Annotated in this window: 825 protein-coding genes, 11 tRNA genes, 2 pseudogenes, 2 CRISPR repeat arrays and 3 riboswitches (2 of these 843 running past the window's edge); of the genes and pseudogenes, 417 read left to right on the top strand and 421 right to left on the bottom strand. The window is 65.1% G+C overall.

Annotated features, from left to right (window positions below):
* The 3 genes from RRU_RS10240 to RRU_RS10230 form a co-directional block, all read left to right on the top strand.
* Positions 1-1,147 carry the 3' portion of a phenylacetate--CoA ligase gene (locus RRU_RS10240; protein ID WP_011389729.1) on the top strand. 167 nt of this gene lie to the left of the window's left edge, so 1,147 of the gene's 1,314 nt are visible here — the last part of the coding sequence; its start codon lies beyond the left edge, outside the window; its stop codon occupies positions 1,145-1,147.
* 194 nt (positions 1,148-1,341) lie between these two features.
* Positions 1,342-1,719 (top strand): helix-turn-helix domain-containing protein, encoded by a 378-nt coding sequence (locus tag RRU_RS10235; protein ID WP_011389728.1) that lies wholly within the window; start codon positions 1,342-1,344, stop codon positions 1,717-1,719.
* Positions 1,719-2,951, top strand: a complete 1,233-nt coding sequence (locus RRU_RS10230) for a type II toxin-antitoxin system HipA family toxin (protein WP_011389727.1) — start codon at positions 1,719-1,721, stop codon at positions 2,949-2,951. The genes RRU_RS10235 and RRU_RS10230 overlap by 1 nt, the downstream gene beginning before the upstream one ends.
* Before the next feature lie 224 nt (positions 2,952-3,175).
* On the opposite strand, the gene RRU_RS10225 is transcribed toward RRU_RS10230, so the two are convergent.
* A complete protein-coding gene (locus RRU_RS10225) occupies positions 3,176-4,201 on the bottom strand; it encodes a LacI family DNA-binding transcriptional regulator (protein ID WP_011389726.1) in 1,026 nt (341 codons plus the stop codon).
* Between the two features lie 228 nt (positions 4,202-4,429).
* Here RRU_RS10225 and ptsP point away from each other — a divergent pair, with 228 nt between their 5' ends.
* Genes ptsP through RRU_RS10210 form a run of 3 tightly spaced genes read left to right on the top strand, consistent with a single transcriptional unit; the run spans position 4,430 to position 9,691 of the window.
* Positions 4,430-6,937 (top strand): phosphoenolpyruvate--protein phosphotransferase, encoded by a 2,508-nt coding sequence (gene ptsP, locus RRU_RS10220; RefSeq protein WP_011389725.1) that lies wholly within the window; start codon positions 4,430-4,432, stop codon positions 6,935-6,937.
* Positions 6,937-7,920, top strand: a complete 984-nt coding sequence (gene pfkB, locus RRU_RS10215) for a 1-phosphofructokinase (RefSeq protein ID WP_011389724.1) — start codon at positions 6,937-6,939, stop codon at positions 7,918-7,920. Before ptsP ends, pfkB begins: the two co-directional genes overlap by 1 nt.
* Before the next feature lie 43 nt (positions 7,921-7,963).
* A complete protein-coding gene (locus RRU_RS10210; RefSeq protein ID WP_011389723.1) occupies positions 7,964-9,691 on the top strand; it encodes a PTS fructose transporter subunit IIBC in 1,728 nt (575 codons plus the stop codon).
* Here the strand turns inward: RRU_RS10210 and RRU_RS10205 are convergent.
* The 5 genes from RRU_RS10205 to RRU_RS10185 form a co-directional block, all read right to left on the bottom strand.
* Positions 9,688-10,809, bottom strand: coding sequence for an extracellular catalytic domain type 1 short-chain-length polyhydroxyalkanoate depolymerase (locus RRU_RS10205; RefSeq protein WP_011389722.1), 1,122 nt, complete (start codon positions 10,807-10,809; stop codon positions 9,688-9,690). The genes RRU_RS10210 and RRU_RS10205 overlap by 4 nt on opposite strands.
* An 87-nt stretch (positions 10,810-10,896) precedes the next feature.
* A complete protein-coding gene (locus RRU_RS10200) occupies positions 10,897-11,325 on the bottom strand; it encodes a transcriptional regulator (protein ID WP_011389721.1) in 429 nt (142 codons plus the stop codon).
* Positions 11,326-11,384: 59 nt separating this feature from the next.
* Entirely contained in the window at positions 11,385-12,776 is a 1,392-nt protein-coding gene (locus RRU_RS10195; protein ID WP_011389720.1) for a S8 family serine peptidase, read from the bottom strand.
* A 41-nt stretch (positions 12,777-12,817) separates the two neighbouring features.
* Complete coding sequence (locus RRU_RS10190) at positions 12,818-14,281, bottom strand: coenzyme F390 synthetase (protein WP_011389719.1); 1,464 nt, start codon at positions 14,279-14,281, stop codon at positions 12,818-12,820.
* Between the two features lie 90 nt (positions 14,282-14,371).
* Positions 14,372-14,611 (bottom strand): hypothetical protein, encoded by a 240-nt coding sequence (locus tag RRU_RS10185; protein ID WP_011389718.1) that lies wholly within the window; start codon positions 14,609-14,611, stop codon positions 14,372-14,374.
* A gap of 170 nt (positions 14,612-14,781) precedes the next feature.
* On the opposite strand from RRU_RS10185, the gene RRU_RS10180 reads away from it, so the two are divergent.
* On the top strand, positions 14,782-15,795 hold the full coding sequence (locus RRU_RS10180) for an adenylosuccinate synthetase (protein ID WP_011389717.1): 1,014 nt from the start codon (positions 14,782-14,784) through the stop codon (positions 15,793-15,795).
* A complete protein-coding gene (gene purB, locus RRU_RS10175; protein ID WP_011389716.1) occupies positions 15,792-17,093 on the top strand; it encodes an adenylosuccinate lyase in 1,302 nt (433 codons plus the stop codon). The genes RRU_RS10180 and purB overlap by 4 nt, the downstream gene beginning before the upstream one ends.
* 12 nt (positions 17,094-17,105) lie before the next feature.
* Here purB and RRU_RS10170 read toward each other — a convergent pair whose 3' ends face one another.
* Positions 17,106-17,462, bottom strand: coding sequence for a transposase (locus RRU_RS10170; RefSeq protein ID WP_081467696.1), 357 nt, complete (start codon positions 17,460-17,462; stop codon positions 17,106-17,108).
* Positions 17,462-18,196, bottom strand: coding sequence for a TetR family transcriptional regulator (locus RRU_RS10165; RefSeq protein ID WP_414153044.1), 735 nt, complete (start codon positions 18,194-18,196; stop codon positions 17,462-17,464). Before RRU_RS10165 ends, RRU_RS10170 begins: the two co-directional genes overlap by 1 nt.
* Here RRU_RS10165 and RRU_RS10160 point away from each other — a divergent pair.
* Complete coding sequence (locus tag RRU_RS10160; RefSeq protein WP_011389713.1) at positions 18,195-18,863, top strand: O-methyltransferase; 669 nt, start codon at positions 18,195-18,197, stop codon at positions 18,861-18,863. The genes RRU_RS10165 and RRU_RS10160 overlap by 2 nt on opposite strands.
* 71 nt (positions 18,864-18,934) lie before the next feature.
* Here RRU_RS10160 and RRU_RS10155 read toward each other — a convergent pair whose 3' ends face one another.
* The 8 genes from RRU_RS10155 to RRU_RS10120 form a co-directional block, all read right to left on the bottom strand.
* On the bottom strand, positions 18,935-19,642 hold the full coding sequence (locus RRU_RS10155) for a 7-carboxy-7-deazaguanine synthase QueE (RefSeq protein WP_011389712.1): 708 nt from the start codon (positions 19,640-19,642) through the stop codon (positions 18,935-18,937).
* 2 nt (positions 19,643-19,644) lie between these two features.
* Positions 19,645-20,802, bottom strand: coding sequence for an IMP dehydrogenase (locus tag RRU_RS10150; protein WP_011389711.1), 1,158 nt, complete (start codon positions 20,800-20,802; stop codon positions 19,645-19,647).
* A 5-nt stretch (positions 20,803-20,807) separates the two neighbouring features.
* The gene (gene queC, locus RRU_RS10145; protein ID WP_011389710.1) at positions 20,808-21,533 is read right to left on the bottom strand and encodes a 7-cyano-7-deazaguanine synthase QueC; all 726 of its coding nucleotides are present in this window, start codon (positions 21,531-21,533) and stop codon (positions 20,808-20,810) included.
* 34 nt (positions 21,534-21,567) lie between these two features.
* The gene (locus RRU_RS10140) at positions 21,568-22,254 is read right to left on the bottom strand and encodes an HAD family hydrolase (protein ID WP_011389709.1); all 687 of its coding nucleotides are present in this window, start codon (positions 22,252-22,254) and stop codon (positions 21,568-21,570) included.
* The gene (locus tag RRU_RS10135) at positions 22,251-22,805 is read right to left on the bottom strand and encodes a phosphoribosyltransferase domain-containing protein (protein ID WP_011389708.1); all 555 of its coding nucleotides are present in this window, start codon (positions 22,803-22,805) and stop codon (positions 22,251-22,253) included. Before RRU_RS10135 ends, RRU_RS10140 begins: the two co-directional genes overlap by 4 nt.
* Positions 22,806-22,996: 191 nt before the next feature.
* A complete protein-coding gene (locus RRU_RS10130; protein WP_011389707.1) occupies positions 22,997-23,899 on the bottom strand; it encodes an efflux RND transporter periplasmic adaptor subunit in 903 nt (300 codons plus the stop codon).
* Positions 23,896-24,105, bottom strand: coding sequence for a DUF1656 domain-containing protein (locus RRU_RS10125; protein WP_011389706.1), 210 nt, complete (start codon positions 24,103-24,105; stop codon positions 23,896-23,898). Before RRU_RS10125 ends, RRU_RS10130 begins: the two co-directional genes overlap by 4 nt.
* Positions 24,102-26,216 carry an FUSC family protein gene (locus tag RRU_RS10120; RefSeq protein ID WP_011389705.1) on the bottom strand — a complete coding sequence of 705 codons (2,115 nt, stop codon included), beginning with the start codon at positions 26,214-26,216 and terminating at the stop codon, positions 24,102-24,104. Before RRU_RS10120 ends, RRU_RS10125 begins: the two co-directional genes overlap by 4 nt.
* 75 nt (positions 26,217-26,291) lie before the next feature.
* Here RRU_RS10120 and RRU_RS10115 point away from each other — a divergent pair, with 75 nt between their 5' ends.
* Positions 26,292-27,116 (top strand): AraC family transcriptional regulator, encoded by an 825-nt coding sequence (locus RRU_RS10115; protein ID WP_011389704.1) that lies wholly within the window; start codon positions 26,292-26,294, stop codon positions 27,114-27,116.
* Between the two features lie 131 nt (positions 27,117-27,247).
* Here RRU_RS10115 and RRU_RS10110 read toward each other — a convergent pair whose 3' ends face one another.
* Positions 27,248-27,661, bottom strand: coding sequence for a winged helix-turn-helix domain-containing protein (locus tag RRU_RS10110; protein WP_011389703.1), 414 nt, complete (start codon positions 27,659-27,661; stop codon positions 27,248-27,250).
* The gene (locus RRU_RS10105) at positions 27,658-29,043 is read right to left on the bottom strand and encodes a hypothetical protein (protein WP_011389702.1); all 1,386 of its coding nucleotides are present in this window, start codon (positions 29,041-29,043) and stop codon (positions 27,658-27,660) included. Before RRU_RS10105 ends, RRU_RS10110 begins: the two co-directional genes overlap by 4 nt.
* 323 nt (positions 29,044-29,366) lie before the next feature.
* Here RRU_RS10105 and RRU_RS10100 point away from each other — a divergent pair, with 323 nt between their 5' ends.
* From RRU_RS10100 to RRU_RS10060, 9 genes are all read left to right on the top strand, one after another.
* Positions 29,367-30,530, top strand: a complete 1,164-nt coding sequence (locus RRU_RS10100; protein ID WP_011389701.1) for an isovaleryl-CoA dehydrogenase — start codon at positions 29,367-29,369, stop codon at positions 30,528-30,530.
* A 40-nt stretch (positions 30,531-30,570) separates the two neighbouring features.
* Positions 30,571-31,407: a nucleotidyltransferase domain-containing protein gene (locus tag RRU_RS10095; protein WP_011389700.1), complete on the top strand. Its 837-nt coding sequence runs from the start codon at positions 30,571-30,573 to the stop codon at positions 31,405-31,407.
* Between the two features lie 29 nt (positions 31,408-31,436).
* Positions 31,437-32,657: an acetyl-CoA C-acyltransferase gene (locus tag RRU_RS10090; protein WP_011389699.1), complete on the top strand. Its 1,221-nt coding sequence runs from the start codon at positions 31,437-31,439 to the stop codon at positions 32,655-32,657.
* A gap of 88 nt (positions 32,658-32,745) precedes the next feature.
* Positions 32,746-33,429: an SDR family oxidoreductase gene (locus RRU_RS10085; protein WP_011389698.1), complete on the top strand. Its 684-nt coding sequence runs from the start codon at positions 32,746-32,748 to the stop codon at positions 33,427-33,429.
* 156 nt (positions 33,430-33,585) lie between these two features.
* The gene (locus tag RRU_RS10080; protein WP_011389697.1) at positions 33,586-34,188 is read left to right on the top strand and encodes a 2-hydroxychromene-2-carboxylate isomerase; all 603 of its coding nucleotides are present in this window, start codon (positions 33,586-33,588) and stop codon (positions 34,186-34,188) included.
* 111 nt (positions 34,189-34,299) lie between these two features.
* Positions 34,300-35,907: a propionyl-CoA carboxylase gene (locus RRU_RS10075; protein ID WP_011389696.1), complete on the top strand. Its 1,608-nt coding sequence runs from the start codon at positions 34,300-34,302 to the stop codon at positions 35,905-35,907.
* A gap of 13 nt (positions 35,908-35,920) precedes the next feature.
* Positions 35,921-36,748 carry an enoyl-CoA hydratase/isomerase family protein gene (locus RRU_RS10070; protein ID WP_011389695.1) on the top strand — a complete coding sequence of 276 codons (828 nt, stop codon included), beginning with the start codon at positions 35,921-35,923 and terminating at the stop codon, positions 36,746-36,748.
* Positions 36,730-38,790 carry an acetyl/propionyl/methylcrotonyl-CoA carboxylase subunit alpha gene (locus tag RRU_RS10065; RefSeq protein ID WP_011389694.1) on the top strand — a complete coding sequence of 687 codons (2,061 nt, stop codon included), beginning with the start codon at positions 36,730-36,732 and terminating at the stop codon, positions 38,788-38,790. Before RRU_RS10070 ends, RRU_RS10065 begins: the two co-directional genes overlap by 19 nt.
* Entirely contained in the window at positions 38,787-39,701 is a 915-nt protein-coding gene (locus tag RRU_RS10060) for a hydroxymethylglutaryl-CoA lyase (RefSeq protein WP_011389693.1), read from the top strand. The genes RRU_RS10065 and RRU_RS10060 overlap by 4 nt, the downstream gene beginning before the upstream one ends.
* Here RRU_RS10060 and RRU_RS10055 read toward each other — a convergent pair.
* Together RRU_RS10055 and RRU_RS10050 are read right to left on the bottom strand one after the other, a co-directional pair.
* Positions 39,698-40,297 (bottom strand): rRNA large subunit pseudouridine synthase E, encoded by a 600-nt coding sequence (locus RRU_RS10055; protein WP_011389692.1) that lies wholly within the window; start codon positions 40,295-40,297, stop codon positions 39,698-39,700. The genes RRU_RS10060 and RRU_RS10055 overlap by 4 nt on opposite strands.
* Complete coding sequence (locus RRU_RS10050; RefSeq protein ID WP_014626278.1) at positions 40,285-41,076, bottom strand: 23S rRNA (adenine(2030)-N(6))-methyltransferase RlmJ; 792 nt, start codon at positions 41,074-41,076, stop codon at positions 40,285-40,287. Before RRU_RS10050 ends, RRU_RS10055 begins: the two co-directional genes overlap by 13 nt.
* 202 nt (positions 41,077-41,278) lie before the next feature.
* On the opposite strand from RRU_RS10050, the gene RRU_RS10045 reads away from it, so the two are divergent.
* From RRU_RS10045 to RRU_RS10035, 3 genes are all read left to right on the top strand, one after another.
* Positions 41,279-42,409, top strand: coding sequence for a sulfotransferase (locus tag RRU_RS10045; RefSeq protein WP_162470611.1), 1,131 nt, complete (start codon positions 41,279-41,281; stop codon positions 42,407-42,409).
* A 377-nt stretch (positions 42,410-42,786) separates the two neighbouring features.
* Positions 42,787-44,508 (top strand): L,D-transpeptidase family protein, encoded by a 1,722-nt coding sequence (locus RRU_RS10040; protein WP_237703750.1) that lies wholly within the window; start codon positions 42,787-42,789, stop codon positions 44,506-44,508.
* A gap of 163 nt (positions 44,509-44,671) precedes the next feature.
* Positions 44,672-45,526: a helix-turn-helix transcriptional regulator gene (locus RRU_RS10035; RefSeq protein WP_269147102.1), complete on the top strand. Its 855-nt coding sequence runs from the start codon at positions 44,672-44,674 to the stop codon at positions 45,524-45,526.
* 87 nt (positions 45,527-45,613) lie between these two features.
* Here the strand turns inward: RRU_RS10035 and RRU_RS10030 are convergent, their stop codons facing one another.
* The gene (locus RRU_RS10030) at positions 45,614-46,222 is read right to left on the bottom strand and encodes a TetR/AcrR family transcriptional regulator (protein WP_011389687.1); all 609 of its coding nucleotides are present in this window, start codon (positions 46,220-46,222) and stop codon (positions 45,614-45,616) included.
* Between the two features lie 625 nt (positions 46,223-46,847).
* Here RRU_RS10030 and cysG point away from each other — a divergent pair.
* From cysG to RRU_RS10005, 5 genes are read left to right on the top strand one after another with little or no spacing between them, the layout of a single operon-like run.
* Complete coding sequence (gene cysG / locus RRU_RS10025) at positions 46,848-48,347, top strand: siroheme synthase CysG (protein WP_011389686.1); 1,500 nt, start codon at positions 46,848-46,850, stop codon at positions 48,345-48,347.
* Positions 48,348-48,379: 32 nt separating this feature from the next.
* Positions 48,380-48,712 carry a DUF2849 domain-containing protein gene (locus tag RRU_RS10020; RefSeq protein WP_011389685.1) on the top strand — a complete coding sequence of 111 codons (333 nt, stop codon included), beginning with the start codon at positions 48,380-48,382 and terminating at the stop codon, positions 48,710-48,712.
* 2 nt (positions 48,713-48,714) lie between these two features.
* The gene (locus RRU_RS10015) at positions 48,715-50,385 is read left to right on the top strand and encodes a nitrite/sulfite reductase (RefSeq protein ID WP_011389684.1); all 1,671 of its coding nucleotides are present in this window, start codon (positions 48,715-48,717) and stop codon (positions 50,383-50,385) included.
* A complete protein-coding gene (locus tag RRU_RS10010) occupies positions 50,366-50,902 on the top strand; it encodes a DUF934 domain-containing protein (protein ID WP_011389683.1) in 537 nt (178 codons plus the stop codon). Before RRU_RS10015 ends, RRU_RS10010 begins: the two co-directional genes overlap by 20 nt.
* Positions 50,899-51,627 carry a phosphoadenylyl-sulfate reductase gene (locus RRU_RS10005; RefSeq protein WP_011389682.1) on the top strand — a complete coding sequence of 243 codons (729 nt, stop codon included), beginning with the start codon at positions 50,899-50,901 and terminating at the stop codon, positions 51,625-51,627. Before RRU_RS10010 ends, RRU_RS10005 begins: the two co-directional genes overlap by 4 nt.
* A 123-nt stretch (positions 51,628-51,750) precedes the next feature.
* Here the strand turns inward: RRU_RS10005 and leuA (RRU_RS10000) are convergent, their stop codons facing one another.
* A complete protein-coding gene (gene leuA / locus RRU_RS10000; RefSeq protein ID WP_011389681.1) occupies positions 51,751-53,427 on the bottom strand; it encodes a 2-isopropylmalate synthase in 1,677 nt (558 codons plus the stop codon).
* Positions 53,428-54,063: 636 nt separating this feature from the next.
* On the opposite strand from leuA (RRU_RS10000), the gene RRU_RS09995 reads away from it, so the two are divergent.
* The gene (locus RRU_RS09995; protein WP_011389680.1) at positions 54,064-55,569 is read left to right on the top strand and encodes an acetyl-CoA hydrolase/transferase family protein; all 1,506 of its coding nucleotides are present in this window, start codon (positions 54,064-54,066) and stop codon (positions 55,567-55,569) included.
* Positions 55,570-55,620: 51 nt separating this feature from the next.
* Here RRU_RS09995 and RRU_RS09990 read toward each other — a convergent pair whose 3' ends face one another.
* Positions 55,621-56,280 (bottom strand): pyridoxamine 5'-phosphate oxidase family protein, encoded by a 660-nt coding sequence (locus tag RRU_RS09990; RefSeq protein ID WP_011389679.1) that lies wholly within the window; start codon positions 56,278-56,280, stop codon positions 55,621-55,623.
* A gap of 127 nt (positions 56,281-56,407) precedes the next feature.
* Here RRU_RS09990 and RRU_RS09985 point away from each other — a divergent pair, with 127 nt between their 5' ends.
* Positions 56,408-57,874 carry a PLP-dependent aminotransferase family protein gene (locus tag RRU_RS09985; RefSeq protein ID WP_011389678.1) on the top strand — a complete coding sequence of 489 codons (1,467 nt, stop codon included), beginning with the start codon at positions 56,408-56,410 and terminating at the stop codon, positions 57,872-57,874.
* Here RRU_RS09985 and RRU_RS09980 read toward each other — a convergent pair.
* Both RRU_RS09980 and RRU_RS09975 read right to left on the bottom strand, forming a co-directional pair.
* Positions 57,871-59,457 carry a glycosyltransferase family 39 protein gene (locus tag RRU_RS09980; RefSeq protein WP_011389677.1) on the bottom strand — a complete coding sequence of 529 codons (1,587 nt, stop codon included), beginning with the start codon at positions 59,455-59,457 and terminating at the stop codon, positions 57,871-57,873. The two genes, RRU_RS09985 and RRU_RS09980, sit on opposite strands and share 4 nt — an antisense overlap.
* Before the next feature lie 5 nt (positions 59,458-59,462).
* Complete coding sequence (locus RRU_RS09975) at positions 59,463-59,771, bottom strand: lipid-A-disaccharide synthase N-terminal domain-containing protein (protein ID WP_011389676.1); 309 nt, start codon at positions 59,769-59,771, stop codon at positions 59,463-59,465.
* A 198-nt stretch (positions 59,772-59,969) separates the two neighbouring features.
* On the opposite strand from RRU_RS09975, the gene RRU_RS09970 reads away from it, so the two are divergent.
* A complete protein-coding gene (locus tag RRU_RS09970; RefSeq protein WP_011389675.1) occupies positions 59,970-60,626 on the top strand; it encodes a DsbA family oxidoreductase in 657 nt (218 codons plus the stop codon).
* A 65-nt stretch (positions 60,627-60,691) separates the two neighbouring features.
* Here the strand turns inward: RRU_RS09970 and RRU_RS09965 are convergent, their stop codons facing one another.
* The 9 genes from RRU_RS09965 to RRU_RS09925 form a co-directional block, all read right to left on the bottom strand.
* Positions 60,692-61,480 (bottom strand): ABC transporter ATP-binding protein, encoded by a 789-nt coding sequence (locus RRU_RS09965; RefSeq protein WP_011389674.1) that lies wholly within the window; start codon positions 61,478-61,480, stop codon positions 60,692-60,694.
* A complete protein-coding gene (locus RRU_RS09960; RefSeq protein ID WP_011389673.1) occupies positions 61,480-62,310 on the bottom strand; it encodes an ABC transporter ATP-binding protein in 831 nt (276 codons plus the stop codon). The genes RRU_RS09965 and RRU_RS09960 overlap by 1 nt, the downstream gene beginning before the upstream one ends.
* Positions 62,311-62,313: 3 nt before the next feature.
* Positions 62,314-63,246, bottom strand: a complete 933-nt coding sequence (locus tag RRU_RS09955) for an ABC transporter permease (RefSeq protein ID WP_011389672.1) — start codon at positions 63,244-63,246, stop codon at positions 62,314-62,316.
* Positions 63,246-64,247, bottom strand: coding sequence for an ABC transporter permease (locus RRU_RS09950; protein ID WP_011389671.1), 1,002 nt, complete (start codon positions 64,245-64,247; stop codon positions 63,246-63,248). Before RRU_RS09950 ends, RRU_RS09955 begins: the two co-directional genes overlap by 1 nt.
* A 102-nt stretch (positions 64,248-64,349) precedes the next feature.
* Positions 64,350-65,906, bottom strand: a complete 1,557-nt coding sequence (locus tag RRU_RS09945) for an ABC transporter substrate-binding protein (protein WP_011389670.1) — start codon at positions 65,904-65,906, stop codon at positions 64,350-64,352.
* 257 nt (positions 65,907-66,163) lie between these two features.
* Positions 66,164-66,547 (bottom strand): 2Fe-2S iron-sulfur cluster-binding protein, encoded by a 384-nt coding sequence (locus RRU_RS09940; protein WP_011389669.1) that lies wholly within the window; start codon positions 66,545-66,547, stop codon positions 66,164-66,166.
* Between the two features lie 230 nt (positions 66,548-66,777).
* Positions 66,778-67,959 (bottom strand): DEAD/DEAH box helicase, encoded by a 1,182-nt coding sequence (locus RRU_RS09935; protein ID WP_011389668.1) that lies wholly within the window; start codon positions 67,957-67,959, stop codon positions 66,778-66,780.
* 128 nt (positions 67,960-68,087) lie between these two features.
* Entirely contained in the window at positions 68,088-68,294 is a 207-nt protein-coding gene (locus RRU_RS09930) for a cold-shock protein (protein WP_011389667.1), read from the bottom strand.
* 194 nt (positions 68,295-68,488) lie between these two features.
* Entirely contained in the window at positions 68,489-68,677 is a 189-nt protein-coding gene (locus RRU_RS09925; protein ID WP_014626275.1) for a hypothetical protein, read from the bottom strand.
* Between the two features lie 192 nt (positions 68,678-68,869).
* Here RRU_RS09925 and RRU_RS09920 point away from each other — a divergent pair, with 192 nt between their 5' ends.
* Positions 68,870-69,607 (top strand): hypothetical protein, encoded by a 738-nt coding sequence (locus tag RRU_RS09920; RefSeq protein ID WP_014626274.1) that lies wholly within the window; start codon positions 68,870-68,872, stop codon positions 69,605-69,607.
* Between the two features lie 21 nt (positions 69,608-69,628).
* Here the strand turns inward: RRU_RS09920 and RRU_RS09915 are convergent, their stop codons facing one another.
* Positions 69,629-70,375, bottom strand: coding sequence for an SDR family oxidoreductase (locus RRU_RS09915; protein WP_011389665.1), 747 nt, complete (start codon positions 70,373-70,375; stop codon positions 69,629-69,631).
* Between the two features lie 183 nt (positions 70,376-70,558).
* Between RRU_RS09915 and RRU_RS09910 the strand changes: the two genes are divergently transcribed.
* Positions 70,559-71,092, top strand: a complete 534-nt coding sequence (locus tag RRU_RS09910) for a Fur family transcriptional regulator (protein ID WP_011389664.1) — start codon at positions 70,559-70,561, stop codon at positions 71,090-71,092.
* Positions 71,093-71,126: 34 nt separating this feature from the next.
* Here the strand turns inward: RRU_RS09910 and RRU_RS09905 are convergent, their stop codons facing one another.
* Both RRU_RS09905 and RRU_RS09900 read right to left on the bottom strand, forming a co-directional pair.
* A complete protein-coding gene (locus RRU_RS09905) occupies positions 71,127-72,389 on the bottom strand; it encodes an SAM-dependent methyltransferase (protein WP_011389663.1) in 1,263 nt (420 codons plus the stop codon).
* Between the two features lie 221 nt (positions 72,390-72,610).
* On the bottom strand, positions 72,611-73,543 hold the full coding sequence (locus RRU_RS09900; protein WP_011389662.1) for a hypothetical protein: 933 nt from the start codon (positions 73,541-73,543) through the stop codon (positions 72,611-72,613).
* A 251-nt stretch (positions 73,544-73,794) separates the two neighbouring features.
* On the opposite strand from RRU_RS09900, the gene RRU_RS09895 reads away from it, so the two are divergent.
* Positions 73,795-75,246 (top strand): GGDEF domain-containing response regulator, encoded by a 1,452-nt coding sequence (locus RRU_RS09895; protein WP_014626273.1) that lies wholly within the window; start codon positions 73,795-73,797, stop codon positions 75,244-75,246.
* A 43-nt stretch (positions 75,247-75,289) separates the two neighbouring features.
* On the opposite strand, the gene msrB is transcribed toward RRU_RS09895, so the two are convergent.
* Both msrB and RRU_RS09885 read right to left on the bottom strand, forming a co-directional pair.
* Positions 75,290-75,763, bottom strand: coding sequence for a peptide-methionine (R)-S-oxide reductase MsrB (msrB, locus tag RRU_RS09890; RefSeq protein ID WP_011389660.1), 474 nt, complete (start codon positions 75,761-75,763; stop codon positions 75,290-75,292).
* Between the two features lie 3 nt (positions 75,764-75,766).
* Positions 75,767-77,455, bottom strand: coding sequence for a SulP family inorganic anion transporter (locus RRU_RS09885; RefSeq protein ID WP_011389659.1), 1,689 nt, complete (start codon positions 77,453-77,455; stop codon positions 75,767-75,769).
* A 385-nt stretch (positions 77,456-77,840) separates the two neighbouring features.
* Between RRU_RS09885 and RRU_RS09880 the strand changes: the two genes are divergently transcribed.
* The 5 genes from RRU_RS09880 (at position 77,841) to RRU_RS09860 (ending at position 84,940) form a co-directional block, all read left to right on the top strand.
* On the top strand, positions 77,841-79,433 hold the full coding sequence (locus tag RRU_RS09880; protein WP_011389658.1) for an ABC transporter ATP-binding protein: 1,593 nt from the start codon (positions 77,841-77,843) through the stop codon (positions 79,431-79,433).
* Positions 79,430-80,524, top strand: a complete 1,095-nt coding sequence (locus RRU_RS09875; RefSeq protein WP_011389657.1) for an ABC transporter permease — start codon at positions 79,430-79,432, stop codon at positions 80,522-80,524. Before RRU_RS09880 ends, RRU_RS09875 begins: the two co-directional genes overlap by 4 nt.
* 1 nt (position 80,525) lies before the next feature.
* Positions 80,526-81,452 carry an ABC transporter permease gene (locus RRU_RS09870; protein ID WP_011389656.1) on the top strand — a complete coding sequence of 309 codons (927 nt, stop codon included), beginning with the start codon at positions 80,526-80,528 and terminating at the stop codon, positions 81,450-81,452.
* A 52-nt stretch (positions 81,453-81,504) separates the two neighbouring features.
* Positions 81,505-82,584 (top strand): BMP family ABC transporter substrate-binding protein, encoded by a 1,080-nt coding sequence (locus RRU_RS09865; RefSeq protein WP_011389655.1) that lies wholly within the window; start codon positions 81,505-81,507, stop codon positions 82,582-82,584.
* Between the two features lie 367 nt (positions 82,585-82,951).
* A complete protein-coding gene (locus tag RRU_RS09860) occupies positions 82,952-84,940 on the top strand; it encodes a methyl-accepting chemotaxis protein (RefSeq protein ID WP_014626271.1) in 1,989 nt (662 codons plus the stop codon).
* A gap of 53 nt (positions 84,941-84,993) precedes the next feature.
* On the opposite strand, the gene RRU_RS09855 is transcribed toward RRU_RS09860, so the two are convergent.
* The gene (locus RRU_RS09855) at positions 84,994-85,464 is read right to left on the bottom strand and encodes an Lrp/AsnC family transcriptional regulator (protein ID WP_011389653.1); all 471 of its coding nucleotides are present in this window, start codon (positions 85,462-85,464) and stop codon (positions 84,994-84,996) included.
* A 137-nt stretch (positions 85,465-85,601) separates the two neighbouring features.
* On the opposite strand from RRU_RS09855, the gene RRU_RS09850 reads away from it, so the two are divergent.
* The gene (locus RRU_RS09850; protein WP_011389652.1) at positions 85,602-86,570 is read left to right on the top strand and encodes a nucleoside recognition protein; all 969 of its coding nucleotides are present in this window, start codon (positions 85,602-85,604) and stop codon (positions 86,568-86,570) included.
* 61 nt (positions 86,571-86,631) lie between these two features.
* On the opposite strand, the gene lexA is transcribed toward RRU_RS09850, so the two are convergent.
* From lexA to RRU_RS09830, 4 genes are all read right to left on the bottom strand, one after another.
* Complete coding sequence (gene lexA / locus RRU_RS09845; protein WP_011389651.1) at positions 86,632-87,387, bottom strand: transcriptional repressor LexA; 756 nt, start codon at positions 87,385-87,387, stop codon at positions 86,632-86,634.
* Positions 87,388-87,619: 232 nt separating this feature from the next.
* A complete protein-coding gene (gene trpC, locus RRU_RS09840; RefSeq protein ID WP_011389650.1) occupies positions 87,620-88,411 on the bottom strand; it encodes an indole-3-glycerol phosphate synthase TrpC in 792 nt (263 codons plus the stop codon).
* Positions 88,408-89,451: an anthranilate phosphoribosyltransferase gene (trpD, locus tag RRU_RS09835; protein WP_011389649.1), complete on the bottom strand. Its 1,044-nt coding sequence runs from the start codon at positions 89,449-89,451 to the stop codon at positions 88,408-88,410. Before trpD ends, trpC begins: the two co-directional genes overlap by 4 nt.
* The gene (locus tag RRU_RS09830; RefSeq protein WP_011389648.1) at positions 89,451-90,041 is read right to left on the bottom strand and encodes an anthranilate synthase component II; all 591 of its coding nucleotides are present in this window, start codon (positions 90,039-90,041) and stop codon (positions 89,451-89,453) included. Before RRU_RS09830 ends, trpD begins: the two co-directional genes overlap by 1 nt.
* Positions 90,042-90,456: 415 nt before the next feature.
* On the opposite strand from RRU_RS09830, the gene RRU_RS09825 reads away from it, so the two are divergent.
* From RRU_RS09825 to RRU_RS09815, 3 genes are read left to right on the top strand one after another with little or no spacing between them, the layout of a single operon-like run.
* On the top strand, positions 90,457-92,721 hold the full coding sequence (locus RRU_RS09825) for a heavy metal translocating P-type ATPase (RefSeq protein WP_011389647.1): 2,265 nt from the start codon (positions 90,457-90,459) through the stop codon (positions 92,719-92,721).
* Positions 92,714-94,012 carry a divergent polysaccharide deacetylase family protein gene (locus RRU_RS09820; protein WP_011389646.1) on the top strand — a complete coding sequence of 433 codons (1,299 nt, stop codon included), beginning with the start codon at positions 92,714-92,716 and terminating at the stop codon, positions 94,010-94,012. The genes RRU_RS09825 and RRU_RS09820 overlap by 8 nt, the downstream gene beginning before the upstream one ends.
* Positions 94,013-94,029: 17 nt before the next feature.
* Positions 94,030-94,245, top strand: a complete 216-nt coding sequence (locus tag RRU_RS09815) for a heavy-metal-associated domain-containing protein (protein WP_011389645.1) — start codon at positions 94,030-94,032, stop codon at positions 94,243-94,245.
* A 47-nt stretch (positions 94,246-94,292) separates the two neighbouring features.
* On the opposite strand, the gene trpE is transcribed toward RRU_RS09815, so the two are convergent.
* Both trpE and RRU_RS09805 read right to left on the bottom strand, forming a co-directional pair.
* On the bottom strand, positions 94,293-95,807 hold the full coding sequence (gene trpE / locus RRU_RS09810; protein WP_011389644.1) for an anthranilate synthase component I: 1,515 nt from the start codon (positions 95,805-95,807) through the stop codon (positions 94,293-94,295).
* A gap of 111 nt (positions 95,808-95,918) precedes the next feature.
* Entirely contained in the window at positions 95,919-97,817 is a 1,899-nt protein-coding gene (locus tag RRU_RS09805) for a peptidyl-prolyl cis-trans isomerase (RefSeq protein WP_011389643.1), read from the bottom strand.
* Between the two features lie 347 nt (positions 97,818-98,164).
* On the opposite strand from RRU_RS09805, the gene tpiA reads away from it, so the two are divergent.
* From tpiA to eno, 5 genes are all read left to right on the top strand, one after another.
* Complete coding sequence (gene tpiA / locus RRU_RS09800) at positions 98,165-98,923, top strand: triose-phosphate isomerase (protein WP_011389642.1); 759 nt, start codon at positions 98,165-98,167, stop codon at positions 98,921-98,923.
* Between the two features lie 236 nt (positions 98,924-99,159).
* Positions 99,160-99,600, top strand: coding sequence for a preprotein translocase subunit SecG (secG, locus tag RRU_RS09795; protein WP_011389641.1), 441 nt, complete (start codon positions 99,160-99,162; stop codon positions 99,598-99,600).
* A gap of 134 nt (positions 99,601-99,734) precedes the next feature.
* The gene (locus tag RRU_RS09790; protein ID WP_011389640.1) at positions 99,735-101,363 is read left to right on the top strand and encodes a CTP synthase; all 1,629 of its coding nucleotides are present in this window, start codon (positions 99,735-99,737) and stop codon (positions 101,361-101,363) included.
* A gap of 65 nt (positions 101,364-101,428) precedes the next feature.
* On the top strand, positions 101,429-102,271 hold the full coding sequence (gene kdsA, locus RRU_RS09785) for a 3-deoxy-8-phosphooctulonate synthase (RefSeq protein WP_011389639.1): 843 nt from the start codon (positions 101,429-101,431) through the stop codon (positions 102,269-102,271).
* 17 nt (positions 102,272-102,288) lie between these two features.
* Complete coding sequence (gene eno, locus RRU_RS09780; protein WP_011389638.1) at positions 102,289-103,566, top strand: phosphopyruvate hydratase; 1,278 nt, start codon at positions 102,289-102,291, stop codon at positions 103,564-103,566.
* Between the two features lie 71 nt (positions 103,567-103,637).
* Here the strand turns inward: eno and RRU_RS09775 are convergent, their stop codons facing one another.
* Together RRU_RS09775 and corA are read right to left on the bottom strand one after the other, a co-directional pair.
* A complete protein-coding gene (locus tag RRU_RS09775) occupies positions 103,638-104,660 on the bottom strand; it encodes a sensor histidine kinase (RefSeq protein WP_162470610.1) in 1,023 nt (340 codons plus the stop codon).
* A 162-nt stretch (positions 104,661-104,822) separates the two neighbouring features.
* Entirely contained in the window at positions 104,823-105,800 is a 978-nt protein-coding gene (gene corA / locus RRU_RS09770; RefSeq protein ID WP_014626268.1) for a magnesium/cobalt transporter CorA, read from the bottom strand.
* Positions 105,801-105,928: 128 nt separating this feature from the next.
* Between corA and RRU_RS09765 the strand changes: the two genes are divergently transcribed.
* From RRU_RS09765 to RRU_RS09730, 8 genes are all read left to right on the top strand, one after another.
* On the top strand, positions 105,929-106,075 hold the full coding sequence (locus RRU_RS09765) for a hypothetical protein (protein ID WP_014626267.1): 147 nt from the start codon (positions 105,929-105,931) through the stop codon (positions 106,073-106,075).
* A gap of 76 nt (positions 106,076-106,151) precedes the next feature.
* Positions 106,152-106,481, top strand: coding sequence for an FtsB family cell division protein (locus tag RRU_RS09760; RefSeq protein WP_014626266.1), 330 nt, complete (start codon positions 106,152-106,154; stop codon positions 106,479-106,481).
* 367 nt (positions 106,482-106,848) lie between these two features.
* A complete protein-coding gene (gene pdhA, locus RRU_RS09755) occupies positions 106,849-107,859 on the top strand; it encodes a pyruvate dehydrogenase (acetyl-transferring) E1 component subunit alpha (protein ID WP_011389634.1) in 1,011 nt (336 codons plus the stop codon).
* Between the two features lie 22 nt (positions 107,860-107,881).
* Complete coding sequence (locus RRU_RS09750) at positions 107,882-109,288, top strand: pyruvate dehydrogenase complex E1 component subunit beta (RefSeq protein WP_011389633.1); 1,407 nt, start codon at positions 107,882-107,884, stop codon at positions 109,286-109,288.
* A gap of 22 nt (positions 109,289-109,310) precedes the next feature.
* Entirely contained in the window at positions 109,311-110,633 is a 1,323-nt protein-coding gene (locus tag RRU_RS09745; RefSeq protein WP_011389632.1) for a pyruvate dehydrogenase complex dihydrolipoamide acetyltransferase, read from the top strand.
* A gap of 48 nt (positions 110,634-110,681) precedes the next feature.
* Positions 110,682-112,082, top strand: a complete 1,401-nt coding sequence (gene lpdA, locus RRU_RS09740) for a dihydrolipoyl dehydrogenase (RefSeq protein ID WP_011389631.1) — start codon at positions 110,682-110,684, stop codon at positions 112,080-112,082.
* A 7-nt stretch (positions 112,083-112,089) separates the two neighbouring features.
* Positions 112,090-113,034 carry a lipoyl synthase gene (gene lipA, locus RRU_RS09735; protein WP_011389630.1) on the top strand — a complete coding sequence of 315 codons (945 nt, stop codon included), beginning with the start codon at positions 112,090-112,092 and terminating at the stop codon, positions 113,032-113,034.
* Between the two features lie 11 nt (positions 113,035-113,045).
* On the top strand, positions 113,046-113,489 hold the full coding sequence (locus tag RRU_RS09730) for a type II toxin-antitoxin system RatA family toxin (RefSeq protein WP_011389629.1): 444 nt from the start codon (positions 113,046-113,048) through the stop codon (positions 113,487-113,489).
* On the opposite strand, the gene RRU_RS09725 is transcribed toward RRU_RS09730, so the two are convergent.
* Complete coding sequence (locus tag RRU_RS09725) at positions 113,468-114,973, bottom strand: sensor histidine kinase (protein ID WP_011389628.1); 1,506 nt, start codon at positions 114,971-114,973, stop codon at positions 113,468-113,470. The two genes, RRU_RS09730 and RRU_RS09725, sit on opposite strands and share 22 nt — an antisense overlap.
* Positions 114,974-115,056: 83 nt before the next feature.
* Between RRU_RS09725 and RRU_RS20015 the strand changes: the two genes are divergently transcribed.
* Both RRU_RS20015 and RRU_RS09715 read left to right on the top strand, forming a co-directional pair.
* A complete protein-coding gene (locus RRU_RS20015) occupies positions 115,057-115,473 on the top strand; it encodes a hypothetical protein (protein WP_237703860.1) in 417 nt (138 codons plus the stop codon).
* Between the two features lie 4 nt (positions 115,474-115,477).
* On the top strand, positions 115,478-116,401 hold the full coding sequence (locus RRU_RS09715) for a DMT family transporter (RefSeq protein WP_011389626.1): 924 nt from the start codon (positions 115,478-115,480) through the stop codon (positions 116,399-116,401).
* Positions 116,402-116,432: 31 nt separating this feature from the next.
* Here RRU_RS09715 and RRU_RS09710 read toward each other — a convergent pair whose 3' ends face one another.
* The 4 genes from RRU_RS09710 to RRU_RS09695 all read right to left on the bottom strand — a co-directional run bounded on the left by RRU_RS09710 (position 116,433) and on the right by RRU_RS09695 (position 120,138).
* Complete coding sequence (locus RRU_RS09710; RefSeq protein WP_011389625.1) at positions 116,433-117,017, bottom strand: TetR/AcrR family transcriptional regulator; 585 nt, start codon at positions 117,015-117,017, stop codon at positions 116,433-116,435.
* A 93-nt stretch (positions 117,018-117,110) separates the two neighbouring features.
* The gene (locus tag RRU_RS09705; RefSeq protein WP_011389624.1) at positions 117,111-118,757 is read right to left on the bottom strand and encodes a Na/Pi cotransporter family protein; all 1,647 of its coding nucleotides are present in this window, start codon (positions 118,755-118,757) and stop codon (positions 117,111-117,113) included.
* 192 nt (positions 118,758-118,949) lie between these two features.
* Positions 118,950-119,561, bottom strand: coding sequence for a CinA family protein (locus RRU_RS09700; protein ID WP_011389623.1), 612 nt, complete (start codon positions 119,559-119,561; stop codon positions 118,950-118,952).
* Between the two features lie 16 nt (positions 119,562-119,577).
* Entirely contained in the window at positions 119,578-120,138 is a 561-nt protein-coding gene (locus RRU_RS09695) for a phosphatidylglycerophosphatase A family protein (protein ID WP_011389622.1), read from the bottom strand.
* Between the two features lie 308 nt (positions 120,139-120,446).
* On the opposite strand from RRU_RS09695, the gene RRU_RS09690 reads away from it, so the two are divergent.
* Together RRU_RS09690 and RRU_RS09685 are read left to right on the top strand one after the other, a co-directional pair.
* Complete coding sequence (locus RRU_RS09690) at positions 120,447-121,829, top strand: peptidoglycan DD-metalloendopeptidase family protein (RefSeq protein ID WP_011389621.1); 1,383 nt, start codon at positions 120,447-120,449, stop codon at positions 121,827-121,829.
* Positions 121,813-122,292, top strand: coding sequence for a bactofilin family protein (locus RRU_RS09685; protein ID WP_011389620.1), 480 nt, complete (start codon positions 121,813-121,815; stop codon positions 122,290-122,292). Before RRU_RS09690 ends, RRU_RS09685 begins: the two co-directional genes overlap by 17 nt.
* Before the next feature lie 128 nt (positions 122,293-122,420).
* Here the strand turns inward: RRU_RS09685 and RRU_RS09680 are convergent, their stop codons facing one another.
* Positions 122,421-124,415: a lytic transglycosylase domain-containing protein gene (locus tag RRU_RS09680; RefSeq protein ID WP_011389619.1), complete on the bottom strand. Its 1,995-nt coding sequence runs from the start codon at positions 124,413-124,415 to the stop codon at positions 122,421-122,423.
* 298 nt (positions 124,416-124,713) lie between these two features.
* Between RRU_RS09680 and dapA the strand changes: the two genes are divergently transcribed.
* From dapA to RRU_RS09665, 3 genes are all read left to right on the top strand, one after another.
* Positions 124,714-125,595, top strand: coding sequence for a 4-hydroxy-tetrahydrodipicolinate synthase (dapA, locus tag RRU_RS09675; RefSeq protein ID WP_011389618.1), 882 nt, complete (start codon positions 124,714-124,716; stop codon positions 125,593-125,595).
* Between the two features lie 43 nt (positions 125,596-125,638).
* Entirely contained in the window at positions 125,639-126,121 is a 483-nt protein-coding gene (smpB, locus tag RRU_RS09670) for an SsrA-binding protein SmpB (protein ID WP_011389617.1), read from the top strand.
* A gap of 64 nt (positions 126,122-126,185) precedes the next feature.
* The gene (locus RRU_RS09665; RefSeq protein ID WP_011389616.1) at positions 126,186-126,773 is read left to right on the top strand and encodes a glutathione peroxidase; all 588 of its coding nucleotides are present in this window, start codon (positions 126,186-126,188) and stop codon (positions 126,771-126,773) included.
* A 76-nt stretch (positions 126,774-126,849) separates the two neighbouring features.
* Here the strand turns inward: RRU_RS09665 and RRU_RS09660 are convergent, their stop codons facing one another.
* The 4 genes from RRU_RS09660 to RRU_RS09645 all read right to left on the bottom strand — a co-directional run bounded on the left by RRU_RS09660 (position 126,850) and on the right by RRU_RS09645 (position 129,738).
* Positions 126,850-127,104 (bottom strand): hypothetical protein, encoded by a 255-nt coding sequence (locus tag RRU_RS09660; RefSeq protein WP_237703859.1) that lies wholly within the window; start codon positions 127,102-127,104, stop codon positions 126,850-126,852.
* A 168-nt stretch (positions 127,105-127,272) separates the two neighbouring features.
* Positions 127,273-128,184: a hypothetical protein gene (locus RRU_RS09655; protein WP_011389614.1), complete on the bottom strand. Its 912-nt coding sequence runs from the start codon at positions 128,182-128,184 to the stop codon at positions 127,273-127,275.
* Positions 128,185-128,421: 237 nt separating this feature from the next.
* Complete coding sequence (locus tag RRU_RS09650) at positions 128,422-129,066, bottom strand: uracil-DNA glycosylase (RefSeq protein ID WP_011389613.1); 645 nt, start codon at positions 129,064-129,066, stop codon at positions 128,422-128,424.
* A 27-nt stretch (positions 129,067-129,093) separates the two neighbouring features.
* Positions 129,094-129,738, bottom strand: a complete 645-nt coding sequence (locus RRU_RS09645) for an NYN domain-containing protein (protein WP_011389612.1) — start codon at positions 129,736-129,738, stop codon at positions 129,094-129,096.
* A 144-nt stretch (positions 129,739-129,882) separates the two neighbouring features.
* Here RRU_RS09645 and folK point away from each other — a divergent pair, with 144 nt between their 5' ends.
* The 11 genes from folK to parC all read left to right on the top strand — a co-directional run bounded on the left by folK (position 129,883) and on the right by parC (position 140,618).
* Positions 129,883-130,368: a 2-amino-4-hydroxy-6-hydroxymethyldihydropteridine diphosphokinase gene (folK, locus tag RRU_RS09640; protein ID WP_011389611.1), complete on the top strand. Its 486-nt coding sequence runs from the start codon at positions 129,883-129,885 to the stop codon at positions 130,366-130,368.
* A 112-nt stretch (positions 130,369-130,480) separates the two neighbouring features.
* Positions 130,481-130,897: a DNA-directed RNA polymerase subunit omega gene (gene rpoZ, locus RRU_RS09635; protein ID WP_011389610.1), complete on the top strand. Its 417-nt coding sequence runs from the start codon at positions 130,481-130,483 to the stop codon at positions 130,895-130,897.
* Between the two features lie 161 nt (positions 130,898-131,058).
* Positions 131,059-133,200, top strand: coding sequence for a RelA/SpoT family protein (locus RRU_RS09630; protein ID WP_193385014.1), 2,142 nt, complete (start codon positions 131,059-131,061; stop codon positions 133,198-133,200).
* A 4-nt stretch (positions 133,201-133,204) separates the two neighbouring features.
* A complete protein-coding gene (locus tag RRU_RS09625; RefSeq protein WP_011389608.1) occupies positions 133,205-133,837 on the top strand; it encodes a DUF2062 domain-containing protein in 633 nt (210 codons plus the stop codon).
* Positions 133,838-133,866: 29 nt separating this feature from the next.
* Positions 133,867-134,616 carry a pyridoxine 5'-phosphate synthase gene (locus RRU_RS09620; protein WP_011389607.1) on the top strand — a complete coding sequence of 250 codons (750 nt, stop codon included), beginning with the start codon at positions 133,867-133,869 and terminating at the stop codon, positions 134,614-134,616.
* 133 nt (positions 134,617-134,749) lie between these two features.
* Positions 134,750-135,487 (top strand): signal peptidase I, encoded by a 738-nt coding sequence (gene lepB, locus RRU_RS09615; RefSeq protein WP_011389606.1) that lies wholly within the window; start codon positions 134,750-134,752, stop codon positions 135,485-135,487.
* Between the two features lie 93 nt (positions 135,488-135,580).
* Positions 135,581-136,246 (top strand): ribonuclease III, encoded by a 666-nt coding sequence (rnc, locus tag RRU_RS09610; RefSeq protein ID WP_011389605.1) that lies wholly within the window; start codon positions 135,581-135,583, stop codon positions 136,244-136,246.
* 212 nt (positions 136,247-136,458) lie between these two features.
* A complete protein-coding gene (era, locus tag RRU_RS09605; RefSeq protein WP_011389604.1) occupies positions 136,459-137,388 on the top strand; it encodes a GTPase Era in 930 nt (309 codons plus the stop codon).
* A gap of 12 nt (positions 137,389-137,400) precedes the next feature.
* On the top strand, positions 137,401-137,571 hold the full coding sequence (locus RRU_RS19865) for a hypothetical protein (protein WP_011389603.1): 171 nt from the start codon (positions 137,401-137,403) through the stop codon (positions 137,569-137,571).
* A gap of 20 nt (positions 137,572-137,591) precedes the next feature.
* A complete protein-coding gene (gene recO / locus RRU_RS09600) occupies positions 137,592-138,350 on the top strand; it encodes a DNA repair protein RecO (RefSeq protein WP_011389602.1) in 759 nt (252 codons plus the stop codon).
* Positions 138,351-138,386: 36 nt separating this feature from the next.
* Positions 138,387-140,618, top strand: a complete 2,232-nt coding sequence (gene parC / locus RRU_RS09595; RefSeq protein WP_011389601.1) for a DNA topoisomerase IV subunit A — start codon at positions 138,387-138,389, stop codon at positions 140,616-140,618.
* A 5-nt stretch (positions 140,619-140,623) separates the two neighbouring features.
* Here parC and RRU_RS09590 read toward each other — a convergent pair whose 3' ends face one another.
* From RRU_RS09590 to motA, 6 genes are all read right to left on the bottom strand, one after another.
* On the bottom strand, positions 140,624-141,526 hold the full coding sequence (locus RRU_RS09590) for a transglutaminase family protein (RefSeq protein ID WP_011389600.1): 903 nt from the start codon (positions 141,524-141,526) through the stop codon (positions 140,624-140,626).
* A gap of 98 nt (positions 141,527-141,624) precedes the next feature.
* Positions 141,625-142,719 carry a TRAP transporter substrate-binding protein gene (locus tag RRU_RS09585; protein WP_011389599.1) on the bottom strand — a complete coding sequence of 365 codons (1,095 nt, stop codon included), beginning with the start codon at positions 142,717-142,719 and terminating at the stop codon, positions 141,625-141,627.
* A gap of 75 nt (positions 142,720-142,794) precedes the next feature.
* Entirely contained in the window at positions 142,795-143,535 is a 741-nt protein-coding gene (locus tag RRU_RS09580; protein WP_011389598.1) for an arginyltransferase, read from the bottom strand.
* 54 nt (positions 143,536-143,589) lie between these two features.
* Positions 143,590-144,111, bottom strand: coding sequence for an RDD family protein (locus tag RRU_RS09575; RefSeq protein ID WP_011389597.1), 522 nt, complete (start codon positions 144,109-144,111; stop codon positions 143,590-143,592).
* Positions 144,108-145,190, bottom strand: a complete 1,083-nt coding sequence (locus RRU_RS09570; RefSeq protein ID WP_011389596.1) for a flagellar motor protein MotB — start codon at positions 145,188-145,190, stop codon at positions 144,108-144,110. Before RRU_RS09570 ends, RRU_RS09575 begins: the two co-directional genes overlap by 4 nt.
* Positions 145,191-145,241: 51 nt before the next feature.
* Complete coding sequence (gene motA / locus RRU_RS09565; RefSeq protein WP_011389595.1) at positions 145,242-146,099, bottom strand: flagellar motor stator protein MotA; 858 nt, start codon at positions 146,097-146,099, stop codon at positions 145,242-145,244.
* A 236-nt stretch (positions 146,100-146,335) separates the two neighbouring features.
* On the opposite strand from motA, the gene RRU_RS09560 reads away from it, so the two are divergent.
* Positions 146,336-146,821: a flavin reductase family protein gene (locus RRU_RS09560; protein WP_011389594.1), complete on the top strand. Its 486-nt coding sequence runs from the start codon at positions 146,336-146,338 to the stop codon at positions 146,819-146,821.
* A gap of 24 nt (positions 146,822-146,845) precedes the next feature.
* Here the strand turns inward: RRU_RS09560 and RRU_RS09555 are convergent, their stop codons facing one another.
* Positions 146,846-149,311 carry a penicillin acylase family protein gene (locus RRU_RS09555; protein WP_011389593.1) on the bottom strand — a complete coding sequence of 822 codons (2,466 nt, stop codon included), beginning with the start codon at positions 149,309-149,311 and terminating at the stop codon, positions 146,846-146,848.
* A 157-nt stretch (positions 149,312-149,468) separates the two neighbouring features.
* Here RRU_RS09555 and RRU_RS09550 point away from each other — a divergent pair, with 157 nt between their 5' ends.
* Positions 149,469-150,530 carry a C4-dicarboxylate ABC transporter substrate-binding protein gene (locus RRU_RS09550; RefSeq protein ID WP_011389592.1) on the top strand — a complete coding sequence of 354 codons (1,062 nt, stop codon included), beginning with the start codon at positions 149,469-149,471 and terminating at the stop codon, positions 150,528-150,530.
* Between the two features lie 11 nt (positions 150,531-150,541).
* Positions 150,542-151,402, top strand: a complete 861-nt coding sequence (locus RRU_RS09545) for an alpha/beta fold hydrolase (RefSeq protein WP_011389591.1) — start codon at positions 150,542-150,544, stop codon at positions 151,400-151,402.
* Positions 151,403-151,498: 96 nt separating this feature from the next.
* Here the strand turns inward: RRU_RS09545 and hemB are convergent, their stop codons facing one another.
* Positions 151,499-152,509: a porphobilinogen synthase gene (gene hemB, locus RRU_RS09540; RefSeq protein WP_011389590.1), complete on the bottom strand. Its 1,011-nt coding sequence runs from the start codon at positions 152,507-152,509 to the stop codon at positions 151,499-151,501.
* Positions 152,506-153,798 carry an O-acetylhomoserine aminocarboxypropyltransferase/cysteine synthase family protein gene (locus RRU_RS09535; RefSeq protein WP_011389589.1) on the bottom strand — a complete coding sequence of 431 codons (1,293 nt, stop codon included), beginning with the start codon at positions 153,796-153,798 and terminating at the stop codon, positions 152,506-152,508. The genes hemB and RRU_RS09535 overlap by 4 nt, the downstream gene beginning before the upstream one ends.
* Positions 153,799-154,099: 301 nt before the next feature.
* On the opposite strand from RRU_RS09535, the gene RRU_RS09530 reads away from it, so the two are divergent.
* The 6 genes from RRU_RS09530 (at position 154,100) to RRU_RS09505 (ending at position 159,044) form a co-directional block, all read left to right on the top strand.
* A complete protein-coding gene (locus RRU_RS09530; protein ID WP_011389588.1) occupies positions 154,100-155,239 on the top strand; it encodes an acyl-CoA dehydrogenase family protein in 1,140 nt (379 codons plus the stop codon).
* A 35-nt stretch (positions 155,240-155,274) separates the two neighbouring features.
* Positions 155,275-156,351 (top strand): enoyl-CoA hydratase/isomerase family protein, encoded by a 1,077-nt coding sequence (locus RRU_RS09525; RefSeq protein ID WP_011389587.1) that lies wholly within the window; start codon positions 155,275-155,277, stop codon positions 156,349-156,351.
* A gap of 25 nt (positions 156,352-156,376) precedes the next feature.
* On the top strand, positions 156,377-157,267 hold the full coding sequence (gene mmsB, locus RRU_RS09520) for a 3-hydroxyisobutyrate dehydrogenase (RefSeq protein ID WP_011389586.1): 891 nt from the start codon (positions 156,377-156,379) through the stop codon (positions 157,265-157,267).
* Between the two features lie 245 nt (positions 157,268-157,512).
* The gene (folE, locus tag RRU_RS09515) at positions 157,513-158,145 is read left to right on the top strand and encodes a GTP cyclohydrolase I FolE (protein ID WP_011389585.1); all 633 of its coding nucleotides are present in this window, start codon (positions 157,513-157,515) and stop codon (positions 158,143-158,145) included.
* A gap of 52 nt (positions 158,146-158,197) precedes the next feature.
* Positions 158,198-158,773 (top strand): 6-carboxytetrahydropterin synthase, encoded by a 576-nt coding sequence (locus RRU_RS09510; RefSeq protein WP_011389584.1) that lies wholly within the window; start codon positions 158,198-158,200, stop codon positions 158,771-158,773.
* 58 nt (positions 158,774-158,831) lie between these two features.
* A complete protein-coding gene (locus RRU_RS09505; RefSeq protein WP_011389583.1) occupies positions 158,832-159,044 on the top strand; it encodes a DUF6898 family protein in 213 nt (70 codons plus the stop codon).
* Between the two features lie 189 nt (positions 159,045-159,233).
* Here RRU_RS09505 and RRU_RS09500 read toward each other — a convergent pair whose 3' ends face one another.
* Entirely contained in the window at positions 159,234-159,653 is a 420-nt protein-coding gene (locus RRU_RS09500; RefSeq protein ID WP_011389582.1) for a MucR family transcriptional regulator, read from the bottom strand.
* Between the two features lie 475 nt (positions 159,654-160,128).
* On the opposite strand from RRU_RS09500, the gene rpiB (RRU_RS09495) reads away from it, so the two are divergent.
* The 12 genes from rpiB (RRU_RS09495) to RRU_RS09440 all read left to right on the top strand — a co-directional run bounded on the left by rpiB (RRU_RS09495) (position 160,129) and on the right by RRU_RS09440 (position 173,333).
* Positions 160,129-160,617, top strand: coding sequence for a ribose 5-phosphate isomerase B (gene rpiB / locus RRU_RS09495; RefSeq protein WP_011389581.1), 489 nt, complete (start codon positions 160,129-160,131; stop codon positions 160,615-160,617).
* 58 nt (positions 160,618-160,675) lie between these two features.
* Positions 160,676-161,968: a serine hydroxymethyltransferase gene (gene glyA, locus RRU_RS09490; protein WP_011389580.1), complete on the top strand. Its 1,293-nt coding sequence runs from the start codon at positions 160,676-160,678 to the stop codon at positions 161,966-161,968.
* Between the two features lie 43 nt (positions 161,969-162,011).
* Positions 162,012-162,470, top strand: a complete 459-nt coding sequence (gene nrdR / locus RRU_RS09485; RefSeq protein ID WP_011389579.1) for a transcriptional regulator NrdR — start codon at positions 162,012-162,014, stop codon at positions 162,468-162,470.
* Between the two features lie 16 nt (positions 162,471-162,486).
* On the top strand, positions 162,487-163,617 hold the full coding sequence (gene ribD / locus RRU_RS09480; protein ID WP_014626256.1) for a bifunctional diaminohydroxyphosphoribosylaminopyrimidine deaminase/5-amino-6-(5-phosphoribosylamino)uracil reductase RibD: 1,131 nt from the start codon (positions 162,487-162,489) through the stop codon (positions 163,615-163,617).
* A gap of 22 nt (positions 163,618-163,639) precedes the next feature.
* Complete coding sequence (locus tag RRU_RS09475; protein ID WP_011389577.1) at positions 163,640-164,230, top strand: riboflavin synthase; 591 nt, start codon at positions 163,640-163,642, stop codon at positions 164,228-164,230.
* Positions 164,223-165,356, top strand: a complete 1,134-nt coding sequence (gene ribB, locus RRU_RS09470) for a 3,4-dihydroxy-2-butanone-4-phosphate synthase (RefSeq protein WP_011389576.1) — start codon at positions 164,223-164,225, stop codon at positions 165,354-165,356. The genes RRU_RS09475 and ribB overlap by 8 nt, the downstream gene beginning before the upstream one ends.
* Before the next feature lie 7 nt (positions 165,357-165,363).
* The gene (locus RRU_RS09465; RefSeq protein ID WP_011389575.1) at positions 165,364-165,825 is read left to right on the top strand and encodes a 6,7-dimethyl-8-ribityllumazine synthase; all 462 of its coding nucleotides are present in this window, start codon (positions 165,364-165,366) and stop codon (positions 165,823-165,825) included.
* Between the two features lie 52 nt (positions 165,826-165,877).
* Positions 165,878-166,435 (top strand): transcription antitermination factor NusB, encoded by a 558-nt coding sequence (nusB, locus tag RRU_RS09460; RefSeq protein WP_011389574.1) that lies wholly within the window; start codon positions 165,878-165,880, stop codon positions 166,433-166,435.
* A gap of 7 nt (positions 166,436-166,442) precedes the next feature.
* On the top strand, positions 166,443-167,426 hold the full coding sequence (thiL, locus tag RRU_RS09455; protein ID WP_011389573.1) for a thiamine-phosphate kinase: 984 nt from the start codon (positions 166,443-166,445) through the stop codon (positions 167,424-167,426).
* Between the two features lie 6 nt (positions 167,427-167,432).
* Positions 167,433-167,918 carry a hypothetical protein gene (locus tag RRU_RS09450; RefSeq protein ID WP_011389572.1) on the top strand — a complete coding sequence of 162 codons (486 nt, stop codon included), beginning with the start codon at positions 167,433-167,435 and terminating at the stop codon, positions 167,916-167,918.
* 225 nt (positions 167,919-168,143) lie between these two features.
* Positions 168,144-170,252 carry a sodium-translocating pyrophosphatase gene (locus RRU_RS09445; RefSeq protein WP_011389571.1) on the top strand — a complete coding sequence of 703 codons (2,109 nt, stop codon included), beginning with the start codon at positions 168,144-168,146 and terminating at the stop codon, positions 170,250-170,252.
* Between the two features lie 243 nt (positions 170,253-170,495).
* Complete coding sequence (locus RRU_RS09440) at positions 170,496-173,333, top strand: tetratricopeptide repeat protein (RefSeq protein ID WP_011389570.1); 2,838 nt, start codon at positions 170,496-170,498, stop codon at positions 173,331-173,333.
* Between the two features lie 83 nt (positions 173,334-173,416).
* On the opposite strand, the gene RRU_RS09435 is transcribed toward RRU_RS09440, so the two are convergent.
* Positions 173,417-175,219 carry a PHA/PHB synthase family protein gene (locus RRU_RS09435; protein WP_011389569.1) on the bottom strand — a complete coding sequence of 601 codons (1,803 nt, stop codon included), beginning with the start codon at positions 175,217-175,219 and terminating at the stop codon, positions 173,417-173,419.
* Positions 175,220-175,262: 43 nt separating this feature from the next.
* Positions 175,263-176,234: a 2-hydroxyacid dehydrogenase gene (locus RRU_RS09430; RefSeq protein WP_011389568.1), complete on the bottom strand. Its 972-nt coding sequence runs from the start codon at positions 176,232-176,234 to the stop codon at positions 175,263-175,265.
* 127 nt (positions 176,235-176,361) lie between these two features.
* Here RRU_RS09430 and RRU_RS09425 point away from each other — a divergent pair, with 127 nt between their 5' ends.
* Positions 176,362-177,048 carry a CoxG family protein gene (locus RRU_RS09425; protein ID WP_014626253.1) on the top strand — a complete coding sequence of 229 codons (687 nt, stop codon included), beginning with the start codon at positions 176,362-176,364 and terminating at the stop codon, positions 177,046-177,048.
* A 30-nt stretch (positions 177,049-177,078) separates the two neighbouring features.
* Here the strand turns inward: RRU_RS09425 and RRU_RS09420 are convergent, their stop codons facing one another.
* A complete protein-coding gene (locus RRU_RS09420) occupies positions 177,079-178,245 on the bottom strand; it encodes a M20 aminoacylase family protein (protein ID WP_011389566.1) in 1,167 nt (388 codons plus the stop codon).
* A gap of 167 nt (positions 178,246-178,412) precedes the next feature.
* Here RRU_RS09420 and RRU_RS09415 point away from each other — a divergent pair, with 167 nt between their 5' ends.
* The 5 genes from RRU_RS09415 to RRU_RS09395 all read left to right on the top strand — a co-directional run bounded on the left by RRU_RS09415 (position 178,413) and on the right by RRU_RS09395 (position 181,600).
* Positions 178,413-179,171 carry an SAM hydrolase/SAM-dependent halogenase family protein gene (locus RRU_RS09415; protein WP_011389565.1) on the top strand — a complete coding sequence of 253 codons (759 nt, stop codon included), beginning with the start codon at positions 178,413-178,415 and terminating at the stop codon, positions 179,169-179,171.
* Positions 179,168-180,016 carry an MBL fold metallo-hydrolase gene (locus tag RRU_RS09410; RefSeq protein ID WP_011389564.1) on the top strand — a complete coding sequence of 283 codons (849 nt, stop codon included), beginning with the start codon at positions 179,168-179,170 and terminating at the stop codon, positions 180,014-180,016. Before RRU_RS09415 ends, RRU_RS09410 begins: the two co-directional genes overlap by 4 nt.
* A gap of 207 nt (positions 180,017-180,223) precedes the next feature.
* The gene (locus RRU_RS09405) at positions 180,224-180,646 is read left to right on the top strand and encodes a hypothetical protein (RefSeq protein WP_237703858.1); all 423 of its coding nucleotides are present in this window, start codon (positions 180,224-180,226) and stop codon (positions 180,644-180,646) included.
* 4 nt (positions 180,647-180,650) lie between these two features.
* Complete coding sequence (locus RRU_RS09400) at positions 180,651-181,196, top strand: RNA polymerase sigma factor (protein ID WP_011389562.1); 546 nt, start codon at positions 180,651-180,653, stop codon at positions 181,194-181,196.
* Between the two features lie 50 nt (positions 181,197-181,246).
* Positions 181,247-181,600, top strand: coding sequence for a hypothetical protein (locus RRU_RS09395; protein ID WP_011389561.1), 354 nt, complete (start codon positions 181,247-181,249; stop codon positions 181,598-181,600).
* Between the two features lie 24 nt (positions 181,601-181,624).
* Here RRU_RS09395 and RRU_RS09390 read toward each other — a convergent pair whose 3' ends face one another.
* Both RRU_RS09390 and RRU_RS09385 read right to left on the bottom strand, forming a co-directional pair.
* Positions 181,625-182,314 (bottom strand): OmpA/MotB family protein, encoded by a 690-nt coding sequence (locus tag RRU_RS09390; RefSeq protein WP_011389560.1) that lies wholly within the window; start codon positions 182,312-182,314, stop codon positions 181,625-181,627.
* 6 nt (positions 182,315-182,320) lie between these two features.
* Positions 182,321-183,121: a motility protein A gene (locus tag RRU_RS09385; RefSeq protein ID WP_011389559.1), complete on the bottom strand. Its 801-nt coding sequence runs from the start codon at positions 183,119-183,121 to the stop codon at positions 182,321-182,323.
* A gap of 402 nt (positions 183,122-183,523) precedes the next feature.
* Between RRU_RS09385 and RRU_RS09380 the strand changes: the two genes are divergently transcribed.
* On the top strand, positions 183,524-186,184 hold the full coding sequence (locus RRU_RS09380; RefSeq protein ID WP_011389558.1) for a sensor domain-containing protein: 2,661 nt from the start codon (positions 183,524-183,526) through the stop codon (positions 186,182-186,184).
* Here RRU_RS09380 and RRU_RS09375 read toward each other — a convergent pair.
* Positions 186,165-188,867, bottom strand: coding sequence for a bifunctional acetate--CoA ligase family protein/GNAT family N-acetyltransferase (locus RRU_RS09375; protein ID WP_014626250.1), 2,703 nt, complete (start codon positions 188,865-188,867; stop codon positions 186,165-186,167). The genes RRU_RS09380 and RRU_RS09375 overlap by 20 nt on opposite strands.
* A 308-nt stretch (positions 188,868-189,175) precedes the next feature.
* On the opposite strand from RRU_RS09375, the gene RRU_RS09370 reads away from it, so the two are divergent.
* Positions 189,176-190,000 (top strand): undecaprenyl-diphosphate phosphatase, encoded by an 825-nt coding sequence (locus RRU_RS09370; protein ID WP_011389556.1) that lies wholly within the window; start codon positions 189,176-189,178, stop codon positions 189,998-190,000.
* A gap of 448 nt (positions 190,001-190,448) precedes the next feature.
* Positions 190,449-191,765 (top strand): methyl-accepting chemotaxis protein, encoded by a 1,317-nt coding sequence (locus RRU_RS09365; RefSeq protein ID WP_011389555.1) that lies wholly within the window; start codon positions 190,449-190,451, stop codon positions 191,763-191,765.
* A gap of 60 nt (positions 191,766-191,825) precedes the next feature.
* Here the strand turns inward: RRU_RS09365 and RRU_RS09360 are convergent, their stop codons facing one another.
* The 4 genes from RRU_RS09360 to RRU_RS09345 all read right to left on the bottom strand — a co-directional run bounded on the left by RRU_RS09360 (position 191,826) and on the right by RRU_RS09345 (position 192,905).
* Positions 191,826-192,257 (bottom strand): hypothetical protein, encoded by a 432-nt coding sequence (locus RRU_RS09360; protein WP_011389554.1) that lies wholly within the window; start codon positions 192,255-192,257, stop codon positions 191,826-191,828.
* Positions 192,258-192,261: 4 nt separating this feature from the next.
* A complete protein-coding gene (locus RRU_RS09355) occupies positions 192,262-192,513 on the bottom strand; it encodes a type II toxin-antitoxin system prevent-host-death family antitoxin (RefSeq protein ID WP_193385001.1) in 252 nt (83 codons plus the stop codon).
* 162 nt (positions 192,514-192,675) lie between these two features.
* A tRNA-Asn gene (locus RRU_RS09350) sits at positions 192,676-192,750 on the bottom strand.
* A gap of 81 nt (positions 192,751-192,831) precedes the next feature.
* A tRNA-Cys gene (locus RRU_RS09345) sits at positions 192,832-192,905 on the bottom strand.
* A gap of 295 nt (positions 192,906-193,200) precedes the next feature.
* Here RRU_RS09345 and RRU_RS09340 point away from each other — a divergent pair.
* From RRU_RS09340 to RRU_RS09295, 10 genes are all read left to right on the top strand, one after another.
* Positions 193,201-193,851 (top strand): protein-L-isoaspartate O-methyltransferase family protein, encoded by a 651-nt coding sequence (locus tag RRU_RS09340; protein ID WP_011389552.1) that lies wholly within the window; start codon positions 193,201-193,203, stop codon positions 193,849-193,851.
* 230 nt (positions 193,852-194,081) lie between these two features.
* Entirely contained in the window at positions 194,082-195,542 is a 1,461-nt protein-coding gene (locus RRU_RS09335) for a TolC family outer membrane protein (protein ID WP_014626249.1), read from the top strand.
* A gap of 196 nt (positions 195,543-195,738) precedes the next feature.
* The gene (locus tag RRU_RS09330; protein ID WP_011389550.1) at positions 195,739-196,365 is read left to right on the top strand and encodes a DUF2497 domain-containing protein; all 627 of its coding nucleotides are present in this window, start codon (positions 195,739-195,741) and stop codon (positions 196,363-196,365) included.
* A gap of 112 nt (positions 196,366-196,477) precedes the next feature.
* Positions 196,478-199,117 carry a valine--tRNA ligase gene (locus RRU_RS09325; protein WP_011389549.1) on the top strand — a complete coding sequence of 880 codons (2,640 nt, stop codon included), beginning with the start codon at positions 196,478-196,480 and terminating at the stop codon, positions 199,115-199,117.
* A gap of 12 nt (positions 199,118-199,129) precedes the next feature.
* Positions 199,130-200,044, top strand: a complete 915-nt coding sequence (locus RRU_RS09320; RefSeq protein WP_011389548.1) for an HAD family hydrolase — start codon at positions 199,130-199,132, stop codon at positions 200,042-200,044.
* A 114-nt stretch (positions 200,045-200,158) separates the two neighbouring features.
* On the top strand, positions 200,159-200,848 hold the full coding sequence (locus tag RRU_RS09315; protein WP_011389547.1) for a DUF1956 domain-containing protein: 690 nt from the start codon (positions 200,159-200,161) through the stop codon (positions 200,846-200,848).
* On the top strand, positions 200,845-201,888 hold the full coding sequence (gene hlyD, locus RRU_RS09310) for a secretion protein HlyD (RefSeq protein ID WP_011389546.1): 1,044 nt from the start codon (positions 200,845-200,847) through the stop codon (positions 201,886-201,888). The genes RRU_RS09315 and hlyD overlap by 4 nt, the downstream gene beginning before the upstream one ends.
* 40 nt (positions 201,889-201,928) lie before the next feature.
* The gene (locus RRU_RS09305) at positions 201,929-203,671 is read left to right on the top strand and encodes an ATP-binding cassette domain-containing protein (protein WP_011389545.1); all 1,743 of its coding nucleotides are present in this window, start codon (positions 201,929-201,931) and stop codon (positions 203,669-203,671) included.
* Positions 203,668-204,798, top strand: coding sequence for an ABC transporter permease (locus RRU_RS09300; RefSeq protein ID WP_011389544.1), 1,131 nt, complete (start codon positions 203,668-203,670; stop codon positions 204,796-204,798). Before RRU_RS09305 ends, RRU_RS09300 begins: the two co-directional genes overlap by 4 nt.
* Position 204,799: 1 nt before the next feature.
* Positions 204,800-205,915 (top strand): ABC transporter permease, encoded by a 1,116-nt coding sequence (locus RRU_RS09295; protein ID WP_011389543.1) that lies wholly within the window; start codon positions 204,800-204,802, stop codon positions 205,913-205,915.
* 63 nt (positions 205,916-205,978) lie between these two features.
* Here the strand turns inward: RRU_RS09295 and RRU_RS09290 are convergent, their stop codons facing one another.
* Both RRU_RS09290 and RRU_RS09285 read right to left on the bottom strand, forming a co-directional pair.
* Entirely contained in the window at positions 205,979-207,025 is a 1,047-nt protein-coding gene (locus RRU_RS09290; RefSeq protein WP_011389542.1) for a cytochrome-c peroxidase, read from the bottom strand.
* A 143-nt stretch (positions 207,026-207,168) separates the two neighbouring features.
* Positions 207,169-207,606, bottom strand: coding sequence for a response regulator (locus RRU_RS09285; protein ID WP_011389541.1), 438 nt, complete (start codon positions 207,604-207,606; stop codon positions 207,169-207,171).
* 275 nt (positions 207,607-207,881) lie between these two features.
* Between RRU_RS09285 and RRU_RS09280 the strand changes: the two genes are divergently transcribed.
* Positions 207,882-208,541, top strand: coding sequence for a Crp/Fnr family transcriptional regulator (locus tag RRU_RS09280; protein WP_014626248.1), 660 nt, complete (start codon positions 207,882-207,884; stop codon positions 208,539-208,541).
* Positions 208,542-208,648: 107 nt separating this feature from the next.
* Positions 208,649-210,502 carry a dihydroxy-acid dehydratase gene (gene ilvD, locus RRU_RS09275; RefSeq protein ID WP_014626247.1) on the top strand — a complete coding sequence of 618 codons (1,854 nt, stop codon included), beginning with the start codon at positions 208,649-208,651 and terminating at the stop codon, positions 210,500-210,502.
* Between the two features lie 183 nt (positions 210,503-210,685).
* Here the strand turns inward: ilvD and RRU_RS09270 are convergent, their stop codons facing one another.
* Positions 210,686-211,072 carry a DUF4870 family protein gene (locus RRU_RS09270; protein ID WP_011389538.1) on the bottom strand — a complete coding sequence of 129 codons (387 nt, stop codon included), beginning with the start codon at positions 211,070-211,072 and terminating at the stop codon, positions 210,686-210,688.
* 41 nt (positions 211,073-211,113) lie between these two features.
* Positions 211,114-211,914 (bottom strand): exodeoxyribonuclease III, encoded by an 801-nt coding sequence (locus RRU_RS09265; protein WP_011389537.1) that lies wholly within the window; start codon positions 211,912-211,914, stop codon positions 211,114-211,116.
* A gap of 46 nt (positions 211,915-211,960) precedes the next feature.
* Here RRU_RS09265 and RRU_RS09260 point away from each other — a divergent pair, with 46 nt between their 5' ends.
* Together RRU_RS09260 and RRU_RS09255 are read left to right on the top strand one after the other, a co-directional pair.
* Entirely contained in the window at positions 211,961-212,662 is a 702-nt protein-coding gene (locus RRU_RS09260; RefSeq protein ID WP_011389536.1) for a hypothetical protein, read from the top strand.
* Positions 212,663-212,749: 87 nt separating this feature from the next.
* On the top strand, positions 212,750-213,472 hold the full coding sequence (locus RRU_RS09255; protein ID WP_237703857.1) for a superoxide dismutase family protein: 723 nt from the start codon (positions 212,750-212,752) through the stop codon (positions 213,470-213,472).
* 118 nt (positions 213,473-213,590) lie between these two features.
* Here RRU_RS09255 and erpA read toward each other — a convergent pair whose 3' ends face one another.
* A complete protein-coding gene (gene erpA, locus RRU_RS09245; protein WP_011389534.1) occupies positions 213,591-213,965 on the bottom strand; it encodes an iron-sulfur cluster insertion protein ErpA in 375 nt (124 codons plus the stop codon).
* A 161-nt stretch (positions 213,966-214,126) separates the two neighbouring features.
* Between erpA and RRU_RS09240 the strand changes: the two genes are divergently transcribed.
* From RRU_RS09240 to RRU_RS09175, 14 genes are all read left to right on the top strand, one after another.
* Positions 214,127-215,323 (top strand): deoxyguanosinetriphosphate triphosphohydrolase, encoded by a 1,197-nt coding sequence (locus RRU_RS09240; protein WP_011389533.1) that lies wholly within the window; start codon positions 214,127-214,129, stop codon positions 215,321-215,323.
* Positions 215,320-217,098, top strand: coding sequence for an arginine--tRNA ligase (gene argS, locus RRU_RS09235; protein WP_011389532.1), 1,779 nt, complete (start codon positions 215,320-215,322; stop codon positions 217,096-217,098). The genes RRU_RS09240 and argS overlap by 4 nt, the downstream gene beginning before the upstream one ends.
* Positions 217,098-218,168, top strand: coding sequence for an SPOR domain-containing protein (locus RRU_RS20010; RefSeq protein WP_011389531.1), 1,071 nt, complete (start codon positions 217,098-217,100; stop codon positions 218,166-218,168). Before argS ends, RRU_RS20010 begins: the two co-directional genes overlap by 1 nt.
* Positions 218,158-219,177: a beta-N-acetylhexosaminidase gene (nagZ, locus tag RRU_RS09225; RefSeq protein ID WP_011389530.1), complete on the top strand. Its 1,020-nt coding sequence runs from the start codon at positions 218,158-218,160 to the stop codon at positions 219,175-219,177. Before RRU_RS20010 ends, nagZ begins: the two co-directional genes overlap by 11 nt.
* A gap of 8 nt (positions 219,178-219,185) precedes the next feature.
* Entirely contained in the window at positions 219,186-219,872 is a 687-nt protein-coding gene (locus RRU_RS09220; protein ID WP_011389529.1) for a site-2 protease family protein, read from the top strand.
* A gap of 20 nt (positions 219,873-219,892) precedes the next feature.
* Positions 219,893-220,705 carry a segregation and condensation protein A gene (locus tag RRU_RS09215; RefSeq protein ID WP_011389528.1) on the top strand — a complete coding sequence of 271 codons (813 nt, stop codon included), beginning with the start codon at positions 219,893-219,895 and terminating at the stop codon, positions 220,703-220,705.
* Positions 220,702-221,421, top strand: coding sequence for an SMC-Scp complex subunit ScpB (gene scpB / locus RRU_RS09210; protein ID WP_011389527.1), 720 nt, complete (start codon positions 220,702-220,704; stop codon positions 221,419-221,421). The genes RRU_RS09215 and scpB overlap by 4 nt, the downstream gene beginning before the upstream one ends.
* Before the next feature lie 273 nt (positions 221,422-221,694).
* Positions 221,695-221,985 carry a twin-arginine translocase TatA/TatE family subunit gene (locus RRU_RS09205; protein ID WP_011389526.1) on the top strand — a complete coding sequence of 97 codons (291 nt, stop codon included), beginning with the start codon at positions 221,695-221,697 and terminating at the stop codon, positions 221,983-221,985.
* Between the two features lie 76 nt (positions 221,986-222,061).
* Entirely contained in the window at positions 222,062-222,514 is a 453-nt protein-coding gene (gene tatB / locus RRU_RS09200) for a Sec-independent protein translocase protein TatB (protein ID WP_011389525.1), read from the top strand.
* A gap of 45 nt (positions 222,515-222,559) precedes the next feature.
* On the top strand, positions 222,560-223,531 hold the full coding sequence (gene tatC, locus RRU_RS09195; protein WP_011389524.1) for a twin-arginine translocase subunit TatC: 972 nt from the start codon (positions 222,560-222,562) through the stop codon (positions 223,529-223,531).
* An 89-nt stretch (positions 223,532-223,620) separates the two neighbouring features.
* A complete protein-coding gene (serS, locus tag RRU_RS09190; protein ID WP_011389523.1) occupies positions 223,621-224,892 on the top strand; it encodes a serine--tRNA ligase in 1,272 nt (423 codons plus the stop codon).
* The gene (surE, locus tag RRU_RS09185) at positions 224,892-225,677 is read left to right on the top strand and encodes a 5'/3'-nucleotidase SurE (RefSeq protein ID WP_011389522.1); all 786 of its coding nucleotides are present in this window, start codon (positions 224,892-224,894) and stop codon (positions 225,675-225,677) included. The genes serS and surE overlap by 1 nt, the downstream gene beginning before the upstream one ends.
* A 25-nt stretch (positions 225,678-225,702) precedes the next feature.
* Entirely contained in the window at positions 225,703-226,362 is a 660-nt protein-coding gene (locus tag RRU_RS09180) for a protein-L-isoaspartate(D-aspartate) O-methyltransferase (protein WP_011389521.1), read from the top strand.
* 155 nt (positions 226,363-226,517) lie between these two features.
* Positions 226,518-227,756, top strand: a complete 1,239-nt coding sequence (locus RRU_RS09175) for a M23 family metallopeptidase (protein ID WP_014626243.1) — start codon at positions 226,518-226,520, stop codon at positions 227,754-227,756.
* Positions 227,757-227,773: 17 nt separating this feature from the next.
* On the opposite strand, the gene RRU_RS09170 is transcribed toward RRU_RS09175, so the two are convergent.
* Positions 227,774-228,664, bottom strand: a complete 891-nt coding sequence (locus RRU_RS09170; protein ID WP_011389519.1) for an ATP-binding protein — start codon at positions 228,662-228,664, stop codon at positions 227,774-227,776.
* Between the two features lie 189 nt (positions 228,665-228,853).
* On the opposite strand from RRU_RS09170, the gene yajC reads away from it, so the two are divergent.
* The 4 genes from yajC (at position 228,854) to RRU_RS09150 (ending at position 232,419) form a co-directional block, all read left to right on the top strand.
* Positions 228,854-229,264, top strand: coding sequence for a preprotein translocase subunit YajC (yajC, locus tag RRU_RS09165; RefSeq protein WP_014626242.1), 411 nt, complete (start codon positions 228,854-228,856; stop codon positions 229,262-229,264).
* 207 nt (positions 229,265-229,471) lie between these two features.
* Complete coding sequence (gene secD / locus RRU_RS09160) at positions 229,472-230,938, top strand: protein translocase subunit SecD (protein ID WP_011389517.1); 1,467 nt, start codon at positions 229,472-229,474, stop codon at positions 230,936-230,938.
* Positions 230,939-230,953: 15 nt separating this feature from the next.
* Positions 230,954-232,009, top strand: coding sequence for a protein translocase subunit SecF (gene secF / locus RRU_RS09155; protein WP_011389516.1), 1,056 nt, complete (start codon positions 230,954-230,956; stop codon positions 232,007-232,009).
* 35 nt (positions 232,010-232,044) lie between these two features.
* Entirely contained in the window at positions 232,045-232,419 is a 375-nt protein-coding gene (locus RRU_RS09150) for an Mth938-like domain-containing protein (RefSeq protein WP_011389515.1), read from the top strand.
* 54 nt (positions 232,420-232,473) lie between these two features.
* Here the strand turns inward: RRU_RS09150 and RRU_RS09145 are convergent, their stop codons facing one another.
* Together RRU_RS09145 and RRU_RS09140 are read right to left on the bottom strand one after the other, a co-directional pair.
* The gene (locus tag RRU_RS09145) at positions 232,474-233,058 is read right to left on the bottom strand and encodes a GNAT family N-acetyltransferase (RefSeq protein WP_011389514.1); all 585 of its coding nucleotides are present in this window, start codon (positions 233,056-233,058) and stop codon (positions 232,474-232,476) included.
* A 150-nt stretch (positions 233,059-233,208) separates the two neighbouring features.
* The gene (locus tag RRU_RS09140; RefSeq protein WP_042440414.1) at positions 233,209-233,808 is read right to left on the bottom strand and encodes a superoxide dismutase; all 600 of its coding nucleotides are present in this window, start codon (positions 233,806-233,808) and stop codon (positions 233,209-233,211) included.
* A gap of 180 nt (positions 233,809-233,988) precedes the next feature.
* Between RRU_RS09140 and RRU_RS09135 the strand changes: the two genes are divergently transcribed.
* Positions 233,989-234,837, top strand: a complete 849-nt coding sequence (locus RRU_RS09135; protein WP_011389512.1) for a phytoene/squalene synthase family protein — start codon at positions 233,989-233,991, stop codon at positions 234,835-234,837.
* 210 nt (positions 234,838-235,047) lie between these two features.
* Entirely contained in the window at positions 235,048-235,266 is a 219-nt protein-coding gene (locus RRU_RS09130) for a hypothetical protein (RefSeq protein ID WP_011389511.1), read from the top strand.
* Between the two features lie 328 nt (positions 235,267-235,594).
* Here RRU_RS09130 and trmFO read toward each other — a convergent pair whose 3' ends face one another.
* Complete coding sequence (trmFO, locus tag RRU_RS09125; RefSeq protein WP_011389510.1) at positions 235,595-237,043, bottom strand: methylenetetrahydrofolate--tRNA-(uracil(54)-C(5))-methyltransferase (FADH(2)-oxidizing) TrmFO; 1,449 nt, start codon at positions 237,041-237,043, stop codon at positions 235,595-235,597.
* 189 nt (positions 237,044-237,232) lie between these two features.
* Here trmFO and RRU_RS09120 point away from each other — a divergent pair, with 189 nt between their 5' ends.
* On the top strand, positions 237,233-237,652 hold the full coding sequence (locus RRU_RS09120) for a DUF4170 domain-containing protein (RefSeq protein WP_011389509.1): 420 nt from the start codon (positions 237,233-237,235) through the stop codon (positions 237,650-237,652).
* Positions 237,653-237,669: 17 nt separating this feature from the next.
* Here the strand turns inward: RRU_RS09120 and RRU_RS09115 are convergent, their stop codons facing one another.
* Complete coding sequence (locus RRU_RS09115) at positions 237,670-238,104, bottom strand: hypothetical protein (RefSeq protein ID WP_011389508.1); 435 nt, start codon at positions 238,102-238,104, stop codon at positions 237,670-237,672.
* A 225-nt stretch (positions 238,105-238,329) separates the two neighbouring features.
* Here RRU_RS09115 and RRU_RS09110 point away from each other — a divergent pair, with 225 nt between their 5' ends.
* Positions 238,330-238,980: a DUF1007 family protein gene (locus RRU_RS09110; RefSeq protein WP_011389507.1), complete on the top strand. Its 651-nt coding sequence runs from the start codon at positions 238,330-238,332 to the stop codon at positions 238,978-238,980.
* The gene (locus RRU_RS09105; RefSeq protein WP_011389506.1) at positions 238,977-239,966 is read left to right on the top strand and encodes a nickel transporter; all 990 of its coding nucleotides are present in this window, start codon (positions 238,977-238,979) and stop codon (positions 239,964-239,966) included. Before RRU_RS09110 ends, RRU_RS09105 begins: the two co-directional genes overlap by 4 nt.
* A 28-nt stretch (positions 239,967-239,994) precedes the next feature.
* Here RRU_RS09105 and uvrA read toward each other — a convergent pair whose 3' ends face one another.
* Positions 239,995-242,847, bottom strand: a complete 2,853-nt coding sequence (gene uvrA / locus RRU_RS09100) for an excinuclease ABC subunit UvrA (protein ID WP_011389505.1) — start codon at positions 242,845-242,847, stop codon at positions 239,995-239,997.
* Between the two features lie 408 nt (positions 242,848-243,255).
* Here uvrA and RRU_RS09095 point away from each other — a divergent pair, with 408 nt between their 5' ends.
* From RRU_RS09095 to RRU_RS09045, 11 genes are all read left to right on the top strand, one after another.
* Positions 243,256-244,170 (top strand): ABC transporter permease subunit, encoded by a 915-nt coding sequence (locus RRU_RS09095; RefSeq protein WP_011389504.1) that lies wholly within the window; start codon positions 243,256-243,258, stop codon positions 244,168-244,170.
* On the top strand, positions 244,170-245,528 hold the full coding sequence (gene livM / locus RRU_RS09090) for a high-affinity branched-chain amino acid ABC transporter permease LivM (protein WP_011389503.1): 1,359 nt from the start codon (positions 244,170-244,172) through the stop codon (positions 245,526-245,528). Before RRU_RS09095 ends, livM begins: the two co-directional genes overlap by 1 nt.
* Positions 245,525-246,469, top strand: a complete 945-nt coding sequence (locus RRU_RS09085; RefSeq protein WP_011389502.1) for an ABC transporter ATP-binding protein — start codon at positions 245,525-245,527, stop codon at positions 246,467-246,469. The genes livM and RRU_RS09085 overlap by 4 nt, the downstream gene beginning before the upstream one ends.
* Positions 246,470-246,473: 4 nt before the next feature.
* Positions 246,474-247,184: an ABC transporter ATP-binding protein gene (locus RRU_RS09080; RefSeq protein WP_201216185.1), complete on the top strand. Its 711-nt coding sequence runs from the start codon at positions 246,474-246,476 to the stop codon at positions 247,182-247,184.
* Positions 247,184-247,525 (top strand): DUF6867 family protein, encoded by a 342-nt coding sequence (locus RRU_RS09075; RefSeq protein WP_011389500.1) that lies wholly within the window; start codon positions 247,184-247,186, stop codon positions 247,523-247,525. The genes RRU_RS09080 and RRU_RS09075 overlap by 1 nt, the downstream gene beginning before the upstream one ends.
* Before the next feature lie 323 nt (positions 247,526-247,848).
* Complete coding sequence (locus RRU_RS09070; RefSeq protein WP_011389499.1) at positions 247,849-248,955, top strand: branched-chain amino acid ABC transporter substrate-binding protein; 1,107 nt, start codon at positions 247,849-247,851, stop codon at positions 248,953-248,955.
* 171 nt (positions 248,956-249,126) lie between these two features.
* Complete coding sequence (ssb, locus tag RRU_RS09065; protein ID WP_011389498.1) at positions 249,127-249,684, top strand: single-stranded DNA-binding protein; 558 nt, start codon at positions 249,127-249,129, stop codon at positions 249,682-249,684.
* A gap of 305 nt (positions 249,685-249,989) precedes the next feature.
* Entirely contained in the window at positions 249,990-252,821 is a 2,832-nt protein-coding gene (gyrA, locus tag RRU_RS09060; RefSeq protein ID WP_011389497.1) for a DNA gyrase subunit A, read from the top strand.
* Positions 252,808-253,326 carry a pantetheine-phosphate adenylyltransferase gene (coaD, locus tag RRU_RS09055; RefSeq protein WP_011389496.1) on the top strand — a complete coding sequence of 173 codons (519 nt, stop codon included), beginning with the start codon at positions 252,808-252,810 and terminating at the stop codon, positions 253,324-253,326. Before gyrA ends, coaD begins: the two co-directional genes overlap by 14 nt.
* A 96-nt stretch (positions 253,327-253,422) precedes the next feature.
* Positions 253,423-253,929, top strand: a complete 507-nt coding sequence (locus tag RRU_RS09050) for a peptidylprolyl isomerase (protein WP_011389495.1) — start codon at positions 253,423-253,425, stop codon at positions 253,927-253,929.
* Positions 253,930-254,115: 186 nt separating this feature from the next.
* Positions 254,116-254,191, top strand: a tRNA-Lys gene (locus RRU_RS09045).
* A gap of 123 nt (positions 254,192-254,314) precedes the next feature.
* Here the strand turns inward: RRU_RS09045 and RRU_RS09040 are convergent.
* The 3 genes from RRU_RS09040 to RRU_RS09030 form a co-directional block, all read right to left on the bottom strand.
* On the bottom strand, positions 254,315-255,181 hold the full coding sequence (locus RRU_RS09040) for a tyrosine-type recombinase/integrase (protein ID WP_014626239.1): 867 nt from the start codon (positions 255,179-255,181) through the stop codon (positions 254,315-254,317).
* Positions 255,178-255,513, bottom strand: coding sequence for a hypothetical protein (locus RRU_RS09035; RefSeq protein WP_011389493.1), 336 nt, complete (start codon positions 255,511-255,513; stop codon positions 255,178-255,180). The genes RRU_RS09040 and RRU_RS09035 overlap by 4 nt, the downstream gene beginning before the upstream one ends.
* A gap of 162 nt (positions 255,514-255,675) precedes the next feature.
* Positions 255,676-255,849 (bottom strand): hypothetical protein, encoded by a 174-nt coding sequence (locus RRU_RS09030; protein WP_158308122.1) that lies wholly within the window; start codon positions 255,847-255,849, stop codon positions 255,676-255,678.
* A 128-nt stretch (positions 255,850-255,977) separates the two neighbouring features.
* Between RRU_RS09030 and RRU_RS09025 the strand changes: the two genes are divergently transcribed.
* Positions 255,978-256,172, top strand: coding sequence for a type II toxin-antitoxin system HicA family toxin (locus tag RRU_RS09025; protein WP_011389492.1), 195 nt, complete (start codon positions 255,978-255,980; stop codon positions 256,170-256,172).
* 72 nt (positions 256,173-256,244) lie between these two features.
* Entirely contained in the window at positions 256,245-256,631 is a 387-nt protein-coding gene (locus RRU_RS09020; protein ID WP_011389491.1) for a type II toxin-antitoxin system HicB family antitoxin, read from the top strand.
* A 39-nt stretch (positions 256,632-256,670) separates the two neighbouring features.
* Here the strand turns inward: RRU_RS09020 and RRU_RS09015 are convergent, their stop codons facing one another.
* A complete protein-coding gene (locus tag RRU_RS09015) occupies positions 256,671-256,949 on the bottom strand; it encodes a hypothetical protein (RefSeq protein WP_011389490.1) in 279 nt (92 codons plus the stop codon).
* 5 nt (positions 256,950-256,954) lie between these two features.
* Positions 256,955-257,218: a hypothetical protein gene (locus RRU_RS09010; protein ID WP_011389489.1), complete on the bottom strand. Its 264-nt coding sequence runs from the start codon at positions 257,216-257,218 to the stop codon at positions 256,955-256,957.
* A 363-nt stretch (positions 257,219-257,581) separates the two neighbouring features.
* Between RRU_RS09010 and RRU_RS09005 the strand changes: the two genes are divergently transcribed.
* From RRU_RS09005 to RRU_RS08985, 5 genes are all read left to right on the top strand, one after another.
* The gene (locus tag RRU_RS09005; protein ID WP_011389488.1) at positions 257,582-258,346 is read left to right on the top strand and encodes a protein phosphatase CheZ; all 765 of its coding nucleotides are present in this window, start codon (positions 257,582-257,584) and stop codon (positions 258,344-258,346) included.
* A 162-nt stretch (positions 258,347-258,508) separates the two neighbouring features.
* The gene (locus RRU_RS09000) at positions 258,509-258,784 is read left to right on the top strand and encodes a hypothetical protein (RefSeq protein ID WP_014626238.1); all 276 of its coding nucleotides are present in this window, start codon (positions 258,509-258,511) and stop codon (positions 258,782-258,784) included.
* Between the two features lie 32 nt (positions 258,785-258,816).
* The gene (locus RRU_RS08995; protein WP_011389486.1) at positions 258,817-259,953 is read left to right on the top strand and encodes an SPOR domain-containing protein; all 1,137 of its coding nucleotides are present in this window, start codon (positions 258,817-258,819) and stop codon (positions 259,951-259,953) included.
* Between the two features lie 25 nt (positions 259,954-259,978).
* Complete coding sequence (locus tag RRU_RS08990; RefSeq protein ID WP_011389485.1) at positions 259,979-260,440, top strand: LysM peptidoglycan-binding domain-containing protein; 462 nt, start codon at positions 259,979-259,981, stop codon at positions 260,438-260,440.
* Between the two features lie 90 nt (positions 260,441-260,530).
* Entirely contained in the window at positions 260,531-260,863 is a 333-nt protein-coding gene (locus RRU_RS08985; RefSeq protein ID WP_011389484.1) for a hypothetical protein, read from the top strand.
* A gap of 20 nt (positions 260,864-260,883) precedes the next feature.
* Here RRU_RS08985 and RRU_RS08980 read toward each other — a convergent pair whose 3' ends face one another.
* Positions 260,884-261,411 carry a thermonuclease family protein gene (locus tag RRU_RS08980; RefSeq protein ID WP_011389483.1) on the bottom strand — a complete coding sequence of 176 codons (528 nt, stop codon included), beginning with the start codon at positions 261,409-261,411 and terminating at the stop codon, positions 260,884-260,886.
* Between the two features lie 129 nt (positions 261,412-261,540).
* Here RRU_RS08980 and RRU_RS08975 point away from each other — a divergent pair, with 129 nt between their 5' ends.
* On the top strand, positions 261,541-262,317 hold the full coding sequence (locus tag RRU_RS08975; RefSeq protein ID WP_011389482.1) for a DUF502 domain-containing protein: 777 nt from the start codon (positions 261,541-261,543) through the stop codon (positions 262,315-262,317).
* On the opposite strand, the gene recG is transcribed toward RRU_RS08975, so the two are convergent.
* Positions 262,314-264,425 (bottom strand): ATP-dependent DNA helicase RecG, encoded by a 2,112-nt coding sequence (gene recG / locus RRU_RS08970; RefSeq protein WP_011389481.1) that lies wholly within the window; start codon positions 264,423-264,425, stop codon positions 262,314-262,316. The genes RRU_RS08975 and recG overlap by 4 nt on opposite strands.
* Positions 264,426-264,589: 164 nt before the next feature.
* On the opposite strand from recG, the gene RRU_RS08965 reads away from it, so the two are divergent.
* The 3 genes from RRU_RS08965 (at position 264,590) to RRU_RS08955 (ending at position 269,291) form a co-directional block, all read left to right on the top strand.
* A complete protein-coding gene (locus RRU_RS08965; RefSeq protein ID WP_011389480.1) occupies positions 264,590-264,856 on the top strand; it encodes a succinate dehydrogenase assembly factor 2 in 267 nt (88 codons plus the stop codon).
* Between the two features lie 4 nt (positions 264,857-264,860).
* Positions 264,861-268,394 carry a transcription-repair coupling factor gene (mfd, locus tag RRU_RS08960; protein WP_011389416.1) on the top strand — a complete coding sequence of 1,178 codons (3,534 nt, stop codon included), beginning with the start codon at positions 264,861-264,863 and terminating at the stop codon, positions 268,392-268,394.
* A gap of 117 nt (positions 268,395-268,511) precedes the next feature.
* Complete coding sequence (locus tag RRU_RS08955; protein ID WP_011389415.1) at positions 268,512-269,291, top strand: carbonic anhydrase; 780 nt, start codon at positions 268,512-268,514, stop codon at positions 269,289-269,291.
* 38 nt (positions 269,292-269,329) lie between these two features.
* Here RRU_RS08955 and RRU_RS08950 read toward each other — a convergent pair whose 3' ends face one another.
* Complete coding sequence (locus tag RRU_RS08950) at positions 269,330-270,007, bottom strand: type 1 glutamine amidotransferase domain-containing protein (protein WP_011389414.1); 678 nt, start codon at positions 270,005-270,007, stop codon at positions 269,330-269,332.
* A 185-nt stretch (positions 270,008-270,192) separates the two neighbouring features.
* Here RRU_RS08950 and RRU_RS08945 point away from each other — a divergent pair, with 185 nt between their 5' ends.
* Positions 270,193-271,587 (top strand): esterase-like activity of phytase family protein, encoded by a 1,395-nt coding sequence (locus RRU_RS08945; protein ID WP_011389413.1) that lies wholly within the window; start codon positions 270,193-270,195, stop codon positions 271,585-271,587.
* 18 nt (positions 271,588-271,605) lie between these two features.
* Here RRU_RS08945 and RRU_RS08940 read toward each other — a convergent pair whose 3' ends face one another.
* From RRU_RS08940 to metE, 6 genes are all read right to left on the bottom strand, one after another.
* The gene (locus RRU_RS08940; RefSeq protein WP_011389412.1) at positions 271,606-272,238 is read right to left on the bottom strand and encodes a DUF1345 domain-containing protein; all 633 of its coding nucleotides are present in this window, start codon (positions 272,236-272,238) and stop codon (positions 271,606-271,608) included.
* A gap of 85 nt (positions 272,239-272,323) precedes the next feature.
* Entirely contained in the window at positions 272,324-272,881 is a 558-nt protein-coding gene (locus RRU_RS08935) for a cysteine hydrolase family protein (RefSeq protein ID WP_011389411.1), read from the bottom strand.
* Positions 272,878-273,192: a carboxymuconolactone decarboxylase family protein gene (locus RRU_RS08930; RefSeq protein ID WP_011389410.1), complete on the bottom strand. Its 315-nt coding sequence runs from the start codon at positions 273,190-273,192 to the stop codon at positions 272,878-272,880. The genes RRU_RS08935 and RRU_RS08930 overlap by 4 nt, the downstream gene beginning before the upstream one ends.
* A gap of 183 nt (positions 273,193-273,375) precedes the next feature.
* Positions 273,376-274,116, bottom strand: coding sequence for a sel1 repeat family protein (locus tag RRU_RS08925; RefSeq protein WP_148265476.1), 741 nt, complete (start codon positions 274,114-274,116; stop codon positions 273,376-273,378).
* A 479-nt stretch (positions 274,117-274,595) separates the two neighbouring features.
* Positions 274,596-275,387, bottom strand: a complete 792-nt coding sequence (locus tag RRU_RS08920) for an acyl-CoA thioesterase (RefSeq protein ID WP_011389409.1) — start codon at positions 275,385-275,387, stop codon at positions 274,596-274,598.
* A complete protein-coding gene (gene metE / locus RRU_RS08915; protein ID WP_011389408.1) occupies positions 275,384-277,729 on the bottom strand; it encodes a 5-methyltetrahydropteroyltriglutamate--homocysteine S-methyltransferase in 2,346 nt (781 codons plus the stop codon). Before metE ends, RRU_RS08920 begins: the two co-directional genes overlap by 4 nt.
* Before the next feature lie 108 nt (positions 277,730-277,837).
* Positions 277,838-278,059: riboswitch (cobalamin riboswitch) on the bottom strand.
* A 206-nt stretch (positions 278,060-278,265) separates the two neighbouring features.
* On the opposite strand from metE, the gene bigR reads away from it, so the two are divergent.
* The 3 genes from bigR to RRU_RS08900 are packed head-to-tail and all read left to right on the top strand — an operon-like array spanning position 278,266 to position 279,472.
* Complete coding sequence (gene bigR, locus RRU_RS08910) at positions 278,266-278,634, top strand: sulfite-sensing transcriptional repressor BigR (RefSeq protein ID WP_011389407.1); 369 nt, start codon at positions 278,266-278,268, stop codon at positions 278,632-278,634.
* Complete coding sequence (locus RRU_RS08905; RefSeq protein ID WP_011389406.1) at positions 278,631-279,038, top strand: YeeE/YedE family protein; 408 nt, start codon at positions 278,631-278,633, stop codon at positions 279,036-279,038. The genes bigR and RRU_RS08905 overlap by 4 nt, the downstream gene beginning before the upstream one ends.
* A complete protein-coding gene (locus tag RRU_RS08900) occupies positions 279,035-279,472 on the top strand; it encodes a YeeE/YedE family protein (RefSeq protein WP_011389405.1) in 438 nt (145 codons plus the stop codon). The genes RRU_RS08905 and RRU_RS08900 overlap by 4 nt, the downstream gene beginning before the upstream one ends.
* A gap of 8 nt (positions 279,473-279,480) precedes the next feature.
* Here the strand turns inward: RRU_RS08900 and RRU_RS08895 are convergent, their stop codons facing one another.
* Entirely contained in the window at positions 279,481-280,401 is a 921-nt protein-coding gene (locus tag RRU_RS08895; protein WP_011389404.1) for a LysR family transcriptional regulator, read from the bottom strand.
* Positions 280,402-280,499: 98 nt separating this feature from the next.
* Between RRU_RS08895 and RRU_RS08890 the strand changes: the two genes are divergently transcribed.
* Both RRU_RS08890 and RRU_RS08885 read left to right on the top strand, forming a co-directional pair.
* Positions 280,500-281,306 (top strand): NAD(P)H-dependent oxidoreductase, encoded by an 807-nt coding sequence (locus tag RRU_RS08890; protein ID WP_011389403.1) that lies wholly within the window; start codon positions 280,500-280,502, stop codon positions 281,304-281,306.
* Between the two features lie 99 nt (positions 281,307-281,405).
* Entirely contained in the window at positions 281,406-282,941 is a 1,536-nt protein-coding gene (locus RRU_RS08885) for a methyl-accepting chemotaxis protein (RefSeq protein WP_376783080.1), read from the top strand.
* Between the two features lie 6 nt (positions 282,942-282,947).
* On the opposite strand, the gene RRU_RS08880 is transcribed toward RRU_RS08885, so the two are convergent.
* Positions 282,948-283,355 carry a RidA family protein gene (locus tag RRU_RS08880; RefSeq protein WP_011389401.1) on the bottom strand — a complete coding sequence of 136 codons (408 nt, stop codon included), beginning with the start codon at positions 283,353-283,355 and terminating at the stop codon, positions 282,948-282,950.
* 291 nt (positions 283,356-283,646) lie between these two features.
* Between RRU_RS08880 and RRU_RS08875 the strand changes: the two genes are divergently transcribed.
* Positions 283,647-283,895 carry a type II toxin-antitoxin system Phd/YefM family antitoxin gene (locus RRU_RS08875; protein WP_014626232.1) on the top strand — a complete coding sequence of 83 codons (249 nt, stop codon included), beginning with the start codon at positions 283,647-283,649 and terminating at the stop codon, positions 283,893-283,895.
* A gap of 19 nt (positions 283,896-283,914) precedes the next feature.
* The gene (locus RRU_RS08870; protein ID WP_014626231.1) at positions 283,915-284,376 is read left to right on the top strand and encodes a type II toxin-antitoxin system VapC family toxin; all 462 of its coding nucleotides are present in this window, start codon (positions 283,915-283,917) and stop codon (positions 284,374-284,376) included.
* A gap of 337 nt (positions 284,377-284,713) precedes the next feature.
* On the opposite strand, the gene RRU_RS08860 is transcribed toward RRU_RS08870, so the two are convergent.
* Both RRU_RS08860 and RRU_RS08855 read right to left on the bottom strand, forming a co-directional pair.
* Positions 284,714-288,583, bottom strand: a complete 3,870-nt coding sequence (locus RRU_RS08860) for a hypothetical protein (RefSeq protein WP_207301217.1) — start codon at positions 288,581-288,583, stop codon at positions 284,714-284,716.
* Between the two features lie 261 nt (positions 288,584-288,844).
* Positions 288,845-288,934: transfer RNA gene (locus RRU_RS08855), tRNA-Ser, on the bottom strand.
* Positions 288,935-289,098: 164 nt separating this feature from the next.
* On the opposite strand from RRU_RS08855, the gene RRU_RS08850 reads away from it, so the two are divergent.
* The 8 genes from RRU_RS08850 (at position 289,099) to RRU_RS08815 (ending at position 297,993) form a co-directional block, all read left to right on the top strand.
* Entirely contained in the window at positions 289,099-290,418 is a 1,320-nt protein-coding gene (locus tag RRU_RS08850; protein ID WP_014626230.1) for a lytic murein transglycosylase, read from the top strand.
* Entirely contained in the window at positions 290,415-291,518 is a 1,104-nt protein-coding gene (locus RRU_RS08845) for a septal ring lytic transglycosylase RlpA family protein (RefSeq protein WP_011389395.1), read from the top strand. Before RRU_RS08850 ends, RRU_RS08845 begins: the two co-directional genes overlap by 4 nt.
* Before the next feature lie 177 nt (positions 291,519-291,695).
* Positions 291,696-292,862 (top strand): D-alanyl-D-alanine carboxypeptidase family protein, encoded by a 1,167-nt coding sequence (locus RRU_RS08840; protein WP_011389394.1) that lies wholly within the window; start codon positions 291,696-291,698, stop codon positions 292,860-292,862.
* A gap of 4 nt (positions 292,863-292,866) precedes the next feature.
* A complete protein-coding gene (tmk, locus tag RRU_RS08835; RefSeq protein ID WP_014626229.1) occupies positions 292,867-293,529 on the top strand; it encodes a dTMP kinase in 663 nt (220 codons plus the stop codon).
* Positions 293,529-294,653 (top strand): DNA polymerase III subunit delta', encoded by a 1,125-nt coding sequence (locus tag RRU_RS08830; RefSeq protein ID WP_011389392.1) that lies wholly within the window; start codon positions 293,529-293,531, stop codon positions 294,651-294,653. The genes tmk and RRU_RS08830 overlap by 1 nt, the downstream gene beginning before the upstream one ends.
* A 96-nt stretch (positions 294,654-294,749) precedes the next feature.
* Positions 294,750-296,309, top strand: coding sequence for a methionine--tRNA ligase (gene metG / locus RRU_RS08825; protein ID WP_011389391.1), 1,560 nt, complete (start codon positions 294,750-294,752; stop codon positions 296,307-296,309).
* A gap of 67 nt (positions 296,310-296,376) precedes the next feature.
* Positions 296,377-297,189: a TatD family hydrolase gene (locus RRU_RS08820; RefSeq protein WP_011389390.1), complete on the top strand. Its 813-nt coding sequence runs from the start codon at positions 296,377-296,379 to the stop codon at positions 297,187-297,189.
* On the top strand, positions 297,190-297,993 hold the full coding sequence (locus RRU_RS08815; RefSeq protein WP_011389389.1) for an MBL fold metallo-hydrolase: 804 nt from the start codon (positions 297,190-297,192) through the stop codon (positions 297,991-297,993).
* Positions 297,994-298,010: 17 nt separating this feature from the next.
* On the opposite strand, the gene dmeF is transcribed toward RRU_RS08815, so the two are convergent.
* Positions 298,011-299,024 (bottom strand): CDF family Co(II)/Ni(II) efflux transporter DmeF, encoded by a 1,014-nt coding sequence (gene dmeF, locus RRU_RS08810; protein WP_011389388.1) that lies wholly within the window; start codon positions 299,022-299,024, stop codon positions 298,011-298,013.
* 111 nt (positions 299,025-299,135) lie between these two features.
* On the opposite strand from dmeF, the gene RRU_RS08805 reads away from it, so the two are divergent.
* From RRU_RS08805 to RRU_RS08795, 3 genes are all read left to right on the top strand, one after another.
* The gene (locus RRU_RS08805) at positions 299,136-299,495 is read left to right on the top strand and encodes a hypothetical protein (RefSeq protein WP_011389387.1); all 360 of its coding nucleotides are present in this window, start codon (positions 299,136-299,138) and stop codon (positions 299,493-299,495) included.
* 86 nt (positions 299,496-299,581) lie between these two features.
* Positions 299,582-300,124: a DUF6803 family protein gene (locus RRU_RS08800; protein ID WP_011389386.1), complete on the top strand. Its 543-nt coding sequence runs from the start codon at positions 299,582-299,584 to the stop codon at positions 300,122-300,124.
* 19 nt (positions 300,125-300,143) lie between these two features.
* The gene (locus RRU_RS08795) at positions 300,144-300,584 is read left to right on the top strand and encodes a DUF411 domain-containing protein (RefSeq protein ID WP_011389385.1); all 441 of its coding nucleotides are present in this window, start codon (positions 300,144-300,146) and stop codon (positions 300,582-300,584) included.
* 317 nt (positions 300,585-300,901) lie between these two features.
* Here the strand turns inward: RRU_RS08795 and RRU_RS08790 are convergent, their stop codons facing one another.
* From RRU_RS08790 to speD, 3 genes are all read right to left on the bottom strand, one after another.
* Positions 300,902-301,735: an EcsC family protein gene (locus RRU_RS08790; protein ID WP_014626228.1), complete on the bottom strand. Its 834-nt coding sequence runs from the start codon at positions 301,733-301,735 to the stop codon at positions 300,902-300,904.
* A 140-nt stretch (positions 301,736-301,875) separates the two neighbouring features.
* On the bottom strand, positions 301,876-303,006 hold the full coding sequence (locus tag RRU_RS08785; protein WP_042440409.1) for a type III PLP-dependent enzyme: 1,131 nt from the start codon (positions 303,004-303,006) through the stop codon (positions 301,876-301,878).
* Between the two features lie 278 nt (positions 303,007-303,284).
* Positions 303,285-303,797 (bottom strand): adenosylmethionine decarboxylase, encoded by a 513-nt coding sequence (gene speD / locus RRU_RS08780; protein WP_011389382.1) that lies wholly within the window; start codon positions 303,795-303,797, stop codon positions 303,285-303,287.
* 273 nt (positions 303,798-304,070) lie between these two features.
* Here speD and speE point away from each other — a divergent pair, with 273 nt between their 5' ends.
* From speE to RRU_RS08765, 3 genes are read left to right on the top strand one after another with little or no spacing between them, the layout of a single operon-like run.
* Positions 304,071-304,922 (top strand): polyamine aminopropyltransferase, encoded by an 852-nt coding sequence (gene speE, locus RRU_RS08775; RefSeq protein ID WP_011389381.1) that lies wholly within the window; start codon positions 304,071-304,073, stop codon positions 304,920-304,922.
* A 48-nt stretch (positions 304,923-304,970) separates the two neighbouring features.
* Entirely contained in the window at positions 304,971-305,810 is an 840-nt protein-coding gene (gene mazG, locus RRU_RS08770) for a nucleoside triphosphate pyrophosphohydrolase (RefSeq protein WP_011389380.1), read from the top strand.
* Positions 305,768-306,514, top strand: coding sequence for a hypothetical protein (locus RRU_RS08765; protein WP_014626226.1), 747 nt, complete (start codon positions 305,768-305,770; stop codon positions 306,512-306,514). Before mazG ends, RRU_RS08765 begins: the two co-directional genes overlap by 43 nt.
* A gap of 206 nt (positions 306,515-306,720) precedes the next feature.
* Here the strand turns inward: RRU_RS08765 and RRU_RS08760 are convergent, their stop codons facing one another.
* The 14 genes from RRU_RS08760 to RRU_RS08695 all read right to left on the bottom strand — a co-directional run bounded on the left by RRU_RS08760 (position 306,721) and on the right by RRU_RS08695 (position 322,659).
* Positions 306,721-307,347, bottom strand: coding sequence for a DUF2239 family protein (locus tag RRU_RS08760; protein ID WP_011389378.1), 627 nt, complete (start codon positions 307,345-307,347; stop codon positions 306,721-306,723).
* A 75-nt stretch (positions 307,348-307,422) separates the two neighbouring features.
* Positions 307,423-308,241 carry an inositol monophosphatase family protein gene (locus RRU_RS08755; RefSeq protein ID WP_011389377.1) on the bottom strand — a complete coding sequence of 273 codons (819 nt, stop codon included), beginning with the start codon at positions 308,239-308,241 and terminating at the stop codon, positions 307,423-307,425.
* A 50-nt stretch (positions 308,242-308,291) separates the two neighbouring features.
* Entirely contained in the window at positions 308,292-308,561 is a 270-nt protein-coding gene (locus RRU_RS08750) for a hypothetical protein (RefSeq protein WP_011389376.1), read from the bottom strand.
* 662 nt (positions 308,562-309,223) lie between these two features.
* Positions 309,224-310,480 (bottom strand): GTPase HflX, encoded by a 1,257-nt coding sequence (hflX, locus tag RRU_RS08745; RefSeq protein WP_011389375.1) that lies wholly within the window; start codon positions 310,478-310,480, stop codon positions 309,224-309,226.
* 59 nt (positions 310,481-310,539) lie between these two features.
* A complete protein-coding gene (hfq, locus tag RRU_RS08740; protein WP_011389374.1) occupies positions 310,540-310,791 on the bottom strand; it encodes an RNA chaperone Hfq in 252 nt (83 codons plus the stop codon).
* A 262-nt stretch (positions 310,792-311,053) separates the two neighbouring features.
* On the bottom strand, positions 311,054-311,749 hold the full coding sequence (locus RRU_RS08735; RefSeq protein ID WP_011389373.1) for an HAD family hydrolase: 696 nt from the start codon (positions 311,747-311,749) through the stop codon (positions 311,054-311,056).
* The gene (locus RRU_RS08730) at positions 311,739-312,614 is read right to left on the bottom strand and encodes a D-amino-acid transaminase (RefSeq protein ID WP_011389372.1); all 876 of its coding nucleotides are present in this window, start codon (positions 312,612-312,614) and stop codon (positions 311,739-311,741) included. The genes RRU_RS08735 and RRU_RS08730 overlap by 11 nt, the downstream gene beginning before the upstream one ends.
* Positions 312,615-312,809: 195 nt before the next feature.
* Positions 312,810-314,186: a Trk system potassium transporter TrkA gene (gene trkA / locus RRU_RS08725; protein ID WP_011389371.1), complete on the bottom strand. Its 1,377-nt coding sequence runs from the start codon at positions 314,184-314,186 to the stop codon at positions 312,810-312,812.
* A gap of 31 nt (positions 314,187-314,217) precedes the next feature.
* On the bottom strand, positions 314,218-315,618 hold the full coding sequence (locus RRU_RS08720; RefSeq protein ID WP_011389370.1) for a sigma-54-dependent transcriptional regulator: 1,401 nt from the start codon (positions 315,616-315,618) through the stop codon (positions 314,218-314,220).
* Positions 315,608-317,890 carry a sensor histidine kinase NtrY-like gene (locus RRU_RS08715; RefSeq protein ID WP_011389369.1) on the bottom strand — a complete coding sequence of 761 codons (2,283 nt, stop codon included), beginning with the start codon at positions 317,888-317,890 and terminating at the stop codon, positions 315,608-315,610. The genes RRU_RS08720 and RRU_RS08715 overlap by 11 nt, the downstream gene beginning before the upstream one ends.
* Before the next feature lie 6 nt (positions 317,891-317,896).
* A complete protein-coding gene (gene ntrC, locus RRU_RS08710) occupies positions 317,897-319,342 on the bottom strand; it encodes a nitrogen regulation protein NR(I) (RefSeq protein ID WP_011389368.1) in 1,446 nt (481 codons plus the stop codon).
* A gap of 98 nt (positions 319,343-319,440) precedes the next feature.
* Positions 319,441-320,541: a two-component system sensor histidine kinase NtrB gene (locus RRU_RS08705; protein WP_011389367.1), complete on the bottom strand. Its 1,101-nt coding sequence runs from the start codon at positions 320,539-320,541 to the stop codon at positions 319,441-319,443.
* A gap of 2 nt (positions 320,542-320,543) precedes the next feature.
* Positions 320,544-321,632 (bottom strand): tRNA dihydrouridine synthase DusB, encoded by a 1,089-nt coding sequence (gene dusB, locus RRU_RS08700; protein WP_011389366.1) that lies wholly within the window; start codon positions 321,630-321,632, stop codon positions 320,544-320,546.
* Positions 321,633-321,855: 223 nt separating this feature from the next.
* On the bottom strand, positions 321,856-322,659 hold the full coding sequence (locus tag RRU_RS08695; protein ID WP_014626222.1) for a cytochrome C assembly family protein: 804 nt from the start codon (positions 322,657-322,659) through the stop codon (positions 321,856-321,858).
* A 119-nt stretch (positions 322,660-322,778) separates the two neighbouring features.
* Here RRU_RS08695 and RRU_RS08690 point away from each other — a divergent pair, with 119 nt between their 5' ends.
* Complete coding sequence (locus RRU_RS08690) at positions 322,779-323,933, top strand: bifunctional 2-C-methyl-D-erythritol 4-phosphate cytidylyltransferase/2-C-methyl-D-erythritol 2,4-cyclodiphosphate synthase (protein ID WP_011389364.1); 1,155 nt, start codon at positions 322,779-322,781, stop codon at positions 323,931-323,933.
* 24 nt (positions 323,934-323,957) lie between these two features.
* Here RRU_RS08690 and cutA read toward each other — a convergent pair whose 3' ends face one another.
* Positions 323,958-324,278 carry a divalent-cation tolerance protein CutA gene (gene cutA, locus RRU_RS08685; RefSeq protein WP_376783081.1) on the bottom strand — a complete coding sequence of 107 codons (321 nt, stop codon included), beginning with the start codon at positions 324,276-324,278 and terminating at the stop codon, positions 323,958-323,960.
* An 89-nt stretch (positions 324,279-324,367) separates the two neighbouring features.
* On the opposite strand from cutA, the gene RRU_RS08680 reads away from it, so the two are divergent.
* A complete protein-coding gene (locus RRU_RS08680) occupies positions 324,368-324,688 on the top strand; it encodes a hypothetical protein (RefSeq protein WP_011389362.1) in 321 nt (106 codons plus the stop codon).
* Here RRU_RS08680 and RRU_RS08675 read toward each other — a convergent pair.
* The 11 genes from RRU_RS08675 to RRU_RS08625 form a co-directional block, all read right to left on the bottom strand.
* Positions 324,669-325,814, bottom strand: coding sequence for a hypothetical protein (locus RRU_RS08675; protein WP_011389361.1), 1,146 nt, complete (start codon positions 325,812-325,814; stop codon positions 324,669-324,671). The genes RRU_RS08680 and RRU_RS08675 overlap by 20 nt on opposite strands.
* Positions 325,811-325,990 carry a hypothetical protein gene (locus RRU_RS08670; protein ID WP_237703856.1) on the bottom strand — a complete coding sequence of 60 codons (180 nt, stop codon included), beginning with the start codon at positions 325,988-325,990 and terminating at the stop codon, positions 325,811-325,813. The genes RRU_RS08675 and RRU_RS08670 overlap by 4 nt, the downstream gene beginning before the upstream one ends.
* Positions 325,991-326,283: 293 nt before the next feature.
* Entirely contained in the window at positions 326,284-326,712 is a 429-nt protein-coding gene (locus RRU_RS08665; RefSeq protein WP_014626220.1) for a type II toxin-antitoxin system PemK/MazF family toxin, read from the bottom strand.
* A gap of 355 nt (positions 326,713-327,067) precedes the next feature.
* Positions 327,068-327,144, bottom strand: a tRNA-Pro gene (locus tag RRU_RS08660).
* A 175-nt stretch (positions 327,145-327,319) separates the two neighbouring features.
* Positions 327,320-328,045, bottom strand: a complete 726-nt coding sequence (locus tag RRU_RS08655; protein ID WP_011389359.1) for a MerR family transcriptional regulator — start codon at positions 328,043-328,045, stop codon at positions 327,320-327,322.
* Between the two features lie 6 nt (positions 328,046-328,051).
* Positions 328,052-328,369 (bottom strand): integration host factor subunit alpha, encoded by a 318-nt coding sequence (locus RRU_RS08650; RefSeq protein WP_011389358.1) that lies wholly within the window; start codon positions 328,367-328,369, stop codon positions 328,052-328,054.
* 205 nt (positions 328,370-328,574) lie between these two features.
* Positions 328,575-329,549 (bottom strand): beta-ketoacyl-ACP synthase III, encoded by a 975-nt coding sequence (locus RRU_RS08645; RefSeq protein ID WP_011389357.1) that lies wholly within the window; start codon positions 329,547-329,549, stop codon positions 328,575-328,577.
* Between the two features lie 91 nt (positions 329,550-329,640).
* The gene (gene plsX, locus RRU_RS08640; RefSeq protein ID WP_011389356.1) at positions 329,641-330,690 is read right to left on the bottom strand and encodes a phosphate acyltransferase PlsX; all 1,050 of its coding nucleotides are present in this window, start codon (positions 330,688-330,690) and stop codon (positions 329,641-329,643) included.
* 43 nt (positions 330,691-330,733) lie between these two features.
* Positions 330,734-330,919 (bottom strand): 50S ribosomal protein L32, encoded by a 186-nt coding sequence (gene rpmF / locus RRU_RS08635; RefSeq protein WP_011389355.1) that lies wholly within the window; start codon positions 330,917-330,919, stop codon positions 330,734-330,736.
* A 109-nt stretch (positions 330,920-331,028) separates the two neighbouring features.
* The gene (locus tag RRU_RS08630) at positions 331,029-331,610 is read right to left on the bottom strand and encodes a DUF177 domain-containing protein (RefSeq protein WP_011389354.1); all 582 of its coding nucleotides are present in this window, start codon (positions 331,608-331,610) and stop codon (positions 331,029-331,031) included.
* 1 nt (position 331,611) lies between these two features.
* Positions 331,612-332,220 (bottom strand): ubiquinol-cytochrome C chaperone family protein, encoded by a 609-nt coding sequence (locus tag RRU_RS08625; protein WP_011389353.1) that lies wholly within the window; start codon positions 332,218-332,220, stop codon positions 331,612-331,614.
* A 250-nt stretch (positions 332,221-332,470) separates the two neighbouring features.
* Between RRU_RS08625 and RRU_RS08620 the strand changes: the two genes are divergently transcribed.
* Positions 332,471-332,938 carry an outer membrane protein assembly factor BamE gene (locus tag RRU_RS08620; RefSeq protein ID WP_011389352.1) on the top strand — a complete coding sequence of 156 codons (468 nt, stop codon included), beginning with the start codon at positions 332,471-332,473 and terminating at the stop codon, positions 332,936-332,938.
* Between the two features lie 39 nt (positions 332,939-332,977).
* Positions 332,978-333,673: an extensin-like domain-containing protein gene (locus RRU_RS08615; RefSeq protein WP_011389351.1), complete on the top strand. Its 696-nt coding sequence runs from the start codon at positions 332,978-332,980 to the stop codon at positions 333,671-333,673.
* A 69-nt stretch (positions 333,674-333,742) separates the two neighbouring features.
* Here the strand turns inward: RRU_RS08615 and RRU_RS08610 are convergent, their stop codons facing one another.
* The 3 genes from RRU_RS08610 to RRU_RS08600 all read right to left on the bottom strand — a co-directional run bounded on the left by RRU_RS08610 (position 333,743) and on the right by RRU_RS08600 (position 338,205).
* Positions 333,743-334,789 carry a M23 family metallopeptidase gene (locus tag RRU_RS08610; protein WP_011389350.1) on the bottom strand — a complete coding sequence of 349 codons (1,047 nt, stop codon included), beginning with the start codon at positions 334,787-334,789 and terminating at the stop codon, positions 333,743-333,745.
* A 10-nt stretch (positions 334,790-334,799) separates the two neighbouring features.
* Positions 334,800-336,422, bottom strand: coding sequence for an EAL domain-containing protein (locus RRU_RS08605; protein WP_011389349.1), 1,623 nt, complete (start codon positions 336,420-336,422; stop codon positions 334,800-334,802).
* 154 nt (positions 336,423-336,576) lie between these two features.
* Positions 336,577-338,205, bottom strand: a complete 1,629-nt coding sequence (locus RRU_RS08600) for an acyl-CoA synthetase (RefSeq protein WP_011389348.1) — start codon at positions 338,203-338,205, stop codon at positions 336,577-336,579.
* A 197-nt stretch (positions 338,206-338,402) separates the two neighbouring features.
* Between RRU_RS08600 and RRU_RS08595 the strand changes: the two genes are divergently transcribed.
* Positions 338,403-339,590: an MFS transporter gene (locus tag RRU_RS08595; RefSeq protein ID WP_011389347.1), complete on the top strand. Its 1,188-nt coding sequence runs from the start codon at positions 338,403-338,405 to the stop codon at positions 339,588-339,590.
* Between the two features lie 47 nt (positions 339,591-339,637).
* Here RRU_RS08595 and RRU_RS08590 read toward each other — a convergent pair whose 3' ends face one another.
* A complete protein-coding gene (locus RRU_RS08590) occupies positions 339,638-340,006 on the bottom strand; it encodes a GcrA family cell cycle regulator (RefSeq protein WP_011389346.1) in 369 nt (122 codons plus the stop codon).
* Positions 340,007-340,536: 530 nt separating this feature from the next.
* Between RRU_RS08590 and RRU_RS08585 the strand changes: the two genes are divergently transcribed.
* Positions 340,537-340,983 carry a bacteriohemerythrin gene (locus tag RRU_RS08585; RefSeq protein WP_011389345.1) on the top strand — a complete coding sequence of 149 codons (447 nt, stop codon included), beginning with the start codon at positions 340,537-340,539 and terminating at the stop codon, positions 340,981-340,983.
* A gap of 22 nt (positions 340,984-341,005) precedes the next feature.
* Here RRU_RS08585 and RRU_RS08580 read toward each other — a convergent pair whose 3' ends face one another.
* Positions 341,006-341,425 carry a response regulator gene (locus RRU_RS08580; RefSeq protein WP_011389344.1) on the bottom strand — a complete coding sequence of 140 codons (420 nt, stop codon included), beginning with the start codon at positions 341,423-341,425 and terminating at the stop codon, positions 341,006-341,008.
* 98 nt (positions 341,426-341,523) lie between these two features.
* Complete coding sequence (locus RRU_RS08575; protein ID WP_011389343.1) at positions 341,524-342,825, bottom strand: diguanylate cyclase domain-containing protein; 1,302 nt, start codon at positions 342,823-342,825, stop codon at positions 341,524-341,526.
* A 455-nt stretch (positions 342,826-343,280) separates the two neighbouring features.
* On the opposite strand from RRU_RS08575, the gene RRU_RS08570 reads away from it, so the two are divergent.
* The 3 genes from RRU_RS08570 (at position 343,281) to RRU_RS08560 (ending at position 346,526) form a co-directional block, all read left to right on the top strand.
* Positions 343,281-344,180 (top strand): LysR family transcriptional regulator, encoded by a 900-nt coding sequence (locus RRU_RS08570; RefSeq protein ID WP_011389342.1) that lies wholly within the window; start codon positions 343,281-343,283, stop codon positions 344,178-344,180.
* On the top strand, positions 344,167-345,333 hold the full coding sequence (locus tag RRU_RS08565; protein WP_011389341.1) for a YbfB/YjiJ family MFS transporter: 1,167 nt from the start codon (positions 344,167-344,169) through the stop codon (positions 345,331-345,333). Before RRU_RS08570 ends, RRU_RS08565 begins: the two co-directional genes overlap by 14 nt.
* 80 nt (positions 345,334-345,413) lie before the next feature.
* On the top strand, positions 345,414-346,526 hold the full coding sequence (locus tag RRU_RS08560) for a tetratricopeptide repeat protein (RefSeq protein WP_014626215.1): 1,113 nt from the start codon (positions 345,414-345,416) through the stop codon (positions 346,524-346,526).
* On the opposite strand, the gene RRU_RS08555 is transcribed toward RRU_RS08560, so the two are convergent.
* The gene (locus RRU_RS08555; RefSeq protein ID WP_313388136.1) at positions 346,498-346,824 is read right to left on the bottom strand and encodes a hypothetical protein; all 327 of its coding nucleotides are present in this window, start codon (positions 346,822-346,824) and stop codon (positions 346,498-346,500) included. The genes RRU_RS08560 and RRU_RS08555 overlap by 29 nt on opposite strands.
* On the bottom strand, positions 346,784-347,089 hold the full coding sequence (locus tag RRU_RS08550) for a DUF1778 domain-containing protein (protein WP_237703869.1): 306 nt from the start codon (positions 347,087-347,089) through the stop codon (positions 346,784-346,786). Before RRU_RS08550 ends, RRU_RS08555 begins: the two co-directional genes overlap by 41 nt.
* 464 nt (positions 347,090-347,553) lie before the next feature.
* Between RRU_RS08550 and RRU_RS08545 the strand changes: the two genes are divergently transcribed.
* Entirely contained in the window at positions 347,554-352,029 is a 4,476-nt protein-coding gene (locus tag RRU_RS08545) for an ATPase AAA (protein ID WP_011389337.1), read from the top strand.
* A 396-nt stretch (positions 352,030-352,425) separates the two neighbouring features.
* Here RRU_RS08545 and RRU_RS08540 read toward each other — a convergent pair.
* The 4 genes from RRU_RS08540 to RRU_RS08525 form a co-directional block, all read right to left on the bottom strand.
* A tRNA-Arg gene (locus RRU_RS08540) sits at positions 352,426-352,502 on the bottom strand.
* Positions 352,503-352,514: 12 nt separating this feature from the next.
* Positions 352,515-352,814 (bottom strand): ETC complex I subunit, encoded by a 300-nt coding sequence (locus RRU_RS08535; protein ID WP_011389336.1) that lies wholly within the window; start codon positions 352,812-352,814, stop codon positions 352,515-352,517.
* 63 nt (positions 352,815-352,877) lie between these two features.
* Positions 352,878-352,954: transfer RNA gene (locus RRU_RS08530), tRNA-Pro, on the bottom strand.
* 85 nt (positions 352,955-353,039) lie between these two features.
* Positions 353,040-353,633, bottom strand: a complete 594-nt coding sequence (locus RRU_RS08525; protein ID WP_237703855.1) for a DUF192 domain-containing protein — start codon at positions 353,631-353,633, stop codon at positions 353,040-353,042.
* A 230-nt stretch (positions 353,634-353,863) separates the two neighbouring features.
* Here RRU_RS08525 and RRU_RS08520 point away from each other — a divergent pair, with 230 nt between their 5' ends.
* The 13 genes from RRU_RS08520 (at position 353,864) to RRU_RS08460 (ending at position 364,084) form a co-directional block, all read left to right on the top strand.
* Complete coding sequence (locus RRU_RS08520; protein WP_011389334.1) at positions 353,864-354,649, top strand: ABC transporter ATP-binding protein; 786 nt, start codon at positions 353,864-353,866, stop codon at positions 354,647-354,649.
* Complete coding sequence (locus RRU_RS08515; protein ID WP_011389333.1) at positions 354,646-355,431, top strand: ABC transporter permease; 786 nt, start codon at positions 354,646-354,648, stop codon at positions 355,429-355,431. The genes RRU_RS08520 and RRU_RS08515 overlap by 4 nt, the downstream gene beginning before the upstream one ends.
* A gap of 99 nt (positions 355,432-355,530) precedes the next feature.
* Complete coding sequence (locus RRU_RS08510; protein WP_011389332.1) at positions 355,531-356,538, top strand: ABC transporter substrate-binding protein; 1,008 nt, start codon at positions 355,531-355,533, stop codon at positions 356,536-356,538.
* A 146-nt stretch (positions 356,539-356,684) separates the two neighbouring features.
* Complete coding sequence (locus RRU_RS08505) at positions 356,685-357,170, top strand: Na+/H+ antiporter subunit E (protein WP_011389331.1); 486 nt, start codon at positions 356,685-356,687, stop codon at positions 357,168-357,170.
* Positions 357,170-357,463, top strand: a complete 294-nt coding sequence (locus RRU_RS08500) for a monovalent cation/H+ antiporter complex subunit F (protein ID WP_011389330.1) — start codon at positions 357,170-357,172, stop codon at positions 357,461-357,463. Before RRU_RS08505 ends, RRU_RS08500 begins: the two co-directional genes overlap by 1 nt.
* Complete coding sequence (mnhG, locus tag RRU_RS08495) at positions 357,460-357,810, top strand: monovalent cation/H(+) antiporter subunit G (RefSeq protein ID WP_011389329.1); 351 nt, start codon at positions 357,460-357,462, stop codon at positions 357,808-357,810. The genes RRU_RS08500 and mnhG overlap by 4 nt, the downstream gene beginning before the upstream one ends.
* Positions 357,807-358,406: a DUF4040 domain-containing protein gene (locus RRU_RS08490; RefSeq protein WP_011389328.1), complete on the top strand. Its 600-nt coding sequence runs from the start codon at positions 357,807-357,809 to the stop codon at positions 358,404-358,406. Before mnhG ends, RRU_RS08490 begins: the two co-directional genes overlap by 4 nt.
* Complete coding sequence (locus RRU_RS08485; RefSeq protein WP_237703854.1) at positions 358,403-358,822, top strand: Na(+)/H(+) antiporter subunit B; 420 nt, start codon at positions 358,403-358,405, stop codon at positions 358,820-358,822. The genes RRU_RS08490 and RRU_RS08485 overlap by 4 nt, the downstream gene beginning before the upstream one ends.
* Complete coding sequence (locus tag RRU_RS08480) at positions 358,822-359,187, top strand: cation:proton antiporter subunit C (RefSeq protein ID WP_011389326.1); 366 nt, start codon at positions 358,822-358,824, stop codon at positions 359,185-359,187. The genes RRU_RS08485 and RRU_RS08480 overlap by 1 nt, the downstream gene beginning before the upstream one ends.
* Positions 359,184-360,692: a monovalent cation/H+ antiporter subunit D family protein gene (locus RRU_RS08475; RefSeq protein ID WP_011389325.1), complete on the top strand. Its 1,509-nt coding sequence runs from the start codon at positions 359,184-359,186 to the stop codon at positions 360,690-360,692. Before RRU_RS08480 ends, RRU_RS08475 begins: the two co-directional genes overlap by 4 nt.
* Positions 360,689-362,161 (top strand): proton-conducting transporter membrane subunit, encoded by a 1,473-nt coding sequence (locus RRU_RS08470; protein WP_011389324.1) that lies wholly within the window; start codon positions 360,689-360,691, stop codon positions 362,159-362,161. Before RRU_RS08475 ends, RRU_RS08470 begins: the two co-directional genes overlap by 4 nt.
* Positions 362,158-362,397, top strand: coding sequence for a hypothetical protein (locus tag RRU_RS08465; protein ID WP_011389323.1), 240 nt, complete (start codon positions 362,158-362,160; stop codon positions 362,395-362,397). Before RRU_RS08470 ends, RRU_RS08465 begins: the two co-directional genes overlap by 4 nt.
* Positions 362,387-364,084 carry a Na(+)/H(+) antiporter subunit D gene (locus tag RRU_RS08460; protein ID WP_011389322.1) on the top strand — a complete coding sequence of 566 codons (1,698 nt, stop codon included), beginning with the start codon at positions 362,387-362,389 and terminating at the stop codon, positions 364,082-364,084. The genes RRU_RS08465 and RRU_RS08460 overlap by 11 nt, the downstream gene beginning before the upstream one ends.
* 12 nt (positions 364,085-364,096) lie before the next feature.
* On the opposite strand, the gene RRU_RS08455 is transcribed toward RRU_RS08460, so the two are convergent.
* Positions 364,097-364,519 (bottom strand): hypothetical protein, encoded by a 423-nt coding sequence (locus tag RRU_RS08455; protein ID WP_011389321.1) that lies wholly within the window; start codon positions 364,517-364,519, stop codon positions 364,097-364,099.
* Positions 364,520-364,630: 111 nt separating this feature from the next.
* Positions 364,631-365,239 carry a Panacea domain-containing protein gene (locus RRU_RS08450; protein WP_011389320.1) on the bottom strand — a complete coding sequence of 203 codons (609 nt, stop codon included), beginning with the start codon at positions 365,237-365,239 and terminating at the stop codon, positions 364,631-364,633.
* Positions 365,240-365,338: 99 nt separating this feature from the next.
* Here RRU_RS08450 and RRU_RS08445 point away from each other — a divergent pair, with 99 nt between their 5' ends.
* The 3 genes from RRU_RS08445 (at position 365,339) to RRU_RS08435 (ending at position 367,895) form a co-directional block, all read left to right on the top strand.
* The gene (locus RRU_RS08445; protein ID WP_011389319.1) at positions 365,339-367,240 is read left to right on the top strand and encodes a YdbH domain-containing protein; all 1,902 of its coding nucleotides are present in this window, start codon (positions 365,339-365,341) and stop codon (positions 367,238-367,240) included.
* A gap of 89 nt (positions 367,241-367,329) precedes the next feature.
* Positions 367,330-367,560 carry a YnbE family lipoprotein gene (locus tag RRU_RS08440; RefSeq protein WP_011389318.1) on the top strand — a complete coding sequence of 77 codons (231 nt, stop codon included), beginning with the start codon at positions 367,330-367,332 and terminating at the stop codon, positions 367,558-367,560.
* A complete protein-coding gene (locus tag RRU_RS08435) occupies positions 367,560-367,895 on the top strand; it encodes a DUF1318 domain-containing protein (RefSeq protein WP_011389317.1) in 336 nt (111 codons plus the stop codon). The genes RRU_RS08440 and RRU_RS08435 overlap by 1 nt, the downstream gene beginning before the upstream one ends.
* Positions 367,896-368,005: 110 nt before the next feature.
* Here the strand turns inward: RRU_RS08435 and RRU_RS08430 are convergent, their stop codons facing one another.
* The 3 genes from RRU_RS08430 to RRU_RS08420 all read right to left on the bottom strand — a co-directional run bounded on the left by RRU_RS08430 (position 368,006) and on the right by RRU_RS08420 (position 370,039).
* Positions 368,006-368,614, bottom strand: coding sequence for a class I SAM-dependent methyltransferase (locus RRU_RS08430; RefSeq protein ID WP_011389316.1), 609 nt, complete (start codon positions 368,612-368,614; stop codon positions 368,006-368,008).
* An 18-nt stretch (positions 368,615-368,632) separates the two neighbouring features.
* A complete protein-coding gene (locus RRU_RS08425) occupies positions 368,633-369,400 on the bottom strand; it encodes a Stf0 sulfotransferase family protein (protein WP_011389315.1) in 768 nt (255 codons plus the stop codon).
* A 195-nt stretch (positions 369,401-369,595) separates the two neighbouring features.
* Positions 369,596-370,039, bottom strand: coding sequence for a hypothetical protein (locus RRU_RS08420; RefSeq protein ID WP_011389314.1), 444 nt, complete (start codon positions 370,037-370,039; stop codon positions 369,596-369,598).
* Positions 370,040-370,383: 344 nt separating this feature from the next.
* On the opposite strand from RRU_RS08420, the gene RRU_RS08415 reads away from it, so the two are divergent.
* Complete coding sequence (locus RRU_RS08415; protein ID WP_011389313.1) at positions 370,384-370,908, top strand: glycine cleavage system protein R; 525 nt, start codon at positions 370,384-370,386, stop codon at positions 370,906-370,908.
* A gap of 496 nt (positions 370,909-371,404) precedes the next feature.
* On the opposite strand, the gene RRU_RS08410 is transcribed toward RRU_RS08415, so the two are convergent.
* Positions 371,405-372,175, bottom strand: a complete 771-nt coding sequence (locus tag RRU_RS08410; protein ID WP_014626211.1) for a Crp/Fnr family transcriptional regulator — start codon at positions 372,173-372,175, stop codon at positions 371,405-371,407.
* A gap of 628 nt (positions 372,176-372,803) precedes the next feature.
* On the opposite strand from RRU_RS08410, the gene dusA reads away from it, so the two are divergent.
* Positions 372,804-373,850 (top strand): tRNA dihydrouridine(20/20a) synthase DusA, encoded by a 1,047-nt coding sequence (gene dusA, locus RRU_RS08405; protein ID WP_014626209.1) that lies wholly within the window; start codon positions 372,804-372,806, stop codon positions 373,848-373,850.
* A gap of 24 nt (positions 373,851-373,874) precedes the next feature.
* On the opposite strand, the gene RRU_RS08400 is transcribed toward dusA, so the two are convergent.
* Together RRU_RS08400 and RRU_RS08395 are read right to left on the bottom strand one after the other, a co-directional pair.
* Entirely contained in the window at positions 373,875-374,390 is a 516-nt protein-coding gene (locus tag RRU_RS08400; protein WP_011389310.1) for a DUF2141 domain-containing protein, read from the bottom strand.
* 209 nt (positions 374,391-374,599) lie between these two features.
* Complete coding sequence (locus RRU_RS08395) at positions 374,600-374,845, bottom strand: hypothetical protein (RefSeq protein WP_014626208.1); 246 nt, start codon at positions 374,843-374,845, stop codon at positions 374,600-374,602.
* Positions 374,846-375,212: 367 nt separating this feature from the next.
* Here RRU_RS08395 and RRU_RS08390 point away from each other — a divergent pair, with 367 nt between their 5' ends.
* Complete coding sequence (locus RRU_RS08390) at positions 375,213-375,467, top strand: hypothetical protein (RefSeq protein WP_011389308.1); 255 nt, start codon at positions 375,213-375,215, stop codon at positions 375,465-375,467.
* A gap of 65 nt (positions 375,468-375,532) precedes the next feature.
* Here RRU_RS08390 and RRU_RS08385 read toward each other — a convergent pair whose 3' ends face one another.
* Positions 375,533-376,432, bottom strand: coding sequence for a DUF1289 domain-containing protein (locus RRU_RS08385; protein WP_269147146.1), 900 nt, complete (start codon positions 376,430-376,432; stop codon positions 375,533-375,535).
* A gap of 347 nt (positions 376,433-376,779) precedes the next feature.
* On the opposite strand from RRU_RS08385, the gene RRU_RS08380 reads away from it, so the two are divergent.
* Positions 376,780-377,763 carry a cysteine synthase A gene (locus RRU_RS08380; protein ID WP_011389306.1) on the top strand — a complete coding sequence of 328 codons (984 nt, stop codon included), beginning with the start codon at positions 376,780-376,782 and terminating at the stop codon, positions 377,761-377,763.
* A 61-nt stretch (positions 377,764-377,824) separates the two neighbouring features.
* Complete coding sequence (sseA, locus tag RRU_RS08375) at positions 377,825-378,682, top strand: 3-mercaptopyruvate sulfurtransferase (protein WP_011389305.1); 858 nt, start codon at positions 377,825-377,827, stop codon at positions 378,680-378,682.
* Between the two features lie 27 nt (positions 378,683-378,709).
* On the opposite strand, the gene RRU_RS08370 is transcribed toward sseA, so the two are convergent.
* Positions 378,710-379,009 carry a hypothetical protein gene (locus tag RRU_RS08370; protein WP_011389304.1) on the bottom strand — a complete coding sequence of 100 codons (300 nt, stop codon included), beginning with the start codon at positions 379,007-379,009 and terminating at the stop codon, positions 378,710-378,712.
* A gap of 421 nt (positions 379,010-379,430) precedes the next feature.
* Here RRU_RS08370 and metC point away from each other — a divergent pair, with 421 nt between their 5' ends.
* The 3 genes from metC to RRU_RS08355 are packed head-to-tail and all read left to right on the top strand — an operon-like array spanning position 379,431 to position 382,134.
* Positions 379,431-380,609, top strand: a complete 1,179-nt coding sequence (gene metC, locus RRU_RS08365) for a cystathionine beta-lyase (RefSeq protein WP_011389303.1) — start codon at positions 379,431-379,433, stop codon at positions 380,607-380,609.
* Entirely contained in the window at positions 380,606-381,037 is a 432-nt protein-coding gene (hisI, locus tag RRU_RS08360) for a phosphoribosyl-AMP cyclohydrolase (protein WP_011389302.1), read from the top strand. The genes metC and hisI overlap by 4 nt, the downstream gene beginning before the upstream one ends.
* A complete protein-coding gene (locus tag RRU_RS08355) occupies positions 381,034-382,134 on the top strand; it encodes a CobW family GTP-binding protein (RefSeq protein WP_011389301.1) in 1,101 nt (366 codons plus the stop codon). Before hisI ends, RRU_RS08355 begins: the two co-directional genes overlap by 4 nt.
* Positions 382,135-382,223: 89 nt before the next feature.
* Here RRU_RS08355 and RRU_RS08350 read toward each other — a convergent pair whose 3' ends face one another.
* The 7 genes from RRU_RS08350 to RRU_RS08320 form a co-directional block, all read right to left on the bottom strand.
* Entirely contained in the window at positions 382,224-383,006 is a 783-nt protein-coding gene (locus RRU_RS08350; protein ID WP_011389300.1) for a DNA alkylation repair protein, read from the bottom strand.
* Between the two features lie 86 nt (positions 383,007-383,092).
* Positions 383,093-383,395 (bottom strand): hypothetical protein, encoded by a 303-nt coding sequence (locus RRU_RS08345; RefSeq protein WP_011389299.1) that lies wholly within the window; start codon positions 383,393-383,395, stop codon positions 383,093-383,095.
* An 86-nt stretch (positions 383,396-383,481) separates the two neighbouring features.
* On the bottom strand, positions 383,482-386,088 hold the full coding sequence (locus tag RRU_RS08340; protein ID WP_011389298.1) for a mechanosensitive ion channel family protein: 2,607 nt from the start codon (positions 386,086-386,088) through the stop codon (positions 383,482-383,484).
* 8 nt (positions 386,089-386,096) lie between these two features.
* A complete protein-coding gene (gene malQ, locus RRU_RS08335; protein WP_014626205.1) occupies positions 386,097-388,196 on the bottom strand; it encodes a 4-alpha-glucanotransferase in 2,100 nt (699 codons plus the stop codon).
* Between the two features lie 118 nt (positions 388,197-388,314).
* The gene (gene glgX / locus RRU_RS08330) at positions 388,315-390,504 is read right to left on the bottom strand and encodes a glycogen debranching protein GlgX (RefSeq protein ID WP_011389296.1); all 2,190 of its coding nucleotides are present in this window, start codon (positions 390,502-390,504) and stop codon (positions 388,315-388,317) included.
* A 115-nt stretch (positions 390,505-390,619) separates the two neighbouring features.
* A complete protein-coding gene (treS, locus tag RRU_RS08325) occupies positions 390,620-393,922 on the bottom strand; it encodes a maltose alpha-D-glucosyltransferase (RefSeq protein ID WP_011389295.1) in 3,303 nt (1,100 codons plus the stop codon).
* A 30-nt stretch (positions 393,923-393,952) separates the two neighbouring features.
* Positions 393,953-396,019 (bottom strand): alpha-1,4-glucan--maltose-1-phosphate maltosyltransferase, encoded by a 2,067-nt coding sequence (locus tag RRU_RS08320; protein WP_011389479.1) that lies wholly within the window; start codon positions 396,017-396,019, stop codon positions 393,953-393,955.
* Positions 396,020-396,556: 537 nt separating this feature from the next.
* Here RRU_RS08320 and RRU_RS08315 point away from each other — a divergent pair.
* The gene (locus tag RRU_RS08315; protein WP_011389478.1) at positions 396,557-397,264 is read left to right on the top strand and encodes a PhoH family protein; all 708 of its coding nucleotides are present in this window, start codon (positions 396,557-396,559) and stop codon (positions 397,262-397,264) included.
* 10 nt (positions 397,265-397,274) lie between these two features.
* Here the strand turns inward: RRU_RS08315 and RRU_RS08310 are convergent, their stop codons facing one another.
* Positions 397,275-399,494 carry a ComEC/Rec2 family competence protein gene (locus RRU_RS08310; RefSeq protein ID WP_011389477.1) on the bottom strand — a complete coding sequence of 740 codons (2,220 nt, stop codon included), beginning with the start codon at positions 399,492-399,494 and terminating at the stop codon, positions 397,275-397,277.
* Between the two features lie 178 nt (positions 399,495-399,672).
* Between RRU_RS08310 and gltX the strand changes: the two genes are divergently transcribed.
* Together gltX and gltA are read left to right on the top strand one after the other, a co-directional pair.
* Positions 399,673-401,079 carry a glutamate--tRNA ligase gene (gene gltX, locus RRU_RS08305; RefSeq protein WP_011389476.1) on the top strand — a complete coding sequence of 469 codons (1,407 nt, stop codon included), beginning with the start codon at positions 399,673-399,675 and terminating at the stop codon, positions 401,077-401,079.
* Positions 401,080-401,206: 127 nt separating this feature from the next.
* Positions 401,207-402,508, top strand: coding sequence for a citrate synthase (gltA, locus tag RRU_RS08300; protein WP_011389475.1), 1,302 nt, complete (start codon positions 401,207-401,209; stop codon positions 402,506-402,508).
* Between the two features lie 156 nt (positions 402,509-402,664).
* Here the strand turns inward: gltA and lpxB are convergent, their stop codons facing one another.
* From lpxB to RRU_RS08175, 25 genes are all read right to left on the bottom strand, one after another.
* Entirely contained in the window at positions 402,665-403,888 is a 1,224-nt protein-coding gene (gene lpxB, locus RRU_RS08295) for a lipid-A-disaccharide synthase (RefSeq protein ID WP_011389474.1), read from the bottom strand.
* Entirely contained in the window at positions 403,885-404,745 is an 861-nt protein-coding gene (locus RRU_RS08290; RefSeq protein WP_011389473.1) for an LpxI family protein, read from the bottom strand. The genes lpxB and RRU_RS08290 overlap by 4 nt, the downstream gene beginning before the upstream one ends.
* Before the next feature lie 11 nt (positions 404,746-404,756).
* Complete coding sequence (gene lpxA, locus RRU_RS08285; protein ID WP_011389472.1) at positions 404,757-405,554, bottom strand: acyl-ACP--UDP-N-acetylglucosamine O-acyltransferase; 798 nt, start codon at positions 405,552-405,554, stop codon at positions 404,757-404,759.
* A 30-nt stretch (positions 405,555-405,584) separates the two neighbouring features.
* Positions 405,585-406,079 (bottom strand): 3-hydroxyacyl-ACP dehydratase FabZ, encoded by a 495-nt coding sequence (gene fabZ / locus RRU_RS08280; RefSeq protein ID WP_011389471.1) that lies wholly within the window; start codon positions 406,077-406,079, stop codon positions 405,585-405,587.
* 169 nt (positions 406,080-406,248) lie between these two features.
* On the bottom strand, positions 406,249-406,845 hold the full coding sequence (locus RRU_RS08275; RefSeq protein ID WP_011389470.1) for an OmpH family outer membrane protein: 597 nt from the start codon (positions 406,843-406,845) through the stop codon (positions 406,249-406,251).
* Between the two features lie 4 nt (positions 406,846-406,849).
* Positions 406,850-409,186: an outer membrane protein assembly factor BamA gene (bamA, locus tag RRU_RS08270; protein WP_042440405.1), complete on the bottom strand. Its 2,337-nt coding sequence runs from the start codon at positions 409,184-409,186 to the stop codon at positions 406,850-406,852.
* Positions 409,187-409,289: 103 nt separating this feature from the next.
* A complete protein-coding gene (gene rseP, locus RRU_RS08265; protein WP_011389468.1) occupies positions 409,290-410,393 on the bottom strand; it encodes an RIP metalloprotease RseP in 1,104 nt (367 codons plus the stop codon).
* 183 nt (positions 410,394-410,576) lie between these two features.
* Positions 410,577-411,779 (bottom strand): 1-deoxy-D-xylulose-5-phosphate reductoisomerase, encoded by a 1,203-nt coding sequence (locus RRU_RS08260; RefSeq protein ID WP_011389467.1) that lies wholly within the window; start codon positions 411,777-411,779, stop codon positions 410,577-410,579.
* Positions 411,776-412,582, bottom strand: a complete 807-nt coding sequence (locus RRU_RS08255) for a phosphatidate cytidylyltransferase (RefSeq protein ID WP_011389466.1) — start codon at positions 412,580-412,582, stop codon at positions 411,776-411,778. The genes RRU_RS08260 and RRU_RS08255 overlap by 4 nt, the downstream gene beginning before the upstream one ends.
* A 48-nt stretch (positions 412,583-412,630) precedes the next feature.
* Positions 412,631-413,365, bottom strand: a complete 735-nt coding sequence (locus RRU_RS08250; protein WP_011389465.1) for an isoprenyl transferase — start codon at positions 413,363-413,365, stop codon at positions 412,631-412,633.
* Positions 413,365-413,886 carry a ribosome recycling factor gene (gene frr, locus RRU_RS08245; protein ID WP_042440402.1) on the bottom strand — a complete coding sequence of 174 codons (522 nt, stop codon included), beginning with the start codon at positions 413,884-413,886 and terminating at the stop codon, positions 413,365-413,367. The genes RRU_RS08250 and frr overlap by 1 nt, the downstream gene beginning before the upstream one ends.
* A 59-nt stretch (positions 413,887-413,945) precedes the next feature.
* Complete coding sequence (pyrH, locus tag RRU_RS08240) at positions 413,946-414,698, bottom strand: UMP kinase (RefSeq protein WP_011389463.1); 753 nt, start codon at positions 414,696-414,698, stop codon at positions 413,946-413,948.
* A gap of 182 nt (positions 414,699-414,880) precedes the next feature.
* Complete coding sequence (tsf, locus tag RRU_RS08235; protein ID WP_011389462.1) at positions 414,881-415,810, bottom strand: translation elongation factor Ts; 930 nt, start codon at positions 415,808-415,810, stop codon at positions 414,881-414,883.
* 215 nt (positions 415,811-416,025) lie between these two features.
* Positions 416,026-416,814 carry a 30S ribosomal protein S2 gene (gene rpsB, locus RRU_RS08230; protein WP_011389461.1) on the bottom strand — a complete coding sequence of 263 codons (789 nt, stop codon included), beginning with the start codon at positions 416,812-416,814 and terminating at the stop codon, positions 416,026-416,028.
* Positions 416,815-417,003: 189 nt separating this feature from the next.
* Positions 417,004-418,092, bottom strand: a complete 1,089-nt coding sequence (locus tag RRU_RS08225; protein WP_011389460.1) for a periplasmatic short-chain-length polyhydroxyalkanoate depolymerase PhaZ1 — start codon at positions 418,090-418,092, stop codon at positions 417,004-417,006.
* A gap of 89 nt (positions 418,093-418,181) precedes the next feature.
* On the bottom strand, positions 418,182-419,852 hold the full coding sequence (locus tag RRU_RS08220) for a methyl-accepting chemotaxis protein (protein WP_011389459.1): 1,671 nt from the start codon (positions 419,850-419,852) through the stop codon (positions 418,182-418,184).
* A gap of 165 nt (positions 419,853-420,017) precedes the next feature.
* Complete coding sequence (locus tag RRU_RS08215) at positions 420,018-421,688, bottom strand: methyl-accepting chemotaxis protein (protein WP_014626203.1); 1,671 nt, start codon at positions 421,686-421,688, stop codon at positions 420,018-420,020.
* Positions 421,689-421,823: 135 nt separating this feature from the next.
* Complete coding sequence (gene dnaE / locus RRU_RS08210; RefSeq protein ID WP_011389457.1) at positions 421,824-425,336, bottom strand: DNA polymerase III subunit alpha; 3,513 nt, start codon at positions 425,334-425,336, stop codon at positions 421,824-421,826.
* Between the two features lie 76 nt (positions 425,337-425,412).
* Entirely contained in the window at positions 425,413-425,865 is a 453-nt protein-coding gene (locus RRU_RS08205) for a GNAT family N-acetyltransferase (RefSeq protein WP_011389456.1), read from the bottom strand.
* Positions 425,866-425,911: 46 nt separating this feature from the next.
* Positions 425,912-426,349, bottom strand: coding sequence for a GNAT family N-acetyltransferase (locus RRU_RS08200; protein WP_011389455.1), 438 nt, complete (start codon positions 426,347-426,349; stop codon positions 425,912-425,914).
* Positions 426,350-426,370: 21 nt separating this feature from the next.
* Positions 426,371-427,129 (bottom strand): ABC transporter ATP-binding protein, encoded by a 759-nt coding sequence (locus RRU_RS08195; RefSeq protein WP_011389454.1) that lies wholly within the window; start codon positions 427,127-427,129, stop codon positions 426,371-426,373.
* Entirely contained in the window at positions 427,122-428,375 is a 1,254-nt protein-coding gene (locus RRU_RS08190) for a lipoprotein-releasing ABC transporter permease subunit (protein ID WP_011389453.1), read from the bottom strand. Before RRU_RS08190 ends, RRU_RS08195 begins: the two co-directional genes overlap by 8 nt.
* On the bottom strand, positions 428,372-429,001 hold the full coding sequence (locus RRU_RS08185; protein WP_011389452.1) for a DJ-1/PfpI family protein: 630 nt from the start codon (positions 428,999-429,001) through the stop codon (positions 428,372-428,374). Before RRU_RS08185 ends, RRU_RS08190 begins: the two co-directional genes overlap by 4 nt.
* A 101-nt stretch (positions 429,002-429,102) precedes the next feature.
* Complete coding sequence (gene proS / locus RRU_RS08180) at positions 429,103-430,410, bottom strand: proline--tRNA ligase (protein WP_011389451.1); 1,308 nt, start codon at positions 430,408-430,410, stop codon at positions 429,103-429,105.
* Positions 430,411-430,509: 99 nt separating this feature from the next.
* Positions 430,510-431,061, bottom strand: a complete 552-nt coding sequence (locus tag RRU_RS08175) for a hypothetical protein (protein WP_011389450.1) — start codon at positions 431,059-431,061, stop codon at positions 430,510-430,512.
* Between the two features lie 592 nt (positions 431,062-431,653).
* On the opposite strand from RRU_RS08175, the gene RRU_RS08170 reads away from it, so the two are divergent.
* Positions 431,654-432,052, top strand: coding sequence for a VOC family protein (locus RRU_RS08170; RefSeq protein ID WP_207187449.1), 399 nt, complete (start codon positions 431,654-431,656; stop codon positions 432,050-432,052).
* 74 nt (positions 432,053-432,126) lie between these two features.
* On the opposite strand, the gene RRU_RS08165 is transcribed toward RRU_RS08170, so the two are convergent.
* The 19 genes from RRU_RS08165 to RRU_RS08075 all read right to left on the bottom strand — a co-directional run bounded on the left by RRU_RS08165 (position 432,127) and on the right by RRU_RS08075 (position 450,978).
* On the bottom strand, positions 432,127-432,660 hold the full coding sequence (locus RRU_RS08165) for a DNA-3-methyladenine glycosylase I (protein ID WP_011389448.1): 534 nt from the start codon (positions 432,658-432,660) through the stop codon (positions 432,127-432,129).
* 57 nt (positions 432,661-432,717) lie between these two features.
* Complete coding sequence (mce, locus tag RRU_RS08160; protein WP_011389447.1) at positions 432,718-433,122, bottom strand: methylmalonyl-CoA epimerase; 405 nt, start codon at positions 433,120-433,122, stop codon at positions 432,718-432,720.
* Positions 433,123-433,201: 79 nt separating this feature from the next.
* Positions 433,202-434,884 carry a ribonuclease J gene (locus RRU_RS08155; RefSeq protein ID WP_011389446.1) on the bottom strand — a complete coding sequence of 561 codons (1,683 nt, stop codon included), beginning with the start codon at positions 434,882-434,884 and terminating at the stop codon, positions 433,202-433,204.
* A 60-nt stretch (positions 434,885-434,944) separates the two neighbouring features.
* Positions 434,945-435,718 (bottom strand): type III pantothenate kinase, encoded by a 774-nt coding sequence (locus RRU_RS08150; protein ID WP_011389445.1) that lies wholly within the window; start codon positions 435,716-435,718, stop codon positions 434,945-434,947.
* Positions 435,719-435,837: 119 nt separating this feature from the next.
* A complete protein-coding gene (locus RRU_RS08145) occupies positions 435,838-436,617 on the bottom strand; it encodes a biotin--[acetyl-CoA-carboxylase] ligase (RefSeq protein WP_011389444.1) in 780 nt (259 codons plus the stop codon).
* A 52-nt stretch (positions 436,618-436,669) separates the two neighbouring features.
* Entirely contained in the window at positions 436,670-438,133 is a 1,464-nt protein-coding gene (gene nuoN, locus RRU_RS08140; RefSeq protein WP_011389443.1) for an NADH-quinone oxidoreductase subunit NuoN, read from the bottom strand.
* Positions 438,134-438,153: 20 nt separating this feature from the next.
* A complete protein-coding gene (locus RRU_RS08135) occupies positions 438,154-439,686 on the bottom strand; it encodes an NADH-quinone oxidoreductase subunit M (RefSeq protein ID WP_011389442.1) in 1,533 nt (510 codons plus the stop codon).
* A gap of 11 nt (positions 439,687-439,697) precedes the next feature.
* Entirely contained in the window at positions 439,698-441,629 is a 1,932-nt protein-coding gene (gene nuoL, locus RRU_RS08130; protein WP_011389441.1) for an NADH-quinone oxidoreductase subunit L, read from the bottom strand.
* A gap of 7 nt (positions 441,630-441,636) precedes the next feature.
* Positions 441,637-441,945: an NADH-quinone oxidoreductase subunit NuoK gene (nuoK, locus tag RRU_RS08125; protein WP_011389440.1), complete on the bottom strand. Its 309-nt coding sequence runs from the start codon at positions 441,943-441,945 to the stop codon at positions 441,637-441,639.
* Positions 441,945-442,562 (bottom strand): NADH-quinone oxidoreductase subunit J, encoded by a 618-nt coding sequence (locus RRU_RS08120; RefSeq protein WP_011389439.1) that lies wholly within the window; start codon positions 442,560-442,562, stop codon positions 441,945-441,947. Before RRU_RS08120 ends, nuoK begins: the two co-directional genes overlap by 1 nt.
* A gap of 125 nt (positions 442,563-442,687) precedes the next feature.
* Entirely contained in the window at positions 442,688-443,176 is a 489-nt protein-coding gene (gene nuoI, locus RRU_RS08115) for an NADH-quinone oxidoreductase subunit NuoI (RefSeq protein ID WP_011389438.1), read from the bottom strand.
* Between the two features lie 19 nt (positions 443,177-443,195).
* On the bottom strand, positions 443,196-444,209 hold the full coding sequence (gene nuoH / locus RRU_RS08110; RefSeq protein WP_011389437.1) for an NADH-quinone oxidoreductase subunit NuoH: 1,014 nt from the start codon (positions 444,207-444,209) through the stop codon (positions 443,196-443,198).
* On the bottom strand, positions 444,202-446,271 hold the full coding sequence (nuoG, locus tag RRU_RS08105; protein ID WP_011389436.1) for an NADH-quinone oxidoreductase subunit NuoG: 2,070 nt from the start codon (positions 446,269-446,271) through the stop codon (positions 444,202-444,204). The genes nuoH and nuoG overlap by 8 nt, the downstream gene beginning before the upstream one ends.
* A gap of 24 nt (positions 446,272-446,295) precedes the next feature.
* A complete protein-coding gene (gene nuoF / locus RRU_RS08100; protein WP_011389435.1) occupies positions 446,296-447,585 on the bottom strand; it encodes an NADH-quinone oxidoreductase subunit NuoF in 1,290 nt (429 codons plus the stop codon).
* Positions 447,585-448,211: a complex I 24 kDa subunit family protein gene (locus tag RRU_RS08095; RefSeq protein WP_011389434.1), complete on the bottom strand. Its 627-nt coding sequence runs from the start codon at positions 448,209-448,211 to the stop codon at positions 447,585-447,587. Before RRU_RS08095 ends, nuoF begins: the two co-directional genes overlap by 1 nt.
* Positions 448,208-449,386 carry an NADH-quinone oxidoreductase subunit D gene (locus RRU_RS08090; protein ID WP_011389433.1) on the bottom strand — a complete coding sequence of 393 codons (1,179 nt, stop codon included), beginning with the start codon at positions 449,384-449,386 and terminating at the stop codon, positions 448,208-448,210. Before RRU_RS08090 ends, RRU_RS08095 begins: the two co-directional genes overlap by 4 nt.
* Positions 449,386-450,027 carry an NADH-quinone oxidoreductase subunit C gene (locus RRU_RS08085; RefSeq protein ID WP_011389432.1) on the bottom strand — a complete coding sequence of 214 codons (642 nt, stop codon included), beginning with the start codon at positions 450,025-450,027 and terminating at the stop codon, positions 449,386-449,388. Before RRU_RS08085 ends, RRU_RS08090 begins: the two co-directional genes overlap by 1 nt.
* 37 nt (positions 450,028-450,064) lie before the next feature.
* On the bottom strand, positions 450,065-450,622 hold the full coding sequence (locus RRU_RS08080) for a NuoB/complex I 20 kDa subunit family protein (protein ID WP_011389431.1): 558 nt from the start codon (positions 450,620-450,622) through the stop codon (positions 450,065-450,067).
* Positions 450,613-450,978, bottom strand: a complete 366-nt coding sequence (locus RRU_RS08075; RefSeq protein ID WP_011389430.1) for an NADH-quinone oxidoreductase subunit A — start codon at positions 450,976-450,978, stop codon at positions 450,613-450,615. The genes RRU_RS08080 and RRU_RS08075 overlap by 10 nt, the downstream gene beginning before the upstream one ends.
* 873 nt (positions 450,979-451,851) lie before the next feature.
* Between RRU_RS08075 and RRU_RS08070 the strand changes: the two genes are divergently transcribed.
* Complete coding sequence (locus RRU_RS08070; RefSeq protein ID WP_011389429.1) at positions 451,852-453,339, top strand: methyl-accepting chemotaxis protein; 1,488 nt, start codon at positions 451,852-451,854, stop codon at positions 453,337-453,339.
* Positions 453,340-453,409: 70 nt separating this feature from the next.
* On the opposite strand, the gene RRU_RS08065 is transcribed toward RRU_RS08070, so the two are convergent.
* The 9 genes from RRU_RS08065 to RRU_RS08025 all read right to left on the bottom strand — a co-directional run bounded on the left by RRU_RS08065 (position 453,410) and on the right by RRU_RS08025 (position 464,470).
* A tRNA-Val gene (locus tag RRU_RS08065) sits at positions 453,410-453,485 on the bottom strand.
* A 284-nt stretch (positions 453,486-453,769) separates the two neighbouring features.
* Positions 453,770-454,045, bottom strand: a complete 276-nt coding sequence (locus tag RRU_RS08060) for an HU family DNA-binding protein (RefSeq protein WP_011389428.1) — start codon at positions 454,043-454,045, stop codon at positions 453,770-453,772.
* Between the two features lie 370 nt (positions 454,046-454,415).
* Complete coding sequence (gene lon / locus RRU_RS08055) at positions 454,416-456,836, bottom strand: endopeptidase La (RefSeq protein WP_011389427.1); 2,421 nt, start codon at positions 456,834-456,836, stop codon at positions 454,416-454,418.
* A 405-nt stretch (positions 456,837-457,241) separates the two neighbouring features.
* A complete protein-coding gene (clpX, locus tag RRU_RS08050; protein WP_011389426.1) occupies positions 457,242-458,510 on the bottom strand; it encodes an ATP-dependent Clp protease ATP-binding subunit ClpX in 1,269 nt (422 codons plus the stop codon).
* A gap of 369 nt (positions 458,511-458,879) precedes the next feature.
* Positions 458,880-459,530, bottom strand: coding sequence for an ATP-dependent Clp endopeptidase proteolytic subunit ClpP (gene clpP, locus RRU_RS08045; RefSeq protein WP_011389425.1), 651 nt, complete (start codon positions 459,528-459,530; stop codon positions 458,880-458,882).
* A 232-nt stretch (positions 459,531-459,762) separates the two neighbouring features.
* Positions 459,763-461,106 carry a trigger factor gene (gene tig / locus RRU_RS08040; protein WP_164922580.1) on the bottom strand — a complete coding sequence of 448 codons (1,344 nt, stop codon included), beginning with the start codon at positions 461,104-461,106 and terminating at the stop codon, positions 459,763-459,765.
* A 150-nt stretch (positions 461,107-461,256) separates the two neighbouring features.
* A tRNA-Leu gene (locus RRU_RS08035) sits at positions 461,257-461,341 on the bottom strand.
* Positions 461,342-461,439: 98 nt separating this feature from the next.
* Positions 461,440-462,876: a malonyl-CoA decarboxylase gene (locus tag RRU_RS08030; RefSeq protein WP_011389423.1), complete on the bottom strand. Its 1,437-nt coding sequence runs from the start codon at positions 462,874-462,876 to the stop codon at positions 461,440-461,442.
* Positions 462,877-462,889: 13 nt separating this feature from the next.
* A complete protein-coding gene (locus tag RRU_RS08025) occupies positions 462,890-464,470 on the bottom strand; it encodes a bifunctional ADP-dependent NAD(P)H-hydrate dehydratase/NAD(P)H-hydrate epimerase (RefSeq protein WP_011389422.1) in 1,581 nt (526 codons plus the stop codon).
* Positions 464,471-464,584: 114 nt separating this feature from the next.
* On the opposite strand from RRU_RS08025, the gene RRU_RS08020 reads away from it, so the two are divergent.
* Positions 464,585-465,844, top strand: coding sequence for a D-amino acid dehydrogenase (locus RRU_RS08020; RefSeq protein ID WP_011389421.1), 1,260 nt, complete (start codon positions 464,585-464,587; stop codon positions 465,842-465,844).
* Positions 465,845-465,947: 103 nt separating this feature from the next.
* Entirely contained in the window at positions 465,948-466,586 is a 639-nt protein-coding gene (locus tag RRU_RS08015; protein WP_011389420.1) for a GGDEF domain-containing protein, read from the top strand.
* A gap of 36 nt (positions 466,587-466,622) precedes the next feature.
* Here RRU_RS08015 and RRU_RS08010 read toward each other — a convergent pair whose 3' ends face one another.
* On the bottom strand, positions 466,623-468,917 hold the full coding sequence (locus RRU_RS08010; RefSeq protein ID WP_011389419.1) for a sensor domain-containing protein: 2,295 nt from the start codon (positions 468,915-468,917) through the stop codon (positions 466,623-466,625).
* A 258-nt stretch (positions 468,918-469,175) separates the two neighbouring features.
* Between RRU_RS08010 and modD the strand changes: the two genes are divergently transcribed.
* A complete protein-coding gene (gene modD, locus RRU_RS08005) occupies positions 469,176-470,036 on the top strand; it encodes a ModD protein (RefSeq protein ID WP_011389418.1) in 861 nt (286 codons plus the stop codon).
* A gap of 8 nt (positions 470,037-470,044) precedes the next feature.
* On the opposite strand, the gene RRU_RS08000 is transcribed toward modD, so the two are convergent.
* Both RRU_RS08000 and RRU_RS07995 read right to left on the bottom strand, forming a co-directional pair.
* Positions 470,045-471,544, bottom strand: a complete 1,500-nt coding sequence (locus tag RRU_RS08000) for a CoA-acylating methylmalonate-semialdehyde dehydrogenase (RefSeq protein ID WP_011389417.1) — start codon at positions 471,542-471,544, stop codon at positions 470,045-470,047.
* 18 nt (positions 471,545-471,562) lie between these two features.
* Positions 471,563-472,906, bottom strand: coding sequence for an aspartate aminotransferase family protein (locus RRU_RS07995; RefSeq protein WP_011389294.1), 1,344 nt, complete (start codon positions 472,904-472,906; stop codon positions 471,563-471,565).
* A gap of 142 nt (positions 472,907-473,048) precedes the next feature.
* Here RRU_RS07995 and RRU_RS07990 point away from each other — a divergent pair, with 142 nt between their 5' ends.
* The 4 genes from RRU_RS07990 (at position 473,049) to RRU_RS07975 (ending at position 475,609) form a co-directional block, all read left to right on the top strand.
* Positions 473,049-473,975, top strand: coding sequence for a LysR family transcriptional regulator (locus RRU_RS07990; RefSeq protein WP_014626196.1), 927 nt, complete (start codon positions 473,049-473,051; stop codon positions 473,973-473,975).
* A 166-nt stretch (positions 473,976-474,141) separates the two neighbouring features.
* Entirely contained in the window at positions 474,142-474,345 is a 204-nt protein-coding gene (locus RRU_RS07985; RefSeq protein ID WP_011389292.1) for a TOBE domain-containing protein, read from the top strand.
* A gap of 111 nt (positions 474,346-474,456) precedes the next feature.
* Positions 474,457-474,942 (top strand): hypothetical protein, encoded by a 486-nt coding sequence (locus tag RRU_RS07980; protein ID WP_011389291.1) that lies wholly within the window; start codon positions 474,457-474,459, stop codon positions 474,940-474,942.
* 253 nt (positions 474,943-475,195) lie between these two features.
* The gene (locus RRU_RS07975) at positions 475,196-475,609 is read left to right on the top strand and encodes a hypothetical protein (protein WP_237703850.1); all 414 of its coding nucleotides are present in this window, start codon (positions 475,196-475,198) and stop codon (positions 475,607-475,609) included.
* Between the two features lie 183 nt (positions 475,610-475,792).
* Here the strand turns inward: RRU_RS07975 and RRU_RS07970 are convergent, their stop codons facing one another.
* A complete protein-coding gene (locus tag RRU_RS07970; RefSeq protein ID WP_011389289.1) occupies positions 475,793-478,099 on the bottom strand; it encodes an ATP-dependent helicase in 2,307 nt (768 codons plus the stop codon).
* A gap of 177 nt (positions 478,100-478,276) precedes the next feature.
* Here RRU_RS07970 and RRU_RS07965 point away from each other — a divergent pair, with 177 nt between their 5' ends.
* Positions 478,277-478,648: a HigA family addiction module antitoxin gene (locus RRU_RS07965; protein ID WP_011389288.1), complete on the top strand. Its 372-nt coding sequence runs from the start codon at positions 478,277-478,279 to the stop codon at positions 478,646-478,648.
* Between the two features lie 65 nt (positions 478,649-478,713).
* Here RRU_RS07965 and RRU_RS07960 read toward each other — a convergent pair whose 3' ends face one another.
* The gene (locus RRU_RS07960; protein ID WP_011389287.1) at positions 478,714-480,297 is read right to left on the bottom strand and encodes a chloride channel protein; all 1,584 of its coding nucleotides are present in this window, start codon (positions 480,295-480,297) and stop codon (positions 478,714-478,716) included.
* Positions 480,288-480,833: a pentapeptide repeat-containing protein gene (locus RRU_RS07955; RefSeq protein WP_011389286.1), complete on the bottom strand. Its 546-nt coding sequence runs from the start codon at positions 480,831-480,833 to the stop codon at positions 480,288-480,290. The genes RRU_RS07960 and RRU_RS07955 overlap by 10 nt, the downstream gene beginning before the upstream one ends.
* Positions 480,834-481,027: 194 nt before the next feature.
* On the opposite strand from RRU_RS07955, the gene RRU_RS07950 reads away from it, so the two are divergent.
* Entirely contained in the window at positions 481,028-481,939 is a 912-nt protein-coding gene (locus tag RRU_RS07950) for a tetratricopeptide repeat protein (protein ID WP_011389285.1), read from the top strand.
* A gap of 52 nt (positions 481,940-481,991) precedes the next feature.
* On the opposite strand, the gene metH is transcribed toward RRU_RS07950, so the two are convergent.
* The 3 genes from metH to RRU_RS07935 are packed head-to-tail and all read right to left on the bottom strand — an operon-like array spanning position 481,992 to position 487,458.
* Positions 481,992-485,540, bottom strand: coding sequence for a methionine synthase (metH, locus tag RRU_RS07945; protein WP_011389284.1), 3,549 nt, complete (start codon positions 485,538-485,540; stop codon positions 481,992-481,994).
* Positions 485,537-486,496, bottom strand: a complete 960-nt coding sequence (metF, locus tag RRU_RS07940) for a methylenetetrahydrofolate reductase [NAD(P)H] (protein ID WP_011389283.1) — start codon at positions 486,494-486,496, stop codon at positions 485,537-485,539. Before metF ends, metH begins: the two co-directional genes overlap by 4 nt.
* The gene (locus tag RRU_RS07935) at positions 486,493-487,458 is read right to left on the bottom strand and encodes an ArsR/SmtB family transcription factor (protein ID WP_014626194.1); all 966 of its coding nucleotides are present in this window, start codon (positions 487,456-487,458) and stop codon (positions 486,493-486,495) included. The genes metF and RRU_RS07935 overlap by 4 nt, the downstream gene beginning before the upstream one ends.
* Before the next feature lie 343 nt (positions 487,459-487,801).
* Here RRU_RS07935 and RRU_RS07930 point away from each other — a divergent pair, with 343 nt between their 5' ends.
* The gene (locus tag RRU_RS07930) at positions 487,802-488,443 is read left to right on the top strand and encodes an MlaC/ttg2D family ABC transporter substrate-binding protein (protein WP_011389281.1); all 642 of its coding nucleotides are present in this window, start codon (positions 487,802-487,804) and stop codon (positions 488,441-488,443) included.
* 74 nt (positions 488,444-488,517) lie between these two features.
* On the opposite strand, the gene ettA is transcribed toward RRU_RS07930, so the two are convergent.
* The gene (gene ettA / locus RRU_RS07925; RefSeq protein ID WP_011389280.1) at positions 488,518-490,197 is read right to left on the bottom strand and encodes an energy-dependent translational throttle protein EttA; all 1,680 of its coding nucleotides are present in this window, start codon (positions 490,195-490,197) and stop codon (positions 488,518-488,520) included.
* A 330-nt stretch (positions 490,198-490,527) separates the two neighbouring features.
* Here ettA and parA point away from each other — a divergent pair, with 330 nt between their 5' ends.
* Positions 490,528-491,166: a ParA family partition ATPase gene (gene parA / locus RRU_RS07920; protein ID WP_011389279.1), complete on the top strand. Its 639-nt coding sequence runs from the start codon at positions 490,528-490,530 to the stop codon at positions 491,164-491,166.
* Positions 491,167-491,213: 47 nt separating this feature from the next.
* Positions 491,214-491,846: an NUDIX domain-containing protein gene (locus tag RRU_RS07915; protein WP_011389278.1), complete on the top strand. Its 633-nt coding sequence runs from the start codon at positions 491,214-491,216 to the stop codon at positions 491,844-491,846.
* Positions 491,847-491,861: 15 nt separating this feature from the next.
* Here the strand turns inward: RRU_RS07915 and RRU_RS07910 are convergent, their stop codons facing one another.
* The gene (locus RRU_RS07910; RefSeq protein ID WP_011389277.1) at positions 491,862-492,392 is read right to left on the bottom strand and encodes a nucleoside 2-deoxyribosyltransferase; all 531 of its coding nucleotides are present in this window, start codon (positions 492,390-492,392) and stop codon (positions 491,862-491,864) included.
* 289 nt (positions 492,393-492,681) lie between these two features.
* Between RRU_RS07910 and RRU_RS07905 the strand changes: the two genes are divergently transcribed.
* The 4 genes from RRU_RS07905 to RRU_RS07890 all read left to right on the top strand — a co-directional run bounded on the left by RRU_RS07905 (position 492,682) and on the right by RRU_RS07890 (position 494,902).
* Positions 492,682-493,470 carry a bacteriohemerythrin gene (locus RRU_RS07905; protein ID WP_011389276.1) on the top strand — a complete coding sequence of 263 codons (789 nt, stop codon included), beginning with the start codon at positions 492,682-492,684 and terminating at the stop codon, positions 493,468-493,470.
* 98 nt (positions 493,471-493,568) lie between these two features.
* Positions 493,569-494,213 (top strand): MBL fold metallo-hydrolase, encoded by a 645-nt coding sequence (locus RRU_RS07900; protein WP_011389275.1) that lies wholly within the window; start codon positions 493,569-493,571, stop codon positions 494,211-494,213.
* A gap of 275 nt (positions 494,214-494,488) precedes the next feature.
* Entirely contained in the window at positions 494,489-494,695 is a 207-nt protein-coding gene (locus RRU_RS07895) for a cold-shock protein (protein WP_011389274.1), read from the top strand.
* A 131-nt stretch (positions 494,696-494,826) separates the two neighbouring features.
* Positions 494,827-494,902 (top strand) — tRNA-Glu (locus RRU_RS07890).
* Between the two features lie 116 nt (positions 494,903-495,018).
* On the opposite strand, the gene RRU_RS07885 is transcribed toward RRU_RS07890, so the two are convergent.
* A complete protein-coding gene (locus RRU_RS07885) occupies positions 495,019-495,225 on the bottom strand; it encodes a hypothetical protein (protein ID WP_011389273.1) in 207 nt (68 codons plus the stop codon).
* Positions 495,226-495,448: 223 nt separating this feature from the next.
* Positions 495,449-496,800 (bottom strand): annotated as a pseudogene (gene tnpC, locus RRU_RS07880) (IS66 family transposase).
* A gap of 261 nt (positions 496,801-497,061) precedes the next feature.
* Between tnpC and RRU_RS07875 the strand changes: the two are divergent.
* From RRU_RS07875 to RRU_RS07865, 3 genes are all read left to right on the top strand, one after another.
* Positions 497,062-497,903, top strand: a protein-coding gene (locus tag RRU_RS07875; RefSeq protein ID WP_085977020.1) for an IS5-like element ISRhru6 family transposase whose coding sequence is annotated in 2 segments (ribosomal slippage) — positions 497,062-497,434 and positions 497,434-497,903 — 843 coding nt in all. Because the reading frame shifts where the segments join, the coding sequence is not laid out codon by codon here.
* A gap of 368 nt (positions 497,904-498,271) precedes the next feature.
* Positions 498,272-498,646, top strand: coding sequence for a hypothetical protein (locus RRU_RS07870; protein ID WP_148265474.1), 375 nt, complete (start codon positions 498,272-498,274; stop codon positions 498,644-498,646).
* A complete protein-coding gene (locus RRU_RS07865) occupies positions 498,639-499,046 on the top strand; it encodes a hypothetical protein (protein WP_148265473.1) in 408 nt (135 codons plus the stop codon). Before RRU_RS07870 ends, RRU_RS07865 begins: the two co-directional genes overlap by 8 nt.
* Positions 499,047-499,682: 636 nt before the next feature.
* Here RRU_RS07865 and RRU_RS07860 read toward each other — a convergent pair.
* From RRU_RS07860 to RRU_RS07840, 5 genes are all read right to left on the bottom strand, one after another.
* Positions 499,683-500,435 (bottom strand): HNH endonuclease, encoded by a 753-nt coding sequence (locus RRU_RS07860; RefSeq protein WP_148265472.1) that lies wholly within the window; start codon positions 500,433-500,435, stop codon positions 499,683-499,685.
* Positions 500,436-500,458: 23 nt separating this feature from the next.
* The gene (locus RRU_RS07855) at positions 500,459-500,809 is read right to left on the bottom strand and encodes a hypothetical protein (RefSeq protein WP_014626190.1); all 351 of its coding nucleotides are present in this window, start codon (positions 500,807-500,809) and stop codon (positions 500,459-500,461) included.
* 53 nt (positions 500,810-500,862) lie between these two features.
* Positions 500,863-501,153, bottom strand: coding sequence for a nucleotidyltransferase family protein (locus tag RRU_RS07850; protein ID WP_011389266.1), 291 nt, complete (start codon positions 501,151-501,153; stop codon positions 500,863-500,865).
* A gap of 264 nt (positions 501,154-501,417) precedes the next feature.
* Positions 501,418-502,518 (bottom strand): tetratricopeptide repeat-containing glycosyltransferase family 2 protein, encoded by a 1,101-nt coding sequence (locus RRU_RS07845; protein ID WP_014626189.1) that lies wholly within the window; start codon positions 502,516-502,518, stop codon positions 501,418-501,420.
* The gene (locus tag RRU_RS07840; protein ID WP_011389264.1) at positions 502,505-503,158 is read right to left on the bottom strand and encodes a PRC-barrel domain-containing protein; all 654 of its coding nucleotides are present in this window, start codon (positions 503,156-503,158) and stop codon (positions 502,505-502,507) included. The genes RRU_RS07845 and RRU_RS07840 overlap by 14 nt, the downstream gene beginning before the upstream one ends.
* A 176-nt stretch (positions 503,159-503,334) precedes the next feature.
* On the opposite strand from RRU_RS07840, the gene RRU_RS07835 reads away from it, so the two are divergent.
* Complete coding sequence (locus RRU_RS07835) at positions 503,335-503,793, top strand: hypothetical protein (RefSeq protein ID WP_011389263.1); 459 nt, start codon at positions 503,335-503,337, stop codon at positions 503,791-503,793.
* Between the two features lie 15 nt (positions 503,794-503,808).
* Here the strand turns inward: RRU_RS07835 and RRU_RS07830 are convergent, their stop codons facing one another.
* Entirely contained in the window at positions 503,809-505,455 is a 1,647-nt protein-coding gene (locus RRU_RS07830; protein ID WP_011389262.1) for an FAD-dependent oxidoreductase, read from the bottom strand.
* 152 nt (positions 505,456-505,607) lie between these two features.
* Between RRU_RS07830 and RRU_RS07825 the strand changes: the two genes are divergently transcribed.
* From RRU_RS07825 to RRU_RS07805, 5 genes are all read left to right on the top strand, one after another.
* Positions 505,608-506,375, top strand: coding sequence for an SDR family NAD(P)-dependent oxidoreductase (locus RRU_RS07825; RefSeq protein WP_011389261.1), 768 nt, complete (start codon positions 505,608-505,610; stop codon positions 506,373-506,375).
* An 85-nt stretch (positions 506,376-506,460) separates the two neighbouring features.
* Positions 506,461-507,192, top strand: coding sequence for a 5-oxoprolinase subunit PxpB (gene pxpB / locus RRU_RS07820; protein WP_011389260.1), 732 nt, complete (start codon positions 506,461-506,463; stop codon positions 507,190-507,192).
* The gene (locus tag RRU_RS07815; RefSeq protein ID WP_011389259.1) at positions 507,189-508,250 is read left to right on the top strand and encodes a biotin-dependent carboxyltransferase family protein; all 1,062 of its coding nucleotides are present in this window, start codon (positions 507,189-507,191) and stop codon (positions 508,248-508,250) included. The genes pxpB and RRU_RS07815 overlap by 4 nt, the downstream gene beginning before the upstream one ends.
* A gap of 31 nt (positions 508,251-508,281) precedes the next feature.
* Positions 508,282-509,070 (top strand): LamB/YcsF family protein, encoded by a 789-nt coding sequence (locus tag RRU_RS07810; protein WP_011389258.1) that lies wholly within the window; start codon positions 508,282-508,284, stop codon positions 509,068-509,070.
* 239 nt (positions 509,071-509,309) lie between these two features.
* Positions 509,310-510,368: an NAD(P)-dependent alcohol dehydrogenase gene (locus tag RRU_RS07805; RefSeq protein WP_014626188.1), complete on the top strand. Its 1,059-nt coding sequence runs from the start codon at positions 509,310-509,312 to the stop codon at positions 510,366-510,368.
* A 155-nt stretch (positions 510,369-510,523) separates the two neighbouring features.
* Here RRU_RS07805 and RRU_RS07800 read toward each other — a convergent pair whose 3' ends face one another.
* From RRU_RS07800 to RRU_RS07785, 4 genes are all read right to left on the bottom strand, one after another.
* Positions 510,524-510,766, bottom strand: a complete 243-nt coding sequence (locus RRU_RS07800; protein ID WP_011389256.1) for a hypothetical protein — start codon at positions 510,764-510,766, stop codon at positions 510,524-510,526.
* Between the two features lie 74 nt (positions 510,767-510,840).
* Positions 510,841-511,155 (bottom strand): BON domain-containing protein, encoded by a 315-nt coding sequence (locus RRU_RS07795; protein WP_011389255.1) that lies wholly within the window; start codon positions 511,153-511,155, stop codon positions 510,841-510,843.
* 54 nt (positions 511,156-511,209) lie between these two features.
* A complete protein-coding gene (locus RRU_RS07790; protein WP_081467715.1) occupies positions 511,210-511,368 on the bottom strand; it encodes a DUF3309 family protein in 159 nt (52 codons plus the stop codon).
* A 319-nt stretch (positions 511,369-511,687) separates the two neighbouring features.
* Positions 511,688-516,139, bottom strand: a complete 4,452-nt coding sequence (locus RRU_RS07785; protein ID WP_011389254.1) for a chemotaxis protein CheB — start codon at positions 516,137-516,139, stop codon at positions 511,688-511,690.
* A gap of 430 nt (positions 516,140-516,569) precedes the next feature.
* Between RRU_RS07785 and RRU_RS07780 the strand changes: the two genes are divergently transcribed.
* Positions 516,570-517,133 (top strand): Dps family protein, encoded by a 564-nt coding sequence (locus RRU_RS07780; RefSeq protein ID WP_011389253.1) that lies wholly within the window; start codon positions 516,570-516,572, stop codon positions 517,131-517,133.
* Positions 517,130-517,393: a hypothetical protein gene (locus RRU_RS07775; RefSeq protein ID WP_011389252.1), complete on the top strand. Its 264-nt coding sequence runs from the start codon at positions 517,130-517,132 to the stop codon at positions 517,391-517,393. Before RRU_RS07780 ends, RRU_RS07775 begins: the two co-directional genes overlap by 4 nt.
* An 8-nt stretch (positions 517,394-517,401) precedes the next feature.
* Here RRU_RS07775 and RRU_RS07770 read toward each other — a convergent pair whose 3' ends face one another.
* From RRU_RS07770 to RRU_RS07755, 4 genes are read right to left on the bottom strand one after another with little or no spacing between them, the layout of a single operon-like run.
* Positions 517,402-519,075 (bottom strand): cyclic peptide export ABC transporter, encoded by a 1,674-nt coding sequence (locus RRU_RS07770; protein WP_011389251.1) that lies wholly within the window; start codon positions 519,073-519,075, stop codon positions 517,402-517,404.
* Positions 519,072-520,091: a glycosyltransferase family 4 protein gene (locus tag RRU_RS07765; protein WP_011389250.1), complete on the bottom strand. Its 1,020-nt coding sequence runs from the start codon at positions 520,089-520,091 to the stop codon at positions 519,072-519,074. Before RRU_RS07765 ends, RRU_RS07770 begins: the two co-directional genes overlap by 4 nt.
* Positions 520,088-521,413: a hypothetical protein gene (locus RRU_RS07760; RefSeq protein WP_011389249.1), complete on the bottom strand. Its 1,326-nt coding sequence runs from the start codon at positions 521,411-521,413 to the stop codon at positions 520,088-520,090. The genes RRU_RS07765 and RRU_RS07760 overlap by 4 nt, the downstream gene beginning before the upstream one ends.
* Entirely contained in the window at positions 521,410-522,714 is a 1,305-nt protein-coding gene (locus tag RRU_RS07755; protein ID WP_162470608.1) for a hypothetical protein, read from the bottom strand. The genes RRU_RS07760 and RRU_RS07755 overlap by 4 nt, the downstream gene beginning before the upstream one ends.
* Before the next feature lie 137 nt (positions 522,715-522,851).
* Between RRU_RS07755 and wecB the strand changes: the two genes are divergently transcribed.
* Both wecB and RRU_RS07745 read left to right on the top strand, forming a co-directional pair.
* Positions 522,852-524,006 carry a non-hydrolyzing UDP-N-acetylglucosamine 2-epimerase gene (gene wecB / locus RRU_RS07750; RefSeq protein WP_011389247.1) on the top strand — a complete coding sequence of 385 codons (1,155 nt, stop codon included), beginning with the start codon at positions 522,852-522,854 and terminating at the stop codon, positions 524,004-524,006.
* The gene (locus RRU_RS07745; protein WP_011389246.1) at positions 524,003-525,409 is read left to right on the top strand and encodes an O-antigen ligase family protein; all 1,407 of its coding nucleotides are present in this window, start codon (positions 524,003-524,005) and stop codon (positions 525,407-525,409) included. Before wecB ends, RRU_RS07745 begins: the two co-directional genes overlap by 4 nt.
* Here RRU_RS07745 and RRU_RS07740 read toward each other — a convergent pair.
* From RRU_RS07740 to RRU_RS07725, 4 genes are all read right to left on the bottom strand, one after another.
* Positions 525,394-526,101 (bottom strand): hypothetical protein, encoded by a 708-nt coding sequence (locus tag RRU_RS07740; protein ID WP_011389245.1) that lies wholly within the window; start codon positions 526,099-526,101, stop codon positions 525,394-525,396. The two genes, RRU_RS07745 and RRU_RS07740, sit on opposite strands and share 16 nt — an antisense overlap.
* On the bottom strand, positions 526,091-528,295 hold the full coding sequence (locus tag RRU_RS07735) for a GumC family protein (protein WP_011389244.1): 2,205 nt from the start codon (positions 528,293-528,295) through the stop codon (positions 526,091-526,093). The genes RRU_RS07740 and RRU_RS07735 overlap by 11 nt, the downstream gene beginning before the upstream one ends.
* Positions 528,295-529,650: an outer membrane beta-barrel protein gene (locus RRU_RS07730; protein WP_011389243.1), complete on the bottom strand. Its 1,356-nt coding sequence runs from the start codon at positions 529,648-529,650 to the stop codon at positions 528,295-528,297. Before RRU_RS07730 ends, RRU_RS07735 begins: the two co-directional genes overlap by 1 nt.
* An 81-nt stretch (positions 529,651-529,731) precedes the next feature.
* A complete protein-coding gene (locus tag RRU_RS07725; RefSeq protein WP_011389242.1) occupies positions 529,732-530,532 on the bottom strand; it encodes a metallophosphoesterase family protein in 801 nt (266 codons plus the stop codon).
* Between the two features lie 170 nt (positions 530,533-530,702).
* On the opposite strand from RRU_RS07725, the gene RRU_RS07720 reads away from it, so the two are divergent.
* The 5 genes from RRU_RS07720 to asnB are packed head-to-tail and all read left to right on the top strand — an operon-like array spanning position 530,703 to position 537,317.
* Positions 530,703-531,284 carry a polysaccharide biosynthesis/export family protein gene (locus RRU_RS07720; RefSeq protein WP_011389241.1) on the top strand — a complete coding sequence of 194 codons (582 nt, stop codon included), beginning with the start codon at positions 530,703-530,705 and terminating at the stop codon, positions 531,282-531,284.
* 13 nt (positions 531,285-531,297) lie between these two features.
* Positions 531,298-532,287 (top strand): NAD-dependent epimerase/dehydratase family protein, encoded by a 990-nt coding sequence (locus RRU_RS07715; protein ID WP_014626183.1) that lies wholly within the window; start codon positions 531,298-531,300, stop codon positions 532,285-532,287.
* Positions 532,284-533,741 (top strand): glycosyl hydrolase family 28-related protein, encoded by a 1,458-nt coding sequence (locus RRU_RS07710; RefSeq protein WP_011389239.1) that lies wholly within the window; start codon positions 532,284-532,286, stop codon positions 533,739-533,741. The genes RRU_RS07715 and RRU_RS07710 overlap by 4 nt, the downstream gene beginning before the upstream one ends.
* The gene (locus RRU_RS07705) at positions 533,738-535,462 is read left to right on the top strand and encodes a WecB/TagA/CpsF family glycosyltransferase (RefSeq protein ID WP_011389238.1); all 1,725 of its coding nucleotides are present in this window, start codon (positions 533,738-533,740) and stop codon (positions 535,460-535,462) included. Before RRU_RS07710 ends, RRU_RS07705 begins: the two co-directional genes overlap by 4 nt.
* 4 nt (positions 535,463-535,466) lie before the next feature.
* Complete coding sequence (gene asnB, locus RRU_RS07700) at positions 535,467-537,317, top strand: asparagine synthase (glutamine-hydrolyzing) (protein WP_011389237.1); 1,851 nt, start codon at positions 535,467-535,469, stop codon at positions 537,315-537,317.
* A gap of 19 nt (positions 537,318-537,336) precedes the next feature.
* Here the strand turns inward: asnB and RRU_RS07695 are convergent, their stop codons facing one another.
* From RRU_RS07695 to RRU_RS07665, 7 genes are all read right to left on the bottom strand, one after another.
* On the bottom strand, positions 537,337-538,695 hold the full coding sequence (locus RRU_RS07695; protein ID WP_011389236.1) for a sugar transferase: 1,359 nt from the start codon (positions 538,693-538,695) through the stop codon (positions 537,337-537,339).
* Positions 538,692-540,074: a hypothetical protein gene (locus tag RRU_RS07690; protein WP_011389235.1), complete on the bottom strand. Its 1,383-nt coding sequence runs from the start codon at positions 540,072-540,074 to the stop codon at positions 538,692-538,694. Before RRU_RS07690 ends, RRU_RS07695 begins: the two co-directional genes overlap by 4 nt.
* Positions 540,071-541,216 (bottom strand): nucleotidyltransferase family protein, encoded by a 1,146-nt coding sequence (locus tag RRU_RS07685; RefSeq protein WP_237703848.1) that lies wholly within the window; start codon positions 541,214-541,216, stop codon positions 540,071-540,073. The genes RRU_RS07690 and RRU_RS07685 overlap by 4 nt, the downstream gene beginning before the upstream one ends.
* Before the next feature lie 41 nt (positions 541,217-541,257).
* Positions 541,258-542,259: a hypothetical protein gene (locus RRU_RS07680; RefSeq protein WP_014626182.1), complete on the bottom strand. Its 1,002-nt coding sequence runs from the start codon at positions 542,257-542,259 to the stop codon at positions 541,258-541,260.
* Between the two features lie 216 nt (positions 542,260-542,475).
* Entirely contained in the window at positions 542,476-543,444 is a 969-nt protein-coding gene (locus RRU_RS07675; protein WP_237703847.1) for an HPr kinase/phosphorylase, read from the bottom strand.
* A 20-nt stretch (positions 543,445-543,464) separates the two neighbouring features.
* Positions 543,465-544,205, bottom strand: a complete 741-nt coding sequence (locus RRU_RS07670; protein WP_011389231.1) for a TylF/MycF/NovP-related O-methyltransferase — start codon at positions 544,203-544,205, stop codon at positions 543,465-543,467.
* A gap of 233 nt (positions 544,206-544,438) precedes the next feature.
* Complete coding sequence (locus tag RRU_RS07665) at positions 544,439-544,789, bottom strand: zinc ribbon domain-containing protein YjdM (RefSeq protein ID WP_011389230.1); 351 nt, start codon at positions 544,787-544,789, stop codon at positions 544,439-544,441.
* A 370-nt stretch (positions 544,790-545,159) separates the two neighbouring features.
* On the opposite strand from RRU_RS07665, the gene RRU_RS07660 reads away from it, so the two are divergent.
* The 9 genes from RRU_RS07660 (at position 545,160) to RRU_RS07620 (ending at position 553,897) form a co-directional block, all read left to right on the top strand.
* Positions 545,160-546,461, top strand: a complete 1,302-nt coding sequence (locus RRU_RS07660) for a CitMHS family transporter (RefSeq protein WP_011389229.1) — start codon at positions 545,160-545,162, stop codon at positions 546,459-546,461.
* Positions 546,462-546,519: 58 nt separating this feature from the next.
* Entirely contained in the window at positions 546,520-547,857 is a 1,338-nt protein-coding gene (locus RRU_RS07655) for an acyclic terpene utilization AtuA family protein (protein ID WP_011389228.1), read from the top strand.
* A 3-nt stretch (positions 547,858-547,860) separates the two neighbouring features.
* Entirely contained in the window at positions 547,861-548,175 is a 315-nt protein-coding gene (locus tag RRU_RS07650; RefSeq protein ID WP_011389227.1) for an AtuA-related protein, read from the top strand.
* Between the two features lie 104 nt (positions 548,176-548,279).
* Positions 548,280-548,942 (top strand): CoA transferase subunit A, encoded by a 663-nt coding sequence (locus RRU_RS07645; protein ID WP_011389226.1) that lies wholly within the window; start codon positions 548,280-548,282, stop codon positions 548,940-548,942.
* Complete coding sequence (locus RRU_RS07640) at positions 548,935-549,594, top strand: 3-oxoacid CoA-transferase subunit B (protein ID WP_011389225.1); 660 nt, start codon at positions 548,935-548,937, stop codon at positions 549,592-549,594. The genes RRU_RS07645 and RRU_RS07640 overlap by 8 nt, the downstream gene beginning before the upstream one ends.
* Before the next feature lie 73 nt (positions 549,595-549,667).
* Positions 549,668-549,949, top strand: a complete 282-nt coding sequence (locus RRU_RS07635) for a hypothetical protein (RefSeq protein WP_011389224.1) — start codon at positions 549,668-549,670, stop codon at positions 549,947-549,949.
* A 3-nt stretch (positions 549,950-549,952) separates the two neighbouring features.
* Positions 549,953-551,128, top strand: a complete 1,176-nt coding sequence (locus tag RRU_RS07630; RefSeq protein WP_011389223.1) for an acetyl-CoA C-acetyltransferase — start codon at positions 549,953-549,955, stop codon at positions 551,126-551,128.
* Between the two features lie 111 nt (positions 551,129-551,239).
* Positions 551,240-552,676 (top strand): bifunctional enoyl-CoA hydratase/phosphate acetyltransferase, encoded by a 1,437-nt coding sequence (locus RRU_RS07625; protein WP_011389222.1) that lies wholly within the window; start codon positions 551,240-551,242, stop codon positions 552,674-552,676.
* 12 nt (positions 552,677-552,688) lie between these two features.
* Entirely contained in the window at positions 552,689-553,897 is a 1,209-nt protein-coding gene (locus tag RRU_RS07620; protein WP_011389221.1) for an acetate/propionate family kinase, read from the top strand.
* Positions 553,898-554,047: 150 nt separating this feature from the next.
* Here RRU_RS07620 and RRU_RS07615 read toward each other — a convergent pair whose 3' ends face one another.
* The gene (locus tag RRU_RS07615) at positions 554,048-554,992 is read right to left on the bottom strand and encodes a LysR family transcriptional regulator (RefSeq protein ID WP_011389220.1); all 945 of its coding nucleotides are present in this window, start codon (positions 554,990-554,992) and stop codon (positions 554,048-554,050) included.
* 185 nt (positions 554,993-555,177) lie between these two features.
* Here RRU_RS07615 and RRU_RS07610 point away from each other — a divergent pair, with 185 nt between their 5' ends.
* From RRU_RS07610 to RRU_RS07600, 3 genes are read left to right on the top strand one after another with little or no spacing between them, the layout of a single operon-like run.
* Positions 555,178-555,456 carry a PqqD family protein gene (locus RRU_RS07610; protein WP_014626180.1) on the top strand — a complete coding sequence of 93 codons (279 nt, stop codon included), beginning with the start codon at positions 555,178-555,180 and terminating at the stop codon, positions 555,454-555,456.
* A gap of 25 nt (positions 555,457-555,481) precedes the next feature.
* Positions 555,482-556,384, top strand: coding sequence for an HPr kinase (locus RRU_RS07605; protein ID WP_011389218.1), 903 nt, complete (start codon positions 555,482-555,484; stop codon positions 556,382-556,384).
* A complete protein-coding gene (locus tag RRU_RS07600) occupies positions 556,381-557,223 on the top strand; it encodes a sulfotransferase domain-containing protein (RefSeq protein WP_011389217.1) in 843 nt (280 codons plus the stop codon). The genes RRU_RS07605 and RRU_RS07600 overlap by 4 nt, the downstream gene beginning before the upstream one ends.
* Before the next feature lies 1 nt (position 557,224).
* On the opposite strand, the gene RRU_RS07595 is transcribed toward RRU_RS07600, so the two are convergent.
* Positions 557,225-557,968, bottom strand: coding sequence for an AraC family transcriptional regulator (locus RRU_RS07595; protein ID WP_011389216.1), 744 nt, complete (start codon positions 557,966-557,968; stop codon positions 557,225-557,227).
* 317 nt (positions 557,969-558,285) lie between these two features.
* On the opposite strand from RRU_RS07595, the gene leuA (RRU_RS07590) reads away from it, so the two are divergent.
* Positions 558,286-559,956, top strand: coding sequence for a 2-isopropylmalate synthase (leuA, locus tag RRU_RS07590; protein WP_011389215.1), 1,671 nt, complete (start codon positions 558,286-558,288; stop codon positions 559,954-559,956).
* Positions 559,957-560,070: 114 nt separating this feature from the next.
* Here the strand turns inward: leuA (RRU_RS07590) and RRU_RS07585 are convergent, their stop codons facing one another.
* Positions 560,071-561,975: an asparagine synthase family protein gene (locus RRU_RS07585; RefSeq protein ID WP_011389214.1), complete on the bottom strand. Its 1,905-nt coding sequence runs from the start codon at positions 561,973-561,975 to the stop codon at positions 560,071-560,073.
* 424 nt (positions 561,976-562,399) lie between these two features.
* On the opposite strand from RRU_RS07585, the gene RRU_RS07580 reads away from it, so the two are divergent.
* Genes RRU_RS07580 through RRU_RS07570 form a run of 3 tightly spaced genes read left to right on the top strand, consistent with a single transcriptional unit; the run spans position 562,400 to position 566,798 of the window.
* Positions 562,400-563,689: an MFS transporter gene (locus tag RRU_RS07580; RefSeq protein WP_011389213.1), complete on the top strand. Its 1,290-nt coding sequence runs from the start codon at positions 562,400-562,402 to the stop codon at positions 563,687-563,689.
* Positions 563,686-565,770 (top strand): TonB-dependent receptor, encoded by a 2,085-nt coding sequence (locus RRU_RS07575; protein ID WP_011389212.1) that lies wholly within the window; start codon positions 563,686-563,688, stop codon positions 565,768-565,770. Before RRU_RS07580 ends, RRU_RS07575 begins: the two co-directional genes overlap by 4 nt.
* Positions 565,771-565,784: 14 nt before the next feature.
* The gene (locus tag RRU_RS07570; protein WP_011389211.1) at positions 565,785-566,798 is read left to right on the top strand and encodes a class I SAM-dependent methyltransferase; all 1,014 of its coding nucleotides are present in this window, start codon (positions 565,785-565,787) and stop codon (positions 566,796-566,798) included.
* A 67-nt stretch (positions 566,799-566,865) separates the two neighbouring features.
* On the opposite strand, the gene RRU_RS07565 is transcribed toward RRU_RS07570, so the two are convergent.
* Complete coding sequence (locus tag RRU_RS07565; RefSeq protein ID WP_011389210.1) at positions 566,866-567,828, bottom strand: helix-turn-helix transcriptional regulator; 963 nt, start codon at positions 567,826-567,828, stop codon at positions 566,866-566,868.
* 284 nt (positions 567,829-568,112) lie between these two features.
* On the opposite strand from RRU_RS07565, the gene RRU_RS07560 reads away from it, so the two are divergent.
* The 4 genes from RRU_RS07560 to RRU_RS07545 are packed head-to-tail and all read left to right on the top strand — an operon-like array spanning position 568,113 to position 570,449.
* Entirely contained in the window at positions 568,113-568,655 is a 543-nt protein-coding gene (locus RRU_RS07560) for a phage tail protein (RefSeq protein WP_237703846.1), read from the top strand.
* 29 nt (positions 568,656-568,684) lie between these two features.
* Complete coding sequence (locus RRU_RS07555) at positions 568,685-569,221, top strand: phage tail protein (RefSeq protein WP_011389208.1); 537 nt, start codon at positions 568,685-568,687, stop codon at positions 569,219-569,221.
* Positions 569,222-569,243: 22 nt separating this feature from the next.
* On the top strand, positions 569,244-569,807 hold the full coding sequence (locus RRU_RS07550; RefSeq protein ID WP_011389207.1) for a phage tail protein: 564 nt from the start codon (positions 569,244-569,246) through the stop codon (positions 569,805-569,807).
* Between the two features lie 9 nt (positions 569,808-569,816).
* Complete coding sequence (locus tag RRU_RS07545) at positions 569,817-570,449, top strand: GNAT family N-acetyltransferase (protein WP_011389206.1); 633 nt, start codon at positions 569,817-569,819, stop codon at positions 570,447-570,449.
* Between the two features lie 82 nt (positions 570,450-570,531).
* Here RRU_RS07545 and RRU_RS07540 read toward each other — a convergent pair whose 3' ends face one another.
* Positions 570,532-570,861, bottom strand: coding sequence for a DUF6916 family protein (locus tag RRU_RS07540; RefSeq protein ID WP_011389205.1), 330 nt, complete (start codon positions 570,859-570,861; stop codon positions 570,532-570,534).
* Between the two features lie 295 nt (positions 570,862-571,156).
* On the opposite strand from RRU_RS07540, the pseudogene RRU_RS20135 reads away from it, so the two are divergent.
* The 5 genes and pseudogenes from RRU_RS20135 to arsA form a co-directional block, all read left to right on the top strand.
* A pseudogene (locus RRU_RS20135) lies at positions 571,157-571,375 on the top strand (ArsR/SmtB family transcription factor); the annotation flags it as partial.
* A 198-nt stretch (positions 571,376-571,573) separates the two neighbouring features.
* Positions 571,574-572,110 (top strand): arsenate reductase ArsC, encoded by a 537-nt coding sequence (locus tag RRU_RS20000; protein WP_207187434.1) that lies wholly within the window; start codon positions 571,574-571,576, stop codon positions 572,108-572,110.
* A gap of 111 nt (positions 572,111-572,221) precedes the next feature.
* Positions 572,222-573,295 (top strand): ACR3 family arsenite efflux transporter, encoded by a 1,074-nt coding sequence (gene arsB, locus RRU_RS07530; protein WP_014626176.1) that lies wholly within the window; start codon positions 572,222-572,224, stop codon positions 573,293-573,295.
* Positions 573,292-573,834 carry an arsenite efflux transporter metallochaperone ArsD gene (arsD, locus tag RRU_RS07525; RefSeq protein ID WP_011389202.1) on the top strand — a complete coding sequence of 181 codons (543 nt, stop codon included), beginning with the start codon at positions 573,292-573,294 and terminating at the stop codon, positions 573,832-573,834. Before arsB ends, arsD begins: the two co-directional genes overlap by 4 nt.
* Before the next feature lie 10 nt (positions 573,835-573,844).
* Positions 573,845-575,560 (top strand): arsenical pump-driving ATPase, encoded by a 1,716-nt coding sequence (arsA, locus tag RRU_RS07520; protein ID WP_011389201.1) that lies wholly within the window; start codon positions 573,845-573,847, stop codon positions 575,558-575,560.
* Positions 575,561-575,697: 137 nt separating this feature from the next.
* Here the strand turns inward: arsA and RRU_RS07515 are convergent, their stop codons facing one another.
* From RRU_RS07515 to RRU_RS07505, 3 genes are all read right to left on the bottom strand, one after another.
* Complete coding sequence (locus RRU_RS07515; RefSeq protein ID WP_011389200.1) at positions 575,698-576,195, bottom strand: ferritin-like domain-containing protein; 498 nt, start codon at positions 576,193-576,195, stop codon at positions 575,698-575,700.
* A 129-nt stretch (positions 576,196-576,324) separates the two neighbouring features.
* Positions 576,325-577,401, bottom strand: coding sequence for a ribonucleotide-diphosphate reductase subunit beta (locus tag RRU_RS07510; RefSeq protein WP_011389199.1), 1,077 nt, complete (start codon positions 577,399-577,401; stop codon positions 576,325-576,327).
* Between the two features lie 11 nt (positions 577,402-577,412).
* On the bottom strand, positions 577,413-579,302 hold the full coding sequence (locus RRU_RS07505; protein WP_011389198.1) for a ribonucleoside-diphosphate reductase subunit alpha: 1,890 nt from the start codon (positions 579,300-579,302) through the stop codon (positions 577,413-577,415).
* A gap of 93 nt (positions 579,303-579,395) precedes the next feature.
* A riboswitch (cobalamin riboswitch) is annotated at positions 579,396-579,592 on the bottom strand.
* A gap of 230 nt (positions 579,593-579,822) precedes the next feature.
* Here RRU_RS07505 and RRU_RS07500 point away from each other — a divergent pair.
* Positions 579,823-580,779: a class I SAM-dependent methyltransferase gene (locus RRU_RS07500; protein ID WP_011389197.1), complete on the top strand. Its 957-nt coding sequence runs from the start codon at positions 579,823-579,825 to the stop codon at positions 580,777-580,779.
* Here the strand turns inward: RRU_RS07500 and RRU_RS07495 are convergent.
* Positions 580,774-581,253 carry a lipoprotein gene (locus RRU_RS07495; protein WP_011389196.1) on the bottom strand — a complete coding sequence of 160 codons (480 nt, stop codon included), beginning with the start codon at positions 581,251-581,253 and terminating at the stop codon, positions 580,774-580,776. The genes RRU_RS07500 and RRU_RS07495 overlap by 6 nt on opposite strands.
* Positions 581,254-581,324: 71 nt before the next feature.
* Between RRU_RS07495 and RRU_RS07490 the strand changes: the two genes are divergently transcribed.
* Complete coding sequence (locus tag RRU_RS07490) at positions 581,325-581,768, top strand: MarR family winged helix-turn-helix transcriptional regulator (RefSeq protein WP_011389195.1); 444 nt, start codon at positions 581,325-581,327, stop codon at positions 581,766-581,768.
* A gap of 96 nt (positions 581,769-581,864) precedes the next feature.
* On the opposite strand, the gene RRU_RS07485 is transcribed toward RRU_RS07490, so the two are convergent.
* The 4 genes from RRU_RS07485 to RRU_RS07470 form a co-directional block, all read right to left on the bottom strand.
* On the bottom strand, positions 581,865-584,351 hold the full coding sequence (locus RRU_RS07485; RefSeq protein ID WP_014626173.1) for a TonB-dependent siderophore receptor: 2,487 nt from the start codon (positions 584,349-584,351) through the stop codon (positions 581,865-581,867).
* 135 nt (positions 584,352-584,486) lie between these two features.
* Positions 584,487-585,422 (bottom strand): FecR family protein, encoded by a 936-nt coding sequence (locus tag RRU_RS07480; protein WP_237703845.1) that lies wholly within the window; start codon positions 585,420-585,422, stop codon positions 584,487-584,489.
* Positions 585,423-585,545: 123 nt separating this feature from the next.
* On the bottom strand, positions 585,546-586,067 hold the full coding sequence (locus RRU_RS07475; protein ID WP_011389192.1) for an RNA polymerase sigma factor: 522 nt from the start codon (positions 586,065-586,067) through the stop codon (positions 585,546-585,548).
* Between the two features lie 140 nt (positions 586,068-586,207).
* Positions 586,208-587,551 (bottom strand): dicarboxylate/amino acid:cation symporter, encoded by a 1,344-nt coding sequence (locus tag RRU_RS07470; RefSeq protein WP_011389191.1) that lies wholly within the window; start codon positions 587,549-587,551, stop codon positions 586,208-586,210.
* Between the two features lie 278 nt (positions 587,552-587,829).
* On the opposite strand from RRU_RS07470, the gene RRU_RS07465 reads away from it, so the two are divergent.
* From RRU_RS07465 to nadC, 5 genes are all read left to right on the top strand, one after another.
* The gene (locus RRU_RS07465; RefSeq protein ID WP_011389190.1) at positions 587,830-589,683 is read left to right on the top strand and encodes a sensor histidine kinase; all 1,854 of its coding nucleotides are present in this window, start codon (positions 587,830-587,832) and stop codon (positions 589,681-589,683) included.
* On the top strand, positions 589,680-591,017 hold the full coding sequence (locus tag RRU_RS07460; protein WP_011389189.1) for a sigma-54-dependent transcriptional regulator: 1,338 nt from the start codon (positions 589,680-589,682) through the stop codon (positions 591,015-591,017). Before RRU_RS07465 ends, RRU_RS07460 begins: the two co-directional genes overlap by 4 nt.
* A gap of 193 nt (positions 591,018-591,210) precedes the next feature.
* Positions 591,211-593,125: a CRISPR direct-repeat array (repeat unit 31 nt; unit sequence GTCGCTCCCTCACGGGGGCGTGGATTGAAAC).
* Between the two features lie 177 nt (positions 593,126-593,302).
* Positions 593,303-594,334, top strand: coding sequence for a quinolinate synthase NadA (gene nadA / locus RRU_RS07455; protein WP_011389188.1), 1,032 nt, complete (start codon positions 593,303-593,305; stop codon positions 594,332-594,334).
* A 4-nt stretch (positions 594,335-594,338) separates the two neighbouring features.
* Positions 594,339-595,937 carry an L-aspartate oxidase gene (locus RRU_RS07450; RefSeq protein WP_011389187.1) on the top strand — a complete coding sequence of 533 codons (1,599 nt, stop codon included), beginning with the start codon at positions 594,339-594,341 and terminating at the stop codon, positions 595,935-595,937.
* Positions 595,934-596,824, top strand: coding sequence for a carboxylating nicotinate-nucleotide diphosphorylase (nadC, locus tag RRU_RS07445; RefSeq protein WP_011389186.1), 891 nt, complete (start codon positions 595,934-595,936; stop codon positions 596,822-596,824). The genes RRU_RS07450 and nadC overlap by 4 nt, the downstream gene beginning before the upstream one ends.
* On the opposite strand, the gene RRU_RS07440 is transcribed toward nadC, so the two are convergent.
* The 12 genes from RRU_RS07440 to RRU_RS07385 form a co-directional block, all read right to left on the bottom strand.
* Positions 596,821-597,489 carry a Crp/Fnr family transcriptional regulator gene (locus RRU_RS07440; RefSeq protein ID WP_011389185.1) on the bottom strand — a complete coding sequence of 223 codons (669 nt, stop codon included), beginning with the start codon at positions 597,487-597,489 and terminating at the stop codon, positions 596,821-596,823. The two genes, nadC and RRU_RS07440, sit on opposite strands and share 4 nt — an antisense overlap.
* Positions 597,490-597,626: 137 nt before the next feature.
* Entirely contained in the window at positions 597,627-597,974 is a 348-nt protein-coding gene (locus RRU_RS07435; RefSeq protein WP_011389184.1) for a hypothetical protein, read from the bottom strand.
* Positions 597,971-598,171 (bottom strand): CO dehydrogenase nickel-binding accessory protein CooT, encoded by a 201-nt coding sequence (gene cooT, locus RRU_RS07430; protein WP_011389183.1) that lies wholly within the window; start codon positions 598,169-598,171, stop codon positions 597,971-597,973. Before cooT ends, RRU_RS07435 begins: the two co-directional genes overlap by 4 nt.
* Positions 598,171-598,962, bottom strand: a complete 792-nt coding sequence (locus tag RRU_RS07425) for a carbon monoxide dehydrogenase accessory protein CooC (protein ID WP_011389182.1) — start codon at positions 598,960-598,962, stop codon at positions 598,171-598,173. The genes cooT and RRU_RS07425 overlap by 1 nt, the downstream gene beginning before the upstream one ends.
* Positions 598,963-599,029: 67 nt before the next feature.
* Positions 599,030-600,949: an anaerobic carbon-monoxide dehydrogenase catalytic subunit gene (gene cooS / locus RRU_RS07420; RefSeq protein WP_011389181.1), complete on the bottom strand. Its 1,920-nt coding sequence runs from the start codon at positions 600,947-600,949 to the stop codon at positions 599,030-599,032.
* 19 nt (positions 600,950-600,968) lie between these two features.
* Positions 600,969-601,541, bottom strand: coding sequence for a 4Fe-4S dicluster domain-containing protein (locus RRU_RS07415; RefSeq protein ID WP_011389180.1), 573 nt, complete (start codon positions 601,539-601,541; stop codon positions 600,969-600,971).
* A gap of 450 nt (positions 601,542-601,991) precedes the next feature.
* Positions 601,992-603,077: a nickel-dependent hydrogenase large subunit gene (locus RRU_RS07410; RefSeq protein ID WP_011389179.1), complete on the bottom strand. Its 1,086-nt coding sequence runs from the start codon at positions 603,075-603,077 to the stop codon at positions 601,992-601,994.
* A complete protein-coding gene (locus tag RRU_RS07405; protein WP_011389178.1) occupies positions 603,074-603,592 on the bottom strand; it encodes an NADH-quinone oxidoreductase subunit C in 519 nt (172 codons plus the stop codon). Before RRU_RS07405 ends, RRU_RS07410 begins: the two co-directional genes overlap by 4 nt.
* Positions 603,589-604,089: a 4Fe-4S dicluster domain-containing protein gene (locus RRU_RS07400; RefSeq protein ID WP_011389177.1), complete on the bottom strand. Its 501-nt coding sequence runs from the start codon at positions 604,087-604,089 to the stop codon at positions 603,589-603,591. Before RRU_RS07400 ends, RRU_RS07405 begins: the two co-directional genes overlap by 4 nt.
* A 9-nt stretch (positions 604,090-604,098) precedes the next feature.
* Positions 604,099-604,527 (bottom strand): NADH-quinone oxidoreductase subunit B family protein, encoded by a 429-nt coding sequence (locus RRU_RS07395; RefSeq protein ID WP_011389176.1) that lies wholly within the window; start codon positions 604,525-604,527, stop codon positions 604,099-604,101.
* Between the two features lie 12 nt (positions 604,528-604,539).
* The gene (locus tag RRU_RS07390) at positions 604,540-605,511 is read right to left on the bottom strand and encodes a respiratory chain complex I subunit 1 family protein (protein ID WP_011389175.1); all 972 of its coding nucleotides are present in this window, start codon (positions 605,509-605,511) and stop codon (positions 604,540-604,542) included.
* A complete protein-coding gene (locus tag RRU_RS07385) occupies positions 605,504-609,301 on the bottom strand; it encodes a proton-conducting transporter membrane subunit (RefSeq protein ID WP_011389174.1) in 3,798 nt (1,265 codons plus the stop codon). The genes RRU_RS07390 and RRU_RS07385 overlap by 8 nt, the downstream gene beginning before the upstream one ends.
* 236 nt (positions 609,302-609,537) lie before the next feature.
* Between RRU_RS07385 and RRU_RS07380 the strand changes: the two genes are divergently transcribed.
* The 3 genes from RRU_RS07380 (at position 609,538) to ahpF (ending at position 613,440) form a co-directional block, all read left to right on the top strand.
* Positions 609,538-610,929 carry a UbiD family decarboxylase gene (locus tag RRU_RS07380; protein ID WP_011389173.1) on the top strand — a complete coding sequence of 464 codons (1,392 nt, stop codon included), beginning with the start codon at positions 609,538-609,540 and terminating at the stop codon, positions 610,927-610,929.
* Between the two features lie 227 nt (positions 610,930-611,156).
* Positions 611,157-611,720, top strand: a complete 564-nt coding sequence (gene ahpC, locus RRU_RS07375; protein WP_011389172.1) for an alkyl hydroperoxide reductase subunit C — start codon at positions 611,157-611,159, stop codon at positions 611,718-611,720.
* 139 nt (positions 611,721-611,859) lie between these two features.
* Positions 611,860-613,440 (top strand): alkyl hydroperoxide reductase subunit F, encoded by a 1,581-nt coding sequence (gene ahpF, locus RRU_RS07370; protein ID WP_011389171.1) that lies wholly within the window; start codon positions 611,860-611,862, stop codon positions 613,438-613,440.
* A gap of 123 nt (positions 613,441-613,563) precedes the next feature.
* Here the strand turns inward: ahpF and RRU_RS07365 are convergent, their stop codons facing one another.
* From RRU_RS07365 to RRU_RS07355, 3 genes are all read right to left on the bottom strand, one after another.
* Positions 613,564-613,815, bottom strand: coding sequence for a toxin-antitoxin system HicB family antitoxin (locus tag RRU_RS07365; protein WP_011389170.1), 252 nt, complete (start codon positions 613,813-613,815; stop codon positions 613,564-613,566).
* On the bottom strand, positions 613,812-614,240 hold the full coding sequence (locus RRU_RS07360; RefSeq protein WP_014626168.1) for a putative toxin-antitoxin system toxin component, PIN family: 429 nt from the start codon (positions 614,238-614,240) through the stop codon (positions 613,812-613,814). Before RRU_RS07360 ends, RRU_RS07365 begins: the two co-directional genes overlap by 4 nt.
* A 135-nt stretch (positions 614,241-614,375) precedes the next feature.
* Entirely contained in the window at positions 614,376-615,152 is a 777-nt protein-coding gene (locus RRU_RS07355) for an FCD domain-containing protein (protein ID WP_011389168.1), read from the bottom strand.
* A 384-nt stretch (positions 615,153-615,536) separates the two neighbouring features.
* Between RRU_RS07355 and RRU_RS07350 the strand changes: the two genes are divergently transcribed.
* The 6 genes from RRU_RS07350 to RRU_RS07325 all read left to right on the top strand — a co-directional run bounded on the left by RRU_RS07350 (position 615,537) and on the right by RRU_RS07325 (position 624,886).
* On the top strand, positions 615,537-616,286 hold the full coding sequence (locus tag RRU_RS07350) for a (Fe-S)-binding protein (protein WP_011389167.1): 750 nt from the start codon (positions 615,537-615,539) through the stop codon (positions 616,284-616,286).
* Complete coding sequence (locus RRU_RS07345) at positions 616,283-617,737, top strand: lactate utilization protein B (protein WP_011389166.1); 1,455 nt, start codon at positions 616,283-616,285, stop codon at positions 617,735-617,737. The genes RRU_RS07350 and RRU_RS07345 overlap by 4 nt, the downstream gene beginning before the upstream one ends.
* On the top strand, positions 617,730-618,401 hold the full coding sequence (locus tag RRU_RS07340; protein WP_011389165.1) for a LutC/YkgG family protein: 672 nt from the start codon (positions 617,730-617,732) through the stop codon (positions 618,399-618,401). The genes RRU_RS07345 and RRU_RS07340 overlap by 8 nt, the downstream gene beginning before the upstream one ends.
* The gene (locus tag RRU_RS07335; RefSeq protein WP_011389164.1) at positions 618,398-621,280 is read left to right on the top strand and encodes an FAD-binding and (Fe-S)-binding domain-containing protein; all 2,883 of its coding nucleotides are present in this window, start codon (positions 618,398-618,400) and stop codon (positions 621,278-621,280) included. Before RRU_RS07340 ends, RRU_RS07335 begins: the two co-directional genes overlap by 4 nt.
* Positions 621,281-621,323: 43 nt before the next feature.
* Positions 621,324-622,967, top strand: a complete 1,644-nt coding sequence (locus RRU_RS07330) for a lactate permease LctP family transporter (RefSeq protein ID WP_011389163.1) — start codon at positions 621,324-621,326, stop codon at positions 622,965-622,967.
* A 212-nt stretch (positions 622,968-623,179) separates the two neighbouring features.
* Positions 623,180-624,886 carry a methyl-accepting chemotaxis protein gene (locus RRU_RS07325; protein WP_011389162.1) on the top strand — a complete coding sequence of 569 codons (1,707 nt, stop codon included), beginning with the start codon at positions 623,180-623,182 and terminating at the stop codon, positions 624,884-624,886.
* A 115-nt stretch (positions 624,887-625,001) separates the two neighbouring features.
* Here the strand turns inward: RRU_RS07325 and RRU_RS07320 are convergent, their stop codons facing one another.
* From RRU_RS07320 to RRU_RS07270, 11 genes are all read right to left on the bottom strand, one after another.
* Entirely contained in the window at positions 625,002-625,571 is a 570-nt protein-coding gene (locus RRU_RS07320; protein WP_014626167.1) for a chemotaxis protein CheD, read from the bottom strand.
* The gene (locus RRU_RS07315; RefSeq protein WP_011389160.1) at positions 625,568-626,659 is read right to left on the bottom strand and encodes a protein-glutamate methylesterase/protein-glutamine glutaminase; all 1,092 of its coding nucleotides are present in this window, start codon (positions 626,657-626,659) and stop codon (positions 625,568-625,570) included. The genes RRU_RS07320 and RRU_RS07315 overlap by 4 nt, the downstream gene beginning before the upstream one ends.
* Before the next feature lie 3 nt (positions 626,660-626,662).
* The gene (locus RRU_RS07310; protein WP_011389159.1) at positions 626,663-627,517 is read right to left on the bottom strand and encodes a CheR family methyltransferase; all 855 of its coding nucleotides are present in this window, start codon (positions 627,515-627,517) and stop codon (positions 626,663-626,665) included.
* 11 nt (positions 627,518-627,528) lie between these two features.
* Entirely contained in the window at positions 627,529-629,364 is a 1,836-nt protein-coding gene (locus tag RRU_RS07305) for a methyl-accepting chemotaxis protein (protein WP_011389158.1), read from the bottom strand.
* Between the two features lie 76 nt (positions 629,365-629,440).
* The gene (locus tag RRU_RS07300) at positions 629,441-631,351 is read right to left on the bottom strand and encodes a HAMP domain-containing methyl-accepting chemotaxis protein (RefSeq protein ID WP_014626164.1); all 1,911 of its coding nucleotides are present in this window, start codon (positions 631,349-631,351) and stop codon (positions 629,441-629,443) included.
* A gap of 27 nt (positions 631,352-631,378) precedes the next feature.
* Positions 631,379-631,918 (bottom strand): chemotaxis protein CheW, encoded by a 540-nt coding sequence (locus tag RRU_RS07295; RefSeq protein ID WP_011389156.1) that lies wholly within the window; start codon positions 631,916-631,918, stop codon positions 631,379-631,381.
* 8 nt (positions 631,919-631,926) lie between these two features.
* Entirely contained in the window at positions 631,927-633,636 is a 1,710-nt protein-coding gene (locus tag RRU_RS07290; protein ID WP_011389155.1) for a methyl-accepting chemotaxis protein, read from the bottom strand.
* A 14-nt stretch (positions 633,637-633,650) separates the two neighbouring features.
* Complete coding sequence (locus tag RRU_RS07285) at positions 633,651-634,163, bottom strand: chemotaxis protein CheW (protein ID WP_011389154.1); 513 nt, start codon at positions 634,161-634,163, stop codon at positions 633,651-633,653.
* A 64-nt stretch (positions 634,164-634,227) separates the two neighbouring features.
* A complete protein-coding gene (locus tag RRU_RS07280; RefSeq protein WP_011389153.1) occupies positions 634,228-636,309 on the bottom strand; it encodes a chemotaxis protein CheA in 2,082 nt (693 codons plus the stop codon).
* The gene (locus tag RRU_RS07275; protein WP_014626162.1) at positions 636,306-636,674 is read right to left on the bottom strand and encodes a response regulator; all 369 of its coding nucleotides are present in this window, start codon (positions 636,672-636,674) and stop codon (positions 636,306-636,308) included. The genes RRU_RS07280 and RRU_RS07275 overlap by 4 nt, the downstream gene beginning before the upstream one ends.
* Positions 636,674-637,009, bottom strand: coding sequence for an STAS domain-containing protein (locus RRU_RS07270; protein ID WP_011389151.1), 336 nt, complete (start codon positions 637,007-637,009; stop codon positions 636,674-636,676). Before RRU_RS07270 ends, RRU_RS07275 begins: the two co-directional genes overlap by 1 nt.
* Positions 637,010-637,601: 592 nt before the next feature.
* On the opposite strand from RRU_RS07270, the gene RRU_RS07265 reads away from it, so the two are divergent.
* The 7 genes from RRU_RS07265 to RRU_RS07235 all read left to right on the top strand — a co-directional run bounded on the left by RRU_RS07265 (position 637,602) and on the right by RRU_RS07235 (position 645,256).
* Entirely contained in the window at positions 637,602-639,353 is a 1,752-nt protein-coding gene (locus RRU_RS07265; protein ID WP_011389150.1) for a chemotaxis protein, read from the top strand.
* A 337-nt stretch (positions 639,354-639,690) separates the two neighbouring features.
* Positions 639,691-640,518, top strand: a complete 828-nt coding sequence (gene nifH, locus RRU_RS07260; protein ID WP_011389149.1) for a nitrogenase iron protein — start codon at positions 639,691-639,693, stop codon at positions 640,516-640,518.
* Between the two features lie 48 nt (positions 640,519-640,566).
* Entirely contained in the window at positions 640,567-642,126 is a 1,560-nt protein-coding gene (gene anfD / locus RRU_RS07255) for a nitrogenase iron-iron protein, alpha chain (protein ID WP_011389148.1), read from the top strand.
* Between the two features lie 14 nt (positions 642,127-642,140).
* On the top strand, positions 642,141-642,491 hold the full coding sequence (gene anfG, locus RRU_RS07250; RefSeq protein ID WP_011389147.1) for a Fe-only nitrogenase subunit delta: 351 nt from the start codon (positions 642,141-642,143) through the stop codon (positions 642,489-642,491).
* Positions 642,492-642,502: 11 nt separating this feature from the next.
* A complete protein-coding gene (anfK, locus tag RRU_RS07245; RefSeq protein WP_011389146.1) occupies positions 642,503-643,891 on the top strand; it encodes a Fe-only nitrogenase subunit beta in 1,389 nt (462 codons plus the stop codon).
* An 88-nt stretch (positions 643,892-643,979) separates the two neighbouring features.
* Positions 643,980-644,702: a Fe-only nitrogenase accessory protein AnfO gene (anfO, locus tag RRU_RS07240; protein ID WP_011389145.1), complete on the top strand. Its 723-nt coding sequence runs from the start codon at positions 643,980-643,982 to the stop codon at positions 644,700-644,702.
* Entirely contained in the window at positions 644,699-645,256 is a 558-nt protein-coding gene (locus RRU_RS07235; protein ID WP_011389144.1) for a gamma-glutamylcyclotransferase family protein, read from the top strand. The genes anfO and RRU_RS07235 overlap by 4 nt, the downstream gene beginning before the upstream one ends.
* On the opposite strand, the gene RRU_RS07230 is transcribed toward RRU_RS07235, so the two are convergent.
* Both RRU_RS07230 and RRU_RS07225 read right to left on the bottom strand, forming a co-directional pair.
* Positions 645,253-646,110 (bottom strand): NAD(+)--dinitrogen-reductase ADP-D-ribosyltransferase, encoded by an 858-nt coding sequence (locus RRU_RS07230; RefSeq protein WP_014626161.1) that lies wholly within the window; start codon positions 646,108-646,110, stop codon positions 645,253-645,255. The two genes, RRU_RS07235 and RRU_RS07230, sit on opposite strands and share 4 nt — an antisense overlap.
* Positions 646,111-646,205: 95 nt before the next feature.
* Entirely contained in the window at positions 646,206-647,807 is a 1,602-nt protein-coding gene (locus RRU_RS07225) for a sigma-54-dependent Fis family transcriptional regulator (protein WP_011389142.1), read from the bottom strand.
* A gap of 498 nt (positions 647,808-648,305) precedes the next feature.
* On the opposite strand from RRU_RS07225, the gene RRU_RS07220 reads away from it, so the two are divergent.
* Positions 648,306-648,965, top strand: a complete 660-nt coding sequence (locus RRU_RS07220; RefSeq protein ID WP_011389141.1) for a pyridoxamine 5'-phosphate oxidase family protein — start codon at positions 648,306-648,308, stop codon at positions 648,963-648,965.
* A 12-nt stretch (positions 648,966-648,977) separates the two neighbouring features.
* Here the strand turns inward: RRU_RS07220 and RRU_RS07215 are convergent, their stop codons facing one another.
* The 3 genes from RRU_RS07215 to atoS form a co-directional block, all read right to left on the bottom strand.
* Positions 648,978-651,011, bottom strand: coding sequence for a DEAD/DEAH box helicase (locus RRU_RS07215; RefSeq protein ID WP_011389140.1), 2,034 nt, complete (start codon positions 651,009-651,011; stop codon positions 648,978-648,980).
* Positions 651,012-651,295: 284 nt separating this feature from the next.
* Positions 651,296-652,678: an acetoacetate metabolism transcriptional regulator AtoC gene (atoC, locus tag RRU_RS07210; protein ID WP_011389139.1), complete on the bottom strand. Its 1,383-nt coding sequence runs from the start codon at positions 652,676-652,678 to the stop codon at positions 651,296-651,298.
* Positions 652,672-654,525 carry a two-component system sensor histidine kinase AtoS gene (atoS, locus tag RRU_RS07205; protein ID WP_011389138.1) on the bottom strand — a complete coding sequence of 618 codons (1,854 nt, stop codon included), beginning with the start codon at positions 654,523-654,525 and terminating at the stop codon, positions 652,672-652,674. Before atoS ends, atoC begins: the two co-directional genes overlap by 7 nt.
* A gap of 445 nt (positions 654,526-654,970) precedes the next feature.
* Here atoS and RRU_RS07200 point away from each other — a divergent pair, with 445 nt between their 5' ends.
* From RRU_RS07200 to RRU_RS07060, 29 genes are all read left to right on the top strand, one after another.
* Positions 654,971-655,624: a CoA transferase subunit A gene (locus RRU_RS07200; RefSeq protein WP_011389137.1), complete on the top strand. Its 654-nt coding sequence runs from the start codon at positions 654,971-654,973 to the stop codon at positions 655,622-655,624.
* A gap of 4 nt (positions 655,625-655,628) precedes the next feature.
* Positions 655,629-656,285 (top strand): 3-oxoacid CoA-transferase subunit B, encoded by a 657-nt coding sequence (locus RRU_RS07195; protein ID WP_011389136.1) that lies wholly within the window; start codon positions 655,629-655,631, stop codon positions 656,283-656,285.
* Positions 656,286-656,326: 41 nt separating this feature from the next.
* On the top strand, positions 656,327-657,775 hold the full coding sequence (locus tag RRU_RS07190) for a short-chain fatty acid transporter (RefSeq protein WP_011389135.1): 1,449 nt from the start codon (positions 656,327-656,329) through the stop codon (positions 657,773-657,775).
* Between the two features lie 102 nt (positions 657,776-657,877).
* Positions 657,878-659,053 carry an acetyl-CoA C-acetyltransferase gene (locus RRU_RS07185; RefSeq protein ID WP_011389134.1) on the top strand — a complete coding sequence of 392 codons (1,176 nt, stop codon included), beginning with the start codon at positions 657,878-657,880 and terminating at the stop codon, positions 659,051-659,053.
* Between the two features lie 96 nt (positions 659,054-659,149).
* Positions 659,150-660,376: an acetate/propionate family kinase gene (locus tag RRU_RS07180; protein WP_011389133.1), complete on the top strand. Its 1,227-nt coding sequence runs from the start codon at positions 659,150-659,152 to the stop codon at positions 660,374-660,376.
* Complete coding sequence (gene pta / locus RRU_RS07175) at positions 660,376-662,142, top strand: phosphate acetyltransferase (protein ID WP_011389132.1); 1,767 nt, start codon at positions 660,376-660,378, stop codon at positions 662,140-662,142. Before RRU_RS07180 ends, pta begins: the two co-directional genes overlap by 1 nt.
* A gap of 491 nt (positions 662,143-662,633) precedes the next feature.
* On the top strand, positions 662,634-664,814 hold the full coding sequence (locus RRU_RS07170; RefSeq protein WP_011389131.1) for a hypothetical protein: 2,181 nt from the start codon (positions 662,634-662,636) through the stop codon (positions 664,812-664,814).
* Positions 664,815-664,819: 5 nt separating this feature from the next.
* A complete protein-coding gene (locus RRU_RS07165) occupies positions 664,820-667,090 on the top strand; it encodes a hypothetical protein (RefSeq protein ID WP_011389130.1) in 2,271 nt (756 codons plus the stop codon).
* 28 nt (positions 667,091-667,118) lie between these two features.
* Entirely contained in the window at positions 667,119-669,326 is a 2,208-nt protein-coding gene (locus RRU_RS07160; RefSeq protein WP_011389129.1) for a hypothetical protein, read from the top strand.
* 11 nt (positions 669,327-669,337) lie between these two features.
* Positions 669,338-670,243, top strand: coding sequence for a caspase family protein (locus RRU_RS07155; RefSeq protein WP_011389128.1), 906 nt, complete (start codon positions 669,338-669,340; stop codon positions 670,241-670,243).
* Between the two features lie 29 nt (positions 670,244-670,272).
* Positions 670,273-671,190, top strand: coding sequence for a caspase family protein (locus RRU_RS07150; RefSeq protein ID WP_011389127.1), 918 nt, complete (start codon positions 670,273-670,275; stop codon positions 671,188-671,190).
* Positions 671,191-671,196: 6 nt separating this feature from the next.
* Positions 671,197-672,051 (top strand): hypothetical protein, encoded by an 855-nt coding sequence (locus RRU_RS07145; RefSeq protein ID WP_011389126.1) that lies wholly within the window; start codon positions 671,197-671,199, stop codon positions 672,049-672,051.
* Entirely contained in the window at positions 672,048-672,320 is a 273-nt protein-coding gene (locus RRU_RS07140; protein ID WP_011389125.1) for a hypothetical protein, read from the top strand. The genes RRU_RS07145 and RRU_RS07140 overlap by 4 nt, the downstream gene beginning before the upstream one ends.
* A gap of 93 nt (positions 672,321-672,413) precedes the next feature.
* Complete coding sequence (locus RRU_RS07135; protein ID WP_014626157.1) at positions 672,414-673,007, top strand: hypothetical protein; 594 nt, start codon at positions 672,414-672,416, stop codon at positions 673,005-673,007.
* A gap of 67 nt (positions 673,008-673,074) precedes the next feature.
* A complete protein-coding gene (locus RRU_RS07130; protein WP_011389123.1) occupies positions 673,075-675,453 on the top strand; it encodes a hypothetical protein in 2,379 nt (792 codons plus the stop codon).
* 41 nt (positions 675,454-675,494) lie between these two features.
* On the top strand, positions 675,495-677,738 hold the full coding sequence (locus tag RRU_RS07125) for a hypothetical protein (protein WP_011389122.1): 2,244 nt from the start codon (positions 675,495-675,497) through the stop codon (positions 677,736-677,738).
* 154 nt (positions 677,739-677,892) lie between these two features.
* The gene (locus RRU_RS07120; protein WP_011389121.1) at positions 677,893-678,450 is read left to right on the top strand and encodes an SIS domain-containing protein; all 558 of its coding nucleotides are present in this window, start codon (positions 677,893-677,895) and stop codon (positions 678,448-678,450) included.
* Between the two features lie 65 nt (positions 678,451-678,515).
* The gene (locus RRU_RS07115) at positions 678,516-679,484 is read left to right on the top strand and encodes a sugar-binding transcriptional regulator (RefSeq protein WP_011389120.1); all 969 of its coding nucleotides are present in this window, start codon (positions 678,516-678,518) and stop codon (positions 679,482-679,484) included.
* A gap of 257 nt (positions 679,485-679,741) precedes the next feature.
* On the top strand, positions 679,742-680,680 hold the full coding sequence (locus RRU_RS07110; protein WP_011389119.1) for a substrate-binding domain-containing protein: 939 nt from the start codon (positions 679,742-679,744) through the stop codon (positions 680,678-680,680).
* A 172-nt stretch (positions 680,681-680,852) separates the two neighbouring features.
* Positions 680,853-682,409: a sugar ABC transporter ATP-binding protein gene (locus RRU_RS07105; protein ID WP_011389118.1), complete on the top strand. Its 1,557-nt coding sequence runs from the start codon at positions 680,853-680,855 to the stop codon at positions 682,407-682,409.
* Positions 682,399-683,397 (top strand): ABC transporter permease, encoded by a 999-nt coding sequence (locus RRU_RS07100; RefSeq protein WP_011389117.1) that lies wholly within the window; start codon positions 682,399-682,401, stop codon positions 683,395-683,397. The genes RRU_RS07105 and RRU_RS07100 overlap by 11 nt, the downstream gene beginning before the upstream one ends.
* A gap of 68 nt (positions 683,398-683,465) precedes the next feature.
* The gene (locus RRU_RS07095; protein ID WP_011389116.1) at positions 683,466-684,359 is read left to right on the top strand and encodes a sugar phosphate isomerase/epimerase family protein; all 894 of its coding nucleotides are present in this window, start codon (positions 683,466-683,468) and stop codon (positions 684,357-684,359) included.
* A gap of 37 nt (positions 684,360-684,396) precedes the next feature.
* Complete coding sequence (locus RRU_RS07090) at positions 684,397-685,398, top strand: dihydroxyacetone kinase subunit DhaK (RefSeq protein ID WP_011389115.1); 1,002 nt, start codon at positions 684,397-684,399, stop codon at positions 685,396-685,398.
* Positions 685,399-685,409: 11 nt separating this feature from the next.
* Positions 685,410-686,057: a dihydroxyacetone kinase subunit DhaL gene (dhaL, locus tag RRU_RS07085; protein ID WP_011389114.1), complete on the top strand. Its 648-nt coding sequence runs from the start codon at positions 685,410-685,412 to the stop codon at positions 686,055-686,057.
* Between the two features lie 23 nt (positions 686,058-686,080).
* Positions 686,081-686,557, top strand: coding sequence for an RpiB/LacA/LacB family sugar-phosphate isomerase (locus RRU_RS07080; RefSeq protein WP_011389113.1), 477 nt, complete (start codon positions 686,081-686,083; stop codon positions 686,555-686,557).
* Positions 686,558-686,632: 75 nt separating this feature from the next.
* The gene (locus RRU_RS07075; protein ID WP_011389112.1) at positions 686,633-687,409 is read left to right on the top strand and encodes a triose-phosphate isomerase; all 777 of its coding nucleotides are present in this window, start codon (positions 686,633-686,635) and stop codon (positions 687,407-687,409) included.
* Positions 687,410-687,574: 165 nt separating this feature from the next.
* Entirely contained in the window at positions 687,575-688,558 is a 984-nt protein-coding gene (gene tal, locus RRU_RS07070) for a transaldolase (RefSeq protein WP_011389111.1), read from the top strand.
* A 302-nt stretch (positions 688,559-688,860) separates the two neighbouring features.
* Positions 688,861-690,975, top strand: coding sequence for a catalase (locus RRU_RS07065; RefSeq protein WP_011389110.1), 2,115 nt, complete (start codon positions 688,861-688,863; stop codon positions 690,973-690,975).
* A 173-nt stretch (positions 690,976-691,148) separates the two neighbouring features.
* Complete coding sequence (locus tag RRU_RS07060; protein ID WP_011389109.1) at positions 691,149-691,643, top strand: ferritin-like domain-containing protein; 495 nt, start codon at positions 691,149-691,151, stop codon at positions 691,641-691,643.
* Positions 691,644-691,753: 110 nt separating this feature from the next.
* On the opposite strand, the gene RRU_RS07055 is transcribed toward RRU_RS07060, so the two are convergent.
* From RRU_RS07055 to RRU_RS07025, 7 genes are all read right to left on the bottom strand, one after another.
* Positions 691,754-692,104: a DUF2934 domain-containing protein gene (locus RRU_RS07055; RefSeq protein ID WP_011389108.1), complete on the bottom strand. Its 351-nt coding sequence runs from the start codon at positions 692,102-692,104 to the stop codon at positions 691,754-691,756.
* A gap of 163 nt (positions 692,105-692,267) precedes the next feature.
* The gene (locus RRU_RS07050; protein ID WP_011389107.1) at positions 692,268-692,777 is read right to left on the bottom strand and encodes a DUF4142 domain-containing protein; all 510 of its coding nucleotides are present in this window, start codon (positions 692,775-692,777) and stop codon (positions 692,268-692,270) included.
* 116 nt (positions 692,778-692,893) lie between these two features.
* Entirely contained in the window at positions 692,894-693,085 is a 192-nt protein-coding gene (locus RRU_RS07045; protein ID WP_011389106.1) for a DUF3008 family protein, read from the bottom strand.
* 137 nt (positions 693,086-693,222) lie between these two features.
* Positions 693,223-694,575 carry a DUF3100 domain-containing protein gene (locus RRU_RS07040; protein WP_014626156.1) on the bottom strand — a complete coding sequence of 451 codons (1,353 nt, stop codon included), beginning with the start codon at positions 694,573-694,575 and terminating at the stop codon, positions 693,223-693,225.
* Positions 694,576-695,019: 444 nt separating this feature from the next.
* Positions 695,020-696,285: a cation:proton antiporter gene (locus RRU_RS07035; protein ID WP_011389104.1), complete on the bottom strand. Its 1,266-nt coding sequence runs from the start codon at positions 696,283-696,285 to the stop codon at positions 695,020-695,022.
* Between the two features lie 87 nt (positions 696,286-696,372).
* On the bottom strand, positions 696,373-697,959 hold the full coding sequence (locus RRU_RS07030) for a gamma-glutamyltransferase family protein (protein ID WP_011389103.1): 1,587 nt from the start codon (positions 697,957-697,959) through the stop codon (positions 696,373-696,375).
* Between the two features lie 50 nt (positions 697,960-698,009).
* Complete coding sequence (locus tag RRU_RS07025; RefSeq protein ID WP_011389102.1) at positions 698,010-698,840, bottom strand: sulfite exporter TauE/SafE family protein; 831 nt, start codon at positions 698,838-698,840, stop codon at positions 698,010-698,012.
* A gap of 94 nt (positions 698,841-698,934) precedes the next feature.
* Between RRU_RS07025 and RRU_RS07020 the strand changes: the two genes are divergently transcribed.
* Together RRU_RS07020 and RRU_RS07015 are read left to right on the top strand one after the other, a co-directional pair.
* Entirely contained in the window at positions 698,935-699,639 is a 705-nt protein-coding gene (locus RRU_RS07020; RefSeq protein ID WP_011389101.1) for a GntR family transcriptional regulator, read from the top strand.
* Between the two features lie 253 nt (positions 699,640-699,892).
* The gene (locus tag RRU_RS07015) at positions 699,893-701,473 is read left to right on the top strand and encodes an FGGY-family carbohydrate kinase (protein ID WP_011389100.1); all 1,581 of its coding nucleotides are present in this window, start codon (positions 699,893-699,895) and stop codon (positions 701,471-701,473) included.
* Between the two features lie 23 nt (positions 701,474-701,496).
* Here RRU_RS07015 and RRU_RS07010 read toward each other — a convergent pair whose 3' ends face one another.
* A complete protein-coding gene (locus RRU_RS07010; RefSeq protein ID WP_011389099.1) occupies positions 701,497-702,351 on the bottom strand; it encodes a fructose-bisphosphate aldolase in 855 nt (284 codons plus the stop codon).
* 140 nt (positions 702,352-702,491) lie between these two features.
* Positions 702,492-703,280, bottom strand: coding sequence for an IclR family transcriptional regulator (locus RRU_RS07005; RefSeq protein ID WP_011389098.1), 789 nt, complete (start codon positions 703,278-703,280; stop codon positions 702,492-702,494).
* 140 nt (positions 703,281-703,420) lie between these two features.
* On the opposite strand from RRU_RS07005, the gene RRU_RS07000 reads away from it, so the two are divergent.
* Entirely contained in the window at positions 703,421-704,932 is a 1,512-nt protein-coding gene (locus RRU_RS07000; RefSeq protein ID WP_011389097.1) for a M81 family metallopeptidase, read from the top strand.
* A gap of 284 nt (positions 704,933-705,216) precedes the next feature.
* Positions 705,217-706,587: direct repeats of the CRISPR family, unit length 29 nt; unit sequence CTGTTCCCCGCACACGCGGGGATGAACCG.
* A 1,039-nt stretch (positions 706,588-707,626) separates the two neighbouring features.
* Here the strand turns inward: RRU_RS07000 and dhaL (RRU_RS06995) are convergent.
* Together dhaL (RRU_RS06995) and RRU_RS06990 are read right to left on the bottom strand one after the other, a co-directional pair.
* Positions 707,627-708,268, bottom strand: a complete 642-nt coding sequence (gene dhaL / locus RRU_RS06995; protein ID WP_011389096.1) for a dihydroxyacetone kinase subunit DhaL — start codon at positions 708,266-708,268, stop codon at positions 707,627-707,629.
* Positions 708,265-709,269: a dihydroxyacetone kinase subunit DhaK gene (locus RRU_RS06990; protein WP_011389095.1), complete on the bottom strand. Its 1,005-nt coding sequence runs from the start codon at positions 709,267-709,269 to the stop codon at positions 708,265-708,267. Before RRU_RS06990 ends, dhaL (RRU_RS06995) begins: the two co-directional genes overlap by 4 nt.
* Positions 709,270-709,910: 641 nt before the next feature.
* Here RRU_RS06990 and RRU_RS06985 point away from each other — a divergent pair.
* The gene (locus RRU_RS06985) at positions 709,911-710,903 is read left to right on the top strand and encodes a sugar-binding transcriptional regulator (RefSeq protein WP_193385000.1); all 993 of its coding nucleotides are present in this window, start codon (positions 709,911-709,913) and stop codon (positions 710,901-710,903) included.
* 17 nt (positions 710,904-710,920) lie between these two features.
* Here RRU_RS06985 and RRU_RS06980 read toward each other — a convergent pair whose 3' ends face one another.
* From RRU_RS06980 to RRU_RS06965, 4 genes are all read right to left on the bottom strand, one after another.
* Positions 710,921-711,952, bottom strand: coding sequence for an ABC transporter permease (locus tag RRU_RS06980; RefSeq protein WP_011389093.1), 1,032 nt, complete (start codon positions 711,950-711,952; stop codon positions 710,921-710,923).
* Positions 711,949-713,532 carry a sugar ABC transporter ATP-binding protein gene (locus tag RRU_RS06975; protein WP_011389092.1) on the bottom strand — a complete coding sequence of 528 codons (1,584 nt, stop codon included), beginning with the start codon at positions 713,530-713,532 and terminating at the stop codon, positions 711,949-711,951. The genes RRU_RS06980 and RRU_RS06975 overlap by 4 nt, the downstream gene beginning before the upstream one ends.
* Positions 713,533-713,700: 168 nt before the next feature.
* Positions 713,701-714,702, bottom strand: coding sequence for an autoinducer 2 ABC transporter substrate-binding protein (locus RRU_RS06970; protein WP_011389091.1), 1,002 nt, complete (start codon positions 714,700-714,702; stop codon positions 713,701-713,703).
* Between the two features lie 62 nt (positions 714,703-714,764).
* Positions 714,765-715,826, bottom strand: a complete 1,062-nt coding sequence (locus tag RRU_RS06965) for an ABC transporter permease (protein WP_011389090.1) — start codon at positions 715,824-715,826, stop codon at positions 714,765-714,767.
* A 550-nt stretch (positions 715,827-716,376) separates the two neighbouring features.
* Here RRU_RS06965 and rpiB (RRU_RS06960) point away from each other — a divergent pair.
* A complete protein-coding gene (gene rpiB / locus RRU_RS06960; protein ID WP_011389089.1) occupies positions 716,377-716,823 on the top strand; it encodes a ribose 5-phosphate isomerase B in 447 nt (148 codons plus the stop codon).
* Between the two features lie 222 nt (positions 716,824-717,045).
* Here rpiB (RRU_RS06960) and RRU_RS06955 read toward each other — a convergent pair whose 3' ends face one another.
* The 18 genes from RRU_RS06955 to RRU_RS06870 all read right to left on the bottom strand — a co-directional run bounded on the left by RRU_RS06955 (position 717,046) and on the right by RRU_RS06870 (position 734,578).
* Positions 717,046-717,609 carry a biotin transporter BioY gene (locus tag RRU_RS06955; protein ID WP_014626155.1) on the bottom strand — a complete coding sequence of 188 codons (564 nt, stop codon included), beginning with the start codon at positions 717,607-717,609 and terminating at the stop codon, positions 717,046-717,048.
* A complete protein-coding gene (locus RRU_RS06950; RefSeq protein ID WP_011389087.1) occupies positions 717,549-718,274 on the bottom strand; it encodes an energy-coupling factor transporter transmembrane component T family protein in 726 nt (241 codons plus the stop codon). Before RRU_RS06950 ends, RRU_RS06955 begins: the two co-directional genes overlap by 61 nt.
* Positions 718,271-718,951, bottom strand: a complete 681-nt coding sequence (locus tag RRU_RS06945) for an energy-coupling factor ABC transporter ATP-binding protein (protein ID WP_011389086.1) — start codon at positions 718,949-718,951, stop codon at positions 718,271-718,273. Before RRU_RS06945 ends, RRU_RS06950 begins: the two co-directional genes overlap by 4 nt.
* Positions 718,952-719,205: 254 nt before the next feature.
* Positions 719,206-719,979 carry a malonate transporter subunit MadM gene (madM, locus tag RRU_RS06940; RefSeq protein ID WP_011389085.1) on the bottom strand — a complete coding sequence of 258 codons (774 nt, stop codon included), beginning with the start codon at positions 719,977-719,979 and terminating at the stop codon, positions 719,206-719,208.
* A gap of 2 nt (positions 719,980-719,981) precedes the next feature.
* Positions 719,982-720,371, bottom strand: coding sequence for a malonate transporter subunit MadL (gene madL, locus RRU_RS06935; protein WP_011389084.1), 390 nt, complete (start codon positions 720,369-720,371; stop codon positions 719,982-719,984).
* 67 nt (positions 720,372-720,438) lie between these two features.
* Positions 720,439-720,648 carry a biotin/lipoyl-containing protein gene (locus tag RRU_RS06930; protein WP_011389083.1) on the bottom strand — a complete coding sequence of 70 codons (210 nt, stop codon included), beginning with the start codon at positions 720,646-720,648 and terminating at the stop codon, positions 720,439-720,441.
* A gap of 45 nt (positions 720,649-720,693) precedes the next feature.
* Positions 720,694-721,446 carry a malonate decarboxylase holo-[acyl-carrier-protein] synthase gene (gene mdcG / locus RRU_RS06925; RefSeq protein ID WP_011389082.1) on the bottom strand — a complete coding sequence of 251 codons (753 nt, stop codon included), beginning with the start codon at positions 721,444-721,446 and terminating at the stop codon, positions 720,694-720,696.
* A 2-nt stretch (positions 721,447-721,448) separates the two neighbouring features.
* Positions 721,449-722,549, bottom strand: a complete 1,101-nt coding sequence (locus RRU_RS06920) for an acyl carrier protein (RefSeq protein WP_011389081.1) — start codon at positions 722,547-722,549, stop codon at positions 721,449-721,451.
* Between the two features lie 33 nt (positions 722,550-722,582).
* Positions 722,583-723,476 (bottom strand): biotin-independent malonate decarboxylase subunit gamma, encoded by an 894-nt coding sequence (gene mdcE / locus RRU_RS06915; RefSeq protein WP_011389080.1) that lies wholly within the window; start codon positions 723,474-723,476, stop codon positions 722,583-722,585.
* Between the two features lie 41 nt (positions 723,477-723,517).
* Positions 723,518-724,474: a biotin-independent malonate decarboxylase subunit beta gene (locus RRU_RS06910; protein WP_011389079.1), complete on the bottom strand. Its 957-nt coding sequence runs from the start codon at positions 724,472-724,474 to the stop codon at positions 723,518-723,520.
* Between the two features lie 13 nt (positions 724,475-724,487).
* Positions 724,488-724,805 carry a malonate decarboxylase acyl carrier protein gene (gene mdcC / locus RRU_RS06905; protein WP_011389078.1) on the bottom strand — a complete coding sequence of 106 codons (318 nt, stop codon included), beginning with the start codon at positions 724,803-724,805 and terminating at the stop codon, positions 724,488-724,490.
* Between the two features lie 17 nt (positions 724,806-724,822).
* On the bottom strand, positions 724,823-726,496 hold the full coding sequence (gene mdcA, locus RRU_RS06900) for a malonate decarboxylase subunit alpha (RefSeq protein ID WP_011389077.1): 1,674 nt from the start codon (positions 726,494-726,496) through the stop codon (positions 724,823-724,825).
* Positions 726,497-726,528: 32 nt separating this feature from the next.
* Complete coding sequence (locus tag RRU_RS06895; RefSeq protein WP_011389076.1) at positions 726,529-727,362, bottom strand: biotin--[acetyl-CoA-carboxylase] ligase; 834 nt, start codon at positions 727,360-727,362, stop codon at positions 726,529-726,531.
* Positions 727,363-727,463: 101 nt separating this feature from the next.
* A complete protein-coding gene (madB, locus tag RRU_RS06890) occupies positions 727,464-728,675 on the bottom strand; it encodes a Na+-transporting malonate decarboxylase, carboxybiotin decarboxylase subunit (protein ID WP_011389075.1) in 1,212 nt (403 codons plus the stop codon).
* Positions 728,676-728,866: 191 nt separating this feature from the next.
* Positions 728,867-729,790, bottom strand: a complete 924-nt coding sequence (mdcB, locus tag RRU_RS06885) for a triphosphoribosyl-dephospho-CoA synthase MdcB (RefSeq protein WP_011389074.1) — start codon at positions 729,788-729,790, stop codon at positions 728,867-728,869.
* 515 nt (positions 729,791-730,305) lie between these two features.
* Entirely contained in the window at positions 730,306-730,722 is a 417-nt protein-coding gene (locus RRU_RS06880; RefSeq protein WP_011389073.1) for a HutP family protein, read from the bottom strand.
* A gap of 485 nt (positions 730,723-731,207) precedes the next feature.
* Positions 731,208-732,833 carry an electron transfer flavoprotein-ubiquinone oxidoreductase gene (locus tag RRU_RS06875; RefSeq protein ID WP_011389072.1) on the bottom strand — a complete coding sequence of 542 codons (1,626 nt, stop codon included), beginning with the start codon at positions 732,831-732,833 and terminating at the stop codon, positions 731,208-731,210.
* Between the two features lie 104 nt (positions 732,834-732,937).
* On the bottom strand, positions 732,938-734,578 hold the full coding sequence (locus RRU_RS06870; protein WP_011389071.1) for a long-chain fatty acid--CoA ligase: 1,641 nt from the start codon (positions 734,576-734,578) through the stop codon (positions 732,938-732,940).
* 316 nt (positions 734,579-734,894) lie between these two features.
* Between RRU_RS06870 and RRU_RS06865 the strand changes: the two genes are divergently transcribed.
* The 11 genes from RRU_RS06865 to RRU_RS06815 all read left to right on the top strand — a co-directional run bounded on the left by RRU_RS06865 (position 734,895) and on the right by RRU_RS06815 (position 746,717).
* A complete protein-coding gene (locus RRU_RS06865; RefSeq protein ID WP_011389070.1) occupies positions 734,895-735,194 on the top strand; it encodes an SCP2 sterol-binding domain-containing protein in 300 nt (99 codons plus the stop codon).
* An 11-nt stretch (positions 735,195-735,205) separates the two neighbouring features.
* Positions 735,206-735,865, top strand: coding sequence for a DUF6134 family protein (locus tag RRU_RS06860; protein WP_011389069.1), 660 nt, complete (start codon positions 735,206-735,208; stop codon positions 735,863-735,865).
* A gap of 127 nt (positions 735,866-735,992) precedes the next feature.
* The gene (locus RRU_RS06855; RefSeq protein ID WP_011389068.1) at positions 735,993-737,282 is read left to right on the top strand and encodes an OmpP1/FadL family transporter; all 1,290 of its coding nucleotides are present in this window, start codon (positions 735,993-735,995) and stop codon (positions 737,280-737,282) included.
* 88 nt (positions 737,283-737,370) lie between these two features.
* A complete protein-coding gene (locus RRU_RS06850; protein WP_011389067.1) occupies positions 737,371-739,065 on the top strand; it encodes a long-chain-fatty-acid--CoA ligase in 1,695 nt (564 codons plus the stop codon).
* A 130-nt stretch (positions 739,066-739,195) separates the two neighbouring features.
* Positions 739,196-739,594 carry a MerR family transcriptional regulator gene (locus tag RRU_RS06845; protein WP_011389066.1) on the top strand — a complete coding sequence of 133 codons (399 nt, stop codon included), beginning with the start codon at positions 739,196-739,198 and terminating at the stop codon, positions 739,592-739,594.
* Positions 739,595-739,646: 52 nt separating this feature from the next.
* Entirely contained in the window at positions 739,647-740,789 is a 1,143-nt protein-coding gene (locus tag RRU_RS06840; RefSeq protein WP_011389065.1) for a thiolase family protein, read from the top strand.
* A 13-nt stretch (positions 740,790-740,802) separates the two neighbouring features.
* Complete coding sequence (locus tag RRU_RS06835) at positions 740,803-743,127, top strand: 3-hydroxyacyl-CoA dehydrogenase/enoyl-CoA hydratase family protein (protein WP_011389064.1); 2,325 nt, start codon at positions 740,803-740,805, stop codon at positions 743,125-743,127.
* Positions 743,128-743,159: 32 nt separating this feature from the next.
* Positions 743,160-744,950 (top strand): acyl-CoA dehydrogenase C-terminal domain-containing protein, encoded by a 1,791-nt coding sequence (locus RRU_RS06830; protein ID WP_011389063.1) that lies wholly within the window; start codon positions 743,160-743,162, stop codon positions 744,948-744,950.
* A gap of 72 nt (positions 744,951-745,022) precedes the next feature.
* Positions 745,023-745,571: a thioesterase family protein gene (locus RRU_RS06825; RefSeq protein WP_014626149.1), complete on the top strand. Its 549-nt coding sequence runs from the start codon at positions 745,023-745,025 to the stop codon at positions 745,569-745,571.
* Positions 745,568-746,401: an SDR family oxidoreductase gene (locus RRU_RS06820; RefSeq protein WP_011389061.1), complete on the top strand. Its 834-nt coding sequence runs from the start codon at positions 745,568-745,570 to the stop codon at positions 746,399-746,401. Before RRU_RS06825 ends, RRU_RS06820 begins: the two co-directional genes overlap by 4 nt.
* Positions 746,402-746,420: 19 nt before the next feature.
* The gene (locus tag RRU_RS06815; protein ID WP_011389060.1) at positions 746,421-746,717 is read left to right on the top strand and encodes an addiction module antidote protein; all 297 of its coding nucleotides are present in this window, start codon (positions 746,421-746,423) and stop codon (positions 746,715-746,717) included.
* A 9-nt stretch (positions 746,718-746,726) separates the two neighbouring features.
* Here RRU_RS06815 and hutU read toward each other — a convergent pair whose 3' ends face one another.
* Both hutU and hutI read right to left on the bottom strand, forming a co-directional pair.
* On the bottom strand, positions 746,727-748,397 hold the full coding sequence (hutU, locus tag RRU_RS06810; protein ID WP_011389059.1) for a urocanate hydratase: 1,671 nt from the start codon (positions 748,395-748,397) through the stop codon (positions 746,727-746,729).
* Positions 748,398-748,426: 29 nt separating this feature from the next.
* Complete coding sequence (gene hutI / locus RRU_RS06805; protein WP_011389058.1) at positions 748,427-749,671, bottom strand: imidazolonepropionase; 1,245 nt, start codon at positions 749,669-749,671, stop codon at positions 748,427-748,429.
* A gap of 103 nt (positions 749,672-749,774) precedes the next feature.
* Between hutI and RRU_RS06800 the strand changes: the two genes are divergently transcribed.
* The 3 genes from RRU_RS06800 to hutG are packed head-to-tail and all read left to right on the top strand — an operon-like array spanning position 749,775 to position 753,494.
* Positions 749,775-751,142 (top strand): formimidoylglutamate deiminase, encoded by a 1,368-nt coding sequence (locus RRU_RS06800; protein WP_011389057.1) that lies wholly within the window; start codon positions 749,775-749,777, stop codon positions 751,140-751,142.
* Positions 751,139-752,683, top strand: a complete 1,545-nt coding sequence (hutH, locus tag RRU_RS06795; protein WP_011389056.1) for a histidine ammonia-lyase — start codon at positions 751,139-751,141, stop codon at positions 752,681-752,683. The genes RRU_RS06800 and hutH overlap by 4 nt, the downstream gene beginning before the upstream one ends.
* A 16-nt stretch (positions 752,684-752,699) precedes the next feature.
* Positions 752,700-753,494: an N-formylglutamate deformylase gene (gene hutG / locus RRU_RS06790; protein ID WP_011389055.1), complete on the top strand. Its 795-nt coding sequence runs from the start codon at positions 752,700-752,702 to the stop codon at positions 753,492-753,494.
* A gap of 5 nt (positions 753,495-753,499) precedes the next feature.
* Here hutG and RRU_RS06785 read toward each other — a convergent pair whose 3' ends face one another.
* The 6 genes from RRU_RS06785 to hutC all read right to left on the bottom strand — a co-directional run bounded on the left by RRU_RS06785 (position 753,500) and on the right by hutC (position 758,885).
* The gene (locus RRU_RS06785; protein WP_011389054.1) at positions 753,500-754,870 is read right to left on the bottom strand and encodes an FAD-binding oxidoreductase; all 1,371 of its coding nucleotides are present in this window, start codon (positions 754,868-754,870) and stop codon (positions 753,500-753,502) included.
* A 20-nt stretch (positions 754,871-754,890) separates the two neighbouring features.
* A complete protein-coding gene (locus RRU_RS06780) occupies positions 754,891-755,682 on the bottom strand; it encodes an amino acid ABC transporter ATP-binding protein (protein ID WP_011389053.1) in 792 nt (263 codons plus the stop codon).
* Positions 755,682-756,365: an amino acid ABC transporter permease gene (locus RRU_RS06775; protein WP_011389052.1), complete on the bottom strand. Its 684-nt coding sequence runs from the start codon at positions 756,363-756,365 to the stop codon at positions 755,682-755,684. The genes RRU_RS06780 and RRU_RS06775 overlap by 1 nt, the downstream gene beginning before the upstream one ends.
* Positions 756,362-757,018 (bottom strand): amino acid ABC transporter permease, encoded by a 657-nt coding sequence (locus RRU_RS06770; RefSeq protein WP_011389051.1) that lies wholly within the window; start codon positions 757,016-757,018, stop codon positions 756,362-756,364. The genes RRU_RS06775 and RRU_RS06770 overlap by 4 nt, the downstream gene beginning before the upstream one ends.
* A 71-nt stretch (positions 757,019-757,089) precedes the next feature.
* A complete protein-coding gene (locus tag RRU_RS06765) occupies positions 757,090-757,935 on the bottom strand; it encodes a transporter substrate-binding domain-containing protein (RefSeq protein WP_014626147.1) in 846 nt (281 codons plus the stop codon).
* A gap of 233 nt (positions 757,936-758,168) precedes the next feature.
* Positions 758,169-758,885 carry a histidine utilization repressor gene (gene hutC / locus RRU_RS06760; protein ID WP_237703844.1) on the bottom strand — a complete coding sequence of 239 codons (717 nt, stop codon included), beginning with the start codon at positions 758,883-758,885 and terminating at the stop codon, positions 758,169-758,171.
* 208 nt (positions 758,886-759,093) lie between these two features.
* Here hutC and RRU_RS06755 point away from each other — a divergent pair, with 208 nt between their 5' ends.
* Positions 759,094-760,782 (top strand): methyl-accepting chemotaxis protein, encoded by a 1,689-nt coding sequence (locus RRU_RS06755; RefSeq protein WP_011389048.1) that lies wholly within the window; start codon positions 759,094-759,096, stop codon positions 760,780-760,782.
* Positions 760,783-760,850: 68 nt separating this feature from the next.
* On the opposite strand, the gene RRU_RS06750 is transcribed toward RRU_RS06755, so the two are convergent.
* From RRU_RS06750 to torC, 10 genes are all read right to left on the bottom strand, one after another.
* Positions 760,851-762,113, bottom strand: coding sequence for an FtsX-like permease family protein (locus RRU_RS06750; protein ID WP_011389047.1), 1,263 nt, complete (start codon positions 762,111-762,113; stop codon positions 760,851-760,853).
* A 1-nt stretch (position 762,114) separates the two neighbouring features.
* Complete coding sequence (locus RRU_RS06745; protein ID WP_011389046.1) at positions 762,115-762,780, bottom strand: ABC transporter ATP-binding protein; 666 nt, start codon at positions 762,778-762,780, stop codon at positions 762,115-762,117.
* 2 nt (positions 762,781-762,782) lie between these two features.
* The gene (locus tag RRU_RS06740) at positions 762,783-763,247 is read right to left on the bottom strand and encodes a hypothetical protein (RefSeq protein ID WP_011389045.1); all 465 of its coding nucleotides are present in this window, start codon (positions 763,245-763,247) and stop codon (positions 762,783-762,785) included.
* An 81-nt stretch (positions 763,248-763,328) separates the two neighbouring features.
* Positions 763,329-765,071: an alkaline phosphatase gene (locus RRU_RS06735; protein ID WP_011389044.1), complete on the bottom strand. Its 1,743-nt coding sequence runs from the start codon at positions 765,069-765,071 to the stop codon at positions 763,329-763,331.
* 341 nt (positions 765,072-765,412) lie between these two features.
* Entirely contained in the window at positions 765,413-766,405 is a 993-nt protein-coding gene (gene moaA / locus RRU_RS06730) for a GTP 3',8-cyclase MoaA (protein WP_011389043.1), read from the bottom strand.
* Between the two features lie 93 nt (positions 766,406-766,498).
* Positions 766,499-768,970: a trimethylamine-N-oxide reductase TorA gene (torA, locus tag RRU_RS06725; protein WP_011389042.1), complete on the bottom strand. Its 2,472-nt coding sequence runs from the start codon at positions 768,968-768,970 to the stop codon at positions 766,499-766,501.
* A gap of 414 nt (positions 768,971-769,384) precedes the next feature.
* A complete protein-coding gene (locus RRU_RS06720) occupies positions 769,385-769,717 on the bottom strand; it encodes a CU044_2847 family protein (protein WP_011389041.1) in 333 nt (110 codons plus the stop codon).
* Between the two features lie 40 nt (positions 769,718-769,757).
* Positions 769,758-774,230 (bottom strand): trypsin-like peptidase domain-containing protein, encoded by a 4,473-nt coding sequence (locus RRU_RS06715; RefSeq protein WP_237703868.1) that lies wholly within the window; start codon positions 774,228-774,230, stop codon positions 769,758-769,760.
* Positions 774,231-774,685: 455 nt separating this feature from the next.
* Positions 774,686-775,315, bottom strand: coding sequence for a TorD/DmsD family molecular chaperone (locus RRU_RS06710; RefSeq protein WP_014626145.1), 630 nt, complete (start codon positions 775,313-775,315; stop codon positions 774,686-774,688).
* Positions 775,308-776,486 (bottom strand): pentaheme c-type cytochrome TorC, encoded by a 1,179-nt coding sequence (torC, locus tag RRU_RS06705; protein ID WP_011389038.1) that lies wholly within the window; start codon positions 776,484-776,486, stop codon positions 775,308-775,310. Before torC ends, RRU_RS06710 begins: the two co-directional genes overlap by 8 nt.
* A 229-nt stretch (positions 776,487-776,715) precedes the next feature.
* Between torC and RRU_RS06700 the strand changes: the two genes are divergently transcribed.
* A complete protein-coding gene (locus RRU_RS06700; protein WP_014626143.1) occupies positions 776,716-777,468 on the top strand; it encodes a response regulator in 753 nt (250 codons plus the stop codon).
* Between the two features lie 79 nt (positions 777,469-777,547).
* Here RRU_RS06700 and RRU_RS06695 read toward each other — a convergent pair whose 3' ends face one another.
* Complete coding sequence (locus RRU_RS06695) at positions 777,548-777,811, bottom strand: PqqD family protein (protein ID WP_269147143.1); 264 nt, start codon at positions 777,809-777,811, stop codon at positions 777,548-777,550.
* A 95-nt stretch (positions 777,812-777,906) separates the two neighbouring features.
* Between RRU_RS06695 and RRU_RS06690 the strand changes: the two genes are divergently transcribed.
* The 3 genes from RRU_RS06690 to RRU_RS06680 all read left to right on the top strand — a co-directional run bounded on the left by RRU_RS06690 (position 777,907) and on the right by RRU_RS06680 (position 781,575).
* The gene (locus RRU_RS06690; RefSeq protein ID WP_011389035.1) at positions 777,907-778,878 is read left to right on the top strand and encodes an HPr kinase; all 972 of its coding nucleotides are present in this window, start codon (positions 777,907-777,909) and stop codon (positions 778,876-778,878) included.
* Position 778,879: 1 nt separating this feature from the next.
* On the top strand, positions 778,880-779,356 hold the full coding sequence (locus tag RRU_RS06685; RefSeq protein WP_014626141.1) for a lasso peptide biosynthesis B2 protein: 477 nt from the start codon (positions 778,880-778,882) through the stop codon (positions 779,354-779,356).
* A 500-nt stretch (positions 779,357-779,856) separates the two neighbouring features.
* A complete protein-coding gene (locus RRU_RS06680) occupies positions 779,857-781,575 on the top strand; it encodes an asparagine synthetase B family protein (protein ID WP_014626139.1) in 1,719 nt (572 codons plus the stop codon).
* Positions 781,576-781,586: 11 nt separating this feature from the next.
* Here RRU_RS06680 and RRU_RS06675 read toward each other — a convergent pair whose 3' ends face one another.
* Positions 781,587-782,420, bottom strand: a complete 834-nt coding sequence (locus tag RRU_RS06675) for a sulfotransferase domain-containing protein (RefSeq protein ID WP_011389033.1) — start codon at positions 782,418-782,420, stop codon at positions 781,587-781,589.
* A gap of 321 nt (positions 782,421-782,741) precedes the next feature.
* On the bottom strand, positions 782,742-785,177 hold the full coding sequence (locus tag RRU_RS06670) for a hybrid sensor histidine kinase/response regulator (RefSeq protein WP_011389032.1): 2,436 nt from the start codon (positions 785,175-785,177) through the stop codon (positions 782,742-782,744).
* Positions 785,178-785,277: 100 nt separating this feature from the next.
* A riboswitch (cobalamin riboswitch) is annotated at positions 785,278-785,503 on the top strand.
* A gap of 136 nt (positions 785,504-785,639) precedes the next feature.
* Between RRU_RS06670 and RRU_RS06665 the strand changes: the two genes are divergently transcribed.
* The 4 genes from RRU_RS06665 to RRU_RS06650 all read left to right on the top strand — a co-directional run bounded on the left by RRU_RS06665 (position 785,640) and on the right by RRU_RS06650 (position 789,516).
* Positions 785,640-787,661, top strand: a complete 2,022-nt coding sequence (locus tag RRU_RS06665) for a ribonucleoside triphosphate reductase (RefSeq protein WP_011389031.1) — start codon at positions 785,640-785,642, stop codon at positions 787,659-787,661.
* 32 nt (positions 787,662-787,693) lie between these two features.
* A complete protein-coding gene (gene nrdD, locus RRU_RS06660; protein ID WP_011389030.1) occupies positions 787,694-787,870 on the top strand; it encodes an anaerobic ribonucleoside-triphosphate reductase in 177 nt (58 codons plus the stop codon).
* A 25-nt stretch (positions 787,871-787,895) separates the two neighbouring features.
* Positions 787,896-788,594, top strand: coding sequence for an anaerobic ribonucleoside-triphosphate reductase activating protein (locus tag RRU_RS06655; RefSeq protein WP_011389029.1), 699 nt, complete (start codon positions 787,896-787,898; stop codon positions 788,592-788,594).
* A 145-nt stretch (positions 788,595-788,739) separates the two neighbouring features.
* Positions 788,740-789,516: an alpha/beta fold hydrolase gene (locus RRU_RS06650; protein WP_011389028.1), complete on the top strand. Its 777-nt coding sequence runs from the start codon at positions 788,740-788,742 to the stop codon at positions 789,514-789,516.
* 27 nt (positions 789,517-789,543) lie between these two features.
* On the opposite strand, the gene RRU_RS06645 is transcribed toward RRU_RS06650, so the two are convergent.
* The gene (locus RRU_RS06645) at positions 789,544-791,442 is read right to left on the bottom strand and encodes a diguanylate cyclase (protein ID WP_011389027.1); all 1,899 of its coding nucleotides are present in this window, start codon (positions 791,440-791,442) and stop codon (positions 789,544-789,546) included.
* Positions 791,443-791,756: 314 nt separating this feature from the next.
* Between RRU_RS06645 and RRU_RS06640 the strand changes: the two genes are divergently transcribed.
* Complete coding sequence (locus RRU_RS06640) at positions 791,757-792,992, top strand: metallophosphoesterase family protein (protein ID WP_011389026.1); 1,236 nt, start codon at positions 791,757-791,759, stop codon at positions 792,990-792,992.
* Between the two features lie 11 nt (positions 792,993-793,003).
* Positions 793,004-796,549, top strand: coding sequence for a YhaN family protein (locus RRU_RS06635; RefSeq protein ID WP_011389025.1), 3,546 nt, complete (start codon positions 793,004-793,006; stop codon positions 796,547-796,549).
* Positions 796,550-796,658: 109 nt separating this feature from the next.
* On the opposite strand, the gene RRU_RS06630 is transcribed toward RRU_RS06635, so the two are convergent.
* The 5 genes from RRU_RS06630 to RRU_RS06610 form a co-directional block, all read right to left on the bottom strand.
* Positions 796,659-796,910, bottom strand: a complete 252-nt coding sequence (locus RRU_RS06630; protein ID WP_242601297.1) for a type II toxin-antitoxin system VapB family antitoxin — start codon at positions 796,908-796,910, stop codon at positions 796,659-796,661.
* Between the two features lie 80 nt (positions 796,911-796,990).
* Positions 796,991-797,638 (bottom strand): HAD family hydrolase, encoded by a 648-nt coding sequence (locus RRU_RS06625; protein ID WP_011389023.1) that lies wholly within the window; start codon positions 797,636-797,638, stop codon positions 796,991-796,993.
* Positions 797,635-799,140 carry an FGGY-family carbohydrate kinase gene (locus tag RRU_RS06620; protein ID WP_011389022.1) on the bottom strand — a complete coding sequence of 502 codons (1,506 nt, stop codon included), beginning with the start codon at positions 799,138-799,140 and terminating at the stop codon, positions 797,635-797,637. The genes RRU_RS06625 and RRU_RS06620 overlap by 4 nt, the downstream gene beginning before the upstream one ends.
* A 58-nt stretch (positions 799,141-799,198) precedes the next feature.
* The gene (locus tag RRU_RS06615) at positions 799,199-800,002 is read right to left on the bottom strand and encodes a BtpA/SgcQ family protein (RefSeq protein ID WP_011389021.1); all 804 of its coding nucleotides are present in this window, start codon (positions 800,000-800,002) and stop codon (positions 799,199-799,201) included.
* Positions 800,003-800,053: 51 nt separating this feature from the next.
* Positions 800,054-800,911, bottom strand: coding sequence for a DeoR/GlpR family DNA-binding transcription regulator (locus RRU_RS06610; RefSeq protein WP_011389020.1), 858 nt, complete (start codon positions 800,909-800,911; stop codon positions 800,054-800,056).
* 193 nt (positions 800,912-801,104) lie between these two features.
* On the opposite strand from RRU_RS06610, the gene RRU_RS06605 reads away from it, so the two are divergent.
* The 7 genes from RRU_RS06605 to RRU_RS06575 all read left to right on the top strand — a co-directional run bounded on the left by RRU_RS06605 (position 801,105) and on the right by RRU_RS06575 (position 807,307).
* Positions 801,105-801,887: an SDR family NAD(P)-dependent oxidoreductase gene (locus RRU_RS06605; RefSeq protein ID WP_011389019.1), complete on the top strand. Its 783-nt coding sequence runs from the start codon at positions 801,105-801,107 to the stop codon at positions 801,885-801,887.
* A gap of 104 nt (positions 801,888-801,991) precedes the next feature.
* The gene (locus RRU_RS06600; RefSeq protein ID WP_011389018.1) at positions 801,992-802,801 is read left to right on the top strand and encodes a carbohydrate ABC transporter permease; all 810 of its coding nucleotides are present in this window, start codon (positions 801,992-801,994) and stop codon (positions 802,799-802,801) included.
* 120 nt (positions 802,802-802,921) lie between these two features.
* Positions 802,922-804,118, top strand: coding sequence for an extracellular solute-binding protein (locus RRU_RS06595; RefSeq protein ID WP_014626135.1), 1,197 nt, complete (start codon positions 802,922-802,924; stop codon positions 804,116-804,118).
* A 20-nt stretch (positions 804,119-804,138) separates the two neighbouring features.
* On the top strand, positions 804,139-805,011 hold the full coding sequence (locus RRU_RS06590) for a carbohydrate ABC transporter permease (RefSeq protein ID WP_207187421.1): 873 nt from the start codon (positions 804,139-804,141) through the stop codon (positions 805,009-805,011).
* Positions 805,012-805,096: 85 nt separating this feature from the next.
* Entirely contained in the window at positions 805,097-806,215 is a 1,119-nt protein-coding gene (locus RRU_RS06585; protein ID WP_011389015.1) for an ABC transporter ATP-binding protein, read from the top strand.
* A gap of 97 nt (positions 806,216-806,312) precedes the next feature.
* A complete protein-coding gene (locus RRU_RS06580) occupies positions 806,313-806,612 on the top strand; it encodes a DUF3572 domain-containing protein (protein ID WP_011389014.1) in 300 nt (99 codons plus the stop codon).
* Complete coding sequence (locus tag RRU_RS06575) at positions 806,609-807,307, top strand: DUF7168 domain-containing protein (protein WP_011389013.1); 699 nt, start codon at positions 806,609-806,611, stop codon at positions 807,305-807,307. Before RRU_RS06580 ends, RRU_RS06575 begins: the two co-directional genes overlap by 4 nt.
* 365 nt (positions 807,308-807,672) lie before the next feature.
* On the opposite strand, the gene RRU_RS06570 is transcribed toward RRU_RS06575, so the two are convergent.
* Entirely contained in the window at positions 807,673-808,746 is a 1,074-nt protein-coding gene (locus RRU_RS06570) for a hypothetical protein (protein ID WP_014626133.1), read from the bottom strand.
* Positions 808,747-809,068: 322 nt separating this feature from the next.
* A complete protein-coding gene (locus RRU_RS06565; RefSeq protein ID WP_011389011.1) occupies positions 809,069-809,593 on the bottom strand; it encodes a hypothetical protein in 525 nt (174 codons plus the stop codon).
* Between the two features lie 163 nt (positions 809,594-809,756).
* On the opposite strand from RRU_RS06565, the gene RRU_RS06560 reads away from it, so the two are divergent.
* From RRU_RS06560 to RRU_RS06545, 4 genes are all read left to right on the top strand, one after another.
* Positions 809,757-810,491: a GntR family transcriptional regulator gene (locus tag RRU_RS06560; RefSeq protein ID WP_011389010.1), complete on the top strand. Its 735-nt coding sequence runs from the start codon at positions 809,757-809,759 to the stop codon at positions 810,489-810,491.
* Between the two features lie 107 nt (positions 810,492-810,598).
* Complete coding sequence (locus RRU_RS06555; RefSeq protein WP_011389009.1) at positions 810,599-811,993, top strand: aspartate aminotransferase family protein; 1,395 nt, start codon at positions 810,599-810,601, stop codon at positions 811,991-811,993.
* Complete coding sequence (locus RRU_RS06550; protein WP_011389008.1) at positions 811,990-813,354, top strand: glutamine synthetase family protein; 1,365 nt, start codon at positions 811,990-811,992, stop codon at positions 813,352-813,354. The genes RRU_RS06555 and RRU_RS06550 overlap by 4 nt, the downstream gene beginning before the upstream one ends.
* Before the next feature lie 110 nt (positions 813,355-813,464).
* Positions 813,465-814,817, top strand: coding sequence for a glutamine synthetase family protein (locus RRU_RS06545; RefSeq protein WP_011389007.1), 1,353 nt, complete (start codon positions 813,465-813,467; stop codon positions 814,815-814,817).
* Between the two features lie 11 nt (positions 814,818-814,828).
* On the opposite strand, the gene RRU_RS06540 is transcribed toward RRU_RS06545, so the two are convergent.
* Together RRU_RS06540 and RRU_RS06535 are read right to left on the bottom strand one after the other, a co-directional pair.
* The gene (locus RRU_RS06540; protein ID WP_011389006.1) at positions 814,829-815,305 is read right to left on the bottom strand and encodes a hypothetical protein; all 477 of its coding nucleotides are present in this window, start codon (positions 815,303-815,305) and stop codon (positions 814,829-814,831) included.
* A gap of 90 nt (positions 815,306-815,395) precedes the next feature.
* Entirely contained in the window at positions 815,396-816,412 is a 1,017-nt protein-coding gene (locus tag RRU_RS06535) for a serine hydrolase domain-containing protein (protein WP_011389005.1), read from the bottom strand.
* 192 nt (positions 816,413-816,604) lie between these two features.
* On the opposite strand from RRU_RS06535, the gene RRU_RS06530 reads away from it, so the two are divergent.
* From RRU_RS06530 to RRU_RS06500, 7 genes are all read left to right on the top strand, one after another.
* Complete coding sequence (locus RRU_RS06530) at positions 816,605-817,192, top strand: AAA family ATPase (protein WP_011389004.1); 588 nt, start codon at positions 816,605-816,607, stop codon at positions 817,190-817,192.
* Positions 817,193-817,323: 131 nt separating this feature from the next.
* Positions 817,324-817,614 (top strand): hypothetical protein, encoded by a 291-nt coding sequence (locus RRU_RS06525; RefSeq protein WP_011389003.1) that lies wholly within the window; start codon positions 817,324-817,326, stop codon positions 817,612-817,614.
* 251 nt (positions 817,615-817,865) lie between these two features.
* Entirely contained in the window at positions 817,866-818,201 is a 336-nt protein-coding gene (locus tag RRU_RS06520; RefSeq protein ID WP_011389002.1) for a helix-turn-helix transcriptional regulator, read from the top strand.
* Entirely contained in the window at positions 818,191-819,480 is a 1,290-nt protein-coding gene (locus tag RRU_RS06515) for a type II toxin-antitoxin system HipA family toxin (protein WP_081467692.1), read from the top strand. Before RRU_RS06520 ends, RRU_RS06515 begins: the two co-directional genes overlap by 11 nt.
* 172 nt (positions 819,481-819,652) lie before the next feature.
* Positions 819,653-820,303 carry a Crp/Fnr family transcriptional regulator gene (locus RRU_RS06510; RefSeq protein WP_011389000.1) on the top strand — a complete coding sequence of 217 codons (651 nt, stop codon included), beginning with the start codon at positions 819,653-819,655 and terminating at the stop codon, positions 820,301-820,303.
* Positions 820,304-820,379: 76 nt separating this feature from the next.
* Positions 820,380-820,571 carry a YgaP family membrane protein gene (locus tag RRU_RS06505; RefSeq protein ID WP_011388999.1) on the top strand — a complete coding sequence of 64 codons (192 nt, stop codon included), beginning with the start codon at positions 820,380-820,382 and terminating at the stop codon, positions 820,569-820,571.
* 303 nt (positions 820,572-820,874) lie between these two features.
* The gene (locus tag RRU_RS06500; RefSeq protein ID WP_011388998.1) at positions 820,875-821,543 is read left to right on the top strand and encodes a cytochrome b/b6 domain-containing protein; all 669 of its coding nucleotides are present in this window, start codon (positions 820,875-820,877) and stop codon (positions 821,541-821,543) included.
* Positions 821,544-821,682: 139 nt separating this feature from the next.
* Here RRU_RS06500 and RRU_RS06495 read toward each other — a convergent pair.
* Positions 821,683-821,772, bottom strand: a tRNA-Ser gene (locus tag RRU_RS06495).
* A gap of 283 nt (positions 821,773-822,055) precedes the next feature.
* Between RRU_RS06495 and rplU the strand changes: the two genes are divergently transcribed.
* From rplU to RRU_RS06425, 14 genes are all read left to right on the top strand, one after another.
* Positions 822,056-822,358, top strand: a complete 303-nt coding sequence (gene rplU, locus RRU_RS06490; RefSeq protein WP_011388997.1) for a 50S ribosomal protein L21 — start codon at positions 822,056-822,058, stop codon at positions 822,356-822,358.
* A 54-nt stretch (positions 822,359-822,412) separates the two neighbouring features.
* The gene (gene rpmA, locus RRU_RS06485; protein ID WP_011388996.1) at positions 822,413-822,670 is read left to right on the top strand and encodes a 50S ribosomal protein L27; all 258 of its coding nucleotides are present in this window, start codon (positions 822,413-822,415) and stop codon (positions 822,668-822,670) included.
* 200 nt (positions 822,671-822,870) lie between these two features.
* Positions 822,871-824,046: a GTPase ObgE gene (gene obgE / locus RRU_RS06480; protein WP_011388995.1), complete on the top strand. Its 1,176-nt coding sequence runs from the start codon at positions 822,871-822,873 to the stop codon at positions 824,044-824,046.
* Positions 824,043-825,227 (top strand): glutamate 5-kinase, encoded by a 1,185-nt coding sequence (gene proB, locus RRU_RS06475; protein WP_042440370.1) that lies wholly within the window; start codon positions 824,043-824,045, stop codon positions 825,225-825,227. Before obgE ends, proB begins: the two co-directional genes overlap by 4 nt.
* Positions 825,224-826,507 carry a glutamate-5-semialdehyde dehydrogenase gene (locus tag RRU_RS06470; RefSeq protein ID WP_011388993.1) on the top strand — a complete coding sequence of 428 codons (1,284 nt, stop codon included), beginning with the start codon at positions 825,224-825,226 and terminating at the stop codon, positions 826,505-826,507. The genes proB and RRU_RS06470 overlap by 4 nt, the downstream gene beginning before the upstream one ends.
* Before the next feature lie 24 nt (positions 826,508-826,531).
* Complete coding sequence (locus RRU_RS06465) at positions 826,532-827,212, top strand: nicotinate-nucleotide adenylyltransferase (RefSeq protein ID WP_011388992.1); 681 nt, start codon at positions 826,532-826,534, stop codon at positions 827,210-827,212.
* 31 nt (positions 827,213-827,243) lie between these two features.
* Positions 827,244-827,660, top strand: coding sequence for a ribosome silencing factor (gene rsfS / locus RRU_RS06460; protein WP_011388991.1), 417 nt, complete (start codon positions 827,244-827,246; stop codon positions 827,658-827,660).
* Positions 827,661-827,700: 40 nt separating this feature from the next.
* On the top strand, positions 827,701-828,159 hold the full coding sequence (rlmH, locus tag RRU_RS06455; protein WP_011388990.1) for a 23S rRNA (pseudouridine(1915)-N(3))-methyltransferase RlmH: 459 nt from the start codon (positions 827,701-827,703) through the stop codon (positions 828,157-828,159).
* A 153-nt stretch (positions 828,160-828,312) separates the two neighbouring features.
* Positions 828,313-829,884, top strand: coding sequence for a 2,3-bisphosphoglycerate-independent phosphoglycerate mutase (gene gpmI, locus RRU_RS06450; RefSeq protein ID WP_011388989.1), 1,572 nt, complete (start codon positions 828,313-828,315; stop codon positions 829,882-829,884).
* Entirely contained in the window at positions 829,871-831,412 is a 1,542-nt protein-coding gene (locus RRU_RS06445) for a murein hydrolase activator EnvC family protein (RefSeq protein WP_014626130.1), read from the top strand. The genes gpmI and RRU_RS06445 overlap by 14 nt, the downstream gene beginning before the upstream one ends.
* Positions 831,409-832,731, top strand: a complete 1,323-nt coding sequence (locus RRU_RS06440; RefSeq protein WP_011388987.1) for a S41 family peptidase — start codon at positions 831,409-831,411, stop codon at positions 832,729-832,731. Before RRU_RS06445 ends, RRU_RS06440 begins: the two co-directional genes overlap by 4 nt.
* A gap of 37 nt (positions 832,732-832,768) precedes the next feature.
* Positions 832,769-834,514 (top strand): divergent polysaccharide deacetylase family protein, encoded by a 1,746-nt coding sequence (locus tag RRU_RS06435; protein WP_014626129.1) that lies wholly within the window; start codon positions 832,769-832,771, stop codon positions 834,512-834,514.
* The gene (locus RRU_RS06430) at positions 834,511-835,008 is read left to right on the top strand and encodes an RNA pyrophosphohydrolase (protein ID WP_011388985.1); all 498 of its coding nucleotides are present in this window, start codon (positions 834,511-834,513) and stop codon (positions 835,006-835,008) included. Before RRU_RS06435 ends, RRU_RS06430 begins: the two co-directional genes overlap by 4 nt.
* A gap of 100 nt (positions 835,009-835,108) precedes the next feature.
* Entirely contained in the window at positions 835,109-836,425 is a 1,317-nt protein-coding gene (locus RRU_RS06425; RefSeq protein WP_011388984.1) for an esterase-like activity of phytase family protein, read from the top strand.
* 106 nt (positions 836,426-836,531) lie between these two features.
* On the opposite strand, the gene RRU_RS06420 is transcribed toward RRU_RS06425, so the two are convergent.
* The 7 genes from RRU_RS06420 to RRU_RS06390 form a co-directional block, all read right to left on the bottom strand.
* Complete coding sequence (locus tag RRU_RS06420) at positions 836,532-837,341, bottom strand: ferritin-like domain-containing protein (protein ID WP_011388983.1); 810 nt, start codon at positions 837,339-837,341, stop codon at positions 836,532-836,534.
* Between the two features lie 155 nt (positions 837,342-837,496).
* Positions 837,497-837,901, bottom strand: a complete 405-nt coding sequence (locus tag RRU_RS06415; protein WP_011388982.1) for a F0F1 ATP synthase subunit epsilon — start codon at positions 837,899-837,901, stop codon at positions 837,497-837,499.
* A 140-nt stretch (positions 837,902-838,041) separates the two neighbouring features.
* On the bottom strand, positions 838,042-839,466 hold the full coding sequence (atpD, locus tag RRU_RS06410; protein ID WP_011388981.1) for a F0F1 ATP synthase subunit beta: 1,425 nt from the start codon (positions 839,464-839,466) through the stop codon (positions 838,042-838,044).
* 28 nt (positions 839,467-839,494) lie between these two features.
* Positions 839,495-840,394 carry a F0F1 ATP synthase subunit gamma gene (locus tag RRU_RS06405; protein WP_011388980.1) on the bottom strand — a complete coding sequence of 300 codons (900 nt, stop codon included), beginning with the start codon at positions 840,392-840,394 and terminating at the stop codon, positions 839,495-839,497.
* A gap of 50 nt (positions 840,395-840,444) precedes the next feature.
* A complete protein-coding gene (gene atpA, locus RRU_RS06400; protein ID WP_011388979.1) occupies positions 840,445-841,977 on the bottom strand; it encodes a F0F1 ATP synthase subunit alpha in 1,533 nt (510 codons plus the stop codon).
* Complete coding sequence (locus tag RRU_RS06395) at positions 841,977-842,537, bottom strand: F0F1 ATP synthase subunit delta (RefSeq protein WP_011388978.1); 561 nt, start codon at positions 842,535-842,537, stop codon at positions 841,977-841,979. The genes atpA and RRU_RS06395 overlap by 1 nt, the downstream gene beginning before the upstream one ends.
* A 244-nt stretch (positions 842,538-842,781) precedes the next feature.
* Positions 842,782-845,217 carry a primosomal protein N' gene (locus RRU_RS06390; RefSeq protein ID WP_011388977.1) on the bottom strand — a complete coding sequence of 812 codons (2,436 nt, stop codon included), beginning with the start codon at positions 845,215-845,217 and terminating at the stop codon, positions 842,782-842,784.
* A gap of 375 nt (positions 845,218-845,592) precedes the next feature.
* On the opposite strand from RRU_RS06390, the gene RRU_RS06385 reads away from it, so the two are divergent.
* Positions 845,593-846,240, top strand: coding sequence for a DUF484 family protein (locus RRU_RS06385; protein ID WP_237703842.1), 648 nt, complete (start codon positions 845,593-845,595; stop codon positions 846,238-846,240).
* A gap of 2 nt (positions 846,241-846,242) precedes the next feature.
* Complete coding sequence (locus RRU_RS06380; protein ID WP_011388975.1) at positions 846,243-847,235, top strand: tyrosine recombinase XerC; 993 nt, start codon at positions 846,243-846,245, stop codon at positions 847,233-847,235.
* Between the two features lie 34 nt (positions 847,236-847,269).
* Here RRU_RS06380 and pspF read toward each other — a convergent pair whose 3' ends face one another.
* On the bottom strand, positions 847,270-848,280 hold the full coding sequence (pspF, locus tag RRU_RS06375; protein WP_011388974.1) for a phage shock protein operon transcriptional activator: 1,011 nt from the start codon (positions 848,278-848,280) through the stop codon (positions 847,270-847,272).
* A 189-nt stretch (positions 848,281-848,469) separates the two neighbouring features.
* Here pspF and pspA point away from each other — a divergent pair, with 189 nt between their 5' ends.
* From pspA to RRU_RS06360, 3 genes are all read left to right on the top strand, one after another.
* A complete protein-coding gene (gene pspA / locus RRU_RS06370; protein WP_011388973.1) occupies positions 848,470-849,150 on the top strand; it encodes a phage shock protein PspA in 681 nt (226 codons plus the stop codon).
* Between the two features lie 103 nt (positions 849,151-849,253).
* Entirely contained in the window at positions 849,254-849,502 is a 249-nt protein-coding gene (gene pspB / locus RRU_RS06365; protein ID WP_011388972.1) for an envelope stress response membrane protein PspB, read from the top strand.
* Positions 849,499-849,984: a hypothetical protein gene (locus RRU_RS06360; RefSeq protein WP_011388971.1), complete on the top strand. Its 486-nt coding sequence runs from the start codon at positions 849,499-849,501 to the stop codon at positions 849,982-849,984. The genes pspB and RRU_RS06360 overlap by 4 nt, the downstream gene beginning before the upstream one ends.
* A 94-nt stretch (positions 849,985-850,078) precedes the next feature.
* Here RRU_RS06360 and lpdA (RRU_RS06355) read toward each other — a convergent pair whose 3' ends face one another.
* The 6 genes from lpdA (RRU_RS06355) to mdh all read right to left on the bottom strand — a co-directional run bounded on the left by lpdA (RRU_RS06355) (position 850,079) and on the right by mdh (position 859,222).
* Positions 850,079-851,479, bottom strand: coding sequence for a dihydrolipoyl dehydrogenase (gene lpdA / locus RRU_RS06355; protein WP_011388970.1), 1,401 nt, complete (start codon positions 851,477-851,479; stop codon positions 850,079-850,081).
* 115 nt (positions 851,480-851,594) lie between these two features.
* Positions 851,595-852,890, bottom strand: a complete 1,296-nt coding sequence (gene odhB, locus RRU_RS06350; RefSeq protein ID WP_011388969.1) for a 2-oxoglutarate dehydrogenase complex dihydrolipoyllysine-residue succinyltransferase — start codon at positions 852,888-852,890, stop codon at positions 851,595-851,597.
* A gap of 54 nt (positions 852,891-852,944) precedes the next feature.
* Positions 852,945-855,908 (bottom strand): 2-oxoglutarate dehydrogenase E1 component, encoded by a 2,964-nt coding sequence (locus RRU_RS06345; protein WP_011388968.1) that lies wholly within the window; start codon positions 855,906-855,908, stop codon positions 852,945-852,947.
* Positions 855,909-856,140: 232 nt separating this feature from the next.
* A complete protein-coding gene (sucD, locus tag RRU_RS06340; RefSeq protein ID WP_011388967.1) occupies positions 856,141-857,019 on the bottom strand; it encodes a succinate--CoA ligase subunit alpha in 879 nt (292 codons plus the stop codon).
* A complete protein-coding gene (gene sucC, locus RRU_RS06335) occupies positions 857,019-858,218 on the bottom strand; it encodes an ADP-forming succinate--CoA ligase subunit beta (RefSeq protein WP_011388966.1) in 1,200 nt (399 codons plus the stop codon). Before sucC ends, sucD begins: the two co-directional genes overlap by 1 nt.
* 47 nt (positions 858,219-858,265) lie before the next feature.
* Positions 858,266-859,222: a malate dehydrogenase gene (mdh, locus tag RRU_RS06330; RefSeq protein ID WP_011388965.1), complete on the bottom strand. Its 957-nt coding sequence runs from the start codon at positions 859,220-859,222 to the stop codon at positions 858,266-858,268.
* Between the two features lie 282 nt (positions 859,223-859,504).
* On the opposite strand from mdh, the gene chrA reads away from it, so the two are divergent.
* Entirely contained in the window at positions 859,505-860,755 is a 1,251-nt protein-coding gene (chrA, locus tag RRU_RS06325; protein WP_011388964.1) for a chromate efflux transporter, read from the top strand.
* Between the two features lie 10 nt (positions 860,756-860,765).
* On the opposite strand, the gene zapE is transcribed toward chrA, so the two are convergent.
* Both zapE and RRU_RS19990 read right to left on the bottom strand, forming a co-directional pair.
* Complete coding sequence (gene zapE, locus RRU_RS06320) at positions 860,766-861,914, bottom strand: cell division protein ZapE (protein ID WP_011388963.1); 1,149 nt, start codon at positions 861,912-861,914, stop codon at positions 860,766-860,768.
* A gap of 1 nt (position 861,915) precedes the next feature.
* Positions 861,916-862,845 (bottom strand): exopolyphosphatase, encoded by a 930-nt coding sequence (locus RRU_RS19990; protein WP_011388962.1) that lies wholly within the window; start codon positions 862,843-862,845, stop codon positions 861,916-861,918.
* Positions 862,846-863,040: 195 nt separating this feature from the next.
* Between RRU_RS19990 and RRU_RS06310 the strand changes: the two genes are divergently transcribed.
* The gene (locus RRU_RS06310; RefSeq protein ID WP_014626124.1) at positions 863,041-863,664 is read left to right on the top strand and encodes a hypothetical protein; all 624 of its coding nucleotides are present in this window, start codon (positions 863,041-863,043) and stop codon (positions 863,662-863,664) included.
* A 123-nt stretch (positions 863,665-863,787) separates the two neighbouring features.
* On the opposite strand, the gene RRU_RS06305 is transcribed toward RRU_RS06310, so the two are convergent.
* The 6 genes from RRU_RS06305 to RRU_RS06280 all read right to left on the bottom strand — a co-directional run bounded on the left by RRU_RS06305 (position 863,788) and on the right by RRU_RS06280 (position 869,359).
* The gene (locus RRU_RS06305) at positions 863,788-864,570 is read right to left on the bottom strand and encodes a succinate dehydrogenase iron-sulfur subunit (protein ID WP_011388960.1); all 783 of its coding nucleotides are present in this window, start codon (positions 864,568-864,570) and stop codon (positions 863,788-863,790) included.
* A gap of 28 nt (positions 864,571-864,598) precedes the next feature.
* On the bottom strand, positions 864,599-866,383 hold the full coding sequence (gene sdhA, locus RRU_RS06300) for a succinate dehydrogenase flavoprotein subunit (RefSeq protein WP_011388959.1): 1,785 nt from the start codon (positions 866,381-866,383) through the stop codon (positions 864,599-864,601).
* A gap of 5 nt (positions 866,384-866,388) precedes the next feature.
* Complete coding sequence (sdhD, locus tag RRU_RS06295; RefSeq protein ID WP_011388958.1) at positions 866,389-866,775, bottom strand: succinate dehydrogenase, hydrophobic membrane anchor protein; 387 nt, start codon at positions 866,773-866,775, stop codon at positions 866,389-866,391.
* A gap of 13 nt (positions 866,776-866,788) precedes the next feature.
* On the bottom strand, positions 866,789-867,187 hold the full coding sequence (gene sdhC / locus RRU_RS06290) for a succinate dehydrogenase, cytochrome b556 subunit (protein WP_011388957.1): 399 nt from the start codon (positions 867,185-867,187) through the stop codon (positions 866,789-866,791).
* A gap of 199 nt (positions 867,188-867,386) precedes the next feature.
* On the bottom strand, positions 867,387-868,448 hold the full coding sequence (locus RRU_RS06285) for a MaoC family dehydratase (RefSeq protein WP_011388956.1): 1,062 nt from the start codon (positions 868,446-868,448) through the stop codon (positions 867,387-867,389).
* A complete protein-coding gene (locus tag RRU_RS06280; RefSeq protein WP_011388955.1) occupies positions 868,448-869,359 on the bottom strand; it encodes an HpcH/HpaI aldolase/citrate lyase family protein in 912 nt (303 codons plus the stop codon). The genes RRU_RS06285 and RRU_RS06280 overlap by 1 nt, the downstream gene beginning before the upstream one ends.
* 244 nt (positions 869,360-869,603) lie before the next feature.
* Between RRU_RS06280 and pdxY the strand changes: the two genes are divergently transcribed.
* The 3 genes from pdxY to RRU_RS06265 all read left to right on the top strand — a co-directional run bounded on the left by pdxY (position 869,604) and on the right by RRU_RS06265 (position 873,448).
* On the top strand, positions 869,604-870,479 hold the full coding sequence (pdxY, locus tag RRU_RS06275; protein ID WP_011388954.1) for a pyridoxal kinase: 876 nt from the start codon (positions 869,604-869,606) through the stop codon (positions 870,477-870,479).
* Between the two features lie 136 nt (positions 870,480-870,615).
* Positions 870,616-871,209, top strand: a complete 594-nt coding sequence (locus tag RRU_RS06270; protein ID WP_237703841.1) for a LysE family translocator — start codon at positions 870,616-870,618, stop codon at positions 871,207-871,209.
* Between the two features lie 172 nt (positions 871,210-871,381).
* A complete protein-coding gene (locus tag RRU_RS06265; protein ID WP_011388952.1) occupies positions 871,382-873,448 on the top strand; it encodes a methyl-accepting chemotaxis protein in 2,067 nt (688 codons plus the stop codon).
* Between the two features lie 69 nt (positions 873,449-873,517).
* On the opposite strand, the gene RRU_RS06260 is transcribed toward RRU_RS06265, so the two are convergent.
* Both RRU_RS06260 and RRU_RS06255 read right to left on the bottom strand, forming a co-directional pair.
* A complete protein-coding gene (locus RRU_RS06260; RefSeq protein WP_011388951.1) occupies positions 873,518-874,555 on the bottom strand; it encodes an aspartate-semialdehyde dehydrogenase in 1,038 nt (345 codons plus the stop codon).
* Between the two features lie 87 nt (positions 874,556-874,642).
* On the bottom strand, positions 874,643-875,284 hold the full coding sequence (locus RRU_RS06255) for a cell wall hydrolase (protein WP_014626122.1): 642 nt from the start codon (positions 875,282-875,284) through the stop codon (positions 874,643-874,645).
* Positions 875,285-876,039: 755 nt separating this feature from the next.
* On the opposite strand from RRU_RS06255, the gene RRU_RS06250 reads away from it, so the two are divergent.
* From RRU_RS06250 to petA, 3 genes are all read left to right on the top strand, one after another.
* Positions 876,040-876,471, top strand: coding sequence for a DUF134 domain-containing protein (locus RRU_RS06250; protein WP_011388949.1), 432 nt, complete (start codon positions 876,040-876,042; stop codon positions 876,469-876,471).
* 1 nt (position 876,472) lies between these two features.
* Positions 876,473-876,895 carry a NifB/NifX family molybdenum-iron cluster-binding protein gene (locus RRU_RS06245; RefSeq protein WP_011388948.1) on the top strand — a complete coding sequence of 141 codons (423 nt, stop codon included), beginning with the start codon at positions 876,473-876,475 and terminating at the stop codon, positions 876,893-876,895.
* A gap of 76 nt (positions 876,896-876,971) precedes the next feature.
* A complete protein-coding gene (gene petA / locus RRU_RS06240) occupies positions 876,972-877,538 on the top strand; it encodes a ubiquinol-cytochrome c reductase iron-sulfur subunit (protein WP_011388947.1) in 567 nt (188 codons plus the stop codon).
* 132 nt (positions 877,539-877,670) lie between these two features.
* Here petA and leuB read toward each other — a convergent pair whose 3' ends face one another.
* The 8 genes from leuB to ffh all read right to left on the bottom strand — a co-directional run bounded on the left by leuB (position 877,671) and on the right by ffh (position 885,019).
* Positions 877,671-878,783 (bottom strand): 3-isopropylmalate dehydrogenase, encoded by a 1,113-nt coding sequence (gene leuB, locus RRU_RS06235; protein ID WP_011388946.1) that lies wholly within the window; start codon positions 878,781-878,783, stop codon positions 877,671-877,673.
* Positions 878,784-878,869: 86 nt separating this feature from the next.
* Complete coding sequence (gene leuD / locus RRU_RS06230) at positions 878,870-879,493, bottom strand: 3-isopropylmalate dehydratase small subunit (protein WP_011388945.1); 624 nt, start codon at positions 879,491-879,493, stop codon at positions 878,870-878,872.
* A 74-nt stretch (positions 879,494-879,567) separates the two neighbouring features.
* On the bottom strand, positions 879,568-880,986 hold the full coding sequence (leuC, locus tag RRU_RS06225; RefSeq protein WP_011388944.1) for a 3-isopropylmalate dehydratase large subunit: 1,419 nt from the start codon (positions 880,984-880,986) through the stop codon (positions 879,568-879,570).
* Between the two features lie 134 nt (positions 880,987-881,120).
* Positions 881,121-881,612, bottom strand: coding sequence for a 50S ribosomal protein L19 (gene rplS / locus RRU_RS06220; protein WP_011388943.1), 492 nt, complete (start codon positions 881,610-881,612; stop codon positions 881,121-881,123).
* Complete coding sequence (gene trmD, locus RRU_RS06215) at positions 881,609-882,328, bottom strand: tRNA (guanosine(37)-N1)-methyltransferase TrmD (RefSeq protein ID WP_011388942.1); 720 nt, start codon at positions 882,326-882,328, stop codon at positions 881,609-881,611. The genes rplS and trmD overlap by 4 nt, the downstream gene beginning before the upstream one ends.
* A complete protein-coding gene (gene rimM, locus RRU_RS06210; RefSeq protein WP_011388941.1) occupies positions 882,325-882,930 on the bottom strand; it encodes a ribosome maturation factor RimM in 606 nt (201 codons plus the stop codon). Before rimM ends, trmD begins: the two co-directional genes overlap by 4 nt.
* A gap of 121 nt (positions 882,931-883,051) precedes the next feature.
* Complete coding sequence (gene rpsP / locus RRU_RS06205) at positions 883,052-883,426, bottom strand: 30S ribosomal protein S16 (protein ID WP_011388940.1); 375 nt, start codon at positions 883,424-883,426, stop codon at positions 883,052-883,054.
* Positions 883,427-883,504: 78 nt separating this feature from the next.
* Positions 883,505-885,019, bottom strand: a complete 1,515-nt coding sequence (ffh, locus tag RRU_RS06200) for a signal recognition particle protein (RefSeq protein WP_011388939.1) — start codon at positions 885,017-885,019, stop codon at positions 883,505-883,507.
* Between the two features lie 443 nt (positions 885,020-885,462).
* On the opposite strand from ffh, the gene dapF reads away from it, so the two are divergent.
* Genes dapF through ftsY form a run of 3 tightly spaced genes read left to right on the top strand, consistent with a single transcriptional unit; the run spans position 885,463 to position 889,144 of the window.
* On the top strand, positions 885,463-886,305 hold the full coding sequence (dapF, locus tag RRU_RS06195; RefSeq protein WP_011388938.1) for a diaminopimelate epimerase: 843 nt from the start codon (positions 885,463-885,465) through the stop codon (positions 886,303-886,305).
* The gene (gene mtaB / locus RRU_RS06190) at positions 886,302-887,627 is read left to right on the top strand and encodes a tRNA (N(6)-L-threonylcarbamoyladenosine(37)-C(2))-methylthiotransferase MtaB (protein ID WP_011388937.1); all 1,326 of its coding nucleotides are present in this window, start codon (positions 886,302-886,304) and stop codon (positions 887,625-887,627) included. The genes dapF and mtaB overlap by 4 nt, the downstream gene beginning before the upstream one ends.
* Complete coding sequence (ftsY, locus tag RRU_RS06185) at positions 887,624-889,144, top strand: signal recognition particle-docking protein FtsY (protein ID WP_011388936.1); 1,521 nt, start codon at positions 887,624-887,626, stop codon at positions 889,142-889,144. The genes mtaB and ftsY overlap by 4 nt, the downstream gene beginning before the upstream one ends.
* A 99-nt stretch (positions 889,145-889,243) precedes the next feature.
* Here ftsY and RRU_RS06180 read toward each other — a convergent pair whose 3' ends face one another.
* From RRU_RS06180 to RRU_RS06160, 5 genes are all read right to left on the bottom strand, one after another.
* On the bottom strand, positions 889,244-890,425 hold the full coding sequence (locus tag RRU_RS06180; RefSeq protein WP_011388935.1) for an MFS transporter: 1,182 nt from the start codon (positions 890,423-890,425) through the stop codon (positions 889,244-889,246).
* Positions 890,422-891,186 carry a DeoR/GlpR family DNA-binding transcription regulator gene (locus RRU_RS06175; protein ID WP_011388934.1) on the bottom strand — a complete coding sequence of 255 codons (765 nt, stop codon included), beginning with the start codon at positions 891,184-891,186 and terminating at the stop codon, positions 890,422-890,424. Before RRU_RS06175 ends, RRU_RS06180 begins: the two co-directional genes overlap by 4 nt.
* A 107-nt stretch (positions 891,187-891,293) precedes the next feature.
* Entirely contained in the window at positions 891,294-891,569 is a 276-nt protein-coding gene (locus tag RRU_RS20205; protein ID WP_376783121.1) for a His/Gly/Thr/Pro-type tRNA ligase C-terminal domain-containing protein, read from the bottom strand.
* Positions 891,570-892,772: 1,203 nt separating this feature from the next.
* Positions 892,773-894,182, bottom strand: coding sequence for a globin-coupled sensor protein (locus RRU_RS06165; RefSeq protein WP_011388932.1), 1,410 nt, complete (start codon positions 894,180-894,182; stop codon positions 892,773-892,775).
* A gap of 233 nt (positions 894,183-894,415) precedes the next feature.
* Positions 894,416-895,444 (bottom strand): histone deacetylase family protein, encoded by a 1,029-nt coding sequence (locus tag RRU_RS06160; RefSeq protein WP_011388931.1) that lies wholly within the window; start codon positions 895,442-895,444, stop codon positions 894,416-894,418.
* A 262-nt stretch (positions 895,445-895,706) separates the two neighbouring features.
* Here RRU_RS06160 and RRU_RS06155 point away from each other — a divergent pair, with 262 nt between their 5' ends.
* Positions 895,707-895,904, top strand: coding sequence for a CsbD family protein (locus RRU_RS06155; RefSeq protein WP_011388930.1), 198 nt, complete (start codon positions 895,707-895,709; stop codon positions 895,902-895,904).
* Positions 895,905-896,135: 231 nt separating this feature from the next.
* Here RRU_RS06155 and RRU_RS06150 read toward each other — a convergent pair whose 3' ends face one another.
* Positions 896,136-896,480 carry a RidA family protein gene (locus RRU_RS06150; protein ID WP_011388929.1) on the bottom strand — a complete coding sequence of 115 codons (345 nt, stop codon included), beginning with the start codon at positions 896,478-896,480 and terminating at the stop codon, positions 896,136-896,138.
* Between the two features lie 145 nt (positions 896,481-896,625).
* On the opposite strand from RRU_RS06150, the gene RRU_RS06145 reads away from it, so the two are divergent.
* Together RRU_RS06145 and RRU_RS06140 are read left to right on the top strand one after the other, a co-directional pair.
* Complete coding sequence (locus RRU_RS06145; protein ID WP_162470605.1) at positions 896,626-897,948, top strand: tetratricopeptide repeat protein; 1,323 nt, start codon at positions 896,626-896,628, stop codon at positions 897,946-897,948.
* Positions 897,945-898,403, top strand: a complete 459-nt coding sequence (locus tag RRU_RS06140; protein ID WP_011388927.1) for an Lrp/AsnC family transcriptional regulator — start codon at positions 897,945-897,947, stop codon at positions 898,401-898,403. The genes RRU_RS06145 and RRU_RS06140 overlap by 4 nt, the downstream gene beginning before the upstream one ends.
* A gap of 2 nt (positions 898,404-898,405) precedes the next feature.
* Here the strand turns inward: RRU_RS06140 and RRU_RS06135 are convergent, their stop codons facing one another.
* The 12 genes from RRU_RS06135 to RRU_RS06080 all read right to left on the bottom strand — a co-directional run bounded on the left by RRU_RS06135 (position 898,406) and on the right by RRU_RS06080 (position 908,737).
* Positions 898,406-898,852, bottom strand: a complete 447-nt coding sequence (locus tag RRU_RS06135) for an RrF2 family transcriptional regulator (protein ID WP_011388926.1) — start codon at positions 898,850-898,852, stop codon at positions 898,406-898,408.
* A 208-nt stretch (positions 898,853-899,060) separates the two neighbouring features.
* Complete coding sequence (locus RRU_RS06130; RefSeq protein ID WP_014626116.1) at positions 899,061-899,279, bottom strand: hypothetical protein; 219 nt, start codon at positions 899,277-899,279, stop codon at positions 899,061-899,063.
* A gap of 194 nt (positions 899,280-899,473) precedes the next feature.
* Positions 899,474-900,919 carry a sigma-54 dependent transcriptional regulator gene (locus RRU_RS06125; protein WP_011388925.1) on the bottom strand — a complete coding sequence of 482 codons (1,446 nt, stop codon included), beginning with the start codon at positions 900,917-900,919 and terminating at the stop codon, positions 899,474-899,476.
* Positions 900,920-900,962: 43 nt separating this feature from the next.
* Entirely contained in the window at positions 900,963-901,769 is an 807-nt protein-coding gene (hypB, locus tag RRU_RS06120) for a hydrogenase nickel incorporation protein HypB (RefSeq protein ID WP_011388924.1), read from the bottom strand.
* Entirely contained in the window at positions 901,769-902,110 is a 342-nt protein-coding gene (hypA, locus tag RRU_RS06115) for a hydrogenase maturation nickel metallochaperone HypA (protein WP_011388923.1), read from the bottom strand. The genes hypB and hypA overlap by 1 nt, the downstream gene beginning before the upstream one ends.
* Positions 902,103-903,323, bottom strand: coding sequence for a nickel-dependent hydrogenase large subunit (locus RRU_RS06110; protein WP_011388922.1), 1,221 nt, complete (start codon positions 903,321-903,323; stop codon positions 902,103-902,105). Before RRU_RS06110 ends, hypA begins: the two co-directional genes overlap by 8 nt.
* A complete protein-coding gene (locus tag RRU_RS06105; protein WP_011388921.1) occupies positions 903,320-904,096 on the bottom strand; it encodes a hydrogenase expression/formation protein in 777 nt (258 codons plus the stop codon). Before RRU_RS06105 ends, RRU_RS06110 begins: the two co-directional genes overlap by 4 nt.
* Positions 904,097-904,112: 16 nt before the next feature.
* A complete protein-coding gene (locus RRU_RS06100; RefSeq protein WP_011388920.1) occupies positions 904,113-904,484 on the bottom strand; it encodes a HypC/HybG/HupF family hydrogenase formation chaperone in 372 nt (123 codons plus the stop codon).
* A 17-nt stretch (positions 904,485-904,501) separates the two neighbouring features.
* Positions 904,502-905,098 carry a HyaD/HybD family hydrogenase maturation endopeptidase gene (locus RRU_RS06095; RefSeq protein ID WP_011388919.1) on the bottom strand — a complete coding sequence of 199 codons (597 nt, stop codon included), beginning with the start codon at positions 905,096-905,098 and terminating at the stop codon, positions 904,502-904,504.
* Positions 905,095-905,814: a Ni/Fe-hydrogenase, b-type cytochrome subunit gene (gene cybH, locus RRU_RS06090; RefSeq protein ID WP_011388918.1), complete on the bottom strand. Its 720-nt coding sequence runs from the start codon at positions 905,812-905,814 to the stop codon at positions 905,095-905,097. Before cybH ends, RRU_RS06095 begins: the two co-directional genes overlap by 4 nt.
* 32 nt (positions 905,815-905,846) lie before the next feature.
* A complete protein-coding gene (locus RRU_RS06085) occupies positions 905,847-907,637 on the bottom strand; it encodes a nickel-dependent hydrogenase large subunit (RefSeq protein ID WP_011388917.1) in 1,791 nt (596 codons plus the stop codon).
* A 14-nt stretch (positions 907,638-907,651) separates the two neighbouring features.
* On the bottom strand, positions 907,652-908,737 hold the full coding sequence (locus RRU_RS06080; RefSeq protein ID WP_011388916.1) for a hydrogenase small subunit: 1,086 nt from the start codon (positions 908,735-908,737) through the stop codon (positions 907,652-907,654).
* A gap of 485 nt (positions 908,738-909,222) precedes the next feature.
* On the opposite strand from RRU_RS06080, the gene RRU_RS06075 reads away from it, so the two are divergent.
* Complete coding sequence (locus tag RRU_RS06075) at positions 909,223-910,869, top strand: methyl-accepting chemotaxis protein (protein ID WP_237703840.1); 1,647 nt, start codon at positions 909,223-909,225, stop codon at positions 910,867-910,869.
* 38 nt (positions 910,870-910,907) lie between these two features.
* On the opposite strand, the gene RRU_RS06070 is transcribed toward RRU_RS06075, so the two are convergent.
* The 4 genes from RRU_RS06070 to kdpB form a co-directional block, all read right to left on the bottom strand.
* Positions 910,908-911,600, bottom strand: coding sequence for a response regulator (locus tag RRU_RS06070; protein WP_011388914.1), 693 nt, complete (start codon positions 911,598-911,600; stop codon positions 910,908-910,910).
* Positions 911,600-914,293 carry a sensor histidine kinase gene (locus tag RRU_RS06065; protein ID WP_011388913.1) on the bottom strand — a complete coding sequence of 898 codons (2,694 nt, stop codon included), beginning with the start codon at positions 914,291-914,293 and terminating at the stop codon, positions 911,600-911,602. The genes RRU_RS06070 and RRU_RS06065 overlap by 1 nt, the downstream gene beginning before the upstream one ends.
* An 81-nt stretch (positions 914,294-914,374) precedes the next feature.
* The gene (kdpC, locus tag RRU_RS06060) at positions 914,375-914,956 is read right to left on the bottom strand and encodes a potassium-transporting ATPase subunit KdpC (protein ID WP_011388912.1); all 582 of its coding nucleotides are present in this window, start codon (positions 914,954-914,956) and stop codon (positions 914,375-914,377) included.
* Between the two features lie 10 nt (positions 914,957-914,966).
* Positions 914,967-916,084, bottom strand: the 3' portion of a protein-coding gene (kdpB, locus tag RRU_RS06055) for a potassium-transporting ATPase subunit KdpB (protein ID WP_011388911.1). It continues 931 nt past the right edge of the window; 1,118 of the gene's 2,049 nt are visible here — the last part of the coding sequence; the start codon falls outside the window, past its right edge — the gene reads right to left on this strand; it ends in the stop codon at positions 914,967-914,969.

Genomic DNA, 916,084 nt, shown 5'->3' with positions numbered 1-916,084 from the left:
GGATCTGAACACGCTTGAGGATCTGGCGCGGTTCCCCTTCACGGTGAAGGACGACCTGCGCGAGGCCTATCCCTTCAAGCTGTTCGCCGTGCCGCGCGATCAGGTGGTGCGGCTCCACGCCTCGTCGGGCACCACCGGCTTGCCCACGGTGGTCGGCTATACCCGCGCCGATATCGACACCTGGGCCGGGCTGATGGCGCGCTGCATCGCCTGCGCCGGTGGCCGGCCGGGCGATATCTTGCATAACGCCTATGGCTACGGCCTGTTCACCGGCGGTCTGGGCGCCCATTACGGCGCCGAGGCCCTGGGTTGTTCCGTGGTGCCGATGTCGGGGGGCAATACGGAAAAGCAGATCCTGCTGCTCAAGGATTTCGGCGCCAATGTCGTGTGCTGCACGCCATCCTACGCGATCAATCTCGCCGAGGAGGCCGAGCGGCGGGGCGTTGATCTCAAGGGCGGACCCTTGCGGGTGGGGCTGTTTGGCGCCGAGCCCTGGTGCCAGGGCATGCGCCTGGAACTCGAGGAGCGCCTTGGTATCCGCGCCATGGACGTGTACGGCCTAAGCGAGATCATGGGGCCGGGCGTCGCGGTCGAATGCGCCGAGCAGGCCGGTCTGCATGGCTGGGAGGATCATTTCCTGTTCGAGGTCATCGACCCGGAAACCCTGCGGCCGCTGCCCGTGGGCGAGCAGGGGGAGTTGGTCATCACCACCCTGACCAAGCAGGCCCTGCCGATGATCCGCTACCGCACCCGCGATATCACCCGGCTGTCGGACGAGCCTTGCCCCTGCGGCCGCACCCACCGGCGCATCCTGCGGGTGACCGGGCGCAACGACGACATGATGATCATCCGCGGGGTCAATGTGTATCCCTCGCAGCTGGAAGCGGTGATGGTCGGCCGCCCGGGCCTCGCCCCCCATTACCAGCTGATCTTGCAACGCGACGGCTCGCTGGACACCCTGACCGTCGAGGTCGAGGCCCGCGAGGGGCTGCCCTGCGACGACTACGACGCCATCGGCCGCGACCTGGGCCGCCATATCAAATCCCTGGTCGGCGTCACCGCCCGCATCATCGTGGTGCCCCCGGGCCAGATCGCCCGCTCGCAAGGCAAGGCCGCCCGGGTGCGCGATCTGCGCAAACAGTATTAGGGGGGGGCGCAGAAGGGGGCGGCCGAGGCTGTGGCTCAGCCACAGGGGGGCTTTGCCCTCCTTCTGCCCCAGATATCGAAACAAGACGCTCACGCTGCTAGGAGGACGCGGGCTGGAAGTCTTGATTGTGACTATAACTAGTCATATATGATTAGTTATGAGCTATATTGCGTCAGATATGATGAGTGACTGAGATGGGGTCTCCCAAGGCGAAACCAGCACTGGAACGGCTGGGCCAGGATATCCGCAACGCGCGTCTCCGGCGCGGCATCGCCGTGGCGGATCTTGCCGTGCGCGCGGGAACCTCGCCAAGTTCCATCGCCCGCCTTGAACGGGGTGATCCCGGCGTTGCCATTGGAACGCTTGCCGACGTTCTGCTTGTTCTAGGCCTTCTGGAGCGGCTCGCCGACCTAGTCGATATCCGCAAGGATGATCTGGGGCTGGCGCTGACAGCAGAGCACGGACCGCGCCGGGGCCGCTCCTTCGCGGCAAGGCTGAGAAAGCAGAAGGCTCAGGCGGAGGAAAAGCAGGATCGGCGGGACGTTGTGGACCCTGACGGGGCTTCCTTCTGATGGTCGATTTCGTCGCCCACGTCGCGCTTGGCGAAAGCCGAACATCGGTGGGCCAAGTGCGTTTCACCCATACCGGGCCGCGGCAATTCTCGACCTTCACCTATGGCGCTGAGTGGATCGAAAACCCGCGCGCCTTCGCCATACAGCCCGATTTCCCTCTTGAGGCCGGTCCATTCCACACTTCGGGACAGCCTGGCACCATGCGCGACGCATTGGCGGGCGTTTTCGCCGATGCGGCTCCGGACAGTTGGGGACGCAGGCTGCTCGAACGCGCCTATGGCAATGGCCTCAACGAATTCGAGTATCTGACGCTTTCCGACGATGCCTGCCGGCAAGGTGCGTTGCGCTTTCTGGATGACAAGGGCGAGGTCATTCGCGGTAAGGCAGCGGACGCCGTTCCGCGTCTGGTCGCTCTCGAAACCATCACGGCGATCGCGCGAGCCTATGAGCAAGGCAAGGAAATCTCGCCCGAGGAGATGCAGACGCTGGCGGGCGCCGGCGGCTCCGGCGGCGCCCGCCCCAAGGCCAATGTCAGGGACGGCGATGCGCTGTGGCTGGCAAAGTTCACCTCGGTCCACGATCAACAGCCGATCGAGCGCGTTGAGGTCGCGACGCTGCGCTTGGCGGCGGCCTGCGGCATCCGCACGCCCGAGGCACGGCTGGAACTGGCGGACACACCGTTCCCCGTTGCGCTGATCCAGCGGTTCGACCGACGCGGAGCCGCACGGATACCCTATATCTCAGCGCGCACCGCACTCGGCAAGACGGGGGCGGAACTGGGATCCTATACCGAGATCGTCGATTTCATGCGGTCTTATTCACCTAATCCCTCTGACGATTTCCGCGAACTCTATCGGCGTCTGATCTTCACCATCCTCGTGTCCAACAAGGACGATCACCTGAAGAATCACGGCTTCCTTTATGTGGGGGCGGGGCAGTGGCGCTTGTCGCCGGTGTTCGACGTGAACCCGGCGCCGGATCGCACCCCGCATCTTGAGACGGCGATCCTTGAGGGCGGGGCCCATGATCGGTCGATCAACCTTGCACTGGAAGCCTGCGCGTTTTTCGAGATTCCCGAGGCCGAGGCACGGGATATCATCCGGACAACGGCGCAGCGTGTTTCGGGCGGATGGCGGGAAGCCTTCAGACGGGTTGGCGTTTCTGGCACGCTGGCGCGCGATTATGAGCCGGCCTTTGTCCATGATCAGATAGAGGAGGCACTCAAAATATAGTCATATATGACAAGTTATGATCCTTTATCTGTCAGATATGGCGATAACCAGACAGATAAGGAGGGATGGAAAATGGTATCGAAGACACTACGGAGTGGCGGGGCGCCAGGGGAGGTTGGTATGGTTGCTGGGGTGGACTTGAACCGGGGGTGATGCGGGGACCGCCATTTTATGGATTCGAGAACAGTGCGGAGTGAGTCATAAAGCGGGCCCCAATTTTTTAACTAAAAACTCCGCTCGTCCAAGGCGGGGGCGCTTGAGCCGCGGATGATCGCCCGGCCCTTGAGCACGATCTGCCGGGGGGGCAGGGTGGGATCGGCCATGCGGTCGCGCAGCAGGGACATGGCGGCGCGGCCGATGGCTTCGATCGGCTGTTCGATCACCGTCATTCCCGGTTCGACCAGTTCGGTCCACAGCTCGTTATCGAAGCCGGCGAGGGCGATGTCGTCGGGCAGGCGCAGCCAGGCGCGGCGGACGGCGCGCAGGGCGCCGATCAGCAGCAGGCTGTTGCTGGCGACGATCGCCTCGGGCGGCTCGGGCTCGCTCAGCCAGCGGCTGACGGCGACCTCGGCGGCTTCGGCATGGGGGGCGATGGCGCAGGCTTTGGGCTCCAGGCCGTAAGCCCGCATGGTGTCGTCATAGCCCCGGCGGCGTTCGACGCCGGTGGCGCTGGTCTTGCCAAACAGCCCATTGATGCGCCGATAGCCGCGAGCGTGGAAATGATCGACCAGGGTGGCGCAGGCGGCCTCGTTGTCGAGCACGACGCTGTCATAAAGGCCCTGGGGCCCGGCGCGGTCGACAAGAACGACGGGAAAATCCAGGGGGGACTGCGGCGGGTGGTCGAGATAGGCCAGGGTCGGGGCGAAGATCACCCCGCTCACCCGCTCTTCCTGCATCAGCCGCAGATACATCGCCTCGCGCTCGGCGTCTTCGCCGGTATTGCACAAGATCACCCGCAGCCCCGCCTGATAGGCGGCGTCTTCCACCGCCCGCGTCAGGGCGGTGAAAAAGGGGTTACCGATATCGGCCAGGATCAGGCCGACGGTTCCGCTCTCGCGTGAGCGCAAGCGCCGCGCCGAAAGATTGGGCCGATACCCGGTTTCACGGACGGCGGCCTCGACTTGCTGGCGCAAAGGCTCGCTGATCGGCCCGCGACCCAGGGCGCGCGACACCGTCGAGGGCGAGACCCCGGCATGGCGGGCGACATCCTTGATGCTGACGGTCATCGGTTTCGCATCATTGTCATCCATGGTCCCCCCTTCTTTTTAACCTAGCCCCTTGAGATGGGAAGGATAAGGAAGATTTATATCTTCTCCGAATTGGTTTTTGACAAAATTTGTGAAATCGTTTTCACTCCATTCGGTGAAAATCAGGCCAGGGAATGAAACCGGCTTTCGCCGGTTTTGCGGAAGCCAAGGGCCGCATCCCAGGTCTGGCAACGGGACCGGCGGCAAGCCGGACCAGGGAGGAGTGCGCTTATGGGGTCCGTCGATACGGTAGGGGCCTTGCCCCGCGATCTCGTGCGTTTGGCGGTCAGCCCGCGCGACAAGGCCGATGCCATCGCCCAGGCGGCGCAGATGCTGGTGGCGGCGGGCTGCGTTGAAGCGGGCTATGCCCAAAGCATGATCCGCCGCGAGGGGGTGGCCAACACCTTCCTGGGTCACGGCGTCGCCATTCCCCACGGCATGGCCGAAGACCGCGCCCTGGTGCGCGCCAATGGCATCGCCGTGCTTCAGGTCCCCGATGGCGTGGAATGGAACCCCGGCCAGTCGGCCCGGCTGGTCGTCGCCATCGCCGCCCAATCCGATACCCATATCGCCATCTTGCGCCGCCTGACCCGCCTGCTTCAGGACGAGGACCGCCTGGGCGGCCTGTTCGTGACCAGCGATCCCGGCGACGTGATCACCGCCCTGACCACCGACCCCGAGGTTAACGCCCCGGCTGTTCCGGTTAGCGATCTGGCGAAGCGCTTCGAATGGGTGCTCGATTATCCCAACGGCCTGCATGCCCGGCCGGCGGCGCGCTGGGTCGATACGGCCAAGGGCTATGCGGCGCGCTGTCAGATCCGCCACGGCGACGAGGTGGCCGATGTCAAGAATCTGGTGGCCCTGCTGCGCCTTGGCCTGACCCAGGGCGAGCGGATTTCGGTTTCGGCCGAGGGGCCCGATGCCGATCAGGCGCTGTCCCGGCTCAAGGCGACCATGCTCGATCTTTCCGTTCAGGAACGCGCCGATGCCGCCCTGGCGGCGCGCCGCGCCAAGCAGCCGGTGATCGGCTGGCACCCGCCGGGCGCGCCGATGGCCTTGGCCGGGATCGCCGCCGCGCCCGGGCTGGCGATCGGCCGCCTTCACGTGCTGGCCGCCGCCGACCGCAGCGTTCCCGACCACCCGGTGCCGTTGAGCGAGGGCGGCAATATCCTGCACGAGGCGCTGAGCGCCACCCGCCTGCAGCTCAAGGCCCTGGCCGATGACACGGCGCGTCGGCTTGGTCCCTCGGAAGCCGGCATCTTCAAGGCCCAGGGCGAATTGCTCAATGATACGGATCTGATCACCCTGACCTGCCAGTTGATGGTGGAAGGCCATGGCGTGGCTTGGTCGTGGGATCAGGCGATCGAACGCATGGCCGGCAAGCTGGCGGCTTTGGGCAATGCCCTGCTGGTCGCCCGCGCCGCCGATCTGCGCGATGTCGGCCGGCGGGTTCTGGGCCAGCTTGATCCCGGCCTAGGCGGCGCGTCGTTGCACGACTTGCCCGACGAGCCCTGCATTCTGATCGCGGGCGATCTAGCGCCTTCGGAAACCGCCGGCCTTGATCCGTCCCGCGTCGTCGGGCTGGCCACCGCCCAGGGCGGGCCGACCGCCCATACCGCCATTCTCGCCCGGACCATGGGGCTGCCGGCGATGGTCGCCGCCGGTCCCGGACTGCTGGCCCTGGAAAGCGGCACTTTGGCCATCCTTGATGGCTATGGCGGGCGGCTTTACCCCGATCCCTCGCCCGAGGCGCTGTCTTCGGCCCGCGCCTTCATCGCCGAACAGGGCCTGCGCCGGGCGCGTGAGGAGGAGCGGCGCAGCCTGCCCGCCAGCACCCGCGACGGCCACCGGGTCGAGATCGCCGCCAATGTCAATTTCGCCGATCAGGCCGCCTTCGCCCTGTCGCAAGGCGCCGAGGGCGTCGGGCTGATGCGCACGGAATTCCTGTTCCTGGAACGCGGCGATACCCCCGACGAAGAGGCGCAACTGGCGGCCTATACGGCCATGCAAGACGCGCTGAACGGCCGGCCGCTGATCGTGCGGGCGCTCGATATCGGCGGTGACAAGCAGGTGGCCCACCTGGATCTGCCGCGCGAGGACAATCCCTTCCTGGGCGTGCGCGGCGCCCGCCTGTTGCTGCGCCGCCCCGATCTGCTCGATCCGCAACTGCGCGCCCTCTATCGGGCGGCCAAGAGCGGCAAGCCCTTGTCGATCATGTTCCCGATGATCACCTCGGTTCCCGAGATCATCGCCCTGCGCGGCATCTGCGAGCGCATCCGCGCCGAGGTCGAGGGACCGGAGGTGGCTTTGGGCATCATGGTCGAGGTTCCCGCCGCCGCCCTGGCCGCCGATGTGCTGGCCCGCCACGCCGATTTCTTCTCGATCGGCACCAATGACTTGACCCAATACACCCTGGCCATCGACCGCCAGAACCCCGAACTGGCGGCCGAGGCCGATAGCCTGCATCCGGCCGTGCTGCGCTTGATCCGCATGACCGTTGATGGCGCGGCCGCCCATGGGCGGTGGGTCGGCATCTGCGGCGGCATCGCTGGCGATCCCTTTGGCGCCGCCCTGCTGACCGGGCTGGGGGTGCAGGAATTGTCGATGACGCCGCGCGATATCCCGGCGGTCAAGGAACGCCTGCGCGATTGCGACGCCACGGCCTTGCGCGCCCTGGCCGAACGCGCCCTGACCTGCGAGACCGCGACCGATGTGCGCGCCCTGGAGGCCGACTTGTGATGAGCAGCGATCCCTCCGCCTTGCCCTCCGCCTTGATTGTCCGCACCCTGACCCTTAACCCCGCCATCGATCAGACCATCACCCTTGAGGCCCTGACCCCGGGAACCGTCCACCGCGCTCGCGCCACCCGCTCGGACGCCGGCGGCAAGGGGATCAACGTCGCCGCCTGTCTGGCCGATTGGGGCGAGAGCGTCGCCGTCTATGGCGTTCTGGGGCGGGATAATTCCGGCCCCTTCGACGCCCTGTTCGCCGCCAAGGGCATGATCGACCGCTTCGTGCGCATCCCCGGCGAGACCCGCACCAACATCAAGCTGGTCAGCAGCGGCGGCGGGCCGACCACCGATATCAATCTGCCGGGGTTGGAAATCGATCGCCCCTGCCTTGAGCGGGTGGCGACGGCCTTATTGGCCGATCTGGCGCCGGGCACGCCGGTGGTGCTGTCGGGTAGCCTGCCGCGCGGGCTTGATGACAAGACCTATGTCGGACTGGTCGGGGCTTTGCGCGAACGCGGCGCGAAAGTGGTGCTTGATGTCAGCGGCTGGCCCCTGACCCGCGCCCTGGAAGCTCCGGCCGATCACCTGCCCCATTGCGTCAAGCCCAACCGCCACGAGCTGGAATCCTGGGCCGGCCGCGCCTTGCCGACGCTGGCCGATGTTCAAGAGGCCGCCCATGGCTTGCGCGGGAAGGGGGTTGCCCGGGTGGTGGTGTCGCTGGGCTCGGATGGGGCGTTGTTTGTCTCCGACGAGGGGGCCCTGCACGCCAAATTGCCGGCGATGACGGCGCTGAGCACGGTCGGGGCCGGCGACGCCATGGTCGCCGGTCTGGTCGCGGCGCTGCGCCAGGACCTGGGTCTTGAAGACACCGCCCGGCTGGCGACGGCCTTCGCCGCGGCCAAGCTTCGCCATGTCGGCGCCCAATTACCCGGACGCGACGTCGTTCTCGCCCTGGCCGGGCAAACCCATATCGCGCGTCTTCAAGCCTAACGCGTTGCCAACGCGGGCGCAGACCCGCCGGGGAGGAGATATCATGAGCCAGTTTATCGCGGTCGTCGGCGGGGGCGAGCGGAGCACCCAGGCGCTGCTGGTCGCCGAGGCCCTGCGCCGGGCCGCCAGCGGGGCGGGGCACCGCATCGATATCGAGGTGCGCAGCGATCAGGGCGTGGTCAACGCCTTGAGCGACGACGCCATCGTGCGCGCCAGGGCGGTGATCCTGATCGGCACCGGCGATCTGGATGTCGGGCGCTTTCCCGGGTTGCCCAAGCTTGAAACCACCATCGAGGCGGTGCTGGCCGATGTGGGGGCGGTTCTCGGGCGGGCCGAGGGGGCCGAATTGGCCGGAAGCGTCGCCGCCACTGACGACGGGGTGCGGCGCATCGTCGCCATCACCTCCTGCCCGACCGGCATCGCCCATACCTTCATGGCCGCCGAGGGCATCACCCAGGCGGCCAAGGCTTTGGGCTATCAGGCCAGGGTCGAGACCCAGGGCTCGGTGGGATCGCGCGACACCTTAAGCGACGACGAGATCGCCCAGGCCGATATCGTGCTGATCGCCGCCGATACCCAGATCGATCTGGCGCGCTTCGACGGCAAGCGGGTGTTCCTGTCGGGCACCAAGCCGGCGATCGCCGATGGCAAGGCGCTGATCGCCCGCGCCCTGGCCGAGGCGACGCTGCAAGGCGGCAAGAAATCCCTGGTCGATACGGTGGAGGCGGGCAAGGCCCAGCGCTCGGCCCAGCGCACGGGGGCCTATAAGCACCTGATGACCGGCGTGTCCTTCATGCTGCCCTTCGTCGTCGCCGGCGGGTTGCTGATCGCCCTGGCCTTCGCCTTGGGCGGCATCAACGCCTTTGACGAGGCCAATAAGGGAACGCTGGCCTATGACCTGTTCCAGATCGGCGCCAAAAGCGCCTTCGTGCTGATGGTTCCGGCCCTGGCCGGCTATATCGCCTTTTCCATCGCCGACCGGCCGGGCATCGCCCCGGGCATGATCGGCGGTCTGGTCGCGGCCAATCTGGGGGCGGGTTTCCTGGGCGGCATCATCGCCGGCTTCATCGCCGGCTATGTCACGGCTTGGTTCAATCGCACCATCCGGCTGCACCGCAATCTTGAAGGGTTGAAGCCGGTCCTGATCCTGCCCGTGCTGGGCACCGTCGTGACCGGCTTGCTGATGATCTATGTCGTCGGCACGCCGGTGGCCGGGCTGTTGTCGTGGTTGACCGAGGCCTTGCGCGGCATGCAGGGCAGCAGCGCCATCGTGCTCGGGCTGTTGATCGGGGCGATGATGGCCTTCGATATGGGCGGCCCGGTCAATAAGGCGGCCTATGCCTTTTCCACCGGCCTGCTGGCCAGCGAGGTCTATACGCCGATGGCGGCGGCCATGGTGGCGGGGATGACCCCGGCCCTGGGCGTGGCCCTGGCCAGCCGGCTGTTTCGCAGCCGCTTCACCGCCAGCGAACGCGAGGCCGGCGGGGCGGCGGCGGTGCTGGGGCTGGCCTTCATCACCGAAGGCGCCATTCCCTTCGCTGCCTCCGATCCCTTCCGCGTCATTCCGGCGCTGATGGCCGGATCGGCGGCGGCCGGGGCGATCTCGATGACGGTGGGAGCGGAGCTGAAAGTCCCCCACGGCGGCATTTTCGTGCTGCCGATCCCCAATGCCGTCACCCATTTGCTGGGCTATATCGTCGCCCTGGTCGTTGGCACCCTGATCACCGCCCTGGTGCTGCGGATCACCAAACGCCCGGTGGCTGTTCTTTAGCAGGGGGCTTTGGCGCCCAGTCCAGGATGGCACTGCGCCAGGAAGAAGCGGAGCATTTCAGCGCTGGCGTCGGGCCCCCGGGGGTCGGTGAACGATCCCGCCGGCTGACCGCCCGACCAGGCGTGGCCACCGCCCTGGATCGTCCATTGCTCGCACAGCACCGTGCCGTCGGCGGCGCTGTGAAGGGTGCGGCGATAGCCATGGCCGCCCGGCGCCCGACCCGTCTGGCTGGTTTCGCGCAGGCCGCTGCGGTCGGCGGTGAATTGCGACACCAGGGAATCGCCGTTGCCCGGATGAACGGTGGTATCGCGATCGCCGTGGAAAACGATCGCCGGGATCGCCGAGGGGGCGGGGCGGACGGTGGCGCCGCCCTGGCGCATGGCGGCGAAGGCTGAGGCCATGTCGCGCGCCGCGCCGCAGGCCAGACCAGAATGCACGCCGACGGCGGCGAAAAGATCGGGGTAGGTGACGGCCAGGATCGCCGCCGCCGCGCCGCCCGCCGATAAGCCCGCCACATAAACCCGCGCCGGATCGACCCGGCGCTCGCCGATGATCGCCCGGGTCAGCTCGGCCAGCAGGGCGGCCTCGCCCTGGCCGCGATGCTGGTTCTCGTCATTGAACCAGTTCCAGCATTTCGACGGATTGGCCGAGGCCGGCTGACGCGGATAGGCGACCAGACAGCCCGCCTCCTCGGCCAGCTTGTTCATGCCGGTGCCGGCGGCGAAATCATCGGGGTCCTGGGTGCAGCCGTGCAGCATGAGGATCAGCGGCAGGGAGCTGTCCCCGGAGCCGGGCGGCACGAACAGCTTGTAATCACGCGTGCCGGCCGGGCCGCGATGGGTCAGCGCCAGGAAGGCGCCGCGACCGGCCGGCGGCGCCTGGGGACGGGGGGCGCCACCGGGGCGGGGCGTGATCTCGATCGCCTCGCCGTCGATGGTTGGCGGCGTCAGGGGGGACGGCTCGAAGGGTGGCGTGGCCTCGGGCTGACCCCGGCCAAGCAGGCGGCCGATCAGCGCCGTGGCCTCGCCCAGCCGACCGCTGCGGGTCAGGCGGGTCGCTTCGGTCAGATCGGGCAGGGGGATAGGGGGCAGGGAACCGTGGGCGAAGGGGTTTTTCATGGGCGTGAAGTCCTGGGGCGGGGACTTTCCCGAGGATCGGGAAGCCATGGGTCAACGGAGAAAGGCGCGAAGGGGGGCAAAAGGCGATCAGGCGCTACGGTCGGCCAAGGCGGCCTTGACCTCGGGACTTGCCTGCAAGGCGCCAAGAACGGTGAGGCTGGCGATGGTGGCGCGCGCCAAGTCGGGCGTGACATCGCGGGCGATGCTGGCCAGCCCCAGCACCCGGATGTGGATCATCCGCCCCTCGGCCTGGATCGCTTCCAGATCGGCGCGCGAGAAATGGCGCAGGCCCAGATCGACATCGCCGCGCTCGACGGTGCGGCGCACGACATCGGCATGGCGGTCGATCTGGTTACGGATGGCGGTGCGGATCAGATCGGTGCGGTTGGAATAAAACCCTTCACGCACTAGCAAGTCGATCTGTCCGAGATCGACGGGGCCGAGATTGATGGTGATCTTCTCGCTGTCGCTCAGCTTGGGCCGCGCCTCATGAATCGATACGACTTTGTTTTCCATCCCACCACCATCCTTGAACCATCCATTTGGATGGTAGATGAGGAGGTGGCGCCTGGAGATCAAGGGGGGATCGTATCGATGACCGAGGGAAGCGCCTCAAAGGCGGCCTGGGCGTCGACCAGACCATAGCCGGTCGCCACATTGGGTTGGCCCGGTCCGGCGGGGTTGCCCTGGGCCGAGGCGCCGTGGTGAACGGCGCGCGCCGTTTTGGCCAGAAGCGCCCGCGCCCGTTCCTGGGACAAGCCGGGAGCGCGGGCGCGCAGCAGGGCGAGGAGGCCCGAGACCTGGGCCGAAGCCGCCGAGGTGCCGCTGATCACCACCCAACCGTCGGTCGGCGGCGTATCGTCGCCCTCGGGATAGGGCTGTTGGGCGAAGGCGCGGTCGATCTGTCCGCCCGGTTGGGTCGGCATCGCCAGATAGACCCCCATCGGCGCCATGCCGACCAGGGCGCAGAAATCGGGCAGCCGACGGCCGGGGAACAGTTTGCTGAGATAGCCGCTGGCGTAGCTCGCCGCCTGTCGCGCGCCGTCTTCCCCCTGGAAGACGCCGCCGATGGCCAGAACCTCGGGCCGCTGCGACGGATACAGCAGACCGCCGTTGCCACCGGCGAAAACCACCAGGATCCCCCGGGCGATGGCGTCTTCCAAGGTGGCGGCGATCAGGTCTTCGGCCGCTCCCAGCCGTCCCTCGGCCAAGCTGTAGCCCCAGGTATTCTGGACGATGTCGGGCGATAGGCTCAGCGCCAGTTTGAAGGCGACGAAAACCTCGTCGTCGCCGTTCTGTTTGACCAGGGTGACCTGGGCGCCCGGGGCCAGCGACAACAAGGCGGCGCAGACCATGGTGCCATGGCCGATTTCGTCGCAAGCCGGCGCCCGGGCCCCGGGGGCGAGCAACACGCGAACGCCAAGATCGCGACTGCCGAACCAGGGATGGGCGTAAAAGCCGCTATCGACCACCGCCACCCGCACCCCCCGGCCGGTCTCCCCGCGCTGGTGAAGGTCTCGGGCGCCGAGCAGGGCGCTCAGATCCTCGGGTGCCTGTAAATGGAAATAGGGTACGTCCGGGGGCAGCGGCGACAGCGGCGGGCGCGGCGCGTGGATCGGCCGGCCGGGCAGCGGCGGCTGGGCGGCGCAGGGCGGAATGCGCACAAAGCCGCTGACCCCCTCGGCAAGCGCGGGCAAGGCCACGCGCATTAGCGTCGGATCAGGGCCATCCGAGCACAGCCAGGGTTGATCCTGGGCAAGGTCATAGCGCTTGCGCACCACGGCATCGGCCTGGATCAGGCGGTCGGGCCCCAGGCGATCGGCCAAGGCTTTGGAGCAGCGCAGGCTGATCGAGACCGCCCCGGGCAACAAGACTTCGGCGCCAAGGGCGCAGAGCAGGGCGCAGGCGCGGCCGACACCCTGTCCGGGCTGGGCGAGAACGGCTTCAAAAAGCAGGGATGGGGCCATCGCAGCGTCTCCCGAGGGCGGGCGGACGGGCCGCCCGGCGGTCAGATCTTGATGACGATCGGCGAGCGAAGCTGGCCCGGCGCCTTGTAATCGATGCGCAAGCGGACCCGCCCCTCGTCCAGGCGTATTGCCAGGGTGGTATCGGGGGTGGCGCGCAGCCGCTCCACGATCGTCCGCTCGATCTCGGCCAGCCGGGCCCGCCGGGTGGCCGGGGCGTAGCGCAGTTCGATGTCCAAAACGATGGTCAGCCCGCCATCCTCGTCGGTTTGGCTGCTAACAGCGATCAGCGGCAGCGAGCCGACGCTGCGGTCGTGAACCACCCGGACATTGGAGAACCAATCGTAGACGTTGATATCGGGAATATCGCTGAGGATGTCGTTGAGAACGGCCGAAAACACCAGCCACGACGGGGCGGCGGCGAAGGGATCGCGCAGGCAGTTCTTTTGCTTGCCAAGGAAGTCGAACTGCGGCCGGCCGAGGGGCGGGGTGATCCAACGCACCAGATCGCCGGTCAGATAGCGGATCAAGGGCTGCATCTGCACGAAGGGATGGAGGTTGGTGATCGCCAGACGGCCGATCCCGCTAGCGATTGCCGTGTCGTCGTCAGGGGCCAGGGCTTCCATGATCAGGAAGGGATCGACGACGAAGCGGTCGCGATCGTAAAGCCGCGAGGCGCCGCCAACGGTTTCGGTCAGGGTGAAGCGGTTGTTGACCGGGCATTTCCAGCTTTCGCGCAAAAACCCCATCCACTGCGGCGCCATGTATCCCCCGGTCACGCTGACGGCGCCGAAGCCGTAACTGGCGGGATCGACGCCGCATTCCTGAAGCCAACTGGTAAACAGCAACACATGGTGACCAAGCCCCGACAGGAAGCGGATGCGGCTGTCATGGCCGGGCAGGGCATAGGGGGTGTCGATCAGCCGGCGGGCGTCAAGGATCAGCGTGTCATCGGTCACTCCGCCGACGAAGCCCATGCCCAGCCCGGGCATCGGCAGCGGCACGCCGTGGTAATTGTTGGGGAAGGACAGCGAGAGCGGCAGGCTGGGCAGCATGCGGCGTAGCGGCTCGAACATCGCGTTGAAATAATCGGCGATGAACCGGCATTCCTCGAAGGATTTATAGACGTCGAGCGGCGTGCCGGTGGTGCCCGAGGTATGGCAGATCGAGCGCAAGGTGACGTCTGTGGCGAGGATTTCGCCGTGATGGGCCACCACCTGGGCGCGATCAATCGCCGGCAGGCCATCCAAAAACGGCGCGCCCCCGGTCCCCTGCGGGCGCCAGTGGTGATAGGCCGGGTCGCGGCGATAGAACGCCGTGTTGGTTCGCGCATGCTCAAGGGTGCGCGCCAGAAGATGGGCCTGAAGGCCATGGCGCAGGGTGTCGGCCTCTGGCGTCGGCGGTTCGGCCAGCCGGAACAACTCGGCCAGATCGGCGGCGGGGAGGGGGGCGCCGGCCGCCAGGCGGTGAGCAAGCTCGGTGGAAAACGACGGGGCGAGACAGGTCACGGCGCGGCTCCGTCCGGCGGGGGAAAGGGCGCTGGGGGGGCGGGGGCCACGGCCAAGCGCGGCCCCCGGGGAGGACGGTGGGGGCGGGGCTTAGCGGAAACGGGCGCTTTCCCCGGTGGCTTCGCCGGCGCTTTCGCCAACCGCTTCGGACGCGGCTTCCGACGAGGCTTCGGCCGCCGCTTCGGACGTGGCTTCCGAGGCGGCTTCGCCGGCCACTTCAGCGCTGACCTCCGAGGTCAATTGTCCGGCCAATTCGACGGCCTTGGCCTCGTCCAGCCCGTCGATCGCGCCCTGCAGATGGGTCTTCACGAAGCTCACGATATCACTCATCGACTGTCTCCTTGTCCTGATCGGGGGAAGCGGGAAAGAACACGTCTGGGTCGCAAAAAGAGATTTTTTATCGGTTGAATCCACAAGACTGTCAACGTATAAAGTGTGAACAACGATAATTATCGCTATGCGTGTATTATCGATCGGGGCGGGTCATCGGGAGAAATGGGATGGTGGGGTGCTGCACCGTGGTGGCCGGCGGCCAGTGGGGGGACGAGGCCAAGGGCAAGATTTCCGCCTATCTCAGCCTGACCGACGGCATCGACGTGGCGGCGCGCGCCGGTCTGGGGCCCGGGGCCGGCCATACGGTGGTTTCGGCCGGAACCACCTTGAAATTGCGCCAGCTTCCCGCCGCCGTCGTCCGCCCGCAAACCACCTTGCTGTTGGGGGCCGGGGTGATGGTCAATCCGGCGGTTTTCCTGGCCGAGGTCGCCGATCTGGGGGCGGGGCGACGGGTTGGACTCGATCCCCGGGCCAGCATCATCGACGAGGCCCATCGCCGGACCGACCGCGAGGATCCCCATCTGACCACCACCATCGGGTCGACCGGCAGCGGCCATGGCCCCTGTCTGGCCGATCGCGCCCTACGCCGGGGGCGGCTGGCCGGCGAGGTGGCCGCTCTCGCCCCCTATCTGGCCGATGTCGCCGAACTGCTCAATCAGGCCCTTGATGACGGGCGCAAGGTGCTGATCGAAGGCACCAACGGTTTTTTGCTGTCGGTGCTTTACGGCACCTATCCGCATACGGTGGGCAAGGATTCGACGGCGGCGACCATCGCCGCCGATGTCGGCCTGGGGCCAACCCGCATCAATAGGGTGGTTCTGGCCTTCAAGGCCTTTCCCACCCGGGTCGGCGGCGGACCCTTTCCCACCGAATTGCCCCGCGCCGAGATCGAGGCGCGCGGCTTCCTTGAACAGGGCACGGTGACCGGCCGGCCGCGCCGGGTTGGCACCTTCGATTTCGCCGCCGCGGGGCGCGCCGCCCGCATCAACGCCCCGACCGATATCGCCCTGACCTTCCTTGATCGCATCGATCCCGAGTGTCGCGGCCGGCCGTTTGATCGCCTGAGCCGCGCCGCCCGCGCCTTCATCGACCAGGTCGAAGACGCCTGCCGCGCCCCGGTGACGCTGATCGGCACCGGTCCCGATACCTTCGATATCCTGGACCGGCGGGGCGAACGGTGATCGGGCGCTATCGCCGGGCCGAGATGGCCGCTGTTTGGGAGCGCGAAAGCCGCTATTGGCTGTGGCTGGAGATCGAAACCGCCGTGCTGGACGCCCAGGCGGCCCTGGGCGTGGTGCCGGCCGAGGCCGCCCTGGCCGTCCGCCGCGCCCGCATCGACAGCGCGGCGATCGACCGGCTGGAAGCCACCCTGCGCCACGAGGTGATCGCCTTCCTGACCCATATCGCCGACCAGATGGGCGAGGAGGGGCGCTATCTCCATTACGGCCTGACCTCGTCGGATATCCTTGATACGGCGCTAGCCTTGCAACTAACCCGGGCCGGCGCGATCCTTGAGGACGGGTTGGCGCGGATGATCGCCGCCCTGGAGGACCAGGTCCGCCGCCACCGCCGCACGCCCTGCCTGGGGCGGACCCATGGCATGGCCGCCGAGCCCACCACCTTCGGCTTGAAACTGGCTGGCCATCTTGCCGAATTCCAGCGGGCGCGGACGCGGCTGGCCTGGGCCTTGCGGGAAATCGCCGTATGCAAGATCGCCGGCGCCGTCGGCACTTATGCCACCGTCGATCCGAAGGTCGAGGCGCAAGTCGCCGCGCAGTTCGGGCTGGCGGTGGAAACGGCGGCCACCCAGGTGGTGCCGCGCGATCGCCACGCGGTTTTCTTCGCCGTCCTTGCCGTCATCGCCGGCGCCGTCGAGCGGCTGGCCACCGAGATCCGTAATCTGCAGCGCATCGAGATCGGCGAGGTCGAGGAGCCCTTTCCCAGCGGCCAGAAGGGATCCTCGGCCATGCCCCATAAGCGCAATCCGCTGTTTTGCGAAACACTCTGCGGCTTGGCCCGCGTGGTGCGCGCCGGCGTCGTCCCGGCGCTTGAAAACATGGTGCTGTGGCATGAGCGCGATATGAGCCATTCCTCGGTCGAACGGGTGGTGGCGCCCGATACCACCCTTGTCCTTGATTACGCCCTGCACAGTCTGGCCGCGATCGTGGAGGGCCTGACCGTCCATCCCGAGCGCATGGCCGAGAATCTGGCGCGCTATGGCCAAAGCTGCTGGTCGCAAAAGGCCCTGCTCGTTTTGGTGGGCGCCGGCATGAGCCGCGAGGCCGCCTATCGGTTGGTCCAGGGCCACGCCCTGGCGGCGGCGACGGGCGGCGCCTCGTTCCTGGAGCGGCTGCTTGCCGATCCCGAGCTGCCCCAGGCGATAACCCCCGACACCCTGGCCGGGCTTGATGACCCGCTGGCCTTCCTCGATCACGCCGCTATCGCCATCGACCGCGCCCTGGGGGGAGAGGAAGGTTAGGCCGTGGACTCATTACGGCTGACACCAAATCCGCGGGGCGACGAGTTTAATGGCTGCAAGGACATTGAGCGGGTCTTTGTCGTAACGAGTGGCAATACCCCGGAACTGTTTCTCTGCGGCCAGGGCGCGAATGGCGTTGCTGTCATAACCCTTGTCGGCGAGGTAGCAGGTGGTCGGCGGGCCGTAGCGCTCGGGGATCTCCGCCCACGGCGATCCGGTGCGAAAGCGCCACAGAATTCCATTGAGGACCCGCCGGTCATCGATGCGCGGACCCCCGCGCGGCTTGTTCGGCAGCAAAGGCTCGATCACAGACCATTCGTATTCCGTATAGAGGCGCGAAGGGGCCGCTCTGTTCCCTGTGGGACAGATCAGCCTTTGTCGCGACCGTTCAGGAGTCCCAGATAGGCGCAGAACATGTCAGCCAGCGCATCGGCGTAAGCGGAGATTTCGGCGGGGGTGCGGGGCGCGCTCGAAAACTGCTTTCCCACGGAGGCCAGCGTCATGGTGATCAGATCGCCAGCCAAAGCCCGCGTGGACTCGGCGGCCTCCGGCAGCGCCTCGCGGAGAAACGTCTGGACCATGCGCTGTGCCGCCTCACGCGTTTGCCGCGCTTCGGGCGCATCACGATAAAGGGGGGCGGCATCGCTGAGCGCAAGGCGCGTCGCTGCCTCCTCACATTCCGAACGAATGAAAGCGTGAACCAGGGTACGCAGTCGCTCGGGCGGCGGTTTCTCCGCATTCCCCAGAGTGGTGTGCAGCATCTCGGATGTCTGCCGCCATTCGTCGCTCTGAAGGCGGAAGAGGATCGCCGCCTTGTTAGGGAAATACTGATAGAGCGATCCGACGCTGACTCCCGCTTTCTCGGCCACCCGGGCGGTGGTGAAACGATGAGCGCCGTCCCTGGTCAAAACCTGAGCCGCCGCCTCCAGGATGGCGGCAACCAGATCGTTTGAGCGGGCCTGACGGGGCTGTTTTCGCTGAGTAATCAGAGGTTTTCGATGATCGGTCATGGGGGTTGGCCAATGCGAATCGGAAACATGACGATTTAGTCGTATTTTTGATCCGGCGCAAGGATGCGTCGACCCTGGATCGGAGATCGACATGAACAATACCCTGACCACCCTCCCGCTTGCCCCTCTGTTGGAGCGCTTGTTCGAAGATGCGGCAGCGACGTCGCCGCTCGCCGATCCGGCTCTGGCAAACGTTTCCGCCGAAGAACTGGCGCGATTAATGCGAAGCAGGACCGACTATGCCGACTTCTACTCCCGGCTGAAGAATGCCCCCCTCGCCGTGTCGAAAGAGACCGGTCGGTTGCTGTACATCCTGGCGCGAAGCTGCGGGGCACGCAGCATCGTCGAGTTCGGCACCTCATTCGGCCTGTCGACCATGCATCTGGCCGCAGCGTTGCGTGACAATGGCGGCGGTCATCTGATCACCACTGAGTTTGAACCCTCCAAGGCGGCGCGGGCACAGGATAATCTGATCGCGGGCGGAGTGGCCGATCTGGTCGAGATCCGCGAAGGTGATGCGCTACGGACCCTGGCCGAGGGTCTGCCCGAGCGCATCGACCTGTTGTTTCTGGATGGTGCCAAAGCCCTCTATCCCGACATCCTGCGCTTGGTGGGAGGCCGTCTGCGGCCGGGGGCGATTATTGTCGCCGATAACGCCGATCACAGCCCAGACTATCTCTCCCTCGTGCGTGCTCCCGACCAGGGCTATGTGTCCACATCGATCGGAGCAGAAATCGAACTGTCTCAGCGGATCGGTTGAAACTGAATACCGTGCGATGACGGCACTGCGCGATCCCGCGCGATCGTGTCCCCGTCCGCCGGACGGAACACCTAGGCGATCTTCAGGATTTTGTGGACCTGGACGCATAGGCGATAGCCAAAGCGCAGGGCCGAGGCCGCCGCTTCGGCCAAGTTATCGTCTTCGCCCCGGCCGGGCCGCGCGGGTGTTCCATGGTCGTCGCGCGGCATGACGAACACCGGTACCCCGGGGGGCGGGCGGAACAGGCGTTCGGCCCGCCCGGGGTGCTGGGTGGACAGGGCGGGCAAGCCATCGGTGGGATCGGTTTCACCGGCGGCGATCACATATTTGAAGGCGTCGATCCTGGGCACCAACTGGGGATCGAGGGTGCGGGTCTTCGGACTGCAAACGATGCTGAGGCCGGGGCCGAAGGGCAGGTCGCGCCATAGCGTGCCATTGGTCTCGATCTGCACGCGCAGGCCCCGAGCCAGCAGGGCGCGGACCAGCGGGCCGACCTCCTGGCGCAGCGGCTCGCCGCCGGTCAGCACCACCAGATCACAAACCCGGGGACGGCGGCTGTCGATCACGGCCAGAAGCTCGGGCAAGGGTGGTTTCCAGGCCGAGGATTCGAAATCCGTGTCACACCACGCGCAGCGCAGATTGCAGCCGGCGGTGCGGACGAAGACGCTGGGTTGGCCGGAAAACGGCCCTTCGCCCTGCAAGGTGTAGAAAACTTCCTGGATCCACAGGCTTTCACCATCGCCGGGGTCGGGGCCGCGCGCAGGGTTCCGGCCGAACATGCTCAGGCCTCCTCCTCGACGAACAGCCTCGCGTAATCGGGGGGCGGGGCGGGGGCGCGGTCCAGGGCATGGGGGCGGCTTTCCGCCCGCCCGGCTTCGCTGACGCGGATGAAGCGGGCCTTGTCCTGAAGTTCGGCGATGCTCAGGGCGCCGCCATAGCTGACGCCCGAGCGTATCCCCCCGGCAAGCTGACCGATCAGCCGGGCCAGCGGACCCGAGGCCTCGAAGGTCGATTCCACCCCTTCGGCGACATAGGCGTCGAGATCCTCGGCGTTGATCTTCTCGCCGCGCAGGCGTTTGCGGGTCAGTCCGACGCCGAGGGTGACGAAGCCGGTGGTCGCCTTGCAGCGCCGCCCCTGGTGGTCGATGAAGACGGCGGCGCTTTCATCGGTTCCGGCCAGCAGGCTGCCCAGCATCACCGAGGCGGCGCCGACGGCCAGGGCCTTGACGATATCGCCCGAGAAGCGGATGCCGCCATCGGCGATCACCGGCACGTTCCGGGCGCGGGCGACGCCGACGCAATCGGCGATCGCCGTCATCTGCGGCACCCCGGCCCCGGCCACCCGCCGGGTGGTGCAGATGCCGCCCGGACCGATGCCGACCTTGATGGCATCGGCCCCGGCGGCGATCAGATCGGCCGTGCCCTCGGCGGTGGCAACATTGCCGCCGATGACATCAATTTGCGGATGGCGGCTTTTCAGCGCGGCGATGGTATCGAGGGCGTAATCGGCATGGCCATGGGCGATATCGACGACCAGGGCGTCGCAGCCCGCCGCCACCAAGCGGTCGGCGCGCTCCAGATCCTCGGGCTTGGCGCCGACGGCGGCGGCGGCGATTAGGGCGCCCCCGTCATCGACGGTTGCCCGCGCCGCGTCTTCGCCATCGACGGGCGCCGCCTTGACCAGGGCGACCTGACGTTCCTGATCCTCGATGGCGCACATGCGGTGAAGAACGCCCAGCCCGCCCAAGCGGCCCAGGGCGATCGCCATCGGCGCTTGCGTGCACCACGGCACATTGGCCGAGACCAGCGGCAAGGCCAAGGCGATGCGCCGGGAGAAGCGGCTGGCAAGGGTGATATCGGCGCGGCTGCGCGCCCGGGTCCGCCCGGGAACCAGCAGCACGTCGTCGAAGCTGAGGCCGCTGCGCAATCCCTCGATCATCGCGCTCACCCCGCCGCCCGTGACCGCGCCCCGACATAGCGCACCGGATCCTCCAGGCCGTTCTCGGCGAAGCCCTTCAAGCGCAGCAGGCAGGAATCACAGGTGCCGCAGGCCTCACCCTCGGCCGAGGGGTCGTAACAGCTGTGGGTGAGCGCGTAATCGACCCCCAGATCAAGGCCGCGCCGGATGATCTGGCCTTTGGTCAGGGCGATCAACGGCGTGTGGATCGTCAGAACCCCCGTTCCCTCGACGCCGCGTTTGGTCGCCAGATTGGCCATGGTCTGGAAGGCGCTGATATATTCGGGCCGGCAATCGGGATAGCCGCTGTAATCGAGGGCATTGACGCCGATGAACACGTCGTTGGCCTCCAGCACCTCGGCCCAGGCGAGGGCGAAGGACAAGAACACGGTGTTGCGGGCGGGCACATAGGTGACGGGGATGCCCGCGCCCATGGTTTCCAGCGACCGCTGCTTGGGAACGCCGATGCTGTCGGTCAGGGCCGAGCCGCCGAACTGGCGGAGATCGATGGTGGCGATGACATGGCGCTCCACCGCGAAGGCCTGGGTGACCCGGCGGGCGGCCTCGAGTTCCACGGCATGGCGCTGGCCGTAGCTGAAGCTAAGCGCGTTGACCGTGAAGCCCTCGGCCTGGGCGATGGCCAGGGTGGTGGTGGAATCAAGGCCACCGCTGACCAAGACGATGGCGCGGCGCTGCGTTGGGGAGTGGGGCATGGGGGGACTCCTTGGCGACAGAGAACGGAGGGAATTACGGAGCGTGGGAGGCGAGGGGGGAGGGCGGATAAAGCCGGGCGAGCAATTGGGTCAGGCTGTCGGCGACAAGGTCGGGGGCGGGAAGGATGATATCGGCGAAACGGGCGCCGTTGCCGGTGCGCACCATCGCCGTTCGCATTCCCAGGCGGGCGCCGGCCAGGATGTCATCGGGGGAATCGCCGACCATCAGGCAGTGTTCGGGATCGACGCCAAGGTGGGCGACGGCGCGCTCGACGAGCATCTGCTTGACCGGTACCGGCGAGGTGCTGGCGGGCAGATCGCCCAGGTCATCGGCCGTCCAGACGGCGCAAAAGGCGTCAAGCACGCCTTCACGGGCGAGCAAGGCGCGGGTGGCCGCGCTTCCCACCCAGGCGCTGACCAGGATAAGGCGCAGGCCATCGGCCCGGGCCCGGCGCAATCCCTGGGCGACGCCGGGGAAAAGCAGGCCGTGATCCATGTGGCGGCGCGGAATGTCATCGACGATGTCTAGGACCCGCTGGGTGCCGATCCACAGCTCGCCGGCGATGATCCGCTCCCAGGTTTCATAGCGCAGCAGGTCGGCCGCGCTTGGCGCCTCAAGGCCGGCGCGCTGATAAAGGCCGTTCATGAAGGCGAGGTACATGGCGCTGAAGTCGAGCGTCGTCCCGTCGCGATCAAGGATCATCGCCGCCAGCCCGTTCATCGTCCCGCCTCCCCCGAGCCGTCAAGCGTGGCGGCGACCACCGGCAGGCCCCTCTCGGCCGAGGGCGGTTCCCAGGGGAACAGCACCCAGTCATCGACGGTGATCGCCCAATGGTCGGGCGGTTCGGCGCAGGCGCGGTTGCGCGCCAGAACGGCGCTGATGATCCGTCGCGGCCGGACCGGGGCGAGGGCGGCGGCGACGGCGCGCAGGGTGCCGCCATCGCCGGCGATATCGTCGCAGACCACCACCACCTGGTCGGCATACAGCTCAAGGCCGGGGGCGACCCAGGCGATAGCGGGAGCCCCCCGGTGGGCGAACGGTCCGGCGGTCTGGTTGCGGATCACCGAAACGATGCCAAACCGCGGGGCGGCGAAGCGGTTGGCCAGGGCGGTGGCCAGCACCAGCCCGCCGCGCGCGATGCCCAGGATGGCGTCGGGCGTGGTCCCGGTCCGCCGCAGATCGGCTTCGAGACCGTCGATCCCGGCGCCGATTTGATCCCATCCCAAGGCGATCAACCGCCGCCGCGCCCATAACTCGCGATCGCCTGCCATATCGCCTCCCTTGCCGGACGATCTTCGCCCTAAAGAGCAATCTAAGATACGTAAATTTACCTAAGACAACCAATCAGGGAATACAATGGGAGGTGGCTTTTTTTAACAAAAATCGGCATGGGCGTTTTCCCGAGGCTTTGGCGTCGGGTCGGTCGCGAGCGGGGGGACGCAGAGGAAGGGACGCGCGTTTTTCAGCGCCGGTTCCCCACGGCCGGCTCGCCGGCCGCCGGGATGATCTCGATGGTCGCCGTCATGCCTGCCGCCAGTGCGACATCAAGAGGCACCTGATCGACGTGGATGCGGACCGGGATGCGCTGGGCGAGACGCACCCAGGAAAAGGTCGCCGCCACAGTGGGCAGGCCGAGAGGGCCGGGCGCGTCGTTGCCGTTCTCGATACCGTGACCGATGCTTTCGACATGGCCCGACACCGGCCGATCAAAGCCCATCAGCCTGATCCGCGCCGGACTGCCGACGCGGATTTGTCCGATCTTGGTCTCCTCAAAATAGCCGGTGATCCAGAATCGGGCGGCGTCGAGGACGGCGACCGTCGTCACGCCGGCTGTCGTGTAGTCGCCGGGCCGCAGCCGCAGATTGATCACATAGCCATCGACCGGCGAGCGCACGGTCGCGCGGGCGAGGTCGAGTTTGGCCAGATCGAGGGTGGCCAGCGCGGCCTGATAGGCGGCGCTGGCCACCGCCGCCGCTCCGCCCGCTTGCTGGACGGCTTCTTGTGATACAACATCGCGGAGTTGACCGTGCCGCCGCGCCGTCGCTTGACGAACGAGCATATCCTGGCGCTTTGCTTCGAGGTCGGCCTCCGCCACCGCCACCGCGAGCCGCAGCCGCTCGGGGTCGATCCCATAGAGAATGTCCCCGCGATGGACATATTGATTATCCCGAATGGGTACGGCGCTGACGGTGCCGGAGACTTCCGGGGCGATCCGCACGACATCGGCGCTCACCCGCCCGTCGCGTGTCCAGGGAGTCCGCTCGGAGCGGCTCCAGGCTTCCCACGCGATGAGGGTGGCGCCGGCGACGAGGCAAAGCGTCAGGGCATAGCGGCCGAGCAGGGAGAGAACAGGCTTCAAGGTCATAGTCCGATCGATGACAACTGCCGCACGAGCAGAGCGTAAATGAGGGCGAAGGTGGCGATCTCGACGAGCGGCCGCGACACGAAGAGGCGGGTAAGGCCGGCGACGGAGAGGAGGCGGATCACCGCGATGGTGGCGACGAGGGCGATGAGCGCGAGCCCCAGCAGCCCGGGAACAAGGACGCCGCCAAGAGTGAGATCAACGATCATGGGGTGGGAGTCCCGTCCGCCGTGTTGCTAGATCCGAGCGCGAATCGCAGGTCGAGGAGCAGATCGAGCACCCGCAAGCGGGTCTTGATCGCGCTGCCCGCGACCCTCGTCGTCACCGTGTCGATGCGCCGATCAAACTCGAGGGGATCGACCGGTCCCCTCGGGGCTTTGGCGCTGAAGCCTGCGGCGATCGCGCAAAGAAGGTCGTTCACTTCGTTGCCCACTTCGCCCTTGAGCTGCGGGATCGTCTTGCGCAGCTGACCAACGGCGTGCCCGAGGCGCAGATGGCGCAGCGTATCGTCGAGGAGGTCCCAATGGGTGTTCCGGGAGGCGCGCACTCTGGGCAGGAGCAGCGCCGTCCGATCGATCATCAGGCTCGTCCAGTGCGCTTCGTTGGGCGCCCCCCCGAGCGCCCGTCGGCTGACGTCCCTCCGACTTAAGTGAAGCAGCCGGGTGATCGCCGCATCGACTGGTATGGTCTGGAACAGGGACATGCTCACCATGCCGAATCCGATCGCCATAAAGACGGCGATGACGGTGTTGAGGGAGGCGGCGAAGTCGCCGGCATAGGCGGTGCCCAGGCCCGAGAGGATCGGAATGGTGAGGGTGATGCCAAGCGCCAGGAAGGTCGTTGGGGGACGGGCTTGCAGAGAGCCCGCGAACAGGAACGCCGGGGCGAGCACCGCGACAAGAACGGCGAAGTCCGTGACTTGGGGAAGGATGACGAAGTTGTAGGCGAGGCTGATCGCCACCCCATAGATCAAGCCGACCATATACTTGAGGACGTTGGGGACTGGCGCGTCGACATTGCCAAACAGGGTGCAGCATACGCCGAAAATCGAGACGGCCGTTCCGCCCTCCGGCCAGGCCGACCAGATCCAGAAGGCGCAACCGATCAGGATGCCAACGATGGCGCCCAAGGCGGCCCGGCCGGCCATCCAGGGATCACGATGATAGACATAGCCCTTCGCCCGCCGGGGCCCGTGGAGCGAGGCCCTCTCGCGCGGGCGGTCGGCGGTCGCGATGGTCTGCCCAAGCCGATCGCAGTCCCGAAGCAGACCGATCATCTCGGCCAGATGACCGGCGAGATTGGCGGCGAGCCTGTCGCCAGGCATCGCGGCGTCCGCGCCGAGGCGTTTCTGGATCAAGCGGGCGCGGGCGATCAGAGCGATCGCGCCGCCTTCCCGTTCGCCCAGATCGACAGAGGCGATCCAGGTTCCGACGGCGCCGAGCAGGTCGATCAGATCCTCGGGCGCCTGATAGCCCCCGGCGCCGAGACAGTGAATCCGCTCCTCGATCTCGGTTGCGAGCGGAAGGAGCCGGGCAAGCCGGTCATGGATCAGGCGCCGCTTCTCGCGACGCGGCGACGCTGTGGCCGCGTCATAGGGCAGATGCGTCGCAAGACCCTGCAGCGCGAGCAGGTCCACCGCGAGTTGGGTGCGGTCGTGACGGTTTTCCCCGCGCGTTCCGTTCAGCGCGTCCCCCGCCAGCCACCGGGCGTAGCGCAATGTTGCCGACAGCTTGCCGGTGAACTGGCCGGTCATGGGCTTTGGCAGGACGTAACGATGCGCCAGAACGGCGCAAAGAATGCCGATCGAGATCTCCTGGACCCGCGCCGAGGCCGTATCGAAGACCGCGCCTGGATCAAGAACGCTGGGGAACCCGATCAGGCTCGCCGTGTAACCGGCAAGAACGAAGGCATAGGCCCTTGGCGTGCGATCAAGCAGCGAGAAAAACAGGCAAAGACCGATCCAGCAGGCGAGAGCCGCGCTGCAGGCGATCGGATCGTTCACGACATTCGGAACGATTGCCACCGTCGCCACGGCACCGGCAATCGTCCCGGCCAAGCGATAGACCCCGCGGCTGAGCGACGCGCCGGCCGAGGTCTGCGAGACGATATAGACGGTGACGATGGCCCAGAACGGCTTGGGAAGGCCGATACGCAGCGCGATGTAGTAGGCCAGCATCGCCGCGGCGAAACTCTTCACCGAGAAGAGCGCCGCATCCGCGTCCGCCTTGGTGGCGGGGGCTCGTAAGAAATGCCAAACCGCGCCGGCTCTGGCGGTGTCGGTTCGCTCTGGGGATCTGTTGGCAGGAGGTGAGATGCTCATGCGAGCTATTATCACCGTCTTGCAAAAGTAGATAAATTCGGTATTCTGTCAAAAAATATCTAAAAGCTGCCAAACATGGTCCTCTCACGATCCGCCGTCGCTGTTTTCGACCCCGATCTCACGGATCGGCCGGCGGTCGCCCGTCAGCTCGACTTCGCCGACCACCAAGCGGAAGTGCCGATGCATGAGCATCGCAAAGGCCAGTTGATCCTCGCGCTGCATGGGGCGGTCACCTGCACGGCGGACAACGAGATCTGGATCGTGCCGCCCAACTGCGCAGTCTGGATACCGGGCGGGGTACCCCATAGCGCCCGGGCGACGGCGAATGCCCGGCTTACCTATCTCTTTGTGGAGCCGGGGGCGGCGAAGCTACCCGAGGAGTGTTGTACCCTGTCGATCTCGCCCATGATCCGGGAAATGGTCGACCGGTTGGCGCGCGAGCCTGCCGACTATCCTTCGCATGGCCATGCGGCCCGGCTGGCGAGGGTGGCTCTTGATGAACTGGTGGACATGCCGCGCGAGCGCTTCAACTTGCCTATCTCCGGCAATGCGAAGATCCGCGCGATAGCCGACGCTCTGACGGTCGACCCGTCCGACCGCAGCACCTTGGCCGAATGGGCCAAGCGCGTGGCGATGAGCGAGAGGTCGCTGGCCCGTTTGATGATCCGGGAGACGGGCTTGACCTTCGGACGCTGGCGGCAGCAATTGCACCTTGTCGTTGCGCTTCGCCAACTGGCCGGTGGGGCGTCGGTGCACACCGTTGCCGCCGAGCTGGGCTACGAGTCGGTCAACGCCTTCATCACGATGTTCAAGAAGGCGCTGGGGAGTACGCCCGCGCAGTATTTCGTAGAGCGCAGGGCGCTACCGCCTTCGATCCTAAAAGAAGGACGGCATGAGTGATGGTTTTGCGCCTCTCGCTCGATCGTCCCCGAGGGTCCGTTTCGCCGGCCTGATCACCGGGGTTAGCCAAAGCCCGATCCTGGAGGGCGAGACCGATCAGGTCCCGCGTGGCGTAAGCCACGCCCGACCCGTCAGGCGGACTCGTCGCCTGACGGGGGCTCGGCGGCGGGGGGCGGGGCGGGTTCCTCGGCCACCAGCGACTGGATCAGGGCGATTTCATCGGCGCCGGCCTGGGCGGCCAGCTGTTCAAGCCGGCGATAGGCGGCGAGAACCGTCGCCCCAGTCGGGGTCAGCCGGGCGCCGCCGCCGCCGGCGCCGCCAAAGGCGGTGCTGACCAAGGGATCGCGGAAGGCGCGGTTCAACTCGTCGATCAGCATCCAGGCCTTGCGATAGGAAAGCCCGGTGCGCCGGGCGGCGGCCGAGATCGAGCCGGTGTCTTCCAGGGCGTCGAGCAAATCGGCCTTGCCCGGTCCCATGGCGGCGAAGTTGCAAAGCTTCAGGCGCAGGCGCAGGCGCTCGCCGGTCTTGACCGGGGAGAGGGTCACGCGAAAACGCCCCTCAGCGAGCGATCGAGAAGTTCGGTGGTCGACAAGATCTTTTCGACCTCCTCGCCCTTGACCGAGCCGCGTTGTTTCATCACCAGAAAATCCTGAACCAATCCGGCCATCGCCTTGGCCCCCTTGGGGGTCTGGAAGGGGCCCTCGAAGAAGAGCCGGCCGAAGCCCTTCTTGTTCCACAAGCCATCAAGCAGGCGCAAGACCTCGCCGAACGACGGATTGGCATTGGGATCGGCGTCGACATCGCCGCGCACCCGGGGATTGGTGGTGGTCAGCCGCAGGGCCTTGATGGTGTCGGTGGTCAGATAGTCGAGATAGCGCTCGGCGAATTGCCCCAGTTGTTCGACGCGGTCGGCGCGGTCGCCGCCGGCAAGCAGGCGGGTGGCGGCGGCCAGCCGGCCGATGGCGTCGAGCAACTCGGGCGGGCGTTCCAGCAAGCCTTCGAAATGCTTGCCCATGACATGGCGGATCACCGCGATATCGGTTTCATAGCGCCGGCCCTTCAGGCGTTCCTTGCCTTGCTGGATGCGGGCGGCATTCACCCGCTCGGTGATATCGCGGGTGTCCCACTGGCCGATCACCCGGATGCTTTGCGGATTGGTCACCGCAATGACATAGGGGCCGAGGTCGCGGTACTGCTCGACCACCTGGAAGGTTTCCGACAGGGCGCGCACATGGTCGGCTTCCCAGCGGGTGATTTCCAGGAAGTCGCGGCCCATGGCCTGACGCAGGGCATGGAGGGCATGGGGCGACAGGGTGGCGATCGCCGAAAGCTGCTCCAGCTCCAGGCCAAACAGCGTGCTTTCGAAACGGTGACCGAAGGCCTCGCGCAATTCCTCCAGACGCAACGAATCCATTTCCGCCAGAATGCGCAGCTTGGGCAGATCCGCCAGGCCGCGCAGCGCCCCTTCGATCTTCTGAAAGACGCCTTCGTTATCGGCGAAAATGGTGCGCGCCGTCGCCGTCACCAGTTCCTTTTCTACCTGGGCCATGGTCAGGCGACTACAGGCCGTCACCTCGCCGCGACCGCCATGGGGGATGGGCTGGTTCTTGAGATCGAGGACGACGATCAGGCCGGCCTGCCAAGCCGCCTGAAAGATCGCCCAGCCGCGTTCGACCAATTGGGGATCGGCCAAGGCCTCGGCGGCGCTCGCCTCCTGAAGCTTGCGCGCTTCGGCGGGCATGGTGCTGGCTTCAAGCAGGCGCAGCCGGGGTAGCAGGCGGCGCAAGGCGCGGTTCAACCGTCGCCGGCCATCGCCCGGAATCATCCCCGACAGCCGCCGCCCGCCGGGGCGCAGCGGCAAGGGCAGCGAGGCCACGACATCGCCGTCACCCAGAATGGCGCCGATAACTGTGCGGTAAAGGTCCATGGAGTCCTAAGTCTTGGTGTCGTCCTCCCGTCTTATACCCCAATTGGGCCAGATTGGCACGCTCCGCCATCACCGGCCGCCAAGCCTTGGGCAAGCCTTGGGGGGGGAAGGGCGGGGGACGAAAAGGAATTTGACGTTTACGTAAACGGAAGATAGCCTGAGTCCCGTTACAAGGGAGGAGCGGACAAGCGGGCCTTGCGCACAACCCGCGCCAAAGCGGGGGCCATGCCGGCTTGTCCCTTTCCGGGGTCTTCGGGGTGCCAGGGTTTTTGGCCGATCGAGGGGCCGGAAGGTCGTCAACCGTCCGGGGAGGGCGCGAAGCCATGGAGTATCCGTCGCTGAGCTTTGATCTGGGCGAAACCGCCCTGATGCTGCGCGCCTCGGTGCGCGCTTTCGCCCGGGCGGAAATCGCCCCGCGCGCCGCCGAGATCGATCGCGCCAACGCCTTTCCCGCCGACCTCTGGCCCAAGATGGGCGCCTTGGGGGTGCTTGGGCTGACCGTCGAGGAAAGCGACGGCGGGGCGGGGATGGGATACCTTGACCATTGCCTGGCGATGGAGGAGATCAGCCGGGCCTCGGCCAGTGTCGGCCTGAGCTATGGCGCCCATTCCAATCTCTGCGTCAACCAACTGCGCCTGAATGGTAGCGCCGAGCAGAAGCGACGCTATCTGCCCGGATTGATCGCTGGCACCCATGTCGGCGCCCTGGCGATGAGCGAGACGGGGGCGGGATCGGATGTGGTGTCGATGCGCACCCGGGCCGAGCGCCGGGGCGACACCTTCGTGCTCAACGGCTCGAAGATGTGGATCACCAATGGCCCCGACGCCGATGTCCTGGTGGTCTACGCCAAAAGCGACCCGGATCTGAAATCGCGCGGCATCACCGCCTTTATCGTTGAAAAGGGCTGGAAAGGTTTCACCACCGGGCCCAAGCTCGACAAATTGGGCATGCGCGGCTCTAACACCGGCGAATTGGTCTTCGAGGACTGCGAGGTTCCGGCCGAGAACGTGCTGGGCGGTGTCGGCGAGGGCGTAAAGGTGCTGATGAGCGGCCTGGATTACGAGCGGCTGGTGCTGGCCGGCGGGCCGCTTGGCATCATGGAGGCCTGTCTCGACGCCGTGCTGCCCTATGTCCACGAACGCCAGCAATTCGGCCGGGCGATCGGCTCGTTCCAGCTTATGCAGGGCAAGCTCGCCGATATGTATACGACGCTCTGCGCCTGCAAAGCCTATGTCTATGCCGTGGCCCAGGCCTGTGATCGCGGCAAGGCTACCAGCAAGGACGCCGCCGGGGCGATTTTGTTCGCCGCCGAGAAAGCCACCTGGATGGCCCTGGAAGCCATTCAGTGTCTGGGGGGAAATGGGTATATCAACGACTATCCCACCGGACGGCTGTTGCGCGATGCCAAGCTCTATGAGATCGGCGCCGGCACCAGCGAAATCAGGCGGATGCTGATCGGCCGCGCGCTGTTTGGCGAAACCGCCTGAACCCGTCCGACCCGCCCCATTTTCCAGGAGGGTCGTCCGCATGGTCGACGCCGTGACTAGCCCAAGCCCGCTCCCCACCCTGTCCCGACCGGTCGCGGACTCCCTTGGCCCTGCCGCCGCCCGCGCCGTCGCCGCCTTCGCCGAGGCCGAGGGGGTGAGCCTGCCCCATGCGGCGCTGACCGGGCCGCTGGCCTGGGGGCTGCCCGATGACGGAGTGTCGGCGCCCGTGGTCTGCGCCTGCGTTTTCATCCGCCCGGCCCAGGCCTATCTCGGGCTGGTCGAACCGCCCGATATCTTGCACCTCGACGCCACCGACGATATGCCCGCCGTTGTCGGCTGGGATGCTCGGCGTGTGTTGCGCATGGCCCTGCGGTCGAATGCCGTGGTTTGGGAATGGCTGGCCTCGCCGGTGATCGACGGACCGGGCGCGCGGGCGGATTTCCGCGAGGCTTTCCTCGCCCTGGCGACGCGCGGCTATGCCCGCAGCACGTTGCTTGGCCATTACCTGGGGGTCGCCAAGGCGGCGATGAACGCCTATTTCCCCGATGAACCGCGCGAGGCGGCGCGGATCAAATACATGCATACCCTGCGCGCCCTGATGGCCGTCGATTGGATCCTGGGCAAGAACGCCCCGCCGCCCCCCGACTGGGCGCGGTTGCGCGCCGGCGCCTCCCTGCCCGCCGAGGCCGCTCCCTTGCTGGACGCGCTGGAGGTCGGGCCGCCGGCCGAGCGCCGTCACCCGGTGCTGGATGGCTGGATCGACAGCGTTTTCGAGGCCTCGCGGGCGAAGGGGGGGGATCTGTCGGATGACCACCCGCCACTTGCCGAGCTTGACGGGCTTTATCGCAGCCTTTTCGCAGCGCCCGCCCGCCGCTGAGCCGCGTTTTTCTGACGCAAGGAGCCGTCATGTCGTCTGCCGCCCCCAGCGCCTTCCCGTTTTCCGCCGGTGATCCGGTGGTGATTGTCGGCGCCAAACGCACGCCGCTTGGCGCCTTCATGGGATCGCTGGGGTCCTTGCGCGCGCCCGAACTGGGGGCGAGGGCGATCAGCGGCGCGCTGGACGGGCTGGAGGGGGCGGAGCATCGCGTTGACGGGGTGATCATGGGCTGCGTTCTGCCCGCCGGCCAGGGGCAGGCGCCGGCCCGTCAGGCCGCCCATGCGGCGGGGCTGTCGTGGGCGGTGCCCTGCGCCACGGTCAACAAGATGTGCGGGTCGGGGATGGAGGCGGCGATCCTGGCTTGCAATACCCTGGCCGCCGGCGCCGCCGAGGTGATGGTGGCCGGCGGCATGGAAAGCATGACCAACGCCCCCTATCTTCTGGACAAGGCACGCGGCGGCCATCGGTTGGGCCATGGTCAGGTGGTCGATCACATGTTCCTTGATGGACTGGAAGACGCCTATGACCGGGGCCGGCTGATGGGAACCTTCGCCGAGGATACGGCGCAAAGCTATCGGTTCAGTCGCGAGGAGCAGGACGCCTTCGCCCTCGAGTCGCTGTTGCGGGCCAAGCGCGCCATCGCCGACGGCGTGATGGCGCGGGAATGCGTGAGCGTGGTCGTGCGCGAGCGCGGCGAGGATCATCTGGTCGAGACCGACGAGGCGCCGATCAAGGCCAATCCCGACCGCATCCCCCACTTGAAGCCGGCCTTCCGCGAGGGCGGGACGGTGACGGCGGCCAATAGCTCGTCGATCTCGGATGGGGCGGCGGCGCTGGTGCTGACCCGGGCCTCGGTGGCCGACCGGGCGGGATGGAGGCCCTTGGCCGTGGTGCGCGGCCATGCGGCCTATGCGGCCGAACCCGAATTGTTTCCAACCGCGCCGGTCGGGGCGATCGAACGGATGCTGGCGCGGGTGGGCTGGCGGCGCGACGAGGTGGATTTGTGGGAGATCAACGAAGCCTTCGCCGTTGTCGCCCTGGTGGCGCTGCGCGACCTCGGTCTCGACCCCGGGCGTTTGAACGTTCATGGTGGAGCCTGCGCCCTGGGCCATCCGATCGGCGCCTCGGGCGCGCGGATCATCGTCACCTTGCTCAACGCCCTGCGCCAGCGGGGTTTGACGCGGGGGGTGGCCTCGCTGTGCATCGGTGGCGGCGAGGCGACGGCGATGGCCGTGGAACTTGCGTCATAGCGCTTTGGGCGGAAAAAGCGACCGTCGGCGTTCCCCGCCCGCAGCGCGCCGCCGCCTCCCCATCGGTCCGCTTCTCAAGGAGACGCCCATGTCGACCATTCTTATCTCCGGGGCCAATCGTGGCCTGGGCCTGGAATTCGCCCGGCAGTATCGCCAGGAAGGGCATCGGGTGATCGGCACCTGCCGCGATCCCGGCAAGGCTGGCGATCTTCTGGCCCTTGGCGCCGAGGTCCTGCCCCTTGACGTGGCCGATCTGGCCGCCGTCGCCGGCTTCGGCGCGGTGGTGGGGGACCAGCCCGTCGATCTGTTCATCAACAATGCCGGCGTTTATGGCGGACGCCACAGCGAACAGGATCTGGGCGAGGTCGACAGCCGCGTTTGGCTTGAAACCCTGGTGGTCAATACCATCGCTCCGCTCAAGCTGACCGAGGCGATCTTGCCCAATCTCGAGCGGGCCGAGGCGGCGAAGGCCGTCTATCTGTCCTCGAAGATGGGGTCGATGGCGGCCAATAGCGCCGGCGGCGCCTATATCTACCGCTCGTCCAAAGCCGCCCTGAATGCCGTGGTCCGCAGCCTCGCCGCCGATCTGGCCGATCGCGCCATCGTCGTCGCCGCCCTCCATCCGGGCTGGGTGCGCACCGATATGGGCGGTCCCGATGGCGACATCGACGCCGGGGAGTCGATCGCCGGCCTGCGCCGGGTGATCGCCGCCCTGGCCACCACCGATAGCGGCCGCTTCCTGGCCTATGACGGTGGCGAGGTGCCCTGGTAGACCCCAATCGACATAAGAAAAAATCCGCCAATCGTCTACCTTGCCGATTATTGATCGTATCGCATCTATGATAAAGTGTGAAACGCCCGCCGCCTTTCCACCATAAGCCGGTGTTGCGGCCGGATAAGAAAAGCCAACAGGAGGGAGGAGACGCCAATGCCCGAGCCTTTGACCTTCTATTTCGACTTTTCCAGCCCCTATAGCTGGATCGCCGCCGAACGGATCGGCGATCTGGCCGCCCGCTACGGCCGCGATGTCCGCTGGCGGGCGATTCTTCTCGGGCCGCTGTTCAAGGAAAGCGGCAACCGCCCCCTGATCAACCAGCCGATCAAAAGCGACTACTTCCGCCGCGATTTCGTCCGCTGCCTGCGCTTGCATGGCCTGGAAGGCGATCTACCGGCGAAATTCCCGGTGCCGACCGCCGCGGCGGCGCGGGGATTCCTGTGGTTGAGCGAGATCGGCGAGGCGGCGGCGATTGATTACGCCCTGGCGCTGTTTCGCGCCTATTTCCAGGATGAACGCGATATCTCCGACCGTCTGGTCGTCGCCGATATCGCCGCCGAGCGTGGCCATGACCGGGGGGCGCTGTTGTCGGTGGTCGAGGATCCGGCGTGGAAGGGCCGTTTGGTCGAAGAAGTGGAGGAGGCCCGGCGCGACGGGGTTTTCGGCGCCCCGTTCTTCCTGGTCGATGGCGAGCCGTTCTGGGGGGCCGACCGCCTTGACATGGTCGATACCTGGCTGGCTAAGGGGGGCTGGTAAGGGAAACCGCGAACCGGCGCCGGCCTTTTTGGCGCGGCGGACCGATGACAGAGTGCCGCGAATCATCGCCAAGGAGCCCGATTAAAGGGCCGGTCAGGGGAGGGGAGCGTTGTGAGCGTGATCAGAAGCGCGATCGATCCGCATGGGGCCGATTTCCGCGCCAACCATCTGAAGATGACCGCCCTGGTCGACGATCTGAAACGTCAGGTGGCGACGATCAAGGCCGGGGGCGGTGCCGCCGCCCGCGAAAGGCACGAGGGACGCGGCAAGCTGTTGCCGCGCGAACGCGTGCGCGCCTTGCTTGATATCGGCTCGCCCTTCCTGGAGATCGGCCAGTTCGCCGCCCATGGCGTCTATGACGATGCCGTGCCGGCCGCCGGCCTGATCGCCGGGATCGGCCGCATTGAGGGCGTGGACTGCGTGGTCGTCGCCAATGACGCCACGGTCAAGGGCGGCACCTATTATCCGCTGACCGTCAAAAAGCACCTGCGCGCCCAGGAGATCGCCGGCGAGAACAACTTGCCTTGCGTCTATCTGGTCGATTCCGGCGGTGCTTTTCTGCCGCGCCAGGACGAGGTCTTTCCCGATCGCGATCACTTCGGCCGGATTTTCTATAATCAGGCGATGCTGAGCGCGGCGGGCATTCCGCAGATCGCCGTGGTCATGGGCAGTTGCACGGCCGGTGGCGCCTATGTTCCGGCGATGTGCGACGAGGCGATCATCGTGCGCGACCAGGGCACCATCTTTCTCGGCGGTCCGCCGCTGGTCCGCGCCGCCACCGGCGAGGTGGTTTCGGCCGAGGACCTGGGCGGCGCCGATGTCCATTGCAGGATTTCCGGGGTGACCGACCATTACGCCGAGGATGACCGCCACGCCCTGGCCCTGGCGCGCCGCGTCGTCGCCACCCTCAATCGCACCAAACGCGTCGGGCTGGCCCTGCGTCCGCCCGAAGAGCCGCTGTATGATCCGGCCGAGCTTTACGGCATCATCCCCACCGATACCCGCAAGCCCTATGACGTGCGCGAGGTCATCGCCCGCCTAGTCGATGGGTCGCGCCTTGACGCCTTCAAGGCGCTATACGGGCCGACGCTGGTTTGCGGCTTCGCCCATGTCTTTGGCTATCCGGTGGGGGTGGTCGCCAATAACGGCATTCTGTTTGGCGACGCCGCGCGCAAGGGGGCCCATTTCGTCGAACTCTGCGCCAAACGCGCCATCCCTTTGATTTTCCTTCAAAACATCAGCGGCTTCATGGTTGGCCGCAAGGCCGAAAGCGCCGGCATCGCCCGCGATGGCGCCAAGATGGTGACCGCCGTCGCCTGCGCCCGGGTGCCCAAGTTCACCGTGTTGATCGGCGGGTCGTTCGGAGCGGGCAATTACGCCATGTGCGGAAGGGGATATGGTCCGCGCCTGCTGTGGAGCTGGCCCAACAGCCGCATCTCGGTGATGGGCGGCGAACAGGCGGCCACCGTGTTGGCCCAGGTTCGCCGCGACGCCCTGGAAAGCCAGGGAACGCCTTGGTCGGAGGTCGAGGAGGAGGCCTTCAAACAGCCGCTGCGCGCCCAATACGAAACCCAGGGACATCCCTATTACGCCAGTGCCCGGTTGTGGGATGACGGGATCGTCGATCCCGTCGATACCCGGATGGTTCTCGGGCTGTCGATCTCCGCCGCTCTCAACGCCCCCGTTGCCGAAACGACGTTCGGCGTCTTTCGCATGTGAGGAGTTCCGAGTCATGGATCTGCTTGTTGAAACGGTTGAACCCCGGGGGGTGGTCCGCTTGACGCTGAACCGTCCCGAGGTGCGCAACGCCTTTGACGACCGCCTGATCGCCGAGCTGACCGAGGCGGTTCTGCGCCATGGCCGTGATCCGGCGGTGCGGGTGATCGTGCTCGCCGCCCAGGGCCGGGCCTTCAGCGCCGGCGCCGATCTGGGCTGGATGCGGCGGATGGCCGATTTCAGCCGCAGCGAGAACCTGATCGACGCCCTGGAACTCGCCCGCATGCTGCAGGTCATCGATCTTTGTCCCAAGCCGACCGTCGCCCTGGTCCAGGGCGTGGCCTATGGCGGCGGGGTCGGGCTGGTGGCGGCCTGCGATATCGCCCTGGCCGCCGAGCCGGCGCTGTTTTGCCTGTCGGAGGTGCGCCTGGGGCTGATTCCGGCGGTGATCTCGCCCTATGTCATCCGCGCCATCGGTCCGCGCGCCTGCCGCCGCTTGTTCCTGACCGCCGAGACCTTTGGCGCCCAGCGCGCCCTCGGGCTGGGGCTGGTCAGCGACGTCGTCGCCGCCGATGCCCTGGAAGGGGTGGCGGCGGCGGTGATCGCCGCCCTGCTCGCCGGCGCCCCCGAAGCCCAGAGCGAGGTCAAGGATCTGATCCGGCTGGTCGAGAACAGCGTGATGGACGAGGCGCTGTTGCGCGAGAGCGCGGTCCGCATCGCCGACCGCCGCTCCTCGGACGAGGCGCGCGAGGGCATGGCCGCCTTTCTGGAAAAACGCTCGCCGGTCTGGATGACCCCCGACCCCGAGGGCGAGGAGGCGCGCGCGTGTTTTCACGACTGCTGATCGCCAATCGCGGCGAGATCGCCTGTCGCATCGCCCGCACCGCCAAGCGCCTGGGGGTGGCGACGGTGGGGGTGTTTTCCGACGCCGACGCCCAGAGCGCCGCCGTGCGCGCCTGTGACGAGGCCATCCGCATCGGACCGGCCCTGGCGCGCGACAGTTATCTCGACGGCGGGCGCATCCTGGAAGCCGCCCGTTTGAGCGGGGCCACGGCCATCCATCCCGGCTATGGCTTCCTGTCCGAGAACGCCGCCTTCGCCCGCGCCTGCGCCGAAGCCGGCGTGACCTTCATCGGTCCGTCGGTCGAGGCGATCGAGGCGATGGGATCGAAGGCGCGGGCCAAGGCACTGATGGCGGCGGCCGGCGTGCCGCTGGTTCCGGGCTACCATGGCGCCGACCAAAGCGAGGAGACCTTGGCCAAGGCGGCGGCGCGCATCGGCTATCCGGTGCTGATCAAGGCCAGCGCCGGCGGGGGCGGCAAGGGCATGCGGGTGGTTGGCGAGGCCGGGGCTTTCGCCGCCGCCCTAGCCTCGGCCCGGCGCGAGGCGATGGCCGCCTTCGGCGATGACACCATGCTCATCGAAAAATACCTCGACCATCCCCGCCATGTCGAAATCCAGATCTTTGGCGATCACCAGGGGCGGGTGGTTTCCCTGTTCGAACGCGATTGCTCGCTCCAGCGCCGCCATCAAAAAGTGATCGAGGAGGCGCCGGCCCCCGATCTTGATCCCGCCCTGCGCCGGGCGATGGCGGCGGCCGGGGTGGCGGCGGCCCGGGCGCTGACCTATGTCGGTGCCGGAACGGTGGAGTTCCTTTATCAGGATAACGCCTATTATTTCATAGAGATGAACACCCGTCTTCAGGTCGAGCATCCGGTCACCGAGAAGATCACCAGCCTGGATCTGGTGGAATGGCAATTGCGGGTGGCGGCCAAAGAACCGTTGCCGTTGACCCAAGATCAGATCACGGCGCGCGGTCACGCCTTCGAGGCGCGGATCTACGCCGAGGATCCGGCCCGTGGCTTCGCGCCCTCGACCGGCCGCCTTTTGCGCTTCCGGCCGCCCCCCGCCGATGGTCATCTGCGCATCGACACCGGGGTTGGCGAAGGCGATGAGGTCAGCGTCCATTATGATCCGATGATCGCCAAGCTGGTGGTCTGGGACGAGGACCGCGCCCGCGCCCTCGCCCGTTTGTCCCGGGCGCTGCGGGCCTTTCAGATCATCGGTCCTTCGACCAATCTGGCCTTTCTCGCCGCCCTGGCCGACCACGCGGATTTCGCCGCCGGCGCGGTTTCCACCAAGTTCATCGAAGCCGAGATCGACCGGCTGCTTCCCGCCATCCCGGCCGCGCCGCCCGAGGTGCTGGCCGTGGCCGCGGTGTTCGTGGTGTTGAGCGCCCGGCGCGAGGCGGCGGCCCGGGCGCGGGCCTCGGGCGATCCCCATTCGCCGTGGAACGCGGTCAACGGCTGGCGGCTCAATGATGACAACCACCATGGCGTTGAGTTGCGCGATGGCGATCGGGCGCTCCGGGTGCTGGTGCGGTTCCAGGGCGACGGCTTCCTGGTCGATGTGCCCGGAGCCGGGGCGGCTTTGGCCGTTCGCGGCTGTCTGGAGGCCGATGGCGCGATGGAGATCGAGATCGATGGGCGAACCAGCCGCGCCGTCGTCTTGCGTCAACCCACGCTGCTCAAGGTGATCCACGGCGACACCCTGTATAGCCTGGGTCTGGCCGAGGGGATCGACGCCGCCGCCGAGGAGGCGGTGGGCGGGCTGAGCGCGCCGATGCCCGGGCGGATCGTCGCCGTGCTGGTGGCGGTGGGCGATGGGGTCGAGCGCGGCCAGCCGCTGCTGGTGCTTGAAGCCATGAAGATGGAAACTACCATCACCGCCCCGGCCGGCGGGCGGATCGCCGCGATCGGCGTGGCCGCCGGCGATCAGGTCGAGGAGGGGCGGGTCCTGGCGGTGATCGAGCCGGCGGGCGAGGAGGGGGGTAAGCCGGCGGGCGAGGGGGTGATCAAGCCGGTGGGCGCGGAGGCGTCGCCATGAGCCCCGATGCCGTGCGGCTGGTCGAGGTCGGTCCGCGCGACGGCCTGCAGAACGAGGCCGGGGTGGTGCCGCTGGCCGCCAAGGTGGCGCTGATCGACGCCCTGTCGGCGGCCGGGCTGCCGGTGATCGAGGCGGGCGCCTTCGTCGCCCCCGGGCGGGTGCCGCAGATGGCCGATAGCGCCGCCGTTCTGGCGGCCATCCACCGGCGGGCGGGGGTGCGCTATCCGGTTCTGGTGCCCAATCTCAAGGGCCTGAAGGCGGCGACCGAGGCGGTGGGCGTGGACGATATCGCCGTGTTCGCCGCCGCCTCCGAGACCTTTTCAAAAAAGAACATCAACTGCTCGATCGCGGAAAGCCTGGAGCGTCTAGCCGAGGTCGCCGCGCGGGCCAAGGATCGCGGCATCGCCGTGCGCGGCTATGTGTCGTGCGTGCTTGGTTGTCCCTATGAGGGCGCGGTGGCGATCGACCGGGTGGTCGAGGTGGCGGCGGCCCTGGCCGCCATGGGCTGCCACGAGATCAGCCTGGGCGATACCATCGGCGTCGGCACGCCGCGTCGGGCGCGGGAGATGGTCCAGGCGGTGGCCGGAGCGGTGCCGGTCCAGCGGTTGGCCGCCCATTTCCACGACACCTATGGTCAGGCCCTGGCCAATATCCTGGCGGTGCTCGAAATCGGCGTCACCACCTTTGACTGTTCGGTCGCCGGTCTGGGCGGCTGCCCCTATGCCCCGGGGGCCAGCGGCAATGTGGCGACCGAGGATGTGGTCTATATGCTTGACGGCATGGGGATCGCCAGCGGCGTCGATCTAGAGAAGCTGCGCCTCGCCGGTCTGGCGCTTTGCCAGACCCTGGGGCGCCCCCCGGCCTCGCGCGCCGCCCGCGCGCTGGCAGCGAGGAAAGGGCGTGGCGGCTAACGGCGGGGAGGGCGCGGCGGTTTGGCGGCGGGGCGGCGACGCGCCGGCAGGCTCGCGGTCTCCTCGCGCCAGCTTCCCGGCGGCAGGTTCTCCAAGGTCCAATCGCCGATCGACCAGCGGATCAGCCGCAGGGTTGGCAGGCCGACCGCCGCCGTCATCCGCCGGACCATGCGATTGCGGCCCTCGTCGATGGTCAGCTCGATCCAACTCGTCGGGATGTTCGCCCGCCAGCGGATCGGTGGATCGCGCGGCCACAGCCCGGCCGGCTCGTCGATCGCCTCGACCGTCACGGCGCGGGCCGGGCCGTCGCGCAGCGTCACCCCCTGGCGCAAGCGATCAAGCGCGGCCTTGTCGGCGACCCCTTCGACCTGGGCCCGATAGGTCTTGGGCACCTTGGAGCGCGGATGGCTGATGTGGTGCTGCAAGGGGCCGTTGTCGGTCAGCAGCAGCAAGCCTTCGCTATCGCGATCGAGGCGCCCGCAGACATAAACCCCGGGGATCGGCACCAGCGAGGCGAGGGTGGCCCGGCCCTCGGCCCGGTCAGTGAACTGACTGAGCACGTCATAGGGCTTATTGAGAAGGATCAGCCGGGGCATGGTCCCATCCTCTCCTCGATCAACCAGTCAAGACGCCAGTCGCCGCCGCCGGGCTCGGCCAGCACCCCGGCCAGCCAGGGCAGCACCTCGGGCAGGGCGGTGTGCAGCGGATAGGGCGGATTAAGGATCACCAGCCCGGTGCCGTTCAGTTTCAGCGGTGGAAAGCGCGGCCTGACCCATAATTCGGCGATCAGGGTCGGCACATCAAGACGGTCCTTCAAGGTCTGGTGAAAGCGGCGGACGGCGGGCTCGTCCTTGATCGGGTACCAGATTACGCAGGTGCCGGCGCGCCAGCGCCCGACCAGGGCGGTGACGGCGCGCTCCAGGGCGGTGAATTCGTCGGTGCGCTCGAACGGCGGGTCGATCAGCACCAGCCCCCGGCGCTCGGGGGGCGGGACCAGGGCCTTGAGCGCCTCATAGCCGTCGCGGGCCTCGATGCGGGTATCGCGGTCGCCGCGCATCAGCCGGGCTAGGCTTTCGCCGTGGACCGGGTGCAATTCGGCCGCCACCAGCCTGTCGCCGGGCCGCATCAGGGCCCGGGCGAGCAGGGGGCTGCCGGGATAGCGCCGCAGGGTGCCCTCGACCATGCCCAGCCGCCGCACCTGGGCGAGATAGGGGGCAAGGGCTTCGGGCAGGTCGGGGGCTTCGAGCAGGCGGAAGATGCCGCCCCGCGCCTCGCCGGTTTTCTCCGCCTCCGGTCCGGCCAAATCGAATCGCCCCTGACCGGCATGGGTGTCGAGGACGAAAAAGGGCTTGGGCTTGCGGGTAAGGTGGTTCAAACATAGCGCAAGGACTGTATGCTTCAGAACGTCGGCAAAATTCCCGGCGTGGTACGCGTGATCGTAATTCATCGATAGCCCGATTGCGCGAGGGAGGAGCAAAATGGATTTCTCCGGTCGGAAGAAGCGGTTGCGCGTCTTGGCGTCGATGCCGGAGGGCGCTACCATGGCCCGGCCCGATGGCGGACACAAGGGGCCTGCTATGACCAACCCCGATCCAAGCCAGCCAATCCCCGTCCCCGGGGACGGCCGGGATCGCGATATCCGTCAGGCTTCCAAGATCGCGCCGCCCCAGCCGGCTCCCGCCTGCCGTGAGTCGCTGGCGCTCGCCGGGCGAGCTGATCGGGTTATCGCCCATCAGTCGCCGGTGTTCTTCGCCGCCCGTCAGGCCCATGGCGATCCGACCCGGGTGCCGCTTTTCCTGGTGGGGCCGGCGACGCCTTTGGCCAAGCGCGTTCAGGCGATCCTGACCGCCCATTCGCGCATTCACGGCGCCCCCCCCCTTGATCTTATCCCCGGGGTCGTCGAGACCCTGGAAGCCTGGGACCACGATGCCGGGCGGGCGCGGGTCTTTCCCGAAAGCCTCGATGGCCTGTCGGCGACCGATTCGCTCAAGGTCGCGGGCTGGCTGCTGACCCGGATCCTCCAGGAAGATCCGATGGCCGACCATGTGCTGGACGGCCGCGGCCTGAATGCCGCCCTGGTCGGACTGGTCCATCTGCTTTTTCCCAAGGCTCCCCTGATCTTTTGCCGCGACGCCCTGGACGAAGCCGGGGAGGGGGGGACGCTGGGCGCCGAGGCCGGCTTGCTGGCGCAAACCCAGAACCGCTTGATCGACCATTGGGCCACGGCCCTGCCCGGGCGGATCATTGAAATCAGCCGCGAGGCCTTTTTGGCCGATGCCGGGGCGGTGACCCGCCTGCTGCTCGATCGTTTGGAGTTGCCGTTGGAAGACCGGGTGCTTCAGGCGATCACGGCGCCGCCCGGTGAACGGCTGTTCCTGACCCCGGGCGCCGGGGTCAGCGCCGCCGTCGTTCACATTCGCGCCGGTCGATTGGGCCGGGCCGAGGACGTGCTGCGCGGCGTGCTCAAGCGCGTGCCCGAACATCCCGCCGCCGTGCATCTTTTGGGCGTGGTGATGCATCGGCGGGGCGATCGGCTGCTGGCGGCGCGCTTGATGCGCCAGTCGCTGGCCCTGGCCGGAACGCCGATGCGCGATTGGGAACACAATCTGGCCGTCGTCGAACGCGCCCTGGCGGCGACGCCGCCGCCTTCCGCTTCGCCGTTGGACGCGGCCGGAAAAGCCCCGGGGGAAGACGGAGAAGACCTTTAAAAATAAGGGGTAAACCGGTTTTTTCGGAGCTTGGCCGCAGGGTTGTTGCCGCATTGCATCATGGTGCCTAAAAATCACGATTGGCCGGCTCCCGTCCCCTCGCTGCCCTGGACAGCCGGGGGCATGGGGATCCATCTTATATAGACGGAGGGTTAGACCTCCCTTTCAAGACAAAGCCCGCAGCCTCCCCCCGCCTCCGCTTTGTACGGAGGGTGCGGGAACGCCTTGGTCAGCCCGCGCGTTACCCCAAAAATACGCGTGAACCCGTTGACAATGATGGTTTTTCGGAGTTGTGGCCTATGACGATCGGCAGTTTTCCCGGTAAAGGCGTCCTCCGGGGCGCGACCTTCGGAGCGGTCCTTGGGCGTGGTGCTCTGATGGGTGTTTTCGCCGCCGCCCTTTTCGTGCCGGCCGTCCTCGCCTCGACCAGCCTGAACCCGCCAAGCGATCCTCTGGCCATCGGTCCGGGCACCCCGACCTATTCGCCCAGTTCCGCCACCCTGCCGCCTTTGGCCGCGCCGTCGGCGGCCGTTGCCCGCCCGGGGCTGGCCGTGGCCGAGTCCAAAAACGATGCCGCCGCCCGTCTGGCCAAGACCTATCGTGACCACCACGGCGGCAAGCCGCTGTGGATGAGCGGGGCGGCGGCCTCGCCGCGCGGGCTCGCCCTGATCGCCGCCCTGGAGGGCGCGTCCGAAGAGGGGATCGACCGCGAGGCCTATCGCCTGGGCGAGATCAAGCGGCTGCTGGCGCGCACCACCCCCGCCGATGCCCAGACCGCCGATCTGCTGATGGGCCGGGCATTTTTGCTTTTCGCCACCGATCGTCTGCTTGGGCAAAGCCGGCGCGCTCTGCCCTTTAGCGAGCGTCTGGCCCTTCTCGCGCGCGAGGAGGGGGTGATCCCCGAGGATTTGCTGGCCAATGCCGGCGCCGCGCCCGACTTCGGCCTGTTCCTGGCGACCCTGGCGCCGCCGACGCCCCAATACGACCTGTTGCGCCAGGGGCTAGTCCGCTATCAGGCTTTGGCCCGCGACGGTGGTTGGCCGACCGATCTGGCCGATGGCGCCTCGATCAAGCCGGGCGATCGCGATCCGCGCCTGCCCGAGATGCGGCGGCGTCTGGCGGCCGAGGGACTCGTCGTGGGAAGTGATCCGACCTTCATCGGCCCGCCGGACGCCGAGCTGTTGGATGACTTCCTGGTCGAGGCGGTCCGCATCTTCCAGGCCGCTCACGGGCTGAGCGCCGATGGCGTGATCGGTCGCGGTACGCTGGTCGACATGAACACCACCCCGGCCCAGCGCATCACCCAGATCCGCGTCGCCCTGGAACGTTGGCGGCTGTTGCCGCGCGCCCTTGGCCAGACCCATCTGCTGGTCAATGTGCCCCAATATCAGCTTTATCTGAACGAGGGGCGGACGACGGTCTTGTCGATGCGGGTGGCGGTCGGCCGCCAGGATTTCGAAACGCCGCTGTTTAGCGACACCCTGCGCTACATGGAATTCAACCCCTATTGGAACGTGCCGATCTCGATCGCCCAGGCCGAGGTCATTCCCAAGCAGATCGAGAATTCGGCTTATCTGGCCAAAAAGGGCTTCACCGTTCTGCCCCGTGGGGTCGAGGGCTGGGATGACGGCGTCGGTCATGAGTCGGTGGATTGGAAGGCCGACGCGGCGCGCAGCTATCGCCTGCGCCAGGATCCCGGACCGGCCAATCCGCTGGGTACGGTGAAGTTCATGTTCCCCAATGAATATGCGGTCTATCTCCACGACACCAACAGCCGGGGGGTCTTCGATCGCAGCGCCCGGGCGGTCAGCCATGGCTGCGTGCGCGTGCAGGAACCGGCGCTGCTGGCCAATTACATCCTTGAACGCTTTACCGACCGGATCGGCAAGACGGCGGCGGATTTCTCCGGCCCAACCCCCAAGGTCGTCCGTCTCAATCGCCCGCTGCCCATCCATCTGGTCTATATCACCGCCTGGGGCGGCGAGGGCGGCAAGGTGGCCTTCGTGCGCGATATCTATGCCAAGGATCGGGCGATCCGTCAGGCCTTGCACGATACCGCCGCCTCGCCCGACGCCGACGCCACCCTGGCGGCGAAATAGACGGCGACATAGGGGAGGGACCGGCGGCGGGATGGCCCGCCGGCCCCCTGACGGTGATTCCACGGAAGGTTGTTATTCTCGGGCTTTGCCGACTTGTTAGAGAGTCGTATCATATCCCTTGCGCCTCACCTGGGCGGGATTGCGGAAAGCAGGGGGGACAAGTGTGAACAAGGACTGCAGCCTCACCGTTGCCCAATGCGGCTTTCAAACCAGGCTTGCCGCCTGTGACACGCCCCGGTCGTGTTGGAGTCTGATGCGTCGGGAGTTCGAGGCGGCGGGCGTGCCCCATGTGTCCTATGGCGCCTTGTTCTCCCCCCATTATCGCAGCGATCCGGGCCGCGAGACGGTCTATATGTCCCATTTCGATCAAGCCTTCCTGGATCGCTACAGTCAGGCCGGACACCTTAGCCACGATACCGCCGTTCAATGGGTTTTCCGCTTTTCGCAACCGGTTCCCTGGGTTACGCCGCGTCGGCTCGCCGAGCTTTCGGAACGCCAGATCCGGGTTTGGGAGGAGGGGGAGGCCTTTGGCGTGCGCAACGGCCTGAGCGTCCCCGTGCGCTTTGGTCGCGATGGCAGCGCCGGTGGCCTGTTCTTCAGCGCCACCGGGCTTGGCGATGACGACTGGAGGGGCATTCTGACCGACAAGGGCGCCACCCTGGTCGCCCTCGCCTATACCTTTCATGAGGCCATGGAGCGGTTCCCGCTGTTTTCGACCCGGGTCAATCCGCAAGACCACGTCATCCATCTGACCAACCGCGAGCGCGAGAGCCTGATCTGGTCGGCGCGCGGCTGTCAGGTGGGCGAGGTCGCCGATCGGCTGGGCGTGGCCGATCGAACGGCCGAACACCATCTGGGGGCGGCGCGGCGCAAGCTTATGGCGCGCACCACCGCCCAGGCGGTGGCCCGCGCCCTGGCCATGGGCCTGCTGTTTGACGGGGTGGCGCCGCTGCGCCGCGCTCCGGGAGACCTGCCCTTTCCCGATCCCGGGGCCGATCTACAGAGCGTCTCGATCTGATCGACGGGGTGAAGGGTTTTGTCGATCAGATCGACAGGGTTGAAGGGTTTTGTCGATCAGATCGACAGGGTTGAAGGGTTTTGTCGATCAGATCGACAGGCTGGCGTGGATCTGGCGGGCGAAATACTGGGCAAGCTCGGCGGGCGAGTTCGGGCCCGTTGGGCTGTACCAGCGCGGGATGTGATTGAGCGCGCCAAGGATCTGAAAACAGCTGAGCTTGGGATCGACATCGGGCCTGATCCCGCCGTCCTCGCGGCCGGCGCGGATCAGATCGCGCAACGACCCCTCGAAGGCGTCGCGTCGCGCCATCACCTCGGTCCGCGCCGCCGGAGCCAGGCACGACAGATCGCCAATCAGCAGACAGACCCCCAATTCCCCGGTGGCGCGATCGACATAGGCGCGGACGAAGCCGTCGATCGCATCCAGACCGCTGGTGGCCTTGGCCCGGCCATCGGCCAGGGACGCCTCGCAGATCCCCAGCCCGATGGCATGGCAATGGGCCAGAAGCTCCTGTTTGCTGGCGACATAGTAGTAAAGCGCCGCCTTGGTGACGTTGAGCACGCGGGCGATATCGTCAAGCGAGGTGCCGTGGTAGCCAAACCGACTGAAAGCCTGCGCCGCTTCGTGAATCACCGCATCCCGCTTGCGCTGGAAGAGGGCCGCGGAATCAAGATCGGTGGTTTTCCAGCGGGTCATCGATGCATCCTTTTTGGGGTCAGGGCGGTAGAGACCCTGCGTATCTTATGGCGTGAGTAGAATTATCAAATCGTCGTTAAGCAGTTTTTTCAAGTTCGTATAACCCGCAATGTCGGTAAATACTTTTAAAAAATGTTAAATTAAATTTTAACACATATTCTTTGTGTTTTAAAAACCTTGACAATGTGGTTGAAGATGTAAAATTTAGAAGCCCTGGAGTGGCGCGTTGCAGACATTATGGACATTTCGGCCGTCGCGCCCAAGGGGGCAATCCAAATAAATCAATGGATTTCGCAAAGGCTTTTGGACGTGAGCAAGGCGAGGCACAGCGAGGGGCGACGGCGCGCCGGGGGTTTTGACGGCTTTTGTCGGCAAATCTCTTCAAGGTCCCGACGAACAGGCCCCGTGATGTCTTTCAGGGAGGGGCGATGTCGACGATCGGCCGGTGATCAAGGGAGGCTGGCGTCGTTTTCCTCCCCTTGGATCTTCGTTGGCCTTTTCGACGTCCTGTCGTCTCCGCGTGACTGATCGGCCGGCCCCCGGGGACCGGTCGCTCTCATCGGAACCCCGCCTTTCGCGATGCTTCCCGTAAGGGATCCTCGCCAGATTTTTATAGGGCCCGTCCATGGACAGCTTCCCGATTTTTCTGACCCTTACCGGGGTCCGCGTTCTTGTCGTCGGCGGCGGCGCCGCCGCGGCCGCCAAGGCGCGTCTGGCGCTCAAGGCCGGCGCCAGGGTCAGCGTTTTCGCGCCCGCCTTATCGGCCGATTGGCAAGATCTGCGCGGCCATCCCGCCCTTGATCACCGCCAGGGCTTTCCCGGCCAGGGCGGCGAGGAGGAGTGGCGCGACGTGCGGTTGGTCTATGCCGCCGGCGAAAGCCTGGAAGAGGACAGGGCCGTTCATGCCGCCGCCAGCGCCCGGGGGGTGCTGGTCAATGTCGTCGATCGCCCCGAATTATGCGATTTCCTGACGCCGGCCATCGTCGATCGCAGCCCGATCGTCGTGGCCATCGGAACTGGGGGGCGGGCGCCGGTGCTGGCGCGCCGGGTGCGCGCCGCCATCGACCGCTTGCTGCCCGCCCGGCTGGGAGCCCTCGCCCGGCTGGCCGAGGGCTTTCGCGGCACGGTCGCCCAAGCCCTGCCCGATGGCGACCGGCGCCGGCGCTTCTGGGACCGCTTCTTCGACGGCGCCCCGGCCCTGGCCGCCCTGGAAGGCGACGAGCCGCGCGCCCGAACCGCCGCCCTGCGCCTGCTCAATGACGGCGAGGCCCTGGACAACGGCGCGCCGGCCGCCGGGGTCGTTCATCTGGTCGGCGCCGGACCGGGAGACCCCGATCTTCTGACCCTGAAGGCCCAGCGCCTGCTCCAGGAGGCCGATGCCCTGGTTTATGACGATCTGGTGGGCGAGGGGATCTTGGATATGGCCCGGCGCGACGCCGCGCGGATCTACGTCGGCAAGCGCAAGGGCCGGGCGAGCCTGACCCAGGAGCAGATTGGCCGGTTGATGTGCGATCTGGCCGCAGCGGGGCGGGTGGTGGTGCGCCTGAAAGGCGGCGACCCGGCGGTTTTCGCCCGCCTGTCCGAGGAAATCGACGCCCTGGCCGCCGCCGGGGTGGCCTGGACGGTGGTGCCGGGGATCACCGCGGCTTCGGCCGCCGCCGCCGCCATCGGCATCTCGCTGACCGATCGTGACGGGGCGCCCAGCGTCACCTTGCTGTCGGGCCATCGGCGCGCTCCGGCGGCCGGCGAGAGCGAGGCCGCCGTCGATTGGCGGGCGGCGGCGCGGACCGGTGGCACCCTGGCGGTCTATATGGGCCTGTCACGGGCCACGGCGGCGGCCGAGGGGCTGATCGAAGGCGGGCTGTCGGCCGAGACCCCGGTGGCCGTGGTTCATGACGCCAGCCGCCAGGGCCAGCGCGTTTCGCGCGGAACCCTGGGCGAGCTGCCCCGGCTGGTCGCCCAAGGGGCCTTGGCCGCGCCCGATGCCCCGGGGCTGGTGCTGGTCGGCAAGGTCGTCGCCAAGGCCGGCCGCCTGCCGGCGATCGCCCCGGTTTTTTCCACCCCGCGCGCCTTCGCCGGCGATCCGTCCTTCGCCTCCCAAGCCCTGCCGTCCCAGGCGGGCTGAACGCGGTGTCTTCGCTTTTTAGGACCATGACCATGACCTCCTCCGACCCCGTCAAAGCCGGTTCCGTCTTTTCCGCCGAGGTGATCACCGCCAATCGCCTAACCGATGGCAAGGTGGTTTATCGCCGTGGCGATGGCGGTTGGTCGGCGGATTTGGCCGAGGCCCTGACCCTGTCCGGCGAGGCGCTGGCCGCCGAGTTGGACCGCGCCCGCGCCGAACCCGATACCGCCGTCGTCGGCATCTACAGCCACGCCTTGGAAGGTGGCGAACCCGCCCATTTGCGCGAAAGGATCCGCGCCCAGGGCCCCACCGTCCAGGCCGGCGCCGGTCTTCCCCTGTCCAAGATCCAGTCCAAGGCTTCCTGATCATGTATCGTTACGATGAATTCGATGCCGCCATTGTCGCCGACCGGATCAGCGAATTCCGCGATCAGGTGAACCGCCGCCTGTCGGGGGAGCTTGACGAGGAGGCCTTTCGCCCCCTGCGGCTGATGAACGGCGTCTATCTGCAGCTCCATGCCTATATGCTGCGGGTCTGCATCCCCTATGGCGAGATCAACGCCACCCAGTTGCGCCGCCTGGGCGCCATCGCCCAGCGCTATGATCGCGGCTATGGCCATTTCACCACCCGGCAGAACATCCAGTTCAACTGGGTCGCCCTGTCGGATATTCCCGCCGTTCTGGAAGAGTTGGCCGAGGTCGGGATGCATGCCATTCAGACCAGCGGCAACTGCATCCGCAACACCACCACCGATCCCTTGGCCGGCGTCGCCGCCGACGAGGTCGAAGATCCCCGGCCCTGGGCCGAGCTGATCCGCCAGTGGTCGACCTTCCACCCCGAATTCACCTTCTTGCCGCGCAAGTTCAAGGTCGCCATCACCGGCGCCAGCCATGACCGCGCCGCCATCCGCTTCCATGACATCGGCCTGGAACTGGCGCCGATCGGCGGCGGCGAGATCGGCTTCAAGGTCTTCGTCGGCGGCGGCATGGGCCGCACCCCGCGCCTGGGTCGGCTGTTGCGCGACGACCTGCCCAAACAACACCTGCTGAGCTACATCGAGGCCATCTTGCGGGTCTATAACCGCCAGGGCCAGCGCGAGAACAAATACAAGGCGCGGATCAAGATCCTGGTCGACAGCCTGGGGGTCGAGGCCTTCCGCGCCGAGGTCGATGCGGAATGGGAGGCGATGGGCCGGGCCACCATCGATGTGCCCGAGGCCGAGATCGCCCGCATCCAAAGCTATTTCGTGCCCCAAGACAGCGCCCCCGAGGACGGCGGGCTGGCGGCCTCGCGCGCCATCACCAAGCGCCGCGCCAGCGACCCGGCCTTCGCCGGCTGGCTCGATGCCAATGTCCATGCCCATAAGGTGGCCGGCCATGCCGGGGTGACGATTTCGCTGAAACCCGCAGGGGGCATTCCGGGCGACGCCACCACCGCCCAGCTTGAAACCATCGCCGATCTGGCCGAGCGCTATTCCAAGGGGCTGCTGCGGGTCACCCACGAGCAGAACCTGCTGCTGCCCCATGTTCGCCAAGAAGATCTGCCCGCGCTCTGGGCCGCTCTGGTCGCGGCCGGGCTGGAAACCGCCAATGTCGGGCGGATCGGCGATATCATCAGCTGCCCGGGCCTGGATTACTGCTCCTTGGCCACGGCGCGTTCGATCCCCATCGCCCAGGCGCTCAGCGCCCGTTTCGCCGATCCGGCCCGCCTGCGCGACATCGGCCCGATCACCCTGAACATCAGCGGCTGCATCAACGCCTGCGGCCACCACCACGCGGGCAATATCGGCATCCTCGGGCTCGAGAAGACCGGCAACGAGGCTTACCAACTGGTGCTGGGCGGCGCCGCCGATGAAACCGCCGCCATCGCCCGCATCACCGGCCAGGGCTTTTCCGCCGACGCCATCGTCGGCGCGGTGGAAACCGTGGTCGATACCTACATCGGCCTGCGCCAGGACGGCGAGACCTTCATCGAGACCTTCCGCCGGGTTGGCGTGACCCCCTTCAAGGAGGCCCTTTATGGCTCCGTTGCGGCTTGATCGCCCGGTTCGTCCGGCCTCGGACCTTGTCGTGCTCGACGCCCTGGCGGCGCTTCCCGACGATGGCAAGGCGCTGGTTCCCTTGTCGCGCTGGAAAGGCGAGCGCGCGGAGCTGATCGCCAATGGCTTCGCCGGCGGCGTCTGGCTCGAGTCGGGCGAGGGGCCGGAAGACTGGGGGCCGACCCTGGTGGCGGATCTCGCCGTCCTGCCGGTGATCGGCCTGCGCTTTCCCCGTTTCACCGATGGCCGCGGCTATTCGGTGGCCCGCCTGCTGCGCGATCGCTTCGGCTATCGCCACGAGCTGCGCGCCCTGGGCGGGATCGGTCTTGATCAGGTGACCTTGCTGGCCCGCTGCGGGATCGATGCCGTCGAGTCCGAGGTGCCGCTCGCCCCGCTGGCGGTCAGCGCCGTGCTCGATCGCCTTCGTCATGTCTATCAGCACGCTTCCGACGGTCGCTCGGCCCTATGGGCGGCCCGCGCGGCGGCATCGGCGCAAGCCGAGGATGGCTTGGCATGACCGCCGAAGTCGATGTCTCGCCGGCGATCGAGGATCTGCTCGGCCGTCATGGCGACAGCGCCGCCGAGGCGATCTTGGAGGATGTTCTGAAGCGGGCCTTCGTGCGGCGGACCGCCCTGGTTTCGTCCTTTGGCACCGAGGCGGCGGCGCTGTTGCACATGGTCGCCGCCATCGAACCGGCGACCCCGGTGCTGTTCGTCGATACCGGCCGGCTGTTTGGCGAAACCCTGCGCTATCGCGACCGGCTGGTCGAACGTCTGGGGCTCACCGATGTGCGCAGCCTCAAGCCCGAACCGCGGATCGCCGCCGAGGATCAGGATCTGATGCTGTTCAGCCGCGATGCCGACCGCTGCTGCTACCTGCGCAAGGTTCTGCCGCTGCGCAAGGCGCTGGAAGGCTTTGATTGCTGGATCAATGGCCGCAAGGGCCATCATGGCGGCGGGCGGGCGCAGATGCCGGTGGCCGAGGCCGATGGTTTTTTGGTGAAAATCACGCCGCTGGCGCGCTGGGGCGCCGATGACGTCGACGCCTATTATGAAACCCACGACCTGCCGCGCCATCCGCTGTGGGAGGATGGCTTTCCCTCGGTCGGCTGCCTGCCCTGCACGGTGCGCGCTTCGGCCGAGGATGGCTTCCGCGCCGGACGCTGGGCCGGGGCGCAGAAGACCGAATGCGGCATTCATCTGCCGGTGGCCGAGGTTCTTCGCCGCGCCGGCGGCTGCTGACGAACCGGCGGACCCGCTTCCCGTGGAAGGTGGGTCCGCCGCTCTCAGATCTTGATCGTCAGGCAAATCGTCGTCGCCCTCTGGTCCAGGGGGCTCGGGATTTGCTCGGGCCGTCTTCCTGCCTTACTTGTCGCTCAGGTGGTTGGCGGCGCAGAGCACCGCCTTCAGCGAGGCGACGACGAAGTTGGCGTCGATGCCCACGCCGTAATGGGCGCGGCCATCGGGCAGGCTGGCCTTGATGAAGGCGACGGCCTGGGCGTCCGATCCCGGGCGCAGGGTGTGCTCCTCGTAATCCTCGATGGTGATCGCCAGACCGCTGTCCTTGCGCAGGGCGTCGACCAGCGCCTCGATCGGACCGGTGCCGCGGCCATCGATATCGCGCACCTTGCCACCGGCCTTGACCGTGGCGGTCAGGATGCGCTGGTCCTTGCCGGCCGGATCGGGACGGGTGTGGTGTTCCAGGAAGCTATAGGGGCTGCCGGCGCCGAGATAGGTTTCCTCGAAGGTCTTCCACAGCCCGCGCGAGGTGATCTCCTCGCCGGTGGTGTCGGTGATCGCCTGCACCACCTTGGAGAATTCGACCTGCAGGCCGCGCGGCATGCGGATGCCATAATCGCGTTCGAGGATATGGGCGACGCCGCCCTTGCCCGACTGGCTGTTGACGCGGATCACCGCTTCATAGCTGCGGCCGATGTCCTTGGGGTCGATCGGCAGATAGGGCACCTCCCAGACGTCCTGATTGGTCTTCTCCATGGCATGCAGGCCCTTGTTGATGGCGTCCTGATGGCTGCCCGAGAAGGCAGTAAAGACCAGATCGCCGGCATAGGGGTGGCGGGGGTGGACGGGCAGGCGGTTACATTCCTCGGCGATTTCGCGGATGTGATCGATATTGGAGAAATCGATGCCCGGATCGATGCCCTGGGTGAACATGTTCATGCCCAAGGTCACCAGATCGACGTTACCGGTGCGCTCGCCATTGCCAAACAGCGTGCCTTCGATGCGATCGGCCCCGGCCATCAGCGCCAGTTCGGCCGCCGCCACCGCCGTTCCCCGGTCGTTATGGGGATGCAGGCTGATCAGCACTCGGTCGCGATGGGGCAGGGCCCGGCAGAACCATTCGATCTGATCGGCATAGACATTGGGCGTCGCCATCTCGACCGTCGAGGGCAGGTTGAGGATCAAGGGCGCCTCGGCGGTCGGCTCGAAGACTCCCATCACCGCCTCGCAGATCTCCACGGCGTAATCGAGTTCGGTGCCGGTGAAGCTTTCGGGCGAGTATTGGAAGCGCAGTTTGGTTGAAGCCGAGGCCTTGGCCGCGCCCTCGCGCACCATTTCGGCGCCGCGCACCGCCAGATCGGTGATGCCGGCGCGGTCGAGGGCGAATACCACCCGCCGCTGCAGGGTCGAGGTTGAATTATAGAGGTGGACGATGGCCGAAGACGCGCCCTCGAGCGCCTGGAAGGTCCGGCTGATCAGGTCTTCGCGGGCCTGGGTCAGCACCTGGATGGTGACATCGGCCGGGATCATGTCGCGTTCGATCAATTGGCGCAGGAAGTCGAAATCGGTTTGCGAGGCCGAGGGGAAGCCGACTTCGATTTCCTTGTAGCCCAGCTCGCACAGCAACTGGAACATGCGGACCTTGCGATCGGCGCCCATCGGTTCGACCAGCGCCTGATTGCCGTCGCGCAGATCGACGGCGCACCAGATCGGCGCCTTGGTGATGGTGGCGCTGGGCCAAGTGCGGTCGGCCAGGGCGACGGGCGGGAAGGGTCGGTATTTCTTGGAAGGATCGATCATCATCTCGGAAAGCGCTCCTTGGCGCTGGGCTTTTCATGGCGGCGAACGGGGGAGGAGAGAGCGGTGCATGGCCTGGAAACCGGCCGCCGGGAGGCCGTTAAGCCCCGGCGACCGCTCCTTAGTCGTCCCGGAAGCCGGAGTCGCCCAAAGGGTGACATCAGCCAGAGTCGCCCAAAGGGTGACATCAGCCAGAGTCGCCCAAAGAGCGAGATCGGCGAGCTTCGCCCGCAGGGCGATGTCATCGGCAAGCCCTCCGCAGGCGAGGCCGGCGGAAAGAAGAAACGGCGAGACGGGGAAAAGGGGTGTAACATGAGGGCAAACCCGGTACCTGCGAAGCGACAACGACGAAAGGCCCGCTGGAAAGCGAGCTTTAAAGAAGTCGTAGAAGCTTGGGTGCGGTTTGCATCATGGTGAACCAAGCCTGCACCGCGCCAGGGTCTGCCGTCAAGGGCGTTGTGCGCTGGCTCCCTTCGCTTTCGAGCGACGCGTCCTCACCGACGCTGACATGTTTAAAACGCATATCACCCGTGCGAGGATTGTTCTCATCACAAGGCTGGTTGCGATTGCAGCCAAGGGGGCGCATCGTTACCGTTCCCGTCAAGCTCCCCGCAGTGTGGATGCAACAACCAGGGAAATGCCATGTATCGGGACCGTATCCGTCACCCCTCCTTGTTTGGCAAGGTGGTCAGCGCCGAAGAAGCCGCTAGCCTGATCAAAGATGGGATGACCGTTGGCATGAGCGGTTTCACCCGTTCGGGTGAGGCCAAGGCCGTCCCCTTTGCTTTGGCCGAACGGGCCAAGACCGATCCTCTCAAGATTACCCTGTTGACCGGCGCCTCGCTCGGCAACGATCTGGACAAGACCCTGGTCGAGGCCGGTGTTCTGGCCCGCCGCCTGCCGTTTCAGGCCGATCCGGCCCTGCGCAAGGCCATCAACCGGGGCGAGGTGATGTTCATCGATCAGCATCTCTCGGAAACCGTCGAGATGCTGCGTACCCGCCAGCTTGGCCCCATCGATGTCGCGGTGGTGGAAGCGGTGGCGATCACCGAGGACGGCGGCATCATCCCCACGACCTCGGTCGGCAATTCGGCGACCTTCGCCATCCTCGCCGAAAAGGTCATCATCGAGATCAATCTGTCCCAGCCCGTCGAGCTTGAAGGGCTGCACGACATCTATATTCCGACGCGCCGCCCCTTCCGCGAGCCGATTCCCATCGTGGCTTGCGAAAGCCGGGTCGGCCTGCCGTTCATCCCCATCGATCCGAGCAAGATCGCCGCGATCGTCGTCACCGAAAAGAAAGACAGCGCCGCCACCGTGGCGCCGCCCGATGCCGATACCCGCGCCATCGCCGGCCATCTGATCGAGTTCCTGCGCCACGAGGTCAGCCTGGGGCGCCTCAGCAATACCTTGCAGCCGCTGCAGGCGGGCATCGGGTCGATCGCCAACGCCGTGCTGCACGGCCTGATCGAGTCGCCCTTCCACAGCCTGAAGATGTATTCGGAAGTGCTGCAAGACAGCACCTTCGATCTGTTCGATGCCGGCAAGCTGCTGTTCGCCTCGGGCTCGTCGATCACGCTGTCGGAGGAAAAATACCGGGCGGTCCTACCCAATCTCCCCAGCTACAAGAACCGCATCTTGTTGCGGCCCCAGGAGATCAGCAACCACCCCGAGATCATCCGCCGCCTTGGCCTGATCGGCATTAATACCGCTCTGGAATTCGACCTTTACGGCAATGTCAATTCCACCCATGTCGGCGGCACGATGATGATGAACGGCATCGGCGGATCGGGAGACTTCGCGCGCAACTGCTATCTGTCGGTGTTCGTCACCAAGTCGATCGCCAAGAACGGGGCGATTTCCAGCGTGGTGCCGATGGTCAGCCATGTCGATCATACCGAGCATGACGTGGATATCCTGATCACCGAAATCGGTCTGGCCGATCTGCGCGGTCTGGCGCCGCGCGAGCGGGCCAAGGTGGTGATCGATAACTGCGTCCACCCGGCCTATCGCGATCAACTGGCCGATTACTATCGCCGGGCCCTGACCCGGGGCGGCCATACCCCCCATCTGATCGAAGAGGCCTTCTCGTGGCATGTGCGGGCGGCCAAGACCGGTTCGATGCGCGAAGCCGTGGCCGCCGACTGACAAACGCCTTGTCGGCGGGGCCTTCCGGCATGGGGGGCCCCGCCGGAATTATCAGGGGGCGGGATGGCGGGCGCGCAGGCGCTTGACCGAGTCCGGCAAAGCGGCGGTGGCGTTCTCCTCGGCGGCCAGCGGGGCGCCGGCGCTGAGCGCCACAGGAACCACCCCGGTCCAGATCGGCAGCCCGGCATCGGACGCCGGGTCGCTTGGCGGACCCTGGCGTTCCTTCAACGAGGCTTCGGCCAGATCCAGGCGCAGCACCGCCGTCGCCTTCAGTTCCGCCTCGGTCATCGGCCGGCATTCATCCCAGCGACCGGGCGCCACCTGATCGGTGATCGCCGCCAGCCCCCGGGTCTTTTCCTCCGGGTCGCTGACCGCTTGCGCCGTTCCCAAAACCATGACGCTGCGGAAATTCAAGGAATGGTGGAAGGCGCTGCGCGCCATGACCACGCCGTCGATCTGGGTAACGGTTAGACAAACCGCCAGGCCGCCCTGGCGTCCGCCGGCCATCAGCCGCGAGGCCGGGGCGCCGTGGATATACAAAACATCATCGATGCGGCCATAGCAGGTCGGTACGCAGGCCGGGCCGCTCTCGGTGGCGAAGGCCAGATGGCAGACGAAGGCGCCATCAAGCACGGCGAGGATGGCCTCGCGCTGGTGGCTGCCGCGCTCGGGATGGCGACGAAGCTGAACGCGCGGCGAGGGATCGGTCATCGTCAAGGTCCTCCTGGGGGGAAAGCTGCTGTCTGCTCCAGGGATGTGCCCTATCCAGGTGGTCGCGAAAAGATCCAGCCTATGACAAAGTGATGGGTCCACTTTCCGTGCGAAAGGACCCCTGGCGATGACGCTGGACCTGCTGCCCGAAGGCATGCCGCTGCAGGCGGCGCTGATCGCCCTGTTGCGGCGGCGGATCTTCAGCGGCGCGCTTGGCGCCGGGGCGCGCCTGCCTTCGACCCGGGCGCTGGCCGCCGAGTTGGGGGTCTCGCGCAATACCGTGCTGGCGGCTTACGATAGCCTGCGCGCCGAAGGCTATCTGATCGCCCGTCCCGGGTCGGGCCACCGGGTGGCCGGCGACCTGCCCGAACCGGCCGATCTGGGGGCGGGCCTTGGCGGGGCGCCGGCCGGGGTGGGAACGGCGGTGGCGCTGTCCCAATGGGGGCGGCGGGTGACGCCCGAGGATCCGCAGCCCGCCGTCGCCGCGTCGCCCCGCTATGACTTTCTCTACGGAACATCGAATACCACCTTGTTTCCCCACAAGGATTGGCGCCGCGCCATTCTTGGGGTTCTCGACTTGCGACGGCGCGAGCCCGGTCAGTTGTTTTATCAAGACGCCATGGGTAGCCCGGCCTTGCGGCGGGCGGTGGCCGACTGGCTGCGCCTGCATCGCGGCATCGATACCGGGACGCGTGGCGTGGTGATTACCAACGGCAGCCAACAAGGCATTGATCTGGCAACGCGTTTGCTGGTCGATCCCGGCGCCGTCGTCGCCGTCGAGGAGCCGGGCTACCAGGGATTTCGCGAAATCCTGTCAGCGCTTGGCGCCCGGCTTTTGCCGATCCCGGTCGATGACCAGGGCCTGCGGGTCGATCATCTGGAGGCTGTTTCCCGCGACGCGGCGGTGGCCGGGGTTTGCGTGACGCCCTCCCATCAGTTTCCAACCGGGGCCGTTCTGTCACCGGCCCGGCGGATGGCCCTGCTGGCCTGGGCCAAGGCCGAGGGCGCCTGGGTGATCGAGGACGATTATGACAGCGAGTTCCGTTATGGCGCCCGACCGCTTGCCGCCCTGGCCGCCGGCGATGACGACGGGCGGGTGATCCATCTCGCCAGCTTTTCCAAGGCGTTGTTTCCGGCCTTGCGCCTTGGCATGGCCTCGGTTCCCGCCGGGTTGCTCGGGCCGTTCGGCGCGGCGCGGCGGCTCAGCGATCGCCATGGCCCGGCCCTGGAGCAAGACGCCCTGGCGCGCTGGATGGAAGACGGCACTTTCGCCCGCCACCTCCGCCGCGTCCGCACCCGTCAGGCCGAGCGGCGGGCGGTGCTGGTCGACGCCTTAACCCGCCATTTCGTCGGAATGGTGCGGATTGGCGGGGCGAGCGCCGGTTTGCACCTTGTGGCGTGGTTTCCCGGTCTCGACGCGGCGGCGATGGCGGCCTGGGCCGACAGGGCGGCCGTGCTCGGCATCGGCGTCCATCCCATTACTCGCCATTACCAGGGCCCAGCCGCCGCCGCCTTCGTTTTGGGCTATGCCGGCATCTCGGTTGACGACATCCCGGCGGGGATCGGCTTGCTAAAGGCTTGCGCGCCGCTTTAGCGGCATTGGCCAATCCCTTGGGGATAAACGACAAAATAAAGGGTTTCCGTGCGATTTCCCAAAACCGAGCGCAAGCGTCCCTCGGCCTGGAGCAGGGGCGGCGGCGCCGGCGGTGTCGGGGCCTCCAGGTGCTCGGCCAGCCAGCCTTCCAGGCTTTGGCGATCGGCTTCGGGGCGCTTGGGATCAAGCACGATCAGGCAGCCCTCGCCTTGGGTGCTGGCGCCGTCGCCGCGCAAGGGGACGCCGGGGGCGCGCCACACCAAGCGCGAGCCGGGGAAGCGGGTAAACAGGGCGGCGGCGTTATCAAGCGAGCCGCTGACCAGCGTGCCGCCGTCAAAACCGGCCTCGCGCACCGCCTGTTCCCAGCGATCGACGGGCAGATCGGTCAGGCAGCGGTCGCAGGTCAGCGGCCGGATGACCGTCATCGCCAAGGCCAGCCCGGCGGCCAGCAGGGCGGCGGCGGCGCACAGGCCAAACGCCGCCCGCCCTTCCGCCGGCGCGCCACGCCTTAGGGCCGTCGCCCGCAGGGCGGCCCAGATCGGCAGCAGCAGGGCGGCGGGCATCAGATAGTGATCGCGCAACCGGTTGCCGCCGGCGGCCAGGGTCACCAGCGTGACCAGGGCCAAGGTGGTGACGACGGCGACGATCAACAGCCGCCGCCAGGGACGCGAGGGATCGCCCGCGCTCGTCGGCAGGCCGGGTTTCACGAAGCCCGGCAGGCAGAGGGCGAGGAGGGCCAGCGGCACGATCACCCCGGCCAGCGGATCGATCCAGCCGGTGCGCAGGATATCCCAGGCGCGCTGAAGCGGCGGCAGGGGCGCCGCATGGAGAAGCTCGGGCATTTCGGCCAGCACCGTGTGATCGGCGCCCCGCAACCACAGGCCATGGGGGGTAACGATCAGTCCGGCGACGGCCAGGGCGGCCAGGGTCCGCCAATCGATCAGCCGTCGGCGCAAAATCGGGTGGGTCAGGGCGCCGATCAGCAGGCCGAGGGCGACCAGGGCGAAGCTGTATTTGGCCAGGGCGCCCAACCCCAACCCGAGCCCGACCAGCAGATAGGCGCCAAGGCCGGCCTCGGGCCGGGCGACGCGGGTCAGCGTCCAAAAACAGAAGGCGACGGCGCAAAGCAGGGTCAGGGTATGGGTGAGGTTCAGGAAGATCTGCAGGCCGAACATGACGCTGGCCAGAAGACCCAGCACGGCCAGCCCGGCGGCGACGCGGTCGCCCCCGGCGGCGGCGCGGGTGCCCAGCCAGACGAAGAGCAGCATCAGGGCGATGGTGCCCATGCGGATCAGGGCGAAGGCCAGCGGTGTTACGCCGAGACCGGCGGTGGTCAGACCGGCGATCCAATTGTGCAAAGGCGGTTGCTGGATATCATAGCCCAGGGCCCACCCCTGGCCCCAGAAGATCGATTCGATCTCGTCGCGGGGAAAGCCGCTGAAGACGGCGCCCTGGATAGCCAGCTGCAGGCCGAGCAGCAGGGCCACCGCCAAGGCCAGGGCCAGCGGCGAGGCCACCAGCGCCCGGGCGGCGGGCAGGGCGCGATCAAAAGGTCGTCGCAACCAAAAGGCGATCGCCGTCATTATCCTTACTCGGCGGCCATGACGGCGTTTTGCTTCTCCTTACGGATCAGCACCAGATTGCGCACATAGATGATCAAGCCCAAGGCCTGACCGAAAATGAACACCGGATCTTCCTGATGGATGGCATAGGCCAGCAAGGTCGCGCCGCCGAGGATGGAGAAATACCAAAACGCCACCGGCATCACCGATTTCCGCGCCTTTTCCGAAGACAACCACTGTAGGATGAAGCGCATGGAAAAGAAGATCTGGCCAAGAAAGCCGATGGCGGTCCACAGGGTCAGCGTAAAGGCGATAAGGCCGAGGTCGATCAGCATGATCTTGGAGACTTTCTTAGAAGCAAAGGGGTGGCCGATGGCAAAAGGGCGGGGCCCCAGGCCTCCTGCCCGGCCGCACCATACCCTTTGGCGCGACCCGGATCCATGGCGTTGACCCCCGCGCATCCGGGGGTATAGTTCCCTGGGAATGACTAGGGGTTTCGCCCTGGCGCGCGACCCCGCGATACTGGACCAACCATGGACATCGATTTCGTTTTCGATACCGCCTGCCCGTGGTGCCATATCGGCTGGCGCCGACTTCTCCATGCCCTGGCCGAGCGGCCCGAGGTCGTGGTCCGCCCGCGCTGGCGGCCCTTTTTGCTCAACCCGGAGATGCCGGCCGAGGGCATGGATCGCCGGCAGTATGTGGAACGCAAGTTCGGCGGCCCGCGCCGCGCCGCCCGCATGCTGGAAGCCGCCGAAAGCGCCGGCCGGCTGGTCGGGCTGGAGTTCCGCTTCGAGCGCATCAAGCGCACCCCCAACACCATCGATTCCCACCGCCTGCTGCGCCTGGGGCGTTCGACCAGCCAGCGCGAGGCGCTGTTTGACGCGCTGTTTCAGGCCTATTTCGTGGACGGCGAGGATATCGGCGACCGCGATACGCTGATCGCGCTTGGCGTCGCCTGCGGCCTGGACGGGGCGCTTTTGCGCGAGCACCTCGCCGGCGGGGCCGAGATCGCCGAGGTGGTCAGCGAGAACACCCGCGCCCATGCCATCGGCATGAGCGGGGTTCCCGGCTTCATCTTCAACGGCCAGTTCGCCATTTCCGGCGCCCAGGAACCGGCGATCTTCATCCGCATGATTGACCTCGCCCTGGAAACCCAGGCCTTGCTGCCGGTGGCCTGTTCGTCGTAAGGCGGGAAGCCCATCGTCGTCGCCCTCTGGTGCGGAATGGGCGCGATGGGCTCTCCAAGGCGAACTTAATGATCTTCAAAAGCGTCGATGACGGCGCGGTCGTAGCCGCGCGAGGCGAGCAAAAGCTGGCGGGAATAGGGGTGGTCCAGGCGGCCGGCCCGCAGGTCGTCGCGGCTGGCCAGTTCCACCACCTCGCCATTGCGCATCACCGCCAGACGATCGCACATATGGGCGACCACCCCCAGATCGTGGCTGACCAGCAGCAGGGTCATCGCCCGCTCGCGGCCGATATCGGCCAAAAGATTGAGAATTTCGGCCTGGATCGACACGTCGAGCGCCGAGGTCGGTTCATCAAGCAGTAGGATGCGCGGCGACAAGATCAGCGCCCGGGCGATGGCGACGCGCTGGCGCTGGCCGCCCGAAAGCTGATGGGGATAGCGGAAGCGATAAGATGCCCCCAGTTGCACCTGATCAAGCACCTCGCGGATGCGTCGTTCGGGCTGGTCCAGGCGGTGGACGGCCAGCGGCTCGCTGAGGATGCGGTCGATGGTATGCTTGGGGTGGAGCGAGCCATAGGGATCTTGGAAGACCATCTGCACCAGCCGGTAGAAGGCGCCGTCGCGCTTGGCCCCCTGGGCCTGATTATTGACGACGATATCGCCGGTCCAATGGTCGAAAAGCCCGGCGACGGCGCGCAGCACCGTCGATTTGCCCGAGCCCGATTCTCCGACCAGCCCGAAGCTTTCGCCGGCCTCGACTCGGAAGGAGACAGCGCGGACGGCGCGGACCACGCGCTTGCCGTCGCCAAAGGCCACCGCCAGATTGTTAACCTCGATCATCGGGGCGTGTGTCATCACTGTTCCGTCCAGGCGGGGTCGCGCACCAGGGTCGCCAAGCGCTCGCGCGGGTGATCGGGATCGGGAACGCAGGCCAGCAGCCCCCGGGTATAGGGATGGCGGGCCTCTTCCAGGGCCGAGGCCGCCAGGGTTTCGACGATGCGGCCGCCGACCATGATCAGCACCCGGTCGGAAAAGGTCCGCACCAGATTGAGGTCATGGCTGATGAAGATCAGCCCCATGTCGCGCTTGCGCACCAGATCATCCAGGATCGCCAGCACCTGAAGGCGCACGGTGACATCAAGGGCCGAGGTCGGTTCGTCGGCGATCAGCACCTCGGGCTCGGGCAGCAGCATCATGGCGATCATCGCCCGCTGGCCCATGCCGCCCGACAGCTCGTGCGGCCAAGCGCGGAACACCCGCTCGGGATCGCGGATGCGCACGGCTTCGAGCATCTCCATCGACCGCAGGCGGGCGCTCTTGAGGTCGGCCAAGGGACGGGCGGCCTCCATCAGTTGCTCGCCGATGGTCATCACCGGGTTCAGCGAGTATTTGGGATCTTGCATCACCATGCCGATGCGCTTGCCGCGGATCGACCGCCAGCCGCGCGCCGACAGGTCGCGCAGGTCGATATCGTGGAAGCTCATGCGCCGGGCGCTGACCTTGCCCGGGGTCAGGCCAAGGATGGCCCGCCCGGTCTGGGATTTGCCCGAGCCGGATTCACCAACGATCGCCAGCTTTTCGCGGCCCAGGGTGAAGCTGACATCGCGCACGGCATGAACGGTGCCCTTGTCGGAGGAGAAGGAGACGTTCAGGCCATCGACGTCGATCAGGGGAGGTTCGCTCATCGTTTAAGACCGCTTGGGATCAAGGACATCGCGCAGACCGTCGCCAAGCAGATTGAAGCCCAGGCTAACGATGCAGATGGCGATGCCGGGATAGGTGCAGACCCACCATTGGGCCAGGATCTGGCTGCGGCCCTCCGAAACCATCGCCCCCCATTCGGGTTGGGGCGGGGCGACGCCGAGGCCAAGGAAGCCGAGGCCGGCGGCGATCAGGATGACGCCGGCCATATCGAGCGAGACGCGCACGACCAGCGAGGGGATGCACATCGGCATGATCTGGCCGATCAGGATGCGCAGCGGCGACGAGCCGCACATCCGCGCCGCCGCGACGAAATCGGTGCGGCGCACCGCCAGGGTTTCGGCGCGGGCGATGCGGGCATAGGGCGGCCAGGCGGTCAGGGCGATGGCCAGCACGGCGTTTTCCAGGCCGGCCCCCAGGGCGGCGGCGAAGGCCAGGGCCAGGATCAGCTTGGGAAAGGCGAGAAAGGCGTCGGTCAGCCGCATGAGGGCGGCTTCGACGATGCCGCCGACGAAGCCCGCCGTGGTGCCGATCAACAGCCCGACCGGGGCGGCGGTGATGGCGACCAGGAAGATGATCATCAGCGTGGTGCGCGAGCCAAAGACGATGCGGCTCCAGATATCGCGGCCCTGCTGGTCGGTACCCAGCCAATGGCCGGCGCTGGGCGGCAACAGACGCTCTGAGAGCGTGCCAAACAGCGGATCATGGGGGGCGATCCACGGCGCGAAGGTCGCCAGGATCACCAGACATAAAAAGATCGCCAGACCGATGACCGCCAAGGGATTGCGGATGAACACCAGCCAGCCGGAATAGAAGCGGCCGAGGCGGGCCTGAAGCCGCGAGGCGGGGGAGTCGCTGAGCAGCCAGAGGACCCAGGGGGCGCGCGCGGGGCGCGGGGCGCGGGGGGGAGAGGAGGCCATCAGCGGGACCTTGGATCGAGGAAACGATAGGCGACATCGGTCAGCATATTGATGACGATGAAGATGACACCAACCACGATGGTGCCGCCCATCACCGCCGGCATGTCCTGGCCGAAGATGGAATCGGTGATGTAAAGGCCGAGGCCGCGCCACGAAAACACCGTTTCGGTCAGCACCGAGCCTTCGAGCAGCCCGGCATAGGACAGGGCGACGACGGTGATCAGCGGCACCTTGATGTTGCCCAGGGCGTGCTTCCAGACGATCTTGGTCTCGCTCACGCCCTTGACCCGGGCGGTGATGATGTATTCCTGGCGCAATTCGCCCAGCATCAGCGACCGCGTCATGCGGCTGATATAGGCCAGCGAGTAATAGCCCAGCAGCCCGGCGGGCAAGATCAGATGGGCCAGGGCATTGCGGAACAGGTCCATATCGCCGGCCAGCAGGGTATCGATGGTCATCAACCCGGTGATCGGGGTGACGAAATCCTCATAGCCGAAATCAAGGCGTCCCGGGCCGGGCAAGACGCCGAGCGTCGCGTAGAACACCAAAAGCCCCATCAGCCCCAGCCAGAAAATCGGAAACGAATAGCCCATCAGCCCGATGAAGCGCACCAGATGGTCGATCAGCGTATCCTTGCGCAGGGCGGCGAGAATACCCAGCGGCACCCCGGCCAGCACGCCAATCAGCGTGCCGAGCGTGGCCAGTTCCAGCGTGGCGGGAAAGACCCGGGCGAGTTCCGAGGCGATCGGTTCGCCCGTTCGCACCGATTGGCCAAGGTCGCCTTGCAGCACATTGCCGATGTAAAGCCCGAATTGCACCAGCAGCGGTTTGTCGAGGCCAAGCTCGATCCGGGTGCGATCGACCAACGCCTGCGAGGCGTGGTCGCCGACGACGGCCAGAACCGGATCGGCCGGCAGCATGCGGCTGATGAGGAAGGTCACGAACAACAGCCCGAACAGGGTGGTTGCCGTGGCGAGAAGAGTCCGCAAGACCGCTTTCATGCGACCCGGGACCAGGCGATGGGGGGAAGGGGCGATCGTGGCATCGGTCGGTCCTGAACAAAAGAAACTCCGGCCGGGGATGCCGGCCGGAGGCTTCGGGTCTTACTTCGTGACGTGACGATAAAGGTTGAGGTCGAACGTCGGGCCGAGGACGAAGCCCTTGACCTCCTTGCGAACGGCGGCGTTTTCCACCTGCTGGAGGATAATCACATAGGGGCTTTCCTCAAGGGCCATGCTTTGCAGGTCCTTGTACATCTGGGCGCGCTTGACCGGGTCCTTCTCGTCGCGGGCGGCGAAGACCTTGTCGACCAGCCCCGGGACCTCCCACTGATTGCGCTTGGCCAAGGGCGCGTTGAGATAGCCGTCGGTGTTGGAATGGGGATCCCAGTAATCGGAGCCCCACTGGCCGATGTAGATATCATGCTCGCTGGCGCGGTAGCGGGTCAGGGTGGTCTTGTTGTCGGCGACCTTGAGTTCGATCTTGATGCCGGCCTTGCTCATCGACGACTGGATGGCGTCGGCGAGATTGCGGGTCTCGGACTTGTTGGTGGTGTCCATGGTCACCGAGAAGCCATCGGGCAGCCCGGCCTTGGCCAGCAGCTCCTTGGCCTTGGCGAGATCGAAGGAAAACGGCGTCTCATCAAGGGCGCCCAACTGGCGGCTGGGAACGAAGGTCTGGTGGATGGTGCCGGTGCCGGCGAAGATGCTGTCGGCCATCCCCTTGTAATCGACCAGATACTTCATCGCCTGACGCACTTCGGGCTTGGCCAGGATCGGGTTTTTCACGTTGAGGCCCATGTACCACAGCGTCGCCTTGGTCTCGGCGTCGATGGTGATATCGGCGTTCTTGCGCACGGCGGCGAGCTGATCGCCGGTCAGATTGCGCGCCACGTCGACATCGCCCTTTTCGAGCAGAAGCTGCTGGGTGGCGCTTTCCACGACGTTCTTGGCCAGCACGCGCTTGATCGTCGGCGCGCCATCGAAGTACTTGGGATTGGCTTCCAGCACCAGCGATTCATTGGGCTTCCAGGCCTTCAGGAAGAAGGGGCCCGAACCGGCGTAATTGCGCTTGAGCCAGCCATTGCCGAAATCGCCGTTCTCCTCGTGGGAGAGCACTTCCTTCTTGTCGACAACCGCCGTGGTATAGCTGACGCAGTTCAGGAAGAACGACGGCGCATAGGCCTGATCAAGCTCGATTTCCACCGTCATCGGATCGACCAGCCGCACCTTGTCGCGGACGTTCTCCTTGGTCAGGCCGAACTGGTTCATGATGAAGGCCGGGTTCTTATCAAGCAGCACATAGCGCTCGACCGAGAACTCCACGTCCTCGCCCGTCACCGGATTGCCTGAAAAGAAGGTGTTGTTGGGGCGGATCTTGAAGGTGAAGGTCTTGCCGTCTTCGGAGACCGACCAGCTTTCGGCGATGACATTGCGCAGCTTCGACGGGTCTTTTTCGTCGAGGGTGACCAGACGATCGTAGACATTGGCCATGAACTCGGAGCCCGAGACTTCGTAGATCTCGGCGGGGTCGAGGGTGACGATGTCGTCGAAGACCCAGGCCATCACCAGGGTATCCTTCGGCGTGGCCGCGTGAACGGTGGCGAAGGGCGTCAGGGCGATGGACAGGGTGAATACGCTGGCCTTGAGGAACTGCTTCATCGGCGGGTGTCTCCCGTAAGGCGTGGACAAGGGGATCGAGGCGGGGCGGACTCGACGGCGGGCCGTGGCGCCCCCTTCGTCCTTGCCCGACCCTTGGGCACCGGGCCGGGAGCGGCCGCGCCTAGGATGGTCTGACACGGGAGTTTAATACAATATCCAATTATACCGGTGGGAGGTTGTATCGCTTCGGCGATGCCCCGCCAAAGCGTACGGGCGCCCCAAGGCGGGCGCCCGCAGCGGCCTTTCACATCCGATAATCAGCGGCGGAGATCAATCTCCACCCCCGGTTCGCCGGAAAACTCGACCAGAATATCCGAGTCGGGCACCACGAATTGGCAGGCCAGACGGTAAGGCGGCGCCATATTGGCGCCCTCCGCCCGGTCGAGCAGATCGCGGCTGAGCTTGCCGTTGACCGACAGCGTGGTTTTTTCGCGTTCGGTCAGGGCCTGGGCCTTGGGCGCGGTGTCGCCAAGATCGGTGACCTTGATTAGGCACGAGCCGCATTCGCCATCCTGGCACTGGCAGGGCAGCGGAATGGCGTTGCGCCGGGCCAGGGCAAGCAAAGTGCCCATGTCGCCGGCGACGGCGTAGACGGTGACGTCTTTGGCAAGGATCGGCGAGGAGAAGGTGACTGTGGCCATGGTGTCCCCCTGAAATGGCGCATGAGTGATCGGTTGGATCGCCGCCGGGGGGAGGGCCGAGGCGGGGAGGGGGCCAAAAGCTCCCAATCCCATCTCGCGGCGACGCCAAACCATTCCATGGCCGGGTGCGCAGGGTCAATGAAAAGTACGGAATCGTCAAAAAAGCGGGGCGCCCTCCCGTCAAGGAGGGCGCCCCGCTTCGGATGCCTAGTTGGAAAGGCGCCGGCCGCTTAACGGTGGCCGTGGCTGCCGTGGGCGCGGGCCATCGACGGCGTATGGAAGGCGTGGGTGGAATCCACGTCGATCCGGCTTTTGATGACCTTTTCGATCGCCTTCAGATAGGGCATTTCCTGGGGGGCGCAGAGCGAAAGCGCGATGCCCGCGGCGCCGGCCCGCGCCGTGCGGCCGATGCGGTGGACGTAGCTCTCGGGCTCGTTGGGCAGGTCGAAGTTGATGACATGGGTGATGCCGTCGACATCGATGCCGCGCGCGGCGATATCGGTGGCGACCAGGGCGCGGACCTTGCCCGACTTGAAGTCGTTAAGCGCGCGCTGACGGGCGCCTTGCGACTTGTTGCCGTGGATCACGTCGCTTTTGACGCCGTATTCCAGCAAGAAGATGCCCAGCTTGTTGGCGCCGTGCTTGGTGCGGGTGAAGACGATGGCGCGTTCGACCTTGCGGGCGTCGCCGAGCAGATCAAGCAACAGCTTACGCTTGTTGGTCTGTTCGACGAACAGCACGCGCTGGTCGATGCGATTGGCGACGCTGGCCGCCGGAGCGACTTCAACGCGCACCGGATCGTTCATCAGGCTGGCGACCAGCCCGGTCACTTCATTGGGCAGGGTGGCCGAGAACATCACCGTCTGGCGCTTGCGCGGCAGAACGGCGGCGATCTTCTTGACGGCGGGGGCGAAGCCCATGTCGAGCATGCGGTCGGCTTCGTCAAGCACCAGAACTTCGATGGCGCGCAGGTCGACGGCCTTGCGGTTCATCAGATCTTGCAGGCGGCCGGGCGTCGCCACCAGGATTTCCAAGCCGCGCTGAACCATGCGGGTCTGGCGCAGGATATCGACCCCGCCAACCACCACGCCGCAGCGAATGGCCGACAGCGTCCGGCCAAGGTCGCCGATGCTTTCGGTGATCTGCTGGGCCAGTTCGCGGGTCGGCGTCAGGATAAGGGCGCGCGGCCGGCCGGGAACCCGGGGCTGGGGGTCCTTGGTCAGGCGCTGAAGCAGGGGCAGGACGAAGGACGCGGTCTTGCCGGTCCCGGTTTGGGCAATGCCCAGCACGTCGCGTCCCAACAGCTGCGGAGGGATAGCCCCCGCCTGAATGGGAGTCGCAACGGTATAGCCCAGCGCCGTGACGGCGCGGGCAAGCGGCTCGATCAAGTCGAGCGAAGCAAATTCGGTCATAGAAACAGGAAACCTTCCGTTCTCATGGGACAAATCGGTCAATGGACCGATCTGCCAGAGAACGGCGCGGTCCAAGGGAGGGGCGGAGGAGGGCCGGTTAAGGCCCGGTCCTCCGCCTGCCAACCCGATTAGGCGAGGCGAATGTTGATGGCGGCCATCTTGCCGGTCCGACCCATTTCCAGGTCGTAGGTCACGCGCTGACCTTCGTTGAGGCTATGGATGCCGGCGCGCTCCAGGGCGGTGATGTGCACGAAAGCGTCAGCGCCGCCGTTATCGGGAGCGATGAAGCCAAAACCCTTTGTCGTATTAAACCACTTCACGGTGCCAGTGGACATTTTTGTTCCTCCACGACTGGCGTTGTCCGGGCACACTATTGCGCGCGAACATCAAATCATCAGTGGGAAGAAATCCGTTGGCGCCTTTAGGGGTAGCCGAAGCGGGATAGACCCAAATCAGTTCGACGACGCATAGATGATCTACGCCAGAGGACAAGTCAAGGTCAATTTCAGGGTTGAACGCGGCCCATCCTTCACTCGGCTTTGCCGGTTTTTCCCGCCGGGCGGCTGGGGATGGAGACCGGATCGCTGGAGGGAAACGACTCCTCCAAGGCTTCATCGAGCAAGGCGTCTTCATGTTGTTTGCGCTGCTTCTTTTCCTCCTTTTCGTCCTGGCGCGGGGAGGGGGGAGTCTCGGTCACCGTTTCGCGGGTATCGGACATCGGGGGGCTCCGGGTCGGGCTGGGAAGGGGATGTGCGGATCAACAAAAAACAACGGACGAAGTTCCCCGGGATGCTTAATAAACGGGCATGGCTTGAGGTCGCCACGCGATAAGGGCCGATGCCATGGCTGGCGTCCGGATCGGCGAAGGGGCACAATAGCGCCTTTCCGTTTTTCCCAAGGAGGCCCGGTCTTGCCCATTTTGCCCGCGCGGCGGCGCTCCCCGTCCCCCGGTTCCCGCGTCCCCGGGCGTGGCCGGGTCTTGGCGCTTTTCCTGGCCCTTGGCCTGCCCTTGGCCGCCGGTTCCTTGGTCGCCGGGCCGGCCCGGGCCGAGGTGGTGCGGGTTGGCGGGTGGTTCGTCTCCAACGAAAAGACCGCCGATGGGGTGTTCTCCCACTGCCTGATGGTCAATTCCTATCTGTCGGGCGAGCGGCGGATCTTGCTGTCGGTTTCCCTGTCGGGCGATCACAAGGCTTTGATTGGCATCGCCGATTCGGCTTGGCTGGCGACGGCGGACACCCCGGCGCCGCTCCGCCCCCTGGGCCCGGGCAAGGCCGATGTCCGCTTCGATGACGGCCCCACCCGCACGCTGAAAACCGAGGTGACGGCGGTGGCGATTCGCGCCGGGGTGCCGGGATGGCCGCCGCTGCGCGAGGCCCTGCGCAAGGCCAAGCAACTGGCCGTCGATACCGGCCCCAGCGGCGCCTTCCGCTTCCATCTCTATGACATGAGCGAGGCGGTGGCCGCTCTGGAGGTTTGCGCCGATACCGGCATGCCGCCGGCGGTCAAGGTGCAGGCCCGCGACAAGACCGGCAAGGTCGTCGAGGAGCGCGAGTTCAAGCCGGTGCCCGTCCCGCGCTCCCAGGATCTGCCGCTGATCGTCCCCTCCGCGCCCCCCGCGGTCGCGCCAGCCGCGCCGGCGGTGCGCTAAAAAGCTTTTTAGGACAGCGGCTTAATCGCGGTAGATCATCTTGCGCGTCATGCCGCCATCAACGATCAATTCGGCGCCGGTCATGAAGCCGGCGTCGTCGGAGAGCAACCAGGCGGTGGCGGCGGCGATATCGCCGGGCAGGCCGACCCGGCCGGCCGGATGCTGGGCATGATCCTCCGGGCGCAGGTCTTCCACGCCGCTGGTGGCGATCCAGCCGGGCGAGATGGCGTTGACCCGCACCCGATTGGACAGCGAGAGGGCCAGGGCATGGGTCAGGGCCAGCAGTCCCCCCTTCGATGCCGCATAGGCCTCGGTTCCCGGTTCGGACTGATGGGCGCGGGTCGAGGCGATCATGACGATCGCGCCCCGCCCCCGCTCCAGGGCCTTGATGGCGTGCTTGGCGCACAGGAACGGGCCGGTCAGGTTGATATCGATGAACTTTTGCCAGTCGGCCAGGGCGAGATCCTCCGGCGGGCCGCTATGGGCCGTCGTCCGTCCGGCGCAACAGACGAGGCCGTGCAGAGTCTCCTCGGGGCCGGCGGCCTGGGCCAAGGCGGCCGCCAGGGCGGCCTCATCGCGGACGTCGACGGTCGCCAGAAGGGGGGCGGCCAGCCCTTCGGCCTTGGCGGCGGCGGCCATCGCCGCCAGACCGCCGCCATCGCGATCCAGCCCGGCGACGCTCCAGCCCAAGCGCGACAGATGCAGGGCGATGGCCCGGCCGATGCCATTGGCGGCTCCGGTCACACAGGCGCGGCGGGGATGATCCATGGCAACCTCCGAAAGGATGAAAGGGCGCAACGGGGCGGCGGCTTGGCGATCAGCGTTCCCCTATACCCGACAAGGGCGGTCGTTTGATAGGGGGGATCGGCGGGGCGGCGGCGATCGTCGGTTTTCGGCGGTGACCTTGGGCGAAACGGGTATACTGGCGGGGTAAAAACGAGGGACCTGTCCGTGACCGCAGCATCGAACGATCCATCTCCGTCCCCCTTCGCGCCCGCCCGCCCCGCCGAAGACCACGACCACGGCGCCTGCCTGCGCCGGGGCTTAGCCGAGGCCGAGGCCCATTGCCTTGACCTGGGCGCCCGGCTGACCGCCGCCCGGCGGCGGGTTCTGGACGTTTTATTGCGCGAGGGCGGTCATGGCGCCCTGGGGGCCTATGAGATCATCGATCGCATGGCGGCGCGCGGCGATGCCCGCCCGGCGCCGATGTCTGTCTATCGGGCGCTGGAATTCCTGATCGAGGTCGGGTTGGCCCACCGCATCAGCAGCTTGAACGCCTTTGTCGCCTGCGCCCATCCCCGGCGGAACCACGGCGCGCAGTTTCTGGTCTGCCGAAGCTGTCACGCGGTGATCGAGATCGATGACCAGGAGTGTGACGACACGCTGGGCCGCGCCCTTGATGCCGCCGCCCAGGCCGCCGGCTTCCTGGCCGAAGCCCCGGTGGTCGAAGTGCCGGGCCTGTGCCGGCGCTGCCGCGAGGGCTGACGCCCCCTGCCGCCCGAGGGCCGGGGCCTCCCCGTTATTCGGCCGCCGCCGAGGGGGGGTGGGCGGTCGTTCCATAACCGGCGGCGCGGCGATCGGATCGCGGCATGGTTTCGAACAGGTAGTCGCGCGTCAGCGGCACCGCGTCCTGGCGTCGGGCCAGTTGCAGTTGGAAAACCATCTGATTGCCGTGGCGAAAGGCCATTTCGCAACCCAGAAGATAGAACTCCCACATCCGGCAGAAGCGCTCATCGTACAGGGCGCGGGCCGCCTCGCGGTTGGCCTGGAAGCGCCGGGTCCATTCGGCCAGGGTGCGGGCGTAATGCAGGCGCAGGATCTCGGCATCGGTGAGATAAAGCCCAGAGCCCTCGACGGCCGCCAGGGTTTCCGACAAGGCCGGGCTATAGCCGCCGGGGAAAATGTATTTACGAATCCACACATTGGTTGATCCCGGGGGCTCCATGCGGCCGATGGAATGGATCAGGGCCACGCCGTCGTCGCTCAGCAAACCGCCAACATGGCGGAAATAGTCCGCCAATTGCGGGGCTCCGACATGCTCGAGCATGCCGACCGACACCACGCGGTCGAAGCGGCCGTCAAGATCGCGGTAATCCTTGAGCAAAATGGTGACGCGGTCTTGCAGGCCGGCCGCGCGCACCCGCTCGCGGGCGAGGGCGGCTTGTTCCTGCGACAAGGTGATACCGGTGACCCGGACATCGTGGTGACGCGCCAGATGCAGGGCGAGGCCGCCCCAGCCGCAGCCGATATCAAGAACATGTTGACCGGGGCGCAGCATCAGCTTGGCGGCGATCAGGCGCTTCTTGTTGTCCTGGGCCTGCTCCAGGCTGTCGCCATCCCTGGCGAAATAGGCGCAGGAATACTGGCGGTCGCTATCGAGGAACAGATCGTAGAACGCCCCCGACAGATCGTAATGGTGGGCGACGTTGCGCCGCGAGCGCCAAACGGGGTTGCGCTGTTGAAGCCGGCGCATCAGGCCCGAGAGCCGCTGACCCAGGGCCACCCAGGGCGAGCCTTCGATGGCGGCGAGATTGGCGCCGATCAGCTCGAGGAAATCGCGCAAGCCGCCACGTTCGATGATCAGCGTGCCCTCCATATAGGCTTCGCCGATCGCCAGATGGGGGCGCAGGAACAGGCGTCGGTGCAGGGACGGGTCGGTCAGGCGGATGGTGACCCGGGGGCCGGGGCCGTCGCCGCCAAGGACATGGGTTTGGCCCTTGGCGTCGATCATCGTCAACTGGCCCAGACGGAGGCGGTTTTTCAACAAGCTGGCGAACAACATGGAAGCTGGTCTCCCGATGGGTTGCGCCCGAGTGCGGTCGTAACCAAGCCCCCTTACGCTGGTCCCTGCGGAAATCCACAACCAAAGAGCAAGGTAAGGCGGCCGATATTCTCCTAACCTTGGTGTCGGCAGGCCGGCCGTCAACCGTGCTCATAAGCCGCGCCCCCCATCGCGGGACGGGGGGCGCTTTTGAAAAACGACGCTTGATCAAGGAAAGGCGATCAGCGCATCGGCGGGACGTCGATCGAGGTCGGCGGCGGAACAAGGGCCGCCGGCGCGCCTTGCGGCCCCACGGGCGCCGCACCGGATTCACCGGTGGTCCACCCCATCGGCGTCTGCGATGACGGGGCATAGGTTGACGGAACGGCGGGAACCTGATTGGCCGGCGCCGGGGTGAACCCGGGCTGACCCATCGTGCGACCCATCGCCCGGCCCATCGGCAGGGCCGGGGTGTTGATCGGCGGCAAGGCTTTCAACTGGTTAAGAGTGCGAAAGGTGACGACTCGGGTTTCGGTTCTCGAGGCGGGACGACGAAAGCTCAGATCGGAAAACGGCAGGGCGATGGTCCAGCTGGCCAGCGAGCTGTCGGGATCAAGGCTGATTTCCGCGTGGTCGATGTGCCCGCCCTGACCGATCCACAGGGTATCGAGACGACCGGCCGAGGGCGCGTCCGCCGCCGCCACCGGCGCGCCAAGGACCGCCTTAAGCGCGAAATCAGAGGGTGAAATCAATTCGTAGCGGAATTCCTTAATGACTTGGCCATAAGCTTTGGCAATATTGATACGTAAATAAGACGGTGCTCCGTCCGAACCAGGGACCAGGGCGGCCGAAGCATAGGGCAGGGCGACCCGTTTGCCGTCCAGACCCATGCGCAGGAAGGTGCCGTCATCGAGGACAAGCTTGTCGACCGTTCCGTCGGCCTTCATCAACAGGTCATCGACATTGGCGACAGCGGGGGCGTCGCCATAGGTCCGCACCGGCAGGCCGATCATGCGGCCGGCTGACAAGGGGCCGATGAGTGTGGGCAGAGACTCGTCGACGAGCGCATCGCTTGCCGGGGGAACCCCCTGGGCCCGCGCTTGCGGGATCGGACCGGTGGCGGATGCGACGACGCCGCAGAACAAGATGGCAAAGGCAAGACGCGGCGAATCCATGGTAGGTCTCCTTGAGGCGGGGTGCAAAATGGTCTTTGGGCACGGCAGGGTACCCTTTCCCCGATATGGGGCGGCAAAAATGGCCCAAAAAGGGCCAAGCGGCGCAGGGTCTTTAACCCCCTCCCGAGGAACGGGGGTTGGATATGGGGCGGAAACAGCTAAATCATATAAAATGTAGAGAAAATTGTTCGCTTGTCGCCAAGGCCGGATTTCGGCACCGTAGGGTCATAATCCAGGGGATACAGTCAGCTATGGTGCAAGACAGCGACGAGATCTTGTTTGTCGAGGAAGAGGATCCCGTCGCAGGTTCCTTGCCTTCCGATGTGTCGCCCTGGAAGGTTTTGGTCGCCGATGACGATCCCGAAGTCTTCACGGTGACCCGGCTGGTGCTGTCGGGATTTGTTTTCGCCGGGCGTGGCGTATCCTTGCTTTACGCCGGTTCGGCGGCGGAAGCGACTGAAATACTCAGGCAACAGTCCGATATCGCCGTCGCCCTGCTTGATGTGGTGATGGAAACCGAGGACGCCGGCCTAAAGCTGGTCAAGGTTATCCGCGATGACCTGGGCAACAGTCATTTGCGGATTGTCTTGCGAACCGGCCAGCCCGGGCAGGCGCCCGAACACGACGTGGTTATGCGCTATGACATCAACGATTATCGCTCCAAGACCGAACTGACCGATACCAAGCTGATCACCACCCTGGTGTCGTCCCTGCGCTCCTATCAGCAGATCGAAGCCCTTGAACGCAGCCGCGCCGAACTGCGCGAAGCCCGTGATACCCTGGAGATCCGCGTCGCCGAACGCACCCGCGACCTGCGCGAAAGCGAGGCCCGGCTGCGCTCGATCCTCGACGCCTCGGTTTTTCCGATCCTGGTGCTGAGCGAGGAGGGCGACCGGGTACGCTTTCTCAACGATCACGCCGGCGAGGCCCTGGGCTGGGCGCTTCTTGAGAACACCACGTCGACGCTGCCCGACCTGTGGGAAAACCCCGTCGATGGCGCCCGTTTGCTGGCGCGCACGGTCCAGCGCGGTCGGGTGCTCGACTGCGAATTCCGCTTGCGCGGGGCGGGCGGCGAGCCGTTCTGGGCCCTGGTCTCGACCATCGCCATGTCCTATGACGGGCAGCCGGCGGTCTTGCTGTCGTTTAATGACATCACCGTTCACAAGCAGCGCGAGGAAGCCTGGCAGCGCTTGGCCCTGACCGACCCGCTGACCGGCCTGGGCAATCGCCGGCTGCTGTTCGATCGCGGCATCCTCGAGGTCGCCCGGGCGCGTCGCGGTTGTTGGCCGCTTTCGGGGCTGATGATCGATCTTGATCACTTCAAGCGGATCAATGACACCCAGGGCCATGCGGCGGGTGATGCGATCTTGCGCACCCTGGCCGATACCCTGCGCGAAAGCCTGCGCGAGATCGATGTCATCGCCCGCGTCGGCGGCGAGGAATTCGCCATTCTGCTGCCCGACACCTCCTTGACGGCGGCCCATGAGGTCGGCGAAAGGCTGCGGCTGTCGTGTCAGATCCCCCAGCCCGTCGGCGGTCCGGTGACGATCAGCGTCGGCATCTCCACCCTGCATCCCGAGGATCGTGGGCTGGGGGATATGTTGTCGCGCGCCGACGATGCGCTCTATCGGGCCAAGCGCAACGGCCGCGACCGGGTGGAAATCGCCGATGACTCTGAAGACAATCAGGACGTCAGCCCCTGAAAGGGGGACCGACGCCCTGGGAGAGAGCCGCTTTTTTTGCGCCCTAGTCGTCGGTCGGTGTGTGCGAAGCCGTCGCCTGGGGGGCTTCCGGCTTGAAGTCCAAGGCCACGCCGTTGATGCAATAGCGCAAGCCGGTGGGACGCGGGCCATCCTCGAAGACATGGCCCAGATGACCGCCGCAGGCTGAGCAATGGACCTCGGTGCGGGGAACGATCAGCTTGTGGTCGACCGAGGTGTCAACCGCCTGTTTGTCGACCGGCCGGGTAAAGCTCGGCCAGCCCGATCCGCTATCGTATTTATCATCCGACGCGAAAAGCGGCGCCTGACAGGCGGCACAGAGAAAGGCGCCAGAGCGCTTTTCCCCATTCAAGGCGCTGCTCCAGGCCGCTTCCGTGCCTTGATGTCGCATGACCCGATATTGATCCTCGGTCAGGATGGCGCGCCAATCCTTGTCGGACTTGGCCGCGGGCGGTGGAAAGTCGGCGGGGGCTGATCTCTGGTTTGGATTTGAGGACATTTGTTATTTCTCCCTGGTTTTCTGACAATTTGGGTTTTCGCCGTCAGGGTTTCCAGGGGTGTTCTTTTCTTCAACCAAAGACAGCGCGCGTTCCAGGGCCGTTCGTCTTGTCTCAACCAGATCGGCCGGGGTGAAGCGGTCAAGAACGCCGAGCGTCGCCAGGGTTTCGATTCCCGGTCCCCCCATGCCGGCGATCACCACCCGCGCCCCGCTTTCGCCAACCTCGCCGATCATCTGGCCCAGGGCCAGCGCCACCGAGGTATCGATCATCGGCACCTCTGTCAGATCGAAGACCACCACCTGCGTTCCACCCAGCCGCAGCGACCGGCGGATCATGTCGTTGGCCGAGCAGAAGCTGAAGGGGCCCGACAGATGGACCAGGGCGATCGCCGATCCGGCGCGGGCGAGCAGGGCCTGCTCGCTTTGGCCAAGCGCCAGTCCGCCGCCGTCGCCGGAAACCACCCGGATGCGGTCAAGCTGATAAGGCGCCATCGCCCGGGCGGCGAGCAGGCTTTTGACGATGATGCCGACGGCGACGGCGGTGATCAGATCAACGGCCACCGTCAGCACCAGAACCACCACCATGGTCACCACCCCATCGCGCGGCGCCTGGCGCAAGCGCCGCAGATAGGGCCAGTCGATGATGTCCCAGCCCACCTTGAGCAAGATCCCCGCCAGAACGGCATGGGGCACGCCTTCGGCCAAAGGGGCGAGCCCCAGCACCAGGGCGAGCAGCACCAGGGCGTGCAGGGCCCCCGACAGGGGCGTCCGGCCGCCGGCGCGGATGTTGATCACCGTGCGCATCGTCGCCCCCGCCCCGGGAATGCCGCCAAACAGCCCGGCGATCACATTGCCCAGGCCTTGGCCCAGCAATTCGCGGTCGGATTTATGGGGAACGCGGGTCAGGGTGTCGGCGACCAGCGAGGTCAGAAGGCTGTCGATGCAGCCAAGCAATCCCAGCATCAGGGCGCTGGCGATCATGCTGGGCAAGACGCCAAGATCGATGCTGGGCAGATGGGGCTGGGGAAAGCCCGTGGGAATGGCGCCGATCACCGGCACCCCGGGCAGGGCGAAGCGGGCGATCAGGGTGCCGACGACCAGGGCGACCAGGGCGGCGGGCACGATCTTGCCCCAGGCCTTGGGCCACAAAACGACCAGGGCCAGGGTGAGGGCGCCCAGGCCGGCCGCCGCCGGGTTGGTGGCGGCGATAACCCGGGGCAGGGCGGCCAGCGTCGCCAACACGCCCTCCTGGCCGCCGGCGACGCCGAGCAGCGGGGCGATTTCAAGGATGATGATGATGGCGCCGATGCCGCTCATGAATCCCGAAACCACCGGGGTCGGAACATAGGTGACATAGCGGCCGAGGCCGAGGGCGCCAAATATCATTTGCACCAGCCCGCCCATCATCACCACGGTGAAGGCGAGGGCGGGATCATGGGCGAACTGCATGACGACGCCGGTCATCACCACCGTCATTGGGCCGGTGGGGCCGGAAACCTGGGCCGGGGTGCCGCCGAACAGGGCGGCGAAGAAGCCGACGAAAATCGCGCCATAGAGGCCGGCGATCGCCCCGGCTCCCGAGGCGACGCCAAAGGCGAGCGCGAGGGGCAGGGCCACCACGGCGGCGGTGATGCCGCCGAAAAGGTCGCCGCGCAAAGTGTCAAACCGCAAGCCGTTGATAAGAGCTGACATATAATCGGGCCTGTTTCGAGACGGAGGGGGAGGGCCTCGTCCCGATGTAGCACGGGCCCCGCGTCGATCAAAGCCTTCCCCGGCCGCCGTCCAGGCGGGGAGGGCGGTGTCTGTCGGCCCTGGGGCGGGGAAGAACCCTCTCTTCTGTCGGTCCGGGGGCGGGGAAGAACCCTCTCTTCTGTCGACCGGGGGCCGGGAAGGACTCTTTCTTCTGTCGACCGAGGGTCGGAAAGACTCTTTCTTCTGTCGGCCGAGGGCCGACAATGCTGGAAAAGCGCTTCGCCACCCAGTATGAATGCCTCTTTCCGGCCGATCGGACCGGCGCCCAGGGCGCGAGGGGACGGCGGGATATCCCTTTCCTTCCTGGAACATGGCAGCAGACGGCATGGAAGAACGCCAGCCCACCGTCCCCAAGGGATCGGCGCCCGATCGCAATGCGTCCTTGGCGCCGCGTCTGGTGCTCAGGGGCATCGTCAAGCGCTTTCCCGGGCTGATTGCCAATGATCACGTCGATCTTCGGGTGAACGCCGGCGAGATCCACGCCCTGCTTGGCGAGAACGGCGCGGGGAAAAGCACCCTCGTCAAGATCATCTATGGCGTGCTGCAGGCCGATGACGGCGTGATCGAATGGGAAGGCGCCCCGGTTCGCCTATCCAGCCCGGCCCAGGCCCGGCAGCGGGGCATCGGCATGGTCTTCCAGCATTTTTCGCTGTTTGAGTCCTTGAGCGTCGTCGAGAACATCCAACTCGCCATGGACCGCGCCGTCGAGGCCGACAGCCTGGCCAACCGGGTGCGCGAGGTTTCCGCCCGCTATGGTCTGGCCATCGATCCGACGCGGACGGTCAATGATCTTTCGGTCGGCGAGCGCCAGCGGGTGGAAATCGTGCGCTGTCTGCTGCAGACGCCGCGATTGCTGATCATGGACGAGCCGACCAGCGTTCTGACCCCCCAAGAGGCCGATACCCTGTTTGAAACCCTGCGCCGGCTGGCCGGCGAGGGGGTTTCGATCCTTTATATCTCCCATAAGCTCGACGAGATCCGCGCCCTCTGCCAAAGCGCCACCGTGCTGCGCGCCGGCAAGGTGGTTGGCGCCTGCGATCCCCGCGAAAAAACCTCGCGCGAGCTGGCGCAGATGATGATCGGCGACGAATTGGCCGCCGTCGAACGCCGCGTCGCCCATGGCGGCGGGGACTTGCGGCTGGTGGTCGATCGCTTGTCGATGGCCGCCGATACGCCCTTTGGCGTCGATCTGCGCGATGTGTCGCTCAAGGTGCGGGCGGGCGAAATCCTGGGTATCGCCGGCGTCGCCGGCAACGGCCAAGGGGCGCTGGTGGCCGCCCTGTCGGGGGAACGCCACGCCGCGCGCGGCGACGCGGTGCGCATCGAGGGCCAGCCGGTGGGCCATCTGGGGCCGCGCGAGCGCCGGGCCCTGGGGCTGGCCGTGGTGCCCGAGGAACGGCTGGGCCGGGGCACCGTGCCCGAGCTGTCGCTGGCCGAGAACGCCTTGCTGTCGAGCTACCGCCAGGGCGATCTGGTGCGCGGCGGGTTCGTCGACCAGGGGCGCACCCATGGTCTGGCCCGGCGCATCATCGATGTCTTCGGCGTGCGCGCCGGCGGCTCGCGGGCGGCGGCGCGCAGCCTGTCGGGCGGCAATCTGCAGAAATTCATCATCGGTCGCGAGATCATGCAAAAGCCCAAGCTGCTGGTCGCCAGCCAGCCGACCTGGGGAGTCGATGCCGGCGCCGCCGCGGCGATCCACCGGGCCTTGCTTGATCTGCGCGACCAGGGCGCGGGAATTCTTATCATCAGCCAGGATCTCGACGAGCTTTTCGCCATTTCCGATCGTATCGCCGTGATGTGCGGCGGCAAGCTGTCGGAGGCCCGCCCCTCGCATGAGGCGACGCTGGAACAGGTCGGCCTGATGATGGGCGGCTTGTTCGATCTCCAGGGCGACGCGGTGGCGGAGACGGTGCGATGAGCCGGTCTTCCCGTTTCATCACCCTGGAAGCCCGCCCCGAACCCTCGGCGCTGTGGGTTTGGGCGGCGCCCCTGCTGGCCGTCGGCCTGACCCTGATCGCCGGCGGCCTGTTGTTCGCCGCCCTCGGCAAGGATCCCGTCGCCGCCCTGGCCGGGTTTTTCCTCAAGCCCTTGTCCAGCCTCTATGGCCTGGGCGAGCTTGGCGTGAAGGCGGCGCCGCTGGCGCTGATCGCCGCCGGTCTGGCGGTGGGCTTTCGCGGCGGCGTCTGGAACATCGGCGCCGAAGGTCAATTGACCATGGGGGCGGTGGTCGGCGGCGGCGTCGGGCTGGCCTTTCTCGAATCGACCGGGCCGCTGGTCCTGCCGGCGATGATGCTCTGCGGCGCTTTGGGCGGCATGGCCTGGGCGGCGATCCCGGCGCTGCTGCGCACCCGCTTCAACGCCAATGAGATCCTGACCAGCCTGATGCTGACCTATGTCGCCCAGTTGTTGCTGAGCTGGCTGGTCCATGGACCCTGGCGCAGCCCCTCGGGCTTCAATTTTCCCGAAACCGAGATGTTCGGCCCGGCCGCCACCTTGCCGGTGCTGATCGAGGGAACCCGCCTGCATCTCGGCGTCGTGCTGGCCCTGGTCGTCGTCGGCGCCATCTGGGTGCTGCTGGGGCGCAGTTTCATCGGCTTTCAGATCAAGGTCATGGGATTGGCGCCGCGCGCCGGCGCCTATGCCGGCTTCAGCCAGCGCCGGGTGATCTGGATGGCGATGCTGCTTTCGGGCGGCGCCGCCGGTCTGGCCGGATTGTTCGAGGTCGCCGGGCCGATCGGCCAGCTTCAGCCGGCGATTTCGCCCGGGTACGGCTTCACCGCGATCATCGTCGCCTTTTTGGGCCGGCTCCATCCGCTGGGCATCGTTTTCGCCGCCTGCTTCATGGCATTGACCTATCTGGGCGGCGAGACCGTGCAGATGGATATGGGGCTGCCCTTGGCGGTGACCGGGGTTTTCCAGGGCATGATCTTGTTCTTCCTGCTGGCCGCCGATGTGTTGATCCGCTACCGGATCCGCCTCGGTCGGGCTGCTTCCGCAAAGGCTTTGTGAGATGGATGTCGAGACCCTGGGCGCCATTGGCGGCGCCATGAGCCGCGCCGCCACCCCCCTGGCCCTGGCCGCCGTCGGCGAGCTGGTGACCGAGAAGGCCGGCGTGCTCAATCTTGGTGTCGAAGGCATGATGCTGGCCGGCGCCGTCGCCGCTTTCGCCGTGACCGTCGCCACCGGCAATCCACTGCTCGGCATCCTGGCGGCGATGGCGGCGGGGATGCTGCTGGCGCTGCTGTTTGGCGTGCTGACGCTCAGCCTGATGGCCAATCAGGTGGCGACCGGTCTGGCTTTGACCATTTTCGGCATCGGTCTGTCGGCCTTTGTCGGCCGCGACTTCGTCGGCACGCCGCTGACCGCCCTGGCGCCGATCCATCTGCCGGTTTTGTCCGATATCCCGCTGATCGGCCCGCTGATCTTCGGCCAGGACCCGCTGGTCTATGTCACCTTCGTCCTCGTCGGCGGCGTGTCGTGGTTCCTGATGCGCTCGCGCGCCGGTTTGATCGTGCGCGCCGTTGGCGAAAACCACGACGCCGCCCATGCCCTGGGCTATGACGTCATCGCCATCCGTTACCGGGCCGTGCTGTTTGGCGGGGCGATGGGCGGCTTGGCCGGGGCCTATCTGTCGTTGGTCTATACGCCGATGTGGGTCGAGAACATGACCGCCGGTCGCGGCTGGATCGCCCTGGCCCTGGTGGTTTTCGCCACCTGGAAGCCCTGGCGGGTGCTGGTCGGCGCCTATCTGTTTGGCGGCGTCACCATCGTTCAGTTGCATATCCAGGGCATGGGTGGGGCGATCCCCAGCCAGCTGCTGTCGATGCTGCCCTATCTTGCCACCATCGGGGTTCTGGTGCTGATTTCGCGCGACGCCTTGCGCATCCGCTTGAACGCGCCGGCCTGCATCGGCAAGGTATTCCATCCGGAAAGCTGAGCGGCCGGCCCCGCGGGGGCGGCCACCACAGATCGTAAAAGGGGACATCATCGTGAGGACTTCGATCATCCGCATGCTCGTGGGGGCGGCGCTCGCCGCTGGTCTGGCGACCGGCGGCGCCCAGGCCGACGAGCCCACCAAGGTCGGTTTCATCTATGTCGGTCCGGTCGGCGACTTCGGGTGGTCGCACCAGCACGACCAGGGCCGTCAGGCCCTTGAGAAGGCCTTCGGCGACAAGGTGAAGACCTCCTTCGTCGAAAGCGTTCAGGAAGGCGCCGATGCCGAGCGCGTGGTCCGCCAGTTCGCCGCCGGCGGCTATGATCTTGTTTTCACCACGTCGTTCGGCTTCATGAATCCGACGCTGAAGGTCGCCCAGCAGTTTCCCAAGGTGAAGTTCGAGCATGCCACCGGCTACAAGCGCTCGGCCAATGTCGCCACCTATGCCGCCCGCTTCTATGAGGGGCGTTATGTCATCGGCGTCATCGCCGGTCTGACCACCAAATCGAAGGTGGTCGGCTATGTCGCCTCCTTCCCGATTCCCGAGGTGGTTTCGGGCATCAACGCCTTCGCCCGCGGCCTGCACAGCGTCAACCCCGAAGCCCAGGTCAAGGTCATCTGGGTCAACTCGTGGTACGATCCCGGCAAGGAGCGCGAGGCCGCCGAGACCCTGATCGCCCAGGGCGCCGACGTTCTGAGCCAGCATACCGACAGCCCGGCCCCGGTGCAGGTCGCCGAGGAAAAGGGCATCTTCGCCTTCGGTCAGGCCTCGGACATGAGCCGCTTCGGGCCCCATGCCCAATTGACCGCCATCGTCGACAACTGGAACGAATATTACATCGACCGGGTCAAGGCGGTGATGGACGGCACCTGGAAAGCCGAGGACACCTGGGGCGGTCTCGCCGCCGGCATGGTGCATCTCGCCCCCTATAACGCCGCCCTGCCCGCCGATGTGGTCGAAAAGGCCGAAGCCGTTCGCAAGGCGATCGTCGACGGCAGCCTGCATCCCTTCGCCGGCCCTTTGAAAAATCAGGCCGGTCAGGAGATCGTGCCCGCCGGTCAGGTTCTGGCCGACGACAAGATCCTGTCGATGGACTGGTACATCGAGGGCGTGCAGGGCCAGCTGCCGAAATAAGCCAAAGCGCCTGAGTCGGCGCCGAAAAGCCCGGATAAAGAGCGCGGGCTTTCGCAAGGCGGGAAAATTCTTCGAGTGATACGGATCGGCGGTTCCTGACGGGACCGCCGATTGTCTTGAGTCCGTAATGAAATCGCCAGGGCCCGCCCATTTCTTAGGCGTGGGTCTCGCCCCTGCCTTTTTCCAATAGGGTCCAAGCGCGGGAGAATGCTCTAATCGGCAAGACAAGAAAAGGCGAGGGGGGGAGGAACGGCCTTCCAATCGTCTGCAATCGGAATTTGGCGCGAGGGTAATGATGGGTGTGGTTAACAAGGCAAGCAAGGTCCGGCGAAAGCCCTTCGGGCGGCTTGTGACACTTGTACGGGACATGTCGATCAGCCGAAAGATCGGCCTTGGTTTCGGGGTCATCGTTATTCTTTTGATGGTGCTTGGCGCCGGGGGAACCTGGGGGCTTTTTGACGCTAAGACCAAGGTTGTGCAAATCCAGGCGATCAATCAGGCCCAAACGCAGGTGGCCGAGGCCTATACCACCTTGCTCAAGGTCGATGCGGCGCTTGCCGACTTCCTGATCTCCAACGAAGCCACCGCCGCCGATTCCGCCGTTGGCGCCCTGGGCGGCGCCTTGAACGCCCTGAACGAAGCCGGCGCCATTCTGACGGGCGAGGATAAGGAGCGGATCGCCGAGCTGATCGCTCAGATCGATACCCTCTCAACCCGCATCCGCCGCGTTATCGACCTGCAAAGCGCCGCCGAAGTGGCCTTTTCCAGTGTCTCCAATCAGGGACTGTCCCTCGAGCAGCGAATTTCCACCTTGTCGAGCGACGCCTTCGGCACCGGGTCGCTCAACGCCATCTTCAAGGCCGAGGAAGCCCTGGTGAAGCTGGTCGCGGCGCGCACCGCCGCCCAGGCGTTTTTCGTTCGCCCCAAGGCCGTCCCCTTCGATCCCATCATCAAGGACCTTGATGCCGCCGCCGCCCATGTGACCAGCCTCAAGCGCAGCATGGACGATCCGACCGTTCTAGAACGGATCACCGAGGCCGAGGCCCTTTTCGTCACCTTTCGCGCCGACCTGTTGAGCGCCCGCGAAGCCGTCACGGCCCGGGTGAGCGCCATCGAAAAGGACCTGGTCCCGGTTCAACGCAAGGTTGTTCAGGGGATGCGCAAGGTTGAGCGCACCACCGAAAAGCTTCAAGCCGAGATGTCGGCCGATATCGACCAGGGTCTGCAGCGCAACATCGTGTTGTCGGTCGCCGTCTCCGGCGGGGTGATCTTGTTCGCCATCGTCCTGTCGCTGGGCCTGGGGCGCTCGATTGGCCGGCCGATCGGTCGGCTGATCGCCAGTCTCGAGCGCCTGGAGCGCCGCGATCTCGACGCGCCGGTGACCGATACCGACCGCCGCGACGAGGTTGGCCGGCTGGCCGGCGCCCTGGAAAGCTTCCGGGGCAATATGCGCATCGCCGACGCCCTTGAGCGCGACAAGGAAGAACAGGCCCGCCAGCTGGCCATTCATGCCAGCCGCCTGGAGGATCTCAATCGCGGCTTCGAAGGCGACTCGCGGGCCCTGCTCGACGAGACCCTGGCCCAGGTCGCCCGGTTGCGCGCCATCGCCGATGATATGGCGACCCTGTCCCATCAGACCGACGCCGGGGCCGGCGACGCCTCGGAAGCGGCCGAACAGGCCAGCCGCGATACGGATTCGGTGGCGACCGCCGCCGAGGAACTGGCCGCCTCGGTGCTCGAGATCAGCCGTCAGGTCCAGCATTCCTCGGACGTGGCGACCTCGGCCTCGCAGATGGCCCAAGGCGCGGTCAGCACCGTTGACGGTCTGTTGCTCGACGCCAATCGCATCGGCGAGGTGGTCGAACTGATCACCGCCATCGCCAGCCAGACCAATCTTCTGGCGCTCAACGCCACGATCGAAGCCGCAAGGGCTGGCGATGCCGGCAAGGGCTTCGCCGTCGTCGCCGGCGAGGTCAAGACCCTGGCCAATCAGACCAGCAAGGCGACCGAGGAAATCGGCTTGCGGGTCACCGCCGTCCAGGCCAAGACCGGCGAGACGGTGGCCGCCATCGCCGCCATCGCCGACGCCATCGCCGATGTCATGCAGACCGCCGCGGCGATCGCCGCCGCCGTCGAGGAGCAGGGCTCGGCGACCCACGAGATCGCCCGCAATATCCAGGCGGTTTCCGGGGGAGCGCAAACGGCGGCGAGCAGCGCCCAAGCGGTGCGCTCGGTCGCCGCCACCGCCCAGGAAAAGGCCGGCGGCGTGGTCGAAGCCGTCGGCAGGCTCGCCCAGCAATCACAGACCCTGGGCGACACCATCGGCCGCTTTCTTGACGAGGTGCGCACCGCCTGAGCCGGGATGGTTTAGGGGGATTCTGAGCGGTCTTTCACGCGGAAACCGTGATCTTAGGGGTCGGCGGGCTCGTCGACCCCGATCGCCGTTTCCGATTTATAGGTCGCCAGGGCGAACAGCGTCTGGAACTTGGTCACATTCGGGTCGTGCTCGAACAGCAGATCGCAAAGCCGCGCGTACTCGGCCATATCGCGCAGGTGCAAAACCAAGATCACATCGGCTTCCCCGGTGACCGACCAAGCCTGGGTGATCGCCGGTTCGGCGCGGACATGGGCCAGGAACTCCCGGCGGCGATCATGGGCATGGTGGTTCAGGAAAACCTGGACGATCGCCGTCAGGCCACGCCCCAGTTTTTGCGCATCGGCCAACATCACCGTGCGGGTCAGCACGCCCTCGTCACGCAGGCGTTGAACCCGGCGCAGGCAGCTTGAGGGCGAGAGCCCGGCTCGATCGGCCAGGGCGGCATTGGTCAGCGACGCGTCGTGCTGAAGCAGCCGCACCAGACGACGATCAAGGGCATCCATGGGATTTTTCTCCAAAACCATGGTTGGTTTTGACCAAAGCTTGCGATGAAGCGCGGTTTTTGACCACTCCTTTCACCGTTCCGGGGCTATGATCTGGATCAATGCCTAATTTTCGACCATGCCTTGGAGCCTCTGCCATGTCGGTGTTCGTTTTCCTGCGTACCTCGGGTCGTGAAGGGTTAGGGGTGTTCTGGACCCTGGCCAAGGTGATGATCCCGGTGATGATCGGCGTGAAAGCGGTTGTGGAGCTTGGGCTTTTGCCCATTCTCGCCCGGGCTTTCGAACCGGTGATGGCCCTGGTCGGCCTGCCTGCGGCAACCGGCTTGGTCTGGGTGACGGCCTTGCTGGTCAATATGTACGGCGGGGCGGCGGTCTTGCTGGCGCTGATGCCCGACCTTCATCTGAGCGGCGCCCAGGTCACCATTTTGGGCGTGATGATCCTGATCGCCCATGCCATTCCCCTTGAGCAGCGCATCGCCCAACGCGCCGGCACCGGTTTCCTCTTTTCCACCCTGCTGCGCCTGGGCGGCGCCCTGTGCCTGGGGGCGATCCTCAATGGCGTTTATCGGGCCGGCGACTGGCTGCAGGGCCCGGCGCCGGTCTCGATGGTGTCAAGCGGATCGTCCGCCACCGAGCGCGGCAATTGGGCGGGATGGATCACCGATTCGCTCCATACCCTGGGCGTCATCATGATCATCGTCGTGTCGCTGGTCGTGCTGCTGCGCCTTATGGACAAGCTGGGGATCACCGCCCGCTTGACGGCGCTGCTCGCCCCGGTTTTGGGTACCGTCGGCATCGGCGGGCGGGCAATGCCCCTGACCATGGTCGGCGTGCTGCTTGGGCTGTCCTATGGCGGGGCTTTGATCATTCGCGAGGCCAAGGCCGGCACCATTCCCCGGCGCGACCTGTTCTTGTCGATCTGCCTGCTCAGCCTGACCCACAGCCTGATCGAGGATACCTTGTTCATCATGGCGCTGGGCGCCGATCTGACGGGCATCTTGCTGGCCCGCGTCGTCTTCACCCTGATCGTGATCTGGGCGCTTGATAAGGTTTTGCGCGTCGTTCCCGAACGCACGGCCGAACGGTTATTGTTCGCCAAGGCCTGATCGCCAAAAGATCCCCGGCGCCGAGCGGCGGGGATCTTTTTTTTGCGAAGACGGATTTGCCCTAATAGCTGCGGATCAGCCCGACCAGCCGACCCTGGATGCGCACGCGGTCGGGGCCGTAGATCTGGGTTTTGAAGGCGCGGTTGGCCGGTTCCAGGGCGATCGAGGCCCCCTTGCGGCGCAGGCGCTTCAGGGTGGCTTCCTCGTTATCGACCAGGGCGACGATGACCGTGCCGTTTTCGGCTTCGTCGCAGCGCCGCACCACCGCCAGATCACCACTGAGGATGCCCGCTTCGATCATCGAGTCCCCTTCGATGCGCAGGGCGAAATGCTCGCCGCCGCGCACCATGCTGGCCGGCACATCGATGCTCGACGTCGGATCGATCAGGGCGGCGATCGGCGTGCCGGCGGCGATCTTGCCCAAAAGCGGCAGGCTGATCGACTCGGTGAACAGCACCTGCGGTACTTGGGTCGACGGCAGGGTCGGGGTGAAATTGCCGCGGATGACCTGGGGCGAGAATCCGGTTTCCGGCAGAGGGCCGCCGAACAGCGGCGCGGGCTGCCCGTCGTCAAGGGCTTCGCCGTCGCCGTCGAAGGTCAGATTGCAGGGCAGGCGCAGCACTTCCAGGGCGCGGGCCCGATGGGGAAGGCGCTTGAGAAAGCCCCGTTCCTCCAGCCCTTTGATCAGGCGGTGAATGCCCGATTTGGACTTGAGCCCCAGGGCGTCCTTCATCTCGTCGAACGAGGGGGAAACGCCCGAAAGCTTCAAACGCTGGTCGATGAACGACAACAGCAGGTACTGCTTGCGCGTGAGCATGCCAGAGCGACTCCCAGCCTTTTGCCCGGCCCCTCAACCTCTGCGCGCCCACCCTCTGAGCGGGCGACAAGAAGAACCAAACGTGAATACCGCCTGGAAGTTCTACTTTGGTTCCCCGTTCAGGTCAAGGTGAACCCCTGGACGGTTTGTCGGTGGCGCAGGGGGTGTGGCGGCAAAGAGACACGGGGGGAGAGGAGGGGGGCGGCCTTCCCGGGCCGCGCCCTTTCCGGGATCAGCCGATCAGGGCGCGCACGGCGTCGCCGACATCGGGTTGGCGCATGAAATGTTCGCCGATCAGGAAGCGGCGGGCGCCGACGGCGGTCATGCGGTCGAGGTCCTTGCGGGTGCGCAGACCGCTTTCGGCGACCAGCACCCGGTCGGCGGGCACCATCTTGGCCAGACGCTCGGTCACCGCCAGATCGGTGACCAGGGTTTTCAGATTACGGTTGTTGACGCCGAGCAGCGGCGTGGTCAGGCAGGTCAGGGCGCGGGCGCATTCCTCTTCGTTATGGACCTCGGCCAGCACGTCCATGCCCCAGTCATGGGCGCAGGCTTCGATCTCGGCGGCGGCGCCGTCGTCAAGGGCGGCCAGGATGACCAGGATGCAATCGGCCCCCATCGCCCGGGCCTCGACCACCTGCCAGGGATCGACCATGAAATCCTTGCGCAGCACCGGCAGGGGAACGGCGGCGCGGGCGGCGATCAGGAAATCGGCGTGCCCTTGGAAATAGGGTCCATCGGTCAGCACCGACAGGCAGGTCGCCCCGGCGGCGTGATAGGCGCGTGCCAGGACGGCGGGGTTGAAATCGGGGCGGATCAACCCGGCCGAGGGCGAGGCCTTTTTGATTTCGGCGATCAACGCCGGCCGACCGCTGTCGGCGGTGCGGGTCAGGGCGTTGGCGAAGCCGCGCGGCGCGTTGGCGTCTTCCGCCCGCGCCGTCACATCGGCTAAGGGCAGGGCGGCCTTGCGCCGCGCCACCTCGGCGCGGGTGGTGTCGCAGATCTCGCGCAGAATGTCGCTCACGATGCCGGGGCTCCGATGATGGCGATCATGCGCGCCAGGGTGTCCTTCGCCGCGCCGCTGTCGATGGCCTGGGCGGCCCGCGCCGCCCCGGTCGCCAGATCCTCGGCCGCGCCGGCTACCACCAGGGCGGCGGCGGCGTTGAAAACGACGATGTCGCGATAGGGGGTTTTCACGCCCTCGAGAAGGGCGCGCAGGGCCTGGGCATTGGCCTCGGGATCGGCGCCCTGCAGGTCTTCGGCCTTGGCCAGCGGCAGGCCGGCGTCGGCGGGGGTGATGTCGAACGAGCGCACGACGCCGCCGCGGAATTCGGCGACATGGGTGGGGCCGGTGGTGGTGATCTCATCCAGGCCGTCGGAGCCATGGACCACCCAGGCGCGCTCGGCGCCCAGTCGGCCCAGCACCTCGGCCAACGGCTCCACCCATTCCTGGGCGAAAACCCCCATCAATTCGAAGCGGGCGCCGGCCGGATTGGCCAAAGGCCCCAGCAGGTTGAAGATCGTGCGCGTTCCCAGTTCCGAGCGGGCGGGGGCGACATGTTTCATGGCGCTATGGTGGCGCTGGGCGAACATGAAGCCGATGCCGACCTCGGCGATCGAGCGTTCGACCAGGGCAAGATCGGCATCGAGGTTGACGCCCAGCGCGGCCAGCACATCGGCCGATCCGCTTTTCGACGAGGCGGCGCGATTGCCATGTTTGGCCACCGGCACGCCGCAGGCCGCCGTCACCAGGGCGGCGGCGGTCGAGATGTTATAGGTGCCGGCGCAATCGCCGCCGGTGCCGACGATGTCGATGGCGCCGGCGGGGGCCTGGATGCGGGCGGCCTTGTCGCGCATGGTGCGCGCCGCCGCCGTGATCTCGGCCACGGTTTCGCCGCGCACGCGCAGCGCCATCAGAAAGCCGCCGATCTGGGCTGGCGTGGCGTTGCCCGACATGATCGCTTCGAAAGCCCGGGTGGCATCGGCCTCGGAAAGCGGCCGCCCGGTGGCGACCATGGCGATCAGGCCCTTGATATCGTTTGCTGTGGTCGGCTGTGTCGTCATCAGACCGCGTCTCCCCCCTGGCGGGCTAAGGTCAGAAAATTCCGCAGCAGGTGGTGACCGCCTTGGGTTTCAATGCTTTCGGGATGGAACTGCACCCCCTCGATCGGCAGGTCCTTATGGGCAAGGCCCATGATCAGGCCGTCGTCGCTCCAGGCGGTGACCTCCAGGCAGTCGGGCAGATCGTCGCGCCGCACCACCAGCGAGTGATAGCGCGTGGCCGGGAAGGGCATCGGCATGCCGGCGAAGATCCCATGACCCTGGTGGTGGATGGCGTCGACCTTGCCATGCATCGGCTTGGGGGCGCGCACCACGGCGCCGCCGAAAACCTGACCGATGGTTTGATGGCCCAGGCAGACACCCAGCACCGGAACCCGGGCCTTGGCCGCCTTGGCCACCAGATCCAGGCAGATGCCGGCGCGGTCGGGGTCGCAGGGACCGGGCGACAGGATGATGCCCTGGGGGGCGAGCGCCAGCGCCGCCTCGGCGTCCAGCGCGTCATTGCGCCGCACCTCGACCTCGGCGCCCAATTCCCCCAGATAGTGCCAAAGGTTGTAGGTGAAGCTGTCGTAGTTATCGATCAGAAGGAACATACCGGCCCCGGCCTCGTGAATGCGCTCGCTTTTTCCCGGACAGAGGGGTCCGGCCCCGGACGATCGCCCATCGCGCGATCGCCCGATGATCCGCTAGGGATGGGGGCGGCCGCGCGGCGGGCGGTTGCAACACTACCCCATCGCAAGCGGGTTGTCCCGCCCGCAGCGAGGGCGCCGGCCCCGATCGTCGCCGGCCCGGCCGCCCATCGCCGCTGCCGTCCGCCATCGGGCGAGGCCTTCTTGTCCATCCCGATCCGCATGGGTCGGATTTTCCCTTTGGATCAAGACCGTTTACGTCGCCGGGGCCGGGACACTAGATTAAGGTCCCGCCTCGAACCGAGGGCCCCTTTGAGAACCGGGGGGATGGGCCGACACACGGGCCCGCATTCCCCGTGACCGGTCGCGAGAGATAGCCATGTCCGGCAAGGCCGCCGTTCTTTCCCCCCCAGCCCCCCCGACCTCCAATGAGGGCGGCGATGTTGTCGATCTCGCCATCAGCGGCATGACCTGCGCGGCCTGTTCGGCCCGCCTGGAAAAGGTGCTGGGCAAGGTTCCCGGCGTGTCGGCGGTCAGCGTCAATCTGGGCACCGACCGCGCCCGCATCCACATCGAGGGGGGCGATCGGCGGGCGCCCGATCTGGTGGCCGCCGTCAATCGCGCCGGCTTCGGCGCCGAACCGCTCAGCCAAAGCGCCCCGCCGCCCGCCGCCGTTCCCGCCGAGGACCGCGGCGACCGGCTGATCTTTGCGATGGCCGCCCTGCTAACCCTGCCGCTGGTCTGGGACATGATCGCCCATGTCAGCGGTCTGCCCGGCCATGTGCCGCCGCTCTGGCAGTGGATCCTGGCGACGCCCGTGCAATTTATCGCCGGCGCCCGCTTCTATAAGGGAGCCTGGCGGGCGCTGAAGGGCCGGGCGGGCAATATGGACAGCCTTGTCGTTCTCGGCTCCACCGCCGCCTATGGCCTGTCGGCCTGGCGGGTGGCGACCGGGACGACCCACCATGGCCTGTATTTCGAAGGGGCGGCGGTGGTCATCACCCTGGTGATGCTGGGCAAGGCCCTGGAAGGCCGGGCCAAGCGCTCCGCCGCCTCGGCCATCCGCGCCCTGATGACCCTGCGCCCGGCTCTCGCCCACCTCGAGCGCGACGGCGTGGTCAGCGACGTGGCGGTCGAGCGTTTGGTCGTTGGCGATATCGTCGTGGTCCGCCCCGGCGAGGGGGTGCCCGTCGATGGCACGGTGATTGAAGGCGGGGCGGCTATTGATGAAAGCCTGCTGACCGGTGAAAGCCTGCCGGTGACGCGCGGTCCCGGCGACCGGGTGATCGGCGGCTCGATCGATACTGACGGGCTGATCCGCCTGCGCGTCGGGGCGACGGGCAAGGACGCGACGCTGGCGCGCATCATCGCCCTGGTCGAAAACGCCCAGGCCAGCAAGGCCCCCGTCCAGGTGATGGTCGATAAGGTGGCCGCCGTCTTCGTGCCCGCCGTCGTGCTGCTGGCCCTTGGCGCCTTCACCGGCTGGGCCCTGCTCGGCGAGACCATGGAAACCGCCGTGGCCGCGGCGATCTCGGTTCTGGTGGTCGCCTGTCCCTGCGCCCTGGGCTTGGCGACGCCGACGGCGGTGATGGTCGGAACCGGGGTGGCGGCGCGGCGCGGCATTTTGATCCGCGACGCCGGGGCGCTGGAACAGGCCCATCGCGTCAGCGTTCTCGCCTTCGACAAGACCGGAACCCTGACCCAGGGGCGCCCGGCCCTTGACGCGGTGATTATCGCGCCCGGGGCTGACGGGTTGGACGAGAATACCCTGCTCGCCCTTGCCGCCGCCGTGCAGGGCGGCAGCGCCCATCCCTTGGCCCGGGCGATGCGCGAGGCGGCAGGCGATCGCGGGCTGGACCTGTCGGCGATCAGTGATTTCCGCTCGCTGCCCGGTCTCGGGGTTGAAGCCAGGGTGGCCGGGCGGGCGCTGATCCTGGGCAGCCGGCGGTTGCTCGACGCCAAAGGGATCGAGCGGGCATCCCTGGAGAGCCGGGCTGGCGCCCTTGAAGAGGCCGGCGCCTCGGTCGTCTGGGTGGCCGAGGGCGAGGCGACCGGGGGACGGCTGTTGGGCGTCATCGCCCTGGCCGATCCGCCGCGCGAGGGCGCGGCCCTGGCGGTGAGCCGCTTGAAGGCGCTGGGTGTGCGCCCGGTGATGCTGACCGGCGATGCCGGCCGCGTCGCCCATGCCATCGCCGCCCGCCTGGGCATCGACGACGTTCGCGCCGAGGTTCTGCCCGAGGGCAAGGCGGCGGTGGTCGAGGCCCTGCGCCAGGGCGGGGCGGTCGTCGCCATGGTTGGCGATGGCGTCAACGACGCGCCGGCCCTGGCGGCGGCCGATGTCGGCATCGCCATGGGCACGGGCACGGATGTGGCGATGGAAACCGCCGGCATCACCCTGATGCGCGGCGATCCCGGGCTGTTGCCCGAGGCCCTGGCGCTGTCGCGGGCCACCCATCGCAAAATCCGCCAGAATTTATTCTGGGCTTTCCTCTATAACGTCATCGCTTTGCCGCTGGCCGCCAGCGGCCGCCTCGACCCGATGCTCGCCGGTGCCGCCATGGCGCTGTCGAGCGTGTCGGTGGTGGCGAGTTCCCTATGGCTAAGGCGGTGGATGCCGCCGTCCGGAGACCGTTTCCGTGCTTGATCATCCCGAAGACCGGGGAGTCCTCGATCGCTTCGCCTTTTTCGTCGCCCGCATGGCCCCCCTGACCCTGGTTCTGGTCGCCCTCGCCACCTTGGCGGTCGGATTGGGCATTGGTTTCGCCGTTGGCCGACTGGCCCAGGGCGACAAGGCGGCGCCTCCCGCGCCCACCGCCCTGGCGGCGATCGGTCCGCTGCCCGTTGCTCCGGCGGCCGGCGAGGCGGCCCATCAGTATCAACCGCCGCCGCTGCCCCGTCCCGCCGAGACCGCGCCCCCCCTTCCGGCCGACGTCGCCCCCCCGGTGCAAACGGCGCCCGCCCCCTCGGAGACGCCGGCCGGCGAAAAGGGCGCGCTTCCGGCCGAATTTCGCGACCTGCTGGCCAGCGACGGTCCGGGCTTCGTCATGGAGGAACGCCTTCCCGACGATGCCTATGTTCACAAGCCCCAGGTCAAGCCGACCGTCAAGACCGCCGCCCTGGCCCCGGTCCCGCGCTTTCCCGAGGGACCGGCGGAGTCCAGCGGGCTGCCCTGGAAGACCTATGGCGTGGCGGCGGGCAAATGGAGCAAGCCGGCGATCGCCCTGGTGATCGACGATATGGGGCTGGACCGGGTGCGTACGGAAAAGGTCCGCAAGCTGGCCGGACCTTTGACCCTGGCCTATCTCGCCTATGCCGACGGGCTGGCCGGACAGATGCGCGGGGGCCGCAAGGCCGGCCACGAGATCTTGATGCATATGCCGATGGAGCCCCTTGACGCCAAGGTCAATCCCGGACCCGGGGCGTTGAAGGTCGGTTTGTCCGATGACGAGATCCTGACCCGCCTGCGCCGCAATCTTGACGGCGGCGCCGAATTCGTCGGTATCAACAACCACATGGGCAGCCGCTTCACCGCCGACAGCCGGGGCATGACCCTGGTCATGGGCGAATTGAAAAAGCGCGGGCTGCTGTGGCTGGATTCGATGACCTCGGCCAATTCGGTGGGGCTGACCTTGGCCGAAATGGCCGGCGTTCCCCATATCGGTCGCACGGTGTTTTTGGATAACCTCAACGATCAGGCCGCGGTCGCCCGCCAGCTCGCCAAGCTTGAGGCCGCCGCCCGCCAGCACGGCGTGGCGGTGGGCATCGGCCACCCCCGCGACGGCACCATCGGCGCGCTGAGCGTCTGGTTGCCCGCCCTGGCCGCCAAGGGCATCACCCTGGTGCCGATCAGCGCCCTGGTGACGACCAAGGACGCCGAGCTCGCCCATGCGCGGCCCAGCGGCAAGACAGCCTCGACATCCCCGTCAACCGACTGAAAACAGGAGAGTTCCCAATGGCGAAGACTTATCTGGTGGGTGGCATGACCTGCGGCGGCTGCGCCCGTTCGGTCGAACGCGCCATCAAATCGTTGACCGACGACGCCGATCTCAAGGTGGTGGTCGATCTGGACGGCGGCTGCGTCAGCGTCGAGGGTCTGGACGATGACGCGGCGATCGAAGCCGCCGTCGATGGCGCCGGCTTCGATTACCTGGGCCCCAAGGCCGCCTAAGCCTGCCCCCCCGCCCCTTGAAGCCAGGGGGCGGGGAGAGGATTTGTTTAGCCGGCGGCGTAGCGCACGGCTTCCTCGGCGGCGCGGACCAGGGCCTTGGCCTTGTTCAGGCATTCCTCGTATTCGGCCATCGGATCGCTGTCGGCGACGATGCCGGCCCCGGCCTGGACATGCATGACCCCGTCCTTGACCAGACAGGTGCGCAGCGAAATACAGGTGTCCATCGACCCGTTGGCGGCGAAATAGCCGACGGTTCCGGCGTAGAAGCCGCGCCGCACCGGCTCGAGCTCGTCGATGATTTCCATCGCCCGCACCTTGGGCGCGCCCGAGACCGTCCCGGCGGGAAACCCGGCGAACAGGGCGTCAAGGGCATCGTGGCCGGGCGCGATCTCGCCGGTGACGTTCGACACGATATGCATGACGTGGCTGTAGTATTCGACAAACATCTTTTCGTCGGCCCGCACGCCGACCGTGCCGACCTTGGCCACCCGGCCGACATCGTTGCGCCCCAGATCCAGCAGCATCAGATGCTCGGCCAGTTCCTTGGGATCGGCCAGCAAATCGGCGGCCAGGGCCTTGTCCTCGTCGGGGGTGGCGCCGCGCTTGCGGGTGCCGGCGATCGGCCGGATGGTGACCTGACCATCGCGCAGGCGGACCAGAATCTCCGGGCTCGCCCCGACGATATGGAACGCCCCCATATCGAGATAGAACATGAAGGGCGAGGGGTTGGTGCGGCGCAGCGAGCGATAGAGCGAGAACGGCGGCAGGCGGAAGGGCACGGTGAAGCGCTGGGACAGCACCACCTGGAAGATGTCGCCGGCCAGGATGTACTCCTTGGCCTTCTTCACCATCTCGCAATAGGTCGCCGGGGCCATGGTGCCCATCGGCGCCGGCGGCGTCGACAAGGTGTCGAAGGCCTCGCGGCGATAGGGCAGGGTGCGCTGGAAATCGGTGACGGCGTCGGCCAGACGCTCCTGGGCCAGGGTATAAGCCGCCGCCGCGCTCACGCCGTCTTCGCGGCGCACGGGGGTGACCAGGGTCACCATATGCTCGACATTGTCGAAAATCGCCATCAGCGTCGGGCGCAGGAAGATGCCGTCGGGAACGTCGATGGGATCGGGGTTGGTATCGGCGATCTGGGGTTCGACCAGACGCACCACGTCATAGCCAAGATAGCCCGCGACCATCGCCGCCATCGGCGGCAAGCCGGCGGGCAGGTCGATGCGGCTTTCCTCGACTAGGCGGCGCAAGGAATCGAGCGCCGGGCCATCGGCGACGAAGGCCGTGGGATCGTGGCGGACCGACCGGTTGATCTCGGCCTGACCGGACCGCGCCCGCCACAGCACATCGGGCTTGAGGCCGATGATCGAATAGCGTCCGCGCACCGCCCCGCCTTCCACCGAATCGAGCAGGAAGGAATAGGGCCGGCCATCGGCCAGTTTCAGCATCGCCGATACGGGCGTTTCGAGATCGGCGACCAGACGGGTCCAGACGACCTGGGGCGTGCCGGCGTCATAGGCGGTGACGAAAGCGCGATCCAGGACGGGCAGGGTGGTCGGCATCGGAACTCTCCGCAAGGAGGATGGATCGGGACGGCGGTTTTGGGGGTTGCGCGTTAGGCTTGGAAGGCGAAAACCCGCGCCAAAAGGCACCCCCTTTGGCGCGGGCGGTGATCAGTTCGTTTTGACGGCGTCAAGCACCACGCCCTGATCGACGGTGACCCCGACCGTGTCGCCAAGGGCGGCGGAATAGCCGTTGGCCACATCGGCGGAATAGGCCTGACGCAGGCTTTGTTCGACGCTGGCGCGCTCGCGGGCGGCGATTTCGGCGGAGGGCTGGCGGATCTCAAGGACGCGCAGCAGCGAGACGCCATCGGAGCCATCGGCGCGCACCACGTCCCCCTGACGGGCGGCGAACATGGCCTGAACCAGGGCGCCGGGAAGCGGGTCGGCCTCGGCCGCGCCATCGGACCGGCCGTCCCGGGTGACCGGCGGGGTGGTCGACAGGCGGCTTGCCGGCTCGGCGGCGGCCAGATCCTCGAACGAGGCGCCGGCCTTGGCCCGCGACAACAGGCCCTCGGCAAGGCGGCCGGCGGTGGCGGTCTGTTCCTGGTCCTGCCACAGGGCGACAACCTCGGCCCGCACCGCGTCAAGCGGCCGGGGGGCGCGGGGGGTGATGGTTTCCAGGCGCTGGATGAAGAAGCCGCCCTCGTAGTCGATCATCGGGCTGACCTCGCCCTCGCCCAGACCGAACAGGGTCTTGAGGAAGGCGCCGTCGCTGGGCAGGCCCTTGGCCGGGGTGCCGTCTTGGGAATTGCCCTGGCTGTCGACGCTGAAGGCCAACAACGGCAGTCCGACCTGGGTCGCCACCTCGTCGATGCCGGCGCCGCCGGCCAGCAGGTCCTCGACCTGGGTCGACAGGGCATAGAGCGAATCCACCGCCTGATCGCTGGCCAGGGTCTTGCGGATCTGCGGGGCGACCTCGGCCAAAGGCTTGGTGGTTTCCGGGGTGGCGGCGGTCACCAGGAACAGATGCCAGCCAAGGGGGCTTTGCGCCGGTTCGCCAACCACGCCGACGTCCTGGGCGGCGATGGTGGCGGGCAGGGGGGCGGGCAGCGAGCTGTCGGTGACGTTGCCCATGTCGATGGCGCCGCTTCCGGTGATCTTGCGCGACGCCTCGTCAAGGCTGGCCGAGGAACTGCGGATCAGGACGAGGGCGGAGTCGGCCTGCTCGCGGCTGGAAAACAGCGCCTGGGTGACCCGGCGCGAGGCCGGCTGAACGAATTCGTCGCCATGGGCCTCGTAATACTGGGCGATCGCCTCGTCGGCGACGGTGATCGAACCGGCCACGGCGTCGCGGGTCAGCAGCAGGGCCTTGGCCGTCCGATATTCCGGGGCGGTGAAGCGATCAAGGTTCTCCTGGCGGACCTTTTCCAGCGCCTCTTCGGTCGGCTTCGTCGTCGGCGCCGGCAGGGCGGCCTTGGCGACGGTCAGGACCTGGGCGACGCGGCGTTCGGAGGCATGGGCGGCCAGCACATCGACGATCGGCCCGGGAACGCCCACGGCGCTGACCACCGGCTCGACCAGGGCTTCGCGGATCATGTCGCGGCGGCGCAGATCGATATAGCCGGCCTCGGTCAGATTATTGGCCGCGAGGATGCGGCTCAGGCGGTCGCGATCGAAGCGGCCGTCGGCGCCCTTGAACAAAGGATCGTTCTGGATGGCCGAGCGCAAGGCGTCGTCGCTGGCGACAAGGCCAAGCCGGCGGCCGCTTTCGTCAAGCACGGCGCCTTGAACGATGGTCTGGACGGTCTGACCGAGCAGGCCCATGGCGATCGCCTGTTCGGCATCAAGTTCGATGCCCTGGCGGCGCAGGCGGCCCAGATCCTCGGAGAACTGATTGCGCACATAGCCGGCGCCGAAGCTCTGCCCTCCAACCGTGATCGCCGGCTTTGGACCGCCACCGCGAACCATGTAATCGGCGACGCCCCACACGCCGAAGCTGAGGACGAGTAACCCGAGAAGACTTTTGGCGAGCCAGGACTTGGAACCTCTGCGCAGGGCGTCGAGCATGGGGGCGGACCGTTGTGCAGTTTGAAAAAAGGACGGGAGCGGCCTCGGCAAGGCCCGCGCGCCAAGGCTGGCGCCCGAGTGGGCCGCTAGCCGGGGCGAGCGCATCATAGGTAGGGCGCATTCCCCCCGCAACCGGGTTGTGTCGGGCGGGCGCCCTCCGATAAGCTGAGCAGCCTCTGCCCGCCCGGGTGGCATTCGCCCGGGCGCTGTGGTACCCATGGTGTCACCATCGGGGCGGCACCCGTCGATCGGGTCGTCGCCCCCGCCCCCAAGTCCGGGAGATGGCCGGCCCCGGCGCGGGCCCGGCCGCTTTCCGGTCGCCTCTGTCGAAAGGGAAGCGTCCTCCCATGACCGTGCGTCGTCCGCTTATTGCCGGAAACTGGAAGATGAACGGCCTCAAGGCCGAGGGCCAGGGCCTCGCCCGGGATCTTGCCCAGAGGCTTAACAAGGCCGGTGGGGTCGATTTCGACCTTCTTCTTTGTCCGCCTTTTCCGTTGATCAGCACGGTGGTCGGCGCCGTGGCCGGATCGGGCATCGCCGTTGGCGGCCAGGATTGCCATGCCAAGGCCAAGGGCGCCCATACGGGCGATGTCTCGGCCCCGATGCTGGCCGATCTCGGCTGCCAGTTCGTCATCGTCGGCCATTCGGAACGCCGGGCCGATCACGGCGAAACCGATGCCCTGGTCAAGGCCAAGGCCGAGGCCGCCCTGGCCGCCGGTCTGATCGCCGTGATCTGCGTCGGCGAGACCGAGGCCCAGCGCGACGCCGGGGAAACCCTGGCCGTGGTCTCGGGCCAATTGGCCGGATCGTTGCCCACCCACGCGGATTCGGGCAAGGTGGTCATCGCCTATGAACCCGTCTGGGCCATCGGTACCGGTCGCGTGCCGACGACCGAGGATGTCGCCAAGGTCCATGGCGCGCTGCGCAAGGATCTGGTCGGCGCCCTGGGGGCGGACGGCAATGGCGTGCGCCTGCTTTACGGCGGATCGGTCAAGCCCGACAACGCCGCCGAGCTGATGGCCTTGGAAAACGTCGATGGCGCCCTGGTCGGCGGCGCCAGCCTCAAGGCCGAGGATTTCTGGGCGATCGCCCAGTCCTGCGCTTAAGATTTGACGCGTCGGCCCGGACCCCGCCGGCGGTTGGATGCGATCGTCTTCGTCTTGCCTCTGGTAAAGGCGCGACGGGGACGCTAAAAGGGCGCCGGGCGATGGCGGTCCGCTTTCCCGATGAGTCTTTTTGATAAAGGCTCGCCGGCCGGCCGCCCCCGTTCGGGTTCTCTCTGGTGTCATGGACGGGCAACCCCCGCAGGTCGCGGGCGCTGCCCCAGGGACTTTGGAAAAGCATGATTACGGTCATTCTCGTCATCCACCTGTTGATCGCCATCGCGATGGTCACCCTGATTCTTTTGCAGCGGTCCGAAGGCGGCGCCCTTGGCATCGGCGGAGGCGGCGGTTTCATGACCGGACGCCAGGCGGGCAATGTGCTGACCCGGACGACCGGCATCCTTGCCGCCGCTTTCATGACCACCAGCATGCTGCTGGCGCTGCTGGCCAATAAGGGCGAGGACGGCTTTTCCCATATCCTTGATTCCATCGACTTGCCCTCGATCAACAGTCTGATCGGCGGCGAGTCCAAGGATGCTCCGGAAGCCGGCACTCCGGTCGAGGCGCCGGCGGGCGACTCCGGGGCGGCTCCGGTTGGCGATGCGCCGGCGGGCGACTCCGGCCAAGCGCCTGCGGCGCCGGCCGCCGATGCGCCGCCGGCTCCGCCGGTGTCACGCTGACCGTCGCGTCAGGCGCGATTCGGTTTCGGGTTCGCCGGCTTCGTCCGGCGGAATGAAAGGGGTCCAGGTCCGTCGGCCAAGGGTCGACGGACTGGGTCTGATGTTGTTTTTTGGTCAGCGGGCACGACACGCGCATGACTCGTTTCATCTTTATCACCGGCGGTGTGGTTTCTTCCCTGGGCAAGGGCTTGGCTTCGGCGGCGCTTGGCGCCCTGTTGCAGGCGCGCGGCTATAAGGTTCGGCTGCGCAAGCTTGATCCCTACCTCAACGTCGATCCCGGCACGATGAGCCCGACCCAGCATGGCGAGGTCTTCGTTACCGATGACGGGGCGGAAACCGACCTTGATCTGGGCCATTACGAGCGCTTCACCGGCGTTTCGGCCCGGCGCAGCGACAATGTGACGACGGGGCGCATCTATTCCGACGTCATCGCCCGCGAGCGTCGCGGCGATTATCTGGGCAAGACCGTTCAGGTCATTCCCCATGTGACCGACGCCATCAAGGAATTCGCCACCGCCGACCTCACCGACGAGGATTTCGTGCTGTGCGAGATCGGCGGCACGGTCGGCGATATCGAAAGCCTGCCCTTCCTCGAGGCGATCCGCCAGCTCCGCAACGAGATGGGGGCCGAGCGCAGCCTGATCATTCACCTGACGCTGCTGCCCTATATCCCCTCGGCCGGCGAATTGAAGACCAAGCCGACCCAGCATTCGGTCAAGGAGCTGCTGGGTCTGGGCATTCAGCCCGATCTTTTGATGTGCCGCTCCGACCGGCCGATCCCGGAAGCCGAGCGCAACAAGATCTCGCTGTTTTGCAACGTGCGGCGCGAGGCGGTGATCCCGGCCCTTGACGTCGACACCATCTATCAGGTGCCCGTCAGCTACCACGCCCAGGGTCTTGACGTTCAGGTCTGCCGCCATTTCCACCTGCCGATGAACGAGGATCTCGACCTCACGCGCTGGCAGACCATCGTCGATCGCGTTCGCCATCCCGAAGGCGAGGTGACCATCGCCGTCGTCGGCAAGTATACCAGCCTGATCGACAGCTATAAGTCGCTGGCCGAGGCCCTGGTCCATGGCGGCATCGCCAATGCGGTCAAGGTCAAGCTGGTCTGGCTCGACAGCGAGATCTTCGAACGCGAGGACGCCGTTCATTATCTGGAAGGCGTCAACGGCATTCTGGTGCCCGGCGGCTTCGGCGAGCGCGGCTCGGAAGGCAAGATCGAAGCGGCGCGCTTCGCCCGCGAGCGCTCCGTGCCTTATTTCGGCATCTGCTTTGGCATGCAGATGGCGGTGATCGAATTCGCCCGCCATGTCGCCGGTCTCCCGGGGGCCAGTTCCTCGGAATTCGGCGTTCCCGAGGTGCCGTTGGTCGGCTTGATGACCGAATGGGTGCGCGGCAACGAACGCGTGGCGCGCGGCTCGGGCGATGACCTGGGCGGCACCATGCGGCTGGGCGCCTATGAATGCCATCTGCGGGCCCTGAGCAAGGTGCGCGAGATCTATGGCGCCGAGGTGATCCACGAGCGTCACCGCCATCGCTATGAGGTCAATGTCACCTTCAAGGACCAGCTTGAGGAAAAGGGGCTGGCGTTTTCCGGCATGTCGCCCGATGGGGTGTTGCCCGAGATCGTCGAGCTTCCCGATCATCCCTGGTTCATCGGCGTGCAGTTCCACCCCGAACTGAAATCCAAGCCCTTCGATCCCCATCCGCTGTTCACATCCTTTGTCCAGGCGGCGATTACCCAATCCCGCCTGGTCTGATCCGCCCCCGCCGACGCGGGGCCCGGGCGGGCGCCGCGCGGTTGCCACGAGAGGTCTTCCCCCGCATGACTCCCCGCCACGTCGCCGTTGGCCCCGTCACGTTTGGTAATGATCTGCCCATGGTGCTGATCGCCGGTCCCTGTCAGATGGAGAGCCGCGAGCACGCCCTGGAAACCGCCTCGATCCTCGTCGCCCTCTGCGCCGATCTGGGCGTGCCGTTCATCTACAAGACCTCGTTTGACAAGGCCAATCGCACCAGCCTGTCGGGCCAGCGCGGCGTGGGGATGGAGAAGGCCCTGCCGATCTTCGCTGAGATCCGCGAGACCCTGGGCTGCCCGGTGCTGACCGACGTTCACGACGCCGGTCAATGCGCGCCGGTGGCCGAAGCCGTCGATGTCTTGCAGATCCCGGCCTTCCTCTGCCGCCAGACCGATCTGCTGCTGGCGGCGGCGGCGACGGGCCGGGTGATCAATGTCAAGAAGGGCCAGTTCCTCGCCCCCTGGGATATGAAGAACGTCGCCAACAAGGTGATGTCGGCGGGCAACGAGCGCGTGCTGCTCACCGAGCGCGGCGCGTCGTTTGGCTATAATACGCTGGTCACCGATATGCGCTCCTTGCCGATCATGGCGCGCGACACCGGCTGCCCGATCATCATCGATGCCACTCATTCGGTGCAGCAGCCGGGCGGGCAGGGGGGCTCTTCGGGCGGGCAGCGCGAATTCGCCCCCGTCATCGCCCGTGCCGCCCTGGCCGTCGGCGTGGCCGGGGTTTTCCTGGAAACCCATGCCGATCCCGATCACGCGCCATCGGATGGGCCCAATATGATCGCGCTTGATGCCATGCCCGCGCTGATCGCGGTCTTGCGCGATCTTGATGCCTTTGCCAAAAAATACCCTGTAACCCTCTGATATCAGGAGAGACCGTCGTGGCCGAGATTATCGATATCCACGCCCGCGAGATTCTGGACTCCCGCGGCAATCCCACCGTCGAAGTCGATGTGCTGCTCGATAGCGGCGCCTTCGGACGGGCTGCCGTTCCGTCGGGTGCCTCGACCGGCGCGCATGAGGCCGTCGAACTGCGCGATGGCGACAAGACGCGTTACGCGGGCAAGGGGGTTCTCAAGGCCGTCGAGGCCGTCAACGGCGAGTTGTTCAGCGCCCTTTCGGGTCTGGACGCCACCGACCAGTTGCTGATCGATCAGGCGATGATTGATCTCGATGGTACCCCCAACAAGGCCCGCCTGGGCGCCAACGCCATCCTCGGCGTCTCGCTGGCCTGCGCCAAGGCCGCCGCCGAGGAAGCCGAGCTGCCGCTCTATCGCTATATCGGCGGCGCGCGCTCGCACATCCTGCCGGTGCCGATGATGAACATCATCAACGGTGGCCAGCACGCCGATAACCCCATCGACGTCCAGGAATTCATGATCATGCCCGTTTCGGCGCCGACGGTGGCCGACGCGGTGCGCATGGGCGCCGAAGTCTTCCATGCCTTGAAGAAGAAGCTGAAGGACGCCGGCCACAACACCAATGTCGGCGACGAGGGCGGCTTCGCCCCCAATCTCGCCAGCGCCGACGAGGCCCTGGCCTTCATCGTCAAGGCGATCGAGGCCGCCGGCTACAAGGCCGGAGAGGACATCGTTCTCGCCCTCGACGCCGCCTCGAGCGAATTCTACAAGGACGGCAAATACGTGCTGGCCGGCGAAGGCAAGACGCTCGATGCCGAAGGCATGGTCAAGTACTACGCCGAGCTGTGCAAGCGCTACCCGATCCTGTCGATCGAGGACGGCTGCGCCGAGGACGATTGGGCGGGCTGGTCGCTGCTGACCGCCGAGCTTGGCGCCAAGGTTCAGCTGGTCGGCGACGATCTGTTCGTGACCAACCCGCTGCGTCTGGCCGAAGGCATCCGCAAGGGCGTGGCCAATTCCATCCTGGTCAAGGTCAACCAGATCGGCACCCTGTCGGAAACCCTGGAAGCCGTCGAGATGGCCCATAAGGCCGGCTATACCTCGGTGCTGTCGCATCGCTCGGGCGAGACCGAGGATTCCACCATCGCCGATATCGCCGTGGCCACCAACTGCGGCCAGATCAAGACCGGATCGCTGTCGCGCTCCGATCGTCTGGCGAAATACAACCAGTTGATCCGCATCGAAGAAGAACTGGGCCCCGTGGCCGTCTACGCCGGCGCCAGCATCCTGCGCGGTTAATCGGTCTTCGGCCGTTGTTGGCCTGATTGGACAAAAAACGGGCCGCCGTTCCCTTGGGATGGCGGCCTTTTTTATCCGTCGACGGCCGGCGGCAAGGGGATGCGGATGTGATAGCCGTTGCGGCCGCCGCTGACCCGGGCGACGACAAGATCGCCGCCCATGCGTTGGGCGAGCGAGCGGCTGAGCGTCAACCCCAAGCCGATCCCCATGGACTCGTCGCCGCCGCTTTGAAAAGGGGCGAAGGGATCGGCGATGCGGGTGAGCGAGCGGCTGAGGGAATCGCTGGTGACGGTGACGTGGAGAACGCGCGGTTCCCTTTGGCTTTTCGACAGGCCTGGGCTTGGCTGATCGGTGGTCGAGGCGCTGAGGTCGACCACCCCTTCCGGGGTCTGGCGAATGGCGCTGATCAGAACCGCATAAAGGATCTGCTTCAAGCGCGCCTCGTCGATCATCGCCTTGCCACCGATGCCCGCCAGATCAAGGTCGAGGGTGGAATGGCGGCGCGAAAACAGGGTTTGCAGGTCGCGGGCGCAGAGGGCGAAAAAGCCGAGGATGTCGACCGGGCGCAAATCCAGGCTCAGCGTGCCGTCGCCCACCGCCGACAGGTCGAGCAACTCGTCGATCAACTGGCGCAACTCGTCGCTGGCCCGGCGGATTTGGCCGACGCCCTGGGTGACCTGCTCGGGAAGCGGGCGGGTCTCGGCCAATTGGGCGATTTTCTCGGCATACCCCGAGATGGCGTTGAGCGGCGTGCGCAGTTCCTGATTGAGGTGGGATAGGAAGTGGTTTTTGGCGGCATGGGCCGCCTCGGCCTCGTGGCGCGCCGTCTCGGCCTCGCGCTTGGCCTCCTCAAGGGCGGCCAGACTCAGTGTCAACGAGCGGTTGACCCTCCAGACTTCAAAAAAGAAGGCGATGAAACCGCCGAAGATCGCCGCAAACAGCGCCAGGGCGATTTCGTCGGCTTCCCAGCTCTCGTGGGCGCGCGAAAAATCATAAAACAGATCGAACGCATCAACGCTCACCAAGCCGGCGGTCAGAACGACCGATAAGGTGAGGAAGACGACCACGGGAATCCACCGTTGCCGCGGTCTCATGGCCTCTGCGCCCTCCATTCCCCACCTCTGATCCCTGATCTCCCGGCTTCCGTCGCGACGGGGACGCAAGCCCCGCCGGTCTTGATGGAATCGACGTTAGTATCGTGGAAGAAAGGTCTACTGGCTAGGCGAAAGCTAGATCAAAAGGCAGGGTGTCGTTCCTCAGAGCCAACCCCATCGTTTGAACAACCGGTAAGGAATGATGGCCGAGGCGAGCATCAGGGCGATGGCCAGAGGATAGCCGAAAGGCCATTCAAGTTCGGGCATATAGCGGAAATTCATTCCATAAATGCTGGCGACCAGGGTTGGCGGCAGGAAGATGACGGCGACCACCGAGAAGAGTTTGATGATGGCGTTCTGTTCGATATTGATCATGCCCAGCGTCGCATCAAGCAGGAAAGTGATCTTGCTCGACAAGAAGGTGGCGTGATCGGTCAGCGACTGGGCGTCGCGGTGGAGGGTGCGCAAGCGGGTCCGGCTGTCCTTGCCGGTTTTGCGTTCGGTGGCGATCTGGGTGAGATAGACGAAAACCCGTTGCAGGCTGACCATGCTTTCGCGGATGTCGCTGGTCAGATCGCCCTTGCGGCCGATCAGTTTCAGGATCTTCTGGAAGTCCTTGTCGCGCGAATCCCGTGATCCCGACGAGTCGTGGGAAAAGATGCTTTGCGACAGGCGGTCGATTTCCCGGGCGTCGCGTTCAAGGACATCGGCCAGGCGGTCGACGACGGCCTCGAGCAGGGCGAGCAGGGTCTTTTCGCCGCTGAAACAGCCGAGCCCGGCTTTTTCGGCCCGCGTCGGGAAAGCCTGGAAGGCCCGGGGTTCCTCGTAGCGAATGGTGACCAGCCGGGCGCCGGCCAGAATGAAGGTGACGGGCGAGGATTGGGGCTGATCGGTATCGGTGCGCGAGAGCAAGGTGGCGGTCATGAAGATCGCGTCGTCTTCCTGATAAAGCCGGCTTGAAATCTCGATCTCCTCCATCTCCTCGCGCGTCGGGATCTCGATGCCGAGCACCGAGGCGACCTGGGCGGCCTCGCGCGGGGTGGGGCAGAAAAGGTCGTACCAAATAACCCGTTCGGTTTCATCGAGTGGCACTGGCAGGCGCCGTAGCCGGCCGTTTTCCTCGGCGTATCCCAGGATCATCGGAAGCCCCTTGACCATCTTGAAAGGAGGGTGGCGCGCCTGATCCTGCCCGGGGGGCGAAGGGCGGACGCGCCGGGATGGGTTGGTGCGGACGGGCATAAGGACTTCGCCAGACGAAGCCGGCCGGAATGCCCGCCGCCATGCCGACAAAATGCCAGATCTCGGCGGCCGATGCCACCGATCCGTTGCCGGGATCTTTCGCCAAGGCGATCCAGCGGGGCGTTTGGCCAACCGCCCGGCCGAAGCTTTTCGTCATCGACCAAACTTGGCCCTAGATTTATGGAATGACTGGGGGTTTTTCACTCCGCTTTCCCCTTGACCGGCTTGGTCCCGCCATGATTGCCTGCTGGGATGTTTTTGTCTTCGATCCATAAAAGCCGTCTGCGCGGCTTCCTCGGTTCGTTGCTCGCCCTGCTGGTGATCGCTTATTTCGGCTATCACGGCATCCAGGGCGATCGCGGCGTGCTGTCGCTTGCCCGACTGACCAAGGAGATCGAGGAAGCGCGCCATCTGCTTGATCTGCGCCGCGCCGAAGAGGCCGCCCTGCAGGCCAGCGTCACCCGGCTTTCCCCCGAGAGCGTCGATCGCGACCTTCTTGATGAACGGGCGCGCATCATGCTCAACCGCATCCGTCCCGACGAAGTCATCATCCAGATCGACGGCGAACCGGTCAGCCGGTAGGGCGACCGACGCCGCGCCCGGTCGCCGACAGCGCCCGACCACCCCCGTATTGGATCCAGATCGTGCAAAAGTGCTGTGCGCGGTCTTGGAGAAGGGGCGCATTCAGGTCGGTTTGTCTCATCGGTAAATAGGTAAAATCCTAAGCAGTCCAGGTGATTAACCAAATTATGGTTAATCAGTTATTGTGCATTGCAAAACAAACACTTACCAAACTTTCCCTTTTAAATAATAGGGGGGCTTCCTAAGTTCTAGCCAGCTCGGGATCTGAAGGTCCGATCCCGCCGATGGCGCTTTGCCCGCCGCCGGTACGGCAAGGCCGGTTCCCCCCCGGGAACCGCACACAGGAAAAGATCGAGAGGGAGAGACCATGGCAGCGACCCGACGCAAACCCAGGAACGGATCGTCTCCGGCCACGCCCACGCCCGACGACATCAAAGGCTTCTACCGCGACATGCTGTTGATTCGGCGCTTCGAGGAGAAGGCCGGCCAGCTGTATGGCATGGGGCTGATCGGCGGGTTCTGTCATCTCTACATCGGTCAGGAAGCGGTGGTCGTCGGCCTGCAGTGTCAGGCCCATCCCGGTGATTCGATCATCACCAGCTATCGCGATCACGGGCATATGCTGGCCGCCGGCATGGATCCCAAGGGGGTGATGGCCGAGCTGACCGGCCGCCGGGGCGGTTATTCCAAGGGCAAGGGCGGCTCCATGCACATGTTCAGCAAGGAGAACGGCTTTTACGGCGGTCACGGCATCGTCGGCGCCCAGGTGCCCTTGGGCACCGGCTTGGCCTTCGCCCACAAGTATCGCGGCGATGGCGGCGTGTGCTTTTGCTATCTGGGCGACGGCGCGGCCAACCAGGGTCAGGTCTATGAAAGCTTCAACATGGCCGCCCTGTGGAAGTTGCCGGTCATCTATGTGATCGAGAACAACAAATACGGCATGGGCACCTCGGTCGAGCGGGCGAGCGCCACCAAGGATCTGGCCACCCGCGGCGCCGCCTATGGCATCCCGGGGATTTCCGTCAACGGCATGGACGTTCTCGCCGTCAAGGCCGAGAGCGAGGAGGCCGTTGATCGGGTGCGCGCCGGCGAGGGGCCGCTGATCCTGGAAATGAAGACCTATCGCTATCGCGGCCATTCGATGTCCGATCCGGCGAAATACCGGACCAAGGAGGAGGTCAGCAAGATGCGCGCCGAAAGCGATCCCATCGACCACCTGCGCCAGACTATCGTCAGCGACGCCATCCTCGATGAGGAGGCGTTGAAGGAGATCGACAAGGAAATCAAATCCGTCGTCTCCCAAGCCGCCGAATTCGCCCAGAACAGCCCCGAGCCCGACGCGGCCGAGCTGTACACCGACGTTCTCGTCGAAGCCTGATCGTCCTCCGGGAGCGCCAACCATGCCCGTACAGATTCTGATGCCCGCCCTGTCCCCGACGATGACCGAGGGGACCTTGGCCAAATGGCTGAAAAAAGAAGGCGATACCATCGCCGCCGGCGATGTGATCGCCGAGATCGAAACCGATAAGGCGACCATGGAGTTCGAGGCCGTCGACGAGGGCGTCCTCGGCCAGATCCTGATCGAGGCCGGAACCCAGAACGTCCCGGTCAACGCCCCGATCGGCATTCTGCTCGAGGAGGGGGAAACCATCGACGACGTTCACAAGCCCTCGGCCTCGGCCCCGGCCCCGGCCAAGGACGTCTCCTTGGAGACGACGCCCGCTCCGGCCGAGCCCAGGCGCGACCCGGTTCCCGCCGATACGCCGCTGGCGGCGGGCGGGCGGGCCGAGGCCGGACGCCAGGAGGAAAAGCGCTACGATAAATTCGTGACGCTGTCGGTGCGCGAGGCCCTGCGCGATGCCATGGCCGAGGAAATGCGCCGCGACGACAAGGTTTTCCTGCTCGGCGAGGAAGTCGCCCAATACCAGGGCGCCTATAAGATCTCGCAAGGGCTGCTTGACGAATTCGGCGAGAAGCGGGTGATCGACACGCCGATCACCGAGATGGGCTTCGCCGGTCTGGCCACCGGCGCGGCGTTTTCCGGGCTGCGGCCGATCGTCGAATTCATGACCTTCAATTTCTCGATGCAGGCCATCGACCAGATCATCAATTCGGCGGCCAAGACCCTTTACATGTCGGGCGGTCAGATGGGCTGTCCGATCGTCTTCCGCGGCCCCAATGGCGCCGCCGCCCGCGTCGGCGCCCAGCACAGCCAGTGCTACGCCAGCTGGTATGCCCATTGCCCCGGCCTGAAGGTGATCGCGCCGTGGAGCGCGGCCGATGCCAAGGGCCTGCTGAAGGCGGCGATCCGCGATCCCAATCCGGTGGTCTTCCTGGAAAACGAGATCCTTTACGGCCAGACCTTCGAGGTTCCCGACGATGCCGATTTCGTGCTGCCGATCGGCAAGGCCAAGGTGGAACGCGCCGGAGCGGACGTGACCCTGGTCGCCTTCTCGCGCATGGTCGGCGTCGCCCTGGAGGCGGCCAAGGCCCTGGCCGGCGAGGGGATCGAGGCCGAGGTGATCAACCTGCGGACCATCCGTCCGCTTGATGTTGAAACCATCCTCTCCTCGGTGCGCAAGACCAACCGCTGCGTCACCTTGGAGGAGGGCTGGCCCTTCGCCGGCATCGGCGCCGAGATCGGCATGACCATCATGGAAAACGCCTTCGATTATCTCGACGCCCCGGTCATCCGCATCACCGGCGAAGACGTGCCGATGCCCTATGCGGCCAATCTGGAAAAGCTTGCCCTGCCGTCGATCGAGGCGGTCGTCAAGGCGGCGAAGGCCGCCTGCTACAAGTCTTGATCCGGCGAGAAGGAAGCGCACCATGCCTATCGAGATCCTGATGCCCGCGCTCTCTCCAACGATGGAGGAGGGAACCCTGGCCAAGTGGCTGAAGAAGGAGGGCGATCCCATCGCCGCCGGCGATGTCATCGCCGAAATCGAAACCGATAAGGCGACGATGGAATTCGAAGCCACCGACGAGGGCGTTCTTGGCAAGATCCTGGTCGCCGACGGCACCGCCGGCATCAAGGTCAACCAGCCGATCGGCATTTTGCTTGAGGAAGGCGAGGACGCCAGCGCCCTGGTCCAGGCCGCTCCGGCCAAAGCCCCGGATGCCCCGGCCAAGGCCGCGCCCGAGCCGGCCCCTGTCGCCGCGGCGTCCCAAAGCGACGCCGCGCCCGCCCCGGCGGCGGCCGCGCCCAAGCGGGCGGCCGGTGAACGGCTGTTCGCCAGTCCGCTGGCCCGGCGCATCGCCGCCGCCGAAGGCCTTGATCTGGGAGCCCTTCAAGGCAGCGGCCCCCATGGCCGCATCGTGCGCCGCGATGTCGAGGCGGCTTTGGCCGCCGGCACCGGTAAAACGGCCGAAAAGGCGGTTGCCGCGCCGGTCGCTCCCGCCGCTCCGCCGCAAGCGGTCGCCGCCGCCGCGCCCAAGCCCGTGGCCTTGCCCGACGCGCCCCATACCAAGGTGGCCAATACGTCGATGCGCAAGATCATCGCCCGGCGCCTGACCGAGTCCAAGCAGACGGTTCCCCATTTCTACCTGACCGTCGATTGCAAGATCGACGCCCTGCTTGATCTGCGTAAGAGCTTGAACGCCCGGGCCGAAAAGCGCGGCGACGGGGTCAAGCTGTCGGTCAACGACCTGATCATCAAGGCCGTCGCCCTCGCCCTGCGCAAGGTGCCCGCCGCCAACGCCTCGTGGAGCGACGAGGCGATCGTGCTGTGGAGCGATGTCGATATCTCGGTTGCCGTCGCCACCCCGGGCGGGTTGATCACCCCGATCGTCCGCAAGGCCGACCAGAAGGGGCTGGCGACGATCTCGGCCGAGATGAAGGATCTGGCGACGCGGGCCCGCGACGGCAAGCTCAAGCCCGAGGAGTTCCAGGGCGGCGGCTTCAGCATCTCCAACCTTGGCATGTACGGCATCCGCGAGTTCGCCGCGATCATCAATCCGCCCCAGGGCTGCATCCTGGCCGTCGGCGCCGGCGAACAACGCCCGGTGGTCGAGGCCGGAGCCTTGGCGATCGCCACGGTGATGAGTTGCACGCTCTCGGTTGACCATCGGGTGGTCGATGGCGCGGTCGGCGCCGAATTCCTTAGCGCCTTCAAGATCTTGATCGAAGATCCCATGGCGATGATGCTCTAGTCGCATTCGCCCGTTTCTCTTGCCCACCCGATCGGAAGGGTATTTGCCATGACCGAGACTTCCTTCGATGTGGTCGTTCTGGGCGCCGGACCCGGCGGCTATGTCGCCGCCATCCGCGCCGCCCAGCTTGGCCTGAAAACGGCGGTGGTCGAGCGCGAGCACCTGGGCGGCATCTGCCTGAACTGGGGCTGCATTCCGACCAAGGCGCTGTTGCGCAGCGCCGAGGTCTTCCGCCAGATCCGCCATGCCGGCGCCTATGGCTTAAAGGTGACGGGGGCCGAGGTCGATGTGGCCGCCGTGGTCAAGCGCTCGCGCGGGGTGGCCAAACAATTGGCCGGCGGCGTCGGCCATCTTCTCAAGAAGAACAAGGTCACGGTGATCGATGGCCACGGCCGGCTGGCCGGCGCGGGCAAGCTGACCGTCGAAAAGGACGGCAAGACGACGACCCTGGCGGCCAAGGCGATCATTTTGGCCACGGGGGGGCGGGCGCGAACCCTGCCCGGGCTCGAGGCCGACGGCAAGCTGGTCTGGACCTATAAGAACGCCATGATCCCCGAGTCCCTGCCCAAGCGCCTGCTGGTGGTCGGCTCGGGGGCCATCGGCATCGAATTCGCCAGCTTCTACACCGATTGCGGCTCGCAAGTGACGGTGGTCGAGGTGTTGGAGCGGGTGCTGCCGGTCGAAGACGAGGAGATCAGCGCCTTCGCCAAAAAATCCTTTGAAAAGCAGGGGATGACCATCAAGACCGCCACCACGGTCAAAGCCTTGAAAAAATCCGGCGATGAGGTGACGGCGACCCTGGAGAAGGACGGCAAGACCGAGGAGATCACCGTCGATCGGGTGATCATGGCCGTTGGCATCGCCGCCAATATCGAAGATATCGGCCTGGAAACCGTGCCGTCGATCAAGGTCGAGCGCGGCCATGTGGTGACCGACGCCTTCTGTCGCACCGGCGACCCCGGAATCTTCGCCATCGGCGATTTGACCGCTCCGCCCTGGCTCGCCCATAAGGCCAGCCACGAGGGCGTGCTGGTCGCCGAGGTGATCGCCGGCAAGAAGGACCTTCATCCCCTTGATACCATGAAGATTCCCGGCTGCACCTATTGCCATCCCCAGGTGGCGAGCATCGGGCTGAGCGAGGCCAAGGCCAAGGCCAAGGGCTTTACGGTCAAGGTCGGACGCTTCCCCTTCGTCGGCAACGGCAAGGCTATCGCCCTTGGCGAAGCCGAGGGATTGATCAAGACGGTGTTCGATGCGCGGACGGGCGAATTGCTGGGCGCCCATATGATCGGCGCCGAGGTGACCGAGCTGATTCAGGGCTTCGCCATCGCCAAAACCCTGGAGACCACCGAGGAAGATTTGATCCACACCGTCTTCGCCCATCCGACCCTCTCGGAGATGGTGCATGAATCCGTGCTTGACGCTTACGGTCGCGCCATCCATTTCTAGGGACACCATGATGGACACTCCAATCATTCGTCACCCCGAGAAGGTTCGCCGGCCCGACAATCCGTCGCCGCGCAAACCCGAGTGGATTCGCGTGAGGGCCCCGGTTTCCCACGAGGCCGCGGAGGTCCGCCAGCTTATGCGCTCGAAGAACCTTTTCACCGTCTGTGAAGAGGCTGCCTGCCCGAATATCGGCGAGTGCTGGAAGCGCCGTCACGCCACCTTCATGATCCTGGGCGATATCTGCACCCGGGCCTGCGCCTTTTGTAACGTGCGGACCGGCAAGCCCGGCCATGTCGATGACCAGGAGCCGGTCAATCTGGCCGACTCCGTGGTGGCGATGGGCCTGAAGCATGTCGTCATCACCTCGGTCGATCGCGATGATCTGGCCGATGGCGGGGCCGGCCATTTCCATCGCTGCATCACCGAGGTCCGCAGCCGGGCCCCGAGTTGCTCGATCGAGGTACTGACCCCGGATTTCCGTGACAAGCCGCAAGGCGCGCTTGCCCGGGTGGTCGAAGCCGGTCCCGATGTCTTCAATCACAATCTGGAGACCGTGCCCCGGCTATACCCCACCATCCGTCCGGGGGCGCGCTACTTTCATTCCCTGAAGCTTCTCGACCGGGTCAAGACGATCGATCCGGGGGTGTTCACCAAATCGGGCATCATGGTCGGTCTGGGGGAAACCCGCGAGGAGGTTTTGCAGGTCATGGACGACATGCGTTCGGCCGGGGTCGATTTCCTGACCATCGGTCAATACCTTCAGCCGACCTTGAAGCATGTCGCCGTCGACCGCTTCGTGACGCCCGATGAATTCAAGGACTATGCCGATATCGCCCGGGGCAAGGGTTTCCTTATGGTCGCCTCGTCGCCGCTCACCCGCTCCTCCCACCATGCGGACCGCGATTTCGAGGACCTGCGCAAGGCCCGACAGGACGCCGCCGCCACCAAGTGATTCCCTGATCAATGCCCACACACGCCGAGAAACGGTTCTTACCTTACCAGCCCGAACAAATGTACGATCTGGTCGCCGATATCGAAAGTTATCCGCGCTTTCTGCCGTGGTGCTTGGCATCAAGGATCAAGAAGCGGGAGGGCGATGTTGTGTGGGCCGATCTGGTGATCGGCTTCAAGATGGTGCGCGAGCGCTTCACCTCGCGCGTCGAGCTTGATCCCAAGCACAAGATCAGCGTCACCTATGCCGAAGGTCCGTTCAAATACTTGAACAACCATTGGGTTTTCGATCCGGGCGAGAACGGCGGGGTGATGATCGATTTCTATGTGGATTTCGAATTCAAGTCGCCGCTTTTGCAAAAGATCATCGGCGCCTTGTTCAGCGAGGCGGTCCGCCTGATGGTCTCCTCGTTCGAGCGCCGCGCCGAACAGCTTTACGGCGCCAAGCGGCCCTGATCGCGCCCCCTCCCGTCAGCGCCCCGGCCTTGGTCGCGGCGGCGACGGTCTTGGTTGTCGGGGGCGCCGCCCGTCGACCGGGAGGGTCCGGGGGCGCGGGGCAAAGTGAAGCGGAAGAGGGCCCCTTCGCCCGGGGTTCCCTGGGCTTCGATGGTGCCGCCGTGGCGCTCGATGATGCGTTTGCAGATGGACAGGCCGATGCCGGTGCCCTCATAGGCTTTTGGGCCATGCAGGCGTTGGAAGATGATGAAGATCCGTTCGGCGTGCTCGGGACTGAAGCCGATGCCGTTATCGGCCACGCTGACGTTGACCCACCCCTCGTCTTCGCCACAGCGCAGGGTGATTATCGGCGGCCGGTCGGGCGAACGGTATTTCAGGGCATTGCCGATCAGATTCTGAAAGACGCGGACCACCTGTCCGCGATCGGCCAAAACCGTACGATCGCAGCCCAGCAGGTCGATCCGCGCCGCCGTCTCGTCGATGATCATGCGCAGGTTGGACCGCGCTTCGTCGATCACCTCGGCCAGGGCGACCGTTTCCGGGGGCTCCCCCCGGGTGGTGACGCGCGAATACTCCAAAAGGTCGAGGATCAGCCGTGACATGCGCTTGGCGCCGTCTTCGGCATAGGACATGAACTCCAGCGCCTCGGGGGCGAGCTGGTCGCCGTGGCGCCGGCGCAGCAGTCCCAGATAGGACGAGACCATGCGCAGCGGCTCTTGCAGGTCGTGGGAGGCCACATAGGCGAATTGTTCGAGATCGCGGTTGGACTCCTCGAGCCGCCGCGATTTCTCGCGCATCAGCTCTTCGGCTTCGACCTGAGGGGTGGCGTCGCTCAGCGTTCCGGTCATGCGCAAGGGCTTGCCCGAGCGGTCGCGGGTGACGACCCGGCCCTTGGCCTCTACCCAGATCATCACGCCATCGGGCAGCTTCCAGCGATAGCGCGCATGATAGCTCGGGGTTTTGCCGGCGAGATGGTCGTGAAAGGCGGCAAGGGTGGCCGGGCGATCCTCGGGATGGATCATCGTTTCCCAGGTGGCGGTGGGCGAGGGGGTGTCGACGGGAAAGCCCAGGCGGGCGATCAGCGCGCCGTTGAGATGAACGACATCGCCGGGGATCTGCCAATCCCAGATGCCGTCCCCGGTGTTTTCCAGGGCCGTCTGCAACCGGGCCTCGCTGAGCGCCAGCCGGCGCTCGGCGGCGAGATGGCGGCGTTCGCGGAAAAGGAAGGCGATCAGGCAGACCCCGGTCAGGGTGACGATGACCGCGCCGCCGCCGGCCACCGGCGCCAAAAGGGCGTGATCGGGGTAGCGGGCGGCCAGTCCGATCAGCCAAAGCGTGATGGCCACCGTGCTGAACAGGGTGAACAGGCCCCCGAGCAGAACCAGCCGGGCCGAGAGCGGAGCGGGAAAGAGCGTCCGGGGATCGCTGCCTTCCCCGGGAAAATCCTCGGGGTCGTTGGTGCCGCGGGGTGGAGCGAACAACATGGAAGAACCGATACCCTCCTTGCGTTCCCTCCGCTCGGCCCCATTCCGGGGGGAATGGGAAACGGCAGAGGCTGGATCCGCAGATGGTTTATCATAACAGAAAACCACTCGGGGAAACCGCTCCGCGCCTGCCGGGAGTCTTTTACTCGCAATTTGAGACATGTTTTTTCTTGATGCGCCCGTGGGTACCGTTAGCATGGGGCGAGACGGATCCACCGCCGATGCTCCAGGGGGCTTCGCATAAAATGACCGCCAGCCTCGATCACCTGACAAAGGCGGAACACAGGGCTATCGAGGATCTGTTTCTTCAAGAGATTACCGGCCGTCCGGCCGGGATTTCGCGTCGTGTCGGGCGGGCCCTGATCGAAAAGGGGTTGGTCGAGGAAACGGTCTTCATCATCGATTATAAGCCAACCGGCCCGGTTACCCGCGATGCTTTTCGCCTGACGCCCATAGGTCATTTCCGCTATTGCCAATGGTCCGACCGGCGGGCCAGCTAGGTCGATGACCGCGCTCTCCTCCCCAGGCAACAGCCTTCGTCGTCCGTTCGGCCCCTCGGCCAGTTTGCTGATGGTCTGCGGCGCCTTTCTGCTGGTCGGCAGTTCGGTCGTGGCCTCGAAGGTGGTGACCGCGGCCTTTCCCCCCTTCACCGCCACCGCCGTGCGCTTCGCCATCGCCGTTGGCTTGTTGATCCCCTGGATGGTGCTCAGTCAGGGCTGGCCGGCCTGGCCCGGACGTCGGGCGGTCCTGGCGCTCGGCCTGCAGGCGCTGACCGGTTGCGTGTTGTTCTCGGTCTTGCTGCTCGAAGGGCTGCGGCGCAGCGGCGGGGTGGAGGCCGGCTTGACCCTGGGAACCCTGCCCGCCGTCGTCGCCCTGTTGGCGGTGCCCCTGCTCGGCGAGCGCCTTGACCGGCGGATCGGCGTGGCGGTGCTGCTGGCCGCCGGGGCCGGCGCCCTGCTCCATGGCGGAAAGGGGGCTGGCGGAAGCGGTTGGCTTGGGCCGGTTCTTCTTTTTGGCGCCGTGGTTTGCGAGGCGTTGTTTACCCTTCTTGGCAAGCGCGCCGTGGTTCACCTGTCGCCGGTGGTGACGGCAACGGCGGTCAGCTTCGCCTCGCTGGCGCTGTCGCTGGGGCCGGCCCTGACCGAGCAGCCGCTGGCGGCTTTGTCGAGCGCGCCGGCGGCGGCGTGGCTTGGCGCCTTGTGGTTGGGGGCGCCGGTCACCGTGGGCGGCTTCGTGTTGTTCCATGCCGGAGTGGCGGGAACCTCGGGCGGGGCGGCGGGGGTCGCCAGCGCCCTGGTGCCACTGTCGGCGGCGGGCTTATCGGCCCTGTTGCTGGGCGAGGCCTTGCTGCCGACCGATCTGATGGCGGGCGCCCTGGTCTTGGGGGCGATCTTGCTGCTCGCCCTTCCGACAGGCAAGGCGGGCTGAGCGGCGGCGTAAGCCGATCACGTTAGGCCGATCAGGCCGCCCAATCAGCGCCGCCCATCAGCAAATCGACGCAATCGCGCGCCGTGCGATCGACCGGATCATCGGCGGGAACCTTCGAAACCAGGGCCTGACCAAACAGCATGGCATAGAACAGCCGGGCCCGTCGCCGCGCCTCGGGTTCGGTGAAGCCCGCCGCCTCGAAAACCGCCGATACCCGGGCCATGCGATTGGCATCGACCGCTTCGACCGTGAGGGCGGCGGCGCCGTCGGCGCGGGCCCAGTCGCGGATGGCCAGTTCAAGGGCGAGGCTGCGGAGATTGGGCTTTTCCAGGTGGCGGACGAAAAGCCGGATCAGGCAATCGCGCGGGGATTCATCCCCCCGCGGGCCGATCGCCGCGCCCAAGGCGACGATGCGGCCGTCCTTCCAGGACTCCAAAACCCGGGCAAGCAAATCGGCACGGTCGCGAAAATGCCAATAGAAGCCGCCCTTGGTCACCCCCAGGCGCTTGGCCAGGGCCTCGATGCGAACCGCCGTGGCGCCGCCATCGGCCAAAGCTTCAAGCGCCGCCTCGATCCACGGCGAAGCGCCATCCAATCGGGGAAGAAGACTATCCATAGGCCACCGCGTCGTTACCCGGACTTTTCACTCTCTTTCTAACGGGATTTTCCGTGATCGCCTATGGCGGCTTCCTGCTAGCGGGCGATCCGGTCATGACACCAGCCGGCTGACCTGCAGCTCGCCCGTTTCGGTCAGCAAAGGATGGGCGATGGCGGCGATGTGGGAATCGATGCGCTTGAGATCGCGCACGATATCAAGGGTCAAGCCGCTGGCCGCGATATCGGCGCCCAGGCCCTCGCGCAGGTGGGTGCGGTGGCGCAACGTGGCGCGGCGTTCGATCTCGCGGAATTCCTCTTTTTCAATCACCAGCCGTCGGGCGGCGGTGTGATCGGCCTGCATGATGACGGCGATGGCCAGCGATATATGCACGCCCAGGCGATGGTGCAGGGAGTCGATATCGATCATGCCGTCGCCGGGCAGGGTGGCGCGCAGGCGGATGCGCTTGAGGGCGAGGTCCATCAGGGTCTTGTCGATGATGTCGCCGCAATGCTCGATATTGATGGCGAAGCTTAAAAGATTGCTCAGCCGCAACGCCTGATCGGCGCTCAATCCCTCGGGGTCGATCGCCCCGACATAGCGTTGGATCTGACCATGCAGACGATCAAGGATATCGTCTTCGCGGCTGACCGCCCTGGCATCGGCTTCGTCGTCCGACAGGAAGGCCCGGCGTGAGCCTTCGATCATTCCGCCCAGCACATCGGCCATGTGGAGCGCCTCGCGCGCCACGTTGCTAAGGGCCAGACCGGGGTTGTCCAGGGCGCCGGTGTCGAGATAAAGCGCCCGGCCGCGGTCGTTGGCGCGCGGACGGGGGGGCACCATCCGTTCGAGCAGCCGGGCGAGAAGGGGCAGTGGCGCCAAAAACAGCAAGGCGAGACCCACGTTGAACAAGGTATGGAAATTCACCGCCATGCGGTCCATCCCCGGATCGAGGTCGGCCATCGCCCGGCTCAGCGGACCGAGGAAGGGGAAGGCCAGGGCGCATCCGACCAGACGGTTGATCATATTGCCCAAAGGAAGCCGTCGGCTCGCCCGATCACCCCGGGCGCTTTCCAAAAGCGGATTGACGGCGCTGCCCAGATTGGCGCCCAGCACCATCGCCAGGGTGGTTTCGCCGCTAATGGCCCCGGTGTCGCCCAGGGTCATGATGAAGATCATCGCCGCCACGCTGGAATGGGCCGCCCAGGTGAACAGCGCGGCAAGCAGGGCGATAACCAGCGGGTCGGCGGTGATCGCCGCCAGAAGCTCGCCAAGCAAGGGCGCGCTTTCGATCGGCGCCATGGTTTCGATCAGCAGGTGAAGGGCGAGCAACATGAAGCCGAGCCCCAGGATGATCTGGCCGATGGGACCGGCCCGGCCGGGGCCGGCGCGTTTGGCCAGCAGATATCCCACCAGGATCAACACGGGAAAGACCAGGGTGATGTCGAAGGACAGCACCTGAACGATCAGGGTGGTGCCGATATTGGCGCCCAGCATCACCGCCAGGGCGCTCACCAGCGTGACCGTCCCTTCGGCGGCGAAGGCCGTCGCCATCAAGGCGGTGGCGGTGCTGCTTTGCAAAACGGTGGTGACGACGACCCCGGCGATCAGCGCATGAAACCGGGTGCGCAGGCTGGCGGCCAGGGCGGCTTGCAGACGGGTGCCAAAGGCCCGTATCACCCCGCCGTGGACCATGTGGATCCCCCACAGCAGGAAAGCGATCTCGCCGAGCAGGGTGATCAGGGTCTGGGTCGCGGTCATCGCAGCGCCTCCGTCCGGCGGGGGGCCGGGAGCGGACGAGAGGATCAAGGCGACCCTTCGCCGAGCGGAACGGGCGTGTATCCCCTGGAAGGGGTTAGGGGCACGTCGTGCGCTTTATATGGCAAAGGGCAGTCGCCGCATTCAAGGAGCGACTGCAACAAAACTGTAATAAGTCGTCTCGGACGGGGAATTTCAGGGCTTTTCGGGGGCCGGGGACGCGGGCTCGGACGCCTCGTCGTCTTCGATTTTGCGGCTTTTGCCGGGCTCGGGATCATAGGCGGAGCCGGGCGCGGATTGGGCGGCCTCGTCTTCCAGGGTGCGCAAGATCATGTCGAAGGCGCCATTAACCGTGGCGTGGCGGATATCGTTGCGGTTGCCGGCGAAGATGTGGCGGCGCACCACCACCGGCCCGTCGGCCAGGGCGCAGGCCATGAAGACCAGCCCGACCGGCTTGTCGGGCGAGCCGCCCTCGGGTCCGGCGATGCCGGTGACCGAAATGGCGATCGCCGCCTGGGAATTATTCAAAGCCCCTTCGGCCATCGCCTGGGCGACCTCGGCGCTGACGGCGCCATGGGCGGCCAGCATGTCCTCGGGAACGCCCAGCATCTGGGTCTTGGCCTCGTTGGAATAGGTCACGAAGCCGCGATCGACGCCGGCGCTGGAGCCGGCGACGGTGGTCAGGGCCGCGGTGATCAGGCCGCCGGTGCACGATTCCGCGGCCGCCAGCATGAAGCCCTTGGCACGCAGCGCCGCGAGGACCTGTTCGGCATGCAAAACCAGATCCTTGGGGAAGGGGGCGGTCATATCAAATCCTTATCGGTCACATAAAATAATGGACGTAAAGCGCCATCATACAAGTGGAATAGACGGCGGCGAACCCATCATCAAGCATGATGCCAAAGCCGCCGGGAACGCTGCGGTCGGCCCAGCAGGCCGGCCAGGGCTTGGTGATATCGCAAATTCGGAACAGCACCAAGCCAACCCCGTAAGCGAGCGGATCGAGGGGGGCGACGGCCAGGGTCAACCATTGCCCGGCCACCTCGTCGATGACGATGCGCTGGGGATCCTTTTCGCCCGACCGGCGGACATGGGCCTCGGCGGCCAGGGTGCCGATGACGAAGACGAGGGCGGCGGCCGGGGCCAGGGCCCAGGGACCCCAGGTCCAGGCGATCGCCCAGGCGAAGGGCAGGGCGGCGATGCTGCCCATCGTGCCCGGGGCCAGGGGGATCAACCCCGAGCCGAACCAGGTGGTCAGCGCCAAAAGGGGCCAACCGACGGCGGCGGTGGCGGCGGCCGGTGGCGCGTCGCCCTTGGCCTGAAGGATGGAAACGGTGGAGTCCGAGTCGGCGCTCGGCAGAAGGGGGGGGGCGTCAAGGGGCATGAAAAGGCTCGGGTCCGGGCGGCACACAAGGCGGTGTCGAATTTTTTTGTTGTATCACGTCAAGGCGGATTTTAAGAGGGTTGCCTTGATAGGGGGTCGCAGGAGCATTTCTCTGATCCTTCCAGTCCGCCGCGTACCGCCGATGGTGCGCCCGTAGTCGCCTAAGCCATGGTCCTGATCGGGCGGGGTCGCGCCGCGTTCGCACGCCGCCACGGATCCATCGAAGCCGCCGCCTTCGCCCGCAAGGCGGAAAACGGCACGAATGCTCCCTGGGTCGGGATGGGGGCGGATTTGGAACAGGAGACCTCATGTCGGAGTTCGACCCCCAGGATCTGCACCTTTCCCAGGTCCGACGCCTGCTCCGCCGCCATTTCCCCGATCGCCACCTCATGGTCCGCTCCGATGGGGCGATGCGGCAGTTCACCGTCACCGGCCTCCATCAGATCGGCTTGCTCGTCGTGGCCCTGGGTTTCTTCGGCTGGGTCACCTATGCCACCGTCGCCCTGGTGTGGATGGACGATATCCTGTCGGCCAAGAACGAACGCATCGACGATGCCCGCGACGCCTATAAGGCGCTGCTGGCCGAAGTGGGGGTTTATAAGGAAAAGGTCGTCGAGGTCACCCACTCGCTGCAAGGCAATCACGCCGAATTCAATCGCCTGCTCGGCACCGGCGAGACCAGGGAGGTCGCCGCGCCGACGGCGGCGGCGGACGGGGCGGGGAACGGGGCGGGGAACGGGGCGGCCGCGGGGGTCGCCGGCGGCCAGGACGCCGATTTCCTCAAGGAGCAGAAGCGGTACGACCGCGAACGGCAAACGCTCATGGCCCAGCTCGCCACCCTTCAGCAAGGGATGGAGGATCTGTCGAAGGCCAAGGTGCTGCTGACCGATTTCGATGGCATCGAGCTCGAGATGCGCAAGGTGGTGCTCCAGCGCGATCTGGCTTTGGCCGAGAACCAGGATCTGCTCAAAAAGATCCGCTCGATGGAAAGCACGCTTCTCGACATGAAGGACGCCCAGAAGCGTCTGGTCGATCGCTTTGGCAAGATGGCCCAGCAACGCATCGGCGCCCTGGAAGAGGATCTGTCGGCCACCGGCCTCGATGTCGCCTCGCTGCTCCGGCGCAAGGGCAGGCGCTTTCAGCCGGTCGGCGGTCAGGGCGGACCCTTCCTGCCCGTCGAACTGCCCGCTGTCGAGGATGAACCGGCGCGTGACAGCCTTGATCGGCTGAACGAGCGCCTCGACCGCTGGGGCATGCTCAACGCCCTGATCTTCGATCTGCCCCTTGCCGCGCCTTTGGCCACCAGCTATCGGATCAATTCCCCCTTTGGCGTGCGCGAAGATCCGGTCAATGGCCGGCTGTCGCGCCACGAGGGTCTGGATATGGGCGCGCCGATGGATACGCCGGTGTCGGCGACCGGACCGGGGAAGGTGGTTTACGCCGGCTGGCGGGGCCGCTATGGTCGAGTGGTTGAAATAGACCACGGTATGGGGCTATCTACCCGCTATGCCCATCTGCGTACGATCAAAGTGCAGCTTGGGCAATCGGTGGGGCGGGGAGACGTGATTGGCGCCTTGGGCAATAGCGGCCGCAGCACCGGTCCGCATCTGCATTACGAGGTGCGTGTCAACGGCAATCCAAGAAACCCGACGGTTTTCTTGAAAGCGGGGAAAAATGTTTTCGAAGGCTAGCTCCAAACGGTCGACCGCCGAAGTCGGCAAGCCCGAGGGTACCCCTGATCGCGGCGTTCCCTCGATCATCAGCGCCGATCTGACCATCACCGGCGATCTTGTCAGTGGCGGGGAAATCCAGATCGATGGCCGGGTCGAGGGCGATATCCGCTGCACCTCGCTGATCATCGGCATCTCGGGATCGGTGACCGGCGAGATCGTCGCCGAGCGCTTGCGCATGCATGGCTCGGTCAACGGCCAGATCAACGCCAAATCGGTGTTCCTGGCCAGTACGGCGCGGATGACCGGCGATATCAGCCACGAGAGTCTGGCGATCGAGCCCGGCGCCTTCATGGAAGGCCACTGTCGGCGTCTGGCCGCCCCGGCCGAGCTGCAGCAGATCGCCAATCCGCCGGCCGGCGATTCCCAGAAGCGCCTGGAACGTCTGGGCGACGGCACCCTGAACCCGGCGGCGGCCTCCTGATCGCCGCCTGGACTGCCGGGTAGTCTCGACCGGAAAGCGACGACGAATTCGCTCGCCTCTCCCCGTAAAGCGGCGTGCCTGAAGCAAATTTCAGGACCGTCGCGCCAGGGCCCGTCTGCGGCGTGCCCTTACGAGCGCCCGGCGATGCCCAGGGCCTGAGCCGGCGCCTTGGCCGGCAGGGTCTGACCAAGGCGCACCTGATAAACCAGCATGCCTTCGATCACCCGCTGAACGTAATTGCGGGTTTCGCGATAGGGGATCATCTCGATCCAGTCGATGGCGTCGGCCAGATCCATGGCGCGCGGATCGCCATTGCGGGCGATCCATTCGGTCGGCCGCCCCGGGCCGGCGTTATAGGCCGCCGCCGCCAGCACCACCGATCCATCAAAGCGCTTGAGCAGATCGCCGAAATAGCGCGCTCCCAGCCGCACGTTGTAGAGGGGATCGCGGGTCAGCAGCGCCTGATCGAAGGCCAGCCCCTCCTGGCCTGAAACCGTGCGCGCCGTGCCCGGCATAAGCTGCATCAGCCCCAAGGCGCCCACCGCCGAGCGCGCCGCGCGGTCGAAATTGCTTTCCTGGCGGATCAGCCCGAGAAGCGCCGCCGGATCGACGCCCTGGCGGCGGGCGTGCTCGCTGATCGAAGGGGCTAGGGCCTTGGGCAGCGGATAGCCGGCCTCGACCAGATAGGTGCCATCCTGGGCGGCGCGGCGCGACACGAAGACGCCGACGCCGGGATAGCCGGCCTTCAGGGCGATGCCGGCGATCATCGCCCGGGCGCCGTCCCCCTTGTGCTTGGTGTTCAAAGCCAGGGTGAAAGACAGCAATTCATCGATTCGGCCGATTTGGGCCAGTTGGCTGGCGATGACGACCAGCCGATCATTGGCTAGGGCCTTGCGTTCGGCGTCGCTCGCCGCCGCATCGGCCTTGGGCAACAGTTTCGAGAGCGGAGCGCCGGTGCGCTCGGCGGCCAATTGACCATAAAAGGTGGCGGGAAAGGCGCTGGCCTTCTGGTACCACTGGCGCGCCTCGTCGGGCCGCTTCATCGCCTCGGCCGCCCGCCCGGCCCAATAGGCGCCGCGCGACAGGCTGATCGGCGTCGAGACCCCTTCATACAGGGTTTTGAAGTGCTTGAAGGCCTGGGGCGCGTCGTGAAGGAAGCGCAAGGCGATCCAGCCGGCCAACCATTCCCCCTCGGCGAAGGCGGCGCCCCGGTCGTTTTCGTGGGTGGCGGCCAGACGATAGGCCTTGGTGATCAGGCCGCGATCCAAGGCCTCGCGCAGCAGAACGGCGCGTTCCTGCCACCAGCGGTCGGCCCGGCCCTCGGCCGAGGGCCGGTGGAGCATCAACTCGATCGCCGCGTCGTCAAGCCCGGCCAGCCGTCGCCAGCGGGCGCGTTCGAAAACCAGACCCGGATCATTTTGCAGGGCCTTGGGCACGGCGTTGACCGCGGCGTTGGGGTCGATCTTGCCCTCGGCCAGGGTCACCCGGGCGGTGATCACCGCGGCGCGCGCCTTGTCCAGCCGCGGCACCATGCGCCGGGCCGCGTCGATGCGGTTGTCCCACATCACCCTGTCGGCGCGCGCCCAATGGTCGTCGGTGCGCAGCAGGTCGCCATAGGTGCCGAGCAGGTCCTTTTCCTGGCTGGCGGTGAAATCCCCCGCGACCCAGGCCGAGCGGATCAGCCGCGCCGCCTTGTCGCGGGCGCCCGAGGCCAGATAGGCCCGGGCCAGGGCGATCTCGCCGCCGGGGGAGACCGGCTTGCGGCGTTCGAGAAAGCCGATGACCTGCGAGGGCGCGCGCGGCAGCGACAGCATGTCGTCTTCGGCTAGGCGCTGGATGGTTGACAGCAAGGGCCAGTCGGGATGGCCGAGGACGAAAGCCATGCGGTCCTCAAGGCCGGCGTTGTCGCGGCCGGCGGCGCGCAATTGGCGCCAGAGCACGACATCGCGCAGCGTCTGATCCGACGCGCTGCGCGCCAGGGCCATCGCCTGGGGCCATTGCCCGAGATCCGCGGCGCGAAAGGCGCCGGCATAGGTCGCCTCATCGCTGACCGACAGCGGGGCGGCCCGGGCGGCGAGGGGCAGAATGATCAAGCAGACGAGCACGATGGAAAGCAAACGCACGGGAAGGTAACCTCGCGGTGGGGTCAGAGCCTGGAGGGGAAAGGCGGGCGCGGTTTTGGCGCGGCGTCACCGCTCCCCTCTCGTCAATCCGGCCCGGACCGGCCGCTTGATGTTCGCTTGAAACGAAGCGGGGGCGCGGTCCTGGGCCTGTCCGCCTAGACTTTGGTCGTTCGATCGCCTCGCCGCAAGAGCGAATTGCCTGCCTATAGGTTCTTGCCGGGGAACACCACTGTGCTAAAACACAAGCTTTCGCACTCGCGGCGTCCGCCTAAAATGAAGTGATATTATGGAGAACACCATGTTGCAGGGCTCCATCACCGCCCTCGTCACCCCGTTCCGCGACGGAGCGGTCGACCAGCGCGCCTTCCAGGATTTCGTGGCCTGGCAGATCGCCGAAGGCACCCAGGGCCTGGTGCCCGTGGGCACCACCGGAGAATCGCCGACGCTGAGCCATGACGAGCACAAACGGGTGGTGGAACTTTGCGTCGAGGTCGCCAAAGGCAAGGTGCCGGTGATCGCCGGGGCTGGATCGAATTCCACGGCCGAGGCGGTTGATTTCACCCGTCACGCGGTGAAGACCGGGGCCGACGCGGTTCTGGTGGTGACCCCCTATTATAACAAGCCCACCCAGGAAGGGCTCTATCAGCACTTCAAGGCCGTGGCCGGTGCCGCCGGTGATCTGCCGGTGATCATCTATAACATCCCCGGTCGCTCGATCGTCGACATGAGCGTCGAGACCATGGCCCGTCTGGCCCACGACCTGCCCAATATCAAAGGGGTGAAGGACGCGACCGCCGATCTGGCCCGGCCGCTCAAGACCCGGGTGGTTCTGGGGCCCGAGTTCATCCAGCTGTCGGGCGAGGACGCCACGGCGACCGCCTTCCTCGCCCAGGGCGGGGTGGGCTGTATCTCGGTCACCTCGAACGTCGCCCCCCGCCTGTGCGCCGAGATGCAGCGCAGCTGGCGCGAGGGCGATCTGGCGACCTGCTTTGCCATCCGCGACAAGCTGATGCCGCTGCATGACGCCATGTTCTGCGAGACCAGCCCGGGCCCGGTGAAATACGCCGTCAGCCTGCTTGGCAAGGGCTCGGCCGAAACCCGCCTGCCGATGGTGCCGATTTCCGAGGCCTCGCGTAAAAAGGTCGAAGAGGCCCTGCGGGCGACCGGTCTGCTCGCCTGACAGAGCGCCCCCCTTTCTTTTATTCGGAGATCATTGGACCGGCATGGCACGCGCTGGCAATAGCCTGATATCCCACGGACGGGTGGCGGAAAACCGCCGGGCCCGGCATGACTACTCCATCGAGGAGACGATCGAGGCCGGGCTTATCCTGGTGGGAACCGAGGTCAAGTCGCTGCGGACCGGCCGGGCCAATATCGCCGATTCCTACGCCGGGCCGAAAAGCGGCGAGCTGTATCTTTACAACGCCTATATCCCCGATTGGACCCAGGCGGTGAAGGCCTTCGCCCACGAGCCGCGCCAGCCGCGCAAGCTGCTGGTTCATCGGCGCGAGGCCCGGCGCCTGATCAGCGCCATCAACAAGGACGGCATGACCCTGGTGCCGCTCTACCTTTATTTCAACGATCGCGGTTTCGCCAAGGTTCAGCTTGGTTTGGCCAAGGGCCGCAAGGCCCATGACAAACGTCAGGCGATCAAGGAGCGCGAATGGAACCGCGACAAGGCTCGGGTGTTACGCGATAAGGGGTGATCCAAAACCGCCGCTCTCCCCTATCAAAGATCAAGTGGGACACGCGGCGCGAAGGGATCGGGTTATGGAACAGGCGAGCAAGGGATCCGGGGGTGGTGACTGGCTGATACGGGGCGTTTTTTCCCTGGGGCTGGCTCTGGCCAGCTTCGGCGGACCCGCCAGCGCCCAGGCCGCCGGCGCCCACGACTATAGCTTCCCCGCCATTGATGGCGGAACCCTGCCTTTGGCCGCCTGGGCCGGACATCCGGTTCTGGTGGTCAATACCGCCTCGGAATGCGGCTTCACCGCCCAATACGAGGGGCTCGAGGCGCTGTGGAAGGCCTATCGCGCCAAGGGCTTGATCGTGCTTGGCGTGCCCTCCAACGATTTCGGCGGCCAGGAACCGGGCTCGGCGGCCGAGATCAAGGATTTCTGCGAAAGCACCTTCGCCGTCGATTTCCCGCTGACCGACAAGACCGCGGTGAGCGGCGCCCGCGCCCATCCCTTCTATGCCTGGGCCAAGGCCAGCCGCCCCGATCTGTCGGCGCCGCGCTGGAACTTCCACAAATACCTGATCGCCCCCGACGGCTCGCTGGCCGCCTCGTTCTCGGCCCTGACCGACCCCAAAGACCGCGATCTGACCGACGCCATCGATAAGCTGCTGGAGAAATAGACCTTTGGCCTGAGTTCTGCGCGTTTTTCGGCCATGGCCGCGACAAGCCGCATTTTGAGCGCGGTTTGTTCGGTGGTCACTTCGTTAGCGTGACCAGCCCAGCGGACTCGCTTTCTTGTCTTTGCATCAAATAGAGAGCGTACAGGGCCTCGGTAACCTGCTGACGAATTCTGGGTTCGGGATCGGACCTGAAGCGTTGGATAACCGCGTCATAGGCGGCGCGTGCCTCATCGGTTTTCCCCATCCGGTCCAAGACGACCGCCTTTCCCAGCATCGCCTGGGCGAACTGGGCGCGTAACCTCGCCTCGTTATTGGCAATGGTCTCTGTCATTGGCATATCAACGCTCCGCCCTTGGTTTTCCACTTGCCGCTCTATGCTTATTGGCTCTGGATCAACGGGACCATCTTCGTGCACCGGTGAGCCTTGGTGAAGGCTTGGCATTCCCAAGTCCACTGACCACCCCAAAATAGGATCTCTATCGACGCCATCCAACGGCCATCAGCGGTTGGACAGCATGTGGATGATGATTTCGTAGGTTTTTGAGGCTTCCTCCAGGCGGTCGAGTTTTACCAAGCTCGCGGCCATATTAAGATGTGCTTGAATAAGATCTGATTTATTAAGGTTGGTCATTTGCGTGATGCGTTTAAAAAATGAAAACGCCTGACTGTAATTTTCAGAAGAAAAAGCACCGAGTCCAAGTGTCCTAAGTTCATCAAGAGAGTAATTTTCTTCATTTAAAGATTCAATATTGTAATAATCTTCTTTTATTGTAGGGTGCGCGGTCATTTCTGATTGACATATTGTTTCCGCTGAAATCTCGTTTTTGTCTGATAGGGATGGTTTTGGCGATATATCTTGTTCGACTTTATTCTTTATTTTCTCTATTGCATCAGCGTTTTCTTTCGCCCTTTCTCCCTGAGCGATCATATCTCTGATCATGGGTTCGATCGCCGATCTCAGATCGTGTTCCGTTTTCGCCAGAAGGGGGTTCGCGTTGGCCTTCAACCACTCATCGGCTTGCTCTTGGGCGTGGCGACCGGCGTTTTTATATGCGAAAAAGCCCGTAGTGGCCGCTCCCAAACAAAAGAAGGTGAGCAAGAGGCCAAGAAGCGAGAGGATCTGGTCGAGATGGGCGTTGTTGCCCTCGACCAGGGATCGATTGGCGCTGATCTGCTTATCGAAATCGTCGATGCGTTGGCTCAGGCGTTTCAACTCGCCCCGCAGGTCCAACTCCAGGCGGTCGCTGGTCAAGGCAACTTGGTCGCCGGGGCTGTTTGCCTGGGCCGGTTCTTCGGGCCTGAGAGTCGTCTCCGGGGAAGACCGGGGGGTGTCCTGCGCCCAAGTTATGGCGGCGCTCCCGATGATCGCCAGGGTAAACGCCGCCGCCCTTTTCCAGGCTTTCCCGCTCATGTCGTCCCCGATCGTCGTCACGCCTTCGCCTACCGTTTTGCAAGGTATCGCGGGGGTGGCGAGGGGAGGAGAGGGGGATTTCCTCCAGGGGTGCCTTGGCACCTTCGTCGTTCTGGAAAGAGAGATGGCCGATTTGAAGCAAATCTCCGAGCGATCTGAACCAGACCGCGACGACGATTTGCTTCAATATCCGTCTGTTAGAGCGGTGAGCGGGGACCAAGTTTCAGGCCCACCGTCCTAGCTAATCGCCTCGACCAAGCGCGTGACCGCCTCGCGGAACATCGGGTTGGTCAGGCGGCCGGTGTTCTGGTTGTAGCGCGAGCAGTGATAGCTTTCGCCCAGCAGCAGGCCGCCCGGCATCGGGTGCAGGGCGCCATGGGCGAAGGGGTGGGCCTTCAGGGGTTGGCCGAGCGTGCGCAAGATCGCCTCGTGGGCGACGCGGCCCAAAGCCAGGATGCCGCGTAGGGCCGGCATCGCGGCGATTTCCGCCGCCAGGAACGGCCGGCAGGCGACCTGTTCTGGGCCGGTCGGCTTGTTTTCAGGCGGCACGCAGCGCACGGCGTTGGTGATGCGCACGTCGATCGGCGTCAGGCCGTCATCGGCCCGGCGGTCGAAAACCCCGGTCATCAAACCAAGATCGATCAAGGTGGCATAGAGCAGGTCGCCGGCGTAATCGCCGGTGAAGGGCCGGCCGGTGCGATTGGCGCCGCGCACGCCGGGCGCCAAGCCGACCACCAGCAGGCGGGCGCCCAGCGGACCGAAGGAGGGGACCGGGGCATTCGCCCAGTCGGGAAAATCGCGGCGCAGGGCCAGCCGATAGGCGACCAGTCGCGGGCACCGGGGGCAATCGACCCCCGGCGCCTGGGGATTACACGCTGTCATTGTCGTTTAACGTCTCGAAAGCCATCCTTACTTGGGCATATACTGATCGATCTGGTCGTCCTCGTCCTCGTCGTCCTCATCGTCCTCGTCATCATCGTCATGATGGGACGCGGCGAGGGCGGAGGGCGGCGGCTCGCGGTGCAAGGGCGCCCGGGCGATGCTGGGTTCGAGATCAAGGAGTTCGATGAAGGTATCGGCCTGACGGCGCAACTCGTCGGCGACCATCGGCGGCTGCGAGCGCACGGTGCTGACCACGGTCACCCGCAGGCCCTTGCGCTGGACCGCGTCGACCAGCCGGCGGAAATCGCCATCGCCCGAAAAAAGAACGATATGGTCGAGATGGGGCGCCATTTCCATGACATCGATGGCCAATTCGATGTCCATATTGCCTTTGATCTTGCGTCGGCCGGTGGCGTCGGTGAATTCCTTGGTCGGCTTGGTGACCATGGTATAGCCGTTATAGTCCAGCCAGTCGACCAGCGGGCGGATCGGGGAATATTCCTGATCCTCCACCAGGGCGGTATAATAAAACGCCCGGATCAGCCGGCCCTTGGCGGCGAAGAGCTCAAGCAGGCGCTTATAGTCGATATCGAAACCCAGCGCCCTGGCGGCGGCGTAGAGATTCGAACCGTCGATGAACAGGCCGATTCGCTCCTGGGGATAAAAGATCATTAGATAGCCTCACACAAAAAAAGAATTATCATTATCCAGTATTGGAAAGTAGACACACCTTATAAATCAGCGGGTCCTACCGCCCAATTACGTAAGCGTTTTGTGGGCGCGCTGCAAGCACGGCCTTCCAGGAGAAATCGCTCGATGATCTATATCGCTCTCGGCGCCAATCTGGCCGGTCCGGCCGGCTCGCCCAGGGATACACTTGACGCGGCGTTGGTCGCCCTTGAGGACGCCGGAGTGGTGGTCGCCGCCCGCTCCGCCTGGTATCGGACGAGCCCGGTTCCACCGTCCGATCAGCCCGATTACGTGAACGGCGTGGCCCGTCTGGTCACCGACCTCGACCCCGTCGCCCTGCTCGGGCTGCTTCATCGCCTTGAGGATCAATTCGGGCGTCGGCGCGGCGAGATCAATGCCGCCCGCACCCTTGATCTCGATTTGCTTGATTATGACGAGCTGCGCCGGACCGGGGCGCCGCCGCTGCTGCCCCATCCGCGCATGGCCGAGCGCGGTTTCGTTTTATTCCCCTTGCGCGAGATCGCGCCCGACTGGCGCCACCCGGTTCTTGACCAACCGATCGACACCCTGATCGCCGCCCTTGCCGCCGATCAGGCGGCGGAACGTTTGTAATCGGTCGATCTGGTTGCAAACCGCCGGCCTAGTCTCTATATATGCCGGTCCCCCGGGCAGCTTTGCGCCGCCCGGACCGTCCCCCTGACCTTACGCTTTCTGGAGGGTTTGCATGGCCCGCGTTACCGTCGAGGACTGCGTCCTCAAGATCCCCAATCGGTTCGAACTGGTGCTGGTCGCCGGCCAGCGGGCGCGTGACATCTCGGCCGGATCGGCCCTGACCGTGGATCGTGACAACGATAAGAACCCGGTCGTGTCGCTGCGCGAAATCGCCGATGGCACCGTTGATATCCCCAATCTCAAGGAAGCCGTCATCCAGGGGCTGCAAAAGCACGTCGAAATCGACGAGCCCGAGGAAGACGATTTCGACGCCATGGGCCTCGATCGCGATCTGATGCCCGGGGTCGCCCTGGCCGAGGATGACGACACCCTGGAAGCCGACGGCCTGACCATTCACGATGGCGCCGATTCCGATCTCGACCTGTCCGATGACGCCGGCCAGGACACCGATGAGGCGGACGAAGACTAGGGAGGGACGGGGCAGGGACGCGTGCGGAGGAGGCGGATGATGATCGGGCGCCATGACGCCATCGGTTCCGTTTCCCTTCGTCCCCCCTTCGCCCGATCCCTGTTCGTTCTCGCGGGGCCCTGCGCACCCATCGGGCCGGGAGCGGGGCGGAGGACATGGCCATGATGCGCCAGTTCGAACTGGTCGAGCGGGTCAAGGCCTATGACCCCAACGCCAACGAGGATCTGCTCAACCGCGCCTACGTCTACGCGATGAAGATGCATGGCTCGCAATTGCGGGCCTCGGGCGATCCCTATTTTTCCCATCCCATTGATGTCGCCGGGATCCTGACCCGCTATAAGCTCGACTGCGCCTCGATCATCACGGCGCTGTTGCACGACACCATCGAGGACACCGAGGCGACGCTGGAGGATGTCCGCCAGCTTTTCGGCAATGATGTCGCCCGTCTCGTCGATGGGGTGACCAAGCTCACCCGTATCCAGATCTCCTCCGACCACGCCAAGCAGGCCGAGAATTTCCGCAAGCTGCTGCTGGCGATGAGCGAGGACATCCGCGTCCTGATGGTCAAGCTGGCCGACCGCCTGCACAACATGCGGACGCTGCATTTCATCCGCAAGCCGGAGAAGCGCGCCCGCATCGCCCTTGAGACCATGGAGATCTACGCGCCGCTCGCCGAACGCATCGGCATGGCCGAGATCAAGGAGGAACTCGAGGATCTGGCCTTCCGCGAGCTCTATCCCGACGCCAAGGAAGGCATCGAGGCGCGGCTGACCTTTCTGCGCGAGCAGGGCGGCACCCTGGTGCCCAAGGTCATCGATCAGCTCAAGGCCGCTTTGGCCGAGCACGGACTGACCGCCGAGATCACCGGGCGCGAAAAGACGCCCTATTCGATCTGGCAGAAGATGAAGCGCAAGAACATCTCGTTCGAGCAGCTGTCCGACATCATGGCCTTCCGCATCACCGTTGAAAACCTTGAGCAATGCTATCAGGCGCTGGGCATCATCCACGCCTCCTATCCGATGATCCCCGACCGCTTCAAGGACTATATCTCGACGCCCAAGCGCAACGGCTATCAGTCGATCCATACGGCGGTCATCGGGCCCGAACGCCTGCGCATCGAAATCCAGATCCGCACCGCCGAGATGCATTCGGTGGCCGAACTCGGCGTGGCCGCCCATTGGTCCTATAAGCAGGGCTCGCCGGTCATGGATGGCCGGCAATATCGCTGGATCCGCGAGTTGCTCGAAATTCTCGAGCATACCTCCAGTCCCGAGGAATTCCTTGAGCATACCAAGCTCGAGATGTTCAGCGATCAGGTGTTCTGCTTCACCCCCAAGGGTGATCTGATCGGCCTGCCGAGCGGGGCGACGCCGGTCGATTTCGCCTATGCGGTCCATACCCAGGTCGGCGACCGCTGCGTCTCGGCCAAGGTCAATGGCCGGCTGGTGCCCCTGCGCACGCCCCTGCACAACGGCGATCAGGTGGAGATCGCCACCTCGAAGGCGCAGACGCCCTCGCCCGAATGGGAACGCTTCGTCGTTACCGGCAAGGCGCGGGCCCAGATCCGCAAATTCGTGCGCTCGCAGCGCCGCGACCAATATCTGATCCTCGGGCGCCAGTTGCTCGAACGGGCCTTCAAGGCCGAAAACTACGAGATGACGGAAAAGGGCCTCGACGGAGTCCTCAAGAAATTCCGCGCCGATAGCGTCGAAGATCTGATCGTCGATGTCGGCGAGGGCCAGTTGCCGGCCCGCGAGGTCGTGCAGGCGGTCTATCCCGGCCTCAAGATGGTTCCCAAGCTGGCCGCCGTCGTCACCCTGGGGCGGACCAAGAAGCCGCGGGCCAGCGACGACCACAGCTTCAAGATCAAGGGGATGATCCCCGGCATGGCGTTACATTTCGCCAAATGCTGTCACTCGCTGCCCGGGGACCGCATCGTCGGCATCGTCACCACCGGCAAGGGCATCACCATTCACACCATCGATTGCGACCAGCTCGAGCAGTTTTCCGACGAGCCCGAGCGCTGGCTTGATCTGGCCTGGGATGCCGAGGCCGATAGCCAGGTTCACGTCGGCCGGGTCAATGTGGTGGTCGCCAATGAACCGGGCAGTCTTGGCGCCCTGACCACGGTGATTGCCAAGAACCTGGGGAATATCACCAATCTCAAGATCACCAATCGGCAGCAGGATTTCTTCGACATGATCGTCGATGTCGAGGTCAAGGATGTCCGTCACCTGACCAACATCATCGCCGCCCTGCGCGCCACATCCGCCATCAATTACGTCGAGCGCGCGAGGCACTAAGGCCATGCTGTTCAACAGGCGCGTCAAGCCCTCCCTCGGCGCCCGGATCAAGGCGTTCTTCCTGCCCCGCACCGGCTGGAAGCGGTCGGCGCGCTATATCGGCCACCGGGTCGCCCGGCTGCCCGGCACCCCGGCGTCGATCGCCACCGGCTTTGCCTGCGGCGCCGCCTCGGCGATGACGCCCCTGATGGGAATCCATATCGTTTTCGCCGCCCTGATATCGTGGATGCTGGGCGGTAATATGATCGCCTCGGCCATCGGCACGGCGATCGGCAATCCCTGGACCTTCCCGGTGATCTGGGTCGGCACCTATGAATTGGGATCGATGATCCTGGGCAGTCAGGCGCAGGGCGAGGCGGTGAACTTCGCCTTGCTGTTTGGTCACATGGTCCGGGCGCTGGTCCATCTCGATGGCGCCGCCTTCATGGCCGATGTGATGCCGGTGCTGCTGCCGATGCTGGTCGGTTCGCTTCCTTTGGCCATTCTCGCCTGGATCATCACCTATTGGCCGGTCAAGCGCGCGGTGGCGGGATACCAGCATGCCCGCGTTCTGCGCCGCCATCGCAAGGCGCGGATCCGCGAGGAGAAGTTGGCCGCCGCCGAAGGCGGCGTGCCGCTGTCGCGACAGCAACCCTGATCCCCCTTGGGCCCCTTAAGGAGAGAACGATGAGCCGGGTGTTGAGGCTGGGTGTGAACATCGACCATGTGGCGACGATTCGCAACGCCAGGGGCGGGGACCATCCCGACCCGCTGCGCGCGGCCAAGATCGCAGCAGAGGCCGGGGCCGATGGCATCACCGCCCATCTGCGCGAGGATCGCCGCCATATCGGCGATCGCGATATCGCCCGCCTGCGTGACGAGATCGATCTGCCGCTGAACCTGGAAATGGCCGCGACCGCCGAGATGCTGGCCATCGCCCTGCGCCATCGCCCCCATGCCGCCTGCATCGTGCCCGAAAAGCGCGAGGAGCGGACGACCGAGGGCGGGCTGGACGTTGTTGGCGGGGCCGTCCATCTGGCGCCGATCATCACAGCCCTGGGCGAGGCCGGGGTGCGGGTGTCGCTGTTTATCGAACCCGATCTCCGCCAGCTCGACGCCGCCCGCGCCTTGGGCGCTCCGGTGGTGGAACTCCATACCGGCGCCTATTGCGACGCCGCCGCCGGTCCGGCGCGCGAGGCCCAGTTCCTGCGCATCGACAAGGCGGCCCGCCATGCCCAGGCCCTGGGGCTGGAATGCCATGCCGGCCACGGTCTGACCTATGACACGGTCGAGCCGGTGGCGGCGCTGCCCGCCATCGCCGAGCTCAATATCGGCCATTTCCTGATCGGCGAGGCGATCTTCGTCGGCTTGCATCAGGCGATCGCCCGCATGCGCGCCCATATGGACGCGGCGCTGCGCGGCGGGGTGGCGGCGTAAGCGGCGCGCTCCGCTGGCGGGGGGACCCCATGCCAGCCTTGACATTGGCCGGGCGCGGGGGCTTCATCTGGCGGCCGGACTCCGTCGAGGAGGCCGCGTTCAGCTTTATCCAATTGGTCCGAAAGATTTCCTCATGAGCAGAAAAAAGGGCGGGGGCCTGGGCGAGACGATCAAAACGGTCGTCTATGCCTTTCTGATCGCCATCGTCATCAGAACATTCGCCTACGAACCCTTTCGCATTCCCTCGGGGTCGATGATTCCGACCCTGCTGGTGGGCGATTATCTGTTCGTGTCGAAATTCTCCTATGGCTATTCGCGCTTTTCCTTCCCGATGGGGATCATTCCCTTTAGCGGGCGGGTGTTGGGCGATGTGCCCAAGCGCGGCGATGTCGTGGTCTTCAAGGAGCCCAACGATACCTCTGTCGATTTCATCAAGCGGGTGGTCGGACTGCCCGGTGATCGGATCCAGGTGATCGACGGCATCTTGAACGTCAACGGCGAGCCGGTGCGCCGCGAGCGGACCGAGGACTTTGTCCAGCGCGAAGCCGGCGGCAGCGTGCTGCGCCTGACCCAATATCAGGAAACCTTGCCCAACGGCGTGGTCCACCCCATTCTCGAGATCCATGGCGATACCTATTTTCTCGATAACACCCGCGAGTTCCGGGTGCCCGAGGGCCATTATTTCATGATGGGCGACAACCGCGACAGCAGCCAGGACAGCCGGGCGACGGTGGGCTTCGTGCCGGCCGAGAATCTGGTTGGACGGGCCGAGTTCGTGTTCTTCTCGCACGATGGATCGGCGGCGATCTGGCAGGTCTGGAAATGGCCCTTCGCCATTCGCTGGGACCGCTTCTTCCATTCGATCGATTAAGGACGCCTGCGTGGTGGGATGGTTTGTTTTGTTGACGGGACGGCGTAAGGCCTGTCCCGTCTTTTGTCGGTTTTTCCGGGTTTTGGAGGGTCCATGGCCCGCGACCTGAACGCTCTTCAGATCGCCCTGGATCATCGGTTCACCGACCCCGCCTTGTTGGCGCGCGCCCTGACCCACCGTTCGCGCGAGGGCAGGCCGAGCTACGAGCGCCTGGAGTTTCTGGGCGACCGGGTGTTGGGGCTGGTGGTCGCCGAGATGCTGTACGCCCGCTTCCCGACCGAGGACGAGGGCGCCTTGGCGCGCCGTCACGCCAGTCTGGTTCGCCAAGACACGGTGGCCCGTGTCGCCCAGAGCGTTGGCCTGGGCGAGTTGATGGAGCTGTCGCGGGGCGAAGAGGAATTGGGCGGGCAGTTCAATCCCTCGCTGCTCTGCGATGTCTGCGAAGCGGTGCTGGGCGCGCTCCATCTCGATGGCGGCTACGCCAAGGCCCAGCGCTTCGTCGAAGCGCGCTGGGCGCCCTTGATGGCCGAAGACCTGACCCCGCCCAAGGACGCCAAGACGGCCTTGCAGGAATGGGCCCAGGGACGGGGCCTGCCGCTGCCCACCTATGCGGTGGAAGGGCGGGACGGTCCGCCCCACAAGCCGATGTTCACGGTGAGCGTGACGGTCAAGGATAACGGCTCGGAAAGCGCCCTGGGGGCCTCCAAGCGGCTGGCCGAACAGGCCGCCGCCCAAAGGCTTCTTGATCGTCTGGCCTGATCAGGACCGACAGGGGTGTGAAAGCCGCGTTCGATGATCCCCATTGGACGCGGTTTGATTTAGATTGAACGGGAGACCGAGCGGTGATCGGCCCGCGGTCCGGGCGGATCGCCGTCTTCGGGGGCCATCGCGCTATCGCCGGGCCGCTAAAGCCTGAAAGGGATGGGCGAATCGCGCCGAACCCGCGCCAAGCCAAGAGAAAAAAAGACGACATGACCGATTTGGATTGCCCTTCCCCCGCCGACTCTGCTCCGCCGCGCTGCGGCTTCGTCGCCGTCATCGGCGCCCCCAACGCCGGCAAGAGCACTTTGGTGAACCGACTGGTCGGTTCCAAGGTGACCATCGTTTCGCCCAAGGTGCAGACGACGCGCTCGCGGGTGCGCGGCATCGCCATGGTTGGCGAAGCCCAGGTGGTGTTCGTCGATACCCCGGGAATCTTCCAGCCGCGCAAGCGCTTCGATCGCGCCATGGTCGCCGCCGCCTGGGAAGGCGCCCTGGAAGCCGATCTGGTGTTGCTGGTGATCGATGCCCATAAGGGCATCACGGCCGAGGTCGAAGAGATCCTGACCAAGCTGAAAGCCACCGGCCGCCGGGCCCTTCTGGCGCTCAACAAGGTCGATGCCCTGGAACGCTCGCGCCTGCTTGAAATGGCCTCGCGCCTGGATGCGGCTTTGCCCTTTGAAAAAGTCTTCATGATTTCGGCGCTGACCGGCAGCGGCTGCGACGACGTGTTGGCATGGTTGGCCGAGCGGGTGCCCGCCGGCCCGTGGATGTTCCCCGAGGACGAGGTCTCCGATCTGCCCCAGCGTTTGCTGGCCGCCGAGATCACCCGCGAAAAGGTCTTCTTGCAGTTGCACGAGGAACTGCCCTATGCCGCCGCGGTGGTGACCGAATCCTGGCGCGAGCGCGCCGATGGTTCGGTGCGCATCGACCAGACGGTGCTGGTGCAGCGCGAAAGCCAGCGGGCGATTTTCCTCGGCAAGGGCGGCGCGCGGATCAAGGCCCTGGGCAGGGCCGCCCGCGTGGAGCTTTCCGAGATTTTGGAACGCCCGGTGCATCTGTTCCTTCACGTCAAGGTCAACGACCGGCTGTGGGACGATCGCGACCAGTATTCCGAATGGGGACTTGATTTCGATGTCTGAGCGGGGCGCGCGGTGAGCGGCGGCCTTAATCCCCTGGGGCTGGTTTTGCTGACGGCCGGAGTGGCGCAGTTCCTGGTGCTGGGCGGCCGCGCCCAAAGCCGTCTGCCGCGCTGGCTGGTGGCGCTCCTGGTCTTTTGCGGCATCCTCTGCCTGATGGCCGGGGTGGCGGTGCTGCTGGTCTAGCTGGAAAAGGTCGCCGTCGGGTGATCGAATGGAGCGATCGGGGAATCGTGCTGGCCGCCCGGCCCCATGGCGAGGATGGGGTGATCGTCAGCCTGCTGAGCGCCGGCCATGGGCGCCATTCCGGCATCGTCCGCGGCGGACGCGGCAAGCGGCTGCGCGCCGCCCTTCAGCCGGGATCCCTGGTTCAGGCCACGTGGAAGGCCCGCCTGGAAGATCATCTGGGCAGCCTTGTCGTCGAGCTTCTGGCCGGGGTGGCCGGGGGATTGCTGGATGATCGCGACCGGCTGGCCGCCCTGGCGGCGGCCTGTGCCCTGGCCGAAACGGTCTTGCCCGAACGCGCCCCCCAGGCCGATGTCTATGACGCGACCCTGGCGCTGCTCGACGCCCTGGCCGAGGGCGGGGAGGGCACCCCCCTGGTCTGGGCGGGGGCCTTCGTGCGCTGGGAAATCGGGCTGCTCGCCGCTTTGGGCTTCGGGCTTGACCTGTCATGCTGCGCCGTGAGCGGGGAGTGCGGCGATCTCGCCTATGTCTCGCCGCGCAGCGGCCGGGCGGTCGGGCGGGAGGCGGGCGCGCCGTGGCAGGCGCGGCTGCTTGCCCTGCCGGCCTTTCTGCTGTCGCCCGCCGAGGTTCCGGCGAACGCCCAGGCGGTTGGTGACGGCCTGCGCCTTAGCGGCTATTTCCTGGAGGGGCATGTTCTGGCGCCCCAGGGGCGGGGATTGCCCGCCAGCCGGCAGAGGTTTGTCGAACGGTTGCGCCGGTGGTCAGCGGCGGACCGGTGATGTCTATGGTGCGTTGAGAAAGAGGATCCGATCCCGATGAGCAAAGGCCCCGTTCCCGAACCCCTGGAGATCCGCGAAACGCCGCTGAGCGAAGCGCTCTCCGAGCGGTATCTGGCCTATGCGCTGTCGACCATCGTGTCGCGGTCGCTGCCCGATGTCCGCGATGGGTTGAAGCCGGTTCATCGGCGGCTGCTTTATGCCATGCGCATGCTCAAGCTCGATCCCGGCTCGGGGTTCAAGAAATGCGCCCGCGTCGTGGGCGATGTGATCGGCAAGTATCACCCCCACGGCGACGCCGCCGTCTATGAGGCGATGGTTCGCCTTGCCCAGGAATTCGCCGTGCGGTATCCGCTGGTCGAAGGCCAGGGCAATTTCGGCAATATCGACGGCGATAACGCCGCCGCCATGCGCTATACGGAAGCCCGGCTGACCGCCGTCGCCAGCGCCCTGATGGAGGGGCTGGACGACGACGCCGTCGATTTCCGCCCGACCTATGATGGCGAGGATCACGAGCCGGTGGTGATGCCCGCCGCCTTCCCCAATCTTCTGGCCAATGGCTCCTCGGGCATCGCCGTCGGCATGGCGACCAATATCCCCCCCCATAACGTCGGCGAGTTGTGCGAGGCGCTGCTGCATCTGATCAAGGTGCCGGCCTGTCCGCCCGAAGCCCTGCTGAGCTTCGTCAAAGGCCCCGATTTTCCCACCGGCGGCGTGCTGGCCGAGCATCCCCAGGCCATCGCCGAGGCCTATCGCACCGGCCGCGGCGCCATGCGGCTGCGCGCGCGCTGGGAAAAGGAAAATCTGAGCCACGGCCTCTATCAGATTGTTATCACCGAGATTCCCTATCAGATTCAGAAGGCCAAGCTGGTCGAGCGCATCGCCGAGCTGATCAACGGCCGCAAGCTGCCGATCCTTGCCGATGTCCGCGATGAATCCGCCGATGACCTGCGTCTGGTGCTCGAACCGCGCAACCGCACCGTCGATGCCGAGACCCTGATGGAGCAGCTGTTCCGGCTGACCGATCTGGAGATCCGCTTCAATCTGAACATGAACGTGCTTGATGGCGACGGCGTGCCCAAGGTGCTGGGCTTGAAGGAGGCGCTGGTCGCCTTTCTTGATCACCGGCTGGTGGTGCTTGGCCGGCGCTCGCGCCATCGCCTGGGCAAGATCGAACACCGCCTGGAGGTGCTGGCCGGCACCTTGATCGCCTATCTCAACCTTGACGAGGTGATCCGCATCATCCGCGAGGAGGACGAACCCAAGCCGGCGCTGATGGCGGCCTTTGGCCTGAGCGATGTGCAAACCGAGGCCATCCTCAATATGCGGCTGCGCTCCTTGCGCCGGCTTGAGGAGATGGAGATCCGCCGCGAGCATGACGCGCTGTCGGCCGAGAAGGCCGGGCTGGAGGCCCTGCTCGCCGACGAGGGGCTGTGCTGGAAGGTGATCGCCAAGCAGATCCGCGAGACCCGCAAGACCTTTGGCGGCGATACCGCCCTGGGGCGGCGGCGCACCGAACTGGGCAGCGCGCCGACGGCGGTGATCGTGCCGATCGAGGCGCTGGTCGAGCGCGAGCCGATCACCGTCTTGCTGTCGGAGCGCGGCTGGCTGCGCGCCGTCAAGGGCCATCAGGAGCCGGGCGAGGAGAACAAGTTCAAAGAGGGCGACGCCCTGCTGCTGGCGCTCCACGCCCAGACCACCGACAAGCTGCTGATCCTCGACAGTACCGGACGCTTCTTTACCCTGCCCGCCGATAAGCTGGCGCGCGGTCGCGGCTTTGGCGAACCGGTGCGGCTGATGCTCGATCTGCCCAATGACGCCGATATCGTCAGCCTGCTGGTCCACGATCCGGCGCGCCGCCTGATCCTGGCGGCCAGCGGCGGCCGGGGTTTCGTCGTCGAGGAAAAGGACGTCCTGGCCCAGACCCGGGCCGGCAAGCAGGTGATGACCGTCGACGCCGGCGAGCGCGCCCTGCTGTGCCGCGAGGTGCGCGGCGACCATGTGGCGGTGATCGGCCAGAACCGTAAGCTGCTGGTCTTCCCCTTGACCCAGGTGCCGGTGCTGGCGCGCGGCAAGGGCGTCATCTTGCAGCGCTATAAGGATGGCGGCATCGCCGATATCAAGACCTTCGCCATCGCCGATGGCCTGACCTGGAAATCGGGCGAGCGGACGCGCACCGAAAGCGACCTGACCGCCTGGTTGGGCGACCGGGCCGGCCTGGGACGACTGCCGCCCCAGGGCTTCCCGCGCACCAACAGCTTCGGGCCATAAGGTGTTTAGGCGACTTGAATGTTCTGGTCCTGGCGGTGGAGGGTCACTTCGACCTCCATCGACAAGAAGGCGTTGCCCGGACCGGCGAAGCTGCCGGTGATCGGCACGGCTTGCGAGGGATCGCGGGTGACGGCCACCCGGATGAGGTTTTCGCCGCCGACCAGGGCGTTGGTCGGATCGAATTCCACCCAGCCGGCGCCGGGCAGATAGACCTGAAGCCACGCGTGGGTGGCGCCCGCGCCGACGGTGCCGCTGGCGTTCCGGCCGTCAAGGGCCGGATCATACAGATAGCCGCTGACGAAGCGGGCGGCCAACCCCAGCGAGCGCACCGCCTCCATCATCAGCAAGGCGAAGTCGCGACAACTGCCGCTGCCGCGCTCCAGGGTTTCCAGCGGCGTCTGGGTGCCTTCGGTATCGCGGGCGGCATAGCTGAACTCGGCCGAAATCGCCCGGTTCATCGCGCTCAGCATCTCCAGGGTGGCGGTTTCCCCCGGTTCGTCAAGGAAGCGCCGGGCCCAGGCGTCAAGCCGGTGGTCGGGATCGGGATAATGGCGCTCGTTGGTTCGCCCGAGATCGGCGACCAGATCGGCGTCATAGGTGAAGGGGAAGGTCTCGGCGTAAGCGGCGATCGGATAGGTTGGTTCGGACAGGCCGAAGTGGTCGAGCAGGATCTTGCTCTCGAAGCGCAGAAAATCGGTGCTGGCGCCTTGGAAGTCGGCGATGGTGATCGAATTGCCAAACACGTCGTGCATCCAGCGCACCTCGGCGACCGGGCTCAAGACCAGCGTGGCCTCGACGATATGCAGGTCGTGGCTATCGCGCGGGCGGAACATCATCTTGTGTTCGCCAAGCGTGACCGGCGCGCCGTAGCGGTAGGTGGTGACGTGGGTAAGGGCGATGCGCGTCATGATGGGGGCCATCCCTTTGGAAAACCGCTTCGGGACCGATCCAACGTCCGGGCCTGCCAGTCGATCCGCCCAACGCCCGGATGGCGGCGAATTAGCCCTTAATACTCGAACGGCAGTGACCGGGCGTTCCAGAAAGCCTGATCGGAGAGCTGGGCCCAGGTCAGGGCCTTGCGGCGGAAGGCGGTGTAATGGTCGTAGATCCGTCGGGTTTCCGGGGAATCCGCCGCCGCCGCCCGCACGACCCGACCCGCCGTCTTGCCCAGTTCCAGCAGAACCTGGGTGGGGAAGGCGCGCAGTTGCACCCCGTGATTGGTCACCAGGGTATGCAGGGCGTCGCCGTTGCGGGCGTTGTATTCGGCCAAGCTAAAGGCGTGTTCGGCGCCGCAGGCGGCCTCGATGATCGCCCGCTCCTGGTCGGACAAGCCGCGCCAGACCCCGAGATTGATGCCGACGGCCAGCGAGGTTCCGGGTTCGTGGAAGCCCGGATAGTAGTAGTAGCGGGCGACCTTTTGCAGATCGAGCGCCAGATCGCTCCACGGGCCGATCCATTCCGCCGCGTCGATGGCACCATCGCGGAGCGCGTCGTGGATCTGGCTGCCGGGCAGCGCTACGGGCACGGCGCCAACCTCTTTGAGGATGCGCGCGCCCAGGCCGGGAATGCGCATGCGCAGGCCCTTGAAATCCTCGACCCGTTTGATTTCCTTGTTGAACCATCCGCCCATCTGCACCCCGGTCGCCGAGGCGAGCATCGGCTTGATGCCGTAAGGGGCCGACAAGGCGTCCCACAGCGCCTGGGCTCCGCCATGGTGGATCCAGGCGCTGGTTTCGATCGCCGTCAGGCCGAAGGGAACGGCGCAAAAGAAGTTGAAGGCGCTGGAGCGGCTTTCCCAATAGGTTTCGGCGCCGTGGTAGAGATCGGCCGTGCCATTGGCCACGGCCTCGAAGGCCTCGAAGGCGGGAACCAGTTCGCCGGCGGCATAGACGGTGATCGACAAGCGCCCCCCACTCATCGTGCGAACCCGGGCGGCCAGCCGGCTGGCGCTTTCGCCCAGGCCGACATAATCCTTGGGCCAGGTCGTGACCATTGTCAGGGTTTTGGCGCCGTTGGCCAGGGCCGGGCGGGAAAGGCCGTCTAAGGATAGTCCTCCCGTCGCGGCGGCGGCGGAAGCCGAAAGGAACTCTCGTCGATCCATGAAACACTCTTTCGCTGCGCTGCCGGAAAAGGGGTATCGACAATCACCCAAGGATCAGCCGGCGCGCCCGAAGGATCAGCCCGGGCGGCCGCGTTCGTCAAAGGCGATCCAGCCGCGCCGACCGAAGACCTCAAGGGGCTGAAAGCGCTCTTTGTAGGCCATCTTCGAGCTTTCAGCGATCCAGTAGCCGAGATAAACGTGGTCGAGGTCGCGGCGCACGGTTTCGTCCACCATCCACAAGATCATCCAGGTGCCAAGACCCCGGCTTTGGGGCAGGGTGGTATTGAAGAACGAATAGACCGCCGACAGGCCGTCGCTGAGATGGTCGATCAGGCAGGCGGCGACCAATTCGCCCCCGGCCTCGCGGAATTCGGCGATCGAGGTCGAGATCGGGCTGTCTTCGACCATCGAGCGGTAATCGAAAAACCCCATCAGCGCCATATCGCTTTCGCCATGGCGGGCCTGCTGGTACTGCGAGAAAAGATGGAACTGCTCGACCGTGGCCCGGGCCGGCACGTATTCCGCCGTCACCCCGGCATTGGCGCGGACGATGCGGCGGAAGGATTTGTTTTTCACGAAGGCGCGGGCGCGGATGCGGACAGGGACGCAGGCCGTGCAGCCCGGGCAGACCGGGGCATAGGCGATGGTGTGGCTGCGCCGAAACCCGGCGCGCGACAGGCTTTCGTGAAGCCGTTCGGCTTCCGGGCCGGTCAGATCGGTCACCATCTTGCGTTCCAGATGCCCTTCCAAGTACGGGCAAGGCATCGGGGCGGTGGTGAAGAAGAAATGGGGCCGATTGATGGGTCCCTGGTCCATAGGGCACAACTCTTCTACAGCGCGGCGTGTTTCAACAACCGCCAGATCACGAGTCTACGCGTCCTTGTCCCCTGTGAAAAGAATATCCTCCGCCGACGTCCCTCGATCGAAAACCAGAGGGGAGCGGCCGGTGCGGTTGACAACCACGGTTCCGGCCAGAAAATCGTGGAGACAGCGGCGTTGGCGGTTGGTCAGGGCGACCAGGGTGATCACCCAGCCGGTTATGCTGCCCAGGGTATAAAAGGTGATGGCGTTGATCGCCGCCTGCCCCAGGCTGGGGCGACCGCCGCTGATCGAGCGCACCGAGAGATCCATCATGCGCTGGCCGAAGGTGGCCGACCACGGGCCGGCGATCAGCAGGCTGTGATAGGCGACGGGCACCAGGGCCAGGATGATGGCGACCAGCGGCGACAAGATCCCCAACGACAGCAGCGAGGCCAGCGACAAGACCAGCAGCACCGGCAGATAGAGCAGGGCGATGCACAGCACATCGATAAAGAAGGCGATGACGCGTTTGACCATCACGCCATCGGCATCGGCCGCGTCGGCGTCCAAGGGGGCGGGGGGCGGCCTCATCGCGGGGCCGCTCCGGGACCGCCGTCGGCGGGCGCCAGGATGCTGGGCGGCTTGGGGCCGCTCAGCGGGTCGGCGGGCGCCGCCCCGCCATTACCGCCGCCGGCCGCCCCTTCGGCATAGAGCGAGCGATCGCGCAGCAAGGTGATGGCGATCCGGCGGTTGCTGGGGGCCTTGGGGTCGTCGGCGAGCAGGGGTTCGGTTTCGGCCTTGCCGACCACCCGGTCGACGCGGTCCTCTTTCAGGCCATTGGCCAGCAACACGCGGCGGCTGGCCAGGGCGCGGTCGGCCGACAGCTCCCAATTGCCATAGCCCGAGGGGTCGCTATAGGGGGGGGCGTCGGTATGGCCCGAGATCGAGATCTTATTGGGAACGTCGGCCACCGCCTTGGCCACCAAAGCCAGCAGATCGCGGGTATGGGGCAGCAGGGCGCTTGAGCCGGTGGGGAACATCGACAGCCCCTCGCGGTCGATCAACTGGATGCGCAGACCCTCGGGCGTGTTGTCGATCAGCAAGCTGTTCGACAGCGCCTGGAGCGAGGGGACGGCCTGGATGGCCTGACGCAGCTCGGTGGCGGTCTTGTTGAATTCCTCTTGCTGGCGCTTTTCCTCGGCGGCGGCCAACTGCTTGTCGGTCGGTTCGACCCCAAGCTTGCCCAGCCCCTCCAGATCGCCCGCCGAGGCCCCCTTGCCTTCGCCCTTGCCGGCGTCGTCATCGCTGTCGCTGGCATCGACGCCCTCGTTGGCGTCGCTGAAATCCTGACCGCCGGCGCCGATGGTCGGCGGCGGCAGGGTCAACTGCACGGCCGGTGACGAGGAATTGGACTGGCTCGCCCCTTCGCCCAGCACCTGACCGCCAAGAACGCCGCCGGCGCCGCTTGGGCTTTGCGAGACCGCCGTCGGGGCGAAATAATTGGAGATGCCGACCAGTTGCTCCTCGGTGACCGAATTGAGCAACCAGAGCAGCAGGAAGAAGGCCATCATCGCCGTCACGAAGTCGGCATAGGCCAGCTTCCAGGCGCCGCCATGATGGGCGTGACCGCCCTTTTTGATCCGCTTGATGATGATCGGTTGGTCGGCCACCGGCGCCTCGTTTCTTGGGATCGCGGCCCGCTACGGTGTGTGGCGGGGGACTTAATCCGACAGGTTGGTTACGGTGTCTTCGACTTCGGCGAAGCTCGGCCGCACCGAGGGCGGCAGGGTCTTGCGGGCGAATTCGATGGAAACCTGCGGAGCATAGCCCTGCATATGGGCGAGAATGCCCGATTTCATGCAGTGCAGATATTGGGTCTGGTTGTTGAAGACCGCTTCGATCGCCCGGCCGAAGGGCGCGAAGAAGCCGTAGGACAGCAGAACACCCATGAAGGTGCCGACCAGGGCGGCGCCGATCAGATGGCCAAGGACCTCGGGCGGCTCGGTGATCGACCCCATGGTATGGATGACGCCGAGAACGGCGGCGACAATACCAAGGGCTGGCATCCCATCAGCCATATTCACCATAGCCGATGGAATATTGTGGGCTTCGACGTGATGGCTTTCGATCTCGGCCTCGATGATGGTCTCGACCTCATGGGCGTTATTGGTGCCGAGCGTCAAAAGGCGGAGATAGTCACAAAGAAATTCAACGTTATGATGATCTTTGCTAAAAGCCGGAAACTTTTGAAAGATCGGGCTGTCCTCGGGCTTTTCGATATGGCTTTCCAAAGCCAGATCGCCTTTGGTCTTGGCCAGCCGGAATAGGGTGTAAAGCAGCGAGAGCAGCTCGAGATAGCTGGCCTTGTTGTGCTTGGGGCCCTTCATCATCGGCCCCAGGGACTTCAAGGTGCCGGTGAGGACGGTCTTGGGATTGCCGATCAGGAAGGCGCCCAGGGAGGCACCGAGAATGATGATGAATTCAAACGGTTGCCACAGGACCGCCAAATGACCGCCCGGAGCCGCATATCCCCCGATCACGCTGGCAATGACGATGATCGCGCCGATGATAATTAACATTGTCGCTCCGATCTGGAAGCCCGCGGTAAGGGCCCGCCCCCTTTCCATGTAGTCCTTCGTACAGTGGCGCGGTGCCTATCTCCAGTACTAAAAAAGCGTTGATAGTTCGTTGACGATCGCAGTTTGCCATCGCGAGAGGCGGAAATATCCCCAAAAATCGCCCGGGGTTTGCCATTTCCGCCGGTCAGGCCCAAATAATCCCGAACGTCCCTGTTCATTCAGATCCGGAGTCCTCCATGCCCTTCGACGACCGCGCATTCCGCAAAGCCCTTGGTTGTTTCGCCTCCGGGGTGACGGTCATCACCACCCTCGATGCCGCCCAGCGGCCGGTGGGGGTGACCGTCAGCGCCTTTTCCTCTCTCTCGCTCGACCCGCCCATGGTACTGTTTTGCCTTGGAAAATCCACCAGTAACCTTGAGGCGTTCCGTCAGGGGCCGGTCAGCATTTCCATATTGGCCGAGGGGCAACAGGATCTGTCGATTCGTTTCGCCAGCCGGGGGGTCGATAAATTCGCCGGGCTCGAGATGGATACCGCCCCGGGCGGCGTTCCCGCCCCCAAGGATGTCTTGGCGCGGCTCGACTGCGTCATCACCCAGACCATCGAGGGCGGGGATCATCTGATCGTGCTCTGCGCGGTCGAGGATCTTATCACCCGCACCGGTGGCCAACCCTTGGTCTATTTCCGGGGCAGCTATACCCAAGTCGGCGTGCTACCCGTCTGACCACAGGCGGGGCGGCCGCCCTCTTTAGCGGTCGCCCACCGGTTCGAGGATGAGATGGCCGCCCGAGGGGTCGGCGCCATCGACGGTGATCAGCGCGCCGCGCCGCCACAGATCGACCATGTCGCGGTAATGGGGGGACAGCGGGTGCCCGGACTGGCCGGTGGCCAGAATGAAACCCGGGGCGGCGATGGTGGCGAAATCGATCACGGCACGCAGGCCGGCGCCATGGACATGGGCGAAGGGGTCGGTCCGATCGCCGCCCCAACTGCCGCGCGACAGGGTGAAATCATCGCCCCCCGTCGCCGTTTCCAGGGTGGTCAGCTTGGCCAGAGCCGGCAGATAGCGAAACAGCGGGTGACGGAAATGGGCGCGGTGGACCTCGCCCCAGGTCACGGTGAAGGGATCGGCGCCGCCCAGGGACTCGACGAGGCCGCTTAGGGCCTCGTCGAGGGCCCGGGCCTTGAGACGGTCGCAGCCGGTAAGGCCTTCGGCGTCGGCCGCGGGGTCGCACCACGATCCCGCGCCATCAAGCGCCCGGTGCAGCACGGCCGGGTCCAGCCTTTCCCAGGCGGCGAAGGCCGGCCCCATCGCCGGGGCGAACAGCAGGCGATTGACGGCGACCAGCCAGGCGGTGGCGATCAGCGGTTCGGTGCGGTGCGCCCCCATGTCGAAGGACCAGCCGGGGTCGGCCAGCAGGGCATGGGCGCGGGCGACGGCCGAGCCCGCAGGGCGCAGGGCGGCGGGGAAATCAAGCAGGCGGGGCAACAGGGTTTCCAGGGCATGGGAGACCGTATCAAGCTGATAGAGCGCCATGTCTCGCGGGCCATGGTCATCGCGGTAAGCCAGCAGGCGGGCAAGGCGCGCCGCCCGATCCTCGCCCGGCCAGGCATCGATCAGGTAATGGGGATAATCCTCGCCGACGATGGCGCTGTTGGTGTTGTAAACAAAGCCGCTTGCCGGATCGCTTTCGGCGGGAAGATCCTCAAAGGGAATATAGCCGGTCCAGCGGCTGGTCGACGTCCAGCCCGTTTGCGGCAGCAACCCCGGCCCCCCGGCGCGCAGCGGCGTCAGCCCGGGCGAGAGCCGGCCGATGGCGCCCTCGGCGGTGGCGTAGATCAGGTTCTGCTGGGGCGATTGGAAGCCGCGCGCCGCCTTGCGCACCTCGTCGGCCGTGCCCGCCCGGTTGAGGGCGCGCAGCGCCAGCGCCGTTTGGTCATCGGGGCGCAACGCCGTGGCCGCCAGGGTCAGCGCCTCTCCCTCGCCGAGGGCGGCGTGGCCCAGGTCGGCCGAAGCGGCGGGCAGAACGTCCGAGATCACCGGCCCATGGCGCGAGGCGCGAACCTCCAGGGTTTCGCTGGGGGCGCCGCGCACGGCCAGGGTCTCGGTGCGCCGCAGCCAGGGTTCGGGGCCGTTTTCGGTCAGATAATGATCGGCATCGACGACGCGTTCGACGAACAGATCCATGGTGTCGGAATGGGTGGTGGTCAGCCCCCAGGCGACGCGTTCATTGGTGCCGATGACCGTCAGGGGAACCCCGGGAAAAGTCGCCCCGGTCAGGGTTCTTTCGGGGGTTTCAAGGCGCGCCAGATACCATTGAATCGGCGCCTGAAACCCCAAGTGGGGATCGCTGGCGAGCAGCGGCTGGCCGCTGGCGGTCTTGCCGCCGCCGACCGCCCAGGCGTTCGAGGCCAGGGTCGGGGCCAGGGCCTTGGGAAAGGCGGCGAGAAGCGCCAGGGCGGCCTCCCCCGACAGCGGCGCGGCGGCGGGACGGGCGGCGACATCCGATCGGCCAAAGGCCGGCCACAGGCTTTTCAGGCGCTCGGGCGACAGGCTTTTGGCCAAGGCGGCGCGCACCAGTTCCTCTTGCCAATCGGCGGAAAGCCACAGGCCCATCAACCGGCCCCAGACCAGCGAATCGACGGGCCGCCAGGGCTCGGGCCGGGCCAGCAGCATCAGGAATTCCGGGGGCGGGATCGTCCATTTCGCGCCGATGATCTGATTGACGCCGGCGCAATAGGCTTCCATCACCGCGCGCTCGTCGGCGGGCATCCGCCGGTAGGTCTCCGCCGCCAGGGCGTGCAGGCCCAGGGTGCGCATGAAGCGGTCGATGGGCAGGGCGCGGGGGCCGAGCAATTCGGCCATGCGTCCGGCCCCCAGGCGGCGCATGCCTTCCATTTGCCACAACCGGTCCTGGGCATGGACGACGCCCAGGGCGAAGGCGGCATCGCGGTCGTTGGCGGCGCGGATGGTCGGGATGGCGTAGCGGTCGCGGATGATGTCGATGGGGCCGGAAAGCCCGCCCCAGGTTGTGGACGAGCCCGGCCGTTGCGGATCGTCCACCGGCAGGGCGCCGCCGGTCGTCACCTCGATCCGGCCGCTGGTGCGCGGCAGCGATCCGGTCAGCGCCAGCCCAAGGACCAGGGCGGCGACAAGACCCAGGGCCACGGCGCCTAGGCCGAGACGGAGCATCCAGTGTCCAAGGCGCGTCATGGGGCCTCCTGGTGGCCGGGGTGGGAACGGCGGGCGCTTCGCCTTATCTGAGCGGAGCCCCCCACCAGCCACAAGGGACTTTGGCGGCGGAGGTCTGTTATGGTCGGCGATCACACCCCTATCGCTTTCACAGCCCCATTCGTTTCCAGAGAGGGTCATGATTTTTTCCCGCGCGCTTTCCCGCCTCTGCCTTGTCGTTCCGCTGATCGGGCTGTGCCTGACGGCGGTGCCTTCGGCTTACGCCCTGACCTTCAAGGCCGCCCATGGCCATGGCGACGGCATGGACGACGTCCGCCAAAGGGTGATCGAGGTGATGGCCAAGACCCTGGCCCAAAGCCGCAGCGGTCTGGCGATCAAGATCTACCCCCGGGGAAAACTGTTCGAACTGGAGGATCTGTGGACCGGCTTGACCGGCGGCACCCTGGAAATCGCCAATCTGCCTTTGGCGCGGCTGCGGGCGCTGGATCCGGTCTTCGCCGCGCCGACCCTGCCCGGGCTCGCCCAAAGCGTTGACGAGGCCTATGGACTGGCCGCCACGCCGATGATGGCGGCGGTGCGCGGCGCCCTCGCCCAGCGCGGCATGCGGGTTCTGGCCGATATCTGGCTGCCCGGCGCCCTGGTCTTTTCCGGCCGCTCTTGCTTGGCCGATCCACCGGCCCTGGCCGGGCGGACGGTGGCCGCCGGCGGGCGCCTGCTTGGCGATCTCGCCGTGGGGCAGGGGGCGCGGGCCAGCGCCCTGGACGAGGGGCGCGGCCGGGCGCTGCTGCGCGCCTTGCCCGATCTGGTGGCGGTGCTGCCCGAGGTCGATGTGCTGACCACCCTGTCCCCCGCGCCGCCGGCCTGCGTTCTGCTTGCCGAAGGCGCGGGCGCATGGTTCGATTATCAACCGGTGATCGTATCCGAGGCCGCCCTGGCCCGGCTGACCCCGGCCCAGCGCGCCGCCCTTGACGAGGCGGCGGCGGCGGCCGAGCTTTATGGCCGGCGGGCCCAGGACAAGGGGCCGCAGGCGCGCGGGGCGATCTTGGAAAAGCGCGGCCTGACCTGGGCGGTGCCGACGGCCGCCGAAGCCGAGGCCTGGGCCGCCCTGGGCAAGCCGCTGCTCTCTACCCTGGTCGGGCGGGGGACCTCGGCGGCGACAGCGCCGCCGGATCGGCCTTTGCCCGGTACCGTTCCGCCGGCGACCCCCGGGTCGTCCTTTCTCCGTGGCTTGGGACCGTAAGTGAGAGACCGATGACGAAACCCCTGCTTCAGCTTCAAGACAGCGTCGCCGTGCTGCGTCCCGAGGGCTTCCGCCATATGGCCTATGTGGAATGGCGCGGCGATCATGACGCGCCGCCGGCCTTTTGCGTTCATGGCCTGACTCGCAACGGCCGCGATTTCGACGCGTTGGCCCAGGCCCTGGCGGCGAGCCGGCGGGTGTTCTGCCCCGATGTTCTGGGACGCGGGCGCAGCGATTGTCTGACCGATCCGGCGGGCTATGCCAATCTCGCCTATGCCGCCGATATGGTGACGCTGATCGCGCGCGGCGGCGGCGGCGCCATCGATTGGGTGGGAACCTCGATGGGCGGGTTGATCGGCATGATCCTCGCCGCCATGCCGGGCAGCCCGATCCGCAGGCTGGTGCTCAACGATGTCGGGCCCTTCGTTCCGCAGGCGGCGATGGCGCGCATTCGCGACTATGTCGGCTATGACCCGGTTTTTGATACCCTGGCCGAGCTTGAAGCCTATCTGCGCAAGGTTCACGCCCCCTTTGGCCCGCTGAGCGATGGCCAATGGCGGACGATGGCCGAGCATGGGCATTGGCGGATCGAGGGGGGGCGCTACAAGCTGGCGCGCGACCCGGCGATCGCCGTGCCGATCAAGGCCGCTCCGCTGGCCGACGTTTCGCTGTGGCCGCTGTGGGATGCCATCACCTGTCCGGTGCTGGTGATTCGCGGCGCCGAGTCCGACCTGTTGACAGCCGAGACCGTGGCCGAGATGGCCGGTCGCGGGCCGGGCTGCACGGTGGTCGAAGTGGCCGGCGTCGGTCACGCCCCGGCGCTGCTGACGGCCGATCAGATCGCCCCGATCGTCGATTTTCTGGTGAAATGAGGGGCGTTAAAAAACGGCCTTGATCCAGGCCGTTAACCAGAAAAGCCGCGATGGGGGATAAGGCGGTTCCGCCCCGTCCCCCATCGCTCTCGAAAATCAGCGCGCCTTGAGCATCTTGGCCATTTCGACGGCGAAATAGGTCAAGACGGCATCGGCGCCGGCGCGTTTGAAGGCCATCAGGGTTTCTTCGATGGCCAGATCGCCCTTGAGCCAGCCGCGATCGATGGCGCCCTTGAGCATGGCGTATTCCCCGCTCACCTGATAGGCCAGGGTCGGCACGCCGAAGGTGGTTTTCACCCGGTGGATGATGTCGAGATAGGGCAGGCCGGGTTTGACCATGATCATGTCGGCGCCTTCCTCGATGTCGAGCGCCACTTCGCGCAGGGCTTCATCGGAATTGGCCGGGTTCATCTGATAGGTCTTCTTGTCGCCCTTGAGCGCCCCGCCCGAGCCGAGCGCGTCGCGGAACGGCCCGTAATAGGCGCTGGCGTATTTGGCGGCATAGGAACAGATCTGCACGCGGTCGAGGTCGTTGGCGTCCAGGGTATCGCGCAGGGCGGCGACCCGGCCATCCATCATGTCCGAGGGGGCGACGACATCGCAGCCGGCCTGGGCCTGGACCAGGGCCTGACGGCACAGCACCTCGACGCTTTCATCGTTGAGGATCTGACCATCGCGGACCAAACCGTCGTGACCGTCCGAATTGAACGGATCAAGGGCCACGTCGCAAATGACGCCCATGTCGGGCAGGGCCTTTTTAAGGGCCTGGACCGTGCGGCAAACCAGATTATCCGGATTGGCGGCCTCGGCGGCGTCGGGGGTCTTGAGGGCGGGATCGACGCAGGGGAACAGGGCGATCGCCGGAATTCCCAGGTCGAAGGCCTCCTTGGCCGCCTCGACCAGCAGATCGATGCTCAGGCGGTCGACGCCGGGCAGGCTGTCGACGGCCTGACGCGCCGAGCGGCCTTCGATAACGAAGACCGGCCAGATCAGGTCGGCGGCGGTCAAGGTGTTTTCGGCGAGCAGGCGACGGGACCAATCGTCCCGGCGCGGACGCCGCAGGCGGGTACGGGGAAAGCTGCCCAGATTGGGAATGGTGATGCTCACAACGACTCCAAGGCCTGTTTCAGGTCACCAATGATATCGTCGGCATGCTCGATGCCGATGGAAAGACGGACATACCCCTGCGAGACGCCGGTTGCAAGCTGGTCTTCGGCCGACAACTGCGAGTGGGTGGTGCTGGCGGGGTGAATGGCCAGACTGCGGGCATCGCCGATATTGGCGACATGGTAGAGCATCTTCAGGGCGTCGATGAAGGCGCGCCCGGCCTCCAGCCCGCCCTTCAGTTCAAAGCCGACCAGGGCGCCCTGGCCGTGGGCAAGCGCCCCGTCGCGCCGCCGCGCCAACTCGCCGGTCTGGACGCTGGGGTGGATGACGGTGGTGACCTGGGGGTGGGATTTGAGGAAATCGACGACCTTGAGGGCGTTTTCGCAATGGGCGCGCATGCGCAAGGGCAGGGTCTCCAGCCCCTGGATCAACAAAAAGGCGTTGAACGGGCTGAGCGCGGCGCCGATGTCGCGCAGCAAGATCACCCGCATGCGCAAGATATAGGCGATCGGCCCCAGGGGTTTGACCGCTTCGGTCCAGACCGCGCCGTGATAGCTGGGGTCGGGGTTGGTCAGGGTGGGGAAGCGCGCCCCATGGGCCTCCCAGTCGAAATTGCCGCCATCGACGACGATGCCGCCGATGCTGGTGCCATGGCCGCCGATGTATTTGGTCGCCGAATAGACGACGACGGCGGCGCCCAGGGCCAGCGGCCGGCACAGCACGGGGGCGGCGGTGTTGTCGACGATCAGCGGCACGCCCAGGGCCCGCCCGATGGCGGCGACCTCGGCGATCGGGAAGACGTGCAGTTTGGGATTGGGCAGGGTCTCGGCGTAATAGCAGCGGGTTTTTTCGTCGGTCGCCCGGCGGAAGGCCTCGGGATCGCTGGGATCGACGAAGCGCGCCTCGATGCCCATCTGCTTGAAGGTATTGGCAAACAGGTTCCAGGTGCCGCCATAGAGGTCGGTCGAGGTTACGAAATTATCGCCGGCCTGACACAGGTTGAGCACGGCGAAGGTGCTCGCCGTCTGCCCCGAGGAAACGGCGAGGGCGGCGACGCCGCCTTCAAGGGCGGCCACCCGCTGCTCAAGGGCGTCGCAGGTCGGGTTCATGATGCGGGTGTAGATATTGCCCAGTTCCTTCAGCGCGAACAGGTTGGCCGCCTGTTCGGTGTCGCGGAACTGATAGGAGGTGGTTTGGTAGATCGGCACGGCGACCGCGTTGGTGGCCTCGTCGCTGCGGTATCCGGCGTGAAGAACCAGGGTTTCGGGATGGGTGCTGTCGGTCGCCATGGATCGGCCTTTCGCGTAACGGAACGGATCGCCCGCCGCAAGGCGCGGGGGCCCTTCACTCAACCCCTGGCGCCGGCCGAATTCAAGATCAAAGACTGTTTACCGTGTTAAACCGCCCGGTACACCGTCATTCCCCTGTGAAAACCGCGAGGGGAGAGGGGGGGGAATTTTTGACGTTTACGTAAACGGAAGTTCCCGCCTTCCCATTACCCGACCAATCGGTATACTTCCCTTAAAAAAGAGCCAAGACCAAACGGTCCGGGCGCCAAGCGGATCCGGCTTCACAACGGGAGGGGTGTCGATGGATTTTCAACCCACGGCGGACCAAAAGCAGTTCCAGGAGTTGGCGCGCGGCTTTGCCGATGCCGAGATGAAACCCCGGGCCCGCGCCTGGGACGAGGGGGCGATCTTTCCGGTTGAAACCCTGCGGGCCGCCGCCGCCCTGGGCTTCGCCGGCATCTATGTGGGCGAGGAGTTCGGCGGGGCCGGGCTGACCCGCCTGGACGCCGCCCTGATCTTTGAAGAACTGGCGACCGCCTGCCCGTCGACCGCCGCCTTCTTGACCATCCACAATATGGCGAGTTCGATGATCGACCGCTTCGCCGGCCGGGATCTGCGGGCCCGCCTGCTACCCGGGCTGATGACGATGGAGCGCTTCGCCAGCTATTGCCTGACCGAACCGGGGGCGGGGTCCGATGCCGCTGCCTTGCGCACCCGGGCGGTGCGCGATGGCGACGGCTATCGGCTAAGCGGCCAGAAGGCCTTCATCTCGGGCGGCGGCCATAGCGATGTTTATGTGGTGATGGCGCGCACCGGCGAGGCCGGGGCCAAGGGGATCTCGGCCTTCGTCGTCGAGGCCGGCGCGCCGGGGCTGTCCTTTGGCAAGCCCGAGGCCAAGATGGGCTGGAAAAGCCAGCCGACCTGCGCGGTGATGTTCGATGATCTGCGCGTTCCCGCCAGCCATCGCCTGGGCGAGGAGGGCGAGGGCTTTCGCATCGCCATGATGGGGCTGGACGGCGGCCGGCTGAATATCGGCGCCTGTTCGCTGGGCGGAGCCAAGGGGGCTTTCGAAGCGGCGCTGGCCTATGTCAAGGAACGCCGGCAATTCGGCAAGGCCATCGCCGAGTTCCAGGCCACCCAGTTCACCCTGGCCGATATGGCGACCGCCCTGGAAGCGGCCCGGCTGCTGCTCCACAAGGCCGCCTGGCTGCTCGATGCCGGCGATCCAAGCGCCACCAGCTTTTGCGCCATGGCCAAACGACTGGCGACCGACACCGGATTTAGCGTGTGTGATCAAGCGCTTCAGCTTCACGGCGGCTACGGGTACACCAGTGACTATCCGGTCGAACGGCTGTTGCGCGATCTGCGCGTTCACCGGATCTTGGAAGGCACCAACGAGATCATGCGGGTGATCATCGGCCGCCGACTGCTGGCCGATTAGCAGATCCCCCGCTTCCCCTGCGTCAAGGACCCGTGATGAGCGACGACGACATCCTGTTTGAGCAAAAGGGCGCCTTGGGCGCCATCACCCTTAACCGGCCGCGCGCCCTGAACGCCCTGACCCTGCCCAAGGTCGAGCGGATGGACCGCGCCCTGCGCGCCTGGGCCACCGATAAGACGGTGGGCGTGGTCACGGTCGAAGGGTCGGGCGGCCGGGCGTTTTGCGCCGGTGGCGATGTCCGCGCCCTGGCTGAGGTCGGCAAAAATGGCGCGAGCGCCTTTCTGGATGCCTTCTTCGGCCAGGAATATCGCCTCAACCGCCTGATCAAGACCTATCCCAAGCCCTATGTCGCCCTGCTCGGCGGCATCACCATGGGCGGCGGGGTGGGCATTTCGATCCATGGCCGCTTTCCTGTGGCCACCGAAGCCACCCTCATCGCCATGCCCGAAACCGGCATCGGCATGTTCCCCGATGTCGGCGGCACCTATTTTCTGCCGCGCTGCCCGGGGGCGACGGGGGTTTATCTGGCCCTGACCGGAGCGCGGATCGGCGCGGCCGACGCGGTCGCTTTGGGGTTGTGCACCCACCATATCCCCTTAAGCGCCCTGGAGGCGGTCAAGGAGGCCCTGGCGGCTTTGGACGCGGACGCCGGAGCCGACGGGGTGAAGGCGGTGCTTGACGGCTTCCACCGCGATCCGGGCGAGGCGCCGCTGGCACCCAGGCGCGCCGCCATCGCCCGCTGTTTCGGCCAGCCCACCCTCGAGGACATCCTGGCCGCCCTGGCCAGCGAGGCGGCGATCGGCGATCGGGCCTGGGCGGAGGAAACCCGGGCCGGCCTGTTGGCGAAATCGCCCTTCGCCACGCGGGTGACCTTCGAGCAATTGCGCCGGGGCGCCACCCTCGATTTCGACGGCTGCATGGCCTTGGAATACCGCATGGCGCCGCGCATCGCCCGCCATCCCGATTTCATCGAAGGCGTGCGCGCCCTGCTTGTCGATAAGGACAACCAGCCGCGGTGGTCGGCCAAGGCCCTCGCCGAGGTCGAGGACGCCGCCGTCGGAGCGCTGTTCGCGCCGCGTGCCGATGGCGATCTGGAGTTTCGCGACCCTTAAAAAACCTTAAGCATGGGAGGAAGATATGGCCAAGATCGCTTTCATCGGCCTGGGCAATATGGGCGGACCGATGCTGCGCAACCTGCTCAAGGCCGGCCACGAGTGCGTGGCCTTCGATCTGTCGGCCCCCGCCCTGGCGGCGGCCGAACAGGCGGGGGCCCGGCCGGCCGCCAGCCCCGGCGACGCCGCGCGCGGGGTCGATGGGGTGATCACCATGCTGCCCGCCGGAACCATCGTCCGCGCCGTCTATGAGGGCCCGGGCGGGGTGATCGCCAACGCCGCGCCGGGAACCTTGCTGATCGATTGCTCGACCATCGATGTCGCCAGCGCCCGGGCGGTGGCCGAGGCGGCGACGGCGGCCGGGCTGTCGATGGTCGACGCCCCCGTATCGGGTGGGGTGGCCGGAGCGGCGGCGGCGACCTTAACTTTCATGGTTGGCGGTCCGCCGGAAACCTTCGAGGCGGCGCGGCCGATTCTGGCGGCGATGGGCGGGACCATCGTCCATGCCGGGGCGGCGGGAACCGGGCAGGCGGCCAAGATCTGCAACAACATGCTGCTGGGCATTTCGATGATCGGCACCTGCGAGGCCTTCATGTTGGCCAAACGCCTGGGGCTCGACGCGCAAAAGTTGTTCGACATCAGTTCCAAGGCCTCGGGCCAATGCTGGTCGCTGACCTCTTATTGTCCGGTTCCCGGACCGGTGGCCAGCGCGCCGTCCAACCGCGATTATCAACCGGGGTTCGCCGCGGCGATGATGCTCAAGGACTTGAAGCTGGCCCAAGAGGCCGCCGCCGGCGTTGACGCGGCGACGCCCCTGGGGGCCGCCGCCGCCGCCCTTTACAGCCTGTATTGTAACGCCGGCCATGCCGGAACCGACTTCTCGGGCATCATCGCCATGATCGACGGCAGCGACTGAACCCGGATGGGCGTGGAACGCGACAACACCAATAACGCTTTAAAAATACAATACGCACGATAAGGTTGCTTTTTTAACCCCCCTTCCCATATCGTAGTCCAGGAGCCTTGGGCGGACGGTTCGATGGGGAAGGGGGCGGACGGCGCTTGAGCGCGCCTCTCTCGCCCACTCGTTCCGCCCCGTTCCCTTCCCCTCTCGCCAGGATCGATCCACCGCCTGTCCCTTCGTGAACGGAGCCGACGCCCATGGAAAAGACCTTGCTGTCGCGTGCGCAAAGCGGTGTGGAAGCCTTTGATGCGACGCCGTATTACAAGCCCGTCTCGGTCGGAGAGGCCGAGGCGGCCATCGCCGTGCTTCTGCGCTATATCGGCGAGGATCCGACGCGCGAGGGATTGGTTGAAACCCCGGCCCGCTTCATTCGCGCCTGCGGCCATCATTTCGCCGGCTATGCCCAAGATCCCCTGCGCATCCTCGCCACCACCTTTTCCGAAAGCGCCGGCTACGCCGGGATGATCCTGCTGCGCGACATCCGCTTTGAGGCCTTTTGCGAGCACCATTTGGCCCCGATCATCGGCAAGGCCCATGTCGCCTATATGCCGAACGACCGCGTGGTCGGGCTGTCGAAGCTCGCCCGGGTTGTCGATGTCTTCGCCAAGCGCCTGCAACTGCAAGAGCGCATGACCATGCAGATCGCCACGGCGATCGAGGCCGCCCTGGCGCCGCGCGGGGTGGCGGTGCTGATCGAGTCCGAGCATCACTGCATGAGCACGCGCGGCGCCTATAAGCCGGGATCGACCATGGTGACCTCGGTGACGACCGGTTGCTTCGAAGCCGACGGCGCGCCGCGACGGGAGTTTTTCGAGGCCGTTCGCGCCTGACCGACGCGGCGCCTTGCGCCGTTTTCCATCTTTCTGAGGTCGAGGTCAGCCAATGTTTGAAATAACCCGAAAAATCGAAATAGACGCCGGCCATCGCATTCGCGAGCATGGCTCGAAATGCCGCAATCTCCACGGGCATCGCTATCAGATCCACGTCAGCGTGCGCAGCGACCAGCTGGTGGCGGGTGGGTCGGAAAGCGGCATGGTCGCCGACTTTTCGTTTCTCAAGGAGCTGATGATCAGCGAGATCGACGGCCCCTGCGATCACGCCTTCATTCTCGATGCCGAAGACACGCTGTATGTCGAGTTGTTCGGCCTGCGCGAGGTGGCCCAGGCGGTGCGCCGCGACGCCCGGGCGGCGCCGGCGCTTTCAGCCCAGGGATCGAAGATGTACGTCGTGCCCTTCGCCCCAACCGCCGAGAATCTGGCGGCCCATTGGCATGCCCTGCTGGCCCCGCTGGTCAGCGCCCATGGCAAGGGGGGGATCTTTCTCGCGGCGGTGCGGGCCTTTGAAACGCCCAATTGCGAGGCGACCTTTCCCGCTCCCGGCCGCTTCTCCGTGATCGAGGAGGCGCCGCCGCGCCTTGCCGAACCGCTGGCCCTGGCCGCCTATCGAGACCACGCCTGACAACACCGGTCGTTTCATGGCACAAAGGGGGATCCGCCAAGGTAACGCAGGACCGACGATGGCCGAAAAGCCCCCGCTTCCCCCGAAAGACGTGCTGTTTGAGATCCGTCAAAGCGGCGCAATGGTTCGCGTCTCGGCCATCGATGCCGAAAGCGGGATCGAGGCGGTGCTGGTCGGGCCGGCGGCGGCCGGGCTTCATACCCTGAAAACCAACGCCCTGCGCAAGCTGGCCTTTGTCATCGAGCGCGAGCGGCTCAAGCGCGGCCGCTAAGCTGTTTCAGGCAAAAGAAAACCCTCCAGGGCCGATGCCGGGAGGGTAGGGCGCGCGCGCCGGTCTGAAAAAGGCAAAGCCCCGCCCCGGCGCCCGCATCCCATCGCGTTGAAACAAAATCGTCCAGGCGATGGCTGTGATCGAGAAAAGTCTCTCGGGCGGGGTGGCCGGGGGGCGGGGCTCGGCGGTCTACTCGGCGGCCTTGCGGCCCAGGCCGATCTTCTTGGCGAAATCCGAGCGCTGCTGGGCATAGTTGGGCGCGACCATCGGATAATCCGCCGCCAAATTCCACTTCGCCCGGTATTCTTCCGGGGTCATGTTGTAGTTGGTGCGCAGATGGCGCTTGAGCATTTTCAGCTTCTTGCCATCTTCAAGGCAGACCAGATATTCGGCATGGATCGACTTCTTGACCGGCACGGCGGGCTTGGCCGCTTCGACCTTGATCTCGATCGCCTGGGGTTCCAGGGTGCTGAGCGCCTGGAAGGTGGTCTGGATCAAATCGGGGATCTGGGTGGCCGGCATCGGGTTCTTGCTTACGTAGGCAGACACGACGCTTACCGTCATCTTAAGCACGTCGTCCCTGGTAAGGGCTTCCTGTTTATCGTCCATCGTACCATTGTCTCTAGGTTGTTGTGGTAATTACGACCATCCGGGGCGCTTTTTTCGCTGTCATCGAATATCGGAAGCCATGCGAATACGGTGTGGCGCCTGATGAATTGGTTGAAGATCAAATATGTGCACCATGTGCTCTGGTGTGTCAATTGATGGAATTGATTTGTCAAATATATTCTACTGGGGACAATCTCAACCTTTAATAAAACTTTAGGTTAGGTTTGCCGTAAGCGATAACCTGAACAGCGGGGTCAAGGGGTGGCGACTATCGGGGCGTTACCCACTATACCGGCAGTAAAGCGGCGATACATGGAGCGCCTTGAAAGCCGCTTGTTTCCTTGATTTCGATGCCATGGCGTCGACAAAGGCCCGGGGGTTGTGCTATGACCCAAACCCCGGGCGAGCGGGCAGGCCAAGCCCCGCTCTTTGGGCCTCACCCGCCGCGAACCGACCAATCAGCTGGACTGTTGCGATGACCGACCGCGAAGACTCCTCGATCGTCCCCGATCATTCCCGTGCCGAAGCGACCATCGCCCTGGCCTCCGATCATGGCGGCGTCGAGTTGAAGGCTTTGCTTGTCGATCACTTGCGCGCCACCGGTCACGACGTTCTTGATCTGGGCACCCAGGGCCCGGAGTCGGTCGATTACCCCGATATCGCCAATACCCTGGCCCAGGCGCTGCGCGCCGGCCGGGCGGGGCGGGGGGTGTTGATCTGCGGCACCGGCATCGGCATCTCGATCGCCATCAACCGCCATGCCGACATGCGCGGCGCCCTGGTTCACGACGCCTTTGGCGCCCGTCTGGCCCGCCAGCACAACGATGCCAATGTGCTGGTTCTCGGCGGTCGGACCACCGGCCCGGAAATCGCCAAGGATTGCGCCGATATCTTTTTGTCGACCCCTTTCGAAGGGGGACGCCATGCGCGCCGGGTGGCCAAGCTGGGGACCCCCTCGGCCTGATCAAGACCCGGTTTTTTCGCTTTCTTTCTCTTTGACCCGCGAACGGAAGACCAGACCCATGACCGCCTACACCCCTTGGACCGGATTCTTTTCCGCCTCCGTCGCCCAAGCCGATCCCGAGCTTGACCGGGTGCTGCGGGCCGAGTTGTCCCGCCAGCAGGACCAGATCGAGCTGATCGCCTCGGAAAACATCGTGTCCCGCGCCGTCCTCGAGGCCGCGGGCAGCGTTTTGACCAATAAATACGCCGAAGGCTATCCCGGCAAGCGCTACTACGGCGGCTGCGAAGAGGTCGACGTGGCCGAGGAGTTGGCCATCGAGCGGGCCAAGGCGTTGTTCGGCTGCTCCTACGTTAACGTCCAGCCCCATTCCGGCGCCCAGGCCAATGGCGCGGTGATGATGGCCCTGGTCAAGCCCGGCGACACCATCATGGGCATGAGCCTGGCCGCCGGCGGTCACCTGACCCATGGCGCGCCGCCGGCCCAATCGGGCAAGTGGTTCAACGCCGTGCAGTACGGCGTCCGCCTGCAAGACGCCAGCATCGATTTCGACGAGGTGGCGACCCTGGCCGAAACCCACAAGCCCAAGCTGATCATCGCCGGCGGCTCGGCCTATCCCCGCATCATCGATTTCGCCAAGTTCCGCGAGATCGCCGATCGGGTCGGCGCGCTGTTCATGGTCGATATGGCCCATTTCGCCGGTCTGGTGGCCGCCGGGCTCCACCCCAGCCCGCTGCCCTATGCCGATATCGTCACCACCACCACCCATAAAACCCTGCGCGGCCCGCGCGGCGGCATGGTGTTGTCGAACAATCCCGACATCGGCAAGAAGATCAATTCGGCGGTCTTCCCCGGGCTGCAGGGCGGCCCCTTGATGCATATCATCGCCGCCAAGGCCGTGGCCTTCGGCGAGGCGCTGCGCCCCGAGTTCAAGGTCTATGCCCAGGCGGTGATCGATAACGCCAAGGCGCTGACCGACGCCCTCGCCGCCGGCGGGCTGAACATCGTGTCGGGCGGCACCGATACCCACCTCGCCCTGGTCGATCTGCGGCCCAAGGCTTTGACCGGCAATATCGTCGAGAAGAGCCTGGAGCGGGCCAATATCACCACCAACAAGAACGGCATTCCCTTCGACCCGGAAAAGCCGGCCATCACCTCGGGCATCCGCGTCGGCACCCCGGCGGGCACCACCCGGGGCTTTGGCACCGCCGAGTTCACCGAGATCGGCAAGCTGATCGTCGAAGTGCTCGACGGGCTGGCGGCCAATGGCGAGGACAATTCCCAGGCCGAGGCCGCCGTGCGCGAAAAGGTCGCCGTCCTTTGCCGTCGCTTTCCCATATATGGTGGGTTATAAGTCTTCAAGGAACACATCTTGAAGACTGGGGAGGCTCCCCTCGATGCGCTGCCCTTTCTGCGGCAACGGTGATACGCAGGTAAAAGATTCGCGCCCCACGGAGGACAGCGCCGCCATTCGACGGCGGCGCTTCTGCCCGGCTTGCAACTCGCGCTTCACGACCTTCGAGCGGGTTCAGCTTCGCGATTTGGTGATCGTCAAGAAAGACGGTCAGCGTTCGGCCTTCGACCGGGACAAGCTCGCCCGGTCGATCCGCATCGCCTGCCGCAAGCGCCCGGTCGATGAGGACAGCATCGAACGCATCGTCAACGGCATCCAACGCCGCCTGGAAAGCTCGGGCGATACCGAGATCAATTCCAAGGCGGTGGGGGAACTGGTGATGGAAGGCCTGCGCGGCCTTGATCCCGTCGCCTATGTGCGCTTCGCCTCCGTCTACCGCAATTTCCGCGAAGCCAAGGATTTCGAAGACTTCGTCGAGACCCTGGGCGGCTCGGCCGATTAACCCCGGTCGATCGCAGATGGCGTCTTCGGCCGATCTTTCCTTTATGCGCACCGCCCTGGGTCTGGCCGCCCGTGGCCTGGGCCGGGTTTGGCCCAATCCGGCGGTCGGCTGCGTGCTGGTCGATGCGCAAGGCCGCGTGGTCGGTCGGGGCTGGACCCAGCCCGGCGGCCGCCCCCATGCCGAGCGCGAGGCCCTTGACCGTGCCGGCGCGGCCGCTCGCGGCGCCACCGCCTATGTCACCCTTGAACCCTGCAGCCATCACGGCAAGACCCCGCCCTGCGCCGATGCCCTGATCGACGCCGGGGTGGTCCGCGTCGTCGCCGCCCTCGGCGATCCCGATCCCCGGGTGAGCGGACGCGGCTTTGCCCAGCTGCGCGCCGCCGGCGTGGTCGTGGAGACCGGCCTGCTGGTCGACGAGGCGCGGGCGCTGAACCTGGGGTTTCTGCTTCACCGCCTGCGCGGCCGGCCGCTGGTGACGCTGAAGGCGGCGACCACGCTTGATGGGCGCATCGCCACGGCCGGCGGCGACAGCCAATGGATCACCGGCCCGCAGGCCCGCCGCTACGGCCACCTGCTGCGCGCCGATCACGATGCCATCGCCATCGGCCTGGGCACCGCCCTGGCCGATGATCCGCTGCTGAGCTGCCGGCTGGCCGGATTGGAAGACCGCTCGCCCCTCCGCGTCGTTTTCGATAGCGCCCTGGCCCTGCCGCTGGGCGGCGCCCTAGTCCGCAGCGCCGATCGCCTGCCGCTGTGGATCATCACCACGGCCGCCGCCACCGCCGCGCGCCGCCAAGCCCTGGTCGAGCGCGGCGCCGAGATTCTGGAGGTCGAGGCCGACCCCCGGGGCCGGCCAACCATCGCCGGCGCGCTGTCCGCCCTGGCTGGGCAGGGCGTCACCCGCTTGCTGGTGGAAGGCGGCGGCCACTTGGCGGCGGCGTTTCTCGCGGCCGATCTGGTCGATCGTCTGGCTTGGTTCCGTGCGGCGCGGCTGATCGGCGGCGATGGACTGGCCGCCGTGGCGGCATTGGGCATTGACCGCTTGGCGGACTCGGTTCAATTCTCGCTGGAGGCCTGCCAGACCCTGGGGGATGACCGGCTGGAGCTATACGCCAGATCCCGTGACCCCCTTTCCCCCGCCCCCTGAACCCCGGGACTACGGAGCAATCATGTTCACAGGGATCATCAGCGATCTCGGAGCCGTGCGTGAGATCACTCAGGCCGGCGATACCCGCCTGACCTTTTCCACCGCCTATGAGACCGAGGGCGTGGCCATCGGCGCCTCGATCGCCTGCTCGGGCTGCTGCCTGACGGTGATCGACAAGGGGCCGGGGTGGTTCGCGGTTCAGGCTTCGGGCGAGACCTTGTCGAAAACCACCCTGGGCCTGTGGACGGTCGGCAGTCCGGTCAATTTCGAGCGCGCCCTGGCCGTTGGCGACGAGTTGGGCGGCCATATCGTTTCGGGCCATGTGGATGGCGTGGCCGAGGTTCTCGAGGTCGCACCCGAGGGGGAAAGCCACCGCTTCCGCTTCCGCGTTCCCGAAGATCTGAAGAAATTCATCGCCCCCAAGGGCTCGGTCGCCATCGACGGCGTTTCGCTGACGGTGAACGAGGTCGAGGGCGCGGTCTTTGGCGTTAACATCATTCCCCACACCTTCCAGGCCACCACATTCGGGCGACTTGCTCCCGGAAGCCGCGTGAACATGGAAATCGACATGCTGGCGCGCTATGTTGCGCGTCTTCTTCACCCCGATGACTGACGGAACCTCTCCCGTGCCCTATCGCGATTATCTGGCTTCCCCGGAAGACATCATCGAAGATGCCCGTCAGGGCAAAATGTTCATCCTGGTCGATGACGAGAACCGGGAAAACGAAGGCGATCTGGTGATCCCGGCGCAAATGGCGACGGCCGAGGTGGTCAATTTCATGGCCAAGCACGGCCGTGGCTTGATCTGTCTGGCGATGACCCGCGAGCGCTGCGAGCAGCTTGATCTGCCGTTGATGGCCCAGCAGAACAGCTCGCGCCATTCCACCGCCTTCACCATCAGCATCGAAGCCAAGGATGGGGTGACGACGGGGATTTCCGCCGCCGACCGGGCGCTGACCATCCAGGTCGCCATCGATCCGGCCAAGGGGCGGGGCGATATCGCCACCCCCGGCCACGTGTTCCCGCTGGTCGCCCGCGATGGCGGCGTGCTGGTGCGCGCCGGCCATACGGAAGCCGCCGTTGATGTCGCCCGCATGGCCGGGCTGGTGCCCGCCGGCGTCATCTGTGAGGTGATGAACGACGATGGCACCATGGCCCGCATGCCCGATCTGGTGCGCTTCGCCCAGGAACACGGGCTGAAGGTCGGCACCATCGCCGATCTGATCGCCTATCGGCGGACCAAGGAACGGCTGGTGCGCCGCGAGTTGGAGACCGATTTCCGCTCGGTTCACGGCGGCGACTGGCGGATGATGCTGTATGTCTCGACCGTGTCCTATGGCGAACACATCGCCCTGGTCAAGGGCGATCCGCGCGGCAGCGATCCGGTTCTGGTGCGCATGCATGCGCTGAACGTGCTCGACGACGTGCTGGGCGACAGCGACGGCAATGCCCATGGCCAGCTTCACCGGGCGATGGACGTGATCGGCCGGGCGGGGCGCGGCGTGCTGGTGCTGATCCGCGAGGGTCGGCCGACGGCGCTGTCGGAACGCCTGCGCGCGCGCATCGAACAGGGGCCGAGCGCCCAGCGTCTGGTCGATTACGGGGTGGGGGCGCAGATCCTGCTTGATCTTGGCGTGACCGATATGACGCTTCTGACCAATACGCCCAAGCATATCATCGGCCTGGAGGGCTACGGCCTGCGCGTGGCCGGCCATCAGCCCCTTTCGGACAAGGAGTGACGCGGCAATGTCGACGACCGGCGGTCCCCGCATTCTTATCGTTGAAGCCCGCTTCTACGAGGAGATTACCGATAATCTGGTGCGCGGCGCCGTGCAGGCGCTGACCGCCGCCGGAGCGGGGTTCAAGCGCATCATCGTTCCCGGTATCATCGAAACCCCGGCGGTGATCCGCTATGCCGTGCGCTCGATCGAACTGCGCGCGACCGACCATCGCTACGCCGGCTATGTCGTGCTCGGCTGCGCCATCAAGGGCGAGACCGACCATTACGAAAACGCCGCGCGGGTGGCGATGGATGGCATCAAGGACCTGACCTTGCAGTACTCGCTGGCGGTCGGCAATGGCATCTTGACCTGCCGGACCGGCGAACAGGCCCTGGTCCGCTCCGACCCGGCGGGCAGGGATTTCGGTGGTCAGGCGGCCAGGGCCTGTCTGCGCATGCTCGACGTCAAGCGCGAGATGGGGTTATAAGCCTGCCCCCGCCGTCCGGCGGGCGTGGTTTGCCGAGATGGAGGACAAGGGCATGGCCCTGCAGGACGATAAGCCGGGCTCTGCCCCGAAAGAGCGCAGCGGTCGTCAGATCCGCAGCAGCGCCGCCCGACTGGCGGCGGTCCAGGCGCTTTATGTGCTTGATCTGGCCGAGGACGCCCGCGTCGATCAGGTGGTGCTTGATTTCATGAGCGGGTCGATGGGCGGCATGGCCATCGTCGAGGTCGCCGATCCCGAGGGCATCTTCGATCCCACCGAAGAGATCGCCGCCCTGGAACCCCCCGATGGCGAGTTGTTCGCCATGCTGGTGCGCGGCGCCCATGCCGAACTGGCCCGCCTTGACGAGGTGATCGGCGCCAGCCTGTCGGCCGATTGGCCCTGGGACCGCCTAGAGCCGGTGGTCCGCGCCGTGTTGCGCGCGGGGGTTTATGAATTGCTCGAACGCCAGCGCACGCCGCCGCGCGTGGCGATCAAGGAATACGTCGATATCGCCGCCGCTTTTTATTCGGGGGCCGAACCGGGGATGGTGAACGCCGTGCTCGACCGCGTCGCCCGTTCGGCGCGGCCCGAGGCCTTCGGCGGCGGAGTCTGACCCGGCCATGGCGCGGCGGGGCGAATTCGCGCTGATCGGCGAGGTTTTCGCTCCGCTCGCCGCAAGCTGTCCCGCCGCGCTTGGCCTGGGCGACGATGCCGCCGTGCTCGACTGGCGGGGCAGGGGCGATCTGGTGGTCAGCGCCGACGCCCTGGTCTGCGACGTGCATTTCCTCGCCGATGATCCCCCCGACACCATCGCCCGCAAATGCCTGCGCACCAATTTGTCGGATATGGCGGCGATGGGGGCCAAGCCGGTTGGCGTGCTGCTCACCGCCGCCCTGTCCCCCGCGCTCGATGACGCCTGGATGGAGGGCTTCGCCCGCGGTCTGGGCGCCGACCTCGCCGATTTTTCCGTTGGCCTGCTTGGCGGCGATACGGTCTCCACCCCCGGTCCCGCCCAATTCTCGATCACCATCCTTGGATCGATGGACGGCCATGTGCCGCTGACCCGTAGCGCCGCCCAGGTTGGCGATGACCTGTGGGTTTCGGGAACCCTGGGCGACGGCGCCCTTGGCTTGCGGGTTCGCCAGGGCCAGATCCTCGGTCTGGCGGAGGATTTGCGGGCCCATCTGGTCGAGCGCTATCGCCTGCCACGGCCGCGCGTTGGCTTGGGGCTGGCGCTGCGCGGGCTGGCCCATGGCTGCATGGATATTTCCGATGGCCTGTGCGCCGATGCCGGCCATCTGTGCGCGGCGTCGCGGGTGGGGCTGGTCATCGATGCGCCGGCCTTGCCGCTTTCCGAGGCCGCCGCGACGGTGATCGCCGATCATCCCGCCCTGTTCCAGGCGGTGCTGGGCGGCGGGGATGATTACGAACTGCTGTTTACCGCCGCCGTCGCCGATCGCGACGCGGTGGCGGCGACCACGGCGGCGACCGGGGTGGCGGTGACCCGCATCGGCGAAGTGGTGGCCGGAAGTGCTGTGGATGTGCGCGACGCCGATGGCAAGAGCGTGGCCGTAGTGGCCGCGGGGTGGTCCCATGGGGAATGAGGAACGATGAAGAAGATTCTGAAAATCCTCGTCCTTTTGATCATTCTTCTCGCCGTGATCGCCGGCGGGGGCTTGGCCGCCATGAAATTCGGCGTCTTGCCCGACATGCTGGGGCTGTTTCCCGCCCCGCCGACGGCGGAGGCCCCGGCGCGCGAGCCGACGGTGATCGAGCGGCTGGGGCCGCCACCGGTTTTCCTGCCGATGAAGCCGATCGAGATCCCGTTCATCGTCAAGGGCGAGCTGCGCCGGCGGGTCAGCGTCCGCCTGCGCCTTCAAGTCGACCCCGAAAGCATCCCGGTGATTGAAAAGGCCGGCGACCGCCTTCATGCGGAATATTTCAAGGCGCTGATGGACTTCATCCCGACCACTCTGGAGTCTCGCGATACCGTCGATCTGCGGGCGCTGAAAGCGCGGATGCTCGAGGTTTCGAGCCGGGTTTTGGGCCCCCATGTGGTTCTCGACGTGCTGATTCAGGGCTATTACGAACACTGATCGGCGGAGGGCGGCGAAAGCGCGCCAAATTTGGGGTTTTTTCCTTTCATTTTGGACATTTGGCCGCCGTCCGGCCGCTTGTTCGGTTGCTCCCCGCGGGTAGTTCTGGCAGGCTGCCCCTACCCTTGCGGCGAAGACCCGGCGGTCGATGTGGCTATTCGATCGCGGCGGGGTTTTTCCGCATTGCCCGCCGTTAGGCCCATTCAGGGAGGGATCGAACGAATCATGGCTGGCATCTATCTTTTCGTCGTAGCCGCCGCACTCGCGGCCCTTGGTTATGGCGCTCTCACCATCAAAACAATCATGGCGGCTGATGCCGGCACCGCGCGGATGCAGGAGATTTCCGGCGCCGTGCAGGAAGGCGCCAGCGCGTTTCTCAATCGTCAGTACAAGACCATCGCCGTCGTCGGCGCGGTTGTTTTCGTTATTCTGACGGCGCTTCTTGGCATCTCGGTCGGCTTCGGCTTTCTGATCGGCGCCGTGTGCTCGGGCATCGCCGGTTATGTCGGCATGTACATCTCGGTGCGCGCCAATGTGCGCGTCGCCGCCGGGGCCCAGCAGGGACTGGCCCGGGGTCTGGAACTCGCCTTCCAGTCGGGCGCGGTGACCGGCATGCTGGTGGCCGGTCTGGCCCTGCTGTCGGTGGCCTTCTATTACATCCTGCTCGTCGGCATCGGCGCGACCGGCCGCGCGCTGATCGATCCGCTGGTGGCTCTGGGCTTTGGCGCCTCGCTGATCTCGATCTTCGCCCGTCTGGGTGGCGGCATCTTCACCAAGGGCGCCGACGTGGGCGCCGATCTGGTGGGCAAGGTCGAAGCGGGGATCCCCGAGGATGACCCGCGCAATCCCGCCGTCATCGCCGACAACGTGGGCGATAACGTGGGCGATTGCGCCGGCATGGCGGCCGACCTGTTCGAGACCTATGCCGTGACCGTCGTCGCCACCATGGTCCTGGCCTCGATCTTCTTCGCCGGCGTTCCGGCGATGACCTCGATGATGGCCTATCCGCTGGCGATCGGCGGGGTCTGCATCCTGGCCTCGATCCTCGGCACCAAGTTCGTGAAGCTTGGCCCCAAGAACAACATCATGGGGGCGCTCTATCGCGGCTTCCTGGTGTCGGCGGGAGCGTCCTTCGTCGGGATCATCCTGGCCACGGCGATCGTCCCGGGCTTTGGCGACATCCAGGGCGCCAACGGGGTGCTCTATTCGGGCTTCGACCTGTTCTTGTGCGCCGTCATCGGCCTGCTGGTCACCGGTTTGCTGATCTGGGTCACCGAATATTACACCGGCACCAATTTCCGGCCGGTCCGTTCGGTCGCCAAGGCCTCGACCACCGGCCACGGCACCAACGTGATCCAGGGTCTGGCGATTTCGATGGAGGCGACGGCCCTGCCGGCGCTGATCATCTGCGCGGCCATCATCACCACCTATCAGCTGTCGGGTCTGTTTGGCATCGCCATCACCGTGACCAGCATGCTGGCTTTGGCCGGGATGGTCGTGGCGCTCGACGCCTATGGTCCGGTGACCGATAACGCCGGCGGCATCGCCGAAATGGCCAATCTGCCCGAGGACGTGCGCAAGACCACCGATGCGCTCGACGCCGTTGGCAACACCACCAAGGCGGTGACCAAGGGCTATGCTATCGGTTCGGCCGGCCTTGGCGCCCTGGTGCTGTTCGCCGCCTATACCGAGGATCTGGCCTTCTTCAAGGCCAATGTCGACGCCTATCCGGCCTTCGCCGGGGTGGATGTCAACTTCTCGCTGTCGAGCCCCTATGTGGTGGTCGGCCTGTTCATCGGCGGCCTGCTGCCCTATCTGTTCGGCTCGATGGGCATGACCGCCGTCGGCCGCGCCGCTGGCAGCGTCGTCGAGGAGGTTCGCCGTCAGTTCCGCGAAATCCCGGGCATCATGGAAGGCACCGCCAAGCCGGAATACGGCCGCTGCGTCGACATGCTGACCAAGGCGGCGATCAAGGAGATGATCATCCCCTCGCTGCTGCCGGTTCTGGCGCCGATCGTGCTGTACTTCGTTATCCTCGGCATCGCCGATAAATCGGCCGCCTTCTCGGCCCTGGGCGCCATGCTGCTCGGCGTGATCGTCACCGGTCTTTTCGTGGCGATCTCGATGACCGCCGGTGGCGGCGCCTGGGACAACGCCAAGAAGTACATCGAAGACGGCCACTACGGTGGCAAGGGGTCGGAAGCCCATAAGGCCGCCGTCACCGGCGACACCGTTGGCGATCCGTACAAGGACACCGCCGGTCCGGCGGTCAATCCGATGATCAAGATCACCAACATCGTCGCCCTGCTGCTGCTGGCGGTGCTGGCCCACTAACTCCGGCGATCGCTGGAAAACGACGCGGGGGCCCGGAGAGTGATCCGGGCCCCCGTTTTCATATGCCCAAGACTGGATTTCAGAGTAAAAAAAAGAGTGTTTGATTATTATCCATCAAAGGTCGAACGGCATGTTCTGTGTGCTGTCCGCGCGCTTCGATTGGCCTCGTCTGTTACCCGTTTTTTGGGAATATCGGCTGGGGGCCTAGCCGTCCAGAAACCATGAGATTAGGGGATCTCGGGAATGGCGCGTCTTCATCCTATCTATTCCGGTCAGTCCGACAGGCCTGCCATTCTGTTCGTTCACGGACTTGATGGCCATTGGCTTGAAACCTGGCGCCATGACGCCTGCTCCAAGGACGACTGCTGGCCCCATTGGGTAGGGGAAGAGACCGGATGCGACATCTGGAGCTTGGAGTACGATGCCGCGCTTTCTGGCTGGTTGGATCAGGCCATGCCCCTCCCCGACCAAGGTTCACAGGTTATGGACCTTTTGGCGAGTGCTCCGGCCCTGAAAGGCAAACCCCTTGTGTTCGTAACCCACAGTTTGGGGGGGATTTTGGTCAAAACGGCGCTAGTCTATGGGGCCGAAGAAGATAGAAGATTTCAGCATATCGTTGATCACGTCCTCGGCGTTGTTTTTATTGCGACGCCTCATTCCGGGGCCCAGCTCGCCACGCTGGCAAGAGTGATAAAATACCTTCTCAGAATAAATCCGCCAGTTGGCAACCTTGAGCACCACGATCCACACCTGAGGACACTGAACCGACGATATCAGACTCTGGTCAAGGAGCGAGGAATCGAGGGATACGTTTACGCCGAGAAACGGGGTGTGAAGATTGGCCCCCGGGGTTTTGGTGGCTGGCTGCGGCGCATTGAGCCGACGGTGATGGTGGTCGATCCGGGCAGTACAGATCCCAGCCTTCCCGAAATCCAACCCATCAGTCTTGCGGAAGATCATATCAGTATTTGTAAGCCGCCCGACCGGCAACAGCAGATCCATTTGTCTTTGTGCCACGTCTTAAAGGAAAAGATCATCCCCCTCGCCGGCGATCGTGGGATGGGGACGACAGGGGTGGGGTTGAAGCTCCTGGAGTCCGGTACCGCCCAGGAAAACCCAGCGGCTCACATGCCACCAGGGCGGCTTGTTGGTCCAGATGATAACCGGCTATCCCCGCGCGAGGGCAAGGTGTATGGCCGTAAAACCCAAGAAAACGACGTTCTGGCCTTTCTGAAGGGGAGCGAGCCGGTCAAAGTCGTGGGCGGGGTCGCAGGCGTAGGGAAAACCGAGGTTTGTAAGGCCGCCCTCAAAACTTGGCTGCACACCAGTCCCCGTCCCGTGGCCTATTACGTGCGTGTTCCCGATCGCGCCCGCTCGGCGGACTTGGTGCTCCAGGTGGGGAAGGCTGTCGGGATTGAAAATTGTGAAAGTCTCGCGCAACTTCTTGGCGTGATCCCTGTGGGATTGTACTACCTGGATAATCTGGAAAGCGTTGCCGACGACCAAGAAGGCCGGAATGCCCTGCGTGATTTGGCCCAAAAACCGGGTGTTCGGATACTGGCTTCATCACGGACTCGTCTCGATACTATTTTTGGAGCTCCTATCGAGATCAAATGTCTATCGGCTCCCGATGCTTTGGCGCTGTTTCGGGATTTGTGGCCCCCCACCCAGACGCTTCCGAAGGATGACGAGTTGCAAGCCTTCGTGATCGGTAAACTAGGGGGGCATGCCCTCAGCCTTGTTCTGGTGGCTCGTTTGGGGATGTGCCTTTCCTTTGATGCCCTGCGCCGCCGCTGGGACGAAGAAGGGGCCGCGCTGGCCTGCGATGGGGTTGAGGATGATACACGCACCAGCAACTTAACGTTCAACCTACGGCTGACGGCCGAGGTCCTGGCCCCCACACCAGGCGCCTTGTCCGTCTGGGTCCTAATGGCTTTATTCGAAGAAGGGATTCCTGAAGCGGTATTGGAAGAGGTGGAGCGGCGCGGACAATGGCCCACCTTGGCGCGACACCGCCTTGCTGTGCACCACTTGATTTCCAAAAGGGGAGACCGGTGGTTTCTTCCCCCTCCCGTGGCTCGCTATGCTCGATATGCCGCGGTTACCGAACAAGATGGCTTTTGCTGGCGGAAAAGCCGACAGCCGATCCTGGACTTGTTTTTGGTTTTTGCCGAAAAAGCCTCTTCTTTTGACTCAAGTCCAGAAACATTAAAAGCAAAGAAATGGATTCTAGAATTTTTCAATACAATTTCTATTGTAATTGAGTGTGAATTAGAATCCAATGTTCAGAACAAATTTTGGCTTAACCGTATGAGTTATTTTCTTCGCGATATTTACCAGCAGCGGATCGCTGTGAGCCCCGCCTTGCTGAGAAAACTGGCCGATGCAGGAATCCAGCCGGCCAACACGCTCCGGAGTCTCGGCGATCTGGCAAGCCGGTTGGGGCAGGTGGACAAGGCGCGATCTTTGTATGAAAAGGCGCTCGGGCTTTCCCAACAGGAGCAATCAGGTCTTGGTCAGGCCAACGCGCTAAAGGCCCTCGGCGATCTGGCAAGCCGGTTGGGGCAGGTGGACAAGGCGCGATCCTTGTATGAAACGGCGCTCGGGCTTTTCCAACAGGAGCAACATGGTCTTGGTCAGGCCAACACGCTTCACGGCCTCGGTGATCTGGCAAGCCAGTTGGGGCAGGTGGACAAAGCGCGATCCTTGTATGAAAAGGCGCTCGGGCTTTTCCAGCAGGAGCCAAATGGTCTTGGTCAGGCCAACACGCTGAAGAGCCTCGGCGCTCTGGAATATCGGTTGGGGCAGGTGGACAAGGCGCGATCTTTGTATGAAAAGGCGGTCGATCTCTATCGAATTGAACAAGAGCCACTAGGGCTTGCCTATTCTCTTACGAATCTTGCTCTATGCTTTGAGGTTCTGAAAAACCTTTCCAAGCGCAACCAAGTATTAAAAGCTGCCTTTGTAGCTAGTCGTGATGCCAACAATGAGATAGTTCAAATCTATCTGAAGGAGGCCATCCCGGAAATGCCCGGGGCAGATGTTCTATATGATTCGTGGTTAAAGGGGCAGTCTCGGTAATTGCTCAATTGGTTGTGACGCACGAAGTAAAACGCGACAAGTGAGTCGCCCCTATGCCGATCCGCCCCCCTCGAAGCGCCCCCTCAGATCCTAACCTTGACGTAAGATCCCGGCGCGTCTTCCAAAGGCGGGCGGGGGCCTTTGGTCGGGTCGCGGGCGGCGACTTTGGGGCCAGCGTAACCGGCCGCCCAGGCCGCCCAATCGGGCCACCAGGAGCCCCCGTGGGGCGTGGCGCCCTCTAGCCAGGACTCGGCCTCCAGGGAGGTGTCCGCATTGGTCCAATAGCCGTAGCGGGCCTTGGCCGGCGGGTTGATCACCCCGGCGATATGGCCGCTGCCCGCCAGCACGAAGCGCAGCGGTCCGCCATAAAGCCCGGTGGCCTTGAAGGTGCTTGTCCACGGCGCGATGTGATCGTCGCGGGCCGACAGAAGATAAACCGGGGTGCGAATGCGCCGCAGGTCGAGGGCATGGCCAAGCACGGTCAGGCCGCCGGGCTGGACGAGCTTGTTCTTCTGGTACATCTCGCGCAGGTAATAACGCTGCATGGCGGCGGGCATCCGCGTTGAATCGCCGTTCCAATAGAGCAGATCGAAGGCGGCGGGGGTCTTGCCCAGCAGGTAGTTGTTGATGAAGACCGACCAGATCAGGTCGTTGTCGCGCAGCATGTTGAAGGCCATCGACAAGAGGTCGCCGTCAAGCCCGCCGTCGCGGGCCATCTGGTCGTCAAGGGCGTCAAGCAGGGGCGGGTCGATGAAAACGCCCAACTCGCCCGGCTCGGAAAAATCGACCAGGGTAGTAAGCAGGGTGGCCGATTTCACCCGATGGTCCCGTCGCGCCGCCAGTACCGCCAGGGTGCAGGCGGTCAGGGTGCCGCCGATGCAATAGCCGACCAGTCCGAGAGCGCGCTGGCCGGTGATCTCGGCCATCACCTCCATGGCGGCCAGCGGCCCCTGGCTGAGGTAATCCTCGAAGCGTGTTTCCGCCAAGCCGGCATCGGGGTTGACCCAGGAGATGACGAACACGCTGAAGCCCTGATCGACCATGTATTTGATCAGCGAGTTCTTTTCCGTCAGATCCAGGATGTAGAATTTATTGATCCACGGCGGCACCACCAGCAAGGGCCGTTTGTGGACCTTCGGCGTGGTCGGCGCATATAAGATCAACTGCATCAGGGCGTTTTGAAAGACCACCTTGCCCGGCGTCATGGCCAGGGTGCGACCAACCTCGAAGGCGGTTTCATCGCTCATCGTCGGGCGCAGCCGGCCGCCGCCGCGTTCCAGGTCGCGCAACAGATTTTCCAGCCCGTTCAACAGGCTTTTGCCGCCGCTTTCTAGGGCGGTTCGCCGAACCAGCGGATTGGTGGCGGCGAAATTGGTCGGGGCGAGGGCGTCGACCACCTGACGCCCATAAAAGGCGAGGCGCTGGCGGCAGGCCGGGTCGCCGCCGCTGTTTTCCAAGGTGGTGGCGACCAGCCGGGCGGTCAGCAGATAGCCCTGCTTCAGGGTGTCAAACAGCGGATCCTTGGTCCAGGCGTCATCTTTGAAGCGCTTGTCATCGCCCGCCGGTTCGATCACCGGCGCCGCCTCTTCGCCCCGCAGCCGCTTAGCGGCGGCCTGACACAGCGCCGCGATATCGCGGGCCCAGGCCGCCTGGGCGTCCAGAACGGGTTGGGAAGGGCGCAAAACCCCCTCAAGGAAGGCCCGCGCCGCGTCGCCCCCGACGGCCGGGCCGCCCCCAACGGCCGGGTCGGGCCCCGAGGGGGATGGGGAAGAGGGGGGCGCCGCGCCGCCCAGGGCCGTTGCCCACATCGTCCGGCTTTTCTCGCCCCAGGCCGCCCAGGCCCGCCAAACCTCGGTTAAGTCGGCTTCGGCGCGCGTGTCGGTCATGGTCTTTCCCTCCCGTTCGGACGGTCGGCCTGACCAAGGGCGGTCAGGCGATCCGGTGGGGCGGCTCGCGGCCGCCGAAATAGGCGTCAAGATTATCCAGGGCCAAGAAGCCCATGGCGGTTCGGGTTTCGATCGTCGCGCTGCCCAGGTGGGGCAGCAGGAAAACATTGGGCAGGCTGCGGTAGGCCGGATGAAGGTCGGGTTCGTTGTCGTAAACATCGAGCCCGGCGGCGAAAACCTGACCGCTGTTCAGGGCGGCGATCAGGGCCTCGTCATCGATCAGGATACCGCGCGCTGTGTTGACGACGATGGCGCCCGGCGGCAGCAGGGCGAGGCGCTCGGCGTTGAGCAGCTTGCGGGTCAGGGGTGTTGCCGGGCAGTGCAGGCTGAGCACGTCGCTGACCGCCAGCAAATCCTCGACCGTGGCATGGAAGATCGCCCCCTTGGCCGCGTCTTCGGCAATCGGCGTGCGGTTGTGGTAATGGATCTCCAGGCCAAGCGGCCGGGCGCGCTCGGCCAGGGCCTGACCGATCCGCCCCATGCCCAGGATGCCCAGGCGCTGGCCGTGCAGGTGGCGCCCGAGCAATTGCACCGGGGTTAGTCCTTTCCAATAGCCGCTGCGCACCAGCCGCTCGCCTTCCGAGGCGCGCCGCGCCGCGCCCAGCATCAGCAACAAGGCGATATCGGCGGTGGCGTCGCTGAGGACGCCCGGCGTATTGGTCACCAGAATGCCCCGGCGGGCGGCGGCATTGTGGTCGATATGCTCGTAGCCCACCGAGAAGCTGGCGATGATGGCGACGCTGTTAGGCAAGGCCTCGATAACGGCTCGCTCAAGCCTGTCCGTGGGCGTCACCAGCATCGCCTGGGCGCCAAGGCGCCGGGCCAGAGCGGGCAGGTCTTCGGGGGGGATTGGCCGGTCGTCGCGGTTCAGCCAAACATCGTAATCCCCAAGCAGCCGCTCCTCGACGGCCGCGGGGAGGGTGCGGGTGACAAGAACAACAGGTTTTCCAAGCACGCAGGCATTCCTATATCTCGTCCAGGGCGGCCCCGGGAAGATCGGTCGTCGGGGTCAGGTCCAGCGGGGCGCCGCGCGGAGTCGGGTCTTCAAAAGCGCCGCTCTTTCATAAAAAAGGCGACAGGGAATGGATTTCACGGGAACGTATCGTATTCCGGCCCCCCGTAACCAGGTTTGGCGGGGGCTGATGGATCCTGACATCTTAAAGCAGTGTATCGATGGCTGCGAGGACTTGGAAAGAACCTCGGAAACCACCTTTTCCGGCAAGGTGAAGGTCAAGGTCGGGCCGGTTTCGGCGCGTTTCGCCGGAACCGTCGACATGGAGGACAGCGATCCACCGCAGGGTTGCCTGCTGGTTATTCGCGGCCAGGGCGGGGTGGCCGGCTTCGTCAAAGGCAAGGCGCGGGTGGATTTGGCGGTGGACGGCGAGGAGACCGTTCTTGACTACAGCGCCGACGCCGAGGTTGGCGGCAAGTTGGCCAGCGTCGGCGCCCGGCTGGTGCGCGGCGTCGCCGATAAAACGGCCGCCGATTTCTTCGCCCGCTTCAGTGTCCTCGTCGGCGGCGCCCCTTTGCCCGAACAGGCGCGGCTTTCGGGCGAGAGCGAAGGGGCTCCGGCCGCCGAGGATCGGACGATAAGCGCCTTTGCCGAAGAGGCCGTCGCCTTGCCGCCCAATCCGCTGTCGACCGCCCCGGCCGATCTGGTTTCCGAGCCGTCTGCGCCCTCGCGGCTGCCGTCTTGGCGTTTCCTGATTTGGGCGGCGATCGCCGCCGCCGTGCTGCTGGTCGTCGTGGCGCTTCAGGGCCAGGGATGACCTTGGTGATCCCCCTTATCCGTGGCCCCCTTATCCGTGAGGGGGCCGCCGCAGGGCGGTTTCGGCCAGGGCGCAGAAATAGGCGGCGCCAATGGGCAAGATGGCGTCGTTGAACTCATAGCGCGGATTGTGGAGCGAGGGGCTTTGGCCATTGCCGATAAAGCCGAAGGCGCCGGGCTTGACCTGGAGCATCAGCGAGAAATCCTCGGCGATCATCCGCGGCTCCTGGGGCGGGGCCAGATCCTCGCCAAGCAGGGCGCGGGCGACGCCCCGGGCGAAATCGGCCTGGGGGGCGCTGTTGACCGTGGCCGGATAGCCGCGCTGGAGATCAAGGGTGATCGATACGTCATGGGCCAGCGCGATGCCCTCGAGGACCTGGGCGATGCGGTTGCGCACCAAATCGCCGGTTTCCGACGAGAAGTAGCGCACGGTGCCTTTCAGCGTCGCGCCGTCGGGCAGAACATTAAAGGTTTCCCCGGCATTGAAGCAGGTGACGGAAACCACCGCCGTTTCCGCCGGCGAGACATTGCGCGAGACGATCTGCTGCAGGGCCTGAACGGCGGCGGCGCCGGCCAGAACCGGGTCGCGCGCCAGTTCGGGGGCGGCGGCATGGGCGCCCCGGCCGGTGATCTCGATGACCAGCTTGTCGGCGGCGGCCAGTTGCGGGCCGGGGGAGACCGAGATGCTGCCCGCCGGCAAGCCGGGCAGGTTATGAAGGCCATAGACCGCCTCGACCGGCCAACGCTCGAACAGGCCGTCCTCGATCATCGCCCGCGCCCCGGCCAGACCTTCCTCGGCCGGTTGGAAAATGAACACCACCGAGCCCTGGAAACGCCGCGTCGCCGCCAGATGACGGGCCGCGCCCAACAGCATCGCCGTATGACCGTCGTGACCGCAGGCGTGCATGACCCCGGGGTGAACGCTTTGGTGATCGAAATCATTCCTCTCGGGAATCGGCAAGGCGTCCATATCGGCACGCAATCCGATCATCGGCCCGTCGCCCTGGCGCAGCACGCCGACAACGCCGGTGCCGCCGATCTGTTCGACCACCGCGTCACAGCCGAAACCGCGGAGCAGGCCCGCCACCTTGGCCGCCGTCCGGGTTTCCTGATAGCCCAGCTCGGGGTGGCGGTGGATGTCGTGGCGCCAATCGATCATCCCGGCGTGCAGGGGCTTGAAGGCATCGAGAAGGCTCATGGGCAAGGGTCCGTTCTGTAAAAGGAAAGCAAGGGGCTTGGTCGGCCGTGGTATTGATTTGGGGCGCCGTCGTCGCTCTGTCTCGTTATCCTCGCATTTCGCCGGTGCCGCCGTCCGATAATTCCGATCGGCGGGCGGCCGGCGAGGAAACCACCAGGGAAAGCCCCATGCTGATCGCGCTCGCCACCGATTTTGGATCGACCGGCCCCTATATGGGCCAGATGCGCGCCGTGCTGGCGACGGCGGCGCCGGGGGTAGCGGTAATCGATCTGTTTAGCGATCTGCCGGCCTTCGAGCCCAAGCTCGCCGCCTATGCGCTGGCCGCCCACCTTGGCCCCTTGCCGCCCGACAGCGTGGTGATCGGCGTGGTCGATCCCGGGGTTGGCGGCGAGCGCCGCGCCGTGGCGCTGCGGGTCGACGGGCGCTGGCTGGTCGGCCCCGACAACGGCCTATTCGCCCCATTGGTCCGCCGAGGCCTGACCACCGAGGCCTGGACGCTTGCCTGTCCGCCCCAGGCCAGCGCCTCGTTCCATGGCCGCGATGTTTTCGCCCCGGCCGCTGGCGCCCTGGCGCGCGGCGACCGCTCGGGACTGGTCGCCGCCATCGATCCCGCCAGCCTTGATCGCCCCGACTGGCCCGATGATCTGCCCCACATCGTCTATATCGACAGCTATGGCAACGCCATGACCGGCCTGCGGGCGAGCAAATACCCTGGGACCGGGGTGATCAAGGTGGGCGAGCGCCCGATCAAACGGGCGCGGACCTTTGGCGACGTCGCCCCCGGGTCGGCTTTTTTTTATACCAACGCCAATGGCTTGCTGGAAATCGCCGTCAGTCGTGGCCGCGCCGATCAGCGGCTGGGCCTGCAGCTCGGCTCGCCCGTTCTCGTTCAAGCCGCCGCCCTTGAAAACGACCCCGCGCCATGAGCGATACCATCACCTTCTGGGGCGTGCGCGGCTCCATCGCTTGCCCGTTTCCCGGCCATATGGCTTATGGCGGCAATACCAGCTGCGTCGCCCTTGGCCTGGGCGGGCAAACGGTGATCCTTGATGCCGGCACCGGCATCCGCGCCCTCGGCGCCTCGGCGGCCCTGCGCGGCGTTAGCCGCCTTGCCTTGCTGTTTAGCCATGTCCACCGCGACCATATCGAAGGCTTTCCGTTTTTCGCCCCGGCCCATGATCGGGCGGTGCGCCTGGATATCTTCGCCGGCCCGATCGAGGGCGCCAGCATCCGCCAGTTGCTCGATAACTTGATGTCCCGTCCGATGTTTCCGCTTTCCCTGGACCAGTTGCGCGCGCAAAAAGTTTTTCATGACCTGCCGGCGGCGACGGCCTTCACGCTGTTTGAGCGCATCAAGGTGCGCACCGCCGCGCTCAACCATCCCGGCGGCGCCACCGCCTATCGCTTCGAGCATGGCGGCCGGGTCGTATGTTATGTCACCGATACCGAACATCGGCCGGGTCAGCCCGATGCCGGGCTGCTTGAGCTGATCGCCGGGGCCGATTATGTCCTTTACGACTCGACCTATACGGATCGCGAGTTTGCCGCCCACCGGGGCTGGGGACATTCGACCTGGGAGGAGGGGGTACGGCTTTGCCGACAGGCGGGGGCCCGCCATCTGGTGATCTTCCACCACGATCCCGATCACGACGACGCCGCCATGGCCGCCATCGAAACCGCGGCCCGCGCCGCCTGGGGCGGCACGCTGGTCGCCCGCGAGGGGATGACCATCGCCCTCGACAGCGGGGTGGTCACCCAGGCCGGGCGTTAGGGCGGGGGAAATTTATCCGGCTTTTTTGCAATAAACCGTGCTCCCCGCGCGTCATTGCCGATGACCGCACGGCCAGTCCCGGCCGCGCCCTTCGCGGAAAGATCCCTCCATGGAACCCAAGGACACCACCCCATCACGGTGGCGGCCGTCGTCGCCCCGCCGCGTTAGAGTTTCCGGGCGGGGGAGGGTGATGATATGAGGACCGGCTTGTCATGTCCTGCTGGCGCGCCCAAGGACGGCGAAGGCCCCAAGCTCTCGCCTCTGCTGCTGATCCTTGCTCATGCGGGGTTGGGGCTGTTGGTCACTTTTACCCTGGCCGTGGTTTTTGGCGGGGTGGTGATGCTGGCTTGGAATCAGATCTTCCCCGCCGTCTTCAATCTGCCCGCCCTTGATTATGGCCAAGGCGTCGCCCTGTTGGTGTTCGCCCGCCTGCTGACCGGCCGGCTGACCCACGGCTATCGCCACGCCGAGTCCGGCCGCCGCCTTGCCCCTTTCAAACGCACGGCGCCCGCCCCGGAAACGCGGCTGCCGGTGCCCGCCGAGGATGCCTGGGGGGCGTGGTGGCGGGCGGAGGGGGAAGGGGCCTATCACGCCTATCTTGCCCGAACCGATGACGCGGAGCGCGGGTAAGCCGATGAGCGGGCGCGAAAGGCGCGGCTCGCCGGTTCTGGCCGAAGCGCTGGAAAAGGACCGCGCCCGCTTCGTTCGCTACGTGCGCGCCAAACTGGGCGGCGCGGCGGCCGAAGAAGCCGAGGACGTGGTCTCGGATCTGGTGCTGCGGCTGGTCGAACGCGCCGATCTTCCCGAACAGGTTGAAACCATGACGGCTTATCTTTACCGGGCGCTTGGCAATGCCATTATCGATCTGTTCCGTCGGCGACGGTCGCGGCCGGCGGCGGAGCGCGACTTTGAATCCGCAGACGCCGGAGTCCTGGTCGATCCGGCCCCCAACCCCGAGGCCCAGGTCCTTACCCGCGAGGCGCTGGCGCGCATCGGCTGGGCGCTGGAACGCCTCAGTCCGGGCGAGCGGGCGGTGTGGATCGCCGTTGAAGTCGAGGGCTGGACCTTCCGCGCCCTGTCGGAAGCCTGGGGCCAGCCCATCGGCACCTTACTCGCCCGCAAAAGTCGGGCGACCACCGCGCTGCGCCGGCTTTTGAGCGACGAACGATCGCGTGGATAACCGGGCCGGCCGGCCTCACCGCATTCCCCTAACCTTTTAAGGATGTCACGATGAGCGTTGTTTCAGTTGCAAAAAATGTTGTTCGCGGCAGCGGCGTTCTTGCGCTTTGCCTGGGGGCGCTCTTTGTTTTCGCGCCCGGTCTGGTGCCGATCCATGCCCATATGACGCTGGGCGTCCTTCTGATCCTCGCCCTGTGGGTGCTGGCTTTCCTTGGCCGGACGGGGGCGCCGCGGGCCGCCGTGCTGGCGGCGATCGCCGGCCTGCTCCTGCCGGTCCTGGGCATCCTCCAGCTTCAGGTCGACCTGGGGGGCGGCCTGTGGCTGGTTCAAACCGCCCATGTCGTGGTGGCGCTGGGGGCGATGGGCTTGGCCGAGGTGCTGGCCAAGCGCGGCGGGCGGGCCTGATACCCCGGGCCTCGCGGGCCGTCCTTATTTGGGGATGGCCCGCGGGAAGACGCGGACGGCGATGCGGCGGTTGAGTTCCTGATTAAGCGGGATCGCCTGCCCCTCCGGGGTGCGATTGGGCACCTTGGGCGCCACATCGGCATAGGCGATGGCCAGAACCCGTTCCTTGGCCACCCCCTGGTCAAGCATGAAGCGCAGCACGCGGGTCGCCCGCGCCCCCGACAGCTCCCAATTCGATGGATATTGGGCGGTGTTGATCGGGATATCGTCGGTGTGGCCCTGAATCTCGATCTGGAACCCCTGATAGCGCGGCTCGTTCAAGGTGGCGATCACCTGTTCAAGCACCGGGATGGCGGTGGGGCGGATATCGGCCGAGCCCGGTTCGTAAAAGGCGCTGGAGGCGAATTCGATGACCAGCCCCTGCTGGTCCTGGCCAAGCCCGACCACGTCTTCGACCTGCAGGCTTTTGATGACGTCGCCGGTTTGCTGGCGCAACTCCTCGATCGGCTTGGTCACCTCGCGGCTGCCGATGCTTTCCTGGATGCCGGCCTTGACCTTTTCGTATTGAACCAGATCGACGCTGGAAATCGAGGCGAGCATGGCGAAGAAGCCAAGCAGCAGGCACGACATATCGGCGAAGCTGATCAGCCAGGCGTCGGTATCGTCGTGCTCCGGGGCGTCATGGTGGCGACCGCCGCCGCTTTGACCCATCATCTTCGCTTACTCCTTGATGCGGACCCGATCGATGCTGAAGTGGATCGACGGATCAAGGTAGCTGTTCATCCGGTCTTGGATGTAGCGCGGGCTTTTGCGCTCGGCGAGAAGGGCGAGGCCCTCGGCCAGAAGATAATTGCGATAGCGGATCAGCTCTTCGCGCTGCTTGACCTTGGAGGCGGCGGGCAGGAAGAGCAGGCGGGCCGACAACAGGCCATACAGCGTGGCGGTCAGGGCGACGGCGAGGCCGGCGCCCATGCTGCCCGGATTGCTGCCCATGCTGTCGAACATGATGATCAGGCCGACCAGGGTGCCGATCATGCCGAAGGCCGGGGCGGTTCCACCCATGTTGCGCAGGATTTCCGCCGGAACCACCTGCCTTTGGAAGGTGTTCTCAACCGTATTGGCCAGAATTTCGCGCACTTCGGTTCCCGTATAGCCGGTGACCACCAGATCAAGGCCATAGCTGAGGAATCGATCTTGCTTGCGAACTTTCTGGGCATCGGCCTCGAGGCCGGGCAGGCCGTTTTTCTGGATGATATAGCCCCAGCGGATGACGCGGCCCACTTCATGGGTCAGGATCGAGCGCGAGACCTCGTGATTGAAAAGAATGGCCACCATGCTGCGCAGCGCGCTGACCACATAGCGGGGTTCGAAGGAGACGAACGCCGCGGCCAGCGTTCCGCCGACCACCATGATAAAGCTCTCTCCCTTGAGGAATAAGAGATAATTATCGGTGGACAGGATGACGGAGAGGCAGAACAGACCGAAGCCGAAGAGTACGCCGAGAATCGTCGCGAGTGACATGGGCGAAAGCCAATTCGAGATTATCACGCTCTGGAAACATTCTTCCAGGAGACCGGGGCGACTGCTTGCCGCTTGAGGGCAGTTTATACGGAATTCCGTCTAGGGCAAGCGGCTCAAGATACCGTTTCCCGCGATAGTCGCGCTCGTCGATCCAGGGATTGCCATAGCGTGAGGAAAGACGAGAGGGCGCCGCGAGCGCCCCCTTTCTCGTTTTGCGCCGCACTCGTGATTGATCCCGGGAAATAGGCAGGGGATTTGGAAAAAGGAATGCGCCGCCGTTTGCGTCGTGGGGATTGCGTTGGCGCGGTCGCCACGTAATATGGGCGACGTTTTTCCTTCGACCCCGGTTCTCGGTTGGCAGTTCGCGCTATCCTGGCAGTCGGTTCCTGACGAGTTATTGCAATGACCTTCGAGGACCCGTCTTTCTGGGCCGCCCTGTTGACCGCCGCCACGACGGCGGGCGCGATTACCATTCTGGTCGCCCTGGTGCGGCGCAATCAGGCGAAAGGCCCCGACCGACGGGCCAGGGAAGACGCCGAGATTTTCTTGGGCCTCTCCGATGGGTTGATCGTGCTTGACGACGGCGGCCGGGTCAGCGCCCTCAATCGCGCCGCCCAACGGATGACCGGCCAGGAGGGCGAGGCCGCCGTCGGTAAGTCGGCCCGCCGGTTGCTTCCCGGTCTTGAGAGCGTGCTCGAGGGCAAGGACCGTCTGGCCTCCTCGCTGGGCCTATGGTGCCGGCTGCCAGCGACCGGCCGCGAGGAGGCCTTGGCGTCGACCCTTGGCGCCCTACTGAGCGAGACCACCGGGCCGGCGGGGACGCGCACGGTTCTGGTGCTGCGCGACATCAGCGAACAGATCCGCCTCACCGAGGTTGACGACTGGCTGCGGGTCATCGACGGCCACCTTCTGGCCGGAACGTCGCTGGGCGATCTCGCCAATGATCTGTGCGAGCGGGTCGCCCGGGCTTTCGGATTGCCGTTGTTGTGGATCGGCGTGCCCCGCCCCGAAGGCCTTCTTGTCGTTGGCAAAGGCGGCAGCGAGGCGGCGCGTTTGAGCGCCTATCCCGAGGGCAGGGGGGACGAGGGAACCCAGGGGGTGGCCGGCCGCACGCTGCGCTCGGGCCGGGCGCAGAGCGATGATGCCGGCGAAGGCTGGGCGGCCCCGACCTGGGCGCCGGGCGTTCCCTTGGGGCGGGCCTATTGTGTAGGGCTGCGCGCGCGCGGCGAGGTGGTGGCGGTTTTGTGCCTGCGCGGCCATGGCGAGGCGCCCTCTCCCGCCCTGTCGCGCGCCCTGGAGGCCCTGGGCCCCCGTCTGGGCGAGGCCATCGTCTACGAGCGCGGCCAATCCCTGATGCGCCTGCAAAGCGCCGCCATCGCCGCCGCGGCCAACGCCATCGTCATCACCGATGGGGAAGGCCGGGTGGAATGGGTCAACGAGGCCTATCATCTGCTGTCGGGCTACGAGCGCGATCAGATCATCGGCACCCTCCCGGCCGTTCTCGCCGGGCCATCGGCGGCGAACCCGACGGCGATCGAAGCCTGGCCGACGCTGCGCGCCGGTCAGGTGTGGCGCGGGGAAATCCACGAAACCCACCGTGACGGGCGGACCTATATCGTTGACAAGACGATCACGCCGATCGTCGACGCTAGCGGCCGCCTCAGCCATCTGGTCGCCGTCGATGAGGATGTGACGGCGCGCAAGAAGGCCGAGGAACGCATCCGCTATCTATCGAACTACGATACCCTGACGCGGTTGCCCAACCGCGTGCTGTTTCGCGACCGGCTTTATCAGGCCGTCGTCCAGGCCCGGCGCGGCCATGGCGGTCTGGCGGTGATGTTCATCGATCTTGATCAGTTCAGTCTGGTCAACGACACCTTGGGCCATGCCGCCGGCGATCATCTGCTGATGACCATCGCCTCGCGCATCAATGCCGCCGCCGAGGAGGCCGATACGGTGGCCCGGGTCGGCGGTGATGAATTCGCCCTGATCCAGACGGCGCTGACCAGCGCCGATTCCGCCGCCTCGCTGGCCCGCCGGCTGATCGACGTCATCCGCACCCCCGTTGATCTCGGGGGGCGCGAAGTGGTGATCGGCGCCAATGTCGGCATCGCCATCTATCCCCAGGATGGCACCGATCCCGATAATCTGATGAAGAACGCCGATATGGCGATGTATCGGGCGGTCAAGTCGGGCGATGACTCCTGCTGCTTCTTCTCCAATGAAATGAACGCCGAAGCCGCCGTTCGTCTCAGTTTGGAAGAAGATCTGCGCCGGGCGCTCGACTCGGGCGATCAGCTGTTCTTGCACTACCAGCTGCAGTTCTGCATCGAAAGCGGCCGGCCGGTGGGGGCCGAAGCCCTGGCCCGCTGGACCCATCCGACGCTTGGCGCCATTCCGCCCACCCGCTTCATTCCGGTGGCCGAAGACAGCGGGCTGATCCTGGCCTTGGGCGATTGGGTGCTGGGAACCGCGCTCGCCGAATACGCCCGCTGGCGGGCGGCGGGCTGCGGCCGGCTGACCATCGCCGTCAATATGTCGGCCGTGCAGTTCCGCCAGAAGGGGCTGGTCGAGCGGGTGACCGACCTGCTCGCCCAGCATGGCGTGCCGCCCGAGGATCTGGAACTGGAGCTGACGGAAAGCATGCTGATGCAAGACGCCGATCAGGCGGTCGCCCAATTGACGGCGCTGTCGCAGGCCGGCATCCGCCTGTCGATCGACGACTTCGGCACCGGCTATTCCTCGCTGGGCTATCTGAAGCTGTTCCGGGTCGATAAATTAAAGGTCGATCAATCCTTCGTCCGCGACGTGACCGAAGACGGCAACGACGCGGTGATCGCCCGCGCCATCATCAACCTGGGCCACAGCCTGGGTCTCGAGGTCATCGCCGAGGGGGTGGAAACGCCCGAGCAGATGGCCTATCTGCGGCGCGAGGGCTGCGATGTGGTTCAGGGCTACCTGATGGCCTACCCCGAGCCCGGCGAAACGGTGGCCCGGCGCCTTCTCGCCCTCGACGCCTTAAGCGCGGCGCCGGCGGCCGTCGTCATGTCGCGTTCAGATTGACCTTGGCGAGATCGAGCTTCAGTTCGACCACATCGTCATCGACGATGCCGATCCGCTCGAAGCCCAACCCCTCGCAGAATTTGAGCATCCGCCGGTTGTCGCGCAGCACCTGACCGACCATCGCCTTGGTGCGGCGTTCCTGGCAGTAGCGAATGATCTTTTTCATCAGGGCCTTGCCCAGGCCCGATCCCTTGAGATCGGAGCGCACCACCACCGAGAACTCGGTGGTTTCATTGTCGGGATCGGTCACGGCGCGGACCACGCCCAGGGTCTGGCGGGCGCCGCCCTCGTCGAGCTGGGCGACGAAGGCCATCTCGCGGGCGTAATCGATCTGGGTAAGGCGGGCCATCTGGTCGTGGGGCAGTTCCTTGACCAGCCCGAAGAAGCGAAAGCGCACGTCTTCGGCGGTCAGCCGCGAGACGAATTCATGGTGTTTGGGTTCATCTTCCGGACGGATCGGCCGCAAAACAACGGCGCGCCCATCGGTCATGGTGAAGGTTTCCTCCAATTGCTTGGGGTAGGGGCGGATGGCCAGACGGTGGGGGCCCTTGGTCTTGCCCGGTTCCAGCCTCACCCGGGCATCGACGGCCAGCACGCCCCGGGAATCGGCGAACAGCGGATTGATCTCGAGTTCGACGATTTCGGGGATGTCGATCATCATCTGGGCGACCTGGATCAGGGTGACGCAGATCGATTCGATATCGGCGGCGGGCTTGTCGCGATAGCCTTCCAGCAAGCGGAAGACCCGGGTGCGTTCAAGCATGTCATGGGCCAGCGCCATATTGAGCGGCGGCAGGGCGACCGAGCGGTCGCGGATGATCTCCACCGCCGTGCCGCCCTGGCCGAACAAGATGACCGGGCCGAAGATCGGATCGGTGGTGGCGCCGACGATCAATTCATGGGCGCCGGGGCGCCGGGCCATGCGTTGCACGGTGAAGCCTTCCAGGCGGGCGCCGGGGAAGGTGGCGGTGACGCGGCCGATCATGTCCTCGGCGGCCTTGCGCACGGTCTCGGGGTGGTCGAGATCAAGCACCACGCCGCCGACATCGGACTTATGGGTGATATCGCGCGACAGGATCTTGAGGGCGACCGGCCCGTTCATCCGCCGGGCGACATCCTCGGCCTCTTCGGCGGTATGGGCGATATGGGTTTCGACGGTGGGGATGCCATAGGCGGCGAAGACCGCCTTGGCCTCGGGCTCGCTCATGATCAGATGGCCGCGCTCGATGGCGAGATCGACGATGGTGCGGGCCGAATTGGTATTGGCGGTGAACTCGCTGGGCAGGCTGGGGGGCGTTTCCATCAGCATGTCCTGGTTGCGCCGGTAATCGACCATATGCATGAACCCCTGGACCCCTTCGTCGGGGGTCGAGAAGGTCGGGATCTGGGCCTCGGCGAACAGACCGCGCGCCTCGGTCACGCTCGCCTGTCCGACCCAGCAGGTGAAGATGCTGGCGGTGCGCCGGGCGCGGGCCACGTCGATGACCTTGCGGGCGATGTCGCTGGGCGAGGAGAAGGCGCTTGGCGCATGCATCACCAGCACCGCGTCGACATCATGGGAATCGAGCAGGACCTCCAGGGCGGCGGTATAACGCTCGCCCGGGGCGCTGCCGCCGATGTTGAGGGGATTGGCGACCACCGTGCTGGCCGGAACCACCGTATGCAGGCGGGCCAGGGTTTCTGGGGAGAGCTTGGCCAGGGTGCCGCCGCGATCGCTCAATTCGTCGACGGCCATCACGCCGATGCCGCCGCCATTGGTCAGGATGGCCAGGCGTTCGCCGCGCATCGGCCGGCGGGTATGGGCGATGGTTTCCACGGCGCTGAACAGCTCTTCCAGGCTGTAAACCCGCAGCATGCCGGCGCGTTTGAAGGCGATGTCGTGGATGCTGTCGGTGCCGGCCAGATTGCCCGTATGCGAGGCCGCCGCCCGCGCCCCTTCCTCGCCACGCCCCGATTTGATGACGATGACCGGCTTGTTGCGCGCCGCCGAGCGGGCGGCCGACATGAATTTGCGGGCGTCGGTCAGGGTTTCGATATAGAGCAGCACGGCCCGCACGTCGGGCTGGGCGCCCAGGTAGTCCACCGCATCGCCGAAATCGACATCGGCCTTGTCGCCCAACGACACGAAATGGGAAAAGCCGATGCCCCGGCCCTTGGCCCAATCGAGCACGGCGGTGCACAGCGCGCCCGACTGGCTGATGAAGGCCGCCTTGCCGGGCAGGGCGGGCTGGTGGGAAAAGCTGGCGTTGAGGCCGAGCGCCGGCACCAGCAGCCCGACGCTATTGGGGCCGAGCACGCGCACCATATGGCGCCGCGCCGCGTCGAGGGTGGCTTGCTGAAGCGATCGCCCCCCCGCCTCGCGGGCCCGCGACAGGCCCTCGGTCATGACGATGCAAGCCTTAGTGCCGCGATCGCCCAGTTCCGCCACCGCCATCGGCACCGAGTCAGGGGGCGAGCAGACGATGGCCAGATCGGGGGCGACGGGCAGGCTGGCGACATCGGCATAGGCGAGAACGCCGCCAACGGCCTGATACTTGGGATTGACCGGCATGATCGGTCCGCCGAACCCGCCGCTCAGCAGGTTGCGCATCACCAGATGGCCCACCGTATTGGCCTGATTGGACGCGCCGATCACCGCCACCGAACGCGGGGCGAACAATGCGGACAGGTTACGCACACTCATCGGTCGTCTCCCCACTCCGGCCGACGGTTCCGCGCCCATTGGCGGTCCGCCCCGATCGCCGCCTTAACTTTTTTGGTCGTCTTATCGTCGCGCCCGCGGGCTTGGCCGCCCCCGTCCGACCGCCCGGGTGGCCTAAGGTGTCCGCCTGGGCGGCCTAAGGTGACGTGTTTCGCCCCCCCGTGCAACCCCCGGCCGAAACGCCGCCCCGCGCAAGAAGGGGGTGGCAGAGAACGGCGTTTTGGGGGAAGAATGCCGGCCGTCGGCGGCCGCGAGGGCGCCGTTTTTCACAAGCGGAAAGGCGCGATCGAATGGATCTCGTAATGCTGATCAAGGCCGCCATCCTTGGTCTTGTCGAGGGGATAACCGAGTTCCTGCCGATTTCGAGCACCGGCCATCTGATTATCGCCGGCAGCCTGCTCGATTTCCTTGATGAACAAAAACGCGACGTTTTCGTCATCGTCATCCAGCTCGGCGCCATCCTGGCGGTGTGCTGGGAATACCGGCGGCGACTGACCGATGTGGTGGCCGGGCTGGGCAGTGATCCCCAATCGTGGAAATTCGTCACCAATCTGCTGATCGCCTTCCTGCCCGCCGTGGTTTTGGGGCTGACCTTCGGCAAGGCGATCAAGGCCCATTTGTTTTCGCCCGTGCCCGTGGCCACGGCCTTCATCGTCGGTGGTCTGGTCATTCTGTGGGCCGAGCGCCGGCGCCATCCGATCCGGGTGCGCGAGGTCGACGAGATGACCTGGGTCGATGCCCTGAAGATCGGCCTCGCCCAATGCTTCGCCCTGATCCCGGGCACCTCGCGCTCGGGGGCGACGATCATCGGCGGTTTGTTCTTCGGCCTGTCGCGCAAGGCGGCGACCGAGTTCTCGTTCTTCCTGGCGATCCCGACGCTGACGGCGGCCTCGCTCTATGACCTCTATAAGAACCGCGCCCTCTTGGATGGCGATATGAGCGGCCTGATGGCGGTGGGGTTTGTCGTTTCCTTCCTCAGCGCCCTGGTCGCCGTGCGCGGTCTGATCCGCTACATCTCGCGTCACGACTTCACGGTCTTTGCCTGGTATCGCATCGCCTTTGGTCTGGTGGTCTTGGCGACCGCCTGGTCCGGGCTGGTGTCGTGGAGCGCGTGAGGGAAGGGGCGGGGACGAGAAGTCCCCGCCCGCCGACGCCCGGAACGAGGATTTCACGGCCTGCATGGCGGTTTTACCAAGGCGCAATGAACTTCTCTCGGGTGATCCTGGGGATTTCGGAGTCATTTTAAAATTTATTTTTGGTATTTTTCTTTTTTTAAGGTTTTATTCAACGTTAAATTGTCTCTCTATGGTAGAAAGTCTAACTCTTGTTTCTCAGAGAGAGTTTATTTCTTTGGCTTTCCTGAAAAAATAGAATTTTGTTTTCTCTCCGTCTGGAAATAATCAAGTTTTTGTGTTATTTATCGGCCTGAATTTTTGGTGGAGTCCGCATCGGTTCCGGATGGTGGCGCCCGCAGAGGCGCCCTCCGCAGGGCTTGCGAATCCTGTGGAATAGTCATCGCTCCCCTGCCCTCGACCCTGCCGCAACACACAAAGGGACTTGATCATGGGGACGTTTTTCTCAGCGGTTTTCAATGGCGCCTCGGCCCAGCAAAAAGACGATGCGGAGGTTCTGGCTTTGCTCAAGACCCGTGCCGGGGTCGGGCTGTGGGATGTGAAATTGCACGGGTCCGATCCCCTGCATCCGCTCAGCGTCTGGCATTGGTCGAGCGAGCTGCGCCGTCTGCTTGGTTTCACCGACGCCGCCGAGTTTCCCGATGTCGTGAAATCCTGGTCCGAGCGGCTTCACCCCGATGATGTCGCCACGGCCCTGGGCGCCTTCACCAATTGCCTCTCCGGGCGGTCCGCCGTCAAAGACAGTTATGATGTTTCCTATCGTCTCAAAAGGAAGGACGGCGCCTATCACTGGTTCCGGGCGATGGGCGGCGTGAACCGGGATGGCGCGGGCAAGGCGACGCGGATGTGCGGATCGCTGATCGATATCGACGCCGAGCGGGTGTCCGAGGCCAGACGCCGCGAGGATACCCAGCGTTTTGCCGATAGCTTCGAGGCCCAGGTGATGGGGTTGGTTCAATCGGTTTCCGGCGCGTCGGGCGATTTGCAGACGACGGCGCGGTGGTTGTCCTCGGGGGCGGCCGAAGCGGCCGATCAGGCGGTAACCGTCGCCGCCGCCGCCGGACAGGCGACCTCGAACGTGGAGACCGTGGCCTCGGCCGCCGAAGAGCTTTCCGCCTCCGTCTCGGAAATCTCGCGTCAAATGGCGGATTCGGCCCGCATCTCGACGGCGGCCTCGGAAGAGGCGGCGCGCACCAACGCCATGGTCCAGGGCTTGGCCACCGCCGCCAATAAGATCGGCGAGGTGGTCAAGCTGATCAACGATATCGCCAGCCAGACCAATCTTCTGGCGCTCAACGCGACGATCGAGGCGGCGCGGGCCGGCGAAGCGGGCAAGGGCTTCGCCGTGGTGGCCGGAGAGGTCAAGAACCTCGCCAATCAGACCGGCCGCGCCACCGATGAGATCGGCCTGCAGATCGCCGCCGTTCAGGAGGAAACCCGCAAGACCGTCGAGGCGATCAAGGGAATAGCCGCGACGATCGAGCAGGTTCGCGAGAATGCCTCCGGCATCGCCTCGGCGGTCGAGCAACAGGGGGCGGCGACCCGGGAAATCGCCCGCAACGTCGAACAAGCCGCGACCGGCACCCGGCAGGTCTCCCAAAATATCGACTCGATCAGCAACAACGCGACGGAGGCGGTGAAGGGAGCGGGGCAGGTGCTGACCTCGGCCGACGGCCTTGCCACGTCGTCGCAAAACCTGCGCGACGCGGTGACTCGCTTCCTGGCCGAGGTTCGTTCGACGACTTGACGCCTTCGATCGTCCGGGCGCGCTTTGAGGATCGACCCCGGCTCTGCTCACTCGGTCAGACTATTCCCGCGGTGTGAGGAGGAGGCGTCGGTCCCGTTGATGGGCGGCTATTCCTTTCTTCACCGCGGCGAAAATCTCAATCGGCAGGAATCCCCAGGCAAAGATATCGGGCTTGTCACGGGCGATTGGTCGCAGGTCATAGCCGGGCCAGATGAAACGGTTGAGTTCGCTGGTAACGATCCAGGATGGCATATCGTCCAATCCCAGGTGCTTTTTGACGCCAGGGTACAGGTCCACGGCATGGGGATCGTTCGGCCGGGAGTGGGTGATCGGGGCCAGATAAACCCTGGTGTCGCCGTCCCTATCGGCCGTGGCAAGAACAATGGCGCAGGGGCGGGTCTTGCGGCCTTCCTCCGCCCCCCGCCGGTGTTGATCATGCCAGAGATAAGAATAGGAGATGACGAGGCCCGGCACCGGCTCCGGCAGCGTCATTGGCTTACGTGTCGAGGCTGTAGCGGTGCGGCGGCGGAACCTCGGCGGCCTCGATCAACGCCAGTTCGCTCTCGCTCAGGTCTCCTGAGGCGATGGCGTCACGCTGAGCTTGTTTCATCTCATGAAAGGTCTTGGCCGAAACGATATAGACGGTTTCCTGGCCATGTTTGGTAACCCGGACCGGCTCGTTGAGCGCCTTGTCATGGTAGGCGCCGAAGTCCTTCTGCACCTCGGACGAGGAAGCCGTGCTGGACATAAAATTCTCCATTCCGCATCTCCCGTAGGATATGGAAAGGGTCGATCCCTTCACAAGCCCCTCTGCCCATGAGGGCGGCGCGGCATTTTTCCCCAATCAAGTCCGGCATTGGGTTTTTCAACGAAAAAACCCCTGAAACCTTGCGGTTTCAGGGGTTTTTATTGGCTCCGGAGGAGGGATTCGAACCCCCGACCAATCGGTTAACAGCCGATTGCTCTACCGCTGAGCTACTCCGGACCAGACAGCGCCGCTTAAGAAGCGCTTATATACACGATAAAACCAAACATACAACAAACCAAACAAACAAGGCGTCAGGACTGGAGGCCGGAGCCGGAATCGAACCGACGTACGCGGATTTGCAGTCCGCTGCATAACCACTCTGCCATCCGGCCGTGGCCTGACCTTTGGACCGCACGATACGGTGTTCGGATCCGCTGCCCGAGCCTCCCGCCGACCGGGGACCCTGGGGTTCCGTCCGGCGAGGGCGGCTTTATACGCTTGGGGTTTCCGGCGGTCAAGCACTCAAATAACAAAAAAATTCACGCCCCCGTCCGCGCCCCTTACACCCCCGGGGGAGGGCTCCCATTGTCATGGGGGGGCGGCATCGCTATAACCCGAACGACCCGTCGTTCTCGACTTCCACAGGCGGGTTTCGTGAAGGCCTGATTTCCAGAAGGGTGGGTAACCATGGACTACGGCGTCGCACGCACGAACATGATCGAGAACCAGATACGAACCAACCGGGTCACCGATCCGCTGGTCATCGAGGCGATGGCGGCGGTGCCGCGGGAGATCTTCGTTCCCAAGGCCTTTCGCGGCGTCGCCTATGTCGACGAGGATCTGGCGATCGGGGGAGGGCGCTTCCTGCTCGAACCCCTTAATACCGCAAGGCTGCTCCAGGTGGCGGCGATCAAGACATCCGACGTGGTTCTCGATATCGGCTGCGCCAGCGGGTATTCGTCGGCCGTGCTCGCCCGCATGGCCAGCACCGTCGTCGCCCTGGAATGCGACGGCGAATTGGCGGCCAAGGCGATGGCCAATCTCGCCGAGCTGGGGCTCGACAACGCCGTGGTGGTCAGCGGACCGCTGCGGGACGGCTATGCCAAGCAGGCCCCTTACGACGTCATCGTCATCAATGGCGCGATTCCGGCCGTTCCCGCGGCGCTGAAGCATCAGCTTGCCGATGGCGGTCGGCTGGTGGCGGTGGTCCATGAAAAGGGTTCGGGCCGGGTGAGCGTCACCGAGCGTCATGGCGATGTCTTTGGCCATCGCATCGCCTTTGATGGAAACTCGCCTTTGCTCAAGGATTTCGAAGAAACCCCCGCCTTCGTTTTCTGATCCCGTCCATCCCATCCCGTCCGGTGGGCCGCCGATCGGGGGCGGGCGGCCGTCGGTCGGGGGCCTCGGCGTTGGTGTTTTGCGTTGCACCCCTCTGGTGGTCGTGCATTCTTACAAAAGGGGAGGCCACGCCTTTCCTTTGCGACGATCTCCGTCTTGCCGTCCCCTTTGGGGCGCGGGCGGAGCGGGCGCCCGAGCGGACCGTTTTCGAGGCCTTTCGAGAGAAACTCATGATAAAGCCAGTATCCATTGCCGTTGCCTCCCTGCTGGTCGCCGGGCTCGGTCTGTCCTCGCCGGTCATGGCCGAAACCTTCGACGAGGCCTTGGTTTCCGCCTATCAGGCCAATCCCACCTTGCAGGCGCGCCGCGCCCTGCTGCGCGCCGTCGACGAACAGGTGCCCCAGGCGCTGTCGGACTGGCGCCCCCAGGTCTCGGTCCAGGGCTCGACTTTCTATCAGCAAATGGATTACGAGCCCGGCCGCAAGAACCTCGACAACCGGCCCGCGACCCTGGGCGTGGTCCTTCAGCAAAACATCTTCCGCGGCTTGCGGACGGTGGCCCAGACCGATCAGGCCAAGGCCCAGGTCCAGTCCGAGCGGGCGTTGCTGCGTTCGGTCGAGCAGACCGTGCTGCTCAATGCCGCCCAGGCCTATTTCAACGTGATCCGCGATCAGGCGGTTCTCGAATTGAACATCAACAACGAACAGGTTCTGCGCCGCCAGCTCGACGCGGCCAATGACCGGTTCCGGGTCGGCGAGATCACCCGCACCGATGTCGCCCAGGCCGATTCGCGGCTCGCCGGCGCCATCGCCGATCGCATCCAGGCCGAGGGCACGCTGGAAAGCAGCCGGGCCAATTACACCCAGGTGGTCGGCCATCCGCCCGAGAACATCCAGCCGCCGCCGCCCTATGCCCGTCTTCCCCAAACCCTGGAAGATGGCCTCAACACGGCGCTTTCGGCCAATCCCGACGTCATCGCCGCCCTGTACGTCTGGCGTCAGGCCCAGGCCGCCATCCGCGATCAGCGCGGCAAGCTTCTGCCGACGCTGAACGCCGAGGTGTCCTATAGTTTTTCGCATAATCCGTCGGCGACCACCGAATACGACACCAAGACCTTCCAGGCCGGCCTCAATCTGACGGTGCCACTCTACCAGGGTGGGGCGGTCTATTCGCAGATCCGTGACGCCAAGCACCGCGCCGGTCAGCGCCGGCTGCAGGTTGACGAGCAGCGCGAGGCGGTGATCGAATCCTTGACCTCGGCCTGGGAAACCCTGACCTCGGCCCGCGCCCGGGTATCGTCCTATAAAAGCCAGATCGAGGCGGCGGGGATCGCCCTTGATGGGGTGCAGCGCGAGGCCCAGGTCGGGTCGCGCACGGTGCTCGACGTTCTCGACGCCGAGCAGGAGCTGCTGACCTCGCGGGTCAATCTGGTGCGCGCCGAGCGGGATTCGGCGATTTCCACCTATGAGGTGTTGGCCGCCCTTGGCGCGATGACCGCCGAGGATCTGGGGCTGAACACGCCGCTCTATGACGCCACCGCCCATTACAACGACGTGAAGGGGCAGTGGATCGGCGGCAATGATCTGGCCAATCAGGACGAGGATCTGATCGTCAAAACGGCGCCGCCGATCGACGGCGACAGTATGACCCGTCCGGTGCGCGCCCTCGACAGCGCCACCGGAACCCGCTAGGGGGGACGGCCGTTCTGATGATCATCAGACACCGGAAGAGCCGATCGACTCTTCCGGTGTTTTTGTTTCCAAGGAAGTCCTAAGTGTAACGGATTGTTTACGCGCAGGCTTTTAAGCTGCACCCTACGAACGCAAACCGATCGGATCGGGCGAGTCCAGCACCATGAGCCAAGAGAACGCGCAACAGGAACCGTCCATGGAGGACATCCTGGCCTCCATTCGGAAGATCCTCTCCGAAGACGAGGAAAAGGCCGAGGAGCGGGCCCCGGAACCGGAGCCCGAGCCCTTTGTCTTTCCCGAGCCGGAGCCCGAACCGGAGCCCGAACCCGATCTCGGCGCCTGGGGCCTGGAGGAGGACGAGGAGGAACCCCTCGTGCTCGACCAGCCGGCCTTCGAACCCAAAGACGAGGTGCTGGAGTTGACCGAGGATATGTTCGTCGATGACGAACCGATCCCCGAACCCGAACCCGAACCGCCGCCGCCCCCTCCGCCACCCCCCCCTCCGCCGCCGCCACCCCCGCCACCCCCCCCTCCGGAACCGCCGCCCTTTGTCTCCGAGATCGAGGACGATCCGGTGGACGAGCGCCTGATTTCGGCGACGACCGAGGTGGCCGCCGGCGGCCTGCTCGCCGAACTGGCTTCGGCGGTCGCCCGCGAACGGACCATCGGCCTTGGGCATGGCGGCGTCACCCTTGAGGACATGGTGCGCGAGATCCTGCGCCAATTGCTCAAGGACTGGCTCGACGAGAATCTGCCCTATATGACCGAGCGGCTGGTTCAGAAGGAAATCGAGCGACTGGTCGATCGCGCTGAAAAACTTTGATTCCCCCCGATCAACCCCTATGATTGCCGGCCCTTCGGGGCCGGTTGCCGTTTCCGGGGCCGGTCGATCCGAGTCCAATGATATTTTGACGTGAAGAAGGAACGGTCCCGCCATGCTGGACAAGACCTACAGCGCCGCTGACGTCGAAGAGCGCCTGTATACCCGCTGGGAAAACGCCGGCGGGTTCGCCGCTCATCCCGACAGCCCCGCCCAGCCCTATACCATCATGATGCCGCCGCCCAATGTGACGGGCAGCCTGCATATGGGCCACGCGCTGACCTTCACGCTTCAGGACACCCTGATCCGTTATCATCGCATGAGCGGCCGCGACGCCCTGTGGCAGCCGGGGTCCGATCACGCCGGCATCGCCACCCAGATGGTGGTGGAGCGCCAGCTCGCCGGCAAGGGGATCACCCGCCACGACCTGGGCCGCGAGGCCTTCATTTCCAAGGTCTGGGAATGGAAGGCCCATTCCGGCGGCACCATCCAGCGCCAGCTGCGCCGCCTGGGCGCCTCGCCCGACTGGCCGCGCGAACGCTTCACCATGGACGACGGCTTGTCCAAGGCCGTGCGCAAGGTTTTCGTTCGCCTGCATAAGGACGGACTGATCTACCGCGACAAGCGGCTGGTCAATTGGGATCCGGTGCTGCACACGGCGATTTCCGACCTTGAGGTCGAGCAGCGCGAGACCAAGGGCAAGCTGTGGCACCTGCGCTATCCGGTGGACGGGCAGAAGGGCCGCTTCATCGTCGTCGCCACCACCCGCCCCGAGACCATGCTGGGCGATACCGCCGTCGCCGTCCATCCCGAGGACGAGCGTTTCAAGGACCTGATCGGCCAGTTCGTCATGCTGCCGCTGGCCCATCGGCGCATCCCGATCATCGCCGATGATTACGCCGACCCGACCAAGGGATCGGGCGCGGTGAAGATCACCCCGGCCCATGATTTCAACGACTTCGAGGTCGGTCGCCGGCACAATCTGCCGATGATCAATATCCTTGATATGAATGCCAAGCTGAACGGCAATGTTCCCCAGGCCTATCAGGGGCTCGATCGCTTCGTCGCCCGTGACAAGGTGATCGCCGAGTTTGAGGCCCTCGACCTTCTCGAGAAGATCGAAGACAACCCGATGACCCAGCCCTATGGCGATCGCTCGGGCGTGATCATCGAGCCGTGGCTGACCGATCAATGGTTCGTCGATGCCGCCAAGCTGGCCGTCGAGCCGATTCGCGCCGTCGAAGAGGGACGGACCCGCTTCGTTCCCAAGCATTGGGAAAACACCTTTTTCGAATGGATGCGCAACATCCAGCCCTGGTGCATCAGCCGCCAGATCTGGTGGGGGCATCAGGTTCCGGCGTGGTATGGCCCCGATGGCACCATCTTCGTCGAGGAGACCGAGGACGAGGCGCGCACCGCCGCCCACGACCATTACGGCGTCGCCACCGAACTGACCCGCGACACCGACGTGCTCGACACGTGGTTCTCCTCGGCCCTGTGGCCGTTCTCGACCCTGGGCTGGCCCGACCAGACCCCCGAGCTCGCCCGCTATTATCCCGGCGACGTGCTGGTGACCGGCTTTGACATCATCTTCTTCTGGGTCGCCCGGATGATGATGATGGGCCACTACGTCATGGGCGACGTGCCCTTCCGCGACGTTTACATCCATGCCCTGGTCCGCGACGAGAAGGGCCAGAAGATGTCGAAGTCCAAGGGCAATGTCATCGACCCCCTGGATATGACCGATCAATACGGCACCGATGCCCTGCGCTTCACCCTGATCGCCATGGCCGCCCAGGGCCGCGACATCAAGATGAGCGAGCAACGCGTTGCCGGATATCGCAATTTCTGCACCAAGCTGTGGAATGCGGCGCGCTTTTGCCAGATGAACGACTGCCTGCCGCAGCCGGTCTTCGATCCGACCACCGCCCGCCATACCCTGAACCGCTGGATCGGCGCCAAGACCGAGGATTGCGCCGCCAAGGTCGCCGAGGCGATCGAGGCCTATCGCTTCAATGACGCCGCCCAGGTCGCCTATGGCTTCGTCTGGAACACCTTCTGCGATTGGTATCTGGAGATGGCCAAGCCGATCCTCCAGGGCGAGGACGGGGTGACCAAGGCGGAAACCCAGGCGATGGCGGCTTGGGTTCTTGATACCATCTTGCACATTCTTCACCCGATGATGCCCTTCATCACCGAAGAGCTGTGGGAGAAGATCGCCGCGCGCGAGGGTCAGCTTATCACCGCCGCCTGGCCGAAGGGGCAGGGGCTGGCCGCGCCCGAGGCCGAGGCCGAGATGGATTGGGTGGTCGGCGTCGTTTCGGCGGTGCGCAGCGTGCGCGCCGAAATGAACGTGCCGCCCGGCGCGCGCATTCCCCTGGTGATCAAGGGCGCCACGGCCGTCACCCTCGCCCGGATCGAGACCCACCGTCCGCTGCTCGCCAGCCTTGCCCGTCTCGAGTCGATCGAGGTCAGCGATACGGTTCCCAGCCAGGGCGCCGCCCAGGTCGTGGTCGGCGAGGCGACGTTGGTTCTGCCTTTGGCCGGGGTGATCGACCTTGACCGGGAGCGGGCGCGCTTGGGCAAGGAACTGCTCCGCCTGGATGGCGAAGTGGCGCGGATCGACAAGAAGCTGTCCAATCCGGCCTTCATGGCCAAGGCCCCCGACGAGGTGGTCGAAGAGCAGCGCGAGCGGCGGGCCGAGTATGAAAGCCAGCGCGACAAGGTGCGTGACGCCCTGACCCGCATCGCCTGATCGGAGCGCGTGGTGCTGTTTCTTGAGTTCGCGGCGGCCTGGGATGTCTATCTGGCCGCCGCGCCCTTCCTTCCGTCCCGGCCGGCTCCGCCCATTGGCGGCTGTCGTCGCATCGAAGGCGTTGGCGCCGTCGCCGACGCCTTCGATCTGATCGTGCTCGACGCCTATGGCGTTCTGCACGAGGGAGCCGAGCCCTATCCCGCCGCGCTGGAGGCTTTTGCCGCCTTGCGCGCGCGCGGCAAGGCGGTTTGTGTGGTGACCAATGCGGTCACCCATGCCCCGGGCGATGTCGCGGCGCGGCTGACTGCCCTGGGCTTTCCCCTTGATGCCGGCGAAGTGGTTTCGGGGCGGTCCTTGCTGCCCGATCTGCTGGCCGGGGAACAGGATCAGGGGAGCGGGATCATGGTGTTGGGCAGCCACACCGCCCCGGTACAGGAGCGCTTCCCCCAAGCCATCGCCCAGGATTGGACGGCCGAGGCCTTGGATCGGGCGCGCGGCTTCTTGCTGATCGACACCAACGGCTGGATGGACGACGAGCCCGAAAGCCGCTTGGGCGCCAGCCTGCGGGCCAATCCGCGGCCGCTGATCGTCTGCAACCCGGATGTCACCTGTCCCTTCCTCGGCAAGCTGAGCTACGAGCCGGGCTATTTCGCCTTTCGTCTGGCGGCCGAGATCCCCGATCTGCCGCTGCGCTTCCTTGGCAAGCCCTATGGCGCCATCTATGACCGCGTGGCCGCGCGCTTCCCCGGCATCGCCCGTGAGCGCATCCTTGCGGTTGGCGACAGTCCGCATACGGATGTTCTGGGGGCGAGAAGTGCTGGAATGGCGGCGCTTCTGGTCGAGAGCGGCCTGTTTCGCGGCCGCGACACCGGGCGTCTGCTGGCGGAGTGCGCCATCCTTCCCGATTTCATCGCCCCCCATCTCTGAGCCTGTTTGCCGGCGGCTTCGCCTCTGGCTTTGGCGGCGAAAAATTCAGTCGATTGATTCATTCGGTCGAATGAATTACATTGATCCCCAGGACAGCAAGGGAGTGGTTTGACGATGGCCGACCTTCGGAAATCCCGTGGCGACCAAGGCGAGGTGACGCGCGAAAAGCTGTTGACGGCGGCTTTGGACCTGTTTGGCCGCCGGGGGTTCGATGGCACCTCGACGCGGGCTTTGGCCGATGCCGCCGGGGTCAATCTTCAGGCCATTCCCTATTATTTTGGTGGCAAGGAGGGGCTTTACCGCGAAACCGCCGGCGCCATCGCCGACGCCATCGCCGCCCGACTGGCCGACAGACGGGCGCGTATCGCCGCCCGCCTTGATGAGGCGACCGCGATGGGGCGGCCGATCGATCCCGCGGAGGCCCGGGTTCTGCTGACCGACGTGGTTCAGACGATGGCCGGGCTTTTCGTAAGCAAGGAGTCCGAGCCTTGGGCGCGCTTCCTGATCCGCGAGCAGATGGAACCAACCGAAGCCTTTCGCCAGATTTACGGCACGGTGATGAAGCCCGTTCTCGATCTGGCGGGGCGATTGGTCGGCGTTCTGCTGGACGAGGATCCGGTATCGGAGTCGGTCCGTCTGCGCACGGTATCGCTGATGGGCGGCGTTCTCGTGTTCCGCGTCGCCCATGCCGCCGCCCTGACCCACCTTGACTGGCCGACCATCGGCGCCCGCGAGGCCGCCGTGGTCGCCGATCTGGCCGGGGATCTTGTCGCATCGATCGGGCCAAGGGAGAGGCGGGAATGAAAAAGCGACTGCTGGGCGGCGTTCTTGGTCTGGTGATCTTGGGCGGCGGGCTCGCCGTTTGGGGGGACATCCCTAGGCGTCTGGGCTGGGGCGGGGAGGGCGAGGATCGGCTGACCCTGTATGGCAATGTCGATATCCGTCAGGTGCAACTGGGCTTTCGGGTGAGTGGTCGCATCGATCAGGCGATGGTCGATGAAGGCGATTTCGTTACGGAGGGAACGGTTCTCGCCCGCCTTGACGTCGCGCCTTATGACGACGCGGTGCGCGCTGCCGAGGCGGGGGTTGGCGAACGACAGGCCAGCTTGGACAAGCGTGTCGCCGGTCCGCGCCCGGCCGAAATCGCCCAGGCTAAAGCCGTTTATGCGGAACACTTGGCCAATTTGACCTATGCCCGCCAGGATTTCGACAAGGCCGACAAGCTTTTGCCAAGCGGCGCGGTGTCACGCAGCCTGTTTGATCACGCCCAGGCGCAAAGAGGCGTGGCCCTCGCCCGTGTCGATGCCGCCCGGGAGGCCTTGAGGCTGCTTGAGGAAGGAACCCGGGCCGAGGATATCGCCGCCGCCCGCGCCAGCTTGCTGGCGGCCCAAGCCGATTTATCCTCGGCGAGAACCGCCCGCCGTGATACCGAGCTCAAGGCTCCGGCCGATGGGGTCATTCTGTCGCGGGTGCGCGAACCCGGGGCGATCGTCGCCTCGGGTGACATCGTCTATGTGATGTCGCTGAAGGCTCCGGTCTGGGTCAGGGCCTATGTGTCCGAAAGCAATCTTGGCCGCGTCTATCCGGGCTTGCCCGTCGAGGTCTTGACCGACGGTGCTCCCCACAAGCCCTACCGGGGAACCGTCGGCTTCATCTCGCCGGTCGCCGAGTTCACCCCGAAAACCGTTGAAACCCCCGATCTGCGCACGGATCTGGTCTATCGCCTGCGCGTGGTCATCGCCCAGGCCGATGACGGCTTGCGTCAGGGAATGCCCGTCACTCTTCGCCTCGCTCCCCCGGGGAGCCCGCAGGCTTTGCCGAGTTCCTCGCCGTCCCCGCGGTGATCCGCGTTTTTTACCCGATGCCGTTGGCGGAGACTGTGCCATGTCCGAGGACTGCATTCGCCTTTCCGATGTCAGCAAGCGCTTTGGGTCGGCGGCGCCGGCGCTTGATCACCTGTCGGGCCGGGTCGGCGGCGGCGAAATCACCGGTCTGGTCGGTCCCGATGGCGCGGGCAAAACCACCTTACTGCGCCTGATGACCGGCCTTATGGTGCCCGATTCCGGGTCGATCGAAGTTTTAGGCTTCGATACCCGACGCGAGCCGGCCGGACTCCAAGCCCAGATCGGCTATATGCCCCAAAGATTCGGGCTTTACGAGGATTTGTCCGTCCAGGAAAACCTCGATCTTTACGCCGATATGCGCGGCCTTGCCTTGGTCGACCGTCCGGCGGCCTTTGCCGAGCTTCTTCGCTTTACCGATCTCGCGCGCTTTACCGGTCGCTTGGCGGGCAAATTGTCGGGCGGGATGAAGCAAAAACTTGGATTGGCCTGCGCGCTGCTGAAAAAGCCCCGCTTGCTGCTTCTTGATGAGCCGGGCGTCGGCGTCGATCCGATTTCACGGCGCGATCTGTGGGCGATGGTCAGGGATCTCACCAAGGACGGCACCGGCGTGGTCTGGTCGACGGCTTATCTTGAGGAGGCCGAAGCCTGCGACCGGGTTTTGCTGCTCAACGGCGGAAAGCTGTTGTTTGCCGGACCACCCGCGGACATGAGGGAGCGGGTCACGGGACGGGTGTTCAAGATCACCGGGATCAGCGGGCGGCGGCGGCCGATCCTCGCCCGGCTGCTCGAGCGCTCCGAGGTGATGGATGGTGTTATTCAAGGCGAGGCGATGCGCATCGTCGTCGGCCCCGGAGACAGGCCGGCGGCCCTGATCGACAGGGCGATCGCCGGGCTTGACGCCGGGGCCCTCAGCGCCAAGCCGACCAGCCCCCGCTTCGAGGATGCCTTTGTCGACATGCTTGGCGGTGGGCCGGGCGGGCGATCGAAGCTGGCCGAGGTGGCGCGCACCCTTGATACCACCGACCCCAAGCCGGTGATCGAGGCCCATGGCCTGACCAAGCGCTTTGGCGATTTCACGGCGGCCGACGACATCACCTTCGCCATTCCGCGCGGTCAGATTTTCGGACTGCTTGGACCCAATGGCGCGGGAAAATCGACCACGTTCAAGATGCTCTGCGGCCTGTTGAAGCCGACGGCGGGGGAGGGCCGGGTCTCGGGCTATGATTTGCGCCGCGAGAGCGCCCAGGCGCGCAATCAATTGGGCTATATGGCGCAGAAGTTCTCGCTTTATGGCGATCTTAGCGTTGCCCAGAACCTGGAGTTCTTCGCCGGGGTCTATGGTCTGGCCGGCGCCCACAAGACTGAGCGCATCGCCCTTTTGGGCGAGGTCTTCGATTTCGGACCTTATGGCGCGATGTCGGCCAAGGACCTTCCTTTGGGGATCAAGCAACGCTTGGCCCTGGCCTGCGCGGTGATCCACGAACCCGCCGCCCTGTTCCTTGATGAGCCGACCTCGGGGGTCGATCCGATCACCCGGCGGGAATTCTGGACCCATATCAACGCCTTGGTCGAAAAGGGCATCACCGTGCTGGTCACCACCCATTTCATGGACGAGGCCGAGTATTGCGACCGCATCGCCTTGATCTACCATGGCCGCTCCATCGCGCTTGGATCCCCGGGGGCATTGAAGGCGCGGGTCGCCACGCCCGAGGCGCCCGACCCGACGATGGAGGACGCCTTCATCGCCCTGATCGGCGCCTCGGGGGCGGGGGGGCAATCATGAGCCTTCGCGGGTCTCTGGGACGCCGGCGCTTCCTTGCCCTGGTGCGCAAGGAGGTGTTTCAGATCCTGCGCGATCCAAGCAGCATCCTGATCGCCTTCGTCCTGCCTTTCATTCTGATCTTTCTCTTCGGCTTCGCCGTTTCGCTTGATGCCAAGCGGACGAAGATCGGGCTGGTGGTCGAAAGCCCGACCCCTCTGACCCAGGATCTGGCCGCCAGTTTTCAAGGATCGCGCTATTTCGAGGTCACCCGGGGGTATGACCGCCGCCCCTTTGAAGACGATCTGGTCGCCGGTCGGCTGAAGGGCATCGTGGTGATCCCGGCGACCTTCGCGGCCGATCAGGCGACGCAGGCGCGGCCCGCCCTTCAGGTCATCGTCGACGGCTCCGATCCCAATACGGCGAATTTCGTTCAGAACTACGCCAAAGGCGTCGTCGAGACCTGGAGCCGGATAAGCGCCGGCGACGCCAAGGCCGCCGCTCCGGCCATCGCCATCGAACAGCGCTACTGGTTCAATCCCGAACTGGAAAGCCGCAACTTCCTGGTTCCGGGATCAATCGTCATCGTCATGACCCTGGTTGGCACCTTGTTGACCTCCCTGGTCGTCGCCCGCGAGTGGGAACGCGGAACAATGGAGGCGATGATGGCGACGCCGGTCACCGCCTTGGAGTTATTGGTGGGAAAGGTGCTGCCCTATTTTTTCCTGGGGCTGATTTCGATGACGCTTTGCGTCTTGCTGGCCGTTTTCGCCTTCGGTGTGCCGTTCCGCGGCTCGGTGCTGGCGCTTTATATGATCTCGGCGATCTTTCTGCTGCCGGCCCTTGGCCAGGGGTTGGTGATTTCGGCGGTGACGAAGAACCAGTTTCTCGCCTCGCAGTTGGCGCTGATCTCGGCTTTCCTGCCGTCGTTCATGCTTTCGGGATTTCTGTTCGAAATCGACTCCATGCCGCGACTGATCCAGGCGATCACTACGATCGTCGCCGCGCGCTATGTGATTCCCAGCCTGCAGACGGTGTTTCTCGCCGGGGATATCTGGCCGATGTTTCTACAAAATATCGCGATCACCTTGGGGATCGGGGCGGTGTTTTTTGCCCTTGCCCTGGTCAATACCCGCAAGAGGATTGGTTGAGATGGGCGGAGGAACGCGGCTCAAAGCGTTGATCGTCAAGGAATTCCTGGCGATTTTGCGCGATCCGAAAGGTCGGATGATCCTGATCGTCCCGCCGCTGCTCCAGCTTTTCGTCTTTTCCTATGCGACGACTTTGGAGGTCAAGAACGCCGATATCATTCTGCTGAACCGGGATTCTGGCGGCTGGGGATGGGAGCTGGTTCAGCGCCTCGACGGAACGCCGACGATCGGGCGCATTCTCATCACGGGGGATCCGGCGCAGGTGCGCGCCGCGATCGATGGGCAACGGGTTCTGGCGGCCGTTGAAATCGGACCCGCGTTCTCGCGCGATATCGAAGCCGGTCGACCGGCAACGGTGCAGATCCTTCTCGATGGTCGGCGCTCGAACGCCGCGCAGATCGTGGCCGGCTATCTCAATCAGATCGTGGCTGATCTCGCCGCCGAAACCCCGCGCGGCCGACGGACGGAGGCGAAGGCGCCCACCGTTATCGCCCGCAGTTGGTTCAATCCCAACCTGCTTTCCCAATGGGCGATGGTGCCCGGGCTGGTCGCCATTATCGCCCTGCTGACCGGGCTGGTGGTCACGGCGCTCTCGATCGCCCGCGAACGGGAATTCGGCACCTTCGATCAGCTTATGGTCTCGCCCTTGCGGACCCACGAGATTCTGGCGGGGAAGATGATCCCGCCCATCCTCATCGGTTTGGCCCATATCACGGCTTTTCTGGTGGTTTCGATTTTCGTTTTCGAGATTCCGTTTCGCGGTTCACTTTTTGTTCTTTATGGCAGTTCGGTTGTCTATCTGGCGGCGGTCGTCGGGCTTGGTCTGTTCATCTCGGCGCTGTCCATGACCCAGCAGCAAGCGATCCTTGGGGCTTTTATGCTGATGGTGCCGATGGTCTTGTTGTCGGGGTTCGCCTCGCCAATCGACAACATGCCCGAATGGCTCCAGCCGCTGACCCGGCTTGATCCGCTGCGCTATTATCTGGTGATCGTCAAAGGGCTGTTCTTAAAGGATCTGGCTTTGACCGAGGTGATCGCCAATGTCGTTCCTTTGGCGGCCATCGCCGTGGTCACCCTGGGCGCCGCCGCCTGGCTCTTTCGTCGTCGGATGGAATAGGCGAAGGCGGCCCACGGGGGCCGCCTTGCTTTGCTATCCGTCGATTAAGAGCGGGATGGCGTCTTACATGCCTTCGGGCTTGGGCGTTTCGCGGGTGCTGACGGGCAGGATCGGATACTCCACCTTGGGCATGACGCCGGTGAGGGTGGTCAGGAAGGCGGTGATCGCCTTCACGTCGGACTCGCTCAGGGTTTCGCCAAGCTGGGACGATCCCATCACCGCCACCGCCTGCTCGAGATCCCACACCTTGCCCGAATGGAAGTAGGGGGCGGTGAGGGCGATGTTGCGCAAGGGGCCGGCGCGGAAGACATATTCCTCGGTGGCCGTCTTGGTCACGGCGAAGCGGCCCTTGTCGGCGACGGGCAGGATATCGGCGCCCGGCTGTTCGACCACGCCGAACGGATAATAGCCGTTGCCGCCAATGTTGACGCCGTTGTGACAGGCCGCGCAGCCCTTATCGAGGAACAGCGACAGCCCGGCGGTTTCCAGCTTGGTCATGCTGGCGTCGTCGCCGGCGAGCCATTTGTCGAACTTGCTGTCGGGGGTGATCAGCGTGGCTTCGTAGATCTCGATCGCCTTGGCCATGTTGTCGAAGCTGACCGGATCGGGATCGTCGCGGAAGGCCGCTTTGAAGTCGGCGACGTATTCGGGCATCGACTTCAAGGTGGCGACGACGCGTTCGGGCGTGCTGGCCATCTCGACGCCGGCCTGCACGGGGCCCTTGGCCTGGGTGCGCAGGTCTTCGGCGCGGCCGTCCCAGAACTGGGCGATGTTGAACACGGCGTTCAGAACGGTCGGCGCGTTGCGCGGTCCCTTTTGCCAGCCGTGGCCGATCGAGGTTTCAAGATTGTCATCCCCGCCCATGCCCAGGTTGTGGCAGGTGTTGCAGGAGATGAGGCCGCTGCGCGACAGGCGCGGATCGAAGAAAAGCTTGCGGCCAAGCTCGATGCGGGCCGGGGTGATGGCGTTCCCCTTGATTTCGGGAACCGACGTCGGGATGACCTCGAAGACCTCTTTGGCCTTGGCCCGCAGATCATCGGCGGCGAAGGCCGGGCCGGCCACGGCGAGGGTCAGGGCGCAAGCCGCCGTGATCCTTAAAAGACGCTGCATAATGGAAGCTCCTCCTCGAGCGCTTTGGGACCGCCCGAAACAGCATCGTCAGAGCCTTCAGGCGGTCCCGCAACAATATTGGAATTGCTCTAGGAAGCGCTTTGACCTTAATCAAAATAAGGGGATGAGACTCGGTCTTTTCATTATTCCAAGGTGGTGCCGGCGGCCGGAAGCAGGTGGGGACGGCCCCGGAGCAAGAGCAGGAGGGTGGCCTTCAAGGTGGTGGGGACGAAGGGCTTTTCGATCCGCGGCGCCGTCGCATGACGGAAGGGAATGCCTTTACCAAATCCGTCGTAATCCGATACCCCGGTAATAAAAAGATATGGAATTGACCGGACAAGAAGAGTATCGGCAACGGGCAAGCTGGTCGCTCCGCGTTCCAAGACGTAATCAAGCACCGCCAGGGCGATCGGCTGGGTCTCAAGAATGCTCAATGCTTGAGAAGCGCTTGTGGCATTGTGAATGGACACGTAGCCAAGATCGGTGAATGTTTCGCAGAGGTCGAGACCGATGATAGGATCATCTTCGACCACCAGAACGGCGGGCGGTTTGGAAGGGGGACGGGGGATCGAAGGAAACATGGACGTCCTGGAGCCTGGAGACTGGAAAAATCTTTGGAGGCCGACAGGGATCCAAAGAAGAAGTCAGCCATGCTGAGCCCAATTTTCGATGCCGACATTAAACTAAGACATAAAAAATCAAGAATTTCCCAGGAGGACGCCCGGTGTTGACACCCACGGAAGACGGGGAGCTGAAGACCGCCCTAAAAAAGCCGATACGATCTTTCGTATCTACTTCTTGCGAAACGTGCCCCTTGCGAAAGCTATCTTCGGTTCGCGCCTTTTCCGAGGAGGAAATGTCGTTTATCAAGGGCTTCAAGGTTGCCGATCAGGAACTTTCCGCCGGCACCACCCTGTTACACGAGGGCGAGAACAGCGCTTTCGTCTATACGGTGAGAAGCGGCTGGGCGATCCGCTATAAGCTTTTGGAGGATGGTCGCCGGCAAGTCCTCAATTTCGTGCTGCCGGGCGATCTGATCGGCCTGCAGGCCAGCTTGTTTTCCGAGATGGAGCATTCGGTGGAAACGTTGACGCCGGTGGGCGTGTGCTGTTTTCCCCGTGAGCGCTTCCTTGAGCTTGCCCAGGAGGGCGCCGGTCTGGCCTTCGACGTGATCTGGTTGACGGCGCGCGAGGAGCAGGCGATCAGCGAGCACTTGCTTTCGGTCGGCCAGCGCACCGCCCTCGAACGGGTGGCCTATGTGCTGCTTTATCTCCATGACCGTCTGGCCCTTCTGGAAAAGGTGCGGGACGGCGCCTTCGAAGCGCCGTTCAGCCAGCAGCTTTTGGCCGATGTCTTGGGGTTGTCGCTGGTTCATACCAACAAGACCCTGCGCAAGCTGGTGGACCGCGGCTTCGTTCGCTGGACCCAGGGCACCATCCACCTTGTCAATCTCGCCGACCTGCGCGAGTTGGCCTGCTATCCGCGCCGCCGGCCGCAAAGACGGCCGTTCCTGTAAGGCGGCCGGGGCGTCTTCGTACTTTGACCACCCGGGGTCGGCGGAGTAGAGTCGCCCTCCCCGACGGTCGGGGATTTTTTCGGGTGATCAAGACAGGCTCAAGGCAAATGACCCCATACCGTTCCCGCACATCAACCCACGGGCGCACGATGGCCGGTGCCCGTGGCCTTTGGCGCGCCACTGGCATGAAGGACGAGGATTTCGGCAAGCCGATCATCGCCATCGCCAATTCCTTCACCCAATTCGTGCCCGGCCATGTCCACCTGAAGGACATGGGCCAATTGGTGGCCGCCGAGATTGCCGCCGCCGGTGGCGTGGCCAAGGAATTCAACACCATCGCCGTCGATGACGGCATCGCCATGGGCCATGACGGCATGCTCTATAGCCTGCCGTCGCGCGAACTGATCGCCGATGCGGTCGAATACATGGTCAACGCCCATTGCGCCGACGCCCTGGTGTGCATTTCCAATTGCGACAAGATCACCCCGGGCATGCTGATGGCGGCGATGCGCCTGAACATCCCGACCATCTTCGTCTCCGGCGGGCCGATGGAAGCGGGCAAGGTGGTGTTGGGCGGCACGGAACGCAGCGTCGATCTGATCGACGCCATGGTGGTCGCCGGCGATGCCAAGGTTTCGGATGCCGATGTCGAGACCATCGAGCGCTCGGCCTGTCCGACCTGCGGCTCGTGTTCGGGAATGTTCACCGCCAATTCGATGAACTGCCTGACCGAGGCCCTGGGGCTGTCGCTGCCGGGCAATGGCAGCGCCCTGGCCACCCATGTGGCGCGGCGCGGGCTGTTCGAGGAGGCCGGACGGCGCATCGTCGATCTGGCCAAGCGACGCTATGAGCACGACGACGAAAGCACCCTGCCGCGCGCCATCGCCTCGTTCAAGGCCTTTGAAAACGCCATGAGCGTCGATATCGCCATGGGCGGGTCGACCAATACGGTGCTCCACCTGCTCGCCGCCGCCCAGGAGGGCGAGGTGCCCTTCACCATGGCCGATATCGACCGGCTGTCGCGGCGCATTCCCCATCTGTGCAAGGTTTCGCCAAGCACGGCCGACTTCTATATGGAGGATGTTCACCGCGCCGGCGGCGTCATGGGCATCATGGGCGAGTTGTCGCGGGCCGGCCTGCTCCATGAGGACCTGCCGACGGTGCATACGCCGACGCTGAAGGCGGCGCTTGATCACTGGGATATCCGGCGGCCGGTCGACGACGCGGTGCGCGCCTTCTTTCGGGCGGCGCCCGGCGGCGTGCGCACCGTCGTGCCGTTTTCCACCGACCGCCTGTGGGACAGCCTGGACGATGACCGCGAGACCGGCTGCATCCGCGATCTCGACCACGCCTATTCCCGCGATGGCGGGCTGGCCGTGCTCTATGGCAATCTGGCGCCCAACGGCTGCATCGTGAAAACCGCCGGAGTCGACGCCTCGATCCTCACCTTCACAGGCACCGTCCGCCTCTGCGAAAGCCAGGACGAGGCGGTGGCGCGTATTCTCGGCGGCGAAATTCAGGCCGGCGACGTCGTGCTGGTGCGCTATGAGGGTCCCAAGGGCGGCCCGGGCATGCAGGAAATGCTTTATCCCACCAGCTATCTGAAGTCGCGCGGCCTGGGCAAGGTCTGCGCCCTGGTCACCGATGGCCGTTTCTCGGGCGGCAGCTCGGGCCTGTCGATCGGCCATGTCTCGCCGGAAGCCGCCGCTGGCGGGCCGATCGGTCTGGTCGAGGAGGGGGATATCATCGTCATCGATATCCCGGCGCGCAGCATTGTCGTCGACCTGTCCGACGAGGAGCTGGCGGCGCGGCGAAGCGCCATGGAGGCGCGGGGACGCGCGGGATGGAAGCCGGCCAAACCGCGCAAGCGGGCGGTCTCTCCGGCCCTGCGCGCCTATGCGGCCCTGACCACCAGCGCCGATCGCGGCGCCGTCCGCGACGTGTCGCAGGTCGAGCGCTAAATCTTAAAAAAACGTCCCACAAAAAACGCCCTCCGAAGCGATTCGGAGGGCGTTTTGTTATTCTGGTCATCGAAGAAAGAACCCGAAGAGGCGGGTTTGCCTATAGCATCGTGGCCATAAACACCGGGACTATCCGCTTCACCCCCACGAACAGTCCCGGCGGCGCAGAATTCGCGTGATGCCTTAGTACAGCTCGCGCGGCTTATCGATCGCCTTGTCTTCATTGAAGAGCAAGAAGCCCTTCAGCACCCGGTAGATGAAGTAGGCGGCGGCGACGATAATGAAGAACGAACCGACCTTGACGGCGATCATGATGATGCCGAAAGCCAGAGCACCGGCGGTGAACACGAAGGTGCGGAGAAGCCATTCGATGTGGCTCTCATAAACCGTTCCAACAAACTCCTCGCGCCGATGATAGGCGAGAATCGCGCCGATCACCGCGAAGGGGAAGCTGAGGATGAACATCCCGAGGGCGAACAGGATGTAAATGAGGTTTACGACCTTGCGGGTCTGCTCCGAAGCGGGCTTCACGGTGGCGGTCGGGTTTTTAGGAGTGGGAAACTCTGTCATGGTCACGTCCCCATGGTTGCTAATCCACATATCTTAACCGGTTATAGCTCGAGCGTCACCCAAGACGGTGCATGATCGCTCGACTTAGCGTGTCCGCGGGTGGCGCGATCGACGCCAGCGGCGCTCAAACGGTCCGCCGCTGCCGGATTAAGCAGCAGATGATCGATGCGCAGGCCGTGATCCTTTTGCCAAGCGCCGGCTTGATAATCCCAAAAGGTGAAAAGCGGCGCCCCGGGGTTCAGGGCGCGCAGGGCATCGGTATAGCCAAGGAAGACAAGGGCGCGGAAGCGTTGCCGGGTTTCCGGGCGGCACAGGGCGTCATTGGCCCAGCCGGCGGGGTCATAAACGTCGAGATCGTCCGGACAGACGTTGAAATCGCCCCCGAGTATAACGGGTGTATCGGGGAAGTCGCGCATAAGATGTGTCGCGCGGACGATCAGCCGATCCATCCAGGCCAGCTTGTAGCCGAACTTGCGGTCCTCCTCGACCGGATTGCCATTGGGCAGATACAGGCAGCAGACCCGGAAGCGGCCATCGACCACGGCTTCCAGGTAGCGGGCCTGATCATCGTCCTCGGCCGGGGCGCCATCGAGTCCCGGCAGGCGGGCGGTGACCTCGCTCAGCGGCAGGCGCGACAGAATGGCCACGCCATTATAGGCTTTCTGGCCATGGACGGCGAGTCGGTAGCCCAGGGCCTCGATCTCGGCGCGGGGAAAGGCCTCGTCCAGGCATTTGATCTCCTGGAGCAAGGCGACGTCGGGAGAGCGTGTTCCCAGCCAGTCGAGCAGGTTGGGCAGGCGGGCCTTGACGCTGTTGACGTTGAAGGTGGCGATACTCACCATACGGACGGACTCCGAACCATAGTCCATGAACAAAGGAAACCGGCGGATGGCCCTTCTTACCACGGTGGGGCGGCGCGCGCTGCGGATGGTCGTGCCGGTCCTGGCGGTTTTCTGGGCCCTGGCCCCGCCGCAGGCCCTGGCCGCCGGCGACTGCGCGCCGGCCAGTGAGCAGCCCAAGGTGGTTTTAGTGTCGGGGTTTGGTCCCGTTCGCCAGAATTTCACCCGATCGGGCGAGGATCTGGCCGCCTTGCTGCGCCAAAGGGCGGGGGCCGCCGGCCGGCCGGTCGGCCATACGGTGGGGCTGACCGATACGCGACTCGATTACCAATACAGCACCAGGGTGCGCGCCGTGCCGATCGCCGAAGGCGGCGTCTGCGCCTATTTGTTGGAGCTGTCGATTCGCCTGCGTTATCCGCTGATTACCGTCTATGTCGCCCGCGAGTATCGCCGCGACAGCTGCCCCTTTCGCACGGCGCTCGAGCACGAATACGGCCATGTCGCGCGCTATCGCCAAGGCTACGAGGGGTTCTTGCCGGTGATCAAAGCCGCCGCCCTGCAGGCCATCGCCCTTAACAATCCCCTGCGCGTCGCCTCGATGGCCCAGGCGCGCGAGGCCCATGTCGAACGCCTGCGGGCGGTGTTCGACCCCTTGCTTGAAACCTTCAACGCCGAGCAACGCCGGCGCAATCTTGATCTGGACACCCCGGAGAATTACGCCCGGGAACGGGCGCGATGCCCGGATTGGTAAGGGCGACTGAACCCAATGGCGTGTCAGCCGTTGGGGATGTGGTGGCCACAAGGGGCCCCCACACCCCAAGGGAAGGATACGACTCCCATGCCCAACCATCGTTTCCCCAGGCGCGTTCCCTTTGCCACCCTGGCCGTCTGCGGGGCGCTCGCCCTAAGCGCCTGCGCCCAGGGCAAAGGGGCGGGCCATCCCCCGCCACCGCCGGCCGACCCCATGATGGGAGCCGCACCGGGAACGCCGGTGGCTCCGCCCCCTCCCGGGATGGGCGGACCACCCGCTTATTCACCGCTTGGCGGACCGCCGATCACCTCGACGAGGCCGGCACCGCAGGCCGTGGCCATGCTGATCAACACCAAGGGCGAGACGATCGGCCATATTCAGGTGACGGAAATGGCTTCGGGCGGGGTTGGCATCGGCTTGGTGGCGACCGGCCTGACCCCGGGGGTTCATAGCTTCCATATCCATGACAAGGGCGTCTGTGATCGGGCGGTGACATTCGAGACCGCCGGCGGGCATTTCAACCCGACGGGCAAGGCCCATGGCTGGAACAACGCCGCCGGCCCCCATGCCGGGGACCTGCCCAATATCCTGGCCGATGGCCGGGGCAAGGCGACGGCCGGTGTTCTGACCCATGACGTGACCCTGCGTCCGGGGGTCGCCAACAGCCTGTTCGACGCCGACGGGTCGTCCTTCGTCATCCATTCCGGGCCCGATGATTACATCAGCCAGCCCGCCGGCAACGCCGGAAGCCGCGTCGCCTGCGGCGTGCTGGTCCACCACGTCGCCCTCAAGCCCCAGCCCAAACCCTAGTGTTTAGCCTGATCCGGGCCGCCGCTTAAATCGAGAACGAGGTCCCGCAGCCGCAGGTGCTGGTGGCATTGGGATTGCGAACGGTGAAGGCGCCCCCCTCGTTTAAAAGGGCCGCCGCTTAAATCGAGAACGAGGTCCCGCAGCCGCAGGTGCTGGTGGCGTTGGGATTGCGAACGGTGAAGGCGGCGGCCATCAGATCGTCGGTATAGTCGATCTCGGACCCGTGCAGCAGGTCGAGGGAGGCTTCGTCGATCACCACCCTTACGCCATGCTGCTCAAACAGCAGATCATCTTCGGCGGTGGTGCGCTCCAGGTCGAAGCCATAGGAAAATCCCGAGCAGCCGCCGCCCGAGACGGTGACCCGCAGCATCAGGGCGCTGTCGTTCTCGGCCTCCATCAAGGCGTGGATCCGCGCGGCGGCGGCGGCGGAAATGCGGATGTCGGCCGTCTCGGCGCCCGGGGACGGGGCGGCAGGGGGGGGCTGATCGGTCATCGGTCATCCTTTGGTGGCGAAGGCGGGGACTGGTTTGTTTATATGGGTTAGATAGGCGCGCGACGGCGCCGGCCGCAAGTCCGCCCTGTGGTCTGGTGTTTTGCCCAAGGCTGGAAAGCCTGTCGTTGCCTGATGGAGGAGGGAAGGCTACTTTCGCGCCCATGAGCATCTGGACCCCAAAATCCCCGAGTCTCGCGCCCTATGCCAGCGATCCGGCGACCAGCCGGGGCCGGCTTTACCCCGAAGCGTCGTCGCCGACGCGCTCGCCCCATCAGCGCGACCGCGATCGCGTGCTGCATTCGGCGGCCTTCCGCCGCCTGAAATACAAGACCCAGGTCTTCGTCAATTCGGTCGGCGAGAATTACCGCACCCGCCTGACCCATAGCCTGGAAGTCTCGCAGATCGCCCGCTCGGTCAGCCGGGTTCTTGGTCTCAACGAGGATCTGGCCGAGGCCCTGGCCCTGGCCCATGACCTGGGCCACACCTGCTTTGGCCATGCCGGCGAGGATGCGCTGAAGGACTGCATGGCGGCCTATGACGGCTTTGACCATAACGCCCAATCGCTGCGCATCGTCACCAAGCTGGAGCGGCGCTATGCCGAATTCGACGGCCTCAATCTGACCTGGGAAACCCTGGAGGGGCTGGTCAAGCACAACGGGCCGCTGATCCGCCCGGGGGAGGCGACGCTCCAGGACCTGCCCGCGGCCATCCTCGAGTATGTCGACCGCCATGACCTGGAGCTTTCGTCCTTCGCCGGACCCGAGGCCCAGGTGGCGGCATTGTCCGATGATATCGCCTATAACGCCCATGATCTGGACGATGGCCTGCGCGCCGGTCTGTTTCCCTTGGAGGCGGTGATCGAGGTCCCGCTGGTCGGCCCCTTGTTGCGCCACGTGCTTGATCGCTATCCCGGCATCGAACCGTCGCGGGCGATCCATGAAACGGTGCGCCGGGTGATCACCGCCATGGTCGATGACGTCTGCGCCGAAAGCGCCCGGCGGCTGGAGCGGCAAAACCCCGGGTCGGCGGCCGAAGTGCGGGCGCTGGATGCGCCGGTGATTGCCTTCAGCGAAGAAATGGCCCAAAAGGACGCCGGATTGAAAGGTTTCCTTTTCCCCACCCTTTATCGTCACTACCGGGTGAATCGGATGACCAGCAAGGCGCGGCGCGTCGTTCGCGAGATGTTCGGCCTGCTGGTCGAAGAGCCGATGCTGTTGCCCGATGACTGGCGCGCCCGCACCACCCGCCCGCACAGCCACAAAACCGCCCGTGTTGTTTGCGACTACATCGCCGGCATGACCGACCGCTTCGCGCTGGACGAACATGCCAGACTGTTTGATCCTTCGGTGAAACCATGAACGTTTTTCACGACATAAAAGAAACCGTCCTGGCGCAGGTCGCCGCCCTCCAGGCCGAGGGGCGCCTGCCCGAAGGCCTGGAGACCGGACGGGTGGCCGTGGAGCCGCCGCGCGAGGCCGCCCATGGCGACATGGCGACCAATGCCGCGATGGTTCTGGCCAAGCCCGCCGGTCTGGCGCCGCGCGCCGTCGCCGAGATGCTGGTTGAAAAGCTGGTCGGGGTCGATGGCATCGTCGCCGCCGAGACGGCCGGCCCGGGGTTCATCAATCTGCGTCTCGATCCAAAGATTTGGCGCAAGACCCTGAAGACGGTTCTCACCCTGGGCACGGCCTTTGGCGCGTCCACCATGGGGCGGGGCGCGGCGGTCAATGTCGAATTCGTTTCGGCCAATCCGACCGGCCCGATGCATGTCGGCCATGGGCGGGGCGCGGTGTTCGGCGATGCCCTGGCCGCCCTGCTGGTCAAGGCCGGCTGGGCGGTGACCCGGGAATATTATGTCAATGACGCCGGCGCCCAGGTCGATTCCCTGGCACGCGCCCTTTATGCCCGCTACCGGGTGGCGGTCGGCGATCTCGACGAGGCGGCCTTCGCCGCCATGCTGGCCGCCCGCGAGATCGAATACGGCGGCGATTATCTGGTGCCGGTGGCCGCCGATATCGCCCAAGCCGATGGCACGCGCTGGACGACGGTCGCCGAGAGCGACTGGCTGCCGGCCTTCCGCGCCATCGGCATCGAGCGCATGTTGGCGCTGATCAAGGAGGATCTGGCGGCGCTGGGCGTCGTCCATGATGTCTTCACCTCCGAGCAGGCGCTGGTGCGCGCCGGTCGGGTCGACGAGATGATGACCGATCTGGAAAGCCGCGATCTGGTCTATGTCGGCACCCTGGAGCCGCCCAAGGGCAAGACCCCCGATGATTGGGAGCCGCGCCCGCAGACCCTGTTCCGCGCCACCGGCTTTGGCGACGAGGTCGATCGCCCCTTGAAGAAATCCGATGGCAGCTGGACCTATTTCGCCAGCGACATCGCCTATCACCACGACAAGTTCAAACGCGGTTTCCTGGGCATGATCAACGTGCTGGGCGCCGATCATGGCGGTTATGTCAAACGGCTGAAGGCCGCCGTCAAGGCGGTGTCCAACGGCGAGGCCGAGCTCGACGTCAAGCTGGTGCAGTTGGTGAAGCTGCTTGATAACGGCGAGCCGGTGAAGATGTCCAAGCGCGCGGGCACCTTCATCACCCTGCGCGAGGTCGTTGACGAGGTCGGCAAGGATGTCGTCCGCTTCATCATGCTGACCCGCAAGAACGACGCGGCGCTGGATTTCGATTACGCCCGGGTGACCGAGAAGACCCGCGACAATCCGGTGTTCTATGTTCAATACGCCCATGCCCGGGCCTGTTCGGTGGCCCGCCACGCCGCCCAGACCTTTCCGGGGCGCGATCTGTCGGCCGCGGCCCTGGCGGCGACCGCCGATCTCGATCTGCTCGACGCCGACGAGGAAATGGCCATGGTCCGCCTGCTGGCGGGCTGGCCGCGACTGGTTGAAAGCGCCGCCGAGGCCCATGAACCCCATCGCGTGGCGTTCTATCTGGGCGAGGTGGCGGCGGCCTTCCATGGTTTGTGGAACCGTGGCAACGATAACGCCGAACTGAGATTCCTGCTGCCAACGGATGAAGCCCGCAGTTTGGCACGACTCGCGCTTGTCCAGGCGGTGGCGTCGGTGATAGCGTCTGGTCTCGAAATCTTCGGAGTTGAACCGGTAAAGGAGATGCGCTGATGGTGATTAGGCGCCGACGTCCTGACGGTGGGGAAGACGACATCGATCTTGACGAGCAGCTGCTCAATCTTCTCCCTGAGGAACTCCGGGACTCCGACGATTATTACCTTGAGGACGAGGATGAGCCCCCGCGTGGGCGCGGCGGCATGTTCGCCATCATCGGCGGCATTGCTTTTGGCGTGTTGGTCGCCGGTATCGCCGCCTGGTACCTGCTGGGCGGCGGATCGTCCGATACCGCCGGCACCCCCGCCGATCTTCCTTTGGTCAGCGCCGATCCGACGCCCTATAAGGCGCGGCCGGAAGAGCCGGGCGGCATGCAGGTCGAGAACCGCGACAAGCTGGTCTACAACCGGATCAGCGAGGACGAGGATCAGAAGACCGCCGACGCGACCACCGAAAAGCTGCTGCCCGATCCCGAGCAGCCGATGACGCCGCCCGTGGCGGTTCAGCCCGAGCCCGTGCCACAGCCGCAGGCCGTTTCGCCGGTGCCCGTGCAGCCGGTGCCGATGGAGCCCGTGCCATCCCCGGCGCCCGTCCAATCGGTGCAGCCGGTTCCGGTTCAGCCGGTGCCCATCCAGCCGGTCCCGGTTCAACCGGTCCCGGTTCAACCGGTGCCGACCCCGCCGGTTCAGGCCGCGCCGGTGCGCCCGGCTCCGCCGCCCGCCGTCGCCGCCGCGCCAAGCCAGCCGCGCGCCCCGGCGGCTGGTCAGCCGCAACCTTTGACCGCGCCGACGCCGGCGCCGGCCCGCCCGACGGCCAGCGCCCCGGCGGCCGCGGCCAATCAGACCGCCTCGCTGCCCACCATCCGTCCGGCCGCCGGCGGGACGGGGGTTGTCGTCCAGCTTGCCGCCCTGCGCTCGGCCGAAGCCGCCGAGGTCGCCTGGAAGGGGCTGGTCACCAAGCACCGCGACCTGTTGGGCTCGCTGACCCACGATGTGCAGAAGGCCGATCTCAAGGAAAAGGGCCTGTTCTTCCGCCTTCGCGCCGGTCCGGTATCGAGCGCGGCCGAAGCCAAATCCCTGTGTGACGCCCTTAAAAGCCGTAATCAGAGTTGTATCATTGTCCGTTAATCCCCCTCTGGCCGTTATTCTCGGCGTGTCCGGCCCCGCCCTTAGTCCGCGTGAAGTCGCTTTTTTCCGCGAGATCGATCCCTTCGGCTTCATCCTGTTCGGGCGCAATGTCGAAAGCCCCGATCAGGTCCGCGCCCTGACGGAGGCCCTGCGGGCCTGCGTCGGGCGCGATGATGCGCCGATCCTCATCGATCAGGAAGGCGGCCGGGTGCAGCGCCTGGGCCCGCCCCATTGGCGCAAGATCCCGCCGGCCGAAGACTTCGGCGCCCTCTATGGTCGGGACCGCGAAGCCGGGGTCGAGGCCGCGAGGCTGAACGCCCGGCTGATCGCCCACGAATTGCGGGGGCTGGGCATCGATACGGATTGCCTGCCGGTGCTTGATGTCCGCCAATCGGCGGCCGATGACATCGTGGGCGACCGGGCCTATTCCGACGATCCGGGCGTGGTCGCCGCCCTGGGCGCCGCCGTGGCGCAAGGCTTGCTGGCCGGCGGGGTTTTCCCGGTGATCAAGCATATTCCCGGCCATGGCCGCGCCCATGCCGATAGCCATCTGCGGCTGCCGGTGGTTGACAACCCGCTTGCCGAGCTTGACGCCAGCGATTTCCTGCCGTTCAAGGCCCTGGCCGATGCGCCCTTCGCCATGACCGCCCATATCCTTTACACCGCGATCGACGCCGGCGCTCCGGCGACGCTGTCGGCCGAGGTGGTGTCCCAGGTCATTCGCGGGGTCTGTGGCTTCACGGGCCTGCTGATGACCGATGACCTGTCGATGAAGGCCCTGGAGGGGCCGATGGAGGACCGCACCCGGCGTTCGTTCGCCGCCGGCTGCGATCTGGTTCTTCATTGCAACGGCGATCGGGTGGAGATGGACGGCGTGGCCCGCGCCGCCCGGGCCATGGACCTCGCCGGTCTGGCGCGCTGGCAGGGGGCGAAGGAGCGCCTTGGCCATCCCACCGCCGATTACGATGCCGGGGCCGATCTGGCACGCCTTCTCGAACTGATGGGCTGAGCGCGCCGATGGGTGACATGATCTTTGGCATTCTGACCTGGCTTCCCGGGCTGATCCTGGCCATCACCCTGCACGAGGCGGCGCATGGCTATGTCGCCTCGGCTTTGGGCGACCAGACGGCGCGGCTGCTGGGGCGGGTGACGCTCAATCCCATCCGCCATGTCGATCCCTTCGGCACCCTGGTGCTGCCGGGGCTGCTGTTTCTGGTCGGCGCCCCCTTCCTGTTCGGCTGGGCCAAGCCGGTTCCCGTCGATTATCGCAATCTGCGCCACCCTAAGCGCGATATGGCCTGGGTGGCGCTGGCCGGCCCGGGGATGAATATCTTCCTGGCGGTGGTTTCCGCCGCCGCCTTGCATGGGGCGTTGCTGCTGCCCGATCCGGCCGCCGACTGGCTGATCACCACCTTGCAGAAATCGGTGCTGATCAACTGCGTGCTGGCGGTGTTCAACATGATCCCGGTGCCGCCCTTGGATGGCGGCCGGGTGCTGGTCGGCATCTTGCCGATGCGGGCGGCGGTGGTGGTCGCCCGCATGGAACGGGTGGGGATGCTGGCGCTGATCGGGGTGATCTTCCTGCTTCCCCTGGCCTTGAGCCAGTTCGGGGTGGATTTCGATCCGTTCTCGCGGATCATCGGCCCGGTGGTGCGCGCCCTGCTGGGCGCCGTCTACACCACGGCCGGCATCCCGCTGTTCTGAGCGGGCGGGGCAGGGCCGTCATGGCCAGCGACGCCTTCCCAGAGGACCCCGCGCCCCCGGCGGCGGGGCGGAGCGCCGACGATCTGGTCCTCGATCTCGACGGCTTCGAGGGGCCGATCGACGTGCTGTTGACCCTGGCGCGCAGCCAGAAGGTCGATCTGACCAAGCTGTCGATCCTGCGTCTGGCCGAGCAATATCTGGCCTTCGTCGCCCGCGCCCGCCAGATCCACCTGGAACTGGCCGGCGATTATCTGGTGATGGCGGCATGGCTCGCCTATCTCAAGTCGCGGCTGCTGATCCCCGCGCCCAAAAACGAACAGGAGCCGAGCGGCGAGGATATGGCGGCGGCCTTGCAGTTCCACCTGCGCCGCCTGGAGGCCATGCAACGGGCCGGAACCACCCTGATGGCCCGGCCGCGCCTGGGGCGCGATGTCTTCGCCCGCGGCGCGCCCGAAGGGGTGGCAATGGTCACCCGCACGGCCTATCAGGCGGGTTTGTATGACCTGCTCCGCGCCTATGGCAAGGTGCGCCTCAGCCTTGAGCCGCCCCCGGTTCTGGCGATCGAGGCCTTCACCCTGTATAGCGTCGAGAACGCCATTCGCCGTATTGGCGCCCTGCTCGGCGGCTTGGCCGATTGGACGCCGATCCGTAATTTTCTGCCCCCGGGGTTGGAGGATCCGCTGGTCCGCCGCTCGGCGGTGGCGGCGACCTTCGTCGCCACCTTGGAACTGGCCAAGCAAGGCGTTCTCGACCTGCGCCAAGACGGTGGGGTTTATGCGCCGATCACCGTGCGGCCGGTGGCGGCGGGCAACAGGACAGGCGTGGCGCCATGAAACCGGATATCGACACGACGCTCCCCTTTGCCGAGGACGGAGCCGATTTCGCCCTGATCCGCCTGATCGAGGCCCTGTTGTTCGCCGCGCCCACCCCCTTGAGCGTGGCCGATCTGGCTTCGCGCCTGCCGGCGGGGGCCGATGTCGCGGCGCTTCTTGGGGCCTTGGCCGATCATTACCGCCAGCGCGGGGTGGTGCTGGTTGAAAGCGGCGGACGCTGGGCCTTTCGCACGGCGGCCGATCTGGCCGGCCAGCTGCGCCTGGAAACCACCGAACCGCGTCGCCTGTCGCGGGCGGCGATCGAGACCTTGGCGATCATCGCCTATCACCAGCCGGTGACCCGGGCCGATATCGAGGAGATCCGGGGCGTCGCCCTGTCCAAGGGCACGCTTGATCTTTTGCTCGAGGCCGGCTGGATCCACCCCTGTGGCCGCCGCCAGACCGCTGGACGACCGCTGACCTGGGGCACCACGGAGGGCTTCCTCGACCATTTCGGCCTGGGCTCGGTCGATGATCTGCCCGGGGTCGAGGATCTGAAGGCCGCCGGCCTGCTTGATCGCCGCCCGGCGCTGGCCGCCTATGGCACCCATGCCCGCGACGGCGATGATATCCTGGCCGATGTCGAGGACGAGGGCACGCTGACCGGACAGCCCGGACGGCGCGAAACCGACCAGCTCGACCTGCTGCGCCCGCCGCCCCGACGGCCGAGGGGCTAAAAGGCGGCCGATCTGGGAAAGCCCTATCCCAGCGAGCGAAGGGTGCTATCGTCGGCGGTTGGCTTTGGAGTCGAAAAACAACCCCTTGCCGCCGGTCTTGGCGTTGCGGGGCCGGGGGGTTTCTGCGATGATCCGGCGGCTTTTCGGGCCGGAGATGCCGGGCTTGCTTCCCCCAGTGCCGGGAGGAGCGTGGTATCGATTTTCTTAGCGGAGAAATCGCCAAAGCGCGGTTTCCACTGTTCCGCTCGTCGCTCTCGCCTTGGTGGAGGACTTATGGGTTTTTCAAGCATCTGGCATTGGATCATCGTTCTGGTCGTGGTTCTGCTGCTGTTCGGAGCGGGCAAGATTCCGCGGCTGATGGGCGATGTCGCCAAGGGCGTCAAGGCCTTCAAGAAAGGCATGGCGGACGATGAGGACGACGAGGCGGCCTCGGTTAGCGCCGAGCGTCGGGGGATCGAGGATGGCAAGCCCGCCCAGACCATTTATCCGCCCCAGCAGCCCCAACAGCCGCAGCAGCCGCCCCAGCAGCCGCCGGTCCACCGCGACGACGCTCCGCGGGGCTAAAGCCTTTCGCTTCCCAGTCTCTTCCCGCCGCGCCCGCGTGTGGGAGGAGACGGTCGTTTTGCAGTGGCGGTAGACCATGTTCGATCTCAGTTGGTCGGAAATAGCCCTTGTCGGTGTCGTGGCGCTTATCGTCATCGGCCCCAAGGATCTGCCCAATGTGCTGCGCACCGCCGGAAAATGGGTGCGCAAGATCCGTTCGTTGGGATCGGAATTCCAGCGGCAGATGGATGACGTGATGCGCGAGACCGGCGCCGAGGACGTGCGCCGTCAGGTCACGACCTTGGCGCGCACCGATGTCGGCCGCAAGATCGATCAAGCGATCGATCCCGATGGCAAGCTGGCCGCCAGCCTGTCGTCTGTCCCGCCGCCGTCCCCGGCCGGTCCCTTCGGGACGTCCCCGGCGGCCCCGCCGTCGCTTCCCCCGCAGGCGCCCGCGCAGCCGGTTCCGCCGGCCACCGGCGCCGCGCCGCCGTCCCCGTCGGCCGGGCCTGATCGACGGACCGACGGCTCCCTTCCGCCGCAAGACTAAAACCGGCCCCGGTTTCCCCGGGGCGGTCGTTTATCGAGGAAAAATATGGCTCCGGCGGACGCGACGCGCGACGAAGATTCCGACCTTGAAGACAAGAAAATGCCGCTGATCGATCATCTGATCGAACTGCGCAGCCGTCTTTTATGGTCGACGGTGTTCTTCCTTGTCGCCTTTTTCGCCTGTTTCGCCTATGCCCAGGAAATCTATAATATTCTGGTCTTGCCGCTTGCCCGGGTGATGGAGCGGGTGGGCGGGTCGCAGCGCATGATCTATACCGCGCTGACCGAGGCGTTTTTCACCTATGTCAAGGTTGGCGCCTTTGGCGCGATCGTGCTCAGCTTTCCGCTGATCGCCACCCAGATCTGGATGTTCGTGGCTCCCGGATTGTACCGCCACGAGAAGCGCGCCTTTCTGCCGTTCCTCATCGTCAGCCCGATGTTGTTCATCCTTGGGGCGGCGATGGTTTATTATCTTGTTATGCCAATGGCTTGGTCGTTCTTGCTCGGCTTTCAGACGACGCGCGAGCAAACCGTTTTGCCGATCCAGCTGGAAGCCAAGGTCGGCGAATATCTTGGCTTGGTGATGAAGCTGATCCTGGCTTTCGGCTTCAGCTTCCAGATGCCCGTCGCCCTGACGCTGATGGCCCGGGTTGGGCTGGTCACCTCGCGCGGGCTGGCCAAGGCGCGCAAATACGCCATCGTCGCCGTTTTCGCCGGCGCCGCCGTCATCACCCCCCCCGACATCATGAGCCAGGTGATGCTGGCCATTCCGCTGCTGGTCCTCTACGAGCTTTCGATCGTCGCGGCGCGGATGGTGGAAAAGAGCAAGGGGATCGAAGACGACGATCTTGAGAATCTCGACGACGACGAGCCCCCTCCGGCGGCCGCAGCGCCGTCGACCGCCCATAAGCGGGGCGGGACCACGGCCTTGGCCGCTCCGCTTGCCCGCGATGAAGAGGCCGGGGCCGACGGCGATCCGGGGCGCTTCGAAGAGACCGACTGGAATCATGGGCATTAGCCCGCTATAAAGACGACCCTGCGCCTTTTTTCCGCCACACCTCTTGCCGCCTCGCAGACCCCCACACGCCAGCCGACGGACGAACCGAGATGCACGACCTAAAAGCCATTCGCGAAACTCCCGAGGCCTTCGACCTCGCCCTGGCCCGTCGGCGGCTGGAGCCGCGCTCGGCCCTGGTCCTTGATCTCGATAGCCAGCGTCGCGCCGTTCAGACCGAGTTGAACGATCTGCAGGCGCGACGCAACGAGGCGTCCAAGCGCATCGGCCTGGTCAAGAAGGAGGGCGGCGACGCCCAGGCGTTGGTCGATGAGGTCGCCGGCATCAAGGCGACGATGGCCGCGTTGGAGGCGCGTCTGGGGGACCTCGATCGCGACCTCGACGGCCATCTGATGGGCCTGCCCAATATCCTGGACGACGGCGTTCCCGAAGGCCCCGACGAAAGCGCCAATGTCGAGGTGCGCCGCTGGGGAACGCCGCGCGCCTTCGAGTTCACCCCGCGTCAGCATTTCGAGATCGGCGAGAGCCTGGGCGGCATGGATTTCGAGGCCGCCGCCCGGCTGTCGGGGGCGCGCTTCGTCGTGCTCAAGGGGCAGATCGCCCGCTTGGAACGCGCCCTTGGCCAGTTCATGCTGGATCTGCACATCACCGAGCATGGCTATCAGGAGGTGCAGACCCCGGTTCTGGTCCGCGCCCCGGCCCTGCAGGGAACCGGCCAGCTGCCCAAATTCGCCGAGGATCTGTTCCGCGTCGAGGGGGATTTCTTCTTGATCCCGACGGCCGAGGTCACCGTGACCAATCTGGTCGCCGGGCAGGTGCTCGCCGCCACGGCCCTGCCGTTGCGCATGACCGCCTTCACCCAGTGCTTCCGCTCGGAAGCCGGGGCGGCGGGCAAGGATACCCGGGGCATGATCCGCCAGCACCAGTTCGAGAAGGTCGAGATGGTGTCGATCGTCCATCCCGACGACTCGGCGGCCGAACTGGAGCGGATGACCGCTTGCGCCGAGGATGTGCTCAAGCGCCTGGAGCTGCCTTATCGGGTGATGGCGCTCTGCGCGGGCGATGTCGGGTTCAGCGCCCGCCAGACCTATGACCTGGAGGTCTGGCTGCCCGGCCAGGACCGCTACCGGGAAATCTCGTCGTGCTCCAACACGGGCGACTTCCAGGCGCGGCGGATGAATGGCCGCTTCAAGGTCGAGGGCGAGAAGGGCACGCGCTTCGTTCACACGCTCAATGGCTCGGGCGTGGCCGTGGGCCGCTGTCTGGTGGCGGTGCTGGAGAATTATCAGAACGCCGATGGCACGGTGAGCGTCCCCGAGGCCCTGCGCGGCTATATGGGCGGACTTGAGCGGTTGGGGGACTGATGTTTTCGCCGCTGACCGATCTTTCCCGCGCGCGCATCCTGCTGTCCAATGACGACGGCTTCGAAGCCGAAGGTCTGGCCGTGCTCGAACGGGTGGCGCGCACCTTGTCCGACGACGTGTGGATCGTCGCCCCGGAAACCGAACAAAGCGGCGCCGGCCACGCCCTGACCATCCATGATCCCTTGCGCTTCCGGGCGCGCGGCGAGAAGCGCTTTTCGGTGCGCGGCACCCCCACCGACTGCGTGCTGGTGGCGGTCAACCACCTGATGGACCGGCCGCCCGATCTGGTGGTGTCGGGGATCAATCGCGGCGGCAATCTGGGCGAGGATGTCCATTACTCGGGCACCGTCGCCGCGGCGATGGAGGGGACCTTGCTTGGCCTGCGCGCCATCGCCCTGTCGCAGGTGTTTGAAACCAACGGCACGGGCATCGCCGATCCCTTCCAGGTGGCGGCGACCCATGCCAGCGACGTGATCCGCCGGGTCTGCGGGCGGCCGTGGAACCGTCAGGTGCTGATCAACGTCAATTTCCCCGATTGTCCGCTCGACGCGGTGACGGGGATCGAACTGAAGCGCCAGGGGCGGCGCAAGATGGGCGATGATATCGAAGAGCGCCGCGATCCGCGCGATCGCCCCTATCTGTGGATCGGCGCCCAGCGCAAGGAAGACCGCAAGACGGCGGGGACCGATATGGAGGCGATCTCTCGCGGCGCCATCACCGTGACCCCGCTGTGTGTCGATATGACCGATCTGCCGACGATCGAGGCGTTGACGGGGGCCTTTTGACATCCAATCCAGGGAGAGCGGCCCCGTGAGCGTTCCATCGCGCAAGATCCGGCTGATCATGGAGTTGCGCCAGAACGGCGTATCGGCCACTCCCGTTCTCGCCGCCATCGAGCGGGTGCCACGCGACGCCTTCGTTTCGGCGCCCTTCTCCGATCAGGCCTATGAGAACACCGCCCTGCCCATCGGCTGCGGCCAAACGATCAGCCAACCGCTGGTGGTCGGCTTGATGACCCAGGCCCTGGATTTGAACGACCGCCACAAGGTGCTGGAAATCGGCACCGGATCGGGATACCAGACCGCCGTTCTCGCCCGCTTGTGCCGGCGGGTTTATACGATCGAACGCCATGGCGCGCTGCTGCGCGAGGCCGAGGCCCGGCTGACCGCCCTGGGCCTGCATCGCACCGTGGTCACCCGCGAGGGCGATGGCGGACGCGGCTGGCCCGAACAAGCCCCCTTTGAACGCATCCTGGTCACCGCCGCCGCCCTGGATATCCCCAAGGTGCTGGTCGCCCAGTTGGCCATCGGCGGGGTGATGGTTTTGCCCGTGGGCAAGGAGAGCGGCGCCCAGGAGGTGGTTCGCGTGCGCCGCACCGCCGAGGACGCCCTGGTGACCGAACGCCTGTTCCCCGTGCGCTTCGTTCCGCTGGTCGATGGCCTGCCGCCGCGCGACGCGCCCGGGGCATGAGCGCCCCCTTACCACCTCTGATGCCCTGGCGCCCCATTGTGGGGGCGGACCAGCACCCCTATAGTGGGGCCATGACCTCGTCCGCGCAGAATATATCCCGGCCAAGCCCCCGTCTCCCATCCGTTCGGGCGGCGGCGCTTACGGTCGCCCTAGGATTGGCCGTCGCGTCCTGCGGCGGCGGGTCCTCCGATTTCGGCCCCACCCCCGATAGCGAGCGCCAAGCGCGCTCCTATACGGTGGCCCAGGGCGATACGGTGTATGCGGTGTCGCGCCGCTTCGGCATTCCGGTGCCGGCGATCATCAAGGAAAACGCCCTGTCGCCGCCGTTCATCTTGCATATCGGTCAGGTGCTGCGGCTGCCCGGCCAGAAGATCCATACGGTGGCGCGCGGCGATACCCTGTATTCCATCGCCAAGCGCTATTCGATCGACATGAACCGGCTGGCCCGGCTCAACGCCATCGACGATACCAATCTGATCAAGGTCGGTCAGGCGCTGAGCATCCCCGGCGAAGAGGCGCCGCCAAGCGACGGCGACGAGGCCTTGGCCGCCACCTCGATCCCCGTCGCCCGCGAATCCCTGCCGCCGCCCTCGGCTTATCCCGGGGCGGCGGCCTATCCGGGTACGGCCGCCTATCCGGGAAGCCAGACCGCCCAGGCCGCGCCACCGGCCAGTCCCCATGCCGCGCCCACCAGCGTCTGGGTGGCGCCCGGCGGTCCCGCCGCCGCCCCGTCCCCCGCGACCCAGGCTCCGGCGGGCTCACCGTCGCCCGCACAGGGCGCAAACGGGGCCTCGCCCGCCCAGGGCGTAACCGGGTCCTCGCCCGCCCAGGGCGCGACCGCCTCGTCGCCGGCTCAAGGCGCGACCGGAGTCTTGCGGCCGCCGCCATCGGCCGCGCCACCGCTCACCACCCAGCCGGCGCCGCCGATGGCCGCCCCGGCTCCGGTCAGCCCGACTCCGGCCACCGCCCACGGCCCGGTTCCAACGCCGCCCGAACGCTCGGGCGCCTTCGCCTGGCCGGTGCGCGGAACGGTGCTGTCGGGATTTGGCGCGACGCCCAAGGGCCAGCATAACGACGGCATCAATATCGCCGCCCCCCGGGGCACGCCGGTCACCGCCGCCGAAACCGGCGTCGTCGCCTATGCCGGCAATGAAATCAGGGGCTTTGGCAATCTTCTGTTGATCAAGCACGAGGGCGGTTTCATGACCGCCTATGCCCATAACGACGCGCTGCTGGTCAAGCGCGGCGAAACCGTCAGCCGGGGCCAGACCATCGCCCGCGTCGGGTCCTCGGGCGGGGTCGGCGCGCCGCAGATCCATTTCGAGATCCGCCGCAACGGCAAGCCCATCGATCCCACCCCCTATCTTACCGGCCAGAAAGTGGCGAGCCGGTAAGATGGGGGTGGACTGTCCTACTCCAGGGTCTTGCCCAGGCGGCCGGCGAGATCCTGGATGAACTGCCAGGCGGTGCGGCCCGAGCGGCTGCCGCGCGCCATCGACCATTCCCGCGCCTCGCGATGGAGGTCTTCGGTTTCGATGTCCAGGCCATAGGCCCGGGCATAGCCGTCGACGATGTCGAAATAGGTCGGCTGGTCGACATTGTGGAAGCCCAGCCACAGGCCGAAGCGATCGGACAGGCTGACCTTTTCCTCGACCGCCTCGCCGGCGTGAAGGGCGGTGGATTGCTCGTTCTCGACCATCTCGCGGGCCAGAAGGTGGCGGCGGTTCGAGGTCGCATAGAAGATGACCGTATCGGGTCGCCCTTCGATGCCGCCTTCGAGAACGGCCTTCAACGACTTGTAACTGCTGTCGTTTCCATCAAAAGACAGATCATCGCAAAACAACAGGCAGGGCCGGCCCGAGGCCGCCAGGATGCGCAGAAGCCGGGGCAGGGTCGGGATATCCTCGCGGTGGATCTCGACCAGGGCGACCGGGGCGGCGCCCTTGGCGGTCAGGGCCTGATTGACGCTGGCGTGGACGGCCTTGACCAGCGACGACTTGCCCGTTCCGCGCGCCCCCCACAGCAGGGCGTTATTGGCGGGCAGGCCGTGGGCGAAGCGCAGGGTGTTGTCATAAAGGGTCTGGCGCTGGCGCTCGATTCCCTGGAGCAGGGCGATATCGACCCGATTGACCCGGCAAACCGGCTCGAGCCAGCTTTCCGCCGCATGCCAGACGAAGGCGTCGGCGCCGTCGAGGCTGTTGGCCGGGACGGCGGGCGCCCCCTGACGTTCAAGCGCCGTGGCGATGCGTTCGAGCACGGCGAGAAGATCGGCGGGGGAGGCGGATGGCGGGACTTGAGTCATCGGCGAGGTACTCCGGGGAAAAAGCCGCGCGGGCGCGGGTGTTCATAAAAGAAAGCCAGCGGCCTGGATAATCCCCGGCCCTGGGTGTTTGCAAGCGGCGACCGGGCTGGGTATAGTCCGCTCTCCCCCGGCGGGTGGAGCCATGGCGGCTTCCCGCCAAGACCACCCATGAAATGGAACGAGGACCTGATGCTTATCTCCCCGGCTTATGCCCAATCGGCTCCCGGAGGCGCGCTGGGCGGCCTGGAGGCCTTCCTGCCGCTCATTCTGATCTTTGTCATCTTCTACTTCCTGCTCATTCGCCCGCAGCAGCGCCGGATGAAGGAACACAAGGCGATGCTGAGCGCGGTTCGGCGCGGCGACAAGGTCGTTACCAACGGCGGCCTGATCGGCACGGTGGTCAAGGTGATCAACGAACAGGAACTGAGCCTGGAGATCGCCGAGAACGTGAAGGTTCGGGTCATGCGCGATATGATCGGCAATGTGTTGTCCAAGACCGAGCCGGTGCCCGGCGAAGCGTCGAACGATACCGTCGATCCCGCCGCCCCCAAGGATGCCCCGGCCTCGCGCCTGAAGGGCTTCTTCGGCGGCAAGAAGTAAGTATATATCAAGCACACGTCGGTCCGTTGGGGCGATACCGGTTCGATCACCAGGAACCGGAGCCGCCAACGGGGTGACCGGGCGGAGTTCGGCTTCGGCGCGCCCCTCCGCCTTTTCCACTCTAGATCGAAGGATCCGCGCCACCGGCGTTTCGTCGCGCGCGGTTTGATCTAGCGGGTTGGTTTTTCCGTTTGTCGGAGACCTGGGATGCCCGCCTTGTTCAGTCTGTGGAAAGCCATTCCGGTGATCCTGGTCGTTCTGGCCGGGATCACCTTTTCTTTAGCCAATGTGGTTCCCGGGGCGGGCGAGGGTGGCTTGCGCTGGTGGCGACCGCTTTCCCTGGGGCTTGACCTCAAGGGCGGCAGCACCTTCCTGATCGACCTTGACGCGCCGGCCCTGGTCCATGAGACCCAGGTGGCGCTGGCCGCCAGCGCCGGCGCCGCCCTGCGCGGCGAACGCATCGGTGGAGCGGCCAATCTGGGCGAGGACGGGGCGGTGGTCGTCGATATCGCCGATGCGGGCCAGCGCGCCGCGGCGCTGCGGCTGTTGCGCGGGCTTGAAGCCGGAACCGAGGCGGAGATCACCCCCGCCGGGGCCATCCGCCTGACCTTTACCGCCATCGCCCAGGCCGAGCGCACCGACCGCATGGTCGCCCGCGGCCTGGGAGTGCTGCGCCAGCGTCTGCGTGAGGCGGGCCTCAGCGAAATCCGTCTGGAACGGCGCTCCGACCGCCGCATCCTGGTCGCCTTGCCCGGATTGGACGACTCGGAGCGGGTGAGGGACCTGCTATGGCGGCCGGCGCGGTTGTCGATCCGGGCGGCGAATGGCGAGGGGGGAACGATCGACGGCGATCGGCTGACGAGCGCCCAGGCGACGGTTCAGAACGGCAAACCTTTGATCAGCCTGCGCTTTGATGGCGTCGGCGAGCGACGCATCATCCAGATGCGCGGCGGCGAGGGCGGCGAGCGCGGACTTGAGGCGACGATTGACGGCGAGGCGGTGGCCGTCCGCCTTCTGCGCCAGCCCGGATCGGGGGGCATCGGCCTTTTGCTCGATGGCGCCTTTTCCACCCGCGCCGCCCAGGATCTGGCCCTGATGCTGCGCGTTGGCGCCCTGCCCACGCCCTTTCGGATCGTCGAGGAACGCACCGTCGGCCCCAGCCTGGGCGCCGATCGCGTCGCCGCCGGCGCCTTGGCCAGCGCGGCGGGGGCTTTGGCGGTGACCGTCTTCCTGATCGCCGTCTATGGTTTGTTCGGGGTTTTCGCCACCATCGCCCTTGGTCTTAATTTCTGCCTGCTGTTTGGCATGCTATCGGGGCTGGGGGCGACGCTGACCTTGCCCGGCATCGCCGGCATCGCCCTGACCATCGGCATGGCGGTGGACGCCAGCGTGCTGATCTTCGAGCGCATCGGCGAGGAGGCCCGCGCCGGGCTGGCGGTGGACGAGGCGCTGCGGGCGGGCTTCGGCAAGGCCTTTTCGGCCGTGCTGGACGCCAATATCCTGACGCTGGGCGTTGGCGCCTTGCTATTTTGGCTGGGCGGCGGACCGGTGCGGGGATTTGCCGTCACCCTGACGCTGGGGGCCGTGAGCGCCCTGTTCACGGCGATGCTGCTCAACCGACTGATCGTCGCGCTCTGGCTGCGTCTGGCGCGGCCGAAAACCATTCCCCTTTAAAGGGTCCGCCCCATCATGCCGCGTCCCTTCGCCCGACTGACCGCCGACTTCCACTATGATTTCCTTGTCAGCCGCGCGCGGGTGATGGCGGCTTCGGCGGCGCTGCTCCTCGTCTGCCTGCTCGCCCTTGGCCTGCGCGGCCTGGATCTGGGCATCGATTTCACCGGCGGGCTGGTGGTCGAGGCGCGGACGGCGACGGCGATGGACCCGGTCGACCTGCGCCAGAGCTTGCGGGCGAGCGTCGTCGGCGAGGTCGACGTGACCACCTATGGCGAGGATGGCCGTAGCGTCACCGTGCGGGTCGGCCGCCAGACCGGCGGCGATCAGGCCATGCTGCAGGCCCTGGAGGGGGTCAAGACGGCTTTGGGAGAGGGGGCGACCTATCGCAGGACCAATCTGGTCGGCCCGACCGTGGGCGGCGAGGCGACGATCGCCGGGCTGCTGACCGTCGCCCTCGCCCTGGTGCTGATCGCGGCCTATGTGTGGCTGCGCTTCGACTGGCATTACGCCCTGGGCGTCGTCCTTGCCCTGAGCCATGACGTGGTCGCCGTGCTTGGCCTTTACGCCCTGTTTCAGATCCCCTTCGATCTGACCAGCATCGCCGCCTTGCTGACGGTGGCCTGCTATTCGATCAACGACACGGTGGTGATCTTTGATCGGGTGCGCGAGGAACTGGCCCTTACCCCCGACGCCCCGCTGGCCACGGTGGTCAACAAGTCGATCAATCGCACCCTGGCCCGCACCATCGTGCTGTCGGGCAGCACCCTGGTCACCATGGCCTGCCTCGCCCTGCTCGGCGGGCCGCAGTTGCGCGGCTTCGCCCTGGCGCTTATCTGGGGAACGGTGGTCGGCACGCTGTCGTCGATCTATGTCGCCGTTCCGGCGCTGATGGCCTTTCGCGGCCGCTCCAAGACGGCGGACGACGGTCGGGAGGGCGAGGACGACGGGGAGGATACTCCTCCGCCCCGCGCCGCCCCGGGCAAAGCCAAAAACGCCCCCGCCGTCGCCGCCGGGAAACCCGCCCAGGCCAAGCCCGCCGCCGCTCCGCCGTCCCGCAAGGAACGCCGCTAACTCCCTGATCTGGGACAAAAAAGGGACGCAGATCCATGGAATTGAAGATGGAAATTCCCGCCAGCCGGCGGGTGGTCGAAGCCTATGGCGATGGCGGCTTCCGGGTGAGCGGCGAGCGCCATCTGGGCTCGCTTCTTGTCACCCCCGAACGGGTTTTTCCCTGGGTGGCCACCCGCATCGACGAGATGGACCTCGCCAGTCTGGCGCCGCTGCTGGCCATGGCCGAGGATCTCGATATCGTGCTCATCGGCTGTGGGCCGCGCATGACCTTGTTGCCGCGCCCGCTGCGCGAGGCCCTGAGCGCGGCCGGGATCGCCCCCGAGACCATGGACACGGGGGCCGCCTGCCGGACCTACAACGTGCTGATCCAGGAGGATCGCCGGGTGGCGGCGGCGCTGATCGCCCTATAAAAGCGACCGTCGCCCGCCGAAGCGATCCGGCGAGCGGCGGAAAGAGGGGCCTTGTTAGATCTCGCGGGCCATCAACAGCGTGCGGCGGGCGGACAGGCGGGGGGTGAAGGGCAAGGTGATCTCGCCGGTCACCTGGAAGCCGAAATCCTCGTAAAGGGCGATCGCCCGGGTGTTGGTCGACCAGACCTGCAGGCTGACCCGCTTGCGGCCCTCGGCCCCGGCCATGCCCAGGGCCTCGCCGACCAGCTTGCGGCCGATACCGGCGCCGCGCTGGGTCGGGCTGACCGCCATGGCGTTGATCAGCATGCTTCCGGCATCGCGCAGGGCGAACAGAGGCGCCAAATGGTTGGTGCGGTCGGCCGGGATCAGATCCAGGGACAATTCATCGAGGCGCTCGACCGGGAAGGCGTTGACCATGCCGACAACGGTGTCCTCCATCACGGCGACGCGGCATTCGGGCCAGCCGATCGGGCTGTCGCCGGCCTCCACCAGATGGCTGACCATCTGCCAAGATTCCATGTCGGGGATCAGGCCGCCAAGAAGAAATTCGTAAAGGCCTTCCCCGGCCTGAACGAAAAGCCGGGCGATGGACGGGGCGTCGCTTTCCGCCGCATCCCGGACCGTGATGACTTCGTTCATACCCTGACATACCTCCCATCGGTTTCGTCGACTGGGGGGGACGGTGCCATAACCGGGCAGCCGGGGCAACCGTGGCGGGCGGCGACGGCGACGCGCCGGCCCCTTTGCGGGGGCCAAACAGCCGTTTCGCCGCCGCGCGCCCGGCGCCGATCAGGCCTTGGCCAGATTGGCCGCCAGGAAGTCCCAGTTCACGAGGTGATCCAGGAAGGTCTGCAGGAAGTCGGGGCGGCGATTCTGGTAATCCAGATAATAGGCATGCTCCCAGACATCGCAGGTCAGAACGGCGGTCTGGCCCTTGGTCAGGGGCAATTCGGCATTGGGCGTCTTGGCGATCGACAGCTTGCCGCCGTCCACCACCAGCCAAGCCCAGCCACTGCCGAATTGGGTGACGCCGGCCTGCTTGAACTGCTCCTTGAAGGCGTCGAGCGAGCCGAAGGCGCCGTCGATCGCCTCTTTGGCCGCGCCGGTCGGCTGGCCGCCGCCGGTCGGCGACAGGCTGTTCCAGAAAAACGTGTGGTTCCACACCTGGGCGGCATTGTTGAAGACCGGGGTCTTGGCGGCGTCGCCGGCCACGGTGGTAATGATATCCTCAAGCGACTTATCGGCCAGGGGGGTATCTTTGATCAACGAATTGAGGGTGGTGACATAGGCGTTATGATGCTTGCCATGATGAAATTCGAAAGTCTTGGCTGAAATATGCGGCTCCAGGGCCTCCTTGGCGAAGGGCAGGGGCGGCAGTTCGAAAGCCATGTCGATCTCTCCTAGATTGTTTGTGTCGCCGCTCTCCCGATCGTCGGGAAAACCGATGGCGGGTTCGCAGGCGATATACGCCATTTATGGGGGTTCCCGACGAATTTGAAGGGGTATCGGGCAAAATCACCTGGGGCGCCCCCTCTTTACGCCCAACGGACCACGAAGAAGGACGTTCCGATGGCCCAAGCCGAAGACCTCTCGCCGCTGGCCGGCGCGGTGCGCGACTTTGATCCCAACCGCTTTCAGACCGCGCTGTTCGCTCCGGCTGAACAACGGGAAAATCTGATGGCGCTTTATGCCTTTAACGTCGAAATCGCCCGCATCGCCGAAACGGTCAGCGAGGCTTTGATCGGCGAGATGCGTCTGCAATGGTGGCATGACCTGTGCGAGGGGGCCTTCAGCGGCGCGGTGATCGCCCGCGGCCATCCGGTTGGCGAGGCGATGGAGCGGTTGATCGCCGGCGGCCGGCTTGACCGCCCGACGTTGAGCGCCGCCATCGCGGCGCGGCGGCTTGATCTCGCCGCCGAGCCCTTCGCCACCCCGGCCGATCTTCGCGGCTATGCCGAGGACACCGCCGGCGGGCTGTCGAGGATGGCCGCCGCCCTGCTGGGCGCCGATCCGTCGACGATCGCCGCCGCCGGCCATGTGGGAACGGCCTGGGGACTGCTCGGCGTGGTGCGGACGCTGTGCCCGATGGCCGCCCAGGGTCGCCTTTACCTGCCATCGCAGTTAGCCGACGAGCGCGGCGTCACCCGCGAGGATTTATCGGCGCCACCGGTCACGGAGGCGGCAAAGGCCCTATGCTTGGATCTGGTGGGCGAGGTCGAGGACCTGTTGGCCGAGGCCCGGGCCCTGCGCCGGCGCATCGACCGCCGCCATCTCTCGCCGTTTCTGCTCGCCCCGCTGGCCCGCCCCTATCTGGCCCTGTTGCGCCAAAGCGGCGGCGACCCGGCCGATCCCGGCCTGTGGACCATCGTCCGCCGGCCGTTCTCGCTGTTCTGGACCGGGATAAGGGGCCGTATCTGACGGCCGCGAAACCGCCTCCGGTCCGCTCCGACCGAAAAGGGGAGGGGGGCGGCGACTTTCTATCAAGACCCGGAAAAGATTGGGGATTCAAAGACTTGAAGTTTTTTCTTAAAAAGCGTATTCTAAGATCCTGACGTTGAACAGAACCTCGGATGCTTCGGTATCCACCCCTCCCCCGGGTCCGGGGGGTCGAGGAAAAGGAGGCAGGCGATGCCCTTCATTCGCTGCACTCTCGGCCAGCATATGGCCGCCGCTTTTAGTGTCGTCGCTCTCAGCATCGTTTTTGCCGGCGCGATCGATGTCGGCACCACCGCCCTTGGGCTGCTTGCCGGCGTTCAATCCCCGCAGATCGAAGATGTCGGTGGCATCGGTGCCCCGGCCTCCGCCGAATGGGGCCGCACCGTGCTTGCCCTGTCGGGCATGCACTGACCGCCCGCGGGCGTCATCATACACCGTCGCCTGCGGGCGTTCTTATCCACTGCCGCTTTCGGGCGCCCCCGTCGTGGACGCCCGATTTCCCCCCGGAAGGCGCTCGCCTATCGGGGAAGGAAGGGGCGTATGCCGTTCAGCCAAAGAGAGGCGGCGCCGTGCGACCCCAAGCCGCGCCAGCTTGAGGCGGGGTGATTCCGCCTTGCGCCGCGCGCTCAATCGTCCGCCTTGCTGGTCCGTCCTCCCCATCCCTATCCCTCTCAACAGGCCCGTTTCCGGGCCTGTTTTTTTGTGAGGAATGACGCATAACCCCTTGTTGGACTTTGCTTTACTCGCTTGAGCCGCTCGCTGGGCCCAGCGGGGTGGGCTCGGGGATGGGAAGGGCGGCGCGCGGGGAATCCTCGGCCGACCAGGGCGAGGGCTGGCGCAGCCAATCGCCGAGATCGACCAAAGCCCGGCGGGCGGATTCCAGCTTGCGCTCGCGGCCCTTGGGCACCCGGGGCTTGGCGCCGGGGCGCACGGGGCGGGCTTCAAGCGGCGGCAACAGGCCGAAATTGACATTCATCGGCTGGAAGGTTTCGGCATTGGCGCCGCCGGTGATATGGCCAAGCAGCCCGCCCAGGGCGGTTGTCGGCGGCGGCGGCGCAAACGAGGCGGCGTCGAGGATCTCGGCGCTGGCGAAACGACCGGCGAGCAGCCCGATGGCGGCGCTTTCCACATAGCCCTCGCAGCCGGTGATCTGGCCGGCGAAGCGCAGATGGGGGCGGGCCTTGAGGCGCAGCGTCGGATCGAGAAGGCGCGGGCTGTTGAGAAAGGTATTGCGGTGAATGCCGCCGAGTCGGGCGAATTCGGCGTTTTCCAGCCCGGGGATCATGCGGAAGATCCGCGCCTGTTCGCCATGCTTCAGCTTGGTTTGGAAGCCGACCATGTTGTAGAGGGTTCCCAGGGCGTTATCCTGGCGCAGCTGCACCACCGCATGGGGGCGCAGACCGGGATTGCGCGGGTCGGTCAGACCCACCGGCTTCATCGGTCCGAAGGCCAGGGTTTCGCGGCCGCGCTCGGCCATCACCTCGATGGGCAGGCAGCCGTCGAAATAGGGCGTGCCTTCCCATTCCTTGAACATGGTTTTCTCGCCGGCCAGCAGGGCGTCGACGAAGGCGTCGTATTGGTCGCGGGTCAGCGGGCAATTGATGTAGTCGCGGCCGTCGCCCTTGTCGTAGCGCGACTGGAACCAGGCGCGGTCGAAATCGATGCTGTCCTTATGGACGATCGGGGCGATGGCGTCGAAAAAGGCCAGACTGGTCTCGCCGGTCGCCTCGGCGATGGCGGCGGCCAAAGCCGCCGAGGTCAGCGGCCCGCTGGCGATGATCGCCGGTCCGTCCTCGACTGCGGGCAGACGGTCGACCTCGCCGCGGCGGATCTCGATCAGCGGATGCTCGGCCAGGGCGCGGGTGATGGCGTCGGAAAAGCCCTGGCGATCAACAGCCAAGGCGCCGCCGGCGGGAACCCGGTGGGCCTCGGCCATCGCCAGGATCAACGATCCGGCGCGGCGCATCTCCTCGTGGAGGAGGCCGACGGCGTTATAAAGGGGATCATCCGAGCGCAGCGAATTCGAACAGACCAGTTCGGCCAGTCCGTCGCCGAGATGGGCCTCGGTAGTGCGGAGCGGCCGCATCTCGATCAGGATCACGCGCAGCCCGGCACGGGCGGCCTGCCAAGCGGCTTCGCATCCGGCAAGACCGCCGCCGACGATGGTGAGGGGAGGGTGCTGTGTCATGGCTTCTCCCATAATGCGGCGCGAGCCGGCTGTCTAGAAATAGCCGCGCCTGTTCCCTTGGCGGCGGGCCTTGACAGGAAGCCCCGCCTGGGCAACACAACATCCCCGACGGGAACGATCGGATACTCGATCCCGCCCGGCTGCAGGACGCGAACCATAGACGCCAACCGTTCAGGGGACATGTCGATCATGGATAAACGCAGCTATTGGGTTGTCGGCGGCGAATATGCCGATACGTCGTTCAGCGCCCTGGTCGAGGGAACGCCCGAGGAACGCTTCGGCCCCTTCACCGAGAGCGGCGCCCATGAATGCTGGCGGGCGCTGACGGGAAAAACCGTTGATAACGCCATGGTGCGCTATTTCGTGCGCAACGAGGATGACCGCCAGGGCAAGGCGTTTTTCGTCGTTGGCGGCGAATATGCCGGCACCGATTTCAAGACCATGGCCGAGGGCCATTCCGTCGAACGCTATGGCCCCTTCGAGAAGCAGGAGGCGATGATCTTCTGGCGCGGCATCACCAGCCAAACCGTCGATAGCGCCCTGCACCGCTATGACATCGTCAGCGATCGCGAGATCGACGACTTTTTAGGACGCTTTGCGGCCGGCTGACCCGGCCGGAGCCGCCGTCACGGCGGCGTCGTCTCGCCGATGGCGTGGAAGGGTTGGGCCAGGGCGAGGCGGCGGGGCAAGCAGGGGTCTTCGATCAGCACGAAGCGCAGATCGGTCGTGCCCTCCTGGACCACCCCATAGCGGCCGATGTCGCCGGCGCAAAGGCCGGCGGCGGCGCTGAAAGTCGCCGTGTCGCCAGCGACGCCGTATTGCCCGCCCGCCGGCGGGCGGCCCGGTTCCTCGATCTCATAGGAGCCATCGGCATGCAAGCGCATGGCAACGCCCTGGGCTTCGGCCAGCCAGCCGCCGGCGACCACCGATCCCGGAGGCAACGGCCCGGATTGGGCGCCGGCGGACAAGGGGACGCCGACGGCCAGGATGGCGAGCCCCAGGGCCCATCGCGATAAGGGCGGCCATGGGCGCGAGGCGGCGAAGCGGGGCGGGAGGACCATGGGCTACCCTTTCACAAAGGCTTTGGGCCGGATGCTCCCGGCCCGGGCACTCCCGGGCGACCGCCGGGGGCGCCGATCAAACGCCGGCCGGGTGGTCGTGGTTGCGGGGCGGGCCCGACCCGGGGGATGATAAGGCCATAGTTCGGCCACAGGGCGCGGGCTTCCCTTTTGTCGGGAAGAGCGGTCGCGCTTTTTGCGATCCTTGGTGTGCCGCCGGAGATAGCGATGGTTCGTCTTCTATCCGTTGTTCTGTTTTTGATCCTGTGTGGCACGCTTCCGGCCCGCGCCCATCCCCATGTGTCGATCGACGCCCGCGTCGCCCTGGGGGTCGACGGCGAGGGACGGCTGGAAACCGTCGCCCTCACCTGGATCTTTGACGAGATCTATTCCGCCTATAGCGTCGAGGGTTATAAGCGCGACAAGGCCGGCCACCCCGATCCGGCGGCGCTGGAGGCGATGATCGCCCAGGCAATGATTGATCTGCGCGACTGGGACTATTTCACCGAACTGAAAATCGGCGGCCAGCGCCAGACCTGGGGCGAGGTGCGCGCCCATGAGGCGAAGTGGGAGGCGGGGCGCCTGATCTATCGCTTCACCCTGGCCCTGGCGGCGCCAACCTCCTTGCGGGCGGTCGCCCCCACCCTGTCGCTTCGGGTTTATGATCCAAGCTATTACATCGCCATCTTGCTCGAGGACAAACCGGGCGCCGCCCAGATCACCCCGGCCCTGCCGCCCTGCGTCGTGCACATCCGCCCGCCGATGGGCCTGCGCGAGGCGATGATCGATGACGCCGTCGCCCTGGCCGAGACCATCGAACCGGGCCAGGAAGGCCTGGGCGCCCCCTTCGCCGAAACCATCGGCGTCGTCTGCCAATGATCGGGCGCCACCATCCGATCCTGGCCTGGGCCGCCGTGGTGGCCATCGGCGGGGGGGTGATCGTCCTTGGGGGGATCGGCCTGCCCGGCGCGGGCGACTGGCTGAGCGACTGGACCCGGGCAATCACCAGCCGTCAGGCCGGCTTTCACCGCGAACTGGGGCAGGCGGTGCGCGATCTGGCCGGCGAGGGGGGCGGAGCGGCGGGGGTTGGCCTGCTGATCGCCAGCCTGGGCTATGGCGTGTTCCATGCCCTGGGTCCGGGGCATGGCAAGGCGGTGATCGGCGCTTACGCGGCGACCACGGCGACCGGATTTCGCCGGGCCGCCCTGCTCTCGCTCGCCGCCGCGCTGATCCAGGCGACGACGGCGGTGGTTCTGGTCGATGGGGCCTTTCTGGTGATGCGGGGCGGCGCCCATTGGGCCAATCGCACCGCCGAGCGCTGGTTGGAACCGGCCAGCTACGCCGCCATCCTCGGCCTTGGGCTTTATCTGGGCGGGCGGGGGCTGCTGGCGATCGTCCGGGCGGGCCGACCCTCCCCCGGCGGGGACCATCGGCCCACCCACCCCGGACAGGCGCGCGACGAGGAGGCCTGTGCCCACTGCGGTCACGCCCATGGTCCGACCGCCGATCAGGTCGCCAAGGCCACCGAGTGGCGGTCGGCGGCGATGATCGCCCTGGCGGTGGGCATTCGCCCCTGCAGCGGGGCGATCCTGGTGCTGGTGGTGGCCAATGGTCTGGGGCTATGGGCGGCGGGCATCCTCGCCGCCTATGTCATGGCCCTGGGCACGGCGGCGACCGTCGCCCTGCTGGCGGTCGGGGCGCGGGCCTCGCGCCTGCCCATCGCCGGACTGGCCCGCCGCCTGCCGCTGTCACCGGCCTTGCTGGGGGGCTTGGCCGGCACCCTGGCCGGCCTGATCTTGGTGGTTCTGGCCGGCCTGCTGTTGCGCGCCAGCCTGCTCGCCCCGGTCCACCCCCTGCTCGGCTGAAAGCCCGCCCCATCGTCGGCAAGCCGCCTTACGCGCTGCGCCGGGCGAGGGCCGAGAGATAGGGCTTGAGATAGCTGCCGGTATGGCTGGCCGGATTGGCCGCGACCTCCTCGGGAGTGCCTTGGGCCACCACCCGGCCGCCGCCCGATCCGCCTTCTGGCCCCATGTCGATGATATGGTCGGCGGTTTTGATCACTTCCAGGTTATGCTCGATCACCACCACCGTATTGCCCGTATCGACCAGGGCCTGCAGCACCTCCATCAGCTTACGCACATCCTCGAAATGCAGGCCGGTGGTCGGCTCATCCAGGATATAAAGCGTTCGCCCGGTCGCCCGGCGTGACAGTTCCTTGGCCAGCTTGACGCGCTGGGCCTCGCCACCCGACAGGGTCGTCGCCTGTTGGCCGAGGCGGATATAATCAAGCCCGACCTGCTGGAGCATCTCCATCTTGTCGCGCACCGCCGGCACCGCCTTGAAGAAGTCACCGGCCTCTTCGATCGTCATATCCAACACATCGGCGATCGATTTGCCCTTGAAGGTGACATCCAGGGTTTCGCGGTTGTAGCGCTTGCCCTTGCAGACATCGCAGGTGACATAGACATCGGGCAGGAAGTGCATCTCGATCTTGATCAGCCCGTCGCCCTGGCAGGCTTCGCAGCGTCCGCCCTTGACGTTGAACGAGAAGCGGCCGGGCTTATAGCCCCGGGCCTTGGCCTCGGGCAGGCCCGAGAACCAGTCGCGGATGGGGGTGAAGGCGCCCGTATAGGTGGCGGGGTTGGAGCGCGGCGTGCGGCCGATCGGCGATTGGTCGATATCGACGATCTTGTCGATCTGCTCGGCGCCTTCGATGGCGTCATGCTCGCCGGGCAGATCGCGCGCCCCGTGAAGCTGACGGGCCAACGCCTTGTAAAGGGTTTCCAAAACCAGGGTCGATTTGCCGCCGCCCGAGACGCCGGTGATGCAGGTGAAGGTGCCAAGCGGAATGGACACATCGACGTTTTGCAGATTATTGGCCCGCGCCCCGCGCAGGGTCAGGACTTTGCCATTGCCCTGGCGGCGAACCGTGGGCACCGGCACGCTGCGCTTGCCGGTCAGATACTGGCCGGTCAGGCTGGCGGGATTGGCCATCACCTGTTCGGGCGTGCCCTGGGCGACGATGGTGCCGCCGTGGACGCCCGCCCCGGGCCCCATGTCGACCAGATAATCGGCGTTGCGAATGGCGTCCTCGTCGTGCTCGACGACGATCACCGTATTGCCGATGTCGCGCAGGCGCTTGAGCGTGATCAGCAGGCGGTCGTTATCGCGCTGGTGCAGGCCGATCGACGGCTCGTCGAGCACATAAAGAACCCCGGTCAACCCCGAACCGATCTGGCTGGCCAAGCGGATGCGCTGGCTTTCGCCGCCCGAGAGTGTGCCCGAATTGCGCGACAAGCTGAGATAATCAAGGCCGACATTGCCGAGAAAGCCCAGGCGCTCGTTGATCTCGCGCAAGATGCGGTCGGCGATCTCGCGGTGCTTGGGGCTGAGTTTGGCCTCGAGCCCGGCGAACCAGGCCCGGGCCTCGGCGATCGAAACCTCGGAGGCCTCGCCGATATGGCGGCCGTTGATCTTGACCGCCAGGGCCTGGGGCTTCAGGCGATAGCCGCCGCAGGCCGGGCAGGGGGCCGAACCCTGGTAGCGCGATAATTCGTCGCGGATCCAGTTGCTTTCGGTCTCGCGCCAGCGCCGGGCGATATTGGGGATGACGCCTTCGAAGGGCTTCTGGGTGCGATAGCTGCGCGTGCCGTCATCGAAGCTGAGCGGGATGATCTCCTTGCCCGAGCCTTCAAGGATGATCCGGCGCATCTCCTCGGGCAGATCCTTCCACGGCGTGTCCATATCGGCGCCGAAATGGGCGGCGATGCTCGCCAGCGCCTGGGCGTAATAGGGCGAGGGCGGGGTTTGTCCCGACCACGGGGCGACGGCGCCGCGATTGAGGGTGCGGCTGGGATCGGGCACCACCAGCTCGGGGTCGAAATACAGCGTCACCCCCAGGCCGTCACAGGTCGGACAGGCGCCGAAGGGATTGTTGAACGAGAACAGCCGGGGTTCGATCTCGTCGATGGTGAAGCCGCTGACCGGGCAGGCGAAGCGGGCGGAAAAGGTGTGGCGCTCGCCCGAGACCGCGTCTTCGGCGAAGACCAGTCCATCGGAGAGCTCAAGGGCGGTTTCAAAGGAATCGGCCAGCCGGCTGGCGATATCGGCGCGGACCACCAGACGGTCGACCACCACCTCGATATCGTGCTTGATCTTTTTGTTGAGGGCGGGCACCTCGGGGATCTCATAGATCGTGCCATCGACCTTGACCCGGCTGAAGCCCTTTTTCTGCAGCTCGGCCAGTTCCTTCTTGAACTCGCCCTTGCGGCCGCGCGCCACCGGGGCCAGCAGATAAAGCCGGGTGCCTTCGGGCAGGGCCAGGGTGCGATCGACCATCTGGCTGACCGTCTGGCTTTCGATCGGCAGGCCGGTGGCCGGGGAATGGGGAACGCCGATGCGCGCCCACAGCAGGCGCATGTAGTCGTGGATCTCGGTCACGGTGCCGACGGTCGAGCGCGGATTGCGCGAGGTGGTCTTCTGCTCGATGGAAATCGCTGGCGACAGCCCCTCGATCGAATCCACATCGGACTTTTGCATCATCTCCAGGAACTGGCGGGCATAGGCCGACAGGGATTCCACATAGCGCCGCTGGCCTTCGGCATAGATCGTGTCAAAAGCGAGACTCGATTTCCCCGAACCCGACAGCCCGGTGATCACGACCAGTTTGTCGCGGGGCAAGGTCACATCGACATTGCGAAGGTTGTGTTCGCGCGCACCGCGCACGCGGATTTCCTGGGTGCTCATGGCTGCCTTCGAAGAATATGGAATGAATAAACCATCGGCTGATACTTAACGTCTGACTAGGCGGTTTGCACCTCCCGCAAACACCTGTAATTTTGCGCCATTTTCGCCCTATTATTCGAAACGAAATTTCGCCTAAAATGTGTAATAGGTCATTTCTCGATAGGCTGCCCATCAAGAAGGCGGATTGCCTTTTTTATGGTCGCCGGTTGCAAACAAAACTTCGGGAATTCTAAGAATTGCGCAAAGGGATGGACCTATTGTAACAAGCATGATCAGCAGTGCGGGACCGGGACCGGCCGACCTTGGCCGTAGTCGCCTGAGAGAGGCGCCCGTCCCGGAACTATCAACCCACACGAAACCGATGAAAAAGCGCCAGGGAGTTTGGGGGGCGCTAAAAAAGGGGGTAGGGTGGCTTACTTTCTACAGCAATTGATCAACGGGCTTACGCTCGGAGCGATCTACGGCCTGATCGCCATTGGCTATACAATGGTGTACGGCATTATCGGCATGATCAACTTCGCCCATGGCGAAATCTACATGATCGGTGCCTTCCTCACGGTGATCTGCTTTGTGTTGCTGGGGGGGCCGGAGTTCGCCAGCGTTCCCTTGGCCCTGCTGCTGATCCTCGTGGTCTCGATGGTCTTCACCGCCGCCTATGGCTGGACGGTGGAGCGCCTGGCCTACCGGCCCTTGCGCGGATCCTTCCGCCTCGCGCCGCTGATTTCGGCGATCGGCATGTCCATCGCCCTGCAGAATTATGTCCAGATCACCCAGGGCGCCCGCGTCAAGCCGATCCAACCGGTGATCCGCGGCGGGTTCGAGGTGTTCAATCAGGGCGGGTTCGCCGTTCAAATCAGCTACTTGCAGATCTTCATCTGGATTTTGACCATCGGTCTGATGATGGGCTTCACCTATGTGATCACCCAGACCTCGATGGGCCGCCAGCAAAGAGCCTGCGAGCAGGACCGCAAGATGGCCTCGCTGATCGGCGTCAACGTCGACCGCACCATTTCGCTGACCTTCGTCATCGGCGCCCTTTTGGCCGCCGTCGCCGGCTTGATCACCACGCTTTATTACGGCGTGATCGACTTCTATATCGGCTTCCTGGCCGGCATGAAGGCCTTCACCGCGGCGGTGCTGGGGGGGATCGGATCGCTGCCCGGGGCCATGCTGGGCGGCTTGCTGATCGGCCTGATCGAGGCCTTCTGGTCGGCCTATTTCACCATTGAATACAAAGATGTGGCTACCTTTGGCATTCTGGTTCTGGTGCTCATCTTCAAACCCACCGGCTTCCTTGGCAAACCCGAAGTGGAGAAGGTGTGATGGCGCAAGCTCCCCTCAACGCCAAAGCCGGCGCTGGCGCCGGCGGGTTGCAGATCGGCTGGGTGAACGTTCCCAAGCTGATCAAGGAATCCCTGATCACCGCCGCCCTGGCCGCGGTCTTGTTCCTGCCCTTCATCGCCCTTCACGCCACCAGCTCGGGCGCCGGGCTGTTCATCGAGCAGCGCTGGGAGACCTGGGGCTGGTCGGTGCTGACGGTGTTTATCGGCCGCATCGCCCTGGTCATCTGGCGCGACAATCCGTCCAACCGCCTGCACGACGCCCTGCTCAAGAGCGTGGTCATGCCCGTTGGCGGCTTCTTCCGCCGCAACATGGCCTTCATCGGTCTGGCCGCCCTGGTTCTGGCCATCGTTTTTCCGATCACGCCGTTTAGCAATCGCTATTATGTCGATGTCGCCACCACCTGGATGATCTACATCATGCTGGGCTGGGGGCTGAATATCGTTGTCGGTCTGGCCGGGCTTCTCGATCTCGGCTATGTCGCCTTCTATGCGGTCGGCGCCTATTCCTACGCCCTGCTGTCGCAGACCTTCGGCTGGTCGTTCTGGGTCTGCCTGCCGCTGGCCGGCGTTTTCGCCGCCTTCTTCGGCGTCGTCCTCGGCTTCCCGGTCTTGCGGTTGCGCGGCGATTATCTGGCCATCGTCACCTTGGGCTTTGGCGAGATCATCCGCGTCGTCTTGCTGAATTGGTACGCGGTGACCAACGGTCCCGACGGCATCAGCGGCATCGAGCGTCCCAGCTTCTTCGGCCTGGATTTCGCCCGGACCGCGCCCGAGGGCGGCGAGACCTTCCACCAGTTCTTCGGCATCTCCTATTCGCCCGACCACCGGGTGATCTTCCTGTTCTATCTGATCCTGGCCCTGGCGGTTCTGACCAACATCTTCACCGGGCGCATCCGCCGGCTGCCGGTCGGCCGGGCCTGGGAAGCCCTGCGCGAAGACGAGATCGCCTGCCGTTCGCTGGGCATCAACCCGACCAACGTCAAGCTGTCGGCCTTCGCCCTCGGCGCCATGTTCGGCGGTTTCGCCGGATCGTTCTTCGCTACCCGCCAGGGCTTCATCAGCCCGGAAAGCTTCACCTTCATGGAAAGCGCGGTGATCCTGGCGATCGTCGTTCTCGGCGGCATGGGAAGCCAGATCGGCGTGGTCATCGCCGCCTTCTTCCTGGTGGTGTTGCCCGAGGTGTTCCGCGAGTTCGATCAGTTCCGCATGTTCTTCTTCGGCGCGGCGATGGTCGCGGTGATGGTTTGGCGGCCGCGCGGCCTGCTGTCGTACCGCGATCCGACCATCCTCTTTGAGAAGATCAAGCACAGGCTTGCCAAGCAGGGGGGCAAGGCATGAGCATCGCCACCATGATTCCGGGGGTCGAGGGCTCGACCGCCCTGCCGGCGACGACCGATCGCAGTGTTCTGCTTGAAGTCGACCATCTGACCATGCGCTTTGGCGGGCTGGTGGCGATCGACGATCTGTCCTTCGTCGCCCATAACCGGGAAATCACCTCGATCATCGGGCCGAACGGCGCGGGCAAGACCACCGTGTTCAATTGCCTGACCGGTTTTTACAAGCCGACGGTCGGCCGCCTGACCCTGCATCATCCGCAAAAGCAGCGGACGTTCTATCTGGAACGGATGGAGGGCTTCCGCGTCGCCCAACAGGCCCATGTCGGGCGCACCTTCCAGAATATCCGGTTGTTTGGCCAGATGTCGGTTCTGGAAAACCTGATCGTCGCCCAGCATAACGCCCTGATGTCGGCGTCGAAGTTCTCGCTGGCCGGGCTGCTCAATCTGCCGGTCTATCGCCGGGCCGAGCGCATCGCCATCGAGCGGGCGGCCTATTGGCTTGATCGGGTCGGGCTGACGGCGCGGGCCGATTGGGACGCCCAGAACCTGCCCTATGGCGACCAGCGCCGCCTGGAAATCGCCCGGGCGATGTGCACAGAACCGGTGGTTCTCTGCCTTGACGAACCCGCCGCCGGCCTTAATCCCCGTGAATCCCTTGATCTCAACGACCTTCTGCGGGCGATCCGCGACGAACACGGCATCGGGCTTTTGCTGATCGAACACGACATGAGCGTGGTCATGGGCATCTCCGACCACATCGTCGTGCTCGACCACGGCCGCAAGATCGCCGATGGCGATCCGAAGTCGGTGCGCGAGGATCCGGCGGTGATCAAGGCCTATCTGGGCGAGGAGGAGGACGAGGATCTGCCGCCCGAAGTGGCGGCCGATCTGGGCCATATCCTGGGACCGGACAAGGGGAAGGGGAGCCGGACCGATGGCTGAACCGATTCTAAGCATCGAAGGCGTACACACCTATTACGGCAAGATCGAAGCCCTGAAGGGCGTCGATGTCGTCGTCAATCGCGGCGAGATCGTCACCCTGATCGGCTCGAACGGCGCGGGTAAGACCACCTTGCTGATGACCGTCTGCGGCGATCCGCGCGCCCGCCAGGGCCGGGTGATCTTCGAAGGCCGCGACATCACGGCGATGCCCACCGACCAGATCGTGCGCTTGGGCATCGCCCATTCGCCGGAAGGGCGGCGGATCTTCGGGCGGATGTCGGTCTTCGAAAACCTGCAGATGGGCGCCCTGACCGCCGACCCCAAGCATTTCGACGAGGATATCCGCAAGGTCTATGACCTGTTCCCCCGGCTCAAGGAACGGCGCGACCAGCGCGGCGGCACGCTGTCGGGCGGCGAGCAGCAGATGCTGGCCATCGGCCGGGCGCTGATGAGCCGGCCGCGCCTGCTGTTGCTTGACGAACCCTCGCTGGGGCTGGCGCCTTTGGTCGTGCGCCAGATCTTCGCCGCGATCAAGGAGGTCAACGAGCGCGAGGGCATGACCATTTTCCTGGTCGAGCAGAACGCCTTCCATGCGCTGAAGCTTGCCCACCGCGCCTATGTCCTGCTGACCGGTCAGGTGGCGTTGAGCGGCAGCGGGGCGGAACTGCTGGCCAATCCCGAGATCCGCGCCGCCTATCTGGAAGGAGGCCACTGATGGAAACCCTGCTTGGCTCCTCGCTGCAGGTCTTCTTGCTGTTCACGCTGATCATGGTCGGCTGGATCGCCTATATGACCGGACAGGCCCTGGGCGGAACCTGGAAGCCATCCTGGCATCTGTTGCCCTACGGTATTCTGCTCAGCATGGCCAACCGCTTTTTCGTCTTCGCGTTGTTCGACGGCCATCTTCTTTCCTTGACGGGTTTCCTTATTGGGACGACCCTTTTGACTGCGATCAGCTTCCTGGCCTATCGCATGACCCTGGTCCGCAAGATGATCAGCCAGTACCCCTGGCTGTATGAACGGACCGGTTTGTTGAGCTGGCGGGACAAAGCCTAGGCTGACAGCGGTTCTTCTGCGGGCCCGAAGACGCCCGTTTCCTTTCTCGCGACGCGGGGTTCCCGTAATGCGGGCGATGAAGGGGGCGAATTCTCCTACCGGGGATCCCGTTCGGGAGCCCCAGGCCTTAGGGCGCCCTGGGAAAGCGCGCCCTACCGCGGGTGACTCCCGGATCTGCTTTCCCGCGCGTCCTCAAGGGGCGCGGGGGGGATCCGGGGCATAACGGGTATCGCAAGGATACCCGGATTGGGGATCGGGCCGGGTGGGTCCGCTTTTCCCCAAGATCTCGATGCGTCCACTTCTGAGAAGGGAGAGTGGTTCAAATGAATAAGTTCCAGACCGGGCTTTTGGCGGCGACCGCCGCGTTCGCGATGGGCGTGGGAAGCGCCCAGGCGGATATCACCGTGGGTGTCGCCGGGCCGATGACGGGTCAGTACGCCTCCTTCGGCGAGCAGCTTGCCAAGGGCGCCGAACAGGCGGTCAAGGACATCAACGCCAAGGGCGGTGTGCTTGGCGAGAAGCTGGTGCTGAAGAAGGGCGATGACGCCTGCGATCCCAAGCAGGCCGTCGCCGTCGCCAACCAGTTCGTCAACGACAAGGTGGTCTTCGTCGCCGGCCATTTCTGCTCGGGATCGTCGATCCCGGCCTCGGCCGTCTACAACGAAGAAGGCATCGTGCAGATCTCTCCGGCTTCGACCAATCCGAAGCTGACCGAGCAGGGCTTCGAGAACGTCTTCCGCACCTGCGGCCGTGACGACCAGCAGGGTCCGACCGCCGGCGATTTCCTCAAGGCCCATTTCCCCGGCCAGAAGATCGCCATCATCCACGACAAGACCGCCTATGGTAAGGGCCTTGCCGACGAGACCAAATCGGCCCTCAACAAGGCCGGCGTGCAGGAGGCCCTGTACGAGGCGATCACCGCCGGCGAAAAAGACTATTCCGCCCTGGTGACCAAGCTGAAGAACGAAGGCATAAAGATCATCTATCTTGGTGGCTATCACACCGAGGCCGGGCTGATCATCCGCCAGGCCAAGGAGCAGGGTCTTGACGCCCGCATCGTCTCCGGCGACGCCCTGGTCTCTTCGGAATTCGCCTCGATCGCCGGTCCCGCCGGGGACGGCACGCTGTTCACCTTCTCGCCCGATCCGCGCAAGAACCCGGAAGCCGCCGCCGTGGTGAAGTCGTTCACCGACGCCGGTTACAACGCCGAAGGCTATACCCTCTACACCTACGGCGCCGTCCAGGCCTGGGCCCAGGCCGTGGAGAAGGCCAAGTCGACCGATGTCGACAAGGTGGCCAAGGCGCTCAAGTCCGGCCAGTTCTCGACCGTTCTCGGCCCCATCGGCTTTGACGCCCAGGGCGACGTGTCGGCCCCGGGCTACGTCATGTACGAATGGAAGGGCGGCAACTACGACTACTTCAAGAACTAAACCGCTCTCTGGTTTGGTTGCCAAAGACCCGGCGGGGCATCCCCCTCGCCGGGTTTTTGACTTTTTTCTGGTGAAATAAACCGGCGAATGGGGCTAAATGGGCCTTCGATCCGGTGAGCCTTCTGGCGCTCCGGCCTTTTCTTTTGCGTTAATCGGGTGAGGTAAGGTCACATGGCAGGTTCGGTCAACAAGGTCATTCTGATCGGCAATCTGGGCAAGGATCCCGAAACCCGCACCTTCCAAAACGGCGGCAAGGTCACCAACCTACGCATCGCCACCTCGGAAACCTGGAAGGACCGCCAGAGCGGCGAACGCCGCGAACGCACCGAATGGCATCAGGTGGCGGTTTTCGGCCCTTTGGCCGACATCGCCGAACGCTACTTGCGCAAGGGCTCGAAGGTCTATCTCTGCGGCTCGCTGCAGACCCGCAAATGGCAGGACCAGCAGGGCCAGGACCGCTACACCACCGAGATCGTGCTGCAGGGGCCGGGCGCCGAGATGACCATGCTTGATGGCAAGCCCGGCGCCGGCGACGACTACCAGGGCGGGGCTGGCGCGGGCGGCGGCTATGGCCAGGGCGGGGGCGGCTATGGCGCTGGCGCCGGGGCGGCCGCCGGTGGCGGTTATGGCGGCGGCGCGGCCGGTGGCGGCCGTCAGGGCTGGGATACGGCGCCGGCGAGCGGGCCCGCCGGGGGCCCGGTCGATATGGACGACGATATTCCCTTTTAAGGCTCCTCGGCTCCACCCCAGGCCTTCTCCCTTGGCCACGCCCGGTCTTGTTCTCGAAAAAACAAGGTTCTTCAAAGCCTTGCCCTTTATGGGGCCGGGTACTCGACGATTGCCGGGGGCAGGGTGTTCTGGTAGAGTGCCGCAGCGCGAAAAGGTCGCGGCCGGCTGCGTTCGCAGCCGGCTGATCGGCCTGATTATCCGATGCCCGACCGCCCCTGGCTGGCGCTGGCATCCCCCTATTTCCGGCCCCGCCCAGGTCGCCCCAAGGTCGGGGTCAGGGCCGGTCCTCATGGAAGCGTTCAGCGTTGAGCACCAATACGCCTAAACCCATCGACCTGGATATCTCGCCGGTCTCCATCGAAGACGAGATGAAGCGCAGCTATCTTGATTACGCGATGAGCGTGATCGTCAGCCGCGCCCTTCCCGATGTCCGCGACGGCTTGAAGCCCGTTCATCGGCGCATCCTCTATTCGATGAAGGAAAGCGGCTACGAGTTCAACAAGCCCTATCGCAAATCGGCGCGCATCGTCGGTGACGTGATGGGTAAATATCACCCCCACGGCGACCAATCGATCTATGACGCCATGGTCCGCATGGTGCAGAATTTCGCCATGCGCCTGCCGCTGATCGATGGCCAGGGCAACTTCGGATCGATGGACGGCGACCGCGCCGCGGCCATGCGATACACCGAGGCCCGCATGGCCAAGGCCGCCCACAGCCTGCTTGACGATATCGACAAGGAAACCGTCGACTTCCAGCCCAACTACGACGAAACCACCCGCGAGCCGATCGTTCTGCCGGCGCGCTTCCCCAATCTGCTGGTCAACGGCGCGGGCGGCATCGCCGTGGGCATGGCGACCAACATCCCGCCGCATAATCTGGGCGAGGTGATCGACGCCTGTTGCGCCATGATCGACAATCCCGCCGTCACCGCCGAGGAACTGCTTGAACTGGTTCCCGGGCCGGACTTCCCGACGGGGGGCACCATCCTCGGGCGCTCGGGCGTGCGCGCCGCCCATCTGACCGGGCGCGGCTCGGTCATCATGCGCGGCCGCACCCATTTCGAAGATATTTCGGGCGGCCGCCAGGCCATCATCGTCACCGAGGTTCCCTACCAGGTCAACAAGGCCTCGATGGTGGAGAAGATCGCCGAGCTGGTGCGCGAGAAGAAGCTTGAGGGCATCTCCGATATCCGCGACGAGTCCGATCGTCGCGGCGTGCGGGTGGTGATCGAGGTCAAGCGCGACGCCATGGCCGAGGTCGTGCTCAACCAGCTGTTCCGCTACACGCCGCTGCAGACCAGTTTCGGCGTCAATATGCTGGCGCTCAATGGCGGCAAGCCCGAATTGCTGGCCTTGCGGCCGATCATCGAGGCCTTCATCACCTTCCGCGAGGAGGTGATCCGCCGCCGTACGATTTTCGAGCTGGGCAAGGCGCGCGAGCGGGCCCACACCCTGGTCGGTCTGGCCATCGCCGTGGCCAATCTCGATCCGGTGATCAAGCTGATCCGCGAGGCGCCCGATCCCCAGGCCGCCCGCGAAGGGCTGATGGCCCGCGACTGGCCGGCCATGGATGTCGAGCCGCTGATCAAACTGATCGACGAGCCGGGGCGGATGGTGATCGACGGGGTTTATCGCCTGTCGGAGATCCAGGCCCGCGCCATCCTTGATCTGCGTCTGCATCGCCTGACCGGCCTGGAGCGCGACAAGCTCCATGGCGAATTGATCGAGATCGGCCAGCAGATCGAGGAATACCTTCATATCCTGCGCTCGCGCGCCCGGCTGTTCGAGATCATGCGCGCCGAGCTGGTCGAGATGAAGGAGGCCTATGCCACCCCCCGGCGGACGACGCTGGAGGAGAACGAGTTCGAGCATGACATCGAGGACCTGATCCAGCGCGAGGAGATGGTCGTCACCGTCACCAACACCGGCTATATCAAGCGGGTACCGCTGACCACCTATCGCGCCCAGCGCCGCGGCGGCCGGGGGCGGGCGGGCATGTCGATGCGCGACGAGGATTTCGTGACGACGATCTTCGTCGTCAATACCCACGCGCCGCTGCTGTTCTTCTCGTCGGACGGCATGGTTTACAAGATGAAGGTCTATCGCCTGCCGCTGGGCACCCCCCAGGCGCGCGGCAAGGCCATGGTCAACATCATGCCGCTGAACGAGGGCGAGCGGATCACCACGGTGATGCCGCTGCCCGAGGACGAGGGGGCCTGGGACCAGCTCGACGTGATGTTCGCCACCGAAACCGGCAATGTCCGGCGCAACCGCTTGTCGGACTTCACCAATGTGATGTCCAACGGCAAGATCGCCATGAAGCTGGACGAGGGCGACCATCTGATCGGGGTGGCGACCTGCACCGACGAGCAGGACGTGCTGCTGACCACCAATCTCGGCAAGGCCATCCGCTTTGCCGTGGGCGACGTGCGGGTGTTCGCCGGACGGACCTCGACGGGCGTGCGCGGCATCCGTCTGGCCGAGGACGACCGGGTTAACCGCCTGTCGATCCTGGGCCATGTCGAGGCCTCGGCCGAGACCCGCGCCGCCTATCTCAAACAGGCCAGCGCCCTGCGCCGGGCCAGTGGCGAGACCGAGGGCGAGGATGACAGCACCCTGGACGCCGAACCCGGCGTTCTGTCGGCCGAGGAGTTCGAGGATCTGCGCCAGCGCGAGGAATTCCTGCTGACCGTCACCTCGCGCGGCTTTGGCAAACGCACCTCGGCCTATGAGTACCGGGTGACCGGACGCGGCGGCCAGGGTATCGCCAATATCGAGATGAGCGAGCGCAACGGCACCGTGGTCGCCGCCTTCCCGATCGCCAATGAGGATCAGGTGATGATGATCACCGACGGCGGGCAGTTGATCCGCATGCCGGTGAACGACGTGCGCATCGCCGGCCGCAAGACCCAGGGCGTGACCCTGTTCCGCCTGTCCGACGACGGCGAGCACGTGGTCTCGGTCGCCCGGCTTCCCGAAATGAACGGCAATGGCGATGACGGCGAAGGCGACGACGAAACGCCTGACGAGTCCTTGGCCGAGGATGCCAACGGGGGGAGGGACGAGAGCGGGGAAGCGTCCGGCCTCCCGCCCGCGGGCCAATCCCCCGAACGGAACGGGGATGATGCCGACTGAACGCATCGCGGTTTATCCGGGGACCTTCGACCCGGTCACCAACGGTCATCTCGACATCATCAGCCGGGCGGCGCGGCTGGTTGATCGTCTGACCGTTGGCGTCGCCGTCAATGCCGGCAAGGGCCCGCTGTTTTCGCTCGAGGAACGGGTGGAGATGGTGCGGGTGGCGGTTGACAAGCTGCCGACCAACGGGGCGACGATCACCGTCGTCCCGTTTGCCAATCTGCTGATGGATTTCGCCTGTGCCCAGGGAGCCTCGATGATCTTTCGCGGGCTGCGGGCGATTTCCGATTTTGAATACGAATTTCAGATGTGCGGCATGAATTCCCGCCTTAATTCCAAGGTGGAGACGGTTTTTTTGATGGCCTCGGAACGCAGCCAGTTCATCTCGTCGCGCTTCGTCAAGGAAATCGGCCGTCTTGGCGGGGATATCGGCGGCTTCGTCCCCGCCCATGTCCGCGATCGCTTGCTCGACCGCTTCGAGGAAGACGCCGAATCCGCCTGAGCCAAGCCCCCTCCCTCCCTCAAGAGGTCAAGGAAACGCCATATGCGCCGCATCCTGATCAGTTTATTCGCTCTACTCGCCTGCATGGGAACTGTCATGACCGACACCAAGGCCGCCGACCCTGAAAACACCCTCTACATGGACCTCAAAGATGGTCGCGTGGTGATCGAGCTGCGGCCCGATCTTGCGCCCAAGCATGTGGAGCGCATCAAGCTGCTGGTCCGCAAGGGCTTTTACGATGGCACGCCGTTCCATCGGGTGATCGATGGCTTCATGGTCCAGGGCGGCGACCCGACCGGGACCGGCCGTGGCGGCTCCGATCTGCCCGATCTGCCCGCCGAGTTCAGCCCGCCGTCGAAGGCCCGCCATCTGCGCGGCGTGACCTCGATGGCCCGCACCGCCGATCCCGACAGCGCCAACAGCCAGTTCTTCATCATGCTGGCCCCGTCGTCGCATCTGGATGGCCAGTACACCATCTGGGGCCAGGTGACCAAGGGCATGGACTTCGTGGACATGATCAAGAAGGGCGATTCGCGGGCCAATGGCTCGGTGAGCGATCCCGACCGCATCGTCAAGGTTCAGGTCGCCGCCGACGTGAAGTAGGATTTCCCCACGGAGGGCGTCCCGGGCGCGGTCGCGCCATGGGAGGCCCCCTTGGGAAACCAGCCTTTTCGGGTCTTGTCGCTATCAAGGTTGACAAGAGCGCCGAAAACGGAAATACATGCCGCCTGCCCGCGCCGGCACCAGACGGACCGCGGATTAGAGTTGACGTTATATAACAAGACTTTCGAGCCCGTAGCTCAGCTGGTAGAGCAGTTGACTTTTAATCAACGGGTCACGCGTTCGAATCGCGTCGGGCTCACCACTCTAAGCCCCTGATATGAAACCCATATCGGGGGCTTCTTAATTGAACGAACAGAGAACATTTCCGCTCTGTCCAACTTTGAAAAAGTTGGACATCCAACTCATTCGTTCTTAGCGCGTTCTCTTAAAGTCTTTGGAACGTCTCCAAAGTCGCCAAGGCGGCGATGTCGTTGCCCATTGCCAGACGCTTATGGGCGGCTGCGGCGGCCAGATCCGAACTGGCCACCAGATAGCGGTTGATGATCGTGGTCACGCTTTTGGGGGTGTGTCCGGTGATGCCGGCGATCTGCAAGACCGTACAGCCAGCGATGGCCAGTTCGGTCACCGCCGTATGGCGCAAATGCATGAATTGAAGGTCGAGCATGGCGACGCTGGATCCGTCATCGAGGAAGAAGGTGTGCCACAGGTCGGCCGCCTTGCTGCGGATCTCGGCGAAGACGTGGCGGAAGTGATCTTCCCGCCACGGCTGGTTGGTGGAGTCGCACAGCAACAGGGTTGCGGTGGTGGTGCTTCCGATCTTGCGGGCCTTCTGGCGATCGAGTTCGGCGTCGACGCGGCGTTGGACCCAGGGCGAATGCGGCACGGCGACCCGGGCCGACGTTTTGTTTTGGGTGACGTAGAAGACGCCATCGCGATAAGCGCCGCGCTTCATGGCCAGGATGTCGCCCTGGCGCTGGCCTATCCAGTGATTGATGGCGACGGCCGTGCCCACCGAATGCCATCCCATGCGGTCGGCGACTTCAACGAACAGCGATACGGCATCGACCGGCCAGAGCTTGCCGGAGAAGGGGAGGCTGATCAGCCCGGGGTTCTTGGCGACATTCGTCGCAACCATCTGTTCGCGGACCGCATGGGTTAGCAAGATTCGCAACATGGTTATTACGGCGTTGGCCTTAGCGGGGGTTTTGACCCGCATGCCATCGTAAAGCTTCTGAACGCGCTGGGCGCCGATGGCGCCCACCGGCGCGTCACCAGCCCAGGCTTCGATCACCTGATGTGCTTTTCATAGCCGATGCGGGTTTTCGGATGCGTGGGGTAGAAACGCGAGCGGCGATAACGCACGATCAAATCGCCGATCGTGCCCGGCTGGGGACCGTGCGGCGGGCACTTCACTCCCAAGCGGATCGCCGCCGGCGAGGGAGGGGCGCCACTGCGCCATGTATCCAGCTCGGCATTGAGCTGTTCGGCCCGGGTGATCGCGGCCGACAGATCATCTGGCAGGCGTTCCGATCGCCAGCCCAGGGCCCGCACCGTCGCCGACGGCTGCCAGAAATACCGCGCCCCCGGCTTCTCGACGAAATAGCGGACCTTGAGCTTGGCCATGGGGACATCCTTTTTGCGCGTGGGAAGGCGGTGCAATAAGCGGTGCTTGCCGCCGCTGACGGGGTTTGCCGATCGATGATGCTCAAGGGTAGCCGGACGGCGCGAGTGGTGGTGTTGAAGTGTATATACAGCCAGGAGAGTTGCGGGTGCCGGGCAGGGCGATCAGATCGGCGATGGTGGTGCAGGCGGCCTTCGGCATGCAGTGACTCGGCGAAATCGGCGGTCGACGTTGTCATCCCATCGACCTTGGGCGGCGGTGAAGATAAGCAGAGCCGGCGCGCCGATGACACGGATCAAGCTTTCGCCTTCGAACAGAAAGGTAGTGATGGCGTTCATGATTAAACCTCCGGGTGGACGGACGTTGGGGATTTTGGACCCGGCAAATAATGCGCACGATTACACATCTCCGCTTGACTGGGTGTGCTATCGTGCGTATAAAATGAGCGTTCCAAAGGAGAGTTGGTATGGACAGTCGAGAAGTCGTCAAGCGGTTGAAGGCCGATGGATGGAGGGTGGTTGATCAGCCGGGGAGCCACCTGCAACTGAAGCATCCCATCAAACGCGGCCGCGTCACTGTCCCCCACCCCGAAAAGGATCTAAAGCCTGGAACTCTCCGTTCTATCGAGAAGCAAAGCGGGGTCTCTATGAGAAAAACCTAAAATAAAGGTACTGTAAACTCTACCGATTCCCCTGAAAGGTATTCGGTAAAGGTACCATAGAGGATATATATCATGAACTATACTTACGCCGTTGTAATCGAAACCGATGACCTTGGCGGGTTTAGCGCCTTTTTCCCCGATCTTCCCGGCTGCGTCGGAGCGGGGGATAGCGTGGAAGCGTGCTTTCAAGATGCTCTGGACGCACTTGCACTGCATCTTGCAGGTATGATCGAAGATGGTGACAGCCTGCCCGCCCCCACCCCTTTGTCTGATGTCGAAGTCGATCCCGATATTCAGGTGGCGGCTATTCTGTTGGCTTCGGTTCCCGTAACGGGGCGGACGATGCGTGTGAACATCACCATGGATGCAACACTCGTGGCCGCCATTGATGGCGTGACATCCAACCGAAGCGCCTGGCTGGCCGATGCCGCCTTGCGCGCGTTGCGAAGCAATCGGTAGCACCTTTTCCGTCGTCGGCCGCCACCGCTTGGTGTTCACCTATCTGCCCCCTAACGCGACCAGGGCGACGCGGTTGTCAAGCTGGGCGGCCCATTTGTCTTCTCCGGCGGCATCCCGGGACAAGGCGGCGGGGGGCAACATGGCGTCCAGCCAGTGGTCGATCGCCGCCGGGTCCCAGCGTTCGCCGCTCATGCGGCCGAAGGCCGGAGGGGGAAAGCCCTGGGCTTCCAGGTCGCGGCGCTTGCGATAGAAGCATTCGACGGTGATGCCCAAACGGATGGCGACCTGGGCGCGATTCAGCAAGGTACGGTCGGACATGGCGGTTACTCCGCTGCTTTCGGACTGTGGGCCACCCGCTTTTCCAGAAAAGCGATCAGGGATCCGACGGTGTCGAAGCCCAGTTCGGGCAGACCACCGCTATCGGCATGCGGATCGACGATGAAGGGGGGCTGGTCGAGGTCGAATTCATCGGTCAGGAACCGGGCCAGATCGGCGGCCTCGGCGGGCTGGAGGGCCAGATCATTGGCAAAGCGGTCGTTGTCGTCTGGGCCCCTTACATCGCCAGCGCGACAGGATGGTGTGGTCACCGGGGTTGCCTCCTTGATCGGGCAACCGATCGCGCGGGCGCGGGACCTACGCACGGCCTTGACCGCCGGGTAAACGTCAACCTGGGGGCATCGGGAATTCTTCGCCCAGGATTTTTTCGCCGGAGTGGGCAAGAAGGCCGATCATCGGGACTTCTTCCTTCCAGCAACACGCTATGATTGGCGGTTTATCGTTTGTAAACGATAGCGAGGCCATCATCGGGTTCCGGTAGTCCGGTGAGGGCCGCTTGTCCCGGCGACCAAGACTTTCCGATATGTCGTGGCCTTGCGTTCCCTGCGGGCATGGGCAATTGTAGGGGAAGGGGGAGCGTGCCCCCAAACCGCTTCTTTCGAGGATCGACAGGCATGGCCGTACCAGAGCGCCCCCGCAGAACGTTCGCCATCGAGCGCACCATGCAGCGGCAGGCGATGAATCAGGCCCTTGGGTTGCCCATTACCGAGGGGGCGGTCGATGATCCCTCGACGCAAGCCGCTCTCCCGTCGCCGCTGATCGCCGAGCTTCTCAAGGAAGTCAAAGCCCTGCGCCAGGAAATCAAAGGCATGAAGGGGGTGGAGCGCAATCCGGTCGCCGCCTTCGGCGATGCCGATGAGGCCCATCTTCTGCGTATCGAGATCGCCCGGATGATCCGCTCGCTGGCCGCGGCCAAGCGCGAGATCGCCGAGATCAAGCACCCCTTGGCCGATGAGGACCGGGTGCAGCGCGCCACCTCGGAACTCGACGCCATCGTCGGCGCCACCGAACGCGCCACCCATCTGATCCTTGATGCCGCCGAAACCATCAATGAGCATGCCGAACGCATGTTGAAGGTTCTGGGCGAGGAAGACGAACTCGCTCCCCAGTTCCACGCCATCTCCAACGAAGTCTTCGTCATCATCGAAGCCTGTAATTTCCAGGATATCACCGGCCAACGCATCACCCGTGTCGTCAAGACGCTGGAATTCATCGAGGAACGGGTCAAGAAGATCATCGCCGACTGGGGCGCCGAGGCTTTCGCCGATCTGCCGCTGCCCAAGCTCGACACCATCCATTCCAGCGATGATCTGGTCGATGGTCCCCAGTTGGAGAACGAGGCGCTGAGCCAGGACGATATCGACTCGTTGTTCGGCTAGGGCGGCGGGCGGGACCCCCGGTCCCCGCATACCGCTCCAACAGGGGAACAGGCAAGTAAGTCGGTCTGGCGCTTCGCTTGGCAATGCCCGGGATTTGCTCTCGTCTTCCGATCTGGTGAATCTCGGGAAACCGGCGTCGCGGGGATAAGGAAACCAAGAGGGATGGATATGGTGGGGGATATTCGGCGGCGCGTCGGCAAAACCGGGCGCGTGGTCGCCTGGGGGCTGATGCTTGGCCTTGCCCTTGGCGGTTTGGGGGCCTGCTCCTATGTCAGCGTATTCCACGCCGCCAAGGATGCGGCCAAGGACTCGGCCGACGAGAAGGCCCACCGCGCCGATTGCGCGCGGATGCGCGAGGCGATGATCAATGCCATCGATCCCCGCGAGGCGCGGCGGCTGGAAGCCCGGCTGACGGCCCTGGAATGTCCGGCCCGCTAAAGGGAAGGGTGCGGGGAAGGGGAGGGAAGGCCATGGGCAAGGCGCCGACCATCGCAAGCAGAGCGCGGCGGGCGGCGTGGGGGCTGTCCCTGCTGGTGGTGCCGCTGCTGGCGGCTTGCGCCACCCGGCCCGGACAGGGCGCGGCGTTGCCGCCGCCGGCCCTTGATGCCACCTCGCCGGAAATCCTCCCCCCGGCCCCGCTTCCCCACCACGGGGTGGGCGACAGCTTCACCTTCGACAATCCCGAGGAAGTCTGGACGGTCAGCGCCATCGATGAAAAGGGGCGGCTGACATGGCGGAGCAGCCAGGGCGCCGAGCGGCTGTCGTCGGCCAACCCGCTGCTTCCCAGCTTATTCCACCGCTCGGCCGATGGCCGCAGCATCACCCGCTTCATCGACAAAGCCGACGGGCTTTTCCCGCTCAAGCGCGGGGTGAGCAACGGCTTCACCGAAGCCGCCGGGCTTGACGAGCCGCCCTACAGCCGGTCCTTCCTGTGGTCGTGCACCGTCCCGGCCGAGGAGAGGGTCACCGTTCCCGCCGGCACCTTCGATACCTTCCGCGTCGTCTGCGACCGCGACGACCGCCTGCGGGTGGTGTCATCCTATGCGCCGGCCGTTGGCTATGTGGTGCGCCGGGATCTGTTGCTTGAAGGTCAGCCCCCGGAAACCCGCTCGCTGATCGCCTATGTGACCACCCCGTCGCCAGCCCCCCCGCCATCCTCCGCCCCGCGCCCCGCGACCCGGGGCGCGGGGCAAGGCCAGGGGCTGGGCGACATCGAGGCCATGCCGCTCAGCCCGCCGCCCGCCCCGCCGGCGCCCCCCGATATCCCGTCCCACTCCCCGGCGGTGAGCGCGACGGATGAGCCCTATGAGACCCTGGTGATCTCCAGCGCCACCCATCCCGGTCCGCCGCCGACGACTGGCGCCGTCTTGCTGCAGCTGGCGGCTTATCGCAGCGAAGCCTTGGCTCGCCATGGTTGGGACAAGATGCGCGCCGATCATGGCGCGCTGATCGGGGATCTGACCCCGGTGATCCGCCAGATCGAGATTCCGGGAAAGGGAACCTACCATCGGCTGTTCGCCGGCCCGCTCGAGCCCGACCGGGCGCGCAGTCTATGCCGGGCCCTTCCCGAACTGGCCGGACACTGTGCGATCAGCCCGGCGGAATAACCTTTCGGCCCGCGGAGTTGGCGCCATGCGTTCGAGTGTTTTCGTTCTGGTTTTTCTAGTCGTCATCCTGGGGGCGGGACTGGGGGGCGGGGCGCTGTGGGCCCGCCACACCCTGGCTGAAAAAGACCGTCTGGTCGATTATCTGCTGGCCGATGTCGAACGCCTGCGCCAGTCCTCGTCCCGCCTTGCCGAAGAAAACAGCCAGTTGGCCCGTGATCTTGAAACGCTGCGCGCCGATCTCGCCAGCGAAAAACAGGCGCGCGCCGCTCAGCAAACCACCATCGAGGAAAGCATGGTTCCGCGTGAAATCGGCAGTAAAGCCGATTTTCCGGTAGAACGCGGCATGGCCCGCCCAGGCGAAAGCGTTTCCGACTTCGCAAAACGCGAGAAAACATCGGTGAGTGTTTTGAAGGCGCTCAATCCCTGGCTCGACGAGGCGAAACCGCTTCAACACTATCAAACGCTTTGGCTGCCGATCCGGCGCTGATGTTAATACCTCTTTGGTTTCTTCATGCTATCCTTCATCGTCGCGATCTGATCCGGATCGCTCGGGATTTGGTCTAATTGGGAGGCCCTGATGGCGGATTCCACCGATCGCGAACATCTTCTGAACTACCGCCATTTTATCGAGGACGTCGAGCAGGCGATCCGCGCCTCCAATCGGGAAATCATCGGGGCGAAGATTCCTGGGCTTGATCGCAAAAGCTTTTATCGGATGGCGATCACCGTGGCCAAGCTGCGCGCGGCCTATCTGGATGCGGTGCTGCATGTCGATTGGGACGGTTGTTCCGAAGGGCTGGCCAAGGTCAAGGCGCGCCGCGCCCTTTACGAAGAGGCCAAGGCCGGCTTCGAGGCCCTGCAGCACGCCATCGAACGCGGCTATATCAACGTCGTCGAAGCCCAGCCCTGAAGATCAACGCCCGGCCTTGATCACGGCTTGTGACGGGCGCGCCATTCGGCCGGGGGATCGAAGGTGCCCTGCCACAGGCCGACGGCGGCCGAACGGGCCTTGGCCACGGCCGCCGCGAAGCTGGGATCCGTAGTCGCTGGCAAGGCCCAGCCCAATTCGACCAGGGTGCGGTTGATCTGCCGCCCGCCGGCGTAGCACAGGGCCACCAGCCCCCCTTTGTCGTCTTTTTCCGTCCCTTGGCAGATAACCTTCTTGTTCTTGGAAAGCTCGACCAGGACATAGGCCGCCCAACGCCCGCAATCCCAGGGTTTTCCCGCCGGCGTCGTGCAGGTCTGCGCCGAACTGGGCGCGTCGATCGCCGCCAGGGTGATCGCCGTTCCCCCCTGACAGCGGCCATAGGCCCTTTTGCCGCCGATGGTCAGATGCCCGGCATCGATGACGCAGGCCTCGCCGATCACGTCCGCCCGCGCCGTCGCCGGCAGGCTCGCCAATAAAATGACCCCTCCCAGCAGGCCCAGAGTCCGTCCGCCCAGTCGCCATGCCGCCATGCGTTTTCCTTCCGCGAACCGTCCCGGCGCCTTTTCCCTCGGCGGCCGGGAAGAGTAGTTTATCATATCCCGGTGCGAACCGCCCTGGTTCGCGCCCGTCCACCCGCCCCCCGATCCCGAGGAAGACCGATGACCGCCTCTCCCGCGCGCCCCCCCACCGGCAAAACCAGCAAAAAGCGGGCGGAGAAAGCCAGACGCATGACCTTTGGCGCCCGCCTACGCACGTATTTCTTCGCCGGCGTTCTGGTTACGGCGCCGATCGCCATCACCTTCTTCGTCGCCTGGACCTTCATCGAATTCGTCGATCGCAAGGTGGTGGGCAATCTGCCCCAGGCCTATCAGGTCGATCTGCCGGTTCCCGGGATCGGCCTGCTGTTGCTGGTGGTGTTGCTCACCATCATCGGCGCCTTCACCGCCGGATATCTGGGGCGGCTGCTGGTTCGCTTCGGCGAGGGGCTGGTGCAAAGGGTGCCCGTGGTCCGCAGCATCCATGGCGCCCTCAAGCAGATCATCGAGACCATCCTCGCCCAGCAGTCCTCGGCCTTCCGTCAAGTCGTGCTGGTGGAATATCCGCGACGCGGAATGTGGGCGCTTGGTTTCATCACCGGGGTGACGGAAGGCGAGGTGCAGAACCTGACCGAGGACGAGGTGATCAACGTCTTTTTGCCGACCACCCCCAATCCGACCAGCGGCTTTTTGCTGTTCGTCCCACGCCAGGATCTGGTGGTCCTCGACATGTCGGTCGAGGACGGCATCAAGATGATCATCTCGGGCGGCATCTTCACGCCCGCCGACCGCCGGCCCAAGGAGGTGCGCAAGGTTCCCCTGGTCACCGCCTCGCCCGAGGACGATCCAATCCAAGGAAGCCTCTCCGTCAAAAAAAATCCTGTGCCAACAGAGGTTTAACCAGAGCGCAGCGTGCGCACCGCGGCGTCGCGTTCGAACAGATACAGCAGAACGCGCAGCGCCGCGCCATGGGGGCCGGCCAGATCGGGGTCGGTCTCGACGATCACCTCGGCCTGCTTGCGGGCGATGGCGAGCAGGTCTTCGGCGAGCAGCGGATCGATCAGCCGGAAGACCGGCAGGCCGCTTTGGCGGGTGCCCAGAACCTCGCCGGCGCCGCGCAGCCGCAGATCCTCTTCGGCGATCTCGAAGCCGTCGTCGGTGCGGCGCATGGTCTCCAGGCGGGCGCGGGCGGTTTCCCCCAAGGGCGGGGCATAGAGCAACAGGCAGGTCGAACGCCCGCCGCCCCGGCCGATGCGGCCGCGCAACTGGTGTAGCTGGGCAAGGCCGAAGCGCTCGGCGTGTTCGATCACCATCACCGTGGCGCTTGGCACATTGACGCCGACCTCGATCACCGTCGTCGCCACCAACAGATCAAGCCCGTTCCCGGAAAAGGCCTCCATCACCGCGTCTTTTTCGCCGGGCTTCATCCGGCCGTGGACAAGGCCGACCCGGGGGCCGAGGCGTGGCCCCAGCCTGTCGGCAAGCAGGGCTTGGCGATCGACGGCGGCGGCCATGTCGCCGGTTTCCGAGTCCTCGATCAGCGGGCAGACCCAATAGACCTTGGCCCCGCCGTCGATGGCGCGGGCGACGGCGGCGATCACGTCGTCCAGGCGGTCGATCGGCAGCACCCGGGTATCGGCGGGAAGCCGCCCCGGCGGCTTTTCATCAAGCCGCGAGATATCCATGTCGCCGTAATGGGTGAGCGTCAGGGTGCGCGGGATCGGCGTGGCGGTCATCACCAACACGTCGACCGCCCGGCCCTTGTCCGACAGCGCCAGACGCTGGTGAACGCCAAAGCGATGCTGTTCATCGACCACCACCACGGCGAGGGCGGCGAAGACCACGTCGTCTTGGAACAGGGCGTGGGTGCCGACCAGGATATCGATCTCGCCCGCCGCCAGGGCCTCGAGCAGGGCGGCGCGCGCCCGCCCCTTGTCGCGCCCGGTCAGCAAGCCCAGGCGCACCCCGGCGCTGGCGCAGAGCGGCGCCAGGGTTTCGATGTGCTGGCGGGCGAGGATTTCGGTCGGCGCCATCAGGGCGGCCTGGGCGCCAGCCTCCACCGCCGTCAGCATGGTCAGCAGCGCCACCACCGTCTTGCCGCTGCCGACATCGCCCTGCAGCAGGCGCAACATGCGGGCCGGCGAGGCCATGTCGCCGTCGATCTCGGCCAGCGAGCGGCTTTGCGCCCCGGTCAGGGCGAAGGGCAGCGCCGCCAGCACCTTGGCGCGCAGGGCGCCGGTGCCGACGATCGGCCGACCGCGCACCGTGCGCGCCGCCCGCCGCACCAGCAACAGGGCGAGTTGGGTGGCCAGCAATTCGTCATAGGCCAGCCGCCGCCGCGCCGGGTGGTCGGGGCGCAGGTCTTCGGCCTCCTCGGGGGCGTGAACGGCGCGCAGGGCGTCGATCCAGCCCGGCCAGCCTTCGCGGGCTTTCAGGGGGGCGTCGATCCATTCATCGGGCCAGGCGGCGGGATCGGGGATGTCATCAAGGGCCTGGGCGATCAACCGGGCCAGAACCTTGCCGGCCACGCCGCCACTCAAGGGATAGACCGGTTCAACCCGGCACACCGCCTCGGCCTCGGCCAAGGGCACGACATGGGTGGGATGGACAATCTGCGGCGCGCCGCCGAAGCGTTCGACCTTGCCGCTGATCACCCGGGTTTCGCCGACCGGTAGCAAATCGTTCAGATAGCGCGCCCGGCCATGGAAGAATACCAGGGTCACGAAGCCGCTGGCGTCGCGGCAGACCACCCGATAGGGCGAGGGCGAGCGCGGCGGCGGTTCCTGATGGGCCTCGACCACCACCGTCAGGGTAACGACGACGCCATCGGGGGCCTCGGCGATCAACGGCGAGAACCGGCGATCGACCAGACCGCTGGGCAGATGCCACAACAGATCGACCACCTTGTCGCCGCCGATCAGCCGGGCGATCAGCGGCGCCATGGTTTTGCCCGCGCCCTTGAGCGAGGTCAGCGGCCGGAACAAAGGATCAAGAAGGCTGGGACGCATGGCCGGGCGGGGGTCCAGGAAAAGGGGAAGGGGGAAATCCCGGGGGCGGGGGTGGGGTCCGCCATGGTGGCTGACAGTCCGCCCGAGAACGCCTATATATCAGGGCCACGCCCGGCCGGCCACGGTCTGGGCGCCTGTCCCTTTCCCTTGCCACGGTTCCCGCCATGGATCTCGCCGCCCTGCCTCCGCGCCGCAAGCGCACGCTCTACCGGGCCCAGCACCGCGGAATGAAGGAAGCCGATATTTTCATCGGCGCCTTCGCCGTCGACCGGCTCGAGACGATGACCGACGACCAGCATGATCGCTTCGAGGCCCTGCTCGAAGAGCACGACGCCGATATCATGGACTGGATCATGGGCCGCGCCGAGCCCCCCGTGGCCTATCGCACCGATGTCATGGACATGCTCCGAACCTTCAAACTGCACCCCTGATCCCTTGAAAAACCTTCTTGAGTCCCTGGCGGTCGGCCGCCGAATCGAAGCCGCCGGCCTGCCTGAAGGCTTCGATGCCCTGGTCTTGGGCGAGCTTGCCGCCCGCCCCGGGGTTCCGGCCGTTTTGCATGTGGCGCGCGATGACGTGCGGCTGGCCCGGCTGGCCGAAACGATCGCCTTCTTCCATCCCGCCGTCGAGATTCTGGAATTTCCCGCCTGGGATTGCGTGCCCTATGACCGGGTCTCGCCCAATGTGGAAATCGTCGCCCGCCGGCTTGAAACGCTGAGCCGCCTGAGCGAGGAGCCGACGCGCCAGCCCGGCGGCCGGCTGGTGCTGACCACGGCTTCGGCGATCTTGCAGCGCGTTCCGCCGCGCCAGATCCTCGAGCGCGGAGTGTTCAGCGCCCGGGTCGGCGGCCGGCTTGATCTTGGCAAGCTCCTTGATCATCTGGCCCGCCATGGCTATGGCCGCTCCGAGCAGGTGATGGAGCCCGGCGAATACGCCGTGCGCGGCGGCATCGTCGATATCTTCCCCCCCGGCGCCCCCGAACCTTTGCGCCTGGATCTGTTTGGCGACGAGCTTGATTCGCTGCGCAGCTTCGATCCGGTCAGCCAGCGCACCACCGGCCAGCGCGACGCCCTGATCTTGCGGCCGATGAGCGAGGTGGTGCTCGATAAGGAATCGATCAGCCGCTTCCGTTCGGGCTACCGCGAGCTGTTTGGCACGCCCTCGGCCGCCGATGCGCTCTATGAGGCGATCTCGGCCGGTCTGCCCTTCATGGGCATGGAGCATTGGCTGCCGCTGTTCCATGAGGGCATGGATACGCTGTTCGCCTATGTGCCCGACGGACCGGTCACCCTCGACCCCGGCCTTGATGGCGCCTTGCGGTCGCGCCAGGACCAGATTTTCGAGTATTTCGAAGCCCGCCGGCTGATGGAAAGCGTTGGCGATGGCGCCAAGGCCAGCGAAAAGCCCGGCGGCGGCATGATCTATCACGCCCTGCCGCCGCCCCGGATGTTCCTGGAGGAGGACGAATTCCTCCGCCATTGCGCGGGGCGGCCCGGCGCCGCCTTCAGTGCCTATGCCGCCCCCGACGTGGCGACCGAAAAGGGCGTTGTCGGCGATTTCCTTGGCCGCCCGGGCCATGAATTCGCCGATATCCGCGCCCGCGCCGGCGGCAATGTCTTCGACGCCCTGCGCGATCACGCCCAGGCCCTGCGCGCCGCGGGCAAGCGGGTTGTTCTGACGGCGGCGACGATGGGGGCGCGCGAGCGCATGACCGGCGTGCTGCGCGAGCATGGCCTGAGCCCGATCGTCACCGCCGAAACCTGGGCCGAGGCGTTGGAGCGGGCCAAGAAGGCGACGGTCGTTCTGACCTTGATCCTTGACCGGGGCTTTGAAACCCCTGATCTGGCGGTGATTTCCGAAGCCGACGTGCTGGGGGACCGCCTGTCGCGGCCGGTACGCAAGAAGAAGCTGGGCGATAAGTTCATCCCCGATATCTCGGCCCTGTCGGAAGGCGATCTGGTGGTCCATGTCGACCACGGCATCGGCCAATACGAGGGCCTGGAAACCCTGACCGCCGGCGGCGCCCCCCATGACTGCCTGCGCGTGGTCTATGCCGACAACAACCGCCTCTATGTGCCCGTCGAGAATATCGAAGTCCTCAGCCGCTATGGCTCGGAGCAGGCCGGGGTCCAGCTTGACAAGCTGGGCGGCGTCGCCTGGCAGGCGCGCAAGGCCAAGCTCAAGCAGCGCATCCGCGATATGGCCGAACAGCTGATCGGCGTCGCCGCCGCCCGCCAGCTCAAGGTTGGCGAGGTCATCAGCCCGCCCGAGGGCCTGTATGACGAATTCGCCGCCCGCTTCCCCTATGCCGAAACCGACGATCAGCTGCGGGCGATTGCCGATACCCTGGATGATCTGGCCGCCGGCCGGCCGATGGACCGCCTGATTTGCGGCGATGTCGGCTTTGGCAAGACCGAGGTGGCGCTCCGCGCCGCCTTCGCCACGGCGATGAGCGGCCGGCAGGTGGCGGTGGTGGTGCCCACCACCTTGCTCGCCCGCCAGCATCATCTGACCTTCAAGGAACGCTTCGCCGGCCTGCCGGTGCGCATCGGCCAGTTGTCGCGGCTGGTCACGGCCAGGGACACCAAGGCGGTCAAGGAGGAGATGGCGGCCGGCACGCTCGATATCGTCGTCGGCACCCATGCGCTTTTGGCCAAGACGGTGCGCTTCCGCGACCTGGGCCTGCTGATCGTCGACGAGGAGCAGCATTTTGGCGTCGCCCATAAGGAACGCCTGAAGCAGATGCGCGCCGATGTCCATGTGCTGACCCTGACGGCGACGCCGATCCCGCGCACCTTGCAACTGGCCCTGACCGGCGTGCGCGAAATGAGCATCATCGCCACCCCGCCGGTCGACCGGCTGGCGGTGCGGACCTTCGTGCTGCCCTTCGATCCGGTGGTGGTCCGCGAGGCCATCCTGCGCGAACGCTTCCGCGGCGGTCAGTGCTTCTATGTCTGCCCCAGGCTGACCGATATCGACAAGGTGATGGAACGCCTGACCACCCTGGTTCCCGATATTCGGGCGGTGGTCGCCCATGGCCAGATGGCGCCCTCGCGCTTGGAAGAGGTGATGACCGCCTTCGCCGATGGTCAGTACGACGTGCTGGTCGCCACCAATATCGTCGAAAGCGGCCTCGACATCCCCAGGGCCAATACCATCATCATCCACCGCGCCGATATGTTCGGCCTTGCCCAGCTTTATCAGCTGCGCGGCCGGGTTGGCCGGGCGCGGGCGCGTGGCTATGCCTATTTGACCCTGCCGCCCGGCCGCACGGTCTCGAAAACCGCCGCCAAGCGGCTGGATGTAATGCAGACCCTCGACACCCTGGGGGCCGGCTTCACCCTGGCCAGCCATGATCTTGATATTCGCGGCGCCGGTAACCTGCTCGGCGATGAACAATCGGGCCATATCAAGGAAGTCGGCATCGAGCTTTATCAGCAGCTTCTGGAAGAGGCGGTGGCCGCCGCCCGCGAGGGGCCGGGGGTGGAAGAGGCCAGCGGCGCCTGGTCGCCGCAGATCCAGCTCGGCACGCCGATCCTCATCCCCGATTCCTACGTCAAGGACCTCGGGCTGCGCCTTGGCCTCTATCGCCGTATCGCCGGAGTCACCGACGAAGCGGAGATCGACGAGATGGCCGCCGAGATGGTCGATCGCTTCGGCCCGCTGCCCGACGAGGTGGAGAACCTGCTGAAGGTGGTGACCATCAAGGTTCTGTGCCGCCGCGCCAATGCGGAAAAGGTCGATGCCGGCCCCAAGGGGGCGGTGCTGTCCTTCCGCGACAACCTGTTTCCCAATCCGGGCGGTCTGGTGCGCTTCATCGGTCAGAACGTCGCCACCGTCAAGCTGCGTCCCGATCACAAGCTGGTCTATCGCCGTGACTGGGAGGTTGCGCGCGAGCGGATCCAGGGGCTGGGCAAATTGATGCGCACCTTGGCCGATATCGCCGACGAGGAGCGGCCGGGCCGCTGATCGGGCGGCAGGGAAAAGCAAAAGGCGCGGACGCATTGTCCTTTTGGTTGGATCTGATAGGATGTAGTCTTCCGGTTGTGGGCTGATCGCAGCCCTATCCAATCGACGGAGGACTTAATGGTCATGCAGCGCGCTTTTTCCCACGCCGCGATGGCGGTCGCTTTTGGTCTTGTCGGTTTTTCAGGGGCTCCGGCCGTCGCCGCGGAGACCGCCCATCCGCCCCATTGGGCCTATGAAGGCAAGGGCGGCCCGGTTGACTGGGGCGCCCTGAGCGAGGACTACCATGCCTGCGCCGCCGGCAAGGAACAATCTCCGGTCGATATCCGCGATGCCATTCCGGCCAAGCTGCCGGCGATCGCTCCGGCCTATCAGGCGCAGTCGGCCGTTGTCGTCAATAATGGCCATACGCTGCAGGTCAACGTATCCCCCGGGTCGTCCCTGGACTTCCGGGGCCAGCGCTATGAGCTGCTGCAATACCACTTCCATCACCCCAGCGAACATTTGGTGAACGGCAAGGCGGCGCCTTTGGAACTGCATCTGGTTCACAAGGGGCCGACCGCCCTGACGGTGATCGGCGTCATGCTGGTGCCCGGGGCGGCCAATCCGGCGATCGAGGCGATCTGGAAGGTGGCGCCGGCCAAGGAAGGCGGCGAGGCGACGCTGGGGGATCCCGGCCCCGACCTGGGCAAGCTTTTGCCCGAAAGCAAATCCTACACCTTCTATGAAGGCTCGCTGACGACGCCGCCCTGCTCGGAAGTCGTCAATTGGATCAATCTGAAGACGCCGGTCACCGTGTCGGAGGATCAGATCGCCCGCTTTGCCGCCCTGTTCCCGATGAACGCCCGGCCGCCCCAGGCCCTTCATCGCCGGATCATTCTCGAGAGCCAGGACCAATAACCAGAGAGGCGGACGGGCCTCCAGACGAGACGGCGGCCCTAAGCCAGCAGGGACAACAAGGCCCGGGCGGACTCCTCCGACGAGGCGGGGTTCTGCCCGGTGACCAGCAGGCCGTCGGTCAGGACGAAGCTTTGCCAGTCGTCGGCCTTTTCATAATGGCCGCCCAGGCGTTTGAACTCGTCTTCGATCAGGAAGGGCACCACCTTGGCCAGCCCGACCTGATCCTCCTCGCTGTTGGAAAAGCCGGTCACCCGCTTGCCTTCGACCAAAGGCACGGTTCCCCCGACCTTGACGTGGCGCAGGGCGGCCGGACCGTGGCAGACCGCCGCCACCGGCTTGTCGGCGGCGACGAAGGCTTCGATCAGGGCGATCGAGGTCGGATCCTCGGCCAGATCCCATAAGGGGCCGTGCCCGCCGGGATAAAACACGCCGTCGTAGTCCTGCGCCGAGACCTCGGCCAGAAGCTGGGTATGGGCCAGGGCGGCGGTGGCGGCGACATCGGCCTTGAAGCGGGCGGTGCTGGCGGTCTGGGCACCGGCGTCATCGCTGCGCGGATCAAGCGGCGGCTGCCCCCCTTTGGGCGAGGCCAAGGTGACTTCGGCCCCGGCATCAAGGAAGGCGTAATAAGGCGCGGCGACTTCTTCAAGCCAGAAGCCGGTCTTATGCTCGCTGTCGCCCAATTGATCGTGGGACGTCAGTACCATCAGGATCTTCATTGGTCTCTCCCAACCCTTTTTGCGCGCGGTGTCGCGCCTTGATTTGGGGGCTGGGCTGGGAGAAGGGAAGGGGGCGGGATTGCCCCCTGGTCCCCAAGGCCTGTCATCGAAGCTTTGCCATATCGTCACCGACTGTTCACTCGTCGCGCTCCCCCCGGCCTCTTATTCTCCGGCCGAAAGTCGCCATGCTTCGAGGGGGAGAGCGCGAGGTGGTTCACAAGGTTCTTATGCACGCCGGGGCCGCTACCCTGGCCTTGGGGGCGGCCTTGCCGGCCCTGGCCCAGGAAAAATTCCCCGCCGAATTGGCCGGTCAGGCCATGCTGCCGGCGATGACCCTGGTTCAGCCGCCGGCCGACGCCCCGGCCGCCCTTGCGGTCTCGGGCAAATTCACCCTGCCCGGGCAAAGGATCGACGCGGTGGGAACGGTCGCCGGCACCTCGTTCCTGTCGGATAAGACGGCGCCGCGGCCGACCGGCTTGTCGCTGCCCTTCGCCGGGCAGCCGGTTCAGGGGTTCTCCGGCATCGAAACCCTCAAGGATGGCACCTTCCGGGTGATTACCGATAACGGCTTCGGCGCCAAGGCCAATTCCGCCGACGCCATGCTGATGGTCCACACCCTGCGCCCCGATTGGGCGAGCGGCGTTCTCAGCCGGCTTTCGACGACCTTCCTCGCCGATCCCGACCGCAAGCTGCCCTTCGTCATCGTCAATGAAGGGACCGAAACGCGCTATCTGACCGGTGCCGATCTCGATATCGAATCCGTCCAGCAGATCGGCGAGGATTTGTGGTTCGGCGAGGAATTCGGCCCCTATCTGCTGCGCACCGATCGAGCGGGCAAGGTGACGGGCTTCTTCCAGACCGAGGTTGACGGCAAGGTCGTTCATTCGCCCGACCATCTGGCGGTGGCGACCCCGGCGGTTCCGGGCAAGGTGAGCTTCGAGATCCGCCGCTCGCGCGGTTTCGAAGGCATGGCCGCCTCGCCCGATGGCCGCTTCCTTTATCCGCTGCTTGAAGGGCCGTTGTGGATCGACGCCACCCAGACCTGGGAAACCAAGGACGGCAAGGAAGTCCTGCGCATCTTGGAATTCGATGTGCAAAAGCAGGCCTGGAGCGGGCGCAGCTGGAAATACGCCCTGGAGGCCAACGGCAATAACATCGGCGATTTCAATATGATCGACGGCGAAACCGGCCTGATCATCGAACGCGACAACGGCGAGGGCGAGGCCGCCCAGGCCTGTCCGGCCGAGCCTAAGCCCGAGTGCTTCAACATCCCGGCCCGTTTCAAGCGCGTCTATAAGATCGATTTGTCGCAAGCCGATGGCGAAGGCGTCGTCAAGAAGATCGGCTATATCGATCTGCTCGATATCGACGATCCCAAGGGCCTCGCCCACCAGGGCGGCCACGATGGCAAGCTGACCTTCCCCTTCGTCACCATCGAGAACGTCGACATCGTCGATGCCGATCACATCATCGTCGGCAATGACAACAATCTTCCCTATTCGACGGGGCGGGCCATCGGCCGCAACGACGATAACGAGATGATCTTGCTGAAAGTCAGCGACTTCCTCAAAGCCAGATAAGCGAGGGTCGGCAGAGGATTACAGAAATCCGGCTCCGACGTTGATGACCAGGGCGAGAATCGTCGTATTAAACAAAAATGATAAGATCGAATGGGATAGGACAAGGCGGCGCAGAAGGCGGGAATTGACCGTCACATCGGACGTCTGCGCCGCGGTGCCGATGGTAAAAGAAAAATACATGAAGTCCCAGTAATCCGGTCTGGTCTCCCCCGGGAAGACCAGGCCGGATTTTGTTTTATAGAAATCATGGGCGTAATGGATGGCAAAGACCGTGTGCAGGAAGAACCACGAGCCAAGGATGGTCGCGCCGACCAGGGCGAGGCGCAAGCCCGGAGCCCCTTGTCCCTGGGCATGGATGCCGGCGAGTTCCGCCGCGATCGCCCCAAGACTGGCGACGGCGCCGATCACGGTGAGGCCCAAGAACACATAGGCCCCTTCATCCTGGCGGGCCCGCGATTGCATGCTCTCCAGACTCGAGCCGGCCATCATCGCCCAGGCCAGCCCAAGGAAAAGAAAAGCCGCCGTATCCCAGGCGGCAAGCAGCCGCCCGGTCAACGACCAGGATGGCGGCATCAGCGCCAAGGCCAGCCCACCGGCCGCCGCCGAGACCACCAGCCGCACCCGCGCATAGAAAATCCGTGAGATCGCCATTGTCCTCGCATCCTTCCCTCAGGGTGGCCCGGCCGACGTCCCCCGTCCGATCCCGCATGGGGTCCCCGGTCGGCAGGCTGTGCGGTCAGAGGAAAAGGGCCGCCGCCGGCAAAACCCGGGTGGAGCGGGCTCCGGCATCGAAGCCATCAAGGGTCGTGTTATGGTGGGCGATGATCTGGGCAAAGCCGAGATCGCCCTGGTCCGCCGTCGTATGACCATCGGCGATCAAGCTGACATCATAGCCAAGCGATACGGCGCGGCGCACGGTGGTATCGACGCAAAACTGCGTCATGCAGCCGCCGATCACCAGATGGTCGATCCCCAGGGTGGCTAGGCGATCTTGGAGATCGGTCTGGAAAAACGCGTCACAGCTGCGCTTGCGAACCACGATATCGCCGCCCCGCGCCGCGATCTCCGGGCGCAGGGCCCAACCCGGCGATCCGACCGCCAGACGGTGTCCGGCCGCGCCATCGTGCTGAACCAGGACAACGGGCACCCCGCCGGCATGGGCCTTGCGGCCGAGCGCCTGAAGGCGCCAGACGGTGTCGTCCAGGGCCAGGTCGATCACCGGCTGGCGCTCGGGCGGGGCGAGGCCGGCGAGGATCGCACATTGCACGTCGATGATCAGCAGGGCGGTGGTCATTGTCCGCTCTGGTCATAGGCGTCCAAAGCGATCGGCAGGGCTTCGATCACGCCGGCGCCAACGGCGGGCAGGCCGATCAGCACGGCGCCGATGATCTCTTCCCGGGTCGCCCCGGCCGCCTTGGCCGATTGGACATGAAAAGCGATGCCCGAGGGCAGGCGCGCCGCCGCCAGAACGCCAAGATAGGCCAGTTCCTCGGTCTTCTTATCAAGCCCGCTCGCCTGATCAAGCCCCTGAACCGCCGCCATCCAGGCCTTGGCATGGCCGGGCGCCTCGGCGAAAAACCTCTCGAAAGCCTTTGAAACCGCCATGATATTCCCCGCAAGACGGATTGGGTCCGAGCACCGTCGTTTCTCTGGCGCCACGGACGATCGATCCAACGAGCTTAGCGAAAATTGAGGGAAGAGTCAGAGCTTAGGAGATATCAATACGATCATTGAAAAATACGAGATCAATTTTCTAAATTTTTCGCGTAGGTATCAAAAATATCAAATCTATTGCGAATATTTGCCACAGATAAGTGGGTCTGTCGTCGCCCAACGCGAGTTTGAAAATGCTTTATGTAGAAAAAGAAGATGCCCTTCCGCATCAGGATCTCCATTTTTTTTGGCATTTTCTAACCAATACTCTGCTTGATCCGGACAAAAATAATATTTAGTAGCGTGACCTGCTAGAATATAGCCAAGATTGTCTTGGGCCGCAGCGTATCCTTTTCTCGCCCCAATGATATACCAGTCAAGTGCTTTTTCATATTGCGATGCAGCATGATAACTTCTTCCCGCGAGAAAAGCAAATCGCGGCTTTTTTTCATTAAAAAATGCACTTTCACAAAACTTTATAGACTCTTTCCATTTTATCTTTTTAATAGGGACAAAAGGATAGCCCTTTGGTCTATCTTTATCATGATCTGCCCCAGCAAGCAAATCACATTCATTTATACTGTTTTCTTTTTGTGTATCTTCAACTATTTCGATTGTTTCAATTGAATCCTCTCCTTTTTTAGATATTTCATTAAAAAATGGATATATATTATTTTTGCACCATTCGTAATTATGGCATTTATCCGATATCCGATCAGCAAATTCAAACAAAGTCAAAATGGCTGTCATAATAGCAACTAACATTGTAAAGAAACTCATTAAATATTTTAAATAAACTTTCTCTTTAGGAATATCTTTTTTTTTAATCAGAATGATTTTTTTTGAAAAGCTTTCATTTTTTGATTCTACATCCAATTTTGAACCTCCGTTCAGTATTAAATTTTAAAATATTTAATAACTATGGAAACTTATCATACCAAGTGCACAATTTTCTTAAATATCATAGAAAACAAAATTTTGCAACCATAGGATATCTCATGGGAATTTTTCTCTGAAAAAACACAAACCGCGCCAGGAAATACGGAACTTTCTGTATAAAAATACGTCATTTGACGCCAAACAAGGCATCTAAGGATTCATCGAAGCCATTCGCCATGAGGTCGCATCCTTTTTTGATATTGCCTTTACCTTGGTCGAGCTAGGACCGATGCGGACGACTTTCACTGGTTGACTGGTTAGCGCCGATGCGACTGTCCCTATGACAGCACGTTGATTGGCGCCCTGCGCCGAGTTCCAAGAGCAAGAAGGATCTTGCTGCGGAGATTGATATCAATGCGTGATGGTTGACGAACAGTCCCGGGGAGGCGCCTAGGCCTCCCCGAGCGGCGCTTCGATCAGGCGGCGACGGTGGGGCGGTGGAGGGCGTCCACCGCGACCATGATGAAATGGCCCAATCCGCACAGACGGCGGTCGCCCGAGAGCAGGTCTTCGGCCCACAGTTCGACCTCGACGGTCAGCGAGGTCCGCCCGACCCCGGTGACGCGGGGGATCAGTTCGACGATTTCGCCCTTGTGGATCTGGCTTTTGAAATCGACCCGACGCGACGAGGCCATGACGATGGTTTTGCGGCAATGGCGGGTGGCGGCGATGAAGGCCGCCTTGCCCATGGCGGCCAGGGCATTGCCGCCATAAAGACTGCCGTAGTGGCTAGTGTGTTCGGGAAAGACCATCTCGACCATGCGCAGGGCGTCGTCGGTCGGTGGCGGCGGCACGGCGGCTTCGGCCCCGGGGCGCAGCGGTGGCAAGGCGCCACCCCGGGCCTCCAGTCCCTCGCCGAGCGCGACCAGGGTGAAGAGCCCCCGGCCGCAGTGTCGGCGTTCGCCCGAAAGCGGCACCTCGGCGATCAATTCGACCTCGACGCCCAAGGATCGCCGGCCGACGCGGGTGACCGATCCGACCAGTTCGACGATCTCGCCGAGATGGGTGGGGGCGGCGAAATCGACCTGCTCGCACGACGCGGTGACGAATTCGACATGGGCATGGCGCGAGGCGGCGATGAAGGCGACCTTGTCCATATGGGCAAGGCCGATGCCGCCAAACAGCGTGCCATGGTGGTTGGTGTGCTCGGGGAAGACGATATCGACCAGCCGGGTCGCGGCCGCCGTCCCCGCGGATCGGTCGGTCATTGATCCTCTCCCGTCAGCAGCACCGCCCGCAGGGCGCGGGCCGCCGCCACCATATTGACCAGCGCCGGCCGCACCTCGTCCCAGTGGCGGGTCTTCAGCCCGCAATCGGGATTGACCCAGATCTGATCATCGGCGAGGCGCTGGCGGGCGAGCCTGAGCAAATCAACCATTTCCCCAACCTCGGGCACGCGGGGCGAGTGGATGTCGTAAACGCCCGGACCGATCTCATTGGGGTATTTATAGAGGCGAAAGGCGTCGAGCAGCTCCATCTTCGAGCGCGAGGTCTCGATGGAAATGACATCGGCGTCCATCGCGCCGATGGCGGCGATGATGTCGTTGAATTCGGAATAGCACATATGGGTGTGGATCTGGGTCACATCGGCAAGGCCCGAGGCGCAAAGCCGGAAGCAACCGATGGCCCAGTCAAGATACGCCCCCCATTCGGCCTTGCGCAGCGGCAATCCTTCGCGCAGCGCCGCTTCGTCGATCTGGATCATCTGGGCGCCGGCGGCTTCCAGATCGCGTACCTCGTCGCCGATGGCCAGGGCGATCTGGCGGCAGGCCACGGCGCGCGGCACATCATCACGCACGAAGGACCAGGTGAGGATGGTCACCGGGCCGGTCACCATGCCCTTGACCGGCTTGGCGGTGAGCGATTGGGCGTAACGCCACCATGACACCGTCATCGGCTGGGGCCGCGACACATCGCCAAACAAAATCGGCGGGCGCACATAGCGCGAGCCATAGCTTTGCACCCAGCCGTGGCGGGTGAAGGCGAAGCCCGCAAGCCGTTCGCCAAAATACTGCACCATGTCGTTGCGTTCGAATTCGCCGTGGACCAGCACATCGAGCCCGATGTCCTCCTGCCAGCGAATGGCCGCCTCGGTCTCTTGGCGCAGGAAGGCCTCGTAATCGGCGTCGCTGAGCGTGCCCTTGGCATGGGCCGAACGGGCTTGGCGCACCGCGGCGGTTTGGGGAAAGGAGCCGATCGTCGTCGTCGGGAAGGGCGGCAGGCCAAGGGCAGCGCGTTGCGCCGGCGCGCGCTGGGCAAAGGCGTGGGAGCGCTTGGCGCTCTCGGGGGTGATCGCCGCAAGGCGGGCGGCAACCGCCTTGTCATGGACGCTGGTCGATGTGGCGCGGCGCTTGGCGGCAAGATCGGAGGCCGCGAGCTGGTCGCTCACACAGGCCCGGCCCCGCGCCAAGGCCTGGCCGAGCACGGCCAGTTCGGCCATTTTCTGCACCGAAAAGGCCAGCCAGTCCTTCAGGTCGGGGGCGAGATCGGTTTCCAGTTCGAGATCGATCGGCACATGCAGCAAGGAGCACGACGGCGCCAGTTCGATCCGCTCGGCGCCGATGCGGGCCAGCACCGGTTCCAGCCACGTCACGATCCCCGACAAGGGCGCCCGCCAAACGTTACGGCCGTTGATGACGCCAAGGGACAAGACCAGCCGGCGCGGCGCCTTGGCGATCACGGCGTCGAGTTGGTCGGGGGCGCGGACAAGGTCGAGATGAAGGCCGGCGACCGGCAGGGTCAGGGCGGTCTCGAGATTATCGCCCAGCCCGCCGAAATAGGAGGTCAGCATGATCTTCAGGCCCGGCAGGGCATCGGCGAAGCGGCAATAAGTTTGGCGCAGCGCCTCGCGCGTCGGCTCGTCGAGATCAAGGACAAGGCAGGGCTCGTCGATCTGCACCCACTCAGCGCCCGCTTCGTGAAGCTGGCGCAGAATGTCACCATATACGGGAAGCAGGCTGTCCAGCAAGGAAAGCGGATTAAGGGAGAGGTCCTTGCTTTTTCCAAGCTTTAGGAAGGTGACCGGCCCGAGAAGAACCGGACGGGTTTTATAGCCAAGGGCCTTGGCTTCGTTGAATTCTTCGACTGGCTTGCGCGAGGCCAGGGTGAAGGTTTGGTCTTTGGTGAATTCCGGAACCATATAGTGGTAATTCGTGTCAAACCACTTGGTCATTTCAAGGGCCGGAACGCCGTGGGTGTCTTCCGCCGCGCCATGGGCGCAGGCCGCGCCCTGGCTGCCCCGCGCCATGGCGAAATAGGTATCAAGCGGCACGGGTCCGCCCGTCCAGCCATAGGCTCGGGGAATGGCGCCGACCATGACGCTGGTATCAAGCACATGGTCATAAAGCGAGAAATCATTCGAGGGAATGACGCTGACGCCCTGGGCGTGCTGGCGGGCCCAATTGGCCACGCGCAAGGCGGCCGCGGTTTCCAGAAGCGCCTTGGCGTCGGATTGACCCGACCAATAGGCTTCGAGCGCGGTTTTGAGTTCGCGACGCGGACCGATCCGCGGCACCCCTAAAGTGCTGATAGGCAAAGAGAGAAGAGACACCGGCTTACCCCAATCGACGTTGGGGGCAAAGGCCGAGCGGAGGCCGGCGGAATCCGGACGGTGGCAAACCCCGTGGATCGCAGGCGCACCACCGGGACACCCCGCCCAGGGAGGTTATGACATCGCGGCAGGTCTCCTGGCTTACGGGTCGTCGCCGCTGTCTGGCCTTCCCACCCCCCTTGCCGGGGGCAGTGGCACGTCTTGACAGCGGCTCGCCGCTTACAGTTGCGGGGGCAGCTCCGGCATCGCCAAAACGCGGCTCACCGGATTCCCTCTTAGCTCCGGCACCCGACAAAACGGTGCCAAAGAACCACGATCCTCAAAGCTTACGCGTGCCGCCAAAGGTCGTCAACGGAGATATGAAGATATCTTTATATCCTGATGTCATCAGACGTCTCGCCGATCCAGGGCCTTATCCACGGCGCTTCGCAGCGCTCCTCGGGGCGGAAGGGGGCCGGCAAGCCGGTCCTTGACCTCTATCATTATTCATTCTATTTAATTATATAATGTTTGAATAAAGAAGGAGGGGGCCGGCGATGCCAGCCGTTGTGAACGATAACGCCCGGGTCGATGACCCCGATGCCGATCCGGCGCGCATGGCGCGCGCCGAGATGGAGAGGCGAGCCGCCGAGGTGGCGGGCCTGCTTAAAACCCTGTCCCACCCCTTGCGCCTGATGCTGGTCTGCGCCCTGGTCGAGGGGGAATATGGCGTGGGCGCCCTGGAAGAGCGGCTCGGCATCGGCCAGCCGGCCCTGTCCCAGCATCTGGGCGTGTTGCGGGCGGCGGGCCTCGTCGAGACGCGGCGCGAGGCCAAGCAGGTCTTCTATCGCCTGACCGACGCCAAGGCGGCACGGCTTGTCGAAGCCCTTTACACGATCTTCTGCGTCGAGGAGGGAACGCCATGAGCGTTTTTTGGCCCCCTTTGCTGGGGGGGATGCTGCTTGGCTTGTCGGCGGCGCTGCTGCTGATCGGCAATGGCAAGGTCGCCGGAATCAGCGGCATGGCCGGACGGCTGCTGCAGGGCCAGAGCCGGGTCGAAAGCGCGGTTTTCCTGATCGGTCTGCTGCTTGGACCGGCGCTTTACGCCCTGATCGTCGGGGCTTGGCCGGCGGTGACGATCGTCGCCTCCTGGCCGGTCATCGTCATCGCCGGCCTTTTGGTGGGCTTTGGCACGCGGATGGGCTCGGGCTGCACCTCGGGCCACGGGATTGTCGGTCTGGCCCGCCTGTCGCGGCGCTCCCTGGCCGCCACCGCGACCTTCCTGGTCTGCGGCGTTTTGACCGCCTCGCTGATGGGGATCTTGCGATGAGCACCAGAACCGCTTTGCTCCGTCTGGCGCTTGGCCTGCTGGCCGGCGGCCTGTTCGGCTTCGGCCTGGCGCTTTCGGGCATGATCGATCCGGCCCGGGTTCTCGGCTTCCTCACCCTGGGAAGCGGCGCCTGGGACCCCAGCTTGATGTTCGTTCTGGGCGGCGCGGTCGGCGTGGCGACCTTGGGCGTGGGGGTAGGGCGGCGCCTGAGCCGTCCGGCCTTTGACGATCACTTCGCCCTGCCGCCGACAACCGGCATAACCCGCCGGCTGCTGCTTGGCGCGGCGCTGTTTGGCATCGGCTGGGGGCTGGCCGGTTTCTGCCCCGGTCCGGCGATCGCCGGGCTGAGCCTGGGTTTGGCGCCCGTCGCCATTTTCGTCGGGGCGATGGCGATTGGCATGATCGTTCACGACCGCTTTTTCGCCCGGCGATAAGCGATGCTTTAGCTTGTCTCCAGTCCAGGGATCTGGCCGATCCTTTCGACCAGGAAATCAACCAGCAAGCGAACGCGGGCGATCGCCGCCCGCTCGGGAACGATCAGCATGTTCAAGGGCACGGCGGGCGGCGTGTAACCGGGCAAGATAACTTCGAGCCCGCCCGCCGCCACCAGATCGTCCACCAGCCAGCGGTGGGTGGGGCCAAAGCCGCGACCGGCGCGAAAGGCCTCGCGGGCCGCAAGCCCCTGATCGACGCGCAACCGCCCGCCAACCGGCACGCGGTGGCGCTGACCATCGGGCCCACGCAGCTCTAGAACATCGCTTCCCGCCACATTCGCCATGGTGATGGCGTCATGGCCGGCGAGGTCCCCGGGGGCGGCCGGTCGGCCGCGCGCCGCCAGATAGGCGGGCGCGGCGACAAGCACGCGGCGGCTGAGACCAAGGGGGCGAAGCTTCAGCCCGCTGTCGGTCAGCGGCCCAAGGCGCAGGGCGATATCGACGCCCTCGCGCACAAGATCGATGCGCTCGTCGGTCAGGCCAAGATCGACGCGGATATCCGGGTAGCGATCCTGAAAGGCGAAGATCAGCCCGCTGATATGAAGAACACCCAAGGCCGCCGTGCAGGACAGGCGGATCGTTCCCGCCGGGGCGCCCCGCGCCGCGCGGGCTTCTTCGCCCGCCTGATCGACTAGGCGCAGGATCTGCAGGCTGTCGGCATAATAACGGCTTCCCTCGTCGGTCAGGACGACCCTGCGCGTGGTGCGGCTGAGCAACGCCACGCCGACGGCCTCTTCCAACTCGCGCAAGTGGCGGGTGATGGTCGATTGCCCAAGCCCCAATTCGCGGGCGACCGCCGACAGATTGCCCCGTTCGGCGACGCGCACGAAGCTGCGCAGGCGTTCAAGCGTGACCTCTGATTTATCCATTTTTCGGCTCAATGAAATCCATTTTCCATGGATAGCGGATGAATGCGCCCGGATCTAGGTTGGGGATCGGTTTTTCTCTGGATCGCATCGGTGCCGTCATGAAGATTTTGCTGGTTTTCGCCCACCCCGAACCGCGCTCGCTCAATGGCGCCTTGCGCGATGTCGCCGTGACCGAGCTTCGCGCCCAAGGTCACGAGGTGCGGGTTTCAGACCTTTACGCGATGGGCTGGAAGGCGGCGATCGACCGCGACGACTTTCCGGCTTTGCCCCCAAAGGCGCGTTTGCAAGTCGCCGCCGCCTCGGGCGAAGCCCTTGCCGCCCAGGCCCTGACCGGGGATGTGACGGCCGAGCAGGACAAGCTGCTGTGGGCCGATCTCCTGATCTTGCAGTTTCCTTTGTGGTGGTATGCGATGCCAGCCATTCTCAAGGGCTGGGTCGACCGTGTCTATGCCTACGGCTTCGCCTATGGCGTTGGCGAGCACAGCGACAGGCGGTGGGGCGAGCGTTTCGGCGAAGGTCGGCTTGCCGGGAAACGCGCCATGCTGATCGTGACCACCGGCGGCTGGGAAGAGCATTATTCGGCGCGCGGGATCAATGGCCCGATCGACGACCTGCTGTTCCCCATCACCCATGGCATCCTTTTTTATCCGGGCTATGCGGTGCTGCCGTCCTTCGTCGCCTATCGGGTCGATCGCCTAGACGGCCCCGGCTTCGACGCCCTGGCCGAGCGCTTGCGCCAACGCCTGCGCGGCCTTTCCACCACGCCCCCCATCCCGTTCCGACGGCAAAACGGCGGCGAGTATGCCATCCCGAGCCTGGAATTGCGCCCGGACCTAGGCGCGGCGGGGGCGATGGGCTTCGCGCTGCATCAAGAAGACGGTGATCATGTTGATAAAGCTCGATAAAGGTCGAAGCGATAGTCCGCCTATACCCTACCTCCAGGGTCGGCAAACATTGAACCTCGTCTTGTTGGGCTATATACTAAATAAGCAGCATCTATCGCGATGTATGCTCAACTTGAGGTATGGGGTTCGAGAATGGCTTTTAGCATTTTTGGTGGGGGGGCGGCTAACCGATTGACCGCGCTCAGCACATCAATGGCTTTGATCGAATTTGACCTGGACGGCACCATTCTTGCGGCGAATACAAACTTTCTTACAGTGATGGGGTATCGACTTGACGAGGTGAGGGGCAAAAAGCACAGCCTGTTCGTCGAACCCGCCGAACGCGACAGCGCCGAGTATCGCGCCTTCTGGGATCAGTTGCGGCGGGGGACGTTTCTGGCCAGGGAATTTAAGCGCGTCGGCAAAGGCGGCAAGGAAATCTGGCTGGAGGCGTCTTACAATCCCATCCTGGGCCTCGGCGGAAAGCCCACTGGCGTTCTCAAGATCGCCACGGATATCACCCGAAAAAAGGCCGAGGCCGTCGAGCTGCAGGAAAAAGTGGCGGCGATCAGCCGCTCCCAAGCCGTCATCGAATTCGCCATGGACGGCACGATCCTCACCGCCAACGAAAACTTCTTGAAAACCATGGGCTATCGCCTTGAGGACATCCAAGGCAAGAACCACAGCCTGTTCATCGCCCCCGGCGAGCGCGACAGCGCCGAGTATCGTCAGTTCTGGGATATCCTGCGCCGCGGCGAATTCCAGGCCAGACAATTCATGCGCATCGGCAAGGGGGGCAGGGTGGTCTGGCTTGAAGCCTCGTATAATCCGATCCTCAACCTTGATGGCAAACCCTATAAGGTGGTGAAGTTCGCCACCGATATTTCCGGGCGCAAAGAGGAAAACGCCGCCCTGGCCAAGCAATTCGAGACCGGGGTGAAGGCCACGGTTGAAACGGTGGCCTCATCGGCGGGAAAAATGCAAAACACGGCGCAGGCCATGGCGGCGGCGGCCGAGCAAACCTCGCAGCAATCCTCGATCGTTTCGACGGCGGCCGAGGAACTTGGCACCTCGGTCAGCGAGATCGCTCGCCAGATCGCTCAGGCGACGCGGGTGACCGACGACGCGGTGGCCGAGACCAAGGCCTCGGAAAAGCTGGTGGGCGAGTTGGTCACCGCCGCCGACAAGATCGGCGCGGTATCCCAATTGATCGCCGACATCGCCAGCCAGACCAATCTTCTGGCGCTCAACGCCACCATCGAGGCCGCCAGGGCCGGTGACGCCGGCAAGGGCTTCGCCGTCGTCGCCTCGGAAGTGAAATCCCTGGCCAATCAAACCGCCAAGGCGACGGAAGAGATCGAACAGCAGGTCAGCGGCATTCAGGACTCAAGCCGGGCGACGGCAAGCGCCATCCGCCAGATCGGCTTGGTGATCGCCCAGGTCAGCGAAATCAGCGCCTCGATTTCCGGCGCGGCGGAGGAACAGGCCGCCGCCACCCGCGAAGTCTCGCAAAACATCAACGGCGTCGAACAGGCGGCGGCGCAAACCGGCCGCTCCTCCACCGAGCTTCTCAGCGTCGCCCAATCGATGTCCCACCAAGCCGACGACCTGGAAACCCGCGTCGACGCGTTCCTGCGCAAGGTTCGATCGATGTGAGGTCGCTCACGGGCGTCCGTTGGCGACCGGGATGCGGGCGATGACCTTGATCTCGAAGTCGAAGCCGGCGAGCCAGGTCACGCCGACGGCCGTCCAGTTCGGATAGGGAGGCTTTGGGAAGACTTCGTTCTTCACCGTCATGACGGCGGCGATTTGCTGCTCGGGGTTGGTATGAAAGGTCGTGACATCGACGAGGTCGTCGAAGGTGCATCCCCCCGCCGCCAGCGTCGCCTTCAGATTGGAGAACGCCCGCCGGACCTGCTCGACGAAGTCCGGTTCCGGCGAACCGTCGGCCCGGCTGCCCACCTGACCGGAGACGAACAACAGATCGCCCGAGCGGATCGCGGCCGAATAGCCATGCGCCTCGTAAAGGGCGTGACGGGTCTCGGGAAAAACGGCGGTGGCTTTGGTCATGACACAGGATCCTTCGGAACCCTCCGCCGCGCGACCGGACGGACTGGAAAAGGGAGTATCAAGGGCATCGCGCCTGCCGCGTAGCGGATATACATCGTGCCTGGACGATTGACCGCGCCCCGTTCCGGTCACGCAAGCAGAGATCGAGGTGTTCGAGCAATGGTTCGGCAACCTGTTCGATGACCTGTTCGATCCCGAGGGCTGACGCGTTAGGGATTTGAAATCGGCGTTGAAATCCGTCCTTCGATAGATTAAATGTAGTCACATATGCCTACATATGGAGGGCGCACCATGCTGACTATCAACCTCAGAGAGGCCAAGGCTGGCTTTTCCAGCCTCGTTGATGAAGCTGTCAAAGGAGAGATCGTGACCATCACCCGTCACGGCAAGCCCGTTGCGGCCCTGGTTTCGGTCGAGGCGGCCGAGATCGCGCGCAAGGCGCTGACACGCAAACGGGCGGGCCTTGTCAGCTATCTCAGGACGTTTCCAAGCGAAGAGTTCCCGCGCAACCGCAAACCATCGCGGGATGTCGAGCTTTGAGCGCGCGGGATATCGAGCTTTGAGCGGCTTCCTTCTCGACACCAACATCGTCTCCGGGCTGGCGCCGTCGAAGTTGGAAGCATCCGCTGACTTCCTCACCTGGCTGGACCGCATGGATGCCGATGGCCGGATATTTCTGTCGGTCGTCTCCATCCATGAGATCGAGAAGGGAATCGCGCTCCTTGAGCACAAGGGGGCAACGGCAAAGGTCGCGAGCCTGAAGGCATGGCTCAGTGGCCTTGTCTCCATGTACGACGACAAGATCATTAGCTTCGATGCGCAGGCTGCCGCGATCGGGGGGCAGTTGGAAGCGAAGGCGCTCGCGGCCGGCCATGATCCCGGCATGGCCGATGCCGTTATCGCCGGCATCGCTGCAGCGCATGAACTCGTCGTTGTCACCCGCAACACGAAGCACTTTCTGCCGTTCGGTATCGCCGTGTTGTCGCCTGACGAGGCCGCTACCAAGGGGGGCCCGGCATGACCGCTTCCTCTTGCGCAATTCCGCTACGCGCCGCCCTCTCCCCATGACCATCCGCACCGGCAAGGGCGGGCGCGACCGCAGGGAAGAACACGCCGAGCGCCGCGGCGAGCATACATATTCGCCGAAGTCAATAAGCGGGCCACGGAATCGGAATTGCGCCTCAAGCGGCTCTATGATGCCATTGAGGCGGGCGTGGCCGATCTGGACAACCCGGCGCTCAAGGACCGCATCGACGGTCTCAAAACCTGATCCTAAAAGAGTTGAGCGATTTCAGTTTTTTTTGTGATTCCTTGTTTGGTTCGTAGTTTGTGGACACTTTCTGAAAGTTGCCCTTCGACTAAATGCTCCCGAAGTCGGCTGACATAAAAAGCAAAGATAAACACCCCATCACCTCGACGATATCGCTGGAGGTTCCGCCAATCGCAGCTTGCGCTTTCGCGGCGAGATCAATATCCCCGGTCCGTAGGTGCTCAATCAGTTCCGACACAGCCGTTTGCAGATCCACGTCAAAATTATGAATTTTCCTGGTCAGTTCATCGCGCTTGCTGGAAAAGTCGATATCCAAATTTCGGCGGGCAGTGATTTCTTCTTCGGGACGTGTCTCAGTTCCAAGGCCTTTTTGATCCATCGCGCCAAGTTCGCTGGCCAGATGCACCACCTCCCCAAACAAGACCGCTATAGCAGACGAAGCTTGGGGCAATCCGAGTTCTTCAGCCCAACCGGCGGCGCTTTGGACGTCAGGAAGAAGAGTTTGGTAACCAGACCTCGCCAGTGCCGGAAATGCGATACCCTCAATGAAAGGCATGATCGTCAGGTGGACCTGCCAGTCCACCAATGACCTTATGAGCTCCGCTTGTTCAGCGAACGCGACCACCGCATCCGCAATATCGAGCGCAGGCAACAGCGCGAGAACGTCTGCTGGTGGCCACGGGAGACTACCTGTAGCATTAGCACGGAGATGGAAATCCGCGACGATCCCGGCTTTCTCTGCCGAGCGTTCAATTTCAACCTTACGTTGTGCTAATCGTGTTTCCCCCGCAGCCTTGGCAGAGAGGGATACGAGCCGAAGAGCGTTGCCCGCTCGTGAATCTTTGCCGCGCACCGCCCAAGTTACCGCTGGCGGCTCCTTTCGCTCGTGCGCTTCCCCGGCCAGCAGTCGCAGCGCCTCCAAGAGCGACTTGAGTCGCACGAGCATTAACGGAGCCCCCTCGCCAATGAGCGGCCAAGGCTCTTCAGTAACGGTAATGTCGACATCGACGATGAGATTGCTCAACCAAGCAATGTATGCGCCAGCTTGATCGGGCAGTATCGCGAACTTCTTGACGAGATTGACGCTTGCGCTGTGCAAAAGGTTCTGAAACTTGGTGACAGCGGTGTTGGTCTCTCCGCTTCCCGCGCCCGCCGCTTCCAATGACGAAACAGCGGGGGGTGTCAGCGCTTCAGTATCCGCATTGAGTGAATTCAGCCTGTCGGCGAGGCTCCCGAGTGCATCCTTTCCTCGCAAATGCGCATCGAAGACCTTCTCCAACGTCGGCACAAGAGCCTCGAGAATTGCAACGCCTCTTGCGAGATAATCGCTATAGCTCGGGGCGGCGACGCGGCGGGAGATTAGATCCCTCCACCGTCTGTTCCATTGAGGAACCGACAGTGGAGGAAGATTCTCTCGGGGAATCCGCTTTGTCACGCGCGGCACCTGGGTAAGGTTCGCCAATTCGCCACTTGCGGTAATAGCGTTGGACACCGCAATTTCAGCCGAAGGACACAGTGCCAATATCCGCTCGCACAAACTCACAACCGAGTCGTGCGGATTTTTCTGTACAGAGCCGGCGACGTACCAAAGATCGCAACGGACGATCACTCCCTCATCGGTATCTTCGATTGTTACAGGCCCGGCCCAAGCCGTCTCTGCCTGAACCCGTACGAACAACGCCTCTTGCCCGACCTCCGCGACCCAGTGACAGGCGATCTCACGATCCAGAGCGGACAGGGTGCCCATCACCGACCCGACGAGATTAAGATCGGCATTCAAGAGGCCTTCTGGAACCTGCGTCAGGCTGGTCCGTATTGCATCGGGCAAAGGTATTCCGACCAGGGCTGCGAGAATCTCATCGAGGCTCGCCAGATCCGCTGCCTCAATCAGGGCGGACAAGGCAGAAGGTGACATACGCTCCATCAACAGACGACGTGGGTCATCTTTCGGCGAGCCTTTGATCTGCGAAAGTAGATCCGCCGCAGCCTGGACCTCCGGGATTATGCTGAGACTACTCAGATCAATACCGGCGATCCCGAACATTGCGGCGCTCCCGACTTGCGTTCGCGGCAGCGCACGTGCTTCAGGAGTGTCCAGCCATTCGTCCACGCCCGAGGAAACACGGCCCAAACCTAGGCCCCGAAGCGCTGAAGCCAACGCCCGCGCATCCTGCTCGCCATCCAAGCGGGCAATCAAGCCATCGAGCACTGCCGGGACAGGTAGGCGCCGCGCAGATAGTGTGTCTGCGACCAAGGGTTCGAGATCGGTAGCGGTAACGCTTGCGACTGTCCTTTCGAAACTCGTTTGGAGGGTCGGCACCGTTGTCTGATGTGTGAGCCGCAACAATTCTTCAGATCGAAGCTGGTGTAGGCCAGTGACCGCGCCCGGAGCAGGCGAACGCACCAGATGTTCCTGGATGAGGCGTTGTAATGCGCGTGACAGATCGGCCTGACTGACCGAGAGCGTGCGCGCCAGTCGCTGCGCATCGACTTCAGCATTTGCTGCGCCTGCCCAAGCGCCGGATCGCAAAATATCGAGTTCAAGGGAACGCTTCGGATCCGAAATCCTGGCCGCAACCTGATCGGCGAGGAGTTCGTGCATTCGTTGTCCGCGTGTTAAGATATGGACGTATTCGAGAAGGAGACCATCGCTCGTCTTCCACGGCTCGCGCCACCCCGCCCAGTTTGTCTTTCCCGCTTCGCGCAGTTCCCGCCAGAGTCGCTCCGCGAGTTCATCATCGGGATCGGCGCATATTTCGGCGGCACGAGCACGCTCAGCAATCAACGTTACATCTTCTTCCCGGATCGAACCGAGCAGGACGACGCCGGGTACCGACATCGCTTCTTTAAGCAAGACACCCCAGCTTTCCGGTCCATTTCGGCCAATGTCATCCATGACGAAGCCCAAGGGACTGTCTTCCGAGGCGCGGAACGTGCGGATCAACTGGCGCAGAGATGGAATATCCGCCGCGCTCAGACGACGAATTCGAAACCACCGCACCGTATGGCGCAATATATTAGCGGTTTCCCACATCAAAGCGGATTTGCCGGCCCCAGACGGGCCGACGATCAACGCGGCCCGACGTTGTTCAATGCCTTCCATCAATGCCGATCTGCTTCGGGGCCGCTCGGATACCAGTCCCGCCGCAATGTGGCCGGGTTCTACATCAACCCCGAGATAGAAGTTCGGGTCATTGAGGGGGGTGAGGAAATCGACCGGTTCGCAGACACCATCCCTGAGGGCGTGTTCGATCGCGTCAACGTCGATAGCGGCCAAGACATCGCGGATTGAGATTTCCGTGTCAGAGATCGAAAGGCCACGATAGTTCTCGGACGCCAACCGGCCGTTGGCGTCGGCCAAGGTGCCTACGCGAATAAGAAGTTCGGCAAAGCACATCTGGGCCGCGGTAGGGGCGCAACGTAGCCGGTTCTCGATCAGGCTGATCGCCCATTCCTTCGGTGAGGTCGCCACGATGATCGACGTTCTCGGGAGAATATCTGAAACCCCATTAAATTTTGAAAGTCTGGCGCTGATTTGACCTTCGATTGAGCGGGCTGTGGGTTGACCTTCGAGGGGACTGAGGCCCGACCCCTCCCGTTCAAGAACGAGTTCCAGTCGCTCCGGCCGCTTTGCGGAGCCAAGCGACCGGTTCCATAGATCTTCTATGTGCCCGGTTATCTCCCCTTCTGTATAGCCCCCAAGGTGCTCACGCCGACTCTTAACCTGGACAAAGCTCGTTGCTTCGCCGCGCAGTTCAATATCGTCGCCACCTTCCGGGATCATAATGGCGGGCGCTCGTTGACCAGCCCATATTTCCACAGCTAACCAAGCGGACACGGCATCCTGGTAACGAAAGCCTCGACCGGCGTTTGATCCTGCCCTAGACGCGACCTTGGTTGGTTTAGAAGGCGGCTTTGGCTCGCGGCGCCGCTCTACACTTTTTGCTTTCTTCGCCACGTATGATTCCCTTACCGCTACTGCGAGCCTGCAAGGCTTAGGTCACTTTACCTCGTGATATGTGGCGGTGCCCGATTATTATATTTAAGTCGCTGCTTTCTTGCGGTTTCTTTTGATCATTTTTGTTACTCAATAGATCAAGCATTGTATAGTAACCAATGCGAGGCGGCTTTCAACCAACACCCAATAAGCCTGTCAGTGTACAGTCGGCGCTCTTCCAAAATGGAATTATCGCATCATCACGTGCCATCGGCGGGGATTTGGCGGAGGGGGTGGGATTCGAACCCACGGTGAGATTGCTCCCACGGCGGTTTTCAAGACCGCTGCCTTAAACCACTCGGCCACCCCTCCGGCTTACCGGCCTGTCTTAAGGGGGACGGGGAGGGGTGTCAACGGGGGGTTCTTGGGGGAGGGGGCTTTGGGCGGGATCGCGGTTTCCTTGCCCATGGGTTGGACATTGCCGGTGGTTTATGGCACGTCTTGGATCCCCTTATAAAAAGCAAAAGAGTGTCCCCATGGCCCGTCGCCCCTTCGCCCTGGCCGCCCTGCCGGTGGTTCTTCTCGCCCTGTCCAGTTGCGCCGGCGCCGACCAAAGCCAGCGCTCGGGCGGGACCGGCGGCGGGCGATCGGCGCCGGGGATGGCGCCGGTGTCGCCCATCGCCCCAGCGGCGGCGCTCAGTCCGGCCGCCGAACAGGCCGCCTTCGCCCAATGGCTGGTCGGCATGCGGGCCGAGGCCCTGGCGGCGGGCATCAGCCGCGCCACCGTCGACAGCGCCTTGGGCCGGGCGCGGATCGAGCCGCGCATCGTCGAGCTTGATCGCAAGCAGCCCGAATTCAACAAGACCCTGGCGGGCTATTTCGCCTCGACCCTGCCCGACAGCCGCATCGCCAAAGCCCGCGAGATGATGGCGCTGCACGCGCCGTTGCTGCGCTCGCTTGAACAACGCTATGGCGTGCCGGGGCGCTTCCTGGTCGCTTTCTGGGGGTTGGAAACCAATTTCGGCGGCACGCTCGGCTCGTTCCGCGTCGTCGACGCGCTGTCCACCCTGGCCTTCGAGGGCCGGCGCGGCGCCTTCTTCCGGGCCCAGTTGCTTGACGCCTTGCGCATCATCGACGCCGGCCATGTCAGCGCCGACGCCATGATCGGCTCGTGGGCCGGGGCGATGGGCCAAACCCAGTTCATGCCCTCGACCTTCCGCGCCCATGCGGTCGATTACGATGGCGACGGCCGCATCGACATCTGGGGCAGCCTGCCCGACGCCCTGGCCTCGGCGGCGAAATACCTGTCCGATCTGGGCTGGAAGGGCGCCGAGCCCTGGGGGTGGGAGGTGGTGCTGCCCGCCGGGCTGGATCTGGCGCGGGTCGGCCTGGAAGAACGCCGGCCTTTGGCCGATTGGGCGGCGCTCGGCTTGCGCGGCGCCGATGGCCGGGCGCTGGGGGCGGGGGCCAGAGCCGGGGTGACGGCCGCCCTGCTGCTGCCGGCGGGCTATCGCGGCCCGGCCTTCCTGGTCACCGACAACTATTTCTCTATCCTCAAATGGAACCGCTCGATGCTCTATGCCCTGGCCGTCGGGCTCTTGGCCGATCGGGCGGCGGGCGGCGGGCCGCTGGTCCATCCGCCGCCGGCCGACGAGGCGCCACTGCGCAGCGCCGATGTCGCCGAGATCCAAAGCCGCCTGTCCGCCCTGGGCTATGACGCCGGCACGGCCGATGGCGTGATCGGCGCCCAGACCCGGGTCGCCATCCGCGCCTATCAAGCTTCGATCGGCGCCCCGGCCGATGGCTATGCCAATGACGCCCTGCTCGCCGATCTGCGCCGGCGGAGTGGCCGATGAGCGTGAAGAGTTGGCGCGGCGGGCGAAGCTGGCGGGCGCCGCTTGGTCTCTTGCTGATCAGCGCCGCCGCCCTCGCCCTGTCGGGCTGCGCCGAAACCGGGCTGGCCTTTAATACCGCCAAGCAGGTCGGCGGGCGCGGCGACAGCGGCAAGGGCAGCTACAAGATCGGCGAGCCCTATCAGATCGGCGGCAAGTGGTATTACCCGAAAGAGGACTACAGCTATTCCCAAACGGGAACCGCCTCGTGGTACGGCCAGGATTTCCACGGCAAACGCACGGCCAACGGCGAAACCTTCGATATGAACCGGCTGACCGCCGCCCATACCACCTTGCCGCTGCCCAGCATCGTGCGGGTGACCAATCTTGGCAATGGCCGCTCGGTCACCGTCCGCGTCAATGATCGCGGCCCCTTTGTCGGCGAGCGGTTGATCGACATGTCGCGGGCCTCGGCCCGGGCGCTTGGCTTCGAGGCCCAGGGCACCGCCCGCGTCCGCGTGCAGATCCTGGCCCAGGAAAGTCAGGTCGCCAAGCGCGAGGCGATGGGCGGCGAAATGCTCTATGCCGGCGACGCCCCGGTCTCGGCGCCGCGCGGCGCCGTTGAAAGCGTGGCGATGAGCGATCTTCCCGCCTCGGGCGGATCTTCTTACGCCGCCTCGGGCGGGTCGCGCCGATCGGTGGTGGTCGCCCCGGGATCCAGCGTGCGCCAAGCCACGCCGACCGGGGCCGAGGGCTGGGGCGAGAGCGGCGGTGGCGGCGGCGGGGGAGGGCGCATCGTCATCCCCGCAGCACCCCCGCGCGCCGCGCCCGCCACCGGCGCCTTCACCCTGGGGCCGGCCACGAAGGCGCCAGCCGCCGTCCGGGGCCCCGCCGGCGGCGACGCCTATGTCCAGGTTGGCGCCTTCGCCGATCTCGGCAATGCCAAAACCCTGGAAAGCCGCCTGAAATCCATCGGCCCCACCGTCGTCATGCCGGTGACCATGGGCGATCATGTTTTGTACCGGGTGCGCCTGGGGCCCTTCGCCGACGGCACCCAGGCTTTCAACACCTTGCGGACCACCCAGACTTCAGGTTATCCAGAGGCTCGACTCATCGAGGACTGACGGATTGCCTCCAATCCGACATTTTTGTCCTCATTTCTTGTCGTCCCTTGCGGTCTGGGCACGGTGTTCCAGGGATGCCCGCCGCCGGGACGCGGGTCGACTCGGCGCTGGGCCGTATGCCACGGACCCATTCCCCAGGCGAGTTGACCGTCACTTTTTCGATGGAGCGATAAGGTCGTGATTGCGCTCGCCCGCCATCTTACGCCATTCGTGCTGGCCGCCGGCCTGCTGACCGCCATGCCCGCCCAGGCTTTCGAAACCAAGGCGCGCCATGCCCTGGTCATCGACCTGGATACCGATACGGTTCTGCTTGATAAAGACGCCGATGTGCCGATGCCGCCGTCGTCGATGAGCAAGCTGATGACCGCCTATATGCTGTTCGAGCGGCTGAAAAGCGGCTCGCTGTCGCTTGATGACACCTTCAGCGTCAGCGAAAACGCTTGGCGCAAGGGCGGGGCGGCCAGCGGCGGCTCGACGATGTTCCTCAATCCCGGCGCCCAGGTGAAGGTCCATGACCTGATGCGCGGCATCATCATCCAATCGGGCAATGACGCCTGCGTGGTGGTGGCCGAGAATCTCGCCGGCGACGAGGCGACTTTCGCCGCGGCGATGAACCGTCGGGCGAAGGAACTGGGGCTGACCAACAGCCATTTCGTCAATGCCACCGGCCTGCCCGATCCCGAGCATTATATGACGGCCCATGATCTGGTGCTTTTGGCCGAACATATCATCCGGGATTTCCCGGAATTCTACGAGATCTACGGCGAGACCAAATTCACCTATAACGGCATCGTTCAGCACAACCGAAATCCTTTGTTGTATATGAACATGGGCGCCGATGGCCTGAAAACCGGCCATACCAATATCGCCGGCTTCGGCCTGACCGCCTCGGCCGTCCAGGATGGACGGCGGCTGCTGATGGTGATCAACGGCCTGCAAAGCAACAAGGAACGCTCGGAAGAAGCCGAACGGCTGATGTCGTGGGGCTTCCGCAATTTCGAGACGGTGACCCTACTCAAGGCCGGCCAGCCGATCAGCGACGCCGATGTCTGGATGGGCGAGGAGGAAACCGTGCCGCTGGTTTCGGTGAACGACCTCAAGATCACCCTGCCACGGGCGGCGCGCCGCGACATGGTGGCCAAGGCGGTGTTCGAGACGCCGATCCCGGCGCCGATCCAGGCCGGCGACCGCATCGCCACCCTGGTGCTGACCGGGCCGGATATGGCCAAGCTGGAATACCCGCTGGTCGCCGGACGGGCGGTGGAACAGCTGTCGTTCTTCGGGCGCATCCTGGCCTCGGCGCGCAATGCGGTGTTCGGCACCGCCCAGCCCGCCGCCCACTAGGCCGATGAAGCGGGAAACGCCGGTGACCGGCGGACGGTTCATCACCTTGGAAGGCGGCGAGGGCGCGGGCAAGACCACCCAACTCAGCCGTCTCGCCCAAGCCCTCGCCCCCCTGGTGCCCGAGGTGGTGACCACCCGCGAGCCCGGGGGATCGCCCGGCGCCGAGGCCATCCGCGGCCTTCTGGTGGCGGGGGGGGCGGAGCGCTGGGATCCCCGGGGCGAAGCCCTGCTCCATGCCGCCGCCCGTCGCGATCACCTGCTGCGCACGGTCTGGCCGGCGCTGGCCCGGGGCGCCTGGGTGGTCTGCGACCGCTTCGCCGATTCAACCTCGGCCTATCAGGGCGGCGGCCATGGCCTGCCCCAGGACGAGCTCGACGCCCTGCACGCCTTTGTTTGCGGCGGCTTCCAGCCCGACTTGACCGTGATCTTCGACCTGCCGGTGGCCGTGGGATTGGCCCGCGCCGGCCGACGCGGCGGCGGCGAAGACCGCTATGAACGCATGGACCCGGCCTTCCATCAACGGCTGTTCGACCGCTACCACGCCATCGCCAGCGCTTTCCCCGAACGCTGCCGGCTGATCGAGGCCGATGGCGCGATCGAGGCGGTTCACGCCCGGCTCTGGGCGGTGGTGCTGGAGCGCTTCCCCGAGTTGACGGAGCGCCGGTGATGGCCAGCGCGAGCGAAGACGAGGCCGCTGGCGATCCTGGCCCGCGCCTGACCGCCGACCTGCTGGGTCACGAGGCGGCCGAGCGCGAGATCCTGGAGACCTGCGCCTCGGGCCGCGCCGCCCATGCCTGGCTGATCAGCGGGCCGCGCGGCATCGGCAAGGCCACCCTGGCCTTTCGTTTCGCCCGCTTCGCCCTGGCCGGCGGCCTAGAGGGCGGGGAGGGCGGATTGTTTGGCGCTCTGGCGCCGGCCTCGCTGGCCATGGATCCGGCCCATCCGGTGTTTCGCCGGGTGGCCGCCGGGTCGCACGGTGACCTGCGGGTGATCGAGCGCGGTCTGGCCGAAGGGACCGGCGGCCGGCGGCGCGGCGAGATCGTCATCGGCGATGTGCGCGATCTGGGCGGCTTCATGCGCATGACGCCCTCGGAAGGCGGCTGGCGGGTGGTCATCGTCGATGGCGCCGAGGATATGAACCGCAACGCCGCCAACGCCTTGCTCAAAGGCCTGGAAGAGCCGCCGGGGCGGGCCCTGCTGCTGCTGGTCAGCCATAATCCGGCCCGCCTGCTGCCGACCATCCGCTCGCGCTGCCGCCGGCTGGCCCTGCGCCCGCTGGAGCCGGCGGTGCTGGCAACCCTGATCGAACGGTCTTTGCCCGAGCTTGCCGAAACGGAGCGTCCCGGGTTGATCGGTCTGGCCGAAGGCAGCATCGGCCGCGCCATGGATCTGGCGGCGATGGGCGGGCTGGCTTTGTGCCGCGAGATGATCGGATTGCTGGCCACCGCGCCGGCCTTTGATGTCGCCCGCCTGCATGGGTTCGCCGATCAGGCGGCGCGCGACGACCGCGCCTTCACCGCCACCGCCGGCTTGTTCCCCTGGTGGCTGGCCCGCATGATCCGCCGGGGGGCGGTGGCCGGTTCGGCCGGGACGGCAGAGGAGATGTGGACCATCCCCGGGGAAAGCGCGGCCTCGGGCCGTCTGCTGGCGGCGGCCACCCTTGATCGCTGGGTCGAGGTATGGGAAAAGGTCACAACCCTTTTCGCCCGGGCCGAGGCGGTTCACCTTGATCGCAAACAGACGGTTCTCGCCGCCTTTCACGCGGTCGCCTTGGTCGCGGGTCGTTCCTGAGCGGAGGGGCCTTGCCATTCCCGGGGGATCCCCCGGTCAGGGTTCGGGGTTATCATCCCGAACGTCCCCCCACGTCGCCTTGCGGAGTTTCCGATCATGGCCGGGCCCAAGCCCCCGTTTTATCTAACGACGCCGATCTACTATGTGAACGACAAGCCCCATATCGGCCATGCCTATACCACCCTTGCCTGCGACGTGCTGGCGCGGTTCAAGCGCCTGGACGGCTTCGATGTCAAATTCCTGACCGGAACCGACGAGCACGGCCAGAAGGTGCAGAAATCGGCCACGGCGGCCGGCATCGATCCGCAGACCTTCACCGACCGGGTCTCGGCCAATTTCCGCGATCTGGCCGCGGCGATGAATTTCTCCAACGACGCCTTCATTCGCACCACCGAGCCCCGCCATAAGGAGGCCTGCAAGGCCCTGTGGACCCTGCTGGTCGAGCGCGGCGAGATTTATCTTGACGCCTATCGCGGCTGGTACGCGGTGCGCGACGAGGCCTTCTATGGCGAAGACGAACTGACCACGGCCGCCGATGGCAGCCGCCTAGCCCCCACCGGCGCGCCGGTGGAGTGGGTGGAGGAGCCGAGCTATTTCTTCCGGCTGTCGAAATGGCAGCAGCCGCTGCTTGATCTTTACGCCGCCCGCCCCGATTTCATCGCCCCCGACAGCCGGCGCAACGAGGTCATCAGCTTCGTCAAGGGCGGGCTGACCGATTTGTCGATCTCGCGCACCACCTTTTCCTGGGGCGTGCCGGTGCCCGGCGACGAAGACCATGTGATGTATGTCTGGCTTGACGCCCTGACCAATTACATCACCGCCGTCGGCTTCCCCGATCAGACCGGCGACTATGCCCGCTATTGGCCGGCCAACTTGCATATGGTCGGCAAGGACATCTTGCGCTTCCATACCGTCTATTGGCCGGCCTTCCTGATGGCCGCCGGCCTGGAGGTTCCGGGCCGGGTTTTCGCCCATGGCTGGTGGACCAACGAGGGGCAGAAGATCTCCAAATCGGTGGGCAACGTCATCGATCCGCGGGCGCTGATCGAGACCTATGGCCTTGATCCGGTCCGCTATTTCCTGCTGCGTGAGGTTCCCTTCGGCAATGATGGCGATTTCAGCCATCGCGCCATGATCAACCGCATGAACGGCGAATTGGCCAATGACCTGGGCAATCTCGCCCAGCGCGTGCTGTCGATGATCGCCAAGAACTGCGCCGGCGCCGTACCCGAACCCGGGCCCTTCAGCGAAGACGACGACGCCCTGTTGGCCGCCGCCGTCGCCCTGCTCGACAAGGTCCGTCAGGCGATGGACCGTCAGGCCTTCCACGAGGCCTTGGAGGCGATCTGGGTGGTGATCCGCGCCGCCAACGGCTATGTCGACCGTCAGGCGCCCTGGGCCTTGCGCAAAAACGATCCGCCGCGCATGGCCACCGTGCTTTATGTGCTGGCCGAGGTCATCCGCCGCGTCGCCCTGCTGATGCAGCCCTTCGTTCCCGCCTCGGCCGCCCGCATGCTCGACCAGTTGGGGCAGGGGCCCGAGGCCCGCGATACGACGGCGCTGGGCGATCGGCCGCTGCTGGCGCCGGGCACCGTCCTGCCCAAGCCCGAAGGCATCTTCCCCCGCCACGTGGTGGACGACGAGGGGGCGGCGTGAGCGCCCCCTTCCACCCTTGTTTTCTCCTAGTAGAGTAATGGATAGCCATGTCCCATGGTGGTCACCGATGATCGTCGATAGCCATTGCCACCTCGACTTCCCCGATTTCGCCCCCGATATCGACGCCGTGGTCGAGCGGGCGCGGACGGCCGGGGTTGGCACCATGCTGACCATCTGCACCCATGTCTCGCGCTTTCCCGGGGTGCTGGCGATGGCCGAGCGCTTTCCCGATGTCTGGTGCACGGTGGGCATCCATCCCCATGAAGCCGCCAATGAGGCCGAGGTCGACGCCGAGACCCTGGTGCGGCTGACCGAGAACCCCCGGGTCGTCGGCCTGGGGGAAACCGGGCTGGATTATTTCTATGACAACAGCCCGCGCGAGGCCCAGCGGCGCAGTTTCCGCGCCCATCTGGCGGCGGGCCGCCTGAGCGGTCTGCCGGTGGTCATCCATACCCGCGACGCCGATGCCGATACGGCGGCGATCTTGCGCGAGGAGCGCGAGAAGGGGCCGTTCAAGGCCCTGCTCCACTGCTTCAGCTCCGGTAAGGATCTGGCTGATCTGGCGGTGGAAATGGGTCTTTATGTCTCGATGTCGGGGATCCTTACCTTCCCCAAGGCGGAGGACGTGCGCACGGCCATCGCCGATGTGCCGCTTGACCGTCTGCTGGTCGAAACCGACGCGCCCTTCCTGGCGCCGACGCCTAAGCGCGGCAAGCGCAATGAACCGGCCCTGGTCGTTCATACGGCGGCGAAACTGGCCGAGGTCAAGGGCGTGGCCGTTGAGGCGTTGTGGGCGGCGACCACCGATAACTTCTTCACCCTCTTTGACAAATGCGCCCGCCCGACCGGATCCGCCCCGCAGACCGACGGAACCGTCTAGATGCGGATCAGGATTTTGGGCTGCGGCGGCGCGGCGGGAGTTCCCGCCATCGCCGCCGGATGGGGGGCCTGTGACCCGGGCGAGCCGCGCAACCGCCGCCTGCGGCCCTCGATCCTCATCGAAGAGGACGGGGAGGGCGGGGCGCCGCCGCACCGCCTGCTGGTCGACGCCTCGCCCGATCTGCGCCAGCAGTTGCTGGGCGCCGGGGTGCGGGCGCTCGATGGCGTGGTCATCACCCATGCCCATGCCGACCATACCCATGGCATCGATGATCTGCGCGAAATCAACCGGGCGATGGGCCGCTCCCTTGACCTCTGGGCGACGGCCGAGGTGCTGGGTGATCTGTGCCAGCGCTTCGATTACTGCTTCACCGCCCTGGCCGCCGAGGCGACCAGCATCTACAAGCCGATGATCGTGCCCCGGGAAATCACCACGCCAAGCTTCACCATCGGGGCGTTTCCTCTGCGCACTTTCCCCCAGTCCCATGGCTGGGGCGAGACCCTGGGGTTACGCATCGGCGCCTTCGCCTATTCGACCGATGTGGTGGCCTTGGACGAGGCGGCCTTCGCCGCCCTGGCCGGCATCGACACCTGGATCGTCGATTGTTTCGCCCTGCAGCCCCATCCGACCCACGCCCATCTCGACAAGACCCTGGCGTGGATCGAGCGGCTGAAACCCCGTCAGGCGATCTTGACCCATATGGGCCCCGGCCTGGATTACCGGGCGACCCTGGACCGCCTGCCGCCCGGGGTCGTGCCGGCCCATGATGGGATGATCATCGAGGTTCACGAGCCATCCGTTTGAGCGAAAACGCTTTTCGCTTATACGGCGGAAGCGGTCGCAGCGCCGCAGGCGCAGCCGCAATCGCCCTCGCATCCGGCGCAGGCCTGGACCTCGATGGTCACATGGCTGAGTTCATGGACCTCGGCCAACAGGGCGCGGTAGTGGGCGATCGGCTGGACGATATCGCTGACCACCGAGACGATCGCCGCCCAATGGCCGGGGCCGACCTGCCACAGATGAAGATCGGCCACCCGGTTGATCGCCGTGCCGTCGCCCTCGATCGCCATGCGCACTTCGTCTTCCAAGCCCTTGTCGGCGCTATGATCCAGCAGCACCGCGCCCGAGCGCATCATCAGCCCCCAGGCCCAACGCCCGATGACCGCGGCACCGACGATGCCGATCAGCGGATCAAGCCACCACCAGCCCATATATTTGCCAAAGAGCAAGGCGACGATCGCCAGAACCGAGGTGACGGCATCGGCCATCACATGCAGATAGGCGGCGCGGATGTTGTGATCCTCATGGGCGCCGTGCCCGTGGTCGTGCCCATGCCCATGCCCATGATCGTGCCCATGGTCATGGTGAGGGGCCTGACCGGGGCCGCCGAGGATCAGCACCGACAGCAGATTGACGACAAGGCCGAGCGTGGCGACGATCAGGGCCTGTTCAAAGGCGATGGTCTGCACGCTGAAAAAGCGGCTGGCCGATTCCCAGACCATCCCCAGGGCGACAACGCCGAGGATGATGGCGCTGGTGAAAGCCGCCAAGGCGCCGACCTTGCCGGTGCCAAAGCTGTAGCGGCGATCAAAGGCGTGGCGGCGGGCATGGGCATAGGCGAAGGCGGCGATGCCAAGGGCCGCCGCATGGGTGGCCATGTGAAAACCATCGGCCAGCAGCGCCATCGAATTGGTCAGGGTGCCGACAACGATTTCCAGCCCCATCATCGCCACGGTGAGGGCGACGACGAGCCGCGTTCGCCGTTCCGCCGCCGCCTCGCCGCCGGTGGCATAGACGTGATCATGGGTCCAGGGAGAAAGATCATGGGTATGCATGGAGTCCTCCTTGCCGTCGACCGCCGGACGGTGTTGAATGAGACTTAGTAGCGCTCTGCTTGCCCTCGAACAAGCCGCATTGCGAAGGGGAGCGCCATAAAACGGGGTTTCATGAAAGCCGTTCTGGCCGTCGTTCTGCTTGTGCTTTTGCCGATCCTTGCCAGCCTCGCTCCGGCGGGCGCGGCACCGATTGCCATGGGGGGCGCCATGGCGGCCGGCATGGGGCAGGGCTGTCACGATCTGGCCGGGAAGGGGCTGGCGGGGCAGGGGCCTGCGCCCTCATCGGCCCCGGCCGCCCCGGTTCTTCCCGTGGGGCCGCCGCCCTGTTGCGCCCCGCTGGTCCTGGCGTTGTCGGGACCCGAAGGTCTTACGCCGGCGATCGGGCAAGCGGCGGCGCGGCTTCGCCCCGCCGCGGTTCGAAGCCCGCACCGCCTGACTTGGCCGCCGCCGCTGAAGCCGCCGCGCCTTTGATCGGTTCGTTTTCTTCCCCGTAAGACCAGGGCAGGGCCTTCGCGCCCTGTCGGAAGACTCGTTGCCGTTCAAAGGAGTGCGTTTTGATGTCCATGACCCATTACATGGAGCTTCTTGCCACCAATCAGCCGTGGAACCTGCTGCTGTTCATGGCGATTCCGGTGATTTTGGCCGAAACCATCGCCGTCACCGAACTTTACCTGCTCTACACCCGCCGCTACGATGGCTGGGTTCGCCAGATCAACCGCCTTGCCGGCATGGTGGTCGGCGTCTATTTCACCGGCGTCTTCTTCTATCTGCTGGCCAGCGCCGTGCTGCCGCTGACCACCTCGGGCGGTTGGCGCGGCTGGATCGACGCCGTGGCCGTCGGCTTCTATCTGCTGGGCATCGTGCCGCTGGGCGGCATCGCCTTGCTGGAATTCAAGGTGATCGGCGGCCGCCGCGACGAGCATGGGCGGATGATGATCCACGCCGCCCTGGTCGGTCTGTTCCTGATCGTCGCCCATATCGCCATGATCTTCGGCATGCTCGACCCGACCCTGGGCGGCGCCTGGCAGGCTCCGGCCACCGATATGCCGATGGAGATGCCGATGGACCACGGGGATATGGGCCATGGGACGGCGCATTAGGCAGGGAAGGGACCAAACCATGAAACACGACAAACGCATCGGGTTGCTCGCCCTGGCCGTGCTGACCTTGGCCAAGGCGCCGGCCGTCGCCGGGGAAACCAGCGTCACCGTCACCAAATCACCAAGCTGCGGCTGCTGCCAGGGCTGGGTCGATCACATGATCGACAACGGCTATGAGGTGAGGGTGATCGAAACCGAGGATCTAACCCCGGTCAAGCACCGCCTAGGCGTTCCCGACAGCCTGGGATCGTGCCATACCGCCGAGATCGGCGGCTATGTCATCGAGGGCCATGTGCCCGCCGCCACCATCGGCCGGCTGTTGGCCGAGAAACCCCGGGTGAGCGGTATCGCCGCGCCGGGCATGCCCCAGGGCTCGCCCGGCATGGCGGGCGAGCGCGAACCCTTTATGGTGATGAGCTTCGGCCCGGCCGGCATCTTGCCGTTCCAAAAGATCGACTAAGCGACGGCCGGACCCGATCCCATTACCCGATCCCATCGGGGGCCGGGTCCGGCCTTAAGCCACGGTCGTTAGGATCTTAACCATTCTTAATGATCCTTAATGGTCCTTAACGACTCTTAACAATTCTTAACCTTTTCCTAACCGCCCGCCGTTAGACGATTTGGGTCAAAAGCACCCTCCTCCGGTCTGGCTGGATCTTTCTATCCATAATATACATTATGCGACAATTAGATCAGTTGGGTTCGGCACCCTTATTCGACCGGACCGTTTGCTTTTGAGTCCCTTTTCTCTCCTAGGAGAGAAAAGACCGCGACGGTTCACCGCTCGCGGTCTGGGGATCCCAGCAAGATGACGCTGTCGGGCGGCGCCGAGCGGGTGAAGACATCTTCGGCCATACGGATCGTATCCCGCCTCGGGTCGTCGGCCATCATCGCGCCCTCGCCGTCCGTCGCGTTGTCCGTTGGGACGGCTCTAAAGGTTTTATCGGCGAGCAGACCGACGGCGCGGGTTCCGGCCCAATCCATGCCGCCGCCGATGGCGCAGCCGACCACCGGCGCCGCCTTGCCCAGGGTCAAACTGGCCAAGCGGTTGGCTAATTGCTGGCCGATCATTTTGTTAAGCGCCCGGGCGCTGGTCGCCGGTAGCCGGTCCAGCAGACGCAGGCTCATCCGCGTTCCCAAGCGCACGCCCGATCCCCGGCCAAAATCGGCTAGCGACAGGCCAACGACCGCCAGCATCACCGCCCGGCGCACGCCCTCGCTTTCCGGGTCATGGCCATGCAGGCAGGCGATGGTGGCGACCAGCCGGGTTTGCAGGGCCAGCACCGAAACCACATTGGCCGGCAAGGCGACGGGCAAGGTGACAAGGCCGCCCAGGCCGGTCATGAAGCCGGCGGCGCCGGCCTGAAGGGCGGTGCGGCGGACGGTCTCGCGCACGGCGCGTTCCACATCGCCCTCGGCGCGCAGCAGCCCCTCGGCCGCCGCCACCGAGACGGCGCCCCGGCCGCCAAAGCCGCCGATCACCGGGCGATACAGCGAGGTGAGCAGGGCCAGCGCCCTGCCCCCCTCCTCCTCGGCCGGTTCGGCCGCCGGCTTGCGGGCGGGTACCGGTGTTGGCGGTTTGTTCCAGTTCAGAAGATCACCGATCGCCACCTTCCCGTCCCTTTCCCTTGTCTGGCGGGCCACGGCCGGCCCACCTGCCCTGTTATCTGGCGTCGGCTTGGGACCGGCGCAACAAAAACGGCCCGGACTGCGCCAAGGCGGTCCGGGCCGGTCAATCACCAAAGGCGATCTTACAGGTAGTGGGCCTTGAGCGGCAGGAAGCCGTTGAAGCCGACCGAGGCATAGGACGTGGTATAGGCGCCCGTCGACAGCAGGCGAAGACGGTCTCCCGCCTTGAGCGACAGCGGCAGGGTGTAACCGGCCTTGTCATACAGGATATCGACGCTGTCGCAGGTCGGGCCGGCGATGATGACCGGACCGGTCTCGCCGTCGTCCTTGTCGCTGATGATCGGGTAGCGGATGGCCTCGCCCTCGGTCTCGGCCAGGCCGTTGAAGCGGCCGGCGTCGATATAGACCCAGCGCCGATCGTCGGCGGCGTCCTTGCGCGACACCAGAACCACCTCGGTCTCCAGCACGCCGGCGTTGCCGCCCATATAGCGGCCGGGCTCGACGATCAGCCGCGGACGCGGGCCATCGAACAAGCGGTCGACCGCGCCCAGGACATGGGCGCCGTATTCATCGACGCCATAGGGCAAGCGGTTGCCATAAGACGTCGGCAGGCCACCGCCAAGATTGACCATCTTGAGGGTGATGCCGACGGCGGCCAGATCGCGGAACAGCTCGGCGGCCTTTTCCAGGGCGACATCCCACTGGCCAAGGTCTTTTTGCTGCGAGCCGACGTGGAACGACACGCCGTGGGCTTCAAGGCCCAGGGCCTGGGCCTTGATCAGCAGATCGCCGGCCATGGCGACGGAACAGCCGAACTTGCGCGACAGCGGCCATTCGGCCCCGACATTGTCAACGAACAAGCGGCAGAACACCTGCGAACCGGGCGCGTGTTCGGCGAGCTTTTCCAGCTCCTCCTCCGCATCGAAGGCGAATAGCCGAACACCGCGTTCATAGGCCGCGGCGATGTCTTTTGATTTCTTGATGGTGTTCCCGAACGACAGCTTGGCCGGATCGGCCCCCAGGCCGAGGCACAGGTCGATCTCGGGAAGGCTGGCGGTATCGAAACTCGATCCCAGGGCGATCAGCCGGGCGACAAGCGGCGGCGCCGGGTTCGATTTCACCGCATAGTAGACCTCCGCCTGGGGCAGAGCGCCGCGCAGGGCGCGGTAATTGCCTTCGACCACGTCAAGGTCGACGACGAGACAGGGGGTTTCGGGCTCTTCGGCCAGGAACGCCGCCATCTTTTCGGTGATGCCGGTCGCCACCCAGCGCGGGGGTTCGGCGACGAGGGCAAGGGTCGGGGCGCCGCCCGGCGGGCGGGATTCCGCGGCGATGAAGGCGTCGGGCGGCTCTTCGGGCTGGTTGGCCCGGATGGCTTGATTGTGCATCAGCTTCTCCACAATGGGAAATCCTGCCCTGGCGCAGGATTTCTCGCGCGAGCGAACGTTCGGTGGACAGGCACCGAAGGCGGACAAGACGGATAGGCCAAGGGATTAAGGAAGAAAGCGAAAGACGCTTCTTCCTCAGTCCTTTAGACCACGCCGCGTTTATGTTCGGTCAGGGTCGCATGGCCGGCGCCGAAGGCGTCGCGGAACACCGGAACGGCCTTCAGAGGTTCGGCGTCGCCGCACATGAAGATATCCAGGGCCGCATAGCCGCATTCGGGCCATGTGTGGATGCTGATATGGGATTCAGCAAGCACGGCCACCCCGGACACTCCGCCATTGGGCGAGAAGTGATGGAGGTGGATGTGCAAAAGGGTGGCGCCCGACGCGTCGACCGCCGCACGCATGGCGCGTTCGATCAGGTCGATATCGTCCAGGCCCTTGGCTTCCCAAAGGTCAAGGATCAGGTGCCTACCCGCGAAGGTCAGACCATTTTCCTTAATGAAATGGTCAAGGCGATTGCCTGCCAGCGCGCTGTCGGGAATGGTTTTTCCCGGAAGGGCTTTCAGGGTGACGGACGGAACGGATCTTACCTCTGCTCGGGCTTCGCGGGCCTCCGCTTCAGTATTCACCGCCAATTGGGGGGACGCGAGACGCATTGGTCATCTCCCTCAAACCAGCGTTGAACCCGAAGGGCCTTGTTACTCAGTGAACAAGCCTCTAGTGGATTACCATAAAACAAACGCACCCCCCTTGCCGGGACTGGTGCGGTGGACGGGAAAATACCCCTTCCCGCCGGGGACGCAAGTGAATTTCTTGGGTATAAGCGCTTCGCCGCTCTTTTTCGGACGCAACCGTTGCGCAAGGACCACAAGGTGGGTTTCTCTAGGGCGGTTCTTCAAGTCCCTTCCGTTGCCAAAGGACGTTTTTTCATGACCGAATGGTTCAGCGAGACCCTTCACCCCCATTGGCGCCAGAGCTTCGCCGCCGACCGCGTGCTCTTGCGCGAACAGACCGCCCATCAGGATCTGGTGATCCTCGAGAATCAGACCTTCGGCCGGGTGATGGTGCTTGACGGCATGGTGCAGCTGACCGAGCGCGACGAATTCGTCTATCACGAGATGATCGCCCATGTGCCGTTGTTCGGCCACGGCGCGGCGCGGCGGGTGCTAATCATCGGCGGCGGCGATGGCGGCACGCTGCGCGAAGTCCTGCGCCATAAAACCGTCGAGCGGGCGACCATGGTCGAAATCGACGCCACCGTCGTCGAGATGGCGCGCGACCATATGCCGATGGTCAGCGATGGCGCCTTCGACGATCCGCGCGCCGAGCTGATCATCGCCGACGGCATCGCCTTCGTCGCCGGCGCCCATCAGCCCTATGACGTGATCATCATCGATTCCACCGATCCCTTCGGTCCGGCCGAGGGGCTGTTCACCCCGGCCTTCTATGGCGCCTGCCGCCAGTTGCTGACCCCGGGCGGCGTGCTGGTGGTGCAGGCCGGCGTGCCCTTCCTGCAGCCGCGCGAGATCGCCCATGTCAACGCCGCCCTGTCGGCGGCCTTCCCCGAGGTGGCCTTCTATGCCATCGCCGTTCCCACCTATGTCGGCGGCTTGATGACCCTGGGCTGGGCGAGCGAGGATGCCGGCAAGAAGGTTCCCGATCCGGCGGTTCTGGCCGCGCGGGTGGCGGCCAGCGGCCTTGCGTTCGGCTATTACTCGCCCGAGGGCCATGCCGGCGCCTTCGCCCTGCCCCCCCATATCCGCGCCGCCGCCCGAGGCTGAGCGCGCCCGCTGAAAAAACCGCCGCCGCTCTACAAGGAGATCTCGCCCGTGACCTCGCCTTCGCCGCCGCCCCCGTCGCCGATCGATCGCTTGCTCGCCCTGATGGCCCGGCTGCGCGACCCCTTGCGCGGATGCCCCTGGGACCGTGCCCAGACCTTCGCCAGCCTCGCCCCCCATACCCTGGAAGAGGCCTATGAGGTGGTTGACGCCATCGAACGCGGGGCGAGGAGCGATCTGCGCGACGAATTGGGCGATCTGCTGCTGCAGGTCGTTTTCCATGCCCGCTTGGCCGAGGAAGAGGGCGCCTTCGATTTCGACGCCGTCGCCACTGCCATCGCCGACAAGCTCGAACACCGCCATCCCCATATCTTTGGAGAAAGCAGCCTTTCGCCCCCCACCGACGCCGCCGCCCAGACCACCGCCTGGGAGGAGGGCAAGGCCCGCGACCGTCAGGCCCAGGCCGCCGCCGAGGGGCGGGTCGCCAGCGTGCTCGATGGCGTGACCGCCACCCTGCCCGCCCTGGCCCGCGCCCATAAGCTGGGGAACCGGGTCGCCCGCGTCGGTTTTGACTGGCCCGATATCGGCGCCGTGGTGGAAAAGCTCCACGAGGAATTGGGGGAACTTCAGGAAGAATTGGCGGGCCGCGATCAGGAGCGTATCATCGAGGAAATGGGCGATCTTTTGTTCGTGGTCGTCCAGCTTGCCCGCAGTCTCGACGTCGATTCCGAAACGGCGCTGCGACGGGCGAACGCCAAATTCGATCGGCGCTTTCGCCATGTGGAATCCCGTCTGGCGGAAAGCGGTCGCGGCCCGGCGGACTCGACCCTGGAGGAAATGGAAGAGCTATGGCGCGACGCCAAACGCCGGGAACGCGGGGAACCGACCTGACGGCCCCCTCCCCCGATTCGCGTCCCCGCTGGGCGGCGCAAACTTTTGATCGCCGCCTAAAAGCGGCGATCATCACGGTCGCGGCTTGCCTGCTGCTGGCGTCCTGCTGGCTGCCCGATCGCTTCCTGGCCGAGGTCCGGCTGTCGCGCAATGGCGATTACGCCCTGGTGTATCAGGGGGATCTGGTTTGGGTGCCTTTGGCCGACGACATCCGCGCCCGCAAGCTGACCCCGGCCGAAATCACCGAGAAAACCGATATCCTGATCCGCGACCTCAGCCGGGACGAGGCCTTCAAAACCATCGTTCCGCTGGGCGGCGGCCGTTTCAAGGTCAGCTATGAGCGGCTCGGCCATTTGGGAGCGCGCGATATCTTCGCCTTCCCCCGGCGCAGCGACGCGCTGATTTCCCTGGAAACCTTTGACGATGGCCGGGCGATCATCCGCGCCCGGTCGCTGAAAACCGAAGACCGCGATCGCATCGCCAGCGCCGGCCTGGGCATGCAGGGACGCTTTCGCGTCGTCAGCGACGGCCTGCCACTCAAGGGCAATCCGATGGCCACCGCCGCCCGGGATGTCGGCCGCTTCATGATCTATGACTGGACGATCGCCACCCTGGCCAGCCCGCCGCCCTTCATCGAGATCGATCTAACCCGCTCGCCGGCCGCCGTCCCCCGCTTGCAAATCCCCGCCCAACCCGCCCGCTAAGAGCCCGCCCTTGTAACGAGGGATGCACGCCAAGGGGCGCGCCCCTTGGCAATCCCGCGGAGGGCCACGGGCCCTCCACCCCCCTGTTTTGGCGGCGCGTCGCCCGGAAGGAACGTCAACCGCGACCTTTCCCGGGGTTCGAAGGGCCTTTGGCCCTTCGCGGAGAGCGCCGAGAGGCGGCGCCTCTCGGCAAAGACTAACCCGCGTTAAAGGGGATCGCTTTCGGGGGGCGGGCCGGCGAAGGCCAGGGCCTGGGCGTGCTGGCGGATGTCGGCCGGCCAAGCTTGGCTTCGCTCGGCGAACAGGGCGTCCTCGCCGACTAAGAGCGCCCGCGCCGCCTCCTCATGGCCGGGCAGATCGCCGGCCATCGCCAGCACAAAGCGATGGGCCGCCTCCCGCGATAAAAGCGCCCGCTGGCGAAGGCCGTCCCGGGAGGCCGCCTCTTCGACCAGATCGCGCAAAACCGCCGAAGTGCCGCCGGGCTGGGCGGCCAGCCAGTCCCAATGCCGGGGCAACAAGGTGACCTCGCGGGCGACCACCCCCAGCTTCGGCCGGCCCCGTCCCCGGGGGGAGGCGGCTGCGGGCGAAGAGGACGTGGCTTGGGGAGAAGGAAGCGGGGCGGCGGCGACCAGACGCGAGACCAGATCGCTTTTGCCGCCGCGCAGGTCAAGGGCTACCGCCCGCCCGCTGGTATCGTCAAACATCCGCAGCGGCCCGGGAGCGCCACCATCGGCGGCGGTTTTCACCGCCAGGGCCACCTCGATCAACGGACCGGAGAGCAGCCGGCGCGGGCCATCGAACGCCGTGCAGGGGGTCGAAAGATCCTGGGTCATCGCGGACTCCAGACGTCGGGAGCGGGATTTATACCAGGATTATAATGACTCGTCTTTATTGCCCGGGTGAATAATTCATGGCACCGCCACCGCATCCGTCTGGCGAATGATCCCGGCCAATTGCCCCCAGCGCTCCTCATTGCGCGCCATCAGGGGCATGCCCTGGGTTTGGGTCGGGGCGTAGTCCTCGCCGGAAATCAGCCGGGCGCAGCCGCCGGCCTCGCGGTGGATCAGAATGCCAGCGGCGTGATCCCAAACTTTCATCCGGGTAAAAACAGCGAAATCAATTTGCCCGGATAATAAAGCAAGATAGGCATGGGCGGCGCTGCTCGCCCGGGTGATGGTGGCGACGCGCGGACGCAGCGCCGTCATCAGCGCCCGCCCGCCGATATGGCCGCGCAGGGCAGCCAAAGGATGGGCGGGATCGGCCGCCGGCGCCTCGGGCAGATGGCGGATCTGGCCGCCCTGGCGGACCCCCCGCCCCTTGACCGCGCAAACCGTCCGCCGCTCGACGCAATGATCGATCCAGCCCATGACGGTTTCGCCGCGCAGCGCCAGGGCGACGATGCAGCCGAACAAGTCGTCGCCCCGGGCGAAATTGCCGGTGCCATCGACCGGATCGATGATCCACACCGGGGCATCGCCGCCAAGCCGCCTGAGAACCCCGGGGTCGGTATGAACCGCCTCCTCGCCGACCACCTGCGAGCCGGGCAGCAGGGCGCAGAGCTTTTCGCTCAGCACCGCCTCGGCGCGCAGATCGGCTTCGGTCACCAGATCAAGGGGACCGCTTTTGGTGTGAATGTCCTTGGCGGAAAGATTGCGGAAACGGGGAAGAACCTCCGCATCCACCACCGCGCGGATCAGCGCCGTAACGGCATCGGGATCGACTAGCATGCCCCCATGATTGGGCCCAATCGCCGGCCGCGCAAGAAAAACCGCCAGGGTCAGGGGGCATAGATATCGCGGTCGCGATGATAGGCCTCGCGGTAGATGTCGAGCAGCCGTCTGGCCTCGGGGTTCAAGGTGGCGTGCTGCTCCAGCGCCATGACGATGAAGGCCGCATAGGTCACCGCCTCGGCCTTGCCGCGCAGGGCGTTTTCCGCCGCCACCCGCTCCAGGGTGTCATGGACGAAGGTGCGGGCCATGACGTTGAGTTGGCGCTTGACCAGCTTGTTCTTCTGGCGCCAGCGATTCTGTCCCTCGGCTGTCGACATCGCCCGTCCCCCCGAACCCTTGGCGTTTCCCGTCTACTAGAGCGGGGAGCGCGAACTCCGCTCGCCGCCCCCCGCCCCAAGACTTTGACAGTCAAGCAAATCATAGGCGCCCCCTGGCTCAGAGGGCTCGGCGATTTGCTCTGAACGGCTGGTCCTCCCCCTTGGCATAGCATTGGCGGGTTAACGGACCCTCTCCACCGCCGCCGCGACCCCGGGGAGTCCATCAAACGGGATTTTGCTAGTAGACATCCCCCGACGGGCGGCGCAGGATAGAAGGGTCCAGGGATTCGAGCCGGCCGACAAGGGGTTTTTCCGGCCTCGCCCGCCCGTCAGACGGGTATCCCACCGCGCAAGTTGAAAAGCTCCTTGGCGGGCAAAAGGATCGAAGGGCACGTCGCCGTGCTTACGGATCCGAGGAAGATCTGACCGATCGGTACTCTCCACCGATCAACGGCTGGCGAAGCGATCAAGCCCCCTTGCTCCCGGCGCCGAGTGCCGCGCCCCCTGCCCTTTCCCCCCGCCATTCCGTGTCACTTACCCAGTCACGAATACCATGGCCTGGTATTCCGCGCGACGTAACACACATCCTGTGGTTTTTCGCACGAAAAAGCCCCCTCCCCGCCCGGTTTTGGCGGGGCGCGGAGGGGGCTTTTTTTCGGTGGTCAGGGGGTGCGCAGGCGCGGATCGAGGCGGCCGATATCGGCCGGATCGAGGCGAACGGTGAGATGGGCCTGCTCCTCGTCGTCGTGACGCTCGAGAACCTCGCCCTTGCGATAGACCCAGGCCAGGGTGGCGCCGTCGCTCAGCGGAATGGACAGGCCAAGAACGATGCGGCTTTCGGCCAGACGGGCGTCGATGCGGGCCAACAGCGCGTCGGTCCCCGCCCCGGTCACCGCCGAGACCGGCACCAGGGTGTCGCGGCCCGCGGTGTCTTCGACCAGCTGGGCCTGCCGTTCCGAATCGAGCAGATCGATCTTGTTCAGCGCCTCGATCAGGCCGCTTTCGACCCGTTCATCAAGCTCCATCTCGCGCAAGACCACCTCGACATCGGCCTTCTGGGCGTCGCTGTCGATGCCGGCGATATCGCGGACATGAACGATGACATCGGCGGCCTTGACCTCTTCAAGGGTGGCGCGGAAGGCCGCGACCAACTCGTGGGGAAGGTCGGAGACGAAGCCGACGGTATCGGACAAGATCACCTTGCGCCCCGAAGGCAGGTCAAGGGACCGCATCGTCGGATCCAAGGTGGCAAACAGCATGTCCTTGGCGAGAACGCCGCCGGCGGTCAGGCGGTTGAACAGGGTCGATTTGCCCGAATTGGTATAGCCGACCAGCGCCACCACCGGATAGGGCACGCGGGCGCGGGCTTCGCGGTGCAATCCCCGGGTGCGGCGCACCTCTTCCAGGTCCTTGCGCAGGCGGGTGATGCGATCGCCGATCAGCCGGCGGTCAAGCTCGATCTGGGTTTCGCCCGGACCGCCCAGAAAGCCGACGCCGCCGCGCTGGCGCTCAAGATGGGTCCAACTGCGCACCAGACGCGAGCGCTGATAGGTCAGATGGGCCAGTTCAACCTGCATCTGGCCTTCGGCCGTGCGGGCGCGCTCGCCGAAAATCTCGAGGATCAGGCCGGTGCGGTCGATGACCTTGCAGGCCCAGGCCCGTTCCAGGTTGCGCTGTTGAATGGGGGAAAGCTGGGTGTCGACGACCACCAGGGAAATCGCCTCGGCGGCGATGATCCCGGCCATGCGTTCGACCGCGCCGCCACCGATATAGGTGGCCGGCACCACCCGGGCCATCGGCACGGTTTCCGACAGGGCCACATCCAGGGAAATCGCTTCGGCCAGACCGTTGGCTTCGGCCAGTCGAGCCTCGGGGCTCCGCGCGGCCGGACGGCCCTTGCGGAGAAAAGGATGAAGCACCGCCGCCCGGGATGCGGACGGCGGGCCTTCCTGATCGTGATCAGCGGACAAAGGGTGTCTCAGGCCTCGACTTCTTCCTTGGTGGGTTCGAACAGTTGCACCGGCGACGCCGGCATGATCGTCGAAATGGCATGCTTATAAACAAGCTGCGTATGTCCATCGCGACGCAGCAACAACGAAAAATTATCAAACCACGTCACGATTCCCTGAAGCTTAACACCATTCACCAGAAAGATCGTAACCGGAGCCTTGTTTTTGCGAATATAGTTCAGAAAGACATCCTGAACATTTTGAGTCTTTTCGGCCGGCATTACATGCCCCTTTTTTCAATCGTTCTTGTCCCCGAGGGGATTGGACGCCCGCATTGTTATAGTGACGCCGCGCCTTATCCGGCTGCCCCACTTTTTATAACCGGTTTTGCCGACAGGATATCCTTCGCGGGGCGAAGATTCCGCAGCGCGGCAAAAACCGGTGCTTCCTTGGTATCATTCTTCCCAGGGGCTTGGCAAACCCAGACTGCGCCCGTAAAGGAGACGCGGAAAAGGTGTGGCGCTTTTTTGCGCAGCCGGCGCGTCAGGCGCCCACCCGCTCCAGCAAAGCCAGCAGATCCCGGCATCCCGCCCGATAAAGGGCGGGGGGATGGTCGGCGAATTCGCCGGGCGCCGGCGGCTCGGGGCGCAGCAGCACCCCCAGGCAACCAATCTGGGCGGCGCAGGCCAGATCGACAGAAGCATCGCCGACGAACCACAGGTCGGGTCCAGGCGCCACGCCGCCGATGTCCAGGGCCATTAGCGCCGGATCGGCGGCCGGCTTATCGCGGGCCGCGTCGCCAGCCCCTATCACCGCGCCAAACAGGGTGTCCAGGCCAAGCGCCGAGACCTCCTCGCGCAGGAAGGCGCCGGTCTTATTGGAGACCACCCCAAGGAACACGCCGCGCGCCGCCAGGGCGGCCAGCAGATCGCGCGCCCCGTCAAGCTCGCGCAGCAGGTCGAGGTGAACGGCGCGGAAGGCCGCGTAATAGATGTCGCGCGCCTCTTCCCAGCGCGCGCCGAAAAGCTGGGGAAAGCCATCGCGCAACGACAATCCGATGCGCGTCCGGGTTTCCTCGATGCGCCAGGGGTCGTGGCCCATCGCCACCAGCGTGGTGTTCATCGCCTGATGGATGACCGGCCAGGAATCGACCAGGGTATTATCCCAGTCGAAGAGAACGGCGCGCGGGGGGCGCGCCGTTTCCAGGGAAAGACCCATGCTCACGGGATCAGTGGCCATACCACAGCGGACCGCTTGCCGACTCGAGGAAGTCGAAATAGCGGGCGCGCAGATTGGTCACGATGCTGCCGGGGTGGCCATTGCCGATGACGCTGTCGTCGATGCGGACCACCGGCATGGCGAAGGAACTGGTCGAGGAAACGAAGACCTCGCGGGCGGCCTTGGCCTCGTCGAGGGAGAACGACCGCTCCTCGACCCGCAGCCCCTCGGCGTCGGCCAGATCGATCAGCCGCTTGCGGGTGATGCCGCCGAGAATGTCGTTGGACAGCGGCCGGGTGACCAGGGCGCCATCCTTGGTGACGATCCAGGCGTTGGACGACGAGCATTCGCTGACCATGCCATCGGGTCCGACCAGGATCGCCTCATAGGCGTGCTGCTCATAGGCGGCCTGCTTGGCCAGCACGTTGGGCAGCAGCGAAACGGTCTTGATGTCGCGCCGGCCCCAGCGGATATCGGGATGGCTGATCAGGCTGACGCCCTTGGCGGCGACTTCGGGCTTCGAGCCCAGGCCGTGGCGCGCCGTCATGACGATCGACGGCGGGGTGTCCTTGGGAAAGGGATGGTTGCGCGGCGAGACGCCCCGGGTGATCTGGATATAGATGATGCCGTTGCGCACGCGGTTGCGGCGAACCACCTCGCGCGCGACCAGATCAAGGCCGCCCCGGGTCATCGGCATGTCGATCCTCAGTTCGCGCAGCGAGCGCTCCAGGCGGTCCCAATGGCCGTCGTTATCCACGGGCCGGCCCTTATAGATGGCCGTCACCTCGTAGATACCGTCGGAAAACTGGTAGCCGCGATCCTCGATATGGACCGCGGCGTCGCGATGAAGCACATACTGACCGTTGACATAGGCGATGCGGGACATGACTGCGCGCACTCCGGGAGCGAATGTGTGGGAGAACCCGATGCGCTACACGCGCCGGGCCCAGGATCGATCGGGACAGCGGATTTAAGCACCTTCGGCGAAGGGCGGGTACCCTCTTTGCCGAAAAATACGCCCAGAGCAAATCCCCTCGCAATCGGGAACGGATCGTAACGGCGATTTGCCCGCCTATCGGGTTCAGAAGAACTCGATGCGAACGGAAAACATCTTTTCAACCTTTTTGATCGCCGCGGTCGAGGCGAACAGGATGATGCGGTCGCCGCCCTGGATCACCGTGGTGCCGCGCGGGCTGATCACCTGGGTGCCGCGCACGATGGCGCCCAGCAGCACGCCGGCGGGAAGATTGACATCCTTGAGCGGCTTGCCGACCAGCGGCGAGGTGTCAAGGGCATCGGCCTCGATCAACTCGCCAAAGCCCTCGTGCAGGGAATGGACGCTGTGGATGCGGCCGCGCCGGACATGCTGGAGGATCTTGGACACGGTGATGGTGCGCGGATTGACCACCACATCGACGCCGACGGTGCCGACCAGGGAATTATAGGTGGATTTATTGATCAGCGTGATCGCCCGCTGGCAGCCATAGCGCTTGGCCAGCAGCGAGGCCAGGATATTGGTCTCGTCGTCATTGCTGACGGCGACCACGGTCTCGGCCTGGGCCACCCCGGCCTCTTCCAGCATCTCGGGATTGAGGGCGTCGCCCAGCAGCACCATGGTGCGGTCCAGGGTCTTGGCGACATGCTGGGCGCGTTCCTTGTTGTTCTCGATGATCTTGGCGCTGACCTGGGGAAAATCGCGTTCCAGCGCCTGGGCCAGGAACAGCCCGACATTGCCGCCACCGAAAATCAGCACGCGGCGCGCCGCCGTCTCCTCGTGGCCAAAGGCCGACAGGGCGCGTTGGGTGCGGTCGGTGGAAACGACGAAATAGACCTCGTCGCCGGGCAGCATCTGATCCTCGGCGCTCGGCACGATCGCCCGGTCGTTGCGCACGATGCCGACGACGACGATGTTGAGCTCGGGGAACAACTGGGTGAGCTGGCGCAGCGGCGTATGAACGACCGGGGTGTTCTCGGTGCAGCGCACGCCGATCAGCCGCACCCGGTCGCCGGCCAGCGGAATGATATCCATGGCCCCGGGCACCTGGAGACGGCGGATGATGGCGCGCGCCACCTCGATCTCCGGGCTGATGATGACGTCGATCGGCATGTTCTCGCGCGAGAACAGATTGGCCCAATGGGGCTGAAGATAATTCTGGTTGCGCACGCGGGCGATCTTGGTCGGCACGTTGAACAGCGAATGGGCGACCTGACAGGCCACCATATTGACCTCATCGGCATGGGTCACGGCGATCAGCATGTCGGCGTCCTCGGCCCCGGCCTTTTCCAGCACCCCGGGATGGGAGGCATAGCCGACCAGCGCCTGGACATCGAGGGTGTCGGAGATCGAGCGGATCAGCTCGGGGCGCTGATCGACCACCGTCACGTCGTTGTTCTCGGCGGCGAGATAGCGGGCGATGGAAAAGCCGACCTGTCCGGCGCCGCAAACGATGACTTTCATGGCCGGAGGGTCCTTAAGGGAACAAAATGGGTCATACCTTCTGGCGATCGGATCCGCCCACCCCCAGGCTTTTAAGCTTGCGGTGCAGGGCCGAGCGCTCCATGCCAACGAATTCGGCGGTTTTCGACACATTGCCGCCAAAGCGCGTGACCTGGGCGATCAGATAATCGCGCTCGAACATTTCCCGGGCCTCGCGCAGGGGCAGGGTCATGATCTCGCCCGAGCGATCGAGGCGCAGGGAATCGGGGGTGACCGAACCGATCTCGGCGGGCAGCATATCGGCGCGGATCGCCTCGCGTGCCTCGCCGGGCGCCATGATCAGCAACCAGTCAACGACATTGCGCAGCTGGCGGACATTGCCCGGCCAGTCATAGCTTTGCAAGGCGGCCAGGGCGTCCTCGCCGAAGGGCCGGGGCGGCAGGCCGGCGCTGGAGGCGGCGCGGTCCATGAAATGCAGGGCCAAGGGCGTGATGTCCTCGCGGCGCTCGCGCAGGGCCGGCAGGCGGATCGGCACGACGTTCAGCCGGTAGTAGAGATCCTCGCGGAAGCGGCCAAGGGCGATCTCCTGGGCCAGATCGCGGTTGGTGCTGGCGATCACCCGGACATCGACACGGATCCGCCGCCCGCCGCCGACCCGCTCGAAGCTTTGGTCCTGCAGGATGCGCACGATCTTGCCCTGGGTTTCCAGGGGCATGTCGGCGACCTCGTCAAGCAGCAAGGTGCCGCCGTCGGCCTGTTCGAACAGGCCGATCTTACGATAGGAATCGGCGCCGTCGCCACTGCCCGGCTCGGCGCCGAGCAGTTCGATCTCCATGCGGTCAGGATGCATGGCGGCGCAATTGACCACCACCAGCCGGTTCTGGGCGCGCGGCGAATGGGCGTGGATCATCCGCGCCACCACTTCCTTGCCCGTTCCCGGCGGCCCGGAGATCAGCACCCGCGAGCCGGTGGGTGCGACCTTGGCGATGGTTTGCGCCACATGGCCGATCAGCGCCGAGTCTCCGATCATCTGGGTCTCGGGGCCGGCGCGCATGCGCAGTTCGGCGTTTTCAAGCTTGAGCTGGGCGGTTTCGATGGCGCGTTGGATGATCAGCAGCAGGCGGTCGGCCTTGAAGGGCTTTTCGATGAAGTCGAAGGCGCCCTGCTTGATGGCGCTGACGGCGGTTTCGATGGTGCCATGACCGCTGATCATCACCACCGGCAGATAGGGATGATCGCGGGCCAGTTCCTCAAGGACCTGCAGGCCGTCAAGCCGGCTGCCCTGCATCCAGATATCAAGGATGACCACGGCGGGCGTGCGCTCGTCGATGGCCTTGAAACAGCTGTCGGCATCGACGGCGACGCGGGTGTCGTAGCCCTCGTCCTCCAGGATGCCGGCGAGCATCATGCGGATGTCTTCTTCGTCATCGACGATGAGAATGTCATGCGCCATGGATTGGATCGGCCTGAAGGGGCGGTTGGGATGCGAACCCGGGGTCGGCGGCGCGAACCACGGGAGTGAGGGGGAGTGTCAGCGAAATGGCGGCCCCCCCGCCCGAAGCGTTTTCAAGTACCAGATCCCCGCCATGATCTTCCAGAATTTTCTTGACGATGGCCAGTCCAAGGCCGGTCCCTTTGGCCCGCGTGGTAACATAGGGTTCGGTCAGCCGCTTGGTCTCCATGTCGGGAAGCCCCCGGCCATTGTCAACGATGCGAACCACCGCCTGATCGTTTGTCAGGGTCAGGCTGACGGCAATTCGCCCGGCTGGCAAGGGCGGCGCTCCCTCGGCCGGGCGATCGCGGCCTTGAATGGCCTCGACGGCGTTCTTCAGAAGATTGGTCAGGGCCTGGGTGATCTGGCGGCCATCGGCGGCCACGATCACCTTGCCCTCGGGCAGCTCGGTGGAAAAGCCGATCTGGCCATAGGCCGTGCGCTGAAGAACCACCGATTGAAGGACCAATTCGCCCAGATCGCAAGGGCGGATCTCCGGGGCGGGCATGCGGGCGAAGGCGCTGAACTCGTCGACCATCTGGCCGATATCGCCGACATGGCGGATGATGGTTTCCGTGCAGCGGGCGAAGGTCTCGGGATCGTCGGTGATCTGCTTGAGATATTTGCGTTTCAGGCGCTCGGCCGAAAGCTGGATCGGCGTCAGCGGGTTCTTGATCTCATGGGCGATGCGCCGGGCGACATCGGCCCAGGCCGCCTTGCGCTGGGCCGATTGCAATTCGGTGATGTCATCGAAGGTGAAGACGAAGCCAGTGATCCCCTGGGCCGAGCATTCCGCCGCCACCCGCACCAGCAAGGTCACCGGGCGGCGATCGATGCGGATCTCCATCTCGCGTTCGACCGGCCGGTCGGGACGCTGGCGCACCGCCGTCAACACCTCGCCGAATTCGGCCAGAAGGGCGCCGATCGGCTGGCCCTGCCACAGGGTCAGGTCGCGATCAAACAGCGCGCAGGCCGAGGGATTGGGCAGGTTGATCTTGCCCTCGGCGTCAACGCCGATCACCCCGGCGGACACCCCGGCCAGCACGGTTTCGGTGAAACGCCGCCGTTCGTCGAGTTCGAGATTGGCGGCCAACAGGCTTTTTTGCTGGCTTTCCAAGCGGATGGTCATGCGATTGAAGGCGCGGCCAAGCAGGGCAACCTCGTCGCTGGCCACCAGTTCGGAAACCCGGACCGACAGATTGCCCTCGCTGACCTTTCCGGCGGCTTCGATCAGATCCATGATCGGCTGGGCCAGCCGGTTGGCGATGGTGATGCCCACCCAGATGGCCGCCAGCAGCAGCAAAAGCGACACGACGATATAGGTCAGGAAATAAAGGATCTGCAGCTTGGAGCTTTGCGCCTGGAAGGCCAGATACTCCGAGACCGCCGCATGGGCCTTCTCGATATGGTCGCGCACGGCGGCATCGACGAAGCGCCCGACGTAAAGATAGGTGCCCGGCGTGCCCAGTTCGACCAGGGCGCGCACCCGGTCGTTCCCCTGCCCGGGGATGACCACCACCTCGCCCAGATCGGCCTGATCGATCAGATAATTGGGAACCTGCTCGAACTGCAGCGAGAAGGTATAGCCCGCCCGGCCCAGAACATTGCCCTCGCGGGTGAAGACCACCACCTCCGACAGATTGCGCACCAGGGATTGGGTGGTGAGAAACTGGTTGAGGACCTGGGAATTGGGCATGCGCCGCCATTCCCGGTTCAGGTCATTGGCCGTCAAGGCGGCATCGCCGGCGATGGCGTTCATATGGGCCTGCAGATAGGCCTCGGCGACCTCTTGGGATTCGCGAACGGCGGTCGAGACCTTTTCGTCGAACCAGCTTTGGAAGCTGACCTGAAAGGCGATGGTCGAGAAGATGGCGAGCAAGATCGCCGGGGTGATGGCGACGGCGCTAAACAGCACGGCCAACCGCACCTGCAGCCGCGACCCCGCCCCCCCGGAGCGCCGGCTTGACCACATGCGCACCACCGAACGGGTGATCAGCCCGCCCAGGGCCAGCAAGATCACCAGATCGACGTTGAGCAGGATCCAGATCGCCCGCGAACTGGGCTCGGGGCTTGACAGCAGAAAGAAGGTGACGCCGCCGCTGATCAACGAGGCGACGGCCAGGGCGACGGCCAGGCGGCGCGACAGCTTGACCCGCCGCGCCCACAGACCCAGGCGCAAGATGGTGCGGTTGAGGGCGGGACGGCCGCCGCGCCGCTGGCTGGTGGGGGACAAGGCGGCCTAGCCCTTGACGCCGCGCACGACCTGGATATCGAGATCCCGGATCTTCTTGCGCAGGGTATTGCGGTTGAGGCCGAGCAATTGGGCGGCCTTGATCTGATTGCCGCGCGTCGCCTCCAGACACAGGGAAATCAGCGGCCGCTCGACCTCGCGGCTGATCCGCTCGTGCAGGCCGGCCGGCGGCAGGGCCTCGCCATGGGCTTCGAAATAATGGCGAAGATGGCGTTCGACCTTGGTCGACAGCCCCTCGGCCGATTCATCGCCCTCGTCAAGGATCGGCGGCGCCGAAGACGACAATTCGGCCTCGATGACCTCGACGCCGATGACTTCCTGGGAATAGAGCGCGGCCAGACGGCGCACCAGATTTTCCAGTTCGCGGACATTGCCCGACCAGCGGTGTTTTTTCAGCCGTTCCATCGCCGGGGCCTCCAGCACCTTGGGCGGCAGGCCGTCATGCTCGGCCACCGCATGCAGGAAATGGCGGGTCAGTTCGGGGATGTCCTCGACGCGCTCGCGCAAAGGCGGCAGGCGCAGCGGCACGACGTTGAGCCGATAGAACAAATCCTCGCGGAACAATCCTTGATGAATAAGCTGGCGCAGGTCGCGGTGGGTGGCGGCGATGATGCGCACATTGGCCCGCAGGGTCTGGCGGCCGCCAACGGTGGTGTATTCGCTTTCCTGAAGCACGCGCAGCAACCGGGTTTGCGCTTCCAGCGGCATGTCGCCGATCTCGTCTAGGAACAAGGTGCCGCCATCGGCCTGTTCGAAGCGTCCGGCCGAGCGGGCATGGGCGCCGGTGAAGGCGCCCTTCTCGTGGCCGAACAATTCGCTTTCGATCAGTTCGCGCGGGATCGCCCCCATGTTGACGGCGACGAACGAGCCGTTGCGGCGCTTGCCGTAATCATGCAGGGCGCGGGCGACCAGTTCCTTGCCCGTTCCCGATTCGCCGTTGATCATCACCGTCAGATCGGTGTTCATCAGCCGGGCCAGGGTGCGGTAGATCTCCTGCATCGCCGGCGAGCGGCCGATCAGCGGCAGGCGCTCGTCTTCCTCGCTAGCATGGTCGCCCTCGGTCGGATTGCCCCTGGGCAGCGACAAGGCCCGGCGCACGACATTGACCACCTCGGTCAAATCGAAGGGCTTGGGCAGATATTCAAAGGCGCCGCGCTCGGTGGCCTTGACCGCCGTCAGCAAGGTGTTCTGGGCGCTCATGACGACGATGCGCAGGTCGGGGCGGATCTTCTTGATCCGCGGAATCAGGTCGAGGCCGTTCTCGTCGGGCATGATGACATCGGTGATCACCAGATCGCCCTGACCATCGGTGACCCAGCTCCACAGGGTCGAGGCCGTACCGGTGCTGCGCACCTCGTGGCCGGCCCGGGTCAGAGCCTGACTGAGAACCGTGCGGATTCCGCGATCGTCATCGGCCACCAGAATCGTCGACATCTCAAAAGGTTCCTTTACTCATTTCAACCCATGCCCGAAGACATGTCAAAGGGGGCGCCCGACGCGGAGCTGGCCGGCGTCGGCGGGGATCTTGGGCGTCAGCGGACCATCGGCAGCATGACGGTGAACACCGTGCGGCCGGGAACGCTGTCGAATTCGATGATGCCGCCGTGATCGTTGACGATCTTGGCCACCAGCGGCAGCCCCAGACCACTGCCCTTGGGCTTGGTGGTGACGAAGGGATCGAACAGATTGCCGCGCAGATCTTCCGAGATACCGGTGGTACCATTGTCGCGCACGCTGATGACCAGCGGCAAATCGGTCACCTCGCCGCCCGGCACCCGTAATCTCAGGCCCTGCTGATAGGCGGTCGACAGCACGATCTCGCCGCCGCCCGGGCCGATCGCCTCGGCGGCGTTCTTGATCAGATTGAGGAACACCTGGATCAACTGGTCGCGGCTGCCCAAAACGGCGGGCAAGGACGGATCATAGGTCTCGACGAAGCGGACACCGCGGGCGAAGCCGTTTTCGGCGACCATGCGCACATGCTCGAGAACCCGGTGGATGTTCACCGCCTCGCGGGCCAGCGGCATGTTGTCGGAGAAAACCTCCATGCGGTCGACCAGGGCAACGATGCGGTCGGTCTCGTCGATGATCAGCCGGACCAGCTGGTGGTCCTCTTCGGGCAGATTGGCTTCCAGAAGCTGGGCCGCCCCGCGAATCCCCGACAGCGGGTTCTTGACCTCATGGGCAAGCAGGGCGGCCATTGCCGTCACCGAGCGGGCGGCGTTGCGGTGGCTCATCTGCTGGCCGATCTTCAAGGCCATCGACAGTTCATGGAGCGAGATCACCACCCAGTTCTCGTATTCGGCCAAAGGCGACACGCGCACGGTGATGGTGCGCTGGCCGGTGCGCGGGGTATCAAGCTGCACCCCGTATTCCGAAAAAGTCGAATGATTGCGCCGAACCTTTTCCATCAATCCAAAGATCGGACAATCGGGCGGAATCAGGTCCGAGAGCGCCATGCCGCGCAACAGCGCCCAGGTGCTTTCGAACATCTGCTCGCCGGCGGCATTGACGAATTGCACCCGGTCGGCCTCGTCGACACAGATCACCGCCGAAGCGATGGCGCTCAGCACCGTCGCCGGGTCGATCGAGGGAACCGGCGCGCGCCGGGTCAGGGCAGAAATCTTCACCATCTTCAAGCGGCCTCTTCTCGCGGGCGGTCGGGTGACGTGTCCTCCGGGGTGGGGTTTTTCAAGACCGCTCTTTGGCGGCTTTCTTGGGATGCGGACGGCGGGGCCGACTGCCACAGCGCCGTGAAATGGTTGAGAACTCGGCGCGCCGCCCCGGCATCGGCGGCGGCCATATAGGCGGCGCGGAAGTCGGCGCCTTGCGGCATCGTCCGCGCATACCAGCCCATATGCTTGCGCGAGGTCTTAAGGCCACGCTCCAGACCATGGCAGGCCAACAGGCCTTCGAGGTGGGCGGCCATCACCGCCGCCCTCTCGGCCAAAGCCGGCGGCGGCGTTTCCCGCGTCCCGGCGGCGATGGCCCGGGCGATGGCGCCGGGCAACCAGGGCGCGCCGAGGGCCGCCCGGCCGATCATCACGCCATCGGCGCCGGTAACGGCCAGGATCTCGCGGGCCTCGGACAGGTTCGTCACATCGCCATTGGCGATGACCGGCAGCGAGACGGCCCGTTTGACCAGACCGATGGCCGGCCAGTCGGCGCGACCGTCATACATCTGGGCCCGGGTGCGGCCATGGACGGTCAGCCGGCTGATCCCCGCGCTTTCGGCCAGCCGGGCCAGCTCGACCGCGTTGCGGCTGGCGTCATCCCAGCCCAGGCGCATCTTCAGGCTCACGGGCAGGGTCACGGCACCGACCACGGCTTCGAGAATACGCGCGGCCAAAGGCAGATCGCGCATCAGCGCCGACCCGCCCAAGCCGCCCACCACCTTGCGCACCGGGCAGCCCATGTTGATATCGATCAGCTCGGCTCCGGCGCCTTCAACCCGCCGCGCCGCCTCGGCCATGATCAGCGGATCGCAGCCGGCCAGTTGCACGGCGAAGGGGCCCGCCCGCCCGGCCTCCGCTCCGCCGCCCAGCCGGGGATCGACGCCCCGCGCCCGCTCGCGCAGCAGCTCGCGGCTGGCGACCATCTCGGTCCACGATAGCGGACACCCATAGTCGTGGGCCAGTCGCCGGAAGGGGGAATCGGTTACCCCAGCCATCGGCGCCAGCATGATCAGCGGATCGGAAACGGGGAACGCGGGGGACGGCGTCATGCGAAAGCGAATCCTCGAAAGGCGAGCGGCTTGTGGATCCCCGCGGTCATCATCGGCGGGACAAAAGCAAAAAACCAAGTCCTTCAAGGACTTGGCTTATCTGGATCGCTCGACGCCCCTGGTAGGCCGCAGCGGGCGATCGGCTTGGTTAAATATTAGGCATATGCGTGGAGAAACAGCAACCTTTCTGAGCACGTCGCGCATCCAGCCGATGCCGGGGCCCTCAGAGCAGCACGTCGCTGACGAATTTGACGCCAGGGAAGGCCAGGGTGAGCAGCAGATAGGCCAGCAGCACCACGCGGGCGCCGACCCGTCCCCGCACCCCCCAGCGCGAACGCGCCAGGATCAGCCCGCCGATGACCAGGAAGGCGAGCGACGACAGCATCGACTTGTGATCGGGCTGCAAGATCGCCCCGGTTTCCAGGTATTCGACGGCCATGCCGGTCAACAGCCCGGCGCCGAGAACCCATTCGCTGGTATAGAGCAAGATCCACGACAGGCGATCGGCCTCGGCCGCCGCCGGCAGCCGTCTGGTCAGGCTGGTCGGGCGCCGCGCCTTGAGGGCGCGTTCCTGCAGGAAGCCGGCCAGGGCCGCCACCGCCCCCAGGGTCAGCATGCCATAGGTGAGCACGGCGATGACGATATGGAGCACCGTCCAGAAGGCCGGGGCATGGTCGGCCAGCGGCGCCCCCTCGGCCCCCTCCCATATCGTCGCCATGGCGCCAAGCGCGATCAGATAGGGCATGAGAACGGGGGTCAGCCGCCAAGCCGCCTGGTGGCGGAAGCATAGTTCGGAAAACAGCAGCAAGGTGGCGGCGATGCTGACCCACAGGGCGCTGGAGAAACTGGTGCTCCACATCCCCTGGCGCAGCGAGGGCACGATGCTGACCACCAGGGCGCCGATGATGGCGACCCCCAGCGTGCCCCAGAATAGACCATCGCGCCCCGGCGTTTGACGGAGCGGGGTGAAGGCCGCCGGCAGCAAGGCCAGGAAAGCGGCGATATGAAGCGATAATGACCCGGACATGGGAAGGACTATACAGCCCGATGCGCCCGGAAAACAATCGCCCGCCACGTTCGGCCCTGCTAGGGTTGGGGCCATTTTCGCGTTTATTCCCCTCCTTTAGGTAGTCAAGGAACCCATCCATGGCGAAAGTCGCGGCGCTGATCGTGGCCGCCGGGCGCGGAAAGCGCTTTGGCGGCGACCTGCCCAAGCAGTATCAAACCCTTGGCGGGCGACCGATCCTCCGCCACACCCTGGCCCGTTTCGCCGCCCACCCCGATGTCGCCCTGGTCCGCGCCATCATCCATCCCGAGGATCGCGACCTCTATGGCGCCGCCGCCCATGGCCTCGCCACCCTGCTCGACGCGGTCGAGGGCGGGGCCGAGCGCCAGGATTCGGTGCGCCTCGGGCTGGAAAGCCTGACCGATGTCGCCCCCGATTACGTGCTGATCCACGATGGCGCCCGGCCGCTGGTCGATGGCGCGCTGATCGACCGGGTGATCGCCGCCCTGGCCGATCACCCCGGCGCCATTCCCGCCCTGGCCGTGGCCGACACCCTGAAGCGCGGGGCCGGCGGCATGATCGGCCAAACCGTCGATCGCGCCGGTCTGTGGCGGGCGCAGACCCCCCAGGGCTTCCGCTACGACGCCATCCTCGCCGCCCACCGGGCCCAGGCCGGCACCATGCTCACCGATGACGCCGCCGTTCTCGAAGCCGCCGGCGGCGCCGTCGCCCTGGTCGACGGCGCCGAGGACAACGCCAAGATCACGACCTTCGCCGATCTGGAGCGGGCCGAACGGCTGTTTCGCGGCGAGGGCGAGCAGCGGATCGGCTCGGGCTTCGATGTCCATCGCCTGGGGCCGGGGGATTTCGTTACCCTCAACGGCATCCGCATTCCCCATAGCCATGGGTTGGTTGGCCATTCCGATGCGGACGCGCCGATGCACGCCCTGACCGACGCCCTGCTCGGCTGCCTGAACGCCGGCGACATCGGCCGGCATTTCCCACCCTCGGACATGCGCTGGAAGGGGGCGGATTCGGCGATTTTCCTGCGCCATGCGGCGGCGCTGATCACCGCCCTGGGCGGGCGCATCCTCAATGTCGATATCACGATCTTGTGCGAGCAGCCCAAGATCGGCCCGCACCGCGCCCGCATGTCGGCGCGGCTGGCCGAAATCCTCGAAATCTCGGCGACCCGCGTCGCCGTCAAGGCCACCACCACCGAGGAACTGGGCTTCACCGGCCGTGGCGAAGGCATCGCCGCCCAGGCCACGGCGCTGATCACCCTGCCCTTCTAAAAACAAACCTCCAGCCGGCCCGCGTCACCCGGGCCGGCTGTTCGCGGTGATCCAGTCGAGAAACCCGCCATCGCCGGCTTGCACCGGCAAGGCGACGATGCAGGGTAGCTCATAGGGATACAGGGCGCGCACCCGGGCGATCAGCGCCGCGACCCGGTCATCGGCGGTTTTCGCCAGAAAGGCGACTTCGGCGTCGTCATGAAACGCCCCCTGCCAGTGATAAAGACTGCGGATCGGCCCCAGGATATTGACGCAGGCGGCCAGATGCTCTTCGACCAGAACCCGGCCGATGCGCAGGGCCTCGTCATCGCTGGGCGCCGTCATATAGATCAGGGATTGGGGCATGGGGGCTTCCTCGCGCTCTTCGTCCTTTCCCGGGAGAAAAACCATTTTTCCAGGGAACCCTTCGCAAGGCCCGACTTTGGGGGAACACGATGACGGGGGCAAGCATGGCGGGCGCGGCGACTTCGAAGCGAAAGACGGCCAAACAACCCGGCCTTGGCCGACCAAGCGCCCCGCAGCGGCGCTGGCTGGAACGCGGGTTGACCCAGGCGGGGGGAAAATTGCCGCTGTTTGACGATCAGGGGCGGCGAGTTGACGGCCGCATCATCCGCATCTGCCTGGAGCGCGGATGGGTCGAGCCGTGGTTTGCCAATCCGTTGAAGCCGAATTGGCTGGTCTGCAAATTGACCGACGCCGGACGCGCCGCCCTCGCCCGCTCCGGCAAAGCCGCCGTCACGCCAAGGACCGCCTGACCTCCGGCCTTGCGGGGGTGGCGGAGCCGCGGCGCCAGACGTCGAAGATCAGCCGGGCGGCCTGAAGAGCGCCGCTTGGCGCCACCGGCGCCGGCCGGGGCAAAGCCGTCAGGCGGTCAAGGCCCGCGGCGATACGGCCGGCGGCCAGATCATCGGCCGCCACCTCGGCGCAGCGGCCGGCTTGCGCCAGCCAGTCGATCAGATGGGGGGCCTCGGGCCAATCGGGGCGATCGACATACAGGAAGGGCGTTCCGGCGCAGGCGCAATCGGCGACCATGCCATAACCGGGCTTGCCGATCACCGCGTCGACCGAGGCCAGTTGGTCACGAAACGGTTGGGCAAGCGCCCGGCCATCGATCAGCGCCGGGTGGCCCGGAGGAACCGCGCCATAAACGATCACCCGCCAGCCCCCAAGATCGGCCGGCCAGGCCGCCAGATCCAATGCGCCGCTCATCCCGCCGAAATTCAACAAAGCCAGCCCTGTCGCCTCCGTGATCCCCAGGGCGGCGGCGATCTCCGGGCGCCGCCACCGGCCGGGGCGTGACACCGGGCCGATCACCAGACGGTTGGGCAACTCGCTTTGCGGCATGGCCGGGGTGGGCAGCAGCATGCGCTCCAATCCGCCGTAGGCCTCGGCCATCTCGGCGAAAACCCGGTCCATCCCCGGCCTTTTGGCAAACAGATAGCGGCCGATCCCCAACCAGTTGAGCGGCGAGAGGCCGATCACCGGCACCCCCAGGCGGGTGGCGGCGGCGCAGGCCAGATAGGACAGGCTGGTGACCACCACATCGGGACGGTGCGCGGCCATCACGGCCGCCGCCCGCGCCACCGCCGCCGGCCAGTCGCGGTGCAGGTCCAGCAGGCGGGCGGCACTGGCCTCCAGATCGATTTCACGGGCCGAGCGCATCAGCAGGCCGAAGTCCTCGCTGCGCGGCTCGTGCCGGCAGCCGGACAGAAAGGGAGCGGGATCCTTGGCCGATTCAACGGTCACATCCAGGGTGACGGGCTCCCCGGAGGCGGCGACCAGATCGACAAGCGCGCCAAGCACGCTATCGGCCAGGGAGAAATGCCCATAGCCGTGCGGGGTAATCGCCAGATACAGGCGAAGGGAGGCAGGGGCGATCACGGCCGGCGGGGAAGATCGGCCCGCAGCATCGCCTCGGCCTGACGCAAACTGAGATCGGGCCGCACCACCCGCAGGGCGGTCAGGGCCCGGGATTGCCCCGGCGCGGCGGAAGACGACCTCTGACCCTCGGCCGAAACGCCCATGCGGGCCAGCGCCTTATGAAAAAGATCCGTCACCTGCGGCGCTTCCATGACACCCCTCTCCGTCCCACCTTTTTTTGTTGGGAAAGAGACTAAACCGTAACCCTGAAGAAAGCCTGAATCAGTTTCGCAATCGATAGGATCATCGCCCGCGGCACTCCACCGACAGAGCCCGATGACGGCACAACATAATAAAAAAGCCCTGCCTCGGAAGGCAGGGCTGTCAACCATTCGGACTTGGTATCGTCCTATACAGGTTCGCCACCTTTCGGTGGACTTGAGGCGCACCGCAGCAAGCCACGAGCGCAATCGTCGATTAATATCGGCTTTCAGAAGTGGATCGTCAAGAGATCAAGCCCAAGCGCGCAAAGCATGGCCTTGCGTACTTTCGTCAAGTCATCCGCTGCCAGAATGATCTTAAGATATTTTCGTTTGCTCGTCACCGGGTCGCGGCCAGTGTATGGCAAGCTCAGTCGATTATAGGAAACGGTCGCCAGCATGTCCGCCTTCGCCCATTTGAGAGCGCCCTCATAGGGGTGGGGCGCATCAAAAGGCAAAGCGACTTTGCATTGATAGCGAATTCCCGCACGCGGCGGGCTCGTACTCAACGGCACGACAGTGCACAGACCATCCCGGTAAGGAAGACGGGGCGAGACGACAACGGCAAGGCGTTCTTTGACCATCTCTGGCGCCTTGAAGCCGGTGTTGTAGTCGCAGATCACGATCGTGCCGGGCGTCCGGGGGAATTTAAGGCTCACGGTGCCGGGGCCTTGCGCCGAGGGGCTTTAGCGCGCTTGAACCGTCCAATGGTATCAACGGAACCCCCGGCTTTCTTTGAAAGATCGCGAGTTCCCCTCCCAAGGGTGGCAAGAGCCATTTCAAGCTGAGCAGGAAGCAATCAGATCCTCGATGCGATTTCAGAGGCGAGGTCAAATCCCCGCAAAAATCGTATCGCTGATCTTATTTTCAATCAATTGGTCGTTCTGGGCGCTTCACGACCCGGGAAGCAAATCGCCAGTCATCAGGAACCGTTTCCCGCTTCCCCGCCGGTCCCCAGACGCGGAAACGGCCCCACGAGGGGGCCGTTGGAACCGTTTAGGCTGATGGTGGAATTGGTCGGAGCGACAGGATTCGAACCTGCGACCCCTTGACCCCCAGTCAAGTGCGCTACCAGGCTGCGCCACGCTCCGACCGATTTCCACTCGGAAAACCAAAGGATTAATCTTTGGGTCTCCGGCGGTGGGGGACGGTGCCCGGTTGCCCGGGCCCCGCGAAGAGGCGGCAATATAGCCATGCCTCATCGGCTCTGCAAGAAGAAAACCAAATTATTTCAGCAGACCTTCTGTCGCCCGCCCCGCGGCGCTTTTACAGCTCGGCCTGCTGCAAAATCCGCCGCAGATCCTCCAGTTCGGCCAGCACGGCCAAAAGCTCACGACGCTGGCTCGGGCTCAATCCCGCCACCACCACCACCGGAGCGACCGGCTCGGCGGCCTGCGCAAGCGGTGGCACGGACGGAGCCTCTTCGCCCCCCTCGTCGGCCGGATCGTCGAGCTCGCCAAGGGAATCGTCCTCATCGTCGCCGTCCAGCAGGTCGCCGTCGGCCTCGAGCGGGTCGGGATAGGGGGAGCGATCCTCATCGCCCTCGCCCTCCGCCGCGTCGTCGAAGGGGGCGTCGTGCCCGGCGAGGGCCTCCTCGGGTTCGGACGCATCCGGCCTGTCCGCCTCGTCGTCCTCCGCCCCGATCGCGGCGGTGGTCTCGGCACCGATGCCCAGGGTTTGCGAGATGACGCTTTTGACGCCGTTTTCGCGCAGCAGCTTCTGCGCCCCCTTGATGGTATAGCCATCATTGTAAAGAAGGTCGCGAATCGCGGCGAGCAGGATGACGTCTTCGGGTCGGTAATAGCGCCGGCCACCGCCCCGTTTCATCGGCCTGATCTGCGAAAACTTGGTTTCCCAGAACCGCAGAACATGCTGAGGAACGCCCAGATCGGCCGAAACCTCGCTGATCGTGCGAAAGGCGGACTCGGACTTGCCGCGGCGCGCCCCATCGCCATCGTCCGCTGGCTCGAGTGTCGGGCTGGGAGGGATCACAACCTGTTATCCGTTGATCTGGCTGCCTACCGCGCCGTCGTTAATGCGCGCCTTAAGCAGTTGCGAGGGGCGGAATACCAGAACCCGCCGGGGCAGGATGGGAACCTCCTCGCCGGTCTTCGGGTTGCGGCCGACGCGCTCGCCCTTTTCGCGCACCGAAAAACTACCGAAACTGGAAATCTTTACCGTGTCGCCCTCAACCAGCGCCTCGGACATTTCGTTTAAAACCATCTCGAGAAGATCGGCCGACTCGTTGCGCGACAGGCCGACTTCCTGATAGACGGCCTCGCTCAACTGGGCACGCGTAATGGTCTTGCCGGACATCTGGCGGTCCCCCTTCCGTGGCGTCACGGCATGGGGCCGGACGTCCTTTCCGACGTAACGGTAAAAGAGGGGGATAAATCCGTCAATATCAAAGCGTTGCCGAGAGGTCCCGAGACTGGGCCTTAAGCGTTGCGCAGGGGGGTGGAAACCATACGGGCCGATGAAAAAACTAAATCCGATCGACCCCGTCGGGTTTTTGGCCTTTTTACAGCCGGACCAGGGCCGAGCCCCAGGTGAAACCGCCGCCCATGGCTTCGAGCAAAATCAACTGACCGGGCTGAATGCGGCCATCGCGCCGGGCCTCGCAAAGCGCCAGCGGCACCGAGGCGGCCGAGGTGTTGGCGTGAAGGGCGATGGTGCTGATCACCTTGGCCGGATCGATGCCCAGCTTCTTGGCGGTGCCATCGAGGATGCGCTGATTGGCCTGATGGGGAACCACCCAGTCGATGGCGTCGGCCTGAAGGCCATTGGCCGCCAGGGCTTCAAGGACGACCTCGTAAAGATTGGTCACCGCATGGCGGAAAACCTCGCGGCCCTGCATCCGCAGATGGCCCACGGTGCCGGTCGACGACGGCCCGCCATCGACATAGAGCAGATCATGGTGGCGGCCATCGGCATGCAGATGGGTCGACAAGATGCCGCGCTCGCCGCCGTCGCCGGTCGAGGGCGTCGCCCGCAAAACCACCGCCCCGGCGCCATCGCCAAACAGCACGCAGGTGGTGCGGTCGGTGAAATCAAGAATGCGCGAGAAGGTTTCGGCGCCGATAACCAGCGCGGTACGCGCCTGACCGGCCTTGATCAGGGCGTCGGCGACGCTGAGGGCATAGAGAAAACCCGAACAGACCGCCTGGATATCGAAGGCCGGCGCGCCGGGCCGACAGCCCAGTCCGGCCTGAACCCGGGTGGCGGTGGCCGGGAAGGTCTGGTCGGGGGTGGCGGTCGCCAGAACGATCAGATCGACCTCGGCGGCGTCGACCCCGGCATCGGCCAGGGCGGCCCTAGCGGCGGCCATCGCCAGATCAGAGGTCTTTTCCCCCTCGGCGGCGAAGTGGCGCACCAGAATGCCGGTCCTTTCGCGGATCCAAGCATCGGTGGTCTCCACCCGCTCCGCCAAATTGGCGTTGGTCACCTTGTTCGCGGGCAGGTAGGACCCGCATCCCGCGATCACGGAACGCCACATGGGGAAATATCCTTGTCAAACAGCCTTTTGATATCCTGAGGACCCCGTCCGGTCGGCCGCTATCACGCGGCCTTAGCGGGCGGGGGTCGGATCAGACGGCGTGGCTCACACTGACGGTACTGGGCAAAACCTGAACCTTGGCGATCTCGTCCTTGATCGACTCGTTAAAGCCCTGCCTCACCAAATCGATGGCCACCGCCAAAGCATTGGAAAAGCCCAAGGCATCCGTACCGCCGTGGCTTTTGACCGCGACTCCGTCGAGTCCGAGGAACATCGCCCCGTTATAGCGACGGGGATCGGTCCGGGCTTTGACCTTTTGCAAGGCCGACCGCGACAGCAGATACCCCAGGCGGGCCAAAAGCGAGCTGAGGAAGGCGTTGCGCAAGAACTGCGAATACAGCTTGGCCGTGCCTTCGGCGGTCTTCAGCATCACATTGCCGGTAAAGCCATCGGTCACGATGACATCGACCGTGCCCTTGCCCAGGTCATCGCCTTCGACGAAGCCCATGAAGCGGATCGGCAAGGCGCTGTCTTGCAGCCGAGCGCTGGCATCGCGCACCGTATCGGTGCCCTTGCCGGACTCCGAGCCGATGTTCATGATGCCCACGGTCGGCCGATCCAAAGACAATACCGTTCGGGCGAAAACCTCGCCCATGATGGCGAATTCCACCAGATTATTGGCATTGCATTCGGCATTGGCGCCCAGATCAAGCACCACGCTCTCACCCCGCAGGGTAGGCAGCAAGGTGGCGATCGCCGGCCGGTCGATTCCCGGCAGCGTGCGCAAGATCAGTTTGGCCATCGCCATGAAGGCGCCCGTGTTGCCCGCCGACACCACGCCGGCCGCCTCGCCCTTCTTGACCGCCTCGATGGACAGCCAAAGACTGGACTGGCGGCCGCTGCGCACGGCTTGCGAGGGCTTGGCGTCCCCCGATACCGCCGAAGCGGTGTGGCGTATGGTGCATACCGCTGACAGGGCGCTATCGCCCGCGACCAGCGGCCCAATCCGAGCCTCGTCTCCAAACAGCAAAAACCGGACGTCAGGGAAGCGCTTGCGCGCCAACTTCACGCCATCGACCACCATGTCGGGGGCATCGTCCCCGCCCATGGCGTCAACCGATATGACCAGGGAGTTGCTCACCTGCACCATCCCGTTTCAGCCATCGGGAATAATCCGGCGATGATCAGGCGGCTACGTCTTCGGACACGACCTCACGACCATCATAATGGCCGCAGGACGTGCAAACGTGGTGGGGCCGCTTCAGCTCACCACAGTTCGGGCATTCGCCATAAGCCGACGGCTTCAGCGCATGATGGGACCGGCGCATGTCGCGGCGGGACTTGGACGTCTTCTTCTTAGGAACAGCCATGATTCAATGTCTCTTCAATGGGACGGGCCCGGCTCTGCGCCGGGCCCGGGACAGCGTGGTTGTTTAGCGAAAATCCCACGCGCGGGCAAGCCTTGCGGACAGGGCACCCCTACTTTTTCTTCAGGGCCCCCAAGGCGGCGAAGGGAGTGGCTCCCCGCACCTCGTGCGTTTCCGCCGGTTCGGCCACATCCGGGGGCGGCTGAAAGCGGGCGTCGGGGGCGCGGGGAAAGGGGTCGATCCCCAAAGCCAGATGCTCGGCGATCACCGCGCCCAGGTCGATCCGCCCGCCGATGATCGGCTCGGGCGGGTCGTCGGCCTCGATATCAAGCTCGATCTCCTTGCCGCCGGGCTCGACCTCGGCCTCGCCGGGACCGAAGGTCAGGGCGAAGGGTTCTTTGACCGTGATGGCGAGCGGAGCCAGGGTGACCACGCAAGACTGGCGCAGATCGGCCTCGAGATGACCTTCGACGCGGACGATCGGCCCGCCGGCCAAGGGGCGCAGCCGCACCTCGGCGCGCAGCGAGGCCACCTCGAGCACCTCGAGGCGGTCGGCAAGGGCGGTGCGCTCCTCGGGACTGGCCTCGACAACAAGGACGCGGCCATTGGGCGGCAGGTTCAGCACATCGACCGGCCGGGAAAAATCGGGGTCGAAGACCGCCTCGGGGCTGGTGGCGGACGGGGCAGTGGTCATGTCAGGCCTCCTTCGGGGGCGATGCGAAAGCCGGGGCGACGGCCGGGTCGGGATCGGCCGAGACGACCGGGCCAAAGGCCAATCCGCCGGCGAACAAACGGTCCTCGGAGATCTTGGACAGGGACAGGGCCTCGCGGCGCATATAGGCCGCCAATCCCGCGACCTGAGCCGGATCGGCCTCCACCGTGCGATAAACCGTTTCGCGCAGGCTGGTTTCCAGCGACCCGTCGCGCAATCCCGCTTCGTAAGCCATGGCCCGGCCATAGAAGGCCCGGGCCATTTTCTTGATTTCCTTGCCCAGCTTATAATCGGAAACCCCCATCTCGCGAAGGTTCCGATCCATGTCCTTAAACATGAGGTCGAAAACCTCCTGCGCAAGGCGGGCGCCGGGCGACTTGCGATCGGTGGGCGCCCCCGGGCTGACCAGCGACAACCGCCGCAGCAGCAGCGCGACATGAATGATGATCATGTCATAGCGGCCATCCAGGGTGTCGGGAACGCCCAGGCGCTCATAGAAGGCCCCATCGCGCGCCTTGGCGACAAGCAGGCCATAAAGCGCATGAGCGGCATCTTCATAGCGTCGGCGACGCTGAAAGAACGGCAAGGGCATGGATCGGGTGACCTTCGGCGACGAATAATGGGCGCGGGCTTGCCCCTGGCCCTTTGGCGTTTGGGGGATTTGCCCGAAAGCGGCAAAGATGGCCCGGTCGGCGGCGCTTGGCAACACCGGAGGCGGTCGGCGGTGAAAGAGCCGGCCGGCGATCCCTTCCGTTCCTCGGCCTCAGGCTGTAGGATGCGCCCGGCCGTCCCGCCCGCGCGGGGCGGTCCGTCACCAATCGGGCGCCAAGGAGAGGCCGTTCATGCAGACATTCGTTCCCGTCATACGGCGAAGCACCAGGCTGACGGGCGCCTTGTTGGGGACTCTTCTGCTCTGCGCCGGATGTTCCAACGATATCAATCCCCACGGCAATTTGCCGACCACCGAGGCTTTGGGGCAGATTCAGGAAGGGGTGCATACGCGCACCGATATCCAGGCCCTGCTCGGCACCCCCTCGGCCACCTCGATGTTTGGCGGCGAGACGTGGTTTTATATCAGCAATGAAACCACCCAGGTCGCCTTCTTCAAGCCCAAGGAATTGGAACGGACCATCATCGCCGTGCATTTCGACGACAACGGCCGGGTCAAGGGCATAGACCATCTGTCCAAGGACGACGGCCAGCAGGTGGATATCGTCGGCCGCGAAACGCCAACGCGGGGCAACGACTCCTCCATCGTTCAGGAATTGTTTGGCAATATCGGCCGCTTCGCTCCCAAGACGGTGGACTGACCCCCTTTTTGGCCGCCGGCGGCCTTTGGGAGGTCGCCGATGCGGGCAGGGTACGCGGTTTTGCTGGGGGTCTTGGCGCTGATCGGCACGGTGGTTCCCCTCCATCAGTCGTGGATCCGGCTGCCGCCGAATATTCTGCCCTGGGCGCCGATCACCCTCGATGCGCCGCCGGGCCCCCTCGCCCGCTTTCACATCAACGCCCTCACCACCGATGGGCCGGCCTGCCTTAACGCCCTTGATCGCTCGGACCTGTCCTATCGCCGGCTGGCCGAGCGGCCGCTCAACGCCGGCTGCGGACTGGAAACCGGGGTCCGCCCCCTGCGCTCCCAGGTCACCTATAACGGCTCGTTCCAGGCGACCTGCGCCCTGATGGCCGCCCAATATTGGTACGAGGGCGTCTTGCGCACCCTGGCCCTGCGCCATTTCGCCAGCCCGCTGGTCCGCATCGACCATCTGGGCACCTATGCCTGCCGCAATATCAACAGCCGGCCCGAGGGCCGCCGCAGCCAGCATGCCACCGCCAATGCCATCGACATCGCCGCCTTCCATCTGGAGAACGGCGAAAGCATCGTGATCCGCCGCGATTGGGGCAAGCCAACCGCCAAGGGACTGTTCCTTGCCGAGGCCCGCGATGCCGCCTGCGGCTTGTTCAACGCCGTCCTCGGCCCCGCCTATAACGCCGCCCACGCCGATCACTTCCACCTTGATCTCGGCCGCTTCCGCGTATGCCGCTAGAGCGGTATGCGTGAAGCCCAGCTCCGTCGCAATCCGGTTCGGAATGCCCGGTCCTCTCCGGGGACAGGCTCAGCGCACGGTGGCCCGGCTGTCGCGCAGACCGATCACCCCCTTGCCCGGACGGTCGACGGTGACGATCGCCGTATAAACTCCCTTGGCCCATTCGCCCGAGGCCAGACGCTTGCCGGCGTAACCGAACCACTGCACCCAGCCCTTTTCATCGAAAACCCGGTCCGATCGGGCGAAGGGTCGGCCGTCGGGGCCGATGATCTCCAGGCGCAGGCGATCGTTCTTGGCCACGCCGATGATATCGGCATAGGCGACCAGCATCGGCGCCTTGGCGGCGATGGTCTGGCCATAGCCGCCGGCCCGCACCCGCAGGCGATCGGGCTCTTCGCCGGCGAAGCCGACATTGTAAAGAACGATCGGCTGATAGTGCAAAGCCGCCATCGCCACCGGCGACCACAGCGGCAGGGCGCCGCCCTTGCACCCCTGGGCGGCCGACCGGCCCTTGAAGGGATCGAAAACGGTGGTGCCGCGGCGCACCGTCATATGGAGATGGGGGTGTTCCGTATTCCCCGATAGGCCCACCGCCCCCAGGCGTTGGCCGACCGGGATCTTTTGTCCCGCCTTCACGGCGATGGAGCCTTTGCGCAGATGGCAGTATTGGGTCGTCCAGCCATCGCCATGATCAAGAACCACGCCATTGCCGCATTCCCGCCCTTCGACGGACGCCGCCTCGGGAAGCCGGCGGTTGATATCGGCCATGCCGTCGCGGATGCGCAAGACGGTTCCAGCCGCGGCGGCGAGCACGGCGACATCGGTCTGCTCGGTCATCGTGCCGATGCCGAAATCGGTGCCGTCGTGGCCGTTATAGGTCACGATGCCGCAGGCCTGATCGCGGGCCTCGGGGCCGGGATCGGTATCGACATAACTGGTGATCCAGCAGGTCCGCCCGGGGCTGCAGTCGATGGGCAGCCCAAGCCGGGGCGGTCCGTCGGCCAGGGCGGACCAAGGCCAGCCCACGACGATCAACGCCCCGGCCAAGACCGCCCAAACCCCCATCGCCAGCCGATGCCGGGACGCGCCGCGCCCGCCCTTGTAACGCTCCGCCATCCGATCCCCCTTACGACAGACCGGCGCGGCCGCGCAAGCGGTCGGGCGAGCCGCGCAACAGCCCGAGATTGGGTAACGGCTGGAACGACTTGAGATCGGCCGAGGGACGGCCGAACAGATAGCCTTGAACGAAATCGCAGCCGCAACTGCGCACGAAATCAAGACTTTCCTTGGTGTCGATCATTTCGGCGATGGTCGTCACCCCCAGGCGCCGACATAATTCGGTCAGGGCGCTGAGAAAGGCCAGTCCCTTGGGGCCGCGCATGGCGTTGCGAACGGCGCTGCCGTCGATCTTGACCACATCGACCTCAAGGGCGCTCAGATACTGGAAACTGGCCGCTCCGGCGCCGAAATCATCCAGACAGACCTGATAGCCGCTGTCGCGCAGGCTGCCGATAAAGCTGTTAGCGGAATCGAGATCGGTCATCTTCGAGGATTCGGTGATCTCGAACAGCATCTTGCCCTTGGTCCACGGCTCGGCGCGCAGCAGATCGAGCAACCCCTTCACATAGCTGTCCACGCCGATGGAAAACCCCGAGATATTGACCGCCACCCGATAGGCGTCGGAATTGCGCGGCTTGCCCGACAGCCAGCCCAGCACCTTTTCGGCCATCGCCAGATCGAAATCGTGGATCAGGCCGGTTTCCTCGGCGAAGGTAATAGCGCGATAGGGCGACAGATCGGGGCGGCTGGAGTCGAAGCGGCACAGCGCCTCGTAATGGTGGATATCGCCCGTCGATAGGCTGACGATCGGTTGAAGGACAATATCGAAGCTGCGGTTGGCGACCACCCGGCGAAACAGCGCGACCTCGTTGATCCCCTGGTGGACCAGTTGGGGGATGCTCGTTGACAGCATGCGCAGGCTGATCGCCGCGCCGTCGGCGCGCTGGCACTGATTGATGGCGTAGATCAAGCCCTTGGCCAGATCGCCTTCGTCGATCTGGTCGATCCCCTCAAGATCGATGGCCGAGGTTTCAACCCGCCCCTCCTCGCCGTCGGGATCATGCTGGCGGACGATTTCAGACAGATCGTGGCGCAGGGCCTCGAGATCGGCGGCGCCATCGTGAACCAGCCCATAGCGTCCCTGGGCGATTTCGGTGGCGCTGTTGTCATCGAAGGCGCAGGCCCGCAAACTCGCCCCCACCGAACGCAAAAGGCCAAGGGCGCCCGGAGAGGGCAGACGGTCACACAGCCCGCCCAGGCCGGGCAGATCGATGACGGTGACGCCAAAATCCTGCCCCGTCTCCTGGCTCTGCTTGATCTTGCCGCTGGCAAGCTCGCTGAAGGCCTGGGGGGGAAGCAGCCCCGATTGCGGGTCGCGGGGGATCCCGTCCCGCGCGCCATACCCACGGTGAGAGGTGAGGCGCAAGGCGATGAAGCTTTGTTGATCAAGGGTGTAGCCGGCGAAGTCCATGGAGAGCGGCGCCCCCCGGGGACGGTAAAGGCGGACCACCTCGCCGGAGGCCCGCCCTTTGCGCCGCACCAACTTCAGACACTGGCCCATCAGCACCCGGTCCTCGGGCACCATCAGGGTCGCGACCTCCTCGCCGCGCAGGTCGTCTTGCCGGCGATCGATGAACGCCTCGAAAGGACCGGCGGCAAAAACGATGCGATCGCGGCTGTCGATCTGCATAATGAGATCGGCCCAACAAAACGCCAGGGCGGCATAGCGGTCGCGCTCGTTCCGTGGCTCCCAGATCCGTTTCCAGTTGTCTGCCGGTTCAACCGCACGACGCCGCCCGCCCCCCGCTGATACCGTCGCTCACACCGCGTGACCAGAGAGAGGGTTATCCTTCCGCTCGCACCTGCCGGCGCAGAACGAACTTCTGGATCTTACCCGTCGATGTTTTTGGCAGCGGCCCCACCTCAACATCCCGAGGGCATTTATAATGTGCCAGATGGAGCCGACAAAAGGCCACAAGTTCATCCTCTGTTACCGTAGCGCCGTCGCGTAACTCCACATAAGCTTTAGGGGTTTCTCCCCATTTCTCATCGGGTTTGGCGACAACGGCGGCGGCGACAACGTCAGGGTGACGATGGAGCACGCCCTCGACCTCGATCGACGAGATATTCTCGCCCCCCGAGATGATGATGTCCTTGGAGCGATCCTTGAGCTGAAGATAGCCATCGGGATGAAGAACCCCAAGATCCCCGGTGTGGAACCAGCCGCCGCGAAAGGCCTCGGCGGTGGCCTCGGGATTCTTCAGATAGCCTTTCATGGTGATATTGCCGCGGAAAAACACCTCGCCCATGCTTTCGCCGTCGGCGGGAACCGCCTCCATGGTTTCCGGATCGCCGACCATCAAGCCTTCCTGAACCAGATAGCGCACTCCTTGGCGCGATTTCAGCCGCGCCTGTTCGTCCATCGGCAGGTCGTTCCACGGTTCCTTCCAGGCGCAAACGGTGGCCGGGCCATAGGTTTCCGTCAGACCGTACACATGGGTCACGCAGAAGCCCTCGCGCTGCATTTTTTCCAGGACCGAGGCCGGCGGCGGGGCGGCGGCGGTCATCACGTTGACCTGATGATCAAAGGACCGCCGTTCTTCGGGGCGGGCGTTGATCAGAAAGCTCAGCACGATCGGCGCGCCGCAGAAGTGGCTGACCTTTTCCTCGGCGATGGCCTGGAAGATGCCCGCCGCCGTCACCCGGCGCAGGCAGACGTTGGTTCCCGCATTGGCCGCCATCGTCCAGGGGAAACACCAACCGTTGCAGTGGAACATCGGCAAGGTCCACAGATAAACGGCATGGTGGGGCATCCCCCAGGTGATGATGTTCGAAAGCGCGTTCAAATAGGCGCCGCGGTGGTGGTAAACCACGCCCTTGGGATTGCCGGTGGTTCCCGAGGTATAGTTGAGCGTGATCGATTCCCATTCGTCGGCCGGCCAGCGCCAATCGGCGGTTGGATCGCCCTCGGCCAGAAAGGCCTCGTACTCCATCTCGCCGACGCAAGCGCCGGGGCCGTCGTATTCGGGATCGACGATGTCGATCACCGTGATCGGCCGATCGATGCGGGCGAGGGCGTCGGCGATGATCGGCGAAAACTCGGTATCGGTCAGCAGAACGCGCGCCTCGCCATGCTCCAGGATAAAGGCGATCTCCTCGGCGTTGAGGCGAACGTTAAGGGCGTTGAGCACCGCCCCGGCCATCGGCACGCCGAAATGGGCCTCGTAAAGCTCGGGGGTATTGGCGCCCATCACCGCCACCGTATCCTCGGGGCCGATGCCGCGCGCCCGCAGGGCCGAAGCCAGCCGGCGGGCGCGCTGGGCCGTTTCGGCCCAGGTATAGCGGCGTTTGCCGTGGACAAGGGAAGGACGGTCTGGGAAAACCTGCGCCGCCCTGTCAAGGAAGGCCAGCGGCGTCAGGGGAACATGGTTGGCGGGTGTGCGATCAAGTCCGGTGCTGTAGGGAGACGGCATCTGGGCTGGGACCTTTCCTGCCTGTTGGACGGGCCTCCGCCTTGTTCTCGCCGGCATGGTTCGGCGGCGACGGTTTTCCCGAGCGATAAAGAGTCGTATACCGCCGGCGTCGGGCAATCAACGGTGGCGCGCAAGTCTTGATAGCGCCGCCCACCCCCCACGCCTTTCGCCTTCTGGCATCCGGGAGTTCCTGGCCGATGGCCCTGCGCCTTTCGCTGCTTTATGCGGCCCTTTTCGCCATCGTCGGCGTCACCTTGCCCTTTTGGCCGCTGTGGCTGGCCGATCGCGGGCTGGCCCCCACCGAGATCGCCATCGTCGCCGGAGCGGCGATCTGGTCGAAGATCCTGGTCAACCCCCTCGCCGGCAGCCTGGCCGACGCCTTGGGACGGCGGCGCGCCGTCATGCTCGGGCTGGCTGCGGCCAGTCTGGCGCTCTATGGCGCCCTCGCCCTGGTCCAGGGGTTCTGGCCGATCCTGATCCTGGCCGTCGCCGCCTCCAGCCTGTTCACCGCCCTGATGCCGCTGACCGAAACCGTCACCCTGGCCGCCCTGCGCTTCGGCGGGCTGGATTACGGCCGGGTGCGGCTGTGGGGATCGGTCAGCTTCATCGCCCTGGCCATGGGGTTGGGCCCGGTGATCGCCGCCTTTGGCGCCGGGGTGATTTCCTGGACGATCGTCGCCTTGCTCGGCGTCGTCCTCGCCGTGCTGCCGGGCATGCCCGATCCGCCGGAAGGGCGGCGCGGCGCGACCGGCGGGGCGCGCTTGGGCGGGGGGCGCTTGCCAAGGGATGGCGGCATGCTCGGGCTGCTGACCAATGGCCGCTTCGTGCTGTTCCTGATCTCCGACGGCCTGATCCAGGCCGGCCACGCCACCTATTACGCCCTGGGCAGCGTGCATTGGCACAAGGCCGGCCTGGGCGAAACCCAGGTCGGGCTGCTGTGGGCCGAAGGGGTGGTCGCCGAGGTTTTGCTGTTCGCCTTTGGCGCGCCGCTGGTCCGGCTTTGCGGGCCCTTCGGCCTGCTGGGTCTGGCGGCGGCGGCCGGGGTGGCGCGCTGGTCGATCACCGCCTGGACCACCGATCCGGCGATCCTGGCGCTGATCCAGCCCCTGCACGGCCTGACCTTCGCCGCCGCCCATCTCGGTTCCATGCACCACATCACCCGCAGCATCCCCACCGACCGGGCGGCGCGGGCACAAGCGCTGTATTCGGCGGTCTGCGCCGGGATGATCATGGGGGCGGCGATGACCCTGGCCGGTCCCGCCTATGCGGCGCTGGGAGGGCGGGCCTTCCTGGTCGATGCCTTATGGTGCGCCCTGGGGGGACTGGGGATCGGACTGCTGGCGCTGATCGCTCGCCGTGACGGGGCGACCCGCCGGCGGGCGTAACCGCCGGGCCGGGGTCCGGGCCCCTACCCGGGCCCGATCAGCCGGGATTAGGCGGCGTCTTCATCCTTGGAGGAGCGGTTGGAACTGACATAGGCGATCGAGGCGTGCTCGGCGCAATAGGGTTTGCCCGGCGTCGTCGGCTTGCCGCAGAAATGGAAGCCCGGTTCCCGCGGATCGCCGATCGGCCATCGACAGGTATGGGCCGACAGATCGACGACCGAACGGATCTTGGGTTCGGGTTTGGCCTCCTTTTGCGTACGTTTGATCGGCGAGGGCCGCCCTTTCAAACCCAGCCGGTGGGCCTTGCCAACCACGGCGTTCTTGGAGACCCCGATCTCTTTGCCGATTTCGCCGGTGGTCAGGCCGTCAGCCCATAGCTTTTTCAGCCGGTCGATCTTCTCGTCGTTCCAAACCATTGAATTCGCGTCCTTCCACCATCGGCTGGTGCCGCGTTGCCGCGACGTGCCCCCAGCCAACCAACCGCCCGGGAAAGCCGGTCACCACGAAAGGAAACCACCCCCTCGCCCCGACACGGCTAGCCGTTGCGGCATGACCACGCTCCGCCCGACCGGAGCGATCCGGTGGGATCTGGGGATCATAGCTGATTTCCGCAAAACCGGTGGAAAAAGCGGCGCGAATCGGCGGGCTTTTAGCCCGCGGCGAAACCGCCGAAAAAAAGGGGCCGTAGTTACCTACGGCCCAAGTTCAGGGAGGAAACGTCCAAGAAAGACAGCATAACTGCGAAAAACGCATGGACCGTCATGCTGCGCTGCAAAATATGCCCCAGGGGAGGGAAGCTTGTAAAGAGCTTTTTCGCCTCCCTCTGATCCTTGCGCCATTTGGCTTGTTTGAGACGATCCAATGTACCATTTTGATGCCAACCGTCTGGATCGCCTCCCTTGATCCGGCCTCAAAAAGGAGGGGTATCCCTCCAAGGTGAACCCGCATGGTCGAGATTACGTGGTCCGAAAAGATGAGCGTGGGCAACAGCGCCCTGGATTGGGATCACAAAACCCTTCTCGATTTACTCAACCGCTTTCACGGTGTGGCCGCCGGGCAGGTCAACCCCTCGGAGGTCCCCGCCCTCTTCACCGAGTTGGTGCGGTATACGGAATATCATTTCCAGATCGAGGAACGGCTGATGCGGTTGGCCGGCTATGCCGAGCTTGACAAGCACAAGGAGATGCACGCCGCCCTGGTCAGCCGCCTTCTGGCTTTTCAAAGCCAATACCTTGAGGCGCCCGAGCGGTTCAATTTCACGGCGATGGCCGATTTCCTGTCGGACTGGCTGGTGCGCCATATCCTGCGCGAGGACATGAAGATGGGCGAGGTTCTGCAATCGGTCGCCAAGACCATCACCCGCCGCTCCGCCCCCTCGACGAGTTCATCGTGACGGGCGGCGCGTGGCGAGTCGGTCAGCGCGGCGGCAGTTTCACCAGGGTGCACCAGAACTGCTCGATCCCGCGCACCACGTCGATGAACTGATCGAAGTCGACCGGCTTCACGATATAGCAATTGGCGTGCAGGTCGTAGCTGCGGATGATATCGACCTCGGCTTGCGAGGTGGTCAGAACGATCACCGGAATACGCTTAAGGTTCGGATCTTCCTTAAGTTCTTCAAGAACTTCCCGACCATCCTTACGCGGAAGATTGAGGTCGAGCAAGATCAGGTCGGGCCGTGGAACGCCGGCATAAAGCCGTTCACGGCGCAAAAAGGCCATCGCCTCGATACCGTCTTGAACCACATGCAGGTTGGTCGGCAGCCCTCCCTCCTTGAACGCCTCGGACGCCAAGCGCGCATCACCGGGATTATCTTCGACCAAAAGGATATCCATTAGCGGGTCCTTTTTTACCCATCGGGCAAAGCCATGAGCCAACGCCCCGTCTTACCTCGCTTTTCGTCCACACCGCAACTCCCTTGTAAGGCGGGGGGTTATCGGGGCGGCGGCGTTTGACCCGGGGCGGCCGAGGCCAGGGCATAGCGGTTCTTGCCGCCGCGCTTGGCCCGGTACATGGCCTCGTCGGCGGCGCGCAGCAGGCTTTCGGCGTCGCGGCCGTCGGCGGGCGAAAGGGCGACCCCGACGCTCGCCGACAGGACCAGCGGCTGATCCTCGATCGAAAAGGCCTCGCCCAGAACCTGGACCACCTTGGCCGCGACGGTTTCGACATCGCTTTCCGCCTTGACCTCGCTTAGCAGCAAGGTGAACTCGTCGCCCCCCAGGCGGGCGACCTCGTCCGATACCCGCACGGCGCGGCGCAAGCGGCGGGCGACCTCGCGCAGCACCTCGTCGCCGCCCTCGTGTCCGAAGCGGTCGTTGACCTGTTTGAAGCCGTCGATATCGACGAACAACAAACCAAGATGGCGGTCATAACGCCGGGCCCGTTCGAGGCCCGAGACCAGAAGCTTCTGGAAAAGGGCGCGATTGGGCAGGCCGGTCAGCGGATCGGTGGTCGCCTGACGGACCAGCTCCTCCTCGGCCCGGCGGCGGAAGGTGATGTCGGAAAAGACCACGACATAGCCGACGACCCCGCCGCTCGGATCGGTGACGCCATTGATCCGCAACCAGTCCGGGGCGATCTCGCCATTGCGGCGGCGCGTCCAGATCTCGCCCTCCCAGGTCGAGGTCTCGCCCAGGCGCTTCCAGATGTCGCGGTAAAAATCGCCGTCGTGAACATCCGAACGCAGGAACGGCGCCATCCGGCCGACCACCTCGTCGGCGCCATAGCCGGTCACATCGAGGAAGGCCGGATTGACGCGGACGACCACGCCATGGGCATCGGTCACCATCATCCCGGTGTCCGTATGACGAAAGGCCGCTTCCGCCATCAGCAACTGGCGGCGAAAGCGCTGGCGTTCGATGGCGTGCAAGATCGCCCGGCGGACCAGTTCGCCATCGCCCTTGCCCTTGACCAGATAGTCCTGGGCGCCCTGCTGAACCGCCTGCATGGCGGTGGTGAAATCATCAAGCCCCGACATCACCACCACCGGGATCTCGTTGGTGGCGACCATCAGCCGCTCAAGCGTGCGCAGCCCCTGGCTATCGGGCAAAAAAAGATCGAGAAGCACGACATCGAAGCGGGCGGAGGCAAGGCACGCGCAGGCGCTGGCCAGATCCTCGCAGACCCGCACGCGGAAGCGCACCTCATGCTGTTCGGACAGGTTGATCTGAATCAGCCGGCTGTCACCGGGATTGTCTTCGACAAGAAGGACATCGATGGTCCTGTCAAACAGCATGCATCCCCCTGGGGTGGCCAGCGCGAAGGAAGACCGGTTTCCCGGCTCTCGCCGCTCTGCTTTTCTTGCCTTCGGATCAGGGTGTGCGCGCCAAATCAATCTCATTGGGCGCAAGATGATCTGGTCTGCCAGGCGTCGAAGCGGACGGATCTAGTCCGTAAGGATATGGGGATGCCGTAAACCTGGAACCGGGTCAACCCCAGCGCCGTTGGTTCCTAGTAAAAACTTCTTTTAAGCGTCATGAATGGGACAAAAGGCGGCCCCCGGGGCGGCGGGGGAAACGGAGCCTTAGGCTAAGCAAGCCCAGCCACAGGTCGCCGTCAACAGCCAATCGCAAAGCCCGTGCTTTCGCCGGCACCGTCATGTGCCGGTTCCCGATCCGGGGATTTCAATGGACAGTTATTCTTTTTTAGAGAATTAATGAACTTTCTAATTCGCCAATGGAGAATTTATCCATGGACCTCGCCGCGCTAGCGGTCTTTCGCACGGTGGCCCGCGAACAGAGCGTCACCCGCGCCGCCGAACTGCTTGGCCGGGTTCCCTCGAATGTCACGACCCGCGTTCAGCAGCTCGAGGCGGAAATCGGCGTGGCGCTGTTTCAACGCGACAAGAAGCGCATGGTGTTGACGGCGGCAGGCGAGACCTATCTCGACTATGCCGAGCGCATTCTGAATTTGGCCGAGGAGGCGCAACAGCGTGTCAAGCCGCTCGCTCCGTTTGGAACCTTGCGCGTCGGCTCAATGGAATGCGCGGTCGCCAGCCGGCTCCCCGCCCCGCTCGCCCGCTACAGCGCCGCTTGGCCGCAGGTGAGGATCGAGCTGACGACCGCGCCGACCCGTCCCCTGATCGAGGCGGTTCTGGCGCGGCGGATCGATTGCGCGCTGATCGCCCTGCCCTCGGGCGAGGGGTGGCTCGGGCCTACCCCCCTCGACACGGTGCCGGTATTCCGCGAGGACTTGGTTTTGCTGCTGCCGCACGGCCATCCCGAAGTCCACACAGCCGAAGATATCAAGCCCCGAACCCTGGCGACCTTCGCGCCGGGGTGCACCTACCGCGGGCTCGCCGAAGACTGGCTGACCGACCAGGGCCGGCGGCAGATGGCGTTCGCCATCCAGGAGGTTCGGTCCTACCACGCGATGTTCGCCTGCACGGCGGCGGGATCTTGCGTCAGCGTCATGCCGCGCGGCTTGGTCGAGCTCATGGATCATCGGGAAGCGGTCGAGGAAAAGCCGCTGAGGACGGTCGACACGTACCTCGCCTCCCGCCCCGGCTTCGCGACGTCCGCTTTCGCCGCCTTCCGCGAGACGCTGGGCGAATTCTCGGACTTCAAGGAGGAAGGCGATGGAGCGGGCTGACCAAACGGCGACAATCGCCGCGGCCCTGGTGTTGGTCATCGGCATGGGCTTTGGTCGCTTCGCCTTCACCGGTCTGTACCCGCTGATGGTGGCCGACCAGCAGATCTCGGTCGCGGGCGGCTCCTATGCCGCCTCGGCCAATTATGCCGGCTATCTTCTCGGTGCGCTTCTGGCGGCGCTGCCGTTGGGCATGCCAAGCCGCAAGCTTTGTACCTTGGCCGTGGTCACGACGGTTGCCCTGCTCGGCCTGCTGGCCCTGCCGCTGACGGAAGGACTGATCGTCGCCCTTCGCGGCGTCGCCGGCCTGTCGAGCGCCTTCGCCATCGTCGCCGCCTCCCACTGGCTGATCCATGACCAGGGGCATCACCACGGCGCGCCGTTCCTCTTCTCCGGCGTCGGCATCGGCATTTTTCTTTCGGCGGAGATGATCGCGGCCGGCCATCAGGGCTTGTTGTCGAGCCGGGCGATCTGGCTGATGCTGGCGATCGCTGCTCTGGCCCTCGGCGGCGTCTCGATCGCCCTGCAGCGTCGCGCCGAGGGCGCACAGACGCACCAAGAGCCGCCCTCCCCCCGCGCCGCCGACGCCCGGCCCAGGCCATCGCTTGGCGCGACACGGTTGATCGTGATCTATGGCCTTGCCGGTCTTGGTTACATCATCACCGCGACTTATCTGCCGTTGCTGGTGCGGACCGCTTTCGCCGCGATCGATCCCGCCCATATCTGGGCGGTGTTCGGGCTGGGCGCCGTGCCGTCGTGCTTCCTCTGGCACGCCTTGCATGACCGCTGGGGCACGCGCCGCAGCCTGCTGGCCAACTTGGGGGTTCAGGCCATCGGCGTCACCTTGCCCGTCCTCCACACGCCCGCCAGCTTCATTTTCAGCGCCATCCTGGTTGGCGGAACCTTCATGGGCACGGTGACCATCGCCATGCCTGCCGCCCGCAAACTGGCGGGGAAGGTCCGTTTCAACATGCTGGCGATCATGACCGCGTCCTATGGCGTCGGTCAGATCATCGGTCCGTTGATGGCAAACGCGCTTTACCGGCGCACGGCCTCCTTTGACACGCCGTTGATCATCGCCGCCCTGGCCTTGGTCGTGGCGGCCACCTTCTGCCTGCGCCGCGGCGGCACGGCGCCCCCATCGCGCCGGCCGTGACGCGGGCGCTGCGGAGCGTGTAGAAAAGGGACAGCCTTGAGGGATTCGGTTTGAGGGGCGAGGGACGTCGTATAGGCGCCATGAGCGAGACACCAGAAATACCGGGCTCCGGGTATCGCACCGGCGAGGCCTTGTTGCGGGCCGGCGATATCGCCGGGGCGATCACCGCCTTTCGCGGTCATCTGGCCGCCAGCCCCGACGATGCTCTGGGCTGGTTCGCCCTAGGCTCGGCCTTGTTCTTCGCCCAGCGCTGGGAAGAGACCCGCGCGGCCTATGCCCGGGCCGCCGCCATCGACCGGGCCTATACCCTGGGCGGCTTGCTGCGCCCGGGCGACGTGGAAACCGCCCTCGATCCCGCCCCCTTCCTTGGCCAATTGCCCGAGATGAGCATGATTATCCCGCCAGCCCATAGCGGTCCGCTGGCGGTGGTTGGCTGCGACAGCGCCTATTTCCTGGATTTCGGCGCCGCCCTGGCGCTGTCGATGGACAAGGCGGCGCCGGGTTGGGGCCTGCACCTTCACCTGATCGCCCCGACGACCCCCGCCCTTGATCTGCTCGAACGGCTGATCGGCGGGCTGCGGGCGATCACCCTGTCGTTTTCCCTGGAGCACCTGCCCCCCGCCCTCCGCGCGCCCGAGGCCCAGCGCACCTATCTGGCCTGCCTGCGCTTCATGCGCCTGCCGGCGATTTTGGATGAGCAGCAGGCGCGCGCCGGACGCGTTCCCGTCGTCGTTCTTGATGCCGACAGCCTGATGTGCAAGCCGTTGCTCGGCCCCGACGATTGGCGCCCCCCGGGCCCGGAGGGCGGTTGGCGGGCTGGGTGGGACGTGGCGCTCAAGGATTCCGGCCTGTTTCCCCTGGGGCCGCTCTGGCGGTATTCGGCCAGCTGCGTCGGCCTCGCCCCCACCGACGAGGCCCGGGCCTTCGCCGCCCATGTGGCGACGCTGCTGGCCCGCCAGGCGCTGACGGTCAACGGATTGGGCTGGATGATCGACCAGTTCGCCCTGGCGGTGGCGATCGCCGCCCGCCAAACCCAAAGCCCCGCCTTCCGCCTGGGCGACTGGCCCGACCGGCTCTATCGCCTGTATGAGAACCCGCCCGACGCCGCGCTGTGGAGCTTCTGCTCCCAATCGAAATACGACGACCGCCTTTACCGCGACATGGTCAGGCTGTTGCTGGCGGAGATGGGGTAGGATGGCCCGCCGCTTCCAGGCCCGCCGCTTCTTGACCCAACAGCAAACAGGGTATCGGATTGGGCGGCTGACCGGTTTTGATCGATCTGGGTGGGACGGTCGATACCACCGCGGTTGGCGCCACCCCGTAATAGCCGATAACCCGCTGCGCATCGTGAACGACCATCACAACGGTGAAGCCCTTTTCCTGCTTGGAGAGGGCCCGGGTTTTCAGCCAAGGATCAAGGGCGGGCTTGCCGCAGGCGAAGCCGGAAAGATCATGGGCGGCATTCAAGGGTTCTGGCGACGAGAGCGACATGGTCCATCAGGTCCGGTCGTCCCCGCCTTCCCAAAGGGCCGATCGGCTTAGAATCTCGACCATCCCCGGAACGGACGCGGCGGGTGCCGATAGCGCCGCTTTGAAGTCGGCCAAGCCCCCTTCCGACATGCGGATCAAGACCGCACCCATCCACCACCTCTTCGGCGGCCCGCACCGCCGCCTCGCGCACGAAATCCGTCCGCGATCGACCACGCAGAGTGGCGGCCCGGTCGATCAAGGCGAGATCGGCATCGGGCAGACGCATGGAGAGAGGATGATCCTTGCGGTTGGCTGGTGCGGGCATGGCGCTGACTCCTCAGGACGGACCAACGGAGATACGCATTGGTAGCGTATTTTACAATACCAACACGTGCCGGCACCGAATGGCACGAAGCGATATGGCGAACCGTAAGTTCTCCCGCCACCTGCCAATCTTTGAAGGCCTGATAGGGGCTATAGCCGACTGTCTGCATTTAGATAAAAATCTCAAATAGCTGACATTGATCTGTCGCTCGCCGCAATGGCCTCTTCCTACCCTTTTGAGTTTTTCAAAAAAATTGCAAAACTCAAGTTCTGACCGTCAAGGATGTGCATAGCTACGCCGAGGCTGTTAGGATGGCCCGGCCAACCGAGGTCTGTGCAGCGTGAGCTCACGCATAGGGCATCTCACCTAGCGCCATCGTTGTGAGTAGTTGGATCCCTAGATCAGGACCTTACCAAGGAGCCGTCATGCCCCTGCCCGACATCGATTTCAAACAGATCCGCCTCCGCGGCAATACTCAGGCTGATGCCTTTGAAGAACTCTGCTGCCAACTGGCCGCCGACGAAGCATCGACAATCCGCATTCGCTTCGATCGCAAAGGCCGCGGTGGCGATGCCGGCGTCGAATGCTACGAGACGCTGACGGACGGGTCCGAGATCGGCTGGCAGGTCAAATTCTACTGGGACACTGACTCGATGCTGCGCTCGCTCAGCAAGTCGCTCGACACAGCGCTGGTTAAGCATCCGAAGATGGCCAAGTTCATCGCTTGCTTTCCCTTCGATCTGGCCGATGCTCGCGTCGAGGATACGACCACGGCGTTCGACAAATGGCAGAGCTGGCGCGCAGATCAGATAACGAAGGAGGCAACGGCTGGCCGCACAATCGAGATCGAGCGCTGGGATGCCCATGCGCTGCGGCAGCGGTTGACCGCCAGCAATCCCCGTGCTGCAGGCCGTGTCGCGTTCTGGTTCGACCAGCGCCTGCTCACGAAAGATTGGTTCGACGCCAAATTCGCCCGCGTAAAGGCCGACCTCGGCGAGCGCTACAATCCCGTGGTTCATATCGACCTGCCGATCGGTCGGGCGCTTCGCGCCGTCACCGGCGACCCCGACCTCTTTGCCGAGCTTGAAACACTCGGGGAAGCGGTGGGCACCGCAGCGGATCTCGCTTTCCCGATTTCCGGCACCCCGGTCGAGCGCGCGTGCGACGCCGCTGCGGCGGCGCTACATGATGCGGCGCGCTCGCGCATGGTTCCAGCCTCGAAGCTCCTCGACCTGGTTCACGCTGCAACGGACGCAGCCTTTCAGTTGCATGATGCACTTGGTACGACAAATGGCGATCAAGATCCAAGTGCCAGCATGGTTGCCGTATCCGATCTCGCGTCGCGACTTCGTGCTGTCATGATCGAGCTTCGTCAACCGCACTGGACATTGCTGAACAGCCAGTCTCTGCTCATCTCCGGCGCCGCCGGCAGCGGCAAGTCACACCTTCTCGCCGACGCCTGCGCGCGCCAGCTCGCGGCCGGGCGTCCGGCGCTTATGGTTCTCGGCGGCACGCTGGTCGACGCGGAGCCTTGGGATCAAATCCTGCGAGCCCTTGATCTTCCCCGCCACCTCGAAGTCGGCCAGTTCCTCGGCGTACTGAACGCCGCGGGCGAGGCTGCCGGTGTCCGTGCCCTCATCGCCATTGATGCGCTCAACGAGAAAAGCGGCCAGGCAATCTGGCCCGAGCGCCTGACTGGGCTGCTCCATGACATCAAGGACTATCCGTGGGTCGCGGTGGTCCTTTCCTGCCGGACGACCTATCTCGAACTCATCGTCCCCGACACGCTCGACGACACCAAGCTGCCGCGGATCACGCATCGCGGCTTCTCAGTCGCGGAAGTGCGCGACTATCTGCGACAGCGCGGCATGACCTTGCCGGAGACACCGCTCCAGGTCGCCGAGTTCCGGACTCCTTTGTTTCTGCGCCTCTATTGCGACGCACTCGCCTTTGAGGGGGAAGCCCTGCTCGCACGCCATCTGGGAGGCGTGACCGATGTCTTCCGTGCCTATGGCGCCACAGTGGCGCGACGTGTCCATCGCCAGCTCAAGATTCCGCCCGGTCGCGACCCGGCACACCAGGCACTCGCCGCGCTGGCGCGTGAAATGGCCGACGCCGGACGCGCTGACGTCACGCTCGACCGCGCCGAGGAGATCGTCCACGCGGTGCTGCCGGGCCGGTCGACCGACGACGACCTGCTGTTCCAGCTCGAGACCGAGGGCATGCTTGCGGTCGAGTCAGTGATCGGCCCGTCGCGCGCGAACGCACAGGCGGTGCGGTTCACCTTCGAGCGCATGGGCGACCATGCGGTCGTGGCGGATCTGCTCGCGCGCAGCAGCGCCGGCGGCGCTGCGGGACTGTGCACTCCCGGAACACCGTTGCATAACGCGCTCGACAACCCCGATAGCTGGATCATCCCAGGACTGCTCGAAGCTTTGGCCGTCCAACTCCCCGAGAATTTCGGCATAGAGCTTCCCGACCTGGTTGGCCTGCCGGCCGGATTGAAGCCAGATCAGGCCTTCATGCAGAGCCTTCAGGTTCGGCGTCTCGACGCGATCACGGCACGGACGTGGGAGCTGGTCGATACCATCGGCGGTGCGACTCTTCGCTACGACACGCTCATCGCGCTATCGACGGAGCCAGGCCACCCCAACAATGTCCGTCACCTTGACGCGGAGCTGCGCGCACTGCCGATGCCCGAGCGCGATGCCCGCTGGTCGGTCCATCTTGCGGTAACGCCCGATGCGGCATTCCACCTGATCGACTGGGTCTACGCCGCCGACTCCGACGGTATCGCGCCCGAGCGTGCCGAACTCACCGCGATCCAGCTTAGCTGGTTCCTCACCACCACCCAGCGGAAATTGCGGGACAAGGCGACCAAGGCGCTGGTCCTGCTGTTAGCCGACCGTGCCGGACTGGCGCACAAGCTATGGCGGGCCTTTTCCGGTCTTGACGATCTGTATGTGGTCGAGCGCCTTGCCGCCGCTCTGTTTGGTGCGGCGATGCAGGGCCGCTGGAGCAGCGGCGCGCTGCGCGAGGCTGCCGAAACGCTGCAAGCGGATCTGTTCGCGGGCGGCACGCCGCCCACCAATCTGCTGCTGCGCGATCATGCCACTGGGTTGATCGGCTATGCCGAGGCGCACGGCGCGCTGCCCGTGGGGTTCGATCTCGCATCGACCAGACCGCCCTATTCCAGCCCATGGCCAATCGAGCGGATCTCGGACGAACAGATGGCCGGGTTCACTGTCGCCTTTGGCGAGGACGGCGAGCGCTTTTGGGACGATATCGTCAGTTCGCTCAAGGATGGCGACTTTGCACGCTATGTCCTTGATACGGTGGCGAGGCGGTACAGTCCAGCGCCGCGCGGGACCGATCCGCTGCCGACCGCCCAGGATCTGCGCGACCAGTGGCTCGCCGAGTTCGAGGCGAATGCGGGCGAACCGGAACTGGCCGCCTACACGGCGCTTCAGGCCGAGATCGACGCAATCAAAGGATCACGGGCAAGCCCTGTGCCTGCGGATCGCCGCGACGATCTGCGGGCAGCGAAGCAAAGATTTCGCGAGGCGATCGGCCCAGAACGTTATGAGGATTGGCGGGCTCGAGCTGAAAGCTGGCGCGACGAGGGCATGTACCAAAGCTTCGCAACGCACGACGGGCCGGCGATGTTCAATCTCGCCTGGGCGCGGCGCTGGGTGACGTGGCGCGCACACGATCTCGGCTGGTCGGAAGCACTGCATCAGCCGTTCGACCGCAAAATCCGCACCGGGCGCAATAGCCATGAGATCGAGCGCGTCGGCAAGAAATATCAGTGGCTCGCCACGTTTGAGCTGGCGGCGCGGATGGAGGACAATCTCGCAATATTGCCCAACGAAGAGGAAATCGGCCCAAGCCGCCTGCGCAACCTAGATCCATCGATGCTCCGAGAGCGCGCCGAGGAAGATGGCTGGCGTAGCCCCCGTGAAGGCAGCTTCTGGGCACCCCATCGGCCGAGCATCGAAGCGGCGACGCCAAGCGAGGCGCTTGCCTGGCTGAATTCCGAAACAGCGATGCTCGATGATCCGGATAATGTCGAAGTCGCGGATCCGGACGGCCGTCAATGGCTCGTGCTGACAGGGTTCGAGATCTGGGAGGAAAACCGGGACGTGGTGCGCTCGGACGCTTGGCGGAGGATTGGCTGCACGATCGTTCGCGCCTGCGACCGCCAAGCGCTGCTCGATCGGTTGAGAGGCATCCATATGACCGGAAACCACGACATGCCGATCGGCGGCGACGGCTATCACATGCATCTCGGTGAACACGCCTGGGCCTGGCCCGATCGTACCGACGATGGCTGGATCGAGGATTGGAGGCCTAATGGCGGCGACTGGCAGGCACCCGGCGTCGATGTACGTCCCCCGACCGCCGAATATATGGCCGAAGCCGGCGGCTACGATTACTCGATCTCGCAGAATATTACGCTCAACCTGCCCGCCGGCTGGCTGATGGCAGCGCTCGACCTTCGCCTCTCTGATGGCCGGTCGATCGAATTTCGCAACACGGCAGGCGACGTCGTTTTCATCGACCCGTCGATTGATCGGGCAGGACACAGCGTGGCGCTCGTCGAGCGCAGCGCGTTCCTCGATCTGCTCAAGCGCGAGGGGCTAGTCGCCGTCTGGGCGGTGGCTGGCGAAAAAAGTGTGTTCGGCGTGATCCACAGCGACGGCTTCGGCGGCCGGCGCGCCTTCACCCGCCTGTTCGTCTCGGACGGCGGCGCGCTCGAGGCGCTGGACCGGTTCGAAACGTTCGACAAGCCGTCGCCGCGGCAACGCGCAATTTTGTTCGCGCAAAGTGTCGAAGGTCTGCCCGACGATGACGACGACGAGAGCGATGACGAGGGCAAAGACATCCGCGTTGACGCGTGACGGTGCGCACTGCCTGGAAACTGATCGATCCCACGTGTTCCGAAGCCCTAATGCCACCTGTGGCCGCCACACGAAGCGACCACTCCGCACCGTTGCTCAAGCGAATCTTTTCGGGCTGCATGATCAGAAAGTCGAACGGCAGTCTCGCCTTCAATCAAGCTATAGCTATTATGACTGAAATGGGCGCGCATTCCCGCCATAGCGCGCCGCAACGTATTCTTGTGGCAATCACTTTACCAAATGCGATTCGAATTTTTCCGCCGTCGAACGCCGCTGTTTCTACGCTCTTTTGCGCGCGGGCCAGCCTCTGCCAGATACAAGGGCGTACGTTCGGCGGCCAATAGCGTACAGCGGAGGGCAATCGGCGGTTTTCGGCGTTCAAGTTCTGTAGGGAAATGGCGCGCCCTGCTGGATTCGAACCAGCGACATCTCGCTTAGAAGGCGAGTGCTCTATCCAACTGAGCTAAGGGCGCTTGAAAAGCCGATTAGGAGATCTTGTGATAGGCGAAGTTGTCGGAATAGGACTTCGGCTTGATCACGCGGGGGTTGGCGTCCTGGGCGGTATAGGTGAAGCCCTTGCGCTTGGCGTAGCTTTCGGCGTCCTTGCGGGTGGCGAAGAACAGCCGCAGCTGGCCGTTCATGTCGCCCGAGCCGACCCAGCCCATCAGATCGTCATGGACCTTCTTTTCGGTCGGTTCAAACTCCAGGACCCAGCGTTTGGTATTGGCGCGGCCCGATTGCATGGCCGTTTTGGCCGGCTGAAAGATGCGCACCTTGGTTGCCATTACCGCTCGTCTCCCTGTCGACGGTCTCCGGGTCGGGGGCGCCAAAGGCCCTTTTGGGGGGGCTGGTCGGGGCGAGAGGATTCGAACCTCCGGCTTTCGGCTCCCAAAGCCGACGCTCTACCAGGCTGAGCTACGCCCCGACGGCGATGACCCGGATCAGCCGCAAAGTATGGCGGCCGTCGCCCAGGGGCAAGGCCGATTTTCACGATCGCGCCCAAACCGCCGTCAGCGGCTGGGGCGGGCGGCGCCCATCGCCCCCTCGGCCGGGCCGCCCAACAGCGGATGAACCACCCGATCCCCGGGGTCGATCGACAGCAGCCGGGTGGTTCCGGCGTTGAGTTCCAGCACGCCGACGCAGGGTTCGGGGGCTTCGATATGGCGCAGGCTGCCCGGCTCGGCGTTCTCGGCGATGCCGACCACCAGCCCCTCGGCGTCAAGAAACAGCATATCAAGGCCGATCAGCGTGTTCTTCATCCACATCGCCCGCTGCCCCGGCTCGTCCCAGACGAACAGCATGCCGGCATCGGCAGCCAGATCCTTGCGGAACATCAGGCCCAGGGCCCGTTGATTGGCCGTGGTCGCCAGTTCCACGAAAAAGGGCAGGCTGCGGCCGTCGTCGGTCACGATGGTCAGCTTCGATTTAGCGAACCGCCCCCGGGTGTCGGGGGGGGCGTCCAGACCAAGGTTCGGCCGGACCACCGACGGCTGGGGTTGCGCCCAGGCGGCCGAGGGCGCTGGCACGGTCAGCGCCAGACAGACCGCGCCGCCCAGCCACAGGGCCAGATCGCGTCGCCCCAGTTTTGGCCACCGTCGCATCATCTTGCTTCCTTTCCGTCCCGGCAGGGGGCCTACCCCCATCGTCCACGATCGTCCCCGATCGTCGTCCACCGGCTTACCCTGCCGCGAAAAGGTGGCGGAACCAAGGGCGGATGGCGCTTTTTCGCTTGGCCGGGGCATCGCTTACGCCTAGTTGAAAGGGTTCGGCCTCCTTCCCTTTCTCCTTTCCGGCCCTTTCCCCTTTCCGACCCTTTCCCCTTTCCGGCGGTTCCATGCCCCCTCGCCCTTCCCTGCCCCCCCCGGCCGTCCATCTCGTCGTCGATCGCCTGGATTACGGCGCGACGCGGCTGTTCTCCGATCTGGACATGACCTTTCCCGCCGGACAATGGACCTGCATCCTCGGGCCGAGCGGCGTTGGCAAAAGCACGCTGTTGCGCCTAGCCGCCGGGCTCGATACCGGCGGCGTCCTTGGGCCGGGAACCCGGGCAAACGCCGGCGACGGCACGCCTTTGACCGGTCGTTTCGTTCACATGGGCCAAAGCGACGCCCTGATGCCCTGGCTAAGCGTTCTTGATAACGTCTTGATCGGCTATCGCCTGCGCGGCGGCGTTCCGGCGGCCATCCGCGCCCGGGCGCTCGCTCTGCTGAGCGAGGCGGGATTGGCCGGCCGCGCCGGCGCCCGCCCGGCCGCGTTGTCGGGCGGCATGCGCCAGCGCGTCGCCCTGGTGCGCACCCTGGTCGAGGATCGCCCGGTGGTGCTGATGGACGAACCCTTCAGCGCCCTTGATCCGCCCACCCGGCTGCGCCTGGGCGATCTGGCGGCGCGGCTGCTGGCCGGGCGCACGGTGGTTCTGGTCACCCATGACCCGATGGAGGCGCTGCGCCTGGGCCACCGCGTGCTGGTGCTTGGCGGCCGCCCGGCCCGACCGGGCGCGGTGATCGAACCGGCGGGCGCCCCGCCGCGCCCGCCGACCGCCGGCGATGTCACCCGCCATTACGCGGCGTTGCTCACCCGTTTGGCCGAGGCGGTGGACAGCGAGGAGGACCCCGCGCCATGACCGCCCGTCCCTGCCGCCGCGGCCTGCCCCTGCGCCTCGCCGGCATCGCGCTCAGCCTGGGCGCCCTGATCGGGCTGTGGCATCTGGCCTTCGTTCTGGCCGGCGCCCGCCCCTATCTGCTGCCCTCGCCCTGGCAGACCGCCCAGGCGCTGATCGGGCGTTGGCCGACCATTCTTCCCCATGCCGGAACCACGGCGCTGGAGATCGTGCTGGGGTTGGGGCTGGGAACGCTGCTTGGCGCGCTGTCGGCCCTGACCATCGCCCTGTCGCCGCTGATGCGCCGGATGCTGTTGCCGCTGCTGGTGATCAGTCAGGCGATTCCGGTTTTCGCCATCGCGCCGCTGCTGGTGCTGTGGTTGGGCTATGGTCTGGCCAGCAAGGTGGCGATGGCGACGCTGGTCATCTATTTCCCGGTGACGACGGCGTTTCTTGACGGCCTGCGGCGCACCGAGCCGGGCTGGCTCGATCTGGCGCGCACCATGGGCGCCTCGCCCCTGTCGACCCTGCTGCGCATCCGCCTGCCCGCCGCCCTGCCGGCCCTGGCCTCGGGCCTGCGGGTGGCCACCGCCGTCGCCCCGATCGGCGCCGTGGTTGGCGAATGGGTGGGATCGAGCGCCGGGCTGGGCTATCTGATGCTCCATGCCAATGCCCGCATGCAGATCGATCTGATGTTCGCCGCGCTGTTCGTGCTGACCGTCTTTTCGCTCGGCTTATACGCCCTGGTCGACCGCACGCTGCGCGCCGCCCTGCCCTGGCAACGCGAAACCCTTGATGGCGACTAAGCCGAGGATGCGGGCCTTTTGTCGATAAGGACTCGCCACCGGCGGTGTCAGGATCTAACCTTTCGCGCTTTCCGAACTCAGGATGAGGTTCACGCGATCATGCCTTGCCTTCGCCAAGCGGCCTTCCCTTCGCGGGTTTCTCGCGGTCTCGTCATCGCCCTGGTTTGCGCCCTCGTTCATACCCTCGCCGGCCCGATCGCCGCGGCGCGGGCCGAGGATAAGCCGGCCCCGGCCAAGGTGTCGGTCCTGCTCGACTGGTTCATCAATCCCGACCACGGGCCGCTGATCGTCGCCCAGGACCTGGGCTACTTCAAGGACGCCGGCCTCGAGGTCGATCTGGTGGCCCCGGCCGACCCCAATGATCCGCCCAAGCTGGTCGCCGCCGGCAAGGCCGATATCGCCGTCGGCTATCAGCCGCAATTGGTGATGCAGGTGGCCGAAGGCTTGCCGCTGATGCGCTTTGGCACGCTGGTCGCCACGCCGCTCAACTGCCTTGTCGTGCTCAAGGACGGGCCGATCAAATCCGTGGCCGATCTCAAGGGCCGCAAGGTGGGCTTTTCCGTTGGCGGCTTCGAAGACGCCCTGCTTGGCGCCATGCTCGACAACGCCGGGGTCAAGGCCGACGAGGTGACCCTGGTCAATGTCAATTTCTCGCTGTCGCCGGCGGTGATCTCGGGGCAGGTCGACGCGGTGATCGGCCCCTTCCGCAATTTCGAGCTTAATCAGATGGATCTGGCCGGCCATCCCGGCACCGCCTTCTATCCCGAAGAACATGGGGTGCCGCTTTATGACGAACTGGTGTTCGTCACCAATATCGCCCTCAAAGGCGATCCCCGCCTGGTCGCCTTCCTCGACGCGGTGGAACGGGGCACCCATTACATCGTCAATCACCCCGAAGAGGCCTGGACCCTGTTCAAGGCCCATTCCCCCGATCTTGACGACGAGCTGAACCACCGCGCCTGGATCGATACGGTCGCCCGGTTCTCGATGACCCCGGGCGCCCTGGACGAGCGGCGCTATGCCCGCTTCGCCGGCTTTCTTCAGTCCCGCGGCCTGATCAAGACCGTGCCGCCTTTGGCCTCCTACGCCATCGAACCCGGCCTCTGAGCCCGTTCCGGGGGACTCGATCCTTTCGGGTCCCCCCCTTCCTTTAGGGGTTGTCGGCCCGAGCGACCCGCGCCTATAGTGTCGCCAAAATCGACGGAGCGGCGCAAAGCCGTACCAAAGAGATAAGTCGATGAGGGGGATCGGATGTGAAAAGGACTGTCGCGCTCGCCGCGAGCCTTTCCCTATTGTGGCTTCTACTTTCCGGCTATTGGCATGATCCGCTCCTTCTGGGGTTTGGTTTGCTTTCGGTTGGGGCTGTTGTCGCTCTTTCATTGCGCATGGGTATTGTTGATGCCGAAGGGGTTCCCCTTCGCCAGATCCCCGGCCTGATCACCTATCTGCCCTGGCTGGCGTGGCAGGTCGTGCTGTCGGCGATAACCGTGGCGCGGATCGTGCTGTCACCCAAGCTGTCTATCAGCCCCACCCTGGCCGCCATTCCCGCCGCGCCGAAAACCGCCATCGGTCAGGTGATCTTGGCCAATTCCATCACCCTGACCCCGGGCACCCTGTCGCTTGATCTCGACGATGGCGCGGTGCTGGTCCACGGGCTCTGCGCCGCCGGCATCGATGATCTGATGACCGGCGAGATGGGGCGCCGGGTCGCCGCCCTTGATGGCCGCGGGGCGCCCTGATGTTCATTGCCGCAACCCTTGCCATTCTGGTCGCCATCGCCCTGGTGCTGGTGCGCGCCTTTCGTGGGCCGACGGTCTATGACCGCATCCTGGCGGCCAATATGATCGGCACCAAGACCGTGCTGTTGATCGGGGTTCTCGGCTTCCTCAGCGGACGGCCCGATTTCATCGACATCGCTCTGGTCTATGCCCTGATCAATTTCGCAGGCCTGATCGCCATCGTGAAATTCCACAAATTCGGCAATCTCGCCGGTCCTTCGGCCACCACGGACGAGGGGGATCGCCGGCCATGAGCCTTGTTTTTGATCTGATCAGCTGGCTGGGCTTTACCATCGGCGGCGCCTTTTTGATCATCGGCGCCATCGGCGTGCTGCGCATGCCCGACCTTTACACCCGCCTGCACGCCGCCAGCTTGGTCGACACCCTGGGGGCGGGCATGATGATCGGCGCCATGATGGTGCAATCGGGTTTGACCCTGGGCACGGTCAAATTGGCTTTGGTAATGGTCTTTCTGGCGCTGACCGGGCCGGTTTCCAGCCATGCCCTGGCCGGATCGGCCCTGCGCGGCGGGTTGTGGCCGCTGGGCTGCGACGACCGCTCGGGGCTATGGGCCAGCCGGCTGGAGCAGGATCGGCCATGATCGACGACCCGGGGTTATGGATCGATATCGCGATGTTCGCCTGTTTGGCCGCCACGGCGCTGGCCATGCTCAAGGGCCGCGATCTGTTTCCCGTCGCCATGCTCTCGGGGATTTTCAGCCTGTTGTCGGCGGGGATCTTCACCCTGCTCGACGCCGTGGATGTCGCCTTCACCGAGGCCTCGGTCGGCGCGGGGATCACCACCGTCTTGTTTCTGGGAACGATCTCGCTGGTCGGCAATCGGGAAAAGCCGGTCCGCCGGGCCAATTGGCCGGCCCTGGTCACGGTTCTTCTGACGGGCGCCATGCTGATCTGGGCGACCCTCGACATGCCGGCCTTCGGCGATCCGGCGGCGCCCATCCATCACCATGTCGCCGACCATTACATCGCCGAAAGCGGCCGCGAAATCGGCATGCCCAATATTGTCACCAGCGTTCTGGCCAGCTACCGCGGCTTTGATACCCTGGGGGAAACCACGGTGATCTTCACCGCCGGCATGGCGGTCGTCGTCCTTCTTGGCGGGGCGCCGCTGCTCGCCCCCTTCCGCCGCAAGCGCAAGGAAGCCCCCCCGCCCAAGACCGCTCCGGGAGGCGAATGATGCGCCGGAATTCCATTCTGCGGACCACGGCCAAGATCCTTATCCCGCCGATCCTGCTGTTTGCGCTGTATGTCCAGTTCCATGGGGATTACGGCCCCGGCGGCGGCTTCCAGGCCGGCGTGCTGTTCGCCGTCGCCCTCATCCTCTATGGCCTGATTTATGGGCTGGAGGCCCTGCGCGCCGTCGTGCCGCCGGCCCTGGTGCTGTCGCTGGCTGCCCTCGGCGTTTTGATCTATGCCGGGGTGGGCGTCGCCGCCTTGCTGGCCGGCGGCTCCTTCCTTGATTACGGGGTGCTCGCCCACGACCGGGTCCATGGCCAGCATCTGGGGATCTTGCTGGTCGAACTGGGCGTGGGGATGACCGTCTGTTCGGTGATGGTCGCCCTTTTCCTTAGTTTCGCGGGGCGCGGCCGATAATGTGGAATGAGATCGCAAGCCACTATAACTATTGGCTTTTTATTGTTTTGATGATGATCGGCCTCTATGGGGTCATCGCCCGGGGCAATCTGGTCAAGAAGATCATCGGGCTGAACATCTTCCAGGCCTCGACGATCATGCTCTATGTCTCGATGGGCAAGATCGAAGGTGGTACGGCGCCGATCCTCGATGCGGATTTCTCGCTTTATTCCAATCCCTTGCCAAGCGTGCTGATGCTGACGGCCATCGTCGTCGGCGTCGCCACCACCGCCCTCGGGCTGGCCCTGGTGGTGCGCATCAAGGAAGCCTTCGGCACCATCGAGGAAGACGAGATCGGCCAGAGCCTCACCGGGATGGGCCGATGATACCCACCCATCTGCCGATCTTGCAGGTCGTCGTGCCGCTGATGGCGGCGCCGGTGTGCATCCTGCTGCGCCGCCCCGGTTTGTGCTGGGCCTGGGCGCTGCTGATCGCCTTGACCACCTTGACGATGGCGGTTGGCCTGCTGGCCGGGGTTTTGACCCACGGGCCCAGCGCCTATCACCTTGGCGATTGGTCGCCGCCCTGGGGGATCGAACTGCATGTCGATCTGCTGAGCGCACTGGTTCTGGTTCTGGTCACCGCCACCGCCAGTTTGGTGATCGTTTATGCCCGCGCCAGTTTCGCCGCGGAAATCGACCCCGGCCACCATACCCTGGCCTATTGCCTGTTCTTGCTCTGCCTGACCGGGCTTTTGGGCATGGCGATCACCGGCGACGCCTTCAACTTGTTCGTTTTCCTTGAGATATCAAGCCTGTCGTCCTATGCCCTGGTCGCCCTCGGCCGCGATCGCCGGGCCCTTTACGCTGCCTATCATTATCTGATCCTGGGCACGGTGGGGGCGACCTTCTACGTCATCGGCATCGGCTTTTTGTACATGATGACCGGCACGCTCAACATGAACGATCTCGCCCAAAGATTGCCCGCCGTCGCCCATAGCCGCACGGCGGTGGCCGGGGTGGTGTTCTTAGGGGTCGGGCTGTCGCTGAAGTTGGCGCTGTTTCCGCTGCATAAATGGCTTCCCGCCGCCTACAGCTATGCGCCAAGCGCCGTTGGCGCCTTTCTGGCGGCGACGTCGACCAAGGTCGCCTTTTATGTCATGGTCCGGCTGTTTCTGGGCGTGCTGGCCCCGGCTTTTTCGGCCAACCTGCTGCCCGGCCCGGTCAGTGCGCGCGAGATGGTGATGGTTCTGGCGCTGGCAGCCATCCTCAGCGGGTCGTTCAGCGCCATTTTCCAAAGCGACGCCAAACGTTTGCTGGCCTATTCCTCGGTCTCGCAAATTGGCGTCATGGTGCTTGGCCTTAGCCTGTTCAGCCTTGATGGCGTCGCCGGCGGCCTTGTTCATATGCTCAACCACGCCCTGATCAAGGCCAGCTTGTTCATGGCCCTGGGCTGCGTCTTCCTGCGCATCGGCTCGGTCGAGATCGCCGATATGGCCGGCATCGGCCGGCGCATGCCGTGGACGATGGCCGCCTTCGTCATCGGCGGGCTGTCGCTGATCGGCATCCCCGGCACCGCCGGCTTCATCAGCAAATGGCAGCTGGCGCAGAGCGCCATCGCCGAGGGCTGGTGGCTGGCGGTCGCCGCCCTGATCGCCAGTTCCCTGCTGGCGGTCGTCTATGTCGGCAAGGTGATCGAGGCCGCCTATTTCCGCCCCTCGCCCGCCGAGTCCCCCTCTGGCGCCCCCTCTGCCCCCCAAGAGGCGCCGGCCATGATGCTGGCGCCCCTGTGGATCGCCGCCCTGGCCAATATCGGCTTTGGCCTGAACACCACCTGGACCCTGGGGCTGGCCAAACGCGCGGCGTCGGCCCTGATGGGACTCCCCTCATGAGCGCCGCCCCCGCCCTGTCGCTGGCCTGGATCCTTGCCACGCCGCTGGCCGCCACCCTGGTGATCGCCTTGAACGCCAAGCGCCCGCGCCTGGGCGAGGCCATCGGCGTGATCGCCGCCCTGCTTACCTTTGCCCAGGTCGCCGCCTTGACCCCGACGGTTCTGGCCGGCGGGCGCCCGACGCTGGTGATGCTTTCGGTGATGGACACCATTCCCCTTGTCTTCACCCTTGATCCGCTCGGCCTGCTGTTCGCCCTGGTCGCCGCCGCCCTGTGGATTCCCGCCGGGCTCTATTCCATCGCTTATCTGCGGGCCAACCACGAGGCCCATCAACCGCGCTTCCATGCCTATTTCGCCTTGGCCATCGCCTGCACCCTGGGCATCGCCCTGGCGGGCAACCTGTTCACGCTGTTCTTGTTTTACGAGGCGCTGACGCTTTCGACCTATCCGCTGATCACCCATCAGGGCACGGCCCAGGCCGTGCGCGCCGGGCGGATCTATATGGGAATGCTGCTCGTCCCCTCGATCGGTCTGCTGCTGGTTGCCATCATCCTGACCCATAGCTTGGCCGGACGGATGGATTTCCAGCCCGGCGGCATCCTGGCCGGGCGGATCGATGGCCCGCTGGTCGGCCTGTTGTTGGCCTTGTTCGTTTTCGGCACGGCCAAGGCCGCCCTGATGCCGTTCCACCGCTGGCTGCCCGCCGCCATGGTGGCCCCCACCCCGGTCAGCGCCCTGCTGCACGCGGTGGCGGTGGTCAAGGCCGGGGTTTTCACCATCGCCAAGGTAGTGATCTCGATCTTCGGCATCGACCTGCTGGCGGCCAGTTCCTGGACCGGCTGGCTGACCTGGGTGGCCGGGATCAGCGTCATCCTGGCGTCGCTCATCGCCCTGCGTCAGGACAATCTGAAACGGCGGCTGGCCTATTCGACGATCAGCCAATTGGCCTATGTGGTGATGGCGCTGTCGCTGTTCTCGCCGCTCGGCGTGCTGGCCGCTGGCCTGCATATCGTCGTCCACGCCTTTGGCAAGATCACCTTGTTCTTCGCCGCCGGGGCCATCCACACCGCCACCCATAAGGACAGCGTTAGCCAGTTCGCCGGCATCGGCCGCGCCATGCCCTGGACCATGGGCGCCTTCGCCGTCGCCAGCCTGTCGATGATCGGCCTGCCGCCGACCGCCGGTTTCCTGTCGAAATGGGGGATCTTCTCGGCCGCCTTCCAGGGGCAGACCTGGGGGGTGGTCGCCGTGCTGATCGCCTCGACGGTGCTTAACGCCGCCTATTTCCTGCCGATCCTGCATACGGCCTTTCTCAAGCCCCCGCCGGGCGAAGCCGGAGCCAAGATCGCCGAGGCTCCGCCGCTGATGGTGGCGGCGCTGTGTTTGACGGCCTTTGGCACGCTGGCGCTGTTCTTCCTGCCCGGGCTGCCCTTCACCCTTGCCCGCCAGCTTGCCGGAGTCGGCCCATGATCCCCCCCCGCCGTCCGATGACCCGTCCGATGACCCGCCTGTGGATCCTCGGCCTGATCGCCCTGGCGCTGAGCGTTCTGGCCGAGGTGCCGGTCGGCCACGCCGGCCATTTCGGCTTCGATGGCCTTTTCGCCTTCAACGCTTGGTTCGGCTTCCTCGCCTGCGTCGTGCTGGTGGCCATCGCCAAGCTTTTGGGCAGCGTTCTTAAGCGCGGGGAAGAGTACTATGGCGATTGAGGCCCTGCCGCCGGCCCTGCTGATGATCCTGGGCGGGCTGATGCTGCCCCTGCTGCCCAAGCGCGCCCAGGACCCCCTGATGGTCTTCCTGCCGCTGGCCACCCTGTGGGCGGTCTGGCAGATCGCCGATGGGCCGATGATGCTGGTGCGCTTCCTGGATCTGGTGCTTGAACCCGTCCGCGGCGATGCGGTGGGCCGGCTGTTTGCCAGCGTGTTTTCACTGATGGCCTTCGCCGGCGGCCTCTTCGCCCTCAAGCAGCCCCGCGTCCTCGAACGCGCCGCCGCCCTGGTCTATGCCGGAGGCGCCGTCGGCTGCGCCCTGGCCGGCGATCTGATCAGCCTGTTCGTGTTTTGGGAGATCATGGCCGTCGCCTCGACCCTGGTCATCTGGTCGTCGGACCAGCCGGCGGCGGCCAAGGCCGGGATGCGCTACGCCCTGATGCATCTGTTTGGCGGGGCGGTGCTGATGGCCGGGATCGCCGGTCACGCGATCGGCGGCGGCAGTCTCGATGTCACGGCGATGACGCTCGACAGCCCGGCCAATTGGCTGATCCTGATCGGCGTTCTGGTCAATGCCGGCGCCCCGCCGTTCTCGGCCTGGATCGCCGACGCCTATCCCGAAGGCTCGTTCTCGGGCAGCGTTTTCCTGTCGGCCTTCACCACCAAAACGGCGGTGATGGTGCTGATCAAGGGCTTTCCGGGCACCGAGCTGCTGATCTGGATCGGGCTGGCGATGGTGTTCTACGGCATCCTTTACGCCCTGCTTGAAAACGACATGCGGCGCATCCTCAGCTATTCCATCGTCAATCAGGTGGGGTTCATGGTCTGCGCCGTCGGCATCGGCACCGATATGGCCCTGAACGGCGCCGCCGCCCATGCCTTCGCCCATATCCTTTACAAGGCCCTGTTGCTGATGAGTGCCGGATCAGTGCTGATGATGACCGGCGGCAAACGCAAATGCACCGAACTTGGCGGGCTCTACCGCTCGATGCCGATCACCACGGTCTGCGGCATCATCGGCGCCCTGGCGATCTCGGCCTTTCCCTTCACCAGCGGCTTCGTCAGCAAATCGATGATCGCTCAAGGGGCGGCCGACCAGCATCTGGTCTGGGTCTGGGCCCTGCTGCAGGCGGCGAGCGCCGGGGTGTTCCTGCATGCTGGCATCAAGTTTCCGTGGTTCGTCTTCTTCCAGAAAGACAGCGGCCTGCGCCCGGCCGATCCGCCGGCCTCCATGCGCGCGGCGATGATCTTGCTGGCGGCGGCCTGCATCGGCCTTGGCGTTTTCCCCGGAGCCCTCTATGCCCTGCTGCCGGCGCCGACAGACTATCAGCCCTATACGGCCGACCATCTGGTCAGCCAATTCCAATTGCTGCTGTTCGCCGGTCTGGCGTTTTTCGTGCTGCTGCCGTTGATGAAGCGCACCCGCACGCTCAGCCTGGATATCGACTGGCTCTATCGCCGGCTGCTGCCCGATCTGCTGCGCGCCCTCGCCCCGCCGGCCAACCGCCTTGGCGCGGCGCTCACCGCCCAGGCCCTGGCCGGGGTCAAGGCGGTGACGGGCGTGGTGGCGCGCAGCCATGGCCCCGACGGGTCGTTCGGCCGACCCTGGCCGACCGGACGCTCGGTGGCGGTCATCCTCGGTCTGCTGGGCGCCTATCTGATCTTCGCCGCCCTCGGCCACCCCTGAACCCGATAAGGATCAGGGGCCGGGCGGCGGCGGCTTGGCCTCGAAAACCAGGCAATTCGACAGCGTGTCGTTGTGGAAGTGGTAGGTCACGTTGTCTTCGGCCTTGTTCTGCGGATCGAAAAGGTTATAGCCCTTCTTGGCGATGCCGGTGATCGTCTTGCCGCCTTCGATCGGCTTGCCCGCCGCGTCCTTGCCGCGATAGCCGATATAAAGCCCATCGATCTTGACCTGATTGAATTGGCCGCGCCGACACAGCACCGAAAGGTCCTTGCGCAAATCGCCAACCTGCCGGTAAGGCGCCGTTCCCGTGCCATAGCGCCGGGTGGTTTCCAGGCTGTCGGCGGCCAGGGCCGCCGGGCCGCCGACAAGGCAGCAGACCAGAACCAGGAGCGCCTGGGCGTGACGCGGGGGCCTGGGAGAAGGGGCGGCGCACATCGGGCGGGCATCCTGTCAGAAGGGAAAACCAAGGGTGGGCCAAGGCCGGGGCCGGCGCAAGCCTGTTCGCAGGCCAAAGCAATCCTTTTGGCTTAGCCGTTCGGCTTTGGCCTATTGGTTGTCATCGCGCGGCGGGCCCTTGCGCGGCATCCAGGGCATGACGTTGACCGGCTTACCCTTATGCGAGCGCATGACCCGGGGGCGCAAAACGGTTTCCAGGGCCGGTGCATCGGCGCTATGGGCCACGCCGCCGGCGGTGCGCTGGCCGGCCGGGCCGTCAACGCGGATATTGCCATAGAAGGCCACCATCGCCTCCTCGGTGATGACGCTGCGCGGATGCTCGGCGAAGGCCTCGGCATAGGGCGGATGCTTGCGGATGACCTTGCTTAGATGCTCGGCCGAATGCCCGCCAAAGCGCCGCCAGATATTATCCAGGAACAAGGTGGCCTTTTCGGGCATCTTCTCCTGGGTGATCCAGGCCTTCTGGGTTTCAAAGGCCCGATAGATATTGGGCTCGAGCGGCCCCACCGCATCGGCGATGAAAATCGCCGGCATCAGCCGTTGACCATTATTGGCCACGGCGAAATAGGCCTGGGCCAGAAACATCAGCCGATGCAGCTTCTGGGGCTGCAGATATTCGTTATCGTTCAGCGCCCGATCGATGAACCAATTGGCCACATCGAACGTGGTTTCCACCAAAGGCGGCCGCGTCGAAGCCATGGAAAGCGCCCAATCCTATGCGAAAGTGGGAGAAGCCCGGCGGGCGGCGCCGCCCCCGGAAGGGATCCATCATAGCGCACGAGAAAGGATCTCCCAAAGATGTCACGAAGGCGCCTGCTTCTTCCGCTCGCCGGCCTCGGCCTGATCGGCCTGGGCGCGGTGACCGGCGTTCTGGCCGGGCGCGACCAATTGGCGCTGTGGATCCTGCGCGATCGCCTGCCCGCTTTCGGCCTGCCGCTGATCGAAGCCCAAAGCCTTCATCTCGGCGCGACCGGCCTGACCGCCAGCGGGGTCCGCCTTGAGGGTGGCCAGACCACCATCGCCACGCTTGAAGCCGCCTTCACTCCCCAGGGGCTGATCGGCGGGCGGATCGACAGCCTGACCCTGGACGACGTGACCAGCCTTGGCTGGCCCACGGCCGGGGTTGGGCCGCTGCGCGGATCGGCGCGGGCCGAGGACCTTGGCTGGAGCGGCGGCCAGATCACCGCCCGGGTGGCCGCCGACCTCCACCTTGATCGCCTTGTCTTCGGTAGCGATGACGCCCCCCCGGCCGAGGGAGACGCGCTCCCCAGGGCGGCCGGCGGGCTGGTGGTCGAAGACATCGGGCTGAAGGTCTCGGGTCCGCTGAGCTGGAATCGCCTCAGCGGCGCGGTGGTTGGCGACGGCTTGGCGACGACGCTCAGCGAGGCCCGCCTCCTGACCGCCGGCGGACCGGTGATCCTGACCGGCGTGGAGGGGATGGTCAGCGGCCAGATCCCGCCAAGCGCCACCGTCCCGCTTACCCTGGCGCTGACGGCGGGCCAGATCGAGGGCCTCGATATCAAGGCCGATGGCCTGAGCGGGCCTTTGGTGGTTTCCGATCAGGGGCCAAGCGGCGCCCTGACCGCCCGCCTCACCCGCCTACCCGGCGATGAAAAACCCCGCGCGCCGTTGACGCTCGCCCTCAGCGTCGATGCCCAGGCCGGCGAGGGTGGGCGTTTGCCGATCACCGCCCGCCTGGACGATAAAAGCGGGCGGCTGGCGGTCGTCGTCAAGGGCGAGATGACCCCCGATACGAGCGCCGGCCAGATCAAACTGGCGGCCAAGCCGATGACCTTCAAGGCCGGGGCCCTGCAGCCGGGCGATCTTCATGGCGTCTTGAACGGCCTGGGCACTGTGGCCGGAACCCTGGCGGCGAAAGGCGATCTTTCCTGGGATGACAAAGGGGTGTCGGAAAATGTTCAGATCCTTTTCAAGGATATCGACGCCGTCGTTCAGGGAATTCCCCTTAGCGGCCTGAACGGCGTGCTGCGCCTGGACCAGCTTTGGCCACCCTCCGGGCCGCTCCAGGACGCCAGCGTCGCCGCCATCGATCTTGGCGTGCCCTTGACCGCGTTGACGGTACGCTACCGTCCCGATGGCAAGGGCGCCTTGCGGGTGGAAACCGCCAGCCTGACCCTGGCCGGCGGCCGGGTTTCGACCGGGGCCTTGCGGGTGCCGTTGGCCGGGGGCAGGATGACGATCCCGCTGACCATCGAGCGGGTTGGGCTGGCCGATCTGGCGGCCCTGGTCAAACTCGATGGCTTGACCGCCGAAGGCAGCCTGAGCGGCACAGTGCCGCTGCGTCTAGAACCCGATGGCGGGGTGTGGATCGACAACGCCTCCCTCACCTCCGACGCCCCCGGGCTGCTGCGCTACCGCCCGCCCTCGCCGCCGACCACCCTGGCCCAGGGCAACCAGGGGGTGGCCTTGCTGCTGCTGGCCCTGGATAACTTTCACTACCAGTCGCTAGGGCTGACGGTGAACGGCGCCTCCTCGGCGAAGCTGACGTTGGGCCTGCGGGTCCAGGGCGCCAATCCCGATCTTTACGGCGGCTATCCCGTTGATCTCAATGTCACTTTGAATGGCGCCCTGGCCCAGCTCGTTCGCAGCAATCTGCAAACCTACGCCATCCCCGATCGCATCCGCGAGAACATGGATCAGTTCATGGACAGCCTGCGCCAGATCGAGGGCGACGGCTGATCGAAGCGCCCGGCTTGTCCTCATCGGCGGATCGGGGGTAGGCTTAGGCGGCCGGCGTTGCGCTCATCGGCCCAAAAAATGGAGACGGCATGATCAAGGCCCGACGACTCGGACCCCTTCCCCCCCAAGGACTGTTTCCCCTGCTGGCGCTCTGCGGCGCCCTGGTCGCCGGATTGGCCGCCTGTCAGCCAACGGTCAAAATCGAGGCGCCGGACAAGCCGATCCGCATCGATCTCAATGTCACGATCGAACAGAACGTGCGGATCCGGCTTGAACGCGAGGTCGAAGATCTTCACCAGCAGAATCCGGGAGTCTTCTGATGACCACCGTCAAGAAACGGATCATGTCGCTGCCCCCCCTGTCCAAGGCCCTGGCCGGAGTGACCCTGGTCCTCGGCCTGGGGATCCTTGGCGCCTCCCCGGCCCTGGCGCTCGGCCTTGACCAGGCGCGCTCGGCCGGTCAGGTGTGCGAGGGCGCCGACGGCCTGCTCAAGGCCGTCACCCCCACCCCCGAGGTCAAGGCCCTGGTCGACAGCACCAACAGCCAAAGGCTGCGGCTCTATCAGGAGGCCGCCCGCAAGGAAGGGGTGACGCTGCTGGAGATGCAGGCGGTCAGCGGCGTGAAGCTGCGCGAACGCCACGGCAGTTGCCGCTAGGGTAAATCCGAGCACTCTGAACCAGAGTGCGATGACGATTTTCTTGACTATCAAGATCTTAGAGCGGCGTTCGGAGACCCAATTTCACGCACGCCGCTCTCACGAGCCGATCACCGGCGTTGGCGAGCCAGCCAGATGGTGCGATAGCCGCAGGTCGGGTCTTCCACGATGTGATCGACACCCTCAAAGCCGCTGGCGTCGAGCAAAGCGCGATAGTCATCCGAGCCGAGGCTGCCGTGGTAAAGCCGATCGCCCGCCAATTCACCAATCGCGCTCCCTTCGGCCGGTCCACTGGTGAACATCAGCGCAGCACCGGCCGCGGCATGAGCTTGGAAACGGCGGAACATGGCCCGCTGATCAGCGGGCGAGAGGTGGAAAAAGCTATCCCACGCGAGCAAGCCGTCGAAACGGCGGCCTAAGGCGAGCTCTCGCATATCGGCGAGATGGGCCGGTGTCCCCGGCAGATTGCGCCGGAACAGCGCGAGCATGGTCGAAGCGCCGTCCACCCCCGTCACGTCAAAGCCGCGTCGAACCAGTTCGCGGGCGATCGGCAGGCCGGAACCGCAGCCGATGTCGAGCACGCTTGCGGTGGCGGGAAGCAGTTCGCAAAAGCGATCGAGCCATCCCCCCTCCGCCAAGCGGTCGCCACGCAGTTTGGCCCACGCGGCGCCGTGACGCTGGTAAATATCGATCACCGAGTCTTCAGGACGGCCGGTCATGATCCCTTCGTCCTCACGCTAGATTCGACTAAATTCCAGCAAATCCTCTTTGTAGCGGCCGATCCACTCAAGATTAACCTCATCAGAGAGCTTCTTGAGATCGATCCTGACAGCCGTCGCCTGCGGCGGCTCCTTGCCGAGCGCCCGACAGATATCACTCACCGTTTCAACGGGTTGATCGACGAAAGTCTCGTAAGAGACACGAAGGGGATTGATTTGATGACGGTCGAACCACGTGGTCCAGGCCTCATCATCGCGTTCAAGGGCCCTGACTTGGCGATCCAGGGACTGAAAATCATAACGCGGTGTTTGTGAGGGGGTCAGTCGCTCAAGCTCCGTCCCATCGGCATGGAGATGCCAAAGCCCGCTCTGCTGCGCCTTTTGCAGGGAGACAGCCTGCGCCACCTTGTCGGCACGCGAGAGGTGAAGGTATAGAGTTTTTCCAAAGGCCCGCTCGAAACGATGGGCATCGGAAGGCAAGCCGGGATAAAGGTGATCGAGCGTTTCCGACAACAGCCCTAAATACTGCGCTTGCAGCCGCAGGCCGAATAGGTCCGTTCCGGCTTTGCCCGCCTTTAGCGCCGCAGCCAAATAGGCGCGCGCGAACTCCGTCTTGGACAGGGTATCACGATCAGGCAGCCCCCATTCGACCGCCCACTCGTGCATGAAGTCAGCTTTATGATAAAAAGAGTCTGGATTGCCGGTTTTTCCTGTGGCGGCTAAAATCCTACATAGAAGCGTGCTGCCGCTTCTAGGGGTCGTGCAAATAATATAACTTGCAATCATTGACCGCGACGGTCCTTTCCCGCCCCTTACTGCTCTAAAAACAGTGACAATACCGCAATACGGGGGACAGGACCAGCGCCCAAAACATCGACAGGCCAAATCGCCCTCACGCTGCGAAGCGGAGTGGGACACGATGATTGGTTCCCCTCTCACCCTGTCAGAGCGGCGCGCCTGGACTTTGTCGACAGTCCGGCCTCAATAGAACCGGTTGACCACGGTTCCGGTCGTCTTTTCGCCGGAAAAACGGGCGGCCAACACGCGGATATTGGACTGATAGACATCGGTCCCCTCGCGGCTGGCGGTTCGTATCGGCAGGGCCGAGCGCGAGGGCTCGCGCACGCGAAAGTCGAAGAGGATCTGGGCAAAGCTGTTGGAGGCCAACACCGAGCCCATGCGCACCGGCAGATTGGGCAGCGGAGAGGACGTATCCTTGCCGACATCGCCTTCGGCCCCCGTTCCGCCCCAGTCATTATTGCGCAGGCTGCTTTCCTCGGGGCCCGATTGGGCGCTCGCGGCGATTTCCAGGACCGGCGCAAAGGACTGGGAAGCCGTGGCGGCGCGAATCCCCTCGCCCAGCCGGGTATTGGCGGCCGCCGAGAAGGCGCTTGACGCGCCTGTCACCTTGTTGGTGACCGACATCCCTAGTCTCCCTTGCCACTTGCCCGATGGTCTCTGACGATGACTTTATCCACATACCGACTATAGGAGAGGCTTGACGAAAAACCCACCGTTTTCCTTTCGGGTGTCACAAGGAGATTACTGCCGGCAAGCAGGGCGGGCATTCCCGCTCCCTTCGCCGTCCCCGGTGTCGGCCGAGCCGTTTTTCCCGCTCCCGGTCGCCCTTCCAAAACGCCTCCCGGGTCTTCTTCTTGCGCTCAACCCGGGCAATGGGGGAAAACGTCCCTGGGCCGCCCTGGTTCCCCGCCCGCGAATCCGCGAACCGGCGCCCCCGCCACCGACGAACCCGAGGAGAGCTTCCGATTATGGCCACCACCTTGCGTATCGCCCTGTCCTGCCCCGACCGCACCGGCCTTGTCGCCGCCGTCGCCGGGCGGCTGTTCGACCTCGGGGTCGATCTCGCCGACACCAGTTTCGCCACCCTGGGCAAGGCCGCCGAGTTCACCATCGTTTGCGACGCCCCCGACAGCCTGTCCGAAGCCGATCTGCGCGAGGCGCTGGTCGCCCTGCCCGAACTCGAGGGCGCCGATCTGTGGATCGACCGCTTCCGTCTGCCCGAGGAGGGCGACGGCGCCAATGCCATCACCCACAGGGTGATCGTGTCGGGGGGGGATCGCCCGGGCCTGCTGACCCGTTTGGCCGAGGCCTTCGGCGATTACGGCGCCTCGATCGTTCGCCTTGACAGCCAGCGCCTGAGCGAGGCCACAGGCCTGCGCTATGCCATGCGCTTCGAGGTGCGGATCGCCGATGACCGCGAGATCGCCTGTCTGGCAACGGTGAAGAACACCACCGAGGAACTCGGCCTGTCGTGCTCTTTCGAGCGCCTGTGAAAAAGGCCCCGACATAGGGGGCCCTGATATGGGGAGCGCCGCTCCGATCCCTGAATGGATCCGAACGGCGCTCCAAAGCGAAGCAGAAACAAAGGACTCCTTGAAAGGACTTGTGACGAAGAAACCACACTGTGGGGCGCTCGACACATGGGGATCCCCTATGATGGGACCCGACTTCCTTTGACCCTGACCTCCTTCTGAAGAGTGATGGGTTAGGCGTACCCCAAAAAAAACACTGATATCCTTGCCAAAAAGGCCGCACCCCGGCCCTGGGACCGACGATTCAAGGACATTTCCTTACTTAAGGGGCGGCGGACGGACGCGCCCCGTTGAATTGCCGCCCACCGCCCCCCGCAGCGCGACCTACCTGAAGGCTGGTCAACTACGGATGACCACAGCTTAGGAGGGTACCGGGGTCTGTGCATTGACACAGCGCATGACCGTTCCCGCAGCGAAATCATGCCTGCCGTGCAAAAAAAAGAGGCGAAATGCCCGATTATTCACCAGACAAACTGCGTAATGCGTCGTCATCGCAAGCGAACTGGTTGAATTTGCGCTCATTTATCACGCCGCTGCGCTTCATTTCGGCGATGATGCGACTGGCCGTCTCGGTGGTCACCCCCAGCATGGCCCCCAGATCCTCGCGGCTGAAAAGCACACAGATCGGCGTCCCGTCGGCGGTGGCCTCGCGGGGGAGATGGAGCAAAAGCCGGGCGACCCGGGCGCGGGCGTTGCCGGTCGACAGGCCGGTCAACCAGTCATCGGCCTGTTTCAGACTGCGGTGCCAGCGGGTGATCAACTGATGGTGCAGCCGGGGGGTCTCGTCGTTGAGGCGGCGCACCACCTCGACCGGGATACGGCAGACCATTCCGGGCTGCAGGAAGACCGCCGTATGTTCATAGCTGTCCTGAAGGGTGGCTTCCAGGCCGATGGAATCGCCCGGCCGCACCAGCCGCACGATGCGCTGCGAGCCATCCCCCAGATATTGCACCAGCTTGACCAAGCCGCCACGCAGGCTCATCACCGCCCGCGCCGGATCGCCGGCGTTGTAGAGAACCGCCCCGGCGCCATAGGACAGTTCTTCGATCGGCAGGTGGATAAGCTTGAAGTCGGCCTCTTCGAGATCGGCGAACAGCGCCAGATCGCGAATACCGCAGGCCCGACACTCGGGAAGGCCTTTCCAGGCGGCATCGATCCGACTGCCCCTCACGACCGCGCCCCCTTCGTCATCCTCAGCCGTGGAGCCGGATCGTTCATTCTCCGCCATCGTCCTCATCGGGTCCCACACTTCGCCGCCAGACCCCGCCCGGATAGCGCTCGGGCGGGCCAACGGAAAAACGCTCCGGTGGATCGTTTTGATCCAAGAGGCGATCGTGGCGAAGGCCGGGGAAAAGGTCAAACCCCTTCAGCCCTTTCACGCCGCAACCCTGCCCTGCGACTCCCCCGGCCCCGTCAGGCCGGGGACCCCGCCAAGGGGTCAGGCGCCTTGGACCCCGCCAAGGGGTCAGACGATGGTCGCCGAACCGAGCACGGTCCAGGCATAGAGGGTGAAAAACAAGGCGGCAAGGGCACAAAGTTCGCGCACCATCCGACCATATCCCATGCCCGATCCTCCAAAGTCCAAACGGCCGATCCACATCCATGATAAGAACAAAACAGGAACAATTCGTCAAGGGCCGCCGCCGCCGCCGAGTCTTCGCCTGGAACGGCGCGGAAAGTGGCCCGAGAAGGCCCACCGCCCCCCGGCCCACCCGGCCAAGGCCCTTGCCTGCCGGCAGCGAGCTCGATATTTTTCCGATCCATCGGCTGCGCCATCAGACCAAAGGTGGACCCCGGGACTCCTCCCCCACACGGCCGTCGGGCCGGTTTTTTCGCAAGGACCAAGGCTGCCCGTGATGGTCTCCGCGCCCGCTCCCCGATCCCAGCCCGACCGATCCCAGCCCGACCGCCGGCTGTCCGTCGCCCCGATGATGGACTGGACCGACCGTCATGATCGCTGGTTCTTGCGCCAGATCACCAAGCGCACCTTGCTCTATACGGAAATGATCACGGCCCAGGCCCTGTTGCACGCCGATCCCGGGCGCTTTCTGGACCATCACCCCGACGAGCATCCTTTGGCCCTGCAGCTTGGCGGCAGCGATCCCCGGGCCCTGGCCGAGGCCACGCGCCTAGCCGCGCCCTTTGGCTTCGCCGAGATCAACCTCAACGTCGGCTGTCCGTCCGATCGGGTGAGCAGCGGCCGCTTCGGCGCCTGCCTGATGGCCGATCCCGCCCTGGTCGCCGAGTGCCTGTCGGCGATGGCCGAGGCGTCAAACGCGCCGGTAACGATCAAACATCGCATCGGCATCGATGATCTCGACAGCTATGACCAGCTTGTCGGCTTTGTCGATCAGGTGGCGCGAAGCGGCATCGCCACGATCATCGTCCATGCCCGCAAAGCGTGGCTAAAGGGCCTCAGCCCCAAGGAAAACCGCGAGATTCCGCCCTTGCGCCACGATGTCGTCCACCGGCTGAAGGCGGATTTTCCCGGGCTGGAGGTTATTCTCAACGGCGGCATCACCACGCTGACCCAGGCGCTTGACCATCTGGGGTCAGGGGACCCTGCGGCGCCGGCGGTCGATGGGGTGATGATCGGCCGCGCCGCCTATGAGACGCCCTATATGCTGGCCCAGGCCGATGGCCTGATCTTTGGCGAGGCCACGCCCGCGCCCTCGCGCCACGAGGTTGCCCTGGCCTTGCTGCCCTATCTAGACGCCATGACCGCGCGCGGCGAACCGGTGAAGCGGCTGACCCGCCATATCCTGGGATTGTTCCACGGGCAACCGGGGGCCCGGGCCTATCGCCGCCACCTGGGCGAGGCCGGGGTCCGCCCCGATGCCACGGCCCAGGTGCTGATCGACGCCCTGGCCCATATCCCCGCCCTTGACGAGGCCGAGAGCTGAAGACCGGTCGGGACTTGCCCTAATCTAATACCGCATCTTGGCTTCGATGGCCCGCTGCTGGCCGGCCTCCAACCCCAGGGCGGCGTCGGAAAAACTGGGGGGCTTCAGGGTCACCCGGGCATCGCGCGAAAACCCGAAGCCCTCCAAGGGAACACCCAGCAGGCCGCGATCGAAGACGCCATTGGCGTTTTCGTCATGGTAAAAGGCGATGGCATAATGCCCGGCCGGCAGGGCGTCAAAGATCGCCTCGGCCCGCTGGTTCGCGGGGTGGATCGACAGCACGCTGACCATTCCGTCATTGGCCGGAAAATGGTCGGGACTATCATAAAGCGCCACATGAACCGTTCCCTTATCCGAGCGCAGCCCGGAAATCGACAGGGTGAGAGAGCCCAGCCGGGGGGCCGAAGCCGGAGCGCCGACCGCCTGCGATTGCTCGGCCGGCGAGAACGCCATGGCCTCTTCCGCCCAGGTTGGCGATCCATTCATCACGACAAGCGTGACCACCGCCGTCAAGGTTGACCAGATACCGTAAGGCCCCATCAAAACGAAATCCTCGATCTCTTTCCAAGTTTTCCTTATTAAGGAAGGACTTAATCCTTACTTAACATCGCCCCCGCCCTCTCGCAAGGTCGCCCCCGCGCCGAAGTTGAAAGCGGCACGCGTAAACAAAACTTTACATATTCATCCCTAAGCAATTGATATTGAAAAATATCTTCCGCATTTGGCCGCGGATCGCCAAAGAAGTCGGCCTAATCGGCATCGGGACCGCCGCGCTTGCCATACCCGCAATCGCAGCGCTGCGATCCCCCGACCAGACGCATCACCCAGCCGTCGCCATGGCTGGAGCGATCCCAGCGAAAGGTCGCGCCGCAGCGCTGGCAGCGGCGGTCGCCGGGGCGCAGCGGCGGACGCTCGCCCCCCTGGGCGCGCTTGCCGGCCAGCACCACGGCGGCGGCGGTTTTGGAATCAAAGGGCGGGTCGGACGGCGCGCTCATAGCCAGATATCCTTGGGCAAGGAGGACGCGTCGATCATGGCGCCTCCGAAACAGAGACAAGTATGGAGCGCCGCCGGGGGCGCCCCGGATGTCTCCGGTCTTGCATAAGACAGAATGCCGGCTTGGGATACTGATTTCGGGCCGATTGAAAAAGCCGAATTTTCGATCAATGATAACAAAATCGCCCATTTCTGAAAAAAAAGCCGATAATGGAAGGTCTGCGGGCTTTCGATCACTGCGCGTCAAGGAACGAGCCTTTCCTCTGATCGAAGCCCCCATCGTCGCTCCAGACATCGGCCAAAAAAACGTCACCGTCATCAAAGGACTGTGGATCGCGGGGAAACCTCTAAAAGAAAAGGGATAGAAAGTGTGGATCTTGGGATCGCGCTGGCCGTCTCTCGGCGGAGAGAGTGTTCAATTGAATGACTGCTTCACCAAGAGCGACGAAAACTATCAAACCGTCTGGGTCGTCCAGCAAATCGTCGAAAGAACCGATGGTCCGCCCCACGCCCGGCTTGTCCGCCAAGGCGAGGGCGCGGGCAGCTATCGCACGATATCGCTCTCGGCCCTGCGCGACACCGCCTTTTACCGGCGGGTGCCGCCCCGGCCAATGCCCAACTGACCCATCCCCCCCGGGGCCCGGGCGGCACAAGGCGCAAGCGTGGCCTTTTGGCGTTTGGCTAGCCGTCAGGCGGCCAGGGCCACCCGCTGTCCGGGAAACAGCGAGATGACCGGGTAAAGGGTGGCCGGCACCGGCGAATCGGCCGCACGGGTCGCGCCCTCGGCCAGGGCCTGAAGGTCGAGATGGGTATGGGGACCATCAAGCGGCGGCTCGCCGGGGCCCGGCAGCGGCGTCCAGGCCTCGACCCGGCCCATGCGCGTCAGCAGCACGCGCTGGGGCGAGGCTTGGCGAATGGCCTCCAGCACCGGCGAGGCCGGGTCAAGCAGGCTGGTGCCGCAATGGGCGCGCAGCAGCTCAAGCAGCGAGGCCTCCTCGACGCGCACGCAGAAATCGACATGGGGCAGGCCCAGCCCGAGGTCGAACAGGGTTCCTCGGCGATCGCCGGTGCGCAAGGCTTCGGTATCGAGGCCGATCTCACAGATCTGGCTGCGGTGCGACATCGCGGCCTTGCGGGTATAGAGACAGAGATCGATGCGCTCGACGACGCCCGAGTCGTTGGTCTGGCCGATCATTTTGATCTTCTGCGAGGTGTGATCAAGCACCACCCGCACACCGCCGCAGCCACTGACGGCGTCGCCGCCGTATTCCCAAAGCCGGGCGGTCACCACCGAGCCATCGCCGAGATTGAACTCGCCAAAGGCGGCGGGCACGCCGATTCGCCAAACCGCCCCGCGCTTGTCGAGCGACCCGAGGATCAGGCGATCGAGGGCCGCCACCGGATGGCCAAGAACCGGAAAGCCCAGGCCGCTCTCCGCGCGCCGGCGGGGAAGATCGCGAAAGACCGTCAACTTGGCGTCGCCCTCAAGGGCCGACCACTGGGCGATCTCCTCGGCGGTGCGGGCGCAGCCGACGCAGAGCGATCCGTCGTCCGTCATCTTGCAAATTCCGATACAAGGCGAAGGCATGGCACCGATCATCGGCAAGGTCCTTGTTCAGGCGACAGGATAAAAAAACATGGAAAGGCGCGCCTTGGCGCCCCTTCAGTCCGGGGCTCGCCCGCGCGGTGGCGCCCGCCCACCGCACACGCGCGCCCGTGATAGAACCGCCCGGGTATCAATGCAAATCCTATCGGCCATCCTAGCGATGATCGAGCTGTCCCGGAATGATCGGTCGCGCCCGCCTGGGGAGAAGAACATGACGGAAACATCCTGGCCGGACGCTGTTTTCCCTTGATCGGCGAGAGCGACGTGACACCCTTTCAATTTGAAAGAGCGTCCTTCGTTCACCCCTTTCTTTCTGGGATCAGGATTCCATGACCATTCGCGACGGCTTTCTGGGCACCATCGGTGGAACCCCGCTTATTCGTCTGCCCTGGGCCTCGCGGATCACCGGTCGGGAAATTTTAGGCAAGGCCGAGTTTCTCAATCCCGGCGGTTCGGTCAAGGACCGCGCCGCCCTGGCCATCATCACCGACGCCCTGGAGCGCGGCGCCCTCGCGCCCGGCGGCACCATCGTCGAAGGCACGGCCGGCAATACGGGAATCGGCCTGACCCTGGTCGGCAACGCCATCGGCTGCAAGACGGTGATCGTCATGCCCGAAACCCAAAGCCAGGAAAAAAAGGACGCCCTGCGCCTGTGCGGGGCCGATCTGCGGCTGGTTGCCGCCCGGCCCTATAAGGATCCCGGCAATTACGTGCGCTACTCCGAAACCCTGGCCAAGGAATTGGGCGGCTTTTGGGCCAATCAATTCGACAATACGGCCAATCGCGACGGGCACCGCGCCACGACGGGACGGGAAATCATCGAGCAATGCGAAGGGCGGCTGGATGCCTTCACCTGCGCCGTCGGCACCGGCGGCACCCTGGCCGGCGTCGCCCTCGCCCTCAAGGCCCATGACCCGGCCATCAAAGTGGTGCTGGCCGACCCTTTCGGCTCGGCCCTTTATAGCTGGATCACCAGCGGCGAGTTGAAGGCCGAGGGCGGATCGGTGACCGAGGGCATCGGCCAGGGACGGGTGACCGCCAATCTGCGCGACGCTCCGCTTGACGAGGCGGTGCGGATAGGCGACGCCGAAGCGCTGGAGGCGATCTTCGCCATGGTCCGTGAAGACGGCCTGATGCTAGGCGGATCGAGTGGCGTCAACGTCGCGGCGGCGATGAAGGTCGCCCTTACCCTGCCCAAGGGCAGCCGGGTGGTCACCATTCTGTGCGACGGCGCCCAACGCTACCAAAGCAAGCTGTTCAACCCCGATTTCCTGCGCTCGAAAGCCCTGCCGGTTCCCGACTGGCTGGCCTGAGCCGGCGATCCCGGTCCACCGGCCAACAGACCATGATAGTTCACGAAAGGAGCCGACGTTCATGACCCGTTCGCGCACCGAAGCCCTGGTCACCCCCCAGTGGCTCCACGATCATCTCGACGCCCCCGATCTGCGCATCATCGATGCCAGCTATTTCATGCCGGCCAGCGGCCGCGACGCCCACCAGGAGTACGAGGCCGCCCATATTCCCGGGGCGATCTTCTTTGATATCAACGCCGTAGCCGACACCAGCCAACCCAAGCCGCATAGCCTGCCGGCCCCCGAGGTTTTCTCGTCGGCCTGCCGGGGATTGGGGATCGGCGATGGTCAGCGACTCGTCGTCTATGACCGCAACGGCGGGGCCATGGCCGCGGCCCGGGTGTGGTGGATGTTCCGGCTGTTTGGTCAGACCGAGGTCTCGGTTCTTGATGGCGGCCTGGGAGCCTGGCAGGCCGAGGGCCGCCCGACCGACGATCTGCCCCGCCTGCATGGGCGACGCCATTTCACCGCCCGCCTGGACAATACCCTGATGCGCACGGCGTCCCAGGTGCGCGAGGCGGTGGAAAGCGGCCGGGCCCAGGTGGTCGACGCCCGCTCAAGCGGCCGTTTCACCGCCACCGCCCCCGAACCCTGGCCGGTCGCCCGGGTCGGGCATATTCCGGGATCGATCAACCTGCCTTACACCGATCTGGTGGTGGCCAGCGAGCATGGCCGGCTGGCCGACCGCGAGATCCTGACCCAGGCCTTCGCCAAAGCCGGAGTCGATCTTGGCAAACCGCTGATCGCCACCTGCGGCAGCGGGGTCAGCGCCTGCGTCATCGCCCTGGCCGCCGCCCAGCTTGGGCACGAGACCGTCGCGGTCTATGACGGATCGTGGTTCGAATGGAGCGGTCTAGCCGATTATCCGACCGCTCCCTAACGGCCCGCCCAGCGCCGCGACGGCGGTTTATTGGGCGGCTTCGCCACGGGCCAGCCCGTGATCGGCCTCGTCATCGTCCATATCCAGGCCGAACTGGCCGGTGCGGGCAACCGACCCATCGGGAAAACGCCATTGGGTCGGCGCCGCCCCACCCGACAGGGTATAGGCCGGGCCTTCGATCTGGCCGTTGAAGCCAAGGGCGATCTCATCGGCCAGGGCCGCCACCGTTTCCGGGGCCAGGGTCTTGTGCCAATGGGCGCCGAACCGGGTCTCCATGGTCAGGGAGAACAGGTTGCGGGCATGGTAGGCGGTCGGCATAGCGCTCATCGTCCGAATCCTTCGAGAAAAGCTCAAAAAAATTCAGACGCCTCCTCAAGGGTCGATGGCGGGGGGTCTTGACGTGACACCCCTCGTCCGAATGTTCTGTTGCGCTGCACAATAGCCAAAAGCATCGGGGGGTTCCATAAAAAATCTTTCCCCTGGCCGCCGCTCCGGACGCTTTTTGCTCTCGTTGTATTTCCGCAACACCTTCTTTTCGCCAAAGACGTGCTTTTTAATCAAATGATTACGCGGAAGTATCCTTGCGCTCTTTGGTGGATCACCGACCTTTACGCAAATGACTTGTGAAGTCTTTGACCGGTTAGCGGCCGCGAACCATCGCCGCCCAAGGGAAGGGGATGGCGCGGCGACGAAGCGGCGTTAATGTAGGGGACCCCTGCGGTTTGACGTCCTACCCCCTGGAGTTCCCATGAAACAAGATACCACCGTCGTCCATAGCGGCCGCGACCCCCAGCGGTTCGATGGCGTCGTCAATGTTCCGGCCTATCGCGCCTCGACCGTCACCTTCCCGACCGTGGCCGACCTCAAGCGCAAGCACGCCATCCGTTTCGAGACCACCTATTACGGCCGCTACGGCACGCCGACGACGGCCGCGCTGGAAGAGGCCGTGGCCGCCCTCGAAGGCGCGACCCATTGCGCCGCCACCTCGTCGGGCATGGGCGCGGTGGCCGGAGCCCTGCTCACCTTCCTCAAGCAGGGCGACCACCTGTTGATGGTCGATACGGTCTATTGGCCGACCCGCAAGTTCTGCGATGTTTTCCTCAAGAATTTCGGCGTCGAGACCACCTATTACGATCCGCTGATCGGCGCGGGCATCGCCGCCTTGATCCGGCCCAACACCAAGATCGTCTATTGCGAATCGCCGGGCAGCCATACCTTCCAGGTCCAGGATATTCCCGCCATCGCGGGCGAGGCCCACGCCAAGGGCGCCCTGGTGCTGCTCGATAACACCTGGGCCTCGCCGCTTTTCTTCGAGCCCTTTTCCAAGGGCGTCGACGTGTCGATCCAGGCGGCGACGAAATATATCGTCGGCCATTCCGACGCCATGCTCGGCACCATTTCCGTGCGCCAGCGCGATTGGTTCCTGGCGATCAAGGACACCTTGGGCTCCTTTGGCTATGCCACCGGATCGGAGGAGGCCTTCCTTGGCCTGCGCGGCCTGCGCACGCTCTCGGCCCGGCTGGAGCGCCATCAGCGCTCGGCCCTGGCGGTCGCCACTTGGCTGCAAAGCCAGCCCGAGGTCGAGCGCGTGCTTTACCCCGCCCTGCCCGATGATCCCGGCCATGCCTTGTGGACGCGTGATTTCACCGGCGCCTCGGGGCTGTTTGGCGTGCTGCTGAAGGCGGGAACGGAAGAGCAGGTCGCCCATATGCTCGACCATATGACGCTGTTCGCCATGGGCTATTCCTGGGGTGGCTATGAAAGCTTGGTCATCCCGACCCGCGGCGCCATCGAGCGCACCGCCACCCAATGGACCCATCAGGGCCCGTCGCTGCGCCTGCATATCGGCCTGGAAGACCCGGCCGATCTGATCGCCGATCTGCGCGCCGGCCTCGACCGCCTGGGTGAAAAGGCCCTGGATCAATGAAGAACACCTCCGCCCTCGCCGAAACCGCCGCCCTATGGGCGGCGGTGAGGTTCACCGCCGATGGATTGGTGCCGGTCATCGCCCAGCAGCATGACAGCGGCGAGGTTCTGATGATGGCCTGGATGAACCGCGAGGCCCTTGAGGAAACCCTGGTGACTGGCAAGGCCTGTTACTGGTCGCGCTCGCGCGGACGGCTGTGGCGCAAGGGCGAAAGCTCGGGCCAGACCCAGAAGGTCCTGGCGCTCCGCCTCGATTGCGACGGCGACACCATCTTGCTGCTTGTCGACCAGACGGGCGTGGCCTGCCATACCGGGCGGCGCAGTTGCTTTTTCAACGAGGTCGGGCCGACAGGCGAGATCACCGTGGTCAGCGCGCCGCTGGTCACCCCCGAAGCCCTGTACGGCGCGGAAGGACACTCCCACCCATGATGACCATTCCCGTAACCATCCTGACCGGTTTTTTGGGCAGCGGCAAAAGCACCTTGCTTAATCGTCTGCTGCGCCATCCGGCGATGGGCGAAACCGCCGTGGTCATCAATGAATTCGGCGAGGTCGGCCTGGACCACCTGCTGGTGCGTCAGGTCGACGAGGACATCGTTTTGCTCAACGCCGGGTGCCTGTGCTGCACCGTGCGCGGCGACATGGTCACGGCGCTGCACGATCTGTTCTTGAAGCGGGTGCGCGGCGATGTGCCCGAGTTCCAGCGGCTAGCCATCGAAACCACCGGCCTTGCCGATCCGGCGCCGATCATCCACACCCTGATGACCGACCCACTGATTGGCGGGCGCTTCCGTCTTGACGGGGTGGTCACGGTGATCGACGCCGTCAACGGCGAGAAAGAGCTTGATGAGCATATCGAAGCGGTCAAGCAGGCCGCCGTCGCCGATAGGCTGGTGCTGAGCAAGACCGATCTTGTCGAAGATAGCGCGGCGCTCAAGGCCCGGCTGAAGGCGCTCAACCCGGCGGCCATCGTGCTGGAAGCCATCGAGGGCGATATCCATCCCGACGCCCTGCTTGACTGCGGCCTGTTCTCCAGCAGCGGCAAGGCCCCCGACGTGGCGCAATGGCTGCGCGACGAGGCCTATCGCGACCGCGACGAGCAGCACCATGGGCATGGACACCATCACGATCACGATCACCACGACCATGATCATGGTCACGATCACCACCATGACCACCACCCTCATGACGTGAACCGCCATGATGCGCGGATTTCCTCGTTCTGCCTGACCTTCGACGAACCGCTCGATTGGGAGCTTTTCGTCTCCGCCCTCGAGATGCTGATTTCAAGCAAGGGCGAAGATCTGTTGCGGATCAAGGGGATCTTGGATGTCATCGGCCAGGACCGGCCGATCGCCGTTCATGGCGTCCAACACGTCTTTCACCCGCCCGTTCCTTTGCCCGCTTGGCCGGCCGGCGAACCGAAAACCTCGAAGCTGGTCTTCATCACCCGCGATCTCGACCGCGCCACCGTCGAGGGGCTGCTGCGCGCCGCCCTCGGCGGCCAGGAGGTTCTACTCGACTAAAAAATACCGCCCCTCGCGCTTGCTTGTCAGCCTTGCGCGCCGCTCTAATCTATTGAATTTAGATCAAACTGCGTTGAATGGGGGCCATTTCACGCAGTTTGATCTAGGGAGCGCGAGGCGCGGGCGCAAATCCTCAGGGTTGAGGCTTCGGGGCTTTCTGCCCGCCAACGGTCGCACAGGGCGCGCAGCCACGCCGGCTGATCCTTGCCGGCGTCGTTCAGCCAATTGCCCACCGAGTCCTGAACATAGCGGGCGGCATCGGCGCGCAGGGGCTCCAGAATCGGCAAGCCTTGCTCCGGGGCTTTTTTCAAGGCGGCGATATGGGCGCACCACACGCCGCGCGGCCGCGTCGCCTCGCAGGCGAAGCGCCGCACGTTGTCCGAGGGTTCGGCCGTCCATGGGACAAGGGCGGCGATGGCGGCCTGGGGATCGGCGGCGATATGGGGGCGCAAGGCCAGCCACGACCATTCCCGCACCCCGAAATGGCCATCGTCGGCAAAGGGGCGGATCGCGCGCAGGCGCTGGGCAAGGCTGTCGTAGGCGCCCTGACCGATCACGAAACAGGCCCAGCCGCGCAGGGTATCGGACGGGCTCTCCGCCAACCGCTCGACCGCGCCTGGACCCAGGCGCTCAAGGATCAGACCGGCGGCCAGCGCCATGCGTTTGGTAATGCCCAGGGTGGCGGCGCCGTCGAGAACCGCCGCCGCCTCGCCAAGATCGGGCAGGGTGGCGCGCATCACGGCGGCGAAATCAACGGCAAGGCTTTCCGTCAGCGTCGTCGTCGCCCCCCCTCCGGCATTGAGATGGGCAAGACGGATGGGATCGATATCGCCGACACCACGCCCTTGGCCGGCGGCGGGGGATTTTGCCATGGGACCTCTGATTGGGAACTGGACAAGAGGTCCTTGTCAGGGGAGCGAAGGGCCCCCTGTTCCAGACCGCTTGGAATCCGCCCTGGTTAAAACAGCGGGCGGGGAAGATCATCGCCGGCGGCGTCGATCTGGCCCATCGCCTCTTCGCTCAGGTGGTTCAGCCGGCCAAGCAGGGCGACGATGCGGCCCAGCAGGATCAGCGTCACCGCGATGCACAGCGCCCCGCCGATCCACAGCACCGCGTCCTGCCCGGCCGCAGCCATCCCGGCCGCGCCACCGGCAGCGGCGGTCATGCTATCGGCCGGAAGCGGCGTCACCAGGGCGCCAAGGCCCAGCCAAACACCGATGACGACGACAAGACCGGCAAGGCCATAGGCGATAAAGGGCATGTCCGATCCTCTTTAGAACCGGGGCGAGGCCCGAATGCCCCGCCGCCAGGGGGATAGCAAGAGACTACCCCCCTGATCGGACAGACTCAACGGCTGTCGCCGGTCGTGGCCGGTCGGCCGCCAGCCGCGGGCTTTTTCACCTCGACCGGCTTGCTTTCGGCCACCGGCTTTTCCTCGACCGGCCGCGCGCCGGCGGGCAGATCATGGTCGGCCGCCGTCTGTTCGACGGAGCCGGTGCCCGGGGTGATGATCGGCCGCAGCGGAGCGGGCATGATCACCCCCTCCTCGCGGAAGCGGCGATCGATCTCAAGGCGCATGTCGCTGGCGATCGTGCCCCGGTTCATCACGTTCGAGGTATAGCTCCGCACCTCGAATTCGAGCCCGGTATCGGCGAAAGCCTTGAGCACCACCCAGGGCGCGGGCAGGGTCAGCACCTGGGGATGGGCCCGGGCGATCTCGAGCAACAGGTCGCGGACCTTGCGGGTATCGCTGTTCATAATCACCAGGACGCTGACGTCGATGCGTCCCAGGCGATTGCGCAAGGTGAGGTTGGTGAACGGCGAGGACAGGATTTCGGCGTTGGGGATAACCACCGAGGCCTGGGTAAAGGTCTCAAGCTCGGTCGCGCGGAAACTGATGCGCTTCACCAGACCCTCATGCGAGCCGATGATCACCCAGTCGCCAACCTTCACCGGGCGCTCGACCAAAATGATCAAACCCGAGACGAAGTTGTTGACGATGTTTTGCAAACCAAAACCGATACCCACCGACAACGCGCCGGCGATCAGGGCGATGTTGGTCAGGTCGATGCCCATGGTTCCCACCGCCAGGGCGGCGGCGGCGACCAATCCGATATAGCCGAGCACCGCCGTCAGCGAGTGGCGCACCCCGGCGTCCATGCCGGTTTGGCTCAACACCTTGCGCTGCAAGGTGCCCTGGGCCACCCGGGTGATCGCCATGGCGACCAGGAAGACCAGGATGCCAACGGCGATATCGACGATGGAGATGCGGACGCTGCCGATGGTGACGCCGGTGAGCAAGGTCACCGTGCCGTCCAGAACATCGCGCCAGGGCACCCCCCAACTGGGCGAGGCCACCATCACCACGCCCACGATGAGCAGCGGATCGAACAGCGCCTGCAGCCAGAACTTCATCTTGTTGAGCGACGGACCTTCATACCCAGCCCGGTCACGCAGCCACGACCAAGTGACGGCGACGCCGATCAGTTCATGAAGAAGGCCGCGCAGCACCAGGGCGGCGCCAAGAATGGCGCAGGTGGCCAGCAGGCCGTCGATCAGGAAGATGCCCAAACGGCCATAACCGACCAGACCGGCCATCATGCCGACCACGGTGACCAGCATGACGGCCAGACGCACCAGCAGCAGCAACAGGCGGAAAGCCCCCTCGCCCGCCTTGGCCTCGTCGTCCTCCTGGGAGGGCGTGGCCAGCGGCTGGACCTTGGGAGCGCCGTCTTCGGCCCCGTCCTCGGGCTTGGGCCGCGCCCACAGATCGGCATTGCTCAGCCGGATGAGGATCAGTCCCTCAAACAGCTTGAACAGCGCCGAGACGATCCAGGTCGAGGCGTCGGAGGGCGGCATGTCACCGGCGAGGCCGGTCATGAAGCGGTCGACCGCCACCACCATCGCCAGGACGACGACGATATGGGCGAGCTTCGAGGCCTGCTGATCGCCGTGGTCGGTCAGCCGCCAGGACGGCAGACCCGGGGATAGCGCCGCCCGCGTCACCGCCCGGGTGATGAGAACAAGCAAGACATTGAACAGGCCGCCGAGCATGACGCGGGTGAACAAGCCCTGATCGTCGGTCCAGGTCTTGGTGATCCAGGCGATCATGCCGCCCAGCACCAGGGCGGGAATGATGCCCTCGGCGGTGGCTTCGGCCAGGGCGGCGATCAGCCGCCGGCCATAGGGCGGATTTTCGATATCGGGGCGGCGGCCGAAGCGCCGTTGCACCCACCAACGCACCACCCAGCCGGTTCCACCGGCCAGGATGATCCAGACGCCGATGGCGTTGAAGGCCGCCTTGCGGCGATCGGCTTCGTCCCCCGACTGGTACCAATTCACCGGCGAAGCGGCGATGGCCACCAGCCCGTCGATCAACTCCGGCCCCCCCTGGGCCAGAACATCGGGCATCCAGGGCAGCGGAGTCGGATCGAAGAGGCTGGTCACCAGGGTGCGGCGCCGGATTTCCGAGATGCGGTTGAGCAGGGTCTCGGCGCGGGCGGCGCTGACCTCGATATCGGCCTGACGGGATTTCCACGTCCCCAGCAAATCCGTATAGGACTGGCGGCGGGCCTTCATATCCTTGGCTTCTTCGCCCTCGCCGTCTTTCGGCGGCGGCCCCAGGGCCTCGATCAGCTTTTCGGTCTCGGCCAAGCGATCGGTGGCGGCCTGCCGAAACAGCACCGCCTCGTCGCGCACGGCGCGCAGCCGGGACGCCAGAGCGTCAAGGGTTTCGGCGTCCCGTCCCGAGAGCGGCCGATTCAGCCGCTTGTCGACGTCATTGAGCGTCGGTTCCCAGGTCGCCGCCGCCTTTTTGAGGCGGTCGAGCACCGGGACTTCCGGAGCGGCGGCGGCCGTGGTCGCCGCCGGGCCCGGGGAGGTCTGCGCCGAGACCGGCAAGGCCACGGCGACAAGACAGAACACGGCGGCTACCGCCGCCCATACGCACCGCATGGTCTTCTTTACCTTTTTGCTGCCGCCCCCCGTCCGTGGGACGCCAGGATACATGCCAGACGGCCCAGCCTTCCGTCCACCTCCAAAGCCTCCACCGCCAGCGGAATTCGTCGGCGCCAGTTGGGATGCTGATCGATGGTTCCCGGCATATTGGCCTGTTCGGGCATTTCCAGCACGTCTTCAATTTGAAGCATGAGAATAAGGCTGGGGGTGCGGGCCAGCCACGCCGTCACCGCCGGCACCAGTTCGGGGGGGGGCGTGAAGGTCCCGGGGTCAGACAGCGGCGTTCCCGCCGCCGCCAGAGTCGCGCGGATTCGCGGCCGATCGTTGTGGCGATCCATGCTTTCGGCGTTGCGCGCCTGCTCGGAGGGAAACAGATCGAGGTCGTTTTTCCACGCCAGATCGCGCCCGGCCCAGAACCCGGCCAGGGTCGGCAGATCATGGGTCGACGCGGCGACGGTGGCCAAGCGGGGATAGGCTTCCGGGGGGGTCAGCGCCTGATCGTGGCCCCGTTCAAAGAAGAACAACCGATAAGACAGCACCGCCGCCTCGCGCATGCGATCGCGGAAGCCGTCGGGCACGGTGCCCAGATCTTCGCCAACGACGATGCAGCGCGCCCGGTGGCTTTCCAGGGCGAGAACGGCCAGAAGATCCTCGAAGGGCATCCTCAGATAGAAGCCCTCGCGGCCCTCCATCCCCCAGGGAATGCAAAACAGCCGCATCAGCCCCAGCACATGATCCATGCGCAGGGCCCCGGCCTCGCGCATATTGGCGCGGATCATCCGGGCGAAGGGCTGATAGGCGGCTTGGCGCAGGTGGCCGGGGTGAAAGGGCGGGAATCCCCAGTTCTGGCCCTTGGCGTTCCACGGATCGGGGGGGGCGCCCACCGACAACCCCTCGGCCATGACCCCGCGCAGGGCCCAGCAATCGGCGCCGGTGGGATCGGACCCCAGGGCGAGGTCGCGGTACAGCCCGACGCGCTGACCGGCATCGGCCGCAGCCTTGGCCACCAGCGCCAATTGGCGATCGGCCTCGAACTGGCACCATTGATGGAACAGCACCCGGGCCGCCTGCTCGCCGGCGAACGCGGCCACCGCCGGCGCCGCCGGATCGTGAAACTCAGCCGGCCAGTCGCGCCACGACCACCCCCTCTCCTTGAAGTGCTCGGACAGGGTCTGGAAAATGGCAAATTTTTCAAGGTGCTCCCCGCCCTCTTTCAGGAAGGCGGTAAAGGCTTGGCCGCGCGGCGTCCGCCGTCCGAGGTGCTGGGCGACAAAACGCCGGTGAAGAATGGCCAAAGCCGACCATTTGCCCTCGGCGACCGCCGCGAGATCGATCAGTTCGGGCTGCTGAAGGGCGCCGAGATCGTTGGTGAAGGCGGCAAGCTCGGGGCTGAGGTCGTATTCCGGAACGCTGGGGATCGAGATATAGAGCGGATTGAGGAACAGCCGGGAGTTGGGCGAATAGGGGCTGGCATGAAGCGGGCGGGCCGGAAACAGCGCGTGAAGCGGGCTGACGCCCAACAGATCACCGCCCTGGCGGCCGGTCAGCCGCGCCAGCACGGCCAACGAGTCGAAATCGCCCATTCCCCAGTCGTTGAGACTGCGCAGGCCATGAACCTGGGTCGCCACGCCCCACAAACGCGGCCCCTCGCGGTCTTCCCAGCCCTCGGGCAGCCAACAGCGCCTGGGCGCGACGATCAGCACGGTCTCCAGCGCCGTCGGGGCAAGTCCCTCGACGCGCAGGCGATGATACCCCATCGGCAGATCGAGGCCGAGGTCAAGGCGGCGCCGTGTCTTACCCTCCGGCCCCGACTCCTCGACCGTCAGGCTTTGTGGATCGAAGGTCCCGGTCGCCGGTAGGGCTTGCGCTCCCTCCTCGGGGGTCAGACTCCAGCGGCCGGGGCCAAACGAGTCGCCCGTCGTCACCACCGGCACCGTCAGGACGGCGGGCGTGTCACCCAGGCGATGGATGACGCAAGGCGGCAGCGCCTCGGCCCAGGGGGCGGCCTCAAGGGCGGCCAGCGACCGCGCCGCCTGCGCCTCGTCCTCCGCCGGCCAGCCCAAAGCCGCCAAAGCCGCCTTCAGCGCCGCGTCGGGGGCGACCATCAACGATCCGAAAGCATCATAACAGCGGTCGATAACCCCTGCCCGTTCCGCAAGAACCCTCAATACTCCGGGGGTGCCGTCCGTCATCCGTCCCTCTCTCCACCCTTGGGCCCCCCCTTCATACCTCGGGGAAGCCATCCAATTCCCAGGGACCATCCCCATCCCCATCCCGCAGTCCCGGCTCGCGCCGGAACACCGTCAGCGATCGCCCCTCCACCGAATACATCTTGCCGTCGGCCGGGGCCGGGCGCCGTTCCGCCCCCGGCCGCGCCGTGTCGAACAGCAAGACCCAGCGCGTGCCCGCCGTCAGCACGGGCAGAAGCATCGGCACCGGGCGGGAATCGGCGTTCAGGGCTACCAAAAAGCTATGATCGGGCTCGGGATCGCCCATTTCGGTCACAAAGTACTCGCCGGCCTCGCCGCGGATGAGAAAGGCCAGGAAACGCTCTTCCGGGTCGGTCCAATCGCGGGCATCGGAGCGCTCGCGGCCGTCGGGCTCAAGCCAGGTGATGTCCTTGACATCGGTGCCGCGCAGGGTCGTTCCGTGAAAGAAGCGGTTGCGATGAAAGACGATATGGCGCCGGCGCAAGCGTATCAGCCAGCGCACCATGCGGGCGAGGGACTGGCCCTCGGCATCGATCGCCGCCCAATTGATCCAGGAAATCTCGTTGTCCTGGCAGTAGGGATTGTTGTTGCCGCGCTGGCTGCGCCCGAATTCATCGCCGGCCACCAGCATCGGCACCCCTTGCGACAACAGCAAGGTGGCAAGGAAGTTCCGCACCTGCCGACGGCGCAAGGCCTGGATCGACGGATCCGAGGTCGGCCCTTCAATCCCGTGGTTCCACGAATTGTTGTTATCCGTGCCGTCCCGGTTGTTCTCGCCATTGGCCTCGTTGTGCTTGCCGTTGTAGGAGACAAGATCGGCCAGGGTGAACCCGTCATGGGCGGTGACGAAATTGATGCTGGCCCAGGGGCAGCGGCCGCGATTGGCGAACAGGTCCGAAGACCCGGTCAGCCGGGTCGCCAGATCGGCCACCTGCCCGCGATCGCCCTTCCAAAAGCGCCGCACGGTATCGCGGTAACGGTCATTCCATTCGGCGAAGCCCGGGGGGAAGCCGCCCAGCCGGTAGCCGCCATCGCCGACGTCCCAGGGCTCGGCGATCAGCTTGACGGTGGAGAGCACCGGATCCTGGCGCAGGGCCTCGATAAAGGCGGAATGGGGATCGAAGCGGCCGTGGTCGCGGGCCAGGGTCGTCGCCAGATCGAAGCGGAAACCATCGACATGCATCTCGCGCACCCAATAGCGCAGCGAGTCCATGACCATCTGCAAAACCCGGGGGTGGCGCAGGTTGAGCGCGTTGCCGCAGCCCGTGCTGTCGGCGTAGAAACGCTCGTTGCCCGGCACCAGCCGGTAATAGCTGGCGTTGTCGATGCCTTTGAAACTGAAGGTCGGGCCAAGGTGATTGCCCTCGGCCGTATGGTTGTAAACGACATCAAGGATAACCTCGATGCCGGCGTCATGCATGACCTGCACGAAGGTCTTGAACTCGCCCAGCTTGCCGCTGGCCAGATAGGACGGCTGGGGGGCGAAATAACCCAGCGAGGCGTAACCCCAATAATTGGTCAAGTTGTTCTTGACCAGATGGCGCTCATCGACAAAGGCCTGAACCGGCAAAAGCTCGATCGCCGTGATGCCCAGGGATTTCAGATAGGACACCACCGCCTGGGTCGACATGCCGGCGAAGGTGCCGCGAATGGCGCGCGGCACCTCGGGATGGCGGATGGTGAAGCCCTTGACGTGAAGCTCGTACAACACGCTGTCGTGCCAGGGCCGGCGCGGGGCGCGGTCGTCATCCCAGGTGAAGGCGGTTTCGACGATGACGCATTTGGGCATGAAGGCGGAATTGTCGCGGGTGTCGAAGGTCAGATCTTCCGACGCCGCGCCGAAGCGATAGCCGAAATGGGCATCGGTCCACTGCAGGCGCCCGCCCCACGAACGGGCGTAAGGGTCGAGCACCAGCTTGTTGGGATTGAAACGATGGCCGGCATGGGGGGCATAGGGGCCGTAAACCCGATAGCCGTAGCGCTGGCCCGGGCGAACGTCGGGCAGATAGCCATGCCAAATCTCATCGGTGTATTCGGGAAGAGGAACGCGCGAGAGTTCCCGGCCGTCATCCCCGTCGAAAAGGCAAAGTTCCACCTTTTCCGCATGCTCGGAAAACAACGCAAAATTGACCCCCCGGCCATCCCAGGTCCCGCCAAGGGGATAGGGGCGGCCGGGCCAGACTCGCGGTCGCGTAAGCGGCATGCTGGGACGTCCTCCTTAGGGCGGCAAGCGGACGACCGGTCACCGGCCAATCCGCGCTTTAGCCACCCTATCTTATTGAATTCAGATCAAAATATCTGCGTCAAAGGACTCTGGTTCAACGCGGTTTGATCTCGTCCGATGGCCCCTCTCCAAGCAGGCGCAAAACGCCGCCGATGGGAATTCGTAACCAGTCCGGACGATTGGCGGCTTCGTAAGATACCTCATAGAGGGCTTTTTCCAGCATGAATAGTGAAAGGAGGTCCCTTCGCCCCTCCTCAAGGGCCGGAACCGAGGGACATCCGGCGATGGCCCGGTCATAGCCGGCGAGGAAAGCCTCGCGGATTTCCTCCTGCCAAACGCCAAGCGCGGGCAGTACGTCGATCCGCACCTCGGCATGGGTTTGGCGGAAGCTCAGCGCCGCCGACCACGCCGCGTAATCGAACGAGCGAAGCATGCCGGCCACGTCTTTCAACGGGCAGTGTTTGTCGCGCCGCTCACTCAGTCCCTTCACCGGCTCGCCCTCGAAATCGAGAATATGGAAGTCATCGCGCACCACCACCACCTGCCCCAGATGAAGGTCGCCATGGATGCGGGTTTTGACCAGCCCCTCGGCCAAAGAAATCGGCGCGTCGACGCGGGCGTCGATCCGCTCCCAGCAGTCCAGCAGTCGGGTGACCAGCCCCGCCACCTCTGCGGACAGCCCGGGCAAGGCGGTGTCAAGGGCCTGACGGGCCTGGGCCGCCTGGGTGCGCACTTGCTCGCGCCAGCTCGCCAGATCCTCCGGCCCGACGGCTTCGGCGGAAAAGGCCGGGTCCTCGGTCGGGGTGGCGAAGGCGTGGTGAAGCTCGGCGACGCGCTGGCCAAGGATATCGGCCTGGGCGTGGATGATGCCATGGGGCGAGCCGGCCGGCCCGCCGCCCTCGCCGACCTCGGCCGGCGCCTGGGCCCTGTCGTCGAGGAAGCGGTCGAGATAGGCCAGCATGTAGTCCCAGCCATCGCCCTGATTGCGCACGAAGCCCTGCAGCACCGCCAGGGCCGAGATGGCGCCCTTAGCATCGATATGCTCGAGCGCGCCAAGCAGCGGCGGGGCGTTGGCGAAGCCGGCGACATCGGTCAGGAAGCGGCCGATTTCGATTTCTGGATGAATCCCGGCCTCGACCCGGCGATAGAGCTTGAGAACCATATCCTCGCCAAGTTTGATCGAGGTGTTGGATTGCTCACGCCCCAGGCGGGCCACCGCTTCGGGGCCGGGAAGCGGGCCGGCGGGGAAGGCCTGGGTCCGGGTGAAGCGCAAACCGCCGCCCTTGGCCGTCGTCACGTTCGCGCCTTCGGCCATCGCCTGCACCAAGGCGAGCGGGAAAGCCGGGCCGGCCATGGCGTCATAGAGGGCGCCAACGCGGTTGACCCGCCGCACCCGGGCCAAGGTAAAGGGCAGCAGCCGGGACAAGGGATCGTCCTCGCGACTTTCCCAGGCGATATCAAGGGGCAATTGGAAGGTTTGCCCCGGGGCGCCATCCTTGTAATCGGCGCGCCACAGGGCGAGCATCCAGCCCGAAGCGGCGCCGGGGGCCGAAATCACCGCGTGGTCGGTCATCTCGACGCCGCGCAGGGAATGCTCCTTGCCAGAGAACCAGCGTTGCTTGGGCAGGAAGGCCGGCAGGATATCCCCCTGGATCTGGCGCAAGGGCCCATCGCTGCCCAGGCTGTCCCAGATACGGGGAAGAACCAGGGTCGAAAGATCGGGCAAGGGCTCGACCGGCGGTTCATGCCAGCTCGGCCCCTCGCCCTTCGACAGGCGGAACCAATAGAAGCCATAGGCCGGCAGGGTGATGAAATAGTGCAACTCGCCGATCGGCGGAAAGACGCTGTTGCCCAGCATCTCGACCGGAACCCGCCCGGAAAACTCGGCCAGCCCCAATTCGGCCGGCTGCGGGGCACGCGACAGATTGGCCACGCACAAGATCACCTCGCCCTCGAATTCCCGCAAGTAAGCCAGGATCTTGCGGTTGCCGGGATAGAGAAAGCGCAAGGTGCCGCGCCCGAAGGAGGGGTGGCGCTTGCGCACGGCGATCAGCCGGCGCATCCAGTTGAGCAGCGAGGATGGCGAGCGCGACTGGGCCTCGACATTGACGGCGAAGAAGCCATAGACCGCATCCATGATCGTCGGCAGATAAAGCGAGGCGGGATCGGCCCGCGAAAAGCCGCCGTTGCGGTCGGGCGACCATTGCATGGGCGTGCGCACGCCATCGCGATCGCCCAGGAAAATATTGTCGCCCATGCCGATCTCGTCGCCGTAATAGATGATCGGCGTACCCGGCATCGACATCAAAAGGCTGTTGAGCAATTCGATCTTGCGGCGATCGTTATCAAGCAAAGGCGCCAGGCGCCGACGGATGCCGACGTTGATTCGGGCCCGCGAATCATTGGCATAGAAGGTGTTCATATAGTCGCGCTCGCGGTCGGTGACCATTTCGAGCGTCAGTTCATCGTGATTGCGCAGGAAGATCGCCCATTGGCAAGCCGCTGGGATCTCCGGGGTCTGGCGCATGATATCGGTGATCGGATGGCGGTCTTCCTGGGCCACGGCCATATAGATGCGCGGCATCACCGGAAAGTGGAAGGCCATGTGGCATTCGTCGCCGGCTTCGCCGAAATACTCGCGCACGTCCTCGGGCCATTGATTGGCCTCGGCCAGGAACATCCGGTCTTCATAATGGGCATCAAGCCAAGCGCGCAGCCGCTTGAGGACGACATGGGTTTCGGGCAGGTTTTCGTTATTCGTGCCGTCGCGTTCGACCAAATAAGGAATGGCGTCCAGGCGCATGCCATCGACGCCGCAATCAAGCCAGAACTTCATCACCCGGGTGATCTCCTCGAAAATTCGCGGATTGTCCCAGTTGAGATCGGGCTGATGGGCGAAGAAGCGGTGCCAGTAATAGGCCTTGGCCAGCGGATCCCAGGCCCAGTTCGAGGTTTCGGTATCGGTGAAAATGATGCGCGTATCCAAATAGCGCTGGTCGGTGTCGGACCACACGTACATGTCGCGGGCCTTGCTGCCGGGCTTGGCTTCGCGGGCGCGCTGGAACCAGGCGTGCTGATCGCTGGTGTGATTGATCACCAGTTCGGTGATGACCTTCAACCCGCGCTCATGGGCCTCGCGCACGAAGCGGCGGAAATCGCCCATGGTGCCATAGGCGCGGTGGATGGCCTTGTAATCGGCGATGTCATAGCCGTCATCGCGCAGCGGCGAGGGATAGAACGGCAAGATCCACACCGCCGTCACCCCAAGATCGGAGAGGTAATCCAGCTTTTCGGTCAGCCCCTTGAAATCGCCGAACCCGTCACCGTTCGAATCAAAAAAGGCTTTTACATGAAGCTGATAGACGATGGCGTCCTTGTACCATAGGAAGTCGCTCATGGAAGGCTCCGGTTGCCGGCGAAACGGGACTCAGGGGGTGATGCGAAAGATGGCGGCGGGGTTGGTCGCCGGATCGAACCAGTAGTGATGGGGGCTGCCCGTCCATTCCAGCCGGGTTCCCGACAGCAACTCTTCGACAATGAAGGGCTGTCCATCGCTGAGGCCCATTTCGGCCAGCGGCAACCACAGCAGCCCGCCCTGGCCGGCATGGGGATCAAGATTGACGGCCACGAGGATGATATTGGCCCGATCCCCGGTCATCTTGCCGTAGAACAGGATCTGGTCGTTGTCGGCGCGGAAAAACCGCAGGGTCCGAAAGGCTTGCAGGGCCGGGTTTTCGTTGCGGATCCAGTTCACCTTGGCGATCAGATCCTTGATGTTGCCCTCGGCGTTCCAGTCGCGGGGCTTGAAGTCATACTTCTCGCTGTCGGCGTATTCCTCCTTGCCCGGGATCGCCGCGTTCTCGCACAGCTCGAAGCCGTTATGGATGCCATAGACGCTTGACAGCGTGGCGGCGAGAACAAGGCGCTGCATGAAGGCCGGCCGACCGCCGGTCTGCAGGTGAAAGGGCAAGATATCGGGGGTATTGGCGAAGAAATTGACCCGCATGTAATCGGCGGGATCATCCTCGACCAGCTCTTCCATATAGCTGGTCAGCTCGGCCTTGGTCGTCCTCCAGGTGAAATAGCTGTAGGATTGGGTGAAGCCGATCTTGGCCAGCATTTTCATCATCGGCGGCCGGGTAAAGGCCTCGGCCAGAAAAATGCAGTCGGGATAGCGGGCCTTCACCGTGGCGATCAGCCATTCCCAGAACGGCACCGGTTTGGTGTGGGGATTGTCGACGCGGAAGACGCGCACGCCCTGCTCGGCCCAGAAGGTGAAAACCTCAAGCAGGGCCAGCCACAGCTCTTGGCGGTGGGGTCCCCAGAAGGCGAGATTGACGATGTCTTGATATTTCTTGGGCGGGTTTTCGGCATATTTGATGGTGCCGTCGGGCCGAAATTCGAACCACTCGGGATGCTCGCTCACCCAGGGGTGGTCGGGGGCGCATTGGATGGCGATATCAAGGGCCACATCCATGCCCATTTCCCCGGCCTGGGCGACCAGGGCGCGAAACTCATCGAGCGTTCCCAATTCGGGGTGGATGGCGGTATGGCCGCCCTCGGCCGCGCCGATGGCATAGGGACTGCCCGGATCGTCGGGCCCCGCCTTCAGGCTGTTGTTGGGGCCCTTGCGGTGGATGCGACCGATCGGATGGATGGGCATCAGATACAAGGTGTCAAAGCCCATGGCGCGAATATCGGGCAGGCGGGCGGCGCAATCGGCGAAGGTCCCCCAGCGCCCGGGCTCGCTGGCCTGGGAGCGCGGCGCCATCTCATACCAAGCGGCGAAGCCGGCGCGCGGCGGATCGACGACCACCGACAAGGGCGGGCCCGAGCGCACCGCCCCGGAGCGATCGGGATGGCGGGCCATCACCGCGTCAAGGGTCTCCGACAGCATCAGGGTCGCCCGGCCGCCGGCCGTTTCCAGCCCTTGGGCATCGGCCAGCCAAGAGCTCAGCAAGCCTTGATCGGCGGCTTGGTCCGTGCCGTCGATGCGGGCGATCGTCGCCTCGATCAAGGCCATGCCCTCCAGGACCTCCAGCGAAAGATCAAGCCCGGCGTCGCGTTTGATCAGGGTATCGTGGCGCCAGCCCGCCCAGTCATCGCTCCAGGCCTCGATGAGGTAATCAAAGCGACCGATGGCGGGAGGATCGAAGCGGGCCCGCCAGCGCGCCAGCCCCGGTTCGATCTGGGTCAGGGGCACCTCGTGCCACGCCCCCCGCCCCCCGGCGGGCTCCCCGGGCCGGGGGGAGCGGCGCCACAGCAGGGCGGCGGCCAGCGGCACATGGCCATCGCGAAAAACCGCCGCGCTGACCACCACGCCCTCGCCCAAGACCCGCTTGATCGGATAGCGGCCGTCGCTCACCCGCGGCCCGATATCCTCGATCAGGATCGGCGCGCTGACCGGGAGAATGCCGGGAAGGGAGGGGTCTTGCCTTGCCGACAACGGGTCGGAGACGAGAGAGGGGCGAAAAGGCGGGAGGGCGGAAGACATCGATCATTCGTTCCTTCTCGAGGAGCCCCGGAGAGCCGGGACCTTTTGAAGCCGGGAATCCTCAATGGAACGTCCGCAGGGGGGAAAGAGTTGCAGATCAGGGTGTGACGGAAGGCCAAGCTTAGCCAACCAGACCCCAGGAAGATCGGGCTACCACACTCAACATCTGGTGGATGTCACGAAGGGGTCACACGAAAACCCCATGACAGACGGGAAAAACCTGCTAGGGTTTTTCAAGGATCAGGGGTGGTTTCTTGCCCTTGCCAAGCGGGTTCGGGGAGAATGACGGGGATGGCCTCTGCCGGTTCTCAGTTTTGCTCTCAGGCGTCTTCCCGTTCTTCGGGTCGGCGCCCGCGCCACCCGGGCGCGACCACGCCCAAGCCCCCCCACCCCGTTCCCCTCTCGTCCCCGTCATCCTCGCGCCCGCTCCGCCAACGCTTCCCCTGAGGGAGGCGTTTTTTCATGGTCGCCCTTCCCCGCGAAGGACCGCCCCGGTCCGCGCCGGGGAGCCTAAAGGGAATCAAAGGAGAGACAGCCATGGCCAAGCGTACCGCCGCCGTCGTGCAGAGCCTTCCAAGCTCCGCCTGGGATCCCCTCGACGAGGGTCGCCGCGACCAGAGCTATCTGAAGACCGTCAAGCCCCGCACCACCAATCAAGACCTGTTGATGCGGGCCATCGACAGCCATCCGCTGACCATGGCGCTGGGGCCGGCGGGCACCGGAAAAACCTATCTGGCGGTGGCCAAGGCGGTGGAGGCGCTTACCTCCGGGCAGATCGCCCGCATCGTCATCACCCGCCCGGTGGTCGAGGCCGGGGAAAGCCTTGGCTTCCTGCCCGGCGACATCAACGAGAAGATGGACCCGTGGATGCGCCCGATCTATGACGCGCTGTCGGATCGCCTGGGCGCCAAACAGGTGCGCCAGATGGTTAAGGACGGCACGGTCGAGGTCGCGCCCTTGGCCTATATGCGCGGGCGCACCATCTCGCGCAGCTTCCTGGTGGTCGATGAAGCCCAGAACATGACCTTCATGCAGATCAAGATGCTGCTGACCCGCCTGGGCTGGCATTCGACCATGGTGGTGACCGGCGATCCCGACCAATCCGATTTGCTGCCCGGGGTTTCCGGCCTGGATGACGCGGTGCGCCGGCTTGAACCCCTGGAAGACGTCGCCATCGTCCGCCTGGGGGCCGAGGATATCGTCCGCCATCCCTTGGTCGCGGCGATGATGCCGCTGCTGGCCTGACCCCCAGCCCCTAACGCGCCCCGTCGCCTGGACCCGGTTTCCCGGTCCAGGGGCGGTGTCCGCGCTCGCCGGCGACCGTGCGCAGGGTCACTTGGCCGTCATCGGCGATCCACAGGGCATGGGCGCCGCCGCCGATCAGATCGCCGCGATCGATGATCCACCCCGGCCCGCGCCCGGGGGCAAGGGGGGGCGGGGGGGACGCGAAGCGGGCGAAGGGTACGATCACCAGATCGGCCAGGGCCCTGTCTTCAAAGGCCGCGCCCAGGGTGCGCGGCAGGGCGATAACGAGCCCCGGGCGCCGGTACAGGCAGCCTTCGCCATCACAAACCAGCCGGCCATCGGCCGAGGCGCCGGCCACCGGAAAGCGCCCCTCGCCCGCCGCTCCGCCAAAGGCCTCCCCCCAGACCTCGCGGGTGAAGCGCGCCTTGCGGAAATCGCTGAAGACCAGCTGACCGCCGGCCGCCCGCACGGCGATCAGGGTGCCCTCGTCGTTGATCAGCACATCGGGGGGCGGCGTCAGCCACGGCACGGTCATGCCAACCAGGATCGGCACCACCCCGGCCAGCCGCCAGGGCCGCGTCCACAGGCAGAGCCACAAGCCGCCCAGGCTAACCAGCCCCAGCGCCCAACCCGGTCCATCGGGAATCGCCAGCAGGGCTCCGGGCCAGCCGCCCACCCAGCGGGCGACGGCGACGATGCCGTCCAGCCCCCAGCCCAAAGGCGCCATCGCCAAGCCTTCCAGCCCGAAGGGCATCAGGGCCAGCAGCACCAAACACCAGGGCATCACCCAAAAACCGGTCAGCGGCACGGCGATCATATTGGCGACCACCCCGTAAAGCGCCACCCGATGGAAATGATAGGCGCCATAGGGCAGGGTCGCCACGGTGGCGACCACCGTCGACAGGGCGACGCCGCCCAGATAAAGCGCCGCGGCCCGCCCCATCCCGCCGCCGCCGCCGGCCCGCCAACGGCCGGCTTGCGGCCCCAGAGCGCCATAGGTGGCGATCAGGGCGATGACGGCGGCGAACGACATCTGGAAACTCGCCCCCATCAGGCTTTCGGGCGCGATCAGCAACACCGCCACCCCGGCCAGGGCCAGGGTGCGCATCGACAGCGCCGTGCGATCGACCAGCACCGCCAGCAAGACCAAACCGGTCATGATGAAGGCCCGTTCGGCCGGCACCCCCGCCCCCGACAGCACCAGATAGGCGGCGCAACCGGCCAGGGCGGCGGCGGCGGCCAGCTTCTTGATCGGCCACAGCAAGGCGGCGCGCGGCCACAGCGCCAGCCCGCCGCGCACCAGCACGAACATCAAACCGGCGGCCAGCGACATATTGAGGCCGGAAATCGCCAGCAGATGGGACAATCCCGAAGCCCGCATCGCCTCTTGGATCTCGGGATCGATCGCCCGCTGTTCGCCGGTGATCAGGGCGGCGGTCAAGGGCCCGTGCAGGGTTGGTTCGGCGGCGATGATCCGCGCCGTCACCCCCTGGCGCCAGCCCTGGATGGCGGCGCGGATCCGTGGAACCGGCCCCTCGGCCAGACTGCCGCGGCCGCGCAGCGGGCCAAGGGCGAAGCCGACGCCGCCGATGCGCTCGAACCACAGCCCCCGAGCGAAATCGAAGACGCCCGGGGCCACCGGGGTCGGCGGCGGGGCGAGTTGGCCAAGCACGGCGATCCGGCTGCCCGGGAGCGGCGCCACCCCGCCGGTCTGCCCGGGATGGAGGCGCAGGCGGATCCGGCGCGGGGTTTTCGCCGCCTCCAGACCCTCGATGGTCAGATCGTCAAGGATCATCCGCCAGCCGCGATCAAGCGGCTCGTTCGCCACCACCCGGCCCTCGATTAGACCGGGGCGGCCCTCGCGCTCGATCACCGGGGCGGCGACGCCCAAGGCCCAGGCCTGGGCGACACAAAACCCGATCACCAAAGCCATCACCCCCCGGCTGGCGGCGGTCAGGCCATCGCGGGCGCGGACATGGGGCGAAGCCAGGGCGAGAAGCGCCAACACGGCGGGCGCCACCCAGGCCGGCGGCTCGGTTTTCAGGGAGAAATAAAGGGCGATGCCCAGCCCCAGGGCGACGGGCAGCCAGAGCGCCCAGACCGCCCGCTCGGCGACGAGGAGACGGGCCAGAGGGCCGATCCTTGGCCCCGGATCGATGTCCTCCTCCTCGTCAAAAGACGCCACCCCGCCGGCTTCTTTTTGGCCATCGTCCTCACTTTGCTTGCGCATTCCCCCTCGCGTCTGGTGCCCAAGCCCCTATCTATGGTACACACGCGGGTGAACCCGCCGTCAATCGGCGGACATCCCCGTGTGCCCCGCGCACCTTGTCTTCCCGCCTGCCCGTACCCTTTCTGGCTTTCCCATTCCTGGCTTTCCCATTCCTGGCTTTCCCATTCCGGACACGATCATGACCGTCGTCACCCGTTTTGCGCCCTCGCCCACCGGTTTCCTGCATATCGGCGGCGCCCGTACCGCCCTGTTCAACTGGTTGTTCGCCCGCCATCACGGTGGCCGCTTCCTGTTGCGCATCGAAGACACGGACCGCGTGCGATCCACCCCCGAGGCGGTGGCGGCGATTTTCGATGGTTTGGAATGGCTGGGGCTGGATTGGGACGAAGAGCCGACCTTCCAGTTCGCCCGCGCCGCCCGCCATGCCGAAGCCGCCCACGAGCTGGTGGCCAAGGGTCTGGCCTATCGCTGCTATTGCACCCCCGACGAGTTGACGGCGATGCGCGAGGAGCAGAAAGCCAAGGGCCTGCCGCCGCGCTATAACGGCCTGTGGCGCGATCGCGATCCCTCCGAGGCCCCCGCTGGCGTCGCCCCGGTGATCCGCCTCAAGGCGCCCCAGGACGGCGAGACGACGATCACCGATTCCGTTCAAGGGGCGGTGACGGTCGCCAACAACCAGCTTGACGACATGATCTTGCTGCGCAGCGACGGCACGCCGACCTATATGCTCTCGGTGGTGGTCGATGACCACGACATGGGGGTAACCCATGTCATTCGCGGCGACGATCACCTGACCAACGCCTTCCGCCAGACCCAGCTCTACTGGGCCCTGGGATGGGAGACGCCGGTCTTCGCCCATATTCCGCTGATCCACGGCGCCGATGGCGCCAAGCTGTCCAAGCGCCATGGCGCGCTGGGCGCCGAGGCCTATCGCGACATGGGCTTCCTGCCCGAGGCCTTGCGCAATTATCTGGTCCGCCTGGGCTGGGCCCATGGCGACGACGAGGTGTTCACCACCGAACAGGCCGTCGAATGGTTCAGCCTGGAAAGCATCGGCCGCTCGCCCTCGCGCTTCGATATGCAGAAGCTCACGGCGCTCAACGGGTCGTATATGCGCGAAACCGATGACGACCGCCTGACCGCCCTGCTCGTTCCCCGACTCGAATCCACCTTGGGCCTCGACATCCCGGCCGCCGGCCATGCCCTGTTGCGGGCGGGAATGGCCGGGCTGAAGGAGCGGGCCAAGACCCTGGTCGAACTGGCCGACCTCGCCGCCTTCTATGTCCGGCCGCGCCCTTTGGCGATCGACGCCAAGGCCGAAAAGGCCCTTGATGACGAGGGGCGGACGATCCTGGCCGCCCTGATCGACAAGCTTGATGACTTCTCCCCGTGGACGCGCGACTCCTTGGAAAATCTCGCGCGCGTAATGTCCGAGGAACGCGGGGTGAAATTGGGCAAGGTCGCCCAGCCCATCCGCGCGGCGCTGACCGGCAGCACGGTCTCGCCGCCGATCTTCGAGGTCATGGAAATCCTTGGCCCCGACGAGACTCTCGGGCGTCTTCGCGACGCCCAAAGCCACTCCTAATAGCAAGGTCCGCCGGGCAACAAAAAATTGATCGCGGTGATGGGGCTTGGTGTATTGTGCGCCACGCCGATGGGTTCGCAGATGCCCGCCGAATTTCTAGAATCACTCTAGCATGGGGGAATGACCTATGACGGACTCCAAGCAAACCGTGACCCTTGTCGACAACCGCTCAGGAAAAAGTTACGAATTTCCCATCCTGAGCGGTTCGACCGGGCCCGATGTGGTAGATATTCGCAAGTTCTACACGGAAACGGGGATGTTCACCTACGATCCGGGCTATACCTCGACGGGCAGCTGTTCCTCCGCCGTGACCTATATCGACGGCGACGCCGGCATCCTGCTCCACCGTGGCTATGCCATCGAAGACCTTGCCATGCACTGCGACTTTACCGAAGTCGCCTATCTTTTGCTGCGCGGCGAATTGCCGACGGCGCCCAAGAAGACCGAGTTCGAGAAGATCATCACCTATCACACGATGGTCCACGAACAGCTGCACAAGTTCTATGACGGCTTCCGCCGCGATGCCCATCCGATGGCCGTCATGTGCGGCGTGGTCGGGGCGCTCTCGGCCTTCTATCACGACAGCATCGACATCACCGATCCGATCCAGCGCATGATCGCCCAGCACCGGCTGGTGGCGAAGATGCCGACGATCGCCGCCTGGGCCTATAAGTACTCCCAGGGCCAGCCCTTCATGTATCCGCGCAACAACCTGACCTACGCGGAAAACTTCCTGCACATGATGTTCGCCACCCCGTGCGAGGAATACAAGGTCAGCCCGGTTCTGGCCCGCGCCATGGACCGCATCCTGATCTTGCATGCCGACCACGAGCAGAACGCCTCGACCTCGACCGTGCGGCTGGCCGGATCGTCGGGGGCCAATCCCTTCGCCTGTATCGCCGCCGGCATCGCCTCGCTGTGGGGCCCCGCCCATGGCGGCGCCAATGAGGCCGTGCTGAAGATGCTGACCGAGATCGGCAGCCCCGATCGCGTTGACGACTTCGTCAAGAAAGCCAAGGACAAGAACGATCCGTTCCGTCTGATGGGCTTTGGTCACCGCGTTTACAAAAATTACGACCCGCGCGCCAAGATCATGGCCGCGACCTGCCACGAAGTGCTCGACGAGCTTGGCATCGTCGACGAGCCGCTGCTTGAAATCGCCATGCGGCTGGAAAAGATCGCGCTGGAAGACGAATACTTCATCGAAAAGAAGCTCTATCCCAACGTCGATTTCTATTCCGGCATCATCTTCCGCGCCATCGGCATCCCGACCTCGATGTTCACCTGCCTGTTCGCCCTGGCGCGCACCGTTGGCTGGATCAGCCAGTGGAAGGAAATGATCGAGGACCCCGACCAGAAGATCGGCCGGCCGCGCCAGCTGTACAATGGCGCCACCAAACGCGACTTCCTGCCGATGGACAAGCGCTAAACCCAAGGCTTTTCGCTCCCGATCAAAAAAAGGCGGCCTCCACAAAGGAGACCGCCTTTTTATCGTCCCGCTCTCCGGCGGCTCACCGCCTTAGATCAGGATTCAGATTTCAGGTCTGATCGACCTGAAATCTGAATCCTGATCTAAATCTAAATGTTAGAGCGGGATCTTAGGCGAAAACCGCGCACACTTTTCGCCATCCCGCTCTAGGGCGATCTTGGACAAGATCAGGCGGGCGGCGCGGCGCGAGGGGGGATCATCCCGTCCGCCCAGCTGACTGACCGCTTCGGCCATGGCGGCGCGCTGGTCGCGGCGCGTGGTTTCGTCGGTCATCAGCCTTTCGGCGGTCTCGGCCAGTTTGGCCGGGGTGCATTCGGTCTGGAGCAATTCGGGGATCGCCGGGCGGTCCAACAGGATGTTGACCATATCGGCGAAGCGCACCGTCACCAGCCGCTTGGCGATCTCGGCCGTCAATCCGTTCACCCGATAGGCGATGAGATGGGGGGTTCCGGCCATCGCCAGTTCCAGGCTGACGGTTCCCGAGGCGGCGATCGCCGCGTTGGCGGCGGCGAAGGCGTCGAACTTGCCGCTTTGCCCGGTGACCACGCTGACCTCGACCGGCCAGGAGGCGGTTTCATCGAGCAAATAGCTGCGCAGATAGGTCAGGGTCGGAATAACCACCCGCAGATCGGGGTGGCGGTCGGCCAGTTTCTCGACAGCGGCGGCGAAGACCGGCAGCAGGCGCCGCACCTCGCCGCGCCGGCTGCCCGGCAGAACGACAAGCAGGGGGGCCTCGGCGGCGATATCATGGGCTTGGCGAAAGGCCGGGCCATTGCCCGCCCCGGCCGGGGTTTCGATCACCGGATGACCGACATGGCTGCTGGCCAGACCGGCGGCCTCAAACAAAGGCGGCTCGAATGGCCACAGGCACATCAGATGGTCAACCCGGGCGGCGACATGATGCACACGGCCGGCGTTCCAGGCCCAGACCATCGGCGCGACATAATGGAGGCGCACCGCCGGGTTGCCGGCCTTTTTCAGGCCAGCATGAATGCGCCCGGTAAAGCCCCAGGAATCGATGGTCACCACCGCATCGGGGCGCTTGAGGGCGATATCGGCAAGGGTCTGGCGAAGGCGCCGCAGAATGCGCAGCGCGCTGGGGATGACTTCCAAAAAGCCCATCACCGCCAGTTCCGTCAGCGGAACCAGACTGTTCAGCCCCTCTTCGGCCATCTGTTCACCGCCGATGCCGGCGAAGCGGACCCGGCCGGCGGTCTCGATCTTGAGCCCGCGCATGATCTGGGCGCCCAGTTGATCCCCCGAGGGCTCGCCGGCGATGATATAGATCAGCGGTCCCTGATCCTGGTCTGTCGTGGTCATGACGGCACCTCCCCTTCGGCGCTCAGCCCCACAAAGAACAGGCCAAGGTCATCGGCGCGCTTGCCCAGGCCCGCCGGATCAAGCAGCACCACCGCGCCGGCCTCGAAGCCGACACCGCGCAAGCCGGCGCGGGCGGCGACCTCCAGCGTGCGCGCGCCCAGGGCCGGCAGATCGACACGGCGATCCTGCTGGGGCTTGCAGGCCTTGACCAGAACAGCTCCGGGACCGTCGCGCAACAGACAAGCGCAGCGTTCAAGCATGGCGTCGGTGCCCTCGATGGCCTCGACGGCCAGCACCAACCCCTGCTGGACCACCACCCCCTGGCCGATATCCAGGGCGCCAAGCGCCTTGGCCATGCGGAAGGCATGGGCGAGATCGCGCCGCGCCTGATCATCGGGAACGATGCGGCCGATCACCCCGGCCCCCAGCGGACGGGCGCCGATCACCTGATCGGGGGCTTCGATGGTGAAGCCGTTGCTTTCCAACTCGCGGACAATGGCCGAAAGCAGGCCGTCATCGCCCAAAGCTGCGGCGCCGACCTTGGCCAGGAAGGCCGCCGTCCGCCAATCGGGCAGCAGGCTGACGAGGCTGGGGCGCTTGACCCGGCCGGCCATGCACAAATGCAGGATGCCGCGATCGCGCAAATCCTCGGCCATGCCGCCGCATTTGCCAAGGCGGGTCCACTGATGGGGAACCCCGGGCGGCCAGCCGGTGGTTTCGGCCTGACCGTTCAGGCCGACGACCACGAAGGGCCGCCCCTGGGCCTGACAGGCTTCGACCACCCGCTTGGGCAGATCGCCACCGCCGGCGATGATCGCCAGAACCGATTGCTCCTGGCGGGCGCTGGCGGGCGTCATCCCCGCCTCTCCTAGGCCGCGTCGCCGTCGATGGGGCGGCACAGCCCGCGCGACGAGTCCGCGCGGATGAAGGCGACAACCTCGCGCACGACCGTGGAGTCGGGAAAGGTCTTCTCGATGGTTTCAAGCTGCTCGGCCACGACGTTCTCGGCGAACAGCAGCTTATAGGCGTTGCGCAGGGCGTGGATCTCTTCGCGGGCAAAGCCCCGGCGCTTCATGCCAACGATGTTCAAACCGGCCAGCTTGGCCCGATTGCCGATGACCGAGCCAAAGGGAATGACATCGGATTCAACGGCCGACAGCCCGCCGACCATGGCATGCTTGCCGATCCGCACGAACTGATGGATGGCCGAACCGCCGCCCAGAACGGCGCAATCGCCCACCACCACATGACCGCCCATCAGCACGCTGTTGGCGGCGACGATGCCGTCGCCGATCTTGCAGTCATGGGCGACATGGGTGCCGATCATGAACAAGCTGTTGCTGCCCACCTCGGTCAACCCGCCACCGCCCTCGGTTCCCGGGTTCATGGTGACGTGTTCGCGGATGGTGTTGTTGGCGCCGATGACCAGGCGGGTCGCCTCGCCGTGGTACTTCAGATCCTGGGGAACGGTGCCCAAAGACGCGAAGGGGAAGACGCGGGTAGAGGCGCCGATGGTGGTGTTTCCGGCGACGACGACATGACTGACCAGTTCGACGCCGTCACCAAGGACGACCTCGGGACCGACAAGGCAATAGGGGCCGATGGAAACGGAGTGGCCAAGGTCGGCCTTGGGGTCGACGATCGCGGTCGGATGAATGCTCGGCATAATGGGGCAGGCTCTCAAGGATAGGGGGGATTAGGGCTGGGGCTCTTCGTCCATGATCATCGCCGCGAAGGTCGCCTCGGCGACAACGACCTCGTCGACCTTGGCCACGCCGCGGAACTTCCACACATTGCCGCGATGACGTTCCTTCGCGACATGCAGGCGCAGCTGATCCCCCGGAATCACCGGTTTGCGGAAGCGGGCGTTCTCGACGATCATGAAATAGACGATCTTGCCCTCGGCCCGCACCCCAAGGGTTTCAACCACCAGAACGGCGGCGGTCTGCGCCATCGCCTCGACGATCAGCACGCCGGGCATCACGGGTCGATTGGGGAAATGGCCCTGGAAGAAGGGCTCGTTGATCGTCACGTTCTTGATGCCGATGGCGCTTTCACCGCGCACCATGTCGATCAACTTGTCGACCATCAAGAAGGGATAACGGTGCGGAATCATATCGATAATCCGTGCGATATCGACCGTCGTCCGAACCTGGTTTTCCTGCGGATCCGCCTGCACCGTCTCTGTCATGCCCAATCGTCCCATTCCACGGAAGCGGCGCGTTCGCTTGGTGCCCCCAATGCCGACGCCTTCCCAAAGTCGTTGGGAGCCCCGGCTTTGCCGCCGGGCCTCCCCCCACCCGCCGCGACACCTTCGCCGGGCGGAAACCCATTCCGCCCCGGCGACCGCCGTGCGGGCTTTACTTGCTTGCCTTCGCCGGCTGCTTCTTGGCCAAGCTTTCCGGATCGGGGAAGGTCACCGACGGCAATTCGGCATTCACCCGCTTCAAGACCTCGTCGGTCATGCTCATGCGCGGATCAAACAGCAAGACCTGATTGCGATAAAGCACCAGATTGATGCCGCGCTCGCCGGCGACCTCGTTGGACTTGTTGATGATCGCGTCCTGGACCTGCCCCAGGGCCTGGGCCATGGCGCGATCCAGGTTCTGGCGCAGCGCCGAGAATTTGGTCTGGAAGGCGTTAACCTTTTTTTCGAAATCCTGGCGCTTCTTCTTGAAAGCGTCGCTTCCCTGATCGGCTTCCCGGGCCAGCTTGGCCTGGGCGTCGTGGAGGGCCTGCTCTTCCTTGCGCGCCTGCTCGGAATAGCTTTCCAGATACTTGTCGCGGGCCGCCCGCGCGCCTTGCGCCGAGGTGGCCTCGCTCAGGATCTGCTGAACGTCGATGACGCCCATGCTCGCATTGGGAAAGGAGTCACCCTCGGCCGCCTGGACGGCCGGAATGCTCAGGGCGACCGACGCCGCCACGACGAGCAGCCGTGCGCCTTTCAGGAAACGCATTTTCTTAGAACCTCGATCCAAAGGAGAGACGGAAGACTTCGGTCTTGTCAAATTTCTCTTTGACAAGCGGGTAGCCCAGGTCGACCGAAATCGGTCCGACCGGAGAGACCCAGGTGACACCGGCGCCGGCCGACAGCCTGGGCGAGACCGCGCCATCCATCAAGGCCTCGTCGAAATCATCGGGCTTGCCGATCATGCCGAAGTCGCTGAACAGACGGCCGCTCAGGCCCAGTTCGGCCGGCAGACCCAGGGGAACGGCGACTTCGACGCTGCCGGTGGTGACCCAGTTGCCGCCCAGGGCATCATCGGTGTCGGCATCGCGCGGGCTGGCACCGGCGTTGGCGAAGCCGCGCAGATTGGTGCCACCCAGATTATAGCGCTGGTTGATGTTCACGTCCTTGCCCAGGCCGAACATATAGCCAGCCCCGCCCTTGACGGTCAGCCCCCAGGTGGGGTTCCAGTCGAACCAATCGCCGATCGGGGCGTAATAGGCCGCCTTGGCATCGCTGCGCAAGAAATACTCGCTGCCGCCCAAGCCGGCCATGTCATTGCCAAGCGACAGGACATAGCCGTCCTTGGGATCAAGCTTGCTGTCCCGGCGATCATAGGTCAGGACATGGCCGATCATCGACAGATAGGTCTTGTCGTCCTGGTTCTTGATGAACCGCGAGGCGTCGCTTTTGACGTCGGTGATCTCGTTGAACTCGGCCGTGTACTTGAAGGTATGGCCGAGATTTTCGTTGTAGTTATAGCCCAGACGCAAGGCCGTGCCATAGGTCCGGTAATCGTAAGAGCTTTCTTTCTTCAGGTCGCGTTCGATGGCGTAAAGATCGACGCCGGCGCGCAGGCGGCGGTCCAGGAAATAGGGCTCGGTGAAGCTGATATCGACCTGGCTGCGACGCTGAGCCCAGCTGACGCTGGCCTTGAGATCCTGACCCCGGCCCAGAAGATTGCGCTCGCGCAGGCCCACTTCGATGATGGCGCCGACCGAGCTTGACCAACCGACGCCGAACGAGACCTCGCCCGTCGATTTCTCGGTCACGTCCACTTTGACCACGGTGCGGTCGGGCGCGGTCGGAGAGGGCTCGTTGTTGACCTCGACCTTTTCGAAGAAGCCAAGATCCTGGATGCGCTGACGCGAGCGGCGCAGCTTGGCGGAATTGAAGGCGTCGCCTTCCGACAGCATCATCTCGCGGCGCACGACCTCGTCAAGGGTGCGGACATTGCCGTTGATATCGATGCGTTCCACGAAGGCGCGCGGGCCCTCGTCGATCTGGAAGGTGATGGCGATGGTGCGCTTGTCGGCATCACGGGTCACCCGCGGCTTGACATCGACAAAGGCGAAGCCGCGATTACCGACCTCGTCGGTCAGCTTCTGGACGGCGGCCTCCACCTTGTCGGCCGAATACCAATCGCCGTCCTTGAAGGTGATGACGCCGCGCAGGGCTTCGGGATCAAGTTCGGCCAGCGTCGTTTCCAAACCGACCGGGCCGAAGCGATAGCGCTCGCCCTCGCTCACCGTGAAGGTCATGAAAAAAGCTTGGCGGTCGGTCGACAGTTCGGCGATGGCCGACTTCACCTGGAAATCCGCATAGCCGTTCTTCAAGTAATGACGGCGCAGCAATTCGCGGTCATAGGTCAGGCGGTCGGGATCATAGGTGTCGGTCGACGACAAGAAGCGATACCAGGCCTCCTCGGAGGTCTCGACGACCTCGCGTAGGGCGGAATCGTCGTAAACCTTGTTGCCGACGAAGGAGATACGGCGAACCGTGGTCGAGGGGCCCTCGTTGATCTCGAAGGCGAGATCGACCCGGTTCTGATCCAGGGCGATGACCTTGGGTTCAACCGACACCGCATAGCGGCCCGAGCGGCGATAAAGCTCGAGGATGCGCTGCACGTCTTCTTGGACCTTGGCCCGGGTATAGACGACGCGCGGGCGCAGCTGGATCTCGGTCTCCAACTGCGGATCCTTGATCCGCCGGTTCCCCTCGAAGGCGATGCGGTTGATGATCGGGTTCTCGGCCACGCTCACCACCAGCCGGCCGCCCTCGTGGCGCATGCTGACATCGGCGAACAGCCCGGTCTCGAACAGGTTCTTCAGCGAGCGATCGACCTTGCCCGCGTCATAAACATCGCCCTCGCGCACCGTCATATAGGTGAGCACGGTTTCGGGATCGATGCGCTGGGTTCCCTCGATGACGATGCGATCGATGGTGCCACCAAGGCCGGGAGCGGTGAAGGCGCCGCCCCGTTGCGCCGCTGCCCTTTGGCCGCCGGCCGATTGGGCGGCGGCGGGTTGGGTGCTTGAAAGGGCTGTCAAGAGAAGCGCGAAAGCACCCATAAATCCGGCGATCTTATTCACGGTATTTCCCACGCTTCTCTTCCGTCCAGATCCGCCGATTTCGGCACGCCGCGCAGTAAACCACGCCGATCCGTTCAATGCATCACCAATTGATCAAGCTGAGATCGTTCCACGTGGCGAACACCATCATGGCAAGAACCAAAGCCAAACCAAACCGCAGACCGTATTCCTGGGCGCGCGCGCCCAGCGGCCGACCCCGCAGGGCCTCTATGGTGTAAAACATCAGGTGTCCGCCGTCGAGCATCGGAATGGGAAAAAGGTTGATCAATCCGAGGTTAACCGAAAGCAGGGCGATAAACGTCACCAGATCGAGGACCCCACGCTCGGCCGCCTTGCCCGAGAATTGGGCGATGCGCACCGGCCCGCCCAATTCCTCGGCGGAGCGGTTGCCGCGCACCACCTGCCCCAGGTAGGTCAGGGTGTCGGCCGAAAGCTGCCACGTCTGGCCCACGGCCTGACCAAGGGCGTCAAGCGGACCAAGGCGCTGGACATCGGCCTGGGACAGGCTGACCTTGACCCCGAGTTGGGCGACCTGGACCTTATTGCCCAGACCGTCGTCGGTCTCGACCATCCGCGGCAGGGCGATCACGGCCAGCGGGGCGTTGTCGCGCAGGATATCGATATGCAACGGCGCGCCGTTCGACAGCGGCACCACCCGGCGCACATCCTGGAAGCGGTCTATCGGCGTGCCGTCGATGGCCACGATGCGATCGCCGGCCAACAGTCCGGCCTCGGCGGCGGCGCTGCCGGCGATCACCTCGCCGACCACCGGCGCCGAATGGGGCTGGCCGATGGTCATATAGAGGCCGGCGAACACCACGATGGAAAACAGGAAATTGGCCATCGGTCCGGCCAGGACGATAGCGAAACGCTGACCAACCCGCTTGTGATGGAAGGAAACCGCCTCTTCGGCCTTGGACAATGGCCGGGTAGTCTCGGCCGTGCCGCTGGTCTCATCGGCATCGCCAAAGAACCGCACATAGCCGCCCAGCGGCAGCAGGCTGAGACGCCAGCGCGTGCCGTAGCGATCGTTGAAGCCAAACAGCTCGCGGCCGAAGCCGATCGAGAACACCTCGACCCGAACGCCGTTCAAGCGGGCGACCAGAAAATGGCCGAACTCGTGAACGAAGACGACGGCGGTCAAAACCACCAGAAAAGACAAGACGGTATGCAGCAGATCGAGCATGGACGGACCCAATCAAAAGGAAACGATCACCCCTAGCAGAACCCTTGTTCTATCATCGAACACCGGGCAAGGCGAGACGACAGACGGCGGACCCGCCCCGCGCGACCCGGCGATGTCGCGCAAGGGGGCCCCAGACCGAGGCCAAGGGGGAAAAGATAAGAAACCGACCGACGCAATCCCCGGTCAGGCGGCCGCGGCGTGGGCCAGGGCGTGACCGGCGGCGATCCGCCGGGCTTCGCCATCGACGGCCATCACGGCGTCAAGATGGTCCACCGCCTGATTGCCCAGGGGCCCGGCCATGACATCGTTGATCGTCGCCTCGACCACGGCGGGGATATCGAGGAAGCCGATCTGGCGGCCAAGGAAGCCGGCCACCGCCACCTCGTTGGCGGCGTTCATCGCCGTCGGCGCCACGCCGCCCCGGCGCAGGGTCTCGCGGACGATGCGGATCGCCGGGAAGCGATCGGGATCGGGCGCGCGGAAATCCATGTGGCCCAGCTTGGGGAAATCGAGATGGGGCACCGGGGCCACCATGCGATCGGGCCAAGCCAGACAATAGGCGATCGGCGTGCGCATATCGGGCGAGCCCAATTGGGCGAGCACCGAGCCATCGACATAGCCGACCATCGAATGGATCACCGATTGCGGGTGGACCAGGATCTCGATGCGCTCGGGCGCGATGCCGAAAATGTGATAGGCCTCAATGAATTCCAGGCCCTTGTTGAACATCGAGGCCGAATCGACGCTGATCTTGGCGCCCATCGACCAATTGGGATGGGCGACCGCCTGCTCGGGCGTGGCCTTGGCCATCGCCTCGCGCGTCCAGTCGCGGAAGGGACCGCCCGAAGCGGTCAAAATGATGCGCTCGATGCGCTCTTTCTTCTCAAAATCAAAGACTTGGAAGATGGCGTTGTGTTCGGAATCAACGGGCAGGAAGGTCGCCCCGGCGCGGCGGATCTCGGCCATGAACAGATCGCCGGCGCAGACCAGGCATTCCTTATTGGCCAGGGCGATGGTGGCGCCCCGTTCCACGGCGGCCAGGGTCGGGGCCAGACCGGCGGCGCCGACGATGGCGGCCATCACCCAATCGGCATCCCGCGCGGCGGCCTCGCACACCGCTTGCGGCCCGGCGGCGGCTTCGATGCCACTGCCGGCCAGGGCCTCTTTCAGCCGGCCATAGGCCGCCTCGTCGGCGACCACGGCGATCTCGGCCCGCGTCGCCTTGGCCTGGGCGGCCAGGGCCTCGGCATTGCCATTGGCGGTCAGGGCGACCACCTGATAGCGCTCGGGAGAGCGGCCGATGAGATCAAGGGTGTTCTTGCCGATGGAACCGGTGGACCCGAGGATGCTGACCCGCCGGGGGGTGCCGTTCGCCGTGCCGCTCATTGCCAAAGTCCTATGCCGCCGCCTTGCAGGGCGACGACGCAGGCCACCGGCGGCGCCGCCGCCAGCAGTCCGTCGACCCTGTCGAGGAGTCCCCCGTGACCGGGGATGAGATTACTCGAATCCTTGACGTTGAAGCGCCGCTTCATCGAGGATTCGAACAAGTCGCCGGCCTGGGCGATGACCGCCAGACCCGGCGCGAAAAGGATGACCCACAGCGGCGGCGCATAGCCAAAGGCCAAAGCCAGCCCCCAACCGGCCAGGGCGGCGCTACCCATGCCGCCCAGCAGGCCCGACCATGTCTTTTTCGGGCTGATGCGCGGGGCGAGCAAAGGTCCGCCCAGGGTGCGCCCGCAGGCATAGGCGCCGATATCGGTGGCCCAGACCACGGCCAGCAGCCAGAACAGGGTTTCCCAGCCGCCCTCGCCACGGATCCACACCAGGGCGACCAAAGGCAGCCCCAGATAAGGCACGCCGGCGGTGATCCACCACGGCCCCTCCTCCTCCATGCCGCCGCGCAGGCGATCCTCGCCGGCCATCGCCAGACGGATCATCGGCGTGGCCAGGGCGAGGCCAAGCAGGACATCAAGGGGGAACCGGGTGGCCAGGGCGCCGGTCAAGGCCATCAGCGCGGCCATGGTCCAGCCCGTCAGACCGAAACCACCCCGGCAAAGCCGGATCCATTCCCAGGCCATCAGCGCGCCGGCCAGGGCGGCCAGGGCGTCGAACCAGGGTGATCCGAAGAAAGCGGCGGCGAGCACCGGCGGAGCCAGCACCAGGGCCGACAGGATACGCGTCTTGAGCAAGGACCTCTCCCTGATGATCCCGGGGACCTTCGACCGCCGGGCCCTTCCTTATACTCCGCCGAAGCGGCGTTCGCGCTGATGGAAGTCGGCCACCGCGGCGGCAAGATCATCGCGCGAGAACTCGGGCCAGAGTACGGGGGAGAAGACCAGTTCGGAATAGGCGATTTGCCACAACAGAAAATTGCTGATCCGCTGTTCGCCGCTGGTTCGCACCAAAACGTCGGGATCGGGCAGATCATCGGTGAGCAGGCGCTGGCCCAGCACCTCCTCGTCGATCGCTTCGGGATCAAGGCGGCCCGCCGCCACCTCGCGGGCCAGGGCCCGCGCCGCGTCGGCGATCTCCTGACGCCCGCCATAATTCAGGGCGATGGTCAGATGCAGGCGATCGTTGTCGCGGGTATCGCTCTCGCCGTCCTCGATCAGGGCGACGATATCGCGCGAGAAGCGTTCCCGCCGGCCGATCACCCGCAGACGCACGCCGTTGCGCTTGAGATCGCGGATCTCGTTGCGCAGGTAAAGTCGCAGCAGCCCCATCAGGTCGCTGATCTCGCCCTCCGGCCGCTTCCAGTTCTCCGAGGAGAAACCGAAAAGCGTCAGATGGCTGATGCCCAGTTCGGGAGCGGCCTCGACCACCCGACGGACGGATTCGGCCCCGCGCTTGTGCCCCGCCGTCCTTGGCAGGCCACGCGCATGGGCCCAGCGCCCGTTGCCATCCATGATAATGGCGACATGGAAAGACGACGGGGCTGAGCCGTCGAACAAAGGCACGGGATCGGCCTGCATCAGACTTGCATGATCTCCTGTTCCTTATGGGCCAGGGCCTCGTCGAGACGACGGATCGTCTCATCGGTCAAGGCCTGAACCTCGGCGCCGAACTTCTTGTGTTCGTCCTGGCTGATGGCGCTATCCTTTTCCATCTTCTTGAGCTGGTCCATGCCATCGCGACGGACGTTGCGCACGGCGACACGGGTCTGCTCGGCATATTTGCCCGCGACCTTGGTCAGCTCGGTGCGGCGCTCTTCGTTCAGCGGCGGAATGGGCACGCGGATAAGCTGGCCGTCGGAGGCCGGATTGAGGCCGAGGCCGGCGTCGCGGATCGCCTTGTCGACGGCCTTGGCCATTCCGCGGTCCCAGACCTGAACGCTAATCATGCGCGGCTCGGGAACGCTGACCGTCGCCACCTGGGCCAAGGGCATGGCCTGACCATAGGCCTCGACCATCACGGAATCGAGCAGGCTCGTCGACGCCCGGCCGGTCCGCAGCCCCGCGAAATCCTTGCGCAAGACTTCGACCGCCGTATCCATGCGGTGCCTGAGGTCGGCTTTCAAGGTGTCGAAACTGGAAGCGCCATCGGACACTGTTCTTACTCCTGGTGACTGTCGCAGAGGATCTCGGTGAAACGGCCCCGGCGATCAAGGACATCGGCCAGAGCGCCAGGGGTGTGCAGGGAAAACACCACTATAGGGATGTTGTTGTCGCGCGCCAAGGCGATGGCCGAGGTATCCATCACCCGCAGATCGCGCGTCAGCACGTCGGTGAAGGTCAGGCTCTCGAAGCGCACGGCGTCGGGCACCTTGTTGGGATCGGCGGAATAGACCCCATCGACCTGGGTCGCCTTGAGGATGGCGTCGCAATTCATCTCGACGGCGCGCAGGGCGGCGGCGGTATCGGTGGTGAAGAAGGGATTGCCGGTGCCGGCGGCGAAAATCACCACCCGGCCCTTTTCCATATGGCGGATCGCCCGGCGGCGGATATAGGGCTCGCAGACCATCGACATCGGGATCGCCGACTGGACGCGGGTTTGCACGCCGCGTTTTTCCAGGGCGTTCTGCACGGCCAGGGCGTTCATCACCGTGGCCAGCATGCCCATGTAATCGGCGCTGGTGCGGTCCATGCCCTTGGCGGCGGTCGAGATGCCGCGGAAGATATTGCCGCCGCCGATCACCAGACAAACCTGAATGCCGCGATCATGGGCGGCCTTGACCTCGCCGGCCACGCGGTCGACCATTTCCAGATCCAGACCGAATTCCTTGTTCCCCAGCAGGCCCTCCCCGGAAAGCTTGAGCAGGACCCGGCGGTAGTAGGCGCCATTGGCGTGGGGTTGATCCTCGGACATTCGGTTAGCTCCCTTGTCGCCGCGCGGTCGGCCGGCGATGTCGTCCTGGTCGATTGGTGATTTTTAAGCTCCGCGCCCCGGCTACGAGACCCCAGGCGGGAACAGACGACCGCCGGGCCGGATCATAAGAGACCCGAACCCGGCGGCCAACAGGCGTTTGACGCTTTATGGGCGAAAGTGCCTTACTTCTTCAGCTGAGCGGCGACCTCGGCGGCGAAATCGCTCTCTTCCTTCTCGATGCCCTCGCCAAGCTGGAAGCGGACGAAGCCACCCAGCTCGATCGGCGCGCCCAGATCCTTGCCGGCCTTCTCCAGGACCTTGGCGATCTTGGTCTCGCCATCGATAACGAAGATCTGCTCGGTCAGGACCACTTCCTCGTAGAACTTGCGCAGGCGGCCTTCGACCATCTTCTCGATGATGGCGTCGGGCTTGCCCGAGGCCTTGGCCTGCTCGCTCAGCACCGAGCGCTCGCGATCGAGGGCTTCGGCGTCGACTTCGGAAATGAAGGCGTAGCGCGGCTGGGCGGCGGCGACATGCATGGCGATCTGACGGCCCAATTCGTCGAGCTTGGCCGGATCGGCCGCCGACTTGAGGGCGACGAGCACGCCGATCTTGCCCAGACCGGGCTTGACGGCGGTGTGCATGTAGCTGGTGACGACGCCCTGCTCGACCTCAAGCGCGGCGCTGCGGCGCAGCTGCATGTTCTCGCCGATGGTGGCGATCAGATGGGTCACCTGGGCCTCGACGGTGCGCCCTTCGCCACCGGGATAGGCGGCGGACTTCAGCGCTTCGATATCGCCCTTGGCCGCCAGGGTCAGCGAGGCGACGGTTTCGACGAAGCCCTGGAAGGTATCGTTGCGGGCGACGAAATCGGTCTCGGCGTTGACTTCGACGACGGCGCCGGCGGTGCCGGCGGTGGCGATGCCGACCAGACCTTCCGAGGCGGTGCGCCCGGCCTTCTTGGCGGCGGCGGCGAGGCCCTTCTTGCGCAGCCAGTCGATGGCGGCTTCCACGTCACCCGCGGTTTCGGTCAGGGCCTTCTTGCAATCCATCATGCCTGCGCCGGTCTGCTCGCGCAGGCTCTTGACGAGGGCGGCGGTGATCTCGGCCATGGGGAGTCCTCTCTTGGAAATCAGTGCTTCGTTAGGGCGGACGCCCTTCCCTCGGGTACGGCGCAGGGGCCGGGAACGGCTGGAAGGAGGGCGACGATGAGCGTATCGGATCGGCGGGCGGCTCCGGGCACGGGAGCCGAACCAAAAAGATGGCGGCGTCTGCACGCCGCCATCTGGTCTCGGGGGGGCCCTGCCCTGGCGGTCGGCCTTGCTTATCAGGCGGTCGGCTGCTGCTCGGCGGCGGGGGCTTCGGCGGCAAGGGTCTCGGCCGGCACGATCTCGGCGGCACCGACGTCGACGCCGGCGGCGCCGAGCTGAGCCTGGATGCCGTCGATGGCGGCGCCACTGATCAGCTCGCAATAGGTCTGGATGGCGCGAATGGCGTCATCATTGCCGGGGATCGGATAGGTGATGCCACGCGGATCGGAATTCGAATCGATCACGGCGACGACCGGCAGACCCAGCTTGTTGGCTTCGTTGACCGCCAGGCTCTCCTTGACGGTATCGATGATGAACAGCATGTCGGGCAGACCGCCCATTTCCTTGATGCCGCCCAGAGCCATATCGAGCTTGTCCTTCTCGCGGCCGAGGTTGAGCTGCTCCTTCTTGGTCAGACCCAACAGGTCGCCACCGCCGAAACGCTCTTCCAGATCGCGCAGACGCTTGATCGAATGGGAAATGGTCTTCCAGTTGGTCAGCATGCCGCCAAGCCAACGGTGGTTCACATAATACTGACCGCAACGACGGGCGTGCTCGGCGACCACATCCTGGGCCTGACGCTTGGTGCCGACGAACAGCACGCGACCGCCGCCGGCGGTGACATCGCGCACGGCCTGCATGGCGCGATAGAGCATCGGCACGGTCTGCTGCAGATCGATGATGTGAACGTTATCGCGCTGACCATAAAGGTAGGGCGCCATCTTCGGGTTCCAACGACGGGTGTTGTGGCCGAAGTGACAGCCCGCTTCGATGAGCTGGCGCATGGAGAATGTGGGGAGAGCCATGGTGGCGTCTTTCCTTTTCCGGTTGAACCTCCGCGGGACAGTTGAGTCAAAAGGCCAGAAAGCCCTTCGACACCGGAACGGCCGCGCCGGATATTTTCCGGACGGCCGCGAATCCCGCGTGCGTGGTGTGGCCGGTATTTAACCTTCCCGCTCGCCGTTGGCAAGGAGGGAATGGCGCCTTGCCGCCCCCTAGCGCCCGGCCAGGGCGTTGATCATCGCGTTCACCGCGCTGATCTGCAGCCCCTCGCGGCCCAGGAATTTTCCATCAAGGCCATAGCCCCACCAGTTCCAGCAGCCCTCGGGGTTGATCGCCGTCAAAGGAAAGCCCTCGGTGGCGCCGATGGCCCGGGCCTGGGGATAGAGCACGACGATGTGGTTGGTATCGGCCCAGCCATTATAGCCCGCCAGATCCCAGAACTTCTCCGCCGACCCCAGCACCTGATCGGACTGCTTGCAGCCATGGAAGGCGATATGCAGCCGGCAGGCCGCGCCCGCGGCGCAGTCGGCGGGCACATAAACAAGCCCCTCGTCCCACAGCGACGCCTTGATGGCATTCCCCCCCCGTACATAGGCCGACTGGTCAAAGCGCGAAAGCCGCCCGGACAGGACCGGGGCCGGCGGAGCCAGAGACGGCCCATAGAGAACCTTGAGGATGGCTTCGGCCTGATCGTAGCGGCAGGCGTTGAAAAAGGGGCTCTTTTCGGCCGAACAGGCGGCATTGCCGCGATCGGGGGTCAGAAAGGCGTGACCGGCCTTGGCCCCGGCGCCCGGGGTTCCCTGAAGCGAACTCACCAGGGTGGTGGTCACCCCCAGCGTCCCCAGGGCTTCGGCCGCCGTCCTCACCACCTTGGCGCCGACGACCGTATCGGCCTCGCCGGTGAACAGATAAACCCGATCGCCGCGCAATCCGGCCAGGGCGTCGATCGCCCCGGCCCGCTCAAGCTGGCGGGCGATACCGACAAAGCGGTCGGCGCTTTCCAGAAACGCGCTTTGACGCATGCAGTGGGCAAGGGCGCGCGAGGCCGTCGCCATCACCTTGTCGTTGACGACCGTGGAAACGGCGCAGCCATACAGACCACCGGCGACCAACCCGGCGCCATCCACCCGCGCCGAATGGGCGACATGGAACTGATTGGCCATATAGGCGCCCGAGGAGATCCCCGACACCGTCACATGATCGGCATCGATGGCCAGCTTGGGCAAGGAATCGGCCCAGGCCGGCCCGGCCAATCCCACCAGCAACAAAGCGGCCCCGACAAACCGACAGAATGCCCTCATCGCCCCCTCCTCCGCTTGCCTGACCAGTTTACCCCAGCACGCAAAGAGCGCAAGAAAAAGACCGATCGCGCTGAAAGGGCCCCTTTCCCTTATCCTTGCCGCAGATCACCCAGGAAGCCGTCGACCTTTTCTTGCAAGCTGGCCGCCGCCTGACCAAGCTCGCCGGCGGTGTCGCGCAAGGCGCCGGCGGTGCTTTCGGTTTCCCGGGCCGCTTCGGCCAGGGTGTGGATATCGCGCGAGGCGTCGGCCGAAGTCGACAAAACCTCTTGCACGCTGCGCGAAATCTCGGTCGTCGCCGCGCCCTGTTCCTCGACGGCGATGCTGATCGCCCCGGCCGCCTTGGCGATATCGTGGATGACGTCGCTGATCGTGGCGATATCGCTGGCGGCGGCCGAAACCGAGGCGCGGACCCGTTCGATCTGACCCCGAATGTCCTCGGTCGCCTTGCGGGTCTGGGTCGACAGGTTCTTGACCTCATGGGCGACCACGGCGAAGCCCTTGCCGGCGTCGCCGGCCCGCGCCGCCTCGATCGTGGCGTTCAACGCCAGCAGATTGGTCTGGCTGGCGATGGTCTCGATCAAGGTAATCACCGCGCCGATCTTTTCGGCGTCATCGACCAGCCCGGCCATGCGATCGGCCGATTGATCGGCGGTTTCCACCGCCTGCTGGCTGGTGACCCGCGCCTTGTCGGTCTGGTTGGCGATTTCGCGGATCGAGGCCGAGAGTTGTTCCGACGCCGAGGCCACCGTTTGGAAGGTGGCGTTGGTGCGCTCGCTCATCGCCGAGGACTGGCCGGCCTTCTCCCGGGTGACATTGGCCAGGCTGAACATCGTCCTGGCGTTTTCGTCCATCGTCCGCGCCCCCTTGGCGACCGCCTGGGCCACGCTATTGACCGAATCCTCGAAGCGCTTGGCCAACTCGACCAGATTGGCCTTGCGCGCCGCTTCGGCCGAGGCCTTGAGGCGTTCCTGATCGCCGCGCAATTTCTCGGTCTCGGCCACCGTGCCGCGAAAGACCTCAAGGGAGCGCGCCATGGCTCCGGCCTCGTCGCGCCGATCCTGATGGGGCACGGCGATATCGATCTTGCCGCCGGAAATCAACGCCATGCGCTTGGCGATATCACCCAGAACCGCCGAAAGGTCGCGGGAGATCAGCGAGACCAGCAAGAGGGCGACCGCGCTCAGCAGGCCACCGATCAGCATCGCTTCGCGCAGTTTCGCCCAGAAAATCGCCTGGACATCGTCGACATAGACCCCCGTCCCCACCAGCAAGTCCCAGGACGGAACCTCCATCGCCCAACTCACCTTGGGGATGGGCGGCCCGTCCTTGACCCGGGGCCAGACATAATCAACCCGCCCGCCCCCCGGTCCCCGCCTCGCCGCCGCTTGAAGGGCGAGGAAGACTCCCCTATCGGCCGCCGGCTTGCCGACCAGATCGGGACGTGGCGGCAGAACCAGATTGATGCCGTCCATGGCATAGGCGAAGAGATAGCCATTGCCGCCGTAAATCATGCCGTTGAGCGCCGTCTTCCAGGTCCCAATCGCCTGATCGCGGCTGATTTTACCGGCGGAGACCTCGGCCTGCAGCTTGGTCGCCACCCCGGCGGCGGCCTCGGTCAGCCCGCGCGTCTGGGCCACCCGCTCATCGAGAAGGGCGTCATATTGAGACTTAAGCAGCCAGCCGACGGTCACGCACAACGCGAGTCCCATGATGGCGACGATGACCGAAATCTTGACGACGACTCTTTTGTTGCGAAGCATCGCGTTATCCGTGGGCTTCGCACTTCCCCTGATCCGCCCGACGAATTTGTGCCGTTTTCCCCATTGGCGCAACCGAAACACAAGGGCGGGGAGGCAGGGGCTTGGTTATAAGCTTACCTCCCGCCGTCCCAGTGGAATCCACCTCGCGGTCAAACCGTTACGACCCTATCCGTGCCGCAGATCGCCCAGGAAGCCGTCGACCTTTTCTTGCAAGGTGGTCGCCGCCTGACCAAGCCCGCCGGCGGTGTCGCGCAAGGCGCCGGCGGTGGTTTCGGTTTCCCGGGCCGCCTCGGCCAGGGTGCGGATATCGTGCGAGACGCTTTCCGAAGTCGACAAGACCTCTTGCACGCTGCGCGAGATCTCCTTGGTCGCCGCCCCTTGTTCCTCGACGGCGGCGCTGATCGCCCCGGCCGCCTCGGCGATATCGTGGATGACGTGGCTGATCGTGGCGATATCGCTGGCCGCGGCCGAAACCGAGGCGCGGACCCGTTCGATCTGGCCCCGAATGTCCTCGGTCGCCTTGCGGGTCTGGGTCGACAGGTTCTTGACCTCATGGGCGACCACGGCGAAACCCTTGCCGGCGTCGCCGGCCCGCGCCGCTTCGATCGTGGCGTTTAGCGCCAGCAGGTTGGTCTGGCTGGCGATAGCCTCGATCAGGGTGATCACCGCGCCGATCTTTTCGGCGTCGCTGACCAGCCCGGCCATGCGATCGGCCGATTGATCGGCGGTTTCCACCGCCTGCTGGCTGGTGACCCGCGCCTTGTCGGTCTGGTTGGCGATTTCGCGGATCGAGGCCGAGAGTTGTTCCGACGCCGAGGCCACCGTTTGGAAGTTGGCGTTGGTGCGCTCGCTCATCACCGAAGAATCGCTGGCCTTCTCGCGGGTGACATTGGCCAAGCCGAACATCGTCCTGGCGTTTTCGTCCATCGTCCGCGCCCCTTTGGCGACCGCCTGGGCCACGCTATTGACCGAGTCCTCGAAGCGCTTGGCCAACTCGACCAGACTGGCCTTGCGCGCCGCTTCGGCCGAGGCCTTGAGGCGTTCCTGATCGCCGCGCAGGTGCTCGGTCTCGGCGACTTTGCCGCGAAAGACCTCAAGGGAGCGCGCCATGGCTCCGGCCTCGTCGCGCCGATCCTGGTTGGGCACGGCGATATCGACCTGTCCGCCGGAAATCAGCGCCATGCGCTGGGCGATATCGCCGAGAACCGCCGAAAGGTCGCGGGAAATTAGCGAGACCAGCACGATGGCGACCGCGCTCAACAGGCCGCCGATCAGCATCGCCTCGCGCAGTTTCGCCCAGAAAATCGCCTGGACATCGTCGACAAAGATCCCCGTCCCCACCAGGGCGCCCCAGGCTTTAATCTCCATCGCCCAACTCACCTTGGGGATGGGCGGCCCCCCTTTGACCCGGGGCCAGACATAATCAAGCCGCCCGCCGCCCGGCCCCCGCGTCGCCGCCGCCTGAAGGGCGAGAAAGGCCCCCCGATCGACGACGGGCTTGCCGACCAGATCGGGACGCGGCGGCAGAACCAGATTGATACCGTCCACGGCATAGGCGAAGAGATAGCCATTGTCCCCATAGGTCATGCCATTGAGCGCGGTCTTCCAGGTCTCGATCGCCTGATCGCGGGTGAGCCTCCCGGCGGAAACCTCGGCCTGCAGCTTGGTCGCGACCCCGACGGCGGCCTCGGTCAGCACCCGCGTCTGAGTCACCCGCTCATCGAGAAGGGCGTCGTATTGAGACTTAAGCAGCCAGCCGACGGTCACGCACAGCGCGAGTCCCATGATGGCGACGATAACCGAAATCTTGACGACAACACGTTTGTTGCGAAGCATCGGGGTATCCGCAGTCTTCTTACGTCTTTTAATCCACTCAACGAATCTCTGCCGTTTTCCCCGAGGATGCAACCTAAACATGAAGACACGGGAGGTGTGATCCTGATCATGATCTTACCCCCCCGCCTTCCCCGCCTAAACCTCGCGCACCTCGCCCACGCCGGGCACATTGCGCAAGGCGGCCAGGGTTTCCGAGCGCAGGGCGAAGCCACCGTCCAAGCGGAACTCCACCTCGCGATCGCCAAGATCGGCGACCAACAGGATATTGCGATTGCCCGGGCCATCGGCGCGGATGATCTCGGCCAGCCGCGGGATCGGTCCGCTGTCGCTAAACGACACCTTGATGCGGCGGGCGGCGCGGGCGACGGCGTCGTCGAGCAGTTCGATCGCTTGGGCGAGCAACCGCACCTCTTCGCCCTCGAGCCGGGCGTCGGCGCGGACCAGCAACGGCCGGCCGGAATCGAGCAACTCGCGGCTGGCCCCCAAAACCTCGGAAAACACCATGGTCTCGCACGAGCCGGTGGCGTCGGATAATTCGACGAAGGCGTAGCGGCTGCCGCTTTTGCCGATGCGCTCCTTGCGCGCGCCGGGGGTGACCGCCAGCTTGACCGCGCCGCTGCCGCCGCCGCGCAGATGGCCGGGCAGCATCTCGATCGGCACCACATCCAGGCGCTCCAGGCTGTCGCCATAGATGTCCAAGGGATGGGCCGACAAATAGAAGCCCATGGCGTCGCGTTCATGGGCCAGGGTCTCGGTGATGGTCCAGGCGGCGCAAGCGCGGAATTTCATCGGCGGTTCCGAGGTCGCCCCGGCCCCTCCGAACAGGCTCGACTGGTTGGACGCCCGATCCTCGGCGGCGGCCTGGGCGTGGCGCATCAGCACATCGGCATTGGCCAGCAGCTTGGCGCGATCGCCATCAAGGCTATCAAGCGCCCCGGCCTTGATCAGGTTTTCGAGCAGACGCTTGTTGATGACCTTGCCATCCAGGCGACGGGCGAAATCGGCCAGATCCTTGAACGGTCCCCGGGCCTCGCGTTCGGCGACCAGGGCGTCCATCGCCGCGGCGCCGACGTTCTTGACCGCGCCCAGGGCATAGCGCACCGCGCCGTCCTCGACGCCGAAAACGGCAAAGGAGCGATTGACGTCCGGCGGCAGCAAGGGGATATCAAGGCGGCGCAATTCCCCTTTAAAAACAGCCAGCTTGTCGGTGTTGTGCATGTCATAGGTCATGGTGGCGGCCATGAACTCGACGGGGTAGTTGGCCTTCAGATAGGCGGTTTGATAGGCGACCAGCCCATAGGCGGCGGCATGGGATTTATTGAAGCCATAGCCGGCGAATTTGGCGATCTGGTCGAAAACCTCCGAGGCCTTGGCCTCCGAGGTGCCGCGCTTGCCCGCCCCTTCGACGAACAGGGCGCGCTGGGTATCCATCTCGGCCTTGATCTTCTTGCCCATGGCCCGGCGCAGCAGATCGGCGCCGCCCAGGGAATAGCCGGCCATGATCTGGGCCGCCTGCATCACCTGTTCCTGATAAATCAGGATGCCATAGGTTTCCTTGAGGATCGGCTCTAGGGAATCATGAAGATAGACAACCTCTTCCTCGCCCTTCTTGCGCTTGATGTAGCTGGGGATATTGTCCATCGGCCCCGGGCGGTAGAGGGCGACAATGGCGACGATGTCTTCCAGGGTATCGGGCTTCATATTGCGCAGAACGTCGCGCATCCCCGTACTTTCAAGCTGGAAGACGCCGCTGGTCTCGCCGCGCCCCAGCATGTCGTAGCTCCGGCGGTCATCCAAAGGCAGGTCAAGCAGATCGACGGTGATGCCGCGCTTGGCGATGTGGCGCACCGCATGCTGCAAGACCGTCAGCGTTTTCAGGCCGAGGAAGTCGAATTTCACCAGACCGGCCTGCTCCACCCATTTCATGTTGAACTGGGTGACGGGCATATCGGAATGGGGATCGCGGTAGAGCGCGACCAGATTATCAAGGGGACGATCGCCGATCACCACACCCGCCGCATGGGTCGAGGCGTGGGAATAGAGCCCCTCCAGCTTCATGCCGATATCAAGCAGGCGGGCGACCATCTCGTCGTTTTTCTGCAGATCGCGCAGCTGGGGCTCGGCCTCGATGGCTTCCTTGAGGGTGACGGGCGCGGCCGGATTATTGGGCACCATCTTGCAGATCTTATCGACATAGCCGAGCGGCATCTGCAAGACACGGCCGACCGAGCGCAGCACGGCGCGGGCCTGCAGCTTGCCGAAGGTGATGATCTGGGCGACGCGCTCATAGCCGTATTCCCGCTGAACATAGCGGATGACCTCTTCGCGGCGGTCCTGGCAGAAGTCGATATCGAAGTCGGGCATCGACACGCGTTCGGGGTTCAAGAACCGCTCGAACAGCAAGCTGAAGCGCAAGGGGTCAAGGTCGGTGATGGTCAGGGCCCAGGCCACGCACGATCCCGCCCCCGACCCACGCCCCGGACCCACCGGGATATCGGCGTCCTTGGCCCATTGGATGAAATCGGCCACGATCAGGAAATAGCCGGGGAAGCCCATCTTGATGATGACATCAAGCTCATAGGCTAGGCGCTCGCGATAGGGCTTGGCGATCTCGATCCGCTCGGCCTCGCTCATGCCTTCGCGATAAACGTGCTTTTCCAGGCGCTTATCCAGGCCTTCCTCGGCCATGGCGCAAAGCGCCTCGGCTTCGGTCCGCCCCTTGACCGCCGGGCTGTGGGGCAGGATCGGCTTGCGCTTCTCGCTCATCACCGCGCAGCGTTTGGCGATCACCAGGGTGTTGTCCACCGCCTCGGGCAGATCGGCGAACAAGGCCCGCATCTCGTTGGCCGGCTTGAAATAATGCTCAGGGGTCAGCCGCCGCCGGGTCTCATCGCCGATGACGGTTTTCTGCTGCATGCAGATCAGCACGTCATGGGCTTCGAACATGGCGCGGTCGGGGTAATAGGGCTCGTTGGTGGCGACCAGCGCGACGTTTTGGGCATAGGCCAGATCGATCAGATCGGCTTCGATGCGGTCTTCATCGGCCATGCCATGGCGCTGGATCTCGACATAGACGCGGTCGCCGAAATGCTCCTTGTGGCGGGCGAGGATGGCGGCGGCCTCGTCGCGCCGGCCCTCGCGCAGCAGCCGCCCCAAGGGCCCGCCAACGCCGCCGGTCAGCAAGATCAGCCCGTCGTTCAGGGCCTCGATATCGGCCAGCCGCACCTGGGGCGCCTCGCTGCCGTCGCCTTCGATGAAGGAGCGCGAGACGATCTTCATCAGATTGGCATAGCCGCTGGCGTTCTTGGCCAGCAGCACCACGGCATCGGGATCGGGCGCACGCAGATCGCGCCCGGCGCCAAATCCGCGCTCGCGCACCTCTTCGTTGCGCACGGCGATCTGGCAGCCGATGATCGGCTGAACGCCCATGTCGCAGGCCGTAACCGAAAGCTCAAGGGCGCCGAACAGATTGCCGCTGTCGGTGATGGCGACGGCGGGCATTCCCATCTTGGCGCAGAGCTTAACCAGCGCCTTGACCTGGATCGCCCCCTCGGACATCGAGAGCGCGGTGTGAACCCGCAGATGGACAAAGCCATTCGCGGGGGAGCCGCCGGCGAGGGCGGACGAAGCGGGGGATGGATCGGGCATGGGCCAACCATGCCACGGATCGGCGGCCTTTGTCAGCGGGAACGCTTGGCGAACACGCCCGCCTTAGGCGGCCGTGTCAGAGCGTCAGGCGCAAAGCGGCATTCTCGAACGGCATGCCCTCGTCATCCTCGGCCCTGCGCGAGAGTTCCTTAAATCCGAGGCTGGTGTAGAAGGAAAACGCCTGCTGGTTGGCCGTATAAACCTCCAGCCGCAGCTCTCCTGTCCGCGCCAAGGCATGGGCGACAAGGGCTTTGCCGATGCCCCGCCCCTGCTGGTCCGGGGCGACGAACAGGCCGCCGATGAACGTATCGAGCAGACTGATGAAGCCCACGGCGCTCCCCCCCGAACAGGCCACCCAGGTTTCCGCCTTTGGCAGGTAGATTTCCTCGATAAGGCGCCGTTGCTCGCGCAGGCGCTTTTCGCCAATGAAGGCATGGGCCTGAAGCGAGGCCTCGAACCAAATGGTCGAGAGCCTGGACAGATCGGCCGCCCCGTCATAGGCGCGGATCGAGAGACTGGGATTATTCATGACTCACCCGGGGATCAGGGCGACGAACAGGCCGCCGAGGCGGACATCAGGGGCGCGATTTTTCCAAGCGGATATCGCCGTCCCCATGATCGGTTTCGTTCGCCCAGCCCAGGTGGCGATAAAAACCCGCCGCGCGGGTTGTTTTGCCCGTTTCAAGCCAAACGACGCGGTGGCGTGCGAACAGGGCGGCCTCGGCGGCTTGGACCAGCCGCTTGCCAAGGCCTCTGCCTTCGTAGGACGGCAGGACGAAGGCGGCGAACAGCGACCCGTCCTCCAGATCGGCCATGGAAAAGCCAACGACGCGCTCGCCCTCCACCGCCACCCAGGCACAGGGGCTTTCGATGATCATCGCGGTGATCGAGGCGGTCGTGATCCCCATTTCGGTGAGTTGGGCGATCGTCAGACTATTCTCGGTAACCGCGGTCCGCACCTGAAAGATGGCCCCGACATCGGCCGGCTCGGCCGCTCTGATCCTTAATGTCACCCCATGCTCCCAAACCAATAATCAGGCGGCCACCACCTTGCCCTCGCGCAAGGTGACGATGCGGTCCATGCGCCGCGCCAGATCGGGATTATGGGTGGCGATCAGGGCCGCCAACCCCTCGCCCCGCACCAGATCGAGCAGGGCCTGGAATACCCGCTCGGCCGTATTGGGGTCAAGGTTGCCGGTCGGCTCGTCGGCCAGCAGCAGCTTGGGGCGGTTGGCCAAAGCCCGGCAAATCGCCACCCGCTGTTGCTCGCCGCCCGAAAGCTGGCCCGGCCGGTGGTCCTGGCGCTCAGAAAGCCCCATCTTGGCCAGAAGCTCGGCCGCCCGCGCCAGGGCCGGCTTGCGGCCGATCCCGGCGATCATCTGCGGCACGACGATATTCTCGGCCGCCGAGAACTCGGGCAGCAGGTGGTGGTACTGATAGACGAAGCCCAAGTGATCGCGGCGCAACAGGGTGCGGCGATCCTCGGACAATTGGCCGCAGCTGATGCCGCCGATCCGCACCTCGCCAGCCGTGGGTTTTTCCAAAAGCCCGCAAATCTGCAAAAGCGTGGATTTTCCCGCCCCCGAGGGCCCGACCAGGGCGACGATCTCGCCCGGGTTGACGGCCAGATCGGCCCCGGTCAGCACGTTGAGGACCTCGCGGCCCTGGCTGAACGAGCGGGTGACCTTATCCAAGCGCAAGGCCGCCTGCGGCACCTTGCTGGCCTGCGGACCGGGCGCGGTCTGCGGACCGGGGGCGGTCTGCGGACTGGAGACGGAAGGGGACTTACTCATTGCGCAGGGCCTCCACGGGATCGGTGCGCGCCGCCCGCCATGCTGGATAGAGGGTGGCGGCGAACGACAGGCCCAAAGCCATCAGCACGACGTTCATCACCTCATGGGGGTCCATGGTCGCTGGCATCGTCGCCAGGAAATAGATCTCGGCATTGAACAATTCGACGCCAAGCAGGCTTTGCAGGCCCTGACGAATGGCTTCGATGTTCTGGCAAAACAGCACGCCAAGCAGCAGGCCGGCCAGGGTGCCGGTCACGCCGACGGCGGCGCCGGCCAGGAAGAAGATGCGCATGATCGCCCCGCGCGAGGCGCCCATGGTGCGCAAGATGGCGATATCGCGGCCCTTGTCCTTCACCAGCATGATCAGGCCGCTGATGATATTGAAGGCGGCGACGACGATGATCAGGGTCAGGATCAGGAACATCACGTTGCGCTCGACCTGCAGCGCATTGAAGAAGGTGGCGTTGGTCTGGCGCCAGTCGCGCAGGCGGATGCCGCCCAGGCCATTGGTCGAGGCGATGGTGCCCGCCACCTCGCCCACCCGGTCGGGATGGTCGACCACCACCTCCAGATGGTTGACGCCTTCGGTCGGCACCTGGAAATAGGTTTGGGCGGCCTCAAGGGGCAGGAAGACGAAGCTGCTGTCGTATTCGCTCATGCCGATGGAAAAGATAACGCGCACCGTATAGGCGCGCACCCGGGGCACGGTGCCCATGGCCGTCACCTTGCCCTTGGGCGAAACCAGGGTCAGCTTGTCGCCAACCCGCAGCCCGAAATTCTCGGCCAGACGATTGCCGATCATGATCGAATCCTGGCCGCGCAGATCATCGAGCGAGCCGGCGATCACCGCATTGGCCAGCATCGGCCGCTGGCGCAGGTCTTCGGGGCGCACGCCGCGCACCAGCCCGCCGACCGAGCGGCCGTTGTCGGTCAGCATCACCTGCCCTTCAACCGTCGGCGTCACCGCCCGCACCCCGGGAATGCCGCGAATGATATCGGTGGCGCGGTCGTAATCCATCATCACGTCGTATTGCCCAAGAACGGTGAGATGGCCGTTCAGGCCGAAGATCCGGCCCATCAGATCCTCGCGGAAGCCGTTCATCACCGCCATGACGATGATCAGCGTCGCCACCCCCAGGCCGATGCCGGCCAGGGAAAATCCGGCGATCACCGAAACGAAGCCTTCCTTGCGCCGGGCCCGCAGGTAGCGGCCGGCCATCATCCGTTCAAAGGCGTTGAAGATCATGGGTGGGCCAATCCGGTGCGAGCCAGGGTGATGCGCTCCGCCGGGGCCTTGAACAGGTCTCCGGCGGCTAGCGGCGGTTCGGGATCATAGCCGATCAAAAGCTGAATGGCCTCGGCCACCGCCCGGCCGCAAAGCCGTTCGGCGATCAGGAAGGAGGCATCGAGGCCGGCGGCGGCCGTGGCCGCCGTGGTGATCGTGCCATCGGTCACGATGCGTTCGGGCTTGGTGCGCACGCCAAACCCGGCCAGCAGGTCAAGGGCCCGCCAATGGGTGGTCGCCTCGCGGCCCTCCAGCACCCCGGCCCCGGCCAGGATCAGCGATCCGGTGGAGACCGACAACACCGCCCGGCTGGTTGGCACCACCTTGCGCAACCAAGCGCGGATCATCGGATCATGGGCCAGTTCATCGGCCCCCGCCCCGCCCGGCACCACCACCACATCGGGGGCGTTGACCTCGGTCAGGGCGTTATCGGCGTGCAGGGTCAGCGAGACCCCGCGCGAATGCACATTGCCGCGCTCGATACCCACCGTGCGCACCCGGGCGCGCGGCAGTTTGCCCAGCACATCGAAGGGACCGATCGCATCAAGCGGCGTCAGCCCGTCGTATAGCAGGATCGCGACATCCATCGCCTTCGTCCCGTTGGTTTGATCCACAAGTCGCAAACAGGGGGCGGCACACTTTCGAAAAACCGGGCTCGCCGGTGTCGCGCGCCGCGCCCCTTGAACGATCAGCCGAGAAGCTTGGCCAGGGCGCTGTCGATCGACAGTTCGTGGCGTTCGCCGGTGGCCCGTTCCTTCAACTCGACCATGCCCTTGGCCACGCCCTTGGGTCCGGCGATCACCTGCCAGGGCAGGCCGATCAGATCCATGGTGGCGAATTTGGCGCCGGCGCGGTCGTCGGTATCGTCAAACAGCACGTCCTTGCCGGCCGCGCGCAGACGGCCATAAAGATCGGCGCAGACGCCATCGGTGGCGGCGTCGCCGACCTTGAGGTTGATCACGCCGATATCGAAGGGGGCGACACCATCGGGCCAGATGATGCCGTTGTCATCGTGGCTGGCTTCGATGATGCCGGCGACCAGACGCGACACGCCGATGCCGTAAGACCCCATGAACACCGCTTGGCTCGAGCCATCGGGCGCGGTGACGGTGGCGCCCATCGGCGCCGAATATTTGGTGCCGAAATGGAAGATATGGCCGACCTCGATACCCCGGGCGCTGACCAGATCGCCTTCGGGCACGCCATGGTCGGGACGGTGCATCTCGTCGGTGGCGGCATAGAGGCTGGTCCAGGAATCGACCAGCGGCTGAAGGTCGGAGTCGTAATCGACATTCTCGGGGGCGGGCTTGTCGAGCAGGTCGCGATGGCAGAACACGGCGCTTTCGCCCGTATCGGCCAGGATGATGAATTCATGGCTGAGCTTGCCGCCGATCGGGCCGGTATCGGCCGCCATCGGGATCGCCTTCAGCCCCAGGCGGGCGAAGGTGCGCAGATAGGCCACGAACATCTTGTTGTAGGAGTGCCGGGCGCCCTCATAGGTCAGATCGAAGGAGTAATTGTCCTTCATCAGGAATTCGCGGCCGCGCATCACGCCAAAGCGCGGGCGCACCTCGTCGCGGAACTTCCACTGGATCTGATAGAGGTTCTGCGGCAGGGCGCGGTAGCTTTTGACATTCTTGCGGAAGACATCGGTCGCCACCTCTTCGTGGGTGGGGCCATAGAGCATGTCGCGCTCGTGGCGGTCGACGATGCGCAGCATTTCCTTGCCGTAATCGTCATAGCGCCCGCTTTCGCGCCACAGATCGGCCGACTGGATGGTCGGCATCAGGATTTCCTGGGCGCCGGTCGCATCCTGTTCCTCGCGCACCACCTGTTCGATCTTGCGCAGCACGCGCAGACCCAGCGGCAGCCAGTTATAGATGCCCGAGGCGTGCTGGCGGATCATGCCGGCGCGCAGCATCAGCCGATGGGAGACGATTTCCGCCTCGGAAGGGGTTTCCTTGAGGGTGGGCAGCAAAAAGCGGGACAGGCGCATGGTTGATTTCTATCCGAGAGGGGTCGTCACAAAAACGGCGGGGCGAAAGGAAGGCGCACTCTAGTCCTTGATCGTGCGGTTTCCAAGGCGCTCAAAGCATCAGCGGGAACGACCCCGCCCATGCTCGCGGCAGGCCTGGGCGATGACGGCGCCGGCGCCGTTGTCCAAGGGGCGGCCATTCATCATCGCCTGACCGGAGGCGACATCGTAATCAAGCCGGCCGATATAGATCGAGGGCGACTGAAAGGCGGCCGGCGGCGTCATCCCCGCCTGGGCGAAGGGATCGATGGCGATCTGGAACGAGAACCCCCGCTCCACCCCGCCGGTCAGGGCCGAATAATCCTCGAGATCGGCGCCGACCACCGGCCGGCCGTTGACATCGTGGCCCGCCTCATAGGCCACCCCCGGTTCGGGGTAATGGGCGGTTAGCCGCCGGCAGTCGCTCTCGGTGATATTGAGCACCTTGCGCAAGGGCGGCTCCTCCGGGCTGGGCCGGCTCGGGGTCAGCCAGGGGTTGGTCGGGTCCTGGGCCTGGGCGGGGAAAAACAATCCACCGCAAAGCAGCATTGCCAGGGCGAGGGCAAGACCTTGGAGCCAATCACCCCATCCTTCCGCATGTACAACCGCGCCACATTCGGTTGCGTTATTCATGTCACCTCCCCTTTGCTGGAAGCCGGGCGAACGACTACCCATTTTTTGAGCATGACACCCCGAATGACCATTTTGAAGGCGCCAATAAACCCGGGTTTCCGCCGTGATTACGCCGCAAATTTTGCGTGACACGGTCACCGCCTGTGCGTATGGTGCTAAACACTTTTGCAAAAAAGGGGGCCAATGTGAAACAGTGTTCATGTTCACTACGGCCTGGGTTTAGGGAGGCAACCGTCGTTTAACGACGGTGCGAGGCGAAGTCCCGACAAGAGCGAAAATGCTCGCCGGGCACACATCAGTACACCGGCATGCCGGTGTCAAGAACGTCGGGTCCCCCCTTTGGGGTGGACCGGATAGGGGTAACCGGTCCCGGGGACAGGATCCGGTTCATACCACGCTTCCCGGCCAAAGGCCGGGTATCGAGGCACGAGGGGCTGGGCGGGATCTTTCAAGAGACCCGCCCTTTCCTTATGGGCGACGGCACTGACGCCATAGTATGCCAACCAAACAGGCAAAAGTATGGTGATGCGCGGCGCCCCGCCGACCGCACCGGAAAAGGGCCATGGAAACCAACCGACTGCACTGAGGCCGCCTGATCGATCACATTCAGCTTGTGGTGCGCGATCTCCAGGCGAGCGAAAGCTTCTACCGGGCCATTCTGTCCGTGTTGGATATCCCGGTTCTCAGCACGGACAAGGGTTACTTCCTAGCCGATGAACTTCTCGTATCCTCGGCGGAAAGCCCGACGGCTTTGGGCGCGTTAACCGGGCGGCACCACTTGGCTTTTCAGGCCAAAGATCGCGGCACGGTGGATGCTTTCCACAGCGTCGCCTTGGCCAACGGCGGGCGCGACAATGGCGCTCCCGGCCTGCGGGCCTATCACCCGGGATACTATGCCGCTTTCGTCCTCGACCCCGATGGGAACAACATCGAGGCGGTTTATCAAGGCGAGGCACGGCGCAACACGCCCTCCGTCGTGATTGAATTCTAGAGCGAGAGGGGGCGAAGGCCATCCCATCCCCGTCGAATCCACTCCGAGCACGGGTAGAGACCTCGCAGACCTCCCTAAACCGTGGCGCTCCGCCTCATCTCGGCCAAGTGAAGGGCGACCGGACAATCGGGGCGGTGGGCGCCTTCCAGGATGCCAAGGCTCATCAGGAATTCATTGACCACCTCGGGGCCGGTGAAGCGGAAGGTCTTGCGAAACAGCTTGACCCATTGGCTTAGGTCCTGGGGTGGCTGGGCGGCGAGCCAAGCGGCGAACCCGCCGTGGCTGGCGCGCAGGGCCTGGATCTGGCGGGCGTTGGCGATCAGCGCCACCACCTTCAGCCGATTGCGGATGATGCGGGCATCGGCGAGCAGACGGGCGATATCGGCCTCGTCATAGGCGGCGACCCGGTCGACCTCGAAGCCGTCGAAGGCGTCGTTAATCCCCGGGCGGCGGCGCAAGATCAGTTCCCACGACAGCCCGGCCTGGAAGATCTCCAGGGCCAGACGTTCGAACAACACCCGTTCGTCGGTCTGCGGGAAGCCATATTCGGTATCATGATAGGGGCCGTGGAGGGGATGGCCCGGCGCGGCATCGCAATAGCCCGACATCTCCCCTCCCCGCTCCTTGTTTAGGCCAGCAAGGCCTCAGGCCTGTTCAAGAAGACTTCAGGCCTGCTCGAGTTCAACCAGCGTGCCGTTGAAGTCCTTGGGATGAAGGAACAGCACCGGCTTGCCATGGGCGCCAAGGCGCGGCTCGCCATCGCCAAGAACCCGCTTGCCCTCGGCCTTCATATGGTCGCGGGCGGCCAGGATATCCTCGACCTCGTAGCAGATGTGATGGATGCCGCCGGCGGGACTTTTGCTAAGGAAGGCGGCGATCGGCGAGGCCTCCCCCAGCGGATGGAGGAGTTCGATCTTGGTATTGGGCAGTTCCACGAAGACCACGGTCACGCCATGATCGGGCTGGGGCAGCGGCGCCGAAACGGTCGCCCCCAGCGCGTCACGATAAACGGCGCAGGCCGCCTCGAGATCGGGGACCGCGATGGCAACGTGATTAAGACGTCCGATCATGGTCTTGTGCTCTCCTCGACATCGGCAGCGGCGGACCCCCCGCCGGCAGCGGGGAGTATAACGCCTTCGCCGCTTTGCCTCATACCCGCAAAACGTGAATATCGGTCACCGGGCGGCGGTTCTGCCCCTGACGGAAGACCCGGCGCACCGCCAGCCGCACCGCCTCGGCCACGGCGGCGTCGTCCTTGCGGTCGGCGGGGCGGACGGCGTTGACGGCGCCGCGCACCCGGTTGGTCAGATCGGCGACCTCATCGGCGTCGTCTTCGGGGTCAAGCAGACCACGGGCGCTGATCTTGGGGGTTCCCAGCAGCTTGCCCTTGTCGTCGATCGCCAGCGAAACGGCGACGGAGCCGTTATAGCCCATGCGCTTGCGATCGCGGATGATCTCGCAATCGATCTGCAAAAGCCGATCGCCATCCAGCGCCAAACGGCCAAAGGGCACCTTGCCGACCACGGTGGGTTCCGCGCCGTCAAGGCGGACGACGGCGCCATTGGTGATCCGCACCACATGGGCGACGCCCAGATCGCGGGCGACATCGGCATGGTGATCAAGATGCAGGAACTCGCCGTGAACCGGCAGGGCGATGCTCGGACGCACCATGCCATACAGGCTGCGCACCTCTTCCGCGCCCGGGTGGCCCGAGACATGGACCATGGCGTCGCGCGAGGTGATGAGCTTGACGCCCATCTCGACCAACTGGTTTTGCAGCTGCAGGATCGAGCGCTCATTGCCGGGAATGACCCGGCTGGAGAAGATCACCACATCGCCGGCCGACAGGCTGACATAGGGGTGGCTACCGCTGGCGATACGCTTGAGCGCCGCCCGCGGTTCGCCCTGGCTGCCGGTGCAGATGTACACCACCTTGTCTCGCGGCAGCTTGGCCGCCTCCTCGTCGCCGAGGAAGGCCGGGCAGCCCTTGAGATAACCGCAGGTCCGCGCCGTCTCCATCATCCGCCACAGCGACCGCCCGACCAGGGCGACCTCGCGGCCATTGGCCTTGGCGGCCAGGGCGATGGTTTCCATGCGCGCGATGTTCGAGGCGAAGCAGCCAACGGCGATGCGGCCCTGGAAGCGGGCGAACAGATCGATCATCGAGCGCCGGACATCGCCTTCGGAAGCGGAATGGCCTTCGGTGAAGATATTGGTGCTGTCGCCGACCATGGCCAGCACGCCCTCGTCGCCCAGGCGCCGCAAGGCCGCCTCGTCGGCCGGCGGGCCGACCAGCGGCTCGGGATCGAACTTCCAATCGGCGGTGTGCAGCACCGTTCCGGCCGTGGTGCGGATCGCCAGATGGTTGGGTTCGGGGATCGAATGGGTGGTGGTGATCATCTCGATATCGAAGGGGCCGACGGTGAAGCGGCCGCCCAGCGGAATCTCGATCAATTTCACGTCGGGCTCGATGCCCTCCTCGCGCAGCTTGTGGCGCAGGAACTCGGCGGTAAAGGGCGTGGCGTAGACCGGGCATTCCAGATAGGGCCACAGATAGGCCACGGCGCCGACGTGGTCCTCATGGGCATGGGTCAGCACCAGGCCGACCAGATCGCCCTTGCGTTCCTCGATGAACGACGGATCGGGCAGGATGATGTCGACGCCCGGGGTGGTTTCGTTGCCGAAGGTCACCCCAAGGTCGACCATCAGCCATTTACCCTGATGAGCATAGAGATTGAGGTTCATCCCGATCTCGCCGGCGCCGCCCAAAGGCACGAAATAAAGGGCGTTTTTTTCGAAACGGGGCGGCACGGGCGGGGAATTGTCAGCCATAGGTGGGGAAGGTCCGATCGGTCTACTGAGAGAAAAGGGGCCGGATGCGGCCAGTGAAAGTCAGTCCGGCTGGTTACGCCGGTGAATGATGAGTAGGCCGCGCAGGGTCAAATCGTCATCGATGGTCTGGATGGCGTCGGTGGCTTCGGCGAATAGCGGCGCCAGCCCCCCGGTGGCGATGACCCGCATCGGCGCGCCGAACTCCTCCGATATACGTTTGACCAGTCCCTCGATCAAGCCGACGTAGCCCAGATAGATCCCCGACTTCATCGCCGGGATCGTGGCCTTGCCGATGACCGTGCGCGGACGGCCGATCGCCACGCGGGGAAGCTGTGCCGAGGCCATATGCAGGGCCTCCAGCGACAGATTCACACCCGGGGCGATGGCCCCACCACAATAATTGCCCTCTTCATCTACCACATCGAAGGTCGTCGCCGTGCCAAAATCGATGACGATCAACGGTCCGCGATAGGTTTCATGGGCGGCAACGGCGTTGACCAGCCGGTCGGCGCCGACCTCGTCGGGGCGTTCGAGCAGGATTCCGATGCCGAGATCGACGTCGGGCTCGCCCACCACCATCGGCGGGCTATGGAAATAGCGGTGACAGAGCATGCGCAGATTGAACACGGTGGCGGGGACGACCGAGGCGATGATGGTGGCATCGATATCGCCCTGGGAAAGCCCCTCAAGCGTCATCAACTGCAACAGCCATACGCCCATCTCGTCGGCGGTGCGATTGGCGTTGGTCGCCGCCCGCCATTCGCCGCGCTTGGCATCGCCGTCATAGACGGCGAAAACCGTATTGGTGTTGCCCGAATCAATCGCCAGAAGCATGATTGTCCTTTGTTCCAGAGCAAACCCTCAAGCGATCCAAAAGCGATCGCAACGACGATTTGCTTCATTCTCAATCTCTTAAAGCGGCCTTGGCCGATCCGATTTCACCGAAACCGCTCTTACGCGGTCGATTGCAAAGAACAGCCCTCGGAACCGCCGTGACGGCCGGGGAAAAAAACGTCACCGGCCGAGATCCGCCGCACCCGCCCGGAAGGCTCTTCGAGCAGAAGATGACCCTCGGCGTCCAGCCCCTGGAAGATCCCGGGCAGGCGCGTTTCCTCGCTCAAGCGGACCTCGATCGGGAATCCGATCCCCAAGGCCCGGGCGATCCAGGCGGCGCGGATGCCGGCGAAGCCTTCGGCCTGCCAGCGCGCCAGCCAGTGATCAAGCCGGGCGGCGATGGCGCCCAGCATGTCCTCGACCGTGACGGCACAGCCGAGATCGGCCAGGGCCAGGGCGGGAAACAGCGCACCGGTCACCGGCGCGGTGATGATATTGACGCCGATGCCCAGCACCAGCCAGGGATTGCCGCCCTCGCCCTCCTCGATCAGTTCCAGCAGCATCCCGGAGATCTTGCCGCCGTGACAGACGATGTCATTGGGCCATTTGCAGCGCGGATCGGCCAGCGGACACAGCCGCTCGACCGCCTCGGCCAAGGCCACCGCCGCGACGAACGACAGCTGGGCGCATTGGCCGACCGGCTTGGGCGCGCGCAGCAGATAGGAATGATAGAGATTGCCCGGCGGGCTATGCCACACTCGGGCCTGACGCCCCCGGCCGCCGCTTTGCTCCCCCGCCCAAACGACGGTGCGGTCAAGAGCGGCCAGATCCTTGGCCGCGGCGCCGCCAAACAGGGTGCGGGCCGTAAGATTGGTGCTTTCGACGACGGGCAGCGCCATCAGGCGCCACCCGTCGGGGAGGGATACGGCGGACGGATCCAAGACGGACCGATCAGCGGGCGGAGGCGAAGGTCAGCGCCTCGGCCGCCGCCTGGGCGCCATCGACCACCACGGACGGCGCCAGGAAGAACAAGGCGACCACGGCGGCGGTGCCGATCAAGATCACCTTCATCGTCGTGCCCGAAAGCGCATCCAGCGGTTCGGTCGCCTCATCGAAATACATCAGCTTGATGATGCGCAGATAGTAGAAGGCGGCCACCACGCTCGACAGAACGCCGATCACCGCCAGGGCGAACAGGCCGGAATTCACCGCCGCCATGAAGACATAGAACTTGCCGAAGAAACCGGCCAAAGGCGGTACGCCGGCCATCGAGAACATGAAGACGGCCATGGCGGCGGCCATCATCGGATGCTGCTTGGACAGACCGGCCAGATCGTTGATGCCTTCGACCGCCCGCCCCTTCTGGCGCATCGCCAGGATGACGGTGAAGGTGCCGACGTTCATGAACAGATAGATCGCCAGATAGACCAGAACGCCGCGAACGCCCTCGGTGGTGCCGGCGGCGATGCCGATCAGGGCATAGCCGACGTGACCGATCGAGCTATAGGCCATCAGCCGCTTGATATTGGTCTGGACGATGGCGGCGAAGCCGCCGAGCAGCATCGACAGGATGGAGATCAGGATGATCACCTGCTGCCACTGGTCGGCATAGGCGGCGAAGGGCCCCATCATCACCCGGGCGAACAGGGTCAGGGCGGCGATCTTGGGGGCGACGGCGAAGAAGGCGGTCACCGGGGTCGGCGCGCCCTCATAGACATCGGGCGCCCACATATGGAAGGGCACGGCCGAGACCTTGAAGGCGAGACCGGCGATGATGAAGACGATGCCGATCAGCAACCCGGTCGAAATGCCGCCCTCGGCGGCCGCCACCTGGGCCAGACCGTCGAAGCGGGTGGTGCCGGCGAAGCCGTAAACCAGCGACATGCCATAGAGCAGCAGGCCCGAGGCCAGGGCGCCAAGGACGAAATACTTAAGGCCGGCCTCGGTGGATTTCAGATTGTCGCGCTGATAGGCGGCGATCACGTAAAGCGCCAGCGACTGAAGCTCCAACCCCATGTAAAGGGCGATCAGATCGTTGGCCGAGATCATCATCATCATGCCGATGGTGGCGAACAGCACCAGAATCGGGAACTCGAAGCGCCCCTCGTTCTCGCGCTTGAGCCACACCATCGACAGCAGCAGGGTCAGCACCGCGCCGAGCAGGGTCAGCGCCTTGGCATAGCGGGCGAAGCCGTCATCGATGAACAGCCCGCCAAAGGCCAGTTGCGGCGTTTCCGGCGCCGCCCCCAGGCCGACCACGGCCAAAGCCATCAACAGGCCGTAAACCGCCAGCAGCCCCACCAGACCGGTGCTGTCGGTTTTACGGAACACCCCGACCATCAAAAGAACCAGACCAAGGACGGCCAGCAGGATTTCCGGCAGGGCGGGCCCAAGGATCAGTGATTGGAACGTCATTGCGACTACCCCTTTGGCCTTTAGCGCTGGGCCAGCGACGCCGCCGCGTCGGGACCGGGGGTCCCGGCGGCGGTGAGCGCTGTCTCGTAGGTGGAAACGAGGTCGGCGACCGAGGTGTGCATGAAGTCGAGGAAGGTCGAGGGATAGACCCCCATCCACAAGACCAGAACCAGCAGCGGGGCGAAGATCGCCACCTCGCGGCGGTTAAGATCGAGAAGGCCCTTGAGGTCCTCCTTCTCCAGCTTGCCGAAGATCACCCGGCGATAGAGATAGAGCATATAGGCCGCGCCCAGGATCACCCCGGTGGCGATGAACAGCGCGACCCAAGTGCTGATTTGGAAAACGCCCATCATGATCAGGAATTCGCCGATGAAGCCGCCGGTGCCGGGCAGGCCGATTGACGCCATCATGAAGACCATGAAGACCAGGGCGTAGCGCGGCATGTTCTTGGCCAGACCGCCGTAGCGGCTGATCTCGCGGGTATGCAGGCGGTCATAGACGACGCCGACGCAGAGGAACAAAGCCCCCGAAACCACGCCGTGGGACAGCATCTGATAGAGCGCGCCTTCCACCGACATCTGATTGACGGCGAAGATGCCGGCGGTGACGAAAGCCATATGGGCGATCGACGAATAGGCGATCAGCTTCTTCATGTCCTCCTGCACCAGGGCGACCAGCGAGGTGTAGATCACGCCGATGACCGAAAGCGCGAAGATGAAGGGCGCGAAATCGGCCGAGGCCAGGGGCAGCATGGGAATGGAGAAGCGCAGGAAGCCATAGGCGCCCATTTTCAGCAAGACGCCGGCCAGGATCACCGATCCCGCCGTCGGCGCCTCGACGTGGGCGTCGGGCAGCCAGGTATGGACCGGCCACATCGGCACCTTGACGGCGAAGCTGGCGAACATCGCCAGCCACAACCAGGTTTGCATCGCCGCCGGGAAGCCGTGGCTCATCAGCGTCGGAATGTCGGTGGTGCCGGCCTCGATGTACATGGCGAGCATCGCCACCATCATCAGCACCGAGCCGGCCAGGGTATAGAGGAAGAACTTGAACGAGGCATAGACCCGCCGACCGCCACCCCAGATGCCGATGATCAGGAACATCGGGATCAGCACGCCTTCGAAGAAAACGTAGAAGACGACGAAATCAAGGGCGCAGAACATGCCAACCATCATCGTTTCAAGAACGAGGAAGGCGACCATGTATTCCTTGACCCGCTTGGTGATCGACGTCCACGAGGCGAGGATGCACAGCGGGGTGAGGAAGGTGGAGAGCAGGACGAACAGCACCGAAATGCCATCCACCCCCATCTGGTAATTGATGCCGTAATCGGGCAGCCACGACACTTTCTCGACGAACTGGAAGCCGCTCTGTGCCGGATCGAAGCCGAACCAGAGCCCCAGCGAGACCAGGAAAGTGAAGCCCGTGGTCAGCAGCGCCACGTTACGGGCATTGCGGGCCACCACCGCCTCCTCGCCCTTCACCGTCAAGATGAAGACCGCGCCGACAAGCGGCAGGAAGGTGATGATCGAAAGCAACGGAAGGGCGTTCATCACGGCCTCTTTCAGTGGGCGGAGGTGACCATGACCCAGGTGACGACCCCGGCAATGCCGGTGATCATCGCGAAGGCATAGTGGTAAAGATAGCCGGTCTGCATCCTGCCGAACCACCGGGCCAGCGACCGGGTGGCCGAGGCCACGCCGTCGGGGCCGACACCGTCGATGATGGCGCCGTCACCGTCCTTCCAGAAGCCGCGCCCAAGCAGGAAGGCGGGCTTGATGAAGATGCGGTCGTAAAGTTCGTCGAAATACCACTTGTTGAGCAGGAAGCGGTAAAGCCCGGGGGCCGAGGCGGCCAGTTTGGCCGGCAGTTTCGGCCGCACACCGTAGAGGAACACGCCCAGGCCGACGCCCAGCGCCGTCACCACCAGGGGCAACAGCTTCACCCAGCCCGGAACGTCGTGGGCGTGGTGGGTGACATCCTCGGCGCTCTGGGCGATCGCCGTCCCCCAGAAGGCGAAGCGTCCGTCGCCGATGAAGGCGTCGGCGCCCAGCCCTCCGGCGACCACCGCGCCGATCGCCAGAACGATCAGCGGCAGGGTCATCACCCGCGGGCTTTCGTGGACATGGGCCATCACATGCTCATCGGCCCGCGGCGCCCCATGGAAGGTCATGATGATCAGGCGGGTCGAATAAAACGCCGTCAGGGTCGCCGCCAGAATGCCCAGCCAGAAGGCATAGGCCCCCGCCCCGCCATGGGCGGCATAGGCGACCTCAAGGATCATGTCCTTGGAGAAGAAGCCGGCGAAGGGCGGCACGCCCATCAGGGCCAGCGAGCCGATCCACATCAAGGCGTAGGTCAGCGGCACCATCCGCCAGATGCCGCCCATGCGGCGCATGTCCTGTTCGTCGGACATGGCGTGGATGACCGAGCCGGCGCCAAGGAACAGCAGCGCCTTGAAGAAGGCGTGGGTCATCAGATGGAAGATGCCCGCGCCGAAGGCGCCAACACCAAGCGCGAAGAACATATAGCCAAGCTGCGAGCAGGTCGAATAGGCGATCACCCGCTTGATGTCGTTCTGAACGCAGCCGACGGTGGCGGCGAAGATCGCCGTCGAGGCGCCGACGATGGTGACCACGGTCATCGCCGTATCCGACAGCACGAACAGCGGCGACATCCGCGCTACCATGAAGACGCCGGCGGTGACCATGGTCGCGGCGTGGATCAGCGCCGAAACCGGGGTCGGACCCTCCATGGCGTCGGGCAGCCAAGTATGCAGGCCAAGCTGGGCCGATTTGCCCATGGCACCGATGAACAGCAGCAGGCACAAGATGGTCATGGCGTGCCATTCGATGCCGAAGAAGGTCACGACATCATTGGCATGCTGGGCGGCGCCGGCGAAAATGGCGTCGAGGCCGACGGTGCCGAAAACGAAGAAGACGCCGAAGATGCCCAGGGTGAAGCCGAAATCGCCGACACGGTTGACGACGAAAGCCTTGATCGCCGCCGCGTTGGCGCTGGGTTTCTCGTACCAGAAACCGATCAGCAGATAAGAGGCGAGCCCGACGCCCTCCCAACCGAAGAACATCTGCACCAGATTATCGGCGGTCACCAGCATCAGCATGAAGAAGGTGAACAGCGACAGATAGGCCATGAAGCGCGGCACGCTGGCGTCATGGTGCATGTAGCCCACGGAATAGATGTGGACCATGAACGAGATCGTCGTCACCACCATCAGCATCACCGCCGACAGGGTATCGATTTTCAAGGCCCAGTCGAAGTGCAGGTCACCGGAGATCACCCAGGTGAACAAGGTGACGGTGGTATTGTTGCCGCCAAGGGCGGTATCGAAAAAGATGAACCAGCTGAACAGGGCGGAAATCGCCATTCCCAGGCAGGTCAGGCGCTGAGCCCCCTTGTCGCCAAGCGCCCGGCCGAAGAAGCCGGTGGCGATGGCGGTCAGAAGCGGCAGGAAGACGGCGAGAAAATACAGCATTGCCCCGTCACCCCTTCATCTGATTGATGTCTTCGACCTCGATCGAGCCGCGGTTCCGGAAGAAGACCACGACGATCGCCAAACCGATGCCCGCCTCGGCGGCGGCGACGGTCAGGATGAACATGGAGAAGATCTGCCCCACCATGTCCTGCAAATAGGTCGAGAAGGCCACCATGTTGATGTTGACGGCGAGCAGCATCAGCTCGACGGACATCAGAATCGTCACCACGTTCTTGCGGTTGGCGAAGATCCCGAACACGCCCAGCGTGAACAGGATCGCCGCGACGGTAAGATAGTGGGCGAGCGTGATTTCCATCACGAAATCCCCCTGCCGGTAGGCACTTTGTTGAGCTTGAGCGTGCGTTCTTTACGCCGGGCGATCTGATCGGCGACATTCTGGCGCTTGACCAAGGGATTGGCGCGGTGGGTCAGCATGATCGACCCGATCATCGCCACCAGCAGCACCAGACCGGCGGCCTGGAACAAATAGATGTAATCCGTATAGAGCACCTGACCGATCGCCTGGGTATTGGTCAAGGCCGCCGGATCGACCATCGGCACCCGACGCAGGCCCATGGCGTCGGGCGCCATCGCCCAGCCCCCCGCCAGCACGGCGATCTCGGCCAGCAGCACCACGCCCATCGCCGCCCCCAGCGGCATATAGCTGAGGAAGCCCTCGCGCAGGCGCAGGTAATTGATATCGAGCATCATGACGACGAAGAGGAACAGCACCGCCACGGCGCCGACATAGACGACGACGACGACCATGGCGACGAACTCCGCCCCCATCAGCAAGAACAATCCCGCCGAATTGACGAAGGTCAGTATCAGCCACAGCACCGAATGCACGGGGTTCCTGGAGATGACGACCATGAAGGCCGAAGCCACCATGATGGCGGCGAGCATGTAGAAGATCAGGGCCTGTATGATCATTCGTCCCCCCTCACGGCCAGACTGGGAGCGCTGGCTTGCGTGCGGCTTATCGTTTGAGTTCCCGAAAAACCGGCCCCCGAAGCGGGGAGCCGCACCATGGTTGGTTCACCACCGCGCCGCCAAGATCAGCGGTAGGCGGCGTCCTTGCGCAGGCGCAAGGCCAGTTCGGGCTCCCAGCGATCGCCGTTCGCCAGCAACTTCGCCTTGTTGTACAGAAGTTCCTCGCGGGTTTCCGCCGCGAACTCGAAATTCGGTCCCTCGACGATGGCATCGACCGGACAGGCCTCCTCGCAGAAGCCGCAGTAGATGCATTTGGTCATGTCGATGTCATAGCGGGTGGTCCGCCGGCTGCCATCCGTGCGCGGTTCGGCTTCGATGGTGATCGCCTGGGCCGGGCAGATCGCCTCGCACAGCTTGCAGGCGATACAGCGTTCCTCGCCATTGGCATAGCGCCGCAGGGCATGCTCGCCGCGAAACCGCGGCGACAGATAGCCCTTTTCGAAGGGGTAATTGATGGTCACCTTCGGCTTCAACATGTAGCGGAAGGTCAAGGCCATGCCGGAGACCAGCTCCCAGAGCGTCAGGGAGCGGAGCGTGCGGACGATGGAGGTCATCGGTGCGGAACTCCTAGGGTTACCGGGGAAGCATGTCGAAAGTGACCAGGAACCCGGCCGTCAGCACCACCCAGATCAACGAACCGGGCAGGAAGACCTTCCACCCCAGGCGCATCAGCTGATCGTAGCGGTAGCGCGGGAAGGTGGCGCGAACCCACAGGAAGACGAACAGGATCAGGGCGATCTTGAGGAAGAACCAGATAATCCCCGGGATCCAGTTGAACGGCGCGATATCGACCGGCGGCAACCAGCCACCCAGGAACAAGATGGCGGTGATGCCGCTCATCAGGATCATGTTGCCGTATTCGCCCAGGAAGAACAGGGCGAAGGGCATGGCCGAATATTCGACGTTATAGCCCGAAACCAGTTCGGCTTCCGCTTCGGGAAGGTCGAAGGGGGCGCGGTTGGTCTCGGCCAGGATCGACACCAGGAACATCACGAACATCGGGAAGTGGGGAATGAAGTACCACACCCCCTGGCGCTGGGCCTCGACGATATCGGACAGGTTCATCGATCCCGCCGACAAGATGACGGCGATGATGATCAGCCCCATCGCCACTTCATAAGACACCATCTGCGCCGCCGAGCGCAGACCGCCCAAGAAGGCGTATTTCGAGTTCGACGCCCAGCCGGCCATGATGATGCCATAGACGCCCAGCCCCGAGACGGCGAACAGGTAGAGCACGCCGACATTGATATCGGCGACCACCCAGCCGGCGTCGAACGGGATCACCGCCCAGGCGATCAAAGCCAGAATGAAGGTCATCAGCGGCGCGATGATGAACACCGCGCGGTTGGCCCCGGTGGGGATGATGGTTTCCTTGAGGAACAGCTTGACGCCATCGGCCAGCGGCTGGAGCAGGCCGAAGGGGCCGACGACATTGGGCCCCTTGCGCATTTGCATGGCGCCGATGACCTTGCGCTCGGCATAGGTCAAATAGGCGATGGCGCCCAGCATCGGCAAGATGATGGCCAGACACTGCAGAACGATGATGATCGCGGGCCAGAGATAGCCCCCCCAGAAGTCAGCCATCGGTTCCCGTCCGCTTCAAAGAGCCATTGAGGAAGACCCGCGTGCATTCGGCCATGGTCGGCGACGCTCGGCTGATCGGGCAGGTCATATAGTAATTGGCGATGGGGGAACGCGAAACGCCGCCGCCCAAAGCCCCCGGGGCGCCAAAGGCGGTCCACGGCGCCGGCTTCACCTCGCCGGGGCGGGCGAACAGCGGGTTGAGGGCGTTCATCCGCGCCCGAACCGCCTCCAGGCTGTCAAACGGCAGGGTCTTGCCCAAAACCGCCGACAAGGCGCGCACGATCGCCCAGTCCTCCTTGGCCTCGCCGGGCGGGAATACCGCGCGACGGGTGCGCTGAACGCGGCCCTCGGTATTGACGTAGGTGGCGTCTTTTTCCGTATAGGCGCTGCCGGGCAAGATGACATCGGCGCGCTGGGCCCCGGCATCGCCGTGGTGGCCCTGATAGATGACGAAGGCCTTGCCCAGGGCCGTGGTGTCGATCTCGTCGGCGCCCAGCAGATAGAGCACTTCGATCGCCCCCGAGCCGCAGCCCTCGAGGATGGCGGCGGTATCGCGCCCGCCAGCCCCGGGAACGAAGCCAAGGTCAAGACCGCCGACGCGGGCGGCGGCGGTATGCAGAACGTTAAAGCCGTTCCAGCCCTCGCCGTCCACGGCGCCGACCGCCTCGGCCAAGGCGCGCGCGGCGGCGAGAACGGCCGCGCCATCGGCCCCGGTCAAAGCCCCCTGGCCGACGATCACCATCGGCCGCTTGGCGTCCTTGAGCCGCTGGGCGAAGGCATGACCGCCTTCGATCAAGCCGGTCAGAACGCCAAGATCCTCGCCAAGCTCCGTCACCGGATAGGTCAGATCGCGCGGTGCGCCGATGCGACCGACCGGGAAGCCGCCCATCAGCGAACGCTTGCGGATGCGGGCGTTGATGATCGGGGCTTCCCAGCGGATATCCGAGCCGATGATCAGCAGGGCGTCGGCGCTCTCGATCCCGGCGATGGTGGTGTTGAACAGATAGCCCGCGCGCGCCGTCGGATCGAGCTTGGCCCCATCCTGGCGACAATCGAGGTGGGGCGAGCCAAGGGCGGCCATCAAATCTTTGAGCGCCGTCATCGCCTCGACATCGGCCTGATCGCCGGCCAGGGCGGCGATGCGCCCGCCGTCAACCCCGGCCAGCCGTTCGGCGATGGCGGCGAAGGCCTCGTCCCAGCGCGCCGCCACCAGCTTGCCGTCCCGCCGGACATAGGGGGTGTCCAGGCGCTGATAGCGCAAACCGTCAACGGCGTGGCGCGATTTGTCGGCCAGCCATTCCTCGTTCACCGCCTCGTTGAGGCGGGGCAGAACGCGCATCACCTGACCGCTGCGGGTATCGATACGGATATTGCTGCCCACCGCATCGAGCACGTCGATGCTTTCGGTCTTGCGCAGTTCCCAGGGCCGGGCGAGGAAGGCATAGGGCGCGCTGGTCAGGGCGCCGACCGGGCACAGATCCACGACATTGCCCGACAATTCGCTGGCGATGGCGCTTTCCAGATAGCTGGTGATCTCGGCGTGTTCGCCCCGGCCGACCATGCCGAGCTCGGGAACGCCGGCCACCTCGGTGGCGAAGCGCACGCAGCGCGTACAATGGATGCAGCGGGTCATCGCCGTTTTGATCAGCGGACCCAGATACTTCTCGGTCACCGCCCGCTTGGGCTCAAGATAGCGCGAATGATCCGACCCGAAGGTCATCGCCTGATCTTGCAGATCGCATTCGCCGCCCTGATCGCAGATCGGGCAATCCAAAGGATGGTTGATCAGCAGGAATTCCATCACCCCGCGACGGGCCTTGCGGGCCATCTCGGAATCGGTGCGGACCTCCATGCCCTCGGCGACGGGCATGGCGCAGGATGCGGCCGGCTTGGGCGGTCCGGGCTTCACCTCGACCAGACACATGCGACAGTTACCGGCGATCGAAAGGCGCTCGTGATAACAAAAGCGCGGGATTTCGATACCGATGCTTTCGGCCGCCTGCAAGATCGTGGTGCCGGCGGGGACCTCCACCGCGATGCCGTCGATCGTCAGCTTGGGCATGGTTTGCTTCACCCCCTGGAAGGTCTATTCGGCGGCGACGGACCGGCCGCCGCGCTTCTCGATGATGCGGCGTTCGATCTCGGGTCGGAAATGACGGATCAACCCCTGGATCGGCCAGGCGGCGGCATCCCCCAGGGCGCAGATGGTATGCCCCTCGATCTGGCGGGTCACCTGCTCAAGCACGTCGATCTCCTCGATCGCCGCGTCGCCATTGACCAAGCGGGTCATCACCCGCGACAGCCAGCCCGTTCCCTCGCGGCACGGCGTGCACTGGCCGCAGCTTTCATGGGTATAGAACGCCGACAGCCGGGCGATGGCGCGGACGATGTCGGTCGATTTGTCCATGACCATCACCGCCGCCGTGCCCAGACCGGATTTCACCGCCTTCAGGCTGTCGAAATCCATCAAGACATCGTCGCACAACTCGCGCGGCAGCACCGGCACCGAGGCACCGCCGGGGATGACGCCCAGCAGATTGTCCCAGCCGCCGCGCACCCCGCCGGCGTGCTTGTCGATCAGCTCGCGCAAGGGGATGCCCATTTCCTCTTCGACATTGCACGGCTTGTTGACATGGCCGGAAATGCAAAAGACCTTGGTTCCCGTATTGTTCTCGCGGCCCAACCCGGCGAACCAGGCGCCGCCCCGGCGCAGGATGGTGGGGGCGACGGCGATGCTTTCGACGTTGTTGACCGTGGTCGGGCAGCCATAAAGGCCGACACCGGCGGGAAATGGCGGCTTGAGGCGCGGCTGGCCCTTCTTGCCCTCCAGCGACTGGATCAGGGCGGTTTCCTCGCCGCAGATATAGGCGCCGGCGCCGCGATGGACATAAACCTCCATGTCCCAGCCCGAGCCGCAGGCGTTGGGGCCAAGCAGCCCGGCCTCGCGGGCCTCGGCGATGGCGAATTCCAGATGCTCGGCCTCGCGGAAGAATTCGCCGCGGATATAGATATAGGCGACATGGGCGCCCATGGCGAAACCGGCGATCAGGCAGCCTTCGATCAGCTTATGCGGATCAAAGCGCATCATGTCGCGGTCTTTGCAGGTGCCGGGCTCGCCCTCGTCGGCATTGACCACCAGATAATGCGGCCGCTCGCCGATATCCTTGGGCATGAACGACCATTTGAGACCGGTGGGGAAGCCGGCGCCGCCACGGCCCCGCAACCCCGAGGCCTTCATTTCATTGATGATGCCATCGCGGCCCTTGGCGAGGATGGCGCCGGTGCCATCCCAATCGCCGCGCTTGCGCGCCCCGGCCAGACGCCAGTCCTGAAAGCCGTAGAGGTTGGTGAAGATGCGGTCCTTATCGTTCAGCATCACACGCTCCCCCCGGCCTTATCGGCGGTACAGAAACTTTTCAGGGTCGTCGGCCCACCCTCGGGGCAAGCCCCCTGGCGACCCGATTGCGAGCCCGGCGTCACCGGCTCGCCGACCTTGAGCTTGCGCACCAGTTCGCGCACGCTCTCATAGGTCAGGTCTTCATAGTAATCATCGCCGATCTGGAGCATGGGAGCGTTGACGCAGGCGCCCAGGCATTCCGCCTCGGCCAGCGAGAACAGCCCGTCATCGGTCTCGCCGCCAACCTCGATGCCCAGTTCGTCGCGCACGGCGCGCAGGATCTCGTCGGATCCGCGCAGCCAGCACGGCAGATTGGTGCAGACCTCGATGTGGTGGCGGCCCTTCGGCGACAGCTTGTACATGGTATAGAAGGTGGCGACCTCGAGCACCCGCATGCGCGGCGTTCCGGTTAAACGGCCGACCTCTTCGATGGCGGCGTGGCTGACCCAGCCCTGCTGACGCTGGGCGAGATCGAGCAACGGCAAAACGCCGCTTCTTTCCCGGCCCTTGGGATATTTGGCCAAGATGGCCTGGGCCTTTTCCAGGTTCTCGGGGGTGAACGCGAAGGTCGCCGGCTGCTCGCCGGCAGCGCCGTTGCCGCTCATCGATCGATTTCTCCAAACACCACGTCGATGGACCCGATGTTGGCCACCACGTCGGCCAGCATATGGCCCCGGCTCATCAAATCGAGACCCTGCAGATGGACATAGCCCGGCGAGCGGATCTTGCAGCGATAGGGCCGGTTGGTGCCATCGGACACCAGATAGACGCCGAATTCGCCGGTGGCGGCCTCGACCGCCGTATAGGTCTCGCCCTCGGGCACCTTGAAGCCTTCGGTAAACAGCTTGAAGTGATGGATCAAGGCTTCCATCGACGACTTCATCTCGCCGCGCGACGGCGGCGTGACCTTGTGATCGACCGCCTTGACCGGACCATCGGGCATCTTCTCGATGCATTGGCGCATGATGCGGATGCTTTGGCGCTGCTCGGCCATGCGCACCAGATAGCGGTCATAGCAATCGCCGTTGGCGCCCGTCGGGATATCGAAATCCATGGCGGCATAGGCGTCATAGGGCTGGGATTTGCGCAGGTCCCAGGGCACGCCGCAGCCGCGCAACACCGGCCCGGTGAAGCCCCAATCCAGGGCCTGCTGGGCCGTCACCTTGCCGATATCGACGGTGCGCTGCTTGAAGATGCGGTTTTCATCAAGCAGATGCTCGACGTCGTCGAGGTATTTGGGGAAGCTGTCGCAGAATTTCAGGATGTCTTCGAGCAGATCGGGCGGCACATCGCGGGCGACGCCGCCGGGGCGGAACCACGCCGCATGCATGCGCGCCCCCGAGGCGCGCTCGGAAAACTCCAGCAGATGCTCGCGTTCCTCGAAGCCATAGAGCAGCGGCGTCATCGCCCCGATGTCGAGCGCCATCGAGGTGGTGTTCATGATGTGATTGATCAGCCGCGTCACCTCGTTGAACAAGGTGCGCAGATACTGGGCCCTGGGCGGCACGGTGATGCCCAGCAGCTTTTCGACGGCGAGCACATAGGCGTGCTCCTGGTTCATCGGACAGGCGTAATCGAGGCGATCGAAATAGGGCAAGGCCTGGAGATAGGTCTTGTATTCGATCAGCTTCTCGGTGCCCCGGTGCAACAGGCCGATATGGGGATCGGCGCGCTCGATCACCTCGCCCGACAGCTCGAGCACCAGGCGCAGCACGCCATGGGCGGCCGGATGCTGGGGGCCGAAGTTCAGGGTATAGGATTTGATCTCGGTCTGGGCCATCACGCGTTCCCCTCGGCCTTCTCGTCGCCGGGCAGCACCCGCCGGATCTGGCGGTCCATCCCCTCCCAGGGGCTGAGGAAATCGAAGGTGCGGAAATCCTGGCTCAGGCGCACGGGCTCGTAGACCACCCGCTTGAGCTCCTCGTCGTAGCGCACCTCTTTATAGCCGGTCAGCGGGAAGTCCTTGCGCTGGGCATGGCCCTCAAAGCCGTAGTCCGACAACAGCCGCCGCAGGTCGGGATGCTCGGAAAAGAAGATCCCGTACATGTCCCAGGCTTCGCGCTCGAACCAATTAGCCGAGGAGAACACCCGGGTCACCGACGGAACGGGGGTGTCCTCGCTTGCCGAGATCTTCACCCGGATCCGCTGATTATGGTGCATCGACAGCATGTTATAGACCACCTCGAACCGCTCTTCGCGGCTGGGGTAGTCGACGCCGGCGATATCGACCAGCTGACTGAAGCGACAGGCGCTGTCATCGCGCAGGAACGTCAGGACCTTGGCGATCGATGGCCGCTGGGCGATCACCTGAAGCTCGTCCTTGGCCATCTCGACGCGGACCACGTCGGTCGGCAGGGCGGCTTCGATGCGGGCCCCAAGTTCCTTGAGGCTCTCGACCCGTTCTTCGAAAACACTCGTCATTCCGCGCCGTTCCCCACTCTAAGGCGTTGCCGACCGGTCACCGGTAAAGCGCGCCGGTCCGCTTGATCTTCTTTTGCAGCTGCAACACCCCGTACAGCAGGGCCTCCGAGGTCGGCGGGCAGCCCGGCACATAGATGTCGACCGGCACGATGCGGTCGCAGCCGCGCACCACCGAATAGGAGTAGTGATAATAGCCGCCGCCATTGGCGCAACTGCCCATCGAGATCACCCAGCGCGGCTCCGCCATCTGGTCGTAAACCTTGCGCAGCGCCGGGGCCATCTTGTTCGTCAGGGTGCCGGCGACAATCATCACGTCGGACTGGCGCGGACTGGGCCGGAAAACCGTGCCGAAGCGGTCAAGATCATAGCGGGCGCAGGCGCAATGGATCATTTCCAGGGCGCAGCAGGCGAGCCCGAAGGTCATCGGCCATAGCGATCCGGCGCGCGCCCAGTTGACCAGACTGTCGACATTGGACAGAACGAAGCCCTTTTCCTCGATCTCGCGGGCGACCTGACCAAGGATCAGATCCTGATCGGGGCCCGGCGGCACCGGCGCCCCGCCCCGCGGAACGATCACGGGCGTGCTCACTCCCATTCCAAAGCTCCCTTCTTCCATTCGTAGACGAAGCCCACGGTCAGCACGCCAAGAAACACGACCATCGACCAGAAGCCGAAGACGCCGATCGCGCCCAGGCTGACCGCCCAGGGGAACAGGAAGGCGACTTCCAGATCGAAGATGATGAACAAAATGGCGACCAGATAGAACCGCACCTGAAACTTGGAGCGGGCGTCATCAAAGGCCTCGAACCCGCATTCGTAAGCGGAGTCTTTCTCGCTGTCGGGATTCTGCCGCACGACAAGATAGGACGTGCCGATGGCGGCGACGGCGACCAGCGTGGCGATGCCGATGAAGATCAGGATCGGCAGGTATTCGAGGAGCAGGTCCTGCATGCGTTTCGCTCCTGAAAGAACTGAAGGGGTCAGGAAGGCTTCCGGTTGCCGAAAGTGCCCGAACCAACGCCAGGGATGGCGGTCATGTAGCCCACGCTTCATCGCCAAGTCAAGTCGCCTGCCCAAGCATACCCCGGTTCCAGAGCGATGCGCAGGGTTTTGACACCCCCGGCGATCCGCCCCGCGCCGGCGGGGGAGCCGATCTCGACCAACCGTCAGCCAAGATCCTTAAGATCCTGATTCCAAAAATAATTTACCGAAACGGCCACCGCCATCGCCCGGACCCCGAGCGGAAAAAGGCGGGCGACCGGCCCCTTGGGACCAGCCCGATACCCAAGGACCAAACAAGCTTAGCGTCTTTTGCGCGGAGATGGATAATGAATCCTTAATGCTGTATCTTTTTTGCTAAGAACCCGCCCCCCCGGATCTCGCCGCGCCGACGGGATGCCGATGGATCGGCAACAAGGACAGGGTTGGCTGGCAAACCCGTAAGTCTTCGTCAAGAAACGCCCCGATCCCTTCACAGCGGGTCGGGGACAGCCAAGATCATTTTGAGGGGATCGACCTTGAGCCGTGACGAAAGACCGCGAACTGTCCCTCGCCGCTTAAGACAGGGCTGGATTCGGGCGAAAAATGGAATGCTTCCAAATACAATACATCGCCAAGGTCTCTGTCTGGAAGCGGCCCGTCTCCTGGCGGGTCCTTGCGTCTATCCGCCAGGACGATGACCGGTCGGCTCCGACTCGCGGGCTTGAAATGCCCGGCCAAGGCAGGCACAGTTTTAGGAAGCGAAAAAGGCCGCCCGTCGCGTTCTAGCGGCGCAGGACAAGGCGCCGGGTAAGCCGGTAGAGACTTAAAGGGAGGAAATAACTGGTGAGGATATTTCGCGTCGCCATCGCCCAACCATCGCCGGAGACTCCGGTCCAACCGGCCTGCCCTCCCCTTGGGGACTCCGGTGCCCCGGGCGCCGCCGGGCCGACCTCGGAAACCCTGACCGCCCTGATCAACGATGTGCTGCACCGGGTGGAAACCCTGTCGATCGATCTCGCCGATGTCGCCGGCGATATCGACACCATCGCCCGCTTCGTCAAACGCCAGGAGGAGTTGTTCTCCCACCTCGTCGTCCTGGCCCAGGATGTCCAAGGCGCCATCGACCGGATCGACAACGCCGGGCAATCGACCAACGCGGTCACCAAGGACGCCTCGGACAGCATGCGGCGCTCGGGGGAGGCCATTCGCGCCGCCATCGAGAACATCGAAGGCTTGACCCGCGCCGTCAGCGGCATCGCCGGTCGGCTGTCCACGGTCGAACAATCCCTTGACGGCGTCAACCAATCCTCGGCGATCATCCGTACCGTCGCCCAGCAGACCAATCTTCTGGCGCTGAACGCCACCATCGAAGCCGCCCATGCCGGCGATGCCGGGCGGGGCTTCGCCATCGTCGCCAAGGAGGTGAAAACCCTGGCCGGCCAGTCCCAGGGGGCGGCCACCGGCATCCAGAAGACGGTCAATTCCCTTAGCTCGAGCCTCGGCGAACTGATCGAGACTAGCGGCACGATCGTCGCCAACGCCCAGGAGGCCAACAATGGCATCGCCGTGATCAACGAGGCGGTCTCGGGCTTCAGCGGCTCGATTTCCATCGTTGACCGCCATGTCGACGAAATCGCCGGCGCCACCGCCACCACCAAGGACCGCTGCGCCGATATCGTCCGCGAAATCCATCAGGCGGCCGAAGGCGTTTCGGCGACCAGCCGCAATCTGGCCAGCGCCGACCAGCGGGTCTCGTCGATCGTGAGCGTGGGCGAGGCGCTGATCGCCACCATCTTGGAAAGCGGCGTCGAAACCCCCGATACCCCCTTCATCGCCGCCGTGCGCGACGCGGCCGAACAGGTGGCCGCGGCGCTTGAAGGCGCCATCGATCGCGGCCAGATCAGCTTGGCCGCGCTGTTTAGCGAGGTCTATACCCCGATCCCCGGCAGCGACCCCGCCCAGGTCACCACCGCCTTCACCGATCTGGTCGACCGGCTGTTTCCACCGATCCAAGAGCCTTTGTTGACCCTCAACGAAAAGGTGGTGTTCTGCGCCGCCGTCGATCGCAATGGCTATCTGCCCACCCACAACCAAAAGTTCTCAAAGCCCCAGGGCCCCGATCCGGTCTGGAACAACGCCAACAGCCGCAATCGCCGCATCTTCAATGACCGCACCGGTTTGGCCGCCGGGCGCAATACCCGGCCCTTTCTGGTCCAAACCTACCGCCGCGACATGGGCGGCGGCTCCTTCATCATGATGAAGGACGCCAGCGCGCCGATCTTCGTCAAGGGTCGCCATTGGGGGGGCTTTCGCATGGGCTATCGCCTGTAAGCCGGCTTTCGAGGCGGGTTTATGAAAAAACCCGGCGCCGCCCTCCAAGGCCGCGCCGGGTTTTTCTATCTGGTGGGCGGTGACGGGTTCGAACCGCCGACCCTCTGGGTGTAAACCAGATGCTCTCCCAGCTGAGCTAACCGCCCGCAGACCACGCGATCGCCGATCGCGTGGCGGTTCTAAACGAAAAGCTCCCCGCCGATCAACAGCGCAGATCCGATCTTTGCAAGAAAAAATCCCGGGAGACGGGATCGACCAAACGATCCCTCCCGCCTCCCACGAGATCTAGAGCGGCGAGCGGAAAAGCAAACACCGGCTTCCCGCGCCATGGCCACTCTAAAATAGTGACTCCAGATCAGCATTTCCGCGTTAAAGGGGGCTCCTTTAACGCGGTTTGATCCAGGGGATTTGCCCTAAAAGGCAAAGGCCCTCAAGCGTTCACCGCATCCTTCAGGCCCTTGCCGGGCTTGAACTTCGGCTGCTTGGACGCCGGGATGGCGATGGTTTCGCCGGTGCGGGGATTGCGACCCTCGGTGGCGGCCCGCTTGGTCACGGCAAAGGTTCCGAACCCGACGAGGCGAACCTCTTGATCGTCCTTCAGGGCGCCGGTGATTGCGTCAAAGACCCCGTCGACGGCCTTCGCGGCATCGGCCTTGGAAAGGCCGGCGCTATCGGCGACGGCGGCAATCAGATCATTCTTATTCACGGGACAACCCCCTTTTTGCGTTAATAGGCCAGTGCGATAATCTGAAAAGAACCAGCCGTTTGGATGGGTGCGGAGTCTAGAAGCGGGAAACCATCCCGTCAATCGCCCAAACAGCAAAAATCCTTGGTTTGCGCCAGTTTCAGGGCGTCTAGCGGTACTATAAAACCACCCAAAAAGGTTCCTGGCGAAGCATTCGACGGTTTCAACCGACCAAGCGCGCCAAGCCCCCCAAAGTTCGGGGCCCGCCGCTTGCGTGGCGGGCCCCTGACCCCCGAAATCAATTCAAGGAAAGTCCCTATCCCAATAGGAGGATGGGGATTTAGATCAAATCCTTTGCGGTAAGGGACGATCCCTTGGGCGCGGGATGATCTTAATGGGTAACGACGTCGCCCTCCGCCGGAGCCTCGGCCGCCTTCGACTTCAGCCGGGCTTCCTCAGCCTCATCGGGCGAGATCCATTCGATCGGCGTCAGCTTACGCACCAGGGCCAATTCCAGAACCTCATCGGCATGCCCGACCGGAATGATGGTCAGGCCGCGTTTGACGTTATCGGGAATCTCGGCCAGATCCTTTTCGTTATCCTTGGGGATCAGAACCGTCTTGATGCCGCCGCGCAAGGCCGCCAGCAGCTTTTCCTTCAAGCCGCCGATCGGCAGAACCCGCCCGCGCAGGGTGATCTCGCCGGTCATGGCGATGTCCTTGCGCACGGCGATGCCGGTCATCGCCGAAACGATCGAGGTGCACATGGCGACACCGGCCGAGGGGCCGTCCTTCGGGGTGGCCCCTTCGGGAACGTGAACGTGGATGTCGCCCTTCTCGAATTGGGTCGGCTTGATGCCATAGGTCACGGCGCGCGAGCGGACGAACGAGCGGGCCGCCTGAACGGATTCCTTCATCACGTCGCCAAGCTGGCCGGTCAGGGTGACCTGACCCTTACCCGGCATCATCACCGCCTCGATCGACAGCAATTCGCCGCCGACCTCGGTCCAGGCTAGACCGGTGGTCACCCCCACCAGATCCTCGCGCTCGGCCTCGCCATAACGGTATTTGCGAACGCCCGAGTATTTTTCGAGATTGGCGCGGGTCACCTTGACCCCGACCTTGGCGCCCTTGCGCAGCAGGATTTCCTTGGTCGCCTTACGGGTCAGATTGGCCAGTTCGCGTTCCAAGCTGCGCACGCCGGCTTCCCGGGTGTAATAGCGGATCAGGTCGCGCAGGGCGTCGTCGGAAATCGACCATTCGCCGCGACGCAAGCCATTGGCCTTCACCTGCTTGTCGATCAGGTGGCGCTTGGCGATTTCGATCTTCTCGTCCTCGGTATAGCCCGAGAGGCGAATGATCTCCATGCGGTCAAGCAGCGGCTGGGGCATGCGCAGCGAATTGGCCGTGGTCATGAACATCACGTCCGAGAGGTCATAATCAACCTCGAGGTAGTGATCATTGAAGGTGTTGTTCTGTTCGGGGTCGAGCACCTCGAGCAGGGCCGAGGACGGATCGCCGCGCCAGTCGTTGCCCAGCTTGTCGATCTCGTCGAGCAGGAAGAACGGGTTGGACGACTTGGCCTTGCGCATCCCCTGAATGATCTTGCCGGGCATCGAGCCGATATAGGTGCGCCGGTGGCCACGGATCTCGGACTCGTCGCGCACGCCGCCCAGCGACACCCGCACGAAATTCCGCCCCGTCGCCCGGGCGATCGACTTGCCAAGCGAGGTCTTGCCGACGCCCGGCGGACCGACGAGGCAGAGGATCGGCCCCTTGATCTTCTGGGTGCGCAGCTGAACGGCCAGATATTCAAGGATGCGGTCCTTGACCTTATCAAGGCCGTAGTGATCGGTGTTGAGAACGTTATGGGCGATCTTCAGGTCCTTCTTGACCCGGGTGCGCTTCTGCCAGGGAATGGCCAGCATCCAGTCAAGGTAGTTGCGCACCACCGTGGCCTCGGCCGACATCGGGCTCATGTTGCGCAGCTTCTTCAGCTCGCCCAGGGCCTTTTCCTTGGCCTCCTTGGTCAGCTTGGTCTCGGCGATGCGGTCTTCCAGCTCTTGAAGCTCGTCGCGGCCGTCCTCGCCCTCGCCCAGCTCCTTCTGAATGGCCTTGAGCTGCTCGTTCAGATAGTACTCGCGCTGGGTCTTCTCCATCTGGCGCTTCACGCGGTTGCGGATCTTCTTTTCCACCTGGAGCACGCCGATTTCGGACTCCATGAAGGAATAGACCCGCTCCAGCCGCTCGGCGATCGTCTCGATCTCAAGCAGTTCCTGCTTGTCGGCGATCTTGAGCACCAGATGCGACGCCACCGTATCGGCCAGTTTGGCCGCGTCCTCGATCTGGTTGATCGAGACCAGAACCTCGGGCGGAATCTTCTTGTTGAGCTTGATGTACTGTTCGAACTGGTTGATCACCGAGCGGCCCAGCGCCTCGATCTCCTGGTGATCGCCCTCGTCGTCGGCCAGGATCGTCGCCTCGGCCTCGAAGAAGTCCTCGCGCGCGGTATAGGCGCCGATGCGGGCGCGATGGCTGCCCTCGACCAGGACCTTCACCGTGCCGTCGGGCAGGCGCAGCAACTGAAGCACGGTGCTGACGGTGCCGACCGTATAGATATCGTCGGGACCGGGGTCGTCTTGCGTGGCGTTCTTCTGCGCGACAAGCAGGATCTGCTTGTCCTCGCGCATCACGTCTTCAAGGGCGCGCACGGATTTCTCGCGCCCTACGAACAGCGGCACGATCATATGCGGGAAGACGACGATATCCCGCAGCGGCAGGACGGGAAAGACTTGTGTGGGAATAGCGTTCACCGGCCTTCCTTTCTGGTTCGCGGACGGCCGCCCGATGGTCAGGCGCGGCGCGTCGGGAGCGGTCGACCAAGCCCCGGTCGGGCGGGCCGTTGGTCAGCACCCGAGGACCTTCAAAGGACAATGGCCACCTAAGGCCTTAAGCTGGGGCTATTTCAAAGAAGCGTCAAGGGGATCCAAGCACACCATCGGTGCCGTGACGGAAGGATCGACGCCCGCCGCCCCCAAGACTGAAACCACCGCGCGAAAGGAGTTGAGACTAACGACCCTGGGCCCGAAGCGCACCGGTGATCCATTTCGATCACCGGGCCGCCGATCACCGGCGCCGGCCTTGGCACGGCGATCTGGCGTGACCGCCGGGCAAAATCGAACACCGGGGCGAAGAGCCCTTTGCCCCGGTGGCTGATATCAGGCGCTGGCGCCGTCGGCCGAGGTGCGCTGGTCGGAATAGATGAACAAAGGCTTGGCCCGGCCTTCGACCACCTCCTTGTTGACCACCACCTCCTCGACGCCTTCCATGCCCGGCAGATCGAACATGGTGTCAAGCAAGATGCCCTCCATGATCGAGCGCAGGCCGCGGGCGCCGGTCTTGCGGGCGATGGCCTTCAGCGCGATGCAGCGCAGCGCGTCTTCCTTGAAGGAAAGCTGGGTGCTCTCCATCTCGAACAGGCGCTGATACTGCTTGACCAGGGCGTTCTTAGGCGTGGTCAAGATATCGACCAGGGCGTCTTCGTCCAGATCGTCCAGGGTCGCCAGAACCGGCAGACGGCCGACGAATTCGGGGATCAGGCCGTATTTCAGCAGATCCTCGGGCTCGACGGCGCGCAGAACCTCGCCGGTGCGCCGGGCTTCGGGATCGCGGACATCGGCGCCAAAGCCGATCGACGACCCCTTGCCCCGCGCCGAGATGATGCGATCAAGGCCGGCGAAGGCGCCGCCGCAGATGAACAAGATATTGGTGGTGTCGACCTGCAGGAATTCCTGCTGGGGATGCTTGCGCCCGCCCTGGGGCGGCACCGAGGCGACGGTGCCCTCCATGATCTTGAGCAGGGCCTGCTGCACGCCCTCGCCCGACACGTCGCGGGTGATCGACGGGTTGTCGGACTTGCGGCTGATCTTGTCGATCTCGTCGATATAGACGATGCCGCGCTGGGCGCGTTCGACGTTGTAATCCGAGGCCTGAAGCAGCTTGAGGATGATGTTCTCCACATCCTCGCCGACATAGCCGGCCTCGGTCAGCGTCGTGGCGTCGGCCATGGTGAAGGGCACGTCGAGAATGCGCGCCAGGGTCTGGGCGAGCAGGGTCTTGCCGCAACCGGTCGGACCGATCAGCAAGATGTTCGACTTCGCCAGTTCCACGTCGCTGTTCTTGCCGGCCTGGGACAGCCGTTTGTAGTGATTGTGGACGGCGACGGACAGCACCTTTTTGGCGTGCTGCTGGCCGATCACATAATCATCGAGAACCTTGAGGATGTCCTTAGGCGAGGGAACCCCGTCGCGGGACTTCACCAGACTGGTCTTGTGCTCCTCGCGGATGATGTCCATGCACAGTTCGACGCATTCGTCGCAGATGAACACCGTCGGTCCGGCGATGAGCTTACGGACCTCATGCTGGCTCTTTCCGCAGAATGAGCAGTAGAGGGTGTTCTTCGAATCACCGCCTGAAGACTTCGACATCTCGAAAGCACTCCTTCGTCGTCCACGACAGACCCGCGGGCCAGGGTGTCCACCTGACCGTCCGTTCCGCCGGGAGCCCAGGTTCCCCGTCCAGTGGACCAGACCCGGTCATTCATCCGTAGTATGTTAGCCGGTCCCGCAAGCTCCACACAATGCCAAAACGGCCCCGGCGACCGATCGTTTCCGGGAAGGATCGATCCCGCCCCGGTCCGCCGATCGCCCTGTCCCCACTGGGACCCGCGATGGGCGCTTTTGGCCTTGTCGGCATCGCGCAACGCGTGCGCCGGCATTGACCCCGGCCAAGAGACCGCCCTTTGGCCGGGCCGGGGAAGCGGACCTTGGCCCCCTTCCCCTTTAAAGTCCCGTCGCTTAGCTTGAAGACTTGGTGTCGCCGTCGTCGGACAGCGCACGGCGTTCGATGACGGAATCGGTCAGACCAAAGGCGCGGGATTCCTCGGCCGTCATGTAATTATCGCGATCCATGGCCCGTTCGATGGTTTCGAGCGGCTGACCGGTATGCTTGACATAGATACGGTTCAGCCTTTCGCGCAAGGCCAGGATTTCGCGGGCCTGGATCTCGATATCGGCCGCCTGTCCCTGGAAGCCGCCGGAGGGCTGGTGAATCATGATCCGGGCATTGGGGGTGGCGTAGCGCTTACCCGCCTCGCCGGCGCAGAGCAGCAGCGAGCCCATCGACGCCGCCTGACCGATGCACACGGTCGAAACCGGGCTGCGGATGTATTGCATGGTGTCATAGATCGCCATGCCGCTGGTCACCACGCCCCCGGGCGAGTTGATGTAGAACGAAATATCCTTCGACGGATTTTCCGACTCAAGGAACAGCAACTGGGCGCAGATCAGGCTGGCGACGCCATCATGGACCTGCCCGGTCAGGAAAATGATCCGCTCCTTGAGCAGGCGCGAATAAATGTCATAGGACCGCTCGCCCCGGTTGGTCTGCTCCACCACCATGGGGACAAGGGTATTATTGAATACGTCGATCGGATCACGGTCGATCATGGCCAGGTCTCACTATCCCTAGGCAAGCGGATTGGGTGGCCGGAACGGCCGGCGGAGAGAGGGGCCGGGGAGCACTCATCCACGCTCCCGGGATCTGCCGAGGAAACAGAGGCGAAAATTCCGGGAGGCGGGCAAGAAAACGGGGCCCGGTCCATACATAGGACCTGGGCCCCGTCTCTGTCCAGAGGCCGGAGGCGACGAAGGGCTTTAAGCCTTCTCGCCCGCGGGCGGCTTAGGCGGTCGGCGTGGCGTCCTCGTCGGGATCCTTCATCAGATCCTCGACGCTGACCGGCTTGTCGGTGACGGTGGCCAGAGCCAGGATATGGGCGCAGACCTTGTCCTCGAAGACCGGGGCGCGGAGATTGTCCATCGCCTGCTGGTTGTTGCGGTAGTAGTTGATCACCGCGGCCTCCTGGCCGGGGAAGCGACGCAACTCGCGCATCAGGGCCTTGTTGAGGTCCTCCTGGGCGACGGTGACCTGGGCGCGCTGACCGACATCGGCGAGCAACAGACCCAGACGCACCCGGCGCTCGGCGATCTTGCGGTAATCGGCGCGCAGATCCTCGTCGCTTTTGGCGGCGTCTTCCTCGTCAAGCTGGCCATCGGTCTTGGCCTTCTCGATCTGGGCCCAGATCCCCTCGAACTCGGCGTCCACCAGGGTCTGGGGAACGGGGAAGTCGTGGCCATCGGCCAGGGCGTCGAGCAGCTTGCGCTTGAGCTTGGTCTTGGAGACCTCGTCAAGCTCGCCCTGAAGGTCGGCCTTGACCGCCTCGCGCAGGGCCTCGGCGCTCTCCTTGCCAAAGGCCTTGGCCAGATCGTCGTCCAGTTCGGGAACGACCGCCTGCTTGACCTCTTTGACCGTGACGTCGAAGACGGTTTCCTTGCCGGCCAGATGGGCGGCGGGATAATCCTCGGGGAAGCTCACGGTCACGGTGCGGGCCTCGCCGGCCGTCGCCCCGATCAGCTGGTCTTCGAAGCCGGGAATGAACGAATTCGATCCCAGTTCCAGATCATAGGCCTCGGCGCTGCCGCCTTCGAAGGCCTCGCCGTCAAGCTTGCCGATGAAATCGATGACCACCAGATCGCCACCGGCCGCGGCGCGACCATCGGTCACCGGCTCGTGGGTCTTGGACTGCTGACGCAGGGTTTCCAGCGCCTCTTCGATTTTCTCGGCGGCGACCTCGGCGACTTCCCGCTCCAGGGCGAGGGCCGAGAAATCGGTTTCGCCGATTTCGGGAAGCACTTCCAGGGCCAGGGTGAATTCGACGTCCTTGCCTTCCTCGACCTCGGAAATCAGGTCGATATCGGGCTGGGTCGCCGGCTTCAGCTCATGGCTGGTCATGACCTCGCGGATCGACTCCTGAACGGCCTTTTCCAGGACTTCGCCCAGGACGCTTTTGCCAAAACGCTGGCGCAGCATCGACATCGGGACCTTGCCGGGGCGGAAGCCGGGCAGGCGCATCTGACCCTTCAGCTCCTCCAGCCGCCGGGCGGACCGCTCGGCGATGTCGGCGGCCGGGATGACGATCTTGTATTCCCGCTTGAGGGACTCGTTGACGGTTTCGGTGACCTGCATCGGCTGTTCTCTAACGACCTTGCGAGTGGATAATCGGAAACCCGCCATCCGCTATATCGGGACAGCGGAGCGGGGCGGAAACGGGGCGCGCGAACGCGACGAATACCGTCGGGACAAGGCGACCCCTGGCGGTCTGAAAGCCTTGGGACATGGTGCGGGCGAAGGGATTTGAACCCCCACGGCCGAAGCCACTGGAACCTAAATCCAGCGTGTCTACCAGTTCCACCACGCCCGCCCGACGTCCCCGACGGCAAGCGCGGGTTATCCCACAGCAAACCGGCCCTGGCAAGGAAAAGGCTTGACACCCCTCCCCGCCAAACGGCCGGGCGACCCCTAGGCCTTGAGCAGAGTCTTCACCGTGCCGCTGACCGCGGCGACGGCATTGCCCTGATAGGCTTCGTGATTCTTCTCGATCTCGTCGAGCTTATAGAGATAGTTCACCATCATGCCCATCGACTGGCGCAGGCCGTTGGCCGACAAATCGCCGCGCCAATTGATGCGCTCGACGCGCGCCCCGTTGGTCAGATGGAAATGGGCGACCGGATCATAGGCCCGCTCAACGCCCTCGCCACTGCCCAGGCGGCGCTCGACCGCCAGATAGCGCGCGCGCAGGCGCATCAGGGGGCCCTTCACCGCCTCTTCCCCGCCCTCTTCGGTCAACCAACCGTCGGTTTCGATCAGGCGTTTGAGCGCCCCCTTGGCGCCGCGATCATCGACGGCGCGCAGGGCCTTGCGCTCGGCGCTCGACATCGGTCCGATATCCCCCTCGGCGAAGACCCCGTCGAGCCAGCGGCGGAAGCCGGGGATCGGCGACAGGGTCGAGAAGGTCTTGAGGCCGGGAAATTCACGGCGCAGGGTTTCAACCACCCGCTTGATCAGGAAATTGCCAAAACTGATCCCCGCCAGACCGCTTTGGGCGTTGGAGATCGAATAAAAGATCGCGGTGTCGGCCTGGGCCGGATCAAGCAGCGGCGCTTCAAGATCAAGCAGATCGCCGATGGTGCCCGAGATGCCGTTGACCAGGGCGACCTCGACGAAGATCAGCGGCTCGTGGGGCATTCGCGGATGGACGAAGGCGTAAAGCCGGCGGTCATGATCAAGGCGGTTTTTCAGGTCGTCCCAGCTTTGGATGGCGTGGACGGCCTCATAGGTGATGATCTTTTCCAGGAAGGAGGCCGACGACTCCCAGGTGATGCGTTCCAGATCAAGGAAGCCGACATCGAACCAAGCGGTCAGCAGATCGCGCAAATCCCGTTCCAGCGGCCGCAGTTCGGGATGGGTTTTGATGTGGGTCAGCAGTTCGCCGCGCAAATCGACCAGAAACTTCACCCCTTCGGGCAAGGCGTTGAACTGGGTGAGAAGAATGCGCCTGGGCGCCGTCAGCGTCCGCCCCAGCTCGGTCTCGGCCGCCAGGATGGCGCCCGTGTCGCCGCCCGACGAGGCCTCGATCAGGGCGCGGGCGGCGGCGATCACCGCCTGATGGTCGGTCGAGAACTCGCGGGCGAGAATGCCAAGAAAGCGGATGCGCCCCTCCTCGTTCAAGCTGAGATAGGCCCGCCCCAGCGAGGCGGCGCGGGCATGGGCGGACACCACGCCGCCCTTGCCCTCCAGGCAGGCGTTCAACTGTTGGCGGACAACGCCCATGTCATCGTCGTCCAACCCCGGTGACAGCGGCGGCATCGCCCCCGTGCCACGACCGCCGGCGATGTCGCGCCACAGGGCGGAAAGCCGCAGGAAGAACCCCGGATTGGCGGAAAGCGGATCGGTCATCATCGGTCACCTTTCAGACGGTTCGATCGGTGGGTCGGCGGTTCGGCGAGGGAGCGGAGCGGAGCGCGGCGAGGAGCGCGGGCAGGGCTTCGGGCAGATCCTCGGCGATCAGCCCCGGACCGGCGGCGCGGCCGGCGGCGCCATGCAGCCAAACCGCCGCCGCCGCCGCTTCGAAGCCGGGCAATCCCTGGGCCAGCAAGCCAAGCACCAGCCCGGCCAGAACATCGCCGCTGCCCGCCGTCGCCAGATCGGCCGGCGCGCCGACGCTGATCGCCGCCCGGCCATCGGCGGCGGCGATCACGGTATCGGGCCCCTTGAGCACCACCACGGCGCCACTGGCCCGCGCCGCCGCCCGCGCCCGCGCCAAGCGCCCGCGTTCCGGGGCGGCCTCCGCCCCCAAGGCGGCGGCGAACAGCGCCCTGAATTCTCCCTCGTGGGGCGTAAGAACACAATCATAACAAAGCGTTCTTGAAAACTCCTCAAGTTTCCCCGAAAGACTGGTCAGGGCATCGGCATCCAAAACCAGGGCGCGTCCGCCTTTGGCCAGCATCAACGCCAGGGCAGCGGTTTCGGCTCCGCGTCCATAGCCCGGCCCCAGCAAAAAGGCGTTGCGCCGGGGATCGTCCAGCAGGCGGGCGATCGGCCCCTCGCCCCCGATCCCCCAAACCATCGCCCCGGGTTGGTCAAGGGCGTAGATCAGCCGCGCTTCCTCGGCGCAGGCGATGGTCAGCAAGCCGGCGCCAACCCGCCGACAGGCCCGCGCCGCCAGCCGCGCCGCCCCGGTCATCCGGGCGCCGCCGATCACCACCGCGTGACCGCGGGCGAATTTATGGCCCTCGACCGCCGGGCGCGGCAAGGTCCACAGCCCCGGGCCATTGACGAAGGCGCGCGGTGGCGCGGCGTCTAGAACCGTTTCGGGAAGGCCGATATCGGCGATCACCAACTCGCCGATCCGCTCGCGCGCCGGAACCAGCAGATGACCGGGCTTGGGATGGAAGAAGGTGACCGTAAGGGCGCAAAAGGGCGCCGCACCCAAAATCCGTCCGCTGTCGCCATCGACGCCGCTTGGCACATCAACGCCGACGCAGGTCAGGCCAAGGGCGTTGATCCGCGCCACGGCCTCGGCCGCCGCCCCGGCCAAAGGCCGCGACAGCCCGGCGCCAAACAGGGCGTCTACCACCAGATCGCCGGGCCGCAAGTCCTCCGCCGTCATGGGGTCTACCCGCCCCCGCCACAGGTGGGCCATCCCCGCCGCGTCACCGCCCGGGGGCGGCGCCCCCTCAAGGGCCATCACCCGCACCGGCCAGCCGCGCGCCGCCAGAAGCCGGGCGATGACATAGCCATCGCCGCCGTTATTGCCGGGGCCACACAACACGCGGACCGGCCGCTTCGACCAGCGCGCGGCGATCTCGCGGACCACCGCCGCGCCGGCGGCCTCCATCAGGACAAGCCCCGGCCGGCCGGCGGCGGCCGCCGCCTGATCGGCCGCCGCCATCTCGGCAACGCCAAGCACCGGACGCGCCCGCCCCCCCAGCTCCCCGGGCAAGGGGAGAGCGCTTTGCCAAAACCTCGGCCCGGATTGCGTAAGCGGCATGGCTGGTCGGGCTCCTTCCCCCTTTCGGTCCACCCCGCGGACCGATACCCTTGATCTCATGTAGGATACCCCAAGGCCGAACGCGATGGTCGGCGCAAAGAGGAGACGGCGGCGGTGGATGTTCTTGTGCTGGGGGCGGGGTTGATCGGAACGACCTCGGCCCATTTCCTTGCCCGGGCTGGCCATGACGTAACGGTGATCGATCGTCAGCCCGGCCCCGGACTGGAAACCAGTTTCGCCAATGGCGGCCAGATCTCGGCCTGTCACACCCAACCCTGGGCCCATCCCGAAACGCCGCTGATGGCCCTGCGCTGGCTGGGGCGCGCCGATGCGCCGCTGGTGTTCGACTGGGCGCGCTGGGACCCGGCGCTCTGGGTTTGGGGCCTGCGCTTCCTAGCCAATTGCACGCTGTCGGCCTATGACCGCAATATGGAGCGCGCCGTCCGCGTCGCCCTTTATAGTCGGAGTGTTCTCAAAGAGTTACGGGCCGAAACCGGCTTGCGGTATGACGAACGCACGCGCGGCATCCTCAAGATCTATCGCGATCAGGGCGATTTCGACAAAGGCTTGCGGGCCATGGAGAAAACCGCGGCCTGGGGCCTGCGCCAAAGCGCCTGCCCGGCCGCGCGATGCCTGGAGCTGGAACCGGCCCTGGCGACCGGCGGCGTCCGGCTGGCCGGGGGGATTCTCGCCGCCGAGGACGAAAGCGGCGACGCCCATCTCTTCACCCAGGGTCTGGCCGCGCTCTCGGCGGCCAAAGGCGTGCGCTTTCTTGGCGAGACGACGATCACCGGGCTGCGCCTAGAGGGCCGACGGGTCGCCGAGGTGCTGACCAGCCGGGGTCCCTTGCGCGCCGATACCATCGTGCTGGCGGCGGGCAGTTTCTCGCCCGGCCTCGCCCGCACCATCGGCCTGCGCCTGCCGGTCTATCCGGCCAAGGGCTATTCGATCACCCTTGATGTCGACGGGGCGGGGCAAGGGGCGCCCACCCTGTCGATCACCGATGAAGCCAGCAAGATGGTCTATTCGCGCCTGGGCCAGCGCCTGCGGGCGGCGGGCACCGCCGAACTGGCCGGCTGGAGCCTGACGCCCAACCCCGCCCGCGCCGCCCTCATCCGCCGCGAGGCGGCGAGGCTGTTCCCCAAGGCCGGCGATTACGCCCGGGCGCGGGACTGGTGCGGCCTGCGCCCGACCACCCCGGATTCCGTGCCGATCATCGGTAAGGCGCCGGGAATCGATAACCTTTTTCTCAATACCGGCCACGGCACCCTGGGCTGGACCATGGCCTGCGGCTCTGGCAAACTGATCGCCGATCTGATATCGGGACGGGCCACGGACATCGATACCACAGGACTCGGGCTAGACCGCTTCTAGCCGAGCCTATACACTGCGCCGACCTTTTCCCAGAAGGTCGCTTTTTTGTCATGCGGGTCCGGTTGTGGCCCCGCGCCGCAGTGGGCAGGAGCTATAAACGTCGATGACTTCACAGGAAGCCAAAACCATCGAAGGCCTCAAGGCCGACCTCGCCCGCCTTCGGGAAATCCTCAGCATCACGGAAGACAATCTGCGGGCCAGCCAGAACGAGGTGTTGCGCCTGTCGACCATCGACCCCCTGACCTCGGTGTTGAGCCGCCGTCATTTCATGGATATCGCCGATCAGGAAATTAGCCGGGCCCGTCGTTACAAGCGGCCGCTTGCCGTTCTCGCCATCGAACTCGATAACATCAAGGCGATCAACGAAGTCCACGGAACCGAGCGCGGCGATGCGGTATTGGTCGCGGTCGGCGCGGCCGTTCTGCGCAGCCTGCGCGCCACCGATTTCGTCGGCCGCACCGCCGGATCGGAATTCACCGTGATGCTGCCCGAAACCGAGCACGAGGGCTGCATGAGTCTGGCCGAACGTTTGGTCGCCGACCTTGCCCGCGCCGCCGCCGCCGAGGTTGGCAATACGACGCCCCTGCCCACGGTCAGCATCGGCGCCACCCATTTCGTTCGCGAAGACGTGATTTTCGATACGGTGGTTCAACGCGTCGATCAGGCGATGGAACGCGCCCATGCCGCCGGCGGCAACCGCACCCTTTATCTGGGGGCCAATCAGATTGAGGCCGAGTTCTGATCGGCGATCAGCCCCAAGACCGCTTCCGGCCGCCGCTTAAAGGGCCCCCACCGAAAGACCAAGATCGCCGCCCTCGGCGAACTCCGTCCCCAGCGCGGCCTTGTCATAAGGGCGCCCAGTCCCTGGGTTCAGACGATCGCTGATCGCCTCGGCGGTGGTCGGCCGGCCCAGGAAATATCCCTGCAGGGCATCGACGGCCAATTCGCCCAGCAGCCGCGCCTGATCGGCGGTTTCCACGCCTTCGGCCACGACGGCGCAGCCCAGTTCGTGGCCCAAGGCGACGATCGCGCCGATCAGCGCCTGCGAGCGCGCCTCGTCGGTCATCACCGAAACGAAGGCGCGGTCGATCTTGAGGGTATCGACGTGAAAGACGCTGAGATAACTCAGCGCCGAATAGCCGGTGCCGAAATCGTCGATGGCGATGCTGACCCCCATCGCCCGCAGGGCGTCGACCTGTTCCAGGATGGCCGGCGAGGGATCAAGCAACATGCGTTCGGTGATTTCGATTTCCAGCATGCGCGGATCCAGGTCATAGCGGGCGAGCATCCCGGCGACATGGTGATGCAGGCCGCCGGTGAACTGGCTGCTGGCGATATTGATCCCCAGGCGGAAGGCGCCGTCGCGGGGCGGATCAAGAGAGACCAGAAGCCGGGCCGCCTCTTCGATCACCCAGGCGCCGATGGCGCGGATCAGGCCGCTTTCCTCGGCGATCGGAATGAACTCGCTGGGGGGAACGCCGCCCAATTGGGGATGGGTCCAGCGCAACAGCGCCTCGGCCTTGATCATCGTGTGATCGGCGCAGGCGATGATGGGCTGAAGGGCCAGATAAAGGCTGCCATCGCTAACGGCGGTGCGCAGGCCGTTTTCGATCAGCATCCGCCGCCGCGCCGCCGCTTCGATATCGGGGGTGAAGAAATGCGCCGCGTCGCGGCCGCCACCCTTGGCCAGATACATCGCCGCATCGGCGTTGCGCATCAGGGCCTGGGCGGTGGTGCCATCGACCGGCCCCAGGCTGACGCCGATGCTGACCGAGACATAAACCTCGCGCCCATCGATGGTGAACGGCCGGCGGGCGACTTCAAGCAACCGCGACGCCAGCGCCGTCGCCTCGCTCTCCCAGCGCAGGCCCGGGGCGACCACCAGGAATTCATCGCCCCCCAAACGCCCCAGGGTATCCTGGGGCCGCAACACCGCCGCCAACCGCGAGGCCGCCTGTTTGAGCAGCACGTCGCCGGCCGCATGGCCCATGCTGTCGTTGATCTGCTTGAAGCGGTCGATATCCATGAACATCACGGCGACCCGCCGGTCATGGCGACGGGCGAGATCAAGGGCGGTGCTCACCCGGTCAAGCAGCAGTTGTCGATTGGGCAGGCCGGTCAGGGCATCGTAATTGGCCCGGTGGTAGAGCTCGCTTTCGATCGCCTTGCGTTCGGTGACGTCATCCTTGACGGCGACGAAATTGGTGATCTTGCCCCGGGCGTCGCGAATGGGCGAGATGCTGGCCATTTCCCAATAAAGCGTGCCGTCCTTGCGCCGGTTATGAAACTCGCCGCGCCATTCGCCGCCATTGGTGATGGTCTGCCACAGGGCGCGATAGGTTTCAGCCGGAACAAGGCCCGATTTCAGGATGCTCGGCCGCCGACCGATGGCCTCTTGCGCCGTATAGCCGCTGATCTTGGTGAAAGCCGGGTTGGCGTATTCGATACGGCCATCGGCATCGGTGATGACGATGCTGGCCGAGCTTTGCTCCACAGCGTGGGATAGCTTGATCACCGCCGCCTCGGACTCGCGCCGCGCGGTGATATCAACGAAGGTCACCATCGACAAGAGGGCGCCCGGCGCCCCCTCGGCGTCATCGCCATCAAGCAACCAGCCGAGCAGGCCGCCTCGGCGCCCCTCTTCGGCCAGGGTGTCGGCCACCGGGTTACATGACACCTCGACGGCGATGATCTTGCCCGAACGATGGCGGAAATGCCCGACGTCCAGAAAGGCGGCGCGGCGCTCGCGCACGGCGCGATTGAGCCGGCACTCCTCAAGCGGCACCGGATCGGGATCATCGGCGGAGCGGGCATGGAATAGCGCGTGGGCGCAAGCGCCGATCAGATCGTCTTGGGTATAGCCAAGAATGCGTCCGGCGGCGGCATTGGCCATGACGATGCGGTCGTCGCCATCAACCACATAAAAGCCTTCCGACATCGTATCGGTGATCGCCGCCAGATGACGGCACTGGCGATCGGCCCGCCGGCCGACCCGCCGGCCATGAACAAGGGCCAGCAGCAGACCGGCCGAGAGAAAAACGCAGAGCCCGGGAAAGACGACATCCGCAGCCATCCCGCGCCCTCACCCTGCGGCCGGATCGCCGCGACCGCCGTAGCGATCGACGGAGCGCTCCGGGGCATGCTGCCGGACTGGCCTCGTCGGTACCATCATCGTGGGTTCTCCCTTGCCTTTGAGCATAGGAGACGAACGGTCCTTTCGATAACGTTATTTTGGTATACCTTGCGGTCAAGCCCCTGTTTGGGTGAATGACGGCACGGGGTGATTGGGGGTATTGGTGGAACACCCCCTTCCCTTGCCGGAGAGTCCCCGATGGTGCCCCGCCTTGCCGATTCCGCCCTGCTCGCCCTGCTCGCCGAAGACACGCCCTTTGGCGATTTGACCACCGACAGCCTTGATATCGGCGCCCGCCCGGGGCGGCTCGTCATGCGGGCGCGGGCGCCGATGGTTCTATGCGGGGTTGAAGAGGCGGTCCGGCTGTGCCAGTTGACCGGCGCCGAGGCCCGCGCCCATCACGCCAGCGGCGATAGGATCGCCGCCGACACTGTCGTGCTGAGCGCCGAAGGATCGGCCGCCAGCCTGCATCTCGCCTGGAAGGTCGCCCAGACCTTGATGGAATACGCCTCGGGCATCGCCAGCGCCGCCCGGCTGATGGTCGACGCGGCGCGGGCGGAAAATCCCGCCGCGATGGTCGCGACAACGCGCAAGGCCTTTCCCGGCACCCGGGCTCTGGCCATGCGCGCCGCCCAGGCCGGCGGGGCGATCCCCCACCGCCTGGGCCTGTCGGAAACCCTGCTGGTCTTCGCCGAGCACCGGGCCTTCCTCGATCCCGGCGAACGGGCCGGCCATCTGGCCGCTTTGCGGGCGCGCTGCCCGGAAAGACGGTTGGTCGTCGAGGTTTGTGGGGACGAGGAAGCCCGCGCCGCCGCCCTGGCCGGGGCCGAGGTGCTTCAGTTGGAACGCTTCTCGCCCGCCGATGTCGCCGCCCTCGCCGCCTGGCTGGCCGCCACCCCGGCCGCCGCCGGGGTGACCCTGGCGGCGGCCGGCGGCGTGACGCCCGAAAACGCCGGGGCCTATGTGCGGGCCGGCGCCCGGGTTCTGGTCACCAGCGCCCCCTATTTCGCCAAGCCCAAGGACATCAAGGTGGTTATCGAAGCCCTGCCCGCCCTTTGAGGGCGTGGTTACTTCATCGACGGAAAGGCGAACTGCGCGCCCTCGCGCACCGTGCTCGAGGGCCAGCGCTGGCTGACGGTCTTGCGCCGGGTATAAAAGCGCACCCCATCGGGGCCGTAAGCGGCGAGATCGCCAAACAGCGAGCGCTTCCAGCCGCCGAAGCTGTGGGTCGCCACCGGCACGGGCAGCGGCACGTTGATGCCGACCATGCCGACCTTGACGTGATCGGCGAAATAGCGGGCCGCCTCGCCGTCGCGGGTGAACAGGCAGGTACCATTGCCGAATTCATGGGCGTCGATCAGCGCCATGCCGTCTTCCATGCTGGCGACCCGCACGACGCAGAGCACCGGCCCGAAGATCTCCTCGCGGTAGATGGTCATCGCCGGGGTGACGCGGTCGAACAGGCAGCCGCCCAGGAAGAAGCCCTGTTCATGGCCGGGGATCGACAGCCCCCGGCCATCGACCACCAGCTCCGCCCCCTCGGCCACGCCCTTTGCCACATAGCCCGCGACCTTATCGGCATGGGCGCGGCTGACCAGCGGCCCCATTTCGCATCCGGCCTCGGTGCCCGGCGCCACTTTCAGCCCGGCAAGCTGGGCCGCAAGCTTGGCGACCAGGGCGTCGGCCAATTGATCGCCGACGGCCAGCACCACCGAGATCGCCATGCAGCGCTCGCCGGCCGAGCCGAAGGCCGCCCCCATCAGGGCGTTCACCGTGAAATCGAGATCGGCATCGGCCAGCACCAGGGCGTGGTTCTTGGCCCCGCCCAGGGCCTGCACGCGTTTGCCATGCGCCGTGCCGGTGGCATAGACGTATTCGGCGATCGGCGTCGAGCCGACGAAGCCCACGGCTTGAACCCGGGGATCGGTCAGCAAGGTGTCAACCGCCTCCTTATCGCCATTGACCACATTGAACACCCCCGGCGGCACCCCGGCCCGCAGGGCGATTTCGGCCAACAGAAACGCCGCGCTGGGATCGCGCTCGGAAGGCTTAAGGACAAAGGTGTTGCCGCAGGCGATGGCCAGCGGGATCATCCACAGGGGCACCATGGCCGGGAAGTTAAACGGCGTGATGCCGGCGACCACCCCCAAGGGCTGGAACTCCGACCAGCAATCGATGCCCGGACCGGCATTGGCCGAGCGCTCGCCCTTGAGCAGATCGGCGATGCCGCAGGCGTAATCGACGTTCTCCATCCCCCGGCCAAGCTCGCCCCGGGCATCGTCCAGGGCCTTGCCATGCTCGGCGGTGATCAGGGCGCACAGCGCATCGGCGTTGTCTTCGAGAAGCTGGCGGAAGCGCACCATCACCCGGGCGCGTTTGGCCGGCGGCGTCGCCCGCCAAGCCGGAAAGGCGGCTTCGGCGGCGGCGATGGCGGCTTCAACGGTCGCCTTGGCGGCAAGTTCGACGCGGCCGATCACCGCGCCGCTCGCCGGGTTGACGATATCCTGGCAACGGCCGGCGGCCGGCGCGGTGGCGGCGCCGTTGATGAAATGAGTCACAAGGGTCATGAAAGCGATCCAAACCGGTCAGGCGACAGAGGAAACGGCATCGGCGACGGCGTTCATCAGGCCGTCGATCTGCGCGGGTTCGCTGAAGAACGGCAGGCCGAATTGCAGGCTGTCGCCGCCAAAGCGCACGTAATAGCCCGCCTCCCAACATTTGCGGCCGATCTCCAGGGGTCTTTTGGCCGGCTGACCGGGGGCGTTTTCGATCTGCACCGCCCCGGCCAAACCATAATTGCGGATATCGACGATGTGCTTGAGGCCGCGCAGGCCATGCAGGCTGTTTTCGAAATAGGGCGCCAGCGCCGCCGCCCGGGCGGCCAATTGGTCCTTTTCAAAGATCTCAAGCGCGGCGAGGCCGGCGGCGCAGGCCACCGGATGGGCCGAATAGGTATAGCCGTGGGGAAACTCCACCAGATGATCGGGGCCGGAGTTTTCCATGAAGGTCCGATAGATCTCGCCGCTGGCGACCACGGCGCCCATCGGCACCGCGCCGTTGGTCAGCCCCTTGGCGATGGTCATGATATCGGGAACCACGCCGAAGGCGTCGGCGCCGAAGGCCGCGCCCATGCGGCCAAAGCCGGTGATGACCTCGTCGAAAATCAGCAAGATGCCGTATTTGTCGCAGATGGCGCGCAGGCGTTGCAGATAGCCCTTGGGCGGCGGCAGTACCCCGGTCGATCCGGCCAAAGGTTCGACGATCACCGCGGCGATATTGGAGGCGTCATGGAGCGCCACCAGATCCTCCAGGGCATCGGCCAGCTCGGCGCCGGTCTCGGGACAGCCCTTGGTGAAGGCGTTTTCGGGCAGCATGGTATGGGGCAGATGATCGGCATCGATGCCGACGCCAAACAGCTTGCGATTGCCGCCGATGCCGCCAACGCCCAGACCGCCGAAGTTCACCCCGTGATAGCCCTTGGCCCGGCCGATCAGCTTGGTCCGCGCCGGCTCGCCCTTCAGCCGCCAATAGGCCCGCGCCATCTTCAGCGCCGTATCGACCGATTCCGACCCGGAATTGGTGAAAAAGACATGATCGAGCCCCTTCGGGGTCAGCGACGCCACCTTATTGGCTAGTTTGAACGAGCTGGGATGACCGAACTGGAAGGCCGGCGCGTAATCAAGCGCGGCGATCTGGGCGCTCACCGCCTCAATGATCTCGCGCCGCCCATGACCGGCGCCGCAGCACCACAGGCCCGACAGGCTGTCATAAAGCTTGCGGCCACGGGCATCGATGTAATGCACCCCCTCGGCGCCAACGACCATGCGCGGATTGGCCTTGAACTCGCGGTTGGCGGTAAACGGCATCCAATGGGCCTCAAGCTCGGCGCGGCTCAGGCCACCGGCCAGGGCCGGATCGAAATCGCTCATCAAGGCTATCCTCAAAAAAGGGGTCTTCCGCCGGAGTGGGCGCCAAAGGCCGGGGCGGCGCGGGATGGACAGCAGACTGCACGCGGGGATACCCTGGGTTAAATTCAGAGTTTTCAATCTTCACTCAAGGAAACGCTTACCTATGCCGCTCCCGTCCCGGCCGCCGCCGCCGCTTTCGGATATCGATATCCGCCTGCTCAAGGTTTTCCGCACCGTGGCCGAATGCGGCGGCTTCTCGGCGGCCGAGGTTGAATTGAACATCGGCCGGGCGGCGATCAGCCTGCATATGGCCGATCTGGAACGCCGGCTTGGCCTGCGGCTCTGTCGGCGCGGCCGCGCCGGTTTCCTGCTGACCGACGAGGGCAAACGGGTTCTTGACGCCACCTTGCGCCTGCTCGCCGCCCTGGAGAGCTTCCGCGCCGAAATCAACGCCCTGCATTCCAGTCTGCGCGGCGATCTGGCCATCGGCATCACCGATAATCTGGTGACCCTGCCGCGCATGCGGGTGACCGACGCCCTGCGCGCCCTCAAGCACCGCGCCCCCGAGGTGCGGGTGAGCATTCGCATGATCCCGCCCAACGAGATCGAGCGCGGCGTGCTTGACGGCCGGCTTCAGGTCGGGGTGGTGCCGCGCGGACGGCGCCTGCCCGGGCTGAGCGAGGTCGCGCTCTATGACGAGGACTCGCGGTTGTTTTGCGGCGAGGGGCATCCGTTGTTCGCCCTGCCCGAGGCGGCGGTCTCGGCCGCCCAGGTGGCGGCGGCCGATGCGGTCGCCCCGACTCTGGAGCGCCACGGCGCCGCCGAAACCCTGCACCGCGGCCTGAAGGTCACCGCCACCGCCACCGACCGCGAAGGCGTAGCCTTTCTGGTGCTGACGGGATGCTACCTTGGCTTTCTTCCCACCCATTACGCCCGCCAGTGGGTCGAACGCGGGGTCATGCGCGCGCTTTTGCCCCAAACCCATCACTACAGCGTGGAATTCGTCGCCATAACCCGCAAGGGTGGCCACCCCAATCTGGTATTGGAAACCTTTCTCGGCTTGCTTTTTGGCGAGGGATCCGCGCCGTAAGCGGCCTCTTATGCATGAAATTGCATCAGTGGATTGACAGACGCCCGAAAGCGAAGCACTTTTTCATAGGCTCTTGCTGGCCGAGGCGTCTACTTTGAGGCGAGCCCCGGGGATCTCTCCCGGTGGTTCGTCGTGTTCCTATTTTTCACCGAAGCAGGATCGTTCCATGAAAATCAGCGCTCGCAACCAGCTTTCCGGCAAGGTCATTTCCGTCAAGGAAGGCGCCGTCAACGCCACGGTCAAAGTCGATGTCGGCGGCCAGACCATCACCTCGTCGATCACCAATGAAGCCGTGAGCGACCTTGGTCTGACCACGGGCGATGCCGTCACCATCATCGTCAAGGCCACCGATGTTCTGATCGGCAAGTAAGAGCCTGATCACCCCCGCTTCCCGCTTTCCGGCCCCCCCCTTCAGGGCGCGGGGCCGGAGGGATCGGGAAGCGGGACTGTCCTTATCGGCGCAGGGGGAGCAGATCGAGCCATGCGGGTCGCCTTCGCCACCTCCGATCTGGCGCGGATCGACCGTCCGCCGCTTCGCGCCGGCCACCTGATGATCTACGAGGTTTCCGAGGAAGGCAGCGTGCCCCTCGCCGTCCATAGCCTGAGCAAAGCCGATCCCGATACCTCGCTGACCCTGCTCGCCGGCTGCCAGTTCATCTTCGCCGCCAGCGTCGACCCCCAAAGCGCCGCCCATCTGGCGCGCATCGATTGCGTGCCCCTGCTCTCCCATGCCGGCCAACCGATCGCCGAGGCCCTGGATTGCCTGCGCGATCGTTGCCGGTGCCAAGCCAGCCGCTGGCTGCGCATCCGTGAAAAACACGCCCGCCGCCGGGCCCAGGACGATCTAGTCGAAGCAACCGCTTCGCTCACCCATACCGAAGCGACCGCGTCGCTCGGCCAGACCGACGCCACGGCGTCGCTCGCCCAAGATGAAGCGATCGCTTCGCCGATCCAAGACAAGTCCTGAAAAACTTCAGAAAAGCTTCTCTTTACAGAAGTAAAGCGGACCCTTTATTCCCCTGTCGCGAACTACGGGGGACGCCCTGCTGTCCGGATGCGGCGAAAAGACACTTCGCGCTCAAGGGGAATAGAAGACCCCCTGCCCCACTGGGAAACCCGATCTTTTTTGTGAAGATCAAGGAACCATTTATTCACTTATAAGTTTATGGTGTAATCTCCGGAAAGACTCGTCAAACCGTCTAAGAAAAAGGCTACCGGACATGATCGAGGACAACGCATCCGAGTTTCGTGAAAAGCCCCGACTAAACAGCGAAATGGTGGAGCCTCCCATGGAGGTCCTCAGTCCAAGAAACCGAATCTCCTGGCTTCTCTCCCAGTTGATCGGAACCTATGTTTCCGCCGACCGATCGGCTGATAGCGGAGATTTTTCCTATCACCTGGATCATTCCCGTCAATTGGTGGAAATGCTGCGCGAGGTGGCCTTGCAAGAAAACGACCCGGCAAACCCCGAAAGCGCGTCGCCGCCGGGCCTGCTCGATTTCCTTGATGCCGCCGAACGCGCCACCGCCACCGGCCAGACACCGGAAGACCGGGAACTGCTGGGACTGACCGAATGGGCCGAGCGCCTGTTTGAAGAAGCGCGCCGACCACCGCCGCGGTTGCGCACGGCCTAAGCGGGTCACGTCCCCGCAAAGAAAGACCCAAAGACCGCAGAGGGCACCTTTCTTCAGAGGGCCCCTCTCTTACGCTCGCCGGCAGGAAAACCGTCGCGCGTCCAGCCATGGTCATCCGCCGCCTGATTGCCGGGCGGCGGGGTGTTGGCTTTGGCTCAAACGCCCCAAAAGGGCGGGCGATCCTTACGTGCCCTCGGCTTTGCGGACGAATCCCCCCATCACCTTCTTGATGCCAGCCTTATCGAAATCGATCTCCAGCCGGCCCTGATCGGCGGCCAGAACGGTTCCCCCACCGAATTTATCGTGGAACACCCGGTCCCCGGGGCGAAGGCTCGGCTGGTCGTCGCCGCTGCGGTCGCGGGTTTGCCACGGGGTGTCGCCCGCCGCCGGCACGCGGGCCGGCGCGGCGTTGCCCCAGCCACCGCCCCAGCTTCCCGGACCGCCCAGCCGCCCCCAGCCGCCGGGCGCGTCGGCATAGCCTTGAGCGCCCGAGCCGTAAACGCCGCTGGCGCTGTCGCGTTCGACCACCTCAGGCGGCAGTTCGTCGATGAAGCGGCTGGGCAGGCAGGCCCGCCATTCGTTATAGACCCGGCGGTTGGCGACGAAGCTGATGATCGCCCGTTTGCGCGCCCGGGTCAGCCCGACATAGGCCAAGCGCCGCTCCTCCTCCAGGGCCTCGGCGCCGTTTTCGTCGAGGGCGCGGCGGTGGGGGAAAATCTCCTCCTCCCAGCCGGGCAGGAAGACCGTATCGAATTCCAGGCCCTTGGCCGCATGCAGCGTCATCAGGGTCACCGCGTCCTCGGTGGCGCGGGCCTCGTTGTCCATGACCAGCGACACATGCTCCAGGAAGGCGCCCAGGCTTTCGAATTCCTTCAGCGCCGAAACCAGTTCCTTGAGGTTTTCCACCCGGCCTTGGGCATCGGGCGATTTATCCTTGCGCCACATCTCCAGATAGCCGCTTTCATCAAGCACCGTCCCGCAGAGTTCGTCGGGCGCCATGGCATCGGCCAGGGACCGCCAGCGCCCCATGTCGTCGAGGAAAGCGCGCAAGGCCTTGCGGGCCTGGGGCCGCAACTCGTCGGTCTCGATCGCCTCGCGGGCGGCGCGCATCAGGCTGATCGAGGCCATCCGCGATGCCCGCATCAGCGTCTGCAGACTGGCATCGCCAAGGCCGCGGCGCGGCAGATTGATAATGCGCTCGAAGGCCAGGCTGTCGTCGGGTTGGGCGACCAGACGCAGATAGGCGATGGCGTCGCGGATTTCCTGGCGCTCGTAGAAACGCGCGCCGCCGACCACCCGATAGGGGACGCCGGCCAGGATCAACCGCTCTTCGAAGGCGCGGGTCTGAAAGCCGGCACGCACCAGCACCGCCATGCCGTTCAGGCGATCGCCGGCGCGTTGGCGGGTCTCGATGTCATCGACGACCCGGCGCGCCTCCTCCTCGCCATCCCACAGCCCGCGCACGATCACCGCGTCGCCGGCCTCGTCGCCCTCCCCCGCCCGCAGATCCTTGCCCAGCCGCCCCTTGTTATGGCGGATCAGGCCGCTGGCGGCGGCCAGAATGGTCGGCGTCGAGCGATAATTGCGTTCCAGGCGCACCACCGTCGCCCCGGGGAAATCGGCCTCGAAGCGCAAGATGTTGCCAACCTCGGCGCCGCGCCAGGAATAGATCGACTGATCGTCATCGCCAACGCAGCAGATATTGCCATGGCCGCGCGCCAGCAGGCGCAGCCACAGGTATTGGGCGACGTTGGTATCTTGATACTCATCGACCAGGATGTAGTGAAACATCTTGGAATAATCGGCCAGAACATCGGGATGCTTGGTGAAGATGGTCAGGCAGTGCAGCAGCAGATCGCCGAAATCGGCGGCGTTCACCACCGCCAGCCGTTGTTGATACTGCTTGTACAGATCAACCGCCCGTCCGCCCGCATACTCCCGCCCGCCGTCGCCGGCGGGAACCGCCTCGGGCAGCAGCCCCTTGTCCTTCCAGCGCTGGATCAGCCCCATCCCCGCCTGGGGCGTCCATTTCTTGGTATCGATCCCCTCGGCTTCCAGGATCTGCTTGAGCAGGCGCAGTTGATCGTCGGCATCAAGAATGGTGAAACCCGAGCGCAAGCCGACCAAATCGCCGTGACGGCGCAGCATGCGCACGCCCAGGGCATGGAAAGTGCCAAGCCACACCTGTTCGGCCATGGGGCCGATCATCGCCCCGGCGCGCTCGCGCATCTCGCGGGCGGCGCGGTTGGTGAAGGTCACCGCCAGCACCTGCCAGGGCCGCACCGGCCGGGTGGCCAGGATCTGGGCGAGGCGGGCCGTCAGCACCCGGGTCTTGCCGGTCCCCGCCCCCGACAGCACCAGCACCGGGCCATCGGTGGTGGTGACGGCAGCGCGCTGCTCGGGATTAAGGCCGGCAAGCCACGGCGGCTCGGCTCCCTGGAAACGGGGGGCGGGAGGCGACGGCTCGTCAAGCTCGAAGGGATCGTCCATGGCACCGTAATCATGAAAACAGGGGGAGCGGGGTTTCCCCCACAATAGGCAGGCGGGGCGCCCAACGAAAGCCCCACGGCCCGTCGCGCCACCGATTGCGCCGGGAAGACCGCAAGCGAGCTTGCGCGAAAGGCCGGCTCGGCTATTCTACCCCTACCTTAGGAACCGGAGGAGCCGATGTCCGCGCCGGACGACAAACCACATCATCCGGGGGAAACCCTGGCGCGGCGGTTCATGGAGCCCAACCGCCTTGGCATCAATCAGCTTGCCCGGGCCCTGGCGGTGCCGCCCAATCGCATCAGCGCCATTTTATCGGGGCAGCGCTCGATCACCGCCGATACGGCCTTGCGGCTGGCCCGGTTTTTCGACACCACAGCGCTTTATTGGATGAACCTGCAGGCGCGCTATGATCTGGCGCTGACCCAGCAGGTCCTGGGCGAGGAATTGCGTACCACGCTGTCCACCCTGAAGGACCACCAACGCACGCCTTTGGATAATTCCCCGGTGGCCGAAACCGCCCCCCCGCCCCTTTCCGAACAGGCGCCTTAGCAAATCCCGGGCACTCTGGACCAAAGCGCGACGACGATTTGCGCCCCTCTTCTGCCGATGCCGGTTTATCGGTCGCCCTCCGCCTCGTCGAGGGCCCGCACGCAGGCCCAGGCCAGATCCGTTTCGCGCAAACCGCCGATCGGCCGCCCCTGGTCATCGACCACCACCAGCCCCTCGGCTCCACTCTGCCTGAGCCGGGCCAGGGCAACGGCCAGGGTTTCCTCGGCGGTGACGCTGACCAGGGCCGCCCCACCCGCCGGCCGCTGTGGCGGCGCCGACCACGTCAGATCGCCGATGCGCAATACCCGCAACACCCCCTCGGCCTTGGGCACCTCGAGATCGATCCCCTGCTTGGCCAATTGCCAGCGAAAGAACGACAGATGGCCGCAGATCTGCCGGCTGAGCGCCCCGGCGACCACGGCGGCGACCATGGTTCCCACCGACAAGGCGTAGTCTCCGGTCAGCTCGAAAACGATCAAGGTGGTGGAAATCGGCGCGCCCAGCACCGCCGCAGACAGGGCGCCCATGCCGATCAGGGCATAGGCGCCCGACGCCGAAACCGGGGCCACCAGGGCGATCGCCAGCCCGAAGGCGCCGCCAACCAAGGCGCCCAGGGTCAAGGAGGGGCTAAAAACCCCGCCGCCGAAGCCAAAGCCCAGGCAGATCACCGAAGCCGCCAGCTTGGCGAGGATCAGGGGAAGCAGCAGATCAAGATGATAGGCCCCCTTCAGCACCTGATCGGTCGCCTCATAGCCAACCCCCAGAACTTCGGGCAGGACCAGGGCGAGCAGACCGACCAGCGCCCCCGCCACCATCGGCCGCAACACCACCGGTAGGCGCAGGGCGGAGGCCAAACCGCCGGCCAGGAAAACCCCGCGCATGAAGGCCACGGCGACCAATCCGCACAAGCCGCCCAGCACGACGAAGGCCGGGAACTCCCAGGCCGAGGCCAGGGTCAGATGCGGCAGGATGAACGCGGGAAAATCGCCAAACCAACCGCGCGACAGCACCGTCGCCACCACGCTGGAGACGACGATCGGCGCGAAGGCCGACAGGGCGTAATGGCCGATCACCACCTCGCCGGCGAACAGCGCCCCGGCGATCGGCGCATTGAACGACGCCGCCACCGCCGCTGCCACGCCGCAGCCCAGCACGGTACGCGCCAGACCGGGGCCAAGGCGCAGCCGGCCCGCCAGCCCGGCGGCCAAGGCCGCCCCCAAGTGGACGGCCGGGCCCTCGCGCCCGACCGAGGCGCCGCAGCCCAGGGACAAGGCGCTGCCACAAGCGGCGAGAACGCCGTCGCCGGCCCGCATCCGTCCCCCCGTCCGCGCCACCGCGCCGATCACCTGGGCCACGCCCTGGGGTTTGCCGCCCGGCATCACCTTGGCGTAATAAAGCCCGACCAGCAGACCGCCGGCCGTGGGCCCAAGAACCACCAGCCAGCCGGGCAGACTCCGGGCGAGACGGGCAAGGTAAAGATCATCGCCGCCATAAAACAGCGTCTGCACCAGATCGATGGCCTCGCGAAAGGCCACGGTGCCCGCCCCGACCAGCAGACCGATGCCAACGGCCAGGGCGCCCAGCACCAGCGACTGGGTGCGCAGCAGACGGCGCAGGCGAAAAAGAACGCCCGGCGAGTTTAGTTGCATTGCCCGATCGATCCCTCGGCGCAGATCCGGCCGCCCTCGGTCCACACCGCACCCGACAGATTGGCCTCGAGGAAATCCGCCCCCTGAAGCCGCGCCCCGGATAAATCGGCCTTGCGCAGATCGGCGCCATAAAAGCGGGCGCGGCGCAGATCGGCGCCACGCAGCGACGCGCCGTCAAGCCGGGCGCGCGAGAAGTCGGCCTCGCCGAAATTCCCCTCGTCGAGCACCGCCCGCGACAGCCGGGCGCTGACGAATTTCGCCCGATAGGCCGCCGCCCGCACCAGCTTGGCCTCCGACAGATCGCTGCGCTGGAAGGTGACATCGCGCAGACGGGCCCCGGTCAGATCCACGCCCACAAAAATCCGCTCGTCCATGTAACAGCGCGTCCAGTCGACCCCGGCGGCGGCTTCGTCGGTACAGCCGGCGAAGGCCGGACCGCCGATCGCCAGTCCCAGCAAAATCCCCATTGAAAACGACAGGCGGCGCAGGGAGGCGGAACGAAAACCCGGGGGTAAAGGCGCGGTTGGTCCAGTCATCAGCATCTCCGGTAAGCGTCGGGGCGGGGGCCCGGACGGCGGCCCGGACGGCGAGAGGAAGGCGATTGCGCCGAGTCCCCGCAAAGGGTAGTCTGGCACAGATAAAATAATAATAAGGCCTTACGGTCGATTAAGTCCCCAATGGCTCCCCGATCATGGCCACCACGGACCGATCCCGCAAGAGGAGGTGACGGATGCCAAGATCCCAAGCCGACAGCGCCCTGGCCGAAGCCGAACGCCATCTTGCGGCCGGCCGCTCCCAGCAAGCCCGCGAGGCCTTCCGCCGCGCCCGCCTGTTCTTCCATCGCTGCGCCGATACCGATGGCGAGGCCATCGTCCTGGTCCGCCTGGGCGAGGCCGAACTGGCCGCCGGCCACCTTGCTTCGGCCAAGGAAGCGCTATCGGACGCGCTGGCGCTGTTGTCCCATGAAACCGACCCCAGCGCCCGGGCCGATGCCCTGCATCTGATGGGATCGCTCAAAAACGCCGAAAAAAACGCCCCCGAACGCGACCGCCTGTGGGCGGAGGCGGTGTCGGCCCACCGCGACCACGGCAATAAGGCCGGCGAGGCCCGGGTCTTGCGCGATCAGGCCCAGGTGGCCAAGGCCACGGGCAAGGACGATCTGGCCTTTGACCTGTTCAGCCGGGCCCATCGCCTGTACGCCGACTTGGGGCATTCCTTCCACGAGGCGATGATCCTGCTTGAAATCGGCCAGCTTCACCGCGCCCAGGGCCGGGCCGATCTCGCCCATGACGCCCTGGAACGCGCCGCCGACTTGTTCCGTGTCAATGGCGACACCCTCGACGAGGGGCGAACCCGCCTGACCCTGGCCCGGTTGTTGCGCGATCTGGGCGACAAGGAAACCGCCCTGCGCGATCTGACGCTTTGCGCCAAGCTGTTTGGCGCCAACGGCCACCTTGGCGGTCAGGCCGAAGCCCTGATCGATCTCGCCCGGCTGGAAGCGGCCAAAGCCCCCAAGGCGGCGCTGAAGATGCTTCATCAGGCGCGCGCCCTGGCCGCGCGCAGCGGCATCCCCAGCCTTCAGACCCAGGCCGCCAGCGAAATCGCCCGCCTCGATCAGGCCGCGCTCAAAGACACTCCCTAAGCCTAAAGAGCCGCTCCGCCAGCAAAAGGCGGGGATCATCCCCGCCCTTGGATCAAATGCGGAAATACTTGGCCTGGGGATGGAGCAGGACAAGGGCCGAGGTTGATTGCTCGGGCACCAGTTCGTCTTCGTCCGACAGGTCGAGCTCGATGCGCTCGGCGCCCAGAAGATCAAGCAACTGGCGCTGATCGCCCAGATTGGGGCAGGCCGGATAGCCGAAGGAATAGCGCGAGCCCCGGTATTCCTGTTTGATCATCCGCTCGATATCGCGGGCCTCCTCGGCGGCGAAGCCCAGTTCGGCGCGGATGCGTTTGTGCACATATTCGGCCATGGCCTCCGCCACCTCGACCGAAATGCCGTGGAGGTAGAGGTAATCCTTGTAGCGATTGGCGGCGAACCAATCGCGGCAGACATCGCTGGCCCGCGCCCCCACCGTCACCGCCTGCAAGGCGATGACATCGCGCTCGCCGCTGTCGATATCGCGCACGAAATCGGCAAGGCAAATGCCGCCCTCAATGGTCTGGCGCGGCAGATCGAAGCGCCCGACCTCGGTGGTTCCATCCTCGGCGAACAGCACGATGGCGTCACCCTGGCTGGCCGCCTTCCAGAAGCCGTAGACGGCGCGCGGCTTGAGGATTTCCTCCTGGGCGCAGGTCTTGAGCATGTCGAACATGATCGGCCGGATCTCGCTGGCCGCCCAGTCCTTCCATTCCTCGCGCGTCCGCCCGCCCTTGCGGAAGCCCCATTGGAATTGGAACAGCGTGGCTTCGTTGATATAGGGCACCAGCGATTTCAGCGAGATCGATTCCAGCACCTTGGCCCCCCAGAAGGGCGGCGTCGGCACCACATGGTCGCGGGCCAGTTCGGCCCGGCGCAGCAAGATCTCTTCGGCGTCGACCGGACGTTCGGAGATCTTGTGGATGGCGGTGTCCTGATCGTCCAAGGTTCGCGGGGCGATTTTGGAGGACGGATCATTGGCCGGCCACAGCGGCGGCGCCTTGGGCCGGCGCGAGGGCCGGCCGGCGCGTTTTTGCTGAACCGCGCTCAGATGCGTATCAAAGCGCCCCTCGGCCACCTTAGCCATCAGGTCGAGGCCGTCGAAGGCGTCGCGGGCATAGGCCACCCGGCCACTGCCGGCATAGGCGCTGACGCAATCCTCCTCGACAAAGGCCCGGGTCAGGGCGGCGCCGCCCAGCAGCACCGGCGTATTCCAACCCTCGCGGGCCATCTCCTCCAGATTGTCCTTCATGATGACGGTCGATTTGACCAGCAGCCCCGACATGCCGATGGCGTCGGCGCGGTTTTCCCGGGCCGAGGCCAAGATGGCGGCGATCGGCTGCTTGATGCCGATGTTGATGACCTTATAGCCGTTGTTGGACAGGATGATATCGACCAGATTCTTGCCGATGTCGTGAACGTCGCCCTTCACGGTGGCCAGAACGATGATGCCCTTTTCCTGGCCCTCGATCTTTTCCATATGCGGCTCGAGGAAGGCGACCGCCGCCTTCATCGTCTCGGCCGATTGCAAGACGAAGGGCAACTGCATCTTGCCCGCGCCAAACAGCTCGCCGACCACCTTCATGCCGTCAAGCAGCAGCGAATTGATGATCTCGAGCGGCGGATATTTGCCCATCGCCTCGGTCAGATCGGCATCAAGGCCCAGGCGGTCGCCATCGACGATGCGCTGTTTCAGGCGCTCTTCCACGGTCTCGGCGCGCTTGACCGCCACCTTGGTTTCCGAGCGGTCCTCGAACAGGGCGATGAAGGCGTGCAGCGGATCATAGCCGGGCGCCCGGCGGTCAAAGATCAGATCCTCGGCCGCCTTGACCTCGTCGGCGGGAATCTTGTGCAGCGGCAGGATCTTCGAGATATGAACGATCGCCCCGGTCATCCCGGCCTCGACCGCCTTGTCAAGGAACACCGAGTTCAGCACATGGCGGGCGACCGGCTTCAGCCCGAAGGAGATATTCGACAGCCCGAGGATGATCTGGCACTCGGGCAGCTCCGTGCGGATGCGGCGGATGGCGTCGAGGGTTTCCAGGCCCAGCCGGCGGTCGTCCGTATTGCCGGTGCAGATGGTGAAGGTCAGCGGATCGAACATCAGGTCGCTGGCCGGCAGGCCGTGCTGGGTGACGGCGAAGTCATAAAGCCGGTGGGCGATGCGCAGCTTGGCCTCGGCATCCTTGGCCATGCCCTCTTCGTCGATGGTCAGGGCGATGACGGCGGCGCCGAACTCGCGGGCCAGGGCAAGGCGCTGCGCCGCACTTTCCTCGCCATCTTCGAAGTTGATGGAATTGATGATCGCCTTGCCGCCGTAAAGCTTCAGCGCCTGGGTCAGCACCGGGGTCTCGGTGCTGTCGATCACCAGCGGCGCGTTGACCCCGCCGCGCAGGCGGCTGACCACCTCGGTCATATCGGCCCCTTCCTTGCGGCCGACGAAGGCGGTGCAGACATCCAGGGTATGGCTACCCTCCTTGACCTGCTCGCGGGCCATGCCGACGATGGCGTCCCAGTCCTCGTTATCCTGGAAGGTGCGGAATTTCTTCGAGCCATTGGCGTTGCAGCGCTCGCCGATCGACAGAAAGGCGTTCTCCTGGCGCATCGGCACCGCCCCATAGAGCGAGGCGACCGAGGGCACCCAATGGACCGATCGCTTGACCGGCGCCGGCCGCCGGCCCTGGCCCAGGGTTTCGAGCATGGCGTTGACGGCGGCGATGTGATCGGGCGTCGTGCCGCAGCAGCCGCCGATCAGATTGACCCCGTCCTCGCGGATGAAGCGGCCATGCCAATCGGCCAGTTCCGCCGGAGTCAGCGGGTAATGGGTCTTGCCGTCGAGCAATTCGGGCAAACCGGCATTGGGCTGCAGGCTGATCAGCCCCGGCCAGTTCTCCTTGAGCCAGCGCACATGCTCGCTCATTTCCTGGGGGCCGGTGGCGCAGTTCAGCCCCAGGCTGTCAACGCCCAGGGCGTGGGCCACCGTGGCGGCGGCGGCGATATCGGCGCCGACCAGCAGGGTTCCCGTGGTTTCGACGGTGACCTGCAACAAGATCGCCGTATCGCTGCCCAGGGCCAACCGCGCCGCCTTGGCGGCATTGATCGCCGCCTTGAACTGCAAAGGATCCTGGCAGGTCTCGACCAGAATGGCGTCGGCGCCACCTTCGATCAGCCCCTCGCATTGAACGGTGATGGCGTCCTTCAGGGTGTCGTAATCGATATGGCCGAGGCTTGGCAGCTTGGTGCCCGGGCCGATCGAACCCAGAACGAAGCGGTCACGGCCATCGGCGAAGCTTTCGGCGGCCTCGCGGGCGATCTCGGCGGCCCGGCGATTGATCTCGCGGGTGCGATCGGCCAAGTCGAATTCGGCCAGGGTCAGCGTCGATCCGCCGAAGGTGTTGGTCTCGACGCAATCGGCGCCGGCGGCAAAATAACGGGTATGGATGTCGCGGACCACATCGGGACGCGACAGGTTCAGAACCTCGGTGCAGTTCTCCCGCCCCATGAAGTCGCCGTCCACCGACAGGTCCATGGCCTGGACCAAACTTCCCATGCCGCCGTCGCACAGCAAGACCCGATTGCGCAGGTGGTCGAGAAAACGGCTCATACGGAAGCTCCAAGGGCGATGGTCCCCGCGCCCTGATCGGGCGCGAGACGCGAGGCGGTGGGAATGGCGGCCGGGCGCAGGCCCAGCATGTGACAGACGGCGCGAACCAGATCGGCACGGTTCAGGGTATAAAAGTGGAAACAGTCGACCCCGTCTTCGAACAGCGACAGGCACTGTTCGGCCGCCAGGGTCGCCGCCACCATGCGGTGGGTTTCCGGGTCGTTCTCAAGGCCGGCGAACAGCTCGTGCATCCATTTCGGCACCCGGGTGCCGCAGGCGTTGGAGAACTTCAGCACCGTTTGGAAATTGCCCACCGGCAAGATGCCGGGCACCACCGGCACGCTGATTCCCGCCGCCAACACCCGGTCCATGAACCGGCGATAGCTGTCGACATCGAAGAAATACTGGCTGATCGCCCGCGTCGCCCCGGCATCGATCTTGCGCTTGAGGTTATCAAGATCCTCGGCGGCGCTGCGCGCCTGGGGATGAACCTCGGGATAGGCCGCCACGCTAATCTCGAAATCGGCGACGTCGCGCAAGCCCTTGACCAGATCCAGGGCATAGGCGTAGCCGCCGGGATGGGGAACATAGGCGCCGCCAAGCGTCGGCGGATCGCCACGCAGCGCCACAACATGGCGCACGCCGGCCTGCCAATAGGCTTGCGCCACCGCGTTGACCTCGGCCCGCGTCGCCTCGACGCAGGTCAGATGGGCGGCCGGCTTCATGGTGGTGTCGGCGGCGATCCTCGCCACCGTCTCATGGGTGCGCTCGCGCGTCGATCCCCCCGCCCCATAGGTCACCGACACAAAGGACGGCTCCAGCGGCTCGAGCTGGCGCAGGCAGTCCCACAGTTGGTCGCGCATGCGGTCGGTTTTGGGCGGAAAGAATTCGAACGACACCGAGAGGGCGCGAGGGGCGCGCGGACGGGCGATCAGCGGCGAAGCCGTCACGGTCACGATGGGGAACTCCCTTGATCGAAAGCGGCGTGGGACGAAGAGACGGACGGGGCGGACTCGGAGCGGAGAGCGGGGGTGGCCACCGGCGGACGGTCGGCCACCCACAGGCGCACCACCAGTTCGCGGCCGGCCAGATCCAGGCAGTCGCGCGCCACCAGACCAACGCCGGCGCACCACCCGGTGATCTCGCCGGCCGAAAAGCCCAAACGGCGGTGATTATGCTCCTCGCGCAATTCCTCGCGCTGGTGGGGGGCGAGATCGGCGATGGCCAGCCGGCCGCCCGGACGCAGAACGCGGGCGGCCTCGGCGATCACCGCGGCCGGATCCTCGGCGAAATGCAGAACCTGATGGATGACGATGCCGTCGAAACTGGCCGCCGCAAAGGGCAGCGCATACATGTCGCCCTGGCGCACATGACCGTTGCGCACGCCGGCCCGCTCCAGATTGGCTCGGGCGACGGCCAGCATCTCGCGCGACTGGTCGATGCCGACGCAGCGCTCGGCATGGGGGGACATCACGTCGAGGATGCGCCCGGTTCCGGTGCCGATATCAAGGAAATCCTCGAGCGGCCGGTCGATGAAATAGCCGCGCAGGGCTTCTTCGACCGGGCGGTCCGAACCGAACAGGCCGCGCAGATCGTCCCAATGGGCGGCATTGGCGCGAAAATAGGCCGCCGCCTCGACGGCGCGGGCGGCGCGGATGGTCGCCAGCCTTTCGCGGTCCAGGGCCAATTCGGGATCGGATTCGGGCAACATGCCAACGATCGAGCGGGCGACCTCGGCCCCCACGCCCTGGGGAGCGAGACGATAGAACACCCAAGCCCCCTCGCGAATGCGCTCGAGCAAACCGGACTCGCACATGACCTTCAGATGACGCGACACCCTGGGCTGGCTGATGCCAAGGATGCGCACCAGATCCGAAACGGTCAGGTCGCCATGGGCGCAAAGGGCGAGCAGGCGCAAGCGGGTCGATTCCGCAGCCGCCCGCAACCCTGATAAGACCACCTCCACACCGATCCTCCCGCCGCGTCAAGACGGCGGCGTTGATCCGCCGCGTCCCCCTTGGAGGACGTATGTTTATATAAAGATATCTTTATATCAAGGAAAATCCCTGCGCCGACGCCACGGGGTGTGGAACCGCGCCGACGAACCGATATTGGTGGGGTGGAGTTATGGGGGCGGCTGTGCTAGGCACTGCCCAGGTTCCGCCAGACCGTCGCCGGGCGCCCGACAGTCGGCGCGCGACGGGAACAGTTTGGTTTTGATCTTATTTTTCGACAATGCGCAAATGAGAGGGGCAATGTCCATGCTTCGACGCATCTTGGCGCCGCTTGCGGTGCTGGTATTGGTTTTTGGAGCGATGGCCCCGTCGTCGGCCCGTGCCATGCAACCCCTGCCCACCGACCCGTCGGCCTTCGTGCAGGAACTGAGCCGTTACGCCATCGAGGATATTCTAAAGGCCGATGTCGAGCCCAGCGAGCGTATCAAGCGCTTCGAGACCCTGCTCGACACCGCCTTCGACATGCCGTTCATCGCCCGTTTCGTCGTCGGCGGCTATTGGAAGCAGGCCACCGAGGACGAGCGCGCCAAATTCCTCAGCCTGTTCCGCGACCTGAACGTCATCAACTGGGGCAGCCGCTTCGGTGATTACGGCGGCCAGAAGATCGTGGTCGTCAATTCGGTAAGCCGGGACTCGCGCGGCGGCACCATTCACGAGGTCACCACCGCGATCGGCAAGGCCAATGACAAGCCGATGCAGGTGATCTGGGTGCTGCGCGCCGCCCCGAGCGGCCAGTTGGGCGTGATCGACCTCAAGGTCGAAGGCGTCAGCATGGCCCTGACCTTCCAGAGCGAATACCGCTCGGTGCTCAAAAACAGCGGGTCGATGACCGGCCTCAACGCCGTTTTGGAAAAGAAGATCGCCGAGCTGCGCGCCCGCGCCGGCTAAGGTGATCACGTCAAAAAAGGGGGGCGCCGACCTGATCGTCGGCGCCCCCCTTTTCTTTGGCCAAGCCGCAAGTTTTAGCGGCTGAGAGGCTTGTACTTCAGGCGATGGGGCTGGTCGGCGTCGGCGCCCAGGCGGCGCTTCTTGTCGGCCTCGTAAGCCTCGAAGTTGCCCTCGAACCATTCCACATGGGAGTCGCCCTCGAAGGACAGGATGTGGGTGGCGATGCGGTCAAGGAACCAGCGATCATGGGAGATGACCACGGCGCAGCCGGCGAATTCCAGCAGGGCGTCTTCCAGGGCGCGCAGGGTCTCGACGTCCAGGTCGTTGGTCGGTTCGTCAAGCAGCAGCACATTGGCATGCGACTTCAGCATCTTGGCCAGATGCACCCGGTTGCGCTCGCCCCCTGAGAGCTGACCGACCTTCTTTTGCTGATCGCTGCCCTTGAAGTTGAACTGGCCGACATAGGCGCGGCTGGGGATCTTGCGCTTGCCCAGATCCAGCTCGTCCTGACCGTCGGAGATTTCCTGCCACACGGTCTTGTTGGGGTCGAGGGCGTCGCGGCTCTGGTCGACATAGCCCAGGCGCACCGTTTCGCCGATGCGGATGGCGCCGCTGTCGGGCTGGTCCTTGCCGGTGATCATCTTGAACAGCGTCGTCTTGCCCGCGCCATTGGCGCCGATGACGCCGACGATGCCGCCCGGCGGCAGGCGGAAGGTCAGATCGTCGATCAGCAGACGGTCGCCAAAGCCCTTGGTCAGCCCTTCGGCCTCGATCACCACGCCGCCCAGGCGTTCGGCGATGGGAATGACGATCTGGGCGCTTTCCACCTTCTGGCTTCCGGCCGAGGCCACCAGGTTTTCATAAGCGGTGATACGCGCCTTGCTTTTGGCCTGACGGGCCTTGGGCGACTGGCGGATCCATTCCAGTTCGCGCGAAATGGTCTTGTCGCGCGCCCCCTCCTCGCGGGATTCCTGCTCCAGGCGCTTTTGCTTGTTCTCCAGATAGGTCGAATAATTCCCCTCATAGGGAATGCCGCGCCCGCGGTCGACTTCCAAGATCCAATTGGCGGCATTGTCCAGGAAGTAGCGATCATGGGTGATCGCCACGACGGTGCCCGGATATTGCTGAAGGAAGTGTTCCAGCCAGCCCACCGATTCCGCGTCCAGATGGTTGGTCGGTTCGTCAAGCAGCAGCATGTCGGGCTTGGACAGCAGCAGGCGGCAGAGGGCCACCCGGCGGCGTTCACCGCCCGACAGCTTGGTCACATCCGCCTCGCCGGGCGGGCAGCGCAGGGCGTCCATGGCGATTTCGACCTGACGCTGCAGGTCCCAGCCGTCGGCGGCGTCGATCTTTTCCTGGATTTCGGCCTGTTCGGCGATCAGGGCGTTCATCTCGTCGTCATCGACGACTTCGCCGAACTTGGCGCTGACCTCTTCGAAGCGATCGAGCAGGGCCTTCATCGGGCCGACGCCGTCCATCACGTTGCCCATCACGTCCTTGGCCGGATCGAGATCGGGCTCCTGGGCCAGATAGCCGATCTTCACGCCATCGGCGGCCCAGGCCTCGCCGCCGAACTCCTTGTCGATGCCGGCCATGATGCGCAGAACGGTGGACTTGCCCGCCCCGTTGGGACCGAGCACGCCGATCTTGGCCCCGGGCAAGAACGAGAGCGAAAGCCCCTTCAAGATCTCCTTCCCGCCGGGATAGACCTTGCTCAGGTTCTTCATCACATAGACATACTGATAGGAGGCCATGGGCCGCTCCGCATTGCTGGAGAAAGAGGGAGCGCCCAGTGGACTGGACTTCAGCAAAAGACAGGGCCGACCCGAGAGGGGCCTGATCCTTCCAAAGCAAGCGTCCGTCGTCGCCGCAGCGCACGGACACAAGGGCGCGGTGGGCCTTTGTAACCCAGCCCCGGGCGCGATGCAACGCGGGGCTGGCCGTGACAAGACGGGGCATACCCCCGCTTGTCCTTTCCCCGCGGCGCACAAATACTTTGTGTTCGGCTCTGGCCTTGCTTTAGCCTCGCGTTATCCGCCGGACCTCCACCGTCCGGCCCGATCGCTCCGGGGAGATCGCAAGCCATGGCCGCGCGCATCATCACCATCGCCCAACAAAAGGGGGGGGCGGGAAAGACCACCCTGGTCGCCCAATTGGCCGTGGCCTATGCCGCCCTCGGACGGACGGTCGCCCTGGTCGATATCGATCCCCAGGGCAGCCTTGCCGCCTGGCACCGCCTGCGCGGCGAAACCCTGGACGCCGGGGCCGGCGGCCTGCATCTGTCCGATGTCGCCGGCTGGCGCCTGGGCACCGAGCTTGACCGCCTGCGCAATTCCTATGACATCGTCATCGTTGATACGCCCCCCCATGCCGAAACCGAGGCCCGCACCGCCGTGCGCGCCGGCGATATCGTGCTGGTGCCGATCCAGCCCAGTCCGATGGACCTGTGGGCGACGGCGGCGACCCTCGATCTTGCCCGCAAGGAACGCACCGAGGTGCTTTTGGTGCTGAACCGGGTGCCGCCACGCGGCCGCCTGCCCGAGGTGATCGAAGCCCGGCTGCAAGCCGATGACCTGCCGATCGCCAAAACCCGCATCGGCAACCGTACCGCCCTGGCCGCCAGCCTGCTGGAGGGCAAGGGCGTGGTCGAGACCGACCGCGGCTCGCGCGCCGCCGAGGAAATCCGCGCCCTGGCCGGGGAAGTCCTGGCCCACCTGTCCTGATCCCTTCCCTCTTCCCTCTTCCCCTTTATCTTGGAGCCTGTGTGCCGATGCGACCGACCAAGGTGAGCGTTATCGAGCGGACCGCCGCCTTTCGCGGCTATTTCCATGTCGACCGCGTGCGGTTGCGCCACGAGCTTTATTCGGGGGCGACCGGCCCGGAAATCGTCCGCGAGGTGTTCGAGCGCGGTCATGCCGCCGCCGTGCTGCTTTATGACGCCGATGCCGATGTGGTGGTGCTGATTGAACAATTCCGCCCCGGCCCCTGGGCGGCGGGCGAAGAGCCGTGGATGCTCGAGATCGTCGCCGGCATCATCGACGCCGGGGAAACCGTCGAAGCGGTGGCGCGGCGCGAATGCCAGGAGGAATGCGGCCTGATCCCCGACGAGTTGGTGCCGATCACCCGGGTTTTCGTCTCGCCCGGCGTCATGACCGAAACCGTCGCGCTGTATTGCGGCCGGGTCGACAGCCGCGCCGCCGGCGGCGTTCATGGGCTGGCCGAGGAAGGCGAGGATATCCGCGTTGTTCCCATGGCCGCCGAGGCCTTCATCGATCTGGCCCAAAGCGGCGCCCTGACCAATGCCACCGCCGCCCTGGCCGGTTATTGGTTCGCGCTGAACCGGGCCTCGCTGCGCGCGCGCTGGCGCACCGGCGATGTCTCCCCCGGATCCTCGGCGGCCTAACCCCGCCTTACCCCCCTATCGTTCGTCGAAGGCGGCGCGCAAGGCGATCAACGCCGCATCGAAGCCGTCTTCGACCGACCGCACGGCGCGGGCCATCATCAGATTGTCGCTCAGGCCGAAATCCTCGACCTCCCAGCCCTGGCCATCGCGCCAGCGCCCGCCGTCGCGGCGCAGCGTCCCGCCGGCCCAGGCGCGGACGCGGGTCAGGTAATCGCCTGCATTGCTGGCATAGCCGACCACCGGCTTGCCCAAAGCCGCCGCATAGCCGATCTCGAAGGCGGTTCCCGGATCCATCGACGGGCCGCGAAACGGGCTCATATTGGCGGCCACGCCGGCGCATTGACCGATCAGGGCGATATTAGCTTCATAGATGAGCTTGGCTTGGACGGCGGGGGGCTTCCCGGCCAGATCCAGCGCGCTATCCAAAGGAAAAACCCCGACCAGCCCCTGGGCGGCGCAGCGCTCTTTCATCGTCTCGGCCACCGCCTGACTCTCGGCCAGGAACACCTCGGGACCGGCGAGATAGATCTTGGGTCGGTCGGTCATGGGCGCCTCGGCGACAAGGAAGGCGAAGGGGCGCGCCCCCTTCGCCGGTCCGATCCCATACCATAAGGGCCGGCAAAAGACACAGGGCTTCGCGCGAAAGCCAACCTCGGCCCTCGCCGGCCACGCCAAGACCCCACTGTCGCCCGGATCGAAAAGGGTGCTGGCGTTCTCGCGCGGCCCTGACTAAATTTTATCAATTCCAAATTTCACAGTTCATCGGCCGTGTTTTTGCTTGGTCGCGTCAGACCACCATCCCCCGACCCTTGCCTTGAAAGGGGCTGATCGACCCGTGACGACCCCCTCCCTCCCCCAATGTGGAAACGCCTTGATCGATGACGGCCACCGCCGCCTGATGGCCGCCCTGGCCAGCCTTGGCGAGATCGCCACCCGCCCGCAGAACCGCGCCGAGACCCTGGTCGGCCTGAAAGGCTTTCTCGACCTCCTGCGCGACCATTTCGGCATAGAGGAAATCATCATGCGCTCGGTCGGCTATGCCGGGGCCGAGCGCCATGCCCGTATCCATACCCGCTTGATCGATACCCTGGGCGAACAGGTCGACCGGCTGGAGTTCGGCGCGGCCTTTCCGGCGACCGAGGTGGTGGCGCGGATGACCGACATGCTGATCGAGCACGAACTGGTGACCGATAGCGAATATTGGACCAGCCTGGACGCCGCCGAGCGTCCGGATCTGCCCCACCCGGCGCCGCGCCCCTGGGACCGCTCGCTTGATACCGGCAATGCGCGCATCGATTCCCACCACCGCGCCCTGTCGCGTCTGGCCACCCGCTTCCACCGCCTGGACGGCCGCGCCGACACCGGCCACCTCGCCAACCTGCTCCATGGCCTGAACACCCTGATGCGGCTGCATTTTCGCACCGAGGAAACCCTGTGGCCCGAAAGCGATCCCCACCACGCCTTGGCCCACAGCCATTTCCTTGAGACCCTGGACCACGCCGGCCGCCGCCTGCTTGAAGGCGAGATGAGCCCAAGCGCCTTCGCCCGCGATGTCCTTGATCATTGGCTGGTCGATCACATCCGCGCCGCCGATCAACCGCGATTTCGCGTCCTGGTCCCCTGAAAGCGGATTTGGCGGTGGCGAAGGCGAGGCGGCCAAGGGCATTGTGATCACCCGATCCCCCATCCCGCCCCTTCTTTTCCCCTTGTCCGAGATCCGCCATGGCGTTGAAAGCCACCATCCTTCCCGTAACCCCCTTCCAGCAGAACTGCACGCTCCTGTGGTGCGACGAGACCATGGCCGGCGCCCTGGTCGATGCGGGCGGCGATGTCGATCGCCTGCTCCAGGCCGTCGAGAAGACCGGGGTGCGCCTGGAAAAGCTGCTGGTCACCCATGGCCACCTCGACCATGCCGGGGGCGTGGCCGAGATCCAGGAGCGCCTGGGCCTGCCCGTTGAGGGCCCCCATGCCGACGACGCCTTCCTGATCGAAGGCATGGCCGATCAGGCCCTGCGCTTTGGCTTTCCCGAGGGGCGGTCCTTCGTGCCCGATCGCTGGCTTGTCCAGGGCGACAAGGTGAGCCTGGGCGCCCTGACCCTCGAGGTCCTGCACTGCCCCGGCCACACGCCCGGCCATGTGGTGTTTTTCGAGCCCACCGCCCGGGTCGCCCAGGTTGGCGACGTGCTGTTTCGCGGCTCGATCGGTCGCACCGATTTCCCGCGCGGCGACCACGCCACGCTGCTCGCCTCGATCCATGACCGCTTGCTGCCGCTGGGCGACGACGTCACCATCATCCCCGGCCATGGCCCGCTCTCAACCCTGGGCGAGGAGCGCCGCACCAATCCCTATCTTGAGCATGGCGCCTGATTCTCAGCGCTTTCAGCCCATCGCGCCGGCCAAGGCACCCTTCGGTGATACGATACCGGAGGGCCGATCTTTCGTTCCGGTTGCAAAGCTAAACGGGCTTTTCGTGTGCGGAACCCTCTTGCAAGGTGCGTTGGTTTGCGCCAGATTTCGCAAATCGATTTTCGCCTAGGCTTTCCGCGGCTGCCTATTTGGCCGGCTTCTGGTCTGACCGTCGTCGAAAATTACAGCCCCGGGCAATCGGGCACGGGGCAACAACCAGACCAGGGAGCAGACGCATGTCCACTGGCACCGTGAAATGGTTCAACGGCACGAAGGGCTACGGTTTCATCGAGCCCGATGATGGTTCGGCCGATGTTTTCGTGCATATCACCGCTGTTCAGCAGGCCGGTCTCGACAGCCTGCGCGAAGGCCAGAAGGTCGCTTTCGAGCTCGAGCGTGGCCGTTCGGGCAAGATGGCCGCGTCGAACCTGAAGCCCCTTTAAGGGTAATTTACACTTCTCAAAAATGAGGGCTTGCATTGTTCCTTAGGGTTCGATAGAAAGCGCCCTCTCGCGGCGGTACGGACCGTACCGAAGCGGCTTTAGGCGGTGCCCTCCCGGGCATCGCCCACGGCGTCCCCATCGTCTAGCGGTCCAGGACATCAGCCTTTCACGCTGAAGACACGGGTTCGATTCCCGTTGGGGACGCCACTTTCTTTCCGGCTCGCGGTCAGCGCTACGGCGCGCCGCGCCAGCCCCTCCTACCCCCTCCCCTTTTGCTTTCCGCATAACACTCCGGCCAGTCAAAAACTCCGGCCGCGCCCCCCTCATAGCCGCAAGCTTTCTAGGAAGCCCAAAGCCAGGGCGATCTCGGCGTCGTCGGGGGAGATCCGCGCGGCGGCAAGCGCATGGGCCTTGGCCCCGGCCATATCGCCTTGCGCCATCGCCAGCCGGGTCAGCCCGGCCAGGGCGCGGGTTTCGATCAGGGCGCGCTTGGCAAAAAGCTCAATACAATCAGCCGCAAATAGCGCCAAGCCACGACGAATAACCCATCACGACTAGCCACTTTAAGCAGCAGAGAGGAAAGCTCGATTGCGCCGACCTCGATGGAGTCGTAAAGCACGCCGCAACCAAACCAGAGAAACCTGCAGGAAACTGGGCGCTTTAATTCGTCCTCGCCATCAGGCGTGACTTAGGCCACTCATTGCCTGCGGGACAATCTACTCTTGTAATTGCTCACGGGGGTGGCGTCCTGGCTCAGGCGATGGCGAATTGGCCATCGACGAGGGCGCGAACAGCGGCGAAGGCCGTCTGGCCTTTCAGGCGGGCGGTGCCGGTGACGGATCGGTATCCGGCATGGATTTGGGCGCCCCAGTCGGAGCGGAATCCGTTGGTGACCTTGCGGAAGACGACGGAGGGCCTGATTTCCCGTTCGGAGACGTTGTTGGTGGGCGGCACGCTTCGGTCGGTCAGGAAGACGAAGAACTTGGCGCGCCCCACGCCTTGATTTGCCGCTGCAAAAGCCGTCCGGCGGGATGGGCGGCGGGGTGGCCGACCAGGGCGTCGAGGCGTCGTTCGGCCTTCGCCGCATAGGCGGCCAGCGTGCTGTTCTTCAAGTCGGATCGTCGCTTGCCGACCCGGATGGCCCATCGCAGATGGTCGCGGATTTTTGGCGCGACCACCGTGTCGCCGCTGTCGATGGCGTATTGCACGTCGCGCAAAACATGGGCGAGACAGACTTGATGGACGCGGGCCAGATCCTGTTGCCCTGCATAGCGATCCGAAACCCAGATTTCGGGCCGGTGACCGTTCAGCATGGTTTCGGCGACGCTCTTGGCCCGGCGCGGGGCGATTTCATGCAGAACCGCCTGATCCGAGATGAACACCCATTGCTACTGGGTCACACCATCGACGCGGGTGGTGGTTTCGTCCGAGGCGATGATTCGGGCGGTCAGCAGCTTGGCTTTGATCGCCGCCCGGGCTTGGTCCAAACCGGCTTGGCTCTGCCGAAAGGCATTGGCGATGGCGCCTTCTGAGATGGCCAAGCCGAACAATTCCTGGAGCATCCGCGACAGTCGCTCGAAGCCGACATGGTGGCTGTGATGGAGATAGAGCAGCAGCGAGCGGATGCCCGGCCCGAATGGCGTCCCCGGCTCCATGCCGGCGGGAGCCTCGGCCCGATAACGCTTGCCGCAGCCGCACCGGCCGCCGAACAGTTCGACCCGCGTCACCACCGGGCGGATCGGCGGAAGGTCGATATGGTCATAGCGATGGCGGCAACGCTGCCCCGCCTCGGGCGTGGCCGTTCCGCAATGCGGGCAGATATCGGCCATCCGGCGCTCGGTCTTGTCCGGGGTTTCGGTCAACGGGCGCGACACGCCAGGACGCGATGGCCGCTGCTTCCGAGGGAGCTGGGGCTTCCGGTTTTCTCGGCCCGGGCCATCTTTTGACGGTGGGATATGCGAATTGGACGAGGTCTTCTTCGGCTTGCCGACTGACGCCTCAAGCTCGGCAATCCGTGCCGCCATGCGCTCGATCAGCGCCGCCTGCTCCGTCAGCAGGGCGTCTTTCTCGGCGTCACTCAGGAGATAGCGAATCGGAAGTTTCATCCATACGCTGACTCATATTTGGAGCCCCCGCGCAACCAATTTTGCCAGCTACGTGAGCAATTACGAAAGCATTAGACAATATGGGAGAACATGCTCACTTTAGACCGGCGTAGTACGGAAAAGCGCAAGTCATGTCAATGGCTTGCGGCTGAAGTGAGCACATGCTTTTATCTCGCCCTTAAGAGCCCGTCCGGAAGGTTGTTGAGTCCGATGAATCATTTGTGATTCCATGGCTTCCCAAACGAATTCGGGGGGGGCAGGATGTGGACGAAGGAAAACCGGAGGGTCTATGAGCGGCATGGGTTGCGCTACCCTAGCGACCTGACGGATGAGGAATGGGCGCTGGTGGAACCGCTGATCCCACCGGCGAAGCGGGGCGGCCGGTGGCGGACGGTGAACATCCGCGAGGTGCTGAATGGCGTTTTCTACGTGCTGATGACCGGTTGCCAGTGGCGGGCCCTGCCCAAGGACCTGCCGCCCAAGAGCACGGTGCATGAGTATCTCGGGCTGTGGGAATGGGATAGCACCCTGGCCCGTATCCACCACGCACTCTTTGTCGAGGTGCGGGAATTGGTGGGCAAGGAAGCCAGCCCGACGGCGGCGATCATTGACAGCCAGAGCGTCAAGGGCGCGGAAAAAGGGGGGCGCGGATCGACCCGTCTGGCTATGACGCAGGTAAGAAAGTCAAAGGTAAGAAGCGGCACATCGTCGTCGACAGGCTCGCCATGATCCTGGCGGCCCACATCCAGCCCGCCGATGTCCAGGACCGCGATGGTGCGTTGCCGGTGCTAAAGGAGGTCCGCCGCCTGTTCCCGTTCATCGAGCGCGTCTTCGCCGACGGCGGCTACCAAGGAGCTTCCACGGCGGCGGCGGTGCGCGAACTGGGGATGTGGCACCTGGAAATCGTCAAGCGCTCCGACACCACCAAGGGATTCGAGGTGCTGCCAAAACGCTGGATCGTCGAACGTACCTTCGGCTGGCTCGGCCGCTGCCGACGCCTTGCCAAGGACTTCGAGAACCTGTCCCGGATGGCTCTGGCCTTCCTGCGTCTCGCCATGATTCGCCTCATGCTGCGCAGAATCGCAAGGCTCCGGAAATCATAGGAAACTTCGCGGACGGACTCTAACTTCTCCTACGCCGGTTCTTCGCTATGTCGCGTTCTGAAAATACGAACAACGCCTCCACGAAGCCGCCATTTCAGTTCTGGTGAGGTTCTGCTTCCCGATTCAAGAACCAGATCGTCAGGCCGGAGCTTTCAGCCCTCAAATTGACCGCACGTACGGAACCGAGGGTTTCTGTTTGCCGAGCAAAGCTGTCGCCTCAATTAGCTTTTCATGAGGTTACGTTTCGCCAATAATCACTCAATTGGGGGATTGGCGGTATCCTTGACATGACTGCCTGGAGGGTCGGGGGGATGGGATATAATCCGTCAAAGGCCACGATTTTGCTGTGAAATTAGAGATATCTGCCGATGCGAGCATTGCCAAAAATCTGGTCGAAGATGAAGAGCTTGTGGCCAGAAAACAAAAAGGTAGAGGTTGCTACCGCGGTTGCTACCGCCGTAAGTACTATCGCAGCAGTTGTCAGCAATATTGCGAGCTATATTGCTCTGGACAAACCATTAGCGCTTAATAGTGTAATTTTTACAAAAGAAACAATATTTACTATTGCTGTTGTGTTGGTGATAATATTGTTCTTTTCATCTATGATTCTATTTATAATCTTTTTTCGTGCGAAAAATAAGAAAGTGAGAAGAATAAAGAACATGCTTGTTTTTGCGTATTTATCAACAATAAATATGAGCAGCGCAAATCCATCTCGGACACTGGAGCCCAAGAATGGATGAGAAGTCTGTTGCTATTTTTGCTAAAGATAAATTAGATCCGATTCTCTCTAGGGTCGATGCGCAACCATTTTCTCAGAGCGCGTTTGCTACTCTCAACGAGGTGATAGCGGCGTATATTGGCGATTTAGTCGAAGAATCCGTAAAGATCTCAAAGAGGCATCAATCTGACGGCATTTCTGCGGCGCATGTCCAGCAAGCGCAACAGTATTTGACAAGCAGTTCACATAACAGAATTTTTCGGCATTTTGGAACAATTGGCGGCATCATACTTGGCGCAGGTCTGTCTACGGTGTTGTCTCTTGTAACTTCCAGCCAAATTTCTGTTACGGGCCTGCTAATTTCCAGCATTTTCTCAGCAATAGGGGCTTTTCTTGTCGCCCTTCATATTGCTCACGACTGAAATATATCAATCTTGTGCCGGTGTTATTGTTGATTCGTTTGCCTGACTGATACCTTGCGTTCCGTTTCAAATGTATGAACGCTGAGTCTCGCCGGATTTTAATTATACGATGAGCCCCCTGGCGGACCAGGAACGGTAGGTTTTGCTTCAAACCTCTGACCTCTGCTTGAGGAAACATGTTCCCCTCATGGCGTAAGGACTTGGTCTCCGGTGTCGGTCATCAAATTGCCACTCTTAACGAATGTCGCCTTCGGCTATTTCGTTTCAGCACTGCGCCCGAACACCCCATGTCGTTATTCCTCAATCCAACGGAAGCAACGCCGTTCAGCACGCATCTTCGTTACCGTCGGCACGCCAATCCCTGCGGTCGCATCCAATTTCACGCTTCGACCGCATCCGGAGCCGCTGTGCTAGGCGGCAACGATGATGACCGCAGGCGCATCAATCAGGCCCTCGATGTCTACGAAGGCCGCCGACAAGCCGTTTAGAAGGTGTTATACCAAGCTGCATTGAGTGAAACTCATGCAGCTTGGTTAGGCCCAAGGGGCCGCGCGCCTTGTGGCACGGAAGCGCCACACTTGCCACTGAGGACCTCCGCCGATCGGTTCCGATCAACGCAGCTTGGTATTAGCAAACCTACCAGTACGGCATGAACCTCGCAGGTTCCGCCTTCAATTTAGATCCTTTTGAGGTGTTACATTTTTTGCATGCGAGCTGAAAATTTGTGGGATCGTTACTGCCTCCCGAAGCCAAAGGCACCATATGGTCGAGATGAACATTTACAGCGGGAGAAATAAGGCCAGTTAGGTCGCTGAAACATAGCTGGCATCGCCCTTGATCTCTGTAGAAAACCGCTTTGCGGAGCCATCCGGGCACTCTACAGCGAGCAATCCTCCCCGTGCTCCCTGGGGCGTTCTCTTGATGTGCGCTGCTATGGACCGCGATTCTCTGTTGGAATCGAAAAAGCAAATTCCGATCAGAAAACAACAAATGAAATACCGTTGGGGTTATTAAATCTACGGCTTTACGACAGAGCTTGTCTAAGTCATCTATGTGATCATGGATATCATCTTCATTAATCCATGAGGGGGCCAGAAGGCCAGCTTGGGTAACTAGCGCACGCAGATTCTTGCATTCGACTTCTGCGACCTCAAAAACCTCCTCATGCGCGGCATTTGTGAGATTGGTGATAAAAGAATGAAGTAATGTTCTCTTATATGGTTTGGCGATGCGAGATTTTACGCCACCTCTATCGTGATTATCCGCCAGAAAATCGATGAATATATCATCTTTTATTTCTAGTGGTGCAATCACCTCTTGGTTAATGTGCTCCGCAATTTGATACATGCAGTCTGTGTATCGATACACTGGCTGGGCAAGATCCATCATGATTACCTCGTCCTCAACTATCTCTAACGCTGGAAAGCCCGGCTCCACCGCTCCAAATCTTTCGCCTGGCTGCGGATCTCCGCCACTGTCGCCGATAGCGCCGCGCTCTCACCGTCATGGTCAGCAATCGCGAAACTCTCAACGTATGCAGGCTGCGCCCGCATACGCCGGATCGACCAACAAAATAGACACCACCTCACTTTGATGTCGCGAAGGGGAATACCCAGAAAGTTCACGGCATAGGCGGCATCAGATTTCATCAACCGATCCGCAGCATCGCCCAGGATTTCGATCTGTTTTTCCGTGTCTTGCAAAAACGCTTCGCGGGAGACGCCATCGGTATAGCGTTCGATCGCTTTCGCGGTGTTGAGCATGTCTTCAAGACATGCTCCGACGTCGTGCCACCAGCTTGACGGTCTTTGGTTGGTCACAGCGGCTTGGCGTCTTTCAAAACGGCTGATCGATATCGTTCGTGGATACTGCTCAGCATATGAATGTCGATCTGGATGCCAGTCAATTCCTCGGCCTTCCGTCGGGTACGTGCAAGAGTCATTAGCGAGGTGCCCTGGGCCGTATCGGCAAGCAGGCCGATATCGCTGCCGTCCAGGTCTTCTCCAAGTGCCACTGAGTCGAACCTCCGCACGTTGGAAAGCCCATATCGGCTGGTAACATCGAGGAGCGAGACGCGATGGCAGGCGACAATTTCCGAAGGGCGCATGGTCCCCTCATTCCATTCGAGAAAGAAAATTATAAGTCGAGACCGCTTGGCTGGCTAGCTAGCGTGAGCACGCCGCAGTTAGTATCAACAGCGCTATCACCCATCCAACGGAATCAACGCCGTCCAGTACGCATCTTCGTCACCGTCGGCACGCCACTTTCTTTCCGGCTCGCGGTCAGCGCCACGGCGCGCCAGCCCCTCCTACACCCCCTCTTCTGCTTTCCGCATAACACTCCGGCCAGTCAAAAACTCCGGCCGCCGCCCTCATAGCCGCAAGCTTTCCAGGAAGCCCAAAGCCAGGGCGATCTCGGCGTCGTCGGGGGAGATCCGCGCGGCGTCAAGGGCATGGGCCTTGGCCCCGGCCATATCGCCTTGCGCCATCGCCAGCCGGGTCAGCCCGGCCAGGGCGCGGGTTTCGATCAGGGCGCGGGCCGGATCAAGGGTGGCCACCGCCATCGCCCGGCGGAATCGGTCGCCGGCCTCGGCGAAGCACGCCTTGTTTTCCAGCAGCAGGCCGCAGGCCAGATGGTAATGCCCGGTCTGGTCGGCGACCGGCGCCATCGACTCCAGAAAGGCCAAGCCGCCCTCGGCATCCTTGGCAAACAGCGCGGCCCGGATCATCTCGACCAGATCGCCGGCGATATGGGCCGGAACGATGCGCTGTCCGGCTTCGATCAGCCGCCGGCACTCCCTGGCGATCGGCGCCGTCTTGGCGGCCTTGCCCCAGAAGCGGTACAGCTCCAGCAGCTTATAGCGGCTATACAGATCCTTGGGGTCGTCCTTCAGCGCCAGCTTCAGCAGGCGTTCGTCGCGGCGTTCCTTGTTTTGCCCGGTCATATGCTGGGGAAGATAGCCGACATGGCGCACCGGGGTTTCCAGGGCGGCGATGCGCTCCCCCCTTTTCGCCAGCATGGCGGCGATGCTTTCCGAAGCGTCTTCGTGGATGCGGCAGCGATAGGCGACCCCGGGATCGTTGCGAAACAGCCGCAGCGGCCGCGCCTTGCGGACGATGCCGTTCTTTTGTTCGTCATGGCGCAGAATCGTCGCCGCGCCGACGCCCGGGCTGGCGATCAGCGCGCGGATCTCCTCGGCGAATCCCTCCTGGGGAAATTCATCGGCATCAAGCACCAAGATCCAGTCGGCTGTGGCGTGACGCAGGCTTTCATTGCGCGCCCGGGCGAAATCATCGCGCCAGGGCTGGCGATGCACCTCCGCCCCCGCCGCCGTCAACAACGGCACCGTGCGATCGACCGATCCGGTATCGACGACCACGAACTGGTCATACAGACCGCGACTGTGATCAAGGAATTCGGGGATCAGCCGCTCTTCGTCGCGCATGATCATACACAGGCTAAGGCTTGTCATCGGGTCTGGGATCCTGGCTGCGGGGTTTCCCCGCCACCTTACCCGTCGGACGCGGATCTTCAAGGCCGGCGGGATTGGCCCCGGGAGCCCATTCGGGCAGGGCCTGAAAGACGCTGGCGGGCATCGCCAGATCGATACGGTCGGGGTGAAAGCGCAAGGCGCCGCGATCGATGGCGACAAGCGCCTCGCCGATACCGCTCACGCCCCCCCTGCCGACCACGACAAAGCGCAGCCGGCCGCTGTCGCTTTCAAGCATCGCCTCGACCACCGTGCCGACGCTTTCGCCGCCCTCGGCGTGAACGCTCATCCCGGACAAGGCGCCCGCCGTGACCAGGGTTGGCGCCGCCGAGGTCTCGCTGAGGGAAACCGCCGTTTGGCCGATGTCCTCGTAATGGGCCTGACGACCCAGCCAGCGCCAGACGCCCAGCATATTGACCAGCGTCAGAAAGCCGTTGGTCATGAGCAGCGTCGTCTGCCCCGTGGTCAGGCCGACCACCGACCAGCTGAGCGAGCCAATAGTGAAGACCACGAAGCCCCAGCCGGTCACCCGGGCGCTGAGATTGGACGCCGTCATGATCGCCGCGATCGCCGTGGCGATCGGCGCGCTCCACCCGGCCAAGGTTTCCAAGTTCCCCCCCATGATGATCCTTTCGGCCCTGGCGGCCCCGCTCTGGCGGGCGAGTAACGCGGCCGCGCACAATGCGTTACCCAACAATCGGAGGACTTGGGCGAAAAACACCACGATGTCAGGGACACATTCGGACCTTTTGAAGTTGTCTGAAGAGAGGATTTCCCCTTTTGGCTGGAGACTAAAAAATGCTTGATCCCTTTACCTTCTGGACACGCGTGATGGCGGCGAGTGTCAGCATGGCTCAAACCGGGCTGCGCGGCGGCGAAACCATGGAAGCGGCGAAGAATGTCATCGCCGCCCGCGGCGAAATCATGCGAACGGCGATGGGCGCGCCCCTGAGTGCCGACCACGGGGAACTGGCGCGGATGGTGCCCGAAAAGGTCGAAGCCTTCTCAATCGCTGGAGCGGCGATGGTCAATGGCTGGTGGGCGATGCAGGCGGCCTTCCTGACCCAGGCCCAGCATGTGGCGGCGATGACCCTGCGCGGACGACCGCCGACCATGGCCGAGATGATGGCCCTCTCCTCGCGCAGCGTCGCCTACGCCTTGACGTCATTCGAGGACGGCGGCCGGCTTGGTAAAAATGCCCTGGCGCCGATCCACAAGAAGGCCATCGCCAATGCCAAAAGGCTGAAAAGCCTTTAACAACAGGGCCGCCCCTTACAGCGATCCCGACAGCCGCTCGTCAAGCAGGGCGGTTTCGGCGGCGCGGCGCGCCGCGTCCCAGCCGCGCAGATCGCCGAGCAGGGCGATCACCCGGGGGGCGGCGGCGCGGGCGGCGGCGCGATCGACCAGGGCCAGGGTCAGGCGGCGGACCAGCACATCGGCGCCATGCTCGGCCGCCTCCAGGGTGGCGGCATAGACGACCTCGGCCTCGATATGGGGATGATCGGGGTGCAGACGGGCGCCCGCCCCGCGCGCCGCCAACTCGGCGACGAGCGGCGCCCGGTCGCCATAGGCGCGGTGGAGATGGCGGGCGATATCCCCGGCCAGGGCGAAGCGCCCGACCAAAGCCGCCGCGCCGTCCTTCTTGAAGGCCTCACCGCCGATCACCTTGCGCGACACGGTGGCGCAAGGCCGCGCCGGGGCGAGCCCGCCGCGCGCCACCGCCCGGTCCACCGCCTGTTCGGCCATCTTGCGATAGGTCGTCCATTTGCCGCCGGTAATGGTGATCAGCCCGGATGGATCCTCGATGATCACATGGTCGCGGGCCAGTTGGGCGGTCCCGATGGCCTCGGGATCGAAGACCAGCGGCCGCACCCCCGCCCACACCGACAGCACGTCGCCTTCGCTGACATCAAGGGCGAGAGACCGCCGCAGGTGGCCCAGCAGATAGGCCACATCGACCGCCTTGGCCGGCGGATGGTCGACCACCTCGCTTTCGCCCTCGGTGGTGCCGACCAGGGCGTGACCCTGCCAGGGCAGGATGAACAGCACCCGGCCATCATCGGTTTTGGGGATGAGCACGCCCCCGTCGGGCGGCGCGAAGCGGCCCTCAAGCACGATATGAACGCCCGAACTCGCCCGCAGGATCGGCTTGGCTCCAGGGTCATCCATCTTGCGCAGGTGATCGGCGAAGGGCCCGGTGGCATTGATCACCACCTTGGCGGCGATCGGCCAGGAGGCGCCGTCCAGGCCATCGCGCAGCCGGGCGCCGACCACCGTGCCGGCGTCATCGTGGATCAGGGCCTCAAGCGCCACGTGATTGGCCACAACCGCCCCGTCGCGCCGCGCCGTCATCGCCAGGGCGATGGTCATGCGGGTATCGACGAACTGGCCATCGTAATAAAGCACCGCGGCCTTCAATCCCTCGGCCTTGAGCATGGGACAGCGGGCCAAGGCCTCGGCCCGGCCGATCAGCCGGCTGCGACCCAGCGAGCGCTTGCCCGACAACAGGTCGTAAAGCGTGAGCCCGGCATAGACATAGGGCACCTCGGCCCAGGAATAGAGCGGGGTGATCAGCGACAGCCGATCGCACAGATGGGGGGCATTGGCCAGGAAGGCCCAGCGCTCGCGCAGGGCGTCGCGCACCAGATGGTACTGGGCGGAATCAAGATGGCGGACGGCCGCCTCAAGATAGCGCACGCCGCCATGAACCAGCTTGGTGCTGCGGCCGCTGGTGCCCTCGGCGAAATCGAAGCGCTCGACCAAGGCCGTACGCAGACCCCGGCCGGCGGCATCCAGGGCGATGCCACAGCCGGTGGCGCCGCCGCCGATGACCAGCAGATCGAAGACCTCCCCCGATTGAAGGGCGGCCAAAGCGTCATGCCGGGGGGTGTCGCCGTCCCGGGGATCGCAGCGGGGCATTAGGCGGGAAACTCCCTCACGACGATTCGCTTCGCCATCACGGTGCGAAAGCGGCGAGCGGAAAAGGAAACAGCGGCTTTCCGCGAGATCACCGCTCTCCTCTTCTGAATTATGATTAGTCCAAAAGCATCACCCACAGGGAGGGGAAATCGATGAAGCTGGGCGACAGCGTGATCCTGATCACCGGCGGTGGATCGGGTTTGGGGGCGGCCACGGCGAGGATGGTGGTCGAAGGCGGCGGCAAGGCGGTGCTGGTCGATGTCGATGAGGCGCGGGGCGCCGCCCTGGCCGGGGACCTGGGCCCCAGCGCCCGCTTCGTGGCGGCCGATGTCACCGCCGAGGCCGACGGCGAACGGGCGGTGGCGGCGGCGATCGGGGCTTTCGGCGCCTTGCACGGCCTGTGCAATTGCGCCGGCATCGCCCCGGGCGAAAAAGTGCTGGGCCGCGACGGCCCCCATGGCCTGGACAGCTTCGCCCGGGTCATCAGCGTCAATCTGATCGGCACCTTCAACATGATCCGCCTCGCCGCCCAGGCGATGGCGCGAAACGCCGTCAATGCCGAGGGCGAACGCGGGGTGATCATCAACACGGCCTCGGCCGCGGCGTTCGATGGGCAGATCGGTCAGGCGGCCTATGCGGCGTCGAAAGGCGGGGTCGCCGCCCTGACCCTGCCGGTCGCCCGCGAGATGGCCCGCCACGCCATCCGGGTGATGACCATCGCCCCCGGGCTTTTTGAAACGCCGATGCTGCTCGGCATGGCCGCCGAGGTTCAGCGCGCGCTGGCCGCCAGCGTGCCCTTCCCCCAGCGCCTGGGCAAGCCGGCGGAATATGCCGCCCTGGTCCGCCACATCCTGGAAAACCCCATGCTCAACGGCGAGGTCATCCGCCTGGACGGCGCCTTGCGGATGGCCGCCAAATAGCACGGCAAACCGTCGGCCGGAATTGCCCCCCGGCCAGGGTCCGGGGTAGCCTGGGGCGTCACGGCGATGGGAAAGGAATAAACCGGTGACCGACACGCTGACCCTGGTCAGCGCCGGCGATTGCGCCTTCGGCGTGGTCTTTGGCGAAACGATCACGCCGGCGGTCAATGCCCGGGTCCAGGCCCTGCATCGGCGGCTTCGCGCCCAGGCCGCCGAGTTTCCCGGGCTGATCGAAAGCGTGCCGGGCTTTACCACCTTGCTGATCCATTACGATCCGCTGCTGACCGGGCGGGCCGAGCTTGAGCCGCGCCTGCGCGCCCTGCTTGCCGAGGCGTCGGTCGAACCGGCGCAAGGCCGGGCGTGGCGGCTGCCGGTCTGTTACCAGGGCTCCCCCGATCTTGACGCCGTCGCCCGCGCCACGGGGTTGTCGGCGGCCGAGGTGACCGCCCGGCATGAACAGGGGCGCTATGTCGTTTATGTGCTGGGCTTCCTGCCGGGCTTTGCCTATCTCGGCGATCTGGACCCGGCGCTCGCCCTGCCGCGCCGGGCCGAGCCCCGGCTGACGGTGCCGGCGGGATCCCTGGCGATCGCCGAGCGCCTGACCGCCGTCTATCCCTGGGAAAGCCCCGGCGGCTGGCATCTGATCGGCCATTGCCCGGTGCCGCTGTTCAACGCGTCCCAGGCCAGCCCGGCCCTGCTGGCGCCGGGCGATCAGCTTCGTTTCTTCGCCGTCAACCGGGCCGAGCATGAGGCCTGGGTCCGCCGCGTCGCCGAGCCGGGCTTCGATCCCGCTGATTTGATCGACGGCGCGCCATGAACACGCCCCATCTGCGGGTCATCACCCCGGGTCTGCTGACGACGCTCCAGGACCTCGGTCGCTGGGGCTTTCAAGATCGCGGGGTACCGGTGGCCGGGGCCCTTGATCCGATCGCGCTGCGCCTTGCCAATGCCCTGGTCGGCAATCCACCGGCCATGGCCGGGCTGGAGATCTGTGCCCTGGGCCCGACCCTGGCGGTGGAGGCCGAAAGCCTGCGGCTGGCCTTTTGCGGCGGCGCGCCGCTTCTCCATCGTCCGGGGGCGGCGCCCGAACGCTTGGCCGGCGGGCGCAGCCATCTTTTGCGGCGCGGCGATCAGCTGGCGATCGGGACCTTGGACGAAGGCGTCGGGGCTGGCGTACTGGCGATCGCCGGCGGCTTCGCCGTTGCGCCGGTGATGGGCAGTTGGTCGACCTACCGCCGCGCCCGGCTGGGACCGCTGGGCGGTGGCCCGTTGCAGGCCGGCCAAAGCCTGCCGCTTGCGCTGGAGCGGGCGCCCGCAGGATCCGAGCGCGCCCTGCCGCACGCCTTTGAGTATGGAGCGGGGCCGATCCGCGTCGTTCTTGGCCCCCAGGACGCCGCCTTCACGGCCGAGGCCCTCGCCCTGTTCCTGTCGGCCCGCTATCGGGTGGGACGCAGCAGCGATCGCATGGGCATGCGCCTGGAGGGCCCACGGCTGACCCACCGCCAAACGGCTGATATCGCGTCGGAAGGTCTGGCCCATGGCGCCATTCAGGTTCCGGGCGATGGTCTGCCGATCGTCTTGCTCGCCGATCGCCAAACCGTGGGCGGATACGCCAAGATCGCCACCGTCGCCTCGGTCGATCTGCCGCGCCTGGGGCGGATGCTGCCGGGCGCGGATATGGCTTTCCAAGCGGTGAGCGTTGAGGCGGCCGAGGCCCTGCGCCGCGACCAAGAGGGGCGATTGCGTGGGCTGATCGCCGCCATCGCCGCGCCCAAGCCGACCGGCGGTATCGATATAGAGGCGCTTTATACCAATAACCTGATTTCCGGGATGGTCATGTCGGGCGAGGCGGACGAGGATGATCCCCCTTATTGAAGCACATCCCGAGCACCGAAAGGACCCGGCCATGACCCTGCGGGTGAATGTCAATGCCGATCTGGGGGAGGGCTATGGCGCCTACCGCATCGGCGACGACGCGGCGATGCTCGACATCGTGCGCTCGGCCAATATCGCTTGCGGCTTCCATGCCGGGGATCCGCTGGTGATGGCGCGCACCGTTCATCTGGCGCTGGCGCGCGGCGTCAGCCTGGGCGCCCATCCCGGCTTCCCCGATCTCCAGGGCTTTGGCCGGCGGCCGATGACGATGAGCCTCGCCGAAATCGAAGCCATGGTCGCCTATCAGATCGGCGCCCTGCAGGCGATCGCCACGGCGGCCGGCGGAAGGGTCAGCCATGTCAAACCCCACGGCGCCCTCAGCACCATGGCCGCCGTCGATCACGCCCTGGCCCTGGCCATCGCCAAGGCGATCAAGGCCGTCGATCCCGGGCTGATCTCGCTGGCCCCGGCGGGTTCGCGGATGGTCGAGGCCGGGCGGACCCTGGGTCTGGCGGTGGTCGAAGAGGTTTTCGCCGATCGCAATTACGATGACGCCGGGGCGCTGCTGCCGCGCTCCCACCCGAGGGCGCTGATCCATGTGCCCGAGGAGGCCGCCGAGCATGGGCTGCGCATGCTGACCGAGGGCATCATTCTTTCGGCCAATGGCCGGGAAATCCCCTGCGCCGCCCGCTCGATCTGCGTTCACGGCGACGCCCCCGGAGCGGTGGCCCTGGCGGCCTATCTGCGCTGCTTCCTGGAGGATCACGATCTGGAGGTCGTGCCTGTGCCCGAGGTGCTTGGCGAGCAAAACGCCCCCTGAAAACGCCTCGTCGCTGGCACCGCGCCGGGACGATGCCTATATGGGGGCGACGAGACCGGGGGGCCCCCGGTCCCGCGCTCCCCGCTTTGGCTTGCCTAGGATCTTGATAATCAAGCAAATCGTCGTCGCGCTCTGCTCCAGAGCGCTCGGGATTTGCTCTGTCGCTTGATAACGAAGCAAATCGTCGTCGCGCTCTGCTCCAGAGCGCTCGGGATTTGCTCTACCAGGAGCATCCCCCTTTGTCGATCCCCACCCTGGGCTTCGCCGCCCAATCCGCGACCACCCCCCTCGCGCCGTTTTCCTTTGAACGCCGCGATCCCCGGCCCGATGATGTCACCATCGACATCCTCTATTGCGGGGTCTGCCACTCCGATATCCATCAAGCGCGCAACGAGTGGCACAACAGCCTGTTTCCCATGGTGCCCGGCCATGAAATCATCGGCACGGTGTCGGCGGTCGGCGCCAAGGTTAGCGGCTTCAAGGTCGGTGACCGGGTGGGCGTTGGCTGCATGGTCGATTCCTGCCGGGAGTGCGCGCCCTGCAAAGCCGATCTCGAGCAATATTGCGAAGACGGCGCCACCCTGACCTACAACGGCCGCGACCGCCACGACCATAGCCTGACCTTCGGCGGCTATTCCGAGCGCATCGTCGTTTCCGAAGCCTTCGTGCTGCGCCTTCCCGATGCGCTGGACGCCAAATCGGCCGCGCCCTTGCTCTGCGCGGGCATCACCACCTATTCGCCGCTGCGCCATTGGCAGGTGGGGCCGGGAAGCCGCGTCGCCGTCATCGGCCTGGGCGGCCTGGGCCATATGGGGCTGAAACTCGCCAAGGCGATGGGGGCCGAGGTCAGCTTGTTCACCCGCTCGCCCGGCAAGGAAGACGAGGCCAAACGCCTGGGCGCCGATCATGTGGTGTTGTCGACCGATGAGGCGCGCATGAAGGCGGTGGCCGGCCACTTCAACCTGATCATCGACACCGTGCCCCACCCCCACGATCTCAACCCCTATGTCTCCACCCTGGCCTTGGACGGCACCTTGGTGCTGGTCGGCCTGCTTGGTCCCATCGAGCCGGTGATCGACAGCGTGCCGCTGGTCATCGGCCGTCGGGCGGTGGCCGGCTCGGCGATCGGCGGCATCGCCGAAACCCAGGAGATGCTTGATTTCTGCGCCGCCAAGGGCGTGACGGCCGATGTGGAAATGCTTGATATCAACAATATCAACGCCGCCTATGACCGCATGCTCAAAAGCGACGTCCGCTACCGCTTCGTGATCGACATGGCGACGCTTCGCGGCGCATGACAAAGACATCGACGCTGCGCGGCGCAGGGCAGAGGCATCGACGCTGCGCGGCGCAGGGCAAAGAGACAGCGACGCCGCGCGGCGCAAGACAAAACGGGGCTGGTGGGATCATCCACCAGCCCCGCTTTCATGAGGGCAGCGCTTTTACGAGAACCCTAGCGCCAGACCGGCTTGCCAAGATCGATCTGCTTGGAATCGGTCAGGGCGCCGGTACCGGCGCCAACCGCGCCACCGACCGCCGCCCCGGTGGCCGGCGCGCCGAACAACAGGCCGGCACCGGCGCCGGCGCCGGCGCCGATCGCGCCGCCGCTCAAAGCGCGGTCACCGGTGCTCTCGCCACAAGCCGACAGGCTGACGGCCGAGACGACGAGGGAAAGGGCGATAAATGCGCGTTTCATGGTTACTCTCCATTCTTAACTTAAGGAACGTGGGCGCGAACGGAGAGAGGGGGGGAGTCCGCCCGCGCGCGGGGTTACTTCACGTGAAGATCGTTCTTCACCGCCTTCACGCCTTCGACCCCACGGGCCACCCTGCCCGCGCGCTCAACCATCGCCGGCTTCTCGACGAAGCCGCTCAGCTGAACGACCTGCTGATAGGTCGAAACCTTGATTTCCATCACCTTGAGCATCTCGTCATCAAGGATGGCCGCCTTCACCTTGGTGGTAATCGCCGCGTCGTCGATGTAAGCGCCGGTGCTCTGGCTCTTTCCCGACTGGGCACAGGCGCTGACGCCGACCGCCGAGGTCAAGGCGAAAGCGACCAGGGTGGCTTTGAGAAGCTTATTCATCGAAGTCTCTCCGAAATGTTAGAAAGTTAAACTCAGCAAGGATGGACGCCTAAGTTAGATACGACCCATCAAAAGCAAAATAATGATGATAATCAGAACAATCCCCAAACCACCGCTCGGGTAATACCCCCAACTCGAGCTATGCGACCACCTCGGAAGCGCACCGACGAGGAGAAGAATTAGGATAATCAGCAGAATAAGACCTACACTCATGATGCCCTCCCTAAAGGCAATCCCCTCAGTCATCGCCTAATCGCAGATCTCTGAAAGGACTGTTGCCTACCAATTATTGATGCGGAGCGGAGATGAAAAACCGCCTGCCGATCATGGAAATATCAAAAGACGCCGATGACGCGTTGGATGCATCAGGGAGTCGCCCAAACAACAGACGACCGCACCTTCCGTTCATTTAAAAAATTCGATATTTTTTAGTGGGATTTTGGAACGAAACCGCATCTGGCGTTTGCTTGTCGCGAAGACAAGCCCTGGAGATGGGTTTCAAGAGGACGCGGGCGAGCCAAGCGGGTCTTGCTTACCCCTCTTCGCCGACCTCACCGTCGCTGGCGGCCTGGGCCAGACGGACCAAGGCCGGCAGGGATTTCACGCCAAGTTTCTTCATGATCAGGGCGCGATGGCTTTCCACGGTTCTTTGGCTGATCCCCAGATCGGCGGCGATGTTCTTGCTCGGTTGCCCGGCAAGGACCATCTCCATGATTTCGCGCTGGCGCGCGCTCAGACTGGCGAGGCGGGCTTTGGCGGCATCGCGCCAAAGCCGCATCTTGCCGCTGTTGCCATGCTCGCGATGCTGTTCCAGGGCGCGGTCGATGCTGATCAACAATTCGGTTCGACCGACCGGCTTTTCGATGAAATCCGAAGCGCCCGCCTTCATCGCCTGCACCGCCATCGCCACCTCGCTATAGCCGGTGATGACGATCGCGGGCAAAAGGCGGTTTTCTTTTTTAAGCCGTTCAAGCAGGTCAAGCCCGCTCATTCCGGGAAGATAGGCATCGATCAGCAGGCAGGCTTCGCCGCCGCCCGGGCGATAGGCGGCAAGGAAGGCTTCGGAGCTTTCGTAGTCTTCCACTTTCAGGCCGTCGTCTTCCAGCAGGGCGCGCAGGCTGTCGCGCAAAGACGCGTCATCGTCGACCAGATAGATCAAGGGCAACGGACCACCGGGGCCTGGCGACGGCGGCGGGGCTGGCAGCCGCGCCGCCGCCGGCCCCACCGGCGGGGGCAGCAGGCGGGCGATGGTCTGGGTCAGTTCCCCGGGTTTCACCGGTTTATTGAGCTTCACGCAGCGATGACGGGCGATATCGTGCAGGGTTCGGGTCGAAATGTCACCGGTCAGGATGACCACGGGAATGGGCCGATCGAGAACGTCGCGCAGGGTGGCGCTGACGCCCAGGCCATTGACGCCGTTTGGCAGATTATAATCGGCCAGGATCAGATCGGGCCGGATGCTGCCGCCTTCGGCCAGGGCCACCGCCTGCCCCCCCTCGGCCACGGCGACCGTCCGGTGCCCCTCGCCCTTGAGCAGAAGATCAAGAAGATCGCGAACGTCGGGATCGTCCTCGATGATCAGGATTTCCCCGGTCCGCTGACCGTCGGCGTCGACTTTGACCTCGGCCGCGCCCCGTCGCGCCGGAAGCGAAGGCTTCTCGGCGGCGGCCGGGGCGATCGCCACATTGATGGTGAAGACCGAGCCCTTGCCAAGCCGCGAGCGCACGCCGATGGGATGGCCAAGCAGATCGCCAAGGCGGCGCACGATCGACAGGCCAAGGCCCAGGCCGCGCCCTTGTCCTTGCGCCGGGGTCTCGACCTGATGAAACTCGTCGAAAATCGCCTCGAGCTCGCCTGGGGGAATACCGATGCCGCTATCCCAGACCTCGATGCTCAAAGAGCCCGACCGCCGGCGACAGCCCAAAAGAACTTTGCCCTGTTTGGTGTATTTCAGGGCATTAGCGAGCAGATTGCGGATCATCTGTTCAAGCAGACGCGGATCGCTGGTCACCGACAAGCCGCAAGAAACCACGCTCCAGTCAAGCTTCTTGGCTCGGGCCTGATAGGCCAGTTCCTCCCTCACCCGATCGAACAGATCATTGATGGGGAAAACCACCCTCTCGGCCTCGACGGTTCCAACCTCGATCTGGTTGATATCGAGCAGGACATTGAGCATCGACGACATGGCGCCCAGGGTCTCGTCCATGCGGGCGAGCAGAACGCGCGACTGCACCCCTTCGACCTTCTTGGCCAGAAGCCCCTGGAGCAGGGTCAGGGTTTGGAGCGGTTGACGCAGGTCATGGCTCGCCACCGCCAGAAAGCGCGATTTCGCCATATTGGCGATCTGGGCTTGGCGTTTGGCCACCTCGCGGGCATCGGCCGCCCAGCGGCGTTCGGTGATATCGGCAAAGGTGATGACCACCCCCTCGACCCCGTTGTCCTGGGTGCGATAGGGCAGGATCCGGCGAAGATACCACGACCCGCTGCGCGCCTCGATCTCGCGCTCGATCGGCGTCATGGTTTTCAGCACCTTGGCGGCATCGCCCAGCAGGGCGTCGTCGGCGACCAAAGGACTGAGATCGGCCAGCGGTCGGCCGATATCGCCGGGGATCACCCTGAACAGCAGCTTCGTCGCCGGGGTGAAAAAGCGGATATTCAGCGCGGTATCGAGAAAAAGCGTCGCGACATCCGTACTGTAGAGAACGTTCTGCAGATCGTTGGAGGTTGTTCTTTGGCGTTCGAGCGTTTCATGAAGCTGGCCGTTCAGCGCGGTCAGTTCCTCGTTCAGCGACTGCAATTCCTCTTTGGAGGCCAGCAGTTCCTCGTTCGTCGCCTGATATTCCTCGCTGACCGACAAGGCCTCTTCGTTGATCGCCTTTTGTTCTTCGCTTGAAATCTCAAGATTGCGAATGGCGCCCCTCAGTTCGCTTCGCGTGATTTCAAGCTCTTGCTCCAGTTCGGCCACCCGCGGCGCGTGCTCGGCCGAAGTCGGCGTATCGGCCCGTCGTTCGGACGGCACTTCGTCAAGGAAACAGACCAGCAGCAGGTCTTCCCCATCGTGGGAGACGGGATGAACGGCGATGCTGAAGCCCCGCACGGTGCCGCCATGGGTAAGCCGGCCGCCGGTGACCAGGGTTCGTGTTTTCGTTTCGCACGCCATCTCGATGGCCGAGCGCAGCTTGGTCCGCACCTCCTCGCGGGCCAGACTGAGCAGATCGGAGGCCGGATGGCCCGCCGCCACCCGCAGATAGCTGTCCATCGCCCCCAGGAAATAAAGACAGTCGTATTTCAGGGTGATCAACACCGCCGCCGGGGCGTAGGCCTCGACGACAAGCCGCCGGCAGAGATCGGCAAGGGTGGCCTGACGCGACCGCGCCGGCTCGAACAGGGGCCGGCGCTGGGCCCCGCTCCCATCGCCCCCGACCACCGGCAAACGCAAATCGACCCGGCCGCCGCGACCGATCCGCCGATAGAGCCGCGCCGATTTGGACAAAACCTCGAAGCGGCCTTCGACATTGCCCGCCGTCTCGGAATTGCCCAGCAACAGAATGCCGCCCTCGCGCAGGGCGAAATGGAACAGGCCGATCGCCTTGGCCTGGGCTTCGGGGCGCAGATAGATCAGCAGATTGCGGCACGACACCATATCCAGCCGCGAAAACGGCGGATCGGCCAGCAAATCCTGAACGGTGAAAACCACCATGGAGCGCAGGTCGGGCAGAATACGGTAATCATCGCCGTCCCTGGTGAAGAAGCGGGCGAGCCGTTCGGCCGAGACATCGGCTTCGATGGTGCTGGGATAACGGCCTTCGCGGGCGCTGAGGACGGCGTCGGGATCGACATCGGAGGCGAAGACCTGCACCTTGACCGCCCGCCCGGCGCTGACGATCGCCTCGCGGAACAGTATGGCCAGGGAATAGGTTTCCTCGCCCGTGCTACAGCCCGCGACCCAAATGCGCAGGGGCTGATCAAGGGGATGGGTGGCGACCATCTGGGGAATGGTCTTTTCGGCCAGGACATCGAAGACCTTGGGATCGCGGAAAAAACCGGTGACGTTGATCAGCAGGTCCTTGGCAAGAAGATCGCGCTCGGTGGCATCCTCCTGGAGAAGCGCCAAATAGCGCGCCGAGTCGCCGACCTCGATCGAGGCCAACGTCATGCGCCGTTCGGTCCGCCGTTCCAGGGTGCCCGGCTTGTAATGGGTGAAGTCATAGGGGGTTCGGGCGCGCAGCAGATCGATCACCGCGTAAACCCAGCCTTTGCCTTTGCCTTTGCCCTTGCTCGACGGGATCTCCTCGGGAAGGGCGGGCTTACCGGGGGGCAGGTCCTCGCCGACCAGGGTTTCGGCGATCTTGGCGAGGCTCAGCACCAGATCGACCTGTCCGGTGGCGATGGCGCTGCGCGGCATGCCATCATACCCGGCCTCTTCGGGATCCTGGGCGATCACCAGCCCGCCGCGCTCTTTCAACGCCATCAATCCCAGACTGCCATCCGCCCCGGTTCCCGAAAGAACCACGCAGATAGCCCTCTGCGTATAATCCGCAGCCAGCGAATGCAGCAGGAAATCGAACGGCAGGCGGGCGCCATGGCGGGCCTGGGGTGGCGAGAGGTGCAGGGTTCCCCCGGCAACGGAAAGATAGGCGCCGGGCGGGATGACATAAAGGTGATCGGGCTCAACGATCATGCCTTCGGCCGCCTGGCAAACCGTCATGGTGGTTTGCAGGGCGAGCAAGGCCACCATCATGCTTTCATGGGTGGGATCAAGATGTTGGACCAGGATCAGGGCGATGCCGGGACGATCGGGCAAGGCCGCGAGCAAAGCCTTGCAGGCTTCCAGCCCCCCCGCCGAAGCGCCGATGCCGACAACCCGGAAGCGGTCCGCCTCCCCTGAGCCGCCCTTTCCTTCGGAAGCTCCGTCTGTCGGCGAGACGCCTTCCTCGGCACGAGACCGGACTGCTCCGGCCCAAGGGAATGACCGTCTTGGCATGCCGGCTTGGTCCTTAAGGGAAGATCTCCCGGAGCGAGGAGAGTGGCAAAAAGCCGCTTGTATCCGCCTCCATTCTCGGCCTTTTCACCCGGAAATGTCAATCTCTGCGCGAAAAACCCTAAGAACAGAAATACCCCGCCCGGTAGATTTTGCAAATCCCCATTTCGCCTAGGTAGTTTCCGAGCCTGCCCTTCCAGCGGCTCGCCACGCTATAGTTCACTCTTGAAAAACCCAGGTCCGGCCCCCCCGCCACTTGGGTCTTCGCGTCCCGGGATAACCGGCCAGACCCATGCGGGATGGTCGGTTTTGGCAAAGCGTCAGGGCGGGGCCCGCCTTCTCCCCCGGCCACGTCCTAGCGCTTCGCCACCCGGTGTTCTCTCCTCCCCAAACGCATGGATGGGCTCAATCTGGAACCTAAGGGATCGGGGAAATGCAATTCTCATCCAATACGGCGACGCCGCTTCTTCCCAACAAGTCCATTGAAAGCCTCGGCGAGCATCTTTCCTGGGCGATTGAACTACACGCCCAGGTAACCCAGGCGCTTTGGGCCTCGCGCGATCCGGCGCAGATCGTCCTCCACCGGGTTTTGATAGAAGTCGCCACCGAGATTGAAACCTCGGCCCACCTTATGGCCAGCCGCATCACGGCCCTTGGCGGCGATCCCCGCGACCCGCTGCAGGTGGAAGCCGATCGGCTGTTCTTGCTGTTCCAGGGGTTCGGCCCCTCCGACATTCGCCAGCAGCTTTTGGCCGTGGCCGCCAGTCTGGCGGCCTTCGGTCACTCCCTGCGCGAGGCGATCCGTCAGGCCGTCAGCATCGACGACGCGCCGACCGCCCATTTGTTCATCGAACTGTCCCGCGCCATCGACCGCCGCTTCTGGGCCCTCGATTCCCATATTTCTCCCCACGAAAGGAGACGCGAGGATTTGTCCTTCGACCAAGATCAGGACGAGGGTTTCGATCCTCAAAAGCCCGGGGAAAGCCAAAGCCGATGAAACCGATCACGATCCTGGTCGTCGAAGACGATCCCCAAAGCGGCGTTCTGGTCGCCGCCGTGCTGGAATCGATGATCCCCGAAGGCGATCTTTTTGATCGGAGAAAGACGCCCAGGGTTCCCCCCGGCGCCTGGGCCCGCGTGGATGTGATGATCGCCGATCCCTTCTTCCCCCTGCCGCCGCTACGCCCGCCCCCTGAAAGTTCCAAGGACACCCCGGTGCTTGAAATCAGGGGCGCGATGGGCCGGCGCTCGCGGTGACGGGCGCCTTAGCCGGCGAGCTTGCCGTTTTTCAAAACGATGCGGCGATCGGCGCAGTCGAAATACCCTTCATCGTGGGACACGACGATCACGGTTCTGCCCTGGCGCTTCAGGTCGGGCAAGACCGTGTGATAGAAGCGGTGACGGAACCCCGGATCCTGTTCGGCGGCCCATTCATCAAAGACCACGATCGGCCGGCCTTCCAGGGCGAGCAAAATCAGGGCAAGACGCTTGCGTTCGCCCGCCGACAGGTCGGTGGTGGTGAAGCGTCCGTCCTTGAGCGCGGTTTTCGTCGCTAGGTCAAAGGCATCGAGCAGCCGCGCCGCCTCCGCCGCCTGCCGCCCCTCGGCCATGCCATCGTCAAACAGATGGTAATCGGCGAAAACCGCCGAAAAAAGCTGGCGGTACTCGTCCCATTCGCCGGCGCGAACGGGTCGGCCATCAAGCAGAACGCGCCCGGCGGTGGGCTGGTAAAGACCAAGGATCAGCTTGATCAGCGTCGTTTTGCCACAGCCGTTCTCGCCGGTGATCACCACGCTCTCGCCCCGGCGCAGGGTCAGGGTGAGCGGCCCCAGGGTGAATCCCGGGCCGGCGGCGCTCTCGGGAAAGCGGTAGCTCACCGCCTCAAGGGTGATCTCGGCTGGCATCGGCACGGCGCCTTCGCCCATCCCGGGGGCCAACCCCGGCAGATCGCCCCCCTCCTGGCCGGCGGCGCCAAGCTCGGCGATGCGGCGCAGGGCGATCTGGGCGCGGCCCAGGCTGGGCAGGGCGCCAAGAATCTGCTGCATCGGCCCCTTCATGAACAATAAAACCAGAACGAAGCCGCTGACGTCCTCGACCCCGATAGCCTCGGGCGCCGCCCGCGTCATCAGCAAAATCCCGCCGATCACCGCGAAAAGCGCCAGCGAGCCAAACAGATTGGCGCCAAGGAACACGCCAAGCCCGCGCAGCCTCAGCTTGGCGATGCGGGTGATGGTGGCCTCGAGATCGGCGTGGAACAGGCGGATGCGCCTTGGCCGGTTGAGCCGCAGTTCCTTGGCCCCTTCGGTGATCGCCCGGTAATGGCGCTGAAGATCGTCTTCGGCGGCGCGGGCGGCGGCGAAGCGCGCCTGCCCCAGGCGCCGCATGCGGGCATGACCCCCCACGCCCAGCCCCAGAACCAGAAGCGTGACGAGAAACAGCGGCGGTGACAGCAAAACGAGATAGCCAAGGCAGCCGCAGGTGATCGCCACTGCCACGCCCAATCCCGACAGCACCAGGGAAAAGCCGCTCAAAGCATCGACATCGCCGCCCAGCGTCGCCATCAGCCGGTGAACGCGCAGGCGTTCCAGGCGAGCGATCGGCGCGGTCAGGATATGGGCGACCAACTCCCGACGCACCGCCACCACCACCTTCTGGCCAACGATGGCGCTGCCCAATCCGGCCGCCCCCTGGCCAAGCAGGGCGGCAAGGCACAGCCCGCCGAAGGCCCAGGCGAAGCTGACCATATCCCCCTCGCCGCGCAGGGCCCGGTTGATGACCGCCAGCAGCAGGGCGGTGGCGATGCCGCCCAGGGTGCCCATCAGCGTCGACAGCAGAACAAGCCGCCAGAAGGGCCGCAGCAGGCGCAAGGCGAGAGCCAGCGGTGACGCGGCCGCCGCCGAAGAAGAGGCGGGCGCGGGGGCCGTGCCGGGCGCCGTCATCGCCCCCCCGCCTTGTGTGCCATCGCCTCATGATACAGCCCGACGATCTCGCCGGCGCGGGCGGCCCAGGTGAAGCCGGCGGCAAGGCGGTCGCGCACCAAAGCCGGCACCGGGCGGCCCGCCCAGCGCAGAACGCCGCGCGCCAGGGCCCCCTGGTCGCCCATGGCGAACAGCGCCGGCCAGCCCAAAGCGTCGGCCAGGGCGCGATTGGCCGGGATGTCGCTGACCAGGATCGGCAGGCCGACCGCCAGGGTTTCCAGCATGACCGTCGGCAGGCCCTCGCGCTCGGAAGCCAGCAGGAACAGATCGGCCCCCGCCCGCATGCGGGCCGTCGTCTCGTCATCAAGCCCGCCATGGAAGATCACCCGCCCGCCCAGGCCATCCAGGGTGGCCAGGGCGCCCAAGCGGCCTTGATCGGCCCCCTCGCCCACCAGATGGAGGACGGCGCTTTCCATCCCGGGGAAGGTCAGGGCGATGATCATGTCATCAAGGCGCTTGACCCGGTCGAGCCGGCCGATCGACAGCAGGGCCGGCTGCCCGGCCAGCCGCCCCCCGGTCCAGCCCGGGGCGCCGTGGTTGGGCGTGATGCAATTGGGTACGACCACCGTCCGATGGGGGGAAAGGCCGCGCGCGGTCAAATCGCCGCGCCAGATCTCGTCAAGCAGGATGGTCGCCCAGGCCCTGGCCACCAGCGGGCGCTCGACCAGCCGGTCCCACAGCCGCTTGGCCAGACGTTTGGGCCAGCTTCCATGGTCGTAATAGCAGTGCGGCGTATAGATCATCGGCCGATCAAGCAGCCGCGCCACCAGCGCGGCGCGGGCGACGCAGGCGGTCCGCGCCCCATGAAGATGAACGACATCGGCCGCGCCGACCGCCCGCCACAAACCGCCCTCGCCCGCCGTCAGCACCCGGGCCTCGACGCCCAGCGGCCGGCAGGCGGCGACCAGCCCGTCGATATGGCGGGCCACGCCGCTGCCCTGGGGATGGTAGTCCTTGGCGATATGCAGAACCTTCACGCCACCCGCTCCCCGACTTCGCCTTGGGCTTCCACCGGGTCCGGGCGGCGGCGCACCGGCTCGGCCACGCTGGCGATCACGCCGCCGGCCGCCAACCAAAAGGGCGCCATGCCCGAAAGCGACATCAGGCTGTCGGAAATGACCAGGCTGGTCGAGGCGCCGACGGCGAAGGCGACCATCGCCGCGGCGACCTCGCCCGGGGGACCGGGCTGGCGCCGGCGGAACAGCAGCACGATCACCGCGCCATAGACCCAGAGAAAGGCCAGGGCCCCCGGTCCGCCGATCTGATAGAGCGCCGAAAAGACCGCGCCTTCCAGACCGCCGGTTATCTCCAGATTGGCCGAAGCCGCCAAGGTGCCCGCCGCGCCCAGGCCGTCGCCGATCACCAGCACGCTACCGGCATTGAGGAAATTATCCTGAAGCGCCCACAAGTGACCAATGGTCGAGCCGTCCTCCATCTCGACCGTATAGCCATAGATCGCCGCCAGGGCCTGGAAGCTCGCGGCGAAGCCCAGGGCCAGCAGCACGCCGTCGCGCCCCAGGCGGCCAAGATTGGCCTGGGTGAGCACGATGAAAAGCGGCAGGGCGATGACCAGCATCAGCAAGGCCCCCCGCGTGCCGCTGGCATAAACCCCATAGCCCAAAAGGCAAAGCACAAGGCCGCCGATCCACGGCGAGCGCGTCCGCAGACCGGCAAAGCCGATCAGGGCGCAAAAGGCCAGAAGGGTTCCCTGGGCCAGCGGCGAGGCGACCAGCCCGGCCGCCCGCCGCGCCAGACCCAGCCCCTCGGACTGGTCATAGCCATAAAAATTGAAAGGCAGGAAGACATCGGGCCGAAAGCCCGACAGAACATCCTTGGTGGTGCTAAGGTATTCGCCATATTCGACGAAATCGGTCCAGAAGCCGGTATGCTGGCGCTCCCACAGGCCAAAGACCATCGACGCCAGCCCGAAACAGACCAATACCACCATATAACGGCGCAACGCCCTGGCCGTCCGCAGGGCGGCGAAGCCGGCGACCACCAGGACGGCCGGCAAGGCCAGTTTGGCCGCCGATCGCACCACCAGCCCGATCCCGGCCTCCCCCCCCAGGCTGGCCAGGACATAAAGCCCGATCACCCCGAGATAAACCCCGCAGGACCAGCGCAGCATCGGCGGCAGGTCGGGGCGCAGGAAGCCGACGGCGAACAAGGCGAAGACCAGAAGATGGCGCGAGGTAAGCAGCGCGCCGATGCCCTCCCACTCGGTGGTGGCCAGCACGATCGCCGCGACCAGATCCGACAGTTCGGCCATCAGCAGATAAATCACCGCCAGAACGCTCATTGGCCCAGAACCCGGGCGAGATGCGCCCTCAAGCCGCCGGTTTCGGGCGAAAATGTCGCCCGCAGCCATTCGATCAGATCATTCGCCAAAATCGTCCTCAGAAGATCTTCGTGGGTCAAGGCCGCATGGAAAGCCGCCAGATCATCGGCCGTGGCGAAGCGCCGGGGCGCCAGGGTGACCCTTTGGGCCGCAAGACTGCCCGGCAGGGGCCAATCCAGCCCGACCACGTAATGTCCGGCCACCGCCGCATCGATCAGCGCCGTGGAACTGAAGCCAGCGACCAGCCAGGATCGCCCCGTCTGCCCCCGGCGCAGCAGGCCATGGGGCGGCACCGACACCCTCAGCCCCTTTACCCCGGCATAGGCCGGCGACCCGGGGTCTTCGGCCGGATGAAGCAGCAGATCCAGACCATCGGGAAGCAAGGGGGCTAGGTCGCGGGCCAGATCCAGAAGCTTGGCGCCAAGCCCCGGGCCATAAAGCGGGGTATGGCCCTGGGAGATCAGGGCGAAGCCGGCGGGCGGGCCCGAAGCGGCGATCGCGCCCTCGCCCCGGCCCAGGGCATCGACGACCAAACGCTCGCGCTCCACGCCGCCCTCCGCATAGGCGGCGCGGCTGGAGGGGCCCCAAACCACCTGAACATCGGCGCGGGCGGGAAAGAACTCGTCGGTCGGCACCCCGTGCTGCAGACAAACCGTCGGCGGGCCCAGCCCAAGACAGGCGGCGCTCATCATGTCGAAATCGTTGTGCAAGACCAGCACGCCGCGTCGGGAGCGGGCCAGCCGCCGCCAAGCCGCCCGCCACAGGCCATGGCGGGCCAGGGTGGCGGCGACGGCGACACGGCTGATGGCGCCGTCGCGACACGACAGGGCGGGCAGGGCCAGACGCGCCGCCTGCCACAGGGCCGACAACGGCGGATAGGGCAGACTGGTGGCATCCACCCCGTCCCAGCGCGGCGGCCTGCCCCACCACAAGCCCAGGCTTGGCCCCAGCCGGGGCCACAGGCGGGGGTGAAGAACGGCGCAGGCCGGGGTTTTCGCCGGCAGGGCGGGAAGGCCGCTTTTCAAGACCTCCCAGCCATTGGCCCCCGGCAGGGTCGCCACCAGAAAAACCGCCGCCGTCGGCGGGGGGGGCGGCGGCGCGATGCGCAGCCACAGCAAGCCAGCGTCGCGCGCCAAAGCCCCCAAAGCGCGTAGGGCCTGCCTCCAACCTGGACGAAATCCGGTGGGGGTTACGATCAGGAAGTAAAGCTCGTGGCGGACGCAAAGGGCCTGCGGACCGAAGACCGCGGCCAGATGCGCCAAGAAATCGGCGAAAGATTCGCCTTGCCTTCTCGTCCGCTCCCGCATCGTTTCGTGGTCTTCCCCTAAAACTGTCCGCATCACGGTTTCTTACACGCCCGCCGCAGTATAAAACAGAAGCCTGTGTTTGGAGGGTTCGCGTGTCGCTCTTATCAAAAAAAAAACAGCCTACCGGTGCCCCCCTTCTGGTCGTCATCGGAACACGACCCGAAGCCATCAAACTCGCCCCCGTGGTTCTGGCCCTGCGCCGGAACGCCCGGGTGCCGGTCAAGGTCTGCCTCAGCGGTCAGCACCGTGACCTGCTGACCCAGGGGCTCTCGGCCTTCGATCTGACCATCGACCATAGCCTGGACCTGATGACCCCCGATCAGCGCCCAAGCGATCTGGTGGCGCGGGTCATCACCGGCCTGACCCCGGTCATCGAAGCCACCGCTCCGGCTTGGCTGGTGGTTCAGGGCGACACGACAACGGCGCTGGGCGCCGCCCTGGCCGGCTTCCACGCCCGGCTCGACGTCGCCCATGTCGAAGCCGGCCTGCGCAGCGGCGATCGCGCCGCCCCCTGGCCCGAGGAGATGAACCGCCGGCTGATCGGCCAGATCGCGGCGCTGCATTTCGCCCCGACCGAGCGCGCCCGGGCCAATCTTCTGGCCGAAGGCGTGGCCGAGGGCGCTATCGAGGTCACCGGCAACACGGTGATCGACGCCCTGCATCTGGCCCTGGCCCGCATCAAGGACACCCCCCGGGTCATCGAGGCCGCCGCGCCGATCCTGGCCACGGCGGGCGAACGCGCCCTGGTCCTGGTCACCATCCACCGCCGCGAAAGCCTGGGCGAGGCCTTGCCGCGCTTGGCCGAGGCGCTTCTTGGGCTGGCCAAGGCCGAGGAGCGGTTGATCGTTCTGCCCATTCATCCCAATCCGCGCCTCGCCCCGCTGATCGAGGCGCTGAGCGGTCATCCCGGCATCTTGCTGACCCCGGCGCTTGATTATCTGCCCTTCGTCGCCCTGCTCCATCGCGCCGATCTGATCCTGACCGATTCCGGGGGCATCCAGGAAGAGGCCTCGGCGCTTGGCAAACCGGTTCTGGTGCTGCGCGACACCACCGAGCGCCCCGAACTGGTCGCCGGCGGCAACGGCTTGGTGGTCGGCACCCGGACCGCCCGGATTCTCGACCATGCCCTGCCGCTGCTGACCGACCCGGCCGCCCGCGCCGCTTTGGCCCAAACCCATGACGGTTTCGGCGATGGCCATGCCGCCGAGCGCATCGCCCAAACCCTCGAAAATCGGATTGCCCCATGACGCTCAGCGCCAATGACCTGATTTTCCGCGCCCTGCTCGCCCTTGTCGTTCTAGCGCCCTTGCCTTTGGGGGCCAATCGGCCGGCGGCCTGGAGCGCGCTGGCCCTGATCGCCGGGATTTTGCTGGCGCTGTGGTCGATCCGAACCCTGATCGGCGCCGGTACCCCACCGCCAAGGCTGGCACCGCTGGCAAGGGTCGCCCTGCCGCTGCTTCTGGTGCTGGTATGGGGGGGTGTCCAGGCCAGCGCGCTGGTTCCCGCGGACTGGCGCCATCCCCTGTGGGCGGAAGCCGCGAGCGCCCTGCCCGGACCGGTGGTCGGCCATCTGTCGCTTGATCCGGCGCGCAGTCTGGATGGGGTGATGAAACTGCTGAGCTATGGGGTGATCTTCGGGTTGGCCTGCGTTCTCGGCCGCAACCGCGCGCGCGCCCGCCTGGGACTCCGGGTCGTGGCCTGGAGCGCCACCGCTTATGCTATCTATGGCCTCTGCATGTTCTTCGCCGGCTGGGAGCGGCTGTTATGGCTGGAGAAGACCGATTATCTCGGCGACCTCACCGCCACCTTCGTCAACCGCAACGCCTTTGGCGCCTATGCCGGGCTTGGCCTGTTGTGCTGTCTGGCCCTGGTGTTATCCCACCTGCGGCGGCCGGCGCGCGGCGGCATGCGCCATCACGCCGAAAGGCTGGTTTTGGGCGGCTTGCCCTATGCCTTGGGCGGGTTCCTTTTGACGATGGCCTTGCTGTTCAGCCATTCCCGGGGCGCCTTGCTGGCGACCGCCTGTGCCGTGCTGGTGCTGATCCTGGCCCTGGGGACCGCCCGGGTGCTGTCGTGGCGCATCGCCAGCGCCGCCTTGCTGGTGATCGGCATCGGCGGCGCGACGCTCAGCCTGACCAGCGATCAGGTCACGCTCGAGCGCCTGCTCGATCAGACGGAACTCAGCGGCGACCGCGGGCAATTGCTGCGGCTGGGCGGCGAGATGGCCAGCGACGCCTCGGCCGGCGGCTTTGGCATCGGCGCCTTCGCCCCGGCCTTCCGCCTGTACCGCGATGCGTCGCTGCCCCGCCCGGTGATCTATGATTTCGCCCATAACATCTATCTTGAAGCGATCATCGAACTGGGCCTGCCCGCCGCCTTGCTGCTTGGCCTCAGCCTGACCATGGTCCTGACGAGCTGCGCCCTGGGATTGCGCCGGCGGCGGCGCGACCAGATCTATCCCGCCCTGGCCCTGGCGGCGGCCAGCTTGTTGCTGGTCCATGGACTGGCCGATTTCAGCATCTCGATGCCGGCGATCGCCGCCACCTTGGCGCTTTTGCTCGGCCTGGGCTTCGCCCAGTCACGCTCCACCCGTCCCGCCACCGCCACCGACGAGGAGGGGGACGCCGAGGCCGCTCACGGCGTTGGGTGAGCGCGCCGATAAAGGATCATGTCTTCTTCGCTGACCCCATCCAGGGCCCGACCGATCAGGAAACCAAGGCGGCGGTCCTCGGCCAGTCGGGCGATCCGCGCCGGTTCCAAGATCCAGGTGATGCGGATCTGGCGGTCGAGCAGGGCGCGGGTTTCGCCATCCAGGGCGGGAAGCAGGGCGAAAGCCAGATCAAGGCGCGAGGCGGTCAGGGCCGGAACCACCGGGCCGGCGAGGAACGACAACCGCAGGGCCGCCGCCGCCCCCTCCCGGTCGCCCGCGCCGACGCGCAAGACGGCAAGCCGGGCCCAGGCGCTGGCATTGGCCGGCGCCAGGGCGAGCCCGCGCTCGGTCGCCGCCAGGGCCGAGCGCGACAGCGCCACCCGCCGCGCCGGATCGGCGGCACTTTCGGCCGCCCGCGCCAGCAGATATCCGCCATCGGCCAGAGCCTCGCCGCGCGGCAGACGGCTGGCGCTGGCCACCAGACTTTGACCCGCCGCGGCCAGGACTTCCGACTCGGGCGCCGGCTTGCCGGCCCGCAGATCCCAAAGCACGGAGGCGCCCGCACGGTCATTCCAGGCGGCAAGGCAGCGCGGCAGGGCCAGACCGATCAGGATCAGGGCGACGGCCAGCCCGGCCAAGCCCGGCACGACGGCCCGCTTAGCGGCGCCGGCGGAGCGCGGCTCACTCGGCATAGTATTCCTGGTAGCGGCCATAGGACGCGCCATAATCACCATAGCCATAGACCGCGTGACGGCGCACATCCACCTGGGACAGCACCATCCCGGCAAGGGGCGCCCGCACGTCGCGCAACAACTTGATGCCGTTGCGCACCGCCGTTTGCTGGGTCGATCCCCAGCGGACCAGATAGATCACCTGATCGGCGACCCCGGCGACGATTCGCGCATCGGCGACGGCCAGAACCGGCGCGGTATCGATGATGATGCGGTCATAGCGGCTTGCCGGTTCGCTTAGCAGGGCGCCAAGGGTCGAGGCGTCGAAGAGTTCCTCTTGGGCGCTCGCCTCGCCGGCGGCCAGGAAATCAAGATCCATCCCCGGCGGACGGGTCACCACCTGATCAAGGGTGGCCTCGCCGCGCAGCACCTGGGCCAAGCCGCGCGTTCCGTCGATGCCGATGGTGGCGGCCAGCGACGAACGATGAACATCGGCGTCGATCAGCAGCACCCGTTCGCCGGCCCGGGCGTAAGTCAGGGCCAACCCCAGCGAAACGAAGCTCTTGCCTTCCTTGGGCACCGAAGACGACACCATGACGATCCGCCGGCGGGTTTCCTCGCCGTTCAAGGTCAGGGCGGTGCGCAGATTGCGGAAGGCATGGGCGATGGGGGCGCGCGGCCGGGCCAGCACCACGGCGCCGCCGCCCCGCCCGCGCACGACCGGAATAACCGCCAAGGGCGGCAAACCGACCAGGGCTTCCAGTTCCTCGGTCGAATGAACGGTGCCATCCAGGCCTTCGACCAGAAAGACCAGCCCGATCCCCAGACCGAAGCCGACGACCATCATCACCAGAAGAATGGGGATCTTGCGGGGATAGGACGGCGAGGCGGGAATATCGGCTGGCGACAACAGCCGGGCATTGGCGCGCTGGATCTGCTCTTGCTCGGCGTTGCGTTTGAAGCGGCTCAGAAAGGCCTCGTAAAGCGAGCGGCTGGAATCGGCCTGACGTTCCAATTCGCGCAGTCTGACGATCGCCCCGCCCTGAACATCGCCCTCTTGGCGCAAACCGACGATCTCGCGCTCCAGGGTGCGCACGCCGATGGCGGCGATCTCGACATCGCCTTCGGCCGACGAGGCGATCTTGCCGATTTCCCCGCCGATGCTCGATTGCAACTGCCCAAGGTCGGCGCGCATGCCGATGATCTTGGGGTGGCGTTCGCCATAGGTCTTTTCGGCTTCCGACAGGGCGCTGCGCACCTCGGCTTCGCGCTGGCGCAATTGCTGGATCAGCGACGACTGCAGCACGTCGCTGGCCGTCGCCACGCCGCCGCCCCGTGACAGGCTGCGCACCTGATCGAGGCGGGCCTGTTTCTGGGCAAGGTCGGCGCGCGCCAGCACCAGCCGGGAATTAAGCTCGGTCAATTGCTGATTGGCCACCGTGCCCTGCCGTTCGCCAACCGGACGCAGGCCATTTTCGGCGCGGTAGGTCTCGACGGCGGCCTCGGCGAGGGCGACATCGCCGCGCAAGGATTCCAGGCGTTGGGCCAGCCATTCGTTGACCCGTTTGGTTTCGTCAAACCCCGCTTCCAGGCGATCGAAAACATAAAGATCGGCCAAGGTATTGACGATGAGCGCCGATTTTTCGCGGCTGGTCGCGGTGAACTCCAGATCGATCACGAAGGAGCGCCGCTTGGGCTTGACGCTCAGGCGGCCAAGAAAGGTCGCGGTGACGCGGGCGCGCTGCAGCTCCTCGCGCACCTTCGGGGTCATCGTCGCCTCGTCCTTCCGTCCGGCCCGCCAGCCATCGGGAATCCAATTTATCGGATTAAGCCAGAAGGTCACCCGCTGGAAGGCGGTCGGCTTGCGCAGGCGGGCATTGAACTCGGGATCCTGATCAAGCCCCAACTTGTCGATCACCCGCCGGGCCAGCGGCGTCGAGCCCAGAACCTCGGCCTCGGTGGTGATCATCAGGTCATTGAGCCGGGTCCGCGACATATCGCTGCGATCAAGCAGCGAATCGGTGGCGTCGGGGGCCTCGATCAGAACGGCGGCATTGGCGGTGTAGCGCGGCGTGGCCTGCTGCAAGAACACGATAGTCGGCGCGACGACCAAGAGAACACAGGCCAGAATCAGCAGCTTGCCCCGGCGGATGACGCCAAGGACACGATGGAACTGGTCACGGAAGGGGGCCGGCTTGGCTTGGTCTGGGGCCATCAGAAGCGCAGACTCAGGGTCAGGGTGGTCACCAGCTGATCATAGGGCAGGCTGGAGATGGTGGAGTCCTTGGTGGTGTAGCCGACCAGCCCGGTCAGATCGAGTTCGGGCATGAAGGCATAGGTCGCTTGACCGTTGACCAAGAAGGTATCGCTGCTTTCCTCGATCCCCGGATAATCGTCGTGGGAATAGGCGGCATAGCCGCGCAGAATAACGTTGCGGGCGTATTCATGGCGGACCAACAGCGAATACGAGGTCCTGACCATGCCCGAGGCGCCGGCCAGGGTGCTATCGACCACCGAGCGCTCGATCGCCGGCACCACCAGGGTGAGCTTCGTCGGTGTCCAGTTGAACACCGCCTTGATCATCGGGCCGGAGGGATCGTCAAGGGCGCCGCTTTCGTAATCCTGTTCGAAATAGCCGGCCAGGAAGTCGCCGCGCAGCACCTTGGAGATATCGACCCCGATGCCGGTCTCCACGCTATAGCCGGCGCTGTTGCGGTTTTCGCCGAAGGTATTATCGGAGTCGTAGGCCCGCTTGTTGGCGGTTCCGCTCAGGATGGCGGCATAGCCCGGCACGAATTCGTAAGCCCCGCGCACCGCGCCCGTATACTCGGTGCGATTGCGGCTTTCGTTGTCGATATCGGGTCCCAGGCTGGTTGAGACATTGCTGAAGCCATAGCGGGTCGCCCCGGCCTCGACGCCGATGGTATAGGCGCCAAGGTGGGTTTCGCCGCCAAGCAGGGCGCCGACGGTATGGGTCGGCGTCGGCTTTTCGCCCTGGGCGGCGTCGCTCGATCCCCGCTCCTCGTGATCGAGCGATCCGCGGATCCCCAGCTTCACCTGGGTATCGCGATTGATGTCATAGCGGCCATTGGTGCTGCCGCGAAAATTGGTGACGTCGTTTTCGTCGTATTGGGAAAACCAGACGTGCTCGGCCTCGATCACGGTGTTCAGTTCGTGTTCGGTAAACCGCGAGCGCAAATCGAACTTCGCCCCGAGCGTCGTCAGGAAATCGCTCTTTTCATCATCGGGCGTGGCGTAGATGTTGGAATTATAGGTTTCACCCAGGCTGACGCTGGGCAGCAAAAGAAAGCTGCCAAGATCGAGTCCCTTGGGTTGATAAGACTCGGCGACCAGATCGCCGGTGTTTTGCTCCAGGGGATTTTGATCAACATCAAGCGGTTCGGTCGCCCTGGCCGCCCCCGTGCTCCGTTCGGTTGGCGCGGTCGGCGAGGTCGTCACGGCGGTCTGGGCCAGAACTGGCGCCGAGCCGGCGATGACGAGTCCAAGGGCACCGATCCAAGGTCCCGATGCCAGCCGCAATCCGCCGAATCCCGCGTGCCAATTCGTCATGCCAACCCCCCTCATAAAGTGAATCCGAACTCTGGAGCGCATTACTCTTGATCCTAACCAATAACCGGAGCATCTCATAATTTATCGAGCACGATAATGGTATTCATCCGTGGCAATGAAACGAAGCGTCTCGTCCTCCAAGACCACGCAGGTCAGCGGCCCGCCAGCGAAGGCGCCGGTATCGATGCCGATGCGATTGGGGAGAACGACCGGCGCCTCGGAAATGGTGTGGCCATGAACGACGCGCTTGCCATGCCAGAGGGGCGACGACAAGAACGGCTCGCGAATCCACAAAAGATCGTCTTCGCTCTGGCGATCAAGCGGCCGGCCCGGCATCACCCCGGCATGAACGAACAAATAATCGCCGATGCTGATCTGGGACGCGAGCCCGCCCAGGAAGGCCCGGTGGGCCGCCGGCAGGCAGGCGTCGAGCCCCTTGGCCAAACCTTCGGCCCGCGCCGCCAAGCCGCTCACGCCGGGCATGCGAACCCCATAGCCGGCCAGGGTGGCCAAGCCGCCGAATTCGAGCCAGCCGAGGTTGGCCGTGGGCGCCTCCAGAAAATCGAGCATGGCGCTTTCATGATTACCGCGCAGACAATGGCGTTCGAAGCCGGGAAGCGACGGTCCGCACAGGCGATCGAGAACCGCCGGGGTCGCCTCGCCGCGATCGACATAATCCCCGAGATAAATGATCAAGAATCGCCGCGCGGAACCGGCCTCGGCGGCCGCGTCCCGGACGATCAGATCATGCAGCCGGTCAAGGGCGTCGATCTGGCCGTGAATATCGCCAATGGCATAGACGCGAACCCCCGAGGGAACGGCCGGGGCCGCGGGGGGTGGGCTCGATGCCGAGGTCAGACGCTTCCATGTCTCGCGTATCATCGCGATGCCTTGATCCTTTCCGTGGAACGACTGGGCCGCCCCGTCGCTTTCCAAAATTTATCGCTCTAGGCATTAACAGAAAGACAACCAAATCCGCTCATAAAAAGAGAAACCGACCCAGCAGCGACTGTGAGCCCTTGCACTTTTTACTCGATTCTATCGGAGCTCCGATGACCTTGTCCAAGTCCCTCTGCACCACCCTTGTCGTCGCGGCCAGCCTGGGACTCGCCGCCTGCGCCGGCCCTTCCCTGCCCGACCGCGAGGCGCCGCGCGCCATCGCCAACGTCAAGGATGGCAATCTCCTGGTGCCGGGCAATCACATCCGCATCACCGTTTTCAACGAGCCCAATCTGTCGGGTGAATTCATCATCGACAGCACCGGCAATCTGGCGATGCCGCTGATCGGCGACATCACGGCGGCCGGCGTGACCACCCAGGCGCTGGCCGGCAGAATAGCCGATAAAATTCGTGGGGAAAACTATCTACGCGACCCCCGGGTCACCGTCGAATCCTCCAGCCTGCGCCCGGTTTACGTGATGGGCGAGGTTCGCGGGCCGGGCGAGTTCCTGTATATCGACGGCATGACGGTGCTGAGCGCCATCGCCCGGGCCGGCGGCTATGATTACCGGGCGCGCGAAGGGCAAGTGCTGCTGATTCGCCAGGAGGACGGCAAGCCGGTGGACTATCGCGCCGAGGAATATACCCCGGTGCAGCCGGGCGATATCGTCCGGGTGCTCGAGCGGCGCTTCTAGGACGGCGCCCGCCATGGCCCCGCCCCTCCCCTCGCCCATGGATGGCTGCGTTCTGGTGACCGGCGGCGCCGGTTTCATCGGCAGTCGGGTTGTCGCCGGACTGCGGGCGGCGGGAAGCCGCGTCGCCGTTCTTGACGACGCCTCGGCCGGCCGGCCGTTACCCGCCCGCACCGAAGGACTGGAGGTGATCGCCGGCGATATCCGCGACGCCGATCTTACGGGGCGGGTCGTCGCCGCCCTGCGTCCGGCCGCCATCGTCCATCTCGCCGCCCTTCACCACATTCCAAGCTGCACCAAAGATCCCCGCCGCGCCCTCGATATCAACGTCGTCGGCACCCAGTCGGTGCTTGACGCGGCGGCGGCGGCGGGCGTCGCGCGGGTGGTCATCGCCTCGTCGGGGGCGGTTTATGACTGGGGCGTCGGCGCTTTGAGCGAGGAAAGCCCGACCTCCCCCCACGATATCTACGCTCTGAGCAAACTGACCAACGAGCACCAACTGGCGCTCTGGGCGCGCCAGCCCGGACGCTGGGCCCGGGTGGCCCGGCTGTTCAACGTCATCGGCCCAGGGGATCCGAACGGCCATCTCATCCCCGAGGTTCTCGACCGTCTGGCCGGCGCGGCCGACACCGCGCGCGCGGCCGATCCCATTGTCCTGCGGCTTGGCCATCTTGACCACCGCCGCGATTATATCGCCCTGGAGGATGCCGCCGAGGGGCTGATCGCCCTGCTGGGCGATGGCGATCCGGCGCCGTTTTCCATCGACAATCTGTGCAGCGGCCGCGAACTCGGCGTCGAGGATCTGGTCACCCGGTTGGCCGATCTGCTGGGCCTTCGCATCACCTGCCTGTCCGATCCGGCCCTGCGCCGCCCCAACGACCGCCCCTCGCAGCTTGGCGCGCCGGAACGGGCCTGGCGGCGCCTGGGGTGGCGGGTGCGCCGGCCGGTGGACAGCGCCTTGGCCGAGATCGCCGCCGCCGACGGCCGCTTCGCCCTGGTATCATGAGGCTCGGCCGGCGCGCCCTGCTCGTGGCCGGTCTGGCGGGATGGCTGGGGGCCTGCGCCGGCCGGCCGGCGGCGGGCGCGATCGTCACCCCCCGTGACTTCGGCGCCCGGGGCGACGGCCAGGAGGATGACGCCGCCGCCTTTCAAGCCGCCATCGACAGCGAAGCGCCGATTCTCCACGTTCCCCCGGGGCGTTATCGCATCGGCCGCCCCCTGGTGCCGCGCTCCAACCAGCACTGGCGCGGCGACGGCGCCCAGGTCTCGGTGCTGGCCCAGCCCGCCGACGATGTCCCGCCGCCCTTCAATCTGATCGAACGCCACGACCGCCTGGAAAACGTCAGCTTCAGCGGCCTGGGCTTCCTGGGCAATGCCGCCCGTCAGACCACGGCCGCCGCCGACGGCCAGCACGGCTTCGCCCTGTCTTTGCGCGGCGCCATCCGCGCGCTGGCCCTGACCGATTGCCACATCTCGGGCTTTGGCGATGGCGCGAATGGCGGCGGCGGGGTGGTGATCGGTCCGGCGCCCGACAGCCCTCTCCAGGCCTTGGAAGACATCACCCTGCGCGGATGCCGCTTCGAGGCCAACGGCAATGTTCCCGGGGTTTATCTAAGCGGCGGCGACAAGATCGGCGCGCGGCGCGGCGCTATCCGCGTCATCGACAATCATTTCACCGGTATTGCCAACAGCGGGCGGGCGCAGAACTGCGTTTACATCCTGGGCGGCGGACCGCAAACGCGGATCGAGGGGGTTATCATCGAAGGCAACAGCTTCGCCCTCGCCACGCCGGTCGACGCCTGCATCGAACTGAACTGGGCCGAGGCCTTCACCATCACCGCCAACACCATCGTTTTCGACGACGCCCTTGACGGCTCCTCGGCGATTTTGCTGCGCGACGGCTGCAAGACCGGCAGCGTCAGCGCCAATACCCTGAGCGATCGCACCCCGGGTCGCGAGGTCGGCGGCATCTTGCTGCTGAATTTCGCCGATCCGGGAACGGTCGAGGACATCGTGCTCGCCGCCAACAGCCTCAGCGGCTTTTCCTGGCGGGCCGTGGCGATCGATCGTGGCAGCCGGGGAATCGTCGTGACCGGCAACCGCATCAGCGGCGGCGGTCGAACCACGAAGGAGGCGATCCGCGTCGCCGGCGCCCGCACCGTGCTGATCGAGGGCAATGTCATCAGCGGCGCCCGCTTTCCCGTGCTGCTCGCCGGCCAGGGATCGGCCGCCGTCGGCGATATCAGCATCCTTGGCAATTTTCTGGCCGATTGCGGCGGCGAACCGGGGTTGATCGACGCCTCGGCCGCTCCCGATCTGCGGGGGCTGGTGATCGGCGATACCACCATCACCGCCCCCCGCCCGGGCACCCGGGCCCTGCTCAGCGGCCTTGCCCACCCCCAGCAGGCCGTGATCACCGGCAGGCGAGGCGCCGGGCTGACGGCGGTGGAACGCCGATGAGCGGCTATCACCTTGACCGGCCGCGCCGCGCTTGCCGGTTGTGTGGCGCCACCGTCAACCAGCGGGTAGTGGGCCGCGAGCGCACCCTTGATCTCGGCCAGGAACTGGTGCGTTGCGGCCTGTGTGGGGGCGCATCCCTGGATCCCGATCTGAGCGCCGCCGACGAGGCCCGCTTCTATGAACACGACTACCGACGCCTGTTCACCGCCGAGGCCGCCTTTCGCCACCAAGAGGCCTTCGTCGCCAGCTTGCGCCTGCGCGCCATCGCCCAATGGCGCTGGGCCCGCCTTGGCGGCTTCGTGCCCTTGGGCGGGGCGGTTCTGGAAGTCGGCTCGGGTTATGGCGCCTTCTTGTCGGAAATCCACCGCGACCGCCCCGATGTCCCCTTGGCGGCGATTGAGCCCGATGCCCACCATCGCGCGGTCGCCCTCGGGGGAACGAAGGTCACTTTCGTCGCCAGCCCCGAGGAGGCCGGCGGGCCTTTCGCCCTGATCGCCCTGTTCCATAGCCTGGAACACCTGCGCGATCCCGCCGGCAGTCTTGTAAGCTTGCGCCGCCTGCTGGCGCCGGGCGGCATTCTGGCGATCGAGGTTCCCGACATCGCCGCGCCGTGGTCGGGCTGGCAGGATGTTCACGCCGCCCATCTTGGCTACTTCACCGGTCCGGCCCTCGACCGGCTCTGCCAAAGAGTCGGCCTGCGGCCGCTGGAAGGTCAGACGGCTTTGCCCGGCACGCTCTGGCGGGTTTTGCGCCGCTGCGATCCCCAGCCGCCGCTCCCCGCCCCGCCCCAGGAGATCGCCGCCCTCGATCGCCATATCGACCGCTATCGTCACCGCTGGCGCGATCGGCTGAAACGGCGCCTGAAAACCCTGGCGGTGGCCGTCTTGGGGCCGCAACGGATCGGCGCTTGGCAAAGGCGGCGCCTGGGGCCGCTCACCGACCGCATGCTGGCGCAGGCGGCGGGGTCGCGCCAAAGGCTGTTCGGCCTGCCGGTCGACGCCCTGACCATGACCGAGGCGATCGACCGCGCCGAAACCGCGATGCGGACCCGCCAGCGCCTACGTCAGGCCGATATCAATGTCGCCAAGCTGGTGGCGATGAGCGGGGATCGGCTGTTGCGCGCCGATGTCGCCGGCTCGGATATGGTCTGTGTCGATGGCATGGGGGTGCTGTGGGCCGCCCGTTTGCTGGGCGTCGCCATCCCCGAACGGATCACCGGCATCGATCTGATGGATCACCTGCTCGCCCGCGCCGGCCGGGGCGGCTTCCGCCCCTATATCCTGGGGGCCGAGGCCACGGTGCTGGACGAGGCGGTGGCCAGCTTGCGCCGGCGCTATCCCGATCTGGTTTTCGCCGGCTGGCACCACGGCTATTTCAGCCCGGCCGAGGAACCCGCCGTGGTCGCGGCGATCGCCGCCTCGCGGGCCGATTGCCTGTTCGTCGCCATGCCCAGCCCGGCCAAGGAGGCTTTTCTCGCCCGTCATCACGCCGCCCTCGGCGTCGCCTATGTCATGGGGGTCGGCGGATCGATCGATGTCATCGCCGGCAAGCGCTGGCGGGCCCCGCGCTGGATGCAGCGCGCCGGTCTGGAATGGCTTGCCCGGCTGATCCAAGATCCCCGCCATCTCGGTCCGCGCTATCTGAAAAGCAACAGCCTCTTTCTGGGACTGGTGATCAAGGAATGGATCAGGCTCAGGCGCGGCGGGGCGGAGGACACCTAGGATCATGTGCGGGCTGGTGGCGATTTTGGAGCGACGGGGACCGGCCGACGAAGCGGCGGTGTCCAAGGCGCTCGCCCGTCTGGCGCGGCGCGGTCCCGATGGCGAGGGCCGGGCGGCGTTCTGGGACGGCCGTCTGCTGCTCGGTCATCGGCGGCTGGCGATTTTCGGCAAGGGCGCCGACGGCGCCCAGCCGATGGTCGATCCCGAGACCGGCAGCGTGCTGGTCTTCAATGGCGCGCTCTATAACTATGTCGAACTGCGCCAGGCCCTTCAGGCCCTGGGCCAGCGTTTCGCCGGCGAGAGCGACACCGAGGTCGCTCTGCTCGCCTGGCGGCAGTGGGGCGAGGCGGCCTTCGCCCGCTTCAACGGCATGTGGGCCATGGTCCTCCTCGACGCCCCAGGCGATCGGCTGGTGGTGTCGCGCGATCGCCTGGGCGTCAAACCGCTGTACTTGTGCGACACCGGCGGCCGCGTGACCTTCGCCAGCACCATCGCCGCCACCCTGGCGGCCAGTGGCATCGCCCCCCGGGTCGATGACGACGCGGTCTTCGATTTCCTGGTCGGCGGTCTGACCGACCATCGCGGCGGCAGCTTCTTCGCCGGCATCGTCGAGGTTCCCGCCGGCGCCCTGTGGTCGGTCGACCGGAGCGGGGGCATCGACCGCCGCCGCTTCCACGATTGGCGAAAGGAGGGCAGCGGGGAAGCAGCGCCGCCGTCGGCCGAAGCGCTGCGCGCGACCTTGAGCGATGCCGTGCGCCTGCGCCTGCGCGCCGATGTTCCGGCGGTCGCCCTGCTCTCGGGCGGGCTTGATTCCTCGATCGTCACCCGCTTGGCCACGGCGCCCGACATGCCGCGCGGCGCCCTGGCCGGGCTGCTGACCTATGGCTATCGCGACGCCACCGAAGCCGATGAGACGCGCGAGGCCGGCCGCTTCGCCGCCACGCTCGACAGCGCCCTGCCCCACGACATCCTGCGCGTCGCCCCGCTGCCCGCCGCTCCGGACCTTGACGCCCTGCTCGCCGCCCAGGAGCAGCCTTTCAACACCCCCTCGCTGGTCGCCGCCTTCCGACTTTATCGGTTGATCGCGGCGCGCGGCGTCAAGGTGGCGATCACCGGCGAGGGCGCCGACGAGTTGTTCGCCGGCTATACGAACCGCTATGGCGCCCTTCTCGCCCGCGAGCACCTGCGCCTGGGCCGCCTCCGCCCCTTGGGCGCCCTGCTCGGCTCGGCCCATTGCCCGCCGCGGCTGGTGGCCAACCGCCTCGCCTGGGATCTTCCCTTGGCCATCGTCCGCCCGTTGATGGCCGGGCGCGTCCATGGCCGGGTGATCGCCCGATCGTTCTGGCAAGACTCGGCCGAACGCTTCGAGGCCCTGGCGGCCTATCACCACCAGCCGCTGGCGTCGCGCCTGCGCGATGACGCCCTGCGCGCCCTGCTGCCCTATTCCCTGCGCTTCGCCGATCGCAGCGGCATGGCCTCGGGCGTCGAGGTGCGGTCGCCGTTCCTCGATTACCGGGTGGTCGAAGCCGCCCTCGCCCTGCCGGTCGCCGCGAAGATCGACGATCGGGGCGGCAAGCGCATCCTACGCCAAGCCTTCCGCCACGACCTACCGGCCGAAATCATCGGCGCGGGCAAAACCCATGGCCTGGGCATGGCCGAACAGTTTCAGGTCGGACACCTTGATTGGGCAGCCTTGGCCGAGGCCCCGCCGACCCTGGCGGCGCGCTATCTTGATCTCGGGCGCCTGAAAACCGCCCTGGCCGCCCACCCCAGTGATCCCAGGCTGTGGTGGCCGCTCTGCCTGCTGCGCTGGCTGGCCTGGGTGGAAGGCGGCATGGCCGACGCCCCCCGCTAGAGTGAATAGAGTAAAACGGTCAATAGGCGTTGGGATCGCGGATCAGGCGGAGCGGCGTCAGGGCGAGGATCCACAGATCAAGCCCAAGACTCCAGTGGTCGAGATAGGCCAGATCATAGGCGACCCGACGTTCCAGGTCCTGGGGGGAGCGGATCTCCCCCCGGCAGCCATGAACCTGGGCCCAGCCGGTCATCCCCGGCTTCATCTTGCGGCGCTGGGCGTAGATATCGACGGTGGCGGCGAAATCCTCGTCATGGGCCAGGGCGTGGGGACGCGGGCCGACCAGCGACATATCACCCTTCAGCACATTGAAAAGCTGGGGCAATTCATCAAGGCTGAGGCGACGCAGCAGCCGGCCGACCCGGGTTACCCGGGGATCATCGCGCCCCACCTGGGTCTCCCCCGCCGCTTCGACCAGGGTGCGGAACTTGAAGATGGTGAAAACCTCGCCGCGAAAGCCGAAGCGCTTCTGGCAAAACAGCACCGGCCCCGCCCCCTCAAGACGAACGACCAAAGCCACCAGGACCATCAGCGGGCTGAGGACCACCACCAGAAGCGCGCCCAGCACCAGATCCTCGAGGCGTTTGATCAGGGCGCCGCCGCCTTCGAGAACGGGGGGATACAGCTCGACGCTGATCGCCCCGGCGATGATTTCCGGGGGGCCGACCAGGGGATGATCGGCGATGGGCGGATCAATCAGCAGACAGATGCGCAAGGGCAGATCGCGCAGACGCCGCCGCAAGGCGTCATCGATCCCCGCGGGCGGCACGGCGACGAACACCACATCGGCCTTGGCCTCCTCGCAATGGCGCGCCAACCGCGCCCCGTCGCGAACAGGATCGAGACAGGCCACGATATCGACGCGTCGCCCCTCATCGGCGGCCAGCCGGGCGAGGAGACCGGTGTCGCCATCGGCGGCCAGTAGAACGGCGCGGGCGCGCCACAGGGGGGCAAGGGTCCCCACCCGGGCCACCCCCACCCGCAGCGCCGTCATCGCGCAGACGGCGATGAAAAACCACGTCACCGCCCAGCTTCGCGAAAACTCCTGGGAGACCTTGCCGAGATAGGCGAGGGCGAAGAGCACCAGGAAAGTCGCCACGAGGCTGAGCAGCACCGCCGCCAATTGCGAGGGCAAGGGCCCGGGACGACGCCGGGAATAAAGACCGAGGCCACCCCCGGCGCCTTGGAAAACGAAGGCGGCGATGATCAGCGCCGCCCAATAGGGTTCGGGCATCATCGGCGTGCCATGGCGCAGGCCATAGCCGATCAGGCAGCCAAGAGCCAAAATCATCAGATCAAGGGCGCGCACCCCGATCATCGCCACCGCGACGCGGCCCTCGCCGATCCGCCGATACCCCGATGCCGATCCGTCCATCATCCCTTCGACTCTCCGCGATCGATGTGGCGACAAGCCTTCCATCCCCGCCACAGGCCAAGACCGGCCAATCCAAGGCCAAGGCCGATCAGCGGGGCGGCGGCCGGGGTGGCGTTGGCCAGGGCGACACAGGCGGCGCCGCCCGCCGCCAGGAACCACGCCTCCCGGGGGGCGGACAAACCAAGCAGGCGCAGGGCGACGACCACGCACAGCCCGGCCACGACAAGGCGCACGATCATCACCGCGGCGAACGGCCCGTCGGCCAGCACCACCCCCGCCTGAGCGATCACCCCGATGATCACCAGCATCGTCAAGCGCCGGGCGAAAGGCCGCTCCCGGCCTTTGGCGAGAATGGCGGCGGTAAAGGCGCCGCCGCACAGGACAAGCGCCCATTCCGCCAAAAACCACGACAAGGCGCCGCGCTCGGCCATCGGCGCGGCCAAAGCCAGGATCGCCACCAAAAGGGCGGCGACCCCGAGGGCGATCGACAGCACGCCGCCTTGCACCTTGGCAAGGTCCCTCGCCCAACCGGGGGCCTTCAGGCGACCGATCAGCCAGGGAACAAGCAGGCGGTCGAATTGGCCGGCCAGCGCCGTCAGCCCTTGCAAGACCTGAAGGGCCAGCAGGGCGTGAGCCAAAATCGCCGGCCGGGTCGCCTCGATGACGAAGGGCAGCCCACGGTCGTTGAGGGTGCCGACCAGCGACATCACCCACCACCCCAAAGCGCCGCTCCCCAGACGGCCGAGACGGCGGCTGACCAGGGGGCGCAGCAAGACCGCGTCCAATCCAAGCCAGGGCCAAAACAGCAGCGGGGCGATCATTCCGGCGGAAAAAACCAGACCGACCGCCCAGTCCGAGGGAACACCAAGGATCAGCACCAGGGTCATGCCCAAGCCAAAAACGCCCCAGCGCCCATAAACGCTCAGGGCGGCGGCCTGAGCGCGGCCCTGGCCATACAGCAGCGGCGCGGGCTGCCAAGCCGAGGCGATGATCCCGGGCGCCGCCGCCGCCAGCGCTCCCCAGCCTTCGCTCTCGATGCCATAGATCCAGGCCCACAGGCCAAGCGCGCAGGGCGTTCCCCCGCCCAGGACCATCACCCGCTGAAACAGGGCGATCCGCCAGTGCCGGGGCCAATCGTCGTCGCGGGCCACGGCGCTTAGCAGCACGACCGGATAGCCGAGTTCGCCGAGGAAGCACAGCGTCGCCGCGGCGACCAGAGCCAGCCCGACCGGGCCATAGAAAGCCGCGCCGAAAACGGCGAGCAGAGCGGTCTGCGACAGAAAATTCACGCCCTGTCCGAAGATCTGCACGGCGATCGGACCGGCGGGATGCAGGGCGCGCCCGGCGAGCCCCGATCGGCGGAGGGGGGGGATAAGAGTCATCGGGTCGGCTTGGTCCGGGTCCACCCCAGGGGTTGGCCGAGCAAGCGCAGCACGCGCACCAGCGGATAGGCCCAGGCCAAGGCCGGCGGCAAAGGCAAGAACGCGTGATCCTTGTCGCTGGCGCCCAGAAAGAAGCCGAGCAGTCCGATCCGCGCCCGCCAGCGTGGATAAAGCGTAAACAGCCGGGCGAGCGTCGGCCAAAACCCCATCCGGCCGGCAAGTTCGGCGCCGCGATCGGAAGGCAGATCATCGAGATGGGGAACGAGATCGTCCGCCAGCCGCCCGCCGAGGGCGACGAGCGCAGGTTTCACCTCCAGCCCCGGTGGCAGGGCGGCGCCCAAAACCCGCTCGGCCAGCAAAACCGCCATCACCACCTGACGCTCGACCCCCAGGCGGCGGGCCAGGGTCAGAACCGCCGGCCAATCGACGTCCTCCCGGGCCATCCCTTTGGCGATATCGACCAACCAGAACAGGCGATGCCAGTTATGCTTGGTGCCATGAAAGGCCGCGTAGACCATGGCGGCCTCGCGATCAAGGGTAGCGACCGGGCCTCGGGGCAGAGCAACGGCGCTCAGGCGGGCCCAGGGATCGAAACGGTCGACCGGAAACAGGCCATCGGGGCTGGCAAGGCGCCGATGCAGTTCCAAGGAGGCCGCGAAGTCGGGATGACGCAAGGTGACCGCATGATCGATGGCCCCCGCGCCATCGCGCCGATAACCAAGGGCGCCAAGGCGGTCGAGCGCCCGGGTGAAATCGGCGGGACCGACCAGAAGGTCGAGATCGCTCGCCTCGCGCCCAAGCAGATCGCCAAACAGCCCGGCGAAAGCCAGACCTTTCAGGGCGCAGACGCCGATCATCGCGCCGGTCAGGTCGTTGACCACCACCCCCAGTTGGGCGGTACGCTCCATGGCGGCCATCGTCATCTGGCGCTGGCGCAGGGCCAAGGTGTCGCGCAGGGCCAGGGAAAGCGGCGTCCGCCCCGCCACGGGCAGGGCCAGGGCGACGCGGTGGCGGCGCAGGGCTTGCCCAAAGCTCTCCCGATCCACGCTCGCGGCCAAATCCCCAGCCGATTCGCCGCGCAAAAGCGCGACGATCAGGCGAAAGGCCGGCGACCAGGAAGAGGGAAAGGACGTGTCGGCCATGCTCTCGCCATCAGCGGCGCGCCTGGGCGGCAGGCCCATCCTCAGTTCGCGCTGCCACGCAGCAGCGGGTTTTCCTCGGTGATGGTCACGACCGGCCGGGTCTGGCCGAAGTCGCGTCCCTGCGGGCCGAGATCGGGATCGAAGCTCGGCACATCGCCCCCTTGATAGAGGATCTCGGCGATCTGCGGTCCGTTGGCCGGGTTGGTGAGTTGCAAGCTCCCCGAGGCCCCGGCGGCATTCAGGGTTGAAACGACGTTCGCCCGGGCGGAGGGGACGGCGGCTTGGACCGAGGGGCTGATCACCGTGTTATAGGCATTGTCCATGGCGCCGATCGCCGCCGCCGGATTGGCGGCATAGACCACGGGATTGCTGACGACCCGGGTGACGGAAACCGCCGTCTCACCGGCCAGTCGCGGGGAGACGGCGATGACTTCGGGCGCGACGGCGATCCTGGCCGCCGCCGCCGCCACAGAGAGCGCCTGGGCCGGCGCGCCGCTTTGGATGCCGGGCTGACCGATCACCGTGACCGCCGCCCCGGCGATCTCGATCGCCAAAGCCGGATTGGATCTCAAAATCTGAGCGGCGACGCCGACCGCCTGCTGGGCGATCGTCGCGCCGACCGCCGAATTGGCCAGACCGCCGGCCAAGCTGACGGTGCTGACGGCGAGCCGGGCGGTTTCCTCGGGCTGGGCGGCCACCGCCGCCGGCGAAACGAAGATGCGCGCCGCCTTGACCAGAACCGATTCGGTGGTCGCCGGAGCGCTTTGGACGCCATTGCTCGCCCGCACGGCGCTAACGGCGGCGGCGGCGACGCGCACGGCGCCCTGGGGGTTGGTCGTCAATAAATTGGCTGCGGCGCTTACCGTAAGATCGGCCAGTTGGGCGGCGCGGGCCGGATTGCCGGCGGACAGCGTGGCGATCGCCTGGGTAACGGCGGCGCTATTGCCCGAAGCCACCGCCGCCGCCAAAGCCGGCGGCAAAGGCGCCGAAACGGCCGCCGGGGTGCGGGCGGGGGTCTGGGCGACCGCGTCAAGCCCGACCACTCCCCCCCCTAAAAGAAGGAAAGCCCCTACAAACGCCCTGCCAACCATAGCAACCGCCATAAGGGACCTCCTTTGATTAATAACGACCTACCCTCGATCGCTTATATCTCAGCCCAAGCGCTTTGTCTTCCCTGCTGAAGAGCGATACGTAAAACGAAACGGTGAAGACTGTCATCGTCGCCAGGAACGCTTGCCAGGGGCCGTAAATTCCCGGGCTCATCCCCGGCCCTCCTGGCGGGCGGCGACGCTGCGGGCCAGGGCGTCGAGCCCCGACAGGTCGCCATGGCGCAACAAACGATGCCCGGGCACCAGGGCGCCAACCGTCATCGTCGCGGTGAAAATCTGCGGCAGCAGGCCCATGGCCAGCCCCATCTTGCGGCGATAAACGGCTCCGGCCAGGGCTGCCGCCCGTTCCGCGCCGCGAATCGCATGGAAGCCCTCGTCATCGGGGCTTTCGGCCTGATCGAGGTAATAGACCACGCCCAAGGGCAAAGGGACCTGGGGCGGCGGCGGCGGCGGTCGATCGGCCAGGGCCTGGGCCTGATATTTATCGATTCCCTCGAGAATCCGCGCCGCCGGATCGACGATCAGACCAAAGGTGTCCAGAACGTCGCGCCAGAGCTTAAGGCGGGGGATCGCCGGCAGGACGTGCGGGGCATTGATTTCCGAGGCATCGATCACGCAGACGTCATCGCCAAGCAAGGGATAGCCCAGGCGGACCAGCGCCGCCGCCAAGCTTGATTTTCCCGCCCCCGAGGCCCCGGCGATCGCCACCGCCCGGCCGTTGATGGCCACGCAGCTGGCATGGAGCGGCAGCAGACCACGCTGGTGGCAGAGAACGCCAAAGGCCGTGCCCAGCAGATATTGACGCACCGCCGAGGCCACCACCCCGGCCTGCGGATCGATGGTGATCACCCGCCCCCGGCTGATGCGATAGCTGCCGACCGAGGCCACCGTGAAGCGAAACCTCCCCTCCCCGACGACATGCCAGTTCATGCCGGGCGAGGCGCTCTCGACCGGCGTCACCCGTCCGAAGGCGATGGTGACGTCGGGAAGCCGGTCGTCCCGGGTCCACAAGGGCAGTTCGGGCAAATCGATCACCGAACGCACCCGCCAGCCGCAGAGCGCCCGATCGGCGACCGGATCGGCGGTCGGGAACGGACCGCCCTCCGAGGACCTGGCCAAGGCGCCTCGGCGGCTTCGGGTCACGGGAACCAGCCTCGCCCGATGAGCAGAGCTTGGCCGGGATAAAGCGGCAAGGTCAGCCAGTCGGGGGCGTCGTCAGCCAGAACCTCGGCGACGGCCTCATCCACCCCGGCACAGCCCCGCCGATAATCATCAATAACGATCAGGGCGCGGGGCAAGCAACGCGGCAGCACCGCCTTCAGACACCGCCGGGTCGCGTCATAGATATCGACATCGAGATGAACAAACGACAGATCCTTCACCCGTCCTTGCGAATCGCTGTCGGGGAAGACCCCTTCGACAAGGGTGTAATCCGTCAGATGGCGACCGAGCAGGACGTCGACGGCCTTGGCCGATGTCTCGTGAAACTGGTCATGGTTGAACAGCCGGTCCCGCCTCGGGTCGATCGGCTGGCCGGCGAAACCGGCGAAGGTATCGCAGACGAACAACGGTCGCCCGGGATTGGCCAGCCCCAGCAGCAGGGCGGCTCCCCCCCGGAAGGTTCCGATCTCGGCGATCGCCCCCGCCGGATTGGAAGAGCGCGACAATTGCCACAACGTGGCCAACCGCGGGGTGTCGAGGCAGGTCCAATCAAGGCAGGCGTCAAGGGCGGCGCGAAAGACCCGGTCACCCAGGATCTCAACATTGTTGACATCGGTCGGCCGCCCTTCGCGCAAAGGAAAGTCGACCGGACCGAGATGGGTGATTTGACACCGGGTCAGTTTTTCAGCCTGCCGCCTTAGCCAACGCCTGATCCTCATGGGGACCCCTTGCCGATGAACGAGGCGCTAAAAGCTTTGCGCGGAAAGGGCACTGCCGGCTTTCCACGCCTCCGCCGCTCCGAAGAGACTTGAGATTATCCCGCTCCGCGATCGGGGGCTAGCGTGCCATACCGTCTTAAGCTTACGCGCCTTGGCGTCCGCCTAAAAGCCCTCTCCGCGGCACCCTTGCCAAAGGGGATCGGATCGCCGCGGACAGGTCTTGAAAAACCGGGTCAGGCCTTCTTCACGAACTCGGATTTCAGGTTCATCGCGCCAATGCCATCGATCTTGCAGGCGATGTTATGCCCATCGGCGGCATCGGTCAGACGGATGTTCTTGACCTTGGTGCCCCCCTTGACGACCAGCGAGGATCCCTTGACCTTCAGATCCTTGATGACACTGACCGAATCGCCATCGGCCAAAGGGTTGCCAAAGGCGTCGCGCACGCCCTCGGCCGGCGCCGCAGCGTCGCCGGCCGCCGCCTCGGGGTTCCATTCATGGGCGCATTCCGGGCAAATCCACAGCGTGCCGTCGTGATAGGCGTGTTCGGACCCGCAAGCGGGGCATTTCAATCCGTCGTCCATCATCGTCCTCGTTCTTGGAAAGCCGGTCTTCTACCACAAGGGGATGGCCGTTCGACAGCCCGCAAGACCACCAAACCGGTCGAGGAAAAGGGGAAAACGAGTCCAGTTATATGATTTTATAATAACTGTGTTTATACAAATTCATTTTATTAATGTGAATTTTTCCGACACTCTGCCTGTGTTCGTTCCACAGACTGAAGTCACGGAAGCGCTTCCCAAGAAAATGGCGCCAGCCGCTTTCAGACGATGACAGCCTATCGTGTCGCGGCGCTTCCACTTTGCCTAACGCTTTTCATGGTGGACGATAACGAATCCCAGATCAGCACCTGCGATAAGCTGGGCGAGTGGGATCCTTCAGGTGAGGTCGCCAATGTTAGCACTTCTCGGACTGGCTACGATTCTTGCGCTTCTCGTAGCCATCATGACCAACAAGCTTTCCCCCCTGGTCGCCTTGATCATCATTCCCGTGGCCGCTTCGCTGATCGGCGGCTTCGGGGTCGAGACGACCAAATTCATCGTCTCGGGCATCAAGGACATCGCCCCGGTGGCGGCGATGTTCGTCTTCGCCATCGTCTTCTTCGGCATCGTCACCGACGCCGGGATGATGGACCCGATCATCGATCGCATCTTGCGCTTCGTCGGCTTGCGGCCGACGCGCATCGTCATGGGATCGGCGCTGCTCGCCCTGATCATCCACCTTGACGGTTCGGGCGCCGTGACCTTCCTGGTCACCATTCCGGCGATGCTGCCGCTGTTTGATCGCCTTGGCATGGACAAGCGCATCCTCGCCCTGGTGGTGTCCCTGGCCGCCGGCGTCAACTTCCTGCCGTGGACCGGCCCGGTCCTGCGCGCCTCCGCCGCGCTCAAGGTTCCGGTCACCGATATTTTCAGCCCGCTGGTGTTTGTCCAGCTGGTCGGCTTGGTCTTCGTCTTCAGTGTCGCCTATGTCCTTGGCAAGCGTGAAGAAAAGCGCCTTGGCCTGACCGGCGCCAAGGGTGAGAGCGCGGATATCCACGCCCGTGTCCTCAGCGCCGAAGAGGAAAAGGTCCGTCGCCCCCATCTGTTCTGGGCCAATATCGCCCTGACCGCCGTGATCCTTGGCACCATGATCTCGGGCGTCGTCGATGCCTCGGTCATGTTCATGATCGGCACCGTTCTCGCCCTGATCCTCAACTACCCCGGGGTCAAGGACCAGAAGGCCCGCGTCGACGCCCACGCCAAGGCCGCCTTGATGATGGCCAGCATCCTGTTCGCCGCCGGCGCCTTCACCGGCATCATGCGCGGCACCGGCATGCTGACCGCCATGGCCACCTCGGCCGCCGGCTTCGTTCCCGCCGAATTCGCCAGCCACATGCCGTTTGCCGTCGGTATCGCCTCGATGCCGCTCAGCATGCTGTTCGACCCGGACTCCTATTACTTCGGCGTCATGCCGGTGATCGCCCACGTCTACCAGAGCTTCGGTGGCGCCCCCATCGAGATCGCCCAGGCGTCGATCCTTGGCCAGATGACCACCGGGTTCCCGGTCAGCCCGCTGACCCCCGCCACCTTCCTGGTGGTCGGCCTCTGCGGCATCTCGCTGGGCGAGCATCAGAAGTTCGCCATCCCCTACCTGTTCGCGGCCACGGTTCTGATGACCGTCACGGCGGCGCTGATCGGGGTTTTCCCCTTCTAAGGATTGGCCTGCGCCTTCCCCACCTTTCTTAAGCCGACAAGACCCAGGAGTACCTTTTATGAAAACCATCCGCATCGGTTCCGGCGCCGGCTATTCCGGTGATCGCATCGAACCCGCCGTTGAACTGGTTGAAAAAGGCGATATCGGTTATCTGGTCTTCGAATGTCTGGCCGAACGCACCATCGCCATCGCCCAGCAGGCCAAGCTGAACGACCCGACCAAGGGCTATGATCCGCTGCTGGCCGAGCGCATGCAGGCCGTTCTGACGCTGTGCAAGCAAAAGGGCGTCAAGATCATCACCAACATGGGGGCCGCCAACCCCCAGGCCGCCGCCGCCAAGGTGCGCGAGATCGCCGGCAGCCTTGGCCTCAAGTCCCTCAAGGTCGCGGCGGTCTCGGGCGATGACGTTCTCGACGTGCTCAAGACCGGCGACGTGACCATCTCGGAAACCGGCGAGCGCGCCTCGGGCATGTCCAATGTGCTGGTCTCGGCCAACGCCTATCTGGGCGCCGCCCCGATCGTCGAGGCCCTGGCCAATGGCGCCGATGTGGTCATCACCGGCCGCGTCGCCGATCCCTCGCTGTTTCTCGCCCCGCAGATCTTCGAATTCGGCTGGGCCCTTGACGATTGGGACCGCCTGGGCAAGGGCACGGTGGTCGGCCATCTGCTGGAATGCGGCGGTCAGGTGACCGGCGGCTATTTCGCCGAACCGGGCAAGAAGGACGTCGCCGATCTCGCCCGCCTGGGCTTCCCCATCGCCGAAGTCGGCGAGGATGGCGGCGCCGTTATCACCAAGGTCGCGGGATCGGGCGGCCGGGTGACGGTCGACACCTGCAAGGAACAGCTTCTTTATGAAGTCCACGACCCCAAAACCTACCTGACCCCCGATGTGACCGCCGATTTCTCGGCCCTGCGCGTCACCGAGATCGCCCCCGATCGGGTGCGCGTCGAAGGGGCCACCGGGCGCGCCCGCCCCGAAACCCTCAAAGTGTCGGTCGGCTATGTCGATGGCTACATGGGCGAGGGCCAGATCTCCTACGCCGGTCGCGGCGCCCTGGCGCGCGGTCGATTGGCCCTGGAGATCGTCAAGGAGCGTCTGGCGCTGACCGGTGTTCAGACCAGCGAGCTGCGCTTCGACCTGATCGGGGTCAATTCCATCCACGGCGAGGTGCTGGCGCCCGTTCCCGAACCGACGGAAGTGCGCGTGCGCGTCGTCGGCCGCACCGAGACCCTCAAGGAGGCGGTGCGCATCGGCAATGAGGTCGAGACCCTCTACACCAACGGCCCGGCCAGTGGTGGCGGCGCCACCAAATCGGCCAAGCAGGTCGTCGCCATGCTCTCCGCCCTGTTACCCCGCGCCCAGGCGACCCCCGTCGTCGCCTATCTGGAGGTCTGATCCATGAAACTCTTCGACATCGCCCATTCGCGCACCGGGGACAAAGGCGACATCTCCAACATCTCGGTCATCGCCTATGACCCCAAGGATTACCCCCTCCTCGCCGCCCAGGTGACCTCGGAACGGGTGAAGGCCCATTTCACCGGCATCGTCCATGGCGAGGTGATCCGCTACGAGATCCCCAGCCTCGGCGCCCTCAACTTCGTCATGCACAAAGCGCTCGGCGGCGGTGTGACCAAATCGCTGGCCCTTGATGCCCATGGCAAATGCCTGGCATCGGCCCTGCTTGATCTGGATATCCCCGACACCCCCGCCTAAGCGCCTTCGGGGGTTCGGAGAGCGAGGGGGCGTCCTTTCCTCTCCCCCCAGCGTGCCCCGGACTTTCCGGACCCCCGTCCCCCTCCTTTCGAAGGATTTCGACCATGTCGAAAATCACCCCCCTGGAGAAAGCCGTCGCCCGCATTCCCGATGGAGCGGTGCTGATGATTGGCGGTTTCATGGGCGCGGGCACACCGCACCGGCTTATGGATGAACTGGTCCGCCAGGGAAAACGCGACCTGACGGTCATCGCCAATGACACCGCCCGCCCCACCGTCGGCATCGGCAAGCTGATCGACGCCGGGCTGGTCAGCAAGGTGATCGCCAGCCATATCGGCACCAATCCGCAAACCCAGAAACTGATGATCGCCGGGACGATCGAGGTGGCGTTGATTCCCCAGGGCACCCTGGCCGAACAGATCCGCGCCGGTGGCTTCGGCCTGGGCGGCGTGATCACGCCCACCGGGGTCGGAACCCTGGCCGCCGAGGGCATGCAAACCATCGAGCTGGCCGGAAAATCCTATCTGATCGCCCTGCCGCTGCGCGCCGATTTCGCCCTGATCAACGCCAAGGCCGCCGATTACCGGGGCAATCTGCGCTATGCGATGACCTCGCGGAACTTCAATCCCCTGATGGCGATGGCGGCGGAAACGGTCATCGCCGAGGCCGAGGACTTCGTGCCCATCGGCGCCATCGAACCCGACGCGGTGGCGACCCCGCATGTTCTGGTCGATGTCCTTATCGCCAAGGAGCGGTCCCATGGATGACAAGACCCTTATCGCCAAGCGCGTCGCCCTGGAACTGCGGCCCGGGGATCTCGCCAATCTCGGCATCGGCCTGCCAACCCTGGTCGCCTCCTATCTGACCCCGGGCGTCGAGGTGTTCTTCCAGTCGGAGAACGGCATCGTCGGCATGAGCCCGCTGCCCGATATCGGTTTCGCCGATGACGATCTGACCGATGCCGGCGGCAGTCCGATCGGTGTTCTGCCCGGCGCCTGCGCTTTTGATTCGGCCTTTTCCTTCGGGTTGATCCGCGGCGGACATCTTGATGTCACCGTGCTCGGCGGCCTGCAGATCGACGAGCGCGGCCTGCTCGCCAACTGGATGGTGCCGGGCAAGATGGTGCCGGGCATGGGGGGGGCGATGGATCTGGTCTCGGGCGCCAAGCGCGTCATCGTCGCCATGACCCATACGGCCAAGGGCGCGCCCAAGATCGTCAAGACCTGCACCCTGCCGCTGACCTCGGTTCGTCGGGTCGATCTGGTGGTGACGGAGCTCGCCGTGATCGAGCCCACCGCCAAGGGCCTGCTGCTGCGCGAAGTCGCCCCCGGCGTTTCGGTCGACCAGGTGATCGAAGCCACCGAGGCCAACTTGCTGATCGCCGAGGATCTTCGCGAGATGCCCATTCTTGCCGCTTAACGCGCCCCAAAGGGCGCCTTGCTTACGCGCCCTAACGGCGCCTTGCGCTTAAAGACAGGACCGGAGTTTTTTCATGCCCATTCCCGCCAATGACGCCCTGGTGATCGAGATCCCCGTGACCTTGAAGGTGTCGATCGCCGTTCAGCATAGCGTCCCCCCCTTGAGCGCCCGGGAAAGCGAAGCCCTGGCGATCAAGGCCGCCGAAAGCTTCCTGCGCGTCGATCGCGGCCGCATCTGTGCCTTCAACGAAATCTCCCGGCTCAGCGCCCGCTCGACCGGCCTCGTGGTCTCCGTCGTCGGCACGGTCTGCGGGGAAAGCGAAGCGATTTCACAAACCCTGGCCAAGGCGGTCTGAACCATGAACGACATCGTCATCGCCGCCGCCGCGCGCACCGCCGTCGGCGCCTTCACCGGGTCTTTGTCCAGCCTTCCCGCCCATAGCCTGGGCGCCAGCGTCATCACCGACCTGCTCACGCGCGGCAAGATCGCCGCCGGCGAGATCGACGACGTGCTGCTTGGTCAGGTCCTGACCGCCGCCCAGGGCCAGAACCCGGCCCGCCAAGCCGCCATCGCCGCCGGACTGCCGGCGTCAAGCACCGCCTTGACGATCAATCAGGTCTGCGGTTCGGGGCTGCGCGCCGTCGCCCTTGGCGCCCAGGCCATCGCCTGCGGCGATGCCGAGGTGGTGATCGCCGGCGGGCAGGAATCGATGAGCCTCGCCCCCCACGCCGTCTTGCTGCGCGCCGGGGTGAAAATGGGGCCGGCCGAAATGGTCGACACCATGATCAAGGACGGCCTGTGGGAGGCCTTCCACGGCTATCACATGGGCATCACCGCCGAAACCGTCGCCCAGGCCTTCGGCATCGACCGCGCCACCCAGGACGCCTTCGCCCTCGCCTCGCAGCAAAAAGCCGCCGCCGCCCAGCGCGAGGGACGCTTCGTCGACGAGATCGTTGCGGTCTGCGTGCGCAGCCGCAAGGGCGAGGTCCTGGTCGACAGCGATGAGCACCTGAAGCCCGATACCACCGCCCAGAGCCTGGCCAAACTGCGCCCGGCCTTCACCAAGGATGGCACGGTCACCGCCGGCAACGCCTCGGGGCTTAACGACGGCGCCGCCGGGGTTTTGCTGATGAGCGCCGAAAACGCCGCCAAACGCGGGGTGACGCCGCTTGCCCGCGTCGTATCCTGGGCCACCGCCGGCGTCGATCCCGCCGTGATGGGCACCGGGCCGATCCCGGCCTCGCGCAAGGCCCTGGCCAAGGCCGGCTGGACCATCGACGACCTGGATCTGATCGAGGCCAACGAGGCTTTCGCCGCCCAGGCGATCGCCGTCAACCGCGAGATGGGCTGGGATACCGCGAAGGTCAACGTCAATGGCGGCGCCATCGCCATCGGCCATCCCATCGGCGCCTCGGGCGCGCGCATCCTGGTCAGCCTGCTCCATGAAATGACCCGGCGTGACGCGAAAAAGGCCCTGGCGACGCTGTGCATCGGCGGCGGCATGGGCATCGCGCTCTGCGTCGAACGGCCCTAAGCCCCCGTTCGCCGTCTCTTTCGTTTTCCCTCCCACCCGCTCCGCCGTCCTGGCGACGACGGAGCGCAAGGCTATTTTTTTGCCCTTTTCCTCAACCAAAAGGTGATGTTTATGACGACGGTTTCGCCTGATGACTCCTCACCTTCAACGCTGACCAGCCTGACCTTCGATGATCTGACCCCCGGTCAGTCGGCCAGTCTGTCGCGAACCTTGACCCAGGCCGATCTCGATCTGTTCGCCACCGTCTCGGGCAATATCGATCCCTCGCATTTCGCCGATCCACCGGCGGGAACGACGCTGTTTCCCAAGGCCATCGGTCACGGCATGTGGTCGGCGTCGTTGATCTCGGGGGTTCTGGGCACCCGGTTGCCCGGACCGGGGACCGTCTATCTGGCCCAGGACCTGCGCTTCCGCGCGCCCGTCACCTTGGGCGATACGATCACCGCCAGCGTAACCGTTCGCGAGAAGCGCACCGAGCGCAAGACCGTGGTTTTCGAGTGCCTGTGCACCAATCAGAACGGCGTCACCGTCGTCTCGGGCACGGCCGAGGTGATCGCCCCGGCCACCCACGCCTCGGTCGCCGCCCAGGCCCTGCCCGGGCTGCAGATGATCCGTCACGACCGACAAGCCGCCCTGCTGGCGCGCTGCGCCGGCTTGCCCGCCCTGCCGACGGCGGTGATCCATCCCTGTGACGGCCCGGCCCTGCAAGGGGCGGTGGAAGCGGCGCAGCGGGGATTGATCGAGCCGATCCTCGTCGGCCCTTCGTTGCTGATCGCCGCCACCGCCAAGGCGCTGGGCCTGGACATCTCGGCCTTCCGTCTTGTCGAAGCCGCCAACGGAGCGGCGGCGGCGGCGACCGGCGTCGCCCTGGTCCGCGCCGGCGAGGCGCGAGCGGTGATGAAGGGCGCGCTGCATACCGACGAGTTGATGGCCGCCGTGGTCAAGCGCGATGGCGGCCTGCGCACGGCGGGGCGGATCAGCCATGTCTTTCTGATGACCGTGCCGACGTACCCCAAACCGCTGCTGATCACCGATGCGGTGGTCAACATCGCGCCCTCGCTGGAAGACAAGGTCCACATCGTTCAGAACGCCATCGATCTCGCCCGCATCCTGGGTGTCGAAACGCCCAAGGTGGCGATCCTCTCGGCGGTCGAGACCATCAATCCCAAGATCTCCTCGACCGTCGATGCCGCGGCCCTGTGCAAGATGGCCCAGCGCGGCCAGATCCGGGGGGGATTGCTCGATGGCCCTCTGGCTTTCGACAACGCCATTTCCGCCGAGGCGGCGAAGACCAAGGGCATCGTCTCCGAGGTCGCCGGTCAGGCCGATATCCTGCTCGTGCCCGATCTCGAGTCCGGCAACATGCTGGCCAAGCAGTTGTCCTTCCTCGCCCATGCCGATGCCGCCGGCATCGTGCTTGGCACCAGCGCGCCGGTGATGCTGACCAGCCGCGCCGACAATCTGGCGGCCCGTCTCGCCTCCTGCGCCCTCGCCGTTCTGATCGATGCCGCGTCACGGCCTCGTTCCACCGTTCTCGCCGCCGAGTAAGGAGACCCGCCCATGTTTCCCCCCTCCCCCAAGCAGGCGTTCCTCGTTCTCAACAGCGGCTCGTCGAGCATCAAGTTCTCGGTTTTTGAAAAGACCAGCGATGATGTCTTGACGATGATCCTCACCGGGCAACTGACCGGCATCGGCACCGATGCCCAGTTTTCGGTCAAGGGCGCCAAGGGCGAAACCCTGGCCAAGGAAAGCTGGGCCGAGCGCGATACGGGCGCCATCGCCCCCTTGCTGCAAAGCCTGATCGTCTGGATCACCGACCGCCTGCCCGATACGCCCCTGGCGGCGGCCGGCCACCGGGTGGTTCACGGCGGGCGCCGCTTCGTTCATCCGGTTCAGGTCACGCCCCAGGTGATCCTTGATCTGGAATCCCTGATTCCCCTGGCGCCGTTGCACCAACCGCAGAACGTTTCGGCGATCCGGGTTCTGGCCGAAACCTTCCACGACCTGCCGCAGATCGCCTGTTTCGACACCGCCTTCCACCATTCCCAGCCCCGCCGGGCGCGCAGCTACGCCCTGCCGCGCGAGTTGACCGATCGCGGCCTTCATCGCTATGGCTTCCACGGGCTATCCTATGAATACATCGCCCGCCACATGCCCAGCATCGCCCCCGAAATCGCCGAGGGGCGGATCGTCGTCGCCCATCTCGGCAATGGCTCCAGTCTTTGCGCGCTGCATCGCGGCGAAAGCGTTGATACCACCATGGGCTTTTCGGCGCTGGAAGGCGTGCCGATGGGCACGCGCTCGGGCAGCATCGATCCGGGCGTGCTGATCTATCTGATCCGCGAACTAGGCATGGGCGCCGACGAGCTGGAACACCTGCTTTATCAGCGTTCGGGATTGCTTGGGGTTTCGGGGCTGTCCAATGACATGCGGGTGCTGCTTGAAAGCGACTCTCCCGATGCCGCCGAAGCCGTCGATTTGTTCTGCTTCCGGGTCGCCAAGGAAATCGCCGCCCTCGCCGCCTCAATGGGCGGCATCGATGCCCTGGTCTTCACCGCGGGGATCGGCGAGCATTCCGAGCCGGTGCGCGCCCGCATCTGCGAGCGGCTGGCTTGGCTGGGCATCACCCTGGACGCCACCGCCAACGCCCGCGCCGATGGCCTGATCTCGCAGCCCGGCTCGCTGCCGGTGCTGGTGGTGCCAACCAACGAGGAATACATGATCGCCCGTCACACCGCCGATCTGGTCGCCCTGAAAAACGTCGCTTAGAGAGTAGATCCCCCCCGAGCGCTCTGAACCAGAGTGCGGCGACGATTTGCTGGACGATCAAGACCTTGGAGCGGTGAGCGGAGACCAGATATCACGCTCACCGCTCTAAATAAGCCCTCTCCCGGCGCGGGGAGACAGCGCCCGAACGCCTTACCCCCGGCGGGTTTCCGGCCGGCGGGCAGAGGTGAAATTGGCATCGGGGCGGCCGGCGGCCACCTCGTGCAGGGCATCGATGAACAACTCGGCGACGGGGGGCAGCGAGCGACCGGATTTGCGCACGATACCCACCCGGCGGCTGAGCCAGGGGGCATCGATGACCTTGAAGCCGAGGCCGATGGCATTGCCGGAATCGACCGCCGAGGCGGGAAGCACCGCCACCCCCAGGCCGGCCCGCACCATGCCCAGGGCCGTCGACATGTAGTTGGCTTCGGCCGCCACCTGCACCTCCACCCCCTCGCGCGCCATCGATCGCTCGAACAAAACGCGAACACTACTGTTGCGTCCGGTCAGGATCAACGGATAGGCCACGCAATCGGCCATGGTCAGAATGCTGGGGCCCGTTTCCAAAGGATGACCATTGGGAAAGAAGGCGCAGATCGAATCCGAGACGAAATCCTCGACCTTGATGTCGCGGTCGGGGGTCAGGCGGATTCCCACGCCGAAATCCACCTCTTCGGCCTTGACCAGGGCGACGATGTCCTCGCCGACCACATCGCGCACCCGCACGACGATGCCGGGATGGCTTTTCTTGAAGCGGACCATGGCGACGGGCAACAGGCGGGCGGAGACCGAGGGCAGAGCGGCGACCCGCACCGTTCCCCGGCGGGCGAGCGCCAGATCGCTGCTGGCCAGCATCACCTCGTCCATATCGGCCAAAACCCGTTCAAGCAGCGGGATCAGGTTGCGCCCCGCCGGCGTCAGCGAGACCTGACGCTTGTTGCGGTCGAACAGCTTGACCGACAGGGCCTCTTCCATCTGGTTGATCTGCACGGTCAGGGTCGGCTGCGAGACGTTCAACTCCTCGGCCGCCCGGGTGAACTTCAGATGCCGGGCGACGGCGAGGAAGGCGCGGATTTGCCGGAAACTCGGAACCACGGGAAGCGTCCTTGACGGGGCGGGAACGGCGGGATCGGGCCTAACCGATCGCCCCCATCATACCCGGCCCGCCCCCCCGCTGTCCGCGATGATCGAGTCCCGTCACTGCGGGAAGAGATAGACATCGCTCAACCCAAACGATAAGGATGGAGCGCAGGCCAGACCATTCCAAGGATTTCGCCTTCATGATCACCCTCGCCAGCCGCATTGCCATCCGTCCCGGCCTGATGGCCCGGGAAATCGATGATGAAATGGTGATGATGGACATTGAAAGCGGCCAATACTTCACCCTTGATGGGGTCGGTACCGAAGTTTGGCGCCTGTTAGGCCAACCGATCCAGGTGTCCACCCTCGGCGACCGCCTTATGGAGCTTTACGAGGGCGATCGGACGGCGATCGATGCCGATCTGCTGCGTTTCCTTGAGAGCCTTCTGGAAAAGCGCCTGATCGAGATCAGGCCATGAGCCTCCCCGCCCCCGGGCCGGATCGATGACCGGCGATTACGCGCTCTGCGGCTGGCGGGTGCGCATCGATCGCCCCTCGACTTTCGCGCCGCCGTGGATCGGCGAGGATCGCCCGGTCGATATCACGATCCGTCACGCGGCCTTTTCCCCGCCGTCCCCGCCCCTTCTGTTCGAAAGCCCCTTGGTCGGCGTCTTCGCCGAGGGCGCCATCGTTCTGCGCATCAATCCGGGTTTGGGGTTTCTGATCGAGGGCGGGGCGCGGATCACCGTTGATGCCACCGCCCAAACCGGCGAGGCCGAGATCGCCACCTTTCTTTTTGGTCAATGCCTGGGATTTCTCGCCCTCCAACGCCGACAACCAGCCCTGCGCGCCGCCAGCGTGGTTCGCGATGGCCGGGCGGTGGTGCTAGCCGGGGCCGCCGGGGTCGGCAAATCGACCCTGGCGGCAGCCTTGATGGCCAAAGGCTGGGGATTGCTGGCCGATGAGGTCACGCTGATCGATCCTCGGACGCTGCTCATCCCGCCCGCTTTTGGCCGCATCAAGCTGTGGAAAGACAGCGCCACCCACCTGGGCCTGGAAGCGGCGGCCCTTCCCGCCGTCCGCCCGGGCTGGAACAAGGGCCATGCGCCCTATGGCGGGCACCTCGCCCCCGCACCGGTTCCCTTGGCGGCGATCATCCTGATCGAACAGGCCTATACGGCGAAGACCGCCGGGATCGACAAGATCGCCCCCCGCGAAGCCCTAGCCGCCTTGAACGATCAACTCCATGGGGGGACCTTCGCCGGAGCCTTGGCCGCCCGCCCCGCCTGTTTCGACCTGCTGACAACGCTTGTTGGCGGCGTGCCGGTGTTCCAATTGTCGCGCCCCTGGCATGGGATGACGCTTGCCCCCCTGGTGGAACTGCTCACCGCGGAGATGGCGCGATGAGCTTCGTCTGGCTCGCCTCTTATCCGAAATCGGGCAACACCTGGATGCGGCTGATGCTGCAATCCTTGATGCAGGGCGGCGAGCCGGTTGATCTGTCCCGTCCGATCACGCCCGGACTGCCTTTGCGCTCGCGCGATACCTTGGGTCGCCTGTTGGGGGCGGATTGCGGCGAATTGAGCGCCGAGGAGATCGACCGGCTGCGGCCCTGGACTTATATCAAGGCCGCCGGGCTGCTCCCCGGCCCGTCCTTTCATAAAACCCACGAACGCTGGCGGCGAACCGCCTGGAACGAGCCGATCCTGCCACCAGAGGCCAGTTGCGGAGCGGTTTATATTCTGCGCGATCCCCGCGATATCGCGCTGTCTCTGGCCCATTACACGGCGGTGACGGTCGACGAGGCGATCGCGGTGATGGCCGATGCCGACCACACCCTGGCCGAGGCCGGCGACCGCTATTGCGTGCTCTACCGGCAACCGCTGGGCACCTGGAGCCAGCATGTGCTGAGTTGGCTTGAAGACGCCGACCCGCCCCCCCTGGTCTTGCGTTATGAGGACATGATCGACGATCCCTTGGCGGCCCTCACCGGGGTCTGCGCCCATATCGGCCTGACCGCCCCCGCCGCCGCCCTGCGCGCGGCGACCCGGTCTTGCGCTTTCGATGTCTTGCGACGGGCTGAACAAGACCACGGCTTCACCGAGGCCGTGCCGGGGCGGGCGTTCTTCCGCCGGGGTCTGGCCGGCGGCTGGCGCGACACCCTAAGCCCGGCGCAACGCCAAAGGATCGAGGATGATCATCGGGCGGTGATGAGCCGTTTTGGCTATCTTCCGCCAAGCCGCTAATTCAAAAATAGGCGCTTGGCGGTCGCCCGAGAGATCGACGAAAGATCGCGGAAAAAGCACTCGGGCTGCTATAGCCGCATTCCAGGGCGACATCGAGAATGCTTCGGCCATCTGCCAGCAAAACCAAGGCGTCGAGCATCCGCGCCTGCTGTCGCCAGTGACCGAAACTCATGCCGGTTTCACGCTTAAAAAACCGCATAAAGGTCGCGCGGCTCATATAGAGCATGGCGGCCGCGTCCTCGACGGAGACACCTTCCGCCAAATCCTCGCGCATCTTCGCACAGAGCCGCGCCAAGTCGGGGTGCGTCGGTGTTGGCAGATTTAGCGGTTGGGCTGGCTGAAACGACAATTCCATCAGAAACAGCCGGACGACGGCATCCGTTCTCTCTCGGCTTCCTGGCGTTTTGGCGAGCTCGGCGAGCTTCAGGATCAATTCCCGCAGGAGGGATGTGATCTCCACCACCATGCACGCGTCAGGAAGACCCTGAATTCCGTTGGGGTCAATCAGCAGCGAACGGAACTGAACGCCCGCGCGGCTCGTCGTTTCATGCTCCAGCTTAGGCGGGAGCCAGACGGCGCGGCTTGGCGGCACAACCCATGTTCCCTTATCCGTCTTGATCGATACGACCCCGCTCACCGCATAGAGCAGTTGGGCTTCTTCGTGACTGTGCGTCGGTCCAGAATAACGATTTTCGTCATGTGTAATGACTGCGATTTCTTCCGTTATGCTTATACCGCTCTTCAAAATTGATCCTTTCGCGACGAAAAATGATCAATAAGCGTTAGAGTATCACGCTTGCCCCGACTAAGGTAAGCCGTTCAACAGCAGGAAGTTTTCGTCCCGTGTCCGCTCGCACCCGCCCCATTGACCGCATCAAGGCGCCGCATTCCCCGGCCGGCGGCATAGCCGTTGCCTGGGCGTGTGCGGCTCACCCGCTTCGCCGCCCGGTGTTGTCCTTCGCGCCGCGACTTACCGGCGGTCGTCGGGCCTGACGGCTTCCCGGCGACCGTAGTCGGCCGTGTCAAATCGGACACACACATTGAATGGCAACGGATCACCCCATGTTGACCAATCCTGAAATCAAATATCGCCCTTTCGTTTCGCCCATTGAGCTCGACGATCGCAAATGGCCGTCCAAGCGGCTCACGAAAGCCCCGCGCTGGCTGTCTACCGATCTGCGAGATGGCAATCAGGCGCTCTCCGATCCGATGGATGTCGAGCGCAAGATGCGTTTTTACGCCATGCTGCTCGCCATCGGTTTCAAAGAAATCGAGATTGCGTTTCCGTCGGCTTCCCAGACCGAATTTGACTTCGTGCGCGCCCTGATTGGGGGAAACCGGATACCCGATGACGTGACGATTCAGGTCCTCACCCCATCGCGCCAAGACCTGATCGCTCGCACCTTCGAATCTCTCGAGGGCGCGCGACAGGTAATCGTTCATCTCTATAACGCCACGGCTCCGCTGTTTCGCCGTGTCGTCTTCGGCATGGAGCGCCATGAGATCGTTGATCTTGCCATCACCGGTGTCAGCGCGATGCTGGAGGAAAGCCTGAGGCGGCCCGAGACCGATTGGACCTTCGAATACTCGCCGGAAACCTTCTGCTTCACCGAGCCCGATTTCGCGCTGGAGATTTGCGAGCGCGTGCTTGATGTCTGGCAGCCGACGCCCGAGCGCCCGGCGATCCTCAACCTGCCGGCGACGGTCGAAGTGGCGACGCCCAACGTCTATGCCGACCAGATCGAATGGTTTTGCCGTAATATATCGCGTCGCGAGGCGGTGGTGATCAGCATTCATCCGCACAACGACCGGGGAACCGCCGTCGCCGCGGCTGAACAGGCCTTGCTGGCTGGGGCGGATCGTGTCGAAGGCTGCCTGTTTGGCAATGGTGAGCGGACGGGCAATGTCGATCTGGTGACCTTGGCCTTGAACTTCTACTCGCAAGGGATCGATCCGAAGCTCTCTTTTCCGGCGATCCGCGACGTGGTGACGACCGTTGAGCATTGCAACGGACTGCCCGTCCATCCACGTCACCCCTATGCGGGCGAGCTGGTGCACACGGCCTTCTCCGGCTCGCATCAAGATGCGATCCGCAAAGGGTTCACCGCTCATCGACAGCGCAACGACGGCATTTGGGAGATGCCCTATTTGCCCGTCGATCCGGCCGACATCGGCGAGACATACGAAGCGGTGATCCGCGTCAACAGCCAGTCCGGCAAGGGGGGCGTCGCCTGGGTGATCGAACAAGACAAGGGCCTGAAACTGCCACGATCGCTTCAGAGGGATCTCAGCCGTCGCGTTCAGGAATTCTCCGAGAAAAGCGGCAAGGAGATCACCGCCGCGATGATCTGGTCGATCTTTCAGCAGGCTTACCACCTGACGGGCCCGCAGGAGTTCGAACTCATCAGCTATCAGGATGGGAACTCCCGCAAAGCCGGGAACCACCGCGTCTTCGCCGGGCGCATCCGTCATAAGGGTCGCGAAATCGCCCTCTCCGGTCGTGGCAACGGCCTGATTTCCAGCGTTGTCGCCGCATTGGAAGACGGCTGTGGCGTCGCGCTGGATGTGGTCGACTTTCACGAACATGCCTTGAAGCGTGGTTCGGATTCCCAGGCGGTTGCCTATCTCGAATGTCGAACCCAAGACGATCGCCCGATTTTCGGAGTCGGTATCGACGATGATATCGCAACGGCATCGGTCAAGGCCGTGCTCAGCGCCGCCAGCAACGGCTGACCTCGTTTTGCGGCCGGGCTTTCAAGGCCCGGCCGTCCCTCTAACGCTCAACACCAGCATCCCCGAAAGCACCCGCAACCGCCCCCAGGTCATAAAACCCAGGGCCTCCGGCGATCAGTCGTTCGCGCCATCGATCATGTGAAGAAAGCCGCCGGTCTGCACCGCCGCCGCCAGCGAGGCCACGGTGGCAAAGGATCGGCGATCGCCGGCGATATCGGCCGGCCAATCGGCCCCGGCGATTTCGGCCATGCGGTCGAGATCAAGCAGGCGGCGCGCCAGCCGCGATCCGCGCAGGCGCTCGATCCCCAGACTTAACCCCGGACGCCACGCTTCGGCGCGCGGCCCGATATCGACCAAAGGATCGCCAAAACGCGGCTGCCAGACCACCTCGGGCGCCAAACGATCGGCCAGGATGCGCCGGGCCAGCCAGCGGTCCCGGCCATGGCGCAGACATTGGTCGGCCGGCACCGACAAAAAGAAATCGACCATCCGCCGATCGGCCAGCGGATCGCCGCGTTCCAGGCCCAGCCGCCGGGCATCCAGGGCATCGACATCCAGGAAAAAGCAATCAAGGCCGACCATGAACAACCGGAGTTCCCGCACGCCCATGGCATCGGTTACGCCATTTATGTCCCGGGGCGCCTGATCCAGGCGGGCCAGGGCCTCGCGGGTGAAGAACCGGCCATAGCTGACCCGATGGAAAGGCTTGCGCGATCGTCCGAACAGCCGCCGCAACGGCTCGGGAGCCAGAGCGCCGATCACTTGCCGCAACCGCCACGCCCCATTGACCGCTCCACAAGCGGCGATCTCCCACAGCAGACCCGGCCACCGACCGGACGCGATCAGGGCGGCGAAGCGATCATCGCCGCGCCAACTCAGGGTTTGATTACCGCCGATCCCGGTCAGCAGGCAGGCCATGCCATCGGCGCTGGCGGCCAGATTGACATCCATCTGCGAGCATTGGAACAGCGAGGCCGGCGACCATAGGGCGGTGGCGCGCTGGGTCTCGCGCAACACCGCGTCGCCGGGTTTGACCCCACGCCGGGTGATGGCGTGAACCACCAGCCGCGGATAACGCGCCGCCAGACTGTCGACCCCGGGCCGCTCGTCGGCGAAGGTGGTCGGGCCCGTCCGGGTCTGGTGCTCGGTCGGCGGCAAGCGGGCATAGCCGTGGACCGGGCCGGAGGTGTGGAGCAACAGGCTTGAGGCGATCGCCTGACTATCAAGGCCACCACTCAGCGCCACGGCGACCGGACCGGGCCCCCGGGCATAGTCGCCCACTACCCGATCAAGCAAGTCGCGCCCGGCCGCCACATAGTCATCATCGGAAAAGCCGGCCGGCGGCGGACGATCGCGGGGCGTCCAATAGGGCGCCATGTCGACGCCTTGGGCGCTTAGACAAACCCAATGGGCGCTGGGAACCCGCCTGAGATCGGCATAGGGCATGGCCTCGGCGGGCAGGGTCATGTAATTGGCCAGCGCGGCCAGCATGATGTCCTCGTCGAGGTCGCGGCGCACCCCGGGCAGGGCCAACAGCATTTTGGGCTGGGTGGCAAAGGCGATCAACCGCCCGGGCAGATGAACGAAATAAAGCGGCCGGTGCGATCCGCCATCCCGGCACAACCACACCCGCTCACCGCCGGCCTCGTTCGCGGGCGGGCAATGAGCCAAAGCGAAGCTGCCATGAAGGTGGGGAGCGGCGGCGGTACCCCAGCGGCGCCACAGGCGATGGGCCCGCGCCACGTCGGGCTCGCGCCCCATCCGCGCGCCAGACGAGACCCCGTCGCCCTCGCCCGCCAACCAGCCATCAAGCAGGGTGATCGCCCCGTCATCGCCGTGACTCAGCGGCGGGACCAAGCGCTCCAGGCCCGAGCGCGCCGGGGCCAGGGCGAAGACAAGGGAACCGCTTCGCCGCGCGGTCACCGGGCCACGGGCGAAGGGCGACGCGATCGCGGCCAAACGCCGCGGCGACAGGTTCTGATCGCCCGCCGCCTCGATCGCCCCCACCATATCCCACATCGTTTTGAAAAACCTGGACTTAGGAGCGATTAGCTTAAGGAGAAGGTTTCAATATTTCCGACCGACGCCCCCCTGGTCTTCTCGACGATATCAAGGGACCGCACAACGGGCGGGGTCCAGATCTTTTTGCGGACGCCCGCTACGGGGTTTCCCTTCACCGTGGATTCGGGTTTCTGCTCTCGGGTCGCCATTTGCTTTTCCGATCCTTCTTTCCCAAAAATCGCCTCTCACGGGTTAGGCCAATGAAGATAGCCGATAAGTGGCGTTTGACCAACCACCATAGAGCGCTCAAACGTCACATAAGGCGCTGTAGGGGAGAAAACGGGCGGCGGCGCTTGTTTCGACCTGTTCGGCGTTTGACAGCGGCGATGGACCAAGACCGATAGGCTGGACGCTCCCGCAGTTGATCCTGGAGCGTTCCTCGATGGCCTTCCCCTCCTTGTCCGCCCCGGCGCTTCGGCGCGGCGTGACCCTGTTGATGGCCGGGCTCGTCGTCCAGGCGATGGGGCACTCCTTCGTCCTGATCGTTCTGCCGGCCTTGGGGCGGCAGATGGGGATCGCGGATGTGAGGATCGGGCTGATTCTCAGTCTCTCGGCCCTGGTTCTCAGTCTGTCGGCGCCGCTCTGGGGCATGATCGGGGACACCTGGGGACGGCGCCGGGTGATCCTGATCGCCCTGGCCGCGGCGGCGGCCTTTCCCGCCTTGCTGGCTCTTCTGCTTTACGGCCGGCTGTCGCTGGGGGTCTCGGCCACGGCGACTTTCGCGATGCTCCTGGCCTTGCGCCTTGTCCTGGCCGCCCTTGGCGGTGGCCTTATGCCGGCGGCTCAGGCCTATCTGGCCGATGTGACCAGCCGGGAGGGCCGGGCCCGGGGAATGGGCGGGATGGGGGCGGCCTTCGGCCTGGGCGGTCTCGCCGGCGCCGGACTGGCCTTCGCCTTGGGCGGACGCGGATGGATGCCGGCCCTGGGGCTGCTTTCCGGGGTGGCGGCGCTGGTGGTGATCCTGGTCTGGCGCGGCTTGTCTGAACCGCCCCGCGCCGTTCTCCCCCAGACATCGGGGGCGGTCCGCCTGCGTCCCCTCGCCCCCTTTCTGGGGATCACCATCAGCGGACTCGCGGTTTACAGCCTGATTGGTCAGGTGACGGTGCTGCGTTTACAAGATGGCTTCGGCCTGTCCCTTGAAGCCTCGATCGGCACGGCCGGCGGCCTGATGATGCTCACCATGCTGGCCATGATCACCGCCCAGGGCTTGATCGTGCCCCGCCTCGCCCGCACTCCCGGAACCTTGCTCAGGGTCGGCAGCGTGGTGGCCTTGCTTGCCGGGCTGCTCGCCCTGGCGGCCCCCCAGGTGGCGGTGCTGGGGGTGGCGATGGCCGGCCTTGGCGCCGGACTGGGCCTGACCTTGCCCGGCAATCTCACGGCGCTCAGCCTGCGCGGCGGACCGGGGGTCCAGGCCCGGGTCGCGGGGATCAACGCCCTGGCCCAGGGCGCCGGGCTGGCTTTGGGTCCGCTGCTCGGCGCCGGCCTGCATCAGATCTCCCCCGTGGCGCCCTATGGGGCGGCCACCGGGTTTTTGCTCGGGGTGGGCGTCTTGGCCTGGGGAGCGACGCGCGGCGGGTGTTCGCCCGATGCTCTCGCCCGTTCGCCCGCTGATCGCCCGCAGGGGCGGGCGGCCCATACTGAGGCTTTGCCTTCGAAGGAGACCGCATCATGAGCCTTGCCCGCTCTCCCCGCGTCGCCGCCCTCGGCGTTTTGTTGTTCGGCCTGCCGGCCCAGGCCGAAGAGCCGGCCGTGTCGGAAGACCCGGTCTTCACCCTGCCGTCCCTGATCGTCGAGGCGCGTCACTGGCGCGAGGACGCCCAGGCGGTGCCGGGAAGCGTCGAGGTTCTCACGCGCGATCGTCTGGAAACGCCCTTGTGGGACAGTGTCGGCGCCCTGCCCAAGCTCTCGCCCAATGTTCAGATCGAGGACTCCTCGGTTCAGACCCGCATCGTCGTGCGCGGCATGACCAGCGCCAACACGGCCCTACAAGACCCGGTCGGCTTTTTCGTCAATGACGTGGCCCTGCCGCTGGGGGCCTCGCAGGCCCCGGCCCTGTTCGACATCGAGCGGATGGAGATTCTCAAGGGCCCGCAAGGCAGCCTGTTTGGCCGCAACACCGAAGCCGGCGCCGTGCGGATCATCACCGCCGAACCGGCTTCGACCGCTGAGGCTTGGGCGAGCCTGACCCCCAGCCTGCTCAATGCCGGCGATCGCTGGCAACCGGTGTACACGGGAGCCGCCGGGATGTCCGGGCCGATGGGCAAGACCATGACGGGCTCGCTGGCCGTGCGGGCGCAGGGCACCGAAGGCGTGCATCACAACCGCTTTGATGATGGCGACGAGGGGGGCGACCTGGACCGTTTCACCTTTTCCGGCGGTCTGGGGGCCCAGGCGGGTGACGCGACCACCCTCAGCCTGAAAAGCGTCGTGGACCGCGTCGACATGGGCAAACAGCGCATGCGCTATCTCACCGGTCCCTATGCCACCGGGCCCTATGTCACCAACTACAATACCGACGCCTGGGACAAGAAAACCTCGGCCATCCAGTCCCTGCGCGTCGATCACGCCTTCGACGCCCTGGATCTGACCAGCATTACCGGCTGGACCAGTTTCCACCATGACTTTCAGATGGACCTCGACACCGGACCGCTTGCCACCCGGCCCACCGAGCTTGACCATTGGGACAACGCCCTGTCCCAGGAACTGCGGCTCGCCTCGCGCGAGGATGGGGGGCGCTGGCGCTGGCTGGGCGGCCTGCACACCTACCGGCAGTGGAGCGACATCTCCTACAAGGCCCAGACCCCGCGCGTGGTGCGCGATACGACCATCACCCAGACGGGGCTCGCCGGATTTGGCCAGGGGGAGGTGCGGCTGTGGGACGACCTGCGCCTGGGCATCGGAACGCGGGTGGAATGGATACGCCAAAAGGGCGACATGGCTTTGACCAGCGCCGGCCGTCGCGCCGATTTCGACGCCACCCTCGACACCGTGACCGTGCTGCCGAAACTCTCCCTCGCCTACGACGTGACACCCGAGGTGATGGTATACGGCTCGCTGGCCCGGGGGTATCTGCCCGGCGGCTATAATTACAGCATGGCGACCGGCGCCTCGTCGCTCTCTTACGATGCGGAATACAGTTGGACCGCCGAGACGGGGGTGAAGGCGCGGCTGTGGGACGACCGCCTCGCCGCCGGTCTCGCCTTGTTCCATACCCGGACCACGGACAAGCAGATCCTCGATCTGGAGCCCGGCGGCGCGCAAAAGTTCTCCAATGCCGCCGAGGCCGAGGTCAGTGGCCTGGAAGGCTCGCTCGACGCCCGCCTGACGCCGCGCTGGAGCCTGTTTGGCACCCTGGGTCTGCAGCGCGCCGAAGCCACCGAGTATTCCACCACGGTGTCGCGCAATGGACGGCAGGTCGCCGTCGATTATTCGGGCAAGGCCCTGCCCATGGCGCCGGACGTCACCTGGTCGGTGGGCGGGCGCTATGACGCCGGCTCGGGGTGGTTCGCCCAGGCCAGCCTGAACGGCGCCGGATCCTCCTATTTCGACAGCCAGAACACCCTCAAGCAAGGCGCCTACATCCTGGCCGACGCCGAGGTGGGCTACCGCTTCAAGGGGGCTGAGGTGGCCTTGTGGAGCAAGAACCTGACCGGAGAAACGGTCTACACCCGCGCCGTGAGCGCCCCGCTGGGCGCCATCGTCGAGGATGGCGCGCCGCGCGAGGTCGGCTTGCGCCTACGTCTGACGTGGTAAGGGGGGCCCGCAGGATGTCGTCTTCCAAGCCGGTCGTCCCCGATGGCGCTTTCGCCGCCATGTTGTTCGACCTTTTGCAAGCCCCCTTGCGATGGCACCTCATCGATCTCGGATTGACCTTGGGAGTGTTCGACCGTCTTTCCGCCCACCCCTCGGCCGCGGCCCTGGCCGCCGATCTTGGCCTGGACGCCCGGCGTCTGGCTTTGGTGCTCGATGGGCTCTGCGCCATGGGGGCCTTGACCAAGCGCGCGGGCCGCTATGGCCTGTCGGCCGAAGGCGCGACCTATCTGGCCAGCGACGGGCCGCTGTCCCTGCGGCCGATGCTCGCCGGTTTGTCCTGGTTGCGCCACTCCAGTCTGGCCGACCTGCTGACGGCGCCGGTCCCGCCGCCGCTCGACATGGGCGACCCGGCGTTCTGGGACCGGGCGGGGGGCAGTTTGCGCTCCTTTCATCGGGCCTTGGGCGTTCCGGTGATGGTCGCCTGCCTGGAATCCTTGCCGGCGTGGCCGACCGCGCGGCGCTTCCTCGACCTGGGGGCGGGCTCGGACATCCTGGCGCGCACCCTCGCCGCGCGGCGGGCGGATTTGGCGGTGACGGTTTTCGATCTACCGCCGCTGGCCGAGCGGATCGCCGCCACCCTGGCCGACGACGGCCTTGCGGCGCGCATCGAGGTGCGGGCCGGAGATTACAACGACGCCGATCTGGGTCAGGGATACGACATCATCTGGGCGTCGATGACCCTGTACTATGCGCGCGATCTTGAGGCCCTCGCCTCGCGTATCCGCGACGCCCTGGCGCCCGGGGGGATCTTCGTCAGCTTTCACGAGGGCTTGACCGACGAACGCACCCGCCCCGAGGCGCATGTGGTCGGGCGCCTCGCCACGGCCCTGCGGGGTCAGGATCTTTCCTTCGACGCCGGCCGCATCACCAGCGCCCTGGAGCGGGCCGGTTTCCTCGACGTGACGAGCCGCACGGTCGAAACGCCGTTCGGCCCCCTGCGCCTGGAGGTCGGAAGGCGGAAGCCATAGGCGACAAGGGGGGGAGGCGCCTTTGACCACAAAGCCCCCCTCTTTCCCGTCGCCCGCTCCGGGGCCGTTACGCCCTTTCCTTGCCCAGCCGATAATCCGCCGGCCGGCAGCCAAACCGCTGGCGGAAGGCTGCAGCGAAGTGGCTGGAACTGCTAAATCCACACAAGAAGGCTATTTCGGTGATGCTATGGCCGTCCTGGCGCAGATACCGGCACGCGCGCTCCAGACGGTGGTCGCGCAGCCAGGCAAAAACGGTCTTGCCATAAGCCCGATGGAAACAGCGGTTGAGGCGGGCATGGCTCATCCCCGCGTCGCGGGCGAGATCCTCAAGCGAGGGCGGATTGCCCAGATCCGCCATCAAACGGTCCAGCACGCGGGCCAGGGGGCGGCTATCGTCCACCGGCTCATCCGCCATCCCGCCAGCCAGGGGAGCCAGACAGCGCGCCAGCAGGGCGAGGGCGTGGCTTTCGGCCATCAGCCGGTCGAGAGGACCGGTCAAAGGATTGTCCAACAACGGCGCCAGGGAAAACCGCGACAACGCCTCTTGATCCAAGCGCAGCGCCCGCGTTCCGCGCCCGGACCGCACCGATCCCTCCAGTACCTCGGCCATTCGCGCCGAGGGGATCTTCAGCGCCACCATGACGGCCTGATCCTGGGCCGGGGTCTGCCGCGTCAACACGGCGTCGTCACCATGGAAAAGCCAGATATCGCCAGCCCGCACCACATGGCGCGGCCGGTCCGTCCCAAAGCCGAACAGGCTGCTGCCCGCCCGGCCGAAGCACAAGGTGCTCACCGCGCCCGGCTGCTCGATCCGCGCGGTGACCTCGTGGCCAAGCCGGGCTTGGCTCTCCGTCACGGTCATCGATGGCCCAAGCCAGCCGATGCGAAATCGCATCCGTCCCGGCTCGTCCAGGGGGATCTGGGTCTCCCGCCAGCCGCCACCCGAAGGCAGCAGGTGATCCCAGTCGGCCGTCCCCACCTTCAGAGGAGGGGTGGGGGACGATCGCCCCTTGCCAAGCAAGTCCGTCATATCCCCGTCCCGTCCTTTCCCAAAACCCGCAACCGGCCTGGACCGGCGCTCGCCGGGCGACCGCCCTCCCCCGGCGAGGGAAAACGCGACTATGAATGAAAATGCGTCTCATGCGCAATTCCAAAGGCGCCCTGGCCTTTCGAGAGGAGGATTCCTCGCGAAAAGACTCTTTTCTCTCGATTTTACACCACCTAATGGAGTAAAAACTTTCTGTCGTAGCCTCGCAATCCCACAAGGCACGACGGCAAGGGATCTGGTTCCTTCGAATGGAAAGGGCCCAAGGCGTGAGCGATTTCTTTATCGGCGAATTGCGTCTGTTCGGGTTTGACTATCCTCCTGTCGGCTGGGCCCAATGCGATGGGCAGGCCTTGCCGATCGGCCAGAATCAGGCCCTTTATGCGCTGCTTGGCATCCAGTTCGGCGGCGACCCGAGAACCACTTTCAATCTTCCCGACCTGCGCGGACGGGTCGCCCTGGCCGATAGCTGGGGAACCCCGCTTCCGGCGGGCGTCACCCCTGGCACACATTACGCCACGGGCGACAAGGGGGGAGCGGAAACCGTGGCCTTGACCCAAGCGACCGTCCCCAGCCACAGCCATGACATCGGCGCCTCAAGCACGTCCGGAACCATCCCCAATCCGGCCAACGCCTATTTCGCCGATGCCGCCGGGACGCTGACCACCTATTGCGTCGGCGGAACGACGGTTGGCCTTGATCCGGCCAGTGTCTCGGTCGCCGGCGCCGGTCAGGGCCATGCCAATAGTCAGCCGTCCCTGGTGCTGAATTACTGCATCGCGCTGCGCGGCATTTACCCTACCCGCGGTTAAGCCACCCCTCATAGCCTAAGGAGACGACCATGGTCGATGCCTACTTGGGGGAAATCCGCCTGTTTGCCGGCAATTGGGTACCCCAGCAATTTGTCGCCTGCGATGGATCCCTCTTGCCGATCAAGCAGAACGAGGCGCTTTTCGCCGTGCTGGGCACGGTGTTTGGCGGCGATAGCGTCGCCACCTTCGGCGTTCCCGATCTGCGTGGCCGGGTGCCCCTGCACAAGGGCCAGGGGACCGGATTGACCCCGCGGGTTCTGGGGCAGGCGGTGGGGACCGAGACGGTGACGGTGGCCGCCGCCGAAATGCCCGCCCATAACCACACCCTGTTCGCTTGTTCCGATCCGGCAACCGCGAACAGCCCGATCAACGCCCTGCCCGCGACCGCCCCGGCGGGCTATACCCAGTTCGTCACCAATCAACCAGGGCAGACTCTGACCAAGCTGCAATTGGCCGAAGCCGCGATCTCCACCGAGGGAGGCGGCCTCGCCCACGCCAATGTCATGCCCTCCCTGGCCCTGACTTTCATCTTGTGTTCCCAGGGAATTTTCCCCGTCAAGCAGTGACAAAGCACAAGGACCTTGGCAGATGGCTGATTCGTTTATCGGGGAAATCCGCATCTTCGGCTTCAACTATGCCCCCGTCGATTGGGCCTTTTGCGCGGGGCAGACCGTCGCCATCGCCCAGAACCAAGCCCTAGCCGTCGTCCTTGGCCAAGCCTTCGGCGGCGACGGACGGACCACCTTCGGCCTGCCCAATCTGCAAGGCAGCGTGCCGATCGGCGCTGGAAGCGGACCGGGGCTTACGCCGCGCCCCTATGCCCAGCAGGCCGGGACCGATCGCGTATCCCTGACGCTGGCGCAGACGCCGCCCCATAACCATAGCATCACCGTCGCCTCGGCAAGCGGCACCCTGCGCACCGCCGGGCCCAATGCCACCGCGCCGCTATCGTTTTGCAGCTTCGTCGCGACGAAGGCGACGCCCCCCAAGCCCCAGACCACCTTCACCCAGACAGCCCCGGACGGCACCCTGGCCCCGGGGGCCTTGGCGCCCTTCGTCGGCGGCGGGGACGCCCATGAAAACCGCCAACCCTATCTGGTGCTGAATTACTGCATCAGCCTGGCGGGAACTTGGCCGAGCAAGCCGGATTAGGCTTTGGCGATGCCCCAGCCCGCGCCCTTTCGCCTGCCCGCCGTCGCCATGCCCCAGCGGCCGGCCCGCCCCTTGCGCTTCCCCTTGCCGCCCTTGGAGGCCATGACGGCGCGCGGCGTGGCCCTGCGCGGCGAAACACCGGACGATCTGGGCTTTCTCCGCCAGCTTTACGCCGCTGGCCGGGCGGTGGAAATGCGCCTGCTCAACGACACCTGGGACCGCGAGACCAAGCGGGATTTCCTGGAAAAGCAGTTCAGCTATCAATACCTCCACCACGCCACTTATTATGGCGATGGCGATTTCGCCCTGATCACCCTGGGCGGCCGGCCGATCGGCAAGCTTTATCTGCAGTGGCGGCTGGCGGGGGGACTCCCTCCCGAAGTCCGCGTCTTCGATTTCCTGCTTTTGCCCGCCTTGCGCGATCAGGGCATCGGCTCGCTGGTGCTGGCCGCCCTGCTGCGCCTCGCCGCCCTTCACAACGCCGCTGTCAGTCTGCATGTCGAACCGATCAACCCGGCGCGGCGCCTTTATGCCCGCTTCGGCTTCCAGCCGATGGGCGTTGAAGGCGCCAGCGGCGCCTTGCTGATGGGGTGGCGCGATGGACCGCTTGACCCCAAACCGCGCCTGGAGCGGTCGACTTAAAAAAAAAGCGGCCGGCTTTGATGCGGCGCGCGAGACCAGGGGGGCCCCGCGCGCCGCTCGAAGGCCCCGACGGGCATTGTCTCTAATTGAAGCTGGCCTGATAGCGGAAGGTGCCATCGGCGTTCTGGCCGATCGGCACCAAAAACACCTCCTGGCGCCCAAGATCGTCATGGTCGAGGGGATGGATGTGTTGATGCAACAGCAGGCCCGGCGTCGTGCCGTTGAAGATCAGCGAGAACGGCTGGCGGGCGCTTCCCGGATATCCGTCCTGGGGGCCGATCTTGACGCTTTCCAGAACAAGATCCTCGCTCGTCTTGGGCCAGCGCACGCGAAACACCTGATTAACCAAGGGTTCGAAATGCCCGGCCGCAAGGTCGGCCAGGGTAAGGGCGTGGGAAGGCGGGTGTGTCATGGCGTCAAAACCTTGAAAAAGGGCGACAGACAAAACCGACGGGCTTGGCAAGATAGGGCAAAAGATCATGCGGGGGGGATGGTCATGGCTTCAAGCCCGTTTCCCGGGCACCCTGAAAAATCGCCCCCTTTTGACTTGCCGCTGACGCCGCGTCGTTATGACCGAGCGCCGTGCGGTCCGCCTGTTCACCATCGCCGCCCTTGGCGTTTTGACAGCGGCGACGGTGAAAAAGCCTTGTCAGCGGCGAATTTCATCCCTATCATTTCGTCAAATAACGAATTGATAGGGATGAGACGTGCTCGAGACCTTTGAAACCGTCGCCAAGGCCGTGGCCGATCCCAACCGGGTGCGGATCCTCAAGCTTCTGGAAAGCGGCGAGCTCTGCGTCTGCCAGATCACGGCGGTGCTTGATCTCGCTGCCGCCACCGTATCCAAGCACCTTTCCCTGCTCAAAGCCGCCGGGCTTTTGCAACAGCGGCGCGAGGGCAAATGGGCCTATTACCGTTTGGCCGACCGCGCGCTCAACCCCTATGCCCCGGCCTTCCTCGGGCTGATCGGCGCGACCTTGGCCGACGACCCGACCTTGACCGAAGACGCCCGCATCCTGAGCAAGGTCAACGCCCTGCCCCTTCAGGTTCTGTGCGACCAGGGCCGCGCCGCACTTGATCTGACCCGACCGACGTCCCCCGCCCCCTCTTGTTGTGGAACCCCCATGATGACCGAGACGTCCTTCAACGTTCTTTTCCTGTGCACGGGCAATTCGGCGCGCAGCATCCTGGCCGAAAGCATCCTTAATCGGGAAGGCGCCGGCAAATTCCGCGCCTATAGCGCCGGCAGCCACCCCAAGGGGCAAATCGACCCGACCGTGCTGGCGCTGCTGAAAAAAACCAACCACCCTACCGAAACCCTGCGTTCGAAATCCTGGGATGAATTCGCCGCTCCCGGCGCCCCGACCCTGGATTTCGTTTTCACGGTTTGTGACAACGCCGCCGGCGAGGTGTGCCCGATCTGGCCGGGACAGCCGATGACCGCCCATTGGGGCGTGCCCGATCCCGCCGGCTTTGTGGGGAGCGAGGCGGAAAAGGCGGCGTTCTGCGGCGAGGTGATGCGCTTGCTGCGCACCCGCATCAGCATCTTCGCCGCCCTGCCGATCGCCTCGCTTGATCGCCTGTCCTTGCAGCGCCGCCTCAAGGAAATCGGCAAGGTCGCCCTGGAAAGCCGGGAAACACGCGAGAGCGGCGTGCTCTGATCCCCGCGTCCCCCGGTCCCGGGTGACGCTTTTTTCGATGCGAGCAAATCGCCGGACCCCTTCCGCCCGTCGCCCCCGACGCGGCGGAGGGGATCTGGCGGGAGAGAGATGATGTCCGTTCACAGCGATCCCCCCGCCGCCAAGGTCTCTGGCAAGCCGATGGGGTTTTTCGAGCGTACCCTGACCCTGTGGGTCGGGCTGTGCATCGTGGTCGGGGTGACCTTGGGCCATGTCGCGCCCGGCCCCTTTCAGGCCATCGCCGGGCTGGAAATCGCCCAGGTCAATCTGCCCGTCGCCCTGCTGATCTGGCTGATGATCATTCCGATGCTGCTGAAGATCGACTTCGCCGCGCTGGGCACCGTCGGGCGGCACTGGAAGGGCATGGGCGTGACCCTGTTCATCAACTGGGGGGTCAAGCCGTTTTCCATGGCCCTGCTCGGCTGGTTGTTCATCAGCACGCTGTTTCGGCCCTGGCTGCCCGCCGATCAGATCGACAGCTATATCGCCGGGTTGATCCTGCTGGCCGCCGCGCCCTGCACGGCGATGGTCTTCGTCTGGTCCAACCTGACCGGCGGCGAACCCAATTTCACCCTGTCGCAGGTGGCGCTGAACGACCTGATCATGGTCTTCGCCTTCGCCCCCATCGTCGGGTTGCTGCTTGGCCTGTCGTCGATCACCATTCCCTGGGACACCCTGCTGATCTCGGTCGCGCTGTATATCGTGGTGCCGGTGATCATCGCCCAGATCTGGCGGCGCGCCCTGGTTGCGCGCGGTCCCCAGGCCGTGGAGCGCGTGCTCAAAACCCTGCATCCGCTGTCTTTGGGCGCTCTTCTCGCCACGCTGGTGCTGCTGTTTGGCTTCCAGGGCGAACAGATCCTCGCCCAACCACTGATCATCGCGCTGCTGGCGGTGCCGATCACCATCCAGGTCTATTTCAACAGCGGCCTTGCCTATCTGCTGTCGAAGAAGCTGGGCGTCGCCCATTGCGTGGCCGGACCGGCGGCGCTGATCGGCGCCAGCAACTTCTTCGAACTGGCCGTCGCCGCCGCGATCAGCCTGTTCGGCTTCCAGTCCGGGGCGGCGCTGGCCACCGTGGTCGGCGTGCTGATCGAAGTGCCGGTGATGCTGTCGGTGGTGAAAATCGTCAATGCCTCCAAGGGCTGGTACGAAGGAAAGCCCGCATGACCGGGATCACCGCCCTGGGAAACCGCTGCGGCTTCCAGCCGATCGCCCCCGCCGTTATCCGCTCCAGCGCCCAGATGAACGGGCTCTGCCCGTCCTCGGCGGTGCTGATGAGTCGCCCCGTAGGGGCGCGGATCACACCGCCCGTAGGGGCGCCGATCACATCCCCCACAAAGGAGAAAATCATGAAACTCGATGTCTATGATCCCGCCCTGTGCTGTTCCAGCGGTGTTTGCGGCCCCGATGTCGACCCCGCCCTGGTCGCTTTCGCCGCCGATTTGCTGTGGGTCGCCGAACAGGGCGTCAGCGTCACCCGTTATAACCTTGGTCAGCAGCCCCAGGCCTTCGCCGCCAATCCGGCGATCGTCAAGGAACTGGAGGCCGGGATCGACCGCCTGCCGATCCTTGTCCTTGATGGCCAGATCCTCTCGACGGGGATTTATCCGACGCGCGGCCAATTGGCCGCCAAGCTGGCGCTGTCGCCAAGCCCGGCGCCGGCCGCCGCCGGGTCGTGCTGCTCGCCCCGATCGGGCTGCTGCTAAGGAGGCCGTGATGGCCCTTCCCGAAACCCCCACACGCTTTATCTTTTTCACCGGCAAGGGCGGCGTTGGCAAAACCTCGCTGTCGTGCGCCAGCGGTCTGGCTTTGGCCGAAGCCGGCAAAACGGTGCTGATCGTCAGCACCGATCCGGCCTCCAATCTGGACGAGGTCCTGGGCACGCCCTTGGGCGACCAACCAACGGCGATCGCCGGCGCGCCCGGCCTTTACGGGCTGAACATCGACCCGGAAGCGGCGGCCTTCGCCTATCGGGAACGCATGGTCGCCCCTTATCGGGGACTCTTGCCCGCCGCCGCCATCGCCAGCATGGAAGAACAGTTCTCCGGCGCCTGCACCGTCGAGATCGCCGCCTTCGACGCCTTCGCCAAGCTGCTGGGCGATGACGCGGCCACCGCCGCATTCGATCACGTGATCTTCGATACCGCCCCCACCGGCCATACCCTGCGCCTGCTCACCCTGCCTTCGGCCTGGGGGGATTTCATCGCCTCGGCGACCGGCGGGGCCTCCTGCCTTGGCCCTCTGGCCGGGCTGGAGACGCAAAAGGCCTTGTATGGCGCGACGGTCGCCCATCTCGCCGATCCGAAAATGACCACGGTGGTTCTGGTCAGCCGGGCCGAAGGCGCCGCCCTGCGCGAAGCCGAACGCACCCGGGGCGAATTGGCCGATCTGGGCGTGACCAACCAACGGCTGGCGCTGAACGGGGTGTTCACCGCGCCCCGGGGCGAAGACGCCATCGCCGATGCCATGACCTTGCGGGGGCTCGAGGCCCTGGCGGATATGCCCGCCGCCCTGGCCGCCCTGCCGCGCAGCCAGACCCCCTTCCTGCCGCTGGGCACCGTCGGCCTCACCGCCCTGCGCCAGATCGCCGCAGACACGGCGGCGGAGGCCACGCCCGCCGGCCCCGCCCCCGCCGCCGCTTTCCCGTCCCTGCCGGGCGGCCTGGAAGACCTGATCGACGAGATCGCCGCCGCCGGCCATGGGGTGGTGATGACCATGGGCAAGGGTGGCGTGGGCAAGACCACCATCGCCGCCGCCCTGGCCATCGCCCTGGCCCGCCGGGGCCACCGGGTCACGCTGTCGACCACCGACCCCGCCGCCCATGTCGCCCAGGCCGTTGACGGCACGGTACCGGGGCTGACAATCGCCCGCATCGATCCCAAGGTGGAAATCGCAGGCTACCGCGCCGAGGTGCTTGAAAAGGCGGGGAAAAACCTTGATGCCGCCGGCCGCGCCATGCTCGAGGAGGACCTGCGCTCGCCCTGTACCGAGGAAATCGCCGTTTTCCAGGCCTTCGCCCGCACGGTCGATGGCGGCAAGGACCACTTCGTGGTTCTGGATACGGCGCCGACCGGCCATACCATCTTGCTGCTCGACGCCGCCGAAGCCTATCACCGCGAGGTTCTGCGCACCCGGGCCGATATGCCCGAAGCGGTGCGCGCCCTGCTGCCGCGCCTGCGTGACCCGGGGTTCACCAAGGCGATCATCGTCACCCTGGCCGAGGCCACCCCGGTTCACGAGGCAGAACGCTTACAACGCGATCTGGCGCGCGCCGGCATCACGCCTTTCGCCTGGGTGATCACCCAAAGCCTGCTCGCCAGCGGCACCACGGATCGGCTGCTGCGCCAGCGCGGCGCCTATGAGGCGCCGTTCATCGCCCGGGTGGCGACCGAGCTGGCCAAACGCACCGCCCTCATCCCCTGGGCCGCCTGAGCGCCCCAAACTTCACGCCGGCGGCTTTAAGCGGGCCGCAGGCGGAAGGCGGTCACGGCACCGCCCCCGAAAGCGCCTTGTCGGCGCTTCGCGGGGGCGGTGTTTTCATCGATCATCGATCACGCGGCACAGCGCGATCAGGCCGCCTTCAGGGCCGCCGAATTGGCGACTTTATCGGCCAGCTTGGTCAGATCGGCGTCGGTCTTGATCTCTTCTTGAAGCGTCTGGTCAAGAAGCTTGGCGATCTCGGGCATGCCGAGCACCTCGGCCCAGCGCTTGAGCGTGCCATAGCGGGCGATCTCGTAATGCTCGACCGCCTGGGCCGAGGCGATCAGACCGGCATCGACCGCCGGCTCGCCCTTGAACGCGTCAAGGATTTCCTCGCCCTCGCTCAGGATGCCTTCGATCGCGTCGCAGGTTTTGCCCTGGGCGCGCTTGCCGAACAATTCGAAGGCCATTTGAAGGCGTTCGATCTGCCCTTCGGTTTCCTGATGGTGTTTTTCGAAGGCGGCCCGCAGTTCCGCCGAATCGGCGCCCCGCGCCATCTTCGGCAACGCCTTCAGGATCTTCCTCTCGGCATAATAAATATCCTTGAGGGTGTCATAGAAAAGCTTATCCAGGGTCTTCTCAGCCATGGGAGGCGTCCTTCTCATCTTGCAAAGACTGTTAAAGGCCTTGCCGGCTTGGCCGACAGCCCCTCTAACGAGTCGACGCCCGCTTCGTTCCGAGGTTCTTTCGCAGGGGGAATTTTCCTCTCGCGACCGTCATTGGGCGGTGCGCAGGCGGTCGAACGCCGCCCAGACGCCGTCCGGACCGTCCCAGGCGCCTTGGGTTGCCGCCTTGGAATATTCGGTGGATCGCTGTTCGAAGAAATTGGCGTGTTCGACGCCGTTGAGGATTTCCACCAGCCAGGGCAAGGGGTGGGGCCTGAGTTGTTCGTAACCCGCCTCGGTTTCGCGGAAATGACCATAAAGGATGGGCAGTTTCAACTGGGTCAGCCGCCAGTCGGCGACGTAGCGGACGTAGGATTTGATGTCCTCGGCGCGCATGCCCTCGATCGCGCCCAGCTCGAAGGCGAGATCGACGAACTTCTCTTCCAGTCCGACCATGGTTGTCGCCACGTCCAGGATGTCGTCGCGCACCGGCTTGGTCAGCGCGCCGGTTTCGCGGTTCCATTCGTGGAACAGACGGATGATACCCTGGCAATGCAGGGATTCGTCACGCACCGACCAGGTGACGATCTGGCCCATGCCCTTCATCTTGTTGTGACGGGGGAAGTTCAGCAGCATGGCGAAGCTGGCGAACAGCGCCATGCCTTCGGTGAAGGCGCCGAACATGGCCAGCGTGCGCGACACGTCGGCCATGGTGCCGACGCCGAAGGTGTGCATGTAATCGGCCTTGTCACGCATGGCGGCATAGTCGCGGAAGGCCGAAAACTCGGTCCGCGGCATGCCGAGCGTGGTTAGCAGCAGGGCATAGGCGTCGATATGGATGGTCTCCATGTTGGTGAAGGCGGCCATCATCATCTGGATTTCCAGCGGCTGGAAGATGGGCATATAGCGCTTGAGGTAATTGTCGCTGACCTCCACGTCCGACTGGGTGAAAAAGCGAAAGATCTGGGTCAGCAGGTTGCGCTCCTGGTCGGAAACGCGATCGGAGGCCCAGTCCTTGAGGTCCTCGCCCAGCGGCACCTCCTCGCCCATCCAGTGGACCTGTTGTTGCTTCTTCCAGAACTCATAGGCCCAGGGATAGCGTTCGACGTTGTAGGCGCCCGAGCCTTGCAGCAGGCCGATGCGACCGCTGTTGACCAGATCGAGGGGATTGAGCTGCGCGATGGTCATGGCCGGTCTCTCTATTGGCAGGCTAGGCATTCATCGTAATCGGCGCGCGGGGCCGATGACGTTTCCCCGCTCGGCTTTTCCCTGCCGACGAAGGCGGCGCGCTGCACCGATTTGGACCGGCAGTAATAGAGGCTTTTCAGGCCGCGCCGCCATGCCGTCCAGTGCAACATGTGCAGGTCCCATTTGTCGGCGTCGGCGGGCAGATACAGGTTGATGGACTGGCTTTGGCAGATGAAGGGGGCGCGGTCGGCGGCCAGATCGATGATCCAACGCTGGTCGATCTCGAAGGCGGTGCGGAACACCAGCTTCTCGTCGTCGCTCAAGCCTTCCAGGTGTTGGACCGAGCCTTCGTGCTCGATGATGGATTGCCACGTCTCGGCGGTATCGAGGCCCTTGTCCGCGAGCCGGCGCGCAAGGTGCGGGTTGCGCACCGAGAACGAACCAGACAGGGTTTTGTGGGTGTAGACGTTGGCCGGAATCGGTTCGACGCAGGCGCTGGTGCCGCCGCAGATGATGCTGATGGAGGCGGTGGGCGCGATGGCCAGCTTGGCGCTGAAGCGGGCCTTCATGCCGCGCTCCGCGGCATCCGGGCAGGCGCCGCGCTCGTCGGCCAGATCCACCGAAGCGGCGTCCGCGTCGCGGCGGATCTTGCGGAAGAGGCGCAGGTTCCACGACTTGGCAAGCGCGCTTTCGAAGGGGATGCCGCGGGCCTGCAAAAAGGAATGGAACCCCATGACGCCCAAGCCGACCGAGCGCTCGCGCATGGCGGCATAGGCCGCGCGCTCCATGCCGTCGGGCGCCGTCTCGATGAAATGGCTCAGCACGTTGTCAAGGAAGCGCAGCACGTCTTCGATGAAGCCGGGGGCGTTCTCCCATTCGTCCCAGGTCTCGATGTTGAGCGACGACAGGCAGCATACGGCCGTGCGCTCCTGGCCGCGATGGTCGCGCCCCGTCGGAAGGGTGATCTCGGCGCACAGATTGGAGGACGACACCCGCAGGCCCAAGTCGCGCTGGTGTTTGGGCAGGGCGCGGTTGACGGTGTCGGTGAACAGCAGATACGGCTCGCCGGTCTGCAAGCGGGTTTCCAGGATTTTCTGCCAGAGCTGGCGGGCGCCGACGCTGCGCAGCACCTCGCCGCTCTTGGGGCTTTTCAGGGCGAATTGCCGATCGTCGCGCACCGCCTCCATGAAGTCGTCGGTGATATTGATGGCGTGGTGCAGGTTCAGGCTCTTGCGGTTGAAATCGCCCGAGGCCTTGCGGATCTCCAGGAATTCCTCGATCTCGGGGTGGTGGATGTCGAGATACACCGCCGCCGAGCCGCGCCGCAGCGAGCCTTGGGAAATGGCCAGCGTCAGGCTGTCCATCACCCGAATGAATGGGATGATGCCGGAGGTGGCGCCATTGCCCTTCACCGCCTCGCCGATCGAACGCACGCCGCCCCAATAAGTCCCGATACCGCCGCCGTTGGAGGCCAGATCCACATTCTCGTTCCAGATGGCGACGATACCCTCCAAGCTGTCGGGAACCGTGTTCAGGAAGCACGAGATGGGCAGCCCGCGCTGGGTGCCACCGTTGGACAGGATCGGCGTCGCCGGCATGAACCACAGCTTCGACATGGCGTCGTACAGGCGCTGGGCGTGGGCGGCGTTATCGGCGAAGGCGCAGGAAACGCGGGCGAACATGTCCTGGATGCCTTCGCCCGGCAGCAAATAGCGGTCACCCAGCATCGCCTTGCCAAAGGCGTTCAGTTTGTCGTCGCGCGAGCGCTCAAGGCGGATTTCGGATGTTTCGGGGGGGTGCGGCCGCCGCCGGATTTGCGATGTGGGCTGATGCGACTGGCGTGGAGGCGACGCCACCAGATTGCCCTGGCGGTCGAAATCAAAAGCGGGCGCGGACGACATCGGCGATCCCCCTCAGGGATGATGAAAGGTGGGAGGGGAGAGACGCCATGCGGGCACAAGCCGGCATGCGCCCCATCGGGACACCCCGCCCGCGGACGTTTCAAGGGTCACGGCAGGTCTCCTGGCTCACGGGTCGTCGCCTTCGTCCGCCTTCCCGGGAATTTCCCCAGTGGCATGAATGGATGAAGGCTCGCCGCTGACAGTTGCGGGGGCAGCGCCGGCATCGCACCGGCTTCCCTCTTAGCCCCGGATATTGTGGTGTCCGGGGAACCGTAACACAACATAGGCTATATTATCGTTGCGCAGCGAGTCAAGCCCGGCCGGTGCGGCCCGGTTCATGGCGCGAGTCCGTCATGTCCTTTGGCGGCGGTGGAGCGGTCGAAAGAAGCCACCAGCCGGGAAAAAGGAAAAGCCGAAAAGGCGATCAGCGGCGACCAAAGATACAACCATATTGCTACAGAATGGTCCTTGGGGTAAAAACGTTGAACAGACCCGCCCTGTTTTTGGAGAAGATCCAGCGATGACGGACCCGGTGAATTTTGATGCGGACGATATTCCGGGCGTGGAAAATGAACATGATATCGTTTGGCAGATTCTATCGGACAAACTGAGGAAAGACTGCGCCCAGGCCGTCGATGACGACTACGGCAAAAAGTATCTACCCTTTACCGCCGGACAGCTTGTTCATCGCGTCACTTTCGCCTTATCCTATTACGATCAGAAGATCGGCAATTTGTTCCGCTGGGCGACGAAATCCGTCGAGGGCGACAACTACACCTACCAACTGACCGAGCGGAATCGCCGCCATCTGGCCCATTTCGTCTCTGTGGTCACCGGGCACCCGGAAAGCGAAATCTCGGCCTACATCGAGGAAATCAACGACGACGGCGCCCTGCGCGCCCATTTCGCCACGGTGATGCAGGGGCGCCAGGGGCCGATGGACATCGGGTTCCATCCCGGACGGCGCATGGGCTGGTATGCCATCGTCCGCGCCCTGAAACCGAAGATCGTCGTCGAGACCGGGGTGGCCCGGGGCCACGGCTCCCTCACCCTGGCCGCAGCGATCTTGCGCAACCGGGCCGAGGGCCATGCGGGGCGCTATGTCGGCACCGATATCAACCCGGAGGCCGGCATGCTGTTTTGTGGGGACTACGCGCAAGCCGGCACTATCTTGTATGGCGACAGCCTTGAATCCTTGTGGGCTTTCAACGAGAAGATCGATCTCTTCATCAATGACAGCGACCATTCCGCCAGCTACGAGAGCGAGGAATACGACCTGATCGAGTCCAAGCTTGCCGAGAACGCCCTTATCCTCGGCGACAACGCCCACGCCACCGACGCCCTGCTTGAATTCTCCCGCCGCACCGGCCGGAATTTCCTGTTCTTCCGCGAAGACCCGCAAGGCCATTGGTACCCGGGCGCCGGCATCGGCGTGGCCTTCCCCGCTTTCCCTAAAACCTCATCCGGGCGGTCATGACAGCGCCTCCGGGGGAGTCATGGCCTCACGCTGGCGCCGCCCGGTTCGGGCGAGACCATCTCGCATGTTCCGAGCCAAAAGCACGAGATTGACGGCCCCGGCGCCAAGTTCCACCGCTTGCACGGCATAAAACCAAAAGTCGAACGCCTGGGCCTCAGCCTTCCAAGCCAGGAAAAACGCCGCCGGCACAAGGATCAGCAAGCCGTTGCCGGCCACCACCTTCATCCGGGCGGCCTTGAGCGCGCTCATGTCTTGATTGGCTTGGGAAAGTCGGGCGCCCGAGGCGCCGGCGCCGGCCAGGAAGAGTATCAACACCGGCAAGCTCCACAGGATCGCGACTTTGACGGCGGCGATATCGGCCGGAAGGCCGAAGGCTTCCACCAGCACCGTCGCAAGCTGAAAGACGACGATGGTGACGAGACCGAGCCCACCGGCGAGCGGATGGAGACGGTGAAGGGGTGAACGATGGGACATGACAGCGTGACTCCCTCAAGTTACATAGCGTACTATATATCACCCTTCCACAACTAGATAGCAAGCTATATATGTCGCTGAACCGTCTCCACTCCGCCGGCTATATGACGAACTGGGCCGCCCGCCTCTTCGCTCTGGCGATCGAACAGCGCTTGAAGCCGCATGGCATCGCTCCGGCCTATCTGCCGGTTTTCTTCGCCCTTGGCCCTGGCAAGCCCTTGTCGCAAAAGGCCCTGGCCGCGCTAGCGGCGGTAGAGCAGCCGACGATGGCGGCGACTCTCAACCGAATGGAGCGCGACGGCCTGATCGAGCGTACCCCCGATCCCGCCGATCGCCGCAGCTCGCTCATCTCTCTGAGCGAGCTGGCGTCGGGCAAGCTGGAGGTCGTGCGTCAAGCCACCGCCGACATCAACGCCCGCGCCCTCTCCTCGCTTACCGAAGCCGAATGCGCCACCTTCTTGACGATGCTGGAGAAAATCATCGAGCGGCTCGACCCGCGCGGCCGAGGACAATGAGGGGGATTTACCCACCTTCGTCGCGGGCGCCCGCAACTGCGCCGGCCCCGTCCTGGCCCCCTACGCCGGGGCCCGAACGGGGCTTGGCCGAGGCGATTAGAAGCTCGCCTTCACGCTGAGCATCGCATTGCGCGGTTCGCCGTAATAGCCGATGGCGCCGATGCTGGAATAATACTTTTCGTCGAAGATGTTATTGACGTTAAGGGTGGCGGTGACCGCCTCGGTGAGGCGGTAGCTGGCCAGGACATCGACGACCGAAAAGGCCTTCTGGGTGGCGCGTTCGCCGTTGGGGCCAACGTTATTGGCATAGATCGCCCCCTGCCAACGCAGATTGCCGCCGATCATCAGGCGATCGAAGGCCCCCGGCAAGCGATAGGTCGAGAACACCTTGACCGTATCGCGCGGGATATCGGTTAGCAGCCGCTTGCCTTTGACATCGGTCGGCGAGGCATGGGCATAGCCGCCGCCAACCTGCCAACCCGGCAAGACCTCGCCGGTCAGTTCCAGTTCGATGCCCTGGCTGGTGGTGCCTTTGGCCGCCTTATAGGCCTGACCGCCGCTCGGCGTCAGCGCCGCGCCATCGGCGACCCCCAGGTTGTCCTGATTGATGCGGAACACCGCCAGACTGGCGTTCAACCGGCCGTCGTAGAACGCGGCCTTGATGCCGGCTTCATAGGCGTCGCCGACCAGGGGCTGCAGATAACCACCGTCGGCGTCTTGCAGGCTCTGCGGCTTGAAGATGCTGGTGTAGCTGGCATAGACCGACCAAATGTCGCTCAGGTCATAGACGATTCCGGCATAGGGGGTGACTTTGCCGTTTTCCGACTGCTCGGAATAGCTCGACGAGCCATCGGCGTAGCGGGACTCGGTCTCCTGGCTCCACGAAGTCAGCCGGCCGCCGAGGATGATCGATAGATCATCCGTTGGCCGCAAACGGGTCGCCATATAGCCCGCGACCTGACGTTCCAGGAAACTTTCGCTGCCGTTTTCCTCAAGCACGGGTTCGGCGATCGCACCGTTCCAGGTGTAGTAATTGCCGATCGACGTGTCATAGCCGGGGATCGACCACAAAGGATAGCTCGGGTCTTCGTAGCTGGCGTGATAGGTGCTGAAGCCCGCCATCAGATCGTGCTGGCGACCAAACAGGGTAATGGGGCCGGTGGCGGTGAGGCCGACCGAGTTCTGGATCGGTTTGGCGGCCCAACGCCCGGCATAGAGGCCCATCCCCGCCCCGGTCTCGCGGTCGGGCGTGCCGCGAATGCCGTAACCGATCAGCGCGTCATAGGACCGCCGGGCATGTTCGAGATCGAGGGTAACCGTCCAATCGTTGTCGAAACGCTGTTCGAGCGCGGCGAAGGTGGTGAGTTGGGTATTGTCGAAATAGGCCCAATCGGCCGCCGAACTGGTGGAGCGGGAAAAATCCGTCCGCCCGCCATCGGAATAAAACATCGGGATGCCGGCGCGCGAGGCGTGATCGGAGCGATGGTGCTGATACTGGACCCCGGCGGTCAGTAAGGTATCCTCGGTCAAATCGGCTTCGATAACCCCATAAAGAACCTTTTTCGACGTCTCCAGGCGGTCGATATAGGACTCGCCTTGCTGATAGGCGGCGACCAGCCGGCCGCGCAGGCGGCCGCTTTCGATCAGCGGGCTGGCGACATCGCCTTCGGCCCGATAGCGGTTCCAGCTTCCCGCCTGCAGCTCGGCCGCGCTTTGGAAGGTATCGGTCGGCCGCTTGCGCACCAGATTGACGCTGGCCGACGGATCGCCAACGCCGCTCATCAACCCGGTGGCGCCGCGCACCACCTCGACCCGGTCATAGATCGCCATATCGGAGAGATCGTCGCCAAAGCCGTATTTGGTCGAGCGGCTGACGCCGTTGACCTGGAAATTGTGAACCTCGAAGCCCCGGGAATAAACGGCGTTGGCATCCGAGCCGATCGGCCCGCCCTCCTTGAAGGTCATCCCCACCGTTTCATCGAGAACATCGGCCATTTCATTGAGGTTCTGATCGTCCATGCGCTGGCGGGTCATGATGCTGACCGATTGCGGGGTTTCGCGCGGCGAGAGAGTGAGCTTGGTCGCCGTGTTGGTCGCCCCGGTCGCATAGGACCCCGTGCCCTCGGTGCCGGGCAATCCGCCGCGCAGCAAGGCGCCTTCAACGGCGATCGGATCGACCACCAAAGCGTCCTCGGCGTCCTTGATCGCCTCGAGGGTGATCGAGGTCGGCGAGGTGAAGCGCGCCGCCAGACCGCTGCCGGCCAGCAGCAGGCCCAGCGCCTGTCGCGCCCCATAAGACCCCTGGAGCGCCGGCGCGGTATGGCTGTAAGCGGCCGATCCGCTGTAGAGCACCTGAAGGCCGGTCACCGCCGAGAAATCGGCCAGGGCCCGGGGCAGCGGCTTTGTCGCGATATCAAAAACGTAAACCGCGCCCGCCTGAGCCGTTGGCCCGCCCGCCGCCGGTCCATCCTCGGCCCGGGCGATCAGCGCCGTCTGTCCCAGGGCGAGTACCGATACGCCCATCAGCAAACGCCGCCCCCACCGGCCAATCGTCAGCTTGCCGTTCACCACGTCCCCCATCATCGTCCCCGGTTCCAAAAACGCCAAAATCGCGACCGCTCCGCAATCGCATCTGCGGGTGAGACGAAGCCAGCGGCGATCATCCCCCCTCGCCCGCGATGATTTTTATGGGGAACCGGTGGGTTTCATCGCCGAAGGTCAGCGCAGCACAACCAAAAGCCCGCCCACCTTGGTCATGCGAACGGGCAAGGTGCCGGTCAGGGCGGCCAAGACCCCCTCGGGATCGCTGACATCGAACACGCCGCTGACCCGCAGATCGGCCAGATCCCGTCGTGCCAGAAGGATCGGGCCCCGGCGATAGCGGTTAAGCTCGGCCACCACCTGTCGCAAGGCCGTGTCATAGAAAACGATCTGCCCGCGCCGCCAGCCGGTCACCGCCGTGGCGTCGAAGGTGTCGATCGCCCCCACGGCGGTTTTGCCCACCACCGCCTGTTCGCCCGGTCGCAGGATTTTGACCTGGCCGGCGGCGTGGGCGGGGCTCAGCTCGACCCGTCCCTCGCTCAGGCTGACCCGGGTGCCGGCCTCGTCGATGCGCAGATTGAAGCGGGTGCCCGTCACCGTGACCGTGCCGTCGCCGGTTTCGACGACGAAGGGTCGGCGCGCGTCATGGGCGACCTCGAACCACGCCTCGCCGCGAAACAGCCTCAGCCGGCGGTGATCGCCGCCCATCGCCACGGCCAGGGCGCTGTCGGTATTCAGGGCGACGACGCTGCCGTCGGCCAACACCAGGGATCGGCGTTCCCCGGGGGCGGTCACGTCATCGGCGCGCAGGCTATCGATCAGCCCTTGGCCGCGAGGGGCCAGGACCAGCCCGAGGGCGAGGACCACCGCCAAAGCGACCCGTCGCCCGGCCGAGCGGCGCCAGATGATCGGCGGACGCCTTTGGCGGCGGACCATCAGGGCCGCGCCGTCGGTGGCCAGGGCGGCGGTCGGCGCTTCAAGGGCCGCCCACAGCCGCTCGGTCTGGCGAAAGGCCTCGGCCTTGCGGGGATCCTCGCCAAGCCACAGCGCGAAGGCCTTGCGGTGGCGGTCGTCCTCACGCAGGCGGGCATGCCAGATCGCCGCCTGCTTCAAAAATTTTTCCGGAAGGGCCCCGTCTCCGGGCCCGCCACCTTCGCCTGCCATTTCTCTTCGCCCCCTTCCTCCAAGACGATCGGCACCCCCCGATCCCCTACCCCACCGGGTGGATTTGTTTTCTCAGGGGCTTCGTCCGGCGTCGATCATGCGCTTGCGGCAATGGACCATGGCGCGGGCGATGTGCTTTTCCACCGCCTTTTCCGAGATCCCCAGGCGGGCGGCGACCTGCTTCATCGTCAGGCCGCGGCCGCGATAGAGCAAAAACACGATACGGCATTTCTCGGGAAGTTCGGCGACGGCGCGCGACAGGATCGCCAGTTCCTGGCGGGCGGCGACAACGCGGTCGACCGCCGGCTCGGCGCTGGGAATATCCTCGAGAAGGGTCTCTTCGCAAAGCCCGCGGGCCCGGGCGCCATCGCGGCGCAGGTGATCGATCGCCAGATTGGCCGCCATCCGGTAGAGATAGGCGCGCACGTTGTCGGGCATCGCGATCTCGGCCGAAGCCGCCCTGACCCAGGTGTCTTGCACGACATCGGCGGCAAGGCTGGGCGATCCGGTCCGCCGCACAATAAAGGCCTTGAGATCATCGTAATAGGTCTCGACGGCTTGCGCCAAAGACCCGAAAGGCCGCTCCGCACCCAAGGTCCCGCTCCCCTCCTTCAACCGGGCGACCATAGGGGTTTTGAGAATTATTCGCAAACCTTTGGGCGGGGCCCCTTATGAAAACGCCGCCGTGGAGAGGGCATCCCCACGGCGGCGCGACGCGACTCCTTAACCCAGAGTCACACTTTGGAGGGGATGTGGATCGCCGCCTCGTGTTCGAGCGGCAAAAGCGCCTTGCCGCCGCCCTTCAGCGCCAGGGCCAACCGGTCGCGGTCGAGTTCGCCTTCCCACTTGGCAACGACGATGGTCGCCACCGCATTGCCAATGAAATTGGTCAGGGCCCGGCATTCCGACATGAAACGGTCGACGCCGAGGATCAGCGCCATGCCGGCCACCGGCACCGAAGGCACCACCGACAAGGTGGCGGCCAGGGTGATGAAGCCGGCGCCGGTGATGCCGGCCGCGCCCTTGGAGCTGAGCATCGCCACCAGCAGCAGCAGGATCTGGTCTTGCAAGCTGAGATCGATGTTGGTCGCCTGGGCGATGAACAGCGCCGCCAGGGTCATATAGATATTGGTGCCATCAAGATTGAAGGAATATCCCGTGGGCACCACCAGCCCGACCACCGACTTCTTGCAGCCCGCCCGCTCGAGCTTTTCCATCAGGGTCGGCAGGGCCGCCTCGGAGGAGCTGGTACCGAGGACCAGCAGCAGCTCTTCCTTGATGTAGCGCAGCAGGGCCAACAACGAGAAGCCGTTGTAGCGGGCGACGAGGCCCAGAACGACAAAAACGAACAGCCCGGACGTCAGATAGAAGGTGCCGACCAGCATCGCCAGATTGGCGATCGAGCCGATGCCGTATTTGCCGATGGTGAAGGCCATGGCGCCGAAAGCGCCCAGCGGGGCGGCCTTCATGACGATGGCGACCAGCCGGAAGACCACCTGCAAAAGCGGATTGAGCAGGTCAAGCACCGGCTTGCCGCGTTCGCCGACGGTGGCCAGGGCGATGCCAAACAGCACGGCGAAGAACAGCACCTGCAAGATATCGCCCGAGGCGAAGGCGCTGATCGGCGTTGACGGGATGATGTTCATCAGGAAGCCGACCAGCGACTGGTCATGGGCGTGGCTGGTATAGGTCTGCACCGCCTTGGCGTCGAGCGAGGCCGGGTCGATGTTGAGGCCCGATCCCGGATGAACGACATTGGCGACGATCATGCCGATGATCAGGGCCAGGGTCGAAAACGACAGGAAGTAGATCATCGCCTTGCCGGCGACCCGGCCGACCTTTTGCATATCGGTCAGGCCGGCGATGCCGGTGACAACGGTCAGGAAGATCACCGGCGCGATGATCATCTTCACAAGCTTGATGAACGCATCGCCCAGCGGCTTCAGCGCCGACCCCAAATCGGGGTAGAAATGCCCAAGCAACACGCCGGCGACGATGGCGACCAAAACCTGAACATAAAGGATCTGATAGAACTTATGGGGTGTGCGCGGCGGCGCCGCGGGCACAACGAAGGCCATGGTAATCTCCTCCCACGGACGTCGGCGCTTGTTGGGGGGTTACGCCGTTGGATCCGAGGCTGCTGGGGTGATCGGGATCGCGGCTGCGACCCCTCCTTGATCCGCCTTACCGCAATCTCCATGCCAGCCCTTTAGCAGCCGCAGCATTCTGCTAAATAGCTGAAATATCACCAAAAGATATCGATGACCCGGGATTGGACTAGACAACGCGTGCGGATTCCCGGACAATCGATGCCCAAGAAATGCGAATTTCCGCACAGAGCAGGACGCCACGAGCCGTGACAACGCAGGCGCTATCGCCGGGCCGGGCCAGCCGGTGGCCCAGGCTTGGCTGGCGGCATTGGGCCGCCCTTGCCCTGGCGCTTTTGGTGCTGTTTGGCCTTGACCGCCTGTCCCAGGCCGGGGCGCAAAGCTGGACCCTGTCCCATGCCCGCGATGCCGCCAGGGCGGCCTGGACCTCGCGCGCCGCCGTCTTGCAAAGCGAGATCGAGAAGCAGCGCTCGCTGCCCCTGGTGCTGGCCAGCGATCCCGATCTTGGCCGCGCCCTGGAAAGCCGCGATCCGGCCCATATCGCCGCCCTGAACGAGAAATTCGAAACCCTGGCGGCGGGCACCCGGGCCGGGGTCATCTATCTGCTTGATCTGGGCGGGGTCGCCATCGCCGCCAGCAACTGGCGGGCGGCCGACAGCTTCGTCGGTTCGGATTACGGCTTTCGCCCCTATTTCCGCTTGGCGCTTGACGAAAGGGCGACCGAGCATTTCGCCCTGGGCACGGTCAGCCATCGCCCGGGGCTTTACATCGCCCGACGCATCGACGGCGCCCGGGGCCCCTTGGGCGTTCTGGTGGTGAAGGTCGAGTTCGAGACCATCGAGGCGCAGTGGCAGGGCTTTGCCGAACCAACCTTCGTCACCGACGCCCAGGGCGTGGTCATCATCACCAGCCTGCCCTCCTGGCGCTTTCTGGCCGAGATCCCGAAATCGGCCGAAGAAAGCGCCCGCATCCGCGCCTCCCTGCCCTTCGAGAAAGCCCCGTTGACGCCGCTGCCGATCCGGCGGGCCGACGCCGTCGGCACCGTCGTCGTCGCCCTGCCGACCTCCCGGGCCGACCGCGCCAATGAAAGGCCCTTCGTGCTTGAAGCCGGACCCCAGCCGGCGACGGCCTGGACGCTGCATGTCCTGGCCCCGGCCCGGGTTCCCGCCGCCGTGGCCGCCGCCGCCCGCACCTTCGCCTTGATGCTGAGCACCGGGGTGATCTGCGGGTCGGGCCTGTGGTATGCGCGCTCGCTGCGACGGGCGCGCGAAAGGGGCCGCCAGCGCGCCGCCCGCATCGAACTGGAAGAGCGCGTTAGCGAACGCACCGCCGAGCTGCGCAGCGCCAATGACCGCCTGCTGACCGAGATCGACGAGCGCCGCCGGGCCGAGGCCGCCTTGCAAGACTTGCAAGACGAACTGGTTCAGGCCCGCAAACTGGCCGTTCTTGGCCAGATCGCCGCCAGCGTCGCCCATGAGATCAACCAGCCGGTGGCCGCCATCCGCACCTTCGCCGACAATGCCCGCATCTTCCTGGCCCGCGCCCAGCCCGAGGGCGCCGATCACAACTTGCAAACCATCGCCACCCTGACCGAACGCATCGGCGCCATCACCGGCGAATTGCGCGCTTTCGCCCGCAAAAGCCCCAGCCGGGTCGAACCGGTGTCGCTGCGCTCGGCCATCGATGGCGCCCTGTTGCTGGTTGGCCATCGCCTGCGTCAACAGGCCGTCACCCTGGGCGTTGACATCGCCGAGGGCGATCTGACGGTGGCGGCCGAACGGGTTCGCCTTGAACAGGTGCTGGTCAATCTTTTGCAAAACGCCGTCGAAGCCCTGGCCGGCCGGCGCGACGGGACGATCCGCATCGCCGCCATCGCCGATCGGGCGCGGGTGACCGTTACCGTGTGCGATAACGGACCGGGATTATCCCCCGATGTCGTCGGATCGCTGTTCATGCCCTTCACCACCACCAAGCCGACCGGTCTTGGCCTCGGGCTGGTGATCGCCAAGGACATCATCGCCGAGTTCGGCGGCAGCTTCACCGGCGAGAACGCGGCAAGCGGCGGGGCGCGGTTCACCATTACCCTGGCGAGGCCCCAATGATCGACGTGGCGTTTATCGACGACGACGACACCATGCGCGCCGCCAATGTCCAGGCGCTGACCCTGGCCGGACTGACCGTCGCCCCCTTCGCCCTGCCCCACGAGGCCCTGGCGGCGATCGACGGCGCCTTTCCCGGCGTCGTCGTGACCGATGTACGCATGCCGCGCATCGACGGGCTGGAACTGTTCCGCCGGCTGCGCGCCATCGATCCCGATCTGCCGGTGATCCTGATCACCGGCCACGGCGATATCGCCATGGCGGTCGATGCCATGCGCGAGGGCGCCTATGATTTCCTGGCCAAGCCCTATGCCGCCGACCGGCTGCTGACCAGCGTCCGCCACGCGCTGGACAAACGCCACCTGCAACTGGAAAACCGCGCCTTGCGCCGCGCCGCCGAGGCGGCCAGCGAAAACCTGCCGCTGCTGGGCGACAGCCCGAGTATGGAGCGCCTGCGCAAGACCCTGCGCCAGATCGCCGATGCCGATGTCGATGTGCTGGTCGAAGGCGAGACCGGCGCCGGCAAGGACGTGGTGGCCAATGCCCTCCACCGTTGGAGCCGGCGCGCCGCCCGGCCCTTCGTCGCCGTGAACTGCGGCGCCCTGCCCGAAACGGTGATCGAAAGCGAACTTTTTGGCCATGAGGCCGGGGCCTTCACCGGCGCGGTGAAAAAACGCGTCGGCCGCATCGAGCACGCCCATGGCGGCACGCTGTTCCTTGATGAGATCGAAGCCATGTCGCCGGGCCTGCAGGTCAAGCTGCTGCGCGTTCTGGAAACCCGCGAGATCGCGCCGCTGGGCACCAACGACATCCGCCCCGTCGATATCCGCGTCGTCGCCGCCACCAAAACCGACCTGCCGACCCTGGTCCGCCAGGGGATGTTCCGCGAGGATCTCTATTATCGCCTGCATGTGGTGTCGCTGCGCGTGCCGCCTTTACGCGATCGCCGGGCCGATATCGTGCCGCTGTTCGCCCATTTCCTCGACCGCGCCGCCAAGCAGTTCGGCCGCGCGGTGCCGGCGATCGGCGAGGCCGAACGCCGCCATCTGCAAACCCACGACTGGCCGGGCAATGTCCGCGAACTGGCCCATTTCGCCAAACGCGTCGCGCTGGGCTTCAGCGATGAGCCCGACCAAGCCGACCCGATCGGCCAGGACGAGCCGCTGCCCCGCCGGGTCGACGCCTTCGAAGCCGCCCAGATCCGCAAGGCCCTGGAAGCCACCCAGGGCGACGTGCAAGCCGCCTGCGAGGCCCTGGGGCTGCCCCGCAAAACCCTGTACGACAAGCTCCGCCGCCACGCCATCGACCAATCGGCCTATCGCCCGACCCCGGGGTGACAAAGTTCCCAACCGGCGCGAACCCCAAGCCTGCGCCAAGTCGCCGCCAGGATCGCGCTAACGCCATCCCCTTGATCGGCCAACATTGTTTCCACCCCCTTCCCCGCCCCTCCTCTTTTGAGGCCCTTCCTCCCCCCCTTTCGCGCCCCACCCCCACTTTCCTTAAGACAACCAGTCCCTTACACTCCGGGGAGTCGCTCCCTCACGGGGGCGTGGATTGAAACCCAACGGGTGGGGGGAGGACGCCGAGCCGGGGGTCGCTCCCTCACGGGGGCGTGGATTGAAACGCGGCGATTGCGGCCTCTTCTACGGGCACCCAACGTCGCTCCCTCACGGGGGCGTGGATTGAAACCCGAATGTAGGCGATCTGCGCAGCCACGAACGGCGTCGCTCCCTCACGGGGGCGTGGATTGAAACCATCGGAAAACGGTCGGCGGGCAAGTCCGCCGTGTCGCTCCCTCACGGGGGCGTGGATTGAAACTGGCGGTACCGGCGCACCCGGGCCACGTCCTGCGTCGCTCCCTCACGGGGGCGTGGATTGAAACTGAATAAAACGCGGTTTTAGCGGCGCTCTTCTCCGAGTCGCTCCCTCACGGGGGCGTGGATTGAAACCCGCGCTGCTCGTCAGTGAGCACAATGCCCTGTGTCGCTCCCTCACGGGGGCGTGGATTGAAACGCTGGTCGCCGCGTAGGTTCCGTCTGGCTCCAAAGGTCGCTCCCTCACGGGGGCGTGGATTGAAACCGACCGGGCCGGGGGCTTGGCGCAAGCCTTGGTGTCGCTCCCTCACGGGGGCGTGGATTGAAACTGGCGAAGGTCACGGCGCTGGAAGCGCGTACCTCGGGTCGCTCCCTCACGGGGGCGTGGATTGAAACATGCGCGGCCTGGGCCAAAAAATGGGCGACGCGCGTCGCTCCCTCACGGGGGCGTGGATTGAAACGTCAAAGTCCGCCTCGACCAAAGGCGCGCTCCCAGTCGCTCCCTCACGGGGGCGTGGATTGAAACGATCTCCCCGACCTCAACATAGGTCAGAGCCGAGGTCGCTCCCTCACGGGGGCGTGGATTGAAACCCCCATCCCCGACGAAAATGCTCGTCGTGTGGCGTCGCTCCCTCACGGGGGCGTGGATTGAAACCTTGGCCGGCTGCGGGCGCTGCTCCCGGCTTAACGGTCGCTCCCTCACGGGGGCGTGGATTGAAACAGCGGTCAAGCTCGGATGCTTGAAGAGGCTGTTGTCGCTCCCTCACGGGGGCGTGGATTGAAACGGCCGCTGGCGTCTCCATGACCACAACGGCCTGCGCGTCGCTCCCTCACGGGGGCGTGGATTGAAACCTCGGGGCACAATCATCAAACCACATGCGATTGTCGCTCCCTCACGGAGGCGTGGATTGAAACTAAGAATTGCTTTTGCAAATCCTCAGAGAAAAGAAAGTCGCTCCCTCACGGGGGCGTGGATTGAAACGCGCCAAGCCTTATCGGACTTTTCCGTTCCATCGTCGCTCCCTCACGGGGGCGTGGATTGAAACTGCCTGCGAGAAGCCAAGCAGCTCGCGGCGTATGGTCGCTCCCTCACGGGGGCGTGGATTGAAACCCCGCGTTTGACGGCGGCGGCGACGTCCGGGTTGGGTCGCTCCCTCACGGGGGCGTGGATTGAAACTCAACGTCCCTGGCGCACTGACCATCCCCCGCGAGTCGCTCCCTCACGGGGGCGTGGATTGAAACGCCCGCGTCGGCGGGCTAAATCGAGTACCCGTTGTCGCTCCCTCACGGGGGCGTGGATTGAAACACGGTGCGCGCGCAACAGATCGTCGACCGCCGCGCGTCGCTCCCTCACGGGGGCGTGGATTGAAACTCTCGCTTCATCCGCCGCGCCTGCGCGAAAAGAGTCGCTCCCTCACGGGGGCGTGGATTGAAACCCGGAGGACCGGGGCCTCGCGATCATCGCTAAAGTCGCTCCCTCACGGGGGCGTGGATTGAAACCACTCCCCGGACCTGTCTCCGGTCTGGCCGGAGGGCGTCGCTCCCTCACGGGGGCGTGGATTGAAACCTTTATGTGCTGATGCAGGCCGGCCTGCTGGTCGTCGCTCCCTCACGGACCTGCGGATTGAATCCTTGGCGGAGGAAACCTAAGGGGCTAAGCGGTTTCCCCTTCCCGCCCGTTATCCCGGGCGAAAGCGCCTTCCGCTTGGCCGGATTTTGCGCTACCTTATATTTGCTCACTTTGAGCATAACGCGCTTCGGCGCGGAGGACCGGTGGCTTTCGCGAGGGACCGATGACGGGATTGGAGATGCCTTTCGCCTCTGACCGTGCCGCGACGACGCTTGCCGATCTGTCGTGGTCGGCCGAGGTCGAGCGCGAGAGCGCGGCGCTTTATGAAAAGGTGGCGCGGGTGGTGCCGCCGGTTGAATGGCGGGTGTTCGCGCCGCTAATCCTGGCGATCAACGCCCTGAAGGCCGAGCGCGGCGCCGTCATCCTCGCCCATAGCTATCAAACGCCCGAGATCTACCATTGCGTCGCCGATATCGTGGGCGATTCGCTTCAGTTGGCGCGCCAAGCCGCCGAGGTCGAGGCCGATATTCTGGTGCAATGCGGCGTGCATTTCATGGCCGAAACCGCGAAGCTGCTCAATCCGACCAAAAGGGTGCTCTGCCCCGATCCGGGCGCGGGCTGCTCGCTGGCCGCCTCGATCACCGCCGCCGATGTCCGGGCGTTGCGCCGACGCCACCCCGGCGTGCCGATCGTCGCCTATGTCAATACCTCGGCGACGGTGAAGGCCGAGGTTGATATCTGCTGCACCTCGTCAAACGCGCTCGCCGTGGTCGAAAGCCTGGGGGCGCCCCGGGTGATCCTGGTTCCCGATCGTTATCTCGCGACCTATGTCGCCTCGCAAACCACCGTCGAGATCATCGCTTGGCCGGGGGCCTGCGAGGTTCACGAGCGCTTCACCGGCGAGGACATCGCCCGCTACCGCGAGGGGGATGGCGATCTGCGCATCATCGCCCATCCCGAATGCCCGCCCGATGTCATCGCCGCCAGCGATTTCACCGGCTCGACCTCGGCGATGATCGCCTGGGTCAGGGCCAACCGGCCGCGCCGGGTGGCGCTGATCACCGAATGCTCGATGGCCGATAATCTTGCCGCCGAGATGCCCGAAACCGACTTCGTGCGCCCGTGCAACCTCTGTCCGCACATGAAAAAGATCACCCTAACCAAGATCCTCGCGTGCCTGCGAACCCTTGGCGGCGAGATCACCATCGATCCGGCCGTGGCCGAGGGGGCGCGGCGGTCGGTGAGGCGCATGATCGATCTGGGGAGTTGAGGACATGGCCAGCGTTTCGCCCGACGCGCCGGTGGTGATCGTCGGCGGTGGTCTGGCCGGGCTGTTTTGCGCCCTGAAGCTGGCGCCACGCCCGGTCACCCTGGTTGTCGCCGCCCCCTTGGGCCAGGGCAGTTCCTCTGCCTGGGCCCAGGGGGGCATCGCCGCCGCCCTGGGCGACGACGACAGCGCCAGCGCCCATGCCCGCGATACCATCGCCGCCGGCGCCGGCCTTGTCGATCCGCTGAGCGCGAGCATCCTTGCCGGGGAGGCCGGGGCGCGGATCACCGATCTTCTTGGCTATGGCGTGCCCTTTGATCGCGACGCCGCCGGCCGGCTTGTGTTGTCGCGCGAAGCCGCCCATTCGGCGCGGCGCATCGTGCGGGTGCGCGGCGATGGCGCCGGGGCGGCGATCATGGCCGCCCTGATCGGCACGGTTGGCCGCACACCCTCGATCCGGGTGATCGAAGGCGTGGCCGAGGGGCTTCTAAGCGATGGCCAAAGGATCGGCGGGATCGTGGTGCGCCCCCGCCCCGACGCGGCGGCCGAGGCCCTGGCGGCGGGCGCCGTCGTGCTGGCTTCGGGGGGCGTCGGCGCCCTCTATGGCGTCACCACCAATCCGCCCGAGGCTTTCGGCGGCGGCTTGGCGATGGCGGCCGAGGCCGGCGCCTTGCTCGCCGATTGCGAATTCGTGCAGTTCCACCCCACTGCCCTCGCCGTTGGCCTTGATCCGGCGCCGCTGGCCACCGAGGCCCTGCGCGGCGAGGGGGCGATCCTGGTCGATGCCCAAGGCCGGCGCTTCATGACCGCCCTCGACCCCGCCGCCGAGCTTGCGCCGCGCGATGTGGTGACCCGGGGGGTGGCGGCGGCGATCAAGGCCGGCAAGGGCGCCTTCCTGGATGCCCGCACCGCCCTTGGTGCGGCCTTTCCGCAAGCTTTCCCAACGGTTTACGCGGCCTGTCGCGCCTCGGGGATCGATCCGGTCCGCCAACCGATCCCGATCGCCCCCGCCGCCCATTATCACATGGGTGGGGTGCTGACCGACAGCTTCGGCCGCACATCGATCGACGGGCTGTGGGCGGTTGGCGAGGTCGCCTGCACGGGGGCCCATGGCGCCAATCGTCTGGCCTCGAACTCCTTGCTCGAAGCCGTGGTCTTCGCCGCCCGGGTGGCCGGGGATGTGGGCGCCGCCCCGCTCCGCCGCGGCTGGCCGCCGCCGGCGCCGCCCGACCTTTCCCCCCGCCCCCCACCGGCCGAGGACGCCGCCGCCATCACCCGCCTGCGGGCAACGATGAGCGCCCGGGTCGGCGTGATCCGCGACGGCCAGGGCCTGGAAAGCGCCCTGGCGACGATCGAAACCATCGCCGCTGGCGCCCGCTCGCCCCGCCTGCGCGCCATGACCACCGCCGCCCGGCTGATCACCGCCGCCGCCCTGGCGCGGCGCGAAAGCCGGGGCGCCCATTTCCGCGCCGATTATCCGGCGACCGATCCGGCGCAAAGCCACCGCGCGACGGCGCCGTTTGGCCCCTTGCGCACCGTTCCGCCCCACCCCGCCCAGAGCCTGGGGGAGGGTCTGGCCGCACCCCCGATGGAGACCCGCTCATGAGGCCGAACCACCCCGTTGCCGCGCTGTCGCCCTTCGCCATCGACGAGGCGGTGCGCCGCGCCCTTGCCGAAGACCTGGGGCGAGCCGGCGATATCACCTCAACGGCCACCATCCCGGCGGCTACCCGGGCGCACGCCCGCTTCGTCGCCCGCCAACCGGGCATCCTCGCCGGCCTCGGCTGCGCCCGCAGCGCCTTCGCGCTGCTTGATGATACCGTGACCTTCACCACCCCCCTTGAGGATGGCGCGGAAATCGCCGCCGGCCAGACGGTGGCCGAGGTCGCCGGCGCGGCGCGGACCATCCTGGCCGCAGAACGCACCGCCTTGAATTTCCTGGGTCATCTGTCGGGCATCGCCACCCGGACCCGGCGCTTTGGCGATGCCATCGCCCACACCCGGGCCCGGTTGACCTGCACGCGCAAAACCACCCCGGGCCTGCGCGGCCTGGAGAAATACGCCGTGCGCTGCGGCGGCGGATCGAACCATCGCTTCGGTCTTGATGACGCGGTCTTGATCAAGGACAACCACATCGCCGTGGCCGGTGGCGTCAGCGCCGCCCTGAGCCGCGCCCGGGCCGGCGTCGGTCATATGGTCCGGATCGAGATCGAGGTCGACACCTTGGAACAACTGGCCGAGGTGCTGGCCGTGGGCGGCGCCGAGGTCGTGCTGCTTGACAATATGGACGCCCCCACCCTGACCCGCGCCGTGGACATGGTGGCCGGGCGGCTGGTGACCGAGGCTTCGGGCGGGGTGAGCCTGGACACCATCGCCGCCCTGGCCGAAAGCGGTGTCGATTACATCTCGGTCGGCGCCCTCACCCATTCGGTGACGACGCTCGATATCGGCCTGGATATCGTCGTCGCCCCCCCGAAAGCTGAGAGAGCTTAATCGTCGTCGTCGTCGCGGTCGCCATCGGCGGCGGCTTTCAGGCGAACAAGGTTGGGGATGGTGTAATGGCCGCGACCCTGGCGCGAGATATAACCTTCCTTGATCAGGCTGTTGAGCGCCGTCGAGGTGGTTTGGCGTGACGAGCCGATGAGATTGGCGATTTCCTCGACCGTGAAATCGACCGAGACGATGACGCCGCCCTGGGTCTGGCGTCCGGTGGTATTGGCGTGATCGATGAAAAAGCCGGCGATGCGCTGCTTGATGTCGTGGAACATCAGGTCTTCGATGGTGCGCATGCACGAGGTCAGCGCCCGGCCGAGGATGGCGATCAGCCCCCAGGCCATCGACGGACAGGTCTGTAGCTTTTGTTCAAAGGTGCGGATATCGGCGAAGCGCACCTCGGTCCGCTCGGTCGCCTCGACCAGACAGCCCGAATGCATGCAAAACATGTCGCCCGAGGTCAGGTAAAACAGGCTGATCTCGCGCTCCTCGCCGACCAGATAAACCCGCAGGCGACCATCGACAACGACGAACACGCCGTTCTCGTCGCCTTCTCCGGTGCAAACAAGGCTGCCCTTGGCGTGGATCTTACTGCGGAAACCGCGGAAAAACGTCTCTCCGTCGGGGCTCAACAGGACATTGGCGATGTTGAAACGAGGCGGCATACAAGTCACCACGGTCTTGGGGGAAGATCTTCGCGCTTAGGTCTATAAAACCGATGAATCTCGCCTCTTTCGATAAACGGAAAAACGGCTGTTATCTTGTATCATAGATACGCCGTTACAAGAGATCATCCGCGCCATCAAGGGTGATCATGGCAATGACAATGGTCGTGGGCGTGGTCATGGGAATGGCCGTGGGCGTGGTCATGATCATGGGAATGGGCGTGGCTGTGGAAAGGACTATGGACGGCCTCGGGGCTTGCCGGGGCCGGCGCTTCGCCGTCCAGATCGCGCAAGACCGCGTTCAGCGAGGCGCGGGCCACCGCCATATCGGCCAGGGCCCGATCGATCAGGGCGCCAAGCCGGGCGTCCTCGGCCAAAGCGTCGCGCTGCACCCCGATTTCGCCCATGTGACCTTCAACGTGGTCCAGGAAATGCGCGAGGTAGATCCCCAGCCTTTTGCGGCCGCGTTCGGGGCTCTCGGTCATCGGTTCTGCTCCTCGATAAGGGAAATCACGCCCGAGCGCAAATCGACCCGGCCGATCGCCAGCCCGGGAAAGGCGTGCTCTTCGTCAAACAGCGTCGTCACCCTCACCGCTCCGCCCTCGGCGCGAACCTCAAGAACATCGCCGATTTCGACGCGGCCGCCATCGGCCTTGGTCAGCACCACTTTCGCCATGCACATTATGAAACGCCTTGGGTTGGGCCGACGCGCTCCAGCAAGGCCGCCATCAGGGCGTGGGCCTTGTCGCGGCAGGCCGGGCTAAGATCGTAGCATGACAGGCCGGCCTGATCGGCGGCCTGGATGGCGCTGTCAAAGGGGATCGAGCCCAAAAGGTCGAATTGGTCGGCGCGATCAAGGATGAAGCCGACATCGACGGGCGAGGCCAGCTTGTTGGCGATGTGGCAGATCGTCTTGATCCCCAGATCGCGGGCCAGACCTTCGATCTGGGCGGCGGTCTGCAGGCTGCGGCTGCCCGGCTCGATGACGATCACCAGCAAATCGACGGCTTCGATCGTGCCACGGCCGAAGTGCTCGATTCCGGCTTCCATATCGATCAGCACGCATTCCTTGCGCTTGGTCAGGATGTGACGCAGCAGGGTGCGGACCAGGGCGTGTTCGGGGCAAACGCAGCCCGACCCGGCGTGGTTAACCGTTCCCATCAGCAGCAGCTTGATCCCGGCATGGTCGACACAGAACTGCTCGGGGATATCATCGACCCGGGGGTTCAAGATGAAATGGGTGCCCGTCGTCTCGCTCGCCCCGGTGCGCTCGCGCGCCAGACCGGTCATCTTCGAAATCGGCAGAAGCGCGCTTAAACGCTCGGCCGGAACGCCGATGGCCGAGGCCAGATTGGCATCGGGATCGGCATCGATGGCCATCACCCTCCACCCCTCGTCGGACAAGGCGCGGGCCAGCATGCCAACGATGGTCGACTTGCCAACCCCGCCCTTTCCCGTCACCGCGATCTTCATGGCACCCTCACCGATAAGAAAGAGAGGGGGCGAGGATCAACTTCCCCGCCCCGGGGTCGTTAAGGTCTTACAGGCCAAGCCCGGCGCGACGCTCTTGAATGGCGGCGTAAAGCTTGTCCCCGGCGCTTTTGGGGTCGGTATCAACGATGAAATAACCGCCCACCAAGTCCTTGGCCGTTTCGGTCACCAGCTTGGTCACGATCTGCGAACCGATGACCGGAGGCACCGAGCCGACATGGGTCGGCAGACCGATGGTCACCGCCCACGAGCCGATGGCCAGGGCCTTCTCGCTCATGCATTCCGGCGCGCTGGCGACCAGCGGCAGATCCGAGAGATCGACGCCCAGCTTATTGGCCAAAGCCGTGGCCAAAGCCACCGCCCGGCTGTTATCGACGCAAGAGCCCATATGCATGACCAAGGGCAGCGGCCCCCCCAGGCCGGCGGCGGTGCCGATGGCGCTCAGCACCCCCTTCAACCCCTCGCCAGCGTATTGGGTGGTCGCCTCGGAGGTCATCAATCCGGCCTTGGCGAAGGCGCCGGCGGCGCAGCCCGTCGCCAGCACCAGCACATTGCGCTTGGCCAGGGATTTGGCGAGATCGACATAGGCGCTGTCTTGCTGAACCTTGGTCGTGTTGCAGCCGACGAACAGCACGATACCCTGGATATTGCCGTTGACCACATTATCGACCAGCGGCTTCAGCGGATCGTCCGCATTGACCTTGGCCAGGGCGGCGACGACGGCTTCGGCGCTGAAGCCGACGATCGACTTCTGCTTGAAGGCGGGAATGGCGACGCGGTTGGGATCGCGCCGGCCAAAGGCGGCGATCGCCATGCGGATAATCGTCTTGGCGGTCTCCACCGCCTTGTGCTCGTCGAAGGGCACATGGGTGGCGCCACTGATCTTGTTGTGTTTGTCGGTGGTGATGATCTGGGTGTGGAAGCATTCGGCGATGCGCGGCAGCGACGGCATGATGCACTGGACATCGACGACCATCGCCTCCAGGGCGCCGGTCAGGATCGGCAATTCCTGCGACAGGTAGTTAGTGGCCAGCGGCACGCCGTGGCGCATCATCACCTCATGGCCGGTACAGCAGATGCCGATGATGTTGATGCCCTCGGCCGCGCCGGCGGCGATCGCCTCGTCGCGCAGATCGGCCGCCACATCGCAAATGATGTCGCTGAGCATCGGGTTATGGCCGTTGACGGCGATATTGACGGCCCCGCGCTTCATGACGCCCAGATTGGCGGCACTGACCACCGGCTGGGGCGTGCCAAACAGGGCATCGGACAGCTCGGTCGCCAGCATCGAACCGTCAAGATCGGCCATGGCGACGCGCAAGCCGCCCAGGATCAGATTGGTGGGATCGGCATCGCAGCCCACATGGGTGCGCGACATCGTCTGCGCCACCGAAGCATCGATATTATGGGGCAGCAGTCCCAGATCACCCAAGCGCTTCACCCGACGCGGCGTCAGCGACGCGGCAAGCCAAGCGCAAGGTTTGTCGTAATCCTGGTTCTGGAAGTCACCCAGGGTGATCGCCGCCAAATCGCCCACGATCGCCAACAGACCACGGCCCTCGGTGGCCACGCCCAGGGTCTTGGCGATGGCATAGAGCTTGGCCTCATCGCGGATCGAATAATCGTGAAGCTCGCCTTGTGAAATATGCTGCATGGCCAGGGCGATGTGGCGGCCGTGCTCGGAATGGGCGGCGGTGCCGGCGGCGATCATGCGCACCAGATGGCGGGCGACGATGGTGTCGCGGTCGGCGCCGCAGACGCCGTACTTCGGGCCTTCGCCAAAGGGATCGATGCGACAGGGGCCCTTCAGGCAGATGCGGCAACACAGGCCGGCGCTGCCGAAGCCGCATTGGGGCTGCTGCTTTTCGTAGCGATGCCAAGCGGTTTCGATGCTGTTGGCCTCGGCCAAATTCAACATTTCGGTCGCGCAGGCGTCGGAGGAACAGTGGGCGCAGTCGTGATGGGTCATCACTGCGATTCCTTGGTGCTTAGAATTGGACGCGCATATGGCGGTGCGACTTGGCGATCTCGCGGGCCCGGGCCTCGCGCAAGGCGATCCGATAGGCGTCGAGATCGACCATGCGGATGGCCTTGGTCGGGCAAGCCTCGACACAGGCCGGAGCCGTCTTGCCGGTGCTGGCGCGCCAGTCGACACACAGATCGCATTTCTTGGCGACGCCCCGGTTGGTGCAGGCGCCCTGCTCGACGACCGTTTCCGAGCGCACGGTGATCGCCCCGAAGGGGCAGACCATCACGCAGAGCTTGCAACCGATGCAGTGCTGCTCGACGATCTGAACCTGACCATCGGCCTGACGACAGGCGCCGGTCGGGCAGGCGAAGGTGCAGGGCGCATCCTCGCACTGCCGGCACTGCATGGGCATCGCCGTGCCATCGACGCTGACCACCTTGTTGCGCGCATGCAGCGGCAAATTGGCGGCAATCGCCTCGATCATGTCGTGACCGCCACTATGGGCGACGGCGCAAGCCAACTCGCATGAATGGCAGGACAGACAATGATCGGGATTGGCGTAGATGATTACATTTTCTTTGATTGGCGGCATTCGTACTGCCCTCCACGCATTGATTACCACGTCAAAACAACGCATTTGCCTTTTTAGACTGCACTGTCTGCAACAATCATTCCCTGGAGCGAAACGCTGTTCTCAGACGCGTAATTTACAAAGTCATCTCGTGAATTAACGCCACCCCTGTTCGGGGTTTCCTTAAAAAACGAGACGAAACAAAGACTTCGCCGATCAAAAACCACGGCCGGCGGGTGCTTCGTCGCCCTTCAGACCGGGCCGGGCCTTTTGCCCCTGGCGCCGAGTAAGCGACAAAAAGCCCGGCCCCGTCTGTCGGCCAGATGACAGTTATCCAGAGTTTTTATGGGGGTATGAAAAGACGCCGAAGGACTCGGCAAAATCCCCACGAAGCGTTCATCGCCATCGCGGGGATTTATCAAGAAAAACCAGCAGAACTAGAAGATGAGAACGCTTCTCTGTCTGGGGCGTTCAGCGTTCCGTACAGGAGATGCAGGGATCGATGCTGTTGACGATCAGCGGGATATCGGAAATCCGCGCCCCGGCCATCATCACATTGAGCGCATCCCAGTTCATATAGGTGGGAACGCGCCATTTCAGGCGTTCGGGCCGGTCGGTGCCGTTGGTCTTCAGGTAATAGATCAACTCGCCGCGCGGCGCCTCGGTCTTGGCGACCGCCTCGCCAGCGGGAATGGGCGGCACCGGCCCCGCCTTCGTCGGACCGTCGGGCATGTCGCGCAGGCATTGGCGGATCAGCCCGATCGAGGTCAGGGCCTCTTGCCAGCGCACCATGGCGCGCGACCACACATCGCCGTGCTCGCCCAGGGCCATCTCGAAGTCCAGACGATCATAAACCGCATAGGGCGCCTGCTTGCGCACGTCATAGGCATGGCCCGAGCCGCGCGCCACCGGCCCCATCAGGCCATAGTCCACGCAATCGGCCGCGCTCAGAACGCCAATGCCCCGGGTGCGATCAACGATCGACGGGTTGGTCTGATAAAGCGGGATGATCTCGTCGCGCAGCGTTGGTTCAAGCTTATCGAGCTGACCGATGAAATAATCGCGCCCGTCCTTATCAAGATCGTATTTGACCCCGCCGATCGCCATGGCGGCGATGTCCATGCGATTGCCAAAGACCGCTTCCTTGGTGTCTTGCATGATCTCGCGGGCTTCCATGACATGCATGAACAGCGAATCAAAACCGACGATATGGGCAAGGATGGCGACGTTGAACATATGCGAGGCGACGCGCTTGGTCTCGTCGGCGATCACCCGCAGATATTGGGCGCGCGGCGGCACCACCATGCCGGTGATGCTTTCCAGGGCCATGCAATAAGTTTGCGGATGGCTGTTGGAGCAGAGCGAGCAGACGCGCTCGGTCAGCACGATATTTTGATAGATGTTGCGCTTGGTCGCCAGGTATTCGATGCCGCGATGGACATGGCCGGCGGTGATATCGACGCTGACCACCTTCTCGCCATCGACCTCGATGCGGAAGTACATCGGCTCTTCAAGGGCCACATGCAGCGGGCCGACGGGAATGGTATAGGTGCTCATTTCGCCTCCTCGGGCATGACCGTCAGGCTTTCCCACAGCATCTTGGTGCTGGCGGCATTGGCCAGAACCGACAGCGGGATCAGCCGCTCCATCGCTCCGCCTTCGATGCTTTCATCAAGGAACAAACGCTTGGCGTCGGCGCGGTCCTTGACCTCGATCTTGTAGAATTCCATGAACTCGCGCTCGTGCCAGTCGGCATTGCGAAACAGCGTCATGATGGAGTCGATCGATCCACCGCTGACCACCCAGACCTTGACGGTCACGGTGTGACCGGCGATGTCGAAATGATAGGCCACGATGTTGCCACCCCGGCCGTCATCGGCCAGGGCGGTGATCATGCTGAGGCGGGCGCCGATCGCTTTCAGACTGCGGGCGGCGGCCAGCAGATCGCCGGCTTCGGCCAGGGTCAGCCAGACCGACATCGGCGCGCCGGCGGGCTCCTCGATGGCGAGTTGGCCGTTGAGGGCCTTGACCGTGACGCGCACCAGCTCTTGCGGCGTGGGATGAGGGGTCATTGGATATCTCCTGAGACACTGGCTGAGCGGCGGCAGTCCGGACACAGATGGCGCAGATGCTCGCTACGCGGGCTCACCTTTTTGTAAGCCAGACGCATCAGGGCATCGGCGGTGGGAAGCATCTTCGTCCCACAGCCCGAACAAGCGGCATAAGCGACAAGGGCTTGATCGGTCAGGCGATACTTGTCTGCCTGCAAATGCGACAAATGCCAGTCATTGCTAAGTTTTATCGCCTTGGTCAGGCAATAGTGGGAGCACAGGCCGCAATTGACGCAGGTGTTGTGCCAGATCATGAAGCGCAGCCCCTCGGGCCGCTCCTCGAAGCGGATCGCCCCGCCCGGGCAGACGTGCTCGCACATCTTGCAGCCGACGCAGGCGGTCTCGTCAAAGGTCACCTTGCCGCGATAGGCGGCGGGGGTGGGGCTATCGGCGGTCGGCAAGGGCTCGGTCGACGGGCCCTTGAGCAGGTTCTTCATCAAGATGGATAGAAATGCCACGACGCCCTCCTAGATCCGACCGGCCCAAATTTCGATGGCTTTGGCGATCCCCTCGATGATCGCCTGGGGGCGCGGCGGACAGCCCGGCACGTTGACATCGACGGGCAGATAACGGTCGATCGGGCCGACGATGCTGTAGCTTTCCCGGAACACCCCGCCCGAGATCGGGCAAACCCCGATGGCTACGGTGACCTTGGGATCGGGGATTTCCTCATAGACCCGCAGCACCTTGTCCTTGACCCGGGCGGTCAAAGGGCCGGTGACCAGCACGATATCGGCGTGCTTGGGGCTGCCGCAGTACTGACAGCCAAGGCGTTCGACGTCATAGCGCGGAATGCAGGCGGTGGTCGCCAGCTCGACATCGCAGCCGTTACACGATCCGGCGTTGATGCGGTAAAGCCAGGGCGACTTCTTGGACATACGCGAAAGAAAATTCATGGCCGTCATCCCTCACAGGTTCATTGCCACCAGGGCAAGGCTGGCGATGCCCAGAAGCTCTGGCCATTTCAGATAAAAGATCACCGCCTGATCGATGCGCATCCGGCCGACGGCGGCGCGCAGCACCGACACCCCGCAGACGGTGATGACCAGGCATTTCAGGGCGAAGACCACCAGCCCGAAAAGGCCCTCGGGGCCATTGGGGAAGAACAAAACGATGCCCAGGCCGATGACGACGACGGATTTGACCGCCGAGGTCAGCTTCAACAGGCCAAGGGCGACGCCGGAATATTCGATCAACGGCCCTTCCAGCACCTCGGATTCCGCCTCGGGAATATCAAAGGGCGAGATGCCGAGATTGGCCGGAATGAAGGCGATATAGGTCAGCACCGCCGGCCACATCCACGGATCGAACAGATAGGCGCCGTGGGCTTGCTGGTAGCGCACGATCTCCGAGAGCGACAGGCAGATCGGCTGGCCAAGGGCCGCCCCGGTCTTCAGCGCCACGCTGACGATGACCAGCAGGATCGGCCCCTCATAGGCCAGCATGATCGCCATCTCGCGCGAAAAGCCGATGCCGCCGAAGGGCGACCCCGAAGCCGATCCCGCCAGCATCAGCATCACCGCCGGCACCGAGAGCAGGTAAAACAGCACCAACAAGTCGCCGAAGGCCGGGCTTGGATCATAAAGCCCGGGGATCGGGATCATCGCCGCCGCCACGCCCATGCTGGCCAGCCCCAGCAGCGGCACCATCAAAAACACCACCAGATTGGCGTTCTCGGGCACTAGGGTGCGCTTGGTCATCAGCTTCAGCACGTCATAGAACGGCTGGAGCAAGGGGGCGCCCACCCGGCGTTGCAGCCGGGCGAAGACCCGCCGGTCAAAGCCCTTGAGGGCGAGCCCCAGGGTGATGGCGAAGATCCCGCCGGGAAAGACCACCGCCGCGAACAGCACGGACAGGGTTTGAACAAGGCTATCAGTCATGGGCGCGGCCCTCGGGCGAAGTCTTGGCGAAAAGAACCTTGCGGATCAGGCGATCGGGTGTCTCGTACAGACCCGAAGCCGGGACATGCATGGCGGAAGCGGCGATGTCGCTAACGCCGCAGCTATGCGTGGTGCTGGCGGCGCGGTGGCGATAGCCATCGCGGCAATAGAGCCAGCCGATCAGCCCGACGGCCCCCAGGGCCAGGGTCAAGGTCAGCGGATGCCAGCCGCCGGGACCGGGCAGACCGCCCAGCCAGCTGGCCTCGATCACCGGCAGGCCCAAAGCCGCCTGGATCCGGGAAATCGGCACCAGCGCCACACCGGGGAAGACGCCGACGATGACGCTACCGGCCGCCAGCAGCCCCATCGGGATCAGCATGACCGGCGGCGCCTCGCGCATCGTCGCCGCCGCTGGCGACAGCGGGCCAAGGAAGGCGCTATGGGTGAACTTCAAAACGGCGGCCAGGGTGAACAGGCTCGACATCAGGGCCGCCATCGCCAGCAGGTAATGCCCGCCCTGGAAAGCGCCCTGATAGATCAGCCATTTCGAGGCGAAGCCGTTGAAGGGCGGAATGCCCGACAGCGACAGCCCGGCGAACAGGAACAGGCCGAAGGTGATCGGCATTTTGCGCCCCAGTCCACCCAAGTCATCCAGGCTGTGGACATGGGCCTGGGCCAGGATGCAGCCCGCCGCCAGGAACAAGATATCCTTGAGCATCATGTGGTTGACGAAGTGCATCAAACCACCGGCGACGCCCAGCGCCGAGCCCAGCGACAGCCCGAGCAGGACATAACCCAACTGGCTGACGGTGCTGTAGATCAGCAGCCGCTTCACGCCGTTTTGCACCACCGCCATGGCGCCGGCATAAAGCACGGTGAGGGCGGCGATGACCTGCACGACCACCAGCGGATCGGGCATCCAGGCCCCCAGGCCGGCGATCCGCGCCAAACCGCCCCCCGCGCCCAAGGCCACCATTATCTTCAGCACGCCATAAGGGCCGACCTTGAGCAGCACGGCCGAGATATAGCCGCTGACCGGGGTCGGCGCCGGCGCCGGATGCATCTGGTAATCAATGCGCAGCGGCAGCTGGGCGGCCTTCATCAGCAGACCGGCCAGGATCAACCCCGCCGAAACCGCCAGCCAGCCCACCGGCATGCTCAGCGCCGCCTGGGGCAGCAGGGCCATCTCGAAGGTGCCGGCCTTGGCCGCGAGGATGGCAACGCCCAGGAACAGGAAGCTGGCGCCAACAAAGTTAAAGATGAAGTACTTGGTGCCCTCGTCCAGGGAGTCCTTGGTTTCTTCGTGGATGATGACCAGATAAAGCGTCCAACTGCTCATCACTTCCCAGAAGGCGAAGAAATTGAACAGATCGTCGCTGGCGGTGACGCCAAGCAAGCCGCCGATCATCATGACGAAAAAGAAGAAGAAGCGGTTCTGGGCATGGCCGTGAGCCATATAGCCGATCGAGTACAACAGGTTGATGGCGCCGACGACGACGATCAGCGCGGCAAACCAGAACGACAGCAGATCATAGCGCCCGGACTGAATCAGGATGCCGGCCAAGGCCAGAGCCATCACCGCCACCGACAGCGAGCCGGCGACCACCGTCGAGCGCTTACCCAGGATATAAACGACCACCGCGCCAACCACGGCGATCAAGGCGGCCAACGACCACTCCATGCGCAGCGGCGGCAAGGCGGCCAGCGGCAGGCCGCCGCGCGCCGACAGCGTCTCGACCACCGGCATGACCACGCTCAAGGCCGCATCGGGATAAACGCCGGTGAACACCACGACGCCAGCCAGGGCGCCGAGCGCGATCCGCATGGTCAGCGGCGCCTCAACGACTTTGGGACCCGTATAGGGCTCGAAGAACACCGCGCGCAGAACCCGGGCGTAGTACAGGGCGCCGATGACGCTGCCGACCAGGATAACGGCGGCGACGCCGACCTGCCCGGCCTCGACGCAGGCATAGATCATCAGGAATTTGCTGACGAAGCCGCCGAAGGGCGGCACGCCCATGATCGCCAGCAGGCCGATGCCCAGACACAAACCGGTGAAGGGCATCACCTTGCCGAGGCCCTTGAGGTCATCAAGGCTTCGCCCGGCGCTGCGCAGGATCAGGGCGCCGACGGCGAAGAACAGCATCGTCTTCATCACGGCGTGATTGGTGACGTGGAACAGGCCGCCGGCCAGGGCCAGCGATGTGCCCACGCCAAGCACCATGGTGATCTCGCCGATCTGGGCCAGGGTCGAATAGGCGAGCAGGCGTTTGATATCGGTCTGGCGATAGGCCTGGACCTCGCCCAGCAACAAGGTGATGCCGCCAAGCGCCACCAGAACGGCGCCGGGAAGGCTGAGGCCGGCGAACAGGCCGAATTGGCCAAGCGCGCCGACGCCAAAGATCCCAAACAGCAGCTTGACCATGCCCAGGATGCCGGCCTTGGTCAGAATGCCCGACATCGGCCCGGAGATCGACGACGGCGCCACCGGATGGGCCTCGGGCAGCCAGCTATAAAGCGGAAACAGCCCGGCCTTGGCCATGAAACCGATCAGGAAGGTGGCCAGCACCACCCCGGCCAGGGCCGGCGACAGCGTACCGATGCACGGGGCGATCTCGCTGATCTCGAAGGTGCCAAGCTGGGCATGGAGCACCAGGATGCCAAAGTGCATCACATAGGCGCCCGAGGCGCAGATCAGGAAATACTTCATGCCGGCCTTGAGGGCCTTGGCCGTCTGCTCATGGATGACCAGCAGATAGGACATCCAGGTCATCAGTTCCCAGAACAGATAGAAGTTGCCCAGGTGATTGGTGGTGGCGACGCCGATCAGCGAACCGATCATCAGGAACAGGAAAAAGAAATAACGGTTCACCCCGTGACCATGCTTCATGTAGCCAACGGAATAGACCGTCACCGCCAGACCGATGGCGGCGAAGATCAGGGCGAACAGGCCGCCAAGATCGCCGCTCTCCAGGCGCGCCGCCACTAGGGCCAGGGTGGCGGTCGCCAGAGCGATCGCGCCGACGGCGCGGGCCTGGGCCGAAAAGCGCCCAAACAGGAACAAAGCGAAGCCGCCAACATAGGGCAGCAGCACCGGGGCGTCCCAGATCGTCTCGAACTCGGGCAGGCCGTGGTGGTCGGGCAGACCAACGGCATTGGCCGCCAGCATCAAGAAGGGATCGGGATCAAGGCTCATCACCACGGTGACCAGCGCCAGCACGACGATGGGCAGTTGACCAACCGGGATCTGGAAGAAGGGGATCGGCTTATCGCCAAGGATTCCATGGCTTTGGCGTTGGAAGCACACCTGTTGGATGGTGTGGATGTAATAGAAGGCGGCGATGATGCTGGCGACCGTTCCCACCGCCGCCAAGCCCCAATAGCCGTTCTCGATGGCGGCATAGAGGATGACGAATTTGGAAAACGATCCCTTGAACGGTGAAAGCCCCATCACCGAGAACAGGCCGAAGCCGAACATCAGCGATACGAACGGCATCCGTTCGACGCTGCCGACCAGGGCGTCAAGCTTCGACGATCCGCTGCGGCGGATCAGATGCCAAGCGGCGACGACGACCAGCGCCCGCATGATCGCCTGATAGCCCAGATGCATGACGGCACCGGTCTCGCCGGCGGCGGTGCCGATGCCCAGCCCCATCAGGACATAGCCAATTTCGGCGATCGTCGAATAGGTCAGCATCCGCGCAAGGTCGCGGACGTTGCGCAGCGCCAACCCCTCGCCGATAAGCATGAGGGCTGCACCAGCCCAGGCGAGCGCGGATATATCGGCCATGGGGACTCCCCGTCTTTTGGAGACCCGTCCTTGCGACGGGGCATGAGTGAAGAACGGGAGTACGCCACCTGGGCGGAAAATTCCGTCACTTGGCCGACACTCGTCATGCTGTTTACGGAGCGCTGGGTCGCCCGGCTTATCGCCCGTGGCCTCGGCAAAGCTCGGCCGCCCCATATTGTGGACATTGCGATAACCATGCTTCACTGCCGCTTTCCAAACAGGGGGCGCCAGGAACTATGGAACGGGATTTTAGCGGGTCACCCAGGGTCATCGCCGATCTGGGACGGATCATCGACAGGCTTGAGGCCCTGGGCCGATTGGTCAGGGTACGGTCCGAGGTCGATCCCCGCCACGATCTGGCCGGCATCGCCGCCCGCTTCGAAGGCGGCCCGCAAGCGGTGCTGTTCGAGAAGGTCGCCGGGCACGCCTATCCGGTCTTCGTCGGCCTCTACTGGTCGCGCGAGCTTTTGGGCGCCTTGTTCGACCAACCCGAAACCGCCCTGCCCCAGCATGTCGCCGCCAGCATCAAATCTTGGCAAAGCGCTCCGGTCGATCCGCTGGTGGTGGCCGACGGGCCGGTGTTGGAGGTGACCGAGGCCGAGGTCGATCTATCCACCCTGCCCATTCCCATCCACGCCCTGGAAGACGGCGGCCCCTATTTCGATGCCGCCGTGGTCATCGCCAAGGATCCCGAAACCGGCGTGCGCAACGCCTCGATCCAGCGCTTCCAAGTGATCGGCAAGGATCGTCTGGTGATCAATATCGATGCCGGGCGCCATCTTGGCCTCTATCTCGACAAGGCGGCGGCGCGGGGCGAACCCTTGGCCTTCACCCTCAATGTCGGCGTCGGCCCCGGGGTGCATTTCGCCGCCGCCGCCCCGGCCGAGGCCGCCCCCGTCGAAACCGACGAACTGGGCATCGCCAGCGCCTTCCACGGCGCCCCCCTGGAACTGGTGGCCGGAACCGTCGGGCCGGTGGAAATGGTCGCCCACGCCATGTGGGCCCTGGAATGTGAGATCCGCCCCGGCGAGGTCCACGCCGAGGGCCCCTTCGCCGAGGTGACGGGCTATTACGCCCGGGTCGAGCCCCGGCCTTTGGTGCGGGTCAAGCGCATCCACCGCCGGCGCGCGCCGATCTTTCACACCCTGCTGTCGGGGGCCGAGGTCTTCAATTCGGTCGGACTGCTCGGCGAAGCCAATGTGCTGGCCTTGTTACGGGTCCAGGTGCCCGGGGTCGAGGATGTCTACTTCAGCCATGGCGGCTGCGGGTTTTATCATTGCGTGGTCAAGATCGCCCAAAAGCGCGCCGGCTGGGCCAAACAGGCGATCTTGGCGACCTTCGCCGCCTTTCCGCCGCTGAAGATGGTCACGGTGGTCGATGAGGATGTGGATATTCGCAATGGCCGCGATGTGGAATGGGCGATGACCACCCGGCTTGATGCCAAGACCGGCATTCTGGTCATCGAAAACGCCTTCGGCCACGGCCTCAACCCGACCTTCCCCAATTATCTCGGCACCAAGGTCGGCTTCGATTGCACCCGGCCCTTTCCCCATACCCCGGCCTTTGATCGCGCCAAAACCAAAGCGATGACCCTTGACGGGCTTGATATCGTCGGGGCGAAGCGTTGACGGCGCCCCCGACATAGCCCATCTCCCCAAAGGCGGACAGCGACGCGGAGAGCGTGGTCGACGGGATTAACCCGCACCAAGTGCGCTCTCTTCGCCTGGGTCACGGGTAAACTCGGCTCTTAGATCGATTTTTCCACTGGAATATACATAAAAAACCAATTTCCTTTATGGTTATTCCAGTTCTAGGATGCGCCCTGTTCAGATCACACAACGCAGCGGAGAAGACAATGTCGTTGATTGGTAGCGAAGTTAAGCCGTTCAAGGCCGACGCATTCAAGGCCGGGAAGTTTGTCACCGTCACCGATGACACGCTCAAGGGCAAGTGGTCCGTCGTGTTCTTCTACCCCGCCGACTTCACCTTCGTCTGCCCCACCGAGCTTGAGGACTTGGCCGAGAACTATGCCGAGTTCCAGCGTCTTGGTGTGGAGATCTTCAGCGTCTCGACCGATACGCATTTCGCCCACAAGGCATGGCACGACACCTCGGAAGCCATCAAGAAGATCGAGTACACCATGGTCGGCGATCCGACCGGCACGATCAGCCGGAACTTCGACGTGCTGATCGAAGACGCCGGCCTCGCCGATCGCGGCACCTTCGTCATCGATCCCGAGGGCCGGATCCAGATCGTCGAGATCACCGCCGGCGGCATCGGCCGTGACGCCCTGGAGCTTCTGCGCAAGGTCAAGGCCGCCCAGTACGTCGCCTCCCACCCCGGCGAAGTCTGCCCGGCCAAGTGGAAGGAAGGCGAAAAGACCCTCGCCCCGTCGCTTGATCTGGTCGGCCGTATCTAAACACCGAGACCACGTCCCCCCTGGATCCGACCCCGGTCGGGCCCAGGGGGAGCGAGACGAAACAGGGTCAAACCATCATCCGGGCAGCGCACATCCTCGTTTCACGACATCAGGGGAGCCCCAAGGGGAGTCAGCATTCATGTTGGACAGCAATCTCAAAGCCCAGGTGAAGACCTATCTCGAAAATGTCACCCAGCCGATCGAACTGGTCGCCTCGCTCGACGAGAGCGCGAAGTCCGAAGAGATGCTTGACCTGCTCGAAGACATCGCCGGGCTTTCCGATAAGATCACCCTGATCGGTCGCGACGACGAGGGCCGCAAGCCGTCGTTCTCGATCAACCGCGCCGGCACCGATATCGGCGTGCGCTTCGCCGGCCTGCCGATGGGCCATGAATTCAATTCGTTGATCCTCGCCCTGCTCCACGTTGGCGGCCATCCGTCGAAGACGGCGCCCGAGGTGGTCGAGCAGATTGAAAGCCTGGACGGCGACTATAATTTCGAAACCTATTTCTCGCTCTCGTGCCAGAACTGCCCCGATGTGGTGCAGGCCCTCAATCTGATGAGCGCGCTCAACCCCCGCATCAAGCACACGGCCATCGATGGCGCCTTGTTCCAAGACGAGGTCGAAAGCCGTCAGGTCATGGCCGTGCCGGCCATTTACCTCAACGGCGAGCCCTTCGCCCAGGGCCGTATGACGCTTGAACAGATCCTGGCCAAGCTTGACACCGGCGCGGCCGAGCGCACGGCGGCCAAGCTCAAGGACAAGGAGGCCTTCGACGTTCTGGTCATCGGTGGCGGTCCGGCCGGCGCCGCGGCGGCGATCTATGCCGCGCGCAAGGGCATCCGCACCGGGGTGGCGGCCGAACGCTTCGGCGGTCAGGTGCTCGATACCATGGGCATCGAGAACTTCATTTCCGTGGCCCATACCGAAGGCCCCAAGCTGGCCGCCGCCCTGGAAAGCCACGTCAAGGACTACGCCGTCGACATCATGAACCTCCAGCGCGCCGAAAAGCTGATCCCGGCCAAGACGCCCGGCGGTCTGGTCGAGGTGCAGTTGGCCAGCGGCGCGGCGCTGAAGGCCCGCACCGTCATCTTGTCAACCGGCGCCCGCTGGCGGCAGATGAATGTGCCGGGCGAGGATGCCTATCGCAACAAGGGCGTCGCCTATTGCCCGCATTGCGACGGCCCGCTGTTCAAGGGCAAGCGCGTGGCGGTGATCGGCGGCGGCAATTCGGGCGTGGAAGCCGCCATCGATCTGGCCGGCATCGTCGCCCATGTCACCCTGATCGAATTCGACGCCCGCCTGCGCGCCGATCAGGTGTTGCAGACCAAGCTCGCCAGCCTGAACAACGTGACGATCATCACCTCGGCCCTGACCAGCGAAGTCCACGGCGATGGCGCCAAGGTGGTCGGCCTCAGCTACAAGGACCGCACCACCGAGGAATTCCACCGCATCGACCTTGACGGCATCTTCGTGCAGATCGGTCTGGTGCCCAATACGGAATGGCTGAAGGGCACGGTCGCCCTCAGCCCGCGCGGCGAAATCGAGATCGACGCCCGCGGCCAAACCTCGCTGCCCGGCGTTTTCGCCGCCGGCGACGCCACCACGGTGCCCTATAAGCAGATCATCATCGCCATGGGCGAAGGCTCCAAGGCCGCGCTGTCGGCCTTCGATTACCTGATCCGCCTGCCCCAGGCCGAAGAAACCGCCGCCGCCTGACGCTCTCCTCCTGCTTGCCCGCAGCGAAACAGCCCGGTTCTTCCGGGCTGTTTTCGTGTGAAGACGGGCAACGCTCCCATCCCGCCTGCCGAAGTCGCCTCCGCAAGCCCCCGTCCTGACTGCTCAGTCCGGCAGGTCGTCCCCCTTCATCGGCGGCTTGCCCTTGCCGCTCCGGGCGAGGACAGCAAGCGCCTTAGGGATATCGGCGCGGGCGGCCCGCTCCTGGAAATAGCTTTCCGTGCGCAGGGCCGAAAGCTTTTCCGCAACCGCAACATTGATGAACTGGTTAAGCGCGACCCCCTCGGTCTCAGCCACCTTGCGGGCCTCGTCGAGGAGCGAGGGCTGAAGCCGCAGGTCGAAATTGCTTTTTCTCATGTCCTGACCTCCACGCGTTTCCAGGCTTCGCCCGGCGTTAAGACCTCGATACCGAAGTGGGCGGCAACATTGTCGAAATCGCGGATATTAAACGTCACGATGGCCTCTGCCCGACCATTAACCGCCGCTTCCAGTACCATGTCGTCGTCTGGATCACGTACTGCGGGACGCCACAGAAAGGCTAGGCGGACCGGCTCAGCAACGGCCGCCACGGCATCAAGCAGGATATGCACATCTTCCACTGATAGACCGGCTGCTTCGAGATGCTTTGTCCGCGTCATTACCGCCTGATACTCGATCAATAGCGGTACCGAGGCGAGCACCGTAAATCGCCGCTTCAGAGCCGCCACCAAGAGAAGGCGGGACGCCCCAGCATCGCTTCGGATCGCGGCGACCATGATCGCCGTGTCAAGAATCAACCTCATGACACCATCACTTGGTGAGAGCGTTTGATATTGCAAGCGATCTCACAAATTTGCTCCGCTTCGGAAGAGCTTTTCTATGTACGAATAGTCAAGGCAACAGACAAAGGGAGAAAAACCGACCCAAACACTACCATTCTACCGCTCAGGGGCCACCAGATCGCGGCGGCCGATGCGGCGCAGCGACATGGCCAAGCGGGCGTCGGCGTCGCGGATCTCTTCCAGGGTTTCGCGGGTGACGGTGATGTGCTCCTCGGCGGCGCGGCGGGCGGCGGGGCCGTCGCCGGCGATGATCGCTTCGCCGATCGCCTGATGATGGCCAAGCAGCAGATCACGCACGCCGGGCCGGGCGTAAAGCCGTTCGCGGTTATAAAAGACATCGCGGCGCAAAAGCTGCGAGAAGCCGCGCATGATGTGCAAAATCATAACGTTATAGGTCGCCTCATAGGTGGCGCTGTGCAGATCGGCGTCGGCTTCGGCCTCGGCCGCCGAGTCATCGTCGCCATGGACGGCCGCCATGCGATCCAGGATGGCGCGGATCGCCGCCCGATCAAGGTCGGTGGCGCGCTTGGCGGCCATTTCCGCCGCCGCCCCCTCGACGACGAAGCGGAACTCCAGATAATCGAAGGTCGCCTGGGTGTTGTTCTGGATCAGCAGTTCCAGCGGCTCGGTCAGCGGCCGCAGGAATTCGGCGACGCGCGAGCCCTGGCGATCGGTGACGATCAGCCCCCGGCGTTCCATCGCCGCCAAGCCGTCGCGCAAGGACGGCCGCGAGACATTGAGCTTCAGGGCCAGTTCGCGCTCGGGCAACAGACGTTCCCCCGGACGAAGGGCCCCCTCGGCGATCAGTCGCTCCAGATGATCGGCGATCGTTTCGGCTAGGCGCGTCGCCCTGATCGGCTCGCTCATGATCATCCTTTTCGCTCCGGGTCACCCCACCCCGCCCGACGGCCTTAGTTTAGGCAGCGGGGCCCGCCTTGTCACCCCCGGCCCCATCACCACGGCCGCGACCGCCCAAAACAACCCTTACTCGAAAAAATATTGACCGCGATAGGTCCGTGGTCATACTTCTTGACCAAGAAATCGGAACGAGCGGCGCCATCCTCAAGGCGCCGCCGCCTTTGGGAGGATATCACGGATCAAGCACCCCGGCCTTAGCCGGAGGCGCCGCCTGCTGGCGCGCGCATATCCCCTCCCCCCCTGTGACCAATCGGCCCGCCGCCTTGCGGTTGGGCCGTATCGCATCCGCTTTTGGCATTGGCGCGCCGCACCCCGCCGGCGGCGAGGAAAGGGTTGGCAATGAGTCGTGATGTTCCCGAAAAACCGGCGTCGGTCTATTTCTTCGCCACCTGTCTGGTCGATCTTTTTTACCCCGAAGCCGGATTGGCGGGGATGACCCTGCTTGAGCGCCAGGGGATCAGGGTGATCTTTCCCCCGGGCCAAACCTGCTGCGGCCAGCCGATGCGCAACAATGGCTGGCTTGACGAGGCCCGCGCCATCGCCCGCCAGCAGATCAAGACCTTCCCCAAGCCGATCCCCATCGTCGTGCCCTCGGGCAGTTGCGCCGGCATGATGCACCGCCATTATCCCGAGCTGTTCGCCGGCCAGCCCGACGAGGCCGAGGCCAGGGCCTTCGCCGCCCGCGTCTATGAACTGACGTGGTTCCTGGTCCATGTCTGCAAGCTGAGCCTGACCGACGGCGGACCGCCGGTCACCGTGGCCTTCCACGCCTCCTGCCACAGCCAGCGCGAAATGGGCGTGCGCGGCGAACCCGAAAGCCTGCTGGCCGGACTGAGCAATGTCACCCTGGCCAAGCTGGAGCGGCCCAACGAGTGCTGCGGCTTCGGCGGGGCCTTTTCCGTCCGCCAGCCGGAAATCTCCGCCGCCATGGTCGCCGATAAGATCGACGATCTGAGCAAAAGCGGCGCCAGCGAGGTGCTGAGCGGCGATTGCGGCTGCCTGATGAACATCAAAGGGGCGCTGGAAAAGGCCGGCAGACCGCAAAAAGCCCGCCATATCGCCGAATTCCTGGTCGAGCGCGGCCGATGAACGCCCCCCTTCCCCAGGACACCGCCGCCACCGCCCCCTTGGCCTTCACCGGCAAGGCCAGGGTGGCTTTGAACGATCCGCGCCTGCGCGCCAATTTCCGCCGGGCGATGGACGGCCTGATGAGCAAGCGCGCCGCCCAGTTCGCCGATGCCGACGAATGGCGGACCTTGCGCGCCCGTGGCGCCGAAGCCCGCGCCCGCGCCCTGGCCAAACTGCCCGACTTGCTCGAACGCCTGGAGCGACGCTGCGCCGAAAACGCCATCACCGTCCATTGGGCCGAAACCACCGGGCAAGCCAACGCCATCGTTCTCGATCTCTTGACCGCCGCCGGGGCGAAGACGGTGATCAAAGGCAAATCGATGGTCAGCGAGGAGATGCACCTCAATGCCCATCTCGCCGCCCACGGCATCACCGCCATCGAATCCGATCTGGGCGAATACATCATCCAACTGGCCGGCGAGGCGCCCTCGCATATCGTCATGCCCTGCATCCACAAGAACAAGGCCGAGATCGCCGCGCTGTTCGCCGAGCATATCCCCGGCCAGCCCTATACCGAAAACGTCGATGATCTGACGGGCGCCGCCCGCAACGCCCTGCGCGGTGCCTTCGCCGCCGCCGATGCCGGGATCTCGGGGGTGAATTTCGCCGTCGCCGAAACCGGCACCCTGGTGCTGATCGAGAACGAGGGCAACGGCCGGCTGTCCACCACCCTGCCGCCCCTGCATATCGCCGTGACCGGCATCGAGAAGGTGCTGGAATTCCTCGATGACGTGCCGCCGCTGCTGTCGTTGCTGCCGCGCTCGGCCACCGGCCAGCCGATCACCACCTATGTCAATATGATCAGCGGCCCGCGCCGCCCCGGCGAAAAGGACGGGCCGCAAGCGGTCCATCTGGTGTTGCTCGACAACGGCCGCTCGCGGGTTTACGACGACCCGCAATTGCGCGACACCCTGCGTTGCATCCGCTGCGCCGCCTGTCTCAACCATTGCCCGGTCTATACCCGGGTCGGCGGCCATAGCTATTCCTTCACCTATCCCGGGCCGATCGGCAAAATCCTCAGCCCCCAGCTTGAGGGCCTCGATTGCGCCGGCGATCAGCCCCACGCCTCAAGCCTGTGCGGCGCCTGCGCCGAGGTTTGCCCGGTCGAGATCCCCATCCCCGATTTGCTCGTGCGCCTGCGCGGCGAGGCGATCAGCCCGACCTCGCGGGCGGTCAAGGGCGGGGGCAGCGCGCGAAGCCTGGGCGATCGCCTGGGGCGCCGGCTGTCCACCGCCATTCTTGGTCAGCCCCGGCTGTATGGCCTGATCAGCCGCTTGGCCGGGCGGATCGGCGATCGCCTGCCGTCCTGGCTGCCCGGACTGAACCGCTGGACGCGGGTGCGTAGCAAGCCCGCCTTCGCCCGCCGCAGCCTGCACGCCCTGGCCCGCGAAAGGGGCTATGCCGATGAATGACACCGCCCGCGCCGCCATCCTGGCCCGCCTGCGCGCCGCCCCGCGATCCCCCGCCCCGGCCTATCCGCGCCCCGGAACGCCGGCCTGGGCGCCCCCCGTCCATGGCAGCGAACGGCTGGCCCGCTTCACCGCCCTGCTCGAAGCCGCCCATGCCGAGGTTTATCAGGCCAGCGCCACCGACTGGCCCGCCCGTCTGGCCGAGTTGCTGGAGCAAAAGGCCGTCGCACGGCTGCTCTATGCGCCGACGACGCCGGCCGGGCGCCAGTTGGCCCAGGCCTGGGGCGAGGCCACGGACGGGCGGCCCCGCCTGATCGCCTATGACCGCCCGGTCGAAGCGATGAAGGAAACGCTGGTATCCGGGGTCGAAGCCGCCCTGACCGGTACCCTGGGGGGCATCGCCCATACGGGATCGCTGGTGCTGTGGCCGACCCCCGACGAACCCCGGCTGATGAGCCTGCTGCCACCCCTGCATATCGCCCTGGTCGAGGAGACGGCGATCGCCGACAGCCTGTCGGCGCTGATCGCCAGCCAGCATTGGGCCAAGGCGATGCCGACCAACGCCCTGCTGATCTCCGGCCCGTCGAAAACCGCCGATATCGAACAGACCCTGGCCTATGGCGTCCACGGCCCCAAGGCCCTGATTGTCCTGGTGATCCGCCCATGACCGACCATCCCGCGTCATCCATCGATTATTCCGCCGTTCTCGCCGCGCTGCGCGCCCTGCTGCCCAATGAGCGGATCTTCACCGATCCTTTGCGACTGCTGGCCTATGGCACCGACGCCAGCTTCTACCGCCTGCTGCCCAAGGTGGTGGTCGAGGTCGCCGATGAGGCCGAGGTCGCCCGCGTGCTGGCGATCTGCCGCCAGTACCGCGCCCCGGTGACCTTCCGCGCCGCCGGCACCTCGCTTTCGGGGCAGGCGGTCAGCGAGTCGGTGCTGATGGTCTTGGGCCGGGGATGGACGGGCGCCGTCATCGAAGCCAAGGGCGCGCGCATCCGCTTGCAGCCCGGCGTCATCGGCGCCGAGGCCAACCGCAAGCTGGCGGGCTTTGGCCGCAAGATCGGCCCCGATCCGGCCTCGATCGATACCTGCAAGATCGGCGGCATCGCCGCCAATAACGCCAGCGGCATGTGCTGCGGCACCAGCGACAATTCCTATCAGACCGTCGAGGCGATGCGGCTGATCCTGGCCGATGGCACCCTGGTCGATACCGCCGACGCCCGCAGCATCGCCCGCTTCCGCCAGACCCATGCCGATCTGCTGGCCGGCCTTGCGGCGCTTGGCCGGCGGGTGCGCGCCAACGCCGCGCTTGCGGCGCGCATCCGCCGCAAATACGCGATCAAGAACACCACCGGCTATAGCCTGAACGCCCTGGTCGATTACGACGATCCGCTCGATATCCTCACCCATCTGCTGATCGGTTCGGAAGGCACCCTGGGCTTCATCGCCGAGATCACCTATCGCACCATCGCCGAGCATCCGGCCAAGGCCAGCGCGCTGTTGTTGTTTGCCGATATCGCCGAGGCCTGCCGGGCGGTCACCCTGCTCAAGGCCACGCCGGTCTCCGCCGTTGAACTGATGGACCGCGCCGCTTTGCGCTCGGTCGAGGACAAACCGGGGATGCCGGCCCAGATCCGCGGGCTGGCCCCGGGGGTCGCCGCCTTGCTGGTGGAAACCCGGGCGGCCGATTCCCTCGCCCTGCAGGCCAATATCGAGGAGATCGGCCAGACCTTGGGCGCGGTCACCCCGTTGTTTCCCCCCGCCTTCAGCAGTGACCCCGCCGTTTACGGCACGCTGTGGAAGATCCGCAAGGGCCTGTTCCCGGCGGTGGGCGCGGTGCGGGCGACCGGCACGACGGTGATCATCGAAGATGTCGCCTTCCCGATCGAGCATCTGGCCGCCGCCACCGTGGCGCTGGAGCGTTTGTGTCACGAGCACGGCTACCACGAAGCGATCCTCTTCGGCCATGCCCTTGACGGCAATCTGCACTTCGTCTTCACCCAGGACTTCGGCTCCCAGGCCGAAATCGACCGCTACGCCGCCTTCATGGACGCCGTGGGCGAGATGGTGGTCAAAACCTATGACGGCAGCCTCAAGGCCGAACATGGCACCGGGCGCAATATGGCGCCCTTCGTCGAAATGGAATGGGGAAGCGAGGCCTATGGGCTGATGGGCGAGATCAAGGCGTTGCTTGATCCCTTGGGCCTGCTCAATCCCGGGGTCATCCTCAATGGCGATCCCCGCGCCCATCTCAAAAACCTCAAGCCCTTGCCCGCCGCCGATGCGCTGATCGACAAATGCATCGAATGCGGCTTTTGCGAACCCCTCTGCCCGTCGCTGTTCCTAACGCTCAGCCCGCGCCAACGCATCACCGCCTGGCGCGAGATCGCCCGGCTTGAAAGCGCCGGCGCCAGCGCCGACAAGGCGGCCTTGCGCGATCTTTACGACTATCAGGGTGTTGATACCTGCGCCGCCTGCGGTCTGTGCGGCACCGTCTGCCCGGTCGGCATCAATACCGGCGCCCTGACCACCCAAATCCGGGGAACGCGGCGGGGCCCGACCGGGCGGCGCATCGGCCGTTGGCTGGGGCGCCATTTCGCCGCCACCAGCGCCCTTACCCGCCTGGGTCTGGGCAGCGCCGCGCTGATCGGGCGGACCATCGGCGAAGGCCGACTTGAAACCGCCAGCGCCACCTTGCGTCGGCTGACCGGCAACCGCCTGCCGCGCTGGCATCGCGCCATGCCCAAGGCGACGCCGACCCCGACGCCCCCCCTAGAAACCGCGAACAACAGCCAAAAACCCCGCGTCGTCTATTTTCCCGGATGCGCCGGACGGGCGATGGGCCCGGCCACGAATGATCCCACGGCCCTTCCCTTGCCCGCCCGCACCGAGGCCTTGTTGCGCCGCGCCGGCTTCGAGGTGATCTATCCCGAAGGCCTGGACAATCTGTGTTGCGGCGTGCCCTTTGAAAGCGCCGGTCTGGCCGATGTCGCCGCCGCCAAGACCGCCGAAGTGGCCGCCGCCCTGCGCATCGCCAGCGCCGATGGGACGATCCCCATCATCAGCGATACCAGCCCCTGTTCCCTGCGCCTGAAACAGCATCTCGAGGAACGGCTGCGACCGCAAGACGCCGTCGAGTTCCTTCATGATCACGTTCTTGGTCACCTGCCCCTGCGCCCGACGCCGGGCCCGGTGGCCATTCACATCACCTGCAGCACCCAGCGCATGGGCCTTGGCGGCAAAATGGAAGCCCTGGCCGCGGCGTGCGCCGAAACGGTGATCCGTCCCCCGGGGATCCCCTGTTGCGGCTTTGCCGGTGATCGCGGCTTCGTTCAGCCCGAATTGAACGCCCATGCCCTGCGCGACCTGAAGGCCTCCCTGCCCGAAGGCTGCGCGGAGGGCTATTCCAGCAATCGAACCTGTGAAATCGGCCTGTCGCAGCAGGCCGGTTTTCCCTATCGCTCGATCATTGATTTGGTGGCGTCGCGCGTCGAAGCCGCCGACCAACAAGATCAAGAAACCACGACAACAGAACAGGCCTAAAAAAACGCCAGCGCCCTGGCATCCATGAAAATCGGGAGGATTCATGCAACCCTGGACCCAAGTTTACGACCCTTTTGGAAACATCTGGCTCTCATCGCTTGTCGCGGTGATTCCCATCATTTTCTTCTTTGTCGCCCTGGCGGTCTTTCGTATGAAGGGCGCTCTGGCCGGCACGATCACGGTGCTGCTGGCTTTGGCCGTCGCGGTGTTTTTCTACCAGATGCCGGTGGCCTCGGCCCTGATGTCGGGGATCCAGGGATTTCTCTTCGGCCTGTGGCCAATCGCCTGGATCATCATCGCCGCGGTGTTTTTGTATAAGGTCACGGTCAAGACCGGCCAGTTCGACATCATCCGCGCCTCGGTGATCTCGATCACCGAAGACCAGCGCCTACAGATGTTGATGATCGGCTTTTCCTTTGGCGCCTTCTTGGAAGGCGCGGCCGGTTTCGGCGCCCCGGTGGCGATCACCGCCGCCCTGTTGGTTGGCCTGGGCTTCAATCCGCTTTATGCCGCCGGGCTGTGCCTGATCGCCAATACCGCCCCGGTGGCCTTTGGCGCGGTCGGCATTCCGATCATCGTCGCCGGACAGGTTTCGGGCGTCGATACCTTCAAGATCGGCGCCATGGCCGGTCGCCAATTGCCGTTCCTGGCGGTTTTCGTGCCGTTCTGGCTGATCTTCATCATGGATGGCTGGAAGGGCGTCAAGGAGACATGGCCGGCGGTGCTGGTCGCCGGCGGCAGCTTCGCCCTTTGCGTCTTCCTGACCTCCAACTACATCGGCCCCGAACTGCCCGACATCATTTCCGCCCTGGTCAGCCTGATCGCCATCACCGTCTTCCTGAAATATTGGAAGCCCAAGCGTATTTTCCGCTTCAAGGACACCACCGAGGCCGAACGCCACGCCCATGATTATTCCCTGGGCCAGATCCTGCGGGCTTGGTCGCCCTTCCTCATCCTGACGCTGATGGTCACGCTGTGGAGCCTCAAGCCCTTCAAGGCCCTGTTCGCCAAGGGCGCCGAACTGGCCTTCACCAATCTGACCTGGGAAGTGCCCTTCCTGCATAACCTGATCGCCAAGGTTCCGCCGATCGTGCCGACGATCAAAGAGGTTCCGGCGGTCTATACGCTGAACCTGATATCGGCCACCGGCACCGCCATTCTGATCGCCGCCATCATCGCCATCGTCGCCCTGTCGATGCGTCCGACCGACGGCCTGAAAACCCTGGGCGAGACCTTCCGCGAATTGAAGCTGCCGATCTACACCATCGGCACCGTTCTCGCCTTCGCCTATGTCGCCAACGCCTCGGGGCTGTCGACGACCCTGGCCCTGCTGCTGGCCGGAGCGGGTGACAGCTTCCCCTTCTTCTCGCCGGTTCTCGGCTGGCTGGGCGTCTTCCTGACCGGGTCGGACACCTCGTCAAACGCCCTGTTTGGCGCCTTGCAGGCGACCACCGCCCATCAAATCGGCGTCAGTGACGTCTTGTTGGTCGCGGCCAACACCACCGGTGGCGTCACCGGCAAGATGATTTCGCCGCAATCGATCGCCGTCGCCTGCGCCGCCGTCGGATTGATCGGTCACGAGGCCAATCTGTTCCGCTTCACCCTGAAACACAGCCTGTTCTTCCTGCTAATCATCTGCGTGATGACCACCCTTCAAGCCTATGTCTTCCCCTGGATGATTCCTTAAAAAGGCGCGGGCGGGCGGCAAGCCCGGATTGGCTTTCCGCCCGCCCACCGTGATGACGGGCCTTGGCATACCACAAGGGATATGACCTAATAGGTGTAGATTCCGTTTTTCAGAGCGGGCTCTTGGCCTGTCCCCAATGGGGGGCGGCCAAGCGTTCGGGATAGCTCGGTCAAAATGACGGGATCGGCCCCCTTGGTAAGGAAAGATCCGTCATGGCCCTTCTCGCCAATAGCCGAATCGTAACGAAATTCATTGTTGTTTTCTGCGTCATGGCCGGGATCATGGTGGCTCTGGCGACCTTGAACGGCATCCAAATAAACAAAATCGACACCGATTATTCCGCCTTGCTGGAAAACGAGGTCATTATCGCGACCGAAGCTTTACGGGCGCGCGGCGATATTCAAAACATCGGCCGGCAAATGAACAACGTCCTGTTGATTAGAGAACCGCCCTCCAATCTCGACAAGATCGCGTCGTCGCTTCTTGATCTGCAGACCCTTATCGCTAAAAGTCTCGACAAGATCGAGCAGACCGGCGATGGCAAGGCCGACGCCATGGTCAACGAGGTCCGCGCCATCCTGGAGCGGATCAAAAGAACCAGCGCCGCCACCATCGCCGTGAAACGCGCCGCCGCCGCCGATCATGACACGGTGGCCCGGGCGACCTGGGGGGGACCCGATGGCCGGCCGTTGGTGCTCGGGATTTATGACCGCCTCGAGTCCTTCAGCAACGAGACGCTGACCCGCATCGACACGATTTCGGGTGAGCTAAGCGCTCAATCCACTAACACCATCTGGTTATCGCGCGCGCTGACCGGCCTTGGTCTGGTGGTCGGCATGGCCTTGAGCTTTTTCGTCGCCCTGGTGGGCATCGTTCACCCGCTCGCCCGCCTCAGAGAAGCGATGGCGAAAATCGCTCAAGGCGACCTTGCCGTGGCCATTCCCGGGGTTGAGCGCCGCGACGAGGCCGGGGCGATGGCCGGCGCCGTCATGATCTTCAAGACCAATATGCAAAAGAACCGCGAGATGGAGGAGGAGGCCAAGCAGACCGACCTGCGGGTGCAAAAAGAGCGCCGCGACGCCATGACCCAATTGGCCAATTCCTTCGAATCCCGGGTGATGGACGTGGTGAAGGGCGTCTCGGCCTCCTCGACCGAATTGCAGGCCACCGCCCAATCGATGTCGCGCTCGGCCAGCCAGTCCAATACGCAGACGACCACCGTCGCCGCCGCCGCTGAACAGGCGACCGCCAATGTGCAGACGGTCGCCTCGGCCGCCGAGCAACTCTCGGCGTCGATTTCCGAAATATCGCGTCAGGTTTCGGAATCAACGCGGATCTCGACGGCGGCTTCGGAAGAGGCCGCCCGCGCCGACGCCATGGTTCAAGGCTTGGCAAGTACCGCCGACCGCATCGGCGCCGTGGTCAAGCTGATCAACGATATCGCCTCGCAAACCAATTTGCTGGCGCTCAACGCCACCATCGAAGCCGCCCGCGCCGGCGAGGCCGGCAAGGGATTCGCCGTCGTCGCCGGCGAGGTCAAGGGCTTGGCCAATCAAACCGGCCGGGCGACCGAGGAGATCGGCCAGCAGATCGCCGCCGTCCAGGAAGAAACCCGCCGCACGGTCGAGGCGATCAAGGGCATCACCACCGTTATCGATCAGGTGCGCCAGATTTCCTCGTCCATCGCCTCGGCGGTCGAGGAACAAGGAGCGGCCACCCAGGAAATCGCCCGCAACGTCCAGCAGGCCGCCCAGGGAACACGCGACGTGTCCCATAATATTATGGGCGTCAGCCAAAGCGTGGCCTCGACCGGCGGGGCGGCCGAACAACTGCTGGCCTCGGCCAGCGAACTGGCGCGCAATTCCGAAACGCTGAGAAGCGAGGTCGCGCTGTTCCTCAGCGAGGTGCGCTCGACCTAAGGCGCCCCCCGGCCGACGCCCGCCCCCTCACCGCGCCAAGCCCTTGATAGGGAAGCAAATCCTCGTGGTACTCCCCTCCAGAGCGCTCGGGATTTGCTTTCGCGCGGCCTGACTCTTATTCCTGGAAAAACGGGGATTGGCGGGAATCAAAGGCTGGCGAGATTCCGCCCAGGTCGATGGTGATCGCCGATTGGATCGTTCTGACTAGGACCCGGCCGGTCGCCGTATAAAAGCGGATGAGCAGGCCGTTTTCGCCACCCGTCCGCCGGGCCAGGGTGGGAATGCCCTGGGCGTGCAGCCATTCGATGGCGATCTTGACATTCTTGGTGCCAACGCTGTCGCCGGTCGCCCCGAAGGGAAGAACGGCGGCGCCGCCAAAGACCTTGGCGCGCAGATCCTTGGTTTCACAGCCCAATTCGCCCATGCGGGCATGCAACCGGTCAAGGGCCACATCGCCATAGCGCAGGCTGTCCTCGCCGGCCGGATTGTGGGGCAGCACGAAGTGGTTCATCCCCGCCGCCCGGTTATGGCGATCGATCAGACAGACGGCCACGCAGGATCCCAATACCGTGCTGATGACCGCCGGCGCGGCGCCGCAATAGAGCGTTCCAGGGGTCAGAAAGGGCTTGGGCATCGAATTGACCATCGGCGAAAAGCCCTGCCACAACGGGGAAAGACAGGTCATCGGTTACCGGCGCGCAGAATTTCCATCGCCAGCATCTCGAGCGGCAGGATCTTGTCGGCCGCCCCCAGGGCGATCGCTTCCTTCGGCATGCCGAAAACCACCGAGGTGGCTTCGTCCTGGGCGATGGTATAGGCGCCGGCCTTTCGCATCTCGAGCAATCCGCGCGCCCCATCGTCACCCATGCCGGTCATGATGATGCCCACGGCGTTCGAACCGGCGTGACTGGCCGCCGAGCGGAACAACACATCGACCGAAGGACGGTGACGCGAGACCAAGGGACCATCCTTGACCGAGACATAGTACCGCGCTCCGCTGCGCTGGAGCAACATGTGGTGGTTGCCCGGCGCGATCAGCACCCGGCCGCGCATCACCGTATCGCCATCGACGGCCTCCTTGACCTCCATGTCACACAGGCTATCGAGGCGGCGGGCGAACGCCTCGGTGAATTTCTCGGGCATGTGCTGGACGATGACGATGGCCGGGCTGGCCGCCGGCAGGGCTTCCAGCACCTCGCGCAGGGATTCGGTGCCGCCGGTCGAGGCGCCGATGCAGATGACCGATTCCGTGGTTCTGGCCATGGCGTTGCGCCCGGCCACCGGCGGCGGCAGAACGGCGTCGGCGGTCAGCTTCTTTTCGGGCACCCTTGGCCGGTTGGCGCGCCCCGCAGCGGGCATGGAGCGCAGACGGGCGCCGGCGGCGGCCTTGACCACGTCGCAGATATGGATTTTCGATTCCAGAAGGAACTGGGCGGTGCCGACGCGGGGCTTGAGAATGATCTCGACCGCCCCGGCCTCCCAGGCCTGCGAGGCGGTTTCCGAATCCGTTTCGGTCAACGAGGAGCACACGACCACCGGAATCGGCCGCTGGGCCATGATCTTGCGCAGAAAGGTGATGCCGTCCATGCGCGGCATCTCGACATCAAGGGTGATGACATCGGGCACTTCCTGCTGGATGCGCCGGGCGGCGACATAAGGGTCGGGCGCGGTGCCGATCACCTCGATCCCCGGATCGGATTCCAGGATCTCGGTCATCGTCTGGCGAACGGAGGCGGAATCATCGACAATCAGGACACGGATTTTGCGGGGCATGGGCTACTCGCGTTGAAAAACGGTGGTACCGACCGCTTTCAGCGGCAAGCCAAACCCCGCCAGGGATTCCGAATGTCCAAGGAACAGATATCCTCCGGGGCGCAAATGGCTGCACAGCCTGGTCAGAACCGCCTGCTGGGTCGGCTTGTCAAAATAGATCAGCATATTGCGACAGAACACGATATCCAGGTCCTGATCGACCGGATAGGAACTGTCCATCAGGTTCAAGCGACCGAATTGCACGATGCGGCGCAAAGCGGGAACGATCCGCACCAAAGCGCGCGTCGCGTCCTTTGAGCGCATCAGATAGCGCTTGCGCATGTCCATCGGCACCGGGGCGATCATGCCTTCCGGGTAAATCGCCGTCGCCGCCGTTTCAAGCACGCGCACCGAGATATCGGTCGCCAGGATGTTGATACGGAACCCGCCCAGCTTCTGGCTGGCGTCGGCCAGGACCATGGCCAGGGTATAGGGCTCGGCGCCGATCGAACTCGCGGTGCTCCACACCTTGATCAGCGTCTGCGGCCCGGCCCGGCGAGCGGCGACGATCTGGGGCAAGGCGCGCTCGGCCAGGAAGGTGAAATGCTGGGGTTCGCGGAAGAACTCGGTCTTATTGGTGGTAATCACATCGATCAGATAGAGGGTCTCCTGGGCGAGCCCCCCCTCATCGAAAAGCCGGCGGCAGTAATCGGTCAGATGGGCCGCCCCGGTCGCGGACACCCGCTTGCGCAGGCGTCCTTCGACCATGGTCTTCTTCGAATCCGGCATCTTGATGCCGCTGTAGTCGTGGATGAACGTCGCCAGACGACGGAAATCGCGCATGCTCAGATGGTCAAGATTTCCCGTCGTCGTCGTCATGCATCGTCCCTTCAATAACGCTCGAATTCACTATCGCGGGCATCGCTCGCCCCGGAAGCGAGGTCAAGGGCGTATCCATTGGTCTCGGTAGGAGCACTATGCACTTTCCGAGCCAAGGCCGTCTTGGTTTTTCCCGCAGGGGAAGGCGCGGAAAGGGCGGCCAGCTTGCGCCCGGTGGTGGGAGCGTGGGCCGGGCGTGTTGTCGGACGCGTCGCAATTGGCCGCGAATTGCTTCCTGCGCCATCAAGTCGGAAATAGGGGATGCTGGCTTGAAGCTGTTCGGACTGGGCGGCCAGTTCCTCCGAGGTCGCCGACATTTCCTCCGACGCGCTGGCGTTCTGCTGGGTCACCTTGTCAAGCTGCTGGATCGCCTGATTGATCTGGTCACCGCCGATATCCTGCTCGCGACAGGCGGCGCTGATCTCGGAAACCAGTTCGGCGGTTTTTCTGATATCGGGGACCAGACGGCCGAGCATATCCCCGGCCTCCTGGGCGGCGCGCACGGTTTGCGACGACATGGTGCTGATCTCGGCCGCCGCCGTCTGGCTGCGTTCGGCCAGCTTGCGCACTTCCGAAGCGACGACGGCGAAGCCGCGCCCATGCTCGCCGGCCCTTGCGGCCTCGACGGCGGCGTTGAGCGCCAGCAGATCGGTCTGGCGGGCGATCTCTTGAACGATGGTGATCTTCTCGGCGATCGTCCGCATCGCCGAAACGGCGCGGGTCACCGCCTCACCGCTGGCCTGGGCATCGAGCGAGGATTGGCGGGCGATCTTCTCGGTCTGGCTGGCGTTATCGGCGTTCTGCTTGATATTGGCCGCCATCTCCTCCATCGAGGCCGAGGCCTCTTCGGCCGAGGACGCCTGTTCGGTGGCGCCCTGCGACAATTCCTCGGCGGTCGCCGACAATTCCTGACTGCCCGACGACACGTTCTCGGCGGCGCTATTGGCCTCGCCGACCACCTCGCGCAGCTTTTCAACCATGCGCTTGAGCGCCATTCCCAAGGTATCCTTGTCCGACAGGGGCTTGGCTTCGACCGTCAAATCGCCGCCGGCCACCGCGTCGGCGACTGCGGCGGTTTCCCGCAGGTTCGCCGTCATCTTGTTGAGGGAATCGACCATATCCTTGATCTCATCATTGGTCTTGGCGCTGACCGTTTGATCGAGATCGCCGATGCTGACGGCTTCGGCCAGACCAATGGCGCTGCGCAGGCCACGACTGATGCTGAGCGAAATCCAAGTCGCCGCCACCACGGCGATCAGAAGAGAGGCGGCGATGACCCCAAGCAATAACAGCCGGGCGCTTTCGTATTGACGGAGGGCGTCAGCCTGGGTTTGATCCATGGACTTCTGCTCATCGGCGATCAGATCGACAAGCGTGGCGTCAACGCGTTCAAGGATCTGTCGCCCCTGACCACGCGACAGAGTGGCGGCTTCACCCGCTCTGTCATCTTTGGCAAGGGCGATGATTTTACCCTGCACAGCAGCATATTCTCGCCAAAGATCGGAGAAAATATCGACGTTCTGCCGATTAACATCGGTAGCGTTTTCTTCAAGCTTCAAACGATGACCATCCAGAACTTTCTGTTCTTTGATGATCCGTTGTTCGTACATGGCAATAAGCTCTGGGGTGTCGGCGACGAGCAAACTTTTCTCCGAGCGTGACACAGTCAACAAGTCGCTAAAGAGCTCTTGGGCCCTCTGGATTTGCCGCACCGGCCCATCAACCATCGCGACAAACGATTCATTAAGGGCGCCCATCTTTTGTATGCCAAGCCCAGCCGTCGCCATGGAAAGAAGGACGATGACCGCGAAGGTCAAGGCCAACTTGATTTTGATTGTGACACGCATAATGATACCTTCCCCGGAATTTTAAATATGAATGACAGGATTGGCGAAACCCCATCGCCATTTCCCATCATCGATCTCAATACTTCTCGAAGTCGCCATCCTGGGCGTCGCCGGCGCCGTGACCGAGATCAAGGGAAAAGCCGGTCGTCATGCCCGCTTTGCGCCCGGGACCACCCCGCGCCGCACCCGCTTTGCCAAGCGACCGCGCGACGCGCCCGATGGTTGGCGGTTTGGCCGACGGCGTGGACCGCCGGGCCCCGCTTCCCTCATCGACGCGGAAATAGGCGATGCTGGCTTGAAGCTGTTCGGACTGGGCGGCCAGTTCCTCCGAGGTCGCCGACATCTGCTCGGAGGCGCTGGCGTTCTGCTGGGTCACCTTGTCAAGCTGCTGGATCGCCTGATTGATCTGATCGCCGCCGATATCCTGCTCGCGGCAGGCGGCGCTGATCTCGGAAACCAGTTCGGCGGTTTTTCTGATATCGGGCACCAGTCGGCCCAACATTTCTCCGGCCTCCTGGGCGGCGCGCACGGTTTGCGACGACATGGTGCTGATCTCGGACGCCGCCATCTGGCTGCGTTCGGCCAGCTTGCGCACTTCCGAAGCGACGACGGCGAAACCGCGCCCATGCTCGCCGGCCCTTGCCGCCTCGACGGCGGCATTGAGCGCCAGCAGATCGGTCTGGCGGGCGATCTCCTGAACGATGGTAATCTTCTCGGCGATCGTCTGCATCGCCACCACGGCGCGGGTCACCGCCTCGCCGCTGGCCTGGGCATCAAGCGAGGATTGGCGGGCGATCTTCTCGGTCTGGCTGGCGTTATCGGCGTTCTGCTTGATATTGGCCGCCATCTGCTCCATCGAGGCCGAGGCCTCTTCGGCCGACGACGCCTGTTCGGTGGCGCCCTGCGACAATTCCTCGGCCGTCGCCGACAATTCCTGACTGCCCGAGGACACATTCTCGGCGGCCGAGGTCGCCTCGCCGACCACCTCGCGCAGCTTTTCAACCATGCGCTTGAGCGCCAACCCCAGGGTATCGTTCTCTGACTGGGGCTTGGCCTCGACCGTCAGCGTGCCATCGGCGATGGCGTCGGCAACCTCGGCCGTCGCCCGCAGACTGCTGATCATCCGCCGCAGGGCGATCCCCAAGGCGTCCTTGTCCGACAGCGGCTTGGACTCGACCGAAAGATCGCCATCGGCAACCGTATCGGCGATTTTGGCCGTCGCCCGCAAGGTGGCGGTCATGGTGTTGAGGGCATCGACCATATCCTTGATCTCATCGTTGGTCTTGACGCTGACCGTCTGATCAAGGTCGCCAATACTGACCGCTTCGGCCAACCGAATGGTCCCGCGCAGGCCCCGACTGATGCTAAGCGAGATCCAGGTCGCCGCCACGACGGCGATCAAGACCGAAACCAGGATCAACCCGATCAGAAGAAGCCTCGCCTCGGCATATTGGCTGGCGGCTTGGGCTTCGGTGCGGGTCATGGCCGCCCGTTCGCTCTCGATCAGGGCGGTAAGGGTAGTATCGGCGCGGTCGAGCACCGCCCGGGCATCGACCCGCGACAGGGCTATTGCCTCCTCCATGCGGCCGCTTTTGGCCAAGGCGATGATCTGGGACTGCAAGGTGGCGTACTGCTGCCAAAGGGGCGTGAAGGCGCTGATCGCGTTTGCGCTCTCCTCGGTGGCCAGGGCGGCGAGTTGGTCGCGTCGCGTCTCCACCCCTTGTTGTTCCTTGGCGATCCGCGTCTCGTATTGGCCCTGCGTGTCCGGACCGGCCAGCAGCAGCGCTTTCTCGGAACGCGACACCGTCACCAACTCGCTATAAAGCTCCTGGGCGAGTTGGATCCTTTGGACCGGCCCTTCGACCATGGCGACAAGCGAGCCGTTGAGGGCCCCCAGCTTCTGAATGCCCAGTCCAGCCGTCGCCATGGCCAGGATAACGATGATGGCGAAGGTGAATGCCAGTTTCAGCGGGATCGACAGTCGCATCATGAAAATCCTTGGCCTTCAGCGTTCCTAAACGGAACCGGGGGAAAGATCGGCCGGCTCGGCGGCCGTACTGGCCTGGGTTAGGAGAGAGGGGGCGAGAAGCGCCACCTCCTCCGTCGAAAACAGCTTGGGCAGATTGAACAGAATGACGAAATCATTGCCCCGGCGACCGATGCCGCGGATGTACTCGGAGCGCCAGGCCACACCGATATCGGGCGGCGCCTCAAGTTGGCCGACGTCAAGGCCCATGACTTCGAACACCTTGTCGGCGATCAGCCCAAGGACCAATTGACGGCCGCCGACGGCGATATCGAGCACCAGAATGCGGGTGTTCTCGGTCACCGTGGCGGCGGTGAGGCCAAGCTTCAGCCGCAGATCGATCACCGGCACGCCACGCCCGCGCACATCGATCAACCCGGCGAAATAGGCCGGGGTCTCGGGGATGCGGAACATCGGCCGGATATCAAGGATCTCCACCACCGCTTCGACCGGCACCGCGAAAATTTCGCGGTCGATCCCCAGGGTGACGAATTGGGTTTCCCCGGAAACGTCTTTCTGATCAGCCATGTCCGTGCTCAATACTTCTCGAATTCAACGTCTTGGGCGTCGCTTCCGCCCTGGGCGAGATCAAGGGTGAAGCCGGTGTCGGCCCCATTGCGCTTGGCGCCATTGCGCCCGGCGGCGGGGTTGCCGAGGGCGACCCGCCCGCCGCGCGCCACCGGCTTTTTGACCAGGGCGGTGCCGACGGGACGGGACAGCCGTCGCGACGGCATGGCGCGGGTCCCTCCGTTGCCCTCGTCGACGCGGAAGTAGGAGATGCTGGCCTGAAGCTGTTCGGACTGGGCGGCCAGTTCCTCCGAGGTCGCCGACATTTCCTCCGAGGCGCTGGCGTTCTGCTGGGTCACCTTGTCAAGTTGTTGGATCGCCTGATTGATCTGATCGCCGCCGATATCCTGCTCGCGGCAGGCGGCGCTGATCTCGGAAACCAATTCGGCGGTTTTTCTGATATCGGGCACCAACCGGCCAAGCATATCTCCGGCCTCCTGGGCAGCGCGCACGGTTTGCGACGACATGGTGCTAATCTCGGCCGCCGCCAGCTGACTGCGTTCGGCCAGCTTGCGCACTTCCGAAGCGACGACGGCGAAACCGCGCCCATGCTCGCCGGCCCTTGCCGCCTCGACGGCGGCGTTGAGCGCCAGCAGATCGGTCTGGCGGGCGATCTCTTGAACGATGGTGATCTTCTCGGCGATCGTCTGCATCGCCACCACGGCGCGGGTCACCGCCTCGCCGCTGGCCTGGGCATCGAGCGAGGATTGGCGGGCGATCTTCTCGGTCTGGCTGGCGTTATCGGCGTTCTGCTTGATATTGGCCGCCATCTGCTCCATCGAGGCCGAGGCCTCTTCGGCCGAGGACGCCTGTTCGGTGGCGCCCTGTGACAATTCCTCGGCCGTCGCCGACAATTCCTGACTGCCCGAGGACACGTTCTCGGCGGCGCTATTGGCCTCGCCGACCACCTCGCGCAGTTTCTTCACCATGGCGTTGATATGGCCGATCAGATCACCGACTTCGTCGCGCGGCACGTTATCGATGGTCTTGGTCAGATCGCCCCCGGCGACCTCCTGGGCTAGGCTACCAGCCCGGCCCAAACCACGGCTGATCCCCAGGGAAATCCACAGTCCGGCGCCAACGGCGATGATCAAGGAAACGAGGATGGTCGACAGCAGAAAGGTACGGGAGCTTTCATACTGGGCCGTCGCGTCCGCCTGGGCCTGCTCCATCTGGGTCTGGTTCAGGTCGACCAGATCCATATTTTGCTTTTCGACATCGCCAACGATCTGGCGACCCTCGCTGACCGAGAGTTCCTGGGCTTTCAAGGGTTCGCCGGCGCGGACGAAGCCGCGGACCTTTTCGTCGAACAGCGCGAATTCCCCCCAGGCCACGCGAAAGGCTTCCCATTTCGGCTTGCCTTCGGGGGTGGCGGCGCTCACCGCCTGATCGAGGATGTTGGTGATCTGCGGCCGCAGGCCCAGGATGGTCTTCTCGTGTTGAGCGGCCTCCTGGGGCGAGACGGCGAGGATCATGTTCTTCTGGGCGCGAATGACCTGAAGAACATCGACCAGCAGCTTTTCCGCCGTTTGCAGACGCTGGACCGGCCCATCAACCAAGCCACGCAGATTGGCCTCAAGCCCGGCAAGGCTGGTGACCCCCAGGCCCGCCGTGACCATTGACAGGGCGATGATGACGGCGAAGGTCAGTCCGAGCTTCAACTTGATCGAAATGCGCATCGTAAAGGCTCCTTTTAGGAGAGGCTGCGCGGAGCCGTTGACGACCCGGCGAATATCGCCTCATCGCGGGACTCGCCTTGGGAGAAGATCCGCCCGATATCGAGCACGACGATGAAGTCCGCATCGCGCTTACCGATGCAGGTGATGTAATCGGATCGCCAGCGCATGCCGATGCGCGGCGTTTCTTCCAGGGCGCCCGCCGCCACTTGGGTGATTTCATAAACCTTGTCGGCGCGGATCCCGACGATCAGCGGGTCGCCATCGACCAGCACCTCGATAACGACGATGCGGGTATCGATGGTCGGCGGCTTCTGCTCCATGCCGAATTTCAAGCGTAGATCGGCCAAGGGCACCACTTTGCCCCGGACATTGATCAGGCCGCTGACGAAAGCGGCGCTGTTGGGAACCTCGGTGATGGGCACGAGATCAAGAATTTCGCGGACGTGACTGGCCTCGATCGCGAAAATTTCGCCTGCCAAGCCGAGGGTCAGGACCTCGAGCGACCGACCACCATTCCAAAGAGACATGTCGACACTTCTCCCTTGCGCGCGTCTTTCGGAAAAAGGGCGCGCCGATGACTGGGGTTTGCCGTCAGCCGGCGGCCATGAACTGGCTTTCGTAAGTCAGCCCGAGCTTGACCAGATGGCCGATATCCAAAATCAGGGCGACGGCGCCATCGCCCAGGATGGTGGCGCCGGAAAAGGTCTCGACGTCGGCGTGAAGCTTCGAAAGCGATTTGATCACCGTCTGGTGATTGCCGATCACCTGATCGACCACCAGCCCGACCCGGAATTCGCCCGAAGAGACGATGACCACCTTTTGATAGGGATCGGCCGGGGCGCTCACCTGGAACAATTCGCGCAAGCGCAGGAAGGGCACCAGATCGCCGCGGATATTCAGGAAGCTGCGCCCCCGCGAGCGGCCGTCCTCCTCGGCCGACAGCTCGACGCATTCTTCAACGGCCGACAGCGGCAGCACATAGCGGGCCTTGCCGACGCGCACCAGAAGGCCATCGATGATCGCCAGGGTCAGCGGCAGCCGCAGGGTCAGTTCGGTCCCCTTGCCCGGGGTGCTGGCGATGTCGATCTTGCCGCGCAGGCCTTCGATGGTGCGTTTGACCACATCCATGCCGACGCCACGCCCCGACAGGCTGGTCACCACCTTGGCCGTCGAGAAGCCGGCCTGGAAGATCACCTGGAACAGGTCGTTATCCGAAAGCTTCACCCCCGGCGCCAGCAGCCCCTGCTCTTCGGCGCGGGCCTGGATGCGGGCGCGGTCGAGACCGCGCCCATCATCGATGATCGACACCAGCACCTCGGCCCCGGAATGGCGCGCCGACAAGGTGATGCGCCCGGCCGGCGGCTTGCCCGCCTCCTTGCGTCCCTCGGGGGTTTCCAGCCCGTGATCGATGGAATTGCGGATAAGATGGATCAACGGATCATTGAGACGCTCGATCACCGTTTTATCGAGTTCGGTCTCTTCGCCGAAGGTGGTCAATTCGATCTGCTTGCCCAGGTCATGGGCGAGATCATGGACAAGGCGGCGGAAGCGGCCGAACAGCGAACTGATCGGCACCATGCGCACGCCCATGGTGGTATCGCGCAATTCATGGGCCAGCCGCTCGATTTCCTCGGCGATCGCCTTGACCTGCATGTCGTTGATCGAGGCGGCGACCTGGGTCAACCGCGACTGCGCGATCACCAGTTCCCCCACCCGATCCATCAGTTCATCCAGACGCTCGGCGGGAACCCGGATGCTGTCGGCGCCCTTGGCGACAACCTTGGTTTCCGTGCGCAGATGCTGCTGCTCGGCCAGGGCCGAGGTCAGCTTATCGGGGCTGAGATTACCCGACTCGACAAGCAAGGTACCAAGCGGCAACTGCCGCGACACCGCCGTATCGACCGCCTCCTGGGCAACATCGCCGCGTTCGACCAGGATCTCGCCGATGCGACGATCCTCCTCGCCGCTCTCGAGAAGATCGATCGACAACTCCATGTCATCGATGACGAACATGAAAACGTCTTCGATCGCCGTGCGCGGCTGGCTGGTCGTCAGCATGACATCCCAGGCGAGATGGCAGTCGCTGGGAACCAGAACCTCGAGCGAAGGCACCTCCCCGGTCAGCGCCACGATGGTCGCCGAGCCGAGGGTGCGCAATTCATCAAGCAACAGCAAAGGATTGGTGCCCATCGCCATCGCGTCGCGCGCCAGACGGAAGCGGATGCGCCAGGTGATCTCGGCCGGTTGTTCCCTGGCCGCCACCGGCGCGTCCCCTCCTTCGCCGGCCGAGGGAAGGTCCGAGGCGTCAACGATGGCCTTGAGATCGCGCAAGATGGCGTCGCCCTCGGCGCTCTCGGGCGTCTCGGGTTGCTCGATCAACAGCCGCATCCGATCCTTGGCCGCCAAGGCAACGGCGATCAACTCGCGGCTGGGTGTGACCTTGCCTTTGCGCACCAGATCGAAAGCGGTTTCGACGTGATGGGTAAAGGCGGCGACCGCATCGAAGCCGAACATCGACCCCGAGCCCTTGATCGTATGCAGGGCGCGAAAGGCGCTGTCGATCAAATCGCCGTCGTCGGGGGCGTGTTCAAGGTCAAGCAAAGCCTGCTCGAGCTGTTCGAGCAACTCCTGAGCTTCCTGGCGGAAGGTCTCCGATGGGTCCATGGGGGTCATGCGCCGAGCACCTTACGCACCACGGTGACCAGCTGCTCTTGCTGGAACGGCTTGGTGATCCAACCGGTCGCGCCGGCGACCTTGGCCTCCTGCTTCATCGCGGCATCGGATTCGGTGGTGAGGAAGATGATCGGCACGCCCTTATAGGTGGGCAATTTGCGCAATTCGCGGATGAGATCGAGGCCGTTCATCACCGGCATATTAAGGTCGGTCACCACCAGATCGACCGCCATGTCCCGCGCCCGGGCCAATCCTTCGGCCCCGTCGGCCGCCTGGACCACCGTATATCCGGCGCCGGTCAGGGTCAGTTTCACCATCTGGCGGATACTCGCCGAATCATCAACGCTAAGGATGGTCTTGGCCATCATGCTTTCTCCGGTTGCAGCCAGAATGCCTGGTCGGTCGCCTGGTCGGGGATGCCGGTCAGGAACCCACCGCGCTCCAGGGCTTCGAGCAAGGCGCCCGAAGCCGGATGGGCGAGCCGCAAGGTCCGCCCCATCGACCGCGCCCTGGTTCGCGCGGCGATCAGCATCTGGATGAAGCTGAGATCAACCTCGGTCACCCCCAGACAATCGATTTCAAGGACAGCATAACGCCCCCCCTCTTCCCGTAACTTGGAATACGTTTCATCGGCTGTACGCAGCGTTTGCGCCCCGTCCAGATGAATGATCCCCAAATCGCCGATCTCGTCCTGTCCCATTGATTATAACCCACTCAGGTTAAACACACAAAAGTCTATACCCCAATTCATAAGACTATAAAAACCAATACCGAGAGAAAATTGACAAATGACTAACAGAGCCTATAAAAAAAATACGGACAATTAATTATGTTTTTAATACACAAAAGCTTCGGGAAGGATTCGGCACATGTTCCTTAATGAACCAAACATTATTAATAAAATTCCACTGATTTCTATACAACCTAAAGAGTTGCTAAGTTGAGATTGTATCTTTTGCGCCCTTCAAGTGTCCGACGCCAAAGTTTACAAAAGATTAAGAGGGGAGACCTCCCCCACCCCCATGACTCCGATAACATCTCGGATACAGATAACAAGCTACATCCTTAAACTTGTAGTCCGAGCCGCGAACCATTACAACCTTAGTGTGGGGGCCCCTTCGTTAACGGCGAATTTACCCCGCTGGTGAACAGTGTGACCTTTCGGTCCGCCCCTGTGGATCGACCGTCGGCCGTTGACACGGATCGGGCCGGCGCTTTTGAACACGATCCGCCGTCCACCGGCGGTCCGCCGATCGCCGATATCCTCGGCGGGAAACCCATGGGACAGACTGATGCAACTGCGCAGGACTCTCGACCAGATAGCCGGCGCGATCAGAACCGCATCCACCTCCACCGAAGCCCGCTTCCTTGAGATCGGGGGGGGGCTGGAGACCTCGGTCGAGATCCTCACCAGCCTGACCCAAACCTTCGCCACGTTGTCGGATGCGCTGAAGGGCGAGACCTTGGCGCGGGCCACCCGCGAGCTTTCCCAGATCGCCTCGCGGGTGTCGTCTCTGGCGGCGGCTCAAAACAGCGAGATCGAGTCGTTCGTCGCCTTGACCAAACTGATCGCCACCATCGAAAGCCGCGTCGTCCGCATGGGAAAATCGGTGCGCGGGGTCGGCATTCTGGCGACCAATACTAAGATCGCCGCCGCCCACATCGGCGATACCGGCGTCGATTTCACCAGCTTCGCCAACGAGATCAACCGCACCTTGCGCCTTGCCCAGACCAGTCTGGACGAATTCGCCGGCGAGTTGGCCGAGGTCGGGCGTGATCTGCACGTGGCGATCAACACCCAATCCGTTCTGGAAGAGCAGCAGACGGAGGCGATCCGCACCATCCCGCGGCGCCTGACCCGCAGCATCGAGGCGATCGGCGCGCGCTGCAAAACCGCCGTTTCAACCGCCTTCGCCGTCGGCCAGGGCTCCCAGCGCATCGGCCGGCGGATCGGCGACGCGGTCATGGCCCTCCAGATCGGCGACATCACCCGCCAACGCATCGAGCACGCCGATTACGCCCTCGGGCTGCTTGCCGCCCCTCCCGCCTCCCTTGAAGCCGATGAGGCCTCCCACGCCGATGTCATCGATTTCTTCTGCCAGCTTCAATCCCGGCAACTCGAAGACGCCGCCGATGAATTCGATATGGAGATCGGCCGGATCTTGATGTCGCTGGAGGATCTGGCCCTCGACGCCGGGGAAATCCTGCGCCTGGGCAATGACGCCTTCGCCGCCTCGGGCGACCATCAGGGAACATTTCTGGGCGAGTTGGGAAAAGAGGTCGCCGCCGTTGACGATTTGCTTGGCGGCTTCCGCGCGGCGCGGACCAAGGCCGACCAGATCGCCGCCTCGGTCTCGGACGCCACCACCCGGCTGGTCAGCCATATCGGCACCCTGCGCTCGCTCGAAGCCGATATCCGCATCATGGGCCTCAACACCACCTTGAAATGCGGCCGCCTTGGCAACGCCGGCAAGGCGCTTGGCGTCATCGCCCAGGAATTGCGCCATTACGCCAATGAGATCACCACCGAGGCCAGCGAGGTGATGGCCGATCTCGATCAGGTGGTGTCGATCACCAAGGCCCTGTCCGACGAGGCCCATCAGGACCGGGCCAGCGATATCGCCGCGGTGTCGGCCATCATGGCCGATTCCCTGGCCCTGTTGGGGCAGGTCGGTCAAAGCCTCGCCAGCGCCCTGGCCTCGCTCGAGCACGACGGCCATGTGGTAGCCGACCTGCTTGAGAAAACCAGCGCCCGCACCGCCGTCCACGAGGAGATCGCCGAGGTTCTGCGCGGCGCCGCGCGCAAATTGGCCGAAGGTCCCGCCGGCCTCGGGACGATCCCCGCCCCTTCCGGCCCCGAAGCCGACCGGCTGTTTGATCTTTTGATCGCCAGCTACACCATGGAACGCGAACGCGCGGTCTTCGCCCGTCAGGCCCCCGGCCGCCTGCCGCTTGCCGCCGCCCCGGCGGACGCGGGCGAGGCCCCTTCGGCTTCCCCTCCCCCTTCCCCGGGCACGACCGACCTCGACGATATCTTCTTCTGAGCTTATCGGGCCTTGCGGCCCCCTTCGCCCCTAAACGGCCGGCACGGCGCCGCGCCTGGATGAGGCGCCGCGCTTCGTACCAAACGGTACCGCGCCCCCCGCCCCTTACATCCCCGTATGTTTTTCCAGCCCTGGTCTTTTCCGGTTCCGCCCGAAAAGCCGGGGCTTTTGGCGTCTTTTTTGATCTTTCCCGTCGTTGGCACGCCCCCTGCAAAACCTTGGCAGACATTTCCCGTTTTCCAGACTTTTCGGCGCCAAGCAAAGAAGACCCCAGGAAGGCAGGACTAAAAAACGCGTCCTTGGGCATTCTTTTAACCGCCAACCAGGAGAGATCACGATGACCCGCAAGATTGCTATTTATGGCAAGGGTGGAATCGGCAAGTCGACCACCACGCAGAACACCGCCGCCGCCATGGCGCACTTCCACCACAAAAAGATTTTCATTCACGGCTGCGATCCCAAGGCGGATTCGACTAGGCTGATCCTTGGTGGCAAGCCCCAGGAAACCCTGATGGACGTGCTGCGCGAGCAAGGGGCCGAGAAGGTCACCTACGACAAGGTCGTCCGCAAGGGCTACATGGATATCCAGTGCGTTGAATCGGGCGGTCCCGAGCCCGGCGTCGGCTGCGCCGGTCGCGGCGTCATCACCGCCATCGACCTGATGGAAGCCCAGGGCGCCTATACCTCGGATCTCGATTTCGTCTTCTTCGACGTGCTGGGCGACGTGGTCTGTGGCGGCTTCGCCATGCCGATCCGCGATGGCAAGGCCCAGGAGGTCTATATCGTCGCCTCGGGCGAGATGATGGCCGTCTATGCCGCCAACAACATCTGCAAGGGTCTGGTGAAATACGCCAAGCAAAGCGGCGTGCGCCTGGGCGGCATCATCTGCAACAGCCGCAAAGTCGATGGCGAGCGCGAGTTCATCGAGGAATTCACCAAGGCCATCGGCACGACGATGATCCATTTCGTGCCGCGCGACAATATCGTGCAAAAGGCCGAGTTCAACAAAAAGACCGTGACCGAATACGAGCCGACCGAAAATCAGGCCAATGAATACAGCCTGCTGGCTCAGGCGATCATCGAGAATGACAACTTCGTGATCCCCAAGCCGATGACCATGGATGAACTGGAAAGCATGGTCGAAAAGTACGGTCTTCTTGATTAATTCCGCGGCTGGCCGAACGTTTCATTGGCGTTAAGGAGCACGCAACCAATGCCCCACCATACCTTCAAATGCAGCGAATGCATCCCCGAGCGCACCAAGCACGCGGTGATCAAGGGCGCCGACGAGGACCTGACCTCGTGCCTGCCGCTGGGTTATCTCAATACCATTCCGGGATCGATCTCCGAGCGCGGCTGCGCCTATTGCGGCGCCAAGCACGTGATCGGCCAGCCGATGAAGGACGTCATCCATATCAGTCACGGACCGATCGGATGCACCTACGACACCTGGCAGACCAAGCGTTATATCAGCGATAACAACAACTTCCAGCTCAAGTACACCTATGCCACCGATGTTCGGGAAAAGCACATCGTCTTTGGCGCCGAGAAGCTTCTCAAGCAGAACATCCTCGAAGCCTTCAAGGCGTTTCCCGACATCAAGCGCATGACCATCTACCAGACCTGCGCCACGGCGCTGATCGGCGATGACATCGACGCCATCGCCTCGGAAGTGATGGACGAGTTGCCCGATGTCGACATCTTCGTCTGCAACTCGCCGGGCTTCGCCGGGCCCAGCCAGTCGGGCGGCCACCACAAGATCAATATCGCCTGGGTCAACCAGAAGGTCGGCACCGTCGAGCCCGAGATCACCAGCGATTACGTCATCAACTATGTTGGTGAGTATAATATCCAGGGCGATCAGGAAGTTATGCAGGATTACTTCAATCGCATGGGCATCCAGATCCTGTCGACCTTCACCGGCAACGGATCCTATGACGGCCTGCGGGCGATGCACCGCGCCCATCTCAATGTGCTCGAATGCGCCCGTTCGGCCGAATACATCTGCAATGAATTGCGCGTGCGCTATGGCATCCCGCGCCTTGATATCGACGGCTTCGGCTTCGAACCGCTGTCGGACTCGCTGCGCAAGATCGGCCTGTTCTTCGGCATCGAAGACCGCGCCCAGGCGATCATCGACGAAGAAACCGCCAAGTGGAAACCCCAGCTTGATTGGTACAAGGAACGCCTGCGCGGCAAGAAGGTCTGCCTGTGGCCGGGCGGCTCCAAGCTTTGGCATTGGGCCCATGTCATCCAGGAGGAAATGGGCCTCAACGTCGTGTCGCTCTACACCAAATTCGGCCATCAGGGCGATATGGAAAAGGGCATCGCGCGCTGCGGCGAAGGCGCCCTGGCCATCGACGATCCCAACGAGCTTGAAGGCCTGGAAGCCCTGGAGATGCTCAAGCCCGACATCATCTTGACGGGCAAGCGCCCGGGCGAGGTCGCCAAGAAAGTGCGCGTTCCCTATCTCAACGCCCACGCCTATCACAACGGCCCCTATAAGGGCTACGAGGGCTGGGTGCGCTTCGCCCGCGATATCTACAACGCCATCTATTCGCCGATCTTCCAGCTGTCGGCCCTCGATATCAGCAAGGACCCGATCCCGACCGACCAGGGCTTCCTGACGCCGCAGATGATCTCCGATCCGGCCCTGCCCGCCGAGGTGCGGTCTTCGACCGTGCTGACCCCCTATCGCGGCGCTTACGACACCATTTCCGCCCTGCGCGAGAAGACCTATCCGCGCTTCGATGCCGTTCCTGTCGCCCAATAACAAGGATCCCCGCCATGGACGACCTCATGAAAGACAGGATCGACCTGCTCATCGACTACATCATGAAACACTGCCTCTGGCAGTTTCACTCCCGGTCCTGGGACAGGAAAAGACAAAACGAAGGTATCCTGACCAAGACCACGCAACTTCTCTGCGATGAACCCGTCGATCTTGGGACGCCTGCGGACAAATGCTATTGGGTCGACGCCGTTTGCTTGGCCGATGCTTATAAAAGTCGGTACCCGTGGTTGAAGACGATGGATAAGGACGACATCAAGGCCTTGATGGGCGCGCTGCACGAGCGCCTCGACCACCTGACCATCACCGGGTCTCTCAACCTGGAACTGACCGACCAACATTATTAGGGGATCGCACCATGTCCTGCGAATTAAGGAAGAAAGAGCGCATCGGCACGATCAATCCGATCTTCACCTGCCAGCCGGCCGGCGCCCAATACGCCAGCATCGGCATCAAGGATTGCATCGGCATCGTTCACGGCGGCCAGGGCTGCGTCATGTTCGTCCGCCTGCTGATCTCCCAGCACCTCAAGGAAAGCTTCGAAATCGCCTCGTCCTCGGTTCACGAAGACGGCGCGGTGTTCGGCGCCCTTGACCGGGTGGAACAGGCCGTCGACGTGCTGCTGATGCGCTACCCCGACGTCAAGGTCATCCCGATCATCACCACCTGCTCGACCGAGGTCATCGGCGATGATGTCGATGGCGTGGTCCGCAAGCTGGAAGAAGGCCTGCTCAAGGAGAAGTTTCCCGACCGCGAGGTCCATCTGATCCCGATCCACACGCCCAGCTTCGTCGGGTCGATGGTCACCGGATACGACGTGGCGGTGCGCGACTTCGTCAAGGCCTTCGCCAAAAAGGGCAAACCCAGCCTGAAGATCAATCTGATCACCGGCTGGGTCAATCCGGGCGACGTGAAGGAACTCAAGCATCTGCTCGCCGAAATGCGGGTCGAGGCCAATGTCTTGTTCGAGATCGAAAGCTTCGATTCGCCGTTGATGCCCGATAAAAGCGCCGTCTCGCACGGCAGCACGACGATCGACGATCTGATCGACACCGCCAATGCCCAGGGCACCATCGCCCTGAACCGCTATGAAGGGGCCAAGGCCGCCGAGTTCTTGCAAAAGGGCTTCGACGTGCCCGCCGTCATCGGGCCGACGCCGATCGGCATCCGCAACACCGACACCTTCTTGCAGAACCTGAAGATCATGACCGGCAAGGCGATCCCCCCATCGCTGGTCCGCGAACGCGGCATCGCCATCGACGCCCTGACCGATCTTGTCCATATGTTCCTGGCCGACAAGAAGGTGGCGATCTATGGCAATCCCGATCTGGTGATCGGTCTGGCCGAGTTCTGCCTCGATCTGGAAATGAAGCCGATGCTGTTGCTGCTCGGCGACGAGAACGCCGGCTATGAGACCGATCCCCGCATCAAGGCGCTTCAGGAGCGCGTCGACCACGATATGGAGATCATCACCAACGCCGATCTGTGGGAACTGGAGGACCGGGTTAAGAACAAGGGTCTCGAACTCGACCTGATCCTTGGCCATTCCAAGGGCCGCTTCACCGCCATCGACAACAACATCCCGATGGTCCGCGTCGGCTTCCCCACCTATGACCGCGCCGGCCTCTATCGCCATCCGGTCGTCGGCTACGCCGGAGCCACCTGGTTGGCCGAAGCCATGGCCAATACCCTGTTCACCGACATGGAATACAAGAAGAACAAGGAGTGGATCCTCAACGTCTGGTAAGCCTCCTCCCTTGCGTGTCAGGCCCTCCCCCCGGCCCGGGGATGCCTGACACCCCCGCTCTGGGCCCGCCCCCTGGAAAGGAGCCAGCATGCAAATCGCCGCTTTCGTGAACGATCAAGGTCAGGTGGCCGGCTTTTTCGATAAGGGCCCGGTCCGCCTTTTTGAAGGATCGGCCGGGGCGTGGACGCTCAAGACCGACATCCTTGTCGACAGGCAAGAGGCCACCGGCCTTTCGGCGGTCAAGGATGCCCTGAACAGCATCGTCGCCCATCTTGATGAAACCGCCGTTTTCCTGGCCAAGGACACGCGCGGCTTGGCCTATGCGCTGCTTGATGACATGGGCTATCGCGTCTGGAAGTCCGAGGGCGGGCTCAGCGACCAGCTTGATCTGGTGGCCCAGAAGGAACAAGCCCTGGCCAAGGAGGCGCCGAAGGCGGCCGCACCGGGTTGCTCGTCGGGTGGATGCGGGTCGGGGCGGGGGAAAAAGGCCGAGTGCGCCGCCGCGCCACCACCACCACCGCCCCCGTTGCCCCAGGATCTGGGAAAGGGCCGGTATCGCCTTGATCTCGGGGCGATCCTCGCTGGCGACACACGCCTCAACGCCCGGGTGGCGCTGTTGCCCGTGCTTCAGGAAAAGGCCTTTATCAGCCTGGAAATCCTCTGTGATCACCTGCCGCGCTGGTTCGACCAGGAACTCGCGGCGCTGGGGTTGCGCGCCGACCCGCCACACCCGCGCGAGAATGGCCCCGGGCTTCGCGTCATCGTCTTCGCCCCGGCCGAAACGGCCCCGGCCAGCGGAGAGCCGTCATGAGCCGGCCCGCCGACAAACCCCAGCCGTTCTATTTCGCCTATGGCTCGAACATGAACCCGGCGCAGATCGAGGCGCGCTGCCGCAAGCCCGAGGTCGTCGCCACCGCCCGCCTGCCCGACCATCGCCTGGGGTTTTTCGGGTCCTCCAAGATCTGGGACGGCGGCGAGGAAAGCGCCCAGCCCGAACCGGGGGCCGATCTTTGGGGCGTGGTCTATAGGCTGTCGTTCCACGATGCCGAGATCCTTGATACTTGGCAAAAGGTCTGGCTTGACGGCACCGGTCCCTATTTCCACTTCCCCACCCAGGTTTTCGACGCCGAGGGGCGGAATTATCCGGTGCTGTTGTACAAAAGGGACGTGCTTGGCCCCCGGCAAAAGCCCAGCGCCCCGTATCTTGACCACATCATCGCCGGAGCGATGGCGCGCGCCCTGCCGCCACCCTACATCGACCTCCTGAGGGCCATCCCCACGTGCCAGGCCAGCACCCCGGTTCCGCGCAAGGCAAGCTTCAATCCGGAGTTTTTCGCCGGTCTGGCCTGCCAGTGCGGGGATTAGATCGTCTCGGTCCGCGCCAGATAGTCGCCGCCGATCACCAGGAACTCGCCTTCGGCCTTCAGCGGAAAAAACGGCAGCAAGGCGTTGAAAAACATAACTTTCACCTTTGGCACCCGCACCGTCAGGATGATATCGCCAAAGCAGTCGGCAACCTCGCGATCGCTGCTGAACGACGTCAGGTTATTCAGCCGCAGGACAACCGTGCGCGGGTCGATCCGCGCCAGGATCTGATGCTCCTCGAACGCATTCACCCCGCGATAGAGGGTGAGATGGCGCTCCTCGGGTGACAGAAAGGTCGTCAGAACCCATTGGCAGTATTCATAAAGCAGATCAAGCTGGGTCAGGATGGCGTTGGTGTGAAAGGCGCTGGCCATCGCCTCTTCGACATAAGCGGCCCAGGCGTCTTCCGCCCCTTCGGTCAATTTGGCCTTATGGAAGGTTGGAAACAGCCCGAAGCGGCTTTCGACCCAGCCCTTGAGCACGGCGCCCTCGGGCCCGTTCGACTCCCATCCCCAGCCGATCAGCAAGCGCAGAAAGCTTGAACGGAAGGGCCGCGTGCCATCGCGCCCGCCATCGGGACCGATCGGGGCGGCATGCTGTTCGGCATCGATATCAAAAGCCGCCACCATGTATTTCAAAAAGGCGTCGGCGGCATCCGCCCTGCCTTCGGCCTGCGCCAGCATCTCGAACAAACCGGCGTTCATCTCGCGCACCCCGGCGATCGGCAAAGGGAGCGGGTCGTCGTTGAAGGCGGCGCTGCCGATCAAGTCGGTCGACAGGCCAATCCGATTGGTGCTGTGGCCAAGGCGGCGGCCAAGGCGGCGGCCAAGGCGGCGGAGCGTCGTCTGGTCCATGATCGGGATATCTCGTCGGCGAAAGGACGGCGGGGCCAGCGCAGCATAGCACAACCCAAGCGATCCCGCCGAACGAAACGCCCCCGCCGCGCCCCTCAGCGCTTGCGATAAGTCTTGTAATTGAGGGCGTATTTTTCCATGCGCAGGCCAAGGATGCGCCGGGTCAGCCCCAACTCCTTGGCCGCCTCGGTGGCGTTGCCGCCATGGGTTTTCAGGGCCTCGACGATCATTTCGTATTCCACCGCCTGCAGCTTGGCTTCCAGGCCGCAGCCAAACGACGTGCCGGTCTCCGTTGCCGTCTGCAGCGAGGGCGGCAGATTATAGCCGTGGATCACCCCGTCTTCCGACAAGATCACCGAGCGTTCGATAACGTTTTCCAGTTCGCGCACATTGCCCGGCCAGTGATAGGCCATCAGCATGGTCAAGGCCGGGGTCGACACCCGTTTGGCCTCGCGCCCACCCTCGGCGGCGTGGCGGGCGATGAAATGATCGACCAGCAAGATCACGTCGCTGCCCCGGTCGCGCAGCGGCGGCAAGGTGATGGGGAAGACATTGAGCCGGTAGAACAGATCCTCGCGGAAGGTGCCCTTCTCGACCATCTCGGGCAGATTGCGGTTGGTGGCGGCGATGATCCGCACGTCGACGCGCACCGACCGGCCGCCGCCGACGCGCTCGAAGGTCTTTTCCTGGAGCACCCGCAACAGCTTGGCCTGCATGGCCAAACTCAGCTCGCCAACCTCGTCGAGAAAGATGGTGCCGCCGTCGGCCATCTCGAAGCGCCCCTTGCGCTGGGCGATGGCGCCGGTGAAGGCGCCTTTCTCGTGACCGAACAACTCGGACTCGCCTAGGCTTTCGGGCAAGGCGGCGCAATTGAACTTGATGAACGGCCCTTCGGCGGTGGCGCCGTTGTAATGGATGGCGCTGGCGACCAATTCCTTGCCGACGCCGCTTTCCCCGAGGATCAGCACGGTGGCCTTGGTCATCGCCACCTTGTGGATCAGATCATAGACCTCTTGCATCGGCTTGGAGGTGCCGATGATATTGGTAGGTTTGAAGCGGCTTTTCAGGGCGTCGTGCAGACGGCGATTCTCGTTTTCCAGCCGCACCTTGTCGATGTTCTCCAAAAGATACAGCTCCACCGCCGGGGCGATCATCGAGGCGATGGTGGCGATCAGTTCCACGTCCTGCTTCAACAGCCGGCGATTGGCATAGACGCGCTCGGCGCTGATGGTGCCCAGAACCTTGCGACCGCGCAGGATCGGCACGCAGAAGAACGACACCGCCAAATCGCTGCCATCGGCCTGAAGCTGGGTGCGGTTGGGCTTGGTCGGGCTGTCGCGCAGTTCGGGCACGATGATCGCCTTGCCCGAGTCCACCACCTTGGCGGTGATGCCGCGCCCCGGCCCGCTGGCGCCCAGGGCCTGCTGGTCGTCCCGGCCGCCAAAGCTTTCGTGAACGAAGATCTTGCCGCTTTCGCGGTCATAAAGACTGACGGTTCCGCGGCCGATGCGCATGCGCTGCTGCATGACCTTGAGAATGATCGCCAGAGACCGGGGCAAATCCTCGCTCTCGGAAATGATCTGGCTGATCTGGAACAGGATCGGCAGAACGGCGACACGACATTCGCCGGTCTTGCAGTCGGTGGAATCATCGACGAAATCGTCGAGATCAATCGCATAGGTATAGTCCATAAGCATCTCGGATCACTCCCGATCCGCCGCCGTGATCGCGTCCCACCCTCGCCCGGCCCAAAAGCCGGCTTGGCATTACGCACCCATGGCGGCACCGGCGCCTTCCGAAAAGACCTAACATGAAACAAAAGGCACTTTCCAATACAAATACAGCATCGATCCACTCAAGATGCGCTTTGTATCAACCTCTACAATGTTTGTTATTTTTGCGACATAGCGGACAAACCATGACAATTCACCCCGGCGCCCTTGAGCTTCTCTAAGGTTTCGTCTCCGGATTCCAACCAATCCTTGGTGTTTCTGACAAAAACGTACGTTTTGCCGAGATCCGTACCAATCCGTATCAGCCCCTCCCAAAGCGCCGCCCGGACTGGGAACGATCGGCGGCTTGCGGCCCGTGGCACAACCCTTGCTAAGTCCTGGTCGTTCCCGCCACAGCCGGAGGACGCGCCGGACCCGTTTCTGGAACCGGCGCCCCGTCCGAGCCCTTAAGGATAGTCACGGATGAGCGACACCCCCGCCCAGGCGCCCAGCGATCGGACCCGCGTCGTGCGCTACAACTGGCTGGCCCGCTATGATCGCCAGACGGTCGAGGCGATTCTCGACGCGACGCCGCTGGCCCATGTCGGCTGCATGATGAACGGCGTTCCCTTTGTCACGCCAACCTTCTTCTGGCGCGAGGGCGACCGCGTCTATTGGCATGGCTCGACCGCCGGGCGGATGTTCAAAGCCCTGGAGAGCCAGGATATCTGCCTGACGGTTTCGTTGCTTGACGGCTTGATGCTGGCGCGCTCGGCCTATAATTTCAACTGCAACTTCCGCTCGGTGATGGTGGTCGGGCGGGCGCGGTTGATCAGCGATGCCGAGGAAAAGCGCGAAAAGCTGCGGACCTTCGTCAATAGCCTGATCCCCGGCCAGTGGGAGCGCCTGCGCCCGGCCCACGACAAGGAGATCACCGCCACGGCGATCGCCTGGCTGCCGCTCGACGAAGCCTCGTGCAAGCTGCGCAGCGGTCCGCCCGAGGACGACGACGAGGATTACGCCTTCCCCGCCTGGGCCGGCGTCATCCCCATCCGCTATCAGGTTCTGCCGCCCGAAGCCGACCCACGCAACACGGCCGGCATCGAGATGCCGGCCGATGTTTCGCGGTTCACGCTGGGATAAGCCGAACCCGGCTTATTTCTGCTTGGTCTTGGGACGGCTGCCCGGCTTGGGCTTGCCCCAAGTCTTGACCATCGCCTTGCCAACAGCCGGCTTTTCCGTGCGGCGCGGCGCCTTGGCGGCGCGCGGTTCGCTGGCGCGGTCGCTCGCCCGCGGCGGGCGGGGCTCCGCCGTGCGCGGGGCGCGGGCCTCGGTCGGGCGATCGGCGCTGCGGGCGGCACGCGGCGCGCGCGGTTCGGTCGATCGCGGGGCGCGCGGCTCATAGGGCTTCGTCACCCGGGGTTCACTGGCGCGGGGCGCGCGGGGCGCGCTGGCGCGGGGCGCCGCAGCGGCCGCCTCGTCGCCGGCCGTGGCCACCTCCAGGGCGTCGACCGGCTTGCTACGGCTGGTCTCGACCCAGGGATCGATGCGGATATCGCCGCGCTCGACCTGACCGACGGCGGCGATGAAGCGTTCGGCGAAGGCAGCGGCGATTTCGATCTTGGTGTCGCGTTCGAAGATGCTGATCGCGCCGATCTCCTGCTTGGTGATCTTACCCAGGCGGCAGATCATCGGCACCAGCCAGCGCGGATCGGCGTTCTTCTGCCGCCCGACATTCAAGCGGAAGCAGACGCTGGGGCCCGACAGCCCCGAGTTCCGTCCCGGGCGCGGCTCGGTCATCGGCTCGCGCTCGCCATCGCGGTCACGATCGCGCGACGCCGGACGCCGAGCGCGCGGCTCGGGCGAAGGCTCGGCGGTTCCGGCGGCGAACACATCCTCGGCGGCGGGCAACTGGGCGCGGTACATGCGCACCAGGGCGGCGGCGATCTCCTCGGGCGAGCGCACCGCCAAAAGGGCCTTGGCCATCGCCAGATCGTCCTCGGTCAGATCCTCGCTGACCAGCGGGCTTTGCAGCAGGCGTTCCTGATCAAGCGCCCGGATATCGTCGGCCGAGGGGGCGCCGCCCCATTGGGCGCGCACGCCGGCGGTTTCCAAAAGCTGTTCAGCGCGGCGCTTGCGCGAGAACAGCACCAAAAGCACGCTGATCCCCTTGCGTCCGGCGCGGCCGGTGCGGCCGCTGCGGTGCTGCAGGGTTTGGGCGTTCTGGGGCAGCTCGGCATGGATGACCAGCCCGATATTGGGCAGATCGATGCCGCGCGCCGCCACGTCGGTGGCGACGCAGACCCGGGCGCGACCGTCACGCAGGGCCTGAAGGGCCTGATTGCGCTCGCCCTGACCCAGTTCGCCCGACAGGGCGACGGCGGCGAAACCGCGTTCGAGCAAAATGGCCTGCAGGTGGCGCACCGACTCGCGGGTGTTGCAGAACACCAAGGTGGCGGGCGATTCGACATAGCGCAGCAGATTGACCACCGCGTGCTCGACCTCGTTGGGAGCGACGCTGATCGCGCGGTATTCGATATCGGCATGGCCCTGCTTGCCCGCCGCCACGGCGATACGCCAGGCCTCGCGCTGATAGCGCTTGGCCAGGGTGACGATGGCCTTGGGCAAGGTGGCCGAGAACAACAGGGTGCGGCGCTCCTGGGGCGTCGCCTCCAGAAGGAATTCCAGATCCTCGCGGAACCCCAGATCAAGCATCTCGTCGGCTTCGTCGAGCACCACCGCCTTCAGCCGGCCGACGGCGAGGTTGCCGCGCTCCAGGTGGTCGCGCAAACGCCCGGGAGTACCGACGACGATATGACAGCCCTCGCCCAGACGCCGGGTTTCGGCGCGGGGATCCATGCCGCCCACGCACGACACCACCTTGGCCCCGGCATGGCCATAAAGCCACGCCAGCTCGCGATGGACCTGCAAGGCCAGCTCGCGGGTGGGGGCGACGATCAGGGCCAGCGGCTCGGTCGCCGGCTCCAGCACAGCCTCGTCGCCAAGCAGGGTGCTGGCGATCGCCAGACCATAGGCCACGGTCTTGCCCGATCCGGTCTGGGCCGACACCAGCAGGTCGCGACCCTGGGCCCCGGGTTCGAGAACCGCCGTCTGCACGGCGGTGGGTTCGGTGTAGTTACGCTCGATCAAGGCTTGGGTCAGCGGATGACCCGCGGGGAAAAAGTCCATGGGTGGTGCAGTACTTTCCAGGTGGTGGGGGCCGGGCCCGGTTCGGAGCAAGGCGGCGGGGCCAAGAAGAACGATCGCCGCGCTTTGCCTTCCGATAACGAAGGCGCCGCCGCGTGTGCCGGGCCATGAGCGCCGCTAAAAAGCGGGCATCAAACAAGCTTCGCGCACCGGCGGCGGTTTGAACCGTGCTGCCCGATGCGATGAGATACCACGAATCCGTCCGCCGTCACGCAAAAATGCCGCGCGCTCCCGAAACACCCTGACGCGGCGCCGCTGTCGCGCGCTCAGGTGATGGCGTATTCCTGCAGCTTATAAAGCAGGGCGCGACGGCTGATCCCCAGTTGAATCGCCGTGCGCGCCCGGTTGCCGCCGTTGCGCGCCAGGGCGAGGCGGATGACGCGGGTTTCGAACTCGCTGGCCATTTCGCGCAAGGGCCTGATCGCCTCGCCATCGGGCAGCAGTTCGGAAACGAAAGCGGCGCGCTCGCCGCAAATGATGTTTTCGGGCAGATCGTCGCGCAAAATCACGTTGCCCGTGCTCATCACCACGGCGCGCTCCACGGCGTTGACCAATTCGCGGACATTGCCGGGCCAGGGATAGGCCAGCATGCAGTCCAAGGCCGCCGGATCGAAGCCCCGGATCACCACGTTGTTATCGGCGGCGAAGCGCCCAAGAAAATGATCGGCGAGCAGGCGGATATCCTCGGGACGATCGCGCAAGGGGATGGTCTTCAAGGCGACGACATTCAGGCGGAAGAACAGATCCTGACGGAAGGTTCCCTCGCGGATCATCGCCTCGAGATCGCGGTTGGTCGCCGCGACGATGCGCACATCGGCCGGGATCGGCTCCGAACCGCCAACGCGCTCGTATTCGCGTTCCTGCAGAACCCGCAGCAGCTTGACCTGAAGGGCCGGGGAAATCTCGCCGATCTCGTCGAGAAACAGCGTGCCATGCTCGGCCTGTTCAAAACGCCCGCGCCGACGGGTGGCCGCCCCGGTGAAGGCCCCCTTCTCGTGGCCGAAGAACTCGCTTTCCAGCAAGCCTTCGGGAATGGCCGCGCAATTGACGCGGATGAAGGGACCGGTGGCGCGCGGGCTGCCGTAATGGACCGAGGCCGCCACCAGTTCCTTGCCGGTGCCGCTTTCGCCCTGGATCAGCACGGTGGCTTGGCTGCGCGCCACTTTGGCGATGGTCTGGCGCAGATCCATCATCTTGGGATTGTCGGTCAAGATACCTTCGGCGCCGTAACGCTCGGATAATTCGCGCCGCAATGAAACGATATCGGCGCGCATCGAGCGGATCTCCAGCGCCCGGCGGACGAGCAGGCGGATCTCCTCAAGATCAAAGGGCTTGATCACATAGTCGAAGGCGCCATCCTTGATCGCCTGAACCGCGGTGCAAACCTCGGCGAAGGCGGTCATCAAGATCACCGCCGTGCCCCGGTCCATCTCCAAGATCGCCTTGGCCGCCTCAAGGCCGTTCATGCGTGGCATGCGGATATCGAGCAAAACCACATCGGTACGCTGAAGGCGGAAAACCTCGATCGCCTCCAGGCCGTCGCGCGCCGTCACCACCCTCAGGCCTTCCTTGGACAAGAAGGCCGACAGCATCTGGCGGATGGCCTCGTCGTCATCGACGATCAGAACGGTCTGGGCGGGGGCTAACATGGGGGACTCTCCTGCTTCGAACGAACCACGGGCAGGCGGATGGTCACCACCGTTCCCTCGCCAAGGCGGCTATCAAGGGTGATGACGCCCTGATGGGCATCGACGATGCGATGAACGACCGCCAGCCCCAGACCCGTCCCGGCCGGCTTGGTTGAAAAGAACGGGTCGAAAACCTTGTCGAGATAGTCGGGGGCCAGACCGATGCCGTCATCGCTGACCTTGACCATCACATGGTCATCGCCCAGGCGGCGCACCGCCACGGTGACCGACCCATCCTTGGAAATCGCCTGCATGGCGTTGATGATCAGATTGAGCAGCGCCTGCTTGAGCGATTCGCCATCGGCCTCGATCGCCGGCACCTCGCCCTCCAGGTCCATTTCGATGCGCGCTTCGGATTTCCCCCGCGCCAGAAAGGCCATTTCCTGGGCGATCTGATCCAGGTGAACCTTGTCGATACGCGGCGCGCGCGGCCGGCCGAAGGCCAGCAGTTCGGTGATGATATGGTTGAGGCTGTCGACCTGACGGATGATCAGCGGCCCGTAATGCTGCCATTCCTTGGGGCTCGCGCATTCCATCAGATACTGGACGAAGCCACGGATCGAGGTCAGCGGGTTTCTGATCTCATGGGCGATGCCGGCGGTTAGTTCGCCCAGGGCGGCCAGCCGATCGGCCCGCATCACCTGCACCATCAGCCGGTCGCGTTCACTGACATCCTTGAGCACCACCACCGCGCCGATGGGCTGCCCCTCGCCGTCGCGCAGCACGCTGGAAGACGCCGAGATCTTCAAGGTGCCGTCCAGATTGGGCAGGTCCGGGGTCACGCCGATATGGGTGCAGCCGGTTTCCAGGGTATCGAGCAGCACGCTGACCATATCGGTGCCGCTGATGAACAGCGCGTGATAGGGCTTGCCGATCACCGCGTCGGCCGACATCGAATACATCTGCTCGGCGGCCGGATTGAAGGCGGTGATAGTACCCTTGAGATCGACGGCGACGATACCGTCGGCGACGCTGGCCAGGATGTTTTCCGTCAGCGACCGCGCATCGAGCAATGCCTTGGCCATGGCGTTGATGGCATCGACGATATTGCCCAACTCGTCGCGCAACGGCGGCAGCGGCCGGCGCAGATCGTTTTCCATGACGGCGAGGCCATCGACGATGACGCCGACCTCCTGCGACAGCCGGCGCGACATCGAATTGACGACAAAGAAGGCGATGCCGATCCCGGCGAGGCTGACGAACAGCACGGCGCGATGAAAGACGTTCTGCTGGTTCTCGATCGCCTCGATGAACTCATTGGCCCAGATATAGCCGATCACCTCGTCGTTGCGGATGATCGGCAGCATGGCGTTCATGATCTGACCGCGCACCAGCGTGCCGAATTCGACCCGTGGCTTGGCGCTGTCCATCACGGCGCGCCCCGGATGGTCGGCGGTGATCGAAACGCCGATGGTCTTGGCGTAGGAGGCGCTTGGCCCATAGGTGATGATGGCGTCCAGACGCTTGGAATAATAGCCGACGGCGATGCCGTCGCCGATCCCGGCGATGCGATCGGTCTGAAGCGTCAACTTGGCGCTGAGATGGGCGATGGCCGCGGCGCGGTCGGTCCAGCCGCTGGGCAGATCGGCGAGCAGGGAGTCAAAGCCAGGGCCAAGCTCGGCATCGAGAATTTGGGTCAGGCCGAACAGCTTGCTTTGCTTTTCATGAAGCAGCGCCTGCCGCCCCTCGTGTTCGAAGACGATGCCAACGATGGCGATCGGCAAGGCGACGACGATCAGCGAGGTCAGCATCAACCGATGGCGCAGACTCCGCAAAGGCAGGATACGCGAGAGGTCGCTGAGGCGCACGGGGGATCCCTCGATGGGGTAAAATCATGGATTGAATTTTCCGCCGAGCGCCCCTTCAAAACCGCCAACGGCATAGAAGAGTCATAGATAAGAGCAGTGATCTTATCAAGTGCGCAAAATTTTTCACAGTTGCGCAATTTTCTTCACAAATAGTCAGACGAAAAATTAGATGCATAGACCACACATACTGCGAAACTATTTGCGCAGGTGTGAAACATATTTCCCCGATACGTGAGCCATTTCTTTTTAAAAACACCCCACAACATTGCAACCATCTGATTTATAACGATATTTTGTTTTCTTTTTTCTTGGCACGGATCTTGCCAATTACTCGGCGCTATCCCAATGGGGCGGGACCAGAGCGGCGCACGCGAGGTGATCACGATCCCCCGCCGAGCCCGTCTCCTGGAACGCTTCCACCCCTTGCCTGAGAGAGGAGACAACAATGTCCAAGGTCGTTTCCATAAGGGACGCGGTCGAACGAATTCCCGATGGCGCGTCGATCATGATCGGCGGCTTCATGGGAGTCGGCTCCCCCCATCGCCTGATCGACGAACTGGTCCGCCAGGGCAAACGCGATCTGACGATCATCGCCAATGACACCGCCCGGCCCAATCACGCCATCGGCAAGCTGATCGATGCCGGCGCCGTGTCGCGGCTGATCGCCTCGCATATCGGACTGAACCCCGAAACCCAGCGGCGGATGATCGCCGGCGAGATCGATGTCACCCTCGTTCCCCAGGGCACCCTGGCCGAGCAGATCCGCGCCGGCGGCACCGGCCTTGGCGGGGTGCTGACGCCGACGGGCGTCGGCACGCTGGTGCAAGACGGCAAACAGACCGTCGATGTCGATGGCACGGTTTTCCTGCTGGAAAAGCCGATCAAGGCCGATTTCGCCCTGATCCACGCCTGGCGCGCCGATCACCTGGGCAATCTTCAATACGAACTGACGGCCAGGAACTTCAATCCGTCGATGGCCATGGCGGCGGCGACGGTGATCGCCGAGGCCCAGACCATCGTTCCCGTCGGCGTCATCCCCCCCGATCAGGTCGAGACCGTCAGCATCATCGTCGATCTCATCGTTGCCCGGGAGGCCTAAAACCATGGACGCCAAAACCCTTATCGCCCGCCGTGTCGCCCAGGAACTCACCCAGGGCAATCTCGTCAATCTCGGCATCGGCCTGCCGACCCTGGTCGCCAATTACCTTCCCCCCGGCATGTCTGTGTTCTTCCAGTCGGAGAACGGCATCATCGGCATGCAGCCCCTGGAAGGCCCCGGCGGATCCTCCGAGGCCCTGACCGATGCCGGCGGCGCGCCGACCGGCATCATCCCCGGCGCCGCCGCCTTTGACAGCGTTTCCTCCTTCGGCTTCATCCGGGGCGGCCACCTCGACGTCACCGTTCTGGGCGGCCTGCAGGTCGACGAAGCCGGTCAACTGGCCAATTGGGTGGTTCCGGGCAAGATGGTGCCGGGCATGGGCGGCGCCATGGACCTCGTCACCGGCGCCCGCCGGGTGATCGTGGCGATGACCCATACCGCCAAGGGCGCGCCGAAGATCCTCAAGGCCTGCACCCTGCCGCTGACCTCGGTTCGCCGCATCGATCTGATCGTGACCGAGATGGCGGTGATCGAACCGACGGACGCCGGCCTCGTGCTGCGCGAGCGCGCGCCGGGGGTCTCGCTTGAGGCGGTGATCGCCGCGACCGAGGCCCGCCTGATCGTCGAAGGCGAGACGCCCGAGATGACCCTCGCCGCCTGATCGGCGGACATCTTAGAGTTCCCCCATTGGAGGCGGCAGCAATGTCCCCGAACGTAATGGAAACCACCGCGGACCAGGAAAGCCGCGGCAAGACCGGGGTTGAATCCCAAGGTCGTCTGGCGCATATGGCCTTCGAGTTCACCCGCATCGCCGAGAAGTGGTTTCCCGACGCCTTCGTCTTCGTCGTCCTGACCACCCTTGTCGTCACCGCCGCCGATCTGGCCATCGGCGCCTCGCCCTTGCAGATCGCCAAGGGCTTCGGAGCGGGGTTCTGGACGCTCATTCCCTTCACCATGCAGATGGCGATGGTCGCCATCACCGGCTATGTGGTCGCCACCTCGCCGCCCTGCACCCGGCTGATCACCAAATTAGCCGCCTTCCCGTCAACGCCGGCCGGCGCCGTCGCCTGGGTGGCCTTCATCTCGATGGCGGCCTCCTATCTCAACTGGGCGCTCAGTCTAGTGCTGGGTGGTTTGCTCGTCCGCGCCCTCGCCCGCCGCGTCGACCTGAAGATGGACTATCGCGCCGCCGGAGCCGCCGCCTATATGGGCCTGGGCTCGACCTGGGCGCTGGGGCTCAGTTCGTCCTCGGCCATGCTGCAGGCCAATCCGCTGTCCCTGCCCAAGTCGATCTCCGACATCAGCGGCGTCATTCCGCTCAGCCAAACGATCTTCCTGTGGCAGTCGGTGGTTCTGTATCTCAGCTTGATGACCCTGGCCGTCGTCGTCTTCTACTTCGCCGCGCCGCGCGGCAAGCATGTGCGCACCGCCCAGGACATGGGCGTGGACGTCTCGATCGAGCCCGAGCCCGCGCAGAAGCCCAAGCGCCCCGGCGAATGGCTGGAATTCACCCCCGTCCTGCCCATCCTCGTCGTCATCTTGTCGGTCGGCTACTTCTGGGAGCAGTTCAGCAGCCAGGGCGTGCTGGTCACGGTTTCCAGCCTCAACAACTATAACTTCGCCTTCCTGATGCTCGGCCTGCTGCTGCACCGCAATATCCGCAGCTTCCTGACCGCCGTCACCCGGGCGGTGCCGACCTCGGCGGGCGTGCTGATCCAGTTCCCGTTCTATGGCGCCATCGCCGCCATGCTGACCGGCGTGCTGGGATCGGACGGGATCTCGATCTCCCACCACATCTCGGAGCTGTTCGTCAGCATCGCCACCACCAACAGCTTCCCGATCGTCATCGGCATCTATTCGGCCATCCTCGGCTTCCTCATCCCCTCGGGTGGCGGCAAGTGGATCATCGAGGCGCCCTATGTGTTGCAGGCGGCCAAGGACATCCACGCCCACATGGGCTGGGCGGTTCAGGTCTACAACGCGGCCGAAGCCCTGCCCAATCTGATCAACCCCTTCTGGATGCTCCCCTTGCTCGGCATCCTCAAGCTTCAGGCCCGCGACATCGTCGGCTTCTGCTTCACCCAGCTGATCTTCAGCGCCCCGGTGGTGATGCTGTTGCTGTGGGTTTTTGCCCAGACTCTCGCGCCCTGACCTCCCTCGCCAACCGGGGATGCGGGCCGGGTTCATCCCCCCGCCCGCCTCTCCCCCGCTCCCCGGTTGGCGTCCCCTTTGGATCATCGAAAGAGACCCGTCATGAATGACGTTGTGATCGCGGGCGCCGCCCGCACGGCCATCGGTGCGTTCAATGGCGCCTTTGGCGCCGTCCCCGCCCACACCCTGGGTGAAGTCGCCATCCGCGAGGCCCTGAACCGGGCCAAGGTCGAGGCCGGCGATGTCGATGAAGTGGTGCTTGGTCATGTGCTGACCGCCGGCCAGGGCCAAAATCCGGCCCGTCAGGCCGCCGTCAACGCCGGCATTCCGGTGGAAAGAACCGCCTATTGCATCAATCAGCTTTGCGGTTCGGGGCTGCGCACCGTGGCCTTGGGCTTCCAGGCGATCCGCAATGGCGATGCGAAGATCGTCGTCGCCGGCGGCCAGGAAAGCATGAGCATGGCCCCCCACGCCAGCCACCTGCGCGCCGGCATCAAGATGGGCCCGGGCGAGCTGGTCGACACCATGATCAAGGACGGCCTGTGGGATGCCTTCAACGGCTACCACATGGGCACCACCGCCGAGAACATCGCCGACAAATGGCAGATCAGCCGGGCCGAGCAGGATGAATTCGCCTGCGCCTCGCAGAACAAGGCCGAGGCCGCCATCGCCGCGGGCAAATTCAAGGACGAGATCGCCGCCGTCACCCTCAAAACCCGCAAAGGCGATGTCGTCGTCGATACCGACGAGCACCCCAAGGCCGGGGTGACGATCGAGAGCCTGGCCAAGGCGCGGGCCGCCTTCCGCAAGGATGGCACGGTCACCGCCGGCAACGCCTCGGGCATCAACGACGGCGCCGCCGCCCTGGTGCTGATGAGCGCCGATAACGCCCGCCTGCGCGGCATCGCCCCGCTCGCCCGCATCGTGTCGTGGGCCACGGCTGGCGTCGATCCGGCGATCATGGGCAGCGGCCCGATCCCCGCCTCGCGTCTGGCCCTGAAAAAAGCCGGCTGGACCATCGACGACCTGGATCTGATCGAAGCCAACGAGGCCTTCGCCGCCCAGGCGATCGCCGTCAACCGCGACATGGGCTGGGACACGGCCAAGGTCAACGTCAACGGCGGCGCCATCGCCCTTGGTCATCCGATCGGCGCCTCGGGCGCGCGCGTCCTGGTCACCTTGCTCCACGAGATGATCAAGCGCGACGCCAAGAAGGGCCTGACGACGCTGTGCATCGGCGGCGGCATGGGCATCGCGCTTTGCGTTGAGCGCGGCTAAGCCGCCCGATCCCGGCCGGACCCTTTGGCGATCCTCGCCACAGGGTCCGGCCGCCCCCACCCGCCGCTTGTGTCTTATCCCCCGGAGCGCGCCATCATGCTCAGTCCCCTGATCCTGGTGATCAATTGCGGCTCTTCGTCGCTGAAATTCGCCCTCTTCCCCTTGGAGGGAAGAACCCCCGTTCTGGTCGGCCTCGCCGAATGCCTGGGTCAGGCCGAGGCCTCGATCCGCATTGATCACGCCGGCACCCGCGATAAGCGCGCCATCGCCAACGCAGGTCACCAGCAGGCCCTGGATTGTCTGCTGGGCCGGCTTGGCGAGATGGGGCTGCTCGAACCGATCAGCGCCGTCGGCCACCGGGTGGTGCACGGCGGCGAGCGCTTCACCGGCTCGGCGCCGATCACGCCCGAGGTCCTGGCCGATATCGAGGCCTGCGCCCAGCTCGCGCCCTTGCACAACCGCGCCAATCTGATCGGCATCTTCGCCGCCATGAAGGCCCTGCCCGATACTCCCCAGGTCGCCGTCTTCGATACCGCCTTCCATCAGACCATGCCGCCCGAGGCCTATCTCTATGCCCTGCCCCGCCTCTATCACAGCCGGTTGGGCGTGCGCCGCTATGGCTTTCACGGCACCTCCCATCGCTTCGTCGCCGCCGAGGCGGTCAAGCTTCTGGGGCTCGATCCCGACCATCACGGCCTGATCATCGCCCACCTCGGCAATGGCGCCTCGGCCACCGCCGTGCTCAACGGCCGCAGCGTCGATACGACGATGGGCATGACCCCGCTCGAGGGGCTGGTGATGGGCACGCGCTCGGGTGATGTCGATTTCGGCGTTCTCGCCCATATCGCCCGCCACGAGGGCCTCGATATCGACGGCCTTGAAGCCCTGCTCAACAAGACCAGCGGCCTGCTCGGCCTGTCGGGCTTGTCGGGCGACTGCCGCGCTCTGCAGGAGGCGGCGAGCCAGGGCCATGCCGGCGCGACCGAGGCCCTGGGCGTCTTCGTCCACCGTCTTGTCCGCCATATCGGCGCCCTGGCCATGTCCTTGCCCCGCCTTGACGCCCTGATCTTCACCGGCGGCATCGGCGAAAACTCGGCGCTTATTCGCGGCCGAACCCTCGATCATCTCGGCCTGCTCGGCTTCGAGCTTGATAGCGCCGCCAATGACACCATGCCGCGCGGCGAAAGCGGGGTGATCAGCCGGGGCGCCGGCCCCAAGGCCGCCGTTCTGCCGACCAACGAGGAATGGATGATCGCCCACGACACCGCCGCCATCGCCGGCCTGCTCTCGAACTCCGCCCAAAACGAAAGGCTTGCCAGTTGATGACCCCCCATGCCGATCGGCGAACCCTGTTCATCGCCGCCACCACCGCCCTGCCCGGCCTTTCGGCGGTCAGCCAGGGGCTGGTCCGCGCCTTCGAGCGCCAGGGTCTGCGCGTCGCCTTCGCCAAGCCGGTCGCCGACCACGCCGCCGTCGGCGGCGATGGCGCACCCTCGGCCGATTTGGCCGGGCCGATCCCGGCGCGGCGAGCCGAGGCGATGATCCGCGCCGGTCAGCGCGACGGTTTGCTTGAAGAGATCGTCGAGCGAGCCGAACGGGCGCGGGGCGACAGCGCGGTTCTGGTGGTGGAAGGGCCACTGCCCGATGCCGATCACCCGTTGTTGGCCGAGCTTGGCCGCGATCTCGGCCGCAGTCTCGCCGCCGAGGTGATCGCCGTCGTCTCGGGCGACCGTCCGAGCCCGACCGACGTTCTCGAAACCGTGGCCGACACCCTTTACCACCAGGGCGCCGCCGCCCTGAGCGGCGTCGTCATCACCTCGATCCGCGAGGGCCAGCAGGGGGACGCGTTGAAAGCAGCCCTGGCCGGCCTGAACCTGCCTTGCCCGTTGGTCGCGCTGTTTCCCGGCGAAAGCGAGCGGTCCCTGCTCGGCCTGATCGGAGGCGCCGCGCCCGGTCGGGCCCGTGGCTTGGGCGAAGACGACGCAAGCGTCGTCTGGTTGATCGAGCATATCGCCGACCATGTGGCGCGCGGTCATCTGACCGACCCGTCGCCCACCCACCGCGCGGCGATGCCGCCGCCGCTGTTTCGCCACCGGCTGGTCGGCGCGGCGCGCGCCGCCGACCGACGCATCGTCTTGCCCGAGGGCGACGAGCCGCGCACCCTGCGCGCCGCGGCGATCTGCGCCAAAAAGGGCATCGCCCGCTGCCTGCTGCTCGGCGACCCGTCGCGCATCCGCGCCCTTGCCCAGGCCAATGCCATCTGTTTGCCCGATACCATCGAGATCCTCGATCCCGAGCTGGTGCGCGGGCGCTATGTCGAGGCTTTGGTCGAGATGCGCCGGGCCAAGGGATTGACCGCCGTTCAGGCCACAGCCCAGCTTGAGGACACGGTCGTGCTGGGCACGGTGATGCTGGCCTTGGGCGAGGTCGACGGTCTGGTCTCGGGCGCCGTTCACACCACCGCTAGCACGGTGCGGCCGGCCCTGCAGCTGATCAAGACGGCGCCCGGCGCCAGCATCGTTTCAAGCGTGTTCTTCATGCTGATGCCCGATCAGGTGCTGGTCTATGGCGATTGCGCGATCAATCCCAATCCGACGGCCGAGCAACTGGCCGATATCGCTATTCAATCGGCCGATAGCGCCCTGGCCTTCGGCATCGAGCCGAGGGTGGCGATGATTTCCTATTCCACCGGCAGTTCGGGGGTGGGCGACGACGTGGAGAAGGTCCGCGCCGCCACCGCCCTGGCCAAGCTCAAGCGCCCCGGCTTGATGATCGACGGGCCGATGCAATACGACGCCGCCAGCGTGGAAAGCGTCGGCCGCCAGAAGGCCCCCGACAGCCCGGTCGCCGGTCGGGCCAATGTCTTCGTCTTCCCCGACCTCAACACCGGCAACACCACCTATAAGGCGGTGCAGCGCTCGGCCAATGTGGTCAGCGTCGGCCCGATGCTTCAGGGCCTGCGCAAGCCGGTCAATGATCTGTCGCGCGGCGCCCTGGTCGACGACATCGTCTATACCATCGCCCTGACCGCCATCCAGGCCGACCAGGGGGAACCCCGGACGCCGCACACCCTGGCCACCGCCGTCTAGCTTACCTCCTCCCGCCCTCCCTCCCCGCCATCCCCTCTCGTGGGGTGGCGGTTTTTTTCAACCCTCCCGTCACCGACGATAAGACCGAGTCGCGTAATCGGATAAATTCCCCCGGGTTTTCATCCCCGAAAAGGCTCGGAAGCGGCCAGAGCGGCACCAGCGCCGCGGCTTTTTTCGGCGCGCCCCGACAGGGGCGAAAGATCGCGCCGTGTCACCGCGAAACGCCGACAGGGTTCATGCCGATTGCCGGCAATCGACATAAATTAATTCCCCGACAAGACCTTAAGCGAAACCACACCGCGCCCCGGCTCTCTCCGCTACCGCCGGGGACGCAGCGGGACCGCCCTTTCTTCCACCCCGCCCGATCGGGCAAAAGGTGCCGTGTTGAGAGCGGCGCGATACAACCCAAAGAATGCATTTGACAGACTGCATTTTATATTTTTTCTTAGGTGGCAAGGGATCTATCAATCGATTTCGGTGGGGAACAGTTCATGCTGATAATTCCACCCCATGACCGCATAGACGATATCACCATCTATAAGGACAGCGACGATCCTTGGATGTTCTATGCTATCGCCAATATCCCGCGTTTACGGCTGGGGCCCGATGGCAAGCCGGTTTTCACTTTTCTGAAATATGCCGAAGTCGATCCCGGCCCCGATGGCAAGGGCGTCTCCGGCGGGTATGTGCAGTTCGACACCGCGTTCGGCCTGACATCCGATCAGGCGGCTCGGGTTCGCGGCGTTCTGCAAGAGCGCGCCGACAAGGCCGCCCGCGACCAGGGCCTGCCCAATCAACCGGTGCGTCTTGGCGATCCGACCTGGACCGAGGGTTCGATCGCGCTGGTCACCTTTCAGGAAGGCACCGGCATCGTCGATAAGGTGATGGGCGGCGGCACGCCGTCGCTGCTCGGCGACAACATCGCCGTCAGCGCCCTTCAACTTAGCGAAGCCGGCGCCCAATTGTTCTGGGCGGCCTGCCAGATGCCAACGATGCCGATCGGCATCGTCATGAAGATGAAATTCCTCGCCCGCATCCCCTCGATCGAGATGCATGTCTGGCTGCAGAGCGAAAACTTCGCCAGCTACTATGAGAAGATCGATCGCGACGAGCCGTTCTGGGGCGACGACACCGTCACCCAAACCCGCCGCGAAGACTTTCGCCGCACCAATTCGGGCGATGTCAATGTGGTGCGCTGGCCCGATTTCAGCGCCGATCCGAGCTCGGAAAAGAAATTCAAGGACGAGATCGTTGAATGGGGCTGGTCGCTGCTGCAAGACCATTTCAAGGCGGCCCTGGCCGATGTCATCCCCCCCTTCACCGAACGCGGCGAGATCGACGGCATCGAGCATGTCGAGCGCTCCCTGATCGTCAGCAAGGTCTCCGACCTTGATGTGTACTTCAAGCAAGACAGCATCATCCCCTGGTCGATCAATCCCCAGGCGACCTTGCAAAGCGCCTTGGCCGCCGGCGGCGGGCGCTTCCCCAAGGAGGATTTCTTCAAGGAGATCCCGCTCAACGACGCCTTCTTCAAGCGGCTGTCGGTCAAGGTCGATTGTAACGCCAGTTGGTCGGAAGGGATTATTCATTCGGTCGTCGTCACGCTGCGATACGCCGACAAGATCGAAAGCTTCACTTTCCAGAAGGACGAGGACACCTTCTTCTTTCGCCGGCTGATCGACCCGGCCCTGGGGCGGACATACCGCTATGACGCGGTCATCCACTTCAAGGCCAGCACCCGCACCCTCACCATTCCCGAGACCGAAACCGACAAAGCCGCCCTGGTCATCCCGGTCTCGCGTCTGGCCGGCCTCGCCGTGACCGTTCTGGCCGGCGATATCGATTGGGAAAAAACCGTGCAGCAGGTGCAGGTCGCCCTGTCCTATGAGGACGCGGCCAACGGCGTGGCCGAGCGGACGACGACGCTGCTGCTGGCCGCCGACAGCAAATCCCAGGTCTGGAAAGAACAGATCCTGGCGGCGGTGACCAAGCCCTATCGCTATACGCCGACCTATGTTCTGAAATCGGGCCGCACCCTTGCCCGGCCCACCGCGCAATCGACCAACGACACCTTGATCATCAATGATGTCTTTGGCGAGCGCATCAATCTCACCTTCGTTCCGGCGGGCAGCTTCACCCGCATGGCCGGCATCTTCGTCGAGGTCGATTATCAGGACGCCGCCAACGACCACCGCGTCAAACAAACGGTTCAGTTGCTCAGCGAAAAGGACAGCCCCGTCGTCTCCATTCCGCGCTGGGACAACGGTCCGACCAAATTCCGCTACCGCTTCCGGGTCTCCTATAAGGATGGCCGCCTTCAGGAGGTCGACTGGAAAGACGGCGACGGCTCGTCGAGCTTGGCCGTTGGCGAATTGTTCGAGGAAACCGTCGAGATCACGATCAAGGCCGATCTGCTTGACTGGAGCCTGCTGCGCTTCGTGTTGTGCAAGCTTGATTATAGCGACGACGCGGCCAATTACCGCGTCCGCGACGACTTCGTTTTCACCCCCACCCAATCGGCCGACAAACTCTGGTCTTTGAATCTGAAGGACAGAAAAAAACGCGCCTATTCCTTTCAGGCGGACTACGCCCTGAAAGGACAGAACACAAAAAAGATAGATGGTCCGCGCACGACAGAAGACGAGATGATCATTCTTGAAATTCCGGTGTAAGCGCCATGATCTATTTCGAGAACTATCTTTTCGAAGAAGGGCTGATGATCGTCGGCGATCACCAGGATAAAACCCTGTTCTATTTCTTTCCGGTGGCGCCCCGTCTCGCCCTGCATCCCGATGGCCTGCCGGCCTTCCTGTTCCTGAAATACGCCGATGATCCCCAGTCCCTGCCGCCCGGCGTCGAAGGCGGCGGCGGCTTCCTGGCCTTTGATTGCGATCTGCGGGTCGATGCCGATCGTTTGAGCGACGCCGCCAAAGCGGTGAAGAAAAAGCGCGATCTTGATCAGACGCCGCGCTTGGTGCCCATCGATTACCGCCGCGGCGGCGTGCGGCTGATGATCCTTGACCTCGATACCAGCCCGCCGCCGCCGCCAGCCCCCGCCGATGGCAGCCTGCCGGTGAAATCCTCGATCGTCGCCCCGCCCGGCCAGCGCTTCGTCGAACGCGCCAGCTTCTCGGCGACGCCCTCGCTGTTTGGCGACAACCGCGCCACCTTCAATGTCGAACTGTCCAAGCGCGGCGCCACCCTGGTCGAGGAAACCCTCGACATGGCCTCCTCGCTGGTCGGCATCGTCTATGACCTGACCTTCGTCGGCCTGAAGCCCGGCTTCAACGTGACGCTGAAGGTCGATTGGAAACGGGTTCAGCACGATATCGACGAACGTTTCCAGGCCAGCTTCCTGTTCGCCTCGGTCGATATCGAAAGCTTCGTCAGCGAATTGATCGACAACCGGGTGATCGAATTCGAAGTCGTGCGCTTCGCCGCCGGATCGGATGACGCGGCGCTGAACGATCGCACCGACGAGGCGGCGCAATTCGTCAAGGAGATGATCACCGACACCTTCTTCGAGCCCTCGCTCAACCCAAGCGGGGCGATCTCGGACCGCTGGTGGGAACAGGTCGGCAGCTTCGCCAAATCGATGAGGCCGACCTTCGCCGGCTATACCAAACGCGACATGACGCGCATCGACACCAAATCCCTGGATGTGTCGTTCCGCGAAATTACCGCCGTCGAGCGCCGCATCCTGCCCCAGGGCCATCTGCAGGGGTTGGCCGGGGTTCTGGCCGGTCATCCGAGGGATCTGTTCATCCGCAGCGTCCGCCTGGATGACGATTTCTTCAAGACCGTGGCGGTCGAGGTGACGGTCGGCGGCAGTTTCGAGGCGCTGGGGTTCACCGGCGCCACCATCGCCTTTGACTATGCGGGCGATGCCAAGGCCCTGACCTTCGACAAGCCCAACGCACCGCAAAGCGTCAAATGGTTCTTCGATCCGCCCTCGGGGCGCAGCTATCGCTACCGCGTTGAGTTCTTCCCCGGCCCCGATATGCCCGACGGCCTGGAGAGCGGCTTCACAAGCGACTGGTTGGTCAGCAACGAAACCCGCATCACCCTTGACCCCATCCGCTTCTTCCAGCCCGCCACCGTCGGCTTCCGCCTGCTCGATGACGAGGTGCTTACGCGCTTTCCCACCATCGAGATCGAGGCCAGTCACGAAAACCCGGCCGGCGGCCCGGCGCGGCGCAAAACCCTGATGCTGCGCCCCGATCAAAAGACCCCCTCCTGGCGCTTCCTGCCCTTCACCCCGGGGGAGGCCGAGGTCACCACGCGGCTGCGTTTCCTGCGCGCCAACGGCACCGGCCTGGAGATCGGCCCGCTGGTCAGCCGCTCCGATACCGTGCTGATCGCCGATCCCCAACCGCTGCGTCTGGAAGTCGAAATCATCCCCTCGGTCGATTGGACAAGCTTGCGTCAGATCATCGTCGATTTGCGCTATGAGGACGCCGAGAACGGCCTGCGCCATGCGGGCAAGGCGACCTTCACCGAGAAAACCGACGTCAGCAGCGCCTGGGTCATCCCGATCGCCGATGCCGACAAGCGCCATTACTCCTACCGCGTCACCTTCCTGGCCAAGACCGGCGCCGTCCGCCAATGGCCCTTCGTCTCGACCGACGATGAACGCGTCTTCGTCACCGAGGATTTCCTGCGCGAGACCATCGTTGCCGTCTCCTCGCGTGGCAAATCCTTTGACGAGGCCGGGATCGCCCGCATCGAGGTTCAGTTCCAATACGATCCCGGCGCCGGCCAACCCGTCGTCACCCAGGACAACACCCTGTCAAGCCGCGACGCCACCGGCGAATTCCGCTTCACCCAGACCGATCCCGCCCGCCCGCGCTATCGCTATGGCGTGACCTTCGTCGGCACCGATGGCTCGCGCCGCTTCGAGCCAGACCGCGAGTCCGATAGCACCAAACTGGTTTTTTCGATCGTTTGATCCCCCTGTTCGCCGTGGGAGACACGCCATGCTGCTGTTGAAGCCGCTTTTCACGGTCAACAAGGTCACGGTCTTCCCCGACCATGCCGATAAGGACACGTTCTATTATCTGCCCGAAAACGTCGCCATCGCCAAGGACGGGGCGGGCAAGCCGCGGTTCCTGTTCTTGAAATACATGCGCGATCTGACCGACAACGTGGCGTTCAAATCCGATCAGCAATTGGGCGGCGGCTTCGTCACCGTAACCGTCGATTGCGCCCTTGATGACCAGACGCGCCGCGACATTATCTCGCGGGCAAGGCGCACGGGCAGTCTCAATCCCCAACTGGTCACCGCCCCCTTCCACGAGGGCACGGTACGCATCGTATCGCTTGATTCCGCCGCCGAGGCCGATCCGGCGAAGGCCCGCTTCGTCGAACGCGCCGAGGGCTCGACGGTGCCCTCGCTGTTTGGCGATCTGACGGCGACCTTTTCGCTGATGCTGTCGCAGGAAGGCGCGACCTTGATGGAAAAGGCCTTCGACGGCGGCGGCGGGCCGATCTGCGTGTTCTACGACATGAAATTCATGGCTCTGCGCCCGGCCTTCGAGGTGCGGGTCAAGGCCAATATGAAGCGCGTCTATGAAAGCTTCGAAGCCGGCTTATCGGCCCAATACATGGTCTTCCGCGTCGATATCGAAGCCCAGCTCGCCAAGCTCGAACAAGACCAGATCCTGAAGATCGAGGTTCTGACCTTCGCCGAGGACGACAATACCCGCGCGGCCAAGGACGCGGCGATGGCCTTCCTCAAGGAACAGGTGATCAACCAGTTCTTCACGCCCGCGCTGCCGCTGCCGACCTCGGGCGGACGAAGCACCGATCCCTTGGCCGGGCTGGCCAGCGCCCTTGGCCTGGGCGGGCGAACCCTGGGCCAGGGGGCCGCCGCGACCCCAGCGGCTCCCGCCGCCCCGGCGGCCTCGGTCAGCCAGCCGGCGCAAGCGGCCAACACGCCGCCGGCCAATCCCCCCGGCCCGGCGACGGCGGGTACCACCCCCGCCGCCCTGGCCACCGGCGGCGCGGCCAATCCGGCCAGTGCGCCCGGCGCACCGATGGCGGCCCCCGCCGCCGGCGCGGCGGGCGGAGCGGCGGCGGGTGGCGGCGGCATGGCGGCCGGCGCCATGGTCGGCCTGCGCCTGCGCTATGTCCGCCAGGAGGAAATCAAGAATCTCGATCTGGTGTGGAAGGAATCCGGGCCGGTCGAACGCCAGCATACCCCCAATGGCACCTTCGGCGTTCTGCTCTCGGGCAAGGACCGCGCCGCCCATATGCGCAGCGTCGATCTTGATGATCCCTTCTTCAAGCGCATCCTGGTCGATGTGTCGGGCGGTGGCAATTGGGCCGAGGCGGCGTTGACGCTGTGCAAGGTTCACCTGGAATACGGCGATGACGGCCAGGGTCGCCCCCGCCATGTCGATGATCTGGAACTGCGGCCCAATGCCCAGGGAGTCATCGCTCCCCAGGTCTTCACCTGCTCGCTCGACCAACAGCGCTCGCTTGATGTGAAATACCGGCTCGACTTCTTTTTCGATGACACCCCGGCGATCCGCGCCAAGGCGGCCTTCCACCAAAGCCCGGTGATGACCCTGACCGGACCGGGCGGCACCATCGAGGTTCAGCCCAAGGCCCAGTTCGGCTTTATCGCCCTTGAAGCCGGTCTCGGCCTTGATTTCAAGGACTGGGGCGTCGCCCAGGTTCTGCTCAAGCTGGGCTATTCCGATCCGGCCAACGGCTTCACCTTCGAGGAAAGCTTCACGCTGAGCGAGGGCTCCCCCACCGCCCGGCTCAAGATCCGCACCATCGATCCGCTCAAGCTCGCCTGGTGGTATGAACCGACCTATGTGCTGCCCGGCGGGCGCTCGTTGAGCGGACCACGGATCACCACCACCGATCCGACGGTGACCATCGAGATGCCTTGGCGCCAGTTGCTCGACGTCACCCTCGATCCCTTCGACCTCAGCGGCCTCAAGCGCATCGCCCTCGAAATCGACTATATCGATCAGGACCATAACCATCAGTTCAAGAAGACCATCCGCGTCGATGATCCGGCGGCTTACATCGACCTCAAGGTGCCGATCCTTGATGAGAAACGCCAGACCTACCGCTACCGGGTCAACGCCGTGCAGGCGACCAACCAGCCGCTGCGCGGCCCCTGGGTCGATGCCGAGCCCGGCTTCAGCTTCATCCAGAAACCGGCCTGAAGGAGCCTCCGATGACCAAGCGCGCGGTTGTGGCCGGCATCAATGATTACCGCAATTGGAACTCCGTTGGTTTTGGCAATCTGTCGTGGTGCCTGACCGACGCCCAATCCTTCGCCGAGGATGTCCTGGTTCACGGGCGCGGCTTCCGCCCCGACGATATCACCGTGCTGCTCGATCGCGACGCGACGCGCACCAATATCCTCGAACACCTGCGCCGCCTGCTGGCGCGCGCCGATCTTGGCGATGTCATCTGCCTTTACTTCTCCGGCCATGGCGACCGCGCCCAGGTGCCGGGCACTCCGTCGGAATGGCACGAGACCATTGTGCCCTATGACGGCGCGGCGATGATTTCAGATCACGAGATCAACGCCCTGATCGCCGGGCTGGAGTTCAACCGTCTCAATCTGACCCTGGTGCTTGATAGCTGCCATTCCGGCGGGGTTTACGATCCGGCGCCCCCCCAGGGCAGCAAGGTGGCCCAATGGGGCGAAGACAAGCTGGGCGCCCTGGTCTCGACCTGCAAAACCATCCTTCCCACCATCTGCGCTCAGACGGTCGATCCCTTCGTCAACAATATCCAGGCCATCCTGCGCGCCGTCGACAGCGCCACCATGACGGTGGACGGCGCCAAGGACACCGCCGAAACCGCCAAGGCGACGCTGTTCTCGGCGTGCGATTTCGATGAGACGGCCAAGGAGAATCCAACCCTGCGCCATGGCTTCATGACCAAGGCCCTGCTCGATACGGTCACTCAAAGCGCCTTCAAAATGCCCAACCGGCTGCTGGCCAGCGACCTGCGCGGCAAGGTCGCGGCCTTCGTCAGCCAGTTCGGCACCTCGCAACAAACGCCCTGCCTGCGCGGCCGTCCGGTGCGCCAGGACGAGGACTTTTTGACCGAATGGACCTTCAGCATCTAACAAGCACGCGCTCTTAGGGGAAACAGGCCATGGCGAAATACGCTCTTTGCGTTGGCGTCAGCGACTATTCCAATTGGCGCCATGGCGCCGATGGCCCCAGCGATCTGGCCTTCGGCGTAACCAGCGCCGAGCAGTTCCGCGACCTGCTGATCCATGCCTTCGCCTTCCCGGAGGCCAATATCCGCATGATGCGCAATGGTTGGGCGTCCAAGGGCAACATCTTGCAGGGCTTCAAGGAACTGGTCGATGCCGCTCAGCCCGGCGATGTCGTGTGCATCTTCTTTTCCGGCCACGGCGGGCTGATCCCCGGGGTGGCGGCCGGCGGCCAGCCCGAACCCGATCTTTTCTATGAAACCATCGTTCCCCACTCCGGGGCGATGATCACCGATTACGAATTCAACGCCCTGTCGAACCGCCTGTCGCCCAGTCAGGTCAATCTGACGATCGTCCTTGATAGCTGCCACTCGGCGGGGATGAGCGCCATCGAAGGCGCCCCGCGCCCGCGCGGATTTCTTGGCGCCGCCCCCGCCGGCTTTTCCTTTTGCCGCGCCCTCAAGCGGGCCGGGCTCTGCGTGGCCGGGCGCGACGCCATGGCCTGCGTGCCCGGCGATCTGGCCAAGCTGACCATCGCCCCGGCCGACCAGTTCGTCGAACAGGCCCGCGCCACCTTGATTTCGGCCTGTCGCACCGACCAATCAAGCTGGGACGCGCCAAGCTTGAACGGCTCGGTCTTCATGACGGCGATGGTCGATATCGTCCGCCAAAGCGGGCTAGCGATCTCGAACACCGCCTTTGTCGCCGAGCTCGCCGCCCGCGCCCAAACGCTGATGGCCAGCGCCATCAATGCCATTCCGCGTTACGCCACCGAGAAGTCCGAGCCGCAGCTTTACGGCCAGCGCAATCGCATGGCCGAAACGGTGCTGGCCGGCTTCACCGACAGCCGGTGAGGACCGATGTTGACCCTTGGCTGCCCCCTGCGCTTCCCCACCCTGCCCGGGCTTGTCGTTTATCAGGACGACGAAGACCCCAAGCGCTTCCATGTGCTGGCCACCACGATCGGGCTGGCCAAGCGCGCCGATGGCGGTCCGGCCTTTTCGGTGGTCTCGGCCAGCAGGAACGGCCCGGCCTTTATCAGCCTGACCGCCGAACTGGGCGCCACCCCGGCGCAAGAGGCTGCAGTGCGCGCCCTTTTGGCCGATGGCGAAGTCGCCGCCCTTCGTCTGCGGCCGACCGACCCGACGGGGTCATGGTCGGAAATCGCCGTGCCGGCCCAGCCGGTGAGCGACGCCGTGCTGGTCCCTCCGCTGTTCTCGGCCGGCGAGGCGCGGCTGGTGCTGGGCGACGGGGCGGAGCTTTTGGCCGATATCGTCCAGGCACCGTCGTTGTTTGGCGCCAATACCGCGAGTTTCTCGCTGATTTTGGAAAAGGGCACGGCGCAGCTGGCCGATCTTGTCGAGGGCGACGGGCCGATCGGCACCATACGCTATGACATCAGCTTTCCGGCCCGCGTTCCCGCCCTGACGCTTGCCGTGAAGGCCCATGGCGAAGGCCCGCAGGAGGGCGAAACCGTTGAGGCCGCCGTGCTGCGCGGCGCCCTGGAGGTGACCGCCTTCGATGCCGAGGGCGAGCGGCCGGCGCTGGTCACCACCGCCGCCGTTCTTGATGTCGCGGCCGAGCTGTGGCGGCGCAGACCGCCGGGAACGCGCAGCCTGCGCGTGGACCCAGGCGCGATCATCCCCTGCCATCTGACCGTCATCGCCCCCTTGCGCGCCCTGGTTCCCGCCGCCCTGTGGGAGGGATTGGGATGAGCCCGGGCGATTTCTTCCAGGCCCTGCGCGCCCTGGGCGAGGCCCATGCCGGCCTTTTCGGCGGTGTGACCCCAACCGGCCCGGCGCTTTCGGCCCTGCTGGCCTGCCATGAGCGGCTTCCCGAGGGTGGGCTTTGGCGATCGTTCTCGGATCTGACGGCCGATGGCGCGCCGCTGGAGCTGACCGAGCATTTCGGAGCGCAGGCAAGCTTTGGCCTGACCCTCGACCCCCGGCCCTATAAGGGAGCCGAGGCCGGGCGCTTCGCCTAGGCCTGCGCCTTCGCCAGCCTGTTGTGGCCGGATCTGCCCGCTATCTTGGCCACCCTTGGCCCGTGGCTCCACCAGCGCCTATGGATCGGCTTCTTGGGGCGTCGGACCGAGTTCTATCTGCCGCTGGCCCGCACCCCGGGTGCGAGCGCCGTGCTGGCCGGTCTGGCGATCCGCCCCGATACCGCCGCCCGCCGGGCCCTGGCCCGCCATGGCGCCGAGGGACGGCTGATGATGATCGCCCTGACTGTCGATCGGGATCGTTTCAGCGGCGTCACCCTTTACCTGCGCCAGCCCCGGCCGCTGCTTGGCCCCGCCTTGGCCTTTTATCCGGCCCTGGCCCTGGCGCGCGACCATTGGAGCGATGCCGATACGGGCAGCGCCGTCAGCCTTGATCTCACCGGCTGCTTGATCGGCGAGGCGCTCTATCACTACACCGCCCCTTATTGGTCTTGCGATCAGGCGTTGATCGCCCGCTTGGGCGAGGTTCTGGCCCGGCGTGACCTGCCGATCGGCACGGCGAAACAACAGGCGGAGCTGATCGGCATCGCCACCCGGGCCTTGACCCGGCGGATGATCGGACTGTCGGCCGCCGCCGGGGGCGGCGATGTCCGCCTCAAGCTTTACCAAAGCGCGGCGCCCCATGTGCGCCAGTACCGGGAGAGCGCGTTATCGCGGCGCAGCGCCTGATCCGCCCGGGAACGGCGCAAGGGGACCCACCCCGTTGCGCGCCCCTTTATAGTCCTGGAGACGTCCCATGCTGAATTTCTATAATCATTTCATCGTGCCCGACGTTCCCGACGTGACGATCTTCCACGACGATCAGGACCCGACCCTGTTCTATATGCTCTCGGCCCGGCCCACGGTCGTCCGCGCCGAGGACGACACCCCGCTGTTCAACATGATCGCCTTCGCCCGCGACTTCAAAGCCCTGGCGACCGCCAGCCAGGAGCTTCCCCAGGGCGATCTGGAAGGCGGCCTGCTCGATATGACCGTCTCGCTTGAAGTCAGCGCCGCCGACCAGCAAAAGATCCGCGCCTTCATCCAGGGTCAGAAGGCCCCCTTCCTGCGCTTCCGACCGATGCTGATGGCCAAGGGCCTGATCAGCGTGGCGCCGCTGACCGTCACCAAGCCGATCAAGCTGACCTATCCGACCTGGGTGGATGGCAAGGTCGATTTCAACATCATTCCCGGCGATATGCCCAGTTTCGTTAAGGCGCGCGGCGGATCGGACAAGCCGTCGCTGGTGCAGACCAACATAGCCTCCTATCAGGCCTTGCTGGGTCAGGAAGGGGTGCGCCTGCTGCGCTTCGCCCTGCAAAAGGGCGTCTGTCCGGGCACCTTGGCCTATGACGTGTCCTTCGTCGCCCGTATCCCCAAAATGTCGATCTCGATCAAGGGCAACGCCAAGGATGTTTATGAGGAGATCAAGACCCACACCACCGTGCGCGAGACCTATAGCGGCGGCGGCAAGACCTCGGTCTATCAGTTCCCGGCGGTCAATTCGTTAAGCGAAATGCGCTCGATGTTCGCCAGCCTCGATATCAAGATGTCGTTTGACGACTTCCGGCCCGACACCGCCGGCAGCTTGGAATCCGAGGCGACCAAGAAGATCGAGGAGGTCGCCCTGGATATCGCGCTCGATTATCTGAAGCAGCGCTTCTGTTCCCCGGGGTTCTCGCCCGGGCTCAAGGCCGAAAAGCTTGGCGTCGATCCGCTGTTCCACGATCCCAACAAGCCGGCCAACGCCCCGCCGATGCCCGCCAACCAGTTGTGGCTCAAGGACTTCAAGCAGGAGATGGAGGGCGAGCTTGATTTCAACATCACCGCCCAGACGACGACGACGATCAGGAAGTTCCCCAATGCCGGCCTTGATGCCGCCATCCCGCGCGCCGAGATCGAAAAGCGCATCGTCGAAGCCGATCTGTCCAAGCCGATCTTTTCGTTTCTGGATGTGCCGATCCGCGTCAACGCCGATTTCGAAGCCGATCCGATCGCCCAGATCAAGGTGTTCTGCGCCTATGACCAGACCGACGAGATCACCCATGTCCGCAAGACCGAACGCCAGACCTTCGATTTCGACACCGGCACCGAGAAGAAATTCTTCCGGGCGGTGATGGCCAAACGCGCCGATGGCTCGCCCAAGGACAGTTTTTCCTATTCAGCCCAGATCGTTTATAAATCCAGCATCCCCGCCCAGGATGTCACGCCGGTCGAAACCACCGACCGCAGCCTGACCATCACCTATGAAAAGCTTTCTTGCGTCAATGTCCGCGCGCTGTGGGGGGCGATCCCGGCCGATGTAGTGCAAAGCGTCACCATCGCCTTCACCTACCCGGCCTTCCCGTCGCCGACCTCGACCAAGGAAATCATCTTGTCGCCGACGCACACCGAGGATGGCTGGTTCACCTATACGGGGGGCAACAAGTCGCTGGATTATACCTATGAAACCAGCTTTTTGCTGACCAGCGGCAAGGTGATCAAGATGCCGCCGCAGACCAGCCAGCGCGACCGGCTGATCATCAACGCCCCCTTCATCGACAGCCTGGAGGTCGATTTCGTCGCCCAGGGCGATTTCAGCGGCGCCGGCACCCCCGATGGGCGGCGCCTGACCTCGGTTCTGGTCGAAGTGACCTATGAGGACGCGGCCAATCACATCGCCACATCGACCCGGGGCACCCTCAGCCAATCGGGCGAGCGTTGGACCTTCCGCCAGCGGCTGATCGATGGCGGCGCGCGAGCTTACAGCTACCGCGCCGATCTTCTTTATAGCGACGGCACCCGCGTCGAAGGCAAATCCATTCCCGGCGATGGCCGCTCGCTGGTCTTCGTCGGCGAAACCACCACCGATATCCTCGATGTCACCGTCGTTGCCAGCCTGATCGATTTCGCGGTCTATCGCATGGTAACGGTGATCCTCAGCTACGCCGATCCGGCCAATTCGGTGACCTCGCGCCAGATCATGAACTTCACCGCCGCCAATCTCGGCGAAACCCGGGTTTGGCGCATCGGCCTCAAGGACCCGGCCAAGACGCGATACTCCTATCAGATCATCGCCGCCGGCATCGATCCGGCCAAGAACAAGGCTTTGCCCTTGGCGACAAGCGACAATCCGGTGCTGATCATCGAGCTATAGGCCCGCCTTTCCTGTTGTGCCCCCCGGCAAGGATCCCGACCATGGCCGACACCGTCGCGACCGTCCTCCAAGCCAGAACACCACTCAAAGTGCGGTCGAGCCGCACCATGTCCCTGGCCAAGGCCCTGCTACCCAAGGATCTTTTCCTGCGCGTGCCGGTCCATCAGGCGGTCGGACCGGTGTTTGACACGCCGATCGATCCGGCGGCGGCGGTTCACGTCGGCATCGACGGCAAATCCTATTTCATCCCCGCCGTCCGCGTGGCCAAGCGCACAAGAACCAGCCCGGTTCCCGATGTGGTCTTCGACAAGCGGCCCGAGGGCACCTTTCTGGTGGTGGGGATCGAGCTTGTGCGGGGATCGGCGCCGCTCGAGGCCGAACCCTTCGTCATCGATCAGCTTGCCCTGGCGATCGCCGGGGCCGAGACCGTGCCGCTGGCCTTCGAGATCGACGACCGCCCGGCGGCAGGCGAAGCCATCCGCTCCCTGCAGTGCGCTGCCCAGGTCCCCGAAGCCCAGGTCGGGGTGCTGGTCGGCCTGATGCAAGGGAAGCCCGACCTGTGGTTCCGCCTGAGCGGGCGGATCCTGACCCAATTGCGCATCGTTGAGCCGACACAGCCCTCCGGTCCCACCCCCCACCCGATCCCGCCCCTTCCTCGGCCGCCCCTTCCCCGCCCCCCCAATCCCCGACCCATCCCCCATCGCCCCCCCGTGATCCGGCCCCACCGCCCTCTGATGACCGAGCTCGCCACCCCCCTGGACTCCGCCGTCGCCCGGCGATCGCCCATCACGGTGACCAGGATGGCCGATGTCGCCGACCTGCACCGTGATCTCATCGTTCCAAAATGGCAGGAATACTGGCTCGCCTCGGTCATCCCGATCGCCAATACCACCACTCGGTTCGAGCAGCGCGAGGTCGTGCGCGCCTTCTCCACCCCCCAATCCTGCCCCGCCGTTTTCCCGACCGGCATCGCCGCCAACCGTCCGATTTATATCGAGGTGGCCAGCGGCTTCGACGGCGCCTTCGGCGTCGGCTGGCGCAGCGACGGCGAGATCGGCGACCTGCGCGAGGCGCCGCGCGGCGGCCAATATTACGTGCTCCCCGATGCCTATGGTCTGGCCTTCGATCGGGCGAGCGGCCTGCCGGCGGTCAGCGCCCTGTTGATCGCCACCGCCCCCGCCGGCGGACAGGGGGCAAGCGAACACAAGGTGCGGGTGCGCTTTGGTCTGGTCGCCTCCTTCGATCCGTTGCGCATCGAGCGGCTGCGCCAGCGCATGCGCGAGCGCGAAGGGGTGCCCTTCGCCGAGGTCGCCATCGGCGGCTATGACAGCGCGACCTTCGATCTGTTTCCGGTTCTGCAAATGTTGGGCGTCGACGAAGCCGCCGTGCCGGCCCCCGATCGGGCAAGGCCGGTCGATGCCAAAAACGGCTTCGATCTGACGATGGATCTGACGATCGAGCAATACAGCCTGCTGGTCCAGGCGCTTAAAACCGGCAGTCATCAGGCGGGCGTGGTGCGCTTCACCCTGACCGGCGAAAACGATACGCCCCTAACCCGCGATATCGGCGTGCGCCTGTCGCTGACCCAACCGGCCGAACTGCCCCTTGATCTGGTATTCGAGGAGGGCGCCCCCGAGGATCCGCCCAATGAGATCACCATCAACAATGACGCCGACTGCGAGGTGAGCGTGGCCAAGGTCCTGCCCACCCTGATCGCGGCGATGGATCAGCGCCCGGTGGCGGCTTATGACGCCAGCGCCAGCCCGCTGCCGATCACCATCCCGGCCAAAGGCAGCGTTCTGGTGACCTTGACGCCAACAGCCAATGATCCGCCGCCGGTCTGGAACAGTTTGGCCGCCGCTCTGGCCGGCGTCAGCGCCCGCTTCGAGGCCGAGGCGGTTCTCGGGCGCATCCACCAGCTTGCCGGAACCACCAGTCTGCTCTCGCGCGTCGTGGTGTCCTCCTGGGTCTTCGCCTCGGAAAGCCGCATCCCCGCCGCCCTGCGCGACGTGCTGTTTGGCATGGATGTCCAGCTTCGCCGCGGCGCCGACGAGGAGCCCGCCACCTTGACCCTGATGGTGGACGACGCCCGCAAGACCTTTGATTTCGCCTTCGGTCTTGCCGATATCCTGGCCGGCCAGACCCCCGATTTCCCCACCTTCGAATACCGCCAACGCAATCGCCGAACCACCGGCGAGGGCCCTTGGACGGCCTGGACGCGCTTTCGCGGCAATACCCTGGTCGTCAACCCCGAGCTTCCCGCCAGCCCGGCGCCAGAGGGCTGAGCGGCGACCCTCAAAATAATAGAAATTCCAATTATACAGATGTAAGCTCAGCGAGCCCGGTTATGGGCAAGTCTGACACCCCCCTTGCGCCGGCGACGAGCGGCCCCGGCCCGCTCCCCGGTGCCCGGTGCCCGCTGGCGAAGGTCTGTATTCCATGGGACTGAAAGCAACCTGCCTCGCCGCCCTTGATGATCTGCGCGCGGTTTTCGCCACCCTGGACGAAACGGCGACGGATCGGGCGGTCGAGGAATTCGTCAAGGCGCGACAGATCGCGCTTTATGGCGTCGGCCGCGAAGGCCTGCAGATCAAAGGTCTGGCCATGCGCCTCCATCACCTGGGCCTGCGGGTCGCCATGGTCGGCGATATGACCACCCCGCCGCTCGCCGCCGGGGATCTGCTGGTGGTCTCGGCCGGGCCCGGAGCGTTCTCAACGGTATCCGCCCTGATGGGGGTGGCCAAGGCCGCCGGGGCGCGGAGCTTGCTGGTCACCGCCCAGCCGGCGGGGGACTGCGCCCGCTTGGCCGATGTCGTCTTGCCGATCCCGGCCCAGACCATGGCCGATGACCAACACCCTTCGGCCAGCATCCTGCCCATGGGATCGGTGTTCGAAGGCGCCGAGTTCATCTTGTTCGAGGCGCTGGTCCTGGCCCTGCGCGACCGTCTGGCGGTCAGCCCGGAGGCCATGCGGGCGCGCCACACCAACCTGGAGTAGACCGCACGGGGCCAAGCCGGGTAGAACCGGCGTCCTCTGGCGATGCAACAACATGGAATACCCTGATGGCAGCCGATGACGCGGACGGTCTTTCCTCCGACAGTGATACCCAGCACCTCAATACCCGGGTCGCCTGGTACTATTACATCGGCAGCATGACCCAGCAGGAGATCGCCGACCGCCTGGGGCTGACCCGCCTGCGGGTCAACAAGATCATCGGACAGGCCCGGGCCGACGGCTCGGTGCAGATCGAGATCAATATGCCGCTGGCCTCCTGCGTCGCCCTCGAGGAATCGCTCAAAAGCCGCTATGGACTGGTCGATGTCGTCGTCGTCCCCTCGGTCAAAGACGAGGAGGTGCAAAAACGCGTGATCGGCGAAGCCGCCGGCCTGATGTTGGGCGGCCTGCTGCGCGATGGCCAGATCATCGGCGTCGGCTGGGGCGGCACCCTGGTCGCCTCGGTCAAACGCCTCACCCAGCGCCGCCACCCGCGCTCGCGCGTCGTTTCGCTGATGGGCGGGCTGACCCGGGGATCGGCGGCCAATACCTTCGAGGTCGCCACCGACCTCGCCCGCGTTCTCGGGGCGGAATGCCATTACATCCCCTCGCCGCTTTATTATCCAAACGACGAAAGCTTCGCCAGCCTGCTTGGCCACCGCCCCTTGGCCGAGGTAATGGCCGAGGCGCGGCGCGCCGATGTCGCCCTTGTCGCCTGCGGCGACCTGTCGGGGCGCTCGCAGTTGTTCTCGGCCGTCTCCCTCGAATCCCGCCAGATCGCCGACCTCAAGGCCCTGGGCACCGTCGGCGAAGTGCTGGGCACCTTCCTCGATGCCGAGGGAGTCCCCGTCGATCATCCGCTGAATTCCCGGGTCATGGCCCTCCATCCGGCCGACCTCAAGGCGGTCAAGGCCACCATCCTGGCCTCGGGCGACACCTATAAACTGCCGGTTATCCGCGCCATTCTGCGGGGCGGCTACATCAATCGGCTGGTCACCGACGAAGCCGTCGCCGAGGCCCTGTTGCGCGGCGCTTAAGACCAACTATAATGGTCGGACATACCTTTGACTTTCCGGTCGAATACAGTTGAAACACCGATATGACAACTGTATAAGGGAACGATCAGGCCGGTTGGAAGGGGTGATCCCGCCCATAGAGACCGCGAAAAATTCAAGGCGGCAAGCACGGCGGGACCGACACACTCACCCTTTCCGAACGTGGTTTCGGCCGCGTCGCATGACCTCCGTTGGGCGGAGGCCAGCGCCGGCGCCGTAATCGTGGAGGAAAATGTCCCATGAAGACCGTTTTCGTTTCCGTGGTCGCCGCGATGGCGATTTCATCTCTTCCCATGGTCGCCTCGGCCCAGGAGAAGAGCACCGACCCCCTTCGGTTCGTTCTCGTTCCCAAGGTCGTTCATCCCTGGTTCGACAAGGTCAATGACGGCGCCAAGGCGGCGGCCGAAATGCTGACCACCACCACCGGCCGCAAGGTCACCGTGGAATATCGCGCCCCGCAGAAGGCCGATGTGGTCGAACAAAACGACATCATCGCCCGCTCGATCGCCACCCGCCCCGACGGCATTTTCGTCGATCTTCTTGACGAGAAGGGCAACCGCGCGGTGCTCGAGGAGGCCCAGGAACAGGGCATTCCGGTGACGGTGTTTGATTCGGTCGCGCCCGAGGGCATGAACCTGACCAGCATCGGCAATGATTTCTGCGAGCAGGCGACCATCGCCTCGACCCGTCTGGTCGAACTGATGGGCGGCAAGGGCGAAGTGGCGATCATGATGGGCGTGCCCACCGCCCCCAATCACGCCATCCGCGCCAAATGTCACGAGCAGACCTTCGCCAAATATCCCGACATCAAGCTGGTCGCCACCGGCATCGACAATGACAGCATCGAGACCGCGCAGAAGCAGGCCGCGGCCATCATGCAGGCCCACCCCAACCTCAAGGGCTGGGTCGCCTCCGACGCCGCCGGTCCGATCGGCATCGGTCAGGCGATCAAGGAAGCCGGCAAGGTTGGCAAGGTCTTCGAGGTCGGCCTCGACGACCTGCCCGATCTGCTGGCCCTGATCAAGGAAGGCGTGGTTGATTCCTCGTCGTCCACCAAGCCCGAAATGCAGGGCTATTGGGCGGTGATCGCCACCTGGCAAAAGGCGATGGGCATGCCGACGCCGAAGTACATCGACACCGGCATCGCCGTCATCACCAAGGAAAGTCTCGCCAAGTAAGCTTGCGGACCTCCGCCCCCGGGGTCGCCTTGTCCAAACAGGCAAGGCGGCACCCGGCCGGCCGAGGACGACGGCCCAAGACTTTCCCTGAGCGCGGGCAAGGCCGGCGATCCTCCGTTCCGGGGGATCGACAGGTCCGCCGTCCGCCTCGCGCCTGCCAGGAGGCCGGTCGATGGCATTCCTTGACGTCAAAGGCATCCGCAAGACCTTCCCCGGTGTCGTCGCCCTTGATGGCGTCGACCTGGAGATCGAGCTTGGCGCGGTGCATGTTCTCGCCGGCGAAAACGGCGCGGGCAAATCCACCCTGATCCGGGCTTTGACCGGCCTGCTGCCCTTGGACGGCGGCAGTATCCACATCGATGGCCGCGACGCGCTCACCGATCGCTCGGCTTTCGATCTGGTGGCCTATGTCCCCCAGGAACTCAGCTTGTTCCCCCATATGTCGGTGGCCGAGAACCTGTTCATGCCTTTCGCCAAGGCGGGGTTTGGCGGAAGGGTGCTGCCCTATGCCGAGATGAACCGCCAAGCGGGCGCCATCCTCGAGCGTTTCAGCATCAAGGCCCGGCCCGAGCAAAAGGTGAAATCGATCGCCGTATCCGATCAGCAGCTTTTGCAGATCGCCCGGGCGACGACCAACAAACGGCTCAAGGTGCTGATCCTTGATGAACCAACCTCGTCGCTGACCACCCAGGAAATCGACCGGCTGTTTCGCATTCTCCGCCAGTTCCGCGACAACGGCACCGCCATCGTCTTCGTGTCCCACAAGATGGAGGAGATCTTCGAGCTGGGAACGACGGTCACCGTGCTGCGCAATGGCAAGACGGTCGGCCACCGGCCGATGGCCGCGGTCAGCGAGCCCGAATTGATCCGCCTGATGTCGGGCGACGAGGTCCAGCTTGACCAGCTTTTCCAACCGGCCTGCGCGCCGGGGGAAACCATCGTCACCGTCGACGGCCTATGCGGACAGGGCTTCCACGATATCTCGTTCGCCCTGCGGCGCGGCGAGATCCTGGGCTTCGCCGGACTGGTCGGCGCCGGGCGCTCGGAAGTCATGCAGTCGATGTTCGGGTTCAAGAAGCCGACCGGCGGCACGGTGCTGCTCAAGGGCCGCCCGCTCAAGCTTGGCAAACCCAGCGCCGCCGTCGAGGCCGGCATGCTGTATTTGTCGGAGGAACGCCGGCTGCACGGCATCTTGCCCGTTCTCAGCCTGCGCGAGAACATCGGCATCTCGGTTCTCGATCAGACCAGCCGCGGCGGGGTGATCTCGACGGCCCGCGAGCGCGGCGTCGTCGGCGAGGTGATCGCCAGCTACGACATCAAGGCCTCGTCCCCCGAAAAGAAGATCATGTTCCTATCGGGCGGCAATCAGCAAAAGGCCATCATCGGCCGCGCCATGGCGCGCAAGCCCGATGTGCTGATCTTCGACGAGCCGACGCGCGGCATCGATATCCGCAACAAGGTCGAAATCTACAAGATCATGAAGCGACTGGCCGAAGACGGGGTGGCGATCATCCTGGTGTCTTCGGAAATGGCCGAACTCAAACGCTGCGCCAGCCGCATCATCACGATGTACAGCGGCAAGCTCAGCGGCGAATTCGCCACGGCGACCACCGATACCCACACCCTTGTCGGCGCCATCATCGGCTCGGCCCAAAGCGGCCAGCCCCCTGCGGGCGCCCCCTCCCCCGTCGCCGACCTCGAGACAGGAGCACGCTGTCATGTCCTCTAACACCCTTGCCCAACCGGCGGTGCCCACCGCTCCCGGCCTGCTCGCCCGGCTGACCTCGGTGCCGCTGGCCGGCGTCCTCACCGCCCTGGTTCTGATCTTCGGCGTCTCCTGCCTGCTGTCGGAACATTTCCTGACCGCCTACAACATGACGATCATGGCCCGCACCCTGGCCTTCGTCGGGCTGATCACCATCGGCCAGTCGATGCTGCTGTTGCTGGGCGAGCTTGATCTGTCGCTGGGCGCCATCGCCGGGCTCTGCGGCGTGGTCGGCGGTATCCTCATGGTCCAATACGGCCTTGATCCCTGGCTGTCGCTGGCGCTCTGTCTGGCGCTTGGCCTCACCTGCGGGGTGATCAACGGCCTTTTGGTGACCATGGTGCGCCTGCATTCCCTGGTGCTGACCATCGGCACGGCGGGCATCTATGGCGGGGCCAATCTGGTGGCGACCAAGGGCGTGGCCATCACCGGCATTCCCAGCGAAATCTCGTTCCTGGGCAAGGCCGCCCCCTATGGCCTGCCGGTGCCCTTCCTCATCATGGTGACGATCCTGGTGATCGTTTCCTTCGTCATCTTCAAAACGCCGTTTGGCCGCTACATCTACGCCATCGGCAATAACATGGCGGCGGCCCGCATGCTCGGCATCCGCACCAACGCCATCCGGGTCTGCGTCTTCGCCCTGGCCGGTTTCCTGTCGGCCCTGGCCGGCATGTTGATGGTCGCCCGCCTGGGCACCGCCCAGCCGTCGATCGGCGAGGGCTGGGTTCTGGCGCCGATCGCCGCCTCGGTCATCGGTGGCGTCGCCACCACCGGCGGCATCGGCAGTCCGATCGGCGCCATCTTCGGCGCGGCGATCATCGGCATCATCGACAATATCATCGTGCTTTTCGGGGTCTCGCCCTATTGGCAGTCGGTGGTCAGCGGCACGATCGTCGTCCTTGCCATCTCGTTCGATGCCGTCTCGCGGCGCTGGCTGCGCCGGGAAGACTAACCTCCCACGCCGTTCCCCCCCGCCGCCCGAGGCGGACTTAAGTCTCCTCCTGACAAGGGACAAGGGCCATGAAGCTTGGTGTCAATCTGTGCTTCGCCGTCAAACGCTGGCTCGAACCCGACCGCTTGGCCGGTCTGGTGCGCGATGACCTGGGTTTGGAGTATGTTCAATACACCTATGATCTGACCGATCCCTGGTGGCCCGATATCGAACGCGATCGGCGGGCGATCGCCTATGCCAAGGCCTTCCGCAAGGCCGGCCTGACCATCGAAAGCACCTTCGGCGGCCTCGCCTCCTATACCTACAATCACTTCCTCGCCCCGACGCTGGAACTGCAAAGCCTGGGCTATCAGCACCTCAAGCGCGCCATCGACATGACGGCGGCGATGGAGGTGCCGGCGACCGGCATGCCCTTTGGCTCCTATTCGGCCGCCGATGCCCTCAACCCGGCGCGGCGCGAGGAGATCTACGCCATCGCCCGCGACATGTGGATCGAACTGGCCGCCTATGCCAAGCGCCAGGGCCTGTCGATGCTCTATGTCGAGCCGGTGCCGCTCGCCACCGAATTCCCCTCCTCGGCCGCCGATGCCGCCCGGCTGATGGCCGATCTCGACGGGCGGACCGAGATCCCCGTGCGCCTGCTTGTCGATTGGGGCCACGCCCTGTTCGAGCCGCTGTTTGGCCCCGAAGCCGACATGGACCACTGGATGGATCTGTGCCAACCGTGGATCGCCGCCTACCACATCCAGCAAACCGACGGCCAGCTTGACCGTCACTGGAGCTTCACCCAGCCCGGCGTGGTGACGCCCCAGCGTCTTCAGGACTTCTGGGACAAATACGCCCTGACCGATCAGACCTTCTTCGCCGAGATCCTCTATCCCTTCGAGGCCCGCGACGAGGATGTGCTGGCCGATATGATCGCCTCGGTGAAGGCGCTGAAAGCGGCATCGCCCGCGGCCTGATCGCGGCCAAGAGCCCAACCAAAAAAAGGCACCGTCCATGACACGACCCAAGAAACTTCTGAATGACCCCTTGCGGGTGGTCGAGGAAAGCCTGGAGGGACTGGTCTTCGCCTCCGATGGCGAAATGCGGCTTCTCCCGGGATACACCATCGCCCTGCGCAGCAGCCTGCGCGACGACAAGGTCGCCTTGCTGATCGGCGGCGGCAGCGGTCACGAGCCGATGTTCGCCGGCTATGTCGGCAAGGGGCTGGCCGATGGCGCGGTCTGCGGCCAGATGTTCGCCGCCCCCACCCCCGACGCCATCTTGGAAGCCACCCGCGCCGTGAACAAGGGCAAGGGCGTGCTTTACATCTATGGCAACTACTCCGGCGACAATATGAACTTCGACATCGCCGCCGAGCTGGCCGAGGAAGAGGGCATCACCACCAAAACCGTGCGGGTGCGCGACGATGTCGCCGCCGCGCCGATCGAGCGCATCGATGATCGCCGCGGCATCGCCGGCGACGTCTTCGTCATCAAGGTCGCCGGCGCGGCGGCGGAGGTCTGCGACAGCCTGGACGAGCTCTACCGCATCGCCGCCAAGGCCGAGGCCAATACCCACTCGATCGGCGTCGCCGTCGCCGCCGGGTCGATCCCCGAGACCGGCGAGGCGACCTTCGAGATCGGCGATGACGAGATCGAGATCGGCATGGGCGCCCATGGCGAGCCCGGCACCCGCCGCCAAAAAATAGCGCCGGCCGACGCGGTGGTCGACGAGATGATGGATATGCTGCTGGCCGATATGGGGCTGGCGGCGGGCGACGAGGTCGCCCTGCTCATCGACAATCTGGGGTCGTCGACGGCGATGGAGCTTTACATCGCCAACCGCCGGGTCAGGCAACGCCTCGCCCAGGCCGGCGTCCAGGTCCATCTGACCGAGGTCGGCCCCTTCATGACATCCCAGGAAATGGCCGGCTTCTCGATCACGATGATGCGTCTTGACGAGGAATTGAAGCGCTTCATCGACGCTCCCGCCCGCTCCGCCGCCTATACGAGATAGGGAGATCTCCCATGCATGACACCTTGTCCGCCAGCGATCTGCGCCAGATGTTCCTGGGGGTCTGCGACACCATGCTCGCCAATATCGACCGCCTGACCAAGGCCGATCAGCTGATCGGCGACGGCGATCACGGCATCGGCATGCGCCGGGGCTTCACCGCCGTGCGCGCCTATCTCGAGACCGCCACGGAAGAGACCGTCGGCGCCGTCTTCAAGGGCGTTGGCACCGCCTTGATGTCGCATACCGGCGGCGCGGCGGGGGCGATCTTCGGCACGCTGTTTCGCGCCGGCGCCACCCTTGATACCCCGACCCTGACCGGAGAAGGCTACGCGCGCTTCCTGGAAGACGCCCTGGCGGCGGTGCAAAAGCGCGGCGGCTGCACCACCGGCGGCAAGACCCTGATCGACGCCCTGGCGCCCGCCGCCCTCGCCGCCCGCGCTGGCGTTAGCGCCGGCGCTCCCTTGCCCGAGGTCCTGGCCGCCGCGGCGGAAGCCGCCGAACAGGGCATGGAGGCGACCAAGGCGATGATCGCCACCACCGGCAAGGCCCGCACCCTGGGCGAGCGCTCGCTCGGCCATCCCGATCCCGGCGCCATCTCGCTCGCCATCGTGCTGGCGGCGATGAGTTCCCACGTTCCCGCGCCCGCCGGCGCGGCGTGACCCGATCATAGGAGATCCCTATCATGGCGGAAACCGCCAAGCCTAAAATCGTCGTCGGCGCCGATCACCTGGGGCGGGAGCTCAAGGATCTGCTGCGCGATCACCTGACCGCCCAAGGGTATGAGGTTTGCGACATGGGGACCGCCACCAGCGATCCCGTGGATTACCCCGATGTCGCCCTGCCGGTCGCCCAGGCCATCGCCAAGGGGGACTTCGATCGCGGCATCCTGGTGTGCGGCACCGGCGCCGGTGTCTGCGTCAGCGCCAACAAGGTGCCCGGGGTGATCGCCGTTCAGGTTAGCGATCCCTATACCGCCGAACGCGCCCGGGCCAGCAACAACGCCCAGATCATCACCTTTGGCGCCCTGACCATCGGCCCGGCGACGGCCAAGGCCCTGACCGACATCTTCATGGCCGCCGAGTTCCAAGGGGGCGGTTCGGCCAAGAAGGTTCAAAAGATGCTTGATATCGACCAGCATTACAAAAAGCTGGCCAGCTGACCCCCCTATCGCCGATCCCGTCTTGTTCGAGGCCCGGCCGCCGAGAAGCGGCCGGATAGAGAAGGAGTTTGTCCGATGAACGCCCGATTGTGGATCGGAACAAGCTGGAAGATGCACAAGACCATCGCCGAGGCCGAGGCCTATGTCGGCGAACTGACCGCCTCGCCGCTGCTCGACCGGGTCGAGGCGTTCATCGTGCCGCCCTTCACCGCCCTGGCCGCCGTCCACCGGGCTTTGGGCGACGCCCCGGTCCACCTGGGCGCCCAGACCATGCATTGGCAAGACGAGGGGGCGCAGACCGGCGAGATTTCCCCGCTGATGCTGCGCGATTGCGGCGTCGGTATCGTCGAACTCGGCCATTCCGAGCGCCGCGCCAGCCATGGGGAAACCGACGCCACCGTCAACGCCAAGGTGGCCAGCGCCCTGCGCCACGGTTTGCGGCCGCTGATCTGCGTTGGCGACCAGGGCGACGACCTGGACGCCGGAGCCTCGATCGAAACGGTCCTGCGCCAAGTCAAGCTGGCCATCAAAGGCATCGACACGGCCAGCCTGGGCCGGGCGCTCATCGCCTATGAACCGGTCTGGGCGATCGGCGAAGCCGGGCGACCGGCCGAACCGGCGCATGTGGCCGAGGTTCATGGCGCCCTGCGCGCCATGCTCGGCCAACGGGGCTTGGCTGCCCTGCCCCTGCTTTATGGCGGCAGCGTCGATCGCGCCAATGCCGGGGCTCTCACCGCCCTAGCCAACGTTGACGGCCTGTTCGTCGGCCGCGCCGCCTGGACGGCGCGCGGCTTCGAAGAGGTGATCGAGGCCGCTTTGCACGGGGCCAAGGACCGGGCGGGTCTTGCGTAATTCCTTAAATCGCAATCGATTTAGGGATAAATTTATGCGACACATCAAAGCGTTACAGCATCTCAAAGCCGTGCTGCCAACACCTTCGGGACGCTGTAACCCGGCAGAGAACGCAAGGGGTGCCACCCCTTGCCATGGATGACTCAAAAACGGGAGGTTTTGGCGATGTCCGAAACCAAGCTCGACGCCCTCCGGCGCCACACCATCATCGTCGCTGACAGTGGCGATATCGACGCGATCCGCTCGTTTGCCCCCCAGGACTGCACGACCAACCCCAGCCTGATCCTCAAGGCGGCGAAGATGCCCGCCTATGCCGGGCTGATCGCCCAGGCGATCGAGGCGGGCAGCGCCGAGGCCGGGCCGTCCGAGGGGCTTATCGACCGCATCCTTGACCACCTCGCCGTGACCTTCGGCAGCGAACTGGCCCGCATCGTCCCGGGCGTGGTGTCGACCGAGGTCGACGCCCGGCTGTCTTTCGACACCCAGGCCACCGTCGCCCGGGCCGAGCGGCTGATCGGCCTTTACGCCGCCCGTGGCGTGGCGGCCGAGCGCATCTTGATCAAGGTCGCGGCGACCTGGGAAGGCATTCGCGCCGTCGAGATCCTGCAAAGCCGCGGCATCGCCTGCAACGTCACCCTGGTCTTCTCGCTGGCCCAGGCGGTGGCGGCGGCCGAGGCCGGGGCGTTCCTAATTTCGCCCTTCGTCGGCCGCATCCTCGATTGGCACGTGAAGGCCAGCGGCAAGAGCTTTGACATCGACGAGGATCCGGGCGTGCGCTCGGTGACCGAGATCTACACGTATTTCAAGCACTTCGGCTACAAGACCATCGTCATGGGCGCTTCCTTCCGCTCGAGCGCCGAGGTCGAGGCGCTGTGCGGCTGCGACCGCTTGACCGTCAGCCCGGCCCTGCTCGACCAGTTGCGCAGCCAAACCGGCGATGTGCCCAAGCGCCTGGACCCGGCCGCCAGCAAGGCGGCGACCATCTCCCGCTTGGCCGTCGACGAGGCCTCCTTCCGCTGGCAGATCAACGAGGACGCCCTGGCAACCGAGAAACTGGCCGAGGGCATCCGCCTGTTCAACGCCGATACCGACGCCCTGCGCCGCACCATCGCCGAAACCCTGGCCAAGCGCGCCTCCACCGTCGCCTGACCGGCGGATCGCTTCTAACCACCCCCAACCGCCCGGCCGCTTCCGCTGCCGGGCGGTTTTTTCATGCCCGGAAGGGATTGAGGGATTCCTCGAAAACCCTTTCTTTTGGAAAGTATCCTTATACGCCCCGTTCGCACAGTATTACCGCTTCGGTCCGAAGAGTTCCCCCAGGGTTTATTTTCATCATAATTTATCAAAGACCCATGAACCCATCGTCTTTTCCCGGAGTTACAGCAGCGACATAAAATCGGGCGACCTCCCGCTTCGCAGGGGCGCCCTCTGGGACTGCGGGAGACTATTTGATGGCCAAACGCTCAACCGACGCCCTGACCCCGGCCGAAATCGCCGACGCCAAAATTCTGCGCGGCACCGGGGGCGAAACCCATCAGATCGCCGAGGGCGACACCCCCGTGCTGACGACCCAGCAGGGGATCCCAGTGGCCGACGATCAGAATTCCCTGCGCATCGGCCCACGTGGACCAACCCTGCTGGAAGACTTCGCCTTCCGCGAAAAGATCTTCCATTTCGACCACGAGCGCATTCCCGAGCGCATCGTTCATGCCCGGGGGTTCGGCGCCCATGGCACCTTCGAAACCTATGAAGACCTAAGCGCCCTGACCTCGGCCGATATCTTTCAGCGCGCCGGCGAAAAGACCCCCGCCTTCGTCCGCTTCTCGACGGTGGCGGGCAATCTCGGCTCGTCCGATGTCGCCCGCGATGTGCGGGGATTCGCCGTCAAGCTTTATACCAAGCAAGGTAATTGGGACATCGTCGGCAACAACATCCCGGTGTTCTTCATCCAAGACGCCATCAAGTTTCCCGATCTGATCCACGCCGCCAAACAGGAACCCGACAGCGGCTTCCCCCAGGCGCAAACCGCCCACGACAATTTCTGGGACTTCATCTCCCTGATGCCGGAATCGCTGCATATGGCGTTATGGATCATGTCCGATCGCACCATCCCGCGCTCGTTCCGCTTCATGGAAGGCTTTGGCGTTCATACCTTCCGACTGGTCACCGCCGAGGGCAAATCCAGCTTCGTCAAATTTCACTGGAAGCCCAAGCTTGGCCTGCAGTCGGTGGTGTGGAACGAGGCGGTCAAGATCAACGGCGCCGATCCCGATTTCCACCGCCGCGACCTGTGGTCGGCGATCAAGCGCGGCGATTATCCCGAATGGGACTTGGGTCTGCAGGTTTTTGATGACGCCTTCGCCGACAGCTTCCCCTTCGATGTGCTGGACGCCACCAAGCTGATCCCCGAGGAATTGGTGCCGATCCGCATCGTCGGCCGCCTGGTGCTAGATCGCACCGTCGATAACTTCTTCGCCGAAACCGAACAGGTGGCCTTCCATACCGCCAACATCGTGCCCGGCATCGATTTCACCAATGATCCCCTGCTTCAGGGCCGCAATTTCTCCTATCTCGACACCCAGATCAAACGCCTGGGCGGCCCCAATTTCACCCATCTGCCGATCAATGCCGCCAAGTGTCCCTTCCACAGCTTCCAGCAAGACGGCCATATGGCCTTCGTCAATCCGAAAGGTCGGGCCAATTACGAGCCGAATTCCTGGGGACCGGGCATCGGCGGCCCCCGGGAATCACCCGAAAGCGGCTTCCACAGCTTTCCCGCCGAGGACGGCGGCGAGAAGCGCCGGGTGCGCGGCGAGTTGTTCGCCGATCACTACAGTCAGGCCCGCCAGTTCTACCGGAGCCAGACGCCCGTCGAGCAAACCCACATCAAAGATTCGTTCGTTTTTGAACTGAGCAAGGTCGAAACCCCGGCCATCCGCGCCCGGGTGGTGTCGCATCTGCTGACCATCGATCAGACTCTGGCCCAGAAAGTGGCCGATGGCCTGGGGCTGGCCGAGCTGCCGGAAGCGGCTAAACCGGCCCGCCCGCTGGTCGAGGATCTGCCCGCCTCGCCGGCGCTCAGCATCCTTCTCAACCCGCCCAAGGATTTCTCCGGACGCAAGGTCGGCGTGCTGGTCAGCGATGGCGTCGACGGCGCCTTTCTTGACGAGATCGAGCGCCTCCTGACGGCGGAAGGCGCCCAAATGGAGGTGATCGCCCCCAGGGTCGGCGGCTTCACCGCCAAGGATGGCACCCTGCGCCCGGCCCACCAGAAGGTGAACGGCGCCCCTTCCGTGCTGTACGACGCCGTCGCCGTTCTTCTGTCGACCGAGGGCGCCAAGCTTCTGCTGAACGAAGCCACCGCCAAGGATTTCGTCAGCGACGCCTTCGCCCATGCCAAGGTCATCGCCTTTACCCAGGCCGCCCAGCCCTTGCTGGAAAAGGCCGGGGTGATCGCCGACGAGGGCTGCCTGCTGCTTGATACCCCCGCCAAGGCCGAAACGTTCCTCGGCCTCTGCCGCAAGGGCCGGCGTTGGGAACGCGAGGCCAAGGTTCACGCGGTCTAGGGCAAATCCAGGGCGGCCCGAGCCAGCAAGTCTTTCCCTTTGCCGGTTCCACGACACCATCAATATCAAAGCGCTTCTCAAAGATTTCTGGCAAAGCGCTCTCTTTGCAACCCAAACCAAAACGGGAAGTTAATTCGGTAGTACTCCCGATAACGACAAAGGAGATTTAGAAGATGACCGAGACTCCTCGCGAACATTTGATTGATTGGCTGCGCGACGCTTATGCCATGGAGATGCAGGCGGAAAATATCCTTGAGAAAATGGTCTCCCGCCTGAAGGCCTATCCGGTGCTGGAAGCCCGCGTCAGCCAGCACCTCGTCGAAACACGGGCTCAGGCCGAAAAGGTCAAGGGCTGCCTGCATCAGATCGATGCCGACACCTCGGCGATCAAAACCGGCATCGCCTCGCTGATGGGCACCACCCAGGCGCTGTCAGGGGCCCTCGCCTCCGATGAAATCATCAAGCACGCCGCTTTCAGCCTGTCCTTCTCGCATTTCGAGATCGCCACCTATGTGACGGTGATCGCCGCGGCCGAGGTCGCCGGGGAAACCTCGATCAAAAGCACGCTGGAGTCGATCCTGACCGAGGAAGAGGCGATGGCCGCTTGGCTGCGCGAGCACCTCCCCGGCATCGTCAAACAGTACTTGCTGACCGGCGAAAAGCGCTAACTCGAAAACCGGCAACGAAACGCCCGGACCTCGGCAAGCGGGGTCCGGGCGTTTTCGCGTGGCGATCACCGCCCCCGCCCGCCTTTATCGGCCAAGCGGGGGTGAAGTGATTACCGGCGGCGTTTGCCGGCGCGGGCGGACTGGCGCTGGCCCTGGCCCTGGCCACCGGGGATTTCGTCGGCTTGCGGGGCAACGGGGATTTGCTGTTTCTCCCCCTGATCGGTCAGGCCGGGCACGTCGCCCTGGGCCTGGGCGACCTCCAGGGACTCCCCGGCGGGTTCCATGGCGTTATCAAGGGCGATCAGAGTCGCATCGGACTCGCTTTCGATCGCCAGAAGCTGTCGGGCCGCCTGCCAATGGCGCAGGGCCTGCCCCTCGGGGCAGCCGTCTTCCAGCCACAAAAAATAGGCCCGCTCGCGGACGCTGTTTTCCCAGGTGGTCTTCTCGTCATCGGTCATCATTGGATTTCCTTTCGCTCCCCGCAGCGCGGGCAGCCCGAAAGAGCCGATCTTGGCGAACCGCGCGCCCCAGCCCCTTCACACCGCGCCAGAGGATGTCCTTTGGCGCGGCGCTGTGGATCGACAGCCGGGAAAGGCGGGGGCGCGCGGCCGTCAAGGCCTTGGCTTAGTTCGCCACGCCCATGCTCGCCGCGATCCCTTCGATCTTGGTCAGATGCGCTTCCAGGGTCGGCAGGGTTTCCTGGGCGAAGGTCTTCAGCGCGGCGTTATCGCCCGAGGTGACATAGCCCTGGAAAAGGGCGATCGTCGTCTTATGCCCCTCAAGCTGGTCCTTGGCGTAAGGCTTGTCGATCTGATCGCCGGCCTTCTTCAAAGCCTCGATTTTCGCCTCGTGCGGCGGGTCAAGCTTGGTCGGCACGGTCAGCTTCTGCTGCTTGGCGATGGTTTCAAGCGACTCATTGGCCTTGGTATGGTCGCGAACCATCATCTGGGCGAATTCCTTCAACTCGGCATCCTGGGCGTGGCTCAAGGCGAGTTTGCTCGACTCGACTTCGAAAAGGCCACCGACGGCCGCCTTATCCACGAAGCTTTGGGCGGGTTCCGCGGCAAGGGCCGCCGAACCAAAGGCCGTCGTCGCCGTCACAATCAACGCATAAAAGAAACGGTGGCTACGCATGGGGAATCTCCCTCATTGGGTGAGTATTTTTGCGATATCCCCATAACCTTTTAGTGTGAAAGAAGTTCCCGCCCCTAACGCCCCCCTGGCGAAGAGGTAAAGAGATCAGCAAACCCTCACGTCGCTTTGGCGACGTGATCGGGCTTACCCTTAAGCTTGGTGGAGGCCAGCTTGCGAAGCTCGCTTTCACTCATCGATTCCACCATCTCCTTCGAGGCGCCTTTCAGGGCGCTTTTCTTGGTTTTGCCCCGCTTGGCCGAAAGGGCCGCACCGGCGGCCTTCTGCTGAGCCTTTGATTTGGCGGACATGGTCGCTCTCCTTGAAAAGACGTGACCCCGGCCGATAAAACCGCCAAGCCCGCCCCCGGGTTCCCCGCCCGCCCTCGCCAAAAGAAAAGGCCCGGCGGCGCAGAAGCGCGCACCGGGCCCGAGGGTCTCAGTCTGGCTCAGTGCATGAAGAATTGGGCGATCAGGGTGGCGCCCAGGAAGGTGCCGGCATTGGCCATCAGCGAAACGACGACGATGCGCCAGCCCAGCTTGCGGAAGGCGGGAACGTCCTTGGCGATCGACAGTCCGGCGAAAGCCAGCAGCGGCGTCGCCAGAGCCATGAAGTTGAGCTTGCCGGTCAGCGCGGTGATTTCGGCGGCATAGGGCGTGCCGGGATAGGTCAGGGCCATGGCGACCAACGACACCCAGACAACGGCGGGAACCACCTTGCGGGTGGCCACATAGGCGCCATAGCCGACGATCACGGTGCCAAGCAGGATCGCCAGCCCGGCGAAAACAGCGGCATCGGGGATGATCTTGTAGGTGATGGTATTGCCAATCAGGGCCATCAGACCGGCGATGATCCAAACCGTCAGGATGGTCGCCGGCGACAGCTTGGCGGCGGGCGCGGCCTCTTGCGGCGCGGCGGCGGCGGTCTTGGCCGCAGCGGCGGCGGGCTCGGCCGCCGGAGAGGCCGCGCGGCCGAAGCGGCCAAGAATGGGCTCGAGAACCCCATAGGCCCAGACGGTGAAGGGCAACGACAAGAACAAGGTGAAATAGGTGCCGATGGTCGTCGTCACCAGATTGCTGGCGGCGGCGAAGGTCACCACGTCCTTGGCGATCTCCGGGGTTTGCAAGGCGGCGATAGCGCCCGAGGCGGCGGCCATCAGGCTGCCCGAGCCAACGCCCGCCCCCATCGCCAGGGCGCGGGGATCAAACAGGCCAAGGCCGGCGATGAACCCGGCGAAGATCGAAATGAAGATGGCGCCGAAGATCGTTCCGGTCATGTATTCGGCTAGCACGCCCCGGCCCTCGGGGCTGTCCATGCCGTATTTCTCGCCGATGATGGCAAGGCTGGGCTCGCGACCGACCGAGAAAGTGGCGCCGATCGCCTCGCGCTTGATGCCCAGCAACAGGGCGACGGGCAGGCCGAAGATCATCGTGCCGAAGAAATGACCGAACTCCTGGAAAACCAGCGCCCAGCCCGCATCGAAAATCTTGGGCAGATTGCCGCCAACCATCAGCCCCAACTTGCCGATGAACAACATCAAGGCCGGCTGCAGCAGCAAGGCGGCCAGGGTTTGATGGCGTTTGGCGATGCGCACCGGCGCGGGCAGGCGGTTGGCCGCCAAGCCCCAGACGGCCCCCAGCAAAAGCGCCCAAAGCAGCGGCAGCAGCACCACCTTGTAGCTGCCGCCCAAGGGAACGCTCACATTGCCGATCGTCTCGGCGACAAGCACGCAAAGCGCCGTACAGGCGAAAACCTTGATCGTGTCGGCCGCCAGTCCCGACGACGCCCTCGGCATCGCCATCCTGTCCGCAGTCCTCATGGAAACCCTCGTCATGATGCGTGGTCGCCCGGGCCGCGCGCCCGGAGGGAGTATCGTTTTGCCGTATCGGCGGCGTCGCGTGCGTGAACGCCGCCGTGAACGACCCGTGAAATGCGCGATGACACTAATAAGACTGGAGAATTTTATCTAGGAAGATCCGACCCTTATAAGGGCATCAGGGTGGGTTTTAGTTCTATATGCTGGTTTTTTGAGCAAAACCTTCAATGAATACCGCCACTATTCGGCGGAATTACTTATTTGCTGACCAATAGGTGGCGAGCCACCCCACAGCCCGTGAAAGCGCCCCCTTCGACAGGGGCCCGCCATCCCCGGCGAAGGCGCCCCCCGGCGCGGCGAGTCTCGCCCCCCACTCCGATAAGGCCGCGCCTTTTCGCCGAAATCGGGCCCGAAAACAGCACCGGTCGTTCAGCGGCCGGGCGTGGTGTCGCGCCCCTGCCGGCGCTCAAAGGCGCGCATCACCGGCGTCACCGTCGCGCCGTGCAGGAAAATCGAGACCAGGATGGTGAAGGCCAGGGTGCTCCACAGCAGGTCTTCCCCGTCAAAGCTCCCCCGTCCCAGGGCATAGGACAGATAGTAGATCGAGCCGATGCCGCGAATGCCATAAAGGCTGATGATGGCCCTTTCGGCCAAAGGGCCGCCCATGCCCGCCAGACCGATCCAGGCGGTCAGTGGGCGGACCACGACCAGCGCGATCAGGCCGAAAGCCACCCCTTCCCAGGTAAGCCCCGCCAAGAGGCCCGCTCCGCTGAGCGCCGCGCCGAACCCGACCAGCAGGGCCATCATCAGCAGCCGCTCAAGGGCCTCGGCGAAATCATGCAAGGTCCCCTGATAGGCGTGACGGCGCTCACCCGCGCGCAGGGTCAGGGCGGCGACGAAGACGGCGAGAAAACCATAGCCCTGGACCATTTCCGTCAGGCCATAAACGACGCAGGTGATCCCCAGGGCGACGAAGCCATCCCCCGAGCGCGACAGCCTCGCCCGATGGGGAACACGAAACAGCAGCCACGCCAAGCCGTGACCGACCAGAACGCCCATCGCCAAACCGGCGCCCAGTTTCCAGACGATATCAACGCTTAGCCAGTGGCCAAGCCACGGCTCGCCGGTCTTGCCGGCGACGGCCAGGGCCAGGGCGGCGTGAACGAAGGGAAAGGCCAAGGCGTCGTTCAGCCCGGCCTCCGAGGTCAGGGCGAAGCGGGTCTGGTTTTCCTCGCCGGAATTGGGCGGGCCGACCTGGATATCGCTGGCCAGCACCGGATCGGTGGGCGCCAGCGCCGCCGCCAGCAATAGGGCCGCGGCCGCCCCCAGCCCCAGCACAAGCCAGCCAACCAAGGCCAGCCCGAGGATGGTCAGCGGCATCGCCGCCGCCAACAGCCGCCCGGTCACGGCCCAGCTTTTCCAGCCAAAAGGACGGTCGATCTTCAGTCCGGCGCCCATCAGCGACAGGATGACGAGCATTTCGCTGACCCGCTCGATCACCGGCAGATGATCCTGGGGCCGGGGCACCACGCCCGCCAGCGGCGGCAGGGCGAAAACCGCCGCGCCGATGGCCACGCACAGGATGGGAAGCGACAAGGGCGCTTCCCTGAGAACCATCGGCAACCACGCAGTCAGCAGAACCAACGCGCCGAAGCCGACCAGGACGATGATATAGGAGTCCACAACCCATCCCATGACCCGGAACCGCCCCGCCGGGGGCGTTCGCCTCTCCCCCAACGGGGGCTGGTCAAGGCCGGTTGCGCGTTTGATCGATAATGGTTCTTAGAACCCCAAAGCGCAGCCGTCCTTGCGCTGATCGGAGCCGCCGGCCAGCAGGCCGCTTTGCGGATCGATCCAGATCGCCTGGGCGCCGCCGATGGGATTGGCCGCCGTCGTCACCCGGTGGCCGCGCGCCGCCAGGGCGGCCAGCACCCCGGCCTCGACGGTCGGTTCGACCTCCAGCGTGCCGCCAAAGCCAAAGGCGCGCGGGGCGTCGATGGCTTGCTGCACATCGAGACGGCGATCGAGCACCCCCGACAGGAAGGCGGCGTGACCGGCGGCCTGATACTGGCCGCCCATGACGCCAAAGGGCATCACGGTCTTGCCGTCCTTGCGGACCATGCCGGGAATGATGGTGTGCATCGGGCGCTTGCGCGGACCGATGGCGTTGGGATGTCCCTCGATCACCCGGAACGACGCCCCACGGCTGTGCAGCAAGATCCCCGTCGCCGGATCGAGATGGGTGGAGCCGAAGCCATGGAAGATCGAATTGATCAAGGACACGGCATTGCCCTGACCATCGACGACACAAAGGTAAACCGTGTCCTTGTGCTCGGGTTCGGTCCACAGGGCCGGGGCCAGAACCCGGTCCATGCGGATGCGCCGACGCAGGGTCTCGGCGACTTCGGGGGCGAGCAGCGCGTCGGGCGGATAGGGCAGATGGGCCGGATCGGCGATCAGGGCGTCGCGGTGATAATAGGCGAGCTTGGTCGCCTCGGCCTGCAGATGCAGGCGGTCGGCGAGCGCGAGATCATCGGACAGATCGAAGCCCGACAGGATATTGAGGATCATCAAGGCCGCCAGCCCCTGGCCATTGGGCGGACATTCAAAGACCTCGTGACCACGATAAATCGTCGAAATCGGCGTCACATACTCGGCGTCCTCCAGACCGCAGGCGAAGTCGTCAAGGGTATGCAGCCCGCCCAACCCCTGAAGATAGGCGACCAGCGCCTCGGCGGTCGGCCCCAGATAAAAGGCAGCCGCCCCGTCCCTGGCGATGGCGCGCAATTGGTCGCCAAGCTTGGGTTGGGCGTGACGCGCCCCGGCCACCGGCGCCCGGCCATCGGGCAGGAAAACCGCCGCCGCCCCGGAGTCGCCGGCGACCAGGGCGGCTTCGCGCGCCCAATCATGGGCCACCCTTGGCGTCACCGGATAGCCGCCCTCGGCATAGGCGATGGCGCGGGCGAACAAGGTGGCGAGCGGCAGCCGTCCGTAATCGCCATGCAGCTTGGTCCAGGCGCCGACCGCGCCGGGCACGGTAATGGCATGGGGGCTGGTCTGGGTGATCTCGCCCACCCCCAGGGCCTTCAGGCGCGACACGCTGGCCGCCAAAGGCGCCCGGCCGCTGCCGTTCAGGGCGACCACATCGCCCTTGGCCGGGGCGTAAAGGGCGAAGCAATCGCCGCCGATGCCGGTCATCAGCGGATCGACGACGCTTTGCACGGCGACGGCAGCCAGGGCCGCGTCCACCGCCGTGCCGCCGGCGCTCAGAATTTCCAGCCCGGCCGCCGTCGAGAGCGGATGGGAGGTGGCGATCATCGCCTCGCGGGCCAACACGGGGTCCCGCCCAACGCGAAAGAAATCTCTCATGATCGGCTTATCCTAACCCAGATTGATGACTCCACGACGGCAAGGCGTCTTCAGGCGCTGAACACGGTCCACAGCATGCGCAGGGCGGTGATCGCCAGAAAGGCGGCGAAAACCCGCTTCAGATTGTCGGGCTTCAGGCTGTGGGCCAAAGAGGCGCCATAGCGGGCCATGATCATGCTCATCGGAACGATCAGCCCCGCCGCCACCAGATTGACATAGCCCAGCGAATAGGGCGGCCGCCCGGCGACATCCCAGCCCGACCAGATGAACCCGGCCATCGCCGGAACCGAGATGATCAAACCGAAGGCCGAGGCCGAGCCGACGGCGCGATGCACGGGAAAGGAAAAGGCGGTCAGGGTCGGCACGGCCAAGGTTCCGCCGCCAATGCCCATCAGCGAGGAGAAAAAGCCGATGACCGCCGACATCGCGCCTTGCAGCGAGCGGCGTTTGGGCAAGGCGTCGGCCAGGATCAGCTTGCGCGGCATCCCCATATTGATGGCGACCGCCAGGGCGAGGATGCCGAAGATCGCCTTCAGGTAATCGCCGCCGAGAAACCGCGAGGCGATGCCCCCCAGCGCCGCGCCGAAGAATAGAAAGGGTCCCCACAGGCGCACCAGCGACCAGTCGATGGCCCCGCGCCGGTTATGGGCGCGCATCGAGGCGATCGAGGTGGGAATGATGGTCAGAAGCGAGGTGCCGACGGCGATATGCATCGCGGTTTCGAGCGGCAAATCAAACAGCTCGAAGATCACGAACAACACCGGCACGATGACGATGCCACCGCCGACGCCCAGCAATCCGGCCAGAACCCCGGTGAACGCCCCGGTGACGACCAGGGCGATGGCGAAGGGAATGAGCTGTTGAACCGTAAAAGCCGTCACCGCGTCCCCGCTCTGTGCGTTTTTCGGAATTCAGATGCGTCAGGCTAGTGCGATATGTATACATATCTCAAGAAAAATATATCGAGAACAGGTGATGACCTCTGAGCCCCAGGCCCCGCCCACAGCCCCGCTGACCGATGCCGCGCTTGCCGACGAGGGGGCGGCCAAGGCCGCCGAACGCATCTATGGCGCCATCGTCGATAAGATCCTGGCCGGGACGATCAAGCCCGGTGACAGCCTGAACGAACTGGCCCTGGCCGAGGCCTTCGGCGTTTCGCGCACGCCGGTTCGCGAAGCCCTGCAACACCTGAGCATCGCCGGTCTGGCCGAACGCGGGGCGCGCCGGGCCTTCATGGTGCGCCGGCTTGATCTGGCGGAATTGGGCGATCTGTTCGAGACCATGGGCGAGATCGAGGCGCTATGCGCCCAATACAGCGCCCGGCGGATGACGGCGATGGAACGGCGCAGCCTGGAAAGCACGGTCGCCGAGGGGGCCGACATGGTCAAACGCGGCGATCAGGCCGCCTATACCCGGCTTAATGGCCGTTTTCATCAGGCGCTGTTCGATGGCGCCCATAACGACAGCCTGCGCGACATCGCCCGGCTGGTTCGCGTGCGCACCGCCCCCTACCGGGAAGCCCAGTTCCGCCAGACCGACCGTCTGGCCTCGTCTCAGGGCGAACACGAAAAAATCCTGGCGGCGATTTTAAGCGAGAACGCCCAGGAGGCCTTGTCGGCGATGCGCACCCACGTCGCGGCGACGGCGATGAACGTCACCCGCATGCTCTCGAAGCGCTAGAGCGGGATGGCGAAAAGTGTGCGCGGTTTTCGCCTAAGATCCCGCTCTAACATTTAGATTTAGATCAGGATTCAGATTTCAGGTCGATCAGACCTGAAATCATCCTGATCTAGCGGCGACGGGCAAGGCCGGCACCGAGCCTCGGAGGGCGTCGCCCCGGTGAAGGGCTTGAAGCCGAGCGTGGTTTTCGGTCAGATGGCTCTTCCGCCAGACCGTCTGGCGCAACGGGATAAAAACCAAAAGGGGCTTATAGATGGGCGGGTTGGTGATTGGTGTCGATGTCGGAACGGCAAGCGCGCGCGCCGGGGTTTTTGACCGCAAGGGGCATTTGCTCGGCCGGGCCGAACACCCCCTCGAAATCGGCCGGCCCGATCCCACCCATGCCGAATACCAGTCCGAACAGATCTGGGAGGCCGTCGCCAGCGCCGTGCGCGGCGCCGTAAGCGCCGCCGGAGTCAGCGGCGAGGACATCAGCGGCATCGGCTTCGATGCCACCTGCTCGCTGGTGGTGCGCGACCGCCAGGGGCTGCCCCTTGGCGTTTCGACCACCGGCGAGGATCGTTGGGACACCATCGTCTGGATGGACCACCGCGCCCTGGCCGAGGCCCAGGAATGCACCGATACCGGCCACCGCGTGCTGGGCTATGTCGGCGGCGTGATGTCGCCCGAAATGGAAATTCCCAAGCTGATGTGGCTGAAGCGGCATTTTCCCCAGCGCTGGGAGCGCGCCGGCTTCTTTTTCGATCTGGCCGATTTCCTCACCTGGAAGGCCTCGGGCTCGACCGGGCGGTCGCAATGCACGCTCACCTGCAAATGGACCTATCTCGCCCATGAGCCGACCGGTTGGCAGGGCGATTTCCTGGAGACCGTCGGCCTGGGCGATCTGCTGGCGCGCGGCGCCCTGCCCGAGCGCGCCACCCCCATCGGCCAGGATCTGGGCTTTCTGACCGAGGAAGCGGCCGCCGCCCTTGGCCTGACCACGAGCTGCCGGGTTGGCGCCGGATTGATCGACGCCCATGCCGGGGCGCTGGGCGCCCTGGGCGGCACCTGCGGCAAGCCGGGGATCGAGCGCCATTTGGCGCTGATCGCCGGCACCTCAAGCTGCCTGATGGCGCTGTCGGCCGATCCCCATCCCACCCACGGCGTCTGGGGCCCCTATTTCGGCGCGGTGCTGCCCGGCTTGTGGTTGAACGAGGGCGGGCAATCGGTCACCGGAGCGCTGCTTGATCATGTCATCGCCCTGCATGGGGCCGGCGGCCGCCCCAGCGCCGAGAGGCACGGCGCCATCTGCGCCCGCATCGCCGAGCTTCGCCAGAGCGAGGGGCCGGCCTTCGCCGCCCGCCTGCATGTGCTGCCCGATTTCCACGGCAACCGCTCGCCTTTGGCCGATCCCGGGGCCTTGGGCGTGATCAGCGGCCTGGATCTTGACCGCTCCTTTGACAGCTTGTGCCGGCTTTATTGGCGCACGGCGGTCGGCATCGCCCTTGGGGTGCGCCATATCCTTGACGCCCTGAACGCCCAGGGCCATGCCATCGACACCCTTCACATCACCGGCGGCCATATCAAGAACCCGCTGCTGATGGAGCTGTATGCCGACGCCACCGGCTGCACCCTGGTTCAGCCGCGAACCGAGGACGCGGTGCTGCTGGGCACGGCGATGGTCGCCGCCACCGCCGCCGGCCTCTTCCCCGATCTGGCGGCGGCGACCAAGGGCATGGAAGCCGCCTCGATCCCCCGCGCCCCCAACCCGCAGGCCTTTGAACGCTTCACCCGGGATTACCGGGTTTTCCTGATGATGCACGAACACCGCCAAGCCATCGACCGTCTGAGATGAAGCAAACCGTCGTCGCCCCCTGATCAGGCGGCGGCGGACAATCCCCCTGCCCCCTCGGCTGCCTCCTCGACCGAGGCGCGGTCGTGGATGATCGCCCGGCAGGCCTTCATCACCGCCAGCGGTGAGCGGGCCTGGAAGATCGAGCGGCCAAACAAAATGCCCGCCGCCCCGCCCTCCATGATCTGGTGAACCCGTTCGAGGGTTCCCCGGTCGCCGCCGTTCCCCGGCCCGCCGGCCAGCATCACCGGAACCGGCAGCTCCGCCGTGATCTGACGCAGCGCCGCGACGCTGCCCGGCCAGTCAGTCTTGATGATATCGGCGCCCATCTCGCAGCCGATCCGCGAATGGAAGCGCACGAAATCCCCATCATGGACATTGGCGGCCAGGGCGTGGCGCGCCCCCATGGTTTCGATGATATGAACGATGCCCATCTTGCGCGCCGCCGCGTTGATCTCGGAATTGGCGCGAAAGGCGGCGGTTTCCTCGGCCGGATCGTTGTGACCGACGAACAGATAGGTGATCACCGCCTCGGCGCCCAGCATCACGGCGTCTTCGACGGAGGCGACCAGACGGGTATGGCCGTCGGCGTAATCCAAGGGCGTGCCCTCGCGCCACATCGTCGTTTGATCCAGACGCAAGATCAGCTTGGGGCCGCCGTTGCCCACCAGTCGCGGCCCATAGGTCAGCGCCGAGCCCAAGGGCAAGATCACCGCATCCACCCCGGCCTCGGCCATCTGATCAAGGGACTCCTCGGGGCGCTCCAGGCCCTGGCACGATCCCAGCTGCAGCGCGTGATCGAAGGCGATGCAGAAGCCGCGCCGGCTTTTCGGATCGATGATCCGCGACTGGCGGATTTGTTTTCCCAACATATGCGGCATGATGTTTCTTCCATCCCTGGAGCGAGGATCAAACAGACGGCGGATCGCCGATCGCCAGCTTGGGTCGCGGTTGGCGATGCCGGGGAGCGGGCGAAGGGCGCGGCGCCCGGAAAACCGGCAGCGGGTTTTCGCCGGCCGCCCTAGCCCAGCGGGGTCTGCGACAGCGCGTTCGCCGTATCGAGCAAGGCCGGGGCGATATCGGCGACGATGCGCGCGCGCGGCCAGACCATCGCCGAGACCGAGCATTGGACCGCCGCGCGCGGGCCACCCATGATGCGGATCGGCGCGGCGATGTCACGTTCATTCAGAAGAATTTCGTTCTCGCTGATCGCATAGCCCTTCTCGGCCGCCTCTTCGACCAACCCAAGGATCGTCGGGCGATCGAGCAGGGTCGTCGGGATATGGGCGGTCAGCGGCCAAGTCTCGACGCAGGCTTGCCGGGTTTGGCGATCGAAGCCGGCGATCATCACCCGACCGCTGGCGGTGTTCAGGGCCGGGGCGCGCCGGCCGATCAAGGTGGCGGCGAAGCTGGTGCGGGCATTGGGCAGGCGGATGGCATAAACGATGCTTTCGCCATCCAGCAGCGCCAGATTGACCGTCTCGCCGATTTTCTGCCGCAAATCGATCAGCTGCGGCATCGCGGCACGGATCAGCGGATTGGCCCACAGATAGGCGTTGGTCAGATCAAGGATCTTGATCGAGGGCCGATAGCGCCGCGTCACCGGGTCCTTATCCAGATAACCCAGGCTATGAAAGGTGTGGGCGAAGCGCTGGGCGGCGCTTTTATCCAGGCCGGCGGCCAGGGCCAGATCCCCCAGGCCCATCTCCGGCCTCTCGGCGCTGAAGGCGCCCAGCAGGCGCATCGCCTTGTCCAAAGACGACACGAAAAGCCTGTCGGCCGCCCTGTCGGGCTTCTCGGATTGGTCCATGCGCCCTCCCAAACACGATGAAACAATGGGCACTCTTCGCCCTTGACCGAAAGAGAGGCAGAGTCCTATCGTGGATATAATGCGCCACCGAGTATTGCATTACAATACAACCGCCGTCCCCTCCCGCCGTGAGAGATGACATGACCCCGTCAGCGACCGCCCCTCGCCTCATCATTGCCGGCTTCCTGCACGAGACCAACACCTTCGGCCCGCGCAAGGCCGATTACGCCGCTTTTGAAGATGGCGGCGGCTGGCCGCGCCTGTGCGACGGCGCCGACATCCTGACGACCATGCGCGGGGTCAATGTCGGGATCTGCGGCTTCATCGAAGAGGCCGAGGCCCGGGGGTGGTCGCTGTGCCCGATTCAGTGGTGCGCGGCCAGCCCCTCGGCTCCGGTCACCCGCGACGCCTTCGAGCGCATCGCCGGGCGGATCGTCGAGGGCATCCGCGCCGCCGGGCCGGTGGACGGCGTCTATCTCGACCTGCATGGGGCGATGGTCGCCGAGCATGTCGACGATGGCGAGGGCGAACTTCTGGCCCGGGTGCGCGCGGTGATCGGGACCGAGACGCCGTTGGTCGTCAGCCTTGATCTGCACGGCAATGTGACGCCGAAAATGGTGGCGATGGCCGACGCCCTGCTCGGCTATCGCACCTACCCCCATGTCGACATGGCCGAAACCGGGCGGCGGGCGGCGCGCTATGTCGCCCGGCGGCTGAGCGGCGCGCCCGATGCCAAGGCCTTTCGTCAGGTGCCCTTTCTGGTGCCGATCTCCTGGCAGGCGACCAGCGTCGCCCCCAACAAGGATCTTTACGCCCGCCTGCCCGCCCTCGAGGCGCGCGGCGCCTCAACGGCTTCGCTGATGATGGGCTTCCCCGCCGCCGATTTCGCCGATTGCGGACCGTCGATCCTGGTTTACGCCCCCACCCGGGCCCTGGCCGATACCCTGGCCGACGAGCTTCTGGCCGAGGTGGTCGCCGCCGAAAGCCGCTTCGCCGGAAAGATCTACGCCCCCGAAGAGGGTGTGCGCATCGCCATGGCCCGGGCGGAAACCGCCAGCCGCCCGATCGTCATCGCCGATACCCAGGACAACCCCGGCGCCGGCGGCGAGTCCGACACCACCGGCATGCTGCGCGCCCTGGTCGCCTGCGGAGCGCGCGACAGCGCCCTTGGTCTGATCTGCGACCCCGCCGCCGCCGCCCAGGCCCACCGGGCGGGGGTGGGCGCTACCTTGCGTCTGGCGCTGGGCGGCAAATCGGGCATCCCCGGCGATCGGCCCTTCGAGGCGGATTTCGTCGTCGAGACCCTGTCGGACGGCGCCTTCATCGCCACCGGCCCTTATTACCAGGGGGCGCGGATGCGGCTTGGCGCCTCGGCCTGCCTGCGCATCGACGGCGTGCGGGTGGTGGTGACCTCCTCGAAAGCGCAATTGGCCGACCAGTCGATGTTGCGCTTCGTCGGCATCGATCCAATGCGACAAGATATCATCGTCGTTAAAAGCTCGGTCCATTTCCGCGCCGATTTCGAACCGATCGCCGAAGCCATCCTCGACTGCGCCGCCCCCGGCCCGATGCTGGCCGACCCGGCGGCCCTGCCCTTCAAACGCTTGCGCAAAGGCCTGCGCCTATCCCCCAACGGCCCGGCCTTCGGGTGAGGAAGGGGGATGAGAGGTCATGGATTTTATCCCCCCGACCGGACTGTGCATCGCCCCCCGGAGGCGCCACCCGACCTTGCGAGCCCCCTTCCCGACCTGATAAACTTGCCCTTCCGCATTCAAAGGGGGGCGATCCCAGCCCGAGGTGATCGCGACCCGGCCGATTTGCGCCAATAATAAAGACAACCGTATGCCAAGCGGCCCCCACTAAGAACAAAACAGAAACATCGGTAAGTTTTTTGACATCGTGAAAAGACATGATAATCAACGACTTCCGTCGATGACTGTTCCCCGCACACGCGGGGATGAACCGCCGCTGATTCGCAGTCGGGCAACCAAACCAAACTGTTCCCCGCACACGCGGGGATGAACCGTCCAATCCCCCATCATGGCCTGCCCAGCGAACCTGTTCCCCGCACACGCGGGGATGAACCGCTCGTCTCTGCTGGCTTGGTCCGCCGACGCGCCTGTTCCCCGCACACGCGGGGATGAACCGGATCATGACTGACCTCATCACGCTGCGCGACCCTGTTCCCCGCACACGCGGGGATGAACCGATCACCTTCGTGCCGTTTGGGACAAAGGTGTACTGTTCCCCGCACACGCGGGGATGAACCGACGTAGTCCTTCATGGACATCTCGCCGGCGTCCTGTTCCCCGCACACGCGGGGATGAACCGTGATCGCCCTCATCCTCGCAAACTGGCGCGCACTGTTCCCCGCACACGCGGGGATGAACCGCCATTGTGCGCCCTCTGCATCGCCAATGGGGACTGTTCCCCGCACACGCGGGGATGAACCGCCATCGATATCAATCGCTCCGGCCCGCCACTCCTGTTCCCCGCACACGCGGGGATGAACCGGTCATCCCGATTGACCGGGCGCAGGTATTCGTCTGTTCCCCGCACACGCGGGGATGAACCGTCCCCGTTGAGCATTTGCGAGCGCAGCGGCTCCTGTTCCCCGCACACGCGGGGATGAACCGCTACAACCCGCCCCCGCCCCCGTGCCGAGCGGCTGTTCCCCGCACACGCGGGGATGAACCGTGCGACTTAACGTCCTCTCAGAGACAACGGGACTGTTCCCCGCACACGCGGGGATGAACCGGTTCACGCAACGAAGACGGCTGAAATCGAAATCTGTTCCCCGCACACGCGGGGATGAACCGGTCACGGCGGCGACCCAGGGGTTGGCACTCCACTGTTCCCCGCACACGCGGGGATGAACCGCTTGGGGCGTCAATTGTGGCTCTTGTCGCCAGCTGTTCCCCGCACACGCGGGGATGAACCGACCCAGAGACCCGCACTTTCCAAAACGGCAGCCTGTTCCCCGCACACGCGGGGATGAACCGATCGTGCTCGCCGATATCCGCTTTAGGGATCCCTGTTCCCCGCACACGCGGGGATGAACCGGCTTGCGTGATGTGGTGTTTGCCGCTGGCGATCTGTTCCCCGCACACGCGGGGATGAACCGTCCGCCCTGGCTGCGGCGATCGGCCTTTACATCTGTTCCCCGCACACGCGGGGATGAACCGTTTCGGCCAGTCGCGCGTTCGTTGTGTCGAGCCTGTTCCCCGCACACGCGGGGATGAACCGCGGTTAGCCTCGACCAGGGCGGCGTCGGCGATCTGTTCCCCGCACACGCGGGAATGAACCGCGAAATTCGCAGATCCGGTCCTGGGGCTTGCCTTCATGAACTGCCCGGCGCGGGAAAGGTGGCGGACCACCTCGGTGGCCCCGTCCCTTTTTTCCCGCCCGCCCCTGTCGGCATCGCTGACCCGCAAACGTGACCTGGGGCCGGAAGGACGGCTTCACCGGCGATAGCCGGGGCGACGCCGCGATGGGAAAAAACCCCCGACGGACAGGGCCCCGCCGGGGGTAGCGCCTCGCCCTAGGAGGACCGGCCTGTGGTCTCGGCATACGAGGCGCTTTGGGCCGAGGTTAAGTCGCCAGCCCCCGACCGGCAAGCCCCTTATGTCCCAAACCCTGGATCCAACCAAACCGGTCTTGATCTCAAAAGTCTCGCCTCGTAAGATTATCGGGCGAAGCGATGGTCGCTGACGGGAGCGTTAACCATCGCCGGCAGGTCCGCCGCCCGCTCCGGTGAGACTCCCATCCCCACCCTTGCTTTCGGCGCAAGCTGAGCGGGTGGAGATAACCCCGATAGCCGACTTCCGGCTTGCTGAAGGTCGCGCCGCGACTTATGGTACAAGCGCAAGTGCTGGTTGCTGATGGGAGCATTAACCATCACCGCGCTGGTCCATCGCCCGCCCCGATGAGGCTTACCCTATCTCTCCGCCCCCATCTCCCCGGCACTGATAGCGCAGCAAATTCCTCACCCGCGCCGGGGAAAGACTGCTTGCCCACAAGCGTGATCGGGGGCCGGAAGGACGGCTTTGCCGGCGATAGCCGGGGCGGTGCCGCTACGGGAAAACACCCCCGGCGGACAGGGCCCCGCCGGGGGTGGCGCCGCGCCCTAGGTTGACCGGCCTGTGGTCTTGGCATACGAGGCGCCTTTGGCACAGGGTAGGACGCCAGCCCTCGCCCGGCAAGGCGATTGCCGTCCGCCGGGCCCAAGCCGTTGGTCGGCCAAAGGTGCGATCGGACCTTTGGCCGGCGGTTTTCCCGGCCTTTGACGCCGAAAACACCGACTCGGAGGCGAAGTCGCCGCGTTCCCCCCCCTTAACCGGCGGGGGTCACGCCAAGCGCTTTTTCACTCCGCAAGCCAGGGTTCCCAGGATCAGGCAGCACGACGAGGCGCCGGCATCGAGGGCGCCGCGCGAGCGTTCGCCCAGACGGGCGGCGCGACCGACCTTGGCGATCATGTCGCGGGTAGCGTCGCGTCCCCGCTCGGCCGCCAGGGTCATGGCGTCCAGGCTCTCGGCGAAGGACCGTCCCTCGGCCTGGGCGGCATCGAAGGCGTCGACCGCCGGCGCCAGGGAATCGAGCAAGGTCTTATCGCCGGGTTTGGCCGAGCCGATCTCTTCGACCCCGTCCAAACCGGCGCGGATCATGCGCCCATACAGCGGGCCATCCAGGATCTCGGCGCCGTCGAGGGTATCGGCCATGGCGCTGAACAGCGATCCATAAAGCGGCCCCATCGATCCGCCGATGCCTTCGAACAACGTGTCACTGAGCACGCGCAGGGCGTCGGGCAGCGGCGGCGGCGGATCGCCCAGGGCCGCCCCGGCCTGGGTGAAGCCCTTGCTCATATTGATGCCGTGATCGCCATCGCCGATCGCGCCGTCGATTTCCGACAGATGGGCGCGATTGGCGTTGATGGTCTCGATCAGTTCAACGACGAGACCGCCGGCGGCGGCGAGGGGAATACCGGTCATGACGGGATCCTTGTAAGACCGACGGAGCGGGCCGGCGCGCCGACCAGACGGGCGAGTTCGCCATCAAGGCGCATCACCGTCAGCGTCACCCCCATCATCTCCAGCGACGTGAAGTAATTGCCGATGAAGGGATGAACCACCGTCATCCCCCGATCCTCCAGCACCTCGCTCAGACGATCATAGAGGATATACAGCTCCATCACCGGCGTGGCGCCCAGACCCGAGACCAGCACCGCCAGATCGTCGCCCCGGCCAAAGGGCAGATCGGGCAGGATGTGGTCAAGCATCAGATCGGCCATTTCCTTGGCCGGGCGCACGGGGGCCACCTCGACCCCGGGTTCGCCATGGTGGCCGATGCCCACCTCCATCATGCCGTTCTCGATGGAGAAGTTCGGCTTGCCCACCGCCGGGATAATGCAGGGCGACAGGCCGATGCCGATGCTGCGGGTGGCGTCGATGGCCTTCTGGGCCGAGGCGATCACCTCGTCAAGATCGGCGCCCTCGGCGGCCCGCGCTCCGCCCACCTTCCACATCAAGATCTCGCCGGCGACGCCGCGCCGCTTGTCGCGCTCGCTCTTGGGGGCCGACGGCACATCGTCATTGGCGACCACGGTCTTCACCGTCAGATCGTGGGAGGCCGCCTTTTTGACCGCCAGCTTCACGTTCATATTGTCGCCGGCGTAATTGCCATAAAGACAGGCCACGCCCCGCCCGCCATCGGCGGCGACGAAGGCGTCATGGAAACTTTTGGCCGTGGGCGAGGAAAAGATCTCGCCGATCGCCACGGCGTCGATCATGCCGTCGCCGACATAGCCGAGGAAGGCCGGCTCGTGCCCCGATCCGCCGCCGGTCACCACCCCGACCTTGCCCTGTTGCGGGGCCAAGTGGTGGCGGATCACCCGGGGGTTCGTCGTGGGCCGAACCAGATCCCGATGCGCCTTCAGATAGCCGCGCACCGCGTCCTCTACCACCAGATCCGGGTCGTTGATGATCCGATTCATGAATAATCCCTTTTCCGCGCGTGGCGAAGCCGCCACCGGTCACCCAACCAGCACCCATGATCGCGCCGCCGGGCGGCCCACCCCGATCGCTCCAAGGCGAGCGGGCGAAGACTCCAGCCCAAGCGGATCGTCAAGCAACGGCCCGCCGTTGGCAGAAATCAGCGCGCGATCAGGCAATTATCACCAAGAAATCTAGCGGGAACATAGTTCATTTGTCAAGTTACCTGAACATAAGATCACTCTAGGTTCCGCCAGAAATCCCCTTCACTTTCCCACAAAGGGCGAATTCCGCCTTTTCGATCGCCCAGAAAGCCGATTTTCGCCGTTATTGATCGATTATTTACCTAGTCATTTGCTCATTGATATTGACATATGCGCAACCTCCCGGCAGGCTTGCGGGGCCCTCGCGGATCGAAGACGGCGGGCCGCGGCGCCCGGGCGGGCCCGGGCCCTCCAACCAAACACCTGCGGTTGACCGCCGCCCGATCGTCGCGTCTCCCCTGGACGGAACGCCCTTTCCCTGGCAAAGGAGGGGACATGCCATGGCCCTTGATCCGCCCGCCGCTCAAGGGGCCACCACGCCCAAGCCGACCACCCCGCGCAAGCGGTGGCCGGGCCCCAGCCAAGAGGCAGTGACAGAGATGACCACAGACTCGCGGGACGCCGAGCGCCACCTGCTGACGGAAATCGCCGCCCTTTATTTCCTGGAACAAGTGACCCAAGAGGAACTGGCCAAACGCTTCGCCATGTCGCGGGCCAAGATCGGCCGCCTGCTCAAGCGGGCGCGCGAGGAGGGCATCGTTGAAATCACCGTGCGGCCCCACCCCTCGGCCGTTTCGGAGATGGAAGAGGAATTCCGCCAGCGTTTCGGCCTCAGCCGGCTGCTCATCTCCACCGATCACCGCGATCCCGACACCCAGCGCTCGGCGGTGGCCAGCCTGGTGGCCGCCTATCTCAACCGCGTGCTCGACGACGGCATGATCGTCGCCGTGGGCATGGGGCGCAATGTCGGCGCCGTGGCCGATAACATCACCTCTCCGGCGCCGCGCGCCGTCACCTTCGTTTCGGCGATCGGCGGCTCGATGCGGGCGGGCGGCTATATGAACCCCGACCACATCTGCCGCCGGCTGGCCGCCCGCTTCGGCGGCGAAAGCGAAACGCTGTACGCCCCGGCCCTGGTCGCCAATCCCGAACTGAAGGCGGCGCTGATCGGACAAGATACGGTCAAGCACACCCTGGACCGGGCGCGCCGCGCCGATCTGGCGCTGATCGGCGTTGGCGATGTCAGCGAAGACAGCAACATGGTGCGCATGGGGTGGTTCTCGCCCAGCGAGGTGGCCGAGGCCCGGCTGTCGGGCACCATCGGCGACATGATGGGCTATGACTTCATCGATATCGAAGGCCGCCCCTCCAACACCGCCATGCAGGGCCGCATCATCGGGCTGACCATGGCCGAACTGTGCCGCATCCCCGATGTCATCGCCATCGCCAGCGAAACGACCAAGGCGGCGGGCATCCTGGGGGCGCTGCGCACCGGCACGATCAACACCCTGGCGACCAGCACCTCGAACGCCCATACCGTGCGCAGCCTTGACGACGCCACCCGCGGCCATCGCTCCCGGCCCTTGGACTAAGGCCGCCATCGCCGGCCTCAGCGCGAAACGCGCAGGGCGAAAAGCGTTCCGGCCAGCACGATGAAAATGCCGACGATCACCTTCTGCCACGTGCTCGGCACGCCGGCCAGGATCAGCACGTTGTTGATCAAGGTGACCAGCACGACGCCAAGCAGGGTGCCGACCACGCTTCCCGATCCGCCGGTGATGCGCGCCCCGCCCAGCACCACGGCGGCGATCACATCCAATTCCGAGCCGGCGAGATCGAAGGGATTGGCCAGACGGTTGCTGGAAACATGGATGATCCCGGCGATGCCGGCGAGCAGCCCGGCGTACATGAAGGCGAAAACCCGCACCTTGCGCAGGTTGTAGCCCAGCCTCTCGGCGATCGCCGGACTGCCGCCGACCGCATAGACCGCCCGGCCGATCAGCGTGCGGTTGAGGATCCACCACGTCACCACCGAGACCACCACCAGCACCAGCACATAAGCCGGCAGGATGGCGATCGAGCCGTTGCCCGCCTCCGAGCGCCACAGCTCGTATTTGCCGAAGGCTTCCATCGACAGCGGGATATTCATGAACAATCCGGTGCCGATGAAGGTCAGCAGGAAACCGCGGATCACGTATTGGGTGCCGATGGTGACGATCAGCGACGGCGCCTTCAGCGAATGGACCAACTGGCCGTTCAGCGCGCCGATCAGCGCCCCGCCCGCCGCGCCGCAGGCGAGGATCACCGCGATCGGCGTTCCCGGCGCGTAATCGGTGACCGTTTTGGTGATCACATACATTGTCAGGGCGGCGATGGCGGTGAACGAGACATCAAGGCCGCCGGTCGCCAGCACGATCAGAACGCCAAGGCCGAAGAGGCCGCTGACCACCGAGGCGCGGGCCATGTCAAACAGGTTGGAGACCTGCCAGAACTCGGGGCTGATGGCGCCGACGACGAGGCTGACCAGCACGATCAGACCAAGGGTGATCACCGGCGGATGGCCGATCAGCCAGCGCAACAAGGCCCGCGCCGTCGAAGGGCGTTTCGCGGCGCCGGGCAGATCGAGCGCGAGATCGGTCATGGCAGGCTCCTTGGGGATTCTTCGGCGACCAGGGCGCGGTACAGCGCGCCTTCGCCCAGACCTTCGGCATCGAAGACCTCGGCCACGCGCCCTTTGCGCATCACCAAGATCCGATCGCAGTTCTGCAGCAGTTCGGGCAGGTCGTCGCTGATGATGATCACCGCCATCCCCCCCTTGGCGAGCCGTTGGATGATGCGGAAGATCGTGTCTTTCGAGCCGACGTCGACGCCGACGGTCGGACCATGGAGAACAAGCAGCCTGGGTTCGATCATCAGCCAGCGCCCGATCAGCACGCGTTGCTGATTGCCCCCCGACAGCGACTGCACGGGATTGGCGATATCGGGCGTGGCGATTTGCAGATCATCGGTCATCTCCTGGGCCCGCGACCGGCTCAGCGGACGGTCGAGCATGCCGAGGCGACCGCGCAGGCGATCGAGAACCGAGGCGATGATGTTGTCGGCGATGGGCTTTTCCAGGAACAGGCCTTCCGAAAGCCGATCCTCGGGCAGGTAACCGATCCCGGCGGCGATGGCATCGGCCGGCTGGGACAAGACAACCCGCTCTCCAGCGAGGGAAACACCGCCGCGATCGGCCGGACACACCCCGGCCAAAGCCAGGGCCAGTTCGTTGCGCCCGGAATCAAGCAGCCCGGTGACGCCCAGGATCTCGCCGCGATTGAGCGAGAAGGAGACGCCGCCAAAGGCATTGGCGCGCCCAAGGTCACGGACATCGAGCAACCGCTCACCGCCCCTCTCGGCCTCGCGGTAGCGCGAGTCATCCAGGGCCCGGCCCGTCATCCAGTGGCTCAGATCCTTTTTGGTGAAATCGGCGATATCGCCTTCCATGACCTTGCGGCCGTCGCGCAAAATGATGGCGCGGCCGCCGATGGTTCGGCATTCATCCAGCTTATGGGTGACGAACAGCACCGCGACGCCCTTGGCGCGCAGCTTTTCGACCACCGCGATCAGATTATCGACCTCGCGCTTGGTCAAAGCCGTGGTCGGCTCGTCCATGATCACCAGCTTGGCGTCGGTGGCGATGACGCGGGCGATGGCAATCAACTGGCGGGTGGCGATCGGCAATTCATCGACGCGGGTCGCCAGAAAGCCGTCTCCGGCGGGCAGATTGACCGCTTCAAGCGCCCGGGTCGCCGTCGCCTTCAAGCGGGCGAGATCAAGCCGGCGGGCGAGTTGTCCGCCCGAGGCCACCAATTGCTGGGACAGGGCGATGTTTTCGGCGACGCTCAGATTGGGCAGCAGCGACAGATCCTGATAGACGGTCTCGATCCCCGCCGCCAGGGCCATGATCGGCGACAGTCCGGCGACCTCGCGGCCCTCGACCACCAGGGTTCCCTCATCGGGCGGCTGCGCCCCCGAGATGATCTTGATCAGCGTGCTCTTGCCGCAGCCATTCTCGCCCAGCAGATGGTAAATCTGGCCGCGTTCGATGGCGAGGCTGACGCCGCGCAAGGCCTTGACCCCGGCGAACCGCTTGTGGACGTCGCGAATATCGAGAAAGGGCGGACTCGTCGCCTCGCGGGGGGCGGAGTCCCGGATAAGGACGGAAGCGGTGGTCGGCATGACGCTGTCCCTTTCGCGACAGGGGAGCCGTCCAGCCGAGAGCGTATCGGCGGGGGCCGGCGGCCCATTTCGCGCGCCGCTTCGAAGAACGGCGCGCGAAACAGAGGCATCCTTGGGGGAAGAGGATCCTTAAGCGGACATGATCCTTAGAAGGGCCTTAACAGGACCTTAGAAGGGATAGTCCTTGTAGTTGGACTTATCGACATCGACCCAGGCCTGACCGACCAGGATGACGCCCTCGCCCGGGCCCTTCTTGATGTGGATCTTGTTGTAGCCCGGAACGCCGAGATCCATGCCCTCGGTGAATTCGACGCCGTCGATCACCATCTTGGCCACCTTGTTCATGACGAACCCGGCGTCCTTGGGATCCCAGAAGCTGATGCTCTGCACGGCGCCGCTTTCCAGATAGCGGCCGGTGTCCTGGGGCAGGCCCAGACCGACGACGCAGACCTTGCCGTTCAGACCGGCTTCCTCGACCGCCCGGCCGATGCCGATGACGTCGATCGCCGCCCCACCCTGGAAGCCCTTGATGTCGGGATAACGGCGCAGCAATTCCTTGGCCTTGTCATAGGCCTTATTGGCGTCGTTGAAGGACTCGTTCTTCGGCGAGACCAACTCCATCCCCGGGAACTGCTTGGCGTATTCCGCGCCGCCATCGGCCCATTGCACATGGGTCAGGCTGCCCAGCGACCCGACAAAAGAGGTCCACTTGCCCGTATGACCCATGCATTCGGACAGGCGCTCGTTGAAGTGGGCGCCGAAGGCGGTGTTATCGAAGGCCTCGATATCGACCTGGGTGTTCTTCAGATTGTCGGCCTCATGGGTGATCACCTTGATGCCGCGCTTCATCGCCCGCTTGAACACGCCTTCAAGCGCCGAGGGATCCATCGGCACCACGGCGATGGCGTCGACTTTCTTGGCGATGAGATCTTCGATCAGCCGGCCCTGCTGGGCGGCATCGGCCTTGGCCGGACCGACCTGACTGGCATTGACGTCGGCGTTTTCCTTGTCATAGGCGACAACGCCTTCTTCCATCCGTTTGAACCAGTTTTCGCCGGTCACCTTGACCACGGTGACGATGGTCGGCGACTCCTGGGCCGCGAGCGGACCAGCCACGCCCACCCCCCCGACAACCAGGGCGCAGGCGGCTATTTTCTTAAAAGCGGACATTGATCTCTTCCTCCATCTCGGATTCTTTTGAAGTTCCAAAGTCACGAACGTTCACCGGCCGCTCATTCAGGCCGGCTTGGCGGGGCGGCCGTACCTGGCGCCGGGCATTGCGCGCCAGGAAGCGGCCTGGAGGGGGCGGACCCCGCCTCCCGATCCCGGCGCGGCAACCAGGAACGGAGATCGACCCGGGACACCGCGAGGAAAATCAGCAAAAGCAGACCCCAGGCGCAGTCGCGGAAAAAGTTCGAGATATTGAGAAAATTGAACATGCTGCTCAGCGCCTGCAGGGCCGTCGCCGACAACACGACGCAGATCACCCGCCCATAGCCGCCGTCGGGGCGCACCCCGGCCATGACGGCGATCAGGATGGCGATCATCACGTAGGAACTGCCGTAGTCCCATTTCATGCTCGAGGTGCGGGCGCCGATGATGATGCCGGCGACCGAGGCGAGAACGCCGCAGAGCGTATAGGTGACCAGGATCATCCGCCGCAGGTTGATGCCGGCATAGCGCGCCGCCTTGGCGTTACTGCCCAGCAGGAACAGCCGCATGCCAAAGGGCGTGAAGCGCAGAACGACGCCGATCACCGCGGCGATGACGATGAACAAGGCAAAACAGATCGGCACGCCAAAAACCGGCGCATTGCCGAAATCATCGAGCGGCTCGATATAGCCCAAGCCGAGCGCCGACCCGTTGGTCAGCACGATCGCCACGCCGGTAAAGGCGAGCTGGGTTCCCAAGGTGGCGATGATCGGCGTCAGTTCGGCCCGCGAAATCAACAGGCCGTTGATCAGGCCGCCGATCAGGCCGACGGCCAGGGCAACGGCGGCGAAGGACAGGGTAAAAGCCATCGGCGCGGCGTCGGGCGAAACCCAGTGGGGAACAACGATCGCCGCGACAATCCCCGACAAATTGGCCAGGGCGATGCCCGACAGATCGATGCCGCCATTGCCCGAAACCATGGCAAGCATGACGCCGATCGCCAAAAGCCCGAGTTCGGGCACCTGGGCCGCCATCGACTGAAGATTATAGGTATTGACGAAGGTGGGACCGGCCAGGGCGACGGCGGCGACCAGCACCGACAGATTGACAAGGATCAGGAAGTTGAGCTGACGATCCGACATCGCGTTCTTCACCGCCTTCACCGAGGGACCCCGTGACCGGAGAAGACGACGGCGGCGGCGCTTGCGCCGGCGATCGCGGCCAGACGGGAGGAATGGGCCCACCCCGAAGGGGCGACATCCCACGCGACCCTGCCGGCCGATCCATAGGAACGACAGCGATACACCGCTTCCTCCTTCGTCTCGCCCGGGTTGCGATCGCCTGGACGTTCGCGCATTTGCGCAAGGTTATTGACGGGAAGGTTAGCTGCATCCCATTTCATCTGTCAACTTATGTGAGCAGACGATCAGCGATCATCGTCGATGGTACCGATTAATTCATCCATACTTGTCTAAAATACCGGATAAACCGACCTGTCTTGCAAAAATGAAGCCAAACACCGGCTACTTGCGCTGAACATTCGCTCATCCCAATTGACATATGCTCTGCTCATTGGCACGCTAGAATGAGCGGCTGCGCAGGTCTCGCCGGCCACCCCCCAGGGGCCCCGCCAAAAGGGCGACGCCCGGTCCGTCGCGCCAAAGGCGGCGACGTCGATCAGTGGAGACATCAATGAAGATCGCGATTGGCTGTGATGAGGCGGCCTATGACCTCAAGGAAACCTTGACGTCCTTCATCACGGCGCAGGGTCACGAGGTGACCGATTTCGGCACCTTCGACCGCAAGCCCGTGCTTTACCCCGATATCGCCCACGCCCTGGCCACCGAGGTCGCCGCCGGCACCCAGGACCGGGGCGTTCTGTTGTGCGGAACCGGCATTGGCATGGCCATCACCGCCAATAAGGTGAAGGGAATCCGCGCCGCCCAATGCCATGACACCTATTCCGCCGAACGCGCCCGCCTGAGCAACGATGCCCAGATCATCACCATGGGCGCCCGCGTCATCGGCCCCGAACTGGCCAAGGCGATCGTCCGCACCTTTTTGTCGAACGAATTCGTCAACGGCAGTTCGACCCCGAAGATCGAGCGGATCACCGCCTATGAGAACAGCCCCGGTTAGAGTTCGTCAGGGAAAAGTGGGCACCGCTTTTCCAGAAAAGACAAACTCAAACAAAGGGATCCAGGGTCTGGCCGCTTCAGCATCAAGCGGACAGACCCTAGAGCAATTCCTCAAAGCTTTGCACCAAAGGGCGATGACGCTTTGGTCCACGATCGGCAGCTTAGGCCGGCGCGCGGGAACGAGGATTGCCGCGCGCCGGTCTAAATCGGCCGGAGACCGGGCTCAGGCGGCCTTGGAGATCAGCGGAAAGGAGCGTTTGACGGTCACGGCGATCAGCGCCGCCAGCCCGGCCTTGATCAGATCGCCCGGAAGGAACGGCGCGGAGGCGATGGCGGCCTTGAGCAGGGGCAGATCGGCGTTGATCGCCACCCAGGGAACGCCGATCGTATAGACCACGCCGACACCGCCGATCACGGCGTAGGCGAAGGAACGCAGCGGCGTCAGCCCCCGCCAGCCCCATTCATGCAAGGCGCCAACGACGAAGGCGCCGGCCACCCAGCCGAACAGAAACCCGCCGGTCGGTCCGAAGAACACGCCCAATCCGCCACGCCCCCCCGACAGCAGCGGCAGGCCGACGGCGACCAGGGCCAACAGCAGCACGATCGCCAGCCCGCCGCGCTTGGCGCCAAGAATGGCGCCGGCCAACATCACCCCCATCGACTGGGCGGTGATCGGCACGCCGATTATCGGCAAGGCGATCGGCGGAAACAGCGCCAACGCCGCGGTCAGCGCGGCGAACAGGGCGATGTGAACGATGTCCTTGGTGGTGGTGCGATGTCCGCGCATGGGAGCCTCGTCGGCAGGATGTCTGAAGGGGGGGAGCGGCGGGCGACGGGCAAGGCCTCGTCGTCCTCGCCATCGGTCGAGCGGGCATCGATGGCGTCGGCGACATCATTGGCCATCTTGAGCGTGCGCACGATCAACGGCAGGGCAAGGGCCAAGGGATTGCGCCCCAGCCCCCTCGCCCGCTGGGCATCGCGGATCTCGGCGCTTTGGCTGCCGATCACCGGGATGAAGCGCAGCGCCAGGGAAAAGGCCAGACCAACCTTGGCCGGATCGACGCCAAAACGCGCAAAGGGCGCAAGCCCGCGCTCGATGGTTTCGATCATCGCGTCGGTGCGCGTCGTCAGGGTGACCAGGGCGGCAAGCAGCACCAGGGTGGCGATGCGCAGCACGACAACGCCGCCCTCGGCCCACGACCCGCCAAGGCCTTGAACCACGAACAGCGGCAAAAGCAGCCACAGCAAAGGCCGCAGTTGCCCAAGCAGGGCGCGCCAGGACAGCCGGCCCAGCCGGTAAAGCAGCGCCGTCGCCACCAGGGCGGCCATGATCCCCCGCCAGTCCTCGACCAGCAGCAGCGCGCTCGCCGTGACCGCCAGACAGCCAAGCTTCACCCCGGCGGGCAGGCGGTGCAACGGCGACAGCGCCAGACGTGGCGGGCGGCGGCTCATTGCATGGTGCCGATATAGCGCGCCAGCGCCGGACCGGGACGGTCATCGATGCTGACCTTGCCGTTTTCGAAAACGATCACCCGGTCGAAATCGGCGAGAAGGCCCAGGTCATGGGTCACGACGATGGCGCTTTGCTCGAGATCGCGAATCACGCCGGCGACCTTGCGGGCGTTGCGCAGATCAAGCAGCGTCGTTGGTTCATCGAACACCACGCAGTCGGGTTGGGTGATCAGCACCCCGGCCAAAGCCAGAAGCTGCTTTTGCCCGCCCGACAGGGCATGGGAGGAATGGGCCCGTAGGGCGCCCAGGCCAAAGCGATCGAGAACCTGGTCGACCAGGGCGTCGCGTTCGGCCTTTGGCAGCTTCAGCCCCTTGAGACCGAAGGCCACGTCCTCCTCGACCACGGGGAAGACGATCTGATTATCGGGATTTTGGAAAACGAAGCCGACCTTGCGGCGCACGGCCTTGCCCGAACGGGCGGTATCGAGGCCATCGACCAGCACCTTGCCTTCGGTCGGAACCAGAAGGCCGTTGAGCAAACGGGCGAAGGTGCTTTTGCCCGATCCATTGCCACCGACGATGCCGATCCGGCGTTCCGTCAACATCAAATCGATGCCGCGCAGGGCTTCAAAGGTGTCAAAACGCTGATGAACGGCGGCGATTTCGATGGTGGTCATGGAGTGTGGTCCCCAAGGGGGAAGACGTGGGGCCCTCCCGCCCACCGCCGTCTCCCGGGGGAGAGGCGGCGATCGGCGGAAGGACGGGCAAGTCGGGAGACGACGGAGCCGGGAACGGCGGGGGGCGTTAAGCCCCAGGGCAGGCGGCCCGCAGTCCCAATCCCCGATCCCTTGACAAGCCCGCTTTGGCGGTCCAACTGTAAAAAGCGCGGTTTTCCCGTCTTGAACGTCGTGTTGTCCTTGCGGACAAGGTCTCAGCCAAACATCGCGTTCAGAACGAGATAACCAATCGACGGGCACACCAAGCAGCCAAAGCCGGTGTAGAAGGTGGCCGTCAGGGCGCCATAGGGAACAAGCTTCGGATCGGTTGCAGCCAATCCAGCGGCGGTTCCACTGGTGGTTCCCATGATTCCGCCGTAAACGGCGGCAGCACCCGGGGTGGTCAGGCCGACGCGCTTGGCGACAAGCGGCGTCAGGATCATAACGGCGATCGACTTGACCACGCCGGCTGCGATCGACAGGGCGATCACTTCAGACGACGCGCCCAAGGCGGCGCCGGTGACGGGACCGACGATGAACGTCGCGGCGCCGCCGCCGATCGTGGCCATGCTGACCGGATCGGTATAGCCGAAGGCGTAAGAGGTCGCGGCACCGATGGCGATCGCCACCACCACCGACACCACCAGGGCGACGGCCCCGGGAACGCCAACCTTCTTCAGCTCTTCCAGACGCACGCCAAACGCCGTCGAGACGATGGCGAAGTCGCGCAGCACGGCGCCGCCCATCAGGGCGATACCCGAAAGCATCTGAACGTCGGCGATGCCCTTCTTGCCACCGGTGTACTTACCACCGATATAGGCCAGCACCAGGCCGAGAACGATGGCGATCGCCGAGCCATGAACACGACCGGCCGTCAGCTTCTTCGAGGCGGCATAGGACAGCCACATCGCGGCGCCGACGAAGACGAAGGCGGTGATCAGCGGGTATTCGGCCAAAGACTTCGTAAAGATTTCAACGAAACCGGACATGATTAGTGGCCCTTCACGCTGTCTTCGGCGACATCGGACTTACCGCCAAGAGCGCTGATCGGCTTGATCAACAGGAAGCCGACGAACACCGCGCCAAGGCCGGCGACGAAAGCGAGCGCCCCGCCGTTCATGGCGCTCACCACGTTCTGCTGGGCGGCCATGGCGACGACGATGGGAATGTACATCGCGCTCCAGAAGCCGATACCGGCCTGGGCCGCTTCCGAGAGCTTCTTCTTGTCCATGAGGCGCTGGGAAATCACCACCAGCAACACCATGGCGATACCCACGCCACCGATGTTGGCGGAGATGCCGAGCATCGCACCGAACAAATTGCCAACGAAGTTACCGATGAGCATGCACAGGCCCATCAGGAACAAACCGTAAATCACCATTTCACGTACCCCCTAGAGAGGCAAAAACTTGAAACGGGGCGGCCCATGCCGCCCCGAAGTCACAAGCTCACTCAACAACCATCATCAAGGCGCCGGGCTTCAGCCGGTCGCCAGCCGCCACGGCGATCGACTTCACGGTGCCGTCGATGGGGGCCGGAACGTTGTTCTTCATCTTCATCGCTTCGATAACGACCAGGGTCTGGCCCTTGGTCACGGTGGCGCCAACGGCGACATCGATCGAGACGATCACGGACGGCATCTTCGCTTTGATATCCATAGTGCGTTCACTCCTTGAGAGACACAGTCTTAGAGATACTCAATCTTAGGCCGACAGGGACGACTGAAGAGCCCCCGTCGATTTCATTACCGAACCGGCGGAAACTCCCGCCAATATGGCAATATTCGTCGTCAACAACTCTTTGTTCATAACTTCAACGCCGTGAATTGTCTTTGCAAGAACACTTGCAGAGTCTGAAAAATATTCGGCCATCTTTACGCCATACTTATGACCAAAGTCAATTTCTACATCGACCTTCACTTTATGCCAGGTCGAGATGATCTGAATTTCCTGCCAGAACGAGGCCAGGGCCTTGGCGTCCGTCCCTTCGACGACAAGATCGAGATCCGAAGCGGCTTCGACGTAGGGCAGACCGCTCATCGCCTCGAGCGCCGCCGAACCAATCAAGCCGACCGGCACGTCAAGCACCCGCCCCATGGCGTGGATCGCCGTCAGCGCCCGGTGGGGCACCCGCTCCAGGCCGACGGCGCGGTCCATGACCGCCCACGGGCTGGTGAAGCGGGTGATCTGGCTTCTGGCGACCGGCACGGCGGCGCGCACGCGCTGCGCCCCGACTCGGAAGGGAAAGGCGAAACCCACCTGCCCTTCGCCTTCGCCGCAGGGCGCGGTCGGCCGGCAGACGATGCCGGGAATGCCGCGCGAGATCAGCACATGCTCGATCCGCGCTTCGATATCGGGGCCACGCATCGCCGCAGGCAGGGCCTCGATCAGCGCCGGCAGCAGCCGGGCGCGGGCGATGGGGTCGATATGGGCAAGGGTATGGCGACGGTGAAGCATGCTTAACGTCCTTTGATCCAGGCCGGATCGGATTTGGCGGTCTTTTGCAAATCGGCCTGGGCCTGAACCAGATCGTCGAACAATCGGGTGGCCTGGGGGCCTTCGAGGGGGATGCCCGCCGCCCACAAGCCATCGGCTCCGGGCAATCCAGGAACCAACAGCAGTCGGGTGGCCGGCGCCCCGGTCACCAGATCGGCGGCGACCTTCACCACCCTGCCCTTGATGCGCAAAATGGTGCGGGCGGCCTTTTCCACGGTGGAGGCGGCCGTCGCCCGGGTATGGGTCACCACCACCTCGTATTCGGGATAGGTGCGCTCGCGGCGGTAGGTGATGATCTTGCCGTCGGGGTCGCAGACATGGCCCGACGGCGACATCAGAAAGCTGTCGCCCATTGGCAAGCCGCCAACCACCAACTCGCGGTAGGCCTCCCCCCGGGGGGAGGCGACCAAAGAGATATCGTCCCGCAGGGGAACGCCGTCCAAGGTCAGCCAGCCGAATTCCTGGCAGCCGTAAAGATCGTGAACCGTATAGCCAAAGGCCTCGGCGACCGGCAGCAGCTCCTGATCAAGGGGCGTTCCCGCCGTCAGCAACACGCAGCCCTTGGGGAAATGGGCCTTCAAACCAAGCTTGACCGCCTGCTCCAGGCCGGCGCGCAGGAACGACGACTCTCCCAGGATGATCTTGGGTTGTTCGCGGCAGGCCGCGACCAGCAAGGCGTCGCGGCTGGAGCGCTTGAGGAAGCCCCAACTGACGTCGCAGGCGCGCAGGGCGTCGGCGGCAAAGACATTAACCAAAGGCGGATAGGTTACCAGCATCCGCGTCCCTGGCCCGGTCCCCAGTCTTTCGAACAGGGTCCGGGCCACGGCGCAGCGGCCCGAAATTTCGCCGTGAGTCACGCCAACGATGTTCTGGAACGCCGAAGAACCGGTCGTGAAGGTCAGATACGCCAGATTGAGCGGGGTATGGACCTCCTCGATGACATGGGCGGCCGTCGGGCCGTCAATGCCTTTATCGGCCAGCGTGCGCCGGGGCATCTCTCCCAGGGTGGGAGCGTTGCCGAAGGCGTCGAGCGCCGCTTCGAGAACCGTCAGATCGTCGGACATGAGAATCACCGTCCTTTTTCGGGCCGTATCAGGTTAGCGGGCCGGGGCGTACTGGCTGGCCACGGCGGCGAACTCGGCGTTCATCAAGGCGATCAGCTCGGGGCGAACCACCCGGCCGCCGCGCTCGGCGCCCAGGGCGCCACGGCCCCAGGGGCCCAGGCTGTCCTGCTTGCCGGCCAGCTTGGCCTGACGGATCGACTCGATATGGGCGATGATGGCCGGACGCATGCCGTCGATGGCGGTCACCAGTTCCTCAACCCCGCCCAAGGCGAAGAAGAAGCGCGGGCCGGCGGCGAAGACCGGGTTGCCCTTCGAGAGTTCCTGAAGGGTTTCCAGATCCTTGCGGATGATGCGCGAGACGCTGGTCAGCGGCATCACGTGGATCATCGTGCCGAAATTGGCGTCCAGCGACAGGATGTTGTCGGCCTGGAGGCCATGGCAGAGGAAGGCGCCGGAGATGGCGCGGCCGATGACCATGGCGACGATCGGATGACCGGCGAGCCGGGCCTCGGCCAAAGCCAGCTGATAGGCGCCGGTGGCCTTGTTCATCCCGAAGATTTCTTCGGTCTTGCCCGGACCATTTCCCGGGGTGTCGACGATCAGCACCAGCGGGCGCTTCTGCGCGATCGGCTTGTCGGCGTCGGCTTCCAGCGAGGCATAGACGGCCTGGGCCATCTTGTAACCCTCTTCCATGCCGATGATGCCGGCATAGACGACGGGGAACTTCTCGTTGAAGGCGTTGCCATCGCTGGCGATGATCGTGCAGGTCTGCCCGTTGAGCAGACCGGTGCCGACAACGGCGCCGGGGCCGAACTCGGGATCATCGAAGGTCTTGCTGCCGACGGTATTCTCGGTAAAGCCCTGGGGATCGACGATCAGGTCGATCGCCTCGCGGCCCTTACCCATCATGGTTTCGGTGACGTCCATGATTGACTCCTGATAGGGGGAATTATGGCGGACGGCCGGGCTCAGACGCTCAGACGCTTGACCTGGGCGAGGAAGTCGGCGAGCGGCAGGTCGGTCAGGGCGGCGGCATTGGCGTTGCCGGCCTTGGCCCACACGTCGCGGGCGTCCTTGGGCTGCATCTCGGCGGCGAGGGCGACACCGCGCAGCTGACGCTCGACCGTCGCCGCCGAACCGATGCGACGCATCTCTTCGAAGGCCGAGATCGGCAGAACGGCCAGCTCGGCCACCTTGGCGCGGAAGGCGGCGACGGTGTTTTCCACCAAGTAGTTACAATCGCCCATGATGTACTTGTGCTTGCCACCGGTGGTGCGGAACACCAGACCCCGGTCGGAGCTGTCGAACTCTTCCTTGCCCATTTCCTGCTCGATCACTTCCGGACCGGTCAGGCCAAGGCGGCCGAATTCGCTCATGACGATCACGTCGGTGGCGGCGGCGACGAAGCCCATGCCGCCGAAGCACCCGACCTTGGAGCCGATGAGGGTGATCACCGGCACCTTGCCGCGCGCCTTCTGGATCTGATCCATCACCTCGGCGTGGGCCAGCAGACCGGCATTGGCTTCGTGCAGACGCACGCCGCCGGTCTCGAACGAGATGACGACGATCGGCTTTTCGGCGTCGGTCAGATCGGGAACGCTGGCGACCAGCTGGTCGTGGAACTCGACGGCCAGACGGATGGTGTTGACCATCTTGGCGCCGCCGACCTCACCGACCGAACCGCCGATGAAGCGGCCTTCCTGGGAGATGACGAACACCGGGGTGACGCCGATCCGGCCAACGCCGGTAACGATGCCATCGTCGAATTCGACCGCTTCTCCAAGGACTTCCAGGTGCGGGCTGAAACGGCGGTCAAAGGGGCCGGCCAGCTCGGTGAAGGTCCCCTCGTCAACCACGCCAAGGGCGCGATCGCGGGCGTTGGCTTCAAGGAAGCTGCTGTCCTGAAGGGCTTTCCAGTTCGGCATATCGCTGCTCTCCTTACTTGCCAGCCGCTTCCGCCAGGGCCTGGCGCAAGCGCAGCAGGACCACGGCGGGGGTGGCATTGTTGTCGTTGATCTCGACACGGACGTCGGCGAGCGCGGATTCGGTCACGAAGGCTTCCAGAACGCGCTTCCACAGCGCATCGAAACCGGTGACCGGGGTGACGATGCGCACCGAAACCGCGCCGCCCAGAGCCTTGGGCTCCATCAGCACTTCCATATCGCCCGACCCGACGACGCCGATGTGGACGGGGGCCTTCAGAACCGGAGTGCCCGCGTCATGCTTGATGTCGAATTCCAGGGTGTTCAAAGCCATGGTTCAAAGGTCCTTTATCACCAGTTGCGGAACCGCGCGGGCGGGTTGTAGAGCCCACCGGACCAGCTCACCAGATCGCGGATATTGCGGGCCGCGAGCATCGAACGATTGGCGCGCGAGCGGTCCACGCCCAGGTCTTCCGGGGTCTTGACGATACCGGCGTCGCGCAGGGCACGGGTTTCCGAGGGCTTGGCCTGCAGGCCGAGCTCGGTGTAGCCGGCGACGGCGCGGATGGCGGCCATACGCGAGTCGATGTCGGGGCACCGGTTGAGGTAGGCGATGCCTTCCTCGGTCACCACATGGGTCAGATCGTCGCCGTAGATCATCACCGGCGGCAGATCCAAACCGGCGTTCTCGGCCAGTTCCCAGGCGTCGAGCTTGTCGACGAAGACCGGAGCGCGCCCTTCGCCGAAGGTCTCGACACCCTGCACCACCAAGCGCTTGCCGCGCGGCATGGTGCCGAGCTGACGATCAAGGGTGGGCTGTTCGGCGCCGCACTTCAGCCAGCTGGCGGTCGAGTGACGACGGCCCTTGGAATCGCAGCCCATGTTCGGGGCGCCACCGAAGCCGGCCACGCGGTTGGCGGTCGCCGTCGAGGAATTGCCGAACTTGTCGATCTGCAGCGTGCCGCCGATGAACATGTCGAGCGCATAGTGACCGGCCGTCTGGGCGAAGGCGCGGTTGGAGCGCAAGGTGCCGTCGGGGCCGACGAAGAAGATGTCGGGACGGGCCGCGACATACTCCTCCATGCCCAATTCACCGCCGAAGCAATGAATGGTGTCCACCCAACCCGATTCGATCGCCGGGATCATCGTCGGATGGGGGTTGAGGATCATATGGGTGCAGACCTTGCCCTTCAGCCCCAGCTCTTCGCCGTAGGTGGGCAGCATCAGTTCGATGGCCGAGGTCAGGAAGCCGATGCCGTGGTTGATGCGCTGCACGCCGTATTCGGCGTAGATGCCCTTCAGGCAAAGCATGCCAAGCAGGATCTGGCTGTCGGTCACCAGGGCCGGATCGCGGGTGAACAGCGGCTCGAGGAAGAACGGCTGGGGCGATTCGATCACCACGTCGACCCAATCGGCGGGAATATCGACGCGCGGCAGGGTGTCGACGATCTCGTTGACCTGGGCGATGACGATGCCCTGGCGGAACTTGGTCGCCTCGACGATGGTCGGGGTGTCTTCGGTGTTGAAGCCGGTATAGAGGTTGCCCTGGCGGTCGGCCTTATAGGCGCAGATCAGCGACACGCGCGGCGTCAGATCGAGGAAGTAGCGGCCAAACAGTTCCAGATAGGTGTGGATGGCGCCGAGCTCGAGCTTGCCTTCCTTGATGAACTTGGCGACACGGCCGGCCTGGGGGCCGCCGAAGGCGAAGTCCAGCTTCTTGGCGATGCCGTTCTCGAACAGATCAAGGTGGACGGGCAGCGGAACCGCCGACTGCACCATGTGCAGGTCATGGATCTTGCTCTTGTCGACCTTATTGAGGCATTCGGCGAGGAAATCGGCCTGCTTCTGGTTGTTGCCTTCGATGTTGACCCGATCACCGGCGCGAATGACCGCTTCGAGCAGGGCCACGGTGTCGGCCGCCTTGACTTCCTTGCCAGGGCCGATGAACCGGGCCGCCGCCGCGAGCCGCTCCGCCGTATCGACGGATCGGTGGTCCCACTTCTTGTCTGTACCAGTTTTGGACATGGAACGACCTCTATTTTGTTATACTGACGCGTTTAGCCGGCGATAGCCGAAGAGAGACGCGTTTCTCCATAATGAAAGTGGTGAACTTCTCCGCTTTCATCGCGAATACTCAAACTTCCATCGATACCGAGATCCACCGCGACGCCATGGCAGCGCGTTCCTTCGGACTCGAGGGTGATGTCCTTGCCAAGGGTGCAGGAAAGGCGAACCCAGGCGTCGCGCACCGGGGCAAATCCCTCGCGCTCCCAAAGCTCGACCCAGGCTTCGAGATGGTCGAGCAAGACGGGGAGCACGGCGAACCGGTCGATCGCCCGTCCGCTTTCAATCGCCAACGATGTTCCAATCGCTTGCAGCGAGCCGGGGAAATCATCAACCGACAGCCCGGTATTCAGGCCGATGCCGGCGATCACGTGATGGACATCGCCATCGGCCGAGGAGAGCAGCTCGCAGAGAATGCCGCAGAGCTTGCGCCCATCGACCAACAGGTCATTGGGCCATTTGACCCGGGGCTGGACCCCGGTGGCCCGGGTGATCGCCTCGGCCACGGCCACGGCGATCACCAGGGTCAACTGGGGCACTTCCTCGATCGGACGCTTCGGGGAAAGCAGGATCGAGAGGCAGAGCCCCTCACCGGGCCGCGAGAACCACGGACGCTCGCCCTTGCCGCGACCGGCCACCTGGTGGTCGGCGACCACCACGGTTCCGGGGAGGGCGCCGTCTCTGGCAAGGCCGCCCATCAACCGGTTGGTCGAGTCCACCTCGGCGAGGTGGAAGACGGTCCGGCCGATGGTGCCTTGCCGCCGCTCGACCTTGGGGAGGCGAACAAGATCGGCGGCAGAGACGGGGGGAAACGGCAGAGCGGTCATCGGAGTGGTCCTATCGGCAGGAGACGGGAACCAGGGTAATCAGAGTGTCGAAAGGGGGAGCGTCCGGTGCCCGGGGGGAGAGAGACACCGGACGCTAGTCGTCAACCGCCGACCAGGCCGATCGTCGAGGCGAAGACGCCGACGGCAATGGCGGAGACGATGACGCCGCAGATCTGGGCACCCATGGCCAAAGGCATGATCATGGCGTAGGGGCTGGCTTCGAAGGCGATCTGCTGAGCGATCTTGGCGGTCGAGGGCATGCAAGAGACGCCGGCGATGCCAATGACGGGATTGAACTTGCCCTTGCTCCACCACCACATGAACCAGCCGCCGGCGATGCCACCCAGGCCGGAGATGGCAAGGGCCGTGATGCCGAGGACGAGGAGGATGGCGACGCGGGGATCAAGCAGGGTGGAGGCTTCGCACAGCACGCCGAGCACGAGGCCGAGGAACAGGGTGGCTCCGTAGGTGATGGTCTTCTCAAGCAGCTGCTGGTAGGGCTCGATCTCGGCTTCCTTGATGGCGACGCCCAGGAAGAACGACAAGATCAGCGGAGCGGCGACGGGCAGCAGGAAGCACAGCAGGCCGGCGGCGACGATGGTGAAGACGAACTTGGCTTCCTGGCTGACGTCGGGGAACTCGAATTCGACTTCCAGGCCACGGTATTTCTCGGGGATCAGCCACTTCACCAGGTAGGGGTAACCGGCGTAGCACAGCGACAGGTACAAATAGGCGATGATCGAGATCGGAACGAAGAGGTCCTTGGCCATCACCAGCGAGGCGAACAGCACCATCGGACCATCGGCGCCGCCGATCGACCCAACGGCCGCCGCCTGACCGGGGGTCAGACCACAGTAATAACCGATCACCAGCGTGGCGAAGGTGCCAAGCTCGGCGAACAGCGCCACCGTCATGCTGGCCCAGGGGCGCGCCAGGATGAACGAGATGTCGGCCATCGTGCCGATGCCCATGAACAGCAGGCAGGCGACCAGCGAGTTGGTGAAGGTGAAGTTGTAGACCGGCTGGAGGAAGTCGATCTGCAGGATATTGATCAGGCCTTCGGTGTCGGACACCATCGGCGCAATGATCAGGGTGCCGATCTGCCCGGCTTCAAGAAACATCACGCCGGCATTCACCGCCATCATGCCCAGACCCATCGGCACCATGATCAACGGCTCGAGAGTCCGCTTAAAACCCAGATAGGCGAGGAAGAAGCCAAGGCCCATCAACCCGAGGCGGGAGATGGCGATGACGGGCTCCTGGACGAAAAGCGTCCCGATGCCCGGAAAAACCGTAAGAATCTGGTCGAACATTTCTTGCTCTCTCGCGTTACTGGGCGTTCGAACGCTGGGACAGGAAGCGGGATAGGCTAACGATCACCCCCATCACCGCGTAAGCGATGACGGCGGTAATGAAGTAGCTAAACCCGGCGTAAACGATGATGTTCATGGGTTCCTCATGCGCTGCGGGTTTCGTCGGTCATCGGGGACCGATGCCGGCGAAATCAGTTTTTTCCTAGGGCAAGACTGCCGTTGAGAAGGCTATGGACCCCGACCGTTACGGCCAGCAGGTCGGCGGAACCGCCCGGACTAAGGTTGCGGGCGACGCAGTCGTGATCGAACCGATCGATGGCGGCGCGACCCGCCTCGCTCATCGCTCCCCCCAGGCACAGCACCCGGCGGGCTTCGGTTCGAATGAAATCAAGGGCTTGCGGACCACCGCGCCACAGAACCGTGGTGTCTTCGGTGACCGACATCAGCGAAATCAGGGTGTGAACAAGGGCCCAGTTGAGCGGGACGCCGGCGGCGAGCGCCGCTTTGAGGGCGGGCAGACCGGCCAGGGCGACGGTGGGGAAGCCGGTTTCGACTTCGCCGCGGATCCCCAGAATACCCAGGCTTTGATGCAGATGCTCACCGGCGGTGGCCGGAATGCGGACGGCCCTGGCGGCGAGTTCCCGGGCGCACAATCCCTTGGTCATCAGGGCGGCGGTGGAAAACAGGGCCTCGACACTGAACGGTGTTTGATCGCGGGCCAGCAAACCGGCGCTAGCGCAGAGGATGCCGGCCGAGAACAGCAGGCCGCGCTGGGTATTGATGCCGCCGGTGGCGGCCAGCAGGCGGGCTTCATACTCGCGGCCGATCTCGCGAACCAGCGGAAGAAGGGTCGCGGCCGGGCCGGAATGGCCGAAACCGGCTTCGGCGCATTGGTAAAAACACGGGGTGATGGCGGCCGAGGAGACCATGAAGGTCTGCAAGGTCATGTCGGCATGCGATCCATTGGACCGCGGGGTGACCAAACCCGGCTTGGGGTGGGTGGAAACTTCGAGAAGGGCGCCCGCGACAAAGGCGCTGCCGATCGTCCAGCAAATCGGATCGCGCCAGAGCCCTGGCTGACAATCGCGAACGGTGTCCCTCAATGCGGAGTCCATGAAACGCCTGCCCAAATCATGGCCGGCGGATCGCTGACACGCAGCATCGCCAGCCCGGGTCCCAAGGCGTCGCCCAGTCGCGAAAACCGCGTTGGACGCATCAAAGGACCGTCAGGGGGTCACCGTCACGAACAGCACAAGGATCACAGGGTGAAACGAGCGGGTTGAGCGTGGTCCGACAAAGAGAACGGCCACATGCCGCCCGTCCCGTCACTGCTCAAGATCACAAAAATCACATCCCCTTTTGGGGGTCGGCGGCTGGGAAACCCACATGGCCCCCGTCGCTTGGGGCGGATCATTTTCATGGTTTGCGCCCCGTGTCCATCCTTATTTTCGCCTTAATGCGGGATGGGTCGTCGAAAGGGGGCGAAGCGGTTTGAGTTTCAAGAATTTATCGCTCTTGGCTCCTATGGGGGAGGAAGAGAGGTCCAAACCACGACTTTTGGACCTCATCGCCCCACCCCTATGGCCTAATTTCCGCGAAAAATCTGTGGATATCAAGGCCCTGACCGGGCTCAGATATGCATGACGCCGAAGCCCATGCGCTCGTGATTGGTCTCGGGATGGAAAGCCGACTCGCCATGGGCGGCGACGGCGACCCATTTGCCGTCATTGACCACGGCGACCTTGAGCTTGAGGCTGGCCTCCGCCGCCACATCGGCGCTGATGCCCTTCAGGCATTCCAGACCGGCATGAATGACGCCGTGCAATTCGTTGTGCTGGTGGCGAATGACATGGCCTTGCAGGGCGCAGGCGACGATCGACTTGACGAAGCTTTTCGTTACATCGGTCCGCACGCCACTGACGAACGTAACGGCAAGTTTAATTTTGCTGTTTTCCGCAAGATAGGCCTTGAACTCCTCTTCTTCCTCGCGGGAGCTGATCGCGGCGATGATCGCGACCTTGCCGAGGCGATTGGGATTGATATCCATTGTGGGGGATCCTCTTGCACGGCAGCGGGGCGCCGGTGATAGCCCGATTGGACTGCCACGGACCGCCCCGAACAGGGTCGCGATATTCCTCCACTCCCTCCACCCTCGACAAGCCACAATCGTTGGGCCCGCAGCGGTAATCCTGGAGATGGGGCCGCAAATGAAACACTCGGACATTGGGCTTTTCCGCCGGACTGCGGCAAGGAAGGTTAAAGAAACACCTTCACCACCAAAAGTGGCACCCCCTCATCCTCTTTACCCCCCCTGCCCCGCCAAGGGGCAAGCCCCGCGCGATCCTTGGCATTTTACGGTAAATCGCGCGAAAAGCGCCGTCCCGGACGCCTTGGTCGAAGCGATCCCTTACCGGCGGTGATCGCGGGCTCCCCGGCCCACATCGCCCTCGGGCAGCCGAGAAGGGCGGTGGGAGAAGTTCGGGGCGGCTGACGACGATCGACAACGATATGGCCCCGGCTCCCCGCGTGGGCTCACATCGCCGAATAGGCCGGGCCGCCGCCGCCTTCGGGCACGGTCCAGACAATGTTCTGGGTGGGATCCTTGATGTCGCAGGTTTTGCAATGCAGGCAGTTCTGGGCGTTGATCTGCAGGCGCGGCTCGGCCGCGCCCTCGCGCACCACCTCATAGACGCCGGCCGGGCAATAGCGCTGCTCGGGGGCGTCGAAAACCGCCAGATTGGTGGCGATCGCCACCTCGGGGTCTTTCAGACGCAGGTGGCAGGGTTGGTCTTCGACGTGATTGGTGTTGGACAGATAGACCGAGGACAGGCGGTCGAAGGTCAGCACGCCATCGGGTTTGGCATAGTCGATGGGTCGGTGATCGGCCGCCTTGCCCAGGTGCAGGTGGTCGGCGCGGTTGCGCAGGGTCCAGGGCGCCTTGCCGCGCAGAACGACACTTTCCAGTCCCGCATAGGCGAAGCCGGCCCACCGCCCCCAGCGGAAGCTGGGCCGCACATTGCGCACGGCGTGCAATTCCTTGTGCAGCCAGCTGGCGGCGAAGGCCGGGGTGTAGCCCAAAGCCTCCACCCTGCCCTCATCCAAGGCCCGGACCACCGCCTCGGCCGCCAGCATTGCCGATTTCATCGCCGCATGGGTGCCCTTGATCTTGGGAACATTGAGGAAACCGGCGGTATCGCCGATCAGCGCCCCGCCGGGAAAGGTCAGTTGCGGCAGGGATTGCAGCCCGCCTTCCGAAAGCGCCCGCGCCCCATAGGCGATGCGCCGCCCGCCGCGCAGATGGTCGGCGATCGCCGGATGGGTCTTGTGACGCTGGAATTCCTCGAAGGGCGACAGATAGGGATTGGCGTAATCAAGGGCCACCACATAGCCGACCGCCACCTGATTGGTTCCCAGGTGATAGAGGAACGATCCGCCATAGGTATCGGACGGCAAGGGCCAACCGGCGGTGTGCAGGATCAATCCCGGCTGATGGTTCTCGGCCGGAATCTCCCACAGTTCCTTTAGGCCAAGGCCATAGGCCTGGGGATCGCAGGCGCGGCGCAGGGCGAAGCGATCGCCGAGTTGGGCGCTCAACGATCCCCGGCAGCCCTCGGCGAACAGGGTCTGGCGGGCGAGCAAGGCGACGCCGGGCGTATGGGCGGCGGTCGGCCGACCATCGCGGCCCACCCCCATGTCGCCGGTGGCCACGCCGCAGACGGCGCCGGTCCCGTCATAAAGCACCTCGGCGGCGGCGAAGCCGGGAAAGATCTCGACCCCCAAGGCCTCGGCCCGCGCCGCCAGCCAGCGGCAGAGCACCCCCAGGCTGACGATGTAATTGCCATGGTTGTTCATTTCGCGCGGCAAGGGCAGGCGAAAGGCCCGCCGTCGGGTTAACAGCAACAGGCGATCCTCGCGGGCCGGACAGTCGAAGGGCGCCTCGCCGCGCTCGGCGCTCTCGGCCCAATCGGGCAGCAATTCATCCAGGGCCCGGGGTTCGATCACCGCGCCCGACAGGATATGGGCGCCGATCTCCGCCCCCTTCTCGATCAAACAAACCGAGGTGTCGGGGCGCAATTGCTTCAGGCGAATGGCGCTGGCCAGCCCGGAGGGGCCGCCCCCCACCACCACCACGTCAAAGCTCATCGTCTCACGATCCATCGCCGTCTCCTCCCTTGTTCCAGGCCTTGTCGCCGGCCTTGCCCCGGGTTGGACCGGGGGAATTTTTAGAATTTCTGTCTAATATTTTTATCTAGAATGATATTCTATAGGGCTTGGGCGCTTTCCAGCCGCTCGGCGCCATAGACTTGGCGCAGCTCGCGCTTTTGAAGTTTGCCGGTCGCCGTATGGGGCAGGGTTTCCACGATCACCAAATCATCGGGGATCCACCATTTCGCCACCTTGCCCTCGAACCACGCCGCCATTTCGCCCGGGGTCAGCGTCGCGCCCTCGCGCAGGGCGACGATCAAGCGGGGACGCTCGCCCCAGCGCGCATCGGGGCGGGCGATGGCGGCGACCTCACGCACCGCCGGATGGCCGATGGCGATGTTTTCCAGGGCGATCGAACTGATCCATTCGCCACCCGATTTGATGACGTCCTTGGTGCGATCGACGATGTCCATGAAGCCGTCGGTGGTGATCGTCGCCACGTCACCGGTGGCGAACCAGCCATCGGCGGAAAAAGCGGTGCGGTCGGGATTGTTGAGATAGCCCGCGCAGATCCACGGGCCGCGCACCTCGAGCATGCCGCGCGTCACCCCATCCCAGGGCAAGGCCCGACCGGCATGGTCGACGATGCGCAACTCCGCCCCGAAGGCCGGCCGCCCCTGCTTGAGGCGCAGGCGCAGGGCCTCGTCCTCGCCCAGGTCACGGTGGCGCGCCGTCAAAACGCTGGCGACGCACAGCGGGCTGGTCTCGGTCATCCCCCAGGCGTGGATCGCCCGGGTTCCCAAGGCGGCGAACCGGCTCATCATGCTCTGCGGACAGGCCGCCCCGCCGATCACCACCCGGTCCAGCGGCGCCAATCCGCCGCCCTTGGCCTCGACGTGGCCGAGCAGCCCCTGCCAGACCGTCGGCACCCCGGCGGTGGCGGTCACCTGTTCGCCGCGAATCAGCTCGATCAGGCTGGCGCCATCAAGCCGTCCACCGGGCAGCACCAGCTTGGCCCCGACCATCGGCGCCGCATGGGGCATCCCCCAGGCGTTGACATGGAACATCGGCACCACCGGCATCACCGTATCCCGGGCCGACAGGGCGAAGACATCGGGCTGCACGGCGCTGAGCGCATGCAAGATGGTCGACCGGTGGGAATAGACGACCCCCTTGGGGTTGCCCGTGGTGCCCGAGGTGTAACAGATGCCCGCCGCGGCGTTTTCATCGAACGACGGCCAGTCGAAGGCGTCATCGGTCTGGGCGGCCAGTACCTCCTCGTAAGCCAGCAGGCGAACCCCGGCAAGCTCGGCCGCGGGGGCGTGATCGTCCATCACCACCACCGCTTCAAGGGCGGGAAGATCGGGCAAAATCCCCGCAAGCAAGCCGAGGAAGCCGGGATCGACGAACAAAAAGCGGTCGCCGGCGTCTTTGATGATAAAGGCGATCTGCTCGGCGAACAGCCGGGGATTGATGGTGTGGCAAACCATCCCCGCCCCCGGAACACCGTAATAGAGTTCCAGATGGCGGTTGCCGTTCCAAGCCAGGGTGCCGATGGCATCGCCGGGCGCCGCCCCCAGCTCGATCAGGGCCCGGGCCAGACGACGGGCCCGCGACGCGGTGTCGGCGTAGGTTTGGCGGTGCAGGGTTCCGTCGTCCCGGCGCGAAACCACCTCGGTTTCGCCATGGCAGCGCGCCGCGTGCTCGATCACGCCGGAGAGAAGAAGCGGCGTGGTCATCATCGTCGCGGATATCATCTATCGATCCTCCCAATTGTTTTTTCATCCCCGGTCGGGTTTTCCGCTCCGGGCGGCGGCGTCTTATCAAGGGAAAACCAAGGCGCCGGCTCCCAAGAATTCTCCGTAACGCCCGGTTGAAAACCACCATTAAGAGCAACACATAGCCCCTCGAATAGACCCTTAGTCGGATTATTCTCCCGCGTTTCGCACGTGCAGCGTGAAAAAGCAGCGTTGAGGTATGATATTTTTGTGGATGCCTCATGCGAAATACGCTTAATGTATACGACAACATGCAAGGTGGTAAAAGCCGCCGATACGCCAGGGAGGATAAAAATTGCGCGATGGGGAAATGACCGATCGCCTGACGGCCGACATCGATCGTCTCGACCGCCTGGGCGCCGTCGTCCGCTTCGATCTGGGGGCCGATGGCCAGCTGATCGTCGACGCCCGAACCGCTCCGGCCCGCCTGGGAGACGACGACCTCGATGCCGATTGCACCATCTCCCTGTCGGCGAACAATCTAGGCAAGCTGCTCGCGGGCACCCTTGATCCGATGCTCGCCTTCGCCATGGGACGGATCCGCGTCAGCGGCTCCAAGGGCGTCGCCATGAAACTCGTCGCGGCTTTGGAATAGGGGACATGGCGATGACCTCTGGTCCCCCGCGGCTTTTCGCCCCGTTGCTCGCCCTCGCCCTGGTCGTCCTCGCGCCCGGGTCCGGCCAGGCCGCCGATCCCTTGGCCAACCGCGCCCTCGTCTATGAGATCCGCGCCAACGACTCGCCGATCGGCCGCGAAACCGTGACCTTGCGCCGCCAGGGCGGGGAAACCCGCGTCGTCGTCGAGACGCTGAGCGACACCCGCATCCTCTTCGTCAGCGTCCATTACGACCACCACCGCGAGGAGCTGTGGCGCAATGGTGCTTTGGTCTCGGTTACGACGCGCACCAATGACGACGGCACCCGCCATAGCCTCAGCGTGGTTGATCAAGGCGGGGGCCGTCAGGTCACCGTTGACGGCAAGCCTGCGGATTTACCGACCGATGCCCTACCCCTGACGCTGTGGACCCGCGCCGTGGTCGCGGGGCGGCCGCTCTATAGCGTCATCGACGCCGAGCTTTACAGCGTCGCCAGTCAGGCCAAGGGCAAGGAGACGGTGGTGATCGCCGGCGCGGCCATTGACGCCGAGCGTTTTTCCCTCAAGGGCGATATCGACCGCGAGTTGTGGTACGACGGCGAGGGCCTTTTGCTCAGGGCGACGTTCAGCCGTCGGAGTTTTCCCATCGAATTCATACGTTTATCCCAATAACTCCGGGCAAAAGAACGCGGAGGTTGGGCCCTGCTTCCCAAGACGACGGGAGGGCTTGGGACAGAGTCCACAATCAGGCCGTTATCGGCTAAAGCAACAAAAGTCTGTGACAGGGAGGATAGCGTTGATGACCATTATTCGTACATCCGGGGCCGTCGCCGGTCTGTGTGGACTGGCCGTGGCCCTGAGCGGCGGCTCGGCCTGGGCTTCGGGTTTCCAGTTGAAGGAACAGAGCGCCGAGGGCCTGGGCAACGCCTTCGCCGGCGCCACCGCCAAGGCTTATGACCCGAGCACCGCCTTTTATAACCCCGCCGGCCTCACCCGCCTCAAGGGCACCCAAGCCGACAGCGTTTTGACCTATATCATGCCAAAGGCCCATTTCAGCGGCTCGGGCACCAACGCCCTGGGCGGTTCGACGGGCAGCATCGAAGGCGGCGACGCCGTGGCCGACGCGGCCGTGCCGTCATTCTATGGCGTATACAGCTATAACGACGACCTGAAGTTCGGCATCGCCGCCAATGTGCCCTTCGGCCTGCGCACCGATTACGACAAGAACTGGGCCGGGCGCTATCAGGCGATCGAATCCGATCTGCAGATCGTCACCCTGACGCCTTCGGTGGCCTATCGGGTGGTTGGCGATTCGTCGTTTGGCGATTTCTCGATCGGCGGTGGCCCGGTTGTGCAGTTCGCCTCGGTCAAGCTGACCAACGCCGTCAACAACTTCGGTCTGGTGGCCGGTGACGGTCGCGCCAAGGTCTCGGGCTCGGATATCGGCTACGGCTTCAATATCGGCGCTTTGTGGGAGCCGACCGAAACCACCCGCATCGGCGTCAACTACCGCTCGCGCGTCGAGCACAATTTCGATGGCGACGCCAAATACACCAATGTCGCCCGGCCTTTGGCCATCTCGCGCGGCCTCGTCAACAGCGGCGCCTCGGCCGATTTGACGACCCCGGATGTGGTCAGCATCGGCGCCTATCACGAATTCGATCCGCAATGGGCGGTCACGGCCGATGTCGCCTGGACCAACTGGTCGCTGTTTGACGAATTGAAGATCGAGAACGACAAGGGCGGGGTGATCACCCGCGTCGATGAAAGCTGGGAAGACACCATGTTCGTCGCCCTTGGCGGCATCTACAAGCCGGTCGAGGACGTCGCCCTGCGGATCGGCGTGGCCTATGACCAGGCCCCCGTCGGCAAGAAGCACCGCACCGCCCGCATCCCCGATACCAACCGCTATTGGCTGGCCGCCGGCGTGAGCTACGCGGTGACCGACAGCTTCAGTCTCGACGCCTCCTACGCCCACATCTTCGCCGATCGGGTCAGCATCAACGAAACCACCGCCCAGGGCAATCTGACGGGCACCTACGACAGCTCGATCGACATCCTGTCGGCCAGCGCGACGTTGCGTTTCTAAGCCATCAAAAAGGGACGCTTCCGTTGGCCCCCTCCAGCGGAAGCGCCGCTTTCCACCGCCAAACGCCGTCGCCAGCAGGGATATTTCGATGATGCATGACTCCCCGCTTCCGCCTTCCAGTCTCACGACGGCCCCGCGCCTGCCCCTGCCCAGCGGGCCGGTTTGCGCGATGCTCGATGCGATCATCGCCCGCTTTCCCGATAATCCGGCCATCGATTTCCTCGGCCGCAAATGGACCTACCGCGAGTTGGGCGAGCAGATCGACCGCGCCTGCGCCGGCTTCCAAAGCCTGGGGGTCGAACCCGGCACGCGGGTCGGCCTCTGTCTGCCCAATACGCCCTATTACATCATCTGTTACTACGGCGTGCTCAAGGCCGGCGGCATCGTCGTCAATTTCAACCCGCTTTACGTCGAGCGGGAATTGCGCGAACTGGTCGAGGATTCGGGAACCACGCTGATGGTCACCCTCGATCTCCGCCAGATCTACCCCAAGGTCGCCGCCCTGTTGGGTGATACGGCGCTCGAGCGCATTGTCGTCTGCTCGATGTCGGCGATCCTGCCTTCGGTGAAAAGCCTGCTCTTTAGCGTGCTCAAGCGCTCCGAACTGGCCGATGTCCCCACTGATCGGCGCCATATCGGCTTTGCCAAGCTGATCGCCACCAAAACCCCGCCGCGCCCCGTCGCCATCGACCCGGCCACCGCCGTCGCCGTCTTGCAATACACCGGCGGCACCACCGGCCTGCCCAAGGGCGCGATGCTGACCCATGCCAATGTCACGGGCAATCTCACCCAGATCCTCGGCTGGTTCCCCGAGGCGCGCTGGGGCGAGGAAAAGATGCTCGCCGTTTTGCCGTTCTTCCATGTCTTCGCCATGACCGTGGCGATGAACGTCGCCCTGGCGCTCGGCGCCGAGCTGATCTTGCTGCCGCGCTTCGATCTGGAAACCGTGCTCAAGACCATCGCCCGCAAAAAGCCGACGCTGTTCCCCGGGGTGCCGACCATTTACTCGGCGATCATCGGCGCCGTGGCGAAAACCCCTTACGACCTGTCGTCGCTGCGCTTTTGTCTGTCGGGCGGCGCGCCGCTGCCCATCGAGGTCAAAACCCGCTTCGAGGAGTTGACCGGCTGCACCCTGATCGAAGGCTACGGCCTGTCGGAAGCCTCGCCGGTGGTGTGCTGCAACCCGCTCGACGGCGCGATCAAGCCGGGCTCGATCGGTCAGCCGCTGCCCGGCACCACCGTCGAGATCCGTTCAGTCCTTGATCCGGCGCTGATCGTGCCGCGCGGCGAACGCGGCGAGATCTGCGTGCGCGGCCCCCAGGTGATGGCCGGCTATTGGCGCCGTCCCCAGGACACCGAGGACACCTTCATCGACGGCGCGCTGCGCACCGGCGACATCGGCTATATCGACGACGAGGGCTATGTCTTCCTCGTCGACCGCATCAAGGATGTCATCTTGTGCGGCGGCTACAACGTCTATCCCCGGATCATCGAGGAAGCGCTCTATCAGCACGAGGCGGTGGCCGAGGCGGTGGTCATCGGCCTGCCCGATGATTACCGCGGCGAGGCGCCCAAGGCCTTCGTCCGCCTGCGTGACGGTCACAGCGCCACCCCCGAAGACCTCAAGACCTATCTCGCCACCCAGATTTCGCGCATCGAAATGCCCAAGACCATCGAACTGCGCGACGACCTGCCGCGCACCATGGTTGGCAAGCTTTCCAAAAAAGCCTTGGTCGACGAGGAACGGGCCAAAGCCTTGGCCGGCGCAGACAAGGCCTCCTGAGTTTGTCGCGATGGGGGGGCCATCGCGATCTTTCCGCGCGCCTGAAGGGTAACGTTAGGGGCGCGATCACGCCCTTACCAGCTTCTCTGGCCCTTATCAGCTTCTCTGCAACGAAACGGCATTTATCGGCATGGACACTCTTTACTCGGTGACGGATCTGGGACGGAGCCTGGGGATCACCCCGCGCACCATTCGCTTCTACGAGGACAAGGGCCTGATTTCGCCCCGCCGCGTAGGAACGACCCGGGTTTACACGGCCAAGGACCGGGCGCGGATGACCCTGATTTTGCGCGGCAAAAGCCTGGGCTTCACCCTGCGCGACATCAAGGAGTTCCTTGACCTTTACGCCACCGACAAAACCCAGGTCGAACAGATCACCCTGCTGCTGGCCAAGGTGCGCCAGCGCGTCGCCCAACTCGAAGAGCAGCGCCAAGCGGTGGAAACCAGCTTGCGCGAACTCCGCGATATCGAGCGCCAGAGCCTCGAAGCCCTGAAAGCCAAGGGGGTCAACCCCCACCCACAGGGCTGACTCCGCGTGCTGGCAGCCTATGAACCCGTCCCAAGGGAGGAGACGACCCAAAATGACCCAGGTGGTACTCGCAAGCTACGTCCGGTCCCCCTTCACCCCGGCCCGCAAGGGCGCCCTGGCCCGGGTACGTCCCGATGATCTGGCCGCCCAGGTGATCAAGGCCCTGGTCGCGCGAACCGGGGTTGATCCGGCCACGATCGAGGATCTGATCCTCGGTTGCGCCTTTCCCGAGGGTGAGCAGGGTTTGAACGTCGCCCGGCTGATCGGGCTGATGGCCGGCCTGCCCCAATCGACCGCCGGGGTGACGGTCAACCGCTTCTGCGGCTCGTCGATGCAATCAATCCACATGGCCGCCGGCGCCATCGCCCTGGGGGCTGGCGAGGCCTTCGTCTGCGCCGGGGTCGAAAGCATGAGCCGGGTGCCGATGATGGGCTTCAATCCCTTGCCCAATCCGGCCTTCGCCAAGGCCATGCCCGGCGCCTATATGGGCATGGGCGATACGGCCGAAAACGTGGCCAAGCGCTGGAAGATCGATCGCAAGGCCCAGGAGGAGTTCGCCCTCCGCTCGCACCAGCGGGCCAAGACGGCCCAGGACGCCGGCCATCTGAGCGACGAGATCGTCGCCATCACCGATCCGCGCGGCGGCGCCAGCGTCGAGACCGATGGCTGCGTCCGCCCGGAAACCACCCTGGACGGACTGGCCGAGCTGAAGCCGGCCTTTTCGACCGAGGGCGTGGTGACGGCGGGAACCTCCTCGCCGCTGACCGATGGCGCCTCGGCGGTCTTCGTCTGCTCGCGCGAGTACGCCGATCGCCATGGCCTAACGCCGCTGGCCGCGCTCAAAAGCATCGCCGTCGCCGGCTGCGACCCGGAGATCATGGGCATCGGCCCGGTGGCGGCCTCGCGCAAGGCCCTGGAGCGGGCGGGGATCGACGCCGGCGCCCTTGATGTCATCGAATTGAACGAGGCCTTCGCCTCGCAGGCCCTGGCCTGCCTTGGCGAGCTCGGCCTGGACGCCGATAAGGTCAATATCGACGGCGGCGCCATCGCCCTTGGCCATCCGCTGGGCGCCACGGGGGCGCGCATCGTCGGCAAGGCGGCGTCCTTGCTCAAGCGTCAGGGTGGGCGCTACGCGCTAGCCACCCAGTGCATCGGCGGTGGCCAGGGTATCGCCACCATCCTCGAAGCGGTCTGACAGGGAGCGTGAGATGAGCGAAATCGCCAAAGTCGCCGTGATCGGCGCCGGGGTCATGGGGGCAGGAATCGCCGCCCATGTGGCCAATGCCGGGCTACCCGTGCTGTTGCTCGACATCGTCGCCAAGGACAGCGAAGACCGCAGCGCCATCGCCGCCAAGGCGATCGAGCGCCTGCAAAAAAGCGAGCCCTCCGCCTTCATGGGCAAGGCGGCGGCCAAGCGGGTGACGCCGGGCAATATCGAAGACGATCTTGATAAGCTGGCCGATTGCGATTGGATCGTCGAGGCCATCTTGGAGCGCGCCGATCTCAAGCAGGATCTTTACCGGCGGGTCGAGGCCGTGCGCAAGGACGGCTCGGTGGTGTCATCCAACACCTCGACCATTCCACTCTCGACCCTGACCGAGGGCCTGGGCGACCGCTTCGCCGAGGATTTCCTGGTCACCCACTTCTTCAACCCGCCGCGCTACATGCGCCTGCTTGAAGTGGTGGCCGGCGCCCAGACCAAGCCCGAGGTGGTGGAGACCATCAGCCGCTTCGCCGACCATCGCCTGGGCAAGGGCGTGGTCGCCTGTAAGGACCGCCCGGGCTTCATCGCCAACCGCTTGGGCGTTTACTGGCTGCAGGCCGCCGTCGCCGAGGCCTTTGATCATAATCTCTCGATCGAAGAGGCCGACGCCGTGATCGGCCGGCCGATGGGCATTCCCAAGACCGGGGTCTTCGGGCTGCTCGATCTGGTCGGCCTCGACCTGATGCCCCATGTCAACGCCAGCCTCGCCGCCGCCCTGCCCAAGGACGATCCCTTCCAGGCCTATAACCGGCCGCTGGCGGTCGTCGATAAGATGATCGCCGAAGGCTATACCGGGCGCAAAGGCAAGGGCGGCTTCTATCGCATCACCCGCGCCAAGGGCGGCAAGGTCAAGGAAGCCATCGACCTGCACAGCGGCGAATGGCGGCCCGAACGCCCGGCCGATCCCGAGGCCATCCGCGTCGCCGGCCGCGACCTGCGCGCCCTGCTCGATCACGACAGCCCCGTCGGCCGCTATGCCCGCGCCGTGCTGACCCGTACGCTGAGCTATGCCGCCCTGCTGGTTGGCGACGCCGCCGATGATCCGGCGGCGATCGATGACGCCATGCGCCTGGGCTACAATTGGAAGCAGGGGCCGTTCGAGTTGATCGACCGCCTGGGCGCGGATTGGCTGGCGGCGGCGCTGACCGCCCAAGGCGACCCGGTTCCCCCCTATCTGGCCCAGGCCGCCGGCCGCAAGGTGTACAAGGTGACCGAGGGGCACCGCGAGATCTTGCAGCCCGATGGCGCCTACCGCAGCCATCTGCGCCCCGACGGCGTGCTGCTGCTCGAAGACATCAAGCTGGTGTCCAAGCCGCTGCTGAAGAACGGCTCGGCGGCGCTGTGGGACATCGGCGACGGCGTGGCCTGCTTCGAGTTCACCTCGAAGATGAACGCGCTTGATCCCGATATCCTTGGCTTGCTCGCCAAATCGCTGAAGCTGGTGGCCCGCCAGTTCAAGGCCCTGGTCATCTATAACGAGGGCGGCGCCTTTTCCGCCGGCGCCAACCTTGGGCTCGCCCTGTTCGCCGCCAATATCGCCGCCTGGAGCGAGATCGAAACCCTGGTCGCCGAGGGTCAGAAGACCTATCGGGCGCTGCGCGAAGCCCCCTTCCCCGTCGTCGGCGCCCCCTCGGGTCTGGCTTTGGGCGGCGGCTGCGAGATCCTGCTCCATTGCGACGCCGTCCAGGCCCATGCGGAAAGCTATATCGGTCTGGTCGAGGTCGGCGTCGGGCTGGTTCCGGCCTGGGGCGGCTGCACGGAAATGCTCCACCGCTGGTCGACCCTCGGCCAATTGCCCAAGGGGCCGATGCCGGCGCTTTCCAAAGTGTTCGAGACCGTGAGCACGGCGACCGTCGCCAAATCGGCGGCCGAGGCCAAGGAGCTTTTGTTCCTGCGCGAGGGCGACGGCATCACCATGAACCGCGACCGCCTGCTGGCCGACGCCAAGGCCAAGGCCCTGGCCCTGGTCGAGGGCTACGCCCCGCCGCCCAGGCGGGAATTCACCCTGCCCGGCGCCGCCGCCAAGACCGGCCTCGACATGGCGGTCGCCAGCGTCCAGCGCCAGGGCAAGGCCACCCCCTATGACGGCGTGGTCTGCGGCGCCTTGGCCGATATTCTTTCGGGCGGCGATACCGACATCACCGTGACGCTGACGGAAGACGCTCTGCTCGAGCTTGAGCGCACGCACTTCATGGCCTTGGCCCGGCGGCCGGAAACCCTGGCCCGCATCGAGACCATGCTGCTCACCGGCAAGCCCTTGCGCAACTAGCATCCCGTCCCGATCCAAGAAGGAGAAATCCCATGGCCGGATACAAGGCTCCCCTGCGCGACATGCGCTATGTGCTTTACGACTTGTTCGATGGCGCGTCGCTGACCACCCTTCCCGGGTACGAGGAGTTCACCGCCGATCTGATCGATCCGGTGCTCGAAGAAGCCGCCAAGATTTGCGAAGACGTCCTCCAGCCGCTCAACCGCCCCGGCGACGAGGAGGGCTGCGTTCTGGAAAACGGCGTCGTCCGTACCCCCAAGGGCTTCCCCGAGGCTTACCGGACCTTCCGCGAGGGCGGCTGGACCTCGATCACCTGCGATCCCGCCCACGGCGGCCAGGGCCTGCCCCAGGTGGTCAACACCTTCATCGAAGAGATGATCTGCGCCGCCAATCTGTCGTTTGGCATGTATCCCGGGCTGTCGCATGGCGCCTATGTGGCGCTCAAGCAGTTCGGCACCGAAGATCAGAAGGCCCGTTATCTGCCGGCCCTGGTCGATGGCACCTGGACGGGCACCATGTGCCTGACCGAACCCCAGTGCGGAACCGACCTGGGGCTGTTGCGCACCAAGGCGGTGCCCGATGGCGAGGGCGGCTATAAGATCACCGGCACCAAGATCTTCATCTCGGCGGGCGATCACGACCTGACCGAGAATATCCTGCATCTGGTGCTGGCCCGCCTGCCCGACGCCCCCAAGGGCATCAAGGGCATCAGCCTGTTCCTGGTGCCCAAGGTCCTGGTTACCGAGGAAGGCGCCCTTGGCGACCGCAACGCCGTGACCTGCGGCGCCCTCGAACACAAGATGGGGATCAAGGCGTCGTCGACCTGCGTGCTCAATTTCGACGAGGCGACGGGCTGGCTGATCGGCGAGCCGCATAAGGGCATGCGGGCGATGTTCGCCATGATGAACACCGCCCGCCTGGGCGTCGGCGTTCAGGGTCTGGGGCTGGCCGAGGCGTCTTATCAGGGCGCCGTGGCCTATGCCCGCGACCGCCTGCAGGGCCGCTCGCCCAGCGGCGTCAAGGCGCCCGACAAGCCCGCCGATCCGCTGATCGTCCATCCCGACGTGCGGCGGATGCTGCTCACCCAGCGCGCCATCGTCGAAGGCGGACGGGCCCTGGCCGCCTGGGTCGGTCTGGCCCTTGATCGCCAGCACCACGCCGGCGATCCCGCCACCCGCGCCGAGGCCGGCGAATTCGTCGCCCTGATGACCCCGGTGGTCAAGGCGCTGCTCACCGATCTGGGCAGCGAGGCGACCAATCTGGGCGTTCAGGTCTTTGGCGGCCATGGCTACATCCGCGAGCACGGCATGGAGCAATATATCCGCGACTGCCGGATCACCCAGATCTACGAGGGCACCAACGGCATCCAGGCCCTGGATCTGGTGGGGCGCAAATTGCCCGAGAACGCCGGGCGCAACCTGCGGCGCTTCTTCCATCCGGTCGCCGATTACATCGAGGCCCGCCTTGATGACGACACCCTGGCCGAATTCGTCGGACCGCTGGCCAAGACCTTCGTCCGCCTCCAGCAGGCCACGGCCCAGGTGGCGCGCGTCGGTATGACCAAACCCGCCGAAGCCGCCGCCGCCGCCACCGATTACCAGCGCCTGCTTGGCTTTACCGCGCTGGCCTATCTTTGGGCGCGCATGGCCGAGCTATCGCTGCCCAAGGCCGGCACCGCCGAGGATAACGACGCCTTCCACAGCGCCAAGGTGGCGACGGCCCGCGTGTTCATGGAACGCCTGCTGCCCCAGACCAGCGGCCTGTTCGCCACCATCATGGCCGGCGGCCGCAGCCTGGAGGCCTTCCCCGACGCCGCCTTCTGATCCCCCGCCCCCTTAAGGTCCGGGCCTCCTCGCCGGCCCGGACCCCCCCTCCCCGCTTCGAGAAAAAAGCCGATGAACCTGTGGCTGAGACTCATCAAGGTGCTGTTGATGTCGTTCTGGCGGCCCCGGCTTGGGTTGCTCGACGCTTCGGTCTTGTCTTTCGCCGTGCTGCCCACCGACCTCGACTTCAACCGCCATATGACCAATGCCCGCTATCTCAGCCTGATGGACCTGGGCCGGCTTGACCTGATCTTGCGTTCGGGGATGTGGCGTTTGGTGCTGCGCCAGTCTCTTCAGCCGGTGATCGGCGGGGCCTTGGTGCGCTTCCGCCATGCCCTGCGCCCCTTTCAGCCCTTTCGCCTGACCACCCGGGTTCTCGCCTGGGACGCGCGCTGGCTGTTCATCGAACACCGGGTGGAAACCCTTGATGGCAAGCCGGCCTGCACCGCCGTCGTCCGCGCCGCCTTCGTCGCCTCGACCGGCATGCTGCCGACCGCCGATCTGCTGACCCGCCTGGGCTATGGCGGCGCGGCCCCCGACGTCCCGGCCTGGATCGCGCCGTGGCTTCAGGCCGACCTCGCCTGCCAGCCCGCCTCCCCGCCTTTGGAGAACCCCCTATGACCGATCCGTCGCCTTCACTTGCCGGCAAGACCCTGTTCATTTCGGGGGCCAGCCGGGGCATCGGCAAGGCCATCGCCCTGCGCGCCGCCCAAGATGGCGCCAATATCGCCATCATCGCCAAGACCAGCGACCCCAACCCCAAACTGCCCGGCACCATCCACAGCGCGGCGACCGAGATCGAAGCCGCCGGCGGCAAGGCCCTGGCCCTGGCCGTGGATATCCGCGACGAGGCGGCGATCGCCGATGCCGTCGCCCGCACCCTGGAAACCTTCGGCGGCATCGATATCGTCATCAACAACGCCAGCGCCATCAGCCTGTCGACCACCGCCGAAACGCCGATGAAGCGCTTCGATCTGATGGTCGGCATCAACACGCGCGGCACCTTCGCCGTCACCCAGGCCTGCCTGCCGGCCCTGCGCAAGGCGGCCAATCCCCATATCCTGACGCTGTCGCCGCCGCCCTCGCTCGATCCCCGCTGGTTCGGCCCCCATGTCGCCTATACGATCAGCAAGATGGGGATGAGCCTCTGCGTGCTCGGCTGGGCCGAGGAATTCCGCGAGGCCGGCATCGCCGCCAACGCCCTGTGGCCGCGCACGGTGATCGATACCGCCGCCTTGCGCATGCTGGGCGGCGCGGTCAAGCCGGAGTTCTGCCGCAAGCCCGAGATCGTCGCCGACGCCGCCCACGCCATCCTGACCCGTGACGCCCGCGCCTGCACCGGCCACTTTTTCCTCGATGACGAGGTTCTGGCCGAAGAGGGCATCACCGACCTGACCGCCTACGCCGTCTCCCCCGGCCACCCTCTGCTCCCCGATCTGTTCTTGGAGTGAGGCGAAAAAGGATCCGCCCATGACGCTTCCCACCGCGCCCTTCGATGGGGCCGACTATCTGAGCGATACCGAAACCATCGCGCATTATCTGACGGCCGCCCTGGAAGATCCCGATCCCGATGTTTTCCTTTTGGCGATGGGCGATGCCGTCCGGGCGCGCGGGGTCAAGGACTTGGCCCAGGACAGCGGTCTCGGGCGCGAAAACCTGTCCAAGGCCTTCGCGCCCGGCGCCAAGCCGCGCTTTGAAACCGTGCTCAAGGTCGCCCGGGCGCTTGGCGCCCCCCTCGAAGCCCGCCCGCTCCCTCCCCCTCGTTGACCAGCCTCCTTACCCCAAGAACGGCAGGTCCAGACCTTTTTCCCGGGCGCAGGCGATGGCGTCGTCGTAGCCGGCGTCGGCGTGGCGCATGACGCCGGTGGCCGGGTCGTTCCACAGCACGCGGCCGATGCGCCGCGCCGCGTCCTCGCTGCCGTCGCAGACGATGACCATGCCCGCATGCTGGGAAAAGCCCATGCCGACGCCGCCGCCGTGGTGCAGGCTGACCCAAGTGGCGCCGCCGGCGGTATTGAGCAGGGCGTTGAGCAACGGCCAGTCCGACACGGCGTCGGAGCCGTCGCGCATCGCCTCGGTCTCGCGGTTGGGGCTGGCGACAGAGCCGCTGTCAAGGTGGTCGCGGCCGATGACCACCGGCGCCTTTAATTCACCGCTCGCCACCATGGCGTTGAAGGCCAGCCCCAGGCGATGGCGATCGCCCAGGCCGACCCAGCAGATGCGCGAGGGCAGTCCCTGGAAGTGGATACGCTCGCGCGCCATGTCGAGCCAGGTGTGCAGATGGGGATCATCGGGGATCAGCTCCTTCACCTTGGCGTCGGTGCGATAGATATCCTCGGGATCGCCCGACAGCGCCGCCCAGCGGAAGGGACCGATGCCCCGGCAAAACAGCGGCCGGATATAGGCCGGCACGAAGCCGGGGAAGGCGAAGGCGTCGCTCACCCCTTCCTCAAGCGCCCTTTGGCGGATGTTGTTGCCGTAATCGACGGTGGGAATGCCCTGGGCGTGGAAGGCCAGCATGGCGCGCACCTGGGTCGCCATCGACGCCTTGGCCGCGGCGATCACCTCGGCCGGCGCGCGCTCGCGCCCCCGCTCCCAACGCTCCAGGCTCCACCCGGCGGGCAGATAGCCGTTCAGCGGGTCGTGGGCCGAGGTCTGGTCGGTCACCAGATCGGGGCGGACGCCACGCTTGACCAGCTCGGGAAACACCTCGGCGGCATTGCCGAGCAGGCCGACGGAAACCGGCTTGGCCCCCGGAGCGCCGGCCTCGGCGATCCAGGCCAGGGCTTGATCAAGATCGGCGGTCTGGCGATCAAGATAGCCCGTGCGCAGCCGCGCCTCGATGCGACTGGGCTGGCACTCCACCGCCAGCATCGACGCCCCGGCCATGGTGGCGGCCAGCGGCTGGGCGCCGCCCATACCGCCCAAGCCGCCGGTCAGGATCCAGCGTCCGGCCAAAGACCCACCGTAATGGCGCCGCCCGGCTTCGACGAAGGTCTCATAGGTGCCCTGAACGATGCCCTGGCTGCCGATATAGATCCACGACCCGGCGGTCATCTGGCCGTACATCATCAGCCCGGCGCGGTCGAGGGCGTGAAAGGTCTCCCAGGTCGCCCAATGGGGCACCAGATTGGAATTGGCGATCAGCACGCGCGGGGCGTCGCGGTGGGTTTTGAACACGCCCACCGCCTTGCCCGATTGGACCAACAGGGTTTCATCGTCTTCCAGGCGCTTGAGCGCGGCGACGATCTGGTCATAGCATTGCCAATTGCGCGCCGCCCGGCCGATGCCGCCATAAACCACCAATTCTTCCGGCTTTTCAGCCACCTCGGGGTCGAGGTTGTTCATCAACATGCGCAAAGGGGCTTCCGACAGCCAGCTTTTGCAAGTGATCTCGGGGCCACGGGGGGCGCGCACCACGCGCTGATTGTCGAGACGATCGGACATGGCGAAGGCTCAGCTCCTTGGGGTGAGGATCAAAAGGGGGCGCGCGGCGGCCGTGGTTCGCCGGCCCGCACCACGGCATGACAGGGGTTGAGCCCCAGCGCATAGGCCAGTTCAGCGGGATGGCCGATATCCCACAGGGCGAAATCGGCGCGCAAACCGGGGGCCAGCACGCCGCGATCGCTTAAGCCCAGCGCCTTGGCGCCATTGCGGGTCAGCCCGGCCAGGGCCTCCTCGGGGGTCAGGCGGAAGAGCACGCAGGCCATGTTGAGCATGAGCAGCGGCGAGGTGACGGGCGAGGTGCCGGGGTTGCAATCGGTGGCGATGGCGATCGCCACGCCGAAGCGGCGCAGGGCGTCGACCGGCGGCCTTTGGGTTTCGCGCAGCATATGAAAGGCGCCGGGCAGCAGCACCGCCACCGTTCCCGCCGCCGCCAGGGCCCGCACCCCGGCCTCGTCGAGGTATTCGACATGATCGGCCGACAGCGCGCCAAAGCCCGCCGCCAGCGCCGCCCCGCCCAGCAGGCCAAGCTGTTCGGCATGGACCTTGACCGGCAGGCCCAAGCCCCGCGCCGCTTCAAAAACCCGGGTGGCCTGGGCAAGGGAAAAGGCGATGGTCTCGCAAAAGACATCGACGGCGTCGACCAGCCCCTCGGCCGCCAGGGCGGGCAGCATCGACGCGCAGAGGTGATCGATATAGCCATTGCCATCCCCGGAAAATTCCGGCGGCAGGGCATGGGCGCCAAGAAAGGTCGTCACCACATCAACGGGGCGCCGCCGACCCAGCGCGCGGGCGGCCTGCAACAGGCGCCGTTCGCTTTCAATCGTCAGCCCATAGCCCGATTTGATCTCGAGCGTCGTCACCCCTTCGGCCAGCAGGGCGTCAAGCCGGGGCAAGGCGCTGGCGATCAGTTGGTCAAGGCTGGCGGCCCGCGTCGCGCCGACGGTGGAGACGATGCCGCCGCCGGCGCGGGCGATCTCCTCATAGCTGGCGCCTTGCAGCCGAAGCTCGAACTCACGGGCGCGGCTGCCGGCGTAAACAAGGTGGGTATGGCAATCGATCAGTCCCGGAGTGACCCAGCGCCCCCCCAAATCGTGAAGGCTGGCGGCCCGATCCTCGGCGCCCGGGGGCAGATCGGCGCGGCGGCCGACGAAAACCAGGCGCCCGTCGGCCACGGCGATGGCGCCATCCTCGATCGCGCCATAGGCCGCCCCGCCTGCGGCCATGGTGGCCAGCGAGCCGTTGAGCCACAGGCTGTCCCAGGGTGCTTGCGCCATCGCGTCCCCGCTCCGATCAGAGCCCGCGAAGGCTCGGTTTTTCAGGCTTTCGGCAGGTTGCCTAATCTTGTATAAGCTTGTCTATAATAAGAGGGGCCGGCCCATGCGCAACCTGTTTTTCCAGTCGCTTTTGCTGCCCGAGGGCTGGGCGGAAAACGTCGCCATGACGGTCGATGAAAACGGCATGATCGCGACGCTAAGCCCGGGGTCGCCACCGCCGGCCAGCGGCCCGTCGTTCCGCGGCCCGGCCTTCGCCGGCATCCCCAACCTTCATTCCCACGCCCATCAGCGCGCCCTGGCCGGATCGGGTGAACGCTCGGGCGGCGATGGCGAGGACAGCTTCTGGAGCTGGCGCAAGGCGATGTACGCCGCCCTGGCCCGCCTGACCCCCGAAGCTTTTGAAGATGTGGCCACCCAGCTTTATGTGGAGATGGTCAAAGCCGGCTACACCGCCGTCGCCGAATTCCACTATCTGCACCACGACCGCGACGGCCGCCCCTTCGCCGATCCGGCCGAGATGAGCCATCGTCTGGTCGCCGCCGCCCGCACGGCGGGGATCGCGCTGACCCTGCTTCCCGTTCTCTACAGCGCCTCGGGCTTTGATGGCGCCCCGCCCACGGAAGGCCAGAAACGCTTTCACACCACCGGATCGTCCTTTGGCGCCCTGGTCGAGCGCCTGAAGCGCGACTATGGCCGCGACGGCGCCATCATGCTTGGCATCGCGCCGCATTCCCTGCGCGCCGTTCCCGCGCCGCTGCTGGCCGAGGTGATCGGCGCCCACCCGGAAGGCCCGATCCACCTGCATATCGCCGAACAGACGATCGAGGTTACTGATTGCCTTGCCCATACCGGCCAGCGCCCGGTGGAGTGGCTGCTTGACCATGTCGATCTTGACCCGCGCTGGTGCCTGATCCATGCCACCCATGTCACCGACCAGGAACTGGCCGGTATCGCCGCCAGCCGCGCCGTCGTCGGCCTTTGCCCAACGACCGAGGCCAATCTTGGCGACGGCCTGTTCCCGGCCGATCGGTTCCTGGGGCTTGGCGGGCGGTTCGGCATCGGCTCGGACAGCCATATCTCGGTCAATCCGGTCGAGGAATTGCGCTGGCTGGAATACGGCCAGCGGTTGACCACCCGCCGGCGCACCGTGCTGGCCGGCGGCATCGACCGTTCGACCGGCCGCGCCCTGATCGAACAGGCCCAGATCTCGGGGGCGACGGCCTGCGCGATCAAGGCCGGGCGGCTGGCGGTCGGCCAGCGCGCCGATATCGTCGTGCTGGATGGCGAGGCGCCCGTGCTGTGCGGGCGCTCGGGCGATGGCGCCCTTGATGCCTGGATTTTTTCGGGCAATGCCCCGACCGTCCATTCGGTGGTGGTTGGCGGCGCCCTTGTCGTTGAAAATGGCCGCCATCGGGCCGAAGAGGCCGTGGCCCGGCGTTTCGCATCCACCCTTGGGAGACTTCTCGCATGACCGAGCCGCTTTGCCTCACCCCCGGCGGACTCAGCCTGGATGTATTGCGCCGTATCCATCGCGAGGCGCCGCCGTTGACGCTCGATCCGCGCTCTTACGCGGCGATGGCCGCCTCGCAGGCGGTGGTGGCGGCGATCGCCGGTGGCGAAAGCGCCGTTTATGGCATCAACACCGGCTTTGGCAAGCTCGCCCACAAGCGCATCGCCCCGGCCGATCTTGAAGCCCTGCAGACCAATCTGATCTTGTCGCACGCCACCGGCATGGGGGCGCCGATCGCCGATGCCACGGTGCGGCTGATCCTGGCGATCAAAGCCGCCAGTCTGGCGGTTGGCGCCTCGGGCATCCGCGCCGAGATCGTCGACGCCCTGCTCGCCCTGGCCAATGCCGATGTGCTACCGGTGATCCCGTCAAAGGGCTCGGTCGGCGCCTCGGGCGATCTGGCGCCGCTCGCCCATCTGTGCTGCGCCCTGCTTGGCATCGGCTCGGTTCGCCATAAGGGCGCGGTGCTGCCGGCCGGCGAAGGTCTGGCGATCGCCGGCCTGTCCCCGATCACCCTGCGGGCCAAGGAAGGTCTAGCGCTGATCAACGGCACCCAGGTGTCAACCGCCCTGGCCTTGGCCGGCTTGTTCGAGATCGAGCGCGCCTTCGCCGCCGCCATCCTGGCCGGGGCGCTGTCGGTCGAGGCGGTGATGGGCAGCCACCGCCCCTTCGACCCGCGGATCAGCGCCCTGCGCGGCCAGTTCGGCCAGATTGATGTCGCCGCCCTTTTCCGCCTGCTGCTCGATGGCAGCCCGCTGAACGCCGCCCATCAGGGACCGTCGTGCGAGCGGGTTCAAGACCCCTATTCCCTGCGCTGTCAGCCCCAGGTGATGGGGGCGGTGCTTGATCAGATGCGCTTCGCCGCGCGCACCCTGACCATCGAAGCCAATGGCGTGACCGATAATCCGCTGGTGCTGGTCGATACGGGCGAGGTGCTGTCGGGGGGCAACTTCCATGCCGAGCCGGTGGCGATGGCCGCCGATCAGTTGGCGATCGCCGCCTCGGAGATCGGCGCCTTGTCGGAACGGCGCATCGCCATGCTGATCGACAGCACGATCAGCGGCCTGCCGCCCTTCCTGGTCGCCGAACCGGGGTTGAATTCGGGCTTCATGATCGCCCATGTGACGGCCGCCGCCCTGGCCTCCGAGAACAAATCCCTGGCCCATCCCGCCAGCGTCGACAGCTTGCCAACCTCGGCCAATCAGGAAGACCACGTCAGCATGGCGACCTTCGCCGCCCGCCGCCTGGGCGACATCGCCGCCAATGTCACGGGCATCGTCGGCATCGAACTGCTCGCCGCCGCCCAGGGTCTGGAATTCCACCGCCCCTTGCGCTCGAGCCAAACCCTGGAAACGGCCATGGCGATGATCCGCGAGCGGGTGCCCTCCTATCGCGTCGACCGCTATTTCGCCCCCGACCTGGAAGCCATCGCCCACCTGATCGGCGAAGGCCGCTTCGACGCCCTGGTCCCGGTCGATCTGTCGACCCTGGGATCGGTCTGAAAAGGAACCTCCCCCCGTGACCGCCGTCTATGATCTGATCGAAGGCGAGAGCCCGCTGATCGTCAGCATTCCCCATTGCGGCACCACCTTGCCGCCGGGGCTGATCGACCGGCTTTCGCCGCCTGCCCGCCTGTTGCCCGATACGGATTGGCATGTGGAGCGGCTTTATGATTTCGCCCGTGGCCTGGGGGCGACGGTGATCGCCGCCCGCTTGTCGCGCTTCGTCATCGACCTCAACCGCCCGGCCGATGGCGCCAGCCTTTATCCCGGTCAGGCGACGACCGGATTATGCCCGACCACCTTGTTTAGCGGCGTGCCGCTCTATCTGCCGGGCGCCGAGCCGACGCCGACCGAGATCGCCGCCCGGGTGGAAAACTACTGGCGACCCTATCACCGGGCCCTGGCCGGCGAACTGGCCCGCCTCAAGGCCCGTCACGGCCATGCGATTTTGTATGACGCCCATTCGATCCGGGCCGAGGTTCCCCGGCTGTTCGAGGGCCGCCTGCCCGACCTCAACCTGGGAACCGCCGGCGGCGCCAGCCTAAGCCCGGCCTTTGCCCCCTTGCTCGACGACTGGCGCGGCGAGGCCGAGGCGGCGGGGTTCACCACCGTGCTCAACGGCCGCTTCATCGGCGGCCATATCACCCGCGCCTATGGTCAGCCGGCCGACAACATCCATGCCCTGCAGATGGAACTGGTTCAGCAGCGCTATATGGACGAGGAAAGCTACGCCTATCTGCCCGAGCGCGCCGATCGCCTGCGCCCGCTGCTCCACCGCCTGCTGGACCAACTGATCGCGTGGCGGCCCTAAAAGGGTTACAGGAAAATCTTTCCCGGGTTCATCAGGCCCTTTGGATCAAGCGCCGCCTTGATCTGACGCATGACATCGACGCCCTCGCCAGCCTCAAGGGCCAACAGGCCGCGTTTGCCCAGGCCGATGCCATGTTCGCCGGTGCAGGTCCCCTCCATCGCCAGGGCGCGGCGACCAAGGGCATCGTCGAGGCGTTTGGCTTCGGCCACCTCGGCCGGATCGGCGGGATCAAAAACGATCATCAGATGGAAATTGCCATCGCCGACATGGCCGGCGATCGGCGCCGGCAAGGGGCTGGTCGCCAGATCCTTCTGGGTTTCGACCAAGCAGTCGACCAGGCGAGAAATCGGCACGCAGACATCGGTCGCCAGCCCCTTGCACCCCGGACGCAGGGCAAGCGCGGCATAAGCGGCGCTGTGGCGGGCCTTCCACAGGGCGCGGCGGTCCTCTTCGCTTTCGGCCCAGGCGAAGCCACCGCCGCCATGCTCATCGGCCAAGGCGCGCACGGTGGCGATCTCGGCCTCGACGGCCGCCGCCGATCCGGCGAATTCCAGGAACAGCATCGGGCTTTCGGGAAAGTTGGTGTGGGAATAGGCGTTGATCGCCCGCATCTGCAAACGATCGGCGAATTCAATCCGCGACATCCCCACCCCGCATTGCGCGGTCGCCACGACGCAGGCCACCGCCTGCTCCAGGCTGGGAAACGAACAAATGGCCGCAGCCTGTTTTTCCGGGATCGGGAACAGCCGCAGGGTCAGTTCGGTGATCAGCCCCAGGGTTCCCTCGGCGCCGATCATCAGCCGGGTCAGATCATAACCGGCCGCCGATTTGCGCGCCCGGCTGCCGGTGCGAAGACGCCGGCCATCGGCCAACACCACCTCAAGCGCCAGCACCACGTCGCGCATGGTGCCGTAGCGCACGGCATTGGTGCCCGAGGCCCGGGTCGACGCCATGCCGCCCAGGGTCGCCTCGGCCCCGGGATCGATGGGGAAGAACAACCCTTGAGCCCGCAGATGCTCGTTCAATTGCTGGCGCGTCACCCCGGGCTGGACGGTGCAATCCATATCCTCGGGGCGCACCGCCAGGATCGCCGTCATCGCGCTCATATCCAGGCACAAGCCACCGGCCGTGGCCTGAACCTGCCCCTCCATCGAAGACCCGGCGCCAAAGGGCACCATCGGCACGCCATGGGCGGCGCACAGCGCCACCACCGCCTGGGCTTCCTCAGCGGTTTTCAGAAAGGCGACGGCCTCGGGCGCCTGAACGCCATGCCAGGACTCGCCATGACCGTGGTGGTCGCGCACCGCCTGTGACAGCACCAGCCGCTCTCCCAATAGGGCGGACAGATCAGACAGGGCGGCAGCGGACAGGGACATGGAATAAAACCTTGAAAAGCTTAAAAACTATTGCGCTCATGGTAGGTCTGAAGGAACTGGCGCAGGCGGGGTTCGGGGCTTTCGTGGAAGACGGCGCGCGGCGGGCCGCAAGCGACGATGCGCCCGCCATCCAAAAAGGCCACGCGGTCGGCGACATTGGCGGCGAAGCCCATTTCGTGGGTGACGACCACCATGGTCATGCCCTCGGTCGCCAGATCGCGCATCACCTGAAGCACCTCGCCGACCAATTCGGGATCAAGGGCCGAGGTCGGCTCGTCAAACAGCATCACATGGGGTTCCATCGCCACCACCCGGGCGATGGCGACGCGCTGCTGCTGGCCACCCGACAACCGCGCCGGATGGACATGCATGCGGTCGGACAGGCCAACCCGGGTCAGCACCTCCTCGGCCCGCGCCGTCGCCTGCGCCAAGGACATCTTGCGCACCTGGACCAGGGCCTCGCGGACGTTCTCCAGGGCGGTCATATGCGGCCACAGATTGAAATGCTGGAACACCATGCCAACGTTGCGCCGCAGATCGCGCAACTCGCGGTTCGACTGGCGCCGCCTGGGGAAGCTTTCCGTATAGCCGACCAGCCGGCCTTCGATGCGGACCTCGCCAGCGTCATAGGGTTCGAGGAAATTGATACAGCGCAGCAAGGTGCTTTTGCCCGAGCCGCTGGGACCGATCAGGCAAACCACTTCCGAGCGGTTGACCGCCAAGGTGATTCCCTTGAGCACCTGCAAGGCGCCAAAGGACTTGCTGACGTTGTCCATGGTGATCAGCGGCGAAGGGGCGGACTGGGTAGGCATCAGGCGCGGACCCCCGGCTTGTTATCGGTCAGGAAACGGGTAAGACGGGCCTCGACCCGGCGGCCAAGGCGCGACACCACCTCGACAAGCAGCCAATAGAACAGGGCGAGACCAAAAATGACTTCGAAGACGGCGAAGGTTTCCGCCGCCATGGTCTGCATCTCATACATCAGTTCGGGCACGGTGATGATCGACAGCACCACCGTTTCCTTGGTCAGGATGATCATCATATTGACGATGGCCGGCAAGATCGCCACCAGCATGGTCGGCACGACGATGCGGCGCAAGATCACCAAGGGCGACATCGACAGGCTTTCGCCGGCTTCCACATAGCCCTTGGGCACGGCCTCGAAGCCGCCGCGGAAGATCTCGGCGAAATAGGCGCTGCCATAGATCCCCAGGCCCAGAATGCCCGCCGTCGTCGCCTCCAGCCGCAGGCCGATGAACGGGCCGCCGGAATAGAGCAGGAAAAGCTGGATCAGGAAGGGCGTACCGCGGATGACTTCGATATAGGCGCGCACCACCCAGCGCAAGGGGGCGAAGGGCAAGCGGCGCAGCAAGGCCAGGGCGAAGCCGAAAACGATGCCCAGGGCGCAGCCCGCCGACCAGCACAGCACGGTCACGCCAAAGCCGCGCAGGATCGACGGTCCGTAATGGACCAGCAGCGAGGAATTCTCCATCATCCCCGCCCCTGAAGCCGCAGGTGGCGCTCGACCAGGGCGCCCAGAATGGCCAGACAGCCATTGATAAGAAAATAGATCACGCCGGCGGCCATATAGATCTCCAGCGCCCGATAGGTGCTCGCCGATACGGTTTGGCTGACCCGGGTCAGCTCGGCCACCCCGATCACCGAAATCAGCGACGAGGCCTTGAGCAGCAAGATCAGCTCATTGACCAGGGCCGGCACCGACAGCCGGAAGGCCTGGGGCAACAGGATGCGCCGCCAGATCGAGCCCCCGGAAAAGCCCAAAGCCAAAGCCGCCTCGCCCTGTCCCCGGGGAATGGCGTTGAGCGACCCGCGATAGATTTCCGACACATAGGCCCCCGAGGCCAGCCCCAGGGCGCCGATCGCCGCCATCAGGGCCGGCACATCGATGCCAATCAGCGGCAGCATGTAATAGATCAGCAGCAACTGGATGAGCAGCGGCACGCCGCGAAAGAAGCTGACGTAAAGGGCGCCGATCGCATCGATCAGCCGGTTTCCCGAAAGCCGGCCGACGCAGACCAGGGCGCCGATGACCTGCCCAAGCAGGATGCCGACCAGGGAGATGGCGATCGTCGATCCCGCCCCCTTGAGCAGGAACGGCAGATTGGCAAGGATAACCTGAAACTTCATCAACCGGCGTCCGGGCAAACGGGTCGCGCCCCCGGAGCGGGGGGCGCGACGGAAAAGAACCGGGACCGGTCCTAGAAGGAGGGCTCGGGAATGGTCTTGGGCAGATCGACGCCCTTGCCGAACCACTTTTCATGGATGGCCGACATCCGGCCGTCCTCGCCAAGCTTGAGCAGGGCGGCGTTCACCGCTTCGACCAGCGAGGCGTCCTTTTCGCCCAGGCGCGAGACCCACGAGAAATAGGTGGTCTTGCCGAACGGCGGCAGGACGACGGCGAAGGTTTCGGGGCGCTGCGCGGCGGCATAGGCGAGATTGGGATAGGAATTGACCGAAGCGTCGACCCGGCCGGCGGCGAGATCGGCATAAGACTGGTTGCTGTCGACGTATTCCTTGAACTCGACCTTGCCGGGCAAAGCGGCGGCGTATTCCTTGATCTGGCCAAGCTGCGAGGTGCCCTTGCCGCCGCCGATGGTTTTGCCGGCGATGTCCTCGGGCTTGGTGATCGAGTCATCATCGGCGCGCTTCATCAGCGCCGCCGTGCCTTCCGAGATCGGCAGGGTGAAGGCGTAGCGGGCCAGACGTTCCTTGGTGATGGTCACCGGGGCGATCACCAGATCGAACTTGCCCGCTTCCAGCCCGGGCAGAACGCTGGTCCACGGCAGATCGATGTATTCGACCTTCACGCCCAGTTCCTTGGCCACCTCGTCCATCAGATCGCGATCGACGCCGACGTATTTGTCGCCCTCAAGGAAATCGAAGGGCGGGAACTGCATCTCGGTGGCGGCCTTGATCACCCCGGCCTTCTTGATATCCTCCAGGGTATCGGCGTTCGCCGGCAGGCTCGCGGCCACCATCGTCATCAGCGCGGCCGCTCCGGCCACCATCGCCTTCCAGCTCGCCTTGGTCGTCATCATCGCCATCTCTGAAATCTCCGGTTTTTCTTGAAGGGCCATCCCTGGAACAACCCGCGTTCCACTCCCCCACCCAACGACCGCCGGGCGGCGGCGCAGTGTAGGGGTTTCCCCAGGCGAGCGGAAGCGGGCCAGCGAGGCAAGAGGACGAGACCCCGGCCCGTCGCGGATTATGGATCGCCCTCCGCCCCTGTCAATGCGCTTTGCCACAAGCGACAGCACTTTGAAAAAACGCCCGATTATTAGGCGGGACGCCCTCTTTCCAGGCGCTGGCGACTGCCCAGGCTGTAACGCGATCCGGGATAGGTGAGCAGGCTGTAGGTGACCGGGCGATCGCCGGTCCAGGTGCGGCGCACCAGCCGCAGGCAGGGCTCGCCGCCGCCAAGGTCGAGCAGGGCACGGGTGGCCTCGTCGGGGCATTCGGCCTGGATGACGTGCTCAAGCTCGCTGATCGGTCCGCGCGACAGCAGATAGGTCGAAGTGCCGACGGTGGCGAGGAAATCCTGCTCCAGATAGTCCGGGGCGAAGGCCGGCAGAACGAAGCGCTCCTCGACCTGCACCGGAACACCCTCCTCGCGGTGAACGATCAGCGAATGGAACAACGGGGCGCCCTCGGCGAGGTCAAGGGCATGGGCGACCAAGGGCGGGGCGCCCAGCCGTTCCAGGGTCACCAGGGTGGCGTCATGACGATGCCCCCGCCCCCGGATCTCCTCGGTGATATCGCGCACCTCCATCAACGCCGCCTGCGGGCGCGGCCGGCGGACGAAGGTTCCAACCCCCTGCAGGCGCACCAGAACGCCTTGCTGGGACAACTCGCGCAAGGCGCGGTGAACGGTCATCCGCGATACGCCATAGGCGGCCACCAGCTCGTTCTCCGAGGGCAGTCTGGCATCGGGCGCATAGAGCCCTTCGTCGATCTTGCGCAAAAGGTCGCGCTTCACCGCCTCATACAGGGGCACCGGCCCGCTTTTCCACATCCTGGGCTCTCCCACAAGCATGCCCTCTTGTCTATACAGGACATTACAGGCGGAGACACCCCTTCCCCCGGTTTTCCCGCTTGCGCCGAAATGTCGTATCCCTATAATCGTACCCCTAAGTCTAGGTCTGGACACTCTGGCCCGGGGACCACCTCCCTGGCCACACCCGCCTAACGCGAGGACGAGGGGCATGTCATTCATCAATAATCTGCGCATCCCGCAAAAGCTGCTGATCGCCTTTTGCAGCCTCGCGCTGCTGTTCGTCGGCGCCGGCATCATCTCGTTGGTCCAGCTTCGCGCCGTTTCGGGCGCGACCGAGATCATCGTCGAAAACTGGTTGCCCTCGATCAGAGCCCTGGCCGCCCTTGAACTCCAGGTCATCGAACACCGACGGTTTGAGATGTCCCATATCATGACCACCGACGCCCCGGGCATGGCCGCCGAGGACGAGCGGATTCGCAAACAGCGGGAGTTGATCGCCAAGACCCAGGCGACCTATGAAAAACTGATCAACAGCGCGGAAGAGCGGGCGATTTACGATCGGTTCGCGACGCAATGGACCACCTATCTGGCCCTGACCGAGCAGGTCATCGAGCTGTCGCGGACCAATAAGAACACCGAGGCCCGCGACATGCAGTTGGGCGAGAGCCGCGCCGCTTTCAACCAAATGCGCGCGGCGCTCGTCGAAGCGATCGACCTCAATAACAAGGGCGCCAAAAAAGCGGCGGAAGAGGCCTATCAGAGCGACTCCGACGCCCAGGTCTTGATCATCACCGTCACCGTCGTCATCCTCGGCTTGGTGGTTTTCTTCACCTTGCTGCTGCGCGCCGCCATCGCCAAGCCGATCGTTTCGATCACCACCATCATGCGGCGGCTGGCCGAGGGCGAAAGGACGATCGACATCCCCGCCCGCGACCGCAAGGACGAAATCGGCGACATGGCCGGGGCGGTGGAGGTGTTCAAGGATAACGCCATCCGCGCCGAACAGCTTGAAAACGAACAGCGGGCCGAGCGCGCCAATCGGGAGAAACGCAGCCAGACCATCGAGACCCTGATGGGGACCTTCGACCGGGCGGTGGGCAATGTGTTGGCGGTGGTGGCCGGAGCGGCGACCGAAATGGAAAGCACCGCCCAGGCGATGACCTCGAACGCCGAGCAGACCAGTCGTCAGGCGATCGCCGTCTCGTCCGCCACCGAAGAAGCCTCGGCCGGGGTGCAGACAGTGGCCTCGGCCTCGGAGGAACTGGCCGCCTCGATCAGCGAGATCGGCCGTCAGGTCGAACAATCGAATGCCGCCTCGCGTCTCGCCTCCGAGGAGGCCGCCCGCGCCAGCGTCACCGTTTCGGGTCTGGCCGAGACCTCGACGCGCATTGGCACCGTCGTCGGTCTAATCACCCATATCGCCAATCAAACCAATCTTCTGGCGCTCAACGCCACCATCGAGGCGGCCCGGGCCGGCGATGCCGGCAAGGGCTTCGCCGTGGTCGCCGGCGAAGTGAAATCCCTGGCCAATCAGACGGCCAAGGCCACCGAGGAAATCAGCGCCCAGATCGGCGCCGTCCAGCAGGCGACCCAACAGGCGGTCGAAGCCATCGCCACCATCGTCCGACGCATCGAGGAAACCACCCATATCTCGACGGCCATCGCCTCGGCGGTCGAGGAACAGGCCGCCGCCACCAATGAAATCGCCCAGAATGTGCAAAGGGTGGCCGCCGGAACCCAAGAGGTTTCGGCCAGCATCGGCGGCGTGACCCAGGCCGCCGACGAAACCGGCGGCGCCGCCCAGCAGGTCCTCTCGGCCGCCCAATCGCTCTCGCGCGAATCCGCCGAGTTGAAGGAGATGGTCGATCACTTTTTGCGCGACGTGCGCAGCGCGTAAATAAAGACCGGCGCAGCGCGTAAACAAAGACGTGCGCAGCGCGTGAAGAAAGACCTGCGCGGCTTGCTCTAGCCGCGCAGGGCCGCCAGCGGCGACTGCCGATAGGCCAAAGCCGCCGGCAACAGGGCGAACAGCGCGCCCACCCCCAACAAGATCAAGCCGTAAACCGCGTCGCCGGCTTCGAAAACCACCGGCAGATCGATGCCGCCGGTCCGTTCCAGCCCCCGCGCCAAAGCCAGCGAGCCGCCGTAGCCCAAAGCGAAGCCGCCCAGCAGTCCAGCCAGCAAAAGCGCGAAGGCCTCGACCCAGACCAGGGCGAAGATCGCCCGGCGCGGCGCGCCAAAGGCGCGCAGGGCACCGATCTGGCGGCGGCGTTGCAACACCTCGACGGTGATGACCAGCAAGATCGCCGCGCCGACCAGGGCCTGGGCCCCGGCCGCCACCATCGCCAAAATCCTCCGGGCATCGCCCATCGTGCCATAAAGCCGGGTCAACACCTCGGCGGGAAAGACGGCCATCGTCGGCGCGGCGCGGTACTCCTGGCGCAACTTATAGGCCTCGGCGATGCCGCGCGGCTTGACCAGGATGGCCGGCACGCCGGGCGCCAGGGCGTCGAAGATCGCCTCTGGGCGCAGCGGATCGTCAAGGTCGCTTTCCCCCGCGTGATCGTGATCGTGCTCGTCCGCCCCATGGCCGTGTTCCTCCTCATGCTCGTGGTCATGATCGGGGGCCCAATGGCCATGGACGCGCCAGACCGCCTCGATCGGCACCAGAACCGCCCGGTCCCAGGGCGTGCCGCTGGCCGCCAGCCGGCCGACCACGCGGTAGCTCACCCCGGCATGGGCTTCGCCGCCCTCTTCGGCGTGGCCATGCATCGGCTGGATCTGCTGACCAAGGGATATCTCCACCTTGGCGCCGATCACCGCCTCGCTCAGTTTTTCAAAGCCCCGGCCCTCCGTCACGCCGCCCAGGCCGCTGACCAGATCAAGGGTGGTGCCGACGATCGGGTGATCGCCGACGAAATCGCCAAAGCCGACGGGGGCGGCATAGGCGACGCGGGGATCGGCCGCCAGCTTGGCCAGCACATTTCCGGGCATCAGGGTCAGCGGCGCGGCCTGAAGGAACACCGAAGACAGCACCAATTGGGTTTCGCTGCCCGGCGCCCCGATCACCAGATCGAAGGCCGCCGCCGCCCGGGCGCTGCCCAGGCGCAGGGCGCGTTCTTGCAAGGTCACCATGACGCCAAGGCCGGTGGCCAAGGCGATGATCACCACCAGGGCGGCGGCGCCCCAGCGGCGGGTGGCGAGATCGGCGAAGACGAAGCGCAGCATGTCAGGCCCTCTGACGCCCGGCTTCAAGCCGGAGCAAACGGGGAATGCGGGCGAAGAACACCGGGTCGTGGCTGGCGACGATCAAACTGGCCCCGGCATCCTTGGCCAGATTGACCAGCAGATCGGCCACCGCCGTCCCGGCCTCGTCATCAAGACTGGCCGTCGGTTCGTCGGCGACGATGACGCCGGGCCGTCCGACTAGGGCGCGGGCGACCGCCACCCGCTGCATCTGGCCGCGCGACAGGGTCTCGATTCGTTGATCCGGCCGCTCGATCCCCACCCGGGCAAGCAGGCCTTCGGCCTCGGCCAGAACGGCGGGTGGCAGGCGAAAATGGGCAAGCCGCTGGGGCAGGACGACGTTTTCAAGCGCCGAGAGCCCGGGGAACAGGTGAAACTCCTGCATCACCAGCCCGATGGTGCGGGCCCGCCAGCGGTCGCGCGCCCCTTCCGACAGGGCGCCCAGATCGGTGCCCTGCCAGGTGATGGCGCCGGCGGCGGACGCTTCCAGCCCGGTGATGCGATTGAGAAAGGTGGTCTTGCCCGATCCCGAGGGGCCGGTGACGACCAGGGCCTGCCCGGCCTCCAGGGTCAGGGCGGGCAGGAAAAGCGCCGGTCGGCCCAGGCCGGGAAAGCGCACGTCAAGATCACGGATGGTCAGCAGCGGCATGATCAAACCTTGCGAAAGGAGGCGCCGGTCAGCCGCAGCAGGCTGACAAAGCCGGTCTCGGGATCGGTCCACGAGCCGACGTCAAGCCGCCCGGTCACCTCGATCGGCGCATTGGCCTGGGTGAAGGTTTGGGCGTGATCGAGGGTGACGACGACGATCGTGTCGGGCCAATCGGCATCCGACGAACAAAAGGGGCAGATCGACATCGGGATTTCGCTTAAGACAAAAAACTTGGCCTCGGCCTTCAAGGGCGGCGCCATGAAGCCGCGCATGGTCACCGTTTGACCGGCCAGGGCCTTGACCTTGTCCGAAAAAGTCAACCCCAGCACGCCAATTGAGCCATACAACTCCTTGAACGCCAAGGCTTCTCCGGCAAAGGCCCGCAGGGGGCGCGCCAGGGCGGCAAGCGGGAGGAGACAGGCCAGACGCAGCAGGCGGCGGCGGGGAAACAGCGGCCCTGTGGTCATGAAACGAACCCCTTTCGGCCAGGAGGGCGACGCCCGGCGGCGAAGGCCGCCGGACGCCCGAAGATCGAAACGCGGCGCGCCTTACTTTTTCGCCGGAGCGAGCGCCAGGGTTTCGGCCAGCACGCGATAGACGTCGCTTTCCTCCATATAGCCCTTGAAGCCCTCGGCGCCGGGGCCGGTGGCCTGGAGAACGACATCGTCGACGGCATGGACGGCGGTGTCTTCGCTGCGCGGCAGATTGCCGATGCGCAACACGGCGCCGGGAACCGACTTATAGGCCTCGTTGGCGACGTATTCCTTCTTCTCGTTCTGAATGGCGGGAACGAAGGGGCCATCGAGCTTGGGCTGGAAGGTTTCGTAGTAATCGGGGAAATTGCTCGAGAAGATCGCCAGACGGCGCGAGACATCGACGCGGTCGGGATAGCCGTCCTTGTTTTCGTCGGTGTAATTGGGGAAACCGGCATCGGCATAGGTGCCGACCTTGTCGCGCATCTCGGCACCGGGCTTGTTATCGTCGATGGTGCCGATGATCGACACGCCGTGGGTATGGTCGCCGGTGACGACGATCAGCGTATCGGGATGGGTTTTGACGAACTCGCGGGCGACGCCGATCGCCTGATCGAATTCGATGGTCTCGACCATCGAGCGTTCCCAATCCATCGGATGGGCCATCTTGTCGATCGACGAGCCTTCGACCATCAGGAAGAAGCCGTCCGGGTTCTTGGCAAGCTGGCCCAGGGCGACGGTGGTCATCTCGACCAGACCGGGCTGGTCGGGGAACTTGCCGACGGTGCCCTTCTTCAACTGCACGCGATCGAGATAGGTATCCATATTGCCGGTGTGGAAAAGGCCCAGGATCTTGCCGCTATTGGTGCCCTTGGCGGCTTCCAGTTCGCTGGCCGAGGTCGCCACGGTATAGCCCGCGTCCTTGAACGCGGCGACATAGTCCTTGTCGTCCTTGCGCTTGGAACCGGGGACGCTTTTGGGCAGGAAGAAGGCCGAGCCGCCGCCGAGCAGCACGTCGGGTTTCAGATCGAAGATCATCTCGGTGATCTTGGCCTTATCGGCCCGCTTGCGGGTATGGGCGAAAACGGCGGCCGGGGTGGCGTCTTCAAGCTCGGACATCGCCACGACGCCGATCGACTTCGTGGTGGTGCGGCGCAGGGCCTCGGCAATGGTCTCGACGCGGGGATCGTCCAGGCTGTCCTCGGTGCGGTCGGCATAGACGCCAAGGGCGTTCACCGCCGTCTTGTGGCCGGTCATATAGGCCGACATGGTATTGGCGCTATCGGTGGCGACGGCATTGGTCGCCGAGGTGCCGATGAAGGCCATATGGTCGAGGTCGTCCATGTTCAGGCGGCCGTTGGCCTTGCCCTCGGTCATGCCCTTGGACATCAGGCGGGCGCCGGTGCGGTGGGCCACCGACAGGCCGTCGCCCAGGAAGAAGATGACGTTCTTGGCCTTGGCCGTCGCCGGCGTGCCGTAAACATCCCAGGTGACGCTTTTGGTGTCCGCCCCGGCGCTGGCGGTCAGGGTATAGGAGCCCGGCTTGGCCAGGGTGGCGGCGCGGATCAGTACGGCCGAGGCCTCGGTGCCCGCTTCCTTTTCGACGAACTGAACGTCCTTGCCCAACACCTTGGCGGCGGGCTGACCATTGATGGTCACCGTCACGTCGGCGGCTTTGACGGCCCCGTCGAACTCGACTTTCAGATCGAAGGGCGAGCCGGCGAGGATCGTCGCCCGATCGAGCGGATAGACGGTGGCGGCCTGGGCGGCGGTGCCCAGGCAGGTGGTGAGCATCAAGGTCGCGCAAAGGGTCCGCATGGAGATCTCCTCGGGAGCAAAAGGGGCTCTGACGGGATCGCGGAAAAATTCGTACAGATCATTCCGGTTCCCTTGGCGCTGGGAGTAAAACCAATACCCCACGACGGTCAAGAAACGAATGACGTGTCTTAAATATGTCAAGCTTTAATTGCGTTATTATATAACATAACAGTTTTTTATCGATACCTTACTTACCATTATCTCTTACAAGACCCGCTTTGTAACGAAAACTTCTTCTATTCGTCATCAAATGATCACGACAACGCCCGCGATCCCTTTCCGGGATACGCGGGCGTTTTTGAGCAAGCGACCAAAAAAGCGCAAGCCCCAAGCCAACCGCTTTAGCCGCCGGTGGCGTTCATCGTGCGCTCGGGCAAGGCCCCCGGGGTCGGGGTTGGCGAGGCGGCCTCTTGGAAGGCGTGGGCGCGCGGCTTGGCGGTGATGGCGCCCAAGATGGCGGCGCGCAGGGCCTCGGGTCCCTGATCAAGGGCGGCCTTCAGGCCGTGGTGGCCGCTCCGTCCCAGGCAGGTGTGCAAACGCCCCCGGCAATCGACGCGCACCCGGTTGCACGAGCCGCAGAACTCGGCGCTCATCGCCGTGATGAAGCCGACGCGCCGCCCGGTTTCGGCCACCCGCAGATAGCGCGCCGGACCGCCCGAGCAATGGTCGTCGGCCAGCAGGGTCCAGCGCGCCGCCAGGGCCGCGCGCACGCTCTCAAGGGGCAGGAAGCCGAACTCCTTGCGGCTTTCGCCGTCGCCCACCGGCATTAGTTCGATGAAGGTGATATCAAAGCCGTTGCCGTGCGCCCAATCGACCAGCCCGACATGGGCGCCGTCGTTCAGGCCCTTGGCGGCGACGCAATTGAGCTTGACCGCCATCCCCGCCTGACGGGCGGCCATCAGCCCCCCCATCACCCGGTCAAGACCGCCGCCCCCGGTCACCCGGGAATAGACCTGCGGATCAAGGGTATCAAGCGACACATTGACGCGGGCGATGCCCGCCTCGGCCAAGGCCTGGGCGTGGCGATCAAGTAGGCTGCCGTTGGTGCTAAGCGCGATCTCGTCAAGGCGGCCCTCGGCCTTATGGACGGCCAGGGCGGCGATCAGCGTGGGCAGGCCCCGGCGCACCAGGGGCTCGCCGCCGGTCAGGCGGATCTTGCGTACGCCCAGATCGACGAAGGCGCCGGCGATGGCGCCCAGGTCCTCCAGACTGAGAACGTCGCGCTTGGGAATGAAGACCGGATGGGGTCCCATGCAATAGCGGCAGCGCAGATCGCAGCGGTCGGTAACCGATAGGCGCAGATAGGTGATCAAACGGCCAAAGGAATCGCGCATCGCAGACTCCGGAAAAGGGGGGAAGGCCGGAGAGAAGGGCTCCGGGACCGCCGGGAGGCAAGCGGCGGTCCCGAAGCATGGAGCGCTCAGGCGTCAGGCGTTCTTCGGCGCGGCGAAGACGGTGACGGCGGGCGCGGCCTCGGCGTATTTCTCGACATCGCCGATCGCGGTATGGCCGCAGTTGCCCTGGGCCAGTTTGGAGGTGCCGATATCAACGGTCAGCACGTTGACGTCGCCGTATTTGCACAGGCTGCCCGGCTTGGTCGGCTCGGTCGGGTCGTACCAACCGCCCTCGTTGACCCGGATCACGCCCGGGCGGATGGCATTGGTGACGACGGCCCCGGCCAGGATCTGGCCGCGATCATTGAACACCCGCACCACATCGCCATTGCTGATGCCGCGCGCCTTGGCATCGGCCTCGTTGATCAGGCAGGGTTCGCGCCCGGCCACCGTGTAGCTGTCGCGCAGCTTGGTACCGCAGAGCTGGGAATGCAGACGGCTTTTCGGGTGGCTGGTCGTGATATGCAGCGGGAACTTCGCCCCCGGGCCGTCCAGGCGCTCGACCGGTTCCATCCAGGTCGGATGGGCCGGGCAATCGTCATAGCCCATCTTTTCGATGTTCTTGGAATAGATCTCGATCTTGCCGGTCGGAGTGCCCAGCGGCTCGAGCAGCGGGTCCTCGCGGAAGGCGCTGTAACGGACGAAGGCCTTGGCTTCATCGGAGATCGGGAAGCTGACCACGCCCTCGCCCTTCCAGAAGGTCTCGAAGTCGGGCATCGTCACACCCTTGGCCTTGGCCTGACCCAGGGCGTTGTCATAGAACTCCTTGATCCAGCCCATTTCGTCCTTGCCTTCGGTGAAGGCGTCGCGCGTGCCCAGGCGCTCGGCCACCGCGGCCAGGATATCGAAATCGGAGCGGGCCTCGAACACCGGCTCGACCACCTTCTTCATCGCCAGAACCGAGCTGAGCGCATAATCGCCGATCTGCTCGATATCATTGCGCTCGTAGCTGGTGGTGGCGGGCAGCACGATATCGGCGTGGCGGGCCGTCGCCGTCCACTGGAAGTCATGGACGATGAAGGTCTCGACCTTGCGGAAGGCCTCGACCATGCGGTTACGGTTCTGGTGGTGGGCGAAGGGATTGCCGCCGGTCCAGTAGATCAGCTTGGTATCGGGATAAATCGCCTTGGTGCCGTTGAAATCGAACTCCTTGCCCGGATTCATCAGCATGTCGACGACGCGGGCGACGGGAATGCTGGCCGCACCGCCGGCGGCCAGCCAAGCCGCCCCCTTCACCGCGGCGCTGCCGTCGCTGATGGCGGGCAGCACGGGACCGGTGGCGCTGGGCGAGCCGCCGTTGGCGTAATGGTAGCTAAGGCCAAAGCCGCCGCCCGGCAGGCCGATCTGACCGACCATCGAGGCGAGAGTCACCAACATCCAGTGAATCTGCTCGCCATGGTGCTGGCGCTGCATCGACCAGCCCGAGGCCAGCATGGTGCGGCCCTTGACGATACGGCGGGCGAGATCCTTGATCACCTCGGCCGGAATGCCGCAGATCGCCGAAGCCCATTCGGCGCTCTTGGGCGTCTTGTCGCTTTCGCCAGTCAGATAGGGCAAGAAGCGATCGAAGCCGAAGGTGTAATCATCAAGGAAGCTCTGATCGTGGAGCTTCTCGGTATAAAGCGTGTGGGCGACGCCCAGCATCATCGCCATATCGGTCTGCGGCTTGGGGGCGATCCATTCGGCGCCCAGATAGTCGCAGGTTTCGGTGCGCACCGGATCGATGCAGATCACCTTCTTGCCGGACTCCTTGAGGGCCTTGAGGCCGACATAGGCGCCGTGATCGGGGATCAGCCAACCGATCTGGTTGGTGGTCATCGGATCGGCGCCCCAGAAGACGACCAGATCGGAATGCTCGACCACCACCGGCCAAACGGTCGGCTGCTCATAGACCTCAAGCGTGCCCATGACATGGGGCATGATCACCTGGGACGCGCCAGTCGAATAATCGCCCGAGCTGCTGACGAAGCCGCCGGTCTGATTGAGAAGGCGGCGCACCAGACTGCGGCAGTTATGCAGCTTGCCCGGGCTCATCCAGCCATAGGATCCGGCGAAGATCGAGGTCGGCCCATGGTCCTTGCGCACCCGGGTCAGTTCCTTGGCCACCAGATCAAGCGCCTGATCCCAGGTCACGCGCACGAAATCGCCGGCGCCGCGGGTTTCCGGCGAGGCGCCCGGACCCTTTTCAAGGAAGGCGCGGCGGACCATCGGGTATTTGATGCGGGTGGGCGAATAGATCGAATCCATCACGCCGGTCAGCTGATGGCTGGGATGGGGATCCTTTTCCCAGGGCTTGATGGCGGTCATCTTGCCGCCCTTCACGGTGGCGCGGAAGGCGCCCCAATGCGACCCGGTCAGGACCTCGCCATCCTCGGCCGCCCGCGCCACGCCCGCAGACAACAGCGAGGGGGCGACCAATCCAAGGGCACCGGCGGCGGCGCTCGCTTTCAGGAAGGTGCGCCGGGTTTGTGCGGCGAAGGCGGTCGGGGGAGACATCTTGGACATGGGTTGCGATCCTTGTTGTTCATCTCGGGAAGTCCCTGAAAGCCGCGTGCGACGGCCCCCAGAAGCGGGAACCGGACCCCGCGACCGCCCAGACAAAGCGCCGCGAAGCCGACCCCGATGACCACCAGACCTAACAGGACGCTGTAAACGCCGTTTCGCCTGTAATTGAACGGGTTGTTCAATGATGTGAATGGATTGTGAAACCGGGGCGAGGCGTGGCCAGAAACGGCAAGTTCAACCAAACCCAACACAAGAGGTGTACACTTAAGTGTACACCTCTTGTTACCCGGGAATCGTCGAGCGAAGTCGGCCCCTTCCCCACATCAATCGCCACCGAAGACTTTAGTAAGCAAGCCTGCCAGATCAGCGATCTAAGCCGACTTCATCATTCAGCATAAAATATTTCTCAGGTATTTATAAATTACTTTCCTTACGATCCCACGTTACAGACAACTTTATGCTCGCCTCTGTCGCTGAACTAGCAATAACGGCTCCGACTTGACCTTTCAGAACGAAACCGACTTCAACATTTACCTTGTGTGGCCCGTTAGACAAAGAGGTGATTTCCTCAAGAACCGCCGACACAGCGGGACGAATGCCAGCCAAAGCCTCCTCAAACGTCTGCTTGGCTTTTTGAGCAAGCCCTCCCATCCCGCCGGCGACCAGATCACCCTGATCGACAACGTTTTCCTCGACAATGATACGACCGCCAGCTGCAAGGTCATAGGGAACGAGACGGATAGGCATGATAGACCCCTTTCTAACGCTGATGAGTGATAACCCAATGTCAACGGGGACAGTTTCCTTCAGAATCGGGAATTGGAATGGCATCACGGTTCCGCTTTCTATCTTCCACCCGCAAACCAAACTCCTCCCGCTGAGCAGTGGATAGGCACCGCGTTAACCGCTTTCTTACGAGAGAAGAGAGCTCCCTAATATCCGGATAAACATCCCAAACGCGCAGCTTATTTGGCGAAGAAAAGGTTAATACCCTGCGTCCATCACGACTGAAGTTGGCGTAGAGCATAGAGCTAGAGTATTCACCAAGGACGAGGGCGGAGGCCTGAGAACCGGCCAAGTCCCAAACCCGTGCCGTCCCATCATAGGACGCAGTGAGTACGCGCTGACCGTCGGGGCTAAAGCTGGCGGATCGCGCTCGATCCAGACGCCCCCCTAACGTGATCGGTGGGGATTTTGGTGTCGATAGATCCACAACTCTTGTCCCACCATCAGATACTGTGACCACGCGTCCACCGTCGGGGCTGAAGCTAGCAGATTGTAGCAATCCTGCGTTTAGCTGCTTGAGACGCATGCACAATTTTGGTCGTTCAGGGACTGAAAGATCCCATATCTGCGCTCCGCCATAAGAGGCCCCGACCACACGCTGACCGTCCGGGCTAAAGTTGGCCGATCCCACCCAACCAAGACTACTCTCCAAGGTGATCGCCCGGGGTTTAAGTGCCGATAGGTCCCACACACGTGCCGTTTTGTCATAAGAAGCTGTGACCACACGCCGACCGTCCGGACTAAAGCTAGCGGAGCCTACCGAAGCATCGTCCCCCTCAAGAATAAGCGCCTTAGCTTTAGGTTCTGCGAGGTCCCACACGCGTGCGGTTTTGTCATCCGATACCGTGACCAAACGCTGCCCATCGGGGCTAAAGCTCGCGGATTGCACCGAACCTTCATATCCCTCCAGGAGAAGCGATCGAGGCTTAGGTACCGAGAGATCCCACACCCGCACCGTTTTATCGTCAGATATCGTAACCAAATGCTCGCCATCAGGACTGAAGCTGGCGGACCGCACTGAGTCATCGGATCCTTCCAAGAAAAGTTCCCCTGGCTCAACCGCCGGCACAGCCCATACTCGCGCTGTTCCGTCATAAGAAGCTGTAACGACAGACCTGCCGTCGGCGCTAAATCTGGCAAAAAACGTCGCTCTCAGATGCCCTCTCAAGAGGATCGGTTGAGATTTGGGTGCCGATAGATCCCACACTCGTACCGTACCTTCACCTGAGCCGGTAACCACGCGTCGACCGTCGGGGCTGAAGCTCGCGGATTGTATTGACCCCTCATGTCCCTCGAGGAGAAATGCCTGAGACTTTGGTGCCGACAAGTCCCAAACCCGTGCTGTATCACCTGATGCCGTGACCACATGTTGCCCATCGGGACTGAAGCTGGCTAATTGTACAAGACCTTTGTGTCCATCAAGTAAAAGCGCTTGAGGTTTGGGCTCTGAAAGATTCCAAACTCGTGCTGTTCCGTCACTTGATACAGTAACCACCTTCTGGCCATCGGGGCTGAAACTAGCGGACTGCACTGGTTGCTCGTGTCCCTCAAGAAGAATCGCCTGAGTTTTTGGTGCTGATAGATCCCACACTTGTGCTGCTCCGTCACTTGATGCAGTGACCACACGCCGGCCATCGGGACTGAAACTGGCGGACTGCACGTAATGTCCCCGCTCCCCCAGAGTGATCGCTTGGATTTTGGATGACGACAGGTCCCACACCTGCGCGGTTCCATCTTCTGATGTCTTGAGTACACGCTGACCATCAGGACTAAAACTGACAGATTCCCTGCCAGAAAGCACTGAACCTGAAGACCCCGCCAAAGTAATCGCCGGAAATTTCGGTGCCGAAAGATCCCACACCAGCACTATTCCATCATAGGATGCGGTGACCGCACGCTGGCCATCAGGGCTCAGATTGGCAGAAAACACTGATCCTTGATGCTCCCCCAAGTTGATTCCTGGTGATTTTGGTGCTGACAAATCCCACACCCGCACTATTTCGTCGTCAGATGCCACAACCACACGCTGGCCATCGGAACTCAAGCTTGCGACACGCACCGGACCATCATACCCCACCGTGGTCACCTCCCTATTTCGCAACCAAGCTTGGCGCAGCATGGTAGCTGCCTCGGGAGATAAAGGCCGCTTCCCGCCAAACCCGGGGTCAGGCAAGCCCTCCAAGGCTAAGAGTATGGCTGTCCCTTGATCTCCCTTTTCGCTCTCTTGGCGAGCGAGTACGGCCAGAGCCCTGGATTCCTGCATCTGAGCGGAATAAGTTTCATCTTGAGCTTTTTTAAAAGTAAATATACTTAGACATAAAAATATAAAAAATAAAAATAGTGCAAAAATAGATAACAGCAACCATTTTCGAATGCGTCTATTTTGTTTCTCTTTTTGTCTAAAATCCTCCTCTCGTCTTATTTCTTCTTTTTCATAAAATAAATAACTTTCATCAATAAATTTTAATTGACGAGATGTGGGAGCGATAAAAAAACCATCAACATTCTCTTTCCAACTCATCGCCAATTGTACATCATGGCGACGTAGAAGGTCCTTTTCCTCACACCTGCCACGTTCCCATACGATAAACTCTCGATCAAACCGATCGCGCCACTCTAGAAAGACGTGGTGGTTGCTAATCAAACTCGCCAACCGTGCCCAACGGGTCATCAGTGCCTCGTGCACTAACTCGGCAGTCCGGCGGGACCCATCCCCGCTTAGAATCACCAAGCGTTGATTAGCCAGCATCGCAATCATGGGAACGTCAGATTCATCACTCTCCATCATGGATAGAATGCGCCGGAGCGGGCGACCGTCCACCCACCGGACCAGGGACAGCAACATGCGATTAACCTCGACTGGCTTGTAATGCCTTTCTATTTCCCCCATCGCTTCATCGCCACGCCGCCCAACCGACTCTTCAAGCAAAAGGATTTCTTTTCCTTCAGAAAGATCTTCTGGTTGATACAAATTCCAGCCTTGCTCTCCAAACCTTATGCGAGCCCAGCATTGACGCAACGCTTCCTGCAAAAGGGGCAGACGACCTTCGCCCTTGGTAACTTCGGCAGCCAAGTTGGTGGCAAAATTGGTGTCTGTTTCGACACCAAAAACTTGAGCCGGCCCCACGATAGCTTCCCGCACTTCGCTGGCGGTCATAGCTGTCAGCATAAAGATTGGATAAGGATCAGATAACAATCTGGCCGCGTCTTTTCCTCCTTTAATTATGGATTCCAATAGATCAAGGCGCACTGTCAGAAGACAGTGCACATCAGCACGATCCTCAGCTTGACGCAATTGCTTCAGAATCAACGACCTTTCCTGGGCTATAGGATCTAAGTCAACGGAAAGATCGCCATTATCATAAGAAGAGGCTTCTCGTCCTGGGAAAAACTCTTCAAATTGATCCACGATAACCAGAGTGCCATCGGCCCCAGCTCTATTTATACAGTCAAAGGCATCCCTCAGCATGCCTCTTTTCAGGAGACTCTCCCAATAGCTTACGGTCTGTAGTCTCGATAAGACGGTCTCTCCTTCTTCTATTACTTCAAAAATGGCTTCAGAAAGATTGCGCAATGGCGCGAGACCAGGCCGAAAGCTAACAACGCGCCAATTACGTTGACGATAATATTCTGCCACCCCGGCATTAGCTAGCGATGATTTACCACTACCGGATGCACCAACAAGCGCCACGAGACGCTGCTTTTGTAGGCGCTCCAGCAACTCCTTCAGCTTGCCAGTCGGAACCTCCCCGTTTACAGGACGCCCTCGGCCAAAAAAAAGATGGGCGTTAGACGCCTCAAAGGAAGGTAATCCCGGATAAGGCATAGCCAGCAGCGGCCAAGCTTGCGCTAAGGCGAAGGCGGAAATCACCAAGCCTTGTTTGTCTTCGACCGCAAGCCGGCGCGCCACCATGCCAAGGACACGACTATCGTCTGAGAAAACAGGCGCCCCACTTAATCCTTCCTCAATAAAACGGCGGAAGGTGTGGTCACCGTGCGCAACAAACCGATTCGCGAAATCAACGGCAGTCAGAGATCCTCGGGCCGGATTTCCATCGGAGGTTACCATGAAGCCAAAGCTATGGAATGGAACTTTACTATTATGCGGCACCACCCGACTAGGCGGTTCGGCTCGCAGTCTTGGGAGCCAGGACGCACTCAGGGATTGAAGCGGCGTCAGGATGGCGATATCCGCGATATCAGAGTTCCCAGAAGCCCCGGAAATTGGCGCGTTCCACGCCTGCAAATCCAAGGGAATTGGCTTTCCCCCTTGCTGATTTGCCATCACAACGCATGAACCCGGGTGGCTTGTCTCCGTTTTGTCCCGCCCTAAAGCAGCGTTCACAACATGGGCGCACGTCAAGACATAAGGCCGCCCATCAGCACCAAGGGATAAAAAACCAGTACCAACGATGATATCGCTTTCACCATCTGAACGCAGCAGGCGCAGCAAGCACCCTTGCAGTGGATCCATCATATTGCCCCACCAATTGCTACCATTAGTAGTGCCAGAAATACGTGATTATTTCAACTTATAAACGAATAAATTTATTCGTTTATTTAATGCGCGGCCTAGCCCCAACCCGCCGTGTCGATCACGCGGCGCAGCATGCGAGGGAGCCGAGCCTTGATCTCGTCATAGGGCAGACAGGACAAGCGGCCCCCCCCCCTGGCGGGCGGGGATGAGGTCGGATTCTCGTAGGTGGCGATCGAGGATGAAAAAACGCTTCTTCGATCTGTCCGTCAGCCGCTTTGGCGTTGGAAGGGCAACTCTTGCGCTGGCCGCCCGATCCATTTTCCCCACCTAATCCCGCCAAAAACCAAAAGACCGCACGAGGACGATCATCACCCCCCCTTGAACGCAACCAGCCCCGCCGGGGACAAAAGCCGGCGGGGCTGGTTTTTGGGGGGGACGTCCCCGGCGGAGGGTCAGGCTTCGACGTCGATCAGCAAGATCAGCAGATCGCCGCAAGCGGCGTGGAAGCCCAGGCGGTCGCTGCCGTGCAGGGCGGTGACGAAGTCGGGCAGCCAGCGCCGCAGGTGATCGTCAAGCAGCCCCTGGCGGTCGTTGGCGGCGTCCTTGCCCGAAAGCGTCAGATGGGCCAGCAGGTTGAGCTCAACGCAGATATGATCGGCCGGCTCCGAGGTGGCTTCGGCCACCCGCAGGTCGAGGCGGGCGAGGATCTCCTCGATCGCCCGGGTCGGCGCGCCGAACAGCCGGGCCTCGCCGCCGGCGAAGGCGGATTCATAGGGCGGCACGGTGATCAGCCCGCCGAAGCCCTCGAACAGCGCCCCATGGGCCCGCTGAAGCTGGGCGAGCAGGGCCGCGTCGTCGGCTTCGGCATCAAGGATCTCCTTGATCCGCGCCACCGCCATCTCGGCGCCGGGCAGATCGCCCAACAGCTCGGGCAGGGCCGGACGGCCGCGCGGCGCTCCGCGCAAACTCGCCACCAGTTCGGCGTCGGGCCAGCCAAAGGCCTTGGCGAACCACAGGAAAAGCGCGGCCTGACCGACATCGGCCTCATCGGCGGGGGACGTCATCGCGCTGATCTTACCCATGGGCCCCGGCCCCGCCAGTATCCTTGGCGTTAAGCTGGAGGTACTTCTGCAAGAAGCGGTACTGCTCATCATCAAGGCTGACGAAGCGCTTCATCGCCTTCAGGGTGCCGATCCACTGGTTGGCCAGGAAGTGATCGGGGGCGCGCAGGGAATGGCAGGTGCCGCAGGCGGCGCCGTACATCTCCTTGCCATAGGCCCACAGCTTGTCGCTATCGCCCAACATGGCGTCCTTCGACAGCCAAGCCTGCAGCGTCACCTTTTTCCAGGTCAGCTCGGTATCGGCATCGACGACGGTTTCGGTGACGGTGACCGCCGCCGTGGCCGAGGCGTCAAGCGCGGCGGTGAAGATGCGCTGGCCCTTGAGGGCGTAGATCACCCGCTCGGCGCCTTCCTGCTGCCAGCCCGACACCGTCACCTTCAGCCAGTCGCCATCCCGCTCGGCAACGGCGACCTCGCTGCCCGACAGCAGCTTGCCATCGCCCTTGCCGCCGGCGCTCGCCGTGGCGCGGTCAAGAAACAGCGGCTTGGTATCAAGATTGATCAGGGTCTTGGCCTTGGCGCCTTCCTTGGCCGCCAGGGCTTGCAAATTGGCGAAAGTCTTCTTGTAGCCCGCCGACATATCGGGAAGCTTGTGGGCGATGCCCTTGTGGCAGGCGATGCAGGTTTCCCCCTCGCCCATGGCCTTTTCCATCATCGCCGCCGCCTTGGGCTTCTGAGCGTGGAAGTCCATCGAGTCGTAGGAATGGCACGACCGGCATTCGCGCGAATCGGTCTCTTCCATGCGCGCCCAAACCCTTTGGGCCATCTCCAGGCGGCGATCCTCGAATTTCTGGGGGGTGTCAATCGTCCCCAGGATCTCGTGGTAAACGTCCTTCGACGCCCTCAACTTGGCTGCGTACAGCGGCAGACCTTCCTTGGGCACGTGGCAATCCGGACAGCCGGCGCGCACGCCCGAGGCGTTCTTATAGTGGGGGCTTTGTTTGTATTCCTGGAAAACCGTATTCTCCATCGTATGGCAGGAAATACAGAATTCGATCGAATTCGTGTGTTCAAGCGCGCCATGGAACACGTTCCAGCCCACCACGCCGCCCACCGCGCCAACGATCAGAAGAACACCCAATCCCCAGCGGGCGCTGGGCTTCCATACAACAGTCCAGATGCGCTTAATCATTACAGCCTCTCGTGCCTGCTTGGGGCAGGTCAGATCATATCTTGAGCCCAAGATTTGGGAGCTGAGATCGGGGTCCCGGAACGACCCCTGGGGGGAGCAAACGGATCCGCCACCCGGGCCTATCCATAGAGCCCCGCTGTAAACCCGCTTCCGCGCAAAAATGAATACGCTGTAGAATGATGTGAACCGTGCGTAAACAAAAACGGACCAGCAAGGGGGAATGCTCTTAATGATGGCAAACCATCATATTCTCGTGGTAGAGGACGATCCCGTCGGCCGCGAAACCCTCGCCGCCTATTTGCGTAAAGAGGGATACAAGGTAAGCGACGTTGAAGACGGCGATAGCATGCGCAAAGTGTTTTCGCAGCAGACCGTTGATCTGATCTTGCTCGACATCCGCCTGCCCGGCGTCGACGGACTACAGCTTTTAAGGGAAATTCGTCATCAGTCCGAGGTTGGGGTGATCATGGTCACCGGCAAGGACGACGAGGTCGATCGCATCGTCGCCCTGGAAATGGGCGCCGATGATTATGTGACGAAACCCTTCAACGTCCGCGAGCTGCTCGCCCGCGCCAAGAACCTGTTGCGCCGGACGTTAAGCGCCCGCGAAGCCTCCGAGGACGAGAACCAGAAATCCTTCGCCGGCTGGACGCTTGATATTCCCAGGCGCTGCCTGTTCGCCCCCGATGGCAGCGACGTGCGGCTGACGCGCGGGGAATTCGAGCTGTTGTGCTGCTTCGCCAGCCGCCCGGGCCGGGTGATGACCCGCGACAACCTGCTTGATTACGTCAGCCACCGCGACTGGGCGCCCAGTGACCGCACGGTCGACGTTCTGGTCGGCCGCCTGCGCCGCAAGATCGAAGCCGATCCCAAGGCGCCGCGCCATATCATCACCGTCCACGGCATCGGCTATGTGTTCGCCGACAGCCGCCATATCGAACCGGGATCGCCCGAGAAATCGGCCGCGCGCCAGGGCGGCTGATCCTCGCCCGCCCCGGCTGCTTGATGTCGTCTTCGCTGAATGGCCGGGTCATCCGTGAGCGGATGGCAGCGGCCGGATATCAGGAAACGTGTATCAATCCCAGGCTAAAAAGATGGTTTAGGAAAGCGACCGTATCTGCTTCAATGATGGTCCGATCAGCGGCATAAGCCTCCGCCAGATCAGCGCATAGGTCGTCGACTTGGACGGGGCTGGACAGACGCCGCCAAATTTCATGACTTGTAATAGAAAACGTATAGTACATACCGTTTTCTACACTTAAAGCGACAGTCTCTTCGTGAACAACAGCAGAAATTATATTTTTATTCCGAGACACCGTGCTCATCAAATCGACCATTGTCAGCCTCGTAGACACTATGGATTTCAACTTGAATCAGAGTAATTCTGATGCCTATGGAAGCATCGCCACAATGCTAAATTATGAATGAAATGCCTGTCCAGCCCACTCCCGCTCCGCCCGTCGATGCGCCTTCACCTGACGGTGACCGCGACCTGTTCGGCTGGCGTGTGCGAGCGGACCTGCCTCTGCCGGAATTGCCGGTCTGGGCGGGCGATGGACGCGCCCCCGATATTCTGATCCGCGTTGCCGCTGTCTCCCCCCTGGACGACGGGGCGCAGGTGTTCAGCCCCCGGATCCGTTTCATAGAAGCCACCCTCTGCTTCGATGTCCCCGACGTGGCCCGCTACCGGGTCGATGGCGGACATCTTGTCACCATCGAAGCCGCTCGCGGTATCGCGGCCGACGCCCCGGAGATCCGATTGTTTTTCTTCGGTACGGTGTTGGCCGTGCTTTGTTTCCGGCGTGGGCTGATCCCTTTGCATGCCAGTGCGGTGGCGCTTGACGGGCGCGCGCTGCTGCTGTCGGGGGAATCCGGGACGGGGAAATCCACCCTGGCCGCCGCCCTGCTGGCGCGCGGTTACCCGCTGCTGTCCGATGATCTGTGCGCCCTGGACGTCTCTTGTCCGGATAAGCCGATGATTTTACCCTGTACCGCCCATCTGAAGCTCTGGGGAGACGCCGCCGCGCGGCTGGGCATCGCCACAGACGGTATGACACCCGTTCGCCGGCATCTCGATAAGTTCAGAATACCCGTGCGATCGGCGAGCGACGCCCCCTTGGGGCCAGGGACCATCATCAGGCTGAAACGGGTTACCCGGGCGGAACAGGTTGGAACCCGACCTCTGCTGGGGGCGGAGGCTCTGTGTTACGATCTGATCCATCGTTTCCGCCTTGGCATAGCGCTCGGATATCAAAGCACCATGCTCACGGCCTTGGCCCCCCTGGTCAGATCTGCTCCGATTATCCAGTTGAACCGGCGTGACGATTTGGGAGCATTACCCGATTTGGCCGATCACGTTATCAGACTGGCGCGCGACGAGCGGAGGGACTGACATGCGCGATAGGGGGATGCGACCCCAGTTTGCCCACCGGCGCAGGGTTGTCGAAGCCTTGGCACTGCTCGCTATCGCTTGGTTTTGCATCCGTTTTCTGCCCTTCCGGTTCACCGCCCTCCTGTTGGGGCGGCCGATGCCGGTTCCAGCCTTCCCCATGACTGATCCAGCAGCGGACACAAGCGGGCGCGCGCAGGCCACGGCCATTCGCGCCGCCCTGATATCGGCCGCGTCCCGCCTGCCCTGGACCAGCACCTGCCTGATGCGAGCCCTGGCCGGGCGATTGATGTTACGACGCCGTCGATTGCCGAGCTTGACCTTTCTCGGTCTAAGAACCCCGAGGGGGCCGGAGGAAGACCCCGCCCATGCCTGGCTGCTTTCCCTGGGGATCGACATCACGGGCGGCGCTATTGCCGGTGATTATAAGCCGCTGGCGATGTTCATCGCAGAGCCCATCCGCACTCACAAGAGCGGGTGACCGGGGAAAGTGGACAACCCATTTCCCCAGGGAGTATGACTACTCTAACTTAGTGCGGATGCGATGCGAAACCTTCAAACAAGAGTTTGAACCTCCATGGAAAAGACTTTTCAGGAAATCACCCGCCCCCCCGCCACGAAGCCCGCCTGGATCCCTCCCCTTGAGACGCTGACCGCCCTTACCGTGAACGAGTTCACGGGCGGCAATATAAGTTCCGGCGATGACGGTTCTGGCACCTATACGTCATCCTGAATGCCGCTTCGGACCGCCATCCGCAATCGGGGCCTGCCTTGAAGCAGAACGGGGGTCTGACCGATCTCACGGGGTCCGTGGCCTTTGGGACAACCCCTCTCAGTCCAGGGGTGACGGATCGACTCTATTACCCCTCTCGCCGGAATAAGGGCGCGGCTCTGTCGGATGACAAAGCCTGTTTTTTGTCGGTACCGCGATCCGGCGGCAAAGGCCCGCCTCCAGAGTACGATGGCGCCGGACGCGTCACGTTGTTCAGCGGCTATCTTTTTGACCGGGAAAGGCTGGCCCGCAAGCTAGGGGGTGACCATTCCTGGCCCGATGTCAGGCTGGCCGCTGCCTGGATCGCCCATCACGGCCTCGATCGACTGGCCGATCTGGCGGGCGATTATGCCCTATCTCACTGGGACCCCGGGGCACGGCGACTGTTCTTGGCCGTGGCCCCGATGGGCAGCCGCCTGCTATACTGGCATCGCGTCGGCACGATATGCCATTTTGCCACCACGGTGGCGGGGCTTCACCGTATTCCCGACATTCCCCGCGTCGTTGATCCGTTGCATCTGACGGCCCGCTTCTCCGCCATGGTCGGAGATCCGACTCGGACCGTCTATAAGGATATCCATCAGATAGTGCCCGGCGACATGCTGGTCGCCGATGTCAACGCGAACAGATATGTCCCGCTCTGGCGCCCCGATGCCGAGCGGCGCCTGCGGCTGGCCAATGAGAGGGAGTATCTGGAGGCGGCCGATGAGTTGCTGGAACGCGCTGTCGCCCGTCGCCTGCAGGCGGCCCACGCCCCGGCCTTTCTAAGCAGTGGCGGACTAGACAGCGCGGCCATGCTTACCACGGCCTCCCGTCTGGCCGGAGACCGGAAGGTTCGCTCCTATACGATCGTCCCGTCCCCTGGCCTGTGCGTTACAGCCGATCGCGGCTGGTATGGAGACGAAAGGGCCAAGGTGGCGGATCTGGCGGCGAGCCATACCAATCTGGATATAAGGCTGTGCCACAGCCTTGTCCCGTCCCCCCTGGAAACCAACCCCGCGCATCTGTTCATGGCGACGGGGCTGCCTTGTATGATCGCCAACCAGATCGGTTGGCTGGACATCGCCTTTCAGCAGATGCAACAGGCCGGGCATGATGCGGTTCTGTCGGGTCAGAGCGGTAATTTCACCTTCAGCTATGATGGCAATCTCTGCTTTGCCGATCTGATACGGGAAGGACGCCCGCTTACCGCGCTGCGGTTGCTGGCACAAGTAGCGCGCTACAAGCAGCAAGGATTTGCGCCCATGGTGCGCCACCGTGTCGTTGTTCCGCTTCTGCCGGACGCATTTTATTACGGTCAAAGGCGCTGGCGTGGTCGGCCACACCCCTTGGCGGACCGCACATTGACCAGACCGGGGTGGCGGGAAAAGGTGGGGCTTGACGACTATTTGGCCGATCATGGCGAACAGCCCTTTCAAGAGCGCGATAGCCGATCCCGACAGCAGATCATCCATTTCATGCTGAAACGCCGCGCCATGACATTGCCGAACGCCCACGCATTGGAAACGGTGCGCGGCACGCATTACCGCGATGTTTACGCCGACCGTGATCTGTTGGAATTCATTTTGGCCATCCCGCGCGACCAGTTCATTCTGGATGGACGCAACCGTAGTCTGGCCCGGCGCCTTCTCGCCATGCGCGGGGTTCCAGACAGCATCGTCAATGAACGCGCGATCGGGCAACAGCGCGTCGACTGGAATCACCGCATGACCCCGCAGCTTGAGGCATATGCCGCGGATCTCGACAGTTTCAGCCAGGATGGGTTGATTGCCGAGATGCTGGATCTGCCAAAGATGCGCCACATGCTCGCCACATGGCCGAAAACCGATCACCCGCATGAAACCATGCGCCTTTCCCATGGTTTCGTCTTCGCCAATGCGATGCAGATGGGGCGCTTCGTGCGCTGGGCCAATGGCGGCAACCAGTAACGGTCACCGCCTCAATCCAGATAACCAAGCTGTTGCATGACGAACCGATGATCGGCGCAAATGCGCTCGGCCTGCGCGGAACCAAGACGGGCGGACCACCCGCCAACCCGACCTTCGCCAAAGAACCGGTTTGGGCTGGGATATTCGACGAAGCCGTTGGCCTCTTCCTGACGGCGCAGGGTCTCTAGCGAGGTTTCGGCCACGGCCGCCCTGATCTTGTCCATATCCACCGCATAACCCAGGGCCGGCAGAACGCCGGCCAGCGTTGAAACCGGGTCGCGGCGCATATCTTCATACCGTACAACATGGACAGGGAAGGGCACAGGCGACATCCAGCTCAGAACATGTTCGCTCCACCCCCCTAGAATATTAACCAAATGAATATTTTGTCGTGTGATCGAATTCGCTAGCATTTGTTCAGAATTGCCCATGACATCAATCGTTTTGTCGATGGATAAATCCATAAATCTAGCCAATGACAAAGCCACGTCCCGGGGATCTCGAACAAGATAAACACCACCCAGGCTGACATCGGCAGGCAATTGCCATTCCCCATCGGCAAGCCGCAGCCGCATATCATGGGTTTTCAACATTACCGGATTGTTTCTGCTGTCACGCACAGCCCGCATGACCGTTGGCCGTAGCGCCAGAATCTCGGCCGGCAGCAGATCGCCCATCGCCTGACCCAGCACAGTGTCCGCAAAGGACCGATTGTACATCAGATTTGAAATGGGCAGGTTGTTGATATTGACGGGCTTCCCGCCCCGTTCATAACTGTTCAACATCAGCCTCAGCCACGTATTTCCCGAACGGGGATATGAGGCCAACCAGTAGATCCCCCGCATTCGTCAAAACAAACTTGAATCGGCCGCTGCCGATGACGTTGAAAACATTGAATTTTCCCTGGAGAAACAGAGAGTTATTTGCTCGCTTTCACGCAGCGGCATCGAGCGGGATAAGGTTTTTTAGCCCAAAGCCGACCATCGTTCCCTCGGATAAGAGAAGCCGTCGAGGAATGCGCCCCTATCGTCTTCAACTCGACCGGCTCCCCGAACGCTCGCTTGGTCTAAGCGGCGTCCCCCAAGGCCGCTTCCGGTACGGCATCGAGGGGTCCGCCCCCCAGTTCGCCGCCTGATCATGCCCTTACCAAAATCAGTCATCGCTCGTCACCCCTTGGCGGTGATCTCGTCCCACAGCCGATCAAGATCGCGCAGCGACGAGTCAAACAGCGTCGGCAGATGCTCGACCAGCACGCCGACCGCGGCGCTTTCGCCCTGGCCGCAGGCGGCTTCCAGTTCGGCCGCCCGCCGACGCAGGCACTCCAGGCCAAGATTGGCCGATGCGCTTTTCAGGCGATGGGCGTCGTCCTCCGCCTCGGCGATCCGGCCGGCCTCGACATGGGAGCACAGCGTGGCCAGGGTGCGCGGCGCCGAGCCGTGGAAGGCGGCCAGGATCTTGCCCGCCGCCGTCGCCCCCAGCATCTCCACATGGCCGCGCAGCACGGCGGGATCGACCAGCACCGGTCCGGCGGTGAAATCCTCGGCGACCGGCCCCTCGCCGTCGCCCTCCCCCGCCCTCGGGTCGTCGTCCTGACGGGTCAGGTCGCGCAGCATGCGGCGCAGGCGCTCCGGGTTGAAGGGTTTGCCCAAGAACCGCACGTCCAAACGGGCCGAGCGGGCGATATCGGCCTGCATCACATGGGCCGACAGCACGATGATCGGCATGGAACGCAAACCGACCGCCGCCTCGTGGCGCCGCACCTCGGCCAGCAGATCCAGGCCGTTGGCATCGGGAAGATTGATATCAAGCAAGGCGGCGTCGAAGCGCCGGTGTTCAAGCAGGGCGCGGGCCTCGCGACCATTGCGCGCCAAGACGACGTCATGGCCGAAGCGTTTCAGGAACCCCTCGGCCACCATCAGGTTGACGTCGTTGTCATCGACGACCAGCACCGAAAGCGGCCGATCGGCCAAAAACGCCGGGGGCTGGCCATTGGCCGTATCGGGCGGCGGCGGCGGCAGGCGTGCCGCTTCAAGCAGGGCGGTGACGTGAAAGCGGCTGCCCTCGCCCTCGCGGCTTTCGGCCCAGACTTCGCCGCCCATGACCTCGGCCAGCCGGCGATTGATCGCCAAGCCCATGCCGGTGCCGCCAAAGCGCCGCGAGATCGATCCGTCGGCCTGGGCGAAGGGCTCGAAAATCGCCTTGAGCGCCGAGGGCGCGATGCCGATGCCCGTATCATCGACGGTGATATGAAGGATCACCTTGCCCTCGGGCGCCTCGGCAAGGCGGTCGATATGGATCGACAGCGCCCCGGCATGGGTGAACTTCACGGCGTTGGAGAACAAATTCAGCAGCACCTGACGCAGCTTGGCCAGATCGCCGTGCAACCGCTCGGGAACGGCGGGCGAAACGCTGCGATAGACCTCTAGCCCCTTGCGGTGGGCCGAGGGGGCGACCAGGGCGAAGACGCCGTTGAGCAATTCCTCGACCGAGAAATCGACCGGATCGAGATCCAAGATGCCGGCCTCGATCTTGGTGAAATCGAGCACGTCGTTGACCATCGACAGCAGCATCTCGGCCGACAGGGCGATGGCGTCGGCGTGGTGGCGCAGGCGCTCGTCGCGCAACTCGTCGCGCATCAGGGTCGAAAGGCCGAGGATGCCGTTGATCGGCGTGCGGATCTCGTGGCTCATCGTCGCCAGAAAGGTCGATTTGGCCTGATTGGCCTCCTCGGCGCGGTCGGAGGCCCGCTTATAGGCGGTGATATCGGAAAAGATCAGCACCTGCCCGCTGTAGCGCTCGCTGACATCGAGCATGGCCTGACGGCGCACCTCGAAGTCGCGCGGGCCCTCGACCGTGTCCATCCGGTAATCGATGCGATCGCTCTCGGCGCCTTCGGCCTCGGCGGCTTTCTGGGCAAACCGCGCCAGCAGATCGTCAACCAGACGTTGGGCGCTGGGGGGAATGCCGCTGCCGTAATAGCCCGCACCGGGGCTGGGACCAAAGCCGATCAGAATTCCGGCGCTGCGATTGAGGTTTTCCAGGCCGCCCGCGTCGTTGATCAGGAAAACCGGATCGGTCAGGCTTTCGAAAGCCGTCAGATATTTGTTCTTTTCATTGACCAGATCGCGATTACGCTCGCGCAGCTTTCCCACCTCCTGCTCGCGCTCGAAACGCGACCACGCCGCGCACAACCCCAGCTCCACCCGGTCGAAGTAATTGTCGATCCGGTTCTTGATCTCGGCCTGATCAGCCGCCGGGCGGGGATCGCGCGCCGCCAGATCAAGCAGGGCGCGACGGTTGTATTTCAGCAGGCCGAGAAACAGCGCCAGCGGGATCCCCCGGGCGCGGTGACGATTGGCGGTCTCGATGCCATAGCCGGCGACGGGATCTTCCGTATAGGAAAGCGACGCCCGCGGCGGCGCGGCCGGCGTGCCATCGGCCTCGGCGGCCAGGAAGGCGTCGATCAACCCGACCATCCCCGCCCGCCACGCCTCTTCCAGAGTCGAGGTATAAGCCATATACCCCTGCTCCCGGGCGTAGTCGATGACACGGCGAACCAGCCAGTCCTCGTTCTCGCGCAGCAATTTTTCAAGCGCAATCATGGCGAAATCCTTTGCGGGCCAAAGCCCAGCTTAGCAGCCATACGCCCCCGGCGCACCAGCGTCGACCGATGGCCGCTTGACTTCCCATAGCGGTCAGAGCTACCGTATTTAGCGTTACGGTTCCTTGGGTATGCAATATCTAGGGTGAAGAGGGAAGACGGTGCGCCCTTGAAGGGCAATGCCGGCGCTGCCCCCGCAACTGTGAGCGGCGAGCCCGCGTCCAAGACTGCCACTGGTGCGCCGGTCCTTCGGAACCGGCCCCGGGAAGGCCGGACGGGGGCTGTGACCCGCAAGCCAGGAGACCTGCCGTAATGGCCGCAACGTCCTCGGGCGGGGGTTCCCGAAGGGTGCATGGCATGGGGCCGACCGGTACGCGCTTGCGCGTAGGTTTGGCTTGCCACGCGTCCCCTTCCTGCATCCCCGCCTTTCCCTACGCCGCTTCTGACCGGAGTCCAAAGAACCGTGATCCCCGAAATCGTCTCCCCGCCCCCTGGCGTCGTCAAGCGCAGTGGACGAACGGTTCCCTTTGACGCGGTCAAGATCCGCTCGGCCATCGAACGGGCCGGCAAGGCGACGGGCGATTTCGATCCCATCGAGGCCCAGCTTCTGGCGATCCAGGCGGTCAAGGTGCTCAGTCACCGCTTCACCGAAGACGCCCCGCATATCGAACAAATCCAAGACGTGGTCGAACAGGTGCTGATTTCGGCCAATCACTTCGCCACGGCGCGCGCCTATATCGTCTACCGCGAACAGCACGCCCGCCTGCGCATCGACCGCAAGACCGTTGTCGATGTCGAATCCTCGATCAATGAATATCTGGACCGTGCCGACTGGCGGGTGAACGCCAATGCCAATCAAGGCTATTCGCTGGGCGGCCTGATCTTGAACGTATCGGGCAAGGTGGTGGCCAATTACTGGCTTTCCCATGTTTACCCCCCCGAGATCGGCAATGCCCACCGCCAGGGCGATCTTCACATCCATGATCTTGACATGCTGGCGGGCTATTGCGCCGGCTGGTCGCTGCGCACCTTGCTGACCGAGGGCCTGAACGGCGTTCCCGGCAAGGTCGAAGCCGGCCCGCCCAAGCATCTGTCGAGCGCCGTCGGCCAGATCGTCAATTTCCTCGGCACCTTGCAAAACGAATGGGCCGGGGCCCAGGCCTTCAGTTCCTTCGATACCTATCTGGCACCTTTCGTGCGCGCCGACCGCCTGAGCTATGCCGAGGTCCGGCAGTTCATTCAGGAACTGGTCTATAATCTCAACGTCCCCTCGCGCTGGGGCACCCAGACGCCCTTTACCAATCTGACCTTCGACTGGACCTGCCCGGAGGACCTGCGCGATCAGGTGCCGGTCATCGGCGGGGTCGAGGTCGATTTCACCTATGGCGATCTTCAGGTCGAAATGGACCTGATCAACCGCGCCTATATGGAGGTGATGACCGAGGGCGACGCCAAGGGCCGGGTTTTCACCTTCCCCATCCCCACCTACAACATCACCAAGGATTTCCCCTGGGACAGCGAGAACGCCGATCGCCTGTTCGAGATGACGGCCAAATACGGCCTGCCCTATTTCCAGAACTTCGTGAATTCCGAACTCAACCCGTCGATGATCCGCTCGATGTGCTGCCGCCTGCAGCTTGATCTGACCGAATTGCTCAAGCGCGGCAACGGCCTGTTCGGCAGCGCCGAGCAAACCGGCTCGCTCGGCGTCGTCACCCTCAATTGCGCCCGCCTGGGGTATATCCACCAAGGCGACGAGGCCGGGCTGTTCGCCCGTCTCGACACCTTGCTTGATCTTGGCCGCAACAGTCTGGAGATCAAGCGCAAGGTCATCCAGCGCCACATGGACCACGGGCTGTTCCCCTATACCAAGCGCTATCTGGGAACCTTGCGCAATCACTTCTCGACCCTGGGCGTCAACGGCATCAACGAGATGATCCGCAACTTCACCGCAGGGGCCGAGGATATCACCACGCCCTATGGTCACGCCCTCGCCGTGCGCTTCCTCGATCACGTGCGCGCCCGCATCGTCGGCTTCCAAGAGGAAACCGGCCATCTTTATAACCTGGAGGCCACCCCGGCCGAGGGCACGACCTATCGCTTCGCCCGCGAGGACCAGAAGCGCTTTCCCGACATCTTGCAGGCCGGCACCCCGGACCAGCCCTATTACACCAATTCCTCGCAGCTGCCCGTCGGCTTCACCGATGATCCCTTCGAGGCCCTGGAACGCCAGGAAGAGCTTCAGGCGAAATATACCGGCGGCACCGTCGTCCATCTGTACATGGGCAGCCGGGTCTCCTCGGCCGAGGCTTGCAAACGTCTGGTCCGCCGGGCGCTCGAACGCTTCCGCCTGCCCTATATCACCGTCACCCCGACCTTCTCGATCTGTCCGACGCATGGCTACATCGAAGGCGAGCACGCCTTCTGCCCCAAATGCGACGAGGACATCATCGCCCGCAAGCGCGCCAAAAGCGCCTGCTGCTAACCCCTTTGATTAGCTCTGAAAGGACCTCTTCCATGACTCATCTTTCCGCCGTTTCCCTGCCCATCGAGCTTACCGATGACGAGCGCCAGCCCTGCGAGATCTGGACGCGGGTGATGGGCTATCACCGCCCGGTCACCTCGTTCAACACGGGCAAGAAGGGCGAATTCGCCCAGCGCAAGGCCTTCGTCGAATGCGCCCTGCCCGAGTGAGAAGCCCGCTGAGGGGGTCTACCCGGTGATCCCGGATCTGCGCATCGGCGGGCTGGCCCGGCTGTCGCTTTGCGACTGGCCGGGCGAGCTGGTCGCCACCGTCTTCCTACGCGGCTGCCCCTGGCGTTGCCCCTATTGCCATAACCCGGGATTGCTCGGCGCCCGCGACCCCTCCGATCCGGCCTGGGAGGACGTGTTCGGCTTTCTGCAAAGCCGGCGCGGCCTGCTTGATGGCGTGGTTTTTTCCGGCGGCGAGCCGACCACCCAGGGCGGATTGGGCGCGGCGATCGATGCGGCGCGGGGATTGGGATTTCGGGTCGGCCTGCATACGGGCGGCGCCTTTCCCGACCGCTTGGCGGCCCTGTTACCCCACCTCGACTGGGTGGGCTTCGACGTCAAGGCGCCCTTTGACGCCTATGGGGCGATCACCGGCGCGGCCGACAGCGGCGCCCGGGCCCGCGACAGCCTGGACCTGCTGCTGGCCTCGGGGATTGCCTACGAAGTTCGCACCACCCTTCACCCCGCCTTGATCGATGAGGCGGCGCTGGACGCCCTGGCGGCCGAACTGGCGGCCCTGGGCGTCGCCTCTTACGTGCTCCAGCCCTTCCGCGCCGAAGGCTGCGCCGATGCCGATCTGGCGCGCAGTGCCCGCGGCCTGGCGATGCCAACCCTATCGGCCCAGGCTCAGGCGGCCTTTCCGCGGTTTTGCGTCCGGGTGGGATAGGGCGATCGCCATCGGGGCAAAAACACCCTCTTCACCCCCTTGACTTGTCAGCCAAGCCCTGGCTCCCTTGTAAGGCCTGGGGGGAGGCGCGAGAGAGGCTTGGAAGGACGGTCAACCTTGACCGGCGTTCCGAAAAGAGGGCCCCATGCGTCTGACCCTTGAGAATCGTCTGGTTTTCATCGAAACCGGAACCGACGGCGTCGATTTATCGCGACCGGTCGTGGTTCTGATCCATGGCGCGGGCATGACCCATAGCGCCTGGGATAAACAATCGGCCGCCCTGGCGGCCGACGGCTGGGCGGTCATCGCCCCCGATCTGCCCGGCCATGGGCAATCCGAAGGTCCGCCGCTGACCAGCGTTTCCGACCTTTCCGACTGGCTGCTTGGCGTTTTCGATGCCCTGGGCCTTTATCGGGCGGTGGTCAGCGGGCATTCGCTGGGCGGGCTGATCGCCCTGGAATTCGCCCGCCATCATTGCGTGCGCAGCGCTGGACTGGCCTTGATCGGCACCGCCGCCGCCCTGCCCGTTCACCTGGATCTCCTCAAGGCCGCCGATCACGATCTGCCGCGCGCGGCGACGATGATCAGCCGCTGGGGATACACCGCGCAGGCCGACCCCACCCTGGTCGAAGCCCGCAAAAGCCAATGGGCGACGACGGCGCCGGGCCTGCTCCATACCGACCTCATGGTCTGCGACGGCTATGGCGAGGGGGCGGCGGCGGCGGCGCGCATTCCCTGCCCGGCCCTGGTCGTTCACGGCGAGCAAGACCGCATGGTCTCGCTGCGCGGCGCCCTGATGCTTGTCGAGATCCTGCCCCACGGCCACGCCCTGCTGGTCACCAACGCCGGCCACATGGTGATGGACGAACGGCCCGACGCCGTGCTTGAAGCCCTCCACCGCCTGCGCCCCTTCGCCGCCTGAAAGCCGCTCCAGCCCGCCCTTCCTCCTTCAGGATCTGGCCACCGATTGGGTTTGCCCAAAGCAGGCCACGCGATCCCGGCCGCCATGCTTGGCGGCGTACAGGGCCGTGTCGGCCTCCTTGAGCATCCAATCGAAGGTCGCCGCCTCGGTGTTCCGGCAACTGACCCCCACGCTGACGGTGACCTTCAACACCCCGCCCTCGGGCAAGGGAACCTCCAGGGCGCGAATGGCTAGAACCACCCGCCAAGCCAGTCCCTCGGCGCCCTCCTGGTCGGTTTCGGGCAGCAGGATGGCGAATTCCTCGCCGCCGATGCGTCCCAGCAGATCGGTTTTGCGCAAGACGCCGGCGATTTCCCCGGTCAGGGCCTTCAGCACCCTGTCGCCGGCGTCGTGACCATAGGTATCGTTGACCCCTTTGAAGTGATCGGCATCGACGATCATCATCGACAGACGGCGGCCATGGCGGTTGGCCAGCGACAACAATAATTCGCTTTCCTCGGTGAAGGAGCGGCGATTGAGCACCCCCGTCAAACCGTCGATATTGGCCAGCCGCCGCAGGGTTTCCTCGGTGGCCTTGCGTTCGGTGATATCGCGGATCACCCCGATATGAACCCGGGTTCCATCGAAGGACTGGGTGCCGACCGTCAATTCGATCGGAAATTCGCTGCCGTTCTTGCGTCGGCCGATCATTTCGCGCCCCCGCCCAATGGCGCGCTGGCCGGAGGGCTTGCCCTTGCGCAGGTGGCCGTCGTGATCGCGCGCGTAGGTCGCGGGCATCAGCATATTGACGCTTTGACCGCGCACCTCCTCGACGTCATAGCCGAATAGTTCGGTCGCCGAGGGGTTGAATTCGCTGATGATGCCCTTTTGATCGATGATGACCACGGCGTCGCGGGCCGCCATGATGAAGCCGCGCATCCGCTCCTCGCCTTCGGCCAATTGCCGCGTGCGCTCGGCCACCTTGCTTTCCAGCGACGCATTGGCGCGTTCCAGATCCAACAGCGATACGCGGCGATGATGCATCTGATAATAAAGCGAGGTGATGCCGAACCCGAGGCCGAGGGTGCCAAAGACCTGCAGCACCAGGATAAAGGCCAGTTTTTCCCGCCAAGGCTGAAGAAGCGTCCGATCGCTGGCCTGAACGGTCACCTCGACGCCGTAAGTCGGACCCCGAAGGAAGGCGCCGACTCCCGGCCCATTGGGCAGGTAATGGACCTCCTCGCCGCTGCCTCCGCTTTCAGCAAGCCCCTCGTCGCCCCTGTGCGGCGCGCCCTCGCCCCAACACCGCGTAAAGCCAAGGCAGCCGATCATCCCGGCGTCGCGCTGGGTGATCGTCACCGCGAAACCTTCGGAAAGCTGATGGGAGTGGATCATCTGATCGATGGAATCGGTGGTGATCGTCGCGGCGACCACCCCGGTCAGCCGACCAAAGGAATCCCTCACCGCCCGGCTCACCGGGATGACCCAGCTTTTATCGAGACGATTGGTGGTGACCGCGCCGATGAAAAACTCATCGTCCACATTGGACAGATGGAAGGCGAAATAATCTTCGCCCGACACATCGATTTCCGAGACCTTATCCGTCAGCGAGGCGTTGCGCAGCCTGCCGTCGCCACCGATCAGAAACAGCGCCGCCAAAGACGGCGTGATGGCGTGACGACGCAACAGCAGGCGGTGGGTAAACGGATCATGGACATCGATCGCGCTCGGATAAGCCCGCAAGACCTCGGTCAGCCCCGATAAAGTACGATCAATCCGATCCAGGTTGGCTTCGACCTCGCGGACAAGAATATCGGCGACGACAACCGCTTCCCGCAAGGATTCATCGATAATGTCGCGCCGCTGCCAATAAGCCAAGGTCCCGAGCGCCGCATTATATGCCATGATCAGGATCAGGCCACCGACCACCCATGGAACGCGTTTCATTCCACCTCCGACGGCCACTGACCACCGAGACCTTCCAAACCACCCTCGCCGGAGAGCCGAAAACTGGACAATAAGGAGAGGGGGGCGACCATCTTTTTCTCAAACCCCTATCACCCGATATCCAAGGAAGTGGTGGTTAAGAGACCGCCTTAACACCCCGCGCCACCGGCCCCTGACGATTTCGCGAAAAACCGCGGACCTCCGGGGAAAACGCCCGAAGGGCTTGAAGCCGCCCCCCGCCCGTGCGACCGTCGAGTCCCCCTATCCCGGGAGGGGCCGCCTATCGCCGACAACCGCCGTTTTTCGGATCTTCCATGCGCATTCTTCACGCCGCCGATATCCACCTCGACAGCCCGCTTTCCGGACTGATCGCCCGAGCCGGCGGCCAGGTGGGCGATTTGACGACGGCGACGCGCCGCGCCTTCACCGCGATGATCGATTACGCCCTTGAGGCCGGGGTCGACCTCGTGCTGATCGCCGGCGATCTTTACGATGGCGACTGGCGGGATTTTTCGACGGGGCTGTTTTTCCTCTCGCAGATGGCCCGCCTTGAACGCCAGGGGATCCGCGTCGCCGTGGTCCAGGGCAATCACGACGCCGAAAACCGCATGACCCGCTCGCTGCGCTGGCCGCCCACGGTCAAGGTCTTTCGCTCTGATCGGGCCGAGACCTGGATCCCCGAGGGGCTGGAAGTGGCGATCCATGGCCGCAGCTTCCCGCGCCGCGACGTGACCGAGGATCTGTCGGCCGGCTACCCGCCGCCGGTGGCCGGGCTGTTCAACATCGGCCTGCTCCACACCGCCGCCGACGGCCGCCTTGGCCATACCCCCTACGCGCCCTGCGACGTGCCGACCCTGGTTGGCAAGGGCTATGATTATTGGGCCCTCGGTCACGTTCATGGCCGGGCCATCCTGCACGAACGGCCCTGGGTGGTGTTTCCGGGCAATCTCCAGGCCCGCCACGTCAACGAACCCGGGGCCAAGGGAGCGACGCTGCTCACCATCGACGGCGGCGAGGTCACCGCCCTTGAGGCCCTGGCCTTTGATGTCTTGCGCTGGGTCCGCCTGGAGGTCGATCTGGGCGGTTGCGCCTCGCCCCAGCAGGCCTATGGGCGGATCGAGACCGCCCTGGCCGAGGCGCTGACCCAGGCCGAGGGCCGGGCTTTGGCCGTCCGCCTGACGCTCAGCGGCGCCACCGCCGTTCACGACCTTTTGGCCGGCGACCCGGAACGCACCACCGCCGAATGTCTGGCCCTGACCGAACGGGCCGGCGGCGAGGTCTGGCTTGAAAAAGTGGCCGTGGCAACCACCCCGCCGCGCCAGGACGGCGCCCCGGCGGCGGACGAGCTTTTCGCGGTGATCGCCCGCATCCTTGAGACGCCCGAGGAACGCGCTGTCTTGCGCGCCGATCTTGAACAGGCCCTGACCCGGGTTCCGCCGACGATCCGCCAAGCCGCCGGCCTCACCCCCCTTGACGAGCAAGCCCTGGCCGGGCTGCTGGCGGCGGCCGAGGCGACCTTGCGTCGGCGCCTGCTCGACAGTCCCGAGTAAGGAAACCGACCATGCGCATCGATCGGCTGGTCCTGGAACGCTACGGCCATTTCGCAGACCACAGCTTCGACTTTTCCGGCGATGGCCCCCGGCTGGAGATCATTCACGGCCCGAACGAGGCGGGCAAATCAACGGTGCTGGCCGCACTCAGCGACCTGTTGTTCGGCTTTCCGGCCCGCACCCCCTATAATTTCCGTCACGACAACCCGAAACTGCGCCTTGGCGCCAGCCTGCGCGCCGCCGATGGCCGGGTCTTGGCGTTCAAACGCCGCAAGGGCACCAAGAAGACCCTGCTGGCCGTCGATGCGACGGGCGCGGAAAGCGGCGATCTGCCCGATAACAGCCTTGATCCTTTTCTTGGCGGCGTCGATCGCTCGACCTTTGAAACCCTGTTCGCCCTTGACCATGCCCGCCTGCGCGAAGGCGGCGAGGCCATGCTGGCGACCGGCGGCGAACTTGCCCAAAGCCTGTTCGAAGCCGCCGGCGGCACCGTCGGACTGGCCTCTCTGCTCGCCAGCCTGCAAGCCGAGGCCGATGTCTTGGGAAATCCGGGGCGCAAGCTGGCGGCGAAGCCCTATTGGCAGGCCCTTGAACGCTATGACACGGCGCGGGCGACGATGCATGGCGATGGCCTGAAGGTCGAGGCCTGGAGCGCCGCCGTGCAGGCGGTGAGTGCGGCGGGCGAGCGGCGGGCCGCCCTGGATGAGGCCTTGCGCGCCTTGGTGACGCGGCGCAGCGCCCTGGAACGCATCCGCAGGATCGCGCCCTTGCTCGGGCGCCTTGACGACGCCCTGGCCCGCCGCGCCGCCCTGGGCTCCCCCCTGCCCCTTCCCGCCGATTTCGAGGATCGCTGGCGCGCCGCCGATCATCAGGCGCGTTTGGCCCAAGACACCGCGACCCATCGCGAAACCGCCTTGGCCGGCCGCCGCCAGGAGCGTGCCGATCTGGGCGAGGCCGGGCCTTTGCCGGGGTTGGCCAACCGCATCGGCGCATTGACCGATGGTCTGGGGGTTTACCGCAAGAATGCCACCGACCATCCCCACCGCCAGCGCGATCTGGACGACGCCCTGCGCCGCCGCAAGGCGCTTTTGACCCATCTGGGTCTAAGCGCCCAGGACGCGGCGCCCAAAGCCGTGCCCACCGCGCCGTTGTTGGCCCGGGTGCGCGCCCAGATCCGCCAGGGGGCGGGGGTGCAAGCGACCCTTGAGGCCGCCAGGGCCGCCTATGACGAAGCCGAAATCGCCCTACGCGCCGCCCAAGCCGCCCGCTTGGCCCAGGGCGAGGCCACCCCCTCGCCCGCCGAGGCCCGCGCCGCCTTCGAGGCCGCCCAGGCCCTGGGTGGCGAAGGTCTGGGCAAGCTGGCGCGGGCCAAGCTTGAACGCGCCGACCTGGCCGCCCGTCTGGCCCAGGCCCTGGCCGCCCTTGGCCGCTGGCGGGGCGAAGCCGATGCCCTGGCCGCCCTGGCCGTTCCCAGCGCCGAAAGCATCGCCCAAGCCGAACGCCACGCCCTGGAAAGCGAAGCCGCCGAGGCCGCCGCCAGCCGCAGCGTTGAAACCACCACCGAGGACCTGTGCCGAATCGAAGGCGCCTTGGCCAGCCTGACGGCGACCGGCCCCGTGCCCACGGCCGACGCTGTGGCCCGGGCCCGCGAATCGCGCGCCAACGGCTGGCGGTTGATCCGCCGGCATTACGTGGAGAAGACGGCCCGGGAGGACGACGCGCTGGCCGCCTTCGCCCCCGACGGGCGGGTCGCCGATCACTTTGAAGCCGCCCTGACCACCGCCGATCACCTAGCCGACGACCGCGAACGCGAAGCCGCGCGCATCGCCCGCTTCGCCGATCTGACCGGCCAGCACGCCGCCAAGATCGCCAGTTTGACGGCGCTGCGCGCTGACTTGGAGGCGCGCCGCCTCAAAACCCGCAAAGCCCGCGACGCCTGGGTCGCCTCCTGGCGGGCCTGTGCCATCGACCCCGGCACGCCGGCCGAGATGCGCCCCTGGCTGGCCGCCCGCGCCGCGATCCTGGCCGACCACGCCGCCCTGCGGCAAAGCGATGTGACGATCGCCGTCTTGGAGGAGCAGGAGACTCAACGCCGCGGCCATCTGCTGCGCGCCGCCGCCAGCCTGGGGCTTGCCGACAGCCAAGCCCTTGACACCGCCGCCTTGCGCGACCGCGTCAGGTTGGCCTGCCTTCAGGCCGAAGAGCGCAGCGCCGAAAGCCGCAAGCTGGCGGCCGAGGAGCAGGCGGCGATCCAACGCCGGGCGGCGCGGGCCGCCGAACGCGAAACGGCCGCCCAAACCCTGGCCGACTGGCAGGCGGCGTGGTCGGCCGATATGCCCGCCATCGGCCTGTCGCCGACGGCGACGATCGCCGAGGCCGAAGCGGCGCTTGATCTGTGGGGGCAGATCGCCCTGCTTGATCAAGAGTGCGAGCAGACGATCAAACGCCGCGACCAGATCGCCGACGCCCTCGGCGACTTCGAAGCCAGGGTCGCCGCCCTGCTCGCCGACCTTGGCGCCGAGGCCAGCGATCTGCCCGCTAACGACCCGGCGGCGGCGATCGCCACCCTGGCCAAGCGCGTGTCGGCGGCCGAGGTCCGCGCCGCCCGCATCACCGACGCCGCCCAGGCGGTCAAAAAGGCGCAAGCCGAGGCCGAAACCGCCGGCAAGGCCGCCCTCGACGCCGCCGCCGCCCTGCGCGCCCTGGCCGCCAGCCATGCGATCGCCGAGGGCGCCGACGCCCTGGCCCTGGCCCGTCTGTCGCGGGAGGCGGCCGAGCTTGATCGGCAGATCGACGCCCTGCGCCGGCAATGCCTTGATCAGGGGGATGGTTTGGACGAAGCGGCCCTGCGCGCCGAAGCCTCGTCGATTTCGGCCGACGCCGCCGCCGCCGAGATCGCCGCCCTGGTCAGCCAGACCGAGAGCCTGCAGCGCGACGCCCAAGAGGCCGCCCAGGAGCAGACCGAGGCCGGCGGCCGTCTGCGTGGTCTGGAAGGCGGGGTGGGCATCGGTCCCGCCGCCCAGGCGGCCAGCGACGCCCTGGCCGACGGGGCCGACATCCTCGGCCGCTGGCTGCAACTGCACGCCGCCGGCCTGATCCTAACCCGCGCCGTCGAACGCTATCGCGCCGCCAACCGCCATCCGGTGATCGACCGCGCCGACGCGCTGTTTGGCGCCATGGTCGCCGGCTCGGCCAATCCCATCGTCTCCCTTGGCGTTCATTACGGCGACGAGGACCGCCCGACGCTGGTCGGCATCCGCGCCGATGGCGGGGAATGCCCGGTCACGGGGATGAGCGAAGGAACGCGCGATCAGCTTTATCTCGCCCTGCGCATCGCCACCGTCGAACGCCGCCTGGACAGCGGCGAGCCCCTGCCCTTCATCGCCGATGACCTGTTCGTGACCAGCGACGAGGCGCGCACGATCCCCGGCCTCCAGACCCTGGCGACCCTGGCGACGCGCACCCAGGTCCTGCTGTTCACCCACCACCGCCACGTGGTCGACGCCGCCCGCGCCACCCTGCCCGCCGACAGCCTGCGCATCCACGCCTTGGGCTAGACAAGCCCGCCAAGGGCATCAGGCGGCGGCGATATCGGTCTGGCTGAAATCAAAGCAGGCGCCAAAGATCAACCCCGCCTTATGGCGACCATGGCCGAGGTGTCGACGATCATTTTGGCAGGCCATGCTCATCATAAAGCAGGTCGGCATGATCGACACGGGGGCGGTTCCCCTGGGCGGCCGCCCGATCGGCGATGGCCAGCAGTTCTTCTACGCTGGCTTTTGCCTGGCGGTGCTCGATTTCCGCATAGCGTTCGCGCAAAGCTTCGGTAACCACGCGCGCCATACTCTTTCCGGTGGCGCGCGCGATGGCCTGGGCCAGCCGATGGGCTTCGGGGTCTTTGATGGTAAGGCTCATCATCGCCACCATTCTACCAAGAGCTATGGAATTCTACCCTTGCGCTCCCTTAGGGACAACGGCTTGCTCACCGAGCCTTTCCTTTAAGCCGCCAGCTTCTGAAAGGCCGTCAGCACCTCGCTGACCGAGGAGATGCGGATGGCGCCCGGGGGGATGGGGCGGCCGGGGTGGTCGCCGAGCAGGAACAGGGTCAGCCCGGCATCCAGGGCCGAGCGGGCGCCGGTCAGGCTGTCTTCGATCGCCCAGACGCTAGCGGGATCGACGCCGAAACGCCGGGCGGCCAGCCGATAGGGGGCGGGATCGGGCTTGCCCGCCGGCACGTCCTCAAACGACAGCGAAAAGGCGAGCTGCGGGGCGATGCCGAGAACGGCCAGATTGGCGTCGACGATCTCGCGCAGGGAATTCGACACGCAGGCCTGGGGAATGCCGGCGGCGGCGAAGGCGGCCACGGTATCGAGCGCGCCCGGCATCGGCGCCAAGGTGGCGCGGTCGTCACCATAACAGGCGATGATCTCGGCCAGCCACCGCTCGTAAGTCAGCCCCCCGGTATAGCGGGGGCGCAAAAGCGTCCAGACATCGGCCATATGCACGCCCAGGAAGCGATCCTCGGGGCCCGAGGTCAGATCGACCCCATGGGCGGCGGAAACGGTTATCAGGGCACGCAGGTGGGTGGGTTCGCTATCGATCAGGGTTCCGTCGATATCCCAGGCGATGGCCTTGGGAGGCGTCATGGTCTACTCCGATGAAAGAAGGGATGAAGAGTGGCATAAAGGGCCGAGAAGTCCCGGTACAGGCGATCATAAACCTCGGCCTTGGCCGGATCGGGTGTTATTTTCTCGCCCGTGCGCACCAAAGCCGTCACGTCGTCCCACCCTAGATCGTCACCGCCGCCGATCGCCGCAACCCAGGCCGCCCCGACCGCCGAGCCCAAAGGATTGGCCAGAAGCTGGACGGGCCGCTGCAAAACATCGGCCATGATCCCCATCCACACCCGGCTGCGCGTGCCGCCATCGGAGGCGAAGAAGCGCTGCGGGGCGTGGCCGATATCGTCCAAAACCGCGACATGGTGGCGAAAGGCCAGGGCCACGGCTTCCAGCAGGGCACGCCACAGATGGCCCCGGGTATGGCTGAGGCTAAGCCCAGTGAAGGTTCCCGAGGCGAAGGGATCATGGATCGGCGTTTTCTCGCCCAGGAAATAGGGCAGACAGACCAGACCATCGGCTCCGGCCGGCACCTCGGCCGCCAGGGCATCAAGCTGGGCATGGGCCGCCTCGCCGGCTTCGGGGGCCAGCAGCTTGGCCAGCCAGTTCAGCGCCGAACCGGTCGCCGCCATGCAGCCGTTGGGGGCATAGAGCCCGGGCACAAGGTGGTAATCCAGGTAAAGCCGGGGATCGCTTTTGGCGGTGGCCGAAGCGACGATGATGTCGCCGGCGCCGCCGAACTTCAAAAGCACATCGCCGGGCCGGGTGATGCCAGCGGCCAGGGCCGAGGCGATGTGGTCCGCCGCCCCGCCGTACACCGGGAGGCCGGTGGGCAGGCCGGTCAGGGCGGCGGCCTCGGCGGTGACCGCCCCCAGCACCCTATGGGTGGGGTGGGCAGGCGGCACGGCCGAGGGGGGGATATGGGCGAGCGCCACCAGATCGGCTTCGACGGTGCCGCTCGCAAGATCGATGAAGCCGCCTTCCAGGGCCCAGTTGCGGTCAACGACCCGCTCCCCGGTCAGCAGCATGTTGATGTAATCGTAAGAGCCGCAGACGGTGGCGATGGCGCCAAAAACCGCCGGCTCGTGACGCTCGATCCAGCGCAGCTTGGCGGTGACCAATTGTTGGGTCACGCCGTTGCCGGTGCGGGCGAGAAAGGCCTCGCTATCGACCTCGGCCCGCAATTCGGCCACCTCGTCGCCACAACGCCCGTCGCTTTGCTGGATCGACGGGCGGAGCACCGCGCCCCGGTCGTCGAGCAGCACCACGGCGGGTAACATGCCGGTCACGCAGATCCCGCCGGGCCGCCAGTCGCTTTCGCCGGCCGTCGTCTTCAATTCGGCGAGCACGGCGCGGGCGTTGTCCCACCATTGGGCCGGATCCTCCTCGGCCCATCCGGGATGGGGCGAAGACAAGGTGGTCGGCCGCGAGGCGACGGCGACCACGGTATCGGGCAGGCGGACCAGGATGGCGATGGTCGAGGTGGTCCCGATATCGAGACCGATCACCTGACGACCTTGGGCAGCGGACATGACAATTCTCCAGAAGGGCCCCCAGAAGGACCTCCAGACGGCGGCGCCGGGGCGCGGGTCAGACCAGGGTCGCGACCTTGTCCATGAAGCGCGAGACGCGCCCCCCGTCCACCCGATTCCAGGTCGAGCCGTCAACCTTGAAATGGGTGCCGATCACGCAGCCATCGGCGATCGACAGCACATCGTCGACGTTCTCCAAACGCACGCCCGTATTGGCAAACAGCGGCACCTCGGTACCAATCGCCTCGCGGACCTCGCGCAGATCCGAGGCCTGGGCCGGCTGACCGGTCAGCGGACCCGAGACCAAGATGGCATCGGCCAGCGACGAGAAGATGGCGCTGCGCGCCCGCAAGCCGATGCTCCGGCTATCAAGCGAGGAGGCGAATTCGGCATTGATGTTGAACAACAGCTTCAGATCGGGGCGGTGCAGATTGCGGCGCAGGCGCAGGGCCTCGGCGGCATTGGGCGACCACACGCCCATGTCGGAGGCGAAAACCCCAGTGAAGATCTCGCGGGCGAAGGAGGCGCCGGTGGCAACCGCGATGGCGACCGAAGCCGCCGGATCCCACAGGTAGTTGACGCCAAAGGGCACGCTGAGCATCGGCCGCACCGCGCTGATGATCGCGGTCATCGCCGCGACGCTGGCGATCGGCGCCTCGAACTGATAGGGCCGATCATTCTCGTTGCCGAACATGATGGCGTGAACGCCGCCCTTCTGGAGCTTCTCGATATCGCCGACCACATCGTCGATCAGCTTCATCATGCCGCCATCGGCGTCATAAAGCGGCGTGCCGGGCAAGGCGCCGATATGGGCCATGGCGATAACCGCTTTTTTACGGGGACCGAGGAAATCAAAAATCATGGTCGTCTCCAGACAGGGAAACCGCCGACGGGCCGGCGGCCGGCGATAAGGTCAGTTGGGCGGCAGGTCGGGCCCCTCGGCGGGGTCGGCGAGAATCACCCGCACCTCGGCCAAAACCAGGGCCTGGGCCAAGGGCGGCGGCGGCGGCGCATCGGTCACCAGGATGTCGATACGGTCGAGGGGACAGATCTGGGCAAGGGCGTGACGGCCGAACTTGCTGGAATCGCACAGCGCGATCACCGTGCCCGAGCGTTCGATGAACGCCTGCTTGACCTCGGTATCTTCCAGGGAATAATCAAAAATCCCGGCAGGACCACACCCAGACAACCCAACAAAGAACTGATCGAAGTAATACCCCCTGATCTGATTGACCGTCATCGGCCCGATGACCGACATTTCAGGATGGCGAACTTGCCCACCAAGCAGGTAGACCAAATTCCTCGATTCAACCAGGGCCGTAGACGCCCGTATATTATTGGTGAACACGCGAAGATCGGATTCTTGGGCCAGCTCTTCGGCCAGGGCCAGCGACGAGGTCCCCGAATCGAGGCCGATGATGCCGCGCGGATAGGCCAATCTGGCCGCAGCCTGGGCGATGCGTTGCTTGACATCGGCGCGCTGGCGGCGGCGTTGCTCGAAGGCCGGCTCTTCGCGGTCGAAGGCCCCTTCGCGCTCGACGCTGACCGACAGCGCCCCACCATGGGTGCGCACCACGGCGCCGTCCTCTTCCATCACCGAAAGATCGCGGCGGATCGTCATCTCCGAGACCTCAAGCCGGCGGGCGAGATCGGCGACGGTGGCATAGCCGCTTTCTTGCAAAACTTCTTGAACCGCGGCGCGCCGCGCCGCGCCGGGGCGCCGTCCCTGCCCGCCATCCTGACCTTGCAGTTCCTCGGACCCCTTATCCACATCGTCCCCCTGTGATCGTTTATCCTCACACGTCGGCTCGATAAGCCCCGCATCTGTTCGATATCAAACATAGCAGAACAAAATCGAACTTGGAAGATTGCATTTGGTTCGCAAACATGGGACGGTGATCGACGGTCCCGCCCACGGCGGTGGGACCCTGGTGGGCGATGGATCGAACCGGAAAGGGCGAGCGATGGGCGTTCAGGGACTGCTGCGTGACAAGGTCGCGCTGGTGACGGGGGGGGCCAACGGCATCGGCCGCGCCGCCGCCCGCGCTCTGTACGGGGCGGGAGCCCGGGTGGTGATCGCCGACCTCGACCAGATGGCGGCGGAACGCGCCGCCGAGGCCATGGGCGGCGATGTGCTGGGCCTGCCCGTCGATGTTCGCGATCGCACATCGATGCAAACCTGTGTCGACCGTGCCATCGCCTCGTGCGGCGGCATCGACATCCTGGTGGCCAATGCCGGGGTGTCGTCGATGCGCAAGGCGGTCGAGCTGACCGACGAGGACTGGGCCTTCAATTTCGATGTCAACGCCAAGGGGGTTTTCCTCGCCAACCAACTGGTCGTCCGCCATTTCCTGGCGACGGGGCGCAAGGGGGTGATCGTCAACACCGCCTCGCTGGCCGCCAAGGTCGGCGCCCCCCTGCTGGCCCATTACGCCGCCAGCAAATTCGCCGTGCTCGGCTGGACCCAGTCGCTGGCCCGCGAGCTGGCGCCCGAGGGCATCCGCGTCAACGCCGTCTGCCCGGGCTTCGTGCGCACGCCCATGCAAGACCGTGAAATCATCTGGGAAGGCGAATTGCGCGGCATGACGCCCGAGGATGTTCGCAAGGAATACGTCGCCCTGACCCCGCTCGGCCGGATCGAGGAGCCCGAGGATGTGGCCGATGTCATCTTGTTCCTCGCCTCGGATCTGTCGCGCTTCATGACCGGCCAGGGCATCAATGTGACCGGTGGAATCAAAATGGATTAAGCGCGGGGAGCGATCAAAAAAGGATGATCACGGAGAGGTTGGATTAGACTGAGCCGAGCGATCGGTGCGATCAGGCCCCGAAAGATCAGGAAAGGTCACCGCCGATGAGGCGTCTTCGTTCCCTGCTCCCCCATCTCATCTTGGTGACCTTCTCGGCGGTCATCCTTGTTCCCTTGCTCTGGGTGCTGCGCGTCAGCCTGACCGACAAACGCACCGCCTACCGCCTGCCCCCCGAATTCAGCGCCCTGACCTTTGAAAACTACCTCGCCGTCTTCCAGGATTATTCCTTCGCCGGTTGGTTCACCAATTCGATGACCGTCGCCCTGGCGGCGACCCTGATATCCCTGCCCGCCGCCGCCACCATGGCCTATGCCAGCGCCCGCTTCCGCACCGGCGGCCCGGTCTTGTGGATCGGCGTTCTGGCCGGCCAGATGCTGCCGCCGATCATCCTGGTTCTGCCGATGTTCATGCTGTTTGGCACCGTGCTCAGCCTGGATGGCCGCATCGCCATCATCGTCGCCCATGTCGCGCTCAATCTGCCGTTCATGGCCTGGATGATGACCAGCTTCTTCGAAGGCGACATCCGCTCGCTTGAAGAAGCCGCCCGGGTCGATGGCGCCAGCCGCTTGCAGGCTCTGGTCCGCATCGCCCTGCCCGTCGCCGCCCCCGGCATCCTGGCCGCCGCCCTGCTCGGCTTCATCCTGAGCTGGAACGAGTTTCTCTACGCCCTGGTCCTTGGCGATTATTCCAGCCAGACGCTGCCCGTCGGTCTGGCCGGGCTTGAAACCCACGCCGGCGTCGAAATCGCCTCGCTCGCCGCCGCAGCGCTACTAGCGCTGGCGCCCGTCCTCATCCTCCTGCCATTATTGCGGAAGTACCTGATCAAGGGGCTTTCCCTGGGAGCCCTGAAGTAGCCTGCCGTCGTTTCGTCATCCGTCTCATTGGGGAGTGCGAAGATGCGATACCTGGTTTATGGCCTCTGTGCGTCCGCCTTGATTGCAACTACTGCGAGAGCAGAAACCATCACCATTCTCATGGAAAGCGTCCCTGACACCCAGTACGTCAAAACGCTGGTCCCGGACTTCGAAAAAGCCACCGGCATCACCGTCAATCTGGAGGTGGTGAATTACGCCGAAATGCACACCAAGCTGGTTCCCCAGTTGGTCTCGCGCAAAGGCGGCTATTCGGCGATCGTCGTCGACTTTTATTGGGTCGGCGAGTTCATCAAGGCCGGCTGGCTTCAGCCGCTGGACGAGCGCATCGGCGCCGATCACTTCGATACGGCGCCCTATATCCCGGCGCTGATGGATCTGGTCGGCAAGGTCGACGGCACGACCTATATGCTGCCCTTCTATAATTACGCCATGGGCTTGACCTATCGCACCGATCTGCTGACCGATCCGGCCAATCAGAAGGCCTATGAGGCGGCCAACAACGCCCCCTTGCGCGCCCCCGAAACCTGGGACGAATACCGCAAACAGGTGGCCTTCTTCACCAAGGACGGCTTCAACGGCGTGGTCAACCAGGGCTTGCGCCCCGATCCGATCGCCATGGAATGGTCGAACTACCTGTTCGCCAATGGCGGCAGCTTCCATGACGCCAATTGGAAATCGACCCTGAACAGCCCCGAGGCCAAGGCCGCCCTCGACCAGTACATCGAGTCGATCGACAAATACGGCCCCCTGGGCTCGGCCAGCTTCAGCTTCGACGAGGCCTTCAACGTCATGGCCCAGGGCAAGGCCTACAGCTACATCACCTATAACTTTTTCCGCACCTCGCTCGATAATCCCAGCCAGTCCTCGGTGGTCGGCAAGGCCGAGATCCTGCCCGTTCCCGGAGTCACGCCCGAGACAAGCGGCAGCCTGAACGGCGCCTGGGGCTGGGGTATTCCCAAATCCAGCCCCAATCCCGATGCCGCCTGGAAATTCCTGTCGTGGGTCGAGTCCTTCCCCATCGCCAAGGCCCGCGCCCTCCAAGGCGGGGCGCCGACGCGCTCGGACGTTTTCGACGATGCCGAGGTTCTGGCGAAATACCCCTATTACCGCGACCTGAAGCGCCTGCTTGAGCGCAGCCACAACTTCCCGACCTTCACCTATACCCCGCAGTTCGTCGAGATCCTTGGCCGGGAACTGTCACTGGCCGTCGCCAAGGAAAAGACCTCCGAAGCCGCCTTGGCGACCGTCGCCAGCGAATTCGACGCCCTCGCCCTCAAGGACGGGAAGCAAAAGTGAGCGGGGCGGCGGATCGTCCGATGACGGCTCTCGAACGGGCGGACCGCCGTTTCGGCTGGTTCCTCACCCTTCCCGGCGTGCTTATGCTGGCGGCCACCATCGCCTTTCCGCTGCTGTGGGCGGTGGCGACCAGCCTGTTTGATTTCACGCTGATCGCCCCCACCTACGACACCTTCGTCGGCCTTGATAATTACGCCTTGGCCCTGGGCAACACGGAATTCCTCCACGCCTCGTGGCTGACCGTCGGCTTCGTTGTCGCCGTCGTTCTCATCGAATTCGCCATCGGCTTTCTCATCGCCCTGATGCTCAACGGCGTGCGGCGGGGCAAGCCGATCTATTACGCCATCTTGTTATGCCCCTTGCTGATCAATCCGGTGGTGGTCGGTCTGGTCTGGCGCATGGTTCTCCACCCCACGCTGGGGGTGGCCAATTACGCCCTCGGCCTGATCGGCCTTTCCCCGGTCAATTGGCTGGGCGATGTGACCGTCGCCTTCTGGACCCTGGTCGGCGTCGATATCTGGCATCAGGTCTCGTTCATGATCGTCCTGCTGCTCGCCGGCCTCTCGGCCCTGCCGGCCGAACCCTATGAGGCGGCCCGCGTCGATGGCGCCAGCGTCTTCCAGCGCTTCTGGCACATCACCTTGCCGCTGATGCGCCGGGTGATCCTGGTCACCTTGCTGATCCGCATGATCTTCGCCGTCAAAACCTATGACCTCGTCTACATCATGACCCGGGGCGGCCCGGGCACGGCCACCGATCTGGTCAGCTATTCGATCTACCGCACCGCCTTCGTCGGCCTCAACCTTGGTCAGGCGACGGCAATGGCCGGCTTGCTGCTGATCCCGGTTCTGGGGATCACCGCCTATCTCTACCGGCTGATGCGCAAGGCCTGACGGGTCCCGTGTTCGCCGGGCGATTCTTTGCACCATTTGCCCGGCGCGGGCGCCTGCGTGTCGCGCCCGGGCCCTGGGAGGGACCATGGCATCCATAGACCTGCGTAACCTGTCAAAAGCTTACGGTCCAACGCCGCCGGTGGTCCGCGCCATCAACCTCGAGATCGCCGACGGCGAGTTCATGATCTTCCTCGGCCCCTCGGGATGCGGCAAATCAACAACCCTGCGCATGATCGCCGGGCTGGAAACCGTCACCTCGGGCGAGGTGCGGATCGATGGGGCGGTGGTCAACGATCTCGATCCGGCCAAGCGCGATCTGGCGATCGTCTTTCAGAACTACGCGCTCTATCCCCATATGTCGGTGCGCAAAAACCTCGCCTTCGGGCTGCGGTTGCGCCATATCCCCGAGGCCGAGATCACCCGGCGCATCCAGGATGTCGGCGAGATCCTCGGGCTGTCGCAGCTGCTCGATCGCCGGCCGGCCCATCTGTCGGGGGGGCAGCGCCAGCGCGTCGCCCTGGGGCGGGCCCTGGTGCGCGAGCCCAAGGCCTTCCTGCTTGATGAACCGCTGTCCAATCTTGACGCCAAGCTGCGCGCCAGCATGCGCACCGAGTTGATCAAGCTTCATCGCCGGCTGGGCACGACGATGATCCATGTCACCCATGATCAGGTGGAGGCGATGACCATGGGTCAACGCATCTGCATCATGCGCGACGGCGAGATCATGCAGGTCGGCGCCCCGCTCGAGGTTTATCGCAATCCGGCCAATCTGTTCGTCGCCGACTTCCTGGCGACGCCACCGATGAACCTGCTGCCCGGCCGGCTGGAGGCGGTGGGCGAGGATCTGGTCGCCGTCGCCGGGGCGCTGCGCCTGCCGATTCCGCCGGCCTATCGGCCCGCCTATGCTCCTTTGAGCGGACGCGAGGTCGTGCTTGGTCTGCGGCCCGAGGATTTCCACCCCGATGCCCGCCGCGCCGGACCGCTGGCCGCCGGCCTCAGCCTCACCGTCGAAACCGTCGAGGCCCTGGGGCCCGAGCAGATTCTGGTCTCGCGGGTCGACGGCTGCGCCAAGGACATCGCCGTGCGCACCGAAAGCGCCCTTGCCATCCGTCCGGGCGCGCGTCTGGACCTTTCCTATGACACCACAAAGATCCACCTGTTCGACCCAACCACCACCTTATGCCTGACTCGCCCGGCGCTCTGACTCCGCCAAAGACATCGGATCGGCGAGATCCTTGACGATGACCGGGCGGGAGGGGCAGGCTGCGCCCTGCCCCCTCTCTCACACCCGGTGCCCGATCATGGCCCCCCGCTCTTCGCTTACTCCCCCCGACGCCGCCCAAGCCCTGGCCTTGCGCGCCCTGACCGAGATCGCCGGTGACGACGACCTGCTGGGTCGCTTCCTGGTGCAGACCGGCTGCGGCCCCGACGCCCTGCGCCGGCGCATCACCGATCCGGCCTTCCTGGGCGCCGTGCTGGATTTCATCTTGGAAAGCGACGCCACGGTCACGCGCATCGCCCTGGCCCTTGATGTGCCGCCGGGGCGACTCGCCACCGCCCGCTCCCTGCTGCCCGGCGCCACCCCCGAGGGATCGCCATGACCCAGGGCGGCCCCGATCGCGACAAGGTCCGCGCCCGCCTTCAAGCCTTGCAGGCCAAGACGGTGGCCAATGGCTGCACCGAGGAAGAGGCCCTGGCGGCGGCGGAAAAGGTCGCCGAATTGCTCGACCTCTATCACCTGTCGCTGGGCGAGTTGGAACTGCGACGCAGCCGCTGCGAAAGGCTGGTTCTCGAGACCGACCGCAAACTGCGCGTCGCCATGGGCCTGTGCATTCCGGCGATCGCCGCCTATTGCGACTGCAAGGTGTGGCGCGAGCGCGACGCCAAGGGCCAGTCGGTGTTCGTTCTGTTCGGCCTGCCCGGCGCCCTGGAAACCGCCGGCTTCGTCCACGACGCGATCGCCGCCGCGCTGCGCGCCGCCTGGGCCAACCATTCCCAGGGCCGATCCTTCATCCGCCATGCCGTCGACGAAAAGGGCTCGTTCCTGATCGGCGTCGCCGTCTCGCTGGCCGACCGGCTCGACGCCTTGAAACACGCCCGCAATGGCGCCCATCTGCCCGGCGGCGGCGGCGCCCTGGTCGAGATCCGCCACTCGGTGGTCGAGTCCGAATTCGCCCGCCTCGGCCTGACCTTCCGCCAGGGCGGCGCCTCGGGCAAACGCCTCAGCCCCGAAGCCTTCGACGCCGGCCGCACCGCCGGCCACACCGCCCACTTGCCCGGCGACAACGACGCCTAATCTTACTAAGTCACAAACTTCCACATATTGTATATTTATGATTTTTGCGCCGCAAAATAAGGTATAATGGACTATCTAGGCTGAAGTGAGAGGTTCGACGATACACTCCGCCAATCGCTCCGCCACCCCCAACCGGGACTCAATTTCGCGCAAAACCAGAACACCGCGTCAGACAATAATGAGCCCCCATCGAACCGGGCGACAATCGATTTGCCGCCATTGGGAGACAGACTGGGCAGCTTTAGGACGCATTCAACCATGAAGGGGTCAACCTCCGAAAACGGCAGGATAAGGCTTCGATACCGAAACCCCATGTCCGCTCAACGGCTTGTTCTAGATCTGCCAGCATTCATGAATTTTTCAGGCTAGATATAAATAGGAATAATTGTAACATTGTCTGGCTTCTCGGCCAGCATGAATTTGAGATTGACTGTCTCGATCCCACCGTTGACGCTTGGACGCACGATGATTGTCATTTTCGACAAGGATAACCCGTCATGCGCAAGCCATTGAAGCACGACATGAGAACCGGCTTTTACCCCGAAATCGGCCGCTTCATTCGCGTTTTTCCGGGTCAGATAGTGCTCCACCGAACTGGCTGTGATATCGGCAAGACTGAGAAGGTCAAGATGCCCGAAACTACGATCCTTAAACGGGGCGGCGCCACCGAAAACAGAAAAACGTCTGTCTTTTGCGTAGATTCCGACGGCTCGCGCGAAAAGGTCCAGGGCTTGCCGGTGGAGGCCCTCGTTGGCGCAGACCGTGTCGTTGTCGGACATCCAAAATACCTTCTGGCCTGATCGGGCAAGCAGTGCCACAAGAAATGCCACACTGTGAACCACCCGGAGTAGCTTTTCGGCGCTATCAGGCTTCCAGGTACCCAGGCCGGCTTGGTGGAGGGTTTTGGATAAGCTGGTCTGCGTCTTCTTCTCGTTCGGACCGAAGAGGGTCAGCAGCTTCTTGTCGACGACGATCGTCAGCAAAAATCCATGCAGTAGCATATCCGCAGCTTTGAGATAGTCGGGCAAAGCCCGCTGCATCTGGCCCATGCGGAAATCTTTGAACGCAATCTCCTTGTCGCCAAGTCGCGATTGTTCCCGAATATCCCTCACCTTACTTAGGAAGGCTCCACAAGTATTCCAGCCACATGTGAGGAAAGAGTAGGTGTGATAGTCTCCCGAGGATTCGCCTGCATAGTCGGAGAATACTGCCACTGTCTCATTGCCATGGGCCGTTAGGTTGGGAAGAATCAAACTTCCCCGACGGTGCGACTTCTGAATCATGTCCTGCATGATTTTCACCAGCTCGTTATATTCGATGCCGGCATTAGGCTTCAGTATCTCAAGGTCCGGACTCTTCCAGACGAGACCGTTGGCAAACTCGGTGAGAGACTTAATCTGTTCGGGGTTTAAGCCAACTTGGCCAATCCGCTTACTCACTGTTCTTCTCCTCAAGCTTTATGCGTGAAAAATTTGCATAAAACAGACTAAAAGGCACAATGAAGTGTGAGCATTTTGCCACAGCATTTAGCAGATTTCGGAAACTTACGTAAAATATAGTGGATTCTTCCGCTGTGGTCATGGGTTTGATGAGCGCCGTATCGGCTAAAATTATGGGAAGTAGAATGAGATTATAGGGGGTGCGGAGAGTGAACATCGCCGACAAAAGAGCATCAAACGAAGACGAAAAGTCGCCGGATAGAACCTCGACTATCTCGCCTCAATCATCGAATTAAATCCACAGTAACTCGGATTTGTTGCCCTACGCGTGCAGGGCGCCGTCGCGATAGATCAGCCCGGCCTTGGCGTCTTCAAAACGGGCGTTGAGTTCGTCAATGGCCAAAGGCAGGGCGCGGACGGCCTCTTCCAGGGCGCCGTCGGGGGCGCGCAGCAGCTTGGATAGCAAACTGGCCTCCTCGGCGGCGCGGCGGGCCGTCGCCACCTGATCCTCGACCAGGGCGACCATCACCTCGATCAGGCTGAAGCGGGCCTTGAGGAAACGATCGACGGTGCCGTGGGCGACGTTCCAGCTGTCATAGGGCTCGCCCAGGAAATCCCGGCAGCGCGCCTCGTGGGTCTTGCCTTTCGACAATCCCGGGACGGCCAGCGCCTGGGCCAGACGGTCATGGGCGGCCTTGAAGAACTCCGGCCCCAAATCCAGGCAGGCCCGCAGATCGCCAAACACGATGTAGCCCGCCCGCAGGGGAAGACGGGCCAAGGGGGGGGCCAGGGCGTCGCCCTGCCACAAAACCCGCGGACAGCGTTGGAAAAACACCTCGGTCGTCATTCCCTCCCCCTCCTGAAAAAACGGCGCTGGGCCGGTCCCTTTTATAAACGCCCCCTCCGCCCCGCGCCACCGGGCGTCTCTGGACCATGGGCGGCGGATGGATTAGATGTGTTCGTAAATGTGATCATCTTTTCCCCCGTCCGCTGGAGAGACAGCCGTCCCCATGAAACCTCCCCCGCCGCTCGACCTGCCGCAGATCGACCGCCAGCCGCGCGAGACCGTCAATCAATGGGTTTATCGTCGGCTGCGGCTGGCGGTGATGATCGGGCGAATTCCGCCGGGGCGGCCCTTGACCATCCGCGACCTCGCCCTCGCCCTTGAGGTCAGCACCATGCCGGTGCGCGAGGCCCTGCGCCGGCTGGCCTCGGAACGGGCGCTCGAGGTTCGCGACAACCGGCGGATCGAGGTGCCGGTGATGACCGCCCTGAAATTCCGCGAGCTCTGCGAGGCGCGCATCGCCCTGGAATGCCACGCCGCCGAGCGCGCCCTGCCCTTCATCACCGCCGATCGCCTAGCCTTGCTCGCCGGCCTTGACGCGCAGATCGACGCCGCCCAGGCCGCGGGCGATCGCGATGCGCTCACCTTGCACAATCAGGCCTTCCACCGGGCGCTTTACGAGACCAACCCCCATCAGGTGGTGCTGCCCTTGATCGAAAGCGTGTGGCTGCAGCTGGGGCCCTTCACCCGGCTCGCCCTCGCGCGCCTGGACGAGTTCTATCATGTCGACCGCCATTCCGAGGCCCTGGCCGCCCTGCGCTCGGGCAACCCCTTGGCCCTGCGCGTCGCCATCGAGGCCGATATCCGCGACGGCATCTTGCAAGTCGGAACCACCGAATTGCTCAACGCCTATATCGCCGCCGGCGCCACCCTGGGGACGGAGACGGCGTTTGGCCGTTGACAGACCAAAAATGTGATCATATTTTTGTGATCACAATTGAGGCATGCCAGATCCTTGCCTAAACCCTGACCTGCCTGTCCCGTCCTTTCTTTTTGCGGAGTTGGCCCATGACCGTCGTCGACCGCGGAACCGCCCACTGGCAGAAGCTCGATGCCGATCACCATTGGCATCCCTTCACCAACACCAAAGCGCTCAACCAGAAGGGCGCGCGGGTCATCGTGCGCGGCGAGGGCGTTTATCTGTGGGATTCCGAGGGCAACCGCATTCTCGACGGCATGGCCGGGCTGTGGTGCGTCAATCTGGGCTATGGCCGCACCGAACTGGCCGAGGCGGCGGCGGCGCAATTCGCCACTTTGCCCTTTTACAACACCTTCTTCCAGACCACCCACACCCCCGCCGTCGAACTGGCCCATCTGATCGCCTCGGTCACCCCGGGCGATCTCAACCATGTGTTCTTCGCCAGTTCCGGTTCGGAAGCCGTCGATACGGCGCTGCGCATGGCCCGGGCCTATTGGGTGGTGGCCGGCAAGCCCAGCAAGACCTGGGTCATCGGCCGCAAGAACGCCTATCACGGCTCGACCCTGGCCGGCGCCTCGCTCAGCGGCATGAGCGGCATGTGGAAGTATGGCGCGCCTTTGGTGCCCGATATCGCCCATATCGCCCAGCCCTATTGGTATGGCGAGGCCGACGCGGCCGAGACCGACCCCGAGGCCTTCGGGCTGGCCCGCGCCCGCCTGCTTGAAGCCAAGATCCTGGAACTGGGCGCCGAAAACGTCGCCGCCTTCATCGGCGAGCCGATCCAGGGCGCGGGCGGCGTCATCGTGCCGCCGGCCAGCTATTGGCCCGAGATCGAGCGCATCTGCCGCAAATACGATGTGCTGCTGATCGCCGACGAGGTCATCTGCGGCTTTGGTCGCACCGGCTCCTGGTTCGGCTCGCAAACCTTTGGCATCACGCCCGATATCATGACCATGGCCAAGGGGCTGTCGTCGGGCTATCTGCCGATTTCGGCGGTGGCCGTGGGCAACCGGGTGGCCGACGAGTTGATCAATGGCGGGGGCGAATTCACCCACGGCTTCACCTATTCGGGCCATCCGGTCTCGGCCGCCGTGGCCAAACGCACAATCGAAATTCTGCGCGATGAAAAGATCATCGAGCGCGTTCACGACGATATCGGCCCCTATTTCCAAGAGCGCTTGCGCACGCTGGAGGATCACCCGCTGGTCGGCAAGGTCGATGGCGTCGGCTTGATCGCCGGCATAGCCCTGGTCGCCTCGAAATCGCCCAAACGCTTTTTCGAAAAGGGCGACGAGGTCGGCCTGATCTGCCGCGACCATTGCTTCGCCGAGGGGTTGGTGATGCGGGCGGTGGGATCGCGCATGGTCTGCGCCCCGCCGCTGATCATCAGCCGTGACGAGGTCGATGAGCTGGTTCGTCTGGCCCGCCGCTGCTTCGATCTGACCCTGCGCGATGTCGGCCCCCTGATCGAGACGGCCAAATGACGGTTCTTCCCCCCGCCGATGGCGGCGCCTTGTTGCGCGAAGAGGTGCGGCGTTTCCGCGAGGCCCATCCCGATATCGCCTATGTCGATCTGCTGTCGCTGGATCTGCCCGGGCATTTCTATGGCAAGCGCCTGCCGATCGCCATGCTCGACGATATCGCCGCCGGCGCGCCGCTCAAGCTGCCGCAAAACGCCATTATCCTCGGTGCCACCGGCGGCGTCTATCCGATCGGCCGCTATGCCTTGGAAGACGGCGATCCCGATGCGCCGCGCCGTCTGGTCGCCGGCACCCTGGCCCCCGTGCCCTGGGAAAGCCGGCCGACCGCCCAGATGCTGGTGACCTCCAGCGGCACCGATCACCCGGTGTGCTTCGAGCCGCGCGAGGTTCTGAACGGCGTCGTCGAACGGCTGCGCGCCAAGGGTCTGTTCCCCACCGTCGCCTTCGAGCTGGAATTCTATCTGCTGTCCCAAGACCGCCCCGACGGCCTGATCGCCCCGCCGCGCGACCCGCTGTCGGGCCGGGCCGATCTGCATCCGGCCATGCATATCGAGCGGCTAAGCCGCTTTTCGGACGTGCTGCACGCCATCATCGACGCCGCCCAGGCCCAGGGCATCGAGACGACGGCGATGAGCGCGGAAGTCGGCCTGGGGCAATACGAGATCAATTTCGCCCATTGCGCCGATCCGCTGCGCGCCGCCGACTGGTCGGCGCTGTTTTGCCGAGCAACGCGCGGCGTGGCGATGCGCCATGGCTATCAGGCGACCTTCCTGTCCAAGCCCTATCTGCAGAGCGCGGGCAGCGGCATGCATCTGCATGTCAGCCTGTGCGACGAGCGCGGCGCCAATCTGCTCGCCCCGGAGAACGCGCTCGGCCTGAAGCGCGCCGTCGCCGGCTGTCTGGCCCTGATGCCGGCCAGCGTCGCCCTGTTCTCGGCCAATCACAACGCCTTCCGCCGCTCGGCCAGCGGCGCGGTCAATACGGCGGCCGGTGGCTGCTGGGGCTGGGACGATCGCTCGGCGGGCATCCGCATCCCGCCCTCGGGTCCGGCGGCTTTGCGCCTGGAACACCGGGTGGCCGGGGCCGACGCCAATCCCTATCTGGCGCTGGCCGCCATCCTTGCCGGGATGGACTACGGCCTTGAGTGCGCCCTTGATCCCCGCCCCACCCGCGAGGAGGCCCCAAGCGCCAGCGTCGCCCTGCCCGGCGATATGCTCGAGGCCCTGCGCACGATGGACGCCAGCGCCGAACTCCGCGCCCGCCTGGGCGATGAGTTCGTCACCGTCTACACCACCATGAAGCGCCAGGATCATCTGGCTTTCCTGGGGATGATCAGTCCTCGGGAATACGACTGGTATTTGTGACATCAAGGGGCCCATTGTAGGGCCCCTTCTTTTTTGACGGCTCCAACCGTCCTGCCCGGCGTCGGCGTCCTTCCGGTCCCCGGCGGCAACCATAAGACGATAGGTGCACTTTGATCAACGAGTTCGAAGCCTGGATCAACGAGCATGGCATCGCGGAAGTCGAATGCCTGCTCTCGGACATGAATGGCATCGTCCGCGGAAAGGTGCTGCCCGCCCGAAAATTCCTGCGCTCGCTGGAAGACAACTCGCTGCGCATTCCAAGCAGCGTGTTTCTGGTGACAGTGACGGGCGAATACCCCTTCGCCGATGACAACAACACCGTCGTCATCGACCCCGACGCCGACCTCAGGCCCGATTTCCGCACGTTATGCGTCGCGCCGGGCTACCGCACGCCCACCGCCTTCGTCGTTGTCGACGCCTATAAAAGCAACGGCATCCCGCTTGATCTCTCGCCCAGACAGGTGCTGAAGCGGGTTTTGGCGCTCTATTCTGAACAGGGCTGGAAGCCGGTCGTCGCCCCCGAGATCGAGTTTTATCTGACCCAGGTCAACGCCGATCCCGATCTGCCGCTATCGCCGCCCGCCGGCCGTTCGGGACGGCCCGAAACCTCGCCCCAGCCCTATGGTCTGGAAGCGATTACCGAATTCGAAGACCTGATCGAGAATATCTACGAACACGCCGAAATCGCCGGCCTGCAGATCGATACCCTGATCCATGAGGCCGGCGCCGCCCAGTTGGAGATCAATTTCCTTCACGGCGACCCGATCACGCTCTCGGATCAGGTGGTGGTGTTCAAGCGTCTGGTGCGTCAGGTGGCGCTCAAGCACGGGGTCTATGCCACCTTCATGGCCAAGCCGATGGCCGATCAGCCGGGCAGCGCCATGCATATTCACCAGTCCCTGGTGGAAATCGGCACCGGCAAGAACCTGTTCGTGCGCGACGATGGCAGCGACAGCCCGATGTTTCGCCATTATATCGGCGGCCTGCAGGCCCTGCTCGCCCAGGTGACGCCGCTGTTCGCCCCCAACATCAATTCCTTCCGCCGCATGCGCCCCCATCACAGCGCGCCGATCAATCTGGAATGCGGCTATGACAACCGCTCTTGCGGGCTGCGGGTGCCCTTGTCCGATCCGGCCAACCGCCGCCTGGAAAACCGCCTGCCCGGCGCCGACGCCAATCCCTATCTGGCGATGGCCGCCTCGCTGGCCTGCGGCTATATCGGCATCATGGAGCGGATCGAGCCCTCGATCATGGTCGAAGGCGGCAATGCCTATCGCCGCTCGCGCACCCTGCCGCGCACCCTTGATGAAGCCCTTGACCGCTTGGAGAAATGCACGGTCATCAAGAACGTGCTGGGCGAGCACTTCTTCGAAGCCTTCACCATGATCAAGCGCGTCGAACTCGACGCCTTCCAAGACGTCATCAGTTCGTGGGAGCGCAATCACCTGCTGCTCAAGGTGTAAGGTAAGCGGCGTTAAACCGGATACTCTTCCTGGCGCGCCACCCGGCGGCGACGGTCGGGGCGGCCGGGGGGATGTTTGTAGTGATCGCCATCCCGGCATTTTTCCAACTCTTCGCTCCCGCCGGGAACCGCCGCGGCGGGAGAGGCTGGGGTGGTCGCCAGCCCGTGCAGGGCCGATCCGGGGCGCAAGCTTGCCTGCAGGGCCAGGGTGCGCGGCGTGATGCCAAAGCGGCGCAGCGCCGGTTCGATCATCCGGGCGCGGTCCTCGCACAGGCCATAGCCGACGGCGGCGATGGTGCGCAGAGCATCGGCCGAACCGAAAGGCGGCTGGTCGCCCCCCAGGACCTTGCCCACATCGGCCTGATGAAGCCCCGGCACCGGGAAGAGCCCGCCGCCCTGGGGGCGGGCGGCCCGATCCTGACCGGCCAAAAGCCCGATCCCCGCGCAAACCACCGGGGCCGCGACCCACAGCACACTTCTGCGACGCACGATTCGTCCCTTCTTATCGTCCACTGGTCCGCCCCGCCAAACGGCGGGCGGCGGGTATACGCCTTTGGCGTCCTGGCCAAAAGGCCTGATTTACCGTGCGAGGGGATCCTCGGCCCGCAGCGCCCCGATGATCTCGGCCAGCAGGCCGTGAAGAGTGTCGCGATGACCGCTCCGCGCCGACGGGCTGGTCTCATCCGAAGTCATGACGACGGTGAGGTCCAGCGACGGCACGAGGTAAAGCATCTGCCCGCCGTAGCCCCAGGCATAGCGCACCTCCTCGCCGGAGATCGGCCGCAGGAACCAACCATAACCATAGCCATCGCCGGTGAATTCCGATCGCGTCCGCCAAGTCCACGACTGGTCGATCCAAGCGGCCGGGATCACGTGACGGCCCTCGGCGGTTTTGCCCCGCGTCCGGTAAAGCTCGCCAAAGGCCAGCAGGGCGCGCGGGCTCATCGCCATCTGATTGCCGCCGAAATAGATCCCCTGGGGGTCGCGATCCCAGCCGGATACGGCAAAGCCCGGCTGGGCGCCTAGCCAATCCCGGGCCAGGGCCAGGGTCGAACGCCCGGTGGTCCGCGTCAGGATGGCCGAAAGCAGGTGGCTCGATCCGGTGGAATAAAGCATCCGCCCCCCCGGATCATCGGCGAAGGGCCGGGCCAGGGCGGCGCGCACCCAATTGGCGCTGGCGACCCAGCGCCCGTAAAAGGGACCGGAGGTGCGGCCCAGACCAGCCTGCATCGATAAAAGATTGCCAATGGTGATCTCGGCCAGTCGCGGGTCGGGATCGGCGGGCAGATCGCCGGCGAGCAGCGGGGCGATTTTCTGATCGGTGCCGCTTAGCACGCCCTTGTCGATGGCGATGCCGACCAAAGCCGACATCACCGATTTCGAGGCCGATTTGATATTGGTCGGCGCCCCCGGGGAATGACCATGATACCCGCGCTCGGCCAGAGTATGACCGCCCTGGGCGATGATCACGGTTTCAAGCGCGCCGAATTGTGCCGCGCGGTCAAGAATCCGCTCCAGCTCGGGCATGGTCCGGGCGTCGGCCGGCGCGGCGATCAGCCAAAAAACCGCGCAGAGAAGGATCAGGGATCGGGTCATTCCCCCGATTTAAGAGGACAGAGCCGTAAGCGGAACGCCAAGCACCGCCCTTCCGCGCCATCGCCGCTCCAAGGCTTTGAATCGAGATAAGAATTTTTGTGCAAAAAAATTCGGTGACTGGGGTGTGATCTGGGCGCGAAAGTCGGACCGCCACCGCCACGCCCCTTTGCCGATGCCGGAGATCCTTATCCCATGACCGCCCAACAATCCGCCCTCCCCTCCTCGGCGCGCCTGATCCTCTTCGCCGGGCTGCCCGGCGTTGGCAAGACAACGATCGCCCGGGCTTTGGCCGAGCGCCTGGGCGCGGTCTACCTGCGCATCGACACCCTCGAGCAAGAGATCCTCTCCTCGGGTCTGCTGGCGCCCGGCACCGATATCGGCCCGGCCGGCTATCGGCTGGCCTGCCGGCTGGCGGCTGATAATCTGCGGCTGGGGCAAAGGGTCATCATCGATTCGGTCAATCCGCTGGCGATCACCCGTCAAGCCTATCGGGCGGTGGCGGCCGAGGCCGGGGTTGATTATCTCGAGGTCGAGGTCGTGTGTTCCGACGCCGAAGAACACCGCCGCCGCGTTGAAACCCGCTCCGGCGATATCCCCGGCCATATCCTGCCCTCCTGGCGACAGGTCATCGAGCGGACCTATGAACCCTGGGATAGCCAGCCGCTGGTTCTCGATACCGCCACCCTGGGCATCGCCGCCGGCACCACGGAAATCCTGCGCGCCCTTGGCATGGCCGGGGGCATTTCCGGGGATAGCGCTGAGGACAGTGCCGGACGATAGCCCACCCGTATCAGGCGAGTCTCGCCGCAAAATTTCGATGATTACGATCGGTTTTTTCCGAGTGAACTTCGATCTTCCTGTGCCCAGATTGATCATATCAAAGCCGCGTTCCTTTCCTGGGAGATCCCGTCATGTCCGTCCCCGCCCGTCGCGTTCCGTCCGCCCGCCCCGTCGCCGAACAGATCACCGAAGAGTTCCTGCTGGCCGATCTGATGGAGCGCAAGCCCTCGGTCTTGGCGCCGGGCAAAACCGTGTTCACCCAAAGCTTCCTCTGTCCCGCCTGCGGCACCGCCCATGCGGTTCCGCGCAATGCCACCTATAATTTCCTGGCCATGTCCGGCGCCTGTTCCAATTCCGCCTGCGACGCCCGCTGGACGATCACCGCCCCCACCATCAAGGTGACCGCCACCCCACGCGCCTGAACCGCCGTCAAAAGACTTGATCTCCGACAGGCCCGGATCGCCACCCAGCGTCCGGGCCTGTCGGCTTTCAAGGTCTTTGCGAAAACCCGGGAAAGCGGCTTTCTTCGGCGAGGATGGCAAAGCCTATTGGAAGGACGCGAGACAAGACGGGCTGGTGCCGGCGATTTGGTGAATGTTCGCCCCGCTTGTGCTATATGACTTTTATATCAGGCGTAGAGCGCATCTGAGACCGGTATAAGAGGCATTTTCCCATGGCGGCCCATCCTCGAACCTATTCCCGCGCGACGCGGGAAGCGCTCGTTCTCATGGGCGGGAAGATCCGCCTTGCCCGCAAACAGCGCAAAATGTCCGAAGCCGATCTCGCCGCGCGCATCGGTATCGCCCGCAGCACCTTGCAGCTTATCGAAAAAGGAAGCCCGAAAGCGGAAATTGGTCTCGTCTTTGAGGCTGCCCATCTCGTTGGTATTCCGCTGTTCGTAGCCGAGCCCTCCACACTCGCCGCACAGATTGCCCGAATCGAGGACCAACTCGCGCTGTTGCCTCACTCGATCCGCCGCCCCCGAACAGAGGTGAAGGATGACTTCTGAACGGCAAGCCGGCGGTTTCGATGGGGAAGCGGCCCCACGGGAAGCCTATGTTTGGCTCTGGTTACCAGGACATCACGAACCGGTTGTCGCCGGTCGGCTTGTCCGTGACGGCGACATGCACGTCTTCAACTATGGTCGTTCTTATTTGGAACGCGGCGACGCCCGTCCGATTTATCTGCCGGAATTGCCCCTGGTCCGCGGCGCCCTGCTGCCGCAAGCGCCTCTCGACATGGCGGGAGCCTTGCGCGACGCCGCCCCTGACGCCTGGGGGCGGCGGGTGATTATCAACCGGCTAATGGGTCTGAAGGGCGTGGGCGCCCACGCCGTCGAGTTCGACGAACTGACTTATTTGCTCCATTCGGGCTCGGACCGCATCGGCGCGCTGGACTTCCAGACATCACCGGACCGCTATCGGCCGCGGGAGGCCGAGAATGCGACGCTGGAGGAATTACTTGAAGCGGCCGAGCGCGTTGACCGGGGAGAGCCCATTCCTCCGGCCCTGGACAAGGCGTTGTTTCATGGCAGTTCAATCGGCGGAGCGCGTCCGAAGGCCTTGATCGAGGATGGCCAAGAGAAGTTCATCGCCAAATTCTCAGCGACCAACGATACCTACGCTATCGTCAAGGCCGAGTATGTGGCGATGCGGCTGGCGAAAGAGGCCGCCGGCCTCACTGTCGCGGCAGTCCGGCTGGTCAAGGCCAATGGCAAGGACGTTTTGCTGGTCAAACGCTTCGACCGCGAGCGAACTGGCGCGGGATGGACGCGGCGCGCCATGGTCTCGGCACTGACCCTTTTGGGCCTTTCTGAAATGCAGGCGCGGTATGCGAGCTATCACGATCTTACCGACATCATTCGCGCCCGCTTCACCGAGCCAAGGGACAGCTTGCGCGAGCTTTACGGGCGGATGGTTTTCAACGTGCTTTCGGGCAATACGGATGATCACGCCCGCAACCATGCCGCCTTTTGGAATGGCGAATCCCTGGCACTGACGCCCGCCTATGACCTCTGCCCCCAGCAACGAACAGGACGGGAAGCCAATCAAGCCATGCTGATCGGACAGGAGGATCGCCGCAGCCGTCTGGAAACCTGCCGGCTCGCGGCCTCAGCCTTTCTGCTGAACGACGTAGAGGCCCGTGCCCTTATCCATGCGCAGATCGACGCTATCGGCGCGGCCTGGGACGGTATTTGCGATGAAGCGGACCTTAGCAAGATCGACCGCGCCTTCCTGTGGCGACGGCAGTTTTTGAATGACTACGCATTTGAGGGGTTTGGAAGGTAGCTCCCGGCTTTTACACAGCTATAGAGAGTGAGAAAGGATGGAAAGCAGATCCCCGGCGCTCGGGCAATCGCGCAAAGACCGATGCGAGGCGGACACAGCCAATGGCTTGCGCTTGTTCCTCGGAGGGGCATGATGGGCGAACGCCCCCTTCCGTCTTGATCACGAGGCCGCCATGACGCCCGCCTTCCGCCTTCCGGGCCTTGCCGAGCTCGACGCCGAATCCGCGCGGGTTTTCGCGGGGGCGGCGCGGAGCGTTCAGGTTCCGGCCGGCACCATCTTGTTTCGCACCGGCGCGCGCTGCGAAAGCTATGTGCTGGTGGTTAGCGGGGCGATCCGCGTCCATCGCACCTCGCCGGGCGGGCGGGAAATCGTGCTCTATCGGGTTGAAGGCGGGCAGAGCTGTGTTCTAACCACCAACTGCCTGATCGCCGCCCGCGATTACGACGCCGAGGGCGTCGCCGAAACCGATGTCGAGATGATCGCCCTACCGGCGCCAACTTTCCGCCGCTTGCTGGCCGCTTCGGAAGCCTTTCGCGATTTCGTCTTTGCGGCCTATGCCAGCCGGCTGTCGGATCTGCTGCTGTTGATCGAAGAGGTGGCCTTTGGCCGTATCGATGTTCGGCTGGCCGGCTGGCTGGCCGCCCGCGGCGATCAGCCGATCGCCATCACCCATCAAGACCTCGCGGTGGAATTGGGAACGGCGCGGGAGGTCATCAGCCGCCAGTTGAAGGATTTCGAGCGCCGCGGCTGGGTCGACCTGGGGCGCGGCATAATCGCTCCGCGCGATCCACAGGCTTTGCGCCACTTGGCCGAGGGTGTGTGACAAGGTCACTGAGCCCCTTGTCTGGTCATGGTCCTATCGGTCTGGCGATCCCCGCCCCCTTAGGAGATATCCCATCATGACCAGCAATGTCGGCACCATCGACCGCATCCTTCGCATCGCTTTCGGCGCCGCCCTGATCGCGGCCACCCTGACCGGCACCATCGGTGTCTGGGGCTGGATCGGCATCGTGCCGGTTCTGGGCGGGTTGGTCGGCTGGTGCCCGGCCTATAGCCTGCTTGGCATCAACACCAAGGGCAAAGCCGCCTGATCGGCCCAAGGATCGGCGGACCGCAGGCCCGGACTCCCCCGACGTAAGGCCCCCGTTCCGGGGGACCCGGCGCAAGGCCCCCGTTCCGGGTGACACGGGCGAGGCTCCGACGAAAAGGACCTCGCGCGGATCGCCCCGGTCAATGAACCCGGCGTGAACAGCGCATTCATGCCGGGTTCATCGGCGGTCGGTCATGGTAGGCGCACCGGATGAAGCGCGATCAACCGGCGCGGGCGGGTCGGCCGTCCGTTCGGACAAGCCCATTGACGGGCAAGCGTTCGAGCACGCGGGAGATCCTAGCCCATGACTATCCCCACCCCCCTTGCCGAACCGGCGGCGCCCAATGAAATCGCCGTTTGGGATCTGTTGGTCCGCCTTGCCCACTGGAGCGTCGTCATCGCCTTCGCCATCGCCTACCTGAGCGAAGACGACGCGCTGACCCTTCATACCGTCGCCGGCTATGCCATCGCCCTGATCGTCAGCCTGCGGGTGATCTGGGGCTTTATCGGTTCGCCCCATGCCCGCTTCAGCGATTTCGTCAAACGCCCGGCCGAGGTGATCGCCTATTTGCGCAGTGTGCCATCGGGCACGGGCAAGCGTTTCATCGGCCATAACCCGGCTGGCGGCGCCATGGCCGTGGCTTTGCTTCTTGGCCTAGCCGCGACCACCCTCAGCGGCATGGCGACCCTGGCCGAGCAAAAGCACCAGGGACCGCTGGCGCCTTTCTACAGCGTCAGCGCCCCGGCCACCGCCGGAGTATCGATCATCGCCCCCGCCCGCGCCGATGACGACGGCGACGCCAGGAGGGGCGGCGAACACCGCAAAAAAAGTGCTGCCAAGGAAGTCCACGAGTTTTTCGCCAATGCCATGCTCGTCCTCATCGCCCTTCATCTCACCGGCGTGGTTCTCTCCAGCCGCGGCCATCATGAGAATTTGATCCGGGCGATGATCACCGGCCGCAAGCGCCCCTAAAGGCGGCGCCGTGGCCGGACGGGGCGGCCGAGGGAGCGACCGGGCGGCGCCCCTCGGCCGATAGCCCTTTTCCGAAGGCGACAGCTCCGACTCGACAGCAAAAAAGCCAAGCCCCTTCCGGGACTTGGCTTTTTTGAATTGGCGGAGGGGGTGGGATTCGAACCCACGGTTCCCGCGAAGGAACAACGGTTTTCGAGACCGCCCCGATCGACCACTCTGGCACCCCTCCGCAGGGGTCGGTCGAAGACAGGGCGAACCCCGTCTCGGGAAGGCCGGCAACCTAATCCAAGAAAACGAGCTTTGCAATGGGGATTTATGCGAATTTCAGGGTCATTTTCCACGTTTCCTCTTTTCTTACCCACCGCCTTGCCCCACTTAGGCCCTTCGGCCCTGTCGCATCGCCCTCCGCCAGCACATCGGCGTTGACTCCGTCTTGCGCATCAGTATAGTGCCGCTTCCGCAGCGGGTCCCCGGGATCCGCCGTACATCTTATTATCCGAAGGGCACACGTCATGTTCGCGGTCATCAAGACGGGCGGCAAGCAATACAAGGTCGCCGAGAACGACGTCATCGACATCGAGAAGCTCGAGGCCGACGAGGGCGCGACCGTGGAGTTTGACTCCGTGCTCGCTCTCGGCGACACCGTCGGTCTTCCGACCATCGCGGGCGCCAAGGTCACCGGCGAAGTTCTGTCCCAGTTCCGCGGCGAGAAGGTTATCATCTTCAAGAAGCATCGCCGTCAGAACTACCGGCGCAAGAACGGCCACCGCCAGTTCCTCACTCGGGTTCGCATCACCGGCTTCGCCGGCGTCTGATACGCCATCGGCGCCAGAGCGATCCCCTCGATAGATACGTAAGGAGACTTTCCCATGGCTCATAAAAAGGCCGGCGGCAGTTCCCGCAACGGACGCGACTCCGAAGGCCGTCGCCTGGGCGTCAAGAAGTTCGGCGGCGAAATCGTCGTATCCGGCAACATCATCCTGCGCCAGCGCGGCACCAAGTACCATCCGGGTGCCAATGTCGGTCTGGGCAAGGACCACACCATTTTCGCCACCACTCCGGGCAATGTGAAGTTCCACAAGGGCTTCCGCGGTCGGATGTTCGTTTCGGTGGTCGCGGAAGCGTAACACCGGCCTGACGGTCGCCTCCCCCGGGGATGCGGCGGCAAGGACGGTCCCGCGTGCCGATGGCGCTCGGGTCCTGGTATTCGGCGAAAGGGGGAATGGGGTCCATTCCCCCTTTTTGCTGTCCCGGCTCCCCGTGATCGGATTTACGGGCGCCTGCGCTATACTCTCTTTCTTCCTTTTCCCAAGACCGGGCGGCTGCCATGAAGTTCCTCGACCAAGCCAAGATCTTCGTCAAAAGCGGTGATGGCGGGAACGGCTGCGTCGCCTTCCGTCGGGAAAAGAACATCGAGTTCGGCGGGCCCGATGGCGGCCATGGCGGACGGGGCGCCGACGTGATCGTCGAAGCCGTGCCCAATCTCAACACCCTGATCGATTTTCGCTATCAGCAGCATTTCAAGGCGGCGCGCGGTCGCGACGGCTCGGGCGACAACCGCACCGGCAAGTCGGGCGAGGCCACGATCATCAAGGTCCCCGTCGGCACCCAGATCTTCGAAGACGACCGCAAGACGCTGATCGCCGATCTGTCGCGCCCGGGTCAGCGGGTGCGTCTGGCCAAGGGCGGTGACGGCGGCTTTGGCAACGCCCATTACAAAAGCTCGACCAATCAGGCGCCGCGCCGCGCCGATCCCGGCTGGCCGGGCCAGGAGATCTGGGTGTGGCTGCGCCTGAAGCTGATCGCCGACGCCGGGTTGATCGGCTTGCCCAACGCCGGCAAATCGACCCTGCTGGCCGCCGTCACCCGCGCCCGGCCCAAGATCGCCGATTACCCCTTCACCACGCTGCACCCCAATCTTGGCGTCGTCCACCAGGACGCCCGCGAGTTCATCATCGCCGATATTCCCGGGCTGATCGAAGGCGCCCATGAAGGCGCCGGTCTCGGCACCCGCTTTCTGGGCCATGTCGAGCGCTGCGCCGTGCTGCTCCATATGATCGACGCCACCCAGGATGACGTGGCCGGGGCGTGGCGCACCGTGCGCGCCGAACTGAAGGGGCATGGCCAGGGGCTGGACGAGAAGTCCGAGATCGTCGGCCTGTCGAAGATCGACGCCTTGCCGCCCGAGGACATCGCCGCCAAGATCGCCGAACTCTCCGAGGCCTGCGGCGCCCCGGTGATGGCCTTCTCGGCGATTTCGGGCAAGGGACTGGCCGATGTGCTGCGCGTGATGGCGACCCATGTCGACGAGGCCCGGGCGCTGCGCCATGCGCGCGGCGAGGCCGAGGGCGACGCCTCCGACGAGGCGATGCGCGATGTCACCGGCATCGACCACGGCTATAACCGCCCCAGCGCGGTCGTCGATTGGGAAGACGCACCCTTCGATGACGATGACGACGACGATGGGGACGAGAGCGGAGACAAGGGACAGTGGACACGCTGAACGCAACCGCCGCCGTCGATGCCGAGGCCATTCTCGGCAACGCCCGGCGGCTGGTGATCAAGATCGGCTCGGCCCTTCTCGTCGATCAGGGCAGCGGGCTGGTGCGCACCGGCTGGCTCAAGGCCCTGGCCGAAGACATCGCCCAGCTGCGCGCCGAAGGGCGCGAGGTGCTGATCGTCTCCTCGGGGGCGATCGCCGTCGGCCGGCGCTCGCTGCATCTGGAACCGGGCCGCATGCGGCTTGATGAAAAGCAGGCCGCCGCCGCCGCCGGCCAGATCGAACTGGCCCATGCCTATCGCACGGTGATGGCCGATCACGCCATCAACGTCGCCCAATTGCTGCTGACCCTTGATGACTCCGAGAACCGCCGGCGTTATCTCAACGCCCGCAACTGCCTGGAAACCCTGCTCCGGCTAGGCGTCATCCCGGTCATCAACGAAAACGACACCGTCACCACCCAGGAAATCCGCTTTGGCGACAACGACCGGCTGGCCGCCCGCGTCGCCCAGATGGCCTGCGCCGACGCGTTGATCCTGCTTTCGGATATCGATGGCCTTTATACCGCCGATCCCCACCGCGATCCCGAGGCCCGCTTCATCCCCACCGTCACCGCCCTGACCCCGGAGATCGCCGCCATGGCCGGGGCGGCGCTGACCCCGCATGGCACCGGCGGCATGGTCACCAAGCTTCTGGCCGCGCGCATCTGCATGGATGCCGGCTGCGCCATGGCGATCGCCCCGGGCAAGGACGACCACGCCTTGCGCCTGCTGCGCCAGGGCGGCCGCCAGACCTGGTTCCTGCCGGCCGAAGAGCCGCGCACGGCGCGCAAGGCATGGATTTCCGGGGCGCTGAAGGCCGAGGGGACCCTGTGGGTCGATGACGGCGCCGCCCGGGCGCTGGCGGCGGGCAGCAGCCTGTTGCCGCCGGGCGTGCGCACGGTCGAGGGCGATTTCCAGCGCGGCGCCGCCGTGCGGGTGGTCGGGCTCGACGGCAGCCCGCTGGCCAAGGGGCTGATCGCCTATCCCTCCGACGAGGCGCGTTTGCTCGTCGGCCATCGCAGCGGCGACATCGAGGCGCTGCTGGGATACCGTGGGCGCGAGGAACTGATCCACCGCGATGATCTGGTGCTCGACAGCCGCTTCCGGCACCGCGACGAGGACGGGGAAGGACACCGATCGTGAACGACGCCGCACGCCTGACCACCGATGATATTCCGGGGCTGATGATCGACATCGGCCGCCGGGCCCGCGCCGCCGGCCGCATCCTGGCCCTGGCGCCCGCCGCCGCCCGCAACGCCGCCCTGCTGGCCGGCGCGGCGGCCCTGCGCGCCGAGGCCGGGGCCATCGCCTTGGAAAACGCCAAGGACATGAGCGCCGGCCGGGCCAAGGGCCTGACCGACGCCCTGCTCGACCGCCTGGAACTGACTCCGGCGCGGATCGAGGCGATGGCCAAGGGCCTGGAAGACATCGCCGCCCTGCCCGATCCCGTCGGCACGGTACTGGCCGGATGGCAGCGGCCCAATGGCCTGCGCATCGAGCGCGTCAGGGTGCCGATCGGGGTGATCGGCGTTATCTATGAGAGCCGGCCCAATGTCACCGCCGATGCCGGGGCGCTGTGCTTGAAGGCCGGCAACGCGGCGATCCTGCGCGGCGGCTCGGAAAGCTTCAATTCCTCGCGCGCCATCCACCGCTGTCTGGCCGCCGGACTGCGGGCGGCCGGCCTGCCCGAGGACGCCATCCAAAGCGTTCCCACCCCCGACCGCGCCGCCGTCGGCATGCTGCTGACCATGACCGATTTCATCGATGTCATCGTGCCGCGCGGCGGAAAATCACTGATCGAACGGGTGAGCGCCGAAAGCAAGGTGCCGCTGTTCAAGCACCTCGAAGGCCTCTGCCACACCTATATCCATGCCAAGGCCGATCCGCAAAAGGCCTTGAGTGTCACGGTGAACGCCAAGATGCGGCGCACCGGGGTCTGCGGCTCGACCGAAACCATCCTGGTCGACCGGGCGATCGCCGCCACGATCCTGCCGCCGCTGCTCGACGCCCTGGCCAAGGCCGGCTGCGCCCTGCGCGGCGACGAGGAGACCCGCGCCTTCTCCGAGCGGGTCGGTCCGGCCACCGCCGAGGACTGGGACACCGAATACCTGGACGCCATCGTCTCGATCCGCGTCGTGGCCGATCTCGACGAGGCCCTGGCCCATATCGCCGCCCATTCCAGCGATCACACCGATTGCATCCTGACCGAGGACGCCGCCGCCGCCGAGCGCTTCCTGACCGAGGTCGACAGCGCCATCGTCATGCACAACGCCTCGACCCAATTCGCCGATGGTGGCGAATTCGGCATGGGGGCCGAGATCGGCATCAGCACCGGCCGCCTGCATGCCCGGGGACCGGTCGGCGTCGAGCAACTGACCATCTTCAAATACAAGGTTCGCGGCACCGGCCAAACCAGACCATGACGGTCGCCCCATGAAGGTCAGGTCGTGACGGCGCGCCGCGGGGAACCCGCCCTGGGCAAGGCCCAGGCCCCCTCGCCCTGGGGCGATGGCCGACGCTCGCGCATCGGCCTGCTTGGCGGATCATTCAACCCCGCCCACCAGGGCCATCTGCATATCAGCAAACAGGCCCTGGCCCGTTTGCGCCTGGACGCCGTGTGGTGGCTGGTCACGCCCCAGAACCCCTTGAAGGCCGCGCGGGGAGTGGCGCCCTTGGCGGCGCGACTGGCCTCGGCCCGCGCCGTTTGCGCCCGCGAACGCCATATCCTGCCGCTCGCCCTGGAAACCGCCTTTGGCACGACGCGGACGGCCGACACCCTTGATATCCTCCATCGCCGCTTCCCGCGCGCCCGCTTCGTCTGGCTGATGGGAGCCGATAATCTGGCCCAATTGCCCAGTTGGCACCGCTGGCGCCACTTGGCGGCCACGACGCCCATTGCGATTCTCGATCGGGCACCGTATTCTAAAGAAGCCCTGGCGGGATTGGCGGCACGTCGCCTTGCCCGCTTCAGGCATCCGGCGCGAATCGCCGGCGTGCTGGCGGACCGGGCACCGCCAGCCTGGGTGTTCCTACCCATTCGGAAACATGCCGCCTCGGCCACCGCAATCCGCGCCCGAGGATGGACCGTTTCCGGCCCCGTCCCAACCGATGGAGAGGGCAATCTCTAGTCCCCTGCTAACGCCGCTCGACCCGGCCAAATTGGCCGAAATCGTTGAAACCGCCTTGGATGAAGACAAAGCCGAGGAGATCGTCGTCATCGACCTTGCTGGGAAATCCAGCTTCGCCGATTGCATGGTCGTCGCTAGCGGGCGATCGGCCCGCCATGTGGCGGCCCTGGCCGAGCGACTGACCGAGCGCTTGCGCGCCGTTGGCCTGCGGGTCAAAGTCGAAGGCCTGGGCGCCTGCGACTGGGTGCTGCTTGACGCCGGCGATGTCGTCGTCCATCTCTTCCGGCCCGAGGTCCGCGCTTTCTATAACCTGGAAAAGATGTGGGGCGCCCCAGCCCCCGCGTCCTTTGGCGCGCTCGCGCAGACCGATGCCGAGCCCGCCGATGTCCAAGACAGCGGACCGGAGGGCGCGAGAGCGGAATGGGCGCTCCGGCAGATCAACGGGTGAGCCCCGCCACCGCCGTCGCCGCCCTGGTGGTGGCGCGGCCATGAAACTGCTCGTGGCGGCCGTCGGCCGCTGGCGTGGAGGGCCCGAACGGGCCCTCTTCGACCATTATGTCGGCCGGCTCAAGGGCGGTCTGGCGGTGATCGAGGTTGAGGAACGCCGCCCGCTGCCCGTCGCCGAACGCAAGGCCCGCGAAGCCGAGCTGCTGCTGGCCCAGCTTCCCCCCGGCGCCTTTGTGGTGGCGCTGGACGAACATGGCGAGGCCTGGGGCAGCGAGCGTCTGGCCCGGGAGCTTGACCAACGCCGCCTGGAGGCCCGACCGGCCGCGGTTTTCGCCATCGGCGGCGCCGACGGCCATGGCGAGGCCCTGCTGGCCCGGGCCGATCGCAAGCTGGCCCTGGGGGTGATGACCTGGCCGCACATGCTGGTGCGCGGGCTGATCGCCGAGCAGCTTTACCGCGCCCAATGCATTTCGGGTGGACACCCTTACCATCGAAGCTGAGCGGCGGCGCCCGATCCTCGCCTTTCGTCTTTCGAAGCCGGTGCCAGGACGCTTATATAGGGGACACCCATAGGGGGGCTGGCCCGCGTGCGGGATCCCCCCGCTTTTTCCGGTGAGCCCCCTTTCGTCAAGACAGCCCAAGGAACCTGCGCGATGACCTCCCAGATGCCACCGTTCCGACGCCCCCGTCCGGTCGTGCTTTGCATCCTTGACGGCTGGGGTCACCGCGATGATCCGACCGATAACGCCATCGCCCTGGCCAATACCCCGACCTGGGATCGCCTGATGGCCACCTGCCCCCATTCCCTGATCGCCACCAGCGGCGCCGATGTCGGCCTGCCCGCTGGTCAAATGGGCAATTCCGAGGTCGGCCATATGAACATCGGCGCCGGCCGGGTGGTGATGCAGGATCTGCCGCGCATCGACGCCGCCCTCGCCGACGGCTCGGTCGCCCATTTCCCCGCCCTCGTGCGCTTCATCGACGCCCTGCGCGCCAGCGGCGGCACCGCCCATCTGCTGGGGCTGCTCTCGCCCGGTGGAGTCCATTCCCACCAGGACCATATCGCCAAGCTGGCCCGCGTCATCGCCGCCGCCGGGGTGCCGGTGAAGATCCACGCCTTCCTCGACGGCCGCGACACGCCGCCGCGCTCGGCGCTGGGGTTCCTTGAAACCTTCGCCGCCGCCGCCGGACCCGAGGCGCCGATCGCCACCGTTTCGGGCCGCTATTACGCCATGGACCGCGACAAGCGCTTTGACCGGGTGCGTCTGGCCTATGACGTGCTTGTCAGCGGCAAGGGCGAAAGCGCCGCCGATGCCGCCAGCGCGGTTTCCCAGTTCTACGACTCGAAGGACAAGGGCGACGAATTCGTTCTGCCCACCGCCATCGCCGGCTATGACGGGATGAAGGATGGCGATGGCGTGTTCATGGTCAATTACCGCTCCGACCGCGCCCGCGAGATCACCCAGGCCCTGCTCGACCCCACGTTCGATGGCTTTGAGCGCCAGCCGCCCCATTTCGCCGGCGCCTTGGCGATGACCGAGTATTCCACCGCCCATAACGCCTTCATGGATGTGCTGTTCGGCCCCGAAAGCCTGAATAACATCCTGGGGCAAGTGGTGTCGGAAGCCGGGATGACCCAGTTGCGCATCGCCGAGACCGAGAAATACGCCCACGTCACCTTCTTCTTCAACGGCGGCCGGGAAACCAGTTTCCCGGGCGAGGAACGCATCCTGATTCCCAGCCCCAAGGTCGCCACCTATGACCTTCAGCCCGAAATGTCGGCCCCCGAACTGACCGACCGTCTGGTCGAGGTCATCGACGCCGGGCGCTTCGATGTCATCATCGTCAATTACGCCAATGGCGATATGGTCGGCCATTCGGGCATCCTGGAAGCGGCGATCAAGGCGGTCGAGGCCGTCGATGGCTGCCTGGGCCGGGTCGAAGAGGCGGTGGTGCGGGCCGGGGGCACCATGCTGGTCACCGCCGACCACGGCAATGCCGAGCTGATGCGCGATCCGGTGACCGGCGAGCCCCACACCGCCCATACCACCGGCCGCGTCGATCTGCTGCTGGTCAACGGTCCCGAGGGCGCCAGCCTCGCCGATGGCCGGCTGGCCGATCTGTCGCCGACCCTGCTCGCCCTGATCGGCCTGCCCCAGCCCGCCGAGATGACCGGCAAGACGCTGGTCGCCAAGGCCGCGGTGGCCGTCGGTGCGTCGCACTGATCCCTCGCGTCTTTTCCAGACCACAGCCCTGGGCGCCGGGGCTGCGGTCTGGTTGACCCTGGGCGGGCTTTGCTTAAGTCCCGGCGCCCAGGCGGCGGCTCCGCCGGCGCCACCGACCACCACCACGCCCAAGGACCTCAAGGCGGTGGAGACCGCCCTGGAACGCGAGGCGCGCGAACGCGAACGCCTGGAGCGCGAGGCCGCCGCCGCCGCCCAGGATATCGAAGGCCTGGGCGCCAAGGTGGTCGCCAGCGCCCGCCGCGTCCAAGACCACGAGGAAACCCTCTCGACGCTTGAAATCCAGCTTGCCGACTTGCGCACCGAGGACAAGACCCTGCGCGAGGCCCTGGCGCGGCGCGATATCCAGGTCATCCACGTGCTGACTGCCGTGCAGCGGCTGGCCTGGCGACCGACCGAGGCGCTGCTGGTTCAGCCCGCCCCGCCCGCCGATACGGTGCGCGGGGCGATTTTGTTGCGCGCGGCGATTCCGCGCATCGAACAAAACGCCCGCGATATCGTCGCCCAACTGAAGATCCTGCGCACCCTCGACACCACCATGCGCGCCCAGCGCGCCCAGATTCGCGCAACAAGCGACTCGCTGCGCGCCGAACACACGGCGTTGCGCGAGATGATTGATCGCAAAAGCACCCTGGCCCGCGAAATCAAGGCCCGCACCGAAGCCGCCGCCGACCGCATGGACCAACTGGCCCGCGAGGCCAAGGATATCCGCGACCTGATGGCCCGCCTGGAAGAGGAACGCATCCGCCGCGAAGCCGAGGAAAAGCTCCGGGCCGAGCAGGAGGAGCGGGCCGAGAAGCAACGTCTGGCCGAGGAGGAGCGCCTGACCAAGCTGCGCATCGCCCAGGAGGAACGCGACCGCCTGCGCCGCGCCGAAGCCGAAAGGCTGGCCGCCCTGGCCGCCCAGGCCAAGCCGGCCGCGCCGCCCGCCTCGCAGGTGGTTCAACCCGCGCAGCCCCCGCAGGGGGCTCAACCCGCGCCCCCCCCGCAGGGGGCTCAACCCACGCCGCCCCCACAGGTGGCCATGGCCCAGCCGACGCCACCGCCCCGCCCCGCCTCGCTGCCGCGCACCCCGCCGCCAACGGGCGAAAGCTTCGAACGCGCCCGCGGCGCCATGCCTTTTCCGGCGCGCGGCCCGCTTGTCGGCCGCTACGGGGAAAGGACGCCGCTTGGCGATACGCTCAAGGGCGTGCGGGTGGTCACCCGGGGCGGCGGACAGGTCGTCAGCCCCCATGAAGGCACGGTTGTTTTCGCCGGACCCTTCCGGGGCTATGGCAATCTCTTGATCATCGATCACGGCGGGGGATATCATACCCTGCTCGCGGGCCTCGGCCGGATCGACGGCGTCGTCGGACAACGGCTTGCGGCGGGCGAACCCGTGGGAATCATGCCAGACGTCGTCGGGGGCGGCGATGGTTCTCCTACGCTCTACGTTGAATTACGCCGCAAGGGCCAACCCATAAATCCCCTCCCCTGGCTTACGGCAAGCAAAGGCAACGCTAGCGGATGACCTGGAAGACTTGGATCTCGGCCAGCGCGATCGCCTTCACGGCGTTCACGGCTGGACAGCTTTATCATACCGAACAGGCCGAGGCGGCCCGGGGAGAGGAGACCTATCAGCTTCTCGACCTGTTCGCCGACGTTTTCGAGCGGGTCAAACGCGACTATGTCGAGGAAGTTGGCGATGACCAACTGATCGAAGCCGCGATCAACGGCATGCTGACCTCGCTCGATCCCCACTCCAGTTACCTGAACGCCAAGCACTTCGAGGACATGCAGGTCCAGACCAAGGGCGAATTCGGCGGCCTTGGCATTGAAGTGACCCAGGAGGACGGGTTTATCAAGGTGGTCTCGCCGATCGACGAGACCCCCGCCGCCCTGGCCGGACTGCAGCCCGGCGATTTCATCACCCATCTCGACGGCGAAAGCGTTCTTGGGCTGTCGCTGGCCGATGCGGTGGAAAAGATGCGCGGCCCGGTGGGCAAGGAAATCCGCCTCACCATTCAGCGGGTGGGCAAGGAACCCTTCGACGTCACCCTCAAGCGCGACACCATCAAGATCCAGTCGGTCAAATCCCGCATGGAAGGCGATGTCGGCTATGTCCGCATCACCAGCTTCTCCGAGCAGACCGAGAAATCCCTGCGCGAGGCGCTCGACGATCTGCGCTCCAAGGGCGGGGACTCGATCAAGGGCTATGTGCTTGATCTGCGCAACAACCCCGGTGGCCTGCTGGAACAGGCGATCGCCGTGTCCGATGTCTTCCTCGACAAGGGCGAGATCGTCTCGACCCGCGCCCGCGACGCCAAGGACACCCAGCGCTTCAACGCCCGGCCGGGTGATCTGACCAAGGGCATGCCCGTGGTCGTTCTGATCAACAGCGGGTCGGCCTCGGCCAGCGAAATCGTCGCCGGCGCCTTGCAAGATCATCATCGGGCGCTGATCGTCGGCACCAAGTCCTTTGGCAAGGGCTCGGTCCAGACCATCATGCCGCTGCCCGGCCATGGCGCCATGCGCCTGACCACGGCCCGCTACTACACGCCGTCCGGGCGCTCCATCCAGGCGCTGGGCATCGATCCCGACATCCAGGTCGAACCCGCCCGGATCGAGGCGATCAGCGCCCAGAACGAGATGCGCAGCGAAGCCGAACTGCGCAACGCCTTGAAGAACGACACCCTCAAGCCGAGCCTGGGGGTCAAGCCGGCCAATGGTCTGCCGCCCAGTCAGGTTCGCAACGACCAGACTCCGCAGGCCGATACCGACTATCAGCTCGCCCGCGCCGTGGATCTGATCCGCGGTCTGGCGATCTATCGCTCCAAGTCCATCCAGTAAGACAGGCGAGCTCACCGGTGCGCGACGGAAACAGGTGGTGAAAATCCCCTCCCTGCCCAAATCTGGCAAGCCGTCGCGCCCCGGGGCCTCGCGCCCGGGCGCGGCCGCGGACAAGCCCTCCCGATCCCCGGCCGCCCTCTCGAGCGCGGCCGAGGATGATATCGACGTTGGCGATGATCTGGAGTTCGACATCGCCCCCGATCCTTTACCCCCGCCCACGCCGCTTCCCCGGTCCTCGGCCGGCGGCGGCCTGGGCGAGGCATTGCGCGGCCTGTTCCGCCGCACCGATGATCCCGACACCGCCCCCCATTACTACGACCTGCGGGCCGAACCCCGCGAGCGCCGGGGTTGGCTGATGGCCGGCGCCGCGCTGCTTCTGGCCGGCGGATTGGTCGGCGCCTGGATGACGGTGCGCAGCCCCGACGAGCCGCGCACCCCCGGGCCGGTCAATAGCGGCGCCTCGATCACCTTGCCGCTTCCCGCGGCCGAAGGCCGTCTGGGGTTGTTGACCCCGCCCGGAGAAGCTGGTCAGACCAGCGACCGCTCGGCCCAACGCCGCCCCTGGCTCAGCGAAGCGGCGCCCTCGGCGATGCCCGACGCCGGCCAAGATCCCGCCCAGGACAGGGCCGAACCCCCGCAGCCGGCCGCCCCGGCCGCCATCGCCGCGCCGCCGCCCACGCCAGAGCCTGCCTCGCCGCCGGCCGCCGCCGTGCCGCCGCCGGTCGCGCCCCCACCGACGGTGGCAAGCCCGACGCCCGCCGCCCCGCCGGCCGTGGCTCCGGCCCCGGCTGTGACCGCCGCTCCGCCCCCCGCCCCGGCCGCCGGCGCCTTCCAGCGGCCAAGCGGCGCCCTGCTTCCCAGCGAGGTGGCGGTGGCCCTGCCGCGCGGGTCCTCGCCGCCCTTGGAAGAGGGCTTTCGCCCCGGCCGCACGCCTTCGTACAACGACCTTCCCGCTCCGGGTACCTTCCCGGCGCCCAGCCTGGGCGATGCGCCGTCAAGCGATTTGCTGCGCAGTTCCGAGCATGGCCTGCTGCCGGTGATCGCCGCCGATGGCCGCATGCCCTGGCGCACCTATGCCCGCCCCTTCACCGGCGACGCCACCCGCCCCAGGGTGGCGATCATCGTCAGCGGTCTTGGCATGCGCGAAGCCGCCACCCAGGCGGCGATCACCCGGCTGCCGCCGGACGTGACCCTGGCCTTCGATCCCTATGCTCCGGCCCTGCCGGCATGGATGGGCAAGGCCCGCCAGTCCGGTCATGAAACGCTTCTGGAACTGCCCGTCGAACCCACCGGCTATCCGGCGATCGATCCCGGCCCGCTGGCCCTGCTCAGCGGTTTGTCCGAGATCGAGAACCGCAGCCGCCTGGAAACCGTGCTCGGGCGGAGCGGCGGCTATGTCGGCGTGTTGGCGACCGCCGCCGGCCGCTTCACCGACACCCCGGCCTCGCTGCGCGGCTTGCTCGATGCCTTGAAAAGCCGTGGCCTTTTGTATGTTCACCGGGGATCGCCCACCGCCGTCAATGTCAACGGCGATGCCGCGCCGCCGGTCAATATCGTGACCGCGCGCATCGATGACACCCCCAACCAACGCGCCATCGACGCCCGCCTCGAGTACCTTGGGCAGGTCGCCCGCGCCCAGGGCTATGCCATCGGCGTCGTCGGCGCCTCCCCGGTCGCCCTCTACCGCCTCAATCGCTGGCTGGGGGGACTGGAGGGCGAGGGTCTGGTGCTGGCGCCAGCTTCGGCGGTGATGGTGACCGGCGAACGGAGAGCCACCCAATGACCCCACAACCGCCCCTGTCCGCCGCTGGCCTGCCCTATCGCCAGGGGGTGGGGATCATGCTGATCAACGCCCGGGGTCAGGTTTTCGTCGCCCGCCGCCTTGACAGTCCCGAGGCTTGGCAGATGCCCCAAGGCGGAATCGACGCCGGCGAGGACCCCGAGACCGCCGCTTGGCGCGAGATGGAAGAGGAAATCGGCACCCGCAACGCCCTGCTGCTCGGCGAAACCGCCGGCTGGCTGGGCTATGACCTGCCCGAAGAGCTGCGCGGCCGCCTGTGGGGGGGACGCTTCCAGGGGCAGCGGCAGAAGTGGTTCGCCTTCCGCTTCACCGGTCAGGACGCCGACATCAACCTCGCCACCGCCCATCCCGAATTCGACGCCTGGCGCTGGGTCGATGTCGACACCCTGGTGGCGTTGATCGTGCCGTTCAAACGCCCGGTCTATGAGCAGGTGGTGGCCGAACTCGCCGGCTTCGCCGTTCCCCAGCCGGCCTGACCAAGGCCCCTTCCGCGCCCGAAAACGTCATAGGATCATCAAAAACCCCGACCCTCGGCTTTGCTACCCTGCGCGGTCTTTTTCCACCACAGGGGGTATCATGAGAACGCTGAGGATGATCCTTTTGGCGGGCATGGCGGCAAGCGCCCTGACCGCGCCGTCCGCCGGGGCGGCCGAGGTCACGGCCCTTGATCTGGGCGCGGCGACGGCGGCGCGGCTGGCGATGGGTCACGTGCGCTTCGCCAATGGTCATGACTATAACGCGACCGTCGGCTTTGGCAGCGGCGCCTTCCACCGGCCCGGCGACCCGCCGGGAACGCTGTATGCGGTCACCGATCGCGGTCCCAATATCGACTGCGCCGAGATCGGGGCAGTGGTCGGGATGAGCGCCGAAGCGCTGTGCGCGGGCGACACCGCCGCCAAGGTCTTCCCCTTCCCGGCCTTCACGCCGACAATCTACACCCTGTCGATCGGCGACGCGGGCGTCGAGATCGTGGACGCCCTGCCGATCAAGACCCGCTCGGGCCGGCCGATCACCGGCTTGCCCAACCCCTTGACCCTCACCGATACCGAAGGCGCCTTCGATGCCGACGGCCGGCCGCTGACACCCGATGCTAGCGGCCTTGATGTCGAGGCGGTGGCGCGGGCCGCCGATGGCTCGTTTTGGGTGGCCGAGGAATATGGCCCCTCGATCGTCCATATCGCCGACGATGGCCGGGTTCTGGTGCGCTATGTTCCCCAGGGACTGGAAAAGGATCTGGCGGCCGCCGATTACACGGTGAAAGGCACGCTGCCGGCCATCCTTGCCAAACGCAAACTCAATCGCGGCATCGAATCCCTTGGCCTGTCAGCCGATGGCCGGACCCTTTATGCCGCCTTGCAAAGCCCGCTGGTCAATCCCGACACCGCCGCCTACAAGACCTCGCGCGCCGTCCGCCTGCTCAAGATCGACGCCGCCACGGGCGAAGCCCTGAACGAATACGTCTATCCCGAGGACGAGGCGGCCAGCTTCACCGCCGATGCCAAGGCCGGCAAGGTCAAGCAGAGCGACGTTAAGATTTCCGAACTGGTGGTGGTCGGCCAAGACAAACTGGTGGTGCTCGAGCGCATCAGCAAAACCACCAAATTCCATCTTGTCGAGCTTGGCGCCGGGGCCTCTGATCTGTTGGGCTCGCCCTGGGACGACCCGAAGACCAGCCCCAGCCTGGAAGCCACCCCCGATCTTGCCGCCAAAGGAGTCATTCCCCTGAGCAAGACCCTGATGCTGACGGCCGAAGGGGGGCCCTTCCCCGAAAAGATCGAAAGCATCGCCCTGCTTGACGAGTCGACCCTGGTGGTGATCAGCGACAACGACTTCGCCATCACCGGCGATCAAACCAAGGTGGTGCGCATCGCCCTGGATAAGCCGTGGAACTAGAGCAAATCCCGAGCGATCTGATCCAGATCGCGACGACGATTTGCTTCACTATCAGGTTTTTAGAGCGGCGTTCGCAAACCCAATTTCAGGCCCGCCGCTCTAGCCGTCAGGCGGCGCGGGCGGTGCGCAGTTTGCCGCGCATATAGACCCAGAGCAGCGATCCGGCCAATTGCCCCAGCCGGCCCTGTGATGACAGCCCGGCGGCCTTGAGGACCATCGCCGCCGCCCGCTGGGCGTGGACCTTTTGGTAAGCGCCGAAGGCGCGGGCGGCGTAATCCTTATAGGCGGTTTCGCGCACATAGGGCCGGTCGGGGTAATTGGCGCAGTGATAGGCGAAGGACAGTTCGTCGTCCTCGGTCTCGCGAATGCGGCCTAAAGCCACCATCAGCCGACGCACCACGCCCGCACCTTCGCGGGCGAGCAGGATATCCAGGGTATCCAGGAACAGCTTGTAATGGCGGAACTCGTCGGCGGCGATGCGCCGGCAGATATCGCTAAAGACCGGCTCGCGCGAGGCGTCCTTGAGGGCGGTGTAGAACGAACTGGTGCCGGCCTCGACGATGCAGCGCGCCACCATCTCGCTGGTCTTGGAGCCGCGCACGCTGCCCTCGACCTCGGTCTCGATGGTATAGCCGGCGCGAAAACGCCTCAGGGCGTCGGCGTAGTCGAAGGTCGGATCGGCCAGGGAAGCCCAGCGCCCCAGAACCTCGCCGTGCTGGACCTCCTCGGCGGCCCACAGGGTGGTCTTTTCCTGGAACGCCGGTTCGTCATGAAACACCCGGGACAGATAAAGCCCGTAGAGAGCCCCGTTGCTTTCGGTCAGCGCCGCCGCCTTGGCGATTTTCAACAGATCGGAGTCAACCCGGTCGGCGGCAAAGGCCGACCAGTCGATGTCGTCGGGCGTCCAGTTGCTCATGGGGATCCTTTGCCGCCGCACTACGCAGAGACCACAAAAAAACGGGGTCCCGGTGTAACCACCTGATCCCCCGTTTGGTTGCGCGGCAAAGTGAAAATTCAGCCCTTGCGGGCTAATCTCTCAGTTTTCAGCCCTTGCGGGCTAATCTTTGGTTTTCAGCCCTTGCGGGCTGCCAGCAAAGCCTCGGCGATGGCCTTGGCCTGGGCGGCCTCGGCCTTCTCGGCCTCGCTGGTGGCTTCCTTCAGCCGGTCGTCGGCGGCCTGGAGGCGGGCGCGAACGGCCTCCTCGCTCAGGCTGGCGAGATCGAAGGCTTCATCGGCCAGAACGGTGCAACGATCCTCGGTGACTTCGGCGAAGCCGCCGGCCACGAAGATGCGCCGTTGAACCTTGCCGCCGTTATAGGTGCTGATCACCCCGGGACGGACCGTCGACAGCAGCGGGGCGTGGCGGGGCATCGCACCGAAGTCGCCGTCGGTGCCGGGAACCACCACCATTTCCACGGGCTCGGAAAACAGCAGCCGCTCGGGCGAGACCAGTTCGAATTCAGTGGTTTCGGCCATGGCAAACGCCTTTGGATGTCAACGCGCGACGCTCGGGGGCCGCAAAGCGACCGGAGCCCCCAGGAAAAACGCGCGCACCGTAAAACGGGAGGGGCGGCCTCGCGGCCCGGATGCCCGATGGCCGCCCCTTGGAAAGAGAATCAGGCGGCTTCGGCGGCCATCTTCTTGGCCTTCTCGATGGCTTCGGCCATGTTGCCGACCATATAGAAAGCCTGTTCGGGCAGGTGATCGTACTCGCCCTCGACCAGACCCTTGAAGCCCTTGATCGTGTCTTCGAGGCTGACCAGCTTGCCCGGCGAGCCGGTGAACACTTCGGCCACATGGAACGGCTGGGACAGGAAGCGCTGGATCTTGCGGGCGCGGGCGACGACCAGACGGTCCTCTTCGGACAGCTCGTCCATGCCAAGGATGGCGATGATGTCCTGGAGCGACTTATAGGTCTGCAACACGCGCTGAACTTCGCGGGCCACCTTGTAGTGCTCTTCGCCAACCACCAGCGGATCAAGGGCGCGGGAGGTCGAATCGAGCGGATCGACGGCCGGGTAGATGCCCAGCTCGGCGATCGAGCGGTTGAGCGTCGTCGTCGCGTCGAGGTGGGCGAAGGAGGCGGCCGGCGCCGGGTCGGTCAGATCGTCGGCGGGCACGTAAATCGCCTGAACCGAGGTGATCGAGCCCTTCTTGGTCGAGGTGATACGCTCTTGCAGGGCGCCCATGTCGGTGGCCAGGGTCGGCTGATAGCCCACGGCCGAGGGGATACGACCGAGCAGGGCCGACACTTCCGAACCGGCCTGGGTGAAGCGGAAGATGTTGTCGACGAAGAACAACACGTCCTGGCCTTCTTCGTCGCGGAAGTATTCGGCCTGGGTCAGACCGGCCAGGGCGACGCGGGCGCGCGCACCCGGCGGCTCGTTCATCTGGCCATAAACTAGGGCGACCTTCGACTTGTCGCCTTCCAGGTCGATAATCCCGGCGTCGATCATCTCGTGATAAAGATCGTTGCCCTCACGGGTGCGCTCGCCGACGCCGGCGAACACCGAATACCCGCCGTGACCCTTGGCGACGTTGTTGATCAGTTCCTGGATCAGCACGGTCTTGCCGACGCCGGCGCCGCCGAACAGGCCGACCTTGCCGCCCTTGGTGTAGGGGGCGATCAGATCGATGACCTTGATGCCGGTGACGAGGATCTCGGTTTCCGTCGCCTGCTCGGCGAAGGTCGGAGCCTGACGGTGGATCGGATAGCGCTGCGCCGTGACCACCGGGCCACGCTCGTCAACGGGCTCGCCGATGACGTTCATGATGCGCCCCAGCACCTGGGGGCCGACCGGAACGGTGATCGGACCGCCGGTCGACGTGACCTGCTGGCCGCGGACCAGACCTTCCGTGCTGTCCATGGCGATGGTGCGGACCACGCTCTCGCCCAGATGCTGCGCCACTTCGAGAACCAGACGGTTCCCGTGATTATCGGTCTCGAGGGCGGAAAGGATCGACGGAAGTTCACCCTCGAACTTCACGTCAACGACAGCGCCCGTCACCTGCGTGATCGTACCGAGGTTGTTCTTGGCCATGAATAAAGCTCCTGAAATTCGGTCGCGCTTAGATGGCTTCGGCACCGGAGATGATCTCGATCAGCTCCTTGGTGATCTGTGCCTGTCGCGTGCGGTTATAGGTGAGGCTCAGCTTCTTGATCATGTCGCCGGCGTTGCGGGTCGCGTTATCCATCGCGGTCATCCGCGCGCCCTGCTCGGAGGCGAAGCTTTCGAGCATGCCGCGGAAGACCTGGATCGCCACGTTCTTGGGCAGCAGATCGGCGAGGATTTCCTCTTCCGAGGGCTCATACTCGTAAATCGCCTTGGGCCCGGCGGTCCGGTCGTTGTCGTTGCCGGCGGCAACGGTGGTCGGAACGGCGAAGGGAATGATCTGCTGACGGGTGACGACCTGGGAAATCGCCGACTGGAAGCGGTTGTAAACCAGCGTACAGACGTCGAACTCGCCGGCCTGGAACATGTCAAGGATCAGCCGCGAGAAACGGTCGGCGTCGCTGAAGCCGATCGCCTTCGAGCTTTGATCGGCGATGCCGCCGATGATCTGCTTGGGGAACTCGCGCTTGAGCCCGTCCCGGCCCTTCTTGCCGATGCACAGCAGCTTCACCGTCTTGCCCTGCGCTTCCAGCTCGCGGACAAGGGTGCGGGTCGCCCGGATGATCGAGCCGTTGAAGCCTCCGCACAGACCGCGATTGGCGGTCAGCGCGACGATCAGGTGAACGTTGTCTTTGCCGGTCCCGCCCAGCAGCGGCGAGGCGCCGGCCATCCCGGCGGTCGAAGCCGCCAGGTTGCCGAGCATCCGCTCCATGCGCTGGGTATAGGGCCGGGCCGCCTCGGCGGTATCCTGCGCACGGCGCAGGCGCGAGGCGGCGACCATCTTCATCGCCGAGGTGATCTTCTGGGTCGATTTGACCGAGGTGATCCGGCTTCTGAGGTCTTTAAGGCTGGCCATGGTTCTCGGAGCCCTTCCCTGGTCCCTCTGGAGTCAATCCGTGAGCGAAATCAGGCAAACTTCTTGCCGAAATCGTCCAGGAACTTGACCAGCTTCTGCTCGATTTCCTTGGACAGAGCCTTGCCGGTGCGGATCGATTCGAGAAGATCGGCGCCCGAGGTGCGCAAAGCGCCGAGCAGCGAAGCCTCGTAACGCACCACATCGGTGGTCTTGAGCTTGTCCAGATAGCCGCGCGTACCGGCATAGATCACGCAAACCTGTTCCTCGACGGCGAGCGGCGAGTACTGGGCCTGCTTGAGCAATTCGGTCAACCGCGCGCCGCGGGCCAGAAGCTTCTGGGTGGCGGGATCGAGGTCGGAGGCGAACTGGGCGAAGGCGGCCATTTCACGGTACTGGGCGAGTTCCAGCTTGATCGAGCCGGCAACCTGCTTCATCGCCTTGATCTGGGCCGATGAGCCAACGCGCGACACCGACAGGCCGACGTTCACCGCCGGGCGGATGCCCTTGAAGAACAGGTCGGTTTCCAGAAAGATCTGGCCGTCGGTGATCGAAATCACGTTGGTCGGAATATAGGCCGACACGTCGTTCGCCTGGGTCTCGATGACCGGCAGGGCGGTCAGGGAGCCGGCGCCGTTGTCGTCATTGAGCTTGGCGGCGCGTTCGAGCAAACGGGAGTGGAGATAGAACACGTCGCCGGGGAAGGCTTCGCGCCCGGGCGGGCGGCGCAGCAGCAGCGACATCTGACGGTAGGCCACGGCCTGCTTGGTCAGATCGTCATAGAAGATCACCGCGTGCATGCCGTTGTCGCGGAAGAACTCGCCCATCGTGCAGCCGGTATAGGGAGCCAGGAACTGCAAGGGAGCGGGTTCGGACGCGGTGGCGGCGACGACGATGGTGTAATCCAGCGCGCCGTGATCGGCCAGGACCTTGACGACCTGGGCCACGGTCGAGCGCTTCTGACCGACGGCGACATAGACGCAGAACAGCTTCTCGCTATCGTCCTTCGCCTTGTCGTTGACGGCCTTCTGATTGAGGATCGTGTCGAGGATGACGGCGGTCTTGCCGGTCTGACGGTCACCGATGATCAGCTCGCGCTGGCCACGGCCGATCGGGATCAGGCTGTCGATGGCCTTGATACCGGTCTGCACCGGCTCGTGCACCGACTTGCGCGGGATGATGCCCGGCGCCTTGACCTCGGCGCGCTTGCGCTCGACGTCGACCAAATCGCCCTTGCCGTCGATCGGATTGCCCAGGCCATCGACCACGCGGCCAAGCAGGCCCTTGCCCACCGGCACGTCGACGATCGTCTGAGTGCGCTTGACGACATCGCCTTCCTTGATGCCGCGATCTTCGCCGAAGATCACGATACCGACGTTGTCGCTTTCGAGGTTAAGGGCCATGCCCTTGACGCCGTTGGCGAACTCGACCATTTCACCGGCCTGGACGTTGTCCAGCCCGTAAACGCGGGCAATGCCGTCGCCGACCGACAGGACCTGACCCACCTCGGCGGATTCGGCCTCGGTTCCGAAATTCGCGATCTGCTCCTTGAGGATCGCGGAGATCTCCGCAGCGCGGATTTCCATCACCCAACCCCTTTCATGGCGAGTTGCAACCGTTTGAGCTTTGTGCTGAGGGAACTGTCGACCATACGCGATCCAACGCGCACGACCATCCCGCCCAGAAGGGCCGGATCCACCGAGGCGTCGATGGTGACCGTATTCCCCGTGGCTTTATTGAGAGCCGTCGTCAGGGCGCTTTTCTGGGCCGATGTAAGGGCCGTGGCGCTGACGATCCGGGCGGTGACTTCGCCCCGGCGGGCGGCGAGGCGTTCAAGGAACGCGCCGATCATGCCGGGGACGGCGAAGGAACGATGCTTCGCCGCGACCACGCCCAGAAAATTACGGACGATTTCATGAAAACCGGCCTTTTCGGCCAGCGCGGTCAATGCCTTGCGCTGGTCGTCACGACCGATGACGGGACTCGCGATCACGCGGCGCAGGTCACCGCTTTCGTCGAGCATGGCTTTCAACGAGCGAAGGTCCGCGGACACCTGATCGAGTGCCCCACGATCTTCCGCCAGCTCATAGAGTGCCGTCGCGTAGCGCTCGGCAACTCCCGTTACTCCTGCCTTATGGGATGACACGTGCGATAGCCCCAAGTATAGCGGTCGAACGAATCACGCCGCAGCGGCGCAAGTCATTGAATAGACGAGATCACGCGCCCCTGAAAAGGGACGCCTCTCATCCCGGCGCGGGGGCTACTTAGCACAGACCACCCTTGCATGCAACAAGCGCTGGTCGCGCCGGCAAGCCCCGAAAACCGTGTCTTTCCCCGACGTTCCCCCACCCGTCCCCCGGGAGGTTTGGTCCATGTCAAGACGGCGCGGACTATAGAAAGGAAATGGGGTCCACGTCCACCTGAACCTTCACCCCGGGCGGAATCGATACGAGCGATAGCCAGTGGCGCACCACCGGTTGCACCTTTACCCCCCGCGCCGCCTTGAGCAACAGCCTGTGTCGGTGGCGTCCACGCAACATTGCAAGCGGCGCGGGTACGGGCCCCAGCACATCAAGGCCAGGCCCCATCGGCGCCGCCCGCCCAAGGGCCGCGGCCACGGCCTGGACCCGGGCAGAGTCCTCGCCCGAGATCACCAGGGCGACCAGCCGGCCGAAGGGGGGCATCGCCAGGGCCTGACGCTCGGCCGCCTCGACCTCGAGAAACAGCGCCGGATCGCCCGAGGCCAGGGCCTCCATCACCGGATGGCCGGGATCGACGGTCTGGATCAGCACCCGCCCCGGCCGCTCGGCCCGCCCGGCCCGGCCCGCGACCTGATGGAGCAGCTGGTGGGTTCGTTCCGAAGCCCGCAGATCGCCGCCGGTTAGCCCCAAATCGCCATCGACGACGCCGACCAGGGTGATCAGCGGAAAGTGGTGGCCCTTGGCCATGATCTGGGTGCCGATGATCAGATCGATGTCGTGATTGGCGATTCGTGTCGCCAGGGCGGCGGCCTCTTTCGGTCCGGTCACCGTATCGCTGGCGGCAACATCCATGCGCGCCTTAGGAAAGCGATGGGCGGCCTCTTCGGCCAATCGCTCGACGCCCGGGCCGCAAGGCGCCAGGGAATCGGCCACCCCACAGGCCGGACAGGTCTCGGGGATCGGCTGCTGATAGCCGCAATGGTGACAGCGCAGGCGCCCATCGCGGCGGTGTTCAACCAGCCAAGCGGTGCAGCGCGGGCATTTCAGCCGATGACCGCAGCTCCGACACAGGGTCAGCGGCGCATAGCCCCGGCGATTGAGAAACAGCAGAACCTGCTCGCCCGCCGCCAGGGTTTCCTCGACGGCGGTGATCAGCGGCGGGCTCAGCCAGCCCAAGCGGGCCGGGCGGGCCATGGGCGAAGGAGAGGCCGTAGGCGAAGGGGAGGCCGTAGGCGAAGGGGGGGGCGCTTTTTGCTCCTCGGCCTCGTCGTTCGCCCCGCCGGGCGCGGCCAGACCCTCGGACCCGCCGGGTCCGGCAAAATCCGTGGGCAGCCATTTTTGCGGCGGGGCGCGGCGCAGATCGAGCAGGGTGATCTCGGGCATTTCCGCTCCGCCGTGGCGACGGGGCAGCACCAGATGCCGATAGCGGCCCTGGCGGGCGTTCTCGATGGTTTCCAGCGACGGCGTGGCCGAGGCGAGCACGGCGGGAAAGCCGCCGAGGCGGGCGCGGACCACGGCCATGTCGCGGGCGTTATACGGCACGCCCTCCTCTTGTTTGAAGGCGCTGTCGTGTTCTTCATCGACGATGATCAAGCCCAGATCGGGATAGGGCAGAAACAGCGCCGATCGCGCCCCCACCACCACCGGCGCCCGCCCCAGGGCCACCGCCCGCCAAGCCCGCCGCCGCGCCGCCGCGCCCATTTGCGAATGCCATTGCACCGGCGCGGCGCCGAAGCGGTCGGCGAAGCGCCGCGGCCATTGGGCGGCCAGGGCGATTTCGGGCAACAGCACCAGAGCCTGCCGCCCGCGGCGCAGGGTTTCGGCGATCGCCTCGAAATAGACCTCGGTCTTGCCCGAGCCGGTGACCCCTTCCAGCAACAGACCGGAAAATCCCTGGTCAAGCGCCGTGCGCAGGCCGTCCGCCGCCGCCTGTTGATCGGCCGACAGCAGCGGTCCGGGCCGGTCGGCATCGGGGGCTTGCGGCGACCATTCATTCGAACGGGTCACCGCCTCGAGCAGCCCGGCCTTGGCCATCGCCGCCACCACCGCCGGCCCCACGGCCGCTTCCCGCGCCAGATCGGCGCCGGCGAAGGGCAGACCGGGATGGTCGTCAAGAACCGCCAGAACCCTTTGGCGGCCGGGGCTCAGCCGCGCCCCCCCCGGAAGCGGCCCCTGCCCCTCCGCCCGCTGACCCGCCGCCCGCTGACCCGCCGAAGGACGGCGCCAGCCAAGGGCCGGCGGCGGCGCTTCCAGGGCGGCGGGCACGCTGAGCGCCATGCGCAACACCGCCCCGGGCGGCTGCACCGTATAAGCCGCAACCCAGTCGATAAAAGCGCGCAAAGGCGCGGGCAGGGGCGGACACTCGGGAAAGCCGATCAGCGGCTTCAGGCGTTCGGGCGGGGTTTCGCCCGCCCCCGCCCCCCAAACCACGCCGATTTCCTCCCGTCGCCCCAGCGGCACCCGCACCAGGGTACCGACGGCGGGCCGGGCCATGCCGGCGGGCACCTTATAGTCATAGGCCCCGGCCAAAGGCAGCGGCAGCAACACGGCGACGACGGGCTCGGCGTGGGCGTCTTCGGGGAAAAGCTCCCGGGAACCGGGGGGCAAAGCCGGGAGACCGGCCATCGGCGAACCTCCGCGCCATCGGGGGGCGATACCCTGATGCGGCGCTTTAAAAGGGGAGGACCAGGGGCTATACCCCCGGGGGGAGCAAGCACCCGTTCCGTAATCCTACGGGCCATCGGCCCGGGGGGCGGTATGCTCCGAATCCGACCCGCGCCCCCGAAGAAGGCAAGAACTTTCTCTCCTCCTTTCGCCCCGCGTCGGCGAAAGGCTTTCCTTGACGATTGGGCAAAGTCGGGTCAGACCATCTTTCAGGCACCCCTTATGGGAGGGCAAGACGTGGGCGACGCCAGGGACAAAGCGAAGGATCTGAGGTCCTCGGCCGAACTCGATGAGGCTTCGGTATTGGGATACCTATTGAAGAATCCGGATTTCCTGATGGATCATCCGGAGGTTCTGATGATGGCGACTCCCCCTCGCCGCTTCGAAAAGGCTGACGACAAGGTTATCGACATCCAGCACGTGATGCTGCGGCGGCTGCAGACCGAGATGGCCGATCTGCAAGACTGCGCCGAGCAGCTGATCATCACCACGCGCTCGAACATGGCGACTCAGAAGGGCACCTTGCAAGCGGCCCTGGCCTTGCTTGATTGCGAGGGCCTGGGGCCTTTGGTGCGCACGGTGGCCGAAGATCTGCCGATGCTGCTCGATGTCGACATCTGCGCCCTGCGGCTTGAACGCCACGTTCTGCCGCCCCCGGGCATGCCGGTCGAGGACAACGACGACGGCCTGGACCTGACCACCCTGCCCGCCGGCTTCGTCGACGACCTGTTTGGCCCGGAAGCCCATGCGGTGCTGCGCCCCGCGGTCGATGCCGAAGACAGCATCTATGGCGATATCTCGGGCATCGTCCGCTCCGACGCCCTGGTGCGGGTCGAGCCGGGCGATGGCCTGCCGCCGGGGATCCTGGCCCTTGGCACCCGGGTGGAAGGCACCTTCGAGCCCGAGATGGCGATGGATCTTCTGGTTTTCCTGGCCAAGGTCGCCGAAGCCTGCGTGCGACGATGGGCCCCCGACACCCTGTGAGCATGGATCGTCCGGATTTACCAGCCGACCCCGCCCCGCACCCCGACGAGGCCGGCGTGGTGCCGGGGCTGTTCCTGCCCTGCGCTAGCGATCTGCGGCCGTCGCTGGTCGCTTGGCTCGGCTGGCTTCAGGGGGAGCGCCGCGCCAGCCGCCATACCCTGGACGCCTATGGCCGCGATCTGGCGGCCTTTCTGACCTTCTTGCGCGATTACCGGGGCGAGGAGCCGGGTCTGGCCACCCTGGCCTCGCTTGGTCCGGCCGATTTCCGCGCCTATATGGCCGCCCGGCTGACCCAGGGGCTGTCGCGGCCCTCGATGGCCCGCGCCCTGTCGACTTTACGCAATCTCTTCCGCTGGCTCGACCGCGAGGGCGTTTTGCGCAATGGCGCCATCGCCACCATCCGCTCACCGCGCCAACCCCAGGCCGTCCCCAAGGCGCTGAGCGAAAGCGAAGCCCTGGACGCCCTGTCGGTGGCCTCGGACCTGCAAGACGACCCCTGGCTGGCCAAACGCGATCTCGCGCTGTTCACCTTGCTCTATGGCTGCGGCTTGCGGCTGGGCGAGGCGCTCGATCTTGATCGCGGCGACCTGCCGAGCGGCGAGGTGATGCGGATCACCGGCAAGGGCCGCAAGGAGCGTCTGGTGCCGCTGCTGCCGGTGGTGGTCGAGGCGCTGGCCGATTATCTGGCGGCCTGTCCCTTCGCCGGGGGCCCCGATGATCCGCTGTTCCTGGGCAGTCGCGGCAAGCGGCTTAATCCCGGGGTGGTGCAGCGCCAGATGCGGCGGCTGCGCGGCTTCCTCGGGCTTCCCGAAACCGCCACCCCCCATGCCTTGCGCCACAGCTTCGCCACCCATCTGCTGGCCCAGGGCGGCGATTTGCGGACCATCCAGGAACTGCTCGGCCACGCCTCGCTCTCGACCACCCAGCGCTACACCAAGGTCGATGCCGGCACCCTGGTCGGCCTGCATGGCGCCACCCACCCCCGCGCCCGCTGAGAAAGCCGCTCCGCCGCACCCCAAGGCGCCGTCTTTACCGCTCCGCCCCCGGACCCAGGCCATGGCGGGCGAGCAGGCGGCGGAACTGGTGATAGCCCAGGCCCAGCGCTTGGGCGGCCTTGCCTTGATTGCCCTCGGCCGCCGCCAGGGCCCGGCGTAGCAACCCCTGCTCATAGGCGGCGACGGCGGCGGCGAAGGGTTGGCCCTCGGGCGGCAAAGCGCCGTCCGCCGGCGAAAGGATCGCCGGCGGCGCAGCGGGGGCGGCCGCCAAACACCAGGGGCTAGCGAAGGGATCGATCACCACCGTCTCGATCACCGTGGCCTCGCGCGGCAAACGGGCGACGGTGCGCTCGCTAGCATTGCGCAATTCGCGGACATTACCCGGCCAGCCATGCCCAAGAAGCTGGGCGCGGGCGGCGGGCGAGAAGGCCGGGGCCGGACGCTCCAAGTCGCCGGCCATGGCGCGGGCGAAGGCCTCGGCCAGGGCGAGGATATCGCCCGGGCGGGCGCGCAAGGGCGGCAGGGTCAGCACATCGAAGGCCAGCCGGTCCAGAAGATCGGCCCGGAAGCCCCCTTCGGCGGCGCGCTTTGGCAAATCGACATTGGCGACGCCGATCACCCGCACATCGACGCGCAGCGTCGCCGCGCCGCCCACCCGCTCCAACTCGCCGTATTCGATCACCCGCAGCACCTTTTCCTGAACGGCCTGCGAGGCATTGGCGATTTCATCCAAAATCAGGGTGCCGCCCTCGGCGCGCTCGAAGCGGCCCAAATGGCGGCGCTGGGCCCCGGTGAAGGCGCCCGCCTCATGGCCGAACAACTCGCTTTCAAGCAGGGTGTCCGACAGCGCCGCGCAATTGACCTTGACCAACGGCCCCTGCCAGCGCCGCGACAGATAGTGCAGCCGCGCCGCCACCAGTTCCTTGCCGGTGCCGCGTTCACCAACCACCAGACAGGGGCGGTCGATGGGCGCCAGCCGCGAGGCCTGCTCGATGACATCAAGAAAGGCCGGATCTTCGCCGATAATCGGAGGGAGCGTGTCCATGGACCAGATTATAGCGATATCCGCTAGCGCTTTCCGCTAAATTTTGGCGAGAACCGCTTTGCCCTAGCGTCAGGGACTGGCTTTGGTCTTGATTCTCAAGCGTTTTTTCTTTGGCACGCTTCTGGCTAAGCAAAAGGCAGAGCACCCCACGACAGGGGCGCCCCCTTTTCCCAAGCATGGAGGCCCCAAATGGGCATCTTTTCCCGCCTGACCGACATCGTGAACGCCAATCTCAATTCCCTGATCGACCGCGCCGAAGACCCCGAAAAGATGGCGCGTCTGATGATTCAGGAAATGGAAGACACCCTGGTTGAGGTCCGCACCGCCACCGTGCGCACCATCGCCGATCGCAAGGACCTGGAACGCTCGCTCGAACGCCTGGAAGCCGGCGGCCGCGAATGGGGCGAGAAGGCGGAATTCGCCCTGGCCAAGGGCCGCGAGGATCTGGCCAAGGCGGCGTTGATCGCCAAGCGCAAGCTGGCCGATCAGGCCGAAGGGGCGCGGGCCGAGCTGAAGGCCATCGACGAGAGCCTCGCCAAGACCAATGTCGATCTCGGTCAGCTTCAGGCCAAGCTGGAAGAAGCCAAGGCCAAGCGCAAATCCCTGGAAATCCGCATGCGTTCGGCGCAAAAGCGGGTAGATTTGCGCCGCACCCTCCACGACGGCCGCATCGACGAGGCCCTGGGGCGCTATGACTCGCTTGAACGCCGGATTTCCGAGCTTGAAGCCGACGCCGAAAGCTACGATCTCGGCAAGACGGCGGGCGTCAGCCTTGATGAGCAGTTTTCCGAACTGCGCGCCGAGGCCGATGTGGAGGACGAACTGGCGCGGTTGAAGGAGACCGTCGCGCGGCGTGGCGCCGGGGCCTGATCTTAAAGGCTTCGTCCCCGCTCGCGGGGACGCCGCCCGCCCGCCTCGCCCTACCGCCCGCGCCGCCCGCCTGCGCCCCCGCCTGCGAAGGATTTGATCCGAAATGAGCCTATTCGTCTTCCTGTTCGTGCCGCTGATCGTCTTCGTGGCGGTGGTGATGCCGACCTGGATCATCTTCCATTATGTCACCAAGTGGAAACGCATGCGGATGGTCGATGCCGGCGGCGACTCGGTGGTGGTCGACCAGAAGGAAATCCGCCAGCTGCGCGAAACCGCCCATAAGCTGAACGACCGCATCCTCATTCTGGAATCCATTCTCGACGCCGAGTCGCCGAACTGGAGAAATCAATGAACCATGACGTCCCCCCCCGCTATCCCCATTCCCGGCCCCATCCCCAGGACGAGCGACCGGGCATCCTTCGCCGGGTCACCCAGGGCGTCGCCGATCGCCTGGGCCTGTCGCGGCGCGCGGTGATCGTGCTGTTCGTTCTGGGCGGCGTGATGAACCTGCCGCTCGCCTTGCTGGTCTTCTTGACCGCTTGGTACTGGGTCGACAACGCCGGAGCGATCGAGCGCGGCATCGACGGCGCCAGTTCGGCGGTCAAGCGCACCCTGTTTGGCGACAAACGCGGCGAGGCGGCCGGCGAGCGGCCAAGCCATGGTCCGGGGGCCGGCACCGACGCCGAAGCCGATTTTCCCGAGTTGCGGCGGGCCTTCGCCGATCTCGAACGCCGCACCGGGCGCATGGAGACCCACGTCACCTCCGAGGACTATGCCCTGAACAAGAAGTTCCGCGACCTCGAACGCGGCGCCAAGGGCCCGATCCGCGCCTAACCGCCCGTTTTTCTCGACCCGCCAAGAAACACAGCGGGCCGCGCCAGGGATCCCCCCAGCGCGGCCCGTTTTTTTATGCCTGCTGGCCCACCCCTCACATATGGATGGTGCGCTTGTTGACGGCGAGGGCGGCTTCCTTGACCGCTTCGCCCAATTGCGGGTGGGCGTGGCAGGTGCGGGCGATGTCTTCGGACGAGGCGCCGAATTCCATCCCCAAAACCACTTCCATGATCAGATCGCCGGCCTGGGCGCCGATGATATGGCAGCCAAGCACCCGGCCGGTTTCGGCGTTCGACAGGATCTTGACGAAGCCGTCGGTGTCGCCATTGGCCTTGGCCCGGGCATTGGCGGTGAAGGGGAATTTGCCGACCTTATAGGCGACGCCGTCCTTCTTCAGCATCTCCTCGGTCTTGCCGACCCCGGCGATTTCCGGCCAGGTGTAGACAACCGACGGAATGGCGCCGTAGTTCACATGGGCGCTTTCCCCGGCCAGCATCTCGGCCAGGGCCATGCCCTCGTCCTCGGCCTTATGGGCCAGCATCATGCCGCCGATCACATCGCCGATGGCGAAGATGCCTTCGATAGCGGTCTGGAAATCGCCATCGACCTTGACGAAGCCGCGATCGGTCTTTTCCACGCCGACCTCTTCAAGCCCCAGCCCGTCGGTAAAGGGCCGGCGGCCAACGGCGACCAGCACGGTTTCGGCTTCCAGGGTTTCGGCCTCGCCGCCCTTGGCCGGCTCGACGGTCAGACTAACCCCCTCGCCCTTGCGTTCGGCGGCCGTCACCTTGCGGCCCAGCTTGAAGCGCAGTCCCTGCTTTTCCAGGATGCGCTGGCTTTGCTTGCGCACCTCGCCATCCATCGGCGGCAGGATGTGGTCGAGATATTCGACAACCGTCACCTCGGCGCCCAGGCGGCGCCAGACCGAGCCCAATTCCAGGCCGATCACCCCGGCGCCGATCACCACCAGGGATTTGGGCACCTTGGCCAGGGCCAGCGCCCCGGTCGAGGAGACGATCCGCTCCTCGTCGATGGTCACTCCGGGCAAAGGCGTGACTTCCGAACCGGTGGCGATGACGATGGCGCGCGTCGTCAGCGTCTGCTCGCCGCCCTCGCCGCTCACCACCACCTGACCGGCGCCGGCGATGCGGGCGGAGCCGACGACATGGGTCACCTTGTTCTTCTTGAACAGGAAAACGATGCCCTTGGTGTTGGCCTCGACCACCTCGTCCTTGCGCGCCATCATCGTCTTCATGTCGAGGCCCAGGGTGCCGACGGTGATGCCATGGGCGGCGAAGCCGTGGTTGGCCTCGTCGAACAGGTGCGACGACTGCAACAGCGCCTTGGACGGAATGCAGCCGACATTCAGGCAGGTGCCGCCAAGCGTCGGGCGCTTTTCGACACAGGCGACCCGCAGGCCAAGCTGAGCGGCGCGGATGGCACAGACGTAGCCGCCCGGGCCGCCACCGATCACCACGACATCAAAATCGGACATGAGGCTGGCCTCTTCTTCCTTGCAGGCGCCGGGGGATGGCCTTCCCGGCGGACAGGCACTTGTGGATTTTCGGGAATGGGGAGGGGAACGACCAAAGCCCCCCTCCCCTTGCGGATCAGGCGTCGAGCAGCAGGCGGGCCGGATCCTCGATGCATTCCTTGACGCGGACCAGGAAGGTCACCGCTTCCTTGCCGTCAACGATGCGGTGATCGTAGCTGAGCGCCAGATACATCATCGGCCGGGCGGCGATCGAGCCGTCGGGCATCACCATCGGCCGCATCATGGTTTTATGCATGCCGAGAATGGCCGACTGCGGCGGGTTGATGATCGGCGTCGACATCAGCGAGCCATAGACCCCGCCGTTGGACACGGTGAAGGTGCCGCCGGCCATTTCTTCCATGGTCAGGCTGCCATCGCGGGCCTTCTTGCCATAGCCGGCGATATCGGCCTCGATCGTGGCGAAGGACTTGGCGTCGCAATCGCGCACCACCGGCACCACCAGACCCTGGGCGCCGCCAACGGCGACGCCGATATCGTAGTAGTTCTTGTAGATCAGCGAATCACCGCTGATCTCGGAATTGACCGCCGGCATTTCCTGCAAGGCCTTGACGCAGGCTTTGACGAAGAACGACATGAAGCCCAGCTTGACGCCATGCTTCTTCTCGAAGCTTTCCTTGTACTGATTGCGCAGGGCCATCAGATTGGTCATGTCCACCTCGTTAAAGGTGGTCAGGATGGCGGCGGTGTTCTGGGCCTCCTTCAGACGTTCGGCGATGCGCCGACGCAAGCGGGTCATCTTGACCTTTTCCTCGCGCGGACCGGCCTCGCGGGCCGGACCCGCCGCCGGAGCGCTAGCGGGCGCCGGGGCGCTGGCGGGCGCGCCGGCCGGAGCGCCGGCCTTGAGGAAGGCCACCACGTCGTCGCGGGTCAACCGGCCGTCCTTGCCGGTGGCGGGAATGCGCGCGGGATCAAGCGCGTTGTCATCCACCAGCTTGCGCACCGCCGGCGGCAGCGGATAGTCGAGAGGGGCGCTGGCGGCCTTGGGCGCGGCGGCGGCCACCGGCTCGGCCTTCTTTTCCGGCCCCGCCTTCTTTTCCGCTTCGGGCTTCTTCTCCGGCTCGGCCTTCTTCTCCGCCGGGGCGGCGGCGGGCTTGGCGGGAGCGGCACCCTCCCCGGCCCCGGCGAGCAGGGCGAGAACGGCGCCCACCGCCACCTCGGCCCCTTCCGCGGCGATGATCTCGCTCAACGTGCCAGCGGCCGGGGCCGGAACCTCGACGGTGACCTTATCGGTCTCAAGCTCGACAAGGGGTTCATCGGCGGCGACGGCGTCGCCAACCTTCTTGAACCACTTGGCGACCGTCGCTTCGGACACGGACTCGCCCAATTGGGGCACGATGATTTCGGTGGCCATGACTGACTGTCTCCCGGAATGGCACTAGGGCAGGACGAAAGGAACGGGGGGAATTCACTGCCCGATGATGCTGAGCTTGGTGGCGCGGCGGAACGGCTGGGGCAGGACATCGCGCTTCCAGGTCAGGGCCTGTTCAACCAGCAAGGCCTGCTCGCGCCCATGGCCGCGATTGGACCCGGTGGCCGGCGAGGCGGCGGCCGGACGGCCGGCATAGCTGGCCCGGCCGGGGCGATGCTCGAGTTCCTGCAGGAAGAACTCGATGCGGCGGTCGACGAAGGTCCAATAGCCCATATTGGCCGGCTCTTCCTGGCACCACACCACATCGGCGTTGGGATAGCGCTTGAGCACCTTCATCAAGGTGTCCTTGGGCCAGGGATACAACTGCTCGATGCGGACGATGGCGACATCGTCGATGCCCTGGTCCTCGCGGGCCTGATACAGGTCGTAATAGACCTTGCCCGAACACAGCACCACCCGGGTGATCTTGTCGTCCTCGACCAGGGTCTTGGTCTCGGGCAGCACCCGGCGGAAGCCGTGATCGGTGAAATCCGACAGCGGGCTGACCGCCAGCTTATGACGCAGCAGCGATTTGGGCGCCATGACGATCAGCGGCTTGCGGAAGTTGCGGTGGACCTGCCGGCGCAGGGCGTGGAAATAATTGGCCGGCGAGGTGATGTTGACCACCTGCATGTTGTCTTCGGCGCAGAGCTGCAGATAGCGCTCGGGCCGGGCCGAGGAATGCTCGGGGCCCTGGCCCTCATAGCCATGGGGCAGCAGGCAGACCAGCCCCGACATGCGCAGCCACTTGCTTTCGGCCGAGCTGATGAACTGGTCGAAGATCACCTGGGCGCCATTGGCGAAATCGCCGAACTGGGCCTCCCACAGCACCAGGGCCTTGGGCTCGGCCAGCGAATAGCCGTATTCGAACCCCAACACCGAGAATTCCGACAGCGGGCTGTCGATCACCTCGAACCGCGCCTGGGCGGGATCAAGGTGGTCAAGCGGGATGTGGCGGTTCTCGTTGGTCTGGTCGATCAGCACCGAATGGCGGTGCGAGAAGGTGCCGCGCCCCGAATCCTGGCCCGACAACCGCACCCGCGTGCCTTCCAGCAGCAAGGTGCCGAAAGCCAGGGCCTCGGCGGTCGCCCAGTCGATGCCCTGGCCGGTTTCCAGCATCTCGGCCTTGGCCTTCATCTGGCGCAGGATCTTGCGGTTGGTGTCGAAGTTTTCCGGCGGCGTCGACAGCGCCGTGCCGACCCGGCGCAGAACCTCGGCCGGCACCTCGGTCCGGTCCTGGCGGAATTCCTCTTCGCCGTTCAGCGCCTCCAGCCCTTCCCATTTGCCCGCCAGCCAATCGGCGCGATTGGGCTTATAGCTGGTGGCGGCCTGGAACTCGGTTTCCAGGCGGGCGGTGAAGGCGTCGGCCAGACCATCGGCCTCGGCCTGCGAGATCAGCCCCTCGCTCACCAGCTTTTGCGCATAAAGCGTGCGGGTGGTCTGGCGATGGGCGATCGAGTCATACATCAAGGGCTGGGTGAAGGCCGGCTCGTCGCTTTCGTTATGGCCATGGCGGCGATAACACACCATGTCGAGCACGACATCGACGCCGAACTCCTGGCGGAATTCGGTGACGATGCGCGCCGTATGCACCACCGCCTCGGGGTCGTCGCCATTGACGTGGAAGATCGGCGCCTGAACCATCTTGGCGATATCGGTACAATACTGGCCCGAACGGCTGTACTGCGGGCTGGTGGTGAAGCCGATCTGGTTGTTGATGACGATGTGAATGGTGCCGCCGGTGCGATAGCCCTTGAGCTGGGACAGGCCGAAACATTCGGCGACCAGCCCCTGGCCGGCGAAGGCGGCGTCGCCGTGGATCAGCAGCGCCATCACCGCCTTGCGATCCGTATCGCCAAGCTGGGTCTGCTTGGCCCGCACCTTGCCCAGCACCACCGGGTCGGCGGCTTCCAGGTGGGATGGATTGGCCTGCAGCGACAGATGGACGACCGCGCCATCGAATTCACGATCGGCCGAGGTGCCCAGATGGTACTTCACGTCACCCGAGCCCTGAACGTCATCGGGATTGGCGCTATTGCCCTGGAACTCGCTGAAGATCGCCCGATAGGGCTTATGCAGCAGCGAGGTCAGCAGATTGAGCCGGCCGCGATGGGCCATGCCCAGATTGATGTCGGTCAGGCCAAGCTGGCTGCCGCGCTTGAGGATCTGCTCGATCGCCGGAATGACCGTCTCGCCGCCTTCCAGGCCGAAGCGCTTGGTGCCCGTATATTTGACCTGGAGGAACTTCTCGAAGCCCTCGGCCTCGGTCAGCCGTTCCAGGATGGCCCTCTTGCCCTCGGGAGTGAAGCGGGTGTGGTTGCGCTCGCCCTCGATGCGGCGTTGGATCCAGCTTTTTTGCTCGGGATCTTGAATATGCATGAACTCGACGCCGATGGTGCCGCAATAGGTTTCGCGGACGACCTCGACGATCTTGCGCAGGGTGGCGCTTTCCATGCCCAGCACGTTATCGATGAAGATCTCGCGCTCGAGATCGGCATCGGTGAAGCCGTAGCTGCGGTAGTCGAGCTCGGGATGCTCGTTGTTCTTGTTCAAGCCAAGCGGATCAAGGTCGGCGACCAGATGGCCGCGCACCCGATAGGCGCGGATCATCATCAGGGCGCGCACGGAATCCAGGGTGTGGGCGCGGACTTCGGCGGTGGAGAGACCGGCGGCGGCCGGAGCGGCGGGGACCGGAGCGGCGGCGGCCTTGCCGTTTTTCCCGGCCTTGGCGGCGGCGGGGGCGTCGGGATCGGCGGTGCCGATCACCGCGTTCCCCCGCGAGGTCCACGAAGGTCCCTTGAGATCACCGCTCAGTTCCTCGGCGCCATCGCGCAATTCGCCGAAAAAGGCGACCCAGCTTGGATCGACGGAGGACGGATCGGCAAGGTAGCGGCTGTAGACTTCGGCGATATAGACCGCGTTGGCTCCGGTCAGAAAAGACGTTTCCACGTCGTCACCCATTCCCGTGCGGGCCTTTGGGGAGGGGCGGCCAGCGACGCTTCAACGGGTTAGGGGGAAGCATGCCTGCCATCGGCTCCACGCTAGGCGCTGTTTTCGTTTTTTACCAGTTCCAGGGGGTAACCCCCCTCTTCGTCCGACAACGGTCGGCTCTTCGCTCGTAGTAGGTAGGCGCCCCGCCCCCAAACAGGAACCCCCCCGGGAAAGGTTTTCCTGGGGGGGCTCGCATTACGCGTCAGGCGGACTTCATCGCCTCGACCATGGTGCTTCCCAGCGCCGACGGGCTGTCGGCGACCAGGATTCCAGCCGATCGCATGGCGTCCATTTTATCCCCGGCGGTTCCCTTGCCGCCCGAGATGATGGCGCCGGCGTGGCCCATGCGCTTGCCCGGCGGGGCGGTGACCCCGGCGATGAAGCCGCACATCGGCTTTTTGATCTTGGAGTGCTTGAGGAACTCGGCGGCTTCCTCTTCGGCCGACCCGCCGATCTCGCCGATCATGATGATGCCCTGGGTCTCGGGATCGGCCAGGAACATCTCCAGGCAGTCGATGAAGTTGGTGCCGTTGACCGGATCGCCCCCAATGCCGATGCAGGTCGACTGACCAAGACCGGCCGCCGTGGTCTGGGCCACCGCCTCATAGGTCAGCGTCCCCGAGCGCGACACCACGCCGATCTTGCCCCGGGTATGGATATGACCGGGCATGATGCCGATCTTGCATTCGCCCGGGGTGATGACGCCGGGGCAGTTCGGGCCGATCAGCCGGGTCTTCGAACCGCGCAGCGCCCGCTTGACCTTGACCATGTCAAGCACCGGAATGCCCTCGGTGATGCAGACGGCCAGTTCGATCTCGGCGTTGATCGCCTCGAGGATGGCGTCGGCGGCGAAGGGCGGCGGCACATAGATGACCGTGGCGTTGCAGCCGGTGGCCTCGCGCGCCTGGATCACCGTGTCGAAAACCGGCAGATCAAGGTGGGTCGAGCCGCCCTTGCCCGGAGTCACGCCGCCGACCATCTTGGTGCCATAGGCGATGGCCTGCTCGGAGTGGAAAGTCCCCTGGGAGCCGGTGAAGCCCTGGCAGATGACCTTGGTGTCGTTGCTGACGAGAACAGACATCAGGAAGCCTCCTTCACCGCCTTGACCACCTTTTCGGCGGCGTCGGCCAAATTATCCGCCGAAATGATCGGCAGGCCGGACTCGACCATGATCTTCTTGCCGAGTTCGACGTTCGTGCCTTCCAGGCGCACCACCAGCGGCACGTTCAGCGACACTTCGCGGGCGGCGGCGATCACCCCCTCGGCGATGACGTCGCAGCGCATGATGCCGCCGAAGATATTGACCAGGATACCGTCGACATTGGGGTCGGACAGGATGATCTTGAAGGCGGCGGTGACGCGTTCGCGGGTGGCGCCCCCTCCGACGTCAAGGAAATTGGCCGGCGCGCCGCCCTTGAGCTTGATGATGTCCATGGTCGCCATGGCCAGACCGGCGCCGTTGACCATGCAGCCGATCGAGCCATCGAGCTTGATGTAATTGAGGTCGTGCTTCGACGCCTCCAGCTCCATCGGATCCTCTTCGTCCTCATCGCGGTATTCGACGATATCGGGATGACGATAGAGGGCGTTGGAATCGAAGTTCATCTTGCAATCGAGCGGGATCACCTGACCGTCGCCGGTGACCACCAGCGGGTTGATCTCCAGCATCGAGCAATCGGTTTCGGTGAAGCACTTGTAAAGCGCGCTCAGCAGCTTGGTGAAGGCGCCGACCTGCTTGCCTTCCAGACCCAGCGAGAACGCCACGTTGCGGCAGTGGAAGCCGGAAATCCCGGTGGCCTGATCGATGGCCTGGAAGAAGATCTTCTCCGGGGAATGGTTGGCGACCTCCTCGATGTCCATGCCGCCCTCGGTCGAGGCCATCACGGTCACGGCCGAGGTCGCCCGATCGACGAGCAGCGACAGATAAAGCTCGCGCTTGATGTCGCAGCCGTCTTCGATATAGACGCGCTTGACTTCCTTGCCCTCGGCCCCCGACTGGTGGGTGACCAGGGTGGCGCCCAGCATCTGCTTGGCGTTGGAAAACACCTCGTCCGTCGACTTGACGACGCGCACGCCGCCTTTGTCGCCGGCCGAGGGTTCCTTGAAGTGACCTTTGCCGCGGCCACCGGCGTGGATCTGCGATTTCACCACGTAGACCGGACCAGCCAGGTCCAGAGCGACCTTTTCCGCCTCCTCGGCGGTATAGGCCACGCCTCCCTTGAGCACGGGAACCCCGTACTTGGCCAAGACCTGCTTGGCCTGATACTCATGAATGTTCATAGAGCTTCGCCTCTCCTGGTCCGCCGGCTTTCGCGGCTTATTGCGGCTTATTTCGGCATCAGTTCCTTCGACGCGGCGATCAGCCCGCGCACGCTGTCGACGGATTTGGCGAACGCCGCCTTTTCGTCGGCGTTCAGTTCGATCTCGATCACCTTCTCGATGCCGCCGGCGCCGATGATGGTGGGGACGCCGACATAGATGCCGTCCAGACCATACTGGCCCTCAACCCAGGCGGCGCAGGGCAGAACGCGCTTCTGGTCCTTGAGATAGGCTTCGGCCATCTGCACGGCGGCGGCGGCCGGGGCATAGAAGGCCGATCCGGTCTTGAGCAGGCCGACGATCTCGGCGCCACCGTCGCGGGTGCGCTGGATGATCTGGTCGAGCTTCTCCTGGGTGGTCCAGCCCATCTTCACCAGATCGGGCAGCGGAATACCGGCGACGGTCGAATAGCGCGGCAGCGGAACCATGGTGTCGCCGTGGCCGCCGAGCACGAAGGCGTTGACGTCCTTGACCGAGACATTGAATTCCTCGGACAGGAAATAGCGGAAGCGGGCGCTGTCGAGCACGCCGGCCATGCCGACCACCTTGTTGTGGGGCAGCCCCGAAACCTCGCGCAACACCCAGACCATGGCGTCGAGCGGGTTGGTGATGCAGATGACGAAGGCGTTGGGGCAATTGGCGCGGATGCCCTGGCCGACGGCCGACATCACCTTGGCGTTGATGCCGATCAGGTCGTCGCGGCTCATGCCCGGCTTGCGCGGCACGCCGGCGGTGACGATCACCACATCGGCGTCCTTGATCGCGGCGTAATCGTTGGACCCCGAGTAGCTGGCGTCGACCCCTTCGATCGGGGTGGATTCGGCGATATCCAGAGCCTTGCCCTGAGGAGTCCCCTCGGCGATGTCGAAGAGCACCACATCGCCCAATTCCTTGAGACCGATGAGATGGGCAAGCGTGCCACCGATATTGCCGGCGCCGACAAGGGCGATCTTCTTGCGTGCCATGGAAACCCTCTCGATTTAAACAAGTGGAATTTGCAAAAAAAATTGCAAATAGGGATGCGCCGCACGGCCGCTCCCGAAGGGGCCAGCGGCGGCCCTGTCCTAGCGTGAATCCGCCTTCCAGGCAAGGGTTCTGCCCGCTTGCCGTGCAGTGTCGGCAAAGGGCGCCTCATATTTCGATCGACACGCCATGGTCGCGGTTTTGGGGTAACGCAAGGATCCCCGGGGCGAGGGCTCACAAAAGCGTCTCTTGCCCGCAAAGGCGCGGGCAGGCAGGCTTTGGCGATGACACCGCCCCCCGATGCCCCCGCCGCCGCCGCCTCCCCGCCCCGCTGGCGCCGGGCGCTTGGCGTTTTTGGCGCCTTCCTGACGCTGGGGCTGACGGCCTTCGGCGGACCGATCGCCCATGTCGGATATTTTCACCGGGCTTTCGTCGTGCGCCGGGGCTGGCTTGACGAGGCGGCCTTCGCCGAACGGTTGGCGCTGTGTCAATTGTTGCCCGGACCGACCTCCAGCCAATTGGGGGTCGCCATCGGCCTGCGGCGGGCGGGAGCGGCCGGGGGGCTGGCCGCTTTCCTTGGCTTCACCCTGCCCTCGGCCTTGCTGATGGCGGCCCTGGCCCTGACGCTGGCCCGGCTCGACGGCCCGCTGGCCGGCGGGCTGATCGCCGGCCTCACCCTTGCCGCCGTCGCCGTGGTCGCCGATGCCGTCCTCGGCATGGCCCGCCAGCTTTGCCCCGACCGCCGGCGGGCCAGCCTCGCCCTGCTCACCCTGGCCTGCGTGCTTGCCTGGCCAAACGACGGTCCCCTGGCGCCCTGGGGTCAGATGATGCCGCTGGCCGTGGCGGCGGCCCTGGGCGCGGCCCAAGGCTGGCGGCACCGCGACCGCCAAGCGACGCCCGGCGCCCGGGTTCGCGGCTTTCCCGGCTGGCGCTGGGGGATCGGCTTTCTGGGTCTGGCCGGCCTGGGGTTCTTCGGCCTTCCCCTTCTGGCCGCCCTTGCGCCCACACCGCTGACCACCCTCGCCGCCGCGCTGTTTCAAACCGGCGCCCTGGTTTTCGGCGGCGGTCATGTGGTGCTGCCTTTGCTTCAGGGCACCCTGGTGGAGGGTGCCCTGATCGATGGCGCGATCTTGACCACCGGCTACGGTCTGGCCCAGGCCATGCCCGGGCCGCTGTTCACCATCGCGGCTTACCTGGGGGCGGCGATCGCCCCGCCGGGGGCGGCGGTGGGCTACGCCGGCGTCGCCATCCTGGCGATTTTCCTGCCCGGCTTCTTGCTGCTGGCCGCCTGCTTGCCCTTCTGGGCGGCCCTGCGCCGCAACCCGCTTCTGACCGGGGCGATCGAGGCGGTCAACGCCGCCGTCGTCGGCCTGCTCGCCGCCGCCCTGTGGGATCTGTTGATCGCCACCGCGGTCCGCGGCGGCACCGCCGCCGCCCTGGCCGTTCTGACCTTCCTGGCGCTGCGCTTTTGGCGAGCGCCGCCCTGGCTGGCCGTGCTGATCCCGGCCCTGGCCGGGGCGGCGGGAATGCTATAGGCGAGCAAGCCTATACGTGGGCCTGGGCCAGATAGGCCTCGCTTTGCATCTCCATCAGCCGCGACACGGTGCGCTGGAACTCGAAGGCGCCGGGACCATCGTCATAAAGCCGCTGGGGCGGCGCCTCGGCCGAACAGATCAAGGCCGTCTTGTGATCATAAAGGGCGTCGATCAGCACGACGAAGCGCCGGACTTCGTCGGCGTTGCGCGGACCAAGACGGGGGATATCCGAGATCAGCACCGTGTCGAAGCGCTCGGCGATCGCCAGATAATCGTGACTGCCCAAAGGCTTGGCGCAAAGATCGCCAAACGAGAAACAGCCGACCTGACGGGTCGCCGCCCGCACCGGAACCGCCCGGCCATGGACCGTGACCACCTCGGGGGCCGGGGTTTCCTCTCCGGCCAAGCGGGTCAGGCAACGCCCCAGCCAGTCATCGGCCGCCGCGCCCGTGGGGGTGAAATAGACGGTCATGCCCTTCATGCGATCAAGGCGGTAATCGCGCGGCCCGGCCAGTTCGACCAGACCAAGGCGCTGCTTGATCAAGGCGATGAAGGGCAGGAACTTCTCGCGCTGAAGGCCGTGCTTGTAAAGATCATCGGGCGCCCGGTTCGAGGTGGTGACCACCACCACCCCCAGATCATTGATCTCTTTGAACAGCCGGCCGACGATCATCGCATCGCCGATGTCTTGGATATCCATTTCATCCAGGCACAGCACAGCCCTGCCCTGGGTCAACGCCCGGGCTAAGCGCGGGATCGGATCGCCGCCCTCGCTAGCGCGCCCTTGCGCCTGTGAACGCCAGCCATGCAAGGTGGCATGGGCCTCGCGCATGAAGCCGTGGAAATGCAGGCGCCGCCCACGGCCTTCGGGCAGGCAGCCATGGAACAGATCCATCAGCATCGATTTGCCGCGCCCGACCTCGCCAAAGATATAAAGCCCCTTGGGGCCGGCGGGGGCGACGCGTTCCCGCTCGCGGCCAAAGCCCAGCCGCGCCCCCCAGCCCGCCGAGCGTTCCGCGGGCGGTGGCGGCAGACGATAGGCGAGAACCTCGGCGAACAAGGCGTCCAGGTGTTCCAGGGCCTTTTCCTGGGCGGGGTCGCCAATCAGCCCGCCTTCGGCAAGCCTCTGGCGGTAAACCCCAAAAGGTGTTTGGGACATATCAGCCGTCTTCGGTGATGCGGGCGATGAGGCGGGCCAGAACGTCGGCGGCCTGGGCATTGTCGACTTGGCAGGTTCCCGCCGCGTGATGGCCGCCGCCGCCGTATCCCAGCATCAATTCGCCGATATTGGTGTTCGACGAGCGGTTGAAGATCGATTTGCCAACGGCGAAAACCGTATTGCGCCGCTCGCGCCCCCACAGCACGTGAATCGAGATATTGGTCTCGGGATACAGGGCGTAGATCATGAAGCGGTTTCCCGCCCAGATCGGATCCTCGTCGCGCAGATCAAGAACAACCAGATTGCCATGGACCGTGGAGCAGCGCTTGAGCTGCTCCTTGAAGCGCGGTTCATGCTCGCGGTACAGATCGACCCGTTCGCTGACATCGGGAAGATCCAGGATATCCTCGATGGCGTGATCGCGACAATAATCGATCAACTCCATCATCAACTGATAGTTCGGAATGCGGAACTCGCGAAAGCGGCCCAGACCGGTGCGGGCGTCCATCAGGAAGTTGAGAAGTTCCCAACCGCCCGGATGAAGCACTTCTTCCATGTTGTACTGGGCGCTGTCGCCCTTATCGACGGCGTCCATCATATCATCGGGAATGCGCGGAAACCGCGCCTTGCCGCCGAAGTAATTATAAACCACCCGGGCCGCCGAGGGCGCCAGGGGATCGATGATGTGATTGGCCTTCTTGCCGACGCGGATGGTCTCTGACAAATGGTGGTCAAAGCACAGATGCACGCCTTCGACATAGGGCAGATTGGTGGTGATATCGCGCTCGGTCACCGGGATCTGCCCGTCTTGCATATCCTTGGGGTGGACGAAGGTGATTTCGTCGATGAGTGCGAGTTCCTTGAGCAAGGTCGCACAGACCAATCCGTCGAAATCGCTGCGCGTCACCAGACGAAATGGCTTATCGGCCATGATAAGGATCTCCCGCATGGGCTATGGGAAGGCCCCGGCAGAGGGACCGCCTCCGGTTTATCCCGGCGATGGGGGTGGAAGCAAGGCCGGCCTGAGCAAACATCGGCACGGCCGGACGCCGGGCTTTACGCCTTGGCGTCTCCGGCGGCGGCGGGTACAACAAAGGCCGCAAACCGGCCAAAGGGAGGTCTATCCGTGCCTGCGCCGCTTCGGCCGACCATTCTGGCCCTCAGCCTGACCATGCCGCTGACCCTTGCCGCCTGCGGGGGTGGCGAGCCCTTTCTTGATTTCTATCCGGTGCGCGAGGTCTCGCGCATGCCGATGCTCGGCTCCTTCAACGACGCCGCCGTCTGCTTTAGCGATTCCACCGCCAAAGACCCGCGTATCCAGGCCCTGGCCCAGGCCCATTGCCAGGAACAGGGCAAGGTCGCCCAATTCACCTCGATCGAGCGCATGCGCTGCACGGCGCTTCAGCCCCATGTCGCCCATTTCGCCTGCGTCGCCGCCAGCGCCCAACCGACCGTCGCCCCGGGCGCCGGGCCAAGCGGTGGCCTGCTGACCGCCCCGCCACCGCCTTGGGAAAGCGGCGCCACCGCCCCGCTGCCTCCCGATCCGCTGCCGTCGATGCCCACGGGCGATCCCTGGGCGCCCGGACAACAGCCCGCCGCTCCCCTCGCCTCCCCCCCCGGCCCGGCGGACAGCCCGGCCATCCGCTCCGAAGCCCTGCCGCCGCCCAGCGTCGCCCCCGCCGATCTTGGCGCGGGCGGCGCGAGCGGAGCTTGGCCGGCCGGCGAATTGCCGATCTTGCCGCCGCTCTAGCAAATCCGGCGCGCTCTGAACCAGAGCGCGCTAGATTGGCCGTGGCTTCCCCTTGTCGCCCAAACCAAAAGGGCCGCCCCTTGCGGAACGGCCCCCGGTTTTCATGCGCGCTGCGTCCGCCGATCAGGCGGTGCGTTCGAACATCTTGATCTTGAGATCGGCGATGGCCTTGCCGGGGTTGAGACCCTTGGGGCAAGTCGCCGTGCAATTCATGATGGTATGGCAACGGAACAGACGGAACGGATCGTCGAGCATGTCCAGACGCTCGCCGGTCGCTTCGTCGCGGCTGTCAAACACCCAGCGCGCCGCCTGAAGCAGAATCGCCGGACCAAGATAGCGTTCGCTGTTCCACCAGTAGCTCGGACAGCTGGTCTGGCAGCAGAAGCACAAGATGCATTCCCACAAGCCATCAAGCCTCGCCCGTTCTTCGGGGCTTTGCAGGCGTTCCTTGGCCGGCGGCGGCGGGCTGTCGGTCTTCAGCCAAGGTTCGATGGCGTTGTACTGGGCATAGATATGGGTCAGGTCGGGAACCAGATCCTTGACCACCGGCAGGTGGGGCAGCGGATAGATCTCGACATCGCCTTCGACCTCGGCGATCGGCTTCAGGCAGGCCAGCGAGTTATTGCTGTCGATATTCATCGAACACGAGCCGCAGATGCCCTCGCGGCAGGAGCGCCGGTAGGTCAGGGTCGGGTCGATTTCGTTTTTGATCTTGTTGAGCGCGTCCAGAACCATCGGGCCGCAGTCGTCGAGATCGATCTGGAAGGTATCCAGACGGGGGTTGCCGCCCTCTTCCGGATCCCATCGATAAATCTTGAAGCGCTTTAGGCGCTTCGCCCCATCCGGCGCGGGGAAGGTCTTGCCTTCCTTGACCCGGCTGTTGGGGGGCAGAGCGAATTCAACCATCTGTGATGCCTCCAGCCTGCTTGGCTCGTCAGTACACGCGCGCCTTGGGTTCGATGTAGTCGATCTCGTCGGTCAGGGTGAAGGTGTGAACCGGACGGTAGTCCAGCGTGACCTTGCCCTTGGGGTCGAGCCAGGCGAGGGTGTGCTTCATCCAGGTCTTGTCGTCGCGATCGGGGAAATCCTCATGGGCGTGGGCGCCCCGGCTTTCCTGGCGCGCCGCCGCCCCATGGATGGTGGTCTGAGCGCAGGCCATCAGATTTTCGAGTTCGAGCGCCTCGGCGAGATCCGTATTGAAGATCATCGAGGTGTCGACAAGCTTGATATCGGCGAGGCTGGCGGCGACCTGATCGACGCGGGCGACGCCCTCGGCCAACGACTTGGTGGTGCGGAACACCGCGGCGTCGCGCTGCATGGCCTGCTGCAGGTCGTCGCGGATCTCGGCGGTCAGCTTCGCGCCCTTGGCGCTGCGCAGACGATCAAGACGCGACAGCGCCAGATCGGCGGCATCGGCCTTGAGCGGCTTGTGGGCGATGCCGGGCTTGACCACCTCGGCGGCGCGCAGCGCGGCGGCGCGGCCGAAGACCACGATGTCGAGCAGCGAGTTGGTGCCCAGGCGGTTGGCGCCATGCACCGACACGCAGGCGCATTCGCCAACGGCCATCAGCCCGGGGAAGATCGCCTCGGGATCGGCCTTGGTCGGGTTCAGCACCTCGCCGTGATAATTGGTCGGAATGCCGCCCATGTTGTAGTGGACGGTGGGCAGCACCGGGATCGGATCGCGGGTGGCGTCGACACCCGAGAAGACCTTGGCGGTCTCGGTGATGCCGGGCAGCCGGGAATGCAGAACCTCGGGGCCCAGGTGTTCGAGGTGCAGGTTGATGTGGTCCTTCTTCGGACCGACGCCCCGGCCCTCGCGGATTTCCACCGTCATCGCCCGGCTGACCACGTCGCGGCTGGCCAGATCCTTGGCGGTGGGGGCATAGCGCTCCATGAAGCGCTCGCCTTCCGAATTGGTCAGGTAACCACCCTCGCCGCGCGCGCCCTCGGTGATCAGGCAGCCCGCCCCATAGATGCCGGTGGGGTGGAACTGCACGAATTCCATGTCCTGGAGCGGCAGACCGGCGCGGGCGACCATGCCGTTGCCATCGCCCGTACAGGTATGGGCCGAGGTACACGAGAAATAGGCGCGGCCATAGCCGCCGGTGGCCAGCACCGTGGTATGGGACTTGAAGCGGTGGATGGTGCCGTCTTCCATGCACCAAGCGATCACGCCACGACAGACCCCGTCCTCGATGATCAGATCAAGGGCGAAGTATTCAACGAAGAACTCGGCGTTGAAGCGCAGAGACTGTTGATAGAGGGTCTGCAAAATGGCGTGGCCGGTGCGGTCGGCGGCGGCGCAGGCGCGCTGAACCGGTGCCTCGCCGAAGTTGCGCATATGGCCGCCGAAAGGCCGCTGATAGATGCGGCCGTCTTCGGTGCGCGAGAAGGGCACGCCGTAGTGCTCAAGCTCGTAAACCGCCGGAATCGCCTCGCGGCACATATATTCGATGGCGTCCTGGTCGCCGAGCCAGTCGGCGCCCTTGACGGTATCGTACATATGCCACTTCCAATTGTCCTCGGCCATATTGCCAAGGGCGGCGCCGATGCCGCCCTGGGCGGCCACGGTATGGGAGCGGGTGGGGAAGACCTTGGTGATGCAGGCGGTCTTGAGGCCCTGTTCGACCAGACCGAAGGTGGCGCGCAGGCCGGCGCCACCGGCGCCAACGACCAAAGCATCATATTCGTGGTCGACAATCTCGTAGGATGCCATCGGACTTAGCCCCCGAAAGTCAGCTTGAGGATGGAGACGGCGGCCAGAACGGCACCGAACAAGGCGTAGAGCTTGGTTCCGAAGACCAAAGCGTTCTTGACGGCGTGATTTTGGACGTAATCTTCAATAATCACGATCAGGCCGAGCGCGCCGTGGAAAAAGGCGCAGAACACCGTCAGCAGCATCAAGGTGGCGTTCAACGGCACCGCCATGAAAGCCTGAATCTGGGCGTAGCTCGCCCCCAGATTGCTGATGATGGCGACGAAAACGAACCACAGCGCCAGCGGCACCAAGGCGATGGCCGGAAGGCGCTCGGCCATCCAGTGATTGGCGGCACCCGCCTTGGCGGAACCCAGGCCGCGCGCGCGGCCGAGCGGAGAGCGTAGGGACATTTTTGCTTTCTCCTCAGCCGACAGCCGACAGACCGACCGTCCAGGCCAGTAGCGACAGGACGATCGCCGCGCCGACGGCGGCGGCCCCCGTCTTGCGCAGCGTCGGCATATCAAAGCCGAAGCCGGTGTCCCACAGCATGTGCCGGATCCCGTTACACAGGTGGTAAAATAGAACCACGGTCAGGCCGAACAGCACGAGATAGCCGAACGGACTGCCATAGAATCCCTGGACCGAGGTAAAAGCCTGCTCGCCAGAGCCGGCGGCGACGATCCACAGCAGGAAGAAGAAGGTCCCGCCAACCATCAGGGCCGCGCCAAAGACGCGGAAGGTGATGGACAGCATGGACGTGACTTTGGTGTGCAGTTTGTATACCTGCAAATGCGGCGAGATGGGCCTGGGATGCGTTTTCATGGCGTCAGCCTCTTGCGCTGGTCCGCGACTGGATGAATGCGCCCAAAAATGGGCTTCGCCACCTCCCTAGAATCCCCCCGGGGTGGTTCTTCGGCGAAAACGCCCGTGCTTCGGCGGTGGGTCATGGAATAGCGGTTCGCGGGGGGGGTGTCAACGACGCCACCCCCGCTCCTCGCGCCTTCAAGGCGTAAAGGTGGTCTCATTTCCCTTCCGCCTTGGGCATCACCACCCAATAGTCGAGATCAAGCACGACCTCGGGGCGGATGTGGCCCTGCTCGTCGCGATAGGGAAAATCGGCGCAGGCGCGGTCCTTGGTGGCGATGGTGCGCAGGCGCAGGGCGCCAAACCCCTCGTCGGCGGGCAGATCGGCGCGCTCGAGCACCTCCGACCAAGCGTGGATGGTATCGCCGGCGAAGGTCGGATTGCAGTGGCTGCCGGCATTGATCGCCGCGACGCGGAAGGCGTTGCCCAGGCCGTTGAAACTGAGCGCCCGGGCCAGGCTGATGACATGGCCGCCATAGACCAGCCGACGGCCGAACCGCCCCTTGGCCTGCTCATATTGGTTGAAATGGACCTTGGCGGTATTCTGCCACAGCCGCGTCGCCATCATATGCTCGGCTTCCTCGATGGTCATGCCATCGCCGTGGTCGATGCGCTCGCCGACCGCGTAATCCTCCCAGAAATGGGCCGAACCGGCCAGTTCCGGGTCATAGCCGCGCGGATCAAGGCCCTCGGGCAGGTAAAGATCCTCGGGCGCGACGCGGTCGGGCAGATCGGGGATCTCGGGTTCGGGGGCCGGGTGGGCCGGATCGCGCTTTTGCACCATAACCCAGCGAATGAAATCGACCACCACCTCGTCGTTCTGATTCAGACCGACGGAATTGACATAGACCACCCCGGTCTTGCCGTTGGAGTTCTCCTTGACGCCGATCACCCGGCTGAGGGCGCGCAGGGTATCGCCCGGGTAGACCGGCACCCCCATCCGCCCCCGGGCATAGCCCAGATTGGCCACGGCGTTCAGGCTGATGTCGGGCACGGTCTTGCCAAAGACCACATGGAAGACCAGCAGATCGTCCAAAGGCGCTTCCGGATAGCCGATCGCCATGGCGAAGGAGGCCGAGGACTGCACGGCGAAGCGTGACCCGTAAAGGGCTGTGTAAAGGGCGGCGTCGCCCTCGGTCAGCGTGCGCGGCGTGGCATGGACAAGCTGCTGGCCGGGAGCGAAGTCCTCGAAGAAATTACCCGGATTGGTCTTGCCCATCACGCTTGGCTCCCCATCGCCCGGTCCTGCGCCAGATCCCCGCCAAGGGCGGCGATCTTCTCGTCGAGCGTGACAAGCCGGCGGGCACTTTCCACGTGAAGGTTCTCCACCAACTTGCCATCGACCAGAACCACGCCCTTGCCCTCGCGCACCGCCTCGGCATGGGCCTCGATGATCCGGCGCGACCACGCCACCTCCTCGGCCGAAGGCGCGAAGGCGGCATTGGCGGCGCCGATGGTCTTGGGGTGGATCAGGGTCTTGCCGTCAAAGCCAAGCTCGCGACCCTGGGCGCAGGACAGGGCGAACCCCTCGTCGTCTTGAAGATCAAGATGCACCCCGTCCAAAATCGCCAGCCCATTGGCCCGCGCCGCCAGCAGGCAGAGCCCAAGACCGGTGATTAGCGGCAGGCGCTCGAGGGTATGGGCGCAATGCAGATCCTTGGCGAGATCGGAGGTTCCCATCACCAGCCCGGCCAGCCGCGGCGAGGCGCCGGCGATGGCCGCGACATCAAGCACGCCGCGCGGGGTTTCCATCATGCACCACAGGGCCAGATCGTCCGGGGCGCCGGCCGCCCGCAAAATGGCCTCGGCCTGGCGCACGCCGTCGGCGCTTTCCACCTTGGGCAGCAGCACCCCGTCGCAGCCCGAGGTGGCGCAGGCCACCAGATCGGCATGGCCCCAGGCGGTATTCAGGCCATTGACCCGGATCAGCACCTCGCGCTGGCCATAGCTGCGGGCCTGGGCGGCGGCGCAGACGTGGCCCCGGGCGTCTTCCTTGGCATCGGGGGCGGTGGCGTCCTCGAGATCAAGGATCAGCCCGTCGGCGGCCAGGGTCCTGGCCTTTTCAAGGGCCCGGGTATTCGACCCGGGCATATAAAGCACGCTGCGGCGCGGGCGCACGGAAAACGACATGGTGTAAAACCTCCTTGCCTGTTGGGGCTGCTCATTGGACGGTAGGGGCGACTCTTCCCGGTCTTCGCCCGCTTGGGGACGCACTTAAACAACGCGCCTCTGGCATGCTCCAGCAACGCGCTTTTAACGTAACGAAATTGCGCATCTCTTTGACCAAGCGTATTCATCGTTTCGTCGACTGGCAAGGCTCCCGCACCGCGAAAGCCGCCCTTCTCCTCCCGTCACGAATGAAAATTGCCCTGCCATGCCCGTTCTGTCCATTCAGTCCCATGTTTGCGCCGGCCATGTCGGCAATGCCGCGGCCGTTCCCGCCCTGCAGGCCCTGGGTCGCGAGCCGATCGCCCTCAATACGGTGGCCTTCGCCCATCACCCGGGACGCGGTCGGCCCGCCGGGCGCGTCACCCCGGCCGAAGAGCTGGCGACCCTGCTGGCCGCCTTGCGCCCGCTCGATGAATTCCGCCGCTGTAAGGCCCTGCTCTCGGGATACCTGGGGCGGCCCGATACGGCCGAGGTGGTGGCCGAGGCCATCGATAGCCTGCGCGCCATCACCCCCCGGGCCCTGGTCGTCTGTGATCCGGTGCTCGGCGATACCGACAAGGGGCTTTATGTCGATCCCGCCCTGCCCGGGCGGGTCGGCGCGCTGTTGGTGCCGCGCGCCGACATTTTGATGCCCAACGCCTTTGAACTGGCGATTCTCAGCGGCCGCGCCCCGCCGCTCGCCGATCTCGGCGCCATTCTCGAGGCCGCCCGCGCCTTGGTCGGCCAAGGGCCGCGCGCCGTCATCGTCACCAGCCTGCCTTTCGAGGACGGCGGGATCGGCGATCTGCTGGTCACCGCGACGGCAAGCTGGCTGGCCCGCGGCCCGCTGATCGCCGGAGTGGCCGGGATCAAGGGAACGGGAGACCTGTTGTCGGCGCTGCTTGTTGGCCATCTGCTAAGGGACGCGGGCGATCCGTGGCATCCCCAGGCCCTGCCCCGCGCCCTGGCGCTGGCCGTTGCCGGGGTGCGCCTGGTGCTTGGCGCCACGGCGGGAAGCGGGCGCGGTGAAATGGCCCTGGTGCGCTGCCTGCCCGCCCTCGCCTCGCCGCTGGACCCCGTGCCGATCGCGCCGCTGGCATGAAGAAAGCCGGCCGGTTTTATTTGCCCCCGACCGGGCCGAAGGCTATCAGAAGGCCGCCGGTGGCGCAGAGCGTCCGGAACCGCGAGGAAGGATCGATAAAATCGGCAGCGAGATACTGATCCCTTTGATCAAGGGCATGGCCGTCGGCCTTGCCATCGCCGCCCCGGTCGGACCGGTGGGCATCCTGTGCATCCGCAAGGCCCTGGCCGATGGGCGCTTCGCCGCCTTCGTCGCCGGCATGGGCGCCGCGGTGGCCGATACCTTTTATGGGGCGGTCGCCGGCCTCGGCCTGGGGCTTATCAGTGATTTCCTCACCCAGAACAAGAACGCGCTGTCGGTGGTCGGCGGCCTCTTCCTGCTGGTCCTGGGCGTGCGCACCCTGCGCCGCCCACCGCTGATCCTGCCCGCGGAAAACTCGCGCATCGGCCTGCTCAAGGACTTCTTGTCAACCTTCACCATCACCATGACCAATCCGGCGACGATCCTGGCCTTCATGGCGGTTTTCGCCTCGTTCAGTCTGGCCGGATTCGACCGGGACAGGGTCGACGCCTCGCTGGTGATTCTCGGAGTCTTTCTTGGCTCGTCGCTGTGGTGGGCGACCCTGGCGGCGGCGGCCGGCGCCGTACGCAGCCATTTCACCCCGCTCTGGCTCGATTGGCTCAACAAGATGTCGGGTGGGCTTTTGCTGGTTTTCGGTATCGCGGTACTCGCCCTGCTTGTCTTTGGATAGGTAGCGATAGTCTCAACGTGTTATTACCCTAATCCTATAGTCCTATAGACGTATATTTTATTTTGCTGATCATCGACAAAAGCTAAACTTCCTTATCTCGGACTCTCCCTGCGACGGATCGCGCCGAAGGAAGGGCTCCCCCGCCCGTAGAGCGGATAGATCGGGGAATGTCATGTCGATAAAGCGTTTCATGATGATGTGCTTTTTTTCCATATCGATCATTTTGATCGTCATGGCCTTTCTTCTTTTCCGCACGAGTTGGCAGGAAAGCCACAGGGCCAAAGACGCCGGTGACCTTGTGGAGTTGTTGGGGGCCGCCACCTTGATTTCCGAGACCCTGGCCCCCGAACGCGGCGCCAGCAGCGTTTCCCTTGATGGCGGTCCCGAAGCGCGAAAAACCCTGCTCACCACCCGCGAGCGCCTGAACCAGACTTTCGACCGGGTCGAAAGCACCCTGCGGGCCAGTCCTTCGGACGACGGCCGGCGCGCCCTGCAGACCATCACCAAGGTCCGTGCGGATTTGGCGGAATGGCGCCAGAAGGTCGACGCGACCACCGACGGCGATCCGCAGCGCATCGTCGCCTTTCGCAAGGAGCTCATCGCCGGCATGCTCGGCTTGTTGACCGAGGTTTCAAAGCTCACCTCCGCCCTGGAGCACCAGTTGGGGCTGACGGATGCCGAAGTGACCGTCCCGGCCGCGCTGGCTTTGATCACCGGGCAGCTTCGCGACAACGCCGGCCGTCAATCGACCCTGCATCTCGACGCCGTGGTGGGCAAAAAGCCGTTCACCCCGACGCAATTGGCCCAGATGAGCCTTCTTGATGGCCGCATTCAGCTGCTGTGGGAGCAATTGACCCGCGCCGGCACCGCCGACGACAGCTCGCCGCGTCTGCGCGCCGCCGTTGAAGCGGTCGATGCCCAGTTCGTCAAACCCTTCGCCGCCGCGCGCGCCCGGGTGACCGCCCATGCCGGCGACGGCGCCTATGATCTCGAAGGGGCTGAATGGCGCAAAATGACCGCCCCGATGCTCCAGTCGATCATGCTCGTCCGCGACGCCGCCATCGATGACGCCCGCCAGTTGGTTGACGAGAAGATCGCCAAGGCCTCCTTTGCCTTATGGGAGCTTTCGGGATTGCTCGGCCTCGCCGTCGGCATCGTCGCCGTTATCATCATCGTGACCGGTCGCCGGGTGACGGCGCCCCTTGATCATCTGACCGCGACGATCGTCGATTTCGCCCAAGGGGCGCGTGAGTTCGCCGTGCCCCATACCGACCGCCGCGACGAGATCGGCCGCATGGCCAAAGCCCTCGAGGTGCTGCGCGGCAACGCCCTGGCCGCCGATACCCAGGCCAAACACGCCGAAGACGAGCGCTTGGCCCGCGATCAACGCCGCCAGAAAACCGAAGTCGTCACTTCGGAGTTCGTCGGCTCGATCGATGGCGTCGTCGCCGGCGTCACCCGCGCCGCCGAGCAGCTCCGCGCCGAAACCAAGTCCTTGTTGCAGACCTCCGAACTCTCCTCGCGCCAGTCCGAGGTCGTCGCCACCGCCTCGGAAGACGCCAGCGCCAATGTTCAGACCGTGGCGGCGGCGGCCGAGGAATTGTCCAACAGCATCCAGGAGATCTCGCGCCGCGTCGCCGAAACCGCCGCCACCACCGATGGCGCCGTCCAGCAGGCCGAAAGCACCAACGCCATGGTCCGCAGCCTGACCGAAGCGGTGCGCAAGATCGGCGACGTCGTCAAGCTGATTTCCGATATCGCCAGCCAGACCAATCTGCTGGCGCTCAACGCCACCATCGAGGCGGCGCGGGCGGGAGACGCCGGCAAGGGCTTCGCCGTCGTCGCCGGCGAGGTCAAGACCCTGGCCAACCAGACCGCCAAGGCGACCGAGGACATCCAGTCCCAGGTCGCGGCCATCCAGGTGGAAACCGAGCGCGCCACCACGGCGATCGGCGCCATCACGGCGACCATCGCCGCCGTCAATCAGCACACCATCGGCATCGCCGCCGCCGTCGAGCAGCAAGGCGCCGCCACCACCGAGATCGCCCGCAACGTTCAACAGGCGGCCAACGGCACGGCCGAGGTCTCGTCGTCGATCGGCAAGGTTCTGGAAGCCGCCCATCAGACCGGCGCGGCCGCCACCAAGCTTTCAAAGCTGGCCGATTCCCTGGCGGGGGATTCCACCTTGCTCGATCAGACGGTCGGCGGCTTCGTCACGCAGATCCGCGTGGCGGGGTAAGCGCGAAAAAACGCCCCCTTCCCGATTGAAACGGCGGAAAGGGGGCGTTTTGGGACCCGGTCGGCGGCCCTACTTCAGGTAATCGCGGGCCAGAACCTCGGCGATCTGCACGGCATTGAGCGCGGCGCCCTTGCGCAGATTGTCGGAGACGCACCAGAACGACAGACCGTTCTCAACGGTGGTGTCCTTGCGGATGCGCGAAACATAAACCGCGTCCTCGCCCGAACACTCGGCCGGCGTCACATAGCCTTCATTGGCGCGATGATCGACGATGATCACCCCTTCGCCGCCCTTGAGGGCGCGGCGGGCCGCCTCTTCGCTCATCGGCTTTTCGGTCTCGATGTTGACGTATTCCGCATGACCGACGAAGACCGGGACCCGGGCGCAATTGGCGTGAACCTTGATCGCCGGATCGAGGATCTTGCAGGTCTCGGCCGCCATCTTCCACTCTTCCTTGGTGGCGCCGTCATCCATGAAAATATCGATATGGGGGATGACGTTGAAGGCGATCTGCTTGGTGAACTTCTGCTGGAAGTCGGCGGGCGGCTGGTTGACGTAGATGCCCTTGGTCTGGTTGAACAGCTCGTCCATGCCATCCTTGCCCGCGCCCGACACCGACTGATAGGTGCTGACGACCACGCGCTTGATGCCGAAGGCGTCGTGCAGGGGCTTGAGCGCCACCACCATCTGGATGGTCGAGCAATTGGGATTGGCGATGATATGACGCTTGGTATAGCCGGCGATCGCCTGGGGATTGACCTCGGGCACCACCAACGGCACGTCGCGATCCATGCGGAAATGGCTGGTGTTGTCGATCACCACGCAGCCGGCGGCGGCGGCGCGCGGGCTATGGGTGGCCGACACCTTGGCGCCGGGCGAACTGAGGGCGATATCGACCCCGGTGAAATCGAAGGTCTCAAGGTCGCGGACCTTCAGCACCTGATCCTCGCCGAAAGACACCTCGCGTCCCGCCGAGCGCGAGGAGGCGAGCGCGATCACTTCGCTGACTGGAAATTTACGTTCGGCAAGGGTGGACAGCATTTCGCGCCCGACATTGCCGGTGGCGCCGATCACCGCCACCCGATAGCCGCCTGCTCTGTAAGCCATGGTTATCTCAAACCCCTTGAGTTCTCGGGCCGTGGAGGGGGGAAAAGCTACCCCCTGAGGCCCGAGTGATCAAGGGAAGCCGCCGCGCTACTGCCCCGCCACCTGCTCGCCTTTCTGGACGGTATCGATCCAGTCGGCGAAGGTGGAGGGGACGGGAGTCCCGGTGGTAGTCGACGTGCCGGTGTCGCGTTTGGCGGTTTGCGTCGCCGGGCGGCGCCCCACGGTATCGGTATAGAACACATGGGTGCCGATGCGAACCGTGCGGTCAAGCCGGTCCGCCCACGACGGCGCCACGGTGCCGTTATGGTACCAAAGCGCGCCGCGCGTCGGATCGTTGATGGCGTTGTCGCGCCGCAGCACCGACATGGCCAGCAGCACCGAGGAACGCCAAGCGTCTTCCTCGATCGGGGCATCGGCCTTGCCGTCGCAGTACCACGAGAATTGGCATCCCCGTCCCATACCGCTGCGATTCTCCTGCACGACGTCGCAGATGGAGCCCGGGAAGCGGGGATCGCGGGCCCGGTTCAGAACCACCTGGGCCACCGCCACCCGCCCCTGCAGCGTCTCGCCGCGGGCTTCCCAGTAATCATTGAGGGCCAGACAAAGCATGTCTTTCTTGGCCACAACCAGCGTTCCGGGGCCAACCCGGATGTCCTTGGGCAATTCCGCAGCCCCCGCCAGCGAAGCACCGAGGAGCAAGGCTCCCAGCGCGGTCAGGATAAGTCTCATCGGCTGTTTCCCCCGCACCATCTTTGGGACCTCCCGGTGTCGGGAGGGTCCGGCCGATGGCACGGCCCTTTCGTTTCTGTCCGAGTGGCTTCCCCGCCGGGACACCCGCTTCGTGGGTGCCGCCAACACAAAAAGCTCGATCTTTGGGATCGCTCCAGCCCTTGGCCGGACCAACCTCCCTTTCAACGTCGTGATGGTGTCCTGGAGACCAGGAGTGCTCCCGAGGGGTCGGGAGGGGTGTGAAATCTAAAAAAGTGGTTCGCCGAGCCTCTTTTCGCAAGTGCGAAAGAACCGCCGACATCCCCACCATGGACCGACCATAGAGGGGGCGACTGCCCATCACAATCGGCGATGATCGATCGGCTATCCCGTTTAAGAACCCCTGTGGCGAGAGCGCCACAAGGCCGATGACGAAACATCACCCCCTTCCCGGCGCTGGGCTTTTTATTTCGGGTCGGAACTTTGTCTTGATAATTGTCAATGCCCAGCCGATGCACGCAGCCTACAACAGCGGCGAGCCAACAGGGTGTCAGATACCCCCGACACCCGATCGGCCGACCATACCAGTTCCTCATGTGGTCTACTTCACCGGGCACCGATAGCGTCGATGCCCGGTTTTTTCATGTCCAATCAACATATTACCGTCCTTTTCTCCTTGCGCCCGCCGCGAGGCATTATGAGCTTGCGTTCATAACATCCTTGCGTTTGGTCGGCGCCCACCTTAGTTTTGAGCATAGGCTCAGAACGGAGAAAGCATGCCCCGTCCCCGAAAAACCCGGACGGTCCGCACCGATCTTGCGGTCCACTTCTACAAGCCCCAGGGCATTCCGCTGCGGGATCTGCAAAGCGTCACCTTGTCCCTCGATGGACTGGAGGCCCTGCGCCTTGCCGATGTCGAGGGACTGGAACACGCCGCCGGCGCGGACTCGATGGGCATCTCGCGACCGACGTTCTCGCGGCTGCTGACCGAGGCGCGGACCACCGTGGCCACCGCCCTGGTCGAAGGCTGGGCCATTCACATCGACGGCGGCCCGGTCGCCCAGGGTCCGGCATTGGACGGTTCGGCCTGCCCCAACCGCCGCCAGCGCCGGGGGCCCTGCGCCCGTCGCGGCGCCGCCGGAGCCTTGGCCCGCCAAACCGGCGACGAGCCGCCCTCGTCGCCGACCGATAACGAAAAGGATGACTAAGATGACGGACTGCGTGGCGTTTCCCTGCCTTTTGCCCGGGGGATTAAAGGCACCGCTTTTTGGCCACTTCGGCGAAAGCGAGGCCTTTACCGTGGTCTTGCTGCGCGATGGCGCGGTGGCCGATGTCAAGGTTCTTGCCGCCCCCGCCCATGAGCACGGCGGCTGCATGGCCCCGGTGCGCCTGCTGGCCGAAGCGGGCGTGACCGCCCTGGTGACCGCCGGCATCGGCGGTCGCCCGCTCCAGGGATGCACCCACCAGGGGATCACCGCCTTCCAGGCCGGCTCTCTTGCAACCGTGGAAGAGGCGCTCCACGCCTGGACGAACGCCCAACTGGCGCCCTTTTCGCCCGAGATGGCCTGCGCCGGCGGCGGGTCCGCCCACGGATCGGCGGAGAGCGCTTGTTGCGGAGCGATTGAGAATTAGCATCGACGCATATACGCCACCCGCCTAGACTCGGGCGCAATCGCGTCGTCCTGATGGTTTCAAGGAGGTCTTCCCGATGACGATTTCAGACTCTCCCCTGGCGGGCCCGCCGTCCCTGGACGACGACGGGTTCAAAACACGCCGGGACTTCCTAATTTACGGCACCCTGGCGGTCAGCGCCGCCGGGGCGGCCCTGGCCGCTTGGCCGTTTATCGACTTCCTCAATCCCGCCGCCGACACCCGGGCGCTGTCGACCACCGAGGTCGATATCTCGGGCATCGTCGAAGGTCAGGCGATCACCGTCACTTGGCAAGGCAAGCCGGTCTTCGTCCGCCACCGCACCGCCCTGGAAATAGCCGAGGCCCAGGCCGTGGATCCGGCCACCCTGCGCGATCCGCAAACCGATGGCGAGCGGGTTCAAAACGCCCCCTGGCTGGTGATGATCGGCATCTGCACCCATCTCGGCTGCATTCCTTTGGGTCAGAAGACGGGCGATCCCAAGGGCGATTTCGACGGCTGGTTCTGCCCCTGCCACGGATCGCATTACGATTCCTCGGGTCGGGCGCGCAAGGGACCGGCCCCGCTCAACATGGCGATCCCGCCCTATACCTTCCGCGACGACACCACCTTGCGCATCGGCTGACGGGACTTTTGAGAGTGACGCAAATCGTCGTCGCACTCTGATCCAGAGTGCTCGGGATTTGCTTCCGAAACACCACAGGCCCCCGGAGCGATCCCCGGGGGCCTGTGTGTTTTCGGAGCGGAAAGCCCTGGATTAGTTGGCCAATTGGGCCATCTCGGCCAGCAGGGCGTCGCCCATGCCGGTGGTGCCGACCAGGGTCTTGCCGGGCTGGAAGATGTCGCCGGTGCGCAGGCCCTTGGCCAGAACGCCCCGCACGGCGTTGTCGACCAGATCGGCCTCTTCGGCCAGATCGAAGCTGTAGCGCAGCATCATCGAGAAGCTGAGGATGGTCGCCAGCGGATTGGCCTTGTCCTGGCCGGCGATATCGGGGGCCGAGCCATGGACCGGTTCGTACATCGCCCGACGGTTGCCCGCCGCGTCGGCGGCGCCCAGGCTGGCCGAGGGCAGCATGCCCAGCGACCCGGTGAGCATGGCGGCGCAATCGGACAGGATATCGCCAAACAGGTTGTCGGTGACGATGACATCGAACTGCTTGGGCTGGCGGACCAACTGCATGGCGCAGTTATCGGCGTACATATGCGACAGGGCGATCTCGGGGTAGTCGGCGCCCAGCTTGGTCACCTCCTCGCGCCACAGCAGGCCGCTTTCCATGACATTGGCCTTTTCGACGCTGCACAGCCGCTTGCCGCGCTTGCCCGCCAGATCGAAGGCCACCTTGGCGACGCGCACGATCTCGTGGGTGTCATAGACCTGGGTGTTGACGCCGCGGCGCTCGCCGTTGGGCAGGGCGCTGATGCCGCGCGGCTGGCCGAAATAAACGCCGCCGGTCAGCTCGCGCACGATCATCACGTCAAGGCCCGAGACCAGCTCGGTCTTCAGGGTCGAAGCCTCGGCCAGGGCGTCGAAGACCATCGCCGGACGCAGATTGGCAAACAGCTCCAGGTCCTTGCGCAGGCGCAAAAGCCCACGCTCGGGCTTAAGCTCGAAAGGCAGGGAGGCATCCCATTTCGGCCCGCCGACGGCGCCCAGCAGCACGGCGTCGGCGGCCAGGGCCAGGGCGACGGTGTCGTCATGCAGGGGCGTGCCCTGGGCGTCATAGGCGGCGCCGCCAACCAAGGCGTCTTCGACTTCAAAGGCGGTGCGGCCGGTTTGGTTCAGCCAGTCCATGACCCGGCGCACCTGGGCCATGACTTCGGGGCCGATGCCGTCGCCGGCAAGGAACAGGATCTTCTTGGAAACGGGCATGGAAAATGTCCTTGGAAAAATCGTTCGTCACAAGAGCGGAGACGGTATGAAAAAGGGCGCACCCGGCGGCGCGCCCCTTGAACGGATCAGACGGCTTTGGCGATCGGCAGCCAGGGCGAACTCATCGCCCGCGTCCGCTCGAAATCGTCGATCTTGTCGCCCTTCTGCAAGGTCAGGCCGATATCGTCCAGACCGTTGAGCAGACAATGCTTGCGGAAGGCGTCGATCTCGAAGGCGATCTGGCCGCCATCGGGGCCGCGGATCACCTGATTTTCCAGATCGACCGTCAGCGTGGCGTTGGAGCCGCGCCCGGCGTCGTCGAGCAGCTTGTCGATCTCGACCTGCGGCAGGGCGATGGGCAGGATGCCGTTCTTGAAGCAGTTGTTGAAAAAGATATCGGCGAAGCTGGGGGCGATGACGCAGCGGATGCCGAAATCGAGCAGGGCCCAGGGGGCATGTTCGCGCGAGCTGCCGCAGCCGAAATTGGCCCCGGTCACCAGGATGGTCGCCTTGCGCCAAGCGGCCTTGTTCAGAATGAAATCCGGGTTCTCGGCGCCGTCTTCCAGAAACCGCATCTCGTCAAACAGGTTCTTGCCCAGGCCCGTCCGCTTGATGGTCTTCAGGAACTGCTTGGGAATGATCATGTCGGTATCGATATTGATCATCGGCAAAGGCGCCGCGATCCCGGTCAGCACGGTGAATTTTTCCATCACTCAAACCCTCATCTCATCTCGCATCAAAGCCCGCCGCCCTGGCCGATCCCCCCCGTGACAGGGGGGAGCCGTCACCCCAGCGAGGGGGCCAGGGATTGGGCGTCGGTCAGCTTGCCGGTGATCGCCGAGGCGACAGCGACGGCCGGACTGACCAGATGGGTCCGCCCCCCCTTGCCCTGGCGGCCTTCGAAATTGCGGTTCGAGGTCGAGGCACAGCGCTCGCCCGGCGCCAACTTGTCGGCGTTCATCGCCAGACACATCGAGCAGCCCGGCTCGCGCCATTCAAAGCCGGCCTCCAGGAAGATCTGGTCCAGACCTTCGGATTCGGCCTGTTCCTTGACCAGACCCGATCCCGGAACGACGATGGCGTTGACGGTGGCGGCCACCTTGCGGCCCTTGGCGATGGCGGCGGCGGCGCGCAGGTCTTCGATGCGGCCATTGGTGCACGAGCCGATGAACACCTTGTCGATGGCGACCTCGGTCATCGGCATGCCGGGCTTGAGATCCATATAGGCCAGGGCGCGCTCAATGGCGGCGCGGCGGCCAGGATCGGCCTCGGCGGCGGGATCGGGCACCCGGCCCGACAGCGCCACCACGTTCTCCGGGCTGGTCCCCCAGGTCACCTGCGGCTCGATCGCGCCGGCATCCATCTCGATAACCGTGTCATAGACCGCGCCCTCGTCGGTCTTCAGCGTCTTCCAATAGGAAATCGCCGCTTCCCAGGCCGCGCCCTTGGGGGCGAAGGGCCGCCCCTTCAGATACTCGAAGGTCACCTCGTCAGGGGCGATCAACCCGGCGCGGGCGCCGCCTTCGATGGTCATATTGCAGACCGTCATCCGGCCTTCCATCGACAGGCCGCGGATCGCCTCGCCGGCGAATTCGATCACATGGCCGGTGCCGCCGGCGGTGCCGATGCGGCCGATCACGGCGAGCACGATGTCCTTGGCGCTCACGCCCGGGCGCAAGGCCCCGTCGATGCGCACCAGCATGTCCTTGGCCGGCTTCTGCAGCAGCGTCTGGGTGGCCAGAACGTGTTCGACCTCGCTGGTGCCGATCCCGAAGGCCAAAGCGCCGAAGGCGCCATGGGTCGAGGTATGGGAATCGCCGCAGACGATGGTCGCCCCCGGCAGGGTAAAGCCCTGTTCGGGACCGACGATATGAACGATGCCCTGGCGGATATCGTCCATTTCCAGATAGGGCACGCCGAATTCGGCGGTATTGCTGCCCAAAGCCTCGACCTGGATGCGGCTTTCCTCGTCGGCGATGCCCTTGGAGCGATCGGTGGTGGGCACGTTATGATCGGCCACCGCCAGGGTCTGCTCGGGCCGGCGCACCTTGCGTCCGGTCATCCGCAGGCCTTCGAAAGCCTGGGGGCTGGTCACTTCGTGAACCAGATGGCGATCGATGTAAATCAGGCAGGTCCCATCATCCTGCACGTCCACGAGATGGCTTTGCCAGATCTTGTTGAACAGGGTTTTGGGCTTACCCATGCATCGACGCTCCAAATAAAGGCTCGGCTGTTCGCATAAATCCAAGACGGAAAGGCGGTCAGTCCCCGCCGGGGCTGCCGCCGGGAAAACCCCGGCGACAGCAGGAGGGCGGACGACCGTCGCAACCCGAAGGCTTACTTCTTGGCCTTGGGCTTGGGCGCGGGCTTCTTGCCCTGGGGCCGGACCTCGGGCTTGCTGGCCTGGTCCTTGCCCGAAGCCTTGCGCTCCTGGCTGATCTCGCGCTCGACGGCCAAAGCCTGCTGGGTCGCCGTCGTATCCTCGATGATACGCGCCGAACGGCCCTGACGGCCACGCAGGTAGTACAGCTTCGCGCGACGGACCTTACCGCGACGCACCACTTCGATGCGGTCGATGGTCGGGGCATAGAGCGGGAAAATACGCTCAACGCCTTCGCCAAACGAGATCTTGCGCACGGTGAAGGACGAGTTCAGCGCGGCATTGCGCCGGGCGATGCAGACGCCTTCGTAGACCTGAACGCGCTGACGGTTGCCTTCGATAACCTTCACGTGAACGCGAAGGGTGTCGCCCGGGGAAAACTGGGGCACGCCCCGCTGTTCCAGGAGCTTCTCGATCTGCTCCTTCTCGAACTGCTCGATAATGTTCATTGTCCGCATCCTCTATCAAGGGAAGTCCGCGCGGCGACATAGCGGGCCCACAGGTCCGGCCGCCGCGTCTGGGTGATCTCCTCCGACCGGGCCTGTCGCCAGTCGGAAACCTTCTGATGGTGGCCCGAGGTCAGAACCTCGGGTACCGTGCGGCCCCGCCATTCGGCGGGCCGCGTATAATGGGGATACTCGAGGAGTCCCCGCTCGAAACTCTCGTCTTCAAGGGATTCCGTCTTGCCGACGACTCCCGGAAGCAGCCGCACCACCGCGTCAAGCAGGACCTGGGCGGCCGCCTCTCCACCGGACAGGACATAGTCGCCGATGCTGATCTCCAGCATCCCCCGTTCGTCAAGCACCCGCTGATCGACGCCCTCATAGCGTCCGCACAGCAGGGTCAACGACGGGGCCTGCGCCAACTCGCGCACCAGGGCCTGATCAAGCACCCGGCCCCGCGGGGTCAGATAGACCAGCGGACCATCGCCCGGCCAGGATGCGGCGATCGCCGCATCCACCACGTCGGGACGCATGACCATGCCGGCGCCACCGCCAAAGGGACTGTCGTCCACCGTATGGTGACGGTCGGTGGCAAACGACCGGATATCGACGGCCTCGATGCTCCAAGCGCCGGTTTCCAAGGCCTTGCCGGCGATGGAATGACCAAGCGGTCCGGGAAACATCTCGGGAAACAGGGTCAGAACGACGGCGCGCAAACTCATGACGCGCCCCCCTTGCCGTCCCCATCCTCATCGATCCCCACACCCGGATCTTCCTCGACCTCGCCCTCGACCCCTGCGGGCGGACGGGTGTCGTCAAGAAGACCCAGCGGCGGATCGGCGACCAGCCGTCCGGCCTTGACGTCGACCAGCGGAACCACCGCCTTGGTGAAAGGCAGCAAAACCGAGCGGCGCCCCTGGGCCAGGGTCACTTCCAGCATATCGCCGGCGCCGAAGTCGTGAACCGAATGCACCACCCCAAGCCGGCCGCCGTCCACAAGGTCGACGGGCAGTCCGATCAGATCGGCGTGGTAGTATTCGTCCTCCTCCAGCGCGTCGGCGGGCAAGGCGGCGCGATCAAGAAACAGCCGCGTCCCCTTCAGCGCGTCGGCGGCGGTTCGGTCGGAAACCCCCGGAATCTGGCAAATGACAACGCCTTTCGCCTGATTTCGGACTTCCACGGCGAAGCGGCGCGTCCCGGTCTCGTCGGACAGCGGGCCGTAGTCGCACAGGGCCATCTCGTCCTGGGTGAAGCTTTTCACCCGAACGAGACCCCGTACGCCATGGGATCCCACGATCACGCCCACGAGCAGACGCTCCGTCATCGCCACCGTTCCTGTTGCCGGCCGCTTGGCCGGCCCATCCCGTTACCGGCCATCAAACCGGCCAGGGAGAGGCAAGGGGTCCGCGGCCCGAAAGCGAGCGGACGGACAACCCCAAAAGACATCAGCCTTCGGCGCTCGCCGCGGCTTCGGCGGCGGCACGGGCCTTTTCCTCGGCCTCGCGCAGACGCTCCTGGGCCTTGGCCTTGGGCTGGGCCTGCTTGGTCTGCTCGGGGACCTTGCGGGCCTCGGTCAGGCCGGACAGGCCAAGGAACCGGGCGACGCGATCGGACGGCAGGGCGCCAACGCCCAGCCAGTACTTCACGCGCTCGTCCTTGAGAACGACGCGGCGCTCGTGGTCACGCGGCAGCATCGGATCGAAGGTGCCCAGCTTCTCGATGAAGCGACCATCACGCGGCGAGCGGGAATCCGCCACCACGATGCGGTAGAAGGGGCGCTTCTTGGCGCCGCCGCGGGCAAGCCGAATTCGCAGGGACATGGTCTTGCTTACTCCTAAGTTCCTGATCAACTCGAAAAAACGATAGTCACGCCGGAGCGCCGCCTGGGCGCTATCCGACTACTTCTTCTTCCCGGAGAACCGACCGGGAAAACCTGGGGGCAGCCCGCCGCGCGGACCGCCGAGACCGGGAAAGCCGGGGGGCAGGCCGCCGCCGGCGCCGCCAAGCGCCGACAGATCGGGCGCGTCGCCCTCGCCACCGCCGCCCATGCCGCCAAGCAGGCCCATCAGACCCTTCTTGCCACCCATCTTTTTCATCTTCTTCATCACCACCGCCATCTGCTGGTGCTGCTTCAGAAGCTTATTGACCTCGGGAACGTTCGAGCCCGAGCCATCGGCGATGCGCTTCTTGCGCGAGGCCTTGACCAGATCGGGGTTGCGACGCTCCTTGATCGTCATCGACAAGATGATCGCCTCCTGGCGCTTCATCATGTTGTCGTCGATCTTCGATTCGGCCATCTGGCGCTGCATCTTGCTGATGCCGGGCATCATGCCGAGCAGGCCCTTCATGTCGCCCATCTTCTTGATCTGACGGATCTGGGCCAGCATGTCCTCAAGGTCGAACTTGCCTTCCATCATCCGCTTGGCGACGCGTTCGGCCTGATCCATCTCGATGGTCTCGGCCGCCTTCTCGACCAGGGCGACGACGTCGCCCATGCCCAGAATGCGTCCGGCGATGCGCTGGGCGTGGAACGCCTCAAGGGCGTCCATCTTCTCGCCCATGCCCATCAATTTGATCGGCACGCCGGTCACCGCCCGCATCGACAAGGCCGCGCCGCCGCGGCTGTCGCCATCGACCCGGGTCAGCACGATGCCGGTCACGCCGACCTTTTCGTTGAATTCCTGGGCGACGTTGACGGCGTCCTGGCCGGTCATGGCGTCGGTGACCAGCAGCACCTCGTGGGGATTGACCAGGGCGCGCACCTCGGCGACCTCGGTCATCAGCACTTCGTCGATATGCAGCCGGCCGGCGGTATCGAGGATGACCACGTCGTAGCCGCCGACGCGGGCCGCCTGCATGGCGCGGCGGGCGATCTCGACGGGCTTCTGGCCCATCACCACTTCCAGGGTGTCGACCCCGGTCTGTTCGCCAAGGATGGCGAGCTGGCGCTGGGCGGCCGGACGGTAAACGTCGAGCGAGGCCATCAGCACCTTCTTGCGCTCGCGCTTGGTGATGCGCAGGGCGATCTTGGCCGAGGTGGTGGTCTTGCCCGACCCCTGCAGGCCGACCATCAGGATCGGCACCGGCGGGGTATGGGCGATATCGATGCCCAGCGACATCGGATCGGGCTCGGCCTCGACCCCACCCTCGCCCGACAGCATGTCGACCAGGGCGTCGTGAACGAGCTTGACCACCATCTGCCCGGGGGTGACCGAGCGGATGACCTCTTGGCCGATGGCCTGTTCCTTGACCTGGGCAACGAACTGCTTGACCACGGCTAGGGCGACGTCGGCCTCGAGAAGGGCGACGCGCACTTCGCGCATGGCGGCATCGACGTCGGCTTCCGAAAGGGAACCCCGTCTGCGCAGTTTATCGAGAACGTCGCCCAAGCGACCCGACAGTCCGTCGAACATGGTCCCCGCCCCGTTTCCCAAAGGTGTCGCCCTTCCGCTCCGGCATTCGGCCAAACGACAGTATCGCCAGTGCGCGATGCTCGCGGACTGGCGGACCTCCTTGGAGGCATTGGCCGTCAACCGAAACGGATGACAAAGAATCCCGGCCGCCCCGTAAACGGGACTCCGGTGGCTCACTGTCTAGAACCCACAACAAGCCGAGTCAAGAAAAACCCGGCCTTGGCGGCGCAGGGGAGATGATCGGCAAACGCTCCGACCGCCCCCAAAACCGCAAAAGCGCTGAATCGGACAGTCGAAGCCAGCTTTCAGGGCCGTCGCCACCAAGCTTGGCGGGCGCGGATCAAGGATTGCGCGTTAGGCAGTACCCGACTTCATCACAGTTTGATCCCGGAATCGGGTGTTCCGCTGGACTCCGTTTCGAGCCACGCCTATAAGTCGCGATCATGAGCATACGTGGCACCCATTTCCTGAAAATGCACGGCCTGGGCAACGATTTTATCGTGATCGACGCCCGGACCCGTCCGCTCGACCTGACGCCCGAGCGCGTCCGCGCCTTGGCCGACCGGCATTCGGGGGTGGGCTGCGATCAGTTCGTCACCATCGAACCGGCGCGTGGTGGCGGCGTCGCCTTCATGGGCCTGCGCAACGCCGATGGCGAAATCGTCGAAAGCTGTGGCAACGCCTCGCGCTGCGTCGGCCGCCTGCTGCTTGAGGAACGCGAAGCCGAAAGCGTTCTGATCGAAACCCTGGGCGGCATGGTCGAAGCCCGCCGGGCCAGTGGCGAGTTGATCGAGGTCGACATGGGCCCGGCCCGTCTGACCTGGCAAGAGATCCCGCTGGCCGGGGCGGCCGATACCCTCCACATCGAGCTGAGCGTCGGCCCGTTGAGCGACCCCTGCGCCGTATCGATGGGCAATCCCCATGCGGTGTTCTTCGTTGACGACGCCGACGCCATCGACCTCGCCACCTGGGGTCCGCTGATCGAGCACCATGGCCTGTTCCCCAATCGCACCAATGTCGAAGCCGTTCACCTCCGCGCCGATGGCCGTTTGCGCATGCGGGTATGGGAACGCGGCGTCGGCATCACCCGAGCCTGCGGCACCGGCGCCTGCGCCAGCGCCGTGGCCGCCATGCGGCGCGGCTTGATCGCCGGCCGCACCGCCGAGGTCGTTCTCGATGGCGGCACGCTTGGCATCGTCTGGCGCGAAAGCGACGGCCATGTGCTGATGACCGGCAGTGCCACCCTGGCCTATTCGGGGGTCCTGGACGAAGGAGCCTGGGCATGACCGCCACTCCCCTCGCGCCGCCGACGGCCGATGCGATCGACGATAACGCCAGCCCCGGCGGTCCGCGCATCGTCACTTTCGGCTGCCGTCTCAATACCTATGAATCCGAGGTGATGCGCGAACAGGCGGCCAAGGCCGGGCTGAGCGATGCCATCATCGTCAATACCTGCGCCGTCACCCGCGAGGCCGAGCGTCAGGCCCGCCAGACCATCCGCCGCCTGCGCCGCGAGAATCCGGAAACCCGGCTGATCGTCACCGGCTGCGGCGCCCAGCTTGACCCGAAAGGCTGGGGGGCGATGCCCGAGGTCGATCAGGTGCTGGGCAACGAGGAAAAGCTGAAGGCGGAAAGCTATCGGCCGCTGGCCGGCGGACTTGACCTGGGCGCCCCGGAAAAGATCCTGGTCGACGACATCATGACCGTGCGCGAAACCGCGCTGCATCTGGTCGGCGGCTTCGAGGGACGGGCCCGCGCCTTCGTTCAGGTTCAGCAGGGCTGCGACCACCGCTGCACCTTCTGCATCATCCCCTTCGCCCGCGGCAACAGCCGCAGCGTGCCGATGGGCCGCATCGTCGACCAGATCCGCGCCCTGGTCGCGGCCGGCTATCGGGAAGTGGTGCTAACCGGGGTCGACATCACCGCCTATGGTCCCGATCTGCCCGGGGCGCCAAGCCTGGGTCAGATGGTGCGCCGCCTGCTGCGCGCCGTGCCGGACCTGCCCCGCCTGCGGCTGTCGAGCCTTGATCCGGTCGAGGTCGACGAGGATCTGCTGGCCCTGGTGGCCAGCGAGCCCCGGCTGCTCGCCCATCTTCATCTCTCGGTTCAGGCCGGCGCCGATCTGATCCTCAAGCGCATGAAGCGCCGCCACCTGCGCGACGACGTCATCGCCCTCGCCCAGCGCCTGCGGACGCTGCGCCCCGGGATGGCGCTGGGCGCCGATATCATCGTCGGCTTCCCCACCGAAACCGAAGAGCACTTCGCCCAATCCCTGGCCCTGGTCGAGGAGGCCGGGCTGACCCATCTGCATGTGTTCCCCTATAGCCCGCGCCCGGGAACCCCGGCGGCGCTGATGCCCCAGGTCGACAAGGCCGTGGTCAAGGACCGGGCGCGGCGCCTGCGCGAGGCCGGCGAAGCGGCCCTGGCCGCCCACCGCGCCGTGCTGGTCGGCGGCATCGACCATGTTTTGATCGAACGCCCTGGCGAAGGCCATGGCGAGACCTTTGTCCCCGTGAGCGTGGACCCGGCCCTGACGCCGGGCAGCATCGTGCCCGTCCGGCTGCGCGCCGGTGAGGGTGGCCATCTGATCGGAGAAGCCGTTTCGTGAGCGAGCACAGCGCCAATCAGCGGAAGAAGAAGGGCACCGCCGTGGCGGTCCCGACGTCCCTCGAAAGCCGGCCCCGCCGTCGCATCGACCCGCTCGCCCATAAGAAGCGGGGCTTCTGGAGCACGCTTTTCTGGACCATCGTCGGCCCGGTGTCGTTCGATGTGGCCGAAGCCGAACTGGCCGCCGCCGAGCAGGCCGAACTCGCCGCCCTCGCCCCGCCCGCCGCCGCGCCCCCCACCACGCCCAAGCGCCCGCTCAGCGCCCCGCCGCCGCTGGCCAAGCCCCGGCCCGAGGCGAGGCCGACGCCGCCCAAGCCGGTCGTCGTGCCGAGCGCCAAGCCCGAGCCCAAGCCGGTCGCGGTTCCGCCGCCCGCCGCCAAGCCGCCCGTCGCCAAGCCGTCCATTCCCAAGCCGGCTCCGCCGCCGCCGGTGCCACCCACCGCCCCGCCGCCGGCGACCGCGCCCGAGGCCCTCGTTCCCGAGAGCCTGCCCGAGGTCATCGCCCCGCAGATCACGCCCGAGGCGGCGCCGCCGGTCGTTCCCGAAGCCATCCCCGAGTTCTGGCCGGAGGTTCTTCCAGAACCAGTGGCCGAGCCGGTCAAGGTCAGCTTCTTCGCCCGGCTGCGCGGCGGTCTGTCGCGGACCTCGGGCAAGCTGGTTGGCGGCATCATGGGGCTGGTCAGCGAGCGCAAGCTCGATGATCAGGCGCTCGAGGATCTGGAAGACCTGCTGATCACCGCCGATATCGGCGTCGAGACCGCGGGCAAGCTGACGCGCTCGCTGGCCAAGGAACGCTTTGGCAAGAACGTGACCGGCGAAGAGATTCGCGGCCATTTCGCCGACGAGATCGCCACCATCCTCGGCCCTGTCGCCCGGCCGCTCGAAATCGACGGGTCGCTCAAGCCCCATGTCGTCCTGGTGGTCGGCGTCAACGGCTCGGGCAAGACCACGACGATCGGCAAGATCGCCAACCAGTTGGTGCACGAGAACAAAAGGGTGCTGCTGGCCGCCGGCGACACCTTCCGCGCCGCCGCCGTCGAACAACTGCGCATCTGGGGGGATCGCACCGGCTGCGAGGTGATCGCCCGCGACACCGGCGCCGATTCCGCCGGCCTCGCTTTCGACGCCCTGCAAAAGGCGCGGGCCGAGGGCTACGACGTGCTGCTGATCGATACCGCCGGCCGCTTGCACAACAAGACCGAGCTGATGGAGGAACTGAAAAAGGTCGTGCGCGTGCTGCGCAAGATCGATCCGGCGGTTCCCCATACCTGTCTCCAGGTCCTCGACGCCACCGTCGGCCAAAACGCCCACCAGCAGGTCAAGGTCTTCCAGGAGATGACCGATGTCTCGGGACTGGTGATGACCAAGCTCGACGGCACGGCCAAGGGCGGCGTGGTGGTGGCGCTTGCCGATAAATTCGGCCTGCCCGTCCATTACGTCGGCATCGGCGAAGGCATCGATGATCTGCGCCCCTTCAGCGCGCGGGACTTCGCCCGCGGGCTGATGGACCTCGATTAGAGCAAATCCCGAGCACTCTGTTCCAGAGTGCGACGACGATTTGCTTCAATATCAGTGGGTTAGAGCTGCGTTCCGGTACCAGATGTCACGCACGCAGCTCTAAGCGCCTTTGCCGTGGCCATCGGCGACCCGGGTGACCCCGGCGGCGAGGGCGACCAGCAGACCGGCCAGCACGGCCAGCCCCAGGGCCTGCCCCAGGCGGGTCGCCTCGGCCACGGCGCCGATCAGCGGCGGCCCGACCAGGAAGCCGGCATAGCCCAGGGTGGCGACGGCGGTGATCGAGGTGGCCGGCGCCGCCCCGGGCACCCGGCCGGCGGCGCCGAACAGAACCGGCACCATATTGGCAAAGCCGATGCCGGCGCAGGCGAAGCCGGCGATCATCGCCCCGGGCGTGCCGACCATCAGCCCCGCCCCCAAACCGACGGCGGCGATCACTCCGCCGCCCCGGGTCAGAACCACCGAGCCCAGACGCCGGCGCAGGGCGTCGCCCGAAAAACGGCCGACGGCCATCGCCGCCGAAAACGCCGCATAACCGGCCCCGCCCAAGGCCGCTCCGGCGCCCAGGCTCTCGCGCAGATGAACGGCGCTCCAGTCAAGCATGGCGCCCTCGCTCATCAGCACGGCGAAGGCCAGCAGGCCGAGCACCAGGGTGCCCCGGCGCGGCAGGGCGAAGCCCGCCCCCGCATGGCTGCCGATATCGGCGCTGGCGGGCAGCAACCGGCCCCAGCCGGCAAGCACCGCCAGGGCGGCGACGCAGGCCAGCCCCAAAGCCAGGGCCGGCCCGCCCGCCCAAACCAGCAAGCCGCCGCCAACCCCGGCGCCGATCAGTCCGCCCAGGCTGAACATGCCATGGAACGACGACATCACCGGCCGGCCCAGCCGCCCCTCGACCAGCACCCCATGGGCGTTCATCGCCACATCAAGCACGCCATTGGCCCCGCCCAGCACGATCAGCGCCGCGACCAGCAGCGGCAACGACGGCGCGATCACCGGCAGCGGCAAAACGGCGAAGAACACCAGGGCGGCGCAGCGGCCGACCATGGCGCTGCCGAAGCGGGCGACGAGAACGCCGGTCAGCGGCATGGCCACCAGGGCGCCGATCGCCATCGCCAGCAAGGCGATGCCCAAGCGGCCATCCGACAGCGCCAACCCCTGCTTGACCCCGGGAATCAGCGCCGACCACAGGCCCAAGGCCATGCCGTTGGTCAGAAACAACACGCCAACCGCTCCGCGCGCCCGACGCCCCTGGGCTTCCCCCAGGGCGGTCCTTTGATCCATCATATCCTCACCATATCAACACCTTGCAAGGCGAGCGCCTCGATCGCCGCCTCGTCGCCGACCCCGTCCATCACGATCTTGTCCAGGCGCCCGGCCGGGCAAACCCAATGGGGGGCGGCCGTTCCCAGCTTGTCGGCGGTGGTAACGGCGACCACTTGGCGCGAGGCCGCGACCATCGCCCGCTTAACCTGGGCCTCCTCGTAATCGCTGGCGCTGACCCCCGCCCCGGCCTCAAGGCCACAGATGCCAAGCAGGCAGAGATCGGCGTTGATCCGCCCCACCGCCTCGACCACCGCCGCGCCGCTGACCGTGCGCGTCGCCCGGTCAAGCCGCCCGCCCAGCACGATCACCTCGAGCCCCGGACGATCGACAAGTTCAAGGCCGATCGCCGGAGCGCTGGTGATGATCGTCACCCCCAGCCCGCCGGGGATGGCCCGGGCGACGGCCAGCAGCGTCGTTCCGCCATCGATCAGCACGGTTTGTCCGCCGCCGATCAGCGCCGCCGCCGCCCGGCCCAGGGCGTCCTTGGCCGGGCCGTCACGTCGGGCGCGCTCGCCGAAATCGCCCTGGGCGGGGGAAACCGGGATGGCGCCGCCATGGACCCGGCGCAGCAGTCCGGCCGCGGCCATATCGCGCAGGTCGCGGCGGATGCTGTCTTCCGAGGTGGAAAACACCTGCGCCAAATCCGCCACGCCAACCCGACCCTCGGCGCGCAGGCGCTCGAGAACCGCGGCGCGGCGTTCATCATTGGAAAGCGGGCCCATGGTGTCTCCTGTTTTTGCCTAAATCGGCAAAAACATGCACTGCCAGGCGAAAATCGTCAAGAGCCGTCGATCGCCCGCCGGCGGATGAAGCCGGCGGGCGAGGCGGGTCATGCGGCCGGAGCCCTGCTCCGCCCGGGTGGGGCGGGCACCGCGCAGAAGGCGCTTAAGCGGGCCAAGGCGGCCTCGATATAAAGGGTTTCCTTGCGGTCATCGGGCCAAGATAGGGTCACGGTCTTGCTGAACGCCTCGCGCGGGCCAAGGCTGGCGACCACCGGGATGCCCAAAGCCCGGGCGCGGGCCCGCTTGACGCCCAGGGACTCGGCCCCCAGGTCGGCACCAACGCGCAGGCCGGCCTCGGCGAAACGGCCGGCGATCGAGCGCACGATGGCCTCTTCGGCTGCGGTGCCGGCCAGCAGAACCTGCTGGGGGGCGAGCCAGGGCGCCAACCAGCCGTCCCCGCGCGCCAGCAGCAAGCCAACGGCGGCTTCCAGGCTGCCAAACAGCCGATGGCAGAGCAGTATCGCCCGCTCCCCCGCCCCGCCGATGGCCTCGCCCTCCAAGGTGAGTCCCCCGCAGGGCCACGCCCCGCCGGCCCCGTCGTCGACCTCGAAGACCAGCCATGAGCCGCCGGTCGGCGCCCCCTCCCCCGCCGGCCCGGCGGCGAGACCGGGCTGATAACCGGCCCGGCGCGCTCCGGCGGCGAGCGGGCACTCCTCGCCGGCCCGCGCCGTCCCCCACCGCACCCCGATCACCGGGAAGCCGAAGGCGGCCAGGGTCGCGGCGCTGGCGGTGACGATCCGCGCCACCTCGGCGACACAGTGATCGGCAGGGCAGAACACATGGGCTTCATCCGTGGTGAAAGCGGTCCCGACCGCCGGGGGGGTAAAAGCGGCCCCGCCCAGCAGCCCCTCTCCCGGACCGCCGCGATGACAGACGCCCAGTTCGAAAAGCCGCAGCGGCCCGTCCTCGGCCCGCCGCGCCAGGGCATGAACCAGCCGGTGCGCCGCGCAGGTCCCGCCGCGAAAGGCGCCGTCGACCAGCGGGGGCGTGCGGATCTCGGCATAGCCCGCCGCTTCCAGCCACGCGCGCAAGCCGCCCTCGATCACCCGCAGCAAGGTCAGCCCGCGCGGCAGCCAATAGGGATTGCCGCCGCCGGTGGCGCGCCACAGGAAAAGCTCCTGGCTTTCGCCAAGGGCCACGGGATCGCGCCCCGGCCGGACACCCGGACCCGGGGCCGCGCAATCAGGCGGATTCTCTTCTGAAAAGGTCATGCTCTCTCTCCGGTCGGGGCTTTACGACGGGCGGAGAGGAAGCGGGAGAGGAGTCTGCCCACGATGCCATCCGCCTGTCGGATGGGCCGTGGGGTTTTTTAGTTATGGTCTGCGAAAATCCGACCAAGACACAGCCCCACCGCCCGCCGCCCAATGGCTGCGGGTTTGTTTGGTGGCGTCGGAGGCCATCGAGGCGATGGCGGCGGGGCGGGGTGTCTGGGTCATGGCACCGACGATAGGCCCGGCGACGACGGGCGTCAACCGCGCGACCCCGCAAGCGAGCGGCCGGAGCGTAGGCCGGCCGCCCGCCAAGGGTCAGGCGGCCGAGCGCACGTCCTGAAGGAAGGACTCGACGGCGTCGCGGAGCGTCGTTGATTGTTCGCCAAGCACGTTCGTGGCCTTGGAAACCGCATCGGCCAGGGTCAGGGTTTGCTCGGCGCCGTCGCGCACCTCGCCGATCAGCCGGCTGACCTGACCATTGCCATCGGCGACCACCTGGGTGCTGCGGGCGATTTCGCGGGTCGAGGCCGATTGCTGCTCGACCGCCGCGGTGATGGCCACCGTGGCGGCGCTGATGGTGTCGATAACCCCGGCGATTTCGCCGATGCTCGACACCGCCGTATGGGTCACCTCTTCCATGTCCTTGATCTGCTTGGAAATCTCTTCGGTGGCCCGCGCCGTTTGATTGGCCAGGGCCTTGACCTCATTGGCGACCACGGCGAAGCCCTTGCCGGCATCCCCCGCCCGGGCCGCCTCGATCGTCGCATTGAGCGCCAGCAGGTTGGTTTGGGCGGCGATGCCGCTGATCAGATCGATGACGGTGCCGATCTTGGCGACGGTGCCGGCCAGGGAATCAACGGTGGCCGTGGTGTTGCGCGCCCGTTCGACGGCGCGTTCGGCCACGCCGTTGGCGGTCGAGACCTGGGCGGAGATTTCGCGGATCGAGCTTTCCAGTTCCTCGGCCGAGGCGGCGACCATGGCGACATTGCCCGAGGCCTCTTCGGCCGCCGTGGACACCGATCCCGAAGCCCGGGTCGAGCGGTCGGCGGTTTGCGCCAGGGTATCGACAATGCCGCCCAACTGATGGGTGGCCTCGCCGACATTGCCCACCACCACATGCACCGTCTTTTCGAAGGCATCGGCGAGATGACGGAAGGTGGCGCTGCGGGCTTCCTTCTCGGCCGTGGCATAGGTTTCAAGCAGGATTTCGATATCAAGCCAGGCGATCTTGTTGAGCGCGGCGCGGATCATGGCCGCCTGGGCCCGCTTGCGCCCACCAAAATCGACGCCGCTGGTCGGCCGTTGGCCGAGGGCCTCGATCAATTCCTGAAGCACCGTGGCGTGGCAGATCGACACCGCATAGCCGGGAACGCCGTTGGCATAGAACACGGCGGCCAGGGTATGGGCGGAGTCAAGAAACCCCTCGCCCAGATCCCCCGAGGCGACCCGCACCCAATGGGCGGTGCGCGCCTTGTGAACTTCGGGCAGGCGCAGGGCGCTGGCCAGTTCCGGCCATTGGGCGAAACGCCCGTGCCACCGCTCAAGCAATCCCGGCAGTTCTACGCGAATAAACGGAGCGAGGTCTCCGAGAATGGCAAGATCCGCCTCGCTAACCTTGAAGGTCTCCAGTCTCCGGCCAAGAGAGGCGACGGCCGCCGCATAGTATTGACCACCCGATTTTTCGCCCGGACCACGGGAATCGGCGTTTTGAAGAAATCCGGTCATATCTTTCTCGATCCCATGAGTTTTCTATACCAGGGTATACGAGCCCATGGACTGATGGATTGCCTAACGGCGCTGCCTCGCCGAGACAAGGATGACGCAGCCATAACGACAGGGCGACCATAAGAAGAATAAATGATGTAAACAGGGGTTAAGATTGCAAATCCACAATTACATCTATCTTCGCAAGCCGCCTTATAAAGCATCTCGTCCGCCGCCGCAGCAAAAGGCGCCAATCAAGCGTCCTCAAATCCCGATAAAACCCCCACAACGTTCTTACCCAACTCTGCCGTGGCATAACCGCCCTCCATCACGAACAGGGTGGGAAGACCAAGCCCGGCCAAGCGGGCGCCAAGGGCGGGGAAGGCGCGGGCGGACACCTTGAAGTGCGACAGGGGATCGCCTGCCCAGGTGTCCACGCCCAGCGACACCACCACGGCGTCGGGAGCGAATTCGCCCAAACGGGCCAGCCCATGCTCCAGGGCCGCCAGCCATTCCGCTTCGGTCGTTCCGGCGGCCAGCGGCAGGTTGAGCGTCGTCCCCTCGCCCGCCCCGCGACCGCTCTGGTCGCCATAGCCGGTGTAATAGGGATAGCCAAAGGCCGGATCGGCGTGGAGCGAGACGAACAGCACATCGCCGCGCTCGTAGAAGATCTCCTGGGTGCCATTGCCATGGTGGTAATCGACATCAAGGATCGCCACCCGCCCCGCCCCCTGGTCGCGCAGGGTCTGGGCGGCGATGGCGGCGTTGTTCAGATAGCAATAGCCCCCCGCCAGGGCGCGGGCGGCGTGATGCCCCGGCGGCCGACAGAGGGCGAAGGCCGAGTGGGCGCCGGTGGCCACGGCCAGGGCCCCGGCATGGGCGGTATCGGCCCCGGCTTTGACCGCATCCCAGGTCTCGGCGACGATCGGCGTACCCGAATCAAAAATATACCAGCCAAGCAGGCCCTCCACCGTGTCGGGGCGCCGCTCGCCAATCCCGGGCACCGGCCAAGCGGTGGGATAGGCGGCGACGGTCGCTCCGCCCGCCCGCCAGCGCGTCCAGGCCGTTCGCAGGAACTCGACATACTCGCCGTCGTGGATCGCCAGCACCGGGGCAAGCCCGGGATCGACCGGCTGGCTCGGGGCGGGAAACCCCGCGGCCGCCAGCGCCGCCAGGATCGATTGGGCGCGGACGGGGCATTCGCGAAAGGCGATCATTTCGCCGCGCGAGAACTCCGAAGCGGGAGCGTGGGCAAGCTGGCGGGGGGAAAAGAACACGCGCATGGACGACCTTCGAAAGTGAGAGGAACCCCGGGCGGATCGGGACAGGGCGGGACAGGGCAGCTTCCCCCCCTGGGCGGGGGGAGAAAAGCGCAAAATGCGCCTCCCCCGCCCCCGATCCGCCCCTTCGACCCCAGGACAAAGAACCAAGGCGAAAAGAATTCTGGGAACGCTTCGCGGGCCAAGGCCGTTGTGCTGTCAACGATCCACAAATGGTTATGCCGCGTGGATGAAAGACGCTGAAACAATCGAAGGGACGAACATTATGAACCGCGAGGAACTCACCGGTAACTGGAACCAGCTTTCTGGCAAGATCAAGCAGAAGTGGGGAAAGTTGACTGACGATGACCTGAAGGTCGCTCAGGGCAACCACCAGGAACTGGTGGGCAAGATCCAGGAGCGCTATGGCATCGCCAAGGAAGAAGCCGAGCGTGAAGTCGATATGTTCCTGACCCGCCACTAGATCAAACCGCGTTAAAGGGGAACTCTTTAACGCGGACACTTTGATCTAGAATCGATAGATCAGAGCGGCGATGGCGCGGAAAACCGGTATCCACTTTTCCGCTCGCCGCTCTAAGTCGGCAGGACGCACCCGGAGATTGGTGCCTTTCGCTTACGGCGTCCTCCGCCGGGCGGCGGAGTCGCCGTGACGAAAAACGGCCGGATCGCGCAAGCGGTCCGGCCGTTTCCATGATTAGCGGGCGGCGACGATGATCACTTCCACCCGATAACCGGGGGCGGCCAGCTTCACTTCGCCGCAGGCCCGGGCCGGGGGATTGGCCGGATCGACCCAGGGATCCCACACGGCGTTCATCGCCGAGAAATCGGTCATATCGGCCAACCAGATCGTCGCCGACAGGATCTTCGACTTATGACTGCCGACCTCGGCCAGCAGGCGGTCGATGTTGGCGAGAATCGTCGCCGTCTGCTCGGCGACGCCGTCTCCCGGCGTGCCAACCTGCCCGGCCAGATAAACGGTGTCGCCATGGACAACGGCCTGACTCATGCGGGCGTTGGACTCGATGCGGCGGATCGACATGAAAGACCTCCTCGTGGGGATATGGACGCGGAGTGTAGGCCACGCCCCCCGGCAAGCGCAAACCCGCCGCGCCCCTCCCCCGCCCTTTTGCCTTTGGCCATTCACCGCTAAGATTACCGCTCCAGACCTTATGGCGGATAAAGCCGTGGCGGATAGGACGATAGAGGGGCTGACGCGCGCCGGGGCGGCGATGGCCGCCGGCGAGATCGATCAGGCGGCCGCCCACCTGCAAGCCGCCGCCCAGCTCTGCCCCGACGAACCCATGATCTGGGCACTGTTGGGCGAGGTGCTGTTGCTGCTCGATCGCCCCCAGGATGGCCTGGGCGCCCTTGATCGCGCCCTGGCCCTGGCGCCCGAAGATCCCCGCCCCCGCTTCCATCGCGCCCGCGCCTTCGAGCGCCTTGATCGCCTTGCCGAGGCCCTGGCCGATCAGGAGGCCTTGGCGATCCTTTGCGCGAATAAGGCCGAGGTCTGGCATAACCTTGGCCTGCTGCGCCGCGCCGGCGGCGACCCTTCCGGGGCCGAGGCGGCCTTTGGCCGGGCCCTCGCCCTGGAGCCCAGCCGCGCCGAAAGCGCCTTGGCGCTGGCCCATAGCCTGCTCGGCCGCGCCGCCTGGGCCGAGGGCTTCGCCCATTACGAGGCCCGCCTGTCCCTGCCAGGCTGGCAACGCCCCGCTCCTTTGCCCGGACGGCGCTGGCGGGGCGAGGACCCGGCCGGCCGCACCCTGCTGGTCAGCGCCGAACAGGGCCTGGGCGACGGCGTGCAGTTCTTGCGCTATCTGCCGTTGATCAAAGGGGCAGGCAAGGTGATCGTCGAATGTCATCCGCCGCTGCGCCGGCTGATCGCAGCCCAGCCCGGCGTTGACGCGACCATCGCCTTTGGCGAGGCGATTCCCGATCTCGGCGCCGAGGGGCTGACCATTCCCTTGGCCAGTCTGGCCCTGCCGCTAGCCGGCGGGGCGCCGCTTGGCGAACGGATCCCTTACGTGAGCAAACCCCGGCTTCGCCCCCAAGGCGATCGCCCAAGGATCGGCCTGGCTTGGCGCTCCAGCGACCGGGCGGAATTGCGCCGCGACCCGCCGCTTGCCGCCCTCGCCGCCCTGGCGGCGATCCCCGCTGTCGACTGGGTCTCGCTGCAGTTCGCCCCAACGGACTACCCGGCCCTGCCCCTTGATCTGCGGCCGATGGCCAGCGTCGACGATCTTGACGATACGGCGGCGCTGATCGCCGATCTCGATCTGGTGATCAGCGTCGATACCGCCGTCGCCCACCTCGCCGGGGCGATGGGCAAGCCTTTGTGGGTGTTGCTCGGTCCGAGGGCCGATTGGCGGTGGACGGCGAGCGCCCAAAGCTCTCCCTGGTATCCAAGCTGCGTGCCGTTCTTCCACGGCGCGGAGGGATGGCCCGGCGTCATCGCCGCCGTGAGCGAGCGCCTGAAGGCGGCTTTCAACGGACCGCCCGCGCGATGAGCGGCGGCTACCGCGATGATATCGATCGCAAGTTGATGGCGCTGCTGCGCGCCAACGCCCGGGAATCAACGGCCGAACTGGGGCGCCGCCTGGGGCTTGCCCGCTCAAGCGTGCACGAGCGCATCGCCCGCCTGGAACGCGAGGGCGTGATCGCCGGCTATTCGGTGGTGGTCGGCGGCCCGCCGAGCGACGACCGGGTACAAGCGCTGGTCCAGCTTTCGGTGGAACAAAAGCGCGGGCGGGCGGTGGTCGACAGACTGGCCGATTTTCCCGAGATCGTCGCCTGTTTGGCGGTCAATGGCGATTACGATCTGGTGGTGATGGCGGAAACCCCGCGCCTGGAAGACCTTGACGCCCTGCTCGATGATCTGGCCGGACTGCCCGGGGTGACGCGGACCAAATCCTCGGTGGTGCTGGCGCGCAAATTCGACCGCCGGCGGCCGCAGACGACCTGAGGTCAGATGTAATACATCAGGGTCTGGGCGGCCTTGCCCCGGGCGTGAAGGGCGGCCAGGGTGGTGGAATCAAGGATGGCAGCCATGGCATCGCGCACATCGAGCATCAGGCCACGGATCGCGCATTCCTGGACGCTGCCGCAATCGTCACAGGGACGATAGGCGGTGCGGCTGGCGCAGGGGATCGGGGCGATCGGCCCATCAAGCACGCGGATGACGGTGCCGATGAAGATCTGATCGGTGGGTTTGGCCAGGAAATAACCGCCGCCGCGCCCCTTCTTGCTGCCGACAAGCCCGGCATTGCGCAATTCCAGAAGGATGGCGTCGAGGAATTTCTTCGAGATATCTTCGCTTTCAGCGATCTCGGCGATCAGGATCGGCGTCCCATCACCGTGTTCGGCAAGATAGAGAAGGGCCTTGAGGCCGTATTTCGCCTTGTTGCTTAGCATGACCCCCTCGGACGACGCCGGCCCTTTTTGTCCATTTAGTCCATATTGTCAATGAAAACCATGGAGTGGGCAAGGAATGCGGGACGGACCGTGGCGGATCGGACCTTGGGAAAAGCTTTGGAATCAAAGATCTGGTGGGGAAAGCCCGGCTGGAGAAGGGCTGTGACCAGCGCCCCTCTCCAGCCTCGCCGAGGTTTCCCTCGGCGTTTCAGGCCGTCAGACAAGCCCGGGCATTGCGCACGCAGGTCATCACGTCCGTGATGCCGATCGCATCACGGCGGCGCAACGCGGCGGCGATGGGGTCCCCGATCAGTTCCTCGATGCTCGGTTCCGAATGACGTTCAAGCCAACGGTCCGAGGGGTTGGAACCATGGCACGCAAACCGTGTGACCTTGCCTGTCAGGCTGGCGACACCGCGATTGTCCATGAAAAACCTCCTCTTACAGAGACGACCTGTCTCGGGGACCTAAAACTCGTCGACGATCGATCCGTTGCCGTCGACGCGAAAAACATAAGGGCCGCGCCCTTGTTTGTCTATATTGTCTATAACTTTTATGGGTTAAAAAACTGACTCGTGAATTAAGATTTCTTCTCAAAGGTGGACCAGCCAAATTTCGGCGCTTAGGACTCGCCGTCGGGCACCGCCTGATCAAGCCCGTAGCGGCGCATCTTGGCGCGCAGCCCAACCCGTGACAGCCCCAGATCGGCGGCCAAACGGCTGAGCGTGCAGCCCGGGCGGGCCAGCCCTTCGGCGATGACGGCGGCTTCCAGGGCCTCCACCCGCTCCTTGAGCGGGCCGCTCGCCGCCACCCCGCCACCCAAGGCCTCGGCCCTGGCCGCTCCGACCTTGGGCGAGGCCAGATCCTCGGTCAGCAGCGGCCCATCGGCCAGGGCGATCATCCGCTGGATCTCGTTTTGCAGTTCGCGAACGTTGCCCGGCCAGTCGTGGCGGCGCAGCCGGGTCAATGCCCCGTCGCTCAGGCCTTCCACCGGCTTGCCCAGGAACCGCATGCTTTCGCCCATGAAGGCCTCGGCAAGCAGCGGCACATCCATCGGCCGTTCGCGCAGGGCCGGCAGGTGCAAGGGAAAGCCGGCCAGCCGGTAGAACAGGTCGCGGCGAAAGCGCCCTTTGGCCACCTCGCTTTCCAGATCGCGGTTGGTGGCGGCGATCACCCGCACATCGACCTTGCGGGTCAGGCTGGACCCCAGCGGGCGGATTTCGCCCTCCTGAAGCACGCGCAGCAGCTTGACCTGAAAGGCCGGCGAGGTCTCGCCGATCTCATCAAGGAAAATCGTGCCGCCATCGGCCAGTTCGAACAGCCCGACCCGATCCTCATGGGCGCCGGTATAGGCGCCCTTTTTGCAGCCGAACAATTCGCTTTCCAACAATTGGTCGGGCAAGGCGCCGCAGTTCTCAACGACGAAGCGGCGGGCGGCGCGCGGCGAACCGCGATGAATGGCGCGGGCGAGCAGTTCCTTGCCGGTGCCGCTTTCGCCGGTCAGCAGCACGGAGATATCAAAGCGCGCAACCTTTCTGGCCAGGGCGATGGCGACGGCCAGCGGGCTTCCCGCCGCGTGCAGCAGGCTGTCGAAGCCCTGGTCGCGGCCGGCGGCGCGGTGGCGGCGCTCCCCCGCCCGGTCGTGGAGGCCCGGCGCGTCGCGCATGCGCAGCGACACCGCCTTGTTGTCGCGGCGCAGGCGATACAGGCGAACGGCGTTGCCCAGCGTCTGGGCCAGGGTCTCGGCCGTCCAGGGCTTGACGATCGATTGGTGGATCCAGGCCTCGTCGACGGCCAGGGCCATTTCGCGGGCGGCGGCGGCCTCGGCCAGGATCAGCCGCACCGGTTCGGGCCAGCGCGCCCGCACGCCACGCAAAAAGGCCACGCCGCCGCCGGCCAGGGTCTGATCGCACAAAATGGCCTGAACGTCCTTTTCGGCAAGCAGCCGTTCGGCCTGCGGCGGATCTTCGGCGGCAAGCACGCGGAACCGCTCGCCGAGGGCGCCGATCAGCGCCCCCCGGGTTCGGGACTCTCCCTCCACTACCAAAATAAGCGGCCGTTCCGTCATCGCCCGAGGATAACCTTCTCCCCTTCCCGGGGAAAGGCGGACATTAATCGTCCTTCGGCGGCGTGCGGGCGGCCCGTTCAGCGCGGATCCAGGCATACCAGTCCTCCAGCCCCTGGCCGCTCACCGCCGAGACCACCAGTATCGGCAGATCGGGGCGCACACGCCGGGCATACTCCCAACAGCGCTCCACATCGAAGCTGACATAGGGCAGCAGATCGGCCTTGGTCAGCACCATCAGATCGCTGACGGCGAACATGTCGGGGTATTTGAGCGGCTTGTCCTCGCCCTCGGTGACCGACAGGAAAACCACCTTATGGGCCTCGCCCAGGTCGAAGGCGGCCGGGCAGACCAGATTGCCGACATTTTCGATGAACAGCAGGGCGCCCTCGGGCGGATCAAGGCTATCAAGGGCGTGACCGACCCTATGGGCGTCAAGATGGCAGCCCTTGCCGGTGTTGATCTGAACCGCGCTGACCCCGGTCGCCCGGATGCGCTCGGCATCCAAGTCGGTCTGTTGATCGCCTTCGATCACCGCGCAGGGCGCCCAGTCCTTGAGGTCGCCGACGGTGCGGGCGAGTAGCGTGGTTTTGCCCGAGCCCGGGCTGCTGACCAGATTGAGCGCCAAAATCCCGCGCCCGGCCAAACGCTGGCGGTTAAGGGCGGCGAAGCGGTCGTTGATCGACAGCACGTCGCGCTCGATGCGGATCAGCCGGCCGGCCTCGGCGGCAAATCCCCCGCCCTGGGAAGCAGGGGAATGATCGTGGTCATGGTCATGGGAATGATCGTGGTCATGGGCGTGATCGTGGGGGGCGTGGTCCGTCCCCGGCGCGCATCCGCAAACGCTACACATCAATCGACCTCCAGTTCCTTGATTGTCAGATCATCGCCGCCGGTGACCTGGATCTTGTAGCCCCCGCACAGCGGGCAGGCCTCGCCCCGGCGCGGCAGGGCGATCGTTTGGCCGCAATCCAGGCACCAGCCGCTTCCGGGCAGAACCACCAGATCAAGGCGCGCCCCCTCGCTCGCCGTGCCGCGGGCGACGGCGGCGAAACAGAAGGCCAGGGCCTCGGGCTCGACCGCCGCCAGGGCGCCGATCTCCAGCCGCACCAGCCGCACCCGGGTGAAGCCCTGACGCCCCGCCTCCTGGGTGATCACCCCGATCACCCCCTCGGCCAAAGCCAGTTCATGCATCCGCCCCCTCCCCGATCGCCGTGATGACGCAGGGCACGCAAGGATCCAGGGCCAGAACCAGCCAATGGGCCAAAAGGCAGGCCTCCTCGGTTCCGCTCACCGGGCAGCCGATCAGCAGGGAGGCCAGGGCGCCTTGCGGATGAAGATTCCATTCGGTGGGCGCCAGAATGCGCCAACGCGCCACCCTGCCCTCGCGCACCACCACGCGATGGATCAGCAGCCCGCGCGCCGCCTCGACCATGCCCACCCCCTCGCCCGAGGAACGGGCGGAAACGCCATCGCCCGAAGAGCGGGCGGGACCGTCCTCCCGCCCCTCGGCCATAGCCTCAAGGGCGGCGATCCGCGCCGGCAGGGCGCAAGCCAGCAGCGCCAATTCACACAGGACCGCCACCAGCCGATAGGTGATCCCCGCCCCCCAATCGGCGCCGCAGCGCGCCACCAGCGGCTGACCGGCCAGGCGGACGGCGGGGCCGGTCGCCCTTGGGCAGCGCCCCCAGGTTGGCCGCGCGAGGAAGGCCTCGCCCGCCGCCCCATCGATCATGCCGATCAAGGCCTTGATCTCATCGGGAGCCGTGGGCGCCAGCAGCGGCGGCACCGCCACCGCCTTGCGCGCCCGAAAGCCCTCCAGGACATGGGCTTCGCGCAACAAGTGCGCCGGCGATGTCGGCGCCGCCATCGCCCAGTCAATCAGGTGGCGGGCGGTGCCGATGGCGGCGAAGCGTTCGACCGGCATGGCGAAACCATGGGTCCCGATCGCCTCTTTCAAATCCCGGGCCAAATCCCCGGGCGCCGGGCCGGGGGCCGGCGACGGATCGGCCAAAGCGTTGGCAAGGGCGCGGGCAAGGCCCAGGATGCGCCGGGCGCCCGGGATATCGGCGCTTCCGCCAACCAGACGCGGCGCGTCGACCAGCAGATGGCGGGCGTGATCGGCAAGGATTTCCACATCGACCCGCAACCGGCGCAAAGCCAGGATGCGGGGGGAGCGCCGGTGGCCGAGGGCGGCCTCGATCGCCGCGCCAGCGGCCGCACCTTGGGCGGTGGCGCACAGCGCGAACATCAGGGGGACCAGGGCCAGGGCCTCGTCCACCGGCCGCCCCTCCAGCACCTTGGCCGCCTCGGGTCGGCGGGTCGACGTCAGATCGAAGCGGGCAAGACGCCCGCCCTCGACGTGGAGCCGCAGATCAAGCCGGTCGATCGCCGCCGCTCCGCTCATGGCCGGCAGGCGTCGATCAGGGCGCGTAGACGGCGCGCGGAGTCGCCGCAATCCTCGGCGGTGGCGCGCACGGCGGCGGGCACATCGCCGATTTCAAGGCCATGCAGGATCAAGCGGTCCTCGCTGTTGAAATGCTCGACCCGCCAGACATGGGCGCAGGCGGTCAGCGTCACCTTGCAGGTGGTGCGCCCACCGGCCACCAGCGTTACCCCACCGTTGCCCAGCACCCGGGCCAGCAGGGCGTTGTCGCCCGCCGACAGCGGCGTGTGGGTCAGGATGATCTCATGGGGCGGTTCATGGGACAGGTCGTCGCCGACCCGGCGCACATGGCGGGCGATCTCGTCAAGCAGGGCGCGGGCGTTCATCACCCCGGGCTGGCCACGCACCACCCGTTCGGCGTCGGGCGGCTCGTTTCCCCAGGCAGCGGCGGCGCGCACCGCTCCGGGGATATCGCCGACCTCAAGGTGGACCCGGCCGCCGCCGGCGATCCGCCATAATCCCGGAACAACGGCCTCGCGCAGGGCCAGGGCGCCGCCTTCGACGGGGCGATCGACCAACCCCGCCACCTCGCCTTCGCCCAGCAAGCCATCGATCCGCGCCCGGCCGACCGCATCAAAGGCGGCAAGGTCGAACAGGGCCGGGCGTTCGACGGGAACGGCGCCGCTCGCCCGCTCTTCCAGGGCGGTGATACAGCCGGCGAACAAGGCGCGCAAAGCGCGCTCGGCCGCCGAATCCCCCCCCGAAGCCGATCCCGCGAAATGAGCGAAGGCCATGGCGATGCACTCCCGATCAATTGACCAGTTTCAGGATTTTGGCCGCCGCGCCACCGGGCTTGGCGACCGGAGGGGCGGGAGCGGCGGGCCGGAGAAAGGCCGGAAGCTCGGGCTCGCGGCTGGTCAGATCGGCAAACAGGTGATCGACCGTCTCGCCGCGCACCACGGCGTCAAGCGCCGCCAGGGCATCGGTCAGCCGCGCCGCCTCGCCGTCGTCAAGCAGGCTGCGCGCCGTGCCCAGAAAGACCAGAACCCATTGCCCTTCCTCGACCGGCCCGACGAGGCGCAAATCGATGCGCTCCAACCGTTCTCGCGGCGCCCGGCGGGCCAAGCCGAAGCTGGCGTCGGGATTAAGCGCCTCGATCCGCATGGGGTATCCGATGCACATAACCCCTCCCTCCCCGCTTAACGCTGTTCATAGGCCGAGCTTGACAGGCCGAACCCCAGCAGGCCGGCCGCCGGCGCCGCCGGGCGCGGCCGACAGGCCAACCCCCACTCGGCAAGCAGGGCGCAGGCCTGGGCGATGGCCGGGCCGACCTGGGCCCGCACGACGGGGCGCAAAGGGCCGCCCCAGTCGTCCAGGGCTTCGGCCTGCACGCCGATCAACGCCATTACCGGCGGTCGGCGCCCCAGCAGATCGGCCGCCGCCAACACGTCCTGAAAGCCGGTCTGGTGCAGGCTCATCTTGCGACAGCCCATGAAACCGGCGACCTCCTCGCCGAACACCACCTTCAGGGTGCCCGGCGCCTCGCCATAATCGATGGCGTCAAAAACGATCAGCCGCGCCGCCCGGGCGATGGCGCCCACCAGATAAAGCCCCTGGGTGCCGCCATCGAGCAACCGCACCCCGGGCGCTAGGTCACAGGTGGCGTGCATCTCTTCGACGCAGCGCACGCCAAAGCCCTCGTCGGCCCACAGCAGATTGCCGATGCCCAGCACCAGGGCGGCGCAATCCTCCTCGTCCTCCTCCCTTGCCAAGGGGAGCCCGCCGGGGATGTTCATGGCCGGTCATCCTTGAACATGCGCCGCCCGCTGATCATCGTCGACAGCATCGATTGCCGGCTCATGATGTCCTCGCGGATCGCCGCGTACACATGAAGCATGGTGAAACAGACCATCACCCACAATCCCAAATGGTGAAGCGTGCGCAGATCCTGGGTATTGGGAAACAGCCAGAACACCCAGCCAAACAGCCCCCGCGTCCAACTTCCCGGGCCCTGGCCTTCGGCGTACAGCGCCATCCCCGAGACGATCATGAACAGGCCGACCAGGGTGAACAGGAAGAACATCATGAAATGAGCCAAAGGGTTATGACCCAGGTACTTTTTGGGTTCCTTGCGCAGGAACAGGTACCACGACAATTCGAACCAGATTTCGCGCCACCACACCGCGCGCCAGAACGGCAGGACGAACAGCTGGCGGGCGTAGTGATTGCCGACAAAGGCCCAATAGGCGCGGAACACGAATCCCCCGGCGAACAGCAGGCCGGCGGCGAAATGGGCGAAGCGCAGGGCGCCGAAGCGGAACACTCCGCCAGCGTCGCCGGCCAGGGACGGCGGCGGACTGCCGATCAGATAGCCCGTCACCGCCAGCACGACGATGCAGGCGGCGTTCAGCCAGTGCCACAGGCGTACCGGCGCCTCATAGATGTAAACCGAGGGGTGGCGCGTCGTGCCCAGGATCACCTCGGGCGCGGCTTCGTCGGTCACGGTGCTCATGGTCGTTCCTTCCCCGTTGGCGTGAAAACGCGTTAGCGCACCGTCACCGAAATCGCCTCGCCGCCCTCGGGCGTCAGGATATGGGTCGAACAGGCGAGGCAGGGGTCAAAGCTGTGCAGGGTCCGCAGCACTTCAAGCGGCTGTTGGGGATCGGCCAGCGGCGTATCGAGCAAGGCCGCCTCGAAGGCGCCGATCGCCCCCGCCGGATCGCGCGGACTGCCGTTCCAGGTGGTCGGCACCACGCATTGGTAATTGGCGATCTTGCCCGCCTCGATCTGGACCCAATGGGCCAGGGCGCCGCGCGGCGCTTCGGTAAAGCCCACACCTTTGGCCGAAGCTGGCCAAGTGGCGGGCGCCCATTTCGTCGTATTGGCGGTGTTGAGATCGCCGGCCTTGAGGTTGGCCATCAGTTTATCGAAGAAATAGCGCAGCTTGCCCGCCGCCCATTGGCATTCCAGGCCGCGCGCCGCCGTCCGCCCCAGGGTGGAGAACAAGGCGCCGACCGGCAGGTCAAGCTGGCGCAACAGGGCCTCGGTCGGCTCCTTGAACTCGGGATTGCCCTGGGCATAGCCCAGGATATAGCGGGCGAGCGGCCCGACCTCCATGGCATGGCCCCGCCAGCGCGGCGCCTTGAGGTAGCTGTATTTGGCGCTTTCATCGAGGGTCTCGATGCGCCGGTTTTCGACCTTGCTGCGCGGCCCCAGCTCGAAGTGGCTTTCGGTGACGCCATCCCAGGGGTGCAATCCCTTGGCCTCGTCGCCATAGCGGTACCAGGAATGGGAAACGAACTCCTGGATCTGCTCGGGGTCGGTCAGATCAACCGGATGGATGCGGGTCAGTTCGCCATTGATGATCGCCCCGCTCGGCATCAAAAGGTTCGAAGGCGAATAATCATTGGCGCGATCGGGGATATCGCCATAGGCCAGCACCGAGGTGGAACTGAGGCCGCCGCCATACTGCCAGTCCTTATAGAAGCCGGCGATGGCGATCAGATCGGGCAGATAGACCTGTTCGACGAAGGTGGTGGCGCGGTCGATGATCGACGACACCAGATTGAGCCGCTCGATATTGACTGCGCCGACGGCGCCGGCGCCATCAAGGTTGATGGCGCAGGGCACGCCGCCGACCAGCCAGTTGGGATGGGGGTTCTTGCCGCCGAAGACCGCATGGATCTTGACGATCTCCTTCTGGAAATCCAGCGCCTCCAGATAATGGGCGACCGCCATCAGATTGGCTTCGGGCGGCAGGCGATAGGCCGGGTGGCCCCAATAGCCGTTCTTGAACGGCCCCAACTGCCCGGATTCGACGAAACGGGTCAGCTTGGCCTTGATGTCGCTAAAATAGCCGGGCGAGGACAGCGGCCAGGGCGACAGGCTTTGCGCCAGGGCGCTGGTGGCTTTCGGATCGGCCGAAAGCGCCGAAACCACATCGACCCAATCCAGGGCATGCAGGTGATAGAAGTGAACCAGATGGTCATGCACCTGCAGGCAAAGCTGCATGATGTTGCGGATGGAATTGGCGTTTTCGGGGATCTGGATGCCAAGGGTGTTTTCGATGGCACGCACGCTGGTCAGGGCGTGGGTTCCCGTGCACACCCCGCAGATGCGCTGGGTAAAGGCCCAGGCGTCGCGCGGATCGCGGCCCTTGAGGATCAGTTCGATGCCGCGCCACATCGTTCCCGTCGACACGGCGTTGCGGATGACATTGGCCTCGTCGACATTGAGCTCGATGCGCAGATGACCCTCGATGCGGGTCACCGGATCGACCACCACGCGGCGGCCGGCATCGTTCAATGTGAAGCCGTTGGGCGTCGTCACGCTCATGGATCTTTCCCCCCCTACTCTTTGTCTTTGTTTTCGTTCTTCGACATCAGGCGCCGGGCCACGGTGACGCCGGCATGGGCCGCCACCCCGGCCGCCACCACCCCGGCGGCCGTTCCGCCTACGATGTCGGCATTGGCTTCAATCCCGAACTGATTGATGGTCGACAACCGCTCGTAGAACGGCCCCTTGTCCCAAAAGCCATCCTCTGAACAGCCCAGGCAGCCATGGCCCGATTGGATGGGAAACGAGGTGCCCTCGTTCCAGCCGGTGGTCGAACAGGCGTTGTAGGTCGTGGGCCCCTTGCAGCCCATCTTGTACAGACAGTGACCGCGGCGGGCGGCGTCATCGTCGAAGGCCTCGACGAACTGGCCGGCATCGAAATGGCCGCGGCGGTAACATTTGTCGTGGATGCGTTGGGAATAGAACATTTTCGGCCGCCCCTGCAGATCAAGCTCGGGGAAGCGGTCGAAGGTCAGCAGGTAGCTGATCACCCCGGTCATCACCTCGGCGATCGGCGGACAGCCCGGCACCTTGATCAGCGGCTTGCCGGTGATCACCTGATCAATCGGCACCGCCCCGGTGGGATTGGGCTTGGCCGCCTGAACGCAGCCCCAACTGGCGCACGATCCCCAGGCGATGACGGCGGCGCTGTCGGCGGCCATTTCCTTCAGGGTATCAACGAAGGGCCGACCGCCGGGCATACAGAAAAAGCCGTCATTGGCCAGCGGCGCGTTGCCCTCGACCGCCAGGATATAGCGCCCGCGATAGGTCTCGCGGGTCTCGGCCAGGATCGCCTCGGCCTGATGACCGGCGGCGGCCATCAGCGTGTCGTCGTAATCGAGCGACAGCATCGACAGCACCACGTCGCTGACCAGCGGATGGGCCGAGCGGATGAAGCTTTCCGAACAACAGGTGCATTCCAGGCCATGCAGCCAGATCACCGGCACCCGTGGCTTGGTTTCCAGCGCCTGGGCGATGCGCGCCGCGCCGCCGGCGCCCAGGCCCAGCCCGGCGGCGGTGACACCGCAGAACTTCAAGAAGCCGCGCCGGGAAATCCCCTGGCGACGGATGACCTCGTAAAAGGTCTCGGTTTCCCCCATGGCGGTCCCCCCCTCCCCCTTCTGTCCGGGTCAACGACGCCCTCGCCGTCCACCGGTTCGTGGAAAAGGCTACTAGCAATACCCATGCCATTTTTAGGGGAGCTGAGAAAAAGCAAAACCCTCTGATCCCAAGGGCTTCTTTCCCCGGTCCCGTCGCGTCGCGCGGGGATGGGCTGGAAAGTAGCCATCCAAAGAAGAAAGCAACGCTTCCACCGCGCGCGGTCTCAAGACAGGACTGGCGGTCGCCGCCCACCCCCTTTGGTCGCCTTGGCGGGGCAGGAACAGGCATTTGGGCGGCCGGTCACGCAAAGTATTAATTTGCCGATAACAAAGGCGGCCAAAACGGGGAAAAACAATCCATCCGCGCGAAATATCGGTTTTGCTCTACCGTTAGAATTCTTCTATTTATCTTCCCTGGGGAGAGAGTGTTTTGAACCAGGAGTCAGGACGTTATGAAGCGTACTTACGGCATTTCACTAAAATTGATGTCAACTGCGATTCTGACGGTTGTCGGCTTCACCATCGTTGCCGGGATGGCGCTCTATCAGCTCCGTACGACGATGATCGCCGACCGTGTCGACAAGCTGACAAATTTGACCGAGATCGCCGAAGGGGTGGTGAAGTCTTTTTACAACCGGGCTCAATCGGGCGAACTCGACGAAGCGACCGCCAAGAAGCAGGCGCTCAACGCCCTGCGCGAGGCCCGTTACGCCGGCAATGAATATTTCAGCATCTTCGATCAGAACGGCCTCTGTCTGATGCATGCCGCCCGCCCCGAGCGGGAAGGCAGGGTTCTGCTGGAAGACAAGGACGCCAATGGCGTGCAGATCGTCAAGGAACTGGTGAAGGTGGCGGCCGTCGGCGGCGGCATCGTCTCCTATAAATTCCCCCACGTCGGCGAAACCACGCCGGTCCCCAAGATGTCCTATGGCAATGATTTCAAGCCCTGGAACTGGGTTCTGGTGACCGGCATCTTCATCGACGATGTCGATCACGCCTTTTATTCCATCGCCGCGCGTTTCGCCCTGGTTCTTGGCGTGGTGATGATCGCCGCCGTCGGGCTGGTGATCGCGCTGTCGCGCAATATCGGCGGCGGCGTCATCCGGTTGGTCAAGGTGACCGAGCGTCTGGCGGCCCGCGACTTTTCGGTCGAAATCCCCGCCACCGACCGCGGCGATGAAATCGGTCAATTGGCCAAGGCGGTCGCCGTCTTGCGCGATGGCGCCCGCGAGGCCGACCATCTGCGCCAGCGCCAGGACGGCTTGAAGGCCGAGGCCGAGGCCGAACGCCGCCGCGCCATGCTCAGCGTCGCCGATGGCTTCGAAGGCAGCGTCAAACGGGTGGCCGATACCATCGCCGGAGCGGCCAATCAGTTGGAGGACGCGGCGAAAGCCGTCAGCGGCGCCGTCGATACCGCCTCCCATCAGGCAACCTCGATCGCCGCCGCTGCCGAACAGGCCTCGGCCAATGTGGCGACCGTCGCCTCGGCCGCCGAGGAGCTGACCTCGTCGATCCAGGAAATCAGCCGTCAGGTCCACCAGTCCTCGACGATTTCGACCAATGCGGTGAAGGAGGCCCAGAACACCAACGAACTGGTGATGGGGCTGGCCGCCACGGCGACCCGCATCGGCGACGTGGTCAAGCTGATCAACGACATCGCCAGCCAGACCAACCTGCTCGCGCTCAACGCCACCATCGAGGCGGCACGGGCGGGCGATGCCGGCAAGGGCTTCGCCGTCGTCGCCAATGAGGTCAAATCCCTGGCCAATCAGACGGCCAAGGCGACCGACGACATCTCCAACCAGATCGGCGCCGTGCAATCGGCGACCGGCCAGGCGGTGGACGCCATTCGCGGCATTACCGGCACCATCGCCCAGATCAGCGAAATCGGCGAAACCATCGCCGCCGCCGTCGAGGAACAGGGCGCCGCCACCTTGGAAATCGCCCGCAACGTCCAGCAGGCGGCGGCGGGCACCCAGGAGGTCACTTCGACCCTCAGCCAGCTTTCGGCGGTGACCGCCCAGGCCGGATCCTCGGCCGGCGGCATGCTGAGCGACTGCGAGGCCATGGTCGCCGAAGCCAAGACCCTGCGCGGCGAGGTCGCGGGTTTCCTGTCCGGCATCCGCGCCTGATCCACCGAGGGCAAGGGGGCCTTGGCCGCCCCCTTGCCCTACTCGCCGCGTTTCAAACGATAGCCCACCCCGGGTTCGGTCACGATCAGCCGGGGTTCCGACGGGTTGGCCTCGAGCTTCTGGCGCAGTTGGTTGACGTAGACGCGCAGGTAAGCCGTATCCTCGACATGGGCCGGGCCCCAGATGTCGCGCAGGATCTGGCGGTGGGTCAGCACGTGATCGGCTTTTTCGGCCAGCAGGCGCAGCAGATCGTATTCCTTGCGCGACAGCCGCACCTCGTCGCCACCGCGCGTCACCACCCGGCGGGCGAAATCGAGCACCAGGGCGCCGATGGTCAGAACCTCGCCCGCCCCCTCCTCGCCCGAACCGGCGCGCGGGCGCAGGGCGGCGCGGATGCGCGCCATCAACTCGCCGATGCCAAAGGGCTTGACCACATAATCGTTGGCGCCGCGATCGAGGGCCTCGACCTTATCGGTTTCGCCCGAGCGCACCGAAAGCACGATGATCGGCACGGCGCTGGCCGTGCGGATCATGCTGATGGCGTCCTGGCCATCAAGATCGGGCAGCCCGAGATCGAGAACGACCAGATCGGGCGCCATCCCCGTCGCCAGCATCACGCCCTGTTCGGCGGTTTCCGCCTCCAGGACCTCATAGCCATTGGCCCCCAGGCTGATGCGCATGAATTTGCGGATCTGCGGTTCGTCATCGACCACCAGGATCTTCTGGGCCATCAAACCTTCTCCTCGGCGCCAAGCAGTTCGGGCTCGACCAGCAGCGGCAAGGTGATGACGATGCAGGTTCCGCAATCATTGATGCCGGGCTCGGCGGCGATCGTTCCGCCATGGGCCTCGACCAGTCCCCGGCAGATGGCCAGACCAAGGCCGGTGCCGGCGATCTGGGCATCCTGGGCCTTGACCCGGTAGAACATGTCAAACACCTGCTCGCGGTCGGCCTCGGGAATGCCCGGGCCCTGATCGCAGATCTCGACCACCACCTTGTCGCGGCGCGGCCGCCCCCAAACGGTGATGGCGCTGCCCGGCGGCGTGTATTTGCAGGCGTTGTCGATCAGGTTGAAGACCACCTGTTCCATCAGCACGGAATCAACGCACAGCAGCGGAAAATCATCGCTGAGGTCGATCCGCACCTTGCGCTGACCGATCAGCCGCTTGGCCCGTTCAAGGGCGCCGCCGACGATATCACGGAAATCGGCCCAATCGATCCGGGGCTTGAGGGCGCCGGCGCCCAGTTTGGTCATATCGAGCAGGTTCTGCACGAAGCGGTTCAGGCGCTCGGCCTCGTCCTGGATGGTCAGGGCCAATTCGCGTTCGGCGTCGTCGGACAGGGTGTCTTGGTAGTTCACCAGGGCGCTGGCCGAGCCCATGATCGAGACCAGCGGCGTGCGCAGATCATGGGACAACGACGACAGCAAGGCGGTGCGCAGGCGATCGCGCTCGCCGGCGACCCGCGCCGCCTCGATATCGGCGACCAGGGCGGTGCGTTCGATCGCCACCGCCGCCTGATCGGCCAGGGTTTCCAGCAACCGGGCCTCGCTGGGCGGGGGAATGCCGGCGCCGGCCATCTGCACCCCCATCACCCCCACCGGGCCGCGCACGGTTTTGAGCGGCAGGAACAGCCAGGGCGAGGTTGGCAGGGTGGCCGAACCGGCGCCGGCGCGGGTGCCGTGGGTCCAAGCCCATTCGGCGGCGGCGGCGGCCTTGTCGTCCAGGGTGTCCTCGGGCGGATAGCCGGCCTTGATCGCCAAACGGTCGTTTTCGGGCAAAAGGATCAGCGACTGGCCGTGAATGGTCGAGGCCACATGGTGGACCACCGCCCACAGCACGTCGTCCTGGGTGGCGGCGGCGGCGATCTTGCGGCTGAAATCATAAAGGGTGCCGGTGCGCCGGGCCGACAGCCGGGTCGCCTGAACCTGCTCGCGCAGCCGACTGCCCAGGTTCGACACGATCACCGCGGCGACCAGGAAGAACACCATGGTCAGGATGTTATGGGAATCGGTGATGGCCAGGGTCAGCCGCGGCTCGGTGAACAGGAACGAATAAATCAGGAAACTGAGCAGCGAGGCGAAGATCGACGGCGCGAGGCCAAGACGCATGGCGACCAGCAGCACGGCCATCAGATAGGCGACCGAGATGTTGGGCACGGGCATCCACATGTCGATCAGCACGCTAAAACCGGTGGCCAGGGCGACCGCCAGGGTGGCCAATCCATAGCCAAGCCAGTCCTTGGGCATGTCGCGGCGGATGCGGGCGATCGGCGAGGGGCTGGCGTTCTCGCGGCCGATGACGGTCACATTGAAGGCCTCGGCCCGGGCGAGCAGGGCCTTGGCCGTATCGCCGCCGCCAAACCAGCGCTGACGGTGGCGCCGAGGGCGGCCGATGATGATCTGGGTGATATTGCGGGCCTTGGCGAAAGACAAGACCTCGGCCACCACGTCATCGCCCTGAACCGTCGTCGCCTCGCCGCCCAGTTCCTCGGCCAGACGCAGGGCGCGGGCGATGCGGTCCTTCACCTCTTCCGACAGCGACAAGTGGCGGGCGGTTTCGATATAGACGGCGATCCACGGCGCCTGCCGGCGCTCGGCCGAACGCGCCGCCAGCCGCACGACGCTTTCGGCCGCCAGATCATCGCCGATACAGGCCATCAGCCGCTCGCGCGCCGGCCAGGGCCCCTGGATGGCGTGGGCGTGCATATAACTGATCATCTGGGCGTCGACGCGCTCGGCCGCCTGACGCAGGGCCATTTCGCGCAGCGCCGTCAGATTGCCGCGCGAGAAGAAGGCGTTGGCCGCCCGCCGCGCCTGATCGGGCACATAGACCTTGCCCTCCTCCAGGCGTTTGAGCAGATCCTCGGGCGCCAGATCGATCAGCTTGATCTCGTCGGCCTGCTGCAAAACGGAATCGGGCAGGGTTTCGCGGACCCGCACCCCGGAAATCCGCTCGACCACGTCGTTGAGGCTTTCCAGGTGCTGGACGTTCAGGGTGGTGTAAACATCGATGCCGACATCGAGCAGTTCCTGGACATCCTGCCAGCGCTTGAGATGGCGGCTGCCCGAGATGTTGGTATGGGCCAGCTCATCGACCAGGGCCAGGGCCGGCCGGCGGGCGAGAACGCCATCAAGGTCCATTTCCTCGAAGTCGCGGCCGCGATACTCGAGCGTGCGCTTGGGAACGACGTCCAGGCCATGGACCAGGGCCTCGGTCTCGCGCCGGCCATGGGTTTCGACCACCGCCACCGCCACGTCGACGCCATCGCGCGCCCGCTCGCGGGCGGCTTCAAGCATGGCGTAGGTTTTCCCCACCCCCGGCGCCGCCCCCAGGAATATCTTCAGCTTGCCCCGGCCTTCCCGGTGGGCTTCGGCCAGCAGGGCATCGGGCGAGGGGCGGTTTTCGCGATCAGCGGGGGCCATGGGTATCCTCGAAAGAGCGTCGGCCCGGGCGGAAAGGGCGTCCCCCTCCCCCCGAGCCGGACCTAACTCCAGATCAAACCGTCAGTGGGCCAGCGGAAACCGCTCGTCGAGCGCCAGATTGATCGCCAGAACATTGACCCTGGGTTCCCCCAGAATACCCAGTTGCCGGGGCGAGGTGAACTCATAGACCAGGGCGACCGCGCGCTGAAGATCAAGACCCCGGGCCTTGGCCACCCGGGCGGCCTGCCAGCGCGCCGCCGCCTGCGAGATATGGGGATCAAGGCCGCTACCCGAGGCGGTCACCAGATCGGCCGGAACCCCGCCGTAATTGCCCGGATTGGCCTCCTTGGCGGCGGTGATGCGGGCGGCGACCTGATCGACCAGCCCCTGATTGGTCGGCCCGAGGTTCGAGGCCCCGGAGTTATTGGCCTCATAGCCCGTACCGGCCATCGACGGACGGGGGTGGAAATAGGCCTCGCCGGTGAAGGCCTGGGCGATCAGGGCCGAGCCGATGACCGTGCCGCCGCGCTCGATCAGGCTGCCATTGGCCTGCTCGGGAAACAGAACCTGGGCCAGCCCGGTGACGGCCAAGGGATAGGCGACACCGGTCAACAGGGTGAGGGCGGCGAACAGAACCAGGGCGGGACGCAGGGTGCGCAGCATGGGAGCCTCCTCAGGCCAAACCGACGGCGGTGACCAGCATATCGATCACCTTGATGCCGATGAAGGGCGCGGCAAGGCCGCCCAGACCGTAGATCAACAGATTGCGCCGCAACAGATCGGCCGCGGCGGCCGGGCGATAGGCGACGCCTTTCAGGGCCAGCGGGATCAGGGCGATGATGACCAGGGCGTTGAAGATGATCGCCGAGAGAATGGCGCTTTGCGGGCTCGACAACCCCATGACGTTCAGGGCCTGAAGCTGGGGAAAGCTGGCCAGGAACAGCGCCGGGATGATGGCGAAATACTTGGCGACATCATTGGCGATGGAAAAGGTGGTCAAAGAGCCCCGGCTCATCAGCAGCTGTTTACCGATCATGACGATTTCGATCAGCTTGGTCGGATCGCTTTCCAGATCGACCATATTGCCGGCTTCGCGCGCCGCCTGGGTACCGGTGTTCATCGCCACGCCGACATCGGCCTGGGCCAGGGCCGGGGCGTCGTTGGAGCCGTCGCCGCACATGGCGACCAGCCGTCCCTCGGCCTGTTCCTTGCGGATCAGTTCCAGCTTGCGCTCGGGGGTGGCCTCGGCCAGCACGTCGTCAACCCCGGCCTCGGCGGCGATGGCGGCCGCGGTCAGCGGATTGTCGCCAGTGACCATCACCGTGCGGATGCCCATGTCGCGCAAGGTGGCGAAGCGCTCGCGGATGCCCGGCTTGACGATGTCCTTCAGATGGACCACGCCAAGGGCCCGATTATCGCGGGCGACGACCAGCGGCGTGCCGCCGCTTTTGGCGACGCGTTCGACGGCGGAGACCAGATCGCGCGCCGCCCCCGGTCCGCCATGGGCCTGAAGATAGGCGAGCACGGCGTCCGAGGCCCCCTTGCGGATTTCGCTATCGCCGAAATCGACGCCGCTCATCCGTGTTTGGGCGGTAAAGGGAATGAAGCGCATCGCCGTGCCCTCGCCCCCGGTGAAGCCGAAGCGCTGGCGGGCCAGGGCGACGATCGACTTGCCCTCGGGCGTCTGATCCTCCAGCGATGACAAGAAGGCGGCCTCGGCCAGATCGCGCTCGTTGATGCCCGAAACCGGCAGGAATTCGGCGGCTTGGCGGCTGCCCAGGGTGATGGTGC

The organism is Rhodospirillum rubrum ATCC 11170, from assembly GCF_000013085.1.
In the GTDB taxonomy this organism is placed as follows: Bacteria; Pseudomonadota; Alphaproteobacteria; order Rhodospirillales; family Rhodospirillaceae; genus Rhodospirillum; species Rhodospirillum rubrum.
This window is presented reverse-complemented; position numbering and strand designations above follow the sequence as displayed.

Excerpts from the sequence above, each read along its gene's own strand:
- RRU_RS09170 (WP_011389519.1), bottom strand. The coding sequence starts at position 228,664 with ATGACTCAAGTCCCGCCATCCGCCTCCCCCGCCGATCTTCTCGCCGTG.
- RRU_RS09990 (WP_011389679.1), bottom strand. The coding sequence starts at position 56,280 with ATGACCGATCCCTCGCCGCGCGTTCAGCTTCGTCGCCATCCCGAGCGC.
- RRU_RS06565 (WP_011389011.1), bottom strand. The coding sequence starts at position 809,593 with ATGACGACCGAGGTGTTTTTCCAACGCTGTCCGCGGGTTTTGTGGCAG.
- RRU_RS09685 (WP_011389620.1), top strand. The coding sequence starts at position 121,813 with ATGTTTTCGAAGGCTAGCTCCAAACGGTCGACCGCCGAAGTCGGCAAG.
- RRU_RS09135 (WP_011389512.1), top strand. The coding sequence starts at position 233,989 with ATGGCCCAAGCCGAAGACCTCTCGCCGCTGGCCGGCGCGGTGCGCGAC.
- mdcC (WP_011389078.1), bottom strand. The coding sequence starts at position 724,805 with ATGGCTTTGAACACCCTGGAATTCGACATCAAGCATGACGCGGGCACT.
- RRU_RS10225 (WP_011389726.1), bottom strand. The coding sequence starts at position 4,201 with ATGGATGACAATGATGCGAAACCGATGACCGTCAGCATCAAGGATGTC.
- RRU_RS08000 (WP_011389417.1), bottom strand. The coding sequence starts at position 471,544 with ATGACCCTTGTGACTCATTTCATCAACGGCGCCGCCACCGCGCCGGCC.
- arsB (WP_014626176.1), top strand. The coding sequence starts at position 572,222 with ATGTCCGTTCACAGCGATCCCCCCGCCGCCAAGGTCTCTGGCAAGCCG.
- cutA (WP_376783081.1), bottom strand. The coding sequence starts at position 324,278 with ATGCCCCAATCCCTGATCTATATGACGGCGCCCAGCGATGACGAGGCC.
- thiL (WP_011389573.1), top strand. The coding sequence starts at position 166,443 with ATGGCGCGGCGGGGCGAATTCGCGCTGATCGGCGAGGTTTTCGCTCCG.
- RRU_RS09695 (WP_011389622.1), bottom strand. The coding sequence starts at position 120,138 with ATGCCCCTTGACGCCCCCCCCCTTCTGCCGAGCGCCGACTCGGACTCC.
- RRU_RS07795 (WP_011389255.1), bottom strand. The coding sequence starts at position 511,155 with ATGAATAAGCTTCTCAAAGCCACCCTGGTCGCTTTCGCCTTGACCTCG.
- RRU_RS09220 (WP_011389529.1), top strand. The coding sequence starts at position 219,186 with ATGGGTGACATGATCTTTGGCATTCTGACCTGGCTTCCCGGGCTGATC.
- RRU_RS07690 (WP_011389235.1), bottom strand. The coding sequence starts at position 540,074 with ATGACTCTTATCCCCCCCCTCCGCCGATCGGGGCTCGCCGGGCGCGCC.
- kdpC (WP_011388912.1), bottom strand. The coding sequence starts at position 914,956 with ATGCTGCGCACCCTGCGTCCCGCCCTGGTTCTGTTCGCCGCCCTCACC.
- RRU_RS06530 (WP_011389004.1), top strand. The coding sequence starts at position 816,605 with ATGACCGCCCAACAATCCGCCCTCCCCTCCTCGGCGCGCCTGATCCTC.
- RRU_RS09880 (WP_011389658.1), top strand. The coding sequence starts at position 77,841 with ATGGAAGAACGCCAGCCCACCGTCCCCAAGGGATCGGCGCCCGATCGC.
- RRU_RS09075 (WP_011389500.1), top strand. The coding sequence starts at position 247,184 with ATGGAAACCCTGCTTGGCTCCTCGCTGCAGGTCTTCTTGCTGTTCACG.
- RRU_RS06715 (WP_237703868.1), bottom strand. The coding sequence starts at position 774,230 with ATGGATCCACTGCAAGGGTGCTTGCTGCGCCTGCTGCGTTCAGATGGT.
- pdhA (WP_011389634.1), top strand. The coding sequence starts at position 106,849 with ATGGCAGCGACCCGACGCAAACCCAGGAACGGATCGTCTCCGGCCACG.
- RRU_RS10200 (WP_011389721.1), bottom strand. The coding sequence starts at position 11,325 with ATGGAAAACAAAGTCGTATCGATTCATGAGGCGCGGCCCAAGCTGAGC.
- RRU_RS07720 (WP_011389241.1), top strand. The coding sequence starts at position 530,703 with ATGACCTTGTCCAAGTCCCTCTGCACCACCCTTGTCGTCGCGGCCAGC.
- RRU_RS07970 (WP_011389289.1), bottom strand. The coding sequence starts at position 478,099 with ATGGACGATCCCTTCGAGCTTGACGAGCCGTCGCCTCCCGCCCCCCGT.
- RRU_RS08205 (WP_011389456.1), bottom strand. The coding sequence starts at position 425,865 with ATGAATAATCCCAGTCTCTCGATCCGCGCCTATGACGGGGCGGCCGAT.
- RRU_RS07165 (WP_011389130.1), top strand. The coding sequence starts at position 664,820 with ATGATCTATTTCGAGAACTATCTTTTCGAAGAAGGGCTGATGATCGTC.
- mdcB (WP_011389074.1), bottom strand. The coding sequence starts at position 729,790 with ATGGACTCCGCATTGAGGGACACCGTTCGCGATTGTCAGCCAGGGCTC.
- RRU_RS08555 (WP_313388136.1), bottom strand. The coding sequence starts at position 346,824 with ATGTCGCTCTCGTCGCCAGAACCCTTGAATGCCGCCCATGATCTTTCC.
- RRU_RS07580 (WP_011389213.1), top strand. The coding sequence starts at position 562,400 with ATGGCCTTCCCCTCCTTGTCCGCCCCGGCGCTTCGGCGCGGCGTGACC.
- RRU_RS09960 (WP_011389673.1), bottom strand. The coding sequence starts at position 62,310 with ATGAGCGAACCTCCCCTGATCGACGTCGATGGCCTGAACGTCTCCTTC.
- anfD (WP_011389148.1), top strand. The coding sequence starts at position 640,567 with ATGCCCCACCATACCTTCAAATGCAGCGAATGCATCCCCGAGCGCACC.
- RRU_RS08190 (WP_011389453.1), bottom strand. The coding sequence starts at position 428,375 with ATGATCTTCAACGCCTTTGAACGGATGATGGCCGGCCGCTACCTGCGG.
- RRU_RS07185 (WP_011389134.1), top strand. The coding sequence starts at position 657,878 with ATGAATGACGTTGTGATCGCGGGCGCCGCCCGCACGGCCATCGGTGCG.
- RRU_RS07980 (WP_011389291.1), top strand. The coding sequence starts at position 474,457 with ATGCGGGTCGCCTTCGCCACCTCCGATCTGGCGCGGATCGACCGTCCG.
- RRU_RS06780 (WP_011389053.1), bottom strand. The coding sequence starts at position 755,682 with ATGCCTACCCAGTCCGCCCCTTCGCCGCTGATCACCATGGACAACGTC.
- RRU_RS07975 (WP_237703850.1), top strand. The coding sequence starts at position 475,196 with ATGATCGAGGACAACGCATCCGAGTTTCGTGAAAAGCCCCGACTAAAC.
- RRU_RS08890 (WP_011389403.1), top strand. The coding sequence starts at position 280,500 with ATGAAGATTTTGCTGGTTTTCGCCCACCCCGAACCGCGCTCGCTCAAT.
- nusB (WP_011389574.1), top strand. The coding sequence starts at position 165,878 with ATGGCCCTGCAGGACGATAAGCCGGGCTCTGCCCCGAAAGAGCGCAGC.
- RRU_RS07160 (WP_011389129.1), top strand. The coding sequence starts at position 667,119 with ATGCTGCTGTTGAAGCCGCTTTTCACGGTCAACAAGGTCACGGTCTTC.
- petA (WP_011388947.1), top strand. The coding sequence starts at position 876,972 with ATGACGATTTCAGACTCTCCCCTGGCGGGCCCGCCGTCCCTGGACGAC.
- RRU_RS09450 (WP_011389572.1), top strand. The coding sequence starts at position 167,433 with ATGAAGAAGATTCTGAAAATCCTCGTCCTTTTGATCATTCTTCTCGCC.
- RRU_RS08590 (WP_011389346.1), bottom strand. The coding sequence starts at position 340,006 with ATGGTTTGGAACGACGAGAAGATCGACCGGCTGAAAAAGCTATGGGCT.
- lexA (WP_011389651.1), bottom strand. The coding sequence starts at position 87,387 with ATGCTCACGCGCAAGCAGTACCTGCTGTTGTCGTTCATCGACCAGCGT.
- RRU_RS06265 (WP_011388952.1), top strand. The coding sequence starts at position 871,382 with ATGTCGATAAAGCGTTTCATGATGATGTGCTTTTTTTCCATATCGATC.
- trmD (WP_011388942.1), bottom strand. The coding sequence starts at position 882,328 with ATGAGTTTGCGCGCCGTCGTTCTGACCCTGTTTCCCGAGATGTTTCCC.
- malQ (WP_014626205.1), bottom strand. The coding sequence starts at position 388,196 with ATGGTCGCCCCCGACGCGGCGCTGAAGGCGGCTTTGGCGGCTTTGGGC.
- RRU_RS08025 (WP_011389422.1), bottom strand. The coding sequence starts at position 464,470 with ATGCCGCTTACGCAATCCGGGCCGAGGTTTTGGCAAAGCGCTCTCCCC.
- RRU_RS09500 (WP_011389582.1), bottom strand. The coding sequence starts at position 159,653 with ATGGACGATAAACAGGAAGCCCTTACCAGGGACGACGTGCTTAAGATG.
- RRU_RS09980 (WP_011389677.1), bottom strand. The coding sequence starts at position 59,457 with ATGACGGCGATCGCCTTTTGGTTGCGACGACCTTTTGATCGCGCCCTG.
- RRU_RS08905 (WP_011389406.1), top strand. The coding sequence starts at position 278,631 with ATGAGCGTTTTTTGGCCCCCTTTGCTGGGGGGGATGCTGCTTGGCTTG.
- RRU_RS06135 (WP_011388926.1), bottom strand. The coding sequence starts at position 898,852 with ATGCTAAGCAACAAGGCGAAATACGGCCTCAAGGCCCTTCTCTATCTT.
- RRU_RS09815 (WP_011389645.1), top strand. The coding sequence starts at position 94,030 with ATGGCGAAGACTTATCTGGTGGGTGGCATGACCTGCGGCGGCTGCGCC.
- RRU_RS08485 (WP_237703854.1), top strand. The coding sequence starts at position 358,403 with ATGATGCGCCGGAATTCCATTCTGCGGACCACGGCCAAGATCCTTATC.
- RRU_RS07870 (WP_148265474.1), top strand. The coding sequence starts at position 498,272 with ATGCGAGCATTGCCAAAAATCTGGTCGAAGATGAAGAGCTTGTGGCCA.
- RRU_RS08705 (WP_011389367.1), bottom strand. The coding sequence starts at position 320,541 with ATGGTGAAGATTTCTGCCCTGACCCGGCGCGCGCCGGTTCCCTCGATC.
- RRU_RS09385 (WP_011389559.1), bottom strand. The coding sequence starts at position 183,121 with ATGTCACTCGCGACGATTCTCGGCGTACTCTTCGGCTTCGGTCTGTTC.
- msrB (WP_011389660.1), bottom strand. The coding sequence starts at position 75,763 with ATGTCCTCAAATCCAAACCAGAGATCAGCCCCCGCCGACTTTCCACCG.
- RRU_RS08430 (WP_011389316.1), bottom strand. The coding sequence starts at position 368,614 with ATGACCGGCCGTCCTGAAGACTCGGTGATCGATATTTACCAGCGTCAC.
- RRU_RS07670 (WP_011389231.1), bottom strand. The coding sequence starts at position 544,205 with ATGAGGATCAGGCGTTGGCTAAGGCGGCAGGCTGAAAAACTGACCCGG.
- leuB (WP_011388946.1), bottom strand. The coding sequence starts at position 878,783 with ATGCCCGTTTCCAAGAAGATCCTGTTCCTTGCCGGCGACGGCATCGGC.
- RRU_RS07605 (WP_011389218.1), top strand. The coding sequence starts at position 555,482 with ATGACCGGCGATTACGCGCTCTGCGGCTGGCGGGTGCGCATCGATCGC.
- RRU_RS06840 (WP_011389065.1), top strand. The coding sequence starts at position 739,647 with ATGACCCAGGTGGTACTCGCAAGCTACGTCCGGTCCCCCTTCACCCCG.
- RRU_RS09530 (WP_011389588.1), top strand. The coding sequence starts at position 154,100 with ATGGATTTTCAACCCACGGCGGACCAAAAGCAGTTCCAGGAGTTGGCG.
- RRU_RS08880 (WP_011389401.1), bottom strand. The coding sequence starts at position 283,355 with ATGACCAAAGCCACCGCCGTTTTTCCCGAGACCCGTCACGCCCTTTAC.
- RRU_RS09085 (WP_011389502.1), top strand. The coding sequence starts at position 245,525 with ATGAGCATCGCCACCATGATTCCGGGGGTCGAGGGCTCGACCGCCCTG.
- RRU_RS07050 (WP_011389107.1), bottom strand. The coding sequence starts at position 692,777 with ATGCGTAGCCACCGTTTCTTTTATGCGTTGATTGTGACGGCGACGACG.
- RRU_RS09280 (WP_014626248.1), top strand. The coding sequence starts at position 207,882 with ATGTCGTTTATCAAGGGCTTCAAGGTTGCCGATCAGGAACTTTCCGCC.
- ahpC (WP_011389172.1), top strand. The coding sequence starts at position 611,157 with ATGTCGTTGATTGGTAGCGAAGTTAAGCCGTTCAAGGCCGACGCATTC.
- erpA (WP_011389534.1), bottom strand. The coding sequence starts at position 213,965 with ATGACCGATCAGCCCCCCCCTGCCGCCCCGTCCCCGGGCGCCGAGACG.
- dapA (WP_011389618.1), top strand. The coding sequence starts at position 124,714 with ATGTTGCAGGGCTCCATCACCGCCCTCGTCACCCCGTTCCGCGACGGA.
- RRU_RS08095 (WP_011389434.1), bottom strand. The coding sequence starts at position 448,211 with ATGAGCGGCAACGGCGCTGCCGGCGAGCAGCCGGCGACCTTCGCGTTC.
- RRU_RS06860 (WP_011389069.1), top strand. The coding sequence starts at position 735,206 with ATGACCTCTGGTCCCCCGCGGCTTTTCGCCCCGTTGCTCGCCCTCGCC.
- RRU_RS09365 (WP_011389555.1), top strand. The coding sequence starts at position 190,449 with ATGGGGACGTTTTTCTCAGCGGTTTTCAATGGCGCCTCGGCCCAGCAA.
- RRU_RS09030 (WP_158308122.1), bottom strand. The coding sequence starts at position 255,849 with ATGAACGCCATCACTACCTTTCTGTTCGAAGGCGAAAGCTTGATCCGT.
- RRU_RS09995 (WP_011389680.1), top strand. The coding sequence starts at position 54,064 with ATGTATCGGGACCGTATCCGTCACCCCTCCTTGTTTGGCAAGGTGGTC.
- RRU_RS06650 (WP_011389028.1), top strand. The coding sequence starts at position 788,740 with ATGCGTCTGACCCTTGAGAATCGTCTGGTTTTCATCGAAACCGGAACC.
- RRU_RS07395 (WP_011389176.1), bottom strand. The coding sequence starts at position 604,527 with ATGAATTTTCTTTCGCGTATGTCCAAGAAGTCGCCCTGGCTTTACCGC.
- RRU_RS09725 (WP_011389628.1), bottom strand. The coding sequence starts at position 114,973 with ATGTTGTTCGCTCCACCCCGCGGCACCAACGACCCCGAGGATTTTCCC.
- RRU_RS07405 (WP_011389178.1), bottom strand. The coding sequence starts at position 603,592 with ATGACCCCTCATCCCACGCCGCAAGAGCTGGTGCGCGTCACGGTCAAG.
- RRU_RS09940 (WP_011389669.1), bottom strand. The coding sequence starts at position 66,547 with ATGGCCACAGTCACCTTCTCCTCGCCGATCCTTGCCAAAGACGTCACC.
- RRU_RS09110 (WP_011389507.1), top strand. The coding sequence starts at position 238,330 with ATGGTTCGTCTTCTATCCGTTGTTCTGTTTTTGATCCTGTGTGGCACG.
- RRU_RS06625 (WP_011389023.1), bottom strand. The coding sequence starts at position 797,638 with ATGACGCCTCCCAAGGCCATCGCCTGGGATATCGACGGAACCCTGATC.
- RRU_RS07285 (WP_011389154.1), bottom strand. The coding sequence starts at position 634,163 with ATGTCTCTTTGGAATGGTGGTCGGTCGCTCGAGGTCCTGACCCTCGGC.
- RRU_RS09355 (WP_193385001.1), bottom strand. The coding sequence starts at position 192,513 with ATGTCCAGCACGGCTTCCTCGTCCGAGGTGCAGAAGGACTTCGGCGCC.
- RRU_RS06520 (WP_011389002.1), top strand. The coding sequence starts at position 817,866 with ATGGCGGCCCATCCTCGAACCTATTCCCGCGCGACGCGGGAAGCGCTC.
- RRU_RS07090 (WP_011389115.1), top strand. The coding sequence starts at position 684,397 with ATGACACGACCCAAGAAACTTCTGAATGACCCCTTGCGGGTGGTCGAG.
- RRU_RS09255 (WP_237703857.1), top strand. The coding sequence starts at position 212,750 with ATGCCCAACCATCGTTTCCCCAGGCGCGTTCCCTTTGCCACCCTGGCC.
- RRU_RS06065 (WP_011388913.1), bottom strand. The coding sequence starts at position 914,293 with ATGGCCCCCGCTGATCGCGAAAACCGCCCCTCGCCCGATGCCCTGCTG.
- RRU_RS07570 (WP_011389211.1), top strand. The coding sequence starts at position 565,785 with ATGTCGTCTTCCAAGCCGGTCGTCCCCGATGGCGCTTTCGCCGCCATG.
- RRU_RS06970 (WP_011389091.1), bottom strand. The coding sequence starts at position 714,702 with ATGTCCGCTTTTAAGAAAATAGCCGCCTGCGCCCTGGTTGTCGGGGGG.
- RRU_RS06875 (WP_011389072.1), bottom strand. The coding sequence starts at position 732,833 with ATGGATCGTGAGACGATGAGCTTTGACGTGGTGGTGGTGGGGGGCGGC.
- RRU_RS09775 (WP_162470610.1), bottom strand. The coding sequence starts at position 104,660 with ATGAGACCGCGGCAACGGTGGATTCCCGTGGTCGTCTTCCTCACCTTA.
- corA (WP_014626268.1), bottom strand. The coding sequence starts at position 105,800 with ATGATCCTGGGATACGCCGAGGAAAACGGCCGGCTACGGCGCCTGCCA.
- RRU_RS09825 (WP_011389647.1), top strand. The coding sequence starts at position 90,457 with ATGTCCGGCAAGGCCGCCGTTCTTTCCCCCCCAGCCCCCCCGACCTCC.
- serS (WP_011389523.1), top strand. The coding sequence starts at position 223,621 with ATGCACGACCTAAAAGCCATTCGCGAAACTCCCGAGGCCTTCGACCTC.
- nuoH (WP_011389437.1), bottom strand. The coding sequence starts at position 444,209 with ATGGCTGACTTCTGGGGGGGCTATCTCTGGCCCGCGATCATCATCGTT.
- RRU_RS06255 (WP_014626122.1), bottom strand. The coding sequence starts at position 875,284 with ATGAGACTTATCCTGACCGCGCTGGGAGCCTTGCTCCTCGGTGCTTCG.
- RRU_RS10080 (WP_011389697.1), top strand. The coding sequence starts at position 33,586 with ATGCCCGAGCCTTTGACCTTCTATTTCGACTTTTCCAGCCCCTATAGC.
- recG (WP_011389481.1), bottom strand. The coding sequence starts at position 264,425 with ATGCGTCCCAGCCTTCTTGATCCTTTGTTCCGGCCGCTGACCTCGCTC.
- RRU_RS07730 (WP_011389243.1), bottom strand. The coding sequence starts at position 529,650 with ATGACGAATTGGCACGCGGGATTCGGCGGATTGCGGCTGGCATCGGGA.
- era (WP_011389604.1), top strand. The coding sequence starts at position 136,459 with ATGACCGATTTGGATTGCCCTTCCCCCGCCGACTCTGCTCCGCCGCGC.
- mtaB (WP_011388937.1), top strand. The coding sequence starts at position 886,302 with ATGACCGCCACTCCCCTCGCGCCGCCGACGGCCGATGCGATCGACGAT.
- RRU_RS07060 (WP_011389109.1), top strand. The coding sequence starts at position 691,149 with ATGACCGAGACTCCTCGCGAACATTTGATTGATTGGCTGCGCGACGCT.
- RRU_RS08345 (WP_011389299.1), bottom strand. The coding sequence starts at position 383,395 with ATGCCCTTTATCGCCTATGGCCTTGCCGGTCTTGTCGTCGTCATCGGT.
- RRU_RS07860 (WP_148265472.1), bottom strand. The coding sequence starts at position 500,435 with ATGATGGATCTTGCCCAGCCAGTGTATCGATACACAGACTGCATGTAT.
- rpsB (WP_011389461.1), bottom strand. The coding sequence starts at position 416,814 with ATGGCTCTCCCCACATTCTCCATGCGCCAGCTCATCGAAGCGGGCTGT.
- RRU_RS06820 (WP_011389061.1), top strand. The coding sequence starts at position 745,568 with ATGACCGATCCGTCGCCTTCACTTGCCGGCAAGACCCTGTTCATTTCG.
- RRU_RS20010 (WP_011389531.1), top strand. The coding sequence starts at position 217,098 with ATGGTGATTAGGCGCCGACGTCCTGACGGTGGGGAAGACGACATCGAT.
- RRU_RS08455 (WP_011389321.1), bottom strand. The coding sequence starts at position 364,519 with ATGTGCGCCGCCCCTTCTCCCAGGCCCCCGCGTCACGCCCAGGCGCTC.
- RRU_RS10045 (WP_162470611.1), top strand. The coding sequence starts at position 41,279 with ATGACCAACCCCGATCCAAGCCAGCCAATCCCCGTCCCCGGGGACGGC.
- RRU_RS10040 (WP_237703750.1), top strand. The coding sequence starts at position 42,787 with ATGGGTGTTTTCGCCGCCGCCCTTTTCGTGCCGGCCGTCCTCGCCTCG.
- RRU_RS08820 (WP_011389390.1), top strand. The coding sequence starts at position 296,377 with ATGATCGTCGATAGCCATTGCCACCTCGACTTCCCCGATTTCGCCCCC.
- RRU_RS08340 (WP_011389298.1), bottom strand. The coding sequence starts at position 386,088 with ATGCGGTGCGTATGGGCGGCGGTAGCCGCCGTGTTCTGTCTTGTCGCC.
- RRU_RS09015 (WP_011389490.1), bottom strand. The coding sequence starts at position 256,949 with ATGTCCGACCGTACCTTGCTGAATCGCGCCCAGGTCGCCATCCGTTTG.
- sseA (WP_011389305.1), top strand. The coding sequence starts at position 377,825 with ATGACCCGTTCGCGCACCGAAGCCCTGGTCACCCCCCAGTGGCTCCAC.
- RRU_RS08420 (WP_011389314.1), bottom strand. The coding sequence starts at position 370,039 with ATGTCGGTCACCAACAAGGTGACAGGCGCGTCAAGCGCCTTCTCGGCG.
- RRU_RS08370 (WP_011389304.1), bottom strand. The coding sequence starts at position 379,009 with ATGAGCGCTATGCCGACCGCCTACCATGCCCGCAACCTGTTCTCCCTG.
- ahpF (WP_011389171.1), top strand. The coding sequence starts at position 611,860 with ATGTTGGACAGCAATCTCAAAGCCCAGGTGAAGACCTATCTCGAAAAT.
- RRU_RS07645 (WP_011389226.1), top strand. The coding sequence starts at position 548,280 with ATGTCGAAAATCACCCCCCTGGAGAAAGCCGTCGCCCGCATTCCCGAT.
- RRU_RS09415 (WP_011389565.1), top strand. The coding sequence starts at position 178,413 with ATGCTGATCGCGCTCGCCACCGATTTTGGATCGACCGGCCCCTATATG.
- RRU_RS08410 (WP_014626211.1), bottom strand. The coding sequence starts at position 372,175 with ATGGCGGAGAATGAACGATCCGGCTCCACGGCTGAGGATGACGAAGGG.
- RRU_RS08995 (WP_011389486.1), top strand. The coding sequence starts at position 258,817 with ATGGGCAAGGCGCCGACCATCGCAAGCAGAGCGCGGCGGGCGGCGTGG.
- RRU_RS06560 (WP_011389010.1), top strand. The coding sequence starts at position 809,757 with ATGAAACCTCCCCCGCCGCTCGACCTGCCGCAGATCGACCGCCAGCCG.
- RRU_RS10130 (WP_011389707.1), bottom strand. The coding sequence starts at position 23,899 with ATGACCTTGAAGCCTGTTCTCTCCCTGCTCGGCCGCTATGCCCTGACG.
- RRU_RS08400 (WP_011389310.1), bottom strand. The coding sequence starts at position 374,390 with ATGGGGCCTTACGGTATCTGGTCAACCTTGACGGCGGTGGTCACGCTT.
- RRU_RS08975 (WP_011389482.1), top strand. The coding sequence starts at position 261,541 with ATGACCGCCTCTCCCGCGCGCCCCCCCACCGGCAAAACCAGCAAAAAG.
- RRU_RS06785 (WP_011389054.1), bottom strand. The coding sequence starts at position 754,870 with ATGTCCCTGTCCGCTGCCGCCCTGTCTGATCTGTCCGCCCTATTGGGA.
- RRU_RS10180 (WP_011389717.1), top strand. The coding sequence starts at position 14,782 with ATGGTGGGGTGCTGCACCGTGGTGGCCGGCGGCCAGTGGGGGGACGAG.
- RRU_RS07665 (WP_011389230.1), bottom strand. The coding sequence starts at position 544,789 with ATGGACGACGGATTGAAATGCCCCGCTTGCGGGTCCGAACACGCCTAT.
- tig (WP_164922580.1), bottom strand. The coding sequence starts at position 461,106 with ATGCAGGTCACCGAAACCGTCAACGAGTCCCTCAAGCGGGAATACAAG.
- RRU_RS07100 (WP_011389117.1), top strand. The coding sequence starts at position 682,399 with ATGTCCTCTAACACCCTTGCCCAACCGGCGGTGCCCACCGCTCCCGGC.
- dnaE (WP_011389457.1), bottom strand. The coding sequence starts at position 425,336 with ATGCCCGATCCATCCCCCGCTTCGTCCGCCCTCGCCGGCGGCTCCCCC.
- RRU_RS08175 (WP_011389450.1), bottom strand. The coding sequence starts at position 431,061 with ATGAATAACGCAACCGAATGTGGCGCGGTTGTACATGCGGAAGGATGG.
- trmFO (WP_011389510.1), bottom strand. The coding sequence starts at position 237,043 with ATGACACAGCACCCTCCCCTCACCATCGTCGGCGGCGGTCTTGCCGGA.
- RRU_RS10030 (WP_011389687.1), bottom strand. The coding sequence starts at position 46,222 with ATGACCCGCTGGAAAACCACCGATCTTGATTCCGCGGCCCTCTTCCAG.
- RRU_RS07790 (WP_081467715.1), bottom strand. The coding sequence starts at position 511,368 with ATGAGTGTAGGTCTTATTCTGCTGATTATCCTAATTCTTCTCCTCGTC.
- mnhG (WP_011389329.1), top strand. The coding sequence starts at position 357,460 with ATGAGCCTTGTTTTTGATCTGATCAGCTGGCTGGGCTTTACCATCGGC.
- RRU_RS08950 (WP_011389414.1), bottom strand. The coding sequence starts at position 270,007 with ATGAAGATCCTGATGGTACTGACGTCCCACGATCAATTGGGCGACAGC.
- RRU_RS08630 (WP_011389354.1), bottom strand. The coding sequence starts at position 331,610 with ATGACCACTGCCCCGTCCGCCACCAGCCCCGAGGCGGTCTTCGACCCC.
- RRU_RS08135 (WP_011389442.1), bottom strand. The coding sequence starts at position 439,686 with ATGAACGCCCTTCCGTTGCTTTCGATCATCACCTTCCTGCCGCTTGTC.
- RRU_RS07275 (WP_014626162.1), bottom strand. The coding sequence starts at position 636,674 with ATGGCCAAGACCATCCTTAGCGTTGATGATTCGGCGAGTATCCGCCAG.
- RRU_RS09550 (WP_011389592.1), top strand. The coding sequence starts at position 149,469 with ATGATTTTTTCCCGCGCGCTTTCCCGCCTCTGCCTTGTCGTTCCGCTG.
- RRU_RS07900 (WP_011389275.1), top strand. The coding sequence starts at position 493,569 with ATGGCGTTGAAAGCCACCATCCTTCCCGTAACCCCCTTCCAGCAGAAC.
- RRU_RS07585 (WP_011389214.1), bottom strand. The coding sequence starts at position 561,975 with ATGTGGGATATGGTGGGGGCGATCGAGGCGGCGGGCGATCAGAACCTG.
- RRU_RS06955 (WP_014626155.1), bottom strand. The coding sequence starts at position 717,609 with ATGCGCGGACATCGCACCACCACCAAGGACATCGTTCACATCGCCCTG.
- RRU_RS08550 (WP_237703869.1), bottom strand. The coding sequence starts at position 347,089 with ATGCGTCTGCCCGATGCCGATCTCGCCTTGATCGACCGGGCCGCCACT.
- RRU_RS07315 (WP_011389160.1), bottom strand. The coding sequence starts at position 626,659 with ATGCCCCGCAAAATCCGTGTCCTGATTGTCGATGATTCCGCCTCCGTT.
- RRU_RS07280 (WP_011389153.1), bottom strand. The coding sequence starts at position 636,309 with ATGACCCCCATGGACCCATCGGAGACCTTCCGCCAGGAAGCTCAGGAG.
- RRU_RS07300 (WP_014626164.1), bottom strand. The coding sequence starts at position 631,351 with ATGCGACTGTCGATCCCGCTGAAACTGGCATTCACCTTCGCCATCATC.
- RRU_RS07360 (WP_014626168.1), bottom strand. The coding sequence starts at position 614,240 with ATGAGGTTGATTCTTGACACGGCGATCATGGTCGCCGCGATCCGAAGC.
- RRU_RS07435 (WP_011389184.1), bottom strand. The coding sequence starts at position 597,974 with ATGACCGAGAGCCCCGAACGCGGCCGCAAAAGGCTGGGGATCTACCTC.
- RRU_RS07565 (WP_011389210.1), bottom strand. The coding sequence starts at position 567,828 with ATGACGGACTTGCTTGGCAAGGGGCGATCGTCCCCCACCCCTCCTCTG.
- RRU_RS06280 (WP_011388955.1), bottom strand. The coding sequence starts at position 869,359 with ATGTCGTTTTCCGTGCGCCCGCGCCGCAGCGTGCTTTATATGCCCGGG.
- RRU_RS08320 (WP_011389479.1), bottom strand. The coding sequence starts at position 396,019 with ATGTCTTCCGCCCTCCCGCCTTTTCGCCCCTCTCTCGTCTCCGACCCG.
- RRU_RS07840 (WP_011389264.1), bottom strand. The coding sequence starts at position 503,158 with ATGGGGGGGAACTTGGAAACCTTGGCCGGGTGGAGCGCGCCGATCGCC.
- pspF (WP_011388974.1), bottom strand. The coding sequence starts at position 848,280 with ATGGACACGCTCCCTCCGATTATCGGCGAAGATCCGGCCTTTCTTGAT.
- RRU_RS07030 (WP_011389103.1), bottom strand. The coding sequence starts at position 697,959 with ATGAGAGATTTCTTTCGCGTTGGGCGGGACCCCGTGTTGGCCCGCGAG.
- trpD (WP_011389649.1), bottom strand. The coding sequence starts at position 89,451 with ATGACGACACAGCCGACCACAGCAAACGATATCAAGGGCCTGATCGCC.
- RRU_RS06430 (WP_011388985.1), top strand. The coding sequence starts at position 834,511 with ATGACCCCACAACCGCCCCTGTCCGCCGCTGGCCTGCCCTATCGCCAG.
- RRU_RS06500 (WP_011388998.1), top strand. The coding sequence starts at position 820,875 with ATGACTATCCCCACCCCCCTTGCCGAACCGGCGGCGCCCAATGAAATC.
- RRU_RS09535 (WP_011389589.1), bottom strand. The coding sequence starts at position 153,798 with ATGGCGACCGACAGCACCCATCCCGAAACCCTGGTTCTTCACGCCGGA.
- RRU_RS09965 (WP_011389674.1), bottom strand. The coding sequence starts at position 61,480 with ATGACACACGCCCCGATGATCGAGGTTAACAATCTGGCGGTGGCCTTT.
- RRU_RS09925 (WP_014626275.1), bottom strand. The coding sequence starts at position 68,677 with ATGTCCGATACCCGCGAAACGGTGACCGAGACTCCCCCCTCCCCGCGC.
- RRU_RS07740 (WP_011389245.1), bottom strand. The coding sequence starts at position 526,101 with ATGCCGAGTGAGCCGCGCTCCGCCGGCGCCGCTAAGCGGGCCGTCGTG.
- RRU_RS06420 (WP_011388983.1), bottom strand. The coding sequence starts at position 837,341 with ATGAGCAACTGGACGCCCGACGACATCGACTGGTCGGCCTTTGCCGCC.
- RRU_RS06880 (WP_011389073.1), bottom strand. The coding sequence starts at position 730,722 with ATGGATATCAATCCCAATCGCCTCGGCAAGGTCGCGATCATCGCCGCG.
- RRU_RS06815 (WP_011389060.1), top strand. The coding sequence starts at position 746,421 with ATGACGCTTCCCACCGCGCCCTTCGATGGGGCCGACTATCTGAGCGAT.
- RRU_RS06245 (WP_011388948.1), top strand. The coding sequence starts at position 876,473 with ATGACGGACTGCGTGGCGTTTCCCTGCCTTTTGCCCGGGGGATTAAAG.
- RRU_RS09575 (WP_011389597.1), bottom strand. The coding sequence starts at position 144,111 with ATGAGGCCGCCCCCCGCCCCCTTGGACGCCGACGCGGCCGATGCCGAT.
- RRU_RS06945 (WP_011389086.1), bottom strand. The coding sequence starts at position 718,951 with ATGACCACCATCGAAATCGCCGCCGTTCATCAGCGTTTTGACACCTTT.
- RRU_RS07910 (WP_011389277.1), bottom strand. The coding sequence starts at position 492,392 with ATGACCGACCGACCCAAGATCTATCTCGCCGGTCCCGAGGTGTTCCTG.
- RRU_RS06720 (WP_011389041.1), bottom strand. The coding sequence starts at position 769,717 with ATGCCTATCCGTCTCGTTCCCTATGACCTTGCAGCTGGCGGTCGTATC.
- RRU_RS08885 (WP_376783080.1), top strand. The coding sequence starts at position 281,406 with ATGTATGCTCAACTTGAGGTATGGGGTTCGAGAATGGCTTTTAGCATT.
- RRU_RS08875 (WP_014626232.1), top strand. The coding sequence starts at position 283,647 with ATGCTGACTATCAACCTCAGAGAGGCCAAGGCTGGCTTTTCCAGCCTC.
- parA (WP_011389279.1), top strand. The coding sequence starts at position 490,528 with ATGGCCGCGCGCATCATCACCATCGCCCAACAAAAGGGGGGGGCGGGA.
- RRU_RS08445 (WP_011389319.1), top strand. The coding sequence starts at position 365,339 with ATGTCACGAAGGCGCCTGCTTCTTCCGCTCGCCGGCCTCGGCCTGATC.
- pyrH (WP_011389463.1), bottom strand. The coding sequence starts at position 414,698 with ATGTCCGAGGATCAACCCCACGCCAATGGCGCCTACTACCGCCGGGTC.
- hfq (WP_011389374.1), bottom strand. The coding sequence starts at position 310,791 with ATGCCGGCCGAAAAGACTCAAAATGTTCAGGATGTCTTTCTGAACTAT.
- RRU_RS08475 (WP_011389325.1), top strand. The coding sequence starts at position 359,184 with ATGATACCCACCCATCTGCCGATCTTGCAGGTCGTCGTGCCGCTGATG.
- RRU_RS08585 (WP_011389345.1), top strand. The coding sequence starts at position 340,537 with ATGGTCGAGATTACGTGGTCCGAAAAGATGAGCGTGGGCAACAGCGCC.
- ettA (WP_011389280.1), bottom strand. The coding sequence starts at position 490,197 with ATGGCCTCCTATCAGTATGTCTATGTGATGAAGAACCTGAGCAAGGTC.
- RRU_RS06640 (WP_011389026.1), top strand. The coding sequence starts at position 791,757 with ATGCGCATTCTTCACGCCGCCGATATCCACCTCGACAGCCCGCTTTCC.
- RRU_RS07450 (WP_011389187.1), top strand. The coding sequence starts at position 594,339 with ATGGCCAGCGTTTCGCCCGACGCGCCGGTGGTGATCGTCGGCGGTGGT.
- RRU_RS07110 (WP_011389119.1), top strand. The coding sequence starts at position 679,742 with ATGAAGACCGTTTTCGTTTCCGTGGTCGCCGCGATGGCGATTTCATCT.
- RRU_RS08580 (WP_011389344.1), bottom strand. The coding sequence starts at position 341,425 with ATGGATATCCTTTTGGTCGAAGATAATCCCGGTGATGCGCGCTTGGCG.
- RRU_RS08015 (WP_011389420.1), top strand. The coding sequence starts at position 465,948 with ATGACTTCACAGGAAGCCAAAACCATCGAAGGCCTCAAGGCCGACCTC.
- RRU_RS06510 (WP_011389000.1), top strand. The coding sequence starts at position 819,653 with ATGACGCCCGCCTTCCGCCTTCCGGGCCTTGCCGAGCTCGACGCCGAA.
- RRU_RS06685 (WP_014626141.1), top strand. The coding sequence starts at position 778,880 with ATGCGCGATAGGGGGATGCGACCCCAGTTTGCCCACCGGCGCAGGGTT.
- RRU_RS08735 (WP_011389373.1), bottom strand. The coding sequence starts at position 311,749 with ATGGCCACTGATCCCGTGAGCATGGGTCTTTCCCTGGAAACGGCGCGC.
- RRU_RS09650 (WP_011389613.1), bottom strand. The coding sequence starts at position 129,066 with ATGACAGCGTGTAATCCCCAGGCGCCGGGGGTCGATTGCCCCCGGTGC.
- RRU_RS10060 (WP_011389693.1), top strand. The coding sequence starts at position 38,787 with ATGAGCCCCGATGCCGTGCGGCTGGTCGAGGTCGGTCCGCGCGACGGC.
- RRU_RS07225 (WP_011389142.1), bottom strand. The coding sequence starts at position 647,807 with ATGCTTATGGACTATACCTATGCGATTGATCTCGACGATTTCGTCGAT.
- nuoI (WP_011389438.1), bottom strand. The coding sequence starts at position 443,176 with ATGACCTCCATCGTCCGCACGCTCCGCTCCCTGACGCTCTGGGAGCTG.
- RRU_RS08920 (WP_011389409.1), bottom strand. The coding sequence starts at position 275,387 with ATGACCGACCGATCCGCGGGGACGGCGGCCGCGACCCGGCTGGTCGAT.
- dhaL (WP_011389096.1), bottom strand. The coding sequence starts at position 708,268 with ATGACCGGTATTCCCCTCGCCGCCGCCGGCGGTCTCGTCGTTGAACTG.
- rpmF (WP_011389355.1), bottom strand. The coding sequence starts at position 330,919 with ATGGCTGTTCCTAAGAAGAAGACGTCCAAGTCCCGCCGCGACATGCGC.
- tatC (WP_011389524.1), top strand. The coding sequence starts at position 222,560 with ATGGCTCCGGCGGACGCGACGCGCGACGAAGATTCCGACCTTGAAGAC.
- RRU_RS06440 (WP_011388987.1), top strand. The coding sequence starts at position 831,409 with ATGACCTGGAAGACTTGGATCTCGGCCAGCGCGATCGCCTTCACGGCG.
- mdcA (WP_011389077.1), bottom strand. The coding sequence starts at position 726,496 with ATGTCCAAAACTGGTACAGACAAGAAGTGGGACCACCGATCCGTCGAT.
- RRU_RS09270 (WP_011389538.1), bottom strand. The coding sequence starts at position 211,072 with ATGACAGAGTTTCCCACTCCTAAAAACCCGACCGCCACCGTGAAGCCC.
- RRU_RS06690 (WP_011389035.1), top strand. The coding sequence starts at position 777,907 with ATGAATGAAATGCCTGTCCAGCCCACTCCCGCTCCGCCCGTCGATGCG.
- RRU_RS07440 (WP_011389185.1), bottom strand. The coding sequence starts at position 597,489 with ATGCCGCCTCGTTTCAACATCGCCAATGTCCTGTTGAGCCCCGACGGA.
- RRU_RS08845 (WP_011389395.1), top strand. The coding sequence starts at position 290,415 with ATGAGCGTGAAGAGTTGGCGCGGCGGGCGAAGCTGGCGGGCGCCGCTT.
- RRU_RS07640 (WP_011389225.1), top strand. The coding sequence starts at position 548,935 with ATGGATGACAAGACCCTTATCGCCAAGCGCGTCGCCCTGGAACTGCGG.
- RRU_RS06800 (WP_011389057.1), top strand. The coding sequence starts at position 749,775 with ATGCGCAACCTGTTTTTCCAGTCGCTTTTGCTGCCCGAGGGCTGGGCG.
- RRU_RS08620 (WP_011389352.1), top strand. The coding sequence starts at position 332,471 with ATGCAGACATTCGTTCCCGTCATACGGCGAAGCACCAGGCTGACGGGC.
- RRU_RS06380 (WP_011388975.1), top strand. The coding sequence starts at position 846,243 with ATGGATCGTCCGGATTTACCAGCCGACCCCGCCCCGCACCCCGACGAG.
- RRU_RS08945 (WP_011389413.1), top strand. The coding sequence starts at position 270,193 with ATGCTTCGAGGGGGAGAGCGCGAGGTGGTTCACAAGGTTCTTATGCAC.
- RRU_RS07620 (WP_011389221.1), top strand. The coding sequence starts at position 552,689 with ATGTTTCCCCCCTCCCCCAAGCAGGCGTTCCTCGTTCTCAACAGCGGC.
- RRU_RS07150 (WP_011389127.1), top strand. The coding sequence starts at position 670,273 with ATGGCGAAATACGCTCTTTGCGTTGGCGTCAGCGACTATTCCAATTGG.
- RRU_RS06635 (WP_011389025.1), top strand. The coding sequence starts at position 793,004 with ATGCGCATCGATCGGCTGGTCCTGGAACGCTACGGCCATTTCGCAGAC.
- RRU_RS06110 (WP_011388922.1), bottom strand. The coding sequence starts at position 903,323 with ATGAGCGGAGCGGCGGCGATCGACCGGCTTGATCTGCGGCTCCACGTC.
- RRU_RS09150 (WP_011389515.1), top strand. The coding sequence starts at position 232,045 with ATGGAATTGAAGATGGAAATTCCCGCCAGCCGGCGGGTGGTCGAAGCC.
- RRU_RS07035 (WP_011389104.1), bottom strand. The coding sequence starts at position 696,285 with ATGGGATGGGTTGTGGACTCCTATATCATCGTCCTGGTCGGCTTCGGC.
- RRU_RS09300 (WP_011389544.1), top strand. The coding sequence starts at position 203,668 with ATGAGCCTTCGCGGGTCTCTGGGACGCCGGCGCTTCCTTGCCCTGGTG.
- RRU_RS07295 (WP_011389156.1), bottom strand. The coding sequence starts at position 631,918 with ATGGCTGATCAGAAAGACGTTTCCGGGGAAACCCAATTCGTCACCCTG.
- RRU_RS08605 (WP_011389349.1), bottom strand. The coding sequence starts at position 336,422 with ATGCAGATCGACAGCCGCGATCGCATCGTTTTTGCCGCCGGTCCTTTC.
- RRU_RS07500 (WP_011389197.1), top strand. The coding sequence starts at position 579,823 with ATGACGGACCCGGTGAATTTTGATGCGGACGATATTCCGGGCGTGGAA.
- RRU_RS08610 (WP_011389350.1), bottom strand. The coding sequence starts at position 334,789 with ATGGCGGAGCGTTACAAGGGCGGGCGCGGCGCGTCCCGGCATCGGCTG.
- RRU_RS06160 (WP_011388931.1), bottom strand. The coding sequence starts at position 895,444 with ATGCGCGTGTTCTTTTCCCCCCGCCAGCTTGCCCACGCTCCCGCTTCG.
- RRU_RS09130 (WP_011389511.1), top strand. The coding sequence starts at position 235,048 with ATGCCCTTCATTCGCTGCACTCTCGGCCAGCATATGGCCGCCGCTTTT.
- motA (WP_011389595.1), bottom strand. The coding sequence starts at position 146,099 with ATGTTAATTATCATCGGCGCGATCATCGTCATTGCCAGCGTGATCGGG.
- RRU_RS06105 (WP_011388921.1), bottom strand. The coding sequence starts at position 904,096 with ATGGCCTTCGCTCATTTCGCGGGATCGGCTTCGGGGGGGGATTCGGCG.
- RRU_RS09645 (WP_011389612.1), bottom strand. The coding sequence starts at position 129,738 with ATGATCTTTTATCCCCAGGAGCGAATCGGCCTGTTCATCGACGGTTCG.
- RRU_RS09115 (WP_011389508.1), bottom strand. The coding sequence starts at position 238,104 with ATGGTCCTCCCGCCCCGCTTCGCCGCCTCGCGCCCATGGCCGCCCTTA.
- RRU_RS08830 (WP_011389392.1), top strand. The coding sequence starts at position 293,529 with ATGGCCAGCGCGAGCGAAGACGAGGCCGCTGGCGATCCTGGCCCGCGC.
- hutH (WP_011389056.1), top strand. The coding sequence starts at position 751,139 with ATGACCGAGCCGCTTTGCCTCACCCCCGGCGGACTCAGCCTGGATGTA.
- RRU_RS07320 (WP_014626167.1), bottom strand. The coding sequence starts at position 625,571 with ATGACCTGTCTTTCCCCGTTGTGGCAGGGCTTTTCGCCGATGGTCAAT.
- dapF (WP_011388938.1), top strand. The coding sequence starts at position 885,463 with ATGAGCATACGTGGCACCCATTTCCTGAAAATGCACGGCCTGGGCAAC.
- rpiB (WP_011389581.1), top strand. The coding sequence starts at position 160,129 with ATGACCGACCGCGAAGACTCCTCGATCGTCCCCGATCATTCCCGTGCC.
- RRU_RS07950 (WP_011389285.1), top strand. The coding sequence starts at position 481,028 with ATGCCAAGATCCCAAGCCGACAGCGCCCTGGCCGAAGCCGAACGCCAT.
- RRU_RS08895 (WP_011389404.1), bottom strand. The coding sequence starts at position 280,401 with ATGGATAAATCAGAGGTCACGCTTGAACGCCTGCGCAGCTTCGTGCGC.
- torA (WP_011389042.1), bottom strand. The coding sequence starts at position 768,970 with ATGTCCAAGATGTCTCCCCCGACCGCCTTCGCCGCACAAACCCGGCGC.
- RRU_RS07830 (WP_011389262.1), bottom strand. The coding sequence starts at position 505,455 with ATGCCCCGCTGCGATCCCCGGGACGGCGACACCCCCCGGCATGACGCT.
- RRU_RS06740 (WP_011389045.1), bottom strand. The coding sequence starts at position 763,247 with ATGACCACAGGGCCGCTGTTTCCCCGCCGCCGCCTGCTGCGTCTGGCC.
- RRU_RS09730 (WP_011389629.1), top strand. The coding sequence starts at position 113,046 with ATGCCCACACACGCCGAGAAACGGTTCTTACCTTACCAGCCCGAACAA.
- gpmI (WP_011388989.1), top strand. The coding sequence starts at position 828,313 with ATGACCTCCCAGATGCCACCGTTCCGACGCCCCCGTCCGGTCGTGCTT.
- RRU_RS07380 (WP_011389173.1), top strand. The coding sequence starts at position 609,538 with ATGGAACGGGATTTTAGCGGGTCACCCAGGGTCATCGCCGATCTGGGA.
- RRU_RS06675 (WP_011389033.1), bottom strand. The coding sequence starts at position 782,420 with ATGCGGGGGATCTACTGGTTGGCCTCATATCCCCGTTCGGGAAATACG.
- RRU_RS10210 (WP_011389723.1), top strand. The coding sequence starts at position 7,964 with ATGAGCCAGTTTATCGCGGTCGTCGGCGGGGGCGAGCGGAGCACCCAG.
- RRU_RS09665 (WP_011389616.1), top strand. The coding sequence starts at position 126,186 with ATGGAACAGGCGAGCAAGGGATCCGGGGGTGGTGACTGGCTGATACGG.
- RRU_RS06850 (WP_011389067.1), top strand. The coding sequence starts at position 737,371 with ATGATGCATGACTCCCCGCTTCCGCCTTCCAGTCTCACGACGGCCCCG.
- RRU_RS08090 (WP_011389433.1), bottom strand. The coding sequence starts at position 449,386 with ATGGCCCAGACCGAGATCAAATCCTATACCCTGAACTTCGGCCCCCAG.
- RRU_RS09375 (WP_014626250.1), bottom strand. The coding sequence starts at position 188,867 with ATGAGTGTGCGTAACCTGTCCGCATTGTTCGCCCCGCGTTCGGTGGCG.
- RRU_RS07825 (WP_011389261.1), top strand. The coding sequence starts at position 505,608 with ATGAAGCTGGGCGACAGCGTGATCCTGATCACCGGCGGTGGATCGGGT.
- hisI (WP_011389302.1), top strand. The coding sequence starts at position 380,606 with ATGAAGAACACCTCCGCCCTCGCCGAAACCGCCGCCCTATGGGCGGCG.
- RRU_RS08480 (WP_011389326.1), top strand. The coding sequence starts at position 358,822 with ATGTGGAATGAGATCGCAAGCCACTATAACTATTGGCTTTTTATTGTT.
- lpdA (WP_011388970.1), bottom strand. The coding sequence starts at position 851,479 with ATGTCCGATTTTGATGTCGTGGTGATCGGTGGCGGCCCGGGCGGCTAC.
- RRU_RS07760 (WP_011389249.1), bottom strand. The coding sequence starts at position 521,413 with ATGAGCGTTCTGGCGGTGATTTATCTGCTGATGGCCGAACTGTCGGAT.
- sucD (WP_011388967.1), bottom strand. The coding sequence starts at position 857,019 with ATGTCTGTTCTCGTCAGCAACGACACCAAGGTCATCTGCCAGGGCTTC.
- RRU_RS08765 (WP_014626226.1), top strand. The coding sequence starts at position 305,768 with ATGGCGCGACGCCAAACGCCGGGAACGCGGGGAACCGACCTGACGGCC.
- RRU_RS08515 (WP_011389333.1), top strand. The coding sequence starts at position 354,646 with ATGACCGCCCGTCCCTGCCGCCGCGGCCTGCCCCTGCGCCTCGCCGGC.
- RRU_RS06950 (WP_011389087.1), bottom strand. The coding sequence starts at position 718,274 with ATGAGCCGCCGCCCGCCACGTCTGGCGCTGTCGCCGTTGCACCGCCTG.
- RRU_RS08080 (WP_011389431.1), bottom strand. The coding sequence starts at position 450,622 with ATGGGAGTGAGCACGCCCGTGATCGTTCCGCGGGGCGGGGCGCCGGTG.
- RRU_RS06750 (WP_011389047.1), bottom strand. The coding sequence starts at position 762,113 with ATGCTGCGCTTCGTCTTCGCCGATCTCGCCACCCGCCGCTGGGGCGCC.
- RRU_RS10090 (WP_011389699.1), top strand. The coding sequence starts at position 31,437 with ATGTCGTCTGCCGCCCCCAGCGCCTTCCCGTTTTCCGCCGGTGATCCG.
- hypB (WP_011388924.1), bottom strand. The coding sequence starts at position 901,769 with ATGTGTAGCGTTTGCGGATGCGCGCCGGGGACGGACCACGCCCCCCAC.
- RRU_RS07325 (WP_011389162.1), top strand. The coding sequence starts at position 623,180 with ATGGCCCTTCTCGCCAATAGCCGAATCGTAACGAAATTCATTGTTGTT.
- RRU_RS07415 (WP_011389180.1), bottom strand. The coding sequence starts at position 601,541 with ATGCCGCCAATCAAAGAAAATGTAATCATCTACGCCAATCCCGATCAT.
- RRU_RS07540 (WP_011389205.1), bottom strand. The coding sequence starts at position 570,861 with ATGACACACCCGCCTTCCCACGCCCTTACCCTGGCCGACCTTGCGGCC.
- RRU_RS08010 (WP_011389419.1), bottom strand. The coding sequence starts at position 468,917 with ATGGCTGCGGATGTCGTCTTTCCCGGGCTCTGCGTTTTTCTCTCGGCC.
- RRU_RS06630 (WP_242601297.1), bottom strand. The coding sequence starts at position 796,910 with ATGATGAGCCTTACCATCAAAGACCCCGAAGCCCATCGGCTGGCCCAG.
- leuA (WP_011389681.1), bottom strand. The coding sequence starts at position 53,427 with ATGATGATCGATCCTTCCAAGAAATACCGACCCTTCCCGCCCGTCGCC.
- RRU_RS08225 (WP_011389460.1), bottom strand. The coding sequence starts at position 418,092 with ATGAGGGCATTCTGTCGGTTTGTCGGGGCCGCTTTGTTGCTGGTGGGA.
- parC (WP_011389601.1), top strand. The coding sequence starts at position 138,387 with ATGAGCAAAGGCCCCGTTCCCGAACCCCTGGAGATCCGCGAAACGCCG.
- RRU_RS09790 (WP_011389640.1), top strand. The coding sequence starts at position 99,735 with ATGACTCGTTTCATCTTTATCACCGGCGGTGTGGTTTCTTCCCTGGGC.
- RRU_RS09005 (WP_011389488.1), top strand. The coding sequence starts at position 257,582 with ATGGCCGTACCAGAGCGCCCCCGCAGAACGTTCGCCATCGAGCGCACC.
- RRU_RS07895 (WP_011389274.1), top strand. The coding sequence starts at position 494,489 with ATGTCCACTGGCACCGTGAAATGGTTCAACGGCACGAAGGGCTACGGT.
- RRU_RS07810 (WP_011389258.1), top strand. The coding sequence starts at position 508,282 with ATGACCCTGCGGGTGAATGTCAATGCCGATCTGGGGGAGGGCTATGGC.
- livM (WP_011389503.1), top strand. The coding sequence starts at position 244,170 with ATGGCGCAAGCTCCCCTCAACGCCAAAGCCGGCGCTGGCGCCGGCGGG.
- RRU_RS07170 (WP_011389131.1), top strand. The coding sequence starts at position 662,634 with ATGCTGATAATTCCACCCCATGACCGCATAGACGATATCACCATCTAT.
- RRU_RS07835 (WP_011389263.1), top strand. The coding sequence starts at position 503,335 with ATGCTTGATCCCTTTACCTTCTGGACACGCGTGATGGCGGCGAGTGTC.
- RRU_RS09915 (WP_011389665.1), bottom strand. The coding sequence starts at position 70,375 with ATGGATCATCCCCGCCGCGCCTGTGTGACCGGAGCCGCCAATGGCATC.
- RRU_RS10085 (WP_011389698.1), top strand. The coding sequence starts at position 32,746 with ATGTCGACCATTCTTATCTCCGGGGCCAATCGTGGCCTGGGCCTGGAA.
- RRU_RS07270 (WP_011389151.1), bottom strand. The coding sequence starts at position 637,009 with ATGGGACAGGACGAGATCGGCGATTTGGGGATCATTCATCTGGACGGG.
- pspB (WP_011388972.1), top strand. The coding sequence starts at position 849,254 with ATGAGCCTATTCGTCTTCCTGTTCGTGCCGCTGATCGTCTTCGTGGCG.
- RRU_RS09260 (WP_011389536.1), top strand. The coding sequence starts at position 211,961 with ATGGCCCTTCTTACCACGGTGGGGCGGCGCGCGCTGCGGATGGTCGTG.
- RRU_RS09905 (WP_011389663.1), bottom strand. The coding sequence starts at position 72,389 with ATGTTGTTCGCCAGCTTGTTGAAAAACCGCCTCCGTCTGGGCCAGTTG.
- RRU_RS08900 (WP_011389405.1), top strand. The coding sequence starts at position 279,035 with ATGAGCACCAGAACCGCTTTGCTCCGTCTGGCGCTTGGCCTGCTGGCC.
- RRU_RS07985 (WP_011389292.1), top strand. The coding sequence starts at position 474,142 with ATGAAAATCAGCGCTCGCAACCAGCTTTCCGGCAAGGTCATTTCCGTC.
- RRU_RS07555 (WP_011389208.1), top strand. The coding sequence starts at position 568,685 with ATGGTCGATGCCTACTTGGGGGAAATCCGCCTGTTTGCCGGCAATTGG.
- rplS (WP_011388943.1), bottom strand. The coding sequence starts at position 881,612 with ATGAACATTATCGAGCAGTTCGAGAAGGAGCAGATCGAGAAGCTCCTG.
- RRU_RS08980 (WP_011389483.1), bottom strand. The coding sequence starts at position 261,411 with ATGGCGGCATGGCGACTGGGCGGACGGACTCTGGGCCTGCTGGGAGGG.
- RRU_RS10095 (WP_011389700.1), top strand. The coding sequence starts at position 30,571 with ATGGTCGACGCCGTGACTAGCCCAAGCCCGCTCCCCACCCTGTCCCGA.
- RRU_RS08795 (WP_011389385.1), top strand. The coding sequence starts at position 300,144 with ATGAAACACGACAAACGCATCGGGTTGCTCGCCCTGGCCGTGCTGACC.
- RRU_RS10230 (WP_011389727.1), top strand. The coding sequence starts at position 1,719 with ATGGTCGATTTCGTCGCCCACGTCGCGCTTGGCGAAAGCCGAACATCG.
- speE (WP_011389381.1), top strand. The coding sequence starts at position 304,071 with ATGACCGAATGGTTCAGCGAGACCCTTCACCCCCATTGGCGCCAGAGC.
- RRU_RS09715 (WP_011389626.1), top strand. The coding sequence starts at position 115,478 with ATGACCGCGCTCTCCTCCCCAGGCAACAGCCTTCGTCGTCCGTTCGGC.
- RRU_RS07495 (WP_011389196.1), bottom strand. The coding sequence starts at position 581,253 with ATGTCCCATCGTTCACCCCTTCACCGTCTCCATCCGCTCGCCGGTGGG.
- glgX (WP_011389296.1), bottom strand. The coding sequence starts at position 390,504 with ATGCCGCTTACGCGACCGCGAGTCTGGCCCGGCCGCCCCTATCCCCTT.
- RRU_RS09505 (WP_011389583.1), top strand. The coding sequence starts at position 158,832 with ATGGCCGAAAAGCCCCCGCTTCCCCCGAAAGACGTGCTGTTTGAGATC.
- RRU_RS09315 (WP_011389547.1), top strand. The coding sequence starts at position 200,159 with ATGGCCGACCTTCGGAAATCCCGTGGCGACCAAGGCGAGGTGACGCGC.
- RRU_RS09625 (WP_011389608.1), top strand. The coding sequence starts at position 133,205 with ATGCTGTTCAACAGGCGCGTCAAGCCCTCCCTCGGCGCCCGGATCAAG.
- RRU_RS08085 (WP_011389432.1), bottom strand. The coding sequence starts at position 450,027 with ATGACGAGTGTTTTCGAAGAACGGGTCGAGAGCCTCAAGGAACTTGGG.
- RRU_RS07635 (WP_011389224.1), top strand. The coding sequence starts at position 549,668 with ATGCCCATTCCCGCCAATGACGCCCTGGTGATCGAGATCCCCGTGACC.
- RRU_RS08490 (WP_011389328.1), top strand. The coding sequence starts at position 357,807 with ATGATCGACGACCCGGGGTTATGGATCGATATCGCGATGTTCGCCTGT.
- RRU_RS06595 (WP_014626135.1), top strand. The coding sequence starts at position 802,922 with ATGGAAAGCGTCCCTGACACCCAGTACGTCAAAACGCTGGTCCCGGAC.
- RRU_RS06765 (WP_014626147.1), bottom strand. The coding sequence starts at position 757,935 with ATGGCGATGATGACGACCAAGGCGAGCTGGAAGGCGATGGTGGCCGGA.
- kdsA (WP_011389639.1), top strand. The coding sequence starts at position 101,429 with ATGACTCCCCGCCACGTCGCCGTTGGCCCCGTCACGTTTGGTAATGAT.
- RRU_RS09860 (WP_014626271.1), top strand. The coding sequence starts at position 82,952 with ATGTCGATCAGCCGAAAGATCGGCCTTGGTTTCGGGGTCATCGTTATT.
- ribD (WP_014626256.1), top strand. The coding sequence starts at position 162,487 with ATGGCGTCTTCGGCCGATCTTTCCTTTATGCGCACCGCCCTGGGTCTG.
- RRU_RS09370 (WP_011389556.1), top strand. The coding sequence starts at position 189,176 with ATGGATCTCGTAATGCTGATCAAGGCCGCCATCCTTGGTCTTGTCGAG.
- RRU_RS07995 (WP_011389294.1), bottom strand. The coding sequence starts at position 472,906 with ATGAGCGATTTCGATCCGGCCCTGGCCGGTGGCCTGAGCCGCGCCGAG.
- RRU_RS09660 (WP_237703859.1), bottom strand. The coding sequence starts at position 127,104 with ATGACAGAGACCATTGCCAATAACGAGGCGAGGTTACGCGCCCAGTTC.
- anfO (WP_011389145.1), top strand. The coding sequence starts at position 643,980 with ATGCAAATCGCCGCTTTCGTGAACGATCAAGGTCAGGTGGCCGGCTTT.
- RRU_RS08965 (WP_011389480.1), top strand. The coding sequence starts at position 264,590 with ATGGATCTCGCCGCCCTGCCTCCGCGCCGCAAGCGCACGCTCTACCGG.
- RRU_RS06735 (WP_011389044.1), bottom strand. The coding sequence starts at position 765,071 with ATGCGGACCCTTTGCGCGACCTTGATGCTCACCACCTGCCTGGGCACC.
- RRU_RS08460 (WP_011389322.1), top strand. The coding sequence starts at position 362,387 with ATGGCGATTGAGGCCCTGCCGCCGGCCCTGCTGATGATCCTGGGCGGG.
- hlyD (WP_011389546.1), top strand. The coding sequence starts at position 200,845 with ATGAAAAAGCGACTGCTGGGCGGCGTTCTTGGTCTGGTGATCTTGGGC.
- RRU_RS06165 (WP_011388932.1), bottom strand. The coding sequence starts at position 894,182 with ATGACCGGATTTCTTCAAAACGCCGATTCCCGTGGTCCGGGCGAAAAA.
- bamA (WP_042440405.1), bottom strand. The coding sequence starts at position 409,186 with ATGGGTGCTTTCGCGCTTCTCTTGACAGCCCTTTCAAGCACCCAACCC.
- bigR (WP_011389407.1), top strand. The coding sequence starts at position 278,266 with ATGCCAGCCGTTGTGAACGATAACGCCCGGGTCGATGACCCCGATGCC.
- pfkB (WP_011389724.1), top strand. The coding sequence starts at position 6,937 with ATGAGCAGCGATCCCTCCGCCTTGCCCTCCGCCTTGATTGTCCGCACC.
- RRU_RS06360 (WP_011388971.1), top strand. The coding sequence starts at position 849,499 with ATGAACCATGACGTCCCCCCCCGCTATCCCCATTCCCGGCCCCATCCC.
- RRU_RS07510 (WP_011389199.1), bottom strand. The coding sequence starts at position 577,401 with ATGACCATCGCGCAGCTCAATCCCCTCGATCTGGTCAACAGCGGTCGC.
- RRU_RS10160 (WP_011389713.1), top strand. The coding sequence starts at position 18,195 with ATGAACAATACCCTGACCACCCTCCCGCTTGCCCCTCTGTTGGAGCGC.
- RRU_RS06830 (WP_011389063.1), top strand. The coding sequence starts at position 743,160 with ATGGCCGGATACAAGGCTCCCCTGCGCGACATGCGCTATGTGCTTTAC.
- RRU_RS09850 (WP_011389652.1), top strand. The coding sequence starts at position 85,602 with ATGTCGGTGTTCGTTTTCCTGCGTACCTCGGGTCGTGAAGGGTTAGGG.
- RRU_RS08440 (WP_011389318.1), top strand. The coding sequence starts at position 367,330 with ATGATCAAGGCCCGACGACTCGGACCCCTTCCCCCCCAAGGACTGTTT.
- RRU_RS09435 (WP_011389569.1), bottom strand. The coding sequence starts at position 175,219 with ATGACCGACACGCGCGCCGAAGCCGACTTAACCGAGGTTTGGCGGGCC.
- RRU_RS06515 (WP_081467692.1), top strand. The coding sequence starts at position 818,191 with ATGACTTCTGAACGGCAAGCCGGCGGTTTCGATGGGGAAGCGGCCCCA.
- RRU_RS07190 (WP_011389135.1), top strand. The coding sequence starts at position 656,327 with ATGTCCCCGAACGTAATGGAAACCACCGCGGACCAGGAAAGCCGCGGC.
- RRU_RS09855 (WP_011389653.1), bottom strand. The coding sequence starts at position 85,464 with ATGGATGCCCTTGATCGTCGTCTGGTGCGGCTGCTTCAGCACGACGCG.
- RRU_RS07715 (WP_014626183.1), top strand. The coding sequence starts at position 531,298 with ATGGCCCCGCCCCTCCCCTCGCCCATGGATGGCTGCGTTCTGGTGACC.
- RRU_RS07310 (WP_011389159.1), bottom strand. The coding sequence starts at position 627,517 with ATGACGACGACGACGGGAAATCTTGACCATCTGAGCATGCGCGATTTC.
- rnc (WP_011389605.1), top strand. The coding sequence starts at position 135,581 with ATGGCCCGCGACCTGAACGCTCTTCAGATCGCCCTGGATCATCGGTTC.
- RRU_RS07000 (WP_011389097.1), top strand. The coding sequence starts at position 703,421 with ATGACCCCGTCAGCGACCGCCCCTCGCCTCATCATTGCCGGCTTCCTG.
- RRU_RS08755 (WP_011389377.1), bottom strand. The coding sequence starts at position 308,241 with ATGCTAGTCGATCCCGATGCCGTTACGGCGCTGATCCGCGCGGTGGTG.
- RRU_RS09555 (WP_011389593.1), bottom strand. The coding sequence starts at position 149,311 with ATGACGCGCCTTGGACACTGGATGCTCCGTCTCGGCCTAGGCGCCGTG.
- lpxB (WP_011389474.1), bottom strand. The coding sequence starts at position 403,888 with ATGACCACGACAGACCAGGATCAGGGACCGCTGATCTATATCATCGCC.
- nuoK (WP_011389440.1), bottom strand. The coding sequence starts at position 441,945 with ATGGAAATCACGCTCGCCCACTATCTTACCGTCGCGGCGATCCTGTTC.
- RRU_RS09525 (WP_011389587.1), top strand. The coding sequence starts at position 155,275 with ATGAGCGACGACGACATCCTGTTTGAGCAAAAGGGCGCCTTGGGCGCC.
- RRU_RS09710 (WP_011389625.1), bottom strand. The coding sequence starts at position 117,017 with ATGGATAGTCTTCTTCCCCGATTGGATGGCGCTTCGCCGTGGATCGAG.
- RRU_RS09425 (WP_014626253.1), top strand. The coding sequence starts at position 176,362 with ATGGATTTCACGGGAACGTATCGTATTCCGGCCCCCCGTAACCAGGTT.
- RRU_RS09420 (WP_011389566.1), bottom strand. The coding sequence starts at position 178,245 with ATGAGCCTTCTCGATGCCTTCAAGCCCCTGCACGCCGGGATGATCGAT.
- folK (WP_011389611.1), top strand. The coding sequence starts at position 129,883 with ATGATCTATATCGCTCTCGGCGCCAATCTGGCCGGTCCGGCCGGCTCG.
- RRU_RS07725 (WP_011389242.1), bottom strand. The coding sequence starts at position 530,532 with ATGATACGCGAGACATGGAAGCGTCTGACCTCGGCATCGAGCCCACCC.
- RRU_RS10055 (WP_011389692.1), bottom strand. The coding sequence starts at position 40,297 with ATGCCCCGGCTGATCCTTCTCAATAAGCCCTATGACGTGCTCAGTCAG.
- metC (WP_011389303.1), top strand. The coding sequence starts at position 379,431 with ATGAAACAAGATACCACCGTCGTCCATAGCGGCCGCGACCCCCAGCGG.
- RRU_RS07180 (WP_011389133.1), top strand. The coding sequence starts at position 659,150 with ATGCTCAGTCCCCTGATCCTGGTGATCAATTGCGGCTCTTCGTCGCTG.
- RRU_RS06590 (WP_207187421.1), top strand. The coding sequence starts at position 804,139 with ATGACGGCTCTCGAACGGGCGGACCGCCGTTTCGGCTGGTTCCTCACC.
- tatB (WP_011389525.1), top strand. The coding sequence starts at position 222,062 with ATGTTCGATCTCAGTTGGTCGGAAATAGCCCTTGTCGGTGTCGTGGCG.
- RRU_RS07125 (WP_011389122.1), top strand. The coding sequence starts at position 675,495 with ATGGCCGACACCGTCGCGACCGTCCTCCAAGCCAGAACACCACTCAAA.
- RRU_RS07005 (WP_011389098.1), bottom strand. The coding sequence starts at position 703,280 with ATGGACCAATCCGAGAAGCCCGACAGGGCGGCCGACAGGCTTTTCGTG.
- RRU_RS07610 (WP_014626180.1), top strand. The coding sequence starts at position 555,178 with ATGATCACCCTCGCCAGCCGCATTGCCATCCGTCCCGGCCTGATGGCC.
- nuoL (WP_011389441.1), bottom strand. The coding sequence starts at position 441,629 with ATGCTGTATTTTCTCGCCGTCTTCCTGCCGCTTCTGACCGCCATCGCC.
- RRU_RS07780 (WP_011389253.1), top strand. The coding sequence starts at position 516,570 with ATGCAATTCTCATCCAATACGGCGACGCCGCTTCTTCCCAACAAGTCC.
- RRU_RS06615 (WP_011389021.1), bottom strand. The coding sequence starts at position 800,002 with ATGATTTTTGATTTCCTCGGTCCCCGTAAAAAAGCGGTTATCGCCATG.
- RRU_RS08310 (WP_011389477.1), bottom strand. The coding sequence starts at position 399,494 with ATGCGCAAGCAAAGTGAGGACGATGGCCAAAAAGAAGCCGGCGGGGTG.
- RRU_RS07655 (WP_011389228.1), top strand. The coding sequence starts at position 546,520 with ATGAAAACCATCCGCATCGGTTCCGGCGCCGGCTATTCCGGTGATCGC.
- RRU_RS07140 (WP_011389125.1), top strand. The coding sequence starts at position 672,048 with ATGAGCCCGGGCGATTTCTTCCAGGCCCTGCGCGCCCTGGGCGAGGCC.
- pspA (WP_011388973.1), top strand. The coding sequence starts at position 848,470 with ATGGGCATCTTTTCCCGCCTGACCGACATCGTGAACGCCAATCTCAAT.
- nuoG (WP_011389436.1), bottom strand. The coding sequence starts at position 446,271 with ATGCCCAAGCTGACGATCGACGGCATCGCGGTGGAGGTCCCCGCCGGC.
- RRU_RS07410 (WP_011389179.1), bottom strand. The coding sequence starts at position 603,077 with ATGAGCACCTATACCATTCCCGTCGGCCCGCTGCATGTGGCCCTTGAA.
- rpmA (WP_011388996.1), top strand. The coding sequence starts at position 822,413 with ATGGCTCATAAAAAGGCCGGCGGCAGTTCCCGCAACGGACGCGACTCC.
- RRU_RS08940 (WP_011389412.1), bottom strand. The coding sequence starts at position 272,238 with ATGGCGATCTCACGGATTTTCTATGCGCGGGTGCGGCTGGTGGTCTCG.
- RRU_RS09475 (WP_011389577.1), top strand. The coding sequence starts at position 163,640 with ATGTTCACAGGGATCATCAGCGATCTCGGAGCCGTGCGTGAGATCACT.
- RRU_RS07505 (WP_011389198.1), bottom strand. The coding sequence starts at position 579,302 with ATGTCGTCCGCGCCCGCTTTTGATTTCGACCGCCAGGGCAATCTGGTG.
- RRU_RS07080 (WP_011389113.1), top strand. The coding sequence starts at position 686,081 with ATGGCGGAAACCGCCAAGCCTAAAATCGTCGTCGGCGCCGATCACCTG.
- sucC (WP_011388966.1), bottom strand. The coding sequence starts at position 858,218 with ATGAACATTCATGAGTATCAGGCCAAGCAGGTCTTGGCCAAGTACGGG.
- RRU_RS07010 (WP_011389099.1), bottom strand. The coding sequence starts at position 702,351 with ATGCCGCATATGTTGGGAAAACAAATCCGCCAGTCGCGGATCATCGAT.
- RRU_RS07965 (WP_011389288.1), top strand. The coding sequence starts at position 478,277 with ATGTCCGCGCCGGACGACAAACCACATCATCCGGGGGAAACCCTGGCG.
- RRU_RS09580 (WP_011389598.1), bottom strand. The coding sequence starts at position 143,535 with ATGGACCAGGGACCCATCAATCGGCCCCATTTCTTCTTCACCACCGCC.
- RRU_RS06425 (WP_011388984.1), top strand. The coding sequence starts at position 835,109 with ATGAGAACGCTGAGGATGATCCTTTTGGCGGGCATGGCGGCAAGCGCC.
- RRU_RS06075 (WP_237703840.1), top strand. The coding sequence starts at position 909,223 with ATGTCAACTGCGATTCTGACGGTTGTCGGCTTCACCATCGTTGCCGGG.
- RRU_RS09765 (WP_014626267.1), top strand. The coding sequence starts at position 105,929 with ATGCCCGCCGCCATGCCGACAAAATGCCAGATCTCGGCGGCCGATGCC.
- cysG (WP_011389686.1), top strand. The coding sequence starts at position 46,848 with ATGGACAGCTTCCCGATTTTTCTGACCCTTACCGGGGTCCGCGTTCTT.
- RRU_RS07515 (WP_011389200.1), bottom strand. The coding sequence starts at position 576,195 with ATGGCTGAGAAGACCCTGGATAAGCTTTTCTATGACACCCTCAAGGAT.
- RRU_RS08565 (WP_011389341.1), top strand. The coding sequence starts at position 344,167 with ATGGAGCGGGCTGACCAAACGGCGACAATCGCCGCGGCCCTGGTGTTG.
- RRU_RS07120 (WP_011389121.1), top strand. The coding sequence starts at position 677,893 with ATGGGACTGAAAGCAACCTGCCTCGCCGCCCTTGATGATCTGCGCGCG.
- RRU_RS07095 (WP_011389116.1), top strand. The coding sequence starts at position 683,466 with ATGAAGCTTGGTGTCAATCTGTGCTTCGCCGTCAAACGCTGGCTCGAA.
- anfK (WP_011389146.1), top strand. The coding sequence starts at position 642,503 with ATGTCCTGCGAATTAAGGAAGAAAGAGCGCATCGGCACGATCAATCCG.
- cooS (WP_011389181.1), bottom strand. The coding sequence starts at position 600,949 with ATGACCCATCACGACTGCGCCCACTGTTCCTCCGACGCCTGCGCGACC.
- RRU_RS09895 (WP_014626273.1), top strand. The coding sequence starts at position 73,795 with ATGGTGCAAGACAGCGACGAGATCTTGTTTGTCGAGGAAGAGGATCCC.
- RRU_RS06645 (WP_011389027.1), bottom strand. The coding sequence starts at position 791,442 with ATGAAACGCGTTCCATGGGTGGTCGGTGGCCTGATCCTGATCATGGCA.
- frr (WP_042440402.1), bottom strand. The coding sequence starts at position 413,886 with ATGGATACGGCGGTCGAAGTCTTGCGCAAGGATTTCGCGGGGCTGCGG.
- tsf (WP_011389462.1), bottom strand. The coding sequence starts at position 415,810 with ATGGCCGAGATCACCGCCGCCCTCGTCAAGAGCCTGCGCGAGCAGACC.
- tal (WP_011389111.1), top strand. The coding sequence starts at position 687,575 with ATGTCCGAAACCAAGCTCGACGCCCTCCGGCGCCACACCATCATCGTC.
- RRU_RS06140 (WP_011388927.1), top strand. The coding sequence starts at position 897,945 with ATGAGCGGCGGCTACCGCGATGATATCGATCGCAAGTTGATGGCGCTG.
- RRU_RS06555 (WP_011389009.1), top strand. The coding sequence starts at position 810,599 with ATGACCGTCGTCGACCGCGGAACCGCCCACTGGCAGAAGCTCGATGCC.
- RRU_RS06600 (WP_011389018.1), top strand. The coding sequence starts at position 801,992 with ATGAGGCGTCTTCGTTCCCTGCTCCCCCATCTCATCTTGGTGACCTTC.
- leuC (WP_011388944.1), bottom strand. The coding sequence starts at position 880,986 with ATGGGTAAGCCCAAAACCCTGTTCAACAAGATCTGGCAAAGCCATCTC.
- mmsB (WP_011389586.1), top strand. The coding sequence starts at position 156,377 with ATGGCCAAGATCGCTTTCATCGGCCTGGGCAATATGGGCGGACCGATG.
- RRU_RS06910 (WP_011389079.1), bottom strand. The coding sequence starts at position 724,474 with ATGCCGAACTGGAAAGCCCTTCAGGACAGCAGCTTCCTTGAAGCCAAC.
- nrdD (WP_011389030.1), top strand. The coding sequence starts at position 787,694 with ATGACTCATCTTTCCGCCGTTTCCCTGCCCATCGAGCTTACCGATGAC.
- RRU_RS09560 (WP_011389594.1), top strand. The coding sequence starts at position 146,336 with ATGCCCTTCGACGACCGCGCATTCCGCAAAGCCCTTGGTTGTTTCGCC.
- RRU_RS08800 (WP_011389386.1), top strand. The coding sequence starts at position 299,582 with ATGTCCATGACCCATTACATGGAGCTTCTTGCCACCAATCAGCCGTGG.
- RRU_RS10105 (WP_011389702.1), bottom strand. The coding sequence starts at position 29,043 with ATGGACCTTTACCGCACAGTTATCGGCGCCATTCTGGGTGACGGCGAT.
- RRU_RS07335 (WP_011389164.1), top strand. The coding sequence starts at position 618,398 with ATGACCGACCATCCCGCGTCATCCATCGATTATTCCGCCGTTCTCGCC.
- smpB (WP_011389617.1), top strand. The coding sequence starts at position 125,639 with ATGGCACGCGCTGGCAATAGCCTGATATCCCACGGACGGGTGGCGGAA.
- RRU_RS06155 (WP_011388930.1), top strand. The coding sequence starts at position 895,707 with ATGAACCGCGAGGAACTCACCGGTAACTGGAACCAGCTTTCTGGCAAG.
- RRU_RS08250 (WP_011389465.1), bottom strand. The coding sequence starts at position 413,365 with ATGCAGGCCGATCCCGTGCCTTTGTTCGACGGCTCAGCCCCGTCGTCT.
- RRU_RS06930 (WP_011389083.1), bottom strand. The coding sequence starts at position 720,648 with ATGGATATCAAAGCGAAGATGCCGTCCGTGATCGTCTCGATCGATGTC.
- lpxA (WP_011389472.1), bottom strand. The coding sequence starts at position 405,554 with ATGCCGAGCATTCATCCGACCGCGATCGTCGACCCCAAGGCCGACCTT.
- RRU_RS06250 (WP_011388949.1), top strand. The coding sequence starts at position 876,040 with ATGCCCCGTCCCCGAAAAACCCGGACGGTCCGCACCGATCTTGCGGTC.
- pta (WP_011389132.1), top strand. The coding sequence starts at position 660,376 with ATGACCCCCCATGCCGATCGGCGAACCCTGTTCATCGCCGCCACCACC.
- RRU_RS07775 (WP_011389252.1), top strand. The coding sequence starts at position 517,130 with ATGAAACCGATCACGATCCTGGTCGTCGAAGACGATCCCCAAAGCGGC.
- RRU_RS10235 (WP_011389728.1), top strand. The coding sequence starts at position 1,342 with ATGGGGTCTCCCAAGGCGAAACCAGCACTGGAACGGCTGGGCCAGGAT.
- RRU_RS10165 (WP_414153044.1), bottom strand. The coding sequence starts at position 18,196 with ATGTCGATCTCCGATCCAGGGTCGACGCATCCTTGCGCCGGATCAAAA.
- RRU_RS06710 (WP_014626145.1), bottom strand. The coding sequence starts at position 775,315 with ATGGGTAAGATCAGCGCGATGACGTCCCCCGCCGATGAGGCCGATGTC.
- RRU_RS20000 (WP_207187434.1), top strand. The coding sequence starts at position 571,574 with ATGATGACCGAGACGTCCTTCAACGTTCTTTTCCTGTGCACGGGCAAT.
- RRU_RS08415 (WP_011389313.1), top strand. The coding sequence starts at position 370,384 with ATGGCCACCACCTTGCGTATCGCCCTGTCCTGCCCCGACCGCACCGGC.
- mdcG (WP_011389082.1), bottom strand. The coding sequence starts at position 721,446 with ATGCTTCACCGTCGCCATACCCTTGCCCATATCGACCCCATCGCCCGC.
- trkA (WP_011389371.1), bottom strand. The coding sequence starts at position 314,186 with ATGAAAGTCATCGTTTGCGGCGCCGGACAGGTCGGCTTTTCCATCGCC.
- hutU (WP_011389059.1), bottom strand. The coding sequence starts at position 748,397 with ATGTCCGATCGTCTCGACAATCAGCGCGTGGTGCGCGCCCCCCGTGGC.
- madM (WP_011389085.1), bottom strand. The coding sequence starts at position 719,979 with ATGTCCGGTTTCGTTGAAATCTTTACGAAGTCTTTGGCCGAATACCCG.
- RRU_RS07855 (WP_014626190.1), bottom strand. The coding sequence starts at position 500,809 with ATGCTCAACACCGCGAAAGCGATCGAACGCTATACCGATGGCGTCTCC.
- RRU_RS09930 (WP_011389667.1), bottom strand. The coding sequence starts at position 68,294 with ATGTCCACTGGCACCGTGAAGTGGTTTAATACGACAAAGGGTTTTGGC.
- RRU_RS07215 (WP_011389140.1), bottom strand. The coding sequence starts at position 651,011 with ATGGACTTTTTCCCCGCGGGTCATCCGCTGACCCAAGCCTTGATCGAG.
- atpD (WP_011388981.1), bottom strand. The coding sequence starts at position 839,466 with ATGGCCAAGAACAACCTCGGTACGATCACGCAGGTGACGGGCGCTGTC.
- RRU_RS08470 (WP_011389324.1), top strand. The coding sequence starts at position 360,689 with ATGAGCGCCGCCCCCGCCCTGTCGCTGGCCTGGATCCTTGCCACGCCG.
- RRU_RS07340 (WP_011389165.1), top strand. The coding sequence starts at position 617,730 with ATGAATGACACCGCCCGCGCCGCCATCCTGGCCCGCCTGCGCGCCGCC.
- RRU_RS09870 (WP_011389656.1), top strand. The coding sequence starts at position 80,526 with ATGGATGTCGAGACCCTGGGCGCCATTGGCGGCGCCATGAGCCGCGCC.
- RRU_RS07990 (WP_014626196.1), top strand. The coding sequence starts at position 473,049 with ATGCCGCTCCCGTCCCGGCCGCCGCCGCCGCTTTCGGATATCGATATC.
- RRU_RS08075 (WP_011389430.1), bottom strand. The coding sequence starts at position 450,978 with ATGCAGGACCTGCTCCTCGAATACCTGCCGATCCTGATCTTCATCGGC.
- RRU_RS07425 (WP_011389182.1), bottom strand. The coding sequence starts at position 598,962 with ATGAAGATCGCGGTGACGGGAAAGGGCGGGGTTGGCAAGTCGACCATC.
- RRU_RS06770 (WP_011389051.1), bottom strand. The coding sequence starts at position 757,018 with ATGAAGTTTCAGGTTATCCTTGCCAATCTGCCGTTCCTGCTCAAGGGG.
- RRU_RS08385 (WP_269147146.1), bottom strand. The coding sequence starts at position 376,432 with ATGCCTTCGCCTTGTATCGGAATTTGCAAGATGACGGACGACGGATCG.
- nuoF (WP_011389435.1), bottom strand. The coding sequence starts at position 447,585 with ATGCTGAACGATAAGGACCGCATCTTCACCAACCTCTACGGCTTTCAG.
- RRU_RS07785 (WP_011389254.1), bottom strand. The coding sequence starts at position 516,139 with ATGCCAAGACGGTCATTCCCTTGGGCCGGAGCAGTCCGGTCTCGTGCC.
- RRU_RS08615 (WP_011389351.1), top strand. The coding sequence starts at position 332,978 with ATGCGGGCAGGGTACGCGGTTTTGCTGGGGGTCTTGGCGCTGATCGGC.
- RRU_RS06415 (WP_011388982.1), bottom strand. The coding sequence starts at position 837,901 with ATGGCCGAAACCACTGAATTCGAACTGGTCTCGCCCGAGCGGCTGCTG.
- treS (WP_011389295.1), bottom strand. The coding sequence starts at position 393,922 with ATGAGCGACTTCCTATGGTACAAGGACGCCATCGTCTATCAGCTTCAT.
- RRU_RS08120 (WP_011389439.1), bottom strand. The coding sequence starts at position 442,562 with ATGATCATACAGGCCCTGATCTTCTACATGCTCGCCGCCATCATGGTG.
- RRU_RS08155 (WP_011389446.1), bottom strand. The coding sequence starts at position 434,884 with ATGGCTGACAATTCCCCGCCCGTGCCGCCCCGTTTCGAAAAAAACGCC.
- RRU_RS09390 (WP_011389560.1), bottom strand. The coding sequence starts at position 182,314 with ATGATGGGTCAAAGCGGCGGCGGTCGCCACCATGACGCCCCGGAGCAC.
- RRU_RS08510 (WP_011389332.1), top strand. The coding sequence starts at position 355,531 with ATGCCTTGCCTTCGCCAAGCGGCCTTCCCTTCGCGGGTTTCTCGCGGT.
- RRU_RS06085 (WP_011388917.1), bottom strand. The coding sequence starts at position 907,637 with ATGAGCGTGACGACGCCCAACGGCTTCACATTGAACGATGCCGGCCGC.
- pdxY (WP_011388954.1), top strand. The coding sequence starts at position 869,604 with ATGCCCGTTCTGTCCATTCAGTCCCATGTTTGCGCCGGCCATGTCGGC.
- RRU_RS08395 (WP_014626208.1), bottom strand. The coding sequence starts at position 374,845 with ATGAGCGCGCCGTCCGACCCGCCCTTTGATTCCAAAACCGCCGCCGCC.
- clpP (WP_011389425.1), bottom strand. The coding sequence starts at position 459,530 with ATGATCGACCGTGATCCGATCGACGTATTCAATAATACCCTTGTCCCC.
- ffh (WP_011388939.1), bottom strand. The coding sequence starts at position 885,019 with ATGTTCGACGGACTGTCGGGTCGCTTGGGCGACGTTCTCGATAAACTG.
- RRU_RS09035 (WP_011389493.1), bottom strand. The coding sequence starts at position 255,513 with ATGGCCAAGCTCAAGGTCCGCTATTTCGTCGAGAAGCCGGGGGCGCGG.
- RRU_RS07020 (WP_011389101.1), top strand. The coding sequence starts at position 698,935 with ATGACCTCTGAGCCCCAGGCCCCGCCCACAGCCCCGCTGACCGATGCC.
- RRU_RS10010 (WP_011389683.1), top strand. The coding sequence starts at position 50,366 with ATGGCTCCGTTGCGGCTTGATCGCCCGGTTCGTCCGGCCTCGGACCTT.
- RRU_RS07850 (WP_011389266.1), bottom strand. The coding sequence starts at position 501,153 with ATGCGCCCTTCGGAAATTGTCGCCTGCCATCGCGTCTCGCTCCTCGAT.
- RRU_RS09745 (WP_011389632.1), top strand. The coding sequence starts at position 109,311 with ATGCCTATCGAGATCCTGATGCCCGCGCTCTCTCCAACGATGGAGGAG.
- RRU_RS09620 (WP_011389607.1), top strand. The coding sequence starts at position 133,867 with ATGAGCCGGGTGTTGAGGCTGGGTGTGAACATCGACCATGTGGCGACG.
- RRU_RS07130 (WP_011389123.1), top strand. The coding sequence starts at position 673,075 with ATGCTGAATTTCTATAATCATTTCATCGTGCCCGACGTTCCCGACGTG.
- RRU_RS06870 (WP_011389071.1), bottom strand. The coding sequence starts at position 734,578 with ATGATATCCGCGACGATGATGACCACGCCGCTTCTTCTCTCCGGCGTG.
- RRU_RS08275 (WP_011389470.1), bottom strand. The coding sequence starts at position 406,845 with ATGCGTTTCCTGAAAGGCGCACGGCTGCTCGTCGTGGCGGCGTCGGTC.
- RRU_RS09000 (WP_014626238.1), top strand. The coding sequence starts at position 258,509 with ATGGATATGGTGGGGGATATTCGGCGGCGCGTCGGCAAAACCGGGCGC.
- RRU_RS07660 (WP_011389229.1), top strand. The coding sequence starts at position 545,160 with ATGTTAGCACTTCTCGGACTGGCTACGATTCTTGCGCTTCTCGTAGCC.
- RRU_RS07960 (WP_011389287.1), bottom strand. The coding sequence starts at position 480,297 with ATGCAACTAAACTCGCCGGGCGTTCTTTTTCGCCTGCGCCGTCTGCTG.
- RRU_RS09970 (WP_011389675.1), top strand. The coding sequence starts at position 59,970 with ATGGACATCGATTTCGTTTTCGATACCGCCTGCCCGTGGTGCCATATC.
- RRU_RS08850 (WP_014626230.1), top strand. The coding sequence starts at position 289,099 with ATGGCCCGTCGCCCCTTCGCCCTGGCCGCCCTGCCGGTGGTTCTTCTC.
- RRU_RS06150 (WP_011388929.1), bottom strand. The coding sequence starts at position 896,480 with ATGTCGATCCGCCGCATCGAGTCCAACGCCCGCATGAGTCAGGCCGTT.
- RRU_RS07350 (WP_011389167.1), top strand. The coding sequence starts at position 615,537 with ATGAGTCGTGATGTTCCCGAAAAACCGGCGTCGGTCTATTTCTTCGCC.
- atpA (WP_011388979.1), bottom strand. The coding sequence starts at position 841,977 with ATGGAAATCCGCGCTGCGGAGATCTCCGCGATCCTCAAGGAGCAGATC.
- RRU_RS08720 (WP_011389370.1), bottom strand. The coding sequence starts at position 315,618 with ATGGCGCATGACATTCTCATCGTCGATGACGAAGAAGACATCCGCATG.
- RRU_RS09120 (WP_011389509.1), top strand. The coding sequence starts at position 237,233 with ATGGATAAACGCAGCTATTGGGTTGTCGGCGGCGAATATGCCGATACG.
- RRU_RS06080 (WP_011388916.1), bottom strand. The coding sequence starts at position 908,737 with ATGGGGGAAACCGAGACCTTTTACGAGGTCATCCGTCGCCAGGGGATT.
- dhaL (WP_011389114.1), top strand. The coding sequence starts at position 685,410 with ATGCATGACACCTTGTCCGCCAGCGATCTGCGCCAGATGTTCCTGGGG.
- gltX (WP_011389476.1), top strand. The coding sequence starts at position 399,673 with ATGACCGTCGTCACCCGTTTTGCGCCCTCGCCCACCGGTTTCCTGCAT.
- RRU_RS08380 (WP_011389306.1), top strand. The coding sequence starts at position 376,780 with ATGACCATTCGCGACGGCTTTCTGGGCACCATCGGTGGAACCCCGCTT.
- RRU_RS09215 (WP_011389528.1), top strand. The coding sequence starts at position 219,893 with ATGGCCAGCGACGCCTTCCCAGAGGACCCCGCGCCCCCGGCGGCGGGG.
- RRU_RS07065 (WP_011389110.1), top strand. The coding sequence starts at position 688,861 with ATGGCCAAACGCTCAACCGACGCCCTGACCCCGGCCGAAATCGCCGAC.
- RRU_RS08260 (WP_011389467.1), bottom strand. The coding sequence starts at position 411,779 with ATGAGCGGCACGGCGAACGGCACCCCCCGGCGGGTCAGCATCCTCGGG.
- atoC (WP_011389139.1), bottom strand. The coding sequence starts at position 652,678 with ATGTTAGCCCCCGCCCAGACCGTTCTGATCGTCGATGACGACGAGGCC.
- scpB (WP_011389527.1), top strand. The coding sequence starts at position 220,702 with ATGAAACCGGATATCGACACGACGCTCCCCTTTGCCGAGGACGGAGCC.
- RRU_RS07600 (WP_011389217.1), top strand. The coding sequence starts at position 556,381 with ATGAGCTTCGTCTGGCTCGCCTCTTATCCGAAATCGGGCAACACCTGG.
- RRU_RS09975 (WP_011389676.1), bottom strand. The coding sequence starts at position 59,771 with ATGCTGATCGACCTCGGCCTTATCGCCTTTACGCTGACCCTGTGGACC.
- RRU_RS08750 (WP_011389376.1), bottom strand. The coding sequence starts at position 308,561 with ATGTCGACAGCCGAGGGACAGAATCGCTGGCGCCAGAAGAACAAGCTG.
- RRU_RS06670 (WP_011389032.1), bottom strand. The coding sequence starts at position 785,177 with ATGATTGCGCTTGAAAAATTGCTGCGCGAGAACGAGGACTGGCTGGTT.
- RRU_RS08990 (WP_011389485.1), top strand. The coding sequence starts at position 259,979 with ATGCGTTCGAGTGTTTTCGTTCTGGTTTTTCTAGTCGTCATCCTGGGG.
- trpE (WP_011389644.1), bottom strand. The coding sequence starts at position 95,807 with ATGCCGACCACCCTGCCCGTCCTGGATCGCGCTTTCGTCACCGCCTAT.
- anfG (WP_011389147.1), top strand. The coding sequence starts at position 642,141 with ATGGACGACCTCATGAAAGACAGGATCGACCTGCTCATCGACTACATC.
- RRU_RS09140 (WP_042440414.1), bottom strand. The coding sequence starts at position 233,808 with ATGGCTTTCGAACTGCCGCCCCTGCCCTTCGCCAAGGAGGCCCTGGAG.
- RRU_RS06580 (WP_011389014.1), top strand. The coding sequence starts at position 806,313 with ATGGCCCCCCGCTCTTCGCTTACTCCCCCCGACGCCGCCCAAGCCCTG.
- nuoN (WP_011389443.1), bottom strand. The coding sequence starts at position 438,133 with ATGACGTTCCAATCACTGATCCTTGGGCCCGCCCTGCCGGAAATCCTG.
- RRU_RS08500 (WP_011389330.1), top strand. The coding sequence starts at position 357,170 with ATGTTCATTGCCGCAACCCTTGCCATTCTGGTCGCCATCGCCCTGGTG.
- RRU_RS08520 (WP_011389334.1), top strand. The coding sequence starts at position 353,864 with ATGCCCCCTCGCCCTTCCCTGCCCCCCCCGGCCGTCCATCTCGTCGTC.
- RRU_RS08350 (WP_011389300.1), bottom strand. The coding sequence starts at position 383,006 with ATGGCAAAATCCCCCGCCGCCGGCCAAGGGCGTGGTGTCGGCGATATC.
- RRU_RS08595 (WP_011389347.1), top strand. The coding sequence starts at position 338,403 with ATGGCCCTGCGCCTTTCGCTGCTTTATGCGGCCCTTTTCGCCATCGTC.
- mdh (WP_011388965.1), bottom strand. The coding sequence starts at position 859,222 with ATGGCACGCAAGAAGATCGCCCTTGTCGGCGCCGGCAATATCGGTGGC.
- speD (WP_011389382.1), bottom strand. The coding sequence starts at position 303,797 with ATGCGTCTCGCGTCCCCCCAATTGGCGGTGAATACTGAAGCGGAGGCC.
- RRU_RS09900 (WP_011389662.1), bottom strand. The coding sequence starts at position 73,543 with ATGGATTCGCCGCGTCTTGCCTTTGCCATCTTGTTCTGCGGCGTCGTC.
- moaA (WP_011389043.1), bottom strand. The coding sequence starts at position 766,405 with ATGCGCGATTCCTTTGGCCGTTTGATCACCTATCTGCGCCTATCGGTT.
- RRU_RS09805 (WP_011389643.1), bottom strand. The coding sequence starts at position 97,817 with ATGCTCGACGCCCTGCGCAGAGGTTCCAAGTCCTGGCTCGCCAAAAGT.
- lipA (WP_011389630.1), top strand. The coding sequence starts at position 112,090 with ATGATGGACACTCCAATCATTCGTCACCCCGAGAAGGTTCGCCGGCCC.
- RRU_RS06980 (WP_011389093.1), bottom strand. The coding sequence starts at position 711,952 with ATGACCGATCTCGCGCTCGATCTGCCCGGCGCCGCGAAACGCCCTTCG.
- sdhA (WP_011388959.1), bottom strand. The coding sequence starts at position 866,383 with ATGGCATCCTACGAGATTGTCGACCACGAATATGATGCTTTGGTCGTT.
- RRU_RS08355 (WP_011389301.1), top strand. The coding sequence starts at position 381,034 with ATGATGACCATTCCCGTAACCATCCTGACCGGTTTTTTGGGCAGCGGC.
- secF (WP_011389516.1), top strand. The coding sequence starts at position 230,954 with ATGCCGCGTCCCTTCGCCCGACTGACCGCCGACTTCCACTATGATTTC.
- RRU_RS07045 (WP_011389106.1), bottom strand. The coding sequence starts at position 693,085 with ATGTCCGCCAAATCAAAGGCTCAGCAGAAGGCCGCCGGTGCGGCCCTT.
- RRU_RS08195 (WP_011389454.1), bottom strand. The coding sequence starts at position 427,129 with ATGAGTAAGTCCCCTTCCGTCTCCAGTCCGCAGACCGCCCCCGGTCCG.
- RRU_RS09395 (WP_011389561.1), top strand. The coding sequence starts at position 181,247 with ATGAGCGTTGTTTCAGTTGCAAAAAATGTTGTTCGCGGCAGCGGCGTT.
- dusA (WP_014626209.1), top strand. The coding sequence starts at position 372,804 with ATGGTCTCCGCGCCCGCTCCCCGATCCCAGCCCGACCGATCCCAGCCC.
- RRU_RS06175 (WP_011388934.1), bottom strand. The coding sequence starts at position 891,186 with ATGGGCCCGCTTTCCAATGATGAACGCCGCGCCGCGGTTCTCGAGCGC.
- RRU_RS06525 (WP_011389003.1), top strand. The coding sequence starts at position 817,324 with ATGTCCGTCCCCGCCCGTCGCGTTCCGTCCGCCCGCCCCGTCGCCGAA.
- secG (WP_011389641.1), top strand. The coding sequence starts at position 99,160 with ATGATTACGGTCATTCTCGTCATCCACCTGTTGATCGCCATCGCGATG.
- RRU_RS08535 (WP_011389336.1), bottom strand. The coding sequence starts at position 352,814 with ATGGCAACCAAGGTGCGCATCTTTCAGCCGGCCAAAACGGCCATGCAA.
- RRU_RS07630 (WP_011389223.1), top strand. The coding sequence starts at position 549,953 with ATGAACGACATCGTCATCGCCGCCGCCGCGCGCACCGCCGTCGGCGCC.
- RRU_RS06260 (WP_011388951.1), bottom strand. The coding sequence starts at position 874,555 with ATGGCTTACAGAGCAGGCGGCTATCGGGTGGCGGTGATCGGCGCCACC.
- RRU_RS06390 (WP_011388977.1), bottom strand. The coding sequence starts at position 845,217 with ATGGCCGGTCTCCCGGCTTTGCCCCCCGGTTCCCGGGAGCTTTTCCCC.
- RRU_RS09400 (WP_011389562.1), top strand. The coding sequence starts at position 180,651 with ATGAGCGGGCGCGAAAGGCGCGGCTCGCCGGTTCTGGCCGAAGCGCTG.
- RRU_RS10195 (WP_011389720.1), bottom strand. The coding sequence starts at position 12,776 with ATGGCCCCATCCCTGCTTTTTGAAGCCGTTCTCGCCCAGCCCGGACAG.
- RRU_RS06775 (WP_011389052.1), bottom strand. The coding sequence starts at position 756,365 with ATGATGGAGAATTCCTCGCTGCTGGTCCATTACGGACCGTCGATCCTG.
- RRU_RS06575 (WP_011389013.1), top strand. The coding sequence starts at position 806,609 with ATGACCCAGGGCGGCCCCGATCGCGACAAGGTCCGCGCCCGCCTTCAA.
- RRU_RS07145 (WP_011389126.1), top strand. The coding sequence starts at position 671,197 with ATGTTGACCCTTGGCTGCCCCCTGCGCTTCCCCACCCTGCCCGGGCTT.
- RRU_RS06605 (WP_011389019.1), top strand. The coding sequence starts at position 801,105 with ATGGGCGTTCAGGGACTGCTGCGTGACAAGGTCGCGCTGGTGACGGGG.
- RRU_RS06695 (WP_269147143.1), bottom strand. The coding sequence starts at position 777,811 with ATGAGCACGGTGTCTCGGAATAAAAATATAATTTCTGCTGTTGTTCAC.
- RRU_RS07345 (WP_011389166.1), top strand. The coding sequence starts at position 616,283 with ATGAACGCCCCCCTTCCCCAGGACACCGCCGCCACCGCCCCCTTGGCC.
- RRU_RS07575 (WP_011389212.1), top strand. The coding sequence starts at position 563,686 with ATGAGCCTTGCCCGCTCTCCCCGCGTCGCCGCCCTCGGCGTTTTGTTG.
- RRU_RS07815 (WP_011389259.1), top strand. The coding sequence starts at position 507,189 with ATGAACACGCCCCATCTGCGGGTCATCACCCCGGGTCTGCTGACGACG.
- RRU_RS07460 (WP_011389189.1), top strand. The coding sequence starts at position 589,680 with ATGATCGACGTGGCGTTTATCGACGACGACGACACCATGCGCGCCGCC.
- RRU_RS09585 (WP_011389599.1), bottom strand. The coding sequence starts at position 142,719 with ATGGATCGACGAGAGTTCCTTTCGGCTTCCGCCGCCGCCGCGACGGGA.
- arsD (WP_011389202.1), top strand. The coding sequence starts at position 573,292 with ATGACCGGGATCACCGCCCTGGGAAACCGCTGCGGCTTCCAGCCGATC.
- RRU_RS07355 (WP_011389168.1), bottom strand. The coding sequence starts at position 615,152 with ATGATCATGAGCGAGCCGATCAGGGCGACGCGCCTAGCCGAAACGATC.
- RRU_RS08465 (WP_011389323.1), top strand. The coding sequence starts at position 362,158 with ATGATCCCCCCCCGCCGTCCGATGACCCGTCCGATGACCCGCCTGTGG.
- mce (WP_011389447.1), bottom strand. The coding sequence starts at position 433,122 with ATGATCGGACGTCTTAATCACGTTGCCATCGCGGTCCCCGATCTCGAG.
- RRU_RS09410 (WP_011389564.1), top strand. The coding sequence starts at position 179,168 with ATGAGCGATACCATCACCTTCTGGGGCGTGCGCGGCTCCATCGCTTGC.
- RRU_RS06305 (WP_011388960.1), bottom strand. The coding sequence starts at position 864,570 with ATGGTTGAATTCGCTCTGCCCCCCAACAGCCGGGTCAAGGAAGGCAAG.
- RRU_RS09360 (WP_011389554.1), bottom strand. The coding sequence starts at position 192,257 with ATGACGCTGCCGGAGCCGGTGCCGGGCCTCGTCATCTCCTATTCTTAT.
- RRU_RS09325 (WP_011389549.1), top strand. The coding sequence starts at position 196,478 with ATGCTGGACAAGACCTACAGCGCCGCTGACGTCGAAGAGCGCCTGTAT.
- RRU_RS09205 (WP_011389526.1), top strand. The coding sequence starts at position 221,695 with ATGGGTTTTTCAAGCATCTGGCATTGGATCATCGTTCTGGTCGTGGTT.
- RRU_RS06550 (WP_011389008.1), top strand. The coding sequence starts at position 811,990 with ATGACGGTTCTTCCCCCCGCCGATGGCGGCGCCTTGTTGCGCGAAGAG.
- RRU_RS06405 (WP_011388980.1), bottom strand. The coding sequence starts at position 840,394 with ATGGCCAGCCTTAAAGACCTCAGAAGCCGGATCACCTCGGTCAAATCG.
- surE (WP_011389522.1), top strand. The coding sequence starts at position 224,892 with ATGTTTTCGCCGCTGACCGATCTTTCCCGCGCGCGCATCCTGCTGTCC.
- RRU_RS07845 (WP_014626189.1), bottom strand. The coding sequence starts at position 502,518 with ATGACAAGCCTTAGCCTGTGTATGATCATGCGCGACGAAGAGCGGCTG.
- RRU_RS09510 (WP_011389584.1), top strand. The coding sequence starts at position 158,198 with ATGTTTGAAATAACCCGAAAAATCGAAATAGACGCCGGCCATCGCATT.
- RRU_RS08290 (WP_011389473.1), bottom strand. The coding sequence starts at position 404,745 with ATGACGCCCGCCAGCGCCCGCCAGGAGCAATCGGTTCTGGCGATCATC.
- nrdR (WP_011389579.1), top strand. The coding sequence starts at position 162,012 with ATGCGCTGCCCTTTCTGCGGCAACGGTGATACGCAGGTAAAAGATTCG.
- RRU_RS06385 (WP_237703842.1), top strand. The coding sequence starts at position 845,593 with ATGGATCATCCGGAGGTTCTGATGATGGCGACTCCCCCTCGCCGCTTC.
- RRU_RS10070 (WP_011389695.1), top strand. The coding sequence starts at position 35,921 with ATGGATCTGCTTGTTGAAACGGTTGAACCCCGGGGGGTGGTCCGCTTG.
- madB (WP_011389075.1), bottom strand. The coding sequence starts at position 728,675 with ATGTTCGACCAGATTCTTACGGTTTTTCCGGGCATCGGGACGCTTTTC.
- RRU_RS09945 (WP_011389670.1), bottom strand. The coding sequence starts at position 65,906 with ATGAAGCAGTTCCTCAAGGCCAGCGTATTCACCCTGTCCATCGCCCTG.
- RRU_RS09750 (WP_011389633.1), top strand. The coding sequence starts at position 107,882 with ATGCCCGTACAGATTCTGATGCCCGCCCTGTCCCCGACGATGACCGAG.
- RRU_RS06745 (WP_011389046.1), bottom strand. The coding sequence starts at position 762,780 with ATGCCGCTGCTGACCATCCGTGATCTTGACGTGCGCTTTCCCGGCCTG.
- RRU_RS09265 (WP_011389537.1), bottom strand. The coding sequence starts at position 211,914 with ATGGTGAGTATCGCCACCTTCAACGTCAACAGCGTCAAGGCCCGCCTG.
- RRU_RS06700 (WP_014626143.1), top strand. The coding sequence starts at position 776,716 with ATGATGGCAAACCATCATATTCTCGTGGTAGAGGACGATCCCGTCGGC.
- modD (WP_011389418.1), top strand. The coding sequence starts at position 469,176 with ATGGTGCCCCGCCTTGCCGATTCCGCCCTGCTCGCCCTGCTCGCCGAA.
- RRU_RS07305 (WP_011389158.1), bottom strand. The coding sequence starts at position 629,364 with ATGCGTGTCACAATCAAAATCAAGTTGGCCTTGACCTTCGCGGTCATC.
- RRU_RS06270 (WP_237703841.1), top strand. The coding sequence starts at position 870,616 with ATGGCCGTCGGCCTTGCCATCGCCGCCCCGGTCGGACCGGTGGGCATC.
- RRU_RS09020 (WP_011389491.1), top strand. The coding sequence starts at position 256,245 with ATGAACTATACTTACGCCGTTGTAATCGAAACCGATGACCTTGGCGGG.
- sdhD (WP_011388958.1), bottom strand. The coding sequence starts at position 866,775 with ATGTCCCTACGCTCTCCGCTCGGCCGCGCGCGCGGCCTGGGTTCCGCC.
- RRU_RS09545 (WP_011389591.1), top strand. The coding sequence starts at position 150,542 with ATGACGAAACCCCTGCTTCAGCTTCAAGACAGCGTCGCCGTGCTGCGT.
- clpX (WP_011389426.1), bottom strand. The coding sequence starts at position 458,510 with ATGTCGAAGTCTTCAGGCGGTGATTCGAAGAACACCCTCTACTGCTCA.
- RRU_RS06990 (WP_011389095.1), bottom strand. The coding sequence starts at position 709,269 with ATGAATCGGATCATCAACGACCCGGATCTGGTGGTAGAGGACGCGGTG.
- RRU_RS09305 (WP_011389545.1), top strand. The coding sequence starts at position 201,929 with ATGTCCGAGGACTGCATTCGCCTTTCCGATGTCAGCAAGCGCTTTGGG.
- RRU_RS06505 (WP_011388999.1), top strand. The coding sequence starts at position 820,380 with ATGACCAGCAATGTCGGCACCATCGACCGCATCCTTCGCATCGCTTTC.
- RRU_RS07195 (WP_011389136.1), top strand. The coding sequence starts at position 655,629 with ATGGACGCCAAAACCCTTATCGCCCGCCGTGTCGCCCAGGAACTCACC.
- RRU_RS10205 (WP_011389722.1), bottom strand. The coding sequence starts at position 10,809 with ATGAAAAACCCCTTCGCCCACGGTTCCCTGCCCCCTATCCCCCTGCCC.
- RRU_RS06835 (WP_011389064.1), top strand. The coding sequence starts at position 740,803 with ATGAGCGAAATCGCCAAAGTCGCCGTGATCGGCGCCGGGGTCATGGGG.
- RRU_RS08450 (WP_011389320.1), bottom strand. The coding sequence starts at position 365,239 with ATGGCTTCGACGCGGCCGCCTTTGGTGGAAACCACGTTCGATGTGGCC.
- RRU_RS09955 (WP_011389672.1), bottom strand. The coding sequence starts at position 63,246 with ATGGCCTCCTCTCCCCCCCGCGCCCCGCGCCCCGCGCGCGCCCCCTGG.
- lpdA (WP_011389631.1), top strand. The coding sequence starts at position 110,682 with ATGACCGAGACTTCCTTCGATGTGGTCGTTCTGGGCGCCGGACCCGGC.
- RRU_RS09380 (WP_011389558.1), top strand. The coding sequence starts at position 183,524 with ATGACCTTCGAGGACCCGTCTTTCTGGGCCGCCCTGTTGACCGCCGCC.
- obgE (WP_011388995.1), top strand. The coding sequence starts at position 822,871 with ATGAAGTTCCTCGACCAAGCCAAGATCTTCGTCAAAAGCGGTGATGGC.
- RRU_RS07710 (WP_011389239.1), top strand. The coding sequence starts at position 532,284 with ATGAGGCTCGGCCGGCGCGCCCTGCTCGTGGCCGGTCTGGCGGGATGG.
- RRU_RS08165 (WP_011389448.1), bottom strand. The coding sequence starts at position 432,660 with ATGTCGGGCTATTGCGATGCCGCGCCGGGCCATCCCCTCCACGGCCCC.
- proS (WP_011389451.1), bottom strand. The coding sequence starts at position 430,410 with ATGCGCCTGTCCCGCTTTTTGCTGCCCACCCTCAAGGAAACCCCTTCC.
- RRU_RS09050 (WP_011389495.1), top strand. The coding sequence starts at position 253,423 with ATGACCGACACCAAGGCCGCCGACCCTGAAAACACCCTCTACATGGAC.
- torC (WP_011389038.1), bottom strand. The coding sequence starts at position 776,486 with ATGATTAAGCGCATCTGGACTGTTGTATGGAAGCCCAGCGCCCGCTGG.
- hutI (WP_011389058.1), bottom strand. The coding sequence starts at position 749,671 with ATGGCGCAAGCACCCTGGGACAGCCTGTGGCTCAACGGCTCGCTGGCC.
- RRU_RS06920 (WP_011389081.1), bottom strand. The coding sequence starts at position 722,549 with ATGTCCGACGATCTGACGGTTCTCGAAGCGGCGCTCGACGCCTTCGGC.
- RRU_RS06285 (WP_011388956.1), bottom strand. The coding sequence starts at position 868,448 with ATGGGCAAGACCAATCCGGGTAATTTCTTCGAGGACTTCGCTCCCGGC.
- RRU_RS08955 (WP_011389415.1), top strand. The coding sequence starts at position 268,512 with ATGGTCATGCAGCGCGCTTTTTCCCACGCCGCGATGGCGGTCGCTTTT.
- RRU_RS06180 (WP_011388935.1), bottom strand. The coding sequence starts at position 890,425 with ATGATGGATCAAAGGACCGCCCTGGGGGAAGCCCAGGGGCGTCGGGCG.
- dusB (WP_011389366.1), bottom strand. The coding sequence starts at position 321,632 with ATGACGCCGTCCCCCGCGTTCCCCGTTTCCGATCCGCTGATCATGCTG.
- RRU_RS08930 (WP_011389410.1), bottom strand. The coding sequence starts at position 273,192 with ATGGCGGTTTCAAAGGCTTTCGAGAGGTTTTTCGCCGAGGCGCCCGGC.
- coaD (WP_011389496.1), top strand. The coding sequence starts at position 252,808 with ATGATGCCGACTGAACGCATCGCGGTTTATCCGGGGACCTTCGACCCG.
- RRU_RS07930 (WP_011389281.1), top strand. The coding sequence starts at position 487,802 with ATGCTTCGACGCATCTTGGCGCCGCTTGCGGTGCTGGTATTGGTTTTT.
- RRU_RS06825 (WP_014626149.1), top strand. The coding sequence starts at position 745,023 with ATGAACCTGTGGCTGAGACTCATCAAGGTGCTGTTGATGTCGTTCTGG.
- RRU_RS06895 (WP_011389076.1), bottom strand. The coding sequence starts at position 727,362 with ATGACCGCTCTGCCGTTTCCCCCCGTCTCTGCCGCCGATCTTGTTCGC.
- dmeF (WP_011389388.1), bottom strand. The coding sequence starts at position 299,024 with ATGCATACCCATGATCTTTCTCCCTGGACCCATGATCACGTCTATGCC.
- RRU_RS08690 (WP_011389364.1), top strand. The coding sequence starts at position 322,779 with ATGGCGAAAGTCGCGGCGCTGATCGTGGCCGCCGGGCGCGGAAAGCGC.
- RRU_RS10125 (WP_011389706.1), bottom strand. The coding sequence starts at position 24,105 with ATGATCGTTGATCTCACTCTTGGCGGCGTCCTTGTTCCCGGGCTGCTG.
- rlmH (WP_011388990.1), top strand. The coding sequence starts at position 827,701 with ATGAAACTGCTCGTGGCGGCCGTCGGCCGCTGGCGTGGAGGGCCCGAA.
- RRU_RS10100 (WP_011389701.1), top strand. The coding sequence starts at position 29,367 with ATGGAGTATCCGTCGCTGAGCTTTGATCTGGGCGAAACCGCCCTGATG.
- RRU_RS09885 (WP_011389659.1), bottom strand. The coding sequence starts at position 77,455 with ATGTCAGCTCTTATCAACGGCTTGCGGTTTGACACTTTGCGCGGCGAC.
- RRU_RS09655 (WP_011389614.1), bottom strand. The coding sequence starts at position 128,184 with ATGAGCGGGAAAGCCTGGAAAAGGGCGGCGGCGTTTACCCTGGCGATC.
- ntrC (WP_011389368.1), bottom strand. The coding sequence starts at position 319,342 with ATGTCGACGATTCTGGTGGCCGATGACGATCGCGGAATCCGCACGGTT.
- zapE (WP_011388963.1), bottom strand. The coding sequence starts at position 861,914 with ATGTCCCAAACACCTTTTGGGGTTTACCGCCAGAGGCTTGCCGAAGGC.
- RRU_RS06975 (WP_011389092.1), bottom strand. The coding sequence starts at position 713,532 with ATGCCGACCACCGCTTCCGTCCTTATCCGGGACTCCGCCCCCCGCGAG.
- arsA (WP_011389201.1), top strand. The coding sequence starts at position 573,845 with ATGGCCCTTCCCGAAACCCCCACACGCTTTATCTTTTTCACCGGCAAG.
- cooT (WP_011389183.1), bottom strand. The coding sequence starts at position 598,171 with ATGTGCATGGCGAAAGTGGTGCTGACCAAGGCCGATGGCGGCCGCGTC.
- RRU_RS07865 (WP_148265473.1), top strand. The coding sequence starts at position 498,639 with ATGGATGAGAAGTCTGTTGCTATTTTTGCTAAAGATAAATTAGATCCG.
- glyA (WP_011389580.1), top strand. The coding sequence starts at position 160,676 with ATGACCGCCTACACCCCTTGGACCGGATTCTTTTCCGCCTCCGTCGCC.
- nifH (WP_011389149.1), top strand. The coding sequence starts at position 639,691 with ATGACCCGCAAGATTGCTATTTATGGCAAGGGTGGAATCGGCAAGTCG.
- RRU_RS09295 (WP_011389543.1), top strand. The coding sequence starts at position 204,800 with ATGGGCGGAGGAACGCGGCTCAAAGCGTTGATCGTCAAGGAATTCCTG.
- RRU_RS09465 (WP_011389575.1), top strand. The coding sequence starts at position 165,364 with ATGTCGACGACCGGCGGTCCCCGCATTCTTATCGTTGAAGCCCGCTTC.
- RRU_RS06535 (WP_011389005.1), bottom strand. The coding sequence starts at position 816,412 with ATGACCCGATCCCTGATCCTTCTCTGCGCGGTTTTTTGGCTGATCGCC.
- RRU_RS08575 (WP_011389343.1), bottom strand. The coding sequence starts at position 342,825 with ATGCTGTTTGACAGGACCATCGATGTCCTTCTTGTCGAAGACAATCCC.
- RRU_RS09145 (WP_011389514.1), bottom strand. The coding sequence starts at position 233,058 with ATGAACGAAGTCATCACGGTCCGGGATGCGGCGGAAAGCGACGCCCCG.
- RRU_RS06620 (WP_011389022.1), bottom strand. The coding sequence starts at position 799,140 with ATGTCCGCTGCCCAAGGTCGTCAGGTGATCGGTCTCGATATCGGGACC.
- rpiB (WP_011389089.1), top strand. The coding sequence starts at position 716,377 with ATGAAGATCGCGATTGGCTGTGATGAGGCGGCCTATGACCTCAAGGAA.
- RRU_RS07365 (WP_011389170.1), bottom strand. The coding sequence starts at position 613,815 with ATGAGAAAAAGCAATTTCGACCTGCGGCTTCAGCCCTCGCTCCTCGAC.
- RRU_RS08220 (WP_011389459.1), bottom strand. The coding sequence starts at position 419,852 with ATGCTTCGCAACAAAAGAGTCGTCGTCAAGATTTCGGTCATCGTCGCC.
- RRU_RS08315 (WP_011389478.1), top strand. The coding sequence starts at position 396,557 with ATGGCCAAGCGTACCGCCGCCGTCGTGCAGAGCCTTCCAAGCTCCGCC.
- RRU_RS07625 (WP_011389222.1), top strand. The coding sequence starts at position 551,240 with ATGACGACGGTTTCGCCTGATGACTCCTCACCTTCAACGCTGACCAGC.
- leuD (WP_011388945.1), bottom strand. The coding sequence starts at position 879,493 with ATGGAAAAATTCACCGTGCTGACCGGGATCGCGGCGCCTTTGCCGATG.
- RRU_RS09705 (WP_011389624.1), bottom strand. The coding sequence starts at position 118,757 with ATGACCGCGACCCAGACCCTGATCACCCTGCTCGGCGAGATCGCTTTC.
- RRU_RS08435 (WP_011389317.1), top strand. The coding sequence starts at position 367,560 with ATGACCACCGTCAAGAAACGGATCATGTCGCTGCCCCCCCTGTCCAAG.
- RRU_RS07220 (WP_011389141.1), top strand. The coding sequence starts at position 648,306 with ATGAGCGACACCCCCGCCCAGGCGCCCAGCGATCGGACCCGCGTCGTG.
- ssb (WP_011389498.1), top strand. The coding sequence starts at position 249,127 with ATGGCAGGTTCGGTCAACAAGGTCATTCTGATCGGCAATCTGGGCAAG.
- RRU_RS07545 (WP_011389206.1), top strand. The coding sequence starts at position 569,817 with ATGCCCCAGCCCGCGCCCTTTCGCCTGCCCGCCGTCGCCATGCCCCAG.
- RRU_RS09290 (WP_011389542.1), bottom strand. The coding sequence starts at position 207,025 with ATGCAGCGTCTTTTAAGGATCACGGCGGCTTGCGCCCTGACCCTCGCC.
- RRU_RS08570 (WP_011389342.1), top strand. The coding sequence starts at position 343,281 with ATGGACCTCGCCGCGCTAGCGGTCTTTCGCACGGTGGCCCGCGAACAG.
- RRU_RS09330 (WP_011389550.1), top strand. The coding sequence starts at position 195,739 with ATGGAGGACATCCTGGCCTCCATTCGGAAGATCCTCTCCGAAGACGAG.
- RRU_RS09690 (WP_011389621.1), top strand. The coding sequence starts at position 120,447 with ATGTCGGAGTTCGACCCCCAGGATCTGCACCTTTCCCAGGTCCGACGC.
- hypA (WP_011388923.1), bottom strand. The coding sequence starts at position 902,110 with ATGCATGAACTGGCTTTGGCCGAGGGGGTGATCGGGGTGATCACCCAG.
- RRU_RS10005 (WP_011389682.1), top strand. The coding sequence starts at position 50,899 with ATGACCGCCGAAGTCGATGTCTCGCCGGCGATCGAGGATCTGCTCGGC.
- RRU_RS08525 (WP_237703855.1), bottom strand. The coding sequence starts at position 353,633 with ATGATGCGACGGTGGCCAAAACTGGGGCGACGCGATCTGGCCCTGTGG.
- RRU_RS08185 (WP_011389452.1), bottom strand. The coding sequence starts at position 429,001 with ATGGATGTCGCGATCCTGCTATACGACGGGCTGACGCCGCTTGATGCG.
- RRU_RS09105 (WP_011389506.1), top strand. The coding sequence starts at position 238,977 with ATGATCGGGCGCCACCATCCGATCCTGGCCTGGGCCGCCGTGGTGGCC.
- RRU_RS07330 (WP_011389163.1), top strand. The coding sequence starts at position 621,324 with ATGCAACCCTGGACCCAAGTTTACGACCCTTTTGGAAACATCTGGCTC.
- RRU_RS07955 (WP_011389286.1), bottom strand. The coding sequence starts at position 480,833 with ATGACTGGACCAACCGCGCCTTTACCCCCGGGTTTTCGTTCCGCCTCC.
- RRU_RS10140 (WP_011389709.1), bottom strand. The coding sequence starts at position 22,254 with ATGAACGGGCTGGCGGCGATGATCCTTGATCGCGACGGGACGACGCTC.
- RRU_RS09830 (WP_011389648.1), bottom strand. The coding sequence starts at position 90,041 with ATGTTCCTTCTGATCGATAACTACGACAGCTTCACCTACAACCTTTGG.
- RRU_RS08560 (WP_014626215.1), top strand. The coding sequence starts at position 345,414 with ATGAGCGAGACACCAGAAATACCGGGCTCCGGGTATCGCACCGGCGAG.
- RRU_RS06855 (WP_011389068.1), top strand. The coding sequence starts at position 735,993 with ATGACCATTATTCGTACATCCGGGGCCGTCGCCGGTCTGTGTGGACTG.
- RRU_RS07105 (WP_011389118.1), top strand. The coding sequence starts at position 680,853 with ATGGCATTCCTTGACGTCAAAGGCATCCGCAAGACCTTCCCCGGTGTC.
- RRU_RS07695 (WP_011389236.1), bottom strand. The coding sequence starts at position 538,695 with ATGATGGACGGATCGGCATCGGGGTATCGGCGGATCGGCGAGGGCCGC.
- RRU_RS06585 (WP_011389015.1), top strand. The coding sequence starts at position 805,097 with ATGGCATCCATAGACCTGCGTAACCTGTCAAAAGCTTACGGTCCAACG.
- RRU_RS07650 (WP_011389227.1), top strand. The coding sequence starts at position 547,861 with ATGAAACTCTTCGACATCGCCCATTCGCGCACCGGGGACAAAGGCGAC.
- RRU_RS07685 (WP_237703848.1), bottom strand. The coding sequence starts at position 541,216 with ATGGCCGACACGTCCTTTCCCTCTTCCTGGTCGCCGGCCTTTCGCCTG.
- RRU_RS06095 (WP_011388919.1), bottom strand. The coding sequence starts at position 905,098 with ATGAACATCCCCGGCGGGCTCCCCTTGGCAAGGGAGGAGGACGAGGAG.
- RRU_RS07235 (WP_011389144.1), top strand. The coding sequence starts at position 644,699 with ATGAGCCGGCCCGCCGACAAACCCCAGCCGTTCTATTTCGCCTATGGC.
- RRU_RS19990 (WP_011388962.1), bottom strand. The coding sequence starts at position 862,845 with ATGGCCGATAAGCCATTTCGTCTGGTGACGCGCAGCGATTTCGACGGA.
- RRU_RS09700 (WP_011389623.1), bottom strand. The coding sequence starts at position 119,561 with ATGACCGCCCCCTTCCCCAAGGATCTGGTTTTGCATGCCGAACAGGTC.
- RRU_RS07115 (WP_011389120.1), top strand. The coding sequence starts at position 678,516 with ATGGCAGCCGATGACGCGGACGGTCTTTCCTCCGACAGTGATACCCAG.
- RRU_RS08030 (WP_011389423.1), bottom strand. The coding sequence starts at position 462,876 with ATGACCGATCCGCTTTCCGCCAATCCGGGGTTCTTCCTGCGGCTTTCC.
- lepB (WP_011389606.1), top strand. The coding sequence starts at position 134,750 with ATGAGCAGAAAAAAGGGCGGGGGCCTGGGCGAGACGATCAAAACGGTC.
- rimM (WP_011388941.1), bottom strand. The coding sequence starts at position 882,930 with ATGACGGAGCGTCTGCTCGTGGGCGTGATCGTGGGATCCCATGGCGTA.
- RRU_RS06985 (WP_193385000.1), top strand. The coding sequence starts at position 709,911 with ATGACCACAGACTCGCGGGACGCCGAGCGCCACCTGCTGACGGAAATC.
- RRU_RS08935 (WP_011389411.1), bottom strand. The coding sequence starts at position 272,881 with ATGACCACCGCCCTGCTGATCATCGACGTGCAATGTGCGATCCTCGCC.
- nadC (WP_011389186.1), top strand. The coding sequence starts at position 595,934 with ATGAGGCCGAACCACCCCGTTGCCGCGCTGTCGCCCTTCGCCATCGAC.
- RRU_RS09950 (WP_011389671.1), bottom strand. The coding sequence starts at position 64,247 with ATGAAAGCGGTCTTGCGGACTCTTCTCGCCACGGCAACCACCCTGTTC.
- RRU_RS08600 (WP_011389348.1), bottom strand. The coding sequence starts at position 338,205 with ATGCCGTCTCCCTACAGCACCGGACTTGATCGCACACCCGCCAACCAT.
- RRU_RS08645 (WP_011389357.1), bottom strand. The coding sequence starts at position 329,549 with ATGTGGCGTTCCGTGATCGCGGGATGCGGGTCCTACCTGCCCGCGAAC.
- RRU_RS10020 (WP_011389685.1), top strand. The coding sequence starts at position 48,380 with ATGACCTCCTCCGACCCCGTCAAAGCCGGTTCCGTCTTTTCCGCCGAG.
- RRU_RS08815 (WP_011389389.1), top strand. The coding sequence starts at position 297,190 with ATGCGGATCAGGATTTTGGGCTGCGGCGGCGCGGCGGGAGTTCCCGCC.
- RRU_RS06125 (WP_011388925.1), bottom strand. The coding sequence starts at position 900,919 with ATGACGGAACGGCCGCTTATTTTGGTAGTGGAGGGAGAGTCCCGAACC.
- RRU_RS09760 (WP_014626266.1), top strand. The coding sequence starts at position 106,152 with ATGTTTTTGTCTTCGATCCATAAAAGCCGTCTGCGCGGCTTCCTCGGT.
- RRU_RS07485 (WP_014626173.1), bottom strand. The coding sequence starts at position 584,351 with ATGATGGGGGACGTGGTGAACGGCAAGCTGACGATTGGCCGGTGGGGG.
- RRU_RS20015 (WP_237703860.1), top strand. The coding sequence starts at position 115,057 with ATGGTTTATCATAACAGAAAACCACTCGGGGAAACCGCTCCGCGCCTG.
- RRU_RS09590 (WP_011389600.1), bottom strand. The coding sequence starts at position 141,526 with ATGACGCGCATCGCCCTTACCCACGTCACCACCTACCGCTACGGCGCG.
- RRU_RS08545 (WP_011389337.1), top strand. The coding sequence starts at position 347,554 with ATGCCCCTGCCCGACATCGATTTCAAACAGATCCGCCTCCGCGGCAAT.
- chrA (WP_011388964.1), top strand. The coding sequence starts at position 859,505 with ATGACACCGCCCCCCGATGCCCCCGCCGCCGCCGCCTCCCCGCCCCGC.
- RRU_RS07200 (WP_011389137.1), top strand. The coding sequence starts at position 654,971 with ATGTCCAAGGTCGTTTCCATAAGGGACGCGGTCGAACGAATTCCCGAT.
- RRU_RS08985 (WP_011389484.1), top strand. The coding sequence starts at position 260,531 with ATGGCGGATTCCACCGATCGCGAACATCTTCTGAACTACCGCCATTTT.
- rpsP (WP_011388940.1), bottom strand. The coding sequence starts at position 883,426 with ATGTCCCTGCGAATTCGGCTTGCCCGCGGCGGCGCCAAGAAGCGCCCC.
- RRU_RS07055 (WP_011389108.1), bottom strand. The coding sequence starts at position 692,104 with ATGATGACCGATGACGAGAAGACCACCTGGGAAAACAGCGTCCGCGAG.
- RRU_RS08145 (WP_011389444.1), bottom strand. The coding sequence starts at position 436,617 with ATGGCGCTGCCCGTCGTCGAAAGCACCAATCTTACGGCCCGCACCCTG.
- RRU_RS08680 (WP_011389362.1), top strand. The coding sequence starts at position 324,368 with ATGACGGGGGCAAGCATGGCGGGCGCGGCGACTTCGAAGCGAAAGACG.
- RRU_RS08425 (WP_011389315.1), bottom strand. The coding sequence starts at position 369,400 with ATGATTGCAAGTTATATTATTTGCACGACCCCTAGAAGCGGCAGCACG.
- metG (WP_011389391.1), top strand. The coding sequence starts at position 294,750 with ATGGCCGGGCCCAAGCCCCCGTTTTATCTAACGACGCCGATCTACTAT.
- tpiA (WP_011389642.1), top strand. The coding sequence starts at position 98,165 with ATGACCGTGCGTCGTCCGCTTATTGCCGGAAACTGGAAGATGAACGGC.
- RRU_RS07915 (WP_011389278.1), top strand. The coding sequence starts at position 491,214 with ATGCGACCGACCAAGGTGAGCGTTATCGAGCGGACCGCCGCCTTTCGC.
- fabZ (WP_011389471.1), bottom strand. The coding sequence starts at position 406,079 with ATGACAGAGACGGTGCAGGCGGATCCGCAGGAAAACCAGGTTCGGACG.
- RRU_RS07390 (WP_011389175.1), bottom strand. The coding sequence starts at position 605,511 with ATGACTGATAGCCTTGTTCAAACCCTGTCCGTGCTGTTCGCGGCGGTG.
- RRU_RS08695 (WP_014626222.1), bottom strand. The coding sequence starts at position 322,659 with ATGTCCGGGTCATTATCGCTTCATATCGCCGCTTTCCTGGCCTTGCTG.
- RRU_RS07265 (WP_011389150.1), top strand. The coding sequence starts at position 637,602 with ATGCAACTGCGCAGGACTCTCGACCAGATAGCCGGCGCGATCAGAACC.
- RRU_RS06100 (WP_011388920.1), bottom strand. The coding sequence starts at position 904,484 with ATGTGCATCGGATACCCCATGCGGATCGAGGCGCTTAATCCCGACGCC.
- RRU_RS07015 (WP_011389100.1), top strand. The coding sequence starts at position 699,893 with ATGGGCGGGTTGGTGATTGGTGTCGATGTCGGAACGGCAAGCGCGCGC.
- RRU_RS06845 (WP_011389066.1), top strand. The coding sequence starts at position 739,196 with ATGGACACTCTTTACTCGGTGACGGATCTGGGACGGAGCCTGGGGATC.
- RRU_RS09935 (WP_011389668.1), bottom strand. The coding sequence starts at position 67,959 with ATGACCGAATTTGCTTCGCTCGACTTGATCGAGCCGCTTGCCCGCGCC.
- RRU_RS07230 (WP_014626161.1), bottom strand. The coding sequence starts at position 646,110 with ATGGACCAGACGACGCTCCGCCGCCTTGGCCGCCGCCTTGGCCGCCGC.
- RRU_RS09875 (WP_011389657.1), top strand. The coding sequence starts at position 79,430 with ATGAGCCGGTCTTCCCGTTTCATCACCCTGGAAGCCCGCCCCGAACCC.
- RRU_RS07745 (WP_011389246.1), top strand. The coding sequence starts at position 524,003 with ATGACGCTCAGCGCCAATGACCTGATTTTCCGCGCCCTGCTCGCCCTT.
- RRU_RS06130 (WP_014626116.1), bottom strand. The coding sequence starts at position 899,279 with ATGGACAATCGCGGTGTCGCCAGCCTGACAGGCAAGGTCACACGGTTT.
- queC (WP_011389710.1), bottom strand. The coding sequence starts at position 21,533 with ATGCCCCACTCCCCAACGCAGCGCCGCGCCATCGTCTTGGTCAGCGGT.
- RRU_RS09630 (WP_193385014.1), top strand. The coding sequence starts at position 131,059 with ATGATGCGCCAGTTCGAACTGGTCGAGCGGGTCAAGGCCTATGACCCC.
- RRU_RS08215 (WP_014626203.1), bottom strand. The coding sequence starts at position 421,688 with ATGCTTCGCAACAAACGTGTTGTCGTCAAGATTTCGGTTATCGTCGCC.
- RRU_RS08805 (WP_011389387.1), top strand. The coding sequence starts at position 299,136 with ATGAAAGCCGTTCTGGCCGTCGTTCTGCTTGTGCTTTTGCCGATCCTT.
- RRU_RS08730 (WP_011389372.1), bottom strand. The coding sequence starts at position 312,614 with ATGTCCCGCATCGCCTATGTCAACGGTCAGTATGTGCTTCATCGCGAC.
- RRU_RS10115 (WP_011389704.1), top strand. The coding sequence starts at position 26,292 with ATGGTCCTCTCACGATCCGCCGTCGCTGTTTTCGACCCCGATCTCACG.
- leuA (WP_011389215.1), top strand. The coding sequence starts at position 558,286 with ATGTTGACCAATCCTGAAATCAAATATCGCCCTTTCGTTTCGCCCATT.
- RRU_RS09025 (WP_011389492.1), top strand. The coding sequence starts at position 255,978 with ATGGACAGTCGAGAAGTCGTCAAGCGGTTGAAGGCCGATGGATGGAGG.
- RRU_RS10015 (WP_011389684.1), top strand. The coding sequence starts at position 48,715 with ATGTATCGTTACGATGAATTCGATGCCGCCATTGTCGCCGACCGGATC.
- RRU_RS09285 (WP_011389541.1), bottom strand. The coding sequence starts at position 207,606 with ATGTTTCCTTCGATCCCCCGTCCCCCTTCCAAACCGCCCGCCGTTCTG.
- RRU_RS09445 (WP_011389571.1), top strand. The coding sequence starts at position 168,144 with ATGGCTGGCATCTATCTTTTCGTCGTAGCCGCCGCACTCGCGGCCCTT.
- argS (WP_011389532.1), top strand. The coding sequence starts at position 215,320 with ATGAACGTTTTTCACGACATAAAAGAAACCGTCCTGGCGCAGGTCGCC.
- RRU_RS09335 (WP_014626249.1), top strand. The coding sequence starts at position 194,082 with ATGATAAAGCCAGTATCCATTGCCGTTGCCTCCCTGCTGGTCGCCGGG.
- RRU_RS10120 (WP_011389705.1), bottom strand. The coding sequence starts at position 26,216 with ATGAGCATCTCACCTCCTGCCAACAGATCCCCAGAGCGAACCGACACC.
- madL (WP_011389084.1), bottom strand. The coding sequence starts at position 720,371 with ATGGTGATTTACGGTTTGTTCCTGATGGGCCTGTGCATGCTCATCGGT.
- folE (WP_011389585.1), top strand. The coding sequence starts at position 157,513 with ATGGAAAAGACCTTGCTGTCGCGTGCGCAAAGCGGTGTGGAAGCCTTT.
- rpoZ (WP_011389610.1), top strand. The coding sequence starts at position 130,481 with ATGGCCCGCGTTACCGTCGAGGACTGCGTCCTCAAGATCCCCAATCGG.
- ptsP (WP_011389725.1), top strand. The coding sequence starts at position 4,430 with ATGGGGTCCGTCGATACGGTAGGGGCCTTGCCCCGCGATCTCGTGCGT.
- RRU_RS10155 (WP_011389712.1), bottom strand. The coding sequence starts at position 19,642 with ATGTTCGGCCGGAACCCTGCGCGCGGCCCCGACCCCGGCGATGGTGAA.
- ribB (WP_011389576.1), top strand. The coding sequence starts at position 164,223 with ATGACTGACGGAACCTCTCCCGTGCCCTATCGCGATTATCTGGCTTCC.
- RRU_RS07040 (WP_014626156.1), bottom strand. The coding sequence starts at position 694,575 with ATGGCGATGCCGAGGGCGTCGTCGGGACTGGCGGCCGACACGATCAAG.
- cybH (WP_011388918.1), bottom strand. The coding sequence starts at position 905,814 with ATGAGCACCGTGACCGACGAAGCCGCGCCCGAGGTGATCCTGGGCACG.
- RRU_RS10135 (WP_011389708.1), bottom strand. The coding sequence starts at position 22,805 with ATGGCAGGCGATCGCGAGTTATGGGCGCGGCGGCGGTTGATCGCCTTG.
- gltA (WP_011389475.1), top strand. The coding sequence starts at position 401,207 with ATGACGGACTCCAAGCAAACCGTGACCCTTGTCGACAACCGCTCAGGA.
- RRU_RS07385 (WP_011389174.1), bottom strand. The coding sequence starts at position 609,301 with ATGGCCGATATATCCGCGCTCGCCTGGGCTGGTGCAGCCCTCATGCTT.
- RRU_RS07770 (WP_011389251.1), bottom strand. The coding sequence starts at position 519,075 with ATGACGGCGCCCGGCACGGCCCCCGCGCCCGCCTCTTCTTCGGCGGCG.
- RRU_RS09440 (WP_011389570.1), top strand. The coding sequence starts at position 170,496 with ATGGCGCGTCTTCATCCTATCTATTCCGGTCAGTCCGACAGGCCTGCC.
- yajC (WP_014626242.1), top strand. The coding sequence starts at position 228,854 with ATGCTTATCTCCCCGGCTTATGCCCAATCGGCTCCCGGAGGCGCGCTG.
- RRU_RS07290 (WP_011389155.1), bottom strand. The coding sequence starts at position 633,636 with ATGCGCATTTCGATCAAGTTGAAGCTCGGACTGACCTTCGCCGTCATC.
- odhB (WP_011388969.1), bottom strand. The coding sequence starts at position 852,890 with ATGGCCACCGAAATCATCGTGCCCCAATTGGGCGAGTCCGTGTCCGAA.
- rseP (WP_011389468.1), bottom strand. The coding sequence starts at position 410,393 with ATGCTCGATCTGCTGCATACCGTCTTGTCTTTTCTGGTGGTTTTGACC.
- metH (WP_011389284.1), bottom strand. The coding sequence starts at position 485,540 with ATGAGCCGTTTTCTCGACCACCTGCGCAATCGGGTCTTGCTGTGCGAC.
- RRU_RS08625 (WP_011389353.1), bottom strand. The coding sequence starts at position 332,220 with ATGCCCTTGCCGTTCTTTCAGCGTCGCCGACGCTATGAAGATGCCGCT.
- RRU_RS07075 (WP_011389112.1), top strand. The coding sequence starts at position 686,633 with ATGAACGCCCGATTGTGGATCGGAACAAGCTGGAAGATGCACAAGACC.
- RRU_RS06965 (WP_011389090.1), bottom strand. The coding sequence starts at position 715,826 with ATGTCGGATCGTCAGCTCAACTTCCTGATCCTTGTCAATCTGTCGGTG.
- uvrA (WP_011389505.1), bottom strand. The coding sequence starts at position 242,847 with ATGAGCACCCAGGAAATCCGCGTGCGCGGTGCGCGCGAACACAACCTT.
- RRU_RS09240 (WP_011389533.1), top strand. The coding sequence starts at position 214,127 with ATGAGCATCTGGACCCCAAAATCCCCGAGTCTCGCGCCCTATGCCAGC.
- RRU_RS08150 (WP_011389445.1), bottom strand. The coding sequence starts at position 435,718 with ATGCTTCTGGCGATTGATTCGGGCAACACCAATACGGTTTTCGCCGTC.
- RRU_RS07705 (WP_011389238.1), top strand. The coding sequence starts at position 533,738 with ATGAGCGGCTATCACCTTGACCGGCCGCGCCGCGCTTGCCGGTTGTGT.
- RRU_RS09070 (WP_011389499.1), top strand. The coding sequence starts at position 247,849 with ATGAATAAGTTCCAGACCGGGCTTTTGGCGGCGACCGCCGCGTTCGCG.
- RRU_RS07735 (WP_011389244.1), bottom strand. The coding sequence starts at position 528,295 with ATGGCCCCAGACCAAGCCAAGCCGGCCCCCTTCCGTGACCAGTTCCAT.
- nadA (WP_011389188.1), top strand. The coding sequence starts at position 593,303 with ATGCCTTTCGCCTCTGACCGTGCCGCGACGACGCTTGCCGATCTGTCG.
- RRU_RS07800 (WP_011389256.1), bottom strand. The coding sequence starts at position 510,766 with ATGAAACGCGCATTTATCGCCCTTTCCCTCGTCGTCTCGGCCGTCAGC.
- RRU_RS10150 (WP_011389711.1), bottom strand. The coding sequence starts at position 20,802 with ATGATCGAGGGATTGCGCAGCGGCCTCAGCTTCGACGACGTGCTGCTG.
- sdhC (WP_011388957.1), bottom strand. The coding sequence starts at position 867,187 with ATGAAAACGCATCCCAGGCCCATCTCGCCGCATTTGCAGGTATACAAA.
- secD (WP_011389517.1), top strand. The coding sequence starts at position 229,472 with ATGCCCGCCTTGTTCAGTCTGTGGAAAGCCATTCCGGTGATCCTGGTC.
- mdcE (WP_011389080.1), bottom strand. The coding sequence starts at position 723,476 with ATGGACGTCACCGAAACCATGATGGGTAAGGGCCGCGAGGCGATCGAC.
- ilvD (WP_014626247.1), top strand. The coding sequence starts at position 208,649 with ATGACCCCATACCGTTCCCGCACATCAACCCACGGGCGCACGATGGCC.
- RRU_RS06755 (WP_011389048.1), top strand. The coding sequence starts at position 759,094 with ATGTCATTCATCAATAATCTGCGCATCCCGCAAAAGCTGCTGATCGCC.
- RRU_RS08760 (WP_011389378.1), bottom strand. The coding sequence starts at position 307,347 with ATGACCCAGGATCTTTCGACCCCCTGCACGGCGTTCGATGGCCCGCGC.
- RRU_RS07470 (WP_011389191.1), bottom strand. The coding sequence starts at position 587,551 with ATGGCCTTCGTTGTGCCCGCGGCGCCGCCGCGCACACCCCATAAGTTC.
- RRU_RS09985 (WP_011389678.1), top strand. The coding sequence starts at position 56,408 with ATGACGCTGGACCTGCTGCCCGAAGGCATGCCGCTGCAGGCGGCGCTG.
- RRU_RS07550 (WP_011389207.1), top strand. The coding sequence starts at position 569,244 with ATGGCTGATTCGTTTATCGGGGAAATCCGCATCTTCGGCTTCAACTAT.
- tmk (WP_014626229.1), top strand. The coding sequence starts at position 292,867 with ATGAAGCGGGAAACGCCGGTGACCGGCGGACGGTTCATCACCTTGGAA.
- RRU_RS06345 (WP_011388968.1), bottom strand. The coding sequence starts at position 855,908 with ATGGGTGACGACGTGGAAACGTCTTTTCTGACCGGAGCCAACGCGGTC.
- asnB (WP_011389237.1), top strand. The coding sequence starts at position 535,467 with ATGTGCGGGCTGGTGGCGATTTTGGAGCGACGGGGACCGGCCGACGAA.
- rplU (WP_011388997.1), top strand. The coding sequence starts at position 822,056 with ATGTTCGCGGTCATCAAGACGGGCGGCAAGCAATACAAGGTCGCCGAG.
- RRU_RS08650 (WP_011389358.1), bottom strand. The coding sequence starts at position 328,369 with ATGTCCGGCAAGACCATTACGCGTGCCCAGTTGAGCGAGGCCGTCTAT.
- RRU_RS06070 (WP_011388914.1), bottom strand. The coding sequence starts at position 911,600 with ATGGCCCAGAAGATCCTGGTGGTCGATGACGAACCGCAGATCCGCAAA.
- RRU_RS07490 (WP_011389195.1), top strand. The coding sequence starts at position 581,325 with ATGTCGCTGAACCGTCTCCACTCCGCCGGCTATATGACGAACTGGGCC.
- RRU_RS09340 (WP_011389552.1), top strand. The coding sequence starts at position 193,201 with ATGGACTACGGCGTCGCACGCACGAACATGATCGAGAACCAGATACGA.
- RRU_RS10185 (WP_011389718.1), bottom strand. The coding sequence starts at position 14,611 with ATGAGTGATATCGTGAGCTTCGTGAAGACCCATCTGCAGGGCGCGATC.
- RRU_RS07155 (WP_011389128.1), top strand. The coding sequence starts at position 669,338 with ATGACCAAGCGCGCGGTTGTGGCCGGCATCAATGATTACCGCAATTGG.